The organism is Halobacillus litoralis, assembly GCF_020171725.1.
In the GTDB taxonomy this organism is placed as follows: Bacteria; Bacillota; Bacilli; order Bacillales; family Halobacillaceae; genus Halobacillus; species Halobacillus litoralis_F.
Genome location: NZ_JAIVAJ010000001.1, coordinates 57,672 through 790,755, shown reverse-complemented (window position 1 = coordinate 790,755; position 733,084 = coordinate 57,672). Strand labels below are relative to the sequence as shown.

The window sequence follows — 733,084 nt, the reverse complement described above, 5'->3', positions numbered from 1 at the left end:
TAGCTACGTGTGGTCGGGATAAGTGCTGAAAGCATCTAAGCATGAAGCCCACCTTGAGATGAGATTTCCCATTACCCAGAGTAATTAAGATCCCTCAGAGATGATGAGGTTGATAGGTCTGAGGTGGAAGCGTGGTGACACGTGGAGCTGACAGATACTAATGGATCGATGACTTATCTATCTGAAAAGACGTTTATTTCGGTTTGAACAATTCTTATCCAGTTTTGAGGGTTTGCAAAAAAACTTTAAATTTACCCTTGATTTTTTAAACAAGACATTATATAATAGTTCTTGTCCTTGAAAAAAGAGATCTGGTGATGAAGGCGAAGAGGTCACACCTGTTCCCATGCCGAACACAGTAGTTAAGCTCTTCAGCGCCGATGGTAGTCGGGTTTACCCCCGTGAGAGTAGGACGTAGCCAGGTTGAATATTATTCCAACGTAGCTCAGTGGTAGAGCAATCGGCTGTTAACCGATCGGTCGTAGGTTCGAATCCTACCGTTGGAGCCATTATGGAGAGTTGTCCGAGCTGGCCGAAGGAGCACGATTGGAATTCGTGTAAACCGTTTCCGCGGTTTCGAGGGTTCGAATCCCTCACTCTCCGCCATTAGAAACATTGGCCCGTTGGTCAAGTGGTTAAGACACCGCCCTTTCACGGCGGTATCACGGGTTCGAATCCCGTACGGGTCACCACTACTTCCCGGAGGATTAGCTCAGCTGGGAGAGCACCTGCCTTACAAGCAGGGGGTCGCAGGTTCGAGCCCTGCATCCTCCACCATTAACTTTTAAGAATATAATGGGAACTGAAACAATGAATTCCCAAAACATCGCGGGGTAGAGCAAGACCGTAAACTTCTTGCAAATGCATCCCTGTAGGTCTTGCGACGATCGTAAGCTTCACTGAATAAGCTTGCAACGTGAGGAGCAGTCTTACAAAACTTATAATGGGAACTAAACTAACAAATTCCCACAACATCGCGGGGTAGAGCAGTCTGGTAGCTCGTCGGGCTCATAACCCGGAGGTCACAGGTTCAAATCCTGTCCCCGCAACCAAAATGGTCCGGTAGTTCAGTTGGTTAGAATGCCTGCCTGTCACGCAGGAGGTCGCGGGTTCGAGTCCCGTCCGGACCGCCACTTAAATACATATTTAGTCGTTATTACGACATGGCTCGGTAGCTCAGTCGGTAGAGCAACGGACTGAAAATCCGTGTGTCGGCGGTTCGATTCCGTCCCGAGCCACCATCCAAAGCCGGCCTAGCTCAACTGGTAGAGCAACTGATTTGTAATCAGTAGGTTGGGGGTTCAAGTCCTCTGGCCGGCACCACTTAGAACGTGGAGGGATAGCGAAGTTGGCCAAACGCGGCGGACTGTAAATCCGCTCCCATCGGGTTCGTAGGTTCGAGTCCTACTCCCTCCACCACTAATTTAATATTTATCCAAATAGGGGTATAGTTTAATGGTAAAACTACGGTCTCCAAAACCGTCAATGTGGGTTCGATTCCTACTACCCCTGCTTTCATTATGGCGGTTGTGGCGAAGTGGTTAACGCACCTGATTGTGGTTCAGGCATTCGTGGGTTCGATTCCCATCAGCCGCCCCATTTTTATTTCACAAGATTAGTGGGCCATAGCCAAGCGGTAAGGCAACGGTTTTTGGTACCGTCATGCGCTGGTTCGAATCCAGCTGGCCCAGCCACTTATCTTGCGGGAGTAGTTCAGTGGTAGAACACCACCTTGCCAAGGTGGGGGTCGCGGGTTCGAATCCCGTCTCCCGCTCCAGAAAAACTCTCACAATATAAGATGAACTGAATACAATACTTACATGATGGCGGCATAGCCAAGCGGTAAGGCAGAGGACTGCAACTCCTTTATCACCGGTTCGATTCCGGTTGCCGCCTCCAAAAGCATATGCCGGTGTGGCGGAATTGGCAGACGCGCACGACTCAAAATCGTGTTCCTCACGGAGTGCCGGTTCGACCCCGGCCACCGGTATTACATAAACGTTTCTCAGATTATGAGAAACGTTTTTTTGTTGTTTTTAAATCGTGTAGCAATCACTGCACCATGACCGATTCAGTTAACGATTTAGAATTGCAGGGTAAAGAATGGTTGATGGTGTTCCCACTGTCAGAAAGGGTGAATACGTTGCCTACAAAAAAAGAAGGAGCGATGGCAGCCGTTTCTCATTTCTTATCCATTATCCCTCTATATCCGTTTAGTACGTTGTTCGTTCTGATCTTCAAACTGTTTGTTCGTGATCAGTCCAGACACGTGAATCGCCATACCAACGAGAGCCTCAATATACAACTCACTGCTATCCTTTATACGTTTATTTTGTTGTTGGCTGGAGTCTTGTTTAGGAGAATAGGGGTTTTACAGGAAAGTGTACCGGATGTGATGCTGTTACCTCTTATAGCCGGCTTGTTGCCCGTCCTTGGTACCATCGTAACTCTGATAGCCATCCTTCTCATTTGGATCACATCCTACGTTTATTTTGGTATCGGGATAAAAAAGGCACTTGATGGCCAGTTTCGTCGCTTTCCTTTGCTGCTTCGCTTTTTCAAGTGAGGTAAAGAGGGGGACGTTGTGTCACAAGAAGCTTTCAATAAAAAGAGAGCAATTCCAATGGATGAGGAATTGCTCTCTTTTTTCATATTTTATTTTGAGTAAGACACATCGATATGGGAGAACGTGTCGACATGAAACAATCCTGTATCCGTTAGTTTTAAAGAGGGAATCACAGGTAATGTCAGGAACGAAAGAGTTAGAAACGGATGAAAGTTCCCTGTGAATTGTAATGCTTGTATGCCCTCGTGCAATTGATGGAGCTGTTGGTGAACATTTTCAAAGGAATCCTCAGACATCAGCCCGGCTATAGGTAAGGGGACTTCAGCTAATACGTTTCCTTTGTTCACGACGACCATGCCTCCTTGCATTTTCTTCAAGGATTCTATGGCAGTCAGAATGTCTTGATCATTTGTTCCGACGGCTACAATGTTGTGGGAGTCGTGGGCGACTGTTGTGGCCATAGCGCCTTCCTTCATTCCAAAGCCTTTTACGATGCCGCAGCCCACGTTACCGGTGTTATGATGTCTCTCAGCGGCTATGAGCTTCAATTGATCTTTTTCAGTAGAAGGTTGAAACTTACCATTCTTGACATTTACTTCTTCTACTAAAGAATTTGTCGTTAAGCGGTTGGGAATCACTTCAATGACATGTGCTTCTTTCTCACTACTAATCGGGATTTGCAGGGACTCTTCCGTGACCTCTTTTAGTTGAACGGACGATGTTAATTCAGGGTTCGGTGCTTTCTTCTCGATAGAGTCTTTCAGGTAGTTCCCGTTTTTTACTACGGCTTCTCCATTCTTGTAGACTTCCGAAATCTTCACTTGTTCTAAATCATCGATTAAAAGAAAGTCTGCATCGTAGCCAGGTGCTATCGCGCCTTTCTCGTGTAGACCGTAGCATTCCGCTGCATTGAGGGAAGCCATCTGGTACGCTGTTTCGACGGGGATTCCACTTTGAACAGCGACACGGATGTGGTGGTCGATGCTGCCCTCTTCGACGAGCTCGTCCAAATGCTTGTCATCTGTACAGAAAAGGCAGCGCCTTGCATTGTGGGGAGTGACGACTGGAAGCAGGCTTTCTAAGTTTTTGGCAGAGGAACCTTCTCTCATCAAGACATACATTCCCCGCATCAACCTTTGTTTGGCTTCTTCGGCTGTGTTGCATTCGTGATCAGAATGAATTCCTGCTGTACGATAAATGTTAATGGCGTCTTCAGGTAGTCCAGCGAGGTGGCCATCAATTTTCTTGTGATGCCTTTCTGCGTGGACGATTTTAGTCAGGAGATCTTCATCTCCGTCACGTAAACCAGGATAGTTCATGACTTCTGCAAGCCCAATGACGTTGTCTTCATTGTAAAAGGGTTCAAGGTCTGATGCTTTCAGAACAGCCCCTGCGTTCTCTAGTGGTGTGGATGGTACACAAGAGGGAAGCATAAAATAAATATCCAATTCCGTCTTCTTTGCTTCATCCATCATGAATTGAATCCCTTCACGGCCGGACACATTGGCGATTTCGTGTGGATCCGTGATGACCGTTGTTACTCCATGAGGTAAAACAATTTTCGAGAATTCTGTAGGGGGTACCATGGAGGATTCGATGTGGACATGTCCGTCAATAAACGAAGGGCACAAGTAACGGTTCTCAGCATCAATCGTTTGGAGGGCCTCGTATTCTCCGATTCCAACGATCTTCCCATCTTGAATCGCTACATCTCCCTCGAACCATCCAAGGTTAAACACGTCGAGGACTCGTGCATTCCGGATGACTAGGTCAGCTGGCTTCTGCTTTCCGGATGCATGGATCTTTTGTTGCAGGTTTTGTATGTTCAATGTCATGTCTATCGCTCCTTCTATATATGAGAAACACTCGCAAGGAAGGCAGCAAACATCGCGGCCATCGTAGTCAAGCCGTTTGAGGCAGCCTGGTAGAGACATTCGGACCTTATTACCGAATCTATACGAGTGAAAATGATAATTAGTAAGATTCTACCGATTGTAGGCCGTGCTTGTCAATGTAAGATGATGCCTGTCATCCACATTGTGTGTTGAAAAGATAGGAAATATGTCGACATAGCTTTCATCCGTGGTGGGAATCGATTAAAATAGATGGTGGAGAGGAAGGCAAGTTCTTTTGAGTGAGGACAGATGATTCCGTCTATCTTTCTGCTTCAAATTAGATATAACTATTTGGTAAAGGGTGTGTCATTGTGAGTTTGGAAAATAATCAATCGAAGAAAATTTTTGTCTTAGGTGGAGATGGCTTCTGCGGTTGGCCGACGAGCCTTCATTTGTCCAATGTAGGACATGACGTTGTCATCATTGATAACCTGTCGAGACGTAATATTGATAATGAATTAGAAGCCGGTTCTTTAACACCAATTCAACCAATGGGTACACGTTTGAAGGCGTGGGAAGAGAAATCTGGCAAGACAATGGGTTTTTATAATATTGATATCGCGGAAGATTACGATCAGTTCCTTGAAGTGATCAAAGAAGAGAAACCTGATGCGATTGTCCACTTTGCGGAGCAGCGTTCTGCCCCATACTCCATGAAGTCTCCGAAACATAAGCGTTACACAGTAAACAATAACCTGAATGCTACACATAACGTACTGTGTGCTATTGTGGATTCCGGATTGGACATCCACCTCGTACACCTTGGCACGATGGGTGTCTACGGTTATGGAACAGCAGGTATGAAGATTCCAGAGGGATACTTGGATGTCGAAGTTCAAACAGAAGCTGGAGATCGTGTTGAACAGCAGATCCTCTATCCGACGAACCCTGGATCCGTTTACCACATGACGAAATCCCAAGATCAACTGTTATTCCAGTATTATAATAAGAATGACAGTGTTCGCATTACAGACCTTCACCAAGGGATTGTATGGGGAACCAATACAGAAGAAACAAAAATGGATGAGCGTCTCATCAACCGGTTCGATTATGATGGAGACTATGGTACCGTATTGAACCGTTTCTTGATGCAGGCAGCCGTTGGATATCCAATCACCGTTCACGGTACAGGCGGACAAACGCGTGCCTTCATTCACATTCAAGACACCGTACGTTGTGTCGAGCTTGCGATTGCCAATGCACCGAAACGTGAAGAGCGTGTCATGATTTTCAACCAGATGACAGAAACACACCGTGTCAACGATTTGGCGAAGCTTGTCAGCAAGCTGACAGATGCAGAAATCGCCTACGTATCAAACCCACGTAAAGAAGCGCCGGAGAATGACTTACACGTGAAGAACGACTTATTCCTATCTAAAGGGTTGAACCCGACCACGCTAGATGAAGGATTGCTTCAGGAGGTAACTGAAGTAGCAGGGAAGTATGCTGAGCGTGCGGATCACTCTAAGATTCCGGCAACTAGTACATGGACGAAAGAGCAACAGCCGGGAGTCCCGGAAGAAAAAGAAAAAAGCTCAATTAACTAATCAAAAGCCAGGGGTCTTCCCTGGCTTTTTCTATAGAAAAGTTCGAATGTCCATTCAGTTGGATATCTGATACAATATAGAGAAATGTACATATAGTTAAAGGAAGGTTACAATGCCATCAGAAGAAAACATTACGAGAATTCATATTAACGATAAAGAACTGATCTTAATCGGCACGGCTCACGTTTCGAAGCAGAGTGCCGAGCAAGTGAAACAGGTGATCGAGGAAGAGCATCCAGACTCTGTGTGTGTGGAATTGGATGAGCAGCGTTACCGTTCCATCAAAGAAGGAGACCAGTGGAAGAACACGGACATCTTCCAAGTCATCAAAGACCGTAAAGCGACACTCCTCTTAATGAACCTTGCGATTTCTTCGTTCCAGAGAAGAATGGCCAAGCAATTCGGTATCAAGCCTGGTCAGGAAATGATCCAAGGAATCGAGTCTGCTGATGAAATGGGCGCTGAGCTCGTTCTGGCAGACCGAAATATCCAGATTACATTTTCTCGTATCTGGTCAAATATCGGATTGATGGGGAAAATGAAGTTGCTGGCGTCGATTGTGTACAGCATCTTCAGCAATGAATCCATTTCGGAAGAAGAGCTTGAAAAGATGAAGTCCCAAGATATGCTTGACGGTATGCTTCAAGACATGACCGAGCATTTTCCATCATTGAAGAAGCCGTTGATTGATGAACGTGATCAATACCTTGCACAGAAGATCAAAGAGTCGCCGGGTGACAAAGTCGTGGCGGTTCTCGGAGCGGCACACGTTCCTGGAATTACGAAGGAGATTCACAAAGATCACGATTTAGATGCATTGCGTAAACGTAAGCCGAAATCCAAGTGGCCGAAAATCATTGGCTGGGCGATTCCACTAATGATTATTTCGATTATCGCTTATACGTTTATTGCAAACCCTGAAGCTGGAGCACAGCAGTCGCTCAGCTGGGTGCTTTGGAACGGTTCATTCTCAGCTATTGGAGCTGCTGCTGCTTTGGCGCATCCTGTAGCTATACTGACTGCGTTTATTGCCGCACCGATTACATCATTGAATCCTCTGATTGCAGCAGGATGGTTTGCGGGATTTGTTCAAGCTTACTTCCGTCGCCCGAATGTGTCTGATTTCGACAACCTCTCTGAGGATGTAACCTCTGTCAAAGGATTCTGGAACAACAAAGTGACACGTATTCTACTTGTCATTGTACTGGCGAACCTCGGCAGTTCTCTCGGAACGATTATTGGTGGAGCAGACGTACTGCGTTTATTCTTTGAAAATCTATAGCAGGAAGAGGAGGGTCTTGATAAGCCCTCCTTTTTTTTATCGATTAAATGAAAAACTCTAAAGAATTTTTTTGCATTTTTTGAAACGTAAGGAATGTCCGCTGCGTATAGAGAGAAAGTCTTATAGACAGGAGGGGATGTGCGTTCAACGAGTTTTGGATTTCAGGAGCAATTATGATCTTTCTTTTATTTGCTGTGCCACTCACGTTAAATAAAGTGGTTACATTCGTTGAAGAGCGTTTCCTGCGCCATCTTCCTAAAAAGGGAGTAGTGGGTCTGTTGATCAGCGTAACGATTATAGTAGAAATCGTTTTGTCCATGATGTTATCAAGACGACTTGGCTGGTCATTTACAGAAGGACACTTCACAGTAGGGTTTCTTCTATTTATACTGGTGTGGTTCATGCAGTTCAACGAGTGGATGGGGAATAAGTATGCGAACGTAGATAACAAAGTGTATGGAAGCGGAAAAGATGTGTATGCTGTACAAGTCTTTCGTTTCTCTTTGAACCCATTCTCAATTGCTACTCTAGTTTATTTTCTAGGCGGAGTGGCTTCATCCATTGTTTTATATGCGATTTGACCTTGAAAAAAATCCGCCGGACAATCGGCGGATTTTTTGTGTATATTTTCGGTGAAGGATGGGTATACTAGTTGAAATCCCTTCGAGGAAGTCTGATATATTAATAGAGAATAAAAATTTCGACAAAAAATCGTAAATTTTGTGTTGCATAGCTGAAATTCGATTGTTATAATAACAAATGTAGCAAAGATGTTGGTTGTCAGACTACAGAATTTGGCATTTATGCGGGTGTAGTTTAGTGGTAAAACCTCAGCCACGAGCAAAGCTTCCCCGAATTCCCAGCGAGTTGCCTCGACGGATACCCTTCCGTGAATAAGCTTGCAGAAGAAGAGGCATGACGGACCAAGGTCTTACAAGGATAATGAATTTTCAACTATGCGGGTGTAGTTTAGTGGTAAAACCTCAGCCTTCCAAGCTGATGATGAGGGTTCGATTCCCTTCACCCGCTCTGAGTCACCTTTTCGGTGACACGTACTTATTTTATACTATGTGGCAAACGCAGTGTTTCGTTAAAAGGGTAACGAAGCATTGCGTTTTTTATTGAGCAAAAAAGGATAAACCTCTAAAAAGAATCATTTTTTCAGGAGGCTTAGTAATGAAGAAACTACAACAACTACTCAATCAAATCGACGGAAAGAGTTATAAGGGATACAAGCAAATACAAGGAACCTATTCTTTCTCTACTTATAAGCTTCACATTGATTACGTACAAGGCGATCCGTTTGCGGCGCCGTCCAAGATACGGATTCATGTGCCTAATCAACATCGTTCCATCTCGTCTGAATGGCGGGAAACGAAGCGCAGGAAGACCTACACGGAAGATCGAATGACAAGAGAAGTCGCTGCTGCGATCCAAAGTAATGATGTTTTCATTAAAGGTTCCGGCAAGAGTGGAATGGTATCGGTCGACCAACCGGGACAGGAAATCCTTGAAAGGACGGCAGTAACGTTCGATGGAAAAGGGACGACTATTTGTCTCACTGTCGGGCTCCCTGCAAATGGACGACGTATCAACGGTAAGCAGGCAGAGAAATTATTCTTCACAGTGGTGCCGGAAATCCTGAAGAGATCGATTTTCTCCATTGAAGATGAGCAGCTTGAAGAAGCGGCCCGGCTCGCAGATCAACACGACGTGATTTATGAAGAGATGGAGCGGAATGACTGGATTTCGTTCGTGGCGGATGGTGCCATACTACCTCGAGCGAGCGGTGTAAGTGATCGTCCTATGAAAGAGGCGGTACCTTTTAAGAGTCCTCGGGAGAATCGTGTATCCTTTAACGTTCCCCACCTGGAGGAACCGTTGACAGGAATGGCCGTTAAGAAGGGGATTGTATTGATTGTCGGCGGAGGTTACCATGGTAAAAGTACCCTCTTGAACGCAATCGAGCGTGGCGTTTATCCTCATATTAGAGGAGACGGAAGAGAGTATGTACTGACGGATCGTTCAGCCGTTAAAGTGCGCGCGGAGGACGGACGTCAAGTGACGACAGTGGATATTTCTCCTTTTATAAAAAATCTTCCCCATGGTACCGACACAACTAGATTTTCTACAGAAAATGCGAGTGGAAGTACCTCGCAGGCAGCGAACGTCATAGAAGCGTTGGAAGCACAGGCGAACACCTTGTTGATTGACGAGGACACAAGCGCGACCAACTTCATGATTCGTGATGAGCGCATGCAGGAACTTGTTGTGAAAGAGAAAGAACCCATTACGCCTTTTATAGATAAAATCAAGCAGATGAATGAGGAGTTAGGGGTTTCGACTATCATGGTAATGGGAGGATCGGGAGATTACTTCCATGTAGCGGATGATATTATTATGATGGATCAATACCTGCCTCACAATGTGACAGAGCGTGCAAAAGAGATTGCCAGCCGTTATCCGAGTTACCGCAGCGAGGTGGGGGAGGATTCGTTCGGTACGTTACCTAAACGCTCCTTTTCTCCACAAAGCCTCCAAACACGAAGAGGTAAGAAGGAAAAAGTTCAGGCGAAGGGGAAAAACTTGATCATCATGGGACGTACAGATATTGACCTTGCCAATGTGGAACAGCTTGTAGACGCATCTCAAACGCGGTTCATCGCTGATTTAATTACGCATTTAGATAAAAAAGGAACACTTAAACAGGAGCAACCCTTTAAAGCGCTGCTTGATGATATAGAAGAGCAGCTGGACAGACGAGGGCTGGAGTCGTTTGCGCCATTTAAGGATCAGCATCCTGGTGAGCTGGCACGACCAAGACGTTTTGAAATTGCTTCTACGTTAAATCGAATTCGTACAGCTAGAGTAAGAGACTTACGATAGAAAGGAGGTTGTCAGGGTGGATTTTCATACATTCCAAGAAGAAGTCATCGCCTACAGCAAAGAAATCGGTATTGATAAAATAGGCTTTGCGTCTGCTGATGTGTTCAGTGAACTGAAAGGGCGTTTGGTGAGACAGCAGGAAAATGGCTATCAGTCCGGTTTTGAAAAGGGAAGCGTTGAAGAACGAACGGAACCCAGCCGGCTGATGCCCGGAGCTCAGTCCATCATATCGATCGCCCTGGCGTATCCTTCTAAAATGAAAGATGCTCCTAAAAGCAGGAAAGGGGAACGAAGAGGGATCTTTGCCCGTGCCTCATGGGGCATGGATTATCACGATGTACTTCGGGACAGGTTAAATAAACTCGGGGCTTTTATTAAGGAACGATTCCCTGAAGCTGAACTGACATCGATGGTCGATACAGGTGAATTGTCCGACCGGGCTGTAGCCGAACGTGCCGGCATCGGGTTCAGTGCTAAAAACTGTTCGATCATTACTCCAGAGTTTGGTTCGTATGTGTACTTGGGGGAAATGGTGACGAATATTCCTTTTGTTCCTGATGATCCTGTCGACGATAGCTGCGGCGACTGCAACATCTGTGTAGATGCTTGTCCGACAGATGCACTCGTACAAGGAGGGCAATTGAACGCACAGCGCTGCATTGCTTTTCTTACACAGACCAAAGACTTTCTACCGGATGAGTTCAGAACGAAAATCGGGAACCGGCTGTATGGCTGCGACACCTGTCAGACCGTATGCCCGAAGAACCGAAAGAAAGATTTCCACATCCATGATGAATTCGAACCGGATCCTGAAGTGGTCAAGCCGAAGCTCGTTCCTCTTCTCTCCATTTCAAACCGTCAATTTAAAGAAACATTCGGACCAATCTCTGGTTCGTGGCGGGGGAAGAAGCCGATTCAACGAAATGCGATTCTAGCACTCGGTCACTATAAAGATGAAACAGCGATAGATGAATTGATTCGCTTGATGAAGGAGGACCCTCGTCCCGTCATTCGAGGAACTGCTGCCTGGTCTCTGGGAAAAATCGGCAGAGAGGACTGTTATAAAGCGATTAAAGATGCTATCATCAAAGAAGAAGATTCTGAGGTACGATCAGAAATGGAAAAAGGGCTCGATTTTCAGTTGCAACAAAGCTGATTTCGGCATCTACTAATAGAATCTAAGAATGTTTAGAGAAGGGGTTGTTTATGAATCACCGGTCCTTCATGTATTATGGAACGTTTGATACTCCTTTAGGAGCTATAACGGTACTAGCTAACGATACAGGAGTTTGTCGCATTGATTTTGGCACGTATGAAGACCGCCTTTCTACCTTCCAGTCATGGATGAGGAAGCATTTATTAAAAGGGGAGCTGGTTTACGATCCGGAACATACCTACGTAAGCCAAGCGAGAAATGAACTTTATGAATACTTCGAAGGAAAACGTAGAGAGTTTGACATCCCCTTGAATTGTTATGGAACAGATTTTCAAAGAAAAACATGGAGAACGCTGCTTCACGATATCCCGTTTGGTGAGACTCGTTCGTATAAAGATATCGCAAGGGCCATGCACAGCCCGAAAGCGATTCGTGCGGTAGGTGGAGCGATTAATAAGAATCCGTTCTCTGTCGTCGTTCCTTGCCACCGTGTTATCGGAAGCAACGGAAAGCTAGTAGGATATGCTGGCGGTTTAGATAAGAAACAGCAGCTCTTGGATTTTGAAAGTAAATCCCCTGCTGTCTCCCATCGTTCTTAACCACACCTTCTCCAGGTGTGGTTTTTTTATCTCGAACTAGAAGGAGGTATTCTTCATGGTTTGTCTTTATCCTTCATAAGATGATACGAAGGAGGATGAGCTGTGAATTATATAGATGAACTGCAACGATACTGGGAGAAAATCATAGATCGACTGCCGGATCAACAGGAAGAAACCTGGCTGCATCGCAAAATACAAAGGCTAGTTGAACACGGGAAGCACATCCAGCGGGTAACATTTGAGATCCATCCTTTTCAGAGGCATGCTTATGACGAGAATGTCACGTTGCATTATGTGCTGAACCTAAGCCTTTTACTTAAAGAAGGACGTCATTTTTATTTGGAAGAGGGAATTTTTAGAGGAACGGTTCATTTTCAAGGAGATAAGTGGGTGCACCACAGTGTGGAAACGGAATCTCCTCTTAAAGAAGCAGAGAGAATCACCTCCGCCTTCATTGAGAAAGATGACCGGCAGCGGGAATTCTCTTACAATCGTCGTGAAGCGGTTCGTTATGCCGACCGATGGTGGGACAGTTACAATCCTGCATACCGCCACTTCGAAGTCGATTGCACGAATTATATTTCACAGTGTCTTCGGGCTGGTGGCGCACCAATGTGGGGACAGCCGAATCGTTCTAAAGGCTGGTGGTATGGAAGCGGGAACTGGAGCTACAGCTGGGCCGTTGCGCATGCGCTACGTTGGTATTTGAGTGGTTCCAGAAAAGGCCTGACGGCGACTGAAGTATCCTCTGCAGATCAACTTTCACTTGGAGATGTGATCTGCTATGACTTCGAGGGGGATGGTCGTTTCAATCATAATACGATTGTAGTAAAAAAAGATGCGAACGGTATGCCCCTTGTGAATGCACATACATCAAACAGCCGACATCGGTATTGGGCTTATGAGGACTCGACTGCTTACACCCCGAGCATACAGTATAAGTTCTTTCATATAGACGGTTGAAGGGTATGATATAATAGCCTAGTTGAAAAGACTAGACTGAGGTGACAATTATGCCAAATCATATCGTATTATTCCAACCGGAAATTCCAGCGAACACAGGGAATATCGCTCGGACGTGTTTAGCGACGGATTCAGAGCTTCATTTAATTCGACCACTTGGTTTTTCCACGGATGACAAGATGCTACGCCGTGCCGGTCTTGACTATTGGCACGATGTAAAAATCCATTATTATGATTCCATTGAGGAGTTGTATGAGAAGTATCCAAAAGGAGATTATTACTATATCGAGAATTTCGGTACGAAGTCTTATGCAGATTTCGACTTTCAATCTACAGAAGATGATTTGCTTTTCGTCTTTGGTAGGGAAAGTGATGGAATTCCGAAGAGCTTGCTCGAGGGGCTTGAGGACAAATGTCTTCGTATTCCGATGACGGGCCAAGTCCGCTCGTTGAACTTATCCAATACAGTGTCGATTATCCTATTCGAAACCTTAAGGCAGCAAGGGTTCAAAGGACTCATTAAATAATAAGACGCTCTGTCATTGGGCGGTAACATCCCCATCAGCACCCAAAAGCATCCAGAACTTTTTCATGGTATAGAGAAAGATCGATTGGTTCTTATAAAGCTAGAGAAGCGGTGTTGACGAAACAACTCGCTTTCCATGGGCGTCCGCCACCGGAAAGCGAGCTATTTTCCACCCCACGACCCACTCTATTCCATCCAGACCCTTTCCAACAACCAGAAAAAAACGCATCCGTTATGGATGCGTTTTCTTTAGATGCGTGAATTCTTTTTCGGTGTTCCGCCTTTCACGTCGTACCCTGCAGAGAAAATAGCAGATAAGAATGAAAGACAGACTAGAATGATTAACGTTAAATTCATGTAAGTGTATCCTCCTTTTCCACCAGACAAGCGTAACTGACCTCATTATACCTTAATCCGGAAACAATGTGAATCAAATGTCCAACTAAATTTATCCTTTGCCTGAAGGCACCAGCCCATACATGAGGGCGGGCGGATACATAGGTTGAAGAGTAGGTGAATAACTAAGCAGAGAAGTGGAGGAGAAAGCATGAATCATTTTCCTTATCAACAGCCGTATCCGATCCAGAATGGCTTTAGGAATGAAGACGAACGTTTCTTTTTTGGTCCTTTCGCCGGAGGTCTGTTGGGTGGGTTTCTAGGTGGAGCAATTGCTCCGGGTCTATATGGTGGAGGGTTTTACGGTCCTCGTCCTCCTTTTTATGGACCGCGCCCACCTTACTACGGAGGTTATCCCGGTGGTGGCGGTGGGGGCTTCTACGGACGTCCTCCATACGGCGGGTTCTGGTAAGATTCCTATATAAGAAAAGGAACTTCCTCAATCGAGAGGGAGTTCCTTCTTTACATACGTTTAGAAATTCGTGTTGTCGAGTGTTTCGCCTTGTTCTTCGTAGCCCTTCATATACTTAATACGGCGCTGAGCAGATGTTGCATTGACTTGCTCATCGGCGTGGTAGGAAGAACGGACCATTGGACCGGCTTCGCAATGCTTGAAGCCTTTCTCAAGGGCAATCTGTTTCAGCTCTTCGAACTCATCCGGATGGTAGTAGCGCTCGACATTCAAGTGTTTCTTCGTCGGCTGAAGGTATTGACCAATTGTCATGATATCGACATTATGAGCTAGTAAATCGTCCATCGCTTCGATGATCTCTTCTTTAGTTTCTCCAAGACCGACCATGATGCTTGACTTCGTTGGTGTGTTCGGACGGATTTCCTTAACGCGGCGTAGAAGTTCGAGTGAACGATCGTACATGGCGCGCGCTCTCACCTTTTTCGTTAATCTTCTCACGGTCTCGATGTTGTGGTTGAAGATATCTGGTTCTCCACCCATTAGGGTATGAAGGCTGTCATAATCGCCCTTCATATCAGAAGGAAGGATTTCCACGGTACATCCCGGTACACGGCGACGGATGGCCTTTACGGTTTCGCCGAATACGGCGGCGCCTCCGTCGTTTAAGTCATCACGGGCGACAGCGGTCACGACTACGTGTTTGAGCCCCATGATTTCGACGGAGTCCGCTACACGTTCAGGCTCTCCCCAGTCCAGTTCATTCGGAAGTCCAGTCTTAACAGCGCAGAAGCGGCATCCACGTGTACACGTATCGCCTAAAATCATGAACGTAGCGGTTTTACGCTCACTCCAGCATTCGTGAATATTAGGACAGCGCGCTTCTTCACATACTGTGTTGAGTTTTTTCTCGCGCATCAGTTTCTTCAATCCTGTATAGGATTTGTTCGTATTGATTTTGATTTTCAACCAATCCGGTTTTCTTATGTATTCTTCGTTTTTAGCCATTTCAATTCCACTCCCTTATTATCTTGAGTAATTCCAATCATCAGAACGATAGCGGGTATCAGCGATTTTCTCGACTTCATCCCATTGAGCCTGACTTAATTCAAATGGCTCAAGGTTGATTTCAAGACCCTTTTCGAACCCTCTTTTAAAGGCGTTCTTTGTCTGTTCATAATCCACTGGAGTATCCAGAATTTGATTGATGGCGACGGCTTTGTCACCGAATGCTTTTCTTGCTCGTTCTTTGATGCGTTCATTTTTATATAGGAACATATCGAACAATTTAACGTCATCGACATCGATTGGAATGGATCCGTGCTGGAGGATGATGCCTTTTTTTCTCGTCTGGGCACTTCCTGCTGCTTTCTTTCCATCTACAATCAGTTCGTACCAGGAGGGTTCTTCGAAGCAGACCGCTGAATCGGTCGTATCCAATTTCCCTTCAGGGACAGCGAAATCTGCTGCAATGTCTAATTCACGAAACCCTTCGAGAAGACCTCTTGAAATGACGAGATAGGCTTCCTTAACGGAGGGCGGCATGGCTTCATGTTCTTCTGAGACAATGACACTATATGTCAGTTCCTTGTCGTGTAGAACAGCACGTCCACCTGTTTGACGGCGGACTAATTGATAGCCATGTTCTTTCACACCTTCAAGATCTATTTTCCCTTTCACCTTCTGAAAATAACCGACAGAAAGTCCAGCCGGTTCCCATCCGTAGAAGCGCAGGACGGGTGGAATGCTTCCTTGGCGATGCCAATTCATCAGTGCCTCATCCAATGCCATATTCATGGCAGGTGTACAGTGACCGGAATCAACATAGTACCATGTTTCCATTTGCAGTCCTTCTTTCTCTATTTTGTCCTTTATTGAGTTAAAATGTTCTAGACAATTCTAACAAGCCTAAAGATACGTGTCAAAAAATGCTAATGTTATCCTTTTTCATTCCAGTAGAAGCTCTGTGTCGTACGTGCTTTGGTGTAAACAGCCAATAACATATATAATGAGTTCAAAGAATATAGGAGGGGAGAAACGATGAATCAGCAGTTGTTGTCCAGTCTGCTCTTTTTTACCAGCTCCGTCATATGGGCCGTTCTAGCATACCTCTACGAAGATTACAGGTGGTTGAACATCGGGCTTTTCATCCTTTTTCTAGTGATGGGAATAGTTAAAAGGAAAAAGTATCTGCAGGGGAGAGACGAGCCGTAACTCAGTTTCTTCTAAGCTCAGAAGAGTGGAGTGTCGTAAAGTAGACATGTTTTATCGCGAGAGGGCATAAGATATATTAAATTTCGTCTATTAGGACGGGGGAGGTCTCGCGAAGTGGACATTTTACGTAAAATACAAGACCACCGTGAAAAAGAAGAAGAACTGAAGTGGGAAGGTACATTCTCTGAGTACTTAGAGCTTTTGAAAGAACGTCCTTATTTAGCACAATCGGCACATTCCCGTGTATATAATATGATCAAGAGTGCGGGAGTGGAGGAAGATCACGATCATAAGAAGTATAAGTTCTTTGATGATGATATTTATGGCTTGGATGAGGCGATGGAACGCTTAGTGGAGGAATACTTCCACCCGGCAGCTAGAAGACTGGATGTCCGTAAACGAATTTTACTATTGATGGGACCGGTCAGTGGTGGTAAATCGACGCTTGTCAACTTGATGAAGCGCGGCCTTGAGCGATACTCTCACACAGATGAAGGGGCAGTCTTCGCAATTAAAGGATGCCCGATGCACGAGGATCCGCTGCACCTTATTCCACAGCATTTAAGAGAAGAGTTCCTGAAGGATTATGGCATTCGGATTGAGGGCAGCCTTTCTCCATTAAACACAATGCGAGTGGAGAAGGAGTACGGCGGAAGACTTGAGGACGTCCTCGTCGAACGAATCTTTTTCTCAGAGGATAAACGTACGGGAATTGGTACGTTCAGCCCTTCTGATCCGAAGTCACAGGATATTGCTGATTTGACAGGGTCCATAGACTTCTCGACGATTGCTCAGTATGGGTCAGAATCAGACCCAAGAGCATACCGGTTTGACGGGGAGCTGAACAAGGCGAACCGCGGCGTAATGGAGTTCCAGGAAATGCTGAAATGTGATGAGAAATTCCTCTGGCATTTGCTCTCACTGACCCAGGAAGGAAACTTTAAAGCAGGTAGATTCGCCCTGATCAGTGCAGATGAAATGATCATCGCCCATACGAACGAAGCGGAGTACAAATCGTTTATCGCCAACAAAAAGAATGAAGCCCTTCACTCACGTATGATTGTTATGCCGGTTCCTTATAACCTGAAAGTGAGCCAGGAAGAACGAATTTACGAGAAGATGATTCGGGAGAGCGATATCCGTGACGTGCATATTGCGCCTCATACGTTACGTGTAGCTGCCATGTTTACCATCCTAACCCGCCTGAAAGAGTCGAAAAAAGCTTCTATTGATATTCTGAAGAAAATGCGTCTGTACGATGGTGAGATTCTCGAAGGCTTCAGTGATGTGGATGTAGAAGAATTGAAGAAGGAGCATTCTGACGAGGGAATGAGTGGCATCGACCCTCGTTACGTAATCAACAGGATCTCTTCTACGATCATTAAGAAAGAACTTACCTCCATTAATGCGCTGGATGTGCTGCGATCCCTCAAAGACGGTTTGAGCAGTCATGCCTCGATATCAAAAGAAGACCAGGAACGGTATCTGGACTTCATCTCGCTTGCAAGAAAAGAGTATGATGAGATTGCGAAGAAGGAAGTTCAGAAAGCGTTTGTGTATTCCTATGAAGAATCTGCCGTTACACTTATGGACAATTACCTCGATAACGTGGAAGCTTACTGTAATAAGGCGAAGCTGCGCGACCCACTGACGGGTGAGGAGTTGAACCCGGATGAGCGCCTGATGCGTTCGATTGAGGAGCAGATCGGTGTATCCGAAAATGCTAAAAAAGCATTCCGTGAAGAAATTCTCATTCGCATCTCTGCATATGCGCGTAAGGGCAAGAAGTTTGATTACCAATCGCATGAGCGCCTGCGTGAAGCGATTCAGAAGAAACTATTTGCCGATTTGAAAGATGTCGTGAAGATTACAACGTCCACGAAAACGCCTGACGAACAGCAGCTTAAGAAAATTAACGAAGTGGTGGCTACACTGGTGGATGAGCATGGGTACAATTCAAGCTCCGCTAATGAACTACTCAAGTATGTAGGAAGTCTATTAAATCGTTAATAAAAAAGGAAACACCCTGCTTACCCTTACGAGGAAAGCAGGGTGTTTGTGTTATAATAGCAAAAAAAATGAAATGCAGGTGAGAGAATTGTCGAAAAGTTATTATGCCATAATTGATGTCGGATCGAACACCATGAGGCTCGTCATTTATTTGAAAGACAAGAGTGGACGGTTACGCGAGATTGAGAACGTGAAAGCTGTAGCTAGACTGAGGAATCATTTGTTGGATGATGGAACGCTCTCAGAAGAGGGGCAGCGTGTCCTTATTACGACGTTGAAGAGCTTTAAACAAGTGGCTCATTCTTATGACTTAGAAGAAATGGTCTGTGTCGCGACGGCTACCATCCGTCAGGCAGAGAACCAGGAAGAAATCATCAAGCTGGTTTCCGATCGTACAGGATTCGATATGCGAATCTTGTCTGAGCATGAGGAGGCGTATTATGGCTATTTGGCAGTTGCCAATTCGACTCAGGTCCAGGAAGGGGTAACCGTCGACATTGGAGGCGGCAGCACAGAAGTTACATATTTCAAAGACCGCAAACTGATCAAATCGCACAGTTTCCCATTCGGCGCTCTCACATTGAAACAGGATTTCTTCAAGAAAGACTTGCCGACTGAAGAAGAGTTCTATAAGCTGAGACAATTCTTGTTGGATGAATTCAAATCTCTCCCATGGCTTAAGAAAAAGAATGTACCGCTTATTGGAATCGGAGGCGGCGCGAGGAACTTGGTCCAGGTAGACCAGAACTTGAAAGAGTACCCGCTCGCCGGGCTCCATCAGTATAAAATGAAAGACAGTGATTTATCTTTTGTGAAGAATTATCTGTTTACACTTTCTATGAAGAAACTTCAAAAAGTAGAGGGACTGTCCAAAGATCGGGCAGACATCATTCTGCCTGCAACGGAAGTGTTTCATTCCTTGTACGACACGATTCAAGCGAGTGGCTTCATTTTAAGTAGAAAAGGACTGAGGGATGGTGTTTTCTACGAGCAGCTCACCAAAGATATGGGAACTTCTCTTTTCCCGAACGTATTGGAAGAAAGCATTCAAGAGCTGATCAGTGATTACGATTTGAACATCCAGCAGATTCACCACGTCCAGCACTTGTCCCACCAGCTTTTCATCAAGCTTCATGAAAAAGGGCTCGGCTCACTGAAGAAAGAGGACTGGTTGGAATTGAAGCGTGCGAGTTACGTGTTCAACCTTGGAGATTATATTGATAGTGAAGCGAGTTACCAACACACATTCTACCTGCTTGCCAACCGGACGATTGACGGTTTGATGCACGTAGAACGGCTGAGGCTCGCATTGCTTGCTTCGTTCAAGAACAAGACAGTATTCAAGCAGTTTCTTCAACCTTACAAGAAATGGTTCCTGAAAGACGAACGGAAAAAACTGAGGCTGATGGGCGCGTTGTTGAAGTTCTGTTACAGCCTGGATAGTACGAGAAGGAAGACGGTCCGTGACCTTCAAGTGGCGACGCATGATGGAGACCTGCACATTACACTCTACTGTACTGGAGAATGGATGCCTGAGGAATACCAGGCAGAAAAGCAGAAAAAACATCTTGAAAAATCACTGAAAAGGAATATTGAGCTGTCATTTGTGGAATCGAAAGGATAGACAAGTTTTCTACAGCTTTCATCATATTTTTACAAACTCTTAATGTCACAGTAATAATAAGAACATATTCCCATACTATGGTGGAGGAAAAGAGGAAAGATTACTTTGTGAAGGGTGTTGTACAATGTCTACACAAAAGAAAACAGAAGAACTATCCAATCCACTATTTTACAATAACCGTGAATTGAGCTGGCTCGCTTTCAACGAGCGTGTGATGCAGGAAGCTCTCGATATGGACAACCCTTTACTGGAACGTTTGAAATTTCTTGCGATCTGTTCGTCGAACTTAGATGAATTTTTCATGGTACGTGTTGCCGGCTTAAAGGATCAGGTAAAGGCAGGATTCAATAAGCCTGAGAATAAAGCGGGTCTTACTCCCAAGCAGCAGCTTTCAAAGATTGCAGAGATTAACCATGAAAATGTCCGTAAACAGTATGATGCGTATCAGGGAATGAAGCCTGAGCTTGAGAAGGAAGGTATCTCCATCCTGTCGATGGAAGAGCTGACTAAGGACGAGATTTCCCGTCTGGAATCGTACTTCAACGAAGAGATTTTCCCTGTGCTTACTCCAATGGCTGTGGATGCGTACCGTCCATTCCCGATGCTTTTAAATAAGTCCATCAACCTGGCTATCGTCATTCAAGATGCTTTGGATCCGACAGACAGGGAAACCAAAACGGCGATCGTTCAAGTTCCGGCGGTTCTCGATCGTTTTGTCCAAATTGAGCACGAGACGAAGTTTCAGTATGTATTGTTAGAAGAAATCATCAGTTACTTCATTCATAAATTGTTTAAGGGCTATCAGGTGAAGTCGATTACCGAGTTTCGGATCACTCGAAATGCCGATATGACGATCCATGAAGAAGGCGCACGCGACTTACTGAAGGAAATCGAAAAAGAGCTTAAGAAACGGAAGTGGGGAGCAGCGGTTCGTCTTGAAGTCCGGAACGGTAAATATGATGAGAAAGTCGTGGATTTCCTTCTTAAGGTATTGGAAATTCATAAAGGTGATTTGTACGTCACAAATGGTCCGCTCGACCTAACCTTTCTCTTCAAGTTCCAGAAGACTCTTGGCAGCGTAAAAGACCATCTTACGTATGAAACCCTTATGCCTCAGCCTCCAAGGGACTTGGAAGGAAAAGAAGACATATTTGAAGCAGCGTCTGAGCGGGATCTCTTTTTCCACCATCCTTATGAATCCTTCGAGCCTGTCGTTGACTTTGTGTCGGATGCAGCGGATGACCCTCACGTTTTAGCTATCAAACAGACGCTCTACCGTGTGAGTGGAGATTCTCCAATCATTGAGTCATTGAAAAGAGCGGCAGAGAACGGAAAGCAAGTGACGGTTCTAGTGGAACTGAAGGCCCGTTTTGACGAAGAGAATAACGTTCAATGGGCGAAAGAGCTTGAGAAAGCTGGTTGTCATGTCATTTATGGTATGACTTATTTGAAAACCCACAGTAAAATCACGCTTGTTGTTCGAAAGAAGAATGAGAAAATCGAACGTTTCGTTCACTTGGGAACAGGGAATTATAATGACCAGACAGCATCGCTTTATACAGATATGGGAATTATTACTTCGCGCAGAAAATTCGGAATCGACGCGACGGACTTCTTCAACTACCTGAGCGGATTCACTGAGAAGCCGAAGTATCACCACTTATCCATGGCGCCCTTTGACATTCGAAACGATTTCATACGGTATATGAACAACGAAATTCGTTTTCATAAACAACACGGTAATGGTCGAATCATCGCTAAGATGAACTCGCTGACAGATAAGAACCTCATTATGAAACTTTACGAAGCATCACAGGCCGGCGTGCAAATCGATTTGATTGTACGCGGTATTTGCTGCCTGCGACCAGGAATTAAAGGGGTTAGTGAGAATATTCGGGTCAGAAGTATTGTCGGACGGTTCTTAGAACACAGTCGGATTTATTATTTCCATCACAATGGGGATGATCGTGTGTTCTTATCTTCTGCCGATATGATGACGCGAAATATGGTTAAGCGAGTGGAACTGCTATTTCCGATTCATGAACCGGCGATCAAGAGCCGCCTTGAAAAGATTTTATCAGTCACTCTTAACGATAATGTGAAGGCACGAGAGCAGCAGAATGATGGAAACTATCGTTATGTTGAAGCCTCTCCGAACGCTCCGAAACTGAACAGCCAGATGAAATTATTCGAAATGGCCTACAGAGTTCTGGAGGACGAAGAGTAACAATTGTATAAATTGACTGAAAAAAGTAATAAAAGGCGTACCCATTGGTGCGTCTTTCTTGTTATAATGAACTTGTTGTTAAACGAAAAAAAATTGCGAAATATGTTGAACACGTAAGCGTTTCAATTCTATAATAGTACTTGGACTTGGAAACGTTTTCGAGGAAACATTAGCCAACAACTACTTGGGGGTATTACACGTGTCTAATCAAGGCTCCAACGAAAGATTCTGGGAAAAATTCCACGGCCCCAACATGGGGTATATCGAAGAACAATACGAACAGTATGAAAACGATCCTAGTGCCGTTGATGCGTCTTTAAAAGATTTATTCGACGAGCATGGGGCGCCCGACTGGTTGGGAGCAGGTTCAACAACGCAAGAGAATGGATCCGCTGCACCGTCACAAAGGGATATAGCCAAAGTTACCTCAGCATACAAACTTGTTGAGGCTATTCGACGTCATGGTCACTTGGAAGCGGATATTTACGCCGTTGGAAGCTTCGACCGTGAACAAACAAACTTATTAGAATTTGAAACATACGGTTTAACCGAAAAGGACCTCGAAAACATGCCGGCAGACTGGGTTTGGCCGAACGCACCGGTCAAATTGGATAACGCACTGCAGGTGGTCCGTACATTAAAAGAAAAATATGCTGGAACCATCTCATTTGAGTATGGTCACGTCAATAATGAAGAAGAAAGAAAATGGTTGCAGGACCGAGTCGACAGTGGATCTTTCCAAGTATCACTGACCGATGAAGAGAAAAAGCAGCTTCTCCGCAGACTTGCACAGGTCGAAGGATTTGAGAATTTCCTTGCCAAGACATTCGTTGCGCAGAAGCGGTTCTCTATTGAAGGTCTTGATGTCATGGTTCCGATGCTCGATCACATCGTGCAATCCGCATCGAGCGATTCCATCAAACATATCATGATGGGCATGGCTCACCGTGGTCGTTTGAACGTATTGGCTCACGTCCTTGGCAAGCCTTACGACCGCATATTCTCTGAGTTCCACCACTCTCCGGACAAAGAGTTGATTCCATCAGAAGGTTCAACAGGCATTAACTACGGCTGGACGGGTGATGTGAAATACCACTTTGGTGCAAGACGGGATATCGACAATGGAGAGCAGGCGGCAACAAGAGTGACACTCAGCCACAACCCTTCTCACCTTGAATACGTCAACCCAGTGGTACAAGGGTTCACACGTGCTGCTCAGGATGACCGCACAAAAGCAGGCTACGCTGAAATGAATCGTGACGAAGCTTTCGGAGTAATCATCCACGGTGATGCAGCCTTTATTGGAGAGGGTGTCGTTGCTGAGACCCTGAACATGAGCGATCTTCCAGGATATCGCATAGGTGGAACGCTTCATATTATAGCCAACAACCTTGTCGGCTTCACGACAAACCGGGAGAAAGGTCGTTCTACAAGGTATGCAAGTGATTTAGCGAAAGGGTTTGAGATTCCGATACTGCACGTGAATGCTGATGATCCCATTGCTTGCTTATCTGCCATTTCCCTTGCTTATGAGTATCGTAAGAAATTTCATAAAGATGTAGTCATAGATCTAGTCGGTTACCGTAGATTCGGACATAACGAAATGGATGAACCTCGAGCGACTCAGCCGAGGCTTTATAATGAGATTGACAATCATCCGACAGTAGCAGCCTTATTCGCTGATCGTTTGGCCAAAGAATCTGTAGTAGGCGAAGATGCTTTCGATGGAATAAAAGAGGACATAGAAAGTGAACTACGAGACATCTATAACAATATGAATGAACATGAAACGCAAGCACCGGATGTGAAAGAACGTCCGAGTGGTGTAGAAAGTACGTTGGATGAAATTGAAACAGCGGTCGACATCGATCGTTTGAAGAATTTAAATGAAGGGATGCTTAAGCGCCCTGAAGGGTTCAATGGATTCAAGAAGCTTGAGAAAATTCTACAGCGTCGAAGTAAAATGCTGGAGGACGGCGGTCAAGTCGACTGGGCGACAGCTGAAGCTTTGGCTTTCGCTACCATTCTTGAAGAGGGACAGCCAATCCGCATTACAGGGCAGGACACGGAGCGGGGAACGTTCGCGCACCGTCATATGGTTCTGCATGATGTGGACACGGGTGAAACCTATTGCCCACTTCACGGATTTGAGCAAGCAGATGCTTCCTTTGATATCCATAACAGTCCGCTTTCAGAAGCTGGTGTCATCGGATTTGAATATGGGTACAGTGTTCAAGCGCCGGAAGCCCTTGTATTATGGGAGGCACAGTTCGGAGACTTCGCCAATGCAGGGCAGGTCATCTTTGACCAGTTCGTTTCGGCAGGACGTGCCAAATGGGGTGAGAAATCCAACATGGTCTTCCTTCTTCCACACGGCTATGAAGGGCAGGGGCCTGAGCACTCCAGCGCGAGATTGGAACGCTTCCTGCAGATGGGGGCCGAGCATAACTGGACCGTCGCCAATGTGACGTCTTCTGCTCAATACTTCCACTTGCTACGTCGTCAGGCAGCCATCAGTAACAAAGAAGAGGCACGCCCTCTTGTGTTGATGACGCCTAAGAGCCTGCTCCGTAATCAACGTGTAGCAGTTGAAGGAGAAGCCTTTACTCAAGGGAAATTCAATCCCATTATGAGACAGCCTGGACTGACGTCTGAAACTGACAAAGAAAGAGAGAAAGTGAAAACACTGCTTCTCGGAAGCGGTAAAATCATGGTGGAAATCGAAGACACAGTCGAGAAAGCAGACGACACCTTCGAAACCATCGATGCTCTTCGAATTGAACAGATCTATCCATTCCCAGAGAAGCATCTCGAGGATATCTTACAGATGTATCCGAATGTCGAGGAACTTGTATGGGTACAGGAAGAACCGCAAAACATGGGAAGCTGGTACTATGTAGAAGGCATTCTGCACAAGCTGCTCAGTGAAAACCAAATTCACAGATATGTAGGACGGCCGCATCGTGCCTCCCCTTCTGTAGGAGAACCAAACATTCATAAAACCGAACAAAACCGTATCATTCGAGAAGCGCTACAGATGTCCAAAGGAGGAAATTCAAAATGAAGGAAATCAAAGTTCCTGAATTAGCTGAATCCATAACAGAAGGTACAATCGCGGAGTGGCTCGTGAAAAAAGGCGATCAAGTTGAAAAAGGAGACCCGATCCTTGAACTTGAAACAGATAAAGTCAACGTAGAGGTCAACGCTGATGCCGGCGGTGTGATTACGGAGCTTCTTAAAGAAGAAGGCGATGACGTAGAAGTAGGAGACGTGATTGCTAAAGTAGACGAAAACGGTGAAGCGGGCGGTTCAGATGAGGACACTTCAGAAGATGAAGGTTCTCAAGAAGAGAAGAAAGAAGAGCCGAAGCAGGAAGAGAAGCAGGAATCCAAGTCTGACGACAAGAAAGAATCTGATGATAAGGCCTCTGAGAAGAGCTCTTCTGATCAAAAACAGAAAGATATCATCGCAACACCGGCTGCACGTAAGCGTGCCCGTGAGCTTGGTATTGATCTAAGTGAGATTTCTGCTCGTGATCCGCTTGGCAGAATCCGCCCTGAAGATGTGGATGCAGCAGCAAGCGGCGGTCAAAAAGAAGAGAAGAAAGAACAGCCGAAGAAAGAAAAGAAACAAGAGAAGTCGAACGAAAAGACTGAATTTGAGAAGCCTGTTGAGCGGATCAAGATGTCGAGACGCCGCCAGACGATTGCCAAACGTCTCGTAGAGGCTCAGCAGGAATCTGCTATGCTGACAACTTTCAACGAAGTTGATATGACCAATGTCATGAACCTTCGTAAAGAACGTAAAGAATCGTTCCAGGACAAGCATGACGTGAAGCTTGGGTTCATGTCCTTCTTCACAAAAGCGGTCGTTGGCGCATTGAAAGAATTTCCATTGCTGAACGCGGAAATTCAAGGCAACGAAATCGTTCAAAAGAAATTCTATGATATCGGTATGGCTGTATCGACAGATGAAGGACTGGTCGTTCCAGTCGTACGCGACGCTGATCGATTAAGCTTTGCCGGCATTGAAAAAGGAATCATGGATGTTGCGGTGAAAGCACGAAACAAAGAGCTTCAGCTGGAAGACCTTCAAGGTGGATCCTTCACCATCACAAACGGAGGAATCTTCGGCTCTATGCTTTCCACACCGATCCTGAATTCCCCGCAAGTCGGAATTCTAGGTCTGCACAACATTGAAAAGCGTGCGAAGGTTATGCCGGACGATACGATCCAAGCTCGTCCTATGATGTACATCGCCCTTTCCTACGACCACCGAATCGTCGATGGTAAAGAAGCGGTTCAGTTCCTTCGTCGAATTAAACAAATGATTGAAGATCCATATGATCTACTACTAGAGGGATAATCTATCCACCCGCCGGCTCCTGCGCCGGCGGGTTTTTCTATAGAAAAAATCTCAGGATTTAAATACTTTCGATAAAAAAATGAAACGAAATCTAATTCCATAACGTAAATAGGATTACGCCAATTACGAAAGAATGAGATATTCATGCTATTATTATTTGAACTGCTGAATGGTTCGTTTGAAGTCTTCTTCTTGTCGCTTGTTGTGCCTATGCTCTTTACGATTGCTCTCGGTACGCTTTCTTTCTTTACCTTGAGAGCTTCTGCTACTTCTTTGGACAAATCGAAAACCATGATCGTCGAAATGGAAGCTTCATCATCAGATGAACGGTCCATCATCGATCAAGTCCTGCATCAACTCGTAAAGTGGCTGCAGCGTACAGTGAGACGGAAGGAAGGGTCAGAAGACGACCACTTTCTCTTTATTCCATAAGACAACATGCGAATAAAGAGGAGGAAAAAATGTGTTTCATCACTATTTTGTACAACCATTTATAGACGCTTTACAGTTTACGGCCGGTCTTGTCAATGACAATTACGGTCTTGCCATCGTATTCATCACCCTTGCGGTACGTCTTGTGCTAATGCCGCTCATGCTGAAATCATATAAGAGCAGTCAATCGACCCGAAGGAAAATGGAAGGTCTGAAGCCTGAGCTCTCTGATATTCAACAAAGGATGAAAAATACAGATGATAAAGAGGAAAAGGTGAAGCTGCAATCTGATATGATGGCACTCTATCAGAAGCACGGGGTCAATCCTATGCAGATGGGGTGTCTGCCGATGCTGATCCAAATGCCTTTATTCATCGGGCTTTATTATGCAATCCGCAGTTCAGAGGAAATTGCGACGCACTCTTTTCTATGGTTCGACCTAGGGCAGACGGATGTCGCCTTGGCGTTGCTGGCTGCTGCTGTTTACTTCATCCAGTCCCGGTTGTCGATGACGCAGATGCCGGTGGAACAGCAGGGGATGGTCAAGATGATGAGTTGGATCTCTCCTGTTATGATCGGGCTTCTTTCATTGAATGCCCCGTCCGCTCTCCCTTTGTATTGGGCAACAGGTGGATTGTTCTTGATCTTACAAACCTACTTGTCCAAAAAACTGTATCAGGAATAAGCGTTAGTCAGACCCCCGTCATTGCTTGGGGGTCTTTTCTAATGGTCAGAATATTAAGAATAAAACCGCCTGTTCTCACGATATCTTTCATCCATTGACGTGGACCTGCATACGATAGAGTAACACTCGATTAGGAGGGAGAAATATCATGGATGAAGAGAAGAGTTTTGTTATCGCCGAAGACGACTGGTCCCTCCACAGGAAAGGCTATGACGATCAGAGGCGACATCAGGAAAAAGTGAAAGAAGCTATGAATAAACAGTTGCCTGACTTGATTACAGAAGAGAATATTGTGATGTCGAATGGAAAGCGTGTTGTCAAAATACCCATCCGTTCACTTGATGAATATAAAATCCGATACAATCATGATAAGAACAAACATGCGGGTCAAGGTGAAGGAGATAGTGAAATTGGCGATGTCGTGGCCCAGGACCCGAACGCGAAAGGAAAGCCTGGCCAAGGAGATGGAGCAGGTGATCAGGCGGGGGAAGATTACTACGAAGCAGAAGTTTCGCTCGCCGAATTAGAGGAAGCGTTTTTCAAAGAGCTGACGCTGCCGAACTTGGATGAGAAAGAGAAAGACAATATCATTACAACCGATATCGAGTTCAGTGACATCCGTAAGACAGGGTTAACCGGCAATATCGACAAGAAACGGACGATGCTTGAAGCTTACAAACGGAATGCCTTAGGTGGAGAAGCTTCCTTTGCACCGATCTATCCTGAAGACATCCGGTTCAAAACATGGAACGAGAAACAGAAGCCTGAATCAAAAGCGGTCGTCATTGCAATGATGGATACCTCGGGTAGTATGGGGCAGTGGGAGAAGTATATGGCCCGCAGTTTCTTCTTTTGGATGAACCGCTTCCTACGCAGGAACTATGAAACCGTTGATGTAGAATTTGTGGCCCACCATACACAGGCGAAAGTCGTCAGTGAACAGGATTTCTTCTCTAAGGGAGAGAGTGGCGGAACCATTTGTTCATCTGCTTACCGCAAAGCACTGGAATTGATCGAAACGAAATATTCCCCGGATCGTTATAATATTTATCCTTTTCATTTCTCGGATGGAGATAATCTCACATCAGATAATAAACGTTGTCTCGGTTTGATCGATCAGTTGATGGAAGTTTCGCAAATGTTCGGCTATGGAGAAGTGAACCAATACAACAGGTCCTCAAGCTTGATGCAGGCTTACAAGGCCATCGACCACCCTAAATTCAGACACTATATTCTACGGAAAAAGTCCGATGTGTTTCATTCCATGAAAGAATTTTTCAGCGAAAAAGAAGAAATGCTTCAATAGAGGAAGAAAGCCAAGCGGGTCACTTCGCTTGGCTTTTATGTTGTGACCCTTTTATAATTAATGTAATTGAAGAAAAAGGGGTCCGTGAAGATGATTCAGGAGATTTTAGAGTCCAACCAGTTCATTATGCTGGTGGCGCTAGTGTTGGTCGCGAGCATCATCGTGACAAAATTCTCTTCAAGACTGGGTGTCCCCTCCCTTGTGCTCTTCATTGCAGTGGGGATGGTTGTAGGGAGCGACGGTCTTGGGCTGATTTATTTCGACAATGCCGAAATGGCTCAGCTTATCGGGGTATTTGCTCTGATCGTCATTCTGTTTGAGGGTGGTATGCAGACGAAGTGGCGTGATATCAAACCGGTCATTGCTCCATCGGTCAGTATGGCAACCGTTGGTGTCGTTCTGACGACTTCTATCGTAGCGGTCGCTGCCAAGTTCATTTTGCCGATCACATGGATAGAAGCTTTCCTGGTAGGTTCGATTATCGGTTCTACGGATGCTGCGGCTGTGTTTGCGGCATTGAAGGGAAAGAATATCAGAAGTAAGCTGGAAGCTACCTTAGAAGCCGAGTCTGGAACGAACGATCCGATGGCTGTATTCTTAACGATCAGCTTTATACAGCTCCTGACGTTGGATGAAGTCAACTTGTGGACGATGGTTGGCTCGTTTTTCTGGCAGATGGGCGCGGGGCTCGTTGTAGGACTGACGATTGGATACATAGCAAGTTTCTCATTGAATCGGATTAACCTCGATTCGAGTGGTTTATACCCATTGTTTGCGTTGAGCTTCGCTTTTTTAGCTTACAGTGCGAGTTCGCTCATTCAGGCGAGTGGGTTATTAGCGGTCTATGTGGCAGCGGTCCTTGTCGGGAACGCAGAACTGGCTTATCGCTATTCGATTCTGCGTTTCCATGAGGGGTTCGGCTGGATGGCGCAGATCCTCATGTTTATCATCCTCGGTCTGTTTGTTTTTCCTACAGAAGTATTCCAGGTCACTGTGATGCTGGATGGCTTGATGATTGCTGGAGTGCTCATACTTGTGGCGAGACCTTTGGCGACCTTTATCAGCCTGATAGGGTTCAACTATACGTCTAAGGAGAAATTCTTTTTATCATGGGCAGGTCTTCGAGGAGCCGTTCCGATCGTGCTGGCTATTTTCCCGATGCTTGCTGGAATTGAGAACAGTCAACTGATTTTTAATGTGGTGTTCTTCACGGTTCTCATGTCTGCTTTAGTTCAAGGCTCATCAATTACTTGGGTAGCGGATCGATTTAAGCTCGTCTCAGATAAATTGACCAACCCGATCCATTCCCTTGAACTGATTTCGATTGGGAAGGCAAATGTCGAAATGATGGAATTTGAAGTAATGGAGCGTAACCAGATCGTAGGGAAGAAGTTAGAAGAGATGGAGTTGCCGGATCGTGCTTTGATTAATGCCATTATACGGGATGGCGATGTCATTACACCTTATGGTCAAACAGAGATTCAAACAGGTGATACATTGTATATCTTAGTCTCAAGGAAGAATAAGAAAGAGTTGAAAAAGCTATTAGAGGCGGTGCATCCAGAACTTGATGGTGAAAGGGAGGAAGTACAAGCAGAACAACCATCATAAAGGAACGAAAAAAGCCGAGCTTAGGCAGCTCGGCTTTTCTCGTAGCAGCTATGATATTTTGGGTGAATCGCTATGATATGAAGAATACACTACTTATTATAGGGAATCGAAATAAATTTGTAAACCTTTCCTGTTGAAAACGCGAAATATTTACTACTTCTTTACAGCTTTTACATTACTATGACGGAAAGATTGTGAAGTGGGCGTACTTCTTATACAATAAGAGCACTAGGAGGGATGAACGTGAATAAAAAAATCGGATTTATTGGTTGTGGACAAATGGGGCAAGCGATGATTCAAGGCATGATTGGTGCAGGAATCGTCCAACCGGGGGATATTTCAGCAACAGCCCTATCGGATGAAACGATTGATTTTGTAACAGAAGAAATCGGAATTGACATTACAAACGACAACAAAACATTAGCGAGAGAGAGTGACCTGCTGTTTTTAGCAGTGAAACCTTACGTCTATCAAGGCGTCATCCAGGAAATAAGAGATGAAGTACAAGAGGATACGGTCGTTGTTACGATTGCGGCAGGGATTACATTAGACCAAATGAAAGAAGCTTTCGATAAGAATGTAAAAGTGATTCGTTCGATGCCGAATACTCCGTCTCTTGTTGGAGCGGGGATGAGTGTACTATGTCCGAATGACTTCGTTACGAAAGAAGAACTGGCTGAAGTGATGGAAGTCTTTGAAAGCTTCGGAGAGGCTGAAGTGATCGATGAGAGCTTAATGGATGCTGTCCCTGCTGTGAGCGGATCTTCTCCTGCTTTTGTATATATGTTCATAGAGGCGATGGCGGATACAGCCGTTCAGCAAGGCTTTCCCCGTGACAAAGCCTATAAGCTTGCCTCGCAGGCTGTCCAAGGTGCAGCGAAAATGGTTCTTGAAACCGGACAACACCCAGGTGCGCTGAAGGATGCGGTTTGTACACCTGGTGGAGTGACGATTGAAGGCGTTAACATGCTCGAACAGACAGGACTCAGAAGCTCAATCATCCAAGCGATGAACGCGTGTACGAGCCGGTCGAAAGATCTATCGAGTGGAAAATAAAAGATAGATAGGACCAGATAAGACAATAGGTCATATCTGGTTTTTTTGAAACGTTCCGGATTTCTAAACGTAGAAAGAGATAGAGGAAGAGGGGGATAACGATGGGGTATGAACCTGCCCGTCAAATCTCGAGAAGGGCTTTGACGTTATGGAGGATCAGCGGTGTGATTCAGTTTGGGGTTTCATTACTTGCGAGCATTGGCCTGCTTGTAGCCGTTTTGCTATGGGAATGGCCGGCCTGGCTTTTATGGATTGCAGGGGCTGTACTCGTGCTCGAGCTGGTCTTTTCAGTTTGGCTCCTGCCTTCGCTGAAGTGGAAGCGTTGGAGGTATGAAGTATCGGAGCATGACATCGAATTACAGCACGGAATTTTCTGGATCACCAAAACACTTGTCCCGATGGTTCGGGTTCAGCATGTCGACACAGAACAAGGACCGCTGCTCAGAAAATTCAGGTTATCGACCATAAGCATCTCGACTGCCGCAACGGTACATAAAATTCCGGCACTTGATGAAGTGGAGGCGGAGGAAGTCAGACAGTCGATCTCCTCCTTAGCAAGGGTGGCGGAAGACGATGTTTGAACCGAAGCGACTGCACCCGATATCAGCTGTCATTAATTTTGTAAAAGGCTTGAAAGATGCTGCCTTTCCTTTGATTGCGCTTGTTGTGTTGAACGGTGGTCTTTCTGGGGATGCGATAGATTGGATTCCTCTTCTCGTTTCATCAGGGCTTCTGCTATTTATCTTAGTAGGTGGGATTGTAAAGTGGCTTCGCTTTACGTATCGGATAGAAGAGGGAGAATTACGTATCGAATACGGTCTGTTTGTGCGAAAGAAACGTTACATTCCCATTGAAAGAATTCAAAGCCTGGATTTTTCAGAGGGAATTTTCCACAGACCATTTCAACTGGTGAAAGTATCGGTGGAAACGGCTGGATCGTCGGCTACGGAGAAGGCAGAAGCGGAGCTCACGGCTATCTATAAGGTGGAAGCTCAAGAGCTTGAGGAGCTTATTCATCAGTATAAACAAGCCGATTACTCGGCTGATGAAGAAGAGGAAGAGAAAGAAATCGAGTCTCCGCGTGAATCGGTGTATGAGATGCGAACGAAGGAAATCGTTCTAATGGCGATTACATCTGGAGGGGCTGGGGTTGTTCTTTCTGGTGTAGGCGTATTTTTCTCGCAAATCATGGATGCGCTTCCTCTTGGAGCTATTTATAATGAAGTGGTGGATTGGATCCAAATCGGGGTGCTTGTCGTAGCTTTCACAGCTTTGCTGATTCTGTTTACTGCCTATGTGATTTCCATACTGCTCACATTAACGCGCTATGCCAATTTCAGAGTATCCATTCATGATGAGGATTTAATCATCACACGTGGGTGGCTGGAGAAAAAGCAGATGACGATTCCGTTAAAGCGGATTCAGGGCTTGCGGATTGATGAGAACCTTATTCGTCAGCCATTCGGTTATGCGAGTGTCACAATTATTAGTGCAGGTGGAGGTATTTCCCAAGGAGCAGAGAACCAGCTTCGACTGCTGCCTTTTGTAAAGAAAGAGAATATTCCTATCATTATGGAAAAAATCTTAGAGGACTATTCCTTCGATATTGAATTTGAAACCCCTCCGAAACGTGCACGCCTACGATACATCATCAGGCAATCGTGGTTGTTCTGGCTCGCTGTTATTCCTGTCAGTATATTCTTCTTCCCCCTTGGGTTGCTCAGCATCGTTGCTGCGCTTGGGGCAACAGCATTAGGCTGGCTTGCTTATCATGACGCAGGTTGGAACATAAGGGAGAAACAGTTGACGCTCAGAAGCCGTACATTATTGAGGCAGACGTTTATTATGAAGAAATATAGAATTCAGTCGGCTTCTAAGCAGCAGAGTATTCTGCAGAAGCGAATCGACTTATCAAGTGTAAGGGTTGCGTTGAAGTCAGGAGCGGGTGGTCAATTCGCTGAATGCTCCTTTTTGAAGGAAGAAGTCGTCGATCATGTCTTACTGTGGTATCGACCAGAACCGCTTCCCACTCAACCAAACGAATAGAGCTGCGCATTGCGTGGCTCTTTTTTTACGCTCCCAAAACACGAACATTAATTAAAAGAGGTTGATTTTTGTTCGTTTTCGTTATATCATGAATCTCGTTGTGTTTTTTAGATTCGGAATGAAAAGGGGAAATCCGATATGAATAAGTTTTTTAAACTAGAAGAAAATCATACAAATATGAGAACAGAAGTCATCGCTGGTTTTACGACATTTTTAACGATGGTTTATATTGTCATTGTAAACCCGGCGATTCTTTCGAGTGCGGGGATGCCGATTGATCAAGTGTTCATGGCGACGATTATCGCAGCGGTAGTCGGTACATTGATTATGGCATTCGGGGCGAACTATCCGATTGCGATTGCTCCTGGGATGGGCTTGAATGCTTACTTTGTAACAGAAGTCATTCAACAGGATGTCAGCTATTCCGTTATATTGGGGGCGGTCTTTTTAGCTGGTGTGCTGTTTGTTATCTTAAGCCTGACGCCTTTCCGAGAAATACTGATTACAGCGATTCCTTCGTCGCTGAAGTATGGCATTACATCAGGAATAGGGTTGTTCATCGCATTCTTAGGACTGCGTATGTCTGGAATCATTGTCGCAAGTGAAAGTACGTTAGTGACACTTGGCGACCTGACAACGCCATCTACAGCATTAACAATCTTCGGGTTGATCGTCACTTTGATATTAATTGCTAGAAATGTAACAGGTGGGCTATTTGTCGGAATGTTGATCACGGGAGTGGTTGCCCTCTTCACAGGACAGCTTCAAATTGAGTCGGTTGCTTCTGCACCACCTGCCCCTGTCTTTTGGGACTTGGATATCGGTGGAGTGATTTCGAATGGTCTGTACACGGTGATTTTCGCATTCCTGCTCGTCACCATCTTTGATACGACAGGTACGATGGTCGGGGTTGCTGAACAGGCTGGATTCATCAGGAAAGATGGAAGCCTGCCGAGAGCAAGAGCTGCTTTAATGGCGGATGCTTCTGCAACAACTGTCGGTGCGATGTTCGGTACAAGCCCATCATCTGCCTATATTGAGTCTTCATCAGGTGTAGCAGCAGGCGGAAGAACGGGCCTTACGACTCTTGTTGTAGCCATTCTGTTTATTGTTTCCATGTTTTTCTCACCGGTTGTAGGAGCTGTTTCCGGCGTACCTGCCATCACGGCACCGGTACTTATCATCGTTGGAAGCTTTATGATGGGGGGACTTTCGAAGGTGAATTGGCAATCATTCGATGATGCGTTTCCGGCGTTCATTACGATCCTCATCATGCCTCTTTCATCTAGTATTGCGACAGGCATTGCCTTTGGATTTATTACGTACCCTGTCTTGAAGTTAGTGAAAGGAAAAGGGAAAGACGTTCATTGGATTTTATATCTGTTTGCCGTCATCTTTGTTCTGCAGATGATCTTTTTCCCAGGACACTAAACCACAGCATCCGCTGTGGTTTTTTCTTTAGGCAAAGGACTATTTAATTTTATTCATCTATCTTCAATAAAAGCTGTATAGTTCCCAGGTCAGGTGGAAGCCTAACAGTAGGTGATGACTATGGGATTTTTTAAGCGTTTGTTATTTGGAGATCATAAAAGGTTACATGACCGAGAGTCTTCTGATCCAGATAAAGAGCCTGAACATCCGAGCTCGACGAAGCTTTCTGTTAATATCGATTATCTTATGCATGAATTCCATCGTACGAGTGACTTGAGAATTCGTATATTGGAAAAAGGACAGGCAGCGCTCGTATATATGGAATCTCTTGTAGACCAGGAGAAAATCCACGAAATGATCTTCAAGCCTCTTGAACTTGGAGATGTTGAACATATTAGTGATATTCCGAACTCTAAGGTCACGTTGAATATGGAAGAAGCGATTCAAACGCTTCTCAGAGGTCATGCTCTGTACATGGAGGATGGACTGCGTGGTGTTTACCAGTTTCGCGTCACTTCCTCCTTTAACAGAAGTATTGAGGAACCTGCTAATGAGAAGGTAGTCAGAGGCTCTCACGATGGATTTGTTGAGAACTTAATGATCAACATCAATCTCTTAAGAAAGCGTATCGAAAATCGAAACCTCACAGTTAAATATTACAGACTCGGAAAGAAGACGAATAATAATATAGCACTCGTTTATATAGACGGTGTGACAGACCCTTCTTTGATTCAAGAGATTGAATATCGATTGAAATACATCAGTGCGGATATGATCCATAGCCCTGGGTATGTTGAAGAATTCATTGAAGATCAAACTTTTTCACCGTTTCCCCAGATGTTGAATACGGAGCGTCCGGACCGTGTTACAGCGAATCTGATAGAAGGACGTGTTGCGATTATGAGTGAGGGGAGTCCTACAGTTTTAATCGCTCCCTCCACTTTTTTTAGCTTTTATCAATCTTCAGATGATTACAACATGCGTTGGTTTACAGGGACGTTCGTCCGCCTGATTCGATTAGCGAGTTTCATTATTGCCGTCTGTATGCCCGCTTTTTATATTGCAGTCGTGAGTTTCCATTTTGAAGTGATTCCAAACGAGTTGGTGATGCCGGTCAAACAGTCGATTAATGGTATAGCCTACCCGCCTCTTATAGAAGCACTCGTTATGGTTGTCATCATTGAGCTCATCAGAGAAGCCGGGATCAGGTTGCCGCAGCCGATTGGCCAGACTATTGGTATTGTGGGAGGTCTCGTCATTGGAGACGCTGTCGTACGGGCAGGTCTCGTATCGAATTTGATGGTCATTGTGGTAGCCTTGACGGCCATTGCCTCTTTCGTTGTTCCTTCAAATGAAATGAGCACGACGCTGAGATTGTTGACTTTCCCGCTCATTCTACTTGCCGGAACGCTTGGTTTCATTGGGATTACATTTGGTTTCATGATGATCCTTATCCATATGACAAGACTTGAATCATTTGGCGTTCCTTATACCTCTCCAATAGCTCCGTTACGAATAAAAGATTTGAAGGATACGTTTATACGAATGCCTATTTATAGGATGAACAATCGTCCGAAAGATTCCCGAGCTGTCGATAAGGAAGTGATCGGACCTTCAAGGGAGTGGAAACAACTTGAGCGAACAAACAACGAACAGCAGCCAGCTGGGTCCCAAGAAGCAAGCCAGCAAGCCAGTTCAGAAAGTAACCAGTCCTCCGACTAACAAGCAGGAGAGGAAAATTTCGAGGCGTCAGTATTTTTTTCTTTTGGTGCAGACCCAAATAGGGGTAGGCGTTCTCTCTCTACCTTCTGACCTGCATCAAGTGGCAAAGCAGGATGGCTGGATTTCATTAGCTATTGCTGGTGCTGTCCTTCCTGTTATTCTTTTTTGTTTATTTCTTATAGGGAAACAGTTTCCAGATTCTACGTTTGAGCAGATGACAGAAAAGTTATTTTCAAAATGGGGAGGCAGAGTCTTCTCCTTTTTGTATATTCTTTACTTCTCATCCGTAGCTGCTTTAATCATTCTGCTGTTTGGTCGAATGATCAGCTTGTGGGTTCTGCCTAACACGCCATTTTGGGCCATTGCTCTCTGTATGGTCATCGTAGGCTTGTATCTAGCTAATGGGGGATTACTTGTTTTAGCCAGATTTTACACGATGGTTTCAGGGCTATTACCTGTATTAATAATACTCACTCTTTTTAGTTTCCAAGAAGTCCATCTGATGTATCTTATGCCCATTGGAGAATCAGGCATTAGTAAAATCTTTGAGGGGGCAAGTGAAGCGATGCTCTCCTTCTTTGGCTTTTTTGTCTCATTAGTAATCTTTTCAGAAGTAGAAGGAAAACCGAGGCAGAAATTTATAATTATACTTCTAGCTCACTTTTTTACATTTTTCTTTTATATGATTACATTACTGGTTTCTTACACATTCTTCAGCACGACAGAGTTATCTTTGGTTCCGGAACCACTGCTGTATATGTTGAAATCATTTGAATTACCGTTCGTAGCCAGAATCGACTTGTTTTTTATATCCGTATGGTTTGTTTCAGTAGCTACTTCCTATACCACCTATCTATATATAGCATCATTAGGCTTAAAACAACTGTTTCGAACGAAGAGTATAAAGGTCTTCAATTTGGTCATCAGCTTGTTCGTTTATGCATTCACCCTTCTCATAGGGTTTGATGTGGCGAAGGTGGATCGACACGCAAATGTTGTAGTCTATGGTGGATATATCTTCAGTTTCACAATTCCAATTGTCATGGTCGTTATTATTTTGGTGATGAAACCGTTCCAAAAAAGAAAGGAGGAGGCATCTTGAAAAAAATTCTTCTGATCATTATCTGTTTGTTACTGCTGACAGGGTGCTGGGACGAGAGGCAGTTTAAGAATATCAAGCTCGTTATGACTATGGGCTTTGATCAAGGAGAAGATGGAGGAATTATTGAGACGGTGTCCATTCCTACAGTTAATCGAGGGACAGAAGGACAAACGGAAGAGAGAGTTCAGGTGCTCTCAACCTGGGCAAGAACTCCACTAGAGGGGAGAGATTTTGTGGACCAATCGATTGCAGAGTCTTTTGATCCAGCTAAATTACGAGTGGTCGTAATAGGGGAAGAATTGGCTAAAGAAAATATTTACTCTGTCTTGGATGAATTTTACCGTAATCCTACGAACAATTTGAACGCTCATTTAGCCATTGCTAAGGGAAGGGCATCTGACGTTCTATCCTATCAAAACATAAGTGACACGATGATTTCTGAGTATATAAGTGGAGTGCTTGAAGGAGCCGTAGCTTCCACGCACGCTACAGGAGAGAATATACAATTGATTTGTGCTGAATTATTTGAGCCTGGAGAGGACTTTTCTCTTCCGATTCTTGCAGTAGACGAAGAGAAGCAGCTCATTAAATACGACGGAATGGCTCTCTTTCATGAAGAGCAGTATTCTGGAGTGGATATCCCCATGAAATTGTCTACCATGTTCATGTTGATGCAAGGGATAAAAGGAAGGGTCGCTCATCTAACGAAAAAAGTTAGTGATGAACACGAGGATGAAAGGTATAACTATGTCACAGTGAACGTCAGGGGACACAAACGAAAGGCTGATATCTCTGTTCATAAAGATACCGTTTCTGTAGATTTGAATCTTTCACTTAAGGTCAGAGTAGTGGAATACCCTTCCGATCATTTGCAAGAGAAGAGAACCATCGATGAATTGGATGAGAAGCTATCGGAAACCCTCACAAAGGACGCTCAAAAGGTGGTAAGTCTTATGCAGGAAGCGAACAGTGACATATGGGCAATAGGCAGGCAAGTAAAGGCCTATTACCCTGAGGTTTATAAAGAGTTGGACTGGGCAGAAACTTTCCCTGAAATTGAAATCAAACCGAGTGTCAAAGTAGAAGTGATTCAACACGGGATCATTCATTAAAAAATATGATAAAATTTGAAACCTTTTGAAAGTCCTTCTCGTCTTTAGTAGTGAAAGAAAGAAATGCACCTCGGGGGATTGAATCATGAAGTACTTACAACCAATATTCCTAATCATCATGCTGTGTCTGATTGCAGCCTGTGGAAAGCCCGGTGATCAAGTTCCGGAAGGATATTATTCCTACAATACGGGAGAGGTGCAAGCGGCAGTGGATCACTTAAGCTTTACCCCGGAGCTCCCGGATTATATTCCGATTCCAATGGTTAGTGTGGTTTCCGACAAGTATGAGGAAAATCAACATGAAATGATGGACGTCAGCTTCTATACAGAGGCCAATGACCTGTTATCCATCGAAATTACAAAAGGTGATCAAAATAACGAGTGGATTGAACCACAGAAAGTTTCGATTGATCACCAAATTGATGGCATCTATGAAGACAACCGATTTGCCAAACAGCTGTCTTGGACAAAAGACGGCATCACTTATACTCTCTCTTTTCGGGAAAGTGTAAGTCCCGATCCTCGTGATGAACAGAGCGTAACGAAAGAGCACTTAATCGAAGTGGCGCGCTCGTTTCATTTATAAACCTATATACCTCCCCTTAGGTATAGCACCTGTCGTCTGACCAACGGCAGGTGCGTTTTAGTATTTATACATAATTTTATCAGAGAGAGCCAAACTACACCTGACTAAAACATAAAGGAGCGAACTGACGTGAAATTTTGGATGTGGTTAGGTGTATTGGTATTTTCAGTTGTATTAGTTGTTCAAACACCTCAGACAACTAGTGCTCAGACGACAGATACGTACATTGTAAAGAGCGGGGATACATTATGGAAAATATCCAAGAAGTATCAAATTGGGCTCTCAGAAATTATTAACGCGAACTCTCAATTCAGTAATCCGGATTTGATCTATCCCGGGGATCGAGTGACGATTCCGCTTAAGCCGAATATTAAATCAGTTGAACAGCAGGTCATCGACTTAACAAACCAGGAGCGTGCGAAGCAAGGCTTGTCTCCACTGAAAGGAAACTGGCAGTTATCACGTGTAGCCAGATACAAATCAAGAGACATGAGGGATAAGAATTACTTCTCCCACCAATCTCCAACGTACGGTTCACCATTTGAGATGATGAGAAGCTTTAATATCTCTTATCGAAGAGCAGCTGAGAACATCGCAGCTGGCCAACGAACGCCTCAAGAAGTGGTGAATGGCTGGATGAATAGTCCGGGACACAGAAAGAACATACTCGATCCGAACGTAAGACAGATTGGTGTAGGGTATGCTCAAGGTGGAAGCTACGGTCATTACTGGACACAAATGTTCATCTCTCAATAGCAGAAACTGAAAAGCGTCCTGAATAAGGGCGCTTTTTCTTGTTCGAATCTTTACATATTTGTAAAAAAAGGATAAGATGAATAACGTTGAACTTGATAATGATTATCAATAGCATCGGAGGTTTGTAAAATGAAGTGGAGTTTACGTTTGTTCACGATATTAGTTGTTTTATTCTTAGCTGCTTGTGGCTCTGGTGAAGCAGAACCGGATGAGGAGTCACAAGGCGGGAATGAGGGAGAGACTCGTGTGATTCAACACGAAATGGGTGAGACCGAGATTACGGGACAGCCTGAAAATGTGGTTGCTTTAGAATTTTCTTTCGTAGATAACTTGGCATCTCTTGGAGTGTCACCAGTAGGTATAGCAGACGATAGTGATAAAGATCGTATTATCGAGCCAATTCGTGATATCATTGGCGACTATACATCAGTAGGTACGCGAAAGCAGCCTTCTTTGGAAGTCATCAGTTCCTTGCAGCCTGATTTGATCATTGCAGATATGAAGCGTCATAAAGATATTTATGATCAGTTATCTGAAATTGCCCCAACCATCATCCTTCCTTCGCTGGCAGCGGATTATGATGGTATTATAGAGAGCTTCCAGACCGTTTCTAAAGCAATGGGGATGGAGGAAAAAGGCGAAGAAGTGCTAGCCGAGCACAAAGCGAGAATCGGTGAGCTCCGTGCACAAGTACCAGAGGACGAAGACCGCACCGTTCTTCCGGCTGTTGTAGCAGATAGTGGCTTCTACGCGCATAACATGGAATCTTATACAGGTTCACTTCTTGAGTCGATAGGACTTAATAACGCCATCCAGAGCGGAGATGCACGGTACAATAAGATCAACCTGGAGCAAGTCGTTGAATTCAATCCAGACGTTATGTTCTTTATGCTGAGCGGCGAACAAACCGTAGTGGATGAATGGGAAGAGAACGAACTTTATCAGGACGTCTCTGCTGTGAAAAATCAAGAAGTGCATGAAGTGGACCGGAACATGTGGTCACGCTTCAGAGGGTTGATTTCCTCGGAGAAAATATTAGAGGACGCCATCCAATACCTCTATGAATAAGTTGTTCCAACTATAAATGTGTTCGAAGAAGAAAGCGGAGGGTGCTGCCTCCGCTTTTTGTTGGAAATCGAAGGGAAAGGAGAAAAGCATGAATCAAAATCACACATCCCTACATAGATGGAAATTGTTTTGGACTACGCTCACGGGAGCTGTGTTACTATTCTCAAGCTTCGTAGCCAGTTTGAGTATCGGCGCTTATTCCATCGATTTTCAAGACGTGTTGTCTTCTCTTATACAGAGCAATGAAACGAAAGATGCCGCCATTATTCAAACCATCCGCCTCCCACGTGCTGTGGTAGGGATGGTCGTTGGAGCCTGTCTCGCAATAGCAGGAGCCGTCATGCAGTCGATCACCAATAACCCGTTGGCATCTCCTCAAATCTTCGGAGTGAATGCGGGTGCCTCTTTAATGGTTGTCGTTGGTGTTGTCTTATTTCCCGACTTTGCTCCTGGTACCCTTATCTATTTTGCTTTTCTTGGAGCCGCTCTTGGTGGGATGGTTGTCTATTATATGGCTTCAACGGGAGGCGGGATGACGCCTGTAAAGCTAGCACTTGCAGGGATAACCGTCCACTTGTTTCTTTCGTCACTCATTGAAGGGATTGTATTATTCAATGAAACATCGACAGAGGATGTCTTGTTCTGGCTCGCGGGAGGTATCGATGGTCGGAACTGGGGAGATGTCCAGCTTCTTGTTCCTTGGTTTCTAATGGGTTTCATTCTAGCTCTCGTTATAGCTAAATCGTTGACGATCCTGAGTCTTGGAGACGATGTAGCCAAAGGACTCGGGCAGAACATAGGCTGGATTCGAGGTGCATCTGCTGTCCTAGTCATCATTTTAGCAGGTGTATCGGTAGCTGTAGCTGGTCCGATCGGATTTATCGGGTTGATGATTCCGAACATCGTAAAGGCGCTTGTCGGGTCGGATTATCGAATCGTCATTCCTTTATCCGCCCTTCTCGGAGCGGCGCTTCTGACGATCGCCGATGTTCTCTCACGGTTTATCGCTTTTCCTTCTGAGTCTCCGGTCGGGATTGTGACAGCACTCATTGGTGCACCATTCTTCTTATATTTAGCACGTAAAGGAGGGCGATGATTATGAAAAAACATCCGATTTGGATCATAATTGCTGTGGCCTTTCTCGTCCTCCTCGGGGCTTTCCTTTCGATTGGAGTAGGAGCTGTTTACATTTCCCCGGGCGTTCTATGGAATTACTTTCTTGGGATGGATACGTCGAACAGTGGGTTTATTATTGAAAACTTCCGTCTCCCTAGAATCATAATGGCTCTTCTCGTTGGGGCTGGGCTTGGTATTTCAGGAGCTATTTTACAAGGGATCATTCGAAACCCTCTTGCTTCCCCTGACGTAATTGGCATTACAAAGGGAGCAGGATTAGCAGCTGTCACCGTCATTATTCTGTTCCCGGGTGTGCCTGTGATTGGTCTGCCTCTAGCAGCCTTTATTGGGGCAGGGGTTGTGACCGTCTCTCTGTATTTCTTTGCTTACAGGCAGGGTGTTAAACCTTCAACACTCGCGTTGGTTGGAATTGCGCTGGGCTCGATCTGTCAAGCAGGCATTCAGTACTTGACCGTAAAGTTTCCGCTCGAGACGAACGCGGCGCTTGTCTGGTTGACAGGCAGCCTTTGGGGAAAGGATTGGGCGGATGTTTCGCTCCTCCTTCCTTGGATCCTGGTGCTTGTGCCTCTTTCTTTATTCCTGACACCGAAGCTTGATTTATTAAGTTTAGGAGATGATGTAGCAGAAGGGCTCGGGGAACCCGTTCGGAGAGCTAGAATCTTATTGTTGACAGTCGCTGTCCTTCTCGCAGCTGCGTCCGTAGCTGTCGTAGGTACTTTGGGATTTGTCGGGCTCGTTGCTCCGCATATTGCCCGGCAGCTTGTAGGGAACCGGCATAAGTTCCTGCTCCCTGTTTCGGCTTTAACCGGCATGGCCCTGCTCTTACTAGCGGACGGTCTCGGAAGGGGATTGTTTCCTCCGACTGAGGTGCCAGCAGGGATTTTCACAGCCATCATCGGCGCACCATATTTTCTATACTTGTTACGAAAATTACAGACTGCTGCATAAAAAAGAACTCTTAACAGGAGTTCTTTTTTGTTTCATTGTATAAGATTTGTACGTTCTGGGAATAGTTAGGCAGGGGAATATACATGTGTTAAAGTTAGAATATTTCGTATTTATAAATAACCTTGCATGACGTCTGACAACCTGATAGAATCTTAACTAGTAAAACGTTATGTAAGCATTTTCATAACTGGTTGTAATTTATCTATATCTATTATGGGGAGGATTTATCCGTGGGTATTGTAACGAATATTTTACTTGGTATTCTTGCGATTTTGGTCATTCTTGGTATTGCTTTTCTAATGTCTAACGATCGTAAGAATATCAACTACCGTGGTATTTTGGTCATGATTGGTTCACAGCTGTTAATCACAGCATTTATGTTCAACACACAATTAGGAAAAATCATCATTACGTTCATTTCAGATGTGTTCAACATGCTGATTCAGTTCGGAACAGAGGGCGTTAACTTCGTATTAGGTGGAGTTGAAGTCGGAGATGGTGGCGTGTTCTTTTTCAACGTCCTTCTGATCATCATCTTCTTCGCAACAATTCTTTCTGTCCTGACGTATCTGAAGATTTTGCCTTTCATCATTAAGTATTTCGGTATGGGACTATCGTACATTACAGGGCTTCCGAAGGTTGAGTCATTCAACGCTGTAAACAGTATCTTCTTCGGTCAGTCCGAAGCGTTGCTGGCGATTAAGTCTCAGTTCAAAACACTGAACGACAACCGTTTGTACATTGTAAGTGCTTCGGCGATGGGATCCGTATCCGCTTCGATCGTAGGTGCATACCTTGGTATGCTGCCTGATGAATACATTTTGGTCGCTCTTCCGCTGAACATGTTCAGTGCCTTGATCGTTGCATCTATTATTGCTCCGGTCAAAGTATCAAAAGAAGAAGACGTAGTCGACATTCAAGACGTTTCCAATTCTAAGAGTTTCTTCGAGGCTATGGGGAATGGAGCGCTTGATGGTGGTAAGATCGCCTTGATCGTTGCTTCCATGCTGATTGCGTTCATCGCTTCACTAGAGGCTGTGAACTGGGTATTCGGTGCCGTATTCAACGGATTCACTCTTCAGCAGCTGCTAGGATATATTATTGCTCCAATCGGTCTATTGATGGGTATTCCGGCTGCCGAAGTATTGGATGCCGGTGCGATCATGGGTACGAAGATTGTAACGAACGAATTCGTAGCGATGCTTCAATTCCAGGAAATGCTGGGTGGCGTTTCTGAGAAAACAGCGGGTATCGTAACCGTATTCCTAACGAGTTTCGCTAACTTCTCTTCCATTGGTATCATCGCTGGTACGGTTCAGGGAATCGACTCTGAAAAAGGTGGAAAAGTTTCAGGCTTCGGTATGAAGCTTCTAATTGGTGCGACTCTAGGTTCAATGCTATCTGCTACAATTGCAGGTATGTTCATCTAAATCCATTAAAGTAACCTGCATGGCATCTGCCATGCAGGTTTTTTGTTTGGTTTAGAGCACGGTGCTGTGTGGGAGAAGTTTACCATTCATATAAATTGGAAATAAACAACTAGAGACACAGAGAGGAGAATGGGAATGGTGAAACACTATCCTTTATATATTAATGGTGAATGGACAAAGACGGATGATGAAGTAGAAGTGCTTAACAAATATACACAAGAGACATATGCTAAGGTATCAAAAGCCTCAGAAAGAGAGGTTGACCAGGCTGTTGAGGCCGCTGAATACGCCTATCGAAACCACAAGCTCGGTGCATATGAACGTTATAGTATTTTAAAAAGAGTCAGTGAATTGCTCCAAGAAAATAAAGAGGACTTGGCGAGAAACATTACAATGGAGGCAGGGAAGCCGCTGAAGCAGGCGAGGACGGAGATAGACCGGGCAACCCAGACCTTTGAACAGTCGGCTGAAGAGGCGAAACGGATCCACGGAGAAGGGGTACCCGTCGAAGCAGCCCCAGGATCTGAAAACCGGATGGCATTCACGATAAAGGTCCCTGTTGGTGTGGTCGGCGCAATCAGCCCATTCAATTTCCCAATCAATTTAGTCGCCCATAAAATTGCTCCTGCGCTTGCTGCTGGCAATACGGTTGTGCTCAAGCCAGCAAGTAAGACACCTGTTTCAGCATTAAAGCTCGCGGAACTGTTTAAAGAGGCTGGGCTTCCTAAAGGGTATTTCAATGTTGTTGTAGGTTCCGGCTCGACAGTTGGGAATCAGATGATGAAGGACTCGAGAATTAGTTTATACTCGTTTACAGGGAGCGCTGAAGTCGGGCTTATGTTGAAGCAGAATACAGGGTTGAACAAGTTGGTACTGGAACTCGGGAACAATTCCCCGGTCATTATCGACAAAGAGGCAGATGTTGAAGCGGCAGCTGAGAATGTGGCGGCTAAGAGCTATGCCTTCGCAGGACAGGTCTGTATTTCTGTTCAACGGATCTATGTACATGATGATGTTCGGGAAGCCTTTCAGGAGAAGTTCATTGAAGCGATAGGGAAGCTGAACATCGGAGACCCGAATGACCCCGAAACGGATGTCGGTCCCATGATCAGTGAAGAAGAAGCAGAGCGTGCGGAATCCTGGATTAACGAAGCGAAAGAAGCGGGGGCTGAAGTCGTTTACGGGGGAGAGCGTAAAGGCGCTTTGCTGCATCCTACCATCCTTACAAACGTGACGAATGACATGAAGGTTGTTTGTGAAGAAGTTTTCGCACCTGTTGTAAACTTGATTCCTTTCTCTGATATTAAAGCGTGTATTAAGGAAGTGAACAAGTCGAAATACGGTTTGCAAGGTGGAATATTCACTCAGAATTTCGATACGGCTTTTTATGCAGCTAAAAATATTGAGGTGGGTGGTCTCATGATCAACGACTCCTCCCAATATCGTGTGGATTTGATGCCATATGGAGGCGTGAAATCGAGTGGATGGGGCAAAGAAGGACCGAAGTACACGATTGAAGATATGACAGAAGAGCGTCTCATCGTGATGAACTTAAAAGAAGGATAAAAAGAAAGCCGCCAAGGATCCCCTTGTCGGCTTTTCTCACGTTGCGATTTTTCGTTTTTGTAAATGCAGCATACGGATCAGCAAAGTAATCGCACCTGCAGTAAGACCGATAATCAGACTCATCCAGTACCCGTAAGGTCCGAGAGATGTATAGTTAGCGAGCAGATAACCGCTCGGTAGACCGATGACCCAGTAGGAAACGAACGCCATCACGAGTGTAATGTTTACATCTTTATACCCTCTTAATACACCTTGTATAGGTGCGCCGACCGCATCGGACAGCTGGAAGAAAATTGCGAAGAAAATGAAGTTTTTCGTCAGCTCGATGACCGTTGGGTTTGCGCTGTAAAGTCTGGCAACAGAATCATCGAAAATGAAGAGTGTTAATCCTGCAAGTATCGACATCAATACAGCAAGACTGATTCCCATGTAGGAATAGGTTCGAGCATCCTTGTACCTTTTCGCCCCGACTTCAAAACCGACAGCGATAGTCAGCGTGAAGGCAATACTCAACGGAATCATATAAAGGAATGAAGCGAAATTAATCGCTGCCTGGTGGGCGGCAATCGTGTATGTATCGTAAGCGGTCATAAAGAACGTAACAGCTGCAAAAATACTTGTCTCAAAGAAAATGGCAAATCCAATTGGGACTCCGATCTTCAACTGCTCCCACCACTCTCCGAGTGACGGCTTCGGGAACGCTGTAAATATACCGAATCGTCTGAGTGATACATTTCTCCGGATCGTCGCAACTAAGACGACGAGTGAAAACCAATAGGTAAGAGAGGATGCGACGCCTGCTCCGATTCCCCCAAGTTCCGGTGCTCCGAGCTTGCCGAATATAAACATATAGTTGAACACGATATTGACAGGTAACGTAAGGAGAATGATCCCCATAGATATTCTGGTGAGGCCTAGTGCATCTACAAATGACCTCAGTAAGTTGAACGCAAATAATGGGACAATCCCAGTTCCGAGCGCGATTAGATAATAGTTAGCGACTGTTCTTACACCCGATTCGATATTAAGAAGAGAAAGAATAGGATCAAGTAAGAAGTATCCGGATAAACCGATGGATAGGGCAAGTGCGACGGATAAATAAAGACCTTGTCTGACCGACCAGGGAATTTCTTTGTCTTTTCCTGCGCCTTTCAATTGAGACACAATAGGGGAAATCGCCATTAAGATGCCGTTCAGTCCAGTAAAAACAGGCAGCCAGATGCTTGAGCCTATAGCTACACCAGCCAGCTCATCCGGGCCCGCCTGACCCGACATCACTGTATCAAAAAAGTTCATCGCATACATTCCCAGTTGAGTGACTAAGATAGGGAACAGGATGACACTGAATAATTTTATTTTTTGCCTAATCGATGAAGTTTGATACATAAACCATCTTCCTTTTCTGTTACAATTCCTTTAGAGGAATACGAGGATTATAGCACACTACATCCATCATACCTACTTTGGTGCATCAGAGAAAGGACGTTGAATAACAAATGAGTCAGAAGCGGATTCTTTTTACAGGAGGAGGCACGGCAGGGCACGTGATTGTAAACCTTGCCTTGATTCCTGAGTTTATAAATAAAGGTTACGAGATAGACTATATAGGTTCCTATGATGGAATAGAGAAGCAGCTGATCGAGCCGCTTAACGGCGTGACATACCATAGCATTTCCACGGGTAAATTAAGACGGTATATATCGAAAGAAAACGTGAAAGACCCGTTTAAAGTGTTAAAAGGAATGTGGCAGGCAATGAGGATTATCGGAAAGCGTAAGCCGCACGTCATTTTCTCGAAAGGTGGCTTCGTATCTGTTCCGGTTGTAGCAGCTGCAAAGTTGAAAAGAGTCCCGACTGTGATTCATGAATCAGACTACACCCCCGGCCTTGCGAATAAGCTGTCATTTCCGTTTGCTAAAAAAATATTGGCTACATTTCCAGAGACGATGAACTATCTCCCGAAAGAAAAGTCGGTTCACATCGGTGCAGTGGTGCGAGAGGAGCTGTTCGAAGGCAGTCGTTCGGAAGGACTGTCCTTTTGTGGGTTCCACAAACAAAAACCGGTGGTCATGATTATGGGCGGAAGTATGGGATCGAAGAAGATCAATGACTCGGTTCGGTCTCAGCTGGATTCACTGCTTGAACAAGTTCAGATTATCCACCTCTGCGGGAAAGGTCAGCTGGATGACTCGATCAACCGTAGAGGGTATGCTCAATTCGAATACGTCAGTGATGAGTTGAAAGATTTATTTGCGGCAACAGATTATATTATTTCACGGGCAGGATCAAATGCCATTTTCGAGTTCCTTGCATTGAAGAAACCGATGCTTCTGATCCCGCTATCCCGGCAGGCCAGTCGAGGAGATCAGATCTTAAATGCCGATTCCTTCGTCAAGCAGGGATATGCCATGAAGCTTGAAGAGGAAGAGCTGACAGGGAGCCGTCTCCTTGAAGATGTTCAGAAGCTTATGAAGGATAGAAATCAGTTTCTGGATAATATGAAGAACTACCAGAGTGAGAAGACGAAAGAAAAAGTGATCGACATCATTCAAGAAGAAGAGAAAAAGTAATCGGAAAGCAGCCGTTTGGAGCAAACGGCTGCTTTTTTTATGTTTGAAAGATGTATGTGTCTATTTGCCACGTGTTGTTAAAACCATGCCATGAACGCATTTTTATCGATTTGGTTTTTGAGAATAATAAAACAAGGTTTAGGGGTGAGACTTTAGGGCTAATACCTATGAAGGATTCAAATATCCCAGGGAAGGGTGATGGCTTTTTGAAATTCAAGCAGAGTAAGATGCAGATGACGATTGCAAAGAAGCTGATGCTCATCGTATTTGCAGCGACTATTTTTAATTTGTTGATGGGTACTCCTATTTCCTATCTTCAAAGACGATTATTCAATTCAGGCATATTGGATGTATTTGGTTCAACATCTGTGGCATTTCTACAAACCTATTTTACTATAGTCATAAATTTAATCATCATGATTGCGTTCGTTGGGTACGGCATCAAGAAATATGTGTCGAAACCTCTTCGATACATAAGTACGGAAGTAAGTGAGATGCACGGTGATACGATTGACCTCTCCAGAAAAATTGACCTGGAGCAGGACGATGAACTAGGACAGTTGACAAAAACACTGAATCAACTGAATCATAAGTTACACAACGTGATTTATACCTTTAGAGAATCGACGGAAGCTGTGGCCGCCATCTCCGAAGAGAATTCGGCTTCAACAGAAGAGGTGAACAGTCAGACCAGTGGGGTCCTTGAACAAGGAAAACAATTGGAGAGGCTGGCAGAGCAGGGGGAGCAAACGGTTCAGGAAGTCTCACAGAGTTTACTGGAGCTTTCTTCGCTTATTCAAATTGCCCAGGAAAAAGCAGAGCAATCCATGCAAGCATCCAACCAGTCTATTGAGACGACCTCTGAGGGACGTCAATCAGTAGAAAATGTCATTGAGAAAATGACCGAAATACGGGACCAGAACATCGCTTCAAAGGAGCAGGTGGAGCGGCTCAACGATTACTCCAATCAAATCACCTCAATTGTAGACACCATATCGAACATCTCAGATCAGACCAACTTACTCGCATTGAATGCAGCCATTGAAGCAGCGCGGGCGGGAGAAGCTGGGAAAGGCTTTGCCGTAGTGGCGGATGAAGTCCGTAAGCTTGCTGAGCAATCGAATAAAGAAGCGGAGAATGTGTCGGCTATTGTACAAGCTGTCACGAAAACGACAAATCAGGCTGCATTTGAAATGGATGAAAGTTCCAGGTTGGTCGATGAAGGAGTGGAATCTGTTCAGAAGGCGGGTAGGGCATTGGAGACCATCGAGGATTCTGTTAAAGCCTCCGTCTCTCACATGGAGCAGATCAAAGAAGTTACGGATGAAAAAGTGGCAACAAGCGAAGATATTATTGGCTTGATTCGGAGTTTGGGTACGTTTATCGACCGAACGGGAAACGCTTCCGCGCAAATTAATGGCAGTATGATTGAAGTTCAGGAAGCGATCTCCAATATATCCGGTACTTCAGAGCAAATGAGCGATATGGCTACACACCTCCATGATGAAGTCGCGGTTTTTGAAACAGAAGGTCACAGGGACCCAATAGAACCGATGCTTCAAGTAGACAGGAGGGAGAAGAATGAAAAATCAAGTAAAGCGTCATAATTCTACAGTACAGTTAAAGATTCCGAAAGAAGTCACGGTGCAGGCATCAACTGATTTGAGAGAACAATTTCTGGATTGCATTGCAGATGGCTATGCTGATTTCAGGCTCGACTTTACAAATACGACGTTTTTAGACAGTGCTGGTTTGGGTGTCATCGTAACCTTAAAGAAAAGAACCAATGATGCGAATGGCACGGTCAGCATTGAAGGAGCTTCAGATTCAATTCAAGAACTTTTCCAATTGACGAGGCTAAAGCCCTCCTTTCAGTGGAGATAAACATGTCTTCCGCGCGAAAAATGACTAATGCTGTCGCGGTATCTATTTTTCTTTCGATTCCTTTTAGTTCCGCTGCTTTTAGGGAATAGGAAAGTCGTATCCACAACTAATTGTTGTGATAGCAATCTAAAGCGACGAATCTTAATTCTGTTCCCTAGAGGAGTGGTTGAATGACGAAAACATCATTTGTGCGATACATCAACAACCCAAAAGAGATAAAAAACATTCGTAAGGACTACTATCCTTACTTGGTAGAAGGCTTCGGTTCCGATCAGCTTCTTGTTGAAGCTTCGATTTCGGAGGCAGTTGTAAATGCCTGGAGGCATGGTCATGAGGAGTCTGATGATCGTTCCATCAGAGTGGAAGTCAACTTTCTTCATTCTCGAATGGTTGTCCGAATTACCGATCAGGGTGAAGGATTTGACTGGCAGAAATATCAATGCCACAACGATATGAGACATTGGTTTCCATGTATGGAAGAATTAGAAGAGCCTGGTCGTGGAATTATCTTATTGCTTAGAGTTATGGATAGTTTACGATATAATAAAAAGGGAAATGAGTGTTTGCTCATGAAAAAATATCAAAACCAGGGGTAGATGCAGTGGAAACAAATCGTTGTCGGTATTGTTATAAAGAAATTAGAGACAGAGATGAGCTCGTCACCGCTTCTAATTGGTTCCGTGTTCGTCCTTTCCATTACCGTTGTTTCGAGTTACTGGAAAGAGACGCCAAAACCATTGCGGGCACTTGGAATCCGGTCAATGGTCGGACGGGACTTGTAAGCGTGATTTTGATGCTCGTTCTATTCATTGTGATGTGGACGACGGATCTTCTCGGTGGAATTGGTGATCTATTAGGATTACTGGCTTTATACCCAGTCGTTCTAAGAGTCTTTTCATTTTTCGTTTTTGAAGTACGTTTACCTAAGTATATTGAGAATAAGCCAAGACAATGAAGAGTGCTGATGCTAGAGGTCAGTACTCTTTTTTTTGTATGGTGAAAGCTCTGATGAATTTATCATATGAAAGGGCTGTCTTATTCATTGCGTTTACAGATTCTGTGTGGTATTTTTATTATCGTTGCTTTGAAACGAGCCACATGAGGGGCTAAACCTCATCGTCATTTCCATCATCTTGAAGGGAGAAGGATGAAGTATGACGGACCACAAGAACGAATTCTCACAGGAACAAGAACGACTGGCTTTTACGCAGGCTTATATGGATCAATTGATAGCTGCGCAACACTCTGGACAGGAAGAGTTGAAGAAGCGTCAAGAAGATACATTAGCCCGCCTCGATTTCAAAGATAGTAGCTTACGCTATCAAGAAATGTTGTCTCATGCTAATTTCATGAAGATGTCGAAAGACCAGCTCGAGAGCCTCACTCATCTACGAAACAAACCGTATTTTGCCCGCATTGATTTTCATAGAAAAGAAAAACCAGATCGAGAAACGTTTTATATCGGCAAGACGTCGTTATTCGATCGTGAGACGCAGCTACCGATTATTTTGGATTGGCGCTCTCCGTTGTCGAACGTCTATTATGAAGGTCGCCTAGGAGACGTCAGCTATGTTGCCCATGGGGAAACGTATGAGGGGAACGTATCTTTAAAGCGTCAATATGAAATGGACGAAGGCAGACTGATTGACTTCAGAGATATTGATATGACAACGAAGGATGACCTCCTTCAGGATTCGCTTGCCAAAAACTCTGATAATCGCCTGACTGAGATTGTAGCGACCATACAGGAAGAACAGAACAGGATCATTCGTGCAGATTTGAGAAAGCCCATTATTGTGCAAGGAGCAGCAGGAAGTGGTAAGACGACCATTGCACTTCACAGGATCTCTTATTTTCTGTACACGATGAGAGAAGTCTTCAAGCCCGAAGAAATGCTAATCCTCGCACCAAACCGTCTGTTCATCCACTACATAGAAGAGGTGCTTCCCGAGCTTGGGGTTCAGCGCTCTAGACAATCCACTTATCAGGATTTCGTCAAGCAAGTAGTCGGACTTACTTGGCCGGTCGTCAGTCAGCATCAAGTTCTGATGGAAGCCGTTGAACAGACAGGTAAGAACAAGCCTCTTCAAGCAGCAGAGTACAAAGGGTCAAAAGAATTTAAGAACGTACTTGATCGATATCTAAAGCACATCAAGAAAACGTATCGAGTAACAGAGGGACTCACGCTTGCCGGGTTCAAAATAAAATCACCGAAAGCCATCAATCGATTATTCTACGAAGAGTACAGCTATTTTCCGTATCAAACGAGAGTGAAGAAAATCAAGGAAGTTCTCCGTAGTGAGCTTCGGCGGAAGAAGAAAGAAATCTTGACGAAAATGGCCAGCAAGTACGACGAAGAACTGGACAAAGCGCTGTATGGAATGCGGGATCCCGACAAACGTAAGAAGCGTGTGAGTTTTTTAATTACAAGAAAAGAAGAACGGCTTGAAGAAATCAAGAAAGAAGCCAGGTATGCGGTACAAAGATGTATGAAGCAGTATCCAAAACATCAGGCAGCAGACCTTTACCGTGAGTTGTTTGACGATCAATTGTTTGCAGGGCTGACTGCAGAGAATCGTGATGACTTAAGGGAGGTACAAGCGGAATCGATCGAGCAGTTCAAAAAAAAGCGGTGGAGTGCGGAAGATTTAGCGGCCATTTTATACCTGCACTCTTTCGTAACAGGTCTCGACCGGGATGATCAAGCGAAGAAAGTGGTCATTGATGAGGCGCAGGACTACAGCTTTCTAGAAATCTATAGCTTGAGACGTGCTCTTCATACGGATCTATTTACGATTGTCGGAGACCTCGCACAGGGGATCTACCAGTATCGAGGATTGAAGAACTGGGAAGTGCTGATCGACGACATCTTCCATCAGGCTCAGTACTTGACGCTTCAGAAGACGTATCGAACGACCATTGAAATAATGGACCTTGCAAATGAACAACTACAAAAAATGCCTGAGAATCTCCCTGAGGCTGAGCCTGTTGTCAGACATGGTGAAAAGCCGATGTTCGTTCCCATTCAAGTGTGGGAAGACAGAAGAGAGGAAATGATTACTCACCTTCAAGCAGCAGGGATGAAAACAATGGCGATTGTTACGAAAACCAGTCAGGAAGCGGAGCAGCTTGATGCGGCTCTTCCTGTAGAGCTTGGGTTCGTGAAAATGGATGAGCATCAGGAGATGGGGGAGCGGATGATTGTCCCAGCTTACCTTGCTAAAGGGCTCGAATTCGATGTTGTCTTCTTATATACGGACGAGCACCCCTATACGCTCAATGAGTTGGACGTCAAACTGTTGTATGTCGCTATGACGCGACCTTTGCACAAGCTCTACATGATTGGTTCACGCCCGGAGGACTTTCTGCTTGAGGAGACGTCGTCCTCATGGTTTGAGAAACAGAAAGATACGGGTAAAGAAAAATGAGAGAGATAAAGAAGGAGTGAATGGAAAATGACAGCTATAGACAGCTTTACTCTTCAAAATGGAACAAATATGCCTAAAGTAGGGCTTGGCGTATACAAAATGAATGATGACCAAGAGGTGATCAATGCCGTACTGTCTGCACTGGATCTTGGCTATCGTCATATTGATACGGCATCTTTTTATGAGAACGAGAAGGGTGTAGGCGATGCTTTGAAGAGAAGTAAGGTCGAAAGAGAAGACATCTTCGTGACGACGAAAGTCTGGAACGACGAACAAGGGTATGAAGAAACCCTCGATGCCTTTGAGCGAAGTATGGAAAAGCTTCAGTTGGATTACTTAGATCTTTACCTCATTCACTGGCCGGTGCCAGGGAAGTATACAGAGACTTGGAAGGCACTAGAGAAGCTCTACCGGGATGGACGCGTCAAAGCCATCGGCGTATGCAACTTTATGGAACATCACTTGGACGAGCTGATGAACACAGCTGAAATCAAGCCGATGGTCAATCAGGTGGAACTCCATCCGCGTATTTATCAAAAAGAACTGATGGAATATTGTAAAGAACATAAGATTCAAGTAGAGGCCTGGGCGCCAATTGGTCGTGGAAAGTATTTCGATGCGCCAGTCTTAAAGAAGTTATCGGACAAATATGGGAAATCACCCGCTCAAATCATCTTAAGATGGCACTTAGAGCATGACGTCGTGGTGATTCCTAAGTCCTCCAACAAGAGCCGTCAGGAGGAAAATGCTGATTTGTTCGATTTTGAATTGAAAGCTGAGGAAGTGGAAGAGATCAATGCTCTCCACACAGGTGAAAGAATCGGGAAGCACCCGGATGAATTCGATTATGAAGCATAAGCTTTATTCATTTAGAAACCCAAACGAGGCTGAACCTAGCATCGTTTGGGTTTAGTCATGTTCACGGTGTCGTTACTTATTCAGAAGTTCCGTACCGAAGCAGCTTCATATGGATGTTAAATTCAACGTTCATCTCTGGTATTTGCTTTCTCCACTCTTCTTCTGTCAACTGGTGCTTACGGTTTCGTTCATTGTGTTTCTTTCCGAAGCCGACAGGGTCTACCCCGTCCTCTTTCAGCTGATCCATGAGTCTTTGGAGCCTTACCTTCAGCTGTTTTTCTATTTCATTTTCAATGGTCTTGATGACATCTGGCTGCTTTAAGTCGACTTCTTTCGTAATTTCAAGCAGTCGTCCTTCGATTTCTATATCCACTTTTTGCTGAAGGAAGTCTCCGTTTACAGATCGAATCGTTGTTTTGTTACTCAAGTCATTCAACGAGACGTGCAGCGATCCTCTGTTCACATCGTCTTTTTCGTCTTTGTAATAAGGTTTAAATGCTTCAGAGTCGAGGTCTAGTTGGAATTCGGTATCCTTTGATCGTTGTCTTAAAAGCATCAAATGATAAATATCTTCTTCGCTAAGGGTTGAAACATACTTATCTTTCTTAAAGAGACTTAAGCCTTTAATATAGGGCTTATCACCGTTCATGGATAACATCGGCAGGACAGGATCGATGCCGAAATCTTGAACGTCCCTTAAAAATACAGTCAGAACAGAATCCGGGATCATGTGATTTTTGATACTCTTCTCGATCAGGCTCTGCAAGTAAATGCCGATGTTCGGGGAATCTTCGGACTGGTCGGAACTCATCAATTCTTTTGTTGGAATGTCGCTGATGGCAAGGTAGCCTAGGTCAGATATTTTAGCGTCTCTAGACAAGGTATCCATATATTTTTTCATTCCCTTGGCTGCCAACTCGTCTTCAAAAACCTCCAACCGAACTTGCCCGGATACGAGACGGTGACTTGTCAGGCGATTCGCTTCATACCGAATCCCTTTTGACGTTTCGGCTTTACTTGAAATAATCTGAGACGTTTTCGAGGTTGTCGGATCGAATTGAAATACGACCAGTGTACCTTCAACCATTTCATCTTCTATCGCATCATAGCCGACGGAGGTGATGATGCCGAGCTTTTCAATATGACTCTTTGGGATGCAGCTTGTACAGACCAGCATCGTTGTGATCGCAATGATAATAAGCCTCATGTTGAACGCCTCTTTCTCCACCAATTTCTAGTGACCAGAACAAGGTAAAGGAAAACCGGATAGACAAATACGAGGTAGAATCCCAGTCGGGAAGTTACATCGGTTAGTCGGTTAATATCGAGCCGGTATTCAATCAAAATGGACCCGAGAAAAATTAGGACAACAATGCCGTACATGCTTTTCTTCTCTGGTATGCGAAACAGTCGCTTCAAAGACTGTTGAAGCATCCAGCAGAACATCACAATATTCGGGAGCACGACCATCATCCACAGGGATACGGCGATAAAGTCAAACCGCTCGATCATGGAGAAGTGAATGATCTTGAAAAGCGCAAGCGTTGCCCAAACCGTTTCCTTCAACTGATGGGCGCTGAAGTATCCAATGGATACAACGGTCACCAGTAGAACGAGAAATGTCGTCAATACAAGGGCTAGGTGGACTGGGAGTGCAGCTTTCTTCTTATTTTCGATAAAAGGATAAACGAAGAACAGCACCTCCATTCCTAGAACAGTGTACGTCATCATTCTCATTCCCTCTAATATCTCCATAGGGCTCGACTGAAAGACAGGGAGGAAGTGTCCTACATCCATATAGGTGATGGGTTTATAGATGGTAAAGACGAGCCATATCGTCAGAAAGAAGAAAATGAAGCTCGTTCCAATTACCACCCGCAGTCCTCCTAGCACCCCGTACACCATAAGGGACAGAAGGAAGAGAGCCATGAGCCAGGTCGGAATTTCAGGGAAAATAAATACTTGAACGACCTCGATATAGTTTTTGATGACGGTCAATAGAATTAAGAAAATATAGATGGTGAAAACGCTACTGACTATTTTACCGAGAATGTTTCCAAACACATCATGTTGAATGCCGATGATATCTGCGTTCTCATAGTGTCCCAAGATCCTTAACATGATCCATGCAATAAAGTGGAGGTACAGTCCTCCGAGTAGAATGGAAATCCATGCGTCGTGACCTGCTTCTAAAAAGAGAACGCGCGGGACCCCCATTAGTCCCGAGCCGATTTGAATCGTATGAACGATAAAGAACAAATAGAAAGCTCTTACGGAATCCGCTTTTGATACAGATAGATTGATGTTCATGATGGATCAACATCTTTATGTCTTTTGGCTTTCTTCTCATTAAACCGGAAGTGGTCTTTCGTCATAATGTAATTGGGTCGTCGGTCATTTCGTTGCGGAGTGGTCCTAAAGATCGTATCGTTAAAGTCTTTCCATTCCAATGGGTACACAGGGGCAAGGTAAGGTCGTCCAAGTGATTGTAGCTTTAATAAATGCAGGACGAGAAAACACATGGCAAATACGATTCCGATCAATCCCCATGCGCCTGCCAGAATAATGACGGGAAAACGTATGATTCTTATGGCAGACCCCATCGAGTAACTCGGCGCAGTAAATGAAGCCAATGCGCTGAGAGCAATGATAATGATGAGGATGTTACTCGTAAATCCAGCTTTCACCGCCGCTTGACCAAGGACAATACCACCTACAATACCCATCGTCTGTCCGACTTTGGTTGGAAGCCTTGCCCCTGCCTCTCGTAGAAACTCAATGAGCATCTCTAGTAAGAGGGCTTCAATAACAGGGGGGAATGGGACTGTAGCTCTGGATTGTCCGAGAGAAATGAGCAGTGAGGAAGGGATGATTTCATAATGATACGTTAGAGCAGCCACGTAGAGTGGGGTTAATATAATGGATAGAACCATCGCGAATAAACGTAAAATCCGAATGAACGTCCCCATGTTCCATCTCATATACAAGTCCTCTGTTGATTCAAAGAAATTAAACAAACTCATAGGACCAATCAGGCTTGTCGGGCTTTTATCAAGTAGGACGCCGACGCGTCCCTTAGATATAGAATTACAGAACCTGTCCGGAAGTTCCGTTGTAATCAGCTGTGGGAAAACAGTGCTCGATGAATCTTCAATAAGCTGCGCAAGTACGCTCGTATCCTCGACTTCATCAACCTCTAAATCTTCCATTCTCTGTCTCATCGTCTGTACGTTCGTGTCGTTTGCGAGGGACTTCAGGTAAATCAAACGCGCTTCTGATTTGATTCTTTCGCCTACAATCACTTTTTCGACGACTAAATCATCGGTATCCAGTCTCCACCTCACGACATTCAAATTCGTCATGAGTGATTCGGTAAAAGCAATTTGTGGACCGAATACAAGTGATTCCGTTTCGGCGCGATTTAAAGCTCTATGCTCCTGATTAGGAAGAGCGAACAGAACCACTTCTTGTTCCCCTTCCAAATAAACAGATACACTTCCATGGATCAGCTCTTTTGTGATCTTCTCCATACTATCTGTCCCTTTTGATGATGCAAGGGGGATTTTGTTCTTCAACTCCTCAAGCGACCACGTTCTATTACGACCTGTTAAGGGATACAGAAGGTCACGCTCTACAAGGTCCTTTCTTACTTGATAATTTACAAAATGAATGACAATGGTCTGGTGTCTGATCTGAATTTCTTTACAGATTAAATCTGGACTCTGATTAAACCGCCTTTTCAGTTCTTCGATGTACATATCCTTCTCTGTTGGAATGTGAGTGTTCATTATGTATCCCTCCTCCTCAGCTCGATACAAATAGTATGTGGAGAAACGGGGACATTATGAATAAGCGAATTTCGAAGGAAGAAGGGGTTGTTATGTCGCTGCAATTAATAGAAGTGTACATTCCTGATCGACATTTCGAATCGATCAATGAAAAGCTTCAGCAGTTCGATCACCAGTCTTACTGGACCTCAAGTGAATCTAAGGAACGGATGCTCGTTCGAATCTTAGTAAAGACGAGCCACGCCGAAAAAATTTTGAACTATTTGGAGGAAGTCTCGAATGTAGTCGATGGGTTTGAGACGTTATTATTTCCGGTGCAAACTTACTTATCAAAGGAAACCATTCATGATGAGCTGAAAGAAGAGGCAGAGAAAGATAAAGAGAAGGAAAAGGCAAGGTTAAGAAGAGCCAGCCGGCACGAACTGTTGAATGCCGTAGAGAAAAACAGCCACATTTCATGGAATTACTCCCTCCTTATTATTTTATCGGCTATCGTGGCAACAGTAGGTTTTTTGAAGGATAGTGAAGCCGTAGTCATTGGAGCAATGGTGATTGCACCTATGATCGGACCTGTGATCGCCATTGCCTTTGCTTCAATCCTCGGAGACTATAAATTGTTAGGGAAATCGATTGTCACGTCCCTTTATGGCATTGCGATTGTGGCCATTATTTCTGTGGTGTTCGGCTATTTCTTTGATATGGGGACGGATACAGATCAATATTTGGATCGAACAAAGGTGACCGTCGTGGATGTGTTTCTTGGAGTAGCATCAGGAGCAGCGGGTGCGCTCGCTTTCTTAAACCGCTTGTCCGGCAACTTAGTAGGAGTGATGGTGGCTGTTGCCTTACTTCCGCCAACTGTTGCCATGGGAATGTCTTTGGGGAATCAAAATTGGGAGTTTGCCTATGGCGCTTTTTTATTGGTGACGGTGAATATCATGTCCATCCTGCTTGCCGCGGCTTCTATTTTCTCGATAAGTGGCATACGTCCTGTGAGATGGGAGGAAGTGAAGAGGGCGAACGTTTCGAGACCGTTATCGATTATGTTTGTGACGATTATAATCCTTGTTCTTGTCGCAGTCATTCTTCTCGGAAAAGGGTGGAGCATATTCGGTTAATTGAAAAAGAATGGGAAAAGGTCTTGATTAAAAATTTTGAAAACTTTATAATTGATAATCATATACAAAGGAGGTCACGACAATGGAAAAGTTTCGTTTGGTTACAAAAGAAAACTTCATAAAGGTCGTGGCTGTCTACGTTTTGTTTTAAATGGACCTGAAAATAGGATCATTTTCTAATGAAAGGGCCACGTATGTACGTGTCCTTTTTGTATGTCAGAACATACGTCCTGGGCGTATGTTCTTTTTTATGCCAAAAAACTTGGCGTCGGGCAGATGCCCAACTATTTCTGTTGATCAGCAGATCTTCTGCTTATCATAAATAATACTTAATGGAGGTAGAAACATGGACAAAAAAGCAGCGAGGAAAGAATGGAACGAAGATTGGAAAGAAAGCGGTTAGTGACTGAAGTTGGAGGGAGTAATGTAGAATGTTTGAAGTTTTATGGAAGTTACGTTGGTTTTTTAAACAATATTGGAAGCGCTACACATTCGCTGTCATTGCATTAGTGATTGCGAGTGCTGTTGACCTCATTCCACCTCAACTGATTGGGATGGCGATCGATGAAATACAGTTTAATACATTAACGAGAGAACGGTTGACGGAACTTATTCTAATCTACGTTGTCGTGCTTGTATCGAGCTATGGAATATCCTATCTATGGGATTACACCCTTTTCAGTGGAGCCATGATTATGGAGCGTACGATGCGATCCAGGTTAATGAACCATTTTCTGCGAATGACACCGACCTTTTTCGGACGTAACCGTACGGGCGACCTAATGGCTAAAAGTACGAACGACTTGAAGGCGATCAGTATGACAGCAGGGTTTGGCATCCTGACCTTGGTCGACTCCACAGTTTTCATGACCCTGATTGTCCTTGTGATGGGGATGACCATCAGTTGGAAGCTTACACTGGCAGCATTGATCCCACTGCCACTCATGGCCATTGCAATGAACAAGTATGGTGGGGTTATTCATAAACGCTTCACAGAAGCGCAGACGGCTTTTGGAGAGTTGAATAACAACGTACTGGAGTCTGTCCGCGGTGTAAGGGTTTTGAGAGCTTTTGTGCAGGAAGAGCGTGATGAACAACGTTTCCATCATATGACAGATGACGTGTATAAGAAAAACGTTCACGTCGCAAAGGTTGATGCGTTGTTTGAGCCGACCATTACGGTTTTAGTCGGGCTTTCCTACACGATCGGTCTAGGTTACGGGGCAGCGCTCGTCTTTCAAAACGTCATTACCCTCGGTGAGATGGTATCCTTCAACGTTTACTTGGGGATGTTAATTTGGCCGATGTTTGCCGTAGGCGAGTTGATCAACGTGCTGCAAAGAGGAAATGCCTCTTTAGACCGGGTCAATGCTACGCTGAGCTACAAAGCGGATGTGAAGAATCCGTCTTATCCAGCCGATGTGGATAGACCCGAGAGAATCGTCTTCGATGATGTGACGTTCCAGTATCCGGAGGCAGACGCTCATGGACTGCAGAGGTTTTCTCTTGCAATCAAGAGAGGGATGACCATTGGAGTAGTCGGAAAGACAGGCTCCGGGAAAACGACATTATTCCGTCAGTTGCTGCGGGAGTTTCCTGGTAGAGAGGGTTCATTAACGATTAACGGTGTCGACATCGACCAAATCCCATTAAACGTGACGAGGTCATGGATCGGATACGTCCCACAAGACCAGATCCTGTTTTCTAAAACAGTACGTGAGAACATCCAGTTCGGGAAATCCGATGCCACAGATGAAGAAATTTATGAAGTCATGAAGCTTGCCCACTTCCTGGAAGATATCAAACACTTGCCAAACGGATTGGATACGAAAGTTGGCGAGAGTGGTGTCACGTTATCAGGCGGTCAGAAACAACGTGTTTCGATTGCAAGAGCCTTCATTATGGATCCGGAAATCCTATTACTCGATGATGCGATGTCGGCTGTAGATGGTAAGACCGAGTCTGCCATTCTGCATCATTTGAGGGAAACAAGAAAAGGCAAAACAACGCTTATTACGGCTCACAGGCTGTCCGCTGTAACCCACGCTGATCATATCATCGTTTTGAATGATGGAGTGATCGAAGAAGAAGGGACGCACGAACAGCTGGTGAGTCAAGGTGGATGGTATCAAACACAGTACGAACATCAGCAATTAGAAGAAGGCGAGGTGGAATCATGAATCCATTGTCCACTGAACGAAGGTTGTTAAATTACGCCTTGCTTTTTAAAAAGCCGATCCTTTTAGGGATTGTCTGTCTTATCATTGCAGTAGCGCTTGAATTGACAGGACCTTTTATCGCGAAGCGGCTTATTGATCAGCATATCGTCGGAGTTGAATCCCAGTGGTATCAAGTTGAGGACCAGGACCGGTTTACCGTAGTTTATCAAGGGGAGTTCTTCAAGAGGGAGGACCGATTGGAATCTTCTGATCAAACGTCAGATGTAGCAACGGTCTTACAGGTGGAACGATCCTATTACTTCATTCCTGAAGAGGTCCCTCTAACCGGTGCACGTTCTCTGGAAGAAGGGACATTGACGATTGAGACAGCAGAGGAAACGATCGAGGCAGCGGCAGAACCACTAGGCTTACAGCAGCTGTATCGGTTCTTTCAGCCTGAGATTCCGTCCATCTATTGGCTGCTCGCTTTGTATGTAGGGCTGTTATTCATCGCAGCGGTGTTTCAATTTGCACACACGTTCATGCTCCAAAAGACATCAAACCGTATTATTAAAAAGATGCGAAATGACCTCTTTGCCCATATTCAAAGGCTTCCTGTACAATACTTTGTCAATCAGCCGGCGGGAAAAGTGGTCGCTCGAATTACAAACGATACAGAAGCCATTCGCGAACTCTATGTAAAAGTACTGGCGACGTTTGTTACAAGTATCTTTTACATGTTCGGAATTTACGTAGCCCTGTTTCTTCTCGATGCGAAGCTTGCGCTACTGTGTACACTCGTCGTCCCAATCATTTATGTCTGGATGAGAATGTACAAATATTTAGGCGGTAAATACAACAGAGTAGTCCGTTCGACGATCAGTGATCTGAACGGGAATATCAACGAGGCCATTCAGGGAATGTCCATTATCCAGGCTTTCAGACAGGAAAAACAGACCTCTTCCCAATTCGAACAATTGAATGAACGCCATTTTACCTTTCAACGAAAATTGATTCGGTTGAGTGCATTGACGTCATGGAACTTGGTTAACGTCCTTAGAAATATCGCATTTGTCGCCTTCCTTTGGTACTTTGGCTCAAGCTCTTTTGGAGTGGAGGGTGTTGTAACCGTTGGAGTGCTGTATGCATTTGTCGATTACTTGAACCGACTTTTCCAGCCGGTAACGGACTTGGTCAATCAGCTTCCTCAATTAGAGGAAGCTCGTGTTTCTGCAGGACGCGTTTTTCAACTGCTTGATGAAAAAGGAGAACCGGTACGAAATGAAGAGGTGAAGAGATACAAGGGGCATATTTGCTTCAAGGACGTTTCATTCGCTTATGAAAAAGAGGACTATGTACTCAAACATATCTCCCTTGAGGTGAAACCTGGAGAAACGGCTGCATTCGTTGGTCACACAGGGTCTGGTAAGAGCTCGATCATGAATCTGCTCTTCCGTTTTTATGATCCGCAGAAAGGCGAGATCACCATTGATGGCTACTCTACGAAAGAATGGTCGAGACAGCAGGTAAGGAGTCATATGGGCATCGTTCTTCAGGATCCTTTCATTTTCACAGGGACCATTTTGTCGAATGTTACGATGAATGATGAACGTATTTCCCGGGAAATGGCGATTGATGCTTTAAAGGCTGTCGGGGCAGATCGATTTATTGAAAAACTGCCGAAAAGCTATGACAGTCCGCTAAAAGAAAAAGGGGATTCCCTTTCTATGGGAGAGCGTCAGTTAATTTCCTTTGCCCGCGCTTTAGCCTTTAATCCAGCGATTCTCATTCTGGATGAAGCGACGGCGAACATTGATACGGAAACCGAACAATTGATTCAGGAAGCGTTGGAAGTTCTGAAGAAGGGACGTACAACGCTCGTCATTGCCCATCGACTGTCGACCATACAATCGGCTGACCAAATATTTGTCCTTGATCATGGTACAATAGAGGAAAATGGCACACACGATGAGCTTTTGGCATTAAAAGGCCATTACTTCCAAATGTACCGCATGCAGCAGGGTGCTGCCAGAGAAGGACAACGTGTCATCACGGGGTGAAGAACCGATGAACGATGAGGAAGATTACAAACGTGATATCATCGACCAAGATTTATATGAGGAAATAGATGAAGAAGAGTTGTACGAACTCGTTCAGGAGGAGAAGCGGAAAGCATTTGAGCGGGAACGGGAAGAAAGGCAACAGCTGAAGTCAAAGCGTCCTTTTCCGAAGTGGATCTTCTGGACGATTGCAGCGATGATGGTGATTAACATCGTCGCTGTGCTTCCTAATACCTTCAGCATACCGGCCATTGATTTTTTAGTGACATCTGCTAAATTGTCAACCGACGATGAAGTGAGTAGCTACAAAGAATCAGTTGTCGTCGTCAACGCCGGTCAAAGTAAAGGGACGGGTTTTGCGATTACAGCAGACGGAACGATTCTGACTAACCATCATGTCATTGAAGATGAGAAGAGGATTTCAGTTGCCTTTCCTAATGAAGGGTTATTTCAGGCCGAAGTCGTTGAGTCCTATCCTGAAATCGATTTGGCTGTACTGAAGGCAGACGGGGAAGGGCTCCCGCATCTGGAGCTTGCTGAACGAACGACCTTTGAACCTGATGAGCACATCTACTTTATTGGGAATCCGCTTCGTTTTACCGGAATCGCCAATCAGGGAGAGGTCATTGGTTATAAGGACTTATCAGGATGGGAGAATCCTGTACTAATGCTAGATGCTCCAATATACAAAGGGAACTCAGGCAGTCCGGTCATCAACGAAGAGGGCAAAGTCATAGCAGTGGTCTATGCTACCTTGAGAGACGATGTAGAGGGGCGCGTTGGTTTAGCTGTGCCGATTGATTATTACTTGAATAGAAAATGAAGGCGTCTCAGTAAGAGCTGGGACGTCTTTTTTTGTTAGCATGGAGAACAGTAAAGAAAACAGGACTGGATTTGATGTCGAATATTTGTGTTCTTTGGAAGGTTAATGATGTTCTTTGTCATGGTTCAAAAGTCCTCAATGTATACAATGGCACGTATATATGGAATCAAATGGCGCTTAAGTCAAACGAAAGTCTATAACTTTGAAATGTAGATTTAATAAAATGTAACTCCTCTGTGGTGGACCCGTCCTCATATTTTTCAGTACAATGAATGCGGTAATCACTCACAAGCCGATCCCTTCAGAGCGCTTGGTTGAAACGATAATGTAATACAATTGAAATATATTTGTTTAAGACACCCAGAAAGAATCCCGAAATATCGAATTTAGTAATGGCTGGAGGTGATAAAGGTTGATTAAACAATTATTTTCCAAGAAACAAGCCTCCCTCGATCAAGAAGTTGAACGAGCCAAGCAAGGAGACGAAATGGTAAGAAACGAGATCTTAAAAAAATATCAACCCTTTATCGCCAAGAGCGTCTCTGAAGTATGTAAAAGATATATTGACCCTTCTAAAGATGATGAATTCAGCATTGGATTACTCGCTTTTGACGAAGCGATTTATGCGTATTCTTCTGAAAAAGGAAGCTCCTTTCTTTCGTTTGCCCGATTAGTGATTAAGAGAAAAGTGATCGACTACATTCGGAACGAACAGAAATACCCCTCTGTTGCATCGCTGGACGAGGAGTATTATGAGGAAGAACATATGGAGAATCCGTCAGAAGTAGCTGCAGCTAAAGATCGCTTTCAACTTGAAACAGAATCATGGTATCGCCAAGAGGAGATTAAAGAGTTCAAGCAGCAGCTTGCCCTATTCAAGCTGACATTTGAAGACTTGATTGATTCTTCCCCTAAGCATAAAGATGCACGTGAATCAGCTGTACAAGTAGCTCGGACGGTTTTCTACAACGAAGAGTTACGCAACAAAGTTTTAGAGAAGGGGCGTCTGCCAATCAAAGATCTTGTGGATCAGGTGGATGTCAGTAAAAAAACACTAGAACGTAATCGCAAATTCATCATTGCTTTAGTCCTGATTTTTCACGGGGATTATGTATATCTCAAAGACTACCTGAAAGGGGTGGGTTTGTGAGAAAAGGTATTGTCATGGAACAAAGTAAGCATCACACCATCGTCATGACGAGTGATGGCCAGTTTCATCGTGCAGAGCGGTTGAAAAACGCCGAAATCGGAATGGAAGTACAGTTTACGGCTATAGCAGAAAAACGTTACTTCTTTACTAAATTAGTACGTGATCACCGCATGAAGATGGCTGTTGCAGCCCTTGTCTTTTTAGTAGCGGTTATGCCGGTCTTTTCGTGGTATGGAAGCAACCAGGCTTATGCTTATGTGAATCTTGACATAAATCCGAGTGTGCAAATGGAACTGAATGACAACATGGAGGTCATCTCGATTCAACCTCAGAACGAGGACGCAGAGAAGTTATTGACTTTCATAGAGGACTGGAAAAAGAAAGATGCATCTGAGGTAACGCTTCAACTCATCCAAATCAGCCAAGAGGAAGGATATGTGAATGAGAACAATGAGGTCCTCATAGGTGTCAGCTATATAAAATCCGACCGCACGGATGACTATTCCAATCAACTGGAATCGTACTTAACGAGTGAGGCCATGAACCTTTCTGTTGCTGCGTTTGATATCCCTGATCAAATCAGAAAGCAGGCAGAAGAGAGCGGTACATCTGCTAATCAGCTTTTTGCTGAAAAGTTGAAAGAAACGGATGCACCCGAGCAGCGTTCTACAGAAGAGCACGACAAAGCCATTATTCAGTCTTTTTACGAGGAAGACTCTTCTGAGAATGTAGCGGGAGACCTTTCGCCTCCACCTGAAGAAAAAATGAATCAGAATATAGTAGAAGAACCATTACGTCCAGCAAATAAAGGACCAAGTCAAGGGAATGCTCAGAAACCTTCTCATGCTGTCGATCAAGGTAAGAAAAAGAAAGATCCTCAAAACAAGAAGGAGAAGGAGCATCATCCGAAAGAGAAACAAGGTCAAAGTAAAGGTAAGAGTGTAGAGCGCAAGAAAGAACATCCACATCGTGGACATGATGATAAAGATCCTCACTCTAAAGGTGACCGTGACAATCATGACAATGGCCGTAAAAAAGGGTGGGAAAAAGATCGAGACGACCATCCTGGTAAGAGGCATGACAAAGATTGGAAGCGTGAGCATAAGAAAGACCAAGATGATGACCGATACAAAGATAAAAAAAGAGATCGAGACGACGATGATCGTGACAGAAAACACCATGATAAGCATCAAGATGACTAAACACTCCGAATCGGGGTGTTTTTTTTCTTTCATTTTAGTGAATATAAGTAATGGTGAATGAAGGAGGAATAGACATGTCGAATACACATATTGGAGTGAAAGACGGCAGGTTGGCAGAGTGTCCATCCTCGCCGAACTGTGTTTCTACACAGGCGGAAGATGAAAGCAAGAAAATGGATCCTCTCGTTTTCTCAGGGGACCTCACTCAGTCAAAGAAATTGGTGAAGGAAGTGCTGGGAGAGATGGAACGCACGTCTATTGAAGACGACTCACAGCACTATATTCATGCCATCGTGAAATCAAAAATTCTCCGCTTTAAGGATGATGTCGAGTTTTACTTCGATGAGCAGCAGAAACTCATACATTATAGATCTGCCTCAAGGGTAGGGTACTCGGATATGGGTGTGAACCGCAAAAGAATGGAAGAGTTTGCATCCGCCTACAAAAAGAAAAGTCAGCAGGGGGCTTTAACATGAGTTTTGATTATCAGCTCGTTGTCATTGGTGGTGGATCAGGCGGTTTGACTGTAGCTGCCGGTGCAGCGAGTTTCGGAACAAAGGTCGCGTTGATTGAAAGAAAAAGTGAACTTGGAGGAGATTGCCTTCATTATGGATGTATGCCTTCAAAAGCGCTTATACAAGCGGCGAAAGAAGTTCATCAAGCGAATGAAGTGAATAGACTGGATGCTGCTGCTTACGATCAGCTCTTCCGCTCTTCTATGGAACGGGTTCAAGAAGCCGTGCAAGAAGTTCAGGAGCATGATTCGAAAGACAGGTTCATCAACCTTGGGATTGATATAATTGAAGCCGAGGCTTCCTTTTTGGATGAACACACATTACGCGTAGGAGATCAGCAGATAACAGCTAAACGTGTTGTTCTTGCAACAGGTTCATCCCCATTCCTGCCACCTATTGATGGTTTGGATACGATTGATTATGTGACCAACGAGACCATCTTCTCTTTAAAAGAGCGTCCTAAGTCGCTTGCTGTGATTGGCGGTGGCATTATTGGTCTGGAGCTCTCACAAGCGATGTCGAGGCTCGGAGTGGATGTCACCGTCCTGGAAGCGGGTGATAGGATCCTGGCGAAGGAAGATGAAGAAATAGCTGAAGAAGCGGGACACTTATTATCGGAAGACCTTAGAATCTTAACAAGAGCTTCGGTCAATCGTGTAGAGCGAGACCATCAAGGGGCCGTCCTTCACTATTCAAAAGATGGAGAAGACGGTCAAGTGCATGCTGAACAGGTGCTTGTTGCGGTAGGTAGAAAGCCGAACACAGACAAGCTCGATCTGGATCAGGCTGGTGTCGGGACGGATAAAGGATTTATTTCTGTCGATGCAACGATGCGCACGAGCAAGCGGCACATTTATGCCGTAGGCGATTGCAATGGGTCCATGCCTTTCACCCATGTAGCGGGGATGGAAGGGAAAGTGGCGGTCTCTAATGCCGTCTTCGGATTGTCACGTAAAGTGTCATATGAGAAAGTTCCGTGGGTCATTTATACAGCGCCTGAGATCTATCACTTAGGCATGACCGAGCAGGAAGCGAAAGCGGTTTATGGAGATTCGCTGATGACATTTAAGACGAAGCTTGAGAATAACGATCGCTTTATGGCTGAACAACGGAAGGAGGGTTTTGTCAAAGTGCTGACAAACAGCCGTGGAAAGATTGTTGGGGCTCACGCCATTGGAGAAGGAGCAGGAGAGTGGATGCAGGAGGTCGGAACGGTCCAGGCCTTGAACAAGAAGTTTCAGGCGATCTCGAATATCATTCATCCATATCCGGCAAGAAACAATGTCGTCTCGCAAACGGCCGACCTTTTCTGGCGCGAGAAATTATTCGACAGCAACATCAACAAAGCGCTGAGATGGTATGTAAAAAACCTCAGGTGAAAAAGGGTACAAAAAGAGCGTCCTGCATAAAGGCTGGACGCTCTATTCTTCCTGTTTACTGCGGATCGGTTGATCTGTGTTCCCCATAATTCCATAGAAGAACAAATGAATAAGCTCTTCGCTGAAACCTGAAATGGATTCCTTTTGACTTGTAGGGAGAGAGTGGAAGGCTTGATAGTACATGTTCACAAAGAATGAGATCGTTTCGAATGATAGTTCTTGATGTACGAGTCCCTCTTCTTTTCCTTCGTTCACTAACTTCATCAGGAGCGGAATGGTATGGTTCTCATTGAAGTCGTGAAGGAGCTTCTGAATGTCAGGCTGTTCGGAAAGAATCGACTGTATGAATTCCGTATGATATTCGGTAACATCCTGTTTTTTACTTGTAATCAGCGACTTCATTTTCTCTTTGAAGCTCAACGATTCATCATCGATGATGCTCCGACTGGATTCCAAACGCTTATAAATCAGCATTTCTACCGTATGGTATAGGAGTTGGTCTTTGCTTCCAAAATAGTTATAAATCGTGACTTGAGAAACTTGGGCACGCTTGGCGATTTCTTGAATGCTCACTTTTTGTACTCCATAGTCACTGAATAAATGCAAAGCTGCATGTAAAATGTTTTGTTTTTTTCGTTCTTTGCGCCTTTCAAATCCATTCATAGGCTACACCTCTTCTCATCTATAGTAAACCAAGATTTGAAGGGATTCAATTCATGGATTTCATTTTATCGGCAGCTGCTGGTAGACAAGCTGACGGACACTGAGTACGATAAAGAAAAGAAAGCTCTTACAAGGAGAGATGACTGTTATGTCGAAGCTTGACTTAACCCAATACGAAAAGAGAATGATTGTACGCAATATGCAGGAGAAAGATATTCCGCAGATATTTGAACTTCAGCAGATCTGTTTTCCTGATATGGACCCGTGGAAGAGGGAGCACTTGGAAAGTCATTTGAAACTGTTTGCAGAAGGGCAGTTTGTCGTTGAATTTGAAGGGAAGATCATCGGAAGCTGCTCGAGTCTGATTGTGAACTTCGACGAATATGATGATAAACATACATGGGATGACATTACAGATGAAGGGTACATAACGAACCATGACCCTGATGGATACAACCTGTATGGAATCGAGGTTATGGTTCATCCTGATTTCAGAGGGATGAAGATCGGCAGAAGACTGTATGAGGCGCGTAAGGAGTTAGCGCGCGAGTTGAATTTAAAGAGTATTATTATCGGTGGGCGTATTCCGAACTATCACAAATACGAGAAGGAATACACACCGCGAGAATATGTTGAAGAAGTACGAAACCAGAACATTTACGATCCCGTTCTGACTTTTCAAATCATCAACGGCTTCACTGTTATGAGAATTAATCCGAATTACCTGCCTGACGATCAAATGTCATCACGATACGCGACGCTTATGGAATGGAACAATATCGATTATCGTGCAAGGACGAGAAGGCACTTCAAAACAAGTGACCCCGTCCGCATTATGGTGGTCCAGTACATGATGAAAAATATCGACTCGTTCGATGAATTCATCAGGCAGTGTGAATACTACGTAGATGTTGCAGCAGATTACAGCACGGACTTCGTGGTTTTTCCAGAGATTTTCACCACTCAACTGATGTCCCTTCTGGATGAAAAAGTACCCTCCAAAGCTGTGAGGAGGCTTTCGGATTATACCGAGGATTATATTGAGATGTTCACTCATCTTGCCGTGAAATATAATGTCAACATCGTTGGTGGGTCCCACTTTGTTGAGGAAAACGACAATATGTATAACATTTCCTATTTGTTCCGTAGAGACGGGACGATCGAAAAACAGTATAAGATTCATGTGACACCAAACGAACGAACCTGGTGGGGCATTCAGCCTGGTGATGTGGTTAAAGTGTTCGATACGGATTGCGGAAAGATTGCCATTCAAATCTGTTATGACATTCAGTTCCCTGAACTGACACGCTATGCTGTCGATCAAGGCGCAAATATCATATTCGTTCCTTTCTGTACTGACGACCGACAAGGATATCTCCGTGTCCGTTACTGTGCCCAGGCGAGAGCAGTAGAAAATCAGGTCTACACGGTTATTGCAGGAACGGTCGGCAACTTGACTCAAGTAGAGAATATGGATATTCAGTACGCTCAATCTGGAATCTTCACCCCGTCTGACTTCGAGTTTGCCCGCGATGGGATTGTCGGAGAGTGCAATCCTAATGTGGAGACGGTCGTTGTAGGTGATGTTGACCTTGAAGTGCTGAGAAGACAGAGAAAGTCCGGGACAGTAAGGCAGCTGAGAGACAGAAGGAAAGATCTCTTTGACCTGAATTATCACTTTAAGCAGGAATCTCAGTCAGAATAGATTTAAAAATCACCAAACACCCCTATATTGCAAAGGGGTGTTTGGTTTCTATAGTAAAAGTCTTGAGTCGACTTTATCTTGAGCGTGATCAATATAATGCAGCAGACTTTCGTGCGACTTTAACATATCCGATTCATGAACCGGATAGTAACAAGCGTGCAGGAAGTGTTCAATCTTCTTAGAGAGAAATTGGTCTTTTGTCCGCACCATAAGAACAAGCAGGTCGTCCCATTGACCCCAGATCATATAATGCAGTGCCTTGTCGTAATCAAGATCATTCATGGGATACACATCCTTTTCATCGACTGAAGCGACGGCTACATCTGTTCAAAGGACTGTTTTATTATTGCCTGGATAGGGAACGATGAAACTGAAACATCGTCTCATTTCTGGGAAAGAAGACGCATTCTGTGTTTTTCTGCCATCAACCGACGAATTTTTTGGTATGATAAAGTGGAAATGTTTTACTTATTGTATGCCTGTGGAGGGAGTTTTTGGATGAGTGAGAAACAGCTTTTGTATGTCAATTTAGGTTTATTATCGGTAGCAATCCTTTTCATCTTTTTGAGTTTTTTTACAGTCCAGAGTGAAAGTGCTCAAGGCACGATGATCCTGATTAGTGAAATCGTTGGCGGTTTGACCGTCATCAGTGCTGGCGTATCGATTTATTACATAAAGAGCGATCAGAAATATATGCCTGTTGCCATTCTGAGTTTTTTCGTACCATGGATTCTATATGTAATCGGCCATCACAGTTCAATCGGGGCAGAGACGGATATGAACTGGCTTTGGTTTGTAAGTCTGTACATACTCATCATCGTCGGACTTGTCTTTATAAGGATCAGCTACAATAAAATTGAAGGAGCATTCGCACTGGTGCCTGTTTTCCTATTGTTTATAAATGCCATGTTCTTCGTATACCTCGTGATTCTCCAGGTATGGTGGAACGTACCGTCTTTATTTTCGTGAAGAGTTGAACTCGAATAATTCTTCTTAGCAGAAGCATACTACGTGTAAGCTGCTAAGGAGGTTATTCTCATGAAAATAAAAACAATCGCTATTACGCTGCTTGCGGCTTCTTCTCTAGTTGCCTGCCAGGCCGAACAGGAAACGGGCACGGGCAACGAGAACTATGAAGGTGTTCAAAACACACGCTTCCAACGTACAGCAGATAATATGTACGAAGGAAACAACCCAGCCAATCAATATGATAACGACCGTGGTATGGTGCAGAACAGCAACTACCAGGTCGCTCGTGCAGCATCTGATAACATTGAGAAACGTGTGAAAGGCATTGATAAAGCCTATGTACTGAAAACACGTGACAATGCTTATGTTGCGGCTGTATTAGATAATCGCGATGGGAAAGATAAATTATCCAACGAAGTCGAGAAGCAGATCACGAAAGCTGTAAAGTCGACTGATCAGGATATCAACAACGTGTATATTTCCACAAACCCAGACTTTGTTGATTTGACGAACACGTACGTCAATGACATTAAAGCAGGTGACCCTGTCAGTGGATTCTTCAAAGAATTCGGGCAGATGGTTGATCGTGTCTTCCCTGAATCAAAATAGCAGCTCAATAAACGACTGAAAAGGAGAGTGAACGTCACTCTCCTTTTTCAGTCTGTTGAAAAAGTTGGGGAACGCTTGTGTTTCCAATGTGGAGGACAGTGGGGTGGAAAATAGCTCGCTTTCCGGCGGCGGCCCAACAGGACATTGGGTCGTTCGACATTGCCACACGACGTGGCGGTTTTAGTTGAACGAAAGTAGTAGGAACAGAACCGAGCGGGGGTACGGAAAGCCGAACGTTATTCTTTGCCATCACCGACTTTTTCGGACGGTAGCATAAGAAGTTCCGTCTCCCGTTCATAAAGGTGTTGGCGAAACAGCGAGACTCCTGTGGGAGCAGAGTACAGATGAGACCCCGCAGCGACCGAAGGGAGCGAGGAGACTCAGCGGACGCCCACGGAAAGGGAGTTGTTTCTCCAACACCGCTTCTCAAACTTTAAAAGAACCGATAGGACTTTCTTGACTACTTGGAAGGGGAGAGTGACGTTCACTCTCCTTTTTGGTATGGTAAAAAGAATCAAGTGATGGATATAAATGGAGGAGGAGCCATATGAGGGTTTTACAACCGGAAGATGCGCACATGTACGTAACATTATTGGACCAACTAGAAAGAGAGTCGGAATTTCTATTGTTTGAGCCGGGAGAGCGCAATATGACGGAAGAGCAGGCTCGCTCGATGATTCAAGCCTTTTCTCAACAAGAAAACTCAGCCGTATGGGGAGAGGAACGAAACGGAGAGCTCGTTGGACACGTGACCTGTATAGGAGGCAGAGCTCACCGAGAGCGCCACGCCATAAAGCTGATTGCAGGTGTACAAGAAGCCTATCAAGGTCAGGGCATAGCGGGCGGTTTATTTGAACGGGCCATTGAGTGGGCCCGGGATTCAAGCATCGTACGTATGGAGCTGACCGTGATGGTACATAACGAAAGAGCCATCCAACTATATAAAAAGTACGGATTTGAAGTGGAAGGTGTGAAGAGAAAGTCATTGAAGGTTTCAGGAGATTGGGTCGACGAATACGTCATGTCATTGATCTTGTCATGATTCTTCATGTTCTCGCTTGTCCTCTCATATAGTAGGATAAGCGAAAGTGAAGGAGGGGGCACCTTTGAAACCAGAGGATCAGAAGAACCTTAGATCTGCTATAGAAGAAATCACCGAAATTGCCAAGGGTTTCGGCTTAGACTTTTATCCGATGAGATATGAAGTTTGTCCTGATGATATTATTTATACGTTTGGTGCTTATGGGATGCCGACCAGGTTTTCCCACTGGAGTTTCGGAAAACAGTATTACAAAATGAAGCTGCAGTACGATCTGGGATTAAGTAAAATTTATGAGTTGGTCATCAACTCCAACCCATGTTATGCCTTTCTACTCAATTCCAACAGTCTGATTCAAAATAAACTGATTGTGGCGCACGTACTGGCTCACTGTGACTTTTTCAAAAACAACGCCCGTTTCCAAAATACAAAGCGGGATATGGTGGAAAGCATGTCGGCAACAGCTGAACGGATTGCCGCTTATGAACGGTCTTATGGAAAAGAGGAAGTGGAGTCGTTCTTAGATGCTGTCCTGGCTGTACAGGAGCATATCGATCCATCTCTTGTCAGACCGAAGCTTGCCTGGTCGGTTGATGACGAAATGGAAAGCTCGGATCCTTCCATCACAACACCTTACGATGACTTGTGGAAGATGGAAGAGTCATCTTCAGAAGACGCTCCCGTCAAGAAGCGTAAAAAGAAATTCCCACCACGTCCCGAAAAGGATATCCTTCTCTTTATTGAAGAGCACAGCCGTGATCTGGACGATTGGCAGCGCGATATCCTGACGATGATGAGGGAAGAAATGCTGTATTTCTGGCCACAGCTTGAAACGAAGATCATGAATGAAGGTTGGGCCTCCTACTGGCATGCAAGAATCCTTAGAGAGATGGACTTGACGAGTGATGAAGTAATCGATTTTGCCAAGCTGAATGCGAGTGTTGTGCAGCCTTCCAAAACACAATTGAACCCTTACTACTTAGGGCTGAAAATCTTTGAAGATATCGAAGAACGATATGACAACCCTACTGAAGAAATGCAGAAACATGGAATCAAGCCGGGTTCAGGTCGCGAGAAAATGTATGAAGTGCGGGAAATCGAGTCAGATCAAAGCTTTATCCGAAATTATTTAACGAAAGAGCTTGTCCGCCGTGAAGATTTGTATCTATTTCAAAAGCAGGGCCAAAAGTATAAAATTACCGACAAAGATCACGAAGCGGTGCGCGATCAGCTGGTGACCATGAGGGTGAACGGTGGCTTTCCGTATATCACAGTGCAGGACGGCGACTACTTAAAAGGCGGAGAGCTCTATTTGAAGCATCATTATGAAGATGTGGAGCTTGATGTCAGCTATTTAGAAAAAACGCTCCCCTATCTCTATCAGCTTTGGGGAAGAAACGTCCACATGGAAACGATCATCGAGCAGCGGAATGTCCTCTTCACCTATGGGGGGAAAAAGGTCCAGAAGAAATATCTATAATGTCCTATTTTCTGTCTCTGAATGTATTTTCAGGGACAGTTTTTGCTTTCATGTGTCCGAACCTGCTCTACTTCTGTTATAATATTTTCAGGTTTTACCATACATAACATAGAGGTGACACAATGAAAGCAATCCGCATCGCATTTCTTGGTTTAATCGTTGTTTTGGCGATTGTTGTATTTCTGTTCATCGATAACAGAGTGTACAATCAGCTTGTGAACGATCAGCGGTTTCCTGTAGAGGAAGAATTAGAACGAAGACCGGGCTCCATTACGCCGGATTCGCAGCCTGTTGCAAGCACGGGTATCGAGCTGTCTGAACTATACTTTTGGCGATATGAAGTTCCTGCAGAGGAAGCTGATGAAGACTTAGAAGAAGATCAAATCCAATTAGCGGATGAAGGGAACTTATACTTGGGCTTCTGGTATCCGAAAGGAAATGACTTATTAGCAAGTGGTAAAGATGAATGGCAGACGGAAGAAGGAGCGGTTCAGTTTCTCGTCAAAGCTGTCGATGAGGAAGGGACAACGTATAACGGAACGACGACGGGTAAAGTGGATGGAACGTTTAACGCTTTTCAATATGTGAAAATAGAAGATTTCAGCCTGATTGAGGTGGAAGAAGAGGAAGAACCTGTAGAACGGGACCTTGTTCTATCGTTCTATCCTATTTCTGAATCGGGAGATCCTGTCGAAGAGCCGTTGTTCGAGCAATCCGTAACGCTGTTGCCGTACTAAAGAGAAAGTCTGGATGTGATATCCAGGCTTTTCCTTTATTTAAGGGGAAGTTGGGATGTTCGCTGGGTAATTTCACACGGATTGAAATTGAGCCTCCCTTTGTATTGAATTTTCTGATAAGATATAACGTAATCACTTAAGTCCCGAGGAGGAGAGCAATGACTATGCATCAACACCTGCTTACACAAAACGGATTTGTTCGACAAGACGACCTTACGTATCCTTTTGAGGAGAGAGGACTCCAATTTGGAGATGGCATTTATGAAGTCATCCGGGTATACGAAGGTACTTACTATTTAATCAATGAACACGTAGAGCGTTTGTATCGTTCCGCTGAAGCCATCAAGCTGACGGTTCCTTATGAGAAGAAAAAGATGTACCATTACTTGAATGAACTGCTTCAAGTGAATGACGTAAAGGGAGATGCGAAGGTGTATCTGCAAATCACACGAGGGTCTGCAGCCAGGGATCATGTCTTTCCTGAGAAGCCTGAACCTAATTTGTACGCCTATGTAAAAGATCTTCCGCGTCCGAAATCATTTTTGGAATCAGGGGTTTCCACGATCACGCAGCCGGATGTGCGGTGGGATTGGTGCTACATTAAGAGTCTGAACTTACTGCCTAACGTTCTCGCTAAGCAGACAGCTCGTGAACATGATTGTTTTGAAGCAATCCTTCACAAAGAAGGAGAAGTGACAGAATGCAGCTCATCGAACGCGTACTTGGTGAAGGATGGGAAGGTGTACACCCATCCAGCGAAGAAGAACATTTTACATGGCTGTGTCCGCATGAGAGTCGAGCAGTTCTGTCGTCAGTTGAACATCGACTTCATAGAAGAGCCGTTCCAGGTCGAAGACATCCACGAGGCTGACGAGATCTTCCTCTCGAGCAGTACAGCGGAAGTGATGCCGATTGTTTCCGTGGATGGGAAATCGATTGCTGGAGGGACACCTGGCGTGATTACGCGTAAGCTTCAGCAGGCTTACGAAGAGGATGCAGGCCTGACTGCTGGTTCTTCCATTTTCAGTTCAAATACGCATGCATAAGCTCCACCGCTTCCTAAGCACCAGTGAATCAGTCGCTGGTGCTTTTTCTTTTGCCATCTTGTCTTAATTCATGTAGAAGGTCGTTTATTGTAATCGGATTTTGGGGATAGACTTGATACATGCTATAATTCCAGAGAAAGATTGGAGGAGATTTTCATGGCATCGGTACAACTTGATTTGACTGATAAGCAATATAAAAAACTGGTAGAAGCGGTGTACTTAGGAACGTGGGTGGTGAACTCCACAAAGATGGAGCTCGATGAAGAATTTGAGGAAGTCCGTGAACTTGTTTTATCTAAATATAAAGAAGCCGGTTTAGACGAGTTGATCGTCCATCAACAGCAGCTTGGAATTCATGATCTCGACGTCGACTATGAATCGAAATTATTAGATACGTATGTAGAAGAATATGATGAGTTCAGTTTCTGGGACAAATTAGTCGAGAAGCTCGCAGATAAGGAAATGGCAGAGCGTTTCGGTCCGCAGAAAGGGAAAATGACCGACGAAATGATGGAGAAGAGGATGGAAATCGAAGAGCAGATTGGTGAAAAGCTTGAAGAAACAGGTGTAACAGAGCTGTCCTTCAAGGGGAAATAAACCGCAGGGTCATAAAGCATGGAGTTCTGTTAGCCTGGCTCTTAAGCGTGCAGAAACCCATGAAAAAAAGCATGAACCATTCGTTCATGCTTTTTCTTTAGAAAGGCGTTCTGAATCGACCCAGATCGATGCAATCGGCCTCGCCCATTGATAGGACAGCTGTATAAACGGCCCGAGGAGTAAGGCTACGATGAGTGTACCGAACCCGACAGGTGCCCCGAGTAGAAATCCGATCAATGCCATACCCGACTCGGAATAGATTCTGACAGAGCTTTTGGATTGATTGGTCTTTTCATTCATGATCATCATGAAGTGATCAAGCGGTATGCGCGGGAATGGAGTACGCAAATATACGGCTACCCCGACGGCAGTGGCGATCAAACCAAGAGTGAAGATGCCCCACTGTGCCCACCATACTTCGTAATTCACATTTTCAAGCCATCCGTATAAAAAGAGATCCACGGTTCGTCCACGAATGATAATCGGAATGAGTGACTCGAATTGCGGACGTTTCTTCTCAAGCCACGCATTCACGAGTAGAAGGATGACAAAGGCTACGATCATGACACTTCCGACAGTGATCGGGAAGTGCATGGACAGGCCGACGGCAATGCTGTCGCCAGGCCCAACGCCTAAACCTGATTGGATGATGAGGGCAAGACCAAGGCTTGAAACGACCAGTCCGGCCACGTATATAATGAACAAGTAAACGTATTTCATGATTTTTCCTTTCCGTCTGTCAATGTCTGCTTCGTTTATCATAAACGCTGCCATAGAAGATGTAAAGGTATGTACAACATAGGAATAGGAGTGTGGAAAGATGCAGTATGCGATTGTAACAGGTGATTCACGAGGACTAGGGGAAGCCGTTGCGAAACAACTGATCGAAAAAAACGTAAACGTCATTGGTGTTTCACGCAGCGAGAACAATACATTGAAATCACATGCAGAAGAGCGTCAAGTCGAATACCATCATGTGACATGTGATTTAAGCAATCCTTCTGAAATGGATGCAGCGCTTGATGAGATCGTTCAGATTGCGTTTACAGAACGTACACATTATGTGTATGTCGTCAATAATGCAGGTATGGTGGAGCCGATTGAGACTGTCGGAAATCTTGAAGCCGATCAAACAGCTAAGCACATCCAGCTTAATTTGACCGCTCCTATCCTGCTTACCAATCGGTTCATCCAGGAAGCGGACAAACACGATATTCAAATGGCTGTCATCAATGTCACCTCGGGAGCAGCGGAAAAAACGATTCATGGTTGGAGCGTGTATAGCAGCACGAAAGCAGCGATCAACCGTTTCACGAAGACATTGGCACTGGAGCAGGAAGGGAATGGACATGTCATCATCGCTTACAGCCCAGGTGTGATGGATACAGATATGCAGGAAGAGATTCGTTCTTCTTCAGAAGATGCGTTTCGTGATGTAGAGAAATTCAAGCAGATGAAAGAAGAAGGAGCGCTCCGTTCTCCGACAGAAGTAGCGGCTGTACTGCTTGATTTGTTGAATGATCCTCACGATATCGATAACGGTGAAGTGTATAAGCTCTATGACCTGATCGAGAAGTGAAGGGCGTGAGCAACCGGACATCTTATAAATAACCCGTCTTCCGAGGAGGAAGGCGGGATATTTTTCAGCAATTTTCTTGTGTAGGTTGAGCTGGTTGACGTTAAAAGTGATTAAACCGAATCCTTCCCTCATTTAGTGAGGCAGCCTGGATGCTCACTTCTCCACCGATAGGGAACGTAAAGCGTGGAGTGGTGTGTCCGAAGCTTGCTTCAGCGATAACGGGAATATCTTTCAACTCTTCTTTTGATCGTATGATCTTCTTTAGACGGTCCAGGTCCATTTCCGATTTTGATTCGAATTTTCCTATGACAAGTCCCTTCACCTTTTCAAAGTCAGGCTGGTGAATCAACGATTGCAAGTCACGGTCAAACGTCTCAGGAAATGTCATTTCGTCATCTTCCAGAAAGAGAACAACATCCTTGAGAGAAGGCATGTATGGAGTGCCCTGCAGTAAGTTCAATGTACATAAGTTTCCTCCTACGATCCTCCCAGAAGCTTCTCCTGTTTGAATCACGTGATACCCTTCGTTCGGGTGGAACGTTCTGTTATCCTGGTCGAGAAACCAAAGGTCATTGCTCCAATGATCGGCAGGTTCCACAGAGAAAGGTTCCGTATGGAAGAACACCTTTTCAAAATACTCTATTGTATAATCGATCCCTTTCTCCATCCCGAAGGAAGAGAAGTGTGGTCCACTGTAGGTGACGAGACCAGTTTTTCTATGAATCGCATTCGACAGGGCTGTGATGTCTGAAAATCCACAGAATATCTTCGGGTTCTCTGCGATGATTTCGTAATCAATGTAGGAAAGCAACTGATTGCTGTTAAATCCACCGATCGTGGTCAGGATTCCTTTTACATTTGAATCAGCGAAAGCCTCGTGAAGGTCATGAAGCCTTTCCTTCAAAGACGGATTTCCGTCTGAGTATGTACTGAAGGTTACTTTCAGACCTAGAGATTCCAATCGTTTCATGGCAAGTTTGCGTTGGTCCTCTGCGATGATTGAGAGCGATTCAGCAGGTGATATCACCCTTACTTCATCCCCAGCGCTCAGTTTCTTCGGATACATCATATCCCTCCTCATAAATTATACAAATATACCAGAAATTCAGATTTTTGTCTATTTAGTGAAACGGGGGAGGGGGCTGAGCCGTATAAGTAGTCAGAGGTGATAAGAATGAGTGGTGTATTGTTTATCTTATTTTTTGGAGCGGTGATATTCTCGATTGTCAAAAAGACATCAGGACACGGTGGACATGGGTTTCATCATCATGACGACGCTTCGGACCATAACGAAGGATTCTTTGGTGGAGATGGCGGAGGTTTCGGTGACGGTGGAGGAGGCGGCGGCGGGGAATGATTGAGCTGCTTCAACTAGAACTCCTCCTTGCTATTTACATTGATTTCATCTTATAATAAGAACAATTGGAAAGAGAAGGGACTGACGTATAAAGCAATGAAGTACTAATTCTGTTTGATCTCACGAGCCGAAATATGATTTCACTCGTTTCAGATAACAGGATTGGTCTGCCTTATTTTAAACCTTTATTGCTTTGTCGTACTCTGTCTACTTATGCGGAGTTTCTGTACAAAGACTAGGATGACCTTTGCCTGCCTGAAACGATCAGGGAGGTTTTTTTATGTTAATGATGAAAGGATCAAATATAGAGTATTCAATCGCGGACCGCACGATTTTTTCCATTCCCGAATTGTCGATTCACTCTGGTGACCGTATTGGGCTGATCGGGAAAAACGGTCAGGGGAAAACGCTTCTGCTTCGCTATCTTTTGAACCAGTTGGATGATGAGCCGCAAGTTCAGTGGTGGACGGAGGTATCCTGGATGGAGCAGCTGTCCGGAGAAGGCGATCCGAAGAAAAGCGGTGGGGAAAAAACATTAGCGGACTTAGAACGGTTGTTTGAAGCATCCAGCCCCCTTCTCTTTTTAGATGAACCGACCAACAACCTGGATTGGACGCACATTGATCAATTGGAAGAGCGGATGGCTGCTCACAAAGGGGCATACGTCATCGTCTCACACGACCGTCAGCTCCTCGACAACGTCTGTGACCGCATTTGGGAATTAGAGGACGGCGAACTGACGTCGTACGACGGGAATTATTCCTTCTATGAACAGGCTAAAGAACAAGAAAGGCAGCAACAGCAGCAGAAGTACGAACAATATGTAAACGAAAAAAAGCGATTAGAAGAAAGAGTACGAAAGAAAAATGAACAGTCCAAGCAAATGCGGAAGCCCCCTAAGCGAATGGGGAATTCGGAATGGCAGTTGGGGAAGAACAAAGCAGCGACCAAGCAGGGGAAAGTCGAAAGGGTGAGTAAAACGCTTGAGAGGCGGCTGAACCGGCTTGATAAAGTAGAGAAACCCTTCGAATGGGATCAAGTCAAGATGAACCACAGTCTCGCCCAAACCCTTTCCAGTAAAACGGTGATGTCCTGGAGGGATACGACTGTTTATGCAGGAGACAAGCTGCTTTTTCATATTGAACAGGCTGAAATCCCTACCGGATCGAAGCTTGCCCTGATCGGCGATAATGGTTCAGGGAAGACAACATGGATTCAAAACCTTATGCGGGATGCAGCGTCTTCATTGGATATCGCTTATTTCAACCAGGATCTTACGACGATGCCGTTAGATACGACGGTCCTTGAGTATGTAGGAGAGGGCAGTCCCTTGAAGGAATCAGACATACGCATTGTGCTTGGGAGGTTGAGGTTCTTTGCGGATGATATGAACAAACAGGTTCGGATGTTAAGTGGAGGAGAACGCGTCAAACTTGCGCTTGCCCGTTTATTGACCCGGCAGTCTCACCTGCTCATACTGGATGAGCCGACCAATCACTTGGATTTAGAAGCGATTCAGTCTTTGGAATCGCTCATTACGGATTATCCGGGGACGATTCTTTTTGTCAGTCATGACCGGACGTTTGTCGAACGGACAGCCGACCAGCTTTGGGTGATTGAAAAGGGAGAGTTGGATCATTTTCGCGGTACACTTCAAGAGTGGAGAGAGCCGAAGCCGAAAGAAGCAGATGAATTCGACCGGATGAAACTTCAGAACAAGTTGACGGAAATCATCAGCCGTTTGAGCTTATTAGCCCCTCATGAAGACAAAACAGATTTGGAAAACGAATATCATGACACGTTGAAGAAGTTAAGAGACACTAAGTAGAGAGGTATTGAAAAAAAGTCCGGCTGTAGTGGAGTTCCACTTCAGCCGGATTTTCTGAACATATTACGTCTGCTTGCTGGGTTCCCCCACGGTACGCTTTGAAGGTTCCTTCTCTTTTTTGGCTTGTCTATTGTTGCGGATGAACATATAGAATGAAGCCCCGAAGATCGTGAAGTAACCGAGGATGCTCAGGGCATCTGGAATCTGTCCGAATAAGAAGATACTGATCAGAGCAGAATACACGACGGTAGAATAAAAGAAGATTGAAATTTCGCGTGCTGGTGCGAATTTATACGCAATCGTCAAACCAAACTGACCAAGTGTTGCGAATGCACCGGCAGATAGAAGGTAAGCCCATTGGCTCGCGCTCATCGGTTCGTAAAACGCGATGGTAAAGGGAAGCAAGGTAACGGTTGTGAAAAATGAGAAATAAAACACAATCGTATAAAATTTTTCCTTGTCACCTAGAACCCTGAGCAGCGTATAAGCTCCAGCAGCAAATACAGCTGACCCGACGCCTGCCAGATACGGAACAAACTCCACCGAAAAGGCCGGCTTAATGATCAACAGCGTTCCGAGAAACGCGATGATGATCGATATGATCTGATAAGGTCTCGCTTTCTCTTTTAAAAACACAGCAGAGAAGATAATCAGTAAAAATGGACTGAGCTTGTTCAGCATATCGGCATCTGATAGAACCAGGTTATCAATGGCATAGAAAAACAATACCATGCCGATTGTACCTAATGCAGAACGAGAGAGCAGAAGCTTCTGGTTTTCTCTTTTACCAAAAAGTCGTTCCTTGTTGGCCATGACGAATCCGAACGCGATAATCGCAGAAACGAGATTACGAAACAGCGTCTTCTGGACAGTCGGAACATCTCCTGAAAGCTTGACTAGAGCGGCCATCATGGAGAAGCCGAAAGCAGATATAAGAAGAAGGATAATTCCTTTATTACGATCACTCATGACGGTACCTCCTGTTTCAAAATGATGCATACATATATCGTTTCCTGACATCAGGACTTTATGAAAACACCCTTACTATCCTAATACAAAACAAGATCAATGAAAAGCCATCTGCAGAAGGTCTCGAGAGACAGGAGGAGATGGTTAGGGTATACTGGTCATAAGGATTTTGACCTAAGTGGAGAAAGGGAGGATGGTTTGATTGTTTCGCAACCTATTGTATTGAAGAAGCGAGTCATTAAGGATAACCGTCAGCACTATTTGGAGGAAATGGCCAGTCTTGAACTGACGGCAGATCAAGTGAACACACCGACTGAAACAATACCCCTTTCGGAATTACATGATGTTTCACACCGCTCACTGGCAGGAGAACATGGATTTCTTTACCTTCATACCATTCGAGGTGTCCGTACTTTCTTAGTTGAGGAATCACCGGTTGAATGGATGACAGAAGTAAAGAGATGGTTATAAAGAGTCCCTCACTCGAGACAATAAGTGGAGGTAGCCTATGGATATTCTAGAAGAGAATGACCTCATGTATTTGAGAGAATTGGATCAGAGTGACTGGAAGGCGCATCATGAATATGCCTCAAAGGATGAGGTTTGTAAGTTTCAGCCTTGGGGGCCAAATAATGAGGACGATTCTAAATTCTTTATTGCACAGGCGATCCGGGACCGGGAGAAACGACATCGAAGTCGTTTTGTTTTCTCTGTCATTTTAAAAGAAGAGGATGAAATCGCGGGTAGTATCGAGATGAATATCACAGATTGGGACGGAGTAGGAGAGATTGGCTTTATCATTCACGATAAGCACTGGGGGAAGGGGTATGCCACACAAGCTGTCCGCCTCATGTTGAAGCATAGCTTTGAGAAGTGCGAACTCCATCGAGTAGCTGCTGTCAGTGATCCGGATAATGTCTCCTCTATTCGTGTATTAGAGAAGATCGGCATGAAAAAAGAAGGGATTCTTCGCAAAGACCTGTACGTAAAAGGGCGTTGGAGAGATTCCGTTGTGTACGGATTATTGAAGGAAGAATGGGAGAGCAGCCAAAGATGAAGGCATAAAAGAAGCGTGAGATTCAATCTGAATCTCACGCTTCTTTTTGTTGCTTTCTTAATGGTTGGATGCCGAAGCATTCGATTGGTCGTAGACCGCTAGACGATCCACTAGTTGCGAGCTGTCTTTGTTCAGTCCTGTGATTTCTACGTTTTTGCCGTGTTCCCTGAATTTAATAACAAGCTTATCAATTGCTGCGACAGCAGAATCATCCCATACATGGGCTTCTTGGAAATCGATACGAACCGTCTTTGCATCGACGCCGTAATTAAAGTGTTCAATCATATTATCCGTTGATGCGAAGAAGACTTGTCCCTTCACTTTGTAAACCAATGTTTGGGTGTGCTGATCGATGGTTTCTTCTACTTTTACTTTCGAGATCTTAACGACGAAGAAGATCGCGCTTAAAATAACGCCAGCCAATACACCCTTGGATAAGTCGTGCGTTTGAACAACAGTTCCGACAGTGACAACCATCACGACAGAATCTGTAATCGGAGCTTTCTTGAATTTAGTTAATGAGCTCCAGTCAAACGTTCCGATGGAGACCATGATCATAACGCCGACAAGCACAGCCATAGGAATTTGAACGAGTAAGTCATTGAATACAATGATCAAGAGCATCATGAAGACTCCCGCTACGAGTGTAGAAAGGCGTCCTCTACCGCCTGATGAAACGTTGATGACGGATTGCCCGATCATCGCACATCCAGCCATCCCACCGAAGAATCCGGCAACGACGTTAGCCATCCCCTGTCCTCGGGCTTCTTTGTTTTTGTCACTTTCCGTGTCCGTCATATCGTCCACGATTTGAGCCGTTAGAAGAGATTCTAACAAACCGACAAAGGCAAGAGCTAAGGAAATCGGGAATATGATTTGCAAGGTTTCAAATGTCAAAGGAATATCAGGAAGTAAGAAGATTGGAAGTGTATTAGACAATTCGCCCATATCTCCTACCGTCTTCATACCTGCACCTGTTGTTACCGCTACAATCGTCATGACGATGATCGCGACTAAAGGTGATGGAACAGCCTTTGTGAACCTTGGTAGAATATAAATGATAGCAAGCGAACCCGCGACCATTACATACATCGGGATTCCAGCGCCTTCAAAGTGAGTGAGCTGGGATGTGAAAATCAGGATAGCCAAAGCGTTCACGAAACCTACCATGACGGATTTCGGAATGAACTTCATGAACTGTCCGATTTTCAACGCACCGAGCGTGAATTGAATGATACCCGTCAAAATTGTAGCGGCCAGCAAATACTCCAGTCCATGATCCTTAACGAGGGTTACCATAAGCAAAGCCATAGCTCCTGTTGCGGCGGAAATCATTCCAGGACGACCACCGACAAAAGCGATGACAACAGCGATACAGAAGGAAGCGTACAATCCTACCATGGGGTCGACTCCAGCGATGATAGAGAAAGCGATCGCTTCAGGGATGAGTGCCATAGCGACAACCAAGCCTGAAAGCGTATCGTTTTTTACGTTTCCGAACCATTGTTGTTTAATTGTTTGAGTGTTCAATTGCGCACCTCTTTCTATTCGTATTGATGCTGTCCAGAACAGCATGAAAAACCGGCAAGAACGTGACAGATTATAACATTGCTTCACGATTTGTCATAATCTCATGTAAGCGCATAAAAAAGGTTTGTGCGTCTATATGCTGACAAATGCTTTTATTTACGACTCTATATCACATAGAATGATTTTTTTTAATTAAGCTGGTTCGTCAAGGTTTTATGTATCCATAAAGGAGGAAAGGTTACATAGAGAGTAGAAATATAGAAAGAGAACCAATGAGTGAATAGAAGAGTCAGGGGGGCGTCATATGTTCAGAAAAATTCTCTTGGCTGCCGATGGATCAGATCACTCGATCCGCACGGCGGACCGCGCAGCAGAGCTGGCCCATTTACAGGGAGACAGTAGTGTGACCATCATCTATGTAGTAGACGGGGAGCAGTCGAAGACGGACGTATTAACAGAAGGTGACAAAGTGACCATCGAGAAACGCCGTCACGACCGTCTTAAGCCCATCGAATCGATCTTAGGTGAGAAAGAGGTGCCTTATGACGTTAAAATCATTCATGGGGAACCAGGACCCTCTATCGTCTCCTATGCGAATGATAACCAGTTTGACATCGTCATCATCGGAAGCCGGGGGCTTAATGCTCTTCAGGAAATGGTCCTCGGAAGTGTTAGTCACAAAGTGGCAAAACGAGCGGATTGTCCAGTGATGATCGTGAAATAAAAAAGTGAAACGTGGATCATGATGGATTCGTAAGAGTAGATAAGGAGGCGATTACGAATGAGTGAAAAAGGTTGTATAAAATGTGGCAGTACGGATGCTGCGGAGAAGGAAGTGGCGATGACAGGAACAGGACTTTCCAAAATGTTCGATGTTCAAAACAACCGCTTCTCCGTTGTCTATTGCAAGAACTGTGGTTACTCCGAGTTTTACAATAAGGAAGCGTCCGGAGCAAGTAATGTCTTTGACTTTTTCTTCGGTTAAGAAAACCCGCGTGCCTGTTCATGGACACGCGGGTTTCTTTTATGCTTGAAGAGTCGTGTACTTCTCTTTTACCTTTTTATTCAAATACCACTGTCCGATCGAGAGCGTCAGCCCTAAATAGAAAGCCATGAATAAGCTTGAGAAAACAAGGTTTTGAAAAACAGGGACGAGCCACAAGAGTAGGAGCATGGCAGCGAAAACAAGGGCTTCGATGGCTAAGGCGAACAAACCGATCATCCGACCCTTGAAGACTTCTCTTTCGTCTGTCCAATTCAGTTTCGGTTGCTCCAAGTCGAGGATGAGACCGATCATCGATGTAATCCAGCTTATGGCGAGGGATGCCAGAAGCCAGATCGCCCAAACGAGGATCGAGACTTGTAAGACAAAAAGAATAACAACGCTAATAACAGTAATGGATAACAAGTTCAAAAAGAACGAAATTAGCAGCTTACTGTTGATCACGTCCCTTGCCGCAATAGGTAAGTAGAGATGATTAAACCACGTCTTGCCATCTCTTGAGATGGAAGAGGAAGCGGCAGGGTTGACTCCAAGTCCTAAAATGGTGAACGCAATCAACACGATAAGCGTTGTATGCGCACTCCACCCTTCGATCCCTGCGGCAAGACTTGAAAGAGAGCCACTCGATTCAAGCAGCAGGATGACGACGAGAAATACAGGGAAAAATAAGCTCTGTACCAGAATCTGAGTGAAGAAGGTAGGTGTTCTGAGGATCGTCCTCATCTCTTTCAGGAAAAGACTTTTTAACACGGGTTGTTTTCTTGTCCGCTTCGACAATTGGTTGTCTTTGAACGTACTTCTCTTCCCGCCTGATAAGCCGAGCACGCCTTTAAAATACCATTGTTGTCCGACGGTCATAAAGAGAATAATGCCTCCAACAGTCAACGCAATAACGAGCAGCAAGTACATCACTCCCGTTAAGGAAGAGGGGGAGGTCAGACTGATTGAGCTGAAGTAAGCCGTCGGGAAGAACTTTGTAACCAAGTCCAGCAGGCCGTTTTGTTCGGTGATGATTTCTTCCATCCCTGTGCCGTTCTGATTGGAATCCAGTCGAATGAAAATGTTGATGCCAATAATAAAGAGGAACCCGAGCATTCCCATGAACATTTTCGTTCGATCTTTGTTTTTAGAGATGTTCGCAAACCTCATGATGAAGATGACGAGAATCGCCGTTAAGGCGAAAGGGATGACCGGTGTCAGAGCCCAGAGAATGAGCGCAAAGGCGTAGTAGACGATTGTCGATTGACTATGTATGCCGTAGAACAACAGACTGGGCAACAGAAGAATCGTATTGATTCCATAGAGTGATAGAAAGGGCACAGCGGCCTTTCCCATTACGATTTGATAAGGTTGAAAAGGCAGTGAAATAAACGATTCCACATCTTCTGCAAAATAGAATGAGCTCAAAACGGTGCTCAAAGTCACAAAGATGTAAATAATGGTCACAGACACAAACAATAGTCCGAGGATTACATTCTCATTCTCTGTAGGAGATAGACTCGCATACAGAGACCCAATGAGCGAGTTCAACATCGTGAGAATGAAGAAACCAAACGGGATGACCATGATAAAGAGGCACCCAAAACTTACCTTCTCCATATCGCTTTTACCTGCAGTGGAGAACTGCATTTTCAACATCGTTTTGATGAGGATCCATGTTTTAGCCATTTTGTGTCAACTCCAGGAACAAGCGCTCCAAATTATCGTCTTCTTTGAACTGCTGCTTCATCTCCTTCATGTTGCCTTGAAACTGAATCTTCCCCTGATTGATAATCGCCACCTCATCACACAGCTGCTCGACAACTTCCAACACGTGGGTGGAGAAAAACACGATTTTCCCTTTTTCAGCATGCTCACGCATCATTTCTTTCAACGTATAGGATGATTTCGGATCGAGTCCCGTCAGTGGTTCATCGAGTATCCAAATATCCGGGTCGTGGAGCAGAACACCACTGACCACAATCTTCTGTTTCATTCCGTGCGAATACGTTTGAATATGATCGTCGAGTGCGTCATAAATTCCGAACTGTTTTGTTAACTCAGGAATCTTTGTCTCCCTGACCTCTTTTGGTACATCGTACACATCCGCAATGAAGTTTAAGTATTCGATCCCCTTTAAACGGAGAAAAATATCGGAACGGTCCGGGACATATCCGATTGACTTTTTCGCAGCGATGGATTCTTTCGAGATGTCTTTCCCGTTCAGTTGGATTGAACCTCCATCCATAGGGAGAATGCCGGTCATCATTTTAATCGTAGTTGATTTTCCTGCCCCGTTTGGACCGAGGAATCCGAAAATTTTTCCATCGGGAATGGTAAGGTTCAAACTTTGGACAGCTGTCTTTCCGGGATACGTTTTGGTGAGATTCGTTAATTCAATCATTATGTACACCCTTCATTTTGTAACATTTTACCTACTATACGAATGCACGGCGGTTTGGTTTCACTTTTGTAGAAACAGAGCCATATGCTCTTCATCCAAATAGCGTTTTGGAAGCTTAATAGCCTTTTGCTCTACTCCATAAGAGTGAAAGCCGACTTTCTCATAAAGGCGTTTGGCTGGAGTGTTCTCCGTCACTACGCTGAGTTGAAGCTGTTCCAAGTCAAGCGCTCTTGCTGAATTGATGAGCTCTTGAAGGAGTAGTTGAGCTCCGCCGTTTCTTCTGAAAGACGGCGTGACATACATGGCGACAATCATCCCTTTATGTGAAAACTTCGGGTGGGTCTCCTTCATCAGCGTGACGATTCCGCCGAGCTTTTCTTCTGAGAAGAGTCCGAACGTTTTGGATAAGTCTGAATCGAGCCTTTCGACTGTTGTCTCGATCGGGTTCGGCTTTTGTTTCTCCTGTTCGTACGTTGTAATAAAGGCATCCGGATTGGTTAATAATGCTTCCAGACGCAATTCATAATAAGCTTCTGCATCTTGACCATTCAATTCGCGTGTCTGCAAAGTACTTCGCTCCCTGTCATTAAGGGGACTATGCCCCATTTGGATTACATTCAGACTAGCGAAAAAGTGTGATAAAGTAAAGGAAGAGACTGGGTGAAAAGAGGGTGGCAAAATGACGGAAAAAGAAAAAATGTTAGCTGGAGAACTTTATAAGTCATGGGACGATGAATTGGTTCTTGAACGATCGCGGGCAAGGCAGATCACATTTGACTTGAATCGTACAAAAGATACAGAAGCCCATTACCGAGAGCAATTAATTGAGAGCCTGTTCGGTGAACTAGGCGGGCAGTATGGATTGGAACCGCCTTTTTATTGTGATTATGGGTATAACATCCGTGTAGGTGATGGCTTCTTTGCGAACTTCAATTGTGTATTTCTCGATGTCTGCCCCATTACGATTGGAGAACGAGTGCTGATCGGCCCGAATGTTCAACTATATACAGCCACTCATCCGATGGACCGTGAAACAAGAGCAAGTGGATTGGAATCGGGGAGGCCTATTACCATCGGCAATGATGTGTGGATCGGGGGAGGCGCCATCATTAATCCTGGAGTCACGATTGGGGATAATGTCGTAATCGGAGCTGGAGCCGTCGTCACCAAGGATATTCCGTCTGATGTTTTTGTCGGAGGGAACCCGGCTAAAGTAATAAAATCAGTCGATTAAGCCTCAAAGGTAGCTGAAAGCTGTATTTTTCGTTATCATACAAAAGGATGCTTGCATATACGTATAAGAAAAAATAGGAAGGACTGGATTTATGATTAAACGTAAAAGTCAACGCGAAATAGAACTGATGCATGAGGCAGGTAAACTGCTTGCGAGTGTACACAAACAGCTTCGCTCCTTTATAAAGCCTGGTGTCACAACGATGGAAGTTGAAAACTTCGTTGAAAAATACCTCGCCGAGCGTGGAGCAACAGGGGAACAAAAAGGATACCAAGGTTACGAATTCACAACCTGCGCTTCCATTAACGACGAAGTGTGCCACGGTTTTCCGAGAAAAGAGAAGCTTGAAGAGGGCGACATCGTAACCATTGATATGGTCGTCAACCTTAACGGCGCTCTGGCGGACTCAGCATGGACACACGCGGTCGGAGAAATCAGCGAGGACGCCGAGAAGTTGATGGACGTAACAAAGACGTCATTATACAAAGGAATCGAAGCGGCTACGGTTGGAAATCGGATCGGTGATATCGGTCACGCCATTCAATCCTATGCAGAAGGAGAAGGGTATTCAGTCGTTCGTGATTTCACTGGTCACGGAATCGGAGAAGGCATCCACGAAGACCCATACATTCCTCACTTCGGTCAGGCAGGCAAAGGTGCACGATTGAAAGAGGGGATGGTCATTACGATCGAACCGATGATTAATATCGGAGGCTGGGCCACTCAGATGGATGAGAACAACTGGACAGCCCGTACTTTGGACGGCTCCCTTTCTGCTCAATATGAGCACACCATCGCCATCACGAAAGATGGCCCGGTGATCTTAACTGAACAAGAAGATTAATTAAAAAAAGCCTGTAGGAAAGATGACCTTTCCTACAGGCTTTTTTTAATCTGTACTGTGAGCTGTTCCCTGCTTATTTTCCTAAGCCTTTTTTCGGTTTCTGAACCAAAGGGTGATGGTGAAGAGTAAAAGAAAGGCGGAGTGCAGGACGGGTTCCAATTGCAATTGAGCAATGGCTGGCGGATCATTCTTCAAATCCGTTTTCAACACTTGAAGCGTAAAAAACAGAGCCAGTGAAAATAGCATGGTCATAATGCCAAAGCCGATATTGGTCTTCAGAAACAAAAGGGTAATCGATAAAACGGCTGTTGCTGAGAAAAGTAAAAGGAGCGCTGTCATCCCTTCTGGAGCTGAAAAGGAAACCGGGATGTCAGATAGGATCAGCGTTCGAAAAGAGAAGGCAAGAATCCCGAGAGCTACTCCTGATAGTAAAAAGAAGATAAGGAAAAAAGCTTTGAATCCTGAATTCATATTGTATCACCTATTCTAGTATTTGTTTGAAATACCAGGATATCACAATTGCATCATCTTACATAGAGTTTGTTTTGGGGAGAAATGTGGAAGTTCGAAGCAAATAAAAAAAGACTCCCGAATGGGAGTCTTTTTCAAGCAAACTTATTTTTGAACGTTTGCTGCTTGTGGTCCGCGTTGTCCTTCTTCGATTTCGAAAGTTACAACTTGACCTTCTTCAAGGCTCTTGAATCCTTCTTCTTGGATAGCAGAGAAGTGTACGAAGACGTCGTCTTGACCTTCTACTTCGATAAATCCAAATCCTTTTTCAGCGTTAAACCATTTTACTGTACCTTCAACCATGTTAAAGAACCTCCTGCGTGGATTACGTAATCCACATTGTATTACTATTCTTGCTCTTCAAGATCCATCAAGACGACTTCTTACGAACATCTTCTCTTGCATGAAGCTGATCGAACAACAATAATTAACCTTAGTATAACAGAAGGGCCCAATCAATGATAGCCCTTGAGTGAAAAAAGTTCATATTGATGCCTATTGTTACTCTTGAGGCTGTGGGGTGTAAGCGCTGTTTAAAATCGAGTATAAAGTACGTTCAACGAAAACGTCGACATCCTCAGCCTGGATACTTACTAATTCATTCAACGGGACGCCTTGGTCCAGTAAATATTGTACAAGGTTCCAACCTGTATAATTGGCTTCCTTTTCAAAACCGGAGGCCCCTTTTCCATTCGTGAAAGAGTAGAGGGCTTCGTAGTCTCGGCGATTCAAGTGAGGGAGGATGTTCATGATGATACGGTTCGGTTCCCTCGTACAGCCGTCGTTATGAAAGAACGGAAAGGCTTCGTTTCGTTTTTCCTCGTCAAGCAGCTGATGGGCGGTATGTAACGAAACGCCTTCTTGGAAGATCAGCTGAGCCAGAGTTCTCGTGTGACTTGGTGCCATACCGGATGTCTGTGCATGGATCGTACGTGCGAGCTCCTGCGTCAGGCGGAAATCGATAGCGGGAAGTTCGGTCGGGAAGCAGATCATATACCTTTCTTCATTTTCTTTCAGAATGAATGGGTCGGTTTCAAAAGCGGCGACAAAGAATAAGAGGTGGATAGCGACGGGATCATCAACGGATAAGATTTCTTTCGCTTCTTGTAATCGGCGTTGCCAGTAGGAGGGGGTAAGTTCAAAGTACTTGATTTTGTCATAGACAAAAGGGTACTTACTCCAACCGTATTCCAGTATTTCCCTGGCCAACTGATACTTTTTATAGCCAGGCGGGACATGTGGGAAGTTGTAGTGATTCATCCATAATTCCAATCGGCGTGTTAAATCTGCTTGTTCGATGGATGCTTGATCATAAAAATGTATGAAGTCCTGTAACTTCTCTGTGCATTTCAAATCATCCATGACGAGCCTCCTCCTTTGTTGGTTGCGCCAGAAAATTCAAGCGCTTGTTCCATAATTCCTGTGCGTCTTTCCCAATCCAAATCAAATGACTATCTGCGTGTGACTCGTAGATCTCGGAGTGTGGAACTTTCGATTTCAATAGAAGTGCATTCGTATAGGAGATCCATTTATCTTTTTGAGCGTACATTCCAAGCACGGGAACCTTGATCTTCGAAAGGTCTGAAACCGTGTAGGAAAGGTCTCGATAAGATGGTCGGCTGGAATTCAATGTGAGGATCATGTCATAGATAAAACGACGATCATTTGGTGAAAGTTCGTTCAAGTAGTCCTCGACGTTCTCGGTCGTTAACTCTTTTAAGACCTGCTTCATCACGAAGTCTGGGAACACCTTTAGCATCGTATGAATGCCTCCCCAGGACCTTTCCTTTGCAAAGGTATGAAGGAAGCTGGACGTGCTTGTCTTCTGCTCATCCCAGGAGGATACGACCGCCGCTTCCATCATCAGCTTTTCGACTCTATCTGGATAGTGAGCAGCTAAAGAAATGCCTAGTGGTCCGGCATCAGAAACAGCAATGACACGGACGCTTTCAATACTTAAATGATCGAGCACTTCTATAATGGAATTAGAAAATTCTGAAGGAGTAGCTCCGGTAGATAAATCTGTGCAATCATAGCCAGGCCTTGAGATCGATAGAAGTGAATACCCCTCATAGATTAAGCTGCTGTGAGATAAATCGGTCTCACGCGTTGAATGACCGCCTTTTAATAACAATATCGTTGGACCGATTCCTTTGTACGAAAATTCAACGATTCCTTTTGATGTATCCAGCAGAGTGGCACTCACCGAACTCATCTCCTCTCCTTTTTTCCTTACTACAAATATAAGCTATAATAGAGGAAAATGAAACATCCGATTATTCTGAAAAAGGGGGTGTGAAGGTGAGAATCGTGTCGATTTGTCCGAGCAATACTGAAATTGTCGCTTACTTAGGGAAGACCGGCTTGTTGGTTGGTGTCGACAATTATTCTGATTTTCCAGTAGAGGTGAACAGCCTTCCAAAGGTAGGGCCGGATCTGTCTATTGATATGGATAAAGTGGAGGAACTGAAGCCGGATCTCGTTCTCGCTTCCTTATCGGTCCCGGGGATGGAAAAGAACATCGAGGGTTTGGAGCAGCGTGGACTGCCTTATATCATTTTGAACCCATCCTCTTTAGAAGATATAGCGAAGGATCTAGAGAGGGTAGGAGAAGCTTTAGGGTTTGAAGGATTGGGAAAAAAGAAAGCGGAGGGTTTCCTTAAGGAGCTCAAGAAGTACCGGACGCAAACGGATCACTCATCAAGGGGCCCCTCCTTGTACTGGGAATGGTGGCCGAAGCCGATTTTCACCCCGGGAAGGACGAACTGGCTGACTGAAATCAGCGAGGCTGCGGGTGGATATAATGTATTTGAAGACCATGAGGAAGCGAACGTTCAAACGGATTGGGAAGAGGTGAAGCGTCGGAACCCTGATCATATTTGTATGGTTTGGGTGGGGGTGAAAGAAGAGAAGATGAATCCGGACCATGTAAGGAAGCGCCCTGGCTGGGCGGAGCTTCCTGCAGTTCAACACGACCGGATTCACGTTCTCGAGGAATCTCTGTACTGCAGACCCAGCCCTCGTCTCCTTGAAGGCTTGCGAAAATTAAGGTCCCTGCTCTAGTGCAACTTGTTTTGATGCTTCGGTACAGCAAGCTCCTTAAAGTTTGCGGCGAGCTCCTGAAGCTGTTCCGAGAGCAGTTCTCCCTCCATAGGCAGACCATGACCGGTCACGACTACCTTCGGCTGTAGGTGGGCAATTTTTTTTACGGACTCTTCGGCTTGCTCCCAGTCAGGCGTAAAGTAAGCGGGAGGTCCATGTACATGCTGATGCTGGATGAAGACAGCCATGCTCGATTCCTGCTTCACCGTGATTATGGCGTCGCCGGCAATTAACATGCGATCCGACTCGCGAAATAATGAAATGTGTCCTGGTGTATGTCCAGGCGTATGGATAATGCGCCACCCTTTAAGAAAAGGGAGTTCGCCTTCAGTTGAAATAGGATGAATGTAGCGGCTTAGATTCACAGGCTTTGTCGGGAAGAATGGAGAGAGAATGGAAAACAATCCACCTCCGACTGTAGCATCTCCTACCGGATAATCACGTTTGCCCGTTACATAGTCCATTTCAGCAGGGTGTACATAAATAGGGACCTTCCAATAGTCTGCGAGCTTATCGGCTGACCCGACATGGTCGAAGTGGCCATGAGTCAGGATGATGGCTTTTGGAGGGCGATCGCCGTACCTTTTTTCAGCTGCTTCTCTAATGCGTTTTGCATAATTGGCAATGCCGCAATCAATGAGAATCCAGTCATCATCGGGCTTCCCGATGAAGACTACATTGGCAATCAACGTACGGTAAAAGGCGATGTCCTCCAGAACCTGCTCGGATTCTGCATGCCCCATATGCCAAGTCTCATTATGGTCGTCGTGCTGTTCATGTTTATCCATTGATTTCACCTACCTGTCTATAGTTTGGATGTTCAGGCAGGTTCTATACTTTTCGGCTTAAAAGGTTTTGATATCGAATGGCTTAGGTGGTTCACAGCATAAAACCCGGCCGCTGCATTCATGCAACGACCGGGTTATTGTAGGTTGGAACACTTGTGTACCTAAAGGTAGTTGAGAGTTAGGATGACCGGGCTACTTTCGTCTGCTCGACCGGTTTTTTGGTCAATGTCTTTCCGGTCAATCCGAACAGGATCGTTAGTATTGGTGACAGCAGACAGAAGAAGGCGAATGGCAGGTATGTGAGAACGGGAACGCCGAGCACATCTGCCAGGAATACACCACACACACTCCACGGTACAAGTGGGTTGATGACGGTTCCTGCGTCTTCAAGGGTACGAGACAGATTCTTTCTCGCAAGCCCTGCTTTTTCATAAGCATCCTGGTACGCTTCACCTGTCAATAGGATGGAGAGGTACTGCTCTCCGATCGCTAAGTTGATCCCGATCGCTGTGAAGGCGGTGGAGAGCGTCACAGAGCGCGCTGTCTGTAATCCATTCTGGACACTTTCCAGAATGGCGGGAATGACACCTGTTTTAAAATATAGACCTCCGAGTGCAAGGGCTAAGATGACAAGGGACACGGTAAACAGCATTCCGTTCATTCCGCCTCTGGATAGTAGACTGTTGACCGCATCATTGCTCGTATTGGCCGTGTATCCGTCAAACCATGTCGACCATAGAGCGGACCACTCCATGACACCACGGAACCCGGCAATCAATGTCGCTGTGATACTGCTTGCTGCTAAGGCCATAAAGGCAGGTCTTTTTGTTGCAGTGAAGGCTATCAGGACAACGAGTGGAATCCAAGAAGTCCAGTGCATCAAGGATGTTTCAGCAAGTCCGGCCTGAAATCCTGCCAGCTGTTCCTCTCCCCCTTGGGATTGTGGGGAAAGCAGAATGAAAAGGACAAACGATAGAATGAAAGCAGGAACAGTTGTCCAAGCCATGTTTTTAATGTGATCGAATAAATCCACTTTCACGACCGTGGAAGCGAGGTTTGTCGTGTCGGACAGTGGAGACATTTTATCACCAAAGAAAGCACCGGAGACGACGGCTCCAGCTGTCATCGCAAGGGATAAATCCATCGATTGGGCAACACCCATAAATGCGACGCCGACCGTTGCAGCTGTCGTGAAGGAACTTCCCATCGCGACACCTACAATCGCAGTAACAGCAAAGACAATCGCTAGGAACCAAGGTCCACCTGCGAGCGTGAACGCGACATCCATCAGCGCAGGAATCGTACCGCTTGCCATCCAGCTTGAAATTAAGATGCCAATAAGGAAGAAAAGAAGCACTGCCCCCATTCCGGTTTGGGCACCTTGAATCATTCCGTCCTGAAGTTCTTTAAAGGACATCTTTTTAAGGAAGCCATATGTCATCATAATGAGAATGGCGAGTAGTATGGGTACATGAGGAGCAGGCCCCTGTACGAAAATGATGAAATAACTGATGATTCCGATTGATAGCAGGATCAGTAGAATAGATTCTGCCAAGCTTGGTAATGACTTAGGTCTTAAATGAAACATAACCATTTCCCCCTTTTTTGAACATAAATAAAACTCCGCCCCCTAAAGCTAGGGACGAAGCTGATCTCCGCGGTACCACCCTGATTGGCAGAAATGTCTGCCCTCTCGATTGGTTGTATCATTTTGAAAGGAATTCTGTAATTCAAACTGTAAGGGACCTGAGTTTTCATCAACCACTCAGTTTCTGTGAGCTGCCCGATTACGATCTACTTCGGAATTCATGATACAAGAATATATCTTTTTTACTTAAACGCTTTTAAGTGATGAAGTGTATTTACATAGTAAATGAATCGGGATGTGCTGTCAACAACTTCTGAAGGGAAAGATTAGAGAAAATCCTTCCAAACTTGAAAAAGGATTGTGTATAATAATGACAATTTAGAAAAAAGGGAGGAGACCGAAATTGAGAACGCAAGTCGCACAGCCGGAGCGCTCTGGGAGAGCAGATATGGTTAGGCGGGGATTCCTAGCAGGCTCACCTATTATGCTCGGTTACCTTCCGGTTGCTCTTACATATGGTGTGTTAGCGAGTCAGACAGGGATGAACAATGTTGAAATTACGATGATGAGCGTGCTTGTTTTTGCTGGTGCTGCCCAGTTTCTTGCTGTCAGTATGATCGCTGCTGGCACTGGAGCATTTGAAATCATCATTGCCACATTCGTATTGAATTTCAGACATTTTGTCATGAGTCTATCTTTTGTCAATCGTCTGAAGCAGATGGCGCTGAAGGCCAAGCTCCCGCTGACCCTTGGATTGACGGATGAAACGTTTACGGTTTCTGCTCTCTACAAGAAAGAAGCGAGGGAGGAGTATGCTGCCTACTTTTATGCGTCCCTTATTTTTACGGCTTATATGTCGTGGGTAGGTGGGTCCCTGTAAGGAGGCGTCCTCGGGGATGTCATGCCTGATCGTTTGAGTGAGAGTATGGGAGTTGCGCTTTACGCCATGTTCATCGGGTTACTGGTTCCATCTGTCAGGAGTAATATGAGAATTTTATGGGTTGCGCTCTTGGCGATGGGAGTCAACTATGTATGCCAAAGATTCGGAATGAATCAGGGCTGGGCCATCGTGGTGGGAACACTAATAGGGGGAGCCGGTGGAATTTGGCTGCTGGAGGATGAGGAGGAAGAGTCATGATTATATGGATGATCATCGGGATGGCCATAGTGACCGCCATTCCACGGTTACTACCTGCTTTTATAGTAGGGAAGGTTTCGTTCCCGAAATGGATAGACCGCTGGCTGAATGCAATTCCTTATGCTGCGCTGGGAGCTCTCATTTTCCCTGGTATCCTCACCGTACAACCGGATGCCCCACAAGTTGGTGTCATTGCGGGCCTTGTCGGGGTACTACTGGCATTACTCAACGTTCATATTATAGTGGTCGTAGCTGGAGCTGTGCTCTCCGTTTTTCTTCTAACGATGTAATCACGCGTGCCCAGGTTCTGCATATCGTATAGAGACAATTCCGAGATGAGAAAGGATTGGATCTCTATGTACCGACAACAATCCCCATTCGGCCCGTTCTTCGGTCAATTTGGACCAGGACAGGGCGGGTTCTTCCCAGGAGGCCCAGGCGGTCCCGGCGGTGGGCCTTTTGGACCGAACCAACCACCAGGACCACCATTTGGCGGAGGAGGCCAAGGCGGCCAACTCCCTCCCCCGCCACCTAATCCACCACAGGGAGCTCAAGGACCGAGTCTATACGCGGTTGATCCTGGATCGTTTAGAGGGTGCCTCTATCGATATACGTGGGTCCGACTGAATGATGGACGTTCTTTCTGGTTTTATCCGACTTTCATCGGGCGAACATCTGTCGCTGGATTTCGCTGGATGAGAAGACGCCAGACTTGGGTTTATACCGGACTGGATACGAATCAGATCTCAAGATTCCAATGCCAATAACCAACCGATGCACTCCTCTGAATAGAGGGGTGTTTTATTTATATTAGAGGTACAAGAACTTCTGGGGTTTGAGTATGAGCAAGGCAACAACTTCCCCTGAAAGGAGGATTATCTGGTAAAATGGAAATGACAGAAGAATCAGAAAGGGAGATGTAAGATGCCCAAAGTCAGAGAGGCCCGATTAGAAGATGCTGAAAAAATTGCACAGATTCACGTGAGCAGCTGGAAGTCTACATATCAAGATCTTTTGGATGAACGGGACGTGAGTAACAGTACCGTTGAGAATAGAATTGTGCTTTGGGAAACCGTATTGAGGCAGAGAGTGAATGGTCAACTTGCTTATGTAGTGGAAAGTGATGAAGGGGAACTCGTCGGTTTCGTCTCTGGTGGAAAAGAGAGGACGAAAAGTTACGGGTACGATGGTGAGATTTATGCCATTTATCTTCTTGAACAATACAAGCAGCAGGGCTATGGCCGTATGCTGCTGCAAGCATTCGCCGAGGGCATGAAGCGGGAAGGGTACAAGTCGCTGTTGGTCTGGGTACTGACGAAGAACCCTTCCAATCGTTTCTATACGAAGTTCGGCGCTGACCCGATCGAAGCGGAGAAGGTCACGATTGGTGAAGGAACGTACGAAGAAACGGCCTTTGGATGGGAGAACATCGACCACCTTCTTCAACAATTTTCTTGATAAAGGGGCTCCTTATAAAATAATTTGTTGTAAAAAAACTCCGTCTAATCGTAAAGACGGAGTTTTTTATGACAAGGATGTTATTCATAAGGCTCGATATGAATGTGGGCATAATAAATGCCGTGTTCTTCTTCCAGTTTTTCTTCGAGCTCATCCGTGATGTCATGGCCTTCTTGAATCGTCATGTGCGGATCAACATGAATGATGGCGTCAACTAGTGTTCTGTTTCCCTGCAGTCGTGCCTTCACATCCCTCACCGAGAGGACGTCGGGGTGCGCAGAAATCGTGTTTCTGATGGTCTCAATTTCCTCCTCGTCAAAACCATCGGTCAGGCTATGGCTGGACTCTGTGAAAATGTCCCAGGCGGTCTTACAGATGATCAGTCCGACAATGAATCCTGCCAACGGATCCAACCAGGCCACACCGAATTGGGACCCGAAGATACCGACGGCAGCCCCGATACTGACAAGTGCATCCGATTTGTTGTCCTGAGCAGCAGCCTTTAACGCCTGACTGTTCACTTTCTGCGATAATTTTAAGTTGTAACGATAAACACCGATCATGACGATTGCCGCTCCAATGGCGGTCCATGCTGTCAGGAGTGCGGGTTCGTTCGTTTCCCCACTTAGGATGCCTTGGAAAGTTCCCACGAGAACTTCAATTCCGACCGTCATCATAATAAAAGCAGCGACTAAGGATGCAATAGTTTCTGCGCGGAAGTGTCCGTAGTGGTGATCTTTATCAGGCGGCTTCCTTGATATCTTCAAGCCAATGAGTACAGCTATTGAGGCGACAACATCCGTTGTATTATTCAAACCGTCAGCCCGTAAAGCTTCAGATTGCCCAATGGACGCAACGGTTAATTTTACAATCGCAAGAATCAAATAGGCAGCAATGCTGATCCATGCACCTTTTTCACCTTGCTTCAGGTTATGGTAATCGTTCATGTTCATTCCTCCGGCAAATCAGGTAAAAGCTTGTAACAGCTTACCAAAGCAAGATCTGTTGAGTCTAGAGAAAAAAAGCTTTCCGAGTGCAGGTAGCTTGCCTCAGGCTACAAACTTTGCCCATAGCAAAAAATACGTCTCTATGTATCCTTGCCTATATAAGGAAAAAAATCCCGTTTTATTTTGGGGAATGAGGGTATATTTATAAAGCTGTAAAGAAATCGTGAGAATATCTCGAATTCAAGTATCTTTAGTTTGAAATTTATTTAGGCTGGGTATATAATACAAATGAATCAACAAATTGTTTTCGTGGATAATACGAAAATGAAAACGTGATAGAAGGAGAGATATTTCATGGCAAACGTAAAATTAGCAGTCGTTTATTACAGCTCAACAGGAGCGAACTACAAATTAGCACAATGGGCAGAGGATCAAGGTAAAAAAGCAGGAGCGGAAGTAAAGCTTGTCCGCATCCCTGAGCTTGCACCAATGGAAGCCATTGAACAGAACCCGAAATGGAAAGAGCACTTCATGGCAACGAAGGATTCAGTGCCAGAAGCAACAATTAATGATTTAGATTGGGCAGACGCAGTAATCTTCAGTGTTCCGACTCGCTTTGGTAACGTTCCAGGTCAAGTGAAGCAATTCATGGACCAAGCAGGTGGACTGTGGTTCCAAGGGAAGTTGGTTAACAAAGTAGTAAGTGCTATGACTTCTGCACAAAACGTACACGGCGGTCAGGAAGCTACTCTCTTGAACCTATACACAACCATGTTCCACTGGGGAGCGATTATCGCTGCACCTGGTTATACAGATGATGCTGTATTCGCTACAGGAGGTAACCCTTACGGTACAAGTGTCAGCGTAGACGGAGAAGGAAACCTTAAAGAAGACGTTGAAGCTGGTGTTCGTCACCAAGTGAACCGTACAGTGGATGTAGCTCAAAAGTTCATCGACTAATCACAATATATTATGGGGGAGAGCCCCTAAACATAAGAGAATCCGGCCTTCTATTTCGAGGGTCGGATTTTTTTAATATGTAAGAAAAGGTTGGAAAAAATCATTGTGCTTTTTGTAAGCGACATAGAAAATAGGGTGGCGGTTGTTTTGAAAGAGGTGCTAACTATTTCAGCATCATATTCATTTGTCAAAAAATTATCACATCTTCTGGAAGTGGATTGATACCTATCATGAATAGGGTTTTAGAGGTTTACATATCTTAAATTAGGGAATCATATAACTAAATATTCAGATAACTTATTGCGAAATTGTTCAAAATGCTTCATAATGAAAAAAAGCATGGAGGGGGTAGTTTTCATGAGAAAGCAAAAAGTAGTTTATGTTCTTCGCCGCGACCCCGAGTACAAAGGAAAGCAAGTCACTGCAAAGAGAGAATTGTCCTTTGGAATCCAATTAGCATCTAGACTATTTATAGATCAGATGACGTATGAGTTTAATAAAGAGAAATTAGATAACCAGATCAACGAAGCGATTGATAGTGGAGATCGCGACGAATTCAACCGGTTGAGTGTTCAATATCTACCCTATACTTGGGAATAAACCTTCAAGACCGCATGTAGATGCGGTCTTTTTTTGAGCGCTCACTTTCCTGTAAGGGAGAATCGAATGGACGGTTGATTCAGTAAAACAGGGCTTGTCTCGGAACCGCCATACATATACAACAGAAACATTGAAATGTTATAGTAGAAAGGAATTTACGTACAGGAAGGTAATGACAATATGAAGAAATACTTAGTAGCAGCTGCTGTAGTCATCACCTTGTCCGCATGCTCAACGGGCACAGCCGAAGAAGAAGTAAAAGTATCTTCAGCTATTCCGGTCAGCCAGAAGACGGTCGAGGCAAGGGAGGCAACTGCCTACGTGAAGAAACCGATAGAAGAAATGACAGAAGAAGGTCTCACGGTTGTACATAACCCGGAAAGTGTCGCTGTCGTCGTCAATAAACAACGCACACTTCCTGAAGGGTATACGCCTGAAGATCTTACGGTTCCTGATGTCGATTTTTATTTTGATGAGTTTCTACCTAAGAAGCAGATGAGAAAAGAAGCGGCAACAGCTCTTGAGGAATTGTTTTCAGCCGCTGAAAAGGACGGGCAACAACTTGTTGCCGCTTCAGGATATCGATCCTACGAGCGACAAAAAACGATCTTCAATAACTATGTAGAAGTGTACGGGGAAGAGAAGACGAAAACGTTCTCGGCCATTCCAGGAACAAGTGAACACCAGACAGGATTGGCGATGGATGTGACGTCAGCAGAAATGTCCTTCCAGCTGGATCAATCATTCCGTGACACCGATGAAGGAAAGTGGCTTGCCGACCATGCTCATGAGTATGGTTTCATCATCCGCTATCCAGAAGGAGAAGAGGACATCACTGGCTACACATTTGAGCCGTGGCACCTTCGTTATATAGGAAAAGAGAAGGCAGCAGAGGTACACGAGCAAAGTGTCACCCTCGAAGAGTTTTTCGGTTTTATGCCTGAATGATAGAAGCTGTTTAAATCGACTTGATTTGCAGCAGAACCGTTCTCCTTACTTCTTCAACATCCTATGAAAGCCCTAACGTAGAACCGTTAGGGCTTTCTTTGTATGCATGTTCTTATTGATTGATAGGGGAATCGGCGATCGAGGAAAAGACCATCTTTCGCTTTTAATAGCAGACTCCAACTCGGCACTCCAAAAATTGTTGATCGAACAGTTCTTTATAAGCAAAGGCTGCCGTATCTCCTACGGTGATTTTCTTTCCCCCTTCAGGTAGTAAATCTTTCTCATACCTGATGTTTCCCTCTTCTTCTCCGTCCGGTAGATAAGTAGGACAGATGATTGTCCAGTCGAGCCCGCTTGAGAGGAGGGACTGGTAAACGTCTGCGTGCTCTTCAGCGGCGAATGTCAGCTTTCGTTTTGATTCGTCCGTCTGGAAGCGGAATTTCTCTTTGTTTTGTCTGCTGTTCAGTATTCCTGCCGTTCCAATCGTCAGGATGCGAGACAGCCCCTCGTCTTTCATCGCTTGAATAATAAGCGGGATGGAGACAGAGAGTGTATCTGTTTTATCCGTGCTCAAGCCGCTGAAGACGACATCGCACCCCTTGATTGTCTCTCTTACATCCTGCTCTACCTTGGAGTTGCCCTGCACGATCTCAGCTCTCTCAAACCATTCATGTTGGGGGGGCTTCCTTACGAGTGCACGTACCTCGTGGCCATCCTTCAAAGCCTTTTCTACAATCTTCTTACCTACACGGCCGGTTCCACCGAATACGGCAATTTTCATATGATCACCTCTAAATATTTTGTAAAAATAATGAATCGAACGGTCTATTCACCATAAGTTTTGCTATGCTTAAGGTAAAGAGTTTTGGGGGGATCCCGATGAAAAAGAAACCCGTTAAAAGTTGGATGCTCTATGATTTTGGAAACTCGGCATTCGCAACTACGATTATGGCGGCAGTACTGCCTGTCTTCTATTATGACGTAGCTGCACAAGGTGTCAAAGAATCGCTCGCCGCCAGCTACTGGGGATATTCCCAATCGATTGCGGTTTTAATCGTAGCGATTCTCGCGCCAATCCTCGGGGCGATCAGCGATTATTCTGCAGCAAAGAAAAAATTCCTTATGTTCTTTGCCTTTATGGGCATGATTGCGAGTGTGTTGCTGGCCTTTGTCAATGAAGGGGACTACCTCCTTGCTTCCCTTCTGCTCATCGTGGGTACAATCGGCTTCTCTGCCGGCAATGTTTTTTACGATGCTTTCTTACCTGAAGTAGCAGATGAAGACAACATTGATGACGTGTCGGCAAAGGGATTTGCTTTTGGTTACATCGGTGGAGGCGTGCTGCTGGCAATCAACCTGCTGATGATTTTGAAGTATGAATGGTTCGGTCTTTCAAGCAGTTTAGCTGGTACACATTTAGCCTTCATTTCTGTTGGAATCTGGTGGTTCATATTCTCAATCCCTCTTTTTAAAAACGTCAAAGAAGAGAAGAGGGTACAGAAGCCCAAGCCGTCCTCTTACGCAGCAATAGGCTTTAAAAGAGTCGCACGCACGGCGAAAGAGTTGAAACTGTACAAACAGCTGCTCTTATTCCTCCTTGCTTTCTGGCTCTTTAATGATGGGATCTCAACCATTATTAAAATGGCTACCATCTATGGAAGAGATATTGGGATTGACAGCAATTCTTTAATCATCGCTTTATTGATTACTCAATTTGTAGGGATTCCGTTTGCGTTTTTGTTTGGTTGGCTTGCTGGGAAAATTACGGCGAAGAGAGCCTTGCTTTTGGCTTTGTTTGCCTACTTGATGATTGTTGTGTTTGGTTATTTCATGAATTCGGCTCTTCATTTTTATATACTGGCGATTTGTGTAGGGATGGTCCAAGGTGGAGCACAGGCGCTCAGTCGTTCTATTTTCGGCCGTATGGTGCCTAAGGACCGTCATGCCGAGTTTTACGGATTCTACGGAATCTCCGCCAAGTTCTCTGCGATCTTCGGACCATTCGTCTTCGCACTAATCGGTCAATTGACGGGTTCTTCACGATTCGGTATTTTGTCCCTCGTCATTTTCTTCGTGGCAGGAATCATATTGCTCTGGTTGGTGGATGTCGACAAAGGAGTAGAGGAAGCAAAAAGAACGACTGACCCGGATGATGAGCCAGTCGTGTATAAGCCGTAATTAAACAATGGGAGAGCTGTACAGATTCGTTTGATTCTCCGTAAGCGGCCTCCCTGTATCATAAGATCGGTTCCCAACTTTCTGCTCTATGCTCTTTAAGAGCTCTGAAGAAGGAGAAGACCAGTAAGCGAGAATGTCTGAAATCAAGTCTTCTCCTTCCCTTAAAGCCTCATCGTAGAGATCGAGGAAGCTCTGGTTAAAGGTTTCATTCGTTGCGGAATGGTTCCAGTCGTGATTTCGTTCATTCAAGTAATCCGTTGCACCTTCTAAAAGCTGGTGTGAAAAAGAGGATACCAGGGAAGGGAAGGTTTTATTCTTCCAATTCCATGGATCATACAAAATTCGCTGAGCCTGGTACATCTGTTTGTAAGATTGCTGGATGACGGGCGCTGCTTTTTCTTTTGACCAGTTTGGATAGTGGCGTTCGATCAATTCAGAGAGCATATCTGTTAGATTGTTTAAAAGGGTGTGTGGTTTAAGCTCTTTATGTACCGGGGTTCTCCACGTCTTAAGCCCTCTTTTTCTCTCCATCATGACCGTATCAATGGCCACTTCCAACACTTGATGCTTATTTCCCTCATAACCTGCATGGTAATGAATGTAGGGATGTGTGATTCGGTCCAGACAGTGATGACTGACGAAACCAAGAATAAACGCCTGTTCTTTTGATTTCTTGGTCGTCCCCTTCTCAATAAGATCCATCAAAAACCAACCGCAGTTCTCGGTGTGCAGCTGCATCCCGAGCGACTCTCCTTCGCCCTCCGGAAGAAAGGGCCAGAATTGGTGATAGAAAAATGGGTCCGGTCCTTGTGCTCCAATATGCAAGGGGAGGCGGCAGGCTTCAAGTAAATCCTGTCGACCTGTCCTCGTGCAAAGCTCATCGATAAATAAGATATGGGTCCATGTGTTCGGCAATTTTATCCACCTCTTTATTTTTACATAACCAAAAGAGCCTGACCAAGTCAAGCTCTTCACAGTCACCTTTTATACCCATTTGAAAAGATAGAGCAAACACAACAATCACGCTTGTCCAACGGTCCTCCCTTCCTCGGAATCGTATTGCTGTTTGCCTCCTTTCGTTTAATAACTATACTATACTCTATAATCTGAAAAATGTAAATACTCTGATAATAGATTACTTTCTCCTTACTGATGAATGTTCAAAAGATTCTTGATACAATAAAAGAGCACATTGGAATAATGAAGGAGGATCTTGAATGGATTATCGAATTGAAAAAGATACGATTGGCGAAATAAAAGTACCAAGCGAAAAGTATTGGGGAGCCCAAACACAGCGTAGTAAACAAAACTTCCCGATTGGCGATGAAAAAATGCCGAAAGAAGTCATTGAAGGCTTCGCAATTTTGAAGAAGAGTGCAGCACGCGCAAACTTCGAACTTGGATTGCTTGAGGAAATCAAAGCAGATGCCATTGAATACGCGGCGGATCAAATTGTGGAAGGGACATTGGAAGAGCATTTCCCCCTTGTCGTTTGGCAGACCGGAAGCGGTACACAGTCCAACATGAATGTGAACGAAGTGATCGCTTATGTAGGGAATCAGTGGTTAGAAGAGAAAGGGTCCGAGGTTCGTCTTCACCCGAACGACGATGTGAACAAGTCGCAAAGTTCTAATGATACTTATCCGACGGCGATGCATATTGCCTCTGTTCGGAAAATTGATGATGTACTCATTCCTGCATTAATTCAATTGAAAAATACCTTACAAGAAAAAATGGAAGCGTTTAACGATATCGTGAAGATCGGGCGTACCCACCTTCAAGATGCGACGCCATTGACATTGGGACAAGAAGTGAGCGGCTGGCATAGAATGCTTGAGAAAGCAGACAGCATGATTCAAGAATCCACCAGTTACGTGAAAGAATTAGCGATTGGTGGGACAGCTGTAGGTACAGGATTAAATGCTCATCAGGACTTTTCTGATAAAGTCGTGGCCAAAATAAACGATGTAACCGGCAAAGAATTCATCTCTGCTCCAAATAAGTTTCATGCCTTAACATCGCATGATGAGCTCGTGCATGTGCATGGTGCCTTAAAAGCACTAGCGGCTGATTTGATGAAGATTGCAAATGATGTTCGCTGGCTGGCGAGTGGCCCACGTTGTGGAATCGGTGAAATTACGATTCCTGCTAATGAGCCTGGAAGCTCGATTATGCCGGGTAAAGTGAACCCTACGCAGAGTGAAGCCGTTACGATGGTAGTCGCTCAAGTAATGGGGAATGATGCAACAATCGGATTCGCAGCAAGTCAAGGGAACTTCGAGTTGAATGTATTCAAGCCGGTCATTGCGTACAACTTCCTGCAATCCGCCCAGCTTCTTGCCGACAGCATGCTTTCGTTTGACGAACGCTGCGTCAGCGGAATGGAACCGAACCATGAGCAGATCGAGAAGTATCTTACGGATTCGTTGATGCTTGTAACAGCCCTTAACCCTCATATCGGATATGAGAATGCGGCGAAGATTGCCAAAACCGCTTTTGAAAAAGATCAGACATTGAAGGAAACAGCGGTAGAACTCGGGGTTCTGACAGCTGAGCAGTTCGATGAATATGTGGATCCAAAAGCGATGACGAAGCCTAACGCATAGACTTTTATCATCCCTTTGTAAAATACCAGTAATTGGATTAATTTTTTTAGTCATAATTTCTCCTCACTCGAACCATACTACGGTTACAGAGGAGGAGGTGAGAAACAATGGCTAACAACAACAGTTCAAACGAGTTAGTAGTACCTGGCGTACAACAAGCTCTAGACCAAATGAAATATGAAATCGCACAAGAATTTGGCGTGAACCTTGGTGCTGACACTACAGCTCGTGCAAACGGATCTGTAGGTGGTGAGATCACTAAGCGTCTTGTCCAAATGGCTGAACAACAGTTCGGTGGACAACAACCTTACCAAAAGTAATTGAATATGTGTGACGAAAGAGGAAGGGTGCGCCCTTCCTCTTTATTTTTTGCTAAGGTGGGGTTTCTTATGACGGAATGTGGGATGTGTAATGGATGGATTGAGGAGGCAAAGGAGTGTCCCCGCTGTTCAGGGGAGATGCGTGATAAAGGTCGTGTCGCGGACTTCTTTGACGACTACAGTCCCTATTTAGATATTTCGTTTACCGATCTGGTGGATGGGGATCCTGATTCTTCTATTCAAGGAGAATGTGTTCACTTATTTGTCTGTGAGAAGTGTGGATTCCAGGATATCCATTCAACCTAAAGAAAAAGAGCACGGTTTAAATGAAATGTACCCTATGTAAAGGACATTTTGAAAAAAGACTAGGCAGCCTGATTAAGAAGATGATTCCTGTATAATGCAGGGGTCATCTTTTTTAAGTTCCATTGGCCTCTGTAGTGATTGTAATAGGTCATATAATTTTTAACTTCTCGCTTTACTTCCTCAAGTGTTTGACAAGATTTGATGGAGGTTTCATCTTTAAAGTGTCCGAAAAAGGACTCTTGCGGTGCGTTATCCCAACAGTTGCCTCGTCTTGACATAGATTGCCCTAGTTGATACTTGTTCAAGAGTTTTTGATATTCAGGGTGCGTGTAGTGAACACCTTGATCAGAATGGATGAAAGCTCCTTCCGCCAAGGTTACATTACGATTTTTCATCAGCTTTTCAATGGTGATCGTTGCGATGTCCAAAGTGATATACCGCGACACATGGTAGGCCAGGATTTGATTCGTTGACCCGTCTTTAATCGTTGATAAATAGGCCTTCTGACCATTTCCGTAATACAAATACGTAATGTCCGTCAAAAGGACCTTTCCTGGCACTCCCTGTTTGAAATCTCGTTCGAGGTGGTTCGGTACCGTTTGATGTTCATGAGTCGCTTTAGCCATACGACGATAAGGATTCGCTTTTCGTACAGGACATTCAATATCGTATTTATTCATGATGCGACGAATGCGTTTCAGGTTATATTGTATATCGTATTGAGTTTCCAAGGTCATCTTGATTTGACGTGCGCCTTTGGGGCGATTACGGAAACGATAGGCTTTAAGAATAATGTCTCTTACTTCTACATCTTGTTTTTCTTGCTTATCGCGCAGTTTCTGTGCTTCCTCAGACCAGTAACGATAATATCCTGAACGAGACACGCCTACCAAATCACATAAGTATTGAATATGGTTCTTCAGCTGGTATTCTTGAACTACTTCACGGATGAGTTCAAACTTCATCCATGGACGCTCTAATTTCTTCTCATCCCCTTTTCGATCATCTCGAGCTTTTTTAACAGTTCTTTTTCTGCCTCAATTACTTTAATCTTGCCTTCCAACCGCTTAATCTTCTCCTCGGCTGAAATTTCTTTCTCGCTTGGTCTTCCCGTATTGTGTTTTCGAGTATCTTCAAGGCCAGATATCCCCTTTTTTGTGTACGCTGCACGCCAACGTTTCCCCGAGGAACGAACGCGTCTTCTTCCAATCATGTCGACATCGAAACCGTATTTTTGAAAGATTTCAACAGGCGTATTGCCCTTCTCATATTCCGCAATAAAAGCACGCTTGAATTCGTCTGTGTATGTGATGGCTTTAGTAGAAACAGTTTTTACAGAAGGGTTGGCTTGAAGAGCCTGGATATCTGACTCGCTAAATAACTTTTTACTCATCTTCTCATCTCCGCACAAATTCATTTTGATCCCATTATACAGAAAAGCACCCTATAGGGTAGACTTTTTTTAAAGTGTCTACTCTATAGGGTACATTTTAAAATCACCGCGCTCTTTTCTTTATATATGGTCATTAGGGGGAGACCAGTATAAATAACAAGTTTATCGAATACGTAGTTCAGAATCTTTATCGAAGAAGTGTACTTTGTTCATGTCGATCGCCAAATCGATTTTTTCTCCGCCTTTAATGTCGGAACGGGAGTCTACTCGGGCGATGAATTCCTGGTCGTTAAGCTTACTGTACAAGTAAGATTCAGATCCCATCAATTCAGCCACTTCGATGTCAGCAGTAATTTTCTTATCTTGGTTTGCATCGATGAAGACAGGCTCATCGTGCATATCTTCAGGGCGTACACCAAGAATGATGTCTTTCCCTACATAGTTTTGTTCACGTAGAGGTTTCATTTTACCTTCTGGTACGGCAAGCTTCACGTCACCAAGTTCGATATGTCCATCCGAAAGTTTACCATTCATGAAGTTCATAGCAGGAGATCCGATAAATCCGCCGACGAATACGTTCTCAGGCTTGTCATAGACATCTTTCGGAGCACCAACTTGCTGAATGATTCCGTCTTTCATAACGACTAGGCGCGTTGCCATCGTCATGGCTTCTGTTTGGTCGTGTGTTACGTAGATCGTTGTCGTCTGAAGACGCTGGTGAAGCTTTTGAATTTCAGCACGCATCTGAACACGAAGTTTCGCATCAAGGTTGGAAAGTGGTTCGTCCATCAAGAACACTTTCGCATCACGTACAATCGCACGTCCAAGTGCAACACGCTGTCTTTGACCACCAGATAATGCTTTCGGTTTACGGTCTAAAAGAGCTTCCAGACCTAAGATATTCGCAGCGTTCTTCACGCGGCGTTCGATCTCTGATTTTTCCATTTTACGCAGCTTCAAACCGAAAGCCATGTTGTCATAAACATTCATGTGAGGGTAAAGTGCGTAGTTCTGGAACACCATCGCGATGTCGCGGTCTTTTGGAGCTACATCGTTCATACGCTTATCGTCGATCATGAAGTCACCGTCTGTGATTTCTTCAAGTCCGGCAATCATGCGGAGAGTCGTGGACTTACCGCAACCAGATGGTCCAACGAATACGATGAATTCTTTATCTTTAATATGAAGGTTGAAGTCATCTACCGCTTTTACTTTCTTATCATATACTTTATCAATATTGTTCAACATTATTTCTGCCATTTGTATTCCCCCTGGTTTTTGAAATCGTTTTCTTAACTAGTTATTAGTGTATATGATGGCGCTTTCAGGGTAAATGGACAACATGCACAAAGAAATTATCGAATCTTTGTGCATGTTGTTTAATCCTATGATTCGCTTGAATTTTCCATGACCATCAAGGCAAGGTAAGTGGTCAATGCTTCGGGAAACTGTTTGACGTCCAGTCCGGTTTTCTCAATGAATTTATCGACGCGGTACTGTAGGCTGTTCCGATGCATATAGAGGCGTTTCGCAGCAAGCGTTGCATTTGAACCGGACTCAAGGAATACTTTAATCGTATGCAGAAGATCCGGCTCATCCCCCACACCTTTTTTGATGGTGCGTTCAATCTGTTTTTTATGAAACGAAGGAAGAGCATCAATATAAATGTAGGGAAGCGTGTCCTTGAAGTTCGCTGCAGCAGCCACGCGATACTTGGCGGATACTTCAGCATTGCTCTCAGCCCAGCGGAATAGAGAGGGGGCTTCCTCGACATCATCACTGATCTCACTTATGTAAAAACGGATTTTCGTATAAAAGTCACTCATCAGAACGTCAATCATTTCAGGGAACGAGATTTTTTCTTGATCCGGAGAGGAGAATTCTTCAATAATGAACCCTTCTTCGTTTGATTCAAAAAAAATCGGCATCCTTTCAGGGAAAAGCGATTGAAACGCTTCATGGAAACCTTCCTTTTCCATAGGTAAATCAGCTATCGAGAAAAATACAAATCGGTATGACGATGGGGGATCGGCTGGAGGGACGTCCGTGTCCCCTTTTATAAAGTGGTACCACGATCGTTCACGCTTTGTTCCCCATAGATGATCGATACTGACAGGTGTCAGGAAAAGTGAGAGAAGCTTGTTCTCTTTTTCAGCCAAATCTTCTTTAGCAATGGCGATGATTTCGCTGTCCTGCGTTTCAAACCATTGATAGTCTTCTGGATGGCTCATTTCATCAGGATTTGATAAAGTGAGAGAAGGGTATATAGAGTGCAAATGGTTAATCATAATCAATTATCTTCCTTTTTCATGATTTATTTACTATTATAAATATACATAGGTAGAAATTGAAAGGCTTGGATTTATACCTTTCGGGGTTTTGAATAAAAGAAAATAAATAAAGGAGGGGAAACGATGGATCAAGTTGAAGAAAAGAGCGCTTACGGTCAAGATACGAAAAACCGTTTGAAACGGATCGAAGGGCAAGTCCGTGGGGTCCTGAAGATGATGGAAGAAGAGAAGGATTGTAAAGATGTCATCACTCAGCTTTCAGCAGCACGTTCAGCTATGGACCGGGCTATTGGCTATATCGTAGCAAGAAACTTAGAAGAATGTATCCGTGAAGCTCAAAAAGAGGGTGGATCGGCTGAAGAGTTGATCAACGAAGCGGTACAGATGATTGTGAAGAGTAGATAATGGATGAAAGAGTATGGGATATATCCATACTCTTTTTTTCTTACTTAAAACGTTTTACTTCCTGTCTTGTTCAGGGATTTCGTGAGCTTCTCCAATTTGTTCTCTACCATACACTGGATGGACAGTTCCGCCAGCCATCCCTTCGTTAATCATTCGGTCCACATCAAGCTCATATTTATCTTTTCCTTCAGGAGCATGTTCTTTCCTATTTCGATCTTTTTTCATTGTCACTCACCTCCTTATGGTTATAGGGTATCCTTTTTTTTATCAGGCATTATGGATTGGCGCTGTAACTGAAATTCCATTATACTGGGGACACCATGAGAGAAAGAGGTTGAAGGAATGAACCCATTTGTATTAGTAATCATCATGATCATCTTAGGAGCAGCTATTGGAGGTATCACCAACTCCTTAGCCATCAAGATGTTATTCAGACCATACAAGGCGATATACATAGGGAAATATCGACTTCCCTTTACCCCCGGTCTGATTCCGAAACGTCAGGGGGAACTTGCTGAGCAACTTGGACGAATGGTTGTCGAGCATCTGTTGACGGCTGATGGACTTCGACGGAAGCTTGAGGGGTCAGAGTTTCAACAGCAGATGACGACCTGGGCACAACAGGAGGTCGAGCGTTTATTTGAAAGGGAAACCACAGTGAATGAGCTACTGAAGGCGATGAGAATCGAGACCAGTGCTGAGGATATGGAGAATAGCGTCTCAAACTGGATTGAAAGCAGGTACCATACATTAATGGATCGCTACCGTGACCTCCCAGTTGAGGACTTGCTTTCAGAAGAGTGGAGGAGAAAGGTCGAAGCTGGGACAGAACAGGCATCCGAATTGATTCAAGCTCGAATCAGTGAATACTTCCGAAGCCCAGAGGGACGAAGAAAGGTCACGGACTTAATCGAGAACTACTTGGATAATCAAGGCTTCCTCGGAAATATGATCTCATCATTTCTAGGTTCTGATGGGTTAACGGAAAAATTATATCCAGCCATTCTGACATACATCGAGAAAGAAGAAACGAGAGAGTGGCTGCATGACATGATCCAAACTGAAGCACAGCGCATGTTGAGAGAGCCCGTTAAGGTTTACGAGGATAAAGTGGGGGCTGACGTGATCGGACAGATGCTAGGTCAAATGGTCTCTAAGTCACTCCCACTAGAGACTTGGATGAACCGCAGTATTCAAGCATGGGTCGTTCCTTATCGGGATAAGATTGTCGGTGAGCTTACGCCGATGCTTGTGAAGAAGGGGACGTCCATTTTGTCAGACCGTATCGAAGGCTTGATGAAGTCCATGCATCTTGCTGAAATCGTACAGGAGGAAGTAAAGGCATTCCAGCTTGACCGACTTGAAGAAATGGTGCTAGGGATCTCCCGCCGTGAATTCAAGATGATTACCTATTTAGGTGCCTTACTCGGCGGTGCGATTGGTCTTCTGCAGGGCTTCATCGTTCTTTTCTTAGGATAAAGAGGGCTTTCCTATACAGACCCCGCCTAAGTTTGTTATAGTGTACAAGGAGTCAAAGAACGAAACTTAGGAGGTACTTTATTTATGGCAAATATCCATGATCACGCATATGACTTAGAAAAAGCGATTCGCAATAGTGAAGAATTCACAGGACTTAAAGAGGCGTATGAAGCAGTTATGAATGACGAAGCTGCTAAGAAAATGTTTGATGATTTCCGTCAGACGCAAATGACGCTTCAACAAAAGCAAATGCAGGGTGAAGAAATCTCTGAAGAAGAAGTAGAGCAGGCACGTAAAGTGGTTGAACTTGTTCAACAGCACCCTCAGATTTCCAAGTTGATGGAACAGGAGCAACGTCTGAACCAAGTCATCAACGACGTTAGCCGCATCATCACAAAGCCTCTAGAAGAGCTTTACGGCAACCCTGAAGAACCACAACAATAATAATGAAGAAAAGCTACCTTGCGGGGTAGCTTTTTTTGATATTTGAGCCGCTGGTACAGACTTCGTTTCTGTTTTTCAATTGGGACAGAACGGCCGTTACAACTGCGATCAAAGTCTCAATCATTTCTTAATGGGACAGCCATCTTCCAGGACTCAAGCCCCGTTGTCCTGATAAACGTTTAATGGGACAGCCGTCTTCCGGAACTCAAGCCCCGTTGTCCCGATAAACGTTTAATTAGACAGACCTATTCCAAATCTCAAGCCTCGCAGTCCCATTACTGCTTTGTATAGAACGTTCCTCCACCAATCCTCATCCGTCTCCGATACTCCGCTGTGCGAAGGTTCTCATCTCCTTCCTCATCATAAGCCCATAGAGTCCAATCTGCACTTTTACGAAAAGCTTCCAATCGAAAAGGACGAATTCTCACCTTTATCATTTTTGTCGATTATTGGAAGGAGAAGGCGAGCATGATGTCGAAAACAGTAGGTAGCGATATTTCATCAAAAGGGGTAGGGATATGAGCTTTTTTAAGGTTGAAGAAAACGGGAACGTGATTCACTTAATTTTGAACCGTGTGGACAAGTATAACGCGTTGGATGTTGAGATGCTTCAGGAGTTTGCGAAGGTCGTTGGACAGGTAAAACAACTTTCCGGGCAGGTGCTTGTCATTTCTGGGGAAGGTAAAGGATTCTGTGCGGGTGGAGATCTCGCTATGATGCGTGAGATTGCGGACGAATCAAAATACAATCAAGTGATGAATGATATTGAGACGATTGTTACGACATTATACACCATGCCGAAGCTTGTCATTTCAGCAGTCCATGGATCTGCGGTTGGATTAGGGTTAAGCATCGCGCTTTCGGCTGACTATGTCATGGCAGAGGCTGATGCTATGGTCTCCATGAACTTTATCGGTGTCGGACTTGCTCCAGATGGTGGAGGTCACTTCTGGCTTGAACAGCGTCTAGGTACCCATCAGGCGAAGCAGTTCACTTGGAATGGACAGCAATTAACAGCTAAGGAAGCGTACGATGTTAAATTGGTGGACCTTGTTGTTCAAGGTTCCGTGCGGGAGGCTGCGGAACAACTTGCGGTTGAGTGGACGCACCGCCCAGTACAATCGATGATTGCGACGAAGAACATTTATCATCAGCATGGACTAAATCAGCTGCTGGAATATTTAGCTCACGAACGTCAGAATCAGTGGCGGTTAAGGCAGACGGAAGATCATCAAGAAGGGGTCCGGGCATTTCTTGAAAAGCGCCGTCCCACGTTTAAAGGGAAGTGAAAAGAACCTAAACTCCTTAGTGAGTTTAGGTTCTTTCTTTGTTAAAAACGAATAAGTTTAGTCGGTGAGGAAGCAAATGGGCGCAGGAGCGTGAACACCGATTAACGGTGAAACAGTACCAGTCGGCCGTCAGGTGCTACGCATCTGTGCGTATGTTCGTGGTATCCACTTTCCATCAGTTTTTTAGTACCGATTTCTTTTGCGGAATCATCGTTCTCCGCTTCAAACGATTCATCGAGCACATTTTTACCATCTTTTTCGAACGCTGTTAAAAAGTAAGTTTTCAAAGAAGTTCCCTCCTGAATAGGTGTTCATTTTTAAGAATTCTCTTTTTCTGTCGATATTCCTGCTTTTAAATAAAATTTTATAAAAATGAAACAATCCATGTAGTTGTAACGTAAGAAAGATAAAAGGAGGAGGCGCGTATGACGCTTAGACTAAACGGGGTGACGAAACGATTTGGGTCCTATACAGCAGTGGACCACTTATCAATCGAAATTCCTGAGAAACAAATCTTCGGTTTTCTAGGAGCTAACGGTGCTGGTAAAACAACGACGTTTCGGATGATTCTCGGCTTGATCGATCAGACGGAAGGGGACATTTCCTGGAATCAGGGAAAAATCGGTTATGACCAGAGTCATCTGATCGGATATTTACCTGAGGAAAGAGGGTTGTACCCGAAGTTGAAAGTTCAGGAGCAACTGATTTATTTGAGCAAGTTACGAGGTATGGGGAAGAAAGAAGCTGTCCATGAAGTCGGCAAGTGGCTGGATCGATTCAAAGTACCTGAATATCGGCATAAACGGGTGGAGGAGCTGTCGAAGGGGAACCAGCAGAAAATCCAATTCATTTCAGCTGTTTTACATAAGCCGAAGCTACTGATTCTGGATGAGCCTTTCTCGGGCCTCGACCCGGTTAATGTAGAAATGCTGAAAGAAGCGGTAGTGGAATTGAAAGAAGCTGGAACTTCGATCGTATTTTCATCTCACCGTATGGAGCATGTAGAGGAGTTGTGTGAGAATGTGTGTATTCTTCACAAAGGGACTCCGGTTGTTCATGGAGGGCTGAAAGAAATAAAGAGGTCGTTCGGGAAGAAGAATATCAGAATAAAAGCGGATTTCGATACGAGCTTTTTAAGGAGTACGGCAGGGGTTACGAGCTATAAACCCCATTCTGAAGGATGTCGCCTTCAAGTGGAGAATGAGGAAGTGGCTCAAGAAGTTTTCCTTCAACTTCAAGGGAAAGGCTTCGTTCGTACGTTTGATCTTGAAGAACCTACATTAAATGATATTTTCATTGAGAAGGTAGGGGCGTCTTATGAATAAGTTTTTTACGATCTTAGGACATACGTATAAAAACCGTGTGAAGTCGAAATCATTCCTTATTACGAGTGTCATTACGGTTCTGCTGATTTTGGCTTTGTCTAATATTCAATCCATCATTGAAATGTTCGGTGGAGAGGACGAGCAGAAAGAAGTGATTGTGCTTTCGGAGAACGAAGAATGGACGGAGCAGCTCTCTCAAGTGCTCAATTTGCAAGAGTCGATAGCAGTGAGTTCGTTTAGTGGGTCTGATGAAGAAGCGAAAACTCAAGTTGAAGAAGGAGAGTATGAGGCGCTTGTCACCCTTCAGGAAGGCGGCGAGGGGCTGCCTGAAGCAGATTTTTACGCCAACCAAATCGCGAACACGTCTGTAAGTGATTCGGTCAGGCAAGCGTTGCAGCAAGTAAAAGTCTCGATTGTGACAGAGCGGGCTAATGTCAACGAACAAGTGCTCCAACAAATTACGGCTCCGGTATCGTTTGAACTTATCGCACTGGAAGAACAGGCGAAATCACAGGAAGAGTTGAACCAGACTCGGGGTATCGTTTATGTCATGCTTTTCTTCATGTACATGTCGGTTCTCATGTACGGGAACATGATTGCAACCGAAGTTGCGACGGAGAAGTCAAGCCGTGTCATGGAAATACTTATTTCAAGTGTCTCGCCCGTGTCTCAAATGTTCGCTAAGATACTTGGCATCGCCCTTCTTGGCTTAACTCAATTTGGTATATTCATTCTTGCAGGTTACTTTTCTATACAGCAGAGCATGGAATCAGAAGGACCTTCAGTACTCGATATTTTCGGGTTCACTGAAGTTGACCCGATGACCATCGTATATGCTTTGGTTTTCTTCATTCTCGGGTATTTGCTTTATGCGACCCTTGCGGCAACATTAGGCTCGCTTGTAAGTCGTTTGGAGGATGCCCAGCAGTTGATGGTTCCCATGACGTTGCTTGTCGTTGCGGCCTTCTTGATTGCCATGTTTGGCCTCGGAGCTCCTGACTCCACCTTTGTCACCATTTCATCCTATTTCCCATTCTTTACACCGCTAATAATGTTCCTTCGTGTGGGGATGTTGGAAATACCGGTTTGGGAAGTAGGTCTCTCCCTCGTCATAATGGTTGCTTCTATTGTGCTTTTAGGCTGGATTGGAGCGAAAATTTACAGAGGCGGTGTCCTGCTTTACGGGAAATCATCTTCCCTTAAAGACATCAAAACCGCTCTTGAATTGTCGAAAAAGGATAACTAAAGAAAAGCTCAAGGGTCTCCTGACTCTTGAGCTTTTCTTATCAAAGTGCCCGATAGGATGAAGAAGATAAATGCGATACAATAGATGTATCATGCCACATTCGGCAACAGTAAGGAAGGAGGAGTTCAACTTGAGTGATTCAATACGCTTTCTACACAGCGCGGATCTCCATTTGGACAGCTTATTTAAAAATAAACGCCATTTACCAGAAGAGCTTCTAGAACAGCTAAGAGAAGGGACGTTTGGCGCGTTTGATCAATTGGTCGAGAAGGCCATTCAATATAAAGTGGATTTTGTACTCATTGTCGGTGATTTATTTGATGAGGAATTAAGGAGCTTGAGGGCACAGGTTCATTTGCGAAATGGATTTGAACGGTTGAGCCGATATGATATACAAGTTTTTGTATCATACGGAAATCACGACTACATAAACGGAACACACTATTCCATCGAATACCCGCCTAACGTTCACGTGTTCCACCATGAAGACGTTGAGTGTATTCCCTTTGTGCAAGATGATAAAGTGAGAGCGCACATCTATGGGTTCAGCTATGAAAAGAAGCACGTTACAGAACGCAAAGTAGATGAGTTTAGAAAAATAGAAGGGCCACAATACCATATTGCGATGCTGCACGGGAGTATTGTGACGAATACGGATCACGACGTCTATGCTCCTTTTCAACTGAATGAGCTGCATGAGAAAAACATGGACTATTGGGCGCTTGGACACATTCATAAACGTGAGGTCTTATCAGAAGATCCACCTGTCGTCTATGCTGGTAATGTTCAAGGGAGGTCCCGTAATGAGCAGGGCGATCGTGGTGGATACCTTGTGGAACTTGAAGAGGGTCGTTCACGTCTAACCTTCCTTCCTTTCCATCAGTTCACGTTTGAAACGGTAGAATACCGAGTAGGGGCACTGGATGACCCGGGGGACTTAGAGGTTATTTTGAACCAAGCGAAAAGCAAGGCAGCACGAGACAAGTCCGTTATGTTGACAGTCGAAATGCTATCGGATTCCGGAGTCCTGCATAAGTGGAAGGCATCGGGGTTACTCGATGAGTGGATTTCGATCGTGAATGCGGATGAAAGAGAGAACGACAACTGGGTGTGGATCGATCAGGTCCGGATTACCGAAAGACCACAATGGGATGAAGAAGAGTTAAAGAAGGGGCATCATTTCACAGGGGCTTTGCTTAAAGAAGCAGACAAGATCGATGCTGAAACGCTAGAAGATTGGCTTGCACCGTTGCGTCATCACCGTAAGCTGTCCAGGCATTTAGAGAATTGGACTGAGAAAGAGCAGGCGGAAATTCTTAGGGAAGCGAAAAGGATTACGATTGATAAGCTACTAGCAAATGAGGAGTCATTATGAAAATAAAGGAAGCAACGATTTATGGATTTGGCAAATGGAAAGATACAAGCTTCTCCTTTTCCACAGAAGGCATTACGACGATTGCGGGTAAAAATGAAGCCGGCAAATCGACTCTACAGCAGTTTTTACTATTTATGTTATTCGGCTTGCCCCCGAAGCAGCGGGCTTTCTATAAACCGAAGACAGGTGGAGCTGTCGGAGGTCGATTACTAATCGAACTGCCTTCTTCAGGGACCGTTCTTTTAGAAAGAATGGATGATGTGAACAACGGGAGCGCGACCTGTACGCTTGAAAACGGGGAAGAATATGGCGAGGCATTTCTTCAAGAATGTCTGAAAGGGACAGACCGCGAAGTATTTCGTTCCATATTCAGCTTCACGGCTGAGGACTTGTTGGAACTCAGGCGGCTGGATGGATATGAACTTGGTGAAGTTCTATTAAATATCGGGCTGACAGGTTCCAATCATATTTATGAAACAGAAAAGTGGCTCGAGCGGAATGCGAACGAACGGTTCAGACCTAAAGGTCGGAAGCCTTCCATTAACAAGCAGCTGGATCAAGTCGAGCAGCTTGCCAAGCAGCGGTCGTCAAAAGAAGCAGAAGTTCAGAGCTACGAAACATTAAAAGAACAAAAGGTTGTACTTGAAGAACGAATCCGGCAATCGTCAGATCAAGTGAAAAAACTTCATCGAGAGCAATTTCAATATGAGAAGCTTGAAAAGGCCGTACCGCTTCTGACGGAGTATCACCAGCGTAAAAAAGTTGTTCAAGACAAGGTCGCTTTTCCGGAAAACGGGCGGGAGAGGTATCATCAGGTGAAAGAAGCCATTCTGCCATTAGAAAGCGAAGGGCAGTTCTTGCAACAGTCTTTAAACGATTTGAATGTCCAAATGGCGGACATTGAGGCTGAACTGGCTGATGAGAGGTTGTATGAAGCAGCGCAGAACCTCATCAATCACCAAAGTGATTTTCAACAAACCTCAAGCGAACTGACTTCCCTTGAAAAAAGGATGACCCGCTTACAAGAGCAGTTACAAGAGGATATGAGGTATATGGATGTCGGGCTGGAAAGGGAAGAACTCACCTCTCATGCTTTCCCCTTCTACCTTGAAGAGACGTGGAGAGCGTTAAAAGACGAATCTAGAGAGCTTCAGGCTGAAGAGGAAAAGGTAACCGAGGAGCGCAAAAGGATTTATACAGAACAACAGCAGCTTTCTGATGAGAAGGATGCACTGGAAGCGGATATGATCAGTGAAGAGGAAGCAGAGACTCTGGCGCGCAACCTCGATCAAGTGATGACTAAGAATGGACGACGGAGCAAGGCATCTGATGATAAATCGACTCATAAAAAGAATTTCACAACCGCCTTCTTTGCGTTGATGGTTGTCGGATGGGTAGTCCATTCGGTATTGAATGTGCCTCTATTCGGGTGGCTTCTCATTATTGCTGGATTAGGGATCGGGATCTATACCGTCCTCCTTCATCTAAGGAATCGTAATCAACCGGAAGAGGTCCCCGCTGTAGACGAAAATTGGGAAGAATGGCGCCAAGATCTTCAGCGGTATGAAAGGCAGCGGAATGAGAAGGAACACCTAGATGAACAAATCAGGCGACTCAACCAGGATGAGCTGCAATTGGATGAAAAAAGGCGTCAGGTGATTCAAAAAGGTCATCGCCTGGAAGCCAGGTTGCAGGAGCAGGAACGAATCTTCCCTTTTCTAACTCATGTATCCATTGATCATTGGGATAAATTGTTTCACCTGGTGACACAAGCCCAGCAAAAGCAACTGGAATGGGAGCAGCTCACAAAAGAACACGACGATAAATTGATGTTCATCACTCAAAAAAAAAATAAAATAAAAGAGTTTTATGAATTCAACAATTGGGAAGTAGAAGAAGAGCAAACATCAAAATCTTTTGATCGTGTACGGAAATGGAACGAACACCAAAACGAGTTAAGAAGCCTTCTGAAGAGGTTGTTGAAGCAAGAAGAGCAGGAACGGTTGAAGTTGAAAGAGATTCGCATTCGGTTGGAAACAATCGCTAAAGAGCGCCAATCCTTATTTGAAAAAGCAGGGGTATCCAATGAAGAGGAGTTCTATCAACAACTGGCTATTTACGAGAAGCAGCAAACCGAAAAGAAAGCTTTAAAAGACGTGGTGCGGCAGCTTGAAGGGATATTGTCGGAAGATGAACAGGGTCTATTTCGCATTTGGGATGAATCAATTGATGAGACAAAGGTAAAAGTAAGTAAAGAAGAAGCTCAGCAAAGCCGGGAAAAGGTGGAACAGGAACTTCTGTCTAATCAACAGCAATTAGCAGACATCCACCATTCTCTCTCGAAGCTGGAGACTTCAGATGATTATTCGAGATCTCTTCACCATCTGCAGTCTAAGCGAAATGAACTGGAGGAGGAGGCGAGGGAATGGGCGGTCTATCAAGTGGCTCTTCAGCTTCTCCATCAAACAAAGGCCGAGTACAAAGAAAGCTACCTTCCACAAGTAATGGAAAAGGCATCTCATTACTTCGCTCGTCTTACTGAAGGTCATTACAATCAGATTCTGCTATCTACTGCTGATGATCAGATCCTTGTGAAGCACAAAGACCGGAATCAGTACAGAGTAAATGAGCTTTCGAGAGGGACGAAAGATCAACTCTATGTATCCCTTCGACTTGCCTTAGGGCAGACGATGGGTGCATCGATATCTCTTCCGTTCATCATTGATGACGCTTTTGTTCATTTTGATGAAGAAAGGTTGGAAGAGACGTTCTCGATCCTGAAGGAGATTTCAAAAGACCACCAAATCATCTTTTTCACCTGGAGGCAGGACCTTCACCAAATGATGGCATCAACATCTATTCAATATCTTTCATAAATAGGTCGCAAATTCTACTGTTTAATGATAAAATGTTTAGGATTACTAGAGGAATTAGCAAATGGAGGGTTTCCATTGCCGGAGAAAAACACTAATGAATGGACAAAATACGAAGAAACCATTGAACAGTTCATCCAAGTGATCGCGAAGAATATGAGCCTCTATGGCGTGACGCCATCGATCGGTCGTCTTTACGGCGTGCTCTATTTTTCTGAAGATCCGATGACGTTGGATGACATGAGATCAGCACTGGAAATGAGCAAGACGAGTATGTCAACTGGAGTACGAGCCTTGTCCGAAATGAAAATGGTCGAACCTTCCTTTAAAAAAGGTGTTCGTAAAGATTTATATAAATCAGAAGAAGACTGGTACAAATCTTTCACATCGCTTTTCGGCAGTAGATGGAGACATCATACAGAAACAAACATAGAGGAAGCAGACGAAACCATCCAGGAACTACTTAAACTCAAAGAAGAGGCACAGGATGACGAGTTAATCGAAAAGATTGACCATGACATTTCGCGTCTTGAGTATGCTCAAAACTATTATCGTTGGTTGATGAAATTTATTCACGTCGTTGAATCAGGAGAAATCTTCCAATACGTACCAAAGATTGAACAAAAACAACAGAGATAAGAAAGTGCTGAGAAAAAAGCTATCCTATCATACCTTCTGTTGCCAATCAGGCAACGGAAGGAGAGGATAGCTTTTTTATTTTGCTGAGACATCTTGTAGGGAGCTTGTTCATATTTCCGGAGAGATCTTCATAAGATAGAAATAAAGAGAAGAGGAGGAAGCAACCATGTTATTTGGAATGCCGATTTGGGTCTTCTTTTGTATCGTTTTTATTTTTGTGAGTGGATATATGGCGGTTCGAGCAATGAGAGCAGAGCATAAAGTGGAACAGCACTTCATCGAGAAGGAAGGACAAGTGTACATTAACCGGATTGAAGAAGAGCGGGAGCGCCGAAGTAAGCAAATGACTTCATAAGAAAAGCCAGGTGATTTGTGGTCACCTGGCTTTTTGGGTTTTACTCTTCTGTTTCTTCTTCCGTGTTACCTTCTGTCTGTGCTTCTGGTTGTTCAAATAGACCTTGGTATTCATCAAGCTTCACGTCAAGGTCAGCGTCTTGCATCAGCTGGTTCATTTTCTCTTGAAGTGCTGCACGGTCAACGCGCTGTCCGACAAGTGTACGCTTGATGTCATCCTTAGCGTCTTCATAAGACTCAACATCCTCTACGTCCTTCTTGTCCGTCACTTTGATGATATGATAACCATACTGTGTTTGAACAGGTTCGCTGATTTCACCGACCTCAAGATTGTAAGCCGCTTCTTCGAATTTAGGTGTCATTTTACCAATACCGAAGTAACCAAGCTTACCGCCTTGTTGAGCTGAACCATCTTGAGAGTATTCAGATGCAAGAGCATCGAAGGATTCACCATCCTCGAGCTTCTGCTTCACTTCTTGAGCCGTTGCTTCATCCTTGACTAGAATGTGGCTCGCTTGAACTTCCTGCTTCATACGCTCGTAATATTGCTTCATTTCTTCTTCAGAGATCTCTATGTCCTCTGAAGCTGCCATCTCTTGAAGGAGGCTGAAACGGATGGTTTCTTTGAACTCTTCTTCGCTGGACATACCGTATTGCTCAAGGACCATATCGAATTGGTCGCCGTATTGTTCTTTCATGGCTTCTAGCTCAGCATTCACGTCTTCTTCAGACACTTCATACTTATTAGCTAGTACCTCTTTTAATACAAGTTGTTGAATGACTTGTTCACCGCTTGTTTTCTTCAATTCCTGATAGAATTCTTCTTTGGTGACGTCACCGCCGCTCGTTCCTACGATTACTTCTGGATCTTCAGCATTTGACGTACATGCAGATAAAGTGAACACACTTGCTGCCAGTGCAGCCGTCATTGCAAGTTTCTTCATATTTTACACTCCTCAAACATTAGTATGATATTTCATGACGTAGAGGGTTTTTCTAAACAGCCCATGAGTTAATATAACATATTTTGCCTCGGTTGTTCTATATTCTTATCCAAAAATATCCCCCTATGCATAGAGGGAGAGACGCAAGTCGGAAAGGCGTACGTGGTTTTTGGGGTTGAGGGTAAAGCGGGGGGTACCGGTGATCGACCATAAAAAAACAGGCCTTGGAGTACAGGGTACTCGGCCTGTTTATTTATAGTGTATTGAGCACTTCAACATAAGACGAAATGAGTAAGATCGTAATTAAAACGTTGATGGTGCGGAATACTCGTGTTTGCTTTTCATTCGACATTTTTGTTTTCAAGCATAAGGAATGAGTGAGTGAGTTAAACACGAATAGTATGACGAGTGCGTACAGGATAAATCCAAATGCCATGTTGAAGACCTCCTTTATTCCCTATGAAACTACTTTATCAGAATTTCCAACTGATGAACAGTAATACGAAGAGTTTATCATATTCGAACAAAAGTCGAAAAGATGAACCAGGATTCGAGCTGCTTTTTCCGTCTTCAAAAAAAATAGCGACCCTTCAGAAGGATCGCTGTGCTCTTATAATTCATGCTGGCGGATGAGAATATCAAAGCCTTCCTTTGCATTTTCAATCACGCATTTGCGAGGGGCTCTCGCAAAATAGTTCAAATATAGAAAATCAGAGAAGGACAGGCCGATATTGACGGCAGCGAATATGACCAAATACGCATAATAGTTCGGGAAAACACAGCTCATGACCAAAGCAGGAACCGTGATGAACAACGTTGGTGACAGAGCCATCATCATCGAAGTACGCTTCGAAAGTTTCGACATGCACTGGTATGAGAATGTTGGAATAAAACGTTTTTTGAATTTGAATTTGACTCTAAATCGTTTATAAAACAAAGCGAGCGGTAATATATGCATTAGTCGGTGCATCGAAGGCAGGAAGAATAATATGATCAGAAGTGGTAGAAAACCGTGATCATTCATATCATGGCTGCCATGAAACATCGAAAATGGTAGATATAAGAGTAGAAAGGACAAAAGTCCAGTCAGAAACGACATCAGGTAAATGCGGTTGAGACCGAATTCTTTGTTGATGTTCACTGTTTTCCAGCAGTTCATCATAAGAATCCTCCTTTGCTACGAAAAAGTTCTGTGAATTTATTGAAAATATCGTTATGATAAGATTAATCTTCATTCGTTATGTTTTGCGTCGCACATGTGGAATCATAGTATGTTTCACAAGAAAAAGCAATAGGTTTTTTGTAAAAAAAATATTTGTCTCCAAAACTGTCATCACGGGGATGAGAGAACGTGAGAATTCGGTGGTTAATGTGCAATTGGAGGGAAAATTGTGAAAACGGATCAAGTGGTGAAATTGACTCAATTTCAATTAAAATTACTGACGGGAATTGAAGAGTTTAATCAATACCCATTCACTAAAATGATAGTGGACCGAAACGTAACAGAATCGGAGTATATAGAAACCATGCAACTGCTTCATACACTGGATAAAAAATATAAAAAAGATATCAATGAAGGATTCTTGGATTATGAATCGCTGCTTATTCATTTTGCAGGTATGTTATGTTACAAACTTCCAATCGAAGAGACCATTGATGCTCTTTATCGAGAACAGGTCTATCCGTCATTAATAGAGAAGTTACGAGAAATCATCCAACAAAAATAAAAAGCAGCTGGTAAGAGAATACGCCTACCAGCTGCTTTTTACTTTCTAGGTAATGTGGTTGTAACACAACCGTCGATTACACAAACGAACCCAATCCGTGATTAAGACGATTTGGATTGTTTTTTGTACGTTTCAATGTCTGTCGGTTGCTTGGAAATGGCTTCTTCTTCTTCAATGCTTTCAAGTGAGCGTTCTAAGATCTCCATATACTCTTCTCCATAAATTTCTTTGATCAGAGCAGATAGGTCTAAAAACTCGGGTAACTTTCCGTACATTTCCGTCAAAGGAACCACCCCGCGTAATACGGAGTTATCTTCGGGGTTATACTCATTGAGTGTAGCTTCAAGAAGCTCGACTCCCTCATCTGTTAACTCTACATACGTGTTTCGCTTATCGTTCTCACGCTTTGAAAATTGCAACAAGCCACGCTCTTCAAGTTTCTTAGAAAAGTTAAACGCCGTTGAAACGTGCATGACGCCATATTTGGAAATTTCAGATACACTGGATCCTTTCAAGTGATAAGCAATCCATAGGATGTGGTGCTCATTAATGTTCAATTGAAAAGGTTTGATCCAATCCTGCCAGTCTTTCTCGATAGCTTTCCATAAGGCTTTAGACAGCTGAGCCATTTTGTGGCTATAGAAAATCGCTTCACGTTTTGAGATTTTATCCATCACAGTTCTCACCCTCTTTAGGTAATGTCTTTTTTCCATGTAGTAACATGGGAAACCTCTATATAAGAATGATGGTCAATGACTAAGTTTGCATGACTCCAATTATTATATTAAGCCATATCAAAAAATTTTCAAGATATAATGTGCTGAAATACTATTATTGCCATGAATAAATGATTTTCTACATAAAAAACTATACAGATCGGTCGACCTGTATAGCATGAGAAGTTCGGACATTTACGGGGGAATCATTTGTTTGGATCCAGTTCGTGGAATGCATCCGCAATTAATTGGTGAAAGCTTCGCATATCTTCAATTCGTTGATAAAGGTGATTGGCCTGTTTCATCTGTTGGTCTTTCGAAAAAGATTGTACTTGTTCTTCTAAATCATTTTCAATCGCTTTCAAGGATTGTTCTTGTTCATCGGCTGCCAATTGCCACTTCTGTATATAGGAAGACATGAAGGTTTTATAAAGGTTTTCATTAGCACGGTAAAGGTCTTTCCTGAACCCTTTCTTCCATACCCGTTCGACAAGTCCCTGATCAAGCAGAGCTCTGATACCGGTGCTCATGGATGTTTTGCTCTTTCCGAGTGCTTCGCTCATCTCATCTAATGTCATGGGTCCATTATTAATGTAAAGAGTCACAAATAAGCGGGCATCCGCTGGAGTTAATCCAAACATTTCTAATGTTTTGGAGAACTCATGAATGACTTTTGTATGGGTTTCTTCAAATGTACGGTGATCTTTTAATACCATAAGATCCTCCTTCTAACAGTTGCTATGACAAGACTACTATATATTGGATTTTAATGAAAATAGAGAAGGAGGGAGTATTTTGAAGGATTTTGTCGAAAAAAGTAGCAAAACCCCATCTTTACTTTGTACAGTTTAAACTGTACGTAATTTTTGTTCTTATATTTAAGAATTTATCGTTTGAACTTTTTGTTGCAAATAGATTACACTATGTAAGGTGATTGATTGAGTACGGTAATAATTCAATTAAACGTACCATTTAGAAAACTATCATATATAAGAGGTGAGATACGTGCCGATCATTCAAGTAGAAGACTTGTCCAAGATATTTGGTAAGAACCCGAAGAAGGCAACCAAATTATTGGATCAAGGGTTATCTAAAGAAGAGATCTTAGAGAAAACGGGAAACACGGTTGGTGTTAACCGTGCATCCTTCGATGTAGAAGAAGGAGAAATCTTCGTTATTATGGGACTATCCGGAAGTGGTAAATCCACACTGGTTCGACTGATTAACCGATTAATCGAGCCGACTGAGGGTAGTGTGTATATTGACGGAAAAGACCTTGCGAAAATGGACAAACAGAATCTCCGCAATGTCCGTCGTGAGAAATTGAGTATGGTATTCCAACGCTTTGCTCTATTCCCACACCGTACCGTATTAGAAAATGCGGAGTTCGGGCTTGAGGTACAAGGCATTGATAAATCAGAGCGTTCTAAGAAAGCGAAAGAAGCGCTTGAGCTTGTTGGACTCGGAGGGTACATTCAACAGTTCCCTGGACAACTATCCGGAGGAATGCAGCAGCGTGTAGGTCTAGCGCGTGCTCTTGCGAACGACCCAGAAGTCCTTCTGATGGACGAAGCATTCTCTGCTTTGGACCCATTAATTCGTAAAGAAATGCAGGATGAGTTGTTAGAACTTCAAGAAACAATGAAGAAAACGATTCTCTTCATCACACACGATTTGGATGAAGCGTTAAGAATCGGAGACCGCATCGCATTGATGAAAGACGGTCGAATCGTTCAAATCGGTACGCCGGAAGAGATTCTTGTGAATCCTGCGAACGATTATGTTGAGAAGTTCGTTGAAGACGTCGATCGTTCGAAAGTCTTAACAGCAGAAAACATTATGAAGCGTCCGGAAACCGTCGATCTTGAGAAGCACGGTCCAAGAACGGCTCTCGAGCGTATGCGTAAAGAAGGTCTTTCTTCCATTTACGTAACAGATGCCAAGCGGAACCTTCACGGATTCGTAACGGCGGAAGATGTTTCAGAAGCGGCGAAGCAGGAAGTGAAAGACTTGAAGGGAATCCTTAGAACGGATGTCCCTCAAGTACAGAAAGATACACCAATGAAAGAAATCTTTGATGTTATACATGACGCTCCTGTACCGGTAGCGGTGGTTGAAGATGGTAAGATTCAAGGAATCATCGTTCGTGGAGCCGTCATTGCTGCACTAGCTGGAAGCGAGGTGAACCTAAATGGGACTGATGCCTAAAATTCCTGTAGCTGAATGGGTTTCAACGGCTACAGAATGGATTACAGACACATTTGAGTTCTTATTTGACTTTATTAAAGAAGACTTTGGTGACTTTATTGAAATGTTCGCTGAAGATTGGTTAATGGGTATTCCGACTTGGTTATTCATCGTAATCGTCGGACTCTTGGCCTTCTTTGTATCCGGTAAACGTTTCGGTTTAATGGCCTTCTCGGTTGTTGGACTATGGTTCATTGCCAACCAGGAACTATGGGAAGAATTGATGAACACCTTCACACTCGTCATATTCGCCAGTTTGATCTCCGTTATTATAGGTGTACCATTTGGTATTTGGATGGCGAAAAGTAGACTTGTTGAAAGAATCCTTACACCGATTCTTGACTTTATGCAGACGATGCCGGCCTTCGTTTACTTAATTCCGGCCGTTGCATTCTTCAGTATCGGAATGGTACCGGGTGTGTTCGCATCTGTTATCTTTGCCACACCACCGACGGTACGTTTTACGAACTTAGGTATTCGTCAAGTGTCTCACGAATTGATTGAGGCATCTGATTCATTCGGTACGACAGGTACTCAGAAGCTGTTTAAAGTCCAATTGCCGATGGCGAAGAAGACCATCATGGCGGGAATAAACCAAACGGTTATGCTTGCCCTTTCCATGGTTGTTATTGCATCTATGATCGGTGCAAAAGGTCTTGGACAAACTGTAATCACAGGATTGCAGCGTGCTGAAGTGGGTACAGGTTTCGTTGCGGGTCTTGGAATCGTTATTCTTGCGATTATCATTGACCGCTTCACACAAAACTTGAACACACAGCGCGGAGACTAATGAAATGAGTTAGCGAGGGCTGTTAGTCAGCCCTTCCTATATATATTACTTTTAAAAGGGGAGAGATTTTTCATGTTTACATTTGATTGGAAACGTCTAAGTATGGCCGCTGGACTTTCACTAACACTTATCGCCGCAGGTTGCGGTTCTGATGATGGGAACGAATCCACATCTGGTTCTGATAGCGAAGGTTCTTCAGGTGCAAGCGAAGAAGTTAATTACGGTGAAGAGATGGACTATGAAATCACAGGTATCGAAGCAGGTGCTGGTGTAGTAGGTGCCGCTCAGACAGCTGTTGAAGAGTACGAGAACCTTGCTGGATGGGAAGTTGCGACTTCTTCTTCAGGTGCAATGGCAACAGCACTAGGTGAAGCAATCGAGAACGAAGAGCCAATCGCTGTTACAGGATGGACGCCACACTGGAAATTCGCAAAATATGACCTTAAATATCTAGAAGATCCAAAAGGTGTGTTCGGTGGAGCGGAAGAAATCAAGACAATGGTTCGCCAAGGACTTGAAGACGAGAAGCCGAATGCATATACACTTCTTGACCAGTTCCAATGGACAGCTGCTGACATGGAATCTGTAATGCTTGAAATCAATGGTGGTGCAGAACCAGCAGAAGCTGCAAAAGCTTGGATTGAAGAGAACCAAGACAAAGTAAGCGAGTGGACGAACGGCGTTGAAGACGTTGACGGCACAGAAGTAGAACTTGTTTATGTAAACTGGGACTCTGAAATTGCTTCAACAAACGTTGTAGCAGAAGTAATGAAGTCTAAAGGCTTTGACGTAACAATCACGCCTCTAGATAACGGACCAATGTGGGAAGCTGTAGCTGAAGGTGAAGTTACAGGAATGGTAGCTGCATGGTTGCCAGCGACTCACGGTGATCTTTATGAGCAGCACCAAGACAACTTGGTTGACCTTGGTATGAACCTTGAAGGTGCTAAAGTAGGTCTTGTTGTTCCATCTTACATGGAAGTAGACTCTATCGAAGATCTTCAACCAGCTGAATAATTGTAATACGAAAAAAGCTTAAGGGCCTTCCCTTAAGCTTTTTTTACGTTAGAACATCTTTGGATAGAATACCATGCTTTTCTATGTAACATTTTCATTACAAAATAAAACCCGGATGACACAAGTTTTGCAGCATGCGTCGTCCGGGTTTTATTAGATATAAAATGCGGCTGTTTATTACTGATGATTAACGATTTCGTGGCTTGGTTGTGTATCGTTGTTCTGCTGCTCTGCTTTGGCTTTTTCCTCTAATTCTTTCAAGCTTGCTTCAATTTGCTCTAAATACTTTTGGATGTTTTTCTGGTGCGGCTCTACGGTCTGCTTCCAGCTCTCGATGGATGTTTTCACATCTTCTGAGAGATCTTTGATCAATTCAGCGCCTTCTTTGGATGTTTGGGCGATTTGATCTTTCAACTGCATGCCTTCTTCACGCAGGCTGAGGACAGTCGTTTTAAGGTTCTGACTCTTCAGCTTGGCATTCTCCCTCAGGTCTCTTCCTGAAGAGGGGGTATTAAGTAAGGTATAGGCGGCTCCTGCAGCTCCACCTACAAGAACTCCCAGTGCAAGTGATTTCAGATTAGGCATAACAAAACTCCTTCCTATTTGCATCTTACTTTTTATTTTCTCATATTATTAAAGAATGAAACCTAATTCATGAAAATAATTTCACGAAAGATAAAGGAAGGCACTACTGAAGAGTAGTGCCTTGGTGAAATCGATGTGATGTTTTGACTATTCGGATGTTATGCTTTACTTCCACGTGGCTGCAGTGCGGGTGAAAGGTCTGCAAGCGATGTACGCTTCATGATTGTCGTGATGATCGGGTAGGTAATCCCGACGAACAACACGTTAAAGGCTGTTGTTGGAAGGACAACAGCAAGGAACAACGCTGCGAAGCTTCCTTGAAGCATCCCGAGGACGTACAGCACGATGGTTAGGAAAACGGTGCCGCTGATTAACGTACCGATTCCTGCTAGTGCCGGCTGTGTCACTTTGAAGCGGGCCAGGCGTTTCGTTAACAGGACCAAACCTAAGAATGCGAAAGCTGTAATCGGCTTTTCAATGACATTAGCAATCTGTCCACCAGGTACGGCCGTCGTTAGACCTGAAATAAGGCCAGTGACAATCGACAGAAGCAGTACATAAGACGGCTTAGGAAATAGAAGGATTCCTAAAAACAACATCGCAAGCATCATATCTGGTTTCATACCAAGCACAACACCTGGTATCACGGTATGAAGCACTGCACCGATTCCTGCTAACAACGAAAGCATAACTAATACACGAGTATTCATTTGAAACATCTCTCCTCAACTATTCTAGTCTCATCTAGTTTTTTTTACATCCCATACGTGCCCTCTCTGACCGTATGCGAATGCATAATTGTATTATATCAAATTTGAGCTGTCGTTCAAGCACTATAACTGCGCATTGATGTCTGCTGCAATGGTCTGTAAGTCGTCTGTCGAATAAGCATCGGAATTCACTTCCCATTTGGCTCCGAACCCATCATTCTCATCGTATCTCGGGATGAGATGGATATGTAAATGGAAGACGGACTGACCCGCAGGTTCCTCGTTGTTATTCAAGGTATTCAATCCGATGGGCTGATAAGCAGACTTGATCGCCTTGGCAATCTTCGGCACTCTAGAAAATAGTTTCTCCGCTACCTCAGACTCTGTGTGATAAATGTCTTTACAGTGCTCTTTAGGAATCACCAGCGTGTGTCCTTTGGTTACTTGACTGATGTCGAGAAAAGCATAAACATCTTCATCTTCATACACTTTAGCAGATGGAATGTCTCCGTTTACAATTTTGCAGAAAATACAGTCCTTATCTTGATTCATATGCTCACTCCTCTACGTTTTGCCTTATTGTACCACAATCCAAGTCCTGAACTCGACAGGTAGACCATAAGTGCAATGGGGAGAGAAGATATGGTAAACTTTCATAAGAATAACTCAGGTGAAATGAGGGAGTTAAAGTGCAATCGTTATTAAAAATTGAAAACCTCCATGGAGGCTACACACATAAAAATGTTCTGCACGGCATCTCTTTTGATGTGAAACCCAATGAAATTGTCGGATTGATCGGGTTGAACGGTGCAGGAAAGAGTACAACAATCAAGCACATCATCGGGATGATGCAGGCGAAGAAAGGGAAGGTCTCCATAAAGGGAACCTCCTTTGAAGAGAACCCGGAAGAATATCGACAGCAGCTCGGCTACATACCCGAAATGCCGATTTTATATGATGAGTTGACGTTATATGAGCACTTGCATTTAACGGCAATGGCCTACAACATCCCGGAAGACGTATTCAAGAAGCGTCTCGATCCGCTGCTCAAAGAGTTTCGACTTGAGAAAAAATTGAAGTGGTTCCCTGTCCATTTCTCAAAAGGGATGAGGCAGAAGGTCATGATCATGTGTGCCTTCTTGATCGAACCAGAATTGTATATTGTGGATGAACCGTTTGTCGGACTTGATCCGCTCGGTATCCAATCTTATCTTCAAATGATGGAGGATATGAAAGAGAAAGGTGCAGGCATTCTGATGTCTACTCACATTTTGGCGACGGCAGAGAAATACTGTGACCGATTCATCATTCTTCATGATGGTGAAATACGGGCTCAGGGGACACTGAGTGAGTTGAGGAAGTCCTTCCAGCGACCGGATGCTTCGCTGGATGATATTTATATTGCTCTGACGAAGGAAGAGACAAGCTCATGATTGATGCTAAAAAGTTTTGGATGCGTCGTTTTACCGAACACGTAAAGGAAACGAACCGCTACTTGAAATATATTTTCAATGAACATATTGGCGTTGCCATGCTGTTCTTTATATCAGCACTTGCTTATTACTACCAGCAGTGGCTCGCGGAACTGCCGGAGGACTTTCCCACCGGCGCGATCATCGGTATTTCATTTGGTTTGATTGTCAGCTACAGCCCTGTTCGTACGTTGCTCAAAGAGCCGGACTTAGTGTTTTTACTGCCTGCTGAGTACCAACTCGGTGATTACTTCAGACGATGCCTGTATTACAGCTACGTCGTTCAGCTTTATCTTGTGTTTCTTGTCGCTGCAGCACTCGGACCGCTATACTTCGCAGGGTTCCCAGAGCTTGGGATGTCCTACTATTTGATGCTGATCGGCATTATGCTCGTCGTAAAGCTATGGAATCTGCTTTCAAATTGGTGGATGTTGAAAGAGCGGAATCCGAGAATCCGTGGAATCGATCAAGTAATTAAAGTGTTCCTTAATGTCTCCATCTTCTATTTCCTTGCCAAAGGGAACTGGGGCTATGCCAGTGTTGTAACGATTCTGCTTGTCGTATTGGTGTTATACACCTTCCAATTAAGCCGTCAAAAAGCCGGACTAGCCTGGGATCTTCTCGTGAGGAAAGACCAGCAGCGGATGCGCACCTTTTACAGGATTGCGAATATGTTTGTGGATGTCCCTCACTTGAAAAATACGGTCAAGAAACGCCATCGTCTCGTAAATGCTGTCGCTTCGATGGTTTCCTATAATCAGAAAGAGACCTATTCCTATTTGTACCGTATCACTTTCATCAGAAGCAGTGACTATCTAGGTATGTATCTGCGTCTGATCGTAATCGGTGCTCTTGCTATTTGGTTTGTCCCGAACATTTGGGTGAAAATTGTATTTGCCCTGCTATTCATTTACCTTAGTGGGTTTCAGATGATGACACTTTGGAATCACCACCGAACGATTGCTTGGCTTGATATTTACCCGGTGAAGCAGGAGTGGAGGAAGAAGGCACTTGTTCAATGGCTCAACCAGATTTTGCTCGCACAGACGTTCCTATTTGGTCTGTTGTTTATCTTCCAGTGGAACCTCCTTGGGTTGGTTGTTGTCTGGGTAGGAGGAAGTCTATTCAGCCTTACGTTCGTCCGTATGTATGTGAAACCAAGATTAACACTTTAAAATGAAATGCTCCTTCCTTTAGAAGGAGCATTTTTCATTAGTTATATTGTAAAAAGGAGGAAACAGATGAGGGTCAGAAGAGCTGTGGTGGAGGATGCTGAAGGGGTGGCTCGGGTTCAGGTCGACACTTGGAAGTCCACCTACAAAGGCATAGTTCCTGATGAGTACTTGGAAAAAATGACGTATGAGAATCGAACGGCTAAATGGAAAACAATCATTCCTGCTCAGTATGTCTATGTAGCGGAAGGCGATACAGGCGATATCATAGGCTTTTCGCATGGCGGTACGAATCATACAGAACAATTTACTTCTTTTAAGGGAGAGCTTTATGCCATTTACATACTGGAAGAGTTTCAGAGGCAAGGGCTTGGCAGGACTTTGATAGAGCCTGTTCTTAAAAGGTTAACAATCGACGGAATCGATTCAATGATGGTATTCGTTTTAGAAGACAATCCCTTTCGTTTGTTTTATGAGAAGCTGGGGGGAGAATGGCTTGGTTCAGCAAAAGCAGAGATGGTGGGGAGAACGCTCCAGGAATCTGTTTACGGTTTTCGTGACATCCATACATTATTAAGTGAAATAACGACCGCCCCTCAGGAGTAGGCTTGAGGGGCGGTCGTTTTGTTGGTCAGGATTCTTGATAACTTCTAAATGCTTGAATCAGTGTTTTGGCTGCATGATTGAGTGCTTTTTCATCAAAATCGAATTTCGGATGGTGGTGCGGGTAATAATGATCTGGAATTTGACCACCCGTAAAATAGAAGGCTCCAGGCTTTTTCTGCATGTAATAAGCAAAATCTTCACCAGCCATGGATGGTTCCACTTCTTCTGTCGTTAGAGAGGCATCAGCTTCATGAGAGCGGTCGAGCACTAAGGAAGCTTCCTTGCTGTGATTGACTACTGGAGGGTAACCTCGTTCATAATTCAAGTCGTAATCAGCCCCGTTCGCGACACAGGTGCCCTTGATGATCTTTTCCATTTCTTCAATGATGAGTTCCTGAACTTCCGGGTCGAATGTGCGGACCGTTCCTGTCAGTCTGGCAGAATCAGATATGATATTGAAGGCATGACCGGCCTCGAATGTTCCAATCGAGAGAACCGCTGTCTTCAACGGATCAACTCGTCTGCTCACCACTTGTTGAAGCTGGGTGACCACTTGGGAAGCAATCACGATCGCGTCTTTTGTCTGATGAGGAATCGCTCCGTGTCCCCCTTTCCCTTGGATGGTCAACTCGAATCGGTCAGCACCTGCCATGAATGGTCCTTTAGATGTTTGAATCACACCTGTAGGGGCGTTCACCCAGATGTGGGTGCCGAAGACGGCATCGACGTGATCGAGCTTTCCTGAATCCATGATCGGCTTGGCACCACCAGGAGAATACTCTTCCGCGTGTTGGTGCAGGAATACAATAGTACCCGGTAACTGATCTTGAAAAGGAAGAAGAGCTTCCGCAAGGCCAAGAAGTGATGCAGTGTGGCCATCGTGACCGCATGCGTGCATGACGCCATCATTCTTGGATTTGTACGACACATCATTCAATTCCTGGATGGGCAGTGCATCGAAATCCGCTCGGAGGGCGACCGTCTTCCCAGGCTTTCCTCCTTTCAGCGTAGCGAGTACGCCATTTCCGCCTACATTCCTCTCATAGGGAATACCAAGGCGTTCGTATGTATCTACTATAAACTGAGCCGTCTGCTCCTCTTGAAAGGATACTTCAGGATACTGGTGTAAGTGACGTCTTGTCTCCAACATTTTATCGTATTGGTCATCGATTGCTTTGAAAATATCTTCCCACATCACGCATCCTCCTCATAGTTGATTGTGTAAAGTTTAATACAGGTTTAGAATATTCTCAAATTTTAAGGGTCGAAACAATCGAGATCTTTCTTCATATTAGATGAACAGACACGAAGCCTATTCTTGAGCGCACAAAAAAACCACCTGGGTGTTCCCAAAGGTGGTAGTAAGAGGTTTATAGACGTGAATCCTGCAGAAGACGGCTGATCTCTTCCATATGACCTGTTTCATCAGCGATCATATCGTCAAGTTTAATGGAGAGTTCTGTTAAACCGAGCTCTTCGGCCTGTGCTTTACGTTCCTCGTAGCGCTTAATGGTCTGCCGTTCTGCTTCCTTAGCCTCTTCCAGCATTCCTTTTACCTCGCTGATCTGTTTAACAGGAGCAGGAGTGGTAGTAGGGGTGCCTCCAAGTGTGCTGATTTTTTCTGCTAAATAAATGGCATGGCCCTGCTCATCCGCAATTTCACCTTCAAAAAATGGTTTCAATACAGAGCGGTAAAGCCCGGAAACAACGGCGGCGTTATTGGTGTACATAATCGATGCAGCATATTCATGGGACAAGTCTTCGTTCAACCCTTCAATGAGAGCCTGCATTTTTTGATCCATAAAGTAACCTCTTTCTGTAAAAAATTTGGCACATCATCAATATTCCCAGCTTCGTCGTAAATAAACGTAGACGGAACCCGAATGAAGGAAATGTAGAGGTTTACAAGCACCTATAAAAAGTGTTTTGTTTTCGAGAGATTTACTTGTATAATAGCAGGTGGGAGAGGTAGAAAGGATTTACGTATATGAATAGTAAGGAAGACAATTACTTATTTATTGCCTGGGCAATAGCATTGGCAGCAATGGCGGGTAGCCTGTTTTACTCTGAGTTCATGGGCTATGAACCATGTGAACTGTGCTGGTATCAGCGCATCCTCATGTACCCCCTTGTTCTCATTTACGGAACAGCCCTTTGGAAGAAAAATAGTGATGTGGCTCTGCCGGGAGTCATCTTGAGCGGCATAGGTATGCTTGTGTCGACGTATCACTACCTTTTACAAAAGGTGCCGGGAATGACATTGGGAGATGCGTGTGGAAACGTTTCTTGTAGTGCCCAGTATGTGAACTACTTTGGATTCATCAGTATCCCGTTTATGGCGGGAACAGCATTTGTTATAATATTTGCAACACATGTATTGTTGTTACTAAAAAGGAGATCGACGGTATGAAGCGTAACATGGTAATTTTTGCGACTGTGCTAGCGGCGTTAGTTGTCGTATTAGTGTTTGTCGTTCAATATCAGAACTCTCAACAAGTTGAAGGAAATCCATACGGAAAGTCCAACTTGAATCAGGCAACGATTGATCAGCTGGACAGCCCGTATTATCAAAATCAAATACAGCCAGATGAACTGCAAAGTCAAATTGAGTCTGGAGAAGAGACAACGGTGTATTTCTACAGTCCGACTTGCGTCCATTGTCAGCGTACAACACCAATCGTTGATCCGATGGCAGAAGAATTGGGAGTAGACATGAAAAAATTGAATCTTCTTGAATTCCAGGACCAATGGCAGGAATATGGAATTGAAGCGACACCGACGATTGTTCACTATGAAGACGGAGAAGAAGTAGCCCGTGTGGTAGGGGAACAGCCTGTCGATACATTCGATACCTTCTTCCATGATGAAGTCTTGAATGACTCAAGCGCAGAAGCCGAAGAGTAAAGAAAAGTGAGCGGACCTTTGGCCGCTCACTTTTTTTATTCATCGATATTCACCATGTGGTATTTTGTAATGTAAGCATCGCCATCGATAAAGGACGGCTTCTTCTTATGTTTCGGTCCTGATTTCTTATGAGCATCATCGAATGACTTGGAGTTTTTCCAATCTTCAAAGTCCTGTGCGTTGCGCCATTGTGTTAAGACCACATACGTATTACCTTGAAGAGGCCTTAAGATGCGGATGGCTTGGAAGCCTTCGCGGTTTTCAACGTTTCCCGCTCTGTTTTTAAAACGGTCCTCGAACACGGGACGACCTTCATCTGCAACAGGAATATTGTTCATCACGACATAACCTTCAGCCTTTAATTCACCGACATAATCAACCGTCTCGTAATTTCGACCCTCTTCGAAAATCGAAGCGTCTTCGCAATAAGCAACGGTTTTATCTTGGTCCTGCATAATGAAGAGTTTGGAATCTGGATGTTTCTTTTTGAGTTTAGTTAAGTATTCAAGAGTACCGCTTGTCATTGAAACCTTCATAATCCATGTCTCCTTTCCTGCTATATGTTCAGTGTAGCAATAGCCGGAAGGAGACCGCAAGTTTGACGCGGAAGAATAGAAAGGATGCACAACAGTGAACATCAAAGAAAAAGTACGTAATCTGCCACCATGGACAAAACACCTGAAGTGGCCCGGTATCATCGGGCTTTCGCTGCTCTTTTTGATGATGATTGGCTATTTCATCATCTTATTCGGCGGTCGGTTTGTAGTCGAAGAACGTGCCCTTGTCATGGACGAGTTAACGACTGTTGAAACGACAGACGGTGAGTTGATCGAGAGAATTTACACGAAGAACCGGGAAATTGTCGAGGGGGCTGAAATTCCTTCTCATGTAAAAGATGCTTTCGTAGCCATTGAGGATCAGCGCTTCTATGACCATTCAGGAGTCGATTTCAGAGCGATCTTACGAGCGATATACAAGGATATATTGGCAATGGAGAAAGTAGAAGGCGGAAGTACGATTACTCAGCAGCTTTCGAAAAATCTGTTCCTAACAAATGAGAAGACGTGGATGAGGAAAACAAAAGAAGTCATGGCTGCGATTTACCTCGAACGGAATTATTCCAAAGACGAGATCCTGGCGCTTTATTTGAACCGAATTTACTTCGGTGAAGGGACGTATGGGATTCAGTCTGCTTCCAAGCACTACTTTGACCGTCCGGTTTCTGATTTGACGGTGGCTCAGGCCGCTCTCTTGGCTGGACTTCCGAAGGCACCGAATTATTATTCACCATTCGATAACCCAGAGCAGTCCATTCAAAGAAGGAACCTTGTCTTATCTGAAATGGAGCAGTACGGATCGATCTCGGTGGATGTGATGAAACGTATGCAGGGATCGACACTCGCTGTAGCACAGCAGGAAGAATTGAATGACAATGGTTCGAATAGTTACGTGGACCTCGTCATTGATGAAGCGGCGGAACGGTACCATATGTCGCGGGACGAGTTGAAGCGGGGAGGCTACCAGATTGTCGTAGCAATGGACCCTGTCATTCAAAAAGTCGCTGCCGAGAAGATGCGGGATGGAGAATTTGTTCCAGGTGACAGCGGCCCTGTAGAGGGAGCTTTTACACTGATGGATAACGAAACAGGCGCCCTGTTAGCGGCTGTCGGAGGACGGAACTTTGAGCATGGCGATTTGAACCGTACTCAAGTGAAGAAGTCCCCTGCTTCTGTTATCAAGCCGTTAGCTGTATACGGTCCTGCTTTGATGCAAGGCGATTATCGCCCGTTCAGTGTTCTCTCAGACCGTAAGCAGACGTTTACAGGCGGTTATGAGCCTTCAAACTACGATGATCAATACCAAGGTGAAGTTTCCTTATATCAAGCTCTTGTCGAATCGAAGAACGTCCCTGCCGTATCCCTTTTAGAAGACATCGGCATCGACTATTCGAAGTCTTATTTAGATAAGCTTGGTCTGTCAACAGACGACCATGGCCTCGCGATTGCGTTAGGTGGTCTTTCGGAAGGCTATTCTCCCATTCAGTTGACAGAAGCCTACGGCAGCTTCGCACGTGACGGAAAGAAAGTGGAGAGCTATACCATTGAAAAAATTGTTGACCGGTACGGGAATGTCATCCATGAGCACCAACAGGAGGAAGTGCAGGTTTTTGATGCCCAGACGGCCTGGAACATGACCGAAATGCTGCAGACTACGGTAGAAGAGGGGACCGCTAATTCCGGGGAATACGGAAAAGCGCTGGCAGGCAAGACGGGAACCCAGCAAGGACAGGGCGGCAATAAACATGTATGGTTCGCAGGGTACACGCCACAGTATTCTGGAGCTTTATGGATGGGATACGACCAGTCTGGTGAAGGCTTCAGCATTCAAGGAAGCAGTGCCTACCCTACGAGACTGATGAAGGATATTCTCAGTAGTATTGATCAACAGCAGCCGCTTACAGCATCCTTTGAGAAACCTGAAGGTGTAGAGGAACTGCCAAAGCCGATTCGACTTCCGGAACTGGATGAAGTGAAGGGGTCACTGAATCTAGCTGGACTTGCCACTTTCAGAGGTTCACTCGAGTGGACCCCTTCTTCGGATGACCGGGTCGTGTACCGTATTTATAAAGAAGAACAAGGAGAAGATGTGAGAGTAGGGGAAGTGACAGGGGCAGGTTCCTATCAAGTGAATGCCTTCAGCATCTTTGATGAAACGAACTTCTACGTGGTACCTTATGACCCGCTTACAGAACTCGAAGGCTCCCCATCGAATCGCGTCACCCTTAGCTGGGATATTTGAAGTGAAAAAAGAACAAAATCATGACATTTTCATCATTTTTCTATACAGAAACCGAATATATCGTTATAGTGGAAAACGGACAAAGACGAACGTGTTAAAGGAGTCATGTAAATGAATAAAATCGAGAATGATACAATTCTCCGAGCGTTTCGCGGGGAGAAGACAGAACACACACCCGTTTGGTTTATGCGCCAGGCTGGGAGATCTCAACCTGAATACAATAAGCTGAAGGAAAAGTACTCTCTGTTTGAAATTACACATCAGCCTGAACTTTGTGCCTATGTTACGAGGCTTCCGGTTGAACAGTACGGGGTGGATGCCGCCATCCTTTACAAAGATATCATGTCACCGCTCCCGTCTCTTGGAGTCGACGTGGAGATTCAAAAAGGAATCGGACCTGTCATTCATAATCCGATTTCGTCAAAAGCAGATGTGGAAAAGCTTGGAGAAATCGATCCTGAATCGGATGTTCCATATGTATTGGATACGATTCGCCTATTAACGAAGGAACAACTGACCGTGCCGTTGATCGGTTTCAGTGGTGCCCCGTTCACACTCGCAAGCTATATGATTGAGGGTGGTCCTTCGAAGAACTATAATAAGACTAAATCTCTCATGTACAGTGAACCGATGACGTGGTTCGCCCTCATGGATAAGTTGGCTGACATGGTCATCACTTACGTCCGTTCCCAAATCAAAGCTGGAGCGAAAGCCATTCAAATCTTTGATTCATGGGTAGGGGCTTTGAATGTTGAGGACTACCGTACATTCATCAAACCTGTCATGCAGCGGATTTTCTCCGAGTTGAAGGAAGAAGGAGTCCCGTTGATCCTATTTGGTGTTGGGGCACGTCATTTAGCACACGAATGGAACGATCTTCCGATTGATGTCCTTGGTTTGGACTGGAGAATGTCCATTACAGAAGCACGCCAGGAAGGCATTACAAGGCCACTTCAGGGGAACCTCGATCCTTCCATTTTACTATCCGATTGGGATGTAATTGAGGAGAGAGCGAAGCGTATCATCGATGAGGGAAGACAACATCCTTCTCACATCTTCAACTTAGGTCATGGAGTCACACCGGATATCCAACCTGAAACATTGAAGCGGTTGACTCAGTTGATTCATGATTATTCAAAATCGAACTAAGAGGTGAATAGACATGGCAAAGAAACAAATGGGTTTACTCGTAATGGCATATGGTACCCCATATAAAGAAGAAGACTTAGAAAGATACTACACACACATCCGCAGAGGACGCAAACCTTCAGACGAGATGCTTCAAGATCTGCGTGACCGCTATGATGCAATAGGCGGGATCTCTCCTCTGGCGCGTATTACAGAAGACCAGGCTGAGAGCATCAAGGATGCTCTGAATGAGAAACAAGACGACATCGAGTTCAAGCTTTACATCGGTCTGAAGCACATTGAACCATTCGTTGAGGATGCTGTTCAGCAAATGTCTGAGGACGGAATCGAAGAAGCGGTCTCCATCGTCCTCGCTCCTCACTATTCGACTTACAGCGTGAAGTCTTATAATGGACGCGCGAAGGAAGAAGCGGACAAGCATGGCATTACGATTCGTTCCGTTGAAAGTTGGTACGATGCTCCCGGTTTCATTGATTACTGGAAAGAAAAGATTGAAGATGAGTATGCCAAAATGGACGAAGAAGAAAAGCAGAAAGCCTGCTTGATCGTCTCCGCTCACAGCCTTCCTATGAAGATTCTTCAAGGCGGAGACCCTTATCCGGACCAATTGAAACGTACGGCTGAGCTCCTATCTGAAGCGACAGGCATCACTCAATATGAGATTGGCTGGCAAAGTGAAGGAAATACTCCAGACCCTTGGATTGGTCCTGATGTTCAAGACTTGACGAAGGATCTATACGAAGAGAAGGGTTATCGATCGTTCGTATATGCCCCGGTTGGATTTGTATCTGATCACCTTGAAGTCCTATATGACAATGATTATGAGTGTAAAGTGGTTTGTGACGAGGTAGGAGCTAATTACTATCGTCCTGAAATGCCGAATACGCACCCTAAATTTGTCGACACTTTAGCAGACGTCGTCAGGGAACAAGTAAAGAAGTAGGGATATGATGTCACAACAAAAAAGAGTCGTCGTAATCGGTGGAGGGATAACGGGCTTGACCGCTGCCTACCGACTTCAGCAAGCCTCTTCTCAACAGATAGACGTTCAGTTGATGGAAGCTGGCGACCGTCTCGGCGGAAAAATTCAAACTGTAAGAAAGGACGGGTTTACCATTGAGCGTGGACCCGATTCTTTCCTTGCCCGAAAAGAAAGTGCCGGACGTTTAGCACAAGATGTAGGGCTTGAAGATCAACTGACCCCGAACGGTACGGGCCAGTCCTACATATTGGTGAACGGTAAACTTCACGCTATGCCGAGTGGATCGTACATGGGCATCCCAACCCGGATCCGGCCGTTCCTTTTCTCCGGGCTGTTCAGTCCATTAGGGAAAGCTAGAGCCGCTATGGATCTTGTTAAACCCGCAAGGAAAGTAGACGGAGATCAGTCGCTGGGGTTGTTTTTCAGAAGAAGGTTAGGGAATCAAGTTGTAGAGAATCTGATCGAACCATTGCTTTCCGGCATTTATGCAGGAAGCATTGATAAATTAAGTCTACAGGCAACCTTCCCCCACTTTTATGAGTTGGAGCAGAAATATGGAAGTCTGATTAAAGGGCTACGGCAAACAACTTCGATCCCTAAGCGGAAAAAAGGGGAGAAGAAGCCGAGTATGTTCCTCACACTCGAAGGCGGACTTGAAACGCTGGTAGATGCTGTTGAGAACCAATTAGAAGAAGGTACGGTTTTAAAGCAGACGAAAGTGGACCATATTGAGAGAAAAGGGGACATCTATCATGTAATGCTCAGTAACGGAACCGTTGCTGAAGCAGATGCTGTCATCCTTGCGGCACCCCATTTTGCTGTTCAGCGAATGCTCACCCAGTATGAATTCCTTGAACCGTTCAAAGAGACAAATGCGACTTCCGTAGCCAACGTGGCCATGGCCTTTGATGCCTCCGCTGTCAAGAAGGATATCGATGGTACAGGCTTCGTTGTTTCAAGGAACAGTGATTTCAGAATTACTGCGTGTACGTGGACGCACAAGAAATGGCCGCACTCGACACCGGATGGGAAAGTATTGCTGCGCTGTTATGTAGGCAAACCGACCGATCAGGATGTCGTAAATTACTCGGACGATGAAATCGTCGAGCTTGCTTTGAAGGATCTGAATCGTACGATGAATATAACAGAAAAACCTGAATTCTCGATCGTGACTCGCTGGCATGATGCTATGCCTCAGTATCAGGTGGGGCATAAGGAGAAGCTTGAGAACGTGGAAGATAAGATGAGAGAAACGCTTCCTGGTGTATTTTTAGCAGGAGGTTCTTATCGGGGAATCGGTCTGCCGGACTGTATTGATCAAGGTGAGGCAGCCGTTGAGAAGGTATTACGTTATATGAATCTCACGTAAAAGTTGAAACAGAGGACTTCAGCCTTCCATTCCAAAGGACGATGCATGAAAATTCATGCATCGTCCTTTTTTGTTGAAATTCATTACGTGACATAAATCAGCTCATTTTTGAATGGGTTTTGTTAGTCTTGTTCTATTCTTGTCGATGGACTCTACAAATCCTTGTAAGGGCTTGCAAGAATGATAGATGATTAGTATCATGGGATATGGAAACGTTTTCAAGTGCAGGTAGAAATCTATCAGGGGGAATAGGAATGGCTACCATAGAAGATGTAGCGAAGCTGGCGGGACTTTCAAGAACGACGGTATCGCGCGTGATTAATGATCAGCCTTACGTTACAGATGAGAAGAAACAACGCATCTTAGAGGCCATGGATGAGCTTGGGTATGTGCCGAATTCCTCGGCTCGACGATTACGAAATCAACGGACAGATACAATTGCGGTTCTTTTGCCCCGCATTACCAATCCATTTTTCGCAAATTTAATTGAATCGATGGAGAAGAAGGCATCCCATTGGGGATATCAAATTATTGTCTGTCAGACTCACGATTCTAAGAAAAAAGAAATGGATTACTTACAATTATTAAAGACTAAGCAGGTCGATGGCATTGTCATGACGTCACTATGCAACGACTGGAAAGCGGTTGAGCCCTACTTAGATTCCGGCCCGATCGTTCTTTGCAATGAATATATGGAAGAGATGTCTGTCCCTATGGTTCATATGGATCATCGAAGAGCCGCCTATGAGTCGACCATTCATTTAATTGATCAAGGTTGCCAAAACTTATCCTACGTATGTGGTGGGTCTGATACGTACCTCGCTCAGGAAAGAAAAGCCGGGTTCCTAAGGGCTTTAGAAGAGCGTTCTCTTCCTTTTCTTGAAGAGGCGATGATGGACTGGGCGATCCACGTTCAAGATGGACGTGAAGTGTTCCAGCGTATTCAACAAGAGTTTCCTTATGTAGATGGCGTATTCACAGGGTCGGATGAAGTAGCAGCCGGTGTTGTGTACGAAGCTGTCAAATCCGGTGTGGGTGTCCCTGATGACTTGGCCGTTGTCGGCTTTGACAATCAGATGCTTTCGTTATTGATGGTTCCGGCGCTGACAACGATTGAGCAGCCCGTCGAGAAAATGGCAGATCGTACGATTGAAGTGCTGGTGAAACAGCTGATGTACCCAACGTCAGTTAAAGCAAGGCGTTACATCTATTCTCATAAATTACTAGTTAGAGATTCGACGTTGAAAGAACAGTTGATTCACACGTGATGTTCCCGGATGAACTTGACCAGTTTCCGCTGACTTGATAAAGTTATAAAGTTGGAGTAAGAGAGAAACTGCCTCAGGGTCTCAACCGTTGTGGGATACATAGTGTGACCTTACCCGTTAGCGTATAGACCTTTACCTCAAGGTGAAGGTCTATTTTTGTGGGGGCATAGTTGAAAGGAGAAAACGAGAATGGAGTCCATTTGGGTTGAATATGCGTGGACGTTGCTTATACTGATCGGGCTGGAAGGGTTACTTTCAGCAGATAATGCACTAGTGCTTGCCGTCATTGCGAAGCACCTGCCAGAGGAACAGAAGAAACGTGCCATCAATTACGGAATTTTATTTGCTTTCATATTTAGATTTGGGGCATTGTTTGCGATTTCGTTTATCGCAACCGTCTGGCAGGTACAGGCGATTGGAGCTGCCTACTTGATCTATTTAGGGTTGAAAAATATTCTTAGTCGTGAAAAAGAAGAAGAGGAGACGTCTTCTACATCCAAAGGAAAAGGGTTTTGGCCGACAGTGGCCAAAATCGGAGCGGCGGATCTCGTATTTGCCATCGATTCAATATTAGCGGCTGTAGCACTTGCACTCGCACTGCCGAATTCTCCTCTTCCGAACTTCGGTGGCATGGATGGTGGGAAGTTCCTCGTCGTGATCATTGCCGGTATTTCAGGTCTTGTCCTGATCAAATACGCGGCGACTTGGTTTGTGAAGCTGTTGGACAAACGTCCAAGCCTTGAGACGACGGCGTATTTAATTGTTGCCTGGGTCGGTGTGAAGCTTGCTGTCATTACGGTATCCCATGAGAAAGTGGGTTGGCTTGACCCTCATTTCGCTCATGGTCTTGGGTGGACCGTGGTATTCTGGACGGTTCTATTATCCATTGCCGCTGGTGGGTGGTTCCTTTCAGGGAGGCATTTGTCCAAACAGTCGTCCGGTGAGTCATACGAAAATACAGGGTACTAGTAAAGGAGAGCTCAGAACAGAGATGTTTTGGGTTCTTTTTTTGTGGCAAAAGAAAAAAGCAGCTTATCGAATAGCTGCTCCAGTTTTAGTGGTTCCTTTTCTCTTCAATTGTGGAATACTAACATTAGCGGGCAGGGTGGTCGCAGTCGTCGCAAAGGTTGCCGTAGCAATCGGCTTGTTCTTGAATGACATTGCCGCAGCTGGAGCAGTGTTTTTTAGGCAGGTTACGGAAGAACTCAACGATACTGATCATTAGGAAATCCCCTCCAAATTTTTGTTGTAAAATCATTGTATTATAACAATATGCATAAATCAACCATCTGTTATAAAACAATGTGCAAATAGGAAAAAAGATACAGGAGTGTGATCTTGTGAAAGTAACAGTAGTCGGTTATTGGGGGGCATACCCCGCAGCAGGAAGTGCAACGTCAGGTTATTTATTTGAGAAAGACGGCTTTACCATGCTCGTCGACTGTGGGAGCGGTGTCCTTTCGAGGCTGCAGCAGTTCATCAAGGTGACAGACCTTGACGCTGTGGTGCTATCCCATTACCATCACGATCATATTGCGGATATTGGACCGTTGCAATATGCGTCACTTGTTCAAAATACACTACACGAAACGAAGCGCGTCCTTCCGATTTATGGTCATAATCAGGATGAAGAGCAGTTCGATAAGTTGACGCACCATTATACGAAAGGCATTGAATACAACCCGGATGAGACCCTTCAGGTCGGTCCCTTCACAATTGAATTTCAGAAAACTCAGCACCCGGTTGTCTGTTACGGGATGAAGATAACGGATGGGGTGCACACCGTGACTTATACCGCGGATACAAGTTATTTTGAGGGGTGGTCCGATTTTACTGAAGGCTCTGATCTACTCATCACCGATACAAATTTCTACCGTGGAATGGACGGTGCTAAGGCTGGTCATATGACGAGCGAAGAAGCGGGTAAGATTGCGCAAAAGGCAAGCGTTCAGACCCTCTGGCTCAGCCACCTGCCTCATTTTGGACAGTTGACACGTCTTAGACAGGAAGCGGAAGATGAGTTTCACGGAAATATTGAACTGGCGGAGGAAGGGTTGAGTTGGAATGGATAATTGTCTAATCGTGTCGGAAGGATTACAATGATAGAAGGAAAAGCAAGAAAGGATGAGAACTAGATGCTATTTATTGATCACGAAGGAATAAACGATCCGAGGATTAACCTGGCTATTGAAGAATATGCGCTGAAGAACCTCGATATTAACGAAACATACTTACTGTTCTATATCAATGAACCGTCGATCATCATTGGTAAAAATCAAAATACGGTCGAAGAGATCAATACGAATTACGTAGAGGATCACAACATACAAGTCGTACGCAGGCTTTCTGGTGGAGGAGCCGTTTATCACGATTTAGGAAACTTGAATTTCAGCTTCATTACGAAAGACGACGGAAACAGCTTCCACGACTTCGCGAAGTTCACAGAACCGGTTATTGAGGCTCTAGCAAAGCTCGGGGTGAATGCTGAGCTTTCAGGTCGAAACGATATTACGGCCGAAGATGGACGCAAGATTTCCGGGAATGCTCAATTCTCTACCAAGGGCAGAATGTTCAGCCACGGTACGCTTATGTTCGATTCTGAAATCGAGAATGTCGTTTCTGCATTGAACGTGAAAACAGAAAAGATCAAATCCAAGGGAATCAAATCCATCCGCAGTCGTGTAGCAAATATTTCAGAGTTCCTTGATGAGAAAATCTCTATGGATGAGTTTAAGAATCTCATTCTTCGTTACATTTTCGATGTGGAGGACTTGAAAGATGTTCCACAGTATAAGTTGACTGAAGAAGATTGGGAGAAGATCCATGAGTTGGCGGAGCAGCGCTACAAAAATTGGGATTGGAACTACGGCAAGTCTCCTAAATTCAACATCCAGCACAATAAACGGATCGAAGGAGCAGGGACGTATGACGTTCGTCTCGATGTGGACAAAGGCTATGTGAAAAATGCGAAAGTCTACGGGGATTTCTTCGGTGTCGGGGATATCAGTGAGATTGAAGAGAAGTTAATTGGAACAAAGTATGAACGACAAGCTCTTTCTGAAGCACTAGGAGAAGTGGATGTTTCCCACTACTTAGGTAAAATTACGAAAGAAGACTTCTTGGACATGCTTTACTAAATGAAGAAGAGGTGAGCCGTTTTTTAAGGCTCACCTCTTTTTGACATTTGATGCAGGATTATTCCTGATGCTGGTTACCATGAAAGATTTCGAGAATGGTCTTTCGGGCAGGGACTTGTAATTCTTCATAAGACTTTAAGAATTCGACGTTATCGTAAGGAACCTTTTTCACCTTCACGTCTAAAGAGCCATTCTTTTTATCAACAATTGCATAAGGTGCGTGAGCCGTATGGCTGCACCCAAGAGCCCCGGGGTTTATGTAAATTGTATCGTTTCCACGATAGAAATGCTCGGGGTGATGATGACCAAAACCTATTAGATCAGCTTGTATGTCATGGAATAGCCTTGCCACATTGTCAAAGGATGGTTCAACAATCCTCTTAAAAGGATCCTCGCTTATGTGTTCTAAAGGCTTCCCTAATCCATAATGAGAGAAGTGAAGCAGCCATCCATTCCACTCGACCTGCAGCGTTCTTGTTAAAGATTCTAGTTTTGGGATAAAACGTGCCTCTAAATGATCGGCAATCCATTGATGGTGTGTTTTTACGTGTGCGTGGCTTTTCGGGTGTGATTCATCTCTCAGTAGTGCCAGTACACATTCATCATGATTTCCTGTGATCATAGAAACATCAGATCTTGAGAACAACATGCTTAATACGTCATTTGAATCGGGTCCGATGGCAAGCATATCTCCTAAAACAATAATTCGTTCCACGCTTTCCTGTTGATCGAGATCATCCAGCACAGCACGTAAGGCGGGAGCATTTCCATGCACATCTGTTAAGAGAGCGATACTCATATTTCACCTCCTTCTCACAGATAGTGTAACATGCTTTGATGGAAGGGTTTGTAAAGAAAGATTGATTAAACGTGTTCAATAATTTATAATTAAACTGAAAATTCAAATTAGTAAAATGAATGACTATTCATTCATTTAAGGAGGAGCATGAATGAACGTTAGCGAACAGCTTGAAAGGACAGCGCTTGAGAATCCGACTAAGCACGCTTACATATTCCAAGAGAAAGGGGTATCCTATCAGGAGTTTAACGGATCTGTGACGAAATTTGCTCAATCGTTATCCGAATTAGGGTATGGGAAGGGAGATCATATCGCTCTTGTCAGTGGCAACAGTCCGTTATTTATGATTGGTTTATACGGAGCCCTTCGTGCGGGAGTTACGGTTATTCCAATCAACCCTACGTACACAGTAGATGAATTGAGCTATATTTTGCAGAATGGAGATGTGAAAGCTGTCATCACACTCGATTTGCTTATGGAGAAATTTGAGAAGATGGATCAGGATCTTCAGGTTGAGCATTATTTCGTAGGAGACACTGGTTCAGGGATCGATACGTCTCACTCTTCGTTATCCGCTAAAATGAAATCGTTTACAAAAACAGTGGCCGAGGGAAGTCTTGATTTCGATAAGCCTGCTTTAAACCATGATGATGTAGCTGTGATCCTCTATACTTCCGGAACGACTGGAAAGCCGAAAGGTGCGATGCTGACCCATCAGAACATCTATTCAAATGCAACGGACGTCGCGGATTATTTGGATATCTCCTCAAGCGACCGGGTGATCGCCACATTGCCTATGTTCCACGTTTTCTGTTTGACGGTTGCACTTAATGCACCGATTATGAACGGGGGAACCGTGTTGATTGTACCGAAGTTTTCACCGCAGGATGTATTTACGGTCGCAGCCCAGCAGGAAGCGACCGTATTTGCCGGTGTACCGACGATGTATAATTACTTGCTTCAGACGGGGAAAGACCATGTGGACACGTTCCGTCACATTCGTCTTTGTGTATCTGGCGGATCCTCTATGCCTGTTGCCCTTCTCACAGCGTTCGAAGAGCAGTTTAATGTACGTGTTTCTGAAGGGTACGGTTTATCCGAAGCATCGCCCGTTACAGCGTTCAACCCATTGGACCGTCCCCGGAAAGCAGGTTCCATCGGGCAGAACATAAGCAATGTCGAGAATAAAATAGTGGATGAATTAGGAGAGGAAGTGCCTGCTGGGGAAGTAGGCGAATTGATCGTGCAAGGTCCGAACGTCATGAAAGGGTACTACAAGATGCCGGAAGAAACAGCCGTTACAATTAAAGACGGATGGTTATATACAGGGGATATGGCTCGGGCCGATGACGAAGGGTACTTCTATATTGTAGATCGTAAAAAGGATATGATCCTTGTTGGAGGGTATAACGTCTACCCTCGAGAAGTCGAAGAAGTGTTGTATGAACACCCGGATATCAGTGAAGTAGCGGTTGTCGGAGCCCCGCACCCTGAGCTTGGTGAATCGGTCATCAGCTTCGTAGTATCGAGCAATCCTTCCTTAAGCGAAGAGGCTGTCATCGAATACTGCCGTGCTCATCTCGCCAAATATAAAACACCAGCAAGAGTTGAGTTTATGGAGGAGCTGCCGAAGAATACGACAGGAAAGATTCTCAGAAAGAACTTACGTGACCAAGTGGCGCAAGCCTGATGACGAAGAGAACGCTGGATGAGGTCCCTTTCATCCAGCGTCTTTTTTTATAGTTATTTCCAATACTATGAAACGTGTAGAGGGGGGACATCGTATAACCTATTGAAGGAGTGGTAGAATGGCCGAATTACATGAACAGTTAATGATGAAGAAAAAGCGATGGCTTGAACAGGACAGACTGAAGCGTGAACGGGAAACCTTACAAGCAGAACTTAACGAATTGGAAAGAAAAGAGAGCCACTTAAATAGAAAGCTGTCAGAAGAAAAAGAAGACGTCGAAGCTTTGGAAAAAATGAGTTTGGCGAATCTTTTCTACACCATTTCAGGACGAAAAGATGAGAAGGTCGAACAAGAAAAGCAGGAAGTGATCGAGGCACAGCTGAAGTGGAAAGAGGCCAAACAGTCTGTTCAGGAACTCTCAGAAGACATCCAGCACATAAAGGAACGCATTCATACCCTGGGCAACCCTGGTGAAGAATATGAAGCGCTTTGGGCAGAGAGAAAGCAATACTTAATTCAGAAAGGCGAAGAAAAAGGGAAAGAAATCCTAAAGCTCGCAGATCAGCAGTCTTATTTGGAAGCGGAGCTCGAAGAAGTGGAGGAAGCCATAGCTGCAGGTGATTCCGCTTTGTATGCCCTTCGTGAAGCAGAGGAAGCGCTTGGAAGTGCCAGCAACTGGGGTACACTCGACATGCTTGGCGGCGGCATCATTTCAACAGCCGTGAAACATTCACGCATTGATGACGCCAATGACGCAGTACATAGATCCCAGAGGCACTTGCGGAAGTTTGCGGCGGAGCTCGAGGATATCGGGCAGCATGTATCTTCATCCGTGCAGGTTTCCGGCGCGCTGACCGTTGCGGATTATTTCTTTGATGGTCTGATTGTCGATTGGTTTGTGCAAAATAAGATTCATGACTCTCAAAGTGAAGTGGAGAGCAGTAGAAGGAAAACGCAGGATGCCTTGCATAAACTGAACGATTTGGCATCTCAATTCAAGGATGAGCGTGAGCGTGTGAGAGGGAGAATAAACGCTATTGTAGAGACGAAGAGTGTCTGAATTAGAGGTATGCATGTCATAAACTAACATCTCTGCAATGCGTTGCGGTCTTCCGCAAAAATCTTTCGGTGAAGGATGTTCTGAAATATACTACAATAAGAATCAGATAAGCGATGATGCTTATTGATCTCAATCAACTATTTATGATCTGGTTGTCATAAATAGGTCAGTAACAACCCCTTGTTACTGAAGAGTGTTTTTGTGGGAAAAAGTTCCCCAGAACTTTTTCAAAATTTATTCCCTCACTCAAAAGTTAACCAGTCGTCTCTTTGGCCAATGCTACCGTTAGCATTGGTCCTTTTTTTACTTCGGCTTCTTATGGGTAATCATAAACTCCTCATTGGTTAAATAATACTCTCTTTCCGGTTTCTCCTGTAACAACCCAAGCCTTCTAAGCTTATAATAATTTATCCTTTTGTATGGATCGCTTTCAATGACAGGCGTTTCTTGTGTTTGTTTCATATACGCATCAACGGCTTGTTGTACATGGTCAATTTCTTTAGCAAGATCGTAGTCTTCCTCCTCGAATAGTTCATAGGTTTCGCGTGACATATAAAAAGGCTTGGACGGCTTTGCGTGAAGGAAGGGTGAGAGTAACTCGTAATCGAGCGTCAGGTCATCCTGAATCAATACGCTTAATGGAACATGTGATGGTTTTTGGTCGGAGTATGCATGGATGGCTTTGCGGATCTCATCGATCGACAAGTCGCGGGTTTCCAAAGGAGTGCGGTCTTCACTTGACTTTTTCTTGCGTTTCCACATAAAAGATCCCTCCATTTTAATATAAGAACAGGTGGTGCTGTGATGAAAGAGCAGAACGTGCAGCCGGAGCTGGAATTCTTCACTTTGCTGAATCCGAATTTTGGTCGCGAAGAGAAAAAAAGCCCTGAGACGAAGGACAGTTCTAATCATTCTGATACGTTAAGTATAGCAGACTAATGAAAACGGTTCACATTGAAAGAAAGTTTAGACAATTCTATTATATTTTGGTAAATTAAAAAGGATAAGCGGCGGAATCCGAGCAGGTGACAGCGCCGCTACCTGAATAGAAGGGATGTTTTAGTGGATGGAATACGGCGTGAAGAAAGATTATGAAATCAATTTGAATACGATGGCTCTTCTAGCTGAGTGCGACGAGCGTGGAGAGGTGCTGACGAAAGTATTTGAAGCGGATGGGCGTTTTACGGTCGATAAGTGTCCAAGCCAGGTCGTGGATGATTCATGTCGTTATTTTGCAAGCAGTTTAAATGGTCGAATCTCCGGTACAAAGGAATTAACGAGGTACACGCATAAACCCCCCATTGTCATTTCAGAAGCCATGCGTATTTATTTCTTTCCCATTATCTCTCCGAAGCGTAAAGACTGTACGTGGATCGCCCACAAATTTGTCCGTTCTTTTTACGGTGAGAAAAATCAAACGACAACCATCGAATTTACGAATGGCACGACCATCAATGTTCCTGTCTCGCATGGTATGATTGCCAACCAAGTACAGCGGACAGCTCATTTTCGAGTCATCCTTGAAGATCGTTTGAGGGTGTCATCATCTTCCTCATCTGATTCCCCCGAGCGGGTTGCTGAGACTTTCTCATAAGCTCAAACAGTATCGTTTCCACTTTTTTTCGGATAGCCGGGTTGAAGTAATTGCGCTTCTCTTCGTACCCACGTGCCAGGAAGAGGAAGGAGGTGAAAGAATCATTCCTCCCTGATTCTACGACTTGGATATTCAACCGGTCCATTTGGTTCTTCAGTTCCCTTCTTTCCTTCCTCGCTTCAAGCTCCATTTTTCCAAGCAGCTCCAGGTAGGGTTCTTTTATTTTGAACTTACCGATGTCAAAGTGTTTTCGATCCTGTTGAATGACGACAAGTGCCATGGATAGAAATACGTAGCGGGAAGCGATGTCCAGATCTCTTTGTTTTAAGTTCCGCATGTCATTCTCCTCCATATACGAACGTTTGTTCTCTTTTTGTATTATACCACGTCACGTCCATAACTATGCAAGGAAGTTTTACAAAAGGTTTAAATTGGAAAGGATGAGGATAGGACAAGCTTCATCTGGGCATAACCGAATATTTTGTATAAAATGAAAGAAAACGTAGAAGGGGAAGCCACATCTCATGCGCTCATTAACATTTCACATCGACCGCTACAAAGAAATGGCGGAGAACGATCAATTATTTGAATACATCATCCGTCAGCTTGAGAATTTAGAAAGCCTTGGACCGATTCCTGGAATCCTCCTTCCCTTACTGGAGGCCTTCCTTCCGATCCTGCCTTTAGTCGCATTTGTACTGGCCAACTCGGTCGTATATGGACTGTTCAAAGGCTTTCTATACTCGTGGTTCGGTTCGGTCATTGGAGCAATATCTGTATTCTTCATCATACGAGCACTCGGGCATAAACGCTTTTTCCGATTCATTACACGTCAGAAGCAGGTTGGTAAGGTGATGAAGTGGGTGGAGGAGCACGGATTCGGTCCACTGTTTCTGCTTATGTGTTTTCCTTTTTCTCCCTCCTCCATCATTAACGTCGTTTCAGGACTTTCGAAAGTGAGCAAGCAGCAGTTCATCTTAGCTGCTGTGCTGGGAAAATCGGTTATGATCTTTTCCATCTCTTACGTAGGTGCGAGTATTGCCTCCTTCGCGCAAAACCCTGTCAAATCCATTGTTGTAGGAGCTTGTATTCTCCTTTTCTGGATTGTCGGGAAGTACCTTGAAACAAGAATTAAGAGAAAAGCTGAAAGACGGGCGTACTAAATTGATTAAGTTTAATCTGTCAAGGGTAAAATGTTGTTAGAAACAACACCTGGAGGATTAGACTATGAAAAAATATCGCAAACTCATCCGTACGGTATTGTTCGCCTTACTGTTGGCGTTCGTATTTCGATCTTACTTATTTGCAAGCTACATTGTAGACGGTGAATCGATGGAACCCACTCTTTATGACGGAAACTTGTTGATGGTGAATAAAGTGGTGTACGATTGGCAGGAAGTCAACCGGCATGATGTCATTGTATTTCACGCTAATGAAACCGAAGATTATGTGAAAAGGGTCATCGGAGTTGGAGGCGACTCAATCGAATTCAAAAATGATACACTCTTTGTAAATGGACAGGCCGTTGATGAATCCTATTTGGATCCCCTTAGACCGAACGATGGCAAGCTGTTCACGGACGATTTCACATTGAATGAAGTGACAGGGGTGAATCAGGTACCTGAGGGACATATCTTTGTGATGGGAGATAATAGAAGGGACAGCCTCGACAGCCGGTATTTCGGCTTCGTTGAAGTAGATACGATCGTCGGGAAAGTGGATGTCCGATATTGGCCGTTCTCACAAGTAGCCTTACAGTTTTAATGCAGACAAAGCTCTCTTTCAAATGAGGAAGAGGGCTTTTGTTATGGACTACGCTTCCATTTAAATTGTGTGGACGAGACGTGGTAAAATGATAGAATAGAGATTTTCGTGAAGAGAGAGGAGTCGTTCGGATGAGCATGCGCTTATTAGTCGGGCGATCGGGTGCTGGGAAGAGCATCCGGTGTCTGGATGAAATAGAAAAGAAATTGAAACAAAACCCACAAGGAAAGCCTATTTTGTATATCGTCCCGGACCAAATGACCTTCCAGCAGGAATATGCCCTGCTGAAAAGAGAAGGATTGGAAGGATCGATCCGGGCACAGGTGTTTAGCTTTTCACGCCTTTCTTGGCGGGTACTTCAGGAAACAGGTGGAGGTACCAAGAAGTTTATCAGCTCAACTGGTGTACAAATGATGTTGAGAAAGATTGTGGAGGAGCGGACATCCGATTGGCAGGTTTTTCAGAAGGCGATTGAGAAACAAGGCTTTATCGAACAGTTGGAAGGCATGATTACAGAATTCAAGAGATACCGAATTGAACCGGAGGATCTTCATGCACAGAAGCAAGTATTGGATCAGTTTGTTCATAAAACGAGTCAGGAGGAAGGGTTGAGTGACAAGCTGGATGATCTTACGTACATTTATGACCGCCTGGTGGATGCGCTTCGTGGAACGTACATAGATAGTGAAGATCAACTTCAGCTTTTGGCTGAGAAGATTCCGCTTGCCTCCTTTTTGGAAGGGGCTGAGGTTTACATCGACGGATTCCACAGCTTCACTCCTCAGGAGATCGTCGTCATTGAAGCGCTGCTGAAGCAGGTGGATAAAGTTCATATTACATTGACTGCGGAAGCGCCAGATCAGGGTGTGAACCCTGAGCTTGATCTGTTTCATGAAACGAAAGAAACGTTTTTGACATTAAAAGAGACAGCCCGCGAAGCCGGTGTGGAAGTCGAAGAAGTCGAACAGTTGGATCATACGAGCGGCCGTTTCAAAGATCGACCGGCTTTTCAGCATATCGAAGCTTATTTCGATGAGCGGCCAGCCCCTGTTTTTGAGGGAGAAGCCCCTATTCAGATTGCAGAAGCCGTTCACCCTCGCGCAGAGGTAGAAGGTGTTGCACAGGAAATGCTGCGCCTCGTGCGTGAAGAAGGGTACCGATATAAAGATATGGCGATTCTCATGCGTGAACCGGACGTCTATCATAGTTTGATTGAGACGTTGTTCGATGATTATGATATTCCAGTTTTCATAGATGAAAAGCGGACGATGTTGAATCATCCGATGATCGAACTGATCCGCTCAAGCTTGGATGTCGTGGAAGGAAACTTTCGTTATGACGCCGTATTCCGTTTGTTGAAAACCGGGTTCATACCGAAAACAGATTCCCGCTATCCACTTCATGAAGATGCGATTGATGAACTTGAAAATTACGTGCTCGAATACGGAATTCGCTCAAGAAGCCAATGGTTCTCTGATGGGGATTGGATTTATCAGCGGTTCCGCGGCTTTGAGCAGGCTTCCCAGACGGATGAAGAGAAAGAGAAACAGAGAAGAATCAACGCATACCGTCAGCAAGTGAGGAACGCTCTTGAGGCCTTTGACCATGACATACGGAATGTGAAGACGATTGAAGAGAAAGCGCGTGTCATATATAAATGGCTCGAACATCTAAGGGTGCCTGAGCAGTTGGAGAAGTGGCGCAACCATTACGATGAAAGTGGTCGAATTGAGAGGGGACGTGAGCAGGAACAGGTATGGGATGCGTTTCTGCAGCTTCTGGATGAGATGGTGGAAATGGCTGGAGAGGATGCGATGTCTCTTCAAGTATTCCGCAATACGATGGAGAGCGGTCTTGAAGCTTTGACATTCGCTCACGTACCGCCAAGTATGGACCATGTCGTTGTGGGAAGCGTGGACCGCTCCAGAATGACTGGCGTCAAGGTCGGCTTCCTGATTGGAGTCAACGACGGCATGTGGCCGATGAAGCCACCAAGTGACGGCATGATTTCAGAACAGGAGCGTGCTCTCCTGGCTGAGCATGGGCTGAAGCTTGCCGATGGAAGTAACCGTCAGCTTTTGGATGATCGTTTTTATGTTTATTTAGCGATGACGATGCCGAAGGACCGTCTCTGGCTCAGCTATCCACTGAGTAATGAAGAAGGGAAGTCCAAGCTGCCAGCGCCGATCATTCAGCGTGTTGAAGAATGGTTCCCCCATTGCAGAGAACACGTATTACTACAGGACCCTGATGACTTACATGAAGCACGGCGTTTTATTACGAATCCGACCAAAACACGCTCTGCCTTGACCTCACAGCTTGCCCGCTATTTGAAAGGCTACGCGATGGATCCGGTATGGTGGGGTGTCTTGAATTGGTACATCAACAAAGAGAAGCCGAACCAGCTGACCAATCGTGTGCTGCAAAGTCTGTTTTATCAAAACAAACCATCAGACCTTTCGGAGGATACGACAAAGCAGATGTTCCCGAAACAAGTGAAAACGAGCGTCTCCAGGCTTGAGACGTATCATCGTTGCTCCTATCAATACTTCGCGAGGCACAGCCTAGGTCTCGAGGAGAGAAAAACATACAAGCTGGATGCACCGGATATCGGTCAGCTCTTTCATGAAGCGTTGAAGCAGATTACGGAATGGGTGCAGGGAGAAGGGCGCAACTTCGCTCAGTTGAACAGGATGGATTCTGATCGATACGCAGAGCAGGCGACGCTTGAACTGGCTCCCATCCTTCAAAATCAAATTTTGAAAAGCTCGAACCGTTATCAATACATCCAAAACAAACTGCAGCGTGTCATTGCGAGGGCGACGTTTGTTCTGAGTGAACAGGCAAGGCAGAGTCATTTCTCCCCTGTAGGGTTGGAACTTGGCTTTGGTATGGGGGAAAAAGGAGAACTTCCTCCTCTTAGTCTGGATCTTCCGAATGGCTATGAGCTGATGCTGAGGGGCCGGATTGACCGTGTAGACCGTGCCTTGTCAGATGAAGAGTTGTATTTACGGATTGTAGACTATAAATCCAGTGCGAAGGGGCTTAGTCTGTTAGAGGTTTATTATGGTTTATCCTTGCAGATGCTTGCGTATTTAGATGTCGTTCTCTCGAATGCAGAGCAGTGGCTGGGCACAACGGCCTCTCCTGCGGGCGTTCTTTACTTCCACGTACACAACCCGATGATTACAGGCAAGCAGATGCTCAAGGATCAGGAAATCGAGGAAGAGATTTTGAAGAAGTTCAAAATGCAGGGACTCCTGCTTGAGAATGAACGGATCGTCCAAATGATGGATACAGGACTTGAAAAAGGACAGAGTCAAATCATTCCAGCAGGGCTGAAGGCGAATGGCGGATTTTATAAAAGCTCGAAAACGGCCGATCAGGAACGCTTCCAGCAGATGAACCGCTACGTCCGTAAATTGATGCAGGATGCAGGTACGACCATCACGAACGGGCAGATCAAGCTCAACCCTTATCAGGAGAAGCAGCAGGTGGCCTGCGGTTTCTGCCCTTACCGATCGGTGTGTCAGTTCGATCCGACACTTGAAGAAAATGAATACCGCAAGTTGCAGGACATGAAAGATGAAGAAATATTGAAACGAATGATGGATGGAGAGGAGGAGCCGAAATGGTAAGTTGGACAAAAGAACAGGAGCGTGCCATCTATTCGCACGGCTCAGACATTCTCGTAGCCGCTGCGGCAGGATCAGGGAAGACGGCGGTTCTTGTGGAGCGGATTATTCAGAAGCTGCTACACAGGGAAAACCCGGTGGATATCGATTCCCTGCTCGTCGTAACCTTTACAAATGCCGCAGCTCAAGAAATGAGAAACCGAGTAGGTCAGGCCCTTGCCAAAGCCCTTGAGGAGGACCCCGGTTCTCATCACTTAAAAAAGCAGCTCTCGTTAATCCAGAACGCTTCCATTTCGACGCTGCACTCGTTTTGTATGGAAGTGGTCAGGCGGAATGCTTACACACTCGATATCGACCCTGGATTTCGAATTGCCGATACGGTGGAGTCCGATCTGATTCAGCAGGAAGTATTGGAAGAGTTGTTTGAGGATTGGTACGGAAGAGAAGGGGAGGAACAGCAGCGTTTCTTTGACGTCGTCGAACGGTTCTCAAGTGACCGAAGTGACTTGGACGTTGAGAAGCTGGTGCTTGACCTTTACACCTTCGCAACTCAGAACCCTTGGCCGGACGCATGGTTGGACGAGATGGTCGCCATGTACGACGTAGCGAAGGTGGAAGGGGAAGAAGAGCTTACGTGGTTGAATCTTCTCAAACAGGAAGTCGACAGTCAGTTGAAAGCGTTGGAAGCTGACATCGGCAAGTTTCTGGAGCTGACAAGAGAGCCGGATGGTCCATACACGTACGCAGAAACGGCAGACTCAGACCTTGAGATGGTCAAACAGGCGAAAGGAGCCCTTGCCGTTTCTTGGGAAGAACTGCAAACGTATATGTCAGGAGCCAAGTTCGCTTCGCTGTCGCGTAAAAAGATGGAATGCGACGAGACGAAGAAAGAGAAGGCGAAGAAGATACGCGACCGGTACAAAAAGCGTTGGAACGAAATGAAAGACGAATGGTTTAACCGCTCGCTAACGAGTTACCTGAAGGACATGCATGAGCTTCACCCAGTGCTGAAACAGCTTGCGGTCCTTGTGAAAGACTTCAAGGATCGTTATGAAAAAATGAAGAAAGAAAAAGCGATCGTCGACTTTTCTGATTTGGAGCACTACTGCCTTCAAATCTTACTCGATGAACAATCAACGCCTGACAACCCCGTGCCGTCAAGTGTAGCAGAAGGATTTCACAAGCAATTTTCAGAGGTGTTGATTGACGAATACCAGGATACAAACTTGGTACAGGAGACGCTTCTACGCCTCTTGACAGACAGCGAGCAGGCGGGGCATCTGTTCATGGTGGGAGATGTGAAGCAGAGTATTTACCGCTTCCGTCATGCTGAGCCTTCGTTGTTTTTGAACAAGTATAAAGATTATGGACAGCAGGCGGCTCTTGGAGAGCGCATCGATCTTGCACGAAACTTCCGGAGTCGTAAACAAGTACTTGATGCAACCAACTATATCTTCCGCCAGGTGCTCGATGAAGAAGTTGGGGAGATGGAGTACGAAAAAGAGGCAGAGTTGATTTACAGCAACACGATTTACGATGAGCTTACGTCGAGTGATGCGAAAGCTGAATTACTGCTGATCGACCGTGAGTCGAAAGAAGAAGAGGACGAGAATGAAGAGTATAAAGATTTAGAGAAAGCTCAGCTTGAAGCTCGTGCCTACGGTAGGAAGATTCAGGAGTGGCTTGGGAATGAAGGGACCGCTCCAATGGAAGTCGTCGATAAGGAAACCGGTACGAAGAGACCGATTCAATATCGGGATATCGTCATTTTGATGAGGTCGATGACCTGGGCCTCCACCATTGTTGATGAGCTGAAGCAGCAAGGGATTCCGGTTTATGCCGAGCTTTCGACAGGGTACTTCGAAGCCATTGAAATCAAGGTGATGCTGAGCCTGCTTAAGGTGATCGATAATCCTATGCAGGACATCCCACTTGCTTCTGTTCTGAAGTCACCAATTGTCGGGTTGAATGAAGACGAGTTGGCGAAGCTGAGGTTGTCGAAGAGAAAAGGGACGTATTATGAAGCGTTGCTTGCCTATGCTGAAAGAGACGAACTCGGCCAAAAGGTAGATGAATTCACATCGATGCTGAAGAGCTTCCGTGAGCGTGCACGTCAAGGCGCACTGTCCGAGCTGATCTGGGATGTATTCCGGGAAACCGGGTACTACGATTTTGTCGGAGGGATGCCTGGTGGACGACAGCGTCAGGCGAACCTTCGAGCTTTATACGACCGGGCGAGATCTTACGAATCGACGACCTTCAGAGGATTGTTCCGTTTTCTTCGCTTTATCGAGCGGATGGAAGAGCGGGGAGACGACTTGGGAGCGGCAAGAGCTCTTGGAGAACAGGAAGACGTCGTCCGCATCATGACGATACACAAGAGTAAAGGACTTGAGTTTCCTGCTGTGATCCTCGGAGCGATGGACAAGCAATTCAATATGATGGACTTGAAAAACCGCTATTTGCTTCATAAAGATTATGGATTTGGAACAAGATATATCAACCCCGAAAAACGGTTGATGTACCCCACCTTGGCTTATCATGCTCTAAAGCAGGCGAAGCGGCGGGAAATGCTCGCAGAAGAAATGCGAGTCCTGTACGTTGCCTTGACGAGAGCCAAAGAGAAGCTTGTGATGATCGGAAATGTAGCCTCTTTTGAGAAAAAACAAGAAAAATGGCTGTCCTTCATTGAAGAAGAGAACTGGGTACTCCCCCCTCACGATCGATTGGATGCCAAGTCCTACTTGGATTGGGTCGGACCTGCATTGATCCGTCATGAGCACACGGCTGATCTTCGCGGAGGAATTGATGTCACCACGGCTGATGAGATTTACAAAGATGAATCAGAGTGGCACGTATCGATTGCCCACGGCAGTGAGTTCGCCATTCTGGATGAACAGATCGAACAGCGTGATGCCAACCTCCAGAAGGCCGTTCACCAATGGGAGCTGGTCGAGGTTGAGAATGCTGAGGAGGAAGTTGTGAGCCGTTTGGACTTTACGTATCCGTATGAAAAGGCGGCTACAACGAGAGCTAAGCAGACGGTGACAGAGATTAAGCGTCAAAGGGAGACGAAGGACGAATACTCCAGTGACCAACTTCTTGTGCCTTATCGTGCTCCGATCGTGAAGCGTCCAAGATTCATGCAAGAGAACAAACAGCTGACCGGTGCAGAAAAAGGGAGTGCCATGCACACCGTCATGCAGCACATCCCTTTAAGTACAAGCTGGATGGCATCGGATGTGGAAGAGTTTGTAGAGGAACTAGTGGAGAAAGAGCTGCTCACTCGTGATGAAGCGGATGTCATCGATCATGATGCCATCGCCGCTTTCTTTGAAACAACGGTAGGGGAACTCGTACAGAAAGCAGAGCTCGTCGAACGGGAAGTGCCGTTCAGTATGACGCTCCCTGCGGGGGAAGTCTATAAGGACTGGACGGGAAATGCAGAAGAGCGGGTATTCATCCAAGGGGTGATCGATGCCATGATTCCTTATAAAGATGGATGGATGATCATGGATTATAAATCCGATGCGGTGACTAAGGATCCTGAAGTCTTTTCTGAACAGATGAAACAGCGCTATGGTACACAACTTCGTCTCTATACGACAGCGCTCGAAAAAATCTGGAAGCAGCCCGTCTATCGAAGTTGTTTATACTTTTTCAACGGACCGCTTGTTGTGGAGGTAGAACGTGATGGAGGAGACATGTGAATTATGTAAGAGATCTCCGCTTAAAACGACGGAGCACCACTTAATACCGAGAGAGTTCGGTGGAGTGGAGGGACCGACGGCCTGGCTTTGCGGTGCATGTCACCGTCAGATTCATGCGCTGTTTACAAATGCTGAATTAGCAGCGTTTTACCATACGCTTGAGCGCTTAGCCGATCACCCGGACATGATCAAGTACCTTTGCTGGGTGAAGAAACAGGACCCGGAGAAGCGGATCACAACTCGCAAATCGAATAGGAAGAAAAGATAGCTCCACTGCAAACAGGACGACATGAAGATGTCGTCCTGTTTCAGGCTGTCGAGAAAGTCCTATCGGTTCTCATAAAGTTTGAAAAGCGGTGTTGGCGAAACAACTCGCTTTCCGTGGGCGTCCGCTGAGTCTCCTCGCTCCCTTCGGTCGCTGTGGGGTCTCATCTGTACTCTGCTCCCACAGGAGTCTCGCTGTTTCGCCAACACCTTTATGAAGGGGAGACGGAACCTCTTATGCTATCATCTGGAAAAGACGATGATTACTCTGAATCGTCTCTACTTATCGCCGCTCGGTTCTGGACCCATTGTTATGGCAAAGTGGGGTGGAAAATAGCGAGACTACAGCGGGATGCACGGACAACGGCGAGATCGAACCCAAAGGAACAAGGATGTTCGAACTAAAACCGCCAAGTCGTTTGGCAACGTCGAACGACCCAACGTCCTGTTGGGCCGCCGCCGGAAAGCGAGTTATTTTCCACCCCACGCTCCACTATATCTCATCCAGAACCTTTCTCAACAACCAGATACAGGACGACATGATGATGTCGTCCTGTTTTTATTTAGTGAAAGATCATGCATTGGCTGTGACGTTTTGGTCATTGATATCAGGATCGAATGGATTGGTGGAACTGACCCCGTTATTTGTAATAATCCAGTTGCCGGTGTTTAACGCTCCTGAACCGGCGTTGGTCTTTCCTGTACTTTTAGGTGATAAGTAAAACGAATCACCGAAGTTGACGACACCACCGCCAACACTGTTGATGCTGACAGGGCCAACAATTGCTGGCATATAACATCCTCCTTTACAGGACTTGGTCCATACTCTCAAGCTATGCGTCGCCTAGAAGGTTGGTTCTTCATCAAGGCGCCTGATGTGTTTTGTTCTCGCTATACTGTGCACATGACCGGTTCCGCCAACTTGAATAACGCCAGAGGTAGAGGCGCTAAAGACATCTAAAGCATCAACGTATATAGGTTGGTTCGAATAAAAGAAAGTTTCCACATTCACTGGAGGGAGAAATTCAGAGGGTTCAGCAGTAAATACATCAAAATTTTCAAAGGTGATGAGCTTATCCAGTCCTTCCGGTTGTTCGGCCTGGACAGCGACAACATTGGAAGAAGGTGTAAGGTAGTTCACATCTCCTATTAGGATACCAGAAGAGATGAGGGTCGAAATGACGTCAATTTCATTCAAGTACACCATTCTCTTCATCTACAGTCACCTCACCTCCACCAGAGAATTCTTCTTCACCAGGAAATGGGCCGATAATCAAAGATTCGGGCGGCGTATCAAAAAAAGACTGGAGACGGATGGTTTCGGTATCCCCGATGAGGAGCGTCGAGGAGGAGGTGACGCCTGTTACGTGGATGCGGCCTACTTGAAGACCATAGTTATGAACGATAAAGTTCACCGTTAATCATCTCCTTTTAAACTGTCAAAATAAGCAGCCATCGACCGCTGGATTTCCGTTTGGATTTGATGAAGCAGGGCGGTCTCGTCAGCATCAGGATTTTTTTCTTTGTACAGGTTGACTCTTTCGGGGAGTTGCCGCTTTACATCGGTAAGAACTCTTTCTTTATGTTCCTCGTTGATGGGAATATCGTGATCACGTGTATATTGGTTCATCCACATGGGAATGTCATTGGTCATATACTCCTGAAGGGAGTGGAGCATCGGCTTGGCGGGTTTTGGTTGTTGACTGCCGTATAAATCCGTCAGTTCTTGAACATCCGATCCATTCGGTGTTAGTCCAATTTGAAGCGTCCCTTCGAGCGTTTCGATTTTAAGTTGATCAAAATGGTATTCGATTTTCTCAATGACGGTTTGAGGTTTTTCATTCGAGGATAGGTCGTCAATTTGCTGTTGAAGTTGCTGAATCAGCTGCTGCTGGCGTTCAATCTGGTTCATCATCTGTTGAATATAAGACTGCCATCCATAGTAATTCAAATGAAATCCCTCCTTCACCACCAATTTATGCGAGAAGGTTCAGGACTATGTTAACGAGAGGGGGACAAGGGGAGCGGCTTCGGCTTCACCTGTCGAAATGGAGCCTCCAGCCGGTTGGGCAGGAGCGGCGGGTTCTGTGAAAGCGCCGGTATTGAAAAGGTCTGACTTCGCTTGAATGACCCCTGAGCTGCCAATTTGAACGATAGACGAGTTTGAAACAGATCCGATTCTCAGTATATTGATGTTGATGCATTGATGCACGGTCCATGCCATCGTCATCCCTCCTATGCATTATCCAATATCGATTGATCCATCACTTCTGAATCATTCACGTACGTGTTTGAACGTTGTATATCAATTTTAATCCCGGTCCCTGTATTGAAGGAACCCCCGCCAGCAAATGTTTTGACCCAGGCTTGAGGGGACATATTATACACGTCGCCGATGTTAAATATACTTGAAGAAGACAGCGTAATCACTTTAACGACCCCTACTTTAGCAGGCATAACAAAACTCCTTTATCCTATATTATGAAACTTAATTGTCATCATTACGGAATGGAAGTAAAATAAATACATATAGACAAAGGGGGAAGGAACAAAATGAAATCATCCGCAGCACCTGTGAAAGAATCAGAAAGGCTCGACTGGATCGATGCTGCACGAGGGCTCGCCATTCTTGGCATCTTCATGGTGAACGTGCCAGCCTTTAATGCACCATATTTCTTATATGGAGGAGCTGGGGAGTTCTGGCCTTCTTCAGTCAGCCAGGCGGTCCAGAGTTTTATCGATATATTTTTCCAAGCCAGCTTCTATACACTTTTTTCTTTGATGTTCGGATTTGGCATGCAGATGATGAAGGAACGTCTGGATGATCGCCAAGTCTCGTACCGTCCGATCATCTTCCGCCGGTTGATGGTTCTGATCGGCTTCGGTTTGATCCACGCTTTTCTGATTTGGCATGGCGATATCTTATTATCCTATGGAGTACTCGGCATGTTCCTGTTCTTCTTTTTCCGGGCAAAAGCTAAAACATTAGTCATCTGGGGAATCGGCATGTTGATGATGATTGTCGTACCGTTCACGCTTCTATTATATTCAGTCAGAGACATGATCGGGAATACGACCAACTACGCTGCAATCGAACAAGCAAGAGATAACTATGGAAATGGTGGAATCACGGACATTTGGCATCAGAACTGGGTGGACTGGAGTTATGCCAACAGCCCGGCCAACCTGCCTTTCCTCGCGCTCACTTTGATTCCTATGTTTCTATTCGGGATGGCAGTATGTAAGAAAAAGTGGCTGCATGCACCGAGTGAGCACCTTTCTGCTATCAAAACGACTTGGATCGTGACCGGTATTCTGTTTCTTCTGTTCAAAGCAGGTCCGTACATAGTTGGTAACCCTTCCTGGATGCAGATGATGCAGGACAACATTGGAGGATCCGCATCAGCGGTCTTTTATGTCCTGTCGATCACTCTTTTGTTCAGAACGGATACCGGGAAACGCCTCGCTTATCCACTGACTTGGGTAGGGAGGATGTCTCTTTCTAACTATATCTTCCAATCGATCGTCAGCTTCATTCTGTTCTACTCGGTTGGATTTGGACTTTACGGACAGGTTTCGCCGCTTTGGAGTTTCATACTGGTCATAGCCATCTATTCCTTGCAGGTTGTCTTAAGCAAGCTTTGGTTGAGCCAATATAAATACGGCCCTCTGGAGTGGTTATGGAGGACGTTAACCTACGGAAAGAAACAACCTTTGAAACGAAAATCAACAGTCGCATCCTAGAGGAGTGAAGCGTATGAATCGCAATCAAATCTCCAAAGAAAGCAGCAAGTGGGTCGTAGAAAAGATCATTACAGAGGACCAGCGACAACAGCTCTTGGAACGATACCCTAAGAGAAGGCATCAGCCTCTTCTTCTTACGTTCGCTGCCATTTTCATCGGGCTCAGCTTCCTGACGTTCATCGCGTCGAACTGGTCTGACATGGACGACCTTTTGAGAATGGGGTTGATTGTTTTCTTCCTCACAGCGTTCTATGTTTCTGGTGAACGAGTGTACGCTAAATATTCAAAACCGCTCGGCATCAGCTTTTTCCTTATCGCTCTTTTAATTTTTGGAGCAGGCATATTTTTAGTTGGACAAATGTACCACTACACGTCCTACAGCGCGTTTCCTTTTCTTATATGGAGTGTAGCAGCTTATGGGTTATTCTACTTGAGCAAAGAAAAAACGTTCTTTGTGGCGACAGTGATCATCCTTACAACAGGACAGATTTACAGTGGTTTCGTTTTTCAACAACTTCATTGGCTTTCTGCCGGCTTGTTCCTGATCGGGCTGGGGCTGTCTGTTTACAAAATGAAGGACACGATCCTGACAACGCTGTTCGGAGCTTCTTTCTTAATTCAGTCCCTCATCCTTGTCATGAGCGAAGACCTCCATTATTACTGGCTGATGGTTTTCTTCCTGGTGCTGTATTTGATCGATGATTTGGTTGTAAACAAAGGTCAGCTGCGTGTCTTTAAGACGATGAGTGTCACAGCTGTTTTCTTCCTACATGTCATCGGTGTTTTCCTTTTAGGGGAAGAGTGGATTTCGCGGGCAACAGAGTCAAGCTTTCTGTTCTTCTTAGTGTGGGCCGTTCTGTTTGTCGGCGCTGTCATCCGGGCGGCTCTAAGCTCGACAAACTATTACTGGGTGGACTTACTTCTATTTGTCCCAGTCTTTAAATTTGCCATAGGTGACGTGCTTTCTCTTGGAATCCTGTTCATCTACTCTCTGATTTGGCTCGTTTTCGGCTATCGAACAGAGGTCAGCCGGTGGGTCAACAAGGGAACAGCTGCGTTTCTGTTCACAACGTTTCTCGCATATTTCCAACTTGCATGGGACTCCATGAACCGCTCGCTATTCTTCCTACTCGGAGGACTTCTGCTGTTTATCCTCAGCTTCTTACTGGAGCGCAAGAGAAGAAGTGTCCATAAAGGAGGCGATGAGCAATGAAAAAGATTTGGATCTATTCTCTTCTAGCCTTACAAATCTTGTTTCTCGTACTCATGTCAGCAGGGTTCTACGCAATGGATTCGTTCGGAGAGACGATTAAGCTCAGGACGGCTCCTGTAGATCCAAGAGACCCGTTCTATGGTGATTACGTCATTTTAAATTATGAAGTGGAGAACTTCGCTTCCTCCAAGTGGGAGGGAGGAGAAAATATCGAACGAGGCGGGAAAGTAAACCTGTTAGTGGAGAGAGCGGAAGATGGGGTGTACCAATTGGTTAAGGCATCCGATGGTCCATTGGATGCTCAGGAAGCACAACTCGTATTGGATGCCCGGATGGAATGGCATGATCAGTATAACGAGACGTATCGCGTAGACCTTGGCATGGACCGTTATTATGTAGAGGAGAATACGGGAAGTGAATGGGAAGGGATGGACGATCGTATCGTAACGATTGTACTCGCTCCGTGGGGGCAGAAGAAAATTGCTTCGATTGAGTAAGAAAAGAGCCGTTCTGGATAGGTCCAGAACGGCTCTTTTTAAGGTTATGGTTTAAGAACTTCTTTAATTTGGTCGATTGCCCAGTCCAAGTCCTTTTGATCGATGACGAGGGGTGGTGCAAATCGGATGACATTCTGGTGGGTTTCTTTACAGAGCAGCCCTTTCTCCTTCAGTTCCTCGCAGTAGCCGCGTGCAGGCTCCGTCAACTCGACGCCGATAAACAGCCCTTTTCCGCGTACTTCTTTAATTTTCGGATTCTCTATGGAGCGGAGCTCGTTGATCATATAGTTTCCGAGTTCTAGAGAGCGCTCTGCCAGCTTTTCTTCCTCAATGACTTCCAATGAAGCGACCGAGACAGCGCAGGCAAGTGGATTACCACCGAATGTGGAACCGTGTGAGCCTGGGTTGAATACCCCTAACACGTCTTTGTTCGCTACGACACATGAAATCGGGAAGACACCTCCACCAAGCGCTTTGCCCAGAATCATCATATCCGGACTTACATCTTCCCAGTCACACGCGAACATTTTACCGCTTCTGCCGAGACCGGCCTGGATCTCATCAGCGATGAACAGCACGTTTTCTTTTTGACAGATGTCATAGGCTTCCTTCAGAAACCCTTCTGGAGGCATGACGATTCCTGCTTCTCCTTGAATCGGCTCGAGAAGGAATCCGGCTGTGTTTTCGTTGATCGCTTCTTTCAACGCTTCAGCATCTCCGTAAGGGATGATTTTGATACCAGGAAGCATCGGACCGAAGCCGCGCTTGTATTCGGTTTCAGAGGAAAGCGAAACGGCGGACATTGTACGGCCGTGGAAATTCCCCGTACAGGCAATGATTTCTGCTTGGTCTTCTGGAACCTTTTTCACATCATAAGCCCATCGGCGGACCGCTTTAATGGCCGTTTCAACAGCTTCAGCCCCTGTGTTCATCGGAAGAGCCATTTCCTTATTGGTAATCTTACAGATCTTCTCATACCATGGTCCGAGCTGATCATTATGGAAAGCGCGGGAGGTAAGAGTCACGCGTCCAGCCTGTTCCTGCAGAGCTTGAATGATCTTCGGGTGTCGGTGCCCCTGGTTCACAGCAGAGTAAGCACTCAACATATCCATGTAACGGTTTCCTTCAGGGTCTTCCACCCAAACCCCTTCCGCCTTGGAAATGACAATTGGCAGCGGGTGATAGTTTTTGGCACCAAATTCCTGGGTTTGATCAATGATGCTTTGACTTGTAAAAGCAGACATCGTATCCCTCCATTTCTTTTTTCTCCCTATATTATAACAGGTTTATTCTCAACTTTCCCATTAGTCAGATATTTTCAGCTTGGACTTTTTTATAGGAATCTGTCGTTCACTCATGGTATTATATCCGTAGAATATATAGTTTAAAGGAGGAAGAAAGATGGCGCACTTACATATAACGTCGTGGGTTCTTGCCCTCGTGTTAGTTGGACTTGTCACAACTTTTTACCGATCTGAAAAGAAAAAAGCCGCAAAAATTTCTCACATGATTTTAAGAGTTCTTTATTTGGTGATTTTATTCTCCGGTGGATGGTTGTTCGCAAGCTATGCCAATTACGAAGTACTATTATTCATAAAGGTATTGGCAGGAATCTGGGTCATTGCTTCTATGGAGCTTGTATCCATCAAGCTTAAGAAAAGTGAGCCCGCTGGAACATGGTGGTTGTCGTTGACAGTTGCTGCGATTGTAGCGATTATTCTAGGGTGGGGCTTCCTGCCTCTTGGCATTCTACCAGCTTAAAGAAAAAACGGTGCGCCCGAGTGGCGCACCGTTTTTTTCTTTAGAAAATCTTAACAAAGGAAATTTAGTTGATCACGTATGCCGGATAAGCTACGTCCGGCTACAGCGCCCAGCTCCTCGCGACATCAACAACCCACCCTTCGGAAGGAAAGTTCATCTTCCTACGGGCGTTTTGTTGATGCGTGTCGGAGCTCCCAGGGCACTTGCGCCTTTGATCTTAAGAGGGGGTGTCTAATCGACCGCTTTTGTTTGGGGGTAGCGGTATATTGTTGTTTTCATTTATAATGATAATCATTCTCATTTATAAAGTCAAGTCGAATCATAATTTTTTCCTGCCACACATATGGTTAGTTGTAATGTCTTCTTACTTAAGAAAGAAAAATAAGGCATTTCTTATAAGAAGGAAGGTGTAGCTGGATGTGTGGAATCGTAGGTTGGATACAACAAAACCCGGAGAAACGAAATAAAGAGGAAATTTTGGATCAAATGGCTGTCACGTTACGCCACCGTGGTCCGGATGATTACCAGAAGTGGGTGGAGGGACCGGCAGCGCTCGGGCATCAAAGGTTGATCGTCGTCGACCCTTCTGGGGGGAAGCAGCCGATGGTGCGGAGAACGAACCATGAGCATTATATTCTTTGCTACAACGGAGAGCTGTACAATACCGATGAAATACGTACCACCCTCCGGTCGAAAGGGTGGAATTTCTCTTCTCACTCGGATACAGAAGTCGTACTTGTGAGTTACATGGAATGGGGAGAAGATTGCGTAAACCACTTTAACGGGATCTTTGCCTTCAGCATATGGGAGAAAAAGAAAGAACGACTATTTATCGCCCGCGACCGGCTGGGTGTGAAGCCTCTATTCTATAGTCCTCAGTCCAATGGTCTTTTATATGCTTCGGAAATGAAAGCCATTCTAGCACATCCTGATGTGGAGCCGGTTGTGACATCAGAAGGGATTCAGGAAATCCTCGCCCTCGGTCCCTCGAGAACGCCTGGACACGGAATCTTTCGTGGCGTTCATGAGCTGAGAGCAGGGCACCGGGCAACATGGGAGAAGGGGAAGCTGTCGATTGAACGCTATTGGAACGTCGAGAGCAAGCCCCATCAAGACTCCTTCGAACAGACGGTAGAGAAAGTACGTGAACTCTTTATTGATGCTTCTGAGCGCCAACTGGTGTCTGACGTGCGACTTGGCACCTTTTTATCAGGAGGAGTAGACTCCAGCGCGATTACCGCGGTAGCGGCGGAGCAATACAAGCGAGAAGGGGAAGGACCACTACAAACGTTCTCCATCGATTACAAAGACCAGGAAAAGTACTTCAAGAAAAATGCGTTTCAGCCGGATCGTGACGAGACATACATCAATATGGTGCGGGATCAGCATAAAACGGAGCATACCGTCATGGAGGCGGATACTTCAGACTTGGTAACCCGTTTAAAGCGAGCCGTGGAGCTGAGGGATCTTCCGGGGATGGCCGATGTCGATTCTTCCCTGTTATGGTTTTGCGAGAACATCAAATCCTACGTGACCGTTGCCCTTTCAGGTGAATGCGCCGATGAAATTTTCGGCGGCTACCCATGGTTCTATCGAAAAGAGGACCAGGAGCGCAAGGGGTTTCCGTGGATTCGCTCATTGGATGAAAGGAAATCCCTCATTCGAGACGAGTGGAATGAAAAGATTGATATTGAAGCTTACATGCTGAAACGTTATCAGGAAACCATCGATGAAACGCCTCTCTTGGATGGTGAGACAGAAGCAGCGAAGAAGCACAAACACATGTCCTATTTAAATATGAATTGGTTCATGCAGACACTGCTTGAAAGAAAAGACCGCATGAGTATGGGGGCCAGCCTCGAGGTCCGCGTTCCGTTCAGTGACCATCGGATTGTAGAGTATGCCTACAATATTCCTTGGGACATGAAGCATTTCGGCGATCAGGAAAAAGGGTTGCTGAGGCAGGCGCTGAAAGGAGTGCTTCCGGATGAAGTTTTGTTCCGGAAGAAAAACCCGTATCCCAAAACGTTCCATCCTGACTACACGAAAGCCGTGTGTTCATGGATGGAAGAAATTTTGACCGACCAAAAGGCCCCTCTGTTTGAGCTTTTTGACCGTGAGAGGATCCGGGAATTGAACGAGTCAAAAGGGAATTCGATCGATACCCCGTGGTTCGGTCAGTTGATGACAGGGCCGCAGTTGATTGCGCATCTATGTCAAATCAACCACTGGCTCGAGACGTATAAAGTGAGATTCGTATAATTGCGTAACGTTCCGATCATCATGGGAGATGGTCGGAACTTTTTCTATTTATGGTGTAACCCTGCTGAAAAGTTGTGATCAATTTGTGTAAGATTGTGAAAACCTTTCGTGCGAGATTGACGTCCACTCCCGAGAAGAGATACTCTAAGGTGGTGAGGTTTTTAACACAACTTATCAAAGGGGGCGGGATGATGAAAAGTATGACCGTGTGTCTATCGATCATCCTTATGTTTGTCAGTTCTTTCACGACCGTAAGCGCTGCCAGTTCCATCGATCGGCAGTGGGAAAGTGAAAGTGTCTATAAAATACAGATCGACCGTTTTATGAATGGGGATAATGGAAATGACCAGGAGACAAGCCTGAATGATCCAGAAGCCTATCATGGAGGAGATCTACAAGGGGTAACCGATCAACTCGATTACATAAAAGAACTCGGCTTCACAACCATTCAATTGTCGCCAGTCACAGGGAGTGCAGATTTCGGAGGGCTTGCTGTGGACGACTTCCGGTCTGTTGAAGAGCGTTTCGGTACGATGGAGACGCTGCAAGGACTTGTCGAGGAAGCGAATGAGCGTGATATGAGAGTGGTGCTCGATTTTGTTATAAAGGATGTTTCTCCAGAACATCCTTGGTTGGATGACGCGTCAAAAGAAGAATGGTTTTTAGATCGTGCAGATGAGGGGCAGTCCGGTCTTCATAAACTAGATACCAAAAAGCCTGAAGTTCAAGCCTATATGCAGGAAACAGCTGAATATTGGGCACAGGAAACTGGAGTAGACGGATTCAGGTTGATTGGAGATGACGTGGATGCCGGCTTATATCAATCCATTTCGCAAGCGGTACCAGAAGAATTCTTTTTGTACACGAACCAACAGCCTTCGGAAGCGTCTGTAGAGTGGCTTGACGGAGTGATGGTGCCAGAATACCAACAAATGATCCGTGAGACGTTTCAACAGTTCGGACAGCCGATGTCCGGATTAAACGATTTGCTGCAGCAAGCAGGGGATGAAGAGGTTGTGTGGCTGCATGCGATTGATGACGAAACGAATCAGCGGTTTACTCACCTCGCTGTTGAACAGGAACTTAATCCGACAACGAGATGGAAACTTGCTCTGACGTATCTATTCACATCTCCTGGTATTCCCGTGATGAATTATGGGACAGAAGTTCCGTTGGATGACGGGGGAACCGTCGGGAACATCCGCATGATGAATTTCAAGCTTTCGGACGAACAGATCAAAGAGAGAATTGAAAACGTCACGTCGATGAGACAGCAATACCCAGCTCTAGCTCAAGGTGATTTTAACGTTTTGCATGAAGAAGACGGGTTAACCGTCTTTGAGCGGACGTATGAAGAACAATCGATGATTGTCGCAATCAACAACGCGCCTGAAACGAAGGTGGCAGTAGTCGATCACCTCGGGGATGGTCAGCAGCTTAGAGGATTATTACAGGACGGCATTGTCCGTCAGCAGAGCGATGGCAGTTATCGAATCGCGATGGAGCGTGAAACGGCAGATGTGTTTGTTGTAGAAGAAGACGGGGGATACAACTGGCTGTTCATCGGCTTCGTCGGAGGCGTGCTCGGACTATTTGTCATAGCGGTAACCGCAATCAGTATAAAGAACAGAAAAGAATAACCATAGAGCACCTTTCTCAGGAAGGTGCTTTTTTCGTAGAAAATACTGAAGTTCCGGCACTATGATAGGACTGAAACAGTGTGAGTACTAGTTGAGAAGGATATAAACGACGTTTCAATACTTGAGAGAGAAGAAGCGTAGATAAAAAGATTAATCAGCATTTCGCGGACTGAATAGCTTGAATCTTACTTTCAAATCTTCGCAATCCAATTGAGTAGGAAAAAGGAGCCCGGTGGATTCGCACAAGGCCCCCTGAGTGACTAGGATGACTCTTCTTCCATACGCTTTCTCTTTCTGTACCAGATGAAACCAGCAACAAGAAGAATAGGAATGAGAATCGGAGAATAACCGACAATGGTTACGAATAACCAAGACAGGAATGTCATCAATCCATTAATAGAGCTGACAAACGCCTGCTTGGTACGGTCCCACGTCTGTTGAGAGGTTCCGCCGACTTCTCCTACTACGAGCGTCGTTTCCGTTACTTGCAGCGTAATGGTAGAGAAATCACTTTGATTCTGCAGGTAGTTCATTTTGCCCTTCAGCACTTCTATCTCTGACTGAATGCGCTCTAAATCCTGCGAAATTTTTAGTAATGAGTCTGTGGCTGTGGATTCATCCAAAAAAGAGAGCAGTCGTCCTTCTACTTTTTCCTTAGCCGCAAGGCGTGATTCAAGGTCGACATACTGTTCGGTCACGTCTCGGCCAGATATATTCTCGGAAATAATGGAATCCCCGATTTGTTCTAATTGACCGATCATCGCTTCGAAGTTCTGTTGAGGAACTCTGAGGCGTATTTGACCACTTCTGAGGTTGCGGTCTCCTTTGGTTACGTTCGCCTCTACGATATAGGCTTCATTCTGTTCCATCCGCTGATCCAATCGCTCCCTGAACCCTTCATAATCTTCGGTCTCGAGTTCAATGACCGCATGATAGATGAGCATTCTGTCTCCCGATTGGTCGATGATGGAATTCTCACTGTTTCCTGTCTCTGAATCTCCGCTTTCAGCAGGTGGATCAGAAAGCCCGTTTGTAGCGGCTTCATCACTTGAAGTATCCTGAATGCTTTCACCTTCTGTTGCGCTTTCCTCGCCCCCATTCTGACTGCAGGCTGCCATCGCCAACATCAATGCCATCATGATGATGATTTTTTTCATAAAAAAGACCCCCTTTGTACATTAGTCGAATCAAAGAGGGTTAGGTTACGTTCATCAGGGAATAGTTATCTGTAAGGTTGATTTAAGAAAAAGAGTGCTATGGTGCCAGGACCGGCGTGTGCTCCGATGGAAGATCCGATCAAGTCGATATGAATATCGCGATACCCGTATTCCTGTTGAATCATATCTGCCAGATGTTGAGCTGTTTCCGCATCGTCTCCGTGACTAATGGCAATACGCTGGTTTTCCAGTTGTACACCTCGTTCCCCCATCACTTCAACCATTCGCTTCAATACTTTCTTGGATCCGCGAATCTTTTCAAGAGGAATCAGTTTGCCATCCTCCATATGTAATAAGGGTTTGATTTTGAGTAATGTCCCGACAAAGGCTGCGGTTTTACTGACGCGTCCTCCGCGGTACAGATATTCAAGGTCATCCACGGTGAAAATATGTTCCATATGGTGGGCGTGGTAGTTCCCGAGTTCCAATACTTCTTCATAGCTGTTTCCATCCAGTGCAGCTTCAGCGGCTCTCATGACGACTAAGCCGTATCCGAGTGAAGCAGCTTTCGTGTCGATCACGTCAAACTTCGCTTCAGGATATTTTTCTTTGACATCCTGTTCGACCATCTTGGCCGTTTGATACGTACCGGAAAGTTCAGAAGAAAAAGCGAAGTAGATAAACGGCTGTCCTTCTTCCGCGAAAGAGGTAAACACCTCTTTGAAAGCTTGAGGGGATACCTGTGATGTTTTCGGTGCACCGCCGTTTCTCATTTTCTCGAATACTTCAACCGGTGAAATCGTTCGTCCGTCTTCATACTCTTGCCCATCAATGGTCACTCTGAGTGGAACAGACTGAATGCTGTTCTTTTCCAGAACATCTTTCGATAAATCGGAGGCGGAGTCACATAGGATTTTTACATTCATAATGGTCACCTGCTTATTTTGATTTAATTTTAGTTTAGGCACAATCTCTCAGATAGTCAAAACAATCGTGTTATCTATGTAATAATCTTTAATAAGCGCTTGATTTTACCAGCAACGGGTGATAAAAAAGAAGAGACGAGGTTCGTAGGGAGGTTTTTTATTGTTTACTGTCGAAATTAAACGTATTCTGATTGTACTATTAGGTGCCGTCTTCAATGCCGTATCCTTAAATCTATTCTTAATCGAAGCAAATGTTTACGCAAGCGGCTTTACAGGGATCGCTCAGCTCTTAACGAGTATTCTGACCGATTTCGCGGGAATACCTGGAATCAGTACAGGTCTCATTCTCTTCATACTTAACATACCGGTAGCCATTTTAGGGTGGTACAAGGTAGGGAAAGGTTTTACCGTTTACAGTGCCGTTTCTGTAGCCTTCACGACACTGTTTCTTGAGATTGTACCCGTTCAACAACTATCCGGTGACATTATTTTGAACGCCGTGTTCGGCGGTGTGCTTGGAGGAGTTGGTGTCGGTATAACCTTGAAATGGGGGGCTTCAACAGGCGGTCTGGATATCATTGCGATGATTCTGTCTCGCATGAAAGACCGTCCAATCGGAATTTACTTCCTTATGATCAATGGTGTAATCATCGTCTTAGCTGGTTTCCTATACGAACCTGAGAACGCATTGTATACGTTGCTCACACTTTATGTGACGACACGTGTTATTGATGCGGTCCATACTCGTCACGAAAAACTGACAGCTATGATTATTACGACGAAAGCACCAGAGCTCGAGAAGGCCATCCATGCACAAATGGTCCGGGGCATTACGACATTACCAGCGAGAGGAGCATTTACACAAGAAGACAAGAACATGTTAGTGATGGTCATTACACGTTATGAATTGTATGGTTTGCAGCATGTCATTAATGAAGTCGATCCAAATGCCTTCACAAATATCGTACAAACGACAGGTATCTTTGGATTCTTTCGAAAAGAAGAATAATCGTGTAACGTTTTTGGTGGGAAATACGACTAATGGAATAAATACAAGAGAAAGAGGAGTGGCGATATGAAAAAGTTTCTAGCCATGATCATGATGGGGGTCATGATTCTTATGTTAGCAGCATGTGGAACAAATGGAGATGTAGATCAAGCGGAAGGGGCAGAACCGGAAGAGGAAACTCCTGAAGAAGAAGTGACGGAGGAAGTCGATATGGATGCGTTGATCAATCAATTGGCCATGGATGCCGGTGTCGAAACAACAGCAGATGCAGCGAACTTTAACTTCTCCCTTATCAATACCGGGGAAGAAGCCGTAACACTTGGTTTCACTTCCAGCCAGCAGTATGAAATTCAAGTAGCCAATGCCGACGGAGAAAACGTGTACACGTTCTCATCCGATAAGTCTTTCGCTCAGGCTGAAACGAGCGAGGAATTAGCTGCTGAAGAGTCCCTAACAGCGTCTGAAGGCTGGACGAGCGCCGTGCCTGGTCAATACGAGGCGACTATTACGTTCCTTGTCGACACGATCAACGGTCAGTCTGTAGAAGCTACGCCTTTTGAAATCACACAGCCTTTCACGATTGAAGAACCACAGAAAGAGGAAGAACAGGACCAGTCAGAAGCGAAGGAATTCGAAGGTGACGGAGAAGCGTTCCGGAACATCAAAGTAACAGGAGAGAACGGTTCTTATGTTGTGTCAGGAGAAGCGAGAGTATTTGAAGCAAGCTTCATGTACAGCATTGAAGACGGACATAACGTACTCGTTGAGCCGACGCCGGTACAAGTAGACGGAGATGCAGCACCATCTTGGTCTCCATTCGAAATCGAAGTGTCCATCTCTGAGGAAAACCTTCCTGAGTTTGGAACCGTTACGATGTCCATCTTTGAAGAAAGTGCGAAAGATGGCAAGCCGACGAATGTGAACTACATTCCACTGGAGAACTTCCAACCAACAGAATAATGCCAATATAAGCCCCGCGGCTCAGCCGCGGGGTTTTTACACACAGAAAAGGTCGAGTATGAATGAAATCATACTCGACCTTTTTCTATTTTTGATTTAGTAACCGTAGTTATTAATGATTTCTTTGACTTGAGGTGTCAAATCATCCCATTCAGCATTTGGCAGCTTGTTGATGGTAATGAAATTTTGGAACCCGAACACGTTATCAACGCCTTCAAGCTTCATAAGGTCATTCATGATATCGTAGTCACTTGTTTGACCAGGCATAACGGATACGCTTCCGTCCCCCTGGAAGATCATAGACTCTGTTGTGAACTTACGTGCATTTGGATTTGGTGTTTCTTGTACTTGAATTGACATTTCGTATCCTCCTTATAACATCTCTTCTTATTCTAGCAGAAATCAACCTTAGTCAAAACTATAAAAAAGGATAAGTTCACATCTTACAAGTTTAGGAGATAATTGTGTTACAATGAGGTCACTTTAGGAGGTGAGGGTATGGAGTCACGATTAATCGATGTTCTTCAACCAATCAAGGATAACGATTATCAAGTCCCGGGTGATCAGAATCTCCAAGAACTGACAACCATGATGCTTCAAAGAATCGGGTCGGTTCATCCTGTATTAAGAGATGATTTGATCCACACCATATTTACGACGTTTATTGAACGTGATTACTATAATGAAGATCAACTGAAAAACATCCTTCAGTCGATATTAAATAAAAACTATCTATTTTATAGAATCGGCTCTTCTAAGAAAGAAGAAGATGCCGTATTTAAGCGCAGCTTTTCTGTGTTATTGATTCCACCCATTATCGAAAAGCACCAGAGTCAGCCTTTTCTAAAAGAGGAGGATGTCCTCAGGGTGTGGGAAAACTTGAAGAAATACATGAAGCAGGAAATGGACCACCGTGGTCATGTAGAAGGGAAAGGATGGGCTCATGCGATGGCCCATGCGGCAGACGCGATCTATTATGTCGCCTCTTGTGAAGAGATTACATCTGATCATGTACTGGAAATGCTCCCGATCATTAAAGAGCAGTTCCTGATTGACCAGCCTTACTTGTTCGATGAAGAGGAGCGGATGGTCACCGCTATCTTAGCGATGTTCAAAAAGATATCGTCAGAGCAGCGAGTGGCATGGCTTGAGACGCTTCTATATGAGAGGGAAAGCTGGCAGGACCCGAGCGAGGATATCATTATCAACAATAGTAAACACTTATTAAGAGCCCTCTATTTCCGTATGCTCGAAGGAGACTATCGAGAGCTTCGGCAGGTTTTAGAAAACCTTTTGAGGGAATTGAGAAAGCAAGAAGCTTACTAAGGAAGTGTCGCTGATGATTCGTTGGGGGATTTGGATTGGAACCATATCAGGTATCGTTCTAGGTCTATTTTTGTGGTTCGTGGAAATGGCTACAGGCAGGAAAGTCTATACGCTCTTAATGAACGTTGACTTTATTCCTGTCATAGGGGATATTGAATGGCCGGTTTACATGGAATGGCTGTTTCACATGATCATATCTTGGATTATTGGAATTCTGTATGTCTACATTCTTAAACACTGGATTCAGGATACAAGGCGAAACCAGTGGGGGCTGTCTATTCTATTGACAGCTTTTGCCTCAACAACTTACGTCCCGCTGACAATTTTAGCGATTAAAGAAACGCCTTCGCTAACAGATGGGGTGGCGATTCTTTACTGGTTGATCGGCCATGTTTTGTATGCCATCACCCTGAAAAAAGCATATTTCCGTTTTTGGTAAAAGAAACATCCGCGCGAGACACAGTCCGCGCGGATGTTTTGTTTAGACGAGTTTTTTTCTTGCATAGGCACTCAGGTAATCAATGACCGTGACAACTACAATGATGCACAGGACAATGAGTCCGACTTCTCCCCAATTGCGGTTCGCGGCGGAGATGACAATCAAGGTCCCGATACCACCTGCGCCGATGACCCCGAGGATTGTGGAAGCTCGCACATCAATCTCGAATCGGTACATGGCATAGCTTAGAAACTCCGGGACGACTTGAGGAAGGATTGCGTAAAACAACACTTGGATGCGTGTTGCCCCATTAGCCTGCATCGTTTCAACCAAAGACATATCCACCGTTTCAATCGTCTCCCCAAATAATTTGCCAAGCATTCCGGTCGATCCAATCGCGATGGCAAGCACCCCGGCAAAAGGGCTGGGACCGATGGAGGCGACGAATATGAGGGCCAGCAGAATCTCAGGAAAAGTCCGGGTTGCGTTCAACCAAAGTTTAAAGAATGCGTGAGTGATTCTCCCGATCAGCGTGTTCCCCATCATGTTTTTGGCTGTAAAGAAGCCGAGGGGAACCGCGAGTATCGCTGCCATGATACATCCCGTGAAGGCAATGGCGAGAGTTTCGACAATCAATCCCACAATTCTAAAGAACTGGTCTCCGTTCAGCTGGAAGAGTTGAGGGATGACAGTTTGAGCACGTTCAATCGTCCGCATGCTGAAGACGCGCTCAGCATTCAACTCATCCGCTATTCCCTGCATCGACCAACCAATTAAGCTGACAAGCAGCAGGGTCCAAAAGCATTTATGCAGTAAAGCCTTCACGTTTCTCTTACGGCGTGGCGGTAAAAGGTACGGTTGCTGATTCATAGAAGCGCCTCCCGAATACGATTGCTGATGAAGTCAATAAGAATCACGACAAAAAAGATGACCATAACGACCGCCATGGCAGCCGGATAGTTCAGAAAGTTGATCTGCTGCTGGATGAGCAGTCCGATACCTCCCGCGCCCACAAATCCGAGCACTACAGAAGCGCGGATGTTGATCTCAAACACATAAAGAGAAAAAGAAGCAAACTGTGGAAGGATTTGAGGGAGAACCGCGTACCAAATCACTTGAAGCTTATTCCCACCGGAAGCCTCTATCGCTTCCAGTTGAGTTTTATCAATTCCTTCAACGGTCTCACTCATCAATTTCGCGAGTATTCCTAATGAAAAAATGAAGAGTGCAAGAACACCTGAAAATACCCCAATCCCAAAAAGACCAACAAACAATACGGCCAGAATCAGCTCTGGAATCGTACGCATGACATTCAAGAATGTTCGCATGGTGTTGTAGATCCATTTATTGTTTGCGATATTCTCCGCCGCCCCGAGACAGAGCGGGATGCAGAATATCGCTGCAAGCGCTGTAGCCAGAACCGCCATTTGGATCGTTTCAGCGAGCTTCGGCCAAATGGCAGGGGCATACTGCATTTGAGGCGGCCACATTTGGCCGATCATACGTCCGACGTTTGAAAAAAACTCGCCATCAAATCGGAGAAGAGAGGCGTTTGTATGAATGGAACTCAATAGATAGAGGGCTGCTACGCCAACCCATATGAAAATAGTGATGGTTCTCTTACGTTGAGAGACAAGACCTGGAGCTTTAGGAAGTGATGGCTTCTGTTGGTTCATAGTCGGTTTTCCCTCCTCTGAGGTCGTCATCCTTAATCTTTCGACCATAAATATCTTCGAATGTTCTTTCCGTGACCTCCGCAACAGGGCCGTCGAATACGACTTCTCCTGCACGCATCCCAATGATTCTGTCGGCGTATTCCATTGCCATGTCAATGAAGTGAAGGTTGACGATCGTTGTAATGCCATCTTCCCGGTTGATGGTTTTCAAGTAATTCATGACTTGATGTGACGTCGGGGGATCGAGGCTTGCGACGGGTTCGTCTGCCAGAATGACCTTCGGCTGCTGTGTCAGCACACGGGCAATGGAAACGCGCTGTTGCTGCCCGCCACTTAGTTGATCTGCCCTCGTATGTACTTTCTCCTCAATAGAGACTCGCTTCAAGTTTTCGTAGGCAAGGGCACGGTCTTTGTTCGGGTAGATATTCAACACACTTTTCCATGTGCTTGTATGGCCGAGCCTGCCTGCGATTACGTTTTTCATGACCGTGTGCCTCTTGACCAGGTTGTGGTGTTGGAAAATCATACCGACTTTCGTGCGCAATTTACGCAGCTGGCTGGCATTATGAGCTAAAGCATTTTCGCCATCGATGTAAAGTCCTCCCGAAGTAGGCTGGACGAGTCTGTTCATGCTTCGAATCAATGTGGACTTTCCTGCGCCTGACAACCCGACAATGACGACGAATTCGCCTTTATTGATTTGTACGTTCACATTTTTTAATCCTTGTGTCCCATCTGGATAGACCAGCGATAAATCATTGCATTCAATCATGCCTGTGTGCTCCTTCTTGTTCAAATATAAGAAAAAAGGGAGACATGAGATCTCCCTTTTTTAAAACGTATTTATGATTATTTAGGGGATAATCACGTGTCTACTTGTATGTGTTCGTTTTACATGTCATCAATGTTAATGGAGTCTTTGAACTTCTCGTATGTGTCGCGTACGATTTGATAGTCTTCCGGTGATGCATCAACAATCGCATCCCAGCTGTACACATCATTCATGACTTGGATCATGTCCTCATCTTCGTTGAAGGATAGGAAGGCTTCTTTAATTTCAGCTTTCCTATCATCATTAAGAGATGGAATGACAGAGATGGTATCGTTCGGGATCCAGTTCGTATAGCCGAGGATCTTCGTATCTTCCATGACGTTCGGGTACTCTTCTTCCAAATCACCACGTGCATCTTCGAAAGTCGTCGCAACATCAGCATTGCCATCTAGAAGAGCGACGATGGCATTATCATGACCACCGGCTGAAATCGTTTGGGAGAAGAAATCCTGCTGCACATCTTGAACACCAAACTTCGTCATCAACTCATTAGCGGGGAAAAGGAATCCAGATGTAGACGTTACATCAGGAATTGCCCACGTTTTTCCTTCAAGGTCTTCGAGGGATTCAATGCCGGAATCTTTCATGACGACGTACTGAGCGCGGTATTGGTCACTGCCATAACGCTCTGACTTCAAGGAAACCTGGATATCATATTTTTCTTCTGCCAGAACATAGGCGAAGGCTGGGAGGAATCCGATATGTATTTGTCCACTACCCATTCCTTCTACGACAGCAGAGTAGCTGTTCATCACTTTTCCTTCAACAGGAATGCCGAGCTTTTCAGATAGTTCGTCGGCTAACGGCTGAACCGTATCTGCGATTTTGTCAGAGTCTTGGGATGGAACGAATCCCATAATGATTTTTTCAGGCGATTCATCACCAGTCTGTGCTTCACCCTCTGAAGAGCCACAGGCGGCAAGAACGAATGCAAGCACTGTGAAGCATGCAACGATCCATAATTTTTTCACTTTCTTAACCCCATTTCCATTCAATTGTTTTGTAAAGCAATTCCAATGATAGTGAATCTATCAGATAAAACAAGTAGATTTACCGAACATTTACAAATGCTTACAATATTCGGATGTGGAGTTAAAATTGGTTTACAATAATAATAAAAGAATGAGGAGGGATATGAGTGATTGATGAGGCGAGGTGTCTATTGTTTGATTTGGACGGAACGTTATATGAGGATACGGATCACTTTCGGTATTACGCAGACCGGTTAAAAGAGGGACTGGATGAATCCAATCGTTCGTTATTCGAGAAGGATTACGCCAGCATATTGAATGGGGAGCACCCTTTACAGATCGGGAAGGTATATGATGCAGAGTATGATCTCATCCTGACCGTCAATCCATTCACTAATGAAGTAGAAAACGTACAGGACTGGACAGGGGAAGAGGTTGAGAATAACTATAATGCGAGGGTCGATTACGACTTTGAAAGAAAGGTTGCGATTGGGGATGGGTGGTGGATTCCTTCTTCGATTGCAAGACACTATGGCATAAAACTTGAAGAAGCGTTCGAGTGTTATCGACAAACGAAGGAGTTCATGGCTTCTGATCAATTCACTATGACACAGACACCCGGATTGCGTAAGGCTCTCGAAGCTTGGAGAAAAGATAAGGCGCTGCTGCTTGTGACAAATAGTGAGGAGGAGGATGTCGCTGTCATTCTCGAACAATTGAACTTGGAAGGCGTTTTTCATGAGATCATCACATCGGCTCAGAAACCGATGAATGTGATCGATCAATTCGAGGGTTTGCTGAAGAAATATGAGCTGCTGCCTGAGGAGAGCGTCTCAATAGGGGATAACTTCATGAATGAAATTGCACCGGCATTGGTACTCGGCATGAAAGCCATTTTCGTTCAACCCCATTCCGAATCAACTTCACATGAAAACATGATCCACGTCCACAGTTTGAAAGAAATTACATAAAGACAGAACAACTCCCGGTGGGCACTAGTCACCGGGAGTTGTTCTGTACCAAATTTTCAGAAAAACTTTAGGGGTTACTATACACTACCCGCTAATCTAATCATTTAATACAACTTTGTCAATGAAAAAAAGAAAAAAACAATGAAAAAAGACCCCTTCTACAGAGAAGGGGCCTTTCATTTAAGAATGTTTGTACATCCTTATCGCAAGCTTTGGTGGTGTTGTTCAAGCTGCTGTTCCAATTGCTGTAGCTGTTGTTTCTCTTCTTGAGAACATTGGCTATAGGCAGATTGAATCGCTTGTTTAGCCGCCTGCATGTCTTGTTCGTTCGCTTGACGACCGCCACCACGGTTTTGAGTGAAGCGGGTTACCGCATCACGAGCGTTTTCAAATAGATTGTTCGCCATCGTTAAAACCCTCCTACCGTATGCTGGTCTGCTTCCATTTCCTTACGAGCTGCGTCTGTAAGCCTTTTTGGCTCCATCTTGCTTTCGTCGAAAGGTTGGACCTCAGTCCTGCTTTTTACTTTGCGATCTTTTGTTTCCTTTCCCATGACAAGTCCCTCCTGTCATAAAAAAAGCTTGAACGCTTCTTTCGCGTCCAAGCTTAGTATGGTTGTTCTCCGCTGCCATAAACGAGGAAATTTTTGTTACATGGCTTTCTTATTCAAGTTCAGGTAGTCGCTGAGAAATTCACCGATTCCATCTTCTTCATTCGTTAATGTGATATGATTCGCGACATCTTTCAGTTCATTAATGGCATTTCCCATCGCTACGCCTACGCCGGCATAATCGAGCATCTCCAAATCGTTGTCTTCATCACCGAACGCAATAATGCGATTTTCGGGGATGTCGAAGTAACGTGAAATCTTCTCAAGGCCTACAGCTTTACTCAGGCCGGATTTTACAATTTCTATGACGTGATAGGGTGCGCCCCATTTTCGGTGATCGATTAATTCTGCATGCTCATCCAATTGAGAACGGAGGAGGCTGATTTTGCTTTCTTCCGGATGGATTAAAATCGAAGTAGGGTCCGATTTCAAGTTTGCCTGTAACTGCCCAACATGAATCGGATCGTTTTTCGTTTGGAAAATGCTCATGATTTCCTCATCGTATTGATCCAAATAGACCTCATCTTTCACCTCTGCCAAAATGTTTCGCACACCTAGGTTCTGACAGGCTTCAATAATCTGATGAGCGGTTCGTACCGACATAGGAGAGTGGAGCGCGTCCCATTTGTGGTCAGTGGGATGGTGAATTAAAGCACCGTTAAAGTTGACCATCGGCGTTTGTAAACCTAGCTCGTGGTAATAGTTGATGCTCGCTCTGTGTGGACGTCCTGTGGCAATCACTACGATATGTCCTTCATCCATGGCACGAAGCACCGTTTCTTTCGTTTTAGGGCTGATGACTTTTTCATCTGTCAATAATGTTCCATCTAAATCTAATGCAATCAAGTGTCGTTCTTTCATCTTCGTTCACCTCTCTATATGTATAGTTTAGCGGCTTTTTAACCAGTATGTAAAGAAATCCCTTCTTTACAACGTAATACTTCCCATTTGGATAGGGCAGTGTTACGATATGAACATAACAGTTAAAAATTAGCATGGTTTAAATTTGACGTAAAGATTCATGAGAAAGGGTTTAGGCGAATGATAGGCATACAAAGACAAACATTTAAAAATGTACCTGTACTTACTGTGGTAGATCAATCCAAACAGGAAGAACCGCTGCCTGTTTTTATTTATTTCCACGGCTTTACTTCTGCGAAAGAACATAATTTAGCCCAGAGCTACCTGTTGGCTCAAAAGGGCTATCGTGTCATTCTCCCAGATAGTGCTTATCACGGGGAGCGGGAGGAAGATCTCACGAAAGATGAACTGAACCTGAAGTTTTGGGACATCGTGTATCAAAATTTAAAAGATCTTCAAGATATTAAGGATGAATTAGACCGTGCAAGTCTTATTCAGGACCGCAGGATTGGGGTCGGAGGCACGTCCATGGGTGGAATTACGACTTGTGCCGCTCTAACGATGTATCCATGGATCCAAGCATCGACTGTCATGATGGGTTCACCGAAGCCCGTAGAATTTGCGAAGCGGCTGCTTAATGGAATCGAAGAAGCCGGTATGGAAATGCCAGTGAGTGACGAAGAGCTGGAATCTCTTCTGGCTTCTTTGGAAGAAATTGACTTATCGAAGCAGAAAGAGAAGCTTTACAGCAGACCGATCTTCTTCTGGCACGGTGATGCAGACCCGGTCGTTCCGTTCGAGCATTCTTATGATTTTTACAATGAAGTCATCGGAGATTATAAGAACCCTGAGAACATCCGCTTTTTGAGAGAGGTAGGGCGGGATCACAAAGTGAGTCGTTTTGCTGTTCTTGAGATGGTGAATTGGCTGGAATTAGTCTTATAAGGCTCCAATAGTTTATTCTATGCTCATTTTTGTTTATAATAGGAAGTGAAGAATTATGAAGGGGGAACTAATGTGAGTACAACTGCTCTTGAAGAAAATGCAATGGGCGCCCTTGAAAATGTCATTGACCCCGAGCTTGGTATCGATATTGTCAACCTCGGTTTAGTCTACGGTGTAGATATAGAAGATGACGGGAAGACAATCGTAACGATGACGTTGACAGCTATGGGCTGCCCGTTAGCCGGCCACATCGAACAAGATGTGAAGCGATGTCTTGCAGATTTGCCTGAAGTTAAAGAAGTTCAAGTAAATATTGTATGGAATCCACCATGGACGAAAGATCGCATGAGTCGTTATGCGAAAATCGCTCTTGGCATTCCAGATTGATTGAGAGGACCCCTGCCGAACCATGCGGCAGGGGTTTTTACATAATAAAAAGAGGGAAGTGGAAAGGATGAAAGGCTCACCTGTCTTTCAAATTGTAGGATATAAAAACAGCGGCAAAACAACACTGTTATCAAAGCTTATTGCCTACGGAGCAGGAAAGGGAGAACGTGTGGCTGTCATTAAGCACCACGGACATCCGGAACCACTGCAGGCGATGCACGATGAAACAGACAGTGCCAGGCTGAAGAAATCGGGGTCCTTTCTGACAGGTGTAAGAAGCGCCGGGGGATTGCAATTAGAGCTGGACAGTACGGATTTCTCTTTACCTCGTATAGTGGAGCTGTATCAAGCTTTCGAACCGGACTTGATTGTCGTAGAGGGTTACAAGGAAGAGGACTACCCTAAAGCTGTCATCGTAAAGAAGGAGCAGGACCTCGAACTTTTAAAAAAAGAAAACATTCGTTTCGTCATCACTTGGGATGTTTCCTTAACGGGAAATCTCACTCTCCCCGTGTACACCATAGGAGAGTGGGAGGAGCAGTTACCTATCTTATATGATCTGATAAAAGGAGGGGGAACGTTATGAGCGACTACTGGATAACAGAAAATCCATTAAACCCACGGGACGTCATCGATCTTGTCATACGTCCTGAGGCTGGAGCGATCAACACGTTTATCGGCACGGTCAGGGAGTTTACAGAAGGTAAGCAGACGCTGTTTCTGGAATATCAAGCATATGAAAGCATGGCTGTAAAGAAGATGGAAGAAATCGGTCATGAAATCGAACAGCAATGGCCGGATGCCCGAACAGCCATTGCCCACCGGACGGGGAGGCTAGAGATATCAGACATTGCTGTTGTCATAGCCGTGTCTACACCACACAGAGCAGATTCTTACGAAGCGAGCCGCTATGCCATCGAGCGGATGAAAGAGATCGTACCGATTTGGAAAAAAGAACACTGGCATGACGGAGAAAAGTGGATCGGTGATCAAAAGGAAAAACACCCTGGTGTGCCAAGTAAGGAGGAAGTCCAGTGAACCGATTATTATTTTTTGCAGAACTGCAGGAGCAGATGGGCGCGGAACAATTGGAGCTGCAGGCAGAGGGGCAGACCATTGAAGAATTGAAAGGGTATATCGGGGATACGTATCAGCTACATAAGGTGAAGGAAGCGATGGTCGCCGTCAATGAGGAGTTTGCTGTCAACGACTATCAAATCCAGGACCATGACGTTATCGCGTTCATTCCACCTGTAAGTGGCGGGTGAAACATACGTCACAAAAAAAGTCAGCCGCACAATGCGGCTGACTTTTTTTCTTATGATTTAAAGGAACAGAATGACTAGTCCCCCGACGATGAAACAGTAGAACGCGAAGTACTTCAAGTTTCCACGCGCCATAATATTCATAAACCATTTCAACGATACGTAGGAAGCGAGAATAGAAGCGATAAAGGCAATCGCGTACCCAACCCACTGCTCTGCCAAATTATCGTTTAGCAGTTCATCGATCGATAACAGCATCGTCCCCAGGCTGACAGGAATGAACAACAGGAACGAGAACCGGAGTGCTGTTTCCTGTTTCATGCCAAGAAGCATCGCGGCGACAATCGTCGCACCAGAGCGGCTGATTCCCGGGATGAGAGCGACAGCCTGAGCCAGTCCGACGATCAGGGCATCCTTCCACGTCAATTGACCATCATTTTTACTTCCTCTAATATTACGGATGATCCATAATGCGACACCCGTAATGATTAACGTAATTCCTACTGTTTGTACACCACTTAGTTCATTTTCAATGATGTCCCCAAGTAAAATTCCGAGTACACCCGCAGGAACAGTACCAATGAACAGGTATAAAATAAAATCAAAGTCATCTTTCTGAGCGTCATCTTTTGTGAAAATATAGCTGATTCCGTTCTTAGCAAGCCGCATCAGGTCATTCCAATAAATCATCAACACAGCGACCAGCGAACCGAAGTTTACAAGGATTTCAAAGTTCAACCCTTCTAATTCAAAGTCCAACAACTGTTGAACGATGACGAGGTGTCCACTTGAAGAAACCGGGATAGGCTCGGTAAACCCTTGGAATATTCCTAAAAATAAGTATTTGAGTAATTCAATAAACTCCTGCATAAATTATGCTCCCCCTTGATCCTACACATTTCCATTTCTCTACTATACCGCTAGTTGATTTTTATGTGCAATCAGACAAGTTATTCATTATGTACAACAAGAAAAAAACGCTGCCATCCACGATAGCAACGTTTGTCGTCCTTTTGTCAGGCTTCTTCTGAAATAACGCCTTCACCAAGAATAATGGCAGCAAGAGTAAACAGAATCGTTGTCACGATCACTTGTGAAAACGCGAAGCTTCCTCCAGCCATGTTACTGATGACGTAGGCCGCCATGAAGCTCAACAAAAAGGCCCAAATGATTGTCCAAATATAGCGCATCGTTACTCACCTCATTTTTGCACGTTCTGTTTCCATATTACCAGAACGGTGGATAAAAAGAAATATGAAATCGCTTCAGGATTCATCAATCTCCTTTTCAGCGAATAAACTATACTAGAACGTGAAGGGGGAAGAAAAATGATCATTACCGTGAACCCTAGTTTTCATTGGATCGGATATCATTTAACAGCAAACCTTCTTCAAGAAGGCGTGAGTGTCATTGGAATAGACTCATTAACGTCTGAGCGCTCCGAACAATTGTATATGTTTGTCGGCAGAAACAGTAATTTTCAACACTTTTATAATCAAGAGGATAAAGAACAGCACATCCATATAGAGGATGACGAAATTTCGATTGTGTACGAACAGAATGAGTTATTCATTGAACAAAGTGGAGCTCTTCTAGCCCATTTGACCCTACCTATTGTGTACGGAGAATGGATGGATCTACCGGATCACGAGATTTCTAATGAAGACGAATTGTACGAGTGGGTGAGAGAAAGGGAAGCCGTCTATATCGGTGATTACGTGAAAAAAGCTTTTCCACAGGTTGTCAGCAAGCATCTGCCACCTGCTCTCGATATGGAGAATGAGGGGCAGCTGAGGAGAAATGTTCACGAAGTATGGAAGACGATACAGTCAGAAAATTCGTTTGATTTCAAGGGAATCTGACCAAAAGACGTTTACTTTTCCTAAGAAAAACATGTAGAATAAAAGAGGATATTAGAGAGGTTTTTCTTAGGAGTGCTGATTGTGAAAAAACTAACACTAGTCCTTTTGTCTGTATTTCTCGTACTACCCGCTTGCAGTCCATTATCCAGTAGCGGTAAAGATCTGAAAGTCGGCATGCTTGTCGAAAGCACGATCAGCGATCAAGCATGGGGACAAAAAGGATATAAGGGTATGCAGGCCATTCAAGAAGAATTCGGAGTAGACACTTTTTATAAAGAAGGTATTCAAACTTATCGACAATCGGCTGAGGCTGTTGAAGAGCTCGTGAACAAGGGTGTCAATGTCATCATCGGTCACAGTAATTTATATGGTAAGCATTTCAGGCAGCTGCATACAAACTATCCGGATGTCGAATTCATCTATTTCAACGGACAGTTTACAGCTGACAACGTAACAAGTCTTAATTTCAGCGCACATGCTATGGGCTTTTTCGGTGGCATGGTGGCTGGAGAAATGACAGAAACGAACAAGATCGGCCTAATCGCCGTCTACGAATGGCAGCCTGAAGTAGAGGGGTTTTACGAAGGGGTTATGTACCAGAATCCTGAGGCTGAAGTGCAAATCTCTTTCACCAATGACTGGGCCGGAGTAGAAGAAGCACAGGAGATCTATAAGAAGATGAAGACAGAGGGTACGGATGTTTATTATCCAACGGGTGATTTATTCAACGTTCCGCTGATTCATACCATTCAAGAGGATCAAAATCATGTGATCGGCTATCTATCCGATCATTCATCCGTGGCTGAGAACACCGTCCTGACAAGTACTGTTCAACACGTAGACGTTGTTTATAAACTAGCCATGGAGCGGTTGATGAACGATGAATTAGGGGATGAACCTATTTATTTCGACTTTAAAGACGGAGCGATTTCCATGGGCGGATACAGTCCAGAGGTACCGGAAGCATTTGTGAAGGAAATGGAGCGTTCTGTAGAACAATATATAGAATCGGGTCAATTACCGAACGAACAATAACTCTGAAGCCAATGGCTTCAGAGTTATTTTAATTTCTGGGTGCACAGAACGGGGACACGTGAGCCAAAAGCAGTCCCGGTTCTGTTTCTAGCTATTCATTTCTTAAACTTATCAATCATCGGCTTTACAATCGGGGATACTGATTTCCATGTTTTCGACATTTCCTGCATTAAATCCGGCCATGAGAGGGAGGGAGAACCACTTGTATCTTCTGAATCCGTTGCTTCCTCTTTCTTTTCTTCTTTTTGTGAACCATCTTCCTGTGCAGGTCGCCGGTTCCAAAACTGATCGAAGGGTGACATCTTTTTATCCGCCATCTTCAACACCTCCTCAATAGTACTCTATGAAGTAATTCAAGCCTTTTTGTGGGCATGGGAGCCCGCCTGACTTGCAGAAAAAAAAGATATGAATTAAAATTAGTACCAAGTCATAAGAATTGATATAAGATTAAGATCTTACCTTAAGGGGATGAATATATGAACGCAGGATTCTTAGGCATAGGTCACTATGCTCCCGAAAAAGTGCTGACAAACCACGATTTAGAGAGAATGGTCGACACGAGTGACGAGTGGATTCGGACGAGAACGGGAATCGAAGAGCGGAAAATCGCGTCAGATGATATGGATACGTCTGACATGGCATATGAAGCAGCGGTAAATGCTCTGAATGATGCGGATATGACAGCGGATGAGATTGATATGATCTTAGTAGCGACTGTCACACCAGATAAACCGTTCCCATCTGTAGCAACGATGCTTCAGCATCGTCTCGGAGCACGCAAAGTAGCAGCGATGGACCTTAGTGCAGCTTGTGCTGGTTTCATGTATGGCGTGATTACAGCTCAGCAGTATATCCAGAATGAGTCCTACAAGAACATACTTGTCGTAGGTGTAGAAAAGCTGTCTAAAATCACAGACTGGAACGACCGCAATACGTGCGTGTTGTTCGGAGATGGAGCCGGAGCGGCCGTCATCGGACCAGTAAGTGAAGGAAAAGGTATCCTGTCATCAGAACTGGGTGCAGACGGAAGCGGTGGACCGAACCTATATCAGAACCCTAACGATACACTCTTCATGAATGGACGGGAAGTCTTCAAGTTTGCTGTAAGGCAGATGCCTGAATCTTCCGTGAACGTCGTGAAGAAAATCGGGTTGAGTGAGCAGGATGTCGATTACCTTGTGCCTCACCAAGCCAACATTCGAATCATGGAAGCGGCCAGACAGCGTCTGGGTATTCCAGAAGAGAAAATGTCTACACAAGTGAAGCGTTATGGAAATACGTCATCTGCATCAATCCCGATTGCATTGTCTGAAGACGTAAAGGCAGGTAAAATAAAAGAAAATGACTTAGTCGTACTCGTTGGATTTGGTGGCGGACTTACTTGGGGAGCCGTTGCCCTCCGATGGGGAAAGTAATAAGGAGGAATGATTTATGGATAAACGCCGAGTAGTCATTACGGGCATGGGTGCTGTAACCCCTGTTGGTAATTCGGTTGAGGAAATGTGGGAAAGCATTAAAGGTGGAAAGTCTGGTGTTGGAGAAATCACGAAGGTCAACAAAGATGATTATCCTGTCAGCGTAGCAGCTGAGCTGAAAGACTTCGACCCATCAAAATATATTGATCGTAAAGAAGTAAGACGTATGGACCCGTTTGTCCAATATGCAATGGTTGCCTCACACATGGCTGTAGAGGATGCTGGTCTTGAAATTAATGAAGAGAATGCGGCAAGAACCGGCGTATGGATCGGTTCAGGTATCGGCGGAATGGGAACGTACGAAAGCCAATTCGAAACGTTCCAGCAAAAAGGGTACCGCCGCGTCAGTCCTTTCTTCATTCCGATGATGATTCCGGACATGGCAGCGGGACAGGTGTCGATTGCTCTGGGTGCGAAGGGAATCAACTCTTGTACGGTTACGGCGTGTGCATCAGGAGCGAACTCGATCGGTGATGCTTTCAAAGTCATCCAGCGAGGAGACGCTGACATTATGATCACAGGTGGAACAGAAGCGCCTATGAACAAGATGTCCTTTGCCGGCTTCGCTTCTGCTCGTGCTCTTTCCTTGAATGAGGACCCGAACACAGCGAGTCGTCCGTTTGATAAGAACCGTGACGGCTTTGTCATGGGAGAGGGTGCTGGAATCCTTATTCTTGAGACGCTTGAATCGGCTAAGAAGCGAGGGGCTAAGATTTATGGGGAACTGACAGGATATGGTTCAACAGGCGATGCGTATCATATCACATCTCCTGCCCCGGAAGGAGACGGAGCGCAGCGTGCGATGAGACAAGCTCTTGAAGATGCAGGGATTGAACCTTCTGCCGTGGATTACTTGAATGCACACGGTACATCTACAGAGCTTAACGATAAGTTCGAAACGCATGCAGCTAAGTCTGTATTTGAAGATCATGCCTCCAAACTGGCAATCTCTTCAACTAAATCCATGACGGGACACCTACTGGGTGCAGCTGGTGCAGTGGAAGCAGTCATTTCATTGAAAGCGATCAATGAAGGGATTCTACCTCCGACGATTAATTATGAAACACCTGATCCAGAGTGTGACCTTGACTATGTACCGAATGAAGCACGCAAGCAGGAAGTAAATACAGTCATGAGTAACTCATTAGGCTTCGGCGGTCATAACGCCACTTTGATCTTCCAAAAATATGAACAATAAGTAGAAAAGAACGAGCTCTTTCGTTATGAACGAGCTCGTTCTTTTTTCATGGTTAATTAAGAAACCCGCTGAGGTCGTCAGCGGGTAAACGTTTATTCTTCATCTTCTTTTTCGTCTTCAAAAAAGGCTTGTAATTCTTCCTTCGTTTTGGATTCGTCATGATTCAGAACGAGCCCGATCGGGTAGTCTTTTCTTTCGTTCCAAACATTATCCGATGTAGGTATTCTCATCGTGTCGATTGTTTCGACAGGGTTCAGAATGAGGTCTTTCCCGATCTGAAGAACTTTGCCTGTACCAAGATTGGTATCAAGATAAGGTTGAACCGTTCCGACTAAGCGTGGTGCCTTGAGAACGCCATTGAAAGAGAGAAGCTCGTCTTTCATAAGCTTAATGACTTTCTGTTGTCTCTCTACACGTCCGAAGTCTCCCTCAGCATCATGCCTGAACCTGGCATAGCCTAGCAATTCTTCACCATCCAGCATTTGAGCTCCTTCATCCAAGTCGATGTCAATGGTTCCAGCGCCATCCTGGTAGTTCATATCTTTCTCGACATCGACTTCAATTCCCTTAGGAGCAATCGTATCCACTGTTGCTGTAAAGCCTTCAAAATCTACAATCGAATAATATTCGATTTCCACTCCGAAATTCTCTGAGATCGTCTGCCTAAGAAGCTCAGGTCCGCCGAAATAGAAGGCGGCATTAATTTTGTTATAACCATATCCCGGTATGTCGGTATAAGTATCTCTCATGATAGAAGCAAGCTTTACTTTCTGGTTATTCGGGTCATATTGAGCGATCATGATAGTATCGGTGCGAGCACGCTCATCTCCACGTTGGTCCGACCCGAGTAGAAGCACATTGATTTTGTCATCCAAGTTATCAACGCCTTGGAAGTCTTCTTTATATTGTTCTTTTTCCTCTTCGATTGATGGGGCTTCTTCTGCCTGAGCCACACCAGGCGATTTACTACTAGCTTGGTTCTTTCCAGCTAAGTACTCATAGCTGCTGTAACCAAAAACCACAATAAGAAAGCACATGAAAAATGCGATTCTTACTTTTCTTTTTCGTCTGCGCCTACGCTTGTTGCGCAGCGAACGAGATTTAGACAACGGGATCATCCTTTCATAGATAGCATACCTGTTAATAAATGTACCTTTTCTATCCATTTTAGTAAAGGGGGCAAGAAGGTGTTTCCGTACGCATGATAGGAAAGATCAGGTCATAAGATAGAAAAAGGAGGACAGGCCGGAGGGGATGGGCATGTGGTATTGGTTGATTTTTTTAATGGGTTTTGGTTTTGCTGTAGCGGGAGGTACGGTGACGATCACGTATCTCAACCTCGTCCCAGCAGGACTCAGTTGGTTGGAATTCATTTTTCTATTGAGGACAAGGGTTGAGTGCTATTTGTTTCCGTTTGGTGTCATGCTGATCACATTAGCACTTATTCTTATGAAAGAATAGTGTAGTAAATAATGGATGCAAAGAATAAAAAAGCCAGCTTTGGTCATACTGTAACCTAAAGAGATCACTGAATGAAAGTGAGGGTTTGTTATGCTATATATGCATGATCTATGGGTGAACTGGTTTGAAGGAGAAGAGAATGGGTACAACGTTTGTCGCTTTCATGAATGGAGAAAAGAAGATGGGATTGAATTGATTGATCAGATTCCTTTACTGAAGGTACAGGAGGGGCTATTCAATCATATCGAAAATGACCTGCAGGATCTGCCGATTGCTTTACTACAAGACATTCAGCGGAAAACGTACATGAAGAAAAATCAGGAACGACACACCATTGAATATGCAGCTGTGATCACGAATGGCACGGACGTATTGGTTTTTGACACACTTGGTTATACATCTCCGGTTAAAAAGAGCCGCCTCATTCCACGTCAGGAACGACTGGCACTGGAGATGGTTCAAGGAAAAAGAGCTGCAAACTATATAATAGAAGAAAGTATTCAGAAAGAACACCACATCTTGTCGCTTGACCCAGAGAAAATGTCAGGCCTGACTAGGAGAGAACGTCAATTGAAACAGCTATTAATGATGGCGCTCGATCAACTGAAGCATTCCGATCATCCGGAAGAAATTCGGTATTGGCTGACAGAATGGGATCCTGTCCACTATCCATCCATCAAGGATCTGACGACAGAGGAAGCTTGGAACCGTTTATATGAAGAAACGTGCCATAGTTGGTCGAAGCTGCATGAAGAACTATGCGGTAAGATGGTAAAAGGGCAGCCATTCTTTGAGACGATTTGGCAGGGGGAGCATGAGAAAGTGACCCAGCATATGAAAAGCCAGAATTGAGATCTGAATCTCAATTCTGGCTTTTTGTTTGCGATCTGCAGAAGCGGAGAAGTTACTTTTTCTTCTTCGCTCGATCAAGGCCCATCGCTTTTTTTGCTTTTCTGAGCATTTTTTGAGCTTCAAAGGAGGCTTTATCGGCTCCTTCATCTAATACATCATCAAGTTCTTCAGACTGAATCAACTCATGGTAACGTTCCTGTATCGGTTTCAGAACAGATACAACGGATTCAGCTACAGCCTGTTTGAACTCACCGTACCCCTTATCCTTGAACTCGTTCTCAATATCTTCGATCGAACGGTTGGAACAAATGGAGAAAATCGTAAGCAGGTTGGAGACGCCTGGCTTGTTCTCTTTATCATACTTCACGATTCCTTCAGAGTCCGTTACAGCACTCTTGATTTTCTTCACGATTTTCTTCTCGTCATCCAGCATGGAAATGTATGCTTTTTGGTTCTCATCAGATTTACTCATCTTTTTAGTCGGTTCCTGTAAAGACATAATACGCGCACCGACTTTTGGAATACGGACTTCTGGAACAGTGAAGATATCATTGAACTTGTTATTGAATCGCTGGGCCAGGTTTCGTGTCAGCTCTAGATGTTGTTTTTGATCCTCACCAACAGGTACAATATCCGTCTTATATAGAAGGATATCAGCAGCCATTAAAGGAGGGTATGTCAGAAGACCTGATGAGACGCCTTCTTTTCCGCCGCTGGATTTATCTTTGAATTGGGTCATTCGCTCCAGCTCTCCGATATAACTTACGCACTGTAACATCCAGCCTAGCTGAGTGTGTGCAAGAACTTCCGATTGAATGAATAACGTCGACTTAGCCGGATCAATTCCGGCAGCTAAGTATAAGGCTGCAAGCGACTTCGTATTTTCTCTAAGCTTCAAACGTTCTTGTGGTACGGTAATCGCGTGTTCGTTGACGATGCAGAAGTAACAATTGTATTCATCCTGCATATCAACAAAGTGCTTCATGGCACCTAAGTAGTTTCCAAGCGTTAATGTACCGCTTGGTTGAATTCCTGAAAAGATTGTTTTCATCTTCATCACCTCATAAGTAGTTTCAGACACTGCGTTCAGTTGTGGCACATCCTATCTGGAGTCGCAGTGCCCGGTTCTAAATTTGCAGACAAAAAAATCATCCGCCTCCTCCAAAATGGAAGGGACGAATGATTCGCGGTGCCACCCTAATTACTTTCAATTACGAAAGTCAGCTCAATATCGTTAACGCCGATCTACGTCTTTATATAAAGAAGCTCAGAAGTCCCATTTCCCCTTATCGTTCTTAGCTGTTCACACCAACCACAGCCTCTCTGGTAAGAAAAATCGATAAAAGTACTTCCTCTTCATCTCCGCCTTTATTATTCGTATTTTGAAATTATACCGAAATCGGTCCAGAAACGCAACTTCCTATACATTATAATAAAGAGCGAGTAAACCGAGTAAACCGAGCATTAACATTCCACCGTTGAACATGAAGAAACGCATCCATCGGGACTCAATGGTTTGAGAAGGAAGGGGTTTCGTCTTCCAGTCATCCATATAATCCTTCTGTTTAGAAACACGGTTCGTAAATCGGCGGAAGCTATAAGTGATGGCGTCGAAGAACCCTCCGCGAACCACCCACAATAGAACCCCTACAAATAGATAGAAGTAAGCAATATAAAACAGGGAATTGATATAATGGAACAAGTCATAAACAGGTGCGATGACTGTGAAGAGTAATGTGACGATCAATACATTGATCAAGAGGATCGTCCATTTGTTTCTCATTATACTCAAGTGATCCACATCCTTTCCAAAAAATCTAACATCTATTATACCATGCCTTTCAACTTGTAGGAATTGTAAACGATATTAATAACAGAAAATTCAGCTTAGAAAGAATAATGTATGATTTATTCAATCGCTTTAACGTATAACCGCGATAAATAAGAATTATTGAAAAAACAGCTTCATTTTTTATGCAAAGCAGCTTATATTTAGTTAAAAATGGACAACAACATTGTAAAATAAACTAGGTAAAAAGTCACGTTTTGTGTCACGGAAACGTAATAATAATGGGCTTCGTCAATTTTTCGTTTAAAAAAAGTAATGCAAAATAGTTAGAAAACTTGTATAATTCGATATGTGGACAAAACACCACACCAAATTTTCAGAAATTTTTAGGGGAGGTCATTTTCAACATGAAAAAGACAAATTGGTTATTGCTAGTACTCGCACTAGTACTTAGCATGTTCCTAGCTGCATGTTCTGGCGGTGGAGACACTACAGAAGGTGAAGGCGGAGAAGGAACAGAAACAGAAGAGTCTGCAGAAGGATCTGAAGGCGAATCTACAGAAGGAGAAACTTCTGGAGATAGCGAACAAGTACTTAACATTATGGAAAGTGCAGAGATTCCAACTATGGATGTATCTCTTGCAACGGACGCTGTAGCGTTCCAATGGTTAGGTTCTACAATGGACGGACTTTATCGTCTTGGAGAGAACGCTGAACCACAACCAGGTATTGCAATGGACCACACAGTAAGTGAAGACGGCCTTACTTGGACATTCAACCTTCGTGAAGATGCTGTTTGGTCAAACGGTGACCCTGTAACAGCTAACGATTTCGTTTACGCTTGGCAGCGTGCTGTAAACCCTGATACGGGTTCTGAGTACGGTCCATATATGATGAACGGCGTTATTGCTAACGCTACTGAAGTATCTGCTGGAGACGTACCGGTTGAAGAGCTGGGTGTAACTGCAGTGGATGACTATACACTTGAAGTACAACTTGCTAAGCCGGTTCCATACTTTGAGTCCCTTACTACTTTCGGTACATTCCTACCGTTGCACCAAGGGTTTGTAGAAGAGCAGGGCGATCAGTATGCACTTGAAGCTGAATCCCTACTTTCTAACGGTCCTTTCGTTATGACAGAGTGGAACCAAGGTGAAGGCTGGACGCTTTCTAAAAACGAAGATTACTGGGATGCTGAGAACGTTCAACTTGAAGAGATCAATGTAAAAGTTGTTAAAGATACAGCAACTGGTGTAAACCTTTATGAAACTGATGAAGTTGACCGTGCAGGTCTTTCAGCAGAATTCGTAGACCAGTACCGTTCTTCTGAAGATTTCCGTATTGAAGAAGAGCCAGTATTGTTCTACATCAAGATGAACCAAGAAGGAAGCGAAATCCTTGGAAACGTAAATGCACGTAAAGCGATCCAAAGAGTTATTGACCGTCAGAGCATGACTGATGTAATCTTAAATAACGGATCTGTGCCAGGAGTTGGCGACATTCCAGCTAACTTTGTCTTCCACCCAGAGACTGGTGAAGACTTCCGTGAAATCAACGGAGACCTTGTTGAATTGAACGTAGAAGAAGCTCAAGAGCTTTGGACTACGGCTAAAGAAGAGCTTGGAATTGAAACAGCAGAACTTAACTACCTAGGCGGAGACACTGAAACGTCTAAGAAGATGGATGCTTACATCAAAGACCAGCTTGAGCAACTTGAAGGTCTTACTGTAAATGTTCAATCTGTACCGTTCCAAGAGCGTCTAGACCGTGACACAAACATGGACTATGAGCTTCAAAACTCTGGTTGGGGTCCTGACTACATCGACCCGAACACGTTCCTTAACATGTGGGTTACAGATGGCGGAAACAACAAGACTGGTTACTCTAGCGAAGAGTACGATTCTATGATCGAGCGTGCTAACAACGAGCTTGCACAAGAGCCAGTTGAGCGCTTCGAACTATTCCTAGAGGCTGAGAAACTGTTGATCCAAGAAGACGCAGTTCTTGCTCCACTATTCCAACGTGCATCTGCACAACTTTGGAAGCCATATGTTAAAGGTGTAATTGTTAACCCAATGGGTCCTGATTACAACTACAAGAACGCTTATATTGAGAAACAATAATTAGAATTCCTTTCTAATTTCATATGAGCTAGCTAATAAGGGAGAGAGTATATGTCCAAAAAGTTGGCGTATGCTCTCTTTTTCCCTGAGGACAAAGTTATCTAAGTTTAGACAAAATTCAGTCTATTCTTTAAGATATAAGTATTGTGCAATAATTCAGGAGGTGTTGAAATGACTCGTTATATTATTCAAAGGTTAGTATATATGATTATAACGATGTTCTTGATTGCTACCTTTACGTTCTTCTTGATGAAGTTATTACCAGGTACTCCCCTAAGTGCTGCAGATAAATTGTCAGAAGAACAACGTCAGGTAGTGTTGGAAAAGTATGGACTGGACGAGCCAGTACCTGTTCAGTATTTCAATTACATGGTGAACTTGACGCAGGGAGATCTAGGGATTTCCTTCCAGTTCGACAACCGTGAAGTGACAACCATCATTATGGAAAGAATCGGACCATCAATGACACTAGGTATCCAAGCCATGGTGATCGGAACCATTCTTGGTATGCTGTTAGGATTAGTCTCAGCGATTTATCACAATGGATTCTTAGACTACGGTTCGACATTCATTGCCGTTATCGGTAAGTCGATTCCATCCTTCGTATTTGCGGGGATGCTTCAGTATTTCGTTGGAGTAAAGTTAGGCTGGTTCCCAGTTGCCTTGTGGGAAGGCTGGGAGTACACGGTACTACCAACAGTCGCGTTGGCCATCTTCCCAATTGCAATTGCCGCCCGCTTTATGAGAACAGAGATGCTTGAAGTGATGGGGTCTGATTACATTACGACTGCAAAAGCAAAAGGTGTCAACAAATTCGGAGTTGTGTTCAAACACGGACTGCGTAACGCTTTGATTCCGCTTATTACAGTCCTTGGACCTCTTGCAATCGGATTGATGACGGGTACGCTCGTTATCGAAAACATTTTCGCCGTACCGGGAATTGGTGAACAGTTTGTTAAAGCGATTAACACAAATGATTTCCCTATTATCATGGGTACTACGTTACTAATCGCCTTCCTCTTCATATTCATCATACTGGTCATTGACCTGCTATACGGTGTCATTGATCCAAGAATTAGACTGGCAGAAGGAGAGTAGTAGCTATGGACAAGCATAATCCGTCAAAAGATTTGTTCGTGCCCGTTGACCGGGCCGGAGAAGATAGTGAGAAAATATCGAGGCCGAGTCTTTCCTTCTGGCAGGACTCGTTTATCCGCCTCCGTAAAAACGTAGGAGCGATGATTGGCCTATTCGTCCTGCTATTCATCGGTTTCATGGCCATATTTGGTCCGTATATGAACGAATATGACGAATTCGGACAAGATTTATCAAGAGCAAAAATGCCACCTAAAGTAGAAGGGCTGGGCTGGCTTGGAATGGATGGAACACTTACTTCCGTCCAAACTGCAGCTACCGTCGAGGAAGCCCAGGAAAAAGCGCTGATGCGTTTTAATAACCAGGAAGAATTTATTACCACTACCGTTCTTACTGAAGGTGGGAATGGGCAAGAAGCAGAAGTAGAAGCCGTATATGATGTGTATGGTGCGAAAAATCTAGAAGAAAACTTCTGGTTTGGTACGGACGGCCTTGGTCGTGACTTATGGACAAGAACATGGATGGGAACGCGTATTTCCCTTTATATTGCTTTACTTGCAGCTGCCATTGATATGGTGATCGGTGTTGCTTATGGCGGAATCTCTGCCTACTACGGCGGCCGTGTCGACAACATTATGCAGCGTATCATTGAAGTTCTAGTCGGTATTCCGAACTTGGTTGTCGTTATTTTGATGATCCTGATACTCGAACCAGGAATATTATCGATTACGATAGCCTTAACGATAACCGGTTGGATCAGTATGGCCAGGATTATACGTGGACAAGTACTCAAACTTAAAAACCAAGAATTCGTTCTTGCATCGAAAACATTGGGAGCACAGGATAATCGGGTCTTACGTAAACACCTTGTACCGAACGTACTTGGGTTAATCATTATTAACACGATGTTTACCATTCCGAGTGCGATCTTCTTTGAAGCCTTCTTGAGCTTTATTGGGTTAGGTCTGCCGACTCCAATTGCATCACTAGGTACACTGATCGATGATGGATTTATGTCGCTGCAGATTTATCCGCACATTTTATTGTTCCCTGCAATCATCATTTCACTAGTTATGATTGCCTTTAACATTTTAGCCGACGGTCTTCGAGATGCATTCGATCCGAAGATGCGTGAATAGGAGGTAGGTGTACAGATGGAAAAATTACTAGACGTAAAAAACTTGCATGTATCCTTTGACACCTACGGCGGTGAAGTAAAAGCTGTACGTGGGGTCAACTTTAACGTAAATAGAGGGGAGACCCTTGCTATTGTTGGTGAATCCGGTTCAGGAAAGTCTGTAACGACGAAAGCGTTGATGCAGTTAATTCCTATGCCGCCGGGGCGTATCAAAGAAGGAGAAATTCTTTTTGAAGGCCGCGATATTGCCAAAATGAACGAAAAGCAGATGCAGAAGATCCGTGGTAAGGAAATGGCTATGATTTTCCAGGATCCGATGACATCTCTTAACCCGACGATGAAAGTCGGAAACCAGATCATGGAAGGGCTCGTCAAGCACCAGAAAATGAACAAATCCCAAGCGCGTAAACGTGTTGTGGAATTGTTAGAGCTTGTAGGGATTCCTGATCCTGAAAACCGTATGAAGCAGTACCCACACCAGTTCTCTGGTGGGATGAGACAGCGTGTTGTCGTTGCGATTGCGCTTGCGTGTAATCCGAAGCTATTGATTGCCGATGAGCCGACAACAGCACTTGACGTAACGATTCAGGCACAGATTCTTGAATTGATGAAAGACATTCAGAAGAAAACAGATTCTGCGACGATCTTCATTACACACGACCTTGGTGTTGTCGCAAACGTTGCAGACCGAGTAGCTGTTATGTACGCAGGAAAAATTGTAGAGATCGGTACAGTGGATGACATTTTTTACAACCCGAAACACCCTTACACATGGGGGCTGTTAGGTTCAATGCCTTCCCTGGACAGCGATGACGCAGATCTCTATGCGATCCCAGGCTCCCCGCCGGATCTACTTGATCCACCAAAGGGAGACGCGTTCGCTGCGCGTAATGAATATGCTATGAAAATCGATTTAGAAGAAGAGCCGCCAATGTTCAAAGTATCGGACACTCACTATGCCGCAACGTGGCTTCTGCATGAGAATGCTCCGAAAGTTGAGCCGCCAGAAATGGTGAAAGCGCGTATGAAAGGTATGGCGACGAATACTTCTTCTAGCAGTTCGGAAGGTGAGCAGGTATGAGTCAAGAAAAACTGGTCGAAATCAAAAACTTGAAGCAGCACTTCCAAACAGGACGCCACAGCGTAGTGAAGGCTGTCGACGGATTAAACTTTGATATTTATAAAGGCGAAACGTTCGGTCTTGTAGGAGAGTCCGGTTGTGGTAAATCTACAACTGGACGTACCATCATCCGTCTGTACGATGCGACAGATGGTGAAGTCATTTTCAATGGAGAGAATGTTCACGGTAAAAAAGACCGCTCAGAGCTCAAAAAGTTTAACCGTGAAATGCAGATGATCTTCCAGGATCCTTATGCATCTCTTAACCCGCGTATGAAGGTTGAAGATATCATTGCTGAAGGAATGGATATTCACGGCCTTGCCAAAAATGACAAGGAACGTAAAGCGAAAGTTCAAGAGCTACTTGAAACGGTAGGCTTGAATAAAGAGCATGCGAACCGTTATCCACACGAATTCAGTGGTGGACAACGTCAGCGTATCGGGATTGCCAGAGCGCTTGCTGTAGATCCAAGCTTCGTCATAGCCGATGAGCCGATATCCGCTTTGGATGTTTCCATCCAGGCACAGGTTGTTAACCTGTTGAAAAAACTTCAGGAAGAAAAAGGGCTGACGTATTTATTCATCGCCCACGACTTGTCGATGGTAAAATATATCAGTGACCGTATCGGGGTTATGTACTTTGGTAAAATGGTTGAGTTGGCGCCGGCTGACGACCTATATAACCACCCAATTCACCCGTACACTCAATCACTGTTGTCAGCCATCCCGTTACCGGATCCTGACTATGAGCGTTCTCGTGAGCGTTTCTCATACGATCCTAATAATCACGACACAAGTGAAGAGCCGGAATTCCGCGAAGTCCGTCCTGGACACTTCGTGCTTTGTACGACAAAAGAATTCGAACAATATAAAAGAGAACACGGTGCGGTTGAACAATAACCGTCCATTGAAGAAGGTCCTTGCTGCATGGTTAGCAAGGACCTTCTCTTTTGTGAATCTAGGTCATTGGTAACAAAATCCTTTGTTTCACAAAAATTTCTTCTGCAATACTGTTATCTACCTGTAACCTTATATATAATGGAAGAAACAATTTTTTTATGGGAGAAGGTTGAATTATGGGGAAAAAACAACTTTTGATTAAAGTCATCATGGGCATTCTCCTGCTTACCAGCGTTTTACCGGTCATGACGGTCAGCGCAGAGGATGGGGAAGGGTCAAAGAAAGGATTGCACCTTGCATCTAAGCAATTAGCACTGAAAGCGTTGGAGCTGCCAGATCCAGCTGCACGATTCGTTTACGATTCTGGACTGGATTTCACGTATCCTGACGCAGTGCGGGGGATTTATGTAACAGGTCCATCAGCTGGTGGACAGAAGATGGCAGAGCTGACGAATCTGGTCGAAACGACGGATTTAAATGCGATGGTCATTGACGTGAAGGAAGACCACGGGAACTTAAGCTTCCAACCGGAAGAAGGATCTCCTTACGAGGACATTGGAATGAACTACATAGATGATCCTAGAAAAATGCTTGAGGAACTTGAGGCGAAAGGGATTTATCCGATTGCCAGAGTTGTCGTATTCAAAGATTCTCTACTTGCTGAGAAACGCCCTGACCTTTCATACACTCAAAATGGAGAAGTGTGGGTCAATGGACGTGGAGAAGCTTTTGTGAACCCATTTATGAAGGAAGTATGGGAGTATAACCTTGAGATTGCCAAAATGGCAGCAGAAGCTGGATTTGAAGAGATTCAATTCGACTATGTCCGCTTCCCTGAAGGATTTGGAAGTCGTGATGACATTCTATCCTATAGTCAAGGCGAATACGCTAATGTAGAGATGGATCCCGTACAAAAACGGGTGAAAGCTGTAACAGACTTTGTCGAGTATGCTAAAAACGAGCTGGACTCCTACGGGGTGGATGTTTCTGTCGATATCTTCGGATACTCAGCAACGATTCCGGAAGCTCCAAACATCGGTCAGAACTTCTCGAAAATCTCGAGCAACGTAGATGTCATTTCGAGCATGATTTATCCAAGCCACTGGGGACCTTATTTCGGAATAACGAAGCCGGATACAGAGCCTTATAAGCTTGTGAGTGAGTATGCGAAGGTAGAGAATGAAGTGCTGGCTAAGCTTGAGAACAGCCCGACATCCCGTCCATGGATTCAAGACTTCGAGGCTCCTTGGCTTTATTCGGGTCCAACGAAGCAATATGGAAAAGCGGAAGTCGAAGCACAAATCAAAGCGCTTAATGAAAATGGAATCGATGAATACCTCATTTGGAATGCGATCAACAGCTACACTCCAAACGTGGATTATACACCTATGAACTAAAAAGGAGGCAGCTGAAAAATTCAGCTGCCTTTGATTATTTCCAGAGAGTTTGGGGAAGGTAAGAAATGGTGTACAGTTGATTGATTTAACAACAAATGAATATTTAGGTATAATAAAGGTACTAAACGAAAAGGGAGTAGATCAATGAACTGGTTTGAGAAGTTAAATGAATATTTTCCTGTAGAAGAAATGAAATCCAGAGAACATATGGAAGCTCTTCTGAAAGAAAAGAGCGATCTTTATTATAAAGATGAAGGCGAATACCATGTATTGATGTATGCGGAGTTTGACTCTTTTCTTTTTATCGATTATGTATACGTTTCCACTAAAGCGCGCGGTCAAGGCCTTGGCCACAAGCTTATTGAAAAGATGAAAGCAAAACAGAAGCCGATCATTCTGGAAGTCGAGCCTGTTGATTATGAGGACACTGATTCTGAGAAGCGTCTTCGCTTTTATCAGAGGGAAGGCTTCAAGCATGCTCAGTCCATCGGTTATTCAAGAAGGTCTTTAGCGACGAATGAGATGAATACGATGGAGATTCTCTATTGGTCGCCAGAGGATGATACGGAAGAAGAAATTTATGAAAAAATGAAGCAGATGTACACTGAAATTCATACGTACAAGGATGAGGAATTTTACGGAAAGTCTTATCAGCCTGTAGATGAAGTACTGACCATCGATGAAGACCGGGATTCAGAGGATATTCTGGATGAACTGGATAAGTCTAAAAACTCCTGATCTCCGTACAAACAAGAAACCTTCATTATCTCCAAAAAATGTGTAAAAACATGTTTACCCCACCTGCTTGCCGGGTAGAAGTGATATACATGCAATAATTATCACTTTGTATAAGAATCCATAAGAAAATGTAGAAAACACTTGACAAATATGTTATAGTTAGAAGTGTTAGATTATATTGATTACAAAGTAAGAAGTGATAAAAGCTTTACCATAATCTATTTGAGGAGTGAAGTTTCTTTATGGTCACACTTTATACCTCACCAAGTTGTACATCATGCCGAAAAGCAAAAGCTTGGTTGGAAGAACATAATATTTCTTACACAGAGCGAAATATTTTTTCCGAACCACTTACGTTAGATGAAATTAAGGAAATCCTTCGTATGACTGAGGATGGAACAGAAGAGATTATTTCGACTCGTTCCAAGGTGTTCCAGAAGTTGAAGGTTGATTTTGATCAACTTCCAATGAAAGACTTATTTGATTTGATTCAAGAAAACCCTGGTTTGCTGCGACGTCCAATCATTATTGATGATAAGCGTCTTCAAGTAGGTTACAATGAAGATGAGATCCGTCGTTTCTTACCAAGAAGCGTTCGTACGTTCCAATTGAAAGAAGCACAACGCTTAGTTAACTAATAAAGAAGCTGGGGCACATCATTGATGTGCTCCAGCTTTTTTAAATCATCATGCTGTTTTCGATTTGTTCCGCACATACCCTGAGAGGACAACTGCTAGGACAAATGCAACGGGAATCCACGTTTCAAGAAGGGGATAGGGGTGAATCCATTCGATGATTGATTGGTCCTCTATAATCATTTCGGATGAAGTATAAGCGAGCAGTCCAGCCCCGAAGTAAATAAAGAAGGGGAACTTGTCCATCAGCTTTAAAATGAATTTACTTCCCCACACAATGATCGGTACCGAAATTAATAAGCCCATCACCACTAACAGAATATTGTCGTGTGAAGCCCCTGCGATGGCCAGTACGTTGTCGAACCCCATCACAATATCTGCGAACACAATGGTCTTAACAGCAGACCACAAATGAGTGCCAGCGTGAATGTCCTTCTCTTCTTCCTGATCCATCAACAATTTCATGGCAATATGAAGTAAAAAGAGACCTCCGATTAATTGAAGGAACGGAATTTGGAGAAGATAAAGAGCGACCGTCGTCAGTAAGACACGAGCACCAATGGCGAGCCCGGTCCCGAGGAGGATGGCCTTATTCCTTTGATGATCAGGGAGGTTTCTGCTGGCGAGAGCGATGACAACGGCGTTATCACCGCCAAGTATAATGTCGATGCCGATAATGATTAAGATGGGTTCTAGCATGTCCCAATTCATAAAAAAATCCTCCCACTATGTAGTGACAAACCGATTGATTTAAGCTAAAATGAACACTCAACTATACCTATATGACGGGTGTCTTCTATTCGTATTCATTCAAGAATGGTTATATGCTGATTTAAAGCAATTTGTTTTCCATTTACGGTTCAGTATCATACAATAGAAGTACGTCAACCCTGAGTGACACATTCATACGGTTGAGGCATTAACCTGACGGGTAAGGTTAATAAAGCACAACAAAGGGTGAGCAATCCCTTCCCCCTTAAAACTTGTTATGAAGGGAGAGAAACATATGGAGATTGAACGCATAAATGAGAATACAGTTAAATTTTACGTTTCTTACAGCGATGTAGAACAACGAGGTTTTGATAGAGAAGAAATCTGGTACAATCGTGAAAGAAGTGAGCAGTTGTTCTGGGAAATGATGGATGAAGTCAACGATCAGGAAAATTTCCAGGCTGACGGCCCTTTATGGATACAGGTTCAGGCAATGGACAAAGGCTTAGAGGTCATCGTAACGAAAGCACAAGTGTCTCAAGACGGTCAAAAGCTTGAACTACCGAACGATGACGGAGATGCCATTGATGTACCTGTAGACGAAAAGCTCGAATCCTTACTCGAGGACAAATTCAATGCTTCCGAATCAAAGGAAGACGAGGATCAGGATCGTAATCAGGAAGATGAGGATACACCTCAGGAGCCGTTGAGCTTCACAATGAAATTCAATGACTTTGAAGATGTGATTCAACTCAGCCATTACGTAACAGATCTTGATTCATCAGAGCAGCGTCTATTCCACTTCGAAGACAATTACTATTTATATATTCAGTTCAACGACGAAGATATGAGTGATGATGATCAAGAGAATTTATTCAGTCAGTTTATGGAATACGGTCACGAGTCGCCCGTCACCATTTACCGCCTGGATGAATACGGAAAAGCCATCTTTTCCGAACAAGCTCTATCTCAGCTGAAATCATATTTCCCCGCTGAATAAGAAAGCACACAAATTGTGTGCTTTTTTTTGTTCTCTAAACAAAAAAAGGAAATAAAGGGGAGGTGTCGAAGTAAGTTATTTGAGGTGATGCGATGTTTTATGCTCAAAATGAAAGCGGAGAATTACAAGCGCTGTTCTCGAAAAATAAGGAAGAATTGGAACAGTGCAGAACTTCAGCGTATTTCTGTCCAATATGCGAAGAGAAAGTCCATATTCGTTTCGGACCAAAGGTGACGCCCCATTTCGCTCATGCATCAAACAGCTTATGTGCAGGGATGGAATCGGAGCAGCACGAAAAGGGAAAGTGGTACTTGTATAATTGGTTAAGAAGCCAAGGTTATCAAGCAGAGCTTGAGCATTTTATTCCTATCGTAAATCAGAGACCGGATGTCTTTCTAGAAGTCCAACACAGGAAGATCGCCATTGAATTTCAATGCGCCAGGATTTCTGAACGAGACATTGTCAAAAGAACATTAACTTATCAGCAAAAAGGGATTACGCCCTTTTGGGTGATTGGATCGAACCACCTGAAGAGAAAAGGGAATACCCTTGCTGTAAATTCTTTCTTGAAATCCTTCCTTTACTATTTCCACGGTCAATATCTTCTTTATTTTTTGAACGTCCACAACAGAAACCTTCATATCGCTCACGACTTACGCAGTGTCACCGATCAAAAGTGGTTGTCGACTGTCGCAACAAAACCCCTCGACCATTTCTCATTACCCCAACTTTTCAGTAAAAAGAACACACCATTCCGGTATGTCGAAAACCCCTTCTGGGAAAAACTACTGTATAGTCTTAGAACACGCTACCAGCAGTGGGTCGGCTCTGAAGAAGCGCAGTTCAGGCAGTACTTGTATCTGAACAATCTACACTTCAGTCTGATCCCCTCCATTGCATACCTTCCTCTTTCGGGACAAATTACATTAAAGACGAAACCTTTTATTTGGCAGACGAGATTTTTAATGAAATACTTTCTATATGTTCCCGTAGGGGGACATGTACAGCCGAGCCCTCTCGAAGGTCAAAGAACAGTAAACGGGCATCATCCCGATTTATCTCTGGAGTACTTATGTATGCTTGAGGAGTTGGGTTATGTGAAGCAATCGGGAGATGAGTGGATTAAGACGAAGGATGTTACGTTTTATAAGACTGTTGAAGATGCTTTACGAGGAGATAAGAAATTAATTCAAACCCTGAAGAATTTACATAGAATTTAAGTAAGAGAAGGGATTCTCACTTAAATCGAGAATTGTTTAGGGTGACGAATGATCAAAAGGAGGATGTTTATGGCAACATCAAAGGAATTACCGAAGCGGGAAGAAGTACCCGTAGAAAAGACATGGGACTTAGAAGCGATCTTTAAAACGGATGAGGAATGGTATAAAGCACTGGAGGAAGCGAAGGGCATGCTTCCTGATATAGAAGCTTATCAAGGAAAGGTCGGAGAATCGGCTGAGCAATTGTATAACCTTTTTGTTCGGCAGGACGAGATATCCAACAAGATTGGCTTGCTCTACACGTATGCACACATGAGAAAAGACCAAGATACGACGAATGCTTATTACCAGGAGATGAATGCGAAAGCGGAAAGTGTATTAACGAAAATCGCTTCCGGAATGAGCTTTATCGTTCCTGAGATTCTGTCACTGCCAGAAGGAAAAGTGCAGGAATTCTTGAATACCTATGAACCGTTGCAGCACTATAAGCACACCCTTGATGAAATAACGAGGCAACGGGCGCATGTGTTGAGTGAAAAGGAAGAGAAGCTGCTTGCTGGGTTCTCGGAAATCGGTTCAAATCCTTCCCAAACGTTCGGCGCACTAAACAATGCTGATTTGACGTTTCCTTCTATCAAAAATGAAGATGGAGAAGAAGTAGATCTAACCCACGGCCGATATGTCGGTTTCTTGAAATCAGATGATCGTGATGTAAGGAAGAATGCGTTTGACGCGATGTATGATACATTCGGTTCCTTCAAAAACACCTTTGCATCAACGCTGAGCGGTCATGTAAAGAAAAACAACTTCAATGCACAGGTGCGCAACTATGACCGTGCACGACAGGCTAAGTTGGATAATAATAATATTCCGGAATCCGTTTACGACAATTTAATCGAAGCGGTGAATGAGCGTCTGCCCCTTTTACATCGATACGCAGAGCTTAGAAAAGAAGTGCTGGGGCTGGATGAAGTGCATATGTACGACCTTTATACGCCTCTTGTGAAAGACGCAGAGATGGAAGTTCCTTACGAGGAGGCGAAAGACCTTGTTCTGAAGGGACTTGAGCCGCTTGGAGAGGAATATGTAGGAATCGTCAATAAAGGCTTTGAAGACCGCTGGATTGACGTAGAAGAGAACAAAGGAAAAAGAAGTGGGGCTTATTCGTCTGGTCACTACGGGACGAACCCTTATATCCTGATGAACTGGCAGGACAATGTGAATAATCTATTCACACTGGCCCATGAACTAGGCCATTCTCTCCACAGCTATTACACGCATGAGAATCAGCCATACCGTTATGGGAACTATTCGATATTTGTGGCGGAGGTTGCTTCTACATGTAATGAAGCGTTGCTGAACGATCATATGCTCAAGCAGACCAATAGTGAAAAAGAGAAGATGTATCTATTGAACAATTTCTTAGAGGGATTCCGTGGAACGGTCTTCCGTCAGACGATGTTTGCGGAGTTTGAGCATCAGATTCATATTCAGGCGCAGGAGGGCGAGGCGCTTACAGCTGAGAAGCTGACAGAGATTTATTATGACCTCAATAAGAAGTACTTTGGCGACAACATCAAAGTAGATGAGAAGATCGGGCTCGAGTGGGCGCGTATCCCTCACTTCTATATGGGGTACTATGTGTATCAGTATGCGACAGGATATGCTGCAGCTACTACACTCGCCGATCAGATTCTATCGGAGGGAGAACCTGCTGTTGAGCGCTACAAGAGCTTCCTGAAGGCCGGAAGCAGTGACTATCCGATCGAAGTACTGAAGCAGGCGGGTGTAGACATGACGTCCAAGCAGCCGATTCTTGCAGCCCTTGATGTATTCGAGGAAAAATTGAATGAGTTCGAACAACTCTTGAAGTAATCAAATCAGCCCGTGCCGAACCAGGCACGGGCTATTTAGTGAAGCCTTTGAATGTTTTCTTATAAAACAAGGAAGCGATAACGTAATAAATCGAAATGAATAAGAGTGGCGAGGTAACATATAAGGGGAAGAGATCCATAAGAGCAAATAAATGAAATAAACAAATGATAAGCACAAGTGCGACGCCTGTCAGCACGTTGATCAATTTCATAAAAAAAAACCTCCTCGATTCAAAATATGATGAGGAAGCTTTTTTTAATACAGAAAAAGCCCCTTGCATAAGGGACTTTCAGTTGGTGTATTCCCAGAAGGTTCCGTGTTTGACGGGTACTTCTCTCGCTTGCTGCTGCAGAACGAGCTTCTTCATTTCTCTTTTCGCTTCTTGTTCGGTCCAATCGTACACGACGGCGATTTCCTTATTCGCAACGAAGCGATAGTGCTGGAGAAATGTCTTGAGATCCGGTTTAATCGCAGGCTTCGGATCCTTCTGGAGCATTTCTTTCATGACTTTAACGTAAACGTCGTAAGAGTAAAGCCCGGTTATTTTAAGACCGGCATCTTCTTCGGACTCATTAAAGAGCACGATGGTCGGTGTGGATTCGACTTCCATTTCCTGAGTTAGTTTCAAGTCGTTCTGTAGCGCCTTTCGAGCTGCGTCAGAGTAAAGGTCACGCTCGAATTCATGAACATCTAAGCGGCTCTTGCTGGCACATTCCATCAATACTTCTTCATCGGAAATGTTCTGCTTCTCAAGGAAAACGTACTCCTGCACCTTGCGAAGGAATCGCATACCTGCTTTCTTCCCTTGAAGCTCTGCCGCTTTCACGGCCAGAGAGGTCGCGAGTGGTGAAGAGACCGGATTTTCAATCCAGACATCGCCGTCACAGCACATTCCAGTCTGCGAAGCGGTTTTATCCCATACTTTTTTCAGCTTTTCCGGCTTATTCAGTTGATTTTGTTGTAAGGCGGAAAGTTTGCCGCTTATGATGGGACGAATGGTGAAGAAGCGTCCATATTCGATGGTGAGTTTTTTTAAGAAAGGCTCAAGTGACCAGCATTCCGGACATAGAGGATCGATGAACACGTAAATCTCTATAGGTCGTTTCAGTAAATTAAAAAAACCGCTCGCTGTGCCTTGTGTCTCTTTCTCTTTTTCGCTGCTAAGGCTTTTCCAACTCACATCGATTCTCCTTTCTCATCCTCAGGTGTATTCATCATATGATTGGCGGTCATGGTTAGACGCTCGAACATGAACGTTCGATGCGGTTCTTCTATTTCGACTTCCGACATCGCTCCTGACATACAAGAAAGCCAGGCATCGCGTCTTGTCGGCGTAATTTCAAAAGGTAAGTGTCTTGCACGCAGCATGGGGTGTCCGTGCTCTTCTACATAGAGAGGAGGACCTCCGAAGAACTGGGTCAGAAATTGTTTTTGTTTACGAATGGTTTCTGTAAAGTCATCCGGAAATATAGGGATAAGATCCGGATGGTTTTGTACTCTTTTGTAGAAGGCTTCCACAAGTTGATCGATTTTATCTTTACCAATGGCTTCGTAAATGGAGCCTGGTCGATGTTGCATAGTATCCCTTCCTGTCTTTCTAATTATCCATTGTAGCAATGGGTTTCGTGAACTACAACTATTCTGATTGGAGCTTAGCCTGGTAGAAGCGTTTGATTTTATTATCTGTTTTACGTTCAGGAATATCGCATGCTGTCATAATTTCCTGAATGACTGATAGCCCCTGGTCTTTGGAAGAAGCTTCGACTTCTAGTTCGTAGTCCTCCTGGTCGTAATAGAGGCTGTGATCGAGAACGATGGTCGCGCCTTTGTACTCCAACTCTTTTCTTCTCGTCGTGAGTGAACCTAAATAGACAAGGTCTGAAGTATTCACGCCGAGGTCAGTGAGCTGTTTCGTCGTTTCGGGTTTTTCCACCATCCGATTTTGAATCCATAAGTTCGCTTCCTGATCGGTTAGAGCATCATGCGTTTCCAGTAAACCCTCTGGATGAGGCTGCTTCAAGGTCAGCGTCCATTGATTGCTCTTTTTTCTGATTCTAAGTGCCGCTCCTTGTTGCTTTAAGGACATGTCATCCGTTTCAAAATAATAATTGGTTTGATCGATGAGTTCAACTGATTTGAATGGTAAAAAATGATAAAGTTTATGATATTCCTCTTCGGTGAGTAGGTTTTTAAATTCAATTTCGATTTCTTGTGCCATTTTGACGTGTGCCTCCTTCTATCATTTCTGTCAGTCGTTAACTTTATGATACAATGAATCCAGAAGAAAACGCACATATAAACTATTATGAGTTCAATACATAAAGGTGGGCGGCAATATGAATTGGGATATTTTTTTAGCACCTTATGCTCAGGCTGTAGATGAACTTAAAGTAAAATTAAGAGGCATGCGCCGTCAGTTTGAATATGAGTCAGACCAATCTCCTATAGAATTTGTAACAGGTCGTGTAAAACCGAAGACCAGTATAATCGAAAAAGCAAGACGCAAAGGGATTAACCCTGAAAGCATAGAAAAGGAACTGCAGGACATTGCAGGAATCCGGGTCGTCTGTCAGTTTGTAGATGATATTTACGCTGTTGTGGATATGATGAGAAACAGGCACGACTTCGACATCGTGGAGGAAAAGGACTACGTTTCATGGAAGAAAGACAGTGGTTACCGCTCCTATCATGTCATCATCAACTATCCTGTCGAGACGATACACGGGGAGAAGATCCTTCTTGCAGAAATTCAAATCCGTACGCTGGCTATGAATTTCTGGGCTACGAATGAACACTCTTTAAATTATAAATATGCGGGTAAAATACCTACAGAGATCAAAGCAAGGTTGAAGAGAGCAGGAGAAGCGGCCTTTCAGCTGGATGAAGAAATGTCAAAGATCAAAAGTGAGATTCAGGAAGCTCAAAAAGCGTTCCTGCGCAAAGAAGAGCAGAAAAAAGACTCGAAAAAGTAGAGGAGTGAACACCGTCATGAAATTCTCCATTTTATCTAAAGGAGATCAGAAGTCGAATGAAATCCGGTCAAGAATTAAAGAATATTTAACAGAGTTCGACTTGGAATACAGTGAGGAAGAACCGGACTTAGCTATTTCCGTAGGTGGGGATGGAACACTCCTTGAAGCGTTTCATACGTACATCCACCGCTTGGACAAGACGGCTTTCATCGGTGTACATACGGGACACCTCGGCTTCTATGCCGATTGGATGCCGGAGGAACTGGAGAAGCTGATCATTGAAATCGCGAGGACCCCTTTCCAAGTCGTCGAGTACCCGCTCCTTGAGGTCATCATTAAACCGAAGAATAGCGAAGAAGAGGATCGGTACCTTGCCCTGAACGAGTGCACGATCAAAACGTCGGAAGGTTCTGTCGTCCTTGATATTGAAATCAAAGGAGATCACTTTGAAACGTTCCGTGGTGACGGGCTTTGTGTTTCGACCCCGTCGGGCAGTACAGCTTACAATAAGGCGCTGGGCGGTGCCATTCTTCACCCTTCCTTAGAGGCCATTCAAGTCACCGAGATGGCTTCCATTAATAACCGGGTGTTCAGGACGATCGGTTCTCCCCTTATTCTGCCAAGCCACCATACGAGTGTTTTCAAGCCGTTAAATGACCGCAGCTTCCTGTTTACCATCGATCACCTCTCGCGGACATACAAGGATGTTGAATCCATTCAATGCCGTGTAGCGGATGAACGTGTGCGATTTGCACGCTTCCGACCGTTCCCGTTCTGGAAGCGCGTCCATGATTCCTTTGTTTCGGATGAACATTCCGGATGAATGCTTCAGTAGAAAAAAGCTGGCGGATTCCTGCTGTATGTGATGGGCAGTCAATCCGTCATTTTTTACTTCAACGTGGTCAGTTCTCGAGGCAGTTATTAAAGAAGATCCGCAAAGAAGGGGTCGCATTACTGAACGGAAAACCAACGGAGCTGTGGCGGAACATGGAAGAAGGAGATGAGCTTGTCATCCTCTTTCCGGAAGAAGATCGAGGAGCAAGCATGAGAGTAGAGCCCGGCCCGCTTGAAATCGTTTTTGAGGATGAGGACTTGATTGTTTTGAACAAACCGTCCGGGATTGCGGTCATTCCATCCATTGATAAAAGCGAGCCTTCGATTGCGAATCGTCTTCTCGCCTATTATGACGAGAAGGGGCTAGGGGTGACCGTCCATATTGTCACGAGGCTTGATAAATATACATCCGGCTTGATGGTCATTGCCAAACACGCATACAGCCACATGCTGCTCACGAAAAAAGAGAAATTAATCTCTAGGTACTATGAGGCGCTCGTTGAAGGCCAATTAGATAAAACAAGCGGAGAGATCGACCGGCCTATCGGAAGGCTTGAGGGTTCGATCATCCGAAGAACGGTGACAGGCGAAGGAAAGCCTTCGATTACGAGATACACTGTGACCGAAGAGATGGGAAGCTTTAGTCGGGTAAGGTTCGAATTGCTGACGGGGCGGACACATCAGATTCGTGTCCATATGTCATCGATTGGACACCCGCTTGCAGGTGATACACTTTATGGGGCGTCCGAGGTCGAAGGCTTTAAAGGACAGGCGCTGCATTGTAGACATCTTACATTCCGACATCCATGGACCAAGGAGTGGATTGAACTAGAATCACCTCCTCCCGTTAAATGGAGGGAAATCCTAAATTAAAGGAGCGCGAAACGGGGAATCCGTTCACACGCTCCTTTTAATCAATATCTGAATTTCTCTTCTATATAGGGCATAGAGGAAGGGACTGAAACGGTACATTCTTCTGGTAGCCTGAAAGCAGTCAGCGAACCACCGAAAACGCAGCCTGTATCGATGTTCACGGTCTTGTTGACGAAGCGGGGCTCTTTTGTCGGGGTATGACCGTATATAATCCATTTGTCCCCGTTATAGTGCTGGGCCCAGTCGCGCCTTACAGGACGGCCGTCTGGAAGCTTTTCGCCTGTTATATCTCCGTAAAGCACAAAGGTCTTAACCCGCTTGTTTCGCTTACCAAAATCCTCTTCCTTAATTCCAGCATGTGCAATGACGGCATTTGCTTCAGGGATGATGTGATAGAGGGGGGACAACTCGATCAGCTCAATGAACTGCTGTTTGACCGTTTCCTGCTCAGTCGGAGAAAGACTTCGGTATTCGGCTGTCGTCGTTTCAAGACCGTGCGTTTCCTGAACCGGATTTCCTTTAAAGAAGCGATAGAGCTTATCGCAATGGTTCCCTGGAACGTAGAATCCTGCTTTCTCTTGAATAACAAGGCGATGTACAAATTGAATGGCTTCAACAGATTTTGGCCCACGGTCTGTAATATCCCCGACAAAAGCAGGCAGACGCCCACCAGGATGGACAGGGGTTCCGTCTCTCCATTCATATCCGAGTTGCTCAAAGAGTTGATACAGTTCATCAACACAACCGTGAACATCCCCTATAATGTCTATTTTCATTTGATCCTCTCCTATCTGAAAAAACAATACTACTTCCATTTTTCCACTACTGTACGGCTTTATTCTCAAGCATTAGTGTAGCGTAATTGTCGCCACTCTGTCATAGATTGAAATAGTTTTGTGAAAATGATTCTACATTCGTTGACAAACCTTGCGTTCGCGATTAAGATTAAACGGTCAAAAACGATACTTAGGTCAAAGGAGGAGTGCGGATGGAACATTTAGATGACCAGGAGCGCCAAGAGGTTTGGAGTAATGTGAAGCATGCATTGGATTACGATCATATCGATCAGTTCCGTGCTGAATTCCTAGAGCTCCATCCTTATGATCAAGCTAAGATTTTCTCGGATTTAGAGGTAGATGTAAGAATGCAGATCTACACCTATTTATCCCCGGAAGAAATTGCGGATGTTATGGAACACATAGATTATGAGGAAATCGAACCCTTCTTCACTGAAATGGATCCAAGATTTGCCGCACAAGTCTTTGCCGATATGTCTACAGATGATGCGGTAGATATATTGAATGAGCTGGAGAAAGAAAAAGTCGCCAGCTTCCTTACTATGATGGAAAATGAGGCCGCACAGGAAATTAAAGATCTGCTTCATTATGAAGAGAAAACGGCCGGTTCCATCATGACAACCGAATTTGTCGTCGTAAATGCAACGATGACGATTCGTGAGGCAATGGTGCATTTAAGAAGAGAAGCACCTGATGCCGAGACCATTTACTACACCTATGTAATCGATGAAGATAAAAAGTTGGCCGGGGTTATTTCATTACGCGACCTTATCGTCTCAGAAGAGGAATGGTTAATCTCTGATGTCATGAATGAACGGGTCGTTTCCGTCTCTGTTGGAGAAGATCAGGAAGAGGTAGCTCGTATGGTTCGAGACTATGATTTCCTCGCACTTCCTGTAGTCGACTTCCAGAACCATCTGCTTGGAATCATCACGGTCGATGATATTATGGATGTTATGGACGAAGAGGCGAACGAAGACTATTCGAAGCTTGCCGCTGTATCGAACGTAGACAGTCCGGATGAGAATGCCTTTGATTCTGCAAAGAAAAGGCTCCCGTGGCTTGTTATACTGCTGTTTCTAGGAAGTTTAACGGCAAGCTTAATAGGACGCTTCGAATCTACCTTGAGTGTCTATCCGATCCTTGCTGTATTTATTCCCTTAATTGCAGGGATGGCTGGTAATACAGGAACTCAAGCATTAGCTGTTGCCGTTCGTGGAATTGCAACAGGTGAAATTGATAAACAGGGGAAAGCTAAGATGATGGTCCGCGAAGCTGGAACAGGTCTCATCACGGGTGTTTCCTGTGGTGTGATCATTACGCTTATTGTTTATTTCTGGCAGGGCAATCTGTTTCTAGGTATGCTGGTCGGTCTGTCGATTTTATTAACCTTGATTGTTGCCACATTAGCTGGCTCACTCGTACCTTTGATCATGCACCGCTTTAATATTGACCCAGCGGTCGCATCCGGTCCCTTCATCACGACAATCAATGACATCATCTCCATTCTTATTTATTTCGGAATGGCGACTGCATTTATGAACTTACTCATTTAATGGAAGGAGGGCGAGTACATGGAACATGGTGCATCAGTTACATCGCTAGTCATTGTAATTATCGCAGCATTCATTACTCCCATTTTGTTACACCGTTTCAAATTGAACATCATTCCCGTCGTCGTAGCCGAAATTATCGTCGGGTTAATTATAGGTCAAAGTGGATTTGATCTCGTTGAGCAAGGAAGTTGGCTTGAGATCTTATCTACGCTTGGTTTCATTTTCCTTATGTTCTTGAGTGGTCTTGAGATTGACTTCTCCATTTTTGCCACTCAAAAGAAAAAAGCTAAGCCGGAAAATAAAGGCACCGGGGCGCCAAACCCGATTATGGTAGCTTCCATTGTATTTGTAGGTATTTTCATTCTGTCTCTAGGTTTATCCTATCTGTTTGTATGGGCAGGCTTCATTGATAATGCCTTCTTGATGACGTTGATCATTTCAACGATTTCACTCGGGGTTGTCGTGCCTACTCTGAAAGATGCTCAAATGATGAAAACGACGATTGGGCAGACGATTCTGTTAATCGCCGTCATCGCAGATTTGGTTACGATGATTCTCTTAGCTGTCTTCGTATCGATTTACGGAGAGAATGGCGGAAATACGTGGCTGCTGCTCCTTCTATTCGCTGCCGGAGTGCTTCTATATTTCGTCGGGAAGAAGTTCAGACACCAATCCTTTATTGAAACGATGACGAAAGGGACCATTCAGATTGATACACGAGCTGTATTCACGCTGATCTTGTTACTCGTAGCCCTTTCTGAAAGCGTTGGTGCCGAGAACATCCTTGGTGCCTTCCTAGCGGGTACGCTTGTTTCACTGCTTTCACCGAACCCTGAAATGGTCAAGCGACTGGACAGCTTCGGCTATGGGTTCCTGATCCCGATTTTCTTCGTGATGGTCGGGGTGGAAATTAATATTTGGAATCTGTTTACCGATCCGAAGGTATTGATTCTTATTCCATTGCTATTCATTGCCCTTCTGGCTTCTAAGGTACTACCAGCCTTGATTTTGAGAAAATGGTACGACATGAAGACTGTGCTCGGGTCCGGGTTTATCCTGACGTCCACACTGTCTCTTGTCATTGCCGCCGCTGCAATTGGGCGCAGAGAGGGAATGATTGATGAGCAGATGGAAGGGGCGCTTATTTTGGTCGCCGTTCTGACTTGTCTCGTGGCCCCTGTCCTGTTCAAGAAGATTTACGGACGGTTCGAAGAAGAAGACCATAAGACGGTGGTATCCTTCGTCGGTTCAAACCGAATGACGCTGCCTGTCGTCCGTGAACTGGATATTCAAGCGTTCGAGACGCATTTATATCACACGAAAGTGGATAAAGTAGATGAAAAAATCACGAACTCCTGCTTTGATATCAAGGAGCTTGACGGCTACGATGTAGAAGCGATGAAAGAATATGGTGTATTCGATGTCGACCTACTCGTAGCTTCCACAGGTGATGAGGAGCGGAACGTTGAAATCGCACGATTCGCTAAAGAAGAGGGTGTCGACCGAGTTATTGCAAGGGTCGAAACGCCTCACTTGGCCCAAGAACTGCGTGACCTGAAAGTCAGCGTATTCTCTGTCTTCTTGTCATCTAAGACATTGCTGAAGGCGATGATTGAAGCCCCTGGTGTTGTCGATATCATGACCAAGCAGGACAGTGCGCTTTACCAAATTAACATGAACAATTCGGATTACAGCGGCATTCACCTGCGCGAGTTCCCGTTCACAGGTGATGTCATCATGGTTCGTATTTTCCGCGGGAAGGATTCGATTGTACCTCACGGGGATACAGAACTGCATGTAGGAGACCGGCTTATTGTTACGGGTTCACCTGAATATGTAGATGAATTGAAGCATGAATTAGAATACTGTGATTAAAGAGAATCCTGTAAACCGTGCGATGCATTCGAAATAGATGCGTCGTACGGTTTTTTTATTCCTGGCCGTACGTATCGTCTCTGGGGGATTACTCAAACTTGTTTTTGCGCACCATAAAATTCAGGGGTTGGGGAGTTCAATCAAGGGTACGGTGTAAGAGAGAGGCATGGACTTGCTTAAACCGTTATGATTCGTTTAAAATAGGAGCAGGTACTAATAACAAATACTAATCATTGAAAATACCTCAAGGAGGATGAATCATGAATTTTTCGCTAGAAGGTCGCACGTATGTCGTTATGGGAGTAGCGAACAAACGTAGTATTGCCTGGGGAATAGCCCGTTCTTTACATGAAGCAGGAGCAAAGTTAATCTTCACAGTAGCATCTGAGCGTTTCGAAAAGTCAGTACGTGATTTAGCAGACACGCTTGAAGGTGGAGAAGAGCCGCTTGTTTATGAATGCGATGTCACCAATGATGAAGCCATCATTGAAACATTCGAAAACATCCAGAAAGACGTAGGTGTCATTCACGGCTTGGCACACTGTATTGCTTTTGCCAATCGTGACGAGCTGAAAGACGAGTTCCTGAACACAAGTCGTGACGGCTTCCTGACAGCTCACAACATCAGCTCTTATTCTCTGACAGCTGTTGCTCGTGCTGCGCAGCCACTTATGACAGAGGGCGGAAGTATTCTGACGCTTACGTACCTCGGTGGTGAACAGGTCGTGAAGAATTACAATGTGATGGGCGTTGCCAAAGCGAGTCTTGATGCAAGCATGAAGTACTTGGCTAATGATTTAGGGAAACATAACATCCGTGTGAATGCGATCTCTGCTGGCCCGATCCGCACGCTTTCCGCTAAAGGTGTAGGAGACTTCAACCAAATCCTATCGGTCATTGAAGAACGCGCGCCTCTTCGCCGTGCTGTCACCCAGGAAGAAGTCGGAGATACGGCTTACTACTTGATGAGTGATCTTTCCCGTGGCGTGACAGGCGAAATCATTCACGTTGATTCAGGGTTCAATATTGTAGCTTATTAAGCAGATGATATCGAAAAGAGTCCCCTCTCCATATGAAATGGACGAGGGGATTTTTTTATGAACGCCACCACTCTAATAAACGCTTCCAAATAGGCTCCTGCTTATTCAGATGAACCGACAGGCCAGCGAACCTGACAACTTCCTGCAAGGGAAGAGCCGCTCTCATTTTATCCGTCTTGATGACAGCAAGTTGATGATCAAAAGGACCGGTGTATTCTCCAAGCCACGCATACAAATGTGATAGTGTGGTTTCCTTAGATATGATCAACGGGGTTCGATGGTCGTTCGAATAAGAGAAGCTTGGCATCATTAAAGAGGACGATACTTCTGGAGGCGGGAACGATGGCTTTGCAAAATAGTATCCCTGCATCATCTCAACCCCCATGGAAAGAAGCTGAGAAAACTCTTCCTCTGTTTCGACTCCCTCCACGATCAGAGAGGACCCCATTTTCAATGTAATCTGCTGTAAGGCCTCCAGCATGTATTGTTTTTCACTAGAGCGTTGAATCTCCGTCACAAGTGATCGGTCGACTTTCAGATAATCGGGTTTAATCTCTGAAATGGTTTGTAACGAAGAATAACCGGCCCCTACGTCGTCAATGGCTACGGTGAAGCCCTGTTCTCTGTAGTGATTCAATAATTCTCGGAAACTCGTTAAATCCGTGATGGCGGATTGTTCTGTAATTTCAAATACGATCTGCTGAGGCGACAAAGCGGTATCTTTAATAACAGAGTGGGTGAAGCCGGGAGTATAGGCCTGATCATGGATGACATTAGGGGATACGTTCACCCAAAGTTTCTGGTGAGGGTTGAGGTAATCTGCAATCGACTCAATCGCTAATTCTCTGGTATGTTTCTCAAGCTGGAACAATTGATTCAGTTCATCTGCCAATTGAAAAAGCTCGATTGGATTTGATATATTCGAACTTTTTGGAAACCTTGTGAGCGCTTCATAGCCTTGTACCGTTTTGGAAGTGGTATGAACGATGGGTTGAAAGTGCATAAAGAGCTCCTCGTTATTCATCCATTGGCGGAATTCTCTTTCAGCTTGTTCTCTGATGCCTTTCGATTCTAATGCAACGGACATGATAACACTCCTATTCATAATCTGACTTAACCCTATCAATGAAAGATGAAGAGCAGGCGTGGAACGGGTAAAAAATATGTAAAGATTCGTCGAAAAGACTGAAAGGTGAACATGGTGCAGAACTTGGGCATATATATGAAATGATGACCTTACTAAAAAGGAGAGATTCACCATGGCTGACAAAAAGCGTTTGGCGAAGCAACCTATGCTTTATATTGCTCAACCCAATTTCAAGCCGGCAGAAGTGCCTATGCAGACCAGTTTCCGTTCTCAGCGTGCGAATAAGTCGTCTTCGTCTTCTAATGCTGCAGAATCCACTTCGCTTTATGAGAAAGAACTCAGAATAAGAAATCAAAATGCTTCAACGGCTCCGGAACAGAAGAAGGAGCCTGAGGTTGAAGAGAAGAAGGAAGAGAAACAAGAGCCGGTAGCTGAGCAACCTAAGAAGAGAATGAGTTCAAGTGAGAAGAAGAAGCGATTCGGAGAGCTTACGCTTGAAGGAAAGGTTGAATACTTCTTACAACTCTCCCCGCACATGCCGAAAATGAAGTGTGAAGTGATCGGGAAAGAGGATTCGTACAAAGGGTATATCCTGGATTATACTGATGGGATTGTCCAGATGAAAACATTCCAGAGACCCTTCCAACAGGATGTCCCGTTCAAGGATATAGAAGACATTCGTCTACTAGGCTTTTAAGTAAACACTGAAAAAACCGTGTCCTTCATTAGGCACGGTTGTTTTGTTGCAAAAAAAAAGAGGAACCCTCTCGTGAAGGATTCCTCTTACATGTCTTATAAAGGATTAAAGAGCAGCTGTTGCTGGAAGGCATGTCACGTGACAGAAGCAGTTCAAATCTACAGTGATGCAGATTCCTGAAGTGCGAAGGTTTCTACAGTCTTGATCAGCTGGAGATTTAGGGTCAAAAGATCCGTGATGATGACCGTATGATTCGTCAGATGATTCATCTGCTCCTCCAACTCTTCCGTGGTGGTGATCGTCTGCAAATAGAAGTTCTACTACAGCACATCCGTCGTCGTCAACGGACTTAACGCGGAAGAAGAAGCTTCCTTTAACGTCGCAACGGGAGTCGCTCTTTTTAGAACCGAATCCTTTGAATGGTTTACAGTCTTTACAATAAAGAATAACTGGAACGGTGTCGAAGTTAGACCCTCCAGTGTCCCCCAGTAGGTCCGCGATGGACTGTTCACAGCTTGTTGAACACTCATGAAGCACGTCGTTCTGAGCATCAACGATGTCTTTCAGGATATCGATTACGCATGATCCTGTATCAAAATTCTTACCACAACTCATTTATATTTCCCCTCTCTTTACGAATTGACGTAGTGTCTTTACTACAATATGAATCTCGCCCCCGTAGGTGTGGGCATTCGTCTCTTTTCAAACAATCCGAATCAAATTCTTGTGATTTGGGCGATTGACCATACCACAGCAGGGCAAATTCCATAGATTATCAATGACTTCCCTTAAGGAGCTGAATAGTATGTCTGAGAAAAAGAAGGTCATTCGTGTGAAAGACCTTGTCATTGAAGCGGAGAATGTCTTTATCGAGCCAGTGAACGATCGTCACCACAAGGATCATCGTCGTGATGAGCGTGTTGATCCATTCTTCGGTCGCAGAGGCCAGCAAAATGAAGAAAGCAGTTCTAAAGAGCGTTCAGACGATGAGTCTTCAGGACGTAAAGGATTCTGGTTCTAATTTTTTACAAAAGCCACTACATCTACTGTAGTGGCTTTTTCATGATTTCTGAGAGGAGGATGAAGATGCTGGAAGTAAACTGGATTCACCTTTTCATTTTGAGCCTTGCTGCCTTTCGACTAACGCGTCTCATTGTCGATGACCTGATTATGGAGTGGCTGAGAAAGCCGTTTACAGTCATTCGGGTGGAAAAGAATGAAAATGGTGAAAAGGAAGAATGGATCGAACCGACAGGGTTTATTGGAGAAGGGTTGACGTGCCAATGGTGTGTAGGGGTTTGGTCTTCTTTACTCATCATCGTTTTCTATACGTTTGTCCCTTACGGCGTGTTTCTCGTATTGTTGCTGGCTGTCGCTGGCCTGCAGTCTATTTTGTACAACTGGAGTGAACGACATTGAGTGAGAAAGAGAAGTCGATTTTTGAGATTCTAGGAGAAATACAGTCGGAAAGTACACAGTGGGGAGGGATTATTAAGAAGCCGGAGAAAAAGTTTAATCAATGGGAGAGGGACTTGCAGGCGTGGGAGAAGCGTATGAATGGGAGAATGAACAAGATGGATACATTCTTAACGAAGCAGATGAGGAAGATGGAGGACTTCTTTGAATGATGAGACATTCGGGAGGAATAGGCGATGAGCATTCTGGGTAAACAGATAGCATAGGAGGGATGACGTCATGGGTTATATTGCACCGATCAACCATTATCAGTATAGAGACTATCACGAACGAACTGTAAAATCTGAACCATCTCCTTATACGTTGGAGCGGGTATTCAAAGCGACGCTCGACAGCAAACTCGAAGAAAAGCATGGACAGCCACGTGAACAGGATCGATTGGATTATCAGGATGCGAGAAAACGACTATTGTACGCACCTCCAAGCATCCACGTCACACATACGTTATCTGAGTCACAAACAAGAGCGAAGGAAGAAATTTATTCCGATCTAACAGGAAAAGGGAAGAACTTCAGCGAAACAGTATAAAAAGCGCTAAAGGAGTCTTTCCATGTTTAAGCATATTCAAAACGGTTGTTATTACTATGAAGGTTCAGTGAATATTGGTTACGTGAAGTCCGGTAACGAAGGGATATTGATTGATGCCGGTATTGATCGTTCTTCCATAAAAAAGGTGCTCAAAGAGCTCAAAAAACATGAGCTTCCTTTGACGCACCTTTTTATTACGCATGCACATGCAGATCATTATGGCGGAGCTGCCTATCTTCAACAGCAACATGAGGTTTACACATTTGCTCCAATGTTCGAAGAGTCCATTCTTCGTAATCCAACATTAGAGCCCTTGTACTTGTTTGGCGGCAACGACCCCCTTCCGGAATTACAAAACAAATTCCTTCAGGGCCCTTCGATGAGAATAGATGAAGTCCTTACAGAAGGGACGCACTCATTTGGAGGGCTGACCTTTGATACATACAAACTGCCTGGTCACAGCTATCATCAGTTAGCGCTCAAAATCGATGGTGTACTTTATGCAGCCGACAGTTATTTCGGAACTGAAACGCTCAAAAAGCATAAAATCCCTTATTTGACGGACGCTCTTCAAGCATTACATAGCCTGCACAAACTTCAAGCCATTGAGTGTGAAGGAGCCGTTCCAGGACACGGCCCCTTTGAAATCGACCCCTCTGTCACTATACAAGAAAATATAAAATGCCACCGAAATGTGCTCGAAAAAATGTACTTCGAAATATCCAATCACAGAGAAGGCATGTCCCACGAGCAGCTTGTAGCCTGGGCGTGTGAAACCTTTGAAGTGCAGGCAGGCAATCTCCCGCAGTTTTTGTTGTATAAAACAGCAGTGACCGGGTACCTTCTCGGATTGATCAAAGAAGAGCGGGTTGACTCTTTCGTACAGAATTATCGATGGATGTTAAAAGCCCATACAGAATAGGTCTGAACTTCCTTCTTTAAATTCAGCATATAGCACGTCCTTCGGGCTCTTGAAGTGTTGGGCCTGTAGTTGCTTTTGAAGCCACTCCTCATTCAGGTTGGCTTCCTCAAGGTTATCCCATAACACTTCGCCGTCGCTTATGATCGCCATAGGGAGCGGGACAGGCTGCTCCTGGATATCCAAGTCTGCTTTTGTAGATGTTTGCTGGGGGAAGGACTTCAGTACAGATATCGTTCCATCGGTTTCTAAAACAGCAAACTCCACCTCCTGCATGGAAAAAACGTCTTTAGACCTGAGAAGGTGTTGGAGTTGATTGATATCAAGGTTGCTCTTTTTTAAAGCTACTCGGTCAATTTGGCCTTTGCGGATAATCAACGAAGGTCGACCTTCGAGAAGAGACCTCGTTCCTTTGAATTTTTCCGTTATGACTTCTGTGGTATAAATGAGAACTCCCCAGAGCAAAATGGCAAAAGCAATTTTAGGGATGCCGATTTCATCATCGTAAAGCGCATTTCCGACAAGCTCCCCCAAGACCAATGCGGAAATGAAGTCAAAGGCTGTAATTTGAGTAATTTGGGTTTTTCCTAATACTTTCGTAAGGATAAATAATGCGAGAAATCCGAAGAGTGTTTCAAACGTTATTTGAAGGTATTCCACTATTGATCACAACCCTTGCAATTCGTCTACTGTTCATTGTGGGCAAGGGCGGACAAATCTAAACATATAAAAAAACTTAGAGCAGAGGCTCTAAGTTTTTTAATGGGATAGACTTTTAATCATCGTGACATGTGGGATGCCGGCGTCCATGAATTCATCAGAAATTGTTTCATAGCCCAGTGATCGATAGAACGCCTCGGCGTGGGTCTGGGCGTTTAATTTCGCCTGGTTCAAACCTTGATCCAGAATGAAGCTTTCCATACCAAGGATGATTCGTTTTCCGTATTGTTTTCCTCTGTGATTCTTTAGCACACAGATCCGCTCGAGCTTGCCGTAACCGTCGAATTCTCTCATTCTTCCAGCTGCGACAGGGGTATTATCTTCATAACCTACGAAGTGAACGGCAGAATCGTCATGCTCATCCAACTCCAGCTCTTCCGGAACCTGCTGCTCGTCAACAAAAACGACACGCCTGATGGAGAACGCGTCGTTTTTTTGTTCTTCTGTTTTGACCTTCTCGATTCTCATTGTGATTACTCTCCACCTAAGCGGAACGTTTCATAAACACTCCATGCTCCGTTCTCAAGCTGATATAACAGCTGGAAACGGTCGACGTCATCCTGTAAATCAAACTTCAGCATGCTTAGGCTGCCAAATACGTCAGAGAACTCTTCATCCGAAAGTTTCTGAGCAATCGTAATGTGAGGAACGAAGGCAAAATCTTTCTCCCCGGGAAGTGTTTCGGAATGAAGCTTGTCGTTCAGCTCAAATATCTCATCAGACGGCTCGACCTTCAAGTAGATCGTATTCGTCACAGGGGAGAACGAGCTTACCTTATAGACACCGAAAGAGAAAGGAGCGGTTTCATTCGCAATCTTTCTTAGCTCAGGAATGATTTTCGTCTCAATCTCATTCTCATCCGCTTCAAACGCTTCTTTCATTGTAATGTGTGGTGGAATCAACGCATAGTGAGGATCATACCGTTTTCGATAAGAGTTTGCTTCATCTTGTACTTTTTTTGATGGAAAAATAGCTATACCATAGTTCATGGTTACCCCTCCTGCTTCATGTATGTGTTATTTGCCGAAAATCGTAAGTAAAGCCCGTTTGAAATCCTTCTGCCAGGTTCCCCATGTATGATCACCTTCCAGCTCATAGTAGGTGTATCCAAGGGACTGGTCAGTTAAGAATTCATGCAGATCACGGTTCGGTTGTAAGAAGTTCTTTCGTGCGCCGTCGGTCGTTTCAACATCAGATTCTTCGGTACCAATCGTATGGTAAACCGTAAGCTGTGAGAAATCGTTTACAGACTCGACGACTTCCAATACGTGTTCGTCAACATAAGGACTCTGCATAATCACATTGCCGAACGTGTTCGGAAATTTCACCGATGTCATCAATGCAAGCGTACCAGCGAGAGAATCCCCAACAAGCGTACGACCGCTTCCTGTGCAGTACCCTGGAAGCTCTTCGTCTAGAAAAGGAACCACCTCACGGATCAGGAAATTGACATAATCCCCCTGTTGTTTACCGTTTGGATGATACTTATCCTGCCTGTCATACTTATCTCTATAGTGGATTCCGATGAAAATGGTGTTCTCAATTTCCTCATCTCCGTGCAGTTGATCACTTAACGTAGCTGCACGCCCCATCTGGAAATAATCATTTCCATCCTGCATGATGCAGAAGTGATACTTGTATAATGGAGAGAAGTTTTCGGGAGTGTACACTTTGAGCGTCATTTCCTCGTTTAAATAGTCACTGTTTATCGTATATTCCTTCATTGAACCTTTTCTACCCATCATCCGTCACCTCCTGATCGTGAGGGAAGTTCTAATCTCAATTTCCCACCGATTTTTCACGTTTAAACGTACCATTTATATTTTATCATAGAATTGTGCCAAAAGTGGAACAGATCAAATGGAAGCTCGCATTCTGAACCGTTCAACATTTTTTAAATAAAAATCCGAGAATCATATTGACTTCGCTTTGAATACATTGTATATTATTACTTGTCAGCAAAACAAGCCGACAAAAAACAACACGATTCCGTAGCTCAGCTGGGAGAGCGCCACCTTGACAGGGTGGAGGTCGTTGGTTCGAGCCCAATCGGAATCATCATACAAAGTGCCGGAATGGCGCGGTTTCTCATCCACGGAGAGGCCGCGTCATTTCTCTTTTTTATGCACTTGTTGACATCTTCACTTTCTCCTAGAATAGCTTTACGTTTCCAGAGAAGTACATCAATGATTGTTTTCCATACATCATCCCTTGATTTACCTTAAATCTAAAAACGCCTATCCGATATAAAGGACAGGCGTTTTTTTCAAGAGGACCCGCAATGTGGATCGCGTCGTTCTGAAAGGTTTTTGCGGGAACAGGTTTATTTTGTTCATTATATCAAAATAACAAATAAAGTTGACGGAATATTGTAATTCAAAGGGCCTTTCTAGGTGAGCAGGAGGATGTAGATATGCAGTTTCGAGCGTTGTCATTAGACAGCAACCGGATTGATGTACAAGGTTTTTACTCTGTGCGTAAAGATTCCACAATCGTCGTGGAGTTAGATCAAAATCTTACCAATAGTTTTGTTCAGGATCATATAAATAAGATCATTCATCGGATTCGTGTACACGCGTTGGATGATCGTCTTTCAGCGGCTGTATTTCGCGGTCCATATCGCTTGCAGGAGCAGCATGGTCTGTTGATTTTTAAATGGGACTCCGTATATTCAGAGCAGGTGTAACTATTATTTTTACATAATAAACGGATTAATGACCCTCCCTTTGTGGTATGTATAAACAAATACGTACCGCATACAGTTGAATCAGTAGGGGGAGGGATAGGATGAATGTCGATCAAGGTCATTTGAGGCAGGGTGTGGAGAATAGACGTTTCAGTCTGGTAACCAAGCTCGAGGCTATGGGCTACACCGAAGATCGTTTGGGGAAGAAGACGACAGAAATGACCCTGACCGAACTGGAGCAGATTTATATTAATGTCTCGGCCCAGACACTTCAAAGTTGAAAGGTGCTATGGATTTTCATAACAAAACCCAGAGGAGTCGCCCTCTGGGTTTTTGTGTGCGTCCTTTTTAACGGGTATAAAGGAAACGCATATTTTTATTGATTAATAATAGAAAGATGCTCCGACAATGATTAAAAGGATAAACAGTACGACGATCAATACAAACGTGCTTCCTCCGTAGTTGTATCCACCGTAGCCACCGCCGTATCCGCAGCCACCATACCAGCTCATAACCTCACCACCTTTTATAATCTATACAACAACCTATGTGGAGAGGTGGGGGGATGGAAGGGCGGATGACTATAAGGATGAATAATTCAAGTTACGAGCTTGCTTTTTCCTCTTTACGGTCCTGGAGTTCGCTTGGGCGAAGCCAGCGTACATTATCTGATTGATTGGCGTATTTCTGCAAGGATGCCTTTATTTCCTGGATATGTTGAGTCATCGTCATAGCGGTCATGTCCAGTTCCATCATCGTCGCCTGCTGTTCCATGATCTTTTCTGATGATCCTTCTGTCCTAGCTGAAAGTTGTTCTGTCAGTTCATAGATCGTATCAAACTTCCTCTGTGTTTCTTCTTTCTCCTTCATGACTTCATTCGAATGCGTTTGGACTTGCAGGGACTGCTGGTTAAGGGTTTGGATATGGTCGAGGACCTCATCGAATATCTGTGTCATCTGATCGGCCTTTTCTTTTCCTTCGTTCAACGACATGGTCTCAGCCTGATAGGACTGTTTTTGATCGGTAATGCTCTCGTTGACTTGATGGATGACGGCTTCAATGGTATTGGCACTCTCTTTCACTTGGGCTGACAGCTTTCGTATTTCATCTGCTACAACCCCAAAGCCTTTCCCGTGTTCCCCGGCCCGTGCTGCTTCTATTGAAGCATTCAAAGCTAATAGATTCGTCTGGTTGGAGATGTACTCGATGGAGCCGAGTGCTTCTGTCACTTTTCTCATTTGGGAAAGAAGCCTTTCGTTAAAACTACCAAACTGGTTGGTTACGCGGATGATTTCGGAAAATACGTCGTTGAATTCATCGACTCTCTCTTTTCCTTCCTTCGACAGAAGAGTGACCTTTTCTGATGTATCAGCAGAAGTCTGAATCGTAGACCCAAGGACTTGAAGCATTTCCTGTACGGTGACCATTTGTTCCCTGAAATCGTTCAAATGCTCCTGTTCAGACTGAATGTCTTGAACCATTGACATCAACTGCTCACTTACAAGTTCAGAAGATTCACTTGTCTGTTGGTTCATCGTATTCAAGTGCTCGCTGTGCGCTTCAACATGGCGGAGTTCTTCGAGAGAATCTTGAATCGCTTGATGGTCAAGGTTTGTTGAAGGTTCTTCCTTATCGAGATCTTCCTCGAGCGATCCTGGTTTCGTTTGGTTCCGTTTCAGCCAAAATAGAGCGGCCAGTGCTACTGTCAGAATCAAAAAGACGGAGATGCTGATAGTTGTGTTGGTATACATCGGTGTGATGAAGCTTGCGATGCCGTACATGAGAACGATTGCCGGATAAAATAATGGATGATAGGTTGTAAATGACTTCATGCAGCGATATTCTTCCTTTCTGGTTGGACTAAGCGTTTCAAACGGAGAGAGAAAGGTACTCCGATTGCATAGACAAGAGAAATTTTAATCAAGTTAAACGGGATGATAACGAAAAGAACGGCCGTAGGAAAATCCGTTGCCAGAGGGTTGAACTTTGTAAACCCTTCGATGTATCGGGCTTCGCCAATTCCCATCAGTCCCATGATGGATGGCAGGATAAAGTAATAATTAAGCACATACATGGCAGACAGGAACAAGAGCACAGATATCAAGTAGCTTCCAATGTGAAGACGCTTTTGTACGTAATAGAATGCTCCGATTAATCCTACGATCAAAGAGCCGGATAAAAAGTTTGCGATCTGTCCGACCGGAAGTCCTACATAACTGCCATGTGATATGTAATCAACGATATTTTTCAGGAATTGAATCAGGATACCGGCGGCCGGTCCAAGGGTGATCGCCCCGACTAGTGCTGGAACATCACTGATGTCCAATGTAAGAAAAGGTGGAAAGAATGGAATCGGAAACTTGAAGTAATAAAGAATGATGCTGATTGCAGAAAGGATTCCGATGGTTGTCATGCGTTGTAGTTTTGTCAGATGGTTCATTTGTTCATCTCCCTAACAATGAAAATAGAGGGGAGGCAGGCTCCCCTCGCAAAAGGCTAAGCGAGTTCAGTCGTTTTCTTTGTATGTTCAGCAAGCAGGCTTGCCGCGTGAGATACTACTTTAGGGTTCGAAGACTTCGCGCCTTTGAAATTACGACCTTCCTCGACTTCATGGACGCCGAAACCATCAAGGTCATAAGCGACCATCATCGATTTGAAGTTCGGAGCGTCAATGACGAGGAACCATTCTCTCACTAATTCGCTGGTTGTAGGAAGGTCGATGTAATTTATGCCGTCATCCTTAGTGACTCCCACATCATCTACACCGAAAATATGAACATTCGAATATTCCGTCATAGCTTGAAAGCGTTCAATGACATTCTCGGCTCTTGAAAGCTTCTGAAATCCCGCATATACATTCCCCTTCAATTTCTTCGTTAGAACCAAGTTCTCCATCATCAAACACATATACTCGAGCTGCGGCACCTTGGATTCAAATTTAATCGATCCTGCCTGTAACTGGGAAAGGCTCGCATTTCCGAGGTCATGTGTTTCTCCTTCGACTGCACCAAAACATTCTTTAAACAACGATAGATCTTTCATTTCCATAGTAAGTATCCTCCTAGTAAAAATTAAGTATTTTCCATGTAATTGCTCCTGGACATCAGGCAAATCATAGAACTTTCGATGTAAACCCTTTACCCTAGGGAGCATTTACTAAACTTTATATCGGGATAATTTTTTAATTATTTAATTCACTAAAGTTCAAGCCCGTCTCGGCGCGATTTTGAGATAAAAAAGAAAAAAATAACAAGGTAATTTTCAGGAAAATGCCTTGTCTCTCAAGCGTGTAAGCGCTTCATAAATTGATGGAATAATTCGATTGTTCAGAAAATTTATGAAAAAGCTGTTGACCTTCAAATAGAATGGGTTTAAAGTAGTCAACAATCAACTACACCGAACGCAAGCAAATGCGGCTGGTTGATTCATGTAAGACCACCCTGAACCCGGCGCGTGAGAGTGCATGCTTGCGTGTCAGGGTTCACTATAAATAACTAATACTTATAAAAGAAAGGAGTGCTGAGGATGAGCAGCCAATGGATTTATTTAGGCGGAGAATTCGTGAACAAAAACGAAGCGGTCGTATCTGTTTACGATCATGGTTTCTTATATGGAGATGGGGTGTTCGAAGGAATTCGAGTCTATGAAGGAAACATCTTTAAATTAGACGAACACCTCGATCGCTTATACGATTCAGCTAAATCGATCATGCTTGATATCCCTTATGAAAAGGAGGAGCTTGAATCGGTCATTGCTGAAACGGTCCGAAAAAACCAATTAGAAACCGCCTATATCCGGGTTGTTGTTTCAAGAGGAGCTGGAAACTTAGGGCTTGACCCATCCAGTTGTTCCAACCCGAGAGTGGTTGTCATTGCGGAAGCACTCGCTTTATTCCCTAAAGAACTATATGAACGAGGCGTAAGACTTGCTTCGGTGTCGAGCAGAAGAAATCGTCCGGATGTATTACCACCACAAGTGAAGTCGCTCAACTATCTAAATAACATTTTAGTTAAGATGGAAGCCAATCAGGCTGGTGTTGATGAAGCTTTGATGCTGAACGATCAAGGTTATGTCACAGAAGGATCTGCTGATAACATTTTCATAGTTAAGAAAGGAACGATTTACACACCGCCAACGTATCTAGGAGCACTCGAAGGTATTACAAGGAATGCCATCATCGACCTCGCAAAAGAGAAAGGCTATGAAGTGAAAGAACAGCCATTCACAAGACACGATGTTTACGTTGCGGATGAAGTGTTCCTGACGGGGACAGCTGCTGAAGTCATTGCTGTCGTAGAAGTCGACCAAAGGCAGATTGGAAATGGATCACCAGGAGTGATTACGAACCATCTTCTATCTGAGTTTAGAAAAGTAACGACGACTGATGGATATAAAGTTTACGAAAAAGATCAAGCACACGTTAGTTAAACCTTGAAAATAAAATTCATGTAACACGATGAAAGGAATAAAGGAACAGGTACTCTTATTCACAGAGAGCCGGGGTTGCTGGAAGCCCGGAAATGAGAGCTGTTCTGACATCGTCCTTGAGTGTCCTTGCTGAACGGTAAGTAGGCAGGACCAGGTGTTTCGTCGCACCTGTTATCAAAAGGGATTGAATTCAATCCCATGAGGTGAAGCTTTAAGGCTTCATGAACGAGGGTGGTACCGTGAAAAACAGAGACCTTTTCACCCCTCTTCTTTCCCTGTAGAAATCTGTTGTCAGGGAGGTTGAGTGGATGAGAAGGTCTTTTTTTATAACTAAATTTAGGAGGGATGAAAGTGAAGGCTGGGGCAAGTGTTAAGGAACAGACAACTGTTCAAACAGGAGCTGACTTGTTAGTTCATGCGTTGATCGATCAAGGAGTAGATACTTTATTTGGATATCCTGGAGGGGCCGTCTTACCGATTTATGATGCGATTTATAGAGCAAAAGGGAGTTTTGACCACATACTTCCTCGTCACGAGCAAGGAGCGATTCACGCGGCAGAGGGGTATGCGAGAGTTTCGAAACGTCCCGGAGTTGTCATTGGAACTTCCGGCCCTGGCGCCACGAACTTAGTGACAGGCATTGCTGATGCGATGATGGATTCCATCCCGCTGGTTATCTTTACAGGGCAGGTTGCAAAAGGTGTTATTGGAACGGATGCCTTTCAAGAATCCGACATTATGGGGATCACAACACCAATTACAAAGCATAACTATCAAGTTCAGGACTTGGAAGAGCTTCCAAGGGTCGTAAAAGAAGCCTTCCATATCGCAACAACAGGTCGACCTGGACCCGTAGTAGTAGATATCCCGAAAGATATATCAGCTTCGATTCATAACAAAAAGATTGAGAGCGACTTTCATCTTCCAGGGTATCAACCAACAATCAAACCAAATCCTTTGCAGATCAATAAACTGCATGAAGCTTTATTGGAAGCGAAAAAGCCGGTCGTTCTCACAGGATCCGGAATCATTCATTCTGAAGCATCATCAGAACTTATCGAATTCGTACAAAATTATCAGCTGCCTGTAGCGTCTACGTTACTGGGGCTAGGTGCCTATCCCGGAAGCGATGACCTTTTCCTCGGGATGGCAGGAATGCACGGAACATATTCCGCAAACATGGCACTTTACGAATGCGATTTGCTAATCAATATCGGCGCGCGCTTCGACGACCGTCTGACAGGGAATTTAGAGCATTTCGCGCCTCATGCTTCTGTTGCACATATTGATATCGACCCAGCAGAGATCGGTAAGAATGTACCGACTGCCATCCCGATTGTGTCCGATGCCAAAGCAGCCCTGGCTTCGCTGAACGAAAAGAAAGTGTATGTACTGGATCATCAGGACTGGGTGGCGAAGCTTGAAGGAAATAAGAAGGAATTTCCTCTATGGCACGACCAGCCTGAAGAGTCAATCGTTCCACAATGGCTGCTTCAAAAGGTATATGAATATACAAACGGGGAAGCCGTTGTCACAACGGATGTAGGGCAGCACCAAATGTGGGCCGCTCAATACTACTCTTTTGACCGCCCCAACCGCTGGGTTACATCAGGGGGCCTTGGAACGATGGGGTTCGGTTTTCCGGCTGCGATTGGTGCACAACTCGGTGACATGTCATCAACTTCTGTGGCCATCGTAGGAGATGGAGGTTTCCAGATGACGCTTCAAGAGCTGTCCGTTCTCCAGGAACGCAGGCTTCCGGTTAAAGTCATCATTGTGAATAACCAGGCACTTGGCATGGTAAGGCAGTGGCAGGAGAAGTTTTACGAAGAGCGCTACTCTGAATCCATCATCGATGTTCAGCCTGATTTCGTTAAGTTAGCAGAAAGTTATCAAATAGCCGGTTATCGTTTTGATTCCCAAAAAGAGGTTGAGACTAAACTTCCAGAAATCTTGGCAGATGACCAGCCGGCATTGATCGACTGCAGGGTGCTGCAGAAGGAAAATGTTTATCCAATGATTGCCCCTGGAAAAGGGCTGCATGAAATGATCGGGGTGAAACGATGAAGCGAATAGTCACAGCCACCGTACACAACCGAAGTGGTGTTTTGAACCGAGTAACCGGATTGCTTTCCAAACGGCAATTCAACATCGAAAGCATTTCGGTTGGAAGGACGGAAACAGAAGGGGTTTCTAAGATGACCTTCGTTGTGGAGGTCGAAGACAATCGGAAGCTTGAGCAGCTGACGAAACAACTCAACAAACAAATCGATGTTCTGAAAGTATCAGATATCACAGATAAAGCGATCGTAGCAAGGGAATTGGCGATGGTGAAGGTTCTCAGTAACCCACAGATAAGAAGTGAAATTCAAGGCATCATCGAGCCATTCCGAGCTTCTATCATAGATGTAAGCAAAGAAAGTATTACCGTTCAGGTGACAGGAAAGTCAGATAAGGTAGATGCTCTGATCGATCTGCTAAGACCATACGGGATCAAGGAATTGGCCCGAACAGGTCTCACCGCCTTTACGAGAGGGCATCAACCTCAAGTAACAGAATTCAAACCTTACTCACTACTAAAATAAAAGGAGATGTTTCAAAATGACTAAAGTTTACTATCACAATGATATCCAAGACGAGGTACTAGCAAATAAAAAGGTAGCCGTAATCGGTTATGGTTCCCAAGGTCACGCTCACGCACAAAACTTGAAAGAAAGCGGGCATCAAGTTGTTGTCGGATTAAGAAAAGGGAAGTCCTGGGATAAAGCGGAAGAGGATGGACTGGAAGTGAAGTCCGTAGCAGATGCTGTAGCTGAGTCCGATGTTGTGATGGTTCTGCTTCCGGATGAATATCAGCCTTCTGTTTACGAAGAGCAAATCAAGCCGAACTTGAAATCAGGAGCTGCGCTGGCATTTGCGCACGGATTCAACGTTCACTTCAATCAAGTGGTTCCTCCTTCAGACGTAGACGTATTCCTTGTTGCCCCTAAAGGCCCTGGACATCTTGTACGCCGTACATTTGAGGAGGGAGCAGGAGTTCCTGCCTTGATCGGAGTGGAGCAAGACGTAACAGGGGAAGCGAAAGAAGTAGCACTTGCTTACGCCAAAGGAATTGGTGGAGGTCGCGCCGGAGTGCTTGAGACGACATTCCAGGAAGAAACGGAAACGGACTTGTTCGGGGAACAGGCTGTCCTTTGCGGAGGACTTACGAGTCTAGTAAAAGCAGGTTTTGAAACCTTGACAGAAGCAGGCTACCAGCCTGAAGTTGCCTACTTCGAATGTATGCATGAACTGAAGCTGATCGTCGACTTGATGTACGAAGGTGGACTAGAGGGGATGCGCTACTCCATCTCTGATACAGCACAGTGGGGAGACTTTGTTTCTGGTCCACGCGTAGTCAATGAAGATACGAAAGCACGAATGAAAGATGTTCTGACAGATATCCAGACTGGTAAGTTCGCAAAAGGCTGGATCCTGGAAAACCAAGTGAACCGTCCAGAGTTCACAGCGATCAATGCTAGAGAAAACAATCATCAAATCGAGAAGGTGGGTCGTGAGTTAAGAGAATTAATGCCTTTTGTTAAGAAATCTCAATCTAAAGAAAAGGATGTGGTCGCACATGGCTCACGTTAATGTCTTTGATACAACGCTTCGGGATGGTGAACAGTCTGCCGGTGTCAACTTGAATCGTCTGGAGAAAATTGAGATTGCGAAACAACTGGAACGATTAGGAGTAGATGTAATGGAAGCAGGTTTTCCTGCTTCCTCCCAAGAGGATTTTGAAGCGGTCAAAGAGATTGCGGATACCATTAGAGGTTGTTCAGTTACAGGACTTGCCCGAGCGCACTACAAGGACATCGACAGGGCTTGGGAAGCTCTTAAAGGCGGAGCAGAGCCTCGAATTCACATTTTCCTTGCAACGTCTCCGATTCACATGACGCACAAGCTGAAGAAGACGCCGGATGAAGTCGTTGAAACGGCCGTGAATACTGTGGCTTATGCAAGAGAGAAGTTTCCGATCGTTCAATGGTCAGCAGAGGATGCCTGCCGGTCTGACCTTGACTTTCTTGTCCACATTATCGAAAAAGTGATTGACGCTGGAGCGAGTGTCATCAATCTGCCGGATACCGTAGGTTACACGACACCTGATGAGTACGGAAGAATGTTCCGCTATGTTAAAGAAAACGTGCCGAATATCGATGGTGTCATCCTATCCGCTCACTGTCATAACGACCTTGGCATGGCCGTATCGAATTCCATGGCAGCGATTGAAAATGGAGCCCGTCAAATCGAAGGGACCATCAATGGTATTGGAGAACGAGCTGGGAATGCAGCCCTAGAAGAGATCGGGGTCGCGCTTGAAATCCGGAAAGACCGCTATGATTATCAAACGAATCTAGTGTTGAAGGAAATCAAGAGAACGAGTGACTTGGTCAGCCGCTTGACCGGGATGATGGTTCCGGGCAACAAAGCGGTCGTCGGCCGAAATGCCTTTGCCCATGAGTCCGGTATTCACCAGGACGGGGTGCTGAAGGAATCGACAACGTACGAAATCATTACACCATCTATGGTTGGGATTGATTCCAATAGAATGGTATTAGGTAAGCACTCTGGACGACACGCCTTTAAAGAAAAAGTCAAAGAGCTAGGCTTTGATCTTAAAGAATCGAAATTGAAAGAGGCGTTCGAATCCTTTAAGAATTTGACTGGGAAGAAGAAGGAAGTAACAGATGATGACTTATTCGCTATTCTGACTGACACTCAAACAGAACACGAGAATCTTCCGAAATACAAACTAAGAGCCTTCCAAGTACAGTACGGAAGCATCAATCGTCCGACCGCTACCATTCTACTTACTCAACCTAACGGGGAAGAGGTAGAAAAAGCGAACACCGGAGAGGGGAGTGTCGAAGCGATCTACAACACGCTGGATGACTTGATTGACGGGGATGTGCACCTGATTGATTACCAGTTAAGTTCCATTGGAAGAGGCCGGGATGCCCTGGCTGAAGTCCATGTTCAACTTACCGTGAATGATCAAAAAGCGTCAGGCCGCGGTTCAGCCCAAGATGTGCTGGAAGCTTCGGCACACGCGTTCTTGAACGCAGTCAACCGGACATTATATACAGAACGCCGGAAAGTGTACGAAAAAGCTCAAGTATAGGAGGGGAATTCGGATGAAAAAACATATTGTTCTTTTACCTGGTGATGGGATTGGTCCTGAAGTAACCAAAGCAGCGAAGCAAGTATTGGAGGCTGTTGCTGGACGTTACCAACATACATTTACATTTGAAAGCCATGACATCGGAGGCGCTGCCATCGATCAGCATGAAACCCCTCTTCCGGAAGATACCGTAGAAGCTTGCAAGAAAGCTGATGGCGTCTTTTTAGGTGCAGTAGGCGGTCCGAAATGGGATCAGCTTCCGGGACATATGCGACCGGAGAAAGGATTGCTTGGCATTCGCAAACAGCTTGGGCTTTTTGCAAACTTAAGACCGGTGCAGGCGTTTCAGCAACTGCTGCACGCCTCACCACTTAAAGAGGAAGTCGTAGCTGGTAGTGACCTTCTCATTGTGCGGGAACTGACTGGAGGGTTGTACTTCGGAGAACCTCGCGAACGTAGAGACAATGGTCAATCTGTTGTCGATACTCTATCTTATAAGCGTTCTGAAATTGAACGGATTGTCGAGAAGGCATTTGAAAGCGCGCAAGTACGCAGAAAGCATGTCACTTCGGTAGATAAGGCCAATGTATTGGAATCCAGCAGAATGTGGAGGGAAGTCGTCGAAGAGAAAAAGGCGGATTACCCCGATGTTGAAGTGGAGCATATGCTGGTTGATGCGGCGGCAATGAGACTCGTGACGAACCCTTCAAGCTTCGATGTGATCGTAACGGAGAATATGTTCGGTGACATTCTGAGCGATGAGGCTTCTGTCCTTACCGGCTCGCTAGGCATGCTGCCATCTGCCAGTGTCAGACAGGATGGAGTTGGGCTATATGAGCCCGTACATGGATCTGCTCCTGATATTGCAGGTGAGAATAAAGCGAATCCACTTGCCTCTATTTTGTCGGTTGCCATGATGTTGAAGCATTCATTCGGAATGCATGAGGAAGCTGAAACGGTCGAAGCGGCCGTTCATGAAGTCCTGCACAGCGGTTTCCACACAGCTGACCTTCAGTTGAAAGACGGAGTAGAAGTAAGTGGAAGTCAAATGGCTTCAAAAGTAATCGAACAAATTAGTGCAAATGATACGACTGAAAATATTATGCGCTGTTACGTGTAGCGGGAAAGGAGCAGAATGATGGGAAAACCAAAGACGATCATTGAAAAGATCTGGAATAAACATATTGTGCACGAAGAGGAAGGGAAGCCGGACCTTCTCTATATCGACCTTCACCTTGTTCACGAAGTCACGTCTCCGCAGGCGTTCGAAGGACTAAGGATGAGTGGTCGGGGTGTACGACGACCGGACCGGACGTATGCAACGATGGACCACAATGTCCCGACTGTGCACCGCAACGTCATTAAAGATGCGGTCTCGAAGAAACAAATGGAAACATTGAAAGAAAACTGTGAGCAATTCGGAATCGACTTAGCTGATATTGATCACCCCGACCAGGGGATCGTCCATGTCATTGGTCCGGAGCTTGGCTTAACGCAGCCTGGTAAAACGATTGTTTGCGGAGACAGCCATACGTCCACGCACGGCGCATTCGGTGCCCTTGCTTTCGGTATCGGAACCAGTGAAGTGGAACATGTTCTCGCCACTCAATCTCTGTGGCAGGCAAAACCTAAAACGATGCAGGTGAAAGTGGAAGGTCAACTCGGGACCGGCGTAACGGCTAAGGATTTAATTTTAGCGATCATCGGAAAATTTGGTGTCCGTTTTGGTACAGGACACGTCATCGAATATACGGGTGATGCGGTTCGTAACCTTTCCATGGAAGAACGAATGACGGTGTGTAACATGTCGATCGAAGCAGGAGCAAGAGCCGGTTTGATCAGTCCAGACGAAACGACGGTCGAGTATCTTCATGGCCGGAGACATGTGCCGAATGGAAATGAGTTCGATGAAGCGGTGGAGGAATGGTTATCCCTCGCTTCAGACGATGGAGCAGAGTACGACCAGACCGTAACGATTCATGCGGACGAGATTGAACCACAGGTTACCTGGGGGACGAATCCATCTCAGTCGGTTCCTGTCGGAGGCTATGTGCCGGATCCTGATCAAGTGGAAGAGGATGCAGATGGTGTTCAAAGAGCTATTGACTACATGGGACTTGAAGCAGGACAGCCGATTCAGTCCATCCCGGTTGAACACGTGTTTATCGGATCGTGTACGAACTCCCGGATGAGCGATTTGCGAAAAGCTGCTGAAATTGTTCAAGGTGGCAAAGTCCATGAAGGGGTAACAGCCATCGTAGTCCCTGGTTCGCAAACTGTGAAACAGCAGGCTGAAGCGGAAGGGTTGGACACCATTTTCCTAACCGCAGGATTCGAATGGCGCGATGCAGGCTGCAGCATGTGCCTCGCCATGAATGATGACATTGTCCCTCCTGGAGAACGTTGTGCTTCTACATCCAACCGTAACTTCGAAGGACGTCAGGGAAGCGGGGCCAGGACACACTTAGTAAGCCCTGAAATGGCAGCTGCGGCAGCCCTTGAAGGACGCTTCGTCGATGTTCGTAAATTCGCGAGTACAGTAGGAGGGTAACGAATGGAACCATTGAAACAGCATAAAGGAATCGTTTACCCGTTAAACAGGGCGAACGTTGACACCGATCAAATCATTCCGAAACAATTTTTGAAACGAATCCAAAGACAAGGGTTCGGGCAGTTTTTATTTTACAACTGGCGCTTTTATGATGATGGCACGAAGCGCGAGGATTTTTCACTCAATGACCCCGCTTATGAAGAGGCGTCAGTCATTGTAGCTGGTGAAAACTTTGGTTGCGGCTCTTCTCGTGAGCACGCGCCGTGGGCGATTCAGGATTTTGGCTTTAAAGTTGTCATCGCTCCGAGCTTTGCGGATATCTTTTATAGCAACTGTTTTAAAAACGGAATCTTACCTATACAATTACCGATTGAAGTTACTGAAACTATGATCAAAGAGGCTGAGAATCATCAGTACGAACTGAAGGTCGATCTTGAAAAGCAAGAGGTGACAGATGGTTCTCAAACAGTCTCTTTTGATATACAACCCTACCATAAGGAAATGCTTCTGAATGGTTGGGATGAAATAGCTGTCACTATGACATACGAAGACAAAATCGACCAGTTCGAACAAAAACAAATCTAAAGGAGTGAAGACGTTGGGGATTTCTTAACGCTAGCCAAAGTAATGGATGCACACAAAACGTTGCAAGGGGTGGTTCACCGAACGCCGCTTGAAACATCCGAGACGCTCAATCAGATGGTTGCGGGTCAGGTGTTTATGAAAATGGAAAACCAGCAGAAAACAGGAGCATTTAAAGTACGGGGTGCCTCGTACAAAGTCTCTCAACTTACAAAAGAAGAGGCAGCGTGCGGGGTGATTGCTGCATCAGCAGGAAATCACGCGCAAGGTGTAGCCCTTGCCGCTTCAAAAAGAGGCGTGATGGCGAAGATCTTCATGCCTGAATCGACGCCGAAGGCAAAAGTCGAAGCGACAGAAGGCTATGGCGCGAGAGTTGTATTAACGGGAGAGTCCTTCCAAGAAGCTTATCACGCTGCTTGTGAGGAACAGAAACGGACAGGAGCAACGTTTGTTCACCCGTTTGATGACCGCGACGTGATGGCTGGACAGGCAACAGTTGCTGTCGAGATGCTCGAACAGCAGCCAGAGCTCGAAACGCTGTACGTTCCGATCGGAGGAGGGGGACTGATCAGTGGAGTCGCATTCGCTGCTAAACAAATCAAGCCTTCCATCCAAGTAATCGGAGTACAGTCGGCTAAAGCACCATCCACTTATAATGCTCTGTATAAGCGAGGACCTGAAAAATTGACATCCGTCTCCACAATCGCTGATGGAATCGCCGTCAAGGAAAAGGGGAAAGTGACTTTCCCGTGTATCCAAAAGTATGTGGACCGGGTCATCACTGTAGAAGAATCCGAGATTGCCAAAGCGATGTTATTCCTGCTTGAACGGGAAAAAACACTCGTTGAAGGAGCTGGAGCGACGGGCTTGGCCGGGCTTTTGCAAGAAAAAGAGTCCCTTTCTGATAAGAAAGCAGGGGTCATTCTCAGTGGAGGGAATATGGATTTAACTCGTATTCCTATGATCCGCAAGCTAGCGAACCCGAAAAAAATGGTGATTGCTTAATAGAAGAGACTGTACCTTACCTGGTGCAGTCTCTTCTTACTGTTATTGAGGGGAACAGCGTTATGAAATCACGCGTGAAACGATGGCGGAACGGTTGGCGGATCAATTCGATGCTTTTGATGAACAGACGTTATTAAATGAACAGCTCGTTTTGTTCCTGGATGAGAATCATCTGAAAATGGAAAACTTCATAGCTGATCATATGGATGATTTTTCAAAACTTGCTCAATCCGAATCGTTTCGTCAATCCGTTCTTAATTCGGAATCCACAACTTAGTTAAGTCGAAGTGACCAAAGGAATGGAATTCGACATCCTGAATCATTGGATGAAACGTCCTTGTTTTGACCGGGTGGTGCTGAAAGATGAGAAGATGGTCTTCACGTATCACCCTTTCAATGTCTTTCATAACCCTGACGCGGTCTGTTGCGTGAGGTTGCTTCTTTAAGGTCCTCAACCGTTCATGTATCCACTGTAGTGTAGATTCCGGGAATAGTCGATGGAAGAAGAGCGTTTCGTTTTGGAAGGCTCCGATGAACGAAAGGTGTGAGTCCAATGAGGACACTTCACCCATAAAAATAAGGTCTGCCTCTTCATCCATGGTCTTGTTATAAAAATCGGAAAGGGAATAGGGAACAAGCGTAATGCGTAATCCGAATCTTTCAGCCCTGCTTTGAAACCACGATGCCTCCGCAGCGGCTCTTGCGAAATCCAAATGATAGAGGGTTAATGCCTCTCCATTGTATCCAGACTCCTTCAGTCCCTCTATAATTTTGTTATCCTCTTTTGGTTGGTGAAACGATCGCTCATGCACGAAACTGCTCGCCTCAACCCATGTCGACCATTCGAGTGCCTCGGCCATTTTATTCATATCGAGCAAATGAAAGACAGCTTCCCTGAATGAAGCGTTCTGTACAATGGTATCCCGGTTGAAATTAAAGGCTAGAAACCTGAAGCCGGTTTCCAGTTCGTGTTTCTCCGTAGGTCTCATCTCGTTTTTTACCCCAGGTGTGAAGTTCATTGTTTCGGCAGCTTCCTGCGATACTTGGTAAAAGTGTACTTCATCTAGTAAGGGCCGCTCCTTGAAATATCTGTCAAAGGCAGATAGAACGAGTTTATGATCGTTTTTTTCCACCAATTGAAACGGTCCTGTCCCAATCCAATCTTTCTCGGTAAACGGAACATCGGCCGGAAGGATGCACAGGTTAGAAGAAGCCAGGTAGCGGATGAAAAAAGGGTTTGGATTGGATAAATAGACAATGACTTTATATCGTCCCACGCATTCGATCTCCGATAGCTCCTGCATGAGCCAGCTGTACGAGGGGGGACCTTCCTTCCCCCTGTATAGAGTAGCTTTCACATCTTCACTCGTCATTTCTTCATTATGGTGAAAGCGGACTCCTTTCCTTAAATAAAAAGTCCATACTCGATCGTTCTCATCTGACTCATAGTGATGGGCAAGAAGCGGCTGGATCGTATCGGTTTCTGCATCGTATTCCACCAGTGTACTTCCTAGTTGTTCAATGATGTGGGATTCGAGAGAAACGGACACTTTCAGAGGATCGATGGTTGTGATGCTTCTGGAAATGAAGGCATGCAGTACATCTTCTGACTGTTGGCTTCCCTTATAGCCGAACATATCTTCAATTTCCTTCGATTTCTTGGCAATCCAAGACTTTGGAATTGGCAGACGAAGCAGTTCAGCGACTTGATCGAGCTGGCCGTTTCTCACGTGGGTTTGAACATGTTGTTCCACTTCCTGTTGAAAAGGATGAAAAAAGGTCAGTTGAGAGGACCTTCCTCGTCCTATTCCAGGCTTGTATTCAAGTAATTCTTGCTGCTGGAGCTTGAGAAGGATTCTTTTGACGTTTTTTCTTGTGCAATGCCAAATTTCTTCTATCTCACTTAGTTTCACGTTCATCGTGAGATTTTCTTCTCGTTCATATAAGTGGGCTCGTAATGTAAAGTAGCGGTCGTTCATGGTCATAACCTCCAAAAAGGGGACATCTTTAATTGGATTGTACCCTTTTTCCTCCTTTTATAAAAGAACATAATAAAAGAGGAAAGGGAGGCGATTATATGTTCAAGTCGTTACATCCAAATATTAAGGTGAGGATTTATACATCATTTTTGAGTCGAGTGGTAGGGGCGGCTGTTTTCCCATTTATGGCGATCTATTTCACCAAGGAGTGGAATGCGTCTGTAGCAGGGCTTCTCGTTTTAGTTCAAGTTGCTATTCAATTCATGACGGGTCTGTACGGCGGGTATTTAAGTGATGTGATCGGCCGGAAGAGGCTGATGGTAACAGGGGAGGCTTTAAAGGTCTTCGCATTTATCGGCATGATGAGTGCGAATTCACCTTGGTTCACATCTGCTTGGATTACATACGCCATGATCCTCCTTGTTGGGATAGCTGGAGGATTAGTGAACCCTGCGGCGGAAGCGATGTTAATTGATGTCAGTTCCAAGGAGACGCGTGCTTTCATGTATGCGGTCAACTATTGGGCAGTGAATCTATCGTTGATGATCGGACTGGTTATTGGGGGATGGTTCTTTGAATCACACCTGTTCGGTTTATTAGTGGGACTGTTATTCATGAGCATCGTGACTTTTGCGATGACCCAGGTTCTCATATTGGAATCTTATGAGAAGAGCGAGGCTGTTCGAGACGAGTATGGCTGGAAGCCTGTTTTGAATAGTTATAAGAAAGTGATCAGGGACACGGCGTTTCTTTCCTTTACAGCCGGCGGCATTGCCATACTAGGTATTGAGTTTCAAAGGAACAACTTCATTGCGGTCAGATTGGAAAAGGAGTTTGTTGAAAGAACGGTTGAGCTGTGGGGCTTCGGGGCCATAGCGATCGATGGACTCAGGCTCATCAGTATTCTTACCATCACCAATACGATTCTTATTGTCCTTCTCACAAGTATCGTCTCCAAGTGGATCAAAGGGAGAAATGAGGAATGGATCATGTATGCAGGGTTTGTGCTTTTCGGTATTGGATATGCCTATACAGCCTTCAGTTCGAATGTAGCTGGATTATTTGCGGCGGTCATCGTTCTGACTATCGGCGAATTGATGTATGTACCGACGAGGCAGTCGATATTGGCGGATCTCGTAGATGATTCGAAGAGAGGCGCGTACATGGCGTTTAACGGCCTTGTTTTTCAACTTGGGAAAATGGTTGGAGCACTTGGCTTAGTGATGGGGGCACAAATTGGAGGGGGAGGCATGGCTGGCTTTTATATCGGCCTTACCATCTGTGGCATTGTGTTCTCTAGAAACTCGATTTCAGGTAAGCGGAGGGTCCGGACTCGTGCACTGGTGAAGCAATCCTGAACCAGTAAGTTAGATTCACATTTTCGTCCTTCACAAGTCCACATCCAACTCCATAATTATGCTATGATGGGAAAAAAACAATGAGGTGGAATACAGTGAACATCCCTTTTATTAAATGTCATGGTTCTGGGAATGACTTTATTCTGATCGACGAAATCGAGCATCCCCTGAACTTTACAGAAAAACAGAGAGAACAGCTTTCCCTTTTGTTATGTAATCGAGAAGAAGGGATTGGGTCGGACGGTATATTGTTTGTTCTTCCCAGTGACCAGGCAGAAGGACAGATGCGAATGTTCAATTCGGATGGTACAGAGGCAGAAATGTGCGGCAATGGGCTCCGTTGTGTAGCAAGACACATGATTGAAAAGACAGGGAATCCTGATATTTCGATTGAAACGAAGGAAGCGGTGCTTGCCGTCAGCCGTGTCGAACCCATTTATCCTGAAATCGATACCTTCTCTGTTGCTATTGAGCCGGTCTCGTTCAGCGTAGACTCCCTTCCTATGAACTTTGCGGAACCTGAAGCCGTCGATGACAACATTCCGCAAATTTCTACTAAACGTACGTTTACGGCTTTAAGTGTTCCCAATCCGCATATCGTAACCATTGTTGATGAGGTCGATCAAGAAGAGCTGCTTGAAGTAGGGCAGCTGGCTAATCAGGTGAAGGACGTGTTTCCGAACGGAGTCAATGTCAGCTTCGTCAAACAACTCGAGAAGAACAAGATTTTCGCTCAGACGTACGAGCGGGGCGTAGGACTTACGAATGCGTGTGGAACCGCAATGTCAGCTTCTTCCCTCGTATCGACCATTCTCGGTTCGAACGACAAAGATACACCGATTGTTGTGATCAATAAAGGCGGACTTGTACATTGCGTCGTAAAAGAGCATGATGGATCTCATTCGATCAGTCTGCAAGGGAACGGGACGAATGTTTATCAAGCTGATGTCGAGGTAAATGAATCTATGGACGGTTACAGCCTGTCAAAAAAGCATTGGTTTGAAGAAGAAAACAAAGCGTACGAACAGCTTCAAACGTATGCAGCACGTCAAATAGGAGGAGATGCTTCATGATTAAAACGTTCGAAGTGAAAACCGATCACCATGATCAGATGATTGACGTAACAAATCAGGTAGAGAGCTGGGTACAGCAAGAAGGAATCGATGAAGGAATGATCGTTGTCACTTCCATGCATACAACAGCAGGACTTACGGTGAATGAAAATGCGGACCCTGATGTAAAGACAGATATGCTGAGGAGATTGAGAGAAGTCTACCCGTGGGATCATCCAGAGGACCGCCATATGGAAGGAAATACAGCTGCCCATATGAAAACGAGTACGGTCGGCCACGCTCAAACATTATTGATTGAGAACGGCCGTTTAGTGCTCGGAACATGGCAGGGTCTCTACTTCTGTGAATTTGATGGTCCCAGAAACCGCCGTTTTAAAGCTAAAATCATGACATAAGCTATTTTTATATATGTCGCTTCGACTTTGCGATTAATCTCAGAACCCCCTGGTCCTCAATAGGACAGGGGGTTTCATCATGCGTTAAGGAAACCGGTTTACTAAAATTGTTTGTTTTTTTCAAAAAAATCATTGAAAACGGATTCAAAAGGGGATATAATCAAACCAAGTTAATAAATCAATTGATTTTTTTTGAAGGTTTACGAAACCGGTTTCGTAAACGAAATTCATTCAAAGCAATTATAAGGGGAGATTAATTTGTCAAAGAAAAAAGGCTTGTTAGCTGGAATGTTATTGTCCGCCAGTGCTTTCTTATTTGCCTGTAACGGGGATGACTCACAGGCTTCTGGAGAAAACGGAACGACATTGGATTTCTGGGTATTTGGAGCAACGAACTATGAGAGTTTAGCAGAGGAGTACGAGAGCGAGAACCCTGATGTTACGATCAACATCAAAAATTCTGAGCTTGGGGATCACCATAACAGTTTGTTCACATCCATCTCAGCGGGTACAGGGGCTCCTGACCTGACGATGATTGAAGTGGACCAGTTGGACCGCTACCGCGAAGCGCAGGATCGTTTTGTGAACCTGTATGACCTTGGCGCAGATGAAATTCAAGATCAGTACTTAGATTGGAAATGGAACATGGCTGAGAACGGCGAGGGAGATTTCCTCTTCGGACTTCCAACCGATATCGGACCAAAAGCGATGTACTATCATACTGGCGTGTTTGAAAACGCGGGTCTTCCAACAGATCCTGACGAAGTCTCTTCTATGATCTCTACTCCAGATGAATTTGCTGAAGCAGCTTCAACTGTACTAGATGAGACAGGCAAGCCGATGGTTGACAGTATGGAAATGGCATTCCGTGCAAACATGGATGCTCTTGAAGTGAGCTACTTCAATCGTGATGGCGAGCTTCTTCTAGGGGACGAAGGAAATGGAGTTAAGGAAGCGTACGACTATGCTGTTGAACTGCACCAAGAAGGGTACGTTGGAAACTTCGAAATGTGGACTCCTGAATGGGCGAATGCTTTGAACAAAGGTGAATTTGCTGTTGAGATGGCACCTGCTTGGTTGAAAGGATACATGACAGAGAACGCTCCTGAAGGAAAAGGAAACTGGAAAGTAACGACACTTCCAACAGACTTTGCGGGTAACTGGGGTGGATCTTATGTAGCGATTCCTGCCGAGTCAGAAGTTCAGGAAGAAGCGTATGCGTTCGCGAAATGGTTGCTGTCTCCTGAGAACCAGCTGAAGTCCTTTACAGAAAGCGGATTGTTCCCATCTGCACCTTCTGTCTATGAAATGGATGAATTCGTGAACAGCGAAGATGAATACTTCGGTGGTCAAAACACGGCTGCCTACTTCGCTAAAGCAGCGGAAGAGATTCCTGCTGTTTACAAAGGACCAAAATACGTAACAGTTAACAATGAAGTTCTGACCGCATTACGTAATGTTCAAGAAGGCGGAGATCCTGAAGAAGAGTGGAACGCAGCGATTACTAGAATCGAAGATATCTTGAAGCGATAAAACAATCGGCTGGGTAAGGTTTCTTGCCCGGCCTCTCTTAAGTAAGGGGTTGAGGAAGTGGAGAATGTTGAAAAAAGTCAACATGTAGCAGCGAAGAAAAGCAAGAAGCAGCTGTCAGAAAAAAAGAAAGATATGATCTCAGGCTATTTATACGTAGCCCCGTTCTTCATTATTTTCGGCATCATCGGCTTATATCCAGCCGTTTTCAGTATTCTACTTGCGTTCCAGAAGTGGAATGGTTTAGGTGATATGACGTTTGTCGGGATGCAGAACTTTGTGATCGTTTTGCAGGACCCGTTGTTTTGGAAGTCGTTGTATAACACCGTCATTATTGGATTGATGGGGACAGCCCCACAGTTAATTGTCGGAATCATTTTGGCTTACTTTTTGAATATGGCCGTCATTCGGTTCACAAATTTCTTCCGAGTTACGATCTTCATGCCATACATTACATCCATGGTAGCTGTAGCCCTTGTATTCGGAGTGTTCTTCAGTAGTAACGATACAGCGCTCGCAAACTATGTTTTAGGGTTACTAGGTTTTGATCCTGTCAGCTGGAAAACATCAGAATGGGGAGCGAAAATCGCCATTTCTCTCATGGTGTTTTGGCGCTGGGTTGGATATAACACGATTATCTACCTTGCAGGCCTTCAAAGTATTCCAAAAGACTTATACGAAGCAGCGACCATTGATGGAGCAAATAAAGTTCAACAGTTCATGCACATCACCGTACCTTTGTTGAAGCCTTTCATCGTGCTGACTGTGTTTATGTCGACAGTAGGGGCCTTGCAGCTATTCGCTGAGCCGACCGTCTTCCTTGGAAGCTCTGCTTTCAACCGTGATGAAGCAATGACTGTCGTGATGTACCTTTACCGTGATGCCTTTAACTTAGGATCCTTCGGAACAGCATCCGCAACAGCCGTATTGCTGCTGATCATCATCATAAGTGCCGCTGCAATCAACACATGGTTGACTTCCGGTGCTGGACGTAAGAAGAAGAGAGGAGTGTAAGTATGGCAAAGACTAAACAAAAAAGAATCACAAAAGGAACGCTGCCGATCTACATCGTGCTGACCTTTGCTTCGCTGCTTTCTCTTTTCCCGTTTTATTGGATGTTTGTCATGGCGACGAGACCAAGTGCAGCGTATAACTCGATACCGCCGACATTACTCCCAGGTACGAAGCTTGTCGAGAACTTTACGAAGGTGTTGGATACGATTCCGTTCTTCCAAGCGATGTGGAACACGATTTTACTATGTTCTGCTGTAACGATCGGGGTACTGCTCATTAGTTCACTGGCAGGGTTCGCCTTTGCCAAGTTCGAGTTTCCAGGTAAAAACTTCCTGTTCATCTTAATCCTATTGACGATGGTTATTCCGCCGCAGTTGGGATTGATTCCACAATACTATCTGATTTCTCAATTGGGCTGGTTGGATACACTGCTAGGTGCAGGTGTCATCTTCCTCTTGAATCCATTAGGGATCTTCCTAATGAGGCAGTATATCAGTCAGTCTGTGCCTGATGAATTGATGGAAGCAGCTAAATTAGACGGTTGTTCAAACTTAAGAATCTATTGGAGTATCGTTCTCCCAATCATCAAACCCGCTTTTGCAACACTCGGGATCATCGTCTTCACGCTTGTATGGGGAGAGTTCTTGTGGCAGTTCACGGTTCTACGTGACCCATCATCTTATACATTGCAGGTAGCGCTTGCTTCCTTGAACAACGCATTCCGCGTTGACTTCGGTATGCTGCTCTCAGGCGTATTCTGGGCAACCGTTCCGTTGATCATCATCTTCTTGATGTTTAACAAACTATTCATCTCGAGTATTACAGAGGGCTCCATTAAGTAAAACATGCTACACTCGCTCTTTGTTGATACAATAGAAGTAACAAATTGCGAGTCGTTTTGAAGGAGCTGCTAAACCATGGATTTAACCATACGAGACATTGCCAAGATGGCGGGTGTTTCTCCAGCCACTGTATCTAAAATCATGAACAATTACGGTGGGATAAGTGAAGCTACAAAGCAGAAAGTTTTTAAGATTATAGAGGATACCAATTATCAACCTACGTTTTCGGCGAAGTCTTTGGCTACGAAGAAATCGAACTTGATCGGTTTGATCTACGCAGGGAAAATCAATGTGGATTTTAAACACCCGTTCTTTAATGAAGTAGTCAACACCTTCAAGAAATCCGTCGGTGCATTAGGCTATGACCTCCTTCTTTTCTCCAACGAGAAGTTCTATCAGGGAGAAAGCCAGTATTTGGAGCGTTGCAAGCACTTTCACGTCGACGGATGTCTGATCATTGCCGGGGATGAAATCGAAGAGGCCGTTCATGAAATCGCGAAAAGTCAGATTCCATGTATTGGGATCGACTTGGAGCTTAACGGTCCACACTCGAGTTACCTGATGACAGATAACGAAAAGATAGGAATGAAAGTAGTCGAGCATCTCTATTTGAATCAGGTGCGAAAAATTGCATTTATAGGCGGAAATCCGGATTCATTCCTCGCGAATATTCGAAATGAAGGATATTTTGCTGCGATGGAAAAGTTCGGACTGCCTGTACGAGATGAGTGGATTCACTATGGTGACTTCTTTGAGGAAAGTGGCTATCAGGCAATGAAGCAGATGTTAACCCATCAAGAGTACCCTGAGGCTGTATTCGCAGCCTCGGACATGATGGCCTTAGGTGCATTGAAAGCCATTAAGGAAAAAGGTCTGTCTGTTCCTGAAGATATACAGCTTATTGGTTGTGATGACATTGAAGCTTGCCGTTATAGTGATCCTCCGTTAACAACTGTGAAACAAGATAAACAAAAGTTAGGGAAGCTTGCTGCCTACATGCTTGATGATCTCATTAGGGATCAGAATGATATACATCCCGTAAAAGTAGATCCTGACCTCGTGCTTCGAGCATCAACCATTGAAAGGTAGACGAGCCTCCTGAAAATCAATGGAGGGAAAGAACATGACAACCATTCAATTTCCAGATAACATCAAATGGGGAGCAGCAACGGCTTCTTATCAAATAGAAGGAGCGGCATCAGAAGGTGGAAGAAAACCTTCGATTTGGGATGTCTTCTCCCATACTCCAGGAAAAGTGAGACGTGGCGATCATGGTGACGAAGCGTGTGACAGTTACCATCGTTATAAAGAAGACGTCCAATACTTAAAGGAGCTCGGTGTCGATATGTACCGCTTCTCCATCGCCTGGCCTCGGGTGATCCCGAACGGTACAGGAGAGTTGAATCCGGAAGGGGTACAGTATTATCGTAACTTGATCAACGAACTGATCGAAAACGATATCGAACCGATGATCACGCTCTATCACTGGGATCTTCCTCAAGCCCTTCAAGAAAAGGGTGGATGGGAAAGTCGAGAAACGATCGATGCGTTTGAAGCCTATGCTAAAGCCATGTTTGAGGAGTTCGGAGATGTTGTGAGTAAATGGATTACGATCAACGAACCATGGTGTGCTTCGTTCTTATCCAATTACCTAGGCATTCACGCACCTGGTAAGACCAGTCTCCAAGCAGGTGTCGATGTGTCTCACCATTTACTTGTTGCTCACGGTAGAGCGGTGAAAGTGTTCCGTGATGTGGTGCCTAATGGTGAAATCGGCTATGCCCCGAACGTTGGCTGGATGGAACCATACACCGACCGCCAGGAAGACATCGACGCGTGTAAGCGTGCGATGATGTGGCAGAAGGAATGGTTTATGGATCCTGTCTTCAAGGGCTCTTATCCAGAAGAACTCGTTCAGTTATTCAAAAAGGAAGGCGCTGACCTGAAGCTTGTGGACGGTGACCTGGAGCTGATTTCACAACCGATTGAATTTATGGGGATCAATTATTATACCGGAAGCCTTGGACGCTATAAAGAAGGAGAAGGCCTTTTTGAAGCAGAAGAGATTCCACTTGATAACCGCCGTACGGATATCGGTTGGCCGATTTACGCGGATGGGTTTTACCGCGTATTGAAAGATCTGAATGAAACCTATGGCGATGTGCCAATTTATATTACAGAGAATGGTGCTTGTTACAACCATGAAGAAAAAGATGGCGAGGTCAACGACAAAGAGCGAATTGATTACTTGAAGCAGCACCTAGCTTCCATCAGTCGTGTTGTAGAAGCCGGGGTTCCGATTAAAGGGTACCTTGTCTGGTCGCTCTTGGATAATTTCGAATGGGCTTTCGGGTATGAAATGAGATTCGGTATTATTCACGTCAACTTCAGAACCTTTGAACGAACACCTAAAGACAGCTTTTATTGGTACAAGCAGACGATCACCAACGGGTGGTTTGAAGTGTAATGGATGGACCCTGGGGGATACTCCCAGGGTCTTCCTTGTTTATGTGGTCCCTTGGGGGTCATAATGGAAGTAAGGAATAAATCTTGAAAGCGGTGATGGTATGCAAGTACGCATAGAATGGGTGTACAAGAAAAAGAAGGGACCTTCTGTAACCTTTTTTTCCGAGGAAATGAAAGCTCAGGCAGCGCTTCTTGTAGCGGAGGATCTTGAGAAAACCGGGCGCGTGAAGGAAATCCAATTCATTGATGGCGATCATCAAACCTGGTCCGTAAAAGAAATGAAAAAGTTCATTGAAGGCATTCAGACAGAACCTCATGACGCTGTCATCTATTTCGATGGAGGATATGACATCGGCAATCATCAGGCAGGCCTCGGGGCGGTGATCTATTACCAGCAAAATCATAAAACCTACCGCCTGAGGACGAATGCTGGTGTAGATGAGATGGAATCGAACAACGAAGCTGAATACGCGGCGCTTCATTTTGCACTTAGGGAGCTTGAGCAGCTCGGAGTGCAGCATCAAGAGGTCACCATCAAAGGAGACTCTCAAGTGGTCATCAACCAGTTGAAGGACGAATGGCCGGTGATGGAAGAGGGGTTGTCCAAGTGGGCAGATCGGGTCGAGAACCACATGAAGATGATTGGCGTCCGTCCCTCTTATGAGCTGATTTCACGGAAGCAGAATAAGGAAGCAGACCGTCTTGCTAGTCAGGCTTTAGAGAAGGTGGAAGTGAGGAGTACGAAAGAAATCGAAAATTGAACCGGATTGAATACAAAAGGCGGGTCCTCTCTTCAAATTTGAAGAAGGACCCGCCTTTTCAGATGAAAGACAATGGGCTTTCGTTGCTAAAAGGTCATGGATTCCCCGTCTTCAGGAACGAGTATCTTCCCCGTATTGTCTCTGGTTTCAAGGTAGCTATGGAGTTCCTCTCTACTTAATAAGCAGTGGTTCAACGCTTCCATATGGACGACTACAATGTTTGAATCTGGTGATTCTTCATGAGTACGGACGACATCCTCTTTCGTCATCGTGATCGGACCGCCTTCAAGGAACTGAGCAGCGCCACCGTTTACGACGATGACTTCAGGGCGGTGGGTGTCGATGGCAGCTTGGACGCCTTCATACCAAATGGTGTCGCCTGCCACATACAATGTTTTTTCATTCGGGTAGGTAAAGACAAGACCGGCTACTTCGCCTGTCAAAGAAGTCATCTCCTTGGAACCGTGCTGACCTTCTGTATGAATGACTTTCACGCCTCCGACCGTAACGTCCTGGTGGAAGGATTCCACTGCGGAGAATCCGGCTTCTTCGATTTTCTGTTTGTCTGCTTCATTCTGTACATAAATCGGAATGTCACTCGGAAGAGCTTGCTTCGCTTGTTCATCAAAATGGTCTGGATGAAGGTGGGTCACGAAGACAGCGTCTACGCGTGTGATCTCATCGATCGTCATAGGAAGCTCGACGAGAGGATTGTTCAAGTGTTGATTTTCTGTATTCTCAAACGGAGGCATCGCACCTTTGTCTGAAAGAAACGGATCGATCAGAAACCTATGATTCGCATATTCAACGAGCAAAGTAGCATTTCTTACAAGTGTCAGGTTCATTTCTTTTCCCCCTTTAAGTAGGTGTACCCTTATTACTTTTACACTTTCTTCTCTTCATAAACCTTTTCTGCCAGGCAAAGCACATAAGCTGTTTCAGGAGGCTCACACTAAGCGAAAAAGCAGGTGATGACGGATGACCTTGTATCGCCTCGGCTACGTGGCCATGAGTGTTCATTTGAAAAACGCTTCCCCGTCTCAGACGATGACGTTGAATACCTTCAGAAAGATTACAGACAAGGAAGCGGCATTGAGAAAGCTTGAACGGATTGCACAGTCTAATCTGCAGAACTGTCTGAGGCTGTTAAAGCACAATAACGCCCACGATATCGATTTTTTTCGTCTCAGTTCGAAGCTTGTCCCACTCGCTACACATGAATCTTTTGAGAAATGGGATTACATCCGCCCCTTGAAGAAGGAACTTGAGGAGCTTGGGAGCTATGCTGAAGAAAAGGGGATGCGGTTGGATTTTCATCCCGATCATTTTGTCGTCTTAAATACTCCGAACAAAGAGCGGTTTAAGGCTTCGATGGCGATTCTCAAATACCATTATCTCTTGTTGTTCCACATGGGGATCGATCCTTCCCAGCGATGCGTGCTTCACTTGGGCGGAAAATATCAAGACAAAGAGTCCTCCCTTGAGAGACTGATCGAGAATTGGGCGTCCGTTCCAACGGGGCTACAGAAAATGGTGATGCTCGAGAATGATGATACGTCCTACACGCTTGAAGACTGTTTATACGTATGTGAAAAGTTGAATGTGCCTCAAATCTTCGACCTGCACCATCATCTCGCAAACCATGATGATCCGAAGTGGGAGAATCACTGGGGAAGAGTCGTGGAGACTTGGAGGCATTCTACGTTACCCATGAAAATGCATATTTCCAGTCCTAAATCATCTGAGGAATTTAAAAGTCATGCAGACTATATTGATTATGGTATGTTCCTTGAGTTTATAGAAAAAACAAACGGCTCCGTTGACCAGATTGACTGCATGATTGAAGCGAAGAAGAAAGACGAAGCACTGTTTCAGTTGGTGAACGAGCTGAAGAATGATCCACGAGTCGAAATGCAGTCGGAAGGTTCTTTCAAATGGAAAGGATGATCGAACCAAAACAATCCCCGCTTCCGAAAGAAGCGGGGATCGAATTAAAAGACTTTTGTTGTCCAATCTTCGCAGTTCCAGACGTCCGTCACAATATCCTGATAAAATTCAGGTTCGTGAGAGATGAGCAGGACGCTGCCTTTATATTCTTTCAGTGCGCGTTTCAGTTCTGCCTTTGCATCGACGTCGAGGTGGTTGGTCGGCTCATCGAGAACGAGCAGATTGGTTTCTTTATTGATCAATTTACATAACCTGACTTTCGCCTTCTCGCCACCACTTAACACTTGTACTTTGCTTTCGATGTGCTTCGTCGTCAATCCACAGCGGGCGAGTGCTGAGCGGACTTCATACTGTGTGAAGTGCCTGAATTCTTCCCATACCTCTTCTAAGCAGGTATGCTGGCTAACCTCTTTCAACTCTTGTTCGAAATAACCGATGTGAAGGTGATCGCCCAGTTCTACAGAGCCGGATACAGGCTGGATTTCACCGAGAATACTCTTGAGCAGAGTCGTCTTCCCGATTCCGTTTGCACCAGACAGTGCCAGCTTCTGACCGCGCTCCATCGATAAGTTCAGAGGCCTTGATAAGGGTTCGTCGTACCCAATGACAAGGTCTTTCGTTTCGAATAAATATTTTCCAGGCGTTCTGGCCTGCTTGAAGTTGAAGGTCGGTTTCGGCTTTTCGGAGTCCAATTCGATGACGTCCATCTTGTCGAGCTTTTTCTGACGGGACATGGCCATCTTACTCGTAGCGGCATTCGCTTTGTTTCGTGCAACGAAGTCTTTCAGGTTAGAGATTTCTTTTTGCTGCTTTTTGTAGGCGGCAACCTTCTGCTGCTTTTTCATTTCATATACGCGTTGGAATTCGTGATAGTCACCAGGATAACGAGTCAGTTCTTGATTTTCCATGTGATAAATCAAATTGACCACGCTGTTCAGGAACGGAATATCGTGAGAAATGAGAATGAAAGCATGCTCATAACTTTGCAGGTATCCCTTTAACCATTCAATATGCTCGACATCCAGGTAGTTTGTCGGCTCATCGAGTAAGAGGATCTCAGGCTTCTCTAATAACAGCTTGGCAAGAAGGACTTTCGTTCGCTGGCCGCCACTGAGGTCATGAACGTCTCGCTCCAACCCGATTTCGTCAAGTCCAAGGCCGTTTGCAATTTCTTCGACTTTCGCATCGATCGTGTAGAAGTCATTGTTTGTAAGAATGTCCTGCATCTGCCCGGTTTCCTCAAGCAGCTCAGTGAGCTCATCAGGATCTACTTCTCCCATTTTAGCGAAAAGCTGATTCATGTCTTCTTCCAAATCAAACAGGTACTGGTAGGCTGTGCGGAGGACATCGCGGATTGTCATTCCCTGTGCGAGGTCGGCGTGCTGATCCAAGTAGCCGACACGTGTGCGTTTCGCCCATTCAATCGTACCGGCATCCGGTTCGACTTTCCCGGTGATGATGTTCATGAACGTGGACTTCCCTTCACCGTTAGCTCCGATCAATCCGATGTGCTCGCCTTGCAGGAGGCGGAAAGAAACATCTTCAAAAATGGCACGGTCTCCAAAACCGTGTGTTAATTTATTGACTGTGAGTAAACTCATCGTATATACACCTTTTCTATTAAGATTTCATGGTTTTCTATTATAAAGGTCATGACGCAAAAGGGATAGTGGGTTACCAAAATAAAATGGAAACGTGCTGATTTTCAGCACGTTTCCATTTTAGCATATAGAGTCTTTTGGGTTCGGATTTTTGAGTCCGAATAATGGGCGGAAGAAGAGAGCGAGGAATGTGCCGAGTAAGGCCATGATCATCCATACATAGCCGTGAAGGCTGAAGGATGCGATCCCTCCGAAGTACGCTCCGATGTTACAGCCGAATGCGAGACGTGCCCCGTATCCCATCAGGATTCCGCCGATGGTGGAAGCAAACGCAATGCCTGGCTTGATTTTGCCTGGTTTGAAGTTCCCTTGGAAACTCGCCGCGATGAATGCGCCGAGAATGATACCGAAGTTCATCACACTTGTAGAGTCGGCAAGCACGGTTTGGTTAAGCGGCTCGGTATTTCCCTGCCAATACGTCCAGCCTGCTACATCTACGCCGAAGATTTGAAGGAATTTGGATCCCCAAAGTGCGAAGGCAGACGTGATTCCCCAAGGATTGCCTCGAATCGTTAAGGTGAGAGCGTTCAACAATCCAAGGATGACAGCGGCCAATAGTAGCGGCCATGCACCGCGCCATAGACGTTTCAAACCACTCGTTGTAGCGAGTGGAGCCATTTTTGGTGGGTTTTTCTTTTTGGCGACTTTAACCGTGATTCCGTAGATACCAAGAAATACGGCAATCTGTACGATCCACCCTCCAAAATATCCGAAACCTGTGGATTCAGCCAGTGAAATGGCCGGAAGGGATGGAAGGTCGCGCCAGAATCCGATGTGATATGCGCCGAGCACGGATCCGGCAATGAATCCGAACAGAGTCAGAATCATAGATGACTTTCCTCCGCCGACGGTATAGAGGGTACCGGAAGCACAACCGGACCCTAGCTGCATGCCGATTCCGAATAGGAATGATCCGGCAACAACGCTTAGTCCAACCGGAAAGACGTACCCTTGAGGTGCATTCCCGGTGAAACTGAATCCTGTTGCTAGAATGATTGCAAACAGAGTGGTTGCGACTCCTAGCATGAGTAAATGTGCTTGAAGACCTTGGACATTTCCGACGGACATCAGTCTGCGGAAGGCAGATGTGAAGCCGAAGCGGGCGTGCAGCAAGGTTAGACCAAATGCGATTCCAACAAGGAACAAGACGCCCTGCGTAATGGTTGTGACATTTATTATAAGTGCGAACAATAGAACAGATACAACCACGCCCACCCAGACAAACGGTTTTTGTACAGGATTGAGTGGTGAAGCTTCTGTTGATTTTGACCACGTACTTGTGCGTGGCATTGTATTTGAGGACATGGATAAACCTCCTAAAACATATTTGTTTACTTGGTTATTCAACGTGACATATTTTAAAGGACAACTCGTCTATTTGTAAACCATTGTGCATAGACTGTTTGTAAAAGAGACAAGGTGTAGATTTAACGTAGTCTTAACACGATTGCTTAAGGCAAGTGGTAAACTGAAAGGGAAGACAGGCTGTTCACAATACTATTTTTGGAGGGATGTCTTATACCTGTCGGCTTCCGTAATTTCACTCGTTTGTTTTTCCTTGTCCATTCAAAATCAAGTCGAAGAACGGCGTGGAGAACCTCTGGTGCACCTCCCCCAAATGAATGAATGATATGGAAGCTGCGTACAAGACGACGCAGCTTTTTTGTGCCGTCTTTAAGATACAAATACGAAAATAGGTTTAAAATAGGAAGGTTAACCCAAAATAAGAAAGGGTATGGATAAAAAAAGAATCATGGAAGGAGTGAAAGAATGCCAAAGAAAAACGAGTGGCACGTTATTTTCCTATTAGATAGCAAGCGCGTCGTAACGCATGATTTAGAGCTGAGCGAAGCGATGGATGAAAGGGAAGCATCTGAGTTTATCGTGAAGCAGCTTGATCGTGGAACGTGGTGGTTTTTAGAGGATGGAGTGGCGCTTCACACACGTGGGGTGGAAAGCTTTTATTTAGATAAGTGTGCAAGAAGAACCCGCTTTTCCAGAGACTAAAAAAAGGAAGCTCATCAGCTGAGCTTCCTTTTTTCATAACTATAAATGTTTTTTTGCTATTCGTATCAACGTCGTGTAATTAATGAGTTGATCAGGATAAGATCTCCACTTTGATTTGACGGCGTCCAAACTCCAAGGCTTCGGATTGTTGAGGGATAAAGACGTCTATTCGATTGCCTTCAATATCTCCTCCGATGTCGCCTGCAATGGCGACACCGTATCCCGGCACACGTACTTTAGAACCGAGCGGGATGACGTTTGGATCGACAGCGATCACTTTTTGGCCTGGATTCGCGCGAAGATCGATTCCGGTGTACGTGGTCCCGCTGCATCCGTCACAAAATGCCGTATATGCCGTTGCTTCTACGTTGACTGTTTGAACGTTCTGTTGTTCTTTCTTCTGCTCTTGCTTCTTTTTCTCTGGGAATCGTTTTGTGGCGATTTCTTTCTCTTCTATATTATGATCTCTTTTGTTTGTTTCTTCTACTTTCTTTTGTTCGTCTGCATATATCATCGGTCCGTCCTGGACACCTAGAAACATAATTCCAACTGCATAAAGGAACGAAAACGTGAACAAGATACCTAGCTTTTTCATACAGGCATACTCCTTTATTCGATATGAATTCTTAAAGAAGTATAACAAGTATGGAAAATCAATAGCAAAGACATAAATGAGACATTTGTATTACAATTCAATGACATCCGAGAGTGTTAGCGGGATGTTCCTTTTCGCTTCCTTCCACAGCACGAAGGGCGTGAGGGCTTCTTCTTCGGTTGGTTCTTGTCGTTTCGCTCGCTCATAAAGACACTCCTCTCCCAGTTGATTACGATAGTTTATGCACCCGCTAGTGCGGTGACCGTGCGTTTGACATAGGACTTTCGATTTGTATATAATTCGTGCGATTTTAGTAAAAGAATAGCTGTCGAAACCCGCTTTCAGCATGCTATAATAAGCTTGATGTAATAAATTCCAAGAACGTTTTGAATAAAAGGAGGACGGGCCCATGATTTATTGTCCACACTGTGGAACCGAACTGAATGAGGGCTCCCGTTATTGCTCCCACTGTGGTCAACAATTAAAAGGGAATCAACAAACACCTATACATAAGTCGGAGTCACGAAAGAAGAAATGGGGACCATTCTTGTTACCCCTATCAGTCTTTCTGATCGTGTCGGCCGCACTATTTTTTGTCTACACTCATGAGCAAGGGGTCAATGAAGAGGTAATGAATGATAAAGAGGAGGCCGAAGCATTAGCCTATGGCGGCCAATATAAAGAAGCAGAGTCGATCCTTCAAAAGGCCGTGGAGAAGCGTCCTGAGGTGGAGGCGCTGCAAGCTGATCTCGCAAGTGTGCGCTCCGTATTATCGATAAAGAGTGACATGGAAACTGTAGAAACATTGATTGAAGAAGAAAAATTAATCGAAGCGGAAGAAGCGCTCTCAGGTGTTCATCAGGCGATACAAGAGAGAGACAGCCAGCTGTTTTCTGCGTTGATCTCGGAAGCCGACAATTTAGACTCACGCATCACGGTCATGAAAATCAACCAGGAGCTGAGTCAAATGACGGATATCGATGAGCTCGCTTCTAAGTTTAACGCTTTGTCTGGTTTGAACTTAGAGGAAGCTTCAAAGGTACGCGAGAAGATTACAGAGAAAATGGTTTCTATCTCCACACAAAAAGCGGAAGAAGCTTTAGGTGACAAACAATATACACAGGCTATCGCTTCTGTAGATCAGGCTTTGCAGTATGCTATGAACAATGAGAAGCTGCTACAGCTCAAAGAACGAATCCAACAAGAGAAGTCAGCTTTCGAAGAGCAGCAGCAGGAACGTCTGGAAAAGGCAATGCAACAAGCGGCGGAAGATGAGTTGAGAAATCAGACTGATGCGCTCGAGATCCTTCAAACGAACATGGAGAAGGATGAGTTCGGGGATTTCAAAGTGACCGGGAAGCTGAAAAGTGTTGCTACACAAATCATCAGTACCATCACGGTCACTTATGACATCACCAATGACGCGGGAGAAGTATTAGAAACAGACTCAGCCAAAGTGTACCCCGTTTACTTAAATCCAGGTGACGAGGGAACATTCGAGAAGGTTTATTACAACTTGGAAGGCGAAGGTTATCAAGTGAATGTCACCGAGTTGGAATGGTTAGTGGAATAGGAGGGTGCATATGAATCGTTCATGGATCATAAGCCTCGTCTTAACGTTTTGTGTCATAGTGGGAGGAGGCGTGGCAGGTTATTTTGTGGTGAACAAAGTGCCATCACAAATTCAAGCTGAACCCGTATTGAGCCAACCCCAGCAGAACGATAAAAGCGAAGAGCAGGTACCGAAGAAAACAAAAGAAATTATCTATGAATCTCAGAAACTTGTCGTTCAAATCGAATTAAAAGATGGAAGCATCGGTTCCGGCTTCTTGTATAACAAAAAAGGGGACGTTGTCACGAACGCACACGTCGTAGCCAATCATAGAGACGTAACGGTCATGACAACAGAGTCTAAGGAAATGCCGGGAGAGGTCATTGGAGTCAGTCGAAATACGGATGTTGCAGTCGTGAGAGTACCGGGGCTTGAGGGGAAAGAACCCCTCCCGATTCGAAGCGAAGGAGACGTAGAGCTGCTCGATGAAGTGTTGGCACTTGGTAGTCCATTGGGGCTACAGAACACGGTGACTCGAGGGGAAATCAGTGGACTTGATCGTCATTTGCAAATCGATCCTTTTGAATACGATGGTGTTTATCAAATATCTGCTCCGATTTCCCCAGGTAACAGCGGAGGACCTTTGATTGATGCAGAGACAGGAGAAGTGCTCGGGATCAACAGTGCAAAAATCGGTCAGGAAACGATTGGGTTCAGTATTCCAATTTCAGATGTACTTCCAATGGTCGAACAGTGGAGTGAGCAGCCCATGCAGTCTCTGCCGGAGTTCCCTGAATTGACATCCAGTCCAGATACACCCACTGCTGTAACTGATGCGGAGCAGGCGACGTACCTTGTTCAATATTTTTACGACAGCATTAACCAAGGAGATTTCGTTACAGCTTACTCACTGCTTGGAAGCAGCTGGCAGGAGCAGACTTCTTTTGAGCAGTTCAGATCTGGTTATTTCAATACGCTTTCAGTGAAAATTGACAACTTGGTAGCAGACCCTCAAGAAAACATCATTCAAGTGACAGCCTTTTTAACAGCTGAGGAAACGAAAGACGGAGAAGTGTCCGTTAAGAAGTACAAAGTGACGTACCCGGTGAAGTATGAAAATAAATCCTTGAAAATTTTGAACGGTTCTGGAGAAGAGCTGACTACTGAATCGAGCGGTTCGGATGGTTCAAATCAATAAGAAAAGCATGGAGCGGTAGATCTGCTCCATGCTTTTTTTTATGACTTCACTAAGAAGAGCTGCTAGTCCTTCCTTCCATTTACCTCGTATGCGCTTCGAATACCGGACTCTACGGCCCCCTCGATCCACCCATGAAAGGAAGAAGTGTGCTCTCCTGCGAAGTGTAGCCTTCCTTCGGGTGTGGCAATGTCATTTGCGATATCCCGGGTCTGACCCGGTGTAAAGAGAGTGAAGCATCCTGCTGAGTAGGGGGAAGCACTCCAGTTGTACACGACACAGGTTAAGAATTGCTCGTATACCTGAGGACCATAGATTTTCGACAGCGTATTTAATATTTCATTTATGATTTGGTCTTTTTTTAAGCTGTTGAACAATAAAGCATTCTGTCCCCAACTGTAACTGGCGAGCATGACGGCAGGAGAGTTCGGATTGTCGGATGGTCTTGGAAGGTACATAAATCGTAAAGGCTGGTCGGTCAGTAAGTTCTTGTACGGATACTGCTCCCAAAACCTTGTTTTGAACTCAATCCCGACTTTAACAGCCGGAACGTTTATCAGTTCACGAACAGCCTTCCATTTATTAAAAGATAGAGACTGGTAGGGTTCAACATCGATAAATTGGAAAGCTGAAAACGGAACCGTCGTAATCACATAATCGGCTCTCACCGTTGAAGGCTGATTTGTGTTTTTATTAGAAATCTCCAAATCGACCCATTTGTCCGTCTGAGTGATCTTTGTCACTTTCTGATTGAATAATATGTTTTCTCTTAACATCGGATAAAATGCCCAAGGAAGGGCATCGTTGCCGCCTTTAATCTCATAGAACGTGAGGTCGTCTGCAAATATCGGATAAATGATATCAGTCAGGATGTCGACAAAGGAGAACTCAGGAAACCCTTCAATTCCAAGGAGTACACTGATCATTCGTACGGCATTTTCAGACAAGGAAGGCCCCAGAGGGTTTCGCCTCAAGTACTCTCCCATAGAATAGTGGGAATAATCCTTCTTCAACTGTTCCTGTTCCTCTGGAGTACTTGATTCGTAAAGTTCCAGAAAGTACCCTACAGCTTCTAAAAAAAGTTCTGTGGCCGTCTTCCCCTGTTCTGATTCATCCAAAGGGAATTTAAGAATTTGCGGGTTTTTCTCGTAATATTCCCTCGTCGTAAGAACGCCGTTGACGAAAAATAGATCATTAGGAGAGGAGTTGAGAAATTCATTGATCGGAAGTTGGAACTTTTCAATGTATGTGTGTGTAAGGTGATGAGTACTTGGGATTCTCATCGCCCCCATGTCGAGGTAGTTCCCTTTTGTAAAGGGATGACGGGCTGTGTAGACACGTCCCCCTAGTCTCGAGTTGGCCTCGACAATCGTCACCTGATGCCCCGCTTTCTTTAACAGTGTAGCCGCCACAAGACCTGACATCCCCGCCCCTATAATAGCGACGCATTTTGGCTGGGAAGTATGAGGGAGCCCCTCTTGAATGATACGCAGAAAGTCCTTCGGATAAGTAAAGGAAGAGAATTCTCTCATGCTCGTGATCACCACCTTCCTTTTTATGTATGAAGTAAATCTAAACAGTATGAAAAAATTCAATCATAATCAACTTGACCCAAACATGTAATAAATAAGAAAAGAGGTGATGTCGTGATGTATGAGAATCCATCTCAATCTATGCCTGTTTTATGGGTGACAGGTCATGGCAGTGTGAAAGTGGAACCGGACACAGCAGAAGTTAAGCTAGGCGTTGTGACAGAGAATGAAAGTTTAACCCTTGCTCAGCAGGAGAATAGTGAAGTGACGAAGCGCGTCATTGAGACCATTCAGGCGGTGGGAGTGGAAGCAAGCGACATTCAAACGGCCGAATACTATATCTTTCCTGAATATGATTATCAAGATGGGGTTCAACTATTTAGAGGATATCGAGTGACACACCTATTGAATGTAACCATTCGGAATATCGGGCGTGTAGGTGAGGTGATGGACGCCGCAGTTTCACAAGGGGCGAATCGGGTTTCAAATGTTACGTTTGATATTCAGAATCGCAGTGAATATGAACAGGAGGCGCTGAGGCGCAGTTTATTTGATGCTCAGAAGAAAGCCCGCACCCTCAGTAATACGTTGAACGTCAGGCTCTACCCGCTGCCGATCAAGATTTTTGAAGGGCGAACGAGTGAACGGGAAAGTGCGTCAGCGTTCAGTAACAGTATGGTCAAAGGTGCGGTCAGTACACCGATCGAATCTGGTCAAACAGAAGTTACAGCTGAAATACAAGCCCAATTTACCTATTATTAAAGGAACATAATGTTGTCAAAGTCATAAAATATTACTGAAACTAAAAAAGTTGCGCAAAGCAAAAACTTATCTTACAATGGCTTTATGATGAAGTCGTTCGTTGAAGGAGGGGAACAACATGGTTGAGAATTTAATGCTGGCCTTCGGTTTAACTTTACTCGCAGGGCTGGCTACTGGGATAGGAAGTATCCTGGCATTTTTTACTTCCACGACCAACACGAAATTTTTATCTTTATCCCTTGGATTCTCCGCAGGTGTAATGATCTATGTCTCCATGATTGAAATCTTTTTTAAAGCACAGGAGTCTCTTGTCGCGGCAATGGGAGAAGTACCCGGCAAGTGGATGACCGTTGGTGGGTTCTTCGGAGGGATGCTCGTTATTGCCGTTATCGACAAATTCATCCCGAAGGCTGGTAATCCTCATGAAGTGAAGAAAGTAGAGGATATGTCGAAGGCCCAATCAGCTGTTAAAGATGCGGACCTTCTGAAGATGGGAACGTTCACAGCTTTAGCGATTGCCATTCATAACTTTCCGGAAGGGATTGCCACCTTTACAGCGGCTCTGAACGATCCGACGCTTGGAATTGCGATTGCAGCTGCAATTGCCATACACAATATCCCGGAAGGAATTGCGGTCTCTGTACCCGTGTACTTCGCAACAGGTGATAAGAAAAAGGCATTTAAACTATCTTTCTTAAGTGGATTGTCTGAGCCTGTAGGTGCCATCCTCGCATACCTTTTACTCATGCCGTTCCTGAACGATATGATGTTCGGTATTTTGTTTGCTGGTGTCGCAGGGATTATGGTGTTTATCTCGCTGGATGAACTGCTTCCTGCTTCTAGAAGATACGGGGAAGCCCATTTATCCATATACGGAGTTGTTGCCGGAATGGCTGTCATGGCCTTGAGTTTGTTGCTGTTTATCTAAAAAGAAAAGTCCCATTCACTGGTGAAAGTGAATGGGACTTTTCTTTTTAGATATAGAACCGTCCTAACGGGATTGTGCTGTTATGGTTTTGAAATGTTAGCAGAACGCTTTTGAAAGTCGACATCTTGATAGTAAGAATTTTTCACGAGTACGTTCGGCCCAAGGCATTCGACAGCTGGACAGTGACAATTCAGTGATTGGGCTGTCTTTGTATTCATCCAGGACTGGTAAGCGTCTGGAAGACTGGTGTTTTGAATGTTCCCGAGCCCGGGTTCATCCCCGAAGTCTGTTACGATGATGTCCCCACTGAAGATATTGACGTTCAACCTTGAGCGCCCGTCCGGGTCGTTACGAACGGTTACGTTCTTCTCTTTGTACAGTCTGTTCAGAAGGGCGAGGTCGTCTTCGTTTGTACTGCACGGATAATAAGGCAGGGTACCAAACAACATCCACGTATCAGGGTCGCGGTGGTCAAGCAATCGAACGATGCCTTCACGCATTTCGTCGAGGCTCAATGTCTCAAGGCTGCTCGCGAAATCAACCGGGTACATCGGGTGCACTTCATGTCTTGCGCATTTCATCTCAAGGATATGGTCATGGATATCTTCTAAATAAGGGAACGTACGCTTGTTTAACATCGTTTCAGCTGAAACGAGAACGCCTTCCTCAGACAATGCCCGGGAATTCTCGACCATTCGATCAAAGAACATCCTGCGGCTCTTTTCTGGAGGTTTTTTCTCCATTCTGGCAAATCCTGTGTGGATGAACTCATCAATCGTTCCCCAGTTGTGTGAAATATGTAGCACGTCCAAATAAGGGATGATGGACTTGTATCGTTCGTATGGAAGCGTGAGGTTCGAGTTGATCTGGGTTCGAACGCCTCTCGAATGAGCATACTTCAATAAGGGCAATACGTAGTTTTCGACCGACTTCTTCGACATCATCGGCTCTCCGCCAGTGATGCTCAATGTTCTGAGGTCTGGAATTTCATCCAGTCGCTTTGTGATCAGTTCCATCGGCAGAGCCTCCGGATCTTTAGCTTGGAGGGTGTATCCAACTGCACAGTGCTCACACCTCATATTGCATAAGGTGGTTGTTGTAAATTCAATATTTGATAACGTCATAGAACCGTGTTCTTTAACGTCCATATAAGCTTCCCAAGGATCGAACTTCGGAGTCAAGGGTTGAAGCTTCATACCTGATTCCATAAAAATGAAACTTCCTTTCTATAATAAATAATCGTCCTTCATTCTACCATTATTCATGGTAGAAACCTAGTATTCATAAATAAGTTGAAAAAGGAAAGGCGTGATAGAATAGTAAAAAAGGGAGGGATCAATGTGAAAGGAACAATCATCATCACCGGCGCATCCAGCGGTTTTGGTTACCTGACGGCTGTGAAGTGTGCTGAAAAAGGTTTTCGCGTCATCGCAACGATGAGGGACTTACATAAAGCGTCTGTCTATGACACGTGTGCTGAAGTTGTGAGAAATAACATAGACTTCTGGCAGCTGGATGTCACGGACCCCGTATCAATCGCAGCGTTCAGCGATCGGGTCCAAAAACTACGAAAAGTGGACATTTTGATTAATAATGCCGGTTTCGCCATTGGTGGTTTTGTCGAACAAGTATCTGTCGAGGACTATCGCAGGCAGTTTGAGACCAATTTATTCGGGCTCATAGGCGTTACACAGGTCGTTCTTCCGAAGATGCGTGAACAAGCGAGTGGGAAGATCATCAACGTAAGTAGTATCAGTGGGAGAATAGGGTTTCCTGGATTGAGCCCTTATGTATCATCTAAATATGCATTGGAAGGGTGGACAGAGAGCCTCCGCCTCGAAATGAAGCCGTTTGGAGTTGATGTGGCACTCATTGAACCCGGCTCATTTCAGACCAATATATGGTCCACCGGAATGGAACTTTCAGATGCCGTCACTCAACCCGACTCTCCTTACGCGTTTTATTTCCAAAAGCTATGGAGGACTCTCGAAAGCCAATCGCACGGAGACCCTGACAAAGTGGCTGAGTTGATGGCTCGTCTAGCTTCGCAATCTTCCGTATCTAAACTGCGTTACCCTGTAGGTCGGAGTGCTAAGGGCACCCTTATCTTGAAACGTTTACTGCCATGGCGATGGTTTGAACGCCTCGTGCTGAAGAATTTATTTTCTTAACGGTTTTTACAATCAGCTGAAAAGGGTAGAGTCAACATGAGAGGAGGGGCTTTGTGTGGAACAAAAGGTGATGACCGGAGCAGAAGAATTGAAATACGCAGGTAATGAGATCGGTATATTAGTGTGTCATGGCTTTACTGGAACGACACAAAGTATCCGCCCGTTAGTGGAAGCTTATGCAAGAGAAGGCTATACCGTGATGGCACCGAGGTTGAAAGGTCATGGTACAGGAGTTGAAGACCTGGAGACAACCACTTACGAGGATTGGATCAATTCGACGAAAGATGCGATGGACTGGTTGTTAGGACGGTGTGATGCTGTTTTTGTTGTAGGACTTTCCATGGGAGGTACGTTAATGCTGGAGGCAGCGACAGAATTTGAACGAGTCATAGGTGGAGTCCTCATCAATACGGCTATGGATATTCCTACATTAGCGCATATAGACCCAGAGCAACGCTTCATCGATTCAATCGGATCCGATATCAAGAAGGGGGCTGCAGAGTTGACGTACGATCGAACTCCGACCACTTCCGTCATCGAATTACGGAAGTTGATGGAACGGGTCAGATCGAAACTTTCGTCCGTGCATTGTCCTCTTTTATTATTTGTGTCGGAAGAAGATCATGTAGTACCGCCTCATAATTCAGAAATGATTTTTCAATCGGTCTTTTCAGAGAGAAAAGAACTAGTTCATTTAGAAAATAGTTACCATGTTGCGACACTGGATTACGATCAGGACTTAATCATCGAGCGTAGTTTGGAATTTTTCCAGAGATACACGAAGACGATGTCCAGTGAATAGGTTCAATGATTGTCAGAAAATAGAAGATGTTGTATACTTATAACGAAGTTTAAAAAAGTAATGAATAGCCTTCAGGGGGAGCCGTTAGGCTGAGAGTGGACGTTTGTTCAGACCCTTCGAACCTGTCAGTTAGTACTGGCGTAGGAATGGTGGCTTTTTTGATGGCGCAATGGAACGGGATCTCCCATCAGGAAGCTCCCCTTTTGGCATTGCTTTTTTTATGCAAAAAAGGAGGATGTGCAATGGGGAATCGAAAAATTCTATTTTTGGTGGAGGTCGCAATATTTGCTGCATTAGCTTTGCTGCTTGATGTCATTCCGTTTCTATCATTTAAAGTATGGGCGCAGGGTGGGTCTGTATCTTTTTCAATGATACCCGTATTTCTAATGGCTTTCCGTTGGGGGTTAAAAGGCGGGATTACGACAGGCGTTCTGTTCGGATTCTATCAAATTTTGACAGGGGCTTACATCGTAACGATCTTCCAAACCCTGCTAGACTATGTGGTTGCCTTTGGAGTACTTGGCTTTGCGGGGATTGTTGCTTATCCGATGAGAAAAGCAATTGAGTCCAAGCATGTTAAAAGAATGATTACGCTCATTTTCTTAGGCGGGCTCATCGGGAGTTTTCTGCGGTTTGCAGGTCACTTCTTTGCAGGACTGTGGTTTTATGGGTCCCTGGCACCTGAGGGGCAGCCAGTCTGGTTATATTCTTTAGTTTACAATGGAGGCTACATGCTCCCAAGCTTCTTATTGAGTACGGTCATTTTGGCTTTACTACTATATAAACGTCCTAAATTAATTACGTTGTAACGAAAAAAGCTCAAGTCTATTACAGTAGGCTTGAGCTTTTGTTATCTCTTTGTAACAGTTTTGAAAGTTGATATAGCGCGTTTTTTGAGAACAAATTAATAGGATTGAAACGAGATGGTGTCGATCTTTGTTTCTTTTGATACATAGTTGTAATATAACCGTAAAATTCAAAGCTCTATTTCTTTGTTACACTAGTTCCAGAGAAAAAAGAGAAAAATAGATTGAAATCTGGGGAATGGAGAGTGGAATCAGTTGGTTAGAAAGCTTTATTTGTTGTCGCTCGTTTCTGTTTTGTTGTTAGTATTGATGCCAGCCAAAGATGTTTTTGCTTCAACGCAGTCAAAACTATTAGAAGTATCTAAGCAATACATAGGTGTACCCTACTCATTCGGTGGAACGACTCCACATGGGTTTGATTGCTCCGGTTATACGTCATATGTTTATGATCAGATGGGAATATCCCTTCCACGTACAACGTTGTCACAGTGGAGTGCAGGTTCTTCTGTAAGTAAGTCGGACTTGCAAGTAGGAGATTTAGTATTCTTCAAGGGGACGTATCGTTCTGGAATTTCACATGTTGGAATTTATATCGGGGACAACAATATGATTAGTGCTACATCTAGTAGAGGGATTGCTATCGATTCTCTAAGCTCTTCTTACTGGGGACCAAAATATGCGGGGGCTAAGCGTGTTACGAACTTCAACACGGCTAACGCAAACGAATCCGAAGGGTCTAAAGAATCCGGTTGGTTCACAGACCTCTCCAAAAAGCACGCAGCTTTTGAAGCGATTAAATTGATGACAGATGAAGACATTATCAACGGTTATACAGATGGAACTTTCCGCCCTGATGATTCGATTACGAGAGAACAGGCTGCAGCAATCATGAACCGTTATCTAAACCTTGATGCTTCTGGATCCACGGCATTCAGTGATGTATCCCAGGGAGAACGCTTCTATGAAGACATTCTTGCTATCCAAAAAGCAGGAATTATCAAAGGATTCCCGGACGGAACATTCAAGCCGGAGAAACAGATGACTAGAACTGAGATGGCGCTTATCGTTGCTAGAGCTTTCGAACTTGAGAATCACCCTGTTTCAAACCAGGATATGATTTACAAAGATATTACGGAAAACACGAACTATTTCCATGAGATGAGCCTTATGAACGCCATCGACCGTACAGGTATCTATGAAACTAACTCTTACGATGGACAAACAGATGCTTCCCGTATGGACTTCTCTGTAGCAGTTTATAATGGTATTCAAACTACTTCTCATTAATAATTAACCGTAAAGCAAATCAATTAAACCTGAAATCCAAAAAAGTTGGATTTCAGGTTTTTTTGTTGATTTCAAAGCATGCCAATACGGCTGTTCTATACGAGAAGAACGACAAGGTTACGAAAATGGTTTGACTAATATTTGAAATTAGATTATTATCTAATTAGTAAGTCATCAAATTAGGAGGGTGTTTATGCAGCTTGAAAAAATGGTTTCATTTCACAAAGCATTGGGGGATCCGACAAGGCTGCGGATCATTGCTCTGCTTCGAAATGGCTCCCTTCACGGTCAGGCGCTTGCGGAAAGGTTGAGCTTAAGCGCTCCAACCATCAGTCATCATTTAAAGAAGCTGAAGGATGCCGGAGTCGTCTACACACGGAGAGACCGAAACACCATTTATTATTACTTGAATGAGAGTAAACTGGAATCCACAGCTACTGCAGTTCTACGAATAGGAGATGATCAGACAGTGTTGAAGAAAGAAATGGAAATGACAGACAAAGAAAAGGAAAAAGTCCTGAATAACTTTATTACAGACGAAGACAGGCTGAAGCAGCTTCCTTCACAGTTGAAGAAAAAACTTGTCGTATTATCGTATTTTGTCCAAGGCTTAGAAAATGGAAAAGTATATGAGGAAAAAGAATTGAACGATTACATTCGAACCTTCTTTGATGATTTTGCAACCGTTCGACGAGAGTGGATCATGCATCAATTCATGTATCGTGAGAACAATCAATATGAAAGAAATCCGGTAGAGATGTGGCCGGTGATGGTCAACAGGTAGCTTGAAGCTGCCTGTTTTTTTAAATCAGGATTTCGTACTGAAAAATATAATCGATTGATCATGTTTGATTCTTTCCAATAAAGGTAAATTAGAAACTATTATGAGGTGGAGTAAAGGAGGGTATATGGGAGAAGAGACTCGAAATTGGGGAATTGTTCAATTCCATTCAGGAGAGGAAGACTTTTTGACAGATGAAATTGCGGTTGAGTACCCGCTTACAGTTGTTGTGAATGGTCGTGAATTTGCCACGATGGTTTGCAGTCCGAATGATCTGGAGTATTTAGTCATCGGTTTTTTGGCATCAGAAGGTGTCATAAGAGGCAGGCAGGAAATCGAATCATTATCGATTGATGAAGAGACAGGCTTTGCTTACACTGAACTCACGAAAGAATGGACGGTAACGACCTCACACGATAAACGGTGGATCGGCTCTTGTTGTGGAAAGAGCAGGGCCTTTTATTTCGAAAGTGATGCAAAAACAGCGAGAACCGTCATGAACCAATTGAAGATAGCCCCTGAAGAGTGTACCCGACTGATGAGCGCATTTCAGAAATCAGCCCACACGTTTAAGCGTACAGGGGGTGTCCACCAAGCCGCTTTGGCTACGACTGATAACCTGCAAATAGCATTCTCGGATATTGGACGACACAATGCGTTAGATAAATTATTCGGATATATGATTCAACATAGAGTATCTAAGTCCGACCACCTTATTTTATTCAGTGGCAGGATTTCATCAGAAGTCCTTCTGAAAGTATCAAAAATGGGAATAGGCCTGCTTCTTTCTAAGTCCGCTCCGACGGATCTTGCCTTGCAATTAGCTATGGATCTGAATATCACGGCTGTGGGATTTGTCAGAGAGGAAAGGATGAATGTTTATACTCATCCAGAGCGCCTGATGAGGAGTGGGGAAAGAGCGCTCCCTGTATCGGAAAAAGGAGGAATTGACGCGGATGGAACGTGATCATACGATTGTTACGATAAATGGAAAAGAGTATCTTGGAGAGCCGGGGCAAAATCTGCTTGAATTGATTCAAGCATCGGGAAGCAGTGTTCCTTCTATTTGCTATACAGAGACACTTGGATCCATTCAAACCTGTGACACATGCATTGTACAGGTGAATGGTGAGCTTGTCCGTGCATGTGGTCAAACTGTAACATCTGGAATGAGTATACAAACCGAACTGCCTCATGTACATAAATCACAGAAGGAGGCAATTGATCGGATATTAGAGAAGCATGAGCTGTACTGTACAGTTTGTGATTACAATAACGGCTCATGTGAGATTCATAATACGATGGCTGAATTTGGACTCGAGCATCAATCCAGACCCTTCCAGCCAACCCCATACAATAAAGATGAATCCGGATCATTCTATCGATACGATCCGGATCAATGTATCCTGTGCGGTCGTTGTGTAGAAGTATGCCAAGACGTTCAAGTGAATGAAACGCTGACGATTGACTGGGAGCGACAAGAACCGCGAGTGATCTGGGACAACGATGTACCAATCGATCAATCTTCATGTGTCAATTGTGGACAGTGTTCAACGGTATGTCCTTGTAATGCCATGATGGAGAAGGGGATGGAGGGCAAAGCGGGATTCTTGACCGATCAAAAACCCGGAATTCTCAAATCCATGATTGAGCTAACAAAAAAGGTGGAAACAGGTTACGGACCTTTATTTGCAGTGTCTGACACAGAGGCTGAAATGAGAGAATCAAGGATCAAGAAAACGAAGACGGTATGTACGTACTGTGGCGTAGGCTGCTCATTTGATGTTTGGACGAAAGATCGTGAAGTGTTGAAGGTCGAGCCTCACCCGCAGTCTCCTGCCAATGGGATTTCAACTTGTGTGAAAGGAAAGTTTGGCTGGGACTATGTGAATAGTGATGAGCGCCTTCAGAAACCTTTATTGCGAAAAGGGGATCATTTTGAAGAAGTGGAATGGCATGAGGCCATTTCCTTTGTTGCAAACCGGATGAAGGAAATTAGAGAAGAAAAGGGACCCGACCACCTCGGATTCATCTCTTCTTCAAAGGCAACCAATGAGGAGTCATTCCTTATGCAGAAGCTCGCCCGTCAGGTCATTGGGACGAACAACATCGATAATTGCTCACGCTATTGCCAGACTCCAGCTACGAAGGGGCTTTTCCGTACTGTTGGGCATGGTGGGGATTCCGGATCAATCGATGACATTGCTTCAGCAGAACTCGTTATGACGATTGGTTCCAACACAGCTGAATCTCATCCTGTGCTTGCTTCGAGAATCAAGCGCTCACAGAAGCTATTCGGTCAGAAACTATACGTATTTGATTTGAGGAAACATGAAATGGCGAAGCGCTCTGATAAGTTCTTCCAACCTAAATCCGGAACAGACTTAGTATGGTTATCAGCCGTGACGAAGTACATTCTAGACCACGAAATGGAAGACCGCTCTTTCCTGGAGGAATGGGTGAACGGATTTGAAGAGTATCGTGTGAGCCTGGAGCCGTTTACAATGGAATATGCGTCAGAAATGACAGGAATCTCAGTTGAAGAGTTAAAGAAACTGGCTGTGACGATTGCAGAAGCTGATTCGGTAGCCGTCTGCTGGGCCATGGGTGTGACGCAGCATATGAGAGGGTCCGACACGAGTACGGCCATTTCGAACCTGCTGCTCATTACAGGGAACTATGGGAAGCCGGGCACAGGTGCTTATCCGTTGCGCGGTCATAACAATGTACAAGGGTGCAGTGATTTCGGAAGCATGCCGAATTTCTACGTTGGCTATGAAAGTACGGAGGACGAGAAAGTACGAACTAAATATGAGAAGGCATGGGGTGTCGAATTACCGGAGGGTACAGGGAAGGACAATCACCAGATGATCGAAGCCATCCATGAAGGTGAGTTGTCTGCCATGTATGTAATGGGGGAAGATACAGGTATTGTTGATGCAAACATCAACTATGTCACTTCTGCTTTTGAGAAGCTGGATTTATTTATCGTACAGGATTTATTCCTTACGAAAACGGCTGAGTACGCAGATGTTGTTCTTCCGGCGTCACCAAGTCTTGAGAAAGATGGTACCTTCACCAATACAGAGCGTCGAATCCAGCGTCTTTACAAAGCTTTAGAACCTCTGGAAGGAACAAAGCCTGACTGGCAGATTATGCAACTGATAGCCAAAGAGCTCGGCTTTGATTGGAGCTATTCCCATCCATCTGAAATTATGGAGGAAGCTGCTGGACTTGCCGAAATGTTTGCTGGTGTCCATTACGGCCGGTTAGAAGGGTACAATTCGCTTCAGTGGCCGGTGCAGGCAGATGGAACAGATGAACCTCTCTTATTCACAGACGGCTTTCCGTTTGACGACAAGAAGGCGAAGTTATTCCCGTTAGAATTTGAATTACAATACGATATAGATGATGAATTTGATCTCCACGTAAACAATGGTCGTTTACTGGAACACTTCCATGAAGGCAACATGACGTATAAATCAGAGGGGATAAGAAGAAAAACCCCTAATGCGTTTATAGAAGTGTCTGAAGAACTTGCGAAAGAGCGCGGGATCGAAGAAGGAGCAGAAGTGAAGCTGATCTCTAAAGCCGGCCACGCAACCGGAGTGGTCACCGTTACGGATCGAGTAAAAGGGAAAGAAATCTTCCTGCCTCTTAATGATAACGGCAAATCAGCCGTTAACTTCCTGACGGATAACCGTGTCGATAAAGATACGAATACACCTGCCTATAAAGAGATTGCTGTGAAGATGAAAGTTTTGAAAAAGAAAGGGAAATCACCTATTCCACCAAATAATCACCGCAGAGGAAATCCAGTACCTCAAATCAGTGTGCGTGTAGAAGATAAGTGGAAACGGGAAGACTATCAATTTCCGGGAAGTCAGGTGAAGAAATAATGGGAAAGCCTATAACGGATATTAAACGATACACGGTAACAAAGGAAGAAAAAATGGAAAGTGATTTAGCGGAAGTCAAGGAAGCGGTCGCTGAGAATAAAGATGCCATCCTCAAAGGCATCGAGTTATTGAAAGCCTTAGATGAAGGGGGAACATTGGACACCGCTCAATCCTTCACCAACGCCAAGCGAACGGCGCTGGAGCGCTTTGTCCAGGAAATCAGTAAAGAGCAGTACACGCCTCTTCTTGAGAACTTACCGGGATTGATTTTCCTGGTCGGTGAATTGGATGTGAAGGGACTTCGTGATTTAACAACCCGATTGAATCAGGGGATCAAGGAAATGGAGCGGGTTCCGGAGGATAAAAAAGCGAACATCTTTGAAGTATTCAAAGCGCTGAAGGACCCTAATGTTAATCGAAGCTTGACTCTGTTGCTTGGTTTCTTAAAGGGTATGGGGAAGAATTAATAGTAAAGGACGGAGACTATACTAAGTCTCCGTCCTTTTAAATTTCGAAAAAGAACCATATCACCATCACCAGTTGGATGACCACTTTCGCAACTGTGCCACTCAAGAATCCGAACAGCGAGCCGATTGCCGCTTTCATAGCATCGTTTGTCGTTCGCTTCTGAATTAACTCTGTTACGATGACGAGTACGAAAGGAACGATGATGATGCCGAAAGGGGGGATGATAAACGAACCAATGATCACCCCGACTGCAGCCAGTCTCTCTCCCCATTTACTTCCTCCGTATTTTTTCACGAAATAACTGTTCGCGATAATATCAGAGACAATAAGTAGAATTGTAAGCACGATCACTCCGACCCAGAAGAAGGTGGATAAAGGGTCCCCGTCCAAGAAAAAGAAGTATGCTAGAAAACCAATCCATAGTACAAGGGGACCTGGTATGATCGGGAAGATGATACTGGCGAAACTTGCGATAAAGCAAGCGATAATAAGAATCCATATGATAATATCCATATCTATTTACCTCCACGTTTCGATTACGTCTTTACCATACGTATGGTAGGGCTGAATGGTTTCATCAAAAAGAAAAAGCCAGACATTGTCTGGCTCTCTCAAGATTTATTTCAGCCCCATGTCTTGTCGATCTGGCGGCGCCATGAACTCTGGTCCTACAGGATCTTTTACATGCTTAAGAAGGATTTCATCAATATCGTGCATAGTCTCATCGTCAATCTGGAAGTCAGACACATCTTCGACGGGATCTAATTGGTCCGGCCTTCTTCCGCCCATCAATGCAATGCCGGATCCCGGCTGATCCAGTACCCATCGCAAAGCAAGATGGAGGACGCGTTTGCCGAATCGGTCCTGGGCAAGTTTATCTAGTTCATCTACAGCGCTTAAGTACTGCTTAAACCTTGGCTGCTGAAATTTAGGGTCATTATTGCGGAGGTCGTCCCCTTCGAATTCTCTACCCTCAGACATTTTTCCGGATAACAGTCCACGACACAATGAACCGTAACTGATGGATGTAATATTATGGTCTTTCGTATAAGGGAGCGTTCTATCCTCGATTTCCCTTTCAAAAAGGTTATAAGGTGGTTGCAGCGTATGCAAAGGAGCTGCCTCTCTGAAGGTATCCATCTGTTCTGGAGAGAAGTTACTCACTCCTATGGCTCTAATCTTGCCTTGTTTGTATAAGTAGCTTAATGCTTCAGCCGTTTCATGGATAGGGGTGATCGGGTCCGGCCAGTGCACTTGGTACACGTCGATATAGTCCGTTTGAAGACGGTTAAGAGAGTCTTCGACTTCCTGATGAATCCGCTTTGTGCCTGCATTACGAAAAACAGCGTCTTCTTTCCAGTCCATTCCTACTTTTGTGGCGAGGACGATATCTTCTCTTTTCCCGTATTGCTGCAAGGCTTTCCCTACAATTTCTTCTGATCGGCCAAACCCGTATACAGGGGCTGTATCAATAAAATTGATTCCTTTATCAAGAGCTGTATGGATGGTTCTGATGGACTGTTCTTCATCTGTTCCACCCCACATCCAACCCCCGATGGCCCAGGTTCCGAGTCCGATGCGGCTTGCTTCTAATGATGTATCACTTATTTTAATTTTCTCCATTTCTTTCACCTCCGAAACAAATCCGTTACATGGTGATAGTACCCTGTCTATTTCAAAATTAATCATATAAGAATTTCTGCTTTTCTAATTTTTGAAAATTCAGATATAATGACAATAAAAAGAAGTGTCAGGAGGAAAGAGATGGAAACGGCTAAAAGATGGGAAGATGCAAAAGTAAAAAAGAGATGGTGGAAATCGTATTGGGTGATAGGAGCGGGTGTTATCATCCTCTTCGTGTTGGCAGCGCTCCTTTTTGTAAACGGTTACATAAATCGAACACTGCCAAAGGTCGAAGGCGAAATTAGTTTGTCAGGACTTACTCAACAAGTGACGGTTACCCGTGATGAGCAAGGTGTACCTCATATTCAGGCAGCCAATCCTCACGACTTATTTATGGCGCAAGGTTATATTCAGGCCCAGGATCGTCTTTTTCAAATGGAGCTTGCCAGACGACAGGCTTCCGGTACGTTGAGTGAAGTAGTTGGAGAAGCGACGGTCGATCAGGATAAGTATTTCAGAGCGCTTGGTCTTCGAAGGGCGGCGGAAAAGTCTTTGAGTGAGTACTCGGAGGATTCGCTAGACGTGTTGCAAGCTTATGCAGATGGCGTAAATGCCTACATTGACCAGTCGAAAGCAGCGAGACGTCTTCCGCCTGAGTTTTTACTTATGGGGATAGAGCCATCCAAATGGGAGCCGGTGGATTCTTTGACAGTAGGGAAGTATATGGCGTTTGATCTTGGAGGTCACTGGGAAAGACAGGCCTTCAATTATTACCTGCTCTCTCAATTTCCTGAGCAACAGGCTTATGAATTGTTTCCGAGTTATCCAGAGGGGGCACCGACTATTCTACCACAAGTAAATAAAGTCGATGTAGCGAGGAGCTTTCAACATGCTGTAACGCCGAACCCTTTCAATGGAAGTAACAACTGGGTAGTGAGTGGTGAGCTTACAGCATCAAAGGCCCCGTTGCTTGCAGATGATCCTCACCTGGGCTTAGCGACACCGTCTATCTGGTATCAAATGCACCTTCAATCACCAGAATATAATGTTTCGGGTGTCATATTTGCTGGAATTCCGGGCATCATCCTCGGGCATAACGATGATGTAGCCTGGGGAGTTACGAACGTGGGACCGGATGTCCAGCAGCTATATTTGGAGAAACGAAACCCTGATAACGACCGTGAATTTCTGTTCGAAGACCGATGGGAGGAAGCGATCGTTCATCAAGAGCCGATTCGCGTGAAGGACGGTGAAACCGTCGATTATGAAGTGGTGGAGACGAGAAATGGACCAATCATAAGTGAGTTCGCTGAACAAAGCGGTGAGGATACGGTTATGTCGTTGCGTTGGACAGCGCTTGATGCGACAACGGAACTTGAGGCCGTATTGGAGATCAACCGAGCTTCCAACTGGAACGAGTTTGAAAAAGGTCTTGAGAAGTTCTTAGCTCCTGCTCAGAACTTTGTGTTCGCTTCAAGTGATGGAACGATTGCGTATAAAGCAAATGGGCGCATCCCGATTTACGAAACCCCGGATGATGCTTTACTTCCTATGAGAGGTTGGGAAGAGGAGGACCAATGGAGCGGCTATATTCCCTTCGATGAACTACCTCGGACCGTTAACCCGGAGAAGGGATTTGTTGCTACAGCAAACAACAAAGTTACCGAGGATGATTACAAGTATCATATAAGTCATAATTGGGCTCAGCCTTATCGATACCAACGAATTTCTGAAATGTTACAAGAACGAGATCAGTTGACGGTGGAAGACTTCAAAGAGATTCAGATGGACACGTACAATCTGCAAGCACAAGAATTTTTACCATTTTTTATAGAAAATGTGTTTGGTGGGGATCTTTCTGAGACGGAGCAGACTGCTCTTCAACTGTTGGAAGAGTGGGATTATAACGACCAACATTCGAAGCCACAGCCTCTCCTTTTCCATCAATGGATGAAAGATTTGCAGGCTGTTCTCTATGATGACTTCATTGACGAGGGCATGGATCACTTGTTTCATGGGAAGGGGCAGACAACGGATGAAATGTTGCGCTCGGTTCGAGAAGGAGAGAATTCAGTTTGGATGGAGCAATCCGGTGGAATAGAGAGGGTAGTTACCGATTCTTTCCACCAGGCCGTTCGCTCATTGAGCGAGAAGTATGGCGGGGAAGTGGCTGATTGGAGTTGGGGAGACGTTCATGCAGTCGAGTTCACTCATCCTTTATCCAGCATCAGCTTTCTTGAACGGTTCTATAATCCGGGAGATCCACTCCCTGTCGATGGAAGCAGTGTGACGGTAAGAGCTGCAGGGTCGGGAGAGGATGGACTGGTCGATCACGGGGCGTCATGGAGATTTATTATAGATTTGTCTGACCAGACGACCGGTCATCACATTGTCGGTCCCGGGCAGTCGGGCCATTTTAGAAGCGAGTGGTATCATGACCAATTGAAAGACTGGGTGGATGGGGCGTATCATGCGACATCTACAAGAAACTTTAAAGGAAATGAGCTTATCTTAAAACCGTAAAACTGGTGGGGGCGAGCGACAGCCCCTTTCAAGCATGCAAATAGAAAAAGCGTGTCACACTAAACAAATGGAAGGAGGGGACAACAATGCATGGATTCCATGATGCATTCATACAAATCCTGCTGTTACTAGCCATTTCGATCACCGTCATTGGGTTAGCGAAGCTTGTGAAGCAACCCTATTCAATAGCGCTTGTCATCGTTGGGCTCATACTTGGTCTGACTGAGCTTCCTTATATTGAGGAAGCAGAGTTTTACATTACCCAATCTGAAGTTTTCCAAGCGACCATTATTTCTCTTTTCCTTCCTATTTTATTAGGTGATGCTACGTTAAAGCTGCCGTTCCATCATCTTTATGCCAGACGGAGGTCCGTGTTTAGTCTCGCATTTATCGGGACTTTCCTTTCCTTTATTGTAATCGGTACGGCCTCCTACTTCTTATTGGATCTTCCTCTCATCGTGGCTTTCACCTTTGCTGCGTTGATGAGTGCCACAGATCCGATCAGTGTTTTGTCGATATTCAAATCCCTTGGTGTTTCACAGAAGCTATCTACTGTGATGGAAGGGGAGTCACTGTTTAACGACGGAATCGCTGTCGTATTATTCAAAATATCCAGTGTGTATTTGCTTACATATATAGAGATGGGATGGAGTGGTTTAGGAAGCGGTGCGCTGCTTTTTCTTCAATTTGCACTAGGGGGAGCAGTGATCGGTCTGATTCTGGGATACCTCTTTTCACAGGTCATCAGAGTATTTGATGACTATCCTTTAGAAATAGCGATCAGTGCTCTTTTGTTCTTTGGCAGTTATTTTGTAGCCGAGCACTTTCAAACTTCAGGTGTGATCGCTGTTGTCGTTGCAGGATTTGTATTTGGGGATTATGGAGCAAAAGTAGGGATGTCCAAAGAAACCAAAACGAACATTAACACCTTTTGGGATGCTGTGACGCTCATTGCAAACTCCCTGATTTTCTTAATGGTAGGAATAGAAATCCGCAACATTCAGTTTGATGGAAATTGGCTGCTAATTGCCCTGGCCGTTCTCATTGTCTTGGTAGGGAGAACGGTAGCTCTATATGTAAGTACTGGCTGGGTTCAAGACTTAACGAACAAAGAGAGGATCCTGTTGAATTGGGGAGGGTTGAGGGGCAGTCTTTCCATCGCTCTTGCTCTCAGCCTTCCGTCTTCTTTTGAAGGGAGAGAGGAAGTATTAGTCTTTACGTTCTCTGTCGTGTTGTTCTCTCTTCTCATTCAAGGGCTCACCATTAAACCTCTCGTTAAGAAACTTGGGTTATCAGGTTCCAACTAAAAAAATCCCCGGAAACGGGGATTTTTTTAAATGAAATAGTCCATATAATAGAAGAAAGTCACGACAAGCGAGATACCTGCGTATATCATACACGTGAAAAAGCCGACAGAAGGATTGAACTTCTTGTTATCTGCTTCTTGTTTGATGCCTGTTGTGGACTGGACTTGAAGGTCAATCGACTTTGAAATTTGACCGCCGGAAGAATTGAAGTAGCGAATGATAAAAGCTACAGCAAGCCCTAGAAAGAATGAGAAATCAATAAAACTTGAGTTCGTGATTACCATAAGGCCGTAATTCAACCCGAGCAAGACAGCTAATGTGAAAATAATAGTCAACATTTTTTTCATGACACTCGACTCCCCCATCATCATACTAATACTAGTACGAATATATGGAGTGTTGGTTCCGTGATTTTGAAAAAAAGTAAATTTTTATTAGATAAAGTACTTTTGGATCTCCTTAACAGCCTGAGACAGGTCTTCATGAATGACGTAGTCGAACAAATGATCACTGCCTGTCGGCTCGTTATTAATGAGTACCTTCGTATGGTCAGTTGCATAATGAGGGAGCATGTTGAATGGTGTGACCAAAAGAGAGGTTCCCATGACAAGCAGTACATCAGATTTGTCGATGGCTCTCTCTGCCAGGTCATGGGCAGTGATCAAATCTCCAAATAAAAGCACGTTCGGCTTTAAATACGTGTTACATTCCGCGCAAGAAGGTGTCTCCACGGCCATCACATATTCTGAACGATATGTTTCCCCGCAGTTGGGACACGTTGCGCCGCGGAGGCTGCCATGATACTCAATAACGTTTCGATTTCCTGCTTTGGAATGAAGCCCGTCAACGTTCTGTGTAATCACGTTGACCTTTCGATCAGGGGCTTCTAGGTTGTAAATGAAATCGTGTACCCGATTGGGCTTGTATCCGTCAAGCAATTTCATTCGAAAGATCGCTTTGTATTTCTTCCAAAAGTCTTCAGGGTCATGGAAGAAATAATCAGCAGACATGTAATACTCTCTTGTTTCATCTTCCGACCATATCCCTTCACTCGATCTGAAGTCAGGGATGCCGCTCGCTGTAGATACTCCGGCACCTGTCAAAACCGTCACGTTCGCACTGGACTTCAAGTGGAGGGCAATCGTTTCATACATACGGATCACCTCGATTTATCTTTTATTGTACCCTTTCCTTTGAACGTGGTCGGTAACGTCCATTCGCATCGGCTTTTTGAATCTTCTCAGCATTTGATCAGTCCAGGAGTCCGTTCTTTGGTTACTTTGGCGGCTCTTATAATATTCGGTAATGGCTTCGTCAAATTCATCTAACTCAGACTCATGATTCTGGTATTCATTTTCAAAGTAGATGGCCTTTTTCGGAAGCCTAGGTTTTTTGTCGGGTTCTTGGGCGGGTACACCCATGACCATTCCGAAAAGAGGAATGACATGCTTAGGAAGAGAGAGGATTTCGTCTACCTTTTCTATATCATTGCGTAAGCTTCCGATATAACATATCCCTAGGCCGAGTGACTCAGCGGCGAGTGCTGCATTTTGTGAGGCAAGAGCAGCATCAATTGCTGAAACAAGGAAGTGCTCACTGTTTTCCAGGTTAGGAAGCATTTGCTCGTAATCATTTTGGTCCGCTTTAATCGTATGCCTGTTTAAATCTGCACAAAAGACGAACAAATGCCCGTTGTCGTAAACATAGGGTTGGCCGGAAACCTCTGACAGCGCTCGTTTTTTCTCTTTATCTGTTACACCAATAATGCTGTAAGCCATCATATAACTGGATGTCGAGGCTTGTTGTGCTGCTTCGATGATGAGGTTAATCTGTTCGTTTGTTAGTGGCGTGTCCTTGAATTTTCTAATCGACCTGTGGTTGAGTATTGTTTCAATTGTCTCATTCATTTGTTGTCCTCCTAGTGAATCATCCAAGTGGTTGTAATCGGATCTTTCTCTGTGGAATTTGGCGAAGGATCGGATTCCATCTTGAGTGTATCTTGATTGACAAAGCTCATTGAGTAAATCGCATATTGAAATTGGTTGGGTCTCGGCATGAGTTGTTCTTCATTTTCCAATTCTAATGAAGCGGGCTGCAGAGCATCAAGGTCCATTACCGTCAACTGGTTCGTGGCAGGTTCGTTTTTATGTTTTCGTTCAAAGAGAAAGCTCGCATATGCCTGATCTGGTGAAACATTCATCTTTGTCAGCTTGCTTAAGTCACTGAGTAGAAAGGAAGCTTTCTGTTTAAAGTCGATAAGTAGATGAGAACAAGTGTCACCATGACACGCGAATGTAATTAAGTATTGGTCATCGAGGAGTGGTCTGTAGGACAAGGATTCCAATTGCGCTACAGGATCTTCGAAATTCTTTACATAACCAGAAAGTATCGGGTAATCTGCAAAGGTGTACAGGTACTCCTTCTCGTCTATAGAAATCGTCATAGGCTTGTCGCCAGCCTGAGCAGCTTCTACTGACTCTCCCGGTAAAGAATCATCTTCTGATTGTATTTCCCCGCCACCTGCATCTGTGATCGATTGACAGGACGTAAGAACCGAAAGAATGATCAATAATAAGGTGCCGACTTTATACATGGTGATCCCTCACTTCATTGTTTCTATATTCAGGATACCACAAATTTCAGATGGTAAAAGAGATGGACCAACGGCAGTAATAAATATTTTATTGAAAAAATAGTTTAGGAAAAGAGGAGGAAATTGTCGGTTTGTGTAGAATTATTTATTAATATTACTTTCGTGAGGTGAGTAAGATGGCGGAGGTTTATGATTTTGAGTATTACAAAGTAAGGCAGCTTGTTAAGCAACAGATTAGAACGAAAGAGCTGGTTTATGAAGTGTACCTGTCCACCGTCCAATTTCTGCATCACTACACCGAAACATGTCACGGCCATTCATTCGAATACATGACGACCGATACGAGTCTAAGGGAGATATTCAAAGACAACGAAGAAGCCTTCTGGTGTATCTTCACTTGGATTGTGAAGTATTGGCAGCTGGAAGTAGAAGAGTTGAAAAAGAATCCAGCACCTTTGTTCGAACAGTTCCCTACTATCGGAGCCGTCTGCTTATTCATTGGAGAAAAAACGAAGACCATTTAGACCCTGGTATTATTCAGGGCTAATGGCCTTCACTGGTTTTTTAGTGTTAAGAAACGCCATATACATTTGAATCATACCCATGCCTAAAATCAGCGATCCAACGGTAATGGAGTAAAATGGACTAAGAATGATGTGAACCAGCCCGATTGGGAACATCCATTTGTATTGCTTTGTTTTAAATAAATAGTAAGTGGCAATCAGGGTTATTCCGAGGAAAAGGAGTAACCCTGTTCCAGTTGATAAAAGCATGTAAGACTGCCTCCTTAATTGTTAGACTATTTTTAATTTTTACAATATTAACATTTTATGTAGAAAATGTCCAGCCTATCTGGGTAATTTTCATTATTCCCTAAGCTTCTGGTTCCTAAACCTTATTTCTATAAAGCATTCCATCTCTTAAACAAGTGAGAAGTCACAGGGAATTGGGTATGTTATAGGTAAGGTTTTTTTGACACATATGCCGAATATTTGAGGAGTGAAGCAAATGAATGGAAAAATCGAAGTCGAGCATTTATCCAAAACGTTCAAAAAAGGGGATGTGCGTGCTGTTAAAGACGTGTCTTTTCAAGTAGAAGAGGGGGAATTCTTTGCTTTCTTAGGGCCGAACGGAGCCGGCAAATCCACAACCGTGCAAATCTTAACAACATTAATTAATGCGACAGGGGGAAAGGCTCTTGTGGCAGGACATGATGTTATAAAGGAGCCGGAAGAGGTACGGAGATATATAGGTGTAGCTCTGCAGGAAACAGGAGTCGATCCCGATCTGACCGGTCGTGAGCTTCTTGAACTTCAGGCGAGTATATTTGGTTTTGATAAATCGGGTGCAAAGGAAAGGGCGGAACAATTACTCGGCATTGTGCAGCTTACGAAGGATGGAAATCGGAGAGTAGGAAATTACTCAGGAGGAATGAGAAGAAGGCTGGACCTTGCTTTGACATTGGTAAATGAGCCGAAGATATTGTTTCTGGATGAACCGACTACCGGATTGGACCCATCCAACCGCATGGCTATTTGGAAAGAGTTAAGGAGATTGAATGAAGAGAATGGAACGACCATATTTTTAACGACACAATACCTGGAGGAAGCGGACTCTCTTGCTCATCGAATCAGCATCATTAACGCAGGAGAAATCGTAGCCACAGGAACACCGAAGGAATTAAAGGCGCAAATCGGCAACGATCTGATTACGATGACTTTCAAGTCCAATGAAGACCTTACTCGGGCAGAGCATAAATTGGTTGAAAAAATGGGTGAAAATGAAGTCATTCAGCAAAATGGCAGGTTGACTGTATATGTTGAAGATGGGGCGAAGCAGTTACTTGAAGTTGTTCGCGTATTAGACGAAGAGAATATACAAGTAGAGTCTGTCAATCTGACGTCACCTACACTGGACGATATTTTCTTAAAAATTACGAGTGAGCAAAAGGAGGAGGAATAATGGGAAATGGAGTCTGGAAAGATACTTGGCTGATTACAGGAAGAAATATTAAAACGACGTTGCGAAATCCTTTTTCCGTTATCCCGAACTTAATTATTTCTGCATTCTTTTTATTGGTTTACGAAGCGGGACTGAGTGGAATTGCAGACCTTCCGACGTTTAATGGAGCCAATTACTTAGCCTTCATCCTACCGGTTTCCATTGTTTCTGCGGCTATTGGCGGCGCAGGTGGGGCCGGTCAGGGAATCGTCAAAGATATTGAGAATGGTTTCTTCTCTCGATTGCTTCTAACGCCTGCATCACGGCTCGCGATCGTACTGGGACCCATCATTGCAGGAATGCTTCAATTGCTTGTCCAGACGATTTTAATCATCTGTGTAGGCTTTCTATTAGGATTGAAAGTTGAAACAGGTTTTCTTGGTATTCTTTTTGTACTTTTAATCGCCATTGGGTGGGGACTTGCATTTGCCGGGTACTCAGCAGGAGTGGCTCTACGCACGAAGAATGCCCAGGCCTCTCAGTCTGGGACGTTGATTTTCTTCCCTTTGATCTTCTTAAGCACAACATTCGTTCCATACGAGCTTTTAGACGCGCAGTGGCTGAAGATTGCAGCGACAATTAATCCAACAACATACATTTTCGAAAGTATGCGAAGTGTGTTGATTGATGGGTGGGTTTTCTGGGAAATGATGCAGGGGGTCATTGCTATCGTTGTAGTGTGTACGATTACGATCACTTTTGCAGCGGTATCGGCTAAGAAGGCCGTATCGAGAGGGTAAAATGTGAAAACCCTTTCCTGTTTTGTTATTCATTGGTATACTATCATTATCTTATCGTTAGGAGTTGATGTGTTATGACAAATCTTATTGGAACGTTCCATTATTTAACCATGCATACAAAAGGAGGACGCATCGCTTCTTAACGTCCTCCAAACAAGGAGGAACCTATGATAACGGATGATTTTTTTAAGAATCAGTGTGAAGAAAACGATAAGGTGGGTCGAATTGCCTTGAGTTCCCACGGTATTTACTCGATTTTAATAGACCAAGGAACGGTTGAGGGGCGACTTCCTGGTCGTTTTCATCATCACACAATAGAAGTGAAAGATTTCCCAGCAGTAGGAGACTGGGTCGTGTACCAGAAAGAGGTCCAAGGAAAGGTTTTGATTGATCGAGTTCTTCGAAGGAAAACGTTATTGTCTCGCAAGAAAGCAGGTACCACGACTGATGAGCAAGTGATGGTGGCTAACGCAGACGTTGTGCTGATTGTTACGGCACTCACCAAAGAGTGGAATGTGCGCAGGATTGAGCGATATGTTCACCAAGTGTATGAGAGCGGCGCTATGCCTGTTATAGTTTGTACAAAAAAAGACCTCTGTGATACCGTAAGCCGCTGCTTATATGAAATAGAAAGGGTAGCCCCTGGCGTACCGGTGCATGCCATCAATACCTTGACGGGAGAGGGAGTAGAGGGGTTGGCAGAAGAATTTCGTCCTGGTGAAACCATTACTTTGATTGGATCTTCTGGTGTCGGGAAGTCTACTCTCATTAATCGCTTACTGTCGGCAGAAACTCAAAAGACCAATGCCGTTCGGTCAAGAGACGATCGTGGGAGACATACGACGACACATCGCGAATTGTTCGAACTCCCGAGTGGGACAATGATCATTGATACGCCGGGGATGCGTGAGCTGCAGCTTTGGGGCGATGAGTCTACTATAGGCGAAACCTTCCAAGACATTGACCAGTTGAGTGAAGGATGTAAATTTCGTGATTGTCAGCATGAGTCTGAGCCGGGGTGCAACGTTTTAGCTGCGATTCATGAAGGGGAGTTGGATGAACAAAGACTTGAGAGCTACCGGAAGCTGAAGCGTGAATTGAGACGTTTGGAGTTGAAGGATAAATATGGCACTCACCGCACGAATCGGATGTTGCATGGCCCGAATAAAATAAACGGTTGATGTTTGGTAATCGCCAAAGAACAATAAAAGGAGCATTCTCATCTAAGAGAATGCTCCTTTTTTGGTTTCGTGTTTTAGCTGTTCATATACTTGTCGACTTCCCATTTACTTACGATTAGGGAATACTCAGTCCATTCTTCTTGTTTCGCGCTGATATACTGCTCGGAAGTGTGATTTCCAAGGGCGTTAAGAAGAACTTCATCTTTCTTAAGTGCATTGATTGCTTCTTTCAGGTTTGTTGGAAGTGTCGGAACTGTTTCGTCCTCTACTTCATAAAGGTTACGGCTTTCTGCTTTACCAGCGTCAAGCTCGTTACGAATCCCTTCAAGACCTGCTTGGATTAATACAGCAAGAGTTAGGTAAGGGTTTGCTGTCGGGTCCGGGTTACGGACTTCGAAACGAGTTCCTTTACCACGGGTAGTTGGAACGCGGATCATACAGCTACGGTTCGAGTGAGACCAAGCAACACTTACAGGTGCTTCGTATCCAGGTACAAGGCGCTTGTACGAGTTCACGTTAGGGTTTGTAATTGCAGCGATTGCACTAGCATGATGAAGGATACCTCCAATAAAGTGCTTCATTGTTTTGGATACGCCATCATCAGCATCCTCATCATAGAATACGCTGTCTCCATCTTTAAATAGGGATAGGTGACAGTGCATACCTGAACCGTTCTCACCAGCGATTGGTTTCGGCATGAAAGTAGCGTGGTAGTCATGGTTCGTCGCAATATCTTTTACAACGTTTTTGAATGTTTGAATGTTATCAGCTGTTTTCAGCATATTGTCGAAACGGAAGTTGATTTCATGCTGTCCCATCGCAACCTCGTGGTGGGAAGCTTCCATTTCAAATCCGTATTTTTTAAGTGCGCGCACGATGTCACGACGTACTTTATCACCTTTATCTTTAGGTGAAGAATCAAAATAACCGCCGCGGTCGTTCATTTTGCTGATTGGGTAACCGTCTTCGTTCAGCTTGAATAGGAAGAATTCCGGTTCTGGACCAACGTTTACCGTATAGCCCATTTCCTCAGCCTGCTTCATAGCGCGTTTAAGAATGTATCGTGGGTCTCCTTCAAACGGAGTTCCGTCTGGTTTATAAATGTCACAAATGAAACGAATACTGCGGTCCTCATCAACCATAGATGGAAGGATTAAGAACGTATCTAAATCTGGAACCAGATACATATCACTTTCTTGGATCGCAGAGAATCCGGAGATAGAAGAACTATCGAACATCGCTTCATTGTTTAGAACCATTTCAAGTTCTTCAATAGGAAGCTCTACATTCTTTGTATCCCCCATCATATCTGTAAATTCTAGTAGGATGAATTCTACGTTGTTTTCTTGAATTTTCTGTTTAATCGTTTCCTTAGTATGTGTCATACAAGACCCTCTCTTTGAATGTATTTTGAAAAACGACGGATCGTCTTTCTTGTAAGTTTCTATGTTAGGAATTCTAACACAATATGTCGATGATTCCAAACATATTTTTTCTTATTTCCCGAATTTTTTGATAATAAACCTATGAAATGATGAAATAATTTCGATGGTCGGAATGTACATATAGTAGAAGGGAGGTGGGGTTATGAGTGTTAAGACTTTTTTTACGACCATTTTTCTCATTCTATATTTGATCATGGTGAGTTATGTCGAAGGTTTGTTAAGAGTCGAAGCTCAACTATCACTTGAAGTCAGCAGGTATCTCGCTTTTACGCAGTTGGCTTATATTCCTGTTGGGATCGCTATGGGGTGGAAAAGGAAATGGTCGACCTCTTTTCAATTCGGAAGGTTCGGAATGTTGGGGCTGCCGATGCTTTATATTGTCGTAGTACCCTACCTTTGGAGAGTGGAATCCTTCTTTCCGGCATTTTTTATAACGAATGTTTCTGTGGGGGTGGCTGCGCAGGTGGTGTTTGGATATGTCCTGATAACATCTTTTACTCAAAAACAAAAAACAAGTAATGAAATGGAGCATTGATGGACGTTTCTCTTTTTATCCCTTATAATCGTGTCTGTAAAAGGTGTTCCGATTACATATAGGAAAGGAAGGATAAAATGAGTAAGACATTTATTTTTGGACACAAAAATCCAGATACAGATACGATTACATCAGCGATTGTTTATGCAGAGTTAAAGAAAGAGCTGGGATATGATGTGGAAGCGATCCGCTTAGGTGAGGTCAATGGAGAAACTCAATTCGCATTGGACAAATTCGAAGTTGATGCACCTAGAATGGTTGAACACGTGGCTGATGAAGTGGATCAAGTGATCTTGGTCGACCACAACGAACGTCAGCAAAGTGCTGATGACATTGATAGAGTGCAGGTTCTTGAAGTGATTGATCACCACCGTATTGCCAACTTCGAGACAAAAGGGCCTTTATTCTATCGTGCTGAGCCTGTCGGCTGTACCGCAACCATCTTGAATAAGCTTTACAAAGAAAAAGGAGTCGAGGTACCGAAGAAAATGGCAGGTCTCATGCTGTCAGCCATTATTTCCGACTCTCTTCTATTCAAATCTCCTACTTGTACAGATGAGGACCGTCAAGCTGCGGAAGAGTTGGCTGAAATCGCGGGAGTCGATGCACAGGCTTACGGGTTGGATATGCTGAAAGCAGGGGCGGACATCAGTGACAAGACGCCTGAGCAGTTGATTTCACTAGACGCTAAGGAATTCGATATGGGAGATAAGAAAGTAGAAATCGCCCAAGTGAACACGGTTGAAACCGATGATGTGCTTAAGCTGAAATCAGAGCTGGAAAAGGCAATTGACGAGACGGTTTCGAGAAAAGAGCTCGACCTATTCCTTTTAGTTGTAACCGATATTCTTGAGAACGATTCGACAGTGGTGGCTGTTGGACAAGCTGCTAATGCGGTCGAAGAGGCGTTTGGAGTAAAACTTGATGGCAATCAAGCGGTTCTTGAAGGGGTCGTTTCACGTAAAAAACAAATCGTACCCCCATTGAATCAGCATTTTGAATAAAGCAACGAACCAAAAAGGTCATCCTACGCGGGATGACCTTTTTTTTATTGAAAGCAACTGATGGCATTACTTTTAGTTAAGATTGTTTGGTGGATTCCACTCTTCCCGAAGGACGCCCATTCGGATGGAATCGTAGTATTCTCCTTCAAATATCCTTGTTCGACGCAGCCTGCCTTCGAGTCTCATTCCAATTTTTTCACTAACACGCATCATCCGTTCATTTCTAGACCAAGTAGTTAGCCCGATTCTTGCTAATGGGAGAACGCTGAAGAGGTGGTCGACCCAAAGCGTGAGTGCTTCCGTTCCGTATCCGCCATTCCAATAGGCTGGGTCATAGATACCGATGCCCACCTCCAACCACAAGGACGGTTTATGTTCCCAATAGTAGGTGACGGTTCCGATTATATCTCCATCTACTTCCATGATTAATCTTGAGTCCGGCTCACCAAAAGCAAGTCGTTGCTGCCTTGCGTATTCATGGCTTCGATAACTTTCCAATGAGTGGGGTTCAAGAGGATAATAGGGGGCATCCCATTTCTTCCACTCGGGCTCGTCCTCTTTATAAATCATCTGCCATAGAATAGGGATATCATTCTCTTCGATATTTCTCAGTATCACGTTCGTTCCTCGTATGACGGTCTCGGTTTTAGGCATAACCATTTCCCCTTTGATCCATGTTACCCTTATCCTACCACAAGCAGAGTTGATTGCGCTTACGTTTCTGATTGTGTAACCTTGGGTATAAAAGATAGGAACGGCTGCTAGGAAAAGGGTGATGTCATGATAAAAGTATTTGCTTATTCGAAGGAAAAGGGCTTACAAGAAGGGTTGTCTCTAAAACAGCTCTCTGAAGAGCATTGGGATTGGTATTGGGTTGACTTTGAGTCCCCGGCTGAAGGAGAAGTGGAATTGCTGGAGAGCTATTTCGAATTTCACCCTCTGGCTGTTGAGGATAGTCTTCACGAGTTGCAAAGACCCAAATTAGACTATTATGAGGACCATACATTTTTTGTCATTCATTCCATTCATCCTCAAACGCTTGAGAGGGAAGAAATCAACATCTTCCTTGGTGACTGTTTTATCGTAACCTTCCATAAGAAACCTGCCAGAGCGTTGGAAACAGCTCGACAGCTTCTTATACAAAATAAGAACAAGGATGAGGTTGATGAATACTTTATTCTTCATCAAATTTTGGATAAAGTCGTAGATAACTATTTTCCGATCGTGTATAGAATTGAGGATCACATCAATGAGATTGAGGACAATACGAAGAACTTATCTATGGAGCGGCTTCTCGATCAGCTGTTTGATCGAAGAAGCGAACTGCTCACGATGCGGCAGACGGTTCACCCAATGAGGGACCTGCTTTACCGTATACTTAATACGCATCATTTGGATGGAGTCAGAGAGCGTAGGGAATATTTTGCCGATATCCACGACCACTTGATCAAAGTAGCAGATATCATTGCTTCAAATCGTGAAATGACACAGGACATACGGGATAGTTATCTATCTCTCAACTCTCATCAAACAAACCGTACCATGCAGATTCTTACTGTCATATCGGTGATCTTTATGCCTTTGACCTTCATTGTAGGAATTTACGGGATGAATTTTCAACGTATGCCTGAGTTGCAGTGGGACTTCGGCTACTTCGCGGTTTGGATTGTGATGATTGGAATTGCTGTAGGCATGTATCGCTGGTTCAAAAACAAAGGATGGTTCGATTAAAGTGAGAGGAGAGGCTGGAGTCATTCCAGTCTCTTTTTATTTCTTTGAATTCATGACAAAAACCCGGGCATCACCCGGGTTTTTGTCATGAATTTTATTAAAGAGGGTTATAAGAAATTGCCAATTACATAATTGATGAGGAACCATAAAATTCCGAAGAAAATAATTAAGTAGGTAATATATTTAATGGCTGCTACCCCGACTTGACTGGAGTCGCTTTTCTTTTCTTTAATTTCAATATCTCGATCTTCTTTTTCAATGTCTACATCACGGTTATCTTTCATTTCCTCACCTCCTATACAGAAGTTATACAACGATAGAAGTGTTGTCGTTCATCATCGATTCCGTGTATCGTTTTCTGCAAATCGATTTTTCTACTCGATTCATCCAGCACTGCTCCAGTTCCTGAAAGGCAGCCTCTACGTTCTCTCCATCAATAATTAGAATGATGGGCCGGTCAAGATTCATAAATAAAAAGAAAGATAATAGCTTTGGAAGATGACCAGCATCCGCGATAAGGTGCCCTTGGTGTAAATACAATTGGTGGGTATTCTTGCTGATCAACTTGTGTAATTTCATAATCTGGTTAGTCGACAATGGCTGGTGGAATTGTATTTGATAAGAGTAAAGTTCCTTCAAAAACATCACCTCCAAAATGATATAAAATGTTTTGTTACAATATTGTTACCCTTACAAAAGTTGTACTAAACCGGATTTCTTTATCAGTGTTCGTAGATCATTTTTCTGGTCATACCTCCATCAACGACAATGTTCTCGCCGTTTACGAAATCATTATCTGGATCTGTCAGGTAAAAGGCGGCTTTAACGATATCCTGAACGTTACCCACGCGATTGGAAAGGTGCTGGGTGTGATCGATTGTTCTCAGATCGTCCTCGTCACCTGTGTGGATCCATCCGGGGCTGATGGAGTTTACACGGACTCCATAGGCGGATAATGAAGCGGCCGATGCGTGTGTTAAGGCCGTAATCCCTCCTTTTGTTGCTGCATAAGCTTCAGAGTCTGCTTCTGACATGAATGCCCGAGTCGAGGCGATGTTGACAATCCGGCCACCTGTTTGCTTATCTTTCCACAGTGAGGCAGCGTTTTTAGAGAAGAGAAACACACTCCGTAAATTCGTATTGATCACCTGATCCCACTGTTCAATATCGATATCGAATAAATTTTGAAAATGGCTGACTCCTGCATTATTCACTACAATAGAAACTTCGTGGTTTTGTTGTTTTATCCAGTGAAACAATGTCTCGACAGCATCTGGGTCGGAGACATCACATTCACGGAAGGTACATGCCCCGTCCAAGTTTGCTGTTTCTTCAACCAATTGTTTGCCTCGCTCTATATCAATGTCACAAGCAATAACGTGAGCCCCTTTTTCGATATAGGCTTTTGCAAGTCCGCGTCCGATTCCGTTGCTTGCTCCTGTAATGATGACGGTCTCATTCGAAAAATCCATATGTCATTCCTCCTCAACCTTATTTTCCTTTCCTTGTTTTACTGTAAACCTCTAAAGCTTGTTTGAGGGATGGGAACATGATATGATTCTGTCTAAACTCGGGGGTGAACGTATGCGGAAAGTGACTTTAGTAGAAGTGTTTAAACATCGAATTACACAGAAATACCTTCAAAGATCCGGAATTCATCATGCCGTTACCGTTTCTCGCTACGCCTTCGAAATGGCTTTGGAGGCTGGGGTGGACCCTGATCTCGCCACTAAAGCGGCACTGCTTCATGATATGGGGCACTATGAATGGTACAGAGATGGAAAATGGGACTATGAGGAATATCGAAAACATGATATCCATGCGATAAAAGGAGCAGAGCGTGCTCATAAATTGTTGATCAGGCTCGGGGAACACCGCACGGCAGCTAAGGAAATATCATTGGCCGTGCTTCTTCATACAGACAGTTATCTGCCGTTCAACCTTGTCGATCAGCGTACGCCTTTGCAGGAAGTTGTGAGAAAAGCTGATGAAAAGGATGAACAGCCAGGCGGACTGCATCATTATAAACAGATGGACAAGAGTGAAGCCATACAACTCCTTCATAAACTTGATGTGGAGCTCGATTTGTATTACGAACAGAATGATGTCTCATGATAAAAGTCAAGTTACAGGTAGATTGAGAAAATATTTTCCAAAAAGGGCTTTACTTTCGTAACAAAGTCCTATACAATTTCCAGTGTAAGAAAAAATTTACTGAAAAGTGAGGTCGATGAAAATGAAAAAGATGATGCTGAACATCCAATCAACTAAATATCGACCTGCGCTGGATATACTGTAATTTCACAAAAATTATTGTCATAAATGCCGCAGGTGGAACGTATGGTAATCCTGTGGCTTTTTTAGATAATGTGTAGTTTACTGCATAGATAAAGGGCCACAGGTATCCCACCTGTGGCTTTTTCTTATGGTTTTAAAAGGGTATTTTTACCTTTTTAATATATATTTACTTTTTGAAAGGGGTGTGCACAAATGACGATTCACTTTTTGTTATTCACGATTAAGGTTTCTAAGCGGAAGAAATATTCGCCGGTTCCAGGGTACCGTCCGACAGTTCAAGAAAAATGGTTAGACAGAAAAGCTTCTCAATACATGTAAGGAGGGATGGAAAAATGATGGATACACGTAAGAGAGAATTCATGAACTGGTTGAATGCGGAGAAGGATACGGATTAGTTGGATTTAGGAAAGAGGAGGTATTGCATTGAAATTGAACTTTATCATGTTTGTGATTACTATAAACCGCCACTCCGTTGAATCACGGAGAAAACAAATCGAAAAAATGAATGTCATTCAACAAAAGATTGAACAATCAAGAATGAAGACTGATTTGATTTAATAAGATTGCCCCTCGTTCAGCGAACGAGGGGCAATCTTTGTTTAAAAGAAACTAGGTATGTCACTTTCCTCAGATGGGTAGGCGAAAAGCAGAGCTGACAGTTCTTGTTTCGTCATTTTTTTATGAATGGCAACCGTAAACAGGTTGACCAAGTGATCTGCAGCTCCTGTGAGGAAGTGGGCACCAATCAACTCATCTGTTACAGGGTTCGTCAAAACTTTTACATAGGCTCCGGACTCATTTGTTTTTTTGTAGGAGTAGAAGGACGTGATGTTCTTGGATTGAACTTCATAAGGGATCTTCTTTTCACTTGCTTCCTGTTGGGTTAACCCGACTTTCCCAAGCTTCGGGTACGTAAATACAACGGACGGAACAGGAAGATCGATAGCTTCTTCTTCCTTGTTCTCTAATAAATGATTGAGTAGTCGTCTCGCCTCTTCTCCGGCAACAGGCGTCAAAGGTGGCTGTCCTGTGTCCGCCACATCTCCAACAGCATAAATGTGTGCCTGGCTCGATTGGAAGTTGTGATTTACGATAATTCCATCCTTAGAAGTCTCTACTTCAGCTTTCTCAAGGCCAAGCTTGTCAACATTGGGGGCACGTCCTGCTCCGTGAACGACGAGGTCCGCATGGAAGTGGTGCTCATGATCGAATTTTTTCACATTCAGGCGATAGCTGCCGTTATCTCTTTTTTCAATAGACTTCACCTCAGTGTCCACGTGTATGTCGACACCGAGGTCCTTTGTCATTTCGATTAGTTTATTAGTCATTTCATGATCAAACCCGTTCAGCACGTGTCTACTGCGATGTAATAAGGTGACCTTTTTCCCGAGTCGTGCGCAAAGGTGGGCGAATTCAAATGAAATATATCCTCCTCCTACAAAAAGAACGCGTTCAGGGATATTTTCCAATTCAAAAAACTGGTCGCTGGTCGTTACGTGTTCACCGCCTTCAATAGGAAGAGGGGATGGTTTTGCACCGGTAGCGACTACAAATTCATTGGCGGATAATACATCATCATTCACTACGATCGTATGAGGATCTTGAAAGACAGCCGTCCCGTGGAAGGTGTCGACGCCGCTTTCTTGGAAGGATTGTTCCGTCATTTTCGAAACGGGATCCGTAAACGTATTTGTGAAGGCTTTTAAGTCGCTCCAATCGAGAAAGACTTCCCCTTGGAGTCCGGACCCTCTTAATCGTTTGGCGTAATCGTACACCTCTGCTATACCTGTCATGACCTTTTTCGGATCACAGCCTTTGTTCGGGCAGGTTCCACCATATTCATTTTCATCGACGACAGCCACTTTCCACCCTTTTTTAGCGGCTTTCTTAGCGATTCGACCGCCGGATGGTCCGGTGCCGATCACCACCAAGTCATATGTATTCATCATATTCATCATCCTTTTCTTTTCATTTAGGTACTATATTTTACCCTACTCTGATTAGGAAAAAACTATTTTCGACGCAACCCGAAACCTTTGAAAAAGTTTGCCAATTCCGATATGTTCTAGTAAACGAACATTAGAAGGGCATGAGCGATATGAATCTACATAGAACACCTCTTCCTGTGAAGGATGCTGTTGATAAAGTCATGAACCGCGAATTCCAACAAAAGGCGGAAACCGTCGAAGTGGTGGATTCCCTGCACCGTACACTCGCTGAGGATATTATGGCTACACACGCTGTCCCGCCTTTTAATAAGTCACCTTATGATGGGTTCGCCTTTCGTTCTGAAGATACGGTGGAGCTGTCACGTGAAAAGGTGGGTCACTTTCGAGTGATCGAAACGGTTCCGGCTGGATTTCGGGCAAGTCGTCATTTGCGGGAAGGTGAAGCGGTCAGAATTATGACTGGGGCTGAAATACCAAACGGAGCGGACTGTGTGGCTATGTTTGAGGTCTGCCATCCTTATCAGAATAATGGGGAGGAATGGGTATCAGTGAAACGACCTTTTACCCCTGGTCAGAATGTTATGGAGAAAGGCTCGGAGACAGAAGAGGGCGAAGTTTTAGTTAGAAAAGGAAAACAGGTGAATCCTGGTGTCCAGGCGCTACTCGCAACGTTCGGTTATAACCGCGTTCAGGTTTATCGAAGACCCGTCATCGGCGTTTTTGCAACAGGAAGCGAGCTTCTGGATGTTGATGAGCCCATGCAGCCGGGCAAGATCAGAAACTCAAATGCCTACATGATTCTTGCTCAAATTGAGCGGGCAGGTGGCCGAGGTATTTATTTCGGGAAGTTAGAAGATGATTTCGACACGTGTTACCGATCTGTAGCGGCTTCTCTCAATCAAGTAGACTGTCTGATTACAACGGGCGGTGTGTCGGTCGGGGACTATGATTTGATGCCGGACATTTATGAGAAGCTGGGAGCTGACGTACTTTTCAATAAAGTGGCTATGCGCCCCGGAAGTGTTACAACCGTCGCAGATTGTAAAGGGAAACTCTTGTTTGGGCTTTCTGGGAACCCTTCGGCGTGCTATGTCGGATTTGAGCTCTTTACCTACCCGGTTCTACAAGCACTGATAGGGAAGAAAGATGTCTATCACAAGAGAATAATGGCCGTACTAGGAAAAGATTTCAAGAAACCGAATCCTTTCACCCGTTTCGTCAGAGGGTTTATTTCTTACCAGGAAGGGAAGGTTTATGTATATCCTGCGGGCTTGGATAAGTCGGCAGTCGTTACGTCACTTGCTTCAACGAATGTGTTGATTCAATTGCGGGGTGGAACAAAAGGATACGAGAATGGCGATCGGGTGGAAGCTCTATTACTTGAAGAGTCGGATGGTCAGGACATTTTCTAGGGAGGGGTGGAGAAGTTGACAGAAACATTGATAGACAAATTGGATCGCCCGATGAGAGATTTACGGATTTCTGTCATTGATAAATGTAATTTTCGTTGTACATATTGTATGCCGGCTGAAATATTCGGGGATGATTACCGATTTATGTCACGGGATGAATTACTCAGCTTTGATGAAATCATGAGGTTAGTGAAGGTATTTGCTCGTTTCGGAGTAGAGAAGATACGAATTACGGGTGGCGAACCTTTAATGAGAAAGGATTTACATACCCTCGTCAAACGAATTCGGGAAGTTCCGGGTATAAAGGATATTGCTGTAACGACAAACGCGATATTTTTAGTCAAACAGGCAGCTCTCTTAAAAGAAGCGGGGCTAGACCGGGTGAATATCAGTTTAGATGCAATCGAAGATGAAGTATTCCAGCAAACGAATGGGCGTGGAATTAAGACATCACCTGTTCTTAAAGGGATAGAGGCGGCAAGGAGAGCGGGACTTGCTATTAAAATCAATATGGTTGTAAAAAAAGGAATGAATGAGAGTCAAATTCTTCCGATGGCGAGGTATTTCAAAGAGACAGGCGATACCCTTCGGTTTATCGAATTCATGGACGTCGGCAATCATAATGGATGGCAGATGGATGAAGTGGTCTCGAAAAAAGAGATTGTGGATTCGATCCATGCTGAGCTGCCTTTGCAGTCGGTGGATCCATCCTATTTCGGCGAAGTCGCTTCACGCTATCGATATATGGATGGAGGAGGGGAAATCGGAATTATATCCTCCGTGACAGAAGCATTTTGCAGCAGCTGTACACGTGTCCGCCTTTCAGCAGATGGAAAGCTTTTCACCTGTTTGTTTGCATCTGAAGGATACGACTTAAGAACGCTTCTACGTGATGATGTATCTGAAAAAGAACTGATTTCTACCGTACAAGCGATTTGGACGGGGCGAAAAGACCAGTATTCCGTAGATCGGACTCTTGGACGACCTTTACCTGAGAAGAAAATAGAAATGTCCTACATTGGAGGGTGATGGTGTCCCCGGTTTTCGAGATGAGAACCGGGGATTCGTCTTAGATCTAAGAATTTATGTAACTTTTTTTGCTCCTAGGAGCAGCGTCCACTATAATAAAAGTACCAATAAAGATCCTTGGAGGTCATTTGAAGTGAAAACCTTTAAATTAGTTTCTCTCGATATCGTGGAAGAGAAAAATGATGACATTACGCAGCGTCGCATCAAATTGCAGGATGGTTTGATTATTAATCGTGAAGACGATCATGGTCGTTGGACGATTGAAGCGTATGTAGATGATAGTTATAAGGAATTTTTCAATTCAATGGTGAAGTCCCAAGAAGAATTGATTATCCAAGTCAAAATCACGAAGCAGAGTAACCGACCGGCCACTTTTTTAGTAAGTGTGGTCGATACGAATATGATCGGAAATGCGATGAATGTCATTTTTATGGGGACGATGGTTGATCGACAAAGGGAACAAGTGGAAAAGATTTTAAAGTCGTTGATGGATGAAGGTTTTCAGGGAGAAGATTTACTGGAAGAATTCAAGCGACGAGGGGATGAAGCCAAAGCATAGGCTCATCACTACATATCCCCATCAATTTTTTATTCAACCGAAGAAATTCCTCCTGCATCCTGATATAATAAACAAGATGTATTTTCACTTAAAATTAGAGCATTAAAGGAGTACTACCATGTGGATGAGGAGAAAAAGCCTTCGTTGGCTTAACGATTTATCGCCATTTCAACTAATTGCGATCTACTATTTATTTGCGGTCACCATCTCTTCCATTCTCATTGCCTTACCTGTTGCACACAAACCAGGTGTGAACCTGAGTTTTATTGATATCTTGTTTACGGCAGTAAGTGCTGTGAGCGTGACGGGGTTAACGACAGTTCCTACAGCTGAAACATTCAGTACGACAGGAATCTTTATCCTGGCACTCGTCTTGCAGTTTGGTGGAATTGGTGTCATGACATTGGGTACATTGATATGGCTCATGTTAGGGAAGAAAATCGGCTTGAAAGAACGCCGGCTGATTATGACCGACCAGAACAGGAATTCGTTCCAGGGCATGGTCAGTATGGTGCAGCAAATCGTTTTAGTTGTCTTATTGATCGAGCTTCTTGGTTTCTTGACATTAGGAACCTATTTCCTACAGTACTATGAACCTGGAGAAGCATACTTACAAGGATTCTTTGGCACCATTAGTGCCATGACAAACGGTGGGTTTGATATTACCGGCCAATCCTTGATTCCTTTTAAAGATGATTACTTTGTACAGTTTATTAATATGATTCTGATTATCGCAGGAGCTATCGGTTTCCCTGTATTGATCGAGGTCAAGCAGTACTTGTTTCATAACGTACAGGAGCAGACGATTCGTTTCTCCTTGTTCGCTAAATTGACTACGTTCACGTTCTTTGTACTCGTGGCCCTTGGCACGGTGATGATCATTATCCTCGAATTCAACTTTTTCTTTGAGGACAAGTCATGGCATGAAATCTTTTTCTACGCCTTGTTTCAGTCGGTTACGACAAGAAGTGGCGGTCTCTCGACGATGGACATCAATCAGTTTCAAGAGCAGACACAATTATTCATGTCTTCTCTTATGTTCATTGGAGCATCGCCAAGTTCTGTCGGTGGGGGAATACGTACGACCACATTCGCGCTTGTCATTATCTTTATCCTAACTTTTGCCAGGGGAGCAAGCCGCATTCGTATTTTCCGCCGCGAAGTTCATAATGAAGACTTGAACCGAGCTGTTGTCGTCACATTGATGGCACTTATTACGGTGTTCACTTCTGTCGTAGCACTGACGATCAGTGAGCCTTTCAGTTTAAATGAAATTATTTTTGAAGTTACCTCTGCATTCGGAACAGTCGGCCTGTCGCTCGGTATTACGCCTGGATTATCGACTTTCGGCAAGTTTGTCCTCATGATGTTGATGTTCCTTGGGCGAATCGGCATTTTAACGTTCTTATTTTCTTTCCAGAAAGATAAGACGTCAGGTAATTATCATTATCCAAAAGAGAGAATTATTATCGGTTAGTTTTAGGGGGCTGGGTCATGTCACACAGAAACGAGAAAGAACTTCCGATTCACGAGTGGCTGTTTGAACATTTTAGAGATCCATTATTATTTGTGGATCATTCGGACACCATAGTTCAATGTAATCCTTCTGCCAATCGCCTTTTAGGGGAAGTGAGTGGAGAGTCGATCCACCGCTTCCTACCTAATCATCATTGGTTGGAACAAAGAGACCGTCATCACGTAATGGAGTGGAGAGGGAAGAAGAAGGGTTCCTTCCAGGTGAAATCATTGAGGCTTGATGAGGAGTTATACGCTCTGATTTTCGTCCCTGTTTCATTGACGGAACAAAAAAGAATGATGAAGGAAAATGGAGAAGAATGGGTTTCCATCAGATCAGAAGGGATGGTCATGCATGCAGATGGTCGGATCATTGACTGTGATGCAACGTTTGCCCGTATGTTCGGGTATGAGCCATCTGAGCTCATCAATCGGGATGTGTATTCCCTGACTACAGAAGATCATCATCACAGGCTTATGAATATAGAGACAAACGGAGCTGCAGTCCCTGTTCCTTTTGAAGGAAAAAAGAAAGATGGAAGGGCGGTCTTTGTCGAGATTGCCGCTCATCGCCTGGCACAGGATGACAGACTGCGTGTTGCCATAGTGAGAGATGTTACGGAGCGTGTACATAACGAAAGAAGAATCGAATTCATGTCTTACTACGATGAAATGACGGACCTACCGAATCGTATGTATTTTAATGAAATCCTCTCAGAAGCCATTCATGAGGCATCGGGTCGAGGGGAAAAACTGGCTGTGCACTTTATTGATATTGATTACTTTAAGCAGATCAATGACACGTTAGGGTATTCTTTCGGTGATCGTTTTTTAAAGGCATGTGCAGAGAGGCTCAAGCAGAGAAACGGTGGCCATACCTTCGTTGCGCGCATGGGAGGCGATGAGTTTTTGGTTTTACAGAGGCACATTGCTTCGGAGGATGAAGCTGAAACGTACGCGCAGGACATGATTGACACGTTCAAGAGGCCAGTCTCCATCGAAGGCTATGATTTGTTCACCACAATCAGTATCGGAATCAGTTTCTTCCCCTCTCAAGGTGCAACAGCGGATGATCTTATTAAGCAGGCTGACAGCGCTATGTACACAGTGAAGGAAAGCCAGCGGAACAATTTCATGAGTTATGATTCTTCTATGACGAAGAAGTTCGAGACGATGCTTTCCGTAGAAACTGAGCTGAGAAAAGCGATCAAGAGAGACGAGCTTCAAATTCATTACCAACCGCAGAAGAGCATTTTAACTGGCAAGGTTGTAGGAATGGAGGCACTCGTTAGGTGGCTGCATCCAGCGAAGGGGTTCATTCCGCCCTCATCTTTTATCCCAATTGCAGAAAAAAATGGCCAGATTGTTGAAATTGGAGAGTGGGTCATGCGCGAAGCGTGCTACCAAAACAAGAAATGGCAGGATGAAGGGTTCGACCCTGTCATTGTAGGCGTAAACCTCTCAGCGATTCAGTTCCGGCAGAAGGACATTGTGCATAGGGTAAGAAAGATATTAGATGAGACGAAGCTCGACCCTTACTATTTAGAGCTCGAAATCACGGAAAGTATGGCGATGACTAACGAAGAATACATCATCCAAACGTTGAACGACTTAAGAAGCTTAGGGGTCCACGTTTCTATTGACGATTTTGGCACAGGTTATTCTTCTTTGAAATACCTAAGTCGTTTCCCGGTCAGTAAATTGAAGATTGACAAGGCCTTTATTAATGAAAACCAGGAGCAGAATCAGGCCATCGTGAAGTCCATTATCCATATGTCACATTCATTGAATATGAAAGTGATTGCAGAGGGCGTGGAGACGGCTGAGCAGTTAGCTTTTCTGAAGGAAGAACGTTGTGATGAGATGCAGGGCTATTACTACAGTCGTCCATTGCCACCAGAAGAGTTATCTTCGATTTTCACAAGAGGATACGTTCATTGATAAGTTCTCGATAACAGGGCGAAACCTATATGGTTTCGCCCTGTTTTTTGTATGAAATTGGTTGAACACATTGAAGGTCAGGATCCTTGGTCCGATCTCAATGCTTTTCATTGTTACTCTTCTTCACTTTAGTTATTCGTTTAGCAGTAAAATGCTGCACCAACAATCACCAAAAGAATGAACAAGACAACAATTAGAGCAAAAGTGTTGCCGCCTCTGTAGCCACCGACTGGCTGACAACGACGTCCACCATAATTATAGCATCCGTACATAAGCTCACCTCCTGTTGTTTACATTGTCAGCGTATGCACGGGGTGGCTAAGGTGTATGGTCATTTACCTAGTTTATAAAAGTAACGCCTGCAGTTCTGGAAATTCTGCTTCTTTTGTCATTGCTCGTAGTGGGTTCCTGATGGTATTCGACACAAGGGTCCATTTCGTCGCACCAGTGGTTGAGCTGATCCTTCTGCTGGTCTGTATGTGATGTCAAAGTGTGGGAAGGGTAGACGGGTCCGTACACTCGTTGTTTTGCATTCATTTTCTGTCCTCCTTACCCGGTAGTATGGTCTAAACCTCCCCATTTATGAAAAGGACTAGAGTGAAAATACACAGAATGGTTATAAAACATGAAAAAGGGGTAAGGATTAGGACAATAGGCTGTTTTCTATTAGTGAGTGAAAGGGAGCACATTGCGGGGTGCAGATTGCAGTACTTTACATATAACATTTTATATAATAACCGTAAGTTGTCGCTAGGAAGGTGAGTATGATGAAAAAAATTGCAGTAGTGGGCGCTGGTCCTGGAGGATTAGCTGCTTCCATGATTTTAGCATCTAAAGGATACGAAGTTCACGTATATGAGAAGCAGAATTATGTAGGGGGAAGGAACGGGCACTTCACGTTAGGCGAAGGGGCTTATACGTTTGATATTGGTCCTACATTTCTCAGTATGCCTCATATTATGGAGGAAATCTTTCAATTGTCAGGTCGTAACGTACACGATTACATGGACCTAATGGAACTTTCTCCAATGTATGAACTGCAATTTGATGGTAAACGAGTACCGATGTACCGGGATCGTAGAAAGATGATTCAAGTCATTCGAGATTATTTCCCAGGGAATGAAATCGGCTACCAACGCTTCATGAAGGAAACGAGAGAACAGATGGAGGCGTTGACGCCACTTCTTCAGACCCGACACAACCGACTAAGGGACTATGTAAGCAAGCGAACGCTAAGGGCACTGCCGAAGTTATCACTAGGCAAGTCCGTCTATGACGTCCTTTCACAATACTTCGATGATGAAAAATTAAAGATCGCATTTACGTTTCAGGCAAAATACTTAGGGATGTCTCCTTGGGAATGCCCGGGAGCCTTTGCCATTCTTTCTTATATGGAGCATGAACATGGAGTCTTTCATCCAAGGGGTGGCGTCAACCAGCTGTCTAAGGCAATGGCCAGAGTGGTGGAAGAGCACGGTGGACAAATACATCTTGGACAAGGCGTCCGTAAATTCAAACTGGATGGAAAGAAGATGAAAGCTCTTGAACTCGATTCAGGTGAAATCGTAGAAGCCGATGAATTTATTGTCAATGCGGATTTCGCCCACGCCATGAACCACTTAGTAGACGATCAGGAACTAACCAAACATAAATCGACCCACCTGGAGAAGAAGAAGTATTCCTGCTCTACTTTTATGATTTATGTAGGATTAGATAAAAAGTACGAAATGCCGCATCACACGATAATCTTTGCAGAAGACTACAAGAAAAATGTAGATGAGATGACGAAGGATTTAGTTTTATCCGACGAACCGTCCATTTATGTTCATAATGCCAGCGTGACAGATGACTCGCTGGCTCCTGAAGGTCATTCGGCTGTCTATATCCTGGCTCCAGTTCCGAACAACTATTCTGAACTGGACTGGGACGATAAACAGGACCTATTCAAAGAACTGATATACGATGAACTGGAGAACAAGACAGGCTTTCATGATATTCGAGACCATATCGTTGCTGAGAAGGTACTGACACCGAAGCAGTGGGAAACCGATCACTTTGTTCATAAAGGCGCGACATTCAGTTTAGGACATCAGCTTTCTCAGATGATGTATTTCAGACCTCATAACAAATTCCAGGAATTCGAGCATTGCTGGCTTGTCGGAGGAGGGACCCACCCTGGGAGTGGTCTACCAACCATTCTTGAATCGGCGCGCATTACGACCAACTGGATAAGAGAGGAAGAGGTGCAGACCACATGAGCAAAAAGACGACAATCATTGGTGGAGGAATAGGTGGTTTGGTTACAGCTTTGCTTCTTTCAAAAGATGAGGAAAGGGATATCACCATTTTTGAGAAAGAGCCACACTTGGGCGGAAGACTGACTTTCATGAAACATGGCGAGTACAAGATTGATCAAGGCCCTACCATCGTATTGCTTCCCGATATGCTGCTTGAGATTTTGGAAGAAGGGGGAATGGAGCGGTCCCGCTTTCCTTTACTATCGTGTGACCCCCTGTATGATGTTCATTTCAAGGACGGTCATTCATATACAAAATACTCGGATCCTTCCAAACAAAAGGAAGAGCTTGCCACGAAGTTTCCAGGACAGGAAAAAGGGTTTGACCAATTTTTAACCGATATGAAAACTAGATTTTTACAAGGGAAAGCCCAGTTTCTAGAGCAATCCTTCGTGGAGAAGCGATCTTTCTTTTCGGGGAAAAATTTAAGAACGTTGATCCGGTTAAGAGCTTATCAAAATGTTAAACGTATGATGAGACGGTATTTTTCAGATGAACGATTGGTGGAAGCTTACTCTCTTCAGACCTTGTACATCGGAGGACATCCACAGCAGTCACCGGCTATGTACTCTCTAGTTTCTTATAGTGAACATGAGCATGGAATTTGGTATTTGCAAGGTGGATACGCGCATTTGGTGGATTTGATTGTAGAGGAGCTTGAAAGAAGAAATGTAAAGATCCATACGGATACTGCTGTGGAGAAGGTCGAGGTAGTGAAAGGTCGTGCTGAAGCGGTAGTGATCGATGGCAAGACGATAGAGGCAGATGAAATCGTATTGAACGGTGACTTCCCTCTGATGGATCGTCTTGTACCGAAAGAGTATCGTCAAAATCGCAAATATGTTCCGTCATCAGGCTGTCTTCTTCTCTACATGGGAGTAGACAAAGTGTATGAGCATAATACGATTCATCAGTTTTTCCTATCTTCAGATTTTGACCAGCATATGCGCCAAGTGTTCGAGTCGAAAGAATTGCCGGGTGATCCATCTTTTTACACGTTCCACCCGTCTATCATAGATGATTCTCTCGCTCCAAAGGGGAAGGGTGTTCTCTATACTCTTATACCTGTACCGGCAGGGGAAGAAGTGGATTGGAGTCATAAAGACGAGCTGATTGAGCACGTGATCGATCAAATGGAATCAAGAGGCTTTCCAGACCTTAGAAATCAGATCAACTGGATGAAGGTAAGAACTCCAGAACAGGCGAAACAAGAAGGGTTATATCAAGGGGGGAGTTTCGGGATTGCACCGACGCTTTTCCAGTCAGGTGTATTCAGACCACAGCTGAAACCTTATCCAATCGATCAATTGTATGCTGTGGGAGCTTCTGTTCATCCAGGAGGCGGTGTCCCAATCGTTATGCAGGGAGCGAAACTCTTAGCAAATCACTTGCAATATGGGGCGTCTCAGGGGCATAATTACAAGCGAGGTGTTAACTGATGACGGATTTGAATCAAGCTTACCACTATTGCAAGGAAATCATCGAAGAACATTCGAAAACTTTTTCCAGAGCTTTTTCCATGCTTCCGAAACAGCAGAAAAAAGCCGTTTGGGCTGTCTATGCCTTCTGCCGTCGTGTCGATGATATAGTCGATGAAGGGGAACATCCAAAGGAGCAGCTGGAACAGTTTGCACGTGAATTCGACCTGTTTATGGAAGGGAAACTGTCAAGTTCTCATCCTGCATGGGTTGCCTTGGATGATGTATTCCAAAAGTTCCAAATGGACGCTCAGCCTTTTTACGATATGATTGAAGGTCAGAGGATGGACCTGTACCCGAAACCGATTGTTACGAAGGATGATCTATTGGATTATTGTTATCATGTTGCGAGTACGGTAGGCTTGATGCTGCTTCCTGTACTAGCCCCGGGCAAGACCGCTATGCTTCGTAAAGGGGCCGTGGAACTGGGGTATGCGATGCAGATTACGAATATCCTGAGAGATATAGGTGAGGATCTGGAGCGGGGGCGTGTGTACATCCCCAGCGAGGTGATGGAGGATTTCAACTACTCCTTAGATGATTTCAAGAACCATAGAGTAACGCCTTCCTTCATTCAATTGTGGGAAGAACTAGCTACTGATGCCGAGACATACTATGAGAACTCTTTGAAAACGATCTCTTATTATCCTCTATATTCTCAGGCTCCTGTTGGAGGTGCTGCGAGAATGTACCGTGCCATTATTCAATCCATACGTAATAATGACTACCAAGTCTTCAATGAGCGGAACTTCGTCACGGACCAACAAAAGAAGCAGATTATTGCAGAGATGCAGTAATCCGCTTCTTTTTTTGAATGTTATGCTTCAATGTGACTGATCTTTCCCACTATTTGGTTGGCAACATTCTGCCCGCTTAACACGACCATCGGTGAACCTCCGCCAGGGTGTGTACTCCCCCCACAGAAGTAAAGGTTCTCAAGATCCCTGGATTTGTTGAAGGGTCTCATAAACGCTTGCAGCTTCCGGTTGGCGGAGGGACCATATAATGCCCCTCTGAATGCGCCGAACTTTTGTTGGATCTCTGTTGGCGGAATCACCTGTTCAAAGGCAACGTGAGGTTCTAAGTCCATGCCGTGCTCCTTCAACCGATCATAGATCAACTGACGATATTCTTCAGGCGTTCTATTCTGGTTGGTGCTGAGGGCAGGAGCGTTAACCAAAATGAAACAATTGTCTCCCTTAGGTGATATATCAGGATCTGTTTTGGAAGAGGTACCGATGTAAATGGTCGGGTCATCCGCGTACTGTCCCATCTGTAGCTGCTGAAATTCCTTTTTATAGTCATTAGAAAAGAATACATGATGATGGTGGAGGGAATCGATTTTCTTATCGAGCCCTGCTAATAGGACAAAGGCCGAGATTGATGGGTCCATTCGGTCGATTCTTTTCTGAGATAAAGAAGGTCTGTCTTTTTCAGATAGCAGCTTCGGTACGGCTTCGAGAAGGTCTCCGTTCACGATGATGCGGTCTGCTTCCACAATTTCTCCGTTCTCGAGTAGAACCCCTGTAACATTCGATCCATTCGTAACCATCCTCTTCACTTCTTGATTCATATGAAGTCTGACTCCCTGGTTTCTCGCTGCTTTCACAAAGCTCTGCGCAATTTTTGTATTTCCACCTCGTACATAATACACGCCCTCGTTCAGCTCTAAATGAGCAATCATCGCAAAGGTGGCTGGCGTAACGTAAGGGTTTGAGCCTACATAGGTCGAATAACGGTTCAAGGATTGTAGGATCTTTGGGTTGGAGAAGTATTGTTTAAAAAAGTGATCCATCGATTCCAGTGGTCGTACTTGGGCAAACGCCTTACCAAGAGAAGGCGATAAATAGTCTTTCCAGCTGGAAAATGTCCGGTGCAGGAAATGTTTCTTGGAAAGAACATACAGCCTCTCCACCTCTTTTAAAAACGAATAATACACACGCGCGCCGGAAGGATCGATGCGTAGAAGCTGGTTGTACATCGCCTCTCTGTCAGATGAAAGGTCGAAGGTGGTGCCGTCAGAGAACTGATTGCGGGTATGGTTCGGTATTTGAATAAACTCCAATTCTTCTTCCGGTACTAAGCCGCCCTGTCTCAGCACGTCTTTGAAAACTTCCGGCATGGTAATCGTGTTCGGTCCGAAGTCGAAATGATACCCTTCTTCATCAACAGGCATCATTTTTCCCCCTAAGTGATCATTCTTTTCAAAAAGGTCGACCTCAACGCCTTGTGAAGCTAAGGAAACAGCTGCAGACAGGCCTCCTAGACCGCCTCCGATAATGACGACTTTCATTCGTAAGACCTCCCTTTCCATTGATAAGATTTTCCTTTAAGGTGGACGGACATCGAAGTGAACATCATCGCGATCAGCAGCACGATGGACAATGGGACAAAAAAGGATAGCCACAATGGGTGTCCTGTTCGGCTGTCGACGTACATTTTAAAGGTTACAGTTAGTAGGTAAGGCAGCAGATAAACGATATCGTTCTCGACAACACCAATCAAAAGATATCCGAAAGGCACAAGAAATACGAAGGCATAGAATACGGTGAGGAAAAGGACCATCCAAACAGACCGCCCGATCCCTGTGTAAATGTTTTTCTTAAAACCTTCCCACGTCTCCCTCGATGAGTCGTACATATAGGACAGAACAGAAGGTGTAATATTAGCAAGAATCATCTTATGACCCTGCTTTTTGACTTCTCTTGCAATATGAACGTCTTCTACGAGTGAATTCTGAACGGATTTATGGCCACCGATCTGGTCATAGGTGGAACGTTCGATACAAATGAAGATTCCACAGGCAGCTGTGAACATGGGGCGTGTAGAGTGGTTCGCCACCATGAGCGGAAGGTGAAGCTGCACGACCATATGCTGCAAAGGAACAAGCATGTGACTGAGAAAGTGATGATTCGGGTAGAAAGGGAACCCGCTTATCATATCAGCCTGGTGTTTGTCCATCGTAGCAATGGTTTTTTCAATGATGCGTGGAGCGACACGTGCATCGGCGTCAAGGAATACTAAATATTCACCTGAAGCCTTCTCGGATAGCTGGTGACAGGCGTGAACTTTGCCGTTCCAATCGGGCGGCAGCTCTTTTCCCTTCATAATTCTAAACCTGGCATCAGAACCCACTTCCTTCTCTAGCAAAGCAAATGTGTCGTCTTCGGAATGATCATCCAGTAGTATAAATTCAATGTTTTCATACGTTATCTGTTTCAAGGATCCAAGTAAACCAGGCACATTTCCAGCTTCGTTCCTAAGTGGTACGAGTAGAGAGACTTTTGGTTGTTTCGATAATTTAGGTTTAGATACGAGAGGATAGAGAAAAAAACCATTGATAATGGTCCAAAGGTTTAAAAGTATCGTCATAAAAAAGACAATCTGAAAGAACGACATTTTGCTATCCTCCTTTTCTGTTTAGAAGATCTTCAAACACACTGTGATTTTCTTCAATGACCGCTTTTCTGAGCTCATTTAACTGTGCTGTACATACTTCCTCAAAGTGGAGGGTGAGCTCTTTCCGATTCATGGAACGGAGAGCATTTGAATCAATCGATTCTCCAATCTTTATGTAGGCATTCGGTTTACGAGTGTGTTCCAGACTGTAGTAAAGACTAATGGGAACAACCTGCACACCAGGACATCGTTTGGCAATCAAGGCTGTACCTGAGAAGAAGTCTAAAGGCCTCTTCTCGAGGTGCTCTTCCTGGCCTTGAGGGAAGATCCAGACGGTTTTATCATCTTTTAATTGCTCGATTGAGTAGTTCAATGATTCAAAAACATGCCTTCTGTCATCGCCATTAATGGAATATCCTCCTATCGTTTGAAAGAAAGGATGCTTTTTGAGTCCGTCTTCATGCATCATCGCATACCCGTCCGACTGAATGATTCTGTCATTCAAATAAAAAATGAACAGCGGATCCCACCAGGTGGAATGATTGACTAAGAATAAGGTGCGTCTTCTGAACGGTTTAGCATCACGACTCCACAGACGGATGTGTTCAAAGTGGAAAGACAAAAATAGTCGGTTAAACCGAGTGAATCCCCACTCCATAATTGGATTTTTATTAGCTTTCTTCATAAGACCGTCTCCTTGCAAAGTAAGCAGCATACCAAATGATGGTCAGTATGGTGACGAGGACCACGCCAAAGAAAAGTCCACCCGTTAACGCGACGACACAGAACATGCCGATAATAAGTCCAAACATGAGTGCCATTCTGTTTTCCCATTTTAATGTTCCGTTCTTCTTGTCAGGCATCAACAGAACATAGGTTAGGTGAAACACAGAAGCGACGACCATCCAACCAATAAAGTTTGAAAAGGGAATGTCATAATACAAGCCCGGCTCCTGCCATAACCAATACTCTTTTACTTTAAACGAGACAGGGTCTAAGATCAGGTCCATCGTGACGGCTGCCAGTCCACCGAGGATGACGAATGAAACCTTTGAAATGAAAGAGGTCCCTCCACGTGTAATGGTCCTGGCAAGCTCATGAGAGCATCCGACAATCAACAGCCAGGCGAAACCAATTGTAATCGGGGTATCAAAAATTTTGATACCGAAATTGCTGGTATAATCGTAGGATCCAAATAGGAAATCATATTCAACACCGAGATGTTCGACCCAGATACTGCCGATGATAATCCATAAACTATAAAGTACCCCAAACCTTTTTCCATAGATGGAAATGAAATAGAGGGCGCTTACAACTCCCGCCGTTATGAGAAAGACACTGTTCGCCCACTCTAACCACGGTGGAATCAGATCAAAGGAAAGCAGTACGACGCCGCATATGTACCAGAAAATAAAAAAGCGATAAATGATGTCCATAGTAGGGACCTCCTTACCTTTATTGTACCGAAGCAGGACCCTGATGTATATTTTGAGCTTCGCGTTTCTTATCCATCTTACCTCGCTTTCAGTCGGTTTAAACCAGCTTTTTCATCGTACTGCTGTTATTTTTCCAAGAGAAAGGGAAACATCTAAAAGATAAAGACGATTTTTTGGGTGATTTTTGCTAGAATAGAGATGATGAGGGGGTGAAACCATGGAACTAGTCATGTGGTTTGTATGCGTAATCATTGGAGTAGGAACAATCGGAATGAATATTTTTGATCGTGGGTAAAGGATACTTACAAATGAACAGGATAGAGTAGGGGGGAAACAGGTGAGGCTGTTTCCTTTTTTATACGATCATCTACCAATTTTTGGAGTGGTTCGTCCGTAATGTTAAGTACAGAACTCGAGAGTGTTTTGGAGGGGAAAGATGATGCCATTAAATAAGGTAGAGGTAGAGGGTTGGTTAAAGGAACCGTCATTCTCTGGAGTTCTTTCCTATAGAGGGAAGGAAGGCGAGACTTTTGAGAAGAGCGTAGGATACCGAAATCAATCTGAACACTTAAGGAATGATAACAAAACGAAGTTCGCCATCGCTTCTGGATGTAAAATCTTCACGGCCGTCGCAATCGGGCAGCTGGTTGACCAAGGGCAGCTTTCCTTTGATCATAAATTGAAAGAGTGCCTTTCCATACCGTTCCCGGAATGGGACGAGGAGATCACCATTGAGCATTTACTGACCCACACATCAGGAATTCCTGATTATTTCGATGAAGAGCAGATGGATGATTACGGAGCATTGTGGCGTGAACACCCAGTGTACATGATGACTACTCCAGAAGACTTCTTAGCCCTGTTTCAGAATGACCCGATGAAAGGAGTTCCAGGTGATTCTTTTCATTATAACAATGCGGGATTTATTATCCTTGGCTTGGTGGTGGAGGAGTGTTCTGGAGAACCGTTTACAGAATATGTCCAGAAGAATATATTTAATCGGGCTGGAATGTCGTCCTCGGGATATTATAGAACCGATGCATTGCCTGGCAACACGGCTGTTGGCTATGTGGAGCACGACGGGGAAGTACGGGCGAATTGCTTTGAAGTACCTGTGAAGGGTGGACCGGATGGGGGAGCCTACATAAATGCAGATGACATGGAGCGGTTTTGGGAAGCATTGCTTCAGAATAAACTGTTGAGTCAGACAACGAAAGAAAGGATGCTCACCCCGCATGTAGAAGTAAATGAGCAGATTTCCTACGGCTATGGAGTTTGGATGAAGAAGAAGGGGGAGGAGTGGTTGAAGTTTTACGTCATGGGATATGACCCGGGCGTCAGTTTTCACTCTGCCTATTTCACAAAAGAAGAAGCCGTGTTGACTATTGCGAGTAACCATAGTGACTTCCCTTTCGATCTTGTATTATCTTTTGAATGATTGATATGGGTTGTAAGAATAAGAAAAAGACGTCATGTTCAACTAAACATGACGTCCTTCAGTGAAGCTTATAGATTATTTAGTTAGTCCCCATTCACCGAAGGGGTAGATGACAAGTTCGGTTCGGCCTATAATTTCTTCTTCTTTAATGAATCCGAGACCGTTTCGGCTGTCTTTACTAATGGCTCGGTTGTCACCCATAACAAAATATTTCCCCTCAGGGACCTGCACAGGACCGTAATCCCGAGTGCTTTCAACAGCACTGTCGTTCAGATACTCCTGCTCCTGCTTTTCTCCGTTCACATAGAGGGTGTGTTCGCGAATTTCAACTGTATCACCCGGTTGTCCGATGATCCGCTTTACATAACTTTTGACAGGTCGTTCAATAATGACGATGTCGTCTCGTTCCGGCTCATCTATATAATAAATGATTTTGTTGAACATGACTCGTTCTCCATTTTCAAGAGTCGGATCCATACTCGCCCCTTCAACGATTGATGTTGCAAAGAAAAAAGTTCTTAGTATAAAGGCTAGTGTAACAGCAATCGCAATCGCTTTTAACCATTCCAACCATTCATTCTTTGATTGTTCAGACAATCTAGACCTTCCTTTCCTGATGAACATGAAATACTATCCAGTTGTTCACTATACCTTATATTTTATCACAATCGAATCAAATGAAAAGCTGTGTTTGTACTGGTTTTACAAAGGTTTAATCTGTCGAGGGGCACCCTCCTTTGTCGAAGGCATTTACAGTGGGGTTGATTTTTGAGATAATTCGGATCGAATCATAAAAAGGCGAACAAACATTCTTTCGCCGGCAATCTTGTGGTATACTAATACTATAAATTTACATCTGGGGGGTTACGCATAATGGATTTAAACGAACAAGGGTCTCTTTTAGATGAGGTGGAGAAGCTCCGTCAGAAAATGATCGATGTTGCGAGACACCAAGGATTCGCCAGCGAAGAGTCTGTTGAAATCAGCCAAAGGCTGGATCAATTACTCAATCAACTGCAAACACAACAAACTAATTAAACAGACGCCTATGAAGTGAAGCATTCTACATAGGCGTCTGTTTTTTTTATTTTTGTAGATATTTTTCGAGTCGATCAAGACCTTTCCGTAAAGTCTCCATATGATAAGCATACGACAAACGCACATATCCCTCTCCATATGTTGAAAATGCGCTTCCTGGTACAAGGGCTATACCTGCTTCCTTGACAAGTGTAACCGCCTCGTCAAAAGTGGATCTCCCGTTCGATGGGAAAGATACGAATACATAGAAGGCACCATCAGGATGGACATAAGATAATCCCATTTGAGACAAACGACGGAGTACATAGTCTTTCCGTTTCTTATACTCTTCTTTCATTTGATGCGTTGAATCCCGACAGTTGGTCAGAGCTTCTAATGCTGCATGCTGACTGATTGAGGTCGCACACGATACGTTGTATTGATGGACCTTTAATAAATGTTTGGTCAACCACGCAGGAGCAAGGGTGTATCCAATCCGCCATCCCGTCATCGAATGAGATTTCGAAACCCCGTTAATCACAATCATTTGATCTCTGATGTCTGTAAATTGAGCAAGAGAAACATGATTCCGATCATAAACGAGTTCTGAATAGATTTCGTCAGCAATGACAAAGATCTCGTGTTTCTTGACGAGTTCAGCAATATCCTTTAATTCTTCTTCTGTAAGAGAGACGCCCGTTGGATTAGAAGGGTAAGGGAGAATAATCGCTTTTGTATTTGGGGTAATAGATTCCTCGATTAAATCGGCCGTCAGCTTAAAGGCATGATTGGATATGTCAACGTGAACCGGACATCCGCCTGATAAATGGATTAATGGTTCGTACCCGGGATAGACAGGGGCAGGAAGAATCACTTCATCTCCGGGTTCCAGAATTGTACGCAGCGATATATCTATGGCCTGTGATGCGCCGACTGTAACGATTACTTCTTCTCTTGGATCATAGCTCAACCCATAAGAGTCTTGTACAAAATCACAGACAGCCTGCCTCAGCTGGAGAATGCCTGCGTTATGTGTATAGCTTGTATAGTTCTGGTTTATCGCGTTAACACCCGCCTGTTTGATTCTATCAGGTGTAGGGAAGTCAGGTTGACCGATGGTTAGAGATACAACGTCTTCATAGTTACTAACCATGTTAAAGAACTTGCGGATTCCGGAAATTTCGATATCTGATAGTTTTTTGTTGATTCGTGAATGCAAAATGTAACCTCCAGGTAAACTAAATTTAACTAAATGTTCAAACAATTCAATGGTCGCTCGTGTTACGATACTCTTGTACGAATTTAGAAAGGAGTCGCTATCTATGAGATCCAGTCGAATGTCGTTTGAACATTTAGTTGATCAAAATAAGAAGCAATTGTTAAACGATGAGAAAGAACTTGAAAAGATTGAAAAGAAAATGGATGAAAAACATAGCCAAAAAACGAAGGAAAAATCGTTAATAAATTGATCATATCACAGCTTGAGAGCAACCGGCTACCGGTTGCTTTTCTACTTCTTAGGGAATCATATTGCTAAGCACTTCTATTTATAATTAGATGGAAAATGTGTTTATAATGAACATAATGAGAAAAGGAGGAACGAATGATGCAGGATACAGGGTTAGTCTTAGAAGGGGGAGGTATGCGCGGAGCATACACGGCCGGAGTTCTGGATTATTTTTTGGATGAGAAGATTGAGTTTCCATTCGTCGTCGGGGCCTCTGCCGGAGCTTGTAATGGAAGTTCTTACGTAGCGGACCAGAGAGGGCGCAACTACGAGGTGATCGTAAACTATGGGAGTCACCCAGAATACATATCTTATAAGAGAATGTTTACGAAACGACAGTTGTTTGGAATGGATTTCATATTTGATACGCTGCCAAATCAACTCGTGCCATTTGATTATGAAGCATTTGAGAACAGTTCAACGAAATTTGTGGTGACAACAACGGATATGATGACAGGAGAACCTCTTTTTTATGACCAATTCCCTGACCGGAATTCTTTATTGCAGTTGATTCGAGCTTCCAGTTCTCTGCCTCTTATCGCTCCGAGCATTCCCTACGACGGTAGGGAATTGATGGATGGGGGAATTTCAGACCCGGTTCCGATTCTGCCTTCTATTCAAGAGGGAAATAAGAAACATGTGGTCGTATTGACGAGAACGGATGACTATGTAAAGCAGAAAATGAAAATGGGGTGGTATTTCACGAGAAAGTATAAGAAGTATCCACTGTTTGCGAAAGCATTGCTCAACCGGCATATTAAATATAATCGCCAAATGAAAGAGATTAAAAAGATGGAGAAAGATGGATCCGTTTTCGTCATCCAGCCTCTTCGTCCATTCAAGGTAAGTCGAATTGAACGCAATCATGATCGACTTCATGCGCTCTATAAACAGGGCTATGACGAAGCGAAACATCATGAGGAACGTCTAGCTAAATTTATACAGAAGTAAAGGAGGAAAAGATGGTGAGAAGCCATGAACTCGCAGGCGCTGTCGTCCAAGTTTTTGCGGACAACCAAAATGAAAAGAACCGTGAAGGTATGGAAGCATATATGAAGCATCATTTCCGTTTCTTTGGAATCAAAGCGCCTGAACAAAAAAAGTTACTTAGCCCCTTACTTAAAGAATACAAAAAACTCACAGAATCAGAGCGTATCGAAACAGCCCGACTTCTTTTTAAAGAAGAGCAGAGAGAGTGTCATTACGCTGCCTTGACTATTCTGGACAAAGGGAAGAAAGAGGCGGAGCGTTCGGTTATTGATGTTTATAAGGAATTGTTGATGACCCATTCCTGGTGGGATACGGTGGATACAATCGCCTCGAAATTATGTGGGTCCTACTTTATGAAATACCCTGATGAACTGGTTCCTATAACGGAAAGCTGGAGACAATCTGAGAACATGTGGGTGCGGCGGTCAAGTGTCCTGCATCAACTGAAATTCAAAGAAGAAACCAATGCTCCGCTCCTTTATGAAACGATCGGAGCGCTGAAAGGGGAGAAAGAGTTCTTTATTGAAAAAGCGATCGGCTGGGCACTTCGAGAATACAGTAAGTCGGACCCTGAGAGTGTAAAAGCTTTTATAGAAAAAACGGACCTCCGCCCTCTCAGCAGACGTGAGGGCCTGAAGTGGATGAAAAATAAAGGGATGCTTAACGAGTAGGTTTAACCGTTTCGGCCTTTGTTCATAATGGAGATAAAATGATCAAAGGGTGAAAAGGAATGAGCAATTGGATTGACCTTTCTGTACTTGAGCACTCTTTAAATTGGATAGATCCAGATTTGTGGCAGATCTTAGGGATCGACCCAAGTTATGTGCAGTTTTTTCTGGTCTTTATATTTATGATGTCGTTAATGTGGGTGGTTCGCCCAGTGGTCGAATGGATCATGCTAAAGAATTGGACGACGATCTCTACGTATGTGACGACGACTCTCATCGCATTTTGTTTTCTTCAAATGGTTGACCGCTATGCCATGATACAAAATGAATCCTCTCTGCCAGTGTATTTTTGGCCGGTCTGTCTCCTCGCGATCAGCGGCTATGGGGCTCTTCACGTATTGGTCGTAGTCACGAGAAATTTGTGGATCAGAATTTCTAAGCGTACGAAGCGAAAGGCTGCATAGTTGAATAGCTGAATGAAGTCAACTTCCATCTCTAAGGAATGAGGTGGAGGTTTTTTTATTCAGTGGATTCCTTTGTTATATTCGATTGAAACCTCGGGGAACCCACATCCGTATAAAGGGTGAAAGGGGGAAAGAATATGGAAATGTTTTTTATCTTTGCATTTTTCGGCCTAGCTCTTCTTGTGCTGAACATCGTAACAAGTATTTGGGCTTATCGGGATTCGAAGCGTAAGGGGAAAAGTGACCTGTACTGCCTGGCTGTTCTGATCGGTACGTTGTTCTTCCCGGTCGTTGGGCTGATCGTGTATGCCATCATTCGAAATGACTAACCGTTTCTTGTGATTCAAAAGTCACGCTAAACGTTTCGTGGATTACGTCGATATAAAGGACGTAACTTAATCATTAGGAAGGGCGATGGCCATGAATAAAGATCAAGGCATATTACTTGAAAGTGGTACAAATGAACTGGAGATTGTTGAATTCGGAATCGGTCAAAACCGCTTCGGCATAAATGTCATTAAAGTAAAAGAGATATTGAACCCACAACCGGTTACAAAGATTCCTCATTCACACGCTTCAGTTGAAGGAATAATAGAGATTCGCGGAGAAGTGGTTCCGGTCGTCGATGTAGCGCATGCACTTGGCTTCGAACCTTCTGAGAATCCAAAGCATGATAAGTTTATTTTATCGGAGTTCAACCAGACGAAAATTGTTTTCCACGTACATACGGTCACTCAGATCCATCGTATCTCATGGGAACAGATTGAAAAGCCGAGTAAAATGTATCAAGGGCTTGAGACGCAGATTACAGGTGTCATTAAGATGGATGATGACATGATGCTGTTACTGGACTTTGAAAAGATTGTAGCTGACATCAACCCTGAAACGAGTCTGCAGAAGGACCAGCTGCGTGAATTGGGAGAGCGAGAACGTTCTCATAAAAAAATACTGATTGCGGAAGACTCAGGACTGCTTCGCGCTCTCCTTCAAGAGACGCTGGAGGAAGCAGGCTATGCTCATACCTATATCTGTGAAGACGGGAAAGAAGCGATGGATCACTTGCAGTCTTTAGTCGATGAAGGAAAACACGTGGAAGATGAGTATCAGCTGATTATCACTGACATTGAAATGCCTCGCATGGACGGTCATCACTTTACGAAGCTGATCAAAGAAGATCCTTCATTCAATCAAATGCCTGTATTGATCTTCTCATCTTTGATTACAGACGAACTTCGTCACAAAGGAGAGCGGGTCGGAGCAGACGCTCAAGTCTCAAAACCAGAGATCGTACAACTGGTCAAATATATCGACCACTATATCCTGTAATCAAACCCTCTTATAAAAAAGAAGCCGCTCGGAGCGGCTTCTTTTTATTTCTTTAAAGTGGAATAGAGAGCGTCGTGCCATTCATAGGCATGCTTGGACAGTTCCTCAGGCCCTTGTTGGCTCGGGGACGCTTCAATGATCATTTGTTTTTCTCTTTCCGTTAAATGCTCGAATGAAGAACGCATCTCCGTTGTGTATTCCATGTATCTTTTCAAGTGATAGAGAAAGTCATCCAGTGGGCTTTGACTCATGAAAACCAACCTCCTTTTGACTCTCATTTCCTTTTTTCTTACAGATTAAAACATGGAACTGAAGGTTATAGCGTATTGTTATTTTCTTCTTCTTTGGTTCCAGGGGCTGACTGTTCTTTGCCCGAGAAAGCTTGGTTGAGCGGTCGTCTGGAAAGCGTGTGAGGACCTTTGCTTCGGTTCCTCCCAGTTTAAGTAGCGATAAAGTGTCCTCTTGGCTTTAGACAACGAAAGCTGAGGTTTCGGATTGCGATAGGATTGATCGACTTTACCTAAATGTTTGAGTTGATCGAAGTCTTTCTTATTCGCAGGAATGTGAAAGTAATATCCGCCCACCTCGATAAGGAGTGTGGAATGCTGCTGGCTCAACTTTGGATGATCTGAGAAGTGGAGTCCAATCTTTTGGGCGCGGTCTTCCCGAAGGAGTTTGTTGATGGTATGTTTCTTTATTTCATATAAGTGTTTCGGCTGGGGCGCAGTTTTAGCGTGGCGGTTCACAATAAAAAGAGATTCTGCTAGTTCGCGGTTACTGCTTGTCTTATTCCTCATACACGATCTCCTTTCAATGAGGCTGTACATCTATCTTAATCGTAGAATATAAAAATTGCAAAAAATTTACATTATTAAAACGGAAGACCGCTATTCGGTCAACCGTTTTAAGTCATCGACGATTTGGTTCATTTCTGCAGCTTTCGTACCTGTATAGCTCTTGACCACTTCTCCATCAGGAGTTACGAGGTAGAAGCTTGTCCCATGAGCAAATTGATTCGAGTCTTCCATTTTTTTTAGTGGGGATTGGAAGGATTTAATTGAAAGCTCTTTTACATCTTGAAAAGTATATCCTGTTAAAAAGCTCCACTGGTTGAAGTCAGGTTGATAGGGCTCCGCAAACTGTTTCAATTGTTCCGGTGTATCATGTGTTGGATCAACACTGATCGAAACCAATCTAGTATTCAGGTTTTCTTTTTTCAAGAGCTGTTGAAGTCTCGACATGTTGCCTGTCATAGGAGGGCACACTGTCTCGCAATTCGTGAAGATAAAGTCAGCAATCCAATAATCTCCTTCGTAATCTTGCGGCAATTGAACAGATTCACCATTTTGATTCACAGCTGAGAACGAATCGACATCCCGTGACATGTTTTCTTCAATTGGAGATCCGCAGGCTGTAAGTAGAAGGAGGATAATCATGATTGCACTGGTTTTCGTGTACATAAACATCCCTCATTTGTATATCTCTTACTCCATCTTATCACTTCAACCGCATATTTTGACAGATGTCACAAAACTATTAAATTTACGACGATTTTAAGTGAAACACAGACACCTCAGGGCGACAGAGGAAGCGGTAAGGAAGTCTCGTTGTCCCAATGCCTCGACTTACAAATAAATCCAACCCTTCTACCTGATACTGACCCTCCACATATTTCTCAGCCATAGGCGGTGTGACAAGGTGACCGAAAAATGGGAGTTGAATTTGTCCTCCGTGACTGTGCCCCGACAGCTGAACGTCTACAGGATAGTGGCGAACTTGATCCGCACTGTCCGGTTCGTGTGCCAGCAGAATCGTAAACACCTGTTTTTGTATGGGGGCCAGTGCCGCATCAAGATCAGGTTTTCCTAGAAGGAAGTCATCTACGCCTGCTAGAGCAAAAGCATCTTCGTCCTTCGTGATAAGTTGGTGTTCATTTTGTAACAATTGAAACCCACCATCGGTCATCAGTTCCTTGATTTTCTCGGTTCCATAGCCACCATGGTCATGGTTCCCGTAAATCCAGAACTTCCCGTATGGCGCTTCAAACTTTCGCAACAGGCGGGGGAGGTTTGGTCTGAACGCATAGGAATCGGGGTCGTCTACCAGGTCTCCTGTGAAAACGATCAAGTCCGGCTGCTGGTCCTGTACGGAAGTGACCAGCCTGCTAAAGGATGGTTCGTCGTAGTGAAATCCTAAGTGGGTGTCGGAAAATTGCAGGATCTTAAAGTCATCGAATGAAGCGGGAATCTTTTCATCTCTCAGGGTATAGTGCTGAAAGGTAAGCATTTCAGGTTCTATGTATCGGGCATAAAGATAACTGACTCCACTTAACCCGAGAATACCCACAATACTCTGCAGTCCCTTTTTCAAAAACTCGCGTCGTGTGATTGCCATAAGAAGCCCTCTTCTCTAAGTGCTTTTGCCATTATACCATGCTTGATGATAAGAAAAATGATGATTTCTGTCTATGGAATTGAACTTTTTTCAAAAATGAACAGGAATTCATTTTTTTGTGTTGAATGTTATCAAGAGACAGATAGGAGGCTTAGGATGATGAAAAATGAAGTAGTCATTGTAACGGGTGGTTCAAGTGGTATGGGAATGTATATGGCGAAACGGTTCTTGGAAGAAGGAGCGAAAGTCGTGATTACAGGTCGTAGTGAGGAGAAACTTCAAAATGCGAAGGAGCAGATTGCTCAAGGAAAAGAAGACCAGCTTCTCCTCATTCCAATGGATGTGAGAGAAGTTGAGCAAGTCGAGAAGATGGTCGAAACGACAGATCAGCATTTCGGAAGAATCGATCATCTCGTGAACAATGCAGCGGGGAATTTCATTTCGCCTGCTGAAAAACTAAGTACAAACGGTTGGAACTCAGTGATCAACATCGTATTGAATGGTACTTTTTATTGCAGTCAGGCTGTTGGGAAGTATTGGATCGATAAAGGAATCAAAGGCTCTATTCTGAATATCGTGGCTACATATGCATGGAATGCCGGCGCCGGGGTCATCCACTCCGCCTCGGCAAAAGCAGGCGTGCTCACCATGACCCGCACATTAGCTGTAGAGTGGGGGACGAAGTATGGCATTCGTGCAAATGCGATTGCTCCTGGACCCATCGAGCGGACAGGTGGGGCAGAGAAGTTATTTGAATCTGAAAAGGCTGCACAGCGTACATTACAATCCGTGCCTCTTGGAAGACTAGGGACGCCTGAAGAAATTGCAGGACTTGCCCGATTCATGCTTTCTGAAGAAGCGTCTTATATGAACGGTGAAGTCGTGACGCTGGACGGGGGGCAATGGTTGAACAAGTTTCCTTTCTAGTCCTTGTAGCGTTTTATAGGTATAAAAAACCCGGACGATCCGTCGTCCGGGTTGTATGCTTGAATTTACGATATATGGACGAAGACGCATGTCGCGTTCCCCTCGTTAGATGATGTAGAAGAATATAGAGAAGAAGTGTAAGATCGAACCACCAAGTACGAAAAGGTGCCAAACCATATGGTGGTAGGTGAAACTTCTCCAGACATAGAATATAGCCCCTATGGAGTACATGACTCCGCCTACAACAAGGTACGTAATGCCGGCAGCAGGTACTTCCGCTGTCAAAGGACCCCAGGCAAGAATGATCAGCCAACCCATCAACACGTAAAAAACAGTGGACAGGACGACAAAGCGTTTGACGAAGAATACTTTGAATAGTACTCCGAGGATCGCAATCCCCCACACGATTCCAAACAATGTCCATCCAAGGGTTCCACGAAGCGGAACGAGGAGGATCGGTGTGTATGTCCCCGCAATGAATAGATAGATCGATGAATGATCAAAGATTTCGAATAAATCTTTGGCTTTTCCAGGTGGAAAACTATGGACAAGTGTCGAAGAGACATAAAGCAGGAGCATGGTAGCTCCGTAAATGGATACAGAAACAATATGCCAGGCGTTACCGCCGATACTTGCGAATACGATCAAGAGCACGAGCATAGCGATACTAAGAATAGCTCCAATGCCGTGTGTAATGGCGTTGGCAATTTCTTCTCGTTTTGAGAATGTGTGTGTCATCATACATCAATCAACCCCGATTCCTTTAGTTACCACCATTATACGCTTTTACGTCAGAGGATGAAAGGATCGGTTCTCTCACGTGAGGTTTGAAGTTCGGAAATGGGGGAATAAAGGTAGCGTTACAAAGGTTGATGCGAAGGATGTCGGGAATTGCAGTTCGAGTTCACTAGGAAACTATGTTACACTGTTTTATGGTTCACATTGAGCGTATGAATTCTGTGCTCCTTCCGTTGTATGTTTTAAAGGAGTGATTAAAAGTATGGTAAGTTTGGAACAAAGTAAATTGGAGTGGCCTAAGATTAAAGATTTGATGATCCCATCCGAAAAAGTGGCTCACGTTCAAATCGGAAATCCTCTCGAGCACGCTTTGCTTGTTCTGGTCAAGTCAGGTTATTCGGCTGTTCCGGTGCTGGATCCCACCTACACGTTTCAAGGTGTGATCAGCAAGACGAAGATTTTGGAAGAAACATTGGGAATTGAAGAATTTGAACTGAACAGGCTGGGAGAAATACAAGTTCATGAGATCATGGATGCGGAAGTACCCTGCTTGAGTCCGGAGGATCATATGATTGATGCTTTACACAAGCTGATTGACTATCCTTTTGTATGTGTAACGAACGAGGCCGGGGAATTCGATGGCATTGTAACGAGACGAAGCGTTCTAAAACAATACAGTAAGCATTATCATGAAATTCTCAAACACTACGAATGAAAATAAAATCGATCATTATGATAAAATAGATGGCATCTTAGGGTGTCATCTATTTTTGTAAAAAAATATAAGAAAGGGTGGAGAGATGGAACATGTACATATAAAAAACCGCCCTCTCATTTTAGCTTCGGTTATGCTGGCTATGTTTTTAGCAGCTATAGAAGCGACAATCGTATCCACAGCTATGCCGTCTATTGTAGCGGACCTAGGAGGGTTCCGGCTTTACAGTTGGGTCTTTTCAGCATACTTATTAACCAACGCTGCCACTGTTCTTCTATTTGGAAGACTCGCTGATATCTTTGGCAGAAAGCCTATTTTTTTGACGGGGATTAGTTTTTTCCTGATCGGGGCTATTCTCTCAGCACTTGCTCCAAGCATGGAGGTATTAGTCGCTGCACGGCTTGTGCAGGGAGTTGGCGCTGGCGCGCTGATGCCGATTGCTACTACTATCGTCGGGGACATTTATACAAAAGAAGAACGGGCGAAAATCCAAGGTTATCTGTCCAGCGTTTGGGGGATTTCTGCCGTTACCGGACCACTTCTGGGTGGTTTTTTTGTCGATGTCCTAAGCTGGCCCTATGTGTTTTGGATGAATGTGCCACTCGGTCTGTTGGCTCTAGCAGGCATTATGATCTTTTTTAAGGAAGAATCTTCTATGGAGAAGAGGTCTGTTGATGTTATAGGATCTGTCTGGGTGATCCTTGCCATCAGCTCCTTGATCGTCCTGCTTGTGGAAGGTGGAAACCGTATTCCGTTGATGTCTGTTGGGTTTATCGGATTAGTCATTCTCTCTCTTGGAAGCCTGATGGCGTTCATTAAGCATGAAAAATCAATGAAGGACCCGATGCTTCCATTAGACTTATGGTCGATTCGCTCCATTCGTTTTGCTAACATCACCTCGTTTATTACTGGAATGATTCTGATTGGTGTATCCAGTTATCTGCCTGCGTTTGTTCAAGGGGTGATGGAGAGGTCTGCAACCGTAGCGGGGTTTACGTTGACAACGATGTCGATCGGCTGGCCAATCGCTTCTACAATGGCGGGGAGGCTCATCTTAAAGATAGGATACCGCCCGACATCCATGCTTGGCGGCACTTCCTTAATTGCAGGGGCCGTGCTTTTCTCGCTGCTTTCCTCAGAAAAAGGTCCCTGGTTCGCGGCATCAGGCTCTTTGTTGATCGGTGTCGGCATGGGACTGACATCAACCTCGTTCATTGTTTCCATTCAAAATGCTGTGGAATGGCAGTCCAGAGGAATTGCAACAGCTTCGAATATGTTTATGAGGTCAATCGGTAGTGCACTGGGCGCGGCACTCTTAGGTGGACTTCTCAATAACCGTGTTGCATCTTATCTTGAACAGGAAGGGCTATCCGGTGAATACGATGTGAATTCGACTAATCAGCTATTAACAGAAGCCGGTCGTTCAGAGTTGGGAAATCAAGCCAAAGTGGCCCTGCAGGAAGGGTTGAGTTCGGGGCTTCACAACGTATACCTGGGATTAATTGTATTAGCTGTCGCTAGTTTTCTGTTTATTTTGCAACTTCCGAAAAAAGAAGATTGATATTACCTGAAATCCTTTGATAAAGTAAAGAGTGAAAGATGATACATAAAGGAGGAATTAATAATGAAACAAATGGATGCAAATGAAATTATTTCTTTTATTTCAAATAGTGAGAAGTCTACACCGGTTAAGGTTTATGTGAAAGGTGCGAATTTAGAGAACTTGGAATTCGGCGAAGGGGTACAGGACTTCGTAACGGGGCAATCAGGCGTGCTGTTTGGTGAGTGGAAAGTGATTGAACCGCTTCTGAATAAGTATCAAGATCAGATTGAAGATTATGTTATTGAAAACGACCGACGTAACTCTGCAATCCCACTTCTTGATTTGAAACAGGTGAACGCACGCATCGAGCCAGGTGCTGTCATTCGGGATCAAGTAGAGATCGGTGACGGGGCCGTAATCATGCTTGGTGCTATGATCAACATTGGTTCTGTTGTAGGAGAAGGCACGATGATCGATATGAACGTTGTACTCGGTGGACGCGCGACAGTCGGTAAGAACTGTCACATTGGTGCAGGTGCCGTTCTAGCAGGAGTAATTGAACCCCCTTCAGCGAAACCGGTTGTTGTAGAAGACGGTGTCGTAATCGGAGCGAATGCTGTTGTCCTTGAAGGCGTAACAGTAGGTGAAGGAGCGGTTGTAGCCGCAGGGGCGATTGTAACAGAAGATGTACCACCCAATACTCTCGTCGCAGGAACACCGGCCAAGGTCATTAAGGAAATCGATGACCAAACGAAATCCAAGACAGAAATAAAACAGGAACTACGTAAGCTGGATAACTAATAGTAGAAGGGCCTTGCTGATCAGCAAGGCCTTTCCTGTAATCATTTGAAACATGCACGTTTTACGGTTAGCATTCACAATTGTTCATTTAGAGAGAGAGGTCATCATCATGAATAAAGAAAGCTTGATAAAAGTTCGCCGAGATCTTCATCGCATTCCGGAATTAGGATTTAAAGAATTTAAAACCCAACGCTACCTGCTTCAATATATTGAACAGCTTCCGCAGGAGCATCTGACTATTAAAACGTGGAGAACAGGCGTACTTGTTCATATTAGAGGAAAGTCCGGTACCAAAACGATAGGGTACCGAGCAGATATTGATGGACTTCCACTAGATGAGGAGACGGATCTGCCGTTTTCTTCAGAACATAAGGGGAACATGCACGCTTGTGGTCACGATTTTCATATGACGATTGCGCTTGGCGCATTGACTCGACTTGCCGAATCCCCGGCTGAGCACCATGTTGTATTCATTTTCCAACCGGCAGAAGAAGGTCCTGGGGGTGCTGAACCTATGCTTCAATCGGAAGAAATGAAAGCTTTCTGGCCCGATGCCATCTATGCACTTCACGTTTCGCCAGAAAACCCTGTAGGAACAGTAGCGACAAAGCCAGGAATCCTTTTTGCCAACACGAGTGAATTGTTTATTGATCTGAAAGGTGTGGGGGGGCATGCTGCTTATCCGCATCAAACGAAGGATATGGTCGTGGCGGCAAGTTCATTTATCGTTCAACTTCAGCAGATTGTTGCTCGAAGAATCGATCCGTTAGACAGCGCCGTCATATCGGTCGGAAAGATGGAAAGCGGAACGGTGCAAAATATTATCGCGCAGCGTGCACGCATCGAAGGTACAATCCGTACGCTCTCACCAGAATCGATGGAGAATGTGAAAAGGGAGATTGAGAAGCTTGCAGCGGGGTGTGAAATCTCGAATGATTGTCAGATAACGATCGATTACGGGTCCAATTACTATGAAGTCACGAATGATGAAAACTTAGTGCGCGCCTTTCGTTCATTGATGGAAGAATCGGATTATACGTATGTAGAAGCCCCTATGGCCATGACGGGAGAAGACTTTGGATATATGCTGAAAGAAATTCCGGGCTTTATGTTCTGGCTCGGAGTTGATTCTGAAGCTGGTCTTCACCAATCCAAGCTGAATCCGAACGAGGATGCCTTGGAAGTCGGTGTCCGAGTCGTTGAATCAGTTGCTCGGAATCTCATTTGAATATGTGAGGCGAAAACAGCCACACTAAGCGTTGATGCTTTGAAAATCCCTAGACTGCCAATGAGCGTGAAATAGAAACGGGGGCACAACAGTATGGAATCTGCCATTAAACTTACGGCTGTGGCGATCTTGATCTTATTGACCGCCTTTTTCGTAGCGAGTGAATTTGCGATTGTAAAAGTTCGGAAGACGAGAATGGAAGCAAGAGCGGCCGAAGGGGACCTAAAGGCTGAGCGGTCGTTAAAGCTGTTGAATAACCTCGATTACTATTTGTCTGCCTGCCAACTAGGGATCACAATTACAGCGCTTGGTTTAGGTTGGCTGGGGGAGCCGACATTGGAAGTTCTTCTGCACCCACTGTTTGAGAGGTTTGAACTTCCTGGAGCCATCACCTCCACACTGTCCTTTGCCATCGCTTTCTTCGTTATCACATTTTTACATGTTGTTTTAGGTGAGCTTGCTCCGAAGACGATTGCGATCCAGAAAGCAGAACGGATTACGCGTCTTCTCGCGCGGCCTCTTATTTTATATAGTAAGCTTATGTATCCTTTGATCTGGCTTTTGAACGGTTCTGCCAATTTATTCGTCCGCCTGTTTGGTTTTCAGACGGCAAGAGAGTCTGATGAGGCCCATTCAGAGGACGAACTCCGGCACATCCTGAGTCAGAGCTACCATCGAGGGGAAATCAACAGGTCCGAGTACACGTACGTCGACCGTATTTTTGAGTTTGATAACCGGACAGCAAAAGAGATTATGATTCCAAGGACGGACATGGTCGTTCTGGATATTGAAGATTCGATGACGGCTAATATCCGTGTGATGAGAAATAAGCGATACACGAGATATCCCGTTATGGAAGGAGAGAAAGATCAAATCATCGGTCTGATACATATGAAAGAGCTCGTCTTCGCAGAAGGTCAAGAAGGCCTTCATTCATTTGTTCGACCGATTATGAAGGTATTTGAAAATGTCCCAATCCGCGACCTCCTCGTTAAAATGAAGAAGGACCATTCTCATATGGCAGTGCTTGTCGATGAGTATGGGGGCACGTCGGGGATTGTCACGATTGAAGATATTTTAGAGGAAATTGTAGGGGAGATCCGGGACGAATTTGATCAGGAAGAAGAAAAAGAGATCCGTCGTTTGAAGAATGGTCACTTTCTCTTAGATGGAAAGACCTCTGTGCAGGATGTGAATGACTACTTCAGTGTGGACTTGAAGCACGAGGAGATTGATACGATCTCTGGCTGGATCTACACCCAGGATTATGATGTGGAAGAGGGAACGGTCCTGCAAGGCGGGAGGCTTCACTTAAAGGTGGTCGATATGGATGACCATCAGATCAGAAAAGTGGAGGTTTGGGATGAGGCAACATAATATTAGAAAAAGTCCAGGGGAAGCCCCTGGACTTTTTAATTATTCACTTTCGTTTTTCGTTACATACACTTGGTGAGGATAAGGAATTTCAATGTTTGCTTCATCCAGCGCTTCTTTCATTGCTTTTCTCAAGTCACGCTCGACGCCCCATTGCTCCATGTTTTCTGTTTTACCAAGTACACGGATCACGACATCAGAAGATCCAAGGCTTTGTACGCCAAGCACATTCGGACCATCTTTGAAACGCTCGTCCTCTTGGAAGCGGTCGGCTACTTTCTGCAGGACGGAAATGGCTTCATCGATGTTCTCGTCATAACCGATACCGATATCGACAAGTGCGCGCATGTTTCCGCGGGAATGGTTCGCCACTCCGACAATATTACGGTTAGGGACAAAGTTCAGCGTACCATCGAAACTGCGGATCTGAGTGGTACGAATGCCGACTTCTTCTACGACACCATCGTAGCCGCCAGCTGTTACGTAATCCCCCACTTCAATTTGACGCTCAAGTAATAGAAAGAAGCCTGTTACGATGTCGGATACGATGCCTTGTGCACCGAACCCAATCGCGAGACCAACAATACCGGCTCCAGCGATCAGAGGAGCGATATTGATATTGAGTGCCCCAAGAATCATCACGATGAAAATAAAGATAAGAGCATAAGAGAAAATATTCACAGCCAGTTTCTCAATGGTCTTACTACGGCTTTCGGTCAGCTTACGCTGCTCGCTCATCTTCTGTATGGACTTTTCAATGGCTTTTGTACCGAGCGGTTTAACAATCGCAAAGCCTATAATTAACAGGAGAATCTCAACTCCACCTGTAATTAGCCACTCGACGAGTACACTCGGGTTAAATTTAAATCCTTCTTCAAACAAATTCATAAACGAACTCCTTTCGACAAATAAGTACTCTTATATAGAATAGCGAAAAGTACATAGTCGTTTCAAATATTTTTCAACAAAACGCATAAAAATGTCGAATGACAGAAACATTGTTACCCGTTATCGTATCTTTTCAAACGGAGAGTTGAGGGCCTGACAGCCATTTTGTCTTGTTTGAAAGAGTAGATTTAATGATTTGGGGAAAGAAAAACATAACCACATTAAATATGAAGGTTTCAGTCTAAAGGATGAGGTCATTCCGACTAAAGCATGAAGTGTCGTGAATTTTTGAAAAATTGGTTCAAAAAGGTGGATATTTATTTCGATACCCGATATATTAGTAATTACGTAAAAAAAGATTAAAAGGAGGGAAATACACATGGATACATTTAAAAAATTGAAACAGTTTTATTGGCCTTATCGAAAATATTTCTTTTGGTCGTTATTCTCTTTATTGTTCGTTACCGTTATATCGGTCGCTTATCCAGTCGTACTGCAAATTACGATTGACGATGTCATACGTGGAGAACAGTACAACCTGATTCCGTATATCTGCATTGCTTTTATTGGGTTAATGATGATTAAGGGAATTGCAACATATTTCCATCAATACTTAGGGGAATATTTCGGCATTAGTGCCGTGTACACGCTTCGCGATGAATTATATAAGAAGCTCCAGCGACTCCCGTTTCGCTATTACGACAATGCGAAGACAGGGGATTTGATGTCCCGCTTAACAGCGGATGTGGAGGGGTTCCGCTTTTTCCTTGCGCTGGGATTCTCAGAGTTGATCCGCATAACGCTACTTATCGTAATCAGTCTGAGCGTTATGTTCTACTACTCTGTCCCACTCGCACTGGTTACGATGGCAGCCATGCCTTTTCTGGCAGTCGTCGTTTATCGATTTGACCGTAAAGTACACCCGGCATTCCGTAAGATCAGAAAGTCTTTCGGTAAATTGAATACGCGTGTTCAGGAGAACATTAGCGGGATGAATACCGTCAAATCTCTTTCACGTGAAGATTTCGAAGTAGACCGGTTCCTGAACCGGAGTGAAGATTACCGAACGAAATTCATCACCACGTCGAACATCTGGTCCAGATATTTTCCTTTAATGGAGTTCATCGGGAACGTAAGTGTCGTGGCACTCCTTGCTTATGGAGGTTACTTAGTAATTAATGACGGTCTGCAATTAGGAGAGCTCGTTGCCTTCTTCCAACTTGTATGGCTTGTTCTCGGACCACTGATGAACTTTGGCTTCGTCATTAACTTATTCTCTCAGTCGAAGGCTTCAGGGGAGCGGTTACTTGAAATTCTGGAAGCAGAAGAAGACATACAGGAGAAATCGAACCCGATCATTCAGGATCGTCTGAAGGGACACGTTACATTCAAGGATGTCACGCTGACGTACACAGAAGACGATGATTCGGCCTTGAAGGACATTTCATTCGATGCACCGCCTGGAAAAACAATCGGGTTGATCGGTGCGACTGGATCCGGAAAAACGAGTATCACTCAACTCATTACTCGTTTCTACGAGCCGGAAAAAGGGGAAGTACTGGTCGATGAGAAGCCCGTCCAGGAATATGGATTGAAAACCTTAAGAAAGAACATTGGTTTTGTCCTTCAGGAATCATTCCTTTTCTCCACAACAATCAAAGAGAATATCAGTTATGGGAATCCGGATGCAACGCTTGATGACGTTATCGCGGCAGCTAAGAGAGCCCAGGCGCATGACTTTATCATGGATATGCCGAACGGGTACGACACCCTCCTCGGAGAGCGGGGAATGGGGCTTTCCGGTGGACAAAAGCAGCGTATTGCGATTGCGCGTGCGATCTTGATCGATCCTGCTATTCTCGTACTGGATGATGCCACATCAGCCGTTGATATGGAGACCGAATTCCAGATTCAGAAAGCGCTTCAGGAGGTCATGGAAGGCCGTACGACGTTTATCATCGCCCACCGTATCTCATCCTTGAAGCATGCGGATGAAATACTCGTTCTTGAAGACGGGGAAGTCGTTGAGAGAGGTGTGCACGATGATCTCTTAATCAACGGTGGCCCATATCAGAGAATATATGATATTCAATATCAAGATAAAGAAAAAATCCTCAACACAGCCAATTTTTAAAGAAAAGGAGGGATCCCTTTGGTTAAAAGACCTAAACATAAACCAGAAACGACAAAGCATTTGAATCGATTCAAATATACACAGGATCAGGCGATAGAGAAGCCATTCAACTGGTCGCAGATGTGGCGTATGCTCCGCTATATTAAACCGTATGCGAAGACCCTTTTACCGATTGCCATCATTGCGATGCTTGTATCGACCATCGTGCGTCTCGTCGTGCCGATCTTAGTAGGTAAAGTAGCCATTGATATCGCGATTGAGAATGAGGATGTACCATTCCTTGTTCAACTTGTAGTGGGTATCGGAATCATGTACCTACTCAGTTATATCGGAAATGCGCTCAGAATCAAGTATGTGAACATACTGGGGCAGAACGTCATCTACGATTTGAGACAGCATTTGTTCTCGCACGTTCAAAGGCTCTCCCACCGGTTCTTTGACACCCGGTCCGCCGGGTCGATTCTCGTCAGGATTATGAATGACATCAACTCTTTACAAGAACTATTCACGAACGGAATCGTAAACCTACTTATGGATGTTGTAATGCTCACAGGTATTGTCATTATCCTCTTTGTCATAAGCCCTAAGCTTGCACTTGCGATATTAGTCATTTTACCGATTATGTTCTACATCTCGACCAAACTGCGCCGTAATATCCGCAGGTCCTGGCAGGACGTACGGATCCAACAGTCAAAACTGAACTCTCACTTGAACGAGAGCATTCAGGGTGTGCGGATCACACAGTCTTTCACGCAGGAAAAGGAGAACACTGAGTACTTTGATGGTGTCAATACAGATAACTTTAAATCTTGGGATACAGCTGTTAAGAAAAGCTCGATGTTCCGTCCGTTTGTTGAGATGAGCAATGCCGTTGGTACGGTAATTCTTGTAGCATATGGTGCTCATCTCATCATACAAGATGATATCTTAGTAGGAACATTTGTAACCTTTTCCTTCTACCTGGGCATGTTCTGGGAACCGATTTCTAGACTGGGTATGATGTACAATCAGCTTCTTATGGCCATGGCTGCATCGGAAAGAATCTTTGAATTCCTTGATGAACAGCCGAATGTCGAGGAGAAGGACAATGCCGTCAACTTGAAGGACATGAAGGGGCACATCGAATTCGATCATGTCCAGTTTGCCTACGATGAAAAAAGAATCGCCCTTCATGACATCAATTTGGAGATGAAGCAGGGAGAGACGGTAGCCCTTGTTGGTCACACAGGCTCTGGGAAGTCGACGATCGCAAACCTCGTCAGCCGGTTCTATGACCCGACGAAAGGGGCCGTTAGAATCGATGGCGTCGACTTGAGGGACGCGACGATAGATAGTGTGCGCCAGCAGATCAGTGTCGTCCTTCAGGATACATTCATCTTCTCAGGGACGATCATGGAGAATATCCGATTCGGTCAGCCAGGAGCGTCTGATGAAGAGGTGAAGGAAGCAGCGAAAGTCGTAGGAGCAGATGACTTCATTCAACGCTTGAGCAATGGGTATGAAACAGAAGTCGAGGAACGTGGAAGCATTCTCTCTGCAGGAGAACGACAGCTTCTATCCTTTGCCCGTGCACTTCTTGCGAATCCTCGGATTCTGATCTTGGATGAAGCGACAGCGAGTATCGACACAGAAACAGAAGTGAAGATCCAGCAGGCTCTTCGGAAATTGTTAAAAGGACGCACAGCGATCATGATCGCCCACCGATTATCGACGATCCGTGAAGCGGATAATATTTTCGTTTTAGAACAAGGAAAAATTCTTGAAAATGGATCTCATGATGAACTGATGGATCAAAAAGGCGAGTACTATGAACTTGTCAAAGCCCAGTTCCAAATGCTTGATGCGATATAGAAAAAGGAAACACCTACTTCAATAGTAGGTGTTTTTCTTTGTTCAAACTTTTGTCAAAAACCCCTCAAGATGCTTGGTAATGCAGGATGGCGTTACGTTTTGGTCGATAGAGGGTAATAGTTTTGCAAGTAAATCTTTAGACAAATGAAATATTGTAGTGTATTCTGAGTGCAAATTAAACGTTTGTGAAGTTTGTCACAAAATCGTCAACAACCGATGAACCATGAAACGGTTACACCTTTTATACTGAACATAGACAAACTCGCAATAATTGATAGATTGATTCGTGAGGAGGAAATTGAAATGTTTGAATTAGATGGTGCGACGATCAGTCGTCTCTTAACATCTATGACTCTTCTCTTCCATGCCATCTTTGCAACGCTTGGGGTAGGGGTTCCTGTTTTAGTGTCAGTAGCTGAACTAATCGGAATCAAGAAAAAAGACCCTCACTACACACTGCTTGCAAGACGTTGGACGAGAGGGTACACCATTACGGTAGCAGTAGGGGTCGTGACAGGAACGGCGATAGGTTTGCAACTCTCCTTAATTTGGCCAAGCTTCATGCGTTTCGCCGGAAATGTCATTGCACTGCCTCTATTTATGGAGACCTTCGCTTTCTTCTTTGAAGCGATTTTCTTAGGGATTTATTTATATACATGGGATCGTTTCAAAAACCCGATATACCACTGGCTGCTGTCGATACCAGTTGTGATCGGCGGAACGATGTCTGCGTTCTTCATCACGACGGTGAACTCATTCATGAACCAGCCTCAAGGATTTGATATGGAGAATGGAACGATTACAGCGATTGATCCGTTAGCAGCGATGTTCAATCCGGCTACACCAACAAAGGTGTTCCACGTTGTTTCGTCTTCCTATCTCACCGCAGCAGCCGTTCTAGCGGCGATTGCAGCCATTTCGATCTTGTTGAAAAAAGGCTCCGCTTATCACAAAAAAGCATTGAAACTAACAGTTTCTATGATGTTCATCTTTGCCATCCTAACAGCTGTAGCCGGCGACTTATCTGCTAAATTCCTTGCCGAACACCAGCCAGAGAAATTGGCAGCAGGTGAGTGGCACTTTGAAACGGAGGCAGGAGCGGATCTTGTCGTGTTCGGAACGTTGAATGAAAACAATGAAGTGGAGAATGCGATTCGAATACCGAATGCTTTAAGCTTCCTCGCTTATGGTGATTTTAATGCAGAGGTGCAAGGGTTGGAAGAAACACCTGAAGACGAGCGGCCACCACTCTGGATTCACTATATGTTCGACCTTATGGTAACGATCGGTTTCTATACATTAGGCATTTCGATGTTGTTCCTCGTCTTCTGGAAGATCAAGAAGTGGAATGAGCACAATCGATTGATCCTGGCAGGTATTGCCGTTGCCGGACCGCTTTCGATGCTCGCCATCGAGTTCGGGTGGATCTATGCCGAAGTCGGCCGTCAGCCTTGGATTATGCGAGGCTTTATGACGGTGACAGAAGCTGCAACAACATCCCCTTATGTAGGGGCGATGTTCTGGTTGTTCTTCGCCCTTTATGTTGTACTGGGCGTCGGTTGTGTGGTCGTCCTTAGAAAGATGTTCAAAGACAACCCGGCAGAGCTTGAACTTGAGCACAGGTTCCCGCAAATTGCTGCTACGAAGGAGGATGACAAGTCATGAGTTATGAATTAATAGGAATTACAGTTCTTTGGTTCTTCCTATATGGCTACCTCATCGTGGCCTCGATTGATTTCGGGGCCGGGTTTTTTGCCTATTATGCGAGGATGACAAAGAAAGATCATATTATGAATCAGTTGATCTCCCGTTATCTTTCTCCCGTTTGGGAAGTAACGAACGTCTTTTTCGTCTTCTTCTTCGTAGGGCTGGTCGGATTCTTTCCGGACACAGCTTATTACTACGGCCAATCCTTATTAATCCCGGGAAGTATTGCAATCGTGCTCATAGCGATTCGTGGTTCTTTCTATGCTTTTGAGAGTTATGGGTCCAAGGATAATGCATTCTATATGTTTCTTTATGGAGCTACAGGGCTGCTAATACCGGCATCCCTTTCGACAGCACTCACGATTTCTGAAGGTGGTTTCATAGAAGAAACCGCAAATGGTGTCCAGCTGCTTTACAGGGAACTGTTAACGAGCCCGTATTCATGGAGTGTCGTTTTCCTGGCTATTGTATCCGTCCTCTACATCAGTGCGATGTTTCTCGCGTATTACGCCAATAGAGCGGGAGACGAGCCGGCGTTGGAACTGGTGAGGAAGTACGCTCTGTTCTGGAGTTCACCTACTATCATTGCCAGCTTGACAACATTCATTGCACTCAGTCAGCAGAACTATGACCACTATGAGAGTGCGCTTGATCTCTGGTGGGTATTCGGAATATCAGTAGCCTTCTTCATGATTGCAGTATTTCTAGTCTATCAAGGAAAGTATTATGGTTGGGCATTTGTCTCTGTGATGTTCCAATTCTTATTTGCATTCTTTGGGTACGGAGCTTCCCATCTTCCGTACATCCTACGTCCTTTTATCACAATTTCGAGTGGTGTGACGAACGAAACGATGGCGATTTCATTAATTGTCGTATTCATTGCGGGATTGTGTCTGTTGATACCTTCCTTAATCTTATTGATGCGTTTATTCCTTTTCGATGCGGATTATGTAAAAGGGAAGAAATAGTGCAAAGAAGGTGGATCGAAATAGCGATCCATCTTCTTTTTTAAAGCGTTTATTCCGCGCCATCCGACAGACAATAGGACCAGTTATGTGGTAGAATAACGTTAGATTTCATGGAATATGGAGGAAGCTCATAATGAAAAAAGAATTCGCAGTTATCGGGTTGGGACGATTTGGAGGCAGCATCTGCCGCGAGTTAAGCCGTGAAGGCATGGAAGTTCTGGCTCTTGATTTAGATGAGGATAAAGTCAATGAATATAGAGACATTGCTGCGCATGCAGTCATCGCTGATTCTACAGATGAGAATGTGTTAAAAGAGTTAGGCCTTAGAAATATCGACCATGTCATTGTGGCGATTGGTGACAACATTCAAGCAAGTATTCTGACAGCATTGATGTTAAAGGAACTTGGCATCAAGACGATTACCGTCAAGGCGCAAAATGATTACCATGAGAAGGTATTGAACAAAATAGGTGCCGATCACGTCGTACACCCTGAGAGGGACATGGGGAAACGTATCGCCCACAACATTATCTCCAACAATATTCTCGATTACATCGAACTGTCTGACGACCATAGTGTTGTCGAGGTGAAGGCTGGTAGCAAAATGAGCGGCCGTACATTAGTCGATCTTGATATTCGTGCGCAGTATGGGTGTAACGTCGTGGCTATTAAGCGTAAAAAAGATGTCATCGTATCACCTATGGCGACAGAAGAAATTAGAGAGAGTGATGTATTGATCGTTATCGGTGCAGATAAAGATATCAGTCGATTTGAGAAAAACTTGGTCGTTGAAGACTAAAGAAGCATCCAACTTTGAATACCTTTTATTAATAAAAGGTATTCTTAAATGCTTGCTGCAATATAGAGAACGGGGCGCCTCCACTTTTGGAAGGCGTCTTTTTTTTCGTTTAAGAACTTTTCATATGGGAAATAAGAAGGTTATACGCTATAAGTTGAGGTGAAGGATATGTTTCAAAAACGAACAGGTGAAGTTCTAGTAGACCAACTCATTTCCCAAAATGTAAAACATGTATTCGGCTTACCCGGCGATTCCGTCAATGAATTTGTCGAGGATTTGCGGAAAAAACAAGAAGATATACAGTTCATTCAAGTCAGACATGAAGAGACAGGAGCACTTGCTGCTTCTTCCTACGCCAAGGTAACAGGGCAGCTCGGCGTCACCTTGGCGATCGCTGGTCCTGGAGCCATCCACTTAATGAATGGACTGTACGACGCGAAGGCGGATAACGTCCCTGTTTTAGCGATTGTTGGACAGGTGAACAGTACTGAAATTGGTACAGAAGCCTTTCAAGAGATCAATTTAGAGCGGATGTTTGACGACGTAGCCGTTTTTAATAAACGAGTGGAAACGGAAGTTCAGCTCCCTGATCTAATGAATCAGGCGATCCGTCAGGCTTATGCCGAGCGTGGGGTCTCCGTGCTCATCGTCCCGGATGATCTTTTTGCTAAGAAGTTCAAGGACGAACCGAGGCTGACATCTCCAGGGTATGTGAAACCGGAAATGATGCCTGCAGCGAATGATTTGAATAAAGCGCGTGAACTTATTGAAGCGGCTGAGAAACCTTTGATTTTAGCCGGTCAGGGTACGAAGCACGCTCGAGAATCGCTGCTTTCTTTTGCAGAGACCATTCAGGCACCCATCGTGCTTAGTCTGCTTGCCAAAGGGGTGATTCCTGATCATCATCCATATAACCTAGGGCAGCATGGTCAAATCGGTACGAAGCCAGCTTACCATGCTGTGAAGGAGACCGATCTTCTCATTCTGGTAGGTACGCAGTTCCCGTATCGAGACTTCCTGCCGGACCACGTGAAGGCGATTCAAATTGATAATGAGCCTGCCAACATCGGAAAGCACTATCCGGTTGATGTTGGACTTCCAGGTGATGCAAAAGCAACGATGCAAGCCCTTATGGAAATGGTAGTGCCTGCGGAATCAAGAGACTACCTCGTTAAGTATCAAGATAAAATGAAGGACTGGCATATTGCTTTGCAGGAAGAGAAACGTTCTCAGGATAACCCGATTCATGCACCACAAGTGATGTATCAACTTGAAAAAGTCATGAAACCAGGAGCTGTCATTTCTGGCGATGTCGGAAACTCGACCGTCTGGGTATCAAGGTTCCTTCCGTTAGTCGATCAGAAGTTCATGCTTTCAGGATGGCTTGCTACGATGGGCAGTGCTTTACCTGGAGCCATCGCTGCACAGCTTGCTTATCCGGACAAACAGGTGATTGGCATTGCAGGAGACGGTGGTTTTTCTATGGTCATGCATGATTTTGTGACTGCTGTAAAATACGATTTGCCGATTAAGATGGTCGTGTTGAATAACAGCAAAATCGGTATGATTAAATATGAACAGGAACAAATGGGACACTTGAATTATGAAACGGATTTAGGTGAAATGGATTTTGCCAAGTTTGCTGAGGCATGCGGGGGAGAAGGATACCGAATTGAAACCTTCGAAGACCTGGAGTCGAAAATTCAGCAAGCCTTCTTATCCAACAAGCCTGCCGTTATCGATGTAGTGATTGATGACCAAGCACCGCTTCCTGGACATATTGATTACCAGTCTGCGGTCAACTACTCTTCTTATATCATCAAGAACTTCTTCGAAAGCGGTACACTGGATCTGCCTGATATGAGGAAGGCGCTGAAGCGTTTAACGTAATGATCACAAAAAATAGCCCCCGCTGTTTAACAGCGGGGGCTTATTTGTATCACACTTCCATAATGATTGGAAGGATCATTGGGCGACGCTTCGTTTTCTCGAATAAGAATGGAGCGATGGTATCCGTAATCTCATTTTTAATTTCGGACCATTGGGTCGTACGACGTTCCATTACTTTTTCTACATGGGAACTAACAAGCTTTTGAGCTTCTTTAATTAAGTCCTCAGACTCTCTCATATAAACGAATCCACGAGAGATGATGTCCGGGCCGGAAGCAATCTTGAATTCCTTCATGTTGATACTCACGACAACAATGACAAGTCCTTCTTCAGAAAGAATACGACGGTCACGGAGAACGATATTTCCAATATCGCCAATGCCGCTTCCATCTACGTAGACAGAGCCGGATGGAATCTTGCCAGCCACCATCGCTTCATCTTTTCCTAGAGCCAGTACATCTCCGTTATCCATAACGAAACAGTTGTCTGGTTCAACTCCACAGTCATGACTGAGCTTCGCGTGCTCTTTCTGCATGCGGTACTCACCGTGGATCGGCATAAAGAACTTAGGTTGAATGAGTCGAAGCATTAACTTCATCTCTTCACGACTACCGTGTCCGGATGTGTGAATGTCATTCAATGGACCGTGAATAACATCTGCTCCTGCACGGTACAACTTATTAATTGTACGGCTGACACTAATTGTGTTTCCAGGGATTGGGGAAGAAGAGAACACAACGGTGTCGCCTGGCTGAATTTGGATCTGACGGTGCGTACCATTGGCGATACGTGAAAGGGCCGCCATCGGTTCACCTTGAGATCCGGTACATAGAATGGCTACTTCGTTTGCAGGAAGACGGTTAATCTGCTGCGCATCGATAAACGTATCCTTCGGGGCGCGGATATAACCTAACTCCCGTCCAATTGTAATGGATGCTTCCATGCTTCGACCGAATACCGCAACTTTACGGTTATTCCTTACAGCCGCCTCAACGACTTGTTGTAAACGGTGGATGTTCGAAGCGAACGTTGCAAAAATCAAACGACCATCTACGCGAGTGAAGATGTCCTGAATACTTTGTCCAACCACACGTTCCGACTTCGTAAAGCCAGGCACTTCGGCGTTCGTACTATCTGATAACAGGGCGAGAACTCCTTCTTTTCCAATCTCAGCCATTTTGGTTAGATTGGCAGGTTCTCCGACAGGGGTGAAATCGAATTTAAAGTCTCCAGTGTGAACGACGTTACCAGGAGGGGTCTTTACAACGATTCCGAATGAATCTGGAATACTGTGTGTCGTACGGAAGAAAGATACCGATGTTTTACGGAACTTGATCACATCTTCTTCCTCGATTGTGTGTAATTTCGTGTTTCGTAATAAGCCGTGTTCATCCAGTTTATTACGAAGTAGGCCAGCTGCTAATTTTCCAGCATATATAGGGATATTCACTTCTTTTAGTAAGTAAGGGATTCCACCGATGTGGTCTTCGTGACCGTGTGTGATAAAGAGTCCCTTAATTTTGTCCTGGTTCTGAACAAGGTACGTATAGTCAGGGATGACATAATCGATACCAAGCAGTTCGTCTTCAGGGAATTTAATTCCAGCATCAATGAGGATGATTTCGTCTTGGAATTGTACACCGTATGTGTTTTTACCGATCTCACCAAGTCCGCCTAAAGCGAAAACGGCGGTCTGGTCATTCTTTACAAACTTCATCCGTTACACGTTCTCCACGGCGTAGTCTTCTGACTGTTGCTCGTAAGCCAAGTGATCCTCATTAAGCACTTGGATGAATTCAATGTTAATACCCTTTTCTGCTAGCTTCTTTCGTACTTCTCTCTCTTTTTCCGCTTCCACGTACATGGCCTGTGTACGTTCGCGAACAGGAACTTCTTCTTTATGTTCCTGATATAATACTTTAAAAATCATTTCTCTATCGCTCCTAACTAGATATAATTTCCACATTTTTGTCCTGTCATCAATCATAGCACGTTTGTTTAAGTGTGTGGTACTGAATCGCAATGGTTCAACGAGTTCCAAACCATCCATTCAAGATTCACGCGTAGGTTTTTCGTTCCATAAGTTTTTTCCAACGTTTTCTAAGCACCCTTCTTAGACGCTTCATCATCGTGCATCCATCTCCTTTCCAAGATGAAGAAAAGCACTAAAAACGTTAAACCGCCCAATCCCTGTTACTTCTAGTATAATACGGTTTGGTAAAGAATGAAACATTTACATTTCGAATATTGGTTGTTTTTCTTCTCAAACCTTACGAGTCATGCTAAAGTAAAGCCAAATACTATCCACTGTTAGTATTACATAACACTGCGGAATTCAAACGGAGAGGAAGTTGAAACATGAAAAAGAAAATTGCATTCTTTGATATAGACGGCACCCTTCTGAATCATGAGAAAGAACTGCCGATCGAGACGAAGCAGGCTATTCAAGACCTTAAAGATGCGGGAGTCTTTGTCGCTATTGCTACAGGAAGAGCTCCATTTATGTATAAAGAGCTTCGGGACACACTTGGAATCGATACCTTCGTAAGTTTCAACGGACAATATGTTGTTTTTGAAGGGGAAGTCGTGTATAAAAACCCACTTTCTACAGAGCATCTGAAAGCCTTGCATGCGGATGCTGAATCGAATGACCATCCAATGGTGTTCATGAATCACGAAGGTATGAAAGCAACGACTCCCGATCACGCTCATATCCAAAAGAGCCTGGGATCCCTTTACATGGACCATCCTCCTGTCGATGCTTCATTCTATGAAACGCGTGAAATTTATCAATCCCTTCTTTTCTGTGAGGGGGATGAAATTGACGAATACCGCCAGAAGCACGATGAGTTTGATTACATTCGTTGGCACCAGTATTCCTGTGACGTTCTGCCTTCAGGCGGTTCTAAAGCAGAAGGAATCAAGAAACTGATTGAAGCCGCTGGACTGCAGATCGAGGATTCCTATGCTTTTGGGGATGGGCTGAATGACGTAGAGATGATTGAAGCAGCCGGTGTCGGAGTAGCGATGGGCAACGCAGTTTTTGAAACGAAGCAGGTGAGTGATTACGTGACAGAAGACGTGAATGATGGGGGACTTGTAAAAGCTATTTATGAAGTTGGCCTTTTGTAAGTCTTGTTACGCGGATCATTTAATGACTGATGTTATATGAAGCAACTTATTAAGAAACTAATTCCCTGTTTATCACAGAAAAGAGCTCAGACTAAGATGTCTGAGCTCTTTTTATATTTATTGATCGGCTGGAGTAGCGTTTTCAGGCTCTTTGAATGGGTCTTCTTGATCGATGTGATCATAGAACATAACACCGTTCAAGTGGTCGATCTCGTGTTGAAATACGATGGCTGCATAATCTTTGAGGCGCAGCTTCACGTCGTTTCCTTCAAGATCTGTCGCCTTAATTGTAATACGACGGTATCTCGGTACGTAGCCTGGAACTTCGCGGTCCACAGACAGGCACCCTTCACCAGTGGATAAATACGTTCTTTCAACCGAGTGGCTGACGATTCGAGGGTTGTATAAACCGTAAGAATATAATTTATCTTTCAAATCAACGAAGTGTACAGCAAGCATACGTTTGTTCACATTGATCTGCGGGGCGGCAAGACCTACACCAGGACGAAGACCATATCGGTCGCATACAACCTCGTCTTGACTGTTCTTCAGATATTGAAGCATTTCTTCGAGGGTTTCCTGGTCTTCTTTCGATGGAGGAAGGTCGACCTCTTCCGTTACTTTACGGAGGGCAGGGTGGCCTTCGCGTACGATATCGTTCATTGTAATCATAAAACCAAACATCCTTTCTATCTTTAGTCACTGTACCATACATTTAGAATGAAGCTCTAAAAAAGCGTATTTAAGCCTTACATGAAATAAAAATGGAATTGGAAAAATACGATAAATGCCACTTTCATTTTATTTTCATTTATTATACTATGGTAGATATCATAAGATTACAATGATGAAGTTGTAGTACAAGGGGGAACTATTCGTGCGTTTACGTTTGCTTATGGCGTTGCTTGCTGCAGCGGCTTTTCTTTTGTCTGCTTGCACAGGGCCGTCTGCTCAAGAAGAAATGTATGAACATCTAGAAAAAGCGGTGACATTAGAAGATGCGTTCCGCGAACAACAGGAGCCATTAGTCGAGCTTGAGAGTCAAGAGCAGGAGCTTTACAACCAGATCATCGAACTGAGCATGAATGAATTCGATCAAATCAAACAGTTATCTCAGGAAGCAGCTGGTATTGTAGAGGATCGACGTGAAAAATTAGAACTTGAAAAAGAAAGTATCGAAGCTGCGAAAGAAGAGTTTGATAAAATCGAACCCTTGTTGAGTGACTTGGAAGAAGGTTCTGAGGTAAAAGAGAAGGCAGATGAACTGTATGACAAGATGCAGCAGCGTTATGATGCTTATCAGCAGTTATACAGTAATTATGACCAAGCTTTGACCCTCGATGCTGAATTATATGAAATGATGCAGAACGAAGAATTGACGCAGGAAGACCTTCAAGCTCAGATTGACGAGATCAATCAGGCTTACACAAAGGTAATTGAATCCAATGATCAATTCAATCAATACACAGAAGAGTACAACCAATTGAAGAAAGAGTTTTATGAAGCATCAGATTTGGAAGTGGAATTTGAAGAGCCTTCCAATAACGAAGAGAACAACGGTCAAGAAGAAAATAGTGATCAAACCGAAGAAAGCAATTCTTCCGAATGATACGAAAACCGTCTCGCACGAGACGGTTTTTTTCTTTGTTTCAAAAACTATTCGATGTGAGCTTCGGCATTTCACCGTTCAGCAAAGGCCGACATGTTTCATAAGGCAGAACAGTTGCAAAAAGAACAGAAAAAGATCTAGAATTAATACAGGTATCATATTGAAGTGATACAGTATTGGGCGAAGCGCCCCAAGATTCACCACTTTTTTACACTTATCACATATGAGTGTTTATAGTCTCTATTATATTTTGTAAAGTGATTGACGAATGATGACGAATTGAGCTAAACTACAAAGTGGATTTACATTGTACCAGTAAATATTCATCTAAGAATGTAACAGTTTACGTGTTGATCTTGCTCATGATTAATTAAGTTGTGGACGGGGTAAAACGTAAAGTGTGAATCGGTACAGATTTTTTAAAGAATTGGGAAAGCTAGTCACAGCATCCATTTTCAAATATGAAAGGAAGAGGTGAATCATTTTGAAACGAACTCTTGAGAACATTGAAAATCAGTTCGAAACGTTTCAAATCATGAATGAAGAAGGTCAAATCGTCAATGAAGACGCTATGCCTGATTTATCAGATGAAGATTTAAAAGAAATTATGCGCCGTATGGTGTACACACGTATCCTGGACCAGCGTTCAATCGCGCTGAACCGTCAAGGACGTCTAGGCTTCTACGCTCCAACAGCAGGTCAGGAAGCTTCTCAGCTGGGAAGTCAATTTGCATTGGAAAAAGCAGACTTTATCCTACCTGGTTACCGTGATGTACCACAATTGATCTGGCACGGTCTGCCACTTTATCAAGCATTCCTATTCTCCCGTGGTCACTTCAAAGGGAACCAAATGCCTGAAGGTGTTAACGCTGTAAGTCCACAAATCATCATCGGTGCACAAATCACACAAGCTGCTGGTGTTGGTCTTGGTTATAAGAAACGTGGCGAGAACGCCGTAGCGATTACTTATACTGGTGACGGCGGTGCTTCACAAGGTGACTTCTACGAAGGAATTAACTTCGCAGGTGCTTTCGGAGCTCAGTCCATCTTTGTTGTTCAAAACAACCGCTTCGCAATTTCTGTACCAGTTGAGAAGCAATCAGCTGCTCAAACAATTGCTCAAAAAGCAGTTGCTGCTGGTATCGAAGGCATTCAAGTAGACGGTATGGACGTTCTAGCTGTTTATGCAGCAACAAAAGAAGCGCGTCAACGTGCTGTTGATGGTGAAGGTCCGACACTCATCGAGACACTGACTTATCGTTATGGTCCTCACACAATGGCTGGTGATGATCCAACTCGTTACCGTACGGAAGATGAAGATAACGAGTGGGAGAAGAAAGATCCAATCGTTCGTTTCCGTAAATTCCTAGAAGAAAAAGGCCTATGGTCTGAGGAAGAAGAAAACGAATTGATCGAGAAAACAAAAGAAGAAATTAAAGCTGCGATCAAAGAAGCAGATAATACTCCTAAACAAAAAGTTACAGATCTAATCGATATCATGCACGAAGAACTTCCTCCAAACCTAAAAGAACAGAAGGAAGAATTTACAGAAAAGGAGTCGAAGTAGATCATGGCACAAATGACAATGATTCAAGCCATCACAGACGCAATGCGCACTGAGCTAAAAAATGATGAAAACGTGCTAATTTACGGTGAAGACGTTGGTCAAAACGGCGGTGTTTTCCGTGCGACTGAAGGCCTTCAAAAAGAATTCGGCGAAGATCGTGTATTCGATACACCACTAGCTGAATCCGGAATTGGCGGTATGTCAATCGGTCTTGCACTGACTGGTTTCCGTCCAGTACCAGAAATCCAGTTCTTCGGGTTCGTTTACGAAGTAATGGACGCAATCAGCGGTCAAATGGCTCGTTACCGCTACCGTTCTGGTGGTACACGTCCAATGCCGATTACAGTTCGTTCTCCTTTCGGTGGCGGTGTACACACACCTGAACTTCACGCAGACTCTCTTGAAGGCCTTATGGCTCAACAACCGGGACTACGTGTAGTCATTCCATCCAACCCGTATGATGCAAAAGGACTGTTGATCTCTTCAATCCGCAATAACGACCCAGTAATCTTCCTTGAGCACATGAAGCTTTACCGTTCATTCCGTGAAGAAGTACCGGAAGAAGAGTACACAGTAGAGCTTGATAAAGCAGCTATCAAACGTGAAGGTACGGACGTTACGCTTGTTGCTTACGGCGCTATGGTTCACTCCAGCCTTAAAGCAGCAGAAGAGCTTGAAAAAGACGGCATCAGTGCTGAAGTCATCGACCTTCGCACAGTGAGCCCTGTAGACTATGAAACGATCTTAGAGTCTGTTAAGAAGACGAATCGTGCCGTTGTTGTACAGGAAGCTCAGAAATCTGCAGGTATCGCTTCTGCTGTTGCAGCTGAAATTCAAGAACAGGCGATTCTACACCTAGAAGCTCCAGTTCTACGTGTAGCCGCTCCAGATACAGTTTACGCGTTCACTCAGGCGGAAGAAGTATGGTTGCCAAACCACAACTCAATCGTTGAAAAAGTAAACGCAGTAATGAACTTTTAATCATCTCTAAATATAGGAGGTCATAACCATGGCATTTGAATTTAAACTGCCTGATATCGGTGAAGGTATCCACGAAGGTGAAATTGCCAAGTGGTTCGTCAAAGCAGGCGATGAAGTAAAAGAAGATGACGTACTTTGCGAAGTACAAAACGATAAAGCCGTTGTTGAAATTCCTTCTCAAGTAGATGGTACGGTTAAAGAAATCCACGTAGACGAAGGCGAAACAACAACTGTTGGAACAGTAATCATCACAATCGATGATGGTTCTGAAGACTCTGCTGATTCTGGAGCTTCTGAAGAAAAAGAAGAGCCTAAAGAAGAGAAGCAGGAAGAGGCGCCTAAAAAAGAAGAACAGCCTGCAGCACAAGCAGATAGTGCTGACGTTGATGAAGACAAGCGTGTCATTGCAATGCCTTCTGTACGTAAGTTTGCACGTGACAACGATGTTGACATCCGTCAAGTCCAAGGTTCTGGCAAGAATGGTCGTATCCTGAAAGACGACGTAGAAAGCTTCATGAACGGTGGACAGCCACAAGCTGCTGAAGCTCCAGCTGAAGAAGAAGCACAAGAACAAGCTTCTAAGCCTCAGTCTGTACCAGCTACAGGTGAAGAGTATCCTGAAACTCGTGAGAAGATGAGCGGTATCCGTAAAGCAATCGCTAAAGCGATGGTTAATTCCAAGCATACAGCTCCTCACGTAACATTGATGGATGAAGTGGATGTAACAGAACTTGTTTCACACCGTAAGAAGTTCAAAGCTGTTGCAGCTGAACAAGACATCAAACTGACGTATCTTCCATACGTTGTGAAAGCTCTTGTCTCTGCTATCAAGAAGTTCCCAATCCTGAACACTTCTGTAGACGACAGCACGGATGAAATTATTCAGAAACACTATTATAATATTGGTATCGCTGCTGATACAGATAAAGGACTACTTGTACCTGTTGTGAAAGAAGCAGATCGTAAGTCTGTATTCTCTATCTCAAGCGAAATCAATGAACTAGCTGTGAAAGCTCGTGATGGTAAACTTTCTGGTGAAGAAATGAAAGGTGCTTCCACGACAATTACAAACATCGGTTCTGCAGGTGGACAATGGTTCACTCCAGTTATCAACCACCCTGAGGTAGCAATCCTTGGTATTGGTCGTATTGCTGAGAAACCAGTTGTCCGCGACGGAGAAATCGTAGTCGCTCCAGTACTTGCGATTTCCCTAAGCTTCGACCACCGTGTAATCGATGGCGCGACAGCTCAACATGCAATGAACCACATCAAGCGTTTACTGAACGATCCACAACTTATTATGATGGAGGCGTAAAGTATGGTAGTAGGAGATTTCCCAATTGAACTTGATACGTTAGTAGTCGGTGCGGGTCCTGGTGGCTATGTAGCTGCCATCCGCGCTGCTCAAACGGGTCAAAACGTAACAATCGTAGACAAAGGTAACTTAGGTGGAGTCTGCCTGAACGTTGGTTGTGTACCTTCCAAAGCATTGATTCAAGCGGGTCACCGTTATGAGCATGCAAAAGGCGCAGAAGACATGGGAATCCAGTCTGAAAACACAACAGTAGACTTCTCCAAAGTGCAAGAGTGGAAAGGAAGCGTTGTAAACAAACTAACTGGCGGTGTTGAAGGTCTTCTTAAAGGAAACAAAGTAGACATCGTTAAAGGTGAAGTTTACTTCGTAGACAAGAACACTGTTCGTGTAATGGATGATAAGAACTCTCAAACATACACGTTCAACAACTGCATCATCGCGACTGGTTCTCGTCCAATCGAGCTTCCAAGCTTCAAGTATTCTGATCGCGTACTTGATTCAACAGGCGCACTTTCTCTTCAAGAAGTGCCGAAGAAGCTTGTTGTAATCGGTGGCGGTTATATCGGTACAGAGCTTGGTACGGCATATGCGAACTTCGATACAGAAGTTACAATCCTTGAGGGTACAAAAGATATCCTTGGTGGATTTGAAAAGCAAATGTCTTCTGTCGTGAAAAAGCGTCTTAAGAAAAAAGGCGTTTCGATCGAAACAGAAGCAATGGCTCAAGGTGTTGAAGAGCGCGAAGACGGTGTAACGGTTAAGTATGAAGTGAAAGGTGAAGAGAAATCCATCGACGCGGATTACGTTCTTGTAACGGTTGGTCGTCGTCCGAACACGGATGAGATCGGTCTTGAAGAACTTGGACTTGATATGACGGATCGTGGCGTAATCAACATTGATAAACAATGCCGCACAAGCATCGAAAACATCTATGCTATCGGTGATATCGTTGAAGGACCACCACTTGCACACAAAGCTTCTTATGAAGGTAAGATTGCAGCAGAAGCTATTGCAGGTGAAAAATCTGAGATCGATTATCTTGGAATTCCTGCGGTTGTATTCTCTGATCCAGAACTTGCTTCTGTCGGATACTCTGAGCAGGAAGCAAAAGATGCTGGCTACGACGTCAAAGCATCTAAGTTCCCATTCGCAGCGAATGGACGCGCGCTTTCTCTTAACGACAGTGACGGCTTCTTGAAGCTGATTACTCGTAAAGATGACGACCTTGTTATCGGTGCTCAAATTGCTGGTCCTAACGCTAGTGATATGATCGCTGAACTTGGTCTTGCCATCGAAGCTGGTATGACAGCTGAAGATCTTGCCCTTACTATCCACGCTCACCCAACATTAGGTGAGATTACAATGGAAGCGGCTGAGGTTGCGATTGGTCAGCCAATCCACATTAAATAATGCATGTTCTAAGAACCATCCTTCGGGGTGGTTCTTTTTTTTTGTAGGAAGATGATTGGACTCATGAAATACCATGGTTGAGAAAGACTAAGAAGGAGGAGGGATACTTGATGAAAGACAAGAACAAGAAACACAAAAGCAAAAAGGACCTGAATGCGATGCGCCACGAAAAAGGCGAGCAGGAAGGCAAAGCAACGAACAAAGGTACAGAATAACAAGAAAAGAGGATTGCAGCTAAGCAATCCTCTTTTATCAGCGTTTATATTTCTTTAAAGGCGAAGGTCTTTTCAAGTTCATCTAAAATCCGCTGGCTTGTGTTTTCTCCTTGGATATTCATCACAATCTCACCTTGTTTTTTAACGATGAGCGCAGGTAAACGATCACCAGAGACTTCGATTTGGTCTTCTTTTGTTATGGTTTGAGTAAATTCGATGTTTTGTGTATGACTTTGATTCGTTTTCCAATCCAACAGGGCGTTTAAATAGTGATCGGCTTGTTCTTTCTGCCCTTCTTTTGTGTATAGAAATAGTTCATAATCAGACTCTGCAGCGCTTAGTACTTCTACTGAGCTTGATTGAGGGAGGCATCCCGTTAGTATAATGACAGCTGTTATTGGTATAAGTAATCTATGCAACAATTGATTCCACTCCCTTTTGTTCGACTGCACTTTTAGTCTAACAAACGAACCAGGAAATGAGGCTCTTGTTAACAAATTGTTACATAAATGAAAGGCTCATGTTGTATCGTTAATGGCATTGTTAATCGATACATCGTTGTGTAAAGTTATATGGTGAACTTGACTATGTGGTGCACCCCATGGTTTAGGATAAGAATGGGGGGATAACTTGTACAAAGTCAGTGAATTTGCCGCATTAACGGGATTTAGTAAAGAAACACTCCGTTATTACGCACAAGTAGGTCTCCTTGAACCTGCATACACCGACCCGAATAATCATTACCGTTATTATGATGATGGAAGTTACTTCTTGGCCTTGCTTCTGGAGAAGTTACGCAGCTTTGACTTCACCATTCAGGAAATGAAATCGGTCATGGGTGATGAGTCATTCGCCAATTTGGAAGAACTATTGCTGCAAAAGCGTCAAAGGATGAAGAGGCAAATTGAAGAATTACAGGCGCGAATTCAGGAGTTGGACGTTTTTTTAGAATCAGGAAAGGAGGATGAATCATGATTACATGGAAAGAGGAGCGGATGATTGATGCAAGTATTGAAAGAGTCTGGGATCTATTCAAAAGTGATAACCTGCAAACAATCATGCCAAAAGTAGAAGAGCATAGGTTGATCGAGGGGGAAAACGGAAAGAACGGTGCGAAGTATCTTCAGAGATACAGAGAGGGTAAGAGAGTGGAGACTTACACGGTGATAGAGGAGGGCTATGTAAATGAATCTGCTTACAAACGGAAGCAGTGGAAGTTTGAATTAGGGAACGCGTTTGAAATCAAGCTGTCTTATAGCTTTTTCCAAGAAGGTGGGCGAACTAGGTTCCTGTATGAAGGTGAGAATAGGGGAATTAATTTCGTTGGACGTGCTATGCTCAAATTAGGTAGTGACAAAAACCAGATGAAAGTTGTAAACGAATTTCTTGATCGAGTAAGTGAGGAAGCGGTGAAACGCCATTCATGATAGATGCCGCTTCTTGCATTGGGTGACAAAGGGTATCCCTTCTGTTATGATGTGAAGTGTAATTGAATAGTTAACAAAAACTACTAGGGGAGCCTGAATAGGCTGAGAAGAAGGGGAATGAACCTTCTGACTCTTATGAACCTGATCTGGTTAATACCAGCGGAGGGAAGTGGTTAGACGCAAGTCGTCTATTTACTTATGCCTATTCGAAGTCAGGTCCGTACCCCGGACCTGGCTTTTTTTGTTTTTCCCTAAGAAGGGAGGGGAGTTCATGAATCGTACAAGATTACTGGTCGTCATGGCTGTTTTTGTGGCGATTGGAACTTTAGGTTCACAGTTCCTCTGGTTTCCTGCAGGCATTGCCAAAGCATATCCTGTGCAACACGCTGTAAATGTAATGGCTGCTGTCATCGTAGGGCCTATACCAGCGATAGGCATTGCGTGTGTAATCGGGATAATGCGCGTTATGCTCGGTCTCGGGACTCTTCTAGCGTTTCCAGGAGGGATGATTGGTGCGTTGTTAGCGGGTGTCCTCTATCAATGGACGAACAAAACGACTTTTGCAGCCGTTGGAGAAGTGATCGGAACGGGAGTCATCGGCGCTTTGGTCGCCGTCCCTTATGCGCAAGTGCTGATGGGGAGTTCGGCGGGTGCTTTCGCATTTCTTTCCCCTTTTTTCGTAAGCAGTGTATCAGGAGCGTTCATCGGCCTTATTGTTGTATCAAAGTTACCATCACACGTGGGAAACATAGCTTCCGCGCGATCTTAAGGAGGAAACTGAGATGTCATTTACTAAACAATTGAGAAAAGAAAACCATGATGTTTTTCATGCCATATTCCAGCATCCATTTGTAGAAGGGATTGGGGAAGGGGAACTAAACCCCAAGGCCGTGGCCCACTACATTAAAGCGGACTTCGAGTATTTGAATGCCTTCATGCACGTGTACGGGCTAGCCATAAATAAAACGGATAACCGTCAAGATATCCATTTCTTCAATGAGCAAATCAAGTTTATACTGGATGGAGAAATCCATCCTCATCAAAATTTATGTGAATATATCGGAATTCCATACTCTGAACTTCAAGGGTATCCGCTGCCTCCTACTGCCGATCATTACATTAAACATATGTACGCTCACGGTTATCAAGGAAGCTTAGGTGAGACGATTGCCGCTTTACTACCTTGTCCATGGACGTACTTAGAAATAGCCAGAAACTTGCTGGAAAGATATCACCTTGAGGAGAGGCACCCGTTCTATCGCTGGATCATTTTCTATTCCGGAGATGAAATGGACGATATTACAGGCTATTTGAAAAAACGGTTGGACGAGATAGCGGAGTGTGCTACAGACTCAGAGCTTCAAAAAATGCGTGATGCCTTCAGGAAGAGTTGTTTGTTGGAATGGTCGTTCTGGGAGATGGCGCATACTTGTGAAGACTGGCCAATTGGAAAGGTCGGTGTTATACGATGATCCATTGTGCACTTGCGATTGCCGGTACGGACCCGAGTGGGGGAGCCGGCATACAGGCTGACTTAAAAACATTCCAGGAATCAGGTGTCTATGGGATGACCGCCATCACTTCTCTAGTTGCTCAGAACACGACTGGAGTTCAATCTGTTTACCATCCCCCTTCTGATTTCCTAAAGGAGCAGCTCTCATCTGTTCAATCAGACATGCCCATCCATGCGGTGAAAAGTGGAATGATTGCTACCCCCCACATGGTTGAGGTTGTGGCAGAAGCGGTGCAAAGGATGAATGCTCCTTACGTGATTGATCCTGTAATGGTAGCTCAGAGTGGGGACAGCTTAATCGAAGAGAAAACCGTTCAAGCTTTCAAGGAGCAGTTGATGCCTCTTGGAACGCTGATCACTCCAAATCTTCCAGAGGCGGAAACCCTTCTTTCGGTGACCATCCATTCTGAAGACGACATGAAGGAAGCGGCTGTTCAAATGGTGAAGCAATTTGGTCTTCACGCTGCACTCATCAAAGGTGGCCATGCGGAGGGGAAGGCAGTAGATGTGTTGTATGATGGGCATCACTTACGAACGTTCGAAGCCGAGCGGATCGATACTACGAATACACACGGTACGGGATGCACCTATTCTGCTGCCATTACGGCTTACCTCAGCAAAGGGTTCCCTTTACATGAAGCTGTGGCAGAAAGTAAAACATTTGTTACCGAAGCGATCCGTCACTCTTTCGACTTAGGCAGGGGATCGGGTCCTACCAATCATTTCGCTTTGCGAAAGGGGGTCTTCTCATGAATGATGTAGTGATCAAGAAGGTGCGAAACAAGAAGCCTTTAATACATCATATCACCAACCAAGTTGTCATGAATTTCAGTGCAAATGGACTTCTTGCCTTTGGAGGTTCACCGATTATGGCGCATGCCGCTTCAGAAGCGACAGACGTGACCAAGCTGTCGGATGGTTTAGTCATGAATATTGGGACATTGACGGAAGATCAGCTTGAGCCAATGATTCTGTCTGGTCAAGCTGCGAATGACCTTGGTATTCCAGTTGTACTGGACCCAGTAGGCGTTGGCGCAACCGCCTTTCGATCGGAAGCCTTTAAAAAAATCACGGAACGAGTAGAGGCTACGGTGATTAAAGGAAACGCAGGGGAGGTGGCCCATTTGATAGGCGCGGACCTAGAGATGAAAGGGGTGGACTTTGTGGGAGACGCTTATGCGTCCGACATCTCGAGGCGTGTGGCGCTTCACTATAACACCATCGTCTTATGTACGGGAGAAGTGGATGTGGTGACAGATGGAAAACGCGAACTGATGAACAGCCGCGGTCACGAAATTCTTACCTCTATTACGGGAGCAGGGTGCCTGCTCGGTTCGGTTGTCAGCGCCTGCATGAGTGTTGAAGGAGACCGTTTGGACAATGTATTGACAGCTGCATCCTACTACGGTGCTGCAGCGGAACGAGCGGCCGATCATCATACTGTAGGTGGTCCCGGTACGTTTCTGCCACAATTTATAGATCAGTTGGCCGCTGGAGGAGGAGAATGATTACGGAGAAGCTGCGTAAATATTTCGTCATGGGTTCAAAGCAATGTTTAAAAGATCCTGCTGCCGTCCTTGAAGAAGCCGCATCAGCTGGTGTCACAGCTTTTCAATTCAGGGAGAAAGGCAAAGGAGCCCTCGAGGGTGAAAAGCGAAAACATCTTGGATTAGAGCTAAGGGAAATATGCCGTCATCATGGAATTCCGTTTATCGTAAATGACGACATAGACCTTGCCGTTGAACTGGAAGCAGATGGGATCCATGTTGGGCAGTCTGATCAAGATGTTTCCTATATAAAGAGACACTATCCCGAGTGGATTGTCGGTTTATCTGTTTCAAATGCAGAGGAAGTGCTGCATTCTCCTATTAATCAAGTGGATTACTTAGGGGCGGGTCCCTTATTTCAAACGACGACAAAAGAAGATGCAAAGGAAGCCGTAGGGCTGAAGTGGATCAAGCGATTGAGAGGATGGTATCCTCATGTTCCGATTGTTGGAATAGGGGGAATCAACACTCGGAACGCAGCGTCTGTCATTGAAGCTGGAGCAGATGGTGTAGCCGTGATCTCCGCTATCACGAAAGCAGACTCGGTAAATGAAGCCGTTCGCGATCTATAGCTCATCCAAAACGGAGACCGTCGATATAAAGACAGGTCTCCGTTTTAATTGTTACTGGCTATATCGTTGAATCGTAGCACGAAGCTGTTCAGTTAAAGTAGTTGGATTTGCAAGTTCTGCTTTATTGAATGAAAGCTTCACCTTGCTCTCATCCATCTCCAAGGCTTCTGCGAATAGTCCTCCGAGGCCACGCGCGCGTCTATCTACTTCTAAGAAGACTTCAATTCGATCCTCATAAAGGAAGAAGATGGCTTCTAATTCATCTAAGTAGGAACGGAACTCACCCCGAGGCTGGAACTCAAACTCCTGGACATAACCAAGCTTTTTGGAGTATTCCATCTCAACTTTTCGCACGGAAAATCCTAAATGGTTCAGTGCATCTAATATAGACTCCACGTATGGGTGAGGGGCGATTTTTACCGGATCGCGGTCTTGTGGGTCAAGTGCCATCGGAATGTCGAGACCCGTTTCGAACCAAATCGGCAGCCTGGATAGAGAAGCTGGTACATGATAGGGGAGATGTACGGAAAACGGAAATTCCTTTGTCTCTCCAGCAGATATGACGAGATCTTGTGTCACTAAATACTTTTCTAACGATACTTTTTCTTTTACTTTTCGGTCATCCACTTCTCTGACTGCCTCTGTCATCAAGAAGAGGTTGATGGCATCAATCGATTGATCGACGTCTCCGCCTTTGATGACGACTTTCCCTGTAACCTCTTCTCCAGGGATGAACTGATCCTTATCCAGCTGGGTGTCCACTTTGGCGGCGCCGACACCTACGCTTGCTAATAATTTCTTAAACATAGTAATCCTCCTCCTTTATCCCATTATACGATGTTGAAGGCGAAAAAGATTCAAAAAAAACGCTCCCTTAGTTAAAGGGAGCGTTTGGTTTAGGTTTTATTTTTTCTTTTTCAAATCAACTTTCTTTGCATCTTCACTGAACTGTTTATAAAGGGAGAAACAGATCAAAATCATGATGAAGGTGAACGGGAAGGCAGCGATGATGGCTGCTGTCTGTAAGGCACCTAATCCACCCTGCCAGAGTAGGACAGCAGCGGCACCGGCTTGGATAACTCCCCAAGTGAATTTAACTTGGTTCTTCGGATTCAGGCTACCGTTTGTCGTCTGCATACCTAGAACGAATGTTGCGGAGTCTGCTGAAGTAACGAAGAACGTACTGATCAGCAATAGTCCGATAAAGGACATGATTCCGCCTAATGGAATATGCTCAAGCATGGAGAACAAGGCTACTTCTGTACCTAAGTTAGCCATGTCCTGGTTAATATTAATGCCCTGGAAGTACTCGAGATAGATGGTTGTACCACCGAATACGGAGAACCATAGAGCACCAAATACAGTAGGAACTAATAGAACACCAAGAATGAACTCACGGATTGTACGTCCTTTGGATACACGGGCGATAAATGTACCAACGAATGGAGCCCAGGAGATCCACCAAGCCCAATAGAAGATGGTCCATCCTTGAACCCAGTTGTTATCTTCGGCAAATGGTGTAAGTCGGAAACTCATATAAGGTAAGTCACGAAGATAAGAACCGAATGACGTCGTAAAGAAGTCCATGATGAAGTTTGTCGGACCTGCAAACAGCAGGAAGAACATAAGCAAGAGAGCGAGAACTATGTTCGTGTTACTCAAGTACTTAATCCCTTTATTCAATCCTGTCATAGCAGAAATCATGAATAGAACGGTAACGACAACAATGATGATGAATTGCAGTGTGAAGTTATCTTCCAATCCAGGAATGGTGAACGCTAGTCCACTTGAGATCTGCAGAGCACCAAGACCAAGAGAGGTTGCAACACCAAAGATTGTCGCAAAGACAGCAATAAAGTCAACAAGTGTACCGATCGGCCCTTTAACGCGCTCTTCACCTAAAACAGGCGTTAACGCGGCACTGATCACACCAGGTGCGTCTTTTCTAAACTTGAAGTAAGCAAGCGCCAAAGCTAACACAGCGTAAATGGCCCACGGGTGAAGACCCCAGTGGAAGAAGCTGTATTTCATGGCAGATTGAGCGGCTTCTTCTGATGTCGGTTCCATGCCTGGTACAGGCGGAGTATGGAAGTGAGATAGTGGTTCAGCTGCACCCCAGAATACAAGCCCGATTCCCATTCCTGCACTGAACAGCATGGCGAACCATGTAATGTATGGATATTCCGGTTCGTCGTCTGGTTTACCCAGCTTCAACTTTCCGTATTTCGAAAATACTAGATAAATCGCGAAAATCAGGAATCCTGTTGCGGATAATAAGTAGAACCATCCGAATTTATCAGTCAGGAAACCCTGAATAGTTGATGTAACGTTAGATAAGTTCGCAGACCCAATAAGGTCCTCTGAAAGTGATCCCCATATGATGAATAGCACAGCTACGGTTACGGAGATATAAAATACTTTTGTTACTTGATTCATGGACGATCATCCCTTCTGTTATTTATTTTTTCCCATTCCGTTTTCCCTCATGTAGCAATCGCGGACCATCTGTTTTCGTTTTTCAGACATGTTTTGCAGCTCCTCAAGTACGTCATGAAAACATAAGAGCTCATATATAAGGATTGTCTGAGGAGGCAGATGATGCCTGAAGTGGCTTTCTTTCTCAACATGTTGTTCTTTCCACTTCCAAAACATGTGGTCCAGTCGGTCAACTCTTAGAAATTGATCTTCTGATATGGAATGGGTGGGATCTTGCAGCACATTGACATAATCCTTCGTTATTTCGAGAAGGAGCTCTTTCTCATCATCGGAAAAGTCGGACCCTTCAGTTCTGACATACTGCAGGTTACCGAGGTGGTACGCAATCTGCTGCAGCGCTCCGATTTTTTTCTGGGAAAACTGAAACGCCTGCAGCTCATCTTTCGTATGCCTGTGGTATTTCCACTCTTCGCGTTGATAACTGGAAAGCAAATACGTTCTTTCCAAATGAGCCGTCAACTGTCTGTAAGATCTTTGGATACCTCGGTTTTTCTCTTTAGATTCTGCAAAGGTGTTCGAGATTATTCGCTCGAGTAAACGACTTGAATGATTATATAGGTCGTTGATGTTCTTGTAAATCATCGGCGAATAGTTAGGAGGTAAAAGGAAAAAATTCACAAGAGTTGATATGATGATACCAATAGATGTAGTACCCAATCTTGTGAAGAATGAAACAATATGATGGTCTTGAAAATCTGGAATCATTGCTGTTGCGGTAATCGTGGCCACCAAGATCCCGTCATCGAGTTTGAGTTTATGACAAACGGCAATGGTAATCATGGCAGCGAGAGCGAACGTCAAGGCTCCCTTGCCGAACATGGAATAAAAGGTCGTTGCCAGAAGTGCACCGATAGCAGAGGCCGGGAAACGAACAACAGCTTTCTTAATGGAGTCTGCTGCCGTATGTTCAATCGTAACAATGGCAGTGATGACCGCAAAAATAATAGGCAGGTCAAAAAAGCCACAGATGAGAGCTGTGAAAAAGACTGAGATTCCCGTTTTAATCGTTCGACCACCGAATAATTTAAATTGTTTGAGAGATTCCATCATTTCAATCACCTTTGTGAGCTCGAAGTATCTTTCAACCACGATTTGCTATTATATAATAAAATATCTCAAAACGATAGAAAAAAAACAAATAACGTTTTATAATTGAGTTTGGAAATACATAACAGTGGAGGGGACATCTATGTTAAAACGTATGATCAGCGGACTGTTGATTCTATTCTTCTTGGCCGCCTGTGGTGGCGTAGACAGCCAGGAGGCGCCTGAAGAGACACAGCAAAGTGAAGAGACAGAAACCGAACAACCAGAGCCTGAGACTGAAGAAACGTCCAAAGGTGAAGGGGAAGATACATCTCAGGAAGAAGAAAGTGATGAAGAAGCAAAAGATTCTGAATCTGCCGATGAGACGTCTGCACAACCGGAAGAAGAACCGAAGGAGCCTCAATATAAGCTCGGAGCGAATTGGTCGTTTGAGCCGATTGCTGACGCAAATCCACAGGTCGCTTTAATTACGATTGACGACGCTCCAGACAAATACGGGGTCGAAATGGCGAAAACATTGAAAGAAATGAATGCACCAGCCATTTTCTTCGTTAATGGTCATTTTATTGACACAGAAGAAGAAAAAGAAAAGCTTAAGCAGATCCATGAATTAGGATTTGCGATCGGTAATCACACGAACTCACATGCTTCACTACCTGATTTGACTGAGGAACAGCAGAAGCAGGAAATCGTCGGACTGAACGATCAAATTGAAAAAGTAATCGGAGAGCGTCCGAAATTCTTCCGTGCACCTTTCGGACAGAATACAGATTACTCGAAGCAGCTGGCTAAAGAAGAAGGCATGCTAGTCATGAACTGGACGTATGGGTACGACTGGAATGAGGAATACATGAGTGCCGATGCGATTGCGGATATCATGGTGAACACAGAGCTCTTAAACCATGGTGCCAATTTATTGATGCACGACCGTGAATGGACATACAACGGGTTAACCCAAATCGTTGAAGGGCTGCGCAATAAAGACTATGAGCTCTTGGACCCGGCATTGATCCAAACTCCATAAATGTTATGGAATGAATCTTCTCAAACCCCGGAGGGGGCAGCTAAATGGCTGCTCTTTCCGGGGTTTTTTCATTCTTTCATTCTTTCATTCTTTCTTTCTGCGACCTTCGTGTTCTAAAATAGCGGTGCATGCATATATGCATCGAGTTAAATTAATAGTATGACACATTTTTAAAAAAGTTATACTTTTAGGCTTGCTTTTGTGAATGTGACCTATTAAAATGAAGATATATTGAAAGCGATTACACTAAAGGGGAGTGGATGTAATGGGTACAATCGTTTGTCAAGACTGTCAAAAGGTGATTGAGCACTACGAGAACGAGAAGGTTTCTACTCTTTACAGTACATGTCCAACATGCCATACAGTTGAAGCTGAATAACGAAAAAGCCCGCTGCTTATCCGCAGCGGGCTTTTATTATTGGAAAGCTTTTTGTTCACGTATGACATGAATCGTTTCAAGTGTGTCATCTTCAGGTCCTTGGACAGGTAGACCTGCCTCAATATTCTGGTCGATGTAGGTGATATTCTCTTCGGTAATGATTTCGCCTGGAATGAAAATAGGAATGCCTGGCGGATAGACCATAACGAATTCGGCGCTGATCCTGCCTACAGCTTCTTTCAAAGGGATGACCTCTGTCGAAGCATAGAAGGCGTCTCTCGGCGTCAGGGAAAGAACAGGGATCTCAGGCACTTGAACCGTAACCTCTTTGTCTTCATAGGTTGGCGTAGACGCTTCTGAAAGGGCGCGTAACGCCTGGAGGAGAAGTTCGATTTCGTTTTCACTGTCACCTGGCGTCACAATACAGAGTAGATTATATAAGTCGGAAAGCTCGACTTCGATGTTATAGTGCTTCCGCAGCCACACTTCCGCATCATAGCCTGTAATGCCGAGGTTTTTGACAGAAATGATCAATTTCGTCGGATCATATCCGAACGTTGCATCACTTCCCAAGAGTTCTTCTCCAGGGCAGTACAGATGAGGGATCTCATTAATTTTATCGCGCGCCTCATACGCAAGTTTCAGGCAGGTGTCGAGAAGCTCTTTTCCTTTCACAGCAAGGTGGCGGCGGGCTGTGTCTAGAGAAGCGAGCAGGATGTACGACGTAGAGGTTGTCGTCAACATCGATAAGATCGTCTGAACACGTTCGTGAGAGACAAGCCCCTCGCGAAGATTCAGGACGGAACTCTGGGTCATAGAGCCTCCCAATTTATGAACGCTCGTCGCCGCAAGGTCTGCGCCTGCCTGCATCGCAGAAAGGGGCAGTTGATCATGGAAGTGGATGTGCACACCATGTGCTTCGTCCACTAAGACAGGGATATCAAAAGAATGAGCAATTTCAACGATGTGGGCTAGGTCAGCTGTAATTCCGAAATAGGTCGGGTTTATGACGAGCACTCCTTTTGCGTCAGGGTGTGCTTCACAAGCTTTTTGTACAGCGTTCGGTGTAATCCCGTGCGATATGCCAAGACGCTCATCAAGTTCAGGATGAATGAAGACAGGCTTCGCTCCGGAAAAAATAATGGCGGTGGTAATTGATTTATGGACATTTCTTGGAACGATGATTTTGTCACCAGGCTGACAGACGCTCATAATCATCGTCATGATTGCACCTGATGTTCCTTGAACAGAGAAAAAGGTATAGTCAGATCCAAAAGCTTCAGCAGCTAATGCTTGCGCTTCTTTGATCATTCCTCCAGGATGGTGGAGGTCATCTAGTGGTTCTATATTGATCAAGTCTATGGATAGAGCCGATTCACCGATAAATTCACGAAATTCCTGGTCCATTCCTTTCCCTTTTTTGTGGCCGGGAATGTGAAATTGGACTGGGTTTTTGGATGCATGTTTTTTCAACCCCGTGAACAGGGGTGTGTTGTTCTGGTTCATTTTGTTTCAACACCTCAAATCAAGATAGAAAGCAAATGAATTATAGCAGAGTCCTCACCCACTGGCTAGTTATTTTTGTAAACGGGCTAAGTGGCTATAAGTACCGATAATGAATCGTATCGTGATAAACTAATCAGTAAGGGAGGGATTCTATGGATTGGGAGACAAAAGTTACTCGATTACTTGGTATTTCGTATCCTATTATTCAAGGAGGACTCGCTCATCTGGCCTATTCCGACCTGGCTGCAGCCGTGTCGAATGCGGGGGGACTTGGACAGATTACTGCGATGAGCACAAGTGGACCACAGGAGCTGCGATCTGAGATCCAGAAGGTCCGTCAGCTGACCTCAAGACCTTTTGGAGTGAACTATGCCATCGGCCAGCACGGTCGTCCATTCGAAGAAATGGTTCAAGTGGCAATCGATGAACAAGTACCCGTAATCAGTGTGACGGGTGGCAATCCGAAACCAGTCCTTCAGAAGGTAAAGGGCAGGGGGATTAAAACATTGGTCCTTGTAGCGGCAAGGCGGCAGGCTGAAAAGGCGGAAGAGCTCGGAGCGGATGCTGTGATGGTCGTAGGCCACGAAGGCGGTGGTCACCTTGGGCGATATGATATCGGTACGTTTGTCTTAACACCGCAAGTGGTGGATGCTGTCGATATCCCCGTCATTGCTTCTGGAGGCATCGGGGATGGGAAAGGGTTGATGGCGGCTCTTTCTTTAGGAGCAGAAGGCATCGAGATGGGGACAAGGTTCATCGCCACGCAAGAATGCAGGCATGCGCATCAGCTGTATAAGGAAGCATTAATTCAAGCGGACGAATCTTCTACTTCCGTCATCAAAAGGAGTTTGAACTCTCCCGCAAGAGCCTTGACGAATGAATGGACAGAGCGAATCCTGGATCTTGAGAAAGAGGAAGCGGGTTATGATGGGTTGAAAGATTATATCAGCGGTGAGGCGAATAAGGCCTTTATCCACGACGGCAGGCAATCGGAAGGGTTTGGATGGGCTGGGCAGGTCGCATCGAGAATAAAGGATATCCCTACTGTAGAAGACCTTTTTAAGAGAATGCTGATGGAAGCGGAACAGATCCGCACCCGTTGGTCATAATGATACATAAGGAGGCGTTTAAATGAGCTACTCTTACCCGATTGATGAACAATATTGGTCTAAGGAAGAAATAATCGACGTAGTAAACTTTTACAATTTAGTCGAGCAGGCGTATGAGAAAGGGGTCAATCGTGACGATCTCATGATTGCTTACACGAGATTCAAGCAGATTGTTCCTTCTAAAAGTGAGGAGAAAAAGCTGACTAGTCAATTTGAAAAAGAGTCCGGTTATTCAAGCTATCGGACGATAAAGAAGGCTAAAGAAAGCAGTCCCGGAGATAAGGTGAAAATGTCTTAAATAAACGATGAATCAAGAAAAAGGACGGGCATATCGCTCGTCCTTTTTCTTGTTCGATCTAAACGGTTTTCGTCAATCGGTAAAGCGGTTCAAGCGTTTGGAAAGTCTCTTTACATAAATCGAGAAACGCATCCGGGTCCTTCAACCTTGCATCATCTCTTGAGATGGTTTGTCCGCAGAGGATTTCTGCCTTTTGGACCGTTTCCAACCGGTCCATCATGGAGGTGAACTTTCCGTCTTTTACTTCCTTGTGTGGAATGGCATCAGGCTTGGTGTGATCAATCGACCATGAATAATGATCGGGCACTTGTTTCAGAATATCCTCTTTGTTGTTTTTCAACGCCTTTGCGAATTCTTGTTTAATGGGGCTTTCATAAATGACAGCGAACCAAATAAAGACATGGGTTTCCCACAACCCGACTTGAAAATGGGGGAGTTTTTTGTAGCCTCGTTTGTTAGAGGCTAGAGCTGCCCATGTATCGTTTGGTGGGTTGGTTTTGCGCCTTGCGTGTCTGGCTACGTGGACGAACATTTCATCTCCTGTCATAGCTGTCACATCAGGAGCAAGGTCCGTAGCAATGGCTTCAAGCTTAGGTGAAATCTGACCGCGCAGTGATTCCATTCTATTTTCAAGTCCTGGAATGGTGAATACGTCGAAATCCTTCTGTGTGAATCCATCAAATGTTGTCATAACATCAACTCCTTTATTCCGCCTTATTCTACCACATAATAAAAAGCTGTATAAGCAATGTGTTCTCTGCGTTTGAACGTTTACAAATTGGGTTAAATATAAGTAATCTTATAGAAACTTTTGCCGCGTAGAACACATATATATACAGTAAGGATTTGAAAGGGAGGGATTGACCATGAAACATGTCATGGAAGCTTTACGTAAACGAGAAGCAGAAGAGAAGCTCCCGGTGATCCGTATGGAAATCGATTACGAATTAGTGACCTTACACGATGCCATGCTTGCTGGGGACCAGGCTCAGATGATGAAAGCAAAACGAAAGCTCTCGGCATTACGTAAGCAATTAATTGAATGGTCGGTTTAAACACGAGTAACAATAAAGTTGCTCGTGTTTTTTTGTCTTTTTTAAGCAGGTTTTGATACGATGTAAAGTAAGTTGAAAAAAAGGAGAAGTCGTCGATGGATAATCAGTTGAGAAATGAAATCTATGATCAGGCAGCATCTTGGATATTGGAAGCAGGGGAATACATCCGCGAAAACATCGATGCTCCACGTTCAATTGAAACGAAGTCGAACCCGAATGACCTCGTTACGGAAATGGATCAGCGGACCGAGCAGTTTTTTGCTGATAAAATCAAGACAACCTATCCGGAACATTATTTACTAGGCGAAGAAGGGTTCGGGGATGAACTGGAGAATCTGGACGGGACTATCTGGATTGTAGATCCGATTGATGGGACAATGAACTTTGTACACCAGAAACGCAATTTTGCCATATCCATCGGTATCTATGTAGATGGAATCGGTGAAATCGGACTTATTTACAACGTCATGGAAGATACGCTCTATTCGGCTAAGCGGGGCGAAGGAGCTTACAAAAATGACGTGAAACTTCCTTCATTAAACCAACAACGTCCGTTAAACCAATCGATATTGGCGTTGAACACAACATGGATGTTACCTGAGAATCCTCATATTGAACATCAAGGCGTGCATGAATTGGTGAAAACCTTAAGAAGTACAAGAACGTATGGTTCAGCTGCTCTTGAGTTTGCCTTTGTTGCTGAGGGGATTCTGGACGGGTACTTGACGATGACGCTCATGCCATGGGATTTTGCTGGAGGAGCCATTCTGGTTCATGAAGTCGGAGGTCTCGTGACTCAAGCGAACAAGGAACCACTAAACCTGTTGGAGAAGTCAACAGTACTCGCCAGCCGGACCAACATACACAATGAAATAGCTGATGAATATGTAAACTTGAAAGCAAAAAGCGACCGTTCATAAACGGCCGCTTTTTCTCTTACGGAGGTTAGGCTGATTGAGTAGCGGAGCGCTTCAATTTCAGACCATATCCCATAAACACGAATCCTAGTAAAAATAATGCGCCGGCCAGCCAGAACACTTCCTGTCCGAGAGCGAATGCGCAAAGTATGAATGAGAATATAACAAGAAAAGCTAAGAATGCCATACGTACTGGCGTGTACTTCATCATGATCACCTCTATTCTACTTGCATTATATCGAAGTTACAGGAAATATGAAAATCCCTCCATGGGTGGTTTCTTTTCCTATTATCTTGTATGATATGGGGAGAGGTATTTGTAAGGAGGAGCGTCATGCAGGATATGTCCACATTGCCAGTGCCAACCGATTTATGGCCTGTAGCGGACTTCTTCTTCCGTGGTCTCGGGAGTGAAGTGAATTTGAATAACGAAGACGAGGTAGCCATCCTGTTTCGTTCATTCATGTTATTATATTTGACTACTGTCGTATTGACGATTATCACATTCAAACTCGGTTTTGCGCGTAAACTACCTATGTTAAAGGCGGTCGTCGTGTATTCCGTCTTGATTATCGGTACATTTTTGTTAACCTTGATATTAGGGTTGAATTTACCGCTTCCAGAGAGTATTGCTGTTGCGGCAGTGATACTAGGAATATACCGCTTACGCTTACACAGAGAACGGAGCGGACGAGAAAGTCAACAATCATGAGAAAAGAGCTTTGCTGTTTTAGCCAGCAGAGCTTTTTTTGTTTCGGTGAACATTGATGAAAGCTGCTCACAATCTGAGAGTACAGAAAAAGGGCAGCGGTTGCTGCCCTTTCTTTACGGTAAATGTTTTTCTTTTTTTCGTTCACGGTGGAACTTGAATTGTCCTGAATCTAGACGTTTTTTGGTATTTTCTGCAATTCGCTCATGGCATGTCCCGCACATGAACGTATTGATGCGTCTGTTTCGAAGACGCTTAGCCTGTAAGCAATAGCTGTCTATTTTTTCGATAGTATCACAGATGACACATTGAACGCGCATGACTTTCACCTCAATGTTATACAATCATTTATGTAACAGTATAACACATTTTTCAAACTCTTGAAATTAGATGAAGTTTCCACGTTTCATTTCATATCGGAGCGGGAAACATGAGTATAGAAGTTTTTAGGAAAGGGTGATGATTTTGAGAAAACGTTGGTTAGTTACTGCTGTTGGTGCGGTTGCGGGTGGCGCAATTGCCTATTTTATGAAAGATGAAGAGAAGAGAGGAAAAGTCGTCGACAAAGCCAAGAGTCTGCAGGACAGCTTGAACACGAAAGCAGATATGCCTGTAGAAGAGGCTGGAAAACCTGAAGTATCGAATCTGGATAATGCAGACATGGTATCTGAGGGATCTCAATTCGGTGTTCAGTACTATAATGAATTGACGGAGAAGGAAAGAGAAATTCTTGAAAAAAGCAACAGCTAAATCCAATTTGGATTTAGCTGTTTTTTATCATCTGTCTTTGGACTGATTTTCTTCAATCTTGTGAAGTTTTTCTTGGTCTTTCTTAGGAATGGATTGTTCATTCGATTCCGATTGGGAACGTTCGTTGATTGGACCTTCCGGCATATAACGACCGACGATTTGACTTAATTCCTCGGTCACTGCCTGGACAGGGTGTCCTTCAGCAATCTTTCGTCCGAGCCCCCGAATGCGTTCGAATCCATCAGCATCAGCAACGACTACCGCTTGCTTGCCGTAAGGGTCATGCTTCAAGGCCTCCGCAACAGAAAATTTAATGACGCCTACTCTTGAACGGTCCAAGTCCTTGTCCACATCGATACCGACAGCGACATATTTACCTAGGACCACCGCTGTTGCATCGTGTACATCAGGTACTTCTACAGCGGTTTGAGCGAGCCTTTTCGCAACTTGTTGATTGGATAATGTCTCTCGTTTAACAGGGTCAGAATCTGTAACGTATTTCAAGTCGGAGTCGGCCTGCCGTTCCCTAAGCAACGATTCTTCATTATTCTGACAGGCTGCAAGAAGCAATAGCCCTGTCAGGATTACCATTATTCTCATCGGTTGCACCACTTTTCTTATTTGCCTTTTTTGGCGTTTGATTCGTGCTCATAGTGTGTGCATGCGGTGGTCATAATATGTAAAAAGGACAGCCGGATAATGGCTGTCCCTTGCAGGGTTTATTGTAATTCAATGCGTTTGATTCCTTTGATGGGTTCTTTACGATTTGACCCATCGTTGAAGTATACATGTACGGGTCCATCTTCTTTAAGTGGTTTCCCGTCTTCAGCAAATAATAAGTATGAGTCAGCTAGTTGGTCAGCATCAACAATATGTTCTCCTTCATCAGAAACGAGTTTTGCTTTTGTGACGTCGTTCTTTGGCTCGCTCGTATGAAGGAACGGCTTAATTGGCATAAGGAATGTTCCGTTCACGATGCGCTGTTTCTCGTAACGGTTAATGCTTTTATTGACAGGAGGATTGAGCTTCTGTTGATAGACTTCACGATCGAAGCGTAACGATTGGCGCTTCAATTCGTCTTCCTCTTCTGCAGATGTTTCTACACTTTCTGGTTCAAAGACTTCTTTAAATGTAACTTTTCGATCGTCGAATATCCAGACGGTCGGATCTAATGTAATCGGGAAATTTACGTTTCCGGCGATTTGTACAATCATGGTGGAGCCACCTTTCCAATTATGATCAACCCCTTCCATGATAGCAAAAAATGAATTCGATTTCATTACAAGGAGGCGAAGCTTTTGAAAAAGGATATTACACAAAACATATTAGAAGACTGGCTTGAGAATGTACGACCGTATGCTCACGACGGTCAAGTTGCCAACTATATTCCGGCTCTCTCAAGACAAAACCCGGAAGAACTGGCGGTTGCCATTCATTATGTAAATGGAGAATCGGTAGAAGCAGGATACACAGAAGCGACCTTCACGTTGCAGAGTATCTCGAAAGTGATTGCGCTCGCACTTGCTCTGATGGACAATGGCGAGGAGTATGTATTCGAACGTGTCGGCATGGAGCCGACGGGAGATCCGTTTCATTCCATTTACCGGCTTGAGAAAACACCAGGTAAACCGTTGAATCCAATGATTAATGCCGGAGCGCTCGCTGTCACGAACATGATTCATGGTGATACGCCGGATGAGAAGGTCGGGAGGCTCCTCAGCTTTGTCCACGATCTAACGGATGACCATTCCATTCGATACAATGAGGAAGTCGCATCGTCCGAGTTTGAGACTTCATTCCTGAATCGTTCGCTTCTTTTTTATATGAAGCAGCACAGAATTGTGACTGGAAGTGTGGAAGAGGCGTTGGATGCTTATACGAAACAATGTGCCATTGAGCTGAACGTCTGTCAGCTTGCGCGCATCGGTGCATTACTTGCGAATGGAGGCCGTGATTTGGAGTCAGGGCGACGGATTATTCCAAAGCACCTTGCCCGAATTTGCAAAACTTTCATGGTTACGTGTGGGATGTACGATGCCTCTGGATCATTCGCCATAAAAGTTGGAATCCCGGCAAAGAGTGGGGTGTCCGGATCGGTCCTTGCATCCTTGAACGATTTCGGAGGAATTGCGGTCTATGGACCGAGCCTCGATGATAAGGGAAACAGCGTCGTAGGACTCAAATTATTGGAGCTCTTGTCTAACCGGTACGACTTGTCAATTTTTTAATCGAATCCTCTAACGTTTGTTGCATTTTTTCGCTCCAGACGATAATATGAAAAGAGATAGATTGTAAATGGAGGGGATTTTGATGTTATCTGATGTGGCTGTGGATCATCGAGAAAAGGCCTATGCCCTTCTAAAAGCTGACGCTGACAAAATTTTACGATTGATTAAAGTTCAGATGGACAACTTGACCATGCCTCAGTGTCCACTTTATGAAGAAGTTTTAGATACACAGATGTTCGGGTTATCCCGTGAGATTCATTTTGCCGTACGTTTGAATCTCATCAGTGAGGAAGAAGGCAAGGAACTTCTTGATAACTTAGAAAAACAACTAAACGTCTTACATGAGGCTGCTCAGAAATCATGATAGACTTACTCAAATTGCGACGTCTCCTGTTGTAATTTGAGTTTTTTTGTATCTTGAGAGCTATAGGACATTTGTCTATGAAAATATGAAAAAGTAGGGTGAATACCGATGATACGACAATTAAAGACATATGACTTCAGTTTACTATTTGCCCCTATTGCGCTTGCGGCGTTCGGAACAATTATGATTTATAGTGCCAGTATGGTATTCGGGCCGATGGTCTGGGGGCTTGAGAGCGACCATTTTCTTATTAAACAGATTCAGTGGCTGGCAGTAGGATTGATTATGATGTTTGTGTTCTCCGCCATCCCTTACCGGTTCTGGCAGAGGTTAACGAAATCGATTGTGATCTTCATGTTGTTATCTCTCGGATTTTTATTTGTGTTCGGGACGAATGTGAACAACGCGGTTTCCTGGTATAACTTAGGGTTTATGAACTTTCAGCCGGCTGAGTTTGTAAAAGTCGGATTGATTATATACTTATCTTCGGTATATGCGAAGAAGCAGAAATATATTAGTGATTTCGGTAAAGCGGTCATACCGCCGTTGGTTTTAACCATTCTGATACTCGGTTTAATTATAATGCAGCCTGACATCGGTTCCGCTGCCGTTATCGGTTTGATTGCAAGTTTGATTATTATGAGCTCGGGTATTAAATGGAAGCACATCCTGCTGCTTGTCGCAGCGACATTGATTGTGATTGTGCTCGGTGCCTCTCAGATGGCAACGGATGAACGCTTGAATCGATTTTCCGGTGCTTATCAACCTTTCGAGTCTCCTGATGATGATGGGTATCACTTGATCCAATCCTATGTAGCTATTGGAACGGGAGGAATCGTTGGAGAAGGGCTTGGGCAGGGTGTTCAGAAGCTCGGATACCTGCCTCACCCTCATACAGACTTCATTATGGCGGTTATCGCTGAAGAATTAGGCTTTATAGGTGTGGGCATAACGATAGGACTTCTCGCTTTAATCGTCCTTAGAGGGTTCTACATATCATCCAAATGCCGGGATGCGTTCGGGTCTTTAATGGCTATTGGTATATCGTCTATGATCGGTATTCAGGCTTTTATTAACCTGGGGGCTATGAGCGGCATTCTCCCGATTACAGGGGTCACACTTCCTTTCGTTAGTTATGGTGGATCATCGCTCGTTATTTTAATGATAGCGGTCGGGATTTTAAACAATATAGCAAGACATGTAAAACAGAAAGAACAAGAGAAAGATGAAGAAGAAGTGCATGTTGTAAATGAAGACAAGGAAGCGACGACAAATCGAGGAGTGAGATCATGGCAGAATTGAAGAAGATTGACAAGGTGCTTGTTGCAAACCGCGGAGAAATTGCGATCCGTGTGTTCAGAGCGTGTACAGAGTTGAATATTCGTACCGTGGCGGTCTACTCACAAGAAGACACGGGATCCTATCACCGCTACAAGGCAGATGAAGCATATTTAGTAGGTGAAGGGAAGAAGCCGATTGATGCTTACCTGGATATTGAAGGCATTATTGAAATTGCAAAAAGCGTAGGCGTTGATGCGATTCACCCTGGGTACGGGTTTCTTTCAGAGAATATCCACTTTGCTGAGCGATGTGAAGAGGAAGGACTTATCTTTATCGGACCGAACAGTGAACAACTGCATATGTTCGGAGATAAGGTGAAAGCAAGAGAACAGGCCATCGCAGCTGACATTCCGGTCATCCCTGGGAGTGACGGACCGGTTAGTGGTCTTGAAGAGGTGAGACGTTTCGCTCAAAACAATGGCTACCCGCTCATGATAAAAGCAGCAATGGGTGGCGGTGGCCGTGGGATGCGTGTCGTACGTAACAGTGAATCCCTGGAAGAGGCCTATGACCGCGCCCGTTCTGAAGCACGCGCTGCATTTGGTAGTGACGAAGTCTATGTGGAGAAGCTGATTGAGCAGCCGAAGCACATAGAGGTGCAAATCATTGGGGATCGTGACGGGAACCTCGTTCACCTTTATGAGCGCGATTGTTCTGTTCAGAGGAGGCACCAGAAGGTCGTTGAAGTTGCCCCGAGCGTAGCACTGGACGACAGTCTCCGCGAACGCATTTGCGAAGCAGCGGTAAAACTGATGAACAACGTGAACTATATCAATGCGGGTACAGTTGAATTCCTCGTGACAGGTCAAGAGTTTTATTTCATTGAGGTAAACCCACGTGTTCAAGTTGAGCATACCATTACCGAAATGATTACAGGCGTCGATATCGTACAGACACAAATCAAAGTCGCAGAAGGGCATGCGCTTCACTCTAAAGAGATTGCGATTCCTAAGCAGGAAGACATCAGGACACATGGTTATGCCATTCAATCACGGGTAACGACAGAGGATCCGCTCAATAACTTTATGCCAGACACGGGTAAAATTATGGCCTACCGTTCTGGTGGAGGCTTTGGTGTGCGACTGGATGCAGGAAACGGGTTCCAAGGCGCTGTCATTTCACCCTATTACGACTCCTTACTTGTCAAATTGTCTACATGGGCCTTGAGTTTCGATCAAGCGGCTCACAAGATGGTTCGTAACCTTAAAGAATTTCGTATTCGCGGAATTAAGACGAATATTCCCTTCCTTGAAAATGTTGTACAGCATAAGCAGTTCCTGAACGGAGAATATGATACGACGTTTATTGATCGTTCACCGGAATTGTTCGTCTTCCCTAAACGCAAAGACCGTGGCACGAAGATGTTGACCTACATTGCTGATCGTACAATTAACGGGTTTGAAGGCTATGGGAACCGAAATAAACCCACCTTCAATAAACCGAGAGTTCCTTATGTTAAATATTCTGAGCCGATGCCGGACGGGACAAAGCAGATTTTAGATGAGCTCGGTCCAGATGGCCTTGCAGACTGGGTTAAGAAGCGCCCGGAAGTCCTACTGACCGACACAACGTTCCGAGATGCACACCAATCCCTTCTCGCAACAAGGGTTCGTACGAAAGACTTGGAGGCGATTGCGGAGCCTACTGCCCGTCTTCTTCCTGATTTATTCTCATTTGAAATGTGGGGAGGCGCGACATTCGATGTTTCGTACCGCTTCCTAAATGAGGATCCTTGGTCAAGGTTATTGAAGATGCGAGAAAAAGCACCTAATGTTTTGTTCCAAATGCTGCTGAGAGCTTCCAATGCGGTAGGATACAAGAACTACCCGGATAACTTGATTCGAGAATTTGTAGAAAAGAGTGCGAATGCGGGAATTGACGTGTTTCGCATCTTCGACAGTCTGAACTGGGTGGAAGGGATGAAACTTACGATCGAAGCGGTTCGTGAAAATGGCAAAGTAGCGGAGGCGGCGATGTGTTATACAGGAGACATACTGGACCCAACACGTCCTAAGTATGACCTAGAGTATTATAAGAATTTAGCTAAAGAATTGGAAGATGCTGGAGCTCATATTCTTGGTATTAAAGATATGGCAGGTCTCTTGAAACCAGAAGCGGCTTACCAACTCATAACAGCCTTGAAAGAAACCGTGGAGATTCCCATTCACCTGCATACACACGATACAAGTGGAAATGGAATCCTTACTTATGCAAGAGCTGTGGAAGCAGGGGTTGACATCGTTGACGTTGCGACCGGCTCAATGGCTGGCCTCACTTCCCAGCCTAGTGCTAACAGCCTTTACTACGCCCTTGAAGGCAGCGAACGGAAGCCGAACATAGACATTGATGCTTATGAGCAGCTCGGACATTACTGGGAGGATACACGTAACTTTTATCAAGATTTCGAAAGCGGTATGAGGGCGCCTCACACAGAGGTTTACCACCACGAAATGCCTGGAGGTCAGTATAGTAACCTACAGCAGCAAGCTAAAGCAGTAGGTCTCGGCGACCGCTTTAGCGAAGTGAAAACGATGTACCGCCGTGTAAATGATATGTTCGGTGATCTTGTCAAAGTTACGCCTTCTTCGAAAGTGGTAGGGGACATGGCTCTGTTCATGGTACAGAACGATTTGACAGAAGATGATATTTACGAGCAGGGTCAATCCATGGACTTTCCTGATAGTGTCATTCAGTTGTTCCAAGGGTATTTAGGTAAGCCTTACGGCGGATTCCCTTCCGAATTGCAGCAGATCATTCTGAAAGGTCGGGAACCCCTTCAAGTGAGACCTGGTGAACTGCTGGACCCTGTTGATTTCAAAGATTTGAAAGAGACACTTTTCCATAAGTTGAACAGACCTGTTACAAGTTTTGACATGATCAGTTATGCCCTTTATCCAAAAGTGTTCATGGACTATCAGAAGTTCACTGAGCAATACGGTGATATGTCGGTTCTCGACACGCCGACCTTCTTCTATGGCATGAGGCTCGGAGAAGAAATCGAAGTTGAGATCGAGCAGGGGAAAACGCTTATTGTGAAGCTAGTGTCTGTTGGAGAAGCGCAAGTCGACGGAACTAGGACGATTTATTTTGAGTTGAATGGTCAGTCACGTGAAGTCGTGATCCGTGATGAAAACGTGAAGGCGGCCGTGCAGCAGAGACCTAAAGCGGATAAAGCGAATGAGAAGCACATCGGTGCCACGATGCCTGGGACAGTCATTAAAGTGATTTCTTCCAAAGGTGAAAAAGTGAGCAAAGGTGATCATCTCATGATCACCGAAGCGATGAAGATGGAAACGACGGTTCAGGCTCCATTTGATGGCGTGATTAAAGATATTTATGTGGGAAATAATGAAGCCATTCACGTCGGTGATCTACTCATCGAATTCGAATAAGAACTTTATGAAAAAGCCAGGGCAGCCGCCCTGGCTTTTTTATGTTTGGATTTAATCAGGGTTCCCTCTGCTTCTTAACGAAAGAAGGATGAAATAGGAGAGTAAACCGACATAAAGAGAAATGACAAGTGCGTGCAGTAAAGCAAATGTCAGGTGTACGTAGGTAGCAATGACAAGTGCGCCGAGCATGACTTGAGCGGCCATGAGAATGACGGCAATCAGCCAACCCTTTTTCATCAGATTACTTTCTTTATAATCTTGTAAGGCTTTGATGAACATGATGATCGTCCAAATGACCACCCCTGCTGCCAGTAATCGGTGCCCCATTTGAATCCACTGGTATAATCCGTATGACGACACATCTAAAGGGGAGTCGTTGACGCAGAATGGCCAGTCGCTGCATGCCATGCTTGAGTATGTATGACGGACAAGAGCACCTGTGTAGACGACGATAAGTGTGTATGTCGCTAGACCGTAAAGAAGGTGACGGAATGATTTCCTGATAGATAACGAATCCGCCTCGAACTTTCGGTCGATCTCAAATATGATCAATGAGAGTAACAATACAGCAGAAAAAGAGACAAGCGATATTCCGAAATGCATCGCAAGCACGAAATCAGATTGCCCCCACTTCACAGCAGCTGCCCCGATTAGACCCTGTGCCAGTAAAAAGAAAAAGGCGAGGAACGCTAAAAATTTCACTTCACGTATGTCTCCGATTTTCTTCCATGATAGAACAGACAGAGCAAGGACCAACAGCCCGACAGAGCCGGAGATGACCCGGTGACTGAGTTCAATGATCATTTCCATGTCGATATTAGAGGGGACGAGTTCACCGTGGCAGAGCGGCCAACTGTTTCCGCATCCCATTCCTGATTCTGTTTTGGTAACGAGTGCTCCACCCAGCAGTACGAGCAACATACCAACGGTAGAGAGGATGGCCAGTGACTTTAACAACTTCATAGATTGATCTCCTTTATTTTAGTACAACGAACCATATCATACCATTTCACAAGCATTTATTCATTGTATCAACAGAAAAGGTTGCAAAGTCTCCCCCCCTCTGCTAGAACTGTAGAGGTGTGCCTAAATAAGAGGACGATAAAGAAATCACCAAAAAACCTGTTAAAACGACCTGAAATGGTGGATAATAGGCAAGTATAGGCTTCACAAAGTTGTCACAAATAAATAAAATTCTTGAGTTAAAATAGATAGATGTAAGATTCCATGATACAATAATTTTGATGTTTCGAGGAAGCGGTGCGTTGTTGTGCCTGAACTTGAAACGACCCTCGACTGACATTAGATGACCTCCAGCAGGTTTGTCAGAGAGGTAGAAGGAGGAAGATATTACGATGGATAACCCAAGAACAATAGAGTCTGCTTCCGCGGATTTAATGGGTCAATCGACCGTCCGTGAGTCCTCATTGTTAGCTGATATTAAAAGTCTGATCAAAGTGGGGATTATCAATTCCAACTTAATTACAACCTTCGCAGGATTTTGGCTTGCGTTATACTTTACTGGTTCAGCTTTCACGGATCATTGGGGTTCCTTTGTGCTTACAATGCTCGGAACCGCTTTCGTTATCGCAGGAGGCTGTATCATAAATAACTGGTATGACCGTGACATTGATCCGATCATGTCTCGTACGCAAAACAGACCTACGGTAACCGGCACAATGTCCTTGACATTCGTGAAGGCGCTTGGAATCAGCGTATCGATCGCAGGTTTCCTGATTTTGATGCTGACAACCGTTGAAGCCGCTCTCTGGGGAGCGTTCGGATGGTTTGTTTACGTCGTCCTTTACACGATGTGGTCTAAGAGAAGGTACACAATTAATACAGTAGTCGGAAGCTTCTCCGGTGCTGTTCCACCACTGATCGGCTGGTCAGCCGTGGACCCTGGACTTCAACTAGAGGCCTTTATTCTGTTCTTAATGATGTTTATTTGGCAGACACCACACTTTTTAGCCCTGGCTATTAAGAAAAAAGAAGAGTATCAAGCTGCAGGAATCCCAATGCTTCCTGTCGTGCATGGCTTTGCTATGACGAAACGACAGATTGTGATTTATGTTGCCTGCCTTCTTCCATTACCGATTTATTTAGCCTCACTAGGAAATGTTTTTCTCACAATTGCGTTTATTTTATCCTTCGGCTGGCTCATATTAGGGATAGCTGGTTTCTTCATGAAGGATGATTACAAATGGGCGACATGGATGTTCATATTCTCATTGAACTATTTGACCATCATGTTCTTCGCTATGGTAATCGTAACGCTACCCTTACCTTTTTAGAGTACTAGTTCACGGAAACGTGAACTAGTTCCTAATAAATAAAGATATAAGAGAAAGAGAGGTATCACTCATGAGAGGTTGGATGGGAAAATTCCGTTCCTTATTTTTATTTGGTACTCTAGCCTTGATCTTATCAGGCTGTGGTCAAGAGAATTTGAGTGCCTTAAGGCCCAAGGGCTATGGGGCGGACTTAATATTTGATCTAATGATGATCAGTATTGCAATAATGATCTTTGTCTTCATTATTGTTATGGCAATCTATGCCTTTGTCCTGATTCGCTATCGCCAGAAAAAAGGTGATGAGGACGTAGTCCCGAAGCAGGTTGAAGGAAACAAAACATTAGAGATAATTTGGACAGTTATTCCGATTATCCTTCTGTTAGTCCTTGCCGTACCGACTGTACAAGCAACATTCGATTTAGCTGACCAGTCGACGCAAGGTGATGATGGGGTGCTGACCGTTGAAGTAACGGGTAACCAGTATTGGTGGCATTTCAATTATCAAGGTGAAGAGGTATCGACAAGTCAGGAGCTCTATATTCCAGTAGGAGAAAGAGTTTATTTAGACATGAAAGCGACAGATGTGATTCACTCGTTCTGGCTGCCGTCCATCGCAGGTAAGATGGATACGAACCCTGGGGAAAATATCAATACCATGTACTTAGAAGCCTATGAAGAAGGCGTTTACTGGGGGCACTGTACTGAACTTTGTGGTCCTTCTCACTCTTTGATGGATTTCCGTGTGATTGCGGTCAGTCCAGAGAAGTTTGAGCAATTTAAAGAAGATTTACGTAACATAGACCCAGAGGCAGAACCAGAAACAAGCACAGCCCAAGAGGGACAGGATCTATTTAACAATAACTGTATGTCCTGTCACGCAATCGGTAATGCTCCAATGGGCGTAGGACCGAACTTGTCGAACTTCGCAAACCGCGAACGTATCGCTGGGATCCTGGATCCTACACAAGAGAATTTGACAGACTGGATTCTGAATCCTGACGAATACAAGCCGGGTAACAAAATGCCTGCTGTATTTGAAGGGGAGCAATTCGCAGATCTTACAAAAGAAGAAAAAAGAGATCAAGCTGAAAAAATTGCTGAATATCTGTTGCAACTCGACCACAGTGATGTGGGTGTAGACGCACCAACACAGTCTGAAAATTAAGATTTATGAGAAGGTTTGAACAAAGGGAGGTTAAAGCGTGAGTACTGCAGCTGCGCAAAAAAGTGGCTTCTTTGCTACCTTATGGGACTATTTAACAACTGTGGACCACAAAAAGATTGCTCTACTCTATTTGTACACAGGCGGTTTTTTCTTCCTGGTCGGTGGTTTGGAAGCGATGTTGATTCGTATTCAGCTGATGAAACCAGACAATGAGTTTCTGGCAGCTGGACTTTATAACGAAATGATTACGATGCACGGTACAACCATGATATTCTTAGCGGCCATGCCGTTGATCTTTGCTTTAATGAATGCCGTAGTTCCATTACAAATCGGAGCACGAGACGTTGCATTCCCATTCTTGAACTCATTAGGGTTCTGGTTATTCTTCTTCGGGGGAGTTATGCTGAACGTTTCATGGTTTACAGGTGGAGCACCTGATGCTGGTTGGACGAACTATGCTCCATTATCCACTACATCGCCTGGACACGGTGTAGACTATTATGTCATGGGGTTACAAATATCCGGGGCAGGAACCTTGATTGCCGGGATTAACTTCCTTGTAACGATCGTTAACATGAGAGCACCAGGAATGACATACATGCGTATGCCATTATTCACTTGGTCTTCATTCGTAGTGAGTGCGCTTATTCTATTCGCATTCCCAGCTCTTACAGTTGGTCTGTTCCTGATGATGTTTGACCGTATGTTTGGATCCGCTTTCTTTGACGTGGGACTTGGTGGTAACGTTATCATCTGGGAACACTTATTCTGGATCTTCGGTCACCCAGAAGTATACATTCTGATCCTGCCGTTATTCGGTGCGTTCAGTGATATCTTCTCAACATTCTCTAAGAAACGACTATTCGGTTATTCCGCGATGGTTTTCGCTACCGTTCTAATCGGTTTCTTAGGCTTTATGGTATGGGCACACCACATGTTCACAGTGGGTATGGGCCCGATTGCAAACTCAATCTTTGCGGTAGCGACGATGGCGATTGCCGTTCCTACTGGTATTAAAATATTCAACTGGCTGTTTACAATGTGGGGCGGACAAATCCGTATGACTTCAGCCATGCTATGGTCCGTGGCCTTTATTCCTTCATTTACAATTGGTGGTATGACAGGTGTTATGCTTGCAGCAGCGGCTGCCGACTATCAGTACCATGATACGTACTTCGTTGTCGGTCACTTCCACTACGTAATTGTTGGAGGAGTTGTATTTGGTATCTTCGCTGGCCTGCATTACTGGTGGCCGGTTATGTTCGGTAAGATTTTGAATGAAAAGCTTGGTAAACTGGCGTTCTGGCCGTTCTTTGTCGGTTTCCACCTGACGTTCTTCATTCAGCATTTCCTTGGACTTATGGGAATGCCACGTCGTTACTGGGTATTCTTAGACGGTCAAGGACTGAATACAGGTAACTTGATCAGTACTATCGGTGCCTTCCTGATGGCGATTGGTACCATCATCTTCCTGATTAACGTAATCTACACGGCTTACAAAGAACCTAAATGTGGAAGAGACCCTTGGAATGGTCGTACCCTTGAATGGGCAATTCCTTCTCCACCGCCACACTACAACTTTGTTCAGACGCCACTTGTACGTGGTCTGGATCCGTTGTGGGTAGAGAAAATGGATGGTAAGAATGAAATGACTGCAGCCGAACCACTGGGAGACATTCACATGCCGAACGGTTCTATTCTACCGTTTATCATGTCACTTGGCCTGTTCATTGCAGGTTTCGGATTCATTTATCAAGTGGATGACAGTGCGTGGCTGATTGCTGTATTTGTTGGTATGGGCATCACACTCGGCTCAATGCTGACTCGTTCATTGAAAGATGATTTAGGTCATCACATTCATAAAGAAGAGTTAGAAAGAGATATTAAGAAAGGGGTTGGCAAATAATGAGTCATGATGATGTTCTAAATCCGAAACAACTTCCGCATGATCCGGAAAAAGCCACCCTTGAAGGTAAGAATAAATTCCTTGGATTCTGGTTTTTCCTAGGGGGAGAAACTGTACTATTTGCAAGTTTGTTCGGTACGTATCTTGCTTTGAATGGCTCGACGCAAGGTGAGAACACTCCTGAGCACCTGTTCGGTCTTGAGCTTGTCTTTATTATGACGATGCTTCTCCTTACAAGTTCTCTTACAAGTGTGTATGCGATGTACCACATGAAGAACCACGATTTCAGTAAGATGCAGATGTGGCTTGGGATTACGGTGCTGCTTGGTTTTGCATTCCTAGGCTTCGAAATTTATGAATTTTATCACTACATTCATGAATACGGCTTCACATTCCGATCTTCCGCCTTTGGTTCAGCCTTCTATACGTTAGTTGGCTTCCACGGTGGTCACGTGCTCTTCGGTTTATTATGGATTACGTCTCTGATGATCCGTAACCAGAAGCGTGGACTGAACCTTTACAACGCACCGAAGTTCTATATCGCAAGTCTTTACTGGCACTTCATTGACGTTGTATGGGTATTTATCTTTACCGTTGTCTATCTCATGGGAAAGGTGGGTTAACAAATGGCAAACACCAAACCTGTTCATCAACAAGAGTATGAGAGGAAACAACACCGTGAAGAAATGAAGCACCAAGTGATCAGTTTTGTCATGATGATCATCTTCACATTTGTAGCATTCGGAATGGTAATGTTCGAGGTTAACACGTTCTTTATTATTCCGACGTTACTGATGCTTGCCATTGTGCAGGTTGCATTCCAGCTTTACTACTTCATGCACATGAAGAACAAAGGTCACGATCTGCCTGCCCTGATGATGTATGGGGGCGCAGCGGTTGCCTTATTGACGATTATTACGTTCACTACTTTAATTTGGTGGTAACTAGAAAAAGACCGGCGACCCCGGTCTTTTTTTAGAGAAAACAATTAAATGCTGAATGGGATGATCGAACCGTTGCTAGTTATGAACGATTTTTGAACATTCGTGCTGAAGACCTCGTTTTTCAATCCGAAACAAGGTAGAATAGAGAAGAGTCAGCTTTAAAATTTGAGGTGAATAACATGTGGTTAGAGTTGCAGATATTCGGGTTCCGTGCAATGTGGAGTCCCTATTTTGCGATTTTCATTGTTCTGCTAGCCGGACTGTATTTTTATATTACGCATATCAAGAAGCCTGCAGGGGAAGAACCTCCGAGTAAGAAACAGCACGTGTTCTTTTATTCGGCTTTAGTTCTACTTTATATCATAAAGGGATCCCCGATGGATCTGCTGGCCCATATCATGTTTACGGCTCATATGGGACAGATGGCTTTGTATTACTTACTGTTTCCGATTTTAATCATCAAAGGACTGCCAGCATGGATTTGGGAACGACTGTTTTTAATAAAAGGACTCGGTTCAGTGTTACGCTTCATTTCAAAACCGCTTCTTTCCCTCATTCTATTCAACGGTCTATTTTCACTGTATCATATGCCGGTTATCTTTGATTTTGCTAAATCGGACGAATGGGCACACTCGATCATAACCACCGTTATTTTAGTATTGGCATTTGCCATGTGGTTATCTGTCTTCCCTCCACTGGAAAAGTTGGACAGAATCTCACCGATTATGAAAATCGGATTCATTTTTGCAAACGGTGTCTTAATTACACCGGCTTGTGGATTGATCATCTTCGCTGGATCGCCTCTGTACGAGACGTATTCAGAAGCAGGGGCCTGGGTACAGGCATTGAGCTTATGCGTACCTGCGGGTGTGCTGTCTGATTTATCAGCCACTTTAAGTGGACCAGCTTACTTTACCCCGATTCCGTTAATCGAGGATCAGCAGCTCGGTGGAATCATTATGAAAGTAACGCAGGAAATTATCTTCGGGGCCGTGATTGCGTACGTGTTCTTCCGTTGGTTTAAGAGAGAAGGAGACACCGTAGATCCATTGCCGAGTCAAGTACAAACAGAATCATAAACGTTGAAGATTGTTTGAAAGAGGTGTACGTATGCCATTGTTGCCAACATTAAGTACGATATTCATCGTGCTTAGTGCCATCCTGGTCGCCATCGGATGGGTGTTGATTGCCAGGAACAAGAGAAAAGCCCATAAAAGCGTAATGATCGCTGCGGCGGTCAGTGCGCTCATCTTTTTCATCATCTATATGAGTCGGACGATCTTTGTAGGGAATACGAGTTTCGGAGGACCGGATGATATTAAGATTTATTACACAATCTTTTTGATTTTTCATATCATTTTAGCTACAGTAGGGGCTGTTTTCGGTATTGTGACGCTCACGTTCGGCTTTAAGCGAAGAATTGCGAAGCACCGTAAAATTGGTCCGGTTACAAGTATAATCTGGTTTTTCACCGCTGTGACTGGAGTAGCTGTTTATCTACTCTTATACATCATCTACGATGGTGGAACCACAACCAGTATGATCAAGGCTATATTAGGGACATGATAGAACAACGAAAGCATATCTTGCTTTCGTTGTTTTTTTACAATTAAGAGGGAGTTTAGTCCTCTTACAAACGATGCACTCAAACGTGTGGTCAGGAGGGGTGGATGTTTCCTTTTAAGTTGTTATGAGAGGGCCTTTATGGCTCTTTCTGGTATTATTTGTGGAAAGATTGTTTAAGGTGTCTGAATAACAGGTATATAGGCAAATATGAATACATCACCAACTTAGAGGCTAGGCTGCACAAACAGGTTTAATGGGATATTTACATAGAGATTGACGTATTTCCTCTTAAATTTGGGGGTTTAGCAATTCGGGTTATTCATCAAGCTTCCAAACTTGTGCAGGAATATAGGTTTAGGAAAAGGTAGGCTTGGACATGTCACATATCGTGACGGTGTTCGGTGATCAAATTAAACAATAGGAGGGGTCAAGAATGGAAATCAAAACAGGCCGTCTGCAACTTATTCCAGTTACAGTGGATTTGGCCCAGACATTAATGAAAAATTCCTTGGCATTTTATTATAAGTATCAGCTGCCTTGGAATAAGAACTGGCCACATGACGGACTGAAAGCACTTCTTCCGATCTATGCTGAAAAACTGGAACATGATGAAAAACAATTAGGTTTTGGCCCTTGGGTGATGATTGACCTTGACGGGGAATCCGTCATTGGTGATATCGGATTCAAAGGGAAGCCTGATGAAGAGGGGACAATCGAGATCGGGTACCATGTCGTTGCCTCAGAGCGGAACGTTGGGTATGCAACCGAAGCTGTTGCGGGATTATGTAAATGGGCCTTTCAACAACGTGACGTCAAGTCGATTGAAGCACAGTGTGACAAATCGAACATTCCTTCCCAGAAAGTTTTAATCAACAATGGGTTCACACATACGGGTCGCCATCGCGAAATCTTTCTTTTTAAAAAAGACAAGAGTGCTCAGAAAATGGAGGAAGACTCATTCAAAAAAGGTTTGTAAGGTCCGCGTAGTATGAGTGAGGTTTATCACATACTGATTAAAAAAGACAGCCGGAAACGGCTGTCTTTTTATATTTATATCTTGTAGTTCCAGCGAATAATGCCAGCTTCTTTGGCCGAGTTGAAGGCGATCACCAGAAGGGGGCCTAATATAAATCCGGCAATCCCAATCAATTGTAAGCCCAAATACATGGCGATCAGTGTTGCCAGAGGAGAGAGTCCGATGTGGTGACCCATCACCTTTGGTTCAACAGTTCGTCTGATGGCTAACAAAACAATGGCAAGAATCCCTAGCTGGGTTCCCATTGCTAGGTCACCGGCTAGCAGCATGTAAATGGACCAAGGGCCTAATATGACGATAGAACCAATAATAGGGATAAAGTCAATCAGCCAGATGATGATCGACATCACGAGCGCTACCTCGGGTGCAATGAAATAGAGCCCGATTAAGCTGACGACGAAAATGACGATACTCACCAGAAACTGTGCTTTTAAAAAGCCGAATACAACATAGCTTAAACGGGCATTCATGAATTTGACTTTTTCTGAAGTCGCTTCTGTGAAATGATCGTGCATCTTATCCTTCAGTCGAGGCAGTTCGAGCATGAAAAGAAACAGGGCAATCAGGTAGACAAGCAGGCTGACGAGCAAAGCTGGAATTTTAGCGGCAAGAATCGCCACATTCTCAAGCTGGAGCTTCTCGGTCACCGTTCTGCCAAACTGGTTAATACTCGTGTTAATGCCGTCAGAAATATTATCAATCACTTCTTTCGGCATGTTTTGAGTGTAAGAGGTCATATTGCTCTGCCACCCTAATAAAACGTTATTGATTTGATTAATATATTGATCTGCATTGTCAATCAGTTGTGCCACTTGCGATACGGCGCTTGTAACGGCGTATGTACCCAGCAACCCTAGAAAGACAAGGAAGATGATAAACACGATGGAAACGGACAACTTCCGGTTCATACGGAACCTGAATTGAAACCACCTTACTGTAGGGTTAAGAAACAGTGCAGTGACCAGAGCTAACAGAATGGGTACTGATACCGGTAGAATGAAATACCCGGCAACAGCTAGTAATAAGGCGATTAAAATGAGTATCCATTGTTTTTTACTTAGAAGTCGGAACAATTTCTATATGTAGCTCCTTTCCCTGAAGAGTGCTCAATGGTGAGCGAAGTTTACGTTGTTAAAAAGAGCCGCCACCAGTAAGCATGGTGTGCGACTCCAGTTGATCGTGCCGAACCAACCTATGAACGGTTTCCTGGTTTATTCGATAGTTCTTCCATCTTATCGAGAATTTCCTGGTTGTTGTTTTCTTTAGCCCATTTCTTGAGCTTGTCCAACACAACATGTTCGGGTACTTGGTTATGGTATTTCTCAGCAGGTTCAACGACTTTTTGGATCAGTTGTCTTGCTCTTTCAATCGTACCGCTAGAGAAGCCTTCCTGCTCACCGTATTCTACGCCGTGTGGATAATAGTGGCGTCCTAGAAGTGGTGTCATCAACGTGATGACAGCATCCCCTTTATCAACGTCCCCTTCAATAGCAAAGCCTTGAATACGAACATAATACGTGATGTTTTTCTCAGGGGCTTCCATTTTGTAATCGTAAGTAACGCGTTCATAATCCCACGAGCCGCCAAGGATGAACCCGTTGCTTTCCAAGAGTTCTGTCAATGGCCTGAAATCAACGACCAATCCGTCTAAACCAGTGTCTTCTAATCTCATTACATCCACCTCACCTGTAATTATGTACTTCATTCATCTTAGTATGAAAACGATTTAGCTGCAATTCGGGCTTTTCTCTATACTATCCACTTTTGCTACTACATTATACTACAAATAGACGACGCTTGCATGTAATAAATTCATTAAAACGGGGACAATAAGGACTGATCTTATACTGAAGGAGGAAACATCATGAAAACTGTTGGAGAAATCATGACAAAGAATGTATCATGCTGTAATTCTGATTCTCGTTTGAGCGAAGCGGCTTCAATGATGAAAGATAAAAACATCGGGGCACTTCCAGTTCTTGATACGCAAGGGAACGTACTTGGGATGGTAACAGACCGTGACTTAGTACTAAGAGGGTATGCGGCGAACCGCCCAGAGTCATCTGCTGTTCAAGATGTAATGAGTAATGGACCAGTCTGCTGTTCTCCGAATACGTCACTGGAGGAAGCGAGCCAGATCATGGCGGAAAAACAAATCCGTCGTCTCCCTGTCGTTGAAAACGGTCAAATCATGGGCATCATTTCACTTGGTGACCTTTCGCTTGATCAAAAGTCTGACCAGTCAGCCGGGCAGGCCCTTCACGAAATTTCAGAGCGTCCGGAACTTCATTAGTATAAGAAAAGGCTCGCTTCGGCGGGTCTTTTTTTATCTGTCACAAACATTTCGATCACAAAACGTTCATAGGTGGGAATTTCTATCTTATACTTATTATAAAGAAAGATTTGGGAGGGGACGTCTTGAAGTGGTTGGCGATTTTATTCATTGCAGCAGGTGCGGTATACATTTTGTGGACTGAAGTGGAGATGCCGTCGACAGAGCGAACAAGCTTACCTGTAGAACAGGAAGCGGAAGAAACTCTGGCTACGTTGAAAGAAGAAGTTCCTCCCGTTCAGGAAAAGCTGGATACGTACAGAGAACGTTCTGAGGACGACATTGGTCATTTGCTAGGTCCTCCTTCCTATAAAGCTCAAAGTGAATATGGTTACGAGTGGTGGGTGTATGACCAGCCCGCCTCTTCGTTTAAACAAGTTGGTATGAAAGAGGGTCGGGTCGTGACAGCCGTTTTTCTTGAAGAAGGTTTGACGGTTGAGGGGATGACAATCGGGGAGAATTACTCAACCATTGCTTCTAGAGTGGAATGGAAGGATACGTATCCGGTAGATCGTGAAGGAAGCTACCGCTTTGAGCTGACGGAACAGGATCTGTTAGAACGCCCTCTCGTTCAGGTTGATGGGGAGTGGTCGATGCAGTTATACTTTGATACTTTCACCAAAAAATTGGCCGGGGTTCGTCTGATCCGAAACGATATTCTTCTTGCCATGCAGCCTTACAAGGTAGTGTACAGAGGAAGTCTCCCAACCCCGAACCCTCTAAGCAGACAAGGATGGCAGGTGGTTGAAGGAGGAATGGAGAAGCAGATCCTTTCCTTGACCAATCAGTTAAGGACTGTGCATGGGGTGAAGGGACTGAGGTTGCATGATGAGGCTTCCAGAGTCGCCTTCCTTCACAGTCGGGATATGAATGAGAATAATTACTTTTCCCACTACTCTCCTGACGGGAACGGCGTCAAGGAGCGTCTTGAAGGCATTCCATATCGTCAAGCGGGGGAAAATATTGCCGCTCAATACATTGACGCAACAGCAGCGGTCTTCGGATGGTTGAATAGTGAAGGGCACAGGAAGGCACTGCTTCACCCTGATTACACTCACATAGGCATCGGCGTCCATCAACGGTACTACACTCAAAATTTTTTAACGGTTGAGGAATGAAGTGCATAGGCTATCATGTATATGAAAAGTGAGGTGTGAAACAATGAGTAAGCAGGATTTGCACCCAAGTGTTCAACGCTTCAAACAATTCGTCCACGATCATCCAAGGGTGAAGAATCAGCTCCGAAAAAACCATAAGCTGATTCAAAGTTATTACGAAAAGTGGATGATTCTAGGAGAAGAAGACTCATTCTGGAGTTCTCTCCCTCCTGCCAAGGAAGAAGAGCAGGCGAATAAGATGGAGTGGATTAAACAGTTAGGTGTGCTCGTTGAGGATATCAACTGGGAGGAAGTGTCCCGCCAGATGGATGAGCTGGGGGGAGCGATCGGTCAGTTTCAACAGATCATCTCAGATGTGAAGAAAGATAGACCGAAGCCACAGGTAGAATACCCTTATTACTAAAAAATGGGACAGCAGATTGAAGCCACAGCTTTTCAATCTGCTGTTTCATTTGATAAGATGGAAGAGGAGGTGGACAACGAGATGTTAGCTACTATGGAGATTGTCGATCTGCTTGACCGCTCTGAAGTCATTGGAGAAATGGTCATGAATTCAGATACTATGCACGAGTACCAACAAGCGAAACTAGCGCTTGAAAATGATAAAGAAGCCCAGCGGCTCATCCGTCAGTTTAGTGATATGAAGGAACACTATGAAGATGTTCAGCGTTTCGGTCGTTACCACCCGGACTATAACAGTATTATGAAAAAGGTCCGTTCGGTTAAACGGGAAATGGACATGCACGAGAAGGTGGCTACGTTTAAGAAAGCGGAGCGCCAAGTCCAGAAGCTTCTCGATGAAATCAGTGAAACGGTTGCCTTCAGCGTCAGTGAACAAATCAAGGTTCCGAAAAACGGAATGGCCTTAACGGATACAGGTTGTAGCGGTGGTTGTGGAAGCGGCGGAAGCTGTGGTTGTGCTTCCTAAGACGTAAAACGAATACAGTCGTCACATAAGTTGCCGCAGCAGAACATTTTTCTTTGCGGAACTAAAAACCGTACACGATAAACATAGAACGCCTGACTCTTGCGGACGTAACTCATCTCAAGGGTCAGGCGTTTTCCTTTCATCGCCTTCGCTGCACACAACTTCAACATGTCTTCTAACATGCGTCGGTCTACAGATGGGGATGGCCACAAGTAAACGAATGGAAGTCCCGCCACCTTTTTCAACTGGTATTGCTGCAGAAGGGTTGATTGGTGCAGTTCTGTATCGAAGGTTTCAAAAGCCGTCTCATGATCTGTCTTCATCATACTCTCTCCTTTACCCGAGTATTGCTGATTCCGATTACATTTGGTAAGCTATACATAATATTAAGAACAAAATTTTATTCGAAAAGTAGGGAGTCTTTATGCTGAGAACAAAACGTCAAGGGATTATCGTCTACTTTCAACATATGAAGAACGTGCGTCAAATCAAGAAGCACGGTCACCTTATTCATGCGTCTAAGAAGCATAAGTATGCGATTGTATATGTTAATCAGGAAGATGTTGAATTTAAGATGGAGAAATTAGACCGTCTACCGTTTGTTTCCCGTGTTGTTCTTTCTCATAAACCTGATATACGGACAGATTTCGAGAATGCAAAACCGGATAAAGCGAAGCAGTACGATTATAAGATGGGAATCTAAAAAAGCCGCCTGGGCCAGGCGGCTTTTTTAGATTACGTTACATGTAAATCTAGGACTAATGATTTGCATATTTTGTCCGATATTAAGAGAGTGGTGCGATGAATTTGTTCGTTCGCAGGATTCCGATCAGGTGTTGGTAGAACAACTCCGTCTCCGGGAAAACGGTGGAGGGCTTGATGGTGAATTCTGCAATCTCTTTATCTGCTTTTTGTACCATCTCTTGAAACAGGTCGAAGCGTTTGTTCGGTTTTTCATGCGGATTAGGGATCCCTTCTCTGCATATGTAAATCGGCTGAAACTTCTGCTCTTTTCCAGGCTTCATAATAAGGGCCAGGGAAGCGGCCGGAGCACCGTTCTTTTCACTGTAAAAGGCTACGGCATGTTGAATCCGGTCGGGCATACGTTCACCCAGGTCCAGCAATTCGTAAAGGTCCGAATAGCCTTGACCGAGCTCTATGAATTTTTGAATCATGAACATTCTTCCTTTCCACGTTGACAGTCACCTTAACATTAGCACGAATAGAGTGCATTGTGAACTCTCATCAAAAGGATGGGGCGATACCATATATTTCAGAAAGGAGGAGAGGAATGATGAAAAAGGTCTTACTTCCTCTATTCTTATTCTCATCTTTGTCTGTCCTTCTCCTTCTCTATCAGTGGGGGAATTACGATAACGCTGATCAACAGATGGCCGATCAGAATCGGCCGGCGTCTATCGAGGTGGAGGTGACCCTTCAACAAGGGACACTGTCTGTCCAATACCATTTCAAAGAGTGGGAAGCCGGTCCGTATCAAGTCGTACTGCCGGAAAACGGACGGTCGATCACGTGTAGTGACGAGTGTTTGAGTGAAACAGAGACGAATCACTTCATGTGGACAGCTGAGAGTGGTCAGACGTTGTCATATCAAGTGAACACGCAAACTCCAGTGAAATGGACAGGCTGGACGCTGCAATTCATGAAAGACGACCAGCCGATCTATCCGAAGTACGATCTTTCCTTCAGGGACTACGATGAAAGGGATCGGACATGGATTGGTTTGACGACGAAACAATCGGACATTGTGAAGGATTATGTTCGTTATTATCAGTTCGAACCTACGACCAGTCCTCATTTTCCGTTAGTCCTTCTCACGGATCCGTCAAAAAAAGTATGGGATACAGAAGATTGGATGATTACACTTTCAGGCAATGAGTCGTGGACAGTTGACATGAAGCGTCGGGTCGAGCAACTCTCCCATCGCTATCCCGACATGTTAGTTGAGATCGGTGCACCTTCTAGCGGAAGCGAAGGAAGCTATCTCTCAGTCAAGACAGTGGATCAACTGGAGAAAGTTTTATTTGAGCGGCAAGTCGAATCGAATTATCCTCAACCGTCTCCAGAGTGGGCTGTGTCCGCCCTTTCGTCCTTATTTTTTGATGACGGTAGTTTCGAGGCTTCCAAATCAGGAAGGATGGCAAAGCAGATGGGTGCGGCTTTCACAGAGGAGGAGGTTCAGCGACTGAAACAGGAGTTGATCCAATATGAAGGGGAAACCTCTCTCTTGGATGGCGCAGATTTTCTCCTATCTGACTTATACGGAGATGAGACGACTTTCTTTTCAGTAAATGCTGACAGAAAAGGGGTTACGCCTCTGTATTTCACTCACAGTGAACCGTTGGTCTTTGGAGAAAAGACACTTAGTGGACAGATGATAGATTTTCAGTCAGAAGAATATCTTCCTCTTGATCCAGTCGTGAAGGAAGCAGGATATCCGTTGACAGTCTTTGAAGAAGAAGAGCTGTATCGTGTGGAACTGCCGGAACGATCGTATCGATTCTTCCTCGACAGATCGACGTTTATTTTGAATGAGCAGGCGTTCGGCGTTGCCGCAGACCTGTTGCAGAAGATAGATGGTAAACTTTATATGAAGCGGGAATTTGTAGATGATTTACTCGGCATTCGTACGTATGTACAGGAGGATCGAATCCTTTTACAAAAAAAATAGGGCTGTCTACTGGAGACAGCCCTTCTTTTTTATACGTCAATTCGTATAAAAAAGTAAAGGGAGAGGAGAAACCGGAGGAAGAGCTTATGGGGATGTAAGCCTTCTCCGTTTTCAGAAGCAGTATTTCCGCTTCATTCGTATTATGGGCAGGATCATGGTGAAATATTCAAAGCGGACCGATTTTTTCATCATCAGAATCGTATTGTCGCCTAGCCCTGTATTTTGTGGTAGGATTATGGGGAATGTTGTTAGAAAGAGGTGACAGAAGATGAGAGTCATTGCTGGAGAATTCAAAGGCAGACCATTGAAATCTGTGCCGACCCACCAGACAAGACCGACGACGGACAAAGTCAAAGAAGCGGTTTTTCATGGAATCGGTCCTTTTTTTGAAGGGGGAAGTGCGCTCGATTTGTTTGCTGGAAGCGGAGGACTCGGGATTGAAGCACTCAGCAGGGGTGTGGAGAACTGTGTGTTCGTGGATCAGCAACATAAAGCGATTCAGACCATTCATGAGAATATCGAGATCCTGAATCTTAAGGATCGAACGGAAGTTTTCCGTACAGACGCCAAGCGTGCGCTTAAAGCCGCCGGGAAGCGCGGACTGAAATTTGATTATATATTCCTTGATCCTCCATATAAGAAATTTTCATATGCTGATTTAATGGAAGCGCTTTTAAGTCATGAATTACTGGCTGAAGGAGCGATGATCGTTTGTGAGCATGATGCGTCAGAGGAGATTCCTGAAGCGGTAGGTCCGCTTACGAAGCAGAAAACAGACTATTACGGAAGCAATATTGGTGTATCCATTTTCCAATAAAGGAGGGAAAGAAGATGACAGTAGCGATTTGCCCAGGCAGTTTTGATCCGATTACATATGGTCATCTGGATATCATTCAGCGCGGGGCGAAGGTATTCGATCACGTGATTGTAGCTGTCTTCAACAATCAAAGTAAATCTCCACTATTTGATGTGAACGAGCGAGTGAGGCTATTGGAAGAGGTTACCCAGGACCTTGATAATGTAACGGTTGATGCCTGCAATGGTCTTCTCGTGGATTACGCGAAAGAGAAGAATGCCAAAGCGATCATCCGTGGGTTGAGAGCGGTCAGTGATTTCGAATATGAGATGCAGATCACATCGATGAACCGGAAGTTGAATGAGGAAATCGAAACATTCTTTATGATGACGAACAATCAGTATTCATTCCTCAGCTCAAGCATTGTGAAAGAAGTGGCAAAATATCGTGCCAACATTTCAGACCTTGTACCACCGCCTGTCGAAAAGGCTCTCAAGGAGAAATTTTAAAAAGCAAACCACTACGAAATTCGCTCGTAGTGGTTTGCTTTTTCTCGTTTTCGGTGCCATTTCACAATGACCATGATCCCGAGTGTCAGGATGGTGATCGGAGGACCGTTATGTTTGCAGAAGGTTAAGACAGCATTGACATAGCTCTCGTGGAAATTCTCGAGCGGAATGATCGATTCAATGGAAAAACGCTCATATAAATGGAACAACCCGATCATCAGTAAAGCTGCCAATATACCGTGTGCAATTCTTGCAATCGCATAAGGCTTAAAACGGATATCGGTCTCAGCCAGAATACTTGCAATTTGAGCCTGGATCGAAAACCCATGAAAGCCTAAAAGGAAGCTGACGAGCATGAGCTGTGTCAGAAGTGACTCGTTGGTTTCGGTAATGGAGCCGATGCCTGTCGTCATTTCAAGCATGCCTGAGACAATCGGGATGTGAAAGGTCTCAGGAATAAGGAGCATGGACATACCGTGAGATACGATGTGAATCATGCCCGTCTGCTTCAGAAGCTCAGTCAGAACACTGAAAAGCATAATAAAGCCGCCCACCATAAGAAGGGTGTCGACCGATTTCGTAACGGCATCTCCCATCAGTTTTCCGACGGATCGTCCATCTTGAAGTCTGGATGTATGCATCGTCTGAAAAGCCTGTCGCCAAGATAGGGGAGGTGTGTTTCGCTCGAGTGAAGTGTCGCTTCGCTTATAGTATCGCATGGCAATGCCTACAATGAAGTTCCCTCCATAGTGACAGACTGCAATGAGAAGGCCTAACGCCGCATCATGAAAGAATCCTACCGCAATCGCTCCAAAGATGAACAAAGGACTGGAGGCGTTCGTGAAGGCGACGAGTCTCTCAGCCTCAGCTCGCGTAACTTGTCCTTTCTTCCTAAGATCAGCGGTCCATTTCGCTCCGGCGGGGTACCCGCTTGCCATGCCCATCACCCAGACGAAGCCCCCGCTGCCAGGGACGTTGAATAACGGCCTCATCAATCGCTCGCTGAGCGCCCCGAGACCATGGACGACGCCGAACCCGATCATCAGCTCCGCCGTTATGAAAAAAGGCAAGAGAGAAGGGAACACGACCTCCCACCACAAATCAAGTCCCCGAAGACTTGCAGACAGTGCAGGCTGCGGGTAGATGATGAGTGCAGCTGCGATACATATCGTAAGGATCGTCAGGAAAAATGTCTTTAACTTAGAAATGAGCTTCCGCCTCCTCGGTGTTCGGTTTTCTGTACTTCTAATATCATCCATAGTAAAATGAGATTATCTTTCAGTAGATAAGCTTGTCTTCTAATTCATATGTACGCTCATAGTTGGTGGGTTTATTCCATAAAATAGTATGGAGTAGACGAAGGAGGGATGGCAGATGGAGCGTCCGACAGTTGGGCTGGCTCTAGGTTCCGGAGGAGCAAGGGGATTCAGCCATTTAGGGGTCCTGAAAGTCCTCAAGGATCATGGCATTCCAGTCGATATGATCGCAGGCAGTAGTATGGGAGCCCTAGTGGGGGCTTTTTATGCTGCGGGGCAGCAAATTGAAGACCTTTACAAGTTGGCCTTAACATTCAAACGGAAGTATTACCTTGATTTTACCGTACCGAGAATGGGTTTTATCCAGGGGCGTCGGATTAAGGAATACATCCGTTTATTTACATTTGGGAAAAATATCGAAGACTTCGATTTGCCGATGTCGGTGATTGCAACCGACTTGTACGCGGGTCAGAAAAAAGTCTTCACATCTGGACCTGCGAGTGATGCAGTGCGTGCCAGTATCGCCATACCGGGAATATTTGTACCGGAGCGGATCGATGACCGTCTCTACATAGATGGAGGTGTGATGGACCGTGTGCCTGTTTCGGTTGTAAAAGAGATGGGGGCAGACATCATCATCGCTGTCGATTGTGCCCATTTCGATTCGGATCCGAATATTAACACGATTTACGATGTCATTATTCAAAGCATCGACATCATGCAGGATGAGTTGGTGACAGCGATGGGGGGATCGTCGGATGCCGATTTCATGATCAGACCGGATGTCTCCAAATACAGCGCCAGAGCCTTTACGAATATTAAAGAGATTGTAGAGGCTGGGGAAAGAGCGGCCGAAGACCAGGTGAAACACATTCAAGCGAAGTTGGCCGGAGGGAAGGAGTCAGAGGCATGAAATCTAATAAACGTGTACTTATAACAGGAATACTTACGATATTGTTTGTGGCATTCCTCGGATCTTACAGGATGCCCTATTATATTTATAAACCAGGTTCAGCAGATGAACTGGACCCTATCGTCGAAGTGGCCGATGGGTATCCGAGTGAAGGGGAGATGCACCTCGTTACGGTAAGGGGAGGACAGGCAACCCCTGTACAGTGGCTGCTGGCCAGTGTGAGGCCCTTCCATCAAATCTATCCGATTGAACAGATTCGACCGGAAGGTGTAAGTGAGGAGGAGTACTTCCACCAACAGCTCCAGCTGATGGAATCATCTCAGGAAGCCTCGAAAGTCGTCGCTTACGAAGCGGCAGGTAAGCAAATTGACATCACGTACGAAGGGGTTTATGTCGTCAACGTGCTGGAAGGAATGCCTGCGGAAGAAGTGTTGCAGTCCGGCGATGAGATTACAGAGGTGGATGGCCGTGAAGTTCGTCAATCGAGCGACTTGATTGATTATGTGAGTGGCATGAAAGAAGGAGACTCTGTTACACTGACCATCCTGCGCGGTGACGAAACAATTGAACGGGATATCTCGCTAGCGCCTTTCCCAGATACTCCGAGCAAGGTTGGAGTAGGAATCTCTCTCGTCACGGACCGTACGGTTGAAGTAGATCCCGAAGTTACGGTGAAAAGTGGTGAAATCGGTGGGCCGAGTGCCGGACTGATGTTCAGCCTGGAGATTTACGATCAGCTTCTTGAGGAAGACATTACCAAAGGGTATCAAATTGCTGGTACGGGTGAAATCAATTATGAAGGTCAAGTCGGTCGGATTGGTGGAATCGATAAAAAAGTCGTAGCAGCTGCAGATGACGGAGTCGATGTCTTTTTTGCACCGAATGAAGGCGGTCGTGAAGGTTCGAACTACCAGGTAGCCAAACAGGCCGCGGAAGAAATCGGGACAGAGATGGAAATTGTTCCGGTAGATACATTTGACGATGCTTTGAGCTATTTACAAAATTTAGAGCCTGGAAGTCTATAGGATGATAAAAAGCGGGGGCGCTGTAGCCCTCGCTTTTTAGTTTGGTATGTGTCTTCTCAGGTGGGTTACACACCTAACTTCAAGGAAGGATGACAGGTGCTTTGAATTCACGCTCAAGGCGCTCTATCCGAATATCAGGCTCAAGAACGCTGTAATAGGAGGCGGTTGCCCTCTCTTCCAACTCGAGCATCGGGTGGTCGAGTTGTTGCGGTTGAGTGATGAGGGGAATGGACATGGCTTTTTTTCTTTCTCTCAAGTATCTTCTGCCCGTTTCGTTCATTCCGAGTACTCTGGCATAGGGGGGCTGCTTTTCGTGCAACAGTGTCTGCGCCAGAACCTTTTTTGTTCCGATCAAAATGTGGACGAGCGTCCGCTGTAACCTTGTCCACGTATAGCGTTTAGTTTTAAGGGCATTCATAAACTCTGAGAAAGTTCTGGCTTTTTTAATCGTCCGCTTGAGTCTGTGTTCGAGCCCCTCATCCACCCCGTGTATCGCTCTTAGATCCTCACAAGTCATCGTCGAAATCTTATAATGGAGTAAGTCAAAGTAAGCCTCCCATTCATGCCACAAACCATTTTTTTCTTTGTAAAGCATGAGCTGATTGATGGTTTCTTCGGGTAAGGCGTCCTTTACTCCTTGTGTCATTCCACTCTCTTTCATCTCTTTACGAATACTTGTCGCACTTGCGATTGAGCCGTTGATAGTCTCGTCGTGGTAATGGCTGTTCGTACGTTGGATGGTCATCGGCTGTACGCCTCGATCATAAGTAAGCATCTGTTTAACGTAGCTTAGTCCCAAAATATTGTTTGGTTGAGATAGATCGATGCTGTCTTCCGGCAGGTTGACTTTTTCATAGGCGAGTCTGGAAGCTTCCGGGAAAGCCACCCCCTCATTCAAGTAGGATCGCAAATGAGTCTCGTACATCGATTGATGCTCTTGAAGAAAATCGTGGGCCGTGATGAAAGCGTCGATTTCTCCGTGTTCACTGCCGAAGCAAATGGACTGAACGCCCATTTCTGAAAGGATTCTTACCGCCCCCTGACTAAAGTAGTCACTGTGCTCTACGGCATAAACATAGGGCAGTTCCAGCACGAGATCTGCACCACCTTGTATCGCAGCCTCTGCCCTGTGCCATTTATCCATGATCGCGGGCTCTCCTCTCTGGAGAAAAGAACCACTCATGACGGCGATCATACAATCAGATCCGGACTGCCGCCTTGCTTCAGTCAGGTGAAACAAGTGTCCATTATGGAAAGGATTATATTCTACAATTACTCCTGAAGCACGCATTAAATATGAACCTCCGTTCAAAGGTTGAATCATTCTGCTGTCTATTTTATCATGAATGTGGCAATTATTCGCATCAGCCCGTGATTTTGTGTTACTTTAAGGTTATGGCTCATTTGGATTTTATTCATACAGCTTTTCGTAAAGGTGTAAAGAAAAAATATTGACAAATCAGCTGAATCCTTTTACAATAACTCTTGTTGCCATGAGGTGAGAACTATGAAATTTCCTCTACAGAAACTAAAGCAAGCTGGCGATGAGCCTCTTGTCTTTGAAGATGATGTAGACATTCGCGAATTAGAAACAATGAACAATGACATTCGCAGGATTGAGCCTGTTCATGTCGAAGGTCAAGCGACCACACGAGGAAATGATATAACGATAACGTTTTCCATAGAAGGTGAAATGATTTTACCTTGTGCAAGAACGTTAGTCGATGTACCTTATCCATTTCACATTGATGCTGTCGAAGTTTTCAACATGTCTCCGTACCATACGGAGGAAGATGACTCGGAAGTTCATCCTGTGAACGGAGAAGTGCTTGACTTAGCGCCTTATATCAGGGAAAATGTACAGTTGGAGATTCCAACTCGTGTATTTTCAAATGATAATGACGCTCATGAAACAGCCCCCCAGGAAGGGAAAGGCTGGCAGGTGGTTACAGAGGAACCTGAGGAAAAGAAAGTGGATCCTCGAATGGCTAAACTGCAATCATTATTAAATGAAGAAGAGAACGAATAAGAAGACTTCAATAGTTTTCTGATTAGACTTAAAGGAGGTGTAAAACATGGCAGTACCAAAGCGTAAAACGTCTAAAAAGGTGAAAAACCAACGTCGTACTCACAAAAAGCTTCACGCACCAGGAATGGTGATCTGTGAAAACTGTGGTGAGTACTCAAAACCACACCATGTTTGCAAATCTTGTGGACAATATAACGGAAAACAAGTGGTTGAACAGTAAACCATTTGGGAGAAAGCCTGGCGTTTTGACGTCGGGCTTTTTTTGTACATAAAAATCTCCCTCATTGGAAGAGTTGCTTACGGTGTCATTTGCCCGGTTTCTGATATGATGAAAGGGGAGGTGGGGAACGGTGCGTTTAATTCGATTGGATTATAAAGATGAAGGCTATGCTGTGATGACATTGAATCGTCCTGATAAGATGAACGCCATCAATCATGAGATGATAAACGGGCTTAAATCTGCGCTCGAAGAAATACGTGCAAAAGAAGGGGTTACGTTTGTTGTGCTCACAGGTGCGGGTGACCGAGCATTTTGTGCTGGAGGGGATCTGAAGGAGTTCCACGGCGATCTAGAGGCTCAGGAAGCGTATGCGTTATTATCGCCTATGAAGGATGTGTTGTATAAACTAGCAACCCTTCCTATACCAACCATTGCTCTATTGAATGGACAAGCTAGAGGAGGAGGTTGTGAACTGGCGACGGCCTGTGATTTCCGTTATGCGAGACAAGGGACCTCTTTTGGGTTCGTTCAGGGAAACCTCGGCATAGCCCCAGGCTGGGGTGGAGGAGCACTGCTCTATGAAAGGATCAAGCGTGATATGGCGGCTCACTGGCTGTTGACGTCTGAGATGCTTACGGCAGATGAAGTGAAGGAGTTCGGGTGGTTACATAAAGTGTGTACAGAGGAAGAGTGGCAGTCCGGACAGCTTCTCACTCCACTGCTCAATAAGACCCCCGCTCAGACAAAATGGTTCAAACGACAGCTGCTCTCCTCATTGAGACTCGATGAGTTGTCCGTGAGAATGGAGGAGGAAACAGCTCATACGTCTGTGCTTTGGGAATCGGAAGAGCATAAAGAAGCGGTGCAGAAATTTTTGATATCCAGAAAAAACTAATGAATACGATTCTATCAACCCTCGATATTGCATAACTATAAGCAAACGATAGAGGAGGGATGACATGGATGCCCCTAGACAAGATGCCTGGAAGGAAGAGGAGGACCTGCTTCTCGCAAATACGGTCCTTGCCTATATTAAAGACGGAAAGACGCAGTTGGAGGCCTTTCAGGAAGTCGCCAGCCAACTGAAAAGAACTCCGGCGGCGTGCGGATTCAGGTGGAACGCTACGGTACGCAAGGATTACCAGGGCGAAATTCAGGAGGCTAAGCAAAACCGGAAGCAAAGTCGGACGTTTTTTGCTACGACCGCCACCTCGAATGACCCCCCAATGTCACTCGATGCAGCCATTTCATTACTTAAAGAAATGAAAGTGAAGCAATATGATGACCAGGGCAGGCAGAAGCTGGAATCAGAGCTTCAACAGCTGAGTCATGATAATAAGCAGCTGAGGACTCAGTTGAAGGAAATGAAGGACGCTTGGAACGAAATGGATCGTCTCGTTCATTGGGTAAAGGAAAGACAGAAAAGCCCCTCGTGACAGCAAGGAATCTTATTTATGTATTCAAAAAGGCCACTACATATCGTAGCGGCCTCATTTATTGGATGTAAGGTTTTCAGACGTCTCTTTCTTCTACTCCTGATGGAAGCCAGATGAGTGGGTTCTCACCAAGGTCACGCTCTACGTCATAGTTGGCTTTTTTGAAATCCATCTTCTCCCAGAAGTCGTGAGAGTTGATACGTGGGTTCGTCTTGATCGGCAGTTCGAAACTCTTGGCGAAATCGACAAGGTCTTTTCCATACCCCTGCCCGCGATAGTCAGGAAGAACTTCGAGTTTCCACAATTCCAAGTAGTCCTGTGGAGGAGTAAAATATTTATCGTATTTGGATTGAACCCGGTAAAGACTCATTCGCGCAACTAAAGCGCTTCCATAATAGACGCCGTAAAATGGAGATTCGCTGTCATTCTCCACAATGTTTCCTTCTAAATCCTCGAGCATCGCCAATTCTTGGTTTCCGTACTCTTTGAAACGTTTAAACTCTTCAAGGGTTTTATAGTTGACTAATAAAGGTTGAACTTTTGATTTGGTCATCATGACAGATTCCCCTTTCAAATTTCTGTATCTCCTCTTATTATAATATAAAAATATTCAGAATGAAATGAACAATTCGTGGAAGGGTGGAGTTGGACTGCCATTTGAAGTGTGATTTTGCTACAATGGGTAAAAAGACGTTGTACGAAAGAGGGGTATAGATGAAAGTTGCAATTATTGGAGGAGGGGCGATCGGCTTACTTGTTGGTGCCTATTTAGGCAGGTCGCACGAGGTTCATATGTATGTGAGGAGAACGGAGCAGAAGGAAGCGTTAGAAACCGCAGGAATTACCTGCCAGACACTCGAGGAACCGACTCCCGTCCATGCACACTTGATCTCAGAGAAAACGGACGCATGCGACCTTGTGATCGTTGCTGTCAAACAGCATCAAGTTGAGAGGGTCGTGAAAGAGCAGTTGACGACAGGCGCACCTGTCCTATTTCTACAAAATGGGATGGGGCATTTGGAATACCTTTATCAAGAAAAGCTCCACTACATAGGTGTGGTCGATCACGGGGCTTTGAAGGTCAGTGACAATGCCGTAGAGCATTTGGGGCAGGGAATGATCCAGGCAGCTCGATATGGGGAAGAAGGAGATTGTCCGAACTTCCTATCTTCATTGCATGAGCAGGATTTTCCAGTCTATTACCGGAATAGTTATAAAGGGATGATGGTGTCTAAACTGATCGTCAATACCGTCATTAATCCACTCACGGCTCTATTCGAAGTGAAAAACCATGCTCTCGTCGACAACCCGCATATTCAAAAAATCGGACGGAGACTCTGCGTGGAGGCTTGCCGGACGATGGAATTGGCTTTTGAAAAGGAGTGGGAGCGCGTGCTTCACGTGGCAGGGATTACGGGAGAAAACGAGTCTTCCATGTTCAAAGACATGAAGGAGGGGCGCCTCACGGAGATCGATGCCATTTGTGGCTACATCATCCGTCAGAGCAAAGAACCGTTACCCTATCATGAATTTGTGATTGAAGCGGTTCATGCGAAGGAAAGGAGGGAAGTGTAGTGGGTGATTTGATCATTTACGTTTTTGCGGCCATCGTCACGATGCCTATTCCGTTCTTATTTGTTTTATACTTTTTATCAAGAAAATGGCACGGACATAAGAGAAAGGCCGTCCATCAGACGGCCAATCTTTCTGCTCCGGTGTTTATGATTGCGGTGCATGTTCTGTTGCTTGTTTTGTTTAATCAAAGCTTTCTTGCCTATATTGTCATCGGACTGATTCTTTTACTTGGATTGTCGCTGATCATTCAGTACAAACTGCATGAGGAGCTTCAGTTCCGGCGTGCGTTCAAGGGCTTTTGGAGAGCGAGTTTTCTATTGTTCATGTTCATGTACATGGGACTGTCACTGTTCGGTGTCATCGGAAGTTTGATGGCGTAGTGAAACAGATTAGATGAACTCGCTCCAACTTTTTTGTACAATACAGAAGGGTACATAAGGTGATTATGAAAAAGGAGAAGTTCATTTATGCGTATGGAAGCCATTGATATCCAACCGAAACAACGTTTTTTTACTGATTACCAACAACGTTTTGATCAAGTTTCTGATCAATTCCAATATAATCCTCATGAATCAACCATCTATCGCGAGCGTTATGCAACAATACAAAAGCAGTCCTATCAGCGTGACGCTCTCGCCGATGTATTAGTGAAGATGAACGAGAAATGGGAAGCGCCCCAGGTTGTCTTTGACCGGATTAAGGAGCTGCGCGACCCGAATAGTGCTGTCGTCATAGCCGGGCAGCAGGCAGGCTTGATGACGGGGCCTTTATATACGATTCATAAAGCCATTTCCGTCCTGCAGCTGGCTAAACAGCAGGAGGAACAGATCGGTGAGTCTGTCATCCCGGTCTTCTGGATTGCGGGCGAAGACCATGACTTTGATGAAGTGAACCATATCTTCCTCAAGGATCAGGACCGGATGAAGAAGCACACCATTCAGCACCAGTTTAATCAAAAACAGTCTGTGTCAGATATGGAAGTGGATCAAGAGCAAGCTGAGAAATGGTTGACGAAAGTATTCTCTGAACAACCTGAGACGGCTTTCACTCACGATCTGTTGAAGCAGTGCTTGAAAGAGTTGAAAAGCTCAGGAAGCTATACCGACTTTTTCGCAAGATTAATGTATCAGCTTCTGCCGGAATCGGGACTCGTTTTGTTCGATGCTCATGACCCGGAAGTGCGGGAACTTGAAAAGCCGTACTTTAATGCCATGATTGAGCATAATGAATCCATTGCTCAAGGTGTCTATGCGATGCTGCAGCAAAACCGCCAGCGAGGGTATGAGACATTATTGGATAGTGAACTTGAGGATGCTCACCTTTTCTATGATTATGAGGGAGAACGTACTCTTCTTGTTCGAGATGAAGAGGGACGCTACAAAGGCAAGAATGATGAAGTCGTGTTGACGAAGGAAGAGTTGCTGCGTGTTGTTTCGGACCAGCCGCGATGTATGAGTAATAACGTTGTGACGCGTCCGCTGATGCAGGACTTCCTATTCCCGGTTCTTGCTTTCATCGGCGGTCCTGGAGAGATCAATTACTGGTCTGCCCTTAAGCCGGCTTTCGAATCCGTAGGGCTTGAAATGCCGCCAGTGATTCCGCGTTTGTCGTTTACGATGATGGATCGTAAAACCGAACAGATTCTCGATACCTTCAAGCTTACGCCACAGCATGCTGTCGAGAGAGGGGTGGGAGAAGAACGGATTAAGTGGTTGTCCTCTCATTCTGCTGTTCCGATCGATCAGCTTGGAGAACAGGTGAAGCTTGAGATCGATCGAATTCACCGGCCACTCCGTGAAACGTCGGAGCAGTTCGGCCCTGATGTCGAACAGCTTGCTGAGAAGAACTTGACGTATATCCAGCAGCACATCGATTTCCTGACGAAGCGGTTCCACCAGTCCTTGGAAAGTCAATACAAGAAGGAGATGGAACAGTTTACACACGTCGATTTGCTGCTGCACCCGAATGGTGGACTGCAGGAACGCGTGTGGAACATTCTGCCGTGGATCAATCAGTACGGGAAGGACGTTTTCGAACGGTTGAATGAATCCACGTACAGATTTGACACGCCTCATTATATGATTTATGTCTAAAAGTGGGGCAGCTCCCCACTTTTGTTCTGTTTTCAAATCGTGACACATGATGGCGGAGGGAAGCGATTGTTGAAGCCTGACGTCATCCCGTTTCTTTAATTTTGAAAAAAACCGATTGGAATAAAAAATTCTGCCTCTCTGGGCAGGATTTTTTTTGTTTTAGAAGAATTAACAATGTGTAAGTGGAGAAAAGTGGGGCAATGTGGTAAGGTTGATTTAGAAGGTGGGGAACTCTATGTTCATGGGGGAATTTCAACACAACATCGATACGAAAGGGAGAATCATTGTTCCCTCGAAATTCCGTGAAGAGCTTGGAGAGAGCTTTGTTTTGACAAGGGGTTTAGACCAGTGTCTCTTTGCTTATCCTATGAATGAGTGGAAACTGCTTGAAGAAAAACTGAAAAAGCTTCCGCTTACCAAAAAAGATGCCCGAGCTTTCACACGCTTTTTCTTCTCTGGCGCTGTTGAGTGTGAACTGGATAAACAGGGAAGGGTAAACGTCCCTCCACCACTCAGGAAGTATGGTGATCTGGAGAAAGAATGTGTCGTGATCGGCGTGTCCAATCGAATTGAGTTTTGGAGTTTGGAACAGTGGGAAAGTTACTTTGAAGCATCTGAAGAATCCTTCTCTGAGATTGCCGAAAATATGTTAGATTTTGATATTTGATTGAGTAGAAACGAGTGAGAATATGTTTGAACATTATAGTGTATTAAAAAAAGAAACCATCGAGCAATTACATATTATGCCGACGGGGGTATACGTGGATTGCACACTCGGTGGAGGTGGACATTCAGAAGTCATCGCCTCACAACTAAACAAAGAGGGGCACCTTTATGCGTTTGACCAGGACGAACACGCTTTAGCAGCTGCTAAAGAGCGACTGGAGGCTTACGCGGACCGTATTACATTTGTACATGCGAACTTCCGTCAGTTGGAAGAGAAGCTTTCAGAGCTCGGCGTCGATCATGTCGATGGAATTGTATATGACCTCGGCGTATCAAGCCCTCAGCTTGATGTCGAAGAGCGTGGGTTCAGTTATCAGAATGATGCACCGCTCGACATGCGGATGAACCAGAATGAAGAGCTTAGTGCCATGGAAGTCATTAATGAATGGCCATATGAACAACTGGTACGGATTTTCTTCAAATACGGAGAAGAGAAGTTCTCGAAACAAATCGCCCGTAAAATCGAAGCGGCAAGAAAAGAGAAGCCTGTAGAAACGACAGGTGAACTGGTCGAATTGATCAAGGAAGGGATTCCTGCTCCAGCGAGGAGAAAGGGAGGACACCCGGCTAAGCGTGTATTCCAAGCGATTCGAATTGCTGTTAATGATGAACTGGGCGCTTTTCAGGACAGCCTTCATCAGGCGGCGAGGGTCGTATCCATCGAAGGGCGTATAGCCGTCATTACGTTCCACTCTTTAGAGGACCGTCTGTGCAAGCAGGCGTTTAAGAAGTGGAGTTCCAACCCGCCACTTCCGAGAAATATTCCTGTAATTCCTGAAGATAAACAGCCACCTTTTAAACTTGTAACTCGAAAACCTATTGTTGCAGAGGACTTTGAATTAGAAGAAAACCGTCGTTCACGTTCAGCAAAGCTGAGAGTCGTAGAGAAAGTGAAACCTTGGAATGATGATTTTCAATTTGAAGAAGGGTGGAAGCAAACATGAGTGTAGAGCATGCTAGAAAACAACAACAGCCCCTGCACCAGCAAAAGAAACAGAAGCAGGTAAAGGTTAAGATCCAAAAGAAAAAGCAGTGGATCTCAACTGGGGAGAAATTCTTATACTCTATCGCGACAGCTGCTGTCGTAGCCTCTTCGTTAGTATTAGTCCAGTTTTCTTCTTCAACGGATTCTTTGAACCGTGACATCCGTACGATGGAACAAAACATATCCAAGCAGGAATCGGCTAATGAGAACCTGGCTTATCAAGTGAAAGAGTTGAGTAACCCTGATCGAATCTTGAGAATTGCGAAAGAGAACGGACTTAATATCCAAAATGCCCAAGTCAAACAAGCCGGTACAGTTGGAAATTAATCGTGAGCTGGTGATCTAGAAATGAAAAGTGTCAATACACATCGTGGTGCAGCGATCCTTATGTTGACGTTTGCGGTTATGTTTTTAGTGGTGACCGGTCGTTTTCTGTACATACAGACGACGGCTGAAGTGCAAGGTGTCGATCTGAACAAGTGGGCAGAGGAAATCCGGACGAGCTCTTATGCGATTGATGCGACAAGGGGCCGGATTTTAGACAAGAATGGGATGGTGCTCGCTTATGACCGTCCTACATATCGAATGTATGCTGTCGTCGACCCCGATTATACCTCCAATCCGGAGGACCCGAGGCACGTGACAGAACCAGACGTGGCGGCATCTAAATTGGCTCCATTCCTGGAAACCGATGCTTCCTCTATTGAAAGTACAATTCGAAGCGGTCTTGATACGCATGAGAATGAGGATGGCGAGGATGACCGTTTTCAGGTGGAGTTCGGATCAGATGGCCGGAACTTGTCTCAGTCGACGGTCGATGAAATCAATAAGCTTGACATTCCAGGTATCCAGTTCATTGAAGAATCAAAGCGTTATTACCCGAACGGGGTTTTTGCATCGCATGTCATTGGGTTTGCGCGAAACCAAGGGGATAAGATCAATGGTGTAACCGGGATCGAAAAGCAGATGGAAGAATATTTAAAGGAAGAGAAAGGTCACATTACCTATGAACGTGACAAATACGGAACGAAGCTTCTGGACCCGAATGAAGTCATGACCGATCCAGAACCTGGAGACGATGTTTATCTGACGATTGATCAGAAAATCCAGACGTTCCTTGAGGATGCTATGACGCAGGTGGACGAACAGTACAGTCCTAAGAAGATCATGGCGGCTGTCATGGATCCGAAAACAGGAGAAGTTCTTGCGATGAGCAACCGCCCAAGCTATAACCCGAATGCGATCGGCAACGTGGAGAACTGGTATAACGATATCATCTCTTACCCGTTCGAAGTCGGGTCTCCTATGAAAATTTTCACATGGGCAGCGGCGATTGAAGAAGGCGTTTATAAAGGAACAGACCTATATCGCTCGGGAACCTATCGCGTGACTGAGAAATCGAGGAAAATTGGGGATCACAACAACGGGGAAGGCTGGGGACCGATCTCGTACAATGAGGGGTTCCAACGCTCTTCAAACGTAGCAGCATCCAAGCTTGTTTTCGAAGTGCTCGGTCCGACCAAATTCCGTGATTACTTGACGGAATTCCATCTTGATCAGAAAACAGGAATTGATCTGCCGGGTGAAAAGGCAAGTAAGCTTGTTTACAATCGACCGATCGAGTATATTACAACCAGTTTCGGTCAAGGTTCTATTTTCACACCGATTCAAATGATGACGGCCGCAACAGCCATTGCAAACGATGGAAAGATGATGCGTCCTTACATGCTTTCTAAAATCACATCGACTGAAACGGGCGATGTTGTGAAAGAGAGCAGACCGGAAGTCATCGGAGAGCCGGTTTCTAAAGAAACAGCCGAGAAGGTGCGTGAACTGATGGGAACGGTCGTGACGTCAGAGAACGGAACGGGGCAGTCCTTTAAACTGGATGATTTCTCCCTCGCTGGGAAAACTGGTACGGCGGAAATTGTTGGTTCGAACGGCAATTACATGATCGGCCGTGAGAACTATGTGTTTTCCTTTATGGGCATGGCACCGCAGGAAGATCCTGAGCTCTTAATGTACGTTGCGGTACAGCAGCCTGACTTAGAGCCGACGGAGCTTGGTTCTGAGCCTGTTTCCTATATCGTAAGAACCGTCATGGAGAACAGCCTGCATTACCTTGACATTCAGCCTGATAAGGACAAACAGGAGGATGTTTCCCAGTTCCCGCTTCCAGATGTAACAGGGATGAAAGTGGGCGAAGCGAAGGCTCAACTAGGGGAAACGTTTGAAGATGTCGTTGTAATCGGAGACGGGGACAACGTAGTGTCCACCTTGCCAGGTACAGATTCAGAAGTGCTTGCCAGTCAGAAGATTATGCTTGTGACTGACCAGCCGAAGATGCCGGACTTGACCGGATACTCGCTTCGTGACGTTCATCGAATCGTCAATCACTTTAATCTGAAAATAGAAGCCATGGGGAACGGATTTGTGGCGAAGCAGAACATCAGTCCTGGATCAGCCATTCAGGAAGGTGGATATCTCGTAGTCGAACTTACTACAGATTCTTCCTAGACTGCGATGATTCAGCAGGATATATGTTCTGAATCCCTTCAAAAAAACGAACGAAACCATTTTTAAAAATGTTTCGTTCGTTTTTTATGTGCAATCCAGGAATATGAGGGAATCCAAGGGGCTGCTAAACAACTCGCGTTCCTAAAGCCAAGGTGAGAGGCGCGCTGTTCTAATCGTGTGGTACATGCATATAGTGATACAAGCTGACTCTACTGATCTAGCCAAAGGAGTTATCACAATGAGGAGAAGAGTATCACAGGTTGTAGTGAAAAAACGATTAGTGACGGTGTTTCTTGTAGGTATGCTTATTTTTACTGTCATCGCAGGAAGGCTTGGGTATGTGCAATTTGTATTAAGCGACTTTTTAATCGATAAAGCAGAGCAATCGTGGAGTCGTGACATTACGTTCGAACCCGAACGAGGGAAGATTCTTGATACGAACGGTGAAGTTCTTGTAGGAAACCAGTCTGCTCCAACCGTTATGGTGGTACCAAGACAGGTGAAAGACCCAGAGGCAACAGCGAAGCAGCTTGCTAAGATCTTAGATATGAGTGAGGAAAAGGCGCTCGGACATGTCACAAAAGTAACTTCGATTGAGAGGATTCACCCTGAAGGTCGGAAAATAAGCGAAGAGCAGGCCGATGCGATTCAATCCCTCGGAATGCCCGGTGTATTTATCGCTGAAGATTCAGAGCGGTTCTACCCTCATGGCTCTTTCCTATCCCACGTGCTTGGTTTCAGTGGCATCGACAACCAAGGATTGCTCGGGCTCGAAGCGTATTACGATGAAGAATTGAGAGGGGAGAAAGGCGCGCTTTCTTTTTTCTCTGATGCTAAAGGGAAACGGATGCCGGATATTGCGGATGTGTATGAGCCGCCGGTTGACGGTAAGGATTTGAAATTGACCATTGATTATAAGGTGCAATCGATCATAGAGCGTGAATTGGATATTGCGCAGGCGAAATACAATCCAGATGGCGCTGTCGCTTTGGCGGTCGATCCTGACACTGGGAAAGTGGTTGCCATGTCATCCCGGCCGACGTTCAACCCAGCCAGTTACCAGGATGTGGATCCAAAAGTGTACAACCGGAATCTCCCGGTTTGGAGTACGTATGAGCCTGGGTCCACGTTCAAAATTATTACGCTTGCAGCAGCGCTTGAAGAGGATTTGGTGGATCTTGAGGACGAACATTTTCATGATTCGGGTGCGATTAAAGTGGACGGAGCGACGCTGCACTGTTGGAAGCGGGGAGGTCATGGTGACCAGACGTTTCTTGAGGTAGTGCAGAACTCCTGTAACCCAGGGTTTGTAACCCTCGGTCAGCGTTTAGGAAAAGATCGGTTATTCGAATATGTTGACCGTTTCGGTTTCGGTCAGAAGACGGGGATCGACTTGGAAGGGGAAGGTAAAGGGATTCTATTCAAGCCAGAGAATGTCGGTCCTGTAGAGCAGGCGACAACCGCATTCGGACAAGGTGTATCCGTTACACCGATTCAGCAGGTGATGGCGGTGGCCGCGGCTGTCAACGGCGGGTATTACTACGAGCCGTATATTCAGGAGGCGTGGCTTGATCCCATTACAGGAGAAGTTCTCGAGGAAAACGAACCGAAGATGAAGGAGCAGGTCATTTCGGAAGAGACGTCAAAAGAGATCAGAAATGCACTGGAGAGCGTCGTCGCAAAGGGAACAGGAAGAGGAGCATATGTGGAGGGGTACAGAGTCGGAGGTAAGACCGGTACCGCTCAGAAGGTCGGATCGGATGGACGCTACATGGAGAACAACCATATCGTGTCCTTCATTGGATTTGCCCCAGCAGATGATCCCGAGCTCGTTGTCTATCTTGCGATTGATAACCCGAAAAACACCGTTCAGTTCGGAGGCGTCGTTGCTGCACCGATCGTCGGTAACATCATGGGCGACAGCCTGAGGGTGCTTGGTGTGGAACCGAGAATAGATGGGCTCGAGAAAGAATACAACTGGCCGGAAGAGCCTCTTATTGAAGTTCCTGATGTGACCGGAATGAATAAAGAGGACTTAAGTAAGCTGCTGACACCGCTTGAAATTGAAGTGAACGGAGAAGGCGAGGAAGTGGTGACTCAGGCACCTGAAGCAGGTGTGAAAGTTCCTCAGGACTCAAAAGTGCGGGTGTATTTGAAGTGATGACTGCATACGATGTTTGAAAATACAAATTCATGCATACAGAGCCTCTTTACCTTTGCTATAATAAATCTGTATGTGAGTAGGGGTGAACGTTCTTGAAACTTGAAGCGTTACTTGAAAACATCCGATTTTACCGAACGACCCGTTCCATTCAAGGCCTGGATGTATCAGGCATTTCAATGGATTCAAGAAAAACCTCCCCCGGTGATTTATTTGTCTGTATAAGGGGAATAAAAGCAGATGGTCACACATTTGTCAGGGAAGCGGAGGAAAAAGGAGCAACTGCCATAGTGGCAGAAGCTCCGATTGAATCGAGCGTCCCTGTCATCTACGTAAATGATACGACAAAGGCTTTGGCGATGACTGCCTCAGCCTTTTATCGTTTTCCGACTGAACAATTGAGATTGATCGGCATTACGGGCACCAATGGAAAAACGAGCATTTCTTATTTGTTAGACGAATTATTTGCTCACCACCAATGTTCAACAGGTGTCATCGGCACGATTCAAGTGAAGATAGCGGGCCGGACGATGCCGGTTCAACATACTACGCCTGACGCGCTGTCCCTCCAGGGTTATTTTTCGAAGATGGTAGAGCGTAACGTCGATACGGCTGTTATGGAAGTCTCTTCTCATGCTCTCGATCAAGGTCGTGTCTTCGGCTGTGAGTTCGATGTGGCGGTGTTTACGAATCTGACACGGGACCACTTGGATTATCACGACCATTTTGAAGATTATTTCCGGGCTAAATCATTGTTGTTCGCTCAGTTAGGCAATGGGTATAATAGTAAGAGTCCGAAGTATGCGGTCATCAACAAGGATAGCCTGTACGCTTCTAAACTGATTCAGTCCACGGCTCAACCCATTCTGACTTATGCCATACAATCGAAAGCTGATGTTTGGGCATCAGACATTACGTGTAATGAATCAGGGACGCATTATGTTCTGCATACACCACCTGGCGACATTACGATCCGTAGTCCCTTGATGGGGCGTTTCAGTATTTATAACATGTTGGCGGCGGCTTCTGTAGGCGTTGTGTGTGATGTGCCTTTGAATACGATGAAACAGGTCTTTGAACAGACGAAAGGAATCAAAGGGCGGTTCGAGCCGGTACGTGAAGGACAGCCGTTCGGAGTGGTAGTGGACTATGCCCATACTCCTGATTCACTTGAAAATGTTCTGCAGACGATCCAGCAATTTTGCAAGAACAAAGTTTGGGTGGTCGTTGGGTGTGGAGGAGATCGTGACCGGAAGAAGCGCCCGATGATGGCGGATGCTGCTATGAAGCTTGCGGACGAAGTCATTTTTACGACTGACAACCCACGGACAGAAGACCCTGAAGAAATTTTCCGAGATATGGTTGAGGGGAAAACAGAAGGGTATCAGTGGATAGAGGACCGTAAACAGGCAATCCGGGCAGCTCTTACGGGGGCAGGGAGTGGAGATGTCGTCCTCATTGCAGGCAAAGGTCATGAAACGTATCAGGAAGTGAACGGTGTCCGTACCCACTTCGATGATTGTGAAGTCGCAAAAGAGATATTACGCAGTATTAAGGAGAATAAACGATGAAGCTAGAGGTTTCGGAGCTAACCGCTCTATTTCAAGATTACAAAGGGGCAGCAGACGACCCGATCACCATACGGATGATCATGACAGACTCTCGTAAGAAGGCGAGACAGAGTCTATTCGTCCCCATTGTGGGGGAGTCGTTTGATGCCCATGATTTCATAAAAGGAGCCATCGAGAACGGGGCGACCGCAACACTGTGGCAGAAAGATAAGCCGGTGCCGCATCTTGTCCCGACGGATTTCCCTGTTTTCTTCGTCGAGGATACGACGAAAGCACTTCAGGACCTGGCTCATTATTACTTGAAAAAAATTGATCCAGTAATTGTCGGTGTGACCGGCTCAAATGGAAAAACGACGACGAAGGATATGGTGGCTGCCGTACTCCGTACAAAATTCAACACGCACAAAACGCAAGGGAACTTCAACAACCACATCGGGCTGCCTCTTACGGTATTGTCGATGGAAACGAGAACGGAAGCGGTTGTTCTGGAAATGGGAATGGACCGGGCAGGCGAGATTTCTGTACTATCTAAGCTTGCAGAGCCCGATTATGCGATCATTACGAATATAGGCGAATCCCATATTGAAAACCTAGGTTCACGTGAAGGAATCGCGAAGGCAAAGCTTGAGATTCGTGACGGGCTTACAGGTCCATGCATCATGGACGGTGATGAACCGCTCTTATCGGAGGCGCTTCAACAAGAGGGGGCCGTCAGCTGTGGTTTTCACCAAGGACTTGATTATGTAGCGGAAATTCAACAGCTGTCAGACGATCAGACGACCTTTACGGTGAATGGGGACACGTACGAACTTCCGATGGCGGGCAGACATAATGCGAAAAATGCTTCGTATGTGATTGCTCTTGCTCATAAACTCGGGATCAGCCATGAACAGATCCAGCAGGGCTTCGGTCAAATTGAAGCTTCAGGGATGCGCTTTGAGAAGCATGAAGGAAAGAATGGTGCGCTTATTATAAATGATGCATACAATGCTTCACCTACATCCATGAAGGCTGTCATCGAAATTATTCGTAACTTGACATCTAAATCGAAAAAAGTGTTAGTATTAGGGGATATGTATGAGCTCGGGGAGAAATCTGAACAGCTTCATGCTGGGGTTGCGGAAGCCATCGATCCGGAAATCGATGCGGTTTACACAATTGGAGTACACTCCAAGCAGATTACAGACGCTGTCGAGAGAAACAGCAGCGGTATTGAAACGGCACATTTTACAGAGAAAAAAGCGTTAAGTCATCACATTCAATCTAACTTGACAGAAGATACAGTAGTGTTAATCAAGGCTTCCAGAGGAATGAAGCTCGAAGAATTACTGGACGATTTAGTCAACTGATTTTCAGGAGATGACGGAGAAATAAAGGAGGAAGCATACATGAACGACTACATAGTACTCATTACCATGGCTATATCATTCGCAATAACGGTCGCGATATCGCCGATCATCATCCCTTATCTCAGGAGACTGAAATTCGGGCAGGCCATCCGTGAAGAGGGGCCTGAATCCCACCAGAAAAAATCGGGTACGCCGACCATGGGAGGCGTCATGATTATTTTATCAGTCGTGGCGACAACCTTGATTACGGCCTACCTATTGCAAGCAGAAGCACCTTCCATTCAAGTGTTTATCGTACTCTTTGTACTGCTTGGATATGGACTGCTTGGATTTCTGGACGATTACATCAAGGTCGCGTTGAAAAGGAATTTAGGGCTGACTTCTAAACAGAAGATGCTCGGTCAAATTGTCATCGCTGTCGTGGTGTATTTGATTTTAAGACAGAACGAATTCCCGACGACTATTGGAATTCCCGGCACAACGTTCGAATTGGATCTTGGTTTTGGTTATGCCATTTTAATTTTATTCATGCTTGTTGGAGGATCGAATGCCGTCAACTTGACGGATGGGCTCGATGGCCTGCTTGCTGGTACGGCAGCGGTCGCATTCGGTGCGTTCGGGATTCTTGCGTGGACGGTTGAACCGAATACGGAAGTCGCGGTCTTCGCTTTAGCCATCGTCGGTGCTTTGCTTGGTTTCTTAGTATTCAATGCGCACCCGGCGAAAGTATTTATGGGAGACACGGGGTCGCTGGCACTTGGCGGAGCGATTGCGATTATTGCGATTCTCATGAAAATGGAACTATTACTTGTCATCATTGGTGGTGTGTTTGTTCTTGAGACACTGTCTGTCATTATTCAAGTCATTTCATTCAAGACTACAGGGAAGCGTGTCTTCCGAATGAGTCCTCTACATCACCATTATGAGCTGAAGGGCTGGTCAGAATGGAGAGTCGTTACGACATTCTGGGCGGTCGGATTGGTATTTGCCGTAATCGGCGTATATATCGAGGTGATGTTAGGATGAAGAATCTGAAGAATTTCGCTTATCAACATGTACTCGTGCTCGGGCTTGCGAAGAGTGGCACGGCCGCTGCTCACCTGTTGCTGGATAGTCAGGTGAACGTACGAGTCAATGATCTCAAAGCCGATGAAACGAGTGAAGCGGTTCAGGCGCTCACTGAAAAAGGAGCCGATGTCATCGTAGGAGGGCACCCGCTGTCTGCTCTGGACGGAATTGACCTGATGGTGAAAAACCCGGGCATTCCTTATGAGAATCCACTTGTAGCAGAAGCGGACAGCCGTGGGATTCCAATTGTGACGGAAGTTGAACTGGCTTCTTACCTGCACGAAGGTCCGCTGATCGGAGTGACAGGGTCCAATGGAAAAACAACGACCACGACGCTTATTCATCGTATGATCGAAGCGGATGGTCAGCCTGTTTCTGTGGCGGGGAACATCGGGAGTGTCTCTTGTGAAGTCGCTCGCTCAACGACGGATGATGAGACGATGGTCATTGAGTTGTCTTCCTTCCAGCTTCTTGGTACGGAAGCCTTCAGACCAGATGTAGCGGTTTGGCTGAACTTGTATGAAGCGCATCTTGACTATCATCACACCCTCCAGAATTACCACGATGCCAAAGCGAAGCTCGTCGCGAACCAGACGGAAGAAGATGTGTTGGTCTATAACGGAGATGATGAGCGGATCGCCGGTTATCTTCCGTCGATCCCATCCAAAAAGATGCCTTTTTCTTTGAAGTCGAAGCACACAGGTGTATGGGCAGACGAGCAGGCGGTTTACTATGAGGAAGACCGTATCATGGATCGGAAAGAAATCGTTCTCGTCGGTCCACAGAACCTGCAGAACATATTGGCTGCGGTTGGAGCAGTGAAACAGGTCGGGGTCTCGAATGAAGCCATTCGAAAGGTTTTGACGACGTTTGCCGGAGTAGAGCATCGTCTCCAGTATGTCACCTCCAAAAACGGAAGGCGCTTTTATAACGATTCCAAGGCGACGAACATTTTGGCGACTTCGTATGCGTTACGATCCTTCTCTGATCCGGTCATCTTACTTGCAGGCGGACTCGATCGAGGGAACAGCTTTGACGGGCTTCGTGAGTACTTGTCAGGGGTGAAAGGGATGGTCCTGTTCGGAGAGACCGCGGATAAGTTAGCCGAAACGGCGAAGTCAGCAGGCGTCGATCAGCTTGTAAAAGTCGAAACGATGCAGGAAGCAGTGGATGCCGCTTATGATTTATCCCAGGAAGAGGACGTCATCCTCTTATCTCCAGCCTGTGCCAGCTGGGATCAATATTCTACTTTTGAACAAAGAGGCAACATGTTTACAGAGTCTGTGCATAAGCTGAAGTAAGGGCTTATGCGTAAGGCGTAGCCCTAGTTTCCACCTGAGATGGGAGGTAGGGCTTTTTCTTATGGAGGAAAAAATAAAAAAGCCGGATTTATGGTTGATTGTTGCGATATTAGGGATATTGATGATGGGCATCATCATGGTGTACAGTTCTTCGAGCATTTGGTCAGAGTATAAGTTCGACGATCCGTTCTTCTTTGCGAAGCGTCAAATTCTGTTTGCTTCGGTCGGCCTTGTTGCGATGTTCACGTTATCCCGGATTCCTTATTACGTATGGCATGAACATGCTAAAGTGATTATGATCATCTGTCTTATCGCTCTGGCAGCGGTGTTGATCCCAGGCGTCGGAATGGTGCGCGGGGGAGCAAGGAGCTGGATCGGCGTCGGCATGTTCAGTATCCAGCCGTCTGAGTTTATGAAACTTGGATTGATTTTGTTCCTAGCGAGGTTCTTATCATCAAGGCAGAAGCGGATGAACTCGTTTCAGGAAGGCTTCTTACCAGGACTTGCTTTGATCATGTTTCCATTTGCACTGATCATGCTTCAGCCTGACTTGGGGACAGGCGTTGTCATGGTTGGGACATGCCTTGTCATGATGTTTACAGCAGGAGCGAGAATCAGCCACTTCATGTGGATTGCTGGTGCGGGGATGGCCGGTATGATCGGGTTGATTGCCTCAGCCCCTTACCGGATTAAACGGATTACAGCCTTTCTGCATCCTTGGGAGGATCCGCTAGGGAGCGGGTTTCAGATTATCCAGTCTTTGTATGCGATCGGTCCAGGTGGTCTGCTCGGGTTAGGGCTTGGGAACAGTATGCAGAAATTCTTCTACTTGCCGGAGCCTCAGACGGACTTTATTTTTGCTGTACTTGCAGAAGAACTTGGGTTTCTTGGAGGAATTGTTCTCCTTGGGTTATTTTTCATCTTATTATGGCGCGGCGTGAGGACGAGCTTATATGCTCCTGATTTATTCGGGTCCCTTCTTGCGCTGGGTGTCGTCGGTATGATTTCCATTCAGGTGATGATCAATGTCAGCGTCGTGACAGGTCTGATTCCCGTCACAGGGATTACACTTCCTCTTGTAAGCTATGGAGGGTCTTCCTTAACATTGACCCTTGCTTCGTTAGGTCTATTGCTTAGTGTGAGTCGCTTTTCGAATAAATAAGTCCTTAAGAAACCTTAGAGCAGGCGGCTCTAAGGTTTTTTGGTTTCGAAAAAAGTTGTGAAGGGGGGAATGGTAGCCTGCTGATTAAATATAACCAATTTCTCTATATAGATATTAGGTATAAATCCTTATTTGAAAGACAGTTTCTATTACATAAAGGAAGTGAATGGATGGAATATGGGGGTTAAGAAGACAAGAGATATGAGTCTTACGGGATGGGAAATGGGTGTTTAGTATACCGTTTTAAGGGGAAGGGATTGTTTGTGAATGCGGGAATTCCGAAATGTTCTGGAAAGCTGTTATACAAAGGAGAAACGAGTCGAAATTTCTTGTGAAACTAGTACAGTTCTCTCAATAAAAGAGTCCTTTTCTGTGATATAATGGTAGTGCTTTGTAGTAGATGAACATACATCAGAGTATAAGTGATAACAAGAAACACAGGGTGTCATGGAATAAGGAGTTATGCCCGTTATGAATGAGAGAAAAGTAGTCTCCATTGAGGAACGTATACCAAGACTGAAACAAACAAGAAAAAACAAAGCGAACCGAAGATTGATTTTTTACTTATCGATTCTATTTATGCTGATCGGTCTCGTCATCTATTTGCAGTCCTCTTTGAGTCATGTCCGCCACATCGTGGTGACAGGAGCAGGGAATGTAAGTGAAGAAGAGGTTACAGACTTGAGCGGCGTCACGACGGATACAAATTTCTGGCAGGTGGATGCGGATGAGATCATAAAGAACATCGAATCCCACGAAGAAATCATCGGAGCCACCGTTTCACGAGATTTCCCAAGCACCGTTGAGATAGAGGTCGAGGAAGCGGAACGAATCGGGTATATCGTGAAGAATGGGCAATACCGACCCATTCTCGAGGATGGAACACAGCTGAAAGCGACTTCAACTCCACCAGGGGATGCCCCTATATTAGCTGGTTTCACGAAAGCGACTTATTTAAAGGAAATGTCTAAAGAGTTGAAAGAGCTGCCTGAGAGTGTAGCTCAATTGATTTCTGAAATACATTGGGTCCCGAAAGAGGAAAACCCATATCAAATTAGATTGTATATGAATGATGGTTATCAAGTCCTGGCATCCATTCGAAATTTCTCAAGCAAAATGCCGTCTTACCCTTCGATTGTAGCTCAATTGGAACCAGGTTCAGAAGGCATCATACATATTGATGTAGGCGCCTATTTTGAAGAGTTTCCAAATGAGGGTTCGGCTGAACAGGAGAATACGAATGAAGCAGAAGGGTAGAGCGTGGCTTCTCTCGATCGTTTTGCTCGGCTCAGGCTTTCTGATTGCGTACAGTTACCAACAGACAGAGAAAGACCCGCAAATGGTCAAACTGAACGAGTCACAATGGGAGAAGGAATACTATTATCAGCAGCAGCTTCTCAACATGGAGGAGCGGAACAAGCAGCTGAGGCAGGAACTAAAGGAAAAGCGCGAAGCCATTCAATCCTATGAGACCAACTTGGCGACAAGCGAACAGACCCTCTCGGATTTTGTAACGAGGAAAAGTAGGCTCCAACAGCTTGCTGGTGAACTGCCTGTAGAGGGGCATGGGGTCGAAATCGTACTCCGTGATGCCGATTACATTCCTGATGAAGAGCAGGTCAACCAGTATATCGTTCATGAAAGTCACATTCATGCGGTTTTGAATGAGTTGCTGAGCTCAGGTGCAAAGGCTGTTGCAATTAATGGACAACGTTATTTCAGTGACAGTTATATCGCCTGTACAGGCCCCGTAATCACGGTTGATGGTATCCAACACCCCGCTCCCTTTGTGATTACAGCCATCGGGGACCAGGAAGTGATGTACTCCAGTCTGAACTTATCGATGGGAGTCGTCGATCAATTGACAGCAGAGAATATTGAAGTGGATGTCTCAAAAAAGGAAGGGATTGAGATGAGAGCAAGACTGTCCACTGAAGGGTGAGCGTATGAGAAATAAAGCACGGTGGATGGTGTCTCTCATCTGTTTGTTCGCAGGCTTCATGGTTGCCGTACAATTTCAGACAACAGAAGCTGAACCGGAGATAAGAGATACACGTGACGAATGGGAAATTAGAGAAGCTTTACAGCAGGAGCAGCAGAATCAACGAGAGCTCCTGGAGAAGATTGCGGGAGCTGACAAGACACTTGAAAGCTACGAAGTAGACTCTTCTCAAGTCCAGTTGAACACGCTTAAACAGTCGATTGATGTGTTGGAGGAACGGATCGGGCTGACAGAGGTATCAGGCGGCGGTGTAGTCTTGACCATTTCGCCTATCTTTTTTGAAGGTGTCTCTGGAGGTCAGACCTATCCTGAAGTTTCTCCACAGCTGCTCAGTCGCTTGATTAACGATTTGAACACATATGGGGCGACCGAGATCGCTGTTGCGAATGAACGGCTTACCAACCTCTCACCGATCCGCAACGTGAACGGGTCGACGTATGTGAACAACCGCCCTCTGCCCTCGCTGCCGTTCACTATACAGGTGTTAACTGAGCAACCGGCTAAATTGAAGGATTATATGGAAGCGAGCCAGGCAAGGGACTTTTTTAACATGGAGAATCTCGAGCTTGAAGTTGAGATGGAAGAGAGTCTCACCCTGCCGAAATACGATGCTCCATTACATTTGGAAATATTAGAGGGAACTGGTGAATGACATGTGGCTACCGATTCTGTTTTTGTTGATTGGTGTATCCTTGGGACTGTTGACTGATGTTCAAGTCCCTGCCCAATACGCTGATTATTTATCGATCGCGGTGCTAGCCGCATTCGATACACTCTTTGGAGGGATAAGGGCACACCTGGAGAGAACATTCGACGAAAAAGTGTTTATCACTGGATTCTTTTTCAACGTCTCTTTGGCAGCTTTTCTTGCCTTCCTGGGGGTACAGTTGGGGATTGATTTATACCTTGCTGCCGTCTTTGCATTCGGTGTTAGACTGTTTCAAAACTTAGCAATCATTCGGCGGCAGATCATCGACCAAAAATTGTTAACGAAATTTAGAAAAAAATAGCCAAAAGATAAAGGATATTCACGTAATGTTGTGGAAAACATTAATAAAACAAGTATTTATGCCGATTTTAAAGGTTGAATATATCAATTCAATTACGAATACATGACATCAATTGTGTTTTAGCATCATATTCGATATGATTTTTAGTGCTATGGCTCTTGGCTGTCCTCACATGCAGACACTGGAGTCTATGTCAATTCTATTAATTGAAAATACTTGAATATACTTACATGGCTTGTTACAGGAGGTGCGTCACTGGTGAATCAAAACGAAATTCTAGTTAGTCTAGATATAGGGACAAGCCGGATCAAGGTGATTATCGGAGAGATCTTAAATGACAATCTCAACATCATCGGAGTCGGTTCGGCTAAATCCAAAGGAATGAAAAAGGGTGCGATCGTGGATATCGATCAGACGGTCCAATCCATTCGATCCGCTGTTGAACAAGCAGAGCGTATGGTCGATATGAAGATTGACCGGGTGGTTGTAGGGGTGAATGGAAACCACATCCAGTTGCAGCCTTGTCACGGCGTAGTAGCTGTTTCGAGTGAAAGCAGAGAAATCGGAGACGAAGACATTACGCGAGTCATTGATGCGGCTCAAGTGGTCTCGGTTCCTCCAGAGCGTGAAATCATCGATGTCGTTCCAAGACAGTTTATTGTCGATGGACAAGATGAAATTACAGATCCTCGCGGCATGATCGGCGTTAGACTTGAGATGGAAGGCATGATTATCACATGTGCCAAAACCGTTTTACATAACACGCTGAAGTGTGTCGAACGTGCTGGTCTTGAAGTTCTGGATGTTTGTCTGCAGCCTCTTGCTTCCGGCACCGTATCCTTGTCTGAAGATGAGAAAAACCTTGGTGTTGCACTCGTCGATGTCGGTGGTGGCTCGACTACCGTGTCGGTGTTTGAAGAAGGTCATTTGAGAGGGACGAGCCTCATTCCTTTCGGTGGAGACAACCTAACAAAAGATCTGTCGATTGGACTTCGCACTTCAACAGAAGAAGCAGAACAGGTTAAAATCGATCATGGTCATGGATTTTTCGATGATGCAGATGAAGAAGAGAGCTTCACGGTCACAATAATCGGAAGTAATCGCGAACAAGCATTCAATCAATTGCAAATCTCTGATATGATTGAAGCTAGACTAGAAGAAATTCTCATTTTCGCTGCAGAGGAAATCCAGCGAATGGGAGTAAAAGAGCTTCCAGGAGGCTTTGTCTTAACCGGTGGTTCGATGAACATGCCTGGTGTGCTGGAGCTTGCACAGGACGTATTCCACTCGAATGTCAGGCTCGCGATCCCAGACTACATCGGAGTCCGTGAACCACAGTTTACAAGTGGGGTAGGCATCTTGCAATTCGCCTATCGTAATGCGAAAATACAAGGAAAAGAAATTTTCCCTGCTGTGTCAGGTGAAGTAGAACAACCTCAACTTAACAAACAAAAACGCGTGGTCAAACAACCGAAAGAAACTGAAAAAGAGAAGAAGAAAGAGAAGAAAGAAGGCGGGTTCTCAAATCTGCTGAAATACTTCTTTGATTAAACGACAAGCGTGGTATCAGTCAAAGGACGGACGTACCCATAAATCTTGTAATCTCGTGTATTAGGAGGAACGTTAGATGTTAGATTTTGATACGAGCATGGACCAATTGGCAACGATAAAAGTAATCGGTGTCGGTGGAGGCGGAAGCAACGCCGTAAACCGTATGATTGAGCATGGTGTTCAAGGGGTAGAATTTATTGCCGTGAACACGGATGCACAAGCCCTTAACCTTTCTAAAGCAGAAGTGAAAATGCAGATCGGCGGAAAGCTGACGCGCGGTCTTGGTGCAGGTGCAAACCCTGAGGTCGGCCGCAAAGCAGCGGAAGAAAGTAAAGAACAAATCGAAGAGGCCCTTCAAGGCGCTGATATGGTCTTCGTAACAGCCGGAATGGGAGGCGGAACAGGTACTGGTGCCGCACCTGTCATTGCACAAGTCGCTAAAGAGCTTGGCGCACTAACCGTAGGTGTTGTGACGCGTCCATTCACGTTTGAAGGTCGTAAGCGCTCTACGCAGGCAACGGGCGGAATCGAAGGGTTGAAAGGCGCTGTCGATACATTAATCGTCATCCCGAACGACCGCTTACTTGAGATTGTAGATAAGAATACACCGATGCTTGAAGCGTTCCGTGAAGCGGATAACGTATTGCGTCAGGGTGTACAAGGTATTTCCGACTTGATCGCTGTACCTGGACTGATCAACGTGGACTTTGCCGACGTGAAGACAATCATGGTCGACAAAGGCTCGGCTTTGATGGGAATCGGGATTGCAACCGGCGAAAGCAGAGCCGCAGAAGCAGCGAAGAAAGCTATTTCCTCTCCGCTTCTTGAAACGTCCATCGACGGAGCTCATGGCGTACTGATGAATATCAGTGGTGGAGCGAATTTAAGCCTATATGAAGTACAGGAAGCAGCTGACATCGTTACATCTGCAGCTGATCAGGAAGTAAACGTCATCTTCGGTTCTGTAATCAATGAGAATCTGAAGGACGAAATCGTTGTGACAGTTATTGCTACAGGCTTTGATGAATCTCAGTTGGCTCAAGGTCAGCAGAAGAAGCGTCCACAGCCACAGCAGCAACAGCCGAAATCAACGAATGTTGAACGTACGCAGCGTGAAGAGCAGCCTCGTCGTGAAGCTCCTCAGCCGCAGCAGAAGCAAGAAGAGGATACACTTGATATTCCGACGTTCCTGCGCAATAGGAACCGTCGCAGATAAAATGATTGAGAACCCGCTTGGAGTCCAGATGGATTCCAAGCGGGTTTTTTGATGTTTCGGGGATTATTTTTGAACAAACTTCTCGGTTCACTAAGAAGGTGAGTAACGGTGTAAGAGAAACGACTTGAAGGTGGTTTCCAACTCAGTACACCTCTGCCTATCCGATCGGTGAACACACAATTTCGATTGACTTCCTACCCTTGCGAGTTTGGCTGTCTATTCATGGTTTTCCTCTCATTTTCCCTATCAACACGATCTGTCAAAACTTGCTCGCATGACATCCACATTATGACAGACTTTTCAGCGGGACGGGCTTATAATTTGGGGTACAACAACGTTCGAGGAGGAGGTACCCATCTATCTGGACGCCGTCTGGCTTCTCAACTTTTTGATGGACGCCATGATCCTCAACTTGACGCTCGGATTGACGAGGGCGAAGTCATCAAAGTTCCGTTTTATTCTGGCGTCTTTTATCGCATCTGCCATGGTTCCACTCACCGTTTTTATGCCTCATCATTTTTTGACGAGCAGTCTTGGTAAAGGACTCATTTCCTTGGTTATTATTTGGGTAGCTTTTCAGTATTCTTCTCTTCGTGCCTTTATGATGCAGTGGATCAGCTTTTATTTTATTAACTTTGCGATTGGTGGAAGTATGATGGGGATGCACTATTTTTTGACGACGGAGGTCGAACTCAAAGGAGGTGCGATGATCACCTTTTCAGGTGGATATGGCGATCCTGTGAGCTGGTTATTCGTCATCGTCGGATTTCCGTGTTCGTATTTCTTTACAAAATGGCGGTTCAGTCAAATCAGTGTTCATCAGATGAAATTTGATCAAATGTATGAAGTGGAAGTTGGATTTGGAGGAAGGCGTGCGATATGTCAGGGCATGGTCGACAGTGGGAATCAGCTCATAGACCCCATCAGCAGGAAAATGGTGTTCCTGGCTGACCGGCACGTCCTGAGACAGTTGATGGAAGAGAGTGTCTTAGATGAACTCACGATGGATCAAGTCGCGACGTCGATGGAGCATCTGCCGGATGTAGTGCAGAAGGCTGTCCGCCTTGTGCCGTTTCAAGCAGCAGGCCATCAGGGACAGTTGCTCGTGACGATTATGGTGGACGATCTGCAAATCAACACAGAAGAGGGGCCTTTACACATTCGGAAAGCACTTCTAGGTGTACAGCAGTCAGACCTTACTCATGACAATACGTATCAAATGTTGATTCATCCACATGCAATGGTCAAAGGAAAGTCAGCTTAATGAGGGGGAAAATGGTATGAAAAAATGGTATTTCCGTTTTCGGTTATGGGCTTATAAGTGGCTGATCAAGCTCGGCATCAAGCAGGACGAAATCTATTATATTGGAGGAAGTGAGGCTCTGCCGCCGCCGCTTTCGAGAGAAGAAGAGCGAGAGCTGCTGGAGCGACTTCCGACCGGAGATAAAGCCGCACGAGCGATGCTGATCGAACGGAATTTACGGTTGGTTGTCTATATTGCGAGGAAGTTTGAAAACACTGGACTCAACATCGAGGACTTGATCAGTATTGGTACCATCGGGTTGATCAAGGCCGTGAATACGTTCGATCCTGAGAAGAAGATTAAACTTGCGACCTATGCCTCCCGTTGTATCGAGAACGAAATTTTGATGCACTTGCGGAAAAGCAACAAGCTGAAAACAGAGGTTTCATTCGATGAGCCGTTGAATGTAGATTGGGATGGCAATGAACTGCTACTTTCCGATATTCTCGGTACAGATGAAGATCTGATTACGAAGGGAATCGAGAAAAAAATAGACAAAAAGCTTCTCTTATCAGCTTTAGAACAGTTGAATGACCGTGAAAAACAGATCATGGAACTCCGGTTCGGATTAATCGGGAAGAAAGAGAAAACGCAAAAAGATGTAGCTGATATGATGGGCATTTCCCAGTCCTACATATCCAGACTTGAGAAAAAGATAATTCGTCGTCTGCAGCGTGAGTTTGACAAAATGGTTTAATTTTACAAAAAACGACCGTGCATAAATTTTCCTCCCAGGGAGATACTGAGAACTGATTATAGCTTCTTGGGAGGGTCTAACTTTGACACGACATAAAGTAGAAATATGTGGCGTAGATACATCAACACTACCGGTTTTAAAAAATAAAGAGATGAGGGCCCTGTTTGAACGGTTGCAAAGCGGAGAATTGGAAGCGCGAGAGCAATTGGTTAACGGTAACCTCCGACTTGTTTTGTCCGTCATTCAACGTTTTAACAACCGTGGTGAATATGGTGATGATCTATTTCAGGTTGGATGCATCGGTTTGATGAAGTCCATCGACAACTTTGATTTAAGTCATAATGTTAAATTTTCTACTTACGCGGTACCGATGATTATCGGGGAAATCCGTCGATACTTACGGGACAACAACCCGATCCGAGTATCCAGATCGCTGCGGGATACCGCATATAAGGCACTTCAGATGCGTGAGAAATTGATCAGTGAGACGAACAAAGATCCAAAAACGCAGGAAATTGCAGAAAAGATGGGCGTCCCACACGAAGATATCGTATTTGCCATGGACGCGATTCAAGACCCGGTGTCTCTATTTGAACCGATCTATAACGATGGAGGCGATCCGATCTTCGTCGTCGACCAGCTGAAAGATGACAGAGAAAAGGATTCCGTTTGGTTGGATGAGCTCTCTTTAAGAGAGGGAATGAAGCAGTTGAACGATCGTGAGAAGATGATCCTGACGAAGCGGTTCTTCCAAGGTAAGACGCAGATGGAAGTCGCAGAAGAGATCGGCATTTCCCAGGCGCAGGTCTCAAGGCTCGAGAAAGCAGCGATCAAAGAGATGAACTCATCCATGTTTCAATAATACTTACAGGCACTTCTGTTTATTCAGAAGTGTTTTTTTTATTGTATATATAGACTGAATCGATGATTTCGAGTCGGGGGAATCACTAATTTTGTTCGGTTGTGCATATAGTGTAAAAAGGAGGCTGGGCGAATGAAAATCTCTGAGCTGCAGATGAAAGACGTGATTGCGATGGAGTCCGGGGAACGGTTAGGCTATATAAGTGATTTGGATATTGATACACAGCAGGGGAAATTGAAGGGGCTTGTATTGACTCTAAAAGGGAAAGCGATGGGTCTCTTCGGGAAGGACGAAGAGATGTTAATTCCATGGAATCAGATCGTCAATATAGGAGCGGATGTGATCCTAGTCAAAAAGACAGGGTATTCTCCCGTTTCTGCATCACAAAAGTCAGATTCGACCGAATAAAAGGAGAAATCAGTGACGGGATGTGTTAAAATAAAGGGAAATTGAGGTGTTACTATGGGAGAACCATTTAAACATAATACAAAACGTCAACTCACTTGTTTTTCCGAAAATCCCAGCCTCATCTCAGGGTTAACCACTCGTCAAGGCGGCGTGAGCGGGTCACCTTTTGATTCGCTCAACATGGGCCTTCACGTGAACGATCGGGATGAGGACGTCATTGCGAACCGCAGGCTGATAGCGGATGAGGTGGGGATTCCACTTGAACGCTGGGTCATGGGGGAGCAGGTACATGGCATTCAGGTAAAACGTGTAGACAAGGAAGATTTAGGGAAAGGAACCTTATCACTGGATACAGCCGTGAGCGGCGTGGACGGGTTGATCACCAACCAAAAAGACGTACTGCTGACTGCTTTTTATGCAGACTGTGTCCCTCTTTACTTTATGGAGCCGACATCTGGGTGGATTGGAATTGCACATGCTGGTTGGAAAGGTACCGTTCATGGTATGGCGAAGGCGATGATTGACCAGATGGTGGTTGAAGGAGCTTCGCTGGATCGCTTGAAAATGGCTGTCGGACCTTGTATTGGTCGAAATCATTACGAGGTGGACGAGCACGTCATGAACCATATTCCGCCTGAATGGAGAGATGAAGTACTGACACCCGTGGATGACTCACACGCCATGCTCGACTTGAAAGCGTTGAACACTTCCCTTGCTTTACAGGCAGGTTTACGAAAAGAGAACGTTCAAGCGTCTAGGATTTGTACATATGAAGAGGAGCGTTTGCTTTATTCGCACCGGCGTGATCAAGGTAAAACAGGGCGTATGCTTGGATTTATTGGCTGGAAGAGTTGATGTGGAAGGAGAAATAGAATGTCCGTTAAGGAAAACCTCGCTGAGATTGAAGAAACGATTGAAAAGGCGTGCGGCACTTGTGGTCGTTCAAAAGACGATATTACGGTAATTGCTGTGACCAAGTATGTTTCGATCGCTCGTGCTGAAGAAGCGATCGAAGCAGGCATTGAGCATCTCGGCGAAAACCGAAAAGAAGGTCTGTTGGAAAAATACGAGCAGATTGGGGATAAAGCCGAGTGGCACTTTATCGGGTCCCTTCAATCGCGCAAAGTGAAGGACATCATCGAACAGGTTTCGATGATCCATTCGCTCGATCGGAAGTCTTTAGCGAAAGAGATCAACAAGCGTGCAACCGAACCTGTTCCTTGCTTCATTCAAGTGAATGTCAGCGGGGAAGAAACGAAGCACGGCATCGCACCAGATGAAGTAGAGGATTTCGTCGATATGCTTGAATCCTACGAAAAGGTTCAAGTGGTCGGGCTGATGACGATGGCTCCTCACACAGAGAATGAGGAACAGCTTCGCGGGATTTTCAGACAGCTTCGAGCGAAGCGCGATATCATTCGTGACAAGAAGATGCCTCACGCGCCGTGTGAATTTTTATCAATGGGCATGAGCAATGACTTTGCCGTTGCCATTGAAGAAGGAGCTACCCACGTCCGGATCGGTTCGAAACTTGTCGGAGAAGACAATGGATAATAAATAATTGGGGTGACGAAACATGAGCATGAAAAATAAATTTCGTTCTTTCTTTACGCTGGATGATGAATACGAATATGTGGAAGAAGAAGTGGAGCAGGAAGAAGAATATGAACAGACTAGAACACGCAGTGGTAGCAAGCAGGACAATGTTGTGAGTCTGAAGAGCGCCAAGACTTCTTCGAAAATGGTATTGATGGAGCCTGGCAGCTACAGCGAGGCACAGGATATTGCCGATCAGCTGGTGAACCGCCGGGCTGTTGTCATTAATCTTCAGCGTGTTGATCACCACCAAGCCGTAAGAATTGTAGATTTTTTGAGCGGAACCGTTTATGCTATAGGTGGAGACATTCAAAAACTCGGCTCACAAACCTTTTTGTGCACGCCGGATAATGTGGAGATTTCTGGAGAGATCACAGAGATGATTCCACAAGAAACAGATGAAGAATATAGAAGGTGGTAGTTCATGGCTATTTTGTTTGATATCCTCTCCACAGCCTTCCGCATTTACAGCTGGATCTTAATCATTTACATCTTGTTGTCCTGGTTCCCAGGCGCAAGAGAATCCAGCTTTGGTGAAATGATGGGACGCTTGGCAGAGCCATTCCTGGAACCGTTTCGAAAGATCATACCTCCACTGGGGATGATCGATATTTCTCCGATCGTTGCGATTCTTGTATTGAATTTTGCATCTCAAGGACTTTGGGTTCTGGAGTCTATGCTTAGATAAAAAAGATGAGGGGCAGGGAGCGGAGTACATCAAGTGCTCAGATTCCTGTCTTTTTCATTTTCTTCGAAAGTTGAGGTTTGCATATGGAAATTTATCAGCATTTCAGAAAAGAAGAACATCCGTTCATCGACCAGGTGCTTGCCTGGCGTGATGACGTTGAAATGAAATACCAACGGAAGCTGACAGACTTCCTTGACCCTAGAGAACAGCTGATCCTCAAAACGATCATGGGCAACGATCCCGACCTCGTATATGGGTTTTCTGGAGGTCGTGAGACGACAGAAAGAAAGCGGGCGATCATTGCGCCTGAATATGAGGTGATCGAAGAAGAAGACTTCCAGCTGACGCTTCTAGAGGCGTCCTATCCTGTGAAGTTCATTACGCTCGAGCACCGTGATGTACTTGGTGCCTTTATGTCTCTCGGCGTGAAGCGGGAGAAGCTCGGAGACTTGGTTGTGCATGACGGGAGAGCTCAGATCATGGCCGCCTCCGAAATCAGTGATTTTATTAAAATGAACCTGACAGGCATCAAGAAAGCGAACGTCGAGTTCAAGGAGAAGCCATTGACTGAACTGATGGAAAGTCAGGACTCGTGGCAGCTTAAGGAAACGACCGTCTCTTCCCTGCGACTTGATGTGCTGACGAAGGAGATCTACGGCATGTCTCGGAAAAAAGCGGGCATGCACATTGATGCCGGGCATGTGAAGGTCAACCACAGAGTGGTAGAGGATACGGCCTTTCAACTCGAGGAAGGGGACTTAATCTCTTTAAAAGGGAAGGGAAGAAGCCGATTAATAGAAGTGAAGGGTCAAACGAAGAAAGAGAAATTCCGAGTGACGACGGCGAAGCTAAATTAATTGCGCGAAAAGCAGGATTTGGTTAGGTTTTGTCGAAAGAATTAAATAGCCAGTATAACGTTTAGGAGGTGGCTGGTGTGCCTTTAACACCGTTGGATATTCATAATAAGGATTTCACCCGAGGCTTTCGCGGGTACGATGAAGATGAAGTGAACAATTTTCTGGATCAGGTCATCAAAGACTATGAAATCGTGATCCGCCAGAAAAAAGAACTTGAACGCGAAGTGAACCAGCTGAACGAACGTCTCGGTCATTTTAACAACATTGAAACGACCTTGAACAAATCGATTCTTGTCGCTCAGGAAACAGCTGAAGATGTGAAGTCGAATGCGCAGAAAGAATCGAAGTTGATCATAAAGGAAGCGGAAAAGAATGCGGACCGTATCATCAATGAAGCACTTGAGAAGTCCCGCCGCATCAACATCGAGGTTGAAGACATGAAGAAGCAGGCAAAAGTGTTCAAAACGCGTCTTCGTATGCTTGTCGAAGCACAGCTTGATATGATCGACAACGATGACTGGGATCACCTTTTCGATACGGAAATTGAGGATGATATTCCAGTAGAAGAGCCCAAATATTATTCACAGACTCATGAATAGGATGACTTCCTACATAGAGGCAGACTGTACATGGTCTGCGATTGACCCGGACAACGTAGAAACGTTTATGTTGTCCGGGTTTTGTTGTGGGCGGGGCGCTAATCAGCATCGTTTCGATGTTCTCGCTCCATCCTGTTAGAAAGCAGACATGTCGTTCCAAAGGAAAAACTCATTTTCAGCCGTATTCTGTGGTACAATAGCTTGGGAATAAGATAGATGGAGGACGGATGCATGTTTTTGTATTATCTAATAGCACTGGTCATCATTGCGCTCGATCAATTGACGAAATGGATCGTTGTTACGCAGATGGAACTAGGGCAGAGTATTCCGGTCATAGAAGGATTCCTATCCTGGACCTCTCACCGTAATCAGGGAGCGGCCTGGGGGATTCTGCAGGGCCAGATGTGGTTCTTTTATATCATTACGGCCGTCGTGATTGTTTTCGTCATTTATTACATGCAGCAGTACGGAAAAGAGAGCAAACTGGCTGGGATCGCGCTTGCCCTCATTCTGGCTGGAGCAATCGGAAACTTTATCGACCGTTTATTCCGAAAAGAAGTGGTCGATTTTGCTGATACGATCATCTTCGGATATGATTTTCCGATATTCAACGTGGCGGATTCGTCACTGGTAATCGGTGTGGGGCTTGTCATGATCGCGACGATCATCGACGAGCGTAAGAAGAAAGGAAGTATGAAATCGTGAGTGAACAATACATTGTAGAAGAACAAGACCAGTCACAGCGGATTGATAAACTGTTGTCGACGGTGATGGATGACGTATCCCGTTCTCAGATTCAAGGCTGGGTCAAGGATGCTGTCGTCAAAGTGAACGGTGAAGCCGTGAAGAGTAATTACAAAGTGCATGAAGGCGACACCATTACGTGGGAGATCCCTGAACCAGAGCCGATGGAGCTGGTAGCGGAAGATCTTAATTTAGAGATTGTCTATGAAGATTCGGATGTGATTGTCGTCAATAAGCCCGCTGGTATGGTCGTACACCCTGCAGCAGGGCATGGAAGCGGCACGCTTGTGAACGGGCTGTTATACCATTGTAACGATCTATCCGGCATCAATGGTGTGGAGCGCCCGGGCATTGTGCACCGTATCGACATGGATACGAGTGGCCTTTTGATGGTGGCGAAAAATGATGTAGCTCACCGCTCGCTTGTGGAACAGCTGCAGAATAAATCCGTCGAACGTCGCTACGAGGCGATCGTCCACGGTATGATCACCCATGAATACGGAACGATCGATGCTCCGATCGGACGTGATCCTAAAGACCGTCAGCGTATGGCTGTCGTGGAAGGCGGCCGTGATGCCGTCACCCATTTCCAAGTCATCAAGCACTATGATGACTTTACGCACGTCGAGTGTAAGCTTGAAACAGGGCGTACGCACCAAATTCGTGTGCATATGCGTTACATCAACCATCCCCTTGCCGGCGATCCGAAGTATGGTCCACGTAAAACGTTGGATATGCATGGACAGGCTTTACATGCCCGTACACTCGGATTTGAACATCCGAGAACCGGAGAGTGGAAATCGTTCGAGGTCGATCCGCCTGAAGAGTTCAAGAAAATGATCACGTATTTGCAGGAGAGAACAAAATAACCTTTGACAATCCGCTCGATTTTTGTCATACTCATAAACAGAATATAAAGACCTTTAACGACAGTCCCGTGAGGCTGGAAAGGTAACCGGTGAAGCACGCAGGTGACGTGCACCCAAGACCCCTTTTCTGCCCTTATGTGGAAAAGGGGTCTTTTTGTAAGCAGGAGGAGGGAAGAGTCTGGTGGAACCTAAAGCAACTGTACTAGACGATGCAGCAATCCGAAGAGCTTTGACTCGAATCTCACACGAAATCATTGAGAAGAACAAAGGGGTTGAGGACCTCGTACTCGTCGGAGTGAAAACGAGGGGCGTCCCGATCGCCAGACGTTTGAAAGAGAAGATCCAGGAAATCGAGGGTGTGGCATTACCTGAAGGGGAACTGGACATCACCTTGTACCGGGATGACCTGACCGAAACCCAGGCAGGGCCTGAAATCAAAGAAACGAACATCAACACGGATATCGACGGCAAAAAAGTCATCCTTGTTGATGATGTGCTTTACACAGGTCGTACGGTGCGTGCCGCAATGGACGCTCTGATCGACCACGGCAGACCGTCTCAAATCCAGCTCGCTGTTCTCGTAGACCGAGGACACCGCGAACTACCGATTCGAGCAGACTTTGTCGGCAAAAATGTACCTACCTCGTTAGATGAAATCATCACCGTCTCGTTGGCTGAGACCGACGAACGGGATCAAGTCCTCATCTACGAAAAATAATAAGTGGAAACCTTTAATTCAAGTCCCGTGAGGCTGGAAAGGTCGAAAGTGATACACGTGTGCCGAAAACACGTCTACCTCTTTGCGCCTTTGCAGGCGTGAAGAGGTATTTTTTTTGAGAAAAGAAGGAGGAATTTGAAAATGAAACAACATGAAGCAGCATTGGAAGTCAACGAAGTCCCATCCATGCATAAATGGTTAACGCTTAGTTTACAGCACTTATTCGCCATGTTTGGCGCAACAATCCTTGTTCCGTTTCTAACGGGGCTGTCCCCAGCGGTCGCCCTCGTCTCGAGCGGCTTCGGAACCCTGGCTTACTTACTGATTACAAAAGGGAAAATTCCAGCGTACCTCGGCTCAAGCTTTGCGTTTATCGCACCGATCGTAGCCGTCTCCGAAACAAGTGGAGTAGCAGGGGCCATGATCGGCAGCTTCTTCATCGGAATCTTGTACGGACTTGTCGCCTTACTCATCTCGATGTTCGGGACAGGCTGGCTGATGAAGATCCTTCCTCCTGTCGTCGTTGGACCAGTGATCATCGTCATCGGACTCGGGCTTGCCTCTACAGCGATTGACATGGCGATGTATATCCCAGGTAGTGAAACATACTCTGGAACACACTTCACAGTCGCACTCGTCACGTTAGCGATCACGATTGTCGCATCGATTCTCTTCCGCGGATTCTTTTCACTCGTGCCGATCCTGTTCGGAATCATCGGCGGGTACGTGTTCGCCCTGACGCAGGGCATCGTCGACACAAGCGGCATCCAGCAGGAATGGACATCCATCACATCAGCGGAGTCGATTGGCGGCGCCATTGCAGCCATCTTCCAAATGCCGGACTTTGTCATCCCGTTCGTAGACTTCTCACCAGCTCAAGTGTTCAGCTGGGAAATCATCTTCCTGATGGTGCCACTCGCCCTTGTCACGATTACAGAGCACACGGGTGACCAGATGGTCTTATCGAAGGTAGTCGGAAAGAACTTCCTAGAGAAGCCGGGTCTGCACCGCTCGATTCTAGGTGACGGAGCAGCAACGATGATCGCCTCCTTCCTGGGTGGACCACCGAACACGACGTATGGTGAAAACATCGGCGTGCTTGCCATCACACGAGTCTTCAGTGTGTTTGTCATCGGTGGAGCGGCGGTCATCGCCATCTTCTTCGGATTCGTCGGAATGATCACAGCGGTCATCGGCTCGATTCCATCCGCCGTCATGGGCGGGGTTTCCATCCTTCTGTTCGGGATCATCGCTTCAAGCGGACTACGGATGCTGATTGACAACCACATTGACCTTGGGGAGAAACGCAACCTGATCATCTCCTCTGTCATCCTGGTCATCGGAGTCGGTGGAGCATTCATCCAGCTGCCGAACGACATTCAAATCGCCGGCATGGCGTTGTCTGCCATCATCGGCATTCTCCTTAACCTTGTCCTTCCAGGTAAAGAAAAAGGAGAGAGTCAAAAAAATATGTTCGAAGCGGACGCTTCTGAATCTTCCCGAGAGGAAGATAAGAGCGGTGTCGCTTAAACCAACCAACACTCACACACGTTTTAACCGGGTCCCGTGAGGCCCAGAAAGGTGGATGAGGGATTGGCTGGCTTCGCATGCGCGGAGTTCAGCACCCCCACCTTCAGGGGGTGCTTTTTTTGTACCCTATTCCTGACCACATCTCACCCATACTTTAAACGAATAGGAGAGATAAAATGATGACGAGCGTACTATCAAGACCACACCTTTTATCCATGAAGCAGCTGGAGGCTGAGCAGATCTTCCACTTATTCGATCTGGCCGATCAAATGAAAAACAACCTCTACCTTCCAATGAGCAGGCAGACGTTCGCCGCTAACGTCTTCTTAGAGCCGAGCACACGTACGAAAATGAGTTTCCAAGTGGCAGAGCGAAAGTTAGGGCTTGAAACGATGAACTTAGACGGTGAATCATCAAGCTTTACAAAGGGAGAGAGCCTGTATGACACGTTGAAAACACTCGAGGCGATTGGAGTGGAAGTTGCGGTTGTCAGGCAGTCGGAGATCGGCCTTCTGGATGAATGTAAGGACTTGAACCTGTCTTTGATTAATGCAGGAGATGGATGTGGAGAACACCCGACACAATCTTTACTGGACTTGTACACCATATATGAACATTTCCACAGTTTCCACGGCTTGAAAGTCGCCATTGCGGGAGACTTGAAGCACAGCCGTGTGGCCCGGTCCAATGCCCACGCACTGGAAAAACTCGGAGCACACGTTTCCTTCGTCACTCCACCAGACTGGCAGGATCCGAGTCTGACAGACGAATACGTAACGATGGATGAAGCAGTGGAACAATGCGACGTCATCATGCTTCTACGCATCCAGCACGAACGCCATCTTCATTCCACTTCTCAAATGGATTACTTAGAAAACTACGGATTGACGAAAGAGAGAGAAGCAAGAATGCACCCGAATGCGATCATTCTGCACCCAGCGCCGGTTAACCGGGGCGTCGAGATTGACAGTGACTTGGTCGAGTCACCGAAATCAAGGATCTTCAGGCAGATGACAAACGGGGTAACAATCCGAATGGCGATTATCGAGGCACTTTTGAAAGGGGAGCTTTAATTATGAAAAAAATCATCAATGCAAAACGAATCTACCAACAAGAGTACCAGTCCTGTGAAGTGCTGATTGAGGACGGAAACGTGAAGAAGATCGCTCCAACGATAGAAGAAAACCCTGAAACGATCATCGATGCGAAAGGGAATCTGCTGCTTCCGGGGTTGGTTGACGTGCACGTTCATCTTCGTGAGCCTGGTGGAGAAGCAAAAGAGACGATAGCAACTGGTACAAAAGCGGCAGCGAAGGGCGGCTTCACAACTGTTTGTGCGATGCCGAATACGACGCCGGTTCCAGACTCTGAAGAAACGCTGAATTCCATCCTTCAGAAAATCGAACAAGACGCTCATGTCCGCGTACTGCCCTATGCATCGATCACAACCCGTCAGCTTGGACGTGAACTTGTAGACATGGAAACGTTGAGCAGTCTGGGAGCTTTCGCTTTCACGGATGACGGGGTAGGCGTACAGAGCGCCGGAATGATGTTTGAAGCGATGAAAGAAGCGGGCAGGCTTGGTAAGGCTATCGTTGCACACTGTGAAGATAATGCAATCGTTTATAAAGGAGTCTGCCACGACGGAGAAGTGAGTGAGCGACTCGGTCTACCAGGAATACCAAACATAGCGGAATCGGTTCAAATTGCGCGCGACGTTCTGCTTGCTGAGGCAGCCGACTGTCACTACCACGTATGCCACGTGTCGACAAAGGAATCTGTCCGCGTGATCAGAGACGCGAAGAAGGCGGGCATTCGTGTCACGGCTGAAGTGACTCCGCATCACCTAATACTTAACGAATCACACATAGAAGAGGACGACGCACTCTTCAAAATGAATCCTCCACTCCGTTCAAAGGAGGACCAACAAGCATTAATCGAAGGGCTGAAAGACGGTACCATCGATTTCATTGCTACAGATCATGCGCCTCATACCGAAGAAGAGAAATCACATGGTTTCCTTCACTCGCCATTTGGAATCACAGGATTTGAGACAGCTTTTCCCCTGCTCTACACCCACTTGGTGGAGAAAGGGGATGTGACGGTCTTACAGTTGATCGGATGGTTGACGCGTAAACCTGCTGAAACGTTCAATCTGCCATACGGAACCCTTGATGAAGGGGCACCTGCAGATTTGACCTTCGTCGATCTTGCGACAGAGAAGGAAGTGGACCGGCACAGCTTCGTTTCAAAGGGGAAAAACAGTCCCTTCCATGGGTACAAGCTGAAAGGCTGGCCGGTACTGACCATTGTTCATGGAGAAATCGTATTTGAGGAGGCTAACTATGAAACAACTCGTGCTTGAGGATGGAACGGTATTTATCGGAGAAGGATTCGGAAGCGACCGCGAAACGATCGGAGAGGTCGTATTCAATACAGGAATGACAGGGTATCAGGAAGTGATTTCAGACCCTTCTTACTGCGGGCAGATCGTCACCTTCACTTACCCGCTTGTCGGGAACTACGGCATCAACCGTGACGACTTTGAAACGGTAAACCCCGCTGTATTAGGAGTGATTGTAAGAGAGCATTGTGAATTTCCATCCAACTTCCGGAATGAAGAAACGCTTCACTCTTTCCTTGAAGCGAAGAATATCCCCGGAATAAGCGGCATTGATACGAGGAAGCTAACGAAAATCATCCGTGAGCACGGAACGATGAAGGCGATGGTGGCCTCAACAGAGCGTTCCGTAGAAGAGGTGTTGAAGATGATTCAAGAAGCAGAGCTTCCAAGGGATCAGGTGAAGCAGGTATCGACGGTTAAACCTTATGTAGTACCAGGGCGTGGCCATCGAATCGTACTGATGGACTTCGGCATGAAGCACGGAATCTTAAGAGAGTTCACAAAGCGGAACTGTCACGTCACCGTCGTTCCTTACCATACATCAGCTGAAGAAATCGAGCGCCTTCGTCCTGACGGAGTGATGCTGTCAAATGGACCTGGAGATCCGAAAGACGTACCCGAAGCAATTGAAACAATTAAACAACTGATGGGGAAACTTCCGATCTTTGGAATTTGTCTCGGACACCAATTGATTGCGCTGGCATCAGGTGCCGACACAGCGAAGATGAAATTCGGTCACCGTGGTTCGAACCAGCCGGTAAAGGATTTCCACACAGGGCGCACGTATATGACTTCTCAGAACCACGGGTATGCGGTAGACCGAAATTCCTTGAACGAAACGGAGCTTGAACTGACACAAGTTTCCTTGAACGATGAATCGGTAGAAGGGCTGAAGCACGTAAGTCATCCGGTCTTCTCGGTACAGTACCACCCGGAAAGCTCACCTGGTCCGGAGGATACCGCGCACCTATTCGATGAATTTCTGAAGCAGATCGAACAAGACAAAGAGACAACGAAGGAGGAATCTTCATGCCTAAGCGTACAGATTTAACCAAAATTCTAGTTATCGGATCCGGACCGATCGTCATCGGGCAGGCAGCGGAATTCGACTATTCCGGTACACAAGCCTGCCAATCTCTTAAAGAGGAAGGGTACGAGGTCGTCCTCGCGAACTCCAACCCTGCTACCATCATGACGGACCACACGTTCGCGGATCACGTGTACATGGAGCCTCTTACACTTGAATTTATGAAAAAAATCATTCGCAAGGAAAAGCCCGATGCGATTCTTCCGACACTTGGTGGTCAGACAGGACTCAACATGGCAGTCGAACTCAGTGAATCCGGTATTCTAGAACAATATGACGTCGAGCTGCTCGGTACGCCGCTTGATGCTATCCAGCGTGCAGAAGACCGTGAGAAATTCCGCTCGCTTATGCACGAAATGGGAGAACCGGTCCCGGAAAGTGAGATTGTCAGCACGGTGGATGCAGCGCTTGAATTCGCTGATGAAATCGGCTATCCCGTCATCGTCCGCCCTGCCTATACGATGGGAGGAGCAGGTGGAGGCATGTGTGACAACGAAGCCGAGCTTCGCGAGACGGCAAGAAACGGCCTTTCGATGTCGCCTGTCCATCAATGCTTAATTGAGAAAAACATCGCAGGCTTCAAAGAGGTCGAATATGAAGTGATGCGAGACAAATACGATAACAAGATTGTCGTCTGTAATATGGAGAACTTCGATCCAGTCGGCATCCATACCGGAGATTCGATCGTTGTCGCGCCGTCACAGACGTTGAGCGACCGTGAGTACCAGATGCTTCGTAACGCGTCCCTCGAAATCATTTCGGCTTTAGAAATCGAAGGAGGCTGTAACGTCCAGCTGGCCCTCGACCCTGACAGCTTCCAATACTACATCATCGAAGTGAACCCGCGTGTCAGCCGGTCTTCCGCGCTTGCATCCAAAGCGACAGGATATCCGATCGCAAAACTCGCAGCCAAAATTGCGATCGGCATGACGCTTGATGAAATCCGAAATCCGATTACGGGTACGACTTACGCATGCTTTGAACCCGCGCTCGACTATGTCGTAACGAAGATCCCGCGCTGGCCATTCGATAAGTTCGCCAAAGGAAATCGTAAGCTTGGCACGCAGATGAAGGCGACAGGCGAAGTGATGTCAATCGGCCGTACCTTCGAAGAGTCCTTGCTTAAAGGCGTGCGCTCCTTAGAAGGGGAAACAGAAGAGCTGTACCTCGCATCAACAGAGCGTCTCTTGGATGATGAACTCGAAGCTCGGCTCAAGAAGGCAGATGATGAGCGGGTTTTCGTTCTTGCTGAAGCATTGAGAAGAGGATACACGTTGCAGGACCTTCATGAGTTGACAGGCATCGATTTGTTCTTCTTATACAAGGTGAAGGGCATTATCGATCTTGAAACGAAAATCACAAATGATGGCCTTACACCAGAACTGCTGTACAAAGCGAAACGAATCGGATTCTCGGATGCCCAAATTGCTCGAGTGACTGGACAGACGATCGATGAGGTGCTGAACAACCGCCGCAGCCAGAATATCCGACCAGTATATAAGATGGTGGATACGTGCGCTGGAGAATTTGCATCGGAGACGCCGTATTTCTACTCAAGCTATGAAGATGAAAATGAGTCCAGTGCATCTGCTAATAAAAAAGTGCTCGTCATCGGGTCCGGCCCGATCCGGATCGGACAGGGTGTCGAATTCGATTACGCGACGGTTCACTCCGTGCTTGCGTTGAAAGAGATGGGCTATGAAGCGATCATCATGAACAATAACCCGGAAACCGTATCCACAGACTTTAGTGTGTCGGACAAGCTGTACTTCGAGCCGCTCACGCTTGAAGATGTCATGAATGTCATCGACCTTGAACAGCCAGAGGGAGTCATCGTTCAGTTCGGAGGCCAGACGGCCATCAACCTCGTAGACGGGTTGAGCCGACAAGGGGTGAAAATTCTCGGTACGACAATGGAAGCCATCAATGAAACGGAAGACCGCGATTTGTTTGAACAGCTGCTTAATAAGCTGGAGATTGCAAAGCCAGGCGGCGAGAGCGTCATGAACGAACGAGAAGCGCTGACGGCTGCGAATCATATCGGCTACCCAGTCGTCGTACGACCATCCTACGTGCTCGGAGGACGTGCCATGGCGATTGTGTATTCAGAAGAAGAACTGAAGCAGTACTTGGAGGATAACGTAACCGTCTACAATGGTCACCCGATTTTGATCGATAAATATATGACGGGCATGGAAATTGAAGTCGATGCAATTTCGGACGGTGAGGATGTCTTTATTCCAGGCATCATGGAGCATATCGAACGCGCAGGCGTCCACTCTGGAGACTCGATGGCTGTGTACCCGACGCAGCGCTTGTCGAAGGAGCTTGAACAGCAATGCATCGATGCGACCGCCAAAATCGCACGAGAGCTGAATATGAAAGGCTTGATCAATATCCAATTCGTCGCTCATGGAGGCACAGCATATGTGCTCGAGGTCAACCCACGAGCGAGCCGTACCGTGCCTTTCCTTAGTAAAATCACAGGTGTTCCGATGGCGCAGCTTGCGACGAAGGTCATCCTCGGAAACAAACTGAAGGACTACGGCTATCACTCTGGCGTTGCGAAGAAGCCGGAGGGCGTGTACGTGAAGGTGCCGGTCTTCTCCTTCGAAAAACTGAGAAGCGTAGATACGACGCTTGGGCCTGAAATGAAATCGACGGGTGAGGTCATCGGATATGACCAGACGCTTGAAAAGGCGCTGTATAAAGGCATGACGTCAGCCGGACTCAAGATTCCGACGCAAGGGTCAGTCCTCCTTACGGTTGCAGATAAAGATAAAAAAGAGATGCTTGAAATTGCGGAGACCTTCTACGAGCTCGGTTTCCAGCTCTTTGCGACAGAAGGAACAGCTTCTGTTATTCAGGAAGCAGACATTCCAGTCGAAGCGGTCGGAAAGCTCGGGTCAGATCAGCGTGACGTTGTCGACTTGATTCAGAACGGAGACGTCCAAGTTGTCGTGAACACTTTGAACAGCGGCATGCGTGCCCGCTCTGACGGGTTCAGAATCAGACGTGAAGCTGTGGAGCACGGCATCGCCTGCATGACGAGCCTTGATACGGCGAAGTCCATCGTCGATGTCATTCAAGCGATGTCCTTCACCGCCCGCTCGATTACACCAATGGAAGGCGTGATGGCATGAGGCGCGAATGGATGACGATCACCGAACACGAGGAAATCGCCCGCGCCACGTTCCGAATGGTCCTGAAGGGTCAGATCGCAACAGAGGTGAGGGAGCCGGGGCAGTTTGTTCATATTCAAGTAAGTGAGAAGTTCTACCTGCGTCGTCCGGTTTCCATTGCAGAGGTGAAGGAAGATACGGTGACCCTGCTGTACAAGGTAATGGGGGATGGAACCGAAGCGTTGACCAAGAAGCACGTCGGGGATCAGGTCGACGTGCTCGGCCCTGCCGGCAACGGGTTCCCACTTGATGTGAGGGAAGGAGCCCACGCCTTGTTGGTCGGAGGCGGCATTGGGGTGCCTCCACTCTACCAGTTGGCTAAGCAGTTGCGTCGTCAGGGCGTCCGGGTAACGGCTGTACTCGGATTTCAGAGTGGAGCAGAAGCTTTTTTTACAAAAGAATTCACGGAGCTTGGCGATGTGCGGGTGGCAACGAATGACGGGACGCTCGGGCATCAAGGGCTCGTGACGGATGTGCTGGATGGGGAGTTCGATACGTATTTCGCCTGTGGTCCTACGGGAATGCTGCGTGCGGTGAGTGAGAAGATGGAAGGGGTGCCCGGATATCTCTCGATGGAAGAGCGGATGGGCTGCGGGATCGGGGCGTGTCTGGCCTGCGTGGTGCCGTCGAATGACGAGAAGGGGTACCGGAGGATCTGCTGTGACGGACCTGTGTTTAATGCGAAGGAGGTTGTGCTTTCATGAGACTGCCGGGACTTGATTTGAAAAATCCGATTATGCCTGCATCCGGTTGCTTCGGATTCGGGCGGGAGTTCGCGCCGTTCTATGATTTGTCTGAGCTTGGGGCGGTAATTATGAAGGCTGCGACAGGTGAGCAGCGTTACGGCAACGGTACAACTCGTGTCGCGGAAGCAGCGAGCGGCATGCTGAACGCCATCGGGCTTCAGAACCCTGGCGTTGATGCAATTATCGAGAACGAGGTTCCTTTTTTACGAAAATACGATGTGCCGGTCCTTGCAAATGTCGCGGGAAGTACAGTAGAAGAATATGTGGAAGTGGCTGACAAGATTTCAAGGCATGTTGATGCGCTCGAGCTGAACATCTCTTGTCCGAATGTAAAAGAAGGTGGCGTTCAGTTCGGAACGGATCCGGAGCTTGCTGCGCACGTCACGCGTGACGTGGTCCGCGTGAGTGCTGTGCCTGTGTACGTGAAGCTGTCGCCGAATGTGACGGATATCGTGGAGCTTGCGAAGGCGGTTGAAGCGGCAGGTGCCAGCGGTCTATCCATGATCAATACGCTCACGGGGATGAGGATCGATCCGAAGACGAGGCGTCCGATCATTGCGAATAAGGTTGGAGGGCTGTCAGGTGCAGCCATTAAGCCGGTCGCGATCCGGATGATTTACCAAGTGTATGAAGCAGTCGAGATTCCGATCATCGGGATGGGCGGCATTGAAACGGCGGATGATGTCATCGAATTTCTGCTTGCTGGAGCAAGCGCCGTTGCCATCGGAAGCGCGAATTTCAAGAATCCATTGATTTGTAAAGAGCTCATTGACGGTCTGGATGCTGCACTCGAGCGCTACGGGTTTGAGTCGATAGAAGAAGTGATTGGAGGAGCACATCATGAAAAAACTGCAGCCGGTGTACTTCGCCCTTGATTTTCCGACAGGTGAAGAAGCGTTGGATTTCCTGGAAAAACATCATCTGAACGGAATTCCTGTGAAGGTTGGGATGGAGTTGTATTACCGTGAAGGAGCCGTCATTCTGCAGGTATTGAAGAGTCGGGGACACTCGATTTTTCTCGATTTGAAGCTGCATGATATTCCGGCAACGGTCGGTCGCACGATGAAGAACTTGGCGAACCTCGACGTGGACGTTGTCAATGTCCATGCGCAGGGCGGGTCTGAAATGATGCGGCAGGCGGTTCAAGGTCTGGAAGCCTCCGAGAAGGAGCGTCCGGTGCTGCTGGCCGTCACGATGCTGACATCCAGTGACCAAAAAATGGTCGAGAGGGAGCTTCTGCTTGAGCGGGAGATCGGAGAAGTGGTCAGTCACTACACGGAGCTCGCTAAGAACAGCGGGGTCGACGGTGTCGTCTGTTCGGTCCACGAAGCTGAACAAGTAAGGGAATCTGGGATGCTGGCGTTGACTCCGGGAATCCGCCTTGATGCATCAGATTCGCATGATCAGAAGAGGGTTGCCACTCCTCACGTTGCAAAAGTCCAAGGCAGTCACTCGATCGTGGTCGGTCGGGCCATTCGTGACGCAGAGGACCCATATACGACTTATCATCAAATCAAGGAGGCGTTTTCCAATGAAATCTATCATTAGTGATTTAATCTCAATTGAAGCTGTCAAAATTGAAACGGAGGACTTTTTCACATGGACGTCCGGTGTTCGGTCGCCGATCTATTGTGATAATCGTCTGACGATGTCTTATCCAGCCATTCGTAAGCGGATCGCCAGAGCTTTTGCAGAGAAGATTGGTGAAGAGGTGGACGTCATCGCAGGGTGTGCGACAGCAGGGATCCCTCACGCAGCCTGGATTGCAGATGCGTTGGAGCTTCCGATGGTTTATGTGCGCGGTTCTCGAAAGAAGCATGGTAAAGGAAACCAAATCGAAGGAGTCGTACGTCCAGGGCAGAAGGCTGTTGTCATTGAGGACTTGATCTCAACTGGGAAATCATCGATTCAGGCAGCAGAAGCATTACGTGAGGCTGGCGTCGAAGTCGTGGAGGTGCTCTCGATCTTTACATATGGCCTCGATTCTGCGGAAGAAGCCTTTCGCGATGCGGATTTGACGTACCGTTCACTTGCGACCTACAACGAATTGATGGAAGAGCTCAATCAGCGCGGGACATTATCAGATGAAGAGCACGAGCGGATGAGCATGTGGCGCAAAAACCCATATATCTTCACGAGCTGATCACGGTTTTCTGGAGAAATTCAAGTGAGCAGGAGAGGGAAAACTCGACCTTTGGCATTTGCGATTATTCGTCCTTCCTAGTAGGATAGGATTAGTACATCGTAAGGGTGATAACTGTGAGATCAAAGAAACATTCGTTTTTCCTTCTTATGAATGCGTCCCTCGGACTTTTAACATGTTTTATCTATTTATATACATGGGTCGCTTTCGCATTTATGGATTCGATGTGGTCATTGGAACCTCTGCTCAGTCTGGTTGGATCCATCACCCTGTTCATCGTATGGAATGTTTACATGCTGAAGCATGAGGAGAAGAGATACTGGGCGCAGGCTGTGTTTTCTTACGTGGCCTCGATTGCCATCTTTGCGTATTTCTTAAGCTGAGACTTGAGGGTTTCAGACTGTAAAAAAGCAGGGCGGTGCACGCTTATTAGTGCACCGCCCTGCTTTTTTACTTCTAAAGAATGCCGTTGTAGTAAAACCATAACACCTTCTACAGGTTCATTACCGCTCTCGATTCCATTCACGTATAATGAAACACCGAGGCGTAATGAAACGGCACCATCTGAATCGATGATTAAATCTTCGTCTTGATTTTGAAGCAGATCCTTTACTTGGCGAAGAGGAGCGCCGAGAAGCTGGTGTCCGTTAAGATTGGGGGAGGCTGGTTCAAACACTTCAACAGCCTCACAAATTCCACCGTCTTTAAAGTAGATGTGCAGGCCAAGTTCATCATAAGAATCTGTTGTAGGGTGGTCCGGCTCTGCTTTGATAAATTCTGTTACTGATGAGTCTAGAGTGGTTCTGATTTCGCTTCGGGACCATCCAAAAACCTAGAGAGCTCGATCCCCTGCTGCACGACTTCTTCATTCTCAGACGAAAGCTGCCAGGCGAACGTTTTATAAGCATGATACTCACCTGGACCCACAGGAGGTAAGTCAAACTCTTCTGCTGTCGCCTCAATCGCCTCTTCGAAATCCTTTTCGGCCTGCTTAAATGCAGCTTCAACATCTGGTGAAAAAACGCTGGGAGCGGTTAGGCTCTCAGCGTTTTTGTTTTCTCCAGGAAGTCGTCGATGGCGGTCATGACCGGTTCGAGCGCCCTGTTCCAGAAGGCTTGGTCCTTAATGTCCTCACCGAGGAACCGTTCAGCCAGTTCGTCGATGGAAAGGGAGCCTGAATGTTTCAGCAGCTCGTCATATTTTGAAGCGAACCCTTCCTGGTCGGATAGGGCATAGAGTCCGTTGCTGAATAAGTATCCGATGGTATACGGAATGTTGAAGAAGGACTGGTCACTGCTGTAAAAGTGAGGGATCGTCATCCAATGGTACCCGTCATATTCCTCAAGATCGAGCCATTCTTTTTCGGTTTCCACCATTAGTGTTGTCAGCTCTTCTGCGGAAAGTTTGTCCTTTTCCCGTTGCTGATAGAATCGCTTCTCAAAATCAAACTTGGATGGAACAATCGTAACGTATTTGATGGCATTTGAAATCTGCATTTCAAGCAGTCCGAGCTGATCGTCTTCTGTTTCGGCTTCCTTTTTAGCAGCGTCCAGTACAAGGTTCTCGGCAAATGTCGAGGCCGTTTCCGCAAGTCCGGTGCCGGTTTTTTGAGCGAAAGCGGGAAGCGGCTGCAAGACGGAATTGTGATAAGCGTGACCGAGCTCGTGTGCGAGGGTGACAAGATCCTGATAATTCTCTTCAAATGTGACGAGAATACGACTCTCCCTTTCTAGAGGAATAGAAGCACAGAAGCCTCCGAACTGCTTCGTTTTTCTAGGTTCCGCATCGATCCATCCTTCAGAGAATGAGGTGTCGGCAAGCTTCCCAAAGGTTGAACTGAACTGGTGGAACTGCTTCTGGATAATTGAGGCCGCCTCATCGTAGGTGACCTTTGACTTGGAGGTAAAGGCGGGCTGATGCAGGTCGTAATAACTGAGCTTCTCCAAGCCCATGACTTCTGCTTTCCGCTTCAGAAAGGCGCGCACTTTCTCCTGATGCCCTTGGATTGCGTTCATCATGCTTTCGACCGCTTGAGCGCTGATTTTATTTTTCTCAAAAAGCTCTGTCTGCACATTGGACCATTCCCGTAGTCGGTAAATGTCGAGCCTGAACCCTGCGAAGTGGTTGAAGGTAGAGGCGAAAGCGTGTGCGTTTTCCGCACAGGTGCGTTCGACTGCTTTGGCAGTCTCCTTTCGGATTTCTCTGTCCGGGTTGAGCATGGATTTGATGATGGCTTCATTGATGGAGAGGTCCTCTCCGTCTATATGGACGCGTAATTGGTGGAAGAGCTTTTCAAAGTGGTCCTCCCAGCCTTTGATCCCGTTAATCGATAGTTGATTAATGGCGTCTTCTACAGGCTGAAGGAGCTGTCCGTCGATGTTTTGTTTCTGGTTATGTAAGTAGGGCTGAATGGTTGTCAGTTCCTCCCGGTTGAACAGCTCGTTCCAATCTGATTCGTTCAGGCTTTTGAAGAGTTGCTTCAGCTCGATGGACAGCGATTCGACTTTCGCCTGCAGTTGGTGGCTGCGGTCGAGCCATTTGGCGGCTTCCTGGTTGCTCGTGTCCTCAGAAGCGAGACAAATGCAGAATTCATCAATTTGAAAAGCTTGAGTCACAATGTCTTGTACGTCTTCGATGATTTCTACAACGCTTGTCATCGAAGAGCCTTCTTTGATCCGTTGCAGCGTCGGTTCAACCCGATCGCTTACCGCTGCGATGTGTTCGGCTAATGCTTCAGAATGAGCTCCGCCATCGTAAATCGAGGCCAAGTCCCATTGCTGGTTCAGTGCAGTATTCAAAAAATAACCTCCTATAGGAATAGATTCCCTTTTATTATACAGGAAAAGGGAATCTATTCCTATTTAAGTTCGGGAGGAGTTTAGCAGATGATAGAAGAATGCTATATAGAGAGGTTATGGATAAAAAAATAACTCGCTTTTAATGGGACAATCGGGTGCCTTGATTTTCTGATGGCTGTCCCAATAATCTGGTATTAGGACTCTGAGATACCCTGACTTTGAGGTGGTTGTCCCAATAAGTGGTTATCGGGACTCTGAGATACTCTGAGTCTGTTGTGGCTGTCCCAATAAGCCGGAATTGAGACTCTGAGATGCTCTGACACTGATGTGCCTGTCCCAATAAGCGGTTATTGGGACTCTGAGATCCTATGAGCCTGTGATGCTAGTCTCAATAAGAGAGTAGCTGGTTCAATCTACGCAATATTCATCATCTATTTTCTTGATCAATTGTTCAGTTGATAGAACCGTGGCGAATTCCTCGTGCAAGGATGCGAGGGACACCTGGTGGACGGTTTCCGGACTGATGGCATCACCTTGGTGGTCCTTCAGGGCGTGAGCCGCACAGGCGTCTGAAATTACGTATGTTTCATAGCCGAGATTCCCGCTCATCCTTGCAGTCGTGGACACACAGTGCGGCGTGGTCAGGCCGATGATCACGAGCGAAGTGATGTTTTTCTCTGATAAGTAAGAATGCAGCTTGGTCCCGATAAATGCGCTGTTCACTTCCTTGGTGAAGATGACTTCATCCTCGGCAGGGGCAATGATGTCCTTGAAATGGGAACTTTCCTTCTCGGGATAGAAAGCTGAACCTGGGTCCTGTGATAGATGGCGAATGAAAATGGCTTCTTTATCGTGCTTTCTCCACTTATCGAGAAGACGCTTCATATTCTGTTCGGCTTGGGGAGTACTTCGTGGGCCCCATTTTTCATCATCTTCAAAGGTTTTCTGAACATCAACAACGAGTAGGGCTTCGTTCATGAGGCACCTCCGATCGGGCAGGGTTTCGCTTTCCTTGGCCTTCTGACAAGTTCCCCGCTGCAATTCGGGCACACCATCTCCATGAGGTTGGTGCATGGTGCGCAGAACGTACATTCATGTACGCAGATATAGGCGTCTTCTGTTATCGACTGAAAACAGGCTTCACACGTATTTTTCATTTGCAATGACATGATCTCAACTCCTTATGATTACATTTTATTGAAAAAACGTATGAAAACCTATACACTTTTTAAAGAATAAGAGAGAAAATTCGTAAAGTTTTAATGGGAAAAGGGAGTGGACTTAACAAATGAAAAGACATTCCGATTTAGACTCCACAGATTTTGAGATTTTAAAGCATCTGCAGGAGGATGGAAGGCTTTCGATGACGGCGCTTGGCAAACAGGTGTCCCTATCGACGCCGGCCGTCACGGAAAGAGTGAGGAAGCTTGAAGATGCGGGGATCATAGAGGGCTATAGAGCAGTTGTGAATCAAGAGAAAATGGGCAGAACGATTCAGGCTTACATCCTGATGACGACACACAGGTGTAAGGCGTTTCGGGATTTCGCCGGACGAAACCCGCTGGTTACCGAATGCCACAGGTTGACGGGGCAGTACAGTTACCTTGTGAAGGTTGTCACCGATTCTTCAATGAGTCTGGAGGCGTTCATCGATGAAGTAATGGAATTCGGAGAGCCCTATACGATGATGAACCTCTCTTCACCTGTGCCACACCAGGCGTTTTAAATACGCACACTACATATTAGATTTAACAAAAAGACCCATAGGAAGGGGACTGTGCCCATTGCATACCTATACGATCGATCATGTAACATTCCGCTTGCGGGAGCCTCATGACTTCAAGTGGCTGGAAGCACTTGGAACGGTATTCGCTGTATTTGATGAACAGGACTCAGGGAATATCTGTTTCGGAGTAGAGAACGAACAAGGGAGACAGTTTATTAAATATGCGGGTGCCAGTCCGGAAGACTTTGATGGTAAACCTGCGGATGCCGTCACTCGATTGAAAAAAGCAGTTCCGCTTTATAAAGAGCTTGCGCATGAACACTTGATTCAGTACAAGCAGGATTTTTCGACAGAAGAGGGATATGCGACTGTTTTTGACTGGTTTAATGGAGAGTGTATGCATGCTCATTGGTCTTATCCGCCTCCAGCCAAGTACAAAGACCCGAACTCACCTTATTATAAATACCGTCATCTGCCTCTGGATCTTCGTCTTCAGTCCTTTGATGCCTTGTTGGATTTTCATGAATTTATGGAATCTCAAGGGTACGTGGCCGTTGATTTATATGATGGAAGCATCCTCTACGATTTCGATACAGATACGACGAAGCTTTGTGACATCGACTTTTATGAAAAAGGAGCGCTCATCAACGAAGTGGGAGAGGCGTTCTGGGGATCGACTCGATCGAAGGCACCGGAGGAATACGAGAAGGGGGCTGTCATCGACAACGTATCCAATGTATATACATTGGGAGCGCTCGCCTTTTCCATCTTCGGCAGTGATGGCGAATTCTCAAAAACCCGTTGGGATGCTGGAGACGCTCTCTATTCGATTGCCTCACGTGCTGTGGAAAATGAGAGAGCGGAACGTTTTTCGAGTATTCGAGATTTGCATGAAGCTTGGCAGTCTGCCAAAAGGAAGGTGGTTCTATGAATCTATTGATCATTGGTGGAAGCCATTTTCTTGGTCTTCACCTTGTGGAAGCGGCGCATAAGAATGGTCACAACGTCACACTTTTCAACCGTGGAAAGACAACACCTCCCTTTGATCAGGGGGTGGAGTTGATCCGTGGAGATCGTGAAATTCAGGAGGATTTGAACCAGCTGAAGGCACGAAAGTGGGATGCGGTCATCGATACGTGCGGCTACACACCAGAAACGGTTCAGAAGAGTGTCGATACATTGAAAGATCACACCGATCATTATCTATTCGTTTCCACCGTATCGGTTTACCGGGATTTATTGGATCAGGAAGGGTTGACGGAAGAAGCGGTGACCTTGAAGCTATCAGAAGATGAAATGGAGGACGTAGCTTCCGGTACGAACGAACGAGTGACGGGGTATTACGGTCATTTGAAGTTCCATTGCGAAGAGGAAGTAGAATATGTAATGGAAGGACGTCATGCGATTGTTCGACCTGGATTAATCGTCGGTCCCCATGATTCTACCGATCGGTTCACTTACTGGCCCGAACGAATCGCAAAAGGGGGAGAGGTGCTTGCTCCCGAGCCGAAAGATAAGAGCGTTCAGTTTATTGATGTGCGTGATTTGGCCGAATGGATGATCCACCTTGCAGAGAACAATATCGTCGGAACGTTCCACGCCGCTGGTCCAGGAGAGAGTCTGACGATGGAGCGTTTTCTTGATACGTGCCGTGAGACGTTGAACCGTGATGCGGAAATCAAATGGGCAGATACAGAATGGCTTGCAGAACGCGTCCAGCCTTGGGTTGAAATGCCGCTATGGATCGGGAAGGGTAAAGGCTTTGGTGTCGATTTATCAAAAGCGGTCCAGAGCGGCCTATGCTACCGACCAGTCGAAGAGACAATTCTTGATACGTATGAGTGGAGCAGGAAGCGACAGACGTCCGAGCGAAGAGCAGGACTGGAAGCTGTAAAGGAACAGGATCTACTTAAACAATTAAAATCGTAATACAAAAGAAGCTTGAGTTTAAAACGTTTAATAAGCCGGGATGAGGGATAACTGATCTCTCGTCATGGCTTATTTTTGATCTGATGTTCTGAATGTGTGATCTGCTACAGGGTCTAATGTCCTATAAAATGTTTGGGTGAGGGCGAACAAAGGGAAAAGATATACATAGGCTATCCATAAGGAGGAGATATGATGGTCTTATCCAAAAGGTATCTCGTGCCCGTAATAGCTGCCTTCGGTATTCTCACATTCGGAAGCCAGGTTGCCGCTTCGGAGGAGACAGAAGAAACATCCCGTCAAGTCATTTCTCACGAAGAAGCCGTCATTCAACTTGGTGAAAGGGAAAGTGAGCCATCCGTCAGTCATCGAAAGGCCGTTGCGAGTGTTGAAAAAATGTTTGAGAACCTGGACAATGCAGAGGTCGACTTGGAGCGTATGGTGGGTGACGATTATTTGATTCGCGTCTATGAAATGATGAATCAACATACGGCTACATTCGGCTGGTATATCGTAGATTCAGAAACAGGTGAAGTGGAACAGTTCATGTAACGACATCAATCTCTTAGGAGGAGATGGAAGTGAAACGGTATCTCATGCCTCTGTTCGTATTCGTTCTGGCAGTGGGGACAACGTGGAGTGTGTCAGCTGAGACAGTGGAGAAAACCGTGACCATTCAACCTGAAGATACATTATGGAGTCTTTCAAAGATTTATAAAGATACGACCCTTGAAGAAATATACCAATGGAATCCAGAGGTTCAAGCTAATCGACTGCGCGTCGGGGACGAGTTGACGTTTTATATATCCTCACCCCTGTACCATACCGTGCAGGAAGGTGATACTTTTTACAGTCTTGTAAGGGATCATCCTGAAGTGACGTTAAGAGACCTTTTCCATTATAACCAGGACTTGGATCCTTACAGTCTTTCTACAGGGACAGATGTTCAGCTTTACGGGGAAGAAGGTGTAAGGGAACATCACTTAGGAAAAAAGGATGCTGAACAATTCGTGAGGGAGACGTTCTCTTATCAACAGGACGTGTCGATCAGCTATCGAAATGTCGTGGAGTCCGATTATCTGATTCATGCGTATCGCGAGGGAGATGCGGAAACAGGAATCAATCAATGGTATCTCGTGGATCCATTTACAGGAAACATAAAAACATATACATGGTAATCGACTAGACGGCCTGCTGTGGTCGTCTTTTTCTATAGCGTGCTTTCTACACCAATTTATCGCCATATTTTTGAAACGTTACCGTCAGTTATTCCGTATAAAAAACACGTAAACAAAAGAGGAGGATCTCCATGAAGCCGATGACGAAGAAGAGAACGAAAGCGATTATGATCGACCTAGCGATATCCAGCGTTGTTACACTTGCGGTCGAACCGTTACTTAGAAAAAGAGTAAAGCAGGAGTGGGTCCATGCCTTGATTACGCCGACCGTAGCAGCGTGGGGGCTTGAGTATGCGCAAATGAAGTGCAAGCAGAAGACGGTTGGGTATAAGGCGATGGGTCTTGTGCTGGAGGACGAAAACGGTGGTCGGCTGACAGATGGTCAAATTGTCAAGCGGATGGCGTACCGGGATTCGATTGGTTTTATCGATTATATGAAGAACCGAGATACTTATGAAGGAGAGGATGGTGCCGTGCTCTCTCACGACCGGTATGCACGGACCGTTGTAAGGGAAGAGGATCGAATAGAGTAAGCCTTCCAAGAGGACAAGCTGAAATCCGCCCCGCTTTTCAAAAGTGGGGCTTTTTCGTGGGAAGAAAATAATGGTAACATTTTATAGGGAAGGAGGGGATTTGCGGTGAAGCTATTGATCCGTTCCATCATAGGACTCTATGTGATGGTCGGTCTCTTTTTGATCTATCAAAATTACCAGTCCGGTCCTGAGATTGAAGATGTCGAACGTTATTTACGTAACCACGAAGTAGAAGGGGAGGTACACGGTCTTCTGCAGTTCGGCGATCGGTGGGTAACCTATTATGAGGATGAGCCGCATAGCAAAGTAGCGCTGCTGGATCGGAACTGGTTTGGGGATTGGACCTTCAGCAGAGAAATGCAGTTCCTAGGTTATCTAGGCAGCTTGTATCCTAGGTCCGATATCGAAGCAGAAGGGATTTGGACGGGATCTATCGTTATACAGATGAATGAAACGGATTCTTATCTGTTTATGATGGTCGAAAACCCAGACTTGCAGAAGGTAGAAGTGTCCTTGGACCAGGAGGAGTTCGAGACCGTAGACTTAAAGACGTCTAATGGGAAGCGATTCTATTTTCTTAAAAAAGATTCAGAGATCCATGATATAAGGTATCGGTTTACCGTGGATAATGACATTTTTACAGCGGAAGATTAAGAGTACAAACGAAAGGGTGTAGTGTGATGTTTGATTCATTTTATTTTTCTGATTTTATGTTTACATTCGTTCCGGTTTTCATCGGGATTATTTTTGTAATTGTGTTCGGCAGTATTCTAGTAAGCGTCATTAAAGGGATCCGTACATACCGAAAAAATGAAAACGCGCCTAAACTGACGGTACCAGCCGTGATTGTTTCGAAGCGGACAGATTTGTCAAGGAGATCGGGCGGAACAGAGCATCACTCTCATACGAGAACGAACTATTTTGTTACGTTCGAATTTGAAAGTGGCGATCGTTCAGAGTTCAAGGTGAGTGGAGAACAATACGGGTTATTGGTTGAGGAAGACGAGGGAACTCTCACCTTCCAAGGAAGCCGTTATGGAGGCTTTACACGCTCGAGGCAGGAACAACTGGGGGGATGAAAAATGAAAGGAGCGACAGAGAGGCTGAGATGGAGACCTTATACGAATGCCGATAAACCTCTTCTTTTCGGACTCCTGACAGACCCGGATGTCATGCGCTACATCGGAAAGGGAACCGTAAAGTCCGAGGAAGAACAGGAAACATTCCTGCAGTGGGTATATAAGACGTATGAAAAAGGCGAGACGTACGGACTTCATGTTGTTGAAACACATGAAGGGGTATTTGTCGGTCATGCTGGAATCGTGCCACAGACGATAGAAGGTGAGCGGCTGATGGAGATCGGCTATTGGATTGCTCCAGCGCATTGGGGAAAGGGCTATGCGACAGAGGTGGCAGCTTCCTTAACAGAAGTAGCTTTTCAGGAGTTGGAACTGAACGAGGTCATCTCCCTCATCCAGCCGGGCAACAAGGCATCCATACGTGTAGCAGAGAAAAATGGAATGAAACTTTGGCAGACGATCCGATTGGATAACCGCAGGGTTCATTTATACAAGAAAAAAATTTAAAAAGCATGTATAGAAATACTGAAAAAGGGGTATACTCTTGCTATCAGCTCCTTATCATAATGTAGCTCTGTTCGGAATTCGTTCCGGTTAACCTACGGGTGTTATGAATGAGGAGCTGTACATATGTAGAAGAACAGAACTTCCATCGTTGGAGGTTCTTTTTTTATGCCTTTAAATTCTCTCCTTCTTTTCATAATATTGACTGTTCCCGAGCATGCTAAGCAAAAACAGGAAAAGAAAGGAGGGCAGTCATGGATAAAGGCTCAACGGATCAACCTACTTCTTCGCTTCTCTATTCATCGTTAAATGACAATGTCACGATGGTCACCAAAAGATTGGGTGAAAGTTCAGACTTAGTTGTCAGACACATTAGCATCAACAAAACGCCTTGTGCGGTTCTTTATATGGACGGACTGGTGGATAAAAATACGGTCCAGGAATATATCATGGAAGCCTTAATGCTTGATATGCCTTCCAAAAGGGCGTCCGTCAAAGCGCTGTATGAAAAAATCAAAACGGCTTCTCTGCCAATCGGTGAGCTCAGTGAGGTCGAACATATCGATGAACTGCTTCACCGCCTGCTTTCAGGAGAGACGATCCTCCTCATCGATAAAGAGAAAAAAGCGCTGGTGGCAAGCACGAAAGGCTGGAGGGACCGTGGGGTTCAGGAATCGACGGCAGAGAGTGTCATCCGTGGTCCGAAGGAGGCTTTCAACGAAACGCTCCGGACGAATACGGCTCTTCTGAGGAGAAAAATCAGAGACTCGAATCTGCGGATGGATGCTAAGAAAATCGGGAAGATGACCCAGACGGATATTGCTGTGGCTTATCTTGAGGGGACAGCGGAGGACAGTGTAGTAAGAGACGTCCATAAGCGTCTTGAAAACATCGACATTGACGGCGTTTTGGAAAGTGGATATATCGAGGAGTACATTCAGGATGCTCAGTATTCTCCTTTTCCGACGGTCTATTATTCTGAAAAGCCTGACACGATTGCGGCGGGCATCCTGGAAGGAAGGGTTGCCATCATTGTGGATGGTACGCCAGAGGTGCTGCTTGTGCCGGCGCTGTTCGTCAATTTCTTCCAATCGAGTGAGGACTATTACCAAAGGGCGGACATCGGGACGCTCATCCGCATCCTGAGGCTCGTTTGTTTCTGTATTGCGCTCTTCATGCCGGCATTATACATTGCTTTTACAACGTTCCACCAGGAAATGATTCCGGCACCTCTCTTGATCAGCCTGGCAGCTCAGCGGGAAGGTGTACCGTTTCCTGCCTTTGTCGAAGCGCTCATCATGGAGTTGACGTTTGAAATTTTGCGCGAGGCTGGAATACGGTTACCGAAACCGGTCGGTTCTGCTGTATCTATCGTTGGAGCACTTGTGCTCGGGCAGTCAGCGGTGCAGGCTGGTCTCGTATCTCCCGCTATGGTCATCGTCGTGGCGATCACAGCCATTTCAAGTTTTGTGATTCCAGCATACAATATGGCCATTCCGATTCGGATGATCCGCTTTGTTTTCATGGTTTTGGCGGCCACTTTCGGGTTGTATGGCATTATTCTTGGAATGATTGCATTAGTGTTTCACTTATGCAGTTTGAAGTCATTCGGCGTACCGTACATGTCACCCTTTGCGCCATTTGTCGCAAAGGATCAGAAGGACGTATTGATCCGCTTTCCACATTGGGGATTGTTCTCACGTCCGACATCCATAGCGAAAAATAACGAAACGCGCACCAACCCTAATTCAAAGGAGAGCTGACGATGACATCTTCATGGGTTCGAATCAGTTTAATCATAATCTGTCTCTCTCTTCTGTCCGGATGCTGGAACAGTAATGAGTTGGATGAACTCGGGATTGCCGTTTCGGTCGCAATCGATAAGAATGATGAGGGTGATTACTTAGTGGCAGTTCAGGTCATTAACCCTTCGGAAATTGCTACCGATGCTCCGACTAATAGACCACCTGTGTCGACTTACTCGACAACTGGGGAAACGCTATTGGACGCATTTCGGCGATTGTCCGCCAAAAGTCCGAGGCAAATTTATTTCTCTCAAATGAGGCTAGTCATTATCGGAAGCAAGTTGGCTGAAGAAGGCGTCATGCCTTCTCTCGATTTTCTATACCGCGATCACGAGTTCCGAACGTCGTTCTATGTAGCCGTGGCTAAGAATGCTCCTGCTGAGGTGATGTTAAGTATCGTCACCCCTTATGAAAAAATTCCGGCGAACAAGATCATGAACTCGATCGATAACGTGCAGAAGAACTGGGGGGTCAGCAAAGGAGTATCCATCGACAAACTGATCGCAGATGTCCGTGACAAAGGGAAGAGTCCGGTCCTTCCTGGAATCGATCTTCTTGGGGATCCGGAAGTTGGGAATAACATGTCCAATGTCGAGAACGTGGATGCACCGACGAAACTGGAAGTTGATCATCTGGCCGCCTTTAAAGAAGACAGGCTTGTAGGTTGGCTGAGCGAAATGGAGAGTCAGGGACTGAACTACGCCACTGGTGATGTAAGAAGTACCATCGTGACACATCCTTGCGATGATGAAGGGACCATCAGTGTAGAGATTCTCAGAACTCAGTCCAGTATGAAGTCCAAAATGGACGGCTCGACACCTGAGGTCACGATTATGGTGGAAGCAGAGGGGAATGTAGCAGAAGTCGACTGTAAAATTGACCTTGGCTCTCCCGAATCTATTCAAGAGGTCAATAAAGAAGTGGAGAAGCAGATCGAAAAAACGATACAATCAAGTGTCACCGCAGCGCAGGAAGAACTGGAAAGCGACTTTCTTGGACTTGGGAGTGCGGTGCACAGAGATAACCCGACGTATTGGAAAAGTGTGGAGGATGAGTGGGATCAGCAATTCACGGAGTTGGATGTTTCGATTGAGGTTAAAGCGAAAATCAGGCGCAAAGGGAACTCTACGCAGCCGATAAACAAGGAAGGGTGATGAGGATGTGGACGACAATCGCAATTCTCGCCGTTGCAGCCGCCATTTTCTGGCTGGAATTCCCGAGGTTGAAGAAGGCGGGGAAGATCAAAGACATCTGGTTCTTTTCCATCATCCTCTTCCTGACGACAACGGTTAGTGTTTTGGAAAGTCGAGGCGTAAATGTTCCGAATCCTCTCGACTCGATTCAAGCCTTTTATCAAGCCATTGGACTTTAATAGTGAAAGGGGTGGAAGCAGTGGATAACCAAACGATTAGTCCTCGTCAGTTCATGTTTCTCGTTATTTTATTTACAATCGGGAGCTCGATTTTGATCATTCCGACTCCGCTCGCACTTGAAGCGAGACAGGATGCGTGGCTGTCGGTCATCGTGGCTATTCTTGTTGGACTCTTGCTTTCTCTCTTTTACAGCAAAGTGGGAAAGGAAGCAGAGGGGAAAACGTTTGTTCAGGCCGCGCAGTATGCTTTCGGTCCCTGGATCGGACGTGTGTTGAATCTATTTTATCTCATGTTTCTTTACATTCTGTCAGCCCTTGTCCTTCGGAATATAGGCGATTTCATGACGACTCAAATCATACCTGAAACCCCCCTTCAATTCACGCATATCTTATTTCTTTTAGTGATCATTGCGGGCGCGTACTTGGGAATCGAAGCGATGGGCCGTTCAGCAGAGATATTTATTCCTTGGATGGTGCTGCTTCTCATCTTCATGGTGATCTCGGTCGCTCCGCAGATTAATATGGAGCACTTGAAGCCTCATTTTGAAAACGGGATATGGCCACCTATCAAGGCATCTGGGATCGTTATCGGTACACCGTACTTAGAAATGATCACCCTTCTTATGATCTATCCTTACGTGAAGGAAGGGATAAAGAAAACACACGGGTGGATGCTGGGCAGTGTGATAGGGGGGCTTGCTCTATTGCTCATCACTTTAATTTCCCTTTTGGTTCTCGGTGCTGATTTAACCGGGTTGAACGCTTATCCGACCTATAAAGTCGGAGAGAAAATCAACATTGCAGGATTTCTGGAAGGTTTGGAAATCATCATTGCGATCATTTGGATGATTACGATCTTTTTTAAACTAATCATTCTCGTTTACTCTACAACAGTAGGAGTGGCACAATTTCTCAATATGGACGACCACCGTCCGCTTCTTCTTCCGCTCGGCATGGGAACGGTCGTCCTGTCGATCATCGCCTATCCTGATGTTGCCTACTTTGAGACATTTGTCGGCGAGACGTGGAGTGCGTACGCCTTAACTCATGGTCTCTTACTTCCTTTGGTACTCTTAGTTGGATTGTTAGTCAGAAAGAAATTTTCCAAGCGGAAACAAACGTAATTTGGAAAATGAATGAACTATGATAATCTGAGGATATACATAGGAGATCATAGGGAGAGGGTATGTGTGAAGAAGAAAGTCATGTGGAGTGCGTTGTTTTTCGTCGTATTGATGTTAAGTGCTTGTACAGATCAAGAAACTGAAAAAACGGAAACAGCGAAAGCGGACAAACGTAACGTGGTATCCAGTGCTGAATTGACGAAGCGTGAAGAAGCTATTTTGACAACGCTTTCTGGCGGTGCATACGTGTTTGATTACAATGTAGACCCATCCTTTGAGAAAGCCGAAGTGTGGGTCGAGAAATATGAAGAAGGGCGTTTAACGGATGACGCCGTTATGAAGCTCGGTGTGATGCCTGGAGAGAAAGGCTCCATAATCCTTTCAGCAACAGAGGAAGGAAACGGACATAAGATGAGGTTCAACCTATCCATCAGCAGTGGGGGAACAACCGGATCCAGTGAAGGAGAAGATATCATCTTGGAGGAGGAACGATCCTTATCGATGGTGTGGGGGACTTATCCAGGCGATGTGAGAGTCGGAGAAGGAGAGGTCGTTCTTTCTGCTATTGGTTATTCGGACGAAGGTAACGGGATGAGTTCGTTTGCGACGACCTTCTATGAGAATCCGGAAGAAAATAAATCAGATTTAGCCGACTATGATATCGCGTATGTATTTAAAACGAAATTTGAATAACTTGATCTTGAAGAAAAAGACAGGGGAAGTGAGACCCTGTCTTTTTCATTTTATGAAGAGAGATAGTAGGAAGATTATGCTGTTCGTGATTGTTGAAATCGTGATAAGCTGAAGGTGGCATTTGTCAAAATTTGATACATACATATACATCCAATCACAAAAGGAGGGGCCAGTAGATGGAAAAAGAAGTGATATTAGTCGGCACGTTTCACTTTGAACAGCATCCGGATATCATTCAACGAAAAGAGCGGGAAATAAAAGAGCTCGTCGACGTTTTCAGACAATATAAACCGGATAAAGTAGCGTTGGAGTGGGAGAGAACGCAGGAGGACGAGCTGAATGCCCTCTATCAAGAGTCTGACCGGGATCTTTCCATCGACGAATTGCAGCAGATCGGGTTCAGGCTTGCCCGCCAATTGAAGCATAAAAAAGTATTCGCCGTAAACTGGGCTGGAACCATGACAGAACAAGACGTTACGGATTTACATAAAGCGGTTGAGAATGCTGAACGAGACATACAAGACCAGCTGAGTCGAACGACCGAACGCTATCCGGAGATTAACGAAAATCAATCTGTTTATACGTCATACCGCCAGTTGAATGCTCCGTCATTCATTCGTGACGTAGAGGAAATGTACCTCTCCTTTATCGGGCTGCATGATGAATCTGATGAGGCGGTCGGGCTTCGATTTTTGAATAAATGGTCGGAGAGGGAACATAGAATTTTTAAGCACGTTTCAGAAATGACCGACTCCGGAGAACGGGTGTTGCTTTTGATCGGAAGTGATCACTTGTGGACGTTGAGAAGATTGTTTGAAGGCAGCGGATGGAACGTAATTACACCTTTTGAAGATCAGGAGAAGAACGAGTGAGGCGGCTCGCTGTCATTACGGTAGGTAGAACGCATAGTGGGAAGTCGACATTTGCTCGCAGGCTTGAACGTCGATTAAAGGAAGCGGTCGTGGTAGATCAGGATCATCATGCGGCCTTCATCAATCGTTACTATGAGAAGCTGCAGCCTGAAGAAGGGCCGAACACATTGAAGCACGGCCTTTCCCAGTTCATTGTCCGATACGCTACAGAACATACAAAAGCTCACCTCATCATCGCCAGTGCTAACCTTCAAGAGGACGGACGGAAGGAAATGATGGAGACCTTTTTTCCAATAGAGTACTTCTACCGCGTAATTGTCTATTTTGACATTCCTGACAAAGTACTTGAAAAAAGAGTGGGGGAGAGCAAACGTGATACCGGGATTTTTAGAGGGGATTATTCGAACTTCGCGCAGGTGTTGGAACGCCAGCGGATGGAGTCGGTCGGTGGAGGGATGCCGGAAGATGGGGAAGCAGATCAGGTCTTTGTTATCCATGATGAGGAGGACGCCGATGCTACAATCGAACAGATCATTCAGCTCACAGGAGGGGATTCTTGATGACCGCGGCATTCGCTCGAAGACGAAATCCTCAACACCTATGGCAGGTGGTGAGAGTGCCGAATTATCTACCATCTATGATGTATTAGTGAAACTGAAGGATTTTCATAAAGCTATAAAGGCTATGGCTGAAGAAAAATAAAGGAGAGATTTATAAAATGGACAGCATCATTTTTGACCTGGACGGAACGATATGGGACCCGATTGATACCGTGCTTGACTCTTGGAATAAGGCCGTTCAGCGCACACACCCTGGTGAAAAAACAATGACGAGGAAGGACCTTGAGAGCATTATGGGTCTGCAGATTCATGATATCGGTAAGAAGCTGTTCCCTCACTGGAGTGAGGAAGAACAACGGAGCGTTCTGAATGAATGCTTTGATTCCGAAGTGGAATTCTTGAAGAAGCAGGGAGGGCGTCTCTACCCGAACGTCGAACCGGTCCTTCAACAGCTAGCTAAGAAGTACCGCCTCTTTATCGTCAGCAACTGTCAGGAGGGGTATATTGAAACATTCTATGATTCCCACAGACTTGAACGCTACTTTGAAGACTTTGAGAACCCTGGTCGAACCGGGCTTTCAAAAGGGGAAAACATCCGTCTCGTGATCGATCGGAACGACTTGGAAAGCCCTGTCTACGTCGGCGATACAGAAGGCGATTTTCAAGCTGCGCGGTTTGCGGGTGTTCCTTTTGTGTATGCGAAATATGGGTTTGGTGACGTGAGTGGATATGATGAAGTTGTGGAGGAGTTTAAAGAACTTGGGATGAAATTTTAAATTAAGGAGGGATCGTATTGGGAGTGATCATTGTTGCCGTCATGATTCTGTCTCTGTGGTCCATCGTGAACCACTTGACGAAGATGACGAATAAAATCGAAAGCAAAATGGATCGACAAAATGAACTGTTGGAAAAAATTAATGCGAAATTGGAAGATAAATGATTATCCAGGAACCAAATACGCATGTGTTACGTAAGTAAAGGAACGAAGAAGGAGGAGTTCATATGGATACGACTGATACTTGCCCGAAATGTGGGGGGAAGGAATTAGGTAGAGGGAAGCAGAATGGGTACGCCGTAGTGACCCCTACACATAAGGCGATCTCATTTGGTTCAGAAGTGGAGCATGTATTGTGCACGGATTGTGGATTTATCATCGAAAGCTATGTGAAGCAGCCTGAGAAGTTTAAGACTAAATAAATTGGAATGGGTGGAGGGGTACAATGCTGAAAAGTTCTTTATTACATTTTGCTTTAGCAGGTGTATTGATGGTAAGCGGTTTGTCTGACCTCCATAGTTTAGTCTCAGGGGAAGGCGCCTTGTGGCTGAACGCCACCTATTTAGCAAGTGCTTTATGCGCATCATTCGTTTTCTTCTATTCCGGTATTGTCAAATTGAAAGAAAAGTAAGGAGGGAACAGAGATGAAATTCTATTATCCGATCGACGAAGGGGATCCGGAGAACGATGCTTTGCATGACTTGTTACCTGAACCCTTCACTTTTGCAGCGAAAATCTTTTTCCCGTTTTTCAGAATGCCCGAGGGATTTAAATCGAACGAGAGTGCCAGTCCGCACGCGTATTACCCGATCGATCGTCATATCGTTACATACGGAACCCCGGTTTCCTGGCTTGAGCTGAAAGACAGGTGCGGGTTCACCACGATGGCTGAAATGTCCAAAGCGGCAAGTGCTTGGATGAGTATGTGCATGGGGATAGAAATTTACAATCGACCTGATTTACAGAAAAGGCTGGAGAGAAGTCTTGGTCCAGACGAATACACCCCTTTCGAAGATAAAATCCCTCTTTTGATCATGAAAGATATTCTGTATGTCTTAAGCTCAAATGGGTCTGAGTACATAAAATATGGCAATGTTTATGAAGAAAACGGACAATTCAGGATAGAGGAGATTCAGAATGAGATTCCGGAGATTCTCTGTTCAACACCTGTGACCCTAACTGATGAAAAGGAAGAGTTTGTTTTCACCTGCTATTTTGATGAGTGGGAGTTAGTGTTTTTCTCGAAAAAGGATGCCCGGCATGTATTAGCGGAAACGAATTTGGAAGGCGTTATCCTTAGTGAAGGAACGCCATTAGTGTGGGAAAACGGATCGTATGAAGCATTCGGTTCATGAAAGGAGGAAGCCGGTAATGAAGAAAGTGAAGATTCAGCAAAAGCTGGCGGTTCTGCTGCTTGTGTTCTCGTTGGTGATGGGAGGCATTCTTTTGATCTCTCAGTCTTATTTCAATCATAAACAGATTTTGAATGCGAGCTCGCAGTGCTATGACATAGGAGGGCATCCTTCTGTGAGCGTATCGAAGTTCAGACAGGATTATTCATTCGAGTGTGAAGTGCCCAACGAGGGTGAGACATCAAAAGGTAAAACGGAACAAGGAGAGTAATACATGAAACGCACAACTATGATTCTGCTGATTTTTATGGCGAGTCTAATTTCTTACTCGCCCGTCTCAGCGGAATCGTTTCAAGAGGTCGAGTTATCAAACGGACAAACCGTTCTCGTGAACTATGAAGAACGGTCCGGCGGATACCAGTATGAGATTCGTTTTGAAAATGGTCGTCACTATACCTACGAACAGTCAGGGAATATTGGTTCCGGCAGTGGTTCGTCTGAGTTGACGATGAGGGAGATGGACCTCGCTGATGAAGCAATGGAAAAGTACAAGTTGCAATACGGAGCCTCCTCCGGTTCATCTGAAAGTACCATCAACCCGTCAGGTCTACTCGTGAGCATCATCGGACTGATTGCCGCCTTTTTCCCCTATGCGGCTTGGTACGTTGAAATCGGTTGGAAACTTCGTGGAGCAGAACCGAGCGACCTTGCATTAGGGGCTAATCGAGTCGTCGGCGTAGTTCTTGCGATTGTCGGTCTATTTATATTTTTCTAAGACAAGGAGGGAAGAGAAATGGGGACAATCATTACTTTATCGGCCCTGTTATTATCGCTTCTTGTCATCTTCAGTAAGCTTGACAACCTGTCCAACCGACTGGCGGAAAAGCAGGAAGAGCAGAATGAACTCTTAAGGGAAGTGAAAGAGTTATTAGATAAAGAAGAGCGTTGAATGGGAAGAGAAGGAAATGGTTTTAAAATAAACGGGAGGTGCTTTCAATGTGGAGAGCATCTTTTTTTATAAACATTAGGGCATTTTGTCTCGACTTAAAGAGTCATTGGAATGTATGATATGATGGTTTTGTTACATATTGTAAAATGTTGTCGTTATTACATTTATTTGAGAGGAAGTTTGGATGGAGTTTGTAGTAGATCATGAACGATTTCATAGAGTCATCACACAAGTCTCATCGGTTGTGTCATCACGAACCACAATCCCGATTTTATCAGGAATTAAAATCAAAGCAGAAGAAGACCGCCTGATCGTCGTCGGAAGTAACTCGGAAGTCGTCCTCGTAAAGGAAATTCCTTTGCATTCGGAAGGAAAAAAGGTGCTGGAAGTAAAGCAAAGGGGAGAGATTGTACTCGGGACGAGATATTTGAGCCCGCTCGTCAAGAAGCTATCAGAGGATATTTCGTTTTCTGTTCAGCATCATGTGGCCCATATTCGATCTGGTGACGTGAAGACCAGGCTGAGTGGGATGAACCCGGACGATTATCCGAACCTGCCGGAGCTTCGTCAAGAACAGGCGGTTACCGTTGATGGAAAAGCATTCAATGAAATGCTCCAGCAGACCGTTTTCGCAGCGTCCACCAATCAGTCCAGACCGCTGTTGACAGGAGTTCACTTCTCTTATTCAAATGATCACCTAAAGGCAGTAGCAACAAATTCTCATAGACTATCGATGAGACATACCGAAACAAATGCAGGTGGAGAAGGGAATTGCACAGTTCCGGCAAGCTCCCTGGTGACATTGTCGAAGCTTATCAATAAGCAGAGCGGTGAATTGAGCCTTTACATAGACGAACATTTCATATCCTTTTCCCAAGGCTCCACCACATTGTATTCCCGTTTGCTGGAGGGAACCTACCCGAATGTCTCAAGTCTTATTCCGAACGAGTCGAAGCTCACGATTTCACTGGATACGAAAAAGCTTTACGAAGCGGTGGATCGAGCATGCTTATTTGCGAGTGACTGGCGTCATAATAATATCCGGATGCGTCTGAAAGATGACTCTGAACTGAGCATTTCATCCCGTACTGACGAGATGGGCGACATCAGTGAGAAGCAGGTGGTCACGAAAGTGTCAGGAGATGCGGAGCTCGACCTCTATGTAGACGGTCAGTTTCTGAAAGAGGCGTTAGCGTTTATGGATGATGAGGAAACATTGCTCAGTTTCGGAGGAGCGATGCGTCCTATAGTGATCAAGCCGAAAAGTCATTCTTCTTATATTCAGCTGATTTCTCCTGTTCGGTCTTACTGAGAAATCATTGGGAAGTTACTCTTTTCAGTTCGGAAATGACCGAAGATTTGTGAAAGTTAGTTCTTTTGTTAACTTCCTATGTTCTTTTTAAATCTGCATCTTTAAGCGCCATGAATCCCGAACCATTTCATTTCTGGGGGAATTCACATGTCAAAGTATGAAAAAGAAGAAAAGCTGTCTGGAGGCAATATCTCTGACGTTTATCGCATAGGAAATAATGTCGTCCGCAAGGTGAAGCCGGGGAGTGAGAGGGTACACAAGCTACTCGATCACTTGGAAAAGAAAGGGTACCCGCACGCTCCGAGATTTAAAGGGATAGACGAACAAGGAAGAGAAATCCTTTCGTTCATTCAAGGTGAAGCCGGGAATTATCCATTGAAACCGTACATGTGGTCACAATCATCATTGACGGAAATTGCAAAGATGCTTCGTCGTTATCATGATGCGGTCAGCGATTTTCCTTTTTCTGAGGATTGGGAACCGTTGGACCTGACTCCTGATCCAAAAGAGGTAGTCTGCCACAATGATTTTGCGATTTACAATATCATTTTTCAGGAAGAAAAGCCGGTCGGCATCATCGATTTTGATATGACTGCTCCGGGGCCGAGACTATGGGACGTTGCGTATGCACTCTACACTTGTGTGCCGTTAAGCAGACTGTACCATACGGAAGAAGGGGAAGCGGTTTTCTATCAGACAGAGAGAGACCGTGACAGGATCAAACATAGAGTGGAACGATTCTTTGAGGCGTATGGAATAGAGGGACTGGAAACGGGTTATTTGGATATGGTCGAACGCAGGCTTGAGGCGCTTTGCGAAACGATGAAAAGGAAGGCGTGTGAAGGCGACAAAGCCTTTCAAAAAATGATTGATGAGGGGCACATGACGCATTATCAAGAAGACATTCGGTTTATCCGCCGTCACGGTCATGAATGGCAGTTTTCCAAGTAGTTTGTTCCCCACTCCCATATGATTAGTGAGGAGTGGGGGCTTTTCTTAAAAGGAGGGATTAAATTGAACGAACGTTGTTGGTTAGGGGAAGATGCTCCTTTTATTGATCGTGTATTTGTAGAAAGTCCAGCGAACCGAGTGACGATAGGTAGATTCGGCGGTGACTCCAATGAGGGGCAGACGAAAAATGAGGATGGCTGCCTCGTCTGGTGGGATCAAGATAAAGACTGGGAATTCGCTGTCCTCTTGGATGCCCATGATACAGCTCAAAGTGCACAACTCGTTTTAAATTATATAAAAAACGCTGAAGACGATTTGAAGGATTTGTTCAGAATGGACACAGGTCAGGCTTTTAATGAACTAGAGGTCTATGTCTTATCTATGTTCAAAAGTGAGAGATTTAGAAATGCGTGTGAAACGATTCAAGGTGAAACCTCTTGCGTTTTGGTGTTCAGGAAAGATCATTATTTGTGGTGGTTCTCTGTTGGAGATTGTATTCTGCATTTATATCACGACGAATTAGCCGAATGGGGGGAGTTTCAACAAAATCACAGAAGCTTCTATGAATGGATTGGTGAAAACAGTACTTTCAATCGCTCCATCCCTTGCTACAGCACGGGCAGAAAGGAATTAAGGCAAGGACAGAACATCATCTGTCTCACTACAGATGGCCTGCTGGAATCCAAGCAGTTGTCTTATCAAAACCCTGTTCTGATTTTTGATCGTTTAAGAACGAATGGAATCCAAGCAGTTGTCTTATCAAAACCCTGTTCTGATTTTTGATCGTTTAAGAACGAATGGAATCGATCAAGGCGTCACCGACCTTCTTCAAAGAGTGAAAGCAAAGAAAGTCAGAGACAGTACGACAATCGTTTCATGGGAAATCAACCATTCAGGTGAAACCACTATACCGAGTGATGGCTAGTTCGTACATATGATAACGTAAATAAGTGAAGTGGATGATTTTGGATATCAGCCACTTGAAGGAGAGATGAATGATGGGGATTACGCTCTCAAAATTAAGGCATGACGACGCAGAAGCACTGCTCGCATTTGAAAAAGAGAATCGTGGATATTTTGAAAAATCCGTGCCGAGCCGAGGGGACGAATACTTCCAATGGGCAGCCTTCCTATCGAAGCACGAAGAGTTGTTACGTGAACAGGAACAGGGATTATCGAAGTTTTATTTAATAAAAGATGAACAGTCACGGATAGTTGGAAGAATCAATTTAGTAGACATCGATCAATCGAAACGTCTTGCTCATTTAGGTTATCGAGTCGGAGAAAAGCATACGGGTCAAGGGGTGGCAGTCCGAGCCGTACATCAATTAACAGAAATCTATAAAAAGAGTGCCATACATAAGGTTCTGGCTAAAACGACAGACCATAATATCGGTTCTCAAAAAGTGTTAGAGAAAAATGGTTTTAAAAGATCTCAGGTGGACGATGACACATTTGTGATGAACGGGGAACGTGTTCGATTTATAAGTTATGAAAAGTATTTGCGAAGGAATGAGGAAATGATGTACAAACCAAAAGCATTACAGAAAGGGGATCGAGTCGCCGTCATTGCGCCATCCGGGCTTCCGGATGAGGAAGAAGTAAATCAGGGCATACGGCAGCTTGAAGAAATGGGGCTTGAGGTCGTGACAGGACAGCATCTTTTGGCGAACGACGAAGACTATGCTGCACTGGAAGAAAAGAGACGGAGTGACTTACATGAAGCGTTCCTGGACACTTCCATCAAAGCAGTTTTTTGTGCAGAAGGAGGATTCGGGAGCGCGAGGCTTGCTCCGCGTATCGATTATGAGATGCTCTCAAGCAACCCGAAAATATTCTGGGGGTTCAGTGATAGTACATATTTGCATCAAGCGATTCAAAGAAAAAGCGGATTGGTGACCTTTCATGGTCCGATGATTGCCCATTTGAATGATCGTGATCGAAAAGAAGAAACAAGAGACACTTTTCTACCCTTGTTTACAGGAGATTCTTTAACTTATGATTCTACTATTTCGCCTTTACGTGTGCTTTCACAGGGGACTGGCGAGGGGCGGGTCGTTGGAGGGAACCTTGCCGTTCTTACGAGTGGACTCGGTACACCTTATCAAGTTCAGGCTGATGGGGCGCTGCTTTTACTAGAAGAAGTTGCCGAGCCTGCGTTCCGGATTGATTTGATGCTGCACCACTTGAAGCAGGCGGGCGTGTTTGATCACGTTAAAGGAGTGGTGCTTGGAGATTTCCAGGCAGAACCAGCGGAACGCGAAATGATCCATCGGGTCCTTGAAAGCTTCTTTGAAGGAGCTGATTTTCCGGTCGTAGAAGGATTCCGTTATGGGCATTGTCAGCCTCATTACGGTATTCCGCTGGGTGTACCGGCCAAACTGACAACCGACCCACCTCGCTTAGAAGTGGATCCAGGCGTACAGTAGGCCGGTGCAGCGAAAAACAATCACTTACGAATTATTGTTCTGTTTCAGATCAATTAACTGTTGCAGCTGAATAGTAATCGATAAGAGCAGGACGACGATTAGGCCAAGAAATATGCCGGCGGTTCCTGCGAGAAGAAGACCGATTCCACCTGCCACGAGCGACAGAAGGGCAATAAAGAGTAGTGCATCATTCATAATAAAAACCTACTTTCTTCTATGTATAAATAAAGCTCAATGATCATCGTATAACATTCCACGATTGTACGAAAGGAAGGCGTGTCTTATATGGATTTAACATGGAATCGTAACGACCTATACATAAGCCTTGATACCATTCTTTCTTCTCTTGGAGAGCAGATGCATGACCTAAAGAAAAGGATGGAAGCATTTAAGGCAGATGACAGTACATGGATTAAAGAAACCATTCTGGCGTTTCAGGATGTTTTCGGAAAATGCTATGAAGCCGTCGAATGTGCAATTTGCTTAACCTCCATCGACACCAAGGATACTCAGGCAAAAAACTATGACCAAGAGGCGAATTCATGTTTCTCGCAGTACCTTCAGTTGGAAGCGCAGCTCAAAGAGGAGTTGTCGCAGCTGAGTGAACAACAATGGAAATCGGTCATTCGGGATGGTCAGATGCAGGCAATCTTACCGGCAATCCAGAAATGGAGACAGTATGATGTTCGGGAACGTCCGTTTATCGACTTGGAGCAGCACGGCCTGCATGGATGGGGCGAGCTGTATCAGATGGCCTCAGACCGCGTTAAGCTTACGGTTGATGACCGTATTTTCCGAGCAAATCAGGCAACACGAGTCGTCTATTATAATGACAACAGAAATGAACGGCTTGATGCCTTTGAGGACTGGAAGGCGGAATGGGGGAAAGTAAGTGACCTTACATCGACCGCCCTCAATCATTCGGTAGGGTTCCGTTTGATTAGCGATCACACGTCTACCTATGCGAAGTCACTGGAAGCAAACCGAATCGAACAGAAGTCAGTTCAACAAATGTGGAATGTGGTTTCGAAAGCGAAGCAGCCTTTTTTGGACTTTCTGAAGAGAAAAGCGGACTTGCAACATGCAGGAGAGGTTCATTGGACAGACCAGTTCGCTCCGCTTCCGTACCGTTCCTACAACACGAAACTGCCACTAAAAGAAGGACTGGACATGATGGTGACGAGCTTGAACGGGTTTGATCCAAGACTCGGAGACTTTGTTACAAAAGCGGTTCGTGAGGGGTGGATTGATGCTTCTGTGACGTCTGATAAAAGCACAGGGGCTTTCTGTGCCGTGCTTCCATCGAGAAAACAATGCCGGGTGATGCACCATGATTCTGAGGATATCCAAGGCATCGGAGTGCTGGCTCATGAGCTTGGTCACGCCTATCACTATGGCATTCTTCAGAAGCAGCCGATGTACATGCAGGATTGTCCTCAGGCGTTTACAGAAATCGCCTCTACACTCTTTGAAACCATTGTGATGGAAGAGGCGATTACGCATTCGACCAATCCTTTGGAAAAAATGCACCTATTGGATAACCAGATTTCGCGTGATATCGGAACAATTTTGAACAGCCATGTCAGGCACTTGTTTGAAATGAAATTTTACAAGGAAAGAAGCGAGGGGAGCATCTCGGTCAATCGAATGAATGACTTGATGGTGGACGTACAGAAAGAAGTGTTCGATCACACGTTCAGTCAATATGATCCGACTTTCTGGGCTTCCCTCAGGCATTTCTACTTTATGAGAAAACCTTTCGGGCATTACCCTTATACTGTTGCTCACCTGCTCAGTACCGGCATTTATCACCAAATCAAAAATAAGGAAAATAGAGGGGATTTACTTGATGCACTTCTCGCGGATACCTCCTCATTGACAATCGAGGAGCTCGCTTACAAGCACCTGCAGGAAGACCTCAGTACGGGCATGTTGTGGGAAGACGCACTACAATCAATGTTCGAAAATATTGAAAGGTTTACTAACCTAACCAGGAAAGTCGAAAGTGAGTTGTCTTTATAAAGATGAAACGCTGGAAAATGAACCTCATCATATGTGCGGTTGTAGTACTCACTTTTTTCTTCGTCTATCTTTATCAAAAACCGATCATGACTACATCAGATGCAGTGGAAAAGACGGTGGAATGCCTGAACAACCCTCCGGAACGTTTAGGAATCAGTGGAAGAAACTATACATTAAAGGATATTGAATCGGTTCAAACGTATTTGACGGCAAAGGAAGGCTTGCTTGGGAAAAGGATTAATGAAAGAGAGTGGAAGGTCACCATTACGTTCGAAGGGTCTGAAGCGACGGTGGATTTGAATGCTTACAACGGTGAGTGTTTGAAGGTCGGTGGCCCTCTCAGCTGAAGGAAAGGAGAATGAATCCTATGACACAAGTAGAAGTACCGATCAGATGCACAGGCGTTGCAGCTGTTCTTTTAAAGAAATCTGCGTCAGGCTACCAAGTTTTACTGCTCAAACGAAATACAGAAGTATTGCGTGATGTATGGTGTTACGTCGGCGGTAGTATTGAAGAAGGGGAAACAGCTTGGGAAGCAGCCCTTCGCGAAATTGAAGAGGAGACGAAAATCACCCAATTATCTTTATATAGTTCGAATCTCTTTGATCAAATCTATTCACCATTTGAAAATTATATTTACATAGCCCCGGTATTTGTAGGATACGTAGAGGAACTAGAAGAAGTAACGTTAAATGGAGAGCATAGCGATTTCCATTGGTGCAGTTTTGATGAGGCTGAAGATATCGTATCTTTACCTGGAAATGGCGATGTGCTGAGAGCTGTCGAGAAGTATTTCGTACAAAAAGACCCGATGTCGGACCTGCACATTTACACAAGTCCGACTTAAAGAGGCTGAGGAGGTCTAGATATGATCCGTATGGCGGTTGAATCAGATGCTGCATCCATAGCAGGTATACGTAAGGAGATCACGATGTCAGATAAAACAACGAAATTCTTTATTTCCTCTCCGTCTGAAGTGTCTGTTGATTTACATAAAGAAAAGGAAAGCATAAGGAAGTGTAATGGCTTGTACCTGGTCTATGAACAGGAAGGGCGTGTCATTGGCTATATCCTGCTGCGCCGGTATGAGCCGGAACGTCTTCATCATGTTGGTTCGATTGAAATGGGGATCCGTGAAGCCTTCCCAGGTCAAGGGATTGGTAAAACGATGATTCAGCATGTACTAGAGTGGGCTGCGGACCAACAAAGGTTAGAGAAGATTTGTCTCGGCGTCGTTTCCGTTAATTCAAGAGCTTCCCATGTATATAAGCAAATGGGATTTGAAGAGGAAGGAAGACTTAAGAATCAAATCAGGTTTGAAGATGGTACGTATGCAGACGATGTTTTAATGGCATGGTATGTGAAGAAATAGCATTCAAAAGAATCGTAAACTTATTGTTGAATAGATGGATGGAAGGAGAGGTCTAAGAAATGTTTCAACTGACTCCGATCAGCAGAGATCTTCTTCCAATTGAAAAGAAGATTCATAACTCCAACCCTGAGTATAACAAGATCGCATACAACAAAGAAGAACTAAGCAGAGAGGATCTTGTCAGTTAATGGAGAGAAGCAGACGAGCTGGAAGTAGACCGATATATTGTGAAAAACGGAAGTGACTGTCTTGCCATTCTCGAGTACGGCATGTCCTCTTCGAACAGTGGGCAGCCTTGGCTCAGTTTGTTGATGCTGAACAACAGCCACCGAGGCATTGGAATGGGGAGAAAGGTATATCTATTTTATGAAGATATGATGGTTCAAAGAGGTGTGGAAACAATAGAGATCGCGGTCCATGCCGAAAACGAGCGTGCCTTTCGCTTTTGGACAACTTTAGGCTATCAAGTTTTCAACGAACGATTGTACGAAGGAAAGTGGATGTATAGTATGAGGAAGTGCGTAGGATCTTCTGGAGAAGAAGAAACTTAACCATTAGAAAATGCACTTTTTGACCAAAAAGTAGAGGGATTTGTCATTTGGTGGTCATCTATAATTCTTCCTTTTTGAGTAGTTAGGAAGTAAGGAGGTGTTGGATTGCTGGAAGTTGAACAGCTGATTTCAAAACAATTAGGGGAAAACGTCCGTTTCATAGAGCCTGTGGACGGCGGTCTCCTTCACAGGATGTACCAGATCAGAACAGACAATGGACATTACGCCGTGAAGTGGATCAACCCGACAGTCATCGCGCGCCCAGAGGCCATGCAGAACTACATAGACTCAGAAAGGATAGCAGACGTCGCCTCTTCTAAGATTCCAGCCTTGCCTGCCCTGCGGATTCAAGGAAATGCTCTTCTTGAACACGATGGCGATTCCTTTCTAGTTTTTCACTGGGTGGAAGGAAGAACACTGAAGGCAAAGGACGTTACCAATCATCACTGTAGAAAAATGGGGCAGATATTAGCGGATTTACACGGTGTGGATTTTTCAAATCTCACCATTGAGCATCCTTCTGAAGCTGCGCCATCCATGATTGCATGGCAAGATTACAGGAAACAAAGTGTACTTAATAAAATGCCCTGGGCTGAGTTGATGGACCGTTATGCTGACAAGCTTCAAGATTGGAACCTGGCTGCATTGAATGCTCATCCTTTGCTTTCTTCAAATCAAGTGATCAGTCACCGGGATATGGACTTGAAGAACGTGATGTGGAAGGAGGGACAGCCTCTCATCATTGACTGGGAGTCGGCAGGGTTCATCCATCCGGTGCAGGATCTCCTGGAAACAGCGATGTATTGGTCGGAAAATGTCGATGGAATCCCTCAGGAAGATCGTTTTTTATCGTTTCTTGACGGATACGGGACCATTCCTGGGGTGAATCAAGTTCACTTTGAAGTCGTACTGCAAGCGATATTTCTCGGGAAATTATCTTGGTTGGAATACAACCTGAAGCGGGCTATCGGAATGGAAGCAACGGATGCGTCGGACCGGGAGATGGGTGAAACGCAGGTGTTCGAAACGTTTGATGACCTGCAGCGTTTCAATGACAGCATCCCGCGATTGTTAAGTTGGTGTTATCAACACGAAAAATAGAGGGTGGAAAAATGATATATGTGGTCAGGCACGGAGAGACCGATTGGAATAAGGAACGGAGGATGCAGGGAAGAGAGGGCAAACCGTTAAATGAAAGTGGGATCAAACAGGCTGAAGAGGTAAGGGCTGAATTAGCTTCAACGGTTTTTCAAGCTGTATATTCCTCTCCACAACAACGAGCTGTAGAGACGGCAGAAATCGTCACAGGGCATCGCGTAACAATTGATGAAAGGCTTGATGTATTCGACCTTGGCCGGGCAGATGAACTTCCGATCCAAGATGTTCAATATCGAGGAGCGCTTCCTGATCCAGCGATTTACGAAGGTATGGAGGACCCGGATATCTTTGTAAAAAGGGTGTTCGCTTTTATGAACTGGTTGGAAGGGGTCTATGGGGAATCGGACGAGGACATACTTCTTTCGGGTCACAGGTGTACGACAGGAGCGATCGGTGCTTATTTTGAAGGGATACCAGCAGACCGTAACATTCAGAAGTATTCTTCCGATCACGGCAGATATAAGGTGTATGATTTCAAGAAAAACCGACTGCCAGCCGATTGAAAGAGGAAAAGGGTAGAAGGCTCCCGTTATAATAGAGGTAAGAACTGGAATTCAAGATAACGGGAGGAAGGGATCAGGATGAATGCGATTCGTGAGATGATCGATCAATATGGGGAGAACGTCAAGAATGCTGAGCTGTCATCTTTTGAATGTTTAAACATGCTGCAGGATAGGACAGAAATCTTCAAGAGGCGCGATGAACTGACAAAAGTAGAACAGATCCACTTGGCGAAGGTTGATCTGCAGTTTGTTGAGCAGGTTGATGCGTTTCTCGAAAAAATTGAAGAGGTCTATGATTTCACCTTGTCGGATGAACATGAAATTCCTGCAGAACAGTGGTGGTGGCACTTGAACAAATTGTCGATGGGCCATTTAGATTTCGGGATCTTTGTTCAACCGAAACAAGTCATATAGAAGAACCGGGTGGAAGGCTGCTCGGTTCTTTTTCTTTTATCAAAGGGGAACAGAACTTTTGGATTCTCCTTTGCTTCACATTAATATGGTTTATAATGTAAGAAGAAGGGAGGAAGCTTATGTTTTACTTGTTCTTTATCGTCATCGTATTGACGATGTCCCTCTTTTTTTCATCTGTTCTACTCTCGATGTTTGTTACAACCAAGGGGGAGCGGATTAAACTTGGGGCGTGGGTGGCTGGAGTCTCTCCTATTGCGTTCTTTCTATTGTTCTACCTCACAACAGCCTGGGGGCTTCTCTATATCTATCTTCTGATCATCGTCGGCACATCTTGTTTTGTGAGCGGATTGATTGTGCTGTTCGCAGGGTGGCTGTCGAAAGAAAGGCGTGCCCATTTGTAGTGAAACGAACGTTGCTGTTGGAACGTATTCCTTGAGAGGGAGGGGATTTGATGGAAACGTTTATAGGAATTTCAGCAGGTATCTTGATTGTCATTATCGCCATCGTTATAGGTGCTTTGAGCTTGATGCACTTTATGAAAATCATGAAGAAGCTCTAGTGAAGGAGTGAATCGAATGAAAAATCGAGGGGCAAAAGAGAGAATTCAACGGAAGTACCGGGAAGAAAAAAGTAAGCAGCGTCAGGATCAGGATGCCCACCTTTCGCTTTTCGTTCTTTTATTCATTGTGCTTCTTCTTTACTTAGCCGCTCATCTTCTCGGAGTATTCAATGACCCGCTATTGGAGATCAGGTATTTGGGCTATACATAATGAGTACACAATAGGTCAAAAAGAGCGCTGAAATAATCAGCGCTCTACTCATAGATTCCTTGGACCCATTCTGCAGGAGCAGAACGTAATCTTATAAGAAAAATACTACAAACAATTGAAGATACAGCTGGACCATGAAGTAAAAGGCGATGGCGTATTTGAAGTTGAATAACAGTCCGTTTTTAATGATGCTTAGACCATTAACAGAACTCAAGATAATCGACGGCAGAATAAGCGGTGACAGCATGATGGAAATCACACTACCAGACGTAATGCCGAGCACGACGATCTCAGGTGGGTACGGAAGCTCCACGCCCTGTAGAATTCCGGACACGAGTACGATGACTGTCAACGGACCGAGGCCGATCAAACCAAGCAGGATGACGACGAACGGAAGGACCCATAGGAAGTTCAAGAATGGGACAGCATCTGTTACATAGAAGAGTCCGTCAATTAAATACTGTCCGTAACCTGACTGGTTGACGGCATTGATCAGAAATCCTGCAGCGAGCAGGATCGAGAACTGTTGGGCTTTGTTCGGGATGCTTTGAGTGACGTAGACTTTGCCGTTTTCCGTGATTCCACTGCTTCTTTTTCGGATGATGAAGTAGAGGAGCACCCATACTACGATGACGATCGGGATGATCATTAATAGTCGAATGTCCCATAGCGCATTCAATAGAAAAATAGATCCGAACAGGGTCACAAACAGGATGCCGAACTCCAGTGCATCCCGGTTCCCTCTTGTATCCTGCTTCTTCTGTTCTGTGATTTTCGCCAATTGTTCTTGAATCCCTTTTGTCAGGTCGATTCCATAATGGCGTTCCTGGAAATGAGAAAACAGGACAGAGAGCAAAATACCGGCGAAGGAAATAACGAATCCTTGCGCAATGGACAGACTGAGGGAAGCTCCGAGAGCATCGACGGCATATATGAAACTCGGAATGCTGACGACCCACATCGTCGTTAAGGAGAACGCGCGCAGTAAGGCCGTTCCCTTGTAGTTCTCCCATGCTTCGCCTTTCTGGTCACTCAAAAAGTTATTGATCATACTGTACACCATCGGAATCGACCCGAATAGCAGGAAGTACGAGATGATCTGTGTAATGACCATCATGCCGAAATAGAACTTACGGCTGGTGTTGAGCAGATTCTGTGCTACGTTAATGACCGATTCAATATAAGGCTTTTCCTCTAGCACCCAGCTGATCGTGGGAACGATGAGCAAAAGGGCAATCAAACCGCTCATGACGGTAAAACCAGATACAACCCCTTCAATAAGGGAGATGCCGGCCGTCAGATGAACGATCAGCGCGATGATGAGGAGGAGAAGCGAAATACCGGCCTGCTTGATCGGCAGAAAGAAATAGCCCAGCAGGAAGGCGGTCAGCCCCAGTAGGGAAAGCCCTGTAGACAGGTCTTCTCCACCGATAAAATAAACGATAAAATGCATGATGACATATAGGCTGATAAAGAGGGTATAGCCTCTTTTTGCTAGTTTTACCATAGAAGGACTCCGATCTAATATCAAAATATGAACGAACATATCGTATCACATGGAAAAGAAACATTCTTAAATTTTGCTTCGCTATAAGAGGATGAATAGGAAAGGGGAAGGACATGGAATTGATGTTTATGGGTTTATTATACCTCGTGATCATTGTGAGCTTGATCATCGGAGTATACTCGACGATCAAGCAGTTTAAAGTTAAAGAAATGGAAGTGCAGCTCGAATGGGAAAAGGTCGAGCTTGAGAAGAGGAAGCTGCATATGGAAACAGTGAAATAATCAGGAGTGGTGAGGATCATGAAGAAGGAAAACAAGAAGTATTTAAAGGTGAGCATCTTGATTTGTCTGATATCAGCTGTTCTTATTCCAAGCGGCTATTCTGACGAAGGTATCGGCTCCTACTATTACGGTTACCCTTTTACCTTTGTTCAAATTTATCAATATGAACCGACAAATCCATCGTTTATGATCAATTTCTTTTCTGGAAATGACGGGATGAGCGTGAATGTCTTGTCATTTATATTGAACATGCTGCTGGTTAATGTCTGCATCAACTTTGTAATGAAGAGGTTGTCAGCGAGAATGTTGAATTAAGGACAAAGAAAAGGAGGACTTGTTATGGGTTCATTTCAAACAAATACACTAAAGGTTTTTCAAAGTCAGTTATTTAAGACGACTTGTTCTGTCATAAAAACGAAGGAGAGCATCATTGTGGTCGACCCGAATTGGCTGCCGCGTGAAATCGAAACGATTCAAGCTTACGTGGACGAGGTCAGAGGGGAGCGGGATCTATATGTCATCTACACCCATAGTGATTTTGACCACGTCATCGGCTCCGGCGCCTTTCCAGATGCGAAAAGCATTGCATCCAAGCGGCTGCAGAATAATCCTGAAAAAGAAAGCGTGATGCGTGAAATAACAGCATTCGATCAGGAATACTACCTGACACGAAACTACACACCCTCCTATCCGGATGTGGATTTTGTGATTGAGAAGGACGGCGAGCAGCTCACGATCGGGGAAGTCACGCTGACGTTCTATCTGGCCCCCGGCCATACGAACGATGGATTATTTACAGTGATCGAGCCTTACGGAATCTTTCTGGCGGGAGATTATTTGTCAGAAGTGGAGTTTCCCTTCATCTACAGCAGCTATTCAGACTATAAGGAAACGATTCGAAAAGCTGGTACTCTGTTAGAAAAGCATTCGATCTCTGTTCTTGTTCCGGGACATGGATCCGCGACAGAATGTATCGAGGAAATCAGGAATCGGTTGAGATTTTCTGAGTGGTATTTAAATGAGCTTACGAATCCTTCTCCTGATCTCGAACAGAAACTGAACGAGTCTTTCATGTTCTTTGAGGGAATGAAAGAGAGCCATAAAGAGAATAGGAGGATAGTGGAGCGTGAGCTTGGTTTGCCCTGATTGGGGTTACCATCAATGCTTTTTCGAGGGATCTACCCAATCGACCTTAGAAGCTCTAGAAAGCGTAAAAGGATAGGGAGTTGAAGCATCATGAGTGAAGGATTGAATGTGAAGTTTTGGACCATCTGCTTAATCAGAAAACAAGATGAAATTTTGTTGTTGGACCGAAAGGAAAAAGAGTTCCCGGGCTTAATTCCTCCAAGGGGGAAAGTAGAATTCCCTGAAAGCTTTGTACAATCTGCTATCAGAGAAGTCAAAGAGGAGACGGGCCTTGATGTGTGGAATGTCTGTTATAAAGGGTTGTATGAGTACGTGAACCCGGCAGTAAACGATCGATTTATCATTTTTCATTACATAACGAGTGACTTTGAAGGTGATCTGCTGGAGGAATCGGAAGAAGGGAAACCACAGTGGGTCAAGATCAGTGAATTGGAAGATCTACCTATGCAGTCTTCCATCCGAAGAAGGATTCCCTTACTGCTTGAAGAAGGGATATTTGAAGTCCAGGTCGAATGGGATCAACAAAATGATCGAGAGAAGGACATTCGGGTTCGAAAAACGTAATGAAAACGAACCCCTTTGAAGGTGGTGAATGAAGTGGAACGAATGGTTTCAAACGTGATAACGAGAGCGCCTCACGCAAAGCCTGTGAATCAGTGGCGATTCTTTGCGTGAGAAGGTATTGTAAGACATCGCCATGCTGTTATTCATATGGCTTTGTCTCATACCAACTATAAACCAACTCTCTCGTAAAGATCGTCTGTGTTCCCGTCAGCTTAAGGCGTACCGGAAGCTTGGTTTCAAAGAAGAAGGAAGAATTCGGAAAGACTTATTTTACGATGGGACCTACCATGACTCGATTCTTATGGGGGTGCTCAGGGAGGAGTTTATCGCTGTACATGGAAAGTAGGGGGAGGCCATCCCCCTTTTTTCTTTATTCGAAGTTGTCAATCATCTCCATGAGCTGTTCTTTCTTCAACGCGGTTTGACCATCAAAGGACAAGGAGGAAACTTGATAGTGGATCCCTTTCTGTTCAAAACGCAGCGTATGCCCGTCTTCGTTCCCTCGATATTGAACGCTTCTTCCCGCAGGAGTCGTCCCTTCTTCCGTTTCTGCACCTTTGTATGTAACAGGACCCTTTACGATGAATACGTCAATCACGCCATAATCCTCGTTCCGCAGATGAATATTCAACTGCTGGTTGCCGGAATCGATGTCCGCTTCCGTAGAATCCGGCTCAAAAGGCAGTTTGGTCGGAAGCTGGACTTCATAGCCGAGCGTGTTCACGAGCTGATCAACACCCGGATCATCAAGAATATTTGTCGCATTTGCGTCTGTTTGGCTGCAGCCGACGATGCCGAACATAAGAATCAACACGATCCATTTCTTCACTTTCATCACCTCTTCCCATGTATAGACGTCCGCTGAGTGGAAATTGTTTCAAAAATTGCTCGAATTCGGTAAACTGAGCACAAAGGGGGAGTGAAGATGGGCATCGATTTTCATAGTCTGGGTAATCAAGGGAGTTACAGGTCCCGCAAGGCTGATGATTCGTGGAAAGAAATGATGGAAGAGCTTGTCACCTTTCCAGTCGAACGCGCTGCCGATATCGGCTGCGGAGGAGGCATCTATTCGCAAGGGTTGGCAGAATTGGGCGCAAAGGCGATTTACGGAGTCGATCAATCGGAGGTCAGCCTCGAGGATGCAGGACGCACTTGTGCAGGCACTCCGAACGCTTTTTTTCAAAAAGGGAAGGCGGACGATACGGGGCTTGATGGTGATTCGTTTGATGTGGTGCTCGAGCGTGCACTCATCCATCATTTGAGTGACTTGGAGGCTTGTTTTCTTGAGGCGAAACGTGTGCTGAAGCCTGGAGGGGTAGTGGTCATCCAAGATCGAACGCCAGAGGACTGTTTCCTTCCTGGAAGCGAGGTGCATCTCAGAGGATACATGATGGACCGCTTTCCTGAATTGAAAGAAGTGGAGGCTTCGAGAAGACATACAAGTGAACAAGTAACATCTGCTCTAACGCAATGCGGCTTTACGCATGTTCAAGAGATGAAGCTTTGGGAGACGAGGAAGACGTACGTGGGCAAAGACGAACTTCGTCAGGATATCCTGTCGCGTACAGGGAGAAGTATTCTTCATGAACTCAGTGATGACGAGCTTGTCCAATTCGCTGATGAGCTGGACGATAAGCTGAAGGACGGACCGGTCGTTGAAAAAGATCGATGGGCCATTTGGATAGCTCGAAAATAAGGACACTTTCGTTTCAATCCATACGGGGAAGGGTAACTTCATATTCACAGGACTTCTCCGATATATAAATAGAGATTGAATGAAAGGGAACATGTTATGAATATGGAAGAAATGGTGGGTACATATAACCCAGGATTTGTGATCCTTTCCGTGATCATTGCCGTCGTGGCTTCTTTCGCATCTCTGCAAATGGTGGAGAGACTTCGCGGAGCTCGGAAATGGCAACGGTGGAAATGGATCCTATCAGGCGGCATCATGCTTGGAGGCGGAATTTGGTCGATGCACTTCGTCGCGATGCTCGCCTATGAAATGGATATGGGCGTAACGTATGACACGGTATTGCTGACGCTTAGTATTTTGTCTTCCGCCGTGGCAAGTTTGACGGCCTTTTTCCTGATCAGTCAAAAAACATTGCACATCAGACGGTTACTGACAGGAGCTTTTTTTATCGGGACGGGGATTATTTCGATGCACTATGTCGGCATGGAAGCGATGATTATGCCGGCTTCGATCCGTTATTCCACTTGGTTAGTCGGCTTATCCGTCGTGATTGCCTACACCGCATCCTTTGTTGCGCTGATCGTATTCCGTGGCTTCTTGAATCAGCCAGGGAAGTGGTCGCGGTATAGCTGGGGAGCGGCTGTTGTGCTCGGAGCTGCTATTTGCGGAATGCATTATACCGGTATGGAAGCGGCGGTGTTCTTTCCTGACCAAGGGGCGATGGGGGCCGGGAGCAGTACGATAGGAGCTTCCACGCTCGGATATGCTGTGACCATCGGGATATTAGGGTTGATTGGACTATTTATCCTGCTCGTCCGGTTCGATTCGAAATTTGAAAATCAATCGAAGCGTCTTGCTTTTGTCGATCAGATGTATCACTCGATTATCGATACGGCCAACGATGCTGTCATCACCATATCGGGTGATGGCCTCATACTGAACTGGAATCAGGGTGCAGAGTCAATGTTCGGGCATGAGAAAGACACCGTCCTCGGCGAGCCGCTTAGCCTGATCATCCCAGAGAAATACAGACTGTCTCATGAAGATGGCTTAAAGCGGTTTTTAAATACAGGGGTAAGACGTGTCGTCGGAAGCACCGTACAGATGGAAGGGCTGCACAAATCCGGTCAAACGTTTCCGGTTGAGTTATCGATGTCTGTCACCGAATTCAATGAGGAAACGTACTTTACAGGCATCATCAGGGATATTTCTGAGAGAGTGAGGCATCAGGATCGAATTGAGGAGCTGGTGTATAAGGATGAATTGACCAAGCTCCCGAATCGTAGAATGCTGAATGAACATTTAACTTCTCTCATTGAGCGGAGCGGAACCGAAAAATTCGCCGTGTTGTTTTTCGACTTGGACCGTTTCAAGCAGATAAACGATGTCTACGGTCATAGGATCGGAGACCAAGTCCTTGTGAAAATAACAGAGCGCCTGAGAGCTCATTTTGAATCCTACGCCTTTCTAGCAAGGCAGAGTGGGGATGAATTTGTCATGGTCTTAAATGAGGCAAGCTCTTACCAGGCTGGGCGTACGGCGGAAGCGTTATTGAAAACCTTCAAGCCTCCCATCATTCTCGAAGGTGTGGAGTTGTTTATCTCAAGTTCTGTCGGGATCGGACTCTATCCAGAGGATGGCCGGACAGCAGACGGGATGATCAAGAGTGCGGATACGGCAATGTATCAGGCGAAACTCAACGGAGGAGCGCGCTACCAGTTTTTTACCGCTGACATCAACGAATCGATTATGAAAAAGATGATGCTTGAGACAGGGCTCAGAAAAGCGGTGGAGAAGAGGGAACTTGAAATCTACTACCAGCCTCAAGTGGATGTCGGGTCTGGGGAAGTGAACAGCTTTGAAGCCCTTGTCCGGTGGAACCATCCTGAGCTCGGGCTTATTTCGCCTGTTGATTTTATTCCGCTTGCCGAAGAGACGAAGCTGATCGTCCCGATGGGGGAATGGATTCTGAAGGAAGCATGCCTTCAATTCCAGGGGTGGATCAATCAGGGGTTTGCCCTTAAGCACATATCCGTCAATATTTCAGCCGTCCAGTTCAATGAGTCTGATTTTCCACAGATGGTCGAGCGGGTCTTGAAAGAGACGGGATTGGATCCTGGGCATCTCGATCTTGAATTGACAGAGAGTGTCATTCAAAACCCGGAGATGGCGATCCCTTATATGCACCAGCTGAAAACAATGGGCGTCCGGTTGTCACTCGATGACTTCGGCACCGGATACTCATCGCTCAGTTATTTGAAGGACATCCCGCTCGACACATTGAAGATTGATAAGTCCTTCACCCAAACGGTCTTGGAGAACCAAAAGGACAGAGCTGTTGTCGACACGATCATTCAAATGGCTCTGAATTTGGAGCTGAACGTGATTGCGGAAGGCGTCGAAACCGATGACCAGCTTCATTACCTTATGAATCAGAAGTGTCATCAATATCAGGGGTACTTATACAGCGCCCCGCTGCCGAAACATGAACTCGAGAAGTTGTTGTATGGAAGAACAGATCATACAGTCGCTGACCGCTGACTGAAAGGGGAGAATGGTATGACATATCAATTCGAACAGATCGATCACATTCAATTGGCCGCACCGAAAGGGTCTGAAGAGGAGGCTCGCGAGTTTTTTGTTGGTATTCTAGGCCTTGTGGAAGTGGAAAAGCCGGATAACCTGAAGAAAAGGGGAGGCGTGTGGTTCCAGTTCGGGTCGCATCAAATCCATATCGGAATCGAAGAACCTTTTTCTCCTGCTAAGAAAGCACACCCTGCCTTTCATGTCCGCAATGTGGACGGTTTGAAGGCCCATCTGAAAGAGAAGGACTATCCGTTTATCGAGGACGACCAACTGCCTGGGGCGAACCGGATCTATGTGTATGACCCATTCGGGAACCGGATGGAGATGCTGGAGTGGGTGTAGCCTTTTCTTAGAAAAAAGGCTTTACACATCTTAAGAAATCGTGAATAATAGAAGAAATATCCAAACGCGAAGAAGAGAAGAGTAAATGATCGCCGTCTATCACAGAGAGCTCTGGTTGGTGAAAAAGAGCATGGACGTCCTCATTGAAACAAGCCTCAGAGCGATGCACAGGAGCGAAGACGTGATTGTGCGACGGGAGCTCCCGTTACAGAGCTAGGGTATAACCGAAAGGCGTACCCGAAAAGGTTGATATGGTGACATATCAGCAAACTGGGGTGGCACCGCGAGGAATCTCGCCCCCAAGACCAATGAGTCTTGGGGGTGGGATTCTTTTTTTCTTTTTCAAAAAAAGATAAGGGGTGGTGATTGTGAAATTATTATTGTTCAATTTAGGTTTATCGAATATCGGGGACTGGATCTTTCTCATTGCGTTCAATTTGATTGTGCTGGAGATGACGGGATCGCCTTTAGCAGTGGCGGTACTCTATATGCTGAAGCCCGCCGCTGCGCTTTTGACGAATGTGTGGTCAGGGGGCATGATCGACAGGGTTCAGGTGAAGCATCTTCTCATGTGGCTGGATGCGATTCGGGGCGCTCTTCTCATCGTCCTGCCATTCATGTCGTCCTTAATCGTGATGTATGGCATCGTTCTAGTCGTGAATATGGCATCTGCCGTGTTCAATCCGGCATCGATGGTGTACATGACGCGTTTTTTTGAAAAAGGAGAACGACTGAAGTTCAATGCGTGGAGGAGTCTCGTCGACTCAGGTGGGTTTCTGTTTGGACCTGCTGTAGCAGGACTGTTCTTTATGATCGGATCGCCTTGGATCGCGATAGTCGTCAACGCAGTGACATTCTTCATCTCAGCGGCACTGACGGGTCTTCTCCCGAGGGTTTCGACCGAATGGGATGAGGATTCCCTATTTTCTGTAAAAGAGGACTGGAAGCTCGTCATACGCTTCAGCCGTCATCACGTCAAAACGATGATCGTGTACAGCTTGTTCAGCCTGTTCCTCGTCATGACGGCGGCCATCGATTCGCTGGAAGCGGCTTTTTCAAAAGAAGTTCTCGACCTGTCGAATGCGATGTATGGATTTCTCGTCAGTCTCGCCGGGGCAGGAATCATAACGGGAGCAGCCGTTCAAACCTTGCTCATTCGTAAAGTGACAGAGCGTTTTCTCATGGGAGCAGGGAGCTTGTGCGTTGCGTCAGGCTACCTGATCTATGCCTTTTCTTCAGGGGTGATCGGGGCGGCAATCGGATTCTTCACCTTGTCCTTCTCGCTTGCGTTCGCGAATACAGGTTTTCTGACTTTCTATCAGAACGAAATCCCGGCATCTGTCATGGGAAGAGTGGGGAGCCTCTACGACTGGGCCGAGGCGTTCATCGTCATTCTTTCCGTTGCGGTGATTGGGCTGTTGGCGGAGGTGGTATCGATACGAACAGCCGTGATGACAGGGGGATTCTTGATGCTTTTTATCACATTTTCTCTTATTCTGTCGTTCAAGACGGGTCGAAAGGAGCATGTACTGGCTTCTTAACCGTTTTAGATGATATCTCTTTGGGGTAAGCATATAATAGAACGTGACTTGACGACTGTGTTGGAAAAGTTATAGGATTTTCCCCTGAGAAGTTGAAAATAAGTGGAAGCTTTTATACTATAGTGAGTATAGAAGATTCAGAGTTTTCTATTTCCGTAGAGGAGTGAGGATATGCTAAAAGAATCAGACTTTGAAACAGAGGAATTAAAACAACAGTGGATCAAGGTACGGAACAAGAAACTTGAAGAGATGGCTCAATACATCCAGCGCTATTTCCACTTGACGAAAGTAAGAGAGAATTCAAGCAGCTATGAGGTGCAGGGATACTTCTTCCAACCGGGCTTCGGTGAAGTTCGGATGGCGTTTGAATTCACGTATGAAAATGTTGCGAAATTCACCGACTTGTTCGATGATCCAATAGAAGAAGGTAAGTGATGAAGGAGTGACCCCTTGATGGGGTCACTTTTTTATTTTTCTATTGCAGATACGAGATCAAATCGGCTACACTTTAACAATGAGAAGAGTGAAAGGGGGAGGACGAATGTGAAAGCCTTTGAAGCGGGTACGACAGAAGTCATTGAATTATGTTTATTAATCGGTAGAGTGATGCTGCAAAACGGGGCGGAAACGTACAGGGTGGAAGACACCATGACGAGGATTGCCGCTTCCTTTGGGAGTGGGGAGGCGCAAAGCTTCGTGACGCCGACCGGAATTGTCTTCTCCCTTGGTCAATCGGAGCCATCAAAGCTCGTTCGTGTATCGGACAGGACGACGAATCTGCATAAAGTTGCAAAGGCAAACAATATTTCGAGAAGCATCACAAGCGGGAGCTTGTCAATCAGAGAGGCGCATCGAGAGCTGACCGATCTTGACAAGGCGGGTACGTATTACACGATTCCTGCTCAGATTGCGTCCGCTTCCCTAGCAAGTGGCTGTTTCGCGATCATGTTCCAGGGGAGCTGGTTCGACTTCGGACCGGCCTGTGTAGCAGGTGGATTCGGGTTCATCGCATTACTCGCCTTCCACCGCTTTTTTGAAATCAAGTTCTTTGCAGAATTCCTTGCATCGTTGATCATAGGGGTTCTTGCGTTTTCGTTTTTATTGATGGGAATCGGAAATGAGGCGGATAAGATCATCATCGGTTCGGTCATGCCTCTTGTCCCAGGACTATTGATTACGAATGCGGTCCGTGACTTGATGGCGGGACACCTCGTCTCCGGGTTATCGAAAGGGGCAGAAGCGTTCCTGACCGCTTTTGCCATTGGAGGAGGGGTCGCAATTGCGTTTTCGATCTTTTAGGGGTGACGATTCATGTTGATTGCCGAACAAATTTTAATGAGCTTTATCGCATCGGCCTCTTTCGGCATCCTTTTTCAGGCACCGAGAAGCACATTGTTTAAATGTGGACTTGTCGGGTCTCTCGGATGGGTGATTTACATTCTGTTCGTTCAGGCAGAGCTGAATGAAATCACGGGTACATTCGTCGCGTCCTTTGTCATTGCGATGATCGGGCAGTTTTTTGCGAGAATGTACAAGACGCCGGTGATCGTCTTCAGTGTTGCCGGTATCATTCCGCTTGTTCCCGGCGGTCTTGCGTATGATGCGATGCGTCATTTTGTCCAAAATAATTATGAAACGGCTCTGCCGATATCGGCGAAGGCCTTTATGGTATCAGGAGCGATTGCGATCGGCCTGGTGCTGTCTGAAGTGATCAACCAGTCTGTGAAGAAATTGAGGAAGCGTAAGGAAAGCCATCTGAAAACATAATACGGTTGTTTCAAAGGAATGAGGGGAAAGATACTGCACAGGTATCTTTCCCCTAATTTTTTGAAACGGATCCAGTCCTTGCATCGTACACATGAATAGGAGGTTTTTTTATATGGTTTACTGGATTATTGCATTTTGTCTCTTGCTGCTTGCGCTCTTGTTGAGACTGTTCATAAAACGTACGCTCTACATCGGTCTTATTTTGTTTTTCGTTACGGTAGGGGCTTTTCTCATTTTTGAACAGACGAAGAACACGACGTTTGTCGAGGCCTATGATGATCTTTATGAAGAGGATGTTGTCATTGAAGAGATGACAGTCGGAATTTCCGATGGCCCACGTCCTGATTTCGGAACAGAACATGAAGTGACCGTAGAGAATCCTGAACAGATTGAACGCGTGCTGGAGGATTTATCCCGTCTGGAACTGAAGCGTGAGGAAGATTATGATTTTACGGGTGAAATCTATCAAGTCCGCTTTGTTGTCACCGATAACTATAGCGAAGGTTTCTCTGAAACGGACTATTCGCATGTCTTCGTCGGGGAAGATCACGTAAACACGTTTAAAATTACGAATGATCCCGAGCATTTAAATACGCTGCAATCATTGATAGAAAAATAGGAAGGGGGATTGTATGGTCTATTTAGTCATCATTTTTTCAATGCTCATTCTGATTTTGCTGCTGCGCCTTTTTATTAAAAAGCTTGTCCCGTTACTCATTGTGACCGCGGTGATTGTAGGTGGTGTCTATCTCATCTATAACCAGACCCAGACGAAGGAGGTTCAGGATGTGTATGCCGAACTTTATGAGGAAGAAAACACGATTGATGAAGTGACGATCTTTGATAGGAGAGATGACGGAAGCGAGAGGTTTGTAACATTGACCGATCAACAGGTGATCGATTCGATCTTAGCGGATTTGTCTGATGTGGAAGTGAAGCTTCGTCAAGGAGAGAGAAAAGAGGCGTTCCGCGTTTCCTTTGATGTAACGGAGCCGACAAGTAATGGATCTCAAATGGCTTTCAAGAGTCTACGGGTTAGTGAGGAAAGCATCGGCATTCACAAAGTGCTGAGTGATACGTCCCATATGAAAACGTTGAATAGCCTGGCTGAAGATGAAAACGTGAATTGGCAGCAACCTTAAAGAAGGTGGTGTTTTCGTGAGAATTTGGTGGATCATCTGCATCCTTCTTCTTCTCGTAGGATGTGGAAATGAAACGTCCCTAGTCAAGGGGGAAGCCTATGGTATTAATGAAGATCAGTCTGAATTCACGCTTTTTAAAGGCTATGCGTACTCGTTGGAAGAGATGAGTGAAGGGGATTATGATGAGTACGATCCGACTATTGAAGCGGCCAGGATCCGTGTAATGGAGGAAACGGTCTTTGAAGGAGAAGTTAGTTCCTTTGAGGAGCTTCAGTCTGCACATAAAGTCGAGGTGGTCGTAAATGGTGGCTATGAAAAAAAGTTAGTCTCTGCAGAGGAATTGGTCGACGTGTCTGATGACTTGAAGACTTATGAAGCGGAACGGATTACCGTCACGCCTTATACGAAAGAAGAGCTGGTGTCTGAGATGACGGCAGAGGAAGGAAAACTGTCTCTTTACGTCTACAACACTGGTGAAGCAGAAGAGATGGGATCCTACAGGGATGTCATCGGCGATACGCCCATCAGTCAAGTATCCATCGAACCAACCTTTACAAACGGTGTGCAAAACCAGGCTGAACTTCTTGGGATTCATGAAGAGGGTCCGACGTATATCGTAACGGATGAGGAGGGCATTGTGTTCCGGACTCATAAGCTGGAAGAACTGCGGGCATTTTTTGATGAACGAAATCAAGAGGAGGGGGCAGAATGACCGGCTCTCTTTTTTTAGGAAAGGTGTGAAACAATGAGGCATTATTTTGTTCGAAAAGAAGAGATTGTAGGAGATTTATTGATTCCGAGTGATGAGGATAACCTAGGTATTGGATTGGTGTGGCTGCCTGGTCTCCCGAACCAGCCGTTGGTAGAAGATATGACCCACAATCTGGCGGCGAAAGGGTTTACGGTTCTGAATGCCAGATACCCCGGAAGCTGGCAGAGTTATGGACGTTTCGGACCTGCGAGCTCGGTAGAAGGAGCAAACCTTGGATTGGAACTGTTGAACGAAGGGGAAACGACGGACCTTCCTACAATGGAAACGGTTAGGTGGAATGTAAATCGTCTTGTTCTCGTTGGTAACAGCTATGGAGGTGCCATTGCGGTGACGGCACTTGCAAAAAATGACCTTGCGGACGGGGCTGTCGCGTTCTGCCCGATGCTCGACCCTGGTGCTCAGAACGATCGACCAGATGAACCGGAAGAGGACCTCACGACGATGCTTCCTTTTTTGAAGAGATGTCATGAGAACACTTTTAGAGACATCGACCCTCTAGAGTGGAACGCTTTTATCAAAGGAGAGCACCTGTGCAACCCGGTTGATTACATAACGGAACTGAAAGACAAGAGGATGCTCTTCATACACGGGACAGAGGACGTGAGCATACGGCCACGCCATACCCTCAGTTTCTATGAAAAATTGAAAAAGGCGGGAGCTGATCAGGTTGAACTCAAGGTCGTAGAAAGCATTGGACATGGGAGAAAACTGAGGACGTCAACAGAATCAGAGTGGGTCCGGTGGTTGGTGAAGCATTTTTCATAAGTGGATATCTGGTAGAACATGAACGAAACAAATCATTTTCCTTTCTTTTTCTCATTTGGCATACTCATATTGTATACATGAAAGATGAGGGACAGTATGAGCAATCAACAATCACTACAACCACTTTTTGAATCCTTTCAAACAGATAAACTGACGCTGCCGAACCGGACCGTCATGGCGCCGATGACGAGAAGCTTTTCTCCGAACGGCATTCCAGACGAAAAGGTAGCGGCCTACTACCGCCGCAGGGCTGAGCACAATGTTGGTTTGATCATTACAGAGGGAACCGGCATTAATCATCCAGCCTCTGTTTCAGGTGACTCGATTCCACTATTTCACGGCGAAGCCTCGCTTGGAGGGTGGAAGAACGTCGTCGATCAAGTACACGAGGCAGGTGGTAAAATTGCACCTCAGCTTTGGCACGTCGGAATGACACGAAAGCAAGGCGATCTTCCGAATGAGGAGGCTTCCCCTGTCGGTCCGTCTGGTCTGACGCTGGACGGCGAGAAGGCGACTGAACCCTTAACGATAGAAGAAATCGAACAGCTGGTTGAGGCTTACGCAAAAGCCGCAGCTGACGCGAAACGTTTAGGTTTCGACGCGATCGAAATCCACGGCGCACACGGTTATTTAATTGATCAGTTCTTCTGGGAACAGACGAACAAAAGAACCGATCGTTACGGAGGCGATCTCGTTAAACGTACGCAGTTCGCCGTCGAAATCGTGGAAGCCTGCCGACGTGAAGTGGGCCATGACTTCCCAATTATTTTCCGCTTCTCTCAGTGGAAAATGAATGATTTCGCTGCGAAGCTCGCGGAAACCCCGGATGAGCTGGACCAATTCCTCAAGCCTCTTGTTGACGCAGGAGTCGATCTGTTCCACTGCTCGACTCGTAGGTTCTGGGAGCCGGCATTTGAAGGTTCTGATTTGAATCTCGCAGGCTGGACGAAAAAGCTGACGGGTAAACCGGTTATTTCGGTTGGATCGGTCGGTCTGAGCGGAGAGTTTACCAGCTTTTCTGATGCGGAAACGACGAGTCTTGATGGATTGGTCGAAAAGCTTGATCAAGAGGAGTTCGATCTGATTGCAATCGGCCGTTCGCTGCTCCAGGATCCTGCCTGGGTGGAGAAGGTGGAAAACGGTCAGGCGGATGATCTGCTTCCATTTGACAAAAGCTCCTTATCAAAACTTTATTGATTTTAGGACGGCACGATCGCTAACATTACCTATCGGTTCGCTTGGGTAGAGAGAAACGGTGTTGGAGAAACGACTCGCTTTCCACAGGCGTCCGGTGAGCCTCCTCGCTCCTTCGGTCGCTTGCGGGGTCTCACGCTGTACTTTGATCCTGTAGGAGTCTCCTCGTTTCTCCAACACCTCTACATAGTGGGGTGGAACCTCTTGTGTGACGACCCTTATTTCGATTGGAAAGCCAGACAAGACTTCTGCTCTAAATGGAGAGTGTTGCTGTCATTGCCCAGGTTGAAGGTACTGCCAATCGTTTGATTACAGAATCATCTACAAAACAAAATCCGGACGACTCATTCTTTAAGAATGGGGCGTCCGGGTTTTTAAATGATGAAAAGCCACAACCTATTTTTGTTGGTTCACAGAGTAGGAGCTTTGTGAGTTGTGCTTCTAGTTTGTTCGTAATGGTAGGCGAGGGATAGTAGTTTCCCTTCTTCGTACGCACCGCCTGTTAAGGTTAGTCCGACGGGTTTTCCTTCGGTTTCGGTGTAGCCTGCTGGGACGGTGATGGATGGATATCCTGCGATTGCCGGCATTTGGGAGCCGAGTTCATTCGGGGATAAGAATGCATCCAGCTGATATTCGGCTTTCACGGCGTCGAGTCCATCTGCCTGTGAGGCTCGGAGGTCCTCCAGGCGATCCAACAGGTATGCTGGGTCGGTGAGACGGCCGTTCGTTTTTTCTGCATCCATCAGAACTGACTGACCGTATTTCAGAGCTGTTTCTTCATGTTGATGGTGAAACACGATCAGTTCGTTAAGTGTGTGGACCGGAATGTGCGGTGCGCATGTGGCGAGATAGGCATTCACGCCATGCTTGAATTCATGGAACATGACGCTTGATTCTCTTTCAGTAACCGGCAGAGACACGTCGATCACTTCCGCACCTTGTTTCTTCAAATCTTCGATGGCTTGATCGATTACCTTCGCTTCTTCCTCATTCAAGGCTTGTAAAAAGGTGCGGTCGACCCCGATTCGTGCATGCTGTAGAGCGAATGTGTTTAATTCCATTGTGTAAAGGTTCGATATGTGTCCTGGTTTTGCTGCCGTGGCCGGATCTTTCGGATCGACTCCTACAAGTGCTTCGAGCAGGAGTGCGGCGTCCTTAACCGTTCGTGTGATGGGCCCTGCTGTGTCCTGGCTGTGCGAAATCGGGATGATGCCCAAACGGCTGACGAGCCCGACTGTCGGTTTTACGCCGACAAGTGAATTTCGACTGGCTGGACTCAAAATCGATCCGCTCGTTTCCGTGCCGATTGCTGCGGCGGCGAAGTAAGAAGCGACCGCTGCTGCGGAGCCTGAGCTGGAACCCCCGACATCGAATGTGCCAGGGGCATAGGGGTTCAGGACTTGACCGCCGCGCGAACTGTAGCCGTTTGGCATCGCTTCACTCATGAAATTCGCCCACTCCGTCAGGTTCGCTTTTCCAATGATCACGGCCCCTGCTTTTCTTAATTGAGAAGCGACGAAGGCATCCTTATCCGCATAATGATCCTTCAGCGCGATGGATCCAGCGGTCGTGTGCATTTTATCCCCCGTATCAATATTATCCTTCACGATGACGGGGATCCCATGGAGCGGTCCTCGGATTCCTTTCAGCTTCCGTTCCTGATCGAGCGCTTCCGCTATATGTACGGCATCGGGGTTGATTTCCGCCACCGAGTTGATGGCAGCACCTTGCTGGTCGTATTCGGCAATCCTTTTCAAATAAGTCAGGGTCAGCTCTCTGGAACTTGTCTGTCCATTCGTCAAGGCTGCCTGCATGGAACTTACGTCGTTGTACCAATCTTTCATCTTCACAACCTCCTTTTCTACAGTATAAACGTTCACACCATCAAGTGACAGGAGCACACGCTTGAAATGGTTGAAATTTACATGTATCGTGGATAAAAAGAGGGGAGGCGTTCAAGGTGACAACATTGATCATCACCTTCAACGTTGTAGCGGTCATCTTATCGGTTATGTATATCCGATTGGAGCGACAGGAAGGAAGCAAGGGTTCTTTTCGAAGTCGGTTGACGAAAAAGAGACGATTCGTATTGATTGCAGGAAGTGTGACGGTTCTCGGATTAGTGGTGTTCGCTGGTTATCAATACATAGAAAAACAGAAATACATGAATCACTTATCGAATGAATTCATGTTCTCGTTCCTTTTAACGGGAGATACGTTGGAGAACATTAACCGTTCAATAGACGACTATGCTGAACAGGACCAGTGGACACAGTCGGATCGAAGAGACCTGTTACAGCAATACGAAGCGCTCGGCTTATCGTGGACGAAAATCCTGGCTATTTCTACAACCGAACAGCCGGACATTTTTGAAGGTATGAATCAAAATTTGTATCAGCTCACAAACTCTCCTGAAGCGTTTTTGAATGAAGCGGTGGAAGAGGAAGTGGAGTGGTCGAACGATGTGGAGGACCAGCTGAATCAGTTCAAGGAAATCAATGAAGTTTTGTTGAGCGGCATGGTGGAGAACGTATATGAAATCGACCAGAACTTCAGCGGACATGTTTCGTTGAATCTACAAGAGGAAGACATCCAGCCGTTTATTAAACGTAAGAGCTGGATGCGGTTCTTTGAACGATTGGAAGCGGAGCAACTTTTGGCTAGTTCGGAATCCTGATACGGTGTTAAAAAGGTAGGACACCCACTTAGTAGCAAAGTGGGTGTCCTACCTTTTTCTGATCGGAAAGTCGCGGCTCGGACAGCCGTCTTACTTATTGTTATGCAGGTTGAGAATGGGCAGAAGCTGCTGAAAATCGGTGATCGAGTGATCGGCATGTTCGTTTTGTTCAGGACGGCCAGAAAAATAGATGGCATCCATCCCAGCATGTTTCCCTGCCAATAGGTCGAGATCACGGTCCCCGATCATTACGGCTTCTGACGTAGTGATCTGATGCTTCTCCGATAAATGGAGAAGGGCATTCGGGCTCGGCTTCCGCTCGAATCCATGCTCTGACGTGATGAAATCTGTGAAATAATCATACAGATCGAATTTCTTCAGCATCTCAATAGATGAACGGCCTCTATGGGTATAAAGGTAATTCTTCCTGCCTGATTGATGGATGGCACGGCAGACCTCCGCGATATGGTCAAATGGCTCGGACTGCTCGATTTCAATATCCTTGCGTTTCGCATGGAATCGATTGATGAAGTGGTCGTCGATGGCGTAGTTCTCCTTATAGTGTTTTTCCGTTGCCGACATCGAGACCTTCATGTGACTTAGAATCTGATCCGAAGTTTCCTCGATTCCTTCTTCCTTTAACGTCCGCTCGAAAATCCCCGCCATGACCGGGTATGTATCAAATAACGTCCCGTCAAAGTCCCAAATGATGTGCTTGTACATGACATTCCTCCTTTATCTTCCATATCAGTTTAGCACGTATGGTAAACTATCGATAGAAAGAAGGGAGTCGGTTCGATGAATAAGACAGGAGAGACGTTTGATCAGCTAGCATCTACATACTTAAGAGACACGGATCAAACGAGTTATTATAATGCGCTGTATGAAAGACCGGCAATGCTTGATGAAATTCCAAAAGATCTGCAGGACGTGCGGGTCCTGGATGCAGGGTGTGCTGCTGGGTGGTATAGTGAACAACTTACAGAACGAGGGGCCAGTGTGACGGGCGTTGATGTCAGTGGAAAAATGGTGCAGGCGGCGGAGGAGAGACTGAAAGGAAAAGCCGAATTTCTCCAACATGACCTGGAAGAGCCATTTCCTTTCGAGGATCAAACATTCGATTGGATCATCAGCTCCTTGACGCTTCATTACATCAAGGACTGGAGCGAAGTCTTTCAACAATTTCATCGTCTTCTGAAGCCGGACGGAATACTCTTATTTTCCGTCCATCATCCGTTCATGGATTTTACGAGAATGAACGCAGAGAACTATTTTGAAAATAAGCAGTTGACGGACCGTTGGCACAAGCCATCCGTCACATTGGATGTCCGATTTTACAGACGTTCCATGCAGGATATCGTGAACGTGACCACAAGCTCTTTTCAGTTAGACCACATCATGGAGCCGCGACCGTTAAGCGAATTGAAAGACTTGGATAAGAAAAACTATGATTACTTGATGACCCATCCCCACTTTCTCATTGTAAAGGCAGTAAAAAGAAGCTGACGGGTTACGTCAGCTTCTCTAATCTACTTTATCTTCTGTCGTTATGCGTTCTTCCTCATCTAATGCGAAAAGTCCAGGTGTCCAATTCTCCATCGTTCCATAACCGCCCACAATCTCCCCGTCGATTTCGTAAAGGACAGCGGATAACCTTGAGGCGTCCGAGCGCTTTTCCTTCAATCGATAGGTAGTTACGACTGCTTCTATTCCTTTGTCGTCATAAGGTTCCAAATCAAGACCAGCATGTTTCAGCATTTGAAGTCGTTCAGGAAAATACTCGATGACCTCTAAAGTAGAGCCGCAATCTTTTTGGATGTGCCACCCAAAATCGTCTAAATATTCTTCGTGTGACGCAGGGACATCATTTGTTCTGTGGCATGGGCTTTGTTTGGAATCACCAGTAGACTGACCGTCAATGGTCATCCAGGCAAGAGCTGAAATAGTGACAACGAAGAACGCCGTAATCATCAAACCTCTCAAAGGAAATCACCCTGTTTTTACCCTTATGATAACATCATTTTCCAGATAACTTAAACTGTTGATTCCATCGATCCGCACTATCTAATGCAGCCACGTCCTTAAGGATGTCGCCTGGCTTATGAGCCTGGCCGATGATATACCCCTCCATCGGAAGCTGGACGAAATCAAAGATTTGTTTGAACTGCATGATCATCGGCAGCCCCTTCGTATGAGGCTGATCACCTCCGACAGCTGTGACAAATGCTTTTTTTCCCGACATCCGTTCACGGAAATCTTCATATTCCGGCTGCCTCATCGTCTGGGACCAGCGATCGATGAACAGCTTCATGGATGCCGTCATCGAATACCAGTAAATCGGCGTAGCAAAAATAAGGACGTCGTGCGCCATAACCTCTTTCATCAAGCTGTCATAGTCATCGTTAACAGAATGGAACCCATCCTCATCGTGGCGCTCGTCAACAATCGCATCAATCGTATAATTCTTCAGATCGAACCACGTCGCGTCCGTTCCTTCCACCAGACGCTTTGCGAGCATCTCTGTATTTCCATCATTCCGGCCACCGCCGTTCAGTACAGCTATTTTCATACCCAATCCCTCCGTTGTTCTATGTCACCTACTAGTCTATACTAAGACTAACAATCACAAAAACGGATAATTCCAATCGATACAATCGATAAATCCGATGGAAGGAGCACCTACGATGGATTTAAAACAAGTCCACACCTTTTTGACAGTAGCCGAAACCTTGAACTTCACCAAAGCCGCGAGTCAGCTCAGCTTCGCCCAGTCCAGCGTCACCTCTCACATCCGCGCGCTTGAAGACAGCCTTGGCAAGCCCCTTTTTGACCGTTTAGGAAAAAAGATCCGACTCACCGAAGCAGGCCAGGATTTTCTCGTCTATGCCGAACGTCTGGTTCAGTTGAGTGAGGAAGCGAAGCTGGTGATCAGCGGACAGGACGAACCGGAGGGTACGATCGTGATGGGAGCACAGGAAAGTCTATGTACCTATCGACTGCCCCCTATCCTGAAGGAGTTCAAAGCTACGTATCCGAAGGTGAAGATCGTCTTCAAACCGGCACACTCCGATACGATGGTCCGTCAACAGTTGGAGGAGGGGAAGATGGATATCGCCTTTTTCTTGGATGTACTGAAGCCTGAATCCGCCTTGACTATGGAAGTTCTTGCGGTCGATGACATCAAGCTTGTAGCAAGCCCGGAACATGCGTTATCAGGTGAATCCAATATTCCACTCCAGGAGCTTAAAGAGGAAACGTTCCTGTTAACGGAAGCAGGGTGCTCGTACCGGAATTTATTCGAGAAAGCATGTCGTGAAGAAGGCGTGCATCCCGGAAGTCAGTTTGAATTTGGCAGCGTAGAAGCGATTAAGCAATGCGTGATGGCAGGTCTCGGTGTCGCGTTGCTGCCGAGAATGGTCGTGGAGCGTGAACTGCAGTCAAAGGAGCTTGTCGAACTCGATGTCGAGACGATGGTTCCGCCGGTCTACACAAAGATGGCCTGGCACAAAGACAAATGGAAGACGGCACCGCTTGAAGCATGTATCGAGCTGATGAGGGAGCGACTTGTTGATCCGGCCCGTTCACTTTAGGCTGTACAGGAGAAAGGACTCAAGTTGAGCTTCTCAGCTGTCCACATCCCACATTCTGGTATATAATAGACAAAACAAATTTCAGGGGGATGAGGTCGTGAGCAAAGTCATTGGGAAACTGCTTGAGATTGAAAAAGGGACACAGGCTGCTGTCATTTATTCGACGAAAGACAGGGAAGTCGTTTCTTCCATTCACGAGGATGAGTTATTTCCGCTCGCTTCGGCCGCTAAGCTTGCTGTCGGATACGCGGTGGCACAACAAGTCAAAAGAGGTGAACTCACTTGGGAACACACAGTGGATGACGTCACGTTCAACCCGCTTGAGGATAGTGAAGAGATTTATCCGCATTATCAGGGCAGGACTTCTCTTTCATTGAGGGAAGCCGTTGAAGTGATGATCGCAGCCCATGATACTGCTGTAGCTGAAGCGGTCGTTCAAGTTGGTGGGGGATGGAAGCAGATACATGACTTGGTCCAGAAGGATTTCAGGACGATGGACCTTCAGGAAGACCCGAGAGACGTGCGCAATCAGGCAAGTGCAGCAGATATGTTTTACTTGATTCAGAGAATTTATGACGGATACCAACAGGACCCGCAAACGTTCGGACCGGTCATCAGCGGCCTCGTGAGGCAGCAGGACCACATGCTGCAAGTGCCGTCTCATCATTTGAATCATATGACAGGTGGACTCGAACACGCCATCGTCGATATCGGCATTTTAGGAAGCTTTCACGAGTATCCTTTTCTGTACGTCGTGGCGGTAAAAGATGTACCCGATCGCCGGCATCATAAGCGTGCAGATGAAAAAGTGATTGAAACCATCCAGCGATTGTATAAATGGGTGCAATAAAAACGTTGCATTCCAAATTTGTTCTGGTAATATATAGGGTAATCTTTTTAAGGAGTGTCGACCTATGGCTAACGTAACGACACAACTTCATCATACGATCTAGTCTTGCTATTCGATTGTAAAAAAATCGTACATAGGAAGGCTATTATGCAATCAACCTCATGGTTCTTTAATCCAAAGAATCGTGGGGTTTTTTTATTTTTAAAAGGAGGCTGATGGAATGAAGAAGATGAAGGATCAGAATGTGAAAGGGACGAAGGACTTCCTGCCTGAAGAGGAAAGAAAAAGAAGACACATCAGAAGGACACTTGAAAATGCATTTATCTCTTATGGTTGTCTTCCGCTCGAGACACCGATTCTCAATGAACAGTCGCTTATGGCATCGAAATATGCAGGCGGGGCGGAAATTCTGAAGGAAATGTACACCTTGTCGGACCGTGGGGAACGGGAGCTTGCGCTGCGTTACGATTTGACGATTCCGTTTGCGAAAGTGGCCGCGATGAACCCGCAGTTAAAGAAACCGTTCAAGCGTTATGAAATCGGCAAGGTGTTTCGGGACGGCCCGATTAAAAAAGGGAGGAACCGTGAATTTACGCAGTGTGATGTCGATGTCGTCGGAGCGGAGTTTCCAGTGGCAGAAGCTGAACTGATGGTGATGGCACTCGATGCATTTGATGAGCTCGGGATGAGCGTGGTATTGGAATACAATAACCGTAAGCTTCTCACTGGGATGCTGAAGCGGCTCGGTATTTCCTCAAGCAACGTGAACGAAGCGATTCTCATCTTGGATAAAGTCGAAAAGATCGGGGTTGAAAAGGTTCTTGATCAATTGGGTCAACTGGATATAGAGGGGGACACACGGCAGCGCATCGAGGACTATATAACAGATGAACGAAGCCAATCCCTGTCCTACTATCAAACATTGGAACAGCCGAATGAAGAATTGAAAGAGGGAATAGAGGAGATCGAGCAGCTACAGGAATATATAGAGGCGCTGGACATCCAATCCTCGTGCCTGTTCCAGCCGTTTCTAGCGCGCGGATTGGACATTTACACCGGCACCATTTATGAAGTCTTTCTCAAGGACAATTCGCTGTCTTCCAGCATTGCGAGTGGAGGGCGATACGACAATGCGGTAGGAGGGTTTCTCGGTACGAACGAATCGATCTCGACCGTCGGATTATCCTTCGGCCTTGATGTCATGTTTGAAGCCGTTTCGATTTCGGACGAAGTGGATGTCGATGTGTTCGTCACAACGATCGGCTGTCCGAAACAAGGACTTCAAGTGGCAACAAAGCTGAGACGGCAAGGGAAAGTTGTGGAGCTTGACCTCTCCAACAAAAAATTAAAAAAAGCGCTGGAACGAGCGGATGCCATGGGCGTTTCTGAAGTGATCATCATTGGCGGTCGTGAAGTGGAGGATGGCTGTTACCGGTTGAGAGACATGCAGTCAGGAGAAGAAACAACCGTCCCATTTTCCTATGCTTCCTTTTGAAATCGGGAGTTTGAGGGACGACGAGCTTTTCAAATGTGGGTTAGATCAGAGTAAAGCTATTACATGATATAGAAAAAAATGGAACTTATGGCAAGGTTCATTCGTACGCCTTCAATAAGGAGTCGTTACGGACCATGACATTATTCATTACGTTAGTCGCCCTCGGATTTATGATCGCGGTGCCGATTTTTTATATTAGAAGAGAGCGGGATGTTTTTATCAGCCGAGACCAGTATCTGCATGAGAGAACGGCTGTTGTAAAGTGCCATTACTGTGGTCAATAAATGAAAAGGCACAATGGGGAGCAGCAGTGCCCGAACTGTAGAACATGGCTGTGAGGAAGGGGAGATTTTGTGGAACAGGTAGGTTGTGACGTCCATCAGTGGATTGAAGAAGAGCGAAATCTGAAGTGTGGAGAAGCGACCGTAGAACGTGTCATGCCGATGAGATTTGAGAAGTACGTCAAGGTGATGAACCCGATCCATGTGGACAAGATCGCTCCGAAGGCTTTGACCTTTTGGAGCGATCATGATCCAAATGATGACCCCACCTTTGGACTGGGGGAGCGGCAGACGTATAAGGAAGTCTGTGAGAAGTATGGGGGTCCCTATACAAAAGATATTTCGACAGCATTCATTGATCAGACTCTTGGTGGCATCCCGCGAGAGTTGGTGATGCCTGAGGAAGGGGAAGTAGAAGAGTGGGTCCTACCGAAACTTCTTGGGATTCTCCGTCACCATACGGAGGGGCTGGTTTATTTTCATTATGAATTGAACAGCTTGAACTTCGGGTATGTTGGAGAGGGGCTCTGTTTTTCGGGGGAGTTGGACGAGGTGAATGACTTCAAGAAAAATCAACAGGTTGCCGGTTCGCCGACTTACTGGTGGCCGGAAGACAGGCAGTACTGTGTATTCGTCGATATCGACCTGGATTATACGCTGATTAGCGGAAACTTGAGACTCATCCAGGATCTGTTGGATTCAAAGGATCTTGAGGTGATGGAAGTCGAACGGAATACGAAACTTTAATAGAAATGATAGGAAAGTCTGATAATAAATAGGTTTAACGTGTAAGAATCGTGTAAATCTCAATTATTTCTAGTAAAAAAATCATAGTCTGTTCCGATGTTAACAGTAAGAGTTATTCAAATGGAGGGAACAGACATGAAGTGGAAACCATCACGATTGAAGAACAAAATGTTATGGGCGTTACTGCCGACCATCATTCTATCTATGCTCTTGGTCACCTTTGCTTCTTACCATTTATCGAAACAACAGGTAGAATCAGAGATTGTGCGGAGTACCGAAGAAATAGAAAAAGGAATTATTCATGATATCCATAACCGTTTCAATAAGCACCAGCAAGTGGCTCAATCGATTGCTGCGCTTGTGGAAGCAAGAGGAACTTCGTTCACAAGAGAGGACTATAAAGATATTCTTGGTAATGCAATCCGGACGAACGAAGATACTCTAGGCGCAGGTGTATGGTATGAACCCTATACCTATCGTTCTTCCGAGCGCTATTTCGGACCTTACGTAATGAAGACGGAAAGTGGTGTGGCTTACACAGATCAATACGAAACAGCGGAATATGATTTCCCGTCTACTGCTTGGTATCAGGCTGGGAAGGAAGCGGAGACGGCAGGCTGGACAGATCCATATTATGATGAAGCTTCAAACATCACAATGGTAACGACGGCTGTACCATTTTATGAAAATGGCACGTTTGCTGGTGTCATTTCAAGTGATATTGATATTACAAGTATCCAAAGGCTCGTTTCGGAGCTTGAGACGAGTAATAATGGTCACGCTTTTTTGATGGATGCTCAGGGGCAGTATCTCTCTCACCCAGAGGTTGAAAACGTGATGAATGGCTTCGTCAACAATGAAAGCCATCTAGGTGAAGCGGGTCAGCAGATCATTGAGCAGGAGACGGGCCATTTTACAGATGATGGACAGGAATTGTTCTTTACAACGGTTCCGAAAACAGGGTGGAAGCTCGGGATATCGATTCCAACAGCTGAATTGTACGCTTCCTCAAACGTATTGTTAAGGAATCTACTTGTGATTTGTGCCATCGTGATTGTTGTCATGGGTGCAACCATTTACATCTTCTCAACGAAAATGACCCGGCCGATCGAAGCTTTGTCAGAGCAGACGAAGAAGGTTGCAGAGGGGCGGCTAGATGTTCAACTCACACCACGAAGTAACGATGAGATTGGTGATTTAACGAACCATTTCAATTCGATGGTTCATGAAATGAAAGAGTTCATCATTAAAGCCGGTCAAGCTTCCAATACCGTCACGCATTCGGCAGAGAATTTCAGTTCCGTTTCTGAACAATCAACAGCATCCAGTGAAGAGATCAATCGGACGATGGGGGAAATCGCGGCTGCTTCTTCCCACACCTCCAGTGAAATCGACACAACGAAACAACAGATGGATCGTCTTTCAGGGAGAATTGAGCAAGTGACAAGGAACTCAAAAGCCATGAAAGAACAGTCGGTGCTGGCTATGAAGGCAAGTGATCAAGGATTGGATCAAATGAATGAACTCGAACGTCAATCCACTGATTCCACCAAAACCATCGACCATGTTGAAACGCTTGTTCAAAATCTTGCCGGTCAAATTGGCGAAATCAATCAGGTGATTGCGAGTATCAGTGAATTCTCAGAGCAGACGAACCTGCTTTCACTGAATGCAAGCATCGAAGCGGCTCGTGCAGGTGAACACGGGAAGGGATTTGCAGTCGTAGCTGAAGAAGTGAGGAAACTTGCGGATCAATCTTCAGAATCAACGGCGGAAGTCCAACAAATCATCGAGCAGATCCTGAACAGCTCGAAGCAGGCAGTAGAGGGGATGGCGACTACCAAAACGACATCTGAAAAGCAAAAGCAAGTTGTGACCGATACCATCAACGTTTTTAATCAAATACGTGAGAATGTGGAACATATCAATCATAGTATCCAAGGTAATGTGACAGAAGTGGAAAGCATGAATGAAGAGAAAGATGTCGTAATGGGAGCTATGGAGAAAATTTCAGCAAGCATGCAAGAGACAGCTGCCGCAAATGAAGAGGTGACCGCAACGCTGGATGAACAAGTGACTGGACTTCAATCGGTTGCGTATTCCGCTGAGAGTCTGAGTCAGTCTTCCGAAGATCTTCAACGGATGATTGAGGCTTATGAAGTAGGAGAACAGGAAGAACATCAAGAGGGAACGCATGATGGTGGACATGACGAAGAAAAGAAGGCAAGTTAAGGTGGAGACCAGGGAATCTTCCTTGGTCTTTTCTAGTCACTCTTGACCTCTGTAGGTCATTCTTTTATCCTTGTACATAGAATTACTATGTAAGGAAGAGTGTTGATATGAAAAATCCAGTTATGAAAGCCTTCGTCATCACATTTGTTGGAATCGCAGCAATCCTCCTTTTGGTAAAGGTGGGAGTGGAATCAAAGCTTCAGGGGGTTAAACAAGAAGTCCTCGAGGAAAATCCTGAAATCACTGCTGTAGAGGATGTCCAATCGCTTGGAGGCTTGTTTGAGTGGCAGGAATATGTACTTGAAGTCCATAAAGGAACAGACGTCCTTTATCGAATATGGGCGAAGGAAGATGGCCTGGTGAACGATGAGGAAGTGATTGTCACAAAGTGAAAACCATCGATGCAATAGCTTCTAGAGGCGTACATAGCTGGGAGCCCTTCAGCTGTTACAAAATGAAACCCGTAGGAGGCATCCAATTGAGAAGGCCTTCTACGGGTTTTTTATAAAAGAAAAAAGCTACGACTTTTTCAGCTTTTTCACAAACGAAGCATCGGGCGTGACGAAAAGCGTCTGCTGGTGATCATAGATCACATAGCCGGGCTTTGCACCAGACGGCTTTTTCACATGACGGATCTGTGTGTAGTCGACAGGAACACTTGAGGACTTGCTGAACTTACTGAAGTTCGCGGCAAGCTGGGCGGCCTCGAACAGGGTGTCCTCTGACGGGTTTTCATCTTTAATGACGACGTGTGAACCTGGAATATCTTTGGCGTGCAGCCAAACGTCTGATTTTCCAGCCATACGGTTCGTCAGATACTCATTCTGTTTGTTGTTGCGTCCGACGTAAATGAGCGTACCGTCCGTCGATTCGAAGTGCTCTGGATTCGGTTTTGACGGCTTGTTTTTCTTCTTGCCCTTTGTTTGGGCTTTCTTTTTCAAATAGCCTTCTTCCCGAAGCTCTTCGCGGATCTCATCGATATCCTCTTCACGAGCGGATTCGACTTGCTGCAGGAGCCGTTCGAAGTAAAGGATCTCATCTTCTGCTTTCTCGATTTCCTTTTGCACGACTTCTTTTGACTTCTTCAGCTTCTGATACGTTTGGAAATAGCTCTGAGCGTTCTCGCTCGGCGATTTATTCGGGTTCAGTTCAATCGTCATTTCAGACTGATCAGGGTCATAGTAATCGACAACGGTCACGTGTTCATCACCGGCTTTGACCATGTGCATGTGAGCGGTCAACAGTTCGCCAAGCTTCTGATAGTCTTCCGCTGCCTCTGATCGCTTCATCGTCTGTTCATGCTTTTTGATTTTCCGCTTGTTCTTATCCCGTTCGTTTTTCAGGAAGCGGAATAGATCGCCGGCCTGCTGCTTGACGCGGTCGCGCTCGGCTTTTCCGGAATAATAGTCGTCAAGCATGGCGCTGACAGAATCGAACGTCTCGGTTTCCTCCGAGAATTCGTGTAGCGGCAGCACATAGAACTGCTCCCGATCTGCACGATGAATCGTCGGTTCGTAATCATGCCGAAGAATGCGGTTTCTGACAGCTTCATATGCGCTTTTCAGACCGCCCGTTCCTCCGAGACCTGCTTGGTGCACGATCTCCTTCGATATCATAGGCGAGAAGCCCATGATGGTGGAGAGGATCTGCTTATCCATTTTCCCAGAGTTGAAGTCCAGTTTGCGGATCAACGCATCCGGCTCCAGGTCGACAGGGTTGATTTTTCCCTGCTCAGGCGGCAGTTTATACGGCTGACCCGGCATAATCGTACGGTGGCGGTTCTGAGATGGGGGCAGGTGTTTAATGCTGTCAAGGATATGTCCCTGCTCCTCATCAACGAGCAGAATGTTGGAGTGTTTGCCCATTACTTCAATGATCAGCGTCTTCATCGTCTCGTCACCGATTTCATTGCGCGTTCTGATATGGAGCTTCACAATCCGCTCCATGCTGACTTGTTCAATGCGTTCAATGAAGCTTCCGACCAGGTGCTTCCTTAAAAGCATGCAGAGCATCGGAGGCTCTTTTGGATTGTGATACGTATCATCCGTTAAATGAAAACGAGCATAGCTCGGGTGTGCGGATAATAAAAGTGTGTGTTTCTCACGGTTCGCTCGAACAGTAAAGACCAGCTCGGTCTCTGTTGGTTGATAAATTTTCATAATTCGTCCGGACTGGATCGTCTCATTCAATTCATGAGTGATCGCCCGGGTGACAATTCCGTCAAATGACATCGTACTCACCTCTCTAAAAGAAAATTATAGCACGATTCCGAACGAAAGATTAAACGAAAGATTGTGGAGAAGCTCGAGGTTAGAAAAGATTGTAAGATTCAAGAAATTATGAAAAAATAAAAGAAAACCTGACGGGAAGGAGTCTGGAGTCATGTTACTAGGTGCCAAAATGACGCTTCGAAAGCCTCATGCAAAGCTGGATTCAGCCGGCGGTGCTCTGTATGAGGGATTACATTAAAGAACCGCCCGCTTCATTCGGCTTTGCCCTTATAAATTACAGATCATTATAAGGAGCTGGCTGACATGACATGTAATGCGAAAGAGGTTTTACCGAAAGAATTGATGAAACAGATTCAACAATATATTCAAGGGGACACGATCTATATTCCGAAATTGAAGGAGAGCCATCATAAGTGGGGGACGAAATCAGGCGTGAGAAAAGAGCTTGATGAGCGGAATGAGTCGATCCGCCGTGATTTCCGATCAGGGGTCGTCGTCTTGGAACTGGCTGAGAGGTATTGTCTCTCTGTTGAAACGATTAAGAAAATTGTATATGTGAAGCGATAACACTGCCTTTTGGGTGGTGTTTTTTCATGGGGCAGTGTTAAAACGGTTGAGAAAGCTCTCCTCTTTACCGTTTCAACCGGCTTTACGATTCAAAAACGACGAGAGAAGCGATCTCGAGTCGATTTTCTTGGAAGAATACAAAGGAATTGGTTTAGAGAGTTCTTCTCACAACCTTATTCAACCTGTATGGCAACTTTATTCTTCAATCAATCTATCCATACTTTCAAGGCTTACATCCTCCTACAATAAAGAAAGAGGAGGTAAGACGATGAGTTTAAAACAGAACCGTTCATTTAAAATCATATTTTTAATGGGGGCCTTTACGAATATTGGCGACAGTCTCTTTTTTATCATTTCGATGTGGTACGTGGCGAACAGTACGGATGTCGCCATCTATGCGGGGATGGCCGGTTTTCTATTCACGCTGCCGGAAGCGTTGTTGATCTTCACGGGCCCTTTCATTGATAAGGTTCATCCGAAACGAATCCTTGCAGCCGCCGCTTTTGGTCAGCTGGTGGCGATTGGGGCGATTACGCTGCTATTTCTGACAGGTCAGATGGAGGTTCTGTACCTGCTTCCGCTTCTGTTCCTTTCAGCGTGCTGTTCCGCTATTACATACCCGGTGGAAGAAACCGTACTTCCACAGATTGTGAAAAAAGAAGAGCTGGTGCGGGCGAATTCATGGTTCTCCGTTGCTTATAAGTTGTCGGATTCGTTGTTCGATAGTATCGCAGGGCTGATGCTGGTTGCGGTATCTGTTTCTTTTTTGTATCAACTGAATTTCGTTATCTTTCTGCTGCCGCTTATTCTATTGAAGTTCTTCACATTTCCTAGACAGGCAGACGAGGTGGAGCCGTTTCGTTTAAAGGAGTACCGGAATGAACTGAAGGACGGCTTTAGATTTGTCATGAACTCGAAGCTGAAGTGGATGGTGGCCCCTCTTGCAGTTTTGAACTTCTTTACGGCGCTCACCATCGTGGCACTTCCCTATTTCTCGAACGAACTGTCAGCGTCTCCATCTACCTACGGTTTTTTATTAGGAGCGGCCGGAATCGGAAGCATGACTGGTGCACTGTTGATTGGAAAAATGGAACAGGTGATGAATGCGGGGCGCATTTTGACCCTCGGTGTCGGCCTTCACGGAGTGCTTTGGGGATTGATGACGTTCAGTCAGAACACGTTCACCGCCTGTGTCTTCATCTTCTTTGCGCACGTTTGTATGGGAGGTTATAACGTCATCTACGCGTCCTTTATTCAAAGCATGACACCGAAGCATCTGCTTGGAAGGGTCAACACGACGGTCGATTCCGTCATTACCATAGCGATGCCTGTCGGTGCACTCGCGGGCGGTGTCGTGCTTGGTTTTCTCCCCGTCAGAGGGGTAATGCTGACCTTTACGGCTGCCCTGATCCTTACGAGTTTCTTCTATTTGAAGACATCCATCGATCAGTGGGGACGTGAAGAAGAGCAGAGGGTGTGAGAAAAACAGCCTCACTTGCTATAATAGAGGGAGATTGGATGTGATCAGATGGTGAGAAGTATGACAGGGTATGGGAAGGAAACGGTGCACGTCGGAGACACCCAGATTGATGTAGAGGTTCGGTCCGTGAACCACCGCTTCCTGGATATATCGACGAAAGCACCACGCCACCTCCTGTTCATGGAGGAGAAAATGAAGCGTGCAGTGAAGGATAAGCTCTCCCGTGGAAGAGTCGAGCTATTTGTCACAATAGAAGGTGAAGGGCTGTTCGATAAAAAGGTCGACGTCGATGACCAGCTGGTTTCTCAATATATCGAGAAGCTTCAGGATATCAAAGACCGATACCAGTTGACGGGAGACGTCTCAATTGATATGGTTTCTAAGTTAGACGATATTTTTACCGTTCGTGAAATCGAAGGCAGCACAGACGAGCTTCAGCAATCGCTCATCGAAGCAGTAGAACGAGCGCTCGATCGGCTTCTCTCGATGAGAGTGGAAGAAGGCCTGCGTCTTCGTGATGACTTTGAGAAACGACTGGATACGATCAAGACGATTCTCGCAAAGCTAGAAGAGAAACGTCCTGGAATCGTAGAGGAATATCGGGAAAAGATTCGTGAGAGAATTGAAGAATACGCTGGAGAAACACTCGATCCTGATCAGTCCCGTGTGCTTCAGGAGGTAGGTCTTCTTGCTGAAAAAGGAGATGTCACAGAGGAATTGACGAGGCTTGATGCCCACGTCGAACAGTTCCTTACGACCCTTGACAAGAAAGAAGCGATTGGCAGAAAACTGGACTTCGTCGTTCAGGAAATGCACAGGGAAGTGAACACCATTGGCTCGAAATCGAATGACGCTGAAGTGTCCGAATGGGTCGTCGCGTTGAAGAGCGAAATCGAGAAGGTTAAAGAACAAGTGCAAAATGTAGAATAATAATAATTGTGTTATGCCCTTATTTTTTCATATAATAGAGGTAGTGAAATTGTGGCTTGTTTATTGATAAGGAGGAGTCTGCTTTGAGTTTGCGCTTAATTAATATCGGATTTGGTAACGTGGTATCGGCAAATCGAATTATCTCCATCGTCTCACCCGAATCCGCTCCCATTAAACGTATTATTACCGTTGCCCGTGACAATAATAAATTGGTAGATGCTACATACGGGCGTCGTACACGAGCTGTCATCATCACTGACAGTGACCATGTCGTCTTGTCTGCCGTTCAACCGGAGACAGTCGGACAGCGCGTACTAAGTAACGACGAGATTTCAGACGAAAGCTAGGAGGACTGCAGCTGTGATAGATCAGAAAGGCATTCTATTTATTCTTTCCGGCCCATCAGGAGTCGGAAAAGGAACCGTACGTAAGTCGTTGTTTGAGCAGTCGACCGATTTGCGTTATTCCATCTCTATGACGACCCGCGATCCACGCGAGGGAGAGGTGGACGGTGTCGATTACTTCTTTAAGTCAAGAGAAGACTTCGAATCGTTGATCGAACAAGGGCAGCTCATTGAGCATGCCGAATACGTCGGCAACTATTATGGGACACCAAGACAATACGTAGAGGAGACGCTTGAACAAGGCAAAGACGTCTTCCTTGAAATTGAAGTGCAAGGGGCCATGAAAGTCCGCGAAAACTTCCCTCAGGGTGTCTTCATCTTCTTGATTCCACCATCCCTCGAGGAACTGAAAGACCGCATCGTCAGCCGTGGAACGGAGACAGAAGAGAAAGTGAAGAACCGTCTTCATGCGGCGAAAGAAGAAATTGATATGATGGATGCGTATGATTATGTCGTCGTCAACGACGAAATCGACAACGCCGTGACCAAAGTCCAATCCATCGTATCGAGCGAACACTGCAAGCGTGAACGTGTCGCTCACCAATACAAAAAAGCATTGGAGGAGAATGTCAAATGATGCTTGAACCGTCCATTGACTCACTACAAAAACAAATCAAATCGAAGTACACGCTCGTAACCCTTTCCGCGCGCCGTGCCCGTGAACTGAAACAGGGGAGCGCACCGATGATCGACAATCCGCAATCGTTCCAGCAAGTCGGAGTTGCGCTTGAAGAGATTCGTGACGGAAAGCTTTCTTACGTAGAAGGCGACGAAGTACACACTCGTACAGAAACAACTTAATTCACATGCTAGAAAGCCGCGCTTACAACTTTGTAACAGCGCGGCTTTTTTCGCTATGATTCATGAAGGAGGAAGACTAGGATGCTGACTGGTAAAAAAATTGTCCTTGGCGTATCAGGTGGAATTGCTGCCTACAAAGCCGCTGCTCTGACAAGCAAACTGGTACAGGCCGGCGCTGAAGTGAAAGTGATCATGACACCGAGTGCGAAGAAGTTTGTGGCACCGACAACGTTTCAGGCTCTTTCCCGTCAACCGGTTTATACGGATACGTTTGACGAACAGGACCCTTCACAAATTCAACACATTGACGTCGCAGACTGGGCGGATCTCGTTCTGCTCGCTCCTGCAACGGCTAATTTAATCGGAAAGCTCGCAAACGGACTGGCCGATGACATGCTGACAACGACGCTTCTCGCGACAGAAGCACCGGTCTACATTGCGCCCGCTATGAACGTTCATATGTACAGTCATCCGGCTGTTTTGAAGAATATGCATCAGCTTGATGAGTGGGGCTTCCGTTTTATCGAACCAGGAGAAGGTTACTTAGCATGCGGTTATGTAGGAAAAGGCCGTCTGGAAGAGCCTTTGACCATCGTCGAAGTGCTGGAGAATGAGATGAGGAAGAGCCAGCTCTTAAGCGGAAAGAAAGTGCTGATCAGTGCGGGTCCGACGCAGGAAAAAATTGATCCGGTAAGGTATTTCACAAATCCTTCCACAGGCAAAATGGGGTATGCCCTCGCACGTCAGGCGAAGGCTCTCGGAGCGGATGTAACCCTCGTTTCCGGTCCTGTCCATCTCGACACCCCTCAAGGCGTGAAGCGCGTCGACGTGACGACAGCAGAAGAGATGTACGAAGAGATGCTGCGCCATTTTCATGATCACGATCTCGTCATCAAGTCGGCAGCGGTCGCCGATTACCGCCCTAAGGTGACGTATGATCACAAGATGAAAAAATCACCTGGTGACTATGCCGTTGAAATGGAACGGACGAAAGACATTTTAGCGGAACTCGGTGCAAGAAAAGAACATCAATACTTAGTAGGCTTTGCAGCGGAAACGCAGGATATGGAAGAATACGGCCGTCAGAAGCTTGAGAAGAAGAACTTGAATGCAGTCGTCGTCAACGATGTGTCGGCAGAGGGAGCTGGATTCGGGCACGATACTAATGTTTCTCTATGGATCACGAAATCCGGGAAATCTGAAACCTTCCCGCTCATGTCAAAGGACGAACTGGCGGAACGCATTTTGAAGCGGGCGGCGGAGGAAATGTCAGGTGACGACGTGTGAGATTTGCCAGAGTCATCGTGGATGTCCCGTCCAAAAATACGAACCGACCGTTCGACTACAAAATCCCTGAAAAATTCGAGGGGGTTGTCCAGCCAGGTGTCCGGGTGATCGTTCCGTTCGGTCCTCGTAAGATCATGGGTTACGTGGTCGCTCTCACGGATCACAGCGATTTTGACAAAGTGAAGAATTTGTCCGAGGTTCTCGATGTGACTCCAGTCTTAACAGAGGAGCTGCTGCACCTCGGGAAATGGCTTTCGCAGAATACGCTCAGCTATTATGTCTCCTGTCTTCAAGTAATGCTCCCACAAGTGATGAAAGCGAAGTATCGCAAAGAGCTGTGGAAGTTATCGGAAGAGCCTCTGGACTCAGACTTAGACCGTGTTTTTGATGGCAGAGCCGTCATCGAATATGAAGAATTCGAACAGTCCGGTGTCAGCTACCCTACGCTTCGTAAACATGTCGATGACGGAGAGGTCGATGTGCACTATGAAGTGAAGAGCCGCGAAACGAAGAAAGTGATGCGCATGGTGGAGCCGAAGCTCGACGAGATAGAAATGGATGCGTTTCTGGAAGATTTATCGAATCAGGCGAAGAAGCAGCGGGCGATTGTTGAATTTTTCACGGAACATCGTGAACCGATTTTGAAAAAACAACTGCTTCAAACGTTATCGACGACTCAAGCTTCTTTGAAGCCGCTCCTTCAGGAAGGCGTGCTCCGTGAATTCGATCAGGAAGTCTTCCGTGACCCTTACCAAGACCGTGAATTTGTACGGACGAAGCCATTTGAACTGACCGAGGAGCAGGCTGAGGCGATTGCGCCGATTCTGACTACGATCGAAAATAGAGAACATGATACGTTCCTGCTGCATGGTGTAACAGGTAGCGGTAAGACGGAAGTCTATCTCCAGTCCATCCAGCAGGTCATCGACCGCGGGGAAGAAGCGATCATGCTCGTCCCTGAAATTGCGCTGACACCTCAAATGGTCGACCGCTTCAAAGGGCGGTTCGGCTCCAAAGTCGCGGTCTTACACAGCGCCCTCTCAGCGGGCGAGAAGTATGACGAATGGAGGAAGATCCAGCGTAAGGAAGTCCAAGTCGTCGTCGGAGCCCGTTCGGCGATTTTCGCCCCCTTCTCGAAACTCGGGCTGATCATCATTGATGAAGAGCATGAGACGAGCTATAAGCAGGAGGACAGGACACGCTACCATGCGAGGGACGTGGCGATTGAACGAGCGAAGCGCCATCAATGCCCGGTTGTTCTCGGCAGTGCGACACCTGCTTTAGAAACATACGCTCGTGCCGCAAAGGGGAATTATCAACTACTTACGCTGACTAAACGGATGAATGATGCGAACATGCCGGATGTTGACATCGTCGACATGCGCGATGAGCTTCATGAAGGCAACCGTTCGATGTTTTCACGCATGTTGAAAGAAAAGATCGAGGACCGCCTTGCGAAGGGGGAACAGGTCGTTCTTTTCCTGAACCGCCGTGGTTATTCCACGTTTGTCATGTGCCGGGACTGCGGCCACGTTGCGGAATGTCCGCACTGTGACATCGCCCTTACGTATCACAAACGACAGAATCGATTGAAATGCCACTATTGCTCTCACGAAGAGCCGATGCCGACGGAATGCCCCGAATGTGAGTCGAAGACCATCCGATTTTTCGGAACCGGTACACAGAAGGTCGAAGAGGCACTTGAACAGCTCATTCCGGAAGCGAGAATCATCAGAATGGACGTCGATACGACCCGGAGAAAAGGAGCGCATGAACGTCTTCTGAAGAAATTTGGAGACAAAGAGGCGGATATTCTACTCGGGACGCAGATGATTGCGAAAGGTCTCGACTTCGGAAATGTTACCCTTGTCGGGGTTCTTGCGGCTGATTCTCTATTGAATCTGCCGGACTTCCGTGCGTCTGAAAAAACGTTCCAACTGCTAACCCAGGTCAGCGGGCGCGCGGGTCGTCATAAAAAGCCGGGAGAGGTTGTCGTGCAGACGTACACGCCGGATCACTACAGTGTCGACCTTGCAAGCACGTACGATTTCGATCAATTTTTCCAGGAAGAGATGAGGATCAGAAAAGCCTTTAACTATCCACCTTATTATTTCCTCACGTTGATCACCGTTTCCCACCCGAACCAGCTGAAGGTTCAGGAGGTTACGACGAAAATCGTTCAGTTCATGCGCCAGAAGCTGTCCGATCAGTCGATTGTCCTCGGTCCGACACCGTCCGCTTTGACGAGGATCAATAATAGATATCGCTATCAATGCATGATAAAATACAAGAAGGAACCCGAGCAGCGGAAATTAGTGGAACGCATTTTACACTATTATGAAGATGAAATGAAACAAGACAACGGACTACAAATCATCGTAGATTTTCAACCGTATCAGTTAATGTAGGAAGGGAGCACCAGCTCATGACACGAATTGCGTTTATGGGGACACCAGATTTTGCTGTCCCAGTACTAGAACGATTGATGGACGATTCTTACGAAGTCGTTCTAGTCGTTACACAACCAGACCGTCCCAAAGGAAGAAAAAAGGTGATGACGCCGCCACCTGTCAAAGTGGCCGCTGAAAAGCACGGCATCCCCGTTTTTCAACCTGAGAAAATTAAGGAAGAATACGAGGAAGTACTTAAATATGAGCCCGACTTGATTGTGACAGCAGCTTTCGGACAGATTCTTCCTGAACCACTCTTGGAAGCACCGAAATATGGCTGTATCAACGTTCACGCCTCCTTGCTTCCTGAATTTCGCGGAGGAGCCCCGATTCACTATTCCATTTTGCAAGGGAAAAAAGAAACCGGCGTGACGATTATGTATATGGTGAAGGCATTGGATGCGGGTGACATGCTTTCAAAAGTCGTCGTGCCGATAGCGGATGAAGATCACGTCGGAACCCTTCACGATAAATTGTCGGTTGCCGGAGCGGATCTTCTTGCCGAAACGGTCCCTAAGCTCTTGAGCGGAGACATCACAGCGGAGGAACAGGATCATAGTCAAGCGACCTTCGCGCCGAATATCAAGCGTGAACTGGAGCTCGTCGACTGGACGAATGATCAGCAGACGGTGTACAACCACGTCCGCGGCCTGCGCCCTTGGCCGGTTGCGTTCACCTACTGGAAAGGGAAGCCGATGAAGCTTTGGTGGGTAGAGAAAGTCAACGGTTCGTTTACTAAAGAACCCGGAACGGTTGTCGACATACAGGAAGACGGATTCCTGGTGCAGACCGGTGACGGCAAAGCGGTGAAAGTGACCGAATTGCAGCCGTCAGGCAAGAAGCGCATGGATGGACAGTCTTTCGTCAACGGAGCAGGTCAGTCGCTTTCTGAAGGCGACCTATTGGGGGAAAACCCGAATGGCTAAATACGTATTACGCGAGACGGCTCTCACGCTGCTTACCCGAATCGGTGAGCAGGGGGGATTCAGCCATGTTCTTCTCGATCAGGAAATCAACAAACAGCAGCTTTCGCGTCAAGACGGTGGTTTGCTTACGGAAATCGTTTACGGAACACTTCAACGCCGTGATTTGATTGATTATCAAATTCAGCCGTTCATCGCGAAACAGAAAAAGATCAAGCCTTGGATACGCTGGCTTTTGTATATGTCGGTTTATCAGATGAATTATTTGGAGCGCGTGCCGGATCATGCAGTCCTGCATGAGGCGGTTGAGATTTCGAAGAAGTGGGGTCACAAAGGCATTTCGTCATTCGTCAACGGCGTACTGCGTAACGTCCAGCGGAAAGGGCTTCGTGGAACAGACGAAATCAAAGACCCGGTCGAACGAATCGCCATTGAAACGAGTCATCCTCTATGGCTTGTGAAACGATGGGTCGACCAATATGGCATCGACACCACCCGTGACATGTGCGAGGCGAACAACCATCACCTGCCGATGGCGATCCGCGTCCAGCCTCTTCGAATTTCAAGAGAGGAAGCGATGGATGTTCTAAGCGAAGATGGGTTCAAAGTCGAAGAGAGTGTCTTTTCTTCTCAGGGTCTCATCGTTTCAGAAGGTCACATTTTGAAGCATCCACTGTTTACAGAAGGAAAAGTGACCGTTCAGGATCAAAGCTCGATGCTCGTTGCCGAAATGATGGATTTGACGCCAGGTCAGTCTGTACTCGACGCCTGCAGCGCACCTGGAGGCAAAACGACGCATATCGCCGAAAAACTGGAAGATTCCGGTCGCGTCACGGCGTATGATTTACATGAGAAGAAGGCGAAACTGGTGACGAAGAAGGCGGCACAGCTTCAGCTGTCCTCCATTACAGCATCACAAGCCGATTCCCGAAAGCTTCAGGATCTTCACGAACCTGAAACGTTCGACCGGATTTTGATGGATGCTCCTTGTTCCGGTTTAGGTGTCCTGCGCGGCAAGCCGGATATCAAGTATCATAAGAAGGAAGAAGACATCTTCTCTCTTCGCTCGATCCAGGACGATCTTCTCGACCATGTTGCTCCCTTGCTGAAAACAGGTGGCAAAATGGTGTATAGTACATGTACGGTGGATCGTCATGAAAATGAGGAAGCCGTTCAACACTTTTTACAAACCCATCCGGAATTTGAAGTGGATCCCGCGTTCCATGAAGAACTGCCGGAAACCTTGCAACAATCGATCGGCAAGAGTGAGCTCGGATTGCAGCTCTTCCCGCAGGAGTGGGATACGGATGGATTTTTCTTAGTGAGATTTGTGAAAAAAGGATAAATGAGGTGAGTCCATGATTGGCTATTTTCTTACTGACCAAGGAAGAGTAAGAAACCATAACGAAGATGCAGGTGGTGTCTACAAGAACGATGCCGGCCAGATTCTTGCCGTTGTGGCTGACGGAATGGGCGGACACCGAGCCGGGGATGTGGCCAGTGAAATGGCGACATCTTCCTTACATAAAGAATGGCTGGAAGCAGACGAACTGCAAAAGCCGGAACAAGCAGAAGAATGGCTCGGAAACGCAATCCAGTCTGTGAATGATGAGATCAGAACGTATGCGAGTGAGCATGAGGAATGTTTCGGTATGGGGACGACCATCGTGGCCGCGATCTGTACGGATTCTTTCGCGACCATCGCCCACATTGGAGACAGTCGTATTTATTTCGCGAACGCTTTCGGATTTAAGCAGTTAACAGAGGATCATTCCCTCGTCAACGAACTCGTAAGGTCCGGACAAATCAGTCAGGAAGAGGCGGATCATCACCCGAGAAAGAACGTTCTTCTAAAAGCGCTTGGTACAGAACAGGAAATCCAGGCGGATATACAGACGATCACGTTCGAAGAGGATAATCGTCTGCTTCTTTGCACCGACGGCTTGACAAACAAAGTGAGTGACGAGGAAATTGAGACTCTTGCTTCGTTTGACGGCGACTGGCATTCATTCTGTGAAGACATGGTCGAAACCGCGAATGAACGTGGCGGAGAAGACAATATCACCCTTGCTGTTGTGCATTACCAACAGGATGTCACGACGAAAGAGGGTGCCGATTAATGCTGCAGAACCGTTTGCTTAACGATCGCTACCGAATCAAAGAAATGATCGGTGGCGGCGGGATGGCTAACGTGTACCTTGGCCATGACACGATCCTCGAACGGGACGTGGCTGTGAAAGTACTGAGGCTTGATCATGGGAACGATGAAGAATTCATCGCTCGTTTCCACCGGGAAGCCCAGTCTGCCACGAGCCTTTCCCATCCGAACATCGTCGACATTTATGATGTAGGGGAAGAAGAAGAGTTATATTATATGGTAATGGAGTATGTAGACGGAATGACGCTGAAACAGTACATTCAGCAGTTCAGTCCAATCGACATTACGACGACAATCGATATGATGAAACAGGTGGCCTCTGCGATTCATCACGCCCATGAGAATGGCATCGTCCACCGCGATATTAAGCCTCAGAACATTTTGGTCGACCATTATGGTCATGTGAAAGTAACAGATTTCGGCATTGCGATGGCATTAAGCGGAACGTCTCTGACTCAGACGAATTCGGTGCTCGGATCCGTGCACTATCTATCACCTGAGCAGGCACGCGGAGGGATGGCAACAAAGAAGTCTGATGTGTATGCACTCGGTATCGTATTTTTCGAATTGCTGACGGGAAGGCTTCCTTTTTCGGGGGAGTCAGCGGTTTCGATCGCTTTGAAACATCTTCAGCATGATACGCCTTCCTTAAGAAGGTGGATCAATGACCTTCCTCAAAGCGTTGAAAACATTGTGCTGAAGTCTACAGCCAAAGACCCTTTTCACCGATATGCGTCTGTCTCTGAGATGGAAGAAGATTTAGAAACGTGTTTGGATGTAGAGCGCATGAATGAACCGGCTTTTTCCATACCAGAGGACGATGATGAAGAGAAGACGAAAGCGATCCCGGTCATTCCGAACCATGCATACGACGACCAGACGAGCGAACAGACGATCATACACAACCAGACAAGACCGACTCAGCCGGTCCAAGACCCGGTCAAAACGGAAACGGAACCACCGAAAGAGACCAAAAAGAAGCGCAAGATGCTGCCGTGGGTTCTATCAATTGTGGCATTTCTTGCTATTTCGGGAGTGGCGGCACTGTTCCTGCTACCCGCTCTTACGCAGCCGGCTGATGTCGAAATTGCAGACGTAACGGGCCTTGAGTATGAAGAGGCCTATACCGAGCTTACCGAGCTGAACTTGAATGTCAGCGGAGAAGAGATATTTTCTGAGGATGTGGCAGAAGGTCTCGTCATTCGCACGGATCCTGCTGCAGGGTCGACTGTTAAGGAAGACACTTCTGTGACGATCTATTATAGCCGCGGAAGAGAAACCGTTGAGTTTGAGGACTACACGGGGCAGAATTTTTCTCTTGTTGAGACAGAATTAGCCGAGCAGGGATTTGAGAACATCAGGCAGATTCAGCGTTCGAGCGAAGAGGAGGAAGGCACCATCCTAGAGCATGTTTCTCCTCGTGCTGGTCAGCAGGTCATTCCAGAAGAGACGCCGGTCATTTTTGAAGTGAGCAGTGGGCCACCTACGGTCGATCTGCCTAGACTCTCCAGAATGACGGTAGAAGAGGCGACGGCTGAGCTTGAAGACTTAGGACTTGAAGTGGCGATTTCAGAAGAATACTCTCCTGACGTACCAGAAGGGGAAGTCATTTCGCAAGACCCGAGTCCTGGAACCGCAGTCCGTGAAGGTACAACGGTCGAACTTACGATATCAAGAGGACCTGAGCCTGAACCAGAACCAGAACCAGAAGAGGAAACGCCTCCGCCTGAGGAAGATCCACAGCCACGCAGTATAGAGCGTGAAGTAACGGTACCATTCGATGAAGGCTTGGAACAGGAAGAGCAGCGCGTCATCATTTACGTGGGCGATTCAGAGAACAACATCGAAGAACCGTTCCGGGAAGAAACAATAACAGAAGAGACGTCATTTACCATCCCACTTACCATTACGCCAGGCTCTGAAGCTACGTACCGTATCCAGAGAGAAGGCGAAAATATTATAAACGAAACGATTTCATACGAAGAAGCAGGTGAGAACAATCCATGACAACAGGCAAGATCATTAAGGCACTGGCAGGCTTTTACTACGTCCTTCACGATGGGGACGTGTATCAATGCAGAGGCCGGGGAAACTTCAGAAAGAAGAAAGTCACACCGCTTGTAGGCGACAATGTGGAGTTCAAGGCTGACAATCAGGAAGAGGGCTACATTCTATCGATCGACAATCGAAAGAACGAATTCGTCCGTCCGCCGATCGCTAATGTAGATCAGGCGTTGATCGTAACATCGGCAGTCAAGCCGGACTTCAACGCGCTTCTTCTGGACCGTTTTCTCGTCCTTGTTGAAGCGAAACGCATCGAACCGTTCATTGTCATTTCAAAAATGGACCAGCTGACAGATGGAGAAGTCAAAGAAATGGAGAGTTATAAAGCGATGTACGAAAAGATCGGCTACTCTGTCATTTTATCTTCTGTCAATGACCCGTCATCGATGGATCAAGTTCAGTCTCATTTGTCAGGTCGGACCACGGTGATTGCCGGTCAGTCAGGTGTCGGGAAGTCATCCCTTCTGAATTCCATCGACCCTAGACTTTCCATCGATACCGATGATATTTCGGAAAGCCTAGGTCGTGGTAAACACACGACCAGACACGTGGAGCTCTACGAAATATCAGGCGGATTGGTAGCCGATACGCCGGGCTTCAGTTCACTTGAATTCGGGGATCTCGAGCTTGATCAACTGCCGGAGTGCTTCCCTGAATTTGTAGAGGTGCAGAACGACTGCAAGTTCCGTGGATGCCTGCACAACAAAGAGCCGAAATGTGCCGTCAAGGCAGGCGTGGAGGACGGTACGATCTCACAACAGAGATACGATCATTACGTACACTTTTTAGAAGAAATTCAGAACAGAAAGCCGAGGTACTAACATGACAAAAATTGCACCATCCATTCTCGCATCTGATTTTGCGAAGCTGGGAGAAGAGATACAAGACGTAGACCGTGGCGGAGCCGATTACATTCATGTCGATGTGATGGACGGCCACTATGTGCCGAACATTTCACTTGGACCGATGATTGTGGAAGCGATCCGCCCGGTAACGGATCTGCCGCTCGATGTTCACTTGATGATTGAAAACCCTGATCAATACATTGAAGCCTTCGCGAAGGCGGGGAGTGACATCATTACGGTTCACCAGGAAACGTGTACCCACCTGCACCGCACGCTCCAATTGATCAAAAGCTACGACGTGAAGCCGGGTGTCGTGATCAATCCTGCGACGCCTGCTGAGTTCATCAAACCGGTTCTTGCGGAAGTGGACCTTGTCCTTCTTATGACGGTTAACCCTGGATTCGGTGGACAATCGTTCCTTTCATCCGTCGTTCCGAAGATCCGCCAGATTGCCGAATGGCGCGAGGAAATGGGACTCGATTTTGAAATCGAAATCGACGGAGGCGTAACAGCTGAAACCGCGAAAACGTGTACAGACGCAGGAGCGGATGTGCTCGTAGCAGGCAGCGCCGTTTTCAAAAAGGAAGACCGTAAACAGGCGATGGATGAGATCCGAAACGCCTTGTAATGTAGAAGCCTAAAGGTGTATGACGCCTTTAGGTTTTTTTATAAATCATTTTACATAGATTTCAAGGAGAGATTAGATATGACCAAAACGATTGCGATTGTTGGGGGGAGCCCGAAAGGATACATCCCAGACCTGAAAGAATTTGACGATGATCATGTGATGTGGATCGGGGCCGATCAAGGGGCTGAAGTCCTGCTGCATCAAGGCATTACGCCGGATCTTGCCATCGGGGATTTCGATTCGGTCTCGGCGCCATCCAGAAAGAACATACAAGCTCGTGCACGTATTTTCAAAGATTACCCGGATGAAAAGGATGAAACGGACCTTGAGCTTGCCATTCGAGAGGCACAAAAGAGGAACCCGGAACATATTCTGTTATTCGGGGTGACCGGAGGGCGGGCCGACCATACCCTTGCCAATATTCAAACCTTATTTCCACTGAGAAAGAAAGGAATCAACGCAACCATCATCGATCGGCAGAATAGGGTGTCATTAGTTGAGCCTGGCAAGCATACACTGAAAACAAATCGCTCTTATCCTTATGTTTCTTTTTTACCTGTCACATTGGAGGTTACCGGAATTACTTTGGAAGGGTTTTATTACCCTTTGCATGAGGCGGATCTTCCTTACGGTTCGACCTTGTGTGTTTCGAATCAACTGATTGAAGATACAGGTACTTTTTCGTTCCGGTCAGGCATACTCTTAGTAATAAGGAGCAAAGATTTGACCTAGCTAAGAGAGAATGAACGCTTTAGCTTGTTATAGGAGGAGGGGGCTCTTTGAAATTCTATACGATCAAACTCCCGCGGTTTCTCGGGGGTATAGTGCGCGCAGTCATGAGTACTTTTAAAAAAGATTAAGACCGGTTGATCTCTTACCAGGCGAGCGGATGCCGGATTCATTGTCTATTTCCGGTTAGACAAGCGGCATACGCTTGGACGCCCCGCTGAAAAGAGGCACAGAAAAGCACCCGTATCAGGGTGCTTTTTATTGTTTGTCGAACGGTTCTGTATGAAATGGAGAGTTTAAAGTGGGGTGGAAAATAGCTCGCTTTCCGTGGGGTACCGTGAGCCTCCTCAGGCTTACGCCTTCCGGGGTCTCACGCTGTACCTGTATCCCACAGGAGTCTCGCCATTTTCCACCCCACTTTGCGATAGCAGTGGATACAGAACCCTATGACATCAGGACAGCATCTATTAGCGAAGGTGCGTTTTGAGAGAATTGTTATGATGCGGCTTCTGGGAAATGATTGTGACAGTTCTGCCTCTCACTTAAGCTTTGAGTAGGGGGAGGGGGTGTCTCTTCTCGTGTGGGTGTGGGTGAGGACGGGGTTATGGGAGAGGAAGAATACATACAAAAAAAGCACCCGTTTCGGGGTGCTTTTTTTGACGCTTATTTAAATTATACGCGTTGAACTTTACCAGACTTAAGCTCGCGAGCTGTTACATAAGCTTTTTGAGGCTTACCGTCAACCATGATGCGTACTTTTTGTAGGTTAGCTTTGAATTGACGTTTATTAGCGTTCATTGCGTGTGAACGGTGGTTACCTGAACGGGTACCTTTGCCCGAAATTACACTGCGTGCCATTAAAAATCCCTCCTGTTACATACATAAATCATCAGATACTACGTTACTATATCATATCCCCAATAGCCATGCAATAAGTGAGCTGTAATTATATAAAGAACTTTTTCTTGACAGACAGAGAGATTTGTTACAAAGTATAGAAGGGGAATTATGCATAAGTCGAGCTCCCTCATGTAAGCTCGTATAAGGTAATTTGTGTTATAATGAGTAAAAGTAGTTGGAGTTAAAAAGGAGGATTCCCCATGTCCGTTGATTTGTATAACCAAAATGGTCATATTACCATTACGAACGAAGTGATTTCTACTATTGCAGGTGGAGCAGCCGTTGAGTGCTACGGCATTGTAGGTATGGCGTCCAAGAGCCAGATTCGTGACGGCCTGACAGAAATGCTGAGAAAAGAGAATTTTTCAAAAGGCGTCGTTGTCAGACAGGAAGAAGATCACCTTCATATAGATATGTATATCATCGTAAGCTACGGAACAAAAATTTCAGAAGTTGCACACAACGTACAATCTCAAGTTAAATACACACTTAGTAAAACGGTAGGCTTGTCGGTGGACTCTGTGAATATTTACATTCAAGGGGTTCGCGTGACGAGCGAATAGGTCTTTGTTGTAGTCAAAGGAGGAAGTAAGCGTGACGTTACAAACTATTGACGGCAAACAGTTAGCCGAAATGATCTTACAGGGAGCGCATCACCTGACGAGGAACTCGCAGATGATCGATGCTCTGAACGTATTCCCGGTTCCAGATGGTGATACCGGAACCAATATGAATCTATCGATGACTTCCGGAGCAGAGGAAGTGAAATCGGTAAAGGAGAACCATGCCGGAGTGGTGGCCCAGGCACTATCTAAAGGGCTTCTTATGGGTGCCCGAGGAAACTCCGGTGTCATCTTGTCTCAAATTTTCCGCGGGTTTGGAAAAGCGATTGAAGACAAAGAGACGCTTACCACGAAAGACTTGTCTGATGGTCTTCAAGGCGGTGTGACGACGGCATATAAAGCTGTCATGAAGCCTGTTGAAGGTACGATTCTAACGGTTGCAAAGGACTCTGCTGAAGCATCTGTAGAGCTTGCGGAGCAGCATGAGGACGTCATTGACTTCATGGAAGCGGTCGTCGATGCAGCGAAGAAATCCTTGAAGCGCACACCGGAATTACTACCTGTCCTGAAAGAAGTCGGAGTCGTCGACAGTGGAGGGCAGGGTCTCCTTACGATTTATGAAGGGTTCCTTGCTAATCTGAAGGGAGAAGAGCTTCCTGACGTGGAAGATGCGGTTTCCATGGATGACATGGTCAATGCCGAGCACCACAAGCTTGCTCAGGACTTCATGAACACAGAAGATATCGAGTTCGGTTACTGTACTGAATTCATGGTTAAGTTCGAGGAGGACAAACTAGAGCAGAATCCTTATACAGATGAGGCGTTCCGCGATCAGTTAAGCAAGCTGGGTGACTCCCTATTGGTCGTTTCGGATGAAGAGCTGGTCAAAGTTCACGTTCACGCTGAGAACCCGGGGGAAGCGCTGACACTCGGGCAGCAGTTCGGTAGTCTGATCAACATGAAGATTGAGAATATGCGTGAACAGCATACGTCGATCGTAGGAGACAAGAAAAAGAAGAAAAAGTCTGAGAAGAAGGCTCCTTACGGGATCGTAACGGTTGCTATGGGTGACGGAATCAAGAAGCTCTTTGAAAGCCTCGGAGCGAACGTCGTCATTCAAGGTGGTCAGACGATGAACCCAAGTACGCAGGACCTTTCAGAAGCGATTAAAGAAGCGCATGCTGAGAACGTCATTATTTTACCGAACAACAAGAACATCATCATGGCAGCGGATCAAGCAGCAGAGCTTGCTGAAATTCCGGTATCAGTCGTGAAGACGAAGACGATTCCACAAGGCATGAGCGCAATGCTCGGCTTCAACCCTGAAGCGGATCTCGAAACGAATACGGACGAAATGACAAGTCTTATGTCTGAAGTGAAGACTGGTCAAATTACGTATGCCGTTCGGGATACGCAGATTGAAGGAATGACGATTAAAAAAGGTCACTATATGGGCATCGCAGAAGGCAAGATTTCTGCTACCGATAAAGATAAGTTCACAGCAGCGAAGACGCTTCTGAACCAGCTGATCGACGAAGATGAGGACGAAATCATCACGATTCTCGTCGGTGAGGATGTTGAGGAAAAAGAAGTCGCTGAATTAGAAGAATATATCGAGGAAACGTTCGAAGATTTAGAGGTTGAGATCCACCAGGGTGGACAACCGATTTATTCTTACATTTTCTCCGTTGAATAATATGTATGAGCAAGAGCGCTGGTCTGAACCGACCGGCGCTCTTTTTGTATAGAGAGGTTAAAGTGCCCACTCATTTGTGCTACACTGATAATGGATATTATACAAAATGCTGTAAATGGATGGTGTGGATCTTTTGTATAAAAAGTCGATAGTAGCGGTACTCCTCATCGCAGTTTTAGCAGGGTGCGGTGTATTGGCTCAGCAGAAGGAAGAGCGGAAGGCTGAAGCATTGATTCATGATTACTATCAAGGTCTCGTCGAGGAAGACTACGACAAGGCATTTGAACAACTTCAATTATACGACGTGTCTGACGGTAAACGTGTGGACACTTCACGACCTGATCAAGAGGCGGAAGCATTCTATAAGGAAAAAATAGATGCTCGTAAGGATTTAGATTTTCAGATCAAAGACTATGAGATTACCGAGATTGAATACGAGGATGGACATTCTTTTTGGCATCACGTACTTTTGCACGTTGAAGAAGATGGAGAAACGTACACGGTTCAAGAAAAAGCCTTCCTGCGCGATGAAAAGCTGTTGATCTCCTCAGGACACCCGCTAGCCGAACTGAGGGATGGGAACATGAGTGTTGACATAGATCAGGTATTAGAGTGGTGGTGATCCGGAAATCAGATGGGGTGTGGATATGAAACGTTTGACGACGGATTATGCTTACGAAGACCGTTACTTTATACTTGGAGACCCCCTTTTCTATGGGTGGGTCCTCATTTTTATCGTGATCGCCATTTATCTTTTTTTCTGGTGGAAAAGGAGGTGACAGCATGATCTGGCCGATTATAGGAATCAGCGCGGCAGTCGGTGTCGTTATTTACGCTAAGGTAAAGGAAGCCAACAAGAAGCATGAGCCCCCGATCAGGCAGATGGAAGTGGAAAAGACTAATGAAGAGGGCTATGAACGGGCGAAAGCGAAGGAATATGTACATGGAGGCAGCCATGTCGGTGGAGGCGGAGGAGACGCCTGACATCATATGGTGGGAAAACTTTTTTCAAAAGAGCGACACCAAAATTCGACTCGCTTCGATTATAGATATAAAGAAGATAATCGAGGTGCCTGTCATGGATTTATCTACTATTCAAGCTTATCAGTCTTTTCAGTCCGTTAAGGAGATGGACCTTCACGTCCGCTCTTATTTGAAAAAACATAAAGCAAAACTGTCGGAAGGAAATATTGCCGTTCTTACATCGGTTTGGCGTCATTCTGTCAAATTCCCCGGCGTCTCGTTTGCGAAAGTCGATACGATCATGAAAAACACAGGAGTCAGCAGAAGCACCGTCATCCGCACGATCAACCGACTCGTTGAAACCCGCCTGTTGCAGCGTTTGAAAACGTGCAAGCCGAATGGAAAGCAGGGAGCAAATCTCTTAATCATCCTGCCACAGGATGACCTTCTTTCGCTCGTTGATGACACCCCAGTTGATACCCTTCCTGACACCCCAACAAAGTCCACTCAACCTACCAGCATCAACGCCGGAAGCCTGAATTCGGAACCGGAAACTAAGCATAAACCAAGAGTAAACGAAGACCATAGTAAGACTGTATCTATGGACGCCTCTTACCTCCCGTCTTTCATTCCATCTTCTTTTGCAAACCTCGCGCACTCGTTCTTCCCGTTGCAGGAAGTGGAGCGTGTCTGGAGAACGATTGTAACTGCCTATCGAAAAGTGAATCTGACACAGCCGCTCGAAGCCTATCTCCCGCAAATCCAGGAAACGTTCAAGCAAGCGATCTATGTTTTTAAAAACGGCAAGGTGAAGGCAAGTTTTCCTTCCTACCTGTATGGCGGGATGATTGTGGCCTTTAAAAAATGTGTCCACCAGGAAGTGCTGGAGGATGAGGATACGGTCTATTACGACTGGCTGAATGAAGGATAAAGAGGGTTTTACATGAGAAATAGAGAAGCTAATAAAGAGAAATAAAAAAAGAAGGAGCGTATGTTTTGGGTCAAGATAAATTGTATTGGATGCTTATGCCGCCTTTTCTTATGATGGCATTACTCTGCTATTTTCTACTGCCTCAGGAACACCGCTATTATTCCTTCGCCGTACTTGCCTTATTCTGGGTTGTTTATTATGGACTGAAATACATGTTCGCTAAAAAAACAAGTCGGAAGGGAGGACGGTAACCAGGAGGTGAAATGATGTTGAAACGAAAGATCCTGACGACGATTATCGCCACACCCCTATCACTGTTAATCATCTTTGCGATGTTCTTCGGGGAATGGAGCATGCCGCTTGAAGTACTCGCGATGTCCTTTACATTTGCACTGTGGCTTTCCCCGATTGTCATTCTGTACGGCGTTCCAATGACACTTCTATCTGACCTTGTCAGCGGAAAGTTCTTCAAGCGATACAGAAGAACAGCAGCATTTTTGATTCACATTGCTGCGGGATTTTTGTTCGGCTTCATCGCTCCGATGGATCATCACGTATGGGGGGAAGTCGTCAATGGTACGCTGATTTTTGCAACCCTCGCAGCCATCGCCTTCTGGGCTATTGATGAGTGGCTGCGACCTAAAAAGGTGAATCAGAAGCAATCAATTTCATAAGGAGAGGTGGACCCATGAACAAAGCTGTCATATTCGATATGGATGGAACATTATTTCAAACGGAAAAAATATTAGAACTCGCTCTTGAAGATGCGTTTCAAGATCTCCGTCTCAAAGGGGAGTGGAACAAGGGCACGCCGATAGAGGAATACCGTGACATTATGGGGGTACCCCTTCCGGAGGTGTGGGCCACGTTATTACCGAATCATGATGAGAAGACTAGGGAGGAAGTCGATCGTTATTTTCTCGACCGTCTAACAGCCAACATTTCAGAAGGCAGGGGTTCGTTATATCCTGAAGTCAAGAAGGCGCTCCGAAGCTTGAAGGAGCAAGGGTATTCCATTTACATAGCAAGTAACGGACTGACGAAGTATTTACAAGCCATCGTCAATTTTTACAGGTTGGACGAATGGGTCACGGAAACGTTCAGTATTGAGCAGATCGACTCCTTGGACAAAGCAGATTTGGTAAAAGGAATTGTAGAGAAATATGAGATTCAAGAAGGCTTCGTTGTGGGGGACCGTCTTTCCGATATCAAAGCAGCGAAGCGGAACGAACTGACAGCTGTAGGCTGCCGGTTTGATTTTGCCAAGGAAGAAGAACTCGCACAAGCGGATTACGTCATAAGCGCATTATCCGAACTATTATCGATTACAACGGAACGTGAGAAGGTTCTCGCCCATAAGGAGGGGGAATGATGTCAGAGGTTTATACACCACCGAAGCATAGACTCTCCGCTGCAGCCATTGTTCTGAATGACCGACAGGAACTTCTGTTGATCAAAGGACCTAGACGTGGCTGGGAGATGCCGGGTGGTCAAGTGGAGGAAGGGGAGTCGCTGACGGATGCCGCAATCAGAGAGACGAAGGAAGAGTCCGGCGTCGAAATTGAAATTGTTCAATTTTGCGGGGTATTTCAGAATGTGGAGGCTTCCATATGCAATACGCTCTTTCTGGCTAAGGCAGTCGGGGGAGAAATGACGACGACAGCAGAAAGTCTTGAAGTCGGTTTTTTCCCTTTACGTGAGGCCATGGAAATGGTGACCCTTGGCAATTTCAAGGAAAGGATTGAGCTGTGTTTGAGTGAAGAATCACAACCTTTCTTGAGGGAGTTTTAGCCATGAAATTTGACATTGAGCTCAAGCAGGAGGCGTTGCCCAGCTGCACGTACACTGTGTTAAGGGAAGCGGTAAGGGCTGTCTCCATCAAGGGGGAAAAGGTTCTGCTTATCCAGACTAAGGACGGAGATGTCAAGTTTCCGGGCGGAGGGGTAGAAGCATCGGAGTCTCACACAGATACCCTATTGAGAGAAATAATTGAAGAGACGGGTTACATAAGGAGCGAAGTGCTTCAAAAGGCAGGAGTGGTAGTAGAGGTGAAAGAAGACGAATTTAATCAAAATCAATCCTTTCAAATGACCTCTCACTACTACTGGTGCAATATCCATACGGACGTCCGGACATGTCAGCAGCTGGACCGATACGAAACAGACCTCTCTTTCAAACCGGTTTGGCTTACTATCGAGGAAGCAATCGAGATGAATGAACAGGCTCAAAATCTAGAGATTAGTTGGTTGGAGCGTGAAACGGCTGTATTGAAAGCATTGAGAAAATGACAAAGACCAGGGACCAGTACTGCTTTATCATCAATCGGAGTATTGGTCCTGACAACATAGGTGAGATTGTGAGGATGAGAAGATTATGAAACTGGTATTACTATTCGGTCCGCAGGCCGTGGGGAAAATGACGGTCGGACAGGAGCTTGAGAAGGAAACGGGGCTGAAGCTGTTCCACAACCATATGACGATCGAGATGCTTGAGCCTTTCTTCGGGTTCAGTGAGGACATGTGGAAGATTTCAGATAAGATGCGGGAAGAGGTGTTCCGTGCGTACTCCAAAACTGCTCAGGAAGGGATGATCTTTACCTTCGTCTGGGTCTTCAATAAGCAGGAGGACTGGGACATGGTAGAGAAAATTCGTTCCATCTTTGAATCTGAAGGTGCTGAAGTGTACTACGTCGAGCTTGAGGCTGATCTGGACGCAAGGCTTGAACGGAACCGTACACCGAACAGACTGGAACATAAGCCGACGAAAAGGAATGTGGAAGATTCCGAGAAAAGACTCATCCAGTCTATGGATGATTTGCGCTTGAACTCGGAAGACGGAGAAATCGACGCAGCGAATTATGTGAAAATCAATAATAGCCACTTGAGTCCAAAGGAAGTAGTAGACGTTATTAGGAAAAAGTTCGATTTTGAACAGGTAAGTCTGTCCTCAACATAATCCTGTGTGAGCTACTATCAATATAGGAAATCTATAAATGGAAACAAGCACCCGGTAGCGGGTGCTTGTTTTCGTTATTCATCATCCTGATCGCTGTTCTTCTTGTTCCCCTTGGCATACTTTCCTTGTCTGCCGTATTCCTTATTCGTTTCCTCAGAGCGTTCTTCACCGCTTTTACCCTGGTTTTGGTCAGCCATGTAAGTAACCTCCTTCGAATTGATTTCAAAAGTTATATAACCATTATTTGAACTGGGTAAACCACCCAACCGAAGATAATCATCCCAATCCGCCGATTTGCCTATTGTTAAAAAGGTACACCTCCTGTACTATTTAAGGTAAGAGAATAGTACAGGAGGTGTACTAATGTCAGAACAGCTACGGCAATCGTTTTCTAAATTCAGAGAGGCGATGTGGGTCATCAACGACTATGTTGTAAAAGTATTGGCGGAGCATGAAGCGTTGAACCGCTACTCCCAGCAGCAGCTCGAGACCCTTCGCATCATCAGGGAAAACCCAAACATTTCCCAAAACAAAATTGCGACCACGCAAGGAGTCTTCAAAACGGCCATTTCAAACCGGATTAAGAAACTTCAGGAAGATGGTCTGATTACGATTAATGCGGGAGAAGACATGAGAAAGAAGTCGATCTCGCTTACGGGCAAAGGAACCGAATTGATGGAGACAGCGGAAGAAGTCGTCTATCAAAACCTCGATCAGCTGCTTGAAGGTCATTTCTCACAAGAGGAAGTGATGGAATTCTCCCAGCAGCTCGACAAAATCGTTCAGTTGATTAAGAAAGACTAGAGAAGAGAAAGGGATGACCGAATCATGAGTGAAACAAAGACGATACCACAACCGAAGACGTACGGTCCTCTAGGAAACGTGCCACTTCTCAATAAAGATAAGCCGGTTCTATCATTTATGGACTTAGCGGAAGAGTATGGTGACATTTACAGAATCCAAACCCCGAGCAGCACAGCGGTAATGGTTTCAGGTCACGAATTGGTACAGGAAGTATGCGATGAATCCCGTTTCGATAAAAGCATCGAAGGAGCCCTCGAGAAAGTGCGTGCCTTCGGAGGCGACGGTCTTTTTACAAGTAACACCCAGGAGAAGAATTGGCAGAAGGCACACAACATCTTGATGCCGACCTTCAGTCAGCGTGCAATGAAGGACTACCACGACATGATGGTGGACATTGCCACTCAGCTCGTTCAAAAATGGGAACGTCTCAACCCGAAGGAAGAAGTCGATGTGCCGGAGGATATGACGCGCCTGACGCTCGATACGATCGGCTTATGCGGCTTCAACTACCGTTTCAACAGCTACTACCGCGATGTTCCGCATCCGTTCATTACAAGTATGGTACGAGCGCTTGATGAGTCGATGCATCAGTTGCAGCGTCTTGATGTGCAGGATAAACTGATGGTCCGCACAAAACGCCAGTTCAATCATGACATCCAGTCGATGTTCAGCCTTGTCGACCGGATCATTGCCGAACGGAAAACGGAAGACAACCCGATTGACAATGATCTGCTTGCCCGCATGTTAAATGTAAAGGATCCAGAAACCGGAGAAAAATTGGATGATGAGAACATCCGCTATCAGATCATTACATTCCTCATCGCAGGACATGAGACGACAAGTGGATTGTTGTCCTTTGCCTTATACTTCCTTATGAACCATCCGGAGAAGCTTGAGAAGGCTTACGAGGAAGTGGATCAGGTGTTTGATGGATCGATTCCGTCCTATAAAGACGTGCTGAACTTAAAATATGTCCGGATGATTTTGAATGAAGCACTCCGCCTATGGCCGACTGCTCCTGCTTTCAGCCTTTACCCGAAAGAGGATACGATCATCGGAGGCAAGTATGCCATCCATAAAGGGGAAAAAGTGACGGTCTTGATTCCACAGCTTCATCGTGACAAAGACGCATGGGGTGAAGATGCGGAAGCCTTTCGTCCAGAACGGTTCGAAGACACAGATCAAGTCCCTCATCACGCTTATAAACCTTTCGGCAATGGGCAGAGAGCCTGCATCGGGATGCAGTTCGCGCTTCATGAAGCGACACTCGTCCTCGGGATGCTGCTGAAGCATTTCGAGTTTGTCGACCACAATCAATATGAGCTCGACATCAAGCAGACATTGACCTTCAAACCGGATGACTTCAAGATTCAAGTTAAACCGCGACAGAGCTTCCAGTTCACAACTGTGAAGGAAGCGGATCAAGAAGAAAGCACGAAAGAGGACGTACAGAAAGCCAATATCGAAGGGTTGAACGATCGCCCCCTTCACGTCCTTTACGGTTCGGATATGGGAACGGCAGAAGGCGTTGCACGAGAGCTTGCTGATACGGCATCCATGCACGGGATCCAGACACAGGTCAGAGCCCTGAACGACTCTGTCGGAAACGTTCCGAAAGAGGGAGCGGTTCTCATCGTGACGTCGTCCTACAACGGAAAGCCGCCGAGCAATGCCGGTCAGTTCGTCCAATGGCTGGAAGAAGCGGCGGCGCAGGATTTAGAAGGGGTGCACTATGCTGTATTCGGATGCGGAGACCACAACTGGGCAAGTACGTACCAAAACGTTCCAAGATGGATAGACGAGCAATTGTCCCGAAAAGGTGCAACCCGATTCGCATCTCGAGGCGAAGGGGACGTGAGTGCAGACTTTGAAGAGCAGTTCGATCGATGGAAAAAGACGATGTGGTCGGATGCCATTGAACACTTCGGCCTACAAGTGGAAGAAAACGTCCAACAGGAGAAGAGTACATTAAGCTTGGAGTACGTCCAGGGGAACAGTGGATCTCCACTAGCCAGAACGTACGAAGCCGTCCACGCAACCATTGCAGCGAATAAAGAATTGCAAACTGCGGACAGTGAGCGAAGCACGAGACACGTAGAAGTCGAACTGCCGGAAGGAATCACCTATCAGGAAGGCGATCACCTTGGGGTACTGCCTGCCAACAGCCGTCAAAACGTAGAGCGCATCCTTCGCCGCTTTGATCTAAACGAGAATGATCAAGTCGTCTTGACTGCCAGTGGAAAAAGTACACCTCACCTTCCGATGGATCGACCTGTCAGCCTGCGTGACCTTCTGACGTACAGTGTGGAAGTCCAGAACGCTGCGACCCGCGCCCAAATCCGGGAGCTTGCTGCCTACACCGAGTGCCCGCCTCATAAGATCGAGCTCGAAGGCTTGCTTGAGGAAGGCGTCTATCAGGAAAAGGTATTAAGCACACGGTTGAGTATGCTTGATTTACTGGAAAAATATGAAGCATGTGCCCTTCCGTTCGAGAAGTTTCTAGAGCTATTGCCGGCGTTGAAGCCAAGGTATTATTCCATTTCCAGCTCTCCTAGAGTGAGTCCTGACAAAGCGAGTGTTACGGTTGCAGTCGTTGAAGGACCGGCTTGGAGCGGACTCGGAGAATACCGGGGTGTCGCATCAAACGACTTGGCAGACCGCAGAGTGGGAGAGGAGATTCTCATGTTCATCCGCACGCCGGAGACAAATTTCCAACCTCCTGAAAATCCTGAAACACCGATCATTATGGTCGGACCGGGCACAGGAGTTGCGCCTTTCAGAGGATTTCTGCAGGCTCGTCAGGCAGAGAAAGAAGCAGGAGGAACCGTGGGAGAAGCACATTTATACTTCGGGTGCCGCAACGCCTGCGATTTCATTTACCAAAACGAATTGGAGCAGTATGAAAAAGATGGCATTGTTGATCTGCATACAGCCTTCTCCCGTATAAAGGAAAACGAGAAGACGTATGTGCAGCATCTAATGAAGAACGACAAAGAATCGCTTATTCAACTCCTCGACCAAGGGGCTCATCTCTATATTTGCGGAGACGGAAGCCGTATGGCACCTGAAGTGGAAGAAACGTTGAAAGAAGCTTACTCAAGCATTCACGGAAAAAATGCCGCTGAAGCCGAGGAATGGCTGAATCAGCTTCAGGAACAAGGTCGTTTTGCCAAAGATGTCTGGGCAGGTGTGTAAGAACTAATAGTAATAGGTTCTGGATGATATAGAGTGGGGCGTGGGGTGGAAAATAACTCGCTTTCCGTGGGCGGCGTTGAGCCTCCTCATTCCCTTCGGTCATTCCGGGGTCTCAACTGACCTTCTGCTCCCACAGGAGTCTCGCCATTTTCCACCCCACTTTGCAATAATAGAGAATCCAGAACCTACCAACAATCTGAGTCTACAACGAATATCTGTTCGAATACCCACGATTGAACCTTATATCCGCCGTTCGCCAAAATTCCCTTGCTTTAATGATTAATGATTCAACCGAAGCACATTCTCGCGGATCTAAAAAAGAGAGCAGCTGTTATTGGCTGCTCTCTTTTTCGTTTTCAGGGAGGAGGAGGAACGATTCGTTCATCTTCCATAGATAATATAAATGATGGATTAAATCTGCCTGTCCTTCCACAGGGTGGGCGGCTATGCGCTCGATCCGAATACGAAGTTCTTTCATATCCTGTAAGCCCTTCTCCGTCGTTCCCTGTTCAATCTGTTCTTTCAAGGCTTTGATGTTGTAGGAGAACGTTTGCTGTACGTCCTCGATCAGCTCCTGTATTTCACCGGAGTCAATCACATGCTTTTGATACGATGAAGCGACGAGGTGCTTGGCGTAATAGTTCACCGCTGTGAAAATCGTTACGCGCTCGGGAAGTCCGGAATATTTCTTACCACCCGGCCCTTGCAGGATCGGCTTTGCTGCGGCTTCGATGGTCTGCAGTTTCTCATCCAAAGTGAAACCGTACTCGGCCAGATTCTTCACTTCTTCTTTTTGTTGAAAACTGCTTAAATAGGCTTTCACATACTCATCTAGCTCGTCCAAATAGTCGAGGAGAGCTTCTGAGACTTTGTCCATGGTACGGGTCGGGAAAATATAAGCGGAAACCAAAAGCGCAATGGCGGCTCCGGCAATCGTATCGATGACGCGGGCGCCGAGGAGTTGATAGCTGATACCCCCGAGCATCAAGTCATACATGAACGCAATCAGCAGGGTGATAAACAAGCTCATGATCGTATACGAAACTGTAAATAAGTAAAAAGCAAGAAAGATGAACGTAAAGATCAGGATGACTTCCATCGCCGGCTGTCCGGAAAAGAGCTGGGCGAGCCCGAATCCGATCACCGCACCGATGACTGTTCCAATCGATCGCTCAAGTCCTTTCAAATACGTTTTTCCAACGGATTCTGTGCCGAGCTGAACAATGAAAGTCGTCAGGACGACCCAGTACGGTTGGATAGGGGAGATGAGATAGCCTACGACAATCGCAATCGAACCCGCAATAATCGACTGGATTGCTTTTTTCGTCGTCGGCTTCATGCCTTCCTGTTCTTCAGCTGTTTCTTCTTCCTCTTCTTTTTCCTCCGGTTCAGGGGTTGAAGTGGATTCCTTATATAAGGAAGACTGAATCACAAGGGCGCCTTCCGTGACGTGATCCGCCATTGCTTCAATACGACGAATTAAATAGTGCCATCCTTCCGGCGTGCGTTGATGAGCGAAATAATCGTCCGTCCGTTTTTTCAGGACAGAGATGACCTGTTCAGCCTTTGCCAAGTCTTCTTTTTCATAGTTCGAATGCAGGACTTCAGCCTGCTGCAAAATGGTGATCAGTTTCACGAGAATCGACTGAATTTCCTTCATTTCAAAGGCGTTCACGTCCTTCAGTCTGGTCAAGTTATCAGACAAGGTGGCCACAAGCATCGACGTGTCGAAAACATAGAGCTTTAACTGACGTGGGCTCAAGCCGGGCCAGATTTCACGGATGTCGTTGGCGTTCAAGTCTGTTGACACATGGTTGGCATATTCCCGCAGCTTCTTGACGTTATATAAAAGAGTCCGGTGACGGGAAGCTTTATATTCAGCATCCTCGATGATTTCAATCAACAGTTGAAAAGTCAGGTTCGCCTGCTTGTGAAAGGAATTCATACTTCTTTTCAACGTCTGAGCGGAATCACGGAATAGTATGAAGTTATATAAGTACGCACATCCGATTCCGATGAAAATCGTGACATAAAACCACGGAAACTGTTCGGGGGACAGTTTGAGAAACGATGAAAAGTAAACCGTGAAAAACCCGATCATCCCGAGAGAGAAGTACCGGCTTCCGAACCGGGAGAAATAAAAGCTTGAGAAGATGACGAGCACCATAAGAATCGATACGAGCACAGCTTGAGAGGCGAGAAGAGAACCTGCCGTTACACCACCTACTGCGGACACCCCAAGCAGTCCGGTCGTGACTTTCTTCTTCTCTTTCGTATCATCCATCACAATCATGATCCCCATCATCCCGGCCATCCCTGAAATGATCGACGGGAGGAGAGCGGGCTGGTCCAGGGCGTTCAGAATCAGCTGACTTAAGAATACCGATGTAATCAAGCTTAAGGTCGCCTTTCCTGACTGAAGAAGTCGTTTCCTTCCCGGGTCGCTGGCGAGCAGCCGACGGATCACATAAGGTTGTTTCATTCTGAATGTTGTCACTTTTCATTCCTCCTTTCGTATAAAGATAGACGCTCTCTATCATAAAATAGATCGAGTCACGAAACAATTTTTTTCTCTTTTCAAAGGGATATTCTTATTTTATACGGTACGTGGATTTTTTTCACGAACCATGTCCGATCAACCGGCTTGTAGTCACGATTTGGAAGCTCATGTAAAATAGATGAGGAGGAGCGTAAATAGGAAGGGAGGACTTGTTATGAAAATAGAGAAGATCGAAGGGTTTGAACCACAAATCGGCCTGCTTGTATCTCAAATGGAGTATGTACGGAGAACGACGCTTGAAGCGGTTCAGGGACTCACTGTGTCAGAACTGGACGCGCTTCATAAACCTGACGGCAACACCATAGGAGCTCTACTTTTACATATTGCAGCAGTCGAGAAAGGATTCCAAATCGAATTTTTCGATGGTAGAAAACCGAATGCAGAGGAAACGAAAGAGTGGGGTCCTGCATACAGCCTTGGGGCTTCAGCTAGAGAAGTAATACAGGGTAACCCGCTTGATTATTATGTACATAAGCTGGATGAGGTGAGAAACCGTACGCTGGAAGTTTTCTCACAGAAATCTGACAGGTGGCTGTTTGAAGACTGCCTTTGGGATCAACAGCCATCGAACCACTATTTTATCTGGTTCCACGTCTATGAAGACGAGATCAACCATCGCGGGCAGATCCGAATCATTCGTAAAATGCTGGGAGAGGGTTAAATGAAACGAAACACTTGGGACAAAAGCCAACTGAAGTGGAGAGAATTTAAGGAAGAGGACTGGAAGAGCGTGCACGAGTATGCTTCTCAGCCCATCGTCTGCACCTATCAACCTTGGGGACCGAACACGATCGACGATTCCAAGGCGTTCGTCGATCAAGTGATAAAAGACCGAGAAATCGATCACCGTACTAGATTTGCCTTTGCGATTTTGTACAAGGAGAAGGTGATTGGAACGGGAGAACTGAATATCGATGATGCAGTGAATCTGGCAGGCGTCATTTCCTATATCTTACATCCTGGTTACTGGGGGAAGGGGTTAGGGACAGAAGTAGCCAATCGCTTACTACAGTACGGCTTTAAGGAGATGGGTCTGCATCGCATTTGTGCCACATGTGACCCGGGAAACACGGGTTCCGCGCGAATTTTGACTAAGGTCGGCATGAAGAAGGAAGGCAGAATGAGAGAGAACTTGTACATGAAGGACGGGTGGCGCGATTCTCTTTTATTCAGCGTGCTGGAGCATGAATGGACGGATCCATTTTAAATGAGAGAAAGGAGTTCTCACAGTGAGTAAGCAGATCTATGTAGAAGCTGATATCCAGGCTCCCATCGAAGACGTGTGGGAAGCTTCACAAGAGCCGCACCTTCACGAACAGTGGGACGTACGATTCTCTTCGATCCGTTATCAACCGAAGGAGCATGAAGATGATCCACAGCACTTCACGTACGAAACGAACGTGATGCCCGGAATCAAAGTGAGTGGGTGGGGAAAGAGCGTCGGCACCCATCACGCTGAAGACTCTTCGCGAACCTCCTCTCTCCACTTCGGAACAGACCAGAAGATTTCTCCGATCAAGGAAGGGCGGGGGTATTGGAAATACATCCCCACAGACGAAGGGACAACCTTTCTTACCCAGTATCAGTTCGAATCGAGATGGGGGGAGTCATGGTTCCGCCCGCTGATCGGATGGGGCACAGCGCTCAGCTTCGACGTCTTCAAACGTTGGTTGGAAAAGAAGGAAGCGCCACGCTCTCAGTATGTGCGTTTCTTGACGTATTGGATGCTGACGTTTTTGTTTGCGTTCATCTGGATCTACCACGGACTGGTTCCGAAACTGATTGCGATGCATCCTGAAGAGCAGGCTCTCGCCCAAAACCCATTTCTCGATGCGCAGTCTGTCGTTCTCCTGGCGGGTCTCGTGGAAGTGGCATTCGGGTTCGTCTGGCTCGTGTACCGTAAAAGGAAGCGGCTGTTCAAGCTGCAGCTCGTGGCCATTCCTTTCCTGACCGTGGCGGCTATTGTTGCAGATCCTTCTACGCTTGCTCATCCGTTCAGTCCGCTGACCTATAACCTTTCGCTGATCGTCCTTTCTGTGATGGGAACCTTTGTGGCAGAGGATGTCCCGACAGCAGCTTCATGCAGGCGGTCACCTTAAGGCCTTTTCGATTCCGGCTTCTGCCCATTTCTGGACGTTGTGATCCTTTGTATCGAGCGCAAATTGAAGCAGCATGATCGAAGTGAACAGAGCGCGGAACCGAGCGAGTTTCTCCGTGTAGAGATCCACGTCACCGTATTCTTGAAAGAACCCAGCCCGGTCTTCAGGTTGAAGGGTCATATAAACGAACGCGAGATCGACAGCCGGGTGTCCGAGGTGGGCATCTCCCCAGTCGATGATGCCTGAAATGCGGCCTTGGTCCATGATGATATTTTTGGCATGGAGGTCGCCGTGGACGAACGTCTGGCCTTCCGGGTTCTCCTCATCGGGTACGTGTTCTACATAGGATTTCAGTTCGTCCAGCAGTGACCGTGACAAGACGTGCTCAATGTTATGAATGGCTTCTTTCAGTTTGGGTTTCCGCTTCTTAACCGAAAGGCGATCGAGATGGTCTAGGGCTGCTGCATCGACCTTCAGTTGATGCAACTCGCTTAGGAAGCGGCCAAGACGTGGCGCATCGGGGGCAACAGCGTTCGTGTCGGATTCATCGGTCAGTACGTGTCCCTTCATATAAGTGAAGCCTACGAATGGAAAGTCTCCGTCATCTGCTTTCCCGCGGTACCGTGGTTCCGGTATGGGGATGGAGAGCTTATGGGAAGACAGATCATGCAGGACGGATGCTTCGGTCTCCATGGCTTCGAATCCCATTTTTCTTCTCGGGAAGCGGAAGGCGTATTGGTTGTTGACGGTATAGACAGTGTGGTCGAAGCCTGTTCCAGCTGTCCGGATCGTGATGGGGGCGAGTTCCGGGAACTGTTCGAGCTTCTCTTTGGCTTGTTCGATGGTCGTCGGGTGAGTGGCTTCCCAAGGATTCATAGAAGACCTCCTTTTTTCCCCTATCTTAGCACGAAATCGTTTTACATTTCTTCTTTGATCCCTTTCCTGACGAGGATCCAGTTTGCTGGGTAACTCGTTAGAAAACCGAGGATCATCGCAATCTGCATCATGAACCAATAGGTGGCTTCGGTCGGTTTCGGTGGTTCTGCGAAGAGGACGAAATGCACAATGGCCATCCAGCCGAACATGCCAATTTCAAAGGCGATCAAGGATAGCGAGTCTGCCTTGATGGCCGCTTTCAGTGAATGGGTGACGCCCTGCTCTTGATTCATTGGATAAATCGCGAAAAATTGAAAGATAATACCGAATGCATAAGCAAGAATGAATTCCACAGCGTAATGGGCGAATAGGGTGGATCCCGCAATCGTCAATCCGGTGAGCGCAACGATCGGTACACCGACAGCATCTCCAAATGAGCAGCCTGCAGAACAGTGACTGGTCGAAACGAACACTTTGGCTGGTCTGCCTCGGTGGTCTTCGCGGTCATTGTCTTTCGCTTTCAATTTTCCCCATTTGAAGTATGTCCAGAGTGCAAAAGGACCGAAAAACCATCCGTTGATTGGCCAGACGATGTTCATGATCTTCATCATCTGGGGATGACGAATGATATCGACTGTTATGATAATGGAAGAAAGAATGCCGAGTCCTAGGGCAATCCAAGAAATAATAGCTAACATATCAACACCTCGTTTTTTGGAATTAATATACCCCCACTATGTAAGTGGCTAAACATAACATGGGCAAAGAATTTGACTGTATATACATTACGGGGGTATAGTATGAATTAGAAGAGGTGATTAGAATGTGTGAACATGATCTGCCGGAGAATAGCGGAAAATCTCCTGTTAAACCGAGGAACGACGAGGAGAAGAAAGCCATCAACAATCGTTTGAAACGGATTGAAGGACAAATTAGAGGTATACAAAAAATGGTCGAAGAAGACCGGTACTGTGTCGATACTTTAGTTCAAATATCAGCTGTCACAAAAGCGCTGAACAAGGTAGGGTATTCCTTGATGGAACGCCACACCCATCACTGTGTAGCCGATGCCATTAAAAAGGGTGAAGGTGACGAGGCGATCGATGAGCTGATGAAGGTCATTCAGCAATTCTCCAAATAAGGAGGGGATAAGATGAGCCAGATGAACGTGAAAGTCACGGGGATGACGTGTTCGGCATGCTCTACACGCATTGAAAAAGTTCTGAACAAGATGGATGGTGTCGAGGCGAATGTCAATTTGACGATGGAGTCAGCATCCATTACGTATGACGAACAGCAAATCAGCCCGAAGGACATAGAAGAGCGAATTGAGAAGCTCGGATACGGGGTGCAGAAAGAAAAGGTCGAGCTCGACATCCATGGCATGACGTGTGCCGCGTGTTCGACACGTATTCAAAAGAGCCTGTCACGCCTTGACGGTGTGGCGGAGGCGAATGTCAATTTGACGACCGAGAGCGGCATTATCGAATACAATCCGAATGTCGTTTCTGTTGATGACATGATGGCGAGAGTGAAAAAGCTCGGCTATGAGGCGGTCCTGAAGCAGGACAGGGAAGAACAAAAAGCTCATAAAGAGGAAGAGATTCAACATAAAAAGAGACAGCTATTCCTTTCGATTATTCTTTCCCTGCCACTTCTATATACGATGTTTGGACACCTACCCGGCAACATTCCGGTTCCATCCATTCTGATGAATCCGTGGCTGCAATTTGCGCTCGCCACGCCGGTTCAATTTTATATCGGTGCACCTTTTTATAAAGGAGCGTTCCGTGCGCTGCAAAATAAAAGCGCCAATATGGACGTACTCGTCGCACTCGGGACGTCAGCGGCCTATTTTTACAGCTTGGAAGAAGCCATTCGCTGGCAGGTGAACCCGGGGATGATGCCAGAATTGTACTTCGAAACGAGTGCTGTCCTGATTACGCTCATTCTCGTAGGGAAGCTGTTTGAAACGCTTGCTAAAGGGCGTACGACGGCTGCGCTGACTAAGCTTCTCAGCCTTCAGGCAAAAGAGGCGACCGTGCTAAGGAATGGTGACGAAGTTCGCATTCCAGTCGATCAGGTACAAGTCGGCGACCGGCTGCTTGTGAAGCCAGGCGAAAAAATTCCAGTTGACGGTCGTATCGTGAAAGGACGTTCGGCCGTCGACGAGTCGATGATTACAGGAGAGTCCATCCCTGTCGATAAGACAGAGGAGGATGCTGTGATCGGGGCCACGATCAATCAGAATGGAACGATTCAGATTGAAGCTGAAAAAGTGGGGAGAGACACCGCACTTGCAGGGATTGTTAAAATCGTGGAGGAGGCACAAGGCTCCAAGGCGCCGATTCAACGGACAGCAGACCGTATTTCAGGTGTATTTGTTCCGATTGTCGTCGGTATTGCGCTATTGACGTTTGTGGTCTGGCTGTTCTTCGGCGACTTTACTGGAGCGCTTGAAGCAGCGATCGCCGTGCTCGTCATCGCCTGCCCTTGTGCCCTCGGTCTTGCCACGCCGACATCGATTATGGTTGGTACAGGTAAAGGAGCCGAGCAGGGCATTCTTTTCAAAGGCGGCGAATATTTAGAAGGCACCCAGAGTCTTACAACGATCCTTCTCGATAAGACCGGTACGGTGACGAAAGGGAAGCCTGAAGTGACGGATTTCGAAGCGTTCGGTGATGAAGAACGTCTGCTTGAGCTGGTGGTTGCGGCGGAGACACCATCCGAGCATCCACTTGCAGAAGCGATTGTCCGATACGGACGACAGTCCGCGGCCCGTATTGAAGCTTCTCATTTCGAAGCGAAACCTGGCTTCGGTATTGAAGCAACGGTAAATGATGAGAAGGTACTGATCGGAACGCGCAGGCTCATGGAGGAAAACGATATAGTCGTCGAGGAATATGAAGAACAGTTCAGGAAACTCGAGCAACAAGGAAAGACAGCCATGTTCATAGCCGTGGAAGGAAGTTTGAGAGGGTACATTGCGGTAGCGGATACGGTAAAAGAATCCTCTAAAGCGGCAATCGCTGAAATGAAAAAACTCGGCTTGAAAGTGTATATGGTGACAGGAGACAACGAACGTACGGCGGAAGCAATCGCGCGTGAAGTCGGAATCGACGGGGTCTTTGCAGAGGTTCTGCCTGAACAGAAGGCAGAAAAAGTGAAGGAACTGCAGCTTCAAGGAGAGAAGGTCGCTATGGTCGGAGATGGCATCAACGACGCCCCTTCCCTGGCTGTCGCTGATATCGGAATGGCGATCGGCACGGGTACGGACGTCGCCATTGAAACGGCGGATGTAACCCTGATGAGCGGAGACCTTGTCAATGTAGCGAAAGCGATCCGCCTCAGTGACCAGACGATGAAGAACATCAAACAGAACATGTTCTGGGCGCTTGCCTATAACTCGGCCGGCATACCTGTAGCGGCTCTAGGGCTGTTAGCACCTTGGGTAGCCGGCGCAGCCATGGCCTTCAGCTCTGTTTCTGTTGTGAGTAACAGTCTACGGTTAAAACGAGTCAAGTTATAAGGAGAGATCAACATGCAAACAACGATCAAAGTAGAAGGTATGACATGCGGCCACTGTGAAAAAGCGGTGACGACCGCGTTGAAAGAAGTAGAAGGCGTAAAGGAAGTAGCCGTCGACTTAGCAAGTGGAGATGTAGAGGTCACCTACGAAGACCCAGCAACACTCCCTCAGATGAAAGATGCGATTGAAGAACAGGGATATGACGTCGCCGCTTAATCTAGAGGAAGCAGAAAGATGCTTTTATCGACATTTTGACTGAGCTATCGGGTCAGAGCGTCGATTAGAATGAGATCATCGACGTTTAGTCAGCGGGAAGTAGTTGAAACGTCGATAAAACGGAAATCATCGACGTTTAGTCAGTCCGAAGCAGTCGAAACGTAGATAAAAAGCATATAATCTACGTTTAAGCAGTAAGCAGAGGTCGAAACGTCGATAATAGAGTATCATCGACGTAAAACCATCTTTGTTATAAGAAAAGGTCGATTTGATCATGATGTATGAATGAACAAGGCAAGGAACAAGAGAGGGTGCATGCCACCCTCTTTTCGTTTGCCAGAACATAGTGTCGTCCTGTTAAAATAGGTGTAGTAGAAAAGAATGATGAAAAGAGTTGAAAAAGATGAGAATATTCATTGTTGTTTTAGTGGCAGGCATTCTATTAGTTGGCTGCTCTTCACAGGAAGCAACGCCTGGGGAGAGTCTGGATCAGGATCTGTTGTCAGAGGTCCAGCTGGAATGGAACGGAGAAATGTATGACCCGGCTTATTTCGTCGCGTGTTCATCTCTGAAGGGCTGCGCGGAAATTCAAGAACGACCGAATATGTCACCATCGATCAACCCTGTCAGCATTCCTGCTGAAATCGGCGATAAGATCCAGGTCGTCGTACCAGAAGGGTTGGAGGAGCCCTCTTATTTGTCGTATCGTCAACAGCAGGGAGCAACAGGAATCGATGAAACGTCTGAGGATTTGACGATTGAAGTGGCTGGTGAAGCGAATAAAAGCATATCTTACTTAACCTTCCTGGAGTGGAGAAATGAAGATGACGAACTGTATGGCTTGATGCAGCTGTCCGTCACGGTTCCTGATGCAGAAATGTAATCGAGGAAGTTTTTCTTATTGCTCTAGTGTCAGCACATCATGATAGGCTGAAAGAGGATAGTCGAAAGGTAAGAGAGAGGCAGTAGGTTGAAATACAGTCATAACAAAAGAGGTTCTCCCTTTAATTCAATGGGGGAACCTCTTTTTTGGATTAAGTACGTTCTAATGCGATGAAGTCATAATGGTCAGCCTTAAAAATGCGAAGTATATTCCCTCAATTATCGCCAGTTGGATCATTCATACATCCATAAACCATTATTTGAATAACCAAACGGCCAATCCGAATAATAGATGAAATAACTCTTTTCTTTTTACGGGAAAAGGAATAGAATGATGTGGATATTACATTGCAGAAATCAGGTGTATGAATCATGAAGGTTGGCAGATTGAACCCTCCACAGTGGATCATTATCATTTTCTCCGTACTCATCATGGCCGGGACATTCTTACTTATGCTTCCCGTTTCAACGACAGAGGGCATCTCGTTTATCGATGCGCTCTTTACTGCTACGTCAGCGATGACGGTAACGGGGCTAGTCGTTGTGGATACAGGAAGTGCTTTTACGTTATTTGGACAAATCGTCATACTGGCATTGATCCAATTGGGTGGGATTGGCATCATGACGTTTGCTGTACTTATTTATATCGCGGTCGGGAAAAAAATCGGGCTGAAACAGCGGTTATTGATCAAGCAGGCGTTGAACCAGCCTACCATCGGCGGAGTGGTCCGTCTTGCGAAGAAATTGTTCCTTTTTTCTATCGTAATGGAACTGATCGCAGTGGTTTTCCTTTCGATAAAATGGGTGCCTGAAATGGGATGGTTTAACGGCATTTATGCAAGTGTTTTCCATGCTATATCCGCTTTTAACAATGCTGGATTCTCGATTTGGTCGAACAGTTTATCCGATTACGTGGTGAGCCCTGTTGTCAACATTGTCATCACGTTTCTATTTATCGTCGGCGGAGTAGGGTTCACCGTTGTGTTTGATATGTGGAAAACGAAGGAATTCAAGAAGCTGATGCTTCAAACCAAATTGATGATTGTCGGTACCCTTGGACTGAACATCATCAGTTTCCTTGTCCTTCTCCTGCTTGAATACAACAACGCGGATACAATCGGAGCGTTATCGAACTTCGGAAAGGTACAGGCTGCATATTTTCAAGCGGTAACACCGAGGACGGCAGGATTTAACACGATTGATATCGCGTCAATGGAAGAGTCATCGATTTTCTTTACCATCCTTTTAATGTTCATCGGTGGAGGGAGTACGTCGACAGCAGGTGGGATTAAGTTGACGACTGCTCTTGTGATTTTCCTTGCAGCTTACTTCTTTTTCAGAGAACGTCAGCATGTGACCGTGATGGAGCGCAACATTTCTCAACACATTATTATGAAGGCGCTGGCACTGACGGTCGGAAGTACAATGGTCGTGATGATGACGGTGTTTATTTTGAACCTGACTGAGGACGCTCCGTTTCTGATGATTCTATTCGAAGGGGTCTCCGCTTTTGGCACCGTCGGGCTTTCTTTGGGGCTTACGGGAAATTTGACCTTGATCGGAAAAATAACGATTATATTGACGATGCTGATTGGTAAGCTCGGACCGCTGACATTCGCGTTCGCATTTGCCAAACAGAGGCCAGATCCGATCAAGTATCCGGATGAAGAAATTTTGACTGGTTGAGTGAATTACAAAAAAATAACCTTGATGTATGGTTGTGTGCACATCGATTGTGTAAAATTATCCTTCTAGAAAACGTGACCTTTCTTTTTTCGGAAGGTCACGTTTTTGTGAGGAATTGTGAGAGAAATGGAAATGATCCAGGGTGAGGATATAAAAATCACACTAACGGGTGAAAAAATGACTAGGTCATTAGAAGGGATTCTTCTTTTTTTGTCGAATTATATCAAGTAAGAAGGGGGAATGGTAATGTTTAAGTGGGTAGTTCGGATGGCTTTTCATGACTTGAAAGAACGAAGGTTGAGCCGCCGTCGCAAGATTGATGCGTTCAATGAAGCTGATTTTACCCTTGAAGACGTCCTAGATGATACATTTATTAGAACGAATACCGTTTTTTCTTCCCAAGAAGCATTTTTCAATCGGATGCCGAATATCGATTTGAGCTGTTATAAACATGTGATGGAGATCGATCACTATTTCTTGGACTATTTCATTTATAAACATACGGTACATACGCACTGGAACGACTTCATGACTCATGCCGTTCAAGAGAAAATGTATACTTTGGAAAAGCGATCTGCAGGCGTTATTTAATCATAAAATAGAAAGCCCCTGAGTCGGATTCAGGGGCTTTCTTAGGTATAGTGTATTCTTCATATCATGCGATCTGCTACTGATTCGCTCTATTTTCTTTCGCCTTTCCGGCGTTTTCCTGAATCTGACCTTTTGTCTTGTCTTTTTGTCCTTCATGCTGCATCTTTGGATCGTCCTTAGCGTTGCCTACTTGATCTTTTGCTTCGCCTTTTACTTTGTTTACGGCGCCTTTTACTTTATCGCTTAAACCTTTTTGATCAGCCATGTTGTACCTCCTTCAAAATTGGGTTCACCATTTTCATTCCCGCAGGTCGACTTGGTAAAACACATGGGTGGTCATACGATTAGAAAAAAAGACTCTCCCACATCATGTGGGAGAGTCTTTCGCTTTATTTTTCGATATAAGCGTATTTATACGTGTACTCTGCACCCATTGGGTTAGAGGTTACGTTCTTCAAATACGATTTACGCATCTGTGCGACACCATCTTGATAAAGAGGAGCGAGGACTGCGTCTTCTTCAATAAGAAGGCGTTCAGCTTCTACAAGTGTGTCGAAACGTTCAGCTGGCTTCAGTGCAAGCTCACCAGAAGCTTGGTTGATCAAGCTGTCGTACGTTTCGCTGGAGTAGCCGGTTTTGTTGTTCCCACCATCTGTCATCCACATGTTCAGGAAACTGTAGGCATCAAGATAGTCAGGTCCCCAGCCGAAGTTCTGCAGGTCGTAGTTCATGTTCTTATCACGCTGCAGACGGACTTTGAATGGTACACTTTCAATTTTGACCGTCAGACCTTCCAGTTTTTCAAGCTGGTCTTTCAAGTAAGCATCCATATTCTTAGAAACTTCCGTGTCTCCACCAAGGAAGCGGAGTTCTGTTGATTCAATGCCAAGCTCCTGCTTTGCTTCTGTCCAAAGCTGTTGAGCTTTTTCTGGGTTGTATTCGATCAGGCCATCGTTCAAGTCACGGAAGTCTTCGCCTGATTCAGGGTGTGAAACGAAATCACTTGGTACAATACCGTCTACCGCTTCAGAACCATCGTTCAGGATCACGTCTACCATGCTCTCACGGTCGATGATGTACTGAATCGCCTGACGGGCTTTTTTGTTTTGAAGCACTTCGTTTTCCTGATTCATTTTCAAGAAGAATGTGACGGGTGCTTTTTCAATGTTGAACTCATCAGATGTACGGTACTGATCAACGAATTCGGATGTCAGTCCTACTTGGTCGATCGCATCTGTTTGATAAAGGTTGACACCAGCAGCCGTATCTTTCACGACTTTGACGTTAATTTGTTCAAGTTGTACTTCATCTGCATCCCAGTAATCTTCATTTTTCACAACGGTCCAGCCTTCACCCTGGTTCCACTCTGTCATTTTGAATGGACCGTTAGACAGGATGTTCTCAGCTTCCATTGCGTACTGATCGCCCTGCTCGGTTACGAATGCTTCGTTCATCGGCAGGAATGTAGGGAACGCGACCATGGATTCGAAGTAAGGGACAGGTTTCGCGAGAGTTACGGCGAATGTGTAATCGTCTACAGCTTTCACGCCTAGTGCGTCAACTTCCATTTCACCTTCAGAAACCTCTTTGGCATTTTTGATGACGCCGTTCATCATGTACGGGCCATACTCAGATCCCGTGTCAGGATCGACGGCACGCTGCCAAGCGAACACGAAATCGTGGGCTGTAACAGGTTCACCATTTGACCAAACCGCATCTTCACGGAGTTCAAATGTCCAATTCAGACCATCTTCACTGATCTCATGGCTTTTGGCAATACCAGGTTCAGGTGTGCTGTCTGGTCCAAGGCGGTAAAGTCCGTCTTTTGTAGAACCAAGCCATTGAGAGGCAATTTCGTCAATACCGAGGGAAGAGTCAAGAGACGGGATCTCCGCTCCGGCAACGAGATTCAATTCTTGTTTCATTTCATCACTGGAAGCGCTCTTCGCATCGGATGAATCAGATCCTCCACCATAACACGCGGCTAAGAACGCGGTTGAGAGAAGGACTAAGCTAAGTACTATTTTCTTCATATTTTTTTCCTCCTTTATGTATTTAAAAAGTATGAGAGCAATTATACATAGTACGACAATTTTCGACAAAAGAAAGAGTAATCTGAATCGCCATTCAAATTGAGTAAAATAAACGATGAATCTTCCATCAATGCTGAGTATTTAGGATTATGTTTATACATAAATAGGAGTTAAACACGATTTAATCATTCAACTGACTAAATTGATAAAGGATTAAAAATAGTCTTATCTATCTAGCTGTTGAAGGTCCATCCTTTGTATATTCATACCCTGATGCGACTGTGAGGTGTTATAATTTTACAAGAATAGAAGGGAGTGGTCCGGATTGAAACCTGAAGTGAAGGGTGGAGGTGTCATTCGCAAAGCTTATGCGTATATCACACGGGAAGAAGAACTCTTGGTCTTTCGGCATGTCATGCAAGAGGCGGGCATACAAGTTCCAAAAGGGACGGTCGAGGATTTTGAAACAACCTGGCAGGCTGTTATACGGGAAATAAAGGAGGAAACGGGTTTAACTGAGGAACTCATGCCCCGTTTGATTGCAGATGACCTTTGGGAGGCAGACGATGGACGTGTCCACCATCGATTCTTCTATCATTTGATTTGCAAAGAGGCTCCTGATCATTGGACACATAAGCCTACGGGAGGCGGAGCGGAGAAAAAGCTGACGTTTCACTTTTACTGGATGCCGCTCGAAGAGACACATCAGTTAGTGCCGGGACATGCAGATTTCGTGGACTGGCTGCAGAAAGGAGACCGAAGATGATTAATGGAATCAATCACTTGTTGTTTTCAGTAGAAGACCTTGAGCACTCCATACCATTTTATGAGGAAGTGCTTGAGGCGAAGCTTCTAGTGAAAGGGAGGACCACGGCCTATTTCGATCTTCAGGGAACCTGGCTTGCATTGAATGAAGAAAAGGGCGTGGAACGGAACAGGAACGACTATACGCACACAGCCTTGTTGGTAGATGAAGATCGGTTTGAGGAGGCTGTCCAAAAGCTCGAGGATAAAGGCGTGACAATCTTAAATGGAAGGGATCGAGACGTGAGGGATAAAAAGTCAGTGTACTTCCTTGACCCCGACGGCCATAAGTTCGAGTTCCACACAGGTACACTGGAGGACAGAATCCGCTACTATAAAAAACAGAAGCCTCATATGGAGTTTTTCGAATGAAGTTGACGTCCAGAATGAAGCGAATAAAAGCCTTAGCTGATGGTGATGGTGCTGTTCCGCTGCTTCACGCCTTCTATAAAGAAGGGACAGGTGTCTGTTTCGAGATCAGGCAGCTTCTTGACCACCACCTTTCACCTGGATGGTGGCAGGCGGAGAACCCTCCAGTTTCCAAGGATTATTATAAAGATGCTGCATTCTATCGAAAGCGGTACAACCAAGTGCAGCTGCAAGAAGGGCATCTTATGCAGGCGATCTTGGATAGTGGTGACCTCGATGGTCTGTTGAACACTGATTTGAAAAATGATCTAAAAAGGGTCTCCTGTATGCCGCGGGATCTACACTGTGACCTGACGACTCTCCCAACAGAAATGGCCGGCCCAGTACATAGAGTAGACCGTTCTGAAAAAGAGGCGCTACTGTCATGGATTCGCAATCAGTTTGGAGAGAGATGGGCGTCTCAAGTGGAACAAGCATATGAAAACCGGCAGGACCCACCGGTGTTTATCTATCAAAAGGAAGGACATATTCACGGTTTTGCCTGTTATGATGTGTTTGATCATCGAAACGGATGGTTTGGTCCTATGGGTACCTCGAATGACCACCGCGAAAAGGGGGTCGGGCGAGCTCTTCTCATCCACGCACTACACAAAATGAAACAAGCAGGATACAAAGAAGTGATCATCGGTCAGGCTGGCCCGATCGAATTTTATGAAAAGTGCTGCAGGGCGGAGTTGATCCCACTAGAGCAGGGTATAGAATGACACGAGGAGGATGAAGATGTCGAAAATTGCAATCATCGCAGATACACATGGTAATGCAACAGCACTTGAGGCTGTTCTATCTGATATAGAGACACGTGGGATTACACGCATTTTCTGTTTAGGAGATATCATAGGGAAAGGCCCTCAAGGCTCGAAGTGTATCGATCTTATTCAGAAAACGTGTGAACGGGTCATACGTGGAAACTGGGACGTGTTCATTCAAAGTGAAACAGACAGTGACTTTCTCAAATGGTTTCAGACGAGGATGACGAATGAAGACTTCTCTTATTTGAAATCGCTTGAATTTCACATTGACCTGGAGTTGAATGGTGAGTTGATCCGCATGTTTCACGCTTCACCGAGAAGTGAATTTGAACGGATACTCCCGTGGCATGATATAGAGAAGCGTCTTTCAATGTTCGATGCAAGTGACTATACGAACAGCGGTGACCGCACGCCGGATATGGTGATCTATGCGGATATCCATACGACGTTTTTGCAAACCTATCATTCCGGTATTCTCTGTAATGTCGGAAGTGTGGGGAATTCTCTAGATTTAACCTCGGCGTCATATGGTATTCTCGATGGTTCGAGCGGAACGAACTCCATCCAGTTTGTAAGGGTGGAGTATGATCGTGAGAAAGAATTGAGGATTGCAAAGGAAATGGGGCTTCCCGATTTCGAAAAATACTATAATGAAATCAAGTATGCGAAATATCGTAATGCTTGAGAACATCCATGTTCACCTTTCGATAGAACACGGATATTTCTAGAAGCCACCCTTTAGTAGGGGGCTTTTTTTTGTGAGAAAGACTAAACTAAAGGTCCTAAACTCATATTGACAGCGCATCCGTTATTTGGTTAAATAGACTCAACAACCATTCGTGCAAACGGTTTCATGGAATGGGTGAGGGGGAACAGGGTTGAAAATTATACATAAGCTTATGGTCGTATTATTGGTTCTGACTCTATTTATTGGTGCTGCTGGTGTTTTCATTATTCAAAGCAATGAGAACGTAAGCGCAGCGATTGATGAAATGAATCAACTCAATCATTTGAAGGAAGATTATGAATCGATCAAAGAACAGCTTTATGATATCGAAATCAGTGTGTTTGATATCGTGACGACGGGATATGACGAAGAAAAAATCTCGGAGCTCGAGGTGAAGCTTGAGACGACAGGAGAAAATATAGAGAACGTCATTCCGCAATTTAATGAAGACAGTGAGCTGAAGAAATACACCAGCTACATTTCAGAGGTACACCGTTTATTAAATGAATCTTACATAAATCATTTGGCTCCCATGACAGCAGCATCGAGCCGTGATGTCATCTTGATCAAGACGAATGCCAATTTGACGAACGCTAAAGACTATATCGATACAATCGAAGCGAGTGTAGGTCCATACATCAATGCACTTGTCCAAGAACAGAATGATCACGTCAGTACCATGACGACAAGAACATCACGTGTTTTATGGTTGACGATAGGGGGACTGGTCATTTTCCCGGTTGTGATGGTCATCTTCTTCGGCCGCCATCTGAACAACGGGGTTACGATGGTCTATCACAGAATCAAAGCGTATTCGGAAGGGGACTTCACGTACGAATCAAACGCAAAGAAGCGTAGAGATGAATTTGGAAAAATTGATACTTCCCTGAAGGAAATGGGAGAACATCTGACGATACTCCTTCAATCGAGTAATCAAGCGAGCCGGCTCGTTGCCGCTGTATCAGAAGAGGCCATCCATGAGTCGGACGAAAACCTGACACGTTCAAAGAGTATCCAGAGGGAAACTGAGAAAATAAAAGAGAATATCGCTTCTCAATACGATCATGTGTCCGCGATTTCCGCCGTGACAGAACAGTCATCGGCAAGCTTTGAAGAAATCAAAGCTCACATCAATCAGATTCGTACGAACGCTGAGAATATGAATGGAAAGGCTATAAATGGAGCTACAATCGTGACGGATTTGAAACAGTCTTCCCATTCGACCGTAAACGAGCTGGAAGACTTGAAAACAAAAGTCGATCAGATTGCCGTTACGATTGATGAAGCCAAATCGTTTCTAGGGCAGATCAATGAGATCACCACCAATACCAATCTCCTTTCATTGAATGCATCCATTGAAGCTGCACGAGCAGGGGAGGCAGGGAAAGGATTTGCGGTGGTTGCGGAGGAGATTCGGAAGCTGAGTGCACAGACAGAAGGGTTCTCCAATCAAATCGTGACGCTGATGGAACGGGTGCAGGGATCAACGGACGATGTATTAGATGGAGTTGATACGTTCGCATACACACTCAAGAAAACGGACCACCAGTCGGATGAAACCCAGAAAATTTTCCAGGATATATCAGGATCAAGCTCGTCACTGGTCGGTCAGATTTCAGACATCACACAATCAATTACAGAAATCACTGACGGCATCCACGAAATTGTCAACGCCGTCTCTGAGGTCAATGACTCATCATCAGCATTGAACCAGGAAGTGGACGTCGTAAATGAGCATGTTCAAAGCCAGGTGGACTATTCCAACCAGCTCCGTTCGGCGTTAGGAGGACTTCAGGAAACGTCCGCCAGTTTAGAGACGAGTACGAGTCACTTTAAAGTAAAATAGAGGAAATGAAATCATCCTGTCGAATTCTATCATGAGAAGATCGAATGGAGGGTTCTAATTGAAGGTATTATGTATAGGGCATCCCGGCTATGCTGATTTCGAAGTCGGGCATGCTCTCTTTTTATTGTCAAAAGTAGGTGGAGCTATAGTCGATACAGTGACTGTAAAGGATCAAAAGGTCAGAAGCCTCGGTGGTTTGGTGACCGAACCGACTCATACCTTGAAGGAAATCGATGTTTCCGACTATCAAGCAATCGTAATTCCTGGTGGAGATCATTTCGTGAAAGAAGAGGGAGTGCTGAATGTACTGCAAAAGGCGGATGAGAATAAGGTTTTGATTGCGTCTATCTGTGCATCAGCTGTATGGCTCGGGGAAGCTGGAGTTCTCAATGGGCGATCGTTCACTTGTCTACCGCACACATATGAACATCATATGGATGTCTTTGAAGGAAGCAGGTACACAGGGAATCCGGTGGAGGTCGATCAGCATATCATTACGGCAAACGGCTTCGCTTATGCTCCTTTTGCGATGAAGGTTGCAGACGAACTGGACGTCTTTAGGAACCGATCACAAAGAGAACACTTGGAGGACCTTGTTCATGGTAGGGGTGAATAAAGGAAGTGGTTCGGATCAAGGCGAGTATATTGCGAGGGGAAACACGGCAGATGTTTTTAGAAAGGGCAATAGAATATGGAAGGTTTTCAAAGAGTACCTGCCAGATGGAGAAGCACATAAGGAAGCGGAGAAACAATCGCTCGTGCATTCCATGGGGGTTCCGGTGCCGGAAGTATACGGTATCACCTCCATCAATGGAAGACAGGCCATTGAGATGGAGTTTTTACAAGGAGATACGCTTGGAGATTTGTTTTTAGCATCTCCGGAGAGGCAGCAGGAACTTCTTATCACATCGATTCAAATACAGAAGAAGATTCATTCAATGAAAGTGGAAGGATTGGAAAGCATGAGTGACAAGCTTCACAATCAAATCACGGCTTTGAACGATTTGGACGAAAGCAGGAAAGAAAGACTGCTTGAGAAATTGACTATTCAGGCTGGTGGTCGAATGCTTTGTCATGGAGACTTTCATTTGCATAATATTATTTGTACGAAACCGGAATATACGATTATCGATTGGGTGGATGCCACAGTTGGGTCACCTCTTGCGGACGTCAGCAGAACGTACCTCCTGTATCTTTCTTTTTCCAGAGAGTTAGCAGATCGTTATCTTGATCTATATTGCAAAGGCTCAGAAGTAGATATTCACGATATCCATCAATGGACGCCGATTATGGCAGCAGGAAGGTTGTCTGAAGGAGTCGAAACCGACGACCGTAATAGGTTGATGGATATGATTACAATGTACACCGATTAGAGAGGAGAATGATATGAAAGGATTGATCATTAAATCACCATGGATTGACTACATATTAGATGGAAGGAAGACATGGGAGATCAGAGGCATGAATACGAAGACGAGAGGGACCATCGGCTTGATCAAAAGTGGGACCGGGCATGTGTACGGGGAAGTCGACCTCGTAGGTAGTCGGCCGCTGAGTTTGGATTCATATAAAGAGAGCCATGCATTTCATTGTGTCGAAAGAGAACACTGTGAGGAGCTTCCCTATAAGCATACGCACGCATGGATTTTTGAGAATCCAAGGCTCTATTCAGAACCGATAGCGTATGAACATCCGATGGGGGCTGTCATATGGGTGAAATCCATTTGACTCTTGAACGTCTTTCTTCATTAATATGGCGACACATGAGAAGTTTAAGCAAAACACGATTTGATTTGCCGAAATCGTGTTTTGTTTTTTTTGTAAAAGGAATAAGGAGCATAGTGCCACTGTGCTTGCTGCCTGAGGAGTGATCCCACCATAAATTGTTATAAACCCACTCAAATCCCAGTTAAATACTAACCAAAAACCCTTAATCTTCCTTGAAAGCGTATAATTTGTGACTAAACTTTCATTAAATCTTGAACATTGTATGACAAAATAACGAACAAAGCTTCGCAGGCGACAAATTTTGATATAATCAATCAAGCCCATGTGGGTACTGTAACGTTTCATCGCGTACTTATATAAAAATTGTTTGTTAGGAGGGTTAAACCCAATGAAATCTAAACCACTTCCGAAATGGTTAGGGTTACTTCCACTGAGTTTAATAGTATTTTTAAGCGGATGTGGGCAAATGACTGTTCTCAATCCGAAGGGACCAGTTGCACAAAGTCAATATGATCTAATTATGTATTCCCTTTGGTTCATGTTGGGGATTATCGTGGTCGTCTTCGCGCTCTTCGCCTATATGATTATTAAATATAGGGATCGCCCAGGACGAAAAGACAGCGATTATGATCCGAATCTTCATGGAAACACGATGATCGAGATTGTTTGGACAGTTATACCTATCATTATTGTCACTCTATTATCAATACCTACTGTTACGACGTTGTTTGATCTCGAAAAACCACCGGTTACAGAGAACCAAACAACTGAAGAACCACTTGTGATACACGCTACGACAGCGGATTGGAAATGGTTCTTCAGCTATCCAGAGCAGGATATCGAAACGGTGAACTATCTTCACATACCAACCGATCGTCCGATCGAGTTCAAGCTGACTTCAGCTGATGCGATGACAGCACTGTGGATTCCAGCTCTTGGTGGACAAAAGTATAATATGGCCGGTATGATGACGAAGCTTTACCTTCAAGCCGATGAAGTCGGCGTTTACGATGGTCGTAACTCGAACTTCAACGGAGAAGGATTTGCCTTCCAAACGTTCAAGGTTCATGCGGAGGAGGAAGAAGACTTCAACGCATGGGTAGAAGAGATTCAAACCGAATCACCAGAGCTGACTCAAGAACAATACGATGAGTTATTGAAGCCGGGCTTAACGGAAAAAACGGCATTTTCTTCTACACACTTGGATTATGTGAAGCACCATACGAACGAAGGCATGGGCTACACGATTGAAAACTTCCGTGAGCTTTATGATGCGAAGCTCCACTTATATCCTGAAGACATTGAACGTCAGGAAACATTCGATTAAGAAAGCAGGTGAAGATCAATGGCTTTAGATGAATTCTTTGTCACAGGCGAACCCCTGATTTATGCGGGAATGGTTTCCATCGCGCTCGTTTCGGCCGCAATCATTTTCCTTTTGACATATTTCAAGCGCTGGGGTTGGCTGTGGCGTGAATGGTTGACAACCGTCGACCACAAAAAAATCGGTATTATGTACATCTTAAGTGCGTTAGTGATGTTGTTCCGTGGAGGAGCCGACGCCTTAATGATGAGAATGCAGCTTGCCTTTCCAAGCTTGGAATTCTTAAATGCCCAGCACTATAACGAAATCTTTACAACACACGGAACGGTCATGATCATTTTCATGGCGATGCCGTTCTTGATTGGTCTTATGAACATCATTGTTCCATTGCAAATCGGAGCTCGTGACTTCGCGTTTCCATTTGTGAACGCACTCAGCTTCTGGTCGTTCTTCTTAGGAGCGATGTTGTTCAACATTTCATTCGTAATCGGGGGTTCACCTGATGCCGGATGGACAAGTTATACACCACTTGCCGGAGCGGCGATGAGTCCGGGACCAGGTCAGAACTTCTACCTGATGGGACTTCAGCTTTCTGGTATTGGTACATTGGCTACGGGAATCAACTTGATGGTGACCATACTGAAGATGCGTGCACCTGGAATGAAACTGTTCCACATGCCGATCTTCACATGGTCGACGCTTGTAACATGTTTCATCATCGTATTTGCTTTCCCGATTCTTACGGTAGCTCTTGCACTACTTACAATTGACCGTATTTTCGGTTCTCAATTCTTTACCCTGACAGGGGAAGGACTTCCGATGATGTGGGCCAACCTCTTCTGGATGTGGGGTCACCCGGAAGTTTACATTGTCATACTCCCTGCCTTCGGTATCTTTTCCGAGGTCATTGCAACATTTGCGAAAAAACGCCTGTTCGGATACAGTGCGATGGTTTGGTCAATGATCATCATTGCCCTTCTCAGCTTTATCGTATGGGTACACCACTTCTTCACCATGGGAGCGGGTGCATTCGTTAACTCTGTATTCTCTGTATCCACAATGTTAATTGCGGTTCCAACCGGAGTTAAGATATTCAACTGGCTCGGAACCTTATATAAATCGAAAATTGAATTTACAGTGCCGATGTTATGGTCACTTGCGTTTATCCCTAGCTTTATCTTAGGAGGAGTGACAGGGGTAATGCTTGGAATGGCAGCAGCCGACTATCAGTTCCACAACTCCTACTTCCTGGTTGCGCACTTCCACTACGTATTGATCGCAGGTACAGTATTCGCCTGCTTCGCTGGTCTCGTGTACTGGTATCCGAAAATGTTCGGTCACAAGATGAACGAACGAATCGGAAAATGGGCATTCTGGTTGTTCTTAATCGGCTTCCACGTCTGCTTCTTCCCGCAGTACTTCCTTGGACTGGACGGAATGCCGCGTCGTTTGTTCGTAACAAACATTGCCGAATGGCTGCCGCTTAACGTCATTTCTACAGTCGGTGCATTCGGAATGGGTGCTGGTTTTGCTGTATTCGTCTTCAACATCTACTACAGCTACCGTTACAGCGAGCGTGAGAAAACAGGTGACGCTTGGGGACACGGCCGTACACTTGAATGGTCGACTACGACACCGGTACCGTTCTACAACTTTGCAACCGTACCGTATGTTGATGAAATCGATCCATACGTACGTATGAAAGAAGAAGGAAAGACAACCTTCGATGAGAAGAAATTGAAGCCGATCCACATGCCGAGCTATACTGGACAACCGATCATTATGATGGGCTTCCTGGCCTTCGCCAGCTTCGCCCTCATCTTTGAATGGATTCCGTTAGCCATCGTCGGCTTGCTTCTTGCAGTCGGCAGCATGATCTATCGTTCCTTTGACTATGATGACGGCTATTATGTTCCAGTAGACGAAATCAAACGCACCGAGCGTAAGGCAAGGGGGTTATAAGATGGCTGCAGAAGAATTAAAATCAGGACCATTAGAATACCGTTCACAAGAAGGTAGGATGGGGATCCTAGGATTCTGGATCTTTCTTGGTGCCGAGGTCGTTCTTTTCGCAACACTGTTTGCGACGTATGCCGTGCTGTTCGGACGTACAGCTGATGCGCCTGCTCCTAGTGAACTGTTCCAATCAGGGGTAGGGATGACCCTTGTCATGACCTTCTTATTGCTGACGAGTAGTTTCACTTGTGGGATTGCTGTACATGAAATGAGAAAAGGAAATGCAAAAGGATTGGCTACGTGGCTGATCATTACGCTTGTTCTAGGGCTTGGGTTCCTTGGACTGGAAATCTATGAATTTAACCACTATGTACATGAGGGAGCGACGCTTCCTTCCAGTGCTTATTGGTCAGCGTTCTTTGTCTTAGCTGGGACCCACGGGCTTCACGTTACGCTTGGAATTGGCTGGGCCATCTGTCTGCTGATCCAACTGAAGCAACGTGGCCTGACGAATGTCACAAGCCGTAAGTTCTTTGTTGTCAGCTTATACTGGCACTTCCTTGACGTCATTTGGATCTTTATTTTCACAGGTATCTACCTCACAGGGATGGTGCTTTAATATGGCAGATACAAATAAGAAAGTCCCAACTCAACACGTTATAGGATTTCTACTGTCGCTTGTCATGACACTTATTGCAGCCTGGGCCGTTATCGGTTCAGCGCTGCCTACCATGTGGATAATCATCAGCATTTTTGTTCTTGCCTTCTTGCAGGCGGGAGTTCAATTGTTCATGTTCATGCACATTACAGAAAAATCAAGCGGCGGTGGGCACGTTCCATGGAATATGATGTTCCACGGTTTTGCACTCGCTGCAATCGTTGTCGCAGGCTCACTATTCACGATGTCCTTCGGGTTTGACCACGGTGATATGCATGGTGGCGACCACGGCGGTAACGAACAGCACGAAGAGCATAGTAATCACGGCGAATAAATCACAAAAGAGGAGAATGAACATGGAACAAAAGCAACTTGAGAAAAACAGATCATCTGTAGGGTGGTCTTGGAAGCATCTAGTCGGATTCGTTCTTTGTGTCATATTGACAGCATTCTCCCTGAGTGGTTATTTGTACGCTTCTTATGAGCCGAAGGTGTTGCTCCTGGTTATTACGGCGCTTGCGTTTGTACAAGCGGTTATTCAATTGTTCCGCATTCAGCCTGAAGAGCAGTAAGCAAAACTCGTCATGGAGCCGTTTTTAGCAGCTAACAAGGCTTCATGAACATTTCGAGCCCATAAATAAAAAGCCCTTTCTTCCGAAGAAGAGAGGGCTTTTTTGTATTTGTAAAGTGTTAGGATTTGACCATATCTTTAATGGTTTCTTTAAAGGCAGGGCTTTCTTCAACCGTCGTGATGATAAACATAACCCAGGCAACCCAAGCACCGACAAGTCCTAAATAAAACATAATCCATGTTGGTGAGAAAGCTACTGGTACAGTGAAGAACAGAACTTGGAAGTAATACACCCACATGCCGACTAAAAGAACCGTTTGTGCAAGGGCCATAGATGGCTTCCTAAGTCTAATGAATAAGAATGGTGTGACCGTAGACAAAAGCATGAACATCAAAATAATACCCATCAACAACAACCCCTTTTTTCTCTATCATGTAATTAATGTAAGCGTTATCTTTTGTTACTTTTATTGTAACAGAAAATTCAACTTTTGGACACAATTTGTTCAAATTTTATTCAAAAATAGGCTTGCATCACGTAAATCCCTTGATGTGACGAGGAGTTTTCATTTCACCGTCCCTATCTATTTTTCCGAGTTTTCGCATTTTGAAACATTTTGTTCACATTTTGATTGCGATCTTGGTAAAAATTGTGGTCCAATGACATCAGAGGACCTTGAAGTCAGAGGGGAGAGAATGCGCATGAGAAAGCTTGTCGACATTGGAGGTCGTTCCTTAGACGTCTGGATGAAGGGAAGTGGGACCCCTGTCGTAATCCAGCCTGGTATGATCAGTTCGATAGCGGAATGGGAACCGCTGTGCGAAGAGTTGTCAAAAACAGCGAAGGTCATTGTGTATCACAGAGCGGGAACTGGAAGAAGTGAAAAGGGAGAAAAATGGAGGGATAGGTTTGAAAGCTCAAAAGATCTAAAAGCACTAATCGATCAGTTAGATCTACACTCCCCCATACTCGTCGGTCATTCATACGGTGGGTTGATCGTTCAGCAGTTTGCAATCGATAATCCAGATGCAGCTGGTGGAATCCTATTGGCCGATGCCACGGCTTTTGATGCGTTCCGACTGGAGGAGGTTGAGGTCGAAGGAGAAGACGAAGCCAGCACCGAAGCATGGTTGAAAAAGTGCAGGCAGTATGCAGTGTACTCCAAGGAACAACTAAAGGAAGAAATGAGAGGCTGGATTCAATCACTGTTGCAGGTAACTTCCTCCGGAAAGAAGCAAGACATAGAGGAATACATGACGAATCCACTGATGTATCAAACTGTTTATGAAGAAATGCTCACGGATTTCGTGAAGTCTGACGTTCAAATTGAAAGTCGCGTGTCGTATTGTCCTGCTGTCGTCATCGGCAGAGATCAGGATGTGTCCATTTCAGAAATGGTCCGTGAAGAAGGGTTACAAAAGAAAGAAGCGGAAATCATCGAAGAAGTGTGGCAGAATTTAATCGAGGAGCAATATGATATGTTTCCACATTCCGAATATGTGAAGGCCGAAGGGGCAGGGCACGATATTCATTTGGATAAGCCGGAGCTCATTACCGCAGCCGTTCATTCATTGCTATAAAAATCCATTACCATGTTGTTTTTGAAACAAAACCGACTTGGAATCCGTAAAAAGAAGAAAGCAGCTGATAGGAGGAACTCAGTGAGCCATTATTTGAAAGTATCTGTCGGCATCGGCCTTGTGGTATTTGTGGCAGCTATGGTTTTTTTATTTACGGTTGATTCTCCTTCTCCTTATATAGGAGCGGGGATTGTAGCGTTTCTCATATTTGAGCTCGCCTTTTACCATTACTTTTCAAAAGGACGCGACCACTCACAAGGACCGAAGCTTTAGAATCGATCAGACAGGAGGTTCAGCTATGCTGATGAGAATCTTTTTCATTATAGCGGCATTGTGCATACCGGTTTCCGTTGTTGTCAGTCAGGAAGCGATAGGCGTCTTAGCCGCACTATTTTTCATGCTTGTGGGGGCGTATTTCAGCAAGCCGAGATTTCATGGTCAGAAAGAGTAAATAGGAAGGGGGAGGATCAAGTGGATCAGGAGTTCGGAAAACCGCTCCCAGACACGGAATATAGAAATCGGGAAGGGGCATATGCTGTCATTCTAAACGAGGATGGAAGTGAAGTGATGACAGTAAAAGTGAATAATCGAGGCTTCTTCCTTCCTGGTGGTGGCCTTGAAGACGGAGAGGATTTGGTTCAATGTCTTCAGAGAGAGCTCGTGGAAGAGACCGGATACGAGATAGCTGTAAAAGCATACATAGGTAGAGCAGGAAGCTATTTTCATTCTTTGACGGGAGAACCATTGTACAGTGATGCGCACTTTTACTCAGCTTCCTTATTGGAAAGAAAACGAAGAGACTTGGAGCCGGATCACTGTATTTCATGGTTACAGGTAAGTGAAGTCGAAGCGCTGTGGCATGAGCATCACGTCTGGGCGGTAAAAATAGCCTTGCAGGGCCGCTGGAATAGATAAGAACAAAAGCCGGTTTACGACCCGGCTTTTATTCGGAGCGCCTTCACTAAACGATAAAAGCTGTTCAATCCAATTTAAGAACCGAGCACAATATAGAATATTTGGAAGTCCTTCAACTGTTCACCTTCCCATTAGTTTCTGTTATATGGAAAAAATGAAAGTGATGATGAAAAAGATAGGCTGTCCTCGTTCAGGACAGCCTTTTATGCGGTTACATGTTAAGCTCTTGATTTCCGTGGTTGTTTCTCTTCTTTTCGGTCATGCTGCTGGGCGTTCTTTTTGGATAATTTTTTGTTTCCCTGTGCCATAGATCAGTCACTCCTTTCTCTAAATAGTATCTCGAATGAGTATGGATTTATAAAAAGAAAGGGGAGAAACATGATGGATTTTAATTTTTGGAAAGAGCACGTCGAAGTTTTTACAGAGACGACGACTTTTGAAAAACTCGAGGGAGGGTTTTCAAATCAGGACAAGTACTTAGCTCGTAATACGGACGGAACGTGGGTCATTCAATTATGTGGGATTGAGAGAGCGGAGGTAGTGAAGGATCAGGTTCGTACGATTCAAAGGGTCGCAGAAACCTCTGCCAAAACGTCGAAAATCGTCGAGCATGGAGTATTGAAGAATCTAGGGATGGTTTATATTGTGTATCCCTATATCGTGGGGGAGGACGGCAGAAAAATCATTCATACCCTTTCGGAAAAAGATCAACGGAAGCTTGGCGAAGAAGCTGGATCACAGCTGGCTTTGATGCATGAAGTATCAGCTCCACCAACAACAGAGAGCTGGTATAAGAGGGCGATGGAAAAGCATGAAAGGTACTTGCGTGCATACAAGAAAGGCTCCATTAAGATTGAGCATGACGAAGAAATCATGCAATTTATCGAGAGGAAAAGACATTTGTTGAAAGGTCGTCCGAATACCTTCCAGCATGATGATTTTCACCTGGGGAACATCATCACACGAAACGGAAAATACGTCTGTGCGATCGACTTCGACAATGCCGATTGGGGCGATCCTTATCACGATTTTGTCAAAGTAGCAATATTTCAACGGGAAGAAAGTGTTCCATTCTCAACCGGGCAGATCAACGGGTATTTCCAAGGCGAAGTGCCTGAAGAGTTTTGGGGATTATATGCGGTTTATGCTGCGATGGTCCTGTTCTCATCTGTCGTCTGGTGTCAGCGTCATGACCCGAATGGACTTGAGGAAATGGTCGACCGGTTGTATGTCATAATGGATGACCATGACGGATTCTCGAGAATGAAGCCGCGCTGGTATGAGTGAACAAAGTAATGAGGACGCTGGGAAGCGTCCTCATTTAGAAATGTAAGGGAAGATCGGCCCTCTCAGCTGGAATTCGTACGATGATCCATCCACGATTCCGACGGTTAGATCACTGTCATACAACGCCATCATAAACTGAGCCATTTCCACTGATGTATGATATTGTTTGAAGTTTTCCTCGTAATTGAACTGGTCGACATCAGCGGCATGTTTCGCAAATTCGGTTTCCGTCGCTGCAGGGGCAAGGATTTTCACTTTCATTGATGATCCGGAGGAGGTGAGCTCCTGTGCCAGTCCTTCCGTGAAGGCGCTGACGTAAAATTTCGTTGCGGCATAGGTGACAGAGCCTTCGATCACATTGTATCCCAGGTTGGAAGAAACGTTGATGAGCTGTGTGCCTTCTACAGATGCGTAATCTTTTGCAAAGAGGGTTGAAAGAATGGTCAATGCTTCGTTGTTGACTCTCAGCATCTTTTCAACTCTTGGTAGCTCCTGGTTGGTGATGGGATTGTAATGTCCGAACCCTGCATTATTGATGAACGTTTCGAGTTCGAAGTCTTCAAGCTTTTGATAAAAGTCGTACACCTGCTCTGTCTCCGATAAATCGGCTGGAAAAACATGAACCTCGATGGAATGCGTTTCTTCGAGCTCTTTTTTCAGCGAAAGCAGCACATTTTCTCTTCTCGCAGTAAGTAGAAGGTTCTTTCCTCTTTCAGCAAATGCGTGTGCCGTTTGATAACCAATTCCTGCGCTTGCTCCTGTAATAACCGTGTATGACAAATAAACTCCTCCTTGTATTCAACGTTCCATTTCAGATATACCCTCAAGCAGTTCGTGATAATCCGCAGGGGGTTCACCATAAATGAAACTTTCTGACAAATCGAACGTACATAATAAGTAACAGGGTTGTAAGGAGAGATGGAAATGAAGCGGAAGTGGTTCGACGTCATCTTTGACGATCATCAATACAAATTTCAAAAGGTTCTCATTTTTATCATCGGTTACCTGCTTGTCCTGGCTTTAGGATGGGCATTTCAAGTTCCGATTGAATATCTGTTCTTCGGGCTAACATTTCTATTAGTATCAGCCCTTGCGTTGAAAGTTTTCTGGTTCAACAGAGTCCGCCGATTGCAAACAAGCACAAGTGATAAAGTTGTCCTTGTTCTGTTGTTTCTTCTTTTTATTGGAGCATCTGCCATGGTCATGCAAGAATCAAGGCTTCAGGGAGCGGTACAAGATGCCGTAGAAGAAACGCTTGGAGAGGAAGCCGTCTCCATTAAGCAGATCGATTCCTATCAAGATCAATACCTCGTCTGGTACACAGTTGACGGGGGAGAGGAAGTTCTTACTTCATGGTACGAATGGGATGACGGTGACATGGTACGAGTTGAAAACAGATCAGCGGATGAAGCAGAAGAGTAGAGGTGCAAAGATTTATTTGAAATGAAGGTGGTGGATGTTTTGACTGAAATAAGAGAAAGTGAATGTACCGACGGCCATATTGATTTTCTGACCGATATGATTTATGAAGCGATTTATATGCCGGATAACAAGCCAGAGAAACAGAAGCTGTTGAGGGAACCCCATTTAATAAAGTACAGCAAGCACTGGGGGAAACCCGGAGACAAAGCCTTCTTTGCCTATGACGGGAACGGACTCCCTGTGGGTGCGGCATGGTACCGTCTGTTTCCTGAGGAAGAGAAGGGGTATGGCTTCATTGATGAGGAGACCCCGGAGCTCGGAATCGCGATTACGGACACTGCCCGTGGCAAGGGGCTTGGGGAAGCCTTGATGAAACGATTGATTCAAGCGGCGCAGGAAGAAGGGCGCCCAGCGTTGTCATTAAGTGTAGACTCCGCAAATGAAAAGGCTCTCGCTTTATACAAGAAATTGGGCTTCATCGTAGTGGACGATTCGGGATCTTCTTGGACGATGAAGATCGATTGTAGACAGAGGTGTAAGAGTGAATGAGTTTGAAACGACATTAATCGTGCTGAGAGGAAACTCAGGAAGCGGCAAGACGACGATTGCCCGAGAGCTTCAAGCCTATTTCGGCAGAGGGACCTTGCTTGTTTCTCAGGACGTCATCAGAAGAGATATGCTCCATGTGAAGGACAGAGAAGGAAACCCTGCGATCGAACTGATTCGGCAGACTGTGGAATATGGAAAAGGCAAATGCCGAGTGGTCATTTTAGAAGGCATCCTGAATCGCTCTCTATATGGTGATATGATCCATCAATTGGTCGAATCCTTTCATAGAAGAGCATGCCTCTATTATTTTGACCTGCCCTTTGAAGAAACGGTACGGCGTCATCAATTGAGGGAGAAAAAGCATGAGTTCGGGGAAGAATCGTTGGAGAGATGGTGGGTCCCATCAGATGTGCTCGGAATCGATGGGGAAAGGCTACTATCTGAGGATATGTCTGAACAATCGATCCTCGATTCGATCAAGAACTCCGCTCAATCACAGGAAAGGAGCGCTGGAATTGATACAAGCAGCATGTAAAACAATCATCTTGATTTGCATGATTTCTATTCTTGTCTCTTGTTCAACCGAACCTGAGCCCAAACAGATTGTCGATCGAGAGACGATTACATATGAAACCCCCTATCCAGATACGGTGACAGAACGGATGACCTATAAAAGTGATGGCTTGAACATAACAGGCTACATCGTGAAGCCTGAGGATCATGAAGGGAAGCTGCCGGTTTTATACTATAACAGGGGTGGAAACAAACAATTCGGGAGCATCAGCGAGCAGACACTACGGTACTTGACCTACTGGGCCGATCAAGGTTACCTGGTGTTAGCCTCCCAATACCGGGGAACAGAAGGTGGAGAGGGAGAAGACGAGTTTGGAGGAGCGGACGTAAAGGATATGTTGAATTTGGCTGAGGTGGCGGGAGAACTACCAGAGGCGGACCTCGATCAAACCTTTATGCTCGGCAGATCCCGCGGGGGTATGATGACCTATCTCGCAGTGAAAGAAGACATGAACCTCGATGCTGTAGCGGTAGTGGCCGGTCCCTCTGACTTGACTGCTCTATATGAGCAAAGAGGAGATATCATGAAACGAGTATTAGTGGAACTTGTCGGTTTTCCTGAAAAAAATGAAGAAGCGTACATCGAGAGGTCTGCGGTCCATTGGGCGGATGAGCTGGACGTGCCGACACTGATTCTGCATGGAACAGCTGATTGGCGGATTGAGGTTTCTCATGCCCGGGAACTTTCCCGAAAGTTGGAGCTGGCCGGTGCGGGTTACAAATATGTCGAGTACCCCGAAGACGACCACATCCTGACTCAACACTTTGAAGAGCATCTACAAGAAATCTCAGAGTGGTTTGATCAACACAAAACGAAGGAAGCATCATAAAAAAGAACCCCCGTATTCTTATGGCGAATACGGGGGTTCTCTGCATGTAGCATTTTATTCTAAAGCAGTTCATTGGCATAGTCGTTCAATTCTTTACTCTTTTGTTCAATTTCTTCAATGAACGCACTAATTTCCTGAGTCGAAGCGGCCTGTTCTTTTCCTACAGATACGACCTTCTCAATGGAGTGGTTGATGGCATCCATCGATTTGTGAATATTCTCAAGCGTCACGCGGATTTTCTCTGTAGATTCGACTGTTTCGTTCGATAGTTTCCTTATTTCATCGGCTACGACTCCAAAACCACGTCCGAATTCTCCTGCACGTGCGGCTTCAATGGAAGCATTCAAGCCGAGCAGATTGGTCTGATCGGCAATCCGTTTGATAAATGTTAGGACTTCACCGGTTTGATCCATCTCTTTAACAGCTTGTCTGGACTGTTTCTGAAGCGTATCTGATGCGTCCGATAACCGTTCTGCACCTGATGCTATATCGGTTACCCCTTTGCTTGCGTCGTTTAATGAATGGACAATTTGATCTGAAATGGATAGCAGTTCTTTTTCGCTTTGTTCCTGGAGCTGGATCGCGACAGCGCCAATCACGTTTCCATCCATAACAATCGGGGATGCGAGTCCTGTGAAGGCAAAGCCGAAGAACTGCGGATCCACTTCTGTACGGATCGACTTATTGTGTGCAATACACTCAGCGAGCGGTTCATCAGGATTGATTCTTTTGCCGACCTCGACATTGAGGTTGATTTTGGAACTTGGGATATAGGCAAGCCATTTCTCGGTATCTGTAAGCCCGATCGCAATATCCGGCATCATCGACTGAATGCCAGGGATGATTTGCTGGTAGGCATTTAGTAGTTGTTCAGGCGTAAGTGACGGGGATGTATGTAACATAGGACTGCTCATAAAGTTTCATTCTCCTTTGATTAAAACTAGTACATTTAGTTTATCAGACTCATGGAATAAAGACGAAGGTTATGTCTTGTCATATGTATAAAGATAAATTTGTAAAAAAATGAAACGTAATCCATTCTGAGTTCGTAGGATAGGGTACAGGAGGTGGTTCTTTGAGAAGAATGGTATACATATTGCTTGCTTTAATTGTCATAACCGCGTGTTCTGAGGAGGGGGAGACAGCACCGAAAGACCCTGATTCTTTCACTGTCGGTGGACAGGAATTTGAGGTTCAGTTTCATTTTGAAAACTATCGCTCGTACATAGAAGATAGAAAGGATAAGGAGAGCGGGTTTGAGAACGCCTTTAAGCGTCACGTTGTGGAGCCATTCCGCATTCAATCGTTCGGAGAAGGAAAGGGCTATGAAGAAACGGACATTTTAGAATTTGAAGCCCCCACCCAAATCGATCGTCTGGAAGAGCATGTGAATGAACTGGTTAGTCAAAAAGGAGAAATCCGTTCTCTTATAGAAGAATCCATTCGAAAATCAGCAGGGGTGCTCCCGAGTGAAGGGAAGAAGGTGTACCATGTATTTCTTTTCAATCCCGATTATCCACTCGCGTTGAGAGCTGGAGGAAACGTGACGGGGTTTACGTACGATGACCAACGAGTAGTCCTGCAGTTGCATCCCGATTTCGAGGAGGGAGCTCTGAAGCTGGCGGTCGCTCATGAATATCATCACACGGTTACGCTGGAGGGTTATTCTTACAAAGACGAGACGTTGATGGATGCAGCCTTAATAGAAGGCAAGGCAGAGATCTTTTCTGAGAAGGTTTACCCTGAGATTGAACCACCACTCTCATTGGCCTTCTACACAGACAACAAAGAACAAGCAGCCTGGGACATCTTCCGTAAGAATCCCGATACAAAAGCACGGCGTATCATCAACGCCTTTCATTTCGGAGACCGTGAAAAGGAGCTGGAGCAGTATTCCCAGTATAAAATCGGGTATGCCATCATGGATGGCTACTTGGAAAAACATCCGGATGTTTCTGTGAGAGATTGGACGGATATGGAGGCTGAAGCGCTTTACGAAGGAAGCGGTCTTTCTCATTGATCAGCTGTCATGCATACAAATAATAAGCCGCCATTCGAATAGAGTGGCGGCTTATTCTATGAAGTCGTTTGGTAAAAAATACGATCTCGCCCTCCGAGTTTTGCGGTGTACATCGCTTTGTCTGCTCTTTCGTAGACTTTTTCGAATGAGTCTTCCGGGCTTGATTCATAAATGCCGACGCTCACCGTCACACTTTCCCTGATATCTTGATCGATGAGTCCGGTACTTTCTTTCAGCTCCGTCATAAACGCTTCAATCTGCGGAACGATTGTATCACAGTCCTTTCGTGAGAGGATGCCGAACTCTTCTCCGCCAAGACGTGTGAGAATGTCTTCAGGGAAGTGATGCTTCATGAGCTGAGAAACAAAGACGAGTACTTTATCTCCAACGACATGACCATAAGAATCGTTAAATAGTTTGAAGTGGTCAATATCGAGGAGGACGAAGCACTTATGCTCTTGACGATGTTCATGGAAGGTTGAGATAAACGCGCGGCGATTCGTCAATCTCGTTAAGCCGTCCATCTCGGCCAGTTCCTGAAGCTTGTGCTCAATTTCTTTTTGATAGGTGACGTCCTTCCATACGACAAGTCTGAGGTGATTCGACTTCTTTCCTAGCGGGGTAATCGACACATTTATATAATAGTCGTTCTTTGAGAATTCGAAAGACGTTTCAATCCCCTGATCGAGTGACTGAAGAAGGGGCGTGAACTCCTCGAATAGAGAGTCTGCCGATTTTTGAATCATTTCCGACTGCTCGTGCGGAAGGTTGAATATTTGCTTTGCTAATTGATAACCGGCGTGATTGATTTCAATTACTTTTCCTTTTTGATCGATAAGAAAAATTCCTTCCGATAGGTTCTCGAGCACCTGCTGGCGGGAGACCGGCCAGACGACGTTGAAGTCCCTTTTTTTGTTCATAAGGATTAAGAAGAGGGCCATAGAACTGTAGGAAAGAGCGAATGGACCCGGGATTTCGAACGGAAGAAAAGGAAGCGATAAGATCGAGACAATCGGCAATGCAATCACAAGAGCTGACAACCAATGTGTCCTACGATACTGTTTTGGCACATCAAGCATATTCCGTAGCAGGATGAAGATGGTGATGATCGACAGCACGAAAGGATACGTGCCAAAGAAGGCATTCAAGTATGTGGAGTCAATCGCTACTTCCGTATAATGCCATACCTCCACTGTTGTGATGCCGTTCCTCATCCAGCCATGGATATGGTCTGTGAAAATCAGACTGATGTCAATGGCAGAGGGAATTAACAATAGGGAAAGTAATCGAATCGTTTTTCGTGGGGTTTCCTGATAAAGCTCCCGCGCGTACCCTAACAAAAATACGGGGGCCGTAATGAGCGAGATCTGCTGGACATTCCGAAGAGCGATCATCACTTCAAGGTCTGTCACAATAAGTTCCATTACAGTAAGAAGGACAAACACTCCTGATAGACCGGCTGTAATGGATAAAAGGGTTCTGGATAGCCTTCTTGGAGGGCTGAGCAGCGCCACGGCAAGAAAAATGCCGCTTATTCCGATTAACGTCAGAAGAAAAGTATAAGGATCAAACCAATTCATTTTTCCCACCGCCTCACGAGCTTCTTTTCATTCATCCTACCACAAAAATATTGTAAGATAGCGATTTGGTGTGAAAAAAAGACTAGGTATAGATGAAAAGAATAATTGAAAACGTTTTCAAATTCGATTAGAATGAGCATAAGGTATGAGGGCTTCTTAGCTTCCGGGTGAATGACTGATTGGACCGACATGAGGACTAAGTAAGTAGTCATACATAATTAGTGAGAGGGGTCGCTTTTTATGAAATTGAACACCATTCTAAAAGTGACAGCCATAATTACAACTCTGTTATTCCTCATCGTAGGCTGGTCCATGTATTCCTTGTTCGAAAATATGCAAGATGAGCAACAGGCACAGCAAGTCAGCCAGAAAGCATTGGGACTTGCAGTCGAGATGCAGGGAGCATCCGATTACCTGACGAATGAAGTCCGCGCCTACACGCAGTTCGGTGAACAGGTCCACTATGATAATTACTGGACAGAAGTCGAAGAAACGAAGACGCGGGAACGTGTGGTGAGCGAGCTGGAAGCGCTGAACGTTCCGGACAGATTGTTGAATCTCGTAGCAGAGGCAGGGGAGAACTCGAACGAACTGATCGCGTTGGAAGAACAGGCGATGGCGGCGGTAGATCAAAATGACCTGACAGAAGCCCGTTCGCTTGTGTTCGGTCAGAGATATCAAGAGGGGAAGGACAAAATAGCGGCTCCAATCGCTTCCTTCAATGATGGGCTCGATCAGTGGACGACTGCCTTGGTGGAGGATGCGGAAGGACAGGTGACAACAGCTTTCCTCGTCACAATCGCTTCGTCCATTTTGGTTCTTCTCGTCATCATGACTACCTTTATACTATTGTACCGTAAACTAAGACCTCTGAAGACGTTAGCCGAATCAACCCGGATGATATCACAAGGAGATCTGGATGTTGAGCTGATTGATGTCACAACTAATGATGAGGTCGGCTTTCTTTCGACCAATTTTAATGAAATGACAAACAATTTACGTCAATTGCTGAAGACGGTGAGGGAAGCGAGTGAGAATGTCGCGGCTTCATCTGAACAGTTGTTGGCAAGTTCGGAGCAGACGAGCACCGCTACACAGCAGGTGACGACTTCTGTTGATGAAATTGCTGCGGGTGCAGATGGGCAGCTGAAGCGAATTGAACAGAGCAACGAAGCTGTCGCCGAGATGTATCGTGGCATTGAAACCGTCGCCTCGTCTAGTCACTCCGTCGCTGATGCTTCACAGCGAACGTCTGAGAAAGCAAAAGAGGGCGAACAATCGGTCACCAAGTCGCTGAATCAAATGAAGTCGATTGAAAAGAATGTTCAAGAGACATCCGTTTCGGTTCAAACTCTTCATAAGCGGTCAGCCGAGATCAGCACGATTGTGACAACCATCACCGAAATTTCAGAGCAGACCAACCTGCTTTCCTTAAATGCATCCATCGAAGCCGCTCGTGCAGGGGAGCACGGCAAGGGATTTGCGGTCGTCGCCAACGAAGTGAAGAAGCTCGCTGAGTTGTCCAACAAATCCGCGGGTCAAATCGCAGAGCTTGTGAAGTCTATCCAGGCGGATACATCTTCTACGGTTGATAAAATTGACCTCGTGACGAGAGGCGTCGGGGAGGGAGTAACAGCGATGGAGGCGACCCGCTCCGTGTTCGAAGATATTTTATCCTCCACCCAGGATGTAGCGGCACAAGTCCAGGAGCTCTCATCGGTATCCGAACAAATGGCTGCTGGAACCGGACACGTCACCGGCGCTTTTCAGGAGGTGCACGCACTATCCGAAGCGGCCACTGGACAGACCCAAGCCGTTGCGGGACTTGCAGAAGAACAATCCGCTTCGATGGAAGAAATCGCATCGTCTGCTCAAACGCTCAGTCATCTCGCGATGGAGTTGACCAACCAGGTAGGACGCTTCAAGTTTTCGTAAAGGAATAAGAAACTGAGACCGGATCAAACAAGGTTCGGTCTTTTTCTGCTGGGTGATTTTCATTGACCTTTGTCTATGGTAGGATGTGGAACAGGAAAGGGGGATGAGGTCGATTTGTTGAAGAAAAGGTTCTACATACCTGCCATTTTGCTTGCCATCATAGTGGCGTCTATTTTTCTACACTTTAAAATGAATTATTTATACCTGCCTAATGCAGGGCCAGATCACAACTTGAAATTCTATGATTATCAGGATTTTCCTGAGCCCCTTTTTCTTCTTATTGAAAAAAGAGTTCATGGCGAAGATACGAAAGCTTATCGGGTCGAGGATAAGGAATTTATTAAACATGTCATTCGGATTGTAGATGAAGCAGAAGAAAAACCTTTTATGGAACGCTATCCCTTCCAGAATATACAGGAAGCTGGAGATCGCTATCAAGTAAGTGTTCTCACACAGGAGCAAGGTCATAAAGTGCAGTTTACTTTTTATGAAAACAGCTCGATTTTTGATTTCAGCGGCGTTTACTTTTATGAATTGAAGAGTGATTTAAAAGACCAGCTGTCGCAATTAGCATCTGAAGAAAACGAAGTGGAGCGAGGCCATTATAACCGCTTATTCTAAAGTTTTTTCGTCATTTCCGATGATTTCATCCTGTACATAACCTGTGTAATGAACAAATATTTGTTCTTAGCGATCAGTTTGCTGTACAGCCTTGTTGGCTTGGAAAGCGATGAATAGGAACAAACAAAGGGTCCGGCAAAATGCCGGACCCTTTCCTCATCAAAAGACGTTTATTCTTCTTCCTGGTCAAACCATAATGGATCTTCTATATCGACGTCGCCGTTGTAGTTAATGAAGATCTGCTCATCTTTTTTGATGTCACGATAAGCATAGAAATCAAACGTATGCTGCTCGAAGTTGATGCGGTATTCCGCGTTCGGTTCGTAGGAATGGTTGAACATCATGCCGTAACCTAGTACGAAAGCGCTGTGGTTTTCACCATATTCGAATGCATAGTCGCTGAGCATCGTTTTCTCGATGTGTTCGTGTTCTTCGTTGGGATATGGAATGACGGGGGCCTGGTGAAGGAGCTCACCTTTTTTGAAGTCTTTTGTCGCAAAGACGCCTCTTGCCATGTCGTCATTGTCCAAGGATGAAAATCGGATTTCTACCACGTTCATCACCTGCGCTTTCCTTTTATAATTCCCTGTCCTAGTGTGACAGGAATAGAGAGAGAAAGCAATGGCAGTGAATCGATAACGAAAATGGGTGCCCAGCATATAGTAGTAAAAACAGGTGATGGGGGACCCGAAATGAAATCAAGGAAAGACCTTCAACTCTTTGATGATTCGTTTTATGACATCGTACGTGCGATGGATACGTACATGAACCAGTCCATGAGTAAAATCCGTGATTTTTTCTCAAGTATCGATATCAATATGTACGAAACGGACCGGGAAGTGGTTGTCGAAGCTCATCTGCCGGGGTACGACCGAAATGAAATCCAAATTGAAGTGCTGGGCTCGCAGTTAAGAATCGCAGCCGAGAAATCGATTCAAAAAGAAGTGTTGGATGATGCGACCGGCTCGTTCAATCAAGAACAGTCTCTGCAGAAAGTCGAGCGTTACGTCAGCCTTCCTTTTACGATTTCAAAAGCGCACACGAAGGCATCGCTTGAAGGGGATATCCTACGCGTCACGACGCCGCGCATGAGTCAGGATACCCGGTATTTGGATATCGAATAAGGAAGAGGTGCGCCTTTTCCTTATACATAATTAGAAAAGAGGTGCCAGCATGTATCCATACTACCGTCCTTATCCCCCGGTGAATCCGGACCGGTTCATTTCTTCCGCTGAGCAGATGGAGAGTGTTCTGGAGGAAGGAAAGCGAATTTCGAACCGTGTCCAGCAGTCAGCTTCTTTTGCCAGGTCTTTAATGACAGCCGCCCAGGCCTCTAAGCACGAAGAAGTGAAGAATATGCTCTTGACCCTCGATCTCCAGTCTGATGTCAGCGTAACGTTTACACCGGACTCGCTCACCGTCACTTTGAAGAGGCAGCATACGAAGTTGAATTTAACGTATCAATGGTGATCTGTTCACAAAATATTGCCAATTTTAGTATGATGGAGAGGTGGACATTTTTTTCGAGAGGAGATGAGGAAGCATGTACGCTTATATTCTCCTGGTGCTTGTCGTCGTCATCTTTTCCGGGAACTTGTTGATCGGAAAAGCATTGAATGACCTGCCTCCGTTTACCATCGCCTTCTTCAGGTTGTGTATCGCTTCAATCGTTCTTCTGCCTTTAGGTATGAGAGGAGCAAGGCGGAGCATGCAGACGTACTGGAATCATAGAAAACCATTTCTGATCATCACACTGACAGGCATCACGTTTTTCAACACGTTCATTTATGGGGCGCTGCAGTTCACGACCGCAACCAACGTCGCCATTCTGGAAACCGTCATTCCCATTGTTACGGTGTTGTTGAGCGCGTTTTATCTAAAGGAACGGCTGAAGCGGATACAATGGGCTGGTGTCCTCGTTTCATTCTGCGGTGCTGTCTGGGTCGTAATCGATGGACAGGCTGTTGGGGTTACGGCCATTCAATGGAATATCGGCGATGGCATCATGCTCGGAGGCGTTATGAGCTGGGCCGTTTATTCCATTGCTGTGAAAAAATATATGCACCTGTTTCCGGGTTACGGTGCGTTGTTCGTCATGTCCAGCGTGTCTGTTTTGATTCTCGCTCCGATTGTTGCTGTCGAGTGGTGGGTGGTCGGAGTCCCGGCATTTTCAGTTGAAGCAGGAATTGGTTTTCTCTATTTAGGTATCTTTCCTTCGGTCATCGCTTTAGTTTTCTACAACCGTGCCGTCGAAGAGACGAGTGCGTCAAAAGCATCGATCTTTCTCAATCTGTTACCGGTTGTCACGATGGTCGGAGCCTATTTTTGGTTAGGAGAGCGTGTTACATATGAGAAAGTTGCTGGAGCATTCGCGGTGATGATCGGCGTGTTCATGACAACGGGTATGAATAAAAGGAGGAAGAAGGATGAGTGAGTTGAGAGTCGACGTGCATCAATACCGTAGCACGTCTTATGAGATGGGAAGAGAGCAGGCGGAACAGCTGAATCCGTCCATTTACGACAAGTTTTCTGTATTATCACGACCTACGTTTCACTATGACGACATGCTCGGCGTCTATCAGGAGCATGCCCCTCATTTACTGGACGAGCTGAAAGGCTTGTCAGATGGAAGCGGGCTTTCTATGAAAGAAACAGCCTCTCTCTTCAGTGGCTATGATTTACCGGAAATTCCTGCGATGGGATGCTCTTCTGTCGTAAACAGCGATTTTGCGGTGCGAAACTATGATTTTTCACCTGTCATGTATGACCAGCGATTCGTTCTATCTCAGCCTGAAGGGAAGTACGCAAGTGTCGGGCACAGCTTACATGTGCTTGGAAGACATGAAGGGGTGAACGAGAAAGGCCTGTTCATGGCGCTTCATTTTGTCAGTATGAATGAAACGGCACAGGGGCTCAGTGCATCAGCGATTGTCAGAGTGGTTCTCGATACATGTGCGACAACCGACGAAGCCATTGAGAAATTGAGGGCATTGCCTCATGCCTGGTGCTATAACTTTTCGATAGGAGATTCGAATGGGAGGAGTGTCGTCGTAGAAGCGTCCCCGAGCAGTGTGGAAGTTCGGGAGGGGACAGAAGGCGTTTCGTGTACGAACCATTTTCATAAGAATGTAGATTTGAATCGAACCGATATGTTTGGGTCCACAGCGCGATACGAGGCAATGACCGAAAGGGATGAATCCTTCGATGCCACGTTCCATTGGTTTATGGATCGTTCCTCCGTGCTTTTCTTTGAACAGTATGATCAGTTTTTCGGAACGCTGCACACATTCGGTTATGACTTCACCCGAAACGTCGTGAAGACGGCTGTCGCTGGTGGTGGAGCATTGACTGTTGACTGGCAAAAGTGGCTGGAAGGTGAAGACTTGCAGGAGACGTGTTTGGTCGGGAAGTTGAATCAACCGATATAAATGAAATGGTATAGGAGCGGTGAATACAACCAATCGCTCAGAACCGTGCGCATAACAAAACCCGTACGACTCATCGTACGGGTTTTGTCCAGGCTGAGAGGATTATGTCTCAGCCTCTTATTCATTAATGTCCGAGCGAACGCATGATAAATTCAACGAGAAAGACCATGGCGATGAGGACGACTGGTGTAGAGAGCTCCCGGTGCTTGCCGATTGCGAATTTCACAATGGGGTAAGCGATAAAACCGAAAGCCATGCCGTCTGCGATCGAATACGTGAATGGGATCATAACGATAATCAGAAAGGCAGGCATCGCCTCTGACAGATCCTGCAGTGGAATCTCTTTAATGTTCTGTACCATCAAGGCTCCAACGATAATAAGAATCGGCGCAATAGCGGTAGATGGGACCATCGAAATCCACGGAATGAACAGCAGCGTTCCGATAAATAGAACACCCATTGTCAAAGCCGCGCGACCTGTTTTACCACCAGATGCAATGACGGCTGCACTCTCGGCGGAGGAAACGGTCGGCGACGTTCCGAAGAACCCGCTTAAAATCGATGCAAAGGCCGTAGCCTGATACGAACGTTTGAATTTGCCTTCTTGATTGAGCATGTTGAGCTGACCGTGGATCAGACCCATATTCTCAAAGATCAAGACAATTGCAAGGGGGAAGACCGCCATCCAGAACGTGAAGGTCGTAGCCGCACTGAAGTCCGGCATAAACATCCATGATTGTTCCTCTAGCTTGATCATACTCCCGGGCTCGTTCAAGACGCCTGTGAACGATGCAATCACCGTTCCGACGATCATCGTGACGAGGAAGTTACCCGGAACATTTCTTGTGAAAAGAAAGATCCCGACAAATAACGTCAACAGGCACGTAATGACGATCGCGGAGGATGGATTGCCGAGCGTGATCAACGAGTACTCACCGCGTACGACGAGTCCGCCTTTTTCAAGACCGATCAACGTCAAGAACAATCCAAGGCCCACCGTGATGGCGTGCTTGAGCGAGTCTGGAATGGCGACTTTCAGCCAGTCCCCGAGTTTCGTAAACGCCGTTACAATGAAAAGTAACCCCGCAACGATGACGACGGCAAGACCCTGCTGGAAGTCCATTCCTGTCCCTTCTACAATCGAATAAGCAAATAGAGCATTCACACCCATTCCTGGAATGAGGACCATCGGCGCATTCGCGTATATGGCCATGATCAAACAGCCTACAGCGCTGGCAAGGATCGTCGCGACCATTCCGCTCTCAAGCGGAAGACCGGCACTTTCAAGGATCTGGCTGTTCACGGCAACGATATAAACCGTTGTGAAATATCCGATCAAGCCAGCCATGAATTCCTTTTTCCAGCTCAGGTTGTTGTTATGCTGATTGAGCATTTGAATCTCCTCTATGAAATTATCCCTCTCCCGCCCGGTTACCGTGTAACCCACAAACAACTATTCTACAGTTTTCATAGAAAATTAGCAAGGTCTAAACGATTGTGTCCACTGACAATGAACAACTCCAGTTCCCGCTTAAATCAATGACCCGAGCAATCAGAGGGACTTTCATTCGATTATCCTATTCAAAAGGATTCCTTTGCAGAAAAACAACACAATAGGGTGGCTTTATGTTAAAATTAATCTGGAACCAACCAGTTGGAAAACGCTTTCTTTTATATTAGAAGTCAGGGAAGGTGAAGGCTATGAAATATCGTTCAGTCTTTGATATTATCGGTCCGGTTATGATCGGGCCGTCCAGTTCACATACAGCAGGTGCTGCCCGTATCGGAAGAGCGGCACGCCATTTATTCGGTAGAGAACCGAAATACGCCCACGTCCACTTATACGGATCGTTTGCGAAAACCTACAAAGGACACGGCACAGATGTCGCGATCATCGGTGGTCTATTGGACTACGAAACAGATGATACGAGAATCAGCCAGGCGCTTGAAACCGCACGTAAAGGTGAAATGAAGATCCGTTTTCATGAAGAAGATGCGGTCACCGACCACCCGAATACGGCACGTCTTAGAATCGGAGACGATGATGGAGAGCTTGAGCTTGTCGGCATTTCCATCGGAGGCGGAAAAGCGGAAATCACAGAGTTGAATGGCTTTGAACTGAACTTGTCCGGTGAGCACCCGGCTATTTTGTTAATCCATAATGACCGGTTCGGAGCGATTGCTTCGTCTACAACGATCTTAGCTAAACACGAAATCAATATCGGGCGCATGGAAGTGTCCCGAAAGGCCCTTGGCGAGCAGGCTCTTATGGTCATCGAAGTCGATCAGAACATCGACGACGCGGTGCTGAGCGAGCTTGAGCGGGCAGATCATATCATACAAGTCGCCAAAATATCGGAATAAGGAGGTCTACGGATGTTTCGAAACGTAGCCGAATTAGTAGAACTAGCAGAGAGTGAAGATATCCAGATTTCTGAAGTGATGATTCGTCAGGAGATGGAAGTGAAACAGCTGAGCCGCGAACAAGTCTTCGGGCAGATGGAGAAGAATCTCGACGTCATGGAAAAAGCGATTGAGGACGGTCTGAAAGGCGTCAAATCGCACAGCGGTTTGACTGGTGGAGACGCTGTTCTCATTCAGGAATACATGAAGAACCACACCCCGTTGTCCGGGAATCTCGTCATGGATGCGGTCAGTAAAGCAGTCGCAACCAACGAAGTGAACGCGGCGATGGGAACCATCTGTGCTACGCCGACAGCAGGGAGTGCAGGATGTGTGCCGGGTACCCTTTTCGCAGTGAAGAATCAGCTGAACCCGACCCGTGAGCAAATGGTCCGCTATTTATTCACGTCAGGCGCATTCGGATTCGTCGTCGCAAACAATGCCTCAATCTCAGGTGCAGCAGGAGGATGTCAGGCTGAAGTCGGCTCAGCAGCCGGTATGGCAGCAGCCGCAATCGTTGAAATGGCAGGCGGCACACCTTCACAGTCCGCTGAAGCGATGGCGATTACGCTGAAAAACATGCTCGGGTTAATCTGTGACCCTGTAGCAGGTCTTGTTGAAGTACCTTGCGTCAAACGTAACGCTATGGGGGCATCCAATGCCATCACAGCAGCAGATATGGCACTGGCAGGCGTTACAAGCCGTATTCCATGTGACGAGGTCATTGATGCCATGTATAAAGTCGGGCAGCGTATGCCATCTGCCTTCCGTGAAACGGCACAAGGTGGTTTAGCAGCGACGCCAACGGGTAGAGAACTAGAAGCGAAAGTGTACGGAATTTCCTTAAAGAAAGAGTGAATCACGTGTTACGTCAGCCCATTAACGAAATCAAAGGTGTAGGAGCTAAATTTGAAGAGCATTTAAATGAGCTCGGTCTTTACACGATTGAAGACCTGCTGTTTTATTTTCCTTTTCGATACGACTCCTACGAAACGAAACCGTTAACCGAGTTGGCCCAAGATGAAAAAGCGACCATTGAAGGACAGGTAGCCTCAGAACCTGTCCTCAGCTTTTTTGGTAGAAAAAAATCTCGGTTAACGTTCACACTGCAAGTCGAACAGTTCGCTGTGAAGGTCGTCATGTTCAACCGGGCATTCGCCAAAAAGCAACTGAATGCCGGTGATACCGTTACCGTGACAGGAAAGTGGGACCAGCGCCGTCTACAAATTACGGCCAGCCAGTTTAAAAAAGGGGAAGCGAAAAGTCAGGAGCCGATTCAGCCTGTATATACGCTGAAAGAAGGCGTCACTTTAAACCGTCTCCGTAAAGTCATCAAAGCGGCTCTTGATGAGCATGCAGACGAAATTCCTGAACTTTTACCAGATGAAATGAAGCTATCCTATAAACTTCCCGAACGTCCTCGCGCACTTGTGCAGATGCATTATCCTGAGAGCAGGGTATTATTGAAGCATGCGAAGCGGCGGTTTATCTATGAAGAATTTCTTCTGTTTCAGTTGAAGATGCAGCTCCTTAGAAAACACCACCGCGAATCGACGACGGGCAATGCCCAGGACTACGACAATGACCGGCTGACGGAATTTGTCCAGTCGATGCCGTTCGAATTGACAGGAGCGCAGAAACGTTCTCTGACAGAAATTTTGAAAGACATGAAGCAGCCCCACCGGATGAACCGGCTCCTTCAAGGGGACGTAGGCTCTGGTAAAACAGCTGTCGCCGCCATTGCTTTGTATGCTTCCATAACAGGAGGCAAGCAAGGTTCATTGATGGTTCCGACAGAAATTCTCGCTGAACAGCACTACCAGTCGCTTTCCACCATGTTTGATGGCCGTGCGACGGTTGCCCTGCTAACGGGTTCGATCAAGGGGAAGAAGCGTAAGGAAATCCTTGCCGCTGTGGAAAATGGAGAAGTCGACATCCTGATCGGGACGCATGCCCTCATTCAAGATGAAGTCCTTTTCCAGGACCTTGGCTTTGTCATTGTCGATGAACAGCACCGCTTCGGTGTCCAGCAGCGACGCGCCTTACGGGACAAAGGGCTCCATCCGGACGTGCTGTTCATGACAGCGACGCCGATTCCAAGAACGCTTGCAATCACAGCTTTCGGGGATATGGATGTATCGGTCATCGATGAAATGCCTGCGGGGCGGAAGCCTGTTGAAACCTACTGGGTGAAAGGCGAGATGACAAATCGGGTTCTCTCCTTCATTCAGAAAGAAGTTCAGGCAGGTCATCAGGCGTACGTCATTTGTCCGCTTATCGAAGAGTCAGACAAACTCGATATTCAAAACGCCGTTGATCTCTATCACCAGCTCGCCTCGGTCTTCGAACCGGACGTACCGGTCGGCTTGATGCACGGCCGCCTTCACAATGATGAAAAAGAAGAAGTCATGCAGCAATTCGCAGAGAACAAAACGAAAGTGCTCGTCTCGACCACCGTCGTAGAAGTTGGTGTAAACGTCCCGAATGCAACCGTGATGGTCATTTACGATGCGGAGCGTTTCGGATTATCCCAGCTTCACCAGCTGAGAGGACGTGTCGGAAGGGGAGACGATCAGGCTTACTGTATTCTGCTCGCTGATCCGAAAGGGGACGTCGGGAAAGAACGAATGCGTATTATGACGGAAACGACAGACGGATTCGAACTGTCCGAACAGGACTTGAAGCTCCGGGGACCAGGAGATTTCTTCGGGAAAAAGCAGAGCGGTATGCCCGAGTTCAAAGTCGGTGACATGGTCCACGACTACCGCGCACTTGAAACAGCAAGGAAAGACGCTGCCGAAATCATCATGGACAATTCCCTCGAGACAGAGCCTTATAAAGCGTTGAAGCAAGAAGTATATAAAGATAAGAGTCTACTCGGGGACGTCCTCGATTAAGAAAGAGTGGTGAGAAAGTGTCTCACCGCTCTTTTTGCATAGAACAAACTTCAAAAGAGTGTTGATTGGTCTTATCAGAACTCCTTTGATGATGAACGTTGCAGTAAAACGTCTGGAGGATGCTTCTCTCAACCCTTTACTCTTAATAAGAAGGGGAAAAGTTACATTTAGCCTCATTTGAAGGAGATGAGCAGTTGAATGGAGAAAAAGACATATGTGAAGTTGACTTAACCTGAATAGAGCAGGAAGCGTTCGACCGTGATCCGATGGATAGCATTTCAATCAGTCTTCGGTACATACGAAGCACCCTTTAGGAGGTTGTGTACATGTCGAAATTGAAAGTAGCCATCATTGGCTGTGGGGGCATTGCCAATGGCAAACAAATGCCGAGCTTAGCTAAGCTTGAAGAGGTCGAAATGACCACCTTTTGTGATATTGTCAAAAGCCGGGCTGAAAAAGCAGCTCAAACGTTCGGGGGAGAAGGAGCGGTCGTCTATGAAGATTACCAAACGCTGCTTAAAAAGGAAAACGTGGACGTTGTTCATGTCTGCACCCCGAACAAAAGTCATGCTGAAATCAGCATAGCTGCGCTGGAAGCGGGCTGTCACGTCATGTGTGAAAAACCGATGGCCAAGACAGCAGAAGAAGCGCGTGAAATGGTAGAGGCAGCAAAACGAACCGGGAAAAAGCTGACGATCGGCTATAACAATCGTTTCCGCGAAGACTCCCTTTATATGAAGGACGTTTGCCGGAGCGGGGAGCTTGGCGAGATTTATTATGCCAAAGCCCATGCCATCAGAAGAAGAGCGGTACCGACATGGGGTGTATTTCTGAATGAAGAGCAGCAGGGAGGCGGACCGCTGATCGATATCGGCACGCATGCCCTCGACCTCACATTATGGATGATGGACAATTACGAAGTGAAGAGCGTGATGGGTAACGTCTATTACAAGCTTTCAGCTCAGGAGAGCGAAGCGAATGCCTTCGGTCCGTGGGAGGCCAGCGAGTTTAATGTAGAAGATTCCGCCTTCGGGATGATTACGATGCAGAACGGGGCGACCATCATTTTAGAATCGAGCTGGGCGCTCAATACGCTCGACGAAGATGAAGCGAAATCCTCCCTCTCCGGCACCATGGGAGGGGCGGATATGCGGGATGGACTGCGTATTAACGGGGAGAAGCACGGGAAGCTCTTTACGACGAAACCTGAGCTTGGTGCAGGAGGCGTTGCGTTCTTTGATGGAGAAAAAGAGAGCGATGCTGACCGGGAAGCGAGGTTATGGATTGAGAGTATCCTAAACGATACAGAACCTGTCGTAAGTCCAGCTCAGGCGCTGGTCGTGAGTGAAGTGCTGGAAGCGATCTATGAATCTGCAAGAACTGGGAAGGCTGTATATTTTGGTGAGTGAGAAAACCCGTCTTTGGATGGGTTTTTTTGTTATCGATGAGAGGGTGTTCTTATAAGGTTGCGTGCATAATATTGAATGGAGTTTCCTTTTTCTTCTATATAATTAGTCCCCTATAATGTCATAAGAAAGGATTGATCGGATGATTTTCCCTCAACGCCTTACAGCAGGTGACACTATTGCCATTGTAGCTCCAGCAGGCCCGCCTGATCCTGCGAAAATGAAGGAAGGACTCGAGCTTTTCAAGCATACGGGGCTCCATGTCAAACTTGGAAAGTACGTGTTTAACCGTAGGGGTTTCCTTGCTGCTTCAGATCAAGAGAGGGTGCGGGATCTCCATGACGCGTTTGTTGATCCTGAAGTGAAAGGAATTGTTTGTGCGCGCGGAGGGTATGGAACAGCAAGGATCGCCCCGTGTCTCGACTATGCTCTGATTCGAGCGCACCCGAAGGTTTTCTGGGGATATAGTGACCTTACGTATTTGAACGGAGCCATCCAATTATTCAGTGGGCTCGTTACGTTTCACGGTCCGATGATTGCGAGTGATCTCAGCTCTATCGGCGGAGAAGAGAGCCTTCGGTCATTTTTTCAGTTATTCGTTCCGACAGAGCTTTGTTTCTCCTCGGAACTGAGTGTCGTGAACCACGGGAGAGCGGAAGGGAAGCTTGTCGGAGGCAATCTGACGCTGCTGGCAGATGCTGTCGGGACACCGTACCAATGGGACTTTCATCGTTCTATATTATTCATAGAAGAAGTGTCTGAGCCTGCCTACCGAATCGATGCCATGCTGCATCATTTGAAATATGCTGGTGTGTTCGACGAAGTGTGTGGGGTAGTGCTGGGGGATTTCAATGTCGAGGAAAAAGAGCTGCCGGTCGTCAAACGTGTTGTTCGGGAGTTCTTTGAAGGATGCTCGTTCCCGGTTGTGTGTGGTCTGCCGGCAGGGCACTGTGAGCCGAACTACGGCATTCCGCTCGGTACGCGTGCAGCCTTGACGACGGCTCCTGCCTGTCTCCGAATAGACCCTGGTGTATGTTAATCCTTGCGAAAATCATTCAGGTATTATATATTACTATTAGTACCTAGTCATAAGGTTTCAACTTGTGACTTTAACGGACGGTGGAAATAGATGAAGAAGTCGAAGAAGCAAAGGCAAGAGGAACTGAAAGCGACAATTGAAGCGTCCCCGTTCACAACGGATGAAGACCTGGCCAAGCAATTCGGTGTCAGTATCCAGACGATCCGTTTAGACAGAATGGAGCTCTCGATTCCGGAATTACGTGAGCGGATCAAGTCTGTTGCGACCCAGGAATGGAACGAAACGGTCAAGGCGCTGCCGATAGAGGAAGTGATCGGAGAAGTTGTAGACCTTGAACTCGATAAGCGGGCCATTTCCATTTTCGACGTCAGACAGGAGCATGTGTTTTCAAGAAACCATATCGCGAGAGGTCACCATTTGTTCGCCCAAGCGAATTCACTTGCGGTTGCTGTCATTGATGACGACCTTGCCTTGACGGCGAAATCATCTATTGAATTTACTCGTCAAGTCAAGCTTGGAGAGCGTGTGGTGGCAAAGGCTGTGGTACAAGGGGAAGATGACAAAGGGCGTACGATTGTCAACGTCCAGAGCCTTGTCGGCCAGGAAGAAGTTTTTGCCGGCACGTTCGAGATGTATCGCTCGAATATATAGAAGGAGATGGATAACATGAAGCTTGCAATAGATGCCATGGGCGGTGACAATGCCCCGGAGGCGATTGTCAAAGGAGCCATGCTCGCAGCGAAAGAAATCAAGGGGCTCGAGCTGACACTCATCGGGGATGAGGAACAGATCAAGCCGCACCTGAACGGACAGTCAAATATTGAAGTTCTACATACAACAGAAATGATTACGAGCGAAGACGAACCTGTTCGAGCCGTTCGAAGAAAGAAAAACGCCTCGATGGTTCTAATGGCGCAGGAAGTCAAGGAAGGACGAGCAGACGGATGCATTTCGGCTGGAAATACAGGTGCGTTGATGAGTGCCGGTCTATTTATTGTCGGCCGCATGAACGGAGTCGATCGTCCTGCGCTCAGTCCAACACTTCCAACACAGGACGGAAAAGGGTTCCTCATGCTCGATGTCGGCGCAAACGTCGATGCGAAGCCTGAACATCTGCTTCAGTATGCGGTCATCGGCTCTATCTACGCCGAGCATGTCCGTCAGATTGACAAGCCCCGCGTCGGATTGTTAAATGTAGGGACTGAAGACGGAAAAGGAAGCGACTTAACGAAAAAAGCGTTCCAACTGATGCAGGATGCACCGATTCATTTTGTCGGAAACGTAGAAGCGCGTGACCTTCTTGATGGCGTGGCTGATGTCGTCGTAACAGACGGCTTCACTGGAAACATTGCGCTTAAAACGCTGGAAGGTACCGCTCTAGCGATGTTCTCGATGATGAAGAAGACATTCATGTCGAGCTTCAAGACGAAGATTGCAGCAGGACTTGTGAAAAATGACCTGCGCGGTTTGCGTGACCAGCTGGATTACTCAGAATATGGCGGAGCCGGCTTGTTCGGACTTGCAGCACCGGTGATCAAAGCGCACGGTTCATCCAATGATCGTGCCATCTATAATGCCATCAAACAAGCGTGCCAGATTGTCGAATTCAATGTGACAGAAACCATTCAAGGGACGCTGGATGAAATGCAGGCAGAGGAGGAGAAATAACATGAAACTCGCATTCGTTTTTCCGGGACAAGGATCTCAGGAAGTCGGGATGGGGAAAGCGATGTACGATGCTTACCCTACCGTTAAACAATTATTTGATGAAGCAGACGAAGCGCTCGGCTACTCATTGACAACGCTCATGTTCGAAGGGCCGGCAGAAGAGCTGACGAAAACCGAAAACGCTCAGCCTGCTCTTTTGTTGAACAGTGTGGCATTAAACGAAGTGTTGAAACAGGAAGGCATCACACCAGAGATGACAGCAGGTCACAGCCTTGGGGAATACAGTGCCCTTGTTGCCAGTGGTGCCCTTGAGCCGCTTGAAGCGGTCGAGCTCGTCCATATGCGCGGGAAGCTTATGGAAGAGGCCTATCCGACAGGAAAAGGCACGATGGCCGCTGTACTTGGACTCGGCCAGGAGGAAATCACATCTGTGCTGGAAGGCTTTGATGGAGAAATGGCAGTTGATCTCGCCAACATCAACTGCCCGGGACAGATTGTCATTTCCGGAACGAAAGAGGGCGTGGAGAAAGCCTCTGAGAAGCTTTCTGAAGCAGGCGCCAAGCGTGTTCTTCCGCTGAATGTAAGCGGACCGTTCCACTCCCGCCTCATGCAGCCGGCGAGTGAGGACTTTGAACAGCATTTGTCAAAAGTGGACGTGAAAAACGCTGACATTCCGGTTTATGCGAACGTAACAGCTGAACCAGTAACTGACGCAAAAGACATCGAAAAGCTTCTCGTCGAACAATTGTATTCACCTGTCCGCTTCCAGGAAATCCTCGAAGCGTTCGTTGAACAGGAAGTCGATGCCATTGTCGAGGTGGGGCATGGTAAAGTGTTGAGCGGCCTTGTGCGTAAAGTGAAGCGCCGCATGAAGACTGTGAATGTATCAGATCCTGAATCTGTAGAAGCATTCATTCAACTGGTTAAGGAGGAATCGTAATGTTGAACGATCAAGTCGCTCTCGTAACGGGGGCCTCCCGTGGCATTGGACGGGCTATTGCCCTTGAGCTTGCCGCAAAAGGCGCGAAGGTTGCCGTAAACTATGCTGGAAGTGAAGACAAAGCAGAAGCCGTCGTTCAGGAGATTCTTGAGCAGGGCGGACAAGCGATTAAGATCCAAGCGAACGTCTCTTCAGAAGATGACGTGAAGCGCATGGTGAAGTCGGTTGTCGACGAGTTCGGGCGTTTGGACATCTTAGTCAATAACGCCGGGATTACAAAAGATAACCTGTTGATGCGCATGAAAGAAGAGGAGTTCGATTCGGTCATCGATACGAATTTGAAAGGCGTCTTCCTGTGCACCAAGGGTGTCACCCGCCAGATGATGAAGCAGAAGTATGGACGTATTGTTAACGTCGCGTCCATTGTCGGCGTGTCCGGAAACCCTGGGCAGGCAAACTATGTTGCAGCAAAAGCGGGCGTCATCGGCATGACTAAATCGAACGCAAAAGAGCTTGCGTCCCGTAATATCCAGGTCAATGCCGTCGCGCCAGGCTACATCGCGACAGATATGACGGATGCGCTGACAGATGAGCAGCGTGAACAGATGATGAGCCTGATTCCGTTAAGCCGTCTCGGCGAAGGAAAAGACGTTGCGAATGTCGTGCGTTTCCTTGCTTCTGAAGACGCTGCATACATGACGGGACAGACGCTGCACGTCGATGGCGGAATGGTGATGTAAGATTCGCTGAAAACTGTCAAAATGCGTGCTTGCGCTCAAGCATAAAGTACTACTATAATTATTGAAGGGAGGTGAAGTTCCAATGGCAGAAACATTTGACAGAGTTAAGCAGATCATTGTTGATCGACTTGACGTAGAAGAATCTAAAGTAACTATGGAAGCTTCCTTCAAGGAAGATTTAGAAGCAGACTCTCTAGACGTAGTAGAGCTTGTAATGGAGCTTGAAGACGAGTTTGATATGGAAATCTCTGATGAAGAAGCTGAAAAGATTAATACAGTAGGCGACGCTGTGAATTACATAAGCAGCCAGTCGTAAGGGACAAGCTGTCTGTGGTTACACAGGCAGCCTTTCCTGTATTTAATCGTCAAATTTTTTAGCAAAGGACAAGGTGATCTATGGATGGATTTTCCAGTTTTCAAAACAAAATAAACATTCAATTCAACGATGTTTCGTTGCTGGAACAAGCATTTACGCATTCATCATATGTGAATGAGCATCGTAAAACGGATCGCCAGGATAATGAGCGTCTGGAATTCTTGGGCGACGCTGTTTTAGAACTTGGCGTATCTCAATACTTATACCGTGAATTTCCGGACATGGCAGAGGGAGAGCTCACGAAGTTCCGTGCCTCCATCGTGTGCGAAATCTCACTCGTTCAATTTGCGAACGAACTGAACTTTCAGGATCTCATACTATTAGGTAAAGGCGAAGAGTTGACCGGCGGCCGTAATCGTCCAGCCCTTCTTGCGGATGTCTTTGAAGCCTTCATTGGTGCGCTTTATTTAGACCAAGGGTTTGACGCTGTAGTCCGTTTCCTTGAAACCTATGTATATCCGAAAGTGAAAAAAGGTGCTTTTTCTCATGCGATGGATTTCAAAAGTCAGCTTCAAGAATTTATACAACGAGATAAGAACAGCAAGATTGAATATGAAATCGTTGAGGAGCGGGGACCCGCACACAGTCGGGAGTTCATCGCCCATGTAAGGATACAGGGTGATACAGGGGGGATCGGTGTCGGTCGAACAAAGAAAGAGGCCGAACAGAAAGCCGCCCAGCAGGCGCTCGAAAACCACGGCGCATTATCGTGATGCAGAAAAGCCGCCCAGCAGGCGCTCGAAAACCACGGCGCATTATCGTGATGCAGAAAAGCCGCCCTTGATCAGGGCGGCTTTTCCTATGCTTCGGTCTGTTGCCCTTGTGCTGTTCGGAGCCCAAGGACACGTGTGCTATTTTTCTAAAAAACTCCAAGACGTTTCCGCCTTGGAGTTCGATTATTGCTTGCGATATTGACCAAGCTCCTGCACAAAGGCTTGAATTTCAGATACGCTCAGCTGCCCTTTCATTTCAACAATATCATAGAGGGACTTGATTTCTTCATAGTGTTCAAGGTTGTAGTCTTCCGGGTCCATGATGGAACGGTTCACGACCTGCAGTTTATCTGCTAAAGTATGGATGATATAGTCCAGGTTCTCCTGGCTTGCTTGTTCTAAACTCAACGAAGCTTCCTCCTAACGATACTAGAACTATTACATATGATAGGATACTTTTTGTTATTTTGAAAGACATATAAGGAAAAAAGGTCGCTGAATTGTGCGTCATTCTATGATAAAATAAATAAGTTAGAGTGAAGTGGAACAGGCATATGGAGCCACTTTCCATCGTAGAGTGGTCCGTGAGAATGGACCAACGATGAAGAACCAGAAGTGACACGATCACAAACAATATTAAATGAATTTTACAACAGGATAGACGTGAAATCGTACAGGAGGATAGATATGTTCCTCAAGCAATTGGACACCGTAGGATTTAAATCATTTGCCGAGCGGGTGACGGTCGACTTTGTCGAAGGCGTCACGTCCGTAGTCGGCCCGAACGGAAGTGGAAAGAGTAACATTACAGATGCGATCCGCTGGGTTTTAGGGGAGCAGTCCGCTAAATCTCTGCGTGGAGCAAAAATGGAGGATATCATTTTTGCGGGAAGTGAATCGCGCAAACCATTGAATATGGCAGAAGTAACCCTTCTGCTCGACAACTCGGATCAGACGCTTCCTTTGGAGTATGAGGAAGTAAGCGTAACGAGACGGGTTTATCGATCAGGCGAGAGTGAATTTTATATGAACAATCAGGCGTGCAGGTTGAAGGACATCGTCGATCTGTTCATGGACTCCGGTCTCGGCCGAGAGGCGTTCTCGATCATCAGTCAAGGGAAAGTAGAAGAGATCCTCAGCTCGAAAGCAGAGGAGCGTCGTTCTATTTTTGAAGAAGCGGCCGGCGTCCTTAAGTACAAGCAGCGAAAGAAAAAAGCGGAATACAAACTGGCCGAAACTCAAGAGAATTTAAACCGTGTAGAAGATATCATCCACGAAATCGATGGTCAGCTGGAACCCTTGAAGGAGCAGGCAGCCATTGCTAAAGACTATCTTCAGAAGAAGGATGAACTTAAACAAGTCGAGATCTCGTTATTAATCACGCAGATTGAAGGGCTGAACGAAGAGTGGCAGCAGCTTCTCGCACAGCTTGAAGAGGTAAGAGAAAAGGAAGCAGCCTTGAAGGAGCAGGTGGAGAGAGAAGAAGCAACGGTCGCTAAAGAGCGTGCTGATATGCAGGCTTTGGACCAATCGATTGAAGACCTTCAAGAAACGCTCCTTACTCTGACGAAAGAGCTTGAGGGCTTAGAGGGTAAAAAAGAGCTGATGAAAGAGCGCCACAAACACTTCGAAGAGAATAAAGAGAAGAGTGAGCAGGAACAACAGGCCCTCAGTGAAAAAGTCGAGCGACTCAAACAAGTAGCAAAAGAAGAATCGGAAAAGCTTAAAACGTTTAAAGCAGACCGTGCTGAAACGAAAAAGGCTTTAAAGCAGACGGAAGATGCACTCCATCAAGATCTGAATGCGCTTGAAGATCAAATTGAAGACTTGAAGAGTGAATACATCGATCTTTTGAACGATCAGGCAGCGAAGCGGAATGAGAAGCAGAACTTAGAGAAGCAGCTGACCCAGATCGGTACGAAGAAAGATGGACAGCAGGATAAGTTCAAAGACCTTCTCGATGAACGATCCCTCCTTGAGGAGAAGCTTCAGGAAGTCGAGAAAGAATTGCAAGGGACGAGTCAGGAGCGCGAAGAGAAGGAACAAGCTTACAGCGAACTCAGCCGGAAATTAACAGAGAACAAGCAGTCTTATGACGAATGGCAGGAGAAGCTGTACAAAGGTTATCAGTACTTAGAAAAACTGAGATCGAAAAAAGAGATGCTTGAAGACATGAAGGAAGATTTCTCAGGTTACTTCCAAGGTGTACGGGAAGTGTTGAAAGCGCGGGAAAGCGGAAAACTCTCAGGGATCCATGGAGCTGTTTTAGAGTTGATTGAGATCCCTGGCCATTTGATGACCGCGATTGAAACGGCACTAGGAGCACAAGCTCAGCATATCGTCGTTGAGGATGAGAAAAACGGAAGACAGGCGATTCACTGGCTGAAGCAGAACAACAAAGGCCGCGCGACCCTTTTACCATTGACCGCCATCCAGCCGAGGCAGATCTACGGACAGGCAGCGAACCAGCTCTCTTCCCAGCAGGGCTTTGTAGGTGTAGCCGTCGACCTTGTTGAATTCGACCCAGCGTTCCAAAAGGCGATTTCTCACCTACTTGGACACATCGTCATTGCAGATAACCTTGAAAATGCCAACGCCATCGCCCGGTTCCTGAATCGTAAATACCGGATCGTCACCCTCGAAGGAGATGTCGTCAACCCTGGTGGTTCCATGTCCGGTGGTGCTCAGAAGAAGTCCAATCAGTCACTGTTCACTCGTGAACGGGAATTACAAGATCTAACGACGAAAATCGATGACTTTCAGGAAAAAACGACCGATGTTGAACAACGTGTTCAGCAATTGAAGGCGACCATTCAAACTCAGCAGGAAGAGTTCTCACGTCTTGAAAAGGCCGTTGCAGACTTGAAGACGAAAGAGTATGAACAGCAGTCAAATGTGCGTGAATGGACGATGCGCATGAAGCACGTCAACGATCAGCTTCAGCTGTTTGATCAGGATCAGAAGCAGTACGATCAGGATCACATTCAAGCCAAGGAGCAGATCGAAACATTGGATCACGCGCTGGATGATCTAGCGACCGAGCTGTCATCGATTCAACAGAAGATCGACCAGCTGACCGAAACGAAGTCCCAGCAAGAAGATGACGAAGAAAAACTGCGTGAGAAAAAGCAGCAGCTTCACATCCGTCTTGCTGAACAAGATTCGTCGGTTCGGAACCAGCAGGAGAAGGCTGATCGGATCAATGAGGAGCTGCTGACGGCTGAACGGCAGTTGAAGGACAGCAGGGAAGCCTTCCAGCAGTTGATGGAAGTGGTCGATTCCAACCTGACCGAAGAGGAAATGGTGGAAGAGATTGAAGAGATGCAGAACCGGAAACAACGGACGGAACAATTGATCCAGGAGCGCCGTGAGAAACGAGCGGATGCCTATAAACAGGTTGAGCAGATTGAAGCTGAATTGAAAGAACAGAACCGGATCCTTCAAAACTTCACGCAGGACATCCAAGTGAAAGAAGTGAAGGCGAACCGTCTTGATGTGGAGCTTGAGAACCTGCTGGATTACCTGCAGAAAGAGTATGTCATGACCTTCGAGAAGGCGAAGCGTGAATATCCGCCTGTAGAGGATATCGAGCGGTCTTCAAGAGACGTGAAGCTCATTAAGCGTGCGATCGAGGAGCTTGGCACGGTCAACCTTGGAGCGATTGATGAATTCGACCGCATTCAGGAGCGTTATACGTTCCTGAAAGGTCAGCAGGATGACTTACTGGAGGCGAAAGAGACGCTGCATCATGTCATCGGAGAGATGGACGGGGAAATGCAGAGAAGGTTTGAAGAAACCTTCAGCAGCATCCGGGAAGAGTTCGGTGTAGTGTTCCGCGAATTGTTTGGTGGAGGTAGTGCCGACCTTAAACTGACGAACCCGGACGACCTTCTTGAGAGTGGTGTCGACATTGTCGCACAACCGCCGGGTAAGAAGCTTCAGAACTTAAGCCTGATGTCCGGAGGAGAACGGGCATTGACCGCGATTGCTCTATTATTCTCGATCTTGCGAGTACGGCCCGTTCCGTTCTGTGTGCTTGACGAAGTGGAAGCGGCCCTCGATGAGGCGAACGTTGACCGGTTCGCTAAGTTCTTGAAAGAATTCAGCGAACAGACCCAATTCATCGTCATCACGCACCGCAAAGGAACGATGGAGCACTCCGATGTGCTTTACGGGGTGACGATGCAGGAATCCGGTGTTTCGAGACTCGTATCCGTGAGACTCGAGGAAACCTCTGAATTATTAGAAGCGTAGGAAGGATGAGTTGATGAGCTTTTTCAAAAAATTAAAGGACAAATTCACGAAAGACTTACACCCGAACCTTGAAGAACAGAAAGACGAACAGCTGGAAAAAGAAGAAGTAGAACCCGACCAGGTCGAGGAATCTGCAGGTGAAACAGAAGAGCCGATCGGTGAGACGGAAGTGCCGGTAGCAGAACCGGAAGAAGTGGAATCTGAAACGGTCAAGGAAGAGCCGGAAGAGGCACCTGTTGAAGAAGTAGAAGAAGTAGAAGAAGTAGAAGAAGTAGAAGAAGTAGAAGAAGTAGAAGAAGTAGAAGAAGTAGAAGAAGACGACGTGGAAGAAGAGCTGGAGGATGAAACGGATCCTGAACCGGCCATCGAGGAAGAAAAAGAAGAATCGATCGCCGACAAGTTCAAGAAGGGGCTGGCTAAGACACGTAACTCGTTCTCGAGCCGCATCAATGATCTGGTTGCCCGCTATCGTACGGTCGACGAAGACTTCTTTGAAGAGCTTGAAGAAGTTCTCATTTCAGCAGACGTCGGTGTCAACACGGTCATGGAAATGATCGACGAGCTTCAAATGGAAGTGAAGCGCCGCAATATTAAAGACACGCGTAAGGTACGCGAAGTGATTTCAGAGAAACTTGTAGAAATCTACTACGGCGATGACGAGGCAGAGGAAATCGAAGGACTGTCTGAAAACCCGGATGGTCTCACGATCTATCTGTTCGTCGGCGTCAATGGAGTCGGCAAGACAACGACTATCGGGAAGCTTGCCCATCAGCTGAAGGCAGAAGGTAAGAATGTCACGCTCGCTGCAGGAGATACGTTCCGTGCCGGTGCGATTGACCAGCTTGAAGAATGGGGAAGAAGAGTCGGTGTGAATACGATCAAGCACAGTGAAGGGGCCGATCCGGCTGCTGTGATTTACGACGGTATCCAGTCTGCGAAGTCCCGTAATGCTGACGTCTTGATTTGTGACACGGCAGGACGTCTTCAAAATAAGGTCAACTTGATGAACGAGCTCTCCAAAGTGAAGCGCGTGATCGAGCGTGAAGTGCCAGGTGCGCCGCATGAGGTACTGCTTACCCTGGATGCGACAACAGGGCAGAATGCGATGAGTCAGGCGAAGACCTTCTCCCAGTCTACCGACGTAACGGGAATCGTTCTTACGAAGCTTGACGGGACAGCCAAAGGGGGAATCGTACTTGCGATCCGTAAAGAACTCGATATCCCTGTGAAGCTCGTCGGACTTGGTGAGAAAGTGACGGATCTTGAACACTTCGATGCGCACGCGTTCGTATACGGCTTATTCGCTGATATGATCGATAACTTCGAAGAAGACGAAGAGGAAGAATAAAAGGGTTCCGTCTTGAGAACTGGAATGGTCAAAAAATAGAGACGGGGCTTGACAGCAGAGCCTCGTCTCCGTTACTATTCCTATGTAAAGGTATTTCACTTAACAAGGGAGTTGTTCAAGCGTGCTGGAAAAAACGACACGGGTCAATTACCTATTTGACTTCTATCAATCGTTACTCACGCCAAAACAGAGAAATTATATGGAATTATATTATCTCGAAGATTATTCGTTAGGTGAAATCTCAGAGACCTTTGATGTATCGCGTCAAGCGGTTTATGATAACATTCGCCGAACCGAAACGATGCTTGAAGAATATGAAAAAAAGCTTCATTTATACGAGAAGTTCCAACAGCGCCAACAGGTGATCAAAGAGATGGAAGATGAGGTCGATAAACAGAACCTCCACACTCCATTCAAGGAATGGCTCGATCAACTACAAGAACTAGAATAGGAGGTCATTCTATGGCATTTGAAGGTTTATCCGACCGGTTGCAGGAAACGATAAAGAAAATCAAAGGCAAAGGGAAGGTAACCGAACAAGACGTAAAAGTCATGACCCGTGAGGTCCGCCTTGCCCTCCTCGAGGCCGACGTTAACTTTAAGGTAGTAAAAGATTTTGTTAAACGAATTAAAGAGCGTGCGGTCGGAGAAGAGGTCATGGAAAGCCTGACTCCAGGCCAGCAAGTCATCAAGGTCGTAAAGGAAGAACTGACGGACTTGATGGGTGGCGATGAAAGTAAAATCGCTGTAGCGAAGCGACCGCCGACAGTCATTATGATGGTCGGTCTCCAAGGTGCCGGTAAGACAACCACAACCGGTAAACTGGCGAACCACCTGCGCAAAAAGCATAATCGCCAGCCGCTTCTTGCAGCAGCGGATATTTACCGTCCTGCTGCGATTCAACAGCTTCAGACACTGGGCAAGCAGCTTGGTATGCCTGTGCATGAAGAAGGTACAGAAGCGGATCCTGTTGACATTGCGAAGAATGCGGTAGCAAAAGCGAAAGAAGATCACCACGATTATGTCATCATTGATACCGCGGGTCGTCTTCACGTGGATGGAGATCTGATGGAAGAGCTTCAGCGTATTAAGGAAGCCGTTCAACCAGATGAAATCTTCTTGACCGTCGATGCGATGACGGGTCAGGATGCCGTGAACGTTGCAGAAAGCTTTGATGAACAACTTGATGTTACGGGTGTTCTTTTAACGAAGCTTGACGGAGATACACGTGGTGGTGCCGCGCTGTCGATCCGTGCTGTAACAGGAAAGCCGATCAAATTCGCGGGTATGGGGGAGAAGCTCGACCAGCTTGAGCCGTTCCACCCCGAACGTATGGCTTCCCGTATTCTCGGTATGGGAGACGTATTGACGCTGATTGAAAAAGCTCAGACGAACGTCGATGAGAAGCAGGCGAAAGAGCTTGAGTCCAAGATGCGTAACGCATCCTTCACGTTTGAGGATTTTCTAGAACAGATGGAGCAAGTGAAAAACATGGGACCGCTTGATGAATTGATCAACATGATTCCAGGTGCGAACAAAATGAAAGGACTTAAGAACGCTTCGTTCGACGATAAACAAATCGTCCACGTCGAAGCGATCATTCAGTCCATGACAAAAGCTGAGCGCCAGGACCCATCTCTGATGAATGCGAGTCGTAAGAAGCGGATCGCAAAAGGTTCCGGCACGAACGTTTCAGAAGTCAACAGACTGCTGAAACAGTTTGATGAAATGAAGAAAATGATGAAACAAATGAGCAATACCAAGGGTAAAAAGGGCAAAGGAATGAATTTTCCGTTTATGTAATGGAAAAATCCTTTACACACAAATAAAGTTCTGCTAAAATCATTATTTGTGTGAAACTATATTAATTTTTTATGAAATATATGGAGGTATGAAACAATGGCAGTAAAAATTCGTCTTAAACGTATGGGTTCAAAACGTAACCCATTCTACCGTGTAGTAGTAGCAGATTCTCGTTCCCCTCGTGATGGTCGCATCATCGAGCAGATCGGAACGTACAACCCAGTAGCAAACCCAGTAGAGGTTAAGCTGGACGCAGAGAAAGCAATCGACTGGATGTCAAACGGCGCGAAGCCATCTGATACAGTTCGTAACCTATTCTCAAACGAAGGCATCATGAAGCAATTCCACGAATCTAAAAATAACTAATTAAAGTAGTGGTGATATCATGCAAGCCTTAATCGAAACCATCGTTACACCGCTCGTCGATCATCCGACTGACATTGAAGTGGATGTGCGCGAGGAAGATGACAAGATCGTCTATCACCTTACCGTACATCCCGATGATGTAGGAAAAGTGATCGGGAAAAACGGGCGGATTGCGAAGGCGATTCGAACTGTCGTCTACGCGGCAGGCTCTGATTCGGAAAAGCGAATCTATCTGGATATCATGTAAGAAAAGGGAGAGGGACAACCTTTCCCTTTTTTTCTAAAAAAAATTAAATTCTTATCCTTCAAAGAGAGGTCGAATGAGTGTCATGCAGATCATTCAAAAAGTGACGGTCAAACAAATTCTGACGACATCAAGCCGTGATAAGCTCAAAGAAACCTTCAGTAGAAAAACGGCACAGCTCGAGAAAGAATGCCGTCAGCTGGAGTTTGAACAGAAGAAGCTTGAACGTAAGCCTGAACTGTCCAAGAAGGAAGTAGAACGACGCTTTTCGAAGGAGATCAGTCGGAGGAAAGACCGAATCCGCTGGATGGAGCATCAACTGGAACAGCTTTCCGTTCTACCGGATGGCAGTGAGCTTGAGATAGATGAAGTGGAAGCATTGGTTGAGGTTCAAGAAGGCGATCATTGGGAAGACATTCGAAATAAAGAAATCGTCATTCAGGATGGAAAAGTGATAAGAGCGAGGTAATAGTAGTGAAAGAAAAATTATTTAATGTAGGAAAAGTAATCAATACACATGGCATTAAAGGCGAAGTGAAAGTGCAGCGCGTCACCGATTTCGACGAGCGCTTCAAGCCGGGTCAGCTTTTGTATTGGGTAAATGATAAGAACGAATCAACACCGCTGACCGTACGTACACACCGCGTACATAAAGGTTTCGATTTAGTCAGCTTTGAAGAACACCCTTCCATTAACGATGTTGAGAAATATAAAAACGGTCAATTGATGGTATCGGGGGAACATCAGGCAGAGCTTGCGGAGCACGAATTTTATTTCCATGAAATCATCGGTTGCACCGTCTACCTGACGACCGGCGAAGAGCTCGGCCAGGTGAAAGAGATTTTAACACCAGGGGCCAATGATGTGTGGGTCGTGAAGCGTCAAGGAGAATCTGATGCCCTCATCCCTTACATTGAACCTGTCGTAAAAGAAGTGAACATTGAAGACCAATCGATTATCATTGATCCAATAGAGGGGCTGCTTTAAATGCATATCGACATTTTAACGTTATTCCCTGAAATGTTTGACGGCGTTTTAAATCATTCCATCCTAAAGCGTGCACAAGACCGAGAAGCCTTCACCTATCAATATGTGAACTTCCGCGAGTACACTACGAACAAGCATAACAAAGTGGATGACTACCCCTATGGTGGAGGAGCAGGGCTTGTCCTGACCCCACAGCCGATCTTTGACGCCGTTCAGGACATCGAACAAAAGGCTGCGAAAAAGCCGCGTGTCGTACTGATGTGCCCTCAAGGAGAGCCGTATACACAGGCGAAAGCAGAAGAGCTTGCGGAGGAAGATCATCTCGTCTTTATCTGCGGGCACTATGAAGGATACGATGAGCGCATCCGTCAGGAACTGGTCACAGATGAGATTTCCATCGGAGATTATGTCCTGACTGGAGGAGAACTGGGGTCGATGGTGGTCATTGATTCCGTCGTACGGCTTCTGCCGAACGTTCTTGGTAATGAACAGTCGGCACCTGAGGATTCGTTCTCAAGCGGACTCCTTGAACACCCGCACTATACGCGGCCTGCTGAATTCCGCGGTCATGAAGTGCCGGACGTACTATTATCAGGCAATCATGCAAAAATTGATGAGTGGCGACACTATCAATCCTTGAAGCGGACGTATGAACGCCGTCCGGACCTGCTTGAAAACAGAGCACTCTCCGATCAAGAGAAAAAATGGTTGGAAGAGTGGAAAAATTGCTAGATAAGGTTGATGCTACAGCCTTTCTATGATATATTAAAACTTGTGCTTAAACGTACGGTTTAAGCGGAAAACGATGTTCCGCTGCCTCTTAGAAGACATGAGCATTAGTTAAAAAGGAGTGAAAATCCATGCAACAATTACTACATGACGTAACAAAAGAACAGCTTCGTACTGATCTACCGGATTTCCGTTCAGGTGACACGGTTAAAGTACACGTTAAGGTTGTCGAAGGTAACCGTGAACGTGTTCAGGTATTCGAAGGTGTTGTCATCAAGCGCCAAAACGGTGGCATCAATGAGACATTCACTGTTCGTAAAGTAAGCTACGGTGTTGGTGTTGAGCGTACATTCCCAGTACACTCTCCACGTATCGCTAAGATCGAGCGCACTCGTAAAGGTCGCGTTCGTCGTGCTAAACTTTACTACCTACGTAACCTACGCGGTAAAGCTGCACGAATCAAAGAAATCCGATAAAGTAGTGAGAAGGAGCTTGCATCGTCAAGCTCCTTTTTTCTTCTTACATAAATTACGGGAAACAGCCTGATTTCATAAAAAGCTTCTTTATGGTGCTACAAATGAAGACAAAATTAGGGTATATTTGTAACAGACATATTAGAAGATAACCATAAGGATAGAGGAGAGCTACATATGAAACAACAGTGGTTGGATTGGATTAAAGCGTTTATTATCGCAGCGGTTTTGGCCGTTGTCGTGCGTGTGTTTTTATTCGCCCCCGTCGTCGTGGAAGGCCCGTCCATGCAGACAAGCCTGCACAGTGGTGACCACCTGATCGTCAGCAAAATAAACTATACGGTCGGTGAACCGGAACGCTTTGATGTGGTCGTGTTCCACGCCACAGAACGGAAAGACTATATTAAGCGTGTCATCGGTGTACCAGGTGATCATGTATCCTATGAAGATGACCAATTATACATTAACGGTGAACCAGTTGAGGAGCCGTTTTTAGATGAACAGAAAGAACAATTCTCAGCCGATACGCTGACAAGAGATTTCTCGATCGAACAGCTTCCAGGTAGTTACGAGGAAGTGCCGGAGGGCTCCGTGCTCGTTCTCGGGGATAACCGACAGAACTCAACGGACAGTCGTATGTTAGGGATGATAGAAGAGAACCAGATCGTTGGAGAAGCGCTCATTTCCTACTGGCCGCTAGAACGCATCCAATGGATAGGTAAGGAGGGGTAATATGACCATTCAATGGTTTCCCGGCCACATGGCCAAAGCAAGACGCGAAGTAAGTGAAAAGCTGAAGCTCGTCGATTTCGTCATCGAATTAGTCGACGCAAGGGCACCGGAATCTTCCGAAAACCCGATGCTCCAGGAGTTATTACAGGATAAGCCGAAGATGGTCGTGCTCATGAAGAAGGACCTGGCTGATCCTTCTATTACGAACGACTGGGTACAGCATTACCAAAACAAAGGGATGGAAGCCATCGCCATCGAGGCCAACCGCAAACCGGATGTACAAAAAGTCGTCCAATTGGCGAAGAAGCTCGGACAGGACAAGCAGGATAAACTGAAAGCGAAAGGGATTCGTCCCCGTGCTTCAAGGGCTATGATCATTGGCATTCCGAACGTCGGAAAGTCGACATTAATCAACCGTCTCGTCAATAAAAAAATGGCACAAGTCGGTGATAAGCCTGGTGTAACGAAGAAACAGCAGTGGATCAAAGTGAAAAAAGAATTTGAACTTCTGGACACACCAGGGATTCTCTGGCCGAAATTCGAGGATGAAGAGGTCGGATACCGTCTCGCCTCTATCGGAACGATTAAAGATCAGATCCTACCGAAAGAAGATGTCGCAGCCTATATCTTGAACTATTTACAGGCTGAATACGCTCATCTTCTTGAGGAGCGATACGGATTCGAAGGCTATGAAGATATCATGGATGCTTTTGACCACATCGGCCGCAAGCGCGGCTGTCTCGAAAGCGGAGGAAAGATCAATTTCGAGAAAGTGTCGGACGTCATCATTCAAGATCTCAGAAGCGCGAAGATCGGTCTTGTCAGTTTTGAAAAACCAGAATAAAATAGAAGAAACGCAGGCGCCGTTTGACGAGTCTGCGTTTTTCTTTTTATCGTAGAAACAAACAGACTACATATATACGGCTTTGGTGCCGATAACAATAGAAACGAAGGGAATTCCTTAAGATGACAACATGGACCATTACAGAGATTAAGAAAAAAATAGAGGCTGGGTCGTTCTCGGCGGCAGAACTGGAACAATTTAGACAGGATACGCGCAAAGGCGTCCAGAAACTAATGAAGCAATATGAGAAGAAACAGGCTAAAAAAGCGCAATTGAAGGCTCAGTTTGAAGAGATGATGGCGTTTGAGTATGCAGCACGTGAGAAAGGGAAACAGATGATTGCAGGAATCGACGAAGCCGGTCGCGGCCCGCTGGCAGGCCCGGTTGTCGCAGGTGCCGTCGTGTTACCCGATCATTTTTACCTGGAAGGGCTGAATGACTCGAAGAAATTGTCTCTATCCAAAAGGGAGCAGTACTTTGATTATATAAAAGAACATGCAGATTATGGCGTTGGGATCGTGAGCAACGAGGAAATTGACCAGTTGAACATCTATCAAGCGACGAAGCTTGCGATGAAGAGAGCGGTGGAGGACCTTAATCACGCCCCCGATCACCTGCTGGTCGATGCGATGGAGCTTGACCAGAACATCTCTCAACAAAGCCTCATTAAAGGGGATGCGAGAAGCGTTTCGATTGCGGCGGCAAGTGTAATCGCCAAAGTGACACGTGACCGCTATATGGGGGATCTTCACGAAAGCTATCCGATGTACCAGTTCGCATCAAACCAAGGGTACGGGACGAGTGAACACTTATCAGCCATGCGTGAGCACGGCATTTCTCCGTATCACCGCCATAGCTTTTCACCTGTGAGAGAGGTAAGGAGTGGACAGTAAGTGAATTCAATCATTTCGAGCTTAGGAAAAATGGCGGCATCCCAGAGTGTGCAGCCGAAATCAGGGCAGGTTTTGAAAGGAAAGGTCGTTGAAATGATGCCGGGAAACCGTGCCGTCATCCAAGTGGGCAAACAACAGGTCCAAGCACAGCTGGAAGCCCCTCTTACTAAAGGGAAGGCGTATGTATTTCAAGTGATGGGAAAGGAAGAGGGCATGATGCGGCTGAAGGTCGTATCGCAGGCTCAAACGGGTGAAAAGCTTGACGTACAGGCCCTCCTGCAAAGACTGGGCATGAAGGCCACAAAGCACAATGTTGACGTTATAAAGGCTTTATTGAAGTCAGACACCCCCTTTCAAACCTCAGATGTGAAAACAGCTCTCTCCCTTCTTCAGAAGTCGGAACAAAAGCCTGTGGCCAAACAGGTCCTGATCGAAATGATTCAGAAGCAGCTGCCGGTTAAGCCTGCCGTGTTCCAAGCGCTTATGTCTCAGAAGATGCACCAGGTGACATCCCTCATGCAGAAGATCGAAACCATCGAGACCCCGCGCACGATGGGAGATCAGAAGGTTCAAGCGTTGATTCAGAACCTTAAAGGTGCACCGCCGGCCCTATCCAAAATTGAATCATCCGTTGCGAAGATCCTGACAGAAGCATCTGCTAAAAACCCGACATCGTTCCAATTGTTCCAAAAGGCAGGGTTGATCAGCCCGAACCAAACCTTTGATCAATTTCAAAAGATATGGTCGCAGTGGTCGGAAGCAGGCGCACGAAGTTCTTCTCCAGCGGCTTCAGGAAATGAGAGCATCACACCTAAGCAGCTGACACAAATGGTGCAGCAAAGTTCGAATCAGCCCCCACTCCCAGCTTCGATCAATCAGATGACAGATGCCCTCAAGCAGCTTTTTGACCGGCAATTGCCTGTGACAAAAGGCGAGCAGCAAGCCCTGTCACGATGGACGGAGCAACTGTCAAGGTATGTTCAGCCTGAATCAAGGGCGAACAGCACCCCGGCACTGACGGATCAAAGCAGGCAGAAGTGGCTGAACGATCATCAATTGCTGCAAAAGAAGAATACGGTCCAAAAGCTGATGCCTCTATTGCCGGAGTCAACGAAAAGTGCTGTGCAACAGGTGACAAGACAGGTGCCGCAAATCATCGAAGGTACCCAGCCTGTCACAAACTCCATCAGGCAGGCAGCGGAAGCCCTGCGTCAGCTTCAATCCAGTCAGCTTACCCAAAACCAAAGAGCTTCACTGACAGAATGGGTGAGCCGGTTGGCATCGGATTTCTCTCCTCAGATAAAAGATTCGATGCTTATGAAGCTGAAAGCTATGGTCGACTTGTCGGGCATCCAGGATGAAGCGGTGATGAGACAGGCGGTTCAGGCGAACGAGACGCTCGTGAAAGAGGCGAGTGTTAAATCCCTTCTGCTTCAAAGCATGCAGGATCCAGAGACGCAAATTCGCCCGGAAACAGCAAGGCAGATGGTGTCATTGCTGAACGGAATCCAGCTCTCTGCCCATTCAGAGACGCAGCAGTCCATCAATCTGTCTCTTCAGTTCCCTGGAGACCTGGTTGGAGCAACTGAGGATATTCAGATGAATATGGACGGGCGTAAGACAAAGGACGGGGAAATCGATCCAGATTACTGCCACATTGTGTTCTTTCTCAACTTGGAAAACTTTGAGGAGACGGTGGTGGACTTGAACATCGTTGACCGCAGGGTCGCGGTGACCGTCTATAATCACTATGATGTGGATCCGAGTGTGAACACCTTTAAACCGAATCTGGAGGAGGGGTTGAAAGAGCTCGGCTACCAGCTCTCCTCCTTGCAGAGCAGACCGTTCCGGTCAGATGCTTCACAAGAACAGAAAGCAACGATGGAAGAGGAAGACGGGGAAGAAGGGGTGGACATCCGCATATGAACGAGAAACGCCGCGAAGCGATTGCGCTCAGCTATCAGGAACAGGAAGCGGCTCCAAAGGTCGTCGCAAAAGGAAAGGGCTTTGTGGCCGACAACATTTTGGAAAAAGCGAAGGAAGGGGATGTTCCCGTTCAAGAGGATGCTTCACTGGTCGAGCTCTTGTCTGAGCTGAACATCAATGAACAAATTCCTGAAGAGCTGTACCATGTCGTAGCAGAGGTCTTCGCCTTTATTTATAAATCAGATCAGGACTTCAAGAAATGATAGACCGCTCACCGAGAAAAGGAGAGCGGTCTATTTTAATGTCGCATCGATGTAAAACTGAATCTGCTCCAAGGATTCGGCGGGATAACCATTCCAGACTTCATATAAAAGATACAACGGCCAGAATAATAGAATGGCTTTCATGAAAAAGAGATTGAAGGTACTATTAATTTCTCTATAAAAACGCGGGGCATCTTTCTTCAATTCAGCCTGCATATCGATAGGAAGCGCAAATGCACTCCTCACGATGCGGTTAGGAAGTAGAAGGAACAAGAAGGCACCGAGCGCAAGACCACCGTACAGGGCAGTCTGCTCATACCACGTTTTCACCTGGGTGAGGTGGTGGAGAAGATAGATGTAGACGATCTCACCATTCTCTGTTTCTACGCCGAACGACTTTCCATTATCTTTCTCGTACGTTTCCACAACCTGCCCAGTCTGATCCATTCTATGGATTTCGAGACCTGTAGCGGTCCTGGTTGAATCAAAGGCATTTGGATAAAAGTCAAAGTATTGGACCAAATAATAAGGGCAAATGGCAAGTAAAAGGATGATCGATACGATCCATTTTTCAGGTTTTCTCAATCGATATCACCTCCACGCCCTAATGTATCAGAATGGAAGAGTTTGGAAAACCAAGAAAAGTTTCGTATGTTTTTATAGTTTACATAATAATAGTTCGGTTAACTTGTCTGAAAACTCTGGCAGAAATCTAGCTTTCTATGGACAATTGATAGCGTTTTTATATACAATGGAAATGCAGTGAAAATTGATGGGAGGATGAAACATGAACATTCACGAGTATCAAGGAAAAGAAATCATGCGTGATTTTGGCGTATCTGTACCAACAGGTTACGTTGCATATACCGTAGATGAAGCGGTCGAGGCTGCTGAGAAACTGGGCAGCGGTGTAACCGTCGTCAAAGCACAAATCCATGCAGGTGGACGCGGAAAAGCCGGTGGAGTAAAAATTGCTAAAAATCTAGATGAAGTGCGTACATACGCTGATGAGATACTGGGTAAGACACTTGTAACCCATCAGACAGGGCCGGAAGGCAAAGAAGTAAAGCGCTTACTGATCGAAGAAGGCTGCGACATTAAGAGTGAATATTATGTCGGCCTTGTCCTGGACCGTGCGACAAGCCGTGTCACAATGATGGCATCTGAAGAAGGCGGTACAGAGATTGAAGAAGTGGCAGAGAAGACGCCTGAGAAGATCTTTAAAGAAGTGATTGATCCGGTAACAGGACTCACTCCGTTCCAGGCACGCCGTCTAGCATTTAACATCAACATTCCTAAAGAATCCGTTGGAAAAGCCGTTAAGTTCATGCTTGGGCTTTACGACGTTTTCGTGAAAAAGGATTGCTCGATTGCAGAAATCAACCCGCTTGTGACAACAGGTGATGGGGATGTTCTGGCACTCGATTCTAAACTGAATTTCGATGACAACGCACTGTTCCGTCAAAAGGACATCGCAGAGCTGCGTGATTTCGATGAAGAAGATCCAAAAGAAGTAGAAGCTTCTAAATATGACCTCAGCTATATTGCACTTGATGGCAACATCGGATGCATGGTTAACGGTGCAGGCCTTGCCATGGCAACGATGGATACGATCAAGCACTACAGCGGAGACCCGGCAAACTTCCTAGATGTAGGGGGCGGAGCAACAGCTGAGAAGGTGACCGAAGCGTTCAAGATCATTTTGTCAGATGATAACGTAAAAGGTATTTTCGTCAACATCTTCGGTGGAATCATGAAGTGTGACGTCATTGCAGAAGGTGTCGTAGAAGCGACGAAACAAATCGGCCTGACACTTCCGTTAGTCGTACGTCTTGAAGGTACGAACGTCGATGCTGGTAAGAAGATTCTGGAGGAATCCGGACTGAACATTACGTCTGCTGACTCGATGGCAGAAGGCGCACAAAAAATCGTAGAATTAGTCAAGTAAGAAAGGCGGGGAATCAGATGAGTGTATATATTAACAAAGATACAAAAGTCATTGTTCAAGGAATTACAGGCTCTACAGCTCTTTTCCATACGAAACAAATGGTCGAATACGGTACGAAGATCGTTGGTGGTGTAACACCTGGTAAAGGCGGAACAGAAGTTGAAGGTATTCCCGTTTTCAATACCGTCTCTGAAGCGGTTGAGCAAACTGGTGCGAACGCTTCTGTCATCTACGTTCCAGCTCCATTCGCAGCGGATGCGATCATGGAAGCAACGGATGCGGAGATGGACCTTGCCATCTGTATCACGGAGCATATTCCGGTACTGGATATGGTGAAAGTGAAGCGCTACATGGAAGGCAAGAAAACACGTCTTGTCGGCCCGAACTGCCCGGGTGTCATCACTCCAGACGAGTGTAAGATCGGAATTATGCCTGGTTACATCCACAAAAAAGGACACGTCGGTGTCGTATCACGCTCCGGTACATTAACGTACGAAGCGGTGCACCAGCTTTCTGAAGCGGGTGTCGGACAATCTACGGCTGTCGGAATCGGTGGAGACCCTGTAAACGGTACAGATTTCATTGATGTGCTGAAAGCCTTCAATGAGGATGACGATACAGAAGCAGTCATCATGATCGGTGAAATCGGTGGTACAGCAGAAGAGGAAGCAGCGGAATGGGTTAAAGCCAACATGAACAAGCCTGTTGTCGGCTTTATCGGTGGTCGTACAGCTCCTCCAGGAAAACGCATGGGCCACGCCGGTGCGATTATTTCTGGTGGTAAAGGAACAGCTGATGAGAAAATCCGTGTCATGAACGAGTGCGGAATCGAAGTCGCTGAAACACCATCCGTCATGGGTGAAACGTTGATCAACGTCCTGAAAAAAGAGAACCTTTTTGAAAAATGTAAAACGCACTAAGCGAAAATCAAGGAAGAACCGTGTCAGCTAATGGCACGGTTTCTTCTCTATGAAAAGAGGAACCTTATGAATCTGACAAAACGGCTCGCCGTCCTGCACCATTCCCCGAACGTGACCCGACCTCTATTGAAGAAATGCTTCAGACTGAATCCAGACCTTATTGAAATCTTTGAAATGTCAAAAGAAGATCTATCCTACCACTTGAAAATCCCTCTTGAACGATCCGCTCTGATCCACCATCACATACATGACCCTTATATAATGAAGAAAGTCGACATTTTTTACTCTGATTATCATATGATCCCCTTCTATGACTCTCTGTTCCCACCGCTTTTAAAGACGATTCCAGATCCGCCTCTCATGCTTTATATTCAAGGGGACCCTCTCCTCATGCACACCCCCTCATCTCTCAGCGTCATCGGCACGAGAACCCCGTCAGGCGACGCTTTTCCAGCTATGAAATACATTTTAAGTCCCATACTGAGTAAAGGCTACACTGTAGTGAGTGGCATGGCAAAGGGCGTTGATCAATACGCTCATCACCTTGCAATCGATCATGGAAGTAAGACCATCGCCGTACTCGGTTCCGGGTTCGAACACATTTATCCAAGAAACGACATCCCATTATACGAAAAACTGGCTCGAGACCATTTAGTCATAAGCGAATATCCGCCCGATCGTAAGCCGAAAAAGTACCATTTTCCAGAGCGCAACCGGCTGATTTCGGGGTTGACTTTGTCGACGTTTGTCGTAGAGGCGAGAGTAAGGAGCGGGTCTCTCATTACCGTCGATCAGGCCCTAGAGCAGGGGAGGAATATTTTTGCTATGCCCGGACGTCCAGGGTCCCCAACAAGTGAAGGGTGCCACCAGATGATTAATGACGGGGCGAAGCTCGTTCACAGGGCAGAGGACATACTTTCAGAGTGGTCAGAAAAATTTGAATAAAAGTGTTGAAAACGGCTTCAGAACAAGGGTTTTGGCAATACTCCCATATCAAAAGTCTTGATTGAATGTTTGACAAACGGTTTCAATCTATTTAATAATAGGGAAGATTTACTTTATGCATCAGTTAGAAAAAATTGAAAACACCTCTATGGGAGGAAGCATTATGGCAGATTATCTAGTCATCGTTGAATCACCAGCGAAAGCGAAGACGATTGAACGATACCTTGGAAAAAAATATAAAGTGAAAGCATCACTCGGACACGTCCGTGATTTACCGAAAAGTCAAATGGGCGTCGACGTTGAAAATGAGTTTGAACCAAAGTACATTACTATTCGGGGTAAAGGCCCTGTATTAAAAGAATTGAAAACCGCTGCAAAGAAAGCAAAGAAAGTCTATCTCGCAGCCGACCCCGACCGTGAAGGGGAAGCGATTGCCTGGCACCTGGCTCACAGTCTTGGTATTGATGAGACATCAGATTGCCGCGTCGTATTCAATGAGATCACCAAAGAAGCGATTAAAGACTCGTTCAAGCAGCCTCGTTCGATCAACTCTGATTTGGTCAACGCACAACAGGCGAGAAGAATCCTGGACCGCCTGGTCGGATACAACATCAGCCCTATACTATGGAAGAAAGTGAAAAAGGGCTTGAGCGCAGGTCGAGTTCAATCGGTCGCGGTGAAAATTATTATCGACCGTGAGAACGAAATTAACAGCTTTGAGCCGGAAGAATATTGGACAATCGAAGGCGACTTCCTTAAGGATAAAGAGCCTTTCGAAGGTTCATTCTACGGTGTCGACGGAAAGAAAGCTGAACTCAAATCCGAAGATGACGTGAAGAAAATCCAAGAGCGCATGAACGGAGACGAGTTCAAGGTCGATAAAGTGAACAAAAGGGAACGCAGACGAAACCCATCCCTACCTTTTACTACGTCATCACTTCAGCAGGAAGCAGCAAGGAAACTCAACTTCCGTGCCAAGAAGACAATGATGATTGCGCAACAGCTTTACGAAGGAATCGACTTAGGTGGAAAACAAGGCACGACGGGTCTTATTACCTACATGCGTACCGACTCTACCCGTCTTTCCAACTCAGCGAAAGAAGATGCGAAAAATTATGTAGAAGAAACATACGGACAAGAATTTTTAGGCAAGGGCAAAGACAAACCTTCTAAGAAAAAAGACGGAGCACAGGATGCTCACGAAGCGGTACGTCCAACGTCCGCCATGCGTGATCCGAAGTCTATGAAGAGCGTCCTATCCCGAGATCAACACCGCCTGTACAAGCTGATCTGGGATCGTTTCATCTCAAGCCAGATGGCTCCTGCCGTACTGGATACGATGACCGTTCACATGTTGAACGAGGGAGTCGAATTCCGTGCAACGGGCTCTGAAGTGAAATTCAAAGGATTTATGAAAGTCTATGTCGAAGGAAACGATGACAATAAAAAGGAGAAAGACAAACTCCTTCCACACATCGAAGAGGGCATGACGGTCAAAGCAGAAGAAATCAAGCCGAACCAGCACTTCACTCAACCGCCTCCGCGTTACACAGAAGCACGTCTTGTGCGGACGCTTGAGGAACTCGGTATCGGAAGACCTTCTACGTATGCCCCAACGCTTGACACCATTCAAAGGCGTGGTTACGTTGCGCTTGATAATAAGCGTTTCGTCCCGACTGAACTTGGCGAAATTGTGCTCGAGCAGTTGAAGGAATACTTCCCTGAGATCATTGATGCAGCCTTCACGAAGGATATGGAGGATGACTTGGACTCCGTTGAAGATGGTGAGCAGGACTGGCATGATATCATCAGCGAATTCTATAAAGAATTTGAACCTCGGTTGACGACAGCCGAGAAAGAAATGGAAGAAATCGAAATCAAAGATGAGCCTGCCGGCATCGACTGCGAGAAGTGCGGTCATGAAATGGTCTATAAGATGGGCCGTTACGGAAAGTTCCTCGCCTGCAGCAACTTCCCGGAGTGTCGGAATACGAAGCCAATCTTGAAGAAGATCGATGTGACGTGTCCGAAGTGTCAAAAAGGCGAAGTCGTAGAGCGTAAGAGTAAAAAGAACCGTAAATTCTTCGGTTGTGAACGTTATCCGGATTGTGACTTTATCTCCTGGGACAAGCCGATTACAAGGCCATGTCCGAAGTGTGAGTCTCTTCTTGTCGAGAAGAAACAGAAGAAAGGGACACAAATCCAGTGTACAAGCTGTGATTACAAGGAAGAACAACAAGTATAAAGTTATAATGAGAAGGGTCTATGACTATGCTGTTAGTTATAGACCCTTTTTAATCGGTTTAAAACGCTCGATACGTCCCTACGTTTGTAGAATAAGATTGTGCATGAGAAGGAAAACACAAGGATTTTTCACCCAAAAACGCGTAACACCGTATTTTTACATTGACACTGAAATAGTGGACCGCTATAATTACGCTTTGTTAGTCTACATACTTGACATATTTCGACACCGTTCAGCACATCGCTGAAGTGATTATAGTTGGAAACAATTCAGAATTTTGTTACATTTTTGTTAAAGGCATTGTGATCGCTGTTTGAAATGTGATAAAATTTAAACGCCTTGCTGAGGGTAAAGGAGAGAGCGGTATGTATACATCCTTATTTCTTGAATATTTACAGATCGAGAAGAACGCATCTCCTTTGACGGTGGAGCACTACAAGCTGGATATTGAAGAATTCTCACACTTCATGGAGGCAGAGCATCTAACTGTGGATCAATGCGAGTATTCGGATATCCGCATCTTTCTATCCCGGATGTATGAGAAAGGTCTCTCAAGAAGGTCCGTATCCAGAAAGGTATCATCCTTGCGAAGCTTCTATCGTTTCCTGGAGCGCGAAGAAATTGTGAAACAAAATCCATTCTTAAACGTATCTTTACCAAAGGCCGAAAAGCCGATTCCTGAATTCTTTTATGAAGAAGAGTTACAGGAGCTTTTTACTGTTAGTGATGTCAACGATCCTCTCGGACAGAGAAACCAGGCGATTCTTGAATTGCTTTATGGTACCGGGATCCGAGTGAGCGAATGTACTCAAGTAGAGCTGTCTGACTTTGATTTCTCCTTATCGACACTACTTGTTCATGGAAAAGGAAACAAAGAGCGCTACGTTCCGTTTGGTGACATGGCTTACCAGGCACTGAAGCGCTATATAGAGGATGGACGCTCTAAACTTCTACAGAAAAGCAATAAAGACACGACACAACTATTTTTGAATGCAAAAGGCGGGCCATTAACAGCCCGCGGTGTGCGACTGATCTTAAACAAGATGGTGGAAAAGACAGCCTTGACATCGGATATCCATCCGCACAAGCTCAGGCACTCTTTCGCTACTCATCTATTGAATGCCGGAGCGGATCTCCGTTCTGTACAGGAGCTGCTGGGGCACGATCAGTTGTCATCGACTCAAATATACACGCACGTATCAAAGGATCGGCTTCGTCATGTTTACATGAACAGCCATCCAAGAGCGAATAAATGAGGTGAAAAGATGGAGCAATTTCATGCAACGACGATTTTCGCTGTACAGCATAATGGTAAGAGTGCCATGAGCGGTGATGGACAGGTGACGCTTGGCAATCAAGTCGTCATGAAGCATACGGCAAAGAAAGTCCGCCGCCTGTTCAATAATCAAGTTCTGGCCGGGTTTGCAGGATCTGTGGCAGATGCCTTCACCCTTTTCGAAAAGTTCGAAGGAAAGCTTGAAGCCTATGACGGAAACCTTGCTAGGGCTTCTGTAGAGCTTGCGAAAGAGTGGCGCAGCGACCGCGTACTTAGAAAACTGGAAGCGATGCTGATCGTCATGGATAAAGAAAACATGTTTCTCGTATCAGGTACTGGGGAAGTTATAGAACCGGATGATGGAATTCTTGCAATCGGATCCGGTGGGAACTTCGCCTTGAGTGCAGGGCGTGCTCTGAAGCGTTATTCACCTGATCAATCTGCGGAACAGATTGCCAAAGCGGCACTGGAAATCGCCGGAGAGATCTGTGTATTTACCAATGACCAAATCGTTCTCGAGGTACTCGAGTAAGGAGGCGTATCATGTCACTGAATTTAACCCCTAAGCAGATCGTAGAAAAGCTCGACCAATATATCATCGGACAGACCAGCGCGAAGAAATCGGTAGCCATTGCGCTCAGAAACCGATATCGCCGCATGCAGCTCAATGATGATATCCGAGATGAGATCGTGCCGAAAAATATATTAATGATGGGTCCGACTGGTGTCGGGAAGACAGAAATCGCTCGCCGACTGGCTAAGCTTGTCGGAGCCCCTTTTGTCAAAGTGGAAGCAACAAAGTTCACGGAAGTCGGGTATGTAGGGCGCGACGTTGAATCCATGGTTCGCGATCTTGTCGAAATGTCTGTTCGAATGGTGAAAGAAGAGAAGATGGAGGCGGTGAAAGACCGCGCCGAGGAGCAGGCGAACAAGCGTCTGGTCAAGTTACTCGTGCCTTCTAAGAAGAAGCAGTCCAACAACTTCAAGAACCCGCTGGAAATGTTCTTCAACCAAACGAACCAGCAGGACACGACAGATTCGTCTCAGGACCAGGAAGAAGCAGAGATTGAGACGAAGAGAAGTCGAATTCGTCAGCAGCTCGATATGGGTGAGCTTGAAGACCGCATGGTTTCCGTTGATGTCGAAGAATCCCAGTCCTCCATGTTTGACATGCTGCAAGGTTCGGGCATGGAACAGATGGGGATGAACATGCAGGATGCCTTCAGTCAGTTCATGCCGAAAAAGAAGAAGAAGCGCAGGCTTCCTGTCTCAGAAGCGCGTAAAGTGCTGACGCAGGAGGAAGCGGGCAAGCTCGTCGATATGGACGAAGTCGGGCAGGAAGCAGTTGAAAAAGTGGAACAGTCCGGAATGATCTTTATTGACGAAATTGATAAAGTCGCGGCAAAAGGAGAGCAGCAGGGAAATGTATCCCGTGAAGGGGTCCAGCGTGATATCCTGCCGATCGTAGAAGGATCTACTGTAGTAACGAAGTATGGACCTGTCTCGACCGATCACATCCTATTCATTGCGGCCGGCGCCTTCCACATGGCGAAGCCGTCTGACTTGATTCCGGAGCTTCAGGGCCGGTTCCCGATCCGCGTAGAGCTGAACAAGCTCACGGTCGAAGATTTCAAGAACATTTTGATCGAACCATCCAACGCCCTGTTGAAACAATATAAAGCACTTTTGGAAGTTGAAGGTATAAAGGTGGAATTTTCTGACGATGCTATCACTAGACTCGCAGAAATCGCACATGAAGTGAATCAGGAGACCGACAACATCGGGGCCCGCAGGCTGCATACCATCCTCGAGAAGCTTCTGGAAGACCTATCGTTCGAAGCAACGGACGTCACAATGGAAACAATCGAAATTACACCACAATATGTTGACAGCAAACTATCATCAATTGTTAAAAACAAAGACTTAAGCCGATTCATTCTTTAATCCAGAGGAGGAGACAAACATGAAATTACTAGACAGAGCAAGAAGCATCAACGCTATGCTACAAAAAACGACCGGGAAGTCCGTGGACTTTAACGATATGTCCGCTACGCTTCGTGACGCCATTGGCGCCAACACATTCATTCTCAGCCGCCGTGGTAAGCTACTAGGCTTTGCCATCCGACAGGAGATTGAGAACGAACGCATGAAGGCTATGCTTTCAGAGCGTCAGTTCCCACAGGAGTACACACAGAATCTATTCAACATTCAGGAAACGACGCCTGACATCGACATTGACAGCGAATATACAGCGTTCCCTGTTGAGAACCGTGAGCTGTTCGAAAACGGACTTACAACGATTGTTCCGATCATCGGAGGCGGTCAGCGTCTTGGTACACTGATTCTCAGCCGTTTAGACGGAAGCTTCCAGGATGACGACCTTCTGCTTGCCGAATACGGTGCTACGGTTGTCGGTATGGAAATCCTTCATGAGAAAACCGAAGAGATCGAACAGGAAGCGCGCAGTAAAGCGGTCGTGCAGATGGCAATCAGCTCACTTTCCTACAGTGAACTTGAAGCCATTGAACACATTTTCGAAGAGCTTGACGGAAACGAAGGGTTGCTGGTCGCGAGTAAAATCGCAGACCGTGTAGGCATTACGCGTTCTGTCATCGTGAACGCACTTCGTAAGCTTGAAAGTGCTGGCGTCATTGAATCGCGTTCTCTAGGCATGAAAGGGACATATATTAAAGTCTTGAACAATAACTTCCTTGTAGAACTTCAGAAACTTCGTACGAACTAAATAAGAAAAAAAGAAGCACGGCTGCGGACTGCAGTCGTGCTTCTTTTTTTGTGGGCTGATTGTGAAGTGTGGAAAGGGGGATTAAACGGATTTTGTATTCACTCTAAAGGGGGGTTTTTAAATACCTTTGGATGTATCCCTATTCATATTCAGAAAAGTATGGCATAATATTCGATAAATACAATGGTTCGACATATGTAAACAAATTCCACAAAGAAGAGAAAAAGTCCCTAATTCGTTTGGACTGTTTGTAACACTCTCGTAAAAATTCTGAAGTTTCCATAGACATAAGTATACAAACCTATTTACAATGATACTTGTAGCTAAGGGGAATTTGTCGAAGATGAGGTGAAAAAGTTGAATCTTTTCGGACAAACGATTCATACATTAGAAAACGCTATGAACCATTCGGCAGCTAAAAACCGGACGATAGCGAACAATATTGCCAATGTAGATACACCAGGGTATAAGGCGAAGGATGTCGTATTTAAAGATGTGTTGAGCTCGGAGTTGTCTTCTATTCCGACTAAACGAACCCATTCCCGTCATATCGACTTTCAAAACCGCGAGGGATCGTCTTCCTTTCAAACGATTACGAGACAGAATACTACATACAATCACAACGGCAATAACGTCGACATAGACAAAGAAATGAACGAACTGGCTCAGAACCAAATCCAATACCAGGCACTTACGAGTCGTATCAGTAGTAAATTCAGTGGTCTGGAATCTGTTCTTAGAGGAGGGAACTAATTTTTGAGTATATTCGGTGCAATGAATACAACAGCAAGCGCTCTTACGGCTCAACGCCTTCGTATGGATGTCGCATCATCCAACATCGCGAATGCCAACTCGACGCGTGCTACCGTCAATGAAAATGGAGATTGGGTTCCATACCGTAGAAAAATGGTCACTTTCCAATCAAAAGACCAAGATTTCCGTTCTTTTTTACAAATGGCCTCTAACCAATCTTCCACACCTGCCCAGGGTGTTAAGGTGACGGAAATTGCAGAAGATGACCAACCATTCAAACAAGTTTTCAATCCCAACCACCCCGACGCTGACGAAAACGGCTATGTCCAAATGCCAAATGTTGACCCGCTTCAGGAAATGGTCGATATGATGGGCGCCACACGTTCCTATGAAGCAAACGTCACTTCACTCAACGCAACCAAAAGTATGCTGATGAAAGCCTTAGAGATTGGAAGATAGATTTAATAAAGACAGGAGTGTTCAATAGATGCCGGTCATTACAAATCAAATCGGGTCTCCATCTGCTCCCCTTAACCAAGAGGTGCAGGTCGGAAAGCCTGGATCGACGCCAGCTGAAGCGCATGCTCAATTTGCCAATCAGTTAAAAAACGCAATTCATAATGTGAATGAATCACAAGCGCAATCCAATGAAATGACTCAGGCTCTCGCACGAGGAGAAGTGGAGAACTTGCACGACGTCATGATCACGGCTCAAAAAGCGAGCATCACGATGCAGACGACGGTCCAGGTTCAAAACAAAGTCGTGGAGGCATATAAAGAAATTATGCGCATGCAAGTATAATCTATATTCAGGACGATAGTTATTATACTATTCCTTTAAGTCGTGATTTTTGTGGGGGCAATTATGAAAGAAAAATTATCTTTATACCAGGAACGAATCAAAACGTTCTGGACAAATCGCAGTAAGATACAAAAAGGATTAATGATTGGTTCTGGAATAGCTGTCATTCTTGCCCTGGTCATGGTGAGCATCTTTGCATCCAGCTCAAAAATGGTACCCCTTTACAATGGCTTGACACTACAGGAAGTAGGTCAAGTGAAAGCAGAGTTGGATACGAGAGGTGTTCCTTACGAATTGACAGAAGGCGGAACGACGATCATGGTTCCGGAGCCGCGAGCAGAAGCGCTGCTCGTTGATATGGCCGCCTCGGGACTGCCGAGCAGCGGTTCGATTGATTACAGCTTCTTCAGTGCCAATACTTCCTGGGGGATGACGGATAATGAGTTCGGCATGATCAGACTTGATGCCATGCAGAGTGAACTCGCCAATCTCATGATGGGGATTACAGGCATACAAGATGCGCAGGTGATGATTAATCTGCCAGAGGAAACCGTTTTTCTTGATCCTGATTCACAGCAGGCCGCCTCAGCTTCGATTGTGTTGGGGGTTCAGCCCGGATATCAGCTTGAGAATCAGCAGATTGAAGCGCTCTACAATTTAGCTTCAAAATCTGTGCCAAATCTTTCTAAAGATAATATCGTCATTATGGACCAGAATTTTCAGTATTATGACACAGAAAATTCAAATTCTCCTGGTTCTGGAGATCTTTATACATATCAGCAACAAGTGAAACAAGATATCGAGCGCGATATCAAGCAGCGAGTTCAACGTATGTTAGGTCAAATGATTGGGCAGCAAAAGGTCATTGCGACGGTCACGGCGGACATTGATTTCACTCAGGAGAATCGAGTGGAGGAACTGGTCGAGCCGGTTGACCCGGAAACGATGTCAGGTTTACCTGTGAGTGTCGAGCGTATTGAAGAAACATATGAAGGCGGGGTTCCTGAGGACGGTGGCGTCCCGGGTGCTGGTGATGAAGACATCGCAAACTACCCAGCCGGCGTCACTGGAGCAAACGGGGATTACGAAATGACTCGTGAGACGATCAACAATGAATTCAACCGGATTCGACGCAACATCGAAGAAGCCCCTTATAAAGTAAGGGACTTGGGCATTCAGGTTGCGATCGATAATACCCGTACAGACGAAAACGGAGAAACCATTACCCTTACGGCACAAGAACAGCAAACGGTGCAGGATGGCGTCCAGTCCATTTTGGATTCCATGATTACGACCTCGATTAATGGTAGCTACGGAGAAGTGAATCCTGATGAGAAGGTATCGATCGTATTTCAGGAGTTTAATGGACAAACCGTACCACAGCAGCCAGGCTTCAGTATCCCTGTATGGGCATACGCGGTAGGTGCCGTTCTGGCAGCCATCATAGGCGTGCTTGTATGGATGCTGGTCAGAAGAAGGAACGAAGAAGAAGAGGAAGAATATGAGGAAGTATTTGAACGTGTTCCTGAAGAAATTCCGGACATTGAAGAGAAGTTCGATGAATCGACACAAAGAAGAAAGCAACTTGAAAAAATGGCACGTGATAAACCTGAAGAATTTGCAAAACTATTGCGATCATGGATTGCAGAAGATTAAGGAGGTCCCTCAATGGCCTTAAAGAAATCGGAATTAACAGGAAGGCAGAAAGCGGCTGTACTGTTAATTTCCCTTGGGCCGGATGTGGCAGCTCAAGTTTATAAACATCTCAATGAAGAAGAAATTGAACAACTTACATTAGAAATCTCTTCTGTTCAAAAGGTTCAAGCGAAGGAAAAAGAGGAGATTTTGGAGCAGTTCCACCAAATCGCCTTAGCGCAGGATTATATCTCCCAAGGGGGAATCGGCTACGCGAAAGAGATTTTGGAGAAAGCCCTAGGGGATGATGAAGCGTCGAATATCATCGGTCGACTGACCTCCTCCCTGCAGGTGAGACCTTTTGATTTCGCCCGGAAGGCGGACCCGAATCAGATTTTGAACTTCATTCAAAATGAGCACCCTCAAACCATCGCACTTGTCCTTTCGTATTTGGACTCTGCGCAGTCAGGACAGATTTTATCAGAACTTCCGCAGGAGCTTCAGGCTGATGTTGCGAGACGTATCGCAACTATGGATTCAACTTCTCCGGAAGTGATCAGTCAGATTGAACAGATTCTAGAGAAGAAGCTTTCAACGACCGTGACACAGGATTACACGGAAACGGGCGGCATTCAGGCCGTAGTCGAAGTGCTGAACGGAGTAGACAGGAGTACCGAACGGACGATTTTGGATTCCCTTGAAATTCAAGACCCTGAACTTGCGGAGGAAATCAAAAAACGTATGTTCGTCTTCGAAGATATCGTCACACTCGACAACCGTGCCATCCAGCGCGTCATCCGTGAAGTGGAGAACGAAGATCTGCGTTTGTCTCTTAAAGTCTCCAGTGATGAGGTCAAAGAACTCGTATTCAGCAATATGTCGAACCGCATGGCGGAGACTTTCAAGGAAGAGATGGAATTTATGGGACCTGTCAGACTGCGTGATGTCGAGGAAGCACAGACGAGAGTCGTTTCCGCCATCCGTCGTCTCGAGGATGTTGGTGAAATTGTCGTAGCACGTGGCGGAGGAGATGACATCATTGTCTAGTCGCGTAATTAAGATCAAACCGCTGTATCAGGCAGAAGCCCCTGAAGAGCAATCGACCGTTACGGAAGAAGAAAAGGCATTACAGAAGCGCGAAGAAGCCGAGAGGAAATTGAGCGAAGTTGAACAATTGAAGAAAAGCGCTCAAGAAGAATCGGATCAGCTTAGAGAGCGTGCACAGCAAGAGATTCAACAAGCTCGTGAAGAATGGTCAAAAGAACGGGAAGCGCTTATCGAAAATGCTAAAGAAGAAGGCTACCAAGCAGGCTTCAACCAAGGATTGCAGGAAGCAGGGGAGCAGTTCGAAGAGAAGCTGGAAAAAGCGAACAGGATCATCGACCAGGCGAATGAATCGTATCATCAAACCGTCCAATCGAGCGAAGAGACCATTGTTGAGCTCGCACTGAGAAGCGCAGAGCAGATTCTCGGGTACGAGCTTGATGAGAAGAACGAGGCATTTGTTGAAGTGGTGAAGCGTGCCATCCAGGAAGTTCAAGAACAACCTGAAATCACGGTCACTGTCCATCCTGACCAATATCATCACGTATTCTCTCAAAAAGAAGAGCTTCAGCGGATCACTCATTCAAGAGCCGATCTTTCCATCTATGTTCGGGACAATGTCGATTTGCACGGCTGTTTAATCGAGTCTCCTTTCGGCTTGATTGATGCAGGCGTGGACCAGCAGTTGAAAGAGCTGCGCCAGAAACTATTCGAGGTTGTCAATGAGGAGCTTGGACATGAATAAAGAAGCTTACCTTCAAGCAATCAAGCGAACGAACACGTTCAAGCGCTACGGGAAGATTCATAGAGTAGTCGGACTGATGGTCGAGTCGAAAGGACCGGATGCGTCCATTGGAGACATGTGTTACATCTACCCTCCGAATTCTATGGATGAACCGATCACAGCAGAAGTCGTAGGGTTTCACAGTGAAAACATATTGTTGATGCCTTACAAGGAAATGCGTGATATCAGCCCTGGAAGTCTCGTTGAAGCGACGGGTCAGCCGATGAAAGTAAAAGTAGGCATCGGCTTAATGGGACAGGTCCTGGATGCTGTCGGTCATCCACTTGATGGAAGTGCTCTTCCTAAAGGGTTAAAGATGTACCCGACCGAACAAGAACCACCTAACCCTCTGTCGAGACCGACCATTCGTGAGCCGATCCAAGTCGGTGTCCGAGCGATTGATTCGCTGCTTACGGTTGGAAAGGGACAGCGTGTCGGAATTTTTGCCGGTAGTGGTGTCGGGAAAAGCACACTAATGGGTATGATTTCGCGAAACAGTTCTGCCGATATTAACGTCATTGCTCTAATTGGAGAACGAGGACGGGAAGTAAGGGAGTTCATTGAGAATGACCTTGGACCAGAGGGGTTGAAACGCTCGATTGTCATCGTCGCAACATCCGATCAACCCGCACTCATGAGGGTTAAAGGGGCCTATACCGCAACAGCGGTAGCCGAATTCTTCCGTGACCTCGGCTACAATGTCAATCTGCTGATGGACTCGGTGACCCGTTTCGCAATGGCGCAGCGTGAGATTGGGCTTGCAACAGGTGAGCCTCCTACAACGAAAGGGTACACGCCCTCTGTATTTGCGATGCTGCCGAAGTTGCTTGAACGCACCGGGACAAGCAGTAAAGGCACGATCACCGCTTTTTATACCGTGCTCGTAGACGGGGATGACATGAATGAACCCGTTTCGGATACGGTGCGAGGAATCCTTGATGGTCACTTTGTACTTGATCGCAGACTCGCCGAACAAGGGCAGTTTCCAGCGATCAATACGCTGAAATCAATCAGCCGGGTCATGAAGCAGATTGCTACGGAAGAGCATATGAAAGCAGCCGAAGAGCTCAGGGCAAACCTCGCAACGTATGAGGAGAACAGTGAACTAATTCAGATTGGTGCCTATAAGAAAGGAAGCAGCCGCGAGATTGATCAGGCTATTAAATATCACCCTTCAATTATCCAGTTTCTTAAGCAGGGGATTCATGAGCCATCAAGCTTTGAGCAGTCTTCTGAATTGATGCGTCAATTATTCGAGTAGGAGGGGTTCTATGGCTCGAATCGAAATCTTTCATAAGATGAGGGATTTAAGAGACAGGGAAAAGCAGGAACATCAGAAAAACTATCAGCGATCTGTTGAAGTTTTTGAAGAGAAGGCAACACTGCTCTATGAAACATTGAAAGAGAAAGAAATGGAAGAATTCCGCTTCGAAAAACAATTGGCCGAACAGTCCGTTCAGGCCATGTCTTTCATCCAGCATCAGCAGTATATCGAAAGGCTCGAGGAGAAGGTCAAATCCCTCCAGCCTAGAGTAAATCAGGCGAGAGAGCAAATGAAGACGAAACAGAAGCAATTAACAACGGCACACGTAGAAGTGAAAAAGTTTGAAAAGATCATTGAACAAAAGGTGGAGAAACAAGAGCAATGGGTGAAAGAAGAGGAAAGTAAATTCATGGACGAATTATCGATGCAACAATACTTAAATTTCCAGAATAGGTGATCGAATGGCAAAAAGTGAACAAGCCAAACAAGAAGGTGGAAGCAAGTTACAATGGTTTATCTTTGTCATTGTCATTCCTGTTGGATTTGCCATCACATTAACCTTAATCATCTTCACGATCCTTGGCATCAATGTGTTTGAAAAGGCTGAAGAATATGCGAATCGTGTTCCGGGTCTTTCTGAGGTTGTGACAACAGAGGATGAACAGGCTGCAGCGGATGAAACGAGTCAATTAGAGGCGACGATCGCCAACAATAACGCTCAAATCGAGCAGCTTGAGCAAGAGGTTGAATCCAAGCAGTCCACTATTGATGAATTGAATATGCAAATTGAAAGCCTGGAAAATGAACTCGTTTCAGCCCAGGAAAGTGAAGAACAAACGAGTGAAAAGGTCGGCGAACTTGCGACTTCATTTCAAGGCATGGATGCAGAAGAAGCCGCACCGATCATCTCAAATATGAGTGAAGCCCTCGCTGTACAGGTTCTCGAGCAGATCTCCAGTGAGGAAAGAGGCGAGATCCTCGGAGCAATGGAGCCGGAGACTGCAGCAAATCTTGCCAGCTCCTTTTTAGGGGCACCATCATCCTAAAACAAGAGACATCCTTTGAAAGGGGGTGAATCAATATGAACAGCGTAATGGCGTTAATGAGCCAGCCGAGCAAAGTAACCTCGCTATTTTCCACCGTTTCAAAAGAAGGTGCAAAAGACTTTCAAAAGCTTTTGTCAGCCGTTCAATCAGACGGTGAGGGTGGTGATATGGCACTGTTGGTGTCAGAAGACAAGGTGAAACAGTTATTAAATGAGATCAAGAAACTTCTAGAAGAAGCAGGTATTGATTTGAAATCACTTTTTCCAGACTTAGAGGAAGGAGTATCATTCGATCAGCTTTTTGCCAAGATTGAAGCAAACCTAACATCAGAGGAACGTCCTGTAAACGAGAAAGGTCTTGAACAATTGAAGGAGCTTGTAAACATTCTTCAGGAATCACCCGTCGACCTTCCGAATCAAACCGTTCAGAAAGCAGAAGAGCTTGCTGCAACGATTGCTGCTCTAGTAACCGCAGCGCCATTTGAGCCCAAACCGGTTTCAAAGCCTATGGATCAACAGCGCATCGAGGTAACAGCGAAACCCGGAAACATAGAAGCCAACCAACATCAAACAGAAAAACATTTACATAATTTATGGCAGAAATTCCAGCAGCTGACGCATCGAGTCACAACGGGAGAAGAAAAGGGAATTCAGATGGATCCCAAAACCGCTATTGAAGTCAAGCAGGTACTGCAAGAGCTGAACAAGCTGTTAAAACAGCAGCCGAACCAAGGGAAAGAGCTTCTGAACCAAATGATGAAGCAAGGCACGGAGACGGAAAAGCAATTGTTTAAAGATTTGTTCCAGTCTTTTCAAAAGAGACAAAATCTCCCGCAGTCGTATCACCAACAGGTCCCTGTAAAAGGGAAGGACATTGTGAAGTGGGTTTCCCAGTCTTTAGAAACGCAACAAGCGAATGATGGGACTCAGAAAGCTCCGATCACCCAGGGAGGCGGGGTTCAACCTCAAATGACCATGTCTAAAGTCGAGCAGTTTGTTGTACATGTGAACCAGAACCAGTCGCAAGGTGCTAAACAACAGGAGTTCATCCAGCAGTTTGAACGCATTTTGCAGTCGAGCAAACTGTTCTCTAATCGAGCAGGCGGAATGGAAATGCAGCTCAAGCTGAAGCCTCACAACTTAGGCGACATGATGGTGAGGATGGTCCAGGTGAACGGCGAAATGGCTGTGAAAATCCTCGTAAGCAGCCAGGCTGCAAAAGAGATGCTGGATGGAAATATGAATCAATTGAGGCATATGTTCTCTCCACAGCAGGTCATCGTTGAGAGGCAGGAGAACCTGCAGGCTCAGCAATCCTTTTTCCAAGATGCTGAATTGAACGAAGACGACCAGCAGCAACAAAACAGGCAGTCAGCAGGTGAGGGAGATTCAGGAGAAGATAACGGCGAAGAAGAAGAACTTTCCTTCCACGACGTACTCATGAACGAGAAAGTGTAGGTGATCGAATATGACGAAAATCGATCCTTCCTTTTATCTGCAGAACCAACAGACAAGAGGTTCAGGCGATAGTTCGTTAGGAAAAGACGATTTTTTGAAGATTTTAATGGCACAGATTCAAAACCAGAACCCTTTAGATCCGATGAAGGATAAAGAGTTCATCTCTCAAATGACACAGTTCTCAAGCTTAGAGCAGATGACGAACATGTCCCAGGCTTTCCAGTCATTCTCACAATCTCAGTCTCTCCCACCTGTCATTCAGTACAGCCATTTAATCGGCAAGGAAGTTTCGTACCCTGTGCTAGATGAAGAGACAGGCTTTGTAGACCGGATTGAGACGGGAGTTGTCCAATCTGTCAACCAGAAGGACGGCAAGACGCAGCTCGAGCTTGAAGGCGGGCAGTTTGTGAACGTTTTTGATATTCAGAAGGTGAGGAATGAAGCGGAGCAGGAGTCGAGTGAAGACGGACAGGTAGAAGACTCGAGCGGAACGGATGAATAAATTTCATCCTCACATTCACCAGCTTCACCCGCCATTACCGGCGAAGGCAAAAGCCACGGAAGCGAAACAGACGGATACGTCCTTTCGTGATGTTCTGGATGAAGCGGCGCAGATCAAAGTGAGTAAGCATGCTAAAGAACGTCTGCAGCAGCGGAATATCAAGATTGATGATCAACAGTGGGACGCGATTTCATCAAAGATGACAGAAGCGAAAAAGAAAGGCATTACCGATTCGCTCGTCATTACGGATGAGGCGACGCTGGTCGTCAGTACGAAAAACCACACTGTTGTCACAGCGATGTCAAGGAACGAAGCAAGCTCTAAGATTTTTACAAATATCAACGGCACAATTCTTATGGACTAGGCTGGACCCAAATCGGGAGGCCTTAACAGACCGTGGATTGATTGAAGCGGCTGATTTTTCATTCACATGAAAGGAATGGTAATATGCTACGTTCGATGTACTCAGGAATCTCCGGAATGAAAGGTTTTCAGACACAACTGGACACGATCGGTAACAACATCGCAAACGTCAACACCTACGGATATAAGAAGGGTCGTGTGACGTTTCAGGATATGATGAGCCAGACGGTTTCAGGAGCACAAGGCCCAACTGCCGCACCGGGTGAAGACCCTGGAGTCGGCATTAACACGCGAGGGGGATTAAACCCATCTCAAGTGGGACTTGGTTCTCAAATCGGGTCGATAGATACGATTCACACGCAGGGGAACAGACAGACCACGAACCGACCGCTTGATATTGCTCTTGAAGGAGACGGTATGTTTGTTCTCGCAGAGGGAACAGAGGAAAACCCGATTGACACCGTTGCGAAGACGTTTAACGATGGATTGGAAGGTCAAACCCTAAGTTTTTCCCGCGCGGGTAACTTCTACTTAGATAATGATGGGGCAATTGTGAACAACAATGGACAGTATCTCGTCGGTGAAGCGTATGAGATTGATCCTGATGCAGAAGTGAATGAGTCGTTAGGCGAGGCAGGGGTCATCACAATCCCTGCAGACGCACAAAGTTTCAGCATTCAGAATAACGGGATTGTGAATTACATCGATGCACAAGGCCGCTCCAAGGCAGCCGGGCAAGTACGTCTGGCTCAGTTCTCGAACATGAGCGGACTACAAAAGATTGGATCGAACACATTCCAGAATACAGATAACGCTGGACTTTCGACGTTTGAAAATGATGGTGTGTTCGATACGTTTGAAGACATGACGGTTCCAGGACAGAATGGTGCAGCTCAAATGGTATCAGGTGCACTCGAGATGTCGAACGTCGACCTTGCTGAATCGTTCACGGAAATGATCACAGCACAGCGTGGTTTCCAAGCGAACACCAGAATCATTACAACGTCTGATGAAATTCTTCAGGAACTGGTCAACCTTAAACGATAAATAAAAGGGGGAAGGAAGGCTCTCACATGAGGGTCTTCCCAACACTATGATTTCGCTCACCAGATTAAATGGCGAACCATTCACCTTCAATGCGATGTACATAGAACAGGTTCAATCGAATCCGGACACAACCATTACGACGACTAAAGGAAAAAAGTTCGTCGTCAAAGAACCGGAGGACGTCGTCATTAAACGTAGTAAGAAGTTTTACCGGGAGATTGGTCTGCTTAGAATTGTCGATTAGGGAGAGGGGGTTAGGCGATTATGTTTAGAACGATGATCATTATATTGAGTACGCTCACCGTAATCGGTGTTGTGGCCCTCATTCTTGTTTTTAATTTGAATAATGAACCCGAGGAAGCAAGCGGAGAGCGATCGATCGATGAAATTCGTGAATCCTCACTGTTAACCGAAGAAATTACAACGGATCTTGAAGATGGGGACTTCATTCGAATACGATTTCGCATCGTAACCGACAGCACAGACGCGCTGGAAGAATTAGAAAAGCGCGATTTCCAAATGCAGAACGTTCTGATCAAAGAACTGGCGACGATGGAAGGGGAAACATTCCAGTCCGGTCTCAGTGGACTGGAAGAGACCGTGAAGCTTAGATTGAACCAGGTCATGCAAGAAGGAGAAGTGACCGATGTTTATACAGTGGATAAGGTGCTTCAATAGCCTGACGAGTGAACAAAGGGGGTGAGGTTTTGGCAGATGAAGTTCTTTCACAAAATGAAATAGACTCCCTCTTATCCGCTTTATCAACCGGTGAGATGAATGCCGAAGAGTTAAAGAACGAGGAAAAAGAGAAAAAAGTACGCGTCTATGATTTCAAACGTGCGCTTCGCTTTTCTAAAGACCAGATTCGCAGCTTATCAAGAATCCATGAGAACTTTTCACGATTATTGACAACGTATTTTTCTGCACAGCTGCGCACCTATGTGAATATCGAAGTCGCATCTGTAGACCAACTGCCATACGATGAATTCATTCGATCGATCCCGACGATGACCATTTTGAACATTTTCAGTGTCCCTCCTTTAGAAGGAAGGATTTTGATGGAATCGAATCCGAATATCGCGTATGCCATGCTTGACCGCGTGTTAGGCGGGCGGGGAAGCAGTGTCAACAAGGTGGACAATCTGACGGAAATCGAAACGACGATCATGTCTCACTTATTCGAACGTTCACTCGAAAACTATCAGGAAGCCTGGGGATCGATTGTAGACATCGACCCGATTCTTGAAGAATTCGAAGTGAACCCGCAGTTTTTACAAATGGTATCTCCAAACGAGACCGTAGTCGTTGTGTCCTTGAATACGACGATCGGGGAGACGAGTGGAATGATCAACATTTGTATTCCTCACGTCGTCCTTGAGCCGATCATTCCGAAGCTTTCGGTCCATTACTGGATGCAGAAGCAGCAGCCGAAGGAGCGGAACGAAGAGGAAGTCAATGCTCTCTCGAAAACCATACGAGGAGCAGAAGTGGATGTGCGTGCGATGCTTGGAGAAGCGAGTATGTCCATAGAACAATTCCTTGATTTAAATAAAGACGACGTCATCCGGCTTGACCAGCCGATCGATCAACCGATGCGGATGAAAGTGGATGATGAAGACAAGTTTTATATTCAACCAGGGAAGAAAAAGAATCATTTAGCTGTTCAAATCATCGAAGAGCTGAGAGGGGAGGCTGAACTAGATGAATGATGATATGTTATCTCAAGATGAAATTGATGCGCTATTAAACGGTAGCGATGACGATGAAGATGTGGAACCACAGCCAGCACCCGATCTGAACGATCAGATTTCCAGTCTTGAAGAAGACGCATTAGGGGAAATTGGCAATATTTCGTTTGGAAGCTCGGCCACGGCCCTTTCGTCCTTACTCAATCAGAAAGTAGACATTACGACACCGAAAATCTCGGTGGTACAGAGGGCTTCACTGCCGAGTGAATTTCCAAAACCTTATGTCGCGATCGGGGTTCAATACACAGATGGTTTCTCAGGAGAGAACGTTCTTGTGATCGGCTCTCAGGATGCAGCGATCATTGCCGATTTAATGCTCGGGGGGGACGGGACTTCGCCTGATGAGAACTTGAGTGAGATCGCGTTAAGCGCTGTGCAGGAAGCAATGAACCAAATGATGGGGTCTGCTGCGACAAGCATGTCGACGATCTTTGATAAGAAGGTGGATATTTCACCTCCGACTGTGGATGTTCTAAATCTGGAAGAGGACAAAGGAACCGAACAGATTCCAGATGATGAAATTTTAGTTAAGGTTTCGTTCCAGCTTAGGGTCGGAAACTTAATTGACTCCAATATCATGCAGCTTCTGCCCGTTGGATTTGCGAAGGAGTTAGTGGATCAACTATTGAATCCGGAAGCTTCCAGCGAGCAGGAACCAGCGACTGCGGCACCGGATCCTGCTCCGACACCACAACCACAGCACCCTGCCCAGCCAAGTGCGCCGGAACCGCAAGCTGCACCGGATCAACAGTCGAACATGTACCAGCAGCCACCACAGCAGCAGGTACCACAGCAGCAGGTACCTCAACAGCAGGTACCTCAACAGCCACAATTTGTGGGGGGGCCTCATGGACGAGGTGTTCAAGAAGCGGATATTCAGTCAGCTGAGTTCCAAAACTTTGAGTCTGTTCAGCTGAGCAATGAAGAACACCGGAACTTGGATATGCTCATGGACATACCGCTAAAGGTAACGGTTGAGCTCGGTCGTACAAGACGTACCATTAAAGAAATCCTTGAACTATCAGCAGGTTCTGTCATTGAGCTTGATAAGTTGGCGGGGGAACCGGTCGACATTCACGTGAATGAGAAGCTGATGGCCAAAGGTGAAGTTGTCGTCATCGATGAGAACTTTGGTGTTCGAGTCACAGATATATTAAGTCCAAAAGATCGATTAAGCAAACTACGCTAGGGGAGGAATACAAATGGCACAAAGTATTTTGATTGTTGATGATGCAGCATTTATGAGAATGATGGTGAAGGATATCCTGACGAAGAATGGATATGAAATCGCAGGGGAAGCAGAGGACGGGAAGAAAGCCGTCGAAATGTACAAAGAACAACAGCCGGATCTTGTCACGATGGACATTACGATGCCGGAGATGGACGGTATTGCTGCTCTTAAAGAAATTAAATCCGAGAACCCGGAGGCTAAAGTGATTATGTGTTCTGCAATGGGTCAACAGGCGATGGTCGTTGACGCGATTCAAGCAGGCGCAAAAGACTTCATCGTAAAACCGTTCCAAGCTGACCGCGTCATCGAGGCCATCCAAAAAGCACTGAGTTAAGAGGGTTACGTATGAAACAAATGGTTAGAATCATCCTGGTTTTACTAACGATGAACATGTTATTCCCTGTAGTTGGACAGGCATCGCCTTCGAGCTATGAATGTATAGTGAATCCCGACCAAAAGGGTTGTTCCTCTAATGATCCTGCTGAAGATTCAAATGAATCTCCAGCAGGAACGGGAGAGGAAGCAGTAGAGGCTCCAGAACCATCACTGGTTGGCACGATTGTAAGACTGGTCGCTGTTCTTCTCCTTGTCCTCGGTTTGATTTATGGACTGTTGAAATTCTTCAATCAGAAGAACAAGCTGTTCAGCCGAAACCGGACGATGGAAAATCTCGGCGGAATGAATCTTGCTCCCAACCGCTCGATTCAAGCGGTAAGAGTGGGAGAGCAGGTGTTTATCCTAGGTGTCGGCGATACGGTTCAGATGGTGACGGAAGTGACTGATGAGAAGACAAAAACCTCGCTGTTAAACCGTGAAGATAACCAGCAGAAGCCTGCGAGCTTCAACAACCTGTTGAAACCTTTGAAAGCTTCGAAGGAATCGACTGCAGATTCCGCTACATCGACGGCTCAATTTCAAGAGCTGTTTGAAAATCAATTGAATGATATGAAGAAAAAAACGAAAGAAGCGAGACGTCAGAAGCAGGAGGATCAGCACCATGAATGAATTTATTGATATTTTCTCAAGTTCTGATCCTGAAAGCATATCGACTTCTGTGAAGCTGTTACTGCTATTAACGATTTTATCGGTCGCACCAGGGCTTTTGATCTTAATGACGAGCTTCACGAGAATCTTGATTGTACTCTCGTTCGTTCGAACGTCTCTTGCGACGCAGCAGATGCCTCCGAACCAAGTGCTGATTGGTATTGCGTTATTTTTGACCTTTTTCGTGATGGCTCCGACGTTTCAGGAAGTGAATGATGAAGCATTGACACCGCTTTTCAACAATGAAATCACACTGGATGAAGCGTATGAAGAAGCGAGTATTCCGATGAAGGAATTTATGGCAAAGCATACGAGGCAGAAGGATTTAGAGTTGTTTATGGGCTATTCTGAAATGGAGAGGCCGGAGACGATTCAAGATGTTCCGCTCACGACGCTCGTTCCGGCATTTGCGATCAGTGAACTGAAAACGGCGTTTCAAATGGGTTTTATGATTTTCGTACCGTTTCTCGTCATTGATATGGCAGTCGCCAGTGTTCTGATGTCCATGGGTATGATGATGCTTCCGCCCGTCATGATCTCACTTCCATTCAAGATTCTGTTGTTTGTGCTCGTAGACGGATGGTATTTAATCTCGAAATCGCTGCTTGAAGGCTTCTAACATAGGAGGTTACGCACATTGAATACTCAAATGGTCATAGAATTTGCCAAAGAAGGCATTTATACCGTCCTGATGATGACTGGGCCGTTGTTGATCCTCGCTCTATCTGTCGGACTGGTCGTCAGTATCTTTCAGGCAACGACTCAGATTCAGGAGCAGACACTTGCCTTCATTCCTAAGATTGTTGCCGTCATGATCGGCATGATTGTCTTCGGTCCTTGGATGTTGACGAGCATGGTCGACTTCGCAGCAAATGTCTTTAACAATTTAAATATATTGGTAGGATAAAAATGGTTGAAACGATAAACTTTTCCGCACTTCCAGGCTTTTTACTCGTTTTCGTCCGGGTCGTTTCGTTTTTCGTAACGCTCCCTGTTTTTTCTTATCGGAATGTTCCGACTCGACATAAAGTCGCTTTCAGCTTTTTTTTGGCTTTGATTATGTATTTTACGATTCCGATTCCAGATCTTACGGTCGATTCCGAATACATTATGCTGATTTTCAAAGAAGCAGCAGTCGGAATTTCAGTCGGGCTCCTCGCGTATATCATCCTCGGTGCCATTCAAATTGCAGGAGGCTTCATCGATTTCCAGATGGGGTTTGCCATTGCGAACGTAGTGGACCCTCAAACAGGTGCTCAAAGCCCGTTGATTGGTCAGTATTTATATATGATCACCTTACTGTTCATTTTAGCCGTCAATGGACATCATCTGATGATGGACGGGGTTTTCTATAGCTATGAATTGATCCCGATCGATCAGTTCCTTCCGCTTCAAGAGGAAGGATGGATCCTTTTTGTCCTCGACGCGTTCAATCAGATGTTCGTCATTGCGTTTTTAATGGCGATTCCGATTGTCGGTTGTTTGTTTCTCGTTGATGTCGCCTTAGGAATCATTGCCCGAACTGTCCCGCAGTTAAACGTATTTGTCGTCGGACTGCCGTTGAAAATTTTTATTGGACTTTCCGTGCTTGTCATTGGCATGGTCTTCTATGTCATGCTGATCAGAAACTTATTTGAAACCATGCTTACAACGATGCGTGGGTTCATGCAAATCCTTGGAGGCTGAGGCTATGGAGTTATTAAGGTTAGATCTCCAGTATTTTGCTGCAGATGAGAAAACCGAAGAAGCAACACCGAAGAAAAGGGAAGACACGAGGAAGAAGGGACAGGTACCGAAAAGTCAGGATGTCAATACCGGTTTTCTCCTGCTCTTCGTATTCGGAATTCTGTTTCTTCTCGGCCCGGCTATGAAACAGACGATGACAGGAATGTATGAACACGCGTTTCGCGAATACATGCTTTGGGATGTGACAGAGGCTCAGGTACATACAGTCTTTGTGCAAATGACATGGGAAGTGAGCAAAGTGGTGGCCCCGATCATGGGGGTTGCCATCGTAGCTGGTGTCGCATCCAATTTGTTGCAAGTCGGTGTCATGTTCACCGGCGAACCGCTGAAGATGGATTTGAAGAAACTCGACCCTATTCAAGGGGCGAAAAAGATTTTCTCAGCAAGAGCCCTCGTCGAACTTGTGAAATCACTGCTGAAAATTTCGATGGTCGGGGTGATCACCTTCAGCATCATTTGGGTGAATAAAAACGACCTCTTAAATGCATCGCAAAAGTCGGTGGAAGCGGCGCTTTCTTTTTTCGGAAATACAACGATCCTGATGGGGCTTGCCTCAGCCCTTGCGCTGTTGATTCTCTCCGTGATGGATTACACGTATCAACGCTACGATCACGAGAAAAACATTCGAATGTCGAAGAAAGACATCAAAGATGAACATAAAAACATCGAAGGGGATCCTCAGATTAAGGCTAAAATCAAGGAGAAGCAGCGTCAGATGTCCTCGGCCCGCATGATGAGTGAAGTACCGGACGCTGATGTCGTCATCACCAACCCGACCCACTATGCCATTGCGGTCAAATATGATGAAGACAAGTCGGATGCCCCGATAGTGGTTGCTAAGGGTGTCGATTTCGTTGCCCAAAAAATCAAGGAAATTGCCAAGGCGAATGATGTGATGCAGGTGGAGAACCGTCCGCTTGCCCGGGCCCTTTATGCCGACTGTGAAATCGACAAACCGATCGATGAGAAGTTCTTTAAATCGGTAGCTGAGATCCTTGCCTACGTCTACAGGCTGGAGAAGAAAATGTAACGAAAGGAGTGCCCCCTATGTCAGCAAGAGATTTATCTGTATTATTAGGCGTTATTTTAATTATCGTCATGCTCGTCATCCCGTTACCTGGGTGGCTCCTTAGTTTTTTAATATTGGTCAATATCTCACTGGCGCTTATGGTCGTGTTGGTTTCCATGAATATGGACGAAGCGCTGAAATTCGCCGTATTTCCTACCTTACTCTTACTCATGACGTTATTTCGTCTAGGACTGAACGTTTCGACGACGCGGTCGATTTTGTCTGAGGGGCAGGCAGGTCAAGTCATTGAAACATTCGGTACATTCGTAATCGGCGGAAACGCTCTAGTCGGATTCGTGGTCTTCACAATCCTCGTCATCATTCAGTTTCTTGTCATTACAAAAGGGGCTGAACGTGTTTCCGAAGTGGCAGCGCGTTTCACCCTTGATGCGATGCCGGGTAAGCAGATGAGTATCGATGCCGACTTGAATGCCGGAATGATCAACGAACATCAAGCGAAAGAGCGCCGTCAGAAAATCGAGCACGAAGCGGATTTCTACGGAGCGATGGATGGTGCCAGTAAATTCGTAAAAGGAGATGCCATTGCCGGAATTATTATCGTTCTTATCAATATTATATTCGGACTGATCATCGGAATGGTCCAAATGGGGTTGTCCTTTACGGAAGCCATCGATACGTTTATGCGCTTGACCGTCGGCGACGGACTGGTCAGTCAAATCCCGGCCTTGTTGATTTCAACAGCGACAGGGATCGTCGTGACGCGTGTCGCTTCGGAGGGGAACCTCGGAACAGATGTAACAGCACAACTTCTTCGATATCCGAAGCTTTTATACATCGCAGGAGGTACTATCTTCCTGCTTGGTCTGACCCCCATTCCCATATATCTGACGACGCTGATTGCAGGCGTTCTCATATTCGGAGGGTGGTGGCTCTCTAGAAAAGAAGACGAAGAAGAGGAAGAAGAGCCGGAAGAATTGGATGAAGCAGAAGGCGATCAAATGAAATCGCCAGAGAACGTTGTGAATCTGATTTCGATGGATCCGATTGAATTCGAGTTCGGTTATGCTCTCATTCCCATCGCCGATACAAACCAGGGCGGCGATCTGCTGGACCGTATTGTCATGATCCGAAGGCAGCTTGCTATCGAGCTTGGAATCGTGATTCCCGTTGTCCGGATAAGGGATAACATTCAACTCGGTCCGAATGAGTACCGTTTGAAGGTAAAAGGGAACAAAGTTGCGCAGGGGGAACTGCTCCTGGATCATTATCTGGCCATGAGTCCTGGGGATGAAGATGACTTTATCGATGGAATTGATACACAGGAACCTGCGTTCGGGCTTCCAGCGAAATGGATCGCTGAAGACCAGAAGGACGAAGCTGAACTATCGGGCTACACAGTCGTAGACCCACCTTCCGTCGTATCCACTCACATTACAGAAGTCATTAAACAGCACGCCCATGCGCTGCTCGGACGACAGGAAACCCAGCAGCTCATCGATCACTTGAAGGAATCCTATCCGATTCTCGTCGAAGAAGTCACACCCGATCCTTTAACGATCGGCGATGTCCAAAAAGTACTCGCGAAGCTTCTTAGGGAGAATGTCTCGGTCAAAAATATGCCGGTCATTTTCGAGACGCTGGCTGACTTCGGCAAGATGACCAACGATACAGAACTGCTTGCAGAATACGCAAGGCAGGCACTGGCTGCTCAAATTACGTCGCAGTATATGAAAGAAGACGCGAGCATCAAAGTCATTACCGTTTCCGGAAAAGTTGAAAAATTAATTGCTGAGAATATTCAGCAGACCGAACATGGCAGCTACCTTGCACTGGACCCAGAATCACAACAGACCATCATCAGTGCTGTTGCTGAGCAAGTCGAGCAGATGTCGCTGCAGGAAGAAACGGCCATCCTTTTATGCTCGCCAGCTGTCAGAATGTATGTGAAACAACTATTGGACCGATTCTTACCGCAGGTCGTCGTGTTGTCATATAACGAACTAGAACCAAGTGCAGAGGTTCAAAGTGTAGGGGTGGTGAATGTCGCATGAAGGTAAAGAAATTTCAAGCTCCTTCCATGCCGGAAGTCATGAAGAAAGTCAAAAAAGAACTCGGTCCGAACGCCGTGATCTTGAATGAGAAGGTCGTTAAAACCGGTGGATTTATGGGTCTGTTTAAAAAGAATCAAACGGAAGTGATCGCGGCCGTAGATCCTATTGACCGGACGCCGAAGCCGAAAAAAGATACGACACCGAAAGCACCGCCGATGCCGCTCGCTTCCGAAGAACCAAAAGGCAATTCAGAAATCATGAAAGAGCTGCAGTCTCTGAAGTCCCTCGTGAAGAACCAGGAAACAGAACCTATTCCTGAAGGATTCGAAGACGTTTATCATCACCTCCTTGCGCAGGATGTGGAAGAAGCACTTGCCAAAGAGTGGGTGGAGGAAGTGGCAGAGAATACGCTCACAGACGAACCGATCGACAATAGAGTTGTCAAACATATATACGGTCGTATGAAGGACCTGTCGTTTGGGAAGCCCGATGTCTACAAGCCGTTCGTCCACCTCGTCGGTCCGACGGGTGTCGGAAAGACGACGACTGTTGCCAAACTTGCCGCTGATTCAGCGCTGAACAAGAACATGAAGGTCGCTTTGATTACAACAGATACGTATCGTATTGCAGCCATCGAGCAGCTGAAAACGTACGCCGGTATTCTGGACATTCCGATTGAGGTTGCTTATAACATGGAAGACTATGCGGCCGCCAGAGAGAAATTCAAAGAGTATGATGTTGTGTACGTCGACACAGCTGGTCGTAATTTCAGGGACCCTTCCTATGTCAAGGAGCTGGGGGAGCTGCTCGACTTCAATTCCAATACAGAAACCTATTTGGTCCTGTCCTTAACGAGCAAGTACAAGGACATGCAGGACATCTATCATCAGTTTGCGCACCTGCCGATCGAGCAGTTCATCTTCACAAAAATGGATGAGACGTCTACGTATGGAAGCGCCTTGAATATGGTCATGCAAGAAAGAATCGGGGTTGCCTATTTCACAAATGGTCAGGACGTACCGGATGACATTGTAGAAGCGACACCAATGAGGCTGTCCCGTCAAGTTGTGGAGGGTTTCGTTTATGAGTGATCAGGCCGAGCGTCTGCGCAGTCGTTTGAAAGAAAAGCACGGAACAAAGAAAGCGCGGACCGTAGCCGTCTCCAGCGGAAAAGGCGGGGTGGGAAAATCGAATTTCACCATCAACTTCGCCTTGAAGCTCCTGCAGCAAGATAAAAAGGTTCTGATTATCGACATGGATATTGGCATGGGGAATATCGATATACTGCTTGGTGTTTCGCCCAAATACTCCTTTGTGGACCTATTTCACCATGGCCATTCGATCCATGATATTATTGAATCAGGACCAGAGAATTTGTCGTATATTGCAGGAGGCTCAGGTCTTTCCGATGTCTTTCAACTCGATCAGGCGAAATTTAAACATTTTCAGTCTCAATTCGAAAGCATCCTGACTTCCTTTGACTTTATTCTATTTGATATGGGAGCAGGAGCGACGAATGACAGCCTCAACTTCATTTCGGCAGCGGATGAGGCGTTTGTTGTAACGACGCCCGAACCGACGTCTATCACGGATGCCTATGCGATGATCAAACATCTTGTACGGATTGATGAGCAATTACCCATCTCCATTCTCGTCAACCGCTCTCTTAAGGAAAAGTCGGACTCTTCATTCAAGAGGCTAGAAACCGTCGTCGATCGCTTCCTGATGAAACAGGTTACGTCACTCGGCGTCATTCCGGATGACAGGTCCGTACTTAAATCTGTGAACCGCCAACAGCCTTTCGTGCTCGCTCACCCGACGTGTAAAGCGAGTCGCGCCATGACGGATGTCGTTGATCACTATCTTTCCGACTATGAAGTGGAACCTACGTTTGAGGAAGTTCCCTCGTTTTTATCCAAATTAAAACGATTTGTATTCGAGAGGTCATGATATGAAAAAAATAAGAGTGCTTATTGTCGATGATTCGGCATTTATGAGAAAAATCTTATCCGACATGTTGAATAAAGATTACAGAATAGAAGTAGTGGGCACCGCTCGTAACGGGAAAGACGGCTTGAAGAAGATCGGAACGCTGTCGCCGGATGTCGTCACACTGGATGTTGAGATGCCTCAAATGGACGGTTTGGAGGCTTTGGAGAGAATCATGGAAGAGTGTCCGGTTCCGGTTGTGATGGTCTCAAGCCTTACAAAGCAGGGGGCAGAGAGTACGATTAAGGCCATCACACTTGGGGCAATCGACTTTATACAAAAGCCATCCGGGCCGATATCATTAGATATGGAGAAGGTTGAAGATCAGGTTGTGAGGAAAGTACTGATTGCAGGCAAGGCGAAAGTAGGGAATGCTTCTAAAACTCCTGCTTCCTCCGCACCCTATACGAAAGTCGTCAAGAAACCGACACGTTTGAATAAGGCCCCGATCATCGCTATCGGTACATCGACAGGTGGCCCAAGAGCTCTGGATACGGTCATAACGAATCTTCCTACGAACCTTCCTGCACCTGTCCTGATCGTTCAGCATATGCCCAAAGGGTTTACCCATTCTCTAGCCGAACGATTGAACAGGCAGGCTTCCATCACGGTAAAAGAAGCGTCTCATGGCGACATTTTACAAAATGGTCACGCTTATATCGCACCAGGTGGACAGCACATGACGGTCGTTCAGCGAGATGGGCGGTTGGTTGTTGAGCTTGACGAGACCGAACCTCTTTACGGGCATCGCCCTTCCGTCAACCGCATGTTTCAGTCCCTTGCCCATTTGGAGGAAATGCAAGTATTCTCTGTCATCATGACAGGAATGGGCGCCGATGGGACAGAAGGTCTGATGGAGTTGAAAAAGAACAAGCCGGACACGCATTCTATTGCGGAAGCAGAAGAATCGTGTATCGTGTTCGGGATGCCGAAAGCCGTCATCAAATCTGGACTGGCCGATGAAATTGTACCCGTTTCAGAAATCAGCCGTCGCTTACTCAAAGCAATCGGACATTAGAGGGGGAAATAGAATTGGATAACAACCCATATTTAGAAGTCTTTATTGATGAAAGTAAAGAACACTTACAAGCAATCAACGATAACTTATTGAAGCTTGAGCAAAACCCCAATGACCTTCCCATTGTCAACGAAGTTTTCCGCTCAGCGCATACGTTGAAAGGAATGGCAGCAACAATGGGATACCAGGACCTTGCCAACCTGACGCACCAGATGGAAAACGTTCTCGATTTAATCCGAAACGAAAAAATCCAGGTCGACGAGAGTGTACTGGACGTCGTCTTTGATTCTGTCGATGACCTTGAGGCGATGGTCGTGGATATTTCAGAAGGTGGTCAAGGTGAGAGGAACGTCGAAACAGTCGTTGCCAAGCTGTATGCCATTGAACAAGGTGAGGCGGTAGCAGATGCTCTTCAACAGACCGAATCAGCTTCTGAAGACGTACATAATGAAGAGACAAAACTTGAAGTAGACGAATTTACCATGGCGGTTCTTGAACAGTCAGCCGATCAGAACCTCCATAACTTTGAAATCTCCGTTTCGCTGAGGGAAGACTGCATGCTGAAGGCAGCCCGTGTCTACATGGTTTTTGAAGTTTTAGAACAGCTCGGAGAGGTCGTGAAATCAGAACCAGCTGTTGAGCAACTGGAAAATGAAGAGTTCGATACTCGTTTCACGGTTCTTCTCGTTACGGCAGCCGAGCAGGAAGAAGTCGTTTCCAAGATTCATAAAGTATCAGAGATTGATCAGGTGGAAGCCAAGGAATTCTCCGTTCGTGAAGATACGGAAAGCCAACCTGAACCGGTTCAGGAGGAATCTAGTAGCGGGACACAAACGGCAACGGCCGTTGCAACAAAACCAGAGAAGAAACAGGAAGAGAAGCCGAAAGAAGAGCCGAAAGAGACGAAGCAGGTCGCCAATAAGACGATCCGAATCAACATCGATCGGCTTGATGTGCTGATGAACCTATTCGAAGAACTCGTCATCGACCGAGGCCGCCTCGAACAGATCTCGAACGAGTTGAATCATAATGAACTGCAGGAAACGGTGGAACGGATGAGCCGGATCTCAGGAGACCTGCAAAGCATTATTCTAAACATGCGCATGGTGCCGATCGAGCAGGTGTTCAACCGTTTCCCAAGAATGGTGAGGCAGCTGTCACGTGATTTGAATAAGAAAATCGATCTTCAGATTGTCGGAGCGGAGACGGAGCTTGACCGTACCGTTATTGATGAAATCGGTGATCCGCTTGTCCACTTGATCCGAAATGCCCTTGATCACGGAGTGGAAAGTCCGGAAGAGCGTCTTGCAAAAGGGAAGCCCGAGACAGGAACGCTCGAACTGAAGGCTTATCATAGCGGAAATCATGTATTTATTGAAATCAGTGATGACGGTGGAGGAATTAAGCGAGAGAAAGTGATTGAAAAGGCGGTTAACAACGGAGTTGTGACTGAAGAGCAGGCGGCCAACATGAATGATAAACAAGTGTTTGAGCTGATCATGTCCAGTGGCTTTTCAACAGCTGACCAAATTTCTGATGTATCTGGAAGAGGAGTCGGACTTGATGTTGTTAAGAATACGATCGAGTCGCTTGGTGGGAACATCAGCATCGATTCCGCTGTCGATCAGGGAAGTGTCTTTTCCATCCAGCTTCCGCTGACCTTATCCATTATCTCTGTCATGCTCGTGGAAGTCCAAAAAGAGAAATACGCGGTTCCCCTGTCTTCCATTATTGAAACAGCAATCGTGAAAAAAGAAGACATTATGCATGCACATAATAAGAAAGTCATCGACTTCCGAGGTAAAGTTGTTCCGCTGGTCTTCTTGAAGGATATTTTCGAAGTGCCGGAAACGGTAGAGGCGGACGACTATTATTCGCTTGTCATTGTGAGAAAAGGAGATAAGATGGCTGGCCTCGTAGTAGATTCCTTTATTGGTCAACAGGAGGTCGTTCTTAAATCTCTAGGAGACTATCTATCCGGCGTATTCGCCATCTCAGGGGCAACGATACTAGGTGACGGACAGGTTGCGCTTATCCTCGATAGTAATGCCCTGATCAAATAAAAGGAGTGGGAGCAAATGACAGAAGAGAAAACCATGATCAAAGTAATCGTTTTTCAACTGCAGGATGAAGAGTACACGATTCCTGTTGACCGTGTCGGGTCGATTGAACGTATGATGACCTACACGCGTGTTCCGAGAACCGCTTCTTTTGTTAAAGGAGTGATTAACCTAAGAGGGGTCGTGACGCCGATCATCGACCTCAGAGAAAGGTTCGGTCTTGAGTCCGTTGAAGATTCGGAGCAAACCCGGATTATCACTGTTACGATCAACGGGATGAATGTCGGATTGATTGTCGATGCCGCAAACGACGTTCTTGACATCGAAGAAGATTCGATAGAGCCACCACCAGAGGTAGTGGGTACGGTCGAAGCGGAATATATACAAGGTGTCGTGAAATTTGAACAGCGCTTGCTCATTCTCTTGAATATGTCCAAAGTCTTATCAGGAGATGACGTCAAGCAACTACAGGAAATGGACGTTTAAGAAAATGTCATTTAGTCAACGCTTTACCGACATTCATCTAGATGTGCTGAAAGAAGTCGGAAATATCGGCGCTGCCCATGCTGCTACAGCTTTATCCAAGCTGCTCAACAAAAAGGTGGATATGCACGTTCCAGCTGTGCGGCTCGTCGAGTTTGACGAAGTAATGGAGCTTGCAGGCGGTGCGGAAAAAGAAGTCGTCAGTGTTTTTCTCAGAATAGAAGGTGAAGCACCGGGCAGCATGTTTTTCATTCTCTCTCCTGAACAGGGAGAGGAATTTGTAGAACGGATGACCGGCATGAAAACAGATGTATTCAACCCTGATGATGAGATGGCTGTAAGCGCTTTGCAGGAGCTTGGAAACATTTTATCCGGCTCATACTTGACGGCGTTATCTGATTTTACACACCTTGATTTGCATCCATCCGTACCATCACTGACTTTGGACATGGTCGGTGCTATTTTAAGCTTTGGGTTGATTGAGCTGTCTCAAGTGAGCGATCAGGCAATCGTGATTGACACGTCGCTTACAGATACAGAACACAGCGATGCAGAAGCGATTAAAGGACACTTCTTCTTATTCCCTGATCCGAACTCCTACGATCCTCTGTTCAAAGCATTAGGAGTGCAGAGCCATGACTGAAGTTCTTCAAATCGTTAAAGTCGGCATAGCCGATGTAAAGCTTGGGGCAATCCCCGATAAAATCCGCACATCCGGCCTTGGGTCTTGTGTTGGAGCTGTTGTATATGACGAACGGAAGCAGCTGGCCGGAATGGCGCATGTTATGCTTCCTGACTCTACGATGGCCAAGCAGGGGACCATCAACCGTTATAAATATGCGGATACAGCGATGGATGACCTTCTTGAGATGCTTCTAGAAAAAGGCGCATCGAAATACCGATTGAAAGCAAAGCTTGCAGGAGGAGCTCAAATGTTCACGTTCAAGTCCTCAAGCGACATGATGCGGATCGGTCCGAGAAATATAGAAGCGGTCAAAAAGAAGCTCACACAATTCAACATCCCGATTATCTCTGAAGATGTGGGAGGAAAAAGTGGTCGGACCATTGTATTCGATCCGGCGACAGCTCAACTTCACATCCGTAAGGTGAATCATGGAGAGGTGACGATTTAATGGCTGGAACCATTAAGTTCAACCTTCTCATCGCCTTATTCGGATTCTTTTTTACATTTCTGTCAGCCCTCTCCGATAATGTTTGGCAGACCGCTCTGATCAGGGGAGCACTCGGTTTTTTTGGTTTCTTTATCATTGCATTTCTCATACGGATCATTTGGGGACTCATCTCGATAGAAAACGAGGATCGTACACCGAAGGAAGATGAAGGCACAAGTGAACCAGAAACCGGCAGCCGTGAATCAGGATCTGAAAGTGAACAAGGAAGCACAGAAGTGACAGCAGAAGAAACATCTAAAATGATTCGTTCGTTATTAAATGAAGATGAAAACAATCAGAAGACAACTAATGACTAGAAGGAGCGAGGAGGATTTCGATGGCAAGCTGTTTGTCTCCTCAGGAACAACAATTATGGGATTTATGGACCGTCGATCAAGACGACGAAGCTGCGAATCAGCTGGTGTTGAAGTATGATTACCTGGTCAGTTATCACGTTCAACGAATCGCTGCCCATCTACCCAAGAGTGTAAGTAAAGACGATGTAAGAAGCCTGGGGATGCTCGGGTTATATGATGCGCTTAAGAAATTCGATCGTAAGCGTGACCTGAAGTTTGACACCTATGCATCCTTTCGAATTAGAGGGTCGATCATGGATGGTCTCAGAAAAGAAGACTGGCTGCCGCGCTCTGTGCGCGACCGGACGAAAAAAATAGAGCAAGTCGCCGAGAAACTGGAGCAACAGTATCAACGCCCTGCAACGTCTGAAGAAATTGCGAAAGTGTTGGATATGAAATCAGGTGATGTGGAGGAAGCCATCAAAGATTCATTGTTTGCTAACGTCCTTTCAATGGAAGAGAAACCTAGAGACGGCAAGGATGAGCATAAAGAAGGAATCGGCTATTCGATCCCTGACCATCATACGACAACACCGTCCGACTCCGTCATTCAGTCTGAGAATTATGAAGAACTTGAAAGAGAGATTCAGTCGCTTAATGAAAAAGAACAAATGGTCATCACTCTTTTTTATCAAGAAGAGCTGACGTTAACCGAAATTGGTCAAATCATGGAACTTACCACATCACGGATCTCACAAATTCATGCGAAAGCCATCTACAAATTAAAAAATGCGCTGACTGATATTATTCAGTCTTAGTACTCCTGGGAGGAATGAGGCACATGGAATTGGAACAGCATTTCAAAGTGTCCGTATCCCGTGATCAATTGGAAGCTTATATAGATCTCCTTGACCCTGTTGATGAGGTGACCGAAGAACAGATCCAATCGTTTCTCAAAGAGAAAAACGTAACCTTCGGAATCCTGGAGGAAGAGATAGACCGCATGATGAGGAATGACGAATCCCTTGTGTATCCGTTGCTCATAGCGGTTGGAAAGCAGCCAATTCATGGTAAGGACGGTAAAGTCATTTTCGACAAAGAAGTGAATTTCGAAGTAGAAGAGCAGGAAAAGGCCAGTTTTCGTGATATCATTACCATTCCATCCGTTGAAGAAGGCGAACGGATTGCTGCGATTGAACCGCCTACCAATGGAAAAGCGGGGACCAACGTCCATGGAGAGGAAATCCCTCCGAAGCCTGGGAAACCGGCTCAATTAAGAGCGGGGAAGAACACGACCTTTAAGCGTGCAGATGATGCGTTCTATGCGAGCATCAACGGACAGCTCAGTACAGATGAAAGATCGCTCCAAGTTCAGCCTTTATTTGAGGTGAATGGGGACCTGGATCTCCGTACGGGCAACCTCGATTTTGTCGGCTCGATTATCATTAATGGGAATGTCCCGACAGGATTTCGTGTTTTCGCTCAGGGGGATATCACCATCTATGGAATGGTGGAGGGGGCGACGATTGTTGCAGGAGGGTCCGTCCATATATCTGAGGGGATCTCCGGTTTGGGAAAAGCCGTGATTCAGTCAGGTCAGGATGTCCGTGTCGGGTATATCAACCAGGCCACGGTGGAAGCCGGACAAGATTTATTCGTCGAGAACTCGATCCTTCACAGTGACGTCGTCGCCCACCACAGTGTCTATTGCCAACGAGGTCATATCATTGGAGGAACAACCTCAGCAGGATTACATATAGAAGCAAGAGATATTGGGAATCGTATGTACACTCCGACAGGGCTGTCCCTCGGTGTGAACAAAAAAGTCGAAGAGAAACAATCAAAATTCAGCCTTCTGCTTAAGAGGAAAGAAGAGGACAAGCGAAAGTTGATTCTTATAGGTGAGAAACTGGACCAGAAAGAACGCTCTGATGGGGAACTTTCTCCGAAAGAACGGGTTACGAGACTGCGACAGAAAAATTCGCTTCAATCTGTTGATGCTGAAATTGAGGAACTCTCAACCTTGCTCGAAGAAATGAATGCTTCGATCGGTGACTTGGCAGAAGCCAAAGTGATGGTGAATGGGAAGTTGTATGGTCATGTTCACATCGGTTTCGGAAAATACCAGCATCAAGTGCAGGGGGAACATAAAGAGATTTATGCTTTTCTTTCGAACGGAGAGATCTTTCTGAGGTCGATCCATTCCTAGAACATGATTTAGCCATCGTTCATTGATAGAATGATAGATGAATGAATTCATCGTAAAGGAAGTGGAAGGATGAGTTGGAGAGCGGTTGAAATGCAAGTCGCCCTGCCGAGAGTACAGGATGCAGGGAAACTTCAGGAACAAATTGCCGCAAGGAACCCTACCTTACAACACTTCGTCAGTCAGAAACAGGAACAGATCGATCGCAGGAAGCGGACGTCCGTCATTGAGCAGGAAAACGTAGAGGACGCTCTTATCAATGAAAACGAAACGACTGATACAGACAGAGCCTCTCCCGGTAAACGAACGCTTCAACAAGACATAAAGTTGGACCACCCGTATTTGGGAAAACGGATAGATTATAGTGGGTGACATGTAATGACGATTTATTTACTTGTGATCAGTTTCATTATCGATGGGGTTTTATTATTTGGACTGTTCACACTTAGAACGCAAATCAAAAAGACGGAAGAGCTAGAGTTAAGACAACAGGAAATTGCAAGTGACATAGAAGGCATGTTCTCATCCTATTTAATGGAGATTAAAGAAGAGAATCAGAGAATGTCCGAGTTAATCGACCGGCAGCCGTCTTATGGAGAAAAAGTTGAACGGATGGAAGAGGTTCAAAAAAAGGAACCGTCCAAACGGTTCCCTGCTCCAGAGTATTCACCTTTAGAGACAGATTACCAGCCACCTGAGCCGGTGACGGATCCGCCGGAGGAATCGTTCCAACCATCTGTACCCTCACAGATTATGGATTTAAAGGAAAGAGGGTACACCATCGATGAAATTGCAAAAAAACTGGACCGTGGGAAGACAGAAATCGAGTTGCTTCTCAAGTTCAACCAAAAAAAATAGCAAAAAACCTTGATACAACCCCTTCCTTATGATATATTTACTGTCGGTGTCAATACACACGTCTTTGGATTGCTTTGCCGGTTGCTCTTACTCAAGAGTTGGTAAAGGAAGATGATAAAGACGGAGGATACTAAAAAAACCATTCAGGAGGAAACAAATTATGTCTGTAATTTCTATGAAACAGCTACTAGAAGCTGGTGTTCATTTCGGACACCAAACTCGTCGTTGGAACCCGAAGATGAAGAAATACATCTTCACGGAGCGTAACGGCATCTACATCATCGACCTGCAAAAAACAGTTAAGAAAGTGGACGAAGCGTTCAACTACGTACGTGACGTAGCAGCGAACGGCGGTAACGTTCTATTTGTAGGTACGAAGAAACAAGCACAAGATACTGTACGTGACGAAGCAACTCGTTGCGGCATGTTCTACATCAACCAGCGTTGGTTGGGCGGAACTCTTACAAACTTTGACACAATCCGCAAGCGTATCAACCGTCTTAAAGACATTGAGCGCATGGAAGAAGACGGTACTACTGACGTACTTCCTAAAAAAGAAGTCGTTGACATGATGAAAGAAAAAGATCGTCTTGTTAAATTCCTAGGCGGTATTAAAGAAATGAAGAGCCTTCCAGATGCAATGTTCGTAATCGACCCTCGTAAAGAGCGTATTGCGATCGCTGAAGCTCACAAATTGAACATCCCAGTTGTCGGTATCGTTGACACGAACTGTGACCCGGATGAAATCGACTACGTAATCCCTGCAAACGATGACGCAATCCGCGCCGTTAAATTGCTTACTTCTAAGATGGCAGACGCTGTTCTTGAAGCGAAGCAAGGGGAAGAGAACGAAACAACTGAACAAGCTGAAGAAGCAGAAGCTGAAACAGCTGCCGAGTAATGACGTTCCAAAGGTGATAAGGGGGAAGACCTTTTATCACCTTTTTTAAAGAAAATATGCTCACTTAATTAAGGAGGCTTTTATAATGGCTGTAAACGCTAAGATGGTTAAAGAACTTCGTGAAAAAACAGGTGCTGGAATGATGGATTGTAAGAAGGCACTAACTGAAACAGATGGTGATATGGAAAAAGCAATGGAGTGGCTTCGTGAGAAGGGGATCTCCAAAGCACAGAAAAAAGCAGACCGTATCGCAGCTGAAGGTGCTGCAGCAATCGAAATCTCCGGTAACACGGCTGTTCTTTTCGAAGTGAACTGTGAAACAGACTTCGTAACAAAGAACGACAACTTCAAAGGACTTCTTCAAAACCTAGGTCAACACCTAGTTACTGAAAAGCCTGCGACAGTTGAAGAGGCTCTTGAGCAACAGTTGAACGGTGATGGCCAGAAGCTTGGTGACTACATCACGGACATGATCGCGAAAATCGGTGAGAAACTTTCTCTTCGCCGCTTCGTCATCAAAGAAAAAACAGATAACGATGCATTCGGTGCTTACCTTCACATGGGCGGTAACATCGGCGTTCTTACTGTTCTTGAAGGTTCTACTGACGAGCAGGCAGCAAAAGACGTTGCGATGCACGTAGCTGCAGTTAACCCTCGTTACGTTTCCCGTGAACAGATTCCTGAAGAGGAAGTAAACAATGAGCGTGAAATGCTTAAGACTCAAGCCTTGAACGAAGGCAAGCCTGAAAACATCGTTGAGAAGATGGTAGAAGGTCGTCTTGGCAAGTTCTTCGCAGAAATCTGCCTTCTTGAACAGGACTTCGTTAAAGATCCAGACCAGAAAGTTAAGAAGTTCGTTGAATCTAAAGGCGGACAAGTTAACGGCTTCGATCGTTTCGAAGTAGGAGAAGGTATGGAGAAACGTGAAGAAAACTTTGCTGATGAAGTCATGAGCCAAGTTAAAAAATAATGACGTGACAACATAGGGGACACATCTGTGTTCCCTATTTTTCAAAAACAGCTACATACAAAGTAGCCGTTCACAGAATGAGAATCACACGGGAGGTAACTATGACTACTGCTCGCTATCGTCGTATTGTATTAAAATTGAGCGGAGAGGCCTTGAGTGGAAAGGCTGGCTTCGGTTTAGAGCCAAGCATTATACAATCGGTTTCCCGCCAAGTGAAAGAAGTAGCCGAACTCGGTGTTGAAATTGCCGTAGTTGTCGGAGGCGGAAACATCTGGCGCGGTAAGGTCGGAAGCGAAATGGGGATGGACCGGGCAAATGCCGATTACATGGGCATGCTTGCAACGGTCATGAACTCTTTGGCTTTACAAGACAGCTTAGAAAATCAGGGAATTCCAACCCGTGTTCAAACGTCAATCGAAATGAGACAGGTTGCTGAGCCTTACATTCGAAGAAAAGCAATCCGTCATCTTGAGAAGAAACGTGTCGTCATCTTTGCTGCAGGTACGGGGAACCCGTATTTCTCAACAGATACGACAGCAGCGCTTCGTGCGGCTGAGGTTGAAGCGGATGTTATCCTTATGGCGAAGAACAATGTGGATGGCGTTTATACGGATGATCCTAAGATCAACGAAGATGCGAAGAAATATGACGAACTTTCCTATATGGATGTCCTGAACGAAGGACTAGGCGTCATGGATTCGACTGCTTCTTCGTTATGTATGGACAACGACATCGATTTATTGGTATTCTCAATAACAGAAGAAGGTAATATCAAAAAAGCCGTAATGGGCGAAAATATTGGAACCATTGTTAGGGGGAAATAATCATGTCTGAAGCCGTGATTAATGAAACAAAACAACAGATGGAGCAAGCTGTACAAGCTTTCTCTCGTCAACTCGCAACCGTTCGTGCAGGTCGTGCGAACCCATCAATTCTTGATAACGTGTATGTCGATTACTACGGTGCAGCGACGCCACTTAATCAACTTGCACAAGTATCTGCTCCAGAGCCTCGTATGCTTGTCATCACACCATATGATAAGAGTGCGATTGCTGAAGTAGAAAAAGCGATTCAGAAAGCAGACCTTGGTCTGTCACCATCAAGTGACGGAAACATTGTCCGTATCAACATTCCAGCCCTTACAGAGGAACGCCGTAAGCAGCTTGCAAAAGTTGTCGGCAAGTACTCTGAAGAAGCGAAAGTACAGATTCGTAACATTCGTCGTGATTCAAACGACCGTCTGAAAAAGCTTGAAAAAGATGGCGAAATGACAGAAGACGATCTTCGTGCTTTCCAGGACGACGTTCAGAAGGTAACAGACGAGCACGTTCTGAAAATTGATGAGCTGGCTAAGACAAAAGAAGAAGAAATCATGGAAGTGTAATGTTTTCCACCTGCATGCCATAATGTGTATAAAGCCGCGCTGTTAATGTTTGGCAGCGCGGCTTTTCTTTTTATAAAAGAGATTTCCGCCAAATGGTGGCAGAACTTTTCAATCGTTTTGGCATGGTGTAGGATAATAGTATAGAATAGATGGAAGATATGGACTGGAGGATCAAACATGCCAATCAAGTTTCCATTTGTAAAAAAAAGAAAGAACGAAGTGTCCTCACATCACCCCGTTGGCTTGAATCATAAGCAGATTCCAAAGCACGTGGCGATTATTATGGACGGAAACGGTCGTTGGGCGAAGAATCGTGGCATGCCAAGAATCGCCGGTCACAAAGAAGGCATGGAAGTTGTGAAGAAGATCGTCCGTTTCGCTTCAGACCTCGGAGTAGAAGTGCTCACGCTATACGCATTTTCCACAGAGAATTGGAAGCGTCCGAGAAATGAAGTAGAGTTTCTGATGAAGCTGCCGGTAGACTTTTTAAATACATATTTGCCTGAACTCATTGAGAAGAACGTAAGGGTTCAGACCATCGGTGACTTCGACGTACTGCCGCCTCATACGAAGAAAGCAGTCCAGGAGGCGATCGAACGGACAAAGGACAACGACGGTCTCATCTTGAATTTCGCGCTGAACTACGGGAGCCGGTTTGAGATGGTCAATGCAGTCAAGCAAATAGCGGCCAAAGTAGAGCGGGGAGAGCTTGATACAGAGGAGATTGATGAAGCGTTGTTTTCATCTGAACTTTATACGTGTGACCTGGTAGAGCCTGACCTACTCATTCGTACAAGTGGAGAGCAACGATTAAGCAACTTTCTTTTGTGGCAGCTTGCCTACGCAGAATTTTGGTTCACGGAAGTGTATTGGCCGGACTTCACCGAGAACCATTTTGAAAAAGCGCTCTATGATTACCAAAATCGTAAACGTCGGTATGGCGGAGTATAAGGTGTGAAAGGTTTATGAAGCAACGAACGATTACAGCCGTTGTTGCGGCTTTGATATTTATTCCCATCGTATTTTTCGGAGGGATTTTATTTAACATATTCGTCTATTTGATCGCCAGCATCGCTCTTCTGGAGCTTGTTCGGATGAAGCGTATTTCACGCTATTCCGTTGCGGCAGGTCTAGGGCTGATGCTCATGTGGGCATTGATGTTCCCATATGGTGAGATGGAGAAGTACGTGGATATAACGGAGTTCATCACGAAATCTGAGATCACGCTGCTCGCGGTATTGGTGCTGCTAAGTTACACAGTACTGGTGAAGAACCGGTTCACGTTCGACGATGCAGGGTTTCTATTGATATCTGTCATCTATATCGGCATGGGATTCAATTATTTGATTGAAACAAGAAATGGTGGGCTAGAGTATTTATTCTTCGCCTTGTTTATCGTATGGGCAACTGATACAGGTGCTTATCTGTTCGGACGGGCACTTGGGAAGCACAAGCTTTGGCCGCAGATCAGCCCGAAGAAGACCATCGAGGGTTCTGTCGGAGGGATTGTACTTGCTTGTGTGGTTGCCGTCATTTTTCAACTTGTCGCCCCGCTCGATCACTCGATGATTATCGTGATTCTTGTTACGATTTTAATCTCAATTGCCGGACAAATAGGAGATTTGGTGGAATCAGCATTCAAACGGCATTACGCTGTTAAAGATTCAGGAAAGATTCTGCCTGGACACGGCGGTGTACTCGATCGCTTTGACAGTCTGATCTTTATTTTGCCTATTCTCCACCTGATCAATTTCATTTCTTAATGGAGAGGGGTTTTGATTAATGAAAAAGATTGCACTGCTTGGAGCGACCGGTTCCATTGGACTACAGACACTTGATGTCATTCGCCTTCATCCGGAGGAGTTCGAGCTGCATTCCATGGCTTTTGGCCGTAATGTGGAAAAAGCGCTTCCGCTCATTCGAGAGTTTAAGCCGAAGAAGATTGTCGTCCAGGACGAACAGACGAAGGTGACACTCGAGAAGGAGATTGACCAGCCTATTTTGACAGGCACGGGTGGTTTAATTGAAGTCAGTGTTGACGATGCTGTAGATGTAGTGGTTAATGCGGTGATGGGGAGTGTCGGGCTTCCGGCAACTTTGAAAGCAATCCAAGCCAAGAAGACGATTGCCATTGCGAATAAGGAAACACTTGTTACGGCGGGGCATCTCGTCATGTCAGAAGCGAAAAAGCATGGAGTTGAGCTTTTGCCTGTTGATAGTGAGCACTCTGCGATTTATCAGTCTCTGAATGGAGAAAGCAAAAAAGACATCCATAAGCTGATCATAACGGCTTCTGGAGGAAGCTTCCGTGACAAGAAAAGAGAAGATCTTGTCGGGGTAACCGTCGAAGATGCGCTGAATCACCCGAACTGGAGCATGGGGGCTAAGATTACGATCGACTCTGCGTCCATGATGAATAAAGGGCTCGAAGTGATCGAAGCGCATTGGCTTTTTGATGTACCATACGACCAGATTCATGTTATTCTTCATAGAGAGAGTGTCATTCATTCGATGGTGGAATTCGTCGACCGAAGTGTTATGGCGCAACTGGGCACACCGGATATGAAAGTACCGATTCAATACGCTCTTACGTACCCGGAGCGTCTCGATCTTCCTATGACGAAGCAGCTTGAGCTTGAAGAGATCGCGACACTACATTTTGAGAAAATGGATATGGTCCGCTTTCCTTGTCTTCGTATGGCTTATGAAGCAGGACGGGCAGGCGGCTCTATGACGACCGTGTTGAACGCAGCGAATGAAGAAGCCGTTCAACTGTTTCTGGAAGGGAAAATTCCGTTTCTGGATATCGAAAGAAAAATCGAAAAAGCCCTTGAAGGACACGACCGGATTCATAACCCGGACTTATCAACCATACTTTCTATTGATGAGGAAACAAGAAAGCAGGTCCGTTTCCATTTAAACTAAAAGGAAGGTGCTTCATTTGACTACAGTGATTGCTTTTATACTCATGTTCGGCCTTTTGGTGTTTGTCCATGAGTGGGGGCATCTTATTTTTGCCAAGCGTGCCGGCATGCTCGCCCGGGAATTCGCGATTGGCTTTGGGCCGAAAATCTTTGCTTTTACAAGAAATGAAACATTGTACACGATACGTCTTCTCCCAATCGGTGGATATGTCCGCGTCGCTGGTGAAGATCCTGAGATCATCGAGTTGAAAGCGGGTCATCACATTGGACTCGAGTTCAACAACGATGGAAAAGTGAACAAAATCATCGTAAACAACAAATCGAAACACCCACACGCACGTGTCATTGAAGTAGAACGTGCAGACCTCGACCACCGATTAGTCATCGAAGGGTATGAAGTGGACGAGGAAGAGCGCCTCTTCTTCGAGGTCGATCCGAAAGCGATGTTTGTGATGGACGAGAAGGAAACGCAAATTGCGCCTTACGATCGCCAGTTCGCATCGAAAACCGTTCCGCAGCGTGCTATGCAACTGTTTGCTGGTCCGATGATGAACTTTGTACTTGCGATCATTCTCTTCATGATCCTCGGTTTTGTCCAAGGCGTTCCATCCAACGAAGCAAAGCTTGGGGAAATTCAGGACAACTCTCCTGCTGATCAGGCCGGCTTAATGGCTGGTGATGAGATTGTTTCGGTCGACGGTGAATCGGTCAGCACTTGGGAAGAGTTCACGACGATTGTACGTGATCATCCGGAAGAAGCGTTGATGCTGACGGTAAGTCGCAATGGGAGTACACAGGAAATGGAAGTCACGCCCGCCGAAGTGGCGACCGATCGTGATCAGACGATCGGACAAGTCGGAGTCAAACGGGCTTTTGAGGATTCATTCGCTCGGAAGTTGACCTTTGGCTTCACACAGACATATGAGTGGTCCGCGTTGATTTTGACGAACCTCGGTAAGCTTGTTACCGGTCAGTTCTCGCTTGATATGCTTTCAGGTCCCGTAGGCATCTATGATGCAACGGACCAAGTGGTTCAGACCGGACTTACGAACTTTGTGATGTGGATGGCGATCCTGAGTATCAACTTAGGAATCGTAAACCTTCTGCCTCTACCAGCCCTTGACGGAGGACGACTTATTTTCGTCGGACTCGAAGGGGTACGCGGCAAGCCGATCGATCCACAGAAAGAAGGAATTGTACACTTTATCGGATTTGCGCTACTTATGCTATTAATGCTCGTCGTTACGTGGAACGATATCCAGCGTTTATTCCTATAATCAAATGAGCTGGAAGCCGATAAGACAACAGCTCTGTCGAGGCTTCCAGTTTTTTGTGCCTTTAATCAGCCGTCTGACGTAGGTTTATGGACTGATTAGGTAGATGAATCCGTTTAGCAATGCAAAGAAGAGGATGGCTCTCCATCCTCTTTATGCTTTTTTGATAAGGAATTGTTTATCTTACGAAGCGAATTTATTATAATGAGAACTAGATTACCTAAAATGGAATGTTCGTTGAACGATAATAGCCATTAATAAAATGATATGAGGTGCTGACGATGAAACAAAGTCAAATGCTTATTCCAACATTAAAAGAAGATCCTGCAGATGCGGAAATACAAAGTCATAAACTGTTGACCCGTGCCGGGTACATAAGGCAGATTGCTGCAGGGATCTACAGCTTCCTTCCGATTGGACAACGTGTCCTGAAGAAGGTCGAAAATGTTGTAAGGGAAGAGATGGAGAAAATCGGTGCTCACGAAATGATGATGCCGGCTCTTGAACCTTCAGAGCTTTGGAAGGAGACAGGAAGATGGACGACGTTCGGTTCTGAACTGATGCGTCTCAACGACCGCAACAACCGTGAGTTTGCGCTCGGAGCAACACACGAGGAGGTCATCACAAGCCTTGTCAGGCATGAAGTGAAAAGCTATAAGCAGCTGCCTTTATCTGTATTCCAAATCCAGAATAAATTCCGTGACGAAGCCCGTCCCCGCTTTGGACTGCTTCGTGGTCGTGAATTCCTCATGAAGGATGCGTACTCCTTCAATGAATCCTACGAGAGCCTGGATGAGACGTATCAAAAGATGTTTGATGCTTATTCCAACATCTTCAGCCGTCTCGGACTCAACTTCCGTGCTGTCATCGCAGACTCAGGAGCGATGGGCGGAAAGGACACGCACGAATTCATGGTCCTATCTGAAGTAGGAGAAGACGTAATCGCCTACTCCGACACGTCACGCTATGCGGCGAACGTGGAAATGGCTCCGGTTGTCGCAACCTATGAATCTTCAAATGAAGAACCACAGCCAATGGAGAAAGTCGAAACGCCTGGTCAAAAGACGATGCAGGAAGTAGCAGACTTCTTGGGGCACAGCCTCCAACAAGGATTGAAGGCCATCTTGTTCCAGGTCGACGAAGAGTTCGTACTCGTTGTAACCCGAGGCGATCATGAAGTGAATGATGTAAAGCTTAAAAACTTGTTCGATGCTGGCATGGTTGAACTTGCATCTGAAGAAGATACGAAGAGGCTCCTAGGTACCGGATTCGGGTCGATTGGTCCTGTAGGCGTTCCGGAAGAGGTGAAAGTTGTTGCCGACTCAGCAGTCGAAGCTCTTGTGAACGTTTCCTGTGGAGCAAATGAAGAGGGGTATCACTACACGAATGTGACACCTGGTCAAGACTTCGAAGTTCTGAACTATGCTGATCTACGATTCATTCAGGAAGGAGATCCTTCACCGGACGGGGAAGGGGTCATCCAATTCGCTCGAGGCATCGAAGTCGGACACGTCTTCAAGCTCGGAGAATTCTATTCAGAGCGTATGAATGCAAGCTTCCTGAATGACCAAGGGAAAGCGACGACCATGATTATGGGCTCATACGGCATCGGGATCTCCCGTACGCTCGCCGCAGTGGTCGAACAGTACCACGATGACCGAGGCATTACGTGGCCAGCGAACATCGCACCGTATCAAGTTCATCTTTTATCCATGAACCCGAAAAAAGAGGACCAAAAAGATCTTGCTGACCAACTTTATCAGGAGCTGCTTGATGCAGGGATCGAAGTCCTATACGATGACCGCAAAGAGCGCGCAGGCGTGAAGTTCGCAGACAGCGACCTGTTCGGAATCCCTGTAAGAATTACAGTAGGCAAGCTTGCTGGTGAAGGCATTGTAGAAGTCAAAGAGCGTGCAACCGGTGAACAGTCAGAATTGAACCGCAAGGAAATCATTGACTACGTACGCAACTGGTACAACGCATAAAAACAGAAACGAAAACGCCCGGGGCTGAAGCATTCTTGTCCTGTGGCGTTTGTCGTTTGTATAGAGAATGAAAGAAAGAGAGGGGACCCCTATGAGTGTCAACAATCAGGAAAAGATGCATTACTTGCTGGAACAAATCCAATTCCCTCATGAACTGATCGAACCTCATTTCAAAGACAGCGCACTGAAGAAACTGATCGTCCATAAAGAGAAAAAGCTTTGGCATTTTCACTTCGATCTGCCGAAACCGCTGCCGCCATCTGTTTATGACCTTTTTACAACGAAACTGATGTCTTCTTTCCGTCCCATTGCAGAAGTGGACTGGACGATGGAGACGAGGAGTAAAGAACTGACACCAGAAGAAATCACGGAATATTGGCAGAGTTTCATTAAGACGATGACAAACTTGTCACCGGCTTATAAAGATCTGCTGATGGAACAGATTCCTGAAGTAAACGGGAATAAGATTATGTTAACTTGCAGGAATTTGGCCGAAAGTCATGCTGTGAAGAAGAAAGTGGATCCTTCCCTGCAGGCGTACTGTGCAAAAACAGGGCTTCCAGCGCTCATGTTTTCTACTAAAGTGCAGGAAGAAAAAGAACAAATCAAAAAGTTCCAGGAAGAGCGTCAGAAAGAGGACAAGCTTCTCGTCCAGCAAGCTGTGAAGGAACAAGAAGAGCGTGCTAAAGAAAAAGATGATACGAAGCCGAAAGGTCCTCTTGAAATTGGGTATAAAATCCAGGATGACCCTGTACCGATGGAGACGATCGAAGAAGAAGAGCGCCGTATGACGGTCCAAGGATACGTTTTCGATTCTGAGGTGAAGGAATTGCGCTCCGGTCGTCATCTGCTTTTATTGAAAGTGACGGATTATACGGACTCCTTCTCGATTAAAATGTTCTCACGTGGTGATGACCATGCCGAGCTTTTCCAACATATTAAAAAGGGCATTTGGATTAAAGCCCGCGGCGGCATTCAGACGGATAACTTCACAAATGAACTGACGATGATGGCGAATGACATCAACGAAGTGAAGCCGGCGCTTCGTCATGATGATGCACCGGAAGGAGAGAAGCGGATTGAACTTCACGCTCACACGACGATGAGCATGATGGATGCTCCTGTTTCTCCGGATCGATTGATCAGCCAGGCTGCATCATGGGGGCATGAGGCGATTGCAATCACCGACCATGCTGTTGTTCAGGCTTATCCGGATGCGCACGGCGCAGGTGCGAAGAATGGCATCAACATTTTGTATGGAATGGAAGCGAACCTTGTTGATGACGGAGTGCCGATTGCTTATGAAGAGCAGGATCGTGATCTTGAGACGGACACCTACGTCGTTTTTGACGTCGAGACAACAGGACTCTCCGCTGTCTATGACAAAATCATCGAGCTTGCTGCAGTGAAAGTGAAAGGCGGCGAAATCATCGACCGGTTCGAGCGGTTCGCAAACCCTCACCAGCCCCTCTCACAGACGACGATCGACCTGACGGGGATAACAGACGACATGGTAAAAGATGCACCGGAAATCGAAGACGTCTTGAAGGACTTCAACGAGTGGATGGATGATGATATTCTAGTCGCCCATAACGCGAGCTTCGATATGGGATTCTTGAACGCAGGGTTTCAGCGCGTCGGCATTGGAAAATCGACCAATCCGGTCATTGATACATTGGAGCTTGCAAGGCTATTGGTGCCTGAGCTTAAGAACCACCGATTGAACACACTTTGTAAGAAGTTCGACATTGAATTGACCCAGCACCACCGCGCCATTTACGATGCGGAAGCAACGGGCTATCTTCTTTGGAAACTTGTCAAAAAGGCAATGGAGCGAGGCATCACCAATCACAAGAATTTCAATGACTATATGGGAGAAGGAAAAGCCTATCAACGTTCAAGACCTTCTCACTGTATCCTTATTGCCCAGAATAACACCGGTCTTAAGAATATGTACCGATTAGTTTCTGAGTCTCACTTGAACTACTTTTACCGGGTTCCTAGAATCCCAAGGTCCCGTCTGCAGAAATACAGGGAAGGTATTATAGTCGGCTCTGGCTGCGACAAAGGGGAAGTATTCGAGACGATGATGCAGAAGTCAGAGGAAGAAGCTGAGAAAGTGGCGGCGTTTTACGATTACCTTGAAGTGCAGCCGCCTGGAAACTATCAGCACTTGATCGAAAAAGATCTTGTTCAGAACGAGGCACAGATTTTGGACATCTTAAAACGCATCGTCTCGATGGGCGATCGTATAGGCAAAACGGTGGTGGCAACAGGAAACACTCACTATGTTGAACCGCATGAAGGCAAGTACCGTGAGATTCTTATCAAATCTCAAAATGGTAATCCGCTTGCCCGTCAGACGCTACCGCAAGTCCATTTCAAAACAACGAATGAAATGCTGGATCATTTCAGCTTCCTTGGCGAAGAGAAGGCAAAGGAAATCGTCGTCACGAACACGCATAAAATTGCCGGTCAAATAGGGGAAGTCAACCCTGTGAAAGACGACTTGTACACGCCGAACATTGAAGGCGCAGATGACGAAATTCGTCAGATGTCCTATAACAAAGCGGAAAGCATTTACGGCGCACCGATTCCTGAACTCGTTGAAAAGCGTTTGGAAAAAGAATTAAAGAGTATCATTGATAACGGCTTCTCCGTTATCTACCTGATCTCCCAAAAGCTCGTAACGAAATCTCTCGATGATGGGTACCTAGTAGGTTCCCGTGGTTCCGTCGGCTCATCTTTCGTTGCAACAATGACCGACATTACAGAAGTGAACCCGCTGCCTCCGCACTACGTCTGTCCGAACTGTCAATATCATGAGTTCTTCACAGACGGCTCTGTCGGAAGCGGCTTTGACTTAGAAGAGAAGGACTGTCCGGAATGTTCTACAGCGATGAAAAAAGACGGACAGGACATTCCGTTCGAAACGTTCCTTGGATTCAAAGGGGATAAAGTTCCCGATATCGACTTGAACTTCTCAGGCGAGTACCAGCCACAGGCCCACAACTATACGAAAGTATTGTTTGGTGAGGACAATGTGTTCCGTGCCGGAACGATCGGTACCATTGCCGAGAAGACGGCTTATGGTTATGTGAAAGGCTACGCCGGAGACAATCAGCTGCAATACAAAAATGCAGAAGTCGACCGGCTCGTGCAAGGGTGCCAAGGTGTAAAACGGACAACCGGTCAGCACCCTGGTGGAATCATCGTCGTTCCGGACTACATGGATATTTTTGATTTCTCACCTATTCAGTTTCCGGCAGATGATCAGAAGTCGGAATGGAAGACGACACACTTCGATTTCCACTCGATTCACGATAACCTGCTTAAGCTCGATATCCTCGGACACGATGACCCGACGGTCATTCGTATGCTTCAAGATTTAAGTGGTATTGACCAGAAGGAAATCCCTGTCGATGATCCCGAAGTTATGAAGATCTTCAGTGGTCCTGAAGCGCTCGGCGTAACAGCCGATCAAATCATGTGTAAAACTGGAACACTTGGCGTACCGGAATTCGGAACACGATTCGTAAGGCAGATGCTTGAGGACACGAAACCGAAGACGTTTGCAGAGCTCGTCATTATTTCAGGACTGTCACACGGAACCGACGTTTGGCTCGGGAATGCGGAACAGCTGATCAATGACGGCATCTGTACGCTCCCTGAAGTAATCGGTTGTCGTGATGACATTATGGTCTACCTTATGCACAAAGGTCTTGAACCTTCCTTAGCCTTTAAAATCATGGAGTTCGTCCGTAAAGGAAGAGGGCTCCAGGATGAGTGGATTGAAGAAATGAAGAAACATGGTGTACCGGATTGGTACATTGATTCATGTAAGAAGATCAAGTACATGTTCCCGAAAGCACACGCCGCAGCCTACGTTCTGATGGCTGTAAGGATCGCTTACTTCAAGGTTCATTATCCGATCTATTTTTATGCCGCGTACTTCACCGTTCGTGCGGGAGACTTCGATCTCGAAACAATGGTGAAAGGCTCGGACGCCATTCGTGCGAGAATCAAAGAGATTCAGCAGAAAGGGTTCGATGCAACGCCGAAAGAGAAAAACCTGGTTACAGTACTCGAGCTTGCCCTTGAAATGTGTGAACGCGGCTATCACTTCAAGAACGTCGACCTGTACGAATCTAGCGCGACAGACTTCTTAGTTGAAGGGAACGGATTGATTCCACCATTCAACGCGGTTGATGGTCTTGGTACGAACGCTGCAATCAATATTGTCAACGCCCGGAAAGAAGGTGAGTTCCTCTCTAAGCAGGATTTGAGAGAGCGAAGCAAAATCTCGAAGACGGTTCTTGAGTACCTCGACAACTTCGGCTGCCTCGAAGGTATGCCGGATGAAAACCAGTTGTCCCTGTTTTAAGCGCATTCGTGCTTCGGTGTCTGTTCAGCGAATACACCGTTTGCTAGAAGAGGAATAGGCAAGCCCGAAAGGCAGAGGCTTAGCTGATTTGCATAATTCAAGCATGTATGGTATATTTTTTATGGTGTTAAGAGCGATAGTAACGACCGAAAGAGTGGGGCAACCCACTCTTTCGTCATATTTATCGCAGAGCGATGGATTTTGTAAAGGCATCACGCCTACCGTGAGACGAAACCGCTATGATCATTGTCATAGCGGTTTCTCATGCATGGCACAGCAAACCCTCTGGTCAAACATGAAATGAAACGGCCGAAACACAGCCATACTAAAACCAACAAATATATGAAGAATTGGTTTCCTAAAGGAGGGAAGAACATGAGCAATCATGTTGTTACCGTAACAGAAGAACTCGTTCAGCCGATTTTAGACGATATGAACTTGGAACTCGTCGACGTCGTGTATGAACAGGAAGGGTCAAACTGGTACTTGCGTGTCTTCATCGACAAACCGGGCGGTGTAGATATTGAAGAATGTGGACAGGTATCTGAAAAACTCAGCGAAAAGCTGGATGAAAAAGACCCGATTGACATCGCGTACTTCCTAGAGGTTGCCTCTCCAGGAGCGGAACGGCCGCTTAAGTCTGAGAGTGACTTCGAAAAGTATGTAGGCGAATATGTGTATATGAAACTGTATGAACCAATTGATGGGGAAAAGGAATTCGAAGGCACATTAAAATCATTTGAAAATGAAGTGGCCACTGTCGAGATCCGAATTAAAACAAGAACGAAACAACTCGAAGTACCATTTAACAAAATTGCCAAAGCCAACTTGGCCGTAAGCTTTAATTAAGGGGGAGGAAGACCGTTGAGTAGTGAATTATTTGATGCCATGAATTATTTAGAGAAGGAAAAAGGCATCGACAAAGACCTTTTGCTAGAGGCGCTTGAAGCAGCGCTCATATCAGCATATAAGAAGAACTTTAACTCTGCGACGAACGTTCGTGTCGATATTAATGAAGATGAGGGCGTCATGAAAGTGTTTGCCCGTAAAGAAGTAGTTGAAGAAGTGATGGATCCTCAGGAAGAGGTTTCCCTTGAATATGCTAAAGAAGTGGATCCGAACTATGATATTGAAGATGTCATTGAAGTAGAAGTGACGCCGATGGACTTCGGTCGAATCGCCGCACAAGCCGCTAAGCAGGTTGTCACACAGCGTGTGCGCGAAGCCGAACGCGGAATCATTTACGGTGAGTATGTAGACCGTGAAGAAGACGTCATGACTGGAATCATCCAGCGTAAAGACCCACGCTTCGTTTACGTCAACCTAGGTAAAATCGAAGCACGTCTTCCGGAAGGCGAGCAGATGCCGACGGAAACGTATGAAGTTCACGACCGCCTGAAAGTGTTTGTGACAAAGGTTGAGAACTCGAACAAAGGACCGCACATTTATGTATCCCGTACACATCCGGGACTATTGAAGCGACTTTTCGAAATGGAAGTACCAGAAATCTATGACGGAACAGTCGAAGTGATTTCTGTAGCAAGAGAAGCGGGAGACCGCTCCAAGATTTCCGTTTACGCGGAGAACCAAGAAATCGATCCAGTCGGTTCCTGTGTCGGTCAGCGTGGACAGCGTGTTCAAACGATTGTCAACGAGCTGAAAGGCGAGAAGATCGACATCGTGCAGTGGTCTGAAGACCCTGTTGAGTATGTTTCAAACGCGCTTAGTCCTTCTAAAGTCGTTGAAGTACTCGTAAATGAGGAAGAAAAAGCGACGACCGTTATCGTACCAGATTATCAACTGTCTCTTGCAATTGGTAAGCGTGGTCAGAATGCCCGTCTTGCTGCGAAGTTGACAGGTTGGAAGATTGATATCAAGAGTGAGTCTGAAGCCCGTGAAGAAGGACTTCTGTCTGAGGAAGCGGACGTAGAAGAAGATTTCGAAGACGACTGGTCTGAAGAATAAGGAGGGGGAGCCACATGGCCCGTTCCAAGAAAACGCCACTTAGAAAGTGCGTTGTTACCCAGGAAATGTATCCGAAAAGTCAATTGATCCGAGTCGTCAGGAACAAAGAGGGAGAGGTCTTTGTCGACGAATCGGGTAAAAAGAACGGCCGCGGCGCTTACGTATCCAAGGATGTCAGCGTCATTGAGCGCGCGGAGCAACAAGAGGTTCTGAATCGTCATTTAAAGGCGGATGTAGACCCTGAAATCTATCAACAACTTAAAGCGATCATAGAGGGCGGCTCATGAGCGGCAGTTACTTAAATCTCCTTGGCCTGGCTGTACGTGCCGGAAAGTGTACGTTCGGTGAAGGGGCTATTGTAAAGGAGATACAGAAAAAGAATGCCAAAGTCGTCCTGATTGCGAATGATACGGGAAAACAAACGAAAAAAAAGCTCACAGATAAGTGCAGCTTTTATCACATACCTTGCTACACGGTGGATGATCGGGATACGTTATCACAAGCCATCGGAAAGGAAGGGAGAGTCGCGATCGCAGTTCTGGACCAAGGATTTGCGAAAAAGTTGCAATCGCTGCTCGATGAATCTATTCGGGGGTGAAGATTGATATGAGTAAAATGCGTGTATATGAATATGCCAAGAAAAACGAACTATCAAGTAAGCAGGTTATCGATAAACTGCAGAACATGAACGTAGAAGTGAACAATCACATGTCTACGCTTGAGGATGATGTGGCGAAGAAACTGGACCAGGAGTTCGGGGTCGGCCAGAAGAACAACCAAAACACATCCAAACCTAAAAATAAGAAACCACAAAACAAAAAGCAACAAAACAATAAACAAAAGCAGAATCAAAACCAAAACCAGAAGCCTCAACAACCTAAAAAGCAAAAACCTAAAACACCAGAAAAGATTACTTACTCTGGTTCTCTTACAGTAGGAGAGCTTGCCGAGAAGCTTGGAAAAGATTCTTCAGAGATTATTAAAAAGTTGATGTTCCTTGGTGTCATGGCGACTAAAAACCAGGATCTTGATTCCGACTCGATCGAACTCCTTGCCGAGGAATTCGGAGTAGAAGTCGAAGAAGAAGTAATCGTTGATGAAACAGACATCGAAAACATGGTGTTCGACGATGATCCGGAAGACTTAGTAGAGCGTCCTGCTGTCATTACCATTATGGGGCACGTTGACCACGGTAAAACAACGCTACTGGACCGCATTCGTGATACGAAAGTAACGGAAGGCGAAGCAGGTGGAATCACTCAGCACATCGGTGCCTACCAAATCGAGAACAAAGGGAAGAAGATTACGTTCCTTGATACACCAGGTCACGCTGCTTTCACAAGCATGCGTTCACGTGGTGCGCAGGTTACAGACGTTGCCATCCTTGTTGTAGCAGCGGACGATGGTGTTATGCCGCAGACGAAAGAAGCCATCAGCCACGCTAAGGCAGCTGAGGTACCGATTATCGTTGCGGTTAACAAAATGGACAAAGAAGGAGCCAACCCTGATCGTGTCATGCAGGAACTGATGGAGTACGAATTGATTTCAGAAGACTACGGCGGGGAAACCATCTTCGTTAAAATGTCAGCTGTACAAGGGGATGGAATTGAAGAACTTCTTGAAATGATTACTCTTGTTTCTGAAATGGAAGAGCTGAAAGCGAACCCTGAGCGTGCAGCCTACGGAACAGTAATCGAAGCTGAACTTGACAAAGGGCGCGGACCTGTTGCAACACTTCTCGTTCAAAATGGTACGTTGAATGTAGGAGATCCGCTTGTTGTCGGAAATGCCCACGGTCGTGTGCGTGCAATGGTCAATGATCTGGGGCGCCGTGTGAAAACAGCTGCACCATCCACTCCGGTCGAGATCACGGGTCTGAACAATGTACCTCAAGCCGGTGACCGCTTCCTTGCTTTCGATGATGAGAAGAAAGCGAAATCTGTCGGTGAAGCACGTGCTCAGAAAGCACTTGAAGAAAACCGCAGCTCGAATGCAAGAGTCAGCCTTGATGACTTGTTTGAACAAATCAAACAAGGAGAAGTCAAAGACATCAACTTGATCGTCAAAGGAGATGTTCAAGGTTCTGTCGAAGCCTTGACGGGATCTCTTGAGAAGATCGACGTTGAAGGTGTGAAGGTGAAGATCATCCACACGGGTGTCGGAGCCATCACAGAGTCTGATGTTACGCTTGCTTCTGCTTCGAACGCCATCATTATTGGTTTCAACGTTCGCCCAGACGGGAATGCAAGAAAAGCAGCTGAGAGCGAAAATGTAGAAATCCGCCTTCACAACATCATTTACAAAGCGATGGAAGAAATTGAAGCGGCGATGAAAGGGATGCTTGATCCTGAATTTGAAGAACAGATTGTCGGACAAGTCGAGGTCCGTGAAATCTTCAAAGTTTCAAAAGTCGGAACGATCGCTGGTTCTTATGTAACGGATGGGAAAATCACTCGTCACTCAGGTGTTCGTGTGATCCGTGATGGTGTCGTCATCTATGAAGGTGAAATTGATGCACTGAAACGTTACAAAGACGATGCAAAAGAAGTCGCTCAAGGATATGAGTGTGGAATTACGGTTAAGAACTTCAACGACATCAAAGTCGGCGATATCATTGAGCCATACGAAATGAGAGAAATTGAACGCTCATGATTTTAAGCGCTGAAGTAGATTGTCTGATCTATGACGCTCAGTCCTTGAAACAGAAGCGCTCGGTGATCAAACGAATCACCACCAGGATCCAAAATGAATTTAATGTATCCGTAAGCGAACTGGATCATCAGAATCTGTGGCAGCGAACGACGATTGGTCTTGTCACGATTAACAGTGATAAAGTCATTGCTGAAAAAACGATCCAGCAGACCCTTGCGTTTATCGATTCTTTTCCAGAGATCGAACGCACAGAAACATCTTTAGAATGGCTGTGAACGAATTCCTCTCTGGAAAATGGTAAGCCGTAGCCCTCTTATTGGAGGGTCTTCGGCTTCTTTATCAAAAAAGAGGTGAACGAACATGAACGATTTACGTGCAAACCGTGTAGGAGAGCAGATGAAGAAAGAGCTTAGTGATATCTTGAACAAGAAGATCAAAGACCCGCGCGTCGGCTTTGTTACAGTTACGGAAGTAAAAGTAACAGGTGATCTTCAGCAGGCGAAAGTTTACATCTCCGTTCTTGGTGATGATAAACAACGCCATGATACGCTTGTAGGGCTTGCTAAAGCGAAAGGCTTCATCCGCTCTGAAATCGGACAGCGCATCCGTCTTCGCAAGACGCCTGAGATTATGTTCGAATTCGACGAAGCGATCGAGCGTGGAAACCGCATCGAAACGATCCTTCGCGATTTGAACGATACGGACAGCTGATAAGGATCCCTGCTTACTAAGCAGGTTTCTAAAAAGCGTTCAGAAGACGTTGTCAGAAACAAGAGGGTGCGGCCCTCTTGTACATAATCAAGGGACAGTATGCCTTCGCTGATAAGAAGGACAGCATGCTTGAACCTAAAGAAAAATCCGTGCCCCGATGCACGGATTTTATCTGTCTAACCTAGACACAAGAAAGCAAGGGGTGAACAACATGGATGGAATATTACCGCTTTGGAAGCCAAAAGGATACACCTCCCACGACTGCGTCAGTAAAGCAAGAGGGATGTTACGAACAAGGAAAGTCGGTCATACAGGTACACTGGACCCGGATGTTGAAGGAGTCTTGCCGCTTTGTATAGGTAAAGCCACGAAGATCGTCCCCTTTTTGACGGACACGGAAAAAGTGTACGAGGCAACCGTCACGCTTGGAAGCTCCACGGATACTGAAGATGCTTCCGGTGAGACAGTCGAAGAAAAACCCGTCTCAGAAGACTTGGACTTGCAGCGAGTGGAAGAGGTCCTTTCAGACTTCGAAGGGGAAATCACGCAAATTCCTCCGATGTATTCGGCCGTGAAAGTCAATGGGAAGAAGCTGTATGAGTACGCGCGTGAAGGTTTGGAAGTAGAACGACCTGAGAGAATCGTGACAATCAAGTCTATTGAACTAATGTCCGATCATGTGAAAAGGGAAGGGGAGGCCGCTTCTTTCGCCATCAGGGTCGTCTGCTCGAAAGGAACATATATCCGCACGCTTTGTGTGGACATCGGAAAAGCCCTCGGATATCCTGCCCACATGTCTCACCTGATCCGTACAAAAACAGGTGATATTACACGTAAGGACTGCTATACGCTCGAAGAGGTTCAGAAAGCGGCCGACGATAACGAGCAGCCTTCTCTGTTGCTTCCACTTGCCCGCGGACTGAATCATATGGTTACATGGGAAGTAGAAGAGAAATTTGTGGAGTGGATCAAGCACGGAAGGGTTTTGCAGCAGCCAGAAGACATACAGGAAGATGTATTTGTCGTAGAGTATGAAGGCACTGTGCTGGCCATTTACCAGAAACACCCGGCTAAACCTGGGCAAATCAAGCCTGTACGTGTCTTTCAATCCTAGTATTTTTTAGAAGCAGGTGAATAGAGTGGAAACGTATCGCTTATCGCATTCGTCAATGAATCAGTCGCTGGAAGTTGAACCGAGCGCTGTTGCAGTCGGTTTTTTTGACGGTGTTCATAAAGGGCATCAAGCTGTCATTCAAAAAGCAAAAGAGCAGGCGGATTACATGGGCATCCGCTGTGCGGTGATGACATTCGATCCGCATCCATCAGTCGTTTTGAAAAAAGAAAAAGTAAACGCCAAATATATCACTCCGCTCAAAGAGAAAGAAGAAATCTTATCTTCAATGGGCGTGGACTATTTGTACGTCGTTACATTTGACAAAGAACTCGCTCAGCTTTCCCCACAGGCGTTCGTAGATGATTTCTTTGCAGGGCTTCACGTCCGGCATGTGGTGGCTGGCTTCGACTTTTCGTTTGGTCATAAAGGAAAAGGAACGATGGACATGCTGCCTGAATTGTCGAGAGGTCGCTTTTCACAAACGGTCATCCCAAAAGTAGAGAAGGAAGAAGACAAAATCAGCTCTACTAGAATTCGAGGTTTGTTGGATGAAGGCGGGGTACAGGAAGTCGAGTCGCTGCTTGGAAGGCCTTTTACTATGAAGGGAACCGTTGTAGAAGGCGAGAAGAGAGGGAGGACGATCGGTTATCCAACGGCAAATGTCAATGTAGGATCCGATTACTATTTCCCTTCTACAGGGGTTTATGCTGTGAGTGTGAGGGTTGAAGGCTCAACCTATTACGGCATGGCCAACCTCGGTGTCAAACCTACCTTTGAAGGGGAAAGGCAGCCGAGCCTGGAAGTTCATATATTTGATTTGAATCAAGATCTTTACGGCATGACGATCAGCGTACAGTTCAAAGACAAAGTACGCGATGAGAAGAAGTTCTCAGGAATTGAGGCACTGAAGGGGCAGCTAAGCGATGATGAAGCTCAGATTCGACACTTTTTCTCTCTTGATTAATGGATTTCCCTTGCATTTTTTCAGCAAAAAATGTACTGTATAGTATGGAACCTTCGCTTGGCGTTCTGTTACTCCGACGTTCGCTGGGGGAAAGGGAATTTTTAATTTTTATAGGAGGTGTAGTCACACAATGGCTATCACACAAGAACGTAAACAAGAACTGATTAATCAGTACAAAACTCATGACAACGACACAGGTTCTGCTGAAGTACAAATCGCTGTACTTACAGAGCAGATCACAAACCTGAACGAGCACCTGCGCACACACAAGCAGGATCACCACTCTCGTCGTGGACTTCTTAAAATGGTAGGTAAACGTCGTCACCTATTGAACTACCTACGTAATAAAGACATTACACGTTACCGTGAGATTATTAAGAGCCTAGGCTTGCGTCGTTAATGTACAGGGAAAAAAGCGGGATAATTCCCGCTTTTTCTGTATGTTTACATAAATAAGCGTGTAAACTTACGATAAACAAGCATGTAAGCACACATCTGTGCTTTTTGAAATTCAAAGAGGTATTTACTTGAGAGGAGTAAGTTTTATGGCAGAAGAAAAACAAGTGTTTTCTATTGATGTCGCCGGCCGTACCCTGTCGATTGAAGTAGGGGAACTGGCGAAACAAGCGAACGGTGCCGCTCTCATACACTACGGTGATACAACGGTACTTTCAACGGCAACAGGTTCCACTGAACCGAAAGACCTGCCGTTTTTCCCGTTAACCGTCAACTATGAAGAACGTCTGTATGCTGTGGGTAAGATTCCAGGAGGATTCATCAAACGTGAAGGTCGTCCGAGTGACAAAGCGGTTCTCGCTTCCCGTCTGATCGACCGTCCGATCCGCCCGATGTTCCCAGACGGATTCCGTAACGATGTACAAGTGATCAGCTCTGTTATGAGTGTTGATCAGGATTGTTCATCAGAATTCGCAGCGATGATTGGCTCATCCATTTCCCTTGGTGTTTCAAACATTCCATTCGGCGGCCCTATTGCGGGTGTAAACGTTGGACGAGTTGATGGTGAATTTGTCATCAACCCGACGATTGAACAGCAAGGAAAGAGCGATATTACGTTGACAGTTGCTGGAACGAAAGATGCGGTCAACATGGTTGAAGCGGGTGCTGAAGAAGTACCAGAAGCAGACATGTTGGAAGCGATCATGTTTGGTCACGAGGAAATCAAACGTCTCGTAGAATTCCAGGAAGAGATCATCGAAGCAACTGGACGCGAAAAAATGGAAGTTCAGCTGTTTGATCTTGATGAGGAATTGAAAGGTGCCGTTGAATCAGAAGCGACTGAAAAGCTGGCTGCTGCGATCCGCACCGAAGAGAAAAAAGCTCGTGAAACAGCGATTGACGAAGTGAAGAAAGAAATCATCGCTTCTTACGAAGAAGAGGAAGCCGATGAAGAGACGATCGGTAAAGTGAAAGACATCATGGAAAGCATCGTCAAAACGGAAGTGCGTCGCTTGATTACGAAGGAAAAAATTCGTCCTGATGGCCGTGGTGTGGATGAAATCCGCCCGCTGACGTCTCGTATCGGACTTCTTTCCCGCACACACGGTTCTGGATTGTTCACACGTGGACAAACTCAGGCGCTGAGTGTATGTACACTAGGAGCTCTTGGTGACGTTCAAGTATTGGACGGACTGGACCTTGAAGAGTCGAAGCGCTTCATGCACCACTATAACTTCCCGAAATTCTCTGTCGGTGAGACAGGCCCTATCCGTGGACCTGGTCGTCGTGAGATCGGACACGGTGCTCTTGGTGAGCGTGCCCTTGAGCAAGTGATTCCTTCTGAAAATGACTTCCCTTATACGATTCGTCTCGTATCTGAAGTGCTGGAATCAAATGGATCTACTTCTCAAGCGAGTATTTGTGCAAGTACACTTGCGATGATGGATGCGGGTGTGCCGATCAAAGCCCCTGTAGCCGGAATTGCAATGGGACTTGTGAAATCAGGAGACGATTACACGATTCTTACAGATATTCAAGGAATGGAAGATGCACTTGGCGACATGGACTTCAAAGTTGCCGGTACGGCTGAAGGTGTCACTGCATTGCAGATGGACATTAAAGTAGATGGATTATCCCGCGAAATTCTCGAAGAAGCGCTTCAACAGGCGAAGAAGGGTCGTATGGAAATCCTGAATCACATGCTGGAGACGATTCCGGAAACGCGTCAAGAGCTTTCTCCTTACGCACCGAAAATCATGACGATGAAGATCAGTCCTGATAAGATTCGTGATGTTATCGGACCGAGCGGTAAGCAGATCAATCAAATCATTGATGATACTGGCGTTAAGATTGATATCGAACAAGATGGTACGGTATTCATTTCCTCAACAGACGCAGAAATGAATCATACAGCGCGTAAGATCATTGAAGATATCGTACGCGAAGTCGAAGTCGGTGAGATTTATGACGGAGAAGTCAAACGAATCGAGAAATTCGGAGCATTCGTTGGACTGTTCAAAGGTAAAGACGGACTTGTTCACATTTCTGAGCTTGCAGAAGAGCGTATCGGAAAAGTCGAGGATGTTGTATCGATCGGCGATACGATCCGCGTTAAAGTGAAAGAAATTGATAATCAAGGTCGTGTTAATCTTTCCCGCAAAGCCATTCTCATTGAAGAGAAGAAGAAGCAGGAAGAAGCAAATAAAGAATCGTAAGGATTAAGAGGACACATGGATCGTTCCATGTGTTCACATATGATCCTTATCGATTACAGAAAAGAAACTGGTCCGCCAGTCTCTTTTTTTTATGCCCGAAAATCCAGTACGTACATAGAGGAACCGGGTTCTATCAGGAGGGCTTGTACATACACTCTTAATAGGGGTGTATCGAATGACACAGATGAAAATAGCGGGATGGATCATCGTTTTTTTCTTTTTTTTAGGAATGGGACTAGCCTTTGTGGAAAGCTCAGAAGGAGTTTCCGTCTTTAATGAAGAGGACCTACGGGATAAGATTGAAGAAAAGAAACAGGAATTTGAGAAGAAACCTCAGGATGCAGCCATCGATTCTGTATGGAAGAAAACACCGGGTTTGAACGGACGGAAGGTGGACGTAGAGGCATCTTTCCAAAAAATGAAGAAGAAAGGAAGCTTCGACTCAAAACTTCTTGTGTACAAAACGATTCCACCTGAGGTGTCCTTGAGTGATTTACCAGCTTCCCCTATTTACAGAGGTCACCCGGATAAGGAAATGGTCTCCTTTCTGATCAATGTGTCCTGGGGGGAGGAGTACCTGCCGGATATGATTGAGACGTTATCTGAGAAGAAAGTAAAAGCAACCTTTTTCATAGACGGTGCGTTTGCAAGAGATTTCACCAATCTCGTTCAAATGATTGATGAGGAAGGGCATACGATTGGAAGTCATGGGTTCGGTCATAAAGATATGGGAAGCATGTCAAAGCAGCAGGCAAGAACGAACCTGGAGCAGGCAGATGAATTTCTTTTTGCGCTTACGAAGAACAAAGTTGCCTACTTCGCCCCGCCATCTGGAAGCTTTAATACAGCTACTGTAGAAGCCGCGGGTGAAATGGGGATGGAGACGATTATGTGGACGGTGGACACCATCGACTGGAAAAAACCGACTCAGGACGTCCTGATGCAGCGAGTTCAGAGTAAGTTGCATAAAGGAGCTACCATACTCATGCATCCGACTGAGGTAACAGCCAAAAGTCTGCCTGGTCTCATCGATATGATAAAAGGGGAGGGCTATCGAATCGGCTCTCTTCCTCAACTGTTAAGTCCTGAACGATAGGGAGGTTTCGCTCATGAGGTTAACGTCACTCTCGCATAAAGAAGTCGTCGACATTCACAGCGGAGAGAAGCTTGGCGTACTGGGGAAAGCGGATCTAGTGATCGATCCAGAGTCTGGTGCCATTCTGTCTCTTGTCATCATGAACCAGTCGTTATTCGGTCGAGGGAATGCCAAGCAGTCTTTTAGCGTTTCATGGGAGCAGATTGAGACGATTGGAGAAGACATCATTCTGCTGAACCAGAGAAAAGAAGTACACGACCATTGATCATGGAAGAACAAAAGGGAAGCGCTCTGTTACAGACGGTGTGGGCAATGTGAACAGAACTGAGCGGAGGTATGGGAGTCTGCCTTCTATCTATAAAGCTGTTTCTCCAACACCGCTTCTCAAAATTTGAGAGATGTGATAAGACTTTCTCGACAACAAAAAAGCTCCGAACATCTATTTAGATGTTCGGAGCTTTTTTGTTGTCATCACCATTCACAAGCACCCGGTTCAGCTACATAGGCTGAAGTGTGGAAACGAATTCGGCATGATTGACTATAGAAAAAAAGCCCATCGTTGTTTAGTAAACAAAAACCAAATCACTAACTACCGTCTTCGGCATAGGATACAAGGAGATAAGATCACAGAAAAGGAGACATCCGGCATGCTGACAGGATATCACGTAGCGGTCATAGGGGGCGATGCCCGGCAGATCGAGATCATTCGGAAATTAAACGAATGGAATGCCACCGTATATACAGCCGGGTTCGACCAATTGAATGAAAGCTTTACAGAAGCGACTGATCTTGAGTTCGACTCCAATCAGGTCGAGAAACTCGACGCGATCATCTTACCAATCCCAGGAACAGATGACAGCGGTCTGATTGACGGCATTTTCTCAAATCGGGTCATTCAATTATCGGAAGAGTGGCTGAAAAAAACACCAGAACATTGTCAAGTATTCACAGGAATTGCGAATTCCTATTTAAAAGAACTCATGGTTAAGGTGGGGCGTCCTTTACACCTTTTGATGAACCGGGATGATGTTGCGATTTATAACTCGATCCCGACGGTTGAAGGGACAATTATGCTGATCATCCAGCATACGGATTATACGATTCACGGGTCAACAATGATCATTCTCGGCCTCGGTCGAGTGGGGATGAGTCTTGCCCGGATTTTTGACCATATTGGAGCGGATGTATCCGTCGGAGTGCGGTCATCCAAAGCCGCTGCCCGTGTACACGAGATGGGGCTTAAAACGATTGATATGAACAAACTGGATCAAGAGAATATGGAATGTGACATCTTAATTAACACGGTGCCACACCTTGTTGTCGATCATCATGTGATCAAACAGCTTCCGTCGCACGCACTTATCGTGGATTTAGCTTCTAAGCCAGGCGGAACCGATTTTGACTTCGCTGAGAAGCGTGGCATCAAAGCTTTGCTCGCTCCAGGGCTTCCTGGCATCGTTGCACCAAAGACGGCAGGACGCATCATTGCTGACGTAATGTGCCGTATCGTGAAAGAGAAGGTTCGAAAGGAGAATGCAGATGAGTAATCTAAAAGGAAAAACGATCGGATTCGGGCTAACGGGGTCACACTGTACGTATCATGAGGTTTTTCCGATCATGCAGAAGCTTGTTGATATGGGGGCAACGGTCGTACCGATCTTGTCATACACGGTGCAGAAGACTGATACCCGGTTCGGTGAAGCAGAAGAGCATTTGGAAACCATCAAAAAGATTACAGGGGAAGAACTGATCTTGACCATCCCGGATGCCGAGCCGCTTGGACCGAAACGTCCACTGGATTGTATGTTGATTGCACCTCTGACAGGAAACTCGACCAGTAAACTGGCGAATGCCTTAACGGATTCTCCTGTCCTCATGGCTGCGAAGGCAACGTTGAGAAATGAAAGTCCCGTTGTGCTTGCCGTCTCCACAAACGATGCGCTTGGCTTGAACGGGATGAACATCATGAAGCTGATGGCAACGAAAAACATCTATTTCGTTCCGCTTGGCCAGGACCATCCTTACAAAAAGCCGAATTCGCTCGTTGCGGACATGACGTTGATTCCTGAAACGATCGAATCCGCACTAGAAGGCAAGCAGCGTCAGCCTTTGTTAATCGAACGTTATCCAAATTAATTTATTTTTTCTACCAGATGATGCGGTAATTATGATAGAATGACAAAAATAGCGACCTATTGCATTATTCACAACATTATTACATTTAGAAAAGGGGTAGAAATAGATGAGTTCATCCAACACGTATAACGTCGCCATTGTCGGCGCTACAGGCGCCGTCGGTCAAAAAATGCTCGAAACACTGGAAGATCGCAGTTTTCCGGTTAATCACTTGAAATTATTATCCTCCAGCCGTTCAGCAGGTACGAAGGTGAAATACAAAGGGGAAACCCTAGTGGTCGAAGAAGCGACTCCTGAGAGCTTTAAAGGAGTCGATATTGCGCTGTTCTCAGCAGGAGGCTCCGTTTCAAAGAAACTGGCACCTGAAGCCGTGAAACACGGTGCTCTTGTCATTGATAACACGAGCGCATACCGAATGGCAGAAGATGTACCACTTGTCGTACCGGAAGTAAACGAGGCGGACATTGAACACCATAAAGGGATTATCGCGAACCCGAATTGTTCGACGATCCAGATGGTGGCAGCCCTGGAGCCGGTCAGAAAAGCCTATGGATTAAGCCGGGTCATCGTCTCTACCTATCAGGCTGTTTCGGGCGCTGGGAACGAAGCCGCTGAAGAGCTGCGTGCACAGTCTCAAGCCTTTCTTGATGGTGAAGAGCTTGAAGCGAATCTTCTTCCAGTCAAAGGTGACGAAAAGCATTATCCCATTGCGTTCAACGCCCTCCCACAAATTGATATGTTCGAAGAGAGCGGCTATACATTCGAAGAAATGAAAATGATCAATGAAACGAAAAAGATCATGCATCAGCCTGATCTTTCTGTTGCTGCCACGTGTGTGAGACTTCCGTTCTTCACTTCTCATGCCGAAAGTGTATATATTGAAGTGGAGAACCAAAACGCTTCCGTTGAAGATGTGAAGCAACTGCTGGCCAACGCCCCTGGAATCGTTCTCGAAGACGATCCATCCACCCAGACTTATCCGACTCCACTCAGCGCTGCTGAGAAGCGGGACGTTTTTGTCGGACGGATTCGGAAAGATCCTGATCATGAAAATGGATTCCATTTATGGGTCGTTTCTGACAACCTGCTCAAAGGAGCAGCTTGGAACAGCGTTCAAATCGCTGAACGTGTGGTGGCGAACGGCTGGCTATAACCTTTTCGTAATTGAGGTGGCCAAATGAAGCTGCTAGTGCAAAAGTTTGGAGGGACCTCCGTCCGGGATACAGAAAGTCGTTCCCGGGCTAGGTCTCACATTGAAAGAGCCCTTGGTGAAGGGTATAAGGTCGTCGTAACCGTATCCGCTATGGGGAGGAAAGGGAGCCCCTATGCAACAGACACACTCCTCAGTTTAATCGACTATCCCAAGACATCCGCTTCACTGAGAGAAGTGGATCTCCTTATGTCTTGCGGAGAAACGATCTCTTCTATTTTATTTGCCCACGAATTGAATCAGGCAGGCATTAAATCGGTGTCCCTTTCTGGAGCCCAAGCCGGATTTTTAACCAATGATGATTTTACAAGAGCCAAGATCATTCAAGTGAACCCGTCTAGAATTCTTAAGGAGCTGGAAACCTTTGACGTCGTCGTTGTCGCAGGCTTCCAAGGGCAAACGCCGAATGGAGAAACGACTACGATTGGGCGCGGAGGCAGTGACACGACAGCTGCTGCATTAGGCGCCGCACTGTCCTCGGACTTTATTGATATTTATACGGACGTAGACGGCATTATGACGGCCGATCCACGAGTTGTAGAAAAGGCACGTGCCTTGGATGAAGTCACCTATAATGAAATTTGCCATCTGGCTCATCAGGGGGCAAAAGTGATTCATCCGCGGGCTGTTGAAATTGCAATGTACGCCAATGTCCCGATACGAGTTCGCTCGACTTACTCTGACCTCCCAGGGACATTAGTATCCGGGACGAAAGAGGACTCGAAGACAAGAGATGTGAAAGAAAGAATGGTCACCGGCATTGCCCACATGACAGGGTTGACTCAAATCAAAGTCCAATCTAAAGATGACCCATCCAAGCTACAGTCTGATGTTTTCAAGTCGATGGCACAGGCCGGGATTTCCGTCGATTTCATCAATATTTCTCCAAGCGGGGTCATCTACACCATCCACCAGATCTTTGAGGAGAAAGCGAAGACGATTCTGGAGTCGATGGGGTATGAGCCTGAGATTCGTAGAGGATGCTCGAAAGTTTCGACAGTAGGTGCGGGTATTGCAGGTATTCCAGGTGTGACCGCTACGATCGTTCACTCGTTGACTGAAGCAGGCGTTCAAATTTTGCAATCGGCCGATTCTCATACAACCATCTGGGTGTTAGTAAGAGAAGAGGATCTGATTCCGGCTGTCAATGCTCTACATGAAACCTTTCAATTGGATGAAGAAACCGTGAGAGGAGAAGTTCGCTCATGAAATTCGGAACCGTATTAACTGCCATGGTCACGCCTTTTCGCAATGATGACACCATTGATTTTGACAAAACAACCCAGTTAATTGAACATTTATTAGCAAATGGTACGGATGGCCTCGTCGTTGCTGGAACAACAGGAGAATCGCCTACACTCTCAAGTGATGAAAAGATTGCCCTCTGGAGGCATGTAGTGAAAGTCGTTAATGGACGCGTGCCCGTTATTGCAGGATCAGGAAGCAACAGTACGCAACATACCATTCAGTTATCCAAACAAGCTGAGAAAACCGGCGTCGATGCATTGATGATCGTAGCTCCGTATTATAATAAACCGAATCAAAAAGGCCTGTATGCGCACTTCAAGGCCGTCGCCTCAGCTGTCGAACTCCCCGTTATGATTTACAATGTCCCGGGACGCTCTGTTGTACGCATCGATCCTGAGACGGTGATTGCCTTATCGAAAATTGATAACATCGTTTCGGTGAAGGAAGCGACAGCGGATCTAGACGGGATGGCTGAAATCATTTCCAACACTTCTGATGACTTCAGCCTCTACAGCGGAGATGATCATCTGACGCTACCTGCCTACGCGGTTGGAGCGGATGGGATCATATCCGTGTCTGCGCACGTAATTGGAACCGAAATGCAAAACATGTTGAAGGAATTCGTTGACGGAAATACAGACGAAGCTGCTGCTCTTCACCGCAAATTGTTGCCCGTGTTCCACGCCATGTTTCAAGCACCGTCCCCTGCGCCAGTCAAAGCAGCACTGAAACACATTGGAATCGATACCGGGAGCATGAGGCTTCCTCTGGTAGCCTTAACTTCAGAAGAAGAAGAAATGCTCCGCCAAACGCTACAATCCGTAAAGACACCAGACGTTCAGAAGTAAATGATCGTTTGCAAAAGACCGGCATTTTCGAATGCCGGTCTTTTGCTATTCCACTTGAGCAGTTGTGGTGACAAAACGATTGCCATTCAATCCGTATGAGAGACGACCGTTCAACTCATACTACGGGAAAAGAGTGAAAAGGGGTCGTATTGATGAACATGAAAGATTCTCCAAACCAAGATGAAAAGCAGCAGGATCCATCCAAGTCGTCGATTGTAGATAAAATCCAGCAGCTCGGTCAGTCCTCCGTCCCTCAGCCATCTGACTCGAACATTCATGTGCTGCCTGTCATCGGACAGGTAGAGGGTCACGTACAGTTACCGGCACAAAATAAGACAACGAAGTATGAACATTTGATTCCTCAATTGATTGCGATTGAACAAAATCCGAAAATTGAAGGACTGGTTGTTTTGTTAAACACAGTTGGAGGAGATGTCGAAGCAGGACTTGCCATTTCAGAAATGATTGCCTCATTGTCGAAACCTACTGTATCCATTGTACTTGGCGGAGGTCACTCTATAGGTGTGCCGATTGCCGTTTCATCTGACTACTCATTCATAGCGGAGACAGCGACGATGACGATCCATCCGATCCGTATGACAGGTCTCGTCATCGGGGTTCCTCAAACGTTCGAATATATGGATAAAATGCAGGAGCGGGTCGTCAATTTTGTCACGCGCCATTCAAACATTGAAGAAGATACATTCAAAGAGTTGATGTTTGCAAAAGGAAACCTTACTCGTGATATCGGGACGAACGTGGTCGGACAGCAGGCCGTGGATCACGGATTGATTGATGCGGTCGGTGGGGTAAAAGAAGCGATGGAGAAGTTGAACGAAATGATCGACAAAAATAAAGATCATGAAAATCAGGTGATCCAATGACACTCTACACCCCGTTAAGCGAGCACGATATTTTTCCGAGAGAAGAAGCAGGGAAGGTCGTCTATCATCAGCATAAGCATTGTCCGGTTAAGTGTGTAGACGGGGGAGATGGACGTAAGCAGATCCTACAAGTCCTATCAACTGACCCGCTCCACTACATGGATCCAGAATTGCAACCGGGCCAATGGTTAGACTCGTAACGAAGGCATTCTAATGGTATAATATAGTCAGCTGTGACATGCGGGTTGACGGTCAGGAGAAGGTGGGAATCAATCCCGCCTTTTCTCTATTTTATTACGAATTGCAGTGTTAAGGTACGATCATTCAGCAGACACTGCATCAGGCTGAGTCGATCTGCATCGTACTTGGAGGTGAAAGCATGGCTAAAAAAAAGCGGAAATCAAAAAAACAGTCAGCATTTAAAGAAAATGTGAAATTCGAACTGATCGGGTTGCTCTTTTTATTCCTTGCCGTGTTTGGAAGCGGGGCCTCTGCGATTAGTGACGGAGCGATTCCCGGCGGTTTAGAGCGCTTCTGGCAGTTTTTATTTGGTGTATGGTATTTTGTCGCCTCAATCTTTTTCTTAGTGGTCGGCGTCTATTTGATGGTAAAACGAAAATGGCCATCTTTTCTACATAAACGACTAATTGGACTTTATATCATCCTTTTTGCCTTGATGTTGTTCACACATTTACAGACTCTTTCAAATGAGCTCACGACGACGAATGGTTCGATTCTGGCCATGACGTGGGATCGAATGACGCTCATGATGAGGGGAGAGGGAGCGTTTTACAGCATCGGCGGCGGATTAATTGGTGCCGTCCTGCTGTCGATTACCTATTACCTGTTCTCAGGCGCAGGGGCAGCCATAGTCTCGATCTTTCTTTTTCTCATCGGCATCGTCTTTATGAGTGAAAAGTCACTCGGAGATGTGCTTGGAAAAGGGTTATTGAAAATGAGAGCTGTAGGAATGGAACAACTGGCCCGGGTCAAAGAGAAACGGGAAGAGAAAAAGCAGCTGGAAGAAACGAAAGAAGAGACATCGGTGATTGATGTTCAGGGTACAGAGCCTGAGGAAGCAGAAACAGCTCCGGATGAAGAACCGATCATTCAGGACTTCACGGATCATACGAGTTATAAAGCAGAGCCCGAACCTGAAACGAAAGAAGAGGCGAAAGCTGAAACGAAAGAAGAAGCTGACGTGAATATTGAAAAGTCGATGCTGACGGCTGAACACGAAAACATGGATTATCAGCTTCCGAAAATCGACATTCTGGACGAACCGACATCCACGCAGCAAAGTCAGGGGCGTTCTCACATCCAGGCGACGGTCCGGAAATTGGAAAAGACGTTCCAAAGCTTCGGGGTGAAAGCGAAAGTGACAAAGGTCCATGTCGGGCCTGCCGTGACGAAATACGAAGTGTACCCGGATGTCGGCGTGAAGGTGAGTAAGATTGTCAATTTGAATGACGACCTTGCATTGGCCCTTGCCGCTAAAGATATCCGTATTGAAGCCCCCATTCCCGGAAAGTCTGCTGTCGGAATCGAAGTACCGAACCAGGAGGTCTCCATGGTGTCTCTTCGAGAAGTGCTCGAAACAGGTAAGTCGAAGCCCGAATCTAAACTGAGCTTTGCACTTGGACGAGACATTTCTGGTGAAGCTGTCATGTCTGAACTCAACAAAATGCCCCACTTGCTTGTAGCGGGAGCTACCGGAAGTGGTAAGAGTGTTTGTATCAACGGGATTATAACAAGTATTTTAATGCGGGCGAAGCCTCATGAAGTCAAAATGATGATGATCGATCCTAAAAAAGTAGAACTCAATGTGTATAACGGGATTCCTCATCTGTTGGCACCTGTTGTTACGGATCCAAAGAAGGCATCGAGGGCATTGAAGAAAGTCGTCTCAGAAATGGAGAGACGCTACGACTTGTTCTCTGATACCGGAACAAGGAACATCGAAAGTTACAACGAGTATGTCAAAAAGTATAATCAAGAGCATGAGGAAGATCAGCCGAAGCTTCCGTACATCGTCGTACTGGTCGACGAGCTTGCGGACTTGATGATGGTTGCTTCTAATGAGGTCGAAGATGCCATTACGCGGTTAGCCCAGATGGCCCGTGCGGCTGGTATTCATCTGATCATTGCGACCCAGCGTCCGTCCGTAGATGTTATAACGGGTGTCATTAAAGCGAATATTCCATCACGAATCGCATTCAGCGTATCTTCTCAAACCGATTCCAGAACGATTCTCGATTCCGGCGGTGCCGAGAAGCTTTTAGGACGGGGGGACATGCTGTTTACACCGGTCGGTTCCAACAAACCGACTCGTGTGCAGGGGGCCTTTTTGTCCGATGATGAAGTAGAGCGTGTCGTGAATTTCTGTGTGGAACAGCAGAAAGCGCAGTACCAGGAAGAAATGATCCCTGAGGAAGAGAGTGAAGTGAAGCAGGAAGTCGATGATGATTTGTACCCGGAAGCCGTGCAGATGGTCATTGAAATGCAAAGTGCCAGTGTATCGATGATTCAGAGACGGTTCCGTGTCGGTTATACACGGGCGGCGCGTTTGATCGATGCTATGGAAGACAACGGTATTGTTGGGCCTTATGAAGGAAGCAAACCGCGAAGTGTTTTAGTCACTCAAACCGAGGAGCAATCCTCTTAATCTAGTAAAAACCCCTGTCGATTTTTCGGCAGGGGTTTTTGTATGTCATTATTGTGGACCGGTAATAAATGAGCAGAATAATAAATGGAACGAAATCCCACAAAATACGTCCATTTATCCCGTATAAGATCAAAAAACGCTTTCAATTTGATGAATCTAGTGACAAAATCTAATAAAATGTCCTGATCCTATTTATTTATTCTTAGAAAAGTGTTATATTAATTTCGAAATATGATGTGTCGAACGTCAGATGTCAGATCTCTTAGAGATGAAAGCCCACAGGACTTGGAGTGAAAAAGTATGTCGATCAGGCAGGATACACGTCACTTGTATCTACAAGTGATAGAGCAAATCAAACGAGACATTGAAAACGGTATCTATTTAGAGAAGCAGAAGCTTCCTTCTGAATTTCAATTGTCAAAATCTTTAGGCGTATCCCGTGCAACATTGAGGGAGGCCTTACGAATATTAGAAGAGGACGGAGTCGTGACACGTCGTCATGGTGTTGGAACCTTCGTCAATCCGAAACCGCTGTTCACTTCAGGCATTGAAGAATTGAATAGTGTGACAGGCATGATTGCCGACTCGGGTATGACCCCTGGATCACAATATTTGTCTGCAGACCTTGTTGAAGCTACAGAAGAGGACAGAAGACGATTCGCTCCCGTAGAACTACATAATTTAGCCAAAGTGGAGCGTGTTCGTACAGCTGATGAGCAGCCAGTCGTTTACTGTGTGGACAAGATCCCGGAGGAACTGATTCCAATCGATCAGGTGCGCGAAGCCGATTCTTTGTTCAGAACATTAGAACAACATACAGGGAAGCGGATTGGTTATGCGGTTACCCACATTGAGCCGATCGGATTTCATGAACGCATTTCACCTGTATTGAACTGCGAACCCGATCAGGCACTACTATTACTGAAACAAATGCACTATTCAGAAGATGATGTACCTATGCTGCTTTCATCCAACTACTTCAGAGCAGATAAGTTCAGCTTCCATGTTTTAAGAAAAAGAGTGTAAGGGCTTTCATAAACGTTAGGGGGGTGAGGCCTGACAGAGAAACGTCGTTTGTTGCAGAACTTTTATGACTTAAACAACTTTAGGGGGTAATGTACTTGTTTAAAAATCGTTGGTTTATCATGTTCGCACTATTATTGTCTCTTGGTTTAGTATTAGCTGCTTGTGGTGGTTCTTCTGATGGTGGAGAAGATGAAGCTACTGGTAATGAAGGAGAAGGTTCATCAGAAGGATCTGGTGAAGAAGCGTCTGGCGAAAACGGCGACTTTTCCGTTGCGATGGTTACAGACATTGGCGGAGTAGACGATAAGTCCTTCAACCAATCCGCTTGGGAAGGTCTACAAGCATTCGGTGAAGAAAATGGTCTTGTTGAAGATGAAGGTTTTGATTATGCACAATCTGAAAGTGATGCAGACTATGTTACGAACTTGAACCGCCTAGTTCGTCAAGACTATAACTTGATCTATGGTATCGGGTACCTTCTGCAGCCGGCGATCGAAGAAGTAGCTGGACAGTATCCTGACACACACTTCGCAATTGTCGACTCCGTAGCTGAAGGTGACAACATTGCAAGCATCACATTTAAAGAGCACCAAGGTTCTTTCCTTGCTGGTGTAGCAGCAGCTAACAAGACTGAGTCTAACCAAGTTGGCTTCGTCGGCGGTGTTGATGGAGACTTGATCAACAAGTTCGAAGCAGGATTCGTTGCGGGTGTTAAATCTGTGAACCCTGAAATCGAAGTAGACGTTCAGTATGCGGAGAGCTTCGCAGCAGCTGACAAAGGTAAATTGATTGCATCCAACATGTATGACAAAGGCATCGATGTGATTTACCACGCTTCTGGAGCAACAGGTAACGGTGTATTCGCACAAGCGAAAGACATCAAGAACAATGACCCTGAAGCGAACGTATGGGTCATCGGTGTTGACCGTGACCAACATGAAGAGGGTGCTGTTAACGACACGAACGTAACCCTTACTTCAATGGTTAAACGAGTAGACATTGCTGTACAAGACGTTTCAACTCAGGCGATGAACGGTGAATTCCCTGGTGGCGAAGTCATTGAATACGGCTTGGAAGATGACGGGGTAAGCATTGCCCGCACAAACGAAGAAGCGATGACTGAAGAGATCATCTCAGCTGTTGAAGAGTGGAAAGAGAAGATCATCAACGGTGAAGTTGAAGTACCAAGCACGATCGAAGACCTTGAAACATATGTAAATTCTCTATAAGAAATGCTTCAGAAAGAAGGCTGGTTTCGGCCGGCCTTCTTTTTTTCATAACGCAAAATCATCAAATGAAGCGGCTCCGGCCCTCTTCATTTGGTGATTTTTTCAAGAGAAGGCACCGCTGGAAAATAAAGAGAGTGAGGGGAAGCGAATGGATTACGTAATTGAGATGCTGAATATACGTAAAGAATTTCCGGGTATTGTCGCCAACGATAATATCAACCTGCAGGTGGAAAAAGGTGAAATCCACGCATTGCTTGGAGAGAATGGCGCAGGGAAATCCACGCTTATGAACGTGCTTTTCGGTCTTTATCAGCCGGAAAAAGGCGAAATCCGCGTTCGTGGAGAAAAAGCGAATATTACAGACCCGAATGTTGCAAACGACCTAGGAATCGGGATGGTTCACCAACACTTTATGCTTGTGGATACGTTTACCGTAACCGAGAACATCGTACTTGGAAGCGAACCGAAGAAGATGGGTCAGGTTAACTTGAAGAAAGCGGAACAGGAAGTACAGGAGTTGTCTGAGCGCTACGGATTGAATGTAGACCCAAGAGCTAAAATCCGTGATATTTCAGTCGGCATGCAGCAGCGAGTGGAAATCTTGAAAACGCTCTATCGTGGCGCGGAGATTCTCATTTTTGACGAGCCGACGGCTGTATTGACACCGCAGGAAATCAAAGAGCTGATCGAGATCATGAAGAGTCTCGTATCAGAAGGCAAGTCGATTATTCTGATTACACATAAGTTGAAAGAAATCATGGAAGTGTGTGACCGCTGTACAGTTATTCGGAAGGGACAGGGAATCGGTACTGTTGACGTAAAAGAAACGAACCCGACTGAGCTTGCCTCCTTAATGGTAGGACGCGAAGTAAGCTTTTCTACTGAAAAAACGCCAGCAACACCAAAAGAAACGTACTTATCCATTCGCGACTTACGTGTTAAGGATGTACGTGGAGTCGAGATGGTGAAAGGTTTGAACCTCGATGTCCGTGCCGGAGAGATTGTCGGGATTGCAGGGGTTGACGGAAACGGTCAATCCGAGCTGATCGAAGCCATTGCAGGTCTTCGCAAAACGGAATCAGGTGACATCAAGCTTCATGATAAAGTCATTACGAACTTGAGTCCTAGAAAAGTCACGCAGTCCGGTATCTCACATATTCCACAGGACCGACATAAATTCGGATTAGTCCTGGACTTTCCGATTGGAGAAAACATGGTTCTTCAGACCTATTATGATAAACCGTTCTCGAAGAATGGGGTCATGAGCTTCAAGAACATTTACCAGAAGGCGAACGAGTTGATTGAAGAGTATGATGTTCGTACACCAGATGCCTACACGAAAGCTCGTGCTTTATCAGGAGGGAACCAGCAGAAGGCGATTATCGGCCGTGAAGTCGACCGTTCTCCGGATTTGATCATTGCAGCACAGCCTACTCGTGGACTAGACGTCGGGGCCATTGAATTTATCCATAAACGCTTGATTGAAGAGCGTGATAAAGGGCGTGCGGTTCTTCTTCTTTCCTTTGAGCTGGAAGAAATCATGAACTTAAGTGACCGTATTGCGGTTATGTTCGATGGTCAAATTGTATCAGAAGTGAAGCCGGAGGAGACGAATGAACAGGACCTTGGTCTTCTCATGGCAGGAAATACGACAGCGAAGGCAGGTGGAGAGTAAATGCTATTTTCCAATCGAGTTATCAATATTTTGATACCGATCATCTCGGTGTTATTAGGCCTGCTTTCAGGTGCTATCATCATGCTTGTTTTTGGATACAACCCCGTCACAGGTTATGCTGCTCTATGGAACGGTGCGTTCGGTGACAGCTACTTCCTGGGAGAGACGATCAGACAGGTCACGCCTTATATCTTGTCTGGACTTGCGGTCGCTTTCGCCCTGCGTACAGGACTATTGAACATCGGGGTAGAAGGTCAGGTCATCGTAGGATGGCTCGCATCTGTGTGGGTCGGGATTTCGTTTGATCTTCCGATGATCCTTCACCTCCCACTTGCTCTTGTTGTAGCAGGGATCGCAGGTGCCATCTGGGGAGGTATTCCCGGATTACTCAAAGCTAAACTAGGGGTTCACGAAGTTATCGTTACGATCATGATGAACTACATCGCCCTCTACATTTCCAATGAGATGGTGAGAAGCGTGCTTACAGATGGAGACGACCGTACGGCCGAAATCGCCCCGACTGCTTCCCTTGCATCGGAGTGGTTGGCTAGTATGACGTATTTCTCCCGCCTTCACTACGGAATTTTAGTTGCTCTGTTTATCGCAGCGGTTATGTGGTTTGTATTGAACAAGACGACGACTGGGTTTGAGCTTCGTTCTGTTGGATTCAACCAAAATGCATCGAAATATGCAGGGATGAACGTAAGTAAAAACATTATTTTAGCCATGGTCATCTCCGGTGCATTCGCCGGTTTGGCAGGAGCAATGGAGGGGCTTGGAACATTCGGCTATATGAATGTGAAATCAGGCTTTACCAACATCGGTTTTGACGGAATCGCCGTCGCCTTACTTGGTGCAAACACGGCGCTTGGTGTCGTACTTGCCGCGTTCCTGTTCGGTACGCTTAAAATCGGTGCACTGAACATGCCGACAGAGGCCGGAGTACCGACAGAGCTCGTTGAGATTGTTATTGCACTTATCATTTTCTTTGTAGCTTCAAGCTACATCATTCGATGGTTATTCTTACGTTTCAAAAAGGAGGGGAAGTAAATGGGGATTATTGACATCATTGCATCAATCATACCAGCGGCCATGGTGTACGCTGCCCCTCTGATTTTTACCGCCTTAGGTGGCGTGTTCAGTGAACGATCGGGGATTATCAATATTGGCCTTGAGGGTCTTATGGTCATGGGAGCTTTTGTAGGCGTCGTTTTCCACTTAACATTTTATGATACGTTTGGAGCGGCAACACCGTGGATTTCGATCATAGCTGCCGCCGTCATCTCCGCTCTCTTTGCTTTGATTCACGCTGTTGCTTCTATTACATTCCGTGCTGATCAGGTGGTCAGTGGTGTTGCCATCAACTTCCTGGCACTTGGAATTGGCTTGTTCCTTACAAAGCAGTGGTACGACAAAGGACAAACCGACATGGTAGAGCGACCGTTTTATGCTGTTGATGTTCCATTCTTAAGTGACATTCCGATCATCGGTGAGTGGTTCTTTTCTGGGTGGTACAACACGTCCTATCTGGCGATCGCGCTTGCTTTAATCGTATTCTTCGTCATCTATAAAACGCCGTTCGGACTTCGTCTTCGTTCAGTCGGTGAACACCCGATGGCTGCAGATACGAACGGAATTAAAGTGTACCGTATGCGTTACATTGCTGTTATGCTTTCCGGTGCCTTCGGTGGCCTTGGAGGATCGGTTTATGCTCTTACCGTTGCCTTGAACTTCTCTCATTCCACGATTGTAGGACAGGGATTCATGGCCCTTGCAGCGGTCATTTTCGGAAAATGGCACCCGCTTGGTGCACTCGGAGCTGCAATCTTCTTCGGTTTTGCACAGTCCTTAAGTATTTTCGGTTCAGGACTTCCACTACTTGAAGATGTACCGCAAATCTTCTTACTCATTGCACCATACGTATTGACGATTCTGGCACTAGCTGGATTCATCGGTCGTGCAGAAGCTCCGAAATCTCTCGGAGAACCGTATGTAAAAGGAAGCCGTTAATTTACGTCTGCTCAAAATAGATGCCGGGTAACAGGGTTGATATTAAATGGTTGGGCGTTATGAATAAACCCGGGAGATGCATGGCAAACGGTGCATCTCCCGGGTTTCGTTTCGTTAAGTGAGAATGGGCTTTCAGGGACTCTGCTTGTTCTTGATACAACTGGGATCTTCATAGCAACGCGTGTTCACACCGCAGTGCTTTCACAAGCCTTCTATCAACGATCAATTCAAATGGGCTTAATTTTTTACATTTCGAATCATATACCTTAGCATAAGATATACGGATGAAGGATTCTTCAAACGTCCATACTATAGAAAAAGAAGTAGAGGAGGATGAGCTATGAAAGTATCAGAAGAGAAATTGTATAATAAACAAGGGTATCGTTTACATATTTTACCTAGTAACAAGTACAAAACGATTACGATTGTAGCCAAATTAAAATCCCCATTAAAACGAGAAGGGATTACAGAGCGGGCGTTGCTGCCGCATGTTTTACAAAAAGCGACAAACAATCATCCCAACATCCGTTCATTGCAATCCGCATTTGAAAACCTATATGGTACAGCGTTATCAAGTGACGGCTCGAAGAAGGGTGAAAACCATGTCATCAGCTTCCGGATGGAAGTGGTCAATGAGGCGTATTTGAACGATTCGGAACCGATTCTGGAAGAAGCGTTCAAGCTTTTCCACGAAGTGTTGTTTGATCCGAAAACAGAAGGTGACGGCTTTGATCCAGAGATTGTAAGCCGTGAAAAACAAACGCTGGAGCAGAAGATTACATCGATCAAAGATGACAAGATGAGTTATGCGAATGTAAGGCTGATGGACAACATGTGCGCGGGAGAGGCTTATTCCCTACATGTTCATGGTTATCAGGATGACCTTTCATCCATTACACCGAAAACGCTGCATGATTACTATCAATCGATGATTCAAAACGATTTACTCGATGTTTACGTCATTGGTGACATTGACGAAGCACAAATCGAGCAGATGACGGATCAGTATTTTTCAAGATCTAATAGTTCCAATGACGATAATGATCAGGTTGCTGAAGTAAAAGAAGTAACCGAATCCAAGGAAATCGTAGAGCGGGAAGAAGTAAACCAAGGTAAACTTCACATCGGATACCGTACGTACACGAAATTCGGAGACGATGATTATTATGCGCTTCAAATATTCAATGGCATCTTCGGCGGCTTCCCAAGTTCGAAGCTGTTTATGAATGTAAGGGAAAAGCATAGCCTTGCCTATTATGCGGCATCCAGGTTCGAAAGTCACAAGGGGCTGCTTCTTGTCTTCAGTGGTGTGGATCCGAAAGACTATGACCAGGCTAAGACGATCATTCTTGAGCAGATGGAAGCGATGAAGAATGGCGATTTCACTGAAGATCAAGTGAATGAAACTAAAGAACAAGTCATCAACCAGCTGCAGGAAACGATGGATAACGCGAACGGGCTGATCGAAGTCCTTTATCATCAGATGATTTCCGGCGCGGAAATGCCTGCCGGTGACTTGATGGAGAACATACGTAAAGTAACGAAAGAAGACGTCGTCAAAATGGCGAATAAAATCAAACTCGATACGATCTACTTCTTAACGAGCCTAGAGGGAGGGGAATAATCGTGGAAGAATTAGTGTATCAACAATTAAATGAAACCGTATATAAGGAAACATTAGATAACGGTCTGCAAGTATTTCTATTAAGCAAGCCGGAAATGGCCAAAACGTTCGGTATATTCACGACGAACTACGGGTCGATCGACCAGACGTTCACTCCAATTGGACAGGACGAGCAAGTCACCGTGCCAGAGGGAATTGCCCACTTTTTGGAGCACAAGCTATTTGAAAAAGAAGACCGTGACGTATTTCAGGATTTCACGAAGCTTGGAGCATCCGCGAATGCATTCACCTCTTTTACAAAAACAGCTTACCTATTCTCGGCTACAAGCCACATAGAAAAAAACGTAGAGACCCTGCTTGATTTCGTGCAGGATCCTTACTTTTCTGAAGAGTCTGTCGAGAAGGAAAAAGGGATTATTGCCCAGGAGATCCGCATGTATGACGATCAGCCTGACTGGCGCTCTTTCTTTGGCACCATTCAAAGTATGTATCATCAACATCCGGTCAAAGTCGATATTGCCGGAACTGTGGATTCGATTCAAGAAATCACGAAAGACGACCTTTATACGTGTTATGAAACGTTTTATCACCCGTCTAATATGACACTGTTCGTTGCCGGTAATATCGACCCTGATGAAATGATGACTTTAATTCGTGATAATCAGACGGCAAAGGAATTTCCTGAAGCGCCTGTCATTAATCGTTCTTATCCAGATGAACCGGTTGAAGTATCGGAGAAGCATCAGTCGATTACCATGCCGGTCACAACGGCCAAAGCCATGGTCGGCGTCAAAGAAAATGTGAAAGAACTTACCGGCAAAGAATTACTTCGTGCAGAACTGCTGTCCGAAATGATACTTGATTTTTACTTCTCAAGAAGCGGTGCGTTCTATGAAGAACTGTATAGAAACGATCTGATCGATGACAGCTTCTCCTTTGAAACCGAACTCGACCGCCAATTCGGTTTTACGATTCTTGGTGGAGATACGAGAAAGCCGGATGAAATGACGAAACGTGTTAAAGAGATGCTTCACGAACTGAAAGACGCAAGCATTTCAGAAGAAGATTTCACTCGTATGAAGCGGAAGAAAATCGGTCAGTTCATGCGTGCTCTTAACTCCTTAGAATTCATTGCAAATCAATTCACTCATTACGATACACTCGGTGGCGATCTTTTCGATGTCCTGCCGGTCATTGAGTCACTGACAACAAAAGATGCGGACGAATACTTGAAGCATTGGATCAAAGAAGAAGCAATCTCTGTATTCCAAGTAAAACCACAAGATGCGTAAACGCAGCTTAATCATTGGAGCAAGTGGGGCGATCGGCAGTGCCGTTACGCGTGAACTCGTCGACAACGGTTGGTCTGTCGCCCTTCATTACCATTCCAACGTGAAGAAAATGGAAGATTTGGAAGGGGTCGTTCCTTCAGATCAATGGATAGGCATGTATCAGGCTGATCTGTCTCATCCCGACGGCATATCTTCCTTTCTGAAAGAGCTTGAATCTGAGTGGGACGCTGTCGTTTTCGCAGGGGGTCATGCATGGAACGGTTTATTTCAGGACATGACGGTCGAGGAAATGGATCGTTTATACTACGCCCATGTTCAATCTGTATGGCGTATAGCCAAACATGTGCTGCCTGCCATGATCGAGAAAAAAAGCGGGAACATGGTTGTGATTTCTTCTATTTTTGGTGAAGAAGGCGCAAGCACAGAAGTCGCTTACAGTTCTGTAAAAGGAGCGCAGTTGAGTTTCGTCAAAGGGCTGGCTAAAGAAGTCGCTCCAAGCGGAATTCGAGTCAATGCTGTGACACCCGGTTGGATTGAGACGAAAATGAATGCCCATTTAACTGATGAAGACACAGGACTCTTAGAGGAAGAGATCCCACTGGGGCGGGCTGGTACACCTGAGGAAGTAGCGGGAGCCGTCCATTTCCTGTTGAGTGCACAGGCTGGTTACATTACAGGACAAACCATTAAAGTAAATGGTGGATGGTCATAATTTCATGAATAAAATCGTTACGCTTCTCTCATACTAATGGTGAACATTAATAGAGGAGGTAACAGTCATGTCTGTTCTAGATAACTGGGGTTCATGGAAAGACTTCTTGGGTGACCGTCTGCATCAAGCGGAAGGTCAAGGTATGGAAGATGGCGCCGTGAACGAATTGGCTTATGAAATCGGGAACTATTTAGCAACATCAGTTGATGCTAAAAACGAGCAAGAAGCCGTTCTTCGCGACCTTTGGAACGTAGCCGATAAGAACGAACAAAAGGCGATCGCCGCTATGATGGTGAAGCTTGTTCAGAACGAAGGCAACCAAGCCTAAGGCATGAACCGCACAGAGAATCACTCTGTGCGGTTTTCTTTTCCCATGCAAAGCGATAAAAATATTGAAAATTCCTTAGCTTGTGCTTTCTTATTCCATAAAAATCATTTATGATGATACATAGGTAGTTTCCATCTTGTTAAACAAATTTCGACAATAACTTCCAGAGGAGTTGTGCTATGGAGAAGAAAGAGTGGTACCTTGAATATGAAATCCAATACAACCGCCCTGGACTTCTAGGAGATATTTCGTCTTTACTCGGAATGATGGCGATCAATATTGTCACAATTAATGGAGTAGAGAACTCTCATCGAGGAATGCTTCTCTTGTGTAAGGATGAAGAACAAATCACCCGCTTAAAGTCGATCCTCGATACGATGGATACGATTAAAGTGACCAAATTAAGAAGACCGAAACTGCGTGACCGTTTGGCGGTCAGGCACGGGCGTTACATACATAGTGATGTAGATGATCGTAAGACCTTTAGGTTTAACCGCGAGGACTTAGGGCTTCTTGTCGATTTCATGGCTGAGTTGTTTATGAAAGAGGGGCACAAGCTCGTCGGGATTCGAGGGATGCCTCGTGTCGGCAAAACGGAGTCCGTCGTCGCAGCGAGCGTCTGTGCCAACAAGCGATGGTTGTTCGTTTCAAGTACATTATTAAAACAGACCGTAAGAAATCAGTTGATTGATGAGGAGTACAGTGAAGATAACCTCTACATCATCGATGGGATTGTTTCGGCCAGAAGAGCGAGTGAACAACACTGGCAGCTGGTTCGTGAAATTATGCGACTTCCGGCTACAAAGGTCATTGAGCACCCGGATATTTTTGTTCAGGAAACAGAATATAAAATGGATGACTTTGACTATATTATTGAACTTAGAAATAATGAAGATGAAGAAATTACGTACGAAACGGTAGAAAAGCCAAGCATGTCCATGAATGATGGGCTTTCTATGTTTGATTTTTAAAACGATGGATGGTGTTACACATGGAGATGGATATCGGAGCAAGACTCAAAGAAGCAAGAGAATCGAAAGGGTTGTCGCTCGATGAGGTCCAGCAGACAACTAAAATACAAAAAAGGTATTTGAATGCCATTGAGCAGAATGAATTCGATACGCTGCCGGGCAAGTTTTACACGCGTGCTTTCATCAGAGAGTATGCTTCTGCTGTAGGGTTAAACCCTGAAGAAGTCATGGAAGAGCACAAAGGGGAGCTTCCTTCTTATGAAGAGGAAGAGATCGTTAAATACAGCAGGGCTCAGAGAACGCAGCAACAGACGACGAAGAGCAGCTCAGGTAAAGCGACCAGTCTTTTCCCAAGAATTCTGACGGCTGTAGCCGTTATTGCCGTAGCCATTGCGATTTATGTTTTCATGGTTAACTCCAATGGATCAGCTGACGACAGTGCGCCTGCAGACGATGGACAGAACGATGCTATCGAGCTGCCGCCTGAATCCGAAGACAGCGGTGAAGAAGCGGATGATTCAACGTCTGAAGAAGCAGAGGAAGAGCCAGCTGAAGAAGCTCCTGCTGAGCCCGAAGCAGAAGAGGAGCCGGAAGAACCTGCTCAGCCTGAAGTGGCAATAGAACTTACCCAGGAAGGCACTGGCGACTTCCCGGAGCATGTTTACACGGTAACAGGTGTGACAGAGCAAACGGCGACGATTGAGTTGAGTGGTGCAGCATATCTGGCGGTTCAATCTCCTAAGGGGGAGGACTTGATCACAGAAGGCATGTACGATGCTGAAGATTCACCGATTTCGCTTGATTTTACTGGGAAAAATCAGCTGTATGTGAAGACAGGAAGTGCTCCAACTACGTCCGTCATCATTAACGGTGAACCGGTGCCTTACCCAGACCCGGGTTACTCTACACAAAAACTTTTATTGAACTTTGAGCAATCCAACTAAGTAATGGCTGCCTAAGAACATCAAACGAATTATTTCGTTGTTCTTGGCAGCTTTTACTACTTTTAGGAGTGAGAACGTATGAATTTGCCGAATAAAATTACATTATCAAGAATTTTTCTAATCCCGATTTTCATCGTATTGATGACAGTCCCATTCGATTGGGGCGTCTACGAAATGGGGGAGAGGGACCTTCCTGTCTCTCACATGATAGGGGCTTTATTATTCATCATAGCCTCTACAACGGACTGGATTGACGGTCAAATCGCAAGGAAATATAACATGGTCACGAACCTAGGGAAGTTTTTGGATCCGCTGGCGGATAAACTTCTCGTTAGTTCAGCTTTGATTCTGCTTGTTGAAATAGGACTTGCGCCTGCATGGGTCGTCATTGTAATCATCAGCCGTGAGTTTGCTGTAACAGGTCTACGCCTCGTGGCGGCTGGCGAAGGTAGTGTGCTTGCTGCAAGCCAGATGGGGAAACTGAAGACGACCCTGCAGATCCTTGCCGTATCCCTTCTGTTGCTGCATAATTGGCCATTCGCGTTCGTTTCGTTCCCTGTCGGTACAATTGTGTTATATGCGGCGCTATTTATTACAGTGCTATCCGGTTATGATTACTTCAAGAAAAACTGGCACGTAATGAGAGATTCCAAATGAAGACAGAAATGATTGCTGTCGGAACGGAATTGCTTCTTGGCCAGATTGTCAATACGAACGCACAGTGGCTCTCCAAGCGGTTAGCAGCCATCGGGATGCCGATGTATCACCAAAGTGTCGTGGGAGATAACTTCGATCGTGTCTATAAAACGTTCGAACAGGCTCACGAGCGTTCAGATGTCATCATTGTCACAGGTGGATTAGGACCGACAGAAGATGATATGACACGTGAAGCTGCTGCCCCGTTATTTAAGCAGAAATTGATTGAGCATGGCCCATCTCTGGAGAAGATTTCATCTTATTATGAATTGAACAATCAGAAGATGACACCGAACAATCGCAAACAGGCCCATGTATTTGAACAAGCCGAGGTGCTCTTGAACGAAGAAGGGATGGCTCCCGGTCAGATCGTCACGGTTGACGGCCGGATTTGGGTTTTCCTCCCCGGTGTTCCTGGAGAAATGAAAACCTTAATGAACGAACATGTCCTCCCGTATTTCTCCCGCACATTCCAGTTGAAGTCTGAAATCATGTCTGAGATGATGCGGTTTATCGGAATTGGTGAATCTACGCTTGAAGACGAGCTTCAAGATTTGATTCAGACACAGACGAACCCAACAATTGCTCCGCTGGCATCTGAGGGGGAAGTGGGGCTGCGTATTACAGCGACAGGGGATACAAATGAAGAAGCCAAACAATTGATTGTGAACATGAAAGAAGAAATTTTAAGCCGTGTCGGCTCCTATTATTATGGAAGTGATGATATCACGATAGAAGAGAAGGTGCGTGACATGCTTAAAGAGAAGCAGTGGACCGTTGCCTCAGCCGAGAGTTTGACAGGAGGTTTGTTCGCGGAGCGTATGATTGCCCTCCCAGGCGCGTCCTCTGTATGTCAGGGCAGTCTCGTGGCTTATACACCGTTTATGAAGGAGATCCTTGTTGAAGTACCTAAATTTATTATTAAGGAATTTGGGACGATCAGCTATGAATGTGCGGAAGTCATGGCTTTGAATACTCAAAGCCTTCTACATGCAGACATAGCGGTCAGCTTTACCGGTGTAGCAGGTCCTGATTCAAGCGAAGGCAAAGAACCGGGCACGGTGTTTATCGGTCTTCAAATCGGGGAAAGGAAACCCGTAGTGCGTGAATTCCATTTTAATGGAAGTCGTGAGAAAGTCCGTCAGCGGGCTGTCAAAAAAGGCTATGAATTAATTTTTCACAGCCTGAAAAAGTAGATTTCACTCATCAAACACATGCGAAAAGCTATTTTTGCCTTAGACAAAATGGAATTTTCGCATGTGTTTGTTTATGAAAAAAAGGGAACATTTATTCGCTTTTTTGTTGTGTATTAAACTAAAACAAGTTATGATAGGATTAGAAAATTTGAAAGGCGGTATATAATGAGTGATCGTAAACAAGCACTTGATATGGCTCTACGCCAAATAGAAAAACAGTTCGGTAAAGGTTCTATTATGAAACTTGGTGAGAACGCGGAGCAGAGAGTAAACACGGTTCCGAGTGGCTCGCTTGCCCTTGATGTGGCGCTTGGTGTTGGAGGGTATCCACGCGGAAGAATCGTAGAAATCTACGGCCCTGAATCTTCTGGTAAAACGACAGTAGCACTGCACGCTATTGCAGAAGCACAGCGCCAAGGTGGTCAGGCTGCTTTCATCGATGCTGAGCATGCGTTGGATCCGGTTTATGCACGAGCGTTAGGTGTCAACATTGATGAACTACTACTCTCTCAACCTGATACGGGGGAACAGGCGCTTGAAATCGCAGAAGCGCTTGTACGAAGTGGTGCAGTCGATATGATTGTCATTGATTCGGTGGCAGCGCTTGTACCGAAGGCTGAAATCGAAGGGGAAATGGGGGACTCCCACGTTGGACTTCAAGCTCGTCTGATGTCACAAGCTCTTCGTAAACTTTCCGGTGCAATCAATAAATCCAAAACAACGGCTATTTTCATTAACCAGATCCGTGAAAAAGTCGGCGTCATGTTCGGAAGCCCTGAGACAACACCGGGTGGACGTGCTCTGAAGTTCTACTCTTCTGTACGTCTTGAAGTACGTCGTGCCGAAACACTGAAGCAAGGCAATGAAATGGTCGGGAACAAGACCCGTCTTAAGGTTGTGAAGAACAAGGTCGCTCCTCCATTCAGACAGGCAGAAGTGGACATTATGTACGGAGAAGGAATCTCCGCCGAGGGAGAACTTGTTGATATCGGAACCGATTTGGATATTATTCAAAAGAGTGGTTCCTGGTACTCATACAATGACGAACGTCTCGGACAAGGACGGGAAAATGCGAAGCAGTTCCTGAAAGAAAACCAGGAAGTGTACAACGAAGTGAAGAAAATCATCCGCGAGCACTACGGAATGGACACAGGTGCTGAGGCGGACGAAGCAAAAGAAGAGAGTCAAGAATCACTGGATGTATAATGAACAAAAAGAGCAGTACCTCTGGTGCTGCTCTTTGTTTACATAAAGAATAGAGTTCGGTCTAGTGGACGGAGACGTTTCCATTATTAGATAGAGCGGGGCCGCATGAACAAAGGTAGTCCAATTTTAAGTTCCACTTAAAACTTAGTAGCAACTCCGAATCTCATTTAAAAAACAAAACCATTACTAGGATACTTAATCATTGAAATAGAGGGGGAATAGGGTTGAAAAGGGTCTATAGAATGATCATCGAACGTCTTAATTCCCCGTACCTTTCAAAACTTCTGCTTCAATTCATGAAGTCTAAGAAAAGTAAGAGGATCCTTCCACTCTACCAAAAGTGGTTCAATATAGACGAACGGGATTGGAAGCAGCCGCTTACGTCGTATCAGAACATGCAGGAGTTTTTCACCCGGGAATTAAAACCGGGCGCACGGCCGGTGAATAACAGTCCCAGCACGATTACGAGCCCGGTTGATAGTGTAGTGGAGCAGTTCGGCGACACATCAGGACACCATTTTCAAGTAAAGGGTGTCCGTTACTCCATAACGACCTTGCTTCAGAACAACGAGCTGATTGAGCGATACCGTGATGGGAGGTTTCTCGTTCTATACCTTAGTCCAGGCGATTATCATCGTATTCATGCACCGGTTTCAGCTTCCGTCAAACGTTGCTATCCTCTAGGTGATACGTCATATCCTGTAAACAAAACGGGGTTAAAGTACGGGAAAGACCCAATCACCTCCAACTATAGAGTGGTTACAGAATTGAGTGGACAGGACGGCTTTCAGCTCGCTTTTGTCAAAGTGGGGGCGATGTGGGTGAACACGATTGAATTGACTTATGAAGGTGAATTTGTAGAGAAAGGAAGCGAATACGGTTATTTTTCGTTCGGGTCGACGGTTGTCCTTCTGTTCGAGGCAGGAACAATAGAGTTTGAGAAAGGTATCAAAAAGGGGAACCGTGTAAATATGGGCGAACCGATCGCGGTGAAAAGGTGATCCCGGACTTGGACGGTTGTGAAGAGAGAGACCCCTTGTTATTCCAATGTTGGGAGCCGTTAGAAGAGGCTTGAACTGACAGACATTTTGAAATATTACAATTAAAGGGTTGAAAGATACGGGGATTCCTTGACAATCCCATTTTGCAGGCATAAAATGAATGTGTATCATTTTCATCTTTATACCCTTATATTTAACGAAATGAAACTGAAAATGAAACGTTTGTAATTACCGACAAACGGACCAAGTTCATAGCAAGAGGAGGTGAAACTATGGATAATGCATCCTTCATCATCTTCATTTTGCTTGCCATACTCGTCGGTTCTGTTGTTGGTTATCTTATTCGGAAGAAGATAGCGGAGGCGAAAATTTCCAGCGCTGAAGAGCTTGCGAAACAGATCGTAGAAGAAGGTCACCGCAACGCGGAAGCAGCTAAGAAAGAAGCTCTTCTGGAAGCGAAGGAAGACAACCAGAAATTCCGTCAAGAAGCGGAAGCGGAAATTCGCGAACGCCGTTTGGAACTGCAGAAAACAGAAAATCGTCTGACACAGAAAGAAGAGAATCTTGATCGTAAGAGTGGCACATTGGATCAACGGGATCTATCACTCGAAAAGAAAGAAGAAACTCTTGCCGAGAGACAACAACAAATTGAAGAAGCGGAAAGCAAAGTTGAAGCTATGCTTCAAGAACAACAAACCGAGCTTGAGAGAATCTCTGGCTTAACATCAGACCAGGCGAAACAAATCATCTTGGAACGCGTCGAGCAAGAAGTGTCTCATGAATCAGCCCTTATGGTGAAAGAAGCAGAAAACCGCGCGAAAGAAGAAGCGGATAAGAAAGCGAAGAGCATTCTATCCCTTGCTTTACAGCGATGCGCTGCTGACCATGTCGCTGAAACGACTGTATCCGTTGTCAATCTGCCGAATGACGAAATGAAAGGTCGGATCATTGGACGTGAAGGTCGAAACATCCGTACATTGGAAACCCTTACGGGGATCGACTTGATCATCGATGACACACCTGAAGCGGTCATCTTGTCTGGATTTGACCCAATTCGTCGTGAAACGGCACGTATGGCTCTTGAGAAACTCGTTCAGGACGGTCGAATTCACCCCGCCAGAATTGAAGAAATGGTGGACAAGTCTCGCCGGGAAGTGGATGATTATATACGTGAAGTTGGAGAAGAAACGACATTTGAAGTGGGGGTTCATGGACTGCATCCAGACCTTGTCAAGATACTTGGTCGATTGAAGTATCGTACAAGTTACGGTCAGAATGTACTGAAACACTCTACAGAAGTCGCTTACTTATCTGGTTTACTTGCAGCCGAGCTAGGGGAAGACGAAGTGCTTGCCCGTCGTGCTGGACTCCTTCATGACATCGGTAAAGCGATTGACCACGAAGTCGAAGGAAGCCACGTAGAAATCGGAAAAGAGCTGGCAATGAAGTATAAGGAAAACGAAACGGTGATTAACGCAATCGCCTCCCACCACGGAGACGAAGAGCCTACATCGATCATTTCTGTACTTGTTGCCGCAGCAGATGCTCTATCTGCTGCTCGCCCGGGTGCTCGTAGTGAAACGCTCGAGAACTATATCAAGCGTCTTGAGAAGCTTGAAGAAATCTCAGAATCCTATGATGGGGTTGAAAAGTCCTTCGCGATCCAAGCTGGACGTGAAGTACGCATCATGGTTCGCCCTGATGAAATTGATGATCTTGAAGCAACACGATTAGCCCGTGATATCCGAAACCGGATTGAGGGCGAGCTTGATTATCCAGGTCATATTAAAGTAACCGTTATTCGTGAAACACGCTCTGTGGAGTATGCGAAATAATACAATGAAGCGGCCTCTTGAAGGTCGCTTCATTTGTTTTTCTATCAAAAAGTAGGATTTAAAGGATCGACAGAAAGGATAGGTTTTATGAGAATATTATTTATTGGCGATGTTGTAGGTTCACCAGGCCGTGAGATGGTTGACCATTATGTACCTAAGTTAAAGCAGAAATACCAGCCGGCTGTAACCATCATAAATGGGGAGAATGCGGCTTCTGGTAAAGGGATTAATGAGAAAATTTATCGGAGGTTCTTAGAGAAAGGGGCTCAAGCCGTTACGCTTGGAAACCATGCCTGGGACAAAAAAGAAGTCTTCGATTTTATTGATGATGCCGAATACTTAGTCCGACCGGCCAACTTCCCTGAGGGAACACCCGGTAAAGGCATCACTTTTGTGAAGACACCAAAAGGGGAAGTCGCTGTCATCAACTTGCAGGGACGAACGTTCCTTGCGCCGAATGACGATCCATTTCGTAAGATTGATGAGCTGATCGAACAGGCGAAAAAGCGTACACCGATCATCTTCCTGGACTTTCATGCGGAAGCAACGAGTGAGAAACAGGCGATGGGGTGGTATGTGGATGGCAGAGTCAGCGTGAACGTCGGGACCCATACACACATCCAAACAGCCGATGAGCGTATTCTGCCGAACGGAACGGCTTATATTTCAGACGTAGGGATGACCGGTCCTTATGATGGAATTCTTGGAATGGACCGGGAAGCCGTCTTGAAGCGCTTCCTTACGAATCTTCCTGTACGTTTTGAAGTTCCAAAAAAGGGAAGAACACAATTAAGCGGTTTCCTGGTTGATGTGGATGACCGGACCGGCAAGGCGACTTCTGTGAAGCGGATACAGATCAACGACGACCATCCGTTCTTCGAATGATTATTTGAATTTTTCGAAAAATTGCCTCATAATGGTTATTAGGTAAGGAATAATCTACATCTCCAGGGAATATAGTAGTGATGGAACAACTATAGTGATTGAAGGAGGAGCTAGTAATGGAAGTATTAAAAGTATCAGCAAAATCCGTACCTAATTCAGTAGCAGGCGCTCTGGCAAATGTTGTGAGAGAACGGGGAACCGCTGAAATTCAAGCCATTGGCGCAGGTGCACTCAACCAGGCCGTCAAAGCGGTCGCGATTGCTAGAGGCTTTGTCGCACCGAGCGGAATGGATTTAATATGTATTCCAGCTTTTACAGATATTATGATAGATGAGGAAGAACGGACAGCCATTAAGCTGATCGTCGAACCTCGTTAATCGTGTCTGACCTACCTTCAAGAACAATCCAGCGAATTCCGTAAGTTCCAAAGCCTGATTTTCAGGCTGGAGTGGAATCGCATGATAAGGCTGTATGAGAACCGCTGGTTGTATTTCAGCCTTGAAAACCGTACCCATTAGGGTGCGGTTTTTTTGATGCATAGATAATCATCATGGAATTCTTAAATTCAGAGCGCGGTGCATTTCCGTTCATGGACGTTTGGAAGACTAGGCATTTCAATGGTCGGATGTGTTTTTCCAGTGGACATGCATGGTTGATATTTTTCCATAGCATGATAGAATGGTGATAGAAAGGGAATAAAACCCTATATGACAGAGTGGGAGTGTTCACTGTGAATGGAACAATGAAAGCTATCGTGAAGCATCATCGCGGTCAGGGAGCAGAACTTCAACAAGTTGAAATTCCGACGATTCGTGAGGATGAAGTATTAATCAAAGTGAAGGCCACATCCATTTGTGGTACGGATGTTCATATTTATAACTGGGACGAATGGTCAGAAAGTAGAGTGAAACCGCCGTATGTTTTCGGGCATGAGTTTTCCGGTGAAATCGTAGAAATCGGTGAAAAAGTCCATACTTATGAAGTCGGGGATTATGTAAGCGCTGAAACGCATATTGTGTGCGGACATTGCCCGCAATGCTTAACAGGGAAATTCCATATTTGTGAAAACACCCAAATCATTGGTGTCGATACGCAAGGATGTTTTGCAGAGTATGTGGCCCTACCGGCATCGAACCTTTGGAGAAATCCAGACGACATGCCGACGGATATTGCCTCGATTCAAGAACCAATGGGCAATGCCGTCCATACAGTCCTGAACGGGGATGTGGCGGGTAAGTCCGTTGCGATCATAGGATGCGGTCCGATTGGTTTGATGGCGGTCGGTGTGGCCAAGGCTGCTGGTGCCTCGCAAGTTCTTGCTTTCGACCTGAATGATTACAGACTTAAGCTGGCTGAACAGATGGGAGCAACAACAACGGTCCACTCCGGGCAGGAAGATCCGGTTGAGGTAGCGAAATCTTTAACAGATGGTCACGGAGTAGACGTCGTGTGTGAAATGAGTGGCCACCCTGTAGCCATGGACCAAGGGTTTAAGATGATTACAAACGGAGGGCGCGTTTCCATTTTGAGCCTTCCGACAAAACGTGTGAGTCTTGATGTGACGAACGATATCGTCTTCAAAGGTGTAGAAGTCCAAGGCATAACCGGAAGAAAAATGTATGAAACATGGCAGCAGGTATCACGACTTCTTCAATCGAAACAGGTTGATGTGAAGCCGATGATCACCCACCACTTGAAATTGGAAGAGTTTGAAAAAGGTTTCGAACTAATGAATGAAGGAAAATGCGGTAAAGTCGTACTGCATCCATAATTAAGGAGGAGATTTTTGATGAAAGGTTTTGAATACTTACAAGAGCAGCTTGACGAAATGAAAGATCAAGGAACGTTTAGAGAATTAATTCCTCTTGAGTCCGCACAAGGCTCTAAAGTGACGATTAAAGGGAAGGAAGTTATTCAGCTTTCCTCAAACAATTACCTTGGTCTTACGTCTCATCCAAGAATGGTAAAAGCAGCAGAGGAAGCGAATGAGAAGTATGGAGTAGGGACAGGTTCAGTCCGTACGATTGCCGGAACTCTGCAGATGCACGAAGATTTTGAGGAGAAGCTTGCTAAGTTCAAGCATACAGAAGCGGCCCTTGTTTTTCAGTCAGGGTTTACAACAAATCAGGGTGTCCTTTCTTCTATTCTAGGAAAAGAAGATGTGGTTATCTCGGACGAATTGAATCACGCTTCCATTATTGATGGAATCCGTCTGACGAAAGCAGGACGTAAAATTTACAAGCACGTGGATATGGAGTCATTGGAAGAGGCTTTGAAAGAAAGTGGAGACTTCCGTACACGCTTGATCGTAACCGATGGTGTCTTCTCGATGGACGGAAACATCGCACCACTTCCTGAAATCGTGGAACTGGCTGAGAAGTATGATGCGCTTGTCATGGTGGATGACGCACACGCCAGTGGCGTCCTTGGTGATAATGGTCGAGGAACTGTCAACCACTTTAACCTGGATGGCCGTGTCCACATTCAAGTCGGAACATTGAGTAAAGCCATCGGTGTGTTAGGCGGATATGTAGCAAGTACCCAGACACTGAAAGATTATTTGATCCACAAGGGTCGTCCGTTCCTGTTCAGTACGTCTCACCCACCTGCGGTTACAGCAGCGAACGATGCGGCGATCGACGTTCTGCTTGAAGAGCCTGAACTGATTGAAAAACTGTGGGACAACACGAAATTCTTCAAGAAGGGGCTTGAGGATCTCGGTTTTGATACCGGGATCAGCGAGACGCCTGTCACTCCTGTCATGGTAGGTGACGACGCTCTAACCCATAAACTTTCGGATCAGTTATTCGAGGAAGGCGTTTTTGCTCAAGGGATTGTCTTCCCGACTGTTCAAAGAGGAATGGGACGAGTTCGTACGATTGTGACGGCTGAACATTCGAAGGAAGAGCTTCAGGAAGCGTTAGATGCCTTCGGAAGAGCCGGTAAAAAACTAGGAATCATCAAGTAAAAGTAAGGATGGACGTATGTCCTTTGTTTTACTCCTTTGAGAACCCGGACCGCCATTGTGAAAACAATGCGTCGTCCGGGTTTTTACATATAGACATGATAAAACGCTGAATCGCTTACATGGATGGGGGTTCCATCTGATTTTTTTGTTAAATGGTTAGGAATGACTTAAAATTCAGTATAAAACTTGATATAATTATACAGTTAGAAGGCACGTCCTCAGGAAGGAGATCTCTATGAACGAAGAGCAGCGTAAAGAAATGTCGCAGTTTCGGGAGAAGCGTTCTGATCAAGAAAACTTGGACCGGATCAAACAAAAAACCAGTGAAGATTTCTTGCAGTATTTCCAAACGACGTATCAGCCTCCGAACATGCGTGATGCGCAGCGGAGAAAGAATAAAGACACAGAAGTCCATTATGACTTTTCAATTCCAAACGATATGAATATGGCTGGACATGGAAAAAAGTACATGATTCGAACGTATGGATGTCAAATGAACGAACATGATACAGAAGTGATGGCAGGTATATTTGAAGAAATGGGCTATGCATCCACTTCCAATCAAAAAGAAGCGGATGTTATCCTATTGAATACATGCGCTATACGCGAAAACGCGGAAAACAGGGTGTTCGGTGAGATCGGCCACTTGAAATCATTAAAGGTCGAGAATCCTGACCTTATTCTTGGGATCTGTGGTTGTATGTCACAGGAAGAATCGGTCGTCAATCGCATACTTAAGAAACACCCTTTTATCGACTTGATTTTCGGAACACATAACATTCACCGCCTGCCACAATTGATGAAGGAAGCGATGTTCGGCAAGGAAATGGTCGTTGACGTCTGGTCGAAAGAGGGAGACATCATAGAGAACCTTCCACGGTCCCGAAAAGGAAGCATTAAAGCTTGGGTAAACATCATGTATGGGTGCGACAAGTTCTGTACGTACTGCATCGTCCCCTACACGAGAGGGAAAGAGCGCAGCCGGATGCCGAAAGACATTATCCAGGAAGTACGTCAGCTTGCTGCGCAAGGATATAAAGAGGTCACGCTGCTCGGGCAGAATGTGAACGCTTATGGCAAAGACTTGGATCTTGAATATGGTCTTGGGGATTTAATGGATGAGTTGAGAAGTATCGACATTCCCCGGGTGCGTTTTACGACATCGCACCCGCGTGATTTTGATGACCGCCTGATCGAAGTGCTTGCCAAGGGTGGGAATATGCTCGACCACATTCACCTTCCTGTTCAGTCTGGTAACACGGACATCTTGAAAATCATGGGACGTAAATATTCCCGTGAGGAATACTTAGAGCTTGTCAGGAAAATTCGCAATGCGATGCCTGACGCCACCCTTACGACGGATATCATCGTCGGCTTTCCGAACGAGACAGAAGAACAGTTCAAGGATACGATCTCCCTTGTCGAAGAGGTTGGCTTCGAAGCGGCCTATACGTTCATCTATTCACCAAGAGATAATACGCCTGCCGCTAAGATGAAAGACAACGTGTCACAGAAAGAAAAGAAAGATCGTCTTCATCGTTTAAACAAAATCGTTAATCAGCAGTCTGCTGAAGCGATGAGTCGATACGAAGGGGAAATCGTCGATGTTCTTGTCCACGGGGAAAGTAAAAACAACCCAGATGTTCTGGCGGGTTATACGAAACGAAATAAGCTCGTGAACTTCCGTGCGCCGGATGCGGTAATCGGCAAGGTCGTTCCTGTACGAATTACGAAAGCTAAAACATGGTCTCTTGACGGAGAACTTATAGAAGAAAAAGTAGAGGTGTAATGACAATGGCACAATATTCAAGAAAAGAAGTCGTCGATGAGGCGCACAAACTAGGGAAAATGCTTGCAGACATCGAGGAAATCGATCGTTTCAAACAGCTGGAAGCGAAGCTGAATGATAATATGAAAGTTCAAGGTCACATTAAGAAAATCAAAGCGCTGCAGAAACAAGCCGTAAACTTCCAAGCTTACGGCAAGCAGGAAGCATTGAAAAAAATCGAAGGTGAAATTGATCGACTTCAGGAAGAGTTGGATGAAATCCCAGTTGTTGCGGAATTCAAAGAAACACAAACGGTCATCAATGACATTCTTCAAATGGTCACCAACACGATTTCCCGTGAGGTGACGAATGAAGTGATCCGCTCAACAGGCGGCGACGTCCTTCAAGGAGAGACGGGATCGAAGAGCAAGACCGATAGCTGCAGTCACTAAAAAGACAACATCCTCCAAGGGATTATTCCTTTGGAGGATTTTTTTCGTACAATTTTATAGGCTGCTGCATAGAATGAATTAAACACGTCCTTAGGTCAAGTTTATCAGTCACCTTTCGCCCAACCCCTGCATAGGATGGGTGGTAGAATAAGGAGGAGTGAAACCCTATGTCATTTTTCGAACGTGATTACAGGGAAATTATTACAAAAGCTGTAATCGGAAAAGGTAAAAAGTTTACGGAATCGACGCACACGATCAGCCCTTCGCACCGTCCGACAAGCATCCTTGGGTGTTGGGTCATCAACCACATTTACAATGCCAAGAAAAAAGGGGAGCATGTCGAGGTGTCGGGCAGTTACGACGTCAACGTATGGTACTCTTACAATGACAATACGAAAACAGAAGTTGTCACCGAGCGTGTGAATTACTGTGACCATGTGAAGTTAGCTGTCAAAGATGAAAACTGTGTACACGACGACGTGGAAGTCATTGCCAAGGTCGTCCAGCAGCCGAACTGTCTAGAAGCGAACATCTCAGGAAACGGCCAAAAAATCGTCGTCGAAGTAGAAAGAGAATTTGTTGTTGATGTGATTGGCGAAACAAAACTTTGTGTGAAAGTCGATCCCCATGGCTGCGACCATGACCACGACTATGAATACGACCTTTCTTCTGATGATTTCTCTGCAATCGAAACGGACTTTTTGCCATCATCCAGTCATGACCATGAAAGTCACGAATCTTAACCTCGCTCCCTCGGGCGGGGTTTCTTTTTTTGAAAAGATTGAGAAGATGTCCGATGCGCAAGCGTTGTTTTCCTATTTTATGCTCGGTAGAAAATGGCGGCGTGGACCGTTACCTTATCCATCCGGAAAAGGGTCTTTGACTAGTTTTTCCTTAGTAGCGGAGGAGGGGTGTATGCTATAATAGAACATACTCGAATTATGTACGTTTTGGAGGAAATTTGATGGCACACTATACACCCATGATGCAGCAATATTTAAAGATTAAAGCCGACCAAAAGGATGCGTTTCTCTTCTTTAGGCTCGGCGATTTTTATGAAATGTTCTTTGAGGATGCCCTGGCCGCCTCTAAAGAACTTGAGATTACCCTGACAAGCAGAGATGGTGGCGGACAAGAACGGATTCCGATGTGCGGCGTCCCTTACCACTCAGCTGAAAACTACATAAAACAGCTGGTTGAAAAAGGCTACAAAGTTGCGATTTGTGAACAAGTCGAAGATCCAAAAGCAACGAAAGGCGTCGTGAAGCGTGAAGTCGTTCAGCTGATCACACCGGGTACGGTGATGGAAGGCAGCATGCTTGATGAGAAAGAAAACAACTTTATCGCTTCCTTAAGCGAGTTCACAGATGGAACCTATACCGTAAGCTACAACGACCTCACAACCGGGGAAACGAGTGTAGCCCTGATAACCGGAGGGTTTGAAGCGGCGATGAGTGAACTGTACAGCCGGCCGGTGAGGGAAGTTGTGGTTGCTCAGGACTTTCCTGAAGATCACCAGTCGGTCTTAAGAGACCAACTCGGATTCACGGTGTCATTTGAAGATCGGACATCGGTTGAAGAACCATTCCTTCATCTAATTGAAGGTGTGTATCAGGATAAATGTATTGAAGGGTTCGGCCGCCTGCTTCAATACATTCAGCACACACAAAAGCGATCCCTTGATCACCTTCAGCCAGTGAAAGTCATCGAGTTGAAGGAATTCATGACGCTTGATATGTACTCGAAGCGTAATTTAGAACTTCTCGAGACGATGCTGAAAAAAGGCAAAGCCGGAAGTCTCCTTTCCCACGTCGATGAAACGATCACCGCTATGGGAGCACGACTTCTCAAGCAGTGGATGGAGCGTCCGCTATTATCTGCGCCTGCTATTGAAACGCGCCACAATCAGGTGGAAGGATTCCTTGATCAATTTTTTGAGCGGGAAATGTTAAGAGAACAGCTGCAGTCGGTATATGACCTCGAGCGCCTGGCAGGGCGTGTAGCCTACGGCAACGTCAATGCCCGCGACCTCATTCAGCTGCGGAATTCCCTGCAGAACGTACCGGGTATCTTAGATACGTTAAAGCAGTTCGATCATGATTCGATCAAAGAATTGTACCGTACCATTGATCCGCTAGAATTGTTGAAGGTGCTGCTCGAAGAGAGTATTGCTGATGATCCCCCCGTGACCATTAAAGAAGGTGGCTTAATTCAGGATGGATTTAACCAGCAGCTTGACGATTATCGATACGCGTCCAAGAACGGCAAGCAGTGGATTGCAGAATTGGAACAGAAAGAACGGGCATCCACCGGAATTAAGTCGTTGAAAATTGGTTATAACCGAGTGTTCGGTTACTATATCGAGGTGACGAAAGCCAATCTCCGTCATCTTCCTGAAGGGTTGTACGAAAGAAAGCAGACCCTTACGAATGCTGAACGGTTTATCACACCTGAACTGAAGGAAAAAGAAACGATGATTCTTGAAGCGCAGGAGAAAAGCGTTGAACTTGAATATGAACTGTTCCTGAAGGTTCGTGAACAAGTGAAGGAATACGTTGATAGATTGCAGCACTTAGCTGAACAGATCAGTCGTATTGACTGTCTGCAGGGATTCGCTGAAATCGCAGATAAAAACAACTATGCCCGTCCGACTTACACGAACAACCGTACGGTCGACATTAAAGAAGGCCGCCACCCTGTTGTGGAACAGGTGATGAAAGGCGAAACGTTTGTACCGAACGATATTTATATGGATGAAGAAACGGACATCCTCCTCATCACAGGACCGAACATGTCAGGTAAGAGTACGTACATGCGCCAGCTTGCGCTTACGGCGATTCTCGGTCAAATGGGTTCATTCGTTCCAGCCGCGTCTGCTTCGATGCCGATTTTTGACCAGATCTTCACTCGAATCGGGGCCGCGGATGACCTTGTCTCCGGCCAGAGTACCTTTATGGTCGAAATGCTCGAAGCCAATCATGCGCTGACGAATGCAACCGAAAACAGTATGATTTTACTTGATGAAATAGGCAGGGGAACAAGTACGTACGATGGAATGGCGCTTGCACAAGCTATTGTCGAACATATCCATGAACAAATCGGGGCCAAAACGTTATTTTCAACCCACTATCATGAGCTGACGGCTCTTGAAGAACAGCTCGAAAAGTTGAAGAATGTTCACGTACGTGCTGAGGAATATGAGGGACACGTCGTCTTCCTCCACCAAATCAAAGACGGACCAGCCGATGAAAGCTACGGTATTCACGTCGCAAAGCTCGCCAACTTACCAAAACCTTTGATTGATCGTGCAAATCAATTACTCGAACAGTTGGAGGGTTCGGCTAAAGAACAAGCTGTTACAAAAAGAGACGAGCCGGAAGAACAGCTGAGCCTTTTCGTTGAAGAGCCGAAGCCGGAAACGAAATCAGATCAAACGTCATCCTCGGTTGAACGTTATCTAGGAAACTTGAATCTATTGGAAATGACGCCGATGGATGCAATGAACGAACTTTACCAATTGCAAAAACGGATTAAATCATAAAGGAGGACGGTAGAGATGGCCCGGATTCATTTAATGCCCGACCACCTATCCAACAAAATCGCTGCCGGAGAAGTGGTCGAGCGCCCCGCCTCTGTCGTCAAAGAATTAGTCGAAAATAGTATCGATGCCGGGGCTTCCTGGGTATCTGTCGAACTCATGGAAGCAGGTCTTCAAAGAATACGGATAACAGATGACGGATCCGGTATGGAAGAAGAAGACTGTGAACGTGCTTTCTTTCGCCATGCTACGAGTAAAATTCAGAATGAGAATGACCTGTTTCATGTTCGTACCCTTGGGTTCCGTGGAGAGGCGCTTGCCAGTATCGCTGCCGTAAGCCGGTTGAGCATGCAGACTTCAACAGGAGAAGTAGCGGGTACGAAGATCGAACTTGAAGGCGGCAAGGTCTTGGAAAAGGGGAAAAGTGATGCCCGCCAAGGAACCGACATCATCGTGGACGAGTTGTTTTTTAACACTCCAGCACGTCTCAAATATATGAAAACCATTCATACAGAGCTTGGTCATATTACTGATGTGATGAACCGGATGGCCATGGCACACCCGGAGGTGAAATTCACCTTAACCCATAATGAGAAACAAATTTTTCAAACGAACGGCAGAGGAGATTTGAGACAGGTTGTGGCGAAGATTTACGGAATGAACGTCGCCAGAAAGCTCGTCCCGATCGAAGCGGAAACACGCGACTTCAAGGTGACAGGGTATGTCGCAAAACCTGAAGTGTATCGTGCATCAAGAAACTATATGGCTACGATTATAAACGGTCGATATATCCGGAACATTCCGCTCAACAAAGCAATCCAGGAAGGATACCATACACTTCTGCCAATCGGGAAAAGTCCGATTGTCGTCTTAAATGTGGAGATGGATCCGATTTTAGTGGATGTCAACGTCCACCCATCAAAACTTGAAGTCCGGTTCTCCAAAGAAAAAGAGCTTTACGACCTGGTACAAGGAGCGATTCGGGGTGTATTCCGCACAGAAACGCTTATTCCGAACGTAGAGTCGCCTGTGAAAAAGCAGGAAAAGCCGAAATCGACTCAAGAAACGTTTGCGTTCGACTCCGTTCATCGTGAGGAAGCGCATGAGAAGAGGGAAGAAGCAGTCGATCATTTACTGCGGCATTCAGATCCTGGCTTTCCGCATCAACAGGATGAAGTGCTCCAAGAAATGCAAGCGGACTTTCAAATAGAAGAAACAAAACCATCCGAACCAGAGGCTGCCCCTGAACCGAAACAAGTCCAAACGCCTGCTCCGGAACCGGAGGAAAATAGGGTGCCGACGATGTATCCGATCGGTCAACTTCACGGTACGTACATTCTAGCTCAAAATGAAGAAGGGATGTACATCGTCGATCAGCATGCTGCCCAGGAGCGGATCAAGTATGAATTCTTCAGGGATCAATTGGCTGAAGTCGATCACGAAGTGCAGGAACTGCTCGTTCCGATAACTTTTGATTTTTCAAGGCAGGAAGCGTTGAAGATCGAAGAGCATAAAGAAACGCTTGAAGCTGTCGGGTTATTTTTTGAACCATTCGGAGCGAACAGCTTCATTATCCGCAGCCATCCGCAATGGTTCCCTAAAGGGTTTGAAGAAGAAGTCATTCATGAAATGGTCGAACAGCTTATGAACGAAGAGCGGATTGATGTGTTGAAACTCCGTGAAGAAGCGGCGATCATGATGTCTTGTAAACGGTCGATCAAAGCCAATCATTATTTGAACCAGTCTGACATGTTTCGACTGCTTGAAGATTTGAGGAAATCGACGGATCCATTTACTTGTCCGCACGGCCGTCCGATTATTGTATTCTTTTCGGAATATGAAATGGAAAAGATGTTTAAACGAGTGATGTAAACGAGAAGAAACCCACAGCTCCCAAAGCTGTGGGTTTCTTCTCGTTTTATAAGATACTCGTGCAAATAGAGTGCTCTGAATAAATAATTGTAAAATGAAAAAAGAAAGCAGATGTTAACATAACCAAGTTATCGTTAACAACTACTTTTTTGTTCCCCTTCTGAAGGAGTAGGGGAGTTACGATATATGTTTTTGTTGTAGTAAAAATCGGAAATAGTTGTCGATCTGTTTAATTTCATCGGACTGGATACCGAACCAAGCTTTTTTATCAAAGAAAACAGGTTTGTCATAACCTTTCGTTTCAAGCAGCTGTTTAATTTCGCGCATTTCGTCTTCCTGTTGATCGCTTAGACCGAGTAGATAATCAGCTGTTGTATGCAGGGCGTTCGCAATCTTAGAGAAATCATTCAAGTCTGGTGAAGTGTAGTTTCGTTCCCAGTTCGATACGACTTGGGCGGACACGCCGACTCTTTCGGCCAACATCGTTTGGGTCATACCTCGTTCTTTTCTCAACGAGCGAATCCGTTTATGAATCACAGTAAGGTGCCTCCTTTATAATGACCGCGAACTTACCTTCGACACAACAAACATTCAGACAATTAGCGCTTTTTTAATACTATACCACAAACTAACGAAATACGATAGTATAACTAACGGAATCTTTGAATTGAACTAACGAGATTCGTTAGTATAGATAACGGATTCCGTTAGTTTCGCCGCTGCAGTATGATGGTGGCGGGATTCATGTATAATAGAAATCAGGATAAGGAGGGAAGATCGAATGAAACCTATTGTCATTTCTGTCGTAGGACCGACGGCTGTTGGAAAATCAAAGCTCGGAATTGAGATCGCCAAGAAATTTAACGGCGAAGTCATTAGCGGGGATTCGATGCAGATTTACCGAACGATGGACATTGGAACAGCGAAGGTGACAGAAGAGGAGATGGAAGGTGTCCCTCACCATATGATCGATATCAAAAATCCTGATGAAGCATTTTCTGTCGCTGAATTTCAATCGACCGTTCAGGAATTGATTCATGACGTTCATAATCGAGGGAAACTGCCAATCCTCGTTGGAGGAACAGGTCTTTACATACAAGCTACGCTTTATGATTTTCATTTTTCAGATGAGAAAAAAGACGAGACGGTCATGAAACGGTTAGAAGAAGAAAAAAATGAATTAGGAATTGCAGCGTTGTATGAAAGGTTGAAGCAGGTGGACCCCATTCAAGCGGAAAAAGTTCACCCTAACAATCACAGACGCGTTTTAAGGGCGCTGGAAGTGTATGAAACGACGGGTAGGGCGATGAGTCAGCACCAGGAAACACAACCGGAAGAATCACCGTTTAAGCCCGTATTAATCGGTCTTGAGATGGACCGTGAGGCGTTATACGAGCGAATCAACAATCGTGTCGATCAAATGATGGAAGAAGGACTGCTTGAGGAAGTGAAGCGCCTGTATGAAGAGGGTCTTGAAGAGGCTCAGTCCATGAAAGCAATCGGCTACAAAGAGTTTATCCCTTACTTCAAAGGAGAATATGACCTGGACCGGGCTGTTGAGCTTCTGAAACGCAATTCGAGAAGATATGCAAAGCGTCAGTACACGTATTTCAGAAATAAGATGAAGGTTTCGTGGTATAACGTGTCGCTGGACGATTACGAAGAGAAATTTGAGATGATTTTGTCTGATTTAGCAGGAATGCTGGTACGCAACATCGAAAGATACTAATACAGATAGAATAGAGGAGGAAGATCCATGGCTCAATCCGTGAACATTCAAGACAATTATTTAAACCAATTACGCAAAGAACGCATCCAAATCACTGTCTTTCTACTCAATGGTTTCCAATTACGCGGGGTCATTAAAGCATTTGATAACTTTACCGTATTACTTGAAACCGAAGGCAAACAGCAGTTGATTTTCAAACATGCGATTTCAACGTTCGCACCCTCAAAGAATGTGACGTTGGACAAAGAATAGACGAAAAGAAAACGAGTGCCTTCTTAAATGAGACGGGCGCTCGTTTTTCCTTCTAAAAGAAAGGTTTAAGCTTTTTATAGGCGTTTGTCACAGGTCCCTTCTTTTCTGCGTATGATGAAAGGAATGAGGAGGGATTGGTGTGCATCCACAAGCGAAGCCAGCGACCATCAACATCGTGTTGAACGAAACGAAATCAAAAGCGATGTCCGGTGAAGAAGTGCGTGAACGAACCTCAACTTTTCGTCATATTGATGAATTTTTTCAAACGATTGTTGGCATGAATGACATAAAGGCACGAGTGAAAGAGATTTATGCACAAGTACTCGTCTCAAAAAAACGTAAGGAAATGGGACTGAAGCCCAATCAGCAAGTGCTTCATATGATTTTCAAGGGGAACCCGGGAACAGGTAAGACGACGATTGCAAGACTGATCGCCGAATTGTTCCGTGATATGAACGTCTTGGAGAAAGGGCACTTCATCGAAGCGGACCGCAGTGACCTTGTAGGAGAGTATATCGGGCACACAGCGAAGAAGACGAAAGACTTGATCCATAAAGCGATCGGTGGAGTACTCTTCATCGACGAAGCCTATTCTCTTGCCCGTGGAGGTGAGAAAGACTTCGGAAAAGAAGCCATTGATACGATTGTGAAGTGTATGGAGGATCATCACGATCAGCTGGTGATCATCCTGGCCGGATACCCGGATGAAATGGAAGACTTTCTGACGATGAACCCGGGGTTATCCTCAAGATTCCCTCTTCAGTTGGCATTCTCCGATTACAATGCCCGCGAGCTCCTTCATATCTCCCTCGGGATGTTACGGGACCGCGATTATTATATGACAAAAGAAGCCGAGGCGAAGCTTTATCAACACTTGATGGACGTCTGCCAGGATAAGAATGGTGACTTTTCGAATGCCAGATATGTTCGAAACCTGATTGAAGAAGCGATTCGTAAACATGCATGGCGTGTAGTCTGCAGTCAAAATCCTAAAAAATCGACGCTCATGACACTGCAAGCAGATGATTTCGGTCCATTCAAAATGGAGAGCGTTTCCTATTAGGTGTCGGAAACGCTTCTTTATGGTAGGATAGGAAGGCATATATGAGCTCTTATAGAGAAGGTGTTGTAGATGACAGATAGAGAGTTAGTCGTATTGGTTGCCCGTAGGGATCCAAATGAAAAAGAAGAACGATTTCAGTCATCCCTTGAAGAGTTGCAGTCTCTGACAGAGACCGCAAACGGGGATGTCTGTAAAATATTGACCCAGAAACGAGACCGGGTTCACCCGGCTACATATGTCGGAGAAGGCAAGCTCGAAGAAATACGCCTCGCAGCAGAAGAAACAGAAGCGGATCTTGTCATTTTCAACGATGAGTTATCTCCTGGTCAGTTGAGGAATATTTCAAACGCTGTGGGGCTCCGTGTCATTGACCGCAGTCAGCTGATCCTCGATATTTTCGCAAGCCGTGCCCGGACGAAGGAAGGGAAACTTCAAGTTGAACTTGCACAGCTTCAATACTTGCTTCCTCGTTTAGCCGGTCAAGGTACAGAGTTATCAAGACTAGGAGGCGGAATCGGTACGCGTGGTCCTGGTGAAACGAAACTGGAGAGTGACAGGCGTCACATCCGTCGTCGGATTGACGATATTAAAGGAAGGCTTGAGACTGTCGTTAAACAGCGTGAGCAATACAGGAAGCGTAGAAAAGAAAACCGCGCCTTCCAAATTGCGATTGTCGGCTATACGAACGCTGGTAAATCAACCTTCTTCAACCGTGTGACACAAAGCGATTCCTTCGAAGAGAACCTGCTTTTTGCCACGCTTGATCCATTGACACGTCAGGTCGGACTTCCTTCCGGCTTTCAGGCGCTATTGTCCGATACGGTAGGATTTATTCAGGATTTGCCGACAACGCTGATCGCGGCTTTCCGTTCCACTTTGGAAGAAGTGACAGAGGCAGACTTCATCATCCACATGGTCGATGCTTCCCACCCTGATCACAACCAGCAGGAGCGCACTGTCCTCAAACTGCTGAGTGATTTAAACGCGGATCACCTGCCGATGATTACGGTTTACAATAAGAAAGACTTACTTGAGACAGACTTTATTCCGGATGCACATCCGTCCGTCACGGTCAGTGTGCATGACCCGATCGATCGAACGCGGATTTTGAAAAAAGTTGAAAAAGTTCTTCAGGATGAGTGGCATGAGTACGACGTCTTTCTCCCAGCATCAAACGGGAAAACGATTCAGCAATTCAAACAGTATACGATGATTACATCGATGACATTTCTAGAAGATAGGGAAGGGTACGCCTTGCACGGGTTCATTCACCCTGATCATCCCTTAAGACACGAGATTTTATAAAAGGTAGGAACAACATGAATATAGAACAGATTATAACGCAGACAGAAGAACAGATTGAACAAGAACACAAAAGAATTCACAAAATGGTTGAGCATAACCAGGCCAAAGTGCTCGAAGCGTTTCAAAAACACCGTGTTTCTGACTCGCATTTCAATCCGACGACGGGTTACGGCTATGACGATTTCGGGCGCGACACGCTTGAAGCCGTTTATGCTGACATTTTCAAAGCAGAAGATGCCCTCGTAAGGCCGCAGTTGATCTCCGGAACTCACGCGATCACGACAGCGTTATTCGGCTTGCTAAGGCCGGGAGACGAATTGTTGTACATGACAGGTGACCCTTACGATACGTTAGAGGAGGTCATAGGAAAAGAAGGGACTAAAGATACCGGGTCCCTTATAGACTTCGGCGTAACGTACCAAGCAGTGCCGCTGTCAGATAGCGGAAAAATAGACTTCGATGCTGTATCAGAAGCCGTTCATTCTAAAACGAAAGTAGTAGCGATTCAACGGTCGAAAGGATACGCGGAACGACCGTCTTTCACTGTTGAGGAAGTGGAAGAGATGATTGCGAATGTACGAGGGATGAAGCAGGATGTCATCATATTTGTCGATAATTGTTATGGTGAATTCGTACAGGCTAGAGAACCGATCGAAGCAGGAGCGGACTTAATTGCAGGTTCCCTTATCAAGAACCCGGGAGGCGGCATCGCGCGCATTGGTGGCTATATCGCAGGTCGAGGGGACTTGATTGAACAGTGCAGTTACCGTCTGACAGCTCCAGGTCTTGGAAAAGAAACCGGGGCGAGTCTGAACATGCTGCAGGAAATGTACCAAGGCATCTTCCTCGCCCCTCATGTTGTAGGTGAGGCGTTAAAAGGAGCCGTTTTCACGGCCAAGTTCCTGGACACGCTAGGGTTTGATACGAACCCATCCTTCGATGCGGTACGTACAGACCTGATTCAATCCGTAAACTTCGACACGGCCGATCAGATGGTGAGGTTCTGTCAGGCGATCCAGCAGGGTTCCCCAGTGAACTCCCACGTCCTTCCTCATCCTAGTCCGATGCCAGGGTACGAAGATGACGTCATCATGGCTGCCGGGACATTTATCCAAGGTGCGAGTCTTGAGCTGACCGCTGACGGCCCCATACGCCCACCCTATACAGCGTTCGTTCAAGGTGGATTGACCTATGCCCATGTCAAAATTGCTGTCACAAGAGCTGCTCAAAAATTAATAGAAGAAGGGGTTCTCTCGTAAATTAGAAATGGGGAACACTTTGTTAAGTAATGAAGAGCGGAAAGGTTTACTTTTCGCTCTTTTTTAAGGAGTCTTGAAAAAAGTGTCGTGTTAATATGAGTCTCATACACCTGAAGACTAGATCCTGCTCACTTTTTCGCAATGTCAAGAGCTTTAGATATTTCCCTTCACAGATATGTAATTAATCCTCACACGTATTGACATCTACATTGCATATTCTATAATGAAAGTATCATTCTATTTGGGAGGTGGCTGATCGATGAGTGAAGATTCTGTTCGTCGTTCCATGCCGTTATTCCCGATGGGGATTGTTCAATCGCTGACCGATCTCTCGGCAAGACAAATCCGATACTACGAACAGCATAAGCTTGTTGAGCCTGCACGTTCTGAAGGGAACCGTCGTTTGTTTTCTTTCAATGATGTAGACCGATTACTTGAGATTAAGAGTCTCATAGAAAAAGGGGTCAACATGGCAGGCATCAAGGAAATGCTGAAGGTGGATGAGAGACCAGCGAATGATGCGTATGACGAAGAGCGCGTCGAAGAAGTTCATAATGAACTTACGGAGAAAGAACTTCGTCGCATGTTACAACAAGAACTATTCACCGGGGGAAATCAAGGCAAATTAGGAATACGCCAGGGAGAATTGTCTAGATTCTTCCATTAATTATGTTTCTATAGGAGGAATTGTGTTAATGGGGTTATCCAAACAGGAAATTTATAAAAAAATCGAAGAAGAAAACGTTAAATTTATCCGCCTGCAGTTTACAGATATGCTGGGCACAATCAAAAACGTAGAAATTCCACTCAGCCAGTTAGACAAAGCACTGGATGGCATGATGATGTTTGATGGTTCTTCTATCGAAGGTTTCGTACGAATTGAAGAATCAGATATGTATCTCGTACCGGATCTTGATACATTCGTGGTCTATCCTTGGACATCCGAGAAAGGGAAAGTCGCACGATTCATCTGTGACATCTATAACCCCGATCAAACACCATTCGAAGGCTGCCCGCGTTACAACTTAAAACGTAACCTTAAGAAAATGGAAGAACTCGGTTTCTCTGCCTTCAACATCGGAACAGAACCGGAATTCTTCTTATTTAAACTAGATGAAAAAGGCGAACCCACGATGGAGCTGAACGACCGAGGTGGATATTTCGACCTTGCACCGACAGACTTAGGTGAGAACTGCCGTCGTGACATCGTTCTTGAACTCGAAGAAATGGGCTTTGAAATCGAAGCCTCCCACCACGAAGTCGCACCAGGACAGCACGAAATTGATTTCAAATACGCGAACGCTGTGAAACACTGTGACGACATTCAAACGTTCAAGCTCGTCGTCAAGACGATTGCCCGCCAACACGGTCTGCATGCAACATTCATGCCTAAACCTCTGTTCGGGGTAAACGGATCTGGTATGCACGCTAACATGTCCTTGTTCAACGAGAACGGCAATGCGTTCTTCGATGAAAAAGGTAAAGATCAGCTTTCAGAAGTCGCTTATCAATTTACAGCGGGAATCATTAAGCATGCCGTCAACTTCACGGCTGTGACGAATCCGACGGTAAACTCTTATAAGCGCTTGGTTCCTGGCTACGAAGCCCCTTGTTATGTGGCTTGGTCCGGTCAAAACCGAAGTCCGTTGATCCGTGTCCCGACTTCACGTGGATTAAGTACTCGTATAGAGGCCCGCAGTGTGGACCCTTCAGCAAACCCGTACATGGCGATGGCTGTATTGCTTGCGGCTGGTCTTGATGGAGTGGAGAATAAACTCCAAGCTCCTGCACCGGTTGACCGAAACATCTATGTCATGAACAAAGCTGAACGTGAAGCGCACGGTGTTCAGGATCTTCCTGCAACGCTGTATGATGCATTAGTCGAACTTCAAAAAGATAAAGTCATGGTCGACGCGCTAGGCGAACACCTATTTGAACACTTTATTGAAGCGAAGGAAATTGAATGGGATATGTTCAGAACCCAGGTCCATCCGTGGGAGAGAGAGCAATATCTGCAGACTTACTAAACACTAAAACCCTTGGGGCTCTAAGCTCTGAGGGTTTTTTGTTTTTGGTAAAGAGGATGATATCTTAGTGTTAATATGATGTAGACCAAAATCTGACCACACTATCATTCAATAGTAGAATACCTTTAACATAGAAAGGTGGAATTAAATTGTTAAAGTTGAACACCAAACAAGCTATTTATGTAGCAATTTTCGTAGTTTTCACTTACGGTCCCCTTGGATATATTTGGTTCACTATTAGTCCTCCCGATTATTGCTTTGTTTTTTCTTTCATAGGAGCATTAATAGCGAAAAAAATCATTACATAATCGCCAACAGTTATCACGTTACTTAAGAACAAAAACTTAACTATCTCTAAAATGGGTAGTCAATGTGTAAGATAGATCCCTTCTTATATTTCCAAATAATTTTTCAAGAGAACATTTTACTCTTTGCTCTTTATGCTATTGTGATATATTTTCAATTCGAGAATAAATGGTAGCTGGAGGGAGTACTACGGAAGTGTTAAACAACAAAACGTCCATTGCCGAGTTATTTGGCGCAATGGAGAAGAACCTTGCCATTATTTACTTTGATCGTAATCGGACGGTTTCATATGTCAATGAAGTGTTTGCAGAAGCCATGGGATTCTCCGATCAGAAGCAGCTCATCGTAATCCATCATGCTGAGTTTTGTTTTGAAGAGTTTTCAGATAGTCCAGGTTATGATTCGTTTTGGAGCAGTCTTTTAACAGGTGCAAGTTTTCAAGATAGAATCCTTAGAAAAAATGCAGAAGGTCATGAAGTATGGTTGGAAGCAACGTATATGCCGGTACATAGGGACGGAAAGGTTCAGGGCGTTGTCAAGGTAGCAACCAACATCACAGAAAGACAGCAGAAGTTGAAAGAGGTCATCGATCAGTTTCATAGGATGTCCTTCGATTTGAACAAGCGCGCTGAAGAAGGGCTCGATCTTCAACAGACAGCCAGTAACGAAATCAATGCCATTTTAGAGGTATCAAAAGAAAATACTAAAACGCTGACTGGCCTTAAGAAACAAGCTGAAAGTATTCAAGGTGTTGTGAAAACAATCAAAGATATCTCTTTCCAAACGAACCTGCTTTCTTTAAATGCGGCCATCGAAGCCCCGAGAGCAGGCGAGCATGGAAGAGGCTTTGAAGTCGTGGCAAAAGAAGTGAGGAAGCTTTCCGAGCAAGTAGAACAGTCGATCGGCAAGGTGCGCAGTGAGGTCGAGGATATTACAAAAGAGATTGAAACCATTTCAGATGGGACACTTCTTATCCAAGATGGTGTTTCGAAGAGTGTAAAGGAAATCCAACTTGCTATTAACGGCTATGATGAAGTGGTTCATGCAGCCGATCAATTGAAGAAGCAAGCGGAGAGCTTAAAGCAGATGGTCTAAGTAAGAGGAACAAGTGTTTTCCAGTTAACCTTTTATTGGAAAAGTTTTTCAGTATACGTATTACCCCTCCCATAACGACAAGAACAAATGTTCGTTATGGGAGGGGTTACTATTGGAATTCCTGTTAAAGCGTTCTCTAGAAGATAAGATGAAGCTTGATATCATTTACGTATCTAAGAGTGGGGACGTCACTCAGCGGACCATACGAGTCGTTAGGATACGTGAGGATCATGTTGCTGCCTACTGTTTTGAGCGCAGGGAGGTCCGGACATTCCGCAGGGAAAACATTCTTTCGCTATTTCCACACCATGGGAAAAAGAAACAGCGTGACATCTCTTAATAAAAAATAGGTTTTGTATGAAACTTCAGCTACATTCCCACGTATAACTAGTGAAGGTACGTCTTACGGCCTTTACTAGTTTTTTATTATGTAAACAAAAGGAGCTGTTTTGTTATGAAAAAATGGACAGGGGTAACTGTGTTCATCCTTATTGGAACGCTGCTTTCGGGTTGCTCATTTTTGAATGATGTGAACAATACGCTAAACTATGCTGATGAAGCACAAGAATACGCAAATGAAGCGTCTGCATTCATGAATGAAGCACCAGCCTTAGTGGAACAGGCTGTGAACGACCCTGATAAGCTGTCAGAATTGGAGACTCTTTTAGAAGAGATGAAATCAGACATTGAAGAATTTAACGGCTTGGAAGCTCCAAATGTCGGGGGTGACCTTCACCAGCAGGTCGTAGACTATAACAACCAGGCTCTTCAAGGCATTGATGTGTACTTAGAGAACATGGAGAATGGATCTCTCGACCCGGAAGTAGTAAGAAACACAGACGCTTTTCAATCCTTTGAAGAAGTGCGCAGCATCATTGATCAGGTGCAGCAGTTATCCCAGTAACGAAAAAAGAGGGCCCCGTAATATGAACGGGGCCCTTTTTTTGATCTATTATGAGGTGCAGAGGGCTGAAGTGCTATCTTCACCCTAGTGGTAAGCAGCATTAATGGACGGTACGGTATAACCCTACGACCTTACCGAGGATCGATACATCATTGACGATGATCGGATCCATCGTTGCATTCTCGGGTTGCAGGCGAATGTGATTGCGTTCTTTAAAGAAACGCTTGACCGTCGCTTCTTCCTCTTCTGTCATGGCTACGACAATGTCCCCGTTTAACGCGGTTTGCTGCTGGCGGACTATGACCATATCCCCGTCGAGGATTCCTGCTTCAATCATACTCTCTCCCTGTACGATTAGAACGAATGTGTTCTCTTCTGATCCAGCGATGTTACTTGGAAGGGGAACGTATTCTTCGATATTCTCAACTGCTGTAATCGGTGAACCGGCCGTAACTTTACCGATGACCGGCGCATAGGCAGCTTCTGTGCGGGGGATCGTATTGTCCTCCTCTAATTCGATCACTTCAATGGCTCTTGGTTTGGTAGGGTCTCTTCTAATATAGCCTTTTTTCTCCAGTCGAGACAGATGACCGTGAACAGTCGAGCTGGATGCGAGGCCAACAGATTGACCGATCTCCCTTACAGAGGGTGGATACCCTTTTAACATGACTTGCTCTTTAATATAGTCTAAGATTTCTTGCTGCCGCTTTGAAAGTTTACTCATAGATTTACACCTCGTACATAGATTTATAGTAACCACATTGTACCATGAGAAGAAAGAGAATACAAACAAGCGTTCGAATTTTTGTAGTTGACAAGTACATGTGTTCGTATATACAATGGAATCACAAGAAAGGCGAACAAAAGTTCTTAGGAACGTTCGTTCTTATAAAACGGAGGGATTATAGATGTTTAATAAGCTATCGAAACTTGATGTGACGTATATCATTATGTTTGTGGCAAGCTTAGCTTTTCTTTACTTTTCAATGGTCACGAGTGCTTAATTTATAGTATGTTAGTGATAGATTCTAAGTAGGGAGAGGTACGAAACATCATGAGAGTCATCCTATACTGCCGTGTGAGCACGGAAAAAGAGGCCCAGGTCTCTTCATTGAAAAGGCAGCAGTCAGAACTCAGGCAAATGGCGGATGCCCATAACATGCAGGTCGTGGACTGCATTGCAGAGCAGGCAAGTGGATACAGCATAGAACGGGACGGAATTTTCCGCTTGCTTGACTATTTCACGAATGAAGAAGCGGATGCGCTTTTGATCCAAGATGAAACGAGGCTTGGACGAGGGAACACCAAGATTGCCCTGTTTCATCAATTGAATAAACTGAATATACCCATATATTCGTTGACCCACGATGGCAAACTCGATTTCTCGGAATCCGATTCCATGGTTCTTCAAATCGTTGGAATTGTAGAAGAATACCAACGTAAGTTACATAACATGAAAATACGCCGCGGAATGAAAAAAGCAGTCGAGAACGGATTTGATCCATCCAAAAACCTTTCCAATCAGCACCTCGCGCCAGGGAGAGAACGGATTGATTTTCCTATAGAAGAAGTGGTGCGTCTGAGGAACAATAAACTAACCTTCAACGAAATTGCAGCCACGTTAAGAGGGCTTGGATATGACGTGTCGAAAGCGACCGTTCATAGAAGGTACAAGGAACACGTTTCACTTGAAAATTTGGATACGAAAGGTTAGGATATAGTAGACAAGAGTCATTAGATTCTTGTCTTTTTCCTTTGGACCGCATTTGAATGACAAGAGACTATTTTTCACAAAGGAGCTTTGTCCATGATTTCACAAGATAAATTAAACCGTATAAACGAACTTGCTAATAAATCTAAAGAAGCTGAACTGACTAGCGCTGAAAAGCAGGAGCAGAAAAAGTTACGAGAAGAATATTTGAAAAACGCTCGTAAATCCTTCAAAAGTCAGCTGAAAGGCGTAACAGTCGTTGACCCCGCAGGAAATGACGTAACGCCTGCCAAGCTGAAGAAAATGCAGAAAAACGAGCGCAAGCATTAAGTATAAATCCGCACGCAGTCCCGTGCGGATTTTCTTATTTAGACTATGAGGGCGCTTCCACCTTTTTTGTTTAAAGCCGCCTTTTTTGGTGAAAATAGTCATCATGGAACGTCAAAACGAATGAAAAATAGGTTCTACACTTGTGTCCTGAGTGTTTTCATTATAGGATAATACTTGTTACATACCTGATAAGAAAGGGGATTGTTAAACTATGGCAAACAGCCTTGAACAAACTTCAATTAATACAATTCGCACATTAACTATTGACGCAGTAGAAAAAGCGAGCTCTGGTCACCCGGGGATGCCGATGGGTGCAGCACCTATGGCGTACACGCTTTGGACTGACTTCATGAACCACAACCCTAAAAATTCCAAGTGGTTCGACCGCGACCGCTTCGTCCTATCCGCAGGTCACGGTTCTATGCTACTTTACAGCTTACTTCATCTCTCTGGATACAAGGTATCCATTGATGACTTGAAAGATTTCCGTCAGTGGGACTCTAAAACTCCAGGTCACCCTGAGTTCGGACATACAGACGGTGTAGAAGCGACAACTGGTCCACTTGGACAAGGTCTTTCTATGGCAACTGGTATGGCTATGGCAGAAGCGCACTTAGCTGCGAAGTATAACCGTGAGGGTTATAACGTCGTGGACCACTATACGTATTCCATCTGTGGTGATGGAGACTTAATGGAGGGTGTTTCTCAGGAATCTGCATCCCTTGCCGGTCACTTAGGACTTGGTAAGCTGATCGTTCTTTATGATTCCAACGATATCTCTCTAGACGGCGACTTGGACCGCTCCTTCAGCGAAAGCGTTGAAAAGCGCTATGAAGCATACGGTTGGCAGGTTATCCGTGTGGAAGACGGTACAAATACGGAAGAAATCGCAAAAGCGATCGAGCAGGCAAAAGCGAACACAGATCAGCCTACAATGATTGAAGTGAAGACCGTTATCGGTTACGGAGCTCCGACAAAGTCTGGTAAATCAGATTCTCACGGCGCGCCACTAGGTGACGAAGAAGCAACAGCTGCAAAAGAATTCTACAAGTGGGAGCACGAACCATTCCACGTACCTGATGAAGTGTACCAAGACTTCCAGAACAAAGTACAAAAGAATGGGGAAGATCAGGAAAGTGCTTGGAACGAACTGATTTCCAAGTATTCTGAAGCACACCCTGAACTTGCAAAAGAATTCAAAGCGGCAATCAATGATGAATTTCCTGAAGGATGGGAGAATGAGCTTCCAACTTATAAAGCTGGAGAAGACAAGCTTGCTACACGTGCTTCTTCCGGCGAGGCGATCAATGCATTGTCTCAAGCTGTTCCAAACTTCTTCGGAGGAAGTGCTGACCTTGCAGGATCAAACAAAACAGCTGTCAAAGGAGAAGAAGACTTCTCACGCGAAAACTATGCCGGTCGTAACGTATGGTTTGGTGTACGTGAATTCGCAATGGCAGCCGCTCTTAACGGAATGGCGCTTCACGGTGGCCTGAGAGTTTACGGCGGTACGTTCTTCGTATTCAGTGACTACCTTCGTCCTGCCCTTCGTCTATCTGCACTAATGGGTCTTCCTGTTAACTACGTGTTGACACACGACTCTGTTGCAGTTGGAGAAGATGGCCCGACTCACGAACCAGTCGAGCAGTTGGCTTCCCTTCGTGCGATGCCGAATCTATCTGTCGTAAGACCTGCAGATGGGAACGAATCCAGTGCTGCTTGGAGACTAGCTCTTGAATCACAATCTACACCGCATGCTCTTGTCTTAACTCGTCAAGGTCTTCCGACACTTGAGGGAACAGCGGACAAAGCGTACGAAGGTGTGAAACAAGGTGGATACATTCTGTCTGACTCTGATAAGAGCGAGCCGGATGCGATTCTAATGGCTTCAGGTTCTGAAGTTCAGCTTGTCATGCAGGCGAAAGAAGAACTGAAGACGAAAGGATACGACGTTCGTGTCGTAAGTATCCCGTCCTTCGACCGCTTCAACAAACAGAGTGCGGAATACAAAGAAAGTGTCCTTCCGACAAGCGTTCGTAAACGTCTTGCTGTTGAAATGGGAGCAAGCTTCGGTTGGGATCGTTATGTTGGCCTTGATGGCGCGATCATCGGTATCGATACATTTGGTGCTTCAGCTCCAGGAGAGACTGTTATCGAGAATTACGGTTTCACAGTAGATAACGTTGTGAAACATGCTGAAAGCTTGATCAACTAAATTTAAATGTAAAAGTCAGCCACCGGGTTTTCCCGGTGGCTTTTTTATTCTCTAGTAGACAGTCCTCCTATTTTGTTAACAGCGACCCTTTGACAAAATTCGCGATACGTTCCGTACATGAATTGACAAATTTTCATCTCTACGCCCGTTATAATGGGCACAAGGAGTGAACGCTTATGGATATGGTCGTCTTTTCAATACAGAGAGAGATTGCTGAGAACTATTATTATAAAGTAGAGCTGATGAAGCGCTTCTTTTTGGATATGCTGAAAAAACCGGACTCTGCGAACCTAATGAAGCAGTGGGGGTATATTGCCGAATCGTTTCCTTTCAAAGAGTGGGTAGAGAAGCACTCTCCTTTGAAAGAAGCGGCTGTTCTGCGTATAAATGGACAACTTCCTTTCTTCGATTATGGCGAAACCTGTGGTATAATGAACCATAAGAACTATTGTTGTCAATTTCAGTGTGAGGACCTGTGGCAGGCAGAAGCGATGGTACTAGAGCCCCTTCGCAAGTCGGCGCACTCGTTTTTCATCTTAGAAACGAGTGGAAAACACTACGGATGGCTCTCCCCGCTTGCCGGTCAACAAATCCTCTTATAAAAACACCTATTGTATTTGTGAAAGTGTTTTACTATACTGTTATGGGAGACAACACGAAGGAGGAAGACGAAGTTATGACTTTGGGGATTGTATGGGTCATCATCATTGCTGTATTAACCCTTGTCGGTGGAGTAGCGCTTGGCTTTTTCATCGCAAGAAAGTATATGATGAACTACTTGAAAAAGAACCCGCCTATTAACGAACAGATGCTGCGCACATTGATGATGCAAATGGGTCAGAAGCCATCACAGAAGAAAATCAATCAAATGATGCGTTCTATGAACAACCAAATGGACAAGTAAAATCTTGTCATATCAAGGGTTACAGCTATTTATCAGCAATATTTTTTACGATGAAACTACAGGATGACTCATCCTTTTCTTAATCTTTCATTGGAATTTTGCACAATTTAGCTTAATCATTCAAAAAACCACTTCTCCTTTTGAATTCTTTACAGGATTCAATTTCAGGAGAGGTGGTTTTTTCTATACAGAAAAGCGATAAGAAGAATTTTCACATGGCGAACGTCATAAAGAACAGAAAGCCTTATTTTGTTCACAACTTGTATCATCGTATTTCACAAGGGGATTTGATACAATAATCATGAGATTACTATTGGAGGACTATTTATGTCAGAAGTTAATGTGTTTCTCGCCTTCGGTGCGGGGTTCCTTTCCTTTATTTCACCATGTGTACTACCGCTTTTCCCTGCGTTTTTGTCTTACATAACAGGCATGAGTGTCAGTGAGCTTAGGGAAGAGAACGCCATGTTGAAGCGTAAAAGCTTAATTCATACGGTGCTATTCCTGCTGGGATTTACCACGATTTTCGTCATTCTCGGATTATCAGGATCCTATTTTTCACAGTTCTTCATTTCAAACGATACAATCATCCGGAGACTTGGAGCCATCCTGATCATCTTCTTCGGACTCGTCATCATAGGAGTTTTTAATTTTCAATTCCTTATGAAAGACAGAAAGGTTACGTTCAAGAACCGTCCTGTAGGCTATTTCGGCTCGTTTATCATCGGATTGACGTTTTCCCTTGGCTGGACTCCATGTACAGGTCCCATCCTTGGTGCAGTCCTTGCCCTTGGTGTTGAGAATCCCAGTTCATTCTTTGTAATGATGATGGCTTATTCCCTTGGTTTTTCTATTCCGTTCCTTCTTCTTTCCTTCTTTATTGGAAAATTGAACTGGATCAGGAAGAACAGCGCAGCAATCGTCAAAGTAGGTGGGTATTTAATGATCGTAATCGGAATTGCGCTATATTTCGACTGGATGACGATGCTCACTTCTTATTTGGCCGGGCTCTTTAATTTTCAAGGGTTCTAATCATGGATTTTTAGGCTCTTTTGTAATATGATAAGGGTATTGAAAAGAAAAAGGAGTATTTGTATGACCCGAACAAACGACATCATTTTAAGAACAACGACAACACTCATTGCCTTTATACTACTTGGGTTTTCAATTTACTTATTTTTTGCGGGGCACAACAATCCTGGTGGAGGTTTCATCGGTGGATTGATGACGTCGGCAGCATTCGTACTCATGTATATGGCCTACGGCGTAAAAGCGATGCAAAAGATTCTCCCAATTAATTTCAGGTTAATGCTTACTGTTGGGCTGACCATTGCAGTAGCGACAGGTATTGGTTCCTTTATGTTTGGTGAGCCGTTCCTCAGTCAGTCGGACGCTTACTTTCAACTGCCTGTCCTTGGGAAAACACACTTGGCTACGGCACTATTGTTTGATTTAGGTGTTTACCTGACAGTAATCGGAGTGACCATGACGATTATCTTAACGATTGCGAGTGATCGTGGGGAAGTGAAGTAAGGGGGAGCTTTCATGGCAAAAGTACTTGTCGTAGATGACGCGAAATTTATGCGCATGACGTTGACGAACATTTTACAAAAAGGGAATCATGAGGTTGTAGGTGAAGCAGAGAACGGGCAGGAAGCCATTTTGATGAACGAATCGCTTAAGCCTGATTTGATTACGATGGACATCACGATGCCTGAAATGAATGGGATCGAAGCGCTGAAAAAGATTAAAGAAAAAGCGGATGATGTGAACATCGTCATGTGTTCTGCGATGGGCCAGCAGAAGATGGTCGTCGAAGCCATTGAGAACGGAGCTAAAGATTTTATCGTCAAACCGTTCGATGAGGCACGTGTGCTTGATGCTATTGATCGTGTTCTAAACTAAAGGCTGGTATCAGATTAGAAAGTGTGAAATGTTATGTTTTGGTTCATTGCCAGCACGGTAATGGCTGCCATCATGGCGACGGGGATGATTTTCGTCCGCCTGCGTGCAGCCAGAAAGCCGGCAAGTGTAAAAAAAATAATTCTGCCACCACTATTTATGAGCACAGGGGCTCTCATGTTTTTGTTCCCTATGTTCAGAGTGAGCTTTACTCAGGTGTTGGAAGCCATGGCTGTTGGCGCCGTATTCTCCATTTTCCTGATCCGAACATCTAAGTTTGAAGTGCGTGAAGGCTCGATCTATTTGAAGCCTTCTAAAGCATTTATCGGCATTTTGTTCGGATTGCTAGTCTTGAGGATCATATTGAAGCTCGTCATAGGGCAGACGATTTCCTTCGGGGAAACGAGCGGAATGTTCTTTCTACTTGCTCTTGGTATGATTTTAACGTGGCGGATCGCTATGTTGAGACAGTACATACGGTTGGAGAAATCAATTACAAATACCGACACAGCCAAAAGAGTGTAGGCGACATCACCGCCTGCACTCTTTTCTAGTTGAAAGAAGCACCCCGAGCGATTTGCTCGGGGTGCTTCTCATTGTAAGTATGGTTTATTGAACGTTTCGAGCTCTGGAAGGTTTATAATCACGTTCCAACAGCGGTTCATAAGGGGCAAGATCGATTTCCTTTTCGTCGAGCTTTTTAATGAGAAACTTATGGTCGCGTTTCGGTGTGGCCAAAATGTATCCTTCGATAATCAAGTCCTGCGTCATCTTCTTTTTTTTCTTCTCGATGGCCAGCTCCCCGATTCTACCTGCAATTTTCTGCCTTGCGACATCACGGAAGAGCTCCGGTACAGGAGAAATGAGCTCCTCCAGCAGCGCTTTCTGATCGTTTGACCACATATGCTTCGTTTGATCTACGTAATACTCTTCCCAGTCGATGACTGACTTGCCATCTTCTTTAGGCAGACGTTTCAAGAATTTACGGAACATGAAAAATCCTCCGATTCCCATAAGCGTCACCATGATGACAATCCATCCAACGATGAATAGGGCAAATACACCTGACATGCTATCACCTGTTTCGTTATTCTCTGTCGATATTCTCTACTATTATAACCCAAATACCTGAAGTTGAAAATATTCCACAAGATGTTAGGAGAAGTTTATCAAACAAAGCGCTCGACAAATGATAGCGCTTTCAAGTGTCAAATTCCGAAAAATTTGCACATTTATTTTACTTATAAATCGTTTTCATTTACAATTAAGGGTGCAGATTTGTGAACTTCATAGATTGGAAGAGCAAATTAGCGATTTGGGGAATGAATAAGCTTTACGCTTTTTCATTGAAATATTGAAGAGGGGGTAAAAGGAATATGGCTAGCAATGCATACAATGCTCGCAAACAATTTGACTTAAACGGCCAAACGTATAACTACTACGACTTGAAGGCCTTAGAAGATGCGGGACACGGTAAGATCTCCCGTCTACCTTTCTCCATCCGTATCCTTCTGGAATCTCTCCTACGTCAACATGACGGACGTGTCATCAATGATGATCATGTCGAGAGCTTAGCAAACTGGGGTACAGACAAATCAAAAGGGGAAGATGTTCCATTTAAACCTTCCCGCGTAATCCTACAAGACTTTACAGGGGTACCTGCTGTAGTTGACCTTGCTTCTCTACGTAAAGCAATGGTTGATATGGGGGGCAGCCCGGATGAAATTAACCCGGAAGTACCGGTTGATCTTGTAATCGACCACTCCGTACAGGTAGATAAGTACGGAACTCCAGACGCCTTGAATGTGAACATGGAACTTGAATTCGAACGTAACGCTGAGCGTTATGAGTTCCTGCACTGGGCTCAGAAAGCTTTTAATAATTACCGTGCTGTTCCACCTGCAACAGGTATCGTGCACCAGGTAAACCTTGAATACATCGCCAATGTCGTCCATGCAAATGAGAATGGCAACGGTGAAATTGATACTTATCCAGATACACTAGTCGGAACAGACTCACATACCACAATGATCAACGGACTTGGTGTTCTTGGTTGGGGTGTTGGTGGAATTGAAGCCGAAGCAGGCATGCTTGGACAACCATCCTACTTCCCAGCTCCTGAGGTTATCGGTGTTAAACTTGTTGGAAACTTCCCACAAGGAACGACAGCGACAGACCTTGCGCTTAAAGTGACCCAAAAACTTCGTGAACAGAACGTAGTTGGGAAATTTGTCGAGTTCTTCGGACCTGGTCTTCAGGAGATGCCTCTTGCTGATCGTGCGACGATCTCAAACATGGCACCTGAATACGGAGCAACATGTGGTTTCTTCCCAGTTGATGGAGAAACACTTGAATATCTACGTCTAACGGGACGCAGCGAAGAGCAAATCGAACTCGTTGAAGAATATTCTAAACGCAACAACCTATGGTTCGATCCATCTCAAGAAGATCCAGACTTCACTCAGCTTGTTGAAATCGATCTTGGAGAGCTTGAACCGAACCTATCCGGACCTAAGCGTCCTCAGGACTTGATCCCACTTTCTGAAATGAAGGAGTCCTTTGAAAAGGCGATCACAGGACCTGAAGGAAACCACGGATTCGGTTTAGACAAATCTGAGTTCGATAAAGAAACAGAAGTACAATTCGAGAACGGCGATAAATCTGTCATGAAAACAGGTGCGCTTGCGATTGCGGCTATCACGTCTTGTACAAACACATCCAACCCTCACGTAATGCTTGGGGCTGGGCTTGTAGCGAAGAAAGCTGTTGAGCTTGGTCTTGATGTTCCAGACTACGTGAAAACTTCACTAGCACCAGGGTCTAAGGTTGTGACACGCTACCTTGAGGATTCCGGTTTAATGGAGTTCTTGAATCAGCTTGGGTTCAACCTGGTTGGTTACGGATGTACGACATGTATCGGAAACTCTGGACCACTTCTTCCTGAGATCGAGAAAGCGATCGCAGACAGCGATTTGACGGTTTCTTCGGTCCTTTCCGGTAACCGTAACTTTGAAGGACGTATCCACCCGCTTGTCAAAGCAAACTACTTGGCTTCACCACCATTAGTTGTTGCTTATGCCCTTGCAGGAACTGTAGATATCGACCTGAAGAACGAACCAATCGGAAAAGGCAAAGATGGTAAAGACATTTACTTCGATGACATCTGGCCTTCACAGGAAGAAATCAAAGAGCAGATCAGCAACGTGGTGACACCAGAGATCTTCCGTAAAGAATATGAAAGTGTCTTCAACTCCAATGAGAAGTGGAATGAAATCGAAACAACGGATGAGCCATTGTACGACTGGAACGACGATTCTACGTACATTCAAAACCCACCGTTCTTCGAAGGATTATCTACGGACCCTGAAGAAGTGAAGCCACTAGAAGGAATGCGCGTTGTCGGTAAGTTCGGTGATTCCGTAACGACAGACCACATTTCACCAGCAGGTGCGATCCCACGTGATATGCCTGCCGGCGAGTACCTTCAGGAAAAAGGTGTTGGCCCGCGTAACTTCAACTCCTACGGCTCCCGTCGTGGTAACCATGAAGTCATGATGCGTGGTACATTTGCCAACATCCGAATTCGTAACCAGTTAGCTCCAGGTACAGAAGGTGGATTTACGACGTACTGGCCGACTGAAGAAGTCATGCCTATTTATACGGCAGCTATGAAATACCAACAGGACGACACACCTCTCATGGTGATTGCTGGTAATGATTATGGTATGGGAAGCTCCCGTGACTGGGCAGCAAAAGGTACAGACCTTCTAGGCATTAAGACAGTTATCGCCGAAAGTTTCGAGCGTATTCACCGTTCAAACCTTGTCATGATGGGTGTACTGCCTCTTCAATTCAAAGATGAAGACTCCGTTGAAAGTCTTGGTCTTACTGGCCGTGAAACGTTTGATGTAGAAGTCGGAGAAGACGTGAAACCTCGCGATCTTGTCAAAGTGACAGCTACAGACGAGAGCGGTAATAAGAAAGAATTTGATGTAGTCGCTCGTTTCGATAGTGAAGTTGAAGTTGATTACTACCGTCATGGTGGAATCCTTCAAATGGTTCTACGTAACAAGCTTGCGAAATAATAACAGGAAGCCGTCCTCATTCCTTGAGGACGGTTTTTCTATTTGTGAAAAGTTTTCTAAAGCCACGCTGATGTTCTTTACAAGGCTTGGTCATGTCGGCTAAGGTAGTACATAGAATAGTAAAGATACTGTCCGTAAGAGAGGGCGTTACAACATGTGGAAAAAAGTTTCAGCAACAGTTATTCTGCTTTTTCTAATCGGGTTTGCCGTATTCAGCTTCGTTCAGGATAAGAGGGCTGAGCAGGCTGACATGGAGAAGCAGCAGCTGGAGGGACCGACGTTGGTTGCACCAGCAGGGATCAAAAGTTTGCAAATGGGTGATCCTGCCCCGGATTTTGAATTGGAAACGCTTGATGGTAAAACCGTTACCTTGTCGGAACTTAAAGGGCAGAAAGTATTCCTCAATTTTTGGGCGACATGGTGTCCACCCTGCAGGGAAGAAATGCCGGAAATGGAGAAGTTCCATCAGGAGTTCGGGGACGAAGTAAAAATACTCGCCATTAACGGTACAGGAGGGGAACAGGCCATCGGTCGTTCAGAAAAAAAGAAGAAAGTGAGCGACTACGTAGAAAATGGAAACTACACATTTCCCGTCCTTTTAGACATGGAGCTGAATGTCACTTCAGAAAAATACCAAGTCATATCGATCCCGACAACATACTTTATCGGCACGGACGGCGTCATTCAACAGCCGCGTAAAAACGGTCCGATGACGTATGAATTCATGGTTGAAATGAAAGATGCTTTAAAATAGGTATAATTTTCTCGAAAAATGGGAAGTCTTCTACAAAGGAGAGATTCCATGAGAAAATCACAATCTATGACGTTGGAAGAACGAATTAAGGAAAATATTCGTACGATTCAAGAAGATCAGAAGCTTCTTGACCAGATTGACGACCGCATCGATCAACGCCATCATGAAAGGCTGAATCAAATCCCATCTTAAGTGTGGGATCTTTACATAGAAGCACCTCAGGTAGGGCAACGTATGAATGACTCTTCATAGGGTCGACATTCCTACTTGACGGAGGTAATCGTAATGTCTCATAAACAACAGCACATGGCCAATAAGAAGCCGAATCCGGATAATCGCGCAGATAACGTCGAACGGATTCAGGACAACGTCCAAAATACGATTGAAAACATTGAAGCTTCACATGATTCGATGCAGTTTGCAACAGAAGAAGAAAAGCGGAACATCGAGAAGAAAAACAAGCATCGTAATCAGTCTTTGCGTGCAATGCGAGATGAGATCAAAGAAGAGTCACGCCATCAAGATTATTAAACATGATGAACCACCCTCTCATGAGGGTGGTTTTTTAATGAGTAATGAGTAATGAGTAAGACGTCAAGGACTCATCGATCTGAAGTCGATTCGATCACTATGTCGCTTGGAACTCTTCATAGCGGACGACCGCTTTTGACTATGATAAAATGGGATACATGGTCGAAAGGAAGGGATCGATGATGAACGAATTAATGAACTGGAATACAATAGACGAACAGCCTCCGGTTACAGAAGTCGAGGCTTTACGATACTTAGATCAACATCAAATCGATAATAAGGAACAGATGGCATTGCTTTATGCCGCTCTTGCTTATCATAGAATTAAGCGTCATCCTGATCGGGATGCACTAGCTGACCAATTCATCGATGAAGCTAGAATCCTTCATAGCAACCACCGATTAGTGAACGACTTATATGAGTCGCAGCAAATTTTGCAAGCATACAGTCTGCTGAAACAGACGCCCCTCGAGCAGTGGGTGCTTCATGAAACGGACCATGATTCAGCCAAAGCGAAAAAGGCACGTGCCATCTATGACGATGTCATCAAGCTGAAAGAAAAATGGGATGGTGAACTGGCTAAGAAGACCATTATTGATGCTTCGAGCCGACTAAAGCTTTATCAGGACGTTTATGAAAAGCTTGAGGCGCTTGAAGAAATGGTAGAGGATGCCCTTCATTCCATCGAAAACCGAAGAATACGGATTCCTGTAAGAGAAATCAATGAACGGACGAGAGAATTATCGGATGATCAGGATGAACTTTATAAACGCCTGCCTGCCTTTCTGACAGATTCCTCTCAACAAAATCCATTAGAAGCCTTTGATCAAATGGTCGGATTGTACGATGTAAAAGGCTATATCAGAAGGTATTATCACTTCTTGAAATACCAGCAGCGCCGGAAGAGCTTCGGCTTTTCTATGGTTGATGAGCCGGGTCTTCACATGATCATTACGGGGAATCCAGGTACAGGAAAGACGACCATCGCGAGACTTCTTGCGAACATCTATCATGAACTCGGCATTTTGGATACGAAGGAAGTGGTAGAGGTAAATCGTTCCCACCTCGTGGGTTCCTACGTCGGTCAAAGTGAAGAGAATACGATGAGCTACGTAAAACAGGCGATAGGTGGCGTACTGTTCATTGATGAAGCATACAGCCTGAAGCGTGAAGGTCAGACAGGGAACGATTATGGACAAGCAGTCATCGACACTTTGGTCTCCGCTATGACAAGCAAAGAATTCGGTGGCAGATTCGCAGTCATTCTCGCCGGTTATCCGGAAGAAATGCGTCAGTTCCTCTGGTCGAACCCAGGACTTAGAAGCAGGTTCCCAGAACAGAATCAAGTGCAGCTGCCGGATTACCAAATGGACGAGCTGATGACGATTGCTGAGCAGACCGCCCTTGAAAATGACTTCTTTTTCACAGAAGAAGCCTTGAGGGAATTTACATCTTTGATCGACCAGGAGAGGGTGGATGATTCATTCGGAAATGCCAGAACCGTCAAGAACCTCGTATTGAAGACCGTTTTCCAAAAAGGTGCCAATGAAGCGGAAAGGGATAAAGAACACTGGTTGGATCATATGAGAATCAGCCAGGAGGATCTTGCTTTCGATACACCCGATAAGGGTGAAGAGGGTTCACCGATGGAGCGGCTGGACCAATTAATCGGGCTGCAAAATGTAAAAGAGGAAGTGAAAAAGTTATCTTCCTTTGTCCAGGCCCAGCAAAAACGGAAAGAAAAAGGCTATCCTGTTGTTCCGATTCAACTCCACTCTGTATTTTCCGGTAATCCGGGTACCGGGAAAACGACGGTCGCCGACATTTATGCCGGAGTATTGAAACAGTGCGGCCTTCTTAAACGGGGACATATGGTTGTCGTTTCGAGAAGTGACCTCGTCGCCGGATATGTTGGTCAGACCGCTATGAAAACAAAGAAAAAAATCAGGGAAGCGCTTGGAGGAGTCCTGTTCATTGATGAAGCGTACTCCCTTTACAACGGCGGTCGTGATGATTTCGGAAAAGAAGCGATTGAAACGCTTGTAGACGAGATGACCAAACATAACGAGAATCTGGTTGTCGTCCTTGCAGGTTACCAGAGGGAAATGGAACAGCTTGTGGAAAGCAATCCTGGACTATCTTCTCGATTTAAAAAATATTTCCAATTCCCTGATTACGATGAGCGTGAGCTTCTCGACATGACTCATTACCTTGCTTCTGAGTTCGGGTACCATTTTAACGAATGGACGGAAGCGTTCTTGTTAGAGAAGTTTAAGGATTATGCTGTTCGTGGGAATGGTCGGTTCATTCATAACCTCGTAAACGAAGCGATCCAATTCCAAGCGATTCGGATCATTGACGGAGAGGAAACAGATATGAATGAGCTCGAGCTGAACGATTTGGAACAAGCATGGAATACGTTAAGAAGGGAGTCTTCTTCATGAAAGTAAATGAAACGCCGATACAAGTGAGGTACCAGGAAACGGACATGATGGGTGTCGTCTATCACGCGAATTATCTTGTCTGGTTTGAAATTGGACGAACATCCTTCATCGATTCACTGGGATTTAAGTACGCTGAAATCGAAAAAGAAGGCGTAGTCTCACCCGTGATCGATGCATCCATGAGTTTCAAAAACCCTGTTCGATACGGGGAAGAAGCAGCAGTCAAAACGTGGGTGAAAGAATATGACGGGCTGAGAGTCACGTACGGATATGAAGTTGTCCATAACGACGGGGAAACAGCCGTCACGGGTGAGACAAAACATGTCATTGTGAAAAAAGACAACTTCCGTCCGGTTTCCATTAGACGCAGCTTCCCAGATTGGCATGAAGCGTATCTTCAAGCGATGGAGAAGACGTCGTAATGGCATTCGGGCTGAAGCGGGAAGAGTTGATGGCTTGGAAGAGGAAGGTGAAGAATGGGGAAATCGCATTCCTCACGCACTTTTGGATCGACGAACGATTTCCCGGCTGCGATACGGTCACCAAAGTCGGCTCCTCCGACCTTAAAGCTTTAAAAAAATGGGGAAAGCAATATGGCTTACGACCTGAGTGGATTCACCAAGACCCCAGGTTTCCCCACTTTGACTTATTCGGAGAAACGCAGTACCGTATTTTGAAGGCAGAGAATCAACTTAATCAGATCGAACGGTTCAACTTGAAACCTTAAGGAGCGCTTGAAAGAGCGCTCCTTTATTTTAGGGAGGGAGCTCCATGAATCCATATGCACACATTCACCCTTATGTAAGAGGTAATCTCTATATATTGAGGGAGGAGATCTATAAAAAGCTTAAGATGACACTAGGATAGAAAGGAGGTTGTTGTGATGAGAGAAGATGTGTGGAAGACGGCTGATCAACTGATTTCTGAACAATTTCCTGGTTGTGATGCAGCCCTGCTCGCAGGGAGTGTCATCAGAGGAGAAGATACAAGTACATCTGACTTAGATATCATCATTTTTGACGAAAGGATCGAATCCTCTTACAGGGATTCTTTTTATTTCAAAGGCTGGCCGGTTGAAGTATTTGCTCATAACTGGACCAGCTATTTAGATTATGTGACAAAGGATATAGAGGTAGCCATTCCATCATTACCAAGGATGATAGCAGAAGGAAGAATACTAAGAGGGCACAAGAACCTTTTTAATATAAAAAAAGAAGCCGAACACCTGCTGGAGAGAGGACCATCTCTATGGAATACTGAAACGCTGGAAACGAAACGATACTTCATTTCAGACACGCTGGACGACTTTATTGGAAGCAGGGACCGCGCCGAATCGATATGGATTGCGCAAGATCTAAGCATCAAACTGCACGAATTCGTCTTGAGAACGAATGGTCATTGGATCGGAAAGTCTAAATGGGTCATTCGAGCATTGAGAAACTATGATGAGCGATGGGCGGAGCGGTTTATTGAAGCATTTGAAGCATTTTATAAACAGGGAGAAAAGCAGTGGGTAATCAATTTAGTCGACGAAAGTCTACAACCATTTGGAGGGCGGCTTTTTGAAGGCTATTCGAGAGGAAAACAAGAAACGAATGATTCCACTTAAAACTTAGTAGCAACTCCGAACTGAACTTTAAAAACAAAAATCTTTAAACACAAGATAAACGGTAGGTCGATAAAAAGAAAAAATCAACCCGCCAGTCGAACGGGTTGATTTTCAATCGTTACATATGACCGAAATATTTTTCCGCTTTCTCCAAGTAAGGTTCCTGTTCAGGGGTCATCTCGTATTCTTCAACGATGGCATCTACCGGGCAGACAGAAACGCATGCACCGCAGTCAATACATACCTCAGGATCGATATAAAATTGATCGGGTCCTTTTTCGATACAATCTACGGGGCAGACATCGACACATTCGCCTGCTTGTTCCCCTTTGCATGGACTTGTAATTACAAAAGCCATGGACTATAAGCACCTCCTCATATTTTTGGATTACTCAGCTGGTGGACCAAACTTACCATCGTGAAAATCTCGAAAAGCCTGCTTGATTTCATCCATTGAATTCATAACGAACGGACCATAAGGCACGATTTCCTCACGGATCGGCTCACCTGAATAGACTAATAGTTTTGTTCGGCGATGGGAAGAGGAGAGGGTGAGGTCACTAAGAGCTTCCGCATTTCCTCCGTCTTCATATGTCAGCGTAGCCACATCATGTTTCTTCAAGCTTTCACTCGTCGAACCGATTGCAGCTTCACCTCTTAATACATAAAGAAAGGCATTGTGATTTTCCGGGAGAGAGAGCGTGTACTCAGCTCCGTCATGCAGCTCGATCTCAGATAATGTAAACGGAACGATTGATTTCATCGGTCCTTCCATACCAGCTACATTACCGGAGAATACTTTGATCTGTCCACCGTCAAATCGTGCTACAGGAGCATCTTCCTGGTAGACATTTTGATACATCGTTTCTGTATCACGGTGATCCTTCGGTAAATTGAGCCATAGCTGAAGGGTATGTGCTACGTCATTCTCAACGCCGTCTTCAGCATGACGCGCAGCCCAACCAGCGTTCATGTACTGGACATCGCCGGGCTCTAGTATATCACGACCGCCGCCGTTATCGATATGCTCAAGTCGACCATCAATCACATACGTGACGGTTTGGAATCCGCGGTGCGGGTGGTCGGGGAACGTGCCGCGCTTAAACCAATCTTCTGCCATCAGAATGAAAGGATCGAAGTCTTTCCAGCGATCAACCGGAAGTACCCAGCCTTTTTGAATAGCAGGGAAGGGCATTTCTTCATATTCCACTGTCCATCTATCTTTCACGCTACGTTGGAATCGTTCACTCATTACAAATACTCCTCTCTATTTAAAAGAAAACATGACGTTTCTGTTTTTAAGATTCGTACTGGAAATCCGGCTCGTCCCACTTCTCATTTAAGGCTACCTTTAACGAATGGTCCCCGAAATACCACTCATCATCCGCCTCAACAAAGTAGGTAACTTTTCCAACCTCGGATTGTGCAATCGGCTCTTGGGGTTCTTCAAATTTGATGGCAAGTGAGAATCCAGGTTGCAGTCCTCCTACGCCACCGTATCGTACGTAGAAACGCAGATGCGTATTTTCTGTTACATCAAGCTCGTCTTCATACCATTTAGCTGCTTCTTCGGTTACTGTTAAATTCATGGTCTCAACTCCTATTTAGTCTACGAATCTGTTACCGCTCAGAAAGGTGAATAAACCCTTTTTACGAAAAAGCATCCTGAATCGTATCAGGATGCTTTTATTCGTGCTTCTTTTTATCCGGTACAGGATCGAAGCCACCAGGGTGGAAAGGGTGGCATTTCATAATCCTTTTGGCCGTAAGATAAAAACCTTTGAAAAACCCGAATCGCTGAAAAGCTTCAAGTCCATAGGCCGAGCATGTAGGCTGGAACCTGCAGCTTGGCGGAAAAAACGGGCTGATACCTTTTCGATAGAAACGGATCAAAGCGATCATAAGGTGCTTCATTTATTAGGATTGTTCCTGTTTTTTGTCATAGCTCAAAGAGGCTACGGCGTCATGCAGGTGAATGGACTCTTCATTTCGACACGACACCTCGAATGCTTCGACAAAATCGTATTCATAAAGGTCGGCAGACACGAGGCGGACAATATCTTCAACGAAACGAGGGTTCTCGTAAGCCTGCTCAGTCACCATTTTTTCGTCAGGTCGTTTCAGAACAGGGTGGATGCGAGCACTCGCATTACTTTCTGCCGCTTCAAGAAGAGCTGCTTTCCAGTCCGTCTTCTGCTCATCAAAGTCGTCTGTCAGCTTTACCGACATCGTCACCTGTCCGCGCTGGTTGTGTGCGCTGTATTCGCTGATTTCTTTTGAACAAGGGCATAGGGTCGTGATGGTACCCTTAAGTGTACACGTTATATCGTGACCGGTTGCTTCATCGTACTCCACACGAATGGTCGCGTCAGCATGGTTCATGCCGGCAAGATCAGAGTAGGGTCCTTTTCGTTCAAAAAACCAAGGGAAGCTGACTTCCACTTCTGCATCTGTTTCCTTCAGCCGACCTGCGAGCTCCTCTGTGAAGGTTTTTAGTGTCGTCAGGTCAATCGCAAACCCTTCACGATGATATTTGTCGAGTTGTTCTGTGAACCGACTCATATTGGTGCCTTTGCTTCCCTGTGTAATGGATGAACCGAATGAGAAAGTCCCGATGGTTGTCTGGATCTCCGGTGTCATCTTGCTTGGAATTGTGATTGGGTGTTTCACATTTGATATGCCGACCATGTCAATATCGAATAGAAAGTCTTTCTTTGAATTTTGAAGATCTGCCATTTTATCTTTATCGACCGGCTTAGTTCTTGGACCGGGTTCCACAGAGCCGAAAAGCTTGTGGCGTTCTTTTTTGGAAGGTAATTGTTTTTGTTTTTGCAATTCAGTTTTGTTCATAGCAAGGACTCCTTTCAGGCCTTCTTTCCATGTGTAAAGTATATAATATGTATTTCCTTATATACAATTGATTGACTCACGGAGATGTGCATTTCCTCTTATTTTGTTGAATGCTGTTGGTTTCTATCCAAGTAAAAAGGACCTACTGTACGTATGTACACAGGTCCCTTCTTATTACATCCACGTAATTTTCGGTTCCGTTTTGTTCATGATTCGCTTAATGTTTGCGCGATGACGGTATATAACGAATACCGTGAATAATGAAATGATGATCATCAGTCCATACTCTTGGAGCAGCACAGTCGAAATGATTCCTACCACCCCGCTGAGCATAGATGCAAGAGATACATACTTGCTGAGGTAAAGGACGAGGAAGAACGTCCCTAGTAATATGGCGAAAATGAGAGGATTCACTCCAAGCACCACTCCGCCTGACGTTGCGACCGCTTTACCACCCTTGAATCCTGCAAAGACCGGATACATGTGTCCGATCACAGCAAAAATTCCAATGATCAACGTGTTTACCTCGGCTCCAAGCATAAACGGCAAGGCCGCTGCCAGCGTTCCTTTTAGAATGTCTGAGAGCGTTACGACGATTCCTGCCTTGATACCCAGGACACGAAACGTATTCGTTCCTCCTAAGTTACCGCTTCCGTGTTCACGGATGTCGGTGTTATGCCAAGCTTTACCTACAATCAAACCAGATGGAATGG

The 733,084-nt window shown here is 45.4% G+C and carries 785 protein-coding genes, 17 tRNA genes, 2 rRNA genes, 1 pseudogene, 3 riboswitches and 2 other annotated features (1 of these 810 running past the window's edge); of the genes and pseudogenes, 628 read left to right on the top strand and 177 right to left on the bottom strand.

All coding sequences use genetic code 11. The annotated features are described in order from the left end of the window. The 18 genes from LCM20_RS04270 to LCM20_RS04185 form a co-directional block, all read left to right on the top strand. A 23S ribosomal RNA gene (locus LCM20_RS04270) occupies window positions 1-181 on the top strand; the annotation flags it as partial. Between the two features lie 129 nt (window positions 182-310). Further along, window positions 311-424, top strand: a 5S ribosomal RNA gene (gene rrf, locus LCM20_RS04265). Window positions 425-434: 10 nt separating this feature from the next. Next, window positions 435-509 (top strand) — tRNA-Asn (locus tag LCM20_RS04260). A 4-nt stretch (window positions 510-513) separates the two neighbouring features. Continuing rightward, a tRNA-Ser gene (locus LCM20_RS04255) sits at window positions 514-606 on the top strand. 11 nt (window positions 607-617) lie between these two features. Further along, window positions 618-692, top strand: a tRNA-Glu gene (locus LCM20_RS04250). 9 nt (window positions 693-701) lie between these two features. After that, a tRNA-Val gene (locus LCM20_RS04245) sits at window positions 702-777 on the top strand. Between the two features lie 198 nt (window positions 778-975). Further along, a tRNA-Met gene (locus LCM20_RS04240) sits at window positions 976-1,052 on the top strand. Window positions 1,053-1,056: 4 nt separating this feature from the next. Continuing rightward, window positions 1,057-1,133, top strand: a tRNA-Asp gene (locus LCM20_RS04235). A gap of 32 nt (window positions 1,134-1,165) precedes the next feature. Then, window positions 1,166-1,241 (top strand) — tRNA-Phe (locus LCM20_RS04230). Window positions 1,242-1,247: 6 nt separating this feature from the next. Continuing rightward, window positions 1,248-1,323 (top strand) — tRNA-Thr (locus tag LCM20_RS04225). Between the two features lie 10 nt (window positions 1,324-1,333). Then, window positions 1,334-1,419: transfer RNA gene (locus LCM20_RS04220), tRNA-Tyr, on the top strand. Window positions 1,420-1,441: 22 nt separating this feature from the next. Continuing rightward, window positions 1,442-1,512 (top strand) — tRNA-Trp (locus tag LCM20_RS04215). An 11-nt stretch (window positions 1,513-1,523) separates the two neighbouring features. Then, window positions 1,524-1,599, top strand: a tRNA-His gene (locus LCM20_RS04210). A gap of 20 nt (window positions 1,600-1,619) precedes the next feature. Beyond that, window positions 1,620-1,694: transfer RNA gene (locus tag LCM20_RS04205), tRNA-Gln, on the top strand. 8 nt (window positions 1,695-1,702) lie between these two features. Beyond that, window positions 1,703-1,777 (top strand) — tRNA-Gly (locus LCM20_RS04200). 48 nt (window positions 1,778-1,825) lie between these two features. After that, window positions 1,826-1,899, top strand: a tRNA-Cys gene (locus LCM20_RS04195). Between the two features lie 9 nt (window positions 1,900-1,908). Continuing rightward, window positions 1,909-1,990 (top strand) — tRNA-Leu (locus LCM20_RS04190). A 72-nt stretch (window positions 1,991-2,062) separates the two neighbouring features. Beyond that, window positions 2,063-2,566, top strand: a complete 504-nt coding sequence (locus LCM20_RS04185) for a DUF4870 domain-containing protein (RefSeq protein ID WP_225194166.1) — start codon at window positions 2,063-2,065, stop codon at window positions 2,564-2,566. Window positions 2,567-2,655: 89 nt separating this feature from the next. Here the strand turns inward: LCM20_RS04185 and ade are convergent, their stop codons facing one another. Then, complete coding sequence (gene ade, locus LCM20_RS04180) at window positions 2,656-4,401, bottom strand: adenine deaminase (RefSeq protein ID WP_225194165.1); 1,746 nt, start codon at window positions 4,399-4,401, stop codon at window positions 2,656-2,658. A gap of 44 nt (window positions 4,402-4,445) precedes the next feature. Next, a riboswitch (purine riboswitch) is annotated at window positions 4,446-4,547 on the bottom strand. A 225-nt stretch (window positions 4,548-4,772) separates the two neighbouring features. On the opposite strand from ade, the gene LCM20_RS04175 reads away from it, so the two are divergent. From LCM20_RS04175 to LCM20_RS04130, 10 genes are all read left to right on the top strand, one after another. Beyond that, window positions 4,773-6,008 (top strand): NAD-dependent epimerase/dehydratase family protein, encoded by a 1,236-nt coding sequence (locus tag LCM20_RS04175; protein ID WP_225194164.1) that lies wholly within the window; start codon window positions 4,773-4,775, stop codon window positions 6,006-6,008. Between the two features lie 112 nt (window positions 6,009-6,120). After that, window positions 6,121-7,290, top strand: a complete 1,170-nt coding sequence (locus LCM20_RS04170; RefSeq protein ID WP_225194163.1) for a TraB/GumN family protein — start codon at window positions 6,121-6,123, stop codon at window positions 7,288-7,290. A gap of 173 nt (window positions 7,291-7,463) precedes the next feature. After that, window positions 7,464-7,871, top strand: a complete 408-nt coding sequence (locus tag LCM20_RS04165; RefSeq protein ID WP_225194162.1) for a hypothetical protein — start codon at window positions 7,464-7,466, stop codon at window positions 7,869-7,871. Window positions 7,872-8,248: 377 nt separating this feature from the next. After that, window positions 8,249-8,319, top strand: a tRNA-Gly gene (locus LCM20_RS04160). Window positions 8,320-8,466: 147 nt separating this feature from the next. Beyond that, window positions 8,467-10,176 carry an ABC-ATPase domain-containing protein gene (locus tag LCM20_RS04155; protein ID WP_225194161.1) on the top strand — a complete coding sequence of 570 codons (1,710 nt, stop codon included), beginning with the start codon at window positions 8,467-8,469 and terminating at the stop codon, window positions 10,174-10,176. Between the two features lie 16 nt (window positions 10,177-10,192). Continuing rightward, window positions 10,193-11,332: a tRNA epoxyqueuosine(34) reductase QueG gene (gene queG, locus LCM20_RS04150; protein ID WP_225194160.1), complete on the top strand. Its 1,140-nt coding sequence runs from the start codon at window positions 10,193-10,195 to the stop codon at window positions 11,330-11,332. 68 nt (window positions 11,333-11,400) lie between these two features. Next, window positions 11,401-11,931: a methylated-DNA--[protein]-cysteine S-methyltransferase gene (locus LCM20_RS04145; RefSeq protein ID WP_225194159.1), complete on the top strand. Its 531-nt coding sequence runs from the start codon at window positions 11,401-11,403 to the stop codon at window positions 11,929-11,931. 102 nt (window positions 11,932-12,033) lie between these two features. Continuing rightward, complete coding sequence (locus tag LCM20_RS04140; protein WP_225194158.1) at window positions 12,034-12,894, top strand: amidase domain-containing protein; 861 nt, start codon at window positions 12,034-12,036, stop codon at window positions 12,892-12,894. 50 nt (window positions 12,895-12,944) lie between these two features. After that, window positions 12,945-13,421, top strand: coding sequence for a tRNA (uridine(34)/cytosine(34)/5-carboxymethylaminomethyluridine(34)-2'-O)-methyltransferase TrmL (gene trmL, locus LCM20_RS04135; RefSeq protein ID WP_225194157.1), 477 nt, complete (start codon window positions 12,945-12,947; stop codon window positions 13,419-13,421). Window positions 13,422-13,967: 546 nt separating this feature from the next. Then, a complete protein-coding gene (locus LCM20_RS04130) occupies window positions 13,968-14,228 on the top strand; it encodes a hypothetical protein (protein ID WP_225194156.1) in 261 nt (86 codons plus the stop codon). Window positions 14,229-14,288: 60 nt separating this feature from the next. Here LCM20_RS04130 and lipA read toward each other — a convergent pair whose 3' ends face one another. After that, window positions 14,289-15,233, bottom strand: a complete 945-nt coding sequence (gene lipA / locus LCM20_RS04125) for a lipoyl synthase (RefSeq protein WP_225194155.1) — start codon at window positions 15,231-15,233, stop codon at window positions 14,289-14,291. An 18-nt stretch (window positions 15,234-15,251) separates the two neighbouring features. Then, window positions 15,252-16,067, bottom strand: a complete 816-nt coding sequence (locus tag LCM20_RS04120) for a biotin/lipoate A/B protein ligase family protein (protein ID WP_412097975.1) — start codon at window positions 16,065-16,067, stop codon at window positions 15,252-15,254. Window positions 16,068-16,265: 198 nt separating this feature from the next. On the opposite strand from LCM20_RS04120, the gene LCM20_RS04115 reads away from it, so the two are divergent. The 24 genes from LCM20_RS04115 (at window position 16,266) to LCM20_RS04000 (ending at window position 46,659) form a co-directional block, all read left to right on the top strand. Further along, a complete protein-coding gene (locus LCM20_RS04115; protein ID WP_225194154.1) occupies window positions 16,266-16,439 on the top strand; it encodes a hypothetical protein in 174 nt (57 codons plus the stop codon). A 114-nt stretch (window positions 16,440-16,553) separates the two neighbouring features. Beyond that, a complete protein-coding gene (locus LCM20_RS04110) occupies window positions 16,554-18,449 on the top strand; it encodes a PrkA family serine protein kinase (protein ID WP_225194153.1) in 1,896 nt (631 codons plus the stop codon). A 73-nt stretch (window positions 18,450-18,522) separates the two neighbouring features. Then, window positions 18,523-20,073 (top strand): exopolyphosphatase, encoded by a 1,551-nt coding sequence (gene ppx / locus LCM20_RS04105; protein ID WP_225194152.1) that lies wholly within the window; start codon window positions 18,523-18,525, stop codon window positions 20,071-20,073. Window positions 20,074-20,197: 124 nt separating this feature from the next. After that, window positions 20,198-22,300, top strand: a complete 2,103-nt coding sequence (locus LCM20_RS04100) for an RNA degradosome polyphosphate kinase (RefSeq protein ID WP_225194151.1) — start codon at window positions 20,198-20,200, stop codon at window positions 22,298-22,300. Window positions 22,301-22,553: 253 nt separating this feature from the next. Next, complete coding sequence (locus LCM20_RS04095; protein ID WP_412097978.1) at window positions 22,554-25,364, top strand: 2-oxoglutarate dehydrogenase E1 component; 2,811 nt, start codon at window positions 22,554-22,556, stop codon at window positions 25,362-25,364. After that, entirely contained in the window at window positions 25,361-26,665 is a 1,305-nt protein-coding gene (odhB, locus tag LCM20_RS04090) for a 2-oxoglutarate dehydrogenase complex dihydrolipoyllysine-residue succinyltransferase (protein ID WP_225194149.1), read from the top strand. Before LCM20_RS04095 ends, odhB begins: the two co-directional genes overlap by 4 nt. Window positions 26,666-26,809: 144 nt before the next feature. Beyond that, window positions 26,810-27,097 (top strand): hypothetical protein, encoded by a 288-nt coding sequence (locus LCM20_RS04085; RefSeq protein WP_225194148.1) that lies wholly within the window; start codon window positions 26,810-26,812, stop codon window positions 27,095-27,097. A 31-nt stretch (window positions 27,098-27,128) separates the two neighbouring features. Continuing rightward, a complete protein-coding gene (yidC, locus tag LCM20_RS04080; RefSeq protein ID WP_225194147.1) occupies window positions 27,129-27,782 on the top strand; it encodes a membrane protein insertase YidC in 654 nt (217 codons plus the stop codon). 148 nt (window positions 27,783-27,930) lie between these two features. After that, window positions 27,931-29,088, top strand: a complete 1,158-nt coding sequence (gene yhbH, locus LCM20_RS04075; RefSeq protein WP_225194146.1) for a sporulation protein YhbH — start codon at window positions 27,931-27,933, stop codon at window positions 29,086-29,088. Window positions 29,089-29,178: 90 nt separating this feature from the next. Next, entirely contained in the window at window positions 29,179-30,699 is a 1,521-nt protein-coding gene (locus LCM20_RS04070) for a potassium/proton antiporter (protein ID WP_225194145.1), read from the top strand. Between the two features lie 243 nt (window positions 30,700-30,942). After that, window positions 30,943-31,755 (top strand): pyrroline-5-carboxylate reductase, encoded by an 813-nt coding sequence (gene proC, locus LCM20_RS04065; RefSeq protein ID WP_225194144.1) that lies wholly within the window; start codon window positions 30,943-30,945, stop codon window positions 31,753-31,755. Between the two features lie 101 nt (window positions 31,756-31,856). After that, entirely contained in the window at window positions 31,857-32,336 is a 480-nt protein-coding gene (locus tag LCM20_RS04060) for a PH domain-containing protein (protein ID WP_225194143.1), read from the top strand. After that, window positions 32,329-33,801: a PH domain-containing protein gene (locus tag LCM20_RS04055; RefSeq protein WP_225194142.1), complete on the top strand. Its 1,473-nt coding sequence runs from the start codon at window positions 32,329-32,331 to the stop codon at window positions 33,799-33,801. The genes LCM20_RS04060 and LCM20_RS04055 overlap by 8 nt, the downstream gene beginning before the upstream one ends. Window positions 33,802-33,939: 138 nt before the next feature. Continuing rightward, window positions 33,940-35,232, top strand: coding sequence for an NCS2 family permease (locus LCM20_RS04050; RefSeq protein ID WP_225194141.1), 1,293 nt, complete (start codon window positions 33,940-33,942; stop codon window positions 35,230-35,232). 120 nt (window positions 35,233-35,352) lie between these two features. Continuing rightward, the gene (locus LCM20_RS04045) at window positions 35,353-36,954 is read left to right on the top strand and encodes a spore germination protein (protein WP_225194140.1); all 1,602 of its coding nucleotides are present in this window, start codon (window positions 35,353-35,355) and stop codon (window positions 36,952-36,954) included. After that, complete coding sequence (locus LCM20_RS04040; protein ID WP_225194139.1) at window positions 36,866-38,056, top strand: GerAB/ArcD/ProY family transporter; 1,191 nt, start codon at window positions 36,866-36,868, stop codon at window positions 38,054-38,056. The genes LCM20_RS04045 and LCM20_RS04040 overlap by 89 nt, the downstream gene beginning before the upstream one ends. Beyond that, window positions 38,053-39,168, top strand: coding sequence for a Ger(x)C family spore germination protein (locus LCM20_RS04035; RefSeq protein ID WP_225194138.1), 1,116 nt, complete (start codon window positions 38,053-38,055; stop codon window positions 39,166-39,168). Before LCM20_RS04040 ends, LCM20_RS04035 begins: the two co-directional genes overlap by 4 nt. An 85-nt stretch (window positions 39,169-39,253) precedes the next feature. Continuing rightward, the gene (locus LCM20_RS04030; RefSeq protein WP_225194137.1) at window positions 39,254-39,754 is read left to right on the top strand and encodes a hypothetical protein; all 501 of its coding nucleotides are present in this window, start codon (window positions 39,254-39,256) and stop codon (window positions 39,752-39,754) included. Window positions 39,755-39,883: 129 nt separating this feature from the next. Then, entirely contained in the window at window positions 39,884-40,510 is a 627-nt protein-coding gene (gene safA / locus LCM20_RS04025; RefSeq protein ID WP_225194136.1) for a SafA/ExsA family spore coat assembly protein, read from the top strand. A 129-nt stretch (window positions 40,511-40,639) separates the two neighbouring features. Continuing rightward, the gene (locus LCM20_RS04020) at window positions 40,640-41,578 is read left to right on the top strand and encodes a helical backbone metal receptor (protein ID WP_225194135.1); all 939 of its coding nucleotides are present in this window, start codon (window positions 40,640-40,642) and stop codon (window positions 41,576-41,578) included. A gap of 88 nt (window positions 41,579-41,666) precedes the next feature. After that, window positions 41,667-42,674: a FecCD family ABC transporter permease gene (locus LCM20_RS04015; RefSeq protein ID WP_263621903.1), complete on the top strand. Its 1,008-nt coding sequence runs from the start codon at window positions 41,667-41,669 to the stop codon at window positions 42,672-42,674. Between the two features lie 2 nt (window positions 42,675-42,676). Then, on the top strand, window positions 42,677-43,663 hold the full coding sequence (locus LCM20_RS04010) for an iron ABC transporter permease (protein WP_318247295.1): 987 nt from the start codon (window positions 42,677-42,679) through the stop codon (window positions 43,661-43,663). Between the two features lie 299 nt (window positions 43,664-43,962). Continuing rightward, the gene (locus LCM20_RS04005; protein ID WP_263621933.1) at window positions 43,963-45,093 is read left to right on the top strand and encodes a NupC/NupG family nucleoside CNT transporter; all 1,131 of its coding nucleotides are present in this window, start codon (window positions 43,963-43,965) and stop codon (window positions 45,091-45,093) included. 135 nt (window positions 45,094-45,228) lie between these two features. Further along, window positions 45,229-46,659: an aldehyde dehydrogenase family protein gene (locus LCM20_RS04000; protein ID WP_225194132.1), complete on the top strand. Its 1,431-nt coding sequence runs from the start codon at window positions 45,229-45,231 to the stop codon at window positions 46,657-46,659. 36 nt (window positions 46,660-46,695) lie between these two features. On the opposite strand, the gene LCM20_RS03995 is transcribed toward LCM20_RS04000, so the two are convergent. Further along, the gene (locus tag LCM20_RS03995) at window positions 46,696-48,045 is read right to left on the bottom strand and encodes an MATE family efflux transporter (RefSeq protein WP_225194131.1); all 1,350 of its coding nucleotides are present in this window, start codon (window positions 48,043-48,045) and stop codon (window positions 46,696-46,698) included. Window positions 48,046-48,155: 110 nt separating this feature from the next. Here LCM20_RS03995 and LCM20_RS03990 point away from each other — a divergent pair, with 110 nt between their 5' ends. The 7 genes from LCM20_RS03990 to LCM20_RS03960 all read left to right on the top strand — a co-directional run bounded on the left by LCM20_RS03990 (window position 48,156) and on the right by LCM20_RS03960 (window position 55,399). Further along, a complete protein-coding gene (locus LCM20_RS03990; RefSeq protein WP_225194130.1) occupies window positions 48,156-49,229 on the top strand; it encodes an undecaprenyldiphospho-muramoylpentapeptide beta-N-acetylglucosaminyltransferase in 1,074 nt (357 codons plus the stop codon). Window positions 49,230-49,396: 167 nt separating this feature from the next. Next, window positions 49,397-50,836: a methyl-accepting chemotaxis protein gene (locus tag LCM20_RS03985; protein ID WP_225194129.1), complete on the top strand. Its 1,440-nt coding sequence runs from the start codon at window positions 49,397-49,399 to the stop codon at window positions 50,834-50,836. After that, window positions 50,811-51,113, top strand: coding sequence for an STAS domain-containing protein (locus LCM20_RS03980; RefSeq protein ID WP_225194128.1), 303 nt, complete (start codon window positions 50,811-50,813; stop codon window positions 51,111-51,113). Before LCM20_RS03985 ends, LCM20_RS03980 begins: the two co-directional genes overlap by 26 nt. A 170-nt stretch (window positions 51,114-51,283) precedes the next feature. Further along, the gene (locus LCM20_RS03975; RefSeq protein ID WP_225194127.1) at window positions 51,284-51,709 is read left to right on the top strand and encodes an ATP-binding protein; all 426 of its coding nucleotides are present in this window, start codon (window positions 51,284-51,286) and stop codon (window positions 51,707-51,709) included. Between the two features lie 5 nt (window positions 51,710-51,714). After that, complete coding sequence (locus LCM20_RS03970; RefSeq protein ID WP_225194126.1) at window positions 51,715-52,068, top strand: hypothetical protein; 354 nt, start codon at window positions 51,715-51,717, stop codon at window positions 52,066-52,068. A gap of 199 nt (window positions 52,069-52,267) precedes the next feature. Further along, complete coding sequence (gene helD, locus LCM20_RS03965) at window positions 52,268-54,541, top strand: RNA polymerase recycling motor HelD (RefSeq protein WP_225194125.1); 2,274 nt, start codon at window positions 52,268-52,270, stop codon at window positions 54,539-54,541. 27 nt (window positions 54,542-54,568) lie between these two features. Next, the gene (locus LCM20_RS03960; protein WP_225194124.1) at window positions 54,569-55,399 is read left to right on the top strand and encodes an aldo/keto reductase; all 831 of its coding nucleotides are present in this window, start codon (window positions 54,569-54,571) and stop codon (window positions 55,397-55,399) included. A gap of 76 nt (window positions 55,400-55,475) precedes the next feature. Here the strand turns inward: LCM20_RS03960 and LCM20_RS03955 are convergent, their stop codons facing one another. From LCM20_RS03955 to LCM20_RS03945, 3 genes are read right to left on the bottom strand one after another with little or no spacing between them, the layout of a single operon-like run. After that, window positions 55,476-56,606: a Ger(x)C family spore germination protein gene (locus LCM20_RS03955; protein ID WP_225194123.1), complete on the bottom strand. Its 1,131-nt coding sequence runs from the start codon at window positions 56,604-56,606 to the stop codon at window positions 55,476-55,478. After that, window positions 56,603-57,709, bottom strand: a complete 1,107-nt coding sequence (locus tag LCM20_RS03950) for a GerAB/ArcD/ProY family transporter (protein WP_225194122.1) — start codon at window positions 57,707-57,709, stop codon at window positions 56,603-56,605. The genes LCM20_RS03955 and LCM20_RS03950 overlap by 4 nt, the downstream gene beginning before the upstream one ends. Beyond that, entirely contained in the window at window positions 57,706-59,187 is a 1,482-nt protein-coding gene (locus LCM20_RS03945) for a spore germination protein (protein ID WP_225194121.1), read from the bottom strand. Before LCM20_RS03945 ends, LCM20_RS03950 begins: the two co-directional genes overlap by 4 nt. A gap of 56 nt (window positions 59,188-59,243) precedes the next feature. Here LCM20_RS03945 and LCM20_RS03940 point away from each other — a divergent pair, with 56 nt between their 5' ends. The 8 genes from LCM20_RS03940 to LCM20_RS03905 all read left to right on the top strand — a co-directional run bounded on the left by LCM20_RS03940 (window position 59,244) and on the right by LCM20_RS03905 (window position 69,593). Beyond that, the gene (locus LCM20_RS03940) at window positions 59,244-60,305 is read left to right on the top strand and encodes a TIGR00341 family protein (RefSeq protein ID WP_225194120.1); all 1,062 of its coding nucleotides are present in this window, start codon (window positions 59,244-59,246) and stop codon (window positions 60,303-60,305) included. A gap of 431 nt (window positions 60,306-60,736) precedes the next feature. Then, on the top strand, window positions 60,737-62,485 hold the full coding sequence (locus LCM20_RS03935) for an ABC transporter ATP-binding protein (protein ID WP_225194119.1): 1,749 nt from the start codon (window positions 60,737-60,739) through the stop codon (window positions 62,483-62,485). Beyond that, entirely contained in the window at window positions 62,482-64,524 is a 2,043-nt protein-coding gene (locus tag LCM20_RS03930) for an ABC transporter ATP-binding protein (protein WP_225194118.1), read from the top strand. Before LCM20_RS03935 ends, LCM20_RS03930 begins: the two co-directional genes overlap by 4 nt. A 7-nt stretch (window positions 64,525-64,531) precedes the next feature. Further along, entirely contained in the window at window positions 64,532-65,347 is an 816-nt protein-coding gene (locus tag LCM20_RS03925) for a S1C family serine protease (RefSeq protein WP_225194192.1), read from the top strand. Window positions 65,348-65,759: 412 nt separating this feature from the next. Further along, window positions 65,760-66,497, top strand: coding sequence for an RNA polymerase sigma factor SigI (sigI, locus tag LCM20_RS03920; protein ID WP_225194117.1), 738 nt, complete (start codon window positions 65,760-65,762; stop codon window positions 66,495-66,497). A gap of 14 nt (window positions 66,498-66,511) precedes the next feature. Beyond that, window positions 66,512-67,699, top strand: coding sequence for an anti-sigma factor domain-containing protein (locus LCM20_RS03915; protein ID WP_225194116.1), 1,188 nt, complete (start codon window positions 66,512-66,514; stop codon window positions 67,697-67,699). Window positions 67,700-67,773: 74 nt separating this feature from the next. After that, a complete protein-coding gene (locus tag LCM20_RS03910; protein ID WP_225194115.1) occupies window positions 67,774-68,175 on the top strand; it encodes a DUF1499 domain-containing protein in 402 nt (133 codons plus the stop codon). After that, window positions 68,172-69,593 (top strand): dihydrolipoyl dehydrogenase family protein, encoded by a 1,422-nt coding sequence (locus tag LCM20_RS03905; RefSeq protein ID WP_225194114.1) that lies wholly within the window; start codon window positions 68,172-68,174, stop codon window positions 69,591-69,593. The genes LCM20_RS03910 and LCM20_RS03905 overlap by 4 nt, the downstream gene beginning before the upstream one ends. Window positions 69,594-69,635: 42 nt before the next feature. Here the strand turns inward: LCM20_RS03905 and LCM20_RS03900 are convergent, their stop codons facing one another. Next, window positions 69,636-70,256, bottom strand: a complete 621-nt coding sequence (locus LCM20_RS03900; RefSeq protein WP_225194113.1) for a TetR/AcrR family transcriptional regulator — start codon at window positions 70,254-70,256, stop codon at window positions 69,636-69,638. 148 nt (window positions 70,257-70,404) lie between these two features. Between LCM20_RS03900 and LCM20_RS03895 the strand changes: the two genes are divergently transcribed. After that, window positions 70,405-71,961 carry a GNAT family N-acetyltransferase gene (locus tag LCM20_RS03895; protein WP_225194112.1) on the top strand — a complete coding sequence of 519 codons (1,557 nt, stop codon included), beginning with the start codon at window positions 70,405-70,407 and terminating at the stop codon, window positions 71,959-71,961. Between the two features lie 48 nt (window positions 71,962-72,009). On the opposite strand, the gene LCM20_RS03890 is transcribed toward LCM20_RS03895, so the two are convergent. Further along, window positions 72,010-72,243 carry a YhdB family protein gene (locus LCM20_RS03890; protein WP_225194111.1) on the bottom strand — a complete coding sequence of 78 codons (234 nt, stop codon included), beginning with the start codon at window positions 72,241-72,243 and terminating at the stop codon, window positions 72,010-72,012. Window positions 72,244-72,459: 216 nt separating this feature from the next. Here LCM20_RS03890 and LCM20_RS03885 point away from each other — a divergent pair, with 216 nt between their 5' ends. The 7 genes from LCM20_RS03885 to LCM20_RS03855 all read left to right on the top strand — a co-directional run bounded on the left by LCM20_RS03885 (window position 72,460) and on the right by LCM20_RS03855 (window position 78,438). Beyond that, window positions 72,460-72,930, top strand: coding sequence for a hypothetical protein (locus LCM20_RS03885; RefSeq protein WP_225194110.1), 471 nt, complete (start codon window positions 72,460-72,462; stop codon window positions 72,928-72,930). Between the two features lie 69 nt (window positions 72,931-72,999). Further along, complete coding sequence (locus tag LCM20_RS03880; protein WP_225194109.1) at window positions 73,000-73,539, top strand: YhcN/YlaJ family sporulation lipoprotein; 540 nt, start codon at window positions 73,000-73,002, stop codon at window positions 73,537-73,539. Between the two features lie 547 nt (window positions 73,540-74,086). Then, a complete protein-coding gene (locus LCM20_RS03875) occupies window positions 74,087-74,581 on the top strand; it encodes a GNAT family N-acetyltransferase (RefSeq protein WP_225194108.1) in 495 nt (164 codons plus the stop codon). Between the two features lie 64 nt (window positions 74,582-74,645). After that, a complete protein-coding gene (locus LCM20_RS03870; RefSeq protein ID WP_225194107.1) occupies window positions 74,646-76,058 on the top strand; it encodes a SpoVR family protein in 1,413 nt (470 codons plus the stop codon). 122 nt (window positions 76,059-76,180) lie between these two features. Continuing rightward, window positions 76,181-76,795, top strand: coding sequence for a hypothetical protein (locus LCM20_RS03865; protein ID WP_225194106.1), 615 nt, complete (start codon window positions 76,181-76,183; stop codon window positions 76,793-76,795). 158 nt (window positions 76,796-76,953) lie between these two features. Continuing rightward, the gene (dat, locus tag LCM20_RS03860; RefSeq protein WP_225194105.1) at window positions 76,954-77,841 is read left to right on the top strand and encodes a D-amino-acid transaminase; all 888 of its coding nucleotides are present in this window, start codon (window positions 76,954-76,956) and stop codon (window positions 77,839-77,841) included. Between the two features lie 156 nt (window positions 77,842-77,997). Beyond that, window positions 77,998-78,438 carry a hypothetical protein gene (locus LCM20_RS03855; protein ID WP_225194104.1) on the top strand — a complete coding sequence of 147 codons (441 nt, stop codon included), beginning with the start codon at window positions 77,998-78,000 and terminating at the stop codon, window positions 78,436-78,438. A gap of 84 nt (window positions 78,439-78,522) precedes the next feature. On the opposite strand, the gene LCM20_RS03850 is transcribed toward LCM20_RS03855, so the two are convergent. After that, the gene (locus tag LCM20_RS03850) at window positions 78,523-79,158 is read right to left on the bottom strand and encodes a YczE/YyaS/YitT family protein (protein ID WP_225194103.1); all 636 of its coding nucleotides are present in this window, start codon (window positions 79,156-79,158) and stop codon (window positions 78,523-78,525) included. Window positions 79,159-79,258: 100 nt separating this feature from the next. Here LCM20_RS03850 and LCM20_RS03845 point away from each other — a divergent pair, with 100 nt between their 5' ends. Further along, entirely contained in the window at window positions 79,259-80,017 is a 759-nt protein-coding gene (locus LCM20_RS03845; RefSeq protein ID WP_225194102.1) for a (S)-benzoin forming benzil reductase, read from the top strand. A gap of 100 nt (window positions 80,018-80,117) precedes the next feature. On the opposite strand, the gene LCM20_RS03840 is transcribed toward LCM20_RS03845, so the two are convergent. Further along, window positions 80,118-81,083, bottom strand: a complete 966-nt coding sequence (locus LCM20_RS03840) for a S66 peptidase family protein (RefSeq protein WP_225194101.1) — start codon at window positions 81,081-81,083, stop codon at window positions 80,118-80,120. Between the two features lie 108 nt (window positions 81,084-81,191). Here LCM20_RS03840 and LCM20_RS03835 point away from each other — a divergent pair, with 108 nt between their 5' ends. Both LCM20_RS03835 and abc-f (LCM20_RS03830) read left to right on the top strand, forming a co-directional pair. Next, the gene (locus LCM20_RS03835; protein ID WP_225194100.1) at window positions 81,192-81,374 is read left to right on the top strand and encodes a hypothetical protein; all 183 of its coding nucleotides are present in this window, start codon (window positions 81,192-81,194) and stop codon (window positions 81,372-81,374) included. A gap of 280 nt (window positions 81,375-81,654) precedes the next feature. Beyond that, window positions 81,655-83,202 (top strand): ribosomal protection-like ABC-F family protein, encoded by a 1,548-nt coding sequence (gene abc-f / locus LCM20_RS03830; protein WP_225194099.1) that lies wholly within the window; start codon window positions 81,655-81,657, stop codon window positions 83,200-83,202. 63 nt (window positions 83,203-83,265) lie between these two features. Here abc-f (LCM20_RS03830) and LCM20_RS03825 read toward each other — a convergent pair whose 3' ends face one another. Continuing rightward, entirely contained in the window at window positions 83,266-84,171 is a 906-nt protein-coding gene (locus LCM20_RS03825) for a DMT family transporter (RefSeq protein WP_225194098.1), read from the bottom strand. 222 nt (window positions 84,172-84,393) lie between these two features. Here LCM20_RS03825 and LCM20_RS03820 point away from each other — a divergent pair, with 222 nt between their 5' ends. Both LCM20_RS03820 and LCM20_RS03815 read left to right on the top strand, forming a co-directional pair. Then, window positions 84,394-84,642 carry a hypothetical protein gene (locus LCM20_RS03820; protein ID WP_225194097.1) on the top strand — a complete coding sequence of 83 codons (249 nt, stop codon included), beginning with the start codon at window positions 84,394-84,396 and terminating at the stop codon, window positions 84,640-84,642. A gap of 37 nt (window positions 84,643-84,679) precedes the next feature. After that, window positions 84,680-85,228, top strand: coding sequence for a GNAT family N-acetyltransferase (locus LCM20_RS03815; RefSeq protein ID WP_225194096.1), 549 nt, complete (start codon window positions 84,680-84,682; stop codon window positions 85,226-85,228). Window positions 85,229-85,285: 57 nt separating this feature from the next. Here the strand turns inward: LCM20_RS03815 and LCM20_RS03810 are convergent, their stop codons facing one another. Then, window positions 85,286-86,758 (bottom strand): SulP family inorganic anion transporter, encoded by a 1,473-nt coding sequence (locus LCM20_RS03810; RefSeq protein ID WP_225194095.1) that lies wholly within the window; start codon window positions 86,756-86,758, stop codon window positions 85,286-85,288. Between the two features lie 304 nt (window positions 86,759-87,062). On the opposite strand from LCM20_RS03810, the gene LCM20_RS03805 reads away from it, so the two are divergent. Both LCM20_RS03805 and LCM20_RS03800 read left to right on the top strand, forming a co-directional pair. Then, entirely contained in the window at window positions 87,063-87,482 is a 420-nt protein-coding gene (locus LCM20_RS03805; protein WP_225194094.1) for a universal stress protein, read from the top strand. 57 nt (window positions 87,483-87,539) lie between these two features. Continuing rightward, entirely contained in the window at window positions 87,540-87,743 is a 204-nt protein-coding gene (locus LCM20_RS03800) for a zinc ribbon domain-containing protein (protein ID WP_225194093.1), read from the top strand. Between the two features lie 39 nt (window positions 87,744-87,782). Here the strand turns inward: LCM20_RS03800 and LCM20_RS03795 are convergent, their stop codons facing one another. From LCM20_RS03795 to LCM20_RS03785, 3 genes are read right to left on the bottom strand one after another with little or no spacing between them, the layout of a single operon-like run. Then, window positions 87,783-89,429 (bottom strand): putative ABC transporter permease subunit, encoded by a 1,647-nt coding sequence (locus LCM20_RS03795; protein ID WP_225194092.1) that lies wholly within the window; start codon window positions 89,427-89,429, stop codon window positions 87,783-87,785. Then, complete coding sequence (locus LCM20_RS03790; protein WP_225194091.1) at window positions 89,422-90,144, bottom strand: ABC transporter ATP-binding protein; 723 nt, start codon at window positions 90,142-90,144, stop codon at window positions 89,422-89,424. Before LCM20_RS03790 ends, LCM20_RS03795 begins: the two co-directional genes overlap by 8 nt. Window positions 90,145-90,204: 60 nt before the next feature. Next, window positions 90,205-90,711 (bottom strand): GNAT family N-acetyltransferase, encoded by a 507-nt coding sequence (locus LCM20_RS03785; RefSeq protein WP_225194090.1) that lies wholly within the window; start codon window positions 90,709-90,711, stop codon window positions 90,205-90,207. A gap of 112 nt (window positions 90,712-90,823) precedes the next feature. On the opposite strand from LCM20_RS03785, the gene LCM20_RS03780 reads away from it, so the two are divergent. Both LCM20_RS03780 and map read left to right on the top strand, forming a co-directional pair. Beyond that, entirely contained in the window at window positions 90,824-91,378 is a 555-nt protein-coding gene (locus LCM20_RS03780) for a sugar O-acetyltransferase (RefSeq protein ID WP_225194089.1), read from the top strand. A gap of 91 nt (window positions 91,379-91,469) precedes the next feature. Next, complete coding sequence (gene map, locus LCM20_RS03775; protein ID WP_225194088.1) at window positions 91,470-92,222, top strand: type I methionyl aminopeptidase; 753 nt, start codon at window positions 91,470-91,472, stop codon at window positions 92,220-92,222. 81 nt (window positions 92,223-92,303) lie between these two features. On the opposite strand, the gene LCM20_RS03770 is transcribed toward map, so the two are convergent. The 4 genes from LCM20_RS03770 to LCM20_RS03755 all read right to left on the bottom strand — a co-directional run bounded on the left by LCM20_RS03770 (window position 92,304) and on the right by LCM20_RS03755 (window position 94,938). After that, window positions 92,304-92,693: a hypothetical protein gene (locus LCM20_RS03770; RefSeq protein ID WP_225194087.1), complete on the bottom strand. Its 390-nt coding sequence runs from the start codon at window positions 92,691-92,693 to the stop codon at window positions 92,304-92,306. Window positions 92,694-92,837: 144 nt separating this feature from the next. Beyond that, a complete protein-coding gene (locus tag LCM20_RS03765) occupies window positions 92,838-93,035 on the bottom strand; it encodes a cold-shock protein (protein ID WP_035510016.1) in 198 nt (65 codons plus the stop codon). A 198-nt stretch (window positions 93,036-93,233) separates the two neighbouring features. After that, window positions 93,234-94,094, bottom strand: a complete 861-nt coding sequence (locus LCM20_RS03760) for a hypothetical protein (protein WP_225194086.1) — start codon at window positions 94,092-94,094, stop codon at window positions 93,234-93,236. After that, the gene (locus LCM20_RS03755) at window positions 94,087-94,938 is read right to left on the bottom strand and encodes an alpha/beta fold hydrolase (protein ID WP_225194085.1); all 852 of its coding nucleotides are present in this window, start codon (window positions 94,936-94,938) and stop codon (window positions 94,087-94,089) included. The genes LCM20_RS03760 and LCM20_RS03755 overlap by 8 nt, the downstream gene beginning before the upstream one ends. A gap of 95 nt (window positions 94,939-95,033) precedes the next feature. Between LCM20_RS03755 and LCM20_RS03750 the strand changes: the two genes are divergently transcribed. After that, window positions 95,034-95,795, top strand: coding sequence for a cobalamin-binding protein (locus tag LCM20_RS03750; RefSeq protein WP_225194084.1), 762 nt, complete (start codon window positions 95,034-95,036; stop codon window positions 95,793-95,795). Here the strand turns inward: LCM20_RS03750 and LCM20_RS03745 are convergent. Further along, window positions 95,792-96,622, bottom strand: a complete 831-nt coding sequence (locus tag LCM20_RS03745) for an MBL fold metallo-hydrolase (protein ID WP_225194083.1) — start codon at window positions 96,620-96,622, stop codon at window positions 95,792-95,794. The two genes, LCM20_RS03750 and LCM20_RS03745, sit on opposite strands and share 4 nt — an antisense overlap. A 178-nt stretch (window positions 96,623-96,800) precedes the next feature. Beyond that, window positions 96,801-98,210 (bottom strand): Na+/H+ antiporter NhaC, encoded by a 1,410-nt coding sequence (nhaC, locus tag LCM20_RS03740; RefSeq protein ID WP_225194082.1) that lies wholly within the window; start codon window positions 98,208-98,210, stop codon window positions 96,801-96,803. A gap of 403 nt (window positions 98,211-98,613) precedes the next feature. Here nhaC and LCM20_RS20175 point away from each other — a divergent pair, with 403 nt between their 5' ends. The 5 genes from LCM20_RS20175 to LCM20_RS03720 all read left to right on the top strand — a co-directional run bounded on the left by LCM20_RS20175 (window position 98,614) and on the right by LCM20_RS03720 (window position 100,806). After that, entirely contained in the window at window positions 98,614-99,090 is a 477-nt protein-coding gene (locus LCM20_RS20175) for an AzlC family ABC transporter permease (protein ID WP_318247294.1), read from the top strand. 21 nt (window positions 99,091-99,111) lie between these two features. After that, window positions 99,112-99,348, top strand: a complete 237-nt coding sequence (locus LCM20_RS20170; RefSeq protein ID WP_318247293.1) for a hypothetical protein — start codon at window positions 99,112-99,114, stop codon at window positions 99,346-99,348. Then, complete coding sequence (locus LCM20_RS03730) at window positions 99,345-99,638, top strand: AzlD domain-containing protein (RefSeq protein ID WP_225194081.1); 294 nt, start codon at window positions 99,345-99,347, stop codon at window positions 99,636-99,638. Before LCM20_RS20170 ends, LCM20_RS03730 begins: the two co-directional genes overlap by 4 nt. Window positions 99,639-99,704: 66 nt before the next feature. Then, entirely contained in the window at window positions 99,705-100,115 is a 411-nt protein-coding gene (locus LCM20_RS03725) for a hypothetical protein (RefSeq protein ID WP_225194080.1), read from the top strand. Between the two features lie 157 nt (window positions 100,116-100,272). Continuing rightward, entirely contained in the window at window positions 100,273-100,806 is a 534-nt protein-coding gene (locus LCM20_RS03720; RefSeq protein WP_225194079.1) for a GNAT family N-acetyltransferase, read from the top strand. Window positions 100,807-100,886: 80 nt separating this feature from the next. On the opposite strand, the gene LCM20_RS03715 is transcribed toward LCM20_RS03720, so the two are convergent. Beyond that, window positions 100,887-101,753, bottom strand: coding sequence for a cation diffusion facilitator family transporter (locus LCM20_RS03715; protein ID WP_225194078.1), 867 nt, complete (start codon window positions 101,751-101,753; stop codon window positions 100,887-100,889). A gap of 354 nt (window positions 101,754-102,107) precedes the next feature. Here LCM20_RS03715 and wrbA point away from each other — a divergent pair, with 354 nt between their 5' ends. The 3 genes from wrbA (at window position 102,108) to LCM20_RS03700 (ending at window position 104,261) form a co-directional block, all read left to right on the top strand. After that, complete coding sequence (gene wrbA / locus LCM20_RS03710; RefSeq protein ID WP_225194077.1) at window positions 102,108-102,713, top strand: NAD(P)H:quinone oxidoreductase; 606 nt, start codon at window positions 102,108-102,110, stop codon at window positions 102,711-102,713. A gap of 357 nt (window positions 102,714-103,070) precedes the next feature. Then, window positions 103,071-103,313 carry an IDEAL domain-containing protein gene (locus LCM20_RS03705; RefSeq protein ID WP_225194076.1) on the top strand — a complete coding sequence of 81 codons (243 nt, stop codon included), beginning with the start codon at window positions 103,071-103,073 and terminating at the stop codon, window positions 103,311-103,313. A 180-nt stretch (window positions 103,314-103,493) separates the two neighbouring features. Continuing rightward, complete coding sequence (locus LCM20_RS03700; RefSeq protein ID WP_225194075.1) at window positions 103,494-104,261, top strand: D-alanyl-D-alanine carboxypeptidase family protein; 768 nt, start codon at window positions 103,494-103,496, stop codon at window positions 104,259-104,261. Between the two features lie 163 nt (window positions 104,262-104,424). Here the strand turns inward: LCM20_RS03700 and LCM20_RS03695 are convergent, their stop codons facing one another. Beyond that, complete coding sequence (locus tag LCM20_RS03695) at window positions 104,425-105,042, bottom strand: NAD(P)-dependent oxidoreductase (RefSeq protein ID WP_225194074.1); 618 nt, start codon at window positions 105,040-105,042, stop codon at window positions 104,425-104,427. A gap of 98 nt (window positions 105,043-105,140) precedes the next feature. On the opposite strand from LCM20_RS03695, the gene LCM20_RS03690 reads away from it, so the two are divergent. Further along, on the top strand, window positions 105,141-106,439 hold the full coding sequence (locus LCM20_RS03690) for an MFS transporter (protein ID WP_225194073.1): 1,299 nt from the start codon (window positions 105,141-105,143) through the stop codon (window positions 106,437-106,439). Here LCM20_RS03690 and LCM20_RS03685 read toward each other — a convergent pair whose 3' ends face one another. Continuing rightward, a complete protein-coding gene (locus LCM20_RS03685) occupies window positions 106,440-107,354 on the bottom strand; it encodes a zinc dependent phospholipase C family protein (protein WP_225194072.1) in 915 nt (304 codons plus the stop codon). A gap of 302 nt (window positions 107,355-107,656) precedes the next feature. On the opposite strand from LCM20_RS03685, the gene fumC reads away from it, so the two are divergent. From fumC to LCM20_RS03670, 3 genes are all read left to right on the top strand, one after another. Further along, window positions 107,657-109,045, top strand: a complete 1,389-nt coding sequence (gene fumC, locus LCM20_RS03680; protein WP_225194071.1) for a class II fumarate hydratase — start codon at window positions 107,657-107,659, stop codon at window positions 109,043-109,045. A 107-nt stretch (window positions 109,046-109,152) separates the two neighbouring features. Beyond that, window positions 109,153-109,365 (top strand): alpha/beta-type small acid-soluble spore protein, encoded by a 213-nt coding sequence (locus LCM20_RS03675; protein WP_225194070.1) that lies wholly within the window; start codon window positions 109,153-109,155, stop codon window positions 109,363-109,365. A 138-nt stretch (window positions 109,366-109,503) separates the two neighbouring features. Then, window positions 109,504-109,671, top strand: a complete 168-nt coding sequence (locus LCM20_RS03670) for a hypothetical protein (protein ID WP_225194069.1) — start codon at window positions 109,504-109,506, stop codon at window positions 109,669-109,671. 59 nt (window positions 109,672-109,730) lie between these two features. Here the strand turns inward: LCM20_RS03670 and LCM20_RS03665 are convergent. The 3 genes from LCM20_RS03665 to LCM20_RS03655 form a co-directional block, all read right to left on the bottom strand. Further along, window positions 109,731-111,064, bottom strand: a protein-coding gene (locus LCM20_RS03665) for an IS3 family transposase (RefSeq protein ID WP_225194068.1) whose coding sequence is annotated in 2 segments (ribosomal slippage) — window positions 109,731-110,671 and window positions 110,671-111,064 — 1,335 coding nt in all. Because the reading frame shifts where the segments join, the coding sequence is not laid out codon by codon here. 162 nt (window positions 111,065-111,226) lie between these two features. Beyond that, window positions 111,227-112,324, bottom strand: a complete 1,098-nt coding sequence (locus tag LCM20_RS03660) for an ABC transporter ATP-binding protein (protein ID WP_225194067.1) — start codon at window positions 112,322-112,324, stop codon at window positions 111,227-111,229. Window positions 112,325-112,449: 125 nt separating this feature from the next. Then, window positions 112,450-113,352, bottom strand: a complete 903-nt coding sequence (locus LCM20_RS03655) for a PucR family transcriptional regulator (RefSeq protein WP_225194066.1) — start codon at window positions 113,350-113,352, stop codon at window positions 112,450-112,452. 126 nt (window positions 113,353-113,478) lie between these two features. On the opposite strand from LCM20_RS03655, the gene LCM20_RS03650 reads away from it, so the two are divergent. Further along, the gene (locus LCM20_RS03650) at window positions 113,479-113,760 is read left to right on the top strand and encodes a metal-sensitive transcriptional regulator (protein ID WP_225194065.1); all 282 of its coding nucleotides are present in this window, start codon (window positions 113,479-113,481) and stop codon (window positions 113,758-113,760) included. A gap of 54 nt (window positions 113,761-113,814) precedes the next feature. Here the strand turns inward: LCM20_RS03650 and LCM20_RS03645 are convergent, their stop codons facing one another. Then, window positions 113,815-113,985, bottom strand: a complete 171-nt coding sequence (locus LCM20_RS03645; RefSeq protein ID WP_225194064.1) for a hypothetical protein — start codon at window positions 113,983-113,985, stop codon at window positions 113,815-113,817. 117 nt (window positions 113,986-114,102) lie between these two features. Here LCM20_RS03645 and LCM20_RS03640 point away from each other — a divergent pair, with 117 nt between their 5' ends. Continuing rightward, complete coding sequence (locus LCM20_RS03640) at window positions 114,103-115,239, top strand: DUF445 domain-containing protein (protein WP_225194063.1); 1,137 nt, start codon at window positions 114,103-114,105, stop codon at window positions 115,237-115,239. A gap of 84 nt (window positions 115,240-115,323) precedes the next feature. Then, a complete protein-coding gene (locus LCM20_RS03635) occupies window positions 115,324-115,683 on the top strand; it encodes a YlbF family regulator (protein ID WP_225194062.1) in 360 nt (119 codons plus the stop codon). 275 nt (window positions 115,684-115,958) lie between these two features. Here LCM20_RS03635 and LCM20_RS20025 read toward each other — a convergent pair whose 3' ends face one another. Further along, complete coding sequence (locus tag LCM20_RS20025) at window positions 115,959-116,090, bottom strand: hypothetical protein (RefSeq protein ID WP_263621900.1); 132 nt, start codon at window positions 116,088-116,090, stop codon at window positions 115,959-115,961. A 111-nt stretch (window positions 116,091-116,201) separates the two neighbouring features. Between LCM20_RS20025 and LCM20_RS03630 the strand changes: the two genes are divergently transcribed. Next, entirely contained in the window at window positions 116,202-116,972 is a 771-nt protein-coding gene (locus tag LCM20_RS03630) for an enoyl-CoA hydratase (protein WP_225194061.1), read from the top strand. Between the two features lie 101 nt (window positions 116,973-117,073). On the opposite strand, the gene LCM20_RS03625 is transcribed toward LCM20_RS03630, so the two are convergent. Continuing rightward, window positions 117,074-117,259 carry a YhzD family protein gene (locus LCM20_RS03625; RefSeq protein WP_225194060.1) on the bottom strand — a complete coding sequence of 62 codons (186 nt, stop codon included), beginning with the start codon at window positions 117,257-117,259 and terminating at the stop codon, window positions 117,074-117,076. Between the two features lie 138 nt (window positions 117,260-117,397). Here LCM20_RS03625 and LCM20_RS03620 point away from each other — a divergent pair, with 138 nt between their 5' ends. From LCM20_RS03620 to LCM20_RS03595, 6 genes are all read left to right on the top strand, one after another. Next, window positions 117,398-118,297, top strand: coding sequence for an ABC transporter ATP-binding protein (locus LCM20_RS03620; RefSeq protein WP_225194059.1), 900 nt, complete (start codon window positions 117,398-117,400; stop codon window positions 118,295-118,297). Beyond that, window positions 118,290-119,543, top strand: coding sequence for an ABC transporter permease (locus LCM20_RS03615; RefSeq protein WP_225194058.1), 1,254 nt, complete (start codon window positions 118,290-118,292; stop codon window positions 119,541-119,543). Before LCM20_RS03620 ends, LCM20_RS03615 begins: the two co-directional genes overlap by 8 nt. 130 nt (window positions 119,544-119,673) lie before the next feature. Beyond that, window positions 119,674-120,918, top strand: a complete 1,245-nt coding sequence (locus LCM20_RS03610; protein ID WP_225194057.1) for a metallophosphoesterase family protein — start codon at window positions 119,674-119,676, stop codon at window positions 120,916-120,918. Next, a complete protein-coding gene (locus LCM20_RS03605) occupies window positions 120,915-123,794 on the top strand; it encodes an ATP-binding protein (protein ID WP_225194056.1) in 2,880 nt (959 codons plus the stop codon). Before LCM20_RS03610 ends, LCM20_RS03605 begins: the two co-directional genes overlap by 4 nt. 75 nt (window positions 123,795-123,869) lie before the next feature. Next, on the top strand, window positions 123,870-124,430 hold the full coding sequence (locus tag LCM20_RS03600; RefSeq protein ID WP_225194055.1) for a GbsR/MarR family transcriptional regulator: 561 nt from the start codon (window positions 123,870-123,872) through the stop codon (window positions 124,428-124,430). Between the two features lie 166 nt (window positions 124,431-124,596). After that, the gene (locus LCM20_RS03595) at window positions 124,597-124,785 is read left to right on the top strand and encodes a sporulation YhaL family protein (RefSeq protein ID WP_225194054.1); all 189 of its coding nucleotides are present in this window, start codon (window positions 124,597-124,599) and stop codon (window positions 124,783-124,785) included. A gap of 40 nt (window positions 124,786-124,825) precedes the next feature. Here LCM20_RS03595 and LCM20_RS03590 read toward each other — a convergent pair whose 3' ends face one another. The 3 genes from LCM20_RS03590 to LCM20_RS03580 form a co-directional block, all read right to left on the bottom strand. Continuing rightward, entirely contained in the window at window positions 124,826-125,728 is a 903-nt protein-coding gene (locus LCM20_RS03590) for a peptidylprolyl isomerase (RefSeq protein WP_225194053.1), read from the bottom strand. A gap of 253 nt (window positions 125,729-125,981) precedes the next feature. Beyond that, entirely contained in the window at window positions 125,982-126,164 is a 183-nt protein-coding gene (locus tag LCM20_RS03585) for a hypothetical protein (RefSeq protein ID WP_035549858.1), read from the bottom strand. 174 nt (window positions 126,165-126,338) lie between these two features. Further along, complete coding sequence (locus tag LCM20_RS03580; RefSeq protein WP_225194052.1) at window positions 126,339-126,887, bottom strand: DUF3267 domain-containing protein; 549 nt, start codon at window positions 126,885-126,887, stop codon at window positions 126,339-126,341. 232 nt (window positions 126,888-127,119) lie between these two features. Here LCM20_RS03580 and LCM20_RS03575 point away from each other — a divergent pair, with 232 nt between their 5' ends. Next, on the top strand, window positions 127,120-127,455 hold the full coding sequence (locus LCM20_RS03575) for a DUF1878 family protein (protein ID WP_225194051.1): 336 nt from the start codon (window positions 127,120-127,122) through the stop codon (window positions 127,453-127,455). Between the two features lie 101 nt (window positions 127,456-127,556). On the opposite strand, the gene LCM20_RS03570 is transcribed toward LCM20_RS03575, so the two are convergent. Further along, window positions 127,557-128,129, bottom strand: a complete 573-nt coding sequence (locus LCM20_RS03570; RefSeq protein ID WP_225194050.1) for an HTH-type transcriptional regulator Hpr — start codon at window positions 128,127-128,129, stop codon at window positions 127,557-127,559. A gap of 248 nt (window positions 128,130-128,377) precedes the next feature. After that, a complete protein-coding gene (locus LCM20_RS03565) occupies window positions 128,378-128,887 on the bottom strand; it encodes a GbsR/MarR family transcriptional regulator (RefSeq protein ID WP_225194049.1) in 510 nt (169 codons plus the stop codon). Window positions 128,888-129,176: 289 nt separating this feature from the next. Between LCM20_RS03565 and LCM20_RS03560 the strand changes: the two genes are divergently transcribed. The 3 genes from LCM20_RS03560 (at window position 129,177) to LCM20_RS03550 (ending at window position 132,225) form a co-directional block, all read left to right on the top strand. Next, complete coding sequence (locus tag LCM20_RS03560; RefSeq protein WP_225194048.1) at window positions 129,177-130,379, top strand: quaternary amine ABC transporter ATP-binding protein; 1,203 nt, start codon at window positions 129,177-129,179, stop codon at window positions 130,377-130,379. Beyond that, window positions 130,363-131,208, top strand: coding sequence for an ABC transporter permease (locus LCM20_RS03555; protein ID WP_225194047.1), 846 nt, complete (start codon window positions 130,363-130,365; stop codon window positions 131,206-131,208). The genes LCM20_RS03560 and LCM20_RS03555 overlap by 17 nt, the downstream gene beginning before the upstream one ends. A gap of 72 nt (window positions 131,209-131,280) precedes the next feature. Further along, a complete protein-coding gene (locus LCM20_RS03550; RefSeq protein WP_225194046.1) occupies window positions 131,281-132,225 on the top strand; it encodes a glycine betaine ABC transporter substrate-binding protein in 945 nt (314 codons plus the stop codon). 177 nt (window positions 132,226-132,402) lie between these two features. Here the strand turns inward: LCM20_RS03550 and LCM20_RS03545 are convergent, their stop codons facing one another. From LCM20_RS03545 to LCM20_RS03535, 3 genes are all read right to left on the bottom strand, one after another. Continuing rightward, complete coding sequence (locus LCM20_RS03545) at window positions 132,403-132,810, bottom strand: YtxH domain-containing protein (protein ID WP_225194045.1); 408 nt, start codon at window positions 132,808-132,810, stop codon at window positions 132,403-132,405. Window positions 132,811-132,968: 158 nt separating this feature from the next. Continuing rightward, window positions 132,969-133,520, bottom strand: coding sequence for a tryptophan transporter (locus tag LCM20_RS03540; RefSeq protein ID WP_225194044.1), 552 nt, complete (start codon window positions 133,518-133,520; stop codon window positions 132,969-132,971). A 123-nt stretch (window positions 133,521-133,643) separates the two neighbouring features. Then, complete coding sequence (locus LCM20_RS03535) at window positions 133,644-134,072, bottom strand: HIT family protein (RefSeq protein WP_225194043.1); 429 nt, start codon at window positions 134,070-134,072, stop codon at window positions 133,644-133,646. 137 nt (window positions 134,073-134,209) lie between these two features. On the opposite strand from LCM20_RS03535, the gene LCM20_RS03530 reads away from it, so the two are divergent. The 3 genes from LCM20_RS03530 to LCM20_RS03520 all read left to right on the top strand — a co-directional run bounded on the left by LCM20_RS03530 (window position 134,210) and on the right by LCM20_RS03520 (window position 136,770). Next, complete coding sequence (locus LCM20_RS03530; RefSeq protein WP_225194042.1) at window positions 134,210-134,953, top strand: ABC transporter ATP-binding protein; 744 nt, start codon at window positions 134,210-134,212, stop codon at window positions 134,951-134,953. Beyond that, the gene (locus LCM20_RS03525; RefSeq protein WP_225194041.1) at window positions 134,950-136,167 is read left to right on the top strand and encodes an ABC transporter permease; all 1,218 of its coding nucleotides are present in this window, start codon (window positions 134,950-134,952) and stop codon (window positions 136,165-136,167) included. Before LCM20_RS03530 ends, LCM20_RS03525 begins: the two co-directional genes overlap by 4 nt. Window positions 136,168-136,233: 66 nt before the next feature. Beyond that, complete coding sequence (locus LCM20_RS03520; protein ID WP_225194040.1) at window positions 136,234-136,770, top strand: GNAT family N-acetyltransferase; 537 nt, start codon at window positions 136,234-136,236, stop codon at window positions 136,768-136,770. A gap of 25 nt (window positions 136,771-136,795) precedes the next feature. On the opposite strand, the gene LCM20_RS03515 is transcribed toward LCM20_RS03520, so the two are convergent. Both LCM20_RS03515 and LCM20_RS03510 read right to left on the bottom strand, forming a co-directional pair. Then, the gene (locus tag LCM20_RS03515; RefSeq protein WP_225194039.1) at window positions 136,796-137,965 is read right to left on the bottom strand and encodes an amidohydrolase; all 1,170 of its coding nucleotides are present in this window, start codon (window positions 137,963-137,965) and stop codon (window positions 136,796-136,798) included. A 175-nt stretch (window positions 137,966-138,140) separates the two neighbouring features. Next, window positions 138,141-138,572, bottom strand: coding sequence for a ferritin-like domain-containing protein (locus LCM20_RS03510; protein WP_225194038.1), 432 nt, complete (start codon window positions 138,570-138,572; stop codon window positions 138,141-138,143). A 185-nt stretch (window positions 138,573-138,757) separates the two neighbouring features. Here LCM20_RS03510 and LCM20_RS03505 point away from each other — a divergent pair, with 185 nt between their 5' ends. Together LCM20_RS03505 and LCM20_RS03500 are read left to right on the top strand one after the other, a co-directional pair. After that, window positions 138,758-139,180, top strand: coding sequence for a disulfide oxidoreductase (locus LCM20_RS03505; protein ID WP_225194037.1), 423 nt, complete (start codon window positions 138,758-138,760; stop codon window positions 139,178-139,180). Beyond that, window positions 139,177-139,674, top strand: a complete 498-nt coding sequence (locus LCM20_RS03500; protein WP_225194036.1) for a thioredoxin family protein — start codon at window positions 139,177-139,179, stop codon at window positions 139,672-139,674. Before LCM20_RS03505 ends, LCM20_RS03500 begins: the two co-directional genes overlap by 4 nt. 35 nt (window positions 139,675-139,709) lie before the next feature. Here LCM20_RS03500 and LCM20_RS03495 read toward each other — a convergent pair whose 3' ends face one another. After that, window positions 139,710-140,210 (bottom strand): antibiotic biosynthesis monooxygenase family protein, encoded by a 501-nt coding sequence (locus LCM20_RS03495; RefSeq protein ID WP_225194035.1) that lies wholly within the window; start codon window positions 140,208-140,210, stop codon window positions 139,710-139,712. Between the two features lie 94 nt (window positions 140,211-140,304). On the opposite strand from LCM20_RS03495, the gene LCM20_RS03490 reads away from it, so the two are divergent. The 6 genes from LCM20_RS03490 to LCM20_RS03465 all read left to right on the top strand — a co-directional run bounded on the left by LCM20_RS03490 (window position 140,305) and on the right by LCM20_RS03465 (window position 148,210). Next, window positions 140,305-142,473 (top strand): transglycosylase domain-containing protein, encoded by a 2,169-nt coding sequence (locus tag LCM20_RS03490; protein ID WP_225194034.1) that lies wholly within the window; start codon window positions 140,305-140,307, stop codon window positions 142,471-142,473. Between the two features lie 111 nt (window positions 142,474-142,584). Beyond that, window positions 142,585-143,622, top strand: coding sequence for a uroporphyrinogen decarboxylase (hemE, locus tag LCM20_RS03485; protein WP_225194033.1), 1,038 nt, complete (start codon window positions 142,585-142,587; stop codon window positions 143,620-143,622). A 13-nt stretch (window positions 143,623-143,635) separates the two neighbouring features. Then, complete coding sequence (gene hemH, locus LCM20_RS03480) at window positions 143,636-144,565, top strand: ferrochelatase (RefSeq protein WP_225194032.1); 930 nt, start codon at window positions 143,636-143,638, stop codon at window positions 144,563-144,565. 7 nt (window positions 144,566-144,572) lie between these two features. Then, window positions 144,573-145,973, top strand: a complete 1,401-nt coding sequence (gene hemY, locus LCM20_RS03475; RefSeq protein WP_225194031.1) for a protoporphyrinogen oxidase — start codon at window positions 144,573-144,575, stop codon at window positions 145,971-145,973. Window positions 145,974-146,227: 254 nt separating this feature from the next. Continuing rightward, window positions 146,228-147,241, top strand: coding sequence for a LacI family DNA-binding transcriptional regulator (locus LCM20_RS03470; RefSeq protein WP_225194030.1), 1,014 nt, complete (start codon window positions 146,228-146,230; stop codon window positions 147,239-147,241). A gap of 189 nt (window positions 147,242-147,430) precedes the next feature. Next, the gene (locus tag LCM20_RS03465; protein WP_225194029.1) at window positions 147,431-148,210 is read left to right on the top strand and encodes a TerC family protein; all 780 of its coding nucleotides are present in this window, start codon (window positions 147,431-147,433) and stop codon (window positions 148,208-148,210) included. A gap of 124 nt (window positions 148,211-148,334) precedes the next feature. On the opposite strand, the gene yhfH is transcribed toward LCM20_RS03465, so the two are convergent. Beyond that, on the bottom strand, window positions 148,335-148,463 hold the full coding sequence (yhfH, locus tag LCM20_RS03460) for a protein YhfH (RefSeq protein WP_225194191.1): 129 nt from the start codon (window positions 148,461-148,463) through the stop codon (window positions 148,335-148,337). 118 nt (window positions 148,464-148,581) lie between these two features. On the opposite strand from yhfH, the gene LCM20_RS03455 reads away from it, so the two are divergent. Together LCM20_RS03455 and LCM20_RS03450 are read left to right on the top strand one after the other, a co-directional pair. Then, complete coding sequence (locus LCM20_RS03455) at window positions 148,582-149,313, top strand: MBL fold metallo-hydrolase (protein ID WP_225194028.1); 732 nt, start codon at window positions 148,582-148,584, stop codon at window positions 149,311-149,313. A gap of 63 nt (window positions 149,314-149,376) precedes the next feature. Beyond that, window positions 149,377-150,378, top strand: coding sequence for a lipoate--protein ligase (locus LCM20_RS03450; protein ID WP_225194027.1), 1,002 nt, complete (start codon window positions 149,377-149,379; stop codon window positions 150,376-150,378). Between the two features lie 58 nt (window positions 150,379-150,436). Here the strand turns inward: LCM20_RS03450 and LCM20_RS03445 are convergent, their stop codons facing one another. After that, window positions 150,437-151,177, bottom strand: a complete 741-nt coding sequence (locus LCM20_RS03445) for a metallophosphoesterase family protein (protein WP_225194026.1) — start codon at window positions 151,175-151,177, stop codon at window positions 150,437-150,439. 151 nt (window positions 151,178-151,328) lie between these two features. On the opposite strand from LCM20_RS03445, the gene LCM20_RS03440 reads away from it, so the two are divergent. Together LCM20_RS03440 and LCM20_RS03435 are read left to right on the top strand one after the other, a co-directional pair. After that, window positions 151,329-152,867, top strand: a complete 1,539-nt coding sequence (locus LCM20_RS03440; protein ID WP_225194025.1) for a fatty acid--CoA ligase family protein — start codon at window positions 151,329-151,331, stop codon at window positions 152,865-152,867. A 118-nt stretch (window positions 152,868-152,985) separates the two neighbouring features. Next, window positions 152,986-153,927 carry a hypothetical protein gene (locus LCM20_RS03435; RefSeq protein WP_225194024.1) on the top strand — a complete coding sequence of 314 codons (942 nt, stop codon included), beginning with the start codon at window positions 152,986-152,988 and terminating at the stop codon, window positions 153,925-153,927. A gap of 303 nt (window positions 153,928-154,230) precedes the next feature. On the opposite strand, the gene LCM20_RS03430 is transcribed toward LCM20_RS03435, so the two are convergent. Beyond that, the gene (locus tag LCM20_RS03430) at window positions 154,231-154,689 is read right to left on the bottom strand and encodes a DUF3939 domain-containing protein (RefSeq protein WP_225194023.1); all 459 of its coding nucleotides are present in this window, start codon (window positions 154,687-154,689) and stop codon (window positions 154,231-154,233) included. A 42-nt stretch (window positions 154,690-154,731) separates the two neighbouring features. On the opposite strand from LCM20_RS03430, the gene LCM20_RS20020 reads away from it, so the two are divergent. Then, complete coding sequence (locus LCM20_RS20020) at window positions 154,732-154,866, top strand: hypothetical protein (RefSeq protein WP_263621899.1); 135 nt, start codon at window positions 154,732-154,734, stop codon at window positions 154,864-154,866. A gap of 139 nt (window positions 154,867-155,005) precedes the next feature. Further along, a complete protein-coding gene (locus LCM20_RS03425) occupies window positions 155,006-155,521 on the top strand; it encodes a competence protein ComK (RefSeq protein WP_225194022.1) in 516 nt (171 codons plus the stop codon). Here LCM20_RS03425 and LCM20_RS03420 read toward each other — a convergent pair. Beyond that, window positions 155,442-155,858, bottom strand: coding sequence for a hypothetical protein (locus LCM20_RS03420; protein WP_225194021.1), 417 nt, complete (start codon window positions 155,856-155,858; stop codon window positions 155,442-155,444). The two genes, LCM20_RS03425 and LCM20_RS03420, sit on opposite strands and share 80 nt — an antisense overlap. Window positions 155,859-156,045: 187 nt before the next feature. Between LCM20_RS03420 and LCM20_RS03415 the strand changes: the two genes are divergently transcribed. The 5 genes from LCM20_RS03415 (at window position 156,046) to LCM20_RS03395 (ending at window position 164,898) form a co-directional block, all read left to right on the top strand. Then, window positions 156,046-156,684, top strand: a complete 639-nt coding sequence (locus LCM20_RS03415; RefSeq protein WP_225194020.1) for a TVP38/TMEM64 family protein — start codon at window positions 156,046-156,048, stop codon at window positions 156,682-156,684. Between the two features lie 64 nt (window positions 156,685-156,748). Then, complete coding sequence (gene lepB, locus LCM20_RS03410; protein WP_225194019.1) at window positions 156,749-157,285, top strand: signal peptidase I; 537 nt, start codon at window positions 156,749-156,751, stop codon at window positions 157,283-157,285. A gap of 131 nt (window positions 157,286-157,416) precedes the next feature. After that, the gene (gene addB / locus LCM20_RS03405) at window positions 157,417-160,923 is read left to right on the top strand and encodes a helicase-exonuclease AddAB subunit AddB (protein WP_225194018.1); all 3,507 of its coding nucleotides are present in this window, start codon (window positions 157,417-157,419) and stop codon (window positions 160,921-160,923) included. Continuing rightward, on the top strand, window positions 160,917-164,630 hold the full coding sequence (gene addA, locus LCM20_RS03400; RefSeq protein WP_225194017.1) for a helicase-exonuclease AddAB subunit AddA: 3,714 nt from the start codon (window positions 160,917-160,919) through the stop codon (window positions 164,628-164,630). Before addB ends, addA begins: the two co-directional genes overlap by 7 nt. Next, the gene (locus tag LCM20_RS03395; RefSeq protein ID WP_225194016.1) at window positions 164,614-164,898 is read left to right on the top strand and encodes an HNH endonuclease; all 285 of its coding nucleotides are present in this window, start codon (window positions 164,614-164,616) and stop codon (window positions 164,896-164,898) included. The genes addA and LCM20_RS03395 overlap by 17 nt, the downstream gene beginning before the upstream one ends. 570 nt (window positions 164,899-165,468) lie before the next feature. Here LCM20_RS03395 and LCM20_RS03390 read toward each other — a convergent pair. The 6 genes from LCM20_RS03390 to LCM20_RS03365 are packed head-to-tail and all read right to left on the bottom strand — an operon-like array spanning window position 165,469 to window position 167,351. Beyond that, entirely contained in the window at window positions 165,469-165,687 is a 219-nt protein-coding gene (locus LCM20_RS03390; protein WP_225194015.1) for a spore germination protein, read from the bottom strand. Window positions 165,688-165,738: 51 nt separating this feature from the next. Next, window positions 165,739-166,092: a spore germination protein GerPE gene (locus tag LCM20_RS03385; RefSeq protein ID WP_225194014.1), complete on the bottom strand. Its 354-nt coding sequence runs from the start codon at window positions 166,090-166,092 to the stop codon at window positions 165,739-165,741. Continuing rightward, window positions 166,085-166,309: a spore gernimation protein GerPD gene (locus LCM20_RS03380; RefSeq protein ID WP_225194013.1), complete on the bottom strand. Its 225-nt coding sequence runs from the start codon at window positions 166,307-166,309 to the stop codon at window positions 166,085-166,087. Before LCM20_RS03380 ends, LCM20_RS03385 begins: the two co-directional genes overlap by 8 nt. 2 nt (window positions 166,310-166,311) lie before the next feature. Next, window positions 166,312-166,845, bottom strand: coding sequence for a spore germination protein GerPC (gene gerPC, locus LCM20_RS03375; protein WP_225194012.1), 534 nt, complete (start codon window positions 166,843-166,845; stop codon window positions 166,312-166,314). A gap of 45 nt (window positions 166,846-166,890) precedes the next feature. Further along, a complete protein-coding gene (locus LCM20_RS03370; protein ID WP_225194011.1) occupies window positions 166,891-167,118 on the bottom strand; it encodes a spore germination protein GerPB in 228 nt (75 codons plus the stop codon). Window positions 167,119-167,129: 11 nt separating this feature from the next. Beyond that, a complete protein-coding gene (locus LCM20_RS03365) occupies window positions 167,130-167,351 on the bottom strand; it encodes a spore germination protein (protein ID WP_225194010.1) in 222 nt (73 codons plus the stop codon). A 96-nt stretch (window positions 167,352-167,447) separates the two neighbouring features. Between LCM20_RS03365 and LCM20_RS03360 the strand changes: the two genes are divergently transcribed. Genes LCM20_RS03360 through LCM20_RS03350 form a run of 3 tightly spaced genes read left to right on the top strand, consistent with a single transcriptional unit; the run spans window position 167,448 to window position 170,348 of the window. Further along, the gene (locus LCM20_RS03360; RefSeq protein ID WP_225194009.1) at window positions 167,448-168,638 is read left to right on the top strand and encodes a DUF418 domain-containing protein; all 1,191 of its coding nucleotides are present in this window, start codon (window positions 167,448-167,450) and stop codon (window positions 168,636-168,638) included. A gap of 13 nt (window positions 168,639-168,651) precedes the next feature. Beyond that, a complete protein-coding gene (locus LCM20_RS03355; protein ID WP_225194008.1) occupies window positions 168,652-169,851 on the top strand; it encodes a DUF2157 domain-containing protein in 1,200 nt (399 codons plus the stop codon). Then, the gene (locus LCM20_RS03350; protein ID WP_225194007.1) at window positions 169,848-170,348 is read left to right on the top strand and encodes a GDYXXLXY domain-containing protein; all 501 of its coding nucleotides are present in this window, start codon (window positions 169,848-169,850) and stop codon (window positions 170,346-170,348) included. The genes LCM20_RS03355 and LCM20_RS03350 overlap by 4 nt, the downstream gene beginning before the upstream one ends. Window positions 170,349-170,392: 44 nt before the next feature. On the opposite strand, the gene LCM20_RS03345 is transcribed toward LCM20_RS03350, so the two are convergent. Further along, window positions 170,393-171,592 (bottom strand): ornithine--oxo-acid transaminase, encoded by a 1,200-nt coding sequence (locus tag LCM20_RS03345; protein ID WP_225194006.1) that lies wholly within the window; start codon window positions 171,590-171,592, stop codon window positions 170,393-170,395. A gap of 157 nt (window positions 171,593-171,749) precedes the next feature. On the opposite strand from LCM20_RS03345, the gene LCM20_RS03340 reads away from it, so the two are divergent. The 3 genes from LCM20_RS03340 (at window position 171,750) to LCM20_RS03330 (ending at window position 176,011) form a co-directional block, all read left to right on the top strand. Beyond that, the gene (locus tag LCM20_RS03340; protein ID WP_225194005.1) at window positions 171,750-172,109 is read left to right on the top strand and encodes a YisL family protein; all 360 of its coding nucleotides are present in this window, start codon (window positions 171,750-171,752) and stop codon (window positions 172,107-172,109) included. A gap of 417 nt (window positions 172,110-172,526) precedes the next feature. Beyond that, window positions 172,527-174,371, top strand: coding sequence for an asparagine synthase (glutamine-hydrolyzing) (gene asnB, locus LCM20_RS03335; RefSeq protein WP_225194004.1), 1,845 nt, complete (start codon window positions 172,527-172,529; stop codon window positions 174,369-174,371). Window positions 174,372-174,562: 191 nt separating this feature from the next. Continuing rightward, on the top strand, window positions 174,563-176,011 hold the full coding sequence (locus LCM20_RS03330; protein ID WP_225194003.1) for an alpha-amylase family glycosyl hydrolase: 1,449 nt from the start codon (window positions 174,563-174,565) through the stop codon (window positions 176,009-176,011). 260 nt (window positions 176,012-176,271) lie between these two features. Here the strand turns inward: LCM20_RS03330 and LCM20_RS03325 are convergent, their stop codons facing one another. Further along, complete coding sequence (locus LCM20_RS03325; RefSeq protein ID WP_225194002.1) at window positions 176,272-177,168, bottom strand: DUF4349 domain-containing protein; 897 nt, start codon at window positions 177,166-177,168, stop codon at window positions 176,272-176,274. Window positions 177,169-177,233: 65 nt separating this feature from the next. Further along, window positions 177,234-178,094: a DegV family protein gene (locus LCM20_RS03320; RefSeq protein WP_225194001.1), complete on the bottom strand. Its 861-nt coding sequence runs from the start codon at window positions 178,092-178,094 to the stop codon at window positions 177,234-177,236. Window positions 178,095-178,254: 160 nt separating this feature from the next. On the opposite strand from LCM20_RS03320, the gene LCM20_RS03315 reads away from it, so the two are divergent. Both LCM20_RS03315 and LCM20_RS03310 read left to right on the top strand, forming a co-directional pair. Continuing rightward, window positions 178,255-179,103 carry a YitT family protein gene (locus LCM20_RS03315; RefSeq protein ID WP_225194000.1) on the top strand — a complete coding sequence of 283 codons (849 nt, stop codon included), beginning with the start codon at window positions 178,255-178,257 and terminating at the stop codon, window positions 179,101-179,103. 66 nt (window positions 179,104-179,169) lie between these two features. Further along, complete coding sequence (locus LCM20_RS03310; protein WP_225193999.1) at window positions 179,170-180,063, top strand: BsuPI-related putative proteinase inhibitor; 894 nt, start codon at window positions 179,170-179,172, stop codon at window positions 180,061-180,063. A 96-nt stretch (window positions 180,064-180,159) separates the two neighbouring features. Here LCM20_RS03310 and LCM20_RS03305 read toward each other — a convergent pair whose 3' ends face one another. Continuing rightward, window positions 180,160-180,423 carry a NifU N-terminal domain-containing protein gene (locus LCM20_RS03305; RefSeq protein ID WP_225193998.1) on the bottom strand — a complete coding sequence of 88 codons (264 nt, stop codon included), beginning with the start codon at window positions 180,421-180,423 and terminating at the stop codon, window positions 180,160-180,162. Window positions 180,424-180,561: 138 nt separating this feature from the next. Here LCM20_RS03305 and LCM20_RS03300 point away from each other — a divergent pair, with 138 nt between their 5' ends. Beyond that, window positions 180,562-181,389: a DUF2785 domain-containing protein gene (locus LCM20_RS03300; protein WP_225193997.1), complete on the top strand. Its 828-nt coding sequence runs from the start codon at window positions 180,562-180,564 to the stop codon at window positions 181,387-181,389. A 13-nt stretch (window positions 181,390-181,402) separates the two neighbouring features. Further along, entirely contained in the window at window positions 181,403-181,828 is a 426-nt protein-coding gene (locus tag LCM20_RS03295; protein WP_225193996.1) for a hypothetical protein, read from the top strand. A 42-nt stretch (window positions 181,829-181,870) separates the two neighbouring features. On the opposite strand, the gene phnE (LCM20_RS03290) is transcribed toward LCM20_RS03295, so the two are convergent. From phnE (LCM20_RS03290) to LCM20_RS03275, 4 genes are all read right to left on the bottom strand, one after another. Beyond that, complete coding sequence (gene phnE, locus LCM20_RS03290) at window positions 181,871-182,698, bottom strand: phosphonate ABC transporter, permease protein PhnE (protein ID WP_225193995.1); 828 nt, start codon at window positions 182,696-182,698, stop codon at window positions 181,871-181,873. Continuing rightward, window positions 182,695-183,504: a phosphonate ABC transporter, permease protein PhnE gene (phnE, locus tag LCM20_RS03285; RefSeq protein ID WP_225193994.1), complete on the bottom strand. Its 810-nt coding sequence runs from the start codon at window positions 183,502-183,504 to the stop codon at window positions 182,695-182,697. Before phnE (LCM20_RS03285) ends, phnE (LCM20_RS03290) begins: the two co-directional genes overlap by 4 nt. Further along, window positions 183,476-184,276, bottom strand: a complete 801-nt coding sequence (gene phnC, locus LCM20_RS03280; protein ID WP_225193993.1) for a phosphonate ABC transporter ATP-binding protein — start codon at window positions 184,274-184,276, stop codon at window positions 183,476-183,478. Before phnC ends, phnE (LCM20_RS03285) begins: the two co-directional genes overlap by 29 nt. Window positions 184,277-184,395: 119 nt before the next feature. Beyond that, window positions 184,396-185,307, bottom strand: coding sequence for a phosphate/phosphite/phosphonate ABC transporter substrate-binding protein (locus LCM20_RS03275; RefSeq protein WP_225193992.1), 912 nt, complete (start codon window positions 185,305-185,307; stop codon window positions 184,396-184,398). Window positions 185,308-185,474: 167 nt separating this feature from the next. Between LCM20_RS03275 and LCM20_RS03270 the strand changes: the two genes are divergently transcribed. Then, entirely contained in the window at window positions 185,475-186,278 is an 804-nt protein-coding gene (locus tag LCM20_RS03270; RefSeq protein ID WP_225193991.1) for an HAD family hydrolase, read from the top strand. 200 nt (window positions 186,279-186,478) lie between these two features. Here LCM20_RS03270 and LCM20_RS03265 read toward each other — a convergent pair whose 3' ends face one another. The 3 genes from LCM20_RS03265 to LCM20_RS03255 form a co-directional block, all read right to left on the bottom strand. Then, window positions 186,479-186,685, bottom strand: a complete 207-nt coding sequence (locus tag LCM20_RS03265; RefSeq protein ID WP_225193990.1) for a DUF3813 domain-containing protein — start codon at window positions 186,683-186,685, stop codon at window positions 186,479-186,481. 2 nt (window positions 186,686-186,687) lie between these two features. After that, a complete protein-coding gene (locus tag LCM20_RS03260) occupies window positions 186,688-186,831 on the bottom strand; it encodes a hypothetical protein (RefSeq protein WP_225193989.1) in 144 nt (47 codons plus the stop codon). A gap of 96 nt (window positions 186,832-186,927) precedes the next feature. Continuing rightward, entirely contained in the window at window positions 186,928-187,749 is an 822-nt protein-coding gene (locus LCM20_RS03255) for a Cof-type HAD-IIB family hydrolase (protein WP_225193988.1), read from the bottom strand. A gap of 180 nt (window positions 187,750-187,929) precedes the next feature. Here LCM20_RS03255 and LCM20_RS03250 point away from each other — a divergent pair, with 180 nt between their 5' ends. The 5 genes from LCM20_RS03250 (at window position 187,930) to moaD (ending at window position 190,349) form a co-directional block, all read left to right on the top strand. Beyond that, window positions 187,930-188,694: an alpha/beta fold hydrolase gene (locus LCM20_RS03250; RefSeq protein ID WP_225193987.1), complete on the top strand. Its 765-nt coding sequence runs from the start codon at window positions 187,930-187,932 to the stop codon at window positions 188,692-188,694. A 102-nt stretch (window positions 188,695-188,796) separates the two neighbouring features. After that, window positions 188,797-189,081 (top strand): metal-sulfur cluster assembly factor, encoded by a 285-nt coding sequence (locus LCM20_RS03245; protein WP_225194190.1) that lies wholly within the window; start codon window positions 188,797-188,799, stop codon window positions 189,079-189,081. Window positions 189,082-189,148: 67 nt separating this feature from the next. Next, window positions 189,149-189,667 (top strand): molybdopterin-guanine dinucleotide biosynthesis protein B, encoded by a 519-nt coding sequence (mobB, locus tag LCM20_RS03240; protein WP_225193986.1) that lies wholly within the window; start codon window positions 189,149-189,151, stop codon window positions 189,665-189,667. Beyond that, complete coding sequence (locus LCM20_RS03235; RefSeq protein ID WP_225193985.1) at window positions 189,664-190,119, top strand: molybdenum cofactor biosynthesis protein MoaE; 456 nt, start codon at window positions 189,664-189,666, stop codon at window positions 190,117-190,119. The genes mobB and LCM20_RS03235 overlap by 4 nt, the downstream gene beginning before the upstream one ends. Beyond that, window positions 190,116-190,349: a molybdopterin converting factor subunit 1 gene (gene moaD / locus LCM20_RS03230; RefSeq protein WP_225193984.1), complete on the top strand. Its 234-nt coding sequence runs from the start codon at window positions 190,116-190,118 to the stop codon at window positions 190,347-190,349. The genes LCM20_RS03235 and moaD overlap by 4 nt, the downstream gene beginning before the upstream one ends. A gap of 57 nt (window positions 190,350-190,406) precedes the next feature. Here the strand turns inward: moaD and LCM20_RS03225 are convergent, their stop codons facing one another. Together LCM20_RS03225 and LCM20_RS03220 are read right to left on the bottom strand one after the other, a co-directional pair. Continuing rightward, entirely contained in the window at window positions 190,407-191,216 is an 810-nt protein-coding gene (locus tag LCM20_RS03225; protein WP_225193983.1) for an undecaprenyl-diphosphate phosphatase, read from the bottom strand. Between the two features lie 146 nt (window positions 191,217-191,362). Continuing rightward, complete coding sequence (locus LCM20_RS03220; RefSeq protein WP_225193982.1) at window positions 191,363-191,536, bottom strand: YjzD family protein; 174 nt, start codon at window positions 191,534-191,536, stop codon at window positions 191,363-191,365. A gap of 138 nt (window positions 191,537-191,674) precedes the next feature. Here LCM20_RS03220 and LCM20_RS03215 point away from each other — a divergent pair, with 138 nt between their 5' ends. Further along, window positions 191,675-192,208, top strand: coding sequence for a hypothetical protein (locus tag LCM20_RS03215; RefSeq protein WP_225193981.1), 534 nt, complete (start codon window positions 191,675-191,677; stop codon window positions 192,206-192,208). 81 nt (window positions 192,209-192,289) lie between these two features. After that, window positions 192,290-193,243 carry a BMP family ABC transporter substrate-binding protein gene (locus LCM20_RS03210; protein ID WP_225193980.1) on the top strand — a complete coding sequence of 318 codons (954 nt, stop codon included), beginning with the start codon at window positions 192,290-192,292 and terminating at the stop codon, window positions 193,241-193,243. Window positions 193,244-193,338: 95 nt separating this feature from the next. Here LCM20_RS03210 and LCM20_RS03205 read toward each other — a convergent pair whose 3' ends face one another. After that, window positions 193,339-193,560: a hypothetical protein gene (locus LCM20_RS03205; protein WP_225193979.1), complete on the bottom strand. Its 222-nt coding sequence runs from the start codon at window positions 193,558-193,560 to the stop codon at window positions 193,339-193,341. 159 nt (window positions 193,561-193,719) lie between these two features. Between LCM20_RS03205 and LCM20_RS03200 the strand changes: the two genes are divergently transcribed. Then, window positions 193,720-194,658 (top strand): beta-ketoacyl-ACP synthase III, encoded by a 939-nt coding sequence (locus LCM20_RS03200; protein ID WP_225193978.1) that lies wholly within the window; start codon window positions 193,720-193,722, stop codon window positions 194,656-194,658. 16 nt (window positions 194,659-194,674) lie between these two features. Next, window positions 194,675-195,916, top strand: a complete 1,242-nt coding sequence (gene fabF, locus LCM20_RS03195; protein ID WP_225193977.1) for a beta-ketoacyl-ACP synthase II — start codon at window positions 194,675-194,677, stop codon at window positions 195,914-195,916. A 92-nt stretch (window positions 195,917-196,008) separates the two neighbouring features. Here the strand turns inward: fabF and LCM20_RS03190 are convergent, their stop codons facing one another. Then, window positions 196,009-196,938 (bottom strand): LCP family protein, encoded by a 930-nt coding sequence (locus LCM20_RS03190; RefSeq protein WP_225193976.1) that lies wholly within the window; start codon window positions 196,936-196,938, stop codon window positions 196,009-196,011. Between the two features lie 262 nt (window positions 196,939-197,200). Between LCM20_RS03190 and LCM20_RS03185 the strand changes: the two genes are divergently transcribed. Together LCM20_RS03185 and LCM20_RS03180 are read left to right on the top strand one after the other, a co-directional pair. Continuing rightward, window positions 197,201-197,377 carry a hypothetical protein gene (locus LCM20_RS03185; protein WP_225193975.1) on the top strand — a complete coding sequence of 59 codons (177 nt, stop codon included), beginning with the start codon at window positions 197,201-197,203 and terminating at the stop codon, window positions 197,375-197,377. A gap of 90 nt (window positions 197,378-197,467) precedes the next feature. Further along, window positions 197,468-198,229, top strand: a complete 762-nt coding sequence (locus LCM20_RS03180; protein WP_225193974.1) for a DUF3603 family protein — start codon at window positions 197,468-197,470, stop codon at window positions 198,227-198,229. A gap of 52 nt (window positions 198,230-198,281) precedes the next feature. Here the strand turns inward: LCM20_RS03180 and trpS are convergent, their stop codons facing one another. Continuing rightward, entirely contained in the window at window positions 198,282-199,280 is a 999-nt protein-coding gene (trpS, locus tag LCM20_RS03175) for a tryptophan--tRNA ligase (RefSeq protein ID WP_225193973.1), read from the bottom strand. Between the two features lie 117 nt (window positions 199,281-199,397). After that, window positions 199,398-199,601: a binding site (T-box leader), on the bottom strand. A gap of 48 nt (window positions 199,602-199,649) precedes the next feature. Further along, on the bottom strand, window positions 199,650-200,012 hold the full coding sequence (locus LCM20_RS03170; RefSeq protein WP_225193972.1) for a DUF3899 domain-containing protein: 363 nt from the start codon (window positions 200,010-200,012) through the stop codon (window positions 199,650-199,652). Window positions 200,013-200,425: 413 nt separating this feature from the next. Between LCM20_RS03170 and LCM20_RS03165 the strand changes: the two genes are divergently transcribed. The 8 genes from LCM20_RS03165 to spxA all read left to right on the top strand — a co-directional run bounded on the left by LCM20_RS03165 (window position 200,426) and on the right by spxA (window position 209,166). After that, the gene (locus LCM20_RS03165) at window positions 200,426-202,141 is read left to right on the top strand and encodes a peptide ABC transporter substrate-binding protein (protein ID WP_225193971.1); all 1,716 of its coding nucleotides are present in this window, start codon (window positions 200,426-200,428) and stop codon (window positions 202,139-202,141) included. Between the two features lie 171 nt (window positions 202,142-202,312). Beyond that, complete coding sequence (opp3b, locus tag LCM20_RS03160) at window positions 202,313-203,239, top strand: oligopeptide ABC transporter permease (protein WP_225193970.1); 927 nt, start codon at window positions 202,313-202,315, stop codon at window positions 203,237-203,239. A 5-nt stretch (window positions 203,240-203,244) separates the two neighbouring features. Continuing rightward, entirely contained in the window at window positions 203,245-204,375 is a 1,131-nt protein-coding gene (gene opp3C / locus LCM20_RS03155) for an oligopeptide ABC transporter permease (RefSeq protein WP_225193969.1), read from the top strand. 15 nt (window positions 204,376-204,390) lie between these two features. Further along, on the top strand, window positions 204,391-205,455 hold the full coding sequence (locus tag LCM20_RS03150; RefSeq protein ID WP_225193968.1) for an ABC transporter ATP-binding protein: 1,065 nt from the start codon (window positions 204,391-204,393) through the stop codon (window positions 205,453-205,455). After that, complete coding sequence (locus LCM20_RS03145; RefSeq protein WP_225193967.1) at window positions 205,452-206,393, top strand: ABC transporter ATP-binding protein; 942 nt, start codon at window positions 205,452-205,454, stop codon at window positions 206,391-206,393. The genes LCM20_RS03150 and LCM20_RS03145 overlap by 4 nt, the downstream gene beginning before the upstream one ends. Window positions 206,394-206,569: 176 nt before the next feature. Next, complete coding sequence (locus tag LCM20_RS03140) at window positions 206,570-207,790, top strand: putative glycoside hydrolase (protein WP_225193966.1); 1,221 nt, start codon at window positions 206,570-206,572, stop codon at window positions 207,788-207,790. Between the two features lie 144 nt (window positions 207,791-207,934). Beyond that, window positions 207,935-208,528, top strand: coding sequence for a GNAT family N-acetyltransferase (locus tag LCM20_RS03135; RefSeq protein WP_225193965.1), 594 nt, complete (start codon window positions 207,935-207,937; stop codon window positions 208,526-208,528). 242 nt (window positions 208,529-208,770) lie between these two features. Next, window positions 208,771-209,166, top strand: coding sequence for a transcriptional regulator SpxA (gene spxA, locus LCM20_RS03130; RefSeq protein WP_181471480.1), 396 nt, complete (start codon window positions 208,771-208,773; stop codon window positions 209,164-209,166). 48 nt (window positions 209,167-209,214) lie between these two features. Here the strand turns inward: spxA and LCM20_RS03125 are convergent, their stop codons facing one another. Then, the gene (locus LCM20_RS03125) at window positions 209,215-209,874 is read right to left on the bottom strand and encodes a TerC family protein (protein WP_225193964.1); all 660 of its coding nucleotides are present in this window, start codon (window positions 209,872-209,874) and stop codon (window positions 209,215-209,217) included. A 295-nt stretch (window positions 209,875-210,169) separates the two neighbouring features. On the opposite strand from LCM20_RS03125, the gene mecA reads away from it, so the two are divergent. From mecA to pepF, 3 genes are all read left to right on the top strand, one after another. Beyond that, window positions 210,170-210,874, top strand: a complete 705-nt coding sequence (mecA, locus tag LCM20_RS03120) for an adaptor protein MecA (RefSeq protein ID WP_225193963.1) — start codon at window positions 210,170-210,172, stop codon at window positions 210,872-210,874. A gap of 92 nt (window positions 210,875-210,966) precedes the next feature. After that, window positions 210,967-212,094: a competence protein CoiA gene (locus tag LCM20_RS03115; RefSeq protein ID WP_225193962.1), complete on the top strand. Its 1,128-nt coding sequence runs from the start codon at window positions 210,967-210,969 to the stop codon at window positions 212,092-212,094. Between the two features lie 69 nt (window positions 212,095-212,163). Further along, window positions 212,164-213,969, top strand: a complete 1,806-nt coding sequence (gene pepF, locus LCM20_RS03110) for an oligoendopeptidase F (RefSeq protein WP_225193961.1) — start codon at window positions 212,164-212,166, stop codon at window positions 213,967-213,969. Window positions 213,970-214,000: 31 nt separating this feature from the next. Here the strand turns inward: pepF and LCM20_RS03105 are convergent, their stop codons facing one another. From LCM20_RS03105 to LCM20_RS03090, 4 genes are all read right to left on the bottom strand, one after another. Further along, complete coding sequence (locus LCM20_RS03105; RefSeq protein WP_225193960.1) at window positions 214,001-214,180, bottom strand: hypothetical protein; 180 nt, start codon at window positions 214,178-214,180, stop codon at window positions 214,001-214,003. Between the two features lie 78 nt (window positions 214,181-214,258). Further along, window positions 214,259-215,149 (bottom strand): ClpXP adapter SpxH family protein, encoded by an 891-nt coding sequence (locus LCM20_RS03100; protein ID WP_318247292.1) that lies wholly within the window; start codon window positions 215,147-215,149, stop codon window positions 214,259-214,261. Beyond that, window positions 215,146-215,547, bottom strand: a complete 402-nt coding sequence (locus tag LCM20_RS03095) for a globin (protein WP_225193959.1) — start codon at window positions 215,545-215,547, stop codon at window positions 215,146-215,148. The genes LCM20_RS03100 and LCM20_RS03095 overlap by 4 nt, the downstream gene beginning before the upstream one ends. A gap of 58 nt (window positions 215,548-215,605) precedes the next feature. Further along, the gene (locus tag LCM20_RS03090) at window positions 215,606-216,187 is read right to left on the bottom strand and encodes a CYTH domain-containing protein (RefSeq protein WP_225193958.1); all 582 of its coding nucleotides are present in this window, start codon (window positions 216,185-216,187) and stop codon (window positions 215,606-215,608) included. Window positions 216,188-216,305: 118 nt separating this feature from the next. Here LCM20_RS03090 and LCM20_RS03085 point away from each other — a divergent pair, with 118 nt between their 5' ends. The 3 genes from LCM20_RS03085 to LCM20_RS03075 are packed head-to-tail and all read left to right on the top strand — an operon-like array spanning window position 216,306 to window position 218,648. After that, window positions 216,306-216,941 carry a GTP pyrophosphokinase family protein gene (locus tag LCM20_RS03085; RefSeq protein ID WP_225193957.1) on the top strand — a complete coding sequence of 212 codons (636 nt, stop codon included), beginning with the start codon at window positions 216,306-216,308 and terminating at the stop codon, window positions 216,939-216,941. Further along, on the top strand, window positions 216,850-217,764 hold the full coding sequence (locus tag LCM20_RS03080) for an NAD kinase (protein ID WP_225193956.1): 915 nt from the start codon (window positions 216,850-216,852) through the stop codon (window positions 217,762-217,764). Before LCM20_RS03085 ends, LCM20_RS03080 begins: the two co-directional genes overlap by 92 nt. Continuing rightward, complete coding sequence (locus LCM20_RS03075; RefSeq protein WP_225193955.1) at window positions 217,761-218,648, top strand: RluA family pseudouridine synthase; 888 nt, start codon at window positions 217,761-217,763, stop codon at window positions 218,646-218,648. Before LCM20_RS03080 ends, LCM20_RS03075 begins: the two co-directional genes overlap by 4 nt. A gap of 41 nt (window positions 218,649-218,689) precedes the next feature. On the opposite strand, the gene prpE is transcribed toward LCM20_RS03075, so the two are convergent. Then, complete coding sequence (prpE, locus tag LCM20_RS03070) at window positions 218,690-219,424, bottom strand: bis(5'-nucleosyl)-tetraphosphatase PrpE (RefSeq protein ID WP_225193954.1); 735 nt, start codon at window positions 219,422-219,424, stop codon at window positions 218,690-218,692. A 212-nt stretch (window positions 219,425-219,636) separates the two neighbouring features. Here prpE and mgtE point away from each other — a divergent pair, with 212 nt between their 5' ends. The 3 genes from mgtE (at window position 219,637) to fabI (ending at window position 223,916) form a co-directional block, all read left to right on the top strand. Then, window positions 219,637-221,001 carry a magnesium transporter gene (gene mgtE, locus LCM20_RS03065; protein WP_225193953.1) on the top strand — a complete coding sequence of 455 codons (1,365 nt, stop codon included), beginning with the start codon at window positions 219,637-219,639 and terminating at the stop codon, window positions 220,999-221,001. 18 nt (window positions 221,002-221,019) lie between these two features. Then, window positions 221,020-222,876, top strand: coding sequence for a monovalent cation:proton antiporter family protein (locus LCM20_RS03060; RefSeq protein ID WP_225193952.1), 1,857 nt, complete (start codon window positions 221,020-221,022; stop codon window positions 222,874-222,876). A 260-nt stretch (window positions 222,877-223,136) separates the two neighbouring features. Beyond that, a complete protein-coding gene (fabI, locus tag LCM20_RS03055; RefSeq protein ID WP_225193951.1) occupies window positions 223,137-223,916 on the top strand; it encodes an enoyl-ACP reductase FabI in 780 nt (259 codons plus the stop codon). A 55-nt stretch (window positions 223,917-223,971) separates the two neighbouring features. On the opposite strand, the gene LCM20_RS03050 is transcribed toward fabI, so the two are convergent. Next, on the bottom strand, window positions 223,972-225,003 hold the full coding sequence (locus tag LCM20_RS03050) for an EAL domain-containing protein (protein ID WP_225193950.1): 1,032 nt from the start codon (window positions 225,001-225,003) through the stop codon (window positions 223,972-223,974). Between the two features lie 172 nt (window positions 225,004-225,175). Between LCM20_RS03050 and LCM20_RS03045 the strand changes: the two genes are divergently transcribed. After that, complete coding sequence (locus LCM20_RS03045; RefSeq protein WP_225193949.1) at window positions 225,176-225,700, top strand: CotO family spore coat protein; 525 nt, start codon at window positions 225,176-225,178, stop codon at window positions 225,698-225,700. A 105-nt stretch (window positions 225,701-225,805) separates the two neighbouring features. Here the strand turns inward: LCM20_RS03045 and LCM20_RS03040 are convergent, their stop codons facing one another. Further along, entirely contained in the window at window positions 225,806-226,315 is a 510-nt protein-coding gene (locus LCM20_RS03040; RefSeq protein WP_225193948.1) for a CotY/CotZ family spore coat protein, read from the bottom strand. Between the two features lie 190 nt (window positions 226,316-226,505). Between LCM20_RS03040 and LCM20_RS03035 the strand changes: the two genes are divergently transcribed. The 5 genes from LCM20_RS03035 to LCM20_RS03015 all read left to right on the top strand — a co-directional run bounded on the left by LCM20_RS03035 (window position 226,506) and on the right by LCM20_RS03015 (window position 228,626). Further along, window positions 226,506-226,721, top strand: a complete 216-nt coding sequence (locus LCM20_RS03035; protein ID WP_225193947.1) for a hypothetical protein — start codon at window positions 226,506-226,508, stop codon at window positions 226,719-226,721. 65 nt (window positions 226,722-226,786) lie between these two features. Then, a complete protein-coding gene (locus LCM20_RS03030) occupies window positions 226,787-227,119 on the top strand; it encodes a DUF1360 domain-containing protein (RefSeq protein ID WP_225193946.1) in 333 nt (110 codons plus the stop codon). Continuing rightward, the gene (locus LCM20_RS03025) at window positions 227,116-227,328 is read left to right on the top strand and encodes a hypothetical protein (protein ID WP_225193945.1); all 213 of its coding nucleotides are present in this window, start codon (window positions 227,116-227,118) and stop codon (window positions 227,326-227,328) included. Before LCM20_RS03030 ends, LCM20_RS03025 begins: the two co-directional genes overlap by 4 nt. Before the next feature lie 67 nt (window positions 227,329-227,395). Further along, a complete protein-coding gene (locus tag LCM20_RS03020) occupies window positions 227,396-227,704 on the top strand; it encodes a hypothetical protein (protein WP_225193944.1) in 309 nt (102 codons plus the stop codon). A 22-nt stretch (window positions 227,705-227,726) separates the two neighbouring features. Next, window positions 227,727-228,626 carry an MBL fold metallo-hydrolase gene (locus tag LCM20_RS03015; RefSeq protein ID WP_225193943.1) on the top strand — a complete coding sequence of 300 codons (900 nt, stop codon included), beginning with the start codon at window positions 227,727-227,729 and terminating at the stop codon, window positions 228,624-228,626. Here the strand turns inward: LCM20_RS03015 and LCM20_RS03010 are convergent. The 4 genes from LCM20_RS03010 to LCM20_RS02995 form a co-directional block, all read right to left on the bottom strand. Continuing rightward, on the bottom strand, window positions 228,606-229,283 hold the full coding sequence (locus tag LCM20_RS03010; protein ID WP_225193942.1) for a DUF421 domain-containing protein: 678 nt from the start codon (window positions 229,281-229,283) through the stop codon (window positions 228,606-228,608). The genes LCM20_RS03015 and LCM20_RS03010 overlap by 21 nt on opposite strands. 99 nt (window positions 229,284-229,382) lie before the next feature. Then, complete coding sequence (locus LCM20_RS03005; protein WP_225193941.1) at window positions 229,383-229,811, bottom strand: GNAT family N-acetyltransferase; 429 nt, start codon at window positions 229,809-229,811, stop codon at window positions 229,383-229,385. 5 nt (window positions 229,812-229,816) lie between these two features. Continuing rightward, on the bottom strand, window positions 229,817-230,332 hold the full coding sequence (locus tag LCM20_RS03000; protein ID WP_225193940.1) for a YjcG family protein: 516 nt from the start codon (window positions 230,330-230,332) through the stop codon (window positions 229,817-229,819). Between the two features lie 27 nt (window positions 230,333-230,359). Then, window positions 230,360-231,085: an alpha/beta hydrolase gene (locus LCM20_RS02995; protein WP_225193939.1), complete on the bottom strand. Its 726-nt coding sequence runs from the start codon at window positions 231,083-231,085 to the stop codon at window positions 230,360-230,362. Between the two features lie 243 nt (window positions 231,086-231,328). Between LCM20_RS02995 and LCM20_RS02990 the strand changes: the two genes are divergently transcribed. The 3 genes from LCM20_RS02990 (at window position 231,329) to LCM20_RS02980 (ending at window position 232,310) form a co-directional block, all read left to right on the top strand. Next, a tRNA-Val gene (locus LCM20_RS02990) sits at window positions 231,329-231,401 on the top strand. 355 nt (window positions 231,402-231,756) lie between these two features. Then, window positions 231,757-232,029, top strand: coding sequence for a hypothetical protein (locus tag LCM20_RS02985; RefSeq protein WP_225193938.1), 273 nt, complete (start codon window positions 231,757-231,759; stop codon window positions 232,027-232,029). A 101-nt stretch (window positions 232,030-232,130) separates the two neighbouring features. Then, window positions 232,131-232,310, top strand: coding sequence for a hypothetical protein (locus tag LCM20_RS02980; protein WP_225193937.1), 180 nt, complete (start codon window positions 232,131-232,133; stop codon window positions 232,308-232,310). Window positions 232,311-232,412: 102 nt separating this feature from the next. Here the strand turns inward: LCM20_RS02980 and LCM20_RS02975 are convergent, their stop codons facing one another. The 4 genes from LCM20_RS02975 to LCM20_RS02960 form a co-directional block, all read right to left on the bottom strand. Then, window positions 232,413-232,541 (bottom strand): YjcZ family sporulation protein, encoded by a 129-nt coding sequence (locus LCM20_RS02975; protein WP_225193936.1) that lies wholly within the window; start codon window positions 232,539-232,541, stop codon window positions 232,413-232,415. 91 nt (window positions 232,542-232,632) lie between these two features. Then, entirely contained in the window at window positions 232,633-233,862 is a 1,230-nt protein-coding gene (locus LCM20_RS02970; RefSeq protein ID WP_225193935.1) for a methyl-accepting chemotaxis protein, read from the bottom strand. Then, window positions 233,859-234,470 carry an ECF transporter S component gene (locus tag LCM20_RS02965; RefSeq protein WP_225193934.1) on the bottom strand — a complete coding sequence of 204 codons (612 nt, stop codon included), beginning with the start codon at window positions 234,468-234,470 and terminating at the stop codon, window positions 233,859-233,861. Before LCM20_RS02965 ends, LCM20_RS02970 begins: the two co-directional genes overlap by 4 nt. Before the next feature lie 56 nt (window positions 234,471-234,526). Continuing rightward, on the bottom strand, window positions 234,527-235,078 hold the full coding sequence (locus LCM20_RS02960; protein WP_225193933.1) for a DICT sensory domain-containing protein: 552 nt from the start codon (window positions 235,076-235,078) through the stop codon (window positions 234,527-234,529). Between the two features lie 477 nt (window positions 235,079-235,555). On the opposite strand from LCM20_RS02960, the gene ilvE reads away from it, so the two are divergent. The 10 genes from ilvE to LCM20_RS02910 all read left to right on the top strand — a co-directional run bounded on the left by ilvE (window position 235,556) and on the right by LCM20_RS02910 (window position 246,037). Then, on the top strand, window positions 235,556-236,458 hold the full coding sequence (gene ilvE / locus LCM20_RS02955; RefSeq protein ID WP_225193932.1) for a branched-chain-amino-acid transaminase: 903 nt from the start codon (window positions 235,556-235,558) through the stop codon (window positions 236,456-236,458). A gap of 345 nt (window positions 236,459-236,803) precedes the next feature. Continuing rightward, window positions 236,804-238,525 carry a biosynthetic-type acetolactate synthase large subunit gene (gene ilvB / locus LCM20_RS02950; RefSeq protein ID WP_225193931.1) on the top strand — a complete coding sequence of 574 codons (1,722 nt, stop codon included), beginning with the start codon at window positions 236,804-236,806 and terminating at the stop codon, window positions 238,523-238,525. After that, the gene (gene ilvN, locus LCM20_RS02945) at window positions 238,522-239,043 is read left to right on the top strand and encodes an acetolactate synthase small subunit (protein WP_225193930.1); all 522 of its coding nucleotides are present in this window, start codon (window positions 238,522-238,524) and stop codon (window positions 239,041-239,043) included. The genes ilvB and ilvN overlap by 4 nt, the downstream gene beginning before the upstream one ends. A gap of 16 nt (window positions 239,044-239,059) precedes the next feature. Next, window positions 239,060-240,091 (top strand): ketol-acid reductoisomerase, encoded by a 1,032-nt coding sequence (gene ilvC / locus LCM20_RS02940; protein WP_225193929.1) that lies wholly within the window; start codon window positions 239,060-239,062, stop codon window positions 240,089-240,091. Next, window positions 240,078-241,622 (top strand): 2-isopropylmalate synthase, encoded by a 1,545-nt coding sequence (locus LCM20_RS02935; protein ID WP_225193928.1) that lies wholly within the window; start codon window positions 240,078-240,080, stop codon window positions 241,620-241,622. Before ilvC ends, LCM20_RS02935 begins: the two co-directional genes overlap by 14 nt. A gap of 13 nt (window positions 241,623-241,635) precedes the next feature. Next, window positions 241,636-242,742 carry a 3-isopropylmalate dehydrogenase gene (leuB, locus tag LCM20_RS02930; RefSeq protein ID WP_225193927.1) on the top strand — a complete coding sequence of 369 codons (1,107 nt, stop codon included), beginning with the start codon at window positions 241,636-241,638 and terminating at the stop codon, window positions 242,740-242,742. Window positions 242,743-242,760: 18 nt separating this feature from the next. Continuing rightward, window positions 242,761-244,173 carry a 3-isopropylmalate dehydratase large subunit gene (leuC, locus tag LCM20_RS02925; protein WP_225193926.1) on the top strand — a complete coding sequence of 471 codons (1,413 nt, stop codon included), beginning with the start codon at window positions 242,761-242,763 and terminating at the stop codon, window positions 244,171-244,173. Window positions 244,174-244,176: 3 nt separating this feature from the next. Then, window positions 244,177-244,758, top strand: coding sequence for a 3-isopropylmalate dehydratase small subunit (gene leuD, locus LCM20_RS02920; RefSeq protein WP_225193925.1), 582 nt, complete (start codon window positions 244,177-244,179; stop codon window positions 244,756-244,758). 42 nt (window positions 244,759-244,800) lie between these two features. Continuing rightward, a complete protein-coding gene (gene ilvA / locus LCM20_RS02915; RefSeq protein ID WP_225193924.1) occupies window positions 244,801-245,760 on the top strand; it encodes a threonine ammonia-lyase in 960 nt (319 codons plus the stop codon). An 82-nt stretch (window positions 245,761-245,842) separates the two neighbouring features. After that, window positions 245,843-246,037 carry a hypothetical protein gene (locus tag LCM20_RS02910; RefSeq protein WP_225193923.1) on the top strand — a complete coding sequence of 65 codons (195 nt, stop codon included), beginning with the start codon at window positions 245,843-245,845 and terminating at the stop codon, window positions 246,035-246,037. Here LCM20_RS02910 and LCM20_RS02905 read toward each other — a convergent pair. Continuing rightward, window positions 246,015-247,739, bottom strand: a complete 1,725-nt coding sequence (locus LCM20_RS02905) for an ABC transporter substrate-binding protein (RefSeq protein WP_225193922.1) — start codon at window positions 247,737-247,739, stop codon at window positions 246,015-246,017. The two genes, LCM20_RS02910 and LCM20_RS02905, sit on opposite strands and share 23 nt — an antisense overlap. A 98-nt stretch (window positions 247,740-247,837) precedes the next feature. Between LCM20_RS02905 and LCM20_RS02900 the strand changes: the two genes are divergently transcribed. The 9 genes from LCM20_RS02900 to LCM20_RS02860 all read left to right on the top strand — a co-directional run bounded on the left by LCM20_RS02900 (window position 247,838) and on the right by LCM20_RS02860 (window position 257,178). Next, window positions 247,838-249,097 carry an MDR family MFS transporter gene (locus LCM20_RS02900; protein WP_225193921.1) on the top strand — a complete coding sequence of 420 codons (1,260 nt, stop codon included), beginning with the start codon at window positions 247,838-247,840 and terminating at the stop codon, window positions 249,095-249,097. Between the two features lie 80 nt (window positions 249,098-249,177). After that, on the top strand, window positions 249,178-250,170 hold the full coding sequence (gene dapF / locus LCM20_RS02895) for a diaminopimelate epimerase (protein ID WP_225193920.1): 993 nt from the start codon (window positions 249,178-249,180) through the stop codon (window positions 250,168-250,170). Continuing rightward, window positions 250,167-250,565 carry a secondary thiamine-phosphate synthase enzyme YjbQ gene (locus tag LCM20_RS02890; RefSeq protein ID WP_225193919.1) on the top strand — a complete coding sequence of 133 codons (399 nt, stop codon included), beginning with the start codon at window positions 250,167-250,169 and terminating at the stop codon, window positions 250,563-250,565. Before dapF ends, LCM20_RS02890 begins: the two co-directional genes overlap by 4 nt. Before the next feature lie 258 nt (window positions 250,566-250,823). After that, entirely contained in the window at window positions 250,824-252,098 is a 1,275-nt protein-coding gene (locus LCM20_RS02885) for an ABC transporter substrate-binding protein (protein ID WP_225193918.1), read from the top strand. Window positions 252,099-252,155: 57 nt separating this feature from the next. Further along, complete coding sequence (locus tag LCM20_RS02880; RefSeq protein ID WP_225193917.1) at window positions 252,156-253,109, top strand: carbohydrate ABC transporter permease; 954 nt, start codon at window positions 252,156-252,158, stop codon at window positions 253,107-253,109. 2 nt (window positions 253,110-253,111) lie between these two features. Then, a complete protein-coding gene (locus tag LCM20_RS02875; protein ID WP_225193916.1) occupies window positions 253,112-253,951 on the top strand; it encodes a carbohydrate ABC transporter permease in 840 nt (279 codons plus the stop codon). 75 nt (window positions 253,952-254,026) lie between these two features. Continuing rightward, a complete protein-coding gene (locus LCM20_RS02870) occupies window positions 254,027-255,040 on the top strand; it encodes a LacI family DNA-binding transcriptional regulator (protein WP_225193915.1) in 1,014 nt (337 codons plus the stop codon). A gap of 34 nt (window positions 255,041-255,074) precedes the next feature. After that, the gene (locus tag LCM20_RS02865) at window positions 255,075-256,418 is read left to right on the top strand and encodes a GH1 family beta-glucosidase (protein WP_225193914.1); all 1,344 of its coding nucleotides are present in this window, start codon (window positions 255,075-255,077) and stop codon (window positions 256,416-256,418) included. Window positions 256,419-256,518: 100 nt separating this feature from the next. Then, complete coding sequence (locus LCM20_RS02860) at window positions 256,519-257,178, top strand: reverse transcriptase-like protein (protein ID WP_225193913.1); 660 nt, start codon at window positions 256,519-256,521, stop codon at window positions 257,176-257,178. Window positions 257,179-257,264: 86 nt separating this feature from the next. Here the strand turns inward: LCM20_RS02860 and LCM20_RS02855 are convergent, their stop codons facing one another. Further along, window positions 257,265-258,023 (bottom strand): MBL fold metallo-hydrolase, encoded by a 759-nt coding sequence (locus LCM20_RS02855; RefSeq protein WP_225193912.1) that lies wholly within the window; start codon window positions 258,021-258,023, stop codon window positions 257,265-257,267. Between the two features lie 133 nt (window positions 258,024-258,156). On the opposite strand from LCM20_RS02855, the gene uvsE reads away from it, so the two are divergent. After that, on the top strand, window positions 258,157-259,125 hold the full coding sequence (uvsE, locus tag LCM20_RS02850) for a UV DNA damage repair endonuclease UvsE (protein ID WP_225193911.1): 969 nt from the start codon (window positions 258,157-258,159) through the stop codon (window positions 259,123-259,125). A 44-nt stretch (window positions 259,126-259,169) separates the two neighbouring features. Here the strand turns inward: uvsE and abc-f (LCM20_RS02845) are convergent, their stop codons facing one another. Both abc-f (LCM20_RS02845) and LCM20_RS02840 read right to left on the bottom strand, forming a co-directional pair. Further along, window positions 259,170-260,726, bottom strand: coding sequence for a ribosomal protection-like ABC-F family protein (abc-f, locus tag LCM20_RS02845; protein ID WP_225193910.1), 1,557 nt, complete (start codon window positions 260,724-260,726; stop codon window positions 259,170-259,172). Between the two features lie 120 nt (window positions 260,727-260,846). After that, a complete protein-coding gene (locus LCM20_RS02840; RefSeq protein WP_225193909.1) occupies window positions 260,847-262,091 on the bottom strand; it encodes a YeeE/YedE family protein in 1,245 nt (414 codons plus the stop codon). Window positions 262,092-262,556: 465 nt separating this feature from the next. On the opposite strand from LCM20_RS02840, the gene LCM20_RS02835 reads away from it, so the two are divergent. After that, window positions 262,557-262,793 carry a hypothetical protein gene (locus tag LCM20_RS02835; protein ID WP_225193908.1) on the top strand — a complete coding sequence of 79 codons (237 nt, stop codon included), beginning with the start codon at window positions 262,557-262,559 and terminating at the stop codon, window positions 262,791-262,793. Between the two features lie 91 nt (window positions 262,794-262,884). Here the strand turns inward: LCM20_RS02835 and LCM20_RS02830 are convergent. Further along, a pseudogene (locus LCM20_RS02830) lies at window positions 262,885-263,163 on the bottom strand (3D domain-containing protein); the annotation flags it as partial. A 634-nt stretch (window positions 263,164-263,797) separates the two neighbouring features. On the opposite strand from LCM20_RS02830, the gene LCM20_RS02825 reads away from it, so the two are divergent. Further along, window positions 263,798-264,961 carry a zinc ribbon domain-containing protein gene (locus LCM20_RS02825; protein WP_225193907.1) on the top strand — a complete coding sequence of 388 codons (1,164 nt, stop codon included), beginning with the start codon at window positions 263,798-263,800 and terminating at the stop codon, window positions 264,959-264,961. A gap of 10 nt (window positions 264,962-264,971) precedes the next feature. Beyond that, window positions 264,972-266,138, top strand: coding sequence for a S1C family serine protease (locus LCM20_RS02820; RefSeq protein WP_225193906.1), 1,167 nt, complete (start codon window positions 264,972-264,974; stop codon window positions 266,136-266,138). A 62-nt stretch (window positions 266,139-266,200) separates the two neighbouring features. On the opposite strand, the gene LCM20_RS02815 is transcribed toward LCM20_RS02820, so the two are convergent. Next, the gene (locus LCM20_RS02815; RefSeq protein WP_225193905.1) at window positions 266,201-267,667 is read right to left on the bottom strand and encodes a flavin monoamine oxidase family protein; all 1,467 of its coding nucleotides are present in this window, start codon (window positions 267,665-267,667) and stop codon (window positions 266,201-266,203) included. Between the two features lie 117 nt (window positions 267,668-267,784). On the opposite strand from LCM20_RS02815, the gene LCM20_RS02810 reads away from it, so the two are divergent. Beyond that, a complete protein-coding gene (locus tag LCM20_RS02810; RefSeq protein ID WP_225194188.1) occupies window positions 267,785-268,429 on the top strand; it encodes an SIMPL domain-containing protein in 645 nt (214 codons plus the stop codon). A 118-nt stretch (window positions 268,430-268,547) separates the two neighbouring features. After that, entirely contained in the window at window positions 268,548-269,357 is an 810-nt protein-coding gene (gene zupT, locus LCM20_RS02805; protein ID WP_225193904.1) for a zinc transporter ZupT, read from the top strand. Between the two features lie 80 nt (window positions 269,358-269,437). Here zupT and yfkAB read toward each other — a convergent pair whose 3' ends face one another. Next, window positions 269,438-270,565, bottom strand: a complete 1,128-nt coding sequence (gene yfkAB, locus LCM20_RS02800; protein WP_225193903.1) for a radical SAM/CxCxxxxC motif protein YfkAB — start codon at window positions 270,563-270,565, stop codon at window positions 269,438-269,440. 132 nt (window positions 270,566-270,697) lie between these two features. Here yfkAB and LCM20_RS02795 point away from each other — a divergent pair, with 132 nt between their 5' ends. The 8 genes from LCM20_RS02795 (at window position 270,698) to LCM20_RS02760 (ending at window position 279,570) form a co-directional block, all read left to right on the top strand. Then, window positions 270,698-271,528, top strand: coding sequence for an SDR family oxidoreductase (locus LCM20_RS02795; RefSeq protein ID WP_225193902.1), 831 nt, complete (start codon window positions 270,698-270,700; stop codon window positions 271,526-271,528). Between the two features lie 70 nt (window positions 271,529-271,598). Further along, on the top strand, window positions 271,599-272,330 hold the full coding sequence (locus LCM20_RS02790; RefSeq protein ID WP_225194187.1) for an alpha/beta hydrolase: 732 nt from the start codon (window positions 271,599-271,601) through the stop codon (window positions 272,328-272,330). A gap of 64 nt (window positions 272,331-272,394) precedes the next feature. Continuing rightward, window positions 272,395-272,494: riboswitch (TPP riboswitch) on the top strand. A 78-nt stretch (window positions 272,495-272,572) separates the two neighbouring features. After that, window positions 272,573-273,139 carry an energy-coupled thiamine transporter ThiT gene (gene thiT, locus LCM20_RS02785; RefSeq protein ID WP_225193901.1) on the top strand — a complete coding sequence of 189 codons (567 nt, stop codon included), beginning with the start codon at window positions 272,573-272,575 and terminating at the stop codon, window positions 273,137-273,139. Between the two features lie 252 nt (window positions 273,140-273,391). Beyond that, a complete protein-coding gene (locus tag LCM20_RS02780) occupies window positions 273,392-274,423 on the top strand; it encodes a C40 family peptidase (RefSeq protein WP_225193900.1) in 1,032 nt (343 codons plus the stop codon). A gap of 193 nt (window positions 274,424-274,616) precedes the next feature. Further along, window positions 274,617-275,207 (top strand): metalloregulator ArsR/SmtB family transcription factor, encoded by a 591-nt coding sequence (locus LCM20_RS02775; protein ID WP_225193899.1) that lies wholly within the window; start codon window positions 274,617-274,619, stop codon window positions 275,205-275,207. Between the two features lie 124 nt (window positions 275,208-275,331). Then, window positions 275,332-276,171, top strand: coding sequence for a formate dehydrogenase accessory sulfurtransferase FdhD (fdhD, locus tag LCM20_RS02770; RefSeq protein ID WP_225193898.1), 840 nt, complete (start codon window positions 275,332-275,334; stop codon window positions 276,169-276,171). Continuing rightward, the gene (gene fdhF / locus LCM20_RS02765) at window positions 276,161-279,103 is read left to right on the top strand and encodes a formate dehydrogenase subunit alpha (protein WP_225193897.1); all 2,943 of its coding nucleotides are present in this window, start codon (window positions 276,161-276,163) and stop codon (window positions 279,101-279,103) included. Before fdhD ends, fdhF begins: the two co-directional genes overlap by 11 nt. Further along, the gene (locus LCM20_RS02760; protein WP_225193896.1) at window positions 279,103-279,570 is read left to right on the top strand and encodes a DUF1641 domain-containing protein; all 468 of its coding nucleotides are present in this window, start codon (window positions 279,103-279,105) and stop codon (window positions 279,568-279,570) included. The genes fdhF and LCM20_RS02760 overlap by 1 nt, the downstream gene beginning before the upstream one ends. Before the next feature lie 37 nt (window positions 279,571-279,607). Here LCM20_RS02760 and LCM20_RS02755 read toward each other — a convergent pair whose 3' ends face one another. Further along, window positions 279,608-280,084, bottom strand: coding sequence for a DUF456 domain-containing protein (locus tag LCM20_RS02755; protein ID WP_225193895.1), 477 nt, complete (start codon window positions 280,082-280,084; stop codon window positions 279,608-279,610). Window positions 280,085-280,189: 105 nt separating this feature from the next. Further along, complete coding sequence (locus tag LCM20_RS02750) at window positions 280,190-281,194, bottom strand: aldo/keto reductase (RefSeq protein ID WP_225193894.1); 1,005 nt, start codon at window positions 281,192-281,194, stop codon at window positions 280,190-280,192. 141 nt (window positions 281,195-281,335) lie between these two features. On the opposite strand from LCM20_RS02750, the gene LCM20_RS02745 reads away from it, so the two are divergent. Then, window positions 281,336-283,717: a penicillin acylase family protein gene (locus tag LCM20_RS02745; RefSeq protein ID WP_225193893.1), complete on the top strand. Its 2,382-nt coding sequence runs from the start codon at window positions 281,336-281,338 to the stop codon at window positions 283,715-283,717. Window positions 283,718-283,803: 86 nt separating this feature from the next. Then, complete coding sequence (locus tag LCM20_RS02740) at window positions 283,804-285,024, top strand: cation:proton antiporter (protein WP_225193892.1); 1,221 nt, start codon at window positions 283,804-283,806, stop codon at window positions 285,022-285,024. Between the two features lie 26 nt (window positions 285,025-285,050). On the opposite strand, the gene LCM20_RS02735 is transcribed toward LCM20_RS02740, so the two are convergent. From LCM20_RS02735 to LCM20_RS02720, 4 genes are all read right to left on the bottom strand, one after another. Then, window positions 285,051-285,371: a hypothetical protein gene (locus LCM20_RS02735; protein ID WP_225193891.1), complete on the bottom strand. Its 321-nt coding sequence runs from the start codon at window positions 285,369-285,371 to the stop codon at window positions 285,051-285,053. An 87-nt stretch (window positions 285,372-285,458) separates the two neighbouring features. After that, window positions 285,459-286,178: an NAD-dependent protein deacylase gene (locus tag LCM20_RS02730; protein ID WP_225193890.1), complete on the bottom strand. Its 720-nt coding sequence runs from the start codon at window positions 286,176-286,178 to the stop codon at window positions 285,459-285,461. 15 nt (window positions 286,179-286,193) lie between these two features. Continuing rightward, window positions 286,194-286,931, bottom strand: a complete 738-nt coding sequence (gene nfsA / locus LCM20_RS02725) for an oxygen-insensitive NADPH nitroreductase (RefSeq protein ID WP_225193889.1) — start codon at window positions 286,929-286,931, stop codon at window positions 286,194-286,196. Window positions 286,932-286,942: 11 nt separating this feature from the next. Beyond that, the gene (locus LCM20_RS02720) at window positions 286,943-287,617 is read right to left on the bottom strand and encodes a hypothetical protein (RefSeq protein ID WP_225193888.1); all 675 of its coding nucleotides are present in this window, start codon (window positions 287,615-287,617) and stop codon (window positions 286,943-286,945) included. Window positions 287,618-287,793: 176 nt separating this feature from the next. Between LCM20_RS02720 and LCM20_RS02715 the strand changes: the two genes are divergently transcribed. Beyond that, complete coding sequence (locus LCM20_RS02715) at window positions 287,794-288,141, top strand: hypothetical protein (protein ID WP_225193887.1); 348 nt, start codon at window positions 287,794-287,796, stop codon at window positions 288,139-288,141. 9 nt (window positions 288,142-288,150) lie between these two features. On the opposite strand, the gene LCM20_RS02710 is transcribed toward LCM20_RS02715, so the two are convergent. Next, window positions 288,151-288,390, bottom strand: a complete 240-nt coding sequence (locus LCM20_RS02710; protein ID WP_225193886.1) for a hypothetical protein — start codon at window positions 288,388-288,390, stop codon at window positions 288,151-288,153. A 235-nt stretch (window positions 288,391-288,625) separates the two neighbouring features. On the opposite strand from LCM20_RS02710, the gene LCM20_RS02705 reads away from it, so the two are divergent. From LCM20_RS02705 to rsgA (LCM20_RS02695), 3 genes are all read left to right on the top strand, one after another. Next, the gene (locus LCM20_RS02705; protein ID WP_225193885.1) at window positions 288,626-289,579 is read left to right on the top strand and encodes an ATP-binding cassette domain-containing protein; all 954 of its coding nucleotides are present in this window, start codon (window positions 288,626-288,628) and stop codon (window positions 289,577-289,579) included. Further along, a complete protein-coding gene (locus tag LCM20_RS02700) occupies window positions 289,579-290,358 on the top strand; it encodes an ABC transporter permease (protein WP_225193884.1) in 780 nt (259 codons plus the stop codon). The genes LCM20_RS02705 and LCM20_RS02700 overlap by 1 nt, the downstream gene beginning before the upstream one ends. A gap of 167 nt (window positions 290,359-290,525) precedes the next feature. Continuing rightward, entirely contained in the window at window positions 290,526-291,539 is a 1,014-nt protein-coding gene (gene rsgA / locus LCM20_RS02695) for a ribosome small subunit-dependent GTPase A (protein ID WP_225193883.1), read from the top strand. Between the two features lie 74 nt (window positions 291,540-291,613). On the opposite strand, the gene glnA (LCM20_RS02690) is transcribed toward rsgA (LCM20_RS02695), so the two are convergent. Beyond that, window positions 291,614-292,924 carry a type I glutamate--ammonia ligase gene (gene glnA / locus LCM20_RS02690; protein ID WP_225193882.1) on the bottom strand — a complete coding sequence of 437 codons (1,311 nt, stop codon included), beginning with the start codon at window positions 292,922-292,924 and terminating at the stop codon, window positions 291,614-291,616. Between the two features lie 202 nt (window positions 292,925-293,126). On the opposite strand from glnA (LCM20_RS02690), the gene LCM20_RS02685 reads away from it, so the two are divergent. Then, window positions 293,127-293,519: a hypothetical protein gene (locus LCM20_RS02685; protein WP_225193881.1), complete on the top strand. Its 393-nt coding sequence runs from the start codon at window positions 293,127-293,129 to the stop codon at window positions 293,517-293,519. Between the two features lie 77 nt (window positions 293,520-293,596). After that, window positions 293,597-294,523 (top strand): manganese-dependent inorganic pyrophosphatase, encoded by a 927-nt coding sequence (locus LCM20_RS02680; RefSeq protein WP_225193880.1) that lies wholly within the window; start codon window positions 293,597-293,599, stop codon window positions 294,521-294,523. A gap of 72 nt (window positions 294,524-294,595) precedes the next feature. On the opposite strand, the gene LCM20_RS02675 is transcribed toward LCM20_RS02680, so the two are convergent. Beyond that, window positions 294,596-295,177, bottom strand: coding sequence for a GNAT family N-acetyltransferase (locus LCM20_RS02675; RefSeq protein ID WP_225193879.1), 582 nt, complete (start codon window positions 295,175-295,177; stop codon window positions 294,596-294,598). 126 nt (window positions 295,178-295,303) lie between these two features. On the opposite strand from LCM20_RS02675, the gene corA reads away from it, so the two are divergent. Further along, window positions 295,304-296,254 carry a magnesium/cobalt transporter CorA gene (corA, locus tag LCM20_RS02670; RefSeq protein ID WP_225193878.1) on the top strand — a complete coding sequence of 317 codons (951 nt, stop codon included), beginning with the start codon at window positions 295,304-295,306 and terminating at the stop codon, window positions 296,252-296,254. Between the two features lie 107 nt (window positions 296,255-296,361). Here corA and LCM20_RS02665 read toward each other — a convergent pair whose 3' ends face one another. The 3 genes from LCM20_RS02665 to LCM20_RS02655 form a co-directional block, all read right to left on the bottom strand. Next, window positions 296,362-296,538 carry a hypothetical protein gene (locus tag LCM20_RS02665; protein WP_225193877.1) on the bottom strand — a complete coding sequence of 59 codons (177 nt, stop codon included), beginning with the start codon at window positions 296,536-296,538 and terminating at the stop codon, window positions 296,362-296,364. Between the two features lie 22 nt (window positions 296,539-296,560). Continuing rightward, complete coding sequence (locus tag LCM20_RS02660) at window positions 296,561-296,899, bottom strand: hypothetical protein (RefSeq protein ID WP_225193876.1); 339 nt, start codon at window positions 296,897-296,899, stop codon at window positions 296,561-296,563. Between the two features lie 77 nt (window positions 296,900-296,976). Then, entirely contained in the window at window positions 296,977-297,726 is a 750-nt protein-coding gene (locus LCM20_RS02655) for an SDR family NAD(P)-dependent oxidoreductase (RefSeq protein ID WP_225193875.1), read from the bottom strand. A 112-nt stretch (window positions 297,727-297,838) separates the two neighbouring features. On the opposite strand from LCM20_RS02655, the gene LCM20_RS02650 reads away from it, so the two are divergent. The 3 genes from LCM20_RS02650 (at window position 297,839) to LCM20_RS20010 (ending at window position 299,110) form a co-directional block, all read left to right on the top strand. Beyond that, the gene (locus tag LCM20_RS02650) at window positions 297,839-298,369 is read left to right on the top strand and encodes an HD domain-containing protein (RefSeq protein WP_225193874.1); all 531 of its coding nucleotides are present in this window, start codon (window positions 297,839-297,841) and stop codon (window positions 298,367-298,369) included. 375 nt (window positions 298,370-298,744) lie between these two features. After that, on the top strand, window positions 298,745-298,870 hold the full coding sequence (locus LCM20_RS20015) for a hypothetical protein (RefSeq protein ID WP_263621896.1): 126 nt from the start codon (window positions 298,745-298,747) through the stop codon (window positions 298,868-298,870). A 105-nt stretch (window positions 298,871-298,975) separates the two neighbouring features. Then, a complete protein-coding gene (locus LCM20_RS20010; RefSeq protein WP_263621895.1) occupies window positions 298,976-299,110 on the top strand; it encodes a hypothetical protein in 135 nt (44 codons plus the stop codon). Between the two features lie 41 nt (window positions 299,111-299,151). Here LCM20_RS20010 and LCM20_RS02645 read toward each other — a convergent pair whose 3' ends face one another. Next, window positions 299,152-300,498, bottom strand: a complete 1,347-nt coding sequence (locus tag LCM20_RS02645) for a dihydrolipoyl dehydrogenase family protein (protein ID WP_225193873.1) — start codon at window positions 300,496-300,498, stop codon at window positions 299,152-299,154. 152 nt (window positions 300,499-300,650) lie between these two features. Between LCM20_RS02645 and glp the strand changes: the two genes are divergently transcribed. From glp to LCM20_RS02620, 5 genes are all read left to right on the top strand, one after another. After that, complete coding sequence (glp, locus tag LCM20_RS02640) at window positions 300,651-301,913, top strand: gephyrin-like molybdotransferase Glp (RefSeq protein ID WP_225193872.1); 1,263 nt, start codon at window positions 300,651-300,653, stop codon at window positions 301,911-301,913. Between the two features lie 51 nt (window positions 301,914-301,964). After that, the gene (gene moaA, locus LCM20_RS02635) at window positions 301,965-302,942 is read left to right on the top strand and encodes a GTP 3',8-cyclase MoaA (protein ID WP_412097977.1); all 978 of its coding nucleotides are present in this window, start codon (window positions 301,965-301,967) and stop codon (window positions 302,940-302,942) included. A gap of 133 nt (window positions 302,943-303,075) precedes the next feature. Beyond that, window positions 303,076-303,501 (top strand): YwpF-like family protein, encoded by a 426-nt coding sequence (locus LCM20_RS02630; RefSeq protein ID WP_225193870.1) that lies wholly within the window; start codon window positions 303,076-303,078, stop codon window positions 303,499-303,501. Window positions 303,502-303,619: 118 nt separating this feature from the next. Next, window positions 303,620-304,978 (top strand): TrkH family potassium uptake protein, encoded by a 1,359-nt coding sequence (locus tag LCM20_RS02625; RefSeq protein ID WP_318247291.1) that lies wholly within the window; start codon window positions 303,620-303,622, stop codon window positions 304,976-304,978. A 17-nt stretch (window positions 304,979-304,995) separates the two neighbouring features. After that, window positions 304,996-306,957, top strand: coding sequence for an EAL domain-containing protein (locus tag LCM20_RS02620; RefSeq protein ID WP_225193869.1), 1,962 nt, complete (start codon window positions 304,996-304,998; stop codon window positions 306,955-306,957). 140 nt (window positions 306,958-307,097) lie between these two features. On the opposite strand, the gene LCM20_RS02615 is transcribed toward LCM20_RS02620, so the two are convergent. Then, window positions 307,098-307,229: a YjcZ family sporulation protein gene (locus LCM20_RS02615; protein ID WP_225193868.1), complete on the bottom strand. Its 132-nt coding sequence runs from the start codon at window positions 307,227-307,229 to the stop codon at window positions 307,098-307,100. A 67-nt stretch (window positions 307,230-307,296) separates the two neighbouring features. Continuing rightward, window positions 307,297-307,494: a hypothetical protein gene (locus LCM20_RS02610; RefSeq protein WP_225193867.1), complete on the bottom strand. Its 198-nt coding sequence runs from the start codon at window positions 307,492-307,494 to the stop codon at window positions 307,297-307,299. A 227-nt stretch (window positions 307,495-307,721) separates the two neighbouring features. Here LCM20_RS02610 and LCM20_RS02605 point away from each other — a divergent pair, with 227 nt between their 5' ends. Genes LCM20_RS02605 through LCM20_RS02595 form a run of 3 tightly spaced genes read left to right on the top strand, consistent with a single transcriptional unit; the run spans window position 307,722 to window position 311,529 of the window. Beyond that, entirely contained in the window at window positions 307,722-309,215 is a 1,494-nt protein-coding gene (locus tag LCM20_RS02605; RefSeq protein ID WP_225193866.1) for a phytoene desaturase family protein, read from the top strand. Continuing rightward, entirely contained in the window at window positions 309,212-310,693 is a 1,482-nt protein-coding gene (locus LCM20_RS02600; RefSeq protein WP_225193865.1) for a phytoene desaturase family protein, read from the top strand. Before LCM20_RS02605 ends, LCM20_RS02600 begins: the two co-directional genes overlap by 4 nt. Continuing rightward, window positions 310,693-311,529, top strand: a complete 837-nt coding sequence (locus tag LCM20_RS02595) for a phytoene/squalene synthase family protein (protein ID WP_225193864.1) — start codon at window positions 310,693-310,695, stop codon at window positions 311,527-311,529. Before LCM20_RS02600 ends, LCM20_RS02595 begins: the two co-directional genes overlap by 1 nt. Before the next feature lie 20 nt (window positions 311,530-311,549). Here LCM20_RS02595 and LCM20_RS02590 read toward each other — a convergent pair whose 3' ends face one another. From LCM20_RS02590 to LCM20_RS02575, 4 genes are read right to left on the bottom strand one after another with little or no spacing between them, the layout of a single operon-like run. Further along, the gene (locus LCM20_RS02590) at window positions 311,550-313,025 is read right to left on the bottom strand and encodes a phytoene desaturase family protein (protein ID WP_225193863.1); all 1,476 of its coding nucleotides are present in this window, start codon (window positions 313,023-313,025) and stop codon (window positions 311,550-311,552) included. Further along, entirely contained in the window at window positions 313,022-314,104 is a 1,083-nt protein-coding gene (locus LCM20_RS02585; protein WP_225193862.1) for a glycosyltransferase, read from the bottom strand. The genes LCM20_RS02590 and LCM20_RS02585 overlap by 4 nt, the downstream gene beginning before the upstream one ends. A 31-nt stretch (window positions 314,105-314,135) precedes the next feature. Further along, window positions 314,136-314,816, bottom strand: coding sequence for a lysophospholipid acyltransferase family protein (locus LCM20_RS02580; RefSeq protein ID WP_225193861.1), 681 nt, complete (start codon window positions 314,814-314,816; stop codon window positions 314,136-314,138). Then, on the bottom strand, window positions 314,803-315,567 hold the full coding sequence (locus LCM20_RS02575; RefSeq protein WP_225193860.1) for a carotenoid biosynthesis protein: 765 nt from the start codon (window positions 315,565-315,567) through the stop codon (window positions 314,803-314,805). The genes LCM20_RS02580 and LCM20_RS02575 overlap by 14 nt, the downstream gene beginning before the upstream one ends. A 439-nt stretch (window positions 315,568-316,006) precedes the next feature. On the opposite strand from LCM20_RS02575, the gene LCM20_RS02570 reads away from it, so the two are divergent. Further along, a complete protein-coding gene (locus LCM20_RS02570) occupies window positions 316,007-317,005 on the top strand; it encodes a serine hydrolase domain-containing protein (protein WP_225193859.1) in 999 nt (332 codons plus the stop codon). A 75-nt stretch (window positions 317,006-317,080) separates the two neighbouring features. On the opposite strand, the gene lepB (LCM20_RS02565) is transcribed toward LCM20_RS02570, so the two are convergent. Then, a complete protein-coding gene (gene lepB, locus LCM20_RS02565) occupies window positions 317,081-317,602 on the bottom strand; it encodes a signal peptidase I (protein ID WP_225193858.1) in 522 nt (173 codons plus the stop codon). A 276-nt stretch (window positions 317,603-317,878) separates the two neighbouring features. Here lepB (LCM20_RS02565) and LCM20_RS02560 point away from each other — a divergent pair, with 276 nt between their 5' ends. Further along, window positions 317,879-318,043, top strand: a complete 165-nt coding sequence (locus LCM20_RS02560; RefSeq protein WP_225193857.1) for an aspartyl-phosphate phosphatase Spo0E family protein — start codon at window positions 317,879-317,881, stop codon at window positions 318,041-318,043. 46 nt (window positions 318,044-318,089) lie between these two features. Here LCM20_RS02560 and LCM20_RS02555 read toward each other — a convergent pair whose 3' ends face one another. Beyond that, complete coding sequence (locus LCM20_RS02555) at window positions 318,090-319,241, bottom strand: aminotransferase A (protein WP_225193856.1); 1,152 nt, start codon at window positions 319,239-319,241, stop codon at window positions 318,090-318,092. Between the two features lie 103 nt (window positions 319,242-319,344). Between LCM20_RS02555 and LCM20_RS02550 the strand changes: the two genes are divergently transcribed. The 6 genes from LCM20_RS02550 (at window position 319,345) to LCM20_RS02525 (ending at window position 322,977) form a co-directional block, all read left to right on the top strand. Beyond that, the gene (locus LCM20_RS02550; RefSeq protein WP_225193855.1) at window positions 319,345-319,491 is read left to right on the top strand and encodes an FbpB family small basic protein; all 147 of its coding nucleotides are present in this window, start codon (window positions 319,345-319,347) and stop codon (window positions 319,489-319,491) included. A 137-nt stretch (window positions 319,492-319,628) separates the two neighbouring features. Further along, window positions 319,629-320,480, top strand: a complete 852-nt coding sequence (locus LCM20_RS02545; protein ID WP_225193854.1) for a patatin family protein — start codon at window positions 319,629-319,631, stop codon at window positions 320,478-320,480. 11 nt (window positions 320,481-320,491) lie between these two features. Then, window positions 320,492-321,190 (top strand): DNA alkylation repair protein, encoded by a 699-nt coding sequence (locus LCM20_RS02540; protein ID WP_225193853.1) that lies wholly within the window; start codon window positions 320,492-320,494, stop codon window positions 321,188-321,190. Window positions 321,191-321,249: 59 nt separating this feature from the next. Further along, entirely contained in the window at window positions 321,250-321,651 is a 402-nt protein-coding gene (locus LCM20_RS02535) for a hypothetical protein (protein WP_225193852.1), read from the top strand. A gap of 143 nt (window positions 321,652-321,794) precedes the next feature. Then, on the top strand, window positions 321,795-321,980 hold the full coding sequence (locus LCM20_RS02530) for a hypothetical protein (protein ID WP_412097976.1): 186 nt from the start codon (window positions 321,795-321,797) through the stop codon (window positions 321,978-321,980). Between the two features lie 91 nt (window positions 321,981-322,071). Beyond that, window positions 322,072-322,977 (top strand): chemotaxis protein, encoded by a 906-nt coding sequence (locus tag LCM20_RS02525; RefSeq protein WP_318247290.1) that lies wholly within the window; start codon window positions 322,072-322,074, stop codon window positions 322,975-322,977. Window positions 322,978-323,021: 44 nt separating this feature from the next. On the opposite strand, the gene LCM20_RS02520 is transcribed toward LCM20_RS02525, so the two are convergent. The 4 genes from LCM20_RS02520 to LCM20_RS02505 all read right to left on the bottom strand — a co-directional run bounded on the left by LCM20_RS02520 (window position 323,022) and on the right by LCM20_RS02505 (window position 325,371). Continuing rightward, on the bottom strand, window positions 323,022-323,228 hold the full coding sequence (locus LCM20_RS02520) for a hypothetical protein (RefSeq protein WP_225193849.1): 207 nt from the start codon (window positions 323,226-323,228) through the stop codon (window positions 323,022-323,024). 78 nt (window positions 323,229-323,306) lie between these two features. Continuing rightward, window positions 323,307-323,774 (bottom strand): YkyB family protein, encoded by a 468-nt coding sequence (locus LCM20_RS02515; RefSeq protein WP_225193848.1) that lies wholly within the window; start codon window positions 323,772-323,774, stop codon window positions 323,307-323,309. A 90-nt stretch (window positions 323,775-323,864) separates the two neighbouring features. Further along, window positions 323,865-324,437 carry an SCO family protein gene (locus tag LCM20_RS02510; RefSeq protein WP_225193847.1) on the bottom strand — a complete coding sequence of 191 codons (573 nt, stop codon included), beginning with the start codon at window positions 324,435-324,437 and terminating at the stop codon, window positions 323,865-323,867. Between the two features lie 82 nt (window positions 324,438-324,519). Beyond that, window positions 324,520-325,371: a metallophosphoesterase gene (locus tag LCM20_RS02505; RefSeq protein WP_225193846.1), complete on the bottom strand. Its 852-nt coding sequence runs from the start codon at window positions 325,369-325,371 to the stop codon at window positions 324,520-324,522. A gap of 159 nt (window positions 325,372-325,530) precedes the next feature. Between LCM20_RS02505 and fadH the strand changes: the two genes are divergently transcribed. Continuing rightward, window positions 325,531-326,298, top strand: a complete 768-nt coding sequence (gene fadH / locus LCM20_RS02500; RefSeq protein ID WP_225193845.1) for a 2,4-dienoyl-CoA reductase — start codon at window positions 325,531-325,533, stop codon at window positions 326,296-326,298. A 105-nt stretch (window positions 326,299-326,403) separates the two neighbouring features. Here the strand turns inward: fadH and trhA are convergent, their stop codons facing one another. Further along, a complete protein-coding gene (gene trhA / locus LCM20_RS02495) occupies window positions 326,404-327,039 on the bottom strand; it encodes a PAQR family membrane homeostasis protein TrhA (protein WP_225193844.1) in 636 nt (211 codons plus the stop codon). A gap of 259 nt (window positions 327,040-327,298) precedes the next feature. On the opposite strand from trhA, the gene cbpB reads away from it, so the two are divergent. The 5 genes from cbpB to LCM20_RS02470 all read left to right on the top strand — a co-directional run bounded on the left by cbpB (window position 327,299) and on the right by LCM20_RS02470 (window position 332,700). Then, entirely contained in the window at window positions 327,299-327,751 is a 453-nt protein-coding gene (cbpB, locus tag LCM20_RS02490) for a cyclic-di-AMP-binding protein CbpB (protein ID WP_225193843.1), read from the top strand. An 85-nt stretch (window positions 327,752-327,836) separates the two neighbouring features. Continuing rightward, window positions 327,837-329,312, top strand: a complete 1,476-nt coding sequence (locus LCM20_RS02485) for an MDR family MFS transporter (RefSeq protein ID WP_225193842.1) — start codon at window positions 327,837-327,839, stop codon at window positions 329,310-329,312. A 63-nt stretch (window positions 329,313-329,375) separates the two neighbouring features. Continuing rightward, the gene (gene dapD / locus LCM20_RS02480) at window positions 329,376-330,095 is read left to right on the top strand and encodes a 2,3,4,5-tetrahydropyridine-2,6-dicarboxylate N-acetyltransferase (RefSeq protein WP_225193841.1); all 720 of its coding nucleotides are present in this window, start codon (window positions 329,376-329,378) and stop codon (window positions 330,093-330,095) included. A 109-nt stretch (window positions 330,096-330,204) separates the two neighbouring features. Beyond that, complete coding sequence (locus tag LCM20_RS02475) at window positions 330,205-331,323, top strand: N-acetyldiaminopimelate deacetylase (protein WP_225193840.1); 1,119 nt, start codon at window positions 330,205-330,207, stop codon at window positions 331,321-331,323. Between the two features lie 93 nt (window positions 331,324-331,416). After that, complete coding sequence (locus tag LCM20_RS02470; RefSeq protein ID WP_225193839.1) at window positions 331,417-332,700, top strand: hemolysin family protein; 1,284 nt, start codon at window positions 331,417-331,419, stop codon at window positions 332,698-332,700. Between the two features lie 39 nt (window positions 332,701-332,739). On the opposite strand, the gene LCM20_RS02465 is transcribed toward LCM20_RS02470, so the two are convergent. Beyond that, complete coding sequence (locus tag LCM20_RS02465; protein ID WP_225193838.1) at window positions 332,740-333,585, bottom strand: mechanosensitive ion channel family protein; 846 nt, start codon at window positions 333,583-333,585, stop codon at window positions 332,740-332,742. A 379-nt stretch (window positions 333,586-333,964) separates the two neighbouring features. On the opposite strand from LCM20_RS02465, the gene LCM20_RS02460 reads away from it, so the two are divergent. From LCM20_RS02460 to LCM20_RS02435, 6 genes are all read left to right on the top strand, one after another. Further along, a complete protein-coding gene (locus LCM20_RS02460; protein ID WP_225193837.1) occupies window positions 333,965-335,719 on the top strand; it encodes an ABC transporter ATP-binding protein in 1,755 nt (584 codons plus the stop codon). Between the two features lie 18 nt (window positions 335,720-335,737). Then, a complete protein-coding gene (locus tag LCM20_RS02455; RefSeq protein WP_225193836.1) occupies window positions 335,738-337,570 on the top strand; it encodes an ABC transporter ATP-binding protein in 1,833 nt (610 codons plus the stop codon). A gap of 303 nt (window positions 337,571-337,873) precedes the next feature. Beyond that, window positions 337,874-339,235: a cytochrome ubiquinol oxidase subunit I gene (locus LCM20_RS02450; RefSeq protein WP_225193835.1), complete on the top strand. Its 1,362-nt coding sequence runs from the start codon at window positions 337,874-337,876 to the stop codon at window positions 339,233-339,235. Beyond that, window positions 339,232-340,245 (top strand): cytochrome d ubiquinol oxidase subunit II, encoded by a 1,014-nt coding sequence (locus LCM20_RS02445; RefSeq protein ID WP_225193834.1) that lies wholly within the window; start codon window positions 339,232-339,234, stop codon window positions 340,243-340,245. The genes LCM20_RS02450 and LCM20_RS02445 overlap by 4 nt, the downstream gene beginning before the upstream one ends. 133 nt (window positions 340,246-340,378) lie before the next feature. Further along, complete coding sequence (locus LCM20_RS02440; RefSeq protein WP_225193833.1) at window positions 340,379-341,044, top strand: potassium channel family protein; 666 nt, start codon at window positions 340,379-340,381, stop codon at window positions 341,042-341,044. 168 nt (window positions 341,045-341,212) lie between these two features. Continuing rightward, a complete protein-coding gene (locus LCM20_RS02435) occupies window positions 341,213-342,934 on the top strand; it encodes a pyruvate oxidase (protein WP_225193832.1) in 1,722 nt (573 codons plus the stop codon). A 49-nt stretch (window positions 342,935-342,983) separates the two neighbouring features. Here LCM20_RS02435 and rnjA read toward each other — a convergent pair whose 3' ends face one another. Beyond that, window positions 342,984-344,651, bottom strand: a complete 1,668-nt coding sequence (gene rnjA, locus LCM20_RS02430; RefSeq protein ID WP_225193831.1) for a ribonuclease J1 — start codon at window positions 344,649-344,651, stop codon at window positions 342,984-342,986. A 3-nt stretch (window positions 344,652-344,654) separates the two neighbouring features. Continuing rightward, window positions 344,655-344,864, bottom strand: a complete 210-nt coding sequence (locus LCM20_RS02425) for a DNA-dependent RNA polymerase subunit epsilon (RefSeq protein ID WP_225193830.1) — start codon at window positions 344,862-344,864, stop codon at window positions 344,655-344,657. A 428-nt stretch (window positions 344,865-345,292) separates the two neighbouring features. Between LCM20_RS02425 and LCM20_RS02420 the strand changes: the two genes are divergently transcribed. Beyond that, window positions 345,293-346,066: a Cof-type HAD-IIB family hydrolase gene (locus LCM20_RS02420; RefSeq protein ID WP_225193829.1), complete on the top strand. Its 774-nt coding sequence runs from the start codon at window positions 345,293-345,295 to the stop codon at window positions 346,064-346,066. A 117-nt stretch (window positions 346,067-346,183) separates the two neighbouring features. Here LCM20_RS02420 and def read toward each other — a convergent pair whose 3' ends face one another. Further along, on the bottom strand, window positions 346,184-346,738 hold the full coding sequence (gene def, locus LCM20_RS02415; protein WP_225193828.1) for a peptide deformylase: 555 nt from the start codon (window positions 346,736-346,738) through the stop codon (window positions 346,184-346,186). A 205-nt stretch (window positions 346,739-346,943) separates the two neighbouring features. Here def and LCM20_RS02410 point away from each other — a divergent pair, with 205 nt between their 5' ends. From LCM20_RS02410 to lpdA, 5 genes are all read left to right on the top strand, one after another. Beyond that, entirely contained in the window at window positions 346,944-347,675 is a 732-nt protein-coding gene (locus tag LCM20_RS02410) for a YkyA family protein (protein ID WP_225193827.1), read from the top strand. A 484-nt stretch (window positions 347,676-348,159) separates the two neighbouring features. Next, complete coding sequence (gene pdhA / locus LCM20_RS02405; protein WP_318247289.1) at window positions 348,160-349,242, top strand: pyruvate dehydrogenase (acetyl-transferring) E1 component subunit alpha; 1,083 nt, start codon at window positions 348,160-348,162, stop codon at window positions 349,240-349,242. A 3-nt stretch (window positions 349,243-349,245) separates the two neighbouring features. Continuing rightward, a complete protein-coding gene (locus LCM20_RS02400; RefSeq protein WP_225193826.1) occupies window positions 349,246-350,223 on the top strand; it encodes an alpha-ketoacid dehydrogenase subunit beta in 978 nt (325 codons plus the stop codon). A 28-nt stretch (window positions 350,224-350,251) separates the two neighbouring features. Further along, window positions 350,252-351,538 (top strand): dihydrolipoamide acetyltransferase family protein, encoded by a 1,287-nt coding sequence (locus LCM20_RS02395; RefSeq protein ID WP_225193825.1) that lies wholly within the window; start codon window positions 350,252-350,254, stop codon window positions 351,536-351,538. 3 nt (window positions 351,539-351,541) lie between these two features. Next, the gene (lpdA, locus tag LCM20_RS02390) at window positions 351,542-352,948 is read left to right on the top strand and encodes a dihydrolipoyl dehydrogenase (protein WP_225193824.1); all 1,407 of its coding nucleotides are present in this window, start codon (window positions 351,542-351,544) and stop codon (window positions 352,946-352,948) included. 259 nt (window positions 352,949-353,207) lie between these two features. Here the strand turns inward: lpdA and LCM20_RS02385 are convergent, their stop codons facing one another. Next, complete coding sequence (locus tag LCM20_RS02385) at window positions 353,208-353,585, bottom strand: hypothetical protein (RefSeq protein ID WP_225193823.1); 378 nt, start codon at window positions 353,583-353,585, stop codon at window positions 353,208-353,210. A gap of 208 nt (window positions 353,586-353,793) precedes the next feature. On the opposite strand from LCM20_RS02385, the gene LCM20_RS02380 reads away from it, so the two are divergent. From LCM20_RS02380 to thiE, 7 genes are all read left to right on the top strand, one after another. After that, window positions 353,794-354,138, top strand: a complete 345-nt coding sequence (locus LCM20_RS02380; RefSeq protein ID WP_225193822.1) for a MerR family transcriptional regulator — start codon at window positions 353,794-353,796, stop codon at window positions 354,136-354,138. Beyond that, the gene (locus tag LCM20_RS02375; RefSeq protein ID WP_225193821.1) at window positions 354,135-354,590 is read left to right on the top strand and encodes an SRPBCC family protein; all 456 of its coding nucleotides are present in this window, start codon (window positions 354,135-354,137) and stop codon (window positions 354,588-354,590) included. The genes LCM20_RS02380 and LCM20_RS02375 overlap by 4 nt, the downstream gene beginning before the upstream one ends. 75 nt (window positions 354,591-354,665) lie before the next feature. Next, window positions 354,666-354,775: riboswitch (TPP riboswitch) on the top strand. A gap of 86 nt (window positions 354,776-354,861) precedes the next feature. Beyond that, window positions 354,862-355,359 carry an energy coupling factor transporter S component ThiW gene (gene thiW, locus LCM20_RS02370; protein ID WP_225193820.1) on the top strand — a complete coding sequence of 166 codons (498 nt, stop codon included), beginning with the start codon at window positions 354,862-354,864 and terminating at the stop codon, window positions 355,357-355,359. 13 nt (window positions 355,360-355,372) lie between these two features. Continuing rightward, on the top strand, window positions 355,373-356,062 hold the full coding sequence (tenA, locus tag LCM20_RS02365) for a thiaminase II (protein WP_225193819.1): 690 nt from the start codon (window positions 355,373-355,375) through the stop codon (window positions 356,060-356,062). Next, window positions 356,059-356,856: a bifunctional hydroxymethylpyrimidine kinase/phosphomethylpyrimidine kinase gene (gene thiD / locus LCM20_RS02360; RefSeq protein WP_225193818.1), complete on the top strand. Its 798-nt coding sequence runs from the start codon at window positions 356,059-356,061 to the stop codon at window positions 356,854-356,856. The genes tenA and thiD overlap by 4 nt, the downstream gene beginning before the upstream one ends. Further along, window positions 356,853-357,611 (top strand): hydroxyethylthiazole kinase, encoded by a 759-nt coding sequence (gene thiM / locus LCM20_RS02355; protein ID WP_225193817.1) that lies wholly within the window; start codon window positions 356,853-356,855, stop codon window positions 357,609-357,611. The genes thiD and thiM overlap by 4 nt, the downstream gene beginning before the upstream one ends. Then, complete coding sequence (gene thiE / locus LCM20_RS02350; RefSeq protein WP_225193816.1) at window positions 357,608-358,222, top strand: thiamine phosphate synthase; 615 nt, start codon at window positions 357,608-357,610, stop codon at window positions 358,220-358,222. The genes thiM and thiE overlap by 4 nt, the downstream gene beginning before the upstream one ends. Window positions 358,223-358,273: 51 nt before the next feature. Here the strand turns inward: thiE and LCM20_RS02345 are convergent, their stop codons facing one another. From LCM20_RS02345 to LCM20_RS02335, 3 genes are all read right to left on the bottom strand, one after another. Next, entirely contained in the window at window positions 358,274-359,029 is a 756-nt protein-coding gene (locus LCM20_RS02345) for a sporulation protein (RefSeq protein ID WP_225193815.1), read from the bottom strand. A 96-nt stretch (window positions 359,030-359,125) separates the two neighbouring features. Further along, window positions 359,126-360,658 (bottom strand): BCCT family transporter, encoded by a 1,533-nt coding sequence (locus tag LCM20_RS02340; protein WP_225193814.1) that lies wholly within the window; start codon window positions 360,656-360,658, stop codon window positions 359,126-359,128. Window positions 360,659-360,676: 18 nt separating this feature from the next. After that, complete coding sequence (locus LCM20_RS02335) at window positions 360,677-361,765, bottom strand: FUSC family protein (RefSeq protein WP_225193813.1); 1,089 nt, start codon at window positions 361,763-361,765, stop codon at window positions 360,677-360,679. Between the two features lie 142 nt (window positions 361,766-361,907). On the opposite strand from LCM20_RS02335, the gene LCM20_RS02330 reads away from it, so the two are divergent. Both LCM20_RS02330 and LCM20_RS02325 read left to right on the top strand, forming a co-directional pair. After that, window positions 361,908-362,789, top strand: coding sequence for a polysaccharide deacetylase family protein (locus LCM20_RS02330; protein WP_225193812.1), 882 nt, complete (start codon window positions 361,908-361,910; stop codon window positions 362,787-362,789). A 265-nt stretch (window positions 362,790-363,054) separates the two neighbouring features. Next, window positions 363,055-363,168, top strand: coding sequence for a GapA-binding peptide SR1P (locus tag LCM20_RS02325; protein WP_225193811.1), 114 nt, complete (start codon window positions 363,055-363,057; stop codon window positions 363,166-363,168). A gap of 36 nt (window positions 363,169-363,204) precedes the next feature. Here LCM20_RS02325 and LCM20_RS02320 read toward each other — a convergent pair whose 3' ends face one another. Next, window positions 363,205-364,674 (bottom strand): aminotransferase class I/II-fold pyridoxal phosphate-dependent enzyme, encoded by a 1,470-nt coding sequence (locus LCM20_RS02320; protein ID WP_225193810.1) that lies wholly within the window; start codon window positions 364,672-364,674, stop codon window positions 363,205-363,207. Between the two features lie 152 nt (window positions 364,675-364,826). Here LCM20_RS02320 and LCM20_RS02315 point away from each other — a divergent pair, with 152 nt between their 5' ends. Together LCM20_RS02315 and LCM20_RS02310 are read left to right on the top strand one after the other, a co-directional pair. Next, window positions 364,827-365,783: an NAD(P)H-dependent flavin oxidoreductase gene (locus LCM20_RS02315; RefSeq protein WP_225193809.1), complete on the top strand. Its 957-nt coding sequence runs from the start codon at window positions 364,827-364,829 to the stop codon at window positions 365,781-365,783. Window positions 365,784-365,805: 22 nt separating this feature from the next. Then, window positions 365,806-366,081, top strand: a complete 276-nt coding sequence (locus LCM20_RS02310) for a UPF0223 family protein (protein ID WP_225193808.1) — start codon at window positions 365,806-365,808, stop codon at window positions 366,079-366,081. A gap of 58 nt (window positions 366,082-366,139) precedes the next feature. Here LCM20_RS02310 and LCM20_RS02305 read toward each other — a convergent pair whose 3' ends face one another. After that, on the bottom strand, window positions 366,140-366,772 hold the full coding sequence (locus LCM20_RS02305; RefSeq protein ID WP_225193807.1) for a YktB family protein: 633 nt from the start codon (window positions 366,770-366,772) through the stop codon (window positions 366,140-366,142). A gap of 175 nt (window positions 366,773-366,947) precedes the next feature. On the opposite strand from LCM20_RS02305, the gene LCM20_RS02300 reads away from it, so the two are divergent. Together LCM20_RS02300 and LCM20_RS02295 are read left to right on the top strand one after the other, a co-directional pair. Further along, window positions 366,948-367,136, top strand: a complete 189-nt coding sequence (locus tag LCM20_RS02300) for a hypothetical protein (protein WP_225193806.1) — start codon at window positions 366,948-366,950, stop codon at window positions 367,134-367,136. A 95-nt stretch (window positions 367,137-367,231) separates the two neighbouring features. Further along, a complete protein-coding gene (locus tag LCM20_RS02295) occupies window positions 367,232-368,056 on the top strand; it encodes an inositol monophosphatase family protein (RefSeq protein ID WP_225193805.1) in 825 nt (274 codons plus the stop codon). 25 nt (window positions 368,057-368,081) lie between these two features. On the opposite strand, the gene LCM20_RS02290 is transcribed toward LCM20_RS02295, so the two are convergent. Then, the gene (locus LCM20_RS02290; protein ID WP_225193804.1) at window positions 368,082-368,240 is read right to left on the bottom strand and encodes a hypothetical protein; all 159 of its coding nucleotides are present in this window, start codon (window positions 368,238-368,240) and stop codon (window positions 368,082-368,084) included. 147 nt (window positions 368,241-368,387) lie between these two features. Here LCM20_RS02290 and LCM20_RS02285 point away from each other — a divergent pair, with 147 nt between their 5' ends. After that, the gene (locus LCM20_RS02285) at window positions 368,388-368,765 is read left to right on the top strand and encodes a YlaH-like family protein (protein ID WP_225193803.1); all 378 of its coding nucleotides are present in this window, start codon (window positions 368,388-368,390) and stop codon (window positions 368,763-368,765) included. A 113-nt stretch (window positions 368,766-368,878) separates the two neighbouring features. Here the strand turns inward: LCM20_RS02285 and LCM20_RS02280 are convergent, their stop codons facing one another. After that, a complete protein-coding gene (locus tag LCM20_RS02280; RefSeq protein ID WP_225193802.1) occupies window positions 368,879-369,082 on the bottom strand; it encodes a YlaI family protein in 204 nt (67 codons plus the stop codon). Between the two features lie 145 nt (window positions 369,083-369,227). Between LCM20_RS02280 and LCM20_RS02275 the strand changes: the two genes are divergently transcribed. Continuing rightward, on the top strand, window positions 369,228-369,512 hold the full coding sequence (locus LCM20_RS02275) for a YtxH domain-containing protein (RefSeq protein ID WP_225193801.1): 285 nt from the start codon (window positions 369,228-369,230) through the stop codon (window positions 369,510-369,512). A 27-nt stretch (window positions 369,513-369,539) separates the two neighbouring features. On the opposite strand, the gene LCM20_RS02270 is transcribed toward LCM20_RS02275, so the two are convergent. Next, window positions 369,540-370,112, bottom strand: coding sequence for a YhcN/YlaJ family sporulation lipoprotein (locus tag LCM20_RS02270; protein WP_225193800.1), 573 nt, complete (start codon window positions 370,110-370,112; stop codon window positions 369,540-369,542). 119 nt (window positions 370,113-370,231) lie between these two features. Continuing rightward, a complete protein-coding gene (locus tag LCM20_RS02265) occupies window positions 370,232-370,726 on the bottom strand; it encodes a hypothetical protein (protein ID WP_225193799.1) in 495 nt (164 codons plus the stop codon). A gap of 84 nt (window positions 370,727-370,810) precedes the next feature. Between LCM20_RS02265 and glsA the strand changes: the two genes are divergently transcribed. From glsA to pyc, 4 genes are all read left to right on the top strand, one after another. Further along, window positions 370,811-371,740, top strand: coding sequence for a glutaminase A (gene glsA / locus LCM20_RS02260; RefSeq protein ID WP_225193798.1), 930 nt, complete (start codon window positions 370,811-370,813; stop codon window positions 371,738-371,740). A gap of 82 nt (window positions 371,741-371,822) precedes the next feature. Continuing rightward, on the top strand, window positions 371,823-372,104 hold the full coding sequence (locus LCM20_RS02255; protein WP_225193797.1) for a YlaN family protein: 282 nt from the start codon (window positions 371,823-371,825) through the stop codon (window positions 372,102-372,104). A gap of 108 nt (window positions 372,105-372,212) precedes the next feature. Continuing rightward, window positions 372,213-373,406 (top strand): putative lipid II flippase FtsW, encoded by a 1,194-nt coding sequence (ftsW, locus tag LCM20_RS02250; protein WP_225193796.1) that lies wholly within the window; start codon window positions 372,213-372,215, stop codon window positions 373,404-373,406. Next, window positions 373,394-376,837 (top strand): pyruvate carboxylase, encoded by a 3,444-nt coding sequence (gene pyc / locus LCM20_RS02245; protein ID WP_225193795.1) that lies wholly within the window; start codon window positions 373,394-373,396, stop codon window positions 376,835-376,837. The genes ftsW and pyc overlap by 13 nt, the downstream gene beginning before the upstream one ends. A 51-nt stretch (window positions 376,838-376,888) precedes the next feature. On the opposite strand, the gene LCM20_RS02240 is transcribed toward pyc, so the two are convergent. Next, complete coding sequence (locus LCM20_RS02240; RefSeq protein WP_225193794.1) at window positions 376,889-377,800, bottom strand: COX15/CtaA family protein; 912 nt, start codon at window positions 377,798-377,800, stop codon at window positions 376,889-376,891. Window positions 377,801-378,192: 392 nt separating this feature from the next. On the opposite strand from LCM20_RS02240, the gene cyoE reads away from it, so the two are divergent. The 8 genes from cyoE to LCM20_RS02200 all read left to right on the top strand — a co-directional run bounded on the left by cyoE (window position 378,193) and on the right by LCM20_RS02200 (window position 385,688). Next, window positions 378,193-379,131 carry a heme o synthase gene (cyoE, locus tag LCM20_RS02235; protein ID WP_263621893.1) on the top strand — a complete coding sequence of 313 codons (939 nt, stop codon included), beginning with the start codon at window positions 378,193-378,195 and terminating at the stop codon, window positions 379,129-379,131. A 70-nt stretch (window positions 379,132-379,201) separates the two neighbouring features. Next, window positions 379,202-380,296, top strand: a complete 1,095-nt coding sequence (coxB, locus tag LCM20_RS02230) for a cytochrome c oxidase subunit II (RefSeq protein WP_225193793.1) — start codon at window positions 379,202-379,204, stop codon at window positions 380,294-380,296. Between the two features lie 37 nt (window positions 380,297-380,333). After that, complete coding sequence (ctaD, locus tag LCM20_RS02225) at window positions 380,334-382,202, top strand: cytochrome c oxidase subunit I (RefSeq protein ID WP_225193792.1); 1,869 nt, start codon at window positions 380,334-380,336, stop codon at window positions 382,200-382,202. Then, window positions 382,202-382,825, top strand: a complete 624-nt coding sequence (locus tag LCM20_RS02220) for a cytochrome (ubi)quinol oxidase subunit III (protein WP_225193791.1) — start codon at window positions 382,202-382,204, stop codon at window positions 382,823-382,825. Before ctaD ends, LCM20_RS02220 begins: the two co-directional genes overlap by 1 nt. A gap of 3 nt (window positions 382,826-382,828) precedes the next feature. Then, complete coding sequence (gene ctaF / locus LCM20_RS02215) at window positions 382,829-383,146, top strand: cytochrome c oxidase subunit IVB (RefSeq protein WP_225193790.1); 318 nt, start codon at window positions 382,829-382,831, stop codon at window positions 383,144-383,146. A 179-nt stretch (window positions 383,147-383,325) separates the two neighbouring features. Continuing rightward, the gene (gene ctaG, locus LCM20_RS02210; protein WP_225193789.1) at window positions 383,326-384,225 is read left to right on the top strand and encodes a cytochrome c oxidase assembly factor CtaG; all 900 of its coding nucleotides are present in this window, start codon (window positions 383,326-383,328) and stop codon (window positions 384,223-384,225) included. 31 nt (window positions 384,226-384,256) lie between these two features. Further along, complete coding sequence (locus LCM20_RS02205; RefSeq protein ID WP_225193788.1) at window positions 384,257-384,712, top strand: DUF420 domain-containing protein; 456 nt, start codon at window positions 384,257-384,259, stop codon at window positions 384,710-384,712. A gap of 433 nt (window positions 384,713-385,145) precedes the next feature. Then, window positions 385,146-385,688 carry a GNAT family N-acetyltransferase gene (locus LCM20_RS02200; protein WP_225193787.1) on the top strand — a complete coding sequence of 181 codons (543 nt, stop codon included), beginning with the start codon at window positions 385,146-385,148 and terminating at the stop codon, window positions 385,686-385,688. Window positions 385,689-385,762: 74 nt separating this feature from the next. Here the strand turns inward: LCM20_RS02200 and ytvI are convergent, their stop codons facing one another. Together ytvI and LCM20_RS02190 are read right to left on the bottom strand one after the other, a co-directional pair. After that, complete coding sequence (gene ytvI / locus LCM20_RS02195) at window positions 385,763-386,821, bottom strand: sporulation integral membrane protein YtvI (RefSeq protein WP_225193786.1); 1,059 nt, start codon at window positions 386,819-386,821, stop codon at window positions 385,763-385,765. Between the two features lie 119 nt (window positions 386,822-386,940). Further along, window positions 386,941-387,420, bottom strand: a complete 480-nt coding sequence (locus LCM20_RS02190; protein WP_318247288.1) for a YugN family protein — start codon at window positions 387,418-387,420, stop codon at window positions 386,941-386,943. Window positions 387,421-387,612: 192 nt separating this feature from the next. Between LCM20_RS02190 and LCM20_RS02185 the strand changes: the two genes are divergently transcribed. The 4 genes from LCM20_RS02185 to LCM20_RS02170 all read left to right on the top strand — a co-directional run bounded on the left by LCM20_RS02185 (window position 387,613) and on the right by LCM20_RS02170 (window position 390,126). Then, window positions 387,613-388,041, top strand: coding sequence for a CBS domain-containing protein (locus tag LCM20_RS02185; RefSeq protein ID WP_225193785.1), 429 nt, complete (start codon window positions 387,613-387,615; stop codon window positions 388,039-388,041). 125 nt (window positions 388,042-388,166) lie between these two features. Then, window positions 388,167-389,198 (top strand): CAP domain-containing protein, encoded by a 1,032-nt coding sequence (locus tag LCM20_RS02180; protein WP_225193784.1) that lies wholly within the window; start codon window positions 388,167-388,169, stop codon window positions 389,196-389,198. Window positions 389,199-389,241: 43 nt separating this feature from the next. Then, window positions 389,242-389,601 (top strand): YlbD family protein, encoded by a 360-nt coding sequence (ylbD, locus tag LCM20_RS02175; protein WP_225193783.1) that lies wholly within the window; start codon window positions 389,242-389,244, stop codon window positions 389,599-389,601. Window positions 389,602-389,682: 81 nt separating this feature from the next. Continuing rightward, window positions 389,683-390,126 (top strand): YlbF family regulator, encoded by a 444-nt coding sequence (locus LCM20_RS02170; RefSeq protein WP_225194183.1) that lies wholly within the window; start codon window positions 389,683-389,685, stop codon window positions 390,124-390,126. On the opposite strand, the gene LCM20_RS02165 is transcribed toward LCM20_RS02170, so the two are convergent. Then, complete coding sequence (locus LCM20_RS02165; protein WP_225193782.1) at window positions 390,123-390,449, bottom strand: hypothetical protein; 327 nt, start codon at window positions 390,447-390,449, stop codon at window positions 390,123-390,125. The genes LCM20_RS02170 and LCM20_RS02165 overlap by 4 nt on opposite strands. A 101-nt stretch (window positions 390,450-390,550) precedes the next feature. Between LCM20_RS02165 and LCM20_RS02160 the strand changes: the two genes are divergently transcribed. Continuing rightward, window positions 390,551-390,829: a YlbG family protein gene (locus LCM20_RS02160; RefSeq protein ID WP_225193781.1), complete on the top strand. Its 279-nt coding sequence runs from the start codon at window positions 390,551-390,553 to the stop codon at window positions 390,827-390,829. Between the two features lie 82 nt (window positions 390,830-390,911). Here LCM20_RS02160 and LCM20_RS02155 read toward each other — a convergent pair whose 3' ends face one another. After that, window positions 390,912-391,301, bottom strand: a complete 390-nt coding sequence (locus LCM20_RS02155; RefSeq protein ID WP_225193780.1) for a methylthioribose kinase — start codon at window positions 391,299-391,301, stop codon at window positions 390,912-390,914. A 119-nt stretch (window positions 391,302-391,420) separates the two neighbouring features. On the opposite strand from LCM20_RS02155, the gene LCM20_RS02150 reads away from it, so the two are divergent. From LCM20_RS02150 to coaD, 3 genes are all read left to right on the top strand, one after another. Continuing rightward, a complete protein-coding gene (locus LCM20_RS02150; protein WP_225193779.1) occupies window positions 391,421-392,815 on the top strand; it encodes a hypothetical protein in 1,395 nt (464 codons plus the stop codon). Between the two features lie 268 nt (window positions 392,816-393,083). Then, window positions 393,084-393,632 carry a 16S rRNA (guanine(966)-N(2))-methyltransferase RsmD gene (rsmD, locus tag LCM20_RS02145; protein ID WP_225193778.1) on the top strand — a complete coding sequence of 183 codons (549 nt, stop codon included), beginning with the start codon at window positions 393,084-393,086 and terminating at the stop codon, window positions 393,630-393,632. Between the two features lie 14 nt (window positions 393,633-393,646). Beyond that, window positions 393,647-394,120 carry a pantetheine-phosphate adenylyltransferase gene (gene coaD / locus LCM20_RS02140; RefSeq protein ID WP_225193777.1) on the top strand — a complete coding sequence of 158 codons (474 nt, stop codon included), beginning with the start codon at window positions 393,647-393,649 and terminating at the stop codon, window positions 394,118-394,120. Between the two features lie 11 nt (window positions 394,121-394,131). On the opposite strand, the gene ylbJ is transcribed toward coaD, so the two are convergent. Further along, window positions 394,132-395,379, bottom strand: coding sequence for a sporulation integral membrane protein YlbJ (gene ylbJ / locus LCM20_RS02135; protein WP_225193776.1), 1,248 nt, complete (start codon window positions 395,377-395,379; stop codon window positions 394,132-394,134). Window positions 395,380-395,494: 115 nt separating this feature from the next. Here ylbJ and LCM20_RS02130 point away from each other — a divergent pair, with 115 nt between their 5' ends. Together LCM20_RS02130 and LCM20_RS02125 are read left to right on the top strand one after the other, a co-directional pair. Beyond that, the gene (locus tag LCM20_RS02130) at window positions 395,495-396,289 is read left to right on the top strand and encodes a patatin-like phospholipase family protein (RefSeq protein WP_225193775.1); all 795 of its coding nucleotides are present in this window, start codon (window positions 395,495-395,497) and stop codon (window positions 396,287-396,289) included. Continuing rightward, window positions 396,286-397,314, top strand: coding sequence for a SepM family pheromone-processing serine protease (locus LCM20_RS02125; protein WP_225193774.1), 1,029 nt, complete (start codon window positions 396,286-396,288; stop codon window positions 397,312-397,314). The genes LCM20_RS02130 and LCM20_RS02125 overlap by 4 nt, the downstream gene beginning before the upstream one ends. Before the next feature lie 79 nt (window positions 397,315-397,393). On the opposite strand, the gene LCM20_RS02120 is transcribed toward LCM20_RS02125, so the two are convergent. Then, window positions 397,394-398,605 (bottom strand): nucleotidyltransferase, encoded by a 1,212-nt coding sequence (locus tag LCM20_RS02120; RefSeq protein WP_225193773.1) that lies wholly within the window; start codon window positions 398,603-398,605, stop codon window positions 397,394-397,396. Between the two features lie 216 nt (window positions 398,606-398,821). Between LCM20_RS02120 and LCM20_RS02115 the strand changes: the two genes are divergently transcribed. The 4 genes from LCM20_RS02115 (at window position 398,822) to LCM20_RS02100 (ending at window position 400,999) form a co-directional block, all read left to right on the top strand. Continuing rightward, on the top strand, window positions 398,822-399,343 hold the full coding sequence (locus LCM20_RS02115; protein WP_225193772.1) for a YceD family protein: 522 nt from the start codon (window positions 398,822-398,824) through the stop codon (window positions 399,341-399,343). Between the two features lie 46 nt (window positions 399,344-399,389). Next, on the top strand, window positions 399,390-399,563 hold the full coding sequence (rpmF, locus tag LCM20_RS02110; protein WP_079480388.1) for a 50S ribosomal protein L32: 174 nt from the start codon (window positions 399,390-399,392) through the stop codon (window positions 399,561-399,563). Between the two features lie 130 nt (window positions 399,564-399,693). Beyond that, on the top strand, window positions 399,694-400,458 hold the full coding sequence (locus LCM20_RS02105; RefSeq protein WP_225193771.1) for an enoyl-CoA hydratase/isomerase family protein: 765 nt from the start codon (window positions 399,694-399,696) through the stop codon (window positions 400,456-400,458). Window positions 400,459-400,522: 64 nt separating this feature from the next. Continuing rightward, window positions 400,523-400,999, top strand: a complete 477-nt coding sequence (locus LCM20_RS02100) for an RsfA family transcriptional regulator (protein WP_225193770.1) — start codon at window positions 400,523-400,525, stop codon at window positions 400,997-400,999. 76 nt (window positions 401,000-401,075) lie between these two features. Here the strand turns inward: LCM20_RS02100 and LCM20_RS02095 are convergent, their stop codons facing one another. Further along, a complete protein-coding gene (locus LCM20_RS02095; RefSeq protein WP_225193769.1) occupies window positions 401,076-401,555 on the bottom strand; it encodes an N-acetyltransferase in 480 nt (159 codons plus the stop codon). 158 nt (window positions 401,556-401,713) lie between these two features. Here LCM20_RS02095 and LCM20_RS02090 point away from each other — a divergent pair, with 158 nt between their 5' ends. From LCM20_RS02090 to pyrE, 41 genes are all read left to right on the top strand, one after another. Further along, complete coding sequence (locus LCM20_RS02090; protein WP_225193768.1) at window positions 401,714-402,574, top strand: 2-dehydropantoate 2-reductase; 861 nt, start codon at window positions 401,714-401,716, stop codon at window positions 402,572-402,574. After that, window positions 402,574-402,954: a DUF3397 domain-containing protein gene (locus LCM20_RS02085; protein ID WP_225193767.1), complete on the top strand. Its 381-nt coding sequence runs from the start codon at window positions 402,574-402,576 to the stop codon at window positions 402,952-402,954. The genes LCM20_RS02090 and LCM20_RS02085 overlap by 1 nt, the downstream gene beginning before the upstream one ends. 93 nt (window positions 402,955-403,047) lie before the next feature. Next, complete coding sequence (gene bshC / locus LCM20_RS02080; RefSeq protein ID WP_225193766.1) at window positions 403,048-404,667, top strand: bacillithiol biosynthesis cysteine-adding enzyme BshC; 1,620 nt, start codon at window positions 403,048-403,050, stop codon at window positions 404,665-404,667. A 235-nt stretch (window positions 404,668-404,902) separates the two neighbouring features. Then, complete coding sequence (gene mraZ, locus LCM20_RS02075; protein WP_225194182.1) at window positions 404,903-405,334, top strand: division/cell wall cluster transcriptional repressor MraZ; 432 nt, start codon at window positions 404,903-404,905, stop codon at window positions 405,332-405,334. Window positions 405,335-405,356: 22 nt separating this feature from the next. Then, the gene (rsmH, locus tag LCM20_RS02070) at window positions 405,357-406,337 is read left to right on the top strand and encodes a 16S rRNA (cytosine(1402)-N(4))-methyltransferase RsmH (RefSeq protein WP_225193765.1); all 981 of its coding nucleotides are present in this window, start codon (window positions 405,357-405,359) and stop codon (window positions 406,335-406,337) included. Beyond that, window positions 406,334-406,705, top strand: coding sequence for a cell division protein FtsL (ftsL, locus tag LCM20_RS02065; protein ID WP_225193764.1), 372 nt, complete (start codon window positions 406,334-406,336; stop codon window positions 406,703-406,705). Before rsmH ends, ftsL begins: the two co-directional genes overlap by 4 nt. A 21-nt stretch (window positions 406,706-406,726) precedes the next feature. Next, window positions 406,727-408,895: a penicillin-binding protein gene (locus LCM20_RS02060; protein ID WP_225193763.1), complete on the top strand. Its 2,169-nt coding sequence runs from the start codon at window positions 406,727-406,729 to the stop codon at window positions 408,893-408,895. Window positions 408,896-409,133: 238 nt separating this feature from the next. Continuing rightward, entirely contained in the window at window positions 409,134-411,056 is a 1,923-nt protein-coding gene (locus tag LCM20_RS02055) for a stage V sporulation protein D (protein WP_225193762.1), read from the top strand. A 95-nt stretch (window positions 411,057-411,151) separates the two neighbouring features. Next, complete coding sequence (locus tag LCM20_RS02050) at window positions 411,152-412,627, top strand: UDP-N-acetylmuramoyl-L-alanyl-D-glutamate--2,6-diaminopimelate ligase (protein WP_225193761.1); 1,476 nt, start codon at window positions 411,152-411,154, stop codon at window positions 412,625-412,627. After that, window positions 412,624-413,976 (top strand): UDP-N-acetylmuramoyl-tripeptide--D-alanyl-D-alanine ligase, encoded by a 1,353-nt coding sequence (locus LCM20_RS02045; protein WP_225193760.1) that lies wholly within the window; start codon window positions 412,624-412,626, stop codon window positions 413,974-413,976. The genes LCM20_RS02050 and LCM20_RS02045 overlap by 4 nt, the downstream gene beginning before the upstream one ends. A gap of 39 nt (window positions 413,977-414,015) precedes the next feature. Further along, window positions 414,016-415,002 carry a phospho-N-acetylmuramoyl-pentapeptide-transferase gene (gene mraY / locus LCM20_RS02040; protein ID WP_225193759.1) on the top strand — a complete coding sequence of 329 codons (987 nt, stop codon included), beginning with the start codon at window positions 414,016-414,018 and terminating at the stop codon, window positions 415,000-415,002. Then, on the top strand, window positions 414,999-416,345 hold the full coding sequence (gene murD, locus LCM20_RS02035) for a UDP-N-acetylmuramoyl-L-alanine--D-glutamate ligase (protein ID WP_225193758.1): 1,347 nt from the start codon (window positions 414,999-415,001) through the stop codon (window positions 416,343-416,345). The genes mraY and murD overlap by 4 nt, the downstream gene beginning before the upstream one ends. 61 nt (window positions 416,346-416,406) lie before the next feature. Beyond that, complete coding sequence (gene spoVE / locus LCM20_RS02030; RefSeq protein ID WP_225193757.1) at window positions 416,407-417,507, top strand: stage V sporulation protein E; 1,101 nt, start codon at window positions 416,407-416,409, stop codon at window positions 417,505-417,507. A 471-nt stretch (window positions 417,508-417,978) separates the two neighbouring features. After that, entirely contained in the window at window positions 417,979-418,764 is a 786-nt protein-coding gene (locus LCM20_RS02025; RefSeq protein ID WP_225193756.1) for a cell division protein FtsQ/DivIB, read from the top strand. Beyond that, window positions 418,748-419,449, top strand: a complete 702-nt coding sequence (locus LCM20_RS02020) for a DUF881 domain-containing protein (RefSeq protein WP_225193755.1) — start codon at window positions 418,748-418,750, stop codon at window positions 419,447-419,449. The genes LCM20_RS02025 and LCM20_RS02020 overlap by 17 nt, the downstream gene beginning before the upstream one ends. Window positions 419,450-419,453: 4 nt before the next feature. After that, a complete protein-coding gene (locus tag LCM20_RS02015) occupies window positions 419,454-420,161 on the top strand; it encodes a DUF881 domain-containing protein (protein WP_225193754.1) in 708 nt (235 codons plus the stop codon). Between the two features lies 1 nt (window position 420,162). Continuing rightward, entirely contained in the window at window positions 420,163-420,519 is a 357-nt protein-coding gene (locus LCM20_RS02010; RefSeq protein ID WP_225194181.1) for a small basic family protein, read from the top strand. A gap of 258 nt (window positions 420,520-420,777) precedes the next feature. Further along, the gene (gene ftsA, locus LCM20_RS02005; RefSeq protein ID WP_225193753.1) at window positions 420,778-422,070 is read left to right on the top strand and encodes a cell division protein FtsA; all 1,293 of its coding nucleotides are present in this window, start codon (window positions 420,778-420,780) and stop codon (window positions 422,068-422,070) included. 76 nt (window positions 422,071-422,146) lie between these two features. Beyond that, on the top strand, window positions 422,147-423,286 hold the full coding sequence (gene ftsZ / locus LCM20_RS02000) for a cell division protein FtsZ (protein ID WP_225193752.1): 1,140 nt from the start codon (window positions 422,147-422,149) through the stop codon (window positions 423,284-423,286). Window positions 423,287-423,602: 316 nt separating this feature from the next. Continuing rightward, on the top strand, window positions 423,603-424,550 hold the full coding sequence (gene spoIIGA / locus LCM20_RS01995) for a sigma-E processing peptidase SpoIIGA (protein WP_318247297.1): 948 nt from the start codon (window positions 423,603-423,605) through the stop codon (window positions 424,548-424,550). A gap of 16 nt (window positions 424,551-424,566) precedes the next feature. Further along, a complete protein-coding gene (sigE, locus tag LCM20_RS01990) occupies window positions 424,567-425,286 on the top strand; it encodes an RNA polymerase sporulation sigma factor SigE (protein ID WP_225193751.1) in 720 nt (239 codons plus the stop codon). An 82-nt stretch (window positions 425,287-425,368) separates the two neighbouring features. After that, a complete protein-coding gene (sigG, locus tag LCM20_RS01985) occupies window positions 425,369-426,148 on the top strand; it encodes an RNA polymerase sporulation sigma factor SigG (protein WP_225193750.1) in 780 nt (259 codons plus the stop codon). Window positions 426,149-426,280: 132 nt separating this feature from the next. Then, a complete protein-coding gene (locus tag LCM20_RS01980) occupies window positions 426,281-426,556 on the top strand; it encodes a YlmC/YmxH family sporulation protein (RefSeq protein ID WP_225193749.1) in 276 nt (91 codons plus the stop codon). Between the two features lie 54 nt (window positions 426,557-426,610). After that, window positions 426,611-427,411 (top strand): peptidoglycan editing factor PgeF, encoded by an 801-nt coding sequence (gene pgeF / locus LCM20_RS01975; protein WP_225193748.1) that lies wholly within the window; start codon window positions 426,611-426,613, stop codon window positions 427,409-427,411. An 18-nt stretch (window positions 427,412-427,429) separates the two neighbouring features. After that, a complete protein-coding gene (locus LCM20_RS01970; protein ID WP_225193747.1) occupies window positions 427,430-428,110 on the top strand; it encodes a YggS family pyridoxal phosphate-dependent enzyme in 681 nt (226 codons plus the stop codon). Window positions 428,111-428,132: 22 nt separating this feature from the next. Then, a complete protein-coding gene (locus LCM20_RS01965) occupies window positions 428,133-428,573 on the top strand; it encodes a cell division protein SepF (RefSeq protein ID WP_225193746.1) in 441 nt (146 codons plus the stop codon). Window positions 428,574-428,576: 3 nt separating this feature from the next. Next, the gene (locus tag LCM20_RS01960; protein WP_225193745.1) at window positions 428,577-428,840 is read left to right on the top strand and encodes a YggT family protein; all 264 of its coding nucleotides are present in this window, start codon (window positions 428,577-428,579) and stop codon (window positions 428,838-428,840) included. 83 nt (window positions 428,841-428,923) lie between these two features. Continuing rightward, window positions 428,924-429,697, top strand: a complete 774-nt coding sequence (locus LCM20_RS01955; RefSeq protein ID WP_225193744.1) for an RNA-binding protein — start codon at window positions 428,924-428,926, stop codon at window positions 429,695-429,697. Between the two features lie 77 nt (window positions 429,698-429,774). Then, window positions 429,775-430,296 carry a DivIVA domain-containing protein gene (locus LCM20_RS01950; RefSeq protein WP_225193743.1) on the top strand — a complete coding sequence of 174 codons (522 nt, stop codon included), beginning with the start codon at window positions 429,775-429,777 and terminating at the stop codon, window positions 430,294-430,296. 231 nt (window positions 430,297-430,527) lie between these two features. Continuing rightward, a complete protein-coding gene (gene lspA, locus LCM20_RS01945; protein ID WP_225193742.1) occupies window positions 430,528-431,001 on the top strand; it encodes a signal peptidase II in 474 nt (157 codons plus the stop codon). Continuing rightward, window positions 430,998-431,909: an RluA family pseudouridine synthase gene (locus LCM20_RS01940; RefSeq protein WP_225193741.1), complete on the top strand. Its 912-nt coding sequence runs from the start codon at window positions 430,998-431,000 to the stop codon at window positions 431,907-431,909. The genes lspA and LCM20_RS01940 overlap by 4 nt, the downstream gene beginning before the upstream one ends. A 181-nt stretch (window positions 431,910-432,090) precedes the next feature. Then, window positions 432,091-432,627: a bifunctional pyr operon transcriptional regulator/uracil phosphoribosyltransferase PyrR gene (gene pyrR, locus LCM20_RS01935; RefSeq protein ID WP_225193740.1), complete on the top strand. Its 537-nt coding sequence runs from the start codon at window positions 432,091-432,093 to the stop codon at window positions 432,625-432,627. Window positions 432,628-432,768: 141 nt separating this feature from the next. Beyond that, entirely contained in the window at window positions 432,769-434,157 is a 1,389-nt protein-coding gene (locus LCM20_RS01930) for a solute carrier family 23 protein (RefSeq protein WP_225193739.1), read from the top strand. 179 nt (window positions 434,158-434,336) lie between these two features. Beyond that, complete coding sequence (locus LCM20_RS01925; RefSeq protein ID WP_225193738.1) at window positions 434,337-435,230, top strand: aspartate carbamoyltransferase catalytic subunit; 894 nt, start codon at window positions 434,337-434,339, stop codon at window positions 435,228-435,230. A 2-nt stretch (window positions 435,231-435,232) separates the two neighbouring features. Further along, a complete protein-coding gene (locus LCM20_RS01920; RefSeq protein ID WP_225193737.1) occupies window positions 435,233-436,522 on the top strand; it encodes a dihydroorotase in 1,290 nt (429 codons plus the stop codon). Next, window positions 436,503-437,612: a carbamoyl phosphate synthase small subunit gene (locus LCM20_RS01915; protein ID WP_225193736.1), complete on the top strand. Its 1,110-nt coding sequence runs from the start codon at window positions 436,503-436,505 to the stop codon at window positions 437,610-437,612. The genes LCM20_RS01920 and LCM20_RS01915 overlap by 20 nt, the downstream gene beginning before the upstream one ends. Further along, entirely contained in the window at window positions 437,591-440,791 is a 3,201-nt protein-coding gene (gene carB, locus LCM20_RS01910; RefSeq protein ID WP_225193735.1) for a carbamoyl-phosphate synthase large subunit, read from the top strand. Before LCM20_RS01915 ends, carB begins: the two co-directional genes overlap by 22 nt. Continuing rightward, window positions 440,788-441,534, top strand: a complete 747-nt coding sequence (locus LCM20_RS01905; RefSeq protein ID WP_225193734.1) for a dihydroorotate dehydrogenase electron transfer subunit — start codon at window positions 440,788-440,790, stop codon at window positions 441,532-441,534. The genes carB and LCM20_RS01905 overlap by 4 nt, the downstream gene beginning before the upstream one ends. After that, on the top strand, window positions 441,531-442,451 hold the full coding sequence (locus tag LCM20_RS01900; RefSeq protein WP_225193733.1) for a dihydroorotate dehydrogenase: 921 nt from the start codon (window positions 441,531-441,533) through the stop codon (window positions 442,449-442,451). Before LCM20_RS01905 ends, LCM20_RS01900 begins: the two co-directional genes overlap by 4 nt. Further along, window positions 442,417-443,124: an orotidine-5'-phosphate decarboxylase gene (gene pyrF, locus LCM20_RS01895; protein WP_225193732.1), complete on the top strand. Its 708-nt coding sequence runs from the start codon at window positions 442,417-442,419 to the stop codon at window positions 443,122-443,124. The genes LCM20_RS01900 and pyrF overlap by 35 nt, the downstream gene beginning before the upstream one ends. Continuing rightward, the gene (gene pyrE, locus LCM20_RS01890; RefSeq protein WP_225193731.1) at window positions 443,108-443,719 is read left to right on the top strand and encodes an orotate phosphoribosyltransferase; all 612 of its coding nucleotides are present in this window, start codon (window positions 443,108-443,110) and stop codon (window positions 443,717-443,719) included. Before pyrF ends, pyrE begins: the two co-directional genes overlap by 17 nt. 340 nt (window positions 443,720-444,059) lie before the next feature. Here the strand turns inward: pyrE and LCM20_RS01885 are convergent, their stop codons facing one another. The 5 genes from LCM20_RS01885 to LCM20_RS01870 form a co-directional block, all read right to left on the bottom strand. After that, window positions 444,060-444,395 (bottom strand): hypothetical protein, encoded by a 336-nt coding sequence (locus LCM20_RS01885; RefSeq protein WP_225193730.1) that lies wholly within the window; start codon window positions 444,393-444,395, stop codon window positions 444,060-444,062. Window positions 444,396-444,511: 116 nt separating this feature from the next. Next, window positions 444,512-444,646, bottom strand: coding sequence for a hypothetical protein (locus tag LCM20_RS20005; protein ID WP_263621892.1), 135 nt, complete (start codon window positions 444,644-444,646; stop codon window positions 444,512-444,514). 107 nt (window positions 444,647-444,753) lie between these two features. After that, on the bottom strand, window positions 444,754-446,517 hold the full coding sequence (locus tag LCM20_RS01880) for a M3 family oligoendopeptidase (RefSeq protein WP_225193729.1): 1,764 nt from the start codon (window positions 446,515-446,517) through the stop codon (window positions 444,754-444,756). A gap of 408 nt (window positions 446,518-446,925) precedes the next feature. Then, window positions 446,926-447,495 carry a cysteine hydrolase family protein gene (locus LCM20_RS01875; RefSeq protein WP_225193728.1) on the bottom strand — a complete coding sequence of 190 codons (570 nt, stop codon included), beginning with the start codon at window positions 447,493-447,495 and terminating at the stop codon, window positions 446,926-446,928. Continuing rightward, window positions 447,492-447,686, bottom strand: a complete 195-nt coding sequence (locus LCM20_RS01870) for a DUF1272 domain-containing protein (protein WP_225193727.1) — start codon at window positions 447,684-447,686, stop codon at window positions 447,492-447,494. Before LCM20_RS01870 ends, LCM20_RS01875 begins: the two co-directional genes overlap by 4 nt. Before the next feature lie 119 nt (window positions 447,687-447,805). Here LCM20_RS01870 and LCM20_RS01865 point away from each other — a divergent pair, with 119 nt between their 5' ends. The 30 genes from LCM20_RS01865 (at window position 447,806) to LCM20_RS01720 (ending at window position 467,657) form a co-directional block, all read left to right on the top strand. Beyond that, the gene (locus LCM20_RS01865) at window positions 447,806-448,243 is read left to right on the top strand and encodes an Lrp/AsnC family transcriptional regulator (RefSeq protein WP_225193726.1); all 438 of its coding nucleotides are present in this window, start codon (window positions 447,806-447,808) and stop codon (window positions 448,241-448,243) included. Between the two features lie 58 nt (window positions 448,244-448,301). Then, window positions 448,302-449,174, top strand: a complete 873-nt coding sequence (locus LCM20_RS01860; protein ID WP_225193725.1) for a serine/threonine protein kinase — start codon at window positions 448,302-448,304, stop codon at window positions 449,172-449,174. Next, a complete protein-coding gene (locus LCM20_RS01855) occupies window positions 449,171-450,172 on the top strand; it encodes an NAD-dependent epimerase/dehydratase family protein (RefSeq protein WP_225193724.1) in 1,002 nt (333 codons plus the stop codon). Before LCM20_RS01860 ends, LCM20_RS01855 begins: the two co-directional genes overlap by 4 nt. Before the next feature lie 192 nt (window positions 450,173-450,364). Beyond that, window positions 450,365-450,721 (top strand): hypothetical protein, encoded by a 357-nt coding sequence (locus LCM20_RS01850; RefSeq protein ID WP_225193723.1) that lies wholly within the window; start codon window positions 450,365-450,367, stop codon window positions 450,719-450,721. Window positions 450,722-450,750: 29 nt separating this feature from the next. Further along, window positions 450,751-451,347: a LysM peptidoglycan-binding domain-containing protein gene (locus LCM20_RS01845; protein ID WP_225193722.1), complete on the top strand. Its 597-nt coding sequence runs from the start codon at window positions 450,751-450,753 to the stop codon at window positions 451,345-451,347. Between the two features lie 131 nt (window positions 451,348-451,478). Next, on the top strand, window positions 451,479-451,880 hold the full coding sequence (locus LCM20_RS01840; protein WP_225193721.1) for an RDD family protein: 402 nt from the start codon (window positions 451,479-451,481) through the stop codon (window positions 451,878-451,880). A gap of 105 nt (window positions 451,881-451,985) precedes the next feature. Further along, window positions 451,986-452,534: a hypothetical protein gene (locus LCM20_RS01835; protein WP_225193720.1), complete on the top strand. Its 549-nt coding sequence runs from the start codon at window positions 451,986-451,988 to the stop codon at window positions 452,532-452,534. Window positions 452,535-452,560: 26 nt separating this feature from the next. Further along, window positions 452,561-452,959 carry a DUF2500 domain-containing protein gene (locus LCM20_RS01830; RefSeq protein ID WP_225193719.1) on the top strand — a complete coding sequence of 133 codons (399 nt, stop codon included), beginning with the start codon at window positions 452,561-452,563 and terminating at the stop codon, window positions 452,957-452,959. A 3-nt stretch (window positions 452,960-452,962) separates the two neighbouring features. Beyond that, window positions 452,963-453,466 carry a GNAT family N-acetyltransferase gene (locus tag LCM20_RS01825; protein WP_225193718.1) on the top strand — a complete coding sequence of 168 codons (504 nt, stop codon included), beginning with the start codon at window positions 452,963-452,965 and terminating at the stop codon, window positions 453,464-453,466. Window positions 453,467-453,717: 251 nt separating this feature from the next. Further along, entirely contained in the window at window positions 453,718-455,226 is a 1,509-nt protein-coding gene (locus LCM20_RS01820) for a spore germination protein (RefSeq protein ID WP_225193717.1), read from the top strand. A 2-nt stretch (window positions 455,227-455,228) separates the two neighbouring features. Beyond that, on the top strand, window positions 455,229-456,422 hold the full coding sequence (locus LCM20_RS01815) for a Ger(x)C family spore germination protein (protein WP_225193716.1): 1,194 nt from the start codon (window positions 455,229-455,231) through the stop codon (window positions 456,420-456,422). Between the two features lie 5 nt (window positions 456,423-456,427). Further along, window positions 456,428-456,640 (top strand): hypothetical protein, encoded by a 213-nt coding sequence (locus tag LCM20_RS01810; RefSeq protein ID WP_225193715.1) that lies wholly within the window; start codon window positions 456,428-456,430, stop codon window positions 456,638-456,640. Window positions 456,641-456,660: 20 nt separating this feature from the next. Continuing rightward, on the top strand, window positions 456,661-457,764 hold the full coding sequence (locus tag LCM20_RS01805; RefSeq protein ID WP_225193714.1) for a GerAB/ArcD/ProY family transporter: 1,104 nt from the start codon (window positions 456,661-456,663) through the stop codon (window positions 457,762-457,764). A 66-nt stretch (window positions 457,765-457,830) separates the two neighbouring features. Beyond that, entirely contained in the window at window positions 457,831-458,457 is a 627-nt protein-coding gene (locus LCM20_RS01800) for a hypothetical protein (protein WP_225193713.1), read from the top strand. Window positions 458,458-458,633: 176 nt separating this feature from the next. Beyond that, window positions 458,634-459,329 carry a DUF5694 domain-containing protein gene (locus LCM20_RS01795; RefSeq protein WP_225193712.1) on the top strand — a complete coding sequence of 232 codons (696 nt, stop codon included), beginning with the start codon at window positions 458,634-458,636 and terminating at the stop codon, window positions 459,327-459,329. Then, the gene (locus LCM20_RS01790; protein ID WP_225193711.1) at window positions 459,326-459,889 is read left to right on the top strand and encodes an AAA family ATPase; all 564 of its coding nucleotides are present in this window, start codon (window positions 459,326-459,328) and stop codon (window positions 459,887-459,889) included. Before LCM20_RS01795 ends, LCM20_RS01790 begins: the two co-directional genes overlap by 4 nt. Then, window positions 459,843-460,031, top strand: coding sequence for a hypothetical protein (locus tag LCM20_RS01785; protein WP_225193710.1), 189 nt, complete (start codon window positions 459,843-459,845; stop codon window positions 460,029-460,031). Before LCM20_RS01790 ends, LCM20_RS01785 begins: the two co-directional genes overlap by 47 nt. Before the next feature lie 16 nt (window positions 460,032-460,047). Continuing rightward, entirely contained in the window at window positions 460,048-460,665 is a 618-nt protein-coding gene (locus LCM20_RS01780; protein ID WP_225193709.1) for an HAD family hydrolase, read from the top strand. A 17-nt stretch (window positions 460,666-460,682) separates the two neighbouring features. Further along, complete coding sequence (locus tag LCM20_RS01775; protein WP_225194195.1) at window positions 460,683-460,829, top strand: hypothetical protein; 147 nt, start codon at window positions 460,683-460,685, stop codon at window positions 460,827-460,829. Between the two features lie 62 nt (window positions 460,830-460,891). Then, window positions 460,892-461,086, top strand: coding sequence for a transcription initiation factor TFIIIB (locus LCM20_RS01770; protein ID WP_225193708.1), 195 nt, complete (start codon window positions 460,892-460,894; stop codon window positions 461,084-461,086). 23 nt (window positions 461,087-461,109) lie between these two features. Further along, window positions 461,110-461,295: a hypothetical protein gene (locus LCM20_RS01765; RefSeq protein ID WP_225193707.1), complete on the top strand. Its 186-nt coding sequence runs from the start codon at window positions 461,110-461,112 to the stop codon at window positions 461,293-461,295. Between the two features lie 13 nt (window positions 461,296-461,308). Beyond that, window positions 461,309-462,019, top strand: coding sequence for a DUF2711 family protein (locus tag LCM20_RS01760; RefSeq protein WP_225193706.1), 711 nt, complete (start codon window positions 461,309-461,311; stop codon window positions 462,017-462,019). 16 nt (window positions 462,020-462,035) lie between these two features. After that, entirely contained in the window at window positions 462,036-462,287 is a 252-nt protein-coding gene (locus tag LCM20_RS01755) for a hypothetical protein (protein ID WP_225193705.1), read from the top strand. A gap of 3 nt (window positions 462,288-462,290) precedes the next feature. Beyond that, window positions 462,291-462,791 carry a hypothetical protein gene (locus LCM20_RS01750; protein WP_225193704.1) on the top strand — a complete coding sequence of 167 codons (501 nt, stop codon included), beginning with the start codon at window positions 462,291-462,293 and terminating at the stop codon, window positions 462,789-462,791. A gap of 18 nt (window positions 462,792-462,809) precedes the next feature. Beyond that, complete coding sequence (locus LCM20_RS01745) at window positions 462,810-462,965, top strand: hypothetical protein (protein WP_225193703.1); 156 nt, start codon at window positions 462,810-462,812, stop codon at window positions 462,963-462,965. Window positions 462,966-463,149: 184 nt separating this feature from the next. Beyond that, complete coding sequence (gene dnaN, locus LCM20_RS01740; RefSeq protein ID WP_225193702.1) at window positions 463,150-464,277, top strand: DNA polymerase III subunit beta; 1,128 nt, start codon at window positions 463,150-463,152, stop codon at window positions 464,275-464,277. 147 nt (window positions 464,278-464,424) lie between these two features. Next, window positions 464,425-465,228: an aminoglycoside phosphotransferase family protein gene (locus LCM20_RS01735; protein WP_225193701.1), complete on the top strand. Its 804-nt coding sequence runs from the start codon at window positions 464,425-464,427 to the stop codon at window positions 465,226-465,228. Window positions 465,229-465,291: 63 nt separating this feature from the next. Then, window positions 465,292-466,011, top strand: coding sequence for a protein phosphatase 2C domain-containing protein (locus tag LCM20_RS01730; RefSeq protein ID WP_225193700.1), 720 nt, complete (start codon window positions 465,292-465,294; stop codon window positions 466,009-466,011). After that, on the top strand, window positions 465,980-466,153 hold the full coding sequence (locus tag LCM20_RS01725) for a hypothetical protein (RefSeq protein ID WP_225193699.1): 174 nt from the start codon (window positions 465,980-465,982) through the stop codon (window positions 466,151-466,153). The genes LCM20_RS01730 and LCM20_RS01725 overlap by 32 nt, the downstream gene beginning before the upstream one ends. A 73-nt stretch (window positions 466,154-466,226) precedes the next feature. Further along, window positions 466,227-467,657, top strand: coding sequence for a GNAT family N-acetyltransferase (locus LCM20_RS01720; RefSeq protein ID WP_225193698.1), 1,431 nt, complete (start codon window positions 466,227-466,229; stop codon window positions 467,655-467,657). Between the two features lie 24 nt (window positions 467,658-467,681). Here LCM20_RS01720 and LCM20_RS01715 read toward each other — a convergent pair whose 3' ends face one another. Further along, entirely contained in the window at window positions 467,682-467,852 is a 171-nt protein-coding gene (locus LCM20_RS01715; protein ID WP_225193697.1) for a hypothetical protein, read from the bottom strand. A 90-nt stretch (window positions 467,853-467,942) separates the two neighbouring features. Here LCM20_RS01715 and LCM20_RS01710 point away from each other — a divergent pair, with 90 nt between their 5' ends. From LCM20_RS01710 to LCM20_RS01665, 11 genes are all read left to right on the top strand, one after another. Next, entirely contained in the window at window positions 467,943-469,679 is a 1,737-nt protein-coding gene (locus tag LCM20_RS01710; protein ID WP_225193696.1) for a hypothetical protein, read from the top strand. Between the two features lie 2 nt (window positions 469,680-469,681). Then, window positions 469,682-470,026 (top strand): hypothetical protein, encoded by a 345-nt coding sequence (locus tag LCM20_RS01705; RefSeq protein WP_225193695.1) that lies wholly within the window; start codon window positions 469,682-469,684, stop codon window positions 470,024-470,026. A gap of 20 nt (window positions 470,027-470,046) precedes the next feature. After that, window positions 470,047-470,526 carry an NUDIX hydrolase gene (locus tag LCM20_RS01700; protein WP_225193694.1) on the top strand — a complete coding sequence of 160 codons (480 nt, stop codon included), beginning with the start codon at window positions 470,047-470,049 and terminating at the stop codon, window positions 470,524-470,526. A 21-nt stretch (window positions 470,527-470,547) separates the two neighbouring features. Continuing rightward, entirely contained in the window at window positions 470,548-471,051 is a 504-nt protein-coding gene (locus LCM20_RS01695; protein WP_225193693.1) for a GNAT family N-acetyltransferase, read from the top strand. A 59-nt stretch (window positions 471,052-471,110) separates the two neighbouring features. Then, on the top strand, window positions 471,111-471,239 hold the full coding sequence (locus LCM20_RS20000; RefSeq protein WP_263621891.1) for a hypothetical protein: 129 nt from the start codon (window positions 471,111-471,113) through the stop codon (window positions 471,237-471,239). Between the two features lie 39 nt (window positions 471,240-471,278). Continuing rightward, a complete protein-coding gene (locus LCM20_RS01690; RefSeq protein WP_225193692.1) occupies window positions 471,279-471,602 on the top strand; it encodes a GNAT family N-acetyltransferase in 324 nt (107 codons plus the stop codon). A gap of 105 nt (window positions 471,603-471,707) precedes the next feature. Further along, window positions 471,708-472,703, top strand: coding sequence for an aminoglycoside phosphotransferase family protein (locus LCM20_RS01685; RefSeq protein WP_225193691.1), 996 nt, complete (start codon window positions 471,708-471,710; stop codon window positions 472,701-472,703). An 11-nt stretch (window positions 472,704-472,714) separates the two neighbouring features. Further along, the gene (locus LCM20_RS01680) at window positions 472,715-473,263 is read left to right on the top strand and encodes a histidine phosphatase family protein (RefSeq protein WP_225193690.1); all 549 of its coding nucleotides are present in this window, start codon (window positions 472,715-472,717) and stop codon (window positions 473,261-473,263) included. A gap of 78 nt (window positions 473,264-473,341) precedes the next feature. Next, window positions 473,342-473,677 (top strand): hypothetical protein, encoded by a 336-nt coding sequence (locus tag LCM20_RS01675; protein WP_225193689.1) that lies wholly within the window; start codon window positions 473,342-473,344, stop codon window positions 473,675-473,677. Window positions 473,678-473,796: 119 nt separating this feature from the next. Continuing rightward, window positions 473,797-474,078: a hypothetical protein gene (locus LCM20_RS01670; RefSeq protein ID WP_225193688.1), complete on the top strand. Its 282-nt coding sequence runs from the start codon at window positions 473,797-473,799 to the stop codon at window positions 474,076-474,078. A gap of 174 nt (window positions 474,079-474,252) precedes the next feature. Then, complete coding sequence (locus tag LCM20_RS01665) at window positions 474,253-474,447, top strand: hypothetical protein (RefSeq protein ID WP_225193687.1); 195 nt, start codon at window positions 474,253-474,255, stop codon at window positions 474,445-474,447. 91 nt (window positions 474,448-474,538) lie between these two features. Here the strand turns inward: LCM20_RS01665 and LCM20_RS01660 are convergent, their stop codons facing one another. Continuing rightward, on the bottom strand, window positions 474,539-475,954 hold the full coding sequence (locus tag LCM20_RS01660) for a hypothetical protein (protein WP_225193686.1): 1,416 nt from the start codon (window positions 475,952-475,954) through the stop codon (window positions 474,539-474,541). A 128-nt stretch (window positions 475,955-476,082) separates the two neighbouring features. Between LCM20_RS01660 and LCM20_RS01655 the strand changes: the two genes are divergently transcribed. The 4 genes from LCM20_RS01655 to LCM20_RS01640 all read left to right on the top strand — a co-directional run bounded on the left by LCM20_RS01655 (window position 476,083) and on the right by LCM20_RS01640 (window position 477,945). Next, complete coding sequence (locus LCM20_RS01655) at window positions 476,083-476,235, top strand: hypothetical protein (protein ID WP_225193685.1); 153 nt, start codon at window positions 476,083-476,085, stop codon at window positions 476,233-476,235. An 18-nt stretch (window positions 476,236-476,253) separates the two neighbouring features. Next, entirely contained in the window at window positions 476,254-476,550 is a 297-nt protein-coding gene (locus tag LCM20_RS01650; protein ID WP_225193684.1) for a hypothetical protein, read from the top strand. Window positions 476,551-476,574: 24 nt separating this feature from the next. After that, a complete protein-coding gene (locus LCM20_RS01645) occupies window positions 476,575-477,381 on the top strand; it encodes an MBL fold metallo-hydrolase (RefSeq protein WP_225193683.1) in 807 nt (268 codons plus the stop codon). Window positions 477,382-477,471: 90 nt separating this feature from the next. After that, window positions 477,472-477,945: an 8-oxo-dGTP diphosphatase gene (locus LCM20_RS01640; protein WP_225193682.1), complete on the top strand. Its 474-nt coding sequence runs from the start codon at window positions 477,472-477,474 to the stop codon at window positions 477,943-477,945. 370 nt (window positions 477,946-478,315) lie between these two features. Here the strand turns inward: LCM20_RS01640 and LCM20_RS01635 are convergent, their stop codons facing one another. Continuing rightward, complete coding sequence (locus LCM20_RS01635; RefSeq protein WP_225193681.1) at window positions 478,316-478,774, bottom strand: hypothetical protein; 459 nt, start codon at window positions 478,772-478,774, stop codon at window positions 478,316-478,318. A 96-nt stretch (window positions 478,775-478,870) separates the two neighbouring features. Between LCM20_RS01635 and LCM20_RS01630 the strand changes: the two genes are divergently transcribed. From LCM20_RS01630 to LCM20_RS01575, 12 genes are all read left to right on the top strand, one after another. Beyond that, window positions 478,871-479,641 carry a class I SAM-dependent methyltransferase gene (locus tag LCM20_RS01630; RefSeq protein ID WP_225193680.1) on the top strand — a complete coding sequence of 257 codons (771 nt, stop codon included), beginning with the start codon at window positions 478,871-478,873 and terminating at the stop codon, window positions 479,639-479,641. Window positions 479,642-479,743: 102 nt separating this feature from the next. Beyond that, window positions 479,744-482,182, top strand: a complete 2,439-nt coding sequence (locus LCM20_RS01625; protein ID WP_225193679.1) for an EAL domain-containing protein — start codon at window positions 479,744-479,746, stop codon at window positions 482,180-482,182. Between the two features lie 18 nt (window positions 482,183-482,200). Next, complete coding sequence (locus tag LCM20_RS01620; protein WP_225193678.1) at window positions 482,201-482,569, top strand: VOC family protein; 369 nt, start codon at window positions 482,201-482,203, stop codon at window positions 482,567-482,569. Window positions 482,570-482,629: 60 nt separating this feature from the next. Continuing rightward, window positions 482,630-482,873 (top strand) — a binding site (T-box leader). Window positions 482,874-482,937: 64 nt separating this feature from the next. Continuing rightward, on the top strand, window positions 482,938-484,110 hold the full coding sequence (locus LCM20_RS01615; protein ID WP_225193677.1) for an MFS transporter: 1,173 nt from the start codon (window positions 482,938-482,940) through the stop codon (window positions 484,108-484,110). A gap of 171 nt (window positions 484,111-484,281) precedes the next feature. Beyond that, window positions 484,282-484,545, top strand: coding sequence for a hypothetical protein (locus tag LCM20_RS01610; RefSeq protein ID WP_225193676.1), 264 nt, complete (start codon window positions 484,282-484,284; stop codon window positions 484,543-484,545). A 108-nt stretch (window positions 484,546-484,653) separates the two neighbouring features. Then, the gene (locus LCM20_RS01605; protein ID WP_225193675.1) at window positions 484,654-485,409 is read left to right on the top strand and encodes a threonine/serine exporter family protein; all 756 of its coding nucleotides are present in this window, start codon (window positions 484,654-484,656) and stop codon (window positions 485,407-485,409) included. A 12-nt stretch (window positions 485,410-485,421) separates the two neighbouring features. After that, complete coding sequence (locus LCM20_RS01600; RefSeq protein WP_225193674.1) at window positions 485,422-485,877, top strand: threonine/serine exporter family protein; 456 nt, start codon at window positions 485,422-485,424, stop codon at window positions 485,875-485,877. A 112-nt stretch (window positions 485,878-485,989) separates the two neighbouring features. Beyond that, the gene (locus LCM20_RS01595) at window positions 485,990-486,496 is read left to right on the top strand and encodes a hypothetical protein (protein WP_225193673.1); all 507 of its coding nucleotides are present in this window, start codon (window positions 485,990-485,992) and stop codon (window positions 486,494-486,496) included. Window positions 486,497-486,509: 13 nt separating this feature from the next. Further along, a complete protein-coding gene (locus tag LCM20_RS01590; protein ID WP_225193672.1) occupies window positions 486,510-487,019 on the top strand; it encodes a hypothetical protein in 510 nt (169 codons plus the stop codon). A 16-nt stretch (window positions 487,020-487,035) separates the two neighbouring features. Then, window positions 487,036-487,731 carry a hypothetical protein gene (locus LCM20_RS01585; protein WP_225193671.1) on the top strand — a complete coding sequence of 232 codons (696 nt, stop codon included), beginning with the start codon at window positions 487,036-487,038 and terminating at the stop codon, window positions 487,729-487,731. 33 nt (window positions 487,732-487,764) lie between these two features. Then, a complete protein-coding gene (locus tag LCM20_RS01580) occupies window positions 487,765-488,556 on the top strand; it encodes an alpha/beta hydrolase family protein (RefSeq protein ID WP_225193670.1) in 792 nt (263 codons plus the stop codon). Between the two features lie 96 nt (window positions 488,557-488,652). Then, the gene (locus LCM20_RS01575; protein ID WP_225193669.1) at window positions 488,653-489,753 is read left to right on the top strand and encodes an NADH:flavin oxidoreductase; all 1,101 of its coding nucleotides are present in this window, start codon (window positions 488,653-488,655) and stop codon (window positions 489,751-489,753) included. Between the two features lie 407 nt (window positions 489,754-490,160). On the opposite strand, the gene LCM20_RS01570 is transcribed toward LCM20_RS01575, so the two are convergent. Beyond that, window positions 490,161-491,594 (bottom strand): amidase family protein, encoded by a 1,434-nt coding sequence (locus LCM20_RS01570; protein WP_225193668.1) that lies wholly within the window; start codon window positions 491,592-491,594, stop codon window positions 490,161-490,163. Window positions 491,595-491,710: 116 nt separating this feature from the next. On the opposite strand from LCM20_RS01570, the gene LCM20_RS01565 reads away from it, so the two are divergent. Continuing rightward, on the top strand, window positions 491,711-492,427 hold the full coding sequence (locus tag LCM20_RS01565; RefSeq protein ID WP_225193667.1) for a hypothetical protein: 717 nt from the start codon (window positions 491,711-491,713) through the stop codon (window positions 492,425-492,427). Window positions 492,428-492,517: 90 nt separating this feature from the next. Here LCM20_RS01565 and LCM20_RS01560 read toward each other — a convergent pair whose 3' ends face one another. Continuing rightward, window positions 492,518-493,150 (bottom strand): HAD-IA family hydrolase, encoded by a 633-nt coding sequence (locus LCM20_RS01560; protein WP_225193666.1) that lies wholly within the window; start codon window positions 493,148-493,150, stop codon window positions 492,518-492,520. Window positions 493,151-493,225: 75 nt separating this feature from the next. Here LCM20_RS01560 and LCM20_RS01555 point away from each other — a divergent pair, with 75 nt between their 5' ends. Continuing rightward, the gene (locus LCM20_RS01555; protein ID WP_225193665.1) at window positions 493,226-493,933 is read left to right on the top strand and encodes a class I SAM-dependent methyltransferase; all 708 of its coding nucleotides are present in this window, start codon (window positions 493,226-493,228) and stop codon (window positions 493,931-493,933) included. Between the two features lie 18 nt (window positions 493,934-493,951). Here LCM20_RS01555 and LCM20_RS01550 read toward each other — a convergent pair whose 3' ends face one another. Both LCM20_RS01550 and LCM20_RS01545 read right to left on the bottom strand, forming a co-directional pair. Further along, entirely contained in the window at window positions 493,952-494,398 is a 447-nt protein-coding gene (locus tag LCM20_RS01550) for a DUF4830 domain-containing protein (RefSeq protein WP_225193664.1), read from the bottom strand. Window positions 494,399-494,444: 46 nt separating this feature from the next. After that, complete coding sequence (locus LCM20_RS01545; protein WP_225193663.1) at window positions 494,445-494,996, bottom strand: flavodoxin family protein; 552 nt, start codon at window positions 494,994-494,996, stop codon at window positions 494,445-494,447. Window positions 494,997-495,111: 115 nt separating this feature from the next. On the opposite strand from LCM20_RS01545, the gene LCM20_RS01540 reads away from it, so the two are divergent. The 7 genes from LCM20_RS01540 (at window position 495,112) to LCM20_RS01510 (ending at window position 502,014) form a co-directional block, all read left to right on the top strand. Then, window positions 495,112-496,017 carry a LysR family transcriptional regulator gene (locus tag LCM20_RS01540; RefSeq protein ID WP_225193662.1) on the top strand — a complete coding sequence of 302 codons (906 nt, stop codon included), beginning with the start codon at window positions 495,112-495,114 and terminating at the stop codon, window positions 496,015-496,017. Between the two features lie 97 nt (window positions 496,018-496,114). Beyond that, a complete protein-coding gene (locus tag LCM20_RS01535) occupies window positions 496,115-496,867 on the top strand; it encodes a serine hydrolase (protein WP_225193661.1) in 753 nt (250 codons plus the stop codon). A 229-nt stretch (window positions 496,868-497,096) separates the two neighbouring features. Next, the gene (locus tag LCM20_RS01530; RefSeq protein WP_225194179.1) at window positions 497,097-498,362 is read left to right on the top strand and encodes a histidine--tRNA ligase; all 1,266 of its coding nucleotides are present in this window, start codon (window positions 497,097-497,099) and stop codon (window positions 498,360-498,362) included. A 134-nt stretch (window positions 498,363-498,496) separates the two neighbouring features. Then, the gene (locus tag LCM20_RS01525) at window positions 498,497-498,646 is read left to right on the top strand and encodes a hypothetical protein (protein ID WP_225193660.1); all 150 of its coding nucleotides are present in this window, start codon (window positions 498,497-498,499) and stop codon (window positions 498,644-498,646) included. A 69-nt stretch (window positions 498,647-498,715) separates the two neighbouring features. Beyond that, a complete protein-coding gene (locus tag LCM20_RS01520; protein WP_225193659.1) occupies window positions 498,716-499,390 on the top strand; it encodes a hypothetical protein in 675 nt (224 codons plus the stop codon). Between the two features lie 135 nt (window positions 499,391-499,525). Further along, entirely contained in the window at window positions 499,526-501,622 is a 2,097-nt protein-coding gene (locus tag LCM20_RS01515; RefSeq protein ID WP_225193658.1) for a methyl-accepting chemotaxis protein, read from the top strand. A gap of 107 nt (window positions 501,623-501,729) precedes the next feature. Continuing rightward, window positions 501,730-502,014: a hypothetical protein gene (locus LCM20_RS01510; RefSeq protein WP_225193657.1), complete on the top strand. Its 285-nt coding sequence runs from the start codon at window positions 501,730-501,732 to the stop codon at window positions 502,012-502,014. A gap of 126 nt (window positions 502,015-502,140) precedes the next feature. Here LCM20_RS01510 and LCM20_RS01505 read toward each other — a convergent pair whose 3' ends face one another. After that, complete coding sequence (locus LCM20_RS01505) at window positions 502,141-503,853, bottom strand: NFACT family protein (protein ID WP_225193656.1); 1,713 nt, start codon at window positions 503,851-503,853, stop codon at window positions 502,141-502,143. A gap of 303 nt (window positions 503,854-504,156) precedes the next feature. Between LCM20_RS01505 and LCM20_RS01500 the strand changes: the two genes are divergently transcribed. The 16 genes from LCM20_RS01500 to spoVM all read left to right on the top strand — a co-directional run bounded on the left by LCM20_RS01500 (window position 504,157) and on the right by spoVM (window position 519,250). Further along, the gene (locus LCM20_RS01500; RefSeq protein ID WP_225193655.1) at window positions 504,157-504,420 is read left to right on the top strand and encodes a CD3324 family protein; all 264 of its coding nucleotides are present in this window, start codon (window positions 504,157-504,159) and stop codon (window positions 504,418-504,420) included. Between the two features lie 268 nt (window positions 504,421-504,688). Then, window positions 504,689-505,900, top strand: coding sequence for an MFS transporter (locus LCM20_RS01495; protein WP_225193654.1), 1,212 nt, complete (start codon window positions 504,689-504,691; stop codon window positions 505,898-505,900). A 48-nt stretch (window positions 505,901-505,948) separates the two neighbouring features. Next, window positions 505,949-506,830 carry a YicC/YloC family endoribonuclease gene (locus tag LCM20_RS01490; protein WP_225193653.1) on the top strand — a complete coding sequence of 294 codons (882 nt, stop codon included), beginning with the start codon at window positions 505,949-505,951 and terminating at the stop codon, window positions 506,828-506,830. An 83-nt stretch (window positions 506,831-506,913) separates the two neighbouring features. Then, complete coding sequence (remA, locus tag LCM20_RS01485) at window positions 506,914-507,177, top strand: extracellular matrix/biofilm regulator RemA (RefSeq protein ID WP_079480280.1); 264 nt, start codon at window positions 506,914-506,916, stop codon at window positions 507,175-507,177. 13 nt (window positions 507,178-507,190) lie between these two features. Further along, window positions 507,191-507,811 carry a guanylate kinase gene (gmk, locus tag LCM20_RS01480; RefSeq protein ID WP_225193652.1) on the top strand — a complete coding sequence of 207 codons (621 nt, stop codon included), beginning with the start codon at window positions 507,191-507,193 and terminating at the stop codon, window positions 507,809-507,811. Next, on the top strand, window positions 507,808-508,035 hold the full coding sequence (gene rpoZ, locus LCM20_RS01475; RefSeq protein WP_225193651.1) for a DNA-directed RNA polymerase subunit omega: 228 nt from the start codon (window positions 507,808-507,810) through the stop codon (window positions 508,033-508,035). The genes gmk and rpoZ overlap by 4 nt, the downstream gene beginning before the upstream one ends. A gap of 81 nt (window positions 508,036-508,116) precedes the next feature. Beyond that, the gene (coaBC, locus tag LCM20_RS01470; protein WP_225193650.1) at window positions 508,117-509,322 is read left to right on the top strand and encodes a bifunctional phosphopantothenoylcysteine decarboxylase/phosphopantothenate--cysteine ligase CoaBC; all 1,206 of its coding nucleotides are present in this window, start codon (window positions 508,117-508,119) and stop codon (window positions 509,320-509,322) included. Continuing rightward, window positions 509,319-511,730: a primosomal protein N' gene (gene priA, locus LCM20_RS01465; RefSeq protein ID WP_225193649.1), complete on the top strand. Its 2,412-nt coding sequence runs from the start codon at window positions 509,319-509,321 to the stop codon at window positions 511,728-511,730. Before coaBC ends, priA begins: the two co-directional genes overlap by 4 nt. A gap of 17 nt (window positions 511,731-511,747) precedes the next feature. Next, window positions 511,748-512,698 (top strand): methionyl-tRNA formyltransferase, encoded by a 951-nt coding sequence (gene fmt / locus LCM20_RS01460; RefSeq protein WP_225193648.1) that lies wholly within the window; start codon window positions 511,748-511,750, stop codon window positions 512,696-512,698. Next, on the top strand, window positions 512,691-514,040 hold the full coding sequence (rsmB, locus tag LCM20_RS01455) for a 16S rRNA (cytosine(967)-C(5))-methyltransferase RsmB (protein ID WP_225193647.1): 1,350 nt from the start codon (window positions 512,691-512,693) through the stop codon (window positions 514,038-514,040). The genes fmt and rsmB overlap by 8 nt, the downstream gene beginning before the upstream one ends. A 13-nt stretch (window positions 514,041-514,053) precedes the next feature. After that, a complete protein-coding gene (locus LCM20_RS01450; RefSeq protein WP_225193646.1) occupies window positions 514,054-514,815 on the top strand; it encodes a Stp1/IreP family PP2C-type Ser/Thr phosphatase in 762 nt (253 codons plus the stop codon). Then, window positions 514,815-516,860: a Stk1 family PASTA domain-containing Ser/Thr kinase gene (gene pknB / locus LCM20_RS01445; protein ID WP_225193645.1), complete on the top strand. Its 2,046-nt coding sequence runs from the start codon at window positions 514,815-514,817 to the stop codon at window positions 516,858-516,860. Before LCM20_RS01450 ends, pknB begins: the two co-directional genes overlap by 1 nt. Next, complete coding sequence (gene rsgA, locus LCM20_RS01440) at window positions 516,857-517,738, top strand: ribosome small subunit-dependent GTPase A (RefSeq protein WP_225193644.1); 882 nt, start codon at window positions 516,857-516,859, stop codon at window positions 517,736-517,738. The genes pknB and rsgA (LCM20_RS01440) overlap by 4 nt, the downstream gene beginning before the upstream one ends. Before the next feature lies 1 nt (window position 517,739). Further along, entirely contained in the window at window positions 517,740-518,390 is a 651-nt protein-coding gene (rpe, locus tag LCM20_RS01435) for a ribulose-phosphate 3-epimerase (RefSeq protein WP_225193643.1), read from the top strand. Between the two features lie 78 nt (window positions 518,391-518,468). Then, complete coding sequence (locus LCM20_RS01430; RefSeq protein ID WP_225193642.1) at window positions 518,469-519,122, top strand: thiamine diphosphokinase; 654 nt, start codon at window positions 518,469-518,471, stop codon at window positions 519,120-519,122. A 47-nt stretch (window positions 519,123-519,169) separates the two neighbouring features. Next, entirely contained in the window at window positions 519,170-519,250 is an 81-nt protein-coding gene (gene spoVM, locus LCM20_RS01425) for a stage V sporulation protein SpoVM (RefSeq protein ID WP_225194178.1), read from the top strand. 541 nt (window positions 519,251-519,791) lie between these two features. Here spoVM and rpmB read toward each other — a convergent pair. Next, entirely contained in the window at window positions 519,792-519,977 is a 186-nt protein-coding gene (rpmB, locus tag LCM20_RS01420; RefSeq protein WP_225193641.1) for a 50S ribosomal protein L28, read from the bottom strand. A 242-nt stretch (window positions 519,978-520,219) separates the two neighbouring features. Between rpmB and LCM20_RS01415 the strand changes: the two genes are divergently transcribed. The 11 genes from LCM20_RS01415 to LCM20_RS01365 all read left to right on the top strand — a co-directional run bounded on the left by LCM20_RS01415 (window position 520,220) and on the right by LCM20_RS01365 (window position 527,127). Beyond that, the gene (locus LCM20_RS01415) at window positions 520,220-520,582 is read left to right on the top strand and encodes an Asp23/Gls24 family envelope stress response protein (RefSeq protein WP_225193640.1); all 363 of its coding nucleotides are present in this window, start codon (window positions 520,220-520,222) and stop codon (window positions 520,580-520,582) included. A 31-nt stretch (window positions 520,583-520,613) separates the two neighbouring features. After that, complete coding sequence (locus LCM20_RS01410) at window positions 520,614-522,278, top strand: DAK2 domain-containing protein (protein ID WP_225193639.1); 1,665 nt, start codon at window positions 520,614-520,616, stop codon at window positions 522,276-522,278. Between the two features lie 193 nt (window positions 522,279-522,471). Next, window positions 522,472-522,900 carry a hypothetical protein gene (locus tag LCM20_RS01405; protein WP_225193638.1) on the top strand — a complete coding sequence of 143 codons (429 nt, stop codon included), beginning with the start codon at window positions 522,472-522,474 and terminating at the stop codon, window positions 522,898-522,900. A 161-nt stretch (window positions 522,901-523,061) separates the two neighbouring features. Continuing rightward, on the top strand, window positions 523,062-523,262 hold the full coding sequence (locus LCM20_RS01400; protein WP_225193637.1) for a hypothetical protein: 201 nt from the start codon (window positions 523,062-523,064) through the stop codon (window positions 523,260-523,262). Beyond that, entirely contained in the window at window positions 523,222-524,172 is a 951-nt protein-coding gene (locus LCM20_RS01395) for a helix-turn-helix domain-containing protein (RefSeq protein WP_225193636.1), read from the top strand. The genes LCM20_RS01400 and LCM20_RS01395 overlap by 41 nt, the downstream gene beginning before the upstream one ends. Before the next feature lie 65 nt (window positions 524,173-524,237). After that, complete coding sequence (locus LCM20_RS01390; RefSeq protein ID WP_225193635.1) at window positions 524,238-524,423, top strand: hypothetical protein; 186 nt, start codon at window positions 524,238-524,240, stop codon at window positions 524,421-524,423. A gap of 15 nt (window positions 524,424-524,438) precedes the next feature. Next, window positions 524,439-524,846, top strand: a complete 408-nt coding sequence (locus tag LCM20_RS01385; RefSeq protein ID WP_225193634.1) for a hypothetical protein — start codon at window positions 524,439-524,441, stop codon at window positions 524,844-524,846. Window positions 524,847-524,860: 14 nt separating this feature from the next. Next, a complete protein-coding gene (locus tag LCM20_RS01380) occupies window positions 524,861-525,544 on the top strand; it encodes an HAD family hydrolase (protein ID WP_225193633.1) in 684 nt (227 codons plus the stop codon). Beyond that, a complete protein-coding gene (locus LCM20_RS01375) occupies window positions 525,544-525,963 on the top strand; it encodes an NUDIX hydrolase (protein ID WP_225193632.1) in 420 nt (139 codons plus the stop codon). The genes LCM20_RS01380 and LCM20_RS01375 overlap by 1 nt, the downstream gene beginning before the upstream one ends. Window positions 525,964-525,965: 2 nt before the next feature. After that, window positions 525,966-526,460, top strand: a complete 495-nt coding sequence (locus LCM20_RS01370) for an NUDIX domain-containing protein (protein WP_225193631.1) — start codon at window positions 525,966-525,968, stop codon at window positions 526,458-526,460. Window positions 526,461-526,545: 85 nt separating this feature from the next. Further along, entirely contained in the window at window positions 526,546-527,127 is a 582-nt protein-coding gene (locus LCM20_RS01365; RefSeq protein WP_225193630.1) for an AAA family ATPase, read from the top strand. Window positions 527,128-527,201: 74 nt separating this feature from the next. On the opposite strand, the gene LCM20_RS19995 is transcribed toward LCM20_RS01365, so the two are convergent. Beyond that, entirely contained in the window at window positions 527,202-527,324 is a 123-nt protein-coding gene (locus LCM20_RS19995) for a hypothetical protein (protein WP_263621890.1), read from the bottom strand. A gap of 166 nt (window positions 527,325-527,490) precedes the next feature. Here LCM20_RS19995 and LCM20_RS01360 point away from each other — a divergent pair, with 166 nt between their 5' ends. Next, window positions 527,491-527,931, top strand: a complete 441-nt coding sequence (locus LCM20_RS01360) for a MarR family winged helix-turn-helix transcriptional regulator (RefSeq protein ID WP_225193629.1) — start codon at window positions 527,491-527,493, stop codon at window positions 527,929-527,931. A gap of 24 nt (window positions 527,932-527,955) precedes the next feature. After that, window positions 527,956-531,126: a bifunctional cytochrome P450/NADPH--P450 reductase gene (locus LCM20_RS01355; RefSeq protein ID WP_225193628.1), complete on the top strand. Its 3,171-nt coding sequence runs from the start codon at window positions 527,956-527,958 to the stop codon at window positions 531,124-531,126. Window positions 531,127-531,457: 331 nt separating this feature from the next. On the opposite strand, the gene LCM20_RS01350 is transcribed toward LCM20_RS01355, so the two are convergent. Beyond that, complete coding sequence (locus tag LCM20_RS01350) at window positions 531,458-533,623, bottom strand: FUSC family protein (RefSeq protein ID WP_225193627.1); 2,166 nt, start codon at window positions 533,621-533,623, stop codon at window positions 531,458-531,460. 217 nt (window positions 533,624-533,840) lie between these two features. Here LCM20_RS01350 and LCM20_RS01345 point away from each other — a divergent pair, with 217 nt between their 5' ends. The 3 genes from LCM20_RS01345 to LCM20_RS01335 are packed head-to-tail and all read left to right on the top strand — an operon-like array spanning window position 533,841 to window position 535,785. Then, window positions 533,841-534,347: a DinB family protein gene (locus LCM20_RS01345; protein ID WP_225193626.1), complete on the top strand. Its 507-nt coding sequence runs from the start codon at window positions 533,841-533,843 to the stop codon at window positions 534,345-534,347. Beyond that, window positions 534,348-534,893, top strand: coding sequence for a GNAT family N-acetyltransferase (locus tag LCM20_RS01340; RefSeq protein WP_225193625.1), 546 nt, complete (start codon window positions 534,348-534,350; stop codon window positions 534,891-534,893). 22 nt (window positions 534,894-534,915) lie between these two features. Further along, window positions 534,916-535,785, top strand: coding sequence for a DoxX-like family protein (locus LCM20_RS01335; RefSeq protein WP_225193624.1), 870 nt, complete (start codon window positions 534,916-534,918; stop codon window positions 535,783-535,785). Here the strand turns inward: LCM20_RS01335 and LCM20_RS01330 are convergent. Together LCM20_RS01330 and LCM20_RS01325 are read right to left on the bottom strand one after the other, a co-directional pair. After that, on the bottom strand, window positions 535,777-536,661 hold the full coding sequence (locus tag LCM20_RS01330; protein ID WP_225193623.1) for a phosphotransferase: 885 nt from the start codon (window positions 536,659-536,661) through the stop codon (window positions 535,777-535,779). The genes LCM20_RS01335 and LCM20_RS01330 overlap by 9 nt on opposite strands. A gap of 41 nt (window positions 536,662-536,702) precedes the next feature. Beyond that, window positions 536,703-537,359, bottom strand: coding sequence for a DUF4396 domain-containing protein (locus LCM20_RS01325; protein WP_225193622.1), 657 nt, complete (start codon window positions 537,357-537,359; stop codon window positions 536,703-536,705). Window positions 537,360-537,484: 125 nt separating this feature from the next. Between LCM20_RS01325 and LCM20_RS01320 the strand changes: the two genes are divergently transcribed. The 6 genes from LCM20_RS01320 (at window position 537,485) to LCM20_RS01295 (ending at window position 543,565) form a co-directional block, all read left to right on the top strand. Further along, window positions 537,485-537,802 carry a metal-sensing transcriptional repressor gene (locus LCM20_RS01320; protein WP_225193621.1) on the top strand — a complete coding sequence of 106 codons (318 nt, stop codon included), beginning with the start codon at window positions 537,485-537,487 and terminating at the stop codon, window positions 537,800-537,802. A gap of 12 nt (window positions 537,803-537,814) precedes the next feature. Continuing rightward, on the top strand, window positions 537,815-540,190 hold the full coding sequence (locus LCM20_RS01315; protein WP_225193620.1) for a heavy metal translocating P-type ATPase: 2,376 nt from the start codon (window positions 537,815-537,817) through the stop codon (window positions 540,188-540,190). A 12-nt stretch (window positions 540,191-540,202) separates the two neighbouring features. Beyond that, window positions 540,203-540,406 (top strand): copper chaperone CopZ, encoded by a 204-nt coding sequence (gene copZ, locus LCM20_RS01310; RefSeq protein WP_225193619.1) that lies wholly within the window; start codon window positions 540,203-540,205, stop codon window positions 540,404-540,406. Window positions 540,407-540,809: 403 nt separating this feature from the next. After that, window positions 540,810-541,289, top strand: coding sequence for a hypothetical protein (locus LCM20_RS01305; protein WP_225193618.1), 480 nt, complete (start codon window positions 540,810-540,812; stop codon window positions 541,287-541,289). A gap of 371 nt (window positions 541,290-541,660) precedes the next feature. Beyond that, window positions 541,661-542,974, top strand: coding sequence for a TrkH family potassium uptake protein (locus tag LCM20_RS01300; RefSeq protein ID WP_225193617.1), 1,314 nt, complete (start codon window positions 541,661-541,663; stop codon window positions 542,972-542,974). A 246-nt stretch (window positions 542,975-543,220) separates the two neighbouring features. Next, window positions 543,221-543,565: a hypothetical protein gene (locus LCM20_RS01295; protein WP_225193616.1), complete on the top strand. Its 345-nt coding sequence runs from the start codon at window positions 543,221-543,223 to the stop codon at window positions 543,563-543,565. Window positions 543,566-543,641: 76 nt separating this feature from the next. Here LCM20_RS01295 and LCM20_RS01290 read toward each other — a convergent pair whose 3' ends face one another. Together LCM20_RS01290 and LCM20_RS01285 are read right to left on the bottom strand one after the other, a co-directional pair. Next, entirely contained in the window at window positions 543,642-543,830 is a 189-nt protein-coding gene (locus tag LCM20_RS01290) for a CsbD family protein (protein WP_225193615.1), read from the bottom strand. Window positions 543,831-543,954: 124 nt separating this feature from the next. Then, window positions 543,955-545,598 (bottom strand): peptide ABC transporter substrate-binding protein, encoded by a 1,644-nt coding sequence (locus LCM20_RS01285; RefSeq protein WP_225193614.1) that lies wholly within the window; start codon window positions 545,596-545,598, stop codon window positions 543,955-543,957. Between the two features lie 325 nt (window positions 545,599-545,923). Between LCM20_RS01285 and LCM20_RS01280 the strand changes: the two genes are divergently transcribed. The 13 genes from LCM20_RS01280 (at window position 545,924) to LCM20_RS01220 (ending at window position 556,391) form a co-directional block, all read left to right on the top strand. Next, the gene (locus LCM20_RS01280; protein ID WP_225193613.1) at window positions 545,924-546,364 is read left to right on the top strand and encodes an NUDIX hydrolase; all 441 of its coding nucleotides are present in this window, start codon (window positions 545,924-545,926) and stop codon (window positions 546,362-546,364) included. Beyond that, the gene (fosB, locus tag LCM20_RS01275; protein WP_225193612.1) at window positions 546,361-546,774 is read left to right on the top strand and encodes a metallothiol transferase FosB; all 414 of its coding nucleotides are present in this window, start codon (window positions 546,361-546,363) and stop codon (window positions 546,772-546,774) included. The genes LCM20_RS01280 and fosB overlap by 4 nt, the downstream gene beginning before the upstream one ends. Beyond that, window positions 546,771-547,535, top strand: a complete 765-nt coding sequence (locus LCM20_RS01270; RefSeq protein ID WP_225193611.1) for a GNAT family N-acetyltransferase — start codon at window positions 546,771-546,773, stop codon at window positions 547,533-547,535. Before fosB ends, LCM20_RS01270 begins: the two co-directional genes overlap by 4 nt. 16 nt (window positions 547,536-547,551) lie before the next feature. Beyond that, on the top strand, window positions 547,552-548,265 hold the full coding sequence (locus tag LCM20_RS01265) for a metallophosphoesterase family protein (RefSeq protein ID WP_225193610.1): 714 nt from the start codon (window positions 547,552-547,554) through the stop codon (window positions 548,263-548,265). A 193-nt stretch (window positions 548,266-548,458) separates the two neighbouring features. Next, complete coding sequence (locus tag LCM20_RS01260) at window positions 548,459-550,153, top strand: methyl-accepting chemotaxis protein (protein WP_225193609.1); 1,695 nt, start codon at window positions 548,459-548,461, stop codon at window positions 550,151-550,153. 58 nt (window positions 550,154-550,211) lie between these two features. Beyond that, entirely contained in the window at window positions 550,212-550,769 is a 558-nt protein-coding gene (locus LCM20_RS01255) for a DJ-1/PfpI family protein (protein WP_225193608.1), read from the top strand. Continuing rightward, window positions 550,753-551,526: a phosphotransferase family protein gene (locus tag LCM20_RS01250; protein WP_225193607.1), complete on the top strand. Its 774-nt coding sequence runs from the start codon at window positions 550,753-550,755 to the stop codon at window positions 551,524-551,526. Before LCM20_RS01255 ends, LCM20_RS01250 begins: the two co-directional genes overlap by 17 nt. Before the next feature lie 13 nt (window positions 551,527-551,539). Continuing rightward, on the top strand, window positions 551,540-551,881 hold the full coding sequence (locus tag LCM20_RS01245) for an ASCH domain-containing protein (protein ID WP_225193606.1): 342 nt from the start codon (window positions 551,540-551,542) through the stop codon (window positions 551,879-551,881). 388 nt (window positions 551,882-552,269) lie between these two features. Then, complete coding sequence (gene qoxA / locus LCM20_RS01240; RefSeq protein ID WP_225193605.1) at window positions 552,270-553,208, top strand: cytochrome aa3 quinol oxidase subunit II; 939 nt, start codon at window positions 552,270-552,272, stop codon at window positions 553,206-553,208. 18 nt (window positions 553,209-553,226) lie between these two features. Beyond that, window positions 553,227-555,167, top strand: a complete 1,941-nt coding sequence (gene qoxB, locus LCM20_RS01235; RefSeq protein WP_225193604.1) for a cytochrome aa3 quinol oxidase subunit I — start codon at window positions 553,227-553,229, stop codon at window positions 555,165-555,167. 1 nt (window position 555,168) lies between these two features. After that, a complete protein-coding gene (qoxC, locus tag LCM20_RS01230) occupies window positions 555,169-555,780 on the top strand; it encodes a cytochrome aa3 quinol oxidase subunit III (protein WP_225193603.1) in 612 nt (203 codons plus the stop codon). Between the two features lies 1 nt (window position 555,781). Next, the gene (qoxD, locus tag LCM20_RS01225; protein WP_225193602.1) at window positions 555,782-556,153 is read left to right on the top strand and encodes a cytochrome aa3 quinol oxidase subunit IV; all 372 of its coding nucleotides are present in this window, start codon (window positions 555,782-555,784) and stop codon (window positions 556,151-556,153) included. Window positions 556,154-556,175: 22 nt separating this feature from the next. Then, window positions 556,176-556,391, top strand: a complete 216-nt coding sequence (locus LCM20_RS01220) for a hypothetical protein (RefSeq protein ID WP_225193601.1) — start codon at window positions 556,176-556,178, stop codon at window positions 556,389-556,391. Between the two features lie 118 nt (window positions 556,392-556,509). Here LCM20_RS01220 and LCM20_RS01215 read toward each other — a convergent pair whose 3' ends face one another. Beyond that, window positions 556,510-556,797 carry a hypothetical protein gene (locus LCM20_RS01215; protein WP_225193600.1) on the bottom strand — a complete coding sequence of 96 codons (288 nt, stop codon included), beginning with the start codon at window positions 556,795-556,797 and terminating at the stop codon, window positions 556,510-556,512. A 295-nt stretch (window positions 556,798-557,092) separates the two neighbouring features. On the opposite strand from LCM20_RS01215, the gene LCM20_RS01210 reads away from it, so the two are divergent. From LCM20_RS01210 to LCM20_RS01190, 5 genes are all read left to right on the top strand, one after another. Beyond that, the gene (locus tag LCM20_RS01210) at window positions 557,093-557,971 is read left to right on the top strand and encodes an alpha/beta hydrolase (protein WP_225193599.1); all 879 of its coding nucleotides are present in this window, start codon (window positions 557,093-557,095) and stop codon (window positions 557,969-557,971) included. 81 nt (window positions 557,972-558,052) lie between these two features. Then, window positions 558,053-558,244, top strand: a complete 192-nt coding sequence (locus LCM20_RS01205; RefSeq protein WP_225193598.1) for a hypothetical protein — start codon at window positions 558,053-558,055, stop codon at window positions 558,242-558,244. A gap of 25 nt (window positions 558,245-558,269) precedes the next feature. Then, the gene (locus LCM20_RS01200; RefSeq protein WP_225193597.1) at window positions 558,270-558,422 is read left to right on the top strand and encodes a hypothetical protein; all 153 of its coding nucleotides are present in this window, start codon (window positions 558,270-558,272) and stop codon (window positions 558,420-558,422) included. 20 nt (window positions 558,423-558,442) lie between these two features. Beyond that, window positions 558,443-558,886: an NUDIX domain-containing protein gene (locus LCM20_RS01195; RefSeq protein WP_225193596.1), complete on the top strand. Its 444-nt coding sequence runs from the start codon at window positions 558,443-558,445 to the stop codon at window positions 558,884-558,886. A 381-nt stretch (window positions 558,887-559,267) separates the two neighbouring features. After that, complete coding sequence (locus LCM20_RS01190; RefSeq protein ID WP_225193595.1) at window positions 559,268-560,173, top strand: aminoglycoside phosphotransferase family protein; 906 nt, start codon at window positions 559,268-559,270, stop codon at window positions 560,171-560,173. A gap of 30 nt (window positions 560,174-560,203) precedes the next feature. Here LCM20_RS01190 and LCM20_RS01185 read toward each other — a convergent pair whose 3' ends face one another. Continuing rightward, complete coding sequence (locus tag LCM20_RS01185; protein ID WP_225193594.1) at window positions 560,204-560,953, bottom strand: SDR family NAD(P)-dependent oxidoreductase; 750 nt, start codon at window positions 560,951-560,953, stop codon at window positions 560,204-560,206. A gap of 144 nt (window positions 560,954-561,097) precedes the next feature. On the opposite strand from LCM20_RS01185, the gene LCM20_RS01180 reads away from it, so the two are divergent. The 4 genes from LCM20_RS01180 to LCM20_RS01165 are packed head-to-tail and all read left to right on the top strand — an operon-like array spanning window position 561,098 to window position 563,547. Next, on the top strand, window positions 561,098-561,595 hold the full coding sequence (locus LCM20_RS01180) for a hypothetical protein (RefSeq protein WP_225193593.1): 498 nt from the start codon (window positions 561,098-561,100) through the stop codon (window positions 561,593-561,595). A gap of 39 nt (window positions 561,596-561,634) precedes the next feature. Next, complete coding sequence (locus tag LCM20_RS01175) at window positions 561,635-562,144, top strand: GNAT family N-acetyltransferase (protein ID WP_225193592.1); 510 nt, start codon at window positions 561,635-561,637, stop codon at window positions 562,142-562,144. Then, a complete protein-coding gene (locus LCM20_RS01170; protein WP_225193591.1) occupies window positions 562,137-562,679 on the top strand; it encodes a kinase in 543 nt (180 codons plus the stop codon). The genes LCM20_RS01175 and LCM20_RS01170 overlap by 8 nt, the downstream gene beginning before the upstream one ends. Continuing rightward, window positions 562,660-563,547, top strand: coding sequence for an alpha/beta hydrolase family protein (locus LCM20_RS01165; protein WP_225193590.1), 888 nt, complete (start codon window positions 562,660-562,662; stop codon window positions 563,545-563,547). The genes LCM20_RS01170 and LCM20_RS01165 overlap by 20 nt, the downstream gene beginning before the upstream one ends. Before the next feature lie 59 nt (window positions 563,548-563,606). Here the strand turns inward: LCM20_RS01165 and LCM20_RS20165 are convergent, their stop codons facing one another. Beyond that, a complete protein-coding gene (locus LCM20_RS20165; RefSeq protein ID WP_318247286.1) occupies window positions 563,607-564,461 on the bottom strand; it encodes a methyl-accepting chemotaxis protein in 855 nt (284 codons plus the stop codon). Window positions 564,462-564,631: 170 nt separating this feature from the next. Between LCM20_RS20165 and LCM20_RS01155 the strand changes: the two genes are divergently transcribed. After that, a complete protein-coding gene (locus LCM20_RS01155) occupies window positions 564,632-565,567 on the top strand; it encodes a DUF2268 domain-containing protein (protein WP_225194177.1) in 936 nt (311 codons plus the stop codon). A gap of 56 nt (window positions 565,568-565,623) precedes the next feature. On the opposite strand, the gene LCM20_RS01150 is transcribed toward LCM20_RS01155, so the two are convergent. Further along, a complete protein-coding gene (locus LCM20_RS01150) occupies window positions 565,624-567,147 on the bottom strand; it encodes a diguanylate cyclase (protein ID WP_225193589.1) in 1,524 nt (507 codons plus the stop codon). 240 nt (window positions 567,148-567,387) lie between these two features. On the opposite strand from LCM20_RS01150, the gene LCM20_RS01145 reads away from it, so the two are divergent. Together LCM20_RS01145 and LCM20_RS01140 are read left to right on the top strand one after the other, a co-directional pair. Continuing rightward, the gene (locus LCM20_RS01145; protein ID WP_225193588.1) at window positions 567,388-569,082 is read left to right on the top strand and encodes a methyl-accepting chemotaxis protein; all 1,695 of its coding nucleotides are present in this window, start codon (window positions 567,388-567,390) and stop codon (window positions 569,080-569,082) included. A gap of 117 nt (window positions 569,083-569,199) precedes the next feature. Next, window positions 569,200-569,703: a hypothetical protein gene (locus LCM20_RS01140; protein WP_225193587.1), complete on the top strand. Its 504-nt coding sequence runs from the start codon at window positions 569,200-569,202 to the stop codon at window positions 569,701-569,703. Window positions 569,704-569,873: 170 nt separating this feature from the next. Here the strand turns inward: LCM20_RS01140 and LCM20_RS01135 are convergent, their stop codons facing one another. Continuing rightward, complete coding sequence (locus LCM20_RS01135) at window positions 569,874-570,257, bottom strand: SET domain-containing protein (RefSeq protein WP_225194176.1); 384 nt, start codon at window positions 570,255-570,257, stop codon at window positions 569,874-569,876. Between the two features lie 138 nt (window positions 570,258-570,395). On the opposite strand from LCM20_RS01135, the gene LCM20_RS01130 reads away from it, so the two are divergent. From LCM20_RS01130 to LCM20_RS01115, 4 genes are all read left to right on the top strand, one after another. Then, window positions 570,396-570,827, top strand: coding sequence for an Hsp20/alpha crystallin family protein (locus LCM20_RS01130; protein WP_225193586.1), 432 nt, complete (start codon window positions 570,396-570,398; stop codon window positions 570,825-570,827). 49 nt (window positions 570,828-570,876) lie between these two features. Next, window positions 570,877-571,173, top strand: coding sequence for a hypothetical protein (locus LCM20_RS01125; RefSeq protein WP_225193585.1), 297 nt, complete (start codon window positions 570,877-570,879; stop codon window positions 571,171-571,173). Between the two features lie 73 nt (window positions 571,174-571,246). Further along, window positions 571,247-572,137, top strand: coding sequence for a DMT family transporter (locus tag LCM20_RS01120; RefSeq protein ID WP_225193584.1), 891 nt, complete (start codon window positions 571,247-571,249; stop codon window positions 572,135-572,137). Further along, window positions 572,130-573,131: a C45 family autoproteolytic acyltransferase/hydolase gene (locus LCM20_RS01115; protein ID WP_225193583.1), complete on the top strand. Its 1,002-nt coding sequence runs from the start codon at window positions 572,130-572,132 to the stop codon at window positions 573,129-573,131. The genes LCM20_RS01120 and LCM20_RS01115 overlap by 8 nt, the downstream gene beginning before the upstream one ends. 124 nt (window positions 573,132-573,255) lie before the next feature. Here LCM20_RS01115 and LCM20_RS01110 read toward each other — a convergent pair whose 3' ends face one another. Then, complete coding sequence (locus LCM20_RS01110) at window positions 573,256-574,524, bottom strand: NCS2 family permease (RefSeq protein ID WP_225193582.1); 1,269 nt, start codon at window positions 574,522-574,524, stop codon at window positions 573,256-573,258. Window positions 574,525-574,832: 308 nt separating this feature from the next. Here LCM20_RS01110 and sdaAB point away from each other — a divergent pair, with 308 nt between their 5' ends. The 11 genes from sdaAB to rnc all read left to right on the top strand — a co-directional run bounded on the left by sdaAB (window position 574,833) and on the right by rnc (window position 585,313). Continuing rightward, the gene (sdaAB, locus tag LCM20_RS01105) at window positions 574,833-575,495 is read left to right on the top strand and encodes an L-serine ammonia-lyase, iron-sulfur-dependent subunit beta (protein WP_225193581.1); all 663 of its coding nucleotides are present in this window, start codon (window positions 574,833-574,835) and stop codon (window positions 575,493-575,495) included. Between the two features lie 12 nt (window positions 575,496-575,507). Next, a complete protein-coding gene (sdaAA, locus tag LCM20_RS01100) occupies window positions 575,508-576,392 on the top strand; it encodes an L-serine ammonia-lyase, iron-sulfur-dependent, subunit alpha (protein ID WP_225193580.1) in 885 nt (294 codons plus the stop codon). A 5-nt stretch (window positions 576,393-576,397) separates the two neighbouring features. Continuing rightward, window positions 576,398-578,431 (top strand): ATP-dependent DNA helicase RecG, encoded by a 2,034-nt coding sequence (recG, locus tag LCM20_RS01095; RefSeq protein ID WP_225194175.1) that lies wholly within the window; start codon window positions 576,398-576,400, stop codon window positions 578,429-578,431. 326 nt (window positions 578,432-578,757) lie between these two features. Beyond that, entirely contained in the window at window positions 578,758-579,840 is a 1,083-nt protein-coding gene (locus tag LCM20_RS01090) for a Gfo/Idh/MocA family protein (protein WP_225193579.1), read from the top strand. 139 nt (window positions 579,841-579,979) lie between these two features. Continuing rightward, window positions 579,980-580,876 carry a S66 peptidase family protein gene (locus LCM20_RS01085; protein ID WP_225193578.1) on the top strand — a complete coding sequence of 299 codons (897 nt, stop codon included), beginning with the start codon at window positions 579,980-579,982 and terminating at the stop codon, window positions 580,874-580,876. Between the two features lie 90 nt (window positions 580,877-580,966). Next, window positions 580,967-581,527 (top strand): transcription factor FapR, encoded by a 561-nt coding sequence (gene fapR, locus LCM20_RS01080; RefSeq protein WP_225193577.1) that lies wholly within the window; start codon window positions 580,967-580,969, stop codon window positions 581,525-581,527. Window positions 581,528-581,542: 15 nt separating this feature from the next. Beyond that, window positions 581,543-582,544 (top strand): phosphate acyltransferase PlsX, encoded by a 1,002-nt coding sequence (plsX, locus tag LCM20_RS01075; protein ID WP_225193576.1) that lies wholly within the window; start codon window positions 581,543-581,545, stop codon window positions 582,542-582,544. 1 nt (window position 582,545) lies between these two features. Continuing rightward, window positions 582,546-583,484, top strand: a complete 939-nt coding sequence (gene fabD / locus LCM20_RS01070; protein WP_225193575.1) for an ACP S-malonyltransferase — start codon at window positions 582,546-582,548, stop codon at window positions 583,482-583,484. Next, window positions 583,484-584,224: a 3-oxoacyl-[acyl-carrier-protein] reductase gene (gene fabG / locus LCM20_RS01065; RefSeq protein WP_225193574.1), complete on the top strand. Its 741-nt coding sequence runs from the start codon at window positions 583,484-583,486 to the stop codon at window positions 584,222-584,224. The genes fabD and fabG overlap by 1 nt, the downstream gene beginning before the upstream one ends. Window positions 584,225-584,306: 82 nt before the next feature. Continuing rightward, the gene (gene acpP / locus LCM20_RS01060) at window positions 584,307-584,540 is read left to right on the top strand and encodes an acyl carrier protein (RefSeq protein ID WP_225193573.1); all 234 of its coding nucleotides are present in this window, start codon (window positions 584,307-584,309) and stop codon (window positions 584,538-584,540) included. An 80-nt stretch (window positions 584,541-584,620) separates the two neighbouring features. Continuing rightward, the gene (rnc, locus tag LCM20_RS01055) at window positions 584,621-585,313 is read left to right on the top strand and encodes a ribonuclease III (protein WP_225193572.1); all 693 of its coding nucleotides are present in this window, start codon (window positions 584,621-584,623) and stop codon (window positions 585,311-585,313) included. 183 nt (window positions 585,314-585,496) lie between these two features. Here rnc and LCM20_RS01050 read toward each other — a convergent pair whose 3' ends face one another. After that, window positions 585,497-585,721, bottom strand: a complete 225-nt coding sequence (locus LCM20_RS01050) for a DUF1128 domain-containing protein (RefSeq protein WP_225193571.1) — start codon at window positions 585,719-585,721, stop codon at window positions 585,497-585,499. Between the two features lie 279 nt (window positions 585,722-586,000). On the opposite strand from LCM20_RS01050, the gene smc reads away from it, so the two are divergent. From smc to LCM20_RS00975, 15 genes are all read left to right on the top strand, one after another. Further along, window positions 586,001-589,567 (top strand): chromosome segregation protein SMC, encoded by a 3,567-nt coding sequence (smc, locus tag LCM20_RS01045; RefSeq protein WP_225193570.1) that lies wholly within the window; start codon window positions 586,001-586,003, stop codon window positions 589,565-589,567. A 13-nt stretch (window positions 589,568-589,580) separates the two neighbouring features. Beyond that, the gene (gene ftsY / locus LCM20_RS01040) at window positions 589,581-590,915 is read left to right on the top strand and encodes a signal recognition particle-docking protein FtsY (RefSeq protein ID WP_225193569.1); all 1,335 of its coding nucleotides are present in this window, start codon (window positions 589,581-589,583) and stop codon (window positions 590,913-590,915) included. 121 nt (window positions 590,916-591,036) lie between these two features. After that, entirely contained in the window at window positions 591,037-591,366 is a 330-nt protein-coding gene (locus tag LCM20_RS01035) for a putative DNA-binding protein (protein WP_225193568.1), read from the top strand. Between the two features lie 11 nt (window positions 591,367-591,377). Beyond that, the gene (gene ffh, locus LCM20_RS01030; RefSeq protein ID WP_225193567.1) at window positions 591,378-592,718 is read left to right on the top strand and encodes a signal recognition particle protein; all 1,341 of its coding nucleotides are present in this window, start codon (window positions 591,378-591,380) and stop codon (window positions 592,716-592,718) included. Window positions 592,719-592,814: 96 nt separating this feature from the next. Then, window positions 592,815-593,084 (top strand): 30S ribosomal protein S16, encoded by a 270-nt coding sequence (gene rpsP / locus LCM20_RS01025; protein ID WP_225193566.1) that lies wholly within the window; start codon window positions 592,815-592,817, stop codon window positions 593,082-593,084. A 19-nt stretch (window positions 593,085-593,103) separates the two neighbouring features. Then, complete coding sequence (locus tag LCM20_RS01020; protein WP_225193565.1) at window positions 593,104-593,331, top strand: KH domain-containing protein; 228 nt, start codon at window positions 593,104-593,106, stop codon at window positions 593,329-593,331. A 73-nt stretch (window positions 593,332-593,404) separates the two neighbouring features. Continuing rightward, a complete protein-coding gene (locus LCM20_RS01015; protein ID WP_225193564.1) occupies window positions 593,405-593,797 on the top strand; it encodes a YlqD family protein in 393 nt (130 codons plus the stop codon). Between the two features lie 5 nt (window positions 593,798-593,802). Further along, window positions 593,803-594,315, top strand: a complete 513-nt coding sequence (rimM, locus tag LCM20_RS01010; RefSeq protein ID WP_225193563.1) for a ribosome maturation factor RimM — start codon at window positions 593,803-593,805, stop codon at window positions 594,313-594,315. Continuing rightward, window positions 594,316-595,047 carry a tRNA (guanosine(37)-N1)-methyltransferase TrmD gene (trmD, locus tag LCM20_RS01005; protein WP_225193562.1) on the top strand — a complete coding sequence of 244 codons (732 nt, stop codon included), beginning with the start codon at window positions 594,316-594,318 and terminating at the stop codon, window positions 595,045-595,047. It begins immediately after the preceding gene. A 128-nt stretch (window positions 595,048-595,175) separates the two neighbouring features. Next, entirely contained in the window at window positions 595,176-595,520 is a 345-nt protein-coding gene (rplS, locus tag LCM20_RS01000; RefSeq protein ID WP_225193561.1) for a 50S ribosomal protein L19, read from the top strand. A 174-nt stretch (window positions 595,521-595,694) separates the two neighbouring features. Continuing rightward, window positions 595,695-596,249: a signal peptidase I gene (gene lepB, locus LCM20_RS00995; protein WP_225193560.1), complete on the top strand. Its 555-nt coding sequence runs from the start codon at window positions 595,695-595,697 to the stop codon at window positions 596,247-596,249. Between the two features lies 1 nt (window position 596,250). Then, window positions 596,251-597,093: a ribosome biogenesis GTPase YlqF gene (gene ylqF, locus LCM20_RS00990; protein WP_225193559.1), complete on the top strand. Its 843-nt coding sequence runs from the start codon at window positions 596,251-596,253 to the stop codon at window positions 597,091-597,093. A 122-nt stretch (window positions 597,094-597,215) separates the two neighbouring features. Then, a complete protein-coding gene (locus LCM20_RS00985) occupies window positions 597,216-597,986 on the top strand; it encodes a ribonuclease HII (RefSeq protein WP_225193558.1) in 771 nt (256 codons plus the stop codon). Then, complete coding sequence (locus tag LCM20_RS00980; RefSeq protein ID WP_225193557.1) at window positions 597,987-599,912, top strand: hypothetical protein; 1,926 nt, start codon at window positions 597,987-597,989, stop codon at window positions 599,910-599,912. Next, window positions 599,909-600,175, top strand: coding sequence for an EscU/YscU/HrcU family type III secretion system export apparatus switch protein (locus LCM20_RS00975; RefSeq protein ID WP_225193556.1), 267 nt, complete (start codon window positions 599,909-599,911; stop codon window positions 600,173-600,175). The genes LCM20_RS00980 and LCM20_RS00975 overlap by 4 nt, the downstream gene beginning before the upstream one ends. A 30-nt stretch (window positions 600,176-600,205) precedes the next feature. Here LCM20_RS00975 and LCM20_RS00970 read toward each other — a convergent pair whose 3' ends face one another. Then, entirely contained in the window at window positions 600,206-600,760 is a 555-nt protein-coding gene (locus LCM20_RS00970; RefSeq protein ID WP_225193555.1) for a hypothetical protein, read from the bottom strand. Between the two features lie 202 nt (window positions 600,761-600,962). Here LCM20_RS00970 and sucC point away from each other — a divergent pair, with 202 nt between their 5' ends. The 100 genes from sucC to mutL all read left to right on the top strand — a co-directional run bounded on the left by sucC (window position 600,963) and on the right by mutL (window position 703,096). Next, on the top strand, window positions 600,963-602,123 hold the full coding sequence (sucC, locus tag LCM20_RS00965; RefSeq protein ID WP_225193554.1) for an ADP-forming succinate--CoA ligase subunit beta: 1,161 nt from the start codon (window positions 600,963-600,965) through the stop codon (window positions 602,121-602,123). A 17-nt stretch (window positions 602,124-602,140) separates the two neighbouring features. Continuing rightward, a complete protein-coding gene (gene sucD, locus LCM20_RS00960; protein ID WP_225193553.1) occupies window positions 602,141-603,043 on the top strand; it encodes a succinate--CoA ligase subunit alpha in 903 nt (300 codons plus the stop codon). Between the two features lie 66 nt (window positions 603,044-603,109). Continuing rightward, the gene (gene dprA / locus LCM20_RS00955; protein WP_225193552.1) at window positions 603,110-603,988 is read left to right on the top strand and encodes a DNA-processing protein DprA; all 879 of its coding nucleotides are present in this window, start codon (window positions 603,110-603,112) and stop codon (window positions 603,986-603,988) included. Between the two features lie 163 nt (window positions 603,989-604,151). Next, window positions 604,152-606,233, top strand: coding sequence for a type I DNA topoisomerase (gene topA, locus LCM20_RS00950; protein WP_225193551.1), 2,082 nt, complete (start codon window positions 604,152-604,154; stop codon window positions 606,231-606,233). 365 nt (window positions 606,234-606,598) lie between these two features. Next, window positions 606,599-607,489, top strand: coding sequence for a tyrosine recombinase XerC (gene xerC, locus LCM20_RS00945; RefSeq protein WP_225193550.1), 891 nt, complete (start codon window positions 606,599-606,601; stop codon window positions 607,487-607,489). Window positions 607,490-607,498: 9 nt separating this feature from the next. Then, the gene (hslV, locus tag LCM20_RS00940; RefSeq protein WP_225193549.1) at window positions 607,499-608,041 is read left to right on the top strand and encodes an ATP-dependent protease subunit HslV; all 543 of its coding nucleotides are present in this window, start codon (window positions 607,499-607,501) and stop codon (window positions 608,039-608,041) included. 11 nt (window positions 608,042-608,052) lie between these two features. After that, window positions 608,053-609,453 carry an HslU--HslV peptidase ATPase subunit gene (gene hslU / locus LCM20_RS00935; RefSeq protein WP_225193548.1) on the top strand — a complete coding sequence of 467 codons (1,401 nt, stop codon included), beginning with the start codon at window positions 608,053-608,055 and terminating at the stop codon, window positions 609,451-609,453. A 19-nt stretch (window positions 609,454-609,472) separates the two neighbouring features. Next, window positions 609,473-610,252, top strand: a complete 780-nt coding sequence (gene codY, locus LCM20_RS00930; protein ID WP_225193547.1) for a GTP-sensing pleiotropic transcriptional regulator CodY — start codon at window positions 609,473-609,475, stop codon at window positions 610,250-610,252. Between the two features lie 357 nt (window positions 610,253-610,609). After that, entirely contained in the window at window positions 610,610-611,005 is a 396-nt protein-coding gene (gene flgB / locus LCM20_RS00925) for a flagellar basal body rod protein FlgB (RefSeq protein ID WP_225193546.1), read from the top strand. Window positions 611,006-611,008: 3 nt separating this feature from the next. Then, a complete protein-coding gene (flgC, locus tag LCM20_RS00920) occupies window positions 611,009-611,464 on the top strand; it encodes a flagellar basal body rod protein FlgC (RefSeq protein WP_225193545.1) in 456 nt (151 codons plus the stop codon). 28 nt (window positions 611,465-611,492) lie between these two features. Further along, window positions 611,493-611,807 (top strand): flagellar hook-basal body complex protein FliE, encoded by a 315-nt coding sequence (gene fliE / locus LCM20_RS00915; RefSeq protein ID WP_225193544.1) that lies wholly within the window; start codon window positions 611,493-611,495, stop codon window positions 611,805-611,807. A gap of 63 nt (window positions 611,808-611,870) precedes the next feature. After that, window positions 611,871-613,463: a flagellar basal-body MS-ring/collar protein FliF gene (fliF, locus tag LCM20_RS00910; RefSeq protein ID WP_225193543.1), complete on the top strand. Its 1,593-nt coding sequence runs from the start codon at window positions 611,871-611,873 to the stop codon at window positions 613,461-613,463. A 12-nt stretch (window positions 613,464-613,475) separates the two neighbouring features. Beyond that, entirely contained in the window at window positions 613,476-614,489 is a 1,014-nt protein-coding gene (fliG, locus tag LCM20_RS00905; protein ID WP_225193542.1) for a flagellar motor switch protein FliG, read from the top strand. After that, on the top strand, window positions 614,482-615,231 hold the full coding sequence (gene fliH / locus LCM20_RS00900) for a flagellar assembly protein FliH (protein WP_225193541.1): 750 nt from the start codon (window positions 614,482-614,484) through the stop codon (window positions 615,229-615,231). The genes fliG and fliH overlap by 8 nt, the downstream gene beginning before the upstream one ends. Further along, on the top strand, window positions 615,224-616,531 hold the full coding sequence (gene fliI / locus LCM20_RS00895; protein ID WP_225193540.1) for a flagellar protein export ATPase FliI: 1,308 nt from the start codon (window positions 615,224-615,226) through the stop codon (window positions 616,529-616,531). Before fliH ends, fliI begins: the two co-directional genes overlap by 8 nt. Window positions 616,532-616,541: 10 nt before the next feature. Then, window positions 616,542-616,991, top strand: a complete 450-nt coding sequence (gene fliJ, locus LCM20_RS00890; RefSeq protein WP_225193539.1) for a flagellar export protein FliJ — start codon at window positions 616,542-616,544, stop codon at window positions 616,989-616,991. Between the two features lie 4 nt (window positions 616,992-616,995). Further along, window positions 616,996-617,580, top strand: a complete 585-nt coding sequence (locus tag LCM20_RS00885) for a MotE family protein (RefSeq protein WP_225193538.1) — start codon at window positions 616,996-616,998, stop codon at window positions 617,578-617,580. Window positions 617,581-617,615: 35 nt separating this feature from the next. Continuing rightward, on the top strand, window positions 617,616-619,037 hold the full coding sequence (locus tag LCM20_RS00880; protein ID WP_225193537.1) for a flagellar hook-length control protein FliK: 1,422 nt from the start codon (window positions 617,616-617,618) through the stop codon (window positions 619,035-619,037). 10 nt (window positions 619,038-619,047) lie between these two features. Next, window positions 619,048-619,539: a flagellar hook assembly protein FlgD gene (gene flgD, locus LCM20_RS00875; RefSeq protein WP_225193536.1), complete on the top strand. Its 492-nt coding sequence runs from the start codon at window positions 619,048-619,050 to the stop codon at window positions 619,537-619,539. Beyond that, complete coding sequence (locus LCM20_RS00870; protein WP_225193535.1) at window positions 619,532-619,903, top strand: TIGR02530 family flagellar biosynthesis protein; 372 nt, start codon at window positions 619,532-619,534, stop codon at window positions 619,901-619,903. The genes flgD and LCM20_RS00870 overlap by 8 nt, the downstream gene beginning before the upstream one ends. Before the next feature lie 83 nt (window positions 619,904-619,986). Continuing rightward, window positions 619,987-620,949, top strand: a complete 963-nt coding sequence (gene flgG, locus LCM20_RS00865; protein WP_225193534.1) for a flagellar basal body rod protein FlgG — start codon at window positions 619,987-619,989, stop codon at window positions 620,947-620,949. A 46-nt stretch (window positions 620,950-620,995) separates the two neighbouring features. Then, window positions 620,996-621,193: a flagellar FlbD family protein gene (locus LCM20_RS00860; RefSeq protein WP_225193533.1), complete on the top strand. Its 198-nt coding sequence runs from the start codon at window positions 620,996-620,998 to the stop codon at window positions 621,191-621,193. Window positions 621,194-621,225: 32 nt separating this feature from the next. Next, window positions 621,226-621,627 (top strand): flagellar basal body-associated protein FliL, encoded by a 402-nt coding sequence (fliL, locus tag LCM20_RS00855; RefSeq protein WP_263621888.1) that lies wholly within the window; start codon window positions 621,226-621,228, stop codon window positions 621,625-621,627. A 29-nt stretch (window positions 621,628-621,656) separates the two neighbouring features. Then, window positions 621,657-622,658 (top strand): flagellar motor switch protein FliM, encoded by a 1,002-nt coding sequence (fliM, locus tag LCM20_RS00850; RefSeq protein WP_225193531.1) that lies wholly within the window; start codon window positions 621,657-621,659, stop codon window positions 622,656-622,658. Further along, on the top strand, window positions 622,651-623,886 hold the full coding sequence (gene fliY, locus LCM20_RS00845; RefSeq protein ID WP_225193530.1) for a flagellar motor switch phosphatase FliY: 1,236 nt from the start codon (window positions 622,651-622,653) through the stop codon (window positions 623,884-623,886). The genes fliM and fliY overlap by 8 nt, the downstream gene beginning before the upstream one ends. 13 nt (window positions 623,887-623,899) lie before the next feature. Then, on the top strand, window positions 623,900-624,262 hold the full coding sequence (locus tag LCM20_RS00840) for a response regulator (RefSeq protein WP_225193529.1): 363 nt from the start codon (window positions 623,900-623,902) through the stop codon (window positions 624,260-624,262). An 11-nt stretch (window positions 624,263-624,273) separates the two neighbouring features. Beyond that, window positions 624,274-624,933, top strand: coding sequence for a flagellar biosynthetic protein FliO (locus LCM20_RS00835; RefSeq protein WP_225193528.1), 660 nt, complete (start codon window positions 624,274-624,276; stop codon window positions 624,931-624,933). Next, window positions 624,926-625,591, top strand: coding sequence for a flagellar type III secretion system pore protein FliP (gene fliP, locus LCM20_RS00830; RefSeq protein ID WP_225193527.1), 666 nt, complete (start codon window positions 624,926-624,928; stop codon window positions 625,589-625,591). The genes LCM20_RS00835 and fliP overlap by 8 nt, the downstream gene beginning before the upstream one ends. Before the next feature lie 18 nt (window positions 625,592-625,609). Next, the gene (fliQ, locus tag LCM20_RS00825) at window positions 625,610-625,879 is read left to right on the top strand and encodes a flagellar biosynthesis protein FliQ (RefSeq protein WP_225193526.1); all 270 of its coding nucleotides are present in this window, start codon (window positions 625,610-625,612) and stop codon (window positions 625,877-625,879) included. 2 nt (window positions 625,880-625,881) lie between these two features. Further along, window positions 625,882-626,658: a flagellar biosynthetic protein FliR gene (gene fliR / locus LCM20_RS00820; RefSeq protein WP_225193525.1), complete on the top strand. Its 777-nt coding sequence runs from the start codon at window positions 625,882-625,884 to the stop codon at window positions 626,656-626,658. Window positions 626,659-626,662: 4 nt separating this feature from the next. Then, the gene (gene flhB / locus LCM20_RS00815) at window positions 626,663-627,748 is read left to right on the top strand and encodes a flagellar biosynthesis protein FlhB (RefSeq protein WP_225193524.1); all 1,086 of its coding nucleotides are present in this window, start codon (window positions 626,663-626,665) and stop codon (window positions 627,746-627,748) included. Window positions 627,749-627,765: 17 nt separating this feature from the next. Further along, complete coding sequence (gene flhA / locus LCM20_RS00810) at window positions 627,766-629,799, top strand: flagellar biosynthesis protein FlhA (protein WP_263621887.1); 2,034 nt, start codon at window positions 627,766-627,768, stop codon at window positions 629,797-629,799. Continuing rightward, window positions 629,796-630,890 (top strand): flagellar biosynthesis protein FlhF, encoded by a 1,095-nt coding sequence (flhF, locus tag LCM20_RS00805; protein ID WP_225193522.1) that lies wholly within the window; start codon window positions 629,796-629,798, stop codon window positions 630,888-630,890. The genes flhA and flhF overlap by 4 nt, the downstream gene beginning before the upstream one ends. Next, complete coding sequence (locus tag LCM20_RS00800) at window positions 630,883-631,749, top strand: MinD/ParA family protein (RefSeq protein ID WP_225193521.1); 867 nt, start codon at window positions 630,883-630,885, stop codon at window positions 631,747-631,749. Before flhF ends, LCM20_RS00800 begins: the two co-directional genes overlap by 8 nt. Window position 631,750: 1 nt before the next feature. Beyond that, on the top strand, window positions 631,751-632,806 hold the full coding sequence (locus LCM20_RS00795) for a protein-glutamate methylesterase/protein-glutamine glutaminase (RefSeq protein WP_225193520.1): 1,056 nt from the start codon (window positions 631,751-631,753) through the stop codon (window positions 632,804-632,806). 14 nt (window positions 632,807-632,820) lie between these two features. Beyond that, a complete protein-coding gene (locus tag LCM20_RS00790) occupies window positions 632,821-634,869 on the top strand; it encodes a chemotaxis protein CheA (RefSeq protein ID WP_225193519.1) in 2,049 nt (682 codons plus the stop codon). 15 nt (window positions 634,870-634,884) lie between these two features. After that, a complete protein-coding gene (locus LCM20_RS00785) occupies window positions 634,885-635,352 on the top strand; it encodes a chemotaxis protein CheW (RefSeq protein ID WP_225193518.1) in 468 nt (155 codons plus the stop codon). Window positions 635,353-635,356: 4 nt separating this feature from the next. Next, window positions 635,357-635,992: a chemotaxis protein CheC gene (locus LCM20_RS00780; RefSeq protein ID WP_225193517.1), complete on the top strand. Its 636-nt coding sequence runs from the start codon at window positions 635,357-635,359 to the stop codon at window positions 635,990-635,992. Continuing rightward, window positions 635,985-636,482 (top strand): chemotaxis protein CheD, encoded by a 498-nt coding sequence (locus LCM20_RS00775; protein WP_225193516.1) that lies wholly within the window; start codon window positions 635,985-635,987, stop codon window positions 636,480-636,482. Before LCM20_RS00780 ends, LCM20_RS00775 begins: the two co-directional genes overlap by 8 nt. After that, entirely contained in the window at window positions 636,482-636,838 is a 357-nt protein-coding gene (locus LCM20_RS00770; RefSeq protein WP_225193515.1) for a hypothetical protein, read from the top strand. Before LCM20_RS00775 ends, LCM20_RS00770 begins: the two co-directional genes overlap by 1 nt. 20 nt (window positions 636,839-636,858) lie before the next feature. Then, entirely contained in the window at window positions 636,859-637,635 is a 777-nt protein-coding gene (locus LCM20_RS00765; protein ID WP_225193514.1) for a FliA/WhiG family RNA polymerase sigma factor, read from the top strand. Between the two features lie 23 nt (window positions 637,636-637,658). Then, window positions 637,659-639,026 carry a DUF342 domain-containing protein gene (locus tag LCM20_RS00760; RefSeq protein WP_225193513.1) on the top strand — a complete coding sequence of 456 codons (1,368 nt, stop codon included), beginning with the start codon at window positions 637,659-637,661 and terminating at the stop codon, window positions 639,024-639,026. A 69-nt stretch (window positions 639,027-639,095) separates the two neighbouring features. Continuing rightward, window positions 639,096-639,395: a hypothetical protein gene (locus LCM20_RS00755; protein ID WP_225193512.1), complete on the top strand. Its 300-nt coding sequence runs from the start codon at window positions 639,096-639,098 to the stop codon at window positions 639,393-639,395. Between the two features lie 6 nt (window positions 639,396-639,401). Beyond that, window positions 639,402-639,881: a coupling factor for flagellin transcription and translation gene (locus LCM20_RS00750; protein WP_225193511.1), complete on the top strand. Its 480-nt coding sequence runs from the start codon at window positions 639,402-639,404 to the stop codon at window positions 639,879-639,881. A 160-nt stretch (window positions 639,882-640,041) separates the two neighbouring features. Then, on the top strand, window positions 640,042-640,782 hold the full coding sequence (gene rpsB, locus LCM20_RS00745) for a 30S ribosomal protein S2 (RefSeq protein ID WP_225193510.1): 741 nt from the start codon (window positions 640,042-640,044) through the stop codon (window positions 640,780-640,782). Window positions 640,783-640,867: 85 nt separating this feature from the next. Continuing rightward, a complete protein-coding gene (tsf, locus tag LCM20_RS00740; RefSeq protein ID WP_225193509.1) occupies window positions 640,868-641,752 on the top strand; it encodes a translation elongation factor Ts in 885 nt (294 codons plus the stop codon). Window positions 641,753-641,853: 101 nt separating this feature from the next. After that, the gene (pyrH, locus tag LCM20_RS00735; protein ID WP_225193508.1) at window positions 641,854-642,576 is read left to right on the top strand and encodes a UMP kinase; all 723 of its coding nucleotides are present in this window, start codon (window positions 641,854-641,856) and stop codon (window positions 642,574-642,576) included. 2 nt (window positions 642,577-642,578) lie between these two features. Beyond that, window positions 642,579-643,136: a ribosome recycling factor gene (gene frr, locus LCM20_RS00730; RefSeq protein ID WP_225193507.1), complete on the top strand. Its 558-nt coding sequence runs from the start codon at window positions 642,579-642,581 to the stop codon at window positions 643,134-643,136. Between the two features lie 177 nt (window positions 643,137-643,313). Next, window positions 643,314-644,087, top strand: coding sequence for an isoprenyl transferase (locus tag LCM20_RS00725; RefSeq protein ID WP_225193506.1), 774 nt, complete (start codon window positions 643,314-643,316; stop codon window positions 644,085-644,087). 14 nt (window positions 644,088-644,101) lie between these two features. Beyond that, window positions 644,102-644,899, top strand: coding sequence for a phosphatidate cytidylyltransferase (locus LCM20_RS00720; protein ID WP_225193505.1), 798 nt, complete (start codon window positions 644,102-644,104; stop codon window positions 644,897-644,899). 19 nt (window positions 644,900-644,918) lie between these two features. Further along, window positions 644,919-646,061 carry a 1-deoxy-D-xylulose-5-phosphate reductoisomerase gene (gene dxr, locus LCM20_RS00715; protein ID WP_225193504.1) on the top strand — a complete coding sequence of 381 codons (1,143 nt, stop codon included), beginning with the start codon at window positions 644,919-644,921 and terminating at the stop codon, window positions 646,059-646,061. Between the two features lie 16 nt (window positions 646,062-646,077). Beyond that, a complete protein-coding gene (rseP, locus tag LCM20_RS00710) occupies window positions 646,078-647,337 on the top strand; it encodes an RIP metalloprotease RseP (protein WP_225193503.1) in 1,260 nt (419 codons plus the stop codon). Window positions 647,338-647,615: 278 nt separating this feature from the next. Further along, entirely contained in the window at window positions 647,616-649,319 is a 1,704-nt protein-coding gene (locus LCM20_RS00705; RefSeq protein WP_225193502.1) for a proline--tRNA ligase, read from the top strand. Between the two features lie 91 nt (window positions 649,320-649,410). Beyond that, entirely contained in the window at window positions 649,411-653,703 is a 4,293-nt protein-coding gene (locus LCM20_RS00700) for a PolC-type DNA polymerase III (RefSeq protein ID WP_225193501.1), read from the top strand. A 375-nt stretch (window positions 653,704-654,078) separates the two neighbouring features. After that, window positions 654,079-654,552, top strand: coding sequence for a ribosome maturation factor RimP (rimP, locus tag LCM20_RS00695; RefSeq protein WP_225193500.1), 474 nt, complete (start codon window positions 654,079-654,081; stop codon window positions 654,550-654,552). Between the two features lie 15 nt (window positions 654,553-654,567). Beyond that, window positions 654,568-655,668, top strand: coding sequence for a transcription termination factor NusA (gene nusA / locus LCM20_RS00690; RefSeq protein ID WP_225193499.1), 1,101 nt, complete (start codon window positions 654,568-654,570; stop codon window positions 655,666-655,668). 14 nt (window positions 655,669-655,682) lie between these two features. Continuing rightward, window positions 655,683-655,955 carry an RNase P modulator RnpM gene (gene rnpM / locus LCM20_RS00685; RefSeq protein WP_225193498.1) on the top strand — a complete coding sequence of 91 codons (273 nt, stop codon included), beginning with the start codon at window positions 655,683-655,685 and terminating at the stop codon, window positions 655,953-655,955. Further along, a complete protein-coding gene (locus tag LCM20_RS00680; protein ID WP_225193497.1) occupies window positions 655,952-656,266 on the top strand; it encodes a YlxQ family RNA-binding protein in 315 nt (104 codons plus the stop codon). Before rnpM ends, LCM20_RS00680 begins: the two co-directional genes overlap by 4 nt. An 8-nt stretch (window positions 656,267-656,274) precedes the next feature. Next, window positions 656,275-658,320 (top strand): translation initiation factor IF-2, encoded by a 2,046-nt coding sequence (infB, locus tag LCM20_RS00675; protein ID WP_225193496.1) that lies wholly within the window; start codon window positions 656,275-656,277, stop codon window positions 658,318-658,320. Continuing rightward, a complete protein-coding gene (locus tag LCM20_RS00670) occupies window positions 658,317-658,595 on the top strand; it encodes a DUF503 domain-containing protein (protein WP_225193495.1) in 279 nt (92 codons plus the stop codon). The genes infB and LCM20_RS00670 overlap by 4 nt, the downstream gene beginning before the upstream one ends. Window positions 658,596-658,680: 85 nt before the next feature. Beyond that, window positions 658,681-659,031 (top strand): 30S ribosome-binding factor RbfA, encoded by a 351-nt coding sequence (rbfA, locus tag LCM20_RS00665; RefSeq protein WP_079480147.1) that lies wholly within the window; start codon window positions 658,681-658,683, stop codon window positions 659,029-659,031. 211 nt (window positions 659,032-659,242) lie between these two features. Next, complete coding sequence (gene truB, locus LCM20_RS00660) at window positions 659,243-660,145, top strand: tRNA pseudouridine(55) synthase TruB (RefSeq protein WP_225193494.1); 903 nt, start codon at window positions 659,243-659,245, stop codon at window positions 660,143-660,145. 55 nt (window positions 660,146-660,200) lie between these two features. Then, window positions 660,201-661,109 (top strand): bifunctional riboflavin kinase/FAD synthetase, encoded by a 909-nt coding sequence (locus tag LCM20_RS00655; protein ID WP_225193493.1) that lies wholly within the window; start codon window positions 660,201-660,203, stop codon window positions 661,107-661,109. 130 nt (window positions 661,110-661,239) lie between these two features. Then, window positions 661,240-661,509 carry a 30S ribosomal protein S15 gene (gene rpsO / locus LCM20_RS00650; protein ID WP_225193492.1) on the top strand — a complete coding sequence of 90 codons (270 nt, stop codon included), beginning with the start codon at window positions 661,240-661,242 and terminating at the stop codon, window positions 661,507-661,509. Window positions 661,510-661,654: 145 nt separating this feature from the next. Further along, entirely contained in the window at window positions 661,655-663,781 is a 2,127-nt protein-coding gene (gene pnp / locus LCM20_RS00645) for a polyribonucleotide nucleotidyltransferase (protein ID WP_225193491.1), read from the top strand. A gap of 175 nt (window positions 663,782-663,956) precedes the next feature. Then, on the top strand, window positions 663,957-664,877 hold the full coding sequence (locus tag LCM20_RS00640) for a polysaccharide deacetylase family protein (protein ID WP_225193490.1): 921 nt from the start codon (window positions 663,957-663,959) through the stop codon (window positions 664,875-664,877). Window positions 664,878-664,890: 13 nt separating this feature from the next. Next, window positions 664,891-665,142 carry a YlmC/YmxH family sporulation protein gene (locus tag LCM20_RS00635; RefSeq protein ID WP_225193489.1) on the top strand — a complete coding sequence of 84 codons (252 nt, stop codon included), beginning with the start codon at window positions 664,891-664,893 and terminating at the stop codon, window positions 665,140-665,142. A 382-nt stretch (window positions 665,143-665,524) separates the two neighbouring features. Then, a complete protein-coding gene (gene dpaA, locus LCM20_RS00630) occupies window positions 665,525-666,424 on the top strand; it encodes a dipicolinic acid synthetase subunit A (protein WP_225193488.1) in 900 nt (299 codons plus the stop codon). Then, complete coding sequence (locus LCM20_RS00625; RefSeq protein ID WP_225193487.1) at window positions 666,417-667,013, top strand: dipicolinate synthase subunit B; 597 nt, start codon at window positions 666,417-666,419, stop codon at window positions 667,011-667,013. Before dpaA ends, LCM20_RS00625 begins: the two co-directional genes overlap by 8 nt. Before the next feature lie 106 nt (window positions 667,014-667,119). After that, window positions 667,120-668,166 (top strand): aspartate-semialdehyde dehydrogenase, encoded by a 1,047-nt coding sequence (asd, locus tag LCM20_RS00620; protein ID WP_225193486.1) that lies wholly within the window; start codon window positions 667,120-667,122, stop codon window positions 668,164-668,166. Between the two features lie 24 nt (window positions 668,167-668,190). Next, window positions 668,191-669,432, top strand: a complete 1,242-nt coding sequence (gene dapG / locus LCM20_RS00615; protein WP_225193485.1) for an aspartate kinase — start codon at window positions 668,191-668,193, stop codon at window positions 669,430-669,432. Continuing rightward, complete coding sequence (dapA, locus tag LCM20_RS00610) at window positions 669,429-670,319, top strand: 4-hydroxy-tetrahydrodipicolinate synthase (RefSeq protein ID WP_225193484.1); 891 nt, start codon at window positions 669,429-669,431, stop codon at window positions 670,317-670,319. Before dapG ends, dapA begins: the two co-directional genes overlap by 4 nt. 152 nt (window positions 670,320-670,471) lie before the next feature. Next, window positions 670,472-671,203: a ClpP family protease gene (locus tag LCM20_RS00605; RefSeq protein ID WP_225193483.1), complete on the top strand. Its 732-nt coding sequence runs from the start codon at window positions 670,472-670,474 to the stop codon at window positions 671,201-671,203. Continuing rightward, window positions 671,200-671,403, top strand: coding sequence for a YlzJ-like family protein (locus tag LCM20_RS00600; RefSeq protein ID WP_225193482.1), 204 nt, complete (start codon window positions 671,200-671,202; stop codon window positions 671,401-671,403). Before LCM20_RS00605 ends, LCM20_RS00600 begins: the two co-directional genes overlap by 4 nt. 179 nt (window positions 671,404-671,582) lie before the next feature. Then, complete coding sequence (locus tag LCM20_RS00595) at window positions 671,583-673,868, top strand: FtsK/SpoIIIE family DNA translocase (RefSeq protein ID WP_225193481.1); 2,286 nt, start codon at window positions 671,583-671,585, stop codon at window positions 673,866-673,868. A 300-nt stretch (window positions 673,869-674,168) separates the two neighbouring features. Further along, complete coding sequence (locus LCM20_RS00590) at window positions 674,169-674,894, top strand: GntR family transcriptional regulator (protein ID WP_225193480.1); 726 nt, start codon at window positions 674,169-674,171, stop codon at window positions 674,892-674,894. A gap of 119 nt (window positions 674,895-675,013) precedes the next feature. Then, window positions 675,014-676,123: a BMP family lipoprotein gene (locus LCM20_RS00585; RefSeq protein ID WP_225194174.1), complete on the top strand. Its 1,110-nt coding sequence runs from the start codon at window positions 675,014-675,016 to the stop codon at window positions 676,121-676,123. 148 nt (window positions 676,124-676,271) lie between these two features. Next, the gene (locus LCM20_RS00580) at window positions 676,272-677,798 is read left to right on the top strand and encodes an ABC transporter ATP-binding protein (RefSeq protein WP_225193479.1); all 1,527 of its coding nucleotides are present in this window, start codon (window positions 676,272-676,274) and stop codon (window positions 677,796-677,798) included. Further along, window positions 677,799-678,848: an ABC transporter permease gene (locus LCM20_RS00575; RefSeq protein WP_225193478.1), complete on the top strand. Its 1,050-nt coding sequence runs from the start codon at window positions 677,799-677,801 to the stop codon at window positions 678,846-678,848. Beyond that, on the top strand, window positions 678,849-679,808 hold the full coding sequence (locus LCM20_RS00570) for an ABC transporter permease (protein WP_225193477.1): 960 nt from the start codon (window positions 678,849-678,851) through the stop codon (window positions 679,806-679,808). A 340-nt stretch (window positions 679,809-680,148) separates the two neighbouring features. Then, window positions 680,149-681,432, top strand: a complete 1,284-nt coding sequence (yfmF, locus tag LCM20_RS00565) for an EF-P 5-aminopentanol modification-associated protein YfmF (RefSeq protein WP_225193476.1) — start codon at window positions 680,149-680,151, stop codon at window positions 681,430-681,432. Between the two features lie 2 nt (window positions 681,433-681,434). Continuing rightward, window positions 681,435-682,724: an EF-P 5-aminopentanol modification-associated protein YfmH gene (yfmH, locus tag LCM20_RS00560; RefSeq protein WP_225193475.1), complete on the top strand. Its 1,290-nt coding sequence runs from the start codon at window positions 681,435-681,437 to the stop codon at window positions 682,722-682,724. Further along, a complete protein-coding gene (gene ymfI / locus LCM20_RS00555) occupies window positions 682,717-683,436 on the top strand; it encodes an elongation factor P 5-aminopentanone reductase (RefSeq protein WP_225193474.1) in 720 nt (239 codons plus the stop codon). The genes yfmH and ymfI overlap by 8 nt, the downstream gene beginning before the upstream one ends. 67 nt (window positions 683,437-683,503) lie before the next feature. Continuing rightward, window positions 683,504-683,764: a DUF3243 domain-containing protein gene (locus LCM20_RS00550; RefSeq protein ID WP_225193473.1), complete on the top strand. Its 261-nt coding sequence runs from the start codon at window positions 683,504-683,506 to the stop codon at window positions 683,762-683,764. Between the two features lie 179 nt (window positions 683,765-683,943). Further along, window positions 683,944-684,735 (top strand): DUF3388 domain-containing protein, encoded by a 792-nt coding sequence (locus LCM20_RS00545; protein WP_225193472.1) that lies wholly within the window; start codon window positions 683,944-683,946, stop codon window positions 684,733-684,735. A gap of 8 nt (window positions 684,736-684,743) precedes the next feature. Beyond that, on the top strand, window positions 684,744-685,679 hold the full coding sequence (locus tag LCM20_RS00540; RefSeq protein WP_225193471.1) for a helix-turn-helix domain-containing protein: 936 nt from the start codon (window positions 684,744-684,746) through the stop codon (window positions 685,677-685,679). Window positions 685,680-685,757: 78 nt separating this feature from the next. Further along, window positions 685,758-686,336: a CDP-diacylglycerol--glycerol-3-phosphate 3-phosphatidyltransferase gene (pgsA, locus tag LCM20_RS00535; RefSeq protein ID WP_225193470.1), complete on the top strand. Its 579-nt coding sequence runs from the start codon at window positions 685,758-685,760 to the stop codon at window positions 686,334-686,336. After that, a complete protein-coding gene (locus LCM20_RS00530) occupies window positions 686,333-687,571 on the top strand; it encodes a competence/damage-inducible protein A (protein WP_225193469.1) in 1,239 nt (412 codons plus the stop codon). The genes pgsA and LCM20_RS00530 overlap by 4 nt, the downstream gene beginning before the upstream one ends. Before the next feature lie 165 nt (window positions 687,572-687,736). Continuing rightward, complete coding sequence (gene recA, locus LCM20_RS00525; RefSeq protein WP_225193468.1) at window positions 687,737-688,777, top strand: recombinase RecA; 1,041 nt, start codon at window positions 687,737-687,739, stop codon at window positions 688,775-688,777. A 224-nt stretch (window positions 688,778-689,001) separates the two neighbouring features. Next, on the top strand, window positions 689,002-689,778 hold the full coding sequence (locus LCM20_RS00520) for a phosphatidylserine decarboxylase (protein WP_225193467.1): 777 nt from the start codon (window positions 689,002-689,004) through the stop codon (window positions 689,776-689,778). A gap of 272 nt (window positions 689,779-690,050) precedes the next feature. Next, entirely contained in the window at window positions 690,051-691,613 is a 1,563-nt protein-coding gene (rny, locus tag LCM20_RS00515; RefSeq protein WP_225193466.1) for a ribonuclease Y, read from the top strand. An 87-nt stretch (window positions 691,614-691,700) separates the two neighbouring features. Beyond that, window positions 691,701-692,498: a TIGR00282 family metallophosphoesterase gene (locus LCM20_RS00510; protein ID WP_225193465.1), complete on the top strand. Its 798-nt coding sequence runs from the start codon at window positions 691,701-691,703 to the stop codon at window positions 692,496-692,498. Window positions 692,499-692,614: 116 nt separating this feature from the next. After that, complete coding sequence (locus tag LCM20_RS00505) at window positions 692,615-692,875, top strand: stage V sporulation protein S (RefSeq protein WP_008640081.1); 261 nt, start codon at window positions 692,615-692,617, stop codon at window positions 692,873-692,875. Between the two features lie 353 nt (window positions 692,876-693,228). Next, complete coding sequence (gene tdh / locus LCM20_RS00500; protein ID WP_225193464.1) at window positions 693,229-694,269, top strand: L-threonine 3-dehydrogenase; 1,041 nt, start codon at window positions 693,229-693,231, stop codon at window positions 694,267-694,269. Window positions 694,270-694,287: 18 nt separating this feature from the next. Continuing rightward, window positions 694,288-695,466, top strand: coding sequence for a glycine C-acetyltransferase (locus LCM20_RS00495; protein ID WP_225193463.1), 1,179 nt, complete (start codon window positions 694,288-694,290; stop codon window positions 695,464-695,466). Between the two features lie 235 nt (window positions 695,467-695,701). Beyond that, window positions 695,702-697,255, top strand: a complete 1,554-nt coding sequence (gene miaB / locus LCM20_RS00490; protein ID WP_225193462.1) for a tRNA (N6-isopentenyl adenosine(37)-C2)-methylthiotransferase MiaB — start codon at window positions 695,702-695,704, stop codon at window positions 697,253-697,255. Between the two features lie 5 nt (window positions 697,256-697,260). After that, window positions 697,261-697,686 carry a RicAFT regulatory complex protein RicA family protein gene (locus LCM20_RS00485; RefSeq protein WP_225193461.1) on the top strand — a complete coding sequence of 142 codons (426 nt, stop codon included), beginning with the start codon at window positions 697,261-697,263 and terminating at the stop codon, window positions 697,684-697,686. 167 nt (window positions 697,687-697,853) lie between these two features. After that, window positions 697,854-698,429 (top strand): outer spore coat protein CotE, encoded by a 576-nt coding sequence (locus LCM20_RS00480; RefSeq protein WP_225193460.1) that lies wholly within the window; start codon window positions 697,854-697,856, stop codon window positions 698,427-698,429. 221 nt (window positions 698,430-698,650) lie between these two features. Next, on the top strand, window positions 698,651-701,227 hold the full coding sequence (gene mutS / locus LCM20_RS00475) for a DNA mismatch repair protein MutS (protein WP_225193459.1): 2,577 nt from the start codon (window positions 698,651-698,653) through the stop codon (window positions 701,225-701,227). A 15-nt stretch (window positions 701,228-701,242) separates the two neighbouring features. Further along, a complete protein-coding gene (gene mutL, locus LCM20_RS00470; RefSeq protein ID WP_225193458.1) occupies window positions 701,243-703,096 on the top strand; it encodes a DNA mismatch repair endonuclease MutL in 1,854 nt (617 codons plus the stop codon). 177 nt (window positions 703,097-703,273) lie between these two features. Here the strand turns inward: mutL and LCM20_RS00465 are convergent, their stop codons facing one another. Next, a complete protein-coding gene (locus tag LCM20_RS00465) occupies window positions 703,274-703,633 on the bottom strand; it encodes a helix-turn-helix domain-containing protein (protein ID WP_225193457.1) in 360 nt (119 codons plus the stop codon). Window positions 703,634-703,877: 244 nt separating this feature from the next. Between LCM20_RS00465 and miaA the strand changes: the two genes are divergently transcribed. The 10 genes from miaA (at window position 703,878) to LCM20_RS00410 (ending at window position 713,036) form a co-directional block, all read left to right on the top strand. Beyond that, window positions 703,878-704,825, top strand: a complete 948-nt coding sequence (gene miaA / locus LCM20_RS00460) for a tRNA (adenosine(37)-N6)-dimethylallyltransferase MiaA (RefSeq protein WP_225193456.1) — start codon at window positions 703,878-703,880, stop codon at window positions 704,823-704,825. A gap of 27 nt (window positions 704,826-704,852) precedes the next feature. Then, window positions 704,853-705,077 carry an RNA chaperone Hfq gene (gene hfq / locus LCM20_RS00455; protein ID WP_225193455.1) on the top strand — a complete coding sequence of 75 codons (225 nt, stop codon included), beginning with the start codon at window positions 704,853-704,855 and terminating at the stop codon, window positions 705,075-705,077. 139 nt (window positions 705,078-705,216) lie between these two features. Further along, window positions 705,217-706,140, top strand: a complete 924-nt coding sequence (locus tag LCM20_RS00450; protein ID WP_225193454.1) for an AAA family ATPase — start codon at window positions 705,217-705,219, stop codon at window positions 706,138-706,140. A gap of 69 nt (window positions 706,141-706,209) precedes the next feature. Beyond that, window positions 706,210-707,445 carry a GTPase HflX gene (hflX, locus tag LCM20_RS00445; RefSeq protein ID WP_225193453.1) on the top strand — a complete coding sequence of 412 codons (1,236 nt, stop codon included), beginning with the start codon at window positions 706,210-706,212 and terminating at the stop codon, window positions 707,443-707,445. A 14-nt stretch (window positions 707,446-707,459) separates the two neighbouring features. Next, window positions 707,460-708,704 (top strand): aminotransferase class I/II-fold pyridoxal phosphate-dependent enzyme, encoded by a 1,245-nt coding sequence (locus tag LCM20_RS00440; RefSeq protein ID WP_225193452.1) that lies wholly within the window; start codon window positions 707,460-707,462, stop codon window positions 708,702-708,704. Window positions 708,705-708,963: 259 nt separating this feature from the next. After that, window positions 708,964-709,371 carry a MerR family transcriptional regulator gene (locus tag LCM20_RS00435; protein ID WP_225193451.1) on the top strand — a complete coding sequence of 136 codons (408 nt, stop codon included), beginning with the start codon at window positions 708,964-708,966 and terminating at the stop codon, window positions 709,369-709,371. Window positions 709,372-709,399: 28 nt separating this feature from the next. Beyond that, window positions 709,400-710,731, top strand: a complete 1,332-nt coding sequence (glnA, locus tag LCM20_RS00430) for a type I glutamate--ammonia ligase (RefSeq protein ID WP_225193450.1) — start codon at window positions 709,400-709,402, stop codon at window positions 710,729-710,731. Window positions 710,732-711,232: 501 nt separating this feature from the next. Continuing rightward, complete coding sequence (locus tag LCM20_RS20160; protein ID WP_318247284.1) at window positions 711,233-712,132, top strand: methyl-accepting chemotaxis protein; 900 nt, start codon at window positions 711,233-711,235, stop codon at window positions 712,130-712,132. A gap of 112 nt (window positions 712,133-712,244) precedes the next feature. Further along, window positions 712,245-712,472, top strand: a complete 228-nt coding sequence (locus LCM20_RS00415) for a hypothetical protein (protein WP_225193449.1) — start codon at window positions 712,245-712,247, stop codon at window positions 712,470-712,472. Between the two features lie 114 nt (window positions 712,473-712,586). After that, the gene (locus LCM20_RS00410) at window positions 712,587-713,036 is read left to right on the top strand and encodes a DUF6376 family protein (RefSeq protein ID WP_225193448.1); all 450 of its coding nucleotides are present in this window, start codon (window positions 712,587-712,589) and stop codon (window positions 713,034-713,036) included. 100 nt (window positions 713,037-713,136) lie between these two features. Here LCM20_RS00410 and lexA read toward each other — a convergent pair whose 3' ends face one another. Next, entirely contained in the window at window positions 713,137-713,760 is a 624-nt protein-coding gene (gene lexA / locus LCM20_RS00405; RefSeq protein ID WP_225193447.1) for a transcriptional repressor LexA, read from the bottom strand. A 330-nt stretch (window positions 713,761-714,090) separates the two neighbouring features. Between lexA and LCM20_RS00400 the strand changes: the two genes are divergently transcribed. The 9 genes from LCM20_RS00400 to LCM20_RS00360 all read left to right on the top strand — a co-directional run bounded on the left by LCM20_RS00400 (window position 714,091) and on the right by LCM20_RS00360 (window position 720,623). Next, window positions 714,091-714,750, top strand: coding sequence for a recombinase family protein (locus LCM20_RS00400; protein WP_225193446.1), 660 nt, complete (start codon window positions 714,091-714,093; stop codon window positions 714,748-714,750). A gap of 93 nt (window positions 714,751-714,843) precedes the next feature. Continuing rightward, the gene (locus LCM20_RS00395; RefSeq protein WP_225193445.1) at window positions 714,844-715,077 is read left to right on the top strand and encodes a DUF896 domain-containing protein; all 234 of its coding nucleotides are present in this window, start codon (window positions 714,844-714,846) and stop codon (window positions 715,075-715,077) included. Between the two features lie 211 nt (window positions 715,078-715,288). After that, the gene (gene tkt, locus LCM20_RS00390; RefSeq protein WP_225193444.1) at window positions 715,289-717,292 is read left to right on the top strand and encodes a transketolase; all 2,004 of its coding nucleotides are present in this window, start codon (window positions 715,289-715,291) and stop codon (window positions 717,290-717,292) included. A 176-nt stretch (window positions 717,293-717,468) separates the two neighbouring features. Continuing rightward, complete coding sequence (gene sirA, locus LCM20_RS00385; protein WP_225193443.1) at window positions 717,469-717,894, top strand: sporulation inhibitor of replication protein SirA; 426 nt, start codon at window positions 717,469-717,471, stop codon at window positions 717,892-717,894. A 74-nt stretch (window positions 717,895-717,968) separates the two neighbouring features. After that, window positions 717,969-718,196 carry a YneF family protein gene (locus LCM20_RS00380; RefSeq protein WP_412097974.1) on the top strand — a complete coding sequence of 76 codons (228 nt, stop codon included), beginning with the start codon at window positions 717,969-717,971 and terminating at the stop codon, window positions 718,194-718,196. A 327-nt stretch (window positions 718,197-718,523) separates the two neighbouring features. After that, entirely contained in the window at window positions 718,524-719,228 is a 705-nt protein-coding gene (locus LCM20_RS00375) for a cytochrome c biogenesis CcdA family protein (protein ID WP_225193441.1), read from the top strand. 63 nt (window positions 719,229-719,291) lie between these two features. Beyond that, on the top strand, window positions 719,292-719,729 hold the full coding sequence (locus tag LCM20_RS00370) for a Na(+)/H(+) antiporter subunit B (protein ID WP_225193440.1): 438 nt from the start codon (window positions 719,292-719,294) through the stop codon (window positions 719,727-719,729). A gap of 12 nt (window positions 719,730-719,741) precedes the next feature. After that, entirely contained in the window at window positions 719,742-720,101 is a 360-nt protein-coding gene (locus tag LCM20_RS00365) for a response regulator (protein WP_225193439.1), read from the top strand. A 33-nt stretch (window positions 720,102-720,134) separates the two neighbouring features. Continuing rightward, on the top strand, window positions 720,135-720,623 hold the full coding sequence (locus LCM20_RS00360; protein ID WP_225193438.1) for a CcdC family protein: 489 nt from the start codon (window positions 720,135-720,137) through the stop codon (window positions 720,621-720,623). An 84-nt stretch (window positions 720,624-720,707) separates the two neighbouring features. Here the strand turns inward: LCM20_RS00360 and LCM20_RS00355 are convergent, their stop codons facing one another. Continuing rightward, a complete protein-coding gene (locus LCM20_RS00355; RefSeq protein WP_225193437.1) occupies window positions 720,708-721,169 on the bottom strand; it encodes a DUF2621 domain-containing protein in 462 nt (153 codons plus the stop codon). A gap of 305 nt (window positions 721,170-721,474) precedes the next feature. Between LCM20_RS00355 and acnA the strand changes: the two genes are divergently transcribed. The 8 genes from acnA (at window position 721,475) to LCM20_RS00315 (ending at window position 729,521) form a co-directional block, all read left to right on the top strand. Further along, window positions 721,475-724,183: an aconitate hydratase AcnA gene (gene acnA, locus LCM20_RS00350; protein WP_225193436.1), complete on the top strand. Its 2,709-nt coding sequence runs from the start codon at window positions 721,475-721,477 to the stop codon at window positions 724,181-724,183. Window positions 724,184-724,337: 154 nt separating this feature from the next. After that, on the top strand, window positions 724,338-724,937 hold the full coding sequence (locus LCM20_RS00345; RefSeq protein WP_225193435.1) for a TlpA family protein disulfide reductase: 600 nt from the start codon (window positions 724,338-724,340) through the stop codon (window positions 724,935-724,937). Between the two features lie 48 nt (window positions 724,938-724,985). Continuing rightward, a complete protein-coding gene (locus tag LCM20_RS00340) occupies window positions 724,986-725,129 on the top strand; it encodes an FbpB family small basic protein (protein ID WP_225193434.1) in 144 nt (47 codons plus the stop codon). A gap of 93 nt (window positions 725,130-725,222) precedes the next feature. After that, entirely contained in the window at window positions 725,223-725,468 is a 246-nt protein-coding gene (tlp, locus tag LCM20_RS00335) for a small acid-soluble spore protein Tlp (RefSeq protein WP_412097973.1), read from the top strand. Between the two features lie 182 nt (window positions 725,469-725,650). Continuing rightward, the gene (locus tag LCM20_RS00330; RefSeq protein ID WP_225193433.1) at window positions 725,651-727,912 is read left to right on the top strand and encodes an AAA family ATPase; all 2,262 of its coding nucleotides are present in this window, start codon (window positions 725,651-725,653) and stop codon (window positions 727,910-727,912) included. Then, window positions 727,909-728,334: an acyl-CoA thioesterase gene (locus LCM20_RS00325; RefSeq protein WP_225193432.1), complete on the top strand. Its 426-nt coding sequence runs from the start codon at window positions 727,909-727,911 to the stop codon at window positions 728,332-728,334. The genes LCM20_RS00330 and LCM20_RS00325 overlap by 4 nt, the downstream gene beginning before the upstream one ends. Next, window positions 728,334-728,639, top strand: a complete 306-nt coding sequence (locus LCM20_RS00320) for a hypothetical protein (RefSeq protein ID WP_225193431.1) — start codon at window positions 728,334-728,336, stop codon at window positions 728,637-728,639. Before LCM20_RS00325 ends, LCM20_RS00320 begins: the two co-directional genes overlap by 1 nt. 156 nt (window positions 728,640-728,795) lie before the next feature. Then, a complete protein-coding gene (locus tag LCM20_RS00315) occupies window positions 728,796-729,521 on the top strand; it encodes a nucleotidyltransferase domain-containing protein (protein WP_225193430.1) in 726 nt (241 codons plus the stop codon). A gap of 118 nt (window positions 729,522-729,639) precedes the next feature. Here the strand turns inward: LCM20_RS00315 and LCM20_RS00310 are convergent, their stop codons facing one another. The 6 genes from LCM20_RS00310 to plsY form a co-directional block, all read right to left on the bottom strand. Further along, window positions 729,640-729,879, bottom strand: a complete 240-nt coding sequence (locus tag LCM20_RS00310; RefSeq protein ID WP_225193429.1) for an indolepyruvate ferredoxin oxidoreductase subunit alpha — start codon at window positions 729,877-729,879, stop codon at window positions 729,640-729,642. Window positions 729,880-729,909: 30 nt separating this feature from the next. Then, window positions 729,910-730,773: a pirin family protein gene (locus LCM20_RS00305; RefSeq protein ID WP_225193428.1), complete on the bottom strand. Its 864-nt coding sequence runs from the start codon at window positions 730,771-730,773 to the stop codon at window positions 729,910-729,912. 46 nt (window positions 730,774-730,819) lie between these two features. Beyond that, entirely contained in the window at window positions 730,820-731,110 is a 291-nt protein-coding gene (locus LCM20_RS00300) for a HesB/YadR/YfhF family protein (protein WP_225193427.1), read from the bottom strand. 97 nt (window positions 731,111-731,207) lie between these two features. Next, window positions 731,208-731,435, bottom strand: a complete 228-nt coding sequence (gene yidD / locus LCM20_RS00295) for a membrane protein insertion efficiency factor YidD (protein ID WP_225193426.1) — start codon at window positions 731,433-731,435, stop codon at window positions 731,208-731,210. Between the two features lie 3 nt (window positions 731,436-731,438). Then, window positions 731,439-732,371 (bottom strand): GTP cyclohydrolase FolE2, encoded by a 933-nt coding sequence (folE2, locus tag LCM20_RS00290; protein WP_225193425.1) that lies wholly within the window; start codon window positions 732,369-732,371, stop codon window positions 731,439-731,441. A gap of 174 nt (window positions 732,372-732,545) precedes the next feature. Continuing rightward, window positions 732,546-733,084, bottom strand: partial view of a glycerol-3-phosphate 1-O-acyltransferase PlsY gene (gene plsY / locus LCM20_RS00285; RefSeq protein WP_225193424.1) — the 3' portion only. It continues 43 nt past the right edge of the window; 539 of the gene's 582 nt are visible here — the last part of the coding sequence; its start codon lies off the right edge, out of view — the gene reads right to left on this strand; its stop codon occupies window positions 732,546-732,548.

Excerpts from the sequence above, each read along its gene's own strand:
- LCM20_RS04185 (WP_225194166.1), top strand. The coding sequence starts at position 2,063 with ATGACCGATTCAGTTAACGATTTAGAATTGCAGGGTAAAGAATGGTTG.
- ade (WP_225194165.1), bottom strand. The coding sequence starts at position 4,401 with ATGACATTGAACATACAAAACCTGCAACAAAAGATCCATGCATCCGGA.
- LCM20_RS04170 (WP_225194163.1), top strand. The coding sequence starts at position 6,121 with ATGCCATCAGAAGAAAACATTACGAGAATTCATATTAACGATAAAGAA.
- LCM20_RS04165 (WP_225194162.1), top strand. The coding sequence starts at position 7,464 with ATGATCTTTCTTTTATTTGCTGTGCCACTCACGTTAAATAAAGTGGTT.
- LCM20_RS04155 (WP_225194161.1), top strand. The coding sequence starts at position 8,467 with ATGAAGAAACTACAACAACTACTCAATCAAATCGACGGAAAGAGTTAT.
- LCM20_RS04145 (WP_225194159.1), top strand. The coding sequence starts at position 11,401 with ATGTATTATGGAACGTTTGATACTCCTTTAGGAGCTATAACGGTACTA.
- trmL (WP_225194157.1), top strand. The coding sequence starts at position 12,945 with ATGCCAAATCATATCGTATTATTCCAACCGGAAATTCCAGCGAACACA.
- LCM20_RS04130 (WP_225194156.1), top strand. The coding sequence starts at position 13,968 with ATGAATCATTTTCCTTATCAACAGCCGTATCCGATCCAGAATGGCTTT.
- lipA (WP_225194155.1), bottom strand. The coding sequence starts at position 15,233 with ATGGCTAAAAACGAAGAATACATAAGAAAACCGGATTGGTTGAAAATC.
- LCM20_RS04120 (WP_412097975.1), bottom strand. The coding sequence starts at position 16,067 with ATGGAAACATGGTACTATGTTGATTCCGGTCACTGTACACCTGCCATG.
- LCM20_RS04115 (WP_225194154.1), top strand. The coding sequence starts at position 16,266 with ATGAATCAGCAGTTGTTGTCCAGTCTGCTCTTTTTTACCAGCTCCGTC.
- ppx (WP_225194152.1), top strand. The coding sequence starts at position 18,523 with ATGCAGGTGAGAGAATTGTCGAAAAGTTATTATGCCATAATTGATGTC.
- LCM20_RS04100 (WP_225194151.1), top strand. The coding sequence starts at position 20,198 with ATGTCTACACAAAAGAAAACAGAAGAACTATCCAATCCACTATTTTAC.
- LCM20_RS04095 (WP_412097978.1), top strand. The coding sequence starts at position 22,554 with ATGGGGTATATCGAAGAACAATACGAACAGTATGAAAACGATCCTAGT.
- odhB (WP_225194149.1), top strand. The coding sequence starts at position 25,361 with ATGAAGGAAATCAAAGTTCCTGAATTAGCTGAATCCATAACAGAAGGT.
- LCM20_RS04085 (WP_225194148.1), top strand. The coding sequence starts at position 26,810 with ATGCTATTATTATTTGAACTGCTGAATGGTTCGTTTGAAGTCTTCTTC.
- yhbH (WP_225194146.1), top strand. The coding sequence starts at position 27,931 with ATGGATGAAGAGAAGAGTTTTGTTATCGCCGAAGACGACTGGTCCCTC.
- LCM20_RS04070 (WP_225194145.1), top strand. The coding sequence starts at position 29,179 with ATGATTCAGGAGATTTTAGAGTCCAACCAGTTCATTATGCTGGTGGCG.
- LCM20_RS04060 (WP_225194143.1), top strand. The coding sequence starts at position 31,857 with ATGGGGTATGAACCTGCCCGTCAAATCTCGAGAAGGGCTTTGACGTTA.
- LCM20_RS04055 (WP_225194142.1), top strand. The coding sequence starts at position 32,329 with ATGTTTGAACCGAAGCGACTGCACCCGATATCAGCTGTCATTAATTTT.
- LCM20_RS04050 (WP_225194141.1), top strand. The coding sequence starts at position 33,940 with ATGAATAAGTTTTTTAAACTAGAAGAAAATCATACAAATATGAGAACA.
- LCM20_RS04045 (WP_225194140.1), top strand. The coding sequence starts at position 35,353 with ATGGGATTTTTTAAGCGTTTGTTATTTGGAGATCATAAAAGGTTACAT.
- LCM20_RS04030 (WP_225194137.1), top strand. The coding sequence starts at position 39,254 with ATGAAGTACTTACAACCAATATTCCTAATCATCATGCTGTGTCTGATT.
- LCM20_RS04020 (WP_225194135.1), top strand. The coding sequence starts at position 40,640 with ATGAAGTGGAGTTTACGTTTGTTCACGATATTAGTTGTTTTATTCTTA.
- LCM20_RS04015 (WP_263621903.1), top strand. The coding sequence starts at position 41,667 with ATGAATCAAAATCACACATCCCTACATAGATGGAAATTGTTTTGGACT.
- LCM20_RS04010 (WP_318247295.1), top strand. The coding sequence starts at position 42,677 with ATGAAAAAACATCCGATTTGGATCATAATTGCTGTGGCCTTTCTCGTC.
- LCM20_RS04005 (WP_263621933.1), top strand. The coding sequence starts at position 43,963 with ATGTCTAACGATCGTAAGAATATCAACTACCGTGGTATTTTGGTCATG.
- LCM20_RS04000 (WP_225194132.1), top strand. The coding sequence starts at position 45,229 with ATGGTGAAACACTATCCTTTATATATTAATGGTGAATGGACAAAGACG.
- LCM20_RS03995 (WP_225194131.1), bottom strand. The coding sequence starts at position 48,045 with ATGTATCAAACTTCATCGATTAGGCAAAAAATAAAATTATTCAGTGTC.
- LCM20_RS03990 (WP_225194130.1), top strand. The coding sequence starts at position 48,156 with ATGAGTCAGAAGCGGATTCTTTTTACAGGAGGAGGCACGGCAGGGCAC.
- LCM20_RS03985 (WP_225194129.1), top strand. The coding sequence starts at position 49,397 with ATGAAGGATTCAAATATCCCAGGGAAGGGTGATGGCTTTTTGAAATTC.
- LCM20_RS03980 (WP_225194128.1), top strand. The coding sequence starts at position 50,811 with ATGAAAAATCAAGTAAAGCGTCATAATTCTACAGTACAGTTAAAGATT.
- LCM20_RS03975 (WP_225194127.1), top strand. The coding sequence starts at position 51,284 with ATGACGAAAACATCATTTGTGCGATACATCAACAACCCAAAAGAGATA.
- helD (WP_225194125.1), top strand. The coding sequence starts at position 52,268 with ATGACGGACCACAAGAACGAATTCTCACAGGAACAAGAACGACTGGCT.
- LCM20_RS03960 (WP_225194124.1), top strand. The coding sequence starts at position 54,569 with ATGACAGCTATAGACAGCTTTACTCTTCAAAATGGAACAAATATGCCT.
- LCM20_RS03955 (WP_225194123.1), bottom strand. The coding sequence starts at position 56,606 with ATGAGGCTTATTATCATTGCGATCACAACGATGCTGGTCTGTACAAGC.
- LCM20_RS03950 (WP_225194122.1), bottom strand. The coding sequence starts at position 57,709 with ATGAACATCAATCTATCTGTATCAAAAGCGGATTCCGTAAGAGCTTTC.
- LCM20_RS03945 (WP_225194121.1), bottom strand. The coding sequence starts at position 59,187 with ATGAACACTCACATTCCAACAGAGAAGGATATGTACATCGAAGAACTG.
- LCM20_RS03940 (WP_225194120.1), top strand. The coding sequence starts at position 59,244 with ATGAATAAGCGAATTTCGAAGGAAGAAGGGGTTGTTATGTCGCTGCAA.
- LCM20_RS03935 (WP_225194119.1), top strand. The coding sequence starts at position 60,737 with ATGTTTGAAGTTTTATGGAAGTTACGTTGGTTTTTTAAACAATATTGG.
- LCM20_RS03930 (WP_225194118.1), top strand. The coding sequence starts at position 62,482 with ATGAATCCATTGTCCACTGAACGAAGGTTGTTAAATTACGCCTTGCTT.
- LCM20_RS03925 (WP_225194192.1), top strand. The coding sequence starts at position 64,532 with ATGAACGATGAGGAAGATTACAAACGTGATATCATCGACCAAGATTTA.
- LCM20_RS03915 (WP_225194116.1), top strand. The coding sequence starts at position 66,512 with ATGGAACAAAGTAAGCATCACACCATCGTCATGACGAGTGATGGCCAG.
- LCM20_RS03910 (WP_225194115.1), top strand. The coding sequence starts at position 67,774 with ATGTCGAATACACATATTGGAGTGAAAGACGGCAGGTTGGCAGAGTGT.
- LCM20_RS03905 (WP_225194114.1), top strand. The coding sequence starts at position 68,172 with ATGAGTTTTGATTATCAGCTCGTTGTCATTGGTGGTGGATCAGGCGGT.
- LCM20_RS03900 (WP_225194113.1), bottom strand. The coding sequence starts at position 70,256 with ATGAATGGATTTGAAAGGCGCAAAGAACGAAAAAAACAAAACATTTTA.
- LCM20_RS03895 (WP_225194112.1), top strand. The coding sequence starts at position 70,405 with ATGTCGAAGCTTGACTTAACCCAATACGAAAAGAGAATGATTGTACGC.
- LCM20_RS03890 (WP_225194111.1), bottom strand. The coding sequence starts at position 72,243 with ATGAATGATCTTGATTACGACAAGGCACTGCATTATATGATCTGGGGT.
- LCM20_RS03885 (WP_225194110.1), top strand. The coding sequence starts at position 72,460 with ATGAGTGAGAAACAGCTTTTGTATGTCAATTTAGGTTTATTATCGGTA.
- LCM20_RS03880 (WP_225194109.1), top strand. The coding sequence starts at position 73,000 with ATGAAAATAAAAACAATCGCTATTACGCTGCTTGCGGCTTCTTCTCTA.
- LCM20_RS03875 (WP_225194108.1), top strand. The coding sequence starts at position 74,087 with ATGAGGGTTTTACAACCGGAAGATGCGCACATGTACGTAACATTATTG.
- LCM20_RS03865 (WP_225194106.1), top strand. The coding sequence starts at position 76,181 with ATGAAAGCAATCCGCATCGCATTTCTTGGTTTAATCGTTGTTTTGGCG.
- dat (WP_225194105.1), top strand. The coding sequence starts at position 76,954 with ATGACTATGCATCAACACCTGCTTACACAAAACGGATTTGTTCGACAA.
- LCM20_RS03855 (WP_225194104.1), top strand. The coding sequence starts at position 77,998 with ATGGCATCGGTACAACTTGATTTGACTGATAAGCAATATAAAAAACTG.
- LCM20_RS03850 (WP_225194103.1), bottom strand. The coding sequence starts at position 79,158 with ATGAAATACGTTTACTTGTTCATTATATACGTGGCCGGACTGGTCGTT.
- LCM20_RS03845 (WP_225194102.1), top strand. The coding sequence starts at position 79,259 with ATGCAGTATGCGATTGTAACAGGTGATTCACGAGGACTAGGGGAAGCC.
- LCM20_RS03840 (WP_225194101.1), bottom strand. The coding sequence starts at position 81,083 with ATGTATCCGAAGAAACTGAGCGCTGGGGATGAAGTAAGGGTGATATCA.
- LCM20_RS03835 (WP_225194100.1), top strand. The coding sequence starts at position 81,192 with ATGAGTGGTGTATTGTTTATCTTATTTTTTGGAGCGGTGATATTCTCG.
- abc-f (WP_225194099.1), top strand. The coding sequence starts at position 81,655 with ATGTTAATGATGAAAGGATCAAATATAGAGTATTCAATCGCGGACCGC.
- LCM20_RS03825 (WP_225194098.1), bottom strand. The coding sequence starts at position 84,171 with ATGAGTGATCGTAATAAAGGAATTATCCTTCTTCTTATATCTGCTTTC.
- LCM20_RS03815 (WP_225194096.1), top strand. The coding sequence starts at position 84,680 with ATGGATATTCTAGAAGAGAATGACCTCATGTATTTGAGAGAATTGGAT.
- LCM20_RS03805 (WP_225194094.1), top strand. The coding sequence starts at position 87,063 with ATGTTCAGAAAAATTCTCTTGGCTGCCGATGGATCAGATCACTCGATC.
- LCM20_RS03800 (WP_225194093.1), top strand. The coding sequence starts at position 87,540 with ATGAGTGAAAAAGGTTGTATAAAATGTGGCAGTACGGATGCTGCGGAG.
- LCM20_RS03795 (WP_225194092.1), bottom strand. The coding sequence starts at position 89,429 with ATGGCTAAAACATGGATCCTCATCAAAACGATGTTGAAAATGCAGTTC.
- LCM20_RS03790 (WP_225194091.1), bottom strand. The coding sequence starts at position 90,144 with ATGATTGAATTAACGAATCTCACCAAAACGTATCCCGGAAAGACAGCT.
- LCM20_RS03780 (WP_225194089.1), top strand. The coding sequence starts at position 90,824 with ATGACGGAAAAAGAAAAAATGTTAGCTGGAGAACTTTATAAGTCATGG.
- map (WP_225194088.1), top strand. The coding sequence starts at position 91,470 with ATGATTAAACGTAAAAGTCAACGCGAAATAGAACTGATGCATGAGGCA.
- LCM20_RS03770 (WP_225194087.1), bottom strand. The coding sequence starts at position 92,693 with ATGAATTCAGGATTCAAAGCTTTTTTCCTTATCTTCTTTTTACTATCA.
- LCM20_RS03765 (WP_035510016.1), bottom strand. The coding sequence starts at position 93,035 with ATGGTTGAAGGTACAGTAAAATGGTTTAACGCTGAAAAAGGATTTGGA.
- LCM20_RS03760 (WP_225194086.1), bottom strand. The coding sequence starts at position 94,094 with ATGGATGATTTGAAATGCACAGAGAAGTTACAGGACTTCATACATTTT.
- LCM20_RS03745 (WP_225194083.1), bottom strand. The coding sequence starts at position 96,622 with ATGGATAAACATGAACAGCACGACGACCATAATGAGACTTGGCATATG.
- nhaC (WP_225194082.1), bottom strand. The coding sequence starts at position 98,210 with ATGTTTCATTTAAGACCTAAGTCATTACCAAGCTTGGCAGAATCTATT.
- LCM20_RS20170 (WP_318247293.1), top strand. The coding sequence starts at position 99,112 with ATGCCTGATCGTTTGAGTGAGAGTATGGGAGTTGCGCTTTACGCCATG.
- LCM20_RS03730 (WP_225194081.1), top strand. The coding sequence starts at position 99,345 with ATGATTATATGGATGATCATCGGGATGGCCATAGTGACCGCCATTCCA.
- LCM20_RS03725 (WP_225194080.1), top strand. The coding sequence starts at position 99,705 with ATGTACCGACAACAATCCCCATTCGGCCCGTTCTTCGGTCAATTTGGA.
- LCM20_RS03720 (WP_225194079.1), top strand. The coding sequence starts at position 100,273 with ATGCCCAAAGTCAGAGAGGCCCGATTAGAAGATGCTGAAAAAATTGCA.
- LCM20_RS03715 (WP_225194078.1), bottom strand. The coding sequence starts at position 101,753 with ATGAACGATTACCATAACCTGAAGCAAGGTGAAAAAGGTGCATGGATC.
- wrbA (WP_225194077.1), top strand. The coding sequence starts at position 102,108 with ATGGCAAACGTAAAATTAGCAGTCGTTTATTACAGCTCAACAGGAGCG.
- LCM20_RS03705 (WP_225194076.1), top strand. The coding sequence starts at position 103,071 with ATGAGAAAGCAAAAAGTAGTTTATGTTCTTCGCCGCGACCCCGAGTAC.
- LCM20_RS03700 (WP_225194075.1), top strand. The coding sequence starts at position 103,494 with ATGAAGAAATACTTAGTAGCAGCTGCTGTAGTCATCACCTTGTCCGCA.
- LCM20_RS03695 (WP_225194074.1), bottom strand. The coding sequence starts at position 105,042 with ATGAAAATTGCCGTATTCGGTGGAACCGGCCGTGTAGGTAAGAAGATT.
- LCM20_RS03690 (WP_225194073.1), top strand. The coding sequence starts at position 105,141 with ATGAAAAAGAAACCCGTTAAAAGTTGGATGCTCTATGATTTTGGAAAC.
- fumC (WP_225194071.1), top strand. The coding sequence starts at position 107,657 with ATGGATTATCGAATTGAAAAAGATACGATTGGCGAAATAAAAGTACCA.
- LCM20_RS03675 (WP_225194070.1), top strand. The coding sequence starts at position 109,153 with ATGGCTAACAACAACAGTTCAAACGAGTTAGTAGTACCTGGCGTACAA.
- LCM20_RS03670 (WP_225194069.1), top strand. The coding sequence starts at position 109,504 with ATGCGTGATAAAGGTCGTGTCGCGGACTTCTTTGACGACTACAGTCCC.
- LCM20_RS03660 (WP_225194067.1), bottom strand. The coding sequence starts at position 112,324 with ATGGCAGAAATAATGTTGAACAATATTGATAAAGTATATGATAAGAAA.
- LCM20_RS03655 (WP_225194066.1), bottom strand. The coding sequence starts at position 113,352 with ATGATTAACCATTTGCACTCTATATACCCTTCTCTCACTTTATCAAAT.
- LCM20_RS03650 (WP_225194065.1), top strand. The coding sequence starts at position 113,479 with ATGGATCAAGTTGAAGAAAAGAGCGCTTACGGTCAAGATACGAAAAAC.
- LCM20_RS03645 (WP_225194064.1), bottom strand. The coding sequence starts at position 113,985 with ATGAAAAAAGATCGAAATAGGAAAGAACATGCTCCTGAAGGAAAAGAT.
- LCM20_RS03640 (WP_225194063.1), top strand. The coding sequence starts at position 114,103 with ATGAACCCATTTGTATTAGTAATCATCATGATCATCTTAGGAGCAGCT.
- LCM20_RS03635 (WP_225194062.1), top strand. The coding sequence starts at position 115,324 with ATGGCAAATATCCATGATCACGCATATGACTTAGAAAAAGCGATTCGC.
- LCM20_RS03630 (WP_225194061.1), top strand. The coding sequence starts at position 116,202 with ATGAGCTTTTTTAAGGTTGAAGAAAACGGGAACGTGATTCACTTAATT.
- LCM20_RS03620 (WP_225194059.1), top strand. The coding sequence starts at position 117,398 with ATGACGCTTAGACTAAACGGGGTGACGAAACGATTTGGGTCCTATACA.
- LCM20_RS03615 (WP_225194058.1), top strand. The coding sequence starts at position 118,290 with ATGAATAAGTTTTTTACGATCTTAGGACATACGTATAAAAACCGTGTG.
- LCM20_RS03605 (WP_225194056.1), top strand. The coding sequence starts at position 120,915 with ATGAAAATAAAGGAAGCAACGATTTATGGATTTGGCAAATGGAAAGAT.
- LCM20_RS03595 (WP_225194054.1), top strand. The coding sequence starts at position 124,597 with ATGTTATTTGGAATGCCGATTTGGGTCTTCTTTTGTATCGTTTTTATT.
- LCM20_RS03590 (WP_225194053.1), bottom strand. The coding sequence starts at position 125,728 with ATGAAGAAACTTGCAATGACGGCTGCACTGGCAGCAAGTGTGTTCACT.
- LCM20_RS03585 (WP_035549858.1), bottom strand. The coding sequence starts at position 126,164 with ATGGCATTTGGATTTATCCTGTACGCACTCGTCATACTATTCGTGTTT.
- LCM20_RS03580 (WP_225194052.1), bottom strand. The coding sequence starts at position 126,887 with ATGAACTGCTGGAAAACAGTGAACATCAACAAAGAATTCGGTCTCAAC.
- LCM20_RS03570 (WP_225194050.1), bottom strand. The coding sequence starts at position 128,129 with ATGGATAAAATCTCAAAACGTGAAGCGATTTTCTATAGCCACAAAATG.
- LCM20_RS03565 (WP_225194049.1), bottom strand. The coding sequence starts at position 128,887 with ATGGTATTAAAAGATCACCGTACATTTGAAGAAACCCATACAAAAGTC.
- LCM20_RS03555 (WP_225194047.1), top strand. The coding sequence starts at position 130,363 with ATGGGACTGATGCCTAAAATTCCTGTAGCTGAATGGGTTTCAACGGCT.
- LCM20_RS03550 (WP_225194046.1), top strand. The coding sequence starts at position 131,281 with ATGTTTACATTTGATTGGAAACGTCTAAGTATGGCCGCTGGACTTTCA.
- LCM20_RS03545 (WP_225194045.1), bottom strand. The coding sequence starts at position 132,810 with ATGCCTAATCTGAAATCACTTGCACTGGGAGTTCTTGTAGGTGGAGCT.
- LCM20_RS03540 (WP_225194044.1), bottom strand. The coding sequence starts at position 133,520 with ATGAATACTCGTGTATTAGTTATGCTTTCGTTGTTAGCAGGAATCGGT.
- LCM20_RS03535 (WP_225194043.1), bottom strand. The coding sequence starts at position 134,072 with ATGAATCAAGATAAGGACTGTATTTTCTGCAAAATTGTAAACGGAGAC.
- LCM20_RS03525 (WP_225194041.1), top strand. The coding sequence starts at position 134,950 with ATGATTGATGCTAAAAAGTTTTGGATGCGTCGTTTTACCGAACACGTA.
- LCM20_RS03520 (WP_225194040.1), top strand. The coding sequence starts at position 136,234 with ATGAGGGTCAGAAGAGCTGTGGTGGAGGATGCTGAAGGGGTGGCTCGG.
- LCM20_RS03515 (WP_225194039.1), bottom strand. The coding sequence starts at position 137,965 with ATGTGGGAAGATATTTTCAAAGCAATCGATGACCAATACGATAAAATG.
- LCM20_RS03510 (WP_225194038.1), bottom strand. The coding sequence starts at position 138,572 with ATGGATCAAAAAATGCAGGCTCTCATTGAAGGGTTGAACGAAGACTTG.
- LCM20_RS03505 (WP_225194037.1), top strand. The coding sequence starts at position 138,758 with ATGAATAGTAAGGAAGACAATTACTTATTTATTGCCTGGGCAATAGCA.
- LCM20_RS03500 (WP_225194036.1), top strand. The coding sequence starts at position 139,177 with ATGAAGCGTAACATGGTAATTTTTGCGACTGTGCTAGCGGCGTTAGTT.
- LCM20_RS03495 (WP_225194035.1), bottom strand. The coding sequence starts at position 140,210 with ATGAAGGTTTCAATGACAAGCGGTACTCTTGAATACTTAACTAAACTC.
- hemE (WP_225194033.1), top strand. The coding sequence starts at position 142,585 with ATGAATAAAATCGAGAATGATACAATTCTCCGAGCGTTTCGCGGGGAG.
- hemH (WP_225194032.1), top strand. The coding sequence starts at position 143,636 with ATGGCAAAGAAACAAATGGGTTTACTCGTAATGGCATATGGTACCCCA.
- hemY (WP_225194031.1), top strand. The coding sequence starts at position 144,573 with ATGTCACAACAAAAAAGAGTCGTCGTAATCGGTGGAGGGATAACGGGC.
- LCM20_RS03470 (WP_225194030.1), top strand. The coding sequence starts at position 146,228 with ATGGCTACCATAGAAGATGTAGCGAAGCTGGCGGGACTTTCAAGAACG.
- LCM20_RS03465 (WP_225194029.1), top strand. The coding sequence starts at position 147,431 with ATGGAGTCCATTTGGGTTGAATATGCGTGGACGTTGCTTATACTGATC.
- yhfH (WP_225194191.1), bottom strand. The coding sequence starts at position 148,463 with ATGATCAGTATCGTTGAGTTCTTCCGTAACCTGCCTAAAAAACACTGC.
- LCM20_RS03450 (WP_225194027.1), top strand. The coding sequence starts at position 149,377 with ATGCTATTTATTGATCACGAAGGAATAAACGATCCGAGGATTAACCTG.
- LCM20_RS03445 (WP_225194026.1), bottom strand. The coding sequence starts at position 151,177 with ATGAGTATCGCTCTCTTAACAGATGTGCATGGAAATGCTCCCGCCTTA.
- LCM20_RS03440 (WP_225194025.1), top strand. The coding sequence starts at position 151,329 with ATGAACGTTAGCGAACAGCTTGAAAGGACAGCGCTTGAGAATCCGACT.
- LCM20_RS03435 (WP_225194024.1), top strand. The coding sequence starts at position 152,986 with ATGGCCGAATTACATGAACAGTTAATGATGAAGAAAAAGCGATGGCTT.
- LCM20_RS03430 (WP_225194023.1), bottom strand. The coding sequence starts at position 154,689 with ATGTGGAAACGCAAGAAAAAGTCAAGTGAAGACCGCACTCCTTTGGAA.
- LCM20_RS20020 (WP_263621899.1), top strand. The coding sequence starts at position 154,732 with ATGAAAGAGCAGAACGTGCAGCCGGAGCTGGAATTCTTCACTTTGCTG.
- LCM20_RS03420 (WP_225194021.1), bottom strand. The coding sequence starts at position 155,858 with ATGCGGAACTTAAAACAAAGAGATCTGGACATCGCTTCCCGCTACGTA.
- LCM20_RS03415 (WP_225194020.1), top strand. The coding sequence starts at position 156,046 with ATGCGCTCATTAACATTTCACATCGACCGCTACAAAGAAATGGCGGAG.
- lepB (WP_225194019.1), top strand. The coding sequence starts at position 156,749 with ATGAAAAAATATCGCAAACTCATCCGTACGGTATTGTTCGCCTTACTG.
- addB (WP_225194018.1), top strand. The coding sequence starts at position 157,417 with ATGAGCATGCGCTTATTAGTCGGGCGATCGGGTGCTGGGAAGAGCATC.
- addA (WP_225194017.1), top strand. The coding sequence starts at position 160,917 with ATGGTAAGTTGGACAAAAGAACAGGAGCGTGCCATCTATTCGCACGGC.
- LCM20_RS03395 (WP_225194016.1), top strand. The coding sequence starts at position 164,614 with ATGGAGGAGACATGTGAATTATGTAAGAGATCTCCGCTTAAAACGACG.
- LCM20_RS03390 (WP_225194015.1), bottom strand. The coding sequence starts at position 165,687 with ATGCCAGCAATTGTTGGCCCTGTCAGCATCAACAGTGTTGGCGGTGGT.
- LCM20_RS03370 (WP_225194011.1), bottom strand. The coding sequence starts at position 167,118 with ATGGCATGGACCGTGCATCAATGCATCAACATCAATATACTGAGAATC.
- LCM20_RS03365 (WP_225194010.1), bottom strand. The coding sequence starts at position 167,351 with ATGCCTGCTAAAGTAGGGGTCGTTAAAGTGATTACGCTGTCTTCTTCA.
- LCM20_RS03360 (WP_225194009.1), top strand. The coding sequence starts at position 167,448 with ATGAAATCATCCGCAGCACCTGTGAAAGAATCAGAAAGGCTCGACTGG.
- LCM20_RS03355 (WP_225194008.1), top strand. The coding sequence starts at position 168,652 with ATGAATCGCAATCAAATCTCCAAAGAAAGCAGCAAGTGGGTCGTAGAA.
- LCM20_RS03350 (WP_225194007.1), top strand. The coding sequence starts at position 169,848 with ATGAAAAAGATTTGGATCTATTCTCTTCTAGCCTTACAAATCTTGTTT.
- LCM20_RS03345 (WP_225194006.1), bottom strand. The coding sequence starts at position 171,592 with ATGTCTGCTTTTACAAGTCAAAGCATCATTGATCAAACCCAGGAATTT.
- LCM20_RS03340 (WP_225194005.1), top strand. The coding sequence starts at position 171,750 with ATGGCGCACTTACATATAACGTCGTGGGTTCTTGCCCTCGTGTTAGTT.
- asnB (WP_225194004.1), top strand. The coding sequence starts at position 172,527 with ATGTGTGGAATCGTAGGTTGGATACAACAAAACCCGGAGAAACGAAAT.
- LCM20_RS03330 (WP_225194003.1), top strand. The coding sequence starts at position 174,563 with ATGAAAAGTATGACCGTGTGTCTATCGATCATCCTTATGTTTGTCAGT.
- LCM20_RS03325 (WP_225194002.1), bottom strand. The coding sequence starts at position 177,168 with ATGAAAAAAATCATCATCATGATGGCATTGATGTTGGCGATGGCAGCC.
- LCM20_RS03320 (WP_225194001.1), bottom strand. The coding sequence starts at position 178,094 with ATGAATGTAAAAATCCTATGTGACTCCGCCTCCGATTTATCGAAAGAT.
- LCM20_RS03310 (WP_225193999.1), top strand. The coding sequence starts at position 179,170 with ATGAAAAAGTTTCTAGCCATGATCATGATGGGGGTCATGATTCTTATG.
- LCM20_RS03305 (WP_225193998.1), bottom strand. The coding sequence starts at position 180,423 with ATGTCAATTCAAGTACAAGAAACACCAAATCCAAATGCACGTAAGTTC.
- LCM20_RS03300 (WP_225193997.1), top strand. The coding sequence starts at position 180,562 with ATGGAGTCACGATTAATCGATGTTCTTCAACCAATCAAGGATAACGAT.
- LCM20_RS03295 (WP_225193996.1), top strand. The coding sequence starts at position 181,403 with ATGATTCGTTGGGGGATTTGGATTGGAACCATATCAGGTATCGTTCTA.
- phnE (WP_225193995.1), bottom strand. The coding sequence starts at position 182,698 with ATGAATCAGCAACCGTACCTTTTACCGCCACGCCGTAAGAGAAACGTG.
- phnE (WP_225193994.1), bottom strand. The coding sequence starts at position 183,504 with ATGAACCAACAGAAGCCATCACTTCCTAAAGCTCCAGGTCTTGTCTCT.
- phnC (WP_225193993.1), bottom strand. The coding sequence starts at position 184,276 with ATGATTGAATGCAATGATTTATCGCTGGTCTATCCAGATGGGACACAA.
- LCM20_RS03265 (WP_225193990.1), bottom strand. The coding sequence starts at position 186,685 with ATGGCGAACAATCTATTTGAAAACGCTCGTGATGCGGTAACCCGCTTC.
- LCM20_RS03260 (WP_225193989.1), bottom strand. The coding sequence starts at position 186,831 with ATGGGAAAGGAAACAAAAGATCGCAAAGTAAAAAGCAGGACTGAGGTC.
- LCM20_RS03255 (WP_225193988.1), bottom strand. The coding sequence starts at position 187,749 with ATGAAAGAACGACACTTGATTGCATTAGATTTAGATGGAACATTATTG.
- LCM20_RS03250 (WP_225193987.1), top strand. The coding sequence starts at position 187,930 with ATGATAGGCATACAAAGACAAACATTTAAAAATGTACCTGTACTTACT.
- LCM20_RS03245 (WP_225194190.1), top strand. The coding sequence starts at position 188,797 with ATGGGCGCCCTTGAAAATGTCATTGACCCCGAGCTTGGTATCGATATT.
- mobB (WP_225193986.1), top strand. The coding sequence starts at position 189,149 with ATGAAAGGCTCACCTGTCTTTCAAATTGTAGGATATAAAAACAGCGGC.
- LCM20_RS03235 (WP_225193985.1), top strand. The coding sequence starts at position 189,664 with ATGAGCGACTACTGGATAACAGAAAATCCATTAAACCCACGGGACGTC.
- LCM20_RS03225 (WP_225193983.1), bottom strand. The coding sequence starts at position 191,216 with ATGCAGGAGTTTATTGAATTACTCAAATACTTATTTTTAGGAATATTC.
- LCM20_RS03220 (WP_225193982.1), bottom strand. The coding sequence starts at position 191,536 with ATGCGCTATATTTGGACAATCATTTGGGCCTTTTTGTTGAGCTTCATG.
- LCM20_RS03215 (WP_225193981.1), top strand. The coding sequence starts at position 191,675 with ATGATCATTACCGTGAACCCTAGTTTTCATTGGATCGGATATCATTTA.
- LCM20_RS03205 (WP_225193979.1), bottom strand. The coding sequence starts at position 193,560 with ATGGCGGATAAAAAGATGTCACCCTTCGATCAGTTTTGGAACCGGCGA.
- LCM20_RS03200 (WP_225193978.1), top strand. The coding sequence starts at position 193,720 with ATGAACGCAGGATTCTTAGGCATAGGTCACTATGCTCCCGAAAAAGTG.
- fabF (WP_225193977.1), top strand. The coding sequence starts at position 194,675 with ATGGATAAACGCCGAGTAGTCATTACGGGCATGGGTGCTGTAACCCCT.
- LCM20_RS03185 (WP_225193975.1), top strand. The coding sequence starts at position 197,201 with ATGGGTTTTGGTTTTGCTGTAGCGGGAGGTACGGTGACGATCACGTAT.
- LCM20_RS03180 (WP_225193974.1), top strand. The coding sequence starts at position 197,468 with ATGCTATATATGCATGATCTATGGGTGAACTGGTTTGAAGGAGAAGAG.
- trpS (WP_225193973.1), bottom strand. The coding sequence starts at position 199,280 with ATGAAAACAATCTTTTCAGGAATTCAACCAAGCGGTACATTAACGCTT.
- LCM20_RS03170 (WP_225193972.1), bottom strand. The coding sequence starts at position 200,012 with ATGAGAAACAAATGGACGATCCTCTTGATCAATGTATTGATCGTCACA.
- LCM20_RS03165 (WP_225193971.1), top strand. The coding sequence starts at position 200,426 with ATGAAAAAGACAAATTGGTTATTGCTAGTACTCGCACTAGTACTTAGC.
- opp3b (WP_225193970.1), top strand. The coding sequence starts at position 202,313 with ATGACTCGTTATATTATTCAAAGGTTAGTATATATGATTATAACGATG.
- opp3C (WP_225193969.1), top strand. The coding sequence starts at position 203,245 with ATGGACAAGCATAATCCGTCAAAAGATTTGTTCGTGCCCGTTGACCGG.
- LCM20_RS03150 (WP_225193968.1), top strand. The coding sequence starts at position 204,391 with ATGGAAAAATTACTAGACGTAAAAAACTTGCATGTATCCTTTGACACC.
- LCM20_RS03145 (WP_225193967.1), top strand. The coding sequence starts at position 205,452 with ATGAGTCAAGAAAAACTGGTCGAAATCAAAAACTTGAAGCAGCACTTC.
- LCM20_RS03140 (WP_225193966.1), top strand. The coding sequence starts at position 206,570 with ATGGGGAAAAAACAACTTTTGATTAAAGTCATCATGGGCATTCTCCTG.
- LCM20_RS03135 (WP_225193965.1), top strand. The coding sequence starts at position 207,935 with ATGAACTGGTTTGAGAAGTTAAATGAATATTTTCCTGTAGAAGAAATG.
- spxA (WP_181471480.1), top strand. The coding sequence starts at position 208,771 with ATGGTCACACTTTATACCTCACCAAGTTGTACATCATGCCGAAAAGCA.
- LCM20_RS03125 (WP_225193964.1), bottom strand. The coding sequence starts at position 209,874 with ATGAATTGGGACATGCTAGAACCCATCTTAATCATTATCGGCATCGAC.
- mecA (WP_225193963.1), top strand. The coding sequence starts at position 210,170 with ATGGAGATTGAACGCATAAATGAGAATACAGTTAAATTTTACGTTTCT.
- LCM20_RS03115 (WP_225193962.1), top strand. The coding sequence starts at position 210,967 with ATGTTTTATGCTCAAAATGAAAGCGGAGAATTACAAGCGCTGTTCTCG.
- pepF (WP_225193961.1), top strand. The coding sequence starts at position 212,164 with ATGGCAACATCAAAGGAATTACCGAAGCGGGAAGAAGTACCCGTAGAA.
- LCM20_RS03105 (WP_225193960.1), bottom strand. The coding sequence starts at position 214,180 with ATGAAATTGATCAACGTGCTGACAGGCGTCGCACTTGTGCTTATCATT.
- LCM20_RS03095 (WP_225193959.1), bottom strand. The coding sequence starts at position 215,547 with ATGCAACATCGACCAGGCTCCATTTACGAAGCCATTGGTAAAGATAAA.
- LCM20_RS03090 (WP_225193958.1), bottom strand. The coding sequence starts at position 216,187 with ATGGCACAAGAAATCGAAATTGAATTTAAAAACCTACTCACCGAAGAG.
- LCM20_RS03085 (WP_225193957.1), top strand. The coding sequence starts at position 216,306 with ATGAATTGGGATATTTTTTTAGCACCTTATGCTCAGGCTGTAGATGAA.
- LCM20_RS03080 (WP_225193956.1), top strand. The coding sequence starts at position 216,850 with ATGAAGAAATGTCAAAGATCAAAAGTGAGATTCAGGAAGCTCAAAAAG.
- LCM20_RS03075 (WP_225193955.1), top strand. The coding sequence starts at position 217,761 with ATGAATGCTTCAGTAGAAAAAAGCTGGCGGATTCCTGCTGTATGTGAT.
- prpE (WP_225193954.1), bottom strand. The coding sequence starts at position 219,424 with ATGAAAATAGACATTATAGGGGATGTTCACGGTTGTGTTGATGAACTG.
- mgtE (WP_225193953.1), top strand. The coding sequence starts at position 219,637 with ATGGAACATTTAGATGACCAGGAGCGCCAAGAGGTTTGGAGTAATGTG.
- LCM20_RS03060 (WP_225193952.1), top strand. The coding sequence starts at position 221,020 with ATGGAACATGGTGCATCAGTTACATCGCTAGTCATTGTAATTATCGCA.
- fabI (WP_225193951.1), top strand. The coding sequence starts at position 223,137 with ATGAATTTTTCGCTAGAAGGTCGCACGTATGTCGTTATGGGAGTAGCG.
- LCM20_RS03050 (WP_225193950.1), bottom strand. The coding sequence starts at position 225,003 with ATGTCCGTTGCATTAGAATCGAAAGGCATCAGAGAACAAGCTGAAAGA.
- LCM20_RS03045 (WP_225193949.1), top strand. The coding sequence starts at position 225,176 with ATGGCTGACAAAAAGCGTTTGGCGAAGCAACCTATGCTTTATATTGCT.
- LCM20_RS03040 (WP_225193948.1), bottom strand. The coding sequence starts at position 226,315 with ATGAGTTGTGGTAAGAATTTTGATACAGGATCATGCGTAATCGATATC.
- LCM20_RS03035 (WP_225193947.1), top strand. The coding sequence starts at position 226,506 with ATGTCTGAGAAAAAGAAGGTCATTCGTGTGAAAGACCTTGTCATTGAA.
- LCM20_RS03030 (WP_225193946.1), top strand. The coding sequence starts at position 226,787 with ATGCTGGAAGTAAACTGGATTCACCTTTTCATTTTGAGCCTTGCTGCC.
- LCM20_RS03020 (WP_225193944.1), top strand. The coding sequence starts at position 227,396 with ATGGGTTATATTGCACCGATCAACCATTATCAGTATAGAGACTATCAC.
- LCM20_RS03015 (WP_225193943.1), top strand. The coding sequence starts at position 227,727 with ATGTTTAAGCATATTCAAAACGGTTGTTATTACTATGAAGGTTCAGTG.
- LCM20_RS03005 (WP_225193941.1), bottom strand. The coding sequence starts at position 229,811 with ATGAGAATCGAGAAGGTCAAAACAGAAGAACAAAAAAACGACGCGTTC.
- LCM20_RS03000 (WP_225193940.1), bottom strand. The coding sequence starts at position 230,332 with ATGAACTATGGTATAGCTATTTTTCCATCAAAAAAAGTACAAGATGAA.
- LCM20_RS02995 (WP_225193939.1), bottom strand. The coding sequence starts at position 231,085 with ATGGGTAGAAAAGGTTCAATGAAGGAATATACGATAAACAGTGACTAT.
- LCM20_RS02985 (WP_225193938.1), top strand. The coding sequence starts at position 231,757 with ATGCAGTTTCGAGCGTTGTCATTAGACAGCAACCGGATTGATGTACAA.
- LCM20_RS02980 (WP_225193937.1), top strand. The coding sequence starts at position 232,131 with ATGAATGTCGATCAAGGTCATTTGAGGCAGGGTGTGGAGAATAGACGT.
- LCM20_RS02975 (WP_225193936.1), bottom strand. The coding sequence starts at position 232,541 with ATGAGCTGGTATGGTGGCTGCGGATACGGCGGTGGCTACGGTGGATAC.
- LCM20_RS02970 (WP_225193935.1), bottom strand. The coding sequence starts at position 233,862 with ATGAAGTCATTTACAACCTATCATCCATTATTTTATCCGGCAATCGTT.
- LCM20_RS02965 (WP_225193934.1), bottom strand. The coding sequence starts at position 234,470 with ATGAACCATCTGACAAAACTACAACGCATGACAACCATCGGAATCCTT.
- LCM20_RS02960 (WP_225193933.1), bottom strand. The coding sequence starts at position 235,078 with ATGGAAATGAAAGATCTATCGTTGTTTAAAGAATGTTTTGGTGCAGTC.
- ilvE (WP_225193932.1), top strand. The coding sequence starts at position 235,556 with ATGAGCAGCCAATGGATTTATTTAGGCGGAGAATTCGTGAACAAAAAC.
- ilvB (WP_225193931.1), top strand. The coding sequence starts at position 236,804 with ATGAAAGTGAAGGCTGGGGCAAGTGTTAAGGAACAGACAACTGTTCAA.
- ilvN (WP_225193930.1), top strand. The coding sequence starts at position 238,522 with ATGAAGCGAATAGTCACAGCCACCGTACACAACCGAAGTGGTGTTTTG.
- ilvC (WP_225193929.1), top strand. The coding sequence starts at position 239,060 with ATGACTAAAGTTTACTATCACAATGATATCCAAGACGAGGTACTAGCA.
- LCM20_RS02935 (WP_225193928.1), top strand. The coding sequence starts at position 240,078 with ATGGCTCACGTTAATGTCTTTGATACAACGCTTCGGGATGGTGAACAG.
- leuB (WP_225193927.1), top strand. The coding sequence starts at position 241,636 with ATGAAAAAACATATTGTTCTTTTACCTGGTGATGGGATTGGTCCTGAA.
- leuC (WP_225193926.1), top strand. The coding sequence starts at position 242,761 with ATGGGAAAACCAAAGACGATCATTGAAAAGATCTGGAATAAACATATT.
- leuD (WP_225193925.1), top strand. The coding sequence starts at position 244,177 with ATGGAACCATTGAAACAGCATAAAGGAATCGTTTACCCGTTAAACAGG.
- ilvA (WP_225193924.1), top strand. The coding sequence starts at position 244,801 with ATGGATGCACACAAAACGTTGCAAGGGGTGGTTCACCGAACGCCGCTT.
- LCM20_RS02910 (WP_225193923.1), top strand. The coding sequence starts at position 245,843 with ATGGCGGAACGGTTGGCGGATCAATTCGATGCTTTTGATGAACAGACG.
- LCM20_RS02905 (WP_225193922.1), bottom strand. The coding sequence starts at position 247,739 with ATGAACGACCGCTACTTTACATTACGAGCCCACTTATATGAACGAGAA.
- LCM20_RS02900 (WP_225193921.1), top strand. The coding sequence starts at position 247,838 with ATGTTCAAGTCGTTACATCCAAATATTAAGGTGAGGATTTATACATCA.
- dapF (WP_225193920.1), top strand. The coding sequence starts at position 249,178 with ATGAGGTGGAATACAGTGAACATCCCTTTTATTAAATGTCATGGTTCT.
- LCM20_RS02890 (WP_225193919.1), top strand. The coding sequence starts at position 250,167 with ATGATTAAAACGTTCGAAGTGAAAACCGATCACCATGATCAGATGATT.
- LCM20_RS02875 (WP_225193916.1), top strand. The coding sequence starts at position 253,112 with ATGGCAAAGACTAAACAAAAAAGAATCACAAAAGGAACGCTGCCGATC.
- LCM20_RS02870 (WP_225193915.1), top strand. The coding sequence starts at position 254,027 with ATGGATTTAACCATACGAGACATTGCCAAGATGGCGGGTGTTTCTCCA.
- LCM20_RS02865 (WP_225193914.1), top strand. The coding sequence starts at position 255,075 with ATGACAACCATTCAATTTCCAGATAACATCAAATGGGGAGCAGCAACG.
- LCM20_RS02860 (WP_225193913.1), top strand. The coding sequence starts at position 256,519 with ATGCAAGTACGCATAGAATGGGTGTACAAGAAAAAGAAGGGACCTTCT.
- LCM20_RS02855 (WP_225193912.1), bottom strand. The coding sequence starts at position 258,023 with ATGAACCTGACACTTGTAAGAAATGCTACTTTGCTCGTTGAATATGCG.
- uvsE (WP_225193911.1), top strand. The coding sequence starts at position 258,157 with ATGACCTTGTATCGCCTCGGCTACGTGGCCATGAGTGTTCATTTGAAA.
- abc-f (WP_225193910.1), bottom strand. The coding sequence starts at position 260,726 with ATGAGTTTACTCACAGTCAATAAATTAACACACGGTTTTGGAGACCGT.
- LCM20_RS02840 (WP_225193909.1), bottom strand. The coding sequence starts at position 262,091 with ATGTCCTCAAATACAATGCCACGCACAAGTACGTGGTCAAAATCAACA.
- LCM20_RS02835 (WP_225193908.1), top strand. The coding sequence starts at position 262,557 with ATGCCAAAGAAAAACGAGTGGCACGTTATTTTCCTATTAGATAGCAAG.
- LCM20_RS02825 (WP_225193907.1), top strand. The coding sequence starts at position 263,798 with ATGATTTATTGTCCACACTGTGGAACCGAACTGAATGAGGGCTCCCGT.
- LCM20_RS02820 (WP_225193906.1), top strand. The coding sequence starts at position 264,972 with ATGAATCGTTCATGGATCATAAGCCTCGTCTTAACGTTTTGTGTCATA.
- LCM20_RS02815 (WP_225193905.1), bottom strand. The coding sequence starts at position 267,667 with ATGAGAGAATTCTCTTCCTTTACTTATCCGAAGGACTTTCTGCGTATC.
- LCM20_RS02810 (WP_225194188.1), top strand. The coding sequence starts at position 267,785 with ATGTATGAGAATCCATCTCAATCTATGCCTGTTTTATGGGTGACAGGT.
- zupT (WP_225193904.1), top strand. The coding sequence starts at position 268,548 with ATGGTTGAGAATTTAATGCTGGCCTTCGGTTTAACTTTACTCGCAGGG.
- yfkAB (WP_225193903.1), bottom strand. The coding sequence starts at position 270,565 with ATGGAATCAGGTATGAAGCTTCAACCCTTGACTCCGAAGTTCGATCCT.
- LCM20_RS02790 (WP_225194187.1), top strand. The coding sequence starts at position 271,599 with ATGACCGGAGCAGAAGAATTGAAATACGCAGGTAATGAGATCGGTATA.
- thiT (WP_225193901.1), top strand. The coding sequence starts at position 272,573 with ATGGGGAATCGAAAAATTCTATTTTTGGTGGAGGTCGCAATATTTGCT.
- LCM20_RS02775 (WP_225193899.1), top strand. The coding sequence starts at position 274,617 with ATGCAGCTTGAAAAAATGGTTTCATTTCACAAAGCATTGGGGGATCCG.
- fdhD (WP_225193898.1), top strand. The coding sequence starts at position 275,332 with ATGGGAGAAGAGACTCGAAATTGGGGAATTGTTCAATTCCATTCAGGA.
- fdhF (WP_225193897.1), top strand. The coding sequence starts at position 276,161 with ATGGAACGTGATCATACGATTGTTACGATAAATGGAAAAGAGTATCTT.
- LCM20_RS02760 (WP_225193896.1), top strand. The coding sequence starts at position 279,103 with ATGGGAAAGCCTATAACGGATATTAAACGATACACGGTAACAAAGGAA.
- LCM20_RS02755 (WP_225193895.1), bottom strand. The coding sequence starts at position 280,084 with ATGGATATTATCATATGGATTCTTATTATCGCTTGCTTTATCGCAAGT.
- LCM20_RS02750 (WP_225193894.1), bottom strand. The coding sequence starts at position 281,194 with ATGGAGAAAATTAAAATAAGTGATACATCATTAGAAGCAAGCCGCATC.
- LCM20_RS02745 (WP_225193893.1), top strand. The coding sequence starts at position 281,336 with ATGGAAACGGCTAAAAGATGGGAAGATGCAAAAGTAAAAAAGAGATGG.
- LCM20_RS02740 (WP_225193892.1), top strand. The coding sequence starts at position 283,804 with ATGCATGGATTCCATGATGCATTCATACAAATCCTGCTGTTACTAGCC.
- LCM20_RS02735 (WP_225193891.1), bottom strand. The coding sequence starts at position 285,371 with ATGAAAAAAATGTTGACTATTATTTTCACATTAGCTGTCTTGCTCGGG.
- LCM20_RS02730 (WP_225193890.1), bottom strand. The coding sequence starts at position 286,178 with ATGTATGAAACGATTGCCCTCCACTTGAAGTCCAGTGCGAACGTGACG.
- nfsA (WP_225193889.1), bottom strand. The coding sequence starts at position 286,931 with ATGAATGAGACAATTGAAACAATACTCAACCACAGGTCGATTAGAAAA.
- LCM20_RS02720 (WP_225193888.1), bottom strand. The coding sequence starts at position 287,617 with ATGTATAAAGTCGGCACCTTATTATTGATCATTCTTTCGGTTCTTACG.
- LCM20_RS02715 (WP_225193887.1), top strand. The coding sequence starts at position 287,794 with ATGGCGGAGGTTTATGATTTTGAGTATTACAAAGTAAGGCAGCTTGTT.
- LCM20_RS02710 (WP_225193886.1), bottom strand. The coding sequence starts at position 288,390 with ATGCTTTTATCAACTGGAACAGGGTTACTCCTTTTCCTCGGAATAACC.
- LCM20_RS02705 (WP_225193885.1), top strand. The coding sequence starts at position 288,626 with ATGAATGGAAAAATCGAAGTCGAGCATTTATCCAAAACGTTCAAAAAA.
- LCM20_RS02700 (WP_225193884.1), top strand. The coding sequence starts at position 289,579 with ATGGGAAATGGAGTCTGGAAAGATACTTGGCTGATTACAGGAAGAAAT.
- rsgA (WP_225193883.1), top strand. The coding sequence starts at position 290,526 with ATGATAACGGATGATTTTTTTAAGAATCAGTGTGAAGAAAACGATAAG.
- glnA (WP_225193882.1), bottom strand. The coding sequence starts at position 292,924 with ATGACACATACTAAGGAAACGATTAAACAGAAAATTCAAGAAAACAAC.
- LCM20_RS02685 (WP_225193881.1), top strand. The coding sequence starts at position 293,127 with ATGAGTGTTAAGACTTTTTTTACGACCATTTTTCTCATTCTATATTTG.
- LCM20_RS02680 (WP_225193880.1), top strand. The coding sequence starts at position 293,597 with ATGAGTAAGACATTTATTTTTGGACACAAAAATCCAGATACAGATACG.
- LCM20_RS02675 (WP_225193879.1), bottom strand. The coding sequence starts at position 295,177 with ATGCCTAAAACCGAGACCGTCATACGAGGAACGAACGTGATACTGAGA.
- corA (WP_225193878.1), top strand. The coding sequence starts at position 295,304 with ATGATAAAAGTATTTGCTTATTCGAAGGAAAAGGGCTTACAAGAAGGG.
- LCM20_RS02665 (WP_225193877.1), bottom strand. The coding sequence starts at position 296,538 with ATGAAAGATAACCGTGATGTAGACATTGAAAAAGAAGATCGAGATATT.
- LCM20_RS02660 (WP_225193876.1), bottom strand. The coding sequence starts at position 296,899 with ATGTTTTTGAAGGAACTTTACTCTTATCAAATACAATTCCACCAGCCA.
- LCM20_RS02655 (WP_225193875.1), bottom strand. The coding sequence starts at position 297,726 with ATGGATTTTTCGAATGAGACCGTCATCATTACAGGAGCAAGCAACGGA.
- LCM20_RS02650 (WP_225193874.1), top strand. The coding sequence starts at position 297,839 with ATGCGGAAAGTGACTTTAGTAGAAGTGTTTAAACATCGAATTACACAG.
- LCM20_RS20015 (WP_263621896.1), top strand. The coding sequence starts at position 298,745 with ATGACGATTCACTTTTTGTTATTCACGATTAAGGTTTCTAAGCGGAAG.
- LCM20_RS02645 (WP_225193873.1), bottom strand. The coding sequence starts at position 300,498 with ATGAATACATATGACTTGGTGGTGATCGGCACCGGACCATCCGGCGGT.
- glp (WP_225193872.1), top strand. The coding sequence starts at position 300,651 with ATGAATCTACATAGAACACCTCTTCCTGTGAAGGATGCTGTTGATAAA.
- moaA (WP_412097977.1), top strand. The coding sequence starts at position 301,965 with ATGAGAGATTTACGGATTTCTGTCATTGATAAATGTAATTTTCGTTGT.
- LCM20_RS02625 (WP_318247291.1), top strand. The coding sequence starts at position 303,620 with ATGTGGATGAGGAGAAAAAGCCTTCGTTGGCTTAACGATTTATCGCCA.
- LCM20_RS02620 (WP_225193869.1), top strand. The coding sequence starts at position 304,996 with ATGTCACACAGAAACGAGAAAGAACTTCCGATTCACGAGTGGCTGTTT.
- LCM20_RS02615 (WP_225193868.1), bottom strand. The coding sequence starts at position 307,229 with ATGTACGGATGCTATAATTATGGTGGACGTCGTTGTCAGCCAGTCGGT.
- LCM20_RS02610 (WP_225193867.1), bottom strand. The coding sequence starts at position 307,494 with ATGAATGCAAAACAACGAGTGTACGGACCCGTCTACCCTTCCCACACT.
- LCM20_RS02605 (WP_225193866.1), top strand. The coding sequence starts at position 307,722 with ATGATGAAAAAAATTGCAGTAGTGGGCGCTGGTCCTGGAGGATTAGCT.
- LCM20_RS02600 (WP_225193865.1), top strand. The coding sequence starts at position 309,212 with ATGAGCAAAAAGACGACAATCATTGGTGGAGGAATAGGTGGTTTGGTT.
- LCM20_RS02595 (WP_225193864.1), top strand. The coding sequence starts at position 310,693 with ATGACGGATTTGAATCAAGCTTACCACTATTGCAAGGAAATCATCGAA.
- LCM20_RS02590 (WP_225193863.1), bottom strand. The coding sequence starts at position 313,025 with ATGAAAGTCGTCATTATCGGAGGCGGTCTAGGAGGCCTGTCTGCAGCT.
- LCM20_RS02585 (WP_225193862.1), bottom strand. The coding sequence starts at position 314,104 with ATGACGATACTTTTAAACCTTTGGACCATTATCAATGGTTTTTTTCTC.
- LCM20_RS02580 (WP_225193861.1), bottom strand. The coding sequence starts at position 314,816 with ATGAAGAAAGCTAATAAAAATCCAATTATGGAGTGGGGATTCACTCGG.
- LCM20_RS02575 (WP_225193860.1), bottom strand. The coding sequence starts at position 315,567 with ATGGACATCATTTATCGCTTTTTTATTTTCTGGTACATATGCGGCGTC.
- LCM20_RS02570 (WP_225193859.1), top strand. The coding sequence starts at position 316,007 with ATGCCATTAAATAAGGTAGAGGTAGAGGGTTGGTTAAAGGAACCGTCA.
- LCM20_RS02560 (WP_225193857.1), top strand. The coding sequence starts at position 317,879 with ATGGATTTAAACGAACAAGGGTCTCTTTTAGATGAGGTGGAGAAGCTC.
- LCM20_RS02550 (WP_225193855.1), top strand. The coding sequence starts at position 319,345 with ATGAGATCCAGTCGAATGTCGTTTGAACATTTAGTTGATCAAAATAAG.
- LCM20_RS02545 (WP_225193854.1), top strand. The coding sequence starts at position 319,629 with ATGCAGGATACAGGGTTAGTCTTAGAAGGGGGAGGTATGCGCGGAGCA.
- LCM20_RS02540 (WP_225193853.1), top strand. The coding sequence starts at position 320,492 with ATGGTGAGAAGCCATGAACTCGCAGGCGCTGTCGTCCAAGTTTTTGCG.
- LCM20_RS02535 (WP_225193852.1), top strand. The coding sequence starts at position 321,250 with ATGAGCAATTGGATTGACCTTTCTGTACTTGAGCACTCTTTAAATTGG.
- LCM20_RS02530 (WP_412097976.1), top strand. The coding sequence starts at position 321,795 with ATGTTTTTTATCTTTGCATTTTTCGGCCTAGCTCTTCTTGTGCTGAAC.
- LCM20_RS02525 (WP_318247290.1), top strand. The coding sequence starts at position 322,072 with ATGAATAAAGATCAAGGCATATTACTTGAAAGTGGTACAAATGAACTG.
- LCM20_RS02520 (WP_225193849.1), bottom strand. The coding sequence starts at position 323,228 with ATGAGTCAAAGCCCACTGGATGACTTTCTCTATCACTTGAAAAGATAC.
- LCM20_RS02515 (WP_225193848.1), bottom strand. The coding sequence starts at position 323,774 with ATGAGGAATAAGACAAGCAGTAACCGCGAACTAGCAGAATCTCTTTTT.
- LCM20_RS02510 (WP_225193847.1), bottom strand. The coding sequence starts at position 324,437 with ATGTACACGAAAACCAGTGCAATCATGATTATCCTCCTTCTACTTACA.
- LCM20_RS02505 (WP_225193846.1), bottom strand. The coding sequence starts at position 325,371 with ATGGCAATCACACGACGCGAGTTTTTGAAAAAGGGACTGCAGAGTATT.
- fadH (WP_225193845.1), top strand. The coding sequence starts at position 325,531 with ATGAAAAATGAAGTAGTCATTGTAACGGGTGGTTCAAGTGGTATGGGA.
- trhA (WP_225193844.1), bottom strand. The coding sequence starts at position 327,039 with ATGATGACACACACATTCTCAAAACGAGAAGAAATTGCCAACGCCATT.
- cbpB (WP_225193843.1), top strand. The coding sequence starts at position 327,299 with ATGGTAAGTTTGGAACAAAGTAAATTGGAGTGGCCTAAGATTAAAGAT.
- LCM20_RS02485 (WP_225193842.1), top strand. The coding sequence starts at position 327,837 with ATGGAACATGTACATATAAAAAACCGCCCTCTCATTTTAGCTTCGGTT.
- dapD (WP_225193841.1), top strand. The coding sequence starts at position 329,376 with ATGAAACAAATGGATGCAAATGAAATTATTTCTTTTATTTCAAATAGT.
- LCM20_RS02475 (WP_225193840.1), top strand. The coding sequence starts at position 330,205 with ATGAATAAAGAAAGCTTGATAAAAGTTCGCCGAGATCTTCATCGCATT.
- LCM20_RS02470 (WP_225193839.1), top strand. The coding sequence starts at position 331,417 with ATGGAATCTGCCATTAAACTTACGGCTGTGGCGATCTTGATCTTATTG.
- LCM20_RS02465 (WP_225193838.1), bottom strand. The coding sequence starts at position 333,585 with ATGAATTTGTTTGAAGAAGGATTTAAATTTAACCCGAGTGTACTCGTC.
- LCM20_RS02460 (WP_225193837.1), top strand. The coding sequence starts at position 333,965 with ATGGATACATTTAAAAAATTGAAACAGTTTTATTGGCCTTATCGAAAA.
- LCM20_RS02450 (WP_225193835.1), top strand. The coding sequence starts at position 337,874 with ATGTTTGAATTAGATGGTGCGACGATCAGTCGTCTCTTAACATCTATG.
- LCM20_RS02445 (WP_225193834.1), top strand. The coding sequence starts at position 339,232 with ATGAGTTATGAATTAATAGGAATTACAGTTCTTTGGTTCTTCCTATAT.
- LCM20_RS02440 (WP_225193833.1), top strand. The coding sequence starts at position 340,379 with ATGAAAAAAGAATTCGCAGTTATCGGGTTGGGACGATTTGGAGGCAGC.
- LCM20_RS02435 (WP_225193832.1), top strand. The coding sequence starts at position 341,213 with ATGTTTCAAAAACGAACAGGTGAAGTTCTAGTAGACCAACTCATTTCC.
- rnjA (WP_225193831.1), bottom strand. The coding sequence starts at position 344,651 with ATGAAGTTTGTAAAGAATGACCAGACCGCCGTTTTCGCTTTAGGCGGA.
- LCM20_RS02425 (WP_225193830.1), bottom strand. The coding sequence starts at position 344,864 with ATGATTTTTAAAGTATTATATCAGGAACATAAAGAAGAAGTTCCTGTT.
- LCM20_RS02420 (WP_225193829.1), top strand. The coding sequence starts at position 345,293 with ATGAAAAAGAAAATTGCATTCTTTGATATAGACGGCACCCTTCTGAAT.
- def (WP_225193828.1), bottom strand. The coding sequence starts at position 346,738 with ATGATTACAATGAACGATATCGTACGCGAAGGCCACCCTGCCCTCCGT.
- LCM20_RS02400 (WP_225193826.1), top strand. The coding sequence starts at position 349,246 with ATGGCACAAATGACAATGATTCAAGCCATCACAGACGCAATGCGCACT.
- LCM20_RS02395 (WP_225193825.1), top strand. The coding sequence starts at position 350,252 with ATGGCATTTGAATTTAAACTGCCTGATATCGGTGAAGGTATCCACGAA.
- lpdA (WP_225193824.1), top strand. The coding sequence starts at position 351,542 with ATGGTAGTAGGAGATTTCCCAATTGAACTTGATACGTTAGTAGTCGGT.
- LCM20_RS02375 (WP_225193821.1), top strand. The coding sequence starts at position 354,135 with ATGATTACATGGAAAGAGGAGCGGATGATTGATGCAAGTATTGAAAGA.
- thiW (WP_225193820.1), top strand. The coding sequence starts at position 354,862 with ATGAATCGTACAAGATTACTGGTCGTCATGGCTGTTTTTGTGGCGATT.
- tenA (WP_225193819.1), top strand. The coding sequence starts at position 355,373 with ATGTCATTTACTAAACAATTGAGAAAAGAAAACCATGATGTTTTTCAT.
- thiD (WP_225193818.1), top strand. The coding sequence starts at position 356,059 with ATGATCCATTGTGCACTTGCGATTGCCGGTACGGACCCGAGTGGGGGA.
- thiM (WP_225193817.1), top strand. The coding sequence starts at position 356,853 with ATGAATGATGTAGTGATCAAGAAGGTGCGAAACAAGAAGCCTTTAATA.
- thiE (WP_225193816.1), top strand. The coding sequence starts at position 357,608 with ATGATTACGGAGAAGCTGCGTAAATATTTCGTCATGGGTTCAAAGCAA.
- LCM20_RS02345 (WP_225193815.1), bottom strand. The coding sequence starts at position 359,029 with ATGTTTAAGAAATTATTAGCAAGCGTAGGTGTCGGCGCCGCCAAAGTG.
- LCM20_RS02340 (WP_225193814.1), bottom strand. The coding sequence starts at position 360,658 with ATGAATCAAGTAACAAAAGTATTTTATATCTCCGTAACCGTAGCTGTG.
- LCM20_RS02335 (WP_225193813.1), bottom strand. The coding sequence starts at position 361,765 with ATGGAATCTCTCAAACAATTTAAATTATTCGGTGGTCGAACGATTAAA.
- LCM20_RS02330 (WP_225193812.1), top strand. The coding sequence starts at position 361,908 with ATGTTAAAACGTATGATCAGCGGACTGTTGATTCTATTCTTCTTGGCC.
- LCM20_RS02325 (WP_225193811.1), top strand. The coding sequence starts at position 363,055 with ATGGGTACAATCGTTTGTCAAGACTGTCAAAAGGTGATTGAGCACTAC.
- LCM20_RS02320 (WP_225193810.1), bottom strand. The coding sequence starts at position 364,674 with ATGAACCAGAACAACACACCCCTGTTCACGGGGTTGAAAAAACATGCA.
- LCM20_RS02315 (WP_225193809.1), top strand. The coding sequence starts at position 364,827 with ATGGATTGGGAGACAAAAGTTACTCGATTACTTGGTATTTCGTATCCT.
- LCM20_RS02310 (WP_225193808.1), top strand. The coding sequence starts at position 365,806 with ATGAGCTACTCTTACCCGATTGATGAACAATATTGGTCTAAGGAAGAA.
- LCM20_RS02305 (WP_225193807.1), bottom strand. The coding sequence starts at position 366,772 with ATGACAACATTTGATGGATTCACACAGAAGGATTTCGACGTATTCACC.
- LCM20_RS02300 (WP_225193806.1), top strand. The coding sequence starts at position 366,948 with ATGAAACATGTCATGGAAGCTTTACGTAAACGAGAAGCAGAAGAGAAG.
- LCM20_RS02295 (WP_225193805.1), top strand. The coding sequence starts at position 367,232 with ATGGATAATCAGTTGAGAAATGAAATCTATGATCAGGCAGCATCTTGG.
- LCM20_RS02290 (WP_225193804.1), bottom strand. The coding sequence starts at position 368,240 with ATGGCATTCTTAGCTTTTCTTGTTATATTCTCATTCATACTTTGCGCA.
- LCM20_RS02285 (WP_225193803.1), top strand. The coding sequence starts at position 368,388 with ATGCAGGATATGTCCACATTGCCAGTGCCAACCGATTTATGGCCTGTA.
- LCM20_RS02280 (WP_225193802.1), bottom strand. The coding sequence starts at position 369,082 with ATGCGCGTTCAATGTGTCATCTGTGATACTATCGAAAAAATAGACAGC.
- LCM20_RS02270 (WP_225193800.1), bottom strand. The coding sequence starts at position 370,112 with ATGAGAATAATGGTAATCCTGACAGGGCTATTGCTTCTTGCAGCCTGT.
- LCM20_RS02265 (WP_225193799.1), bottom strand. The coding sequence starts at position 370,726 with ATGATTGTACAAATCGCCGGAAACGTAAATTTCCCGATTACATTAGAT.
- LCM20_RS02255 (WP_225193797.1), top strand. The coding sequence starts at position 371,823 with ATGTTATCTGATGTGGCTGTGGATCATCGAGAAAAGGCCTATGCCCTT.
- ftsW (WP_225193796.1), top strand. The coding sequence starts at position 372,213 with ATGATACGACAATTAAAGACATATGACTTCAGTTTACTATTTGCCCCT.
- pyc (WP_225193795.1), top strand. The coding sequence starts at position 373,394 with ATGGCAGAATTGAAGAAGATTGACAAGGTGCTTGTTGCAAACCGCGGA.
- LCM20_RS02240 (WP_225193794.1), bottom strand. The coding sequence starts at position 377,800 with ATGAAGTTGTTAAAGTCACTGGCCATCCTCTCTACCGTTGGTATGTTG.
- cyoE (WP_263621893.1), top strand. The coding sequence starts at position 378,193 with ATGGATAACCCAAGAACAATAGAGTCTGCTTCCGCGGATTTAATGGGT.
- coxB (WP_225193793.1), top strand. The coding sequence starts at position 379,202 with ATGAGAGGTTGGATGGGAAAATTCCGTTCCTTATTTTTATTTGGTACT.
- LCM20_RS02220 (WP_225193791.1), top strand. The coding sequence starts at position 382,202 with ATGAGTCATGATGATGTTCTAAATCCGAAACAACTTCCGCATGATCCG.
- ctaF (WP_225193790.1), top strand. The coding sequence starts at position 382,829 with ATGGCAAACACCAAACCTGTTCATCAACAAGAGTATGAGAGGAAACAA.
- ctaG (WP_225193789.1), top strand. The coding sequence starts at position 383,326 with ATGTGGTTAGAGTTGCAGATATTCGGGTTCCGTGCAATGTGGAGTCCC.
- LCM20_RS02205 (WP_225193788.1), top strand. The coding sequence starts at position 384,257 with ATGCCATTGTTGCCAACATTAAGTACGATATTCATCGTGCTTAGTGCC.
- LCM20_RS02200 (WP_225193787.1), top strand. The coding sequence starts at position 385,146 with ATGGAAATCAAAACAGGCCGTCTGCAACTTATTCCAGTTACAGTGGAT.
- LCM20_RS02190 (WP_318247288.1), bottom strand. The coding sequence starts at position 387,420 with ATGAGATTAGAAGACACTGGTTTAGACGGATTGGTCGTTGATTTCAGG.
- LCM20_RS02185 (WP_225193785.1), top strand. The coding sequence starts at position 387,613 with ATGAAAACTGTTGGAGAAATCATGACAAAGAATGTATCATGCTGTAAT.
- ylbD (WP_225193783.1), top strand. The coding sequence starts at position 389,242 with ATGAGTAAGCAGGATTTGCACCCAAGTGTTCAACGCTTCAAACAATTC.
- LCM20_RS02170 (WP_225194183.1), top strand. The coding sequence starts at position 389,683 with ATGTTAGCTACTATGGAGATTGTCGATCTGCTTGACCGCTCTGAAGTC.
- LCM20_RS02165 (WP_225193782.1), bottom strand. The coding sequence starts at position 390,449 with ATGAAGACAGATCATGAGACGGCTTTTGAAACCTTCGATACAGAACTG.
- LCM20_RS02160 (WP_225193781.1), top strand. The coding sequence starts at position 390,551 with ATGCTGAGAACAAAACGTCAAGGGATTATCGTCTACTTTCAACATATG.
- LCM20_RS02155 (WP_225193780.1), bottom strand. The coding sequence starts at position 391,301 with ATGATTCAAAAATTCATAGAGCTCGGTCAAGGCTATTCGGACCTTTAC.
- LCM20_RS02150 (WP_225193779.1), top strand. The coding sequence starts at position 391,421 with ATGAAAAAGGTCTTACTTCCTCTATTCTTATTCTCATCTTTGTCTGTC.
- rsmD (WP_225193778.1), top strand. The coding sequence starts at position 393,084 with ATGAGAGTCATTGCTGGAGAATTCAAAGGCAGACCATTGAAATCTGTG.
- coaD (WP_225193777.1), top strand. The coding sequence starts at position 393,647 with ATGACAGTAGCGATTTGCCCAGGCAGTTTTGATCCGATTACATATGGT.
- ylbJ (WP_225193776.1), bottom strand. The coding sequence starts at position 395,379 with ATGGATGATATTAGAAGTACAGAAAACCGAACACCGAGGAGGCGGAAG.
- LCM20_RS02130 (WP_225193775.1), top strand. The coding sequence starts at position 395,495 with ATGGAGCGTCCGACAGTTGGGCTGGCTCTAGGTTCCGGAGGAGCAAGG.
- LCM20_RS02125 (WP_225193774.1), top strand. The coding sequence starts at position 396,286 with ATGAAATCTAATAAACGTGTACTTATAACAGGAATACTTACGATATTG.
- LCM20_RS02120 (WP_225193773.1), bottom strand. The coding sequence starts at position 398,605 with ATGCGTGCTTCAGGAGTAATTGTAGAATATAATCCTTTCCATAATGGA.
- LCM20_RS02115 (WP_225193772.1), top strand. The coding sequence starts at position 398,822 with ATGAAATTTCCTCTACAGAAACTAAAGCAAGCTGGCGATGAGCCTCTT.
- rpmF (WP_079480388.1), top strand. The coding sequence starts at position 399,390 with ATGGCAGTACCAAAGCGTAAAACGTCTAAAAAGGTGAAAAACCAACGT.
- LCM20_RS02100 (WP_225193770.1), top strand. The coding sequence starts at position 400,523 with ATGGATGCCCCTAGACAAGATGCCTGGAAGGAAGAGGAGGACCTGCTT.
- LCM20_RS02095 (WP_225193769.1), bottom strand. The coding sequence starts at position 401,555 with ATGATGACCAAATCAAAAGTTCAACCTTTATTAGTCAACTATAAAACC.
- LCM20_RS02090 (WP_225193768.1), top strand. The coding sequence starts at position 401,714 with ATGAAAGTTGCAATTATTGGAGGAGGGGCGATCGGCTTACTTGTTGGT.
- bshC (WP_225193766.1), top strand. The coding sequence starts at position 403,048 with ATGGAAGCCATTGATATCCAACCGAAACAACGTTTTTTTACTGATTAC.
- mraZ (WP_225194182.1), top strand. The coding sequence starts at position 404,903 with ATGTTCATGGGGGAATTTCAACACAACATCGATACGAAAGGGAGAATC.
- rsmH (WP_225193765.1), top strand. The coding sequence starts at position 405,357 with ATGTTTGAACATTATAGTGTATTAAAAAAAGAAACCATCGAGCAATTA.
- ftsL (WP_225193764.1), top strand. The coding sequence starts at position 406,334 with ATGAGTGTAGAGCATGCTAGAAAACAACAACAGCCCCTGCACCAGCAA.
- LCM20_RS02060 (WP_225193763.1), top strand. The coding sequence starts at position 406,727 with ATGAAAAGTGTCAATACACATCGTGGTGCAGCGATCCTTATGTTGACG.
- LCM20_RS02055 (WP_225193762.1), top strand. The coding sequence starts at position 409,134 with ATGAGGAGAAGAGTATCACAGGTTGTAGTGAAAAAACGATTAGTGACG.
- LCM20_RS02045 (WP_225193760.1), top strand. The coding sequence starts at position 412,624 with ATGAAGCTAGAGGTTTCGGAGCTAACCGCTCTATTTCAAGATTACAAA.
- mraY (WP_225193759.1), top strand. The coding sequence starts at position 414,016 with ATGAACGACTACATAGTACTCATTACCATGGCTATATCATTCGCAATA.
- murD (WP_225193758.1), top strand. The coding sequence starts at position 414,999 with ATGAAGAATCTGAAGAATTTCGCTTATCAACATGTACTCGTGCTCGGG.
- spoVE (WP_225193757.1), top strand. The coding sequence starts at position 416,407 with ATGGAGGAAAAAATAAAAAAGCCGGATTTATGGTTGATTGTTGCGATA.
- LCM20_RS02025 (WP_225193756.1), top strand. The coding sequence starts at position 417,979 with ATGAATGAGAGAAAAGTAGTCTCCATTGAGGAACGTATACCAAGACTG.
- LCM20_RS02020 (WP_225193755.1), top strand. The coding sequence starts at position 418,748 with ATGAAGCAGAAGGGTAGAGCGTGGCTTCTCTCGATCGTTTTGCTCGGC.
- LCM20_RS02015 (WP_225193754.1), top strand. The coding sequence starts at position 419,454 with ATGAGAAATAAAGCACGGTGGATGGTGTCTCTCATCTGTTTGTTCGCA.
- LCM20_RS02010 (WP_225194181.1), top strand. The coding sequence starts at position 420,163 with ATGTGGCTACCGATTCTGTTTTTGTTGATTGGTGTATCCTTGGGACTG.
- ftsZ (WP_225193752.1), top strand. The coding sequence starts at position 422,147 with ATGTTAGATTTTGATACGAGCATGGACCAATTGGCAACGATAAAAGTA.
- sigE (WP_225193751.1), top strand. The coding sequence starts at position 424,567 with ATGAAAAAATGGTATTTCCGTTTTCGGTTATGGGCTTATAAGTGGCTG.
- LCM20_RS01980 (WP_225193749.1), top strand. The coding sequence starts at position 426,281 with ATGAAAATCTCTGAGCTGCAGATGAAAGACGTGATTGCGATGGAGTCC.
- pgeF (WP_225193748.1), top strand. The coding sequence starts at position 426,611 with ATGGGAGAACCATTTAAACATAATACAAAACGTCAACTCACTTGTTTT.
- LCM20_RS01970 (WP_225193747.1), top strand. The coding sequence starts at position 427,430 with ATGTCCGTTAAGGAAAACCTCGCTGAGATTGAAGAAACGATTGAAAAG.
- LCM20_RS01965 (WP_225193746.1), top strand. The coding sequence starts at position 428,133 with ATGAGCATGAAAAATAAATTTCGTTCTTTCTTTACGCTGGATGATGAA.
- LCM20_RS01960 (WP_225193745.1), top strand. The coding sequence starts at position 428,577 with ATGGCTATTTTGTTTGATATCCTCTCCACAGCCTTCCGCATTTACAGC.
- LCM20_RS01955 (WP_225193744.1), top strand. The coding sequence starts at position 428,924 with ATGGAAATTTATCAGCATTTCAGAAAAGAAGAACATCCGTTCATCGAC.
- lspA (WP_225193742.1), top strand. The coding sequence starts at position 430,528 with ATGTTTTTGTATTATCTAATAGCACTGGTCATCATTGCGCTCGATCAA.
- LCM20_RS01930 (WP_225193739.1), top strand. The coding sequence starts at position 432,769 with ATGAAACAACATGAAGCAGCATTGGAAGTCAACGAAGTCCCATCCATG.
- LCM20_RS01925 (WP_225193738.1), top strand. The coding sequence starts at position 434,337 with ATGACGAGCGTACTATCAAGACCACACCTTTTATCCATGAAGCAGCTG.
- LCM20_RS01920 (WP_225193737.1), top strand. The coding sequence starts at position 435,233 with ATGAAAAAAATCATCAATGCAAAACGAATCTACCAACAAGAGTACCAG.
- LCM20_RS01915 (WP_225193736.1), top strand. The coding sequence starts at position 436,503 with ATGAAACAACTCGTGCTTGAGGATGGAACGGTATTTATCGGAGAAGGA.
- carB (WP_225193735.1), top strand. The coding sequence starts at position 437,591 with ATGCCTAAGCGTACAGATTTAACCAAAATTCTAGTTATCGGATCCGGA.
- LCM20_RS01905 (WP_225193734.1), top strand. The coding sequence starts at position 440,788 with ATGAGGCGCGAATGGATGACGATCACCGAACACGAGGAAATCGCCCGC.
- LCM20_RS01900 (WP_225193733.1), top strand. The coding sequence starts at position 441,531 with ATGAGACTGCCGGGACTTGATTTGAAAAATCCGATTATGCCTGCATCC.
- pyrF (WP_225193732.1), top strand. The coding sequence starts at position 442,417 with ATGAAAAAACTGCAGCCGGTGTACTTCGCCCTTGATTTTCCGACAGGT.
- pyrE (WP_225193731.1), top strand. The coding sequence starts at position 443,108 with ATGAAATCTATCATTAGTGATTTAATCTCAATTGAAGCTGTCAAAATT.
- LCM20_RS01875 (WP_225193728.1), bottom strand. The coding sequence starts at position 447,495 with ATGAACGAAGCCCTACTCGTTGTTGATGTTCAGAAAACCTTTGAAGAT.
- LCM20_RS01870 (WP_225193727.1), bottom strand. The coding sequence starts at position 447,686 with ATGTCATTGCAAATGAAAAATACGTGTGAAGCCTGTTTTCAGTCGATA.
- LCM20_RS01865 (WP_225193726.1), top strand. The coding sequence starts at position 447,806 with ATGAAAAGACATTCCGATTTAGACTCCACAGATTTTGAGATTTTAAAG.
- LCM20_RS01855 (WP_225193724.1), top strand. The coding sequence starts at position 449,171 with ATGAATCTATTGATCATTGGTGGAAGCCATTTTCTTGGTCTTCACCTT.
- LCM20_RS01850 (WP_225193723.1), top strand. The coding sequence starts at position 450,365 with ATGGTCTTATCCAAAAGGTATCTCGTGCCCGTAATAGCTGCCTTCGGT.
- LCM20_RS01840 (WP_225193721.1), top strand. The coding sequence starts at position 451,479 with ATGAAGCCGATGACGAAGAAGAGAACGAAAGCGATTATGATCGACCTA.
- LCM20_RS01830 (WP_225193719.1), top strand. The coding sequence starts at position 452,561 with ATGTTTGATTCATTTTATTTTTCTGATTTTATGTTTACATTCGTTCCG.
- LCM20_RS01825 (WP_225193718.1), top strand. The coding sequence starts at position 452,963 with ATGAAAGGAGCGACAGAGAGGCTGAGATGGAGACCTTATACGAATGCC.
- LCM20_RS01820 (WP_225193717.1), top strand. The coding sequence starts at position 453,718 with ATGGATAAAGGCTCAACGGATCAACCTACTTCTTCGCTTCTCTATTCA.
- LCM20_RS01815 (WP_225193716.1), top strand. The coding sequence starts at position 455,229 with ATGACATCTTCATGGGTTCGAATCAGTTTAATCATAATCTGTCTCTCT.
- LCM20_RS01810 (WP_225193715.1), top strand. The coding sequence starts at position 456,428 with ATGTGGACGACAATCGCAATTCTCGCCGTTGCAGCCGCCATTTTCTGG.
- LCM20_RS01795 (WP_225193712.1), top strand. The coding sequence starts at position 458,634 with ATGGAAAAAGAAGTGATATTAGTCGGCACGTTTCACTTTGAACAGCAT.
- LCM20_RS01785 (WP_225193710.1), top strand. The coding sequence starts at position 459,843 with ATGCTACAATCGAACAGATCATTCAGCTCACAGGAGGGGATTCTTGAT.
- LCM20_RS01780 (WP_225193709.1), top strand. The coding sequence starts at position 460,048 with ATGGACAGCATCATTTTTGACCTGGACGGAACGATATGGGACCCGATT.
- LCM20_RS01770 (WP_225193708.1), top strand. The coding sequence starts at position 460,892 with ATGGATACGACTGATACTTGCCCGAAATGTGGGGGGAAGGAATTAGGT.
- LCM20_RS01765 (WP_225193707.1), top strand. The coding sequence starts at position 461,110 with ATGCTGAAAAGTTCTTTATTACATTTTGCTTTAGCAGGTGTATTGATG.
- LCM20_RS01760 (WP_225193706.1), top strand. The coding sequence starts at position 461,309 with ATGAAATTCTATTATCCGATCGACGAAGGGGATCCGGAGAACGATGCT.
- LCM20_RS01755 (WP_225193705.1), top strand. The coding sequence starts at position 462,036 with ATGAAGAAAGTGAAGATTCAGCAAAAGCTGGCGGTTCTGCTGCTTGTG.
- LCM20_RS01750 (WP_225193704.1), top strand. The coding sequence starts at position 462,291 with ATGAAACGCACAACTATGATTCTGCTGATTTTTATGGCGAGTCTAATT.
- LCM20_RS01745 (WP_225193703.1), top strand. The coding sequence starts at position 462,810 with ATGGGGACAATCATTACTTTATCGGCCCTGTTATTATCGCTTCTTGTC.
- dnaN (WP_225193702.1), top strand. The coding sequence starts at position 463,150 with ATGGAGTTTGTAGTAGATCATGAACGATTTCATAGAGTCATCACACAA.
- LCM20_RS01735 (WP_225193701.1), top strand. The coding sequence starts at position 464,425 with ATGTCAAAGTATGAAAAAGAAGAAAAGCTGTCTGGAGGCAATATCTCT.
- LCM20_RS01720 (WP_225193698.1), top strand. The coding sequence starts at position 466,227 with ATGGGGATTACGCTCTCAAAATTAAGGCATGACGACGCAGAAGCACTG.
- LCM20_RS01715 (WP_225193697.1), bottom strand. The coding sequence starts at position 467,852 with ATGAATGATGCACTACTCTTTATTGCCCTTCTGTCGCTCGTGGCAGGT.
- LCM20_RS01710 (WP_225193696.1), top strand. The coding sequence starts at position 467,943 with ATGGATTTAACATGGAATCGTAACGACCTATACATAAGCCTTGATACC.
- LCM20_RS01705 (WP_225193695.1), top strand. The coding sequence starts at position 469,682 with ATGAAACGCTGGAAAATGAACCTCATCATATGTGCGGTTGTAGTACTC.
- LCM20_RS01700 (WP_225193694.1), top strand. The coding sequence starts at position 470,047 with ATGACACAAGTAGAAGTACCGATCAGATGCACAGGCGTTGCAGCTGTT.
- LCM20_RS01695 (WP_225193693.1), top strand. The coding sequence starts at position 470,548 with ATGATCCGTATGGCGGTTGAATCAGATGCTGCATCCATAGCAGGTATA.
- LCM20_RS20000 (WP_263621891.1), top strand. The coding sequence starts at position 471,111 with ATGTTTCAACTGACTCCGATCAGCAGAGATCTTCTTCCAATTGAAAAG.
- LCM20_RS01680 (WP_225193690.1), top strand. The coding sequence starts at position 472,715 with ATGATATATGTGGTCAGGCACGGAGAGACCGATTGGAATAAGGAACGG.
- LCM20_RS01675 (WP_225193689.1), top strand. The coding sequence starts at position 473,342 with ATGAATGCGATTCGTGAGATGATCGATCAATATGGGGAGAACGTCAAG.
- LCM20_RS01670 (WP_225193688.1), top strand. The coding sequence starts at position 473,797 with ATGTTTTACTTGTTCTTTATCGTCATCGTATTGACGATGTCCCTCTTT.
- LCM20_RS01665 (WP_225193687.1), top strand. The coding sequence starts at position 474,253 with ATGAAAAATCGAGGGGCAAAAGAGAGAATTCAACGGAAGTACCGGGAA.
- LCM20_RS01660 (WP_225193686.1), bottom strand. The coding sequence starts at position 475,954 with ATGGTAAAACTAGCAAAAAGAGGCTATACCCTCTTTATCAGCCTATAT.
- LCM20_RS01655 (WP_225193685.1), top strand. The coding sequence starts at position 476,083 with ATGGGTTTATTATACCTCGTGATCATTGTGAGCTTGATCATCGGAGTA.
- LCM20_RS01650 (WP_225193684.1), top strand. The coding sequence starts at position 476,254 with ATGAAGAAGGAAAACAAGAAGTATTTAAAGGTGAGCATCTTGATTTGT.
- LCM20_RS01645 (WP_225193683.1), top strand. The coding sequence starts at position 476,575 with ATGGGTTCATTTCAAACAAATACACTAAAGGTTTTTCAAAGTCAGTTA.
- LCM20_RS01640 (WP_225193682.1), top strand. The coding sequence starts at position 477,472 with ATGAGTGAAGGATTGAATGTGAAGTTTTGGACCATCTGCTTAATCAGA.
- LCM20_RS01630 (WP_225193680.1), top strand. The coding sequence starts at position 478,871 with ATGGGCATCGATTTTCATAGTCTGGGTAATCAAGGGAGTTACAGGTCC.
- LCM20_RS01625 (WP_225193679.1), top strand. The coding sequence starts at position 479,744 with ATGGAAGAAATGGTGGGTACATATAACCCAGGATTTGTGATCCTTTCC.
- LCM20_RS01620 (WP_225193678.1), top strand. The coding sequence starts at position 482,201 with ATGACATATCAATTCGAACAGATCGATCACATTCAATTGGCCGCACCG.
- LCM20_RS01610 (WP_225193676.1), top strand. The coding sequence starts at position 484,282 with ATGCTAAAAGAATCAGACTTTGAAACAGAGGAATTAAAACAACAGTGG.
- LCM20_RS01600 (WP_225193674.1), top strand. The coding sequence starts at position 485,422 with ATGTTGATTGCCGAACAAATTTTAATGAGCTTTATCGCATCGGCCTCT.
- LCM20_RS01595 (WP_225193673.1), top strand. The coding sequence starts at position 485,990 with ATGGTTTACTGGATTATTGCATTTTGTCTCTTGCTGCTTGCGCTCTTG.
- LCM20_RS01590 (WP_225193672.1), top strand. The coding sequence starts at position 486,510 with ATGGTCTATTTAGTCATCATTTTTTCAATGCTCATTCTGATTTTGCTG.
- LCM20_RS01580 (WP_225193670.1), top strand. The coding sequence starts at position 487,765 with ATGAGGCATTATTTTGTTCGAAAAGAAGAGATTGTAGGAGATTTATTG.
- LCM20_RS01575 (WP_225193669.1), top strand. The coding sequence starts at position 488,653 with ATGAGCAATCAACAATCACTACAACCACTTTTTGAATCCTTTCAAACA.
- LCM20_RS01570 (WP_225193668.1), bottom strand. The coding sequence starts at position 491,594 with ATGAAAGATTGGTACAACGACGTAAGTTCCATGCAGGCAGCCTTGACG.
- LCM20_RS01560 (WP_225193666.1), bottom strand. The coding sequence starts at position 493,150 with ATGTACAAGCACATCATTTGGGACTTTGACGGGACGTTATTTGATACA.
- LCM20_RS01555 (WP_225193665.1), top strand. The coding sequence starts at position 493,226 with ATGAATAAGACAGGAGAGACGTTTGATCAGCTAGCATCTACATACTTA.
- LCM20_RS01550 (WP_225193664.1), bottom strand. The coding sequence starts at position 494,398 with ATGATTACGGCGTTCTTCGTTGTCACTATTTCAGCTCTTGCCTGGATG.
- LCM20_RS01545 (WP_225193663.1), bottom strand. The coding sequence starts at position 494,996 with ATGAAAATAGCTGTACTGAACGGCGGTGGCCGGAATGATGGAAATACA.
- LCM20_RS01540 (WP_225193662.1), top strand. The coding sequence starts at position 495,112 with ATGGATTTAAAACAAGTCCACACCTTTTTGACAGTAGCCGAAACCTTG.
- LCM20_RS01530 (WP_225194179.1), top strand. The coding sequence starts at position 497,097 with ATGAAGGATCAGAATGTGAAAGGGACGAAGGACTTCCTGCCTGAAGAG.
- LCM20_RS01525 (WP_225193660.1), top strand. The coding sequence starts at position 498,497 with ATGACATTATTCATTACGTTAGTCGCCCTCGGATTTATGATCGCGGTG.
- LCM20_RS01515 (WP_225193658.1), top strand. The coding sequence starts at position 499,526 with ATGAAGTGGAAACCATCACGATTGAAGAACAAAATGTTATGGGCGTTA.
- LCM20_RS01510 (WP_225193657.1), top strand. The coding sequence starts at position 501,730 with ATGAAAAATCCAGTTATGAAAGCCTTCGTCATCACATTTGTTGGAATC.
- LCM20_RS01505 (WP_225193656.1), bottom strand. The coding sequence starts at position 503,853 with ATGTCATTTGACGGAATTGTCACCCGGGCGATCACTCATGAATTGAAT.
- LCM20_RS01500 (WP_225193655.1), top strand. The coding sequence starts at position 504,157 with ATGACATGTAATGCGAAAGAGGTTTTACCGAAAGAATTGATGAAACAG.
- LCM20_RS01495 (WP_225193654.1), top strand. The coding sequence starts at position 504,689 with ATGAGTTTAAAACAGAACCGTTCATTTAAAATCATATTTTTAATGGGG.
- LCM20_RS01490 (WP_225193653.1), top strand. The coding sequence starts at position 505,949 with ATGGTGAGAAGTATGACAGGGTATGGGAAGGAAACGGTGCACGTCGGA.
- rpoZ (WP_225193651.1), top strand. The coding sequence starts at position 507,808 with ATGATGCTTGAACCGTCCATTGACTCACTACAAAAACAAATCAAATCG.
- coaBC (WP_225193650.1), top strand. The coding sequence starts at position 508,117 with ATGCTGACTGGTAAAAAAATTGTCCTTGGCGTATCAGGTGGAATTGCT.
- fmt (WP_225193648.1), top strand. The coding sequence starts at position 511,748 with ATGACACGAATTGCGTTTATGGGGACACCAGATTTTGCTGTCCCAGTA.
- rsmB (WP_225193647.1), top strand. The coding sequence starts at position 512,691 with ATGGCTAAATACGTATTACGCGAGACGGCTCTCACGCTGCTTACCCGA.
- LCM20_RS01450 (WP_225193646.1), top strand. The coding sequence starts at position 514,054 with ATGATTGGCTATTTTCTTACTGACCAAGGAAGAGTAAGAAACCATAAC.
- pknB (WP_225193645.1), top strand. The coding sequence starts at position 514,815 with ATGCTGCAGAACCGTTTGCTTAACGATCGCTACCGAATCAAAGAAATG.
- rsgA (WP_225193644.1), top strand. The coding sequence starts at position 516,857 with ATGACAACAGGCAAGATCATTAAGGCACTGGCAGGCTTTTACTACGTC.
- rpe (WP_225193643.1), top strand. The coding sequence starts at position 517,740 with ATGACAAAAATTGCACCATCCATTCTCGCATCTGATTTTGCGAAGCTG.
- LCM20_RS01430 (WP_225193642.1), top strand. The coding sequence starts at position 518,469 with ATGACCAAAACGATTGCGATTGTTGGGGGGAGCCCGAAAGGATACATC.
- rpmB (WP_225193641.1), bottom strand. The coding sequence starts at position 519,977 with ATGGCACGCAGTGTAATTTCGGGCAAAGGTACCCGTTCAGGTAACCAC.
- LCM20_RS01415 (WP_225193640.1), top strand. The coding sequence starts at position 520,220 with ATGTCCGTTGATTTGTATAACCAAAATGGTCATATTACCATTACGAAC.
- LCM20_RS01400 (WP_225193637.1), top strand. The coding sequence starts at position 523,062 with ATGATCTGGCCGATTATAGGAATCAGCGCGGCAGTCGGTGTCGTTATT.
- LCM20_RS01395 (WP_225193636.1), top strand. The coding sequence starts at position 523,222 with ATGGAGGCAGCCATGTCGGTGGAGGCGGAGGAGACGCCTGACATCATA.
- LCM20_RS01385 (WP_225193634.1), top strand. The coding sequence starts at position 524,439 with ATGTTGAAACGAAAGATCCTGACGACGATTATCGCCACACCCCTATCA.
- LCM20_RS01380 (WP_225193633.1), top strand. The coding sequence starts at position 524,861 with ATGAACAAAGCTGTCATATTCGATATGGATGGAACATTATTTCAAACG.
- LCM20_RS01375 (WP_225193632.1), top strand. The coding sequence starts at position 525,544 with ATGTCAGAGGTTTATACACCACCGAAGCATAGACTCTCCGCTGCAGCC.
- LCM20_RS01370 (WP_225193631.1), top strand. The coding sequence starts at position 525,966 with ATGAAATTTGACATTGAGCTCAAGCAGGAGGCGTTGCCCAGCTGCACG.
- LCM20_RS01365 (WP_225193630.1), top strand. The coding sequence starts at position 526,546 with ATGAAACTGGTATTACTATTCGGTCCGCAGGCCGTGGGGAAAATGACG.
- LCM20_RS19995 (WP_263621890.1), bottom strand. The coding sequence starts at position 527,324 with ATGGCTGACCAAAACCAGGGTAAAAGCGGTGAAGAACGCTCTGAGGAA.
- LCM20_RS01360 (WP_225193629.1), top strand. The coding sequence starts at position 527,491 with ATGTCAGAACAGCTACGGCAATCGTTTTCTAAATTCAGAGAGGCGATG.
- LCM20_RS01355 (WP_225193628.1), top strand. The coding sequence starts at position 527,956 with ATGAGTGAAACAAAGACGATACCACAACCGAAGACGTACGGTCCTCTA.
- LCM20_RS01345 (WP_225193626.1), top strand. The coding sequence starts at position 533,841 with ATGAAAATAGAGAAGATCGAAGGGTTTGAACCACAAATCGGCCTGCTT.
- LCM20_RS01340 (WP_225193625.1), top strand. The coding sequence starts at position 534,348 with ATGAAACGAAACACTTGGGACAAAAGCCAACTGAAGTGGAGAGAATTT.
- LCM20_RS01330 (WP_225193623.1), bottom strand. The coding sequence starts at position 536,661 with ATGAATCCTTGGGAAGCCACTCACCCGACGACCATCGAACAAGCCAAA.
- LCM20_RS01325 (WP_225193622.1), bottom strand. The coding sequence starts at position 537,359 with ATGTTAGCTATTATTTCTTGGATTGCCCTAGGACTCGGCATTCTTTCT.
- LCM20_RS01320 (WP_225193621.1), top strand. The coding sequence starts at position 537,485 with ATGTGTGAACATGATCTGCCGGAGAATAGCGGAAAATCTCCTGTTAAA.
- LCM20_RS01315 (WP_225193620.1), top strand. The coding sequence starts at position 537,815 with ATGAGCCAGATGAACGTGAAAGTCACGGGGATGACGTGTTCGGCATGC.
- copZ (WP_225193619.1), top strand. The coding sequence starts at position 540,203 with ATGCAAACAACGATCAAAGTAGAAGGTATGACATGCGGCCACTGTGAA.
- LCM20_RS01305 (WP_225193618.1), top strand. The coding sequence starts at position 540,810 with ATGAGAATATTCATTGTTGTTTTAGTGGCAGGCATTCTATTAGTTGGC.
- LCM20_RS01300 (WP_225193617.1), top strand. The coding sequence starts at position 541,661 with ATGAAGGTTGGCAGATTGAACCCTCCACAGTGGATCATTATCATTTTC.
- LCM20_RS01295 (WP_225193616.1), top strand. The coding sequence starts at position 543,221 with ATGTTTAAGTGGGTAGTTCGGATGGCTTTTCATGACTTGAAAGAACGA.
- LCM20_RS01290 (WP_225193615.1), bottom strand. The coding sequence starts at position 543,830 with ATGGCTGATCAAAAAGGTTTAAGCGATAAAGTAAAAGGCGCCGTAAAC.
- LCM20_RS01285 (WP_225193614.1), bottom strand. The coding sequence starts at position 545,598 with ATGAAGAAAATAGTACTTAGCTTAGTCCTTCTCTCAACCGCGTTCTTA.
- fosB (WP_225193612.1), top strand. The coding sequence starts at position 546,361 with ATGATTAATGGAATCAATCACTTGTTGTTTTCAGTAGAAGACCTTGAG.
- LCM20_RS01270 (WP_225193611.1), top strand. The coding sequence starts at position 546,771 with ATGAAGTTGACGTCCAGAATGAAGCGAATAAAAGCCTTAGCTGATGGT.
- LCM20_RS01265 (WP_225193610.1), top strand. The coding sequence starts at position 547,552 with ATGTCGAAAATTGCAATCATCGCAGATACACATGGTAATGCAACAGCA.
- LCM20_RS01250 (WP_225193607.1), top strand. The coding sequence starts at position 550,753 with ATGGTAGGGGTGAATAAAGGAAGTGGTTCGGATCAAGGCGAGTATATT.
- LCM20_RS01245 (WP_225193606.1), top strand. The coding sequence starts at position 551,540 with ATGAAAGGATTGATCATTAAATCACCATGGATTGACTACATATTAGAT.
- qoxA (WP_225193605.1), top strand. The coding sequence starts at position 552,270 with ATGAAATCTAAACCACTTCCGAAATGGTTAGGGTTACTTCCACTGAGT.
- qoxB (WP_225193604.1), top strand. The coding sequence starts at position 553,227 with ATGGCTTTAGATGAATTCTTTGTCACAGGCGAACCCCTGATTTATGCG.
- qoxC (WP_225193603.1), top strand. The coding sequence starts at position 555,169 with ATGGCTGCAGAAGAATTAAAATCAGGACCATTAGAATACCGTTCACAA.
- qoxD (WP_225193602.1), top strand. The coding sequence starts at position 555,782 with ATGGCAGATACAAATAAGAAAGTCCCAACTCAACACGTTATAGGATTT.
- LCM20_RS01220 (WP_225193601.1), top strand. The coding sequence starts at position 556,176 with ATGGAACAAAAGCAACTTGAGAAAAACAGATCATCTGTAGGGTGGTCT.
- LCM20_RS01215 (WP_225193600.1), bottom strand. The coding sequence starts at position 556,797 with ATGGGTATTATTTTGATGTTCATGCTTTTGTCTACGGTCACACCATTC.
- LCM20_RS01210 (WP_225193599.1), top strand. The coding sequence starts at position 557,093 with ATGAGAAAGCTTGTCGACATTGGAGGTCGTTCCTTAGACGTCTGGATG.
- LCM20_RS01200 (WP_225193597.1), top strand. The coding sequence starts at position 558,270 with ATGCTGATGAGAATCTTTTTCATTATAGCGGCATTGTGCATACCGGTT.
- LCM20_RS01190 (WP_225193595.1), top strand. The coding sequence starts at position 559,268 with ATGGATTTTAATTTTTGGAAAGAGCACGTCGAAGTTTTTACAGAGACG.
- LCM20_RS01180 (WP_225193593.1), top strand. The coding sequence starts at position 561,098 with ATGAAGCGGAAGTGGTTCGACGTCATCTTTGACGATCATCAATACAAA.
- LCM20_RS20165 (WP_318247286.1), bottom strand. The coding sequence starts at position 564,461 with ATGAGCAGTCCTATGTTACATACATCCCCGTCACTTACGCCTGAACAA.
- LCM20_RS01155 (WP_225194177.1), top strand. The coding sequence starts at position 564,632 with ATGGTATACATATTGCTTGCTTTAATTGTCATAACCGCGTGTTCTGAG.
- LCM20_RS01150 (WP_225193589.1), bottom strand. The coding sequence starts at position 567,147 with ATGAATTGGTTTGATCCTTATACTTTTCTTCTGACGTTAATCGGAATA.
- LCM20_RS01145 (WP_225193588.1), top strand. The coding sequence starts at position 567,388 with ATGAAATTGAACACCATTCTAAAAGTGACAGCCATAATTACAACTCTG.
- LCM20_RS01130 (WP_225193586.1), top strand. The coding sequence starts at position 570,396 with ATGAAATCAAGGAAAGACCTTCAACTCTTTGATGATTCGTTTTATGAC.
- LCM20_RS01125 (WP_225193585.1), top strand. The coding sequence starts at position 570,877 with ATGTATCCATACTACCGTCCTTATCCCCCGGTGAATCCGGACCGGTTC.
- LCM20_RS01120 (WP_225193584.1), top strand. The coding sequence starts at position 571,247 with ATGTACGCTTATATTCTCCTGGTGCTTGTCGTCGTCATCTTTTCCGGG.
- LCM20_RS01115 (WP_225193583.1), top strand. The coding sequence starts at position 572,130 with ATGAGTGAGTTGAGAGTCGACGTGCATCAATACCGTAGCACGTCTTAT.
- LCM20_RS01110 (WP_225193582.1), bottom strand. The coding sequence starts at position 574,524 with ATGCTCAATCAGCATAACAACAACCTGAGCTGGAAAAAGGAATTCATG.
- sdaAB (WP_225193581.1), top strand. The coding sequence starts at position 574,833 with ATGAAATATCGTTCAGTCTTTGATATTATCGGTCCGGTTATGATCGGG.
- sdaAA (WP_225193580.1), top strand. The coding sequence starts at position 575,508 with ATGTTTCGAAACGTAGCCGAATTAGTAGAACTAGCAGAGAGTGAAGAT.
- LCM20_RS01090 (WP_225193579.1), top strand. The coding sequence starts at position 578,758 with ATGTCGAAATTGAAAGTAGCCATCATTGGCTGTGGGGGCATTGCCAAT.
- LCM20_RS01085 (WP_225193578.1), top strand. The coding sequence starts at position 579,980 with ATGATTTTCCCTCAACGCCTTACAGCAGGTGACACTATTGCCATTGTA.
- fapR (WP_225193577.1), top strand. The coding sequence starts at position 580,967 with ATGAAGAAGTCGAAGAAGCAAAGGCAAGAGGAACTGAAAGCGACAATT.
- plsX (WP_225193576.1), top strand. The coding sequence starts at position 581,543 with ATGAAGCTTGCAATAGATGCCATGGGCGGTGACAATGCCCCGGAGGCG.
- fabD (WP_225193575.1), top strand. The coding sequence starts at position 582,546 with ATGAAACTCGCATTCGTTTTTCCGGGACAAGGATCTCAGGAAGTCGGG.
- fabG (WP_225193574.1), top strand. The coding sequence starts at position 583,484 with ATGTTGAACGATCAAGTCGCTCTCGTAACGGGGGCCTCCCGTGGCATT.
- acpP (WP_225193573.1), top strand. The coding sequence starts at position 584,307 with ATGGCAGAAACATTTGACAGAGTTAAGCAGATCATTGTTGATCGACTT.
- rnc (WP_225193572.1), top strand. The coding sequence starts at position 584,621 with ATGGATGGATTTTCCAGTTTTCAAAACAAAATAAACATTCAATTCAAC.
- smc (WP_225193570.1), top strand. The coding sequence starts at position 586,001 with ATGTTCCTCAAGCAATTGGACACCGTAGGATTTAAATCATTTGCCGAG.
- ftsY (WP_225193569.1), top strand. The coding sequence starts at position 589,581 with ATGAGCTTTTTCAAAAAATTAAAGGACAAATTCACGAAAGACTTACAC.
- ffh (WP_225193567.1), top strand. The coding sequence starts at position 591,378 with ATGGCATTTGAAGGTTTATCCGACCGGTTGCAGGAAACGATAAAGAAA.
- rpsP (WP_225193566.1), top strand. The coding sequence starts at position 592,815 with ATGGCAGTAAAAATTCGTCTTAAACGTATGGGTTCAAAACGTAACCCA.
- LCM20_RS01020 (WP_225193565.1), top strand. The coding sequence starts at position 593,104 with ATGCAAGCCTTAATCGAAACCATCGTTACACCGCTCGTCGATCATCCG.
- LCM20_RS01015 (WP_225193564.1), top strand. The coding sequence starts at position 593,405 with ATGAGTGTCATGCAGATCATTCAAAAAGTGACGGTCAAACAAATTCTG.
- trmD (WP_225193562.1), top strand. The coding sequence starts at position 594,316 with ATGCATATCGACATTTTAACGTTATTCCCTGAAATGTTTGACGGCGTT.
- rplS (WP_225193561.1), top strand. The coding sequence starts at position 595,176 with ATGCAACAATTACTACATGACGTAACAAAAGAACAGCTTCGTACTGAT.
- lepB (WP_225193560.1), top strand. The coding sequence starts at position 595,695 with ATGAAACAACAGTGGTTGGATTGGATTAAAGCGTTTATTATCGCAGCG.
- ylqF (WP_225193559.1), top strand. The coding sequence starts at position 596,251 with ATGACCATTCAATGGTTTCCCGGCCACATGGCCAAAGCAAGACGCGAA.
- LCM20_RS00985 (WP_225193558.1), top strand. The coding sequence starts at position 597,216 with ATGACAACATGGACCATTACAGAGATTAAGAAAAAAATAGAGGCTGGG.
- LCM20_RS00975 (WP_225193556.1), top strand. The coding sequence starts at position 599,909 with ATGAACGAGAAACGCCGCGAAGCGATTGCGCTCAGCTATCAGGAACAG.
- sucC (WP_225193554.1), top strand. The coding sequence starts at position 600,963 with ATGAACATTCACGAGTATCAAGGAAAAGAAATCATGCGTGATTTTGGC.
- sucD (WP_225193553.1), top strand. The coding sequence starts at position 602,141 with ATGAGTGTATATATTAACAAAGATACAAAAGTCATTGTTCAAGGAATT.
- dprA (WP_225193552.1), top strand. The coding sequence starts at position 603,110 with ATGAATCTGACAAAACGGCTCGCCGTCCTGCACCATTCCCCGAACGTG.
- topA (WP_225193551.1), top strand. The coding sequence starts at position 604,152 with ATGGCAGATTATCTAGTCATCGTTGAATCACCAGCGAAAGCGAAGACG.
- xerC (WP_225193550.1), top strand. The coding sequence starts at position 606,599 with ATGTATACATCCTTATTTCTTGAATATTTACAGATCGAGAAGAACGCA.
- hslV (WP_225193549.1), top strand. The coding sequence starts at position 607,499 with ATGGAGCAATTTCATGCAACGACGATTTTCGCTGTACAGCATAATGGT.
- hslU (WP_225193548.1), top strand. The coding sequence starts at position 608,053 with ATGTCACTGAATTTAACCCCTAAGCAGATCGTAGAAAAGCTCGACCAA.
- codY (WP_225193547.1), top strand. The coding sequence starts at position 609,473 with ATGAAATTACTAGACAGAGCAAGAAGCATCAACGCTATGCTACAAAAA.
- fliE (WP_225193544.1), top strand. The coding sequence starts at position 611,493 with ATGCCGGTCATTACAAATCAAATCGGGTCTCCATCTGCTCCCCTTAAC.
- fliF (WP_225193543.1), top strand. The coding sequence starts at position 611,871 with ATGAAAGAAAAATTATCTTTATACCAGGAACGAATCAAAACGTTCTGG.
- fliG (WP_225193542.1), top strand. The coding sequence starts at position 613,476 with ATGGCCTTAAAGAAATCGGAATTAACAGGAAGGCAGAAAGCGGCTGTA.
- fliI (WP_225193540.1), top strand. The coding sequence starts at position 615,224 with ATGAATAAAGAAGCTTACCTTCAAGCAATCAAGCGAACGAACACGTTC.
- fliJ (WP_225193539.1), top strand. The coding sequence starts at position 616,542 with ATGGCTCGAATCGAAATCTTTCATAAGATGAGGGATTTAAGAGACAGG.
- LCM20_RS00885 (WP_225193538.1), top strand. The coding sequence starts at position 616,996 with ATGGCAAAAAGTGAACAAGCCAAACAAGAAGGTGGAAGCAAGTTACAA.
- LCM20_RS00880 (WP_225193537.1), top strand. The coding sequence starts at position 617,616 with ATGAACAGCGTAATGGCGTTAATGAGCCAGCCGAGCAAAGTAACCTCG.
- flgD (WP_225193536.1), top strand. The coding sequence starts at position 619,048 with ATGACGAAAATCGATCCTTCCTTTTATCTGCAGAACCAACAGACAAGA.
- LCM20_RS00870 (WP_225193535.1), top strand. The coding sequence starts at position 619,532 with ATGAATAAATTTCATCCTCACATTCACCAGCTTCACCCGCCATTACCG.
- flgG (WP_225193534.1), top strand. The coding sequence starts at position 619,987 with ATGCTACGTTCGATGTACTCAGGAATCTCCGGAATGAAAGGTTTTCAG.
- LCM20_RS00860 (WP_225193533.1), top strand. The coding sequence starts at position 620,996 with ATGATTTCGCTCACCAGATTAAATGGCGAACCATTCACCTTCAATGCG.
- fliL (WP_263621888.1), top strand. The coding sequence starts at position 621,226 with ATGATCATTATATTGAGTACGCTCACCGTAATCGGTGTTGTGGCCCTC.
- fliY (WP_225193530.1), top strand. The coding sequence starts at position 622,651 with ATGAATGATGATATGTTATCTCAAGATGAAATTGATGCGCTATTAAAC.
- LCM20_RS00840 (WP_225193529.1), top strand. The coding sequence starts at position 623,900 with ATGGCACAAAGTATTTTGATTGTTGATGATGCAGCATTTATGAGAATG.
- LCM20_RS00835 (WP_225193528.1), top strand. The coding sequence starts at position 624,274 with ATGAAACAAATGGTTAGAATCATCCTGGTTTTACTAACGATGAACATG.
- fliP (WP_225193527.1), top strand. The coding sequence starts at position 624,926 with ATGAATGAATTTATTGATATTTTCTCAAGTTCTGATCCTGAAAGCATA.
- fliR (WP_225193525.1), top strand. The coding sequence starts at position 625,882 with ATGGTTGAAACGATAAACTTTTCCGCACTTCCAGGCTTTTTACTCGTT.
- flhB (WP_225193524.1), top strand. The coding sequence starts at position 626,663 with ATGGAGTTATTAAGGTTAGATCTCCAGTATTTTGCTGCAGATGAGAAA.
- flhA (WP_263621887.1), top strand. The coding sequence starts at position 627,766 with ATGTCAGCAAGAGATTTATCTGTATTATTAGGCGTTATTTTAATTATC.
- flhF (WP_225193522.1), top strand. The coding sequence starts at position 629,796 with ATGAAGGTAAAGAAATTTCAAGCTCCTTCCATGCCGGAAGTCATGAAG.
- LCM20_RS00800 (WP_225193521.1), top strand. The coding sequence starts at position 630,883 with ATGAGTGATCAGGCCGAGCGTCTGCGCAGTCGTTTGAAAGAAAAGCAC.
- LCM20_RS00795 (WP_225193520.1), top strand. The coding sequence starts at position 631,751 with ATGAAAAAAATAAGAGTGCTTATTGTCGATGATTCGGCATTTATGAGA.
- LCM20_RS00785 (WP_225193518.1), top strand. The coding sequence starts at position 634,885 with ATGACAGAAGAGAAAACCATGATCAAAGTAATCGTTTTTCAACTGCAG.
- LCM20_RS00780 (WP_225193517.1), top strand. The coding sequence starts at position 635,357 with ATGTCATTTAGTCAACGCTTTACCGACATTCATCTAGATGTGCTGAAA.
- LCM20_RS00775 (WP_225193516.1), top strand. The coding sequence starts at position 635,985 with ATGACTGAAGTTCTTCAAATCGTTAAAGTCGGCATAGCCGATGTAAAG.
- LCM20_RS00770 (WP_225193515.1), top strand. The coding sequence starts at position 636,482 with ATGGCTGGAACCATTAAGTTCAACCTTCTCATCGCCTTATTCGGATTC.
- LCM20_RS00765 (WP_225193514.1), top strand. The coding sequence starts at position 636,859 with ATGGCAAGCTGTTTGTCTCCTCAGGAACAACAATTATGGGATTTATGG.
- LCM20_RS00760 (WP_225193513.1), top strand. The coding sequence starts at position 637,659 with ATGGAATTGGAACAGCATTTCAAAGTGTCCGTATCCCGTGATCAATTG.
- LCM20_RS00755 (WP_225193512.1), top strand. The coding sequence starts at position 639,096 with ATGAGTTGGAGAGCGGTTGAAATGCAAGTCGCCCTGCCGAGAGTACAG.
- LCM20_RS00750 (WP_225193511.1), top strand. The coding sequence starts at position 639,402 with ATGACGATTTATTTACTTGTGATCAGTTTCATTATCGATGGGGTTTTA.
- rpsB (WP_225193510.1), top strand. The coding sequence starts at position 640,042 with ATGTCTGTAATTTCTATGAAACAGCTACTAGAAGCTGGTGTTCATTTC.
- tsf (WP_225193509.1), top strand. The coding sequence starts at position 640,868 with ATGGCTGTAAACGCTAAGATGGTTAAAGAACTTCGTGAAAAAACAGGT.
- pyrH (WP_225193508.1), top strand. The coding sequence starts at position 641,854 with ATGACTACTGCTCGCTATCGTCGTATTGTATTAAAATTGAGCGGAGAG.
- frr (WP_225193507.1), top strand. The coding sequence starts at position 642,579 with ATGTCTGAAGCCGTGATTAATGAAACAAAACAACAGATGGAGCAAGCT.
- LCM20_RS00725 (WP_225193506.1), top strand. The coding sequence starts at position 643,314 with ATGCCAATCAAGTTTCCATTTGTAAAAAAAAGAAAGAACGAAGTGTCC.
- LCM20_RS00720 (WP_225193505.1), top strand. The coding sequence starts at position 644,102 with ATGAAGCAACGAACGATTACAGCCGTTGTTGCGGCTTTGATATTTATT.
- dxr (WP_225193504.1), top strand. The coding sequence starts at position 644,919 with ATGAAAAAGATTGCACTGCTTGGAGCGACCGGTTCCATTGGACTACAG.
- LCM20_RS00705 (WP_225193502.1), top strand. The coding sequence starts at position 647,616 with ATGAAACAAAGTCAAATGCTTATTCCAACATTAAAAGAAGATCCTGCA.
- LCM20_RS00700 (WP_225193501.1), top strand. The coding sequence starts at position 649,411 with ATGAGTGTCAACAATCAGGAAAAGATGCATTACTTGCTGGAACAAATC.
- rimP (WP_225193500.1), top strand. The coding sequence starts at position 654,079 with ATGAGCAATCATGTTGTTACCGTAACAGAAGAACTCGTTCAGCCGATT.
- rnpM (WP_225193498.1), top strand. The coding sequence starts at position 655,683 with ATGGCCCGTTCCAAGAAAACGCCACTTAGAAAGTGCGTTGTTACCCAG.
- LCM20_RS00680 (WP_225193497.1), top strand. The coding sequence starts at position 655,952 with ATGAGCGGCAGTTACTTAAATCTCCTTGGCCTGGCTGTACGTGCCGGA.
- infB (WP_225193496.1), top strand. The coding sequence starts at position 656,275 with ATGAGTAAAATGCGTGTATATGAATATGCCAAGAAAAACGAACTATCA.
- LCM20_RS00670 (WP_225193495.1), top strand. The coding sequence starts at position 658,317 with ATGATTTTAAGCGCTGAAGTAGATTGTCTGATCTATGACGCTCAGTCC.
- rbfA (WP_079480147.1), top strand. The coding sequence starts at position 658,681 with ATGAACGATTTACGTGCAAACCGTGTAGGAGAGCAGATGAAGAAAGAG.
- truB (WP_225193494.1), top strand. The coding sequence starts at position 659,243 with ATGGATGGAATATTACCGCTTTGGAAGCCAAAAGGATACACCTCCCAC.
- LCM20_RS00655 (WP_225193493.1), top strand. The coding sequence starts at position 660,201 with ATGAATCAGTCGCTGGAAGTTGAACCGAGCGCTGTTGCAGTCGGTTTT.
- rpsO (WP_225193492.1), top strand. The coding sequence starts at position 661,240 with ATGGCTATCACACAAGAACGTAAACAAGAACTGATTAATCAGTACAAA.
- pnp (WP_225193491.1), top strand. The coding sequence starts at position 661,655 with ATGGCAGAAGAAAAACAAGTGTTTTCTATTGATGTCGCCGGCCGTACC.
- LCM20_RS00640 (WP_225193490.1), top strand. The coding sequence starts at position 663,957 with ATGACACAGATGAAAATAGCGGGATGGATCATCGTTTTTTTCTTTTTT.
- LCM20_RS00635 (WP_225193489.1), top strand. The coding sequence starts at position 664,891 with ATGAGGTTAACGTCACTCTCGCATAAAGAAGTCGTCGACATTCACAGC.
- dpaA (WP_225193488.1), top strand. The coding sequence starts at position 665,525 with ATGCTGACAGGATATCACGTAGCGGTCATAGGGGGCGATGCCCGGCAG.
- LCM20_RS00625 (WP_225193487.1), top strand. The coding sequence starts at position 666,417 with ATGAGTAATCTAAAAGGAAAAACGATCGGATTCGGGCTAACGGGGTCA.
- asd (WP_225193486.1), top strand. The coding sequence starts at position 667,120 with ATGAGTTCATCCAACACGTATAACGTCGCCATTGTCGGCGCTACAGGC.
- dapG (WP_225193485.1), top strand. The coding sequence starts at position 668,191 with ATGAAGCTGCTAGTGCAAAAGTTTGGAGGGACCTCCGTCCGGGATACA.
- dapA (WP_225193484.1), top strand. The coding sequence starts at position 669,429 with ATGAAATTCGGAACCGTATTAACTGCCATGGTCACGCCTTTTCGCAAT.
- LCM20_RS00605 (WP_225193483.1), top strand. The coding sequence starts at position 670,472 with ATGAACATGAAAGATTCTCCAAACCAAGATGAAAAGCAGCAGGATCCA.
- LCM20_RS00600 (WP_225193482.1), top strand. The coding sequence starts at position 671,200 with ATGACACTCTACACCCCGTTAAGCGAGCACGATATTTTTCCGAGAGAA.
- LCM20_RS00595 (WP_225193481.1), top strand. The coding sequence starts at position 671,583 with ATGGCTAAAAAAAAGCGGAAATCAAAAAAACAGTCAGCATTTAAAGAA.
- LCM20_RS00590 (WP_225193480.1), top strand. The coding sequence starts at position 674,169 with ATGTCGATCAGGCAGGATACACGTCACTTGTATCTACAAGTGATAGAG.
- LCM20_RS00585 (WP_225194174.1), top strand. The coding sequence starts at position 675,014 with ATGTTCGCACTATTATTGTCTCTTGGTTTAGTATTAGCTGCTTGTGGT.
- LCM20_RS00580 (WP_225193479.1), top strand. The coding sequence starts at position 676,272 with ATGGATTACGTAATTGAGATGCTGAATATACGTAAAGAATTTCCGGGT.
- LCM20_RS00575 (WP_225193478.1), top strand. The coding sequence starts at position 677,799 with ATGCTATTTTCCAATCGAGTTATCAATATTTTGATACCGATCATCTCG.
- LCM20_RS00570 (WP_225193477.1), top strand. The coding sequence starts at position 678,849 with ATGGGGATTATTGACATCATTGCATCAATCATACCAGCGGCCATGGTG.
- yfmF (WP_225193476.1), top strand. The coding sequence starts at position 680,149 with ATGAAAGTATCAGAAGAGAAATTGTATAATAAACAAGGGTATCGTTTA.
- ymfI (WP_225193474.1), top strand. The coding sequence starts at position 682,717 with ATGCGTAAACGCAGCTTAATCATTGGAGCAAGTGGGGCGATCGGCAGT.
- LCM20_RS00550 (WP_225193473.1), top strand. The coding sequence starts at position 683,504 with ATGTCTGTTCTAGATAACTGGGGTTCATGGAAAGACTTCTTGGGTGAC.
- LCM20_RS00545 (WP_225193472.1), top strand. The coding sequence starts at position 683,944 with ATGGAGAAGAAAGAGTGGTACCTTGAATATGAAATCCAATACAACCGC.
- LCM20_RS00540 (WP_225193471.1), top strand. The coding sequence starts at position 684,744 with ATGGTGTTACACATGGAGATGGATATCGGAGCAAGACTCAAAGAAGCA.
- pgsA (WP_225193470.1), top strand. The coding sequence starts at position 685,758 with ATGAATTTGCCGAATAAAATTACATTATCAAGAATTTTTCTAATCCCG.
- LCM20_RS00530 (WP_225193469.1), top strand. The coding sequence starts at position 686,333 with ATGAAGACAGAAATGATTGCTGTCGGAACGGAATTGCTTCTTGGCCAG.
- recA (WP_225193468.1), top strand. The coding sequence starts at position 687,737 with ATGAGTGATCGTAAACAAGCACTTGATATGGCTCTACGCCAAATAGAA.
- rny (WP_225193466.1), top strand. The coding sequence starts at position 690,051 with ATGGATAATGCATCCTTCATCATCTTCATTTTGCTTGCCATACTCGTC.
- LCM20_RS00510 (WP_225193465.1), top strand. The coding sequence starts at position 691,701 with ATGAGAATATTATTTATTGGCGATGTTGTAGGTTCACCAGGCCGTGAG.
- LCM20_RS00505 (WP_008640081.1), top strand. The coding sequence starts at position 692,615 with ATGGAAGTATTAAAAGTATCAGCAAAATCCGTACCTAATTCAGTAGCA.
- LCM20_RS00495 (WP_225193463.1), top strand. The coding sequence starts at position 694,288 with ATGAAAGGTTTTGAATACTTACAAGAGCAGCTTGACGAAATGAAAGAT.
- miaB (WP_225193462.1), top strand. The coding sequence starts at position 695,702 with ATGAACGAAGAGCAGCGTAAAGAAATGTCGCAGTTTCGGGAGAAGCGT.
- LCM20_RS00485 (WP_225193461.1), top strand. The coding sequence starts at position 697,261 with ATGGCACAATATTCAAGAAAAGAAGTCGTCGATGAGGCGCACAAACTA.
- LCM20_RS00480 (WP_225193460.1), top strand. The coding sequence starts at position 697,854 with ATGTCATTTTTCGAACGTGATTACAGGGAAATTATTACAAAAGCTGTA.
- mutS (WP_225193459.1), top strand. The coding sequence starts at position 698,651 with ATGGCACACTATACACCCATGATGCAGCAATATTTAAAGATTAAAGCC.
- mutL (WP_225193458.1), top strand. The coding sequence starts at position 701,243 with ATGGCCCGGATTCATTTAATGCCCGACCACCTATCCAACAAAATCGCT.
- miaA (WP_225193456.1), top strand. The coding sequence starts at position 703,878 with ATGAAACCTATTGTCATTTCTGTCGTAGGACCGACGGCTGTTGGAAAA.
- hfq (WP_225193455.1), top strand. The coding sequence starts at position 704,853 with ATGGCTCAATCCGTGAACATTCAAGACAATTATTTAAACCAATTACGC.
- hflX (WP_225193453.1), top strand. The coding sequence starts at position 706,210 with ATGACAGATAGAGAGTTAGTCGTATTGGTTGCCCGTAGGGATCCAAAT.
- LCM20_RS00440 (WP_225193452.1), top strand. The coding sequence starts at position 707,460 with ATGAATATAGAACAGATTATAACGCAGACAGAAGAACAGATTGAACAA.
- LCM20_RS00435 (WP_225193451.1), top strand. The coding sequence starts at position 708,964 with ATGAGTGAAGATTCTGTTCGTCGTTCCATGCCGTTATTCCCGATGGGG.
- glnA (WP_225193450.1), top strand. The coding sequence starts at position 709,400 with ATGGGGTTATCCAAACAGGAAATTTATAAAAAAATCGAAGAAGAAAAC.
- LCM20_RS00410 (WP_225193448.1), top strand. The coding sequence starts at position 712,587 with ATGAAAAAATGGACAGGGGTAACTGTGTTCATCCTTATTGGAACGCTG.
- lexA (WP_225193447.1), bottom strand. The coding sequence starts at position 713,760 with ATGAGTAAACTTTCAAAGCGGCAGCAAGAAATCTTAGACTATATTAAA.
- LCM20_RS00400 (WP_225193446.1), top strand. The coding sequence starts at position 714,091 with ATGAGAGTCATCCTATACTGCCGTGTGAGCACGGAAAAAGAGGCCCAG.
- LCM20_RS00395 (WP_225193445.1), top strand. The coding sequence starts at position 714,844 with ATGATTTCACAAGATAAATTAAACCGTATAAACGAACTTGCTAATAAA.
- tkt (WP_225193444.1), top strand. The coding sequence starts at position 715,289 with ATGGCAAACAGCCTTGAACAAACTTCAATTAATACAATTCGCACATTA.
- sirA (WP_225193443.1), top strand. The coding sequence starts at position 717,469 with ATGGATATGGTCGTCTTTTCAATACAGAGAGAGATTGCTGAGAACTAT.
- LCM20_RS00380 (WP_412097974.1), top strand. The coding sequence starts at position 717,969 with ATGACTTTGGGGATTGTATGGGTCATCATCATTGCTGTATTAACCCTT.
- LCM20_RS00375 (WP_225193441.1), top strand. The coding sequence starts at position 718,524 with ATGTCAGAAGTTAATGTGTTTCTCGCCTTCGGTGCGGGGTTCCTTTCC.
- LCM20_RS00370 (WP_225193440.1), top strand. The coding sequence starts at position 719,292 with ATGACCCGAACAAACGACATCATTTTAAGAACAACGACAACACTCATT.
- LCM20_RS00365 (WP_225193439.1), top strand. The coding sequence starts at position 719,742 with ATGGCAAAAGTACTTGTCGTAGATGACGCGAAATTTATGCGCATGACG.
- LCM20_RS00360 (WP_225193438.1), top strand. The coding sequence starts at position 720,135 with ATGTTTTGGTTCATTGCCAGCACGGTAATGGCTGCCATCATGGCGACG.
- LCM20_RS00355 (WP_225193437.1), bottom strand. The coding sequence starts at position 721,169 with ATGTCAGGTGTATTTGCCCTATTCATCGTTGGATGGATTGTCATCATG.
- acnA (WP_225193436.1), top strand. The coding sequence starts at position 721,475 with ATGGCTAGCAATGCATACAATGCTCGCAAACAATTTGACTTAAACGGC.
- LCM20_RS00345 (WP_225193435.1), top strand. The coding sequence starts at position 724,338 with ATGTGGAAAAAAGTTTCAGCAACAGTTATTCTGCTTTTTCTAATCGGG.
- LCM20_RS00340 (WP_225193434.1), top strand. The coding sequence starts at position 724,986 with ATGAGAAAATCACAATCTATGACGTTGGAAGAACGAATTAAGGAAAAT.
- tlp (WP_412097973.1), top strand. The coding sequence starts at position 725,223 with ATGTCTCATAAACAACAGCACATGGCCAATAAGAAGCCGAATCCGGAT.
- LCM20_RS00330 (WP_225193433.1), top strand. The coding sequence starts at position 725,651 with ATGAACGAATTAATGAACTGGAATACAATAGACGAACAGCCTCCGGTT.
- LCM20_RS00325 (WP_225193432.1), top strand. The coding sequence starts at position 727,909 with ATGAAAGTAAATGAAACGCCGATACAAGTGAGGTACCAGGAAACGGAC.
- LCM20_RS00320 (WP_225193431.1), top strand. The coding sequence starts at position 728,334 with ATGGCATTCGGGCTGAAGCGGGAAGAGTTGATGGCTTGGAAGAGGAAG.
- LCM20_RS00315 (WP_225193430.1), top strand. The coding sequence starts at position 728,796 with ATGAGAGAAGATGTGTGGAAGACGGCTGATCAACTGATTTCTGAACAA.
- LCM20_RS00310 (WP_225193429.1), bottom strand. The coding sequence starts at position 729,879 with ATGGCTTTTGTAATTACAAGTCCATGCAAAGGGGAACAAGCAGGCGAA.
- LCM20_RS00305 (WP_225193428.1), bottom strand. The coding sequence starts at position 730,773 with ATGAGTGAACGATTCCAACGTAGCGTGAAAGATAGATGGACAGTGGAA.
- LCM20_RS00300 (WP_225193427.1), bottom strand. The coding sequence starts at position 731,110 with ATGAATTTAACAGTAACCGAAGAAGCAGCTAAATGGTATGAAGACGAG.
- yidD (WP_225193426.1), bottom strand. The coding sequence starts at position 731,435 with ATGAAGCACCTTATGATCGCTTTGATCCGTTTCTATCGAAAAGGTATC.
- folE2 (WP_225193425.1), bottom strand. The coding sequence starts at position 732,371 with ATGAACAAAACTGAATTGCAAAAACAAAAACAATTACCTTCCAAAAAA.